This window comes from Streptomyces sp. NBC_00090, assembly GCF_045160815.1.
Classification (GTDB): domain Bacteria; phylum Actinomycetota; class Actinomycetes; order Streptomycetales; family Streptomycetaceae; genus Streptomyces.
On record NZ_CP108224.1, the window covers coordinates 2,683,956 to 3,606,701 of the forward strand.

At 71.9% G+C, this 922,746-nt stretch carries 757 protein-coding genes, 15 tRNA genes, 3 rRNA genes, 2 other RNA genes, 9 pseudogenes and 2 riboswitches (2 of these 788 running past the window's edge); of the genes and pseudogenes, 299 read left to right on the forward strand and 487 right to left on the reverse strand.

All coding sequences use genetic code 11. The features are described from left to right. The 4 genes from OG361_RS11850 to OG361_RS11865 form a co-directional block, all read right to left on the reverse strand. Positions 1-309, reverse strand: partial view of a hypothetical protein gene (locus OG361_RS11850; RefSeq protein ID WP_405853287.1) — the beginning only. Its footprint begins 738 nt before the window's first position; the window shows 309 of its 1,047 coding nt (coding positions 1-309); its start codon is at positions 307-309; the stop codon falls past the left edge of the window. A gap of 159 nt (positions 310-468) precedes the next feature. Beyond that, complete coding sequence (locus OG361_RS11855; protein WP_384562194.1) at positions 469-1,995, reverse strand: MFS transporter; 1,527 nt, start codon at positions 1,993-1,995, stop codon at positions 469-471. Between the two features lie 37 nt (positions 1,996-2,032). Beyond that, entirely contained in the window at positions 2,033-2,257 is a 225-nt protein-coding gene (locus tag OG361_RS11860; RefSeq protein WP_024761885.1) for a phosphopantetheine-binding protein, read from the reverse strand. Continuing rightward, a complete protein-coding gene (locus tag OG361_RS11865) occupies positions 2,254-4,176 on the reverse strand; it encodes an HAD-IIIC family phosphatase (protein WP_405853288.1) in 1,923 nt (640 codons plus the stop codon). The genes OG361_RS11860 and OG361_RS11865 overlap by 4 nt, the downstream gene beginning before the upstream one ends. A 345-nt stretch (positions 4,177-4,521) precedes the next feature. Between OG361_RS11865 and OG361_RS11870 the strand changes: the two genes are divergently transcribed. After that, positions 4,522-5,325, forward strand: a complete 804-nt coding sequence (locus tag OG361_RS11870) for an AfsR/SARP family transcriptional regulator (protein ID WP_024761883.1) — start codon at positions 4,522-4,524, stop codon at positions 5,323-5,325. Between the two features lie 58 nt (positions 5,326-5,383). Beyond that, positions 5,384-5,725 carry a YrdB family protein gene (locus tag OG361_RS11875; RefSeq protein ID WP_384562189.1) on the forward strand — a complete coding sequence of 114 codons (342 nt, stop codon included), beginning with the start codon at positions 5,384-5,386 and terminating at the stop codon, positions 5,723-5,725. A gap of 27 nt (positions 5,726-5,752) precedes the next feature. Here OG361_RS11875 and OG361_RS11880 read toward each other — a convergent pair whose 3' ends face one another. From OG361_RS11880 to OG361_RS11945, 14 genes are all read right to left on the reverse strand, one after another. Next, a complete protein-coding gene (locus OG361_RS11880) occupies positions 5,753-6,790 on the reverse strand; it encodes a ketoacyl-ACP synthase III family protein (RefSeq protein ID WP_405853289.1) in 1,038 nt (345 codons plus the stop codon). Between the two features lie 62 nt (positions 6,791-6,852). Beyond that, complete coding sequence (locus OG361_RS11885; RefSeq protein WP_384562183.1) at positions 6,853-7,641, reverse strand: thioesterase II family protein; 789 nt, start codon at positions 7,639-7,641, stop codon at positions 6,853-6,855. Beyond that, on the reverse strand, positions 7,638-10,037 hold the full coding sequence (locus tag OG361_RS11890) for a beta-ketoacyl synthase N-terminal-like domain-containing protein (RefSeq protein WP_405853290.1): 2,400 nt from the start codon (positions 10,035-10,037) through the stop codon (positions 7,638-7,640). The genes OG361_RS11885 and OG361_RS11890 overlap by 4 nt, the downstream gene beginning before the upstream one ends. Positions 10,038-10,142: 105 nt before the next feature. After that, positions 10,143-19,193 (reverse strand): SDR family NAD(P)-dependent oxidoreductase, encoded by a 9,051-nt coding sequence (locus tag OG361_RS11895; protein ID WP_405853291.1) that lies wholly within the window; start codon positions 19,191-19,193, stop codon positions 10,143-10,145. Between the two features lie 69 nt (positions 19,194-19,262). Then, entirely contained in the window at positions 19,263-25,592 is a 6,330-nt protein-coding gene (locus OG361_RS11900; RefSeq protein WP_405853292.1) for an SDR family NAD(P)-dependent oxidoreductase, read from the reverse strand. Next, on the reverse strand, positions 25,585-26,916 hold the full coding sequence (locus tag OG361_RS11905) for an FAD-dependent monooxygenase (RefSeq protein ID WP_405853293.1): 1,332 nt from the start codon (positions 26,914-26,916) through the stop codon (positions 25,585-25,587). The genes OG361_RS11900 and OG361_RS11905 overlap by 8 nt, the downstream gene beginning before the upstream one ends. Continuing rightward, a complete protein-coding gene (locus OG361_RS11910; protein ID WP_384562168.1) occupies positions 26,913-27,668 on the reverse strand; it encodes a 2-oxo acid dehydrogenase subunit E2 in 756 nt (251 codons plus the stop codon). The genes OG361_RS11905 and OG361_RS11910 overlap by 4 nt, the downstream gene beginning before the upstream one ends. Further along, positions 27,665-27,955, reverse strand: coding sequence for an acyl carrier protein (locus OG361_RS11915; protein WP_405853294.1), 291 nt, complete (start codon positions 27,953-27,955; stop codon positions 27,665-27,667). Before OG361_RS11915 ends, OG361_RS11910 begins: the two co-directional genes overlap by 4 nt. Continuing rightward, the gene (locus OG361_RS11920) at positions 27,945-29,846 is read right to left on the reverse strand and encodes an HAD-IIIC family phosphatase (protein ID WP_405853295.1); all 1,902 of its coding nucleotides are present in this window, start codon (positions 29,844-29,846) and stop codon (positions 27,945-27,947) included. Before OG361_RS11920 ends, OG361_RS11915 begins: the two co-directional genes overlap by 11 nt. After that, on the reverse strand, positions 29,846-30,898 hold the full coding sequence (locus OG361_RS11925) for a 3-oxoacyl-ACP synthase III family protein (RefSeq protein WP_384562160.1): 1,053 nt from the start codon (positions 30,896-30,898) through the stop codon (positions 29,846-29,848). Before OG361_RS11925 ends, OG361_RS11920 begins: the two co-directional genes overlap by 1 nt. Continuing rightward, on the reverse strand, positions 30,895-31,155 hold the full coding sequence (locus tag OG361_RS11930; protein WP_024758534.1) for an acyl carrier protein: 261 nt from the start codon (positions 31,153-31,155) through the stop codon (positions 30,895-30,897). The genes OG361_RS11925 and OG361_RS11930 overlap by 4 nt, the downstream gene beginning before the upstream one ends. A 274-nt stretch (positions 31,156-31,429) precedes the next feature. Then, entirely contained in the window at positions 31,430-32,293 is an 864-nt protein-coding gene (locus OG361_RS11935; RefSeq protein ID WP_405853296.1) for a 4'-phosphopantetheinyl transferase family protein, read from the reverse strand. After that, the gene (locus OG361_RS11940; RefSeq protein WP_405853297.1) at positions 32,290-34,071 is read right to left on the reverse strand and encodes an acyl-CoA dehydrogenase; all 1,782 of its coding nucleotides are present in this window, start codon (positions 34,069-34,071) and stop codon (positions 32,290-32,292) included. Before OG361_RS11940 ends, OG361_RS11935 begins: the two co-directional genes overlap by 4 nt. Before the next feature lie 132 nt (positions 34,072-34,203). Further along, positions 34,204-34,926: an alpha/beta fold hydrolase gene (locus tag OG361_RS11945; protein WP_405853298.1), complete on the reverse strand. Its 723-nt coding sequence runs from the start codon at positions 34,924-34,926 to the stop codon at positions 34,204-34,206. A 259-nt stretch (positions 34,927-35,185) separates the two neighbouring features. On the opposite strand from OG361_RS11945, the gene OG361_RS11950 reads away from it, so the two are divergent. After that, positions 35,186-35,548, forward strand: a complete 363-nt coding sequence (locus OG361_RS11950; protein WP_405853299.1) for a DUF6059 family protein — start codon at positions 35,186-35,188, stop codon at positions 35,546-35,548. 14 nt (positions 35,549-35,562) lie between these two features. Here the strand turns inward: OG361_RS11950 and OG361_RS11955 are convergent, their stop codons facing one another. After that, a complete protein-coding gene (locus OG361_RS11955) occupies positions 35,563-36,900 on the reverse strand; it encodes a sensor histidine kinase (RefSeq protein ID WP_405853300.1) in 1,338 nt (445 codons plus the stop codon). A gap of 350 nt (positions 36,901-37,250) precedes the next feature. Here OG361_RS11955 and OG361_RS11960 point away from each other — a divergent pair, with 350 nt between their 5' ends. The 6 genes from OG361_RS11960 (at position 37,251) to OG361_RS11985 (ending at position 43,326) form a co-directional block, all read left to right on the forward strand. Then, complete coding sequence (locus OG361_RS11960; RefSeq protein ID WP_405853301.1) at positions 37,251-37,574, forward strand: hypothetical protein; 324 nt, start codon at positions 37,251-37,253, stop codon at positions 37,572-37,574. Between the two features lie 37 nt (positions 37,575-37,611). Beyond that, complete coding sequence (locus tag OG361_RS11965) at positions 37,612-39,900, forward strand: TOMM precursor leader peptide-binding protein (RefSeq protein ID WP_405853302.1); 2,289 nt, start codon at positions 37,612-37,614, stop codon at positions 39,898-39,900. Between the two features lie 236 nt (positions 39,901-40,136). Continuing rightward, the gene (locus OG361_RS11970) at positions 40,137-40,742 is read left to right on the forward strand and encodes a DNA-binding response regulator (RefSeq protein ID WP_384562137.1); all 606 of its coding nucleotides are present in this window, start codon (positions 40,137-40,139) and stop codon (positions 40,740-40,742) included. Between the two features lie 345 nt (positions 40,743-41,087). Then, complete coding sequence (locus OG361_RS11975) at positions 41,088-41,864, forward strand: BTAD domain-containing putative transcriptional regulator (RefSeq protein ID WP_405853303.1); 777 nt, start codon at positions 41,088-41,090, stop codon at positions 41,862-41,864. Between the two features lie 105 nt (positions 41,865-41,969). Continuing rightward, positions 41,970-42,953: a nucleotide disphospho-sugar-binding domain-containing protein gene (locus OG361_RS11980; RefSeq protein WP_405853304.1), complete on the forward strand. Its 984-nt coding sequence runs from the start codon at positions 41,970-41,972 to the stop codon at positions 42,951-42,953. A 118-nt stretch (positions 42,954-43,071) separates the two neighbouring features. Next, the gene (locus tag OG361_RS11985) at positions 43,072-43,326 is read left to right on the forward strand and encodes an acyl-CoA carboxylase epsilon subunit (RefSeq protein ID WP_405853305.1); all 255 of its coding nucleotides are present in this window, start codon (positions 43,072-43,074) and stop codon (positions 43,324-43,326) included. 137 nt (positions 43,327-43,463) lie between these two features. Here OG361_RS11985 and OG361_RS11990 read toward each other — a convergent pair whose 3' ends face one another. Together OG361_RS11990 and OG361_RS11995 are read right to left on the reverse strand one after the other, a co-directional pair. Then, positions 43,464-44,528, reverse strand: a complete 1,065-nt coding sequence (locus tag OG361_RS11990; RefSeq protein WP_405853306.1) for an MBL fold metallo-hydrolase — start codon at positions 44,526-44,528, stop codon at positions 43,464-43,466. After that, positions 44,525-46,195, reverse strand: coding sequence for a class I adenylate-forming enzyme family protein (locus OG361_RS11995; RefSeq protein WP_405853307.1), 1,671 nt, complete (start codon positions 46,193-46,195; stop codon positions 44,525-44,527). Before OG361_RS11995 ends, OG361_RS11990 begins: the two co-directional genes overlap by 4 nt. A gap of 176 nt (positions 46,196-46,371) precedes the next feature. On the opposite strand from OG361_RS11995, the gene OG361_RS12000 reads away from it, so the two are divergent. Further along, positions 46,372-46,806, forward strand: coding sequence for a nuclear transport factor 2 family protein (locus OG361_RS12000; RefSeq protein WP_405853308.1), 435 nt, complete (start codon positions 46,372-46,374; stop codon positions 46,804-46,806). An 85-nt stretch (positions 46,807-46,891) separates the two neighbouring features. On the opposite strand, the gene OG361_RS12005 is transcribed toward OG361_RS12000, so the two are convergent. Beyond that, a complete protein-coding gene (locus tag OG361_RS12005) occupies positions 46,892-47,665 on the reverse strand; it encodes a cyclase family protein (RefSeq protein ID WP_405853309.1) in 774 nt (257 codons plus the stop codon). 303 nt (positions 47,666-47,968) lie between these two features. Here OG361_RS12005 and OG361_RS12010 point away from each other — a divergent pair, with 303 nt between their 5' ends. Further along, the gene (locus tag OG361_RS12010; RefSeq protein ID WP_405853310.1) at positions 47,969-48,433 is read left to right on the forward strand and encodes a nuclear transport factor 2 family protein; all 465 of its coding nucleotides are present in this window, start codon (positions 47,969-47,971) and stop codon (positions 48,431-48,433) included. Positions 48,434-48,629: 196 nt separating this feature from the next. Here the strand turns inward: OG361_RS12010 and OG361_RS12015 are convergent, their stop codons facing one another. From OG361_RS12015 to OG361_RS12060, 10 genes are all read right to left on the reverse strand, one after another. After that, on the reverse strand, positions 48,630-48,893 hold the full coding sequence (locus OG361_RS12015) for an acyl carrier protein (protein ID WP_405853311.1): 264 nt from the start codon (positions 48,891-48,893) through the stop codon (positions 48,630-48,632). After that, on the reverse strand, positions 48,881-49,753 hold the full coding sequence (locus tag OG361_RS12020; protein WP_405853312.1) for a 4'-phosphopantetheinyl transferase family protein: 873 nt from the start codon (positions 49,751-49,753) through the stop codon (positions 48,881-48,883). Before OG361_RS12020 ends, OG361_RS12015 begins: the two co-directional genes overlap by 13 nt. Positions 49,754-49,830: 77 nt before the next feature. Further along, the gene (locus OG361_RS12025) at positions 49,831-51,546 is read right to left on the reverse strand and encodes an acyl-CoA dehydrogenase family protein (RefSeq protein WP_405853313.1); all 1,716 of its coding nucleotides are present in this window, start codon (positions 51,544-51,546) and stop codon (positions 49,831-49,833) included. Between the two features lie 151 nt (positions 51,547-51,697). After that, positions 51,698-52,690: an aromatase/cyclase gene (locus OG361_RS12030; RefSeq protein ID WP_405853314.1), complete on the reverse strand. Its 993-nt coding sequence runs from the start codon at positions 52,688-52,690 to the stop codon at positions 51,698-51,700. An 89-nt stretch (positions 52,691-52,779) separates the two neighbouring features. After that, positions 52,780-53,574, reverse strand: a complete 795-nt coding sequence (gene fabG, locus OG361_RS12035; protein ID WP_405853315.1) for a 3-oxoacyl-ACP reductase FabG — start codon at positions 53,572-53,574, stop codon at positions 52,780-52,782. Further along, on the reverse strand, positions 53,547-54,875 hold the full coding sequence (locus tag OG361_RS12040; protein WP_405853316.1) for an acyltransferase domain-containing protein: 1,329 nt from the start codon (positions 54,873-54,875) through the stop codon (positions 53,547-53,549). Before OG361_RS12040 ends, fabG begins: the two co-directional genes overlap by 28 nt. Then, a complete protein-coding gene (locus tag OG361_RS12045) occupies positions 54,872-56,089 on the reverse strand; it encodes a ketosynthase chain-length factor (protein ID WP_405853317.1) in 1,218 nt (405 codons plus the stop codon). Before OG361_RS12045 ends, OG361_RS12040 begins: the two co-directional genes overlap by 4 nt. After that, positions 56,086-57,354, reverse strand: a complete 1,269-nt coding sequence (locus OG361_RS12050) for a beta-ketoacyl-[acyl-carrier-protein] synthase family protein (RefSeq protein ID WP_405853318.1) — start codon at positions 57,352-57,354, stop codon at positions 56,086-56,088. Before OG361_RS12050 ends, OG361_RS12045 begins: the two co-directional genes overlap by 4 nt. 55 nt (positions 57,355-57,409) lie before the next feature. After that, complete coding sequence (locus OG361_RS12055; RefSeq protein WP_405853319.1) at positions 57,410-58,507, reverse strand: ketoacyl-ACP synthase III family protein; 1,098 nt, start codon at positions 58,505-58,507, stop codon at positions 57,410-57,412. 46 nt (positions 58,508-58,553) lie between these two features. After that, positions 58,554-60,101 carry a DHA2 family efflux MFS transporter permease subunit gene (locus OG361_RS12060; protein ID WP_405853320.1) on the reverse strand — a complete coding sequence of 516 codons (1,548 nt, stop codon included), beginning with the start codon at positions 60,099-60,101 and terminating at the stop codon, positions 58,554-58,556. Positions 60,102-60,358: 257 nt separating this feature from the next. Between OG361_RS12060 and OG361_RS12065 the strand changes: the two genes are divergently transcribed. Beyond that, on the forward strand, positions 60,359-60,865 hold the full coding sequence (locus OG361_RS12065) for an SMI1/KNR4 family protein (protein ID WP_405853321.1): 507 nt from the start codon (positions 60,359-60,361) through the stop codon (positions 60,863-60,865). A 278-nt stretch (positions 60,866-61,143) separates the two neighbouring features. Here the strand turns inward: OG361_RS12065 and rnpB are convergent. Further along, positions 61,144-61,542, reverse strand: an RNA gene (gene rnpB / locus OG361_RS12070) — RNase P RNA component class A. Positions 61,543-61,572: 30 nt separating this feature from the next. Then, on the reverse strand, positions 61,573-62,151 hold the full coding sequence (locus OG361_RS12075; protein ID WP_405862202.1) for a Uma2 family endonuclease: 579 nt from the start codon (positions 62,149-62,151) through the stop codon (positions 61,573-61,575). 134 nt (positions 62,152-62,285) lie between these two features. Here OG361_RS12075 and OG361_RS12080 point away from each other — a divergent pair, with 134 nt between their 5' ends. After that, on the forward strand, positions 62,286-63,071 hold the full coding sequence (locus tag OG361_RS12080) for a MerR family transcriptional regulator (protein ID WP_405853322.1): 786 nt from the start codon (positions 62,286-62,288) through the stop codon (positions 63,069-63,071). Further along, complete coding sequence (locus OG361_RS12085; RefSeq protein ID WP_405853323.1) at positions 63,068-63,943, forward strand: hypothetical protein; 876 nt, start codon at positions 63,068-63,070, stop codon at positions 63,941-63,943. The genes OG361_RS12080 and OG361_RS12085 overlap by 4 nt, the downstream gene beginning before the upstream one ends. Here OG361_RS12085 and OG361_RS12090 read toward each other — a convergent pair. Further along, positions 63,888-65,330, reverse strand: coding sequence for an RNB domain-containing ribonuclease (locus OG361_RS12090; protein ID WP_405853324.1), 1,443 nt, complete (start codon positions 65,328-65,330; stop codon positions 63,888-63,890). The genes OG361_RS12085 and OG361_RS12090 overlap by 56 nt on opposite strands. A 94-nt stretch (positions 65,331-65,424) precedes the next feature. On the opposite strand from OG361_RS12090, the gene yaaA reads away from it, so the two are divergent. Both yaaA and eda read left to right on the forward strand, forming a co-directional pair. Continuing rightward, on the forward strand, positions 65,425-66,192 hold the full coding sequence (gene yaaA, locus OG361_RS12095) for a peroxide stress protein YaaA (protein WP_405853325.1): 768 nt from the start codon (positions 65,425-65,427) through the stop codon (positions 66,190-66,192). A gap of 64 nt (positions 66,193-66,256) precedes the next feature. Then, positions 66,257-66,901 (forward strand): bifunctional 4-hydroxy-2-oxoglutarate aldolase/2-dehydro-3-deoxy-phosphogluconate aldolase, encoded by a 645-nt coding sequence (gene eda / locus OG361_RS12100; RefSeq protein WP_405853326.1) that lies wholly within the window; start codon positions 66,257-66,259, stop codon positions 66,899-66,901. A 25-nt stretch (positions 66,902-66,926) separates the two neighbouring features. Here the strand turns inward: eda and OG361_RS12105 are convergent, their stop codons facing one another. The 5 genes and pseudogenes from OG361_RS12105 to OG361_RS12125 form a co-directional block, all read right to left on the reverse strand. Next, entirely contained in the window at positions 66,927-67,778 is an 852-nt protein-coding gene (locus OG361_RS12105) for a GNAT family N-acetyltransferase (protein ID WP_405853327.1), read from the reverse strand. A 44-nt stretch (positions 67,779-67,822) separates the two neighbouring features. Further along, positions 67,823-69,439: a bifunctional RNase H/acid phosphatase gene (locus tag OG361_RS12110; protein ID WP_405853328.1), complete on the reverse strand. Its 1,617-nt coding sequence runs from the start codon at positions 69,437-69,439 to the stop codon at positions 67,823-67,825. Next, complete coding sequence (locus tag OG361_RS12115) at positions 69,439-70,179, reverse strand: zinc ribbon domain-containing protein (protein ID WP_405862204.1); 741 nt, start codon at positions 70,177-70,179, stop codon at positions 69,439-69,441. The genes OG361_RS12110 and OG361_RS12115 overlap by 1 nt, the downstream gene beginning before the upstream one ends. Further along, positions 70,176-71,057, reverse strand: a complete 882-nt coding sequence (locus OG361_RS12120; protein WP_384562058.1) for a Nif3-like dinuclear metal center hexameric protein — start codon at positions 71,055-71,057, stop codon at positions 70,176-70,178. The genes OG361_RS12115 and OG361_RS12120 overlap by 4 nt, the downstream gene beginning before the upstream one ends. 232 nt (positions 71,058-71,289) lie before the next feature. Beyond that, positions 71,290-72,168 (reverse strand): annotated as a pseudogene (locus OG361_RS12125) (ABC transporter substrate-binding protein); the annotation flags it as partial. 245 nt (positions 72,169-72,413) lie between these two features. Here OG361_RS12125 and OG361_RS12130 point away from each other — a divergent pair. Then, positions 72,414-73,652: a hypothetical protein gene (locus tag OG361_RS12130; protein ID WP_405853329.1), complete on the forward strand. Its 1,239-nt coding sequence runs from the start codon at positions 72,414-72,416 to the stop codon at positions 73,650-73,652. 338 nt (positions 73,653-73,990) lie between these two features. Here the strand turns inward: OG361_RS12130 and OG361_RS12135 are convergent, their stop codons facing one another. The 3 genes from OG361_RS12135 to OG361_RS12145 form a co-directional block, all read right to left on the reverse strand. Further along, on the reverse strand, positions 73,991-74,932 hold the full coding sequence (locus tag OG361_RS12135; RefSeq protein ID WP_405853330.1) for a 3-oxoacyl-ACP reductase: 942 nt from the start codon (positions 74,930-74,932) through the stop codon (positions 73,991-73,993). A gap of 39 nt (positions 74,933-74,971) precedes the next feature. Then, entirely contained in the window at positions 74,972-76,048 is a 1,077-nt protein-coding gene (locus OG361_RS12140) for a Zn-dependent alcohol dehydrogenase (RefSeq protein ID WP_405853331.1), read from the reverse strand. A gap of 62 nt (positions 76,049-76,110) precedes the next feature. Next, the gene (locus tag OG361_RS12145; protein WP_405853332.1) at positions 76,111-76,965 is read right to left on the reverse strand and encodes a MaoC/PaaZ C-terminal domain-containing protein; all 855 of its coding nucleotides are present in this window, start codon (positions 76,963-76,965) and stop codon (positions 76,111-76,113) included. 339 nt (positions 76,966-77,304) lie between these two features. Between OG361_RS12145 and OG361_RS12150 the strand changes: the two genes are divergently transcribed. Further along, positions 77,305-77,769 (forward strand): hypothetical protein, encoded by a 465-nt coding sequence (locus OG361_RS12150; protein ID WP_405853333.1) that lies wholly within the window; start codon positions 77,305-77,307, stop codon positions 77,767-77,769. Between the two features lie 46 nt (positions 77,770-77,815). Here the strand turns inward: OG361_RS12150 and OG361_RS12155 are convergent, their stop codons facing one another. The 3 genes from OG361_RS12155 to OG361_RS12165 form a co-directional block, all read right to left on the reverse strand. Further along, entirely contained in the window at positions 77,816-78,193 is a 378-nt protein-coding gene (locus OG361_RS12155; RefSeq protein WP_405853334.1) for a hypothetical protein, read from the reverse strand. 132 nt (positions 78,194-78,325) lie between these two features. Further along, positions 78,326-78,874 (reverse strand): GNAT family N-acetyltransferase, encoded by a 549-nt coding sequence (locus OG361_RS12160; protein ID WP_405853335.1) that lies wholly within the window; start codon positions 78,872-78,874, stop codon positions 78,326-78,328. A 41-nt stretch (positions 78,875-78,915) separates the two neighbouring features. Then, positions 78,916-79,350, reverse strand: a complete 435-nt coding sequence (locus tag OG361_RS12165; RefSeq protein WP_405853336.1) for a VOC family protein — start codon at positions 79,348-79,350, stop codon at positions 78,916-78,918. 118 nt (positions 79,351-79,468) lie between these two features. Between OG361_RS12165 and OG361_RS12170 the strand changes: the two are divergent. Continuing rightward, positions 79,469-79,952 (forward strand): annotated as a pseudogene (locus tag OG361_RS12170) (response regulator transcription factor); the annotation flags it as partial. Between the two features lie 41 nt (positions 79,953-79,993). Here OG361_RS12170 and OG361_RS12175 read toward each other — a convergent pair. From OG361_RS12175 to OG361_RS12200, 6 genes are all read right to left on the reverse strand, one after another. Further along, positions 79,994-81,280, reverse strand: coding sequence for a phospholipase D-like domain-containing protein (locus OG361_RS12175; protein ID WP_405853337.1), 1,287 nt, complete (start codon positions 81,278-81,280; stop codon positions 79,994-79,996). A gap of 10 nt (positions 81,281-81,290) precedes the next feature. Continuing rightward, positions 81,291-82,772 carry an MFS transporter gene (locus OG361_RS12180; RefSeq protein WP_405853338.1) on the reverse strand — a complete coding sequence of 494 codons (1,482 nt, stop codon included), beginning with the start codon at positions 82,770-82,772 and terminating at the stop codon, positions 81,291-81,293. Positions 82,773-82,910: 138 nt separating this feature from the next. Then, positions 82,911-84,107 carry a lipid-transfer protein gene (locus OG361_RS12185; protein WP_405853339.1) on the reverse strand — a complete coding sequence of 399 codons (1,197 nt, stop codon included), beginning with the start codon at positions 84,105-84,107 and terminating at the stop codon, positions 82,911-82,913. Positions 84,108-84,133: 26 nt separating this feature from the next. Then, a complete protein-coding gene (locus OG361_RS12190; protein WP_405853340.1) occupies positions 84,134-86,317 on the reverse strand; it encodes an acyl-CoA dehydrogenase in 2,184 nt (727 codons plus the stop codon). 50 nt (positions 86,318-86,367) lie between these two features. After that, positions 86,368-87,363 carry a GlxA family transcriptional regulator gene (locus tag OG361_RS12195; RefSeq protein ID WP_405853341.1) on the reverse strand — a complete coding sequence of 332 codons (996 nt, stop codon included), beginning with the start codon at positions 87,361-87,363 and terminating at the stop codon, positions 86,368-86,370. A 320-nt stretch (positions 87,364-87,683) separates the two neighbouring features. Then, positions 87,684-88,010 (reverse strand): FKBP-type peptidyl-prolyl cis-trans isomerase, encoded by a 327-nt coding sequence (locus tag OG361_RS12200; RefSeq protein ID WP_405853342.1) that lies wholly within the window; start codon positions 88,008-88,010, stop codon positions 87,684-87,686. Between the two features lie 220 nt (positions 88,011-88,230). On the opposite strand from OG361_RS12200, the gene OG361_RS12205 reads away from it, so the two are divergent. Next, entirely contained in the window at positions 88,231-88,635 is a 405-nt protein-coding gene (locus OG361_RS12205) for a DUF4259 domain-containing protein (RefSeq protein ID WP_405853343.1), read from the forward strand. Positions 88,636-88,639: 4 nt separating this feature from the next. Here the strand turns inward: OG361_RS12205 and OG361_RS12210 are convergent, their stop codons facing one another. After that, positions 88,640-88,894 carry a hypothetical protein gene (locus OG361_RS12210; RefSeq protein WP_405853344.1) on the reverse strand — a complete coding sequence of 85 codons (255 nt, stop codon included), beginning with the start codon at positions 88,892-88,894 and terminating at the stop codon, positions 88,640-88,642. Here OG361_RS12210 and OG361_RS12215 point away from each other — a divergent pair. Continuing rightward, positions 88,893-89,525 carry a class I SAM-dependent methyltransferase gene (locus tag OG361_RS12215; RefSeq protein WP_405853345.1) on the forward strand — a complete coding sequence of 211 codons (633 nt, stop codon included), beginning with the start codon at positions 88,893-88,895 and terminating at the stop codon, positions 89,523-89,525. The genes OG361_RS12210 and OG361_RS12215 overlap by 2 nt on opposite strands. Positions 89,526-89,586: 61 nt before the next feature. Here the strand turns inward: OG361_RS12215 and OG361_RS12220 are convergent, their stop codons facing one another. The 3 genes from OG361_RS12220 to OG361_RS12230 all read right to left on the reverse strand — a co-directional run bounded on the left by OG361_RS12220 (position 89,587) and on the right by OG361_RS12230 (position 93,384). Next, complete coding sequence (locus OG361_RS12220) at positions 89,587-90,417, reverse strand: methyltransferase domain-containing protein (protein ID WP_405853346.1); 831 nt, start codon at positions 90,415-90,417, stop codon at positions 89,587-89,589. Beyond that, complete coding sequence (locus OG361_RS12225; RefSeq protein ID WP_405853347.1) at positions 90,414-91,529, reverse strand: hypothetical protein; 1,116 nt, start codon at positions 91,527-91,529, stop codon at positions 90,414-90,416. Before OG361_RS12225 ends, OG361_RS12220 begins: the two co-directional genes overlap by 4 nt. A 142-nt stretch (positions 91,530-91,671) precedes the next feature. Beyond that, positions 91,672-93,384, reverse strand: coding sequence for a hypothetical protein (locus tag OG361_RS12230; protein WP_405853348.1), 1,713 nt, complete (start codon positions 93,382-93,384; stop codon positions 91,672-91,674). A gap of 483 nt (positions 93,385-93,867) precedes the next feature. Between OG361_RS12230 and OG361_RS12235 the strand changes: the two genes are divergently transcribed. The 3 genes from OG361_RS12235 (at position 93,868) to OG361_RS12245 (ending at position 97,089) form a co-directional block, all read left to right on the forward strand. Then, on the forward strand, positions 93,868-94,806 hold the full coding sequence (locus tag OG361_RS12235; RefSeq protein WP_405853349.1) for an N-acetylmuramoyl-L-alanine amidase: 939 nt from the start codon (positions 93,868-93,870) through the stop codon (positions 94,804-94,806). Between the two features lie 112 nt (positions 94,807-94,918). Then, the gene (locus tag OG361_RS12240) at positions 94,919-95,776 is read left to right on the forward strand and encodes a DUF5336 domain-containing protein (RefSeq protein ID WP_405853350.1); all 858 of its coding nucleotides are present in this window, start codon (positions 94,919-94,921) and stop codon (positions 95,774-95,776) included. Positions 95,777-96,078: 302 nt separating this feature from the next. Next, entirely contained in the window at positions 96,079-97,089 is a 1,011-nt protein-coding gene (locus tag OG361_RS12245; protein ID WP_405853351.1) for an LLM class F420-dependent oxidoreductase, read from the forward strand. Positions 97,090-97,091: 2 nt separating this feature from the next. Here OG361_RS12245 and OG361_RS12250 read toward each other — a convergent pair whose 3' ends face one another. The 4 genes from OG361_RS12250 to OG361_RS12265 form a co-directional block, all read right to left on the reverse strand. After that, on the reverse strand, positions 97,092-97,685 hold the full coding sequence (locus OG361_RS12250) for a hypothetical protein (protein ID WP_405853352.1): 594 nt from the start codon (positions 97,683-97,685) through the stop codon (positions 97,092-97,094). Positions 97,686-97,917: 232 nt separating this feature from the next. Continuing rightward, entirely contained in the window at positions 97,918-98,997 is a 1,080-nt protein-coding gene (locus OG361_RS12255; RefSeq protein ID WP_405853353.1) for a prenyltransferase, read from the reverse strand. Then, complete coding sequence (locus OG361_RS12260; protein WP_405853354.1) at positions 98,994-99,740, reverse strand: class I SAM-dependent methyltransferase; 747 nt, start codon at positions 99,738-99,740, stop codon at positions 98,994-98,996. Before OG361_RS12260 ends, OG361_RS12255 begins: the two co-directional genes overlap by 4 nt. Before the next feature lie 88 nt (positions 99,741-99,828). After that, complete coding sequence (locus OG361_RS12265; RefSeq protein ID WP_405853355.1) at positions 99,829-101,187, reverse strand: glycosyltransferase family 4 protein; 1,359 nt, start codon at positions 101,185-101,187, stop codon at positions 99,829-99,831. Positions 101,188-101,415: 228 nt separating this feature from the next. On the opposite strand from OG361_RS12265, the pseudogene OG361_RS12270 reads away from it, so the two are divergent. Next, positions 101,416-102,033, forward strand: a pseudogene (locus OG361_RS12270) (TetR family transcriptional regulator); the annotation flags it as partial. A gap of 173 nt (positions 102,034-102,206) precedes the next feature. Here OG361_RS12270 and OG361_RS12275 read toward each other — a convergent pair. The 5 genes from OG361_RS12275 to OG361_RS12295 all read right to left on the reverse strand — a co-directional run bounded on the left by OG361_RS12275 (position 102,207) and on the right by OG361_RS12295 (position 107,320). Then, positions 102,207-102,746 carry a hypothetical protein gene (locus OG361_RS12275; RefSeq protein WP_405853356.1) on the reverse strand — a complete coding sequence of 180 codons (540 nt, stop codon included), beginning with the start codon at positions 102,744-102,746 and terminating at the stop codon, positions 102,207-102,209. Between the two features lie 99 nt (positions 102,747-102,845). Next, positions 102,846-103,427 (reverse strand): hypothetical protein, encoded by a 582-nt coding sequence (locus OG361_RS12280; protein WP_405853357.1) that lies wholly within the window; start codon positions 103,425-103,427, stop codon positions 102,846-102,848. 145 nt (positions 103,428-103,572) lie between these two features. After that, a complete protein-coding gene (locus tag OG361_RS12285) occupies positions 103,573-103,806 on the reverse strand; it encodes a ferredoxin (RefSeq protein ID WP_405853358.1) in 234 nt (77 codons plus the stop codon). Beyond that, on the reverse strand, positions 103,806-105,290 hold the full coding sequence (locus OG361_RS12290) for an aldehyde dehydrogenase (RefSeq protein WP_405853359.1): 1,485 nt from the start codon (positions 105,288-105,290) through the stop codon (positions 103,806-103,808). Before OG361_RS12290 ends, OG361_RS12285 begins: the two co-directional genes overlap by 1 nt. 560 nt (positions 105,291-105,850) lie before the next feature. After that, a complete protein-coding gene (locus OG361_RS12295; protein WP_405853360.1) occupies positions 105,851-107,320 on the reverse strand; it encodes a hypothetical protein in 1,470 nt (489 codons plus the stop codon). 337 nt (positions 107,321-107,657) lie between these two features. Here OG361_RS12295 and OG361_RS12300 point away from each other — a divergent pair, with 337 nt between their 5' ends. The 8 genes from OG361_RS12300 to OG361_RS12335 all read left to right on the forward strand — a co-directional run bounded on the left by OG361_RS12300 (position 107,658) and on the right by OG361_RS12335 (position 117,183). Beyond that, positions 107,658-108,695, forward strand: coding sequence for an MBL fold metallo-hydrolase (locus tag OG361_RS12300; RefSeq protein ID WP_405853361.1), 1,038 nt, complete (start codon positions 107,658-107,660; stop codon positions 108,693-108,695). Positions 108,696-109,077: 382 nt separating this feature from the next. Next, positions 109,078-110,328, forward strand: a complete 1,251-nt coding sequence (locus OG361_RS12305) for a prenyltransferase/squalene oxidase repeat-containing protein (protein WP_405853362.1) — start codon at positions 109,078-109,080, stop codon at positions 110,326-110,328. A gap of 182 nt (positions 110,329-110,510) precedes the next feature. Beyond that, on the forward strand, positions 110,511-111,176 hold the full coding sequence (locus OG361_RS12310) for an SCO2322 family protein (protein ID WP_405862206.1): 666 nt from the start codon (positions 110,511-110,513) through the stop codon (positions 111,174-111,176). A 178-nt stretch (positions 111,177-111,354) separates the two neighbouring features. Next, positions 111,355-112,470, forward strand: a complete 1,116-nt coding sequence (locus tag OG361_RS12315; RefSeq protein ID WP_405853363.1) for an energy-coupling factor transporter transmembrane component T — start codon at positions 111,355-111,357, stop codon at positions 112,468-112,470. Then, a complete protein-coding gene (locus OG361_RS12320; protein WP_405853364.1) occupies positions 112,467-114,218 on the forward strand; it encodes an ABC transporter ATP-binding protein in 1,752 nt (583 codons plus the stop codon). The genes OG361_RS12315 and OG361_RS12320 overlap by 4 nt, the downstream gene beginning before the upstream one ends. Beyond that, the gene (locus tag OG361_RS12325; RefSeq protein WP_405853365.1) at positions 114,215-115,093 is read left to right on the forward strand and encodes an ECF transporter S component; all 879 of its coding nucleotides are present in this window, start codon (positions 114,215-114,217) and stop codon (positions 115,091-115,093) included. Before OG361_RS12320 ends, OG361_RS12325 begins: the two co-directional genes overlap by 4 nt. Positions 115,094-115,379: 286 nt before the next feature. Further along, a complete protein-coding gene (locus OG361_RS12330) occupies positions 115,380-115,781 on the forward strand; it encodes a transglycosylase SLT domain-containing protein (protein WP_405853366.1) in 402 nt (133 codons plus the stop codon). Positions 115,782-115,986: 205 nt separating this feature from the next. Next, a complete protein-coding gene (locus tag OG361_RS12335) occupies positions 115,987-117,183 on the forward strand; it encodes an NAD(P)H-dependent flavin oxidoreductase (RefSeq protein ID WP_405853367.1) in 1,197 nt (398 codons plus the stop codon). Positions 117,184-117,240: 57 nt separating this feature from the next. Here OG361_RS12335 and OG361_RS12340 read toward each other — a convergent pair whose 3' ends face one another. Then, on the reverse strand, positions 117,241-118,419 hold the full coding sequence (locus tag OG361_RS12340; RefSeq protein WP_405853368.1) for a steroid 3-ketoacyl-CoA thiolase: 1,179 nt from the start codon (positions 118,417-118,419) through the stop codon (positions 117,241-117,243). Between the two features lie 231 nt (positions 118,420-118,650). Here OG361_RS12340 and OG361_RS12345 point away from each other — a divergent pair, with 231 nt between their 5' ends. From OG361_RS12345 to OG361_RS12355, 3 genes are all read left to right on the forward strand, one after another. Beyond that, complete coding sequence (locus tag OG361_RS12345; RefSeq protein ID WP_405853369.1) at positions 118,651-119,892, forward strand: cytochrome P450; 1,242 nt, start codon at positions 118,651-118,653, stop codon at positions 119,890-119,892. 61 nt (positions 119,893-119,953) lie between these two features. Further along, a complete protein-coding gene (locus OG361_RS12350) occupies positions 119,954-121,102 on the forward strand; it encodes a DUF2330 domain-containing protein (RefSeq protein WP_405853370.1) in 1,149 nt (382 codons plus the stop codon). Continuing rightward, positions 121,099-121,782 carry an O-methyltransferase gene (locus OG361_RS12355; protein WP_405853371.1) on the forward strand — a complete coding sequence of 228 codons (684 nt, stop codon included), beginning with the start codon at positions 121,099-121,101 and terminating at the stop codon, positions 121,780-121,782. Before OG361_RS12350 ends, OG361_RS12355 begins: the two co-directional genes overlap by 4 nt. A 37-nt stretch (positions 121,783-121,819) precedes the next feature. On the opposite strand, the gene OG361_RS12360 is transcribed toward OG361_RS12355, so the two are convergent. After that, positions 121,820-122,998, reverse strand: coding sequence for a serpin family protein (locus tag OG361_RS12360; protein ID WP_405853372.1), 1,179 nt, complete (start codon positions 122,996-122,998; stop codon positions 121,820-121,822). A 12-nt stretch (positions 122,999-123,010) separates the two neighbouring features. On the opposite strand from OG361_RS12360, the gene OG361_RS12365 reads away from it, so the two are divergent. Beyond that, positions 123,011-123,340, forward strand: coding sequence for an antibiotic biosynthesis monooxygenase family protein (locus OG361_RS12365; protein WP_405853373.1), 330 nt, complete (start codon positions 123,011-123,013; stop codon positions 123,338-123,340). A 29-nt stretch (positions 123,341-123,369) separates the two neighbouring features. Continuing rightward, on the forward strand, positions 123,370-123,855 hold the full coding sequence (locus tag OG361_RS12370; protein WP_405853374.1) for a GNAT family N-acetyltransferase: 486 nt from the start codon (positions 123,370-123,372) through the stop codon (positions 123,853-123,855). Between the two features lie 83 nt (positions 123,856-123,938). Here the strand turns inward: OG361_RS12370 and OG361_RS12375 are convergent, their stop codons facing one another. Both OG361_RS12375 and OG361_RS12380 read right to left on the reverse strand, forming a co-directional pair. Then, on the reverse strand, positions 123,939-124,808 hold the full coding sequence (locus OG361_RS12375; RefSeq protein ID WP_405853375.1) for a hypothetical protein: 870 nt from the start codon (positions 124,806-124,808) through the stop codon (positions 123,939-123,941). Between the two features lie 114 nt (positions 124,809-124,922). Continuing rightward, entirely contained in the window at positions 124,923-126,998 is a 2,076-nt protein-coding gene (locus OG361_RS12380; RefSeq protein WP_405853376.1) for a DHA2 family efflux MFS transporter permease subunit, read from the reverse strand. A 265-nt stretch (positions 126,999-127,263) separates the two neighbouring features. On the opposite strand from OG361_RS12380, the gene OG361_RS12385 reads away from it, so the two are divergent. Both OG361_RS12385 and OG361_RS12390 read left to right on the forward strand, forming a co-directional pair. After that, positions 127,264-128,442: a peptidoglycan-binding protein gene (locus OG361_RS12385; RefSeq protein ID WP_405853377.1), complete on the forward strand. Its 1,179-nt coding sequence runs from the start codon at positions 127,264-127,266 to the stop codon at positions 128,440-128,442. Between the two features lie 209 nt (positions 128,443-128,651). Beyond that, positions 128,652-129,320 carry an HAD-IA family hydrolase gene (locus OG361_RS12390; RefSeq protein WP_405853378.1) on the forward strand — a complete coding sequence of 223 codons (669 nt, stop codon included), beginning with the start codon at positions 128,652-128,654 and terminating at the stop codon, positions 129,318-129,320. A 50-nt stretch (positions 129,321-129,370) separates the two neighbouring features. On the opposite strand, the gene OG361_RS12395 is transcribed toward OG361_RS12390, so the two are convergent. Beyond that, positions 129,371-130,156: an ABC transporter permease gene (locus OG361_RS12395; RefSeq protein ID WP_405853379.1), complete on the reverse strand. Its 786-nt coding sequence runs from the start codon at positions 130,154-130,156 to the stop codon at positions 129,371-129,373. 221 nt (positions 130,157-130,377) lie between these two features. Between OG361_RS12395 and OG361_RS12400 the strand changes: the two genes are divergently transcribed. The 3 genes from OG361_RS12400 to OG361_RS12410 all read left to right on the forward strand — a co-directional run bounded on the left by OG361_RS12400 (position 130,378) and on the right by OG361_RS12410 (position 132,609). After that, complete coding sequence (locus OG361_RS12400) at positions 130,378-131,028, forward strand: HNH endonuclease family protein (RefSeq protein WP_384561933.1); 651 nt, start codon at positions 130,378-130,380, stop codon at positions 131,026-131,028. A gap of 185 nt (positions 131,029-131,213) precedes the next feature. Then, positions 131,214-131,717 (forward strand): DoxX family protein, encoded by a 504-nt coding sequence (locus OG361_RS12405; RefSeq protein ID WP_405853380.1) that lies wholly within the window; start codon positions 131,214-131,216, stop codon positions 131,715-131,717. Between the two features lie 262 nt (positions 131,718-131,979). Then, a complete protein-coding gene (locus OG361_RS12410) occupies positions 131,980-132,609 on the forward strand; it encodes a DedA family protein (RefSeq protein ID WP_384561927.1) in 630 nt (209 codons plus the stop codon). Here OG361_RS12410 and OG361_RS12415 read toward each other — a convergent pair. Further along, the gene (locus tag OG361_RS12415) at positions 132,569-132,829 is read right to left on the reverse strand and encodes a DUF2277 domain-containing protein (protein WP_405853381.1); all 261 of its coding nucleotides are present in this window, start codon (positions 132,827-132,829) and stop codon (positions 132,569-132,571) included. The two genes, OG361_RS12410 and OG361_RS12415, sit on opposite strands and share 41 nt — an antisense overlap. 80 nt (positions 132,830-132,909) lie before the next feature. After that, complete coding sequence (locus OG361_RS12420; RefSeq protein ID WP_405853382.1) at positions 132,910-133,134, reverse strand: hypothetical protein; 225 nt, start codon at positions 133,132-133,134, stop codon at positions 132,910-132,912. 188 nt (positions 133,135-133,322) lie between these two features. Between OG361_RS12420 and OG361_RS12425 the strand changes: the two genes are divergently transcribed. After that, positions 133,323-134,081 carry a GntR family transcriptional regulator gene (locus tag OG361_RS12425; protein ID WP_405853383.1) on the forward strand — a complete coding sequence of 253 codons (759 nt, stop codon included), beginning with the start codon at positions 133,323-133,325 and terminating at the stop codon, positions 134,079-134,081. On the opposite strand, the gene OG361_RS12430 is transcribed toward OG361_RS12425, so the two are convergent. Then, a complete protein-coding gene (locus tag OG361_RS12430; protein WP_405853384.1) occupies positions 134,023-134,832 on the reverse strand; it encodes an MBL fold metallo-hydrolase in 810 nt (269 codons plus the stop codon). The genes OG361_RS12425 and OG361_RS12430 overlap by 59 nt on opposite strands. Before the next feature lie 312 nt (positions 134,833-135,144). Further along, positions 135,145-135,678, reverse strand: coding sequence for a DUF4231 domain-containing protein (locus OG361_RS12435; protein ID WP_405853385.1), 534 nt, complete (start codon positions 135,676-135,678; stop codon positions 135,145-135,147). A gap of 223 nt (positions 135,679-135,901) precedes the next feature. On the opposite strand from OG361_RS12435, the gene OG361_RS12440 reads away from it, so the two are divergent. From OG361_RS12440 to OG361_RS12450, 3 genes are all read left to right on the forward strand, one after another. Further along, a complete protein-coding gene (locus tag OG361_RS12440; protein ID WP_405853386.1) occupies positions 135,902-136,246 on the forward strand; it encodes a hypothetical protein in 345 nt (114 codons plus the stop codon). A gap of 166 nt (positions 136,247-136,412) precedes the next feature. After that, positions 136,413-136,811: a hypothetical protein gene (locus OG361_RS12445; RefSeq protein ID WP_405853387.1), complete on the forward strand. Its 399-nt coding sequence runs from the start codon at positions 136,413-136,415 to the stop codon at positions 136,809-136,811. Between the two features lie 636 nt (positions 136,812-137,447). Then, entirely contained in the window at positions 137,448-137,942 is a 495-nt protein-coding gene (locus tag OG361_RS12450) for a hypothetical protein (RefSeq protein ID WP_405853388.1), read from the forward strand. 317 nt (positions 137,943-138,259) lie between these two features. On the opposite strand, the gene OG361_RS12455 is transcribed toward OG361_RS12450, so the two are convergent. Continuing rightward, a complete protein-coding gene (locus OG361_RS12455) occupies positions 138,260-138,766 on the reverse strand; it encodes a hypothetical protein (protein ID WP_405853389.1) in 507 nt (168 codons plus the stop codon). Between the two features lie 34 nt (positions 138,767-138,800). After that, positions 138,801-139,232: pseudogene (locus OG361_RS12460) on the reverse strand (UTRA domain-containing protein); the annotation flags it as partial. A 1,220-nt stretch (positions 139,233-140,452) separates the two neighbouring features. On the opposite strand from OG361_RS12460, the pseudogene OG361_RS12465 reads away from it, so the two are divergent. Further along, positions 140,453-140,572: pseudogene (locus OG361_RS12465) on the forward strand (integrase); the annotation flags it as partial. Between the two features lie 72 nt (positions 140,573-140,644). On the opposite strand, the gene OG361_RS12470 reads toward OG361_RS12465, so the two are convergent. Beyond that, positions 140,645-140,719, reverse strand: a tRNA-Val gene (locus OG361_RS12470). A gap of 214 nt (positions 140,720-140,933) precedes the next feature. On the opposite strand from OG361_RS12470, the gene OG361_RS12475 reads away from it, so the two are divergent. From OG361_RS12475 to OG361_RS12485, 3 genes are all read left to right on the forward strand, one after another. Then, on the forward strand, positions 140,934-141,701 hold the full coding sequence (locus OG361_RS12475) for a DUF4097 family beta strand repeat-containing protein (RefSeq protein WP_405853390.1): 768 nt from the start codon (positions 140,934-140,936) through the stop codon (positions 141,699-141,701). Between the two features lie 129 nt (positions 141,702-141,830). After that, positions 141,831-143,156: a hypothetical protein gene (locus OG361_RS12480; protein ID WP_405862208.1), complete on the forward strand. Its 1,326-nt coding sequence runs from the start codon at positions 141,831-141,833 to the stop codon at positions 143,154-143,156. Between the two features lie 221 nt (positions 143,157-143,377). Then, positions 143,378-143,599 carry a zinc ribbon domain-containing protein gene (locus OG361_RS12485; protein ID WP_405853391.1) on the forward strand — a complete coding sequence of 74 codons (222 nt, stop codon included), beginning with the start codon at positions 143,378-143,380 and terminating at the stop codon, positions 143,597-143,599. 72 nt (positions 143,600-143,671) lie between these two features. Here OG361_RS12485 and OG361_RS12490 read toward each other — a convergent pair whose 3' ends face one another. The 3 genes from OG361_RS12490 to OG361_RS12500 are packed head-to-tail and all read right to left on the reverse strand — an operon-like array spanning position 143,672 to position 148,236. Next, positions 143,672-144,502 (reverse strand): HAD family hydrolase, encoded by an 831-nt coding sequence (locus OG361_RS12490; protein WP_405853392.1) that lies wholly within the window; start codon positions 144,500-144,502, stop codon positions 143,672-143,674. After that, entirely contained in the window at positions 144,499-147,054 is a 2,556-nt protein-coding gene (locus OG361_RS12495) for a phosphoribosyltransferase (protein WP_405853393.1), read from the reverse strand. Before OG361_RS12495 ends, OG361_RS12490 begins: the two co-directional genes overlap by 4 nt. Before the next feature lie 18 nt (positions 147,055-147,072). Beyond that, positions 147,073-148,236, reverse strand: a complete 1,164-nt coding sequence (locus OG361_RS12500) for an HpcH/HpaI aldolase/citrate lyase family protein (protein ID WP_384561893.1) — start codon at positions 148,234-148,236, stop codon at positions 147,073-147,075. 177 nt (positions 148,237-148,413) lie between these two features. On the opposite strand from OG361_RS12500, the gene OG361_RS12505 reads away from it, so the two are divergent. Beyond that, entirely contained in the window at positions 148,414-149,316 is a 903-nt protein-coding gene (locus tag OG361_RS12505; RefSeq protein ID WP_405862210.1) for a TerD family protein, read from the forward strand. Positions 149,317-149,339: 23 nt separating this feature from the next. Here the strand turns inward: OG361_RS12505 and OG361_RS12510 are convergent, their stop codons facing one another. The 6 genes from OG361_RS12510 to OG361_RS12535 all read right to left on the reverse strand — a co-directional run bounded on the left by OG361_RS12510 (position 149,340) and on the right by OG361_RS12535 (position 153,738). After that, positions 149,340-150,080: a Tellurium resistance gene (locus tag OG361_RS12510; RefSeq protein ID WP_405853394.1), complete on the reverse strand. Its 741-nt coding sequence runs from the start codon at positions 150,078-150,080 to the stop codon at positions 149,340-149,342. Positions 150,081-150,188: 108 nt separating this feature from the next. Continuing rightward, positions 150,189-151,337 (reverse strand): DUF475 domain-containing protein, encoded by a 1,149-nt coding sequence (locus OG361_RS12515; RefSeq protein WP_405853395.1) that lies wholly within the window; start codon positions 151,335-151,337, stop codon positions 150,189-150,191. Between the two features lie 29 nt (positions 151,338-151,366). Further along, positions 151,367-151,942, reverse strand: coding sequence for a TerD family protein (locus OG361_RS12520; protein ID WP_405853396.1), 576 nt, complete (start codon positions 151,940-151,942; stop codon positions 151,367-151,369). Positions 151,943-152,025: 83 nt separating this feature from the next. Beyond that, positions 152,026-152,601: a TerD family protein gene (locus tag OG361_RS12525; protein WP_317594642.1), complete on the reverse strand. Its 576-nt coding sequence runs from the start codon at positions 152,599-152,601 to the stop codon at positions 152,026-152,028. Between the two features lie 137 nt (positions 152,602-152,738). Beyond that, on the reverse strand, positions 152,739-153,197 hold the full coding sequence (locus OG361_RS12530) for a peroxiredoxin (RefSeq protein ID WP_405853397.1): 459 nt from the start codon (positions 153,195-153,197) through the stop codon (positions 152,739-152,741). A gap of 118 nt (positions 153,198-153,315) precedes the next feature. Continuing rightward, complete coding sequence (locus OG361_RS12535; RefSeq protein ID WP_384561879.1) at positions 153,316-153,738, reverse strand: DUF3052 domain-containing protein; 423 nt, start codon at positions 153,736-153,738, stop codon at positions 153,316-153,318. A 417-nt stretch (positions 153,739-154,155) separates the two neighbouring features. On the opposite strand from OG361_RS12535, the gene aceE reads away from it, so the two are divergent. Beyond that, positions 154,156-156,888, forward strand: coding sequence for a pyruvate dehydrogenase (acetyl-transferring), homodimeric type (gene aceE, locus OG361_RS12540; RefSeq protein WP_405853398.1), 2,733 nt, complete (start codon positions 154,156-154,158; stop codon positions 156,886-156,888). Positions 156,889-157,002: 114 nt separating this feature from the next. Continuing rightward, positions 157,003-157,794 (forward strand): potassium channel family protein, encoded by a 792-nt coding sequence (locus tag OG361_RS12545; protein ID WP_405853399.1) that lies wholly within the window; start codon positions 157,003-157,005, stop codon positions 157,792-157,794. On the opposite strand, the gene OG361_RS12550 is transcribed toward OG361_RS12545, so the two are convergent. After that, a complete protein-coding gene (locus OG361_RS12550) occupies positions 157,775-158,173 on the reverse strand; it encodes a peptidase inhibitor family I36 protein (RefSeq protein ID WP_405853400.1) in 399 nt (132 codons plus the stop codon). The two genes, OG361_RS12545 and OG361_RS12550, sit on opposite strands and share 20 nt — an antisense overlap. A gap of 191 nt (positions 158,174-158,364) precedes the next feature. Next, entirely contained in the window at positions 158,365-159,987 is a 1,623-nt protein-coding gene (locus tag OG361_RS12555; RefSeq protein WP_405853401.1) for an MFS transporter, read from the reverse strand. Positions 159,988-160,108: 121 nt separating this feature from the next. On the opposite strand from OG361_RS12555, the gene OG361_RS12560 reads away from it, so the two are divergent. From OG361_RS12560 to OG361_RS12590, 7 genes are all read left to right on the forward strand, one after another. Beyond that, positions 160,109-160,858: a TetR/AcrR family transcriptional regulator gene (locus tag OG361_RS12560; RefSeq protein ID WP_405862212.1), complete on the forward strand. Its 750-nt coding sequence runs from the start codon at positions 160,109-160,111 to the stop codon at positions 160,856-160,858. Between the two features lie 75 nt (positions 160,859-160,933). Next, complete coding sequence (locus OG361_RS12565; protein ID WP_405853402.1) at positions 160,934-162,148, forward strand: alpha/beta hydrolase; 1,215 nt, start codon at positions 160,934-160,936, stop codon at positions 162,146-162,148. 74 nt (positions 162,149-162,222) lie between these two features. Continuing rightward, the gene (locus OG361_RS12570; RefSeq protein ID WP_405853403.1) at positions 162,223-163,149 is read left to right on the forward strand and encodes a DUF4429 domain-containing protein; all 927 of its coding nucleotides are present in this window, start codon (positions 162,223-162,225) and stop codon (positions 163,147-163,149) included. Positions 163,150-163,258: 109 nt separating this feature from the next. Next, complete coding sequence (locus tag OG361_RS12575; RefSeq protein ID WP_405853404.1) at positions 163,259-164,755, forward strand: sensor histidine kinase; 1,497 nt, start codon at positions 163,259-163,261, stop codon at positions 164,753-164,755. After that, the gene (locus OG361_RS12580) at positions 164,752-165,432 is read left to right on the forward strand and encodes a response regulator (protein ID WP_384561609.1); all 681 of its coding nucleotides are present in this window, start codon (positions 164,752-164,754) and stop codon (positions 165,430-165,432) included. Before OG361_RS12575 ends, OG361_RS12580 begins: the two co-directional genes overlap by 4 nt. A 176-nt stretch (positions 165,433-165,608) precedes the next feature. Continuing rightward, positions 165,609-166,598 carry an alpha/beta hydrolase gene (locus OG361_RS12585; RefSeq protein WP_405853405.1) on the forward strand — a complete coding sequence of 330 codons (990 nt, stop codon included), beginning with the start codon at positions 165,609-165,611 and terminating at the stop codon, positions 166,596-166,598. Continuing rightward, a complete protein-coding gene (locus tag OG361_RS12590) occupies positions 166,595-167,812 on the forward strand; it encodes an acyltransferase (RefSeq protein WP_405853406.1) in 1,218 nt (405 codons plus the stop codon). The genes OG361_RS12585 and OG361_RS12590 overlap by 4 nt, the downstream gene beginning before the upstream one ends. A 126-nt stretch (positions 167,813-167,938) precedes the next feature. Here OG361_RS12590 and OG361_RS12595 read toward each other — a convergent pair whose 3' ends face one another. The 3 genes from OG361_RS12595 to OG361_RS12605 are packed head-to-tail and all read right to left on the reverse strand — an operon-like array spanning position 167,939 to position 169,915. Beyond that, on the reverse strand, positions 167,939-168,400 hold the full coding sequence (locus OG361_RS12595; protein WP_405853407.1) for an SUKH-3 domain-containing protein: 462 nt from the start codon (positions 168,398-168,400) through the stop codon (positions 167,939-167,941). Positions 168,401-168,422: 22 nt separating this feature from the next. Continuing rightward, on the reverse strand, positions 168,423-169,448 hold the full coding sequence (locus OG361_RS12600) for an aldo/keto reductase (RefSeq protein ID WP_405853408.1): 1,026 nt from the start codon (positions 169,446-169,448) through the stop codon (positions 168,423-168,425). Then, on the reverse strand, positions 169,445-169,915 hold the full coding sequence (locus tag OG361_RS12605) for a MerR family transcriptional regulator (RefSeq protein ID WP_405853409.1): 471 nt from the start codon (positions 169,913-169,915) through the stop codon (positions 169,445-169,447). The genes OG361_RS12600 and OG361_RS12605 overlap by 4 nt, the downstream gene beginning before the upstream one ends. A 51-nt stretch (positions 169,916-169,966) precedes the next feature. Between OG361_RS12605 and OG361_RS12610 the strand changes: the two genes are divergently transcribed. Continuing rightward, positions 169,967-170,800 (forward strand): serine hydrolase domain-containing protein, encoded by an 834-nt coding sequence (locus OG361_RS12610; protein WP_405853410.1) that lies wholly within the window; start codon positions 169,967-169,969, stop codon positions 170,798-170,800. A gap of 62 nt (positions 170,801-170,862) precedes the next feature. Here the strand turns inward: OG361_RS12610 and OG361_RS12615 are convergent, their stop codons facing one another. The 5 genes from OG361_RS12615 to OG361_RS12635 are packed head-to-tail and all read right to left on the reverse strand — an operon-like array spanning position 170,863 to position 176,681. Beyond that, a complete protein-coding gene (locus tag OG361_RS12615; RefSeq protein WP_405853411.1) occupies positions 170,863-171,483 on the reverse strand; it encodes a hypothetical protein in 621 nt (206 codons plus the stop codon). Continuing rightward, complete coding sequence (locus tag OG361_RS12620; protein WP_405853412.1) at positions 171,480-173,072, reverse strand: ATP-binding protein; 1,593 nt, start codon at positions 173,070-173,072, stop codon at positions 171,480-171,482. Before OG361_RS12620 ends, OG361_RS12615 begins: the two co-directional genes overlap by 4 nt. Positions 173,073-173,080: 8 nt before the next feature. Further along, positions 173,081-173,764 (reverse strand): response regulator, encoded by a 684-nt coding sequence (locus tag OG361_RS12625; RefSeq protein WP_405853413.1) that lies wholly within the window; start codon positions 173,762-173,764, stop codon positions 173,081-173,083. 59 nt (positions 173,765-173,823) lie between these two features. Beyond that, the gene (gene murJ, locus OG361_RS12630) at positions 173,824-175,494 is read right to left on the reverse strand and encodes a murein biosynthesis integral membrane protein MurJ (protein ID WP_405853414.1); all 1,671 of its coding nucleotides are present in this window, start codon (positions 175,492-175,494) and stop codon (positions 173,824-173,826) included. Then, positions 175,491-176,681 carry a lipid II:glycine glycyltransferase FemX gene (locus OG361_RS12635; RefSeq protein ID WP_384561580.1) on the reverse strand — a complete coding sequence of 397 codons (1,191 nt, stop codon included), beginning with the start codon at positions 176,679-176,681 and terminating at the stop codon, positions 175,491-175,493. The genes murJ and OG361_RS12635 overlap by 4 nt, the downstream gene beginning before the upstream one ends. A 296-nt stretch (positions 176,682-176,977) precedes the next feature. On the opposite strand from OG361_RS12635, the gene OG361_RS12640 reads away from it, so the two are divergent. Continuing rightward, entirely contained in the window at positions 176,978-178,120 is a 1,143-nt protein-coding gene (locus tag OG361_RS12640) for an Ig-like domain-containing protein (protein ID WP_405853415.1), read from the forward strand. 4 nt (positions 178,121-178,124) lie between these two features. Here the strand turns inward: OG361_RS12640 and OG361_RS12645 are convergent, their stop codons facing one another. After that, complete coding sequence (locus OG361_RS12645; protein WP_405853416.1) at positions 178,125-178,859, reverse strand: pirin family protein; 735 nt, start codon at positions 178,857-178,859, stop codon at positions 178,125-178,127. 105 nt (positions 178,860-178,964) lie between these two features. On the opposite strand from OG361_RS12645, the gene fasR reads away from it, so the two are divergent. The 5 genes from fasR (at position 178,965) to fabF (ending at position 183,854) form a co-directional block, all read left to right on the forward strand. Next, positions 178,965-180,146 carry a fatty acid biosynthesis transcriptional regulator FasR gene (gene fasR / locus OG361_RS12650; RefSeq protein ID WP_384561572.1) on the forward strand — a complete coding sequence of 394 codons (1,182 nt, stop codon included), beginning with the start codon at positions 178,965-178,967 and terminating at the stop codon, positions 180,144-180,146. An 89-nt stretch (positions 180,147-180,235) separates the two neighbouring features. Beyond that, complete coding sequence (locus OG361_RS12655) at positions 180,236-181,153, forward strand: ACP S-malonyltransferase (protein ID WP_405853417.1); 918 nt, start codon at positions 180,236-180,238, stop codon at positions 181,151-181,153. A gap of 18 nt (positions 181,154-181,171) precedes the next feature. After that, the gene (locus tag OG361_RS12660) at positions 181,172-182,203 is read left to right on the forward strand and encodes a ketoacyl-ACP synthase III (RefSeq protein WP_405853418.1); all 1,032 of its coding nucleotides are present in this window, start codon (positions 181,172-181,174) and stop codon (positions 182,201-182,203) included. A 60-nt stretch (positions 182,204-182,263) separates the two neighbouring features. Beyond that, complete coding sequence (locus OG361_RS12665; protein WP_405853419.1) at positions 182,264-182,512, forward strand: acyl carrier protein; 249 nt, start codon at positions 182,264-182,266, stop codon at positions 182,510-182,512. A gap of 79 nt (positions 182,513-182,591) precedes the next feature. Further along, entirely contained in the window at positions 182,592-183,854 is a 1,263-nt protein-coding gene (fabF, locus tag OG361_RS12670; protein WP_405853420.1) for a beta-ketoacyl-ACP synthase II, read from the forward strand. Positions 183,855-183,967: 113 nt separating this feature from the next. On the opposite strand, the gene OG361_RS12675 is transcribed toward fabF, so the two are convergent. Continuing rightward, entirely contained in the window at positions 183,968-185,545 is a 1,578-nt protein-coding gene (locus OG361_RS12675) for a PQQ-binding-like beta-propeller repeat protein (RefSeq protein ID WP_405853421.1), read from the reverse strand. A 66-nt stretch (positions 185,546-185,611) separates the two neighbouring features. After that, the gene (locus OG361_RS12680) at positions 185,612-186,106 is read right to left on the reverse strand and encodes a DUF3145 domain-containing protein (protein ID WP_384561553.1); all 495 of its coding nucleotides are present in this window, start codon (positions 186,104-186,106) and stop codon (positions 185,612-185,614) included. 259 nt (positions 186,107-186,365) lie between these two features. Here OG361_RS12680 and OG361_RS12685 point away from each other — a divergent pair, with 259 nt between their 5' ends. Further along, positions 186,366-187,304, forward strand: a complete 939-nt coding sequence (locus OG361_RS12685) for an SGNH/GDSL hydrolase family protein (protein ID WP_405853422.1) — start codon at positions 186,366-186,368, stop codon at positions 187,302-187,304. Between the two features lie 117 nt (positions 187,305-187,421). Here OG361_RS12685 and OG361_RS12690 read toward each other — a convergent pair whose 3' ends face one another. Continuing rightward, a complete protein-coding gene (locus OG361_RS12690) occupies positions 187,422-189,890 on the reverse strand; it encodes a glycoside hydrolase family 3 protein (RefSeq protein WP_405853423.1) in 2,469 nt (822 codons plus the stop codon). 138 nt (positions 189,891-190,028) lie between these two features. On the opposite strand from OG361_RS12690, the gene OG361_RS12695 reads away from it, so the two are divergent. Next, entirely contained in the window at positions 190,029-190,604 is a 576-nt protein-coding gene (locus OG361_RS12695; protein ID WP_405853424.1) for a TetR/AcrR family transcriptional regulator, read from the forward strand. 216 nt (positions 190,605-190,820) lie between these two features. Here OG361_RS12695 and OG361_RS12700 read toward each other — a convergent pair whose 3' ends face one another. Continuing rightward, positions 190,821-191,618, reverse strand: a complete 798-nt coding sequence (locus OG361_RS12700) for an NAD(P)-dependent oxidoreductase (protein ID WP_405853425.1) — start codon at positions 191,616-191,618, stop codon at positions 190,821-190,823. A 73-nt stretch (positions 191,619-191,691) separates the two neighbouring features. On the opposite strand from OG361_RS12700, the gene OG361_RS12705 reads away from it, so the two are divergent. Both OG361_RS12705 and OG361_RS12710 read left to right on the forward strand, forming a co-directional pair. Beyond that, positions 191,692-192,603 (forward strand): LysR family transcriptional regulator, encoded by a 912-nt coding sequence (locus tag OG361_RS12705; RefSeq protein WP_405853426.1) that lies wholly within the window; start codon positions 191,692-191,694, stop codon positions 192,601-192,603. An 8-nt stretch (positions 192,604-192,611) separates the two neighbouring features. After that, a complete protein-coding gene (locus tag OG361_RS12710) occupies positions 192,612-193,325 on the forward strand; it encodes a carbon-nitrogen hydrolase family protein (RefSeq protein WP_405853427.1) in 714 nt (237 codons plus the stop codon). A gap of 260 nt (positions 193,326-193,585) precedes the next feature. On the opposite strand, the gene OG361_RS12715 is transcribed toward OG361_RS12710, so the two are convergent. Next, on the reverse strand, positions 193,586-194,803 hold the full coding sequence (locus OG361_RS12715) for an RNA-guided endonuclease InsQ/TnpB family protein (RefSeq protein ID WP_405862214.1): 1,218 nt from the start codon (positions 194,801-194,803) through the stop codon (positions 193,586-193,588). 147 nt (positions 194,804-194,950) lie between these two features. Here OG361_RS12715 and OG361_RS12720 point away from each other — a divergent pair, with 147 nt between their 5' ends. Then, entirely contained in the window at positions 194,951-195,238 is a 288-nt protein-coding gene (locus tag OG361_RS12720; RefSeq protein ID WP_405853428.1) for a hypothetical protein, read from the forward strand. A 48-nt stretch (positions 195,239-195,286) separates the two neighbouring features. On the opposite strand, the gene OG361_RS12725 is transcribed toward OG361_RS12720, so the two are convergent. From OG361_RS12725 to OG361_RS12745, 5 genes are all read right to left on the reverse strand, one after another. Beyond that, a complete protein-coding gene (locus OG361_RS12725; RefSeq protein WP_405853429.1) occupies positions 195,287-196,099 on the reverse strand; it encodes a pectate lyase in 813 nt (270 codons plus the stop codon). Between the two features lie 11 nt (positions 196,100-196,110). Then, positions 196,111-196,965, reverse strand: coding sequence for an EI24 domain-containing protein (locus OG361_RS12730; protein WP_405853430.1), 855 nt, complete (start codon positions 196,963-196,965; stop codon positions 196,111-196,113). 30 nt (positions 196,966-196,995) lie between these two features. Further along, positions 196,996-198,795, reverse strand: coding sequence for a protein kinase domain-containing protein (locus OG361_RS12735; protein WP_405853431.1), 1,800 nt, complete (start codon positions 198,793-198,795; stop codon positions 196,996-196,998). Positions 198,796-198,918: 123 nt separating this feature from the next. Continuing rightward, a complete protein-coding gene (locus OG361_RS12740; protein ID WP_384578091.1) occupies positions 198,919-199,341 on the reverse strand; it encodes an organic hydroperoxide resistance protein in 423 nt (140 codons plus the stop codon). Between the two features lie 63 nt (positions 199,342-199,404). Then, positions 199,405-200,424: an NADP-dependent oxidoreductase gene (locus OG361_RS12745; RefSeq protein ID WP_405853432.1), complete on the reverse strand. Its 1,020-nt coding sequence runs from the start codon at positions 200,422-200,424 to the stop codon at positions 199,405-199,407. A gap of 105 nt (positions 200,425-200,529) precedes the next feature. On the opposite strand from OG361_RS12745, the gene OG361_RS12750 reads away from it, so the two are divergent. Continuing rightward, complete coding sequence (locus OG361_RS12750) at positions 200,530-200,964, forward strand: MarR family winged helix-turn-helix transcriptional regulator (RefSeq protein WP_405853433.1); 435 nt, start codon at positions 200,530-200,532, stop codon at positions 200,962-200,964. A 64-nt stretch (positions 200,965-201,028) separates the two neighbouring features. On the opposite strand, the gene OG361_RS12755 is transcribed toward OG361_RS12750, so the two are convergent. After that, positions 201,029-201,934, reverse strand: a complete 906-nt coding sequence (locus OG361_RS12755; RefSeq protein ID WP_405853434.1) for a hypothetical protein — start codon at positions 201,932-201,934, stop codon at positions 201,029-201,031. A gap of 284 nt (positions 201,935-202,218) precedes the next feature. Here OG361_RS12755 and OG361_RS12760 point away from each other — a divergent pair, with 284 nt between their 5' ends. The 4 genes from OG361_RS12760 to OG361_RS12775 all read left to right on the forward strand — a co-directional run bounded on the left by OG361_RS12760 (position 202,219) and on the right by OG361_RS12775 (position 207,957). Then, a complete protein-coding gene (locus tag OG361_RS12760) occupies positions 202,219-203,280 on the forward strand; it encodes a rod shape-determining protein (RefSeq protein WP_405853435.1) in 1,062 nt (353 codons plus the stop codon). Positions 203,281-203,410: 130 nt separating this feature from the next. Then, complete coding sequence (locus OG361_RS12765) at positions 203,411-204,937, forward strand: GAF domain-containing protein (RefSeq protein WP_405862216.1); 1,527 nt, start codon at positions 203,411-203,413, stop codon at positions 204,935-204,937. A 189-nt stretch (positions 204,938-205,126) separates the two neighbouring features. After that, the gene (locus OG361_RS12770; RefSeq protein ID WP_405853436.1) at positions 205,127-206,362 is read left to right on the forward strand and encodes an MFS transporter; all 1,236 of its coding nucleotides are present in this window, start codon (positions 205,127-205,129) and stop codon (positions 206,360-206,362) included. A gap of 62 nt (positions 206,363-206,424) precedes the next feature. Next, positions 206,425-207,957, forward strand: coding sequence for an acyl-CoA synthetase (locus OG361_RS12775; RefSeq protein WP_405853437.1), 1,533 nt, complete (start codon positions 206,425-206,427; stop codon positions 207,955-207,957). Positions 207,958-208,093: 136 nt separating this feature from the next. Here the strand turns inward: OG361_RS12775 and OG361_RS12780 are convergent, their stop codons facing one another. From OG361_RS12780 to OG361_RS12795, 4 genes are all read right to left on the reverse strand, one after another. Continuing rightward, entirely contained in the window at positions 208,094-211,804 is a 3,711-nt protein-coding gene (locus OG361_RS12780) for a S8 family serine peptidase (RefSeq protein WP_405853438.1), read from the reverse strand. A gap of 165 nt (positions 211,805-211,969) precedes the next feature. Continuing rightward, positions 211,970-213,232 (reverse strand): MFS transporter, encoded by a 1,263-nt coding sequence (locus OG361_RS12785; RefSeq protein ID WP_405853439.1) that lies wholly within the window; start codon positions 213,230-213,232, stop codon positions 211,970-211,972. After that, complete coding sequence (locus OG361_RS12790) at positions 213,229-213,675, reverse strand: GNAT family N-acetyltransferase (RefSeq protein ID WP_405853440.1); 447 nt, start codon at positions 213,673-213,675, stop codon at positions 213,229-213,231. Before OG361_RS12790 ends, OG361_RS12785 begins: the two co-directional genes overlap by 4 nt. A 58-nt stretch (positions 213,676-213,733) precedes the next feature. Continuing rightward, positions 213,734-217,507 (reverse strand): BTAD domain-containing putative transcriptional regulator, encoded by a 3,774-nt coding sequence (locus tag OG361_RS12795; protein ID WP_405853441.1) that lies wholly within the window; start codon positions 217,505-217,507, stop codon positions 213,734-213,736. Positions 217,508-217,682: 175 nt separating this feature from the next. Between OG361_RS12795 and OG361_RS12800 the strand changes: the two genes are divergently transcribed. From OG361_RS12800 to OG361_RS12825, 6 genes and pseudogenes are all read left to right on the forward strand, one after another. Beyond that, on the forward strand, positions 217,683-218,459 hold the full coding sequence (locus OG361_RS12800; protein WP_405853442.1) for an SDR family oxidoreductase: 777 nt from the start codon (positions 217,683-217,685) through the stop codon (positions 218,457-218,459). Between the two features lie 117 nt (positions 218,460-218,576). After that, positions 218,577-219,182 carry an NAD(P)H oxidoreductase gene (locus OG361_RS12805; RefSeq protein WP_405853443.1) on the forward strand — a complete coding sequence of 202 codons (606 nt, stop codon included), beginning with the start codon at positions 218,577-218,579 and terminating at the stop codon, positions 219,180-219,182. After that, positions 219,179-220,663 (forward strand): MFS transporter, encoded by a 1,485-nt coding sequence (locus tag OG361_RS12810; protein ID WP_405853444.1) that lies wholly within the window; start codon positions 219,179-219,181, stop codon positions 220,661-220,663. The genes OG361_RS12805 and OG361_RS12810 overlap by 4 nt, the downstream gene beginning before the upstream one ends. 86 nt (positions 220,664-220,749) lie before the next feature. Beyond that, on the forward strand, positions 220,750-221,214 hold the full coding sequence (locus OG361_RS12815) for a prenyltransferase/squalene oxidase repeat-containing protein (RefSeq protein ID WP_405853445.1): 465 nt from the start codon (positions 220,750-220,752) through the stop codon (positions 221,212-221,214). Next, a complete protein-coding gene (locus OG361_RS12820; protein WP_405853446.1) occupies positions 221,211-221,441 on the forward strand; it encodes an acyl carrier protein in 231 nt (76 codons plus the stop codon). Before OG361_RS12815 ends, OG361_RS12820 begins: the two co-directional genes overlap by 4 nt. 246 nt (positions 221,442-221,687) lie before the next feature. Continuing rightward, positions 221,688-221,786: pseudogene (locus tag OG361_RS12825) on the forward strand (hypothetical protein); the annotation flags it as partial. Here the strand turns inward: OG361_RS12825 and OG361_RS12830 are convergent. Both OG361_RS12830 and OG361_RS12835 read right to left on the reverse strand, forming a co-directional pair. Next, positions 221,759-221,965: a hypothetical protein gene (locus OG361_RS12830; protein WP_405853447.1), complete on the reverse strand. Its 207-nt coding sequence runs from the start codon at positions 221,963-221,965 to the stop codon at positions 221,759-221,761. The pseudogene OG361_RS12825 and the gene OG361_RS12830 sit on opposite strands and share 28 nt — an antisense overlap. 52 nt (positions 221,966-222,017) lie before the next feature. Next, positions 222,018-222,503, reverse strand: a complete 486-nt coding sequence (locus OG361_RS12835) for a MarR family winged helix-turn-helix transcriptional regulator (protein ID WP_405853448.1) — start codon at positions 222,501-222,503, stop codon at positions 222,018-222,020. Between the two features lie 112 nt (positions 222,504-222,615). Here OG361_RS12835 and OG361_RS12840 point away from each other — a divergent pair, with 112 nt between their 5' ends. Together OG361_RS12840 and OG361_RS12845 are read left to right on the forward strand one after the other, a co-directional pair. After that, positions 222,616-223,032, forward strand: a complete 417-nt coding sequence (locus OG361_RS12840) for an organic hydroperoxide resistance protein (protein ID WP_405853449.1) — start codon at positions 222,616-222,618, stop codon at positions 223,030-223,032. A gap of 259 nt (positions 223,033-223,291) precedes the next feature. Next, positions 223,292-225,349, forward strand: coding sequence for a phosphocholine-specific phospholipase C (locus OG361_RS12845; protein ID WP_405853450.1), 2,058 nt, complete (start codon positions 223,292-223,294; stop codon positions 225,347-225,349). A gap of 78 nt (positions 225,350-225,427) precedes the next feature. On the opposite strand, the gene OG361_RS12850 is transcribed toward OG361_RS12845, so the two are convergent. Beyond that, positions 225,428-226,639 (reverse strand): hypothetical protein, encoded by a 1,212-nt coding sequence (locus tag OG361_RS12850; protein WP_405853451.1) that lies wholly within the window; start codon positions 226,637-226,639, stop codon positions 225,428-225,430. Positions 226,640-227,123: 484 nt separating this feature from the next. Between OG361_RS12850 and OG361_RS12855 the strand changes: the two genes are divergently transcribed. The 3 genes from OG361_RS12855 to OG361_RS12865 all read left to right on the forward strand — a co-directional run bounded on the left by OG361_RS12855 (position 227,124) and on the right by OG361_RS12865 (position 229,511). Further along, on the forward strand, positions 227,124-227,585 hold the full coding sequence (locus tag OG361_RS12855) for a hypothetical protein (protein WP_405853452.1): 462 nt from the start codon (positions 227,124-227,126) through the stop codon (positions 227,583-227,585). A 35-nt stretch (positions 227,586-227,620) separates the two neighbouring features. Continuing rightward, positions 227,621-227,947 carry a carboxymuconolactone decarboxylase family protein gene (locus OG361_RS12860; RefSeq protein ID WP_405853453.1) on the forward strand — a complete coding sequence of 109 codons (327 nt, stop codon included), beginning with the start codon at positions 227,621-227,623 and terminating at the stop codon, positions 227,945-227,947. A gap of 133 nt (positions 227,948-228,080) precedes the next feature. After that, the gene (locus tag OG361_RS12865) at positions 228,081-229,511 is read left to right on the forward strand and encodes a DUF2252 domain-containing protein (protein ID WP_405853454.1); all 1,431 of its coding nucleotides are present in this window, start codon (positions 228,081-228,083) and stop codon (positions 229,509-229,511) included. Positions 229,512-229,531: 20 nt separating this feature from the next. On the opposite strand, the gene OG361_RS12870 is transcribed toward OG361_RS12865, so the two are convergent. Beyond that, complete coding sequence (locus tag OG361_RS12870) at positions 229,532-230,056, reverse strand: potassium channel family protein (RefSeq protein ID WP_405853455.1); 525 nt, start codon at positions 230,054-230,056, stop codon at positions 229,532-229,534. Between the two features lie 315 nt (positions 230,057-230,371). Here OG361_RS12870 and OG361_RS12875 point away from each other — a divergent pair, with 315 nt between their 5' ends. Together OG361_RS12875 and OG361_RS12880 are read left to right on the forward strand one after the other, a co-directional pair. Beyond that, a complete protein-coding gene (locus OG361_RS12875; RefSeq protein ID WP_405853456.1) occupies positions 230,372-230,785 on the forward strand; it encodes an SHOCT domain-containing protein in 414 nt (137 codons plus the stop codon). 21 nt (positions 230,786-230,806) lie between these two features. Further along, the gene (locus OG361_RS12880; RefSeq protein ID WP_405853457.1) at positions 230,807-231,541 is read left to right on the forward strand and encodes a GAP family protein; all 735 of its coding nucleotides are present in this window, start codon (positions 230,807-230,809) and stop codon (positions 231,539-231,541) included. A gap of 7 nt (positions 231,542-231,548) precedes the next feature. On the opposite strand, the gene OG361_RS12885 is transcribed toward OG361_RS12880, so the two are convergent. Next, positions 231,549-232,514, reverse strand: a complete 966-nt coding sequence (locus tag OG361_RS12885) for a hypothetical protein (protein ID WP_405853458.1) — start codon at positions 232,512-232,514, stop codon at positions 231,549-231,551. A 232-nt stretch (positions 232,515-232,746) separates the two neighbouring features. Here OG361_RS12885 and OG361_RS12890 point away from each other — a divergent pair, with 232 nt between their 5' ends. Next, entirely contained in the window at positions 232,747-233,118 is a 372-nt protein-coding gene (locus OG361_RS12890; RefSeq protein WP_405853459.1) for an amphi-Trp domain-containing protein, read from the forward strand. A gap of 23 nt (positions 233,119-233,141) precedes the next feature. Then, the gene (locus OG361_RS12895; RefSeq protein WP_405853460.1) at positions 233,142-234,506 is read left to right on the forward strand and encodes a chloride channel protein; all 1,365 of its coding nucleotides are present in this window, start codon (positions 233,142-233,144) and stop codon (positions 234,504-234,506) included. A gap of 61 nt (positions 234,507-234,567) precedes the next feature. Here OG361_RS12895 and OG361_RS12900 read toward each other — a convergent pair whose 3' ends face one another. The 5 genes from OG361_RS12900 to OG361_RS12920 all read right to left on the reverse strand — a co-directional run bounded on the left by OG361_RS12900 (position 234,568) and on the right by OG361_RS12920 (position 244,803). Then, positions 234,568-235,314, reverse strand: a complete 747-nt coding sequence (locus tag OG361_RS12900; protein ID WP_405853461.1) for a hypothetical protein — start codon at positions 235,312-235,314, stop codon at positions 234,568-234,570. Next, positions 235,311-235,856: an RNA polymerase sigma factor gene (locus OG361_RS12905; RefSeq protein WP_405853462.1), complete on the reverse strand. Its 546-nt coding sequence runs from the start codon at positions 235,854-235,856 to the stop codon at positions 235,311-235,313. The genes OG361_RS12900 and OG361_RS12905 overlap by 4 nt, the downstream gene beginning before the upstream one ends. 47 nt (positions 235,857-235,903) lie before the next feature. Beyond that, entirely contained in the window at positions 235,904-236,368 is a 465-nt protein-coding gene (locus OG361_RS12910) for a hypothetical protein (protein ID WP_405853463.1), read from the reverse strand. A gap of 162 nt (positions 236,369-236,530) precedes the next feature. Then, positions 236,531-237,016: a hypothetical protein gene (locus OG361_RS12915; RefSeq protein ID WP_405853464.1), complete on the reverse strand. Its 486-nt coding sequence runs from the start codon at positions 237,014-237,016 to the stop codon at positions 236,531-236,533. 125 nt (positions 237,017-237,141) lie between these two features. Beyond that, entirely contained in the window at positions 237,142-244,803 is a 7,662-nt protein-coding gene (locus OG361_RS12920) for a DNRLRE domain-containing protein (RefSeq protein WP_405862218.1), read from the reverse strand. Positions 244,804-246,128: 1,325 nt separating this feature from the next. Between OG361_RS12920 and OG361_RS12925 the strand changes: the two genes are divergently transcribed. Together OG361_RS12925 and OG361_RS12930 are read left to right on the forward strand one after the other, a co-directional pair. Next, positions 246,129-246,605 (forward strand): MmpS family transport accessory protein, encoded by a 477-nt coding sequence (locus OG361_RS12925; RefSeq protein ID WP_405853465.1) that lies wholly within the window; start codon positions 246,129-246,131, stop codon positions 246,603-246,605. A 245-nt stretch (positions 246,606-246,850) separates the two neighbouring features. Continuing rightward, positions 246,851-248,422 (forward strand): N-acetylmuramoyl-L-alanine amidase, encoded by a 1,572-nt coding sequence (locus OG361_RS12930; protein WP_405853466.1) that lies wholly within the window; start codon positions 246,851-246,853, stop codon positions 248,420-248,422. Between the two features lie 80 nt (positions 248,423-248,502). On the opposite strand, the gene OG361_RS12935 is transcribed toward OG361_RS12930, so the two are convergent. The 6 genes from OG361_RS12935 to OG361_RS12960 form a co-directional block, all read right to left on the reverse strand. Next, complete coding sequence (locus tag OG361_RS12935; protein ID WP_405853467.1) at positions 248,503-249,084, reverse strand: L,D-transpeptidase family protein; 582 nt, start codon at positions 249,082-249,084, stop codon at positions 248,503-248,505. Between the two features lie 1,320 nt (positions 249,085-250,404). Next, entirely contained in the window at positions 250,405-251,919 is a 1,515-nt protein-coding gene (locus OG361_RS12940) for a class I SAM-dependent DNA methyltransferase (protein ID WP_405853468.1), read from the reverse strand. A 78-nt stretch (positions 251,920-251,997) separates the two neighbouring features. Beyond that, the gene (locus tag OG361_RS12945; RefSeq protein WP_405853469.1) at positions 251,998-253,560 is read right to left on the reverse strand and encodes an N-6 DNA methylase; all 1,563 of its coding nucleotides are present in this window, start codon (positions 253,558-253,560) and stop codon (positions 251,998-252,000) included. Between the two features lie 8 nt (positions 253,561-253,568). After that, positions 253,569-255,056, reverse strand: coding sequence for a restriction endonuclease subunit S (locus OG361_RS12950; RefSeq protein ID WP_405853470.1), 1,488 nt, complete (start codon positions 255,054-255,056; stop codon positions 253,569-253,571). After that, positions 255,053-258,709, reverse strand: coding sequence for a DEAD/DEAH box helicase family protein (locus OG361_RS12955; protein ID WP_405853471.1), 3,657 nt, complete (start codon positions 258,707-258,709; stop codon positions 255,053-255,055). The genes OG361_RS12950 and OG361_RS12955 overlap by 4 nt, the downstream gene beginning before the upstream one ends. A 1,737-nt stretch (positions 258,710-260,446) precedes the next feature. Continuing rightward, positions 260,447-263,968, reverse strand: coding sequence for a DNRLRE domain-containing protein (locus OG361_RS12960; RefSeq protein WP_405853472.1), 3,522 nt, complete (start codon positions 263,966-263,968; stop codon positions 260,447-260,449). A gap of 602 nt (positions 263,969-264,570) precedes the next feature. On the opposite strand from OG361_RS12960, the gene OG361_RS12965 reads away from it, so the two are divergent. Continuing rightward, positions 264,571-271,860: an RHS repeat-associated core domain-containing protein gene (locus OG361_RS12965; protein ID WP_405862220.1), complete on the forward strand. Its 7,290-nt coding sequence runs from the start codon at positions 264,571-264,573 to the stop codon at positions 271,858-271,860. A 9-nt stretch (positions 271,861-271,869) separates the two neighbouring features. Then, on the forward strand, positions 271,870-272,292 hold the full coding sequence (locus OG361_RS12970) for a DUF4259 domain-containing protein (protein WP_405853473.1): 423 nt from the start codon (positions 271,870-271,872) through the stop codon (positions 272,290-272,292). A 123-nt stretch (positions 272,293-272,415) separates the two neighbouring features. Here OG361_RS12970 and OG361_RS12975 read toward each other — a convergent pair whose 3' ends face one another. The 8 genes and pseudogenes from OG361_RS12975 to OG361_RS13010 all read right to left on the reverse strand — a co-directional run bounded on the left by OG361_RS12975 (position 272,416) and on the right by OG361_RS13010 (position 286,844). Beyond that, entirely contained in the window at positions 272,416-273,684 is a 1,269-nt protein-coding gene (locus tag OG361_RS12975; protein ID WP_405853474.1) for a tyrosine-type recombinase/integrase, read from the reverse strand. Beyond that, the gene (locus tag OG361_RS12980; RefSeq protein WP_043409963.1) at positions 273,684-273,866 is read right to left on the reverse strand and encodes a helix-turn-helix domain-containing protein; all 183 of its coding nucleotides are present in this window, start codon (positions 273,864-273,866) and stop codon (positions 273,684-273,686) included. Before OG361_RS12980 ends, OG361_RS12975 begins: the two co-directional genes overlap by 1 nt. Then, on the reverse strand, positions 273,859-275,121 hold the full coding sequence (locus OG361_RS12985) for a replication initiator (protein ID WP_405862222.1): 1,263 nt from the start codon (positions 275,119-275,121) through the stop codon (positions 273,859-273,861). The genes OG361_RS12980 and OG361_RS12985 overlap by 8 nt, the downstream gene beginning before the upstream one ends. 772 nt (positions 275,122-275,893) lie before the next feature. After that, positions 275,894-276,448 carry a Uma2 family endonuclease gene (locus OG361_RS12990; RefSeq protein WP_405853475.1) on the reverse strand — a complete coding sequence of 185 codons (555 nt, stop codon included), beginning with the start codon at positions 276,446-276,448 and terminating at the stop codon, positions 275,894-275,896. Between the two features lie 788 nt (positions 276,449-277,236). Further along, positions 277,237-277,602 (reverse strand): annotated as a pseudogene (locus OG361_RS12995) (RNA polymerase sigma factor); the annotation flags it as partial. A gap of 79 nt (positions 277,603-277,681) precedes the next feature. Next, positions 277,682-278,098 carry a hypothetical protein gene (locus OG361_RS13000; protein ID WP_405853476.1) on the reverse strand — a complete coding sequence of 139 codons (417 nt, stop codon included), beginning with the start codon at positions 278,096-278,098 and terminating at the stop codon, positions 277,682-277,684. Between the two features lie 542 nt (positions 278,099-278,640). Beyond that, on the reverse strand, positions 278,641-279,165 hold the full coding sequence (locus tag OG361_RS13005) for a hypothetical protein (RefSeq protein ID WP_405853477.1): 525 nt from the start codon (positions 279,163-279,165) through the stop codon (positions 278,641-278,643). Between the two features lie 14 nt (positions 279,166-279,179). Further along, positions 279,180-286,844: a DNRLRE domain-containing protein gene (locus OG361_RS13010; RefSeq protein WP_405862224.1), complete on the reverse strand. Its 7,665-nt coding sequence runs from the start codon at positions 286,842-286,844 to the stop codon at positions 279,180-279,182. A 1,460-nt stretch (positions 286,845-288,304) separates the two neighbouring features. Between OG361_RS13010 and OG361_RS13015 the strand changes: the two genes are divergently transcribed. From OG361_RS13015 to OG361_RS13025, 3 genes are all read left to right on the forward strand, one after another. After that, on the forward strand, positions 288,305-288,457 hold the full coding sequence (locus tag OG361_RS13015; RefSeq protein ID WP_405853478.1) for a hypothetical protein: 153 nt from the start codon (positions 288,305-288,307) through the stop codon (positions 288,455-288,457). A gap of 888 nt (positions 288,458-289,345) precedes the next feature. Continuing rightward, positions 289,346-289,834, forward strand: a complete 489-nt coding sequence (locus OG361_RS13020) for a hypothetical protein (protein ID WP_405862728.1) — start codon at positions 289,346-289,348, stop codon at positions 289,832-289,834. Continuing rightward, positions 289,831-290,370 (forward strand): peptidoglycan recognition protein, encoded by a 540-nt coding sequence (locus OG361_RS13025; protein ID WP_405862225.1) that lies wholly within the window; start codon positions 289,831-289,833, stop codon positions 290,368-290,370. The genes OG361_RS13020 and OG361_RS13025 overlap by 4 nt, the downstream gene beginning before the upstream one ends. Before the next feature lie 80 nt (positions 290,371-290,450). On the opposite strand, the gene OG361_RS13030 is transcribed toward OG361_RS13025, so the two are convergent. Continuing rightward, on the reverse strand, positions 290,451-291,032 hold the full coding sequence (locus tag OG361_RS13030) for a L,D-transpeptidase family protein (protein WP_405853479.1): 582 nt from the start codon (positions 291,030-291,032) through the stop codon (positions 290,451-290,453). A 166-nt stretch (positions 291,033-291,198) separates the two neighbouring features. Here OG361_RS13030 and OG361_RS13035 point away from each other — a divergent pair, with 166 nt between their 5' ends. Further along, complete coding sequence (locus OG361_RS13035; RefSeq protein WP_405853480.1) at positions 291,199-291,645, forward strand: hypothetical protein; 447 nt, start codon at positions 291,199-291,201, stop codon at positions 291,643-291,645. Between the two features lie 122 nt (positions 291,646-291,767). Here OG361_RS13035 and OG361_RS13040 read toward each other — a convergent pair whose 3' ends face one another. The 4 genes from OG361_RS13040 to OG361_RS13055 all read right to left on the reverse strand — a co-directional run bounded on the left by OG361_RS13040 (position 291,768) and on the right by OG361_RS13055 (position 292,632). Then, positions 291,768-292,046: a transposase family protein gene (locus OG361_RS13040; RefSeq protein ID WP_405853481.1), complete on the reverse strand. Its 279-nt coding sequence runs from the start codon at positions 292,044-292,046 to the stop codon at positions 291,768-291,770. Between the two features lie 192 nt (positions 292,047-292,238). Then, positions 292,239-292,315 (reverse strand) — tRNA-Ile (locus OG361_RS13045). Between the two features lie 166 nt (positions 292,316-292,481). Further along, a tRNA-Asn gene (locus OG361_RS13050) sits at positions 292,482-292,554 on the reverse strand. Positions 292,555-292,559: 5 nt separating this feature from the next. Continuing rightward, positions 292,560-292,632, reverse strand: a tRNA-Asn gene (locus OG361_RS13055). A 159-nt stretch (positions 292,633-292,791) separates the two neighbouring features. On the opposite strand from OG361_RS13055, the gene OG361_RS13060 reads away from it, so the two are divergent. The 5 genes from OG361_RS13060 (at position 292,792) to OG361_RS13080 (ending at position 299,141) form a co-directional block, all read left to right on the forward strand. Continuing rightward, positions 292,792-293,103, forward strand: coding sequence for a YtxH domain-containing protein (locus tag OG361_RS13060; RefSeq protein ID WP_405853482.1), 312 nt, complete (start codon positions 292,792-292,794; stop codon positions 293,101-293,103). Between the two features lie 30 nt (positions 293,104-293,133). Next, on the forward strand, positions 293,134-294,573 hold the full coding sequence (locus OG361_RS13065; RefSeq protein WP_405853483.1) for an FGGY family carbohydrate kinase: 1,440 nt from the start codon (positions 293,134-293,136) through the stop codon (positions 294,571-294,573). A 100-nt stretch (positions 294,574-294,673) separates the two neighbouring features. Further along, positions 294,674-296,407, forward strand: a complete 1,734-nt coding sequence (locus OG361_RS13070) for an ABC transporter ATP-binding protein (RefSeq protein WP_405853484.1) — start codon at positions 294,674-294,676, stop codon at positions 296,405-296,407. Next, a complete protein-coding gene (locus tag OG361_RS13075; RefSeq protein WP_405853485.1) occupies positions 296,407-298,332 on the forward strand; it encodes an ABC transporter ATP-binding protein in 1,926 nt (641 codons plus the stop codon). The genes OG361_RS13070 and OG361_RS13075 overlap by 1 nt, the downstream gene beginning before the upstream one ends. Before the next feature lie 50 nt (positions 298,333-298,382). After that, entirely contained in the window at positions 298,383-299,141 is a 759-nt protein-coding gene (locus tag OG361_RS13080) for a hypothetical protein (RefSeq protein WP_405853486.1), read from the forward strand. 8 nt (positions 299,142-299,149) lie between these two features. Here the strand turns inward: OG361_RS13080 and OG361_RS13085 are convergent, their stop codons facing one another. From OG361_RS13085 to OG361_RS13110, 6 genes are all read right to left on the reverse strand, one after another. Then, positions 299,150-300,190: an RNA polymerase sigma factor gene (locus tag OG361_RS13085; RefSeq protein WP_405853487.1), complete on the reverse strand. Its 1,041-nt coding sequence runs from the start codon at positions 300,188-300,190 to the stop codon at positions 299,150-299,152. 145 nt (positions 300,191-300,335) lie between these two features. After that, positions 300,336-302,228: a DNA primase gene (dnaG, locus tag OG361_RS13090; RefSeq protein ID WP_405853488.1), complete on the reverse strand. Its 1,893-nt coding sequence runs from the start codon at positions 302,226-302,228 to the stop codon at positions 300,336-300,338. A gap of 29 nt (positions 302,229-302,257) precedes the next feature. Next, on the reverse strand, positions 302,258-303,517 hold the full coding sequence (locus OG361_RS13095) for an NAD(P)/FAD-dependent oxidoreductase (RefSeq protein WP_405853489.1): 1,260 nt from the start codon (positions 303,515-303,517) through the stop codon (positions 302,258-302,260). Positions 303,518-303,661: 144 nt separating this feature from the next. Then, the gene (locus OG361_RS13100; protein ID WP_405853490.1) at positions 303,662-305,005 is read right to left on the reverse strand and encodes a deoxyguanosinetriphosphate triphosphohydrolase; all 1,344 of its coding nucleotides are present in this window, start codon (positions 305,003-305,005) and stop codon (positions 303,662-303,664) included. A 35-nt stretch (positions 305,006-305,040) separates the two neighbouring features. Beyond that, positions 305,041-305,925 (reverse strand): sirohydrochlorin chelatase, encoded by an 885-nt coding sequence (locus tag OG361_RS13105; protein WP_405853491.1) that lies wholly within the window; start codon positions 305,923-305,925, stop codon positions 305,041-305,043. A gap of 89 nt (positions 305,926-306,014) precedes the next feature. Then, on the reverse strand, positions 306,015-306,701 hold the full coding sequence (locus OG361_RS13110) for a hypothetical protein (RefSeq protein ID WP_384558929.1): 687 nt from the start codon (positions 306,699-306,701) through the stop codon (positions 306,015-306,017). 79 nt (positions 306,702-306,780) lie between these two features. Here OG361_RS13110 and OG361_RS13115 point away from each other — a divergent pair, with 79 nt between their 5' ends. From OG361_RS13115 to OG361_RS13125, 3 genes are all read left to right on the forward strand, one after another. Further along, positions 306,781-307,503, forward strand: coding sequence for an MIP/aquaporin family protein (locus OG361_RS13115; RefSeq protein WP_405853492.1), 723 nt, complete (start codon positions 306,781-306,783; stop codon positions 307,501-307,503). 46 nt (positions 307,504-307,549) lie between these two features. Further along, entirely contained in the window at positions 307,550-308,248 is a 699-nt protein-coding gene (locus OG361_RS13120) for a vancomycin high temperature exclusion protein (protein ID WP_405853493.1), read from the forward strand. Between the two features lie 115 nt (positions 308,249-308,363). Next, entirely contained in the window at positions 308,364-310,448 is a 2,085-nt protein-coding gene (locus OG361_RS13125; RefSeq protein WP_405853494.1) for a molybdopterin oxidoreductase family protein, read from the forward strand. Here the strand turns inward: OG361_RS13125 and OG361_RS13130 are convergent. The 5 genes from OG361_RS13130 to OG361_RS13150 are packed head-to-tail and all read right to left on the reverse strand — an operon-like array spanning position 310,411 to position 315,465. Then, positions 310,411-310,833: a gamma-glutamylcyclotransferase family protein gene (locus OG361_RS13130; protein ID WP_405853495.1), complete on the reverse strand. Its 423-nt coding sequence runs from the start codon at positions 310,831-310,833 to the stop codon at positions 310,411-310,413. The genes OG361_RS13125 and OG361_RS13130 overlap by 38 nt on opposite strands. Then, on the reverse strand, positions 310,830-311,156 hold the full coding sequence (gene cutA, locus OG361_RS13135) for a divalent-cation tolerance protein CutA (RefSeq protein ID WP_384558915.1): 327 nt from the start codon (positions 311,154-311,156) through the stop codon (positions 310,830-310,832). Before cutA ends, OG361_RS13130 begins: the two co-directional genes overlap by 4 nt. A 32-nt stretch (positions 311,157-311,188) precedes the next feature. Then, entirely contained in the window at positions 311,189-313,066 is a 1,878-nt protein-coding gene (locus OG361_RS13140) for an ABC transporter ATP-binding protein (protein ID WP_405853496.1), read from the reverse strand. Continuing rightward, positions 313,063-314,796, reverse strand: coding sequence for an ABC transporter ATP-binding protein (locus OG361_RS13145; protein WP_405853497.1), 1,734 nt, complete (start codon positions 314,794-314,796; stop codon positions 313,063-313,065). The genes OG361_RS13140 and OG361_RS13145 overlap by 4 nt, the downstream gene beginning before the upstream one ends. Before the next feature lie 12 nt (positions 314,797-314,808). After that, the gene (locus tag OG361_RS13150; RefSeq protein WP_405853498.1) at positions 314,809-315,465 is read right to left on the reverse strand and encodes an NADPH-dependent FMN reductase; all 657 of its coding nucleotides are present in this window, start codon (positions 315,463-315,465) and stop codon (positions 314,809-314,811) included. Between the two features lie 93 nt (positions 315,466-315,558). Between OG361_RS13150 and OG361_RS13155 the strand changes: the two genes are divergently transcribed. From OG361_RS13155 to OG361_RS13175, 5 genes are all read left to right on the forward strand, one after another. Continuing rightward, a complete protein-coding gene (locus OG361_RS13155) occupies positions 315,559-316,359 on the forward strand; it encodes an aminotransferase class IV (protein WP_405853499.1) in 801 nt (266 codons plus the stop codon). Between the two features lie 15 nt (positions 316,360-316,374). Further along, entirely contained in the window at positions 316,375-318,099 is a 1,725-nt protein-coding gene (locus OG361_RS13160; RefSeq protein WP_405853500.1) for a right-handed parallel beta-helix repeat-containing protein, read from the forward strand. Further along, positions 318,096-318,542 carry a hypothetical protein gene (locus tag OG361_RS13165; RefSeq protein WP_405853501.1) on the forward strand — a complete coding sequence of 149 codons (447 nt, stop codon included), beginning with the start codon at positions 318,096-318,098 and terminating at the stop codon, positions 318,540-318,542. The genes OG361_RS13160 and OG361_RS13165 overlap by 4 nt, the downstream gene beginning before the upstream one ends. A gap of 318 nt (positions 318,543-318,860) precedes the next feature. Further along, the gene (locus tag OG361_RS13170; RefSeq protein WP_405853502.1) at positions 318,861-319,376 is read left to right on the forward strand and encodes a hypothetical protein; all 516 of its coding nucleotides are present in this window, start codon (positions 318,861-318,863) and stop codon (positions 319,374-319,376) included. 96 nt (positions 319,377-319,472) lie between these two features. Beyond that, entirely contained in the window at positions 319,473-320,090 is a 618-nt protein-coding gene (locus OG361_RS13175) for a class F sortase (RefSeq protein WP_405853503.1), read from the forward strand. Positions 320,091-320,157: 67 nt separating this feature from the next. Here the strand turns inward: OG361_RS13175 and OG361_RS13180 are convergent, their stop codons facing one another. The 3 genes from OG361_RS13180 to OG361_RS13190 are packed head-to-tail and all read right to left on the reverse strand — an operon-like array spanning position 320,158 to position 322,460. Beyond that, a complete protein-coding gene (locus OG361_RS13180) occupies positions 320,158-320,943 on the reverse strand; it encodes a sulfite exporter TauE/SafE family protein (protein WP_405853504.1) in 786 nt (261 codons plus the stop codon). A gap of 37 nt (positions 320,944-320,980) precedes the next feature. After that, entirely contained in the window at positions 320,981-321,181 is a 201-nt protein-coding gene (locus OG361_RS13185) for a hypothetical protein (RefSeq protein ID WP_384558886.1), read from the reverse strand. Then, on the reverse strand, positions 321,174-322,460 hold the full coding sequence (locus OG361_RS13190) for a ferric reductase-like transmembrane domain-containing protein (protein ID WP_405853505.1): 1,287 nt from the start codon (positions 322,458-322,460) through the stop codon (positions 321,174-321,176). The genes OG361_RS13185 and OG361_RS13190 overlap by 8 nt, the downstream gene beginning before the upstream one ends. Positions 322,461-322,839: 379 nt before the next feature. Between OG361_RS13190 and OG361_RS13195 the strand changes: the two genes are divergently transcribed. The 6 genes from OG361_RS13195 (at position 322,840) to OG361_RS13220 (ending at position 329,959) form a co-directional block, all read left to right on the forward strand. After that, complete coding sequence (locus OG361_RS13195; protein ID WP_405853506.1) at positions 322,840-324,078, forward strand: NAD(P)/FAD-dependent oxidoreductase; 1,239 nt, start codon at positions 322,840-322,842, stop codon at positions 324,076-324,078. A 1-nt stretch (position 324,079) separates the two neighbouring features. Further along, positions 324,080-326,608 carry a nitrite reductase large subunit NirB gene (gene nirB / locus OG361_RS13200; RefSeq protein ID WP_405853507.1) on the forward strand — a complete coding sequence of 843 codons (2,529 nt, stop codon included), beginning with the start codon at positions 324,080-324,082 and terminating at the stop codon, positions 326,606-326,608. Further along, complete coding sequence (gene nirD, locus OG361_RS13205; protein ID WP_405853508.1) at positions 326,605-327,012, forward strand: nitrite reductase small subunit NirD; 408 nt, start codon at positions 326,605-326,607, stop codon at positions 327,010-327,012. The genes nirB and nirD overlap by 4 nt, the downstream gene beginning before the upstream one ends. Positions 327,013-327,058: 46 nt before the next feature. Then, positions 327,059-327,643 (forward strand): TetR/AcrR family transcriptional regulator, encoded by a 585-nt coding sequence (locus OG361_RS13210; protein WP_405853509.1) that lies wholly within the window; start codon positions 327,059-327,061, stop codon positions 327,641-327,643. A gap of 136 nt (positions 327,644-327,779) precedes the next feature. Then, a complete protein-coding gene (locus OG361_RS13215) occupies positions 327,780-329,162 on the forward strand; it encodes an MFS transporter (RefSeq protein WP_405853510.1) in 1,383 nt (460 codons plus the stop codon). 26 nt (positions 329,163-329,188) lie between these two features. Next, positions 329,189-329,959 (forward strand): SDR family NAD(P)-dependent oxidoreductase, encoded by a 771-nt coding sequence (locus OG361_RS13220; RefSeq protein WP_384558865.1) that lies wholly within the window; start codon positions 329,189-329,191, stop codon positions 329,957-329,959. A gap of 24 nt (positions 329,960-329,983) precedes the next feature. Here OG361_RS13220 and OG361_RS13225 read toward each other — a convergent pair whose 3' ends face one another. Further along, positions 329,984-330,397, reverse strand: coding sequence for a VOC family protein (locus tag OG361_RS13225; protein WP_405853511.1), 414 nt, complete (start codon positions 330,395-330,397; stop codon positions 329,984-329,986). Between the two features lie 112 nt (positions 330,398-330,509). Beyond that, positions 330,510-330,959, reverse strand: a complete 450-nt coding sequence (locus tag OG361_RS13230) for a group III truncated hemoglobin (protein WP_384558859.1) — start codon at positions 330,957-330,959, stop codon at positions 330,510-330,512. A gap of 296 nt (positions 330,960-331,255) precedes the next feature. On the opposite strand from OG361_RS13230, the gene OG361_RS13235 reads away from it, so the two are divergent. Next, positions 331,256-332,410 carry an alkaline phosphatase PhoX gene (locus OG361_RS13235; RefSeq protein ID WP_405853512.1) on the forward strand — a complete coding sequence of 385 codons (1,155 nt, stop codon included), beginning with the start codon at positions 331,256-331,258 and terminating at the stop codon, positions 332,408-332,410. Here the strand turns inward: OG361_RS13235 and OG361_RS13240 are convergent. The 4 genes from OG361_RS13240 to OG361_RS13255 form a co-directional block, all read right to left on the reverse strand. Further along, positions 332,380-333,402, reverse strand: a complete 1,023-nt coding sequence (locus tag OG361_RS13240) for a helix-turn-helix domain-containing protein (RefSeq protein WP_405853513.1) — start codon at positions 333,400-333,402, stop codon at positions 332,380-332,382. The two genes, OG361_RS13235 and OG361_RS13240, sit on opposite strands and share 31 nt — an antisense overlap. Before the next feature lie 624 nt (positions 333,403-334,026). Next, positions 334,027-336,738 carry a pyruvate, phosphate dikinase gene (gene ppdK, locus OG361_RS13245; protein ID WP_405853514.1) on the reverse strand — a complete coding sequence of 904 codons (2,712 nt, stop codon included), beginning with the start codon at positions 336,736-336,738 and terminating at the stop codon, positions 334,027-334,029. 366 nt (positions 336,739-337,104) lie between these two features. Beyond that, positions 337,105-338,265, reverse strand: a complete 1,161-nt coding sequence (gene dusB, locus OG361_RS13250) for a tRNA dihydrouridine synthase DusB (protein ID WP_405853515.1) — start codon at positions 338,263-338,265, stop codon at positions 337,105-337,107. A 26-nt stretch (positions 338,266-338,291) separates the two neighbouring features. Continuing rightward, the gene (locus OG361_RS13255; protein ID WP_405853516.1) at positions 338,292-339,299 is read right to left on the reverse strand and encodes a helix-turn-helix transcriptional regulator; all 1,008 of its coding nucleotides are present in this window, start codon (positions 339,297-339,299) and stop codon (positions 338,292-338,294) included. 284 nt (positions 339,300-339,583) lie between these two features. Between OG361_RS13255 and OG361_RS13260 the strand changes: the two genes are divergently transcribed. Beyond that, positions 339,584-340,936 carry an MFS transporter gene (locus tag OG361_RS13260; protein ID WP_405862227.1) on the forward strand — a complete coding sequence of 451 codons (1,353 nt, stop codon included), beginning with the start codon at positions 339,584-339,586 and terminating at the stop codon, positions 340,934-340,936. 65 nt (positions 340,937-341,001) lie between these two features. Here the strand turns inward: OG361_RS13260 and OG361_RS13265 are convergent, their stop codons facing one another. After that, positions 341,002-341,211: a DUF6243 family protein gene (locus OG361_RS13265; protein ID WP_405853517.1), complete on the reverse strand. Its 210-nt coding sequence runs from the start codon at positions 341,209-341,211 to the stop codon at positions 341,002-341,004. A 239-nt stretch (positions 341,212-341,450) separates the two neighbouring features. Between OG361_RS13265 and OG361_RS13270 the strand changes: the two genes are divergently transcribed. Both OG361_RS13270 and OG361_RS13275 read left to right on the forward strand, forming a co-directional pair. Beyond that, positions 341,451-342,488, forward strand: a complete 1,038-nt coding sequence (locus tag OG361_RS13270) for an aldo/keto reductase (protein WP_405853518.1) — start codon at positions 341,451-341,453, stop codon at positions 342,486-342,488. Between the two features lie 44 nt (positions 342,489-342,532). Then, entirely contained in the window at positions 342,533-343,123 is a 591-nt protein-coding gene (locus tag OG361_RS13275; protein WP_405853519.1) for a TetR/AcrR family transcriptional regulator, read from the forward strand. 148 nt (positions 343,124-343,271) lie between these two features. Here the strand turns inward: OG361_RS13275 and OG361_RS13280 are convergent, their stop codons facing one another. After that, a complete protein-coding gene (locus OG361_RS13280; RefSeq protein WP_384558832.1) occupies positions 343,272-344,654 on the reverse strand; it encodes a glycine--tRNA ligase in 1,383 nt (460 codons plus the stop codon). 176 nt (positions 344,655-344,830) lie between these two features. Here OG361_RS13280 and OG361_RS13285 point away from each other — a divergent pair, with 176 nt between their 5' ends. The 4 genes from OG361_RS13285 to OG361_RS13300 all read left to right on the forward strand — a co-directional run bounded on the left by OG361_RS13285 (position 344,831) and on the right by OG361_RS13300 (position 348,028). Continuing rightward, a complete protein-coding gene (locus tag OG361_RS13285; protein WP_405853520.1) occupies positions 344,831-345,835 on the forward strand; it encodes a metal ABC transporter solute-binding protein, Zn/Mn family in 1,005 nt (334 codons plus the stop codon). A gap of 26 nt (positions 345,836-345,861) precedes the next feature. After that, positions 345,862-346,635 (forward strand): metal ABC transporter ATP-binding protein, encoded by a 774-nt coding sequence (locus tag OG361_RS13290; RefSeq protein WP_405853521.1) that lies wholly within the window; start codon positions 345,862-345,864, stop codon positions 346,633-346,635. Between the two features lie 16 nt (positions 346,636-346,651). After that, the gene (locus tag OG361_RS13295) at positions 346,652-347,545 is read left to right on the forward strand and encodes a metal ABC transporter permease (RefSeq protein ID WP_405853522.1); all 894 of its coding nucleotides are present in this window, start codon (positions 346,652-346,654) and stop codon (positions 347,543-347,545) included. A 72-nt stretch (positions 347,546-347,617) separates the two neighbouring features. Beyond that, entirely contained in the window at positions 347,618-348,028 is a 411-nt protein-coding gene (locus OG361_RS13300; protein WP_351815067.1) for a Fur family transcriptional regulator, read from the forward strand. An 84-nt stretch (positions 348,029-348,112) separates the two neighbouring features. On the opposite strand, the gene OG361_RS13305 is transcribed toward OG361_RS13300, so the two are convergent. From OG361_RS13305 to OG361_RS13325, 5 genes are all read right to left on the reverse strand, one after another. Next, positions 348,113-348,637: a YcxB family protein gene (locus OG361_RS13305; RefSeq protein WP_405853523.1), complete on the reverse strand. Its 525-nt coding sequence runs from the start codon at positions 348,635-348,637 to the stop codon at positions 348,113-348,115. 22 nt (positions 348,638-348,659) lie between these two features. Then, positions 348,660-349,484, reverse strand: coding sequence for an isoprenyl transferase (locus tag OG361_RS13310; RefSeq protein WP_405853524.1), 825 nt, complete (start codon positions 349,482-349,484; stop codon positions 348,660-348,662). Between the two features lie 13 nt (positions 349,485-349,497). Beyond that, positions 349,498-350,247 carry a DNA repair protein RecO gene (recO, locus tag OG361_RS13315; protein WP_384558814.1) on the reverse strand — a complete coding sequence of 250 codons (750 nt, stop codon included), beginning with the start codon at positions 350,245-350,247 and terminating at the stop codon, positions 349,498-349,500. A 184-nt stretch (positions 350,248-350,431) separates the two neighbouring features. After that, positions 350,432-350,650: a hypothetical protein gene (locus OG361_RS13320; RefSeq protein WP_318211121.1), complete on the reverse strand. Its 219-nt coding sequence runs from the start codon at positions 350,648-350,650 to the stop codon at positions 350,432-350,434. Further along, positions 350,647-350,868 carry a hypothetical protein gene (locus tag OG361_RS13325; protein WP_405853525.1) on the reverse strand — a complete coding sequence of 74 codons (222 nt, stop codon included), beginning with the start codon at positions 350,866-350,868 and terminating at the stop codon, positions 350,647-350,649. The genes OG361_RS13320 and OG361_RS13325 overlap by 4 nt, the downstream gene beginning before the upstream one ends. 146 nt (positions 350,869-351,014) lie before the next feature. Here OG361_RS13325 and OG361_RS13330 point away from each other — a divergent pair. The 5 genes and pseudogenes from OG361_RS13330 to OG361_RS13350 all read left to right on the forward strand — a co-directional run. Then, a pseudogene (locus OG361_RS13330) lies at positions 351,015-351,253 on the forward strand (helix-turn-helix domain-containing protein); the annotation flags it as partial. A 141-nt stretch (positions 351,254-351,394) separates the two neighbouring features. Next, positions 351,395-352,210: a hypothetical protein gene (locus OG361_RS13335; protein ID WP_405853526.1), complete on the forward strand. Its 816-nt coding sequence runs from the start codon at positions 351,395-351,397 to the stop codon at positions 352,208-352,210. 146 nt (positions 352,211-352,356) lie between these two features. Further along, a complete protein-coding gene (locus OG361_RS13340; protein WP_405853527.1) occupies positions 352,357-353,727 on the forward strand; it encodes an FAD-dependent oxidoreductase in 1,371 nt (456 codons plus the stop codon). A gap of 60 nt (positions 353,728-353,787) precedes the next feature. Beyond that, positions 353,788-355,680, forward strand: a complete 1,893-nt coding sequence (locus OG361_RS13345) for a LuxR C-terminal-related transcriptional regulator (RefSeq protein ID WP_405853528.1) — start codon at positions 353,788-353,790, stop codon at positions 355,678-355,680. 79 nt (positions 355,681-355,759) lie between these two features. Next, positions 355,760-357,130: an FAD-binding oxidoreductase gene (locus OG361_RS13350; RefSeq protein ID WP_405853529.1), complete on the forward strand. Its 1,371-nt coding sequence runs from the start codon at positions 355,760-355,762 to the stop codon at positions 357,128-357,130. 10 nt (positions 357,131-357,140) lie between these two features. Here the strand turns inward: OG361_RS13350 and OG361_RS13355 are convergent, their stop codons facing one another. From OG361_RS13355 to leuA, 3 genes are all read right to left on the reverse strand, one after another. Then, complete coding sequence (locus OG361_RS13355) at positions 357,141-357,833, reverse strand: TerB family tellurite resistance protein (RefSeq protein ID WP_405853530.1); 693 nt, start codon at positions 357,831-357,833, stop codon at positions 357,141-357,143. 237 nt (positions 357,834-358,070) lie between these two features. Beyond that, positions 358,071-358,556 (reverse strand): collagen-binding domain-containing protein, encoded by a 486-nt coding sequence (locus OG361_RS13360; protein WP_405853531.1) that lies wholly within the window; start codon positions 358,554-358,556, stop codon positions 358,071-358,073. Between the two features lie 41 nt (positions 358,557-358,597). Then, positions 358,598-360,361 (reverse strand): 2-isopropylmalate synthase, encoded by a 1,764-nt coding sequence (leuA, locus tag OG361_RS13365; protein ID WP_405853532.1) that lies wholly within the window; start codon positions 360,359-360,361, stop codon positions 358,598-358,600. Positions 360,362-360,691: 330 nt separating this feature from the next. Between leuA and OG361_RS13370 the strand changes: the two genes are divergently transcribed. After that, a complete protein-coding gene (locus OG361_RS13370) occupies positions 360,692-361,744 on the forward strand; it encodes a M4 family metallopeptidase (protein WP_405853533.1) in 1,053 nt (350 codons plus the stop codon). A 21-nt stretch (positions 361,745-361,765) separates the two neighbouring features. Continuing rightward, positions 361,766-362,017 carry a protealysin inhibitor emfourin gene (locus OG361_RS13375; protein ID WP_384558774.1) on the forward strand — a complete coding sequence of 84 codons (252 nt, stop codon included), beginning with the start codon at positions 361,766-361,768 and terminating at the stop codon, positions 362,015-362,017. On the opposite strand, the gene OG361_RS13380 is transcribed toward OG361_RS13375, so the two are convergent. From OG361_RS13380 to OG361_RS13415, 8 genes and pseudogenes are all read right to left on the reverse strand, one after another. After that, positions 362,001-362,687, reverse strand: coding sequence for a hypothetical protein (locus OG361_RS13380; RefSeq protein ID WP_405853534.1), 687 nt, complete (start codon positions 362,685-362,687; stop codon positions 362,001-362,003). The two genes, OG361_RS13375 and OG361_RS13380, sit on opposite strands and share 17 nt — an antisense overlap. Positions 362,688-362,841: 154 nt before the next feature. After that, positions 362,842-363,441, reverse strand: a pseudogene (locus tag OG361_RS13385) (TerD family protein); the annotation flags it as partial. A 72-nt stretch (positions 363,442-363,513) separates the two neighbouring features. After that, complete coding sequence (gene era / locus OG361_RS13390) at positions 363,514-364,464, reverse strand: GTPase Era (RefSeq protein ID WP_374115426.1); 951 nt, start codon at positions 364,462-364,464, stop codon at positions 363,514-363,516. Between the two features lie 51 nt (positions 364,465-364,515). Continuing rightward, a complete protein-coding gene (locus OG361_RS13395; RefSeq protein WP_405853535.1) occupies positions 364,516-365,466 on the reverse strand; it encodes a WxL protein peptidoglycan domain-containing protein in 951 nt (316 codons plus the stop codon). A gap of 62 nt (positions 365,467-365,528) precedes the next feature. After that, complete coding sequence (locus tag OG361_RS13400) at positions 365,529-366,863, reverse strand: beta-xylosidase (RefSeq protein WP_405853536.1); 1,335 nt, start codon at positions 366,861-366,863, stop codon at positions 365,529-365,531. Positions 366,864-367,079: 216 nt separating this feature from the next. Continuing rightward, on the reverse strand, positions 367,080-367,559 hold the full coding sequence (locus OG361_RS13405; RefSeq protein WP_384558763.1) for a hypothetical protein: 480 nt from the start codon (positions 367,557-367,559) through the stop codon (positions 367,080-367,082). Between the two features lie 312 nt (positions 367,560-367,871). After that, positions 367,872-368,234 (reverse strand): cytidine deaminase, encoded by a 363-nt coding sequence (locus OG361_RS13410; protein ID WP_405853537.1) that lies wholly within the window; start codon positions 368,232-368,234, stop codon positions 367,872-367,874. Between the two features lie 131 nt (positions 368,235-368,365). Then, positions 368,366-369,226, reverse strand: coding sequence for a helix-turn-helix transcriptional regulator (locus tag OG361_RS13415; RefSeq protein ID WP_405862229.1), 861 nt, complete (start codon positions 369,224-369,226; stop codon positions 368,366-368,368). 128 nt (positions 369,227-369,354) lie between these two features. On the opposite strand from OG361_RS13415, the gene OG361_RS13420 reads away from it, so the two are divergent. Next, positions 369,355-370,761: an MFS transporter gene (locus tag OG361_RS13420; RefSeq protein ID WP_405853538.1), complete on the forward strand. Its 1,407-nt coding sequence runs from the start codon at positions 369,355-369,357 to the stop codon at positions 370,759-370,761. A 13-nt stretch (positions 370,762-370,774) separates the two neighbouring features. On the opposite strand, the gene OG361_RS13425 is transcribed toward OG361_RS13420, so the two are convergent. The 5 genes from OG361_RS13425 to OG361_RS13445 all read right to left on the reverse strand — a co-directional run bounded on the left by OG361_RS13425 (position 370,775) and on the right by OG361_RS13445 (position 375,242). After that, positions 370,775-371,128 (reverse strand): MmcQ/YjbR family DNA-binding protein, encoded by a 354-nt coding sequence (locus OG361_RS13425; RefSeq protein WP_405853539.1) that lies wholly within the window; start codon positions 371,126-371,128, stop codon positions 370,775-370,777. Continuing rightward, positions 371,125-372,420, reverse strand: coding sequence for a hemolysin family protein (locus OG361_RS13430; RefSeq protein WP_405853540.1), 1,296 nt, complete (start codon positions 372,418-372,420; stop codon positions 371,125-371,127). The genes OG361_RS13425 and OG361_RS13430 overlap by 4 nt, the downstream gene beginning before the upstream one ends. 4 nt (positions 372,421-372,424) lie before the next feature. Next, positions 372,425-372,922, reverse strand: coding sequence for an rRNA maturation RNase YbeY (ybeY, locus tag OG361_RS13435; protein WP_405853541.1), 498 nt, complete (start codon positions 372,920-372,922; stop codon positions 372,425-372,427). Between the two features lie 12 nt (positions 372,923-372,934). Next, positions 372,935-374,017 (reverse strand): PhoH family protein, encoded by a 1,083-nt coding sequence (locus OG361_RS13440; protein ID WP_405853542.1) that lies wholly within the window; start codon positions 374,015-374,017, stop codon positions 372,935-372,937. A 106-nt stretch (positions 374,018-374,123) separates the two neighbouring features. Next, positions 374,124-375,242, reverse strand: coding sequence for a carbohydrate kinase family protein (locus OG361_RS13445; protein WP_405853543.1), 1,119 nt, complete (start codon positions 375,240-375,242; stop codon positions 374,124-374,126). Positions 375,243-375,498: 256 nt separating this feature from the next. On the opposite strand from OG361_RS13445, the gene OG361_RS13450 reads away from it, so the two are divergent. Further along, the gene (locus OG361_RS13450; RefSeq protein ID WP_405853544.1) at positions 375,499-376,842 is read left to right on the forward strand and encodes an MFS transporter; all 1,344 of its coding nucleotides are present in this window, start codon (positions 375,499-375,501) and stop codon (positions 376,840-376,842) included. 123 nt (positions 376,843-376,965) lie between these two features. On the opposite strand, the gene OG361_RS13455 is transcribed toward OG361_RS13450, so the two are convergent. The 5 genes from OG361_RS13455 to OG361_RS13475 form a co-directional block, all read right to left on the reverse strand. Then, positions 376,966-377,964, reverse strand: coding sequence for an adenosine deaminase (locus OG361_RS13455; RefSeq protein ID WP_405853545.1), 999 nt, complete (start codon positions 377,962-377,964; stop codon positions 376,966-376,968). Positions 377,965-377,974: 10 nt separating this feature from the next. After that, complete coding sequence (locus OG361_RS13460) at positions 377,975-378,877, reverse strand: ribonuclease Z (protein ID WP_405853546.1); 903 nt, start codon at positions 378,875-378,877, stop codon at positions 377,975-377,977. 3 nt (positions 378,878-378,880) lie between these two features. Next, entirely contained in the window at positions 378,881-379,240 is a 360-nt protein-coding gene (locus OG361_RS13465; RefSeq protein ID WP_405853547.1) for a histidine triad nucleotide-binding protein, read from the reverse strand. A gap of 80 nt (positions 379,241-379,320) precedes the next feature. Then, on the reverse strand, positions 379,321-380,415 hold the full coding sequence (locus OG361_RS13470; RefSeq protein WP_384558730.1) for a tetratricopeptide repeat protein: 1,095 nt from the start codon (positions 380,413-380,415) through the stop codon (positions 379,321-379,323). Continuing rightward, positions 380,412-381,755, reverse strand: a complete 1,344-nt coding sequence (locus tag OG361_RS13475) for an ATP-binding protein (RefSeq protein WP_405853548.1) — start codon at positions 381,753-381,755, stop codon at positions 380,412-380,414. The genes OG361_RS13470 and OG361_RS13475 overlap by 4 nt, the downstream gene beginning before the upstream one ends. A 75-nt stretch (positions 381,756-381,830) precedes the next feature. Here OG361_RS13475 and OG361_RS13480 point away from each other — a divergent pair, with 75 nt between their 5' ends. Both OG361_RS13480 and OG361_RS13485 read left to right on the forward strand, forming a co-directional pair. Next, the gene (locus tag OG361_RS13480) at positions 381,831-382,196 is read left to right on the forward strand and encodes a hypothetical protein (RefSeq protein WP_405853549.1); all 366 of its coding nucleotides are present in this window, start codon (positions 381,831-381,833) and stop codon (positions 382,194-382,196) included. A gap of 111 nt (positions 382,197-382,307) precedes the next feature. Then, complete coding sequence (locus OG361_RS13485; protein ID WP_405853550.1) at positions 382,308-382,802, forward strand: DUF1772 domain-containing protein; 495 nt, start codon at positions 382,308-382,310, stop codon at positions 382,800-382,802. A gap of 53 nt (positions 382,803-382,855) precedes the next feature. Here the strand turns inward: OG361_RS13485 and OG361_RS13490 are convergent, their stop codons facing one another. The 4 genes from OG361_RS13490 to hrcA all read right to left on the reverse strand — a co-directional run bounded on the left by OG361_RS13490 (position 382,856) and on the right by hrcA (position 386,940). Continuing rightward, positions 382,856-383,599: a 16S rRNA (uracil(1498)-N(3))-methyltransferase gene (locus OG361_RS13490; RefSeq protein ID WP_384558718.1), complete on the reverse strand. Its 744-nt coding sequence runs from the start codon at positions 383,597-383,599 to the stop codon at positions 382,856-382,858. Continuing rightward, the gene (locus OG361_RS13495; protein WP_405853551.1) at positions 383,596-384,678 is read right to left on the reverse strand and encodes a nitronate monooxygenase; all 1,083 of its coding nucleotides are present in this window, start codon (positions 384,676-384,678) and stop codon (positions 383,596-383,598) included. Before OG361_RS13495 ends, OG361_RS13490 begins: the two co-directional genes overlap by 4 nt. Before the next feature lie 105 nt (positions 384,679-384,783). Next, on the reverse strand, positions 384,784-385,920 hold the full coding sequence (gene dnaJ, locus OG361_RS13500; protein ID WP_384558712.1) for a molecular chaperone DnaJ: 1,137 nt from the start codon (positions 385,918-385,920) through the stop codon (positions 384,784-384,786). Next, on the reverse strand, positions 385,921-386,940 hold the full coding sequence (gene hrcA / locus OG361_RS13505; protein WP_384558709.1) for a heat-inducible transcriptional repressor HrcA: 1,020 nt from the start codon (positions 386,938-386,940) through the stop codon (positions 385,921-385,923). It lies immediately after the preceding gene. Between the two features lie 148 nt (positions 386,941-387,088). On the opposite strand from hrcA, the gene OG361_RS13510 reads away from it, so the two are divergent. Together OG361_RS13510 and OG361_RS13515 are read left to right on the forward strand one after the other, a co-directional pair. Beyond that, positions 387,089-387,817: an MBL fold metallo-hydrolase gene (locus OG361_RS13510; RefSeq protein WP_405853552.1), complete on the forward strand. Its 729-nt coding sequence runs from the start codon at positions 387,089-387,091 to the stop codon at positions 387,815-387,817. Positions 387,818-387,827: 10 nt separating this feature from the next. Beyond that, positions 387,828-388,631 (forward strand): DUF3097 domain-containing protein, encoded by an 804-nt coding sequence (locus tag OG361_RS13515; protein WP_405853553.1) that lies wholly within the window; start codon positions 387,828-387,830, stop codon positions 388,629-388,631. A 147-nt stretch (positions 388,632-388,778) separates the two neighbouring features. On the opposite strand, the gene hemW is transcribed toward OG361_RS13515, so the two are convergent. The 3 genes from hemW to lepA all read right to left on the reverse strand — a co-directional run bounded on the left by hemW (position 388,779) and on the right by lepA (position 394,025). Further along, the gene (hemW, locus tag OG361_RS13520; protein WP_405853554.1) at positions 388,779-390,011 is read right to left on the reverse strand and encodes a radical SAM family heme chaperone HemW; all 1,233 of its coding nucleotides are present in this window, start codon (positions 390,009-390,011) and stop codon (positions 388,779-388,781) included. Positions 390,012-390,076: 65 nt separating this feature from the next. Further along, the gene (locus OG361_RS13525) at positions 390,077-391,954 is read right to left on the reverse strand and encodes an AMP-dependent synthetase/ligase (RefSeq protein ID WP_405853555.1); all 1,878 of its coding nucleotides are present in this window, start codon (positions 391,952-391,954) and stop codon (positions 390,077-390,079) included. Positions 391,955-392,159: 205 nt separating this feature from the next. Next, positions 392,160-394,025 (reverse strand): translation elongation factor 4, encoded by a 1,866-nt coding sequence (gene lepA, locus OG361_RS13530; RefSeq protein ID WP_384558694.1) that lies wholly within the window; start codon positions 394,023-394,025, stop codon positions 392,160-392,162. Positions 394,026-394,209: 184 nt separating this feature from the next. On the opposite strand from lepA, the gene rpsT reads away from it, so the two are divergent. Beyond that, complete coding sequence (gene rpsT / locus OG361_RS13535; RefSeq protein ID WP_056559045.1) at positions 394,210-394,476, forward strand: 30S ribosomal protein S20; 267 nt, start codon at positions 394,210-394,212, stop codon at positions 394,474-394,476. A gap of 785 nt (positions 394,477-395,261) precedes the next feature. Here rpsT and holA read toward each other — a convergent pair. Further along, positions 395,262-396,248 carry a DNA polymerase III subunit delta gene (holA, locus tag OG361_RS13540; protein WP_384558688.1) on the reverse strand — a complete coding sequence of 329 codons (987 nt, stop codon included), beginning with the start codon at positions 396,246-396,248 and terminating at the stop codon, positions 395,262-395,264. A gap of 51 nt (positions 396,249-396,299) precedes the next feature. Here holA and OG361_RS13545 point away from each other — a divergent pair, with 51 nt between their 5' ends. Further along, on the forward strand, positions 396,300-396,545 hold the full coding sequence (locus OG361_RS13545) for a hypothetical protein (protein ID WP_405853556.1): 246 nt from the start codon (positions 396,300-396,302) through the stop codon (positions 396,543-396,545). 31 nt (positions 396,546-396,576) lie between these two features. Here OG361_RS13545 and OG361_RS13550 read toward each other — a convergent pair whose 3' ends face one another. The 10 genes from OG361_RS13550 to OG361_RS13595 form a co-directional block, all read right to left on the reverse strand. Then, on the reverse strand, positions 396,577-397,467 hold the full coding sequence (locus tag OG361_RS13550) for a YceI family protein (RefSeq protein WP_405853557.1): 891 nt from the start codon (positions 397,465-397,467) through the stop codon (positions 396,577-396,579). 118 nt (positions 397,468-397,585) lie between these two features. After that, complete coding sequence (locus OG361_RS13555; protein ID WP_405853558.1) at positions 397,586-398,446, reverse strand: arylamine N-acetyltransferase; 861 nt, start codon at positions 398,444-398,446, stop codon at positions 397,586-397,588. 40 nt (positions 398,447-398,486) lie between these two features. Then, positions 398,487-399,755, reverse strand: a complete 1,269-nt coding sequence (locus tag OG361_RS13560; protein WP_405853559.1) for an MFS transporter — start codon at positions 399,753-399,755, stop codon at positions 398,487-398,489. Between the two features lie 5 nt (positions 399,756-399,760). Next, the gene (locus OG361_RS13565; protein WP_405853560.1) at positions 399,761-400,384 is read right to left on the reverse strand and encodes a winged helix-turn-helix domain-containing protein; all 624 of its coding nucleotides are present in this window, start codon (positions 400,382-400,384) and stop codon (positions 399,761-399,763) included. Positions 400,385-400,427: 43 nt separating this feature from the next. Then, positions 400,428-402,947, reverse strand: coding sequence for a ComEC/Rec2 family competence protein (locus OG361_RS13570; protein ID WP_405862231.1), 2,520 nt, complete (start codon positions 402,945-402,947; stop codon positions 400,428-400,430). Positions 402,948-403,060: 113 nt separating this feature from the next. Continuing rightward, a complete protein-coding gene (locus OG361_RS13575; RefSeq protein WP_405853561.1) occupies positions 403,061-403,714 on the reverse strand; it encodes a helix-hairpin-helix domain-containing protein in 654 nt (217 codons plus the stop codon). Positions 403,715-404,203: 489 nt separating this feature from the next. After that, on the reverse strand, positions 404,204-405,049 hold the full coding sequence (locus OG361_RS13580) for a DegV family protein (RefSeq protein ID WP_405853562.1): 846 nt from the start codon (positions 405,047-405,049) through the stop codon (positions 404,204-404,206). A gap of 96 nt (positions 405,050-405,145) precedes the next feature. Beyond that, positions 405,146-405,922: a hypothetical protein gene (locus OG361_RS13585; RefSeq protein WP_405853563.1), complete on the reverse strand. Its 777-nt coding sequence runs from the start codon at positions 405,920-405,922 to the stop codon at positions 405,146-405,148. Between the two features lie 160 nt (positions 405,923-406,082). Beyond that, the gene (leuS, locus tag OG361_RS13590; protein WP_405853564.1) at positions 406,083-408,956 is read right to left on the reverse strand and encodes a leucine--tRNA ligase; all 2,874 of its coding nucleotides are present in this window, start codon (positions 408,954-408,956) and stop codon (positions 406,083-406,085) included. 293 nt (positions 408,957-409,249) lie between these two features. Continuing rightward, a tRNA-Ala gene (locus OG361_RS13595) sits at positions 409,250-409,322 on the reverse strand. 124 nt (positions 409,323-409,446) lie between these two features. Here OG361_RS13595 and OG361_RS13600 point away from each other — a divergent pair. Continuing rightward, on the forward strand, positions 409,447-410,802 hold the full coding sequence (locus tag OG361_RS13600; protein ID WP_405853565.1) for a glycosyltransferase 87 family protein: 1,356 nt from the start codon (positions 409,447-409,449) through the stop codon (positions 410,800-410,802). Here OG361_RS13600 and OG361_RS13605 read toward each other — a convergent pair. After that, positions 410,781-411,014 carry a hypothetical protein gene (locus OG361_RS13605; protein ID WP_024756723.1) on the reverse strand — a complete coding sequence of 78 codons (234 nt, stop codon included), beginning with the start codon at positions 411,012-411,014 and terminating at the stop codon, positions 410,781-410,783. The genes OG361_RS13600 and OG361_RS13605 overlap by 22 nt on opposite strands. A gap of 137 nt (positions 411,015-411,151) precedes the next feature. Next, a complete protein-coding gene (locus tag OG361_RS13610) occupies positions 411,152-412,585 on the reverse strand; it encodes an MFS transporter (protein WP_405853566.1) in 1,434 nt (477 codons plus the stop codon). Positions 412,586-412,686: 101 nt separating this feature from the next. Between OG361_RS13610 and OG361_RS13615 the strand changes: the two genes are divergently transcribed. Continuing rightward, positions 412,687-413,607: a helix-turn-helix transcriptional regulator gene (locus OG361_RS13615; RefSeq protein WP_384558653.1), complete on the forward strand. Its 921-nt coding sequence runs from the start codon at positions 412,687-412,689 to the stop codon at positions 413,605-413,607. On the opposite strand, the gene OG361_RS13620 is transcribed toward OG361_RS13615, so the two are convergent. The 7 genes from OG361_RS13620 to OG361_RS13650 all read right to left on the reverse strand — a co-directional run bounded on the left by OG361_RS13620 (position 413,589) and on the right by OG361_RS13650 (position 417,872). Then, positions 413,589-413,661: transfer RNA gene (locus OG361_RS13620), tRNA-Ala, on the reverse strand. The genes OG361_RS13615 and OG361_RS13620 overlap by 19 nt on opposite strands. A gap of 95 nt (positions 413,662-413,756) precedes the next feature. Continuing rightward, complete coding sequence (locus OG361_RS13625; RefSeq protein WP_384559116.1) at positions 413,757-414,410, reverse strand: histidine phosphatase family protein; 654 nt, start codon at positions 414,408-414,410, stop codon at positions 413,757-413,759. Beyond that, complete coding sequence (rsfS, locus tag OG361_RS13630; RefSeq protein WP_384558650.1) at positions 414,407-414,868, reverse strand: ribosome silencing factor; 462 nt, start codon at positions 414,866-414,868, stop codon at positions 414,407-414,409. Before rsfS ends, OG361_RS13625 begins: the two co-directional genes overlap by 4 nt. Positions 414,869-414,951: 83 nt before the next feature. Continuing rightward, complete coding sequence (locus OG361_RS13635; protein WP_405853567.1) at positions 414,952-416,727, reverse strand: LCP family protein; 1,776 nt, start codon at positions 416,725-416,727, stop codon at positions 414,952-414,954. A 19-nt stretch (positions 416,728-416,746) separates the two neighbouring features. Next, positions 416,747-417,367 carry a nicotinate-nucleotide adenylyltransferase gene (gene nadD, locus OG361_RS13640; protein ID WP_384558644.1) on the reverse strand — a complete coding sequence of 207 codons (621 nt, stop codon included), beginning with the start codon at positions 417,365-417,367 and terminating at the stop codon, positions 416,747-416,749. 52 nt (positions 417,368-417,419) lie between these two features. Beyond that, entirely contained in the window at positions 417,420-417,581 is a 162-nt protein-coding gene (locus OG361_RS13645; protein WP_384558641.1) for a hypothetical protein, read from the reverse strand. Positions 417,582-417,665: 84 nt separating this feature from the next. After that, entirely contained in the window at positions 417,666-417,872 is a 207-nt protein-coding gene (locus OG361_RS13650; RefSeq protein ID WP_405862730.1) for a hypothetical protein, read from the reverse strand. 128 nt (positions 417,873-418,000) lie between these two features. Here OG361_RS13650 and OG361_RS13655 point away from each other — a divergent pair, with 128 nt between their 5' ends. Further along, positions 418,001-419,134, forward strand: a complete 1,134-nt coding sequence (locus OG361_RS13655; protein WP_405853568.1) for a M48 family metalloprotease — start codon at positions 418,001-418,003, stop codon at positions 419,132-419,134. Here OG361_RS13655 and OG361_RS13660 read toward each other — a convergent pair. From OG361_RS13660 to OG361_RS13690, 7 genes are all read right to left on the reverse strand, one after another. After that, positions 419,119-420,204: a hypothetical protein gene (locus OG361_RS13660; protein WP_405853569.1), complete on the reverse strand. Its 1,086-nt coding sequence runs from the start codon at positions 420,202-420,204 to the stop codon at positions 419,119-419,121. The two genes, OG361_RS13655 and OG361_RS13660, sit on opposite strands and share 16 nt — an antisense overlap. A gap of 71 nt (positions 420,205-420,275) precedes the next feature. Continuing rightward, entirely contained in the window at positions 420,276-420,881 is a 606-nt protein-coding gene (locus OG361_RS13665; RefSeq protein ID WP_405853570.1) for a hypothetical protein, read from the reverse strand. A gap of 77 nt (positions 420,882-420,958) precedes the next feature. Next, positions 420,959-422,242: a glutamate-5-semialdehyde dehydrogenase gene (locus OG361_RS13670; protein ID WP_405853571.1), complete on the reverse strand. Its 1,284-nt coding sequence runs from the start codon at positions 422,240-422,242 to the stop codon at positions 420,959-420,961. Positions 422,243-422,366: 124 nt separating this feature from the next. Further along, positions 422,367-422,870, reverse strand: a complete 504-nt coding sequence (locus tag OG361_RS13675; RefSeq protein ID WP_384558627.1) for a hypothetical protein — start codon at positions 422,868-422,870, stop codon at positions 422,367-422,369. A 137-nt stretch (positions 422,871-423,007) separates the two neighbouring features. Continuing rightward, complete coding sequence (gene proB / locus OG361_RS13680) at positions 423,008-424,111, reverse strand: glutamate 5-kinase (RefSeq protein WP_405862233.1); 1,104 nt, start codon at positions 424,109-424,111, stop codon at positions 423,008-423,010. A 108-nt stretch (positions 424,112-424,219) separates the two neighbouring features. Then, complete coding sequence (locus OG361_RS13685) at positions 424,220-424,660, reverse strand: GtrA family protein (RefSeq protein ID WP_405862235.1); 441 nt, start codon at positions 424,658-424,660, stop codon at positions 424,220-424,222. A gap of 212 nt (positions 424,661-424,872) precedes the next feature. Next, on the reverse strand, positions 424,873-425,868 hold the full coding sequence (locus OG361_RS13690; RefSeq protein WP_405853572.1) for a glycosyltransferase family 2 protein: 996 nt from the start codon (positions 425,866-425,868) through the stop codon (positions 424,873-424,875). Positions 425,869-426,132: 264 nt separating this feature from the next. Between OG361_RS13690 and OG361_RS13695 the strand changes: the two genes are divergently transcribed. Further along, the gene (locus OG361_RS13695; protein WP_405853573.1) at positions 426,133-427,764 is read left to right on the forward strand and encodes a hypothetical protein; all 1,632 of its coding nucleotides are present in this window, start codon (positions 426,133-426,135) and stop codon (positions 427,762-427,764) included. A 175-nt stretch (positions 427,765-427,939) separates the two neighbouring features. Here OG361_RS13695 and galE read toward each other — a convergent pair whose 3' ends face one another. The 22 genes from galE to OG361_RS13805 all read right to left on the reverse strand — a co-directional run bounded on the left by galE (position 427,940) and on the right by OG361_RS13805 (position 460,595). After that, on the reverse strand, positions 427,940-428,932 hold the full coding sequence (gene galE, locus OG361_RS13700) for a UDP-glucose 4-epimerase GalE (protein WP_405853574.1): 993 nt from the start codon (positions 428,930-428,932) through the stop codon (positions 427,940-427,942). A 248-nt stretch (positions 428,933-429,180) separates the two neighbouring features. Beyond that, positions 429,181-430,335, reverse strand: a complete 1,155-nt coding sequence (locus OG361_RS13705) for a glycosyltransferase (protein ID WP_405853575.1) — start codon at positions 430,333-430,335, stop codon at positions 429,181-429,183. Beyond that, the gene (locus OG361_RS13710) at positions 430,328-433,114 is read right to left on the reverse strand and encodes a CDP-glycerol glycerophosphotransferase family protein (protein WP_405853576.1); all 2,787 of its coding nucleotides are present in this window, start codon (positions 433,112-433,114) and stop codon (positions 430,328-430,330) included. Before OG361_RS13710 ends, OG361_RS13705 begins: the two co-directional genes overlap by 8 nt. A gap of 207 nt (positions 433,115-433,321) precedes the next feature. Further along, positions 433,322-434,959: a glycosyltransferase gene (locus tag OG361_RS13715; RefSeq protein ID WP_405853577.1), complete on the reverse strand. Its 1,638-nt coding sequence runs from the start codon at positions 434,957-434,959 to the stop codon at positions 433,322-433,324. A 292-nt stretch (positions 434,960-435,251) separates the two neighbouring features. After that, positions 435,252-436,691 carry a GTPase ObgE gene (gene obgE / locus OG361_RS13720; protein WP_405853578.1) on the reverse strand — a complete coding sequence of 480 codons (1,440 nt, stop codon included), beginning with the start codon at positions 436,689-436,691 and terminating at the stop codon, positions 435,252-435,254. A 129-nt stretch (positions 436,692-436,820) separates the two neighbouring features. Then, the gene (rpmA, locus tag OG361_RS13725) at positions 436,821-437,075 is read right to left on the reverse strand and encodes a 50S ribosomal protein L27 (protein ID WP_024756701.1); all 255 of its coding nucleotides are present in this window, start codon (positions 437,073-437,075) and stop codon (positions 436,821-436,823) included. 13 nt (positions 437,076-437,088) lie between these two features. Continuing rightward, complete coding sequence (gene rplU / locus OG361_RS13730) at positions 437,089-437,409, reverse strand: 50S ribosomal protein L21 (RefSeq protein ID WP_056558958.1); 321 nt, start codon at positions 437,407-437,409, stop codon at positions 437,089-437,091. 248 nt (positions 437,410-437,657) lie between these two features. After that, a complete protein-coding gene (locus OG361_RS13735; RefSeq protein WP_405853579.1) occupies positions 437,658-441,542 on the reverse strand; it encodes a ribonuclease E/G in 3,885 nt (1,294 codons plus the stop codon). Positions 441,543-441,776: 234 nt separating this feature from the next. Then, positions 441,777-442,568 (reverse strand): TIGR03936 family radical SAM-associated protein, encoded by a 792-nt coding sequence (locus OG361_RS13740; RefSeq protein WP_384559108.1) that lies wholly within the window; start codon positions 442,566-442,568, stop codon positions 441,777-441,779. 122 nt (positions 442,569-442,690) lie between these two features. Then, on the reverse strand, positions 442,691-444,070 hold the full coding sequence (locus OG361_RS13745; protein WP_405853580.1) for a hypothetical protein: 1,380 nt from the start codon (positions 444,068-444,070) through the stop codon (positions 442,691-442,693). A gap of 74 nt (positions 444,071-444,144) precedes the next feature. After that, complete coding sequence (locus OG361_RS13750; RefSeq protein WP_405853581.1) at positions 444,145-446,073, reverse strand: TIGR03960 family B12-binding radical SAM protein; 1,929 nt, start codon at positions 446,071-446,073, stop codon at positions 444,145-444,147. A 52-nt stretch (positions 446,074-446,125) separates the two neighbouring features. Continuing rightward, on the reverse strand, positions 446,126-447,697 hold the full coding sequence (locus OG361_RS13755; RefSeq protein WP_405853582.1) for a CHAD domain-containing protein: 1,572 nt from the start codon (positions 447,695-447,697) through the stop codon (positions 446,126-446,128). A 68-nt stretch (positions 447,698-447,765) separates the two neighbouring features. Further along, positions 447,766-448,965, reverse strand: a complete 1,200-nt coding sequence (gene rodA / locus OG361_RS13760; RefSeq protein ID WP_405853583.1) for a rod shape-determining protein RodA — start codon at positions 448,963-448,965, stop codon at positions 447,766-447,768. A 4-nt stretch (positions 448,966-448,969) separates the two neighbouring features. Further along, positions 448,970-451,159, reverse strand: coding sequence for a penicillin-binding protein 2 (mrdA, locus tag OG361_RS13765; RefSeq protein ID WP_405853584.1), 2,190 nt, complete (start codon positions 451,157-451,159; stop codon positions 448,970-448,972). 19 nt (positions 451,160-451,178) lie between these two features. Next, entirely contained in the window at positions 451,179-451,847 is a 669-nt protein-coding gene (gene mreD / locus OG361_RS13770) for a rod shape-determining protein MreD (RefSeq protein ID WP_405853585.1), read from the reverse strand. Next, a complete protein-coding gene (gene mreC, locus OG361_RS13775; RefSeq protein WP_405853586.1) occupies positions 451,844-452,845 on the reverse strand; it encodes a rod shape-determining protein MreC in 1,002 nt (333 codons plus the stop codon). Before mreC ends, mreD begins: the two co-directional genes overlap by 4 nt. A 92-nt stretch (positions 452,846-452,937) precedes the next feature. Further along, positions 452,938-453,957, reverse strand: a complete 1,020-nt coding sequence (locus OG361_RS13780; RefSeq protein WP_125753625.1) for a rod shape-determining protein — start codon at positions 453,955-453,957, stop codon at positions 452,938-452,940. Positions 453,958-454,180: 223 nt separating this feature from the next. Continuing rightward, positions 454,181-454,594: a nucleoside-diphosphate kinase gene (ndk, locus tag OG361_RS13785; RefSeq protein ID WP_141301954.1), complete on the reverse strand. Its 414-nt coding sequence runs from the start codon at positions 454,592-454,594 to the stop codon at positions 454,181-454,183. A 66-nt stretch (positions 454,595-454,660) separates the two neighbouring features. Continuing rightward, positions 454,661-455,035 carry a DUF4233 domain-containing protein gene (locus OG361_RS13790; RefSeq protein ID WP_384558579.1) on the reverse strand — a complete coding sequence of 125 codons (375 nt, stop codon included), beginning with the start codon at positions 455,033-455,035 and terminating at the stop codon, positions 454,661-454,663. Positions 455,036-455,040: 5 nt separating this feature from the next. After that, positions 455,041-456,540, reverse strand: coding sequence for a bifunctional folylpolyglutamate synthase/dihydrofolate synthase (locus OG361_RS13795; protein ID WP_405853587.1), 1,500 nt, complete (start codon positions 456,538-456,540; stop codon positions 455,041-455,043). A gap of 99 nt (positions 456,541-456,639) precedes the next feature. Beyond that, positions 456,640-457,779, reverse strand: coding sequence for a sensor histidine kinase (locus OG361_RS13800; protein ID WP_405853588.1), 1,140 nt, complete (start codon positions 457,777-457,779; stop codon positions 456,640-456,642). Between the two features lie 167 nt (positions 457,780-457,946). After that, on the reverse strand, positions 457,947-460,595 hold the full coding sequence (locus OG361_RS13805) for a valine--tRNA ligase (protein WP_405853589.1): 2,649 nt from the start codon (positions 460,593-460,595) through the stop codon (positions 457,947-457,949). 138 nt (positions 460,596-460,733) lie between these two features. Between OG361_RS13805 and OG361_RS13810 the strand changes: the two genes are divergently transcribed. Then, positions 460,734-461,690, forward strand: coding sequence for a hypothetical protein (locus OG361_RS13810; RefSeq protein ID WP_405853590.1), 957 nt, complete (start codon positions 460,734-460,736; stop codon positions 461,688-461,690). A gap of 84 nt (positions 461,691-461,774) precedes the next feature. Here OG361_RS13810 and clpX read toward each other — a convergent pair whose 3' ends face one another. From clpX to OG361_RS13835, 5 genes are all read right to left on the reverse strand, one after another. Further along, positions 461,775-463,058: an ATP-dependent Clp protease ATP-binding subunit ClpX gene (gene clpX / locus OG361_RS13815; RefSeq protein WP_015033605.1), complete on the reverse strand. Its 1,284-nt coding sequence runs from the start codon at positions 463,056-463,058 to the stop codon at positions 461,775-461,777. Positions 463,059-463,214: 156 nt separating this feature from the next. Then, on the reverse strand, positions 463,215-463,877 hold the full coding sequence (locus tag OG361_RS13820; RefSeq protein WP_317601865.1) for an ATP-dependent Clp protease proteolytic subunit: 663 nt from the start codon (positions 463,875-463,877) through the stop codon (positions 463,215-463,217). 62 nt (positions 463,878-463,939) lie between these two features. Beyond that, the gene (locus OG361_RS13825) at positions 463,940-464,557 is read right to left on the reverse strand and encodes an ATP-dependent Clp protease proteolytic subunit (RefSeq protein WP_384558565.1); all 618 of its coding nucleotides are present in this window, start codon (positions 464,555-464,557) and stop codon (positions 463,940-463,942) included. 402 nt (positions 464,558-464,959) lie between these two features. Continuing rightward, entirely contained in the window at positions 464,960-466,345 is a 1,386-nt protein-coding gene (gene tig, locus OG361_RS13830; RefSeq protein WP_384558562.1) for a trigger factor, read from the reverse strand. A gap of 173 nt (positions 466,346-466,518) precedes the next feature. Further along, positions 466,519-466,595, reverse strand: a tRNA-Pro gene (locus OG361_RS13835). A gap of 132 nt (positions 466,596-466,727) precedes the next feature. Between OG361_RS13835 and OG361_RS13840 the strand changes: the two genes are divergently transcribed. After that, positions 466,728-466,801 (forward strand) — tRNA-Gly (locus OG361_RS13840). Between the two features lie 133 nt (positions 466,802-466,934). On the opposite strand, the gene OG361_RS13845 is transcribed toward OG361_RS13840, so the two are convergent. Beyond that, positions 466,935-467,129, reverse strand: coding sequence for a hypothetical protein (locus OG361_RS13845; RefSeq protein ID WP_024755527.1), 195 nt, complete (start codon positions 467,127-467,129; stop codon positions 466,935-466,937). Between the two features lie 156 nt (positions 467,130-467,285). Then, complete coding sequence (locus OG361_RS13850) at positions 467,286-468,431, reverse strand: PP2C family protein-serine/threonine phosphatase (protein ID WP_405853591.1); 1,146 nt, start codon at positions 468,429-468,431, stop codon at positions 467,286-467,288. 106 nt (positions 468,432-468,537) lie between these two features. On the opposite strand from OG361_RS13850, the gene OG361_RS13855 reads away from it, so the two are divergent. After that, positions 468,538-469,767: a GNAT family N-acetyltransferase gene (locus OG361_RS13855; protein WP_405853592.1), complete on the forward strand. Its 1,230-nt coding sequence runs from the start codon at positions 468,538-468,540 to the stop codon at positions 469,765-469,767. Between the two features lie 15 nt (positions 469,768-469,782). Here OG361_RS13855 and OG361_RS13860 read toward each other — a convergent pair whose 3' ends face one another. Continuing rightward, positions 469,783-470,601: an Fpg/Nei family DNA glycosylase gene (locus OG361_RS13860; protein WP_405853593.1), complete on the reverse strand. Its 819-nt coding sequence runs from the start codon at positions 470,599-470,601 to the stop codon at positions 469,783-469,785. Beyond that, positions 470,601-471,095: a ribose-5-phosphate isomerase gene (locus tag OG361_RS13865; RefSeq protein WP_073807410.1), complete on the reverse strand. Its 495-nt coding sequence runs from the start codon at positions 471,093-471,095 to the stop codon at positions 470,601-470,603. The genes OG361_RS13860 and OG361_RS13865 overlap by 1 nt, the downstream gene beginning before the upstream one ends. Before the next feature lie 196 nt (positions 471,096-471,291). Here OG361_RS13865 and OG361_RS13870 point away from each other — a divergent pair, with 196 nt between their 5' ends. Then, positions 471,292-472,728, forward strand: coding sequence for an amino acid permease (locus OG361_RS13870; RefSeq protein ID WP_384558547.1), 1,437 nt, complete (start codon positions 471,292-471,294; stop codon positions 472,726-472,728). Between the two features lie 108 nt (positions 472,729-472,836). Here OG361_RS13870 and OG361_RS13875 read toward each other — a convergent pair whose 3' ends face one another. Further along, entirely contained in the window at positions 472,837-473,430 is a 594-nt protein-coding gene (locus OG361_RS13875; protein WP_405853594.1) for a biotin transporter BioY, read from the reverse strand. Between the two features lie 274 nt (positions 473,431-473,704). Here OG361_RS13875 and OG361_RS13880 point away from each other — a divergent pair, with 274 nt between their 5' ends. From OG361_RS13880 to OG361_RS13890, 3 genes are all read left to right on the forward strand, one after another. After that, entirely contained in the window at positions 473,705-475,090 is a 1,386-nt protein-coding gene (locus OG361_RS13880) for an amino acid permease (protein WP_405853595.1), read from the forward strand. Positions 475,091-475,206: 116 nt separating this feature from the next. After that, positions 475,207-476,619 carry an amino acid permease gene (locus tag OG361_RS13885; RefSeq protein WP_405853596.1) on the forward strand — a complete coding sequence of 471 codons (1,413 nt, stop codon included), beginning with the start codon at positions 475,207-475,209 and terminating at the stop codon, positions 476,617-476,619. Positions 476,620-476,790: 171 nt separating this feature from the next. After that, the gene (locus OG361_RS13890; protein WP_405853597.1) at positions 476,791-477,435 is read left to right on the forward strand and encodes a superoxide dismutase; all 645 of its coding nucleotides are present in this window, start codon (positions 476,791-476,793) and stop codon (positions 477,433-477,435) included. Between the two features lie 136 nt (positions 477,436-477,571). Here the strand turns inward: OG361_RS13890 and OG361_RS13895 are convergent, their stop codons facing one another. Beyond that, positions 477,572-478,207 (reverse strand): DsbA family protein, encoded by a 636-nt coding sequence (locus OG361_RS13895; protein WP_405853598.1) that lies wholly within the window; start codon positions 478,205-478,207, stop codon positions 477,572-477,574. 143 nt (positions 478,208-478,350) lie between these two features. On the opposite strand from OG361_RS13895, the gene pepN (OG361_RS13900) reads away from it, so the two are divergent. Both pepN (OG361_RS13900) and OG361_RS13905 read left to right on the forward strand, forming a co-directional pair. After that, entirely contained in the window at positions 478,351-480,900 is a 2,550-nt protein-coding gene (gene pepN / locus OG361_RS13900) for an aminopeptidase N (RefSeq protein ID WP_405853599.1), read from the forward strand. A 283-nt stretch (positions 480,901-481,183) separates the two neighbouring features. Next, entirely contained in the window at positions 481,184-482,191 is a 1,008-nt protein-coding gene (locus tag OG361_RS13905) for a hypothetical protein (protein ID WP_405853600.1), read from the forward strand. A 21-nt stretch (positions 482,192-482,212) separates the two neighbouring features. Here OG361_RS13905 and OG361_RS13910 read toward each other — a convergent pair whose 3' ends face one another. The 5 genes from OG361_RS13910 to OG361_RS13930 all read right to left on the reverse strand — a co-directional run bounded on the left by OG361_RS13910 (position 482,213) and on the right by OG361_RS13930 (position 485,912). Then, positions 482,213-483,349: a serine hydrolase domain-containing protein gene (locus OG361_RS13910; protein WP_405853601.1), complete on the reverse strand. Its 1,137-nt coding sequence runs from the start codon at positions 483,347-483,349 to the stop codon at positions 482,213-482,215. A gap of 105 nt (positions 483,350-483,454) precedes the next feature. Next, positions 483,455-483,922 carry an NUDIX hydrolase gene (locus tag OG361_RS13915; RefSeq protein ID WP_405853602.1) on the reverse strand — a complete coding sequence of 156 codons (468 nt, stop codon included), beginning with the start codon at positions 483,920-483,922 and terminating at the stop codon, positions 483,455-483,457. Positions 483,923-483,931: 9 nt separating this feature from the next. Continuing rightward, positions 483,932-484,492, reverse strand: a complete 561-nt coding sequence (locus OG361_RS13920) for an HPP family protein (protein WP_405853603.1) — start codon at positions 484,490-484,492, stop codon at positions 483,932-483,934. A 43-nt stretch (positions 484,493-484,535) separates the two neighbouring features. Continuing rightward, on the reverse strand, positions 484,536-485,420 hold the full coding sequence (locus tag OG361_RS13925) for a pyridoxamine 5'-phosphate oxidase family protein (RefSeq protein ID WP_405853604.1): 885 nt from the start codon (positions 485,418-485,420) through the stop codon (positions 484,536-484,538). A 36-nt stretch (positions 485,421-485,456) separates the two neighbouring features. Next, positions 485,457-485,912 carry a VOC family protein gene (locus OG361_RS13930; protein ID WP_405853605.1) on the reverse strand — a complete coding sequence of 152 codons (456 nt, stop codon included), beginning with the start codon at positions 485,910-485,912 and terminating at the stop codon, positions 485,457-485,459. 131 nt (positions 485,913-486,043) lie between these two features. Here OG361_RS13930 and OG361_RS13935 point away from each other — a divergent pair, with 131 nt between their 5' ends. The 5 genes from OG361_RS13935 (at position 486,044) to pepN (OG361_RS13955) (ending at position 495,274) form a co-directional block, all read left to right on the forward strand. Beyond that, positions 486,044-486,589 carry a CGNR zinc finger domain-containing protein gene (locus OG361_RS13935; RefSeq protein ID WP_384558511.1) on the forward strand — a complete coding sequence of 182 codons (546 nt, stop codon included), beginning with the start codon at positions 486,044-486,046 and terminating at the stop codon, positions 486,587-486,589. Between the two features lie 194 nt (positions 486,590-486,783). After that, positions 486,784-490,107: a S8 family serine peptidase gene (locus OG361_RS13940; RefSeq protein ID WP_405853606.1), complete on the forward strand. Its 3,324-nt coding sequence runs from the start codon at positions 486,784-486,786 to the stop codon at positions 490,105-490,107. 162 nt (positions 490,108-490,269) lie between these two features. Then, positions 490,270-491,286 (forward strand): aspartate-semialdehyde dehydrogenase, encoded by a 1,017-nt coding sequence (locus OG361_RS13945; RefSeq protein ID WP_384558504.1) that lies wholly within the window; start codon positions 490,270-490,272, stop codon positions 491,284-491,286. Positions 491,287-491,388: 102 nt separating this feature from the next. Next, the gene (locus OG361_RS13950) at positions 491,389-492,645 is read left to right on the forward strand and encodes a TerD family protein (protein ID WP_405853607.1); all 1,257 of its coding nucleotides are present in this window, start codon (positions 491,389-491,391) and stop codon (positions 492,643-492,645) included. Positions 492,646-492,697: 52 nt separating this feature from the next. After that, positions 492,698-495,274, forward strand: coding sequence for an aminopeptidase N (gene pepN, locus OG361_RS13955; protein ID WP_405853608.1), 2,577 nt, complete (start codon positions 492,698-492,700; stop codon positions 495,272-495,274). Between the two features lie 181 nt (positions 495,275-495,455). Here the strand turns inward: pepN (OG361_RS13955) and alc are convergent, their stop codons facing one another. The 4 genes from alc to OG361_RS13975 all read right to left on the reverse strand — a co-directional run bounded on the left by alc (position 495,456) and on the right by OG361_RS13975 (position 499,662). Then, entirely contained in the window at positions 495,456-496,580 is a 1,125-nt protein-coding gene (alc, locus tag OG361_RS13960; protein WP_405853609.1) for an allantoicase, read from the reverse strand. Positions 496,581-496,747: 167 nt separating this feature from the next. Beyond that, positions 496,748-497,674 (reverse strand): LysR family transcriptional regulator, encoded by a 927-nt coding sequence (locus tag OG361_RS13965; RefSeq protein ID WP_384558492.1) that lies wholly within the window; start codon positions 497,672-497,674, stop codon positions 496,748-496,750. A gap of 24 nt (positions 497,675-497,698) precedes the next feature. After that, complete coding sequence (locus tag OG361_RS13970) at positions 497,699-498,706, reverse strand: DMT family transporter (RefSeq protein ID WP_405853610.1); 1,008 nt, start codon at positions 498,704-498,706, stop codon at positions 497,699-497,701. Between the two features lie 5 nt (positions 498,707-498,711). Then, a complete protein-coding gene (locus OG361_RS13975; protein WP_405853611.1) occupies positions 498,712-499,662 on the reverse strand; it encodes an EamA family transporter in 951 nt (316 codons plus the stop codon). A gap of 134 nt (positions 499,663-499,796) precedes the next feature. Between OG361_RS13975 and OG361_RS13980 the strand changes: the two genes are divergently transcribed. After that, positions 499,797-500,351, forward strand: a complete 555-nt coding sequence (locus tag OG361_RS13980; protein ID WP_405853612.1) for a MarR family winged helix-turn-helix transcriptional regulator — start codon at positions 499,797-499,799, stop codon at positions 500,349-500,351. Positions 500,352-500,544: 193 nt separating this feature from the next. On the opposite strand, the gene OG361_RS13985 is transcribed toward OG361_RS13980, so the two are convergent. From OG361_RS13985 to OG361_RS13995, 3 genes are all read right to left on the reverse strand, one after another. Continuing rightward, the gene (locus OG361_RS13985; protein ID WP_405853613.1) at positions 500,545-500,772 is read right to left on the reverse strand and encodes a hypothetical protein; all 228 of its coding nucleotides are present in this window, start codon (positions 500,770-500,772) and stop codon (positions 500,545-500,547) included. Positions 500,773-500,849: 77 nt separating this feature from the next. Next, positions 500,850-502,913, reverse strand: coding sequence for a 4-alpha-glucanotransferase (malQ, locus tag OG361_RS13990; protein ID WP_405853614.1), 2,064 nt, complete (start codon positions 502,911-502,913; stop codon positions 500,850-500,852). A gap of 1 nt (position 502,914) precedes the next feature. Next, positions 502,915-503,115 (reverse strand): hypothetical protein, encoded by a 201-nt coding sequence (locus OG361_RS13995; RefSeq protein ID WP_405862732.1) that lies wholly within the window; start codon positions 503,113-503,115, stop codon positions 502,915-502,917. Positions 503,116-503,351: 236 nt separating this feature from the next. Here OG361_RS13995 and OG361_RS14000 point away from each other — a divergent pair, with 236 nt between their 5' ends. Next, entirely contained in the window at positions 503,352-506,561 is a 3,210-nt protein-coding gene (locus tag OG361_RS14000; RefSeq protein ID WP_405853615.1) for a beta-N-acetylglucosaminidase domain-containing protein, read from the forward strand. 69 nt (positions 506,562-506,630) lie between these two features. Here the strand turns inward: OG361_RS14000 and OG361_RS14005 are convergent, their stop codons facing one another. Then, the gene (locus tag OG361_RS14005) at positions 506,631-507,194 is read right to left on the reverse strand and encodes an HNH endonuclease (protein ID WP_150270194.1); all 564 of its coding nucleotides are present in this window, start codon (positions 507,192-507,194) and stop codon (positions 506,631-506,633) included. 238 nt (positions 507,195-507,432) lie between these two features. On the opposite strand from OG361_RS14005, the gene OG361_RS14010 reads away from it, so the two are divergent. The 14 genes from OG361_RS14010 to OG361_RS14075 all read left to right on the forward strand — a co-directional run bounded on the left by OG361_RS14010 (position 507,433) and on the right by OG361_RS14075 (position 526,468). After that, complete coding sequence (locus tag OG361_RS14010; RefSeq protein ID WP_405853616.1) at positions 507,433-508,512, forward strand: mechanosensitive ion channel family protein; 1,080 nt, start codon at positions 507,433-507,435, stop codon at positions 508,510-508,512. 223 nt (positions 508,513-508,735) lie between these two features. Next, positions 508,736-509,950 carry an ROK family protein gene (locus OG361_RS14015; protein ID WP_405853617.1) on the forward strand — a complete coding sequence of 405 codons (1,215 nt, stop codon included), beginning with the start codon at positions 508,736-508,738 and terminating at the stop codon, positions 509,948-509,950. 69 nt (positions 509,951-510,019) lie between these two features. Then, a complete protein-coding gene (locus tag OG361_RS14020; RefSeq protein WP_405853618.1) occupies positions 510,020-511,363 on the forward strand; it encodes an ABC transporter substrate-binding protein in 1,344 nt (447 codons plus the stop codon). Positions 511,364-511,496: 133 nt separating this feature from the next. Beyond that, positions 511,497-512,378 (forward strand): carbohydrate ABC transporter permease, encoded by an 882-nt coding sequence (locus OG361_RS14025; protein WP_405862238.1) that lies wholly within the window; start codon positions 511,497-511,499, stop codon positions 512,376-512,378. Between the two features lie 3 nt (positions 512,379-512,381). Continuing rightward, on the forward strand, positions 512,382-513,278 hold the full coding sequence (locus tag OG361_RS14030; protein WP_405853619.1) for a carbohydrate ABC transporter permease: 897 nt from the start codon (positions 512,382-512,384) through the stop codon (positions 513,276-513,278). A 7-nt stretch (positions 513,279-513,285) separates the two neighbouring features. Then, positions 513,286-514,551 (forward strand): 6-phospho-beta-glucosidase, encoded by a 1,266-nt coding sequence (locus OG361_RS14035; RefSeq protein ID WP_405853620.1) that lies wholly within the window; start codon positions 513,286-513,288, stop codon positions 514,549-514,551. Further along, a complete protein-coding gene (locus tag OG361_RS14040) occupies positions 514,542-515,525 on the forward strand; it encodes an N-acetylglucosamine kinase (RefSeq protein ID WP_405853621.1) in 984 nt (327 codons plus the stop codon). Before OG361_RS14035 ends, OG361_RS14040 begins: the two co-directional genes overlap by 10 nt. A gap of 278 nt (positions 515,526-515,803) precedes the next feature. Continuing rightward, positions 515,804-517,228 carry a hypothetical protein gene (locus tag OG361_RS14045; protein ID WP_405853622.1) on the forward strand — a complete coding sequence of 475 codons (1,425 nt, stop codon included), beginning with the start codon at positions 515,804-515,806 and terminating at the stop codon, positions 517,226-517,228. 11 nt (positions 517,229-517,239) lie between these two features. Further along, entirely contained in the window at positions 517,240-518,280 is a 1,041-nt protein-coding gene (locus tag OG361_RS14050; RefSeq protein WP_405853623.1) for a glutamate ABC transporter substrate-binding protein, read from the forward strand. A gap of 55 nt (positions 518,281-518,335) precedes the next feature. Then, positions 518,336-519,613 (forward strand): hypothetical protein, encoded by a 1,278-nt coding sequence (locus OG361_RS14055; protein ID WP_384558445.1) that lies wholly within the window; start codon positions 518,336-518,338, stop codon positions 519,611-519,613. A 59-nt stretch (positions 519,614-519,672) separates the two neighbouring features. Further along, a complete protein-coding gene (locus tag OG361_RS14060) occupies positions 519,673-522,267 on the forward strand; it encodes a tetratricopeptide repeat protein (RefSeq protein ID WP_405862240.1) in 2,595 nt (864 codons plus the stop codon). 2 nt (positions 522,268-522,269) lie between these two features. Further along, the gene (locus OG361_RS14065) at positions 522,270-523,724 is read left to right on the forward strand and encodes a PP2C family serine/threonine-protein phosphatase (RefSeq protein WP_405853624.1); all 1,455 of its coding nucleotides are present in this window, start codon (positions 522,270-522,272) and stop codon (positions 523,722-523,724) included. A 53-nt stretch (positions 523,725-523,777) separates the two neighbouring features. Next, positions 523,778-525,112: a vWA domain-containing protein gene (locus OG361_RS14070; protein WP_405853625.1), complete on the forward strand. Its 1,335-nt coding sequence runs from the start codon at positions 523,778-523,780 to the stop codon at positions 525,110-525,112. A 42-nt stretch (positions 525,113-525,154) separates the two neighbouring features. Then, on the forward strand, positions 525,155-526,468 hold the full coding sequence (locus tag OG361_RS14075; protein ID WP_405853626.1) for an FHA domain-containing protein: 1,314 nt from the start codon (positions 525,155-525,157) through the stop codon (positions 526,466-526,468). Between the two features lie 29 nt (positions 526,469-526,497). On the opposite strand, the gene OG361_RS14080 is transcribed toward OG361_RS14075, so the two are convergent. Further along, positions 526,498-527,466: a methyltransferase domain-containing protein gene (locus OG361_RS14080; protein ID WP_405853627.1), complete on the reverse strand. Its 969-nt coding sequence runs from the start codon at positions 527,464-527,466 to the stop codon at positions 526,498-526,500. Positions 527,467-527,646: 180 nt separating this feature from the next. On the opposite strand from OG361_RS14080, the gene OG361_RS14085 reads away from it, so the two are divergent. The 4 genes from OG361_RS14085 (at position 527,647) to OG361_RS14100 (ending at position 535,581) form a co-directional block, all read left to right on the forward strand. After that, positions 527,647-528,051: a globin gene (locus OG361_RS14085; protein ID WP_384558428.1), complete on the forward strand. Its 405-nt coding sequence runs from the start codon at positions 527,647-527,649 to the stop codon at positions 528,049-528,051. A 251-nt stretch (positions 528,052-528,302) separates the two neighbouring features. Beyond that, positions 528,303-531,686, forward strand: coding sequence for an ABC transporter permease (locus OG361_RS14090; RefSeq protein ID WP_405853628.1), 3,384 nt, complete (start codon positions 528,303-528,305; stop codon positions 531,684-531,686). A 44-nt stretch (positions 531,687-531,730) separates the two neighbouring features. Further along, complete coding sequence (locus OG361_RS14095; RefSeq protein WP_405862242.1) at positions 531,731-534,613, forward strand: FtsX-like permease family protein; 2,883 nt, start codon at positions 531,731-531,733, stop codon at positions 534,611-534,613. After that, positions 534,610-535,581, forward strand: a complete 972-nt coding sequence (locus OG361_RS14100) for an ABC transporter ATP-binding protein (protein ID WP_405853629.1) — start codon at positions 534,610-534,612, stop codon at positions 535,579-535,581. The genes OG361_RS14095 and OG361_RS14100 overlap by 4 nt, the downstream gene beginning before the upstream one ends. 18 nt (positions 535,582-535,599) lie before the next feature. Here OG361_RS14100 and OG361_RS14105 read toward each other — a convergent pair whose 3' ends face one another. The 9 genes from OG361_RS14105 to OG361_RS14145 form a co-directional block, all read right to left on the reverse strand. Beyond that, complete coding sequence (locus tag OG361_RS14105; protein ID WP_405853630.1) at positions 535,600-536,064, reverse strand: GNAT family N-acetyltransferase; 465 nt, start codon at positions 536,062-536,064, stop codon at positions 535,600-535,602. Then, positions 536,061-536,738, reverse strand: coding sequence for a hypothetical protein (locus OG361_RS14110; protein WP_384558416.1), 678 nt, complete (start codon positions 536,736-536,738; stop codon positions 536,061-536,063). Before OG361_RS14110 ends, OG361_RS14105 begins: the two co-directional genes overlap by 4 nt. Then, entirely contained in the window at positions 536,735-537,160 is a 426-nt protein-coding gene (locus tag OG361_RS14115) for an acyl-CoA thioesterase (RefSeq protein ID WP_384558414.1), read from the reverse strand. The genes OG361_RS14110 and OG361_RS14115 overlap by 4 nt, the downstream gene beginning before the upstream one ends. 5 nt (positions 537,161-537,165) lie before the next feature. Next, entirely contained in the window at positions 537,166-538,830 is a 1,665-nt protein-coding gene (ettA, locus tag OG361_RS14120) for an energy-dependent translational throttle protein EttA (protein ID WP_405853631.1), read from the reverse strand. Between the two features lie 438 nt (positions 538,831-539,268). Then, the gene (locus OG361_RS14125) at positions 539,269-540,714 is read right to left on the reverse strand and encodes an LAETG motif-containing sortase-dependent surface protein (RefSeq protein ID WP_405853632.1); all 1,446 of its coding nucleotides are present in this window, start codon (positions 540,712-540,714) and stop codon (positions 539,269-539,271) included. 226 nt (positions 540,715-540,940) lie between these two features. Further along, positions 540,941-541,399: a single-stranded DNA-binding protein gene (locus OG361_RS14130; RefSeq protein ID WP_405853633.1), complete on the reverse strand. Its 459-nt coding sequence runs from the start codon at positions 541,397-541,399 to the stop codon at positions 540,941-540,943. Positions 541,400-541,688: 289 nt separating this feature from the next. Then, positions 541,689-543,368, reverse strand: coding sequence for a GTPase (locus OG361_RS14135; protein ID WP_405862244.1), 1,680 nt, complete (start codon positions 543,366-543,368; stop codon positions 541,689-541,691). A 77-nt stretch (positions 543,369-543,445) separates the two neighbouring features. Further along, the gene (locus OG361_RS14140; RefSeq protein ID WP_405853634.1) at positions 543,446-543,730 is read right to left on the reverse strand and encodes a hypothetical protein; all 285 of its coding nucleotides are present in this window, start codon (positions 543,728-543,730) and stop codon (positions 543,446-543,448) included. Further along, entirely contained in the window at positions 543,727-545,343 is a 1,617-nt protein-coding gene (locus tag OG361_RS14145; protein ID WP_405862247.1) for a dynamin family protein, read from the reverse strand. Before OG361_RS14145 ends, OG361_RS14140 begins: the two co-directional genes overlap by 4 nt. A 303-nt stretch (positions 545,344-545,646) precedes the next feature. Between OG361_RS14145 and OG361_RS14150 the strand changes: the two genes are divergently transcribed. Continuing rightward, positions 545,647-545,719 (forward strand) — tRNA-Arg (locus OG361_RS14150). 198 nt (positions 545,720-545,917) lie between these two features. Here OG361_RS14150 and OG361_RS14155 read toward each other — a convergent pair. From OG361_RS14155 to OG361_RS14165, 3 genes are all read right to left on the reverse strand, one after another. Then, complete coding sequence (locus OG361_RS14155; RefSeq protein ID WP_405853635.1) at positions 545,918-546,043, reverse strand: hypothetical protein; 126 nt, start codon at positions 546,041-546,043, stop codon at positions 545,918-545,920. 200 nt (positions 546,044-546,243) lie between these two features. Beyond that, a complete protein-coding gene (locus tag OG361_RS14160) occupies positions 546,244-547,581 on the reverse strand; it encodes an esterase-like activity of phytase family protein (RefSeq protein WP_405853636.1) in 1,338 nt (445 codons plus the stop codon). A 239-nt stretch (positions 547,582-547,820) separates the two neighbouring features. Next, positions 547,821-548,687 (reverse strand): hypothetical protein, encoded by an 867-nt coding sequence (locus tag OG361_RS14165; RefSeq protein WP_405853637.1) that lies wholly within the window; start codon positions 548,685-548,687, stop codon positions 547,821-547,823. Positions 548,688-548,823: 136 nt separating this feature from the next. Between OG361_RS14165 and OG361_RS14170 the strand changes: the two genes are divergently transcribed. Continuing rightward, positions 548,824-549,975, forward strand: a complete 1,152-nt coding sequence (locus tag OG361_RS14170) for a winged helix DNA-binding domain-containing protein (protein WP_405853638.1) — start codon at positions 548,824-548,826, stop codon at positions 549,973-549,975. A 29-nt stretch (positions 549,976-550,004) separates the two neighbouring features. Here OG361_RS14170 and crcB (OG361_RS14175) read toward each other — a convergent pair whose 3' ends face one another. Both crcB (OG361_RS14175) and crcB (OG361_RS14180) read right to left on the reverse strand, forming a co-directional pair. After that, positions 550,005-550,361 (reverse strand): fluoride efflux transporter CrcB, encoded by a 357-nt coding sequence (crcB, locus tag OG361_RS14175; protein ID WP_405853639.1) that lies wholly within the window; start codon positions 550,359-550,361, stop codon positions 550,005-550,007. Next, the gene (gene crcB / locus OG361_RS14180) at positions 550,358-550,780 is read right to left on the reverse strand and encodes a fluoride efflux transporter CrcB (protein ID WP_405853640.1); all 423 of its coding nucleotides are present in this window, start codon (positions 550,778-550,780) and stop codon (positions 550,358-550,360) included. Before crcB (OG361_RS14180) ends, crcB (OG361_RS14175) begins: the two co-directional genes overlap by 4 nt. Positions 550,781-551,193: 413 nt before the next feature. Here crcB (OG361_RS14180) and OG361_RS14185 point away from each other — a divergent pair, with 413 nt between their 5' ends. Beyond that, on the forward strand, positions 551,194-552,453 hold the full coding sequence (locus OG361_RS14185; RefSeq protein ID WP_405853641.1) for an IS701 family transposase: 1,260 nt from the start codon (positions 551,194-551,196) through the stop codon (positions 552,451-552,453). A 16-nt stretch (positions 552,454-552,469) separates the two neighbouring features. On the opposite strand, the gene OG361_RS14190 is transcribed toward OG361_RS14185, so the two are convergent. From OG361_RS14190 to OG361_RS14205, 4 genes are all read right to left on the reverse strand, one after another. Next, on the reverse strand, positions 552,470-554,497 hold the full coding sequence (locus OG361_RS14190) for a helix-turn-helix domain-containing protein (protein ID WP_405853642.1): 2,028 nt from the start codon (positions 554,495-554,497) through the stop codon (positions 552,470-552,472). A 291-nt stretch (positions 554,498-554,788) separates the two neighbouring features. After that, complete coding sequence (locus OG361_RS14195; protein WP_405853643.1) at positions 554,789-555,688, reverse strand: BTAD domain-containing putative transcriptional regulator; 900 nt, start codon at positions 555,686-555,688, stop codon at positions 554,789-554,791. 344 nt (positions 555,689-556,032) lie between these two features. Then, positions 556,033-556,512, reverse strand: coding sequence for a DUF1772 domain-containing protein (locus OG361_RS14200; protein ID WP_405853644.1), 480 nt, complete (start codon positions 556,510-556,512; stop codon positions 556,033-556,035). Between the two features lie 33 nt (positions 556,513-556,545). Beyond that, the gene (locus OG361_RS14205; RefSeq protein ID WP_405853645.1) at positions 556,546-558,192 is read right to left on the reverse strand and encodes a von Willebrand factor type A domain-containing protein; all 1,647 of its coding nucleotides are present in this window, start codon (positions 558,190-558,192) and stop codon (positions 556,546-556,548) included. Between the two features lie 215 nt (positions 558,193-558,407). On the opposite strand from OG361_RS14205, the gene OG361_RS14210 reads away from it, so the two are divergent. Further along, a complete protein-coding gene (locus OG361_RS14210; protein ID WP_405853646.1) occupies positions 558,408-559,127 on the forward strand; it encodes a DNA-binding response regulator in 720 nt (239 codons plus the stop codon). Between the two features lie 37 nt (positions 559,128-559,164). On the opposite strand, the gene OG361_RS14215 is transcribed toward OG361_RS14210, so the two are convergent. From OG361_RS14215 to iolC, 6 genes are all read right to left on the reverse strand, one after another. Further along, entirely contained in the window at positions 559,165-560,085 is a 921-nt protein-coding gene (locus tag OG361_RS14215) for an ABC transporter permease (RefSeq protein ID WP_405853647.1), read from the reverse strand. Beyond that, complete coding sequence (locus OG361_RS14220; RefSeq protein ID WP_405853648.1) at positions 560,082-562,781, reverse strand: CocE/NonD family hydrolase; 2,700 nt, start codon at positions 562,779-562,781, stop codon at positions 560,082-560,084. The genes OG361_RS14215 and OG361_RS14220 overlap by 4 nt, the downstream gene beginning before the upstream one ends. Positions 562,782-563,001: 220 nt before the next feature. Next, the gene (gene mmsA / locus OG361_RS14225; protein WP_405853649.1) at positions 563,002-564,513 is read right to left on the reverse strand and encodes a CoA-acylating methylmalonate-semialdehyde dehydrogenase; all 1,512 of its coding nucleotides are present in this window, start codon (positions 564,511-564,513) and stop codon (positions 563,002-563,004) included. Positions 564,514-564,527: 14 nt separating this feature from the next. After that, positions 564,528-566,381 (reverse strand): 3D-(3,5/4)-trihydroxycyclohexane-1,2-dione acylhydrolase (decyclizing), encoded by a 1,854-nt coding sequence (gene iolD, locus OG361_RS14230; protein ID WP_405853650.1) that lies wholly within the window; start codon positions 566,379-566,381, stop codon positions 564,528-564,530. Next, the gene (iolB, locus tag OG361_RS14235; RefSeq protein ID WP_405853651.1) at positions 566,378-567,214 is read right to left on the reverse strand and encodes a 5-deoxy-glucuronate isomerase; all 837 of its coding nucleotides are present in this window, start codon (positions 567,212-567,214) and stop codon (positions 566,378-566,380) included. Before iolB ends, iolD begins: the two co-directional genes overlap by 4 nt. 9 nt (positions 567,215-567,223) lie before the next feature. Continuing rightward, on the reverse strand, positions 567,224-568,171 hold the full coding sequence (iolC, locus tag OG361_RS14240; protein ID WP_405862249.1) for a 5-dehydro-2-deoxygluconokinase: 948 nt from the start codon (positions 568,169-568,171) through the stop codon (positions 567,224-567,226). A gap of 195 nt (positions 568,172-568,366) precedes the next feature. On the opposite strand from iolC, the gene OG361_RS14245 reads away from it, so the two are divergent. Next, on the forward strand, positions 568,367-569,287 hold the full coding sequence (locus OG361_RS14245; RefSeq protein ID WP_405853652.1) for a sugar phosphate isomerase/epimerase family protein: 921 nt from the start codon (positions 568,367-568,369) through the stop codon (positions 569,285-569,287). Between the two features lie 262 nt (positions 569,288-569,549). Then, on the forward strand, positions 569,550-569,747 hold the full coding sequence (locus OG361_RS14250; protein WP_405853653.1) for a helix-turn-helix transcriptional regulator: 198 nt from the start codon (positions 569,550-569,552) through the stop codon (positions 569,745-569,747). A 7-nt stretch (positions 569,748-569,754) separates the two neighbouring features. On the opposite strand, the gene OG361_RS14255 is transcribed toward OG361_RS14250, so the two are convergent. Genes OG361_RS14255 through OG361_RS14270 form a run of 4 tightly spaced genes read right to left on the reverse strand, consistent with a single transcriptional unit; the run spans position 569,755 to position 576,149 of the window. Then, positions 569,755-571,068 (reverse strand): hypothetical protein, encoded by a 1,314-nt coding sequence (locus tag OG361_RS14255; RefSeq protein WP_405853654.1) that lies wholly within the window; start codon positions 571,066-571,068, stop codon positions 569,755-569,757. 44 nt (positions 571,069-571,112) lie between these two features. Beyond that, the gene (locus OG361_RS14260) at positions 571,113-572,414 is read right to left on the reverse strand and encodes a hypothetical protein (RefSeq protein ID WP_405853655.1); all 1,302 of its coding nucleotides are present in this window, start codon (positions 572,412-572,414) and stop codon (positions 571,113-571,115) included. Between the two features lie 33 nt (positions 572,415-572,447). Beyond that, positions 572,448-573,773, reverse strand: coding sequence for a tachylectin-related carbohydrate-binding protein (locus OG361_RS14265; protein ID WP_405853656.1), 1,326 nt, complete (start codon positions 573,771-573,773; stop codon positions 572,448-572,450). 30 nt (positions 573,774-573,803) lie between these two features. After that, complete coding sequence (locus OG361_RS14270) at positions 573,804-576,149, reverse strand: MMPL family transporter (RefSeq protein WP_405853657.1); 2,346 nt, start codon at positions 576,147-576,149, stop codon at positions 573,804-573,806. A 165-nt stretch (positions 576,150-576,314) separates the two neighbouring features. Here OG361_RS14270 and OG361_RS14275 point away from each other — a divergent pair, with 165 nt between their 5' ends. Then, positions 576,315-576,986, forward strand: coding sequence for a TetR/AcrR family transcriptional regulator (locus tag OG361_RS14275; RefSeq protein WP_405853658.1), 672 nt, complete (start codon positions 576,315-576,317; stop codon positions 576,984-576,986). On the opposite strand, the gene OG361_RS14280 is transcribed toward OG361_RS14275, so the two are convergent. Continuing rightward, on the reverse strand, positions 576,964-578,178 hold the full coding sequence (locus tag OG361_RS14280) for a cation:proton antiporter (protein WP_405853659.1): 1,215 nt from the start codon (positions 578,176-578,178) through the stop codon (positions 576,964-576,966). The genes OG361_RS14275 and OG361_RS14280 overlap by 23 nt on opposite strands. Positions 578,179-578,387: 209 nt before the next feature. On the opposite strand from OG361_RS14280, the gene OG361_RS14285 reads away from it, so the two are divergent. Then, on the forward strand, positions 578,388-578,612 hold the full coding sequence (locus tag OG361_RS14285) for a heavy-metal-associated domain-containing protein (RefSeq protein WP_384558336.1): 225 nt from the start codon (positions 578,388-578,390) through the stop codon (positions 578,610-578,612). Positions 578,613-578,686: 74 nt separating this feature from the next. Then, the gene (locus OG361_RS14290) at positions 578,687-580,975 is read left to right on the forward strand and encodes a heavy metal translocating P-type ATPase (RefSeq protein WP_405853660.1); all 2,289 of its coding nucleotides are present in this window, start codon (positions 578,687-578,689) and stop codon (positions 580,973-580,975) included. 550 nt (positions 580,976-581,525) lie between these two features. Here OG361_RS14290 and OG361_RS14295 read toward each other — a convergent pair. Both OG361_RS14295 and OG361_RS14300 read right to left on the reverse strand, forming a co-directional pair. Continuing rightward, positions 581,526-582,815, reverse strand: coding sequence for a citrate synthase (locus OG361_RS14295; protein WP_384577627.1), 1,290 nt, complete (start codon positions 582,813-582,815; stop codon positions 581,526-581,528). 179 nt (positions 582,816-582,994) lie between these two features. Beyond that, on the reverse strand, positions 582,995-585,220 hold the full coding sequence (locus OG361_RS14300) for an ATP-dependent RecD-like DNA helicase (protein ID WP_405853661.1): 2,226 nt from the start codon (positions 585,218-585,220) through the stop codon (positions 582,995-582,997). Between the two features lie 110 nt (positions 585,221-585,330). On the opposite strand from OG361_RS14300, the gene OG361_RS14305 reads away from it, so the two are divergent. Then, positions 585,331-585,807, forward strand: a complete 477-nt coding sequence (locus tag OG361_RS14305) for a DUF937 domain-containing protein (protein ID WP_405853662.1) — start codon at positions 585,331-585,333, stop codon at positions 585,805-585,807. Positions 585,808-586,011: 204 nt separating this feature from the next. Here the strand turns inward: OG361_RS14305 and OG361_RS14310 are convergent, their stop codons facing one another. The 3 genes from OG361_RS14310 to OG361_RS14320 are packed head-to-tail and all read right to left on the reverse strand — an operon-like array spanning position 586,012 to position 589,111. Continuing rightward, positions 586,012-586,785: a sugar phosphate isomerase/epimerase family protein gene (locus OG361_RS14310; RefSeq protein WP_405862251.1), complete on the reverse strand. Its 774-nt coding sequence runs from the start codon at positions 586,783-586,785 to the stop codon at positions 586,012-586,014. A gap of 26 nt (positions 586,786-586,811) precedes the next feature. Continuing rightward, positions 586,812-587,963 (reverse strand): dihydrodipicolinate synthase family protein, encoded by a 1,152-nt coding sequence (locus tag OG361_RS14315; protein WP_405853663.1) that lies wholly within the window; start codon positions 587,961-587,963, stop codon positions 586,812-586,814. Continuing rightward, complete coding sequence (locus OG361_RS14320; RefSeq protein ID WP_405853664.1) at positions 587,960-589,111, reverse strand: Gfo/Idh/MocA family protein; 1,152 nt, start codon at positions 589,109-589,111, stop codon at positions 587,960-587,962. The genes OG361_RS14315 and OG361_RS14320 overlap by 4 nt, the downstream gene beginning before the upstream one ends. Before the next feature lie 111 nt (positions 589,112-589,222). On the opposite strand from OG361_RS14320, the gene OG361_RS14325 reads away from it, so the two are divergent. Then, positions 589,223-590,269, forward strand: a complete 1,047-nt coding sequence (locus tag OG361_RS14325) for a LacI family DNA-binding transcriptional regulator (RefSeq protein ID WP_405853665.1) — start codon at positions 589,223-589,225, stop codon at positions 590,267-590,269. A 41-nt stretch (positions 590,270-590,310) separates the two neighbouring features. Beyond that, a complete protein-coding gene (locus OG361_RS14330; RefSeq protein ID WP_405853666.1) occupies positions 590,311-590,877 on the forward strand; it encodes a Uma2 family endonuclease in 567 nt (188 codons plus the stop codon). A 1-nt stretch (position 590,878) separates the two neighbouring features. Here OG361_RS14330 and OG361_RS14335 read toward each other — a convergent pair whose 3' ends face one another. Both OG361_RS14335 and OG361_RS14340 read right to left on the reverse strand, forming a co-directional pair. Then, positions 590,879-591,442 carry an AAA family ATPase gene (locus OG361_RS14335; protein ID WP_405853667.1) on the reverse strand — a complete coding sequence of 188 codons (564 nt, stop codon included), beginning with the start codon at positions 591,440-591,442 and terminating at the stop codon, positions 590,879-590,881. Continuing rightward, positions 591,439-592,605 (reverse strand): EamA family transporter, encoded by a 1,167-nt coding sequence (locus OG361_RS14340; RefSeq protein WP_405853668.1) that lies wholly within the window; start codon positions 592,603-592,605, stop codon positions 591,439-591,441. Before OG361_RS14340 ends, OG361_RS14335 begins: the two co-directional genes overlap by 4 nt. A gap of 112 nt (positions 592,606-592,717) precedes the next feature. Between OG361_RS14340 and OG361_RS14345 the strand changes: the two genes are divergently transcribed. Continuing rightward, entirely contained in the window at positions 592,718-593,635 is a 918-nt protein-coding gene (locus OG361_RS14345) for a LysR family transcriptional regulator (protein ID WP_405853669.1), read from the forward strand. Positions 593,636-593,738: 103 nt separating this feature from the next. Next, the gene (locus OG361_RS14350) at positions 593,739-595,568 is read left to right on the forward strand and encodes a glycoside hydrolase family 3 protein (RefSeq protein WP_405853670.1); all 1,830 of its coding nucleotides are present in this window, start codon (positions 593,739-593,741) and stop codon (positions 595,566-595,568) included. A 76-nt stretch (positions 595,569-595,644) separates the two neighbouring features. Here the strand turns inward: OG361_RS14350 and OG361_RS14355 are convergent, their stop codons facing one another. The 7 genes from OG361_RS14355 to speB all read right to left on the reverse strand — a co-directional run bounded on the left by OG361_RS14355 (position 595,645) and on the right by speB (position 605,518). Further along, the gene (locus OG361_RS14355; RefSeq protein ID WP_405853671.1) at positions 595,645-597,090 is read right to left on the reverse strand and encodes an aminopeptidase; all 1,446 of its coding nucleotides are present in this window, start codon (positions 597,088-597,090) and stop codon (positions 595,645-595,647) included. 119 nt (positions 597,091-597,209) lie between these two features. Further along, positions 597,210-597,626, reverse strand: coding sequence for a hypothetical protein (locus tag OG361_RS14360; RefSeq protein WP_405853672.1), 417 nt, complete (start codon positions 597,624-597,626; stop codon positions 597,210-597,212). A gap of 129 nt (positions 597,627-597,755) precedes the next feature. Further along, the gene (locus tag OG361_RS14365; protein WP_405853673.1) at positions 597,756-598,109 is read right to left on the reverse strand and encodes a hypothetical protein; all 354 of its coding nucleotides are present in this window, start codon (positions 598,107-598,109) and stop codon (positions 597,756-597,758) included. Between the two features lie 144 nt (positions 598,110-598,253). Next, positions 598,254-602,084: an ABC transporter ATP-binding protein gene (locus OG361_RS14370; protein ID WP_405853674.1), complete on the reverse strand. Its 3,831-nt coding sequence runs from the start codon at positions 602,082-602,084 to the stop codon at positions 598,254-598,256. A 144-nt stretch (positions 602,085-602,228) separates the two neighbouring features. Further along, a complete protein-coding gene (locus OG361_RS14375; protein WP_405853675.1) occupies positions 602,229-602,654 on the reverse strand; it encodes a hypothetical protein in 426 nt (141 codons plus the stop codon). 98 nt (positions 602,655-602,752) lie between these two features. Continuing rightward, positions 602,753-604,435: a thiamine pyrophosphate-binding protein gene (locus OG361_RS14380; RefSeq protein ID WP_405853676.1), complete on the reverse strand. Its 1,683-nt coding sequence runs from the start codon at positions 604,433-604,435 to the stop codon at positions 602,753-602,755. Between the two features lie 105 nt (positions 604,436-604,540). Continuing rightward, positions 604,541-605,518: an agmatinase gene (gene speB / locus OG361_RS14385; RefSeq protein ID WP_405853677.1), complete on the reverse strand. Its 978-nt coding sequence runs from the start codon at positions 605,516-605,518 to the stop codon at positions 604,541-604,543. Positions 605,519-605,656: 138 nt separating this feature from the next. Between speB and OG361_RS14390 the strand changes: the two genes are divergently transcribed. Further along, complete coding sequence (locus tag OG361_RS14390) at positions 605,657-607,117, forward strand: PucR family transcriptional regulator ligand-binding domain-containing protein (RefSeq protein WP_405853678.1); 1,461 nt, start codon at positions 605,657-605,659, stop codon at positions 607,115-607,117. A 9-nt stretch (positions 607,118-607,126) separates the two neighbouring features. Here the strand turns inward: OG361_RS14390 and OG361_RS14395 are convergent, their stop codons facing one another. Next, positions 607,127-607,732, reverse strand: a complete 606-nt coding sequence (locus tag OG361_RS14395) for a hypothetical protein (protein ID WP_405853679.1) — start codon at positions 607,730-607,732, stop codon at positions 607,127-607,129. Between the two features lie 163 nt (positions 607,733-607,895). On the opposite strand from OG361_RS14395, the gene OG361_RS14400 reads away from it, so the two are divergent. The 4 genes from OG361_RS14400 to OG361_RS14415 all read left to right on the forward strand — a co-directional run bounded on the left by OG361_RS14400 (position 607,896) and on the right by OG361_RS14415 (position 612,159). After that, positions 607,896-609,050 (forward strand): helix-turn-helix domain-containing protein, encoded by a 1,155-nt coding sequence (locus tag OG361_RS14400; RefSeq protein ID WP_405853680.1) that lies wholly within the window; start codon positions 607,896-607,898, stop codon positions 609,048-609,050. A gap of 75 nt (positions 609,051-609,125) precedes the next feature. Further along, complete coding sequence (locus OG361_RS14405) at positions 609,126-610,283, forward strand: acyl-CoA dehydrogenase family protein (protein ID WP_384575249.1); 1,158 nt, start codon at positions 609,126-609,128, stop codon at positions 610,281-610,283. Next, a complete protein-coding gene (gene tesB, locus OG361_RS14410) occupies positions 610,284-611,156 on the forward strand; it encodes an acyl-CoA thioesterase II (protein ID WP_405853681.1) in 873 nt (290 codons plus the stop codon). 19 nt (positions 611,157-611,175) lie between these two features. Further along, positions 611,176-612,159 (forward strand): cation diffusion facilitator family transporter, encoded by a 984-nt coding sequence (locus tag OG361_RS14415; protein WP_405853682.1) that lies wholly within the window; start codon positions 611,176-611,178, stop codon positions 612,157-612,159. On the opposite strand, the gene OG361_RS14420 is transcribed toward OG361_RS14415, so the two are convergent. Together OG361_RS14420 and OG361_RS14425 are read right to left on the reverse strand one after the other, a co-directional pair. After that, positions 612,156-612,929: a phosphatase gene (locus OG361_RS14420; protein ID WP_384575257.1), complete on the reverse strand. Its 774-nt coding sequence runs from the start codon at positions 612,927-612,929 to the stop codon at positions 612,156-612,158. The two genes, OG361_RS14415 and OG361_RS14420, sit on opposite strands and share 4 nt — an antisense overlap. Before the next feature lie 166 nt (positions 612,930-613,095). Next, positions 613,096-613,695: a TetR/AcrR family transcriptional regulator gene (locus tag OG361_RS14425; RefSeq protein ID WP_405853683.1), complete on the reverse strand. Its 600-nt coding sequence runs from the start codon at positions 613,693-613,695 to the stop codon at positions 613,096-613,098. A gap of 86 nt (positions 613,696-613,781) precedes the next feature. On the opposite strand from OG361_RS14425, the gene OG361_RS14430 reads away from it, so the two are divergent. From OG361_RS14430 to OG361_RS14475, 10 genes are all read left to right on the forward strand, one after another. Further along, entirely contained in the window at positions 613,782-615,389 is a 1,608-nt protein-coding gene (locus tag OG361_RS14430; RefSeq protein WP_405853684.1) for a carboxyl transferase domain-containing protein, read from the forward strand. 14 nt (positions 615,390-615,403) lie between these two features. Then, complete coding sequence (locus OG361_RS14435; protein WP_405853685.1) at positions 615,404-617,338, forward strand: biotin carboxylase N-terminal domain-containing protein; 1,935 nt, start codon at positions 615,404-615,406, stop codon at positions 617,336-617,338. Beyond that, positions 617,335-618,270 (forward strand): hydroxymethylglutaryl-CoA lyase, encoded by a 936-nt coding sequence (locus OG361_RS14440; protein WP_384575269.1) that lies wholly within the window; start codon positions 617,335-617,337, stop codon positions 618,268-618,270. Before OG361_RS14435 ends, OG361_RS14440 begins: the two co-directional genes overlap by 4 nt. Before the next feature lie 8 nt (positions 618,271-618,278). Continuing rightward, positions 618,279-619,439, forward strand: a complete 1,161-nt coding sequence (locus OG361_RS14445; RefSeq protein ID WP_405853686.1) for an acyl-CoA dehydrogenase family protein — start codon at positions 618,279-618,281, stop codon at positions 619,437-619,439. Between the two features lie 163 nt (positions 619,440-619,602). Continuing rightward, positions 619,603-620,655, forward strand: coding sequence for an ABC transporter substrate-binding protein (locus tag OG361_RS14450; RefSeq protein WP_405853687.1), 1,053 nt, complete (start codon positions 619,603-619,605; stop codon positions 620,653-620,655). 3 nt (positions 620,656-620,658) lie between these two features. Continuing rightward, complete coding sequence (locus OG361_RS14455; protein WP_405853688.1) at positions 620,659-621,507, forward strand: siderophore-interacting protein; 849 nt, start codon at positions 620,659-620,661, stop codon at positions 621,505-621,507. A 156-nt stretch (positions 621,508-621,663) separates the two neighbouring features. Continuing rightward, positions 621,664-623,103 (forward strand): pyridoxal phosphate-dependent decarboxylase family protein, encoded by a 1,440-nt coding sequence (locus OG361_RS14460; RefSeq protein WP_405853689.1) that lies wholly within the window; start codon positions 621,664-621,666, stop codon positions 623,101-623,103. Continuing rightward, positions 623,090-624,373, forward strand: coding sequence for a lysine N(6)-hydroxylase/L-ornithine N(5)-oxygenase family protein (locus OG361_RS14465; protein WP_405853690.1), 1,284 nt, complete (start codon positions 623,090-623,092; stop codon positions 624,371-624,373). Before OG361_RS14460 ends, OG361_RS14465 begins: the two co-directional genes overlap by 14 nt. Next, entirely contained in the window at positions 624,370-624,900 is a 531-nt protein-coding gene (locus tag OG361_RS14470; RefSeq protein WP_405853691.1) for a GNAT family N-acetyltransferase, read from the forward strand. The genes OG361_RS14465 and OG361_RS14470 overlap by 4 nt, the downstream gene beginning before the upstream one ends. Further along, entirely contained in the window at positions 624,897-626,684 is a 1,788-nt protein-coding gene (locus OG361_RS14475; RefSeq protein ID WP_405853692.1) for an IucA/IucC family protein, read from the forward strand. The genes OG361_RS14470 and OG361_RS14475 overlap by 4 nt, the downstream gene beginning before the upstream one ends. Positions 626,685-626,913: 229 nt before the next feature. Here the strand turns inward: OG361_RS14475 and OG361_RS14480 are convergent, their stop codons facing one another. From OG361_RS14480 to OG361_RS14490, 3 genes are all read right to left on the reverse strand, one after another. Continuing rightward, on the reverse strand, positions 626,914-629,103 hold the full coding sequence (locus OG361_RS14480) for an alpha-L-fucosidase (protein WP_405853693.1): 2,190 nt from the start codon (positions 629,101-629,103) through the stop codon (positions 626,914-626,916). Positions 629,104-630,029: 926 nt separating this feature from the next. Beyond that, entirely contained in the window at positions 630,030-632,171 is a 2,142-nt protein-coding gene (locus tag OG361_RS14485; RefSeq protein WP_405853694.1) for a family 20 glycosylhydrolase, read from the reverse strand. A 427-nt stretch (positions 632,172-632,598) separates the two neighbouring features. Further along, a complete protein-coding gene (locus OG361_RS14490; protein ID WP_405853695.1) occupies positions 632,599-632,802 on the reverse strand; it encodes a hypothetical protein in 204 nt (67 codons plus the stop codon). A gap of 201 nt (positions 632,803-633,003) precedes the next feature. On the opposite strand from OG361_RS14490, the gene OG361_RS14495 reads away from it, so the two are divergent. Then, entirely contained in the window at positions 633,004-633,540 is a 537-nt protein-coding gene (locus OG361_RS14495) for a DUF4240 domain-containing protein (protein ID WP_405853696.1), read from the forward strand. 865 nt (positions 633,541-634,405) lie between these two features. Continuing rightward, entirely contained in the window at positions 634,406-638,572 is a 4,167-nt protein-coding gene (locus OG361_RS14500; RefSeq protein WP_405853697.1) for a beta-galactosidase, read from the forward strand. A gap of 138 nt (positions 638,573-638,710) precedes the next feature. Here the strand turns inward: OG361_RS14500 and OG361_RS14505 are convergent, their stop codons facing one another. Together OG361_RS14505 and OG361_RS14510 are read right to left on the reverse strand one after the other, a co-directional pair. Further along, positions 638,711-638,941 carry a hypothetical protein gene (locus tag OG361_RS14505; protein WP_405853698.1) on the reverse strand — a complete coding sequence of 77 codons (231 nt, stop codon included), beginning with the start codon at positions 638,939-638,941 and terminating at the stop codon, positions 638,711-638,713. Then, the gene (locus OG361_RS14510; protein ID WP_405853699.1) at positions 638,938-639,354 is read right to left on the reverse strand and encodes a hypothetical protein; all 417 of its coding nucleotides are present in this window, start codon (positions 639,352-639,354) and stop codon (positions 638,938-638,940) included. The genes OG361_RS14505 and OG361_RS14510 overlap by 4 nt, the downstream gene beginning before the upstream one ends. 106 nt (positions 639,355-639,460) lie before the next feature. On the opposite strand from OG361_RS14510, the gene OG361_RS14515 reads away from it, so the two are divergent. Then, complete coding sequence (locus OG361_RS14515) at positions 639,461-640,288, forward strand: helix-turn-helix transcriptional regulator (protein WP_405853700.1); 828 nt, start codon at positions 639,461-639,463, stop codon at positions 640,286-640,288. Beyond that, positions 640,285-640,494: a DUF397 domain-containing protein gene (locus tag OG361_RS14520; protein WP_405853701.1), complete on the forward strand. Its 210-nt coding sequence runs from the start codon at positions 640,285-640,287 to the stop codon at positions 640,492-640,494. The genes OG361_RS14515 and OG361_RS14520 overlap by 4 nt, the downstream gene beginning before the upstream one ends. 70 nt (positions 640,495-640,564) lie before the next feature. On the opposite strand, the gene OG361_RS14525 is transcribed toward OG361_RS14520, so the two are convergent. Then, a complete protein-coding gene (locus OG361_RS14525) occupies positions 640,565-642,211 on the reverse strand; it encodes a beta-N-acetylhexosaminidase (RefSeq protein WP_405853702.1) in 1,647 nt (548 codons plus the stop codon). Positions 642,212-642,404: 193 nt separating this feature from the next. On the opposite strand from OG361_RS14525, the gene OG361_RS14530 reads away from it, so the two are divergent. Continuing rightward, a complete protein-coding gene (locus tag OG361_RS14530) occupies positions 642,405-642,680 on the forward strand; it encodes a hypothetical protein (RefSeq protein ID WP_024758123.1) in 276 nt (91 codons plus the stop codon). Between the two features lie 55 nt (positions 642,681-642,735). Continuing rightward, on the forward strand, positions 642,736-644,553 hold the full coding sequence (gene glmS / locus OG361_RS14535) for a glutamine--fructose-6-phosphate transaminase (isomerizing) (protein WP_384575319.1): 1,818 nt from the start codon (positions 642,736-642,738) through the stop codon (positions 644,551-644,553). Between the two features lie 177 nt (positions 644,554-644,730). Here the strand turns inward: glmS and OG361_RS14540 are convergent, their stop codons facing one another. Next, positions 644,731-645,297, reverse strand: coding sequence for a GPR1/FUN34/YaaH family transporter (locus OG361_RS14540; RefSeq protein ID WP_405853703.1), 567 nt, complete (start codon positions 645,295-645,297; stop codon positions 644,731-644,733). A 164-nt stretch (positions 645,298-645,461) separates the two neighbouring features. Continuing rightward, positions 645,462-645,983 (reverse strand): universal stress protein, encoded by a 522-nt coding sequence (locus tag OG361_RS14545; RefSeq protein ID WP_384575325.1) that lies wholly within the window; start codon positions 645,981-645,983, stop codon positions 645,462-645,464. 343 nt (positions 645,984-646,326) lie between these two features. On the opposite strand from OG361_RS14545, the gene OG361_RS14550 reads away from it, so the two are divergent. From OG361_RS14550 to OG361_RS14565, 4 genes are all read left to right on the forward strand, one after another. Beyond that, entirely contained in the window at positions 646,327-646,764 is a 438-nt protein-coding gene (locus OG361_RS14550) for a hypothetical protein (RefSeq protein ID WP_405853704.1), read from the forward strand. Between the two features lie 410 nt (positions 646,765-647,174). Further along, positions 647,175-648,344 (forward strand): helix-turn-helix domain-containing protein, encoded by a 1,170-nt coding sequence (locus OG361_RS14555; RefSeq protein WP_405853705.1) that lies wholly within the window; start codon positions 647,175-647,177, stop codon positions 648,342-648,344. A 160-nt stretch (positions 648,345-648,504) separates the two neighbouring features. Next, positions 648,505-649,107 (forward strand): oligoribonuclease, encoded by a 603-nt coding sequence (gene orn, locus OG361_RS14560; RefSeq protein WP_405853706.1) that lies wholly within the window; start codon positions 648,505-648,507, stop codon positions 649,105-649,107. 115 nt (positions 649,108-649,222) lie between these two features. Further along, a tRNA-His gene (locus OG361_RS14565) sits at positions 649,223-649,295 on the forward strand. A gap of 57 nt (positions 649,296-649,352) precedes the next feature. Here OG361_RS14565 and OG361_RS14570 read toward each other — a convergent pair. Together OG361_RS14570 and OG361_RS14575 are read right to left on the reverse strand one after the other, a co-directional pair. Then, positions 649,353-650,693, reverse strand: a complete 1,341-nt coding sequence (locus tag OG361_RS14570) for an endo-1,4-beta-xylanase (RefSeq protein ID WP_405853707.1) — start codon at positions 650,691-650,693, stop codon at positions 649,353-649,355. Then, the gene (locus OG361_RS14575) at positions 650,678-653,380 is read right to left on the reverse strand and encodes a cellulose binding domain-containing protein (RefSeq protein WP_405853708.1); all 2,703 of its coding nucleotides are present in this window, start codon (positions 653,378-653,380) and stop codon (positions 650,678-650,680) included. The genes OG361_RS14570 and OG361_RS14575 overlap by 16 nt, the downstream gene beginning before the upstream one ends. A gap of 200 nt (positions 653,381-653,580) precedes the next feature. Here OG361_RS14575 and OG361_RS14580 point away from each other — a divergent pair, with 200 nt between their 5' ends. Beyond that, complete coding sequence (locus tag OG361_RS14580; protein WP_405853709.1) at positions 653,581-654,477, forward strand: extracellular solute-binding protein; 897 nt, start codon at positions 653,581-653,583, stop codon at positions 654,475-654,477. 11 nt (positions 654,478-654,488) lie between these two features. On the opposite strand, the gene OG361_RS14585 is transcribed toward OG361_RS14580, so the two are convergent. From OG361_RS14585 to OG361_RS14595, 3 genes are all read right to left on the reverse strand, one after another. Then, positions 654,489-656,024, reverse strand: coding sequence for a cellulose binding domain-containing protein (locus tag OG361_RS14585; RefSeq protein WP_405853710.1), 1,536 nt, complete (start codon positions 656,022-656,024; stop codon positions 654,489-654,491). A 343-nt stretch (positions 656,025-656,367) separates the two neighbouring features. Further along, positions 656,368-657,777, reverse strand: a complete 1,410-nt coding sequence (locus OG361_RS14590) for a sensor histidine kinase (protein WP_405853711.1) — start codon at positions 657,775-657,777, stop codon at positions 656,368-656,370. Continuing rightward, positions 657,774-658,475, reverse strand: a complete 702-nt coding sequence (locus OG361_RS14595; RefSeq protein WP_405853712.1) for a response regulator transcription factor — start codon at positions 658,473-658,475, stop codon at positions 657,774-657,776. Before OG361_RS14595 ends, OG361_RS14590 begins: the two co-directional genes overlap by 4 nt. 87 nt (positions 658,476-658,562) lie before the next feature. On the opposite strand from OG361_RS14595, the gene OG361_RS14600 reads away from it, so the two are divergent. Then, the gene (locus OG361_RS14600; protein WP_405853713.1) at positions 658,563-659,153 is read left to right on the forward strand and encodes a hypothetical protein; all 591 of its coding nucleotides are present in this window, start codon (positions 658,563-658,565) and stop codon (positions 659,151-659,153) included. A 9-nt stretch (positions 659,154-659,162) separates the two neighbouring features. Here the strand turns inward: OG361_RS14600 and OG361_RS14605 are convergent, their stop codons facing one another. Further along, complete coding sequence (locus OG361_RS14605; RefSeq protein ID WP_405853714.1) at positions 659,163-660,029, reverse strand: spermidine synthase; 867 nt, start codon at positions 660,027-660,029, stop codon at positions 659,163-659,165. A 112-nt stretch (positions 660,030-660,141) separates the two neighbouring features. After that, the gene (locus OG361_RS14610) at positions 660,142-660,585 is read right to left on the reverse strand and encodes a hypothetical protein (protein WP_405853715.1); all 444 of its coding nucleotides are present in this window, start codon (positions 660,583-660,585) and stop codon (positions 660,142-660,144) included. Between the two features lie 224 nt (positions 660,586-660,809). Here OG361_RS14610 and OG361_RS14615 point away from each other — a divergent pair, with 224 nt between their 5' ends. Further along, complete coding sequence (locus OG361_RS14615) at positions 660,810-662,096, forward strand: tetratricopeptide repeat protein (protein ID WP_405853716.1); 1,287 nt, start codon at positions 660,810-660,812, stop codon at positions 662,094-662,096. A gap of 24 nt (positions 662,097-662,120) precedes the next feature. Here the strand turns inward: OG361_RS14615 and OG361_RS14620 are convergent, their stop codons facing one another. Continuing rightward, positions 662,121-662,714 (reverse strand): histidine phosphatase family protein, encoded by a 594-nt coding sequence (locus OG361_RS14620; protein ID WP_405853717.1) that lies wholly within the window; start codon positions 662,712-662,714, stop codon positions 662,121-662,123. Positions 662,715-662,914: 200 nt separating this feature from the next. On the opposite strand from OG361_RS14620, the gene OG361_RS14625 reads away from it, so the two are divergent. From OG361_RS14625 to OG361_RS14635, 3 genes are read left to right on the forward strand one after another with little or no spacing between them, the layout of a single operon-like run. After that, on the forward strand, positions 662,915-664,105 hold the full coding sequence (locus OG361_RS14625) for a hypothetical protein (protein WP_405853718.1): 1,191 nt from the start codon (positions 662,915-662,917) through the stop codon (positions 664,103-664,105). Positions 664,106-664,142: 37 nt separating this feature from the next. Next, a complete protein-coding gene (locus tag OG361_RS14630) occupies positions 664,143-665,732 on the forward strand; it encodes a hypothetical protein (RefSeq protein WP_405853719.1) in 1,590 nt (529 codons plus the stop codon). Beyond that, complete coding sequence (locus OG361_RS14635) at positions 665,729-667,108, forward strand: AAA domain-containing protein (protein WP_405853720.1); 1,380 nt, start codon at positions 665,729-665,731, stop codon at positions 667,106-667,108. The genes OG361_RS14630 and OG361_RS14635 overlap by 4 nt, the downstream gene beginning before the upstream one ends. Before the next feature lie 55 nt (positions 667,109-667,163). On the opposite strand, the gene OG361_RS14640 is transcribed toward OG361_RS14635, so the two are convergent. After that, positions 667,164-667,745 carry a peroxiredoxin-like family protein gene (locus OG361_RS14640; protein ID WP_405853721.1) on the reverse strand — a complete coding sequence of 194 codons (582 nt, stop codon included), beginning with the start codon at positions 667,743-667,745 and terminating at the stop codon, positions 667,164-667,166. Positions 667,746-667,831: 86 nt separating this feature from the next. Between OG361_RS14640 and OG361_RS14645 the strand changes: the two genes are divergently transcribed. From OG361_RS14645 to OG361_RS14660, 4 genes are all read left to right on the forward strand, one after another. Then, the gene (locus tag OG361_RS14645; RefSeq protein ID WP_405853722.1) at positions 667,832-668,446 is read left to right on the forward strand and encodes a TetR/AcrR family transcriptional regulator C-terminal domain-containing protein; all 615 of its coding nucleotides are present in this window, start codon (positions 667,832-667,834) and stop codon (positions 668,444-668,446) included. Between the two features lie 143 nt (positions 668,447-668,589). After that, positions 668,590-668,946, forward strand: a complete 357-nt coding sequence (locus OG361_RS14650; protein ID WP_405853723.1) for a hypothetical protein — start codon at positions 668,590-668,592, stop codon at positions 668,944-668,946. Between the two features lie 298 nt (positions 668,947-669,244). Beyond that, the gene (locus tag OG361_RS14655) at positions 669,245-669,874 is read left to right on the forward strand and encodes a hypothetical protein (RefSeq protein WP_405853724.1); all 630 of its coding nucleotides are present in this window, start codon (positions 669,245-669,247) and stop codon (positions 669,872-669,874) included. Continuing rightward, positions 669,865-669,938, forward strand: a tRNA-Lys gene (locus OG361_RS14660). Before OG361_RS14655 ends, OG361_RS14660 begins: the two co-directional genes overlap by 10 nt. A gap of 104 nt (positions 669,939-670,042) precedes the next feature. On the opposite strand, the gene OG361_RS14665 is transcribed toward OG361_RS14660, so the two are convergent. Further along, on the reverse strand, positions 670,043-671,323 hold the full coding sequence (locus tag OG361_RS14665; protein WP_405853725.1) for a M6 family metalloprotease domain-containing protein: 1,281 nt from the start codon (positions 671,321-671,323) through the stop codon (positions 670,043-670,045). A 324-nt stretch (positions 671,324-671,647) separates the two neighbouring features. Between OG361_RS14665 and OG361_RS14670 the strand changes: the two genes are divergently transcribed. Beyond that, positions 671,648-673,606 carry a putative bifunctional diguanylate cyclase/phosphodiesterase gene (locus OG361_RS14670; RefSeq protein ID WP_405853726.1) on the forward strand — a complete coding sequence of 653 codons (1,959 nt, stop codon included), beginning with the start codon at positions 671,648-671,650 and terminating at the stop codon, positions 673,604-673,606. Between the two features lie 136 nt (positions 673,607-673,742). Here OG361_RS14670 and OG361_RS14675 read toward each other — a convergent pair whose 3' ends face one another. Continuing rightward, positions 673,743-675,443, reverse strand: a complete 1,701-nt coding sequence (locus OG361_RS14675) for a glycosyl hydrolase family 18 protein (RefSeq protein WP_405853727.1) — start codon at positions 675,441-675,443, stop codon at positions 673,743-673,745. A gap of 294 nt (positions 675,444-675,737) precedes the next feature. Beyond that, entirely contained in the window at positions 675,738-676,871 is a 1,134-nt protein-coding gene (locus OG361_RS14680; RefSeq protein WP_405853728.1) for an LLM class flavin-dependent oxidoreductase, read from the reverse strand. A gap of 419 nt (positions 676,872-677,290) precedes the next feature. Between OG361_RS14680 and OG361_RS14685 the strand changes: the two genes are divergently transcribed. Both OG361_RS14685 and OG361_RS14690 read left to right on the forward strand, forming a co-directional pair. Beyond that, on the forward strand, positions 677,291-678,049 hold the full coding sequence (locus OG361_RS14685; RefSeq protein WP_405853729.1) for an IclR family transcriptional regulator: 759 nt from the start codon (positions 677,291-677,293) through the stop codon (positions 678,047-678,049). Between the two features lie 96 nt (positions 678,050-678,145). After that, positions 678,146-678,219 (forward strand) — tRNA-Lys (locus OG361_RS14690). An 82-nt stretch (positions 678,220-678,301) separates the two neighbouring features. Here OG361_RS14690 and OG361_RS14695 read toward each other — a convergent pair. The 6 genes from OG361_RS14695 to OG361_RS14720 all read right to left on the reverse strand — a co-directional run bounded on the left by OG361_RS14695 (position 678,302) and on the right by OG361_RS14720 (position 686,707). After that, positions 678,302-678,964 (reverse strand): response regulator, encoded by a 663-nt coding sequence (locus OG361_RS14695; RefSeq protein WP_384564304.1) that lies wholly within the window; start codon positions 678,962-678,964, stop codon positions 678,302-678,304. Beyond that, positions 678,895-680,199 (reverse strand): sensor domain-containing protein, encoded by a 1,305-nt coding sequence (locus OG361_RS14700; protein WP_405853730.1) that lies wholly within the window; start codon positions 680,197-680,199, stop codon positions 678,895-678,897. The genes OG361_RS14695 and OG361_RS14700 overlap by 70 nt, the downstream gene beginning before the upstream one ends. A gap of 164 nt (positions 680,200-680,363) precedes the next feature. Further along, positions 680,364-682,025 (reverse strand): AMP-binding protein, encoded by a 1,662-nt coding sequence (locus OG361_RS14705; protein WP_405853731.1) that lies wholly within the window; start codon positions 682,023-682,025, stop codon positions 680,364-680,366. A gap of 131 nt (positions 682,026-682,156) precedes the next feature. Further along, entirely contained in the window at positions 682,157-682,750 is a 594-nt protein-coding gene (locus tag OG361_RS14710; RefSeq protein ID WP_405853732.1) for a lytic polysaccharide monooxygenase, read from the reverse strand. A 140-nt stretch (positions 682,751-682,890) separates the two neighbouring features. Continuing rightward, entirely contained in the window at positions 682,891-685,254 is a 2,364-nt protein-coding gene (locus OG361_RS14715; RefSeq protein WP_405853733.1) for an SPFH domain-containing protein, read from the reverse strand. A gap of 25 nt (positions 685,255-685,279) precedes the next feature. Continuing rightward, a complete protein-coding gene (locus tag OG361_RS14720) occupies positions 685,280-686,707 on the reverse strand; it encodes a peptidoglycan-binding protein (RefSeq protein ID WP_405853734.1) in 1,428 nt (475 codons plus the stop codon). Positions 686,708-686,891: 184 nt separating this feature from the next. Between OG361_RS14720 and OG361_RS14725 the strand changes: the two genes are divergently transcribed. After that, positions 686,892-686,965 (forward strand) — tRNA-Lys (locus tag OG361_RS14725). Positions 686,966-687,033: 68 nt separating this feature from the next. Here the strand turns inward: OG361_RS14725 and OG361_RS14730 are convergent. The 14 genes from OG361_RS14730 to OG361_RS14795 form a co-directional block, all read right to left on the reverse strand. Continuing rightward, positions 687,034-688,128, reverse strand: a complete 1,095-nt coding sequence (locus OG361_RS14730) for a glycoside hydrolase family 6 protein (RefSeq protein WP_405853735.1) — start codon at positions 688,126-688,128, stop codon at positions 687,034-687,036. A 289-nt stretch (positions 688,129-688,417) separates the two neighbouring features. Further along, entirely contained in the window at positions 688,418-689,104 is a 687-nt protein-coding gene (locus OG361_RS14735; RefSeq protein WP_405862253.1) for a class F sortase, read from the reverse strand. Beyond that, entirely contained in the window at positions 689,101-689,760 is a 660-nt protein-coding gene (locus OG361_RS14740) for a PT domain-containing protein (RefSeq protein WP_405862255.1), read from the reverse strand. The genes OG361_RS14735 and OG361_RS14740 overlap by 4 nt, the downstream gene beginning before the upstream one ends. A 117-nt stretch (positions 689,761-689,877) precedes the next feature. Further along, positions 689,878-690,657: an HAD-IIA family hydrolase gene (locus OG361_RS14745; RefSeq protein WP_123452652.1), complete on the reverse strand. Its 780-nt coding sequence runs from the start codon at positions 690,655-690,657 to the stop codon at positions 689,878-689,880. Positions 690,658-690,766: 109 nt separating this feature from the next. Beyond that, positions 690,767-692,305 (reverse strand): alkaline phosphatase family protein, encoded by a 1,539-nt coding sequence (locus OG361_RS14750; RefSeq protein WP_405853736.1) that lies wholly within the window; start codon positions 692,303-692,305, stop codon positions 690,767-690,769. A 194-nt stretch (positions 692,306-692,499) separates the two neighbouring features. Continuing rightward, positions 692,500-693,558, reverse strand: coding sequence for a 2-aminoethylphosphonate ABC transporter substrate-binding protein (locus tag OG361_RS14755; RefSeq protein WP_405853737.1), 1,059 nt, complete (start codon positions 693,556-693,558; stop codon positions 692,500-692,502). A gap of 29 nt (positions 693,559-693,587) precedes the next feature. Then, positions 693,588-694,385, reverse strand: coding sequence for an ABC transporter permease (locus tag OG361_RS14760; RefSeq protein ID WP_405853738.1), 798 nt, complete (start codon positions 694,383-694,385; stop codon positions 693,588-693,590). After that, on the reverse strand, positions 694,372-695,283 hold the full coding sequence (locus OG361_RS14765) for a 2-aminoethylphosphonate ABC transporter permease subunit (protein WP_405853739.1): 912 nt from the start codon (positions 695,281-695,283) through the stop codon (positions 694,372-694,374). The genes OG361_RS14760 and OG361_RS14765 overlap by 14 nt, the downstream gene beginning before the upstream one ends. After that, complete coding sequence (locus tag OG361_RS14770; RefSeq protein WP_405853740.1) at positions 695,276-696,328, reverse strand: ABC transporter ATP-binding protein; 1,053 nt, start codon at positions 696,326-696,328, stop codon at positions 695,276-695,278. Before OG361_RS14770 ends, OG361_RS14765 begins: the two co-directional genes overlap by 8 nt. After that, positions 696,325-697,047: a phosphonatase-like hydrolase gene (locus OG361_RS14775; protein WP_405853741.1), complete on the reverse strand. Its 723-nt coding sequence runs from the start codon at positions 697,045-697,047 to the stop codon at positions 696,325-696,327. Before OG361_RS14775 ends, OG361_RS14770 begins: the two co-directional genes overlap by 4 nt. Before the next feature lie 5 nt (positions 697,048-697,052). Next, the gene (locus OG361_RS14780; protein WP_405853742.1) at positions 697,053-698,189 is read right to left on the reverse strand and encodes a TIGR03364 family FAD-dependent oxidoreductase; all 1,137 of its coding nucleotides are present in this window, start codon (positions 698,187-698,189) and stop codon (positions 697,053-697,055) included. Positions 698,190-698,324: 135 nt separating this feature from the next. Further along, on the reverse strand, positions 698,325-699,092 hold the full coding sequence (locus OG361_RS14785; protein WP_405853743.1) for a GntR family transcriptional regulator: 768 nt from the start codon (positions 699,090-699,092) through the stop codon (positions 698,325-698,327). Positions 699,093-699,142: 50 nt separating this feature from the next. Beyond that, positions 699,143-700,252, reverse strand: a complete 1,110-nt coding sequence (locus OG361_RS14790; protein WP_405853744.1) for a hypothetical protein — start codon at positions 700,250-700,252, stop codon at positions 699,143-699,145. Positions 700,253-700,376: 124 nt separating this feature from the next. Then, positions 700,377-701,636, reverse strand: coding sequence for an ROK family protein (locus OG361_RS14795; RefSeq protein WP_405862257.1), 1,260 nt, complete (start codon positions 701,634-701,636; stop codon positions 700,377-700,379). A gap of 71 nt (positions 701,637-701,707) precedes the next feature. On the opposite strand from OG361_RS14795, the gene OG361_RS14800 reads away from it, so the two are divergent. Both OG361_RS14800 and OG361_RS14805 read left to right on the forward strand, forming a co-directional pair. Then, positions 701,708-702,796: a Gfo/Idh/MocA family oxidoreductase gene (locus OG361_RS14800; RefSeq protein ID WP_405853745.1), complete on the forward strand. Its 1,089-nt coding sequence runs from the start codon at positions 701,708-701,710 to the stop codon at positions 702,794-702,796. A gap of 65 nt (positions 702,797-702,861) precedes the next feature. Beyond that, positions 702,862-703,323 carry a heme-degrading domain-containing protein gene (locus OG361_RS14805; protein ID WP_405862259.1) on the forward strand — a complete coding sequence of 154 codons (462 nt, stop codon included), beginning with the start codon at positions 702,862-702,864 and terminating at the stop codon, positions 703,321-703,323. Here OG361_RS14805 and OG361_RS14810 read toward each other — a convergent pair. The 5 genes from OG361_RS14810 to OG361_RS14830 form a co-directional block, all read right to left on the reverse strand. Further along, positions 703,295-704,761 (reverse strand): choice-of-anchor A family protein, encoded by a 1,467-nt coding sequence (locus tag OG361_RS14810; RefSeq protein WP_405853746.1) that lies wholly within the window; start codon positions 704,759-704,761, stop codon positions 703,295-703,297. The genes OG361_RS14805 and OG361_RS14810 overlap by 29 nt on opposite strands. A gap of 132 nt (positions 704,762-704,893) precedes the next feature. Then, on the reverse strand, positions 704,894-705,751 hold the full coding sequence (locus OG361_RS14815; protein WP_405853747.1) for a fumarylacetoacetate hydrolase family protein: 858 nt from the start codon (positions 705,749-705,751) through the stop codon (positions 704,894-704,896). 137 nt (positions 705,752-705,888) lie between these two features. Continuing rightward, positions 705,889-706,710, reverse strand: a complete 822-nt coding sequence (locus OG361_RS14820) for a YidC/Oxa1 family membrane protein insertase (protein ID WP_405853748.1) — start codon at positions 706,708-706,710, stop codon at positions 705,889-705,891. 104 nt (positions 706,711-706,814) lie between these two features. Then, positions 706,815-707,111: a DUF6412 domain-containing protein gene (locus tag OG361_RS14825; protein WP_384564250.1), complete on the reverse strand. Its 297-nt coding sequence runs from the start codon at positions 707,109-707,111 to the stop codon at positions 706,815-706,817. Between the two features lie 64 nt (positions 707,112-707,175). After that, the gene (locus OG361_RS14830) at positions 707,176-707,760 is read right to left on the reverse strand and encodes a winged helix-turn-helix transcriptional regulator (protein WP_405853749.1); all 585 of its coding nucleotides are present in this window, start codon (positions 707,758-707,760) and stop codon (positions 707,176-707,178) included. Positions 707,761-707,869: 109 nt separating this feature from the next. On the opposite strand from OG361_RS14830, the gene OG361_RS14835 reads away from it, so the two are divergent. After that, positions 707,870-709,312, forward strand: coding sequence for an MFS transporter (locus OG361_RS14835; protein WP_405853750.1), 1,443 nt, complete (start codon positions 707,870-707,872; stop codon positions 709,310-709,312). Here the strand turns inward: OG361_RS14835 and OG361_RS14840 are convergent. The 3 genes from OG361_RS14840 to OG361_RS14850 are packed head-to-tail and all read right to left on the reverse strand — an operon-like array spanning position 709,263 to position 711,792. After that, positions 709,263-710,744 carry a sodium:solute symporter gene (locus OG361_RS14840; protein ID WP_405862261.1) on the reverse strand — a complete coding sequence of 494 codons (1,482 nt, stop codon included), beginning with the start codon at positions 710,742-710,744 and terminating at the stop codon, positions 709,263-709,265. The two genes, OG361_RS14835 and OG361_RS14840, sit on opposite strands and share 50 nt — an antisense overlap. Before the next feature lie 38 nt (positions 710,745-710,782). Further along, positions 710,783-710,959, reverse strand: coding sequence for a hypothetical protein (locus tag OG361_RS14845; protein ID WP_405853751.1), 177 nt, complete (start codon positions 710,957-710,959; stop codon positions 710,783-710,785). Beyond that, positions 710,956-711,792, reverse strand: a complete 837-nt coding sequence (locus tag OG361_RS14850; protein ID WP_405853753.1) for a class E sortase — start codon at positions 711,790-711,792, stop codon at positions 710,956-710,958. Before OG361_RS14850 ends, OG361_RS14845 begins: the two co-directional genes overlap by 4 nt. A gap of 63 nt (positions 711,793-711,855) precedes the next feature. Between OG361_RS14850 and OG361_RS14855 the strand changes: the two genes are divergently transcribed. Continuing rightward, positions 711,856-712,863, forward strand: a complete 1,008-nt coding sequence (locus OG361_RS14855; protein ID WP_405853755.1) for a hypothetical protein — start codon at positions 711,856-711,858, stop codon at positions 712,861-712,863. Between the two features lie 7 nt (positions 712,864-712,870). On the opposite strand, the gene OG361_RS14860 is transcribed toward OG361_RS14855, so the two are convergent. After that, entirely contained in the window at positions 712,871-713,980 is a 1,110-nt protein-coding gene (locus tag OG361_RS14860; RefSeq protein WP_405853757.1) for an MrcB family domain-containing protein, read from the reverse strand. A 198-nt stretch (positions 713,981-714,178) separates the two neighbouring features. Between OG361_RS14860 and OG361_RS14865 the strand changes: the two genes are divergently transcribed. Next, a complete protein-coding gene (locus tag OG361_RS14865) occupies positions 714,179-714,481 on the forward strand; it encodes a hypothetical protein (RefSeq protein ID WP_405853759.1) in 303 nt (100 codons plus the stop codon). A gap of 136 nt (positions 714,482-714,617) precedes the next feature. Here the strand turns inward: OG361_RS14865 and OG361_RS14870 are convergent, their stop codons facing one another. The 4 genes from OG361_RS14870 to OG361_RS14885 all read right to left on the reverse strand — a co-directional run bounded on the left by OG361_RS14870 (position 714,618) and on the right by OG361_RS14885 (position 718,606). Then, on the reverse strand, positions 714,618-715,886 hold the full coding sequence (locus OG361_RS14870; RefSeq protein WP_405853761.1) for a DUF445 domain-containing protein: 1,269 nt from the start codon (positions 715,884-715,886) through the stop codon (positions 714,618-714,620). Between the two features lie 13 nt (positions 715,887-715,899). Then, on the reverse strand, positions 715,900-716,877 hold the full coding sequence (locus tag OG361_RS14875; protein ID WP_405853763.1) for an ATP-binding cassette domain-containing protein: 978 nt from the start codon (positions 716,875-716,877) through the stop codon (positions 715,900-715,902). Between the two features lie 6 nt (positions 716,878-716,883). Beyond that, positions 716,884-717,660, reverse strand: coding sequence for an ABC transporter permease (locus OG361_RS14880; protein ID WP_405853765.1), 777 nt, complete (start codon positions 717,658-717,660; stop codon positions 716,884-716,886). Positions 717,661-717,802: 142 nt separating this feature from the next. After that, positions 717,803-718,606: an ABC transporter permease gene (locus tag OG361_RS14885; protein ID WP_405862263.1), complete on the reverse strand. Its 804-nt coding sequence runs from the start codon at positions 718,604-718,606 to the stop codon at positions 717,803-717,805. 161 nt (positions 718,607-718,767) lie between these two features. Between OG361_RS14885 and OG361_RS14890 the strand changes: the two genes are divergently transcribed. Beyond that, positions 718,768-721,014 carry a transglycosylase domain-containing protein gene (locus OG361_RS14890; protein WP_405853767.1) on the forward strand — a complete coding sequence of 749 codons (2,247 nt, stop codon included), beginning with the start codon at positions 718,768-718,770 and terminating at the stop codon, positions 721,012-721,014. On the opposite strand, the gene OG361_RS14895 is transcribed toward OG361_RS14890, so the two are convergent. The 3 genes from OG361_RS14895 to OG361_RS14905 form a co-directional block, all read right to left on the reverse strand. Continuing rightward, positions 721,008-721,328, reverse strand: a complete 321-nt coding sequence (locus OG361_RS14895) for a multidrug efflux SMR transporter (protein ID WP_028811654.1) — start codon at positions 721,326-721,328, stop codon at positions 721,008-721,010. The two genes, OG361_RS14890 and OG361_RS14895, sit on opposite strands and share 7 nt — an antisense overlap. A gap of 33 nt (positions 721,329-721,361) precedes the next feature. Further along, positions 721,362-721,428, reverse strand: a riboswitch (guanidine-III (ykkC-III) riboswitch). A 48-nt stretch (positions 721,429-721,476) separates the two neighbouring features. After that, on the reverse strand, positions 721,477-721,815 hold the full coding sequence (locus OG361_RS14900; protein WP_405853770.1) for a GroES family chaperonin: 339 nt from the start codon (positions 721,813-721,815) through the stop codon (positions 721,477-721,479). A gap of 46 nt (positions 721,816-721,861) precedes the next feature. Further along, positions 721,862-722,182, reverse strand: coding sequence for a DUF3618 domain-containing protein (locus OG361_RS14905; RefSeq protein WP_405853772.1), 321 nt, complete (start codon positions 722,180-722,182; stop codon positions 721,862-721,864). Between the two features lie 137 nt (positions 722,183-722,319). Between OG361_RS14905 and bcp the strand changes: the two genes are divergently transcribed. From bcp to OG361_RS14925, 4 genes are all read left to right on the forward strand, one after another. Beyond that, complete coding sequence (gene bcp, locus OG361_RS14910; protein ID WP_384564181.1) at positions 722,320-722,787, forward strand: thioredoxin-dependent thiol peroxidase; 468 nt, start codon at positions 722,320-722,322, stop codon at positions 722,785-722,787. Positions 722,788-722,950: 163 nt separating this feature from the next. Beyond that, positions 722,951-723,601 carry an HNH endonuclease signature motif containing protein gene (locus OG361_RS14915; protein ID WP_405853774.1) on the forward strand — a complete coding sequence of 217 codons (651 nt, stop codon included), beginning with the start codon at positions 722,951-722,953 and terminating at the stop codon, positions 723,599-723,601. After that, positions 723,598-724,245, forward strand: a complete 648-nt coding sequence (locus tag OG361_RS14920; RefSeq protein WP_405853776.1) for an HNH endonuclease — start codon at positions 723,598-723,600, stop codon at positions 724,243-724,245. Before OG361_RS14915 ends, OG361_RS14920 begins: the two co-directional genes overlap by 4 nt. A gap of 12 nt (positions 724,246-724,257) precedes the next feature. Next, positions 724,258-724,333 (forward strand) — tRNA-Leu (locus OG361_RS14925). A gap of 57 nt (positions 724,334-724,390) precedes the next feature. Here the strand turns inward: OG361_RS14925 and rdgB are convergent. The 4 genes from rdgB to OG361_RS14945 form a co-directional block, all read right to left on the reverse strand. Further along, entirely contained in the window at positions 724,391-724,993 is a 603-nt protein-coding gene (gene rdgB, locus OG361_RS14930) for an RdgB/HAM1 family non-canonical purine NTP pyrophosphatase (protein WP_405853778.1), read from the reverse strand. A 31-nt stretch (positions 724,994-725,024) separates the two neighbouring features. Next, positions 725,025-725,405: a hypothetical protein gene (locus OG361_RS14935; protein WP_405853780.1), complete on the reverse strand. Its 381-nt coding sequence runs from the start codon at positions 725,403-725,405 to the stop codon at positions 725,025-725,027. Positions 725,406-725,490: 85 nt separating this feature from the next. Next, positions 725,491-726,222 (reverse strand): ribonuclease PH, encoded by a 732-nt coding sequence (rph, locus tag OG361_RS14940; protein ID WP_359673875.1) that lies wholly within the window; start codon positions 726,220-726,222, stop codon positions 725,491-725,493. Between the two features lie 86 nt (positions 726,223-726,308). Next, positions 726,309-726,581 carry a glucose PTS transporter subunit EIIB gene (locus OG361_RS14945; protein ID WP_384564322.1) on the reverse strand — a complete coding sequence of 91 codons (273 nt, stop codon included), beginning with the start codon at positions 726,579-726,581 and terminating at the stop codon, positions 726,309-726,311. Positions 726,582-726,777: 196 nt separating this feature from the next. Here OG361_RS14945 and OG361_RS14950 point away from each other — a divergent pair, with 196 nt between their 5' ends. Next, positions 726,778-728,076, forward strand: coding sequence for a PTS transporter subunit EIIC (locus tag OG361_RS14950; RefSeq protein WP_405853782.1), 1,299 nt, complete (start codon positions 726,778-726,780; stop codon positions 728,074-728,076). Between the two features lie 286 nt (positions 728,077-728,362). Continuing rightward, entirely contained in the window at positions 728,363-729,628 is a 1,266-nt protein-coding gene (locus OG361_RS14955) for a PTS transporter subunit EIIC (RefSeq protein WP_384564165.1), read from the forward strand. An 88-nt stretch (positions 729,629-729,716) separates the two neighbouring features. Here the strand turns inward: OG361_RS14955 and OG361_RS14960 are convergent, their stop codons facing one another. After that, positions 729,717-730,469, reverse strand: a complete 753-nt coding sequence (locus OG361_RS14960) for an MBL fold metallo-hydrolase (protein ID WP_405853785.1) — start codon at positions 730,467-730,469, stop codon at positions 729,717-729,719. Between the two features lie 203 nt (positions 730,470-730,672). Here OG361_RS14960 and OG361_RS14965 point away from each other — a divergent pair, with 203 nt between their 5' ends. Next, on the forward strand, positions 730,673-731,182 hold the full coding sequence (locus tag OG361_RS14965) for a type II toxin-antitoxin system PemK/MazF family toxin (RefSeq protein ID WP_405853787.1): 510 nt from the start codon (positions 730,673-730,675) through the stop codon (positions 731,180-731,182). A 39-nt stretch (positions 731,183-731,221) separates the two neighbouring features. Here the strand turns inward: OG361_RS14965 and OG361_RS14970 are convergent, their stop codons facing one another. From OG361_RS14970 to OG361_RS15000, 7 genes are all read right to left on the reverse strand, one after another. Continuing rightward, complete coding sequence (locus tag OG361_RS14970; protein ID WP_384564157.1) at positions 731,222-732,172, reverse strand: PLP-dependent cysteine synthase family protein; 951 nt, start codon at positions 732,170-732,172, stop codon at positions 731,222-731,224. 5 nt (positions 732,173-732,177) lie between these two features. Continuing rightward, a complete protein-coding gene (locus OG361_RS14975; protein ID WP_384564154.1) occupies positions 732,178-732,456 on the reverse strand; it encodes a MoaD/ThiS family protein in 279 nt (92 codons plus the stop codon). A gap of 136 nt (positions 732,457-732,592) precedes the next feature. After that, complete coding sequence (locus OG361_RS14980; protein ID WP_384564151.1) at positions 732,593-732,709, reverse strand: putative leader peptide; 117 nt, start codon at positions 732,707-732,709, stop codon at positions 732,593-732,595. 44 nt (positions 732,710-732,753) lie between these two features. Then, a complete protein-coding gene (locus OG361_RS14985) occupies positions 732,754-733,539 on the reverse strand; it encodes an ABC transporter ATP-binding protein (protein WP_405853790.1) in 786 nt (261 codons plus the stop codon). Further along, entirely contained in the window at positions 733,536-734,606 is a 1,071-nt protein-coding gene (locus tag OG361_RS14990; RefSeq protein ID WP_405853792.1) for a FecCD family ABC transporter permease, read from the reverse strand. The genes OG361_RS14985 and OG361_RS14990 overlap by 4 nt, the downstream gene beginning before the upstream one ends. After that, positions 734,603-735,574, reverse strand: coding sequence for an ABC transporter substrate-binding protein (locus tag OG361_RS14995; protein ID WP_405853794.1), 972 nt, complete (start codon positions 735,572-735,574; stop codon positions 734,603-734,605). Before OG361_RS14995 ends, OG361_RS14990 begins: the two co-directional genes overlap by 4 nt. Positions 735,575-735,612: 38 nt before the next feature. Beyond that, positions 735,613-735,747: riboswitch (cobalamin riboswitch) on the reverse strand. After that, a complete protein-coding gene (locus OG361_RS15000; protein ID WP_405862265.1) occupies positions 735,740-736,345 on the reverse strand; it encodes an HD domain-containing protein in 606 nt (201 codons plus the stop codon). It overlaps the preceding riboswitch by 8 nt. Here OG361_RS15000 and OG361_RS15005 point away from each other — a divergent pair. Beyond that, positions 736,311-736,874: a GlxA family transcriptional regulator gene (locus OG361_RS15005; RefSeq protein ID WP_405853796.1), complete on the forward strand. Its 564-nt coding sequence runs from the start codon at positions 736,311-736,313 to the stop codon at positions 736,872-736,874. The genes OG361_RS15000 and OG361_RS15005 overlap by 35 nt on opposite strands. Here the strand turns inward: OG361_RS15005 and OG361_RS15010 are convergent. The 4 genes from OG361_RS15010 to clpS form a co-directional block, all read right to left on the reverse strand. Next, on the reverse strand, positions 736,865-737,290 hold the full coding sequence (locus OG361_RS15010) for a Mov34/MPN/PAD-1 family protein (RefSeq protein WP_405853798.1): 426 nt from the start codon (positions 737,288-737,290) through the stop codon (positions 736,865-736,867). The two genes, OG361_RS15005 and OG361_RS15010, sit on opposite strands and share 10 nt — an antisense overlap. Before the next feature lie 74 nt (positions 737,291-737,364). Next, positions 737,365-738,792: an amino acid permease gene (locus OG361_RS15015; protein WP_405853800.1), complete on the reverse strand. Its 1,428-nt coding sequence runs from the start codon at positions 738,790-738,792 to the stop codon at positions 737,365-737,367. Positions 738,793-739,126: 334 nt separating this feature from the next. After that, on the reverse strand, positions 739,127-739,711 hold the full coding sequence (locus OG361_RS15020; RefSeq protein ID WP_405853802.1) for a DUF2017 domain-containing protein: 585 nt from the start codon (positions 739,709-739,711) through the stop codon (positions 739,127-739,129). After that, on the reverse strand, positions 739,711-740,016 hold the full coding sequence (gene clpS / locus OG361_RS15025) for an ATP-dependent Clp protease adapter ClpS (RefSeq protein ID WP_384564130.1): 306 nt from the start codon (positions 740,014-740,016) through the stop codon (positions 739,711-739,713). Before clpS ends, OG361_RS15020 begins: the two co-directional genes overlap by 1 nt. Before the next feature lie 112 nt (positions 740,017-740,128). Here clpS and OG361_RS15030 point away from each other — a divergent pair, with 112 nt between their 5' ends. Beyond that, positions 740,129-741,457, forward strand: coding sequence for a nicotinate phosphoribosyltransferase (locus tag OG361_RS15030; protein ID WP_405853805.1), 1,329 nt, complete (start codon positions 740,129-740,131; stop codon positions 741,455-741,457). A gap of 131 nt (positions 741,458-741,588) precedes the next feature. After that, complete coding sequence (locus OG361_RS15035) at positions 741,589-742,185, forward strand: nicotinamidase (protein ID WP_384564125.1); 597 nt, start codon at positions 741,589-741,591, stop codon at positions 742,183-742,185. Between the two features lie 15 nt (positions 742,186-742,200). Here the strand turns inward: OG361_RS15035 and OG361_RS15040 are convergent, their stop codons facing one another. From OG361_RS15040 to OG361_RS15070, 7 genes are all read right to left on the reverse strand, one after another. Then, on the reverse strand, positions 742,201-742,578 hold the full coding sequence (locus OG361_RS15040; RefSeq protein ID WP_405853807.1) for a hypothetical protein: 378 nt from the start codon (positions 742,576-742,578) through the stop codon (positions 742,201-742,203). Next, a complete protein-coding gene (locus OG361_RS15045; protein WP_384564120.1) occupies positions 742,578-743,099 on the reverse strand; it encodes a hypothetical protein in 522 nt (173 codons plus the stop codon). Before OG361_RS15045 ends, OG361_RS15040 begins: the two co-directional genes overlap by 1 nt. Before the next feature lie 45 nt (positions 743,100-743,144). Then, positions 743,145-743,864, reverse strand: coding sequence for a hypothetical protein (locus OG361_RS15050; protein WP_405853809.1), 720 nt, complete (start codon positions 743,862-743,864; stop codon positions 743,145-743,147). A gap of 148 nt (positions 743,865-744,012) precedes the next feature. Then, a complete protein-coding gene (locus OG361_RS15055) occupies positions 744,013-744,585 on the reverse strand; it encodes a hypothetical protein (protein ID WP_384564114.1) in 573 nt (190 codons plus the stop codon). Then, positions 744,582-745,106 carry an RNA polymerase sigma factor gene (locus OG361_RS15060; protein ID WP_384564112.1) on the reverse strand — a complete coding sequence of 175 codons (525 nt, stop codon included), beginning with the start codon at positions 745,104-745,106 and terminating at the stop codon, positions 744,582-744,584. Before OG361_RS15060 ends, OG361_RS15055 begins: the two co-directional genes overlap by 4 nt. 76 nt (positions 745,107-745,182) lie before the next feature. Beyond that, on the reverse strand, positions 745,183-745,500 hold the full coding sequence (locus OG361_RS15065) for a hypothetical protein (protein ID WP_384564109.1): 318 nt from the start codon (positions 745,498-745,500) through the stop codon (positions 745,183-745,185). A 120-nt stretch (positions 745,501-745,620) separates the two neighbouring features. Further along, entirely contained in the window at positions 745,621-748,029 is a 2,409-nt protein-coding gene (locus OG361_RS15070) for an immune inhibitor A domain-containing protein (protein ID WP_384564105.1), read from the reverse strand. Positions 748,030-748,367: 338 nt separating this feature from the next. On the opposite strand from OG361_RS15070, the gene OG361_RS15075 reads away from it, so the two are divergent. Beyond that, on the forward strand, positions 748,368-748,658 hold the full coding sequence (locus OG361_RS15075; protein ID WP_405853812.1) for a hypothetical protein: 291 nt from the start codon (positions 748,368-748,370) through the stop codon (positions 748,656-748,658). Between the two features lie 85 nt (positions 748,659-748,743). Here the strand turns inward: OG361_RS15075 and OG361_RS15080 are convergent, their stop codons facing one another. The 3 genes from OG361_RS15080 to OG361_RS15090 all read right to left on the reverse strand — a co-directional run bounded on the left by OG361_RS15080 (position 748,744) and on the right by OG361_RS15090 (position 752,163). Further along, positions 748,744-749,637, reverse strand: a complete 894-nt coding sequence (locus tag OG361_RS15080; RefSeq protein WP_405853814.1) for an IS982 family transposase — start codon at positions 749,635-749,637, stop codon at positions 748,744-748,746. A gap of 63 nt (positions 749,638-749,700) precedes the next feature. Next, complete coding sequence (locus OG361_RS15085) at positions 749,701-750,489, reverse strand: RDD family protein (RefSeq protein WP_405853816.1); 789 nt, start codon at positions 750,487-750,489, stop codon at positions 749,701-749,703. 102 nt (positions 750,490-750,591) lie between these two features. Then, the gene (locus OG361_RS15090; protein ID WP_405853818.1) at positions 750,592-752,163 is read right to left on the reverse strand and encodes an RDD family protein; all 1,572 of its coding nucleotides are present in this window, start codon (positions 752,161-752,163) and stop codon (positions 750,592-750,594) included. A 307-nt stretch (positions 752,164-752,470) separates the two neighbouring features. Here OG361_RS15090 and OG361_RS15095 point away from each other — a divergent pair, with 307 nt between their 5' ends. Further along, the gene (locus tag OG361_RS15095; protein WP_405853820.1) at positions 752,471-752,962 is read left to right on the forward strand and encodes an SsgA family sporulation/cell division regulator; all 492 of its coding nucleotides are present in this window, start codon (positions 752,471-752,473) and stop codon (positions 752,960-752,962) included. Between the two features lie 44 nt (positions 752,963-753,006). Here OG361_RS15095 and OG361_RS15100 read toward each other — a convergent pair whose 3' ends face one another. Beyond that, positions 753,007-754,374, reverse strand: coding sequence for an FAD-binding oxidoreductase (locus OG361_RS15100; RefSeq protein WP_405853822.1), 1,368 nt, complete (start codon positions 754,372-754,374; stop codon positions 753,007-753,009). A gap of 98 nt (positions 754,375-754,472) precedes the next feature. Here OG361_RS15100 and OG361_RS15105 point away from each other — a divergent pair, with 98 nt between their 5' ends. Beyond that, complete coding sequence (locus OG361_RS15105) at positions 754,473-755,963, forward strand: tetratricopeptide repeat protein (RefSeq protein WP_405853824.1); 1,491 nt, start codon at positions 754,473-754,475, stop codon at positions 755,961-755,963. Positions 755,964-756,023: 60 nt separating this feature from the next. Here OG361_RS15105 and hppD read toward each other — a convergent pair whose 3' ends face one another. After that, on the reverse strand, positions 756,024-757,169 hold the full coding sequence (hppD, locus tag OG361_RS15110) for a 4-hydroxyphenylpyruvate dioxygenase (protein WP_405853826.1): 1,146 nt from the start codon (positions 757,167-757,169) through the stop codon (positions 756,024-756,026). Between the two features lie 121 nt (positions 757,170-757,290). Between hppD and OG361_RS15115 the strand changes: the two genes are divergently transcribed. From OG361_RS15115 to OG361_RS15130, 4 genes are all read left to right on the forward strand, one after another. Then, positions 757,291-757,758, forward strand: a complete 468-nt coding sequence (locus OG361_RS15115; protein ID WP_306328179.1) for an Lrp/AsnC family transcriptional regulator — start codon at positions 757,291-757,293, stop codon at positions 757,756-757,758. Positions 757,759-757,908: 150 nt separating this feature from the next. Beyond that, entirely contained in the window at positions 757,909-758,547 is a 639-nt protein-coding gene (locus OG361_RS15120; protein ID WP_405853828.1) for an ArsR/SmtB family transcription factor, read from the forward strand. A gap of 19 nt (positions 758,548-758,566) precedes the next feature. Beyond that, positions 758,567-758,764: a hypothetical protein gene (locus tag OG361_RS15125; RefSeq protein WP_405853830.1), complete on the forward strand. Its 198-nt coding sequence runs from the start codon at positions 758,567-758,569 to the stop codon at positions 758,762-758,764. After that, complete coding sequence (locus OG361_RS15130; protein WP_405853832.1) at positions 758,761-760,155, forward strand: MFS transporter; 1,395 nt, start codon at positions 758,761-758,763, stop codon at positions 760,153-760,155. The genes OG361_RS15125 and OG361_RS15130 overlap by 4 nt, the downstream gene beginning before the upstream one ends. On the opposite strand, the gene OG361_RS15135 is transcribed toward OG361_RS15130, so the two are convergent. Both OG361_RS15135 and OG361_RS15140 read right to left on the reverse strand, forming a co-directional pair. Beyond that, the gene (locus OG361_RS15135) at positions 760,088-760,882 is read right to left on the reverse strand and encodes a S16 family serine protease (RefSeq protein WP_405853834.1); all 795 of its coding nucleotides are present in this window, start codon (positions 760,880-760,882) and stop codon (positions 760,088-760,090) included. The two genes, OG361_RS15130 and OG361_RS15135, sit on opposite strands and share 68 nt — an antisense overlap. Before the next feature lie 9 nt (positions 760,883-760,891). After that, the gene (locus OG361_RS15140; RefSeq protein ID WP_405853836.1) at positions 760,892-762,019 is read right to left on the reverse strand and encodes an alpha/beta hydrolase family protein; all 1,128 of its coding nucleotides are present in this window, start codon (positions 762,017-762,019) and stop codon (positions 760,892-760,894) included. Between the two features lie 85 nt (positions 762,020-762,104). On the opposite strand from OG361_RS15140, the gene OG361_RS15145 reads away from it, so the two are divergent. Continuing rightward, positions 762,105-763,184, forward strand: a complete 1,080-nt coding sequence (locus OG361_RS15145; protein ID WP_405853838.1) for an ArsR/SmtB family transcription factor — start codon at positions 762,105-762,107, stop codon at positions 763,182-763,184. Positions 763,185-763,254: 70 nt separating this feature from the next. Here OG361_RS15145 and OG361_RS15150 read toward each other — a convergent pair whose 3' ends face one another. The 5 genes from OG361_RS15150 to OG361_RS15170 all read right to left on the reverse strand — a co-directional run bounded on the left by OG361_RS15150 (position 763,255) and on the right by OG361_RS15170 (position 768,375). Then, positions 763,255-763,896, reverse strand: coding sequence for an IclR family transcriptional regulator (locus tag OG361_RS15150; protein WP_384564063.1), 642 nt, complete (start codon positions 763,894-763,896; stop codon positions 763,255-763,257). Positions 763,897-764,375: 479 nt separating this feature from the next. Then, the gene (locus OG361_RS15155) at positions 764,376-766,166 is read right to left on the reverse strand and encodes a DEAD/DEAH box helicase (RefSeq protein ID WP_405853841.1); all 1,791 of its coding nucleotides are present in this window, start codon (positions 766,164-766,166) and stop codon (positions 764,376-764,378) included. 104 nt (positions 766,167-766,270) lie between these two features. Continuing rightward, the gene (locus OG361_RS15160) at positions 766,271-766,663 is read right to left on the reverse strand and encodes a type II toxin-antitoxin system death-on-curing family toxin (RefSeq protein ID WP_405853843.1); all 393 of its coding nucleotides are present in this window, start codon (positions 766,661-766,663) and stop codon (positions 766,271-766,273) included. Next, positions 766,660-766,860 carry a ribbon-helix-helix protein, CopG family gene (locus OG361_RS15165; RefSeq protein ID WP_030221768.1) on the reverse strand — a complete coding sequence of 67 codons (201 nt, stop codon included), beginning with the start codon at positions 766,858-766,860 and terminating at the stop codon, positions 766,660-766,662. Before OG361_RS15165 ends, OG361_RS15160 begins: the two co-directional genes overlap by 4 nt. Positions 766,861-766,905: 45 nt before the next feature. Next, positions 766,906-768,375 (reverse strand): MFS transporter, encoded by a 1,470-nt coding sequence (locus OG361_RS15170; protein WP_405853845.1) that lies wholly within the window; start codon positions 768,373-768,375, stop codon positions 766,906-766,908. A 202-nt stretch (positions 768,376-768,577) separates the two neighbouring features. On the opposite strand from OG361_RS15170, the gene OG361_RS15175 reads away from it, so the two are divergent. After that, a tRNA-Cys gene (locus tag OG361_RS15175) sits at positions 768,578-768,649 on the forward strand. A 60-nt stretch (positions 768,650-768,709) separates the two neighbouring features. Next, positions 768,710-768,904: a hypothetical protein gene (locus tag OG361_RS15180; protein ID WP_405853847.1), complete on the forward strand. Its 195-nt coding sequence runs from the start codon at positions 768,710-768,712 to the stop codon at positions 768,902-768,904. A gap of 117 nt (positions 768,905-769,021) precedes the next feature. Here OG361_RS15180 and OG361_RS15185 read toward each other — a convergent pair whose 3' ends face one another. From OG361_RS15185 to OG361_RS15195, 3 genes are read right to left on the reverse strand one after another with little or no spacing between them, the layout of a single operon-like run. After that, entirely contained in the window at positions 769,022-769,723 is a 702-nt protein-coding gene (locus OG361_RS15185; RefSeq protein ID WP_405853849.1) for a hypothetical protein, read from the reverse strand. A 2-nt stretch (positions 769,724-769,725) separates the two neighbouring features. After that, positions 769,726-772,050, reverse strand: coding sequence for a hypothetical protein (locus OG361_RS15190; protein WP_405853851.1), 2,325 nt, complete (start codon positions 772,048-772,050; stop codon positions 769,726-769,728). A 15-nt stretch (positions 772,051-772,065) separates the two neighbouring features. Further along, complete coding sequence (locus OG361_RS15195) at positions 772,066-772,437, reverse strand: hypothetical protein (RefSeq protein WP_405853853.1); 372 nt, start codon at positions 772,435-772,437, stop codon at positions 772,066-772,068. Between the two features lie 417 nt (positions 772,438-772,854). Between OG361_RS15195 and OG361_RS15200 the strand changes: the two genes are divergently transcribed. From OG361_RS15200 to OG361_RS15210, 3 genes are all read left to right on the forward strand, one after another. Further along, positions 772,855-773,817, forward strand: coding sequence for a serine/threonine protein kinase (locus OG361_RS15200; protein ID WP_405853855.1), 963 nt, complete (start codon positions 772,855-772,857; stop codon positions 773,815-773,817). Between the two features lie 128 nt (positions 773,818-773,945). Next, positions 773,946-776,114 carry a protein kinase domain-containing protein gene (locus OG361_RS15205; protein ID WP_405853857.1) on the forward strand — a complete coding sequence of 723 codons (2,169 nt, stop codon included), beginning with the start codon at positions 773,946-773,948 and terminating at the stop codon, positions 776,112-776,114. Between the two features lie 52 nt (positions 776,115-776,166). Continuing rightward, positions 776,167-778,278, forward strand: a complete 2,112-nt coding sequence (locus OG361_RS15210) for a serine/threonine-protein kinase (protein ID WP_405853859.1) — start codon at positions 776,167-776,169, stop codon at positions 778,276-778,278. Positions 778,279-778,292: 14 nt separating this feature from the next. Here the strand turns inward: OG361_RS15210 and OG361_RS15215 are convergent, their stop codons facing one another. The 16 genes from OG361_RS15215 to OG361_RS15290 form a co-directional block, all read right to left on the reverse strand. After that, entirely contained in the window at positions 778,293-778,940 is a 648-nt protein-coding gene (locus tag OG361_RS15215; RefSeq protein WP_405853861.1) for a hypothetical protein, read from the reverse strand. 16 nt (positions 778,941-778,956) lie between these two features. Then, entirely contained in the window at positions 778,957-779,475 is a 519-nt protein-coding gene (locus OG361_RS15220; RefSeq protein ID WP_405853863.1) for a hypothetical protein, read from the reverse strand. Positions 779,476-779,617: 142 nt separating this feature from the next. Further along, a complete protein-coding gene (locus OG361_RS15225) occupies positions 779,618-781,939 on the reverse strand; it encodes a hypothetical protein (protein ID WP_405853865.1) in 2,322 nt (773 codons plus the stop codon). A gap of 59 nt (positions 781,940-781,998) precedes the next feature. Further along, positions 781,999-782,415: a hypothetical protein gene (locus tag OG361_RS15230; protein WP_405853867.1), complete on the reverse strand. Its 417-nt coding sequence runs from the start codon at positions 782,413-782,415 to the stop codon at positions 781,999-782,001. Positions 782,416-782,464: 49 nt separating this feature from the next. Beyond that, entirely contained in the window at positions 782,465-783,697 is a 1,233-nt protein-coding gene (mycP, locus tag OG361_RS15235) for a type VII secretion-associated serine protease mycosin (RefSeq protein ID WP_405853869.1), read from the reverse strand. A 17-nt stretch (positions 783,698-783,714) separates the two neighbouring features. Continuing rightward, entirely contained in the window at positions 783,715-785,163 is a 1,449-nt protein-coding gene (locus OG361_RS15240) for a hypothetical protein (protein WP_405853871.1), read from the reverse strand. Positions 785,164-785,279: 116 nt separating this feature from the next. Then, positions 785,280-785,717, reverse strand: a complete 438-nt coding sequence (locus OG361_RS15245) for a hypothetical protein (protein WP_405853873.1) — start codon at positions 785,715-785,717, stop codon at positions 785,280-785,282. Positions 785,718-785,843: 126 nt separating this feature from the next. Then, the gene (locus OG361_RS15250; protein WP_405853875.1) at positions 785,844-788,171 is read right to left on the reverse strand and encodes a xanthine dehydrogenase family protein molybdopterin-binding subunit; all 2,328 of its coding nucleotides are present in this window, start codon (positions 788,169-788,171) and stop codon (positions 785,844-785,846) included. Next, positions 788,168-789,586 carry a 2Fe-2S iron-sulfur cluster-binding protein gene (locus OG361_RS15255; protein ID WP_405853877.1) on the reverse strand — a complete coding sequence of 473 codons (1,419 nt, stop codon included), beginning with the start codon at positions 789,584-789,586 and terminating at the stop codon, positions 788,168-788,170. The genes OG361_RS15250 and OG361_RS15255 overlap by 4 nt, the downstream gene beginning before the upstream one ends. Beyond that, positions 789,583-790,458, reverse strand: a complete 876-nt coding sequence (locus OG361_RS15260; RefSeq protein ID WP_405853879.1) for an FAD binding domain-containing protein — start codon at positions 790,456-790,458, stop codon at positions 789,583-789,585. Before OG361_RS15260 ends, OG361_RS15255 begins: the two co-directional genes overlap by 4 nt. Before the next feature lie 225 nt (positions 790,459-790,683). Further along, positions 790,684-792,333 (reverse strand): beta-N-acetylhexosaminidase, encoded by a 1,650-nt coding sequence (locus tag OG361_RS15265; RefSeq protein ID WP_405853881.1) that lies wholly within the window; start codon positions 792,331-792,333, stop codon positions 790,684-790,686. A 4-nt stretch (positions 792,334-792,337) separates the two neighbouring features. Then, positions 792,338-793,177, reverse strand: coding sequence for a carbohydrate ABC transporter permease (locus tag OG361_RS15270; RefSeq protein ID WP_405853883.1), 840 nt, complete (start codon positions 793,175-793,177; stop codon positions 792,338-792,340). Beyond that, positions 793,174-794,136, reverse strand: a complete 963-nt coding sequence (locus OG361_RS15275) for a carbohydrate ABC transporter permease (protein WP_405853885.1) — start codon at positions 794,134-794,136, stop codon at positions 793,174-793,176. The genes OG361_RS15270 and OG361_RS15275 overlap by 4 nt, the downstream gene beginning before the upstream one ends. 5 nt (positions 794,137-794,141) lie before the next feature. Continuing rightward, positions 794,142-795,446 (reverse strand): extracellular solute-binding protein, encoded by a 1,305-nt coding sequence (locus OG361_RS15280; RefSeq protein ID WP_405853887.1) that lies wholly within the window; start codon positions 795,444-795,446, stop codon positions 794,142-794,144. A gap of 240 nt (positions 795,447-795,686) precedes the next feature. Then, positions 795,687-795,974 carry a DUF3039 domain-containing protein gene (locus OG361_RS15285; protein WP_024761666.1) on the reverse strand — a complete coding sequence of 96 codons (288 nt, stop codon included), beginning with the start codon at positions 795,972-795,974 and terminating at the stop codon, positions 795,687-795,689. A 30-nt stretch (positions 795,975-796,004) separates the two neighbouring features. Then, the gene (locus tag OG361_RS15290) at positions 796,005-796,565 is read right to left on the reverse strand and encodes a YqgE/AlgH family protein (RefSeq protein WP_056558191.1); all 561 of its coding nucleotides are present in this window, start codon (positions 796,563-796,565) and stop codon (positions 796,005-796,007) included. 320 nt (positions 796,566-796,885) lie between these two features. Here OG361_RS15290 and murA point away from each other — a divergent pair, with 320 nt between their 5' ends. Beyond that, positions 796,886-798,226, forward strand: coding sequence for a UDP-N-acetylglucosamine 1-carboxyvinyltransferase (murA, locus tag OG361_RS15295; protein ID WP_384564002.1), 1,341 nt, complete (start codon positions 796,886-796,888; stop codon positions 798,224-798,226). A 231-nt stretch (positions 798,227-798,457) separates the two neighbouring features. On the opposite strand, the gene OG361_RS15300 is transcribed toward murA, so the two are convergent. From OG361_RS15300 to OG361_RS15330, 7 genes are all read right to left on the reverse strand, one after another. Then, complete coding sequence (locus OG361_RS15300) at positions 798,458-798,739, reverse strand: HU family DNA-binding protein (protein WP_017237029.1); 282 nt, start codon at positions 798,737-798,739, stop codon at positions 798,458-798,460. Positions 798,740-799,051: 312 nt separating this feature from the next. Next, complete coding sequence (locus tag OG361_RS15305; protein WP_405853891.1) at positions 799,052-800,464, reverse strand: NAD-dependent malic enzyme; 1,413 nt, start codon at positions 800,462-800,464, stop codon at positions 799,052-799,054. A 391-nt stretch (positions 800,465-800,855) separates the two neighbouring features. After that, positions 800,856-803,213 (reverse strand): HelD family protein, encoded by a 2,358-nt coding sequence (locus OG361_RS15310; protein ID WP_405853893.1) that lies wholly within the window; start codon positions 803,211-803,213, stop codon positions 800,856-800,858. Positions 803,214-803,293: 80 nt separating this feature from the next. Then, on the reverse strand, positions 803,294-803,839 hold the full coding sequence (locus tag OG361_RS15315; protein WP_405853895.1) for a GNAT family N-acetyltransferase: 546 nt from the start codon (positions 803,837-803,839) through the stop codon (positions 803,294-803,296). 186 nt (positions 803,840-804,025) lie between these two features. Next, entirely contained in the window at positions 804,026-805,162 is a 1,137-nt protein-coding gene (locus OG361_RS15320; RefSeq protein WP_405853897.1) for a uroporphyrinogen-III synthase, read from the reverse strand. Between the two features lie 84 nt (positions 805,163-805,246). Then, complete coding sequence (locus OG361_RS15325; protein ID WP_405853899.1) at positions 805,247-806,626, reverse strand: nitrate/nitrite transporter; 1,380 nt, start codon at positions 806,624-806,626, stop codon at positions 805,247-805,249. A 423-nt stretch (positions 806,627-807,049) separates the two neighbouring features. Continuing rightward, entirely contained in the window at positions 807,050-808,057 is a 1,008-nt protein-coding gene (locus OG361_RS15330; protein ID WP_405853901.1) for a LysR family transcriptional regulator, read from the reverse strand. Between the two features lie 83 nt (positions 808,058-808,140). On the opposite strand from OG361_RS15330, the gene OG361_RS15335 reads away from it, so the two are divergent. Beyond that, the gene (locus OG361_RS15335) at positions 808,141-809,391 is read left to right on the forward strand and encodes an MFS transporter (protein ID WP_405853903.1); all 1,251 of its coding nucleotides are present in this window, start codon (positions 808,141-808,143) and stop codon (positions 809,389-809,391) included. A 49-nt stretch (positions 809,392-809,440) separates the two neighbouring features. Here the strand turns inward: OG361_RS15335 and ssrA are convergent. The 5 genes from ssrA to ftsE form a co-directional block, all read right to left on the reverse strand. Continuing rightward, positions 809,441-809,834: a transfer-messenger RNA gene (ssrA, locus tag OG361_RS15340) on the reverse strand. Positions 809,835-809,932: 98 nt separating this feature from the next. After that, entirely contained in the window at positions 809,933-810,472 is a 540-nt protein-coding gene (gene smpB, locus OG361_RS15345) for an SsrA-binding protein SmpB (RefSeq protein WP_384563982.1), read from the reverse strand. An 18-nt stretch (positions 810,473-810,490) separates the two neighbouring features. Beyond that, the gene (locus OG361_RS15350) at positions 810,491-811,648 is read right to left on the reverse strand and encodes a S41 family peptidase (RefSeq protein WP_405853906.1); all 1,158 of its coding nucleotides are present in this window, start codon (positions 811,646-811,648) and stop codon (positions 810,491-810,493) included. A gap of 78 nt (positions 811,649-811,726) precedes the next feature. Further along, positions 811,727-812,644, reverse strand: a complete 918-nt coding sequence (gene ftsX, locus OG361_RS15355; RefSeq protein ID WP_405853908.1) for a permease-like cell division protein FtsX — start codon at positions 812,642-812,644, stop codon at positions 811,727-811,729. Positions 812,645-812,673: 29 nt separating this feature from the next. Further along, the gene (ftsE, locus tag OG361_RS15360) at positions 812,674-813,363 is read right to left on the reverse strand and encodes a cell division ATP-binding protein FtsE (RefSeq protein ID WP_024761477.1); all 690 of its coding nucleotides are present in this window, start codon (positions 813,361-813,363) and stop codon (positions 812,674-812,676) included. A gap of 235 nt (positions 813,364-813,598) precedes the next feature. On the opposite strand from ftsE, the gene OG361_RS15365 reads away from it, so the two are divergent. After that, on the forward strand, positions 813,599-813,781 hold the full coding sequence (locus tag OG361_RS15365; RefSeq protein ID WP_405853910.1) for a hypothetical protein: 183 nt from the start codon (positions 813,599-813,601) through the stop codon (positions 813,779-813,781). Positions 813,782-813,927: 146 nt separating this feature from the next. On the opposite strand, the gene OG361_RS15370 is transcribed toward OG361_RS15365, so the two are convergent. The 4 genes from OG361_RS15370 to OG361_RS15385 all read right to left on the reverse strand — a co-directional run bounded on the left by OG361_RS15370 (position 813,928) and on the right by OG361_RS15385 (position 819,362). Beyond that, entirely contained in the window at positions 813,928-814,701 is a 774-nt protein-coding gene (locus OG361_RS15370) for an LPXTG cell wall anchor domain-containing protein (protein ID WP_405853912.1), read from the reverse strand. A 396-nt stretch (positions 814,702-815,097) separates the two neighbouring features. After that, positions 815,098-816,201 carry a peptide chain release factor 2 gene (gene prfB / locus OG361_RS15375; RefSeq protein ID WP_384563968.1) on the reverse strand — a complete coding sequence of 368 codons (1,104 nt, stop codon included), beginning with the start codon at positions 816,199-816,201 and terminating at the stop codon, positions 815,098-815,100. A 78-nt stretch (positions 816,202-816,279) separates the two neighbouring features. Continuing rightward, positions 816,280-817,515 carry a serine/threonine-protein kinase gene (locus tag OG361_RS15380; protein WP_405853915.1) on the reverse strand — a complete coding sequence of 412 codons (1,236 nt, stop codon included), beginning with the start codon at positions 817,513-817,515 and terminating at the stop codon, positions 816,280-816,282. A 107-nt stretch (positions 817,516-817,622) separates the two neighbouring features. Then, positions 817,623-819,362, reverse strand: coding sequence for a serine/threonine-protein kinase (locus OG361_RS15385; protein ID WP_405853917.1), 1,740 nt, complete (start codon positions 819,360-819,362; stop codon positions 817,623-817,625). 516 nt (positions 819,363-819,878) lie between these two features. On the opposite strand from OG361_RS15385, the gene OG361_RS15390 reads away from it, so the two are divergent. The 4 genes from OG361_RS15390 (at position 819,879) to OG361_RS15405 (ending at position 827,901) form a co-directional block, all read left to right on the forward strand. After that, a complete protein-coding gene (locus OG361_RS15390; RefSeq protein ID WP_405853919.1) occupies positions 819,879-824,036 on the forward strand; it encodes an FHA domain-containing protein in 4,158 nt (1,385 codons plus the stop codon). Between the two features lie 263 nt (positions 824,037-824,299). Further along, positions 824,300-825,661, forward strand: a complete 1,362-nt coding sequence (locus OG361_RS15395) for an ABC transporter substrate-binding protein (protein ID WP_405853921.1) — start codon at positions 824,300-824,302, stop codon at positions 825,659-825,661. A gap of 9 nt (positions 825,662-825,670) precedes the next feature. After that, entirely contained in the window at positions 825,671-827,053 is a 1,383-nt protein-coding gene (locus OG361_RS15400; protein ID WP_405853923.1) for a carbohydrate ABC transporter permease, read from the forward strand. Next, a complete protein-coding gene (locus OG361_RS15405) occupies positions 827,050-827,901 on the forward strand; it encodes a carbohydrate ABC transporter permease (protein WP_405853925.1) in 852 nt (283 codons plus the stop codon). The genes OG361_RS15400 and OG361_RS15405 overlap by 4 nt, the downstream gene beginning before the upstream one ends. A 6-nt stretch (positions 827,902-827,907) precedes the next feature. Here the strand turns inward: OG361_RS15405 and OG361_RS15410 are convergent, their stop codons facing one another. Continuing rightward, on the reverse strand, positions 827,908-828,507 hold the full coding sequence (locus tag OG361_RS15410; RefSeq protein WP_405853927.1) for a TetR/AcrR family transcriptional regulator: 600 nt from the start codon (positions 828,505-828,507) through the stop codon (positions 827,908-827,910). Between the two features lie 371 nt (positions 828,508-828,878). Between OG361_RS15410 and OG361_RS15415 the strand changes: the two genes are divergently transcribed. The 3 genes from OG361_RS15415 to OG361_RS15425 are packed head-to-tail and all read left to right on the forward strand — an operon-like array spanning position 828,879 to position 831,920. Further along, on the forward strand, positions 828,879-829,724 hold the full coding sequence (locus OG361_RS15415; RefSeq protein WP_405862267.1) for an ABC transporter permease: 846 nt from the start codon (positions 828,879-828,881) through the stop codon (positions 829,722-829,724). Then, complete coding sequence (locus OG361_RS15420) at positions 829,717-830,523, forward strand: ABC transporter ATP-binding protein (protein ID WP_405853929.1); 807 nt, start codon at positions 829,717-829,719, stop codon at positions 830,521-830,523. Before OG361_RS15415 ends, OG361_RS15420 begins: the two co-directional genes overlap by 8 nt. 26 nt (positions 830,524-830,549) lie before the next feature. After that, the gene (locus OG361_RS15425; RefSeq protein WP_405853931.1) at positions 830,550-831,920 is read left to right on the forward strand and encodes a glycosyltransferase 87 family protein; all 1,371 of its coding nucleotides are present in this window, start codon (positions 830,550-830,552) and stop codon (positions 831,918-831,920) included. A gap of 83 nt (positions 831,921-832,003) precedes the next feature. On the opposite strand, the gene OG361_RS15430 is transcribed toward OG361_RS15425, so the two are convergent. After that, entirely contained in the window at positions 832,004-836,971 is a 4,968-nt protein-coding gene (locus tag OG361_RS15430) for an NAD-glutamate dehydrogenase (protein WP_405853933.1), read from the reverse strand. Positions 836,972-837,420: 449 nt separating this feature from the next. Here OG361_RS15430 and OG361_RS15435 point away from each other — a divergent pair, with 449 nt between their 5' ends. Continuing rightward, positions 837,421-837,975, forward strand: coding sequence for a DJ-1/PfpI family protein (locus OG361_RS15435; RefSeq protein WP_351910243.1), 555 nt, complete (start codon positions 837,421-837,423; stop codon positions 837,973-837,975). 143 nt (positions 837,976-838,118) lie between these two features. On the opposite strand, the gene OG361_RS15440 is transcribed toward OG361_RS15435, so the two are convergent. Both OG361_RS15440 and OG361_RS15445 read right to left on the reverse strand, forming a co-directional pair. Beyond that, positions 838,119-838,787, reverse strand: a complete 669-nt coding sequence (locus tag OG361_RS15440) for an HAD family hydrolase (protein ID WP_405853935.1) — start codon at positions 838,785-838,787, stop codon at positions 838,119-838,121. 48 nt (positions 838,788-838,835) lie between these two features. Further along, entirely contained in the window at positions 838,836-839,342 is a 507-nt protein-coding gene (locus OG361_RS15445) for a DUF6912 family protein (RefSeq protein ID WP_405853937.1), read from the reverse strand. A 275-nt stretch (positions 839,343-839,617) separates the two neighbouring features. Here OG361_RS15445 and OG361_RS15450 point away from each other — a divergent pair, with 275 nt between their 5' ends. Further along, positions 839,618-840,115, forward strand: coding sequence for an Rv3235 family protein (locus tag OG361_RS15450; protein ID WP_405853939.1), 498 nt, complete (start codon positions 839,618-839,620; stop codon positions 840,113-840,115). Positions 840,116-840,232: 117 nt separating this feature from the next. On the opposite strand, the gene secA is transcribed toward OG361_RS15450, so the two are convergent. Then, positions 840,233-843,046 (reverse strand): preprotein translocase subunit SecA, encoded by a 2,814-nt coding sequence (gene secA, locus OG361_RS15455; RefSeq protein WP_405853941.1) that lies wholly within the window; start codon positions 843,044-843,046, stop codon positions 840,233-840,235. Positions 843,047-843,286: 240 nt separating this feature from the next. On the opposite strand from secA, the gene OG361_RS15460 reads away from it, so the two are divergent. Further along, positions 843,287-843,874, forward strand: coding sequence for a GNAT family N-acetyltransferase (locus tag OG361_RS15460; RefSeq protein ID WP_405853943.1), 588 nt, complete (start codon positions 843,287-843,289; stop codon positions 843,872-843,874). A gap of 67 nt (positions 843,875-843,941) precedes the next feature. Beyond that, complete coding sequence (locus OG361_RS15465; RefSeq protein ID WP_405853945.1) at positions 843,942-845,138, forward strand: winged helix-turn-helix domain-containing protein; 1,197 nt, start codon at positions 843,942-843,944, stop codon at positions 845,136-845,138. Positions 845,139-845,147: 9 nt separating this feature from the next. On the opposite strand, the gene OG361_RS15470 is transcribed toward OG361_RS15465, so the two are convergent. The 6 genes from OG361_RS15470 to mtrA form a co-directional block, all read right to left on the reverse strand. Beyond that, the gene (locus tag OG361_RS15470; RefSeq protein WP_384563917.1) at positions 845,148-845,915 is read right to left on the reverse strand and encodes a response regulator; all 768 of its coding nucleotides are present in this window, start codon (positions 845,913-845,915) and stop codon (positions 845,148-845,150) included. 213 nt (positions 845,916-846,128) lie between these two features. Further along, positions 846,129-846,809 (reverse strand): ribosome hibernation-promoting factor, HPF/YfiA family, encoded by a 681-nt coding sequence (hpf, locus tag OG361_RS15475; RefSeq protein WP_405853948.1) that lies wholly within the window; start codon positions 846,807-846,809, stop codon positions 846,129-846,131. Positions 846,810-847,105: 296 nt separating this feature from the next. After that, on the reverse strand, positions 847,106-847,921 hold the full coding sequence (locus tag OG361_RS15480; RefSeq protein ID WP_405853950.1) for a ComF family protein: 816 nt from the start codon (positions 847,919-847,921) through the stop codon (positions 847,106-847,108). Positions 847,922-848,105: 184 nt separating this feature from the next. Then, entirely contained in the window at positions 848,106-849,917 is a 1,812-nt protein-coding gene (locus tag OG361_RS15485) for an LpqB family beta-propeller domain-containing protein (protein WP_405853952.1), read from the reverse strand. A 43-nt stretch (positions 849,918-849,960) separates the two neighbouring features. After that, positions 849,961-851,976 carry an MtrAB system histidine kinase MtrB gene (gene mtrB, locus OG361_RS15490; RefSeq protein WP_405853954.1) on the reverse strand — a complete coding sequence of 672 codons (2,016 nt, stop codon included), beginning with the start codon at positions 851,974-851,976 and terminating at the stop codon, positions 849,961-849,963. 1 nt (position 851,977) lies between these two features. Continuing rightward, the gene (mtrA, locus tag OG361_RS15495) at positions 851,978-852,655 is read right to left on the reverse strand and encodes a two-component system response regulator MtrA (protein ID WP_024758631.1); all 678 of its coding nucleotides are present in this window, start codon (positions 852,653-852,655) and stop codon (positions 851,978-851,980) included. Positions 852,656-852,985: 330 nt separating this feature from the next. On the opposite strand from mtrA, the gene OG361_RS15500 reads away from it, so the two are divergent. The 5 genes from OG361_RS15500 to OG361_RS15520 are packed head-to-tail and all read left to right on the forward strand — an operon-like array spanning position 852,986 to position 858,399. Further along, on the forward strand, positions 852,986-854,200 hold the full coding sequence (locus OG361_RS15500) for a glycerophosphoryl diester phosphodiesterase membrane domain-containing protein (protein ID WP_405853957.1): 1,215 nt from the start codon (positions 852,986-852,988) through the stop codon (positions 854,198-854,200). 4 nt (positions 854,201-854,204) lie between these two features. Further along, a complete protein-coding gene (locus OG361_RS15505; protein WP_405853959.1) occupies positions 854,205-854,897 on the forward strand; it encodes a DUF4129 domain-containing protein in 693 nt (230 codons plus the stop codon). Then, on the forward strand, positions 854,894-856,096 hold the full coding sequence (locus OG361_RS15510) for a DUF4350 domain-containing protein (protein ID WP_405853960.1): 1,203 nt from the start codon (positions 854,894-854,896) through the stop codon (positions 856,094-856,096). Before OG361_RS15505 ends, OG361_RS15510 begins: the two co-directional genes overlap by 4 nt. Then, positions 856,093-857,076: an AAA family ATPase gene (locus tag OG361_RS15515; protein WP_405853962.1), complete on the forward strand. Its 984-nt coding sequence runs from the start codon at positions 856,093-856,095 to the stop codon at positions 857,074-857,076. The genes OG361_RS15510 and OG361_RS15515 overlap by 4 nt, the downstream gene beginning before the upstream one ends. 12 nt (positions 857,077-857,088) lie before the next feature. Beyond that, positions 857,089-858,399 (forward strand): DUF58 domain-containing protein, encoded by a 1,311-nt coding sequence (locus tag OG361_RS15520; protein ID WP_405853964.1) that lies wholly within the window; start codon positions 857,089-857,091, stop codon positions 858,397-858,399. Positions 858,400-858,500: 101 nt separating this feature from the next. Here the strand turns inward: OG361_RS15520 and rrf are convergent. The 4 genes from rrf to OG361_RS15540 form a co-directional block, all read right to left on the reverse strand. After that, a 5S ribosomal RNA gene (rrf, locus tag OG361_RS15525) occupies positions 858,501-858,617 on the reverse strand. Positions 858,618-858,701: 84 nt separating this feature from the next. Next, positions 858,702-861,825 (reverse strand): 23S ribosomal RNA (locus OG361_RS15530). Between the two features lie 289 nt (positions 861,826-862,114). Further along, a 16S ribosomal RNA gene (locus tag OG361_RS15535) occupies positions 862,115-863,640 on the reverse strand. The 16S, 23S and 5S rRNA genes sit together here, the layout of an rRNA operon. A gap of 578 nt (positions 863,641-864,218) precedes the next feature. Next, positions 864,219-865,226, reverse strand: coding sequence for a stage II sporulation protein M (locus OG361_RS15540; RefSeq protein ID WP_405853966.1), 1,008 nt, complete (start codon positions 865,224-865,226; stop codon positions 864,219-864,221). A gap of 119 nt (positions 865,227-865,345) precedes the next feature. On the opposite strand from OG361_RS15540, the gene OG361_RS15545 reads away from it, so the two are divergent. Beyond that, entirely contained in the window at positions 865,346-866,260 is a 915-nt protein-coding gene (locus tag OG361_RS15545; protein ID WP_405853968.1) for an RDD family protein, read from the forward strand. Positions 866,261-866,263: 3 nt separating this feature from the next. On the opposite strand, the gene OG361_RS15550 is transcribed toward OG361_RS15545, so the two are convergent. The 8 genes from OG361_RS15550 to OG361_RS15585 form a co-directional block, all read right to left on the reverse strand. Continuing rightward, entirely contained in the window at positions 866,264-866,878 is a 615-nt protein-coding gene (locus OG361_RS15550; RefSeq protein WP_384576217.1) for a hypothetical protein, read from the reverse strand. Between the two features lie 153 nt (positions 866,879-867,031). Beyond that, positions 867,032-868,486, reverse strand: a complete 1,455-nt coding sequence (gene ahcY / locus OG361_RS15555; RefSeq protein WP_384576214.1) for an adenosylhomocysteinase — start codon at positions 868,484-868,486, stop codon at positions 867,032-867,034. 295 nt (positions 868,487-868,781) lie between these two features. Further along, complete coding sequence (locus tag OG361_RS15560; protein WP_405853971.1) at positions 868,782-869,747, reverse strand: cation diffusion facilitator family transporter; 966 nt, start codon at positions 869,745-869,747, stop codon at positions 868,782-868,784. Positions 869,748-869,813: 66 nt separating this feature from the next. After that, the gene (gene manA / locus OG361_RS15565; protein ID WP_405853973.1) at positions 869,814-870,965 is read right to left on the reverse strand and encodes a mannose-6-phosphate isomerase, class I; all 1,152 of its coding nucleotides are present in this window, start codon (positions 870,963-870,965) and stop codon (positions 869,814-869,816) included. Between the two features lie 231 nt (positions 870,966-871,196). Continuing rightward, complete coding sequence (locus OG361_RS15570) at positions 871,197-872,354, reverse strand: SIS domain-containing protein (protein ID WP_405853975.1); 1,158 nt, start codon at positions 872,352-872,354, stop codon at positions 871,197-871,199. Positions 872,355-872,737: 383 nt separating this feature from the next. After that, positions 872,738-872,920: a Trm112 family protein gene (locus tag OG361_RS15575; protein ID WP_030221689.1), complete on the reverse strand. Its 183-nt coding sequence runs from the start codon at positions 872,918-872,920 to the stop codon at positions 872,738-872,740. Between the two features lie 118 nt (positions 872,921-873,038). Next, positions 873,039-874,406 carry a phosphomannomutase/phosphoglucomutase gene (locus OG361_RS15580; protein WP_405853977.1) on the reverse strand — a complete coding sequence of 456 codons (1,368 nt, stop codon included), beginning with the start codon at positions 874,404-874,406 and terminating at the stop codon, positions 873,039-873,041. A gap of 113 nt (positions 874,407-874,519) precedes the next feature. Next, complete coding sequence (locus OG361_RS15585) at positions 874,520-874,996, reverse strand: DUF3499 domain-containing protein (RefSeq protein ID WP_405853979.1); 477 nt, start codon at positions 874,994-874,996, stop codon at positions 874,520-874,522. A 246-nt stretch (positions 874,997-875,242) separates the two neighbouring features. Here OG361_RS15585 and OG361_RS15590 point away from each other — a divergent pair, with 246 nt between their 5' ends. After that, the gene (locus OG361_RS15590) at positions 875,243-875,698 is read left to right on the forward strand and encodes a metallopeptidase family protein (RefSeq protein ID WP_384576199.1); all 456 of its coding nucleotides are present in this window, start codon (positions 875,243-875,245) and stop codon (positions 875,696-875,698) included. A 145-nt stretch (positions 875,699-875,843) separates the two neighbouring features. Here OG361_RS15590 and OG361_RS15595 read toward each other — a convergent pair whose 3' ends face one another. The 3 genes from OG361_RS15595 to OG361_RS15605 all read right to left on the reverse strand — a co-directional run bounded on the left by OG361_RS15595 (position 875,844) and on the right by OG361_RS15605 (position 881,640). After that, a complete protein-coding gene (locus OG361_RS15595) occupies positions 875,844-877,385 on the reverse strand; it encodes a DUF5719 family protein (RefSeq protein ID WP_405853981.1) in 1,542 nt (513 codons plus the stop codon). Beyond that, entirely contained in the window at positions 877,382-881,134 is a 3,753-nt protein-coding gene (locus OG361_RS15600) for a glycosyltransferase family 2 protein (protein ID WP_405853983.1), read from the reverse strand. Before OG361_RS15600 ends, OG361_RS15595 begins: the two co-directional genes overlap by 4 nt. Before the next feature lie 242 nt (positions 881,135-881,376). Next, positions 881,377-881,640, reverse strand: coding sequence for a WhiB family transcriptional regulator (locus OG361_RS15605; RefSeq protein ID WP_015033978.1), 264 nt, complete (start codon positions 881,638-881,640; stop codon positions 881,377-881,379). 690 nt (positions 881,641-882,330) lie between these two features. Here OG361_RS15605 and OG361_RS15610 point away from each other — a divergent pair. The 3 genes from OG361_RS15610 to OG361_RS15620 are packed head-to-tail and all read left to right on the forward strand — an operon-like array spanning position 882,331 to position 885,168. Continuing rightward, positions 882,331-882,879: a cysteine dioxygenase gene (locus OG361_RS15610; protein WP_405853986.1), complete on the forward strand. Its 549-nt coding sequence runs from the start codon at positions 882,331-882,333 to the stop codon at positions 882,877-882,879. Between the two features lie 13 nt (positions 882,880-882,892). Continuing rightward, on the forward strand, positions 882,893-883,858 hold the full coding sequence (gene cofD, locus OG361_RS15615; protein WP_384576187.1) for a 2-phospho-L-lactate transferase: 966 nt from the start codon (positions 882,893-882,895) through the stop codon (positions 883,856-883,858). Then, on the forward strand, positions 883,855-885,168 hold the full coding sequence (locus tag OG361_RS15620; protein WP_405853988.1) for a coenzyme F420-0:L-glutamate ligase: 1,314 nt from the start codon (positions 883,855-883,857) through the stop codon (positions 885,166-885,168). The genes cofD and OG361_RS15620 overlap by 4 nt, the downstream gene beginning before the upstream one ends. Before the next feature lie 55 nt (positions 885,169-885,223). On the opposite strand, the gene OG361_RS15625 is transcribed toward OG361_RS15620, so the two are convergent. The 3 genes from OG361_RS15625 to OG361_RS15635 form a co-directional block, all read right to left on the reverse strand. Next, complete coding sequence (locus OG361_RS15625; protein WP_405853990.1) at positions 885,224-886,276, reverse strand: DNA-3-methyladenine glycosylase family protein; 1,053 nt, start codon at positions 886,274-886,276, stop codon at positions 885,224-885,226. A gap of 327 nt (positions 886,277-886,603) precedes the next feature. Beyond that, positions 886,604-887,686, reverse strand: a complete 1,083-nt coding sequence (locus tag OG361_RS15630) for a sugar phosphate nucleotidyltransferase (protein ID WP_405853992.1) — start codon at positions 887,684-887,686, stop codon at positions 886,604-886,606. A gap of 104 nt (positions 887,687-887,790) precedes the next feature. After that, positions 887,791-889,407, reverse strand: a complete 1,617-nt coding sequence (locus tag OG361_RS15635; RefSeq protein ID WP_405853994.1) for an N-acetylmuramoyl-L-alanine amidase — start codon at positions 889,405-889,407, stop codon at positions 887,791-887,793. 136 nt (positions 889,408-889,543) lie between these two features. On the opposite strand from OG361_RS15635, the gene OG361_RS15640 reads away from it, so the two are divergent. The 4 genes from OG361_RS15640 (at position 889,544) to OG361_RS15655 (ending at position 895,638) form a co-directional block, all read left to right on the forward strand. Next, the gene (locus OG361_RS15640; RefSeq protein WP_405853996.1) at positions 889,544-890,296 is read left to right on the forward strand and encodes a TIGR03089 family protein; all 753 of its coding nucleotides are present in this window, start codon (positions 889,544-889,546) and stop codon (positions 890,294-890,296) included. A 241-nt stretch (positions 890,297-890,537) separates the two neighbouring features. Continuing rightward, positions 890,538-891,773 (forward strand): LCP family protein, encoded by a 1,236-nt coding sequence (locus tag OG361_RS15645; RefSeq protein WP_405853998.1) that lies wholly within the window; start codon positions 890,538-890,540, stop codon positions 891,771-891,773. Between the two features lie 257 nt (positions 891,774-892,030). Continuing rightward, complete coding sequence (locus OG361_RS15650) at positions 892,031-893,788, forward strand: LCP family protein (protein ID WP_405854000.1); 1,758 nt, start codon at positions 892,031-892,033, stop codon at positions 893,786-893,788. Positions 893,789-893,838: 50 nt separating this feature from the next. Then, positions 893,839-895,638, forward strand: coding sequence for an LCP family protein (locus OG361_RS15655; RefSeq protein ID WP_405854002.1), 1,800 nt, complete (start codon positions 893,839-893,841; stop codon positions 895,636-895,638). Positions 895,639-895,732: 94 nt separating this feature from the next. Here OG361_RS15655 and OG361_RS15660 read toward each other — a convergent pair whose 3' ends face one another. Continuing rightward, positions 895,733-896,758 carry a glycosyltransferase family 2 protein gene (locus OG361_RS15660; RefSeq protein WP_405854003.1) on the reverse strand — a complete coding sequence of 342 codons (1,026 nt, stop codon included), beginning with the start codon at positions 896,756-896,758 and terminating at the stop codon, positions 895,733-895,735. Between the two features lie 216 nt (positions 896,759-896,974). Here OG361_RS15660 and OG361_RS15665 point away from each other — a divergent pair, with 216 nt between their 5' ends. Further along, positions 896,975-898,372 carry an LCP family protein gene (locus OG361_RS15665; protein ID WP_405862269.1) on the forward strand — a complete coding sequence of 466 codons (1,398 nt, stop codon included), beginning with the start codon at positions 896,975-896,977 and terminating at the stop codon, positions 898,370-898,372. 73 nt (positions 898,373-898,445) lie between these two features. Here the strand turns inward: OG361_RS15665 and OG361_RS15670 are convergent, their stop codons facing one another. Next, positions 898,446-898,979 carry an acyl-CoA thioesterase gene (locus OG361_RS15670; protein ID WP_384102386.1) on the reverse strand — a complete coding sequence of 178 codons (534 nt, stop codon included), beginning with the start codon at positions 898,977-898,979 and terminating at the stop codon, positions 898,446-898,448. A gap of 130 nt (positions 898,980-899,109) precedes the next feature. On the opposite strand from OG361_RS15670, the gene OG361_RS15675 reads away from it, so the two are divergent. Further along, positions 899,110-900,396: an LCP family protein gene (locus OG361_RS15675; protein ID WP_405854005.1), complete on the forward strand. Its 1,287-nt coding sequence runs from the start codon at positions 899,110-899,112 to the stop codon at positions 900,394-900,396. A 64-nt stretch (positions 900,397-900,460) separates the two neighbouring features. Here the strand turns inward: OG361_RS15675 and OG361_RS15680 are convergent, their stop codons facing one another. Then, positions 900,461-901,633, reverse strand: coding sequence for an acyl-CoA dehydrogenase family protein (locus tag OG361_RS15680; protein ID WP_405854007.1), 1,173 nt, complete (start codon positions 901,631-901,633; stop codon positions 900,461-900,463). A 125-nt stretch (positions 901,634-901,758) separates the two neighbouring features. On the opposite strand from OG361_RS15680, the gene OG361_RS15685 reads away from it, so the two are divergent. After that, complete coding sequence (locus tag OG361_RS15685; RefSeq protein WP_405854009.1) at positions 901,759-903,093, forward strand: UDP-glucose dehydrogenase family protein; 1,335 nt, start codon at positions 901,759-901,761, stop codon at positions 903,091-903,093. 97 nt (positions 903,094-903,190) lie between these two features. On the opposite strand, the gene OG361_RS15690 is transcribed toward OG361_RS15685, so the two are convergent. From OG361_RS15690 to OG361_RS15705, 4 genes are all read right to left on the reverse strand, one after another. Next, positions 903,191-904,111 carry a membrane dipeptidase gene (locus tag OG361_RS15690; RefSeq protein ID WP_405854010.1) on the reverse strand — a complete coding sequence of 307 codons (921 nt, stop codon included), beginning with the start codon at positions 904,109-904,111 and terminating at the stop codon, positions 903,191-903,193. Positions 904,112-904,234: 123 nt separating this feature from the next. After that, positions 904,235-905,455 carry a dipeptidase gene (locus tag OG361_RS15695; RefSeq protein ID WP_405854012.1) on the reverse strand — a complete coding sequence of 407 codons (1,221 nt, stop codon included), beginning with the start codon at positions 905,453-905,455 and terminating at the stop codon, positions 904,235-904,237. Further along, positions 905,452-905,979, reverse strand: coding sequence for a 5-(carboxyamino)imidazole ribonucleotide mutase (gene purE, locus OG361_RS15700; RefSeq protein WP_405862270.1), 528 nt, complete (start codon positions 905,977-905,979; stop codon positions 905,452-905,454). The genes OG361_RS15695 and purE overlap by 4 nt, the downstream gene beginning before the upstream one ends. 5 nt (positions 905,980-905,984) lie before the next feature. Continuing rightward, entirely contained in the window at positions 905,985-907,124 is a 1,140-nt protein-coding gene (locus OG361_RS15705; protein WP_405854014.1) for a 5-(carboxyamino)imidazole ribonucleotide synthase, read from the reverse strand. Positions 907,125-907,312: 188 nt separating this feature from the next. Between OG361_RS15705 and OG361_RS15710 the strand changes: the two genes are divergently transcribed. After that, positions 907,313-907,828, forward strand: a complete 516-nt coding sequence (locus OG361_RS15710) for a GtrA family protein (protein WP_405854016.1) — start codon at positions 907,313-907,315, stop codon at positions 907,826-907,828. A gap of 29 nt (positions 907,829-907,857) precedes the next feature. Here the strand turns inward: OG361_RS15710 and OG361_RS15715 are convergent, their stop codons facing one another. Continuing rightward, positions 907,858-909,129 carry an ATP-binding protein gene (locus OG361_RS15715; RefSeq protein WP_384564776.1) on the reverse strand — a complete coding sequence of 424 codons (1,272 nt, stop codon included), beginning with the start codon at positions 909,127-909,129 and terminating at the stop codon, positions 907,858-907,860. Positions 909,130-909,143: 14 nt separating this feature from the next. Then, entirely contained in the window at positions 909,144-909,821 is a 678-nt protein-coding gene (locus OG361_RS15720; protein ID WP_318210130.1) for a response regulator transcription factor, read from the reverse strand. A 427-nt stretch (positions 909,822-910,248) separates the two neighbouring features. On the opposite strand from OG361_RS15720, the gene OG361_RS15725 reads away from it, so the two are divergent. Beyond that, positions 910,249-911,766 carry a peptide MFS transporter gene (locus OG361_RS15725; RefSeq protein WP_405854019.1) on the forward strand — a complete coding sequence of 506 codons (1,518 nt, stop codon included), beginning with the start codon at positions 910,249-910,251 and terminating at the stop codon, positions 911,764-911,766. A 65-nt stretch (positions 911,767-911,831) separates the two neighbouring features. Here OG361_RS15725 and OG361_RS15730 read toward each other — a convergent pair whose 3' ends face one another. From OG361_RS15730 to OG361_RS15755, 6 genes are all read right to left on the reverse strand, one after another. Further along, positions 911,832-913,292 carry a hypothetical protein gene (locus OG361_RS15730; protein ID WP_405854021.1) on the reverse strand — a complete coding sequence of 487 codons (1,461 nt, stop codon included), beginning with the start codon at positions 913,290-913,292 and terminating at the stop codon, positions 911,832-911,834. A 14-nt stretch (positions 913,293-913,306) separates the two neighbouring features. Further along, the gene (locus tag OG361_RS15735) at positions 913,307-914,386 is read right to left on the reverse strand and encodes a hypothetical protein (protein WP_405854023.1); all 1,080 of its coding nucleotides are present in this window, start codon (positions 914,384-914,386) and stop codon (positions 913,307-913,309) included. Further along, the gene (locus tag OG361_RS15740) at positions 914,383-915,222 is read right to left on the reverse strand and encodes a hypothetical protein (RefSeq protein ID WP_405854025.1); all 840 of its coding nucleotides are present in this window, start codon (positions 915,220-915,222) and stop codon (positions 914,383-914,385) included. The genes OG361_RS15735 and OG361_RS15740 overlap by 4 nt, the downstream gene beginning before the upstream one ends. Beyond that, positions 915,222-915,932 (reverse strand): peptidase, encoded by a 711-nt coding sequence (locus OG361_RS15745; protein WP_384564790.1) that lies wholly within the window; start codon positions 915,930-915,932, stop codon positions 915,222-915,224. Before OG361_RS15745 ends, OG361_RS15740 begins: the two co-directional genes overlap by 1 nt. A 306-nt stretch (positions 915,933-916,238) precedes the next feature. Further along, the gene (locus tag OG361_RS15750; RefSeq protein WP_384564793.1) at positions 916,239-916,658 is read right to left on the reverse strand and encodes an ATP-binding protein; all 420 of its coding nucleotides are present in this window, start codon (positions 916,656-916,658) and stop codon (positions 916,239-916,241) included. 106 nt (positions 916,659-916,764) lie between these two features. Beyond that, the gene (locus OG361_RS15755; RefSeq protein ID WP_405854027.1) at positions 916,765-917,136 is read right to left on the reverse strand and encodes an STAS domain-containing protein; all 372 of its coding nucleotides are present in this window, start codon (positions 917,134-917,136) and stop codon (positions 916,765-916,767) included. Between the two features lie 220 nt (positions 917,137-917,356). On the opposite strand from OG361_RS15755, the gene OG361_RS15760 reads away from it, so the two are divergent. The 3 genes from OG361_RS15760 (at position 917,357) to OG361_RS15770 (ending at position 921,855) form a co-directional block, all read left to right on the forward strand. Then, positions 917,357-918,295, forward strand: a complete 939-nt coding sequence (locus tag OG361_RS15760) for an RNA polymerase sigma factor SigF (RefSeq protein ID WP_405854029.1) — start codon at positions 917,357-917,359, stop codon at positions 918,293-918,295. A gap of 180 nt (positions 918,296-918,475) precedes the next feature. Further along, a complete protein-coding gene (locus tag OG361_RS15765; protein WP_405854031.1) occupies positions 918,476-919,672 on the forward strand; it encodes a DegT/DnrJ/EryC1/StrS family aminotransferase in 1,197 nt (398 codons plus the stop codon). Next, positions 919,669-921,855, forward strand: coding sequence for a lipopolysaccharide biosynthesis protein (locus OG361_RS15770; protein WP_405854033.1), 2,187 nt, complete (start codon positions 919,669-919,671; stop codon positions 921,853-921,855). The genes OG361_RS15765 and OG361_RS15770 overlap by 4 nt, the downstream gene beginning before the upstream one ends. A gap of 21 nt (positions 921,856-921,876) precedes the next feature. On the opposite strand, the gene OG361_RS15775 is transcribed toward OG361_RS15770, so the two are convergent. Further along, positions 921,877-922,746: the 3' portion of a glycosyl hydrolase gene (locus OG361_RS15775; protein ID WP_405854035.1), read on the reverse strand. Its footprint extends 201 nt past the window's final position; the window shows 870 of its 1,071 coding nt (coding positions 202-1,071); its start codon lies beyond the right edge, outside the window; its stop codon occupies positions 921,877-921,879.

Below are 922,746 nucleotides of genomic sequence, written 5' to 3' on the forward strand. Positions count from 1 at the left end.
GGCGTGGACGCTGTCGAGGCCGGTCGACTCGTCGGAGAGGATCCGGGCCTCGGGGCCGCGTGCGGCGAGCAGCTCCGCGCGGTCGAGGACCCAGGTGCGTACCCCGCTCGACCAGGTTTCCAGCAGGGTGGAGTTGGCGGCCGCCTCACCCGGGTGCCGGTGGGGTGCCGCCGCTCCGAGGAGGAGGGCGACGGGGCCGTCCGGGGCGACGGTCGCGGTGCCGGGGGCGGAGGCGACGGTCGCGGTGCCGGGGGCGGAGGTGGAGGCGGCGGCGGGCGGTGTGGCGGGCCGGTGGCGTTGCTGGAGCATCTGTCTGCCTCTCTGCGCGGAGAGAGCGGGCTGGGGATCCCCTCTCCGGGGTTCTCGTGCGGGTGCGGAGAGGAGGGCGGGGCCGCCGGGCGGGTGGGGTCCGCCCGGCGGCACTGAGGGGGGGTGTCGTGCGATCGGGCCGGCGGAGGCCCGGGGCGGTCAGGCCTTCGGCTCTTCGGCGGCCGCCGGGCGGCCGGCGAACCCGAGGAGGCCGACGACCAGGTTGGCGGCGATCCAGACGAACAGGACCAGGAAGCCGCGCTGCAGTGCGTCGGTGAAGGCCTCGGCGGTGCTCACGCCCTGGCCCGTGAGCTCGGCGAGGCGGGAGCCGACGACGGTCGCCGTGACCGCGAGGGCGAGGGCGCCGCCGACCTCGGTGGAGGCGTTGAGGACGGCGGAGGTGGTGCCGGCGTCCTCCTCCGAGGCGTCCTGCGTGCCGACGACCGGGGCCGTCATCATGCAGAGCACCAGGCCGACGCCGAGCAGCGCGGTGACGGGCAGCAGCAGCGACCAGTAGCCGCTGGTGGTGCCGGCGCCGAGCATCAGGACCAGCATGACGGCGAGCAGGACCGTGCCGATGACGTACGGGACACGGGGCCCGAACTTGGCGATGAGCACCGGGACGGCACCGGACACACCGAGCATCGCGAGGCTGGTCGGGATGTAGGCGAGGCCGACCTCCAGCGGGCTGTAGTCGAGGACGAGTTGCATGTACTGCGGCAGCATGAAGAACGACGGCAGCATCAGTCCGGCGGTGATCAGCTGGGCGATGGTGCCGGTCGCGACGGAGCGGCGGCGCAGCAGGCGCAGCGGCAGCAGCGGCGCCTTGGCGGTGCTCTCCACCCGGACGAAGACGGCGAGCAGCACCACGGCGGCGGCGAGCGAGCCGAGGGCGGTCGTGTCGGTCCAGCCGTCGGAGCCGGCGGTGACGATGCCGAAGACCAGCGCGAGCAGGCCGAGGGTGCCGGTGAGGGCGCCCAGGACGTCGGCGGGCGGGCGGGCGCCGGTGCGGACGATCCGCGGGACGTAGGCGAAGGCGCCGGCGATCAGGAGGACGCCGATGGGGATGTTGATGAGGAACGCCCAGCGCCAGTTGACGTCGGTGACGGCGCCGCCGAGCAGGGTGCCGAGGCTGGCGCCGACGCCCATGACGGTGCCCCAGATGCCGAGGGCCTTGGCGCGCTCGGCGGGCTCCGGGTAGGTGGTGACGAGGATGGAGAGGGCGGCCGGGGAGAGCACGGCGGCGCCGATGCCCTGGAGGCCGCGGCCGGTCAGCAGCATGCCGCCGCTGTCGGCGGTGGCCGCGGCGAGGGAGCCCAGGGTGAAGAGGGCGATGCCGGAGACCAGGACGGTACGGCGGGCGAAGACGTCGGTGAGGCGGCCGCCCAGCAGCATGAGGCCGCCGAAGAGCAGCACGTAGATGTTCATCACCCACTGCAGGCCCTGGGTGCCGAGACCGAGGTCGCCGCGGAGCTGGGGCAGCATCACGTTGGCGATGGTCGCGTCCAGGACGCAGACCAGCTGGGCGACGGCGACCACGGCGAGGATCAGTCCGCGCCTGCCGGGGGCGGGGGCCTCCGGGCCCGCGGGGGACGGGCCGGCCGGCGCCTGGGGCGGCGCGGGCCGGGCGTCCGGGGCGGCGCCCCGAGTGGTGTCCCGAGCGGTGTCCCGGGCGTCGATGCTCATGTTGTTCTCTCCTGCCTCTGCTGGATTCCTCGGCGGTTCACGCCGCGCTGATGCGCTCGTAGATGGCGGCGAGGCTGCGGTCGGCCAGCAGCTTGCCGACGGGGACGCGGGAGCCGGTCTCGCGCTCGACGGCGGCGACCAGGCGCAGCATGTGCATCGAGTCCCAGCTCACGACGTGGTCGAAGTCCGCGGAGAGGTCGTCGACGCCCAGGGGCAGGTCGAGCTCGTCGCGTACCAGGTGGATGAAGTCCTCTTTGGTCATGACGCGGTGCCTTCCAGGGTGGAGTCGAGCAGGATGTGGGAGGGGGTGACCGGGAGGTTCTCCAGGTCGTGGCGGAAGTGGAGTTCGTCGTCCGCCGTCGACGTGGGGGCGAAGCCCATGGAGGGCCAGAACTCCCGGACGTTCTTGTTCTTGGCGGTCGGCCGGTAGCTCGCGAGGACCGCGCGGGCGCCGGTGGCGGCGGCGTGGGCGAGGAGGCTCGCGACGGCGGTCTGCTCGATGCCGCGGGCGAAGACCCGGCAGGAGAGCAGCATGTTGTCGATGTGGAGCTCGTCGCCCGAGCGGCGGGCGAAGACGGCTCCGACGACGCCGTTGTCGCCGAAGCGGTCGCCGGAGCGGATCGCGAGGACGAGGTGGTCCGGGTCCTCGATCCGGGCGGCCACCTCGGCGGCCTGGAGCCGTACCGTGGTCAGGTTGAACTGGTTGGTGCGCAGGGAGAGTTGCGCGACCCGGTCGATGTCGCCCGCGCCGGCCTCGGTGAGCTGGACGCGGACGCCGAGCCCTTCGAGGTACTCCTCCATGGAGCCGGCGTTCTCGAGGAGGTCGGCGCGCTCGGACTCGGTGCGGTAGAGCGCGGCCCGTGCCCGGTCCTCGTCGGTGAGGCGGGCGGTGTCGAACCAGCCGTCGGCGAGCAGCTTCTCGATGTGCAGGGCGGGCTCTTCGTCGAGGCGGACGACGGCGACCTGCGGGAGGCTGTCGGCGACCAGGCCGCATTCGAAGGGCGAGTCGTCGGCGAAGACGAAGCTGTCGACGCCGAGGTTGAGCTTCTCGGCGATGTCCAGCAGGTTGGCGTCCTTGGGCTGCCAGTTGGCGTTGACGCGGGCGAAGTCGGCCTCGCGCAGCACCATGTCGGGGTGGTCCTTGAGGACCTGGACGACCGGCTCGTGGTCGTTCTTGCTGCTGACCGCGAGCAGGATCCCCTGGGTGCCGATCTGCTTGACGACCCGCTGGAAGTTGCCGAAGGCCTCGCCGCGGAAGGTGGTGGCGGCGGCGATGCCGTCCGGGCCGTCGTCGCCGAGGATCCCGTCCCAGAGGGTGTTGTCGGCGTCGACGACGAGGACCTTCTTGGTGCGGCCGCTCAGCATGCGGGAGAGGTGGGCGACCTCCCGGGCGTAGCGGGCGAGCAGGTCGTCGCCGAGGTTGGCCTTGGCGTAGGCGGCCATGCGGGGCTCGTCGAGCGGGACGCCGGAGGCGACGACCGGGTCGAGGTCGATGACGTGGATCCGCGGGTTGCCGAGGGCGAGGCGCAGGAGTCCGCTGTTGAAGTCGCGCCAGGCGATGCCCGCGCGGGCCCGGGACTCGTGGTCGATGAGCTGGTGGGTGACGCTGCGGGGCAGCGGCACGGTGTTGAGGACCAGCGCGGCCGTGGCGTTCCCGGTGAAGGCGGTGGCGAGGCTCTCGATCTGGGCGAGCTTGCGCTCGGCGGTCCGTACGAGGTCGTCGGCCTGCCAGGGCGAGCCCATCTCGTCGAGGAGGGTCTGCGGGTCGAGCACCCACAGGGCCAGGTCGACGTCGGGGGCGTGCAGGGCGCTCGCCGGGTCGCGCAGGTCGCGCAGGTAGGCGTCGAAGTCGCCGAGCCGGTCCTCGACGAGGACCCCGTGGCGGGCGAACTCGGCGGTCAGCGGCGCTCGTACGCCTCCGATCGTGGAGTGCCCGGTGAGGGCGACGACCGCGGTCTCGGTCTCGGGGCGGGCCGCGAGCACGGCCTGCCGGTCGAGCTGGACGAGGAGGTTCCCGGCGCGCCGGAAGTCGGCGTCCGCGCCGCCGGACACCATGGCGGCGAGGAGCGGGGCGACGGACGGGTAGTTCTCGGCCAGTGTGCCGTCGGCGCGCAGCGCGCGCAGTGATTCCAGCGGAGACTTCCGGGTTTCACGATCCGCCGGACTGGATACCGTGGTCAATGATCTCTCCTCACGCGCGCGCCTCCGTCGGCCGGGCCGCCCTGTCCTCCGTACGGACGGATCGTCTGTACGGACAGCTGTTCTGTACGGACGGATCGTCTGTACGGACAGACGGACAGTCGGTACGGGCAGATCGTCGGCGGCGGCGCTTGAGCCGGACTCGCACTCGGGTCCAGCGCCGCGGCCCGCCGGGGCGGGCCGGCCCCGTACGGACCGTGGATTTCTCATGCATCGACACGTTCGGGGTTCATGGGAGGCCGGTGACCTGGGCACTGTCGCCCCAACAGGGGGGCGGGCCAGACTCGGTAGCACGATGAGAGCTGGCGAGTGGAGGGGTGGAGCTGCATGGACATCAAGGTCCTGGGGTCCTTCGAGGCTTCGGAGAACGGGGTCGCGCTCCTGCCGACCGCGGGGAAGCCCCGACAGATCCTCGCGCTGCTTGCCCTGCAGGCCGGCCAGATAGTGCCGGTGCCCACGCTCATGGAGGAGCTGTGGGACATGGAGCCGCCGAGGAGCGCGCAGACGACGCTGCAGACGTACATCCTCCAGCTGCGCAAGCGCATCGAGGCGGCGCTGCCGCCGGAGGGCCCGCGCCGTGCGAAGGACGTGCTGGCCACCCGGTACGGCGGCTACCTCCTCGACATCACACCGGAGGAGGTCGACGTGCACGCCTTCGAGCGGCTCGCGGCCGCCGGGCGGCGCGCGCTCGACCTGGGCGACCGGGAGACGGGCTCACGGCTGCTGCGGCAGTCGCTCGCGGTGTGGCGCGGCCGGGCGCTGGTCGACGTGCACCACGGGCTGCGGCTCGGGGTGGAGGTGACGCGCCTGGAGGAGAGTCACCTGTGCGTCGTGGAGTCCCGCGTCGAGGCCGATCTCGCGCTGGGCCGGCACCACGCGCTGCTGAGCGAGCTGGCGGTGCTGACGGCCCGCCATCCGATGCACGAGAACCTGTGCGCCCAGTACATGACGGCGCTCTACCGGTCCGGTCAGCAGTGGCGGGCGCTCGAGGCGTTCACCGCGCTCCGCGGCTTCCTCGTGGAGGAGCTGGGCGTGGAGCCCTCGCCGCGGCTCCAGGAGCTCCAGCGCGCCATCCTCAGCTCCGACCCCCGACTGACCCGTTTCACGCTCCGTACCGATCTGACGGTCTGATCTGCCCACCCGCGCGGAACCCCGCACCGTGGAATCCCGCATGTCCTAGGAGTCCCTCATGCTCTCGTCCCTCAAGGCCTTCAACCTGCTCGTGATGTTCCTGCTGGAACTCTCGGTGTACGCGGCGACCGCCCTGTGGGGGTTCACCACGACCGACAAGTGGCCGTTGAAGCTGCTTCTCGGCGTCGGTGTGCCGGTCGGTCTGATCGCCGTGTGGGCGCTCTTCGGGGCGCCGCGCGCCACGTACGCGGTGCACGGCGGCGGCCGGGTGCTCCTCGAGGTGCTCTGGTTCGGAAGCGGCGCCGCCGCCCTGCTCGCCTCGGGGAGGCAGGGCTGGGCGGCGGCGTTCGTGGGGATCTTCCTGGTCAACGCGGCGCTGCGGCTCCTCTGGAACCAGTGATCGCGCCGCGTCGGCGGTGGCGGGGCGTCACCACTGGGGCGACTCGGTGAACTCCAGTACGGCGACGGTCCACATGAAGCCGACGCCGACGCCCATGGTGACCAGCAGGTCGCCCGGCTGCGGGTCCCTGGCCTCCACCACGTGGTTCATGCCGATGAGCTGGTCGCCCGCGCCCATGTGGCCGAAGTCCTGGCCCCAGTCGTACGTGGTGGTGGCGCGGTCCACGCCGAGCAGCGAGTAGAACGAGAACTGGGCGATCGTCTCCGCGATGTTGGCGTGGACGAAGAACCGGGCGTCGGACAGCTTGGCGTCCGCGTCGTCGAGCGCCTCCTGGAGCACCTGGGAGGCGTTCTTCGTCATCTGCTGGATGACGTGGTCGTAGGCGCCCTCCTCCTTGAGGAGGTAGTCGGACTTGCGGCTGCGCAGGTCGACCGGCTTGCCGTCGAGGAACGGGCCGTCGGTCCAGCCCTGCGTGCCGCGGTAGATGGGCTCCAGGGAGGAGTCCGTGTAGGTCGCGGTGGACTTGAGGCGGGCGAAGCCGCCCTGGTTGGAGAGGACGAGGGCGCCGGCGCCGTCGCCGTACGCCTGCTGGCTGTCGGAGCCCCAGCGGTCGAAGTACGGCAGCCGGAAGGCGTCGCCGGTGGTGACGAGGGCGGCGGAGGGGACGCGGCGGCTCGCGAGGTGCGAGGCGGCGAGCTCCAGGCCGGCGAGGCCGCCGTTGGAGCCCTGCCGGATCTCGATGGAGAGGCCGGTGCCGCCGACGGTCTCGTTCTGCACGTAGTTGACCGGGGTCCAGAAGTCCTGGCCCTGGTGGCCGACGCAGCCGTGGAGGACGATGTCGTACTCCTCGTGGGGGCGGCCGGCGCGCTCGACGGCCTGGCGGCCGGCGTGGGCGGCCATGACCGGGCCGGGCTCGTCGGCGCGGGCCACGCGGACCGCGCGGATGCCGTTGGAGGTGGCCTCCTCGGCGTCGTAGCGGCCGGCGGCGACGGCCTCGGCCGCGGTCTCGACCTGCTCCGGAAGGTAGGCCCCGAGTCCGGCGACGTACAGGTTGTCCCAGCGCATCTGCGTTCTCCCTCTGTTCTCGCTCTGTGTGTGGTGTGACTGCTGTGCTGCGTGGTGCGCGGTTACGCGACCTGTACGTCGTCCGCCAGGTCGAGGCAGGTCTCGACCTGGCCGACCACCTGGTCCGCCAGGGCCGGGAAGCCGGAGTCCAGGAAGTAGAAGTGGCCGCCGGGGAAGAACCGCTGGACGAACCTCGCCCCCGTCTCCCGCCGCCACAGGTGCATGGCGGAGGCCGGGGCCCAGGCGTCCTGGGTGCCGCCGAAGACCGTCAGCGGCGAGCTCAGCGGCGAACGGTGCGGTGCCGGGCGGTAGTTGTCCACGGCCTTCAGGTCGGCGCGGACGGTCCGCAGGAACCGGTCGAGGAAGTCGCCGGCCTCGGTGACCCGTTCGGGCATGCCGCCGAGGTCCAGCATCACGTCGAGGAGTGCGGCGTCGTCGAGGCTGTGCAGGGGTACGGCTCCGACGCCCGGGTGCTGGGGCGCGACCCGCCCCGACACCCCGGTCCACACCGGGTACCGGCCGAGGCCCTCCAGGGCCCTGGCGGTCTCCACGGCCACCACGGCGCCCATGCTGTGGCCGAAGAGGGCGAACGGCGCCCCGCGGTCCGCCCACGGCAGGACGTCGGCGACGGCGGTCTCCACCACCTCGGCCATGTCGTCCAGTTGGGGCTTGCCGGCCCGCCGTCCGCGCCCCGGCAGGTCGAGCAGGAGCAGGTCCCAGTCGGCGGGCAGATGGCGGACGAAGGGGTAGTAGACGGCGGCGGATCCGCCCGCGTGGTGGAAGCCGATGAGCCGGACCGCCGGCTCGTCGACCGGTCGCGGCCGCAGGAACGGGCTGCGCTCGACGGTCACCGCTCCACCCCCATGGCGGCGCAGACCTGCTCGCTGAGGTGGACGAGGAGATCGGCGACGGGCATCTCCACCGGGCAGTCGAGGGTGGGGAGTTCGACCCCGTACTGCTGCTCGACGCTCTTGGTGAGGAGCATCGCGGTGAAGGAGTCGCCGCCGACCTCGCAGAAGGGCACGTCGGGGGCGAGCGCCCCGTCCGCCTTGAGCACGGCGGCGAGCTCGGTGGTCAGGTAGGCGCCGATCTCGGCCCGGTCGAGCGGCCCGGTACGGGTGGGGGCGACCGGGACCGGCGCGATGTGCGCCGGCTCGGCGGCCGTCTCCTCGATCCAGAACCGCTTGCGCTGGAAGGGGTAGGTCGGCGCGTCGACGAACAGCGCGCCGGGGGCGGCGAGGTGGTCGAGCCGCAGCGTCGCGCCGCCCCGGTGGAGCGCGGCCAGCGCCTCGGCGAGGAGGCGGGGCGCGGACTCGGGGTCGTCGCCGGCGAGCGGCAGGCTCTGGCCGCCGGCCGTGATCCGGGCGGCGTCGGGGCCGGACGTGTCGCTTCCGGTCGCGAGGGCCGTCTTGACGCCGAGCAGCGTCAGGACGGCCCGCAGCCGGGCGGCGGGCGTGCCCTCCCCGTCGGTCGCCGGACGCAGGCCCGGGAAGTGGCGGGCCAGTTCGGCCAGCGCGGCCTCCAGGAGGGCGGTGTCGGTGCCGGTCGCCAGGACGACCCGGTCGGCGGCGCGCACGCCGTCCGCCGGCTGTCCGGCGGCGAGCGCGTCGGCGAGGGCCGCCGCGTCGCAGCCGACGACGGCCAGCCGGTGACCGAAGTGGACCCGGCCGGCGCGCAGGGTGTGGCAGAGCGAGGCGACGCCGGCGGCGTCGAGGCCCGTCAGCACCTCCTGCACCCGCTCGGACAGCTCGGCGAGGGCCCGGGGGTCCTTCGCGGAGAGGGTGAGCAGCTCCGGGTGGTTCTCCGGTACGTCCACGGGGGCGGCGGGCGCCGGGTGGTACGCGGAGAGCACGGCGTGCGCGTTGGTCCCGGAGAGACCGAAGGCGCTGATGCCCGCGGTGCGGTCCTCGGGGGCGCCCGCCCACGGCGCGGGCGCCCGGGGCACGGTGAGGGCGATCCGGTCCCAGGGGATGAGCGGGTTGAGCCTGCCGTCGCCGGGCTGGGCGCCCGCCGGGACGGTGCCGTCGCCGAGCATGAGGACGAGCTTGAGGACGCCGGCGATGCCGGCCGCGGCCTCCAGGTGCCCGATCCGCGCCTTGACGCTGCCGAGGGCGACGGGGGCGGTCCGCTCCCCCGCGCCGGTGCCGAGGACCGCGTCCAGGGCGCCGACCTCGATGGGGTCGCCGAGGGCGGTGCCGGTGCCGTGGGCCTCCACGTAGCCGACCGAGCCGGGGGCGACCCGGGCGTCGGCCAGGGCCGCGCGGATCACCTCCTGCTGGGCGGGGCCGCTCGGGACGGTGAAGCCGGAGGAGGCCCCGTCGTGGTTGACGGCGCTGCCCCGGACGACGGCGAGCACCGGGTGGTCCCGGTCGAGGGCGTCGTCGAGCCGCATCAGGGCGACCATGCCGACTCCCTCGCCCCGGCCGTAGCCGTCGGCGTCGGCGAGGAAGGTCCGGGACCTGCCGCCGGGCGAGAGGGCCTCCCCCTGGCAGAGGGAGACCATCAGGTCGGGGCCGAGGATCAGGTTGGCGCCGCCGGCGAGCGCGTAGTCGCACTCGCCGCCGCGCAGCGCCCGCACCGCCTGGTGGATCGCCACCAGCGAGGAGGAGCAGGCGGTGTCGACGCTGGTCGCCGGGCCGGAGAGGCCGAGCGCGTAGCTGATCCGGCCGGCGACGAAGCAGTGGCCGCTGCCGGTGCTGTGGTACGGGTCGATGCGGCTGTAGTCGCCGTCGTGGACGAACCTGCGGCCGTACTCGGAGGCCATGACGCCGACGAACACGCCGATCGGCAGCCGGTCCTGGCGGCGGGCGGCGATGCCGCCGCGCTCCAGCGCCTCCCAGGCCACTTCGAGCAGCAGCCGCTGCTGCGGGTCCATGGTCTCGGCCTCGCGCTGCGAGATCCCGAAGAACGCCGCGTCGAAGGAGGCGATGTCGTCCAGGAACCCGGCCCGGTCCACGTAGGAGTGGCCCTCTTTGCCGCGCTCGGGGTGGTAGACGGCCCGCAGGCCGGTGCGGTCCTCGGGGATCGGGCCGACGGCCCGGGTGTCGGGGTCGTCGGAGTACAGGAACGTCCGGTACGCGTCGGGGGTGTCGATCCCGCCGGGCAGCCGCATCGCGGTGCCGACGACGGCCACCGGGGCGTGGGCGCGGGCCTCCAGCTCGGCCACCCGGTCCTTGAGCCGGCGGGACAGCTTCAGCTGGTCCTGGATCACCTGTCGCAGTGCTGCGGTGTCGGGGGCGGTCGCCATCACTCTGCTCCTGCGTTCGCGTGGTGTGTCGCCGTGTGCGGGGGTATCGCCGTGTGCGGGGGAATCGCCGTGTGCGGGGGTATCGGTATCGCCTTCATCGCCTGCTCACCGCTCCTGGGAGAGGTCGTCGTGGACGGCCTTGAGCAGATCGTCGAGGGAGAGCTCGTCGAGCTCCTCGGACGACGGCCCGGCCTGCGGGGTGTCGGCGGTGCTGGGCACCAGGGCGGACACCGGCGTCGTCGCCGGTGCGGGGGTGGCGAGGGCGGCCGGTGAGACCGCGTCCTCGGCCAGGAGGAACTCACTCATCGACAGGACGCTCGGGTGGTCGATGGCGACCGTGGCCGGCAGGTCCCTGCCCATCGCGTGGGCGAGGGCGGCCCGCAGGTCGATCGCCATGATCGAGTCGAGGCCGAGCTCGGAGAAGCCCTCGGCGTCGGCGGAGCCGTCGGCGGGGAGTCCGTCGTCGGAGCCGAGCATCCGGGCGACGAGCGAGCGGACCGCGGCGCGCAGGACGTGCTCGCGCTCCTCCTCGTCCGTGCCGCGCAGCCGCTCGGTGATCCAGCCGGCCGGTTCGGCGGCGTCGGCCTCGGAGCGCTCGGCGGCCGGTGCGGGGCCGGTGAGTTCGGCGACCAGGGCGGCGCGGGCGTGGCCCGCGTTCTGCTCGGCGTACCGGGCGGGGTCGAGGCCGACGACGACGAGCCGGGCCAGCGGGGCGTCCGTCGCGAAGGCGAGCGGGGTGGCCGCGTCCGCGTCGGAGAGGGCCCGGATGCCGAGCCGTCCCGCGGCGCGTTCGACGGCCGCGGCGGCCGCCATGCCGCCCTTCGCCTCCGGGACCCAGGGGCCCCAGTTGACGCTGACGGCGGGGACGCCGGTGGCGCGGAGCCGTTCGGCGAGTCCGTCGAGGTAGCCGTTGGCGGCGGCGTAGTTGGCCTGTCCGGCGGCGCCGAGCACGGCCGAGACCGAGGAGAACAGCACCAGGGCGCGCGGGTCGTGGCCGGTGATCGCCTCGGCGAGGACGTCCGCGCCGCGTGCCTTGGCGTGGAAGACCTTCTCGTACGAGGCGTCGGTGAGGGAGCCGAAGGCCGCGTCGGCGTTGACGCCGGCCAGGTGGTAGACGGTGCCGAGCGGTCCGTCGGCGGTGGCGGCCGCGACGGCGGCGGCCACGTCGGCGGGGTCGGTGACGTCGCCGCGGACGACGGTGACGCGGACGCCGGAGGCGCGCAGTCCGTCGATGACGCCCTGCTCGGTCGTGCCGGGCGCGGACCTGGCCATCAGGGTGATCCGGTCGCCGCCGCGGGCCGCGTGGGCGGTGGCCACGGCGAGGCCGAGGGCGCCGAGTCCGCCGGTGACGAGCGCCCCGCCGGCGGGGCGGTCCCCGTCGGCCTCGGCCGGGACCTTGACGAGCCTGGCGGCCCGTACGCCGTCGTCGGTCAGCGCGAGCCGGGTCTCCCCGGGCAGTGCGCCGAGCAGCTCGGCGAGGGGCCGGGCCGCGTGGGCGGCGTCGATCCGGACCCGGGTGAGCCTGCGGTCGGCCTGTTCGGCCTCCAGGGCGGTCGCCATGCCGAACAGGGCTTCGCGGAGCGGGGCCCGTCCGGCGGAACCGTCGACGGCCAGGACGTACGGGAGGGTCTGCGGCAGGGTCCGCAGGCCGGCGGCGAGCAGCTGGGCCGCGTGCAGGGCGTGGCCCGCGTCGCCGGTGCCGGGGGCTGCCCAGCGGGCGTCGACGACGAGGTCGGCGTCGGGGTGTGCGGGCAGCTCGCCGGTGTGGACGAGGGCCCGGTGTCCGGCGGCGGTCAGCGCGGCGACGAGCTCGGCGGCTCCGTCCTCGTCCGCGAGGACCAGGACGGCGAGCTTTCCGCCGGTCGCCGGGGTCTCGGTGAGCGGCGCCCAGTCGAGGGTGTGGACGAGGCCGTCGCCGCGGAGGCTGGCCTCCAGGACGGCCCGGGAGGCGTGCCGGATGCGGAACTCGTCGGCGGTGAAGACGCTGTGCTCGGCGCCGGTGGCGGCGTCCCTGGCGTACAGGTGGAGGTCGGCGGTCTCGACGCGCAGCCGGTCGTTCGGCAGGGGCTCGGCGCGCAGGACGCGCACCCGGCCCCACAGCTCGCCGCCGGTGAGCGGGCGGCCGTGGAAGGAGAGCTCCTTCGCGGCGAACGGGATGGCGAGCGAGGGGGCCTCGACGGCTCCGTCGTCGACGAGGAAGACGGCGATGCTCTGGAAGCAGGAGTCGATCAGGCCCGGGTACAGCTCGTATCCGGCCGGGTCGTCCGGCAGTTCGGGCATCGTGTAGCGGACGAGGGCCTCGTCGCCGCGGATCCACACCTCGTCGATCCACTGGAAGGACGGGCCGAGGGTGTAGCCGAGCTCCCGGAAGTAGTCGTAGAACTCGGCCCGGGTCAGGTGCCGGTCGCTGGAGTCGATGAACGCGGTACGGCTCTCGGCCGGCGGGCGGTGGGCCTCCGGGCTGCTGGAGTACCGGCCGCCGATGTGCTTCTGCCAGACACCGCGCTCGGGGTCGAGGAGGCTCTGTACGGAGAGTTCGGCGCCGCCGCCTTCGGTGGGCCGGTCGACGACGATCTGCGCCTCGTACTCCTCGCCGTCCTTGATGACCAGGGCCCGCGGGCAGATCAGGTCGCGGAGGACGACGGGGCTGCCGTCGCCGCCGAGGGCGGAGAGGACGGTGGCGAGGTGGGAGGCGGCCGGGGTGACGACCGTGCCGTAGAGGCGGTGGTCGGTGAGGTACGCGGGGAAGCCGGAGCTGCGCTCGAAGGAGAAGGCGCGGCCGGTGAGGCCGGGCGAGCGGAGTTCGGCGCCCCAGTGGCGGCCGGCGCCGGCGCGGACGGCCGGGGATCCGGAGGTGCCTGCGCCCGTGGACCGGCTGCCCGCCGTGGTCCAGTACGCGGTGTCGGCGAAGGGGTAGCGGGGGGCGTCGGCCCGGCCGGTGCGGGTCCCGGTGATCTTCGCCCAGTCGAGGCGCTGGCCGCGCTCGTAGAGCGTCTTGGCGGCGCCGAGCAGGACGGCGCGGTCCTGGCCGCCGCGGCGCAGCGAGGGCGTGGAGCCGCCGTCGGGGGTGAGTCCTGCGGCGCGGACGAGGTTGACGAGGGTGCGGTCGGGGCCGACCTCCAGGAGCACGTCGACGTCGAGGTCGCTCAGCGCTCGGGCGCCTTCGACGAACTGGACGGGGCGGCGGATGTGGTCGGCGAAGTAGGCGGGGGTGAAGGTGTCGGGGCCGGCCTCGGTGCCGGTGACGTTGGCGATGACGGGGAGCTTCGGGGCGCCGAACTCCAGGCCCTCGAGGGCCTGCTGGAACTCGTCGAGGACCGGGTCCATCAGCCGTGAGTGGAAGGCGTGCGAGACGGTCAGCGGGCGGCACCGTACACCCTGCTCGCGCAGGCGTCCGGCGAGTGTGTCGAGCCGGTCGGAGGGGCCGGCCACGACGACGGACTCCGGTCCGTTGACGGCGGCGACGTCGACTCCGGCCTCGGCGGCCCAGGCGGCCACGGTCTCCGGGGCGGCCGGGACGGACAGCATGCCGCCGGGTGCGGTGGACTGCATGAGCCGGGCGCGGTGGGCGATCAGCGTCATGCCGTCGTCGAGGCTCATCACCCCGGCGTGGACGGCCGCGGCGATCTCTCCGACGCTGTGGCCCATGACGGCCACGGCGCGAACGCCCCAGGACTCCCAGAGCGCGGCGAGCGCCAGCTCCAGGGCGACGAGGGCCGGCTGGGTGATCCGGGTCTGGTTGACGACGGTCGGGTCCTCGCCGTAGAAGACGAGGTTGAGGAGCGAGTCGCCGAGGTGCGGGGTGAGGGCCCGGTCGCAGGCGTCGAAGACCGCGCTGAACACCGGCTCCGTCTCGTACAGTTCGCGTCCCATGCCGAAGTACTGGGCGCCCTGGCCGGAGAAGAGGAACGCCACCCTGGGCGCCTTGGCGGGGCCGGACGCCGGGGTCGCCGAGGCGAGCGCGGTGAGCAGCTGCTCGCGGTCGCGGCCGAACACGGCCCGGCGCACCGGGAGATGGGCCCTGCCCGCCCCTGCGGTGGCGGTGAGCTGGGCGAGTGCCTCCTCGGGGGCCTCCTCCAGGGTCCGCCGCCACTGCTCGGTGAGCCGGTCGAGGCCGGCCGTGTCGGGGGCGGAGAGGGGCAGCAGCAGGCCGTCGGCGGAGGTGCGCGGCGGTTCCTGCGGCTCGACGGCGGGTGCCTCGCCGATGACGATGTGGGCGTTGGTGCCGGAGAAGCCGAATCCGGAGACGCCGGCCAGGCGCGGGACGTCGCCCGGGGCCCAGGTGGCGCGGGAGTCGACGACGCGGACGTTCATGTCGCGCCACGGCACGTGCGGGTTGGGGTTCTCGAAGTGCAGGTCGCCGGGGATGCGGCCGTTGCGCAGGGCGAGGACCGTCTTGAAGACGGAGGCCATGCCGGAGGCCGACTCGCAGTGGCCGATGTTGCTCTTCACGGAGCCGATGAGCAGGGGTTCGCCGGGGCGCCGGCCGGGGCCGAACACGTCCCAGGCGGCTTCGAGTTCGATCGGGTCGCCGAGCGAGGTGCCGGTGCCGTGCGCCTCCAGGTAGCCGATCTCGGCCCCTTCGACGCCTGCGTCGGCGAGCGCTGCCCGGATGACCTGGCGCTGCGCGGTGCCGTTGGGGGCGGTGAAGCCGGAGGAGGCCCCGTCCTGGTTGACGGCGCTGCCGTGGATGACGGCGAGGACCTGCTCGCCGTCGCGCAGGGCGTCGGAGAGGCGGCGGAGTACGAGGACTCCGCAGCCCTCGGCCCGTACGAAGCCGTCGGCGGAGGCGTCGAAGGTCTTGCAGCGTCCGTCGGCCGCGAGCATGTGGGCCCGGCTGACGGCGACCGAGCAGGAGGGTGCGGCGATCACGTTGACGCCGCCGGTGAGGGCCCGGTCGGTCTCGCCGGAGCGCAGGGAGCGGACGGCGAGGTGCAGGGCGACGAGCGAGGACGAGCAGGCGGTGTCGACGGCGAGGGCGGGGCCCTGGGCGCCGAGGTAGTAGGAGAGCCGTCCCGCGGCGGCGTTCAGCGCGGTGCCGGTCGCGAAGTAGGCGTCGAGGGGCTCCAGGCCGCCGCTCTCCAGGACGCGGGCGTAGTCGGAGTTGGAGATGCCGACGAAGACTCCGGTGCGGCTGCCGGCGAGGGACTTCGGGTCGGTGCCGGCGTCCTCCAGGGCGTGCCAGGCGGCTTCGAGGAGCAGCCGCTGCTGCGGGTCGAGGCTCTCGGCCTCGCGGGCCGGGATGTCGAAGAACGCGGCGTCGAAGCGGCGGATGTCGCGGAGGAAGCCGCCCTGGTCGGTGGAGATGGAGCCGGGGCGGGCGCCCGCCGGGTCGTGGAGGGTGCCGGTGTCCCAGCGGTCGGCGGGGACGGGTCCGACGCCGTCGCGGCCCTCGTCGAGCAGGGACCAGAACTCCTCGACGGAGTCGGCGCCGGGGAAGCGGCCGGCCATGCCGACGATCGCGATGGGCTCCTGGTCGGGGTGCTCGGGCTGCTCGGCCGTCGCCTCCGGTACGGGGGTGGCGGCGGGTGCGGGGCGGGCGGCCGGGGCCCTGCGCGGCGCGGGGGCGGTGGTGCGGCCGTCGAGGCGGCCGGTCAGCTCGGCGGAGAGCCGTTCGACGGTCGGGTGGCCGAAGATGTCGCCGATGCCGACGTCGACGCCGAGGGTCGCGGTGAGCGCGGCCGCCGCGTCGACGGCCATGATCGAGTCGAGGCCGAGGTCGAGGAAGCCGGTGGTCTCGGGGAGGGCGGTGGGGTCGTCGTGGCCGAGGATCTCGGCGAGGACCTCGCGGGTGCGGCGGGTGACGAGGGTGAGGCGGCGGTGCTCGGGGGCCTCGGCGAGTTCCTGTGCGAAGGCGGCGGCCGGGGACTCTGCGGGGGTTCGGGACGCGGCGCCGGTGGGCGTGTCCGCCCCCGTGAGCCCGTCGAACAGGGCCCGGGCTCGTACGGAGTTCATGACCGTGCGGAAGCGCTCGGCGTCCAGGCGGCAGGCGACGGTGTGGGCGCCCGTGCCGTTTCCGGCGAGTCCGGCGAAGCCCTCGGCGGGGGCCACGGGGCTGACGCCCATGCGGGCGAGGAGGGCGCGGGCCTCGGGGCTCGCCATGCCGTCGAGGTCCCAGGGCCCGAAGGCGACGCTGGTCGCGGGCGTGCCCTCGGCGGCGCCGAGCGCGGCCACCGCGTCGAGGCCTCCGTTGGCGGCGGCGTAGGCGCCGTAGCCGTCGGTGCCCCAGACCGCCGAGACGGAGGAGAGGTGGACGAGGAAGTCGAGCGGCCAGTCGGCGGCGAGGAGGCGCAGCCAGACCGCGCCGGTGAACTTGCCGGCGAGGGCGGTGGCGAAGGTGGACTCGTCGGCCTCGGCGAGCGGCAGCCGGTCGATGCTGCCGGCCGCGTGGACCACTCCGCGTACCGGCGGCATGCCGTCGAGTACGGCGAGGGCCTCGGTGAGGCGGGCGGCGTCGCCGGTGTCGGCGGGGGCGTACACGGCCTCGACGCCGGCCTCGGCGAGTTCGGCGAGCAGCTCCCGGGCGTCGGCGGGCAGTTCGTCCTGCGGCCGGCGGCCGAGGAGGACGAGGTGCCGGGCGCCGCGGGCGGCGAGGTCGCGGACGAGTCCGGTGCCGATCGCGCCGAGTCCGCCGGTGAGGAGGTACGTGGCGTCGGGGTGGACGGGCAGCGGGCGCAGCGGCTCGGCGGCGGGCCGCAGCCGTGCGGCGTGGGCCGCTCCGGCGCGGACGGCGATCAGGTCCTCGGCGGAGTCCTCGGCGAGCGCCGTCAGGGCGGCGGTGGCGTCGGCGGCGTCCGGGACGGCCGGCAGGTCGAGGATCCCGCCCCAGGTGTCGGGGAACTCCAGGGCGAGCACCGGCGCGAGGCCGTGCAGCACGCCGTGGTCGGCGGCGGCGATCGGGTCGGAGCCGGTGACCTGGCGGACGCCCGCCGTGACGAGGTGGACGCGGCCGGTGCCGGCCGGGAGGGCGCGGACGGCGGTGGTCGCCGCGCCGCAGAGGGCGGCGGCGTGCGCGGTGGGCGCGGTGGCGTCGAGGGTGTCGGGCAGCGGGCCTGCGGCGAGCGCGAGCAGCAGGTCGCCGGGGCGCTCGTCCCAGACCCGGGCCCACTCCTCGGTGCCGGCGGGGAGCGTGTCGAGGACGGCGACGGTACGGCCGGCGGTGCGGGCGGCCTCGGCGAGCAGGGCGACGGCGGCGCCGTCGTCACCGGCGACGACGAGGGGGCGGAGGGTGTCGGGGGCGGTCGGGGCCGGGGTGTACGGGACCCACTCGACGCCGAGCGCGGGCAGCGGTTCCGCGGTGGAGGCGGCCGAGTCGGCGGTGTCGGCGGTGGGGCCGGCGGTGGAGGCGGCGATGGGGTCGGCCGAGCGCAGTGTCGCCGGGGCGGCGGTCTCCGGCGCGTACCGGACCCGCTCCCACGGGTAGGCCGGCAGGTCCGCGACCCGGCGCGGGAGCGCGGTGGCGGGGGCCTCCGGGGTCGTGCCGTCGAGCCGTACCGCCTCGGAGTCGGCGCCGTCGGCGAGGGCGCGCAGGGCGCGGGCCGCGGCGGCCGGGTCCCCGGCGGTGATCCCGGCGCGTACGGAGTGGCGGGCGCGGCCCTCGGTGACGGTGTACGCGAAGGCCGGGTAGGCCTCATCGGGCAGCTCGGCGAGGCGGTCGGCGAGCCGGCCGGCCCAGGCGCGCAGGGAGTCCTCGCTGCGGGCGGTGATCTCGAAACCGGTGACGGGGGCGGAGCCTGTCGCGGTCGCCGCGAGTTCCTCGGCGGTGAGCGGGCCGAGGACCACGTGGGCGTTGGTGCCGCTCATGCCGAAGGAGCTGATGCCGAGGCAGTCGCCCGCGCCGTCCTCACCGGTCCACTCCGTCTCCCGGCGCGGGAACTCGATACCGGTGGACTCGATGTCGATGCGGGGGTTGAGCGTGTCCAGGTGGACGACGGGCGGGACCGCGCGCCGCTTGACGGACGCCACTCCCCTGATGAGTCCGGCGATGCCGGAGGCGGCCTCCAGGTGGCCGATGCTCGTCTTGACGGAGCCGATGCGCAGCGGCGCGCCGCCGTCGCGGCGGCCGAGGGCCTCGACGATCGCCTCGACCTCGATCGGGTCGCCGAGCGCGGTGCCGGTGCCGTGCGCCTCCAGGGCGCCGATCGCGCCGGGGGTCAGACCGGCGTCGTCGAGCGCGGCCTTGATGAGGGAGATCTGGGCGCGGACGTTGGGGGCGGTGAAGCCGGAGGAGCGGCCGTCCTGGTTGACGGCGCTGCCGCGGATCACGGCGTGCACCCGGTCGCCGTCGCGGAGCGCCTCGGAGAGCCGCTTGAGGACGACGACTCCGCAGCCCTCGCCGCGGGTGAAGCCGTTGGCGCGGGCGTCGAAGGTCTTGCAGAGACCGTCCGGGGAGAGGGAGTTGGTCTGCTGGATGAGGCGGGTGGAGCGGGGCGACAGGATCAGGTTGACGCCGGCGGCGATGGCGACGTCGCACTCGTCGCGGCGCAGCGCCTGCCCCGCCAGGTGGACGGCGGTGAGCGAGGACGAGCAGGCGGTGTCGACGGCGACGGCCGGGCCCATCAGGCCCATGGTGTAGGCGATCCGGCCGGCCGCGAAGCAGTGGCCGTTGCCGGTGAGCCAGTAGGCGTCCTCCTGGCCTGCGGGCTGCCAGTCGCGGTAGTCCTGGCCGGTGACGCCGACGTAGAGGCCGGTCCGGAGGCCGGAGAGGTACTCGGGTGCGAACGCCGCGTCCTCCAGGGCCTCCCAGGCCACTTCGAGGAGCAGCCGGTGCTGCGGGTCGAGGCTGCGGGCCTCGCGGGGGCTGATGCCGAAGAACCCGGCGTCGAACTCCAGTACTTCGTCGAGGTAGCCGCCCCGGCGCGGGAGGGTGTCCCACTCCGCGGCGAACGGGCCCTTGCGGTGCTCGGGCATCGGGGCGACCAGGTCGCGGCCCTCGGACAGTGCCGTCCAGTAGCCGTCGAGGTCGACGATGCCGCCGGGCAGGCGGAGTCCGACGCCGACGACGGCGAGCGGTCCGCTCTGCCCGGAACGGGCCTCTTCGAGCTCTCCGCGCAGCCGCTTGATGGTGTCCATCGCGCGGCTGAGCGGGGTGGTGGTGCTTCGCCCGGCACCGGTCGTCCGGTCTGCCGATTCCTCATGGGTCGGTTGCGTCGTCACAAGAAGGTCCCTCGCGGTCGGCATACGTTCTGACGTGGTTCCAAGGAGCCGGGCGGAGCTCCACTCGTCCTACGGGTGGGCGTCTTCCGTTCCGCCGAGGCGTCCGGTGAGCATTCCCGCCAGGGCCGCCGTGGTGCCGTAGGTCCACAGCAGCGTGGGCGACAGCTTCATCCCGAAGGCCATTTCGAGGCGGTTGCGCAGCTCCAGGCTCATCAGTGAGTCCAACCCAAGTGACTTGAAAGGAGCTTCACGGTCGATGGAGCCCGCCTCGAGCCGCAGTACACGGCCCGCGAGTTCACGGATCTTGCCCTCGACGAGGACGGGCCGCTCCGTGTCCCCGGCGCCGCGCAGCCGGCCGAGGAACTCCTCGGCGCCGCCCGCGCCGCCGCCGCTGCCGTCCTTGGCGAGCTCGGCGATGGCACGCCAGCTGGGCTGTGCGGCCGTCTCCGGGTACGCGTCGAACCAGTGCCGGGCGTCCAGCGGGACGTACGACACGACCTGCCCGGGGGCGTCGAGGAGGTGGAAGAGGGCCTGCCAGCCCTCGGCGGCGGTGAAGCCGGTCATGCCGTGGTCGGCGAGGCGTTCGCCGCGGATCGCCTCGTCGGCGGCGAGGCCGATGTCGGCGAAGGGGCCCCATTGGACGGCGAGCGCGGGCCTGCCGCGGTGCCGTCGGGCCTGGGCCAGCGCGTCCATGTAGACGTTGCCGGCCGCGTAGCCGGCCTGTCCGGGGTTGCCGACGAGGCCGGCGACCGAGGAGAAGAGGACGAACAGGTCGAGCGGATCGTCCTCGGTGAGGGCGTCCAGATGCCGGGCGCCGTCCACCTTGGGGGCGAGGACCCTGTCCAGCTGGGCGCCGGTGAGGTTGGCGACGACCGCGTCGTCGAGGACACCTGCGGCATGGAACACACCGCGCAGTGGCGGCAGTTCGACCCGTACGCGGTCGAGGACGGCGGCGAGGCCGTCCCGGTCGGCGACGTCCACCGGGAAGGTGGTGACGGTGGTGCCGCGCACCCGCAGCGCCTCGATGCGTCGCAGGGCCGCGTCACCGGGTGCGGAGCGGCCCAGGAGGACGAGGCTGCGGGCGCCGTGGTCCGCGAGGTGTTCGGCCAGGGAGAGGCCGAGCGCGCCGAGGCCACCGCTGAGGAGGTAGCTCGCGTCGGGGCGCAGCCGTCCCTCGGGGAGCGGCTCCGGTACGACGGCGGTGACCCGGCCGGGGTCGGTGAGGACCAGCTTGCCGGTGTGCTCGCCGCGCGCCATGGTGCGGAGCACCTCGGCGGCCCGGTCGAAGGCGTACGGGGTGACGGGCAGCGGCGGCAGGGTGCCGTCGGTGACCCGCTGCCACACGGTGTCCAGGAGCCGGGCGAAGCGCTCCGGGCGCCGGGTGATGAGCCCCGCGACGTCGACGGCGGAGAAGCTGATGCCCTTGGCGAAGTCACGCAGGCTGATGGTGCGGGAGGCGTAGATGTCGCGCTTGCCGACCTCGACGAAGCGGCCGTCCTCGGCGAGCGCGGCGAGGCCGAGGTCGATCGCGGCGCCGGACAGCGAGTTGAGGACGACGTCCACGCCCCGGCCGCCGGTGACCCAGGCGACGTCCTCGGCCCAGGACAGGTCCCGGGAGTCGAAGACGTGGTCGATGCCGAGGGCGCGCAGCCCGGCCCGCTTGGACTCGGTGCCCGCGGTGGCGATGACGGTGGCACCGAGGGCCTTCGCGACGCCGACCGCGGCGAGCCCGAGGCCGCCGGCCGCCGAGTGGATCAGTACGGTCTCGCCGGCCTCCAGACCGGCCTGCTCGGCGAGCGCGTACCAGGCGGTGGCGGTGACCAGGGGCAGCCCCGCCGCCTCCGCGTCGGTCAGCTCCGCGGGGACGGGCCTGACGTGCCCGGCGGGCACGGTGAGGTGGGAGGCGACGGCGCCGAAGCCGCAGGCGACGACCCGGTCGCCGACGGCGAGGCCGGTGACGCCGGGGCCGACGGCGGCGACCACGCCGGCGCACTCGCCGCCGATGAGGCCGGCTCCGGCGGAGGTGTCGGGGTAGGTGCCCATGGCCTTCATCACGTCGATGAAGTTGAGGGCGGCGGCGGTGACCTCGACCTCGACCTGTCCCGGGGCGGGCGCGGTCCTGGTGTACGGGCGGAAGGCGAGCCCCTCCCAGAGGCCGGTGCCGTCGGGGCTCAGCCGGAAGGGCTGGGCCGGGCCGGCCCACGGGGCGGCTACGCCGTCCCCCTGCTCCTCGCCGCGTACGACCCGCCCGACGTGACGGTCGGTGCCGCGCAGGACGACCTGGTCCTCCGCATCGGCGACGAGCAGCTGCCGGGCGCACTCCTCGGCCCAGCCGTCGGCGGTGGTGCGGACGTCGAGCAGGGTGGCGGCGAGTTCGGGGTGCTCGCGGCGCAGGACCCGGCCGAAGCCCCAGTAGAGGGCGGCTCCCGGGTCGGGCGCCGCGTCGGGGGTCGCGTCGGCGGGTACGGACTGGGCGCCGTCGGTGACGACGAACGTCCGGGGCGGCACCGGCAGCGCGGTGACGGCCCCGACGGTCCCGGCGAGGGTGAGGAGGCCGGCGCGCTGGGCGTCCAGGCCACGGTCGGCGCCGGGGGCGAGGAAGACGAGGCCGGCGGTGTCCGCGGGGTGTTCGCTGCCGCGCAGGGCGGCGGCGGGGTCGGTCCCTTCGGCGGGCAGGACGTCGACGGTGGCGCCGGCGGCGGTGAGCGCGGCGGCGAGCCGGTCGCCGTGGCCCGAGGCGTCGCAGACCACCCAGTGGCCGGCGGCGCGGTCGGGGGCTTCGGGGGTCTCCTCGGCGGGCAGGAAGGCGAAGCGGTGCAGCCGCGCCGGGTCGACGCCCTCGGCGGTGGCCGTCTCGATGGTCTGGAAGGCGAGGCCGGCCATCCGGAGCAGCGGCCGTGCGTCCTCGTCGTAGCAGACCAGGTCGAAGGTGTCGTCGTCGTTGCGGACGGCGTACGACAGGAGGGCGGAGACCTGGGCGTCGCGGGGCAGGGCGTAGTCGACGCGCCGGACGGCGGTGGGGACCACGGTGGCGTCGCCGGGCAGCAGGGCCAGGGTGACCTGGAGCGCCGCGTCCCACAGGGCGGGGTGCAGCTCGCCGGGGCGGACCCCGGCGAGGCAGCGGTCCGGCAGCCGTACCTCGGCGAGCGCCGCCCCCTCTCCGAGGTGCAGGGACCGCAGGCCCCGGAAGGCGGGCCCGTAGTTGAGGCCCCGCTCGCCGCAGGCCGCGTAGAAGGCGTCCGGCTCGACCTCGCGGGCGTCCGCCGGGCGTCCGGGGAAGTCGGGCAGGTCGGGGTCGGTGTCCCCGCCGACGCGGGCGGTGGCGTGCCGGGTCCAGCCGTCCGCGCCGGGCGCGAGCGAGCTGAGGGTGAAGCCCGCGGACGCGGCCCCGTCCTCGCGCCAGACGGCGCCGATCCGGACCGGCTCGTCGGTGAGGGTGAGGTCGCTGCGGAACCGGACCGTGTGCAGGGCGCCGGGGTTCTCCCCGGTGCGGGACCGGGCGGCGGCGACGGCGAGCGCCAGCATGGCGGCGCCCGGCAGCACCACGGCGTCGTACACCTGGTGGTCGCGCAGCCACGGCAGCTCGTGCAGGGACAGCTCGGTGCGGCCCTCGTGGACGTCCTGCTCGGTGGTGGCCGGCGAGAACTCGAAGGCGAGCCCGCCGGGTCCGGCGGTACGGCGCACCGCGTCCGGCAGCCAGAAGCGGGAGCGCTGCCAGGGGTAGGCGGGCACGGGGGCGCCCGGCCGGGCGGGCAGGGCGCCGAAGGGGGCGAGTCCCTGGACGTAGGCGCGGGCGAGCGCCTGGGTGAAGTCGCCGAGGGAGCCCTCCTGGCGGCGGAGGCTGCCGAGGACGGCGACCGGCTCCTGGCGGGTGGCGGCGAGCTGCTCCACGGCCGGGGAGAGCACCGGGTGGGGGCTGATCTCGACGACGTGGGTGACGCCGGCGTCGAGGAGCTTGCCCATGGCGTCCGCGAAGAGCACCGGCTGCCGCAGGTTGGCGGCCCAGTAGGCGGGGTCCAGGGTGTCGCCGTCGAGCTCGCGGCCGACGACGGTGGACATCAGGGGGACGGCTCCGCGCCGGGGGCGGATCGGGGCGAGGGAATCGATCAGCTCGTCGGTGAGCTCGTCCATGTGGTGGCAGTGCGAGGCGTAGTCCACGTTGACCAGGCGGCAGAAGGTGCCGTCGGCCTCCAGGAGTTCGCGGAGCATGAGGACGGAGTCGGTGTCGCCGGAGAGCACGCAGGACGAGGGTCCGTTGTTGACGGCGAGCGAGACGGTGTCCTCGAAGCCGTCGAGCGCCTTGAGGGCGCCCTCGACGTCGAGGTCGACGGCGAGCATCCGGCCGCGGCCTGCGGTGCGCTTGGCGAGCGCGCTGCGCAGGGCGATGATGCGCGCCCCGTCCGCGTAGGAGAGGTGGCCCGCGATGGTGGCGGCGGTCACCTCGCCCTGACTGTGTCCGACGACGACGTCGGGCTCGACGCCGGCGGCCCGCCACAGCTCGGCGATGCCGATGGACATGGCCCAGAGGGTGGGCTGGACCTGGTCGTTGTGCTGGAGCCATTCGTCGCCGGCGGCGCCGGAGAGGACGGCCGTCAGGTCCCAGGCGATGTACGGACGCAGGGCATCGGCGCAGCGCCGTACGGTCTCGGCGAAGACCGGCGACCGCTCGTAGAGCTCCTGGCCCATGCCGGCCCACTGGGAGCCCTGGCCGGGGAGGACGAAGGCGACCTTGCCGCGCTCCTTGGCGCGCCCGGTGAAGGTGCCGGGCAGCTCGGCCTCCGGCTCCTCGGTGAACTTCCGGAGGCGGTCGCGGAGTTCGGTGGCGTCCTCGGCGACGACGGCGGCGCGGGCGGCGAAGTGGTCGCGCTCCCGGCCGAGGGTCGCGGTGAGGCGTACGACCTCGGCCGCCGCCCCGGGCGTGGCGGTGTCCTCGGGCAGGGCGTCGAGGAGGTCGGCGGCCCGCTGCCGCAGGGCCGCGTCGCTGTGTCCGGTCAGCGGCAGCAGCAGCGGGCCCGGGTCGACGGCGGCCGGCGGCTCCGGCGCCGGGGGCGTACGGAGGACGACGTGGGCGTTGGTGCCGCCCCAGCCGAAGGAGTTGACGCCGGCGAACCAGGTGCCGTCGTCGGGGAGTTCGGCCCGCTCGGAGGCGACCTTGAGGTTCAGCTCGCCGAAGGGGATGTTCGGGTTGAGCTCCTCGGCGTGCAGGCTGCGCGGGATGGTGCGGTGCTTGAGGGCGAGGACGGTCTTGACGATGCCGGCGAGTCCGGCCGCCGCCTCCAGGTGGCCGATGTTGGTCTTGGCCGAGCCGATGAGGAGGGGGCCGGCCTCGGCGCCGCGGGCGGTGCCGAGCGCGGTGCCGAGCGCCTCGGCCTCGATCGGGTCGCCGCGCAGGGTGCCGGTGCCGTGTGCCTCGACGTAGGCGAGGCGGTCGGGGTGGACGCCCGCGTCGGCGTAGACCCGGCGGAGCAGTTCGGCCTGGGCCTCGACGTTCGGGGAGACGAGGCTGTGGCCGCCGCCGTCGTTGTTGACGGCGCTGTGGACGATGACGCCGTGGATCCGGTCGCCGTCCGCGCGGGCCTTGTCGAGCCGCTTGAGGTAGAGGCTGATGGCGCCCTCGCCGCGGACGAAGCCGTTGGCCTGGGCGGAGAACGCCCGGCAGTGGCCGTCCGGCGAGAGCCCGCCGAAGTGGGTGAGGCCGACGGAGTTGTCCGGCATCAGGATCAGGTTGACGCCGCCGACGAAGGCCCCTTCGAGGTCGCCGGAGCGCAGGGCCGCGACGGCGAGGTCCAGGGCGACCAGGGCGGAGGAGCAGCCCGTCTGGACGACGAGGCTGGGGCCGCGCAGGCCGAGGAAGTACGAGAGGCGGGAGGCGACGATGTCGAGGCCGTTGCCGACGGCGCTGTGCTGGGTGGTCTGGACCCCGCGCTCCTTGCGGGCCAGCTCGTAGTCGTGCCAGAGGGCGCCGACGTAGACGCCGGTGCGGGTGCCGCGGACCCGGGAGGCGGGGATGCCCGCGTCCTCCAGGGTCTGCCAGCCGACCTCCAGCATGAGGCGCTGCTGCGGGTCGAGCTCCTCGGCCTCGCGGGGCGATATGCCGAAGAAGCCGGGGTCGAACTGGTCGACGCCGTCGACGAGTCCGGCGATGCCGGGGATCTTCTTGACGGGGTCGAGCTGGACCGAGGTGTCCCAGCGCTCGGGCGGTACGGGGCGTACCGCCTCCTCGCCCTCCATCAGGAGCTGCCAGTAGCGGTCGACGTCGGGGGCGCCGGGGAACCGGCCGGCCATACCGACCACCGCGATGAGCTTCTCGGGATCGTCGTACGCGTCGGCGCTCGGGCCGTCGTACGCGTCGGCGCTCGGGCCGGTGTACGTGTCGTCGTTCTGCGGCAGGTCAGTCACGGCTCACCTCGTGCAGGATCGGGCTGACGGTCGCGGGGGCGGCGGCGGGGGCGGGCGCCGGGGCGGTCTGGGCGGCGGCGAGGTCGACGGGGTCGATCTCGTGCCGGGCGTTGATGACCTTGTTGAAGATCCGGTACTTGCCGGGGAGCGAGTTGAGCACCCGGAAGCGGAGGCGGCGCAGCCGGATGCCGCGCGGGTCGCCGATGGCGAGCAGCCCCTCCTGCATCCGCTGGAAGCCGGTGACGTGGATCTTGTGGGCGCGGCGCGCGGCGACGAAGTCGGCGAGCTCGGCCTTGGTGACGACCCGGTCCTGCCCGCCCCTGGCGAGCGAGGCGGCGATCACCGGGACGATCGTGATGGCGTCCTGCATCGCGAGGTTGACGCCCTGGCCGAGGATGGGGGTCGCGGTGTGCGAGGCGTCCCCGATGAGCAGCAGGCCGTCGCGGGCCCACTCCTCCAGCTCGGCGGTGAAGATCTCCAGGAAGCCGGTGTCGTCCCAGGTGTGCAGGTGCTCGTCGACGAGCGGGGCGAGCTGCGGGGAGATCGCCATGATGCCGCGCTTGAAGGCGTCGAAGCCGGCGGCCCGCAGGTCGCCGAGGCCGCGCTTGGGCAGGTTGTGCCCGATGCGCAGGGAGTCGGGGAAGGTCGGCAGGACCACCAGGTGCCGGTCGCCCTCGATGACGAGCTGGGCCTCGCTGCCCCACTCCGGCGGGCGGGGCACCAGGAAGGAGAGGAAGTCGCGGGCCATCGGCTGGACGTCGGCGACGAGACCGGAGGCCTTGCGGACCTTGGAGAAGCGGCCGTCGGCGCCGATCACGAGCCGGGCGCGTACGGAGACCTTCTCGCCGCGCCGGGAGAGGACGGCGCCGCGGACGGTGCCGGACTCCTCGACCAGGGAGGCGAAGGACCAGCCGGAGAGGTAGACGTGGCCGGGCAGCTCGGCGGTGTGCTGGTTGAAGATGCGGATCAGGGCGGGCTGCGGGATGTCGATGGGCAGCGGGAGGCCGGCGAACTTGGAGTAGTCGACGCGCAGCACCGGGCGCTGCTCGGCGATGGTGGTGACGGCGGTGGTCTCCAGGAAGCCGTGCTCGCGCAGGGCGGGGCCGAAGCCCAGCTGGTTGAGCGAGGCCACCGACGGCGCGGCGATCGTCTCGCCGCGGAAGCTGCGCTCCAGGCTGGTCTGCTTCTCCACGAGGACGGTGCGGATGCCTCGGCGGGCCAGCAGGCAGGCGAGCAGGGAGCCGGCGGGGCCGCCTCCGACGATCAGGACGTCGGTCTCGTCGGGTATTCCGGCGGAGCTGCCCCGGTGGGCGGATTCGGTCATGCCAACTCCCAGTTGTCCAGGCGGTTCTTGATGCCCGCGAGGATTTCGGCGGCCATCGCGCCGTCGAGTACGCGGTGGTCGAAGACGAGCGAGAGGGTGAAGACGGGCGCGACGGCGACGGCGCCGTCGCGCACCACGGGGGCGTCGGCGATGTGGCCGACGCCCAGGCCGAGCGTTCCGGTGATGAGCGGCAGGATGGCGCCGACCTGCTCGTGGCCGATGGAGGTCACGGCGAAGGTGCCCTGGAGGGCGGCCCGGCGCACCGGGTTGCGCATCATGGTCCGGTAGACGGCGCGGAAGGCCGGCAGCGGCAGCCGCTGGAGCCGCTTGATGTTCGCGAAGGGGCCCTGGTCGTCGACGTCCGCCGTCTTGTAGAGGTCGATGGCGGACTGGACGGAGGTCACGTCGAGGGCCTGGACGTCCCGCACGATGCCGGAGACGACGCAGCGCTGGCCCTCGACGGTCTTGTCGAAGAGCACCTTGGCGTGGACCTCGGGCGAGGTGGTCAGCTTCGGCGACCGGCCGCCGAGGATGACGGCGCGGGCGTCCGGGTAGTCGGCGAGCACGTCGGCGGTGGCCTTGACGACGTAGCTGACGTAACTGACCGGTGTGGCGGCGCGGGTCCGGGCGGCGCGGAGGGCGGTGGCGTCGACCTCGGTCATCAGATAGACGTGGGAGGTGCGCCGGGCGTCCTCGAGGAAGACGTACGTCTGCTTGCGGGCGGCGGGCAGCGGCGAGGTGACCGCGCTCATGCCCGGGCTCCGGCGGCCTGGGTGTCGGCGACGAGGGACACCAGGTCGCCGATGGTCTCGGCGACGGTGAACCGGTCGTAGTCGAGCGGGGCGCCGAGCTCGCGCTCCAGGTAGACGAGGATCCGCAGCTGGTTGACCGAGTCCCAGCCCTCGACCGCCTGGAGCGGGGTGTCGGCGGCGAGGGTGTCCTCGTCGACGTCGAGGAGCTGCGCGACGGCCTCGACGACGGTCGCCCGGGCGGCCTCGTCGTGGACCGGGGCTTCGTCGGTGTTCGCCTCAGGGGGCATGGAACTTCCCTTCGCCGGTGCCGACCGCCACCCAGTCGGGCAGTTCGGCGAGTTGAGTGAGGTCATGGCGGAAGTCGCCGTCCTGCCCGGTGAATCCGAGGGAGGGGTAGAAGTCCGCGAAGCGGCCGTTCTTGGCCGTGGGGACGTGCCGGCCCCGGACGCCGGGGGCGCCCGCGTCGCGTGCGGCGCGCAGCACCAGGCCGACGACGGTGTGCTCGATGGAGCGGGAGAACACCCGGCAGGACAGGACGAAGTTCTCGATCGTCCAGTCACCGCCGCCGTCCCCGTCACCGTCACCGTCCGGGGCGGCCGGCTCCCGTACGAGGGCCAGGGCGCCGACGAGTCCGTTGTCGCCGAAGGCGTCGGTGGCCCGTACGCCGAAGAAGGCGGCCTGTCCGGTCTCGACCCGCCGGGCGACCTCGTCGGCGCCGTAGCGGATGCCGGTCAGGTTGAACTGGTTGGTCTTGCCGAAGAGCTGCGTGATGCGGGCGCCGTTGAGCGTCCCGTACTCCTCGACGGTGATCTCGGAGGCCAGCTCCCGGAGGTAGTCCTCGACGCTGACGGCGGTCTGCCGCAGCTCGTCCCGCTGGGCGCGGGCCCGGTAGAGCGAGCCCCGGACCCGGTCCTCGTCGGTGAGCGCGAACTGGTTGAACCAGCCGGCCCGGGCGACGGCGGAGGCGTACCCCGCCGGGTCGTCCGGCAGCGCGACGACGGCGACCTCGGGGCGCTGGGCCTCCATGAGACCGCGTTCGGCCGGGTTGTCGTCGACGAAGACCATGGAGTCGGTGCCGATGTTGAGTTCGGCGGCGAGCGCGGCGACGTTGCCGGGCTTCGGGTCCCAGTTGGCGCGGAAGCCGGAGAGGTCGTCCGGGCCGAGGACCATGTCGGGGTGGGTGGCGACGGCCTCGCGCGCGACGGCGTCGTCGTTCTTGGAGCAGACCGTGAGCAGGACGCCCTGGCGGGACAGGTCCTTGGCGAGCGACTGGAGTTCGGCGTGGGCGGAGCCCGGGAAGGAGCCGCCGATCTTCAGGGCGGGGATCCCGTCGTCGCCGACGACGCCGCCCCACAGGGTGTGGTCGAGGTCGAGGACGAGGCACTTCCTGGCGCGGCCGAGGCGGGCCAGGACGACCCGGGCGACCTCGCGGGCGTACGCGTCGAGGAACTCCTGGCTCCAGGCGTGGCCCCCGATGTGCCGCATCCGGTCGGTGGCGGCCTGCGAGCCGGCGCGTTCGGCGAGGCTCTCGGTGGCGAGCACCACGACGTTCGGGCGGGCGGCGAGGTCGAGGATGCCGGCGTTCATCCGGTGCCAGGCCGCCTCGACGCGGGCCTTGGTGGCGTAGTCGACGTAACGGTCGCGGCGCAGCGCCGACAGCGGCAGGGTGTTGAGTACGGCGACGCCGCCGGGCGCGCCCTCGAAGGCCGTGAGCCAGGCGTCGAGTTCGGCGGGGAGGGCGGCGCACCGGGCTTCCACCTCGGCGGCGTCCAGCGGGTCGGCGACCTTCTCGAAGACGGCGGTGTCGTCGAGGAGGCAGGCGGTGACCGCGGGGGCGAGCTCCTTGAGGTTCGGGGCACCCGAGAGGATCTCGAACCGCCACTGGTTGAAGCCGGTGGTGCCGGTCTCGGGCTGGATGCCCTCGGCGAGGAGCGCGGCGGTCAGCAGGTGGGGCAGCGGGTCGACGGTGGAGCCGGCGAGGAGCCCCAGGGCGACCGGGGTGTACCGGCCGGAGGAGGCGAGCGCGGCCCGGACGGCCCGGCCGCCGAGGAGCATGCCCGCGGCCTCGCGGTCGAGGGCGTCGTCGAGGGAGCGGAGGAGTCCGGGGACGCGGTCGGCGGCGTCCGCGATGCCCGCGCGCTTGAGGGCGCGCAGTTCGGTGAGGGCGTCGCCGGTCATCACCGGGCTCCGCTCTGGTGGCGCAGCGCGAGGCCCGAGGTGATCCACTTCGAGGACTCGACGTTGGCGACGAGGAGCCGTCCTTCGACGCCGAGGCCGGAGCGGATGCGCCGCATCGCCCGGTTGAGCTGGATGAAGGGGACGGCGTTGCCGTTGTTGCCGGTGTCGGCGACGCAGTTGACGGCCTGCTCGGGGCGGACGCCGAGGCGCTTGCGGATGGAGTCCGTCATGACGCCGTTGAGCTGCGGCAGGAGGACGTGCTCGACCTCGTCGAGCTGCCAGCCGGTCTCCGCCGTGAGCTCCTTGAAGATGGACTCGGCGTGCTCCGGCACGTGGTGCTCGATGGCCTTGTAGTCCTCCTCGCCCCAGGACTCGCGGTGCGGTCCTTCGGGACCGTCGAGGAGGGGGGCGCCCTCGACACCGAACCAGCGGGCGGTCTGCGCGGGCTTGCGCCCCATGCCGGTGGTCCGCAGGAAGAGGTGCTCGACGAGCAGGCCGGGGCCGTCCGGGTCGGCGTCGACGACTGCCGCGCCCGCTCCGTCGCCGAAGAGCGCGAAGTTGATGAGCTCGGCGGGCGACATCGACTCGATCGCCCCGCTGGAGGGGAAGAAGTTGAGGCAGGTGTCGGCGCCGATGACCAGGCCGCGGCGCAGCCCGGAGGCGAGCAGGGCGCGGGCGGTGTAGAGGCCGGTGAGGGCGCCGGCGCAGCCCGACATGAGCTGGAAGGTGGGGACGTCGTTGAGCCCGATGCGGTCGGCGACCAGGTTGACGGTGGCCGGCATCAGGTGGTCGGGAGAGGCGGTGGTCAGGACGAGGAAGTCGAGGGAGGCGACGTCCACGTCGGCGTCCGCGAGGGCCGCGGTGGCGGCGGCGACGGCGAGGTCGCCGGTCGACTTGGGTACCGAGGGTGGGGAGTCCGCCGCGCAGAAGTAGCGGGTGCGGTTCCCGGTCATCATGTCCAGCCACTTCTCGTGCAGGCCGAACCGCTCGGCCATGTCCCGATTGGTGACGGGTTCGCCCGGCAGCACTTCGCTGAATCCGGTGAGCCTCATGCCGTCGCTCCAGTCAATGTGGTGTTGACCAGGTCGAGCAGAGCGCGCGGCGTCTCCGCCGAGGCCACCCCGTCCCGGTCCAGTTCGACGCCGTACTCGCGTTGGATACGGCCGGTGGTCTGGAGCAGGGCCAGCGAGTCGTACCCCAGGTCCTGGAAGACGACATCGAGGCTGCCGGTGTCGAGGACTCCCGGCGACTCCCGGTCCTGGAACTCGAGCAGGATCTCGCCCAGCTCCCGCAGGGTGAGTTGTGCCATCGTCAATAACCCCTTCACCACGGCAGATTCATCCGCTCCGGCGCGGTCTTGGGGCCGGGGCAGCGGGCTTGTGGCCGGCTGCCCCGACCCGGGCGCCTGCGGTGTGAAACCTCCCCGGATCCCGAGGAGGCCCCACCGGCTCTGCCACCTTGGCGGGGGTGACTCGACGGCCCCTTGAGTGGGGGTAGATCCAGGTCAGCCGGGTGCGGACCGGCCCGGCTCCGGGGGTCTCGACCGGGGCCGGGCCAGGGGTGCGGACCGGGTCGGCCCCGGGTCAGCCCCGGGTGGAGCGCTTGATGGCGGCCAGGATCTGGCGGTTGAGGGCGGTGCTGGCCCGGGTGTCGGGCCGGCCGGAGCGCCGGGTGTCCTGGAGGGCGACGGCGGCGACGTGGCCCCCGGGCACGGGGCAGGTGGCGAACCGCCAGGTGTGGTCCTCGACGAGGGTGCCGTCGGCGCGTTCGAGCCGCGCGAGGCCGACCTGGCCGTACTCGCCGTGGGCACCGTCCTCGACGCGGAAGCCGAACTCGGTGAAGGGGAAGCGCAGCCCCTGCCCGAGCGCCTTGCTGTAGGCCTCCTTCAGCGTCCAGAGGCTGAGGAGCTGCCCGTTGCGCTCCGCCTCGGGGGTGCGGGCGATCCGGCGGCGCTCCGGCCCGGTGCACATCAGGCCCTCGACGTCCTGGCCGCTGAGCCGGCGGGTGGCCGGTTCGGTGTCGATGCCGACGACGCCGAGGGAGGTGATGCCGCAGAGGAGGAGGTCGGCGGTGTGGCTGAGGCTCACGTCGATCTGGTCGTAGCCGCGGAGGTGGACGCGGCCGTTGAGGCCGTACCGCAGCTCCAGGGAGTACGGTTCGGTGCCCAGGGCCACGGCGGCGGTGTGCCGGATCAGCATGCGGGTGGCGAAGAATCGTTCCCTCAGGTGGGTGCCGGCGAGCTTGCTGTACCGCTCCCAGTCCCGCCCGAGGAGCTCCCTGCGCTCCTCCTCGGGAGGGAGCTGGGTGCGCCACTCGTCCAGCGAGGCGTGCACCATGCCGAAGCCGGAGCCCTCCAGGTCGCGCAGCAGGTTCCCCCACGGCCCGGCCGGGCCGCCGACGCGGCTCGGCGCGGGCGGGAAGACCCGGTCGGTGACGGCAGCGCTCATCCCGCGAGCCCGGTGCGCAGCAGGTCGAGGCTCTGCGGGACACGCACCCGCGCCAGGACCTCCTCGCAGAGCCGGGCCTCGATCTCGCGGGGCAGCGGCGGTACGGACCGGCCGACCCGGCGCAGCAGCCGGTGCAGCGCGAGGACCAGCCAGGTGGGTTCGTCGAGGAACTCGTCGGGGCCGACGCCCGCGTTGAGCCAGACCCCGACGCAGGCCGAGGCGGCGAGCAGCAGCGCGTACCGCTCGCTGAGCGGGAAGGTCCGCGTGTCGAACAGCATCCCGTAGTCGTCGCCGTCGCCGGTGAGCCCGGCGGCCTCGCGCCGTATCTCGGCGGCCTCGGCGCACAGGCCGTCCACGAGGCCGGTGAGCAGCTCGCCGTGCGGGTGGCCGGTGAACGCCTCGGGCAGCCTCCGGGCGGCGTGCCCGAGGTAGTCGAGGAGCCCGTCGCCGCCGCCGAAGCCGGAGAGCCGCTCGCCGTCGAGCGGCGGCAGCGGCGACTCCAGGCGGAACAGCTCGGCGGGGGTGACGGTGGCCGCCGGGTCGGAGACCGCGAGGGCCGGCAGGTAGGGGGCGATGACGGACTGGCAGATGGCGCTGCTGACGTGACCGAAGGTGATGGTGGACAGGTCGCGCAGCTGCTTGCGGAAGACGGCGTCGTGCCCGCTCTCCGCGTGGAACGCGTCGCCCATCACCGCCGACAGGTCGTAGAGCGCCTCACCGACGATCTTCGGGACGATGTACTTGGTGACCGCCGCGAGCACGTCGCACCGCTCGGGCAGCAGGTGCGTGGAGCGGCCCGCCGTCAGGGACAGGCAGTCGGCGATCAGCAGGTCGGCGAAGGTGCCCGCGAGCGCGGAGCGCGCCGAGGCGTCGCCCACCACGCCCTGGGTGCCGAGGTCGCGCTCCTGGGCGGCGCGCACGGCGGCCCGCAGCGCGGTGTCGGCGAGGCCGATAGCCATCGAGGGGAAGACCGCGTGCACCGCGGGGTAGGCGCGCAGGCTGAGCGCCACGCCGTCGCCCCAGGTGCCGACGAGGGACTCGCCGGGCAGCGGGCAGTTCACGAACTCGAGACCGGCGGCCTGGACCCCGCGGACGCCGGTCGTCCGGTGCCGGGGCAGCGCGCGCATGTGCGCGGGCGGTACGGACGCCGGGTCGAACATCAGGATCGAGTAGTCGGTGGCGCCGCCGCCGGTCGAGACGAAGCCGACGATCAGCTCGGCGTTGTGGGCGTTGTTGATGGCGCCCTTGCGGCCGTTCAGCCGCAGCATGCCGTCCTCGGCCCAGGCGGCGGTGAACTCCTGGGCGTGGAACTCGCTCTCGTGCTCGAAGCGCTGGCAGGCCACGCCCACCATGCCGCCGCGCAGCACGACGTTGGCCATCCGGGAGCGCTGGCGCGCGTCCCCGTTCAGCCACACCATCTGCGCGCCCAGGAAGGGCGTGAAGCCGTGGCTGAAGGCGAGGGCCGGGTCGCGGCGGAAGAACGGCCGCATGACCAGGCCGAGCAGGTCGACCCCGGCCATCCGGCCGCCGAGCTCCACCGGCACCATCTCCGCCGGCATGCCGAGGTTCTGGAACCGCCGGATGCCGATGACGGAGCTCTCCCCCGCATCGTCGGCGGCGAGTACGGCGGCGAGGCCGACGGGGTTGTCGGGGCTCCAGGGGTCGCCGAGACCGTCTTCGATCTCGGCCACCCGGGCGCGGGCGCGCGTCAGCCGGTCGGGCTGCCACTGCGGATCGGCGCCGAGTGCGGCGGCGATCAGTTCATCGGGTTCGTACATGGTCACCCCAGGGCGTCAGAGGGGGCATCGGCGGACAATCCCTCGCACCCTGTCGACAGACGCTGGAGACAGCCTTGACCGGGAGTCGACCCGGACAAGGCCCTTCGGGGTACAGCCTGTGGCGAACCTGTCTCAGCGGGCCGCCGCGCGCGCCCTGCGCACCCCGTCCACGAGCCGGCGGTGCACGGCCCCGCCGCTCGGTGTCGTACCCCCGGTCGCCTCGAAGGCGTGGAACTCGGACTGTTCCAGGGTCAGTTTGAGCAGGGCCAGGTCCTGCGGCGTGGTGAGCGGGTCGTCGGGGGCGTGCCCGACCCACACCGGGCACCGGATCTCGTACAGCTGCTCGGGGCGCAGGGCGAGCCCGCCCAGGAGGTACGGCAGCTGCTCGCCGCCCGCCGCCCCCGTGGCCTCCACCAGTGCGTCGACCGTCGCCGGCGGCAGGCCGAGGAGCCGGTCGGGCTCCTCGAAGAGCCGGGAGACCGGGGCGCCGACGAGGTGGACGGAGCCGATCCGGCGGTCGCCCGCGGCGGCGGCGAGCGCCGGACGTCCGCCGAGGTCGAAGCCGATGACGGCGGTCCGCCCGGTGTCCGCGGAGCCGGTGTGGGCGTCGATCAGCCGGGAGACGGACGCGGCGGTGCACTCGGCGCACGGCAGGGGCCGGGGCAGGTGCGCGGCGACGACGGCGTGGCCGTCGGCCACGAGCCGGTCGAGGAGCGGGGCGCACTCCGGGCCGCCGCCCAGGGCGCCGCCGACGAGCAGCACCAGCGGCCGGGACGGGCCGAGCCCGCCGCTCCACCGGACCGGGTCCGGACCCCTTTCGGGCACCGGCCACCGACGGGTGTCGCGCAGGGCCATCTCTCGCTCCTCTCGGTGGCCACGGCCTGTCCCGGGGGTGTCCGGCGGATCGCGGCCGGGCAATCCTCGGGGGGCATGGTGACACCGGCCGCTCGAATCTCGTCGGAGCCGTCGGCCACTTCCGCTGAGGTGTGGCCGAATCTCCGCTGTTCCAGCCGTGTTCGAGCGGGACGTGAGCCGTCGGGGCGAGGCTCCGGGGACGGCGGCGGCCCGCGGGTTCCCCCGGCCCCGGCCGCCGCCCACGAACGGAGGAGGAGCGGTGCACGGAGTGCCGAACCGCGCCCTGGGTCACGTGGTACGGGTGGCCAGGGGCTGCTACCGGGCCCTGGTGGCCTTCGGGTCCTGCTGGCTCCCGCTTCCCGAGGACCAGTTGCGCCGGATCCTGTACGGGGAGGAGGAGGGCGTGGAGCACGCCCCCGGGGCCGGGGCTGGGACTGGGACCGAGACCGGGGCTAGGACCGGGGCTGGGACCGAGACCGGGGCTGGGACCGAGACCGGGACCGGGGTCGTGGCCGCGGCCGGGACGCCGGGCCCGCCGCCCGGGCATCCGGAGCGACTGTGCATCGAGGTTCCGCTGAGCGAGCTGGAGCTGCGGCTGGCCCGGCAGTTGAGGGGCGTCTGACGCCGGGCGCCCGGTCAGGCGCTGCGCCGGGCCTCCGAGACCGCGGACCCGGCCGTACGCGCCCCGGCAGCACGGGCTTCGGCCGTGAGCGATTCCCCCGTACGCGATTCACCGGTACGCGATTCACCGGTACGCGGCTCCCCCGTGCGCGCCTCGGCGGGGCAGGACTCGGTCGTACGGGTGTCCGCCGTCAGGAGCGCTAAACCGTCCTGCACGGCGACCGAGTCGGCCGGGACGGCCGCGACGAGCCGGAAGGTGGTGCCCCCGGCCTCCACCCCGCTGCGCAGCCGGCCGCCCACGGCGGCGGCCCGTACCGCCAGGTTGGAGAGGCCGGTGCCGGTGCTGTCGGAGTCGACGAGCCCCTTCTGCCCCACCCCGTCGTTGACGATCTGGAGGCGGACGAAGCCCTTCTCCTCCGGGTCCCTGCTGGTCGTGATGGAGCAGGTGCGGGGCTGGCTGTGCCGGAGGACGTTGGTGACGCCCTCCCGCAGCACGGTCGCGAGGATGGTGTTGGCCATCGACGAGAGCCCGGTGCAGTCGACCTCGATCTCGGCCCTGATGCCGGCCGCCTTCAGCACCGATCCGGCCGATTCGGCCTCGACGAGAAGGGACATGTCCCGGTAGCCGCGGGCCACTTCACGGACGTCGGCCAGGGCCTGCCGGGAGATGACGAGCACCTCGGTGACCTCCTCGCAGGCACGCTGCGGATTGCTGGTGATCAGCCGCTGGATGAGCTCGTTCTTGAGCGTGATGGAGGAGAGGCTGTAGCCGAGCAGGTCGTGCAGGTCCCGGGCGAACCGCAGCCGTTCCCTGGCGACGGCCATGCGGGCGAGTTCGCCACGCGAGTCGTGGATGGCGGTGGCCAGCATCGCGAGCCGGGCCATCGAGTACAGGACCAGGCCGGTGAGCGCGGTCGAGACGCCCATGTAGGCGATGTCGACGGGCCTGAGCTGTTCGTTCGCCGAGATGACCATGACGCCGGTCACCGTGAGTCCGTACAGGACCCAGCCCGGCACCGGCGACAGCCTCAGCAGGAACGATCCGGCAAGGAAGCCCGCCATGCCTCCCCAGTGCCATCCGAAGAGGGCGAACGGGACGAAGGTGATCAGCGCCTGGAGGATCAGGGACCACGGGAACAGCTGTCGGCGGAGGTGCACCAGATTCGGCGCGAAGTGCACGTACTGGAGGGCGGCGAGCAGCGGCGGAATGGCGAGGCACGCGGTCAGCTCGGACCTCCCCGGTGCGGCGTCGAGGACGTTGACCGCCTGCATGAGCAGATAGCCCAGGAAGACCACCACGACCAGGACGTTGGCGATGCGCGGTGCGGGAGCGGCGGAGCTGATGGCCGACAACTCCCTCTTACCACCGGGCCGTTCCGCGGCGCCAGGCCGCGAAGAGGTGCGTCTGAGGCGAGAGGTGCTCTGTGCTGTCATCGAATCCAGCCCCCTGTCGGCCCCTCCCCGGGACCACCCATGGCCGGATCATAACCACACGGAGCCACATCACGCCGCTCCGTGGCCGGATCTTGGTCTTCCGGATGCCTGAATCGCGAATCGTTCACCCTGCTGGAGCGATTTGTCGCCGTGGTGAAAATCTCATGCCGACGAAGATGAAGCGATCACTTGTGAAGAAGTCGCGAAGTTTCGTCTACTCCTATCGAGCATTCACGGCCTCACCAACCGCTGACATCACGGGAGTTGCCATGAACAAGTCTGTCGCCACGGCCCTCGAGATCGGCTCGATCGAGCAGGAGCTGGCCTTCGCCGAGCTCATGCTCCACGCCTTCGTGGACCCGGCCTTCGCCGCCCGCTACGCCAGCGACCCGGCCGCCGTCCTGAAGGAGTCCGGCATCACCCTCGACGAGGGCGCCGCCGCCCCGGCCATCCCGGCCACCACCGGACTCGGCGCCGTGACGGAGGAGTACGCCGCCATAGCCCCCGACGGCACCGCCCTGCTGACCCTCTGCATCCGCGCCCTGCCCGTCGGCTCCCTGACCGGCGGTTCCCTGTCCCCGGCCGGCCACTGATTCCGTACGTCCGACACGTAAGGGGAGGGGCACACGCATGCGCATGGGGTTCAAGGAGCATCTGCGGGCCGAGGTCGTGCCCGGCGAAGCGACGTACGTCATCTCCGAACGAGGCATCACCGCCTTCGACGACGCGCAGGTCGCGGTCGTCGCACCGCTCCTCGACGGCACCAGGGACTTCCGGTCCCTGGTCGCCGACGCCTCTCCCCACTGCTCGCCCCGGGACGTGGCCCTGGCGATCGGCCGCCTGAACGAGGCCGAGCTGCTCACCCGCGACCCGGTGCCGGCCCGCTCCCCGGCGGCGGCGGCGGCCGCCTACTGGGAACTGGCGGGCGCGCCGGGCCCGTTATCCCTGTCCACCGTGCGGGTCCGGGCGGTCGGCGGCGCCGACGCCCGGTCCGCCGAACAGGCCTGCACCGCGTCCGGCCTGCTCCTGGCGGACGAACGGGACCTGGACCCGGGCCTGGACCCGGGCCTGAGCCTGGGCCGGGACCTGGACCGGGATCCGGGCCAGGTCCAGGTCAAGGGCCAGAGCCAGAGCCAGGGCCGGGATACCGCCGAACTCACCCTGGTCGTCTGCGACAACTACCTCGACCCGGCCCTCGCCGACATCGACGCGGAACAGCGCGCGGCGGGCACGCCCTGGCTGCTCGCCAAGCCGCACGGCACCACCCCCTGGATCGGGCCGCTGTTCCGGCCGGGCGACGGCCCCTGCTGGCACTGCCTCTCCCACCGGATCGCGGGACACCGGGGCGCCGAGACCCATCTGCGCCGGGCCCTCGGCCGCCCCGTCGCACACCCGCCGGCCGAGACCCCCGCGAGCCTGCTCCTCGGCAACCAGCTCGCCGTCGCCGAGTGCGTGAAGTGGCTGGGCGGGCACCGCCACCCCGGCCAGGACGGCGTCCTCACCTTCGACACCTTCAGCCTCACGACCCAGGTGCACCCGCTGCGGGCCCGGCCGCAGTGCACCGGCTGCGGCGACCCCGGCCTGGTCGCGCGGCGGGTCCTCGCCCCGGTCACCGTCTCCTCCCGGCCCAAGGCCGACCTGACCGGCTCGGGCCACCGCTCCGCCACCGCCGAACAGACCCTGCGGACCTACCAGCACCTGATCAGCCCGGTCACGGGCGTGGTCAAGGCGGTGCAACGCGACAGCCGCGGCCCCGCCGGGCTCAACTCCTTCCGCGCCGGGCACAACCACGCCCGGGGACCGCGCGGTCTGACCGGTCCCTCCTCGCAGCTGCGCAGCGAGAGCGGCGGCAAGGGCATGACCGAGCTCGACGCCCGGGTGGGCGCCCTGTGCGAGTCCCTGGAGCGGCACTCCGGGATGTACGAGGGCGACGAGCCGACCGTACGGGCCAGCTGGCGCGAGGTCGCGGACCGGGCCGTCCACCCCGCCGACTGCCTGCTGTACGACCCCCGTCAGGGCATGGAGCCCTTCGACGAGGACGCGCCCGTCGACTGGACGCCGGTCTGGTCGCTGACCCGCGGCGAGCACCGGCTGCTGCCCACCGCGCTGCTCTACTTCGACGCCCCCCGCACCCCGGGTCTCGGCCACGTCCAGGCCGACTCCAACGGCAACGCGGCCGGCAGCAGCCCGGAGGACGCGATCGTCCAGGGCTTCCTCGAACTGGTGGAGCGGGACGCGGTCGCCCTCTGGTGGTACAACCGCACCCGCCACCCCGCCGTCGACCTCGACGCCTTCGACGAGCCCTGGATCGACCGGATGCGCGTGCTGCACGCCTCGCTCGGCCGCGAGGTGTGGGTCCTCGACGTGACCTCCGACTTCGGCGTCCCCACCTTCGCCGCCGTCACCCGGCGCACCGACAAGCCCGCGGAGGACCTCCTCTTCGGCTTCGGCGCGCACTTCGACCCGAAGGTCGCGCTGTGCCGCGCGATCGCCGAGGCGAACCAGCTGATGCCGGCCGTCGTCGGCGTCCGGGCGGACGGGACCGGATACGGCTGCCACGACGAACGGCTGCTGCGCTGGTGGCGCACGGCCACCACCGCGGACCACCCCTACCTGCTGCCGGATCCGCGGACCCCGCTGCGCCGCCCCGCCGATTTCGCATACGAACCGCGCACCGATCTGCGCGACGACATCGCCGCGATCGGGGCGGCGGTCCGCGAGCGCGGTATGGAGCTCCTCGTCCTCGACCAGACCCGTCCCGACATCGGGCTCCCGGTGGTCAAGGTGATCGTGCCCGGCATGCGGCACTTCTGGGACCGCTTCGCCCCGGGCCGGCTCTACGACGTGCCCGTGCGGCTGGGCCGGCTGACCGGCCCGACCCCCTACGAGGATCTCAACCCGGTCCCCCTCTTCCTCTGAGGGGCGGTGAGGCGGGGGAGGGCGGCGGGAGGGACGGAATCGGCTACTCCCGAGTAGCCCTTGAAGTTCGTGTGAACTCTCCATGACGACGGAGGCGGCAGCTCGACGGCCGCCTCCGTCGTCGTACGAAACAGGCCGACTTGCCCCCGCGCGGCGATCGAAAATAGCCAGTACGCTCCATCCCCGTCGTGCGTGTGCGCACGGAGTCACCGGAGCCCACGGGGGTGGAACGAAGCTTGATCAGAATCCTGATCGCCGAAGACATGCGCATGCTGCGCCGAGCTCTGGTGGAACTGATTTCCCTGGAGCCCGACATCGAGGTCGTCGCCGAACTGGAGACCGGCAGCGAAATCGTCGCGCGCGTCGAGGAGTTGAAGCCCGATGTGGCGATCCTCGACATCGAACTGCCCGGCATCGACGGCATCGCGGCGGCCGAGGCCCTGCACCGGCGGGGGGCCGGGGCCCGGGTGCTGATCCTCACCAGTCTGGGCAGGCCCGGCAATCTGCGCCGGGCCCTGGAGGCCCAGGTGCGCGGCTTCATCCTCAAGGACGCGGAGCCCGGGCGGCTCGCCGAGGCGATCCGCGCCATCGCCAAGGGCGAGCGGGTCTTCGACCCTCAGCTCATGCTCGCCGCGCTCGGCGCCGCCGAGTCCCCGCTGACCCCGCGCGAGGAGGACGTGCTGCGGCTCGCGGCCGACGGCGACGACGTCGACGAGATAGCCGCCGCGCTCTATCTCTCGGCCGGCACCGTCCGGAACTACCTCACCGCCGTCGTCTACAAACTCGGCGCCCGCAACCGGGTGGACGCCATCAGGATCGCGCAGACCTCCGGCTGGCTGTGAGCCCTCCCTCACGGGACCCCGCCGAGTCCGTCACGGGCGCCGTGAATCCGCCATGGGCGCCATGCCTACGCGAAGGGCACCGTGAATCCGCGGCAGGCCGGGTGAATCCGCGACAGGCGCCGTGAATACGCGACGGGCCCGGTAACTCCGCGACAGACAAGGTGATTCCGCCACTCGGACCGTGAATCCGTCACGGTGTGGCCGGGCACGGTTCATCCTTGGCCTGTTTCTGACTCACTGGTCCCCCGACAGGGGCGCGTGCGACGGTGGAGCCCACGACGGATGGCCGGTTCACGACGGACCACCGGCTCGCGGTGGCCCGTACCGCGCCGAGGAGGAGGCACCATGAGGATCGACATGCTGGGCCCGTTCTCCGCTGCCATCGCCGGCGTGCCGATCGCCCCGAGCGCCCGCAAGCCCCGGCGGATCCTGGCGCTGCTCGCCCTGCACGCGGGACAGGCCGTGCCGGTCTCCGCCGTCGTCGACGAGGTCTGGGGTGCGGCCGCCGCGCCCAAGGCGCACATCACCGTCCAGACGTACGTGCTCCAGCTGCGGAACTACATCGGCCAGGCCCTCAAGGACCCGCGCGCCGCCCGGGACGTCCTCGTCACCCGGCCCGGCAGCTACGCCCTCCTCGTCGGCGAGGGCACGGTGGACGTCCACGCCTACGACCGGCTGTGCGCCCAGGGGCAGTCGGCCTTCGAGACCGGCGACGACGCTGCGGCGGCCGCCCGGTTCCGGGAGGCCCTCGCCCTGTGGAAGGGGCGCGCGCTGGACGGCGTCCAGGACGGTCCCGCGCTCGGCCTGGAGGCGATGCGCCTGGAGCAGAGCCGCACCGACGTCCTGGAGCGGTGCCTCACCGCCGAGTTGCGGCTCGGCGCCGGCGAACGGCTGCTGCCCGAGCTGTCCGCCCTGGTCGAGGAGCACCCGCACCACGAGGCCCTGCACGGGCTGCTGATGACCGCGCTGGACCGCTCCGGCCGGCTGACCGGCGCACTCACCGTGTACGAGACGGTCAGGGCCCGGCTCGACGAGCGGTTCGGGCTGCTGCCGTCGCCCGCCCTCCAGCGCCTCGGACAGGAGATGCGGGAGCGCGCCGAACGGGTCCCCCACCAGGCCTGACGGTACGGACTCCAGCATTCCCCTATTGAGGCTGGACCGCCCGGGGGTCCCCTGGTCGCAAGAGCGTGCGCGAAGGAGCGCACGGCGCGGCCGGAGGGCGAACCCATGCGTGTCCTGTTCACCGCGCGGCACTCCGTGTCGCACCTGCTCGCGATGACGGCGGCCGCACAGGCCTGCGCGTCCGCGGGCCACGAGGTCCGCACGGCCGGCCCGGCCGGAGCCGTCCTCCCCACCGCGTCGCTCGGCACGTCACCCGCCCACGACTGGCACCCGGACCTGGTGGTGTCGGCGGAGGACGGCGCGACGGGGGCCGACGCGGCAGTGACCGGCCCGGCGGTGACCGGCGTGACGGAGACCGGCCCTCACGGGTCGTTTCCCGGTGCGCGGGTCGTGCGGTGGACACCGCTCGACCACCGGAGCGCCGACGGGCCCGCGCCGGTCCGCATCGACCCCTGCCCGCCCGCACTGCGCGGGGACGCCGGGGCGGACGCGCTGTCCGTACGCCAGCCCATCTGCCACGCAGGGCAGTTGCCGTACGAGCTGCGCGAGCCGCACCACCTGCTGCGGGTCTGTCTGCGTCCCGGCGCGCCCGGTTCCCCGCACGGCTGGTCGCCGGAGCGGCTGCGCCTCGTCGCCCGGGCCGCCCTGGGCCTCGACGTCGAGGTGATCGCCCTCGTCCCCGCCGCCGAGCGGGCCCGGCTGGGCGGCTTCCTCGGCCCGCTCGGCTCCCGGCTCCGCTTCGCCGAACCGGAGTTGCTCGGACCGGTCCTGGCCACCTGTGTGGCCGTCGCCCACGAGGGCGGCCCCGACGTGACCCTGGAGGCGGCCGCCCACGGTGTCACGCAACTGGTGATCGCCGACACGCGTCCGGCGGGCGACCGGCTGGACCGGATCGGCGCCGGCCACCGGCTCGTCGCCGCGGAGGAGCCCCGGGAGACCGGGAGTTCGCTGCGGCTGCGCCGTCATCTCGCCGACCTCCTGTACGGCGGCCGGGCTCTGGCGACCGCGCAGCGGCTGCGCTCCGCGATCGCCGCCCTGCCCTCTCCCGAGGCCTTCGCCGGCCGCCTGGAGGACCTCGCCGCCCGTTAGCCGCCCGGCCCGGCCCCGTACACGTTCCGGCCCGCCCGGCCCCGTAGACCTTCCCTTGGCCCGACCCGTACACCGACCGTCCGAGGGGCCCGTCCCCTCCCCACAGGAGGCCACCGCCATGAGCGCATCGACCCCGTTCCCGCTGCCGCCGCACCCGGCGGAGTCCACCGCCTCGCCGGTCCGCCCCCTGCGGATCCTGAACGGCAACCCGACGCCGGAGGAGGTCGCCGCCGTCACCGCCGCGCTCCTCGCGACGCTGCACCGGGAGCCGCCCCGCCCGGACAACACCCGGACCGACCGCGCGGCGCGCTGGAGCCGTTCGCACACCTCGCAGGCGGCGGGTTCCTGGCGCTCGGTGCCCCGGGGCCGGTGACCTGCCGGGGCGACGCAGGACGGCGCCGTACGGGATGCCCTCACATCCCGTACGGCGCGCACGCGTTCCCTGCCCCGCCACCGCGGCTCCGTCCATAGCGGCTCAGTCCACCGCGGCTCAGTCCACCGCCGTCCCGGCTATCGCTCCGGCGGCAGCGACCGGCTCTCGCCGACCGCCAGCGGCCACAGGTCCGCCGGATCCCGGCCGGTCTCCCGCCAGGCGGCGCGGGCCCGTTCGAGCGGGTCGAGGAGCGGCTCGCCCGACAGCGCGAAGGTGCCCCAGTGCATCGTCGCCATCCGGGCGGCGCCCGCGTCGAGGCAGCCGCGCACGGCCTCCTCCGGGCTGACGTGCGCGTGGGACAGCAGCGCGCGCGGTTCGTAGGCGCCGATCGGCATCAGCGCCAGGTCGATGCCGGGGAAGGCCGCCCCGATCCGCCCGAAGTGCGGCCCGTACGCCGTGTCCCCGGCGAAGTAGACGCGGTGTGCGGGGCCGGTGAGGACCCAGCCGGACCAGAGCGTGCGGCACAGGTCGAAGGGGCCCCGGCGGCTCCAGTGGCGGGCCGGCACGCAGCCGAACACGACGCCGTCGAGCTCCGCCTCCTCCCACCAGTCCAGCTCGGTGACCGTACGGAACCCGCGCCGCCGGAACCATCGGCCGAGCCCGGCGGGCACGAACACCGGTGTCGTGCGCGGGAGCCGGCCGATCGTGGCGGCGTCGAGGTGGTCGTAGTGGCTGTGGCTGATCACCACGGCGTCGACCGGCCCGAGGTCGTCCCACTCCACTCCCGGCGGGGTGAGCCGGCCGCCCGCCCCGAGGATGGCGGACGACCACACGGGATCGGTGAGCACCGTGAGCCCGCCGATCCGGACGACGTAGGTGGCGTGCCCCACCCAGGTGGCCGAGGTCTCGGCCGGACCGGCGTCGAACTCCCGCCGCCGCTCCGGGTGTACGGGGATCAGCGCGGCCTGCGAACGGTCCGGGCGCAGCTTCCCCGCGACGACCGCGGCCAGCATGTCGCGCGGACTCGGCAACGGATCGGCGAGCCGGTGCCGGTACCCGTCGGACCGGTCGCACCGCGCACCGAGCGCCCGCCGGACGACCTCGGGGCCGGTGTCGGGGTCCGACGCGGGGACGGACTCCGGGTCCGACTCGGGGACGGACTCCTGGACAGACTCCGGGACCGTCGGCCCCTTCCCGGTCATCCGGACACCGCCGCCCCGACGGGACGGGCGCCGAGCGTGCGCAGGGCGGCCTTGTCGAGCTTGCCGTTGGGGAGCCGGGGCAGGGCGGTGAGGCGGATCACGCGGTGCACCCGCTCGGCCTCGGGGCGGTCCGCGTCCGCCGCGGCGAGGCGCTCCTCGAGATCCTCCCCCAGCTCCTCCCCGGCCCCGTCCCGCGGCACAACGAACGCGGTCGTCAGCAGCGGGTGCCCGCCGTCGACATCCTCCTCGGACCCGGGGAGGCCGGCCTCCGCGGGCCCGGGGAGTCCGAGCACCGCGCACTCCCGGACGGCGGGGTGGGCCGCGAGTCGGCGCTCCACCCGGCCGGGCGAGACCAGTTCGCCCGCGTGGTGGTAGAGGTCCGCGACCCTGTCGAGGACGAACAGGTCGCCCTCCGGCGAGAGCCGGCCCGCGTCACCGGTGCCGAACCAGCCCTCCGGCCCGGCGGCCGGTGTCACCACGAGCCGTCCTCCGGCGTCCGACGAGACGTAGCCGAGGGCGACGTGCGGGCCGGTGATCTCGATCTCGCCGACCCCGCCGGCCGGCATCTCCTCCCGGGTGGCCAGGTCGACGATCCGGGTCGCGGCCCCCTGCAGGGCGGGGCCGACCGAACCCTCGGGGGCGCCGGCGGCGCCGGCGGAGTGCGCGAGGCCCGCCGTCTCCGTCAGCCCGTACCCCTGGACGAGGGGCGCGCCGAGGGCGGCGGTCAGCCGGGCGGCCGTGGCGGGCGGCAGCGGGAGCCCGCCCGTGCCGACGAGCCGGACGTCCGGCAGGGCGAGGGCCTGCGGCTCGGGGTGTTCGGCGAGGCCGGCCAGCTGGAAGGGCAGGGCGTAGAAGTGGGTGGCCCGCCGCTCCCGGGCCAGCCGGACCGCGCCGACCGGGTCGGGGCCGGCCGCGAGGAGCTGGGTCGCACCGGCGGCGACGGCGGCGTTGAGGTGCATCGGGTGATAGAGCGGCAGCGCGTTGAGCACGACGGCGTCCGCGCCGACGCCGTGCGCCGCGCCGATCTGCCGGGCCCCGGTGAGCAGGTTGCGGTGGCTCAGGGCGACGCCCTTGGGGCGGCCGGTGCTGCCGCTGGTGAACATGATCGCGGCGATGTCGTCGGGACCGACCGGGACGCTCCCGTGCGCCTGCTCCGCGGCGGACTCCGGTGCGGCGGGAGAGGGTACGTCCGGGGCCGCCGCGCCGGGCTCCCGCGCCTCCGTCGCGCCCGGCAGCTCGTCGAAGGTCACCACGGCCTCCAGCGACGGCAGGGCGGCCAGGGCCGGGCCGACCTCGGCCCGTACGCGCGCGGAGAGCACCGCGGCCGCGGCGCCGACGGAGCCGAGCAGCCCCTGCCAGACGGGCGGCGGGAGGAAGGGGTTCACGGGCGCGACGACGTGGCCGCTGCGGGCCACCGCGTAGTAGACGGCGGGGAAGTCGGGTCCGAGGACCGAGGAGACCGCGACGACCTTGCGCCGCCCGGTACCGAGCAGCTCGACGAGGCGGGCGGCGATCGCGTCGACCCGCGCGTCCAGCTCCGCGTACGTCAGGGCGGTGCCCGCGGCTTCCACGGCGAGGTGTCCGCCGGCCCGGCGGGCGGCCTCCCGCGGCAGCGCGCCCAGCAGCACCGGCGCGCCCTCCGAGAACTCAGAACGCTGTACGACCACGATGGCTCCCCCATCCCTTCACCGGCAGGTCCCGGCAGCCTCTCCAGCCGCCCTCGAGCGGGCGTCGAGCGCCGGTGAACAAGGCCCGCCCGAGCGCCCGCCGAGCCGCCGGGGCCAGCCTGCACCCCACGCCCCCGCGCGCCCCGCGCACCCGGCGCCCCGACCGAGGAGCCTCCGTGTCCGCTCAGCAGACCGCCGCCCGCCGCCAGTCACTCCTGGACTTCTACGCCCGCCAGATGCACGCGGCCGACGGCGACGACGTCGACGCGTACGCCGGGACGTTCACCGAGGACACCGTCTTCCGGAGCAACGCGCTGCCGGGCCCGGTCCAGGGCCGGGAGAGGATCCGCGAGGCGACCCGCCGGCTGGGCGAGGCGCGCCGCGCGAGCGGGGTCGTACGGCGGCACCTGCTGACCTCGCTCGCCGTGACCGAGCTGGCGGACGGGGCGCTGGCCACCCGCGGGTACGTGCTCCTGGTGGAGACGGCCCGGGAGGGAGCCCCGCAGGCGTACCTGAGCACGGTCATGGAGGACGAGGTGGTCACGGAGGACGGCGGGTGGCGGGTGCGCCGCCGGGACGTCCTGCGCGACGACCTCCCGCCGCTGGGCTGAACCGGCGGAGCGGACCGGCCGTGGAGCAGGGCGGGGCGGAACCCTCGGAAGGGTTCCGCCCCGCTCCACGTCCCAGGCGCGCGGCCTACTCCGGGACGTGGGCCACCGCACGGGTCCAGCCCGCCCCGGAGCGGGCGATCTTGACGGGGAAGCAGCTGACGGTGAAGCCGAACGAGCTCGGCAGGCTCTCCAGTCCGGCGAGCCGCTCGATCTGGCAGTACTCGATCTCCCGGCCGGCGAAGTGCGCGGGCCACAGCACGTCGTGGTCGCCGGTCTCCTGGAAGGTCTTGATGATGTGCCCGAAGGGGGCGTCCAGGCTGAAGGCGTCCGTGCCGATCACCCGGATGCCCAGGTCGAGCAGGTAGCGCACGGCCGAGCCGTCGAGGCCGGTGAAGTCGGTGAAGTAGCTCTGGGTGCCGACGCGGGCGGCCGCGCCGGTGTCGAGCAGCACGATGTCCAGCGGCTGCGGCTCGTACCCGGTCTCGGCCACCGCCTTGCGCAGCCGGTCGGCGTCGACCGTCCCGGTGCCCGCGTCCCGCAGGTCGAGGACGAAGGCCGGGCGGTGGAACCAGTCGAGCGGCATCTGGTCGATGGTGCGGGGCACCCCGTAGGTGCCGCGCGAGCCGTAGTGGGCGGGCGCGTCCACGTGGGTGCCGGTGTGCGCGGTAAGGGTCAGGAAGTCGTTGGTCAGGAACTCGCCGTCGGGCAGTACGGAGGTGTCGAAGTCGATGCCGAGCACCCGCTTCATGCCGTCGGCCATGTGCCGGGCGCCCTCCTCGGCGGACATGGTCGTGTGGGTCACGGTGTCCGGCTCCCAGAACTCGCTGTCCACCGGCGAGGACAGATCGATCAGCGGCATGGGCACGCTCCTTGGCGCGGGGCCGGCGGCGCCGGCGAAGGGGTCGGAGATCGGAGGTCACGAGTGCGAGGCCGGAGGACCGAGACCACGGACACGGGCCACAGGCCACAGGTCACAGGTCACAGGTCACAGGTCAGGCGATGGCCATCGTCGGGTCCCGGCCTCGCACGCCCCTGGAGGAACCGTGAAACCGGCCGCCCTTCAGAACCGGCCGAGTCCTCTTCGAGCAGGCCCGGCGAGCGTGGTGCCGGCGGCACGGGCCGACCGCGTCTGCCGACCGCCTCACCACCGGAGGGAACCACCATGCCGACCGTCCAGTCAGAGGCCCCCGCCACGGGTGCCCAGCTCGAACTCCGCCACGAGGTCGAGGAGTTCTACGCCCGGCACTTCCAGGCCGGGGACGGGGGCGACGCGGCCGCCTGGGCCGACGGCTTCGCCGTGAACGGCTCCTTCAGCTCCAACGCCCGCCCCGAGCCCGTGGTCTCGCGCGCCGTGATCCTGCCCGCGGTCACCGCGATGTTCGCGGCCCGTACGGCGGAGGGCGTGCAGCACCGGCACATGCTGACCCAGCTGACCGTGGCCCCGCGCGAGGACGGCACCGTCCTGGCCCGCTCGTACGTCCTCGTGGTCTCGACGCCCCGCGAGGGCGGTCCGTCCCTGCTGGCCAGCACCCTCGTCACCGACGTCCTGAACCGCGAGGAGGGCGCCCTGCGCATCCTCAGCCGCCACGTCGACCGCGACGACCTGCCGCCGACCTCCGCGCTCTGACGACACCACGCCACACCGCACCACCCGCCCCGACTCCGTGCCCCGGTCACGCAACCCACCCCGCGACCGGGGCACGGCCATGCCCGCGTCCCGGTGTGGCCGCCGCATGGCCGACGCATGGCCGACGCAAAGGGGCGGGGCCCCGACCACCCTCCGGTGGTCGGGGCCCCGGCCCCTCTACCCTCTACAGCCCCGTTCAGGCGGCGAGAGGCGCGGCCTCGGCGCCGTTGACCAGGTCGAGCAGCAGGGCCGGCGTCTCCGCCTCCGCCACCACGTCGTCGGGCAGCGCGACACCGAGGTCCCGCTCGATCCGCCCGGTCGCCTGGAGCAACGCCAGGGAGTCGTACCCGAGTTCCACGAAGGGGGTGTTGAGGATGTCGCCCCCCAGGTCCACGCCCTCCTCCTCGCCCGCGCACTCACGGAGGATCTGCAGCAGGGTGTCAAGCGTCAGCCGGGCCATGGTGGAAGTCCCTTCCATACAGGTTCTGTTGAGCCTCTTTCAAGAAGATTCTCGGCCGTACTCCTCGACAACCGATCGAGCGGATCTGAACACTCCGCATCCCCGAGCCGTCCGGTGTCGCGCACCGCGAGACCCACGAGATGGGTGCCGTCCAGCGGCAGCGTCGTGAACCGCCAGGCCGGGTCGGCCACCGCCGTGCCGTCGGCCCGGAGCAGCTCGGCCCCGCCCCCGGCCCCGTGCGGGCGGAAGCCGAACGACGTGAACGGAAGCAGCCTCCCCTGCGCCAGGGCCTTGGTGTACGCCTCCTTGAGCACCCAGAGCCGCAGCAGCCGGGGGTTCCGGTCCGCCTCCGGCAGCCGGGCGAGCGCGTCCCGTTCCGACGGGGCGCACATGCGGGGCTCCAGACCCGAGTCGTACAGCCGCCGGCCCGCGCTCTCCACGTCGACGCCGATACCGCCGACGACGGTGACCGCGACGCACAGCAGGTCACCGGTGTGGCTGAGGCTCAGCGCGACCCCGGGCCGGCCGCGCACCAGGGGGCGGCCGGTGAGCCCGTAGGCCAGTTCGATGCCGTCCGGCGGGACCCGAAGCGCCTGCGCCGCCGCGTACTTGAGCAGCAGCCGCCCCGCCGCGAACCGCTCGGCGTCGGCCCCGCGCCGGGCCTCGTACCGCACCCGGTCGTCGCCGAGCAGCGCCCGCAGCCGCCCGGGGGGGACCGGAGCGGGGTGCCACGGCGCGACCCGGGACCAGACGACGGCGGTTCCGCACCGCGCCAGGTCTCCGGCGACGGGCGCCCACGGCCCGGCGGGCCCCGGCACGTGCCGGGGCACGGGCACGACCGCGGGCACGAATCCCGTCACGGGTACGGATACACGTACGGGTTCGGGTACGGGTACGCGTACGGGTTCAGGCACGGGTACGGATACGGGTACGCGCCTCATCCGGCGAGCACCCGGTCGTCGAGGTCGTAGCTGCGGGCCTCCGCGGCCCGGCGCAGGACCTCCTCGCAGAGCTCGGCCTCGACACCGGGCGGAAGCGGCGGGGCGGCCCTGCCGAGCCTGCGCAGGATCCGGTGGAGGGCCACGGCGAGCCAGCCGGGGTCGGCGACTCTCCCGTCCCGGGGGCTCTCCCGCCAGACGCCGAAGCCGGCGGCGGCGGCGAGCAGCAGGGCGTACCTGTCGGTGAGCGGGAACACCCGGGACGGATAGGGACCCGCCCCGAACCTCCCGAGACCGGCGCAGGCCTCCTGGAGACGGACGGTCTCGGCGGCGAGCAGCCCGAGCTGGGCCCGCAGCGTCCGGAGTACGGGATCGTCCCCCGCGAGCCGCTGCTCGCCCGGCGCTCCGGCCAGCAGGGCGCAGAGCCCGTCCCGGCCGTCGGCGGCGGCGAGCACGCCCGGGTCCAGCGGCGGCAGCCCCGGGCCCGGGCGGAAGAGCGCGGCCGGCGGCGGCGCGTCGCCGGTCCAGCGCCCGCTGCCGATCCACCCCAGGTGCTGGGCCATCACGGCCTGGCAGACCACGTTGCCCACATGGCCGAAAGTGACCGTGGGGAAGTCCCTTACGTGCTTCTGGAGGATGGCGTAGTCGCCGTCCCGCGCATGAAAGGCACCGCCCAGGATCACGGAGAGGGCGTTGAGGTTCTCCTCCACCCCGGCCGGGACCAGGTACTTGGCCGCCGCCGCCAGGACCGGGGAGCCGCCCGGCAGCAGGTGCAGGGCCCGGGCGGCGGTGCGCGCCAGGGCGTCGGCGAGCTGGAGGTCGGCGAAGGCGCCCGCGACGGCGGTCCGGGCGTACGAGACCTGCGGCAGCGGACGACTGAAGGGCCGCTGCTCCAGCGCGTACAGGGCCGCGGTGCGCAGGGCGGTGTCGGAGACCCCGATGACCATGGACGGTACGACGGCGTGGATGAGCGGGAAGACGGAGAGGCTGTGGCGGACGCCGCCGCCCCAGGTGCCGAGCAGCGCGGCGCGGGGCAGCGGCCGCTCGGTGAACTCCAGGCTGCCGACGCGCAGTCCGCGCATCCCCGTGGCCCCGCGGGTCCCGGCGCGGCGCACCCGCGCGCCGGCGAGGGTGGCCTCGTCGAGGAGGAAGAGCGAGTGCCCGGCCCCGTCGCTCCCGCCGGCGCCCTCGCTCCCGCCGGTCCGGGCGAAGGCGACGACCAGCTGGGCGTCCTGCGCGTTGTGGACCGCGCGTTTGCGGCCGTCGAGCAGATAGCCGTCCGGGGTGCGCCGGGCCCGCAGCTCGTCGCTGACGAAGTCGTTCCCGTGGGCGAAGCGTTGGTAGGCGATGGTGGCGCGGCCCCCGGCGAGCAGGACCTCGGCGGTTCTCGCCCGCTGGTCGTCGTCACCGAAGGCCCAGACCGCGGTGGCGGCCATGAAGGAGGTGAGCGCGCTGCCCACGCCCAGGGCGGCGTCGCGGCGGAACAGGGCGCGCAGGACGGGCCCGAGCTCGTCGGTGCCGCGCAGCCGGCCTCCGAGGGAGGCCGGCACGAACTCGGCGTTCAGACCGAGGCGGTCGTAGAGCGCGAGGCCCGCCGGGGGAAGGACGCGCTCCTCGTCGAAGGCGAGCACCGCGCCCCAGCCGACCGGGTTGGCGGGATCGCGGGGATCCCCGAGCGCGGCCTCGACAGCCCCGATCCGGGCCCCGACCGGCATCACCGACCCGACAGGGACCGCCGGACCGACAGGGACCGCCGGACCGGGCGGGACCGCCGGACCGACCGAGCCGACCCGTCCGCCCGGAGCCGTCGCCGTCACCGACCCGACAGGGACCGCCGGGCCGGGCCCGCCCGCCGTGCCCATCGGGTCACGCCCGGGCGGCCTCGGCGTACGCCTTGGCGTGCCGAAGCGTGGTGGAGCTGTTCGTGCCGAGGGCGTGGCGCACCAGGGCCCTGGCGTCGGCGAAGGTCGCGCTCTCGCCGAGGGCCTGCCGGACACCGGCCGGGTCCAGGGTCACGGTGTGCCAGGAGGTGGCCGTGACCTCGTCGCCGTGCTGGACGACGGTCCAGCGGCCGGTGTGGCCGGCCATGACCGGCGGCACCTTCAGCTGCTTGTAGACGAGCAGTCCGCGCTCGGGGAAGCTCACGCGTACGGAACGGGTGTTGTGCAGGGAGCCGTCGGGGCTGCGGGTGTCCATGTCGAGGACCTGGACGCCGCCGTCCTCCTCGGTGAAGCGCGTGGCGGCGACGTGCGGCAGGCGCTCGGGCCACAGGTCGGCCCGGTCGAGGAAGGCGTACACGTCACGGGCGGAGCCCTTGATCCGCTCGCTGTCGCTGAAGGTGAACGTCAGCTCGTTCCCCTCAGCACCCTCGCCGCCCTCACCGCCCCCGGCGGCCGCGGCGGCCTGCTCGGCGGTCTCGCGCAGGGCGGCCAGCTCCTTCACGCTGTTGGTCTCGACGGCCCGGGCCACCCACTCGGCCGCATCGGCCTCGTCGTCCACGACGGAGTAGTCGTGCAGCAGCACCACCCGGCAGCCGCCGGCCGGCTCGGCCTCGATCCGCCACTCGCCGCCCATCGCGGCGACCGGGGCCGAGGAGACCACCTGGCGGAAGACGATCGAGTGCGCGGTCCGGTCCAGGGTGCGCCGGGAGGCCCAGGAGCGGACCTCGCCGTTGGCGAAGGCCCAGATGCGCAGGGACTGCTCGGCGCCGTCGTCCCGGGTCACCTCGGCGTACACGGTGGGTCCGAACACCTGGGGCCACCGCGTCACGTCCGCCACCAGGGCGAAGACCTCCTCGGGCGGGGCTGCGACGACGGTCTCGTGCCGGGTGACATGGATGGTCGGGGCGGTGGTGGACAAGGCGGTCTTCCTTCCGGTGGCGGGGGCCGGCGCCGTCGCTGGGGGCGGCGCCGGGAGGAGGGGCCGGGCGGCCGTGTGCCGTGTGCGGCTCAGTAGTTGCCGAGGCCGCCGCAGACGTTGAGGGCCTGCGCGGTGATCGACGCGGCGGTGTCGGAGGCGAGGTAGCCGACGAGGCCCGCGACCTCCTCCGGGGTGGAGTAGCGGCCGAGCGGGATCTTCGCCTGGAAGCGCTCCAGGACCTGCTCCTCGGTGGTGCCCCAGTGGTCGGCGTACCCCTGGCGCACCCGGCCCGCCATGGGCGTCTCGACGTAGCCGGGGCAGACCGCGTTGACGGTGATGCCGGCCCGGGCCTGGGCGAGCTCCAGGCCGAGGGCCTTGGTGAAGCCGACGACGCCGTGCTTGGAGGCGGAGTACGGGGCGGCGAGGACGACGCCCTGCTTGCCGCCGGTGGAGGCGATGCTGATGATCCGGCCGGCTCCGCGCTCCAGCATGCCGCCGGTGGTGAGGGCCTCGCGGGTCAGCCGGAAGACGGCGTTGAGATTGGTCTCGATGACGTCCTCCCACAGCTCGTCGGAGAGTTCGGCGGTGATTCCGCCGCCGCCCCGGCCCGCGTTGTTGACGAGGACGTGCAGCGGGCCGAAGCGGTCCACGGCGGCCCGGACCACGTCCTTGGCGTCCTGCTTGGAGGTGACGTCGGCGCGGACGCCGTCGGCCTCGTGGCCGGCGCTCCGCAGCTTGTCGACGACGGCGTCGACGTCGGCCTCGTTGCGGGAGCAGACGAAGACCGCGTGCCCCTGCTCGGCGAGGAGCTCGGCGCAGGCCAGACCGATCCCGCTGGTGCCGCCGGTGATGAGGGCTACGCGGCGCCCGCTGTTGCTGTCCATCTCTGGTCCTCTCGCTCTCGCTTGGAAGGGGTGGAAGGGGTGGAGGGGGTGGAAGGGGTGGAGGCGGTCGCGGCTGCCGAGGGGGCGAGGGCCGGGTCGGCGGCGGCCGGGGCCCGATGCCCGAGCCGGTGCCCGCGATCCCGCAACTTGCCCGCCGCCACGGCCAGTTGCTCGCTGTCGAGCTGTGCACCCGCCCGCATCGGGGAGAGGGGCACGACGGCCGACCCGTTCCGTTTGACGGCGGGATGGCGGCGGGCGAGCATGGAGAGCCCCTGTCCCGGGCCCGCCTCGACGAGGAGGACGGGGCCGCCTCCGACGGGCCCGTCGGCGTCGAGGAGATGGCTGAGCGCCGGTCCGAAGAGAACGGTTCTGGCCGGCTGCATCGCCCAGAACCCCGGGTCGCTCAGCTGCGGTTCGGCCAGCGGGCGTGTGGTGTACCCGGAGACCACGACGGTCCGCGGCGCCCTGTAGGCGATCCGCTCGTACGCGCTCCGGGTGCTCGCGCACGCCGACTCGACGGAGGGGCTGTGGAAGCCGGTGGTGGCCCTCGCCCGCATCCAGGTCAGCGCACCGGCGTCCAGGGCGTCGGTGACGGCGGACAGCTGGGGCTCCGGTCCGGCGATCATCACCTGGGCGGGCGCGTTGACCGCGCCGATCACGACCTGCGAGGTGAGCCAGGGCCTGAGCAGCGCCGGACTCGCGCCCACCGCGACCATCCCGCCGCGCGGCGCCCCGGCGAGCGCCCGCACCCGGGTTTCGAGCGCGGCGACCGCGTCGGGCAGGTTCATGATCCCGGCGAGGACGGCGGCCGCGTACTCGCCCGCGCTGTGTCCGACGAGGGCGACGGGCCGGACGCCCCAGGAGGCGAGCAGGGTGCCGTAGGCCACGTCGAGGGCGAAGAGCAGGGGCTGGGCGCGGGTGACGTCGTCGATCTCCACGAGGGGGCGCTCGGCGAGCCAGTCGTCCCGGATCCGGCGGCCCTCGGCGCCGAGGAGGCCGAGGACCTCGTCGACGACCCGGGTGAAGACGGCCTCGGTGCCGTAGAGGCCGTGGGCCATGCCGGAGTACTGGGATCCCTGCCCGGGCAGCATCAGGACGACGGGGGTGGGCGCCACGACGTCCACGGGACCCACCGGATCCAGGGAACCCACCGGGTCCACGGAACCCACCGGATTCAGGGAGCCCACCGCGTCCAGGGAGCCCACCTGCTCAAGGGAACCCACCAGGTCAAGGGAACCCACCAGGTCAAGGGCCTCCGCGGCCCCCATGGCCTCCACGCGGCCGGGCGCCGCCCCGTTCACCGGGTGCTCCCGCGCAGGACGACGGCGCTGTTGAAGCCGCCGTGGCCACGCGCGACGACCAGGGCAGTACGGAGCCGGGCCTCGCGGGCGGAGCCGGTGACCAGGTCGAGTCCGTACGAGGGGTCGGGGGCCTCGACGTACGGGGTCGGCGGGATGACGCCGTCGCGGAGGGCGAGCAGCGCGGTGGCCGTGTCGAGGGAGCCGCCGCCGGCGAAGAGCCGTCCGGTGCCGGCCTTCGGGGCGGTGACGGGCACCCCGCGCTCGCCGAAGACCGCGGCGAGCGCCTCGGCCTCGGCCCGGTCCTGGGCGGGTACGCCGGAGGCGTCGGCGAAGACGACGTCCACGTCGGCGGGGGCAGCCCCGGCGTCCGCGAGGGCGGCGCGGATCGCCCGCTCCAGGCCGGGGGGCCGTCCGGAGCCGGGCTTCGGGTCGAGGGTGGCCGCGTATCCGGCGATCTCCCCGTACACCTGGTGGGCGCCTCGGGCGCGGGCCGCTTCGGCCTCCTCGACGACGAGGAGCGCCCCGCCCTCGCCGGGCACGTAGCCGGAGGCCTCGGCGGAGAACGGCAGGTAGGCGCGGTCGGGGTCGTCGACGCGGCTCAGCAGGCCGGTCGCGATCTGGGCGACCCAGCCCCACGGGCAGAGCGCCCCGTCGACGCCGCCGGAGACGACGAGTCCGGTGCCGCGGCGCAGCCGGCGCCGGGCGTGGCCGAGCGCGTCGATGCCGCTCGCCTGGTCGGACACGAGGACGCCGCTGGGGCCGCGCAGCCCGTGCCGGATGGATATCTGGCCGGTGTTGACGGCGTAGAACCAGGCGAAGGACTGGTAGGCGGAGACGTACTCCTTGCCCTTGCTCCACAGGTTCTGGAGCTCGCGGTGGCCGAACTCGACGCCGCCGCCGGAGGCGCCGGTGATGACGCCCATGCCGTACTCGTCGAGCGCGGCGGTGTCGACGGCCGCGTCGGCGAGCGCCTCGTCGGCGGCCTTCAGGGCGAGCCGGGTCATGTGGTCGGTCTGCGGGATCAGCCTGCTGGGCAGGTGCTCGGCGGCGTCGAAGCCGTCGACCTCGCCGGCGATCCGGGTGGGGTACTGCGAGGCGTCGAAGCGGGTGAGGGGGCCGAGGCCGCCCCGTCCGTCGAGCGCTGCCTTCCAGTAGGCCTCGACGCCCAGGCCGTTGGGCGCGGTGACGCCGATACCGGTCACTACCGCGGTCACGGGTTCCTCCTGTCGGGGTCGGCGAGGACCATCGCGGTCTGGAAGCCGCCGAAGCCGCTGCCGACGCTCAGGACGACGTCGGTACGGTGGTCGCGTGCGGTCAGCGGCACGTAGTCCAGGTCGCAGTCGGGGTCGGGGGTGTGGAGGTTGGCGGTGGGCGGGACCACGTCGTGCTCGATGGCGAGCGCGCAGGCCGCGATCTCCAGGGCGCCGATGGCGCCGAGCGAGTGCCCGATCATCGACTTGATGGAGCTGACGGGGACGTCGTAGGCGTGGGCGCCGAGGCTCCGCTTGAAGGCGGCGGTCTCGTGGCGGTCGTTCATCTTGGTGCTGGAGCCGTGCGCGTTGACGTAGTCGACGGCGTCCGGGGAGATGCGGGCCTCGCCGAGGGCGCGGTCGATGGCCTCGGCCATCTCCCGTCCGTCGGGCTTGAGTCCGGTCATGTGGTACGCGTTGCAGCGCGAGGCGTAGCCCGCGATCTCGGCGTAGATGTGGGCGTTCCTGCGCCGGGCGCTCTCCAGCTCCTCCAGGACGAGGACGGCCGCGCCCTCGCCGAGGACGAGGCCGTTGCGGGTGAGGTCGAAGGGGCGGGAGGCGGCGCCGGGCTCGTCGTTGCGCGGCGTGGTGGCGTGGATGGCGTCGAAGCAGGCGGAGGTGATCGGGGAGATCGGGGCCTCCGTCGCTCCGGCGATCATCACGTCGGCGCTGCCCTCGCGGATGAGTTCGGCCGCGTGGCCGAGGGCGTCGAGGCCGGAGGTGCAGCCGGTGGAGACGACGGCGGAGGGGCCCTCGGCGCCGGCCTGCCAGGCGAGTTCGGCCACCATGGAGCTGGGCACGAAGTGGCGGTAGAGGTCGGCGACCGCGTACTCGTGGTCGACCTCCCACTTCCGTCCGCCATCGCTGACGACGACGTACTCGCGCTCCAGGCTGGTGGTGCAGCCGACCGCGTTGCCCAGGGTGGAGCCGATCCGGCCGGGGTCGTGGGCGGAGAGGTCGAGGCCGCTGTCGGCGAGCGCCTCCCGCGCGCTGACGACCGCGAACTGGGCGGCCCGGTCGAGCCGCCGGATCTCCTGGGGGCTGAGCCCGGCGGCCCGCGGGTCGAAGTCGACCTCGGCGGCGAGCCGGGAGCGGAACGGCGAGGCGTCGAAGTGGGTGATGGTGCGGGTGGCGGAGCGGCCCGCGGTCAGCAGCTCCCAGTAGGCCTTGACGCCGACCCCGCCCGGAGCGACGGCCCCGATGCCGGTGATGACGACTCTGCGGGTCACCGGCGCACCGCCGCTCGGCTGCGGAGCGCCTCGGCGGCTCCTCGTACGACTCGGGTCACTTCTGTTGTCCTTCCACGTGGGTGGATACGGGCGGGGCGGCGGCGGGTTCACCGGGGGCGACGGGCGGCACCGGCGGGGTGGAGAGGATGCGGACGACGGCGCAGGACCAGGTGAATCCGGCCCCGACGCCGGCGAGCAGGCAGTGCTCGCCGGGGCGGAGTTCGCCCCGGGCCGCGAGGTGGGCGAGGGCCGCGAACTGGTCGGCGGCGCCGAGGTGGCCCACGGTGCGGCCCCAGTCGAAGACGGTGCGCTCCTCGGGGATGCCGAAGGGCTGGAAGAAGGCGGCGTCCAGGCGCCGCCACCCCAGGTTCGGCAGGATGAAGCGGTCGATCCGGTCCAGGGTCACGTCGGCCTCGGCGAGGGCCCTCTTGAGGGCGGCGCGCTGTCCGGCGGAGACCCGGGCGACGGTGAACGACATGCCCGCCGCGCCGACGTAGGCCCGCTTGTGGCGTTCCATGTCGACGACGGGGTGCCGGCCGAACGGCGCCGCGCCGAACGGGTCGTCGCCCCGGTGCATGCCCTCCAGTTCGGAGTCGGCGACGGTGGCGAGGCTCAGCAGCCTGGCGAACCCGGTGCGCCGGGAGAGCACGAGCGCGGCCCCGGCGTCGCCGTACAGGGTGCCCGGGTCCGAGCGCCACCGGTCGAAGGCCGGCTCGCAGAACCGGTCTCCGGCCGTGAGCAGCGCCGCCGACCTGGTGTCGCCGGCGAGCAGGTATCCGGCGGCGAGGTCGAGGGCGGCCATGCCGCCGTTGGACATCTGCCGCACCTCCAGGGCGGGGCCGTCGCCGCACGGCACCTCGCGCTGGATGTACGAGGCGGGCGGCCACAGGTCGTGGCCCTGGTAGTGCACGGTGGCGTGCAGCAGCAGGTCGATGTCGGTGGGGCCGAGCCCGGCGTGGGCCATGGCCCGGCGGCCGGCGGTGACGGCGAGCACCGGTCCGGGCTCGGACGTGGACACCGCGACGCTGTCCATCCGCGTCTGCCGGGCGGTGCGCTCGTCGATCCGCCCTTCGGCGACGGCGTCGCGCACCCGGCGGGTGGCCGGGACGCTGCTGCCGACCCCGGCGATGAAGACGTCGCGTTCGTACCTCAACTGGGTCCCTCCACTGGAGTGCTTGGGGCTTCCGTCGGGGAGCCGGTCAGCCCCGCGCGCCCACCGGCTCCTCGACGGGACGGTCCGCCGCGGGCCGTCCGGCGGCCCCGGCCTTCGCGACCGCGGGCTCGTCCCGCGTACCGGCGTTCCCGTCCTGCGTACCGGCGTTCCCGCCCTGCGTACCGGCGTTCCCGCCCTGCTTGTGTCCGTCGAGCCGGAGCGACCAGAGGGCCGCGCAGGCGACGGCCGCCGCGCCGATCCAGAGGGCGGTGCGCATGCCGTCGACGAAGGTGTGGGCGTCGGTGTAGCCGCCGTGGCCGGCGAAGACCGCGGCGAGCACGGCGACACCGAAGACACCGCCGAGCTCCCTGATGGTGTTGTTGACGCCGGAGGCGATGCCCTCCTCCTCACGGCGTACCGCGCCGAGCGCCAGGTTGGCGGCGGGCCCGAAGTACAGCCCCATGCCGAGCCCGTTGAGGACGAAGGCGGGAAGCAGGGTGAGGAACCCGGAGGTCTCCGTCACGGTGGCGGCGATGAGCGCGAGGCCCGCGGCCTGGAGCACCATGCCGGCGATGACGATCGGCCGGCCGCCGATCTTGTCGGAGAGGATGCCGCCGATGGGCGCGGCGATCAGCGTCATGCCGGTCCAGGCGAGCAGCCGGACGCCGGCGCCGAGCGGCGAGGCGCCCTGCACGGTCTGCACGTACTGGGTGACGAGGAAGATCGAGCCGAACATGCCGAAGTACATGAGGAGCGAGACGCCGTTGATGGCGTTGAAGCCGCGGTTGCGGAAGAGGGAGAGCGGCATCATCGGGTTCGGGGTACGGCTCTCCCAGACGAGGAAGGCGACGAGGGCGACGACGCCGACCGCGAATCCGCCGAGGACCCGGAGGCTGGTCCAGCCGGCCGCGTTGCCCTCGACGAGGGCGAAGACCAGGCCGAGCATGCCGAGGCTGGCGAGCACGGTGCCGGCCAGGTCGAGCGGCTTGCGCTCGCCGTGGCTCTCGGCGAGCCAGCCGGGCGCCATGGCGAGGAGGGCGATCCCGATCGGCACGTTGATCCAGAAGATCCACTGCCAGGACAGGTAGTTGATGACCACACCGCCGACGACGGGGCCGAGCGCCACCGCGAGCCCGCCGACCGCACCCCAGATGCCGAGCGCGGCACCGCGCTTGTCCGGCGGGTACGCGGCGGAGAGGAGCGTCAGGGTGAGCGGCAGGACGATCGCGGCGCCGATGCCCTGCACGCCGCGGCCGGCGATGAGCATCCCCATGCCGGGGGCGAGGGCGGACATCACGGAGCCGACGGTGAAGACGGCGATGCCGAGGGTGAAGAGCCGCTTGCGCCCGAACCGGTCGGCGACGACGGCGGCGGACAGCAGGAGCACGGCGAAGACCAGGGTGAAGGAGTTGACCGTCCACTCCAGGGCGCCGAGGCTCGCGTGCAGACTGTCCCGGAGCTCGGGAAGCGCGGTGGTCACGACCAGGTTGTCGAGGGACACCATGAACACGGCCACCGCGGCGACGGCGGCGGTCCGTCCCGGATGCCCGTGTGTCACCCCGGGACTTGTGGGCGGTACATCGATGGAGGCCATCGTGGGAACCCTCTCCTTCTTCACAACGTCGACTGCTGCCGTGAAGAAGGTCACCCCGGGCGATAGCGCACCACTGGAGCACTTCTGAAGCGTGCCGGGGGCTGATCCGGGGCCGGGTCCAGGTCCAGCTTCCCGCACCCCAAGGCGCTGATGGACCGGGTGGGCGGGGTGGGACATAAGGTCACTCGATGACGAGCGGGACGACAATCGGAATGACGAGCTGGGACGAAGCCGGGATACGCGCTCGGATTCGGGAAATGGCGGCAGGGGACCCGGAGCGGGCGCTCTTCGGGGCGGGCACGCACCGGTACGAACTGGCACCCGCACTGCCCGAAGCGGAGATCGGCGCGTTCGAGGAGGAGCACGGCATCCGGCTGCCCGCGGACTACCGGTCCTTCGTCGCGGAGGTGGGCAACGGCCCTGCCGGCCCCGGCTACGGGCTGATGCCGTTGACCGTCCCCCGGCCGGAGGCCGTCGAGGACTGGGCCGCGGACGGCGAGTGGCAGGAGGACCGGCTGCCGGGCCGACTCGCCACGCCGTTCCCCCTCACCGACCCCCTGCCCGGCGCGATCGGCGCACTGGCCGATGACCTGACCCCGGGCACGCTCATGCTGGCCGACGAGGGCTGCTGCATGTACATCCGGCTGATCCTGACCGGCCCGCGAGCGGGCGAGATCTGGCGCCTCGACCCGGACTGGGGCGGCTTCGTCCCGGCAAGCCCCGACTTCCGGACCTGGTACACGGAGTGGCTACGTCACCCCTGATCCGCTATGGCCTGAACAAACGCGGAGCGAGGGCGCTTACGCGGCTTCCTCCATGGCTACGAACGGAAACACCCCCGCACCGAAACGGACCGGGCGGGGGAGCTTCGCGCTCGGGAGTCAGACAGACCGCTCGATGCGCTCGAAGATGTCCGAGTCCGTCTCCTGCTGCCAGAAAAACAGTCACGAAGAGTGAGCACGATCAGGCACCCCGCTTGAAACCAGAAAGGGCCCCTGATCAGGCGAAAAACCTGACCAGGGGCCCTCCCCACGTGGGCCGACAGACGAGTCGGGCTGTACGCCGGGTTCTGTGCCCCGGGACCTCGCGGTCGTCGGGGCGACGGCCATCCATCTAGGACCGGCGTTGCCGCCGGCCTCCTGCGGTCTACCCGCGGACTCGGGCGAGCAGCCCTCGAACATCCGCGCAGGGACACCGAGGTGTCCCCTCTTGACCTTGCTCCGAGTGGGGTTTACCTAGCCGCCTGAGTCACCTCAGGCGCTGGTGGTCTCTTACACCACCGTTTCACCCTTACCGAGGACCGAGGTCCCCGGCGGTCTGTTTTCTGTGGCACTGTCCCGCGGGTCACCCCGGGTGGCCGTTAGCCACCACCCTGCTCTGTGGAGCCCGGACGTTCCTCGGGAAGATCCGAGGATCTCCACGCGGCCGCCCGCCCGGCTCGTCTGCCGTGCCGACCATGCTACCCGCCGATTCAGAGGAAGTCGGCCGTCTCCAGGTCGAAGCCGAAGGGCGCGGGGAGAGGAAGCGACTTGCCGAAGGGCACGGCGTGGAGTTCGCGATAGTCGCCGCTCTCCGGGTCGGTGAAGAGCGTGACCGTGGACGTGTCCCGGTCGACCAGGAGGTAGAGCGGGATGCCGCCACGGGCGTAGCAGCGGCGCTTGACCTCCCGATCGGCGTTCGGCCGGCTGGAGGTGACCTCCAGCACCAGCGCCACGCCGGAGCAGGGCATCCAGGAGCCGGCGCCCGCGAACAGGTCGGCGTCGACCGGAGCGAAGGTGAGGTCCGGGATGACGTGGTTCCTCGGTCGCTCCACGGCGCTCGGCGACTTCAGGCCCTTGTTGCCCGAAACGTCCATGTCGACCACGGACCGCCTGATCACCTGCCTGAGAACCCGGCTGATGTACTTCTCGTGGTCCCCGTCCGGCGGCGGCGTCACGACGATCTCCCCCTCGATCAGCTCCGCGCGGAAGCCCTCCGGCGTGTCCAGCGCCAGGAAGCCCTCCAGCAGGATGTCCGCCTGCGTGAGCGATTCGTGCGGCATGGCAGTCATGTCGTCAGGCTCGGACATCGAGGCACCTGCCGTCCGTCGGATCGGGGTCGTTCCCTCGATCGTGGCACATGATCGAGGAGCCGTACCGGAGCACGCTTGACCTTGTCGCAGCGTCAGGGTTTCTACTGGGGCCCATGCGTATCGGCGAGATCGCCGCACTCGTCGGGGTCACCCCGCGGGCCGTGCGGCACTACCACCAGTCGGGCCTGCTGCCCGAGCCCGCGCGGCGGGCCAACGGGTACCGGGAGTACGGGATCCGGGACGCCGTGCTGCTCGCCCGGATCCGGCGGCTGACCGAGCTGGGGCTCGGGCTCGACGAGGTGCGCGGGGTGCTCGCGGACGACGAGGGGCGCGGGCTCGTGGAGGTGCTCCGGGAGCTGGAGGAGGACCTCGCCCGGCAGGAGGCGGTCATCCGGGAGCGGAGGGAGCGGCTCGCCGCGCTGCTCGACCGGGCGCGGGACGGGCTGCTGCCCGCCGACGGGCCCGTGTCGGCGGAGCTCGCCGAGCTCCTGGCGGGCCTCGGCCCGGCGTCCGACTCGCCCATGGCGGCGAAGGACCGCGAGATCCTCGCCCTGCTCGACACCGTCGTCCCGGAGGAGGAGCGGGCCCGGCTGATCGGCCTGCTCCGCGGGACGGCGGAGTACGCGCACGAGGTGTACGCGCTGCTCGACGCCCTCGCCGGGGCGGAGCCGGACGACCCTCGGGTGGCCGAGGCCGCCCGGGCGCTCGCCGCCTGTCTGCCGGACGAGGTGGGTGTGGAGCTGCCGGCCGAGGGGGCGGGCGGGCTCGCGGACGTCTTCTTCGGCGACCTCGGCCCCGCCCAGTCCGCCGCCGTCCGCCTCGCGCTGCGCCTCGTCCAGGAACGGCAGCAGGAACTGCAGCAAGAACGACTGCAGGAACGACAGGAGGGTGACCGATGACCGGCGACACACGGGAGGGCACGACCGTCCGGGTCCGCCCCAGATCCGGGATCCTCCGGGTCCTGCGGCTCGTCGCGTACACCGCGCTGCCCGCCGAGGTCGTCCTCGCCGTCTGCCTCGTCGCCGGGGTGCGGATACCCGGGGTCGTCCTCGCCGTCGCCGAGGTGCTGGTCGTGCTGCTCGTGGCGGCCGAGGGGCTCGTCCATCTGCGGCTGCGACGGCGCGGGCTCTCCGCCCGGGAGGCCGTGGCCGAGCTCGTGCCCGAGCCGGTGCTCCGGCTCGTCGGGCACGAGCTGCGGCTGATGACGAGCCTGGCGCGGTGGGTCGCGCGGCGGCCGCAGGGGGTCGGCGGCGCGGACGGGGTGTTCCCGCACGCCCGCGACCAGGCCGCCCTGATGTACGGCTTCGCCTTCGTCTGCCTGGTCGAGACGGTCGGCATGTCGTATCTGCTCGCCGACTGGCCCGTCGTCCACGCGGTCGTCCTCGTCCTGGACGTCTACACCGTGCTCTTCGTCCTCGGACTGCACGCGGCCTCGGTGACCCGCCCGCACCTGCTGACCGGTGACGTCCTGCGGCTGCGGCAGGCGGCCCACGTCGACGTGCGCGTACCGCTCGGCCTGATCGCGGCCGTCCGGCACGAGTCGCTCTTCACCCACGAGAAGACCGAGGGCGAGCTGAACCTCGCGGTCGGCTCGCAGACGACCGTGACGATCGAGCTGACGGAGCCGGTCGACGCGCCCCGGCTGCTCGGCGCGCCCCGGCCGGTACGGGTGATCCGCTGCCACGCGGACGATCCCCGTGACTTCTTCCGGGCCCTCACACGGGCGCGAACAACACCTTCGCCGATCCCGGGTCCGCCTCCGCCAGCCTGACCCGCAGCCACTCCCCCAGCGGCAGCCGGGCGTCGCCGCCCGCGATCCGGGCGACGACCGCCGGGTCCTCCAGGTGGACGGTGCCGACGGCCGGTTCGCGCTCCTTCACGTCGATCACGTACGCCTCGAAGATCTCGCCGACCCGCTCCTTCAGGAGCGCCGCCTCGACGATGTCGACGCTCTCGCGCTCGACGGTGTTGGCGCGGCGCGAGCCCGCCGCCATCTCGTCGGGGAGCGTGGGCAGCGCGGCCCGTACCCATTCGGGCGGCTCGTTCCCGGCGACCGCGGCCACGCACAGCTCGCCCGCGTACCGGTCGACGAGCCGCCGCAGCGGCGCGGTGCAGTGCGTGTACTCGTCGGCGACGGCGGCGTGCACGGCCGGGGTGGGGACGTGGCCGTCGGTGAAGACGGTGTACCCGGCGCCGCGCAGGAGGGTGGTGCACTCCTGGAGGAAGGCGGCGTGGCGCGGGTTCGCGGGGTCGGCGGAGCGGACGACGTCGGCGTACGAGACGTGGTGCGGCCAGTCGACGCCGAGGGCCCGCGCGGAAAGGCGCAGCCGGGCGACCGCGCCGTCCGGGGCCGTGGGGAGGGTGCGGAGGATGCCGGTGCCGGCGGCGGTCATGAGGTCGGCGGCGGCCATGCCGGTGAGCAGGGAGATCTGGGCGTTCCAGCCGTCGGCGGGGAGCGGCGCCCGGTAGACGAGGGAGTACGTGTGGTCGGTCTCGACGATCTCCTGCTCGGGGACGTTGAGGGAGATCCCGCCGCGCTCGGCTTCGAGGGCCTCGCGGAGGCGGCCGATCTCGCGGAGGAGCGCGAGGGGTTCCTCCGCCGTACCGGAGTCGATCTGCCGCTGCACGCCCGCGTAGTCGAGCTTGGCGCGGCTGCGGACGAGGGCGCGGCGCACGTCGGTGGCGACCCTGCGCCCCTCGGCGTCGAGGTCGATCCGCCAGAGCAGCGCGGGGCGGGGCTCGCCGGGGAGGAGGCTGGCGGCGCCTTCGGAGAGGACGGCGGGGTGGAGCGGGATCCTGCCGTCGGGGAAGTAGAGGGTGAGGACCCGCCGGTGGGCCTCGGCGTCGAGCGCGGAGCCGGGCGTGACGAAGGCGGCGACGTCGGCGATGGCGTAGTGGACGCGGTAGCCGCCGTCGGACCGCCGGGCCAGGTGCATGGCCTGGTCGAGGTCGGTGGAGGTCGGCGGGTCGATCGTGAGGAACGGCAGGTCGGTGGCGTCGTACGCGGGGAGCCGGGGGGCCTTCGCGGCGGCCTCGGCCTCGGCGAGGACGGCGGGCGGGAAGGCGTCGGGGATCGCGAGCTCGGTACGGAGTGCGCGCAGGGCGGCCCGCAGCGGAGCCTCGGCTGCGCCGGTCACGTGGATGTGGCGGCGTGGCATGGACCGAGCGTATGGCTGGGGACGGGGGGCGGCACCTCGTAGGCTGGACGGCCGGGGCCGCACCCCCACCCCGTACGTACGAAGGAGAACCACCGTGCTCGTGCTGTTGCCGCCCTCCGAAGGCAAGGCCTCCTCGGGGCGCGGGGCGCCGCTGAAGCCGGAGTCGCTGTCCCTGCCGGGGCTCGCGGAGGCGCGGGCGGCGGTCCTGGACGAGCTGGTCGAGCTGTGCGCCGCCGACGAGGAGAAGGCGCGGGAGGTCCTCGGTCTGAGCGAGGGGCTGCGCGGCGAGGTCGGGAAGAACGTGGAGCTGCGGACGGCGGGCGCGCGCCCGGCCGGCGAGATCTACACGGGTGTCCTGTACGACGCGCTGGGCCTGGCGACGCTGGACGCGGGCGCCCGGAAGCGCGCGGGGCGGTCCCTGCTGGTGTTCTCGGGGCTGTGGGGCGCGGTCCGGGTGACCGACCGGATCCCGTCCTACCGCTGCTCGATGGGGGTCAAGCTGCCGGGTCTCGGCGCGCTGGGCGCGCACTGGCGGGGCGCGATGGCGTCCGTGCTGCCTGGGGAGGCCGGGGACGGGCTCGTCCTGGACCTGCGCTCGGCGGCGTACGCGTCGGCGTGGAAGCCGAAGGGCGAGCTCGCGGCGCGGACGGCGACCGTGCGGGTGCTGCACGCGCCGACCCGGAAGGTGGTCAGCCACTTCAACAAGGCGACGAAGGGCCGGATCGTCCGGAGTCTCCTGGAGTCGGGCGCGGAACCGGCTTCGCCGGCGGAGCTGGCCGAGGCGCTGCGGGATCTGAGGTACGTGGTGGAGGACGGCGGCAGGGCGGGGGCGCTGGACGTGCTGGTGGACGAGATCCACTAGGCACCCGTTGCACCCTGCGCAACGGTCGTTGCATATCACGCTCGCCGTGGGCACGATGAAGCCCATGACGAGCGTGTTCGGTCTTGCCCCGGAATCCCCCGTCGTCCCCGTGGTCGTGATCGAGGACGCCACCGACGCCGTACCCCTGGCCCGCGCCCTGGTGGCCGGCGGACTGCCGCTGATCGAGGTCACCCTCCGTACCCCCGCCGCGCTCCACGCCCTACGAGCCATCGCGGCCCAGGTGCCGGAGGCCGTCGTCGGCGCGGGCACCGTCGTCTCGCCGGCCGCGGTCGCGGACGCGGTCGGCGCCGGGGCGCGGTTCCTGGTGAGCCCGGGGTGGACCGAGCGGCTCCTCGGCGCGATGCGGGAGTCGGGCGTGCCCTTCCTGCCGGGCGTCTCGACGACCTCGGAGGTCGTGGCGCTGCTCGAACGCGGGGTGGAGGACATGAAGTTCTTCCCCGCCGAGGCGGCGGGCGGCGTCCCGTACCTGAAGTCCCTCGCGGGCCCGCTCCCGCAGGCCCGCTTCTGCCCGACGGGCGGCATCTCCCCCGCCTCCGCCCCCGCCTACCTGTCCCTGCCGAACGTCGGCTGCGTCGGCGGTACGTGGATGCTGCCGCGCGACGCCGTCGCGGCCCGCGACTGGTCCCGGGTCGAGGCGCTGGCACGCGAGGCGGCGGCACTGGACGAACCTGTGGCCGTCAGCTGCTGACGGCCCCTGCGCGGACCCGTGCCCGTCAGCCGCCGACGGGTTCGGGTGCGGGTGCGGGTGCGGGTGCGGGTGCGGGTTCGCCCCGGAACTCCACCGTCAGGTGGTCGGTCACCGGGCGGTAGCCCAGTCGCCGGTAGAGGGCGTTGCTGGTGGGGTTGGCGAGGTTCGCGAAGAGGAGGACCTGCGCGACACCGCCGTCGAGGGCGGCCCGGCTGACCGCCTCGGTGGCGCCGGCCGCGTAGCCGCGCCCTCGCTCGGCGGGCGGGGTGTAGACGAGGTGGACCCGGGCCTGGCCCTCGATCGTGGGCGATACGCACGCCATCGACACCGGGTGCCCGTCGGGTGCCTCCCAGAGGACGAGGCGGCCTTCGGTGACCCGTTCCGTGACGGGCCCGGTGAAGTCCTTGTCCGTGACGTCCTCCCCGATGGCCAGGGCGAACTCCCGCGCCCAGGCGGCGGTGAGCGGGATGTCCGCCGAGGTGGCGACACGGGCGCGGCCGACCGGGGCCGGGTCCGGCGGGACGAGCTCGCCGAGCCGGAAGAGCCGCATGCGGCCCGCCGTGGCCCAGGGGCGGCCGGTGGCCTCCGCGAAGGCCTCGACGGCCGCCGTCTCCCCTCGTACGGCCGTCGGCTCCTCGCCCTCGGGGAGGACGAGGGCGCGGGCCGCCTCCACCGTCACCGCCCCGAAGGACGGCTCGCCGGGCGAGGACACCGCGAGCACCCCGGTGACCCGGCCGTCCGGCTCGGCCCACCAGCCGAGCCGCCCGGCGGAGCCCATGAGGGTGAGCACGGCGGTGTTACGGGCCGCCTCGGCGGCCAGCAGATCGGCCGCAGCGGTGCGGAAGGCGGCGGCGTCCTCGGTGAAGTACCACGTCATGGACGGTGATGGTGGTACGCCCCGGACGGGACGTCCAGCCCTTTTCAGCGCAGGTGCGAGGTGTCGTTGAGGAGCCGTACGGACGCGTTGCCGTCCGCGTAGTACGCCACCGCCGAGATCGAGGCCGCCGACAGCTCCATCCGGAACAGCGACTCCGGCGGGGCGCCGAGCGCGAGCCGGACCAGCGTCTTGATCGGGGTGACGTGGGTGACGAGGAGGACGGTACGGCCCGCGTGGGCGGCGGTCAGCCGGTCCCGGGCGGCGGCGACGCGCCGGGCGACGGCCGCGAAGCTCTCGCCCCCGCCGGTCGGCGCGGCCTTCGGGGAGGCCAGCCAGGCGTCGAGGTCGTACGGGTACCGCTCGCGTACCTCGCCGAAGGTCAGCCCCTCCCAGGCCCCGAAGTCGGTCTCGCGCAGCCCGCGCTCGATCCGCACGTCGAGCCCGAGGCGGGCGGCGACGGCGGCGGCCGTCTGGCGGCAGCGGGTGAGGGGCGAGCTGACGATCTCCTGGATCGTGCCGCGCGCGGCGAGCGCCTCGGCGACGGCCTCGGCCTGGCGCAGTCCGGCCGCCGACAGCTCGGGGTCGGTGCCCCCGCTCCCCGAGAACCGCTTCTCGGGGGTGAGCGCGGTCTCCCCGTGCCGGAGCAGCACGAACGTCGCGGGTGCCCCCATGTCGGGCCCCGCCCAGCCCTGCCGGGGGGCGGCGGAGGCGGAGGCCCCCGTGGGCGCGGCGGAGCCGGGAACGGCCGTGGGCTCGGCGGCCGTCGGCGGCTGGGCGTCCGGCGTCCCGCCCTGCGCGGGCGCGGCGGGCTCCGTGTGGACCACGGCGGCCGCCTCGGCCTCGAAGTCGCCGGTGGCCTCCGCGTGCGCGGCGGCCGACAGGTGCGCGGCGGCCGACACGTGCGCGGCCGAGGCGAGGGAGGCGCGGGCCTGGGCCGCGAGGGCCTCGTCGCGGGCGAACAGGCCGTCGTCGGGCTGCCCGGCGGACCCGGAGGTCCCGGTCGCGGAGGTCCCGGACCCGGAGGCCCCGGTCGCGGAGGTCCCGGTCCCGGAAGCCCCGTACCCGGCAGTCCCGGCTCCGGCGGGCGTCTGCGGTCCGCCCGGTCGCGGCGCCAGAGCCGCACGCGCGCGGGCCGCGCCCGCCGTCGCGTCGCCGGGCGGGCCCGACGGCGGCAGGCTCGCGGCGTTGCGGGCGGCGACGGCGTCCAGCGCCGCCGTCGAGCCGGACGGCTCCCACTGGCGGCCCTGCTTGCCCGCGTCCATCGCCTCGTTCGCGAGCCGGTCCGCGTGCTTGTTCATCTCGCGCGGGATCCACTCGTAGCGGACGCGGCCCGCCGGGAAGACCCGGCCCGCCTCGGCCGCCAGCGGCTTCATGTCCGGGTGCTTGATCTTCCAGCGGCCGGACATCTGCTCGACGACCAGCTTGGAGTCCATGCGGACGTGGACGGTGGAGTCCGGGAAGAGCGCCCGGGCCGCCTTGAGCCCCGCCACCAGGCCCTTGTACTCGGCGACGTTGTTCGTCGCCACGCCGATGTACTCGGCCGCCTCCGCGAGCGTCTCGCCCGTCACCGGGTCCAGGACCACGGCCCCGTAACCGGCGGGCCCCGGGTTGCCCCGGGAGCCTCCGTCCGCCTCGACGATCAGCTCACGCGACGACGTCATTACAGACCGGACTCCGAGGTGCGGACCAGGATCCGGCGGCAGTTCTCGCACCGGACGACGGCGTCGCGGGCGGCGGCCCGGACATCGTTCAGCTCGGTGATGTTGAGCTCGATGTGGCAGCCCTCGCACTTGCGCTGGTACAGCCGCGCCGCGCCGACGCCGCCCTGCTGCTCACGCAGCTTCTCGTACAGCTTGAGCAGGTCGGCCGGGACGGAGCCCGCGACGAGCTCGCGCTCCTTGGTCACCGAGGCGGCCTCGGCGTCCAGCGCGCCCTGGGCGGCGTCGCGCCGGGCGGTGGCGTCGTCGGTCTTGGCCTGGACGGCGGAGACCCGCTCGGTCAGCTCGGTGACGCGCTCCTGGACGGACTCGCGGCGCTCCATGACCTCCAGGACGATCTCCTCCAGGTCGCCCTGGCGCTTGGCGAGGGAGACGAGCTCGCGCTGGAGGTTCTCCAGGTCCCGCGGGGAGGCGGCGCCGGAGTCGAGCCGCTGCTGGTCGCGCGTGGCGCGCTGGCGGACCTGGTCGACGTCCTGCTCGGCCTTGGTCTGCTCACGGCCGCAGTCGCTCTCCTCGGTCTGCGCGGCGACGAGCAGGTCGCGCAGCTGGGTGAGGTCCTTGGTCAGCGACTCGATCTCGGCGTGCTCGGGCAGCGACTTGCGCTTGTGGGCGAGCTGCTGGAGTCGTACGTCCAGGCCCTGGACGTCGAGGAGGCGGATCTGGTCGGCGGGCGCGGCGTTCAGTTGGGGGCTCCAGGGGAGGTGTTATCGGAAGGGGCGCGCGAAGCGCTCCCCGAAAGGGCGGAGGCGGGGACGAGGTGGGCGGACCAGGGGTCCGTGACCGTCTTCGAGACGTGGACGCGGAGGTCCCAGCCGTGGCGGTCGGAGATCTCGTCGAGCTGGGCGGCCGCCTGCTCGCACCAGGGCCATTCGGTGGCCCAGTGGGCGGCGTCGACCAGACCCAGCGGCCCGGACAGTGTCGCGTGCTGGGTGGCCTCGGAGACCGGGTGGTGGCGCAGGTCGGCGGTGAGGAAGGCGTCCACGCCCGCGGCCCGTACGGCGTCGAAGAGGCTGTCGCCGGAGCCGCCGCTGACGGCGACGCGGCGCACGGTCATGTCCGGGTCGCCGGCGACCCGGATGCCCTGCGCGGTGGCGGGCAGCCGCTTCGCGGCGCGGGCGGCGAACTCGGCGAGGGTCTCGGGGTGGTCGAGCTCGCAGATCCGGCCGAGGTTGTTCTCGGGCACGAGCGGGCCGGTGATCCGGAGGTCGAGCGCGCCGGCGAGGGCGTCGGAGACGCCGGGATCGGCGGTGTCGGCGTTGGTGTGCGCCACGTGGAGCGCGATGTCGTTCTTGATGAGGTTGTGCACGACGCGGCCCTTGAAGTGGCCGGCCGCGACCGTCGTCGTCCCGCGCAGATAGAGCGGGTGGTGGGTGACGAGGAGGTCGGCGCCGAGGGCGATCGCCTCGTCGGCGATCTCCTGGACGGGGTCGACGGCGAACAGGACGCGGGTGACCTCGGCGTCCGGGTCGCCGCAGACGGTGCCGACGGCGTCCCACTGCTCGGCCCGCTGGGGCGGCCAGAGGGCGTCGAGCGCGGCGATGACTTCAGACAGACGGGGCACGGAGGAAAGGCTACCTGGCTCCCGTGCCCCGCAGTCCGGGCGTACCGGCCGGTCCGGTCGGTACGTGGCCCGGCGTACGCACGGTCCGGTCGGTACGCCAACCCCCGACGTCCGCACGGTCCGGTCGGTGCGCCACCTCCGACGTACCGCACAGTCCGGTCGATACGCGCCCCCGGCGTACCGCACGGTCCGGTCGGTACGCGCCCCCGGCGTACCGACCGGTCCGCGGGTGCTACTTCTTCACGAGGTCGGCGCGCAGGTCGTCGAGGACGCTGTTCGCCGCCGTCACGCCGAGGCCGAGGTACCAGGTCTCGTCCGGGACGTCCTTCGCCTGCCCGGCCTTGACGGCCGTGAGGTTCTTCCAGAGCGGGTTGGCCTGGGCGGCGTTCTTCCTGGTGGCCTTGGCGTCGCCGTAGACGCCGGTGAAGATCCAGTCGGCGTCGGCCTCGTCGATCTTCTCCGGGCTGATCTCGGCGGCGAGCTCGTCGATCTGCTGGTTCTCGGGCCGGGGCAGACCGGTGTCCTCCAGGATCGTGCCGATGAAGCAGGCCTTCGCGTAGAGGCGGATCTTGCCGGGGAGGTAGCGGACCATGGAGACGGTCGGCTTGTTCGGGCCGATGTCGCTTCCCAGCTGCTTCGCCCTGGTCTCGTACGCGGAGAGCTTCGCCTTCGCCTCGGCCGTCCTGTCGAGCGCGGCGGCGTTGAGGAGGTAGTTCCCCTTCCAGGTGAAGCCCGGGCGGATGGAGAAGACGGTCGGCGCGAACTTCGACAGCTCGTCGTACTTGTCGGCGGCGCGCAACTGGCTGCCGAGGATGAGGTCGGGCTGGAGGTCGGCGATGGCCTCCAGGTTGAGGTTGTTGACGGTGCCGACGGACTTCGGGGCGCCGGCGTCCTTCTTCAGGTAGCCGGGGATGCCGTCGTCGCCCTCGGAGGGGGCGTAGCCGACGGGCTGGATGCCGAGGGAGACGACGTTGTCGAGCTCGCCGACGTCAAGGACGACGACCCGCTTGGGGGCGGCCTTCAGCTCGGTGGTGCCGAGGGCGTGGGTGAGGGTGCGCGGAAACTGGCCGGGCTTCGCGTCGCTCCCCATGGCCGCGGTCTTGGCGGCGGCGGACATGAGCAGGCGCCTGTACGCGTTCTGTGTGCGTTCCGTACGGGGACGGAGTCGCGACCGACCGGAGCTGCAGACTCCACTTAGGTTCGCCTTGCCTTACTCACCATTGGTCACTCCAGCACAGCCGCCCCCTCCCCCTCAGCCGAACCGCCGGACGACCACCCTTATGTGTGAAGTGACCGGGCTCGTGTTGTTCGGCTGGAAGTGCGAAAACTAGCTTCGTGGCCGGAGGTGACGAGTCGATGACAGCGTGTGCCATCGAGACCGCGGCCGAGGACGACGACCGCGACAGGGACGCCGCCTGGTCCGCAGGGCCGGGCGGGCCCCCCGGCTTCGCCGATTCCGCCGGTCCCGCCGGGCCCCCCGGCTTCGCCGGATCGGCCGGGTTCACGATCACGGCCAACGGCGCGTACGCGGCCCGGCTCGCGGGCGCCGGAGACGCCCTGTACGTGGAGCGGTGGACGCTCGACGGCCCGGAGCCGTACGCCGTCCCGCTCCCCCTCGGCCAGCCGGAGGAGCCGCACGCCCAGCTGCTGCCCCTCGCGGACGGCCGGGTCCTCGTCGCCCGCCGGGTGGACGGGCGGCGGAACACCTTCTCGCTGCTCTACCCCACCGGCCCGGCCACCGGGGAGCTCCAGCTCGGCGCGGTGGAGGCACCCGGCTCCGAGCGGCTCGTGCTGCTGCCGCCCTCGCCGGACGGCATCTGCGCGTACGCGATGTGCGTCGGCCCCGACACGACGACGCTGTGGCTGGTGGCCGGCGGCGCCTTCGGCCCCGAGCAGGTCGCCGAGATCAAGGGCGGCTGCACGGGCGGGGTGTGGCTCGACCGCACCGGCCGGATACTCGCCCTCGACCGGCGGCTCGGCGACGGGCCGGTGAAGGCCGTCACCGTCGACCTGGAACGGGGCGGCGAGGTGACGCCGCTGCTCCAGATCGCCGAGGAGAGCAACGACCGGCTGCTCCTCGCCGACCCGGACAGCGGACTGCTCCTGATCCGCTCCGACGCGCCGTCGCCCGGGCGCGACCGGCTCGGCTGGGGGGTCCTCGGGAGCCTGCTCCCGGTGCGGTTCCCGGAGTGCCTGCGGCTCGACGACGCTGCGGTGACTCCGTTCGCCGTGCAGCCGGGGCAGGTGCTGATGCCGGAGAGCTGCTCGGTGGCCCTGCGGATCGACGCGGCGGGCGGGAGCTGGGTGGGGACCTGGGAGCCCTCCTCACGCCGGATGGCCCAGTCGGCCGCCCCCGCGGGGTGGCTGGCCGGCGCCGGGCTGTGGACGGCCGGGGGCGTCCTGCGGCTGCCGTACGTGACGGCCGGGGCGCCGTGCGGGCTCGTGGAGCTCGAGACGCCGCCCGAACCGGAGCCGGAGCCCGAGCCGGTGGCGTCGACGGCCGCGGTACCGGCGGCGGTCGTCGACGAGCCCCGGGTGTGCCGTCCGGTGCCTTTGCAGCAGGCTCCCCTGACGGACCGCAAACCCGCTGGCTAGACTCACGGGCCGCACAGCAAGATCGATTTCTACGGGGTGAGTTCCAGCATGTCGGAAGCAAGCACGGAGGGTAAGGAGCCGCACGGCTCCGGAAGGCATCGCGGTGAGGCGTCGCCGGCGGAGGACTCCTCGTCCTCGCCGCACGGTCGCCACCGCCGCGAACCCGTCGCGCAGTGACCGAACGGTCCGCCGGCGCGGTCCGGTGAGCAGTCCAGCACGGTGAAGGGCCCCGGGTCTCCCCGGGGCCCTTCACCGTTCCCCACCTTCCCCGCGCCCCGCCCCCCGCGGCCCTTTCAGCCCCCGGAGCCCCCGCAGCCCCTCCAACTCCTCCAGCCCGTTCAGCCCTTCTTCAGACCCAGCACCTCCGCCGCGGCGAAGGTCTCGCCCGCCGGCCGGGACGCGTAGTGCGGGGTGAGCACGGAGTCCAGCTCCTCGTACGTGAACGCCTCCTTGGCCGTGTCGAACTTGGCCGACACCCTGGGCCGGTCCACGACCGCCACCATCCCGCCGTGGACGACGAGCAGCTGGCCGTTGACCCCGGCCGCCGCCGGGGAGGCGAGGTAGCCGACCAGCGGCGCCACGTGCTCCGGCGACAGCGGGTCGAGGTCCCCCTCCCCCGGCTCGGCGAAGCCGGCGAAGACGTCTTCCGTCATCCGGGTCCTGGCCCGCGGGCAGATCGCGTTGGCCGTCACCCCGTACCGGGCGAGCGCGAGCGCCGACGACGTGGTCAGGCCCACGATGCCGCCCTTCGCCGCCGCGTAGTTGGGCTGACCGGCCGAGCCGGCGAGGAAGGCCTCGGAGGAGGTGTTGACGATCCGGCCGTAGACGCCGGTCTCCCCCGCCTTGGACCGGCCCCGCCAGTGCACCGCGGCGAAGTGGGTGGTGTTGAAGTGGCCCTTGAGGTGGACCCGTACGACGGAGTCCCACTCGTCCTCGCTCATCGAGAAGACCATCCGGTCGCGCAGGATGCCCGCGTTGTTGACCAGGACGTCCAGCTTCCCGAACTCGGCCACCGCCAGGTCGACCAGGCCCCGCGCCGTCTCGAAGTCGGAGACGTCGCCGAGGTGCGCGACCGCCCGGCCGCCCGCCGCGCGGATCTCCGCCGCGACCTCCTCCGCGGGCGCGGCGGAGGCTTCTCCGGAGCCGTCGCGGCCGGCCTGCCCGTAGTCGTTGACGACGACGGCGGCGCCGAGCCGGGCCAGTTCGAGCGCCTCGGCGCGGCCGAGGCCCCGGCCGGCGCCGGTGACGATCGCGCTCAGGCCCTCAAGGGGAAGTGACATGGGTCGCGGTCCTCTCGGAACGGATCGGAACGGATCGGATCAGATCTCGATGCAGGTGCGGAGCGCCACACCCGTACGCATCTGCTCAAGGGCTTCGTTGATGCCCGACAGCGGCACCCGGTGGGTGATCAGCGACTCCAGGTCGATGCGGCCGGCCCGCCAGAGCGCGATGCTCCGCTCGTACGAGGTGAGCACGTCGCCGCCGCCGTACATGGAGGGCAGGATCTTCTTCTCGTCGAAGAACAGCTCGAACATGCTGAACTGGAGGTAGTCGTCGAGGGCGCCCGCGCCGACGACGCAGAGGGTGCCGCCGCGCCGGGTCGTCTCGTAGGCGGTACGGGCGGTGGCGGACTTGCCGACGACCTCGAAGACGTAGTCGAAGCCCTCCCCGCCGGTGATCCGCTGCTTGGCGTCGGCGAGCGCGTCGGGTGCGACCGCCTCGGTGGCGCCGAAGCGCAGCGCGGCCTCGCGCCGGGACTCGACGGGGTCGACGGCGACGATCTGGGCGGCGCCCTGGAGCTTGGCGCCCTGGATCGCGGAGATGCCGACGCCGCCGCAGCCGATGACGGCGACCGAGGAACCGGCCTCCACCTTCGCGGTGTTGATGGCCGCGCCGAGGCCGGTGGTGACCCCGCAGCCGATGAGGGCGGCGATGTCGAAGGGCACGTCGTCGGGGATGGGGACTGCACAGCCCGCGTCGACGACGACCTCCTCGGTGAAGGTGCCGGTGCCGGCGAAGCCGAAGACGTCACCGCCGGGGCGCTTGAAGTTGGGCGTGCCGGCGTTCATGAAGCCGGCCAGGCAGAGCTGCGTCTGGCCGCGCTTGCAGGCGGGACAGCTGCCGCAGGCGGGCAGCCAGCAGAGCAGGACGCGCTGGCCCGGGCTCAGCCCGGTGACGCCGTCGCCGACGTCGAGGATCTCGCCCGCGCCCTCGTGCCCGGGGATGAAGGGGGCGGGCTGCGGGAGGACGCCGCTCATCGCGGAGACGTCGGAGTGGCAGAGGCCGGTGGCCCGGACGCGGATCCGCACCTTGCCGGGCCCAAAGCCCACGGCCTCGACGTCGTCGAGGACTTCGAGTTTGTCCTGGCCGATCTCGTGCAGTACGGCTGCGCGCATGGTGCGGCTCCCCTCAGGGGTACGGGAATGGGCAAGAGGTGTCAGGAGTGCTCGACGACGGGTCAGGCGTGCTCGACGACGGTGTCGGCGAGCACGGGGGCGTCGTCGCGCTCCACGGCGGTGACCGCCACCTGGACGCTGCCCTCGCCGGCCCACATCCGCAGGCGCAGGGTCTCGCCGGGGAAGACGATCCCGGCGAAGCGCGTGCGGTACGAGCGGACGCGGGTGACGTCCCCGTCGAGCAGGGTGTCGACGACGGCCTTGAGGGTCATGCCGTAGGTGCACAGGCCGTGCAGGATCGGCCGGTCGAAGCCGGCGAGCTTGGCGAAGTCGGGGTCGGCGTGGAGCGGGTTCCAGTCCCCGGAGAGCCGGTAGAGCAGGGCCTGCTCCTCGCGGATCGGCCGCTCGACGGTGGCGTCGGGTTGCCGGTCCGGGAGCGCGAGGCGCTCGGAGGGCCCGCGGTCGCCGCCCCAGCCGCCTTCGCCCCGTACGAAGATCTGGGCGTCGTTGGTCCAGAGCGGGCCGTCGGCGTCGGAGGCCTCGGAGCGCAGGACGAGGACGGCGGCCTTGCCCTTGTCGTGGACGGCGGCGACGCGGGAGGTGGAGACGGCCCGGCCGCTGACGGGGACGGGACGGTGGAGCGTGACCGACTGGCCGCCGTGCAGGACGGCGGCGAGGTCGATGTCGATGCCGGGGGCGGAGAGTCCGCCGACGACGCCCATGCCGGCGCCCGCGACGGTGGCGAAGCTGGGCAGGACGTGGAGCCGGGACTCCAGGGTGTAGCGGAGCTCGTCGGGGTCGGTCGCGGGCACTCCCGCGCCGAGCCCCAGGTGGTAGAGCTGGACGTCCTTGTGGTCCCAGGAGATCTCGGCGCTGCGGGGTTCGGCGGCGACGGCCTTGGCGGGGTCGATCGGCATCGGGCTGCTGCTCCTCGTGGGCGAGGCGGCGGGGAAAGACCTCGATGCGACCGTCCGCACCGTCGGTCGCACCGAGGCCGTGCGGGACCGTCCCGGACGCGGCCGTTCTAGAACGCGTTCTAGGTCGGTGGACCCCATGTATAGCCGAGGCGGGGAGAGTTGGGAACCCTCCCGACGCCCCCTACCTGACGACACGTCAGAAGACTGCCCACGTCACCCTCCCGGGACATTTGCCACGGCCAGGCCCGTACGTTCGCGTGGGCAGCTTCAGCCAAGGACGCGAGGAGCCGTGCGACGATTCGCCGGCCGGCAGGAAGTCACGAGCGGGGGCGAAGGCCGATGGAGCATGTCAATGTCGACGCGCAGGCCGGCGACCTGTCGGGGGTCCTGGACCCGGCCGGCTGTCTGGAGTACCTGCCCTCGATCTCCGGTGATCTGCCACCCGGCGCCCGGGCCTTCGCCACTGACAGCGACCACTACGACTTCCGCAGCAGGCGATGCGTGAAGGATCTGACGCTTCAGGCCGTCCAGGGGGCCGGCCATGAGGAGATGGAGGTCGAGTTCCGGCACAACTGCTGGAAGCACGATCAAGACCTGGTCATCCGATACACGGGCGTGTCCTGCCTGGTCATCGATCCCGCCGACGCCACAGGGACGGACCTCGGACCCGTGATTCTCGACGAGATCCTGCCGCACAGAGACGGCTGCAGCCACGAGATCGCGTGCTGGAACGGCACGCTCACCATCATCTGCCGTGACCTCCAGGCGACCTGGACGGAGACCGACTGCTCAAGCAAGCCGTAGGCGCGACTGCCCGCCTGTGGTGGATCTGCCCATGAGAACGGCCCGTTCAGGTCCGCGGTGGGGAGCCGCGCTCGTACCACGGGCTGGGGTCATGGGGGAGGAAGCCTTTGGCGCCGTCGTGCATGTCCGGCACGACAGAGAGATAAATGCTGCACGTCTTGCCCGTGCCGGCGCCCCGGTAGTCAAACCTGATTCCCGGGGGCTCGTCGGGCCAGGTGTCGAACACCCAGGCCGCCGGACCGGTGTACGTGAGGTGGATCTGATCGGCTGACTGCCCGCAGCCCGTCTCGGGCTCCATCACCCGTTCCAGCTCGGCGGAACCGTCCGCCCGAACCGTCAGACGTCCGCCGCCCGAAGCCGACCAGACCCCCTCCACGTCGGCGACGGTGAGTGATGGTCGGCTCTGGTCCTCGGTCAGGTCCACGAGGAATCCGGTCACTGTCGCGACGAGAAACCCGCCGACGGCAACCGTCAACCACACAAAGCTTCGTGGCCGATCCGTCACGGAAACCTCTCTTCGGGCGGGTGACCTGGGCGTCCCAAGGAATTGCCCGGCTCAACCGGACGGCGTCACCGAGGGCCACACGCCGAACCACTGCTCGGTGCCGTACTCCTCGAACCGCTCCACCTCGGTGAACCCCAGCTTCGCCGCGAGGCGCATCGCGCGGGCGTTGGCGGTCTGGGTGGAGAGCACCACCGGCTCGCCGGGAAGCGCGTCGGCGAACCAGTCGAGTGCCGCCGCGCACGCCTCGACGGCGTAGCCGCGGCCCCAGGCCTCCGGCAGGAACAGATAGCCGAGTTCGGCCTCTCCGCCCTCCGGGCGGACGTGACCCGGGCGTTCCGCGTCGCGCCGGTCGAGCGTGATCATGCCGATCATCGATCCGTCGAGGTCGACCACGAAGAGGCCGGGGCGCCGCCCCGGCACCTCCGGCACCGCGCGTTCGAGCTCGTCGCGCGGTCGGGCGCCACCGATGTAGGTGCCCACCTCCGGCGACGCGAACAGCTCGATGAACGCGGCACGGTCCCGGGCCTCGGACTCGCGGAGCACGAGCCGTTCGGTTCCTGTCGGGGCGGGTGGCCAGGCGAAGGTTCCGGTTTCGATCATGACGGGCAACCTATCGCCCACGGACAGGCGTTCGGGGCCGCTCAGTCGAGACAGAACTCGTTGCCCTCGATGTCCTGCATGTTGATGCACGACTCGTTGACGCCGTCGGCGAGCAGTACCCGCTCACAGACCGCGCCGAGCGCGACCAGCCGTTCGCACTCCGCCTGGAGTACGGCGAGGCGCTCCGCCCCCACGAGCCCGGTGCCGGCCCGCACGTCGAGGTGCACCCGGTTCTTGGCGACCTTGCCTTCGGGAACGCGCTGGAAGTAGAGCCGCGGGCCCTCACCCGAGGGGTCCACGGCGACGAACCACGCGCCCTGACGCTCGGGCGGCAGCGTGCTGTCGTATGCGGCCCACGAGGCGAACCCCTCCGGAGGCGGCGGTACGACGTACCCCAGCACCTCGCACCAGAACCGAGCCACACGCTCGGGTTCCGCGCAGTCGAACGTGACCTGGAACTTCTTGATCGAAGACACCGGCCCACCATAGGGGGCGCTGTTCGCCGGGGCATCGGATTTATTCGCCGCGCGGATGGAGGTCTCGCCGGACGAGCCCCGACAGGCGGTCCGCCCTACGCTGTTTCTCGTGACCGAGATGCCGCAGGACCACCGCCCGGCGAAGTCCGTACGGGTTCTCCTCGCCGAGGACCAGGGCATGATGCGCGGGGCCCTCGCCCTGTTGCTCGGGATGGAGCCGGACATCGACGTCGTCGCCCGGGTCGGGCGGGGTGACGAGATCGTGGATGCCGCGCTGCTCTCCCGGCCCGACGTCGCCCTCCTCGACATCGAGCTGCCCGGGCGCAGCGGGCTCGACGCCGCCGCCGATCTGCACGACGAGGTTCCGGACTGCCGGGTCCTGATCCTGACGACCTTCGGCCGCCCCGGCCATCTCCGCCGGGCGATGGAGGCCGGCGCGGCGGGGTTCCTGGTGAAGGACGGGCCCGTGGAGGAGCTGGCCGAGGCGATCCGGAAGGCCCTCCGCGGCGAGACGGTCATCGACCCGGCCCTCGCCGCCGCGGCGGCTCGGGGCGGGGCCGAACCGGTTGACGGCACGTGAGCGGGACGCCCTGGCGGCCTCCCGGCACGTGAGCGGGACGCCCTGGCGGCCTCCGTGGACGGCCTACAGGCCTTCGGAGAGCGAGGCCGTCCGCTGGGCCTCGAAGTTCCTCACGTACGCGTCGAAGACCGACCCGTCCTCGTACTTGAGCAGCGTCTCGTCGTTGTACCTGAGCGCCGTCGTCGTGTAGGTGTGGCTGCCGGTGAAGACGATCTTCTTGTTCACGCCGCCGTAGTACGTGCCCTCGATCAGCAGGTACTTCGTGTGGGAGTCGGTGCCGCCGCGGCCGTCGTTGTCGAGCTGGTGCAGGGTGATGCGGCCCTTCCCCGTCACCGGCCTGGTCAGCCAGTTGGCCACCTGCCCCATGGGCTTGTCGTCGGCGGTCCAGTTGTCGAGCGAGCGGTAGACGATCTCGATCTGGCAGCCCGCGTTGGCGAGTTCCCACAGCTTCCTGGCCACCTCGACGCGCGTGATGTGGCCCTGGGCGATGCGGATCTTCGTCCGGCCGTCGGTCGTGCCGATTCCCGCGGAGTTGCCGCCGCAGGAGTCCGCGGTGCCGACCGGCGCCACCGTCCCGAGGATGTTGACGACCGTGTCGGTGGCGGCCCGCGGGAAGAAGTACACCTTGGCCTTGCCCGCCTGGGTGTCGTGCGCGTACTCCGCGACCTGCGGCGTCTGCCCGATGGCGGCCGCCGCCTGGTCTCCGAAGTACCGCGTGTACGCGTCGAACAGTTCCTTGTTGCCGACCACCGTCAGGGCGTCGTTCCACCAGGCGTTGAGGTCCTGCCCGGTGAGGTTGCCGGAGGACTGCACCACCACGTTGTCGACGGCGGTGTCGCCCTTGCCCTTGGTGCGGGAGAACAGGAAGAACTTGTTGTGGTTGACGTTGTCGTACGTGCCGTCGGGGTCCGTCGCCGTGGTGCCCGGGTCCAGGGCGAGGCAGGCCTCCTCGGGCTTGCAACCGCGGACCCAGGAGTCCGGGCTGCCCGGCTCCGCCAGCTGGTTCCGCAGGCTGGTGGCCGCCGTGGAGGTGCTGTCGTCGTCCAGGACCACCTGGACGGCGACGCCCCTGCGGTGGGCGGCGCCCAGCTTGTCGGCCAGGTACTGGGACTGGAACAGGTAGAGCGAGATCTTGACGGAGGACCCCGCCTCGGCGCCGTCGACGAGGTCCGCCAGGTGGAAGAGGATCCGTCCCCTGGCGGCCGCGTCCGCGCTCGACGGCTCGTTGAACACGGCGCCGGTGGTCACGGCCACGACGGGTTCCGCCGACGCGGAGGGTGCGACCGTCAGGGTGGCGCCCACGGCGAGCGCGGTCGCGAAGGTCCTGAACTTGTTCTTGATCGTTATCACTCGCGCATTGTCACGTACGGCGCGCGCCGCGCTCCGTGGGCTTCGGCAGCCAGAGCAGCATCAGCGCGGACGACACCACGAGGACCCCGGCCGAGACCCGGAAGGCCATGGCGTAGCCGGGGACCAGGTGGGCGGGGTCCGGCGCGCCGAAGGTGACGATCGCGGGGGTGGCCGCCGCGGCGACGGTGGAGAGGACGGCGAGGCCGAGGGCGCCGCCCATCGTGCGGGAGGTGTTGACGAGGCCCGAGACGAGGCCCGCGTCGCCCGGTGCGGCGCTGGAGGTGGCGAGGGTGGCGAGCGGGGTGGTGGCGAGGCCGAGGCCCGCCATCATGAGGACGCCCGGGCCGAGGATCGTCCCGAGGAAGGTCCCGTCGGCGGTGAGTGTCGACTGCCAGGCGAAGCCCGCGGCCCCGATGAGCGCACCGATCACGGCGAGGTTCCGGGCGCCGACGACCGGCATCAGGCGCGGGGCGAGCTTGGAGCCGAGGACGACGCTGAGGGAGCTGGGTACGAGGGCGAGCCCGGCCTGGAGCGGGGTGTAGCCGAGGACGTTCTGCGCGTACACGGTCATGAAGAACCACATGCCGAAGGAGCTCGAACCGCACAGCAGGATCGCCGCGTTGGCCGCCGAGACGGCCCGGTTGCGGAAGATCTTGAGGGGCATCAGCGGCGCCGCCGTGCGGGCCTCCACGGCGACGAAGACCCCGAGCAGGGCGAGTCCGCCGAGCAGGGTGAGGAGCGTGGCCGGGTCGGTCCAGCCCGCTTCCTCGGTCTGGACGATGCCGTACGCGAGGGTGGCGAGGCCGCCGGTGACGAGGACGGCGCCGGGCAGGTCGAGGCGGCGGCCCGCGCCGGTGCGGCTCTCGCTCAGCCAGAGCGTCGCGGCGGCGAGGACGAGGATGCCGATGGGGATGTTGATGAGGAGGACCCAGCGCCAGGAGAGCAGGTCGACGAGGAGGCCGCCGACGAGGCCGCCCGCCGCGCCGCCGGCCGCGCCGACCGCCGTCCAGGTGCCGATGGCCCGGGTGCGGGCCGGTCCGGCCTCGACGGCGCCGGTGATGAGGGTCAGCGTGGCGGGCGAGAGGAAGGCGGCGCCGAGGCCCTGTACGGCGCGGGCGCCGATCAGGTACTGGCCCTCCGGCGCGAGGCCGCCGACGACGGAGGCGGCGGTGAAGAGCCCGAGGCCGAGCAGGAACATCGCCTTCCGGCCGTAGAGGTCGGCGGCCCGGCCGCCGAGCAGCATGAAGCCGGCGAAGGCGATCGAGTACGCGTTGAGCACCCATTGGAGGCCGAGCGAGGAGAGCCCGAGGTCGGTCCGCATCGACGGCAGTGCGACGTTGACGACGGAGACGTCGAGGACGACGAGGAACTGACCGGCGCAGGCTGTCAGGACGACCAGCCACGGGCGGGGGGAGCGTAGGGACGCGGTGCGGGACGTACGCGAGGCACCCTTGGCGCTCGTGGCGGAGTCGGTCTGCGGCATGGATGTCATGGTCGCAGACCGCTCCAGCCCCGTACATACGCCGAGGGAAGGCCTCGACTACGCCGAGAGTCCTACGCCCTGTCCCGCCCTGATCCGCCCTGCCCGGCCCCGATCCGCCCTGCCCGGCCCCGATCCGCCGGACAGGCCCTACGCCTTCCGCAGCAGCGTCACCACAGCCGCGCCACCGAGGCCGATGTTGTGCGCGAGCCCGACCCGTGCCCCCGTCACCTGCCGCGCCCCCGCCTCGCCCCGCAGCTGCCACACCAGCTCGGCCGCCTGCGCGAGGCCGGTCGCGCCCAGCGGGTGGCCCTTGGAGATGAGCCCGCCGGAGGGGTTCACGACCCACCGCCCGCCGTACGTGGTGGCGCCTGACTCGACGAGCTTGCCGGAGGCGCCCTCCTCGCACATGCCGAGCGCCTCGTACGTGAGCAGTTCGTTGATCGAGAAGCAGTCGTGGAGCTCGACGACGTCCACGTCCTCGATGCCGAGTCCGGAGCGCTCGTACGCCTGGCGGGCGGCGGCCCGGGACATCGGGCGGCCGACGGCGTCGATGCAGGAGCCCGAGGCGAAGGACTCGTCGGTGTCGGTGGTCATCGCCTGGGCGGCGATCTCCACGGCCCGCCCGCGCAGCCCGTGTTCGTCGACGAACCGCTCGGAGACGACGAGGGCCGCCGCCGCGCCGTCGGAGGTGGGCGAGCACTGGAGCTTGGTGAGCGGCCGGTGGACGGTCTTGGCGGCGAGGATCTCGTCGACCGTGTAGACGTCCTGGAACTGGGCGTTGGGGTTGTTCGCCGAGTGCTGGTGGTTCTTGGCGCCGACGGCCGCGAGCTGCACCTCGGTCGTCCCGTACCGCTCCATGTGCTCCCGGGCCGCGTTGCCGAAGATCTGCGCGGTGGGCGGGGACATCTCGAAGCCGTGGGCGGCGGCCATGACGCCGTAGTGCCGGGCTACCGGCGAGGTCGCGAAGTCGCCGGCGCCCGCTCCGCCGCCGAGCGAGCCCCGCGCCATCTTCTCGAAGCCGAGGGCGAGGACGCAGTCGGCGACGCCGCCCTCGACGAACTGCCGGGCGGTCATGAGGGCGGTGGAGCCGGTCGCGCAGTTGTTGTTGAGGTTGTAGACGGGGATGCCGGTGAGCCCCAGTTCGTACACGGCCCGCTGTCCGGCGGTGGAGGGCTGGAAGCAGTAGCCGACGGCCGCCTGTTCCACGCTCCCGTACGGGACGCCCGCGTCGGCGAGCGCGGCCGTGCCCGCCTCCCGTGCCATGTCCCAGTACTGCCAGTCCCGGGTCTCCGGCTTCTCGAACTTCGTCATCCCGACGCCGACGACATACGCCTTGCTGGTCATCGCGGGTCCCTCCCCGTCTCTCGGTCTCAGTCTCTCGGCAGGCCGAGCAGGCGCTCGGCGACGACATTGAGCTGTACTTGGGTGGTGCCGCCCGCGATGGTGAGGCAGCGGGACATGAGCATTCCGTGCAGCGCCCGTTCGCCGGGCCCCTCGCGCACCGCGCCGTCGGGGCCGAGGAGTTCGAGGGTGAGTTCGGCGACCTTCTGCTGGTGGAGGGTCTGGACGAGCTTGCGGACGCTGGCGCCCGCGCCCGGTTCGAGGCCGGAGACCTGGAGCAGGGTGGTGCGCAGGCCGATGCAGGCGAGGGCGTGCGCCTCGGCGAGGAGGCCGCCGATCCGGACGCGTACGGAGCTGTCGTGCCGCGCGGCCCGCTCGATGAGGGCTTCGAGGCCGGTGTCGAAGGCGACCTGGTCGGCCATGTGGACGCGTTCGTTGCCGAGGGTGTTGCGGGCGACCCGCCAGCCGTCGTTCACCTCGCCGACGACGGCGTCGGCGGGGAGGATCGCGGCGTCGAACCAGACCTCGTTGAAGAGGGAGTCCCCGGTGATCTCCTTGAGCGGCCGGATGTCGATGCCGGGGGTGTTCCGCATGTCGACGAGGAAGTAGGTCAGCCCCTTGTGCTTGGGGGCGGCCGGGTCGGTGCGGGCGAGCAGGATGCCGTGGTGGGCCCACTGGGCGGCGCTCGTCCACACCTTCTGGCCGGTGATCCGCCAGCGGCCGTCCTCGGTGCGCTCGGCGCGGGTCCGGAGGGAGGCGAGGTCGGAGCCGGCGCCCGGTTCGGAGAAGAGCTGGCACCAGAGCCGCTCGCCGCGCAGGGTCGGTCCGAGGTGCGTCTCCTGCTGCTCGGGGGTGCCGTGGGCGAGGAGGGAGGGGACGACCCAGGCGCCGATCCCGAGCCCGGGGAGCGTAATCCCCGCCTCGTCCAACTCTCTCTGGACGGCGAGCTGTCGGAGGGGGTCGGCGCCGAGTCCGTACGGCTCCGGGAGGTGCGGGGCTGCGTAGCCGGTGGGGGCGAGGGCGCGCCGGGCGGCGGCCGGGTCGAGTCCGGCGGCGGGGGCGACGGCCTCGCGGGCGGCGGCGCGGTAGGCGTCGGCCTCGGGCGGCAGGTCGAGCCGGAGGCCGCGCCGGACGCCGTCGGCGGCGTGCCGCAGGGCGGCCAGTCGGTGGTCGTCGCCGGTGCCGAGGAGCTGGCGGGCGACGACGGCGCGGCGGAGCAGGAGGTGGGCGTCGTGCTCCCAGGTGAAGCCGATGCCGCCGAGGATCTGGATGCAGTCCTTGGCGCAGGTGTACGCGGCGTCGAGGGCGGTGGCGGCGGCGAGCGCGGCGGTGAGGGGGCGGGCGGTGTCGTGGGTGGCGCGGGCGGCGTCCCAGGTGAGGGCGCGGGCCTGTTCGAGCCGGACGAGCATGTCGGCGCAGAGGTGTTTGACGCCCTGGAACTGTCCGATGGGCCGCCCGAACTGTTCGCGGGTACGGGCGTGTTCGGCGGCCGTCTCGACGGCGCGGGCGGCGGTGCCGCAGGCGTCGGCGGCGAGCAGGACGGCGGCGAGGTCGCGTACGAGGCCGGAGGTGAGGGCGAGTTCTCGGGCGGCGGGGACGTGGGCGGCGCGGGCGGTGATCTCGGCGGTCGGCCGGGTCGGGTCGGCGCTCTCGTGGGGCCGGACTGCGAGCCCTTCGGTGTCCACCGCCGGCCCCCCGGTGTCCACCGCGAGCCAGACGGAGCCGTCGGCGGTGGCGGCCGGGAGGAGTACGAGGTCGGCCTGGGCCCCGCCGAGGACGGGGGGCGCGGCGCCGTCGAGGAGCCAGCCGCTAGCGGTACGGACGGCGGTGAGGCTCCCCGCCCCGCCGAGGGCGACGGCGGCGATGCGCTCCCCGCGCGCGATCGCGGCGGCCGACTCGCCCTGTCCGGCCCGGTGCAGGAGCTCGGCGGCGAGGACGGAGGGCAGGTACGGCCCCGGCAGCAGCCCCGCGGCCGCCTCCTCGACGACGACAGCGAGGTCCACGAGGTCGCCGCCCCCGCCGTCGCACTCCTCGGGGAGGTGGAGCCCGAGGAGCCCCTGCTCGGCGGCGGCGTCCCAGTACGCGGGCCGTCCGGTGGCGGCGTCGGGGACGTCCAGGTGCTTGCGGACCTCCTCGGGCGGTACGGCGCGGGCGAGCCAGCCCCGGACGGATCGGCCGAGCGCCCGCTGTTCGTGCGTGATGGCGATGCCCATGCGCCGCAGACTAGAACACGTTCCATTCTGACGGAAGGTCAGAAAGCCTTTCAGGTAAGCGAATCGGGACCGAAGCGGCGGCGGTACTCCGAGGGCGCGAGGCCCGTCTCGCGGCGCGTCAGCGCGCGCAGGTGCGCGGCGGTACCGAGGCCGCTGCTCCGCGCGACCGCGTCGAGGCGCACCTCGCCCCGCTCGATGAGCCGGCAGGCCAGGGCGATCCGCTCCCCCGTCAGCCAGGCCGGCGGCGTCGTGCCCAACTGCGCCCGGAAGCGGCGGTGCAGGGTCGCGGGACTGACGGCCGCGCGGGAGGCCAGGTCGGCGACGGCAAGGGGCTCGTCGAGGCGCTCCTGCGCCCAGGCCAGGACCGGCGCCAGGGACTCGTCGGGGATGGCCGGCACGGGCCGCTCGACGAACTGCCGCTGCCCGCCGTCCCGGTGGGCCGCGAAGACGAGCCGCCTGCTGACCGCGTTGGCGATCTCCGCGCCGTGGTCACGCCGGACGATGTGCAGCCCGAGGTCGAGCGCGGCGGCGCTGCCGGCGGCGGTGAGGATGTCGCCGTCGTCGACGAAAAGCACGTCCTCCTCCAGGCTCACGGCGGGGAAGCGCTCCCGGAAGGAGTCCGCCCACTGCCAGTGCGCGGTGGCCCGCCGCCCGTCGAGCACCCCCGCCTCGGCGAGCGTGAAGGCGCCGCTGCAGAAGCCGACCAGCCGCGCCCCGCGCGCGTGCGCCCGCCGGACGGCGTCGAGCACCGCCGGACGGCGCGGCACGTCGATGTCGGGGCGGTTGGGGACGATCACGGTGTCCGCCGCTTCGGCCGCCTCAAGACCGGCGACCCCGGAGAGGGTGAAGAAACCGTCCCGCATGAGGGTGTCCGGCTCGGGTGAGCAGAGACGGAAGTCGTACAGCTCACGGCCGAGCTCGGGCCTGCGCAGGCCGAAGACCTCGGTGGCGCAGCCGAGCTCGAAGGGGTTCGAGTCGGCGTCGACGATCACGACGACCCGATGGAGGCCGTGGGCGGAAGCTCCCCGCGAGGATTCTTGCGGCATGCGCGATTCCTAGGGGGTGTCTTGTCGATCAGGCCGGATCAGGGAGCGGCGTCTGGTGCCGTGGATCGCAAGGCGGAGGAGGGAGTCATGGCGGTGGGGGCACCTCCCGTGCCCGAAGGGCTACGGGGGACCATGCCGAGTGACGACAACGCGGCGAGGCGCGGCACCAGACGCCGCGAACCCGGCCTGAGCGGCAAGACACCCCCTAGCACCCACGCGGTACGCAGTGCACCGGCGAGGGGTCCCGGCGCTCCGGGCGGGCGCTCCCCCGGCCCGTACTCGCCGGGGGAGCGAAGCCACGCTCGGATGGCCGCCGGCCACTAGTTGATCTTGATGAGCTCCACGTCGAAGACGAGCGTGGCCTTGGGCGGGATCGCGCCCGGGACACCCCTGTTGCCGTAGCCGTAGTCGGAGGTGATGGTCAGCTTGGCGCGCTCGCCCAGCGACATCTCGGGGACGCCTTCGTCCCAGCCCTTGATGAGCTGGCCGACGCCGATCCTGCAGACGAAGGGTTCGTTCCTGTCCCGGGACGAGTCGAACTTCTGTCCGTTCTCCAACGTGCCGGTGTAGTGCATCGTCACGGTGTCTCCGGGCTTGGGGAAGTTCTGGCCGTCCCCGGCCTCGATGACTTCTCTCGTGACTCCCATGTGTTCCTCTTCTCGGTGTGAGCGGTCGTAGCGATGGCGACGATACGTACCTGCGAGGATTCTTGCGACATGTGCGATTCCTGGCACTCACGCGGCCCGCGCTCCACCGGCGACGAGGGCGCGGCCATCCTGATGTTCGAGCCGACGGGCACCTCGGAGGCGTTGTCAGTGGGGCCTGTCACGATGCCCAAGAACTACAGACAGAGGGAGTGAACACGCCATGGGTACCTGGGACATCGGCCCGTTCGACAGCGACACCGCCGCCGACTTCTCCTACCGGGTGGACGACGCCCCGGCGGAGAAGCGGGCGGAGGTGCTGCGCGCGGCCTTCCGTGAGGTGACCGCGACCGGTGACGACTACCTGGACTCGGACCTGGCGGTGGAGGCGATCGCGTCGGCGGCGCTGGTCGCGGCGCAGTGCCCGGGCGGGGAGCCGGTGACGACCGCGTACGGGCCGAAGGAGCCCCTGCCCGAACTCCCGGTGGAGCTGCGTCCGATGGCCGTCGCGGCGCTCGACCGGGTACTGGGCCAGGACTCGGAGCTCCTGGAGCTGTGGGAGGAGTCGGACGGCGAGGAGTGGAAGGCGGGGATACGGAAGCTCCGTGCGGTCCTGGCGGGGGCGTAGGCCCTCAGTTCCGGCCGAACACCCGCCGCAGCCCGCTCTTGGGCGGGGGCTCGGCGGCCGACGTCTCGCGGGCGTACTCCAGCTCGGCGACGGAGATCCGGAGGTGCGTCGTGGACGCCCACGACTCCTTTGCTGGTGGAGGCGGTGACGGACCGGTGGGGGCGACGAGGCGGCCGACGGGGAGACGGTGTGGTTCGAGTGCGACGCGTAGGGCACGATGGGCGCCCGTACCCGCGTACTCGCCAGTAGGAGACACCATGTCCGTGCCCGCGCCCGAGATCCTTGCCGCCTTCGAGGCCGCGAAGGGCTTCATGCCCGTCGGGGAGGGCCTCGCGCTGTACGAGGCGGCCACGGACGCCGCCGAGCTCGGGCTGCCGCTCCTGGAGGTCGGGACGTACTGCGGCCGGTCGACGATCCTCCTCGCGGACGTGGCCCGGCAGGCGGGGACGGTCGCGGTGACCGTGGACCACCACCGGGGCAGCGAGGAGCAGCAGCCGGGCTGGGAGTACCACGACCCGACCGTCGTCGACCCGGAGGTGGGGCTGATGGACACGCTGCCCACCTTCCGCCGGACCCTGCACAAGGCGGGCCTGGAGGAGCACGTCGTCGCGGTGGTCGGCCGTTCGCCGCTGGTCGCGAAGGCGTGGGGCGGGCAGCTCGGCCTCGTGTTCATCGACGGCGGGCACACCGACGAGCACGCCACGAACGACTACGAGGGCTGGGCCCCCAAGGTCGCCCCCGGGGGCCTGCTCGTCATCCACGACGTCTTCCCGAATCCGGAGGACGGCGGTCAGGCTCCGTACCGGATCTACCTCCGCGCCCTGGAGTCGGGCGACTTCGAGGAGATCTCGGTCACCGACTCCCTCCGGGTCCTGCGCCGCCGGGGCTGACCGGCCGGACGGGGCCGATCGGCCGGACGACGCTGACAGGCTGGACGAGGCTGCCCCCGGCTCAGACGGGCCGGCGGCCCGTGACCGTGAAGGCCACCGAGTAGGTCAGCGTCTCCTCGCTGTCCAGATGGGCGAGGAACGCCTCGACCGCCCCGTCGGCCGCCGCCGTCGACCCGCCGAGCGCGCGGGCGATCAGCGGGCGGGCGATGTCGAGCTTGAGCGCCCACTGCTCGCGCTCCACCGGATCGATCCGGCCGGCGATCAGGTGGTACGGGTCGACCCGCACCTCCAGGTCGGTGAGACCGGCCCGGCGGGCGAGGCCGAAGAGGCGGCGGCCGGTGTGCGGGTCGAAGCCGCTCGCGGCGAGGGCCTCCGTCACCGGGTCGAGGGCGGCGCGCAGCTCCGGGCCCATCGGGTCGTGCCAGACGAGCTGGCCGTCGAGGTCGAAGAGCACGACCCGGCCACCCGGGCGGGTGACCCGGGCCATCTCGGCGACGACCCGCTCGCGTTCGGCGACGTACTGGAGCATCAGCCGCGAGTACACGAGGTCGAAGGAGCCGTCCTCGAAGGGGAGCGCGCGGGCGTCCCCGGAGCGCCGGAGCAGCGCCGCGCCGTCCGGGCTTCCGGTTCCGGCGGCGAGCCGCTCGGGGTTGCCGTCGAAGGCGGTGACCTCCGCCTCCGGCCGGGCGCGGTGGACGGCCTCCGCGATGTGCCCGGGCCCGGCGCCCACGTCGAGCACCCGCCCGGCCCTGGAGGCCCCGGCACCGGCGCCCCCGGCATCCCCGGCGGGCAGGACCGGGCCCAGGTACTCCCGTACCCACTCGTCGGCGTCGACCTTGGCCACCAGCCGACCGGCCTCCCGGCGGTCCTCCATCAGATACGGAACGGTCACTGCGCCCTCCTCGGGTGCTGCCCCCGGCCGCGCAGGCGCCGCTCGTAGAGGCTGTCGATGTGCTGGTAGACGTCGGGGTACGACTCGGCGAGCCAGATGGCCCGGGTGTACGGGCGGACGGGTTCGGCGCCCGCCCGGATCAGCCGGTCCATCGGCGTCTCGCCCGCCACGGGGACGGCGCCCGGTGCGAAGTCCTCGTAGGCGGCGCTCGCGGCGGCGATCAGCGCGTCCAGCGCCCGCTGGGCCTCCGGCTCGTCGAGCTCGGGAGAGACGAGCACGTCGCAACGATTTTCCAGGAAGGAGAAGTTGAAGCCGAGCGGCCCGCGGTAGGCGAGAGCCGCGGCCCTGAGCCGTCCCGTGGCGTCGTGCTGGACCCAGATCCGCCGGTAGCGGCGCAGGTCGACCAGCCGGTAGAGCCGGTCGACGTCGTCGAGCCCCAGGTCGTCCCGGTCGAGACCCTCGGCCCGTACGTACACCTCGCCCCGGCACGCCCGGGCGAGCTCCGCGAGCTCGGGGCAGGCCCCGCCGTCGAGCTCGACCACCGGTCGGCCGCGGTCGCTGCCCTGACCCAGCAGCCCGGCGAGCGGCCGCGGCACCATCACGTACGCGCCGGGGACGACGAGGGAGCGCTCGGGGCCGATGCTGTCGGCCAGGCCGCCGAAGGCGAGAGCGGCGAAGCGATTGCTCGGGCTGAACCAGTTCTGCTGTGCCACGTCCCGCCGCTCCCCCGAGCGAACCGCCTGGGCGGCCAGCATCACGGCCCGCCCGCCGAGCAGGGTGCCGCTGCTCACCAGGTGCTGGGTCTGCCAGCCCGCGTGGGTGGAGCGCCAGGAGGTGAGGGAGGCCCAGCCGCCGTCGGGCTCGTCGTAGCTCGCCACCCAGTGCAGGAGCTCCCCGGCCCGGCGCGCCCGCTGCCAGTTCTCCAGGACCAGCGACCAGTACGGGGCCAGCCTCGCGCGCTTGGCCGGATAGAGGAAGCGGGAGCGTTCGTACCGCTCGAAGAGCTCGGCCGGGGGAAGCGCGTTCACCCGGCAGCCGAAGTCCGACCAGGCTAAAGGGGTGGGCGGGGCTGTGGGAGTGGTGTCGCGGTCCAGGACCGCCGTGCTGTTCATGAGTCTTGCGTCCTGAGTGGTCGGAGGGTCGCGAGATCTCGGAGGCTCCAAGATCATCGGACACTCCAACGGCCGCCCCCTCGAAAGGTGACGGCCGCCGGGACGAACTTCATTCGCATTGCACGAATGTCGGAGTGGTGCGTCAGAACGCCGCTGTCACGTAAAGGCAGTTGGTGTAGCTGTAGCCCGCTTCGATCTTCGTCTTGCTCGACTTGGTGTCTCCGGCCGCGGAGGTGCCGGTGGACGCCCGCTTCTGGAGGAAGTGGTAGTCGCCGGCGGGCAGGAGCAGGGTCGCCTTCGGGTACTTCGAGGACGGCCCGGTGCAGGCCTTGATCTTCTTGCCCTGGGAGAGGACCGGGCCGGGGTACTTGGTGCAGGTCGTGCAGGCCTTGAGCGTGACCTTGCCGGTCATCGGACCGGTGTAGAGCAGCTCGACCTCACCCGGGCCGTCGTTGCTCACGACCATGACCATCCGGGAGCCGCCGGGGACCGTGGACGGGGGCAGGCTCTTGCCGGCCGCCGGCTCCTCGTCGGCGATCTCGGCCGCGATGGCGATGGAGCGGGCGTGGGCGGCCTGCGGGCTTTCCGGGTAGTCCTTGGCGTACGCGGTCATGGTCTTGATCGCGTTGTCGAAGTCCTTCTCCTTGAACTGGTCGGTCCCGCAGGCGAAGTCGCCCCGCTGGACCGCCTTGCCGGCATCGCGCGTGACGCCTTCGAGAGAGGGGTCCGAGATGGCGTTGAGCGAGGTCCGGAGCGTGCGCAGCTCGGACGTGGTGTCGCAGGGCTCGGTGCCGCTGTCGAGCGCGGTCGTACGGGTCTTGAGCGCCGCCCGGACGGCCGGCTCGACGCGGGTGGTGTGGGACGACTTCGGGAAGGTGCCGAAGAGCTCGTTCAGGCTCACCTCGGCGGACGGGGTCGCGGTGTACACGCCGAGCGCCGAGGTCCCGCACTCGTAGAGCGAGTGGGCCAGCGGCTCGTCGGTCTTGGCGGGCCGGGGACCCAGCAGGTCCTTGTCGATGGTGCCGGAGAGCCCCCGCAGGTGCTTGAGCGGGGCGATCGCCTCGCAGTACGTCTCGTTCTCGTACGGGGCGGAGAGCGTCTTGTAGTACGCGTCGAGCCGCTCGGGGACCAGCTTCCCGGCCCGCGACCCGGAGTGCTTCGTCGCGAGTTCCTCGTAGCCGGCCAGCGCCTGCTTGAAGATCGGCTCGGCCTTGTCGAAGGCCAGGCCGTCGGCCGACTTGACCTGCGCGTCCGCCGCGGCGAGCCGGTCGAGCAGCGCCTGCTCCTTCGCCTCGTCGCGGGCCGCCCCGTACGCGAGCGAACCGCCCGCGGGCACGGCGAGCAGCACGACGGCGAGCGGGAGCGCGAGGCGGCGGAAGGACTCGCCGATCCTGAGGGTCGCGCGCAGCCCGCGCCGGGCTCCGTCGGCGGCGACGGCGAGCAGGAAGACGCCGTAGCCGACGAGGAGGCCGACGGGCACGCCGTCGACGTCGGCGGGGAGCGCGAGCACCAGCAGGGCGACGGTGGCGACCCAGCAGAGCGCGGCGCCGATCCAGTTGCGCAGGAAGACGTAACCGAGGCCCAGGCAGGAGAGGTTGAGCAGGCCGATCAGGGCGGCCTGGGCCGGGTTCGCCTCGCCGCGCGGCGCGGAGCCGGGCGCGGGGGGCGGGCCGTAGCCGGGCGGTGCGCCGGGCGGCGGCGGCAGGACCCCGGCACCGGCCCAGCCGGGCGCGGCCGCCGGGGCGGCGCCGGGCGCGGGTCCGGGTCCGTATCCGGGTCCGTATCCGGCCCCGGGCGGCGGGCCGAAGCCGGGGGCCGGGGCTCCCGGGCCGGAGGCGCCGTACGCACCGGGCACCGGGGCGCTCGGAGGCGGACCGCTCGGGGCCGGGGCGCTCGGAGGCGGACCGCTCGGTGCCGGACCGCTCGGAGACGGGCCCACCGGAGCCGGACCAGCCGGAGCCGGGGCCTCCCAGGGCGCCGGGGCGCCGAAGCCCCCGCCCGTACCCCCATCCGCACTGCCGGCCGTGCCCCCGCCCGCACTGCCACCCGTACTGCCGGCTGCGCTGCTGTCGCTCTGGGCGCCGGATGCGCCCTGCGGCGGTCTGTTTAACGTTCCGTCCCCCGGAATCCGGTCGGACGGCTCGGGACGTGCGTCGTTCGGTTCTTCCCCCACCACGGTTCCCCTCGTGGGTCCATGCGCGGTGACACCCCACCGTCGCCTCTTTGCACCTACCCTTCACCGTCCGGGCACACGCGTCCACGGTTCCGGAAAGCCGGTGACCAACCTGCGACCTACCCGCTACGGGATTTCACCGCGTACAGGGCCTAAAGTCGCGGGGTGCCGTACGACCACCGGAAGACCGCCCCCCGTACCCTCGCCCTCGCGCTGGCCCTCGCGGGCTGCGGTGCCGCACTCGCCGGCTGCGGAGCCTCCCAGGCGTCCCAGAGCTCCGGGAAGAGCGGGAACCAGTCCCTGCCGCCCGCCGCCACCGCGACCGCCGGCGAGAGCGCAGGCTCCGGGCAGCCGAGCCGAACCCCGCTCCCGGCCACCCCGACCTCCTCGGCCTCCTCGGCCTCGCAGGGGTCCCGCTCGCTCGCCGGGCGGATCATCGTGGTCGACCCCGGCCACAACCCGGGAAACTTCCGGCACCCCCGGGAGATCAACGCCAAGGTGAACATCGGCACGAACCGCAAGGAGTGCGACACCACCGGCACCTCCACCAACGCCACCGCCTCGAAGCCGGCCTACACGGAGGCCGCCTTCACCCTCGACGTCTCGCACCGGCTGCGCGACCTCCTCACGGCGCGCGGCGCGAAGGTGGTCCTCACCCAGGACGCCGACCGCCCCTGGGGCCCCTGCATCGACGAGCGGGCCCGGATCGGCAACGAGGCCCGCGCCGACGCCGTCGTCTCCGTCCACGCGGACGGTTCGGCCGTCGGCAACCGCGGCTTCCATGTGATCCTCCCCGCCCGGGTGAGCTCCGGCGCGGCCGACACCACCGCGATCGTCGGGCCCTCCCGTGAACTGGGCGAGCGCATCGCCGGCCGGTTCGCGCGCGCGACAGGCACGGCACCCTCCAACTACCTCGGCTCCGGTACGGGGTTGGACGTCCGCGATGATCTCGGCGGGCTCAATCTCTCAACCGTCCCCAAGGTCTTCGTCGAATGCGGCAATATGCGTGATCCGAAGGATGCCGCGCTGCTGACGTCCGCGGCGTGGCGGCAGAAGGCGGCACAGGGCATCGCGGACGGCATCGAGACCTACCTCCACGGGTAGAACCGGCGAGCGATAGATTCGCTCCGTAACATGGGGCCGCCCCCGTGCCACGAACTTGAGCGCCACCCCGACGCGACGACGACGCGACGACGACCCGACGAAGGACTCTTACGTGAATATCCGCTCCCTCACCCGAGGCGATGGCGTGCTGATCGGTGCAGCGGTGGTGCTGTTCATCGCCTCATTCCTGGGCGTCGCCGGCTGCGACGGCCCCGACTCGTTCTGCGACCAGTACGAGACCCCGAACTCGTGGGAGGCGTCCTACCTCGGGTGGGGCTCCTACTTCCTGGGGCTCGCCGGCGCCGCACTGATCATCGCCTCCCGCGCCCTGCCGCAGCAGCGCAAGGTGGCCGGCCTCGAGCTCGGCCAGGTCGGCGCCGCGTTCACCGTCGCCACCGCATGGACCCTGCTCATGTGGATCTTCGAGACGGAGAACGCCGGCGCGGGCCTCGTCCTCGGCCTGATCGCCGCCCTGGTGCTGGCCGGTGCCGCCGTCGCCGGTCCGCTGGTCCCCGCCCTCAAGGCCCCGCTCGTGGGCGCGCCGCGTCCGCAGACCCCGCAGCCGTACGGCATGCAGCCGGGCCAGCCGGGCGTCCCCGGTGGCTACGGCTACCCGGGCGGTCAGCAGCAGCCGTACGGTGCCCCGCAGGACCCCTCGCACGGTGCGGGCCAGCCGTTCGGTGCGCAGGGTGCCCCGCAGCCGCACGCCCCGCAGCAGCCGGAGCCGCAGGCCGCCGCCCCCGCCCCGCAGCCCCAGGCGCAGCCGTCCTCGGACTTCGCACCGTTCTGGTTCGCGGTCCCGGTCGCCCGCCCGCTGTACGCGGAGGACGGCTCGCAGGCGCCGATCGCCGAACTGGCGCCCGGCACCTGGTACCTGGCCGTCGAGCAGCGCGGTCCGGGCCTGGTGGCCCAGACGCAGGACGGCCGCCGCGGCGTCCTCCAGGACACGACGGGCATCCAGCGCGGCTGACGCCCCCCTTTTTTTCAGGGCTCGGTTCGCCTCCGGGGCGCTCCAGCCGGGCTCACAGGGTCGACCGTGCTCGCCTCCTTCGTTCCTCAGGAGGCTCCGCGCGCTCGACCCCGTTCCCCCGGCGCGCCCCTTCGGCTCACTCGCCGGCCCCCTTTCTTTGGGGCTCGGTTCGCGAAGGCCATGCGGGCATCGCGCTCCGGCATGACACCCACGGCCCCTCGTCCGGAATCACTTCCGGGCGGGGGGCCGTTGGCGTACAGTCCCCCGCACTACCTGACTGACCGTCAGAAAGGATGCGGGGCATGCGACTCGGACTCGCCCTCGGCTACTGGGGCCGCGGCCCCTCCCCCGCCCACCTCGACCTCGCACGCGAGGCCGAGCGGCTCGGCTACGACTCCGTGTGGACCGCCGAGGCCTGGGGCTCCGACGCCTTCACCGCGCTGACCTGGATCGCCGCGCACACCTCGCGCGTCAGGCTCGGGACCGCCGTCGCGCAGATGGCCGCCCGCACGCCGACCGCGACCGCGATGCACGCGCTCACGCTCGACCATCTCTCCGGCGGGCGGATGATGCTCGGGCTCGGCCTGTCCGGGCCGCAGGTCGTCGAGGGCTGGTACGGCCGGCCCTTCCCCCGCTCCCCGCTGACGGCGACCCGGGAGTACGTGGACGTGATCCGCCAGGTGCTGCGCCGGGAAGGGCCCGTCAGGCTCGACGGGCGCTTCCACTCGCACCCATACGCCGGCGAGGACGGCACCGGGCTCGGCAAGGCCCTCAAGCCGATCACCCACCCGCTCCGGGCCGGGCTCCCCGTCCTCCTGGGCGCCGAGGGGCCCAAGAACATCGCGCAGACCCTCGCGATCGCCGACGGCTGGCTGCCCCTGTACTGGTCCCCGGACCGCTGGGCCGAGGTCTACGCGCTGCCCGAGCGGCTCCCCGAGGGCTTCACCGTCGCCCCGATGGTCCGGGCCCAGCTCTGCGAGGACGTGACGGCCGGGCTGCTGCCGGTCAAGGCGATGCTCGGCTTCTACATCGGCGGCATGGGGCACGCGGCCCGCAACTTCCACGCCGACCTCATGGGGCGGATGGGGTACGGGAAGGAGGCCGCCCGCGTCCAGGAGCTGTTCGCGGCGGGCCGGCGCGAGGAGGCCGTGCTCGCCGTGCCGGACGCCTTCGCGGACGAGATCTCGCTCGTCGGCCCCCGGGAGCGGATCGCCGAGCGGCTGGAGTCATGGCGGCGGGGTCCGGTGACGGACCTGTTGGTCACGGCACCGGACCCCGCCACGCTCCGCGTGCTCGCGGAGCTCAACTCCTAGAGTCAACCGCCGAGTTGTGACGCGCTCGGCACCTGTTCGACGACCTCGGCACCGGCGCTCTTCCCGGCGTCCTTGACGCTGTTGATGACGGACTCGAAGACGCCGATGTCCGTGGCGCCCACCTCGCCCTTGCGGAGCTTCGTCCCGAGTTCCTTGAGCGACTCGATCCCGGCGGAGAGCGGCGCGACCGCCTTCGAGAGCAGCGGGTCGCCCTTGGCGTTGTTCACCGCCGCCTTGAGCCGGTTGTACGTGAACGCGCCCGCGAGGCCCGCCTTCACGAGGGCGAGGGTCCGCCCGTCCGCGCCCTTCGTGAACTTGCCCGCGCGGTACGGCTTCACGATCCACTGGTACGTGGCACCCGCGGCCAGGCCCGCGTTCGCCACGAACCGGGTCTTGGCCAGCTTCTGCTGCTCGAAGCCGGCCGTGCCGGTCGGGGTCGCGACGGCGCTCGCGCTCTGCGTGTCGTCGCCGCCGCACGCGGCGGTGGTCAGGAGCAGGGCGCAGGACAGCACCAGGGCCACGACGCCCCGGGTGAAGGGACGGGACGCGGATCTGGACGCGGGCGCGGATCTGGACGCGGGCGCGGTTCGGGGCACGGCGGGACCTCCCTGGGGGGTGATGGCGCCAGCCTCACCCCGGTCCGGGACGTCCGCCACCCGGGCCACTCCGTACGGGTCCGGGCCACCCACCCCCGTACGGCCTCCGGCCCGCGCCTCAGACCCGCGCCCCAGGCCCGCGCCTCAGGCCCGGCCTCAGGACCGCGTCTCAGGACCGCGCCTCAGGACCGCGCCTCAGGCCCGGCCTCAGGCGCGGCGTCCGGCCCCTGCCTCAGGCCCCGCAGCAGTCCGGTTCGAGGCCGGTGGGGAGGCGTTCGCCGCCGAAGACGGCGACCGTCGCCTCCTCGCCGCCGAGCGCCGCCACCGCGAGCAGCAGGGAGCCCGCGGTCCAGCTGGTCTGCTCCTCGGGCCACATCGCCCGGTCGCCCTCGAAGACGTACCCCGTCCAGTACATGCCGTTCCCGGCACGCAGGTGCTGGATGTCCTGGAGGATCGTGAGGGCCCGGTCCGATTCGCCCATCGCCCAGAGGGCGAGGGCGAGTTCGCAGGACTCGCCGCCCGTGACCCACGGGTTCGGCACCACGCACCGCACGCCGAGGCCGGGCACGACGAACTCGTCCCAGGCGGCCTCGATCCGGGCCTTGGCCTCGGGGCCGGTGATCGCGCCGCCGAGGACCGGGTAGTACCAGTCCATCGAATAGCGGGACTTGTCGAGGAAACGCTCGGGGTGGCGGCGGATCGCGTGACCGAGCGCCCCCGTCGCCAGCTCCCAGTCCGGCTGGGGCTCCTCGCGGGCCTCGGCGATGGCGAGGGCGCAGCGCAGCGCCTGGTGGATGGAGGAGGAGCCGGTGAGGAGGGCGTCGGTCACGGCCTCGCCGGAGGGCTCGCGCTTCCAGCCGATCTGTCCGCCGGGCTGCTGGAGTCCGAGGACGAACTCGACGGCCGCGTAGACGACGGGCCACATCCGGTCGAGGAAGGCGTCGTCGCCGGTGGAGAGGTAGTGGTGCCAGACGCCGACGGCGATGTACGCGACGAAGTTGGACTCCCGGCCGCGGTCGGTGACGTCGGCCGGGTCGCCGTCGCGGTAGGCCGCGTACCAGGAACCGTCCGTGTTCTGGTGGCGGGCGAGCCACTCGTAGGCGCGGGCCGCGGCGCTGTGCTCGCCGGCCGCGTCGAGGGCCATCGCCGCCTCGGTGTGGTCCCACGGGTCGAGGTGGTGACCCCGGAACCACGGTATGGCCCCGTCCTCGCACTGGCCGGCGAGGATCCCGGTGACGGTCTCGGCGGCCTGCTCGGCGGTGAGGACACCGGGCAGGACGAGGTGCTCGGCGATCCGCTCGGGGCTCGTCACTTGGCCGCGTCCGAGGCAGCGGCCTTCGGGAGGTGGGGCTTGGTCGCGTACGCCACGAAGCTCTTGCCGACGACCGGGTTGAGCAGCTGCTCGGCGACCCGGGTCAGGGCGGGCTTCTTCATGATGTCCCAGACCAGGAGCTTGTGGTACGCGCGGACCGGCAGGGCCTTGTCGTTGTCGACGCCGAACGCGCACTTCAGCCACCAGTACGGCGAGTGCAGGGCGTGCGCGTGGTGGGTGCCGTACGGCTTGAGGCCGGCCTGCCGGATCCTGGCGAGGAGCTCGTCGGCCTTGTAGATGCGGATGTGGCCGCCCTCGACCTCGTGGTACGCGTCGGAGAGCGCCCAGCAGAGCTTCTCGGGACCGTAGCGGGGCACGGTGATCGCGATCCGGCCGCCCGGCTTGAGGACGCGGACCATCTCGGCGAGCACGCCCTTGTCGTCGGGGATGTGCTCCATGACCTCGGAGATGATGACGACGTCGAAGGACTCGTCGGGGAAGGGCAGGTTGAGGGCGTCGCCCTCCATCGCGGTGGCGGTCGCCCCGGCGGGTGCCTCCCCGGCCTCCTTCATCGCCGCGAACCACTTGGCGACCTCGCGGATCTCCTCGCCGTTCTGGTCGAGGGCCACGACCTGGGCGCCGCGCCGGTAGCACTCGAAGGCGTGCCGGCCCGCACCGCAGCCCAGGTCGAGCACGCGGTCGCCTGGGGCGAGCGGGAAGCGGGTGAAGTCGACGGTCAGCACGAGGGCCTGCCTTCGTGGTCGGGACGGTGGTGGTGCGGGTGCGGGTACACGTGGTGGGGGTGGTGCGGGTGTCGCGCGAGTGTGCCGGTCACCTGCGGACGCCCTGGCGGGCGCCCTGCCTGGCCACGGCCTCGCGGTAGAGCTCGGCGGTGCCCTGGGCCGCGCGGGCCCAGGTGAAGCGGTCCAGGACCCGGGCGCGGCCGGCGGCGCCGAGGCGGGCCCGGAGCTCGGGGTCGCCGAGGACCCGGCCGAGGGCGGCGGCGAGCGCGCCCGCGTCGCCCGGCGGCACCGCGAGGCAGGTCTCGCCGTCGGCTCCGGCGACCTCGGGGATCGCGCCGCCGGTGGTGGCGACGAGCGGGGTCCCGGTGGCCATGGCCTCGGCGGCGGGCAGCGAGAAGCCCTCGTACAGCGAGGGCACGCAGGAGACCTGGGCGGAGCGCACGAGGTCGACGAGCTCGGCGTCGCTGATGCCCTTGACGAAGTCGACGGCGCCGTCGAGCCCGTACCGCTCGATGGCCTGGGCGACGGGGCCGTCCTCGGCGCGCTTGCCGACGACGACGAGGTGGGCGTCGGGGTTCTCGGTGCGGAGCTTGGCGAGCGCCTCGATCAGGTGGACGAGGCCCTTGAGCGGGACGTCGGCGCTGGAGGTGGTGACGATCCGGCCGGGGACCTCGGCGACGGCCGGGTCCGGGGACCAGAGCGCGGTGTCGGCGCCGATGTGGACGACCCGGATGCGGTCCTCGCGTACGCCGAGGTGCTCGACGATCTCCTGGCGGGAGGTGCCGGAGACGGTGAGGACGGACGGCATCCGGCGGGCGACCCGCTTCTGCATGCGGGTGAAGGCGTACCAGCGGCGGACGGAGGCGCGGCGCTTCCAGTCGGCGGCGGCGTCGATTTCGAGCTGCCGGTCGACGGTGATGGGGTGGTGGATCGTGGTGACGAGCGGCGCGCCCAGGGCCCGGGGGCCGCCGAGGAGGCCGTAGCCGAGGGTCTGGTTGTCGTGGACGACGTCGAAGTCTCCGCGGCGGGCGGCGAGCATGCGCCGGGCCCGCAGGGAGAAGGTGAGCGGCTCGGGGAAGCCGCCGGTCCACATGGTGGCGACCTCGAGGCCGTCGATCCAGTCCCGGTACTCCTCGCGCTTCGGCGTCCGGAAGGGGTCCGGCGAGCGGTAGAGGTCGAGGCTGGCGATCTCGGTGAGCGTGAGCCCCGCGAGGGCCGCGCCGTCGACGACCTCGTCCAGGACGGGGTACGGCTGGGAGCCGATGACCTCCACGCTGTGGCCGAGGCGGGCGAGCTCACGGGAGAGGTGGCGGACGTAGACGCCCTGGCCACCGCAGAAGGGGTTCCCCTTGTACGTGAGGAGAGCGATCCGCAACGGACCGTCACCGTCCGCGATGACGCCCTGGCGGGGGCCGGCCGGGCTTGCCTCTATGGCTTCCGCGGTCATGCGCGACCCCCTTCGAGCGTGCGTTTCGCCGGAGCGTAACCGCTCGCGCTAATCTAGAACAAGTTACAGACTTGATCGTTCTTGATCTTCTTGCGTGATCCTCTTGATCGTCCGAGGAGGACAGAATCTACCGGCAGGTAGCTCCGTGGTGAGAGCCGGAACAGGTGATTCGCGCCACGACGGCCGGACCGCCATACTGTCGCTCCCCACCGCACGGAACGGGACCTCATGACCGCAGACAGCAGGGCGGACCTCAGACCCTCGTCGCCGCCTCTCACGGAGCGCCAGGAGGCGCGGCGCCGCCGCATCCTGGACGCCAGCGCCCAGCTCGCCGCCCGGGGCGGCTTCGACGCCGTGCAGATGCGGGAGGTCGCCGAGGCGGCCGGAGTGGCCCTGGGCACGCTGTACCGCTACTTCCCGTCCAAGATCCATCTGCTGGTCGCGACGATGCAGGACCAGCTCCAGCACATGCACACCACCCTGCGGAAGCGACCGCCCGCGGGCGCGGACCCTGCGGAGCGGGTCGCGGAGACCCTGATGCGGGCCTTCCGGGCGCTCCAGCGGGAACCGCAGCTCGCCGACGCGATGGTGCGGGCACTGACCTTCGCCGACCGCGGGGTGAGCCCCGAGGTGGACACGGTCTCGCGGCTGACGACGGCGATCATCCTGGACGCGATGGGGGCGGAGCACCCGACCCCGAGCCAGCTGTCGGCGGTGCGGGTCATCGAGCACACCTGGCACTCGGCGCTGATCACCTGGCTGTCCGGACGCGCCTCGATCGCACAGGTGAAGATCGACATAGAGACGGTCTGCCGTCTGATCGACCTGACGGCGCCGGGCGCGGGTACAGGCGTGGGCGCGGGCGCGCCGGAGTCGGAAGCGAAGGCGGAGTCGAAGGCAAAGTCGGCACAGGCACAGGCGCCGGCTCCGGCGCCGGCACAGGCGCGGGCGCCCTCGAACTGAGCGATCCCGTCCGCGCCCCCACCCGCTGACACGTCGGGGGCACGGACGGCCGGGAGTCAGGACGACTGCCTGGCCTTCTCGTTGTCGGCCGCGATCTTCGCCGCGCACTCCGGACCGTTGTCGGCGGCGACGAACATCACCATCTTCAGCGGGCCCTGGGCGTGGTTGCTGGCCTGCATCGTCCAGCCGCTCTTCTCCAGGGACTTGATCACGGAGCCGTTCTGCTCGATGCTCCGCGCCTCCTTCCAGCCGCCGCCGGTCAGGGTCGTGATGGTGTCCCCGTACGACTTCACCGGGTCCGCGGCCTTCTCGGCGTCGGCCGTCCAGGTGATCATGCAGTCCTTGAGCTCGGCCGACACCTCCTCGTCGCCGGAGGCGTCCTGTGTGAAGCCGGCCCCCGTCGCCGCGTCCGCGATCTCCTTGGTGACCCCGGCCGCGTCGAGCTTCCCGCCGCCCGAACCGCCCGAGCCCGAACCGCCCGTGCCGGTCGAACCGGCCGAGGACGAACCGCCCTTGTCCGTACCGCCCTCGCTTCCGCAACCGGCAACCAGCAGGACCACACCGGCGGCCGCGGCCACCCACTTCGCCTTGCGCACAACACTCCCGAATACGCACGCACGAAGGCCCCTTGCCCCCGTGACCAAGGGCATAGTTTTGCACGAGGGAACGACAAGTCCTCGCAACGGCCGGTCCCGTCAGCCCTGTTCGCCGTCCCCGAACAGGAGCTCCATCTCCCGTTCGCCGAACTGCCGCATACACGCGTCCTCCGTCGCGTGGAAGGTGACCGCGTCCATCGTCATGGCCGCCCTCCCGGCGGTGTGACGTGCCATGAGCGTCCAGCCGTTCCTCTTGAGCGTGACGGCCGCCGTGGTGCTTCCCTTGTCGTCGAGCTTCTCCTCGTGCCGCTTCCCGGCCGCCCAACCCTCCCGGGCGAGCGTGGCGACCGTCGCGTCGAACTTCCCGCGCGCTCCGTCGACCACGGGTCCCATGTACTGCCAAGCGGCGGCGCACGCGGCGACGCGCAGCTCCAGCCGCTCGCGCTCCGTGGAGGGGGTGGGCCGGGGGGAGGCGGAGTCCGTCGGTTCCGGTGCTCCGAGCCCCGGCAGTTCGGACTCGGGCAGCCCGGCAGCGGCGACGGCCGCGACGATCTCGGCCCGCGCGGCCTCCCGGCCGAAGCCGGAGCCCGAGCCACCCGCTCCGCCCGCCCCGGCCCCGAACAGCGTCACCGCCGCCGCGCCCGCACCGGCCACGACCGCCGCCCACCGTCTCCCCTGCATGTCTTCCCCACTCCCTCGGCCGCTGTGCCGAGGGAGTGTCACACACGCGGTACGCGAAACAGCGGGCGCCCCGGATCACGCCCGGCCCGCTCCCGTGGTCACTCTCCCGCCCGCTCCCCCGACGGGGACACCGCTCGCCCCCCGGTCACTCCTCCGGCGGGAACACCGGTTCCCCGCCGTCCGCGAGGGTGATCAGGATGGCCTCCACGGGGCAGCCCTCGGCCGCCGCGAGCAGGAGTTCGCCCGCGTCGGCCTCCGGATCGCGCGGATGCGACTGCCGGGCCGTGTCGAGGCGGAAGGAGGCGGGGGCGTGGCTGACGCACATGCCGGAGCCGATGCAGACGCTCCGGTCGACCTCCACGTGCCAGCGGTCCCCCATCACTCCCCGCTCTCGGGGGCCCCGGCCGGGCCCTCGTACCCGCCGGGCAGGTGGATCATCTTGTGCTCCAGGTACTCGCCGAAGCCCTCGGGGCCGAACTCCCGCCCCAGGCCGGAGTTCTTGTAGCCGCCGAAGGGGCCGAGCATGTCCAGGCTGAAGGTGTTGACGTTGAAGGTGCCCGTCCGCACGCTCCGGGCGAAGTCGATACCGTGCTCCACGTCCCCGGTCCAGACGCTGCCGCTGAGGCCGAAGTCGGAGTCGTTCGCGATCCGGAGGGCCTCGGCCTCGTCCCCGTACGGAAGGAGGCAGATCACCGGGCCGAAGATCTCCTCGCGGGCGATCCGCATGGAGTTGTCGACGCCGCCGAAGAGCGTGGGCTCGACGTACCAGCCGCGGTCGAGGCCGGCCGGACGCCCGCCTCCCGCGAGGACCTTGGCGCCCTCCGCCTGGCCGATGCCGATGTAGTCGAGGGAGCGCTGCTGCTGGCGCCTGGCGACGAGCGGGCCGACCTGGGTGGCCGGGTCGAGCGGGTCGCCGACGACGAGCGCGCCGGCCGCCGCGGCGAGGGCCTCGGCGATCTCCTCGTAACGGGAGCGGGGGGCGAGGATGCGGGTCTGGGCCACGCACGCCTGGCCGTTGTTCATCCAGGCGGCCGGGACGATCCCGGCGACGGCGGTGTCGAGGTCCGCGTCGGGCAGGATCACGGCGGCCGACTTGCCGCCCAGTTCGAGGGTGACGCGGGTGAGGTTGCGGGAGGCGACCTCCATGACCCGCTTGCCGGCCGCGACGGAGCCGGTGAAGGAGACCTTGTCGACGCCGGGGTGGCCGACGAGGTACTCGCTGACCTCGCGGTCGGCGGGCAGGATGCTGAGCACGCCCTCGGGCAGCCCGGCCTCGGTGGCGATCTCGCCGAGGATGTACGAGTCGAGGGGCGACTCCGGCGAGGGCTTGAGGACCACCGTGCAGCCCGCAAGCAGCGCGGGCCCCAGCTTGGCGGCGGCCGTGAACTGCGGGACGTTCCACGGGACGACGGCCGCGACCACACCCACCGGCTCGCGCCGCACGAGCAGCGGCCCGAGCACGCCGCCGCGCCGCTCCTCGAAGTCGAAGTCCCGGGCGACGGTGATCGCCGCGTCCCAGACCATCATGGCGCCGAGCGCCTGGGCGAGGACGGACCAGGAGTACGGGGAGCCGTTCTGCGCGCTGATGGAGCGGGCGATCTCCTCGTACCGGGCGGCGATCGCGTCCTTGACGCGGCTGACGACCGCGATCCGCTCCTCCACCGCCATCCGGGGCCAGGGCCCCTCGTCGAAGGCCCGGCGGGCGGCGGCGACGGCCCGGTCGACATCGGCCTCGGAGGCGTGCGGGACGCGCCCGATGACCTCCTCGGTGTGCGGCGAGATCACCTCGATGACCCCACTGCCGAGCGGGTCGGTCAACTCCCCGCCGATGAACAGCTTTCCGTGCTCCACAAGCTCGGTCATGACCGCTGCCTCCCGAGGAGATGAAATTCCCTGACGATGCATCAGAACTGATACCAGTTCTAGTTACAGGGAGCAATGGCCCGGACAGAATGGGCCCCGCCAGCCGTTATGCGACTGGCGGGGCCCCTGTCATGTGGCCTGGACCGCCTCCGGGCCGTCAGCCGCTCCCCCTGCTTGGGCTCCGGAAGGACGCCGGCGGCCACCAAGGTCGGTCCTGGCGCGGTAGTGGGCCCATCCGCTGGCGAGCAGGTCGTACGAGGAGTGAAGGACCTACGCCAAAGCAAGCAGGTTCTGGCCGAATCGGGAATTCGTCAGCGCCTTCGCCGCGATTCCATTCACTGATTACATCGACCCGATCGGAGACGCCCGAATGACCCTCGGGCGGGCTCCACACCTTCAATCGCCTCCCTGGTCCGGGCCCGCGTCCAGCAAGAACAGGGGCCATTCATGCACCTCGAAGTCAGACGTAAGTCCTGCCCGAGTCGCCAAATACCACACACCCACTGACCATGCTCAAACCCAGACCGGACAGGAAATCGATCAAAAGGCACTCCACCGACCTAGTGAGCAAGCACCGGCTTGCAGCGCTTGCACAGCGAGGCGGATTCAGGGTCGATCTGGTCGACAGCCTTTCGCCTGAAATCACTGCGCACCAATGGGCATTTCCGCAGATGCAGGGTCCTCGAATTCGGATTCTCGTAGAGGATCGCGTCGGAAAGATGCCAGCCCTCGGGAACCTCCATCCGTCGAGTCAGGGAAACATAGGCATCGGTTCCGCGCAAGGGCTGCAGCAGAGGCCACTCAATAATGTCCTCGAATCCCAACTCTCCAGCAGAATACTGGGCCTCTAGCAGCGCCATGGCCGCTTCGTCTTCACCCAAGAGGCAATGCTTGGCAAGCCTATATCTCGAACTGAGCGCCCTAGCGTCCCAATTTTCAACCTCGGGACGCACAGATTCGTCCCCCATCCCCCGCCTTGCGATCCATCTGTTAACCCTGTAGGTCAGCTCATCATCCATGTCCTGCGCGACACCCTCCCCGAAAGTGGCACACTTCTCCACGATTCGATGGCGCCCCTTCACGAGGTTTCGGTAGATGAACTTATGCAGCTTGCTGTTGAAGTATTCGATCTCCCCCTTGGCCAGCTTCACCCCCATGGCTATCGCCAGCAGAAAACCGAAGGCAAGCAGCTCACTTGCGGCCCTCGTCACATAATCATGGTCAACCGGAAGGGAATCACCCTCCACCACGTCAGCCGAGTACTTGGGCGCCACGTTGCGTAGGTAGCGACGGCTCGCCATCCCACCGTTATGCACAATCACATGACGTCGCTGAAAGACCTCCTGAAGGAATTCCCAATCGATTGCATAGTCCTCGAACTTCAGGTTCATTTTATCGGCGAAGAATCTCTTCCATTCACCGAAGCTTCCGAACATGAGTTCATCCACCCGCCTCCCGATGGCTATGTCAATGGCGTCAGAAAGGCTCTCCATTTCTTTTAGCTCCCTCAGGGAGAACTCCTTGTCCTTCTCCCTCGATGCGGCCTCAAGAGCCTGCGGGGTGACCCTGTAGTACGCCGCCACCAGATCGGAGAACAGAACTTCGAAGTTACTGACGGCAGATACCGTAGTGGACTGCAAAAATATAGGGAGCCTGGGCGGCCTCTGCAGAGTCTCATGAAGGTGCATCATGAAGGCCGGACCCCAGGTCTCCGTTTTAACTTCAGCCCAAATCACCTCCATGAAATTGGGCACATCATCGCCACTGTCATTCAAGTTTGATTCAACCTTTCCGAACGCCTTGTCGACCTTCGCGACGCTCCCTTTACTCAGGTTCGACAGCATCTTCGAAAAAGAGGATGAAGCTTCATCCATTGAGTCGAGCTTCGTCACTTCCGGAATGGATACGTCTGCCACTTCCAGTAATGCGTCAATGCGCCACCAGAAAGTGTCTGCCATATGGGTAACACGGGCCGCAAACAGCTGAGTGGGCGTGAGTTCATCAGCAGCAAAAGGCTTCTCTTGTGACATGCGCCACACGTTAGCGCGATGATGTGAGCCATGCCCCCGGTTCCAGGAATCAGCCGAAGTGACCGACCGAGGTTCGCGAGCTACCCGCGGCGATCTCCCCCCAGGAGCGGACAAGCGACCGGGCGCACGACGGGAGTCGCCGAGGCCGGCGAGCGAGAGCTCCCTCAAGAGGCACCGCGCGCCGTCAGCCACACGGTCGCGCCGGAGTTCGCCCCGACCCCAGGTCGGCGGCCGAGCGAAGTCAATGCGGCACAAGCCACTCTGACGGTTCGTCAGTTCTCGTTATAGTGGGCACTGGTCGAGCAAGCTCCGTACGGCCTTGGAGAGATGAGGGCACATGACCCAGGTGACCGAGCACGGCGGAGGCGTCTGGTCCCTGCGGGTCCCCATCCCGGACAATCCGCTCGGCCACACCCTGGTCCACGTCCTCGACACCGACCGCGGCCCGGTCCTCGTCGACACCGGCTGGGACGACCCGGCGTCCTGGGCCGAGCTCACCGGCGGGCTCACCGCGCTGGGCCTCTCCGTGCAGGAGATCCACGGCGTCGTCATCACCCACCACCACCCCGACCACCACGGTCTCTCCGGCCGGGTCCGCGAGGAGTCCGGCGCCTGGATCGCCATGCACGCCGCCGACACCGCCGTCGTCCGCCGCACCCGCGACGCCGAACCCGGCACCTGGCTCGACTACATGACCCACAAGCTGACCGCCGTCGGCGCCCCCGAGGAGCACGTCGCCCCCCTGCGGGCCGCCCGCGCCTCCGGCCGGCTGCGGACCCTGCCGGGCCTGCGCTCCGCGCTCCCCGACCGCGAGATCGTCCCCGGCGAGCTCCTCGACCTCGCCGGCCGACGGCTGCGCGCGATCTGGACCCCCGGCCACACCCCGGGCCACGTCTGCCTCCACCTGGAGGAGGAGCACCCCGCCCGGCTGCCCGGCCACGGCCGGCTCTTCTCCGGCGACCACCTGCTGCCCGGGATCTCCCCGCACATCGGGCTGTACGAGCACCCGGGCGACGCCCAGGAGACCGACCCCCTCGGCGACTACCTCGACTCCCTCGAACGCATCGGCCGCCTCGGCGTCGCCGAGGTCCTCCCCGCCCACCAGCACGCCTTCGCCGACGCCGCCGGCCGGGTCCACGAGCTCCTCGTCCACCACGAGGAACGGCTCACCGGACTCCTCACCCTGCTCGCCACCCCGCTCACCCCCTGGCAGCTCGCCGAACGCATGGAGTGGAACCGGCCCTGGGACCAGATCCCCCACGACTCCCGGAACATCGCCGTCAGCGAGGCCGAGGCCCATGTCCGCCGCCTGGTGAAGCTGGGCCGCGCGGAGGCCGTGACCGGCACGGACCCGGTCACGTACATCGCGGTGTGACCTCCGGCGCGTGGCACGTCCCCGGCAAGTGTGAGCCTCGGCGCCCGGCACGTACCCGGCCGGTGTGAGCCTCCGGCGCCTGTCGCGTACCGGCGGGTGTGAGGCGCCTCGCACCCCCGGGGCGGCGGGCGTACGGGCCGGTAGAGTGAGCAGGTCGTCATCATGCCCGTACGGGGGGAAGCCGGTGCGAATCCGGCACCGACCCTTCCCCAAGCTCTCGACTTCGCTCGAGCAGGGGAGACCCCTGTCGTGAGCCGCTCCCCGGGGAGCGGCGAGTCGGAATGCCCCGTCCGGGACGTGACCGCCGGCACCGTCGAGGAATACGGAGCCGGAGCCTGGTGCCCTTGAGGCGTGCCGGTGCCCGGCCGCAGGAGAGGGCCCCATGAACACCGTCCGCCGCGGCGCCGCCGCGCTCGCAGCCGCCGCAGTCGTACTCGGCACCGCAGCTGCCGTCCCGGCCGCCGCCGCCCCCTCCCCGACCCCCTCGACCGGCACGCCGGCGCCCGGTCTGTACGGCACGAAGGACCCGACGTACGACGGGGTCTGGCGCCAGTCCCTCGCCTTCCTCGCCCAGCGCGCCACCGGCTACCAGCCCGCCGATCAGGCCGTGGACTGGCTCCTCGGCCAGCAGTGCGCCGACGGCTCCTTCGCCTCGTACCGCGCGGACGCGGCGAAGCCCTGCGACGCGAAGACGATGCGGGACACCAACGCCACCGCGCTCGCCGTCCAGGCGCTCGGCGCCGTCCGCCGCCAGACGGCGGAGCCGGAGAAGGTCAACACGGCCGTCACGGCCGGCGCCGACTGGCTGCGGTCCGTGCAGAACAAGGACGGCGGCTGGAGCTACACCCCCGGCGGCCCCAGCGACGCCAACTCCACCGCGGTCATCGTCGGCGCCCTCGCCGCGACCGGCGTCAAGCCCGGCTCCTTCACCTCCACCGAGGGCCGCACCCCCTACGACACGCTCCTCACCTTCGCGCTGCCCTGCTCGGACAAGGCCGGCGCCGGAGCCTTCGCGTACCAGCCCGACAAGACCGGCAAGCTGCTCGCCAACGCGGACGCCACCGCCGCCGCGACCCTCGCCGGGCTCGGCAAGAGCGTCGTCGCCACCAAGGCCTCCCCCGACCAGGCCCCGGCCTGCCAGGACCTGACGAAGCCGACCGTCGAGCGGGCCGCCCTCAACGGCGCCGCCTACCTCGCGAAGACCCTCGCGAAGACCGGCCACCTCACCACCCCGCCGATGCCGGGCGCCACCGACACGAGCGAGAAGCCCGACGTCGGCAACACCGCCGACGCGGTCGTGGCGCTCGCCGCGGCCGGCGCCGCCAAGGAGGCGAAGCCCGCGCTGGAGTGGCTGGAGAAGAACTCCGCCGCCTGGGCGAAGGAGAGCGGCCCCGCCGCCTACGCCCAGCTGATCCTGGCGGCCCGCGCGACGGACACGGACCCGCGCGAGTTCGGCACGGCCGACCTGGTCGAGCAGCTCAACGCCACCGGCCCCGCGCCCAAGACCCCGGACACCTCCGCCTCCTCCACGAGCGACGACGAGGAGTCCGGCTTCGACGTGTGGTGGATCATCGGCATCGGCATGGTCGTCGGCGTCGGCATCGGCTTCCTCGTGAGCGGCCGCAAGAAGTGACGACTGCCACGGAGGGGGCGGGGGCCGGCGCTGGGGCTGGGGCTTGGGCCGGGACCGGGGTTGAGACCGGGGTCGCGGGCTCGGCACGGGTCGCGGGCGCGGCCCGGTTCCGCGGTGGCGCCCGGGGCTCCCGGGCCCCCCGCACCGCCCTGACCGTCGCCGCCCTCTTCGGGGCGTTTCTGATGCTGTTCGCCGTCGCGGCGGCTCCGGCGCAGGCCGCCGGGTACCGCTACTGGTCCTTCTGGGAGAGCGACGGCGGGAAGCCCTGGGCGTACGCCACGCAGGGGCCGGCGACCGCCCGCCCCGCCGACGGCGACGCGATCGGCTTCCGCTTCGCGATCAGCAAGGGCACGAGCGACACCTCGCGCCCCTCCGTCGCCCCCGACTTCCCGGGGATCTGCGCGGGCGTGGAGAAGAAGGACGGCACCAAGCGGATCGCGGTCGTCGTCGACTTCGGCGGTCCGCAGGACGCCCCGCCCGGCGAGACGCTTCCCGAGAAGCCGGTCCGGGTCGGCTGCGCGCAGGTCCGTGAGGACGCGACCGGCGCGGAGGCGCTGGCCGAGGTGGCGAAGCCGCTGCGGTACGACGGCGCCGCCATGCTGTGCGGGATCGCCGGCTACCCGGCGCGGGGCTGCGGCGAGCAGGTCGCGGAGAACGGGGAGGCGTCGCCGGTCGCCCCGACGACCCCTGGCTCCGCTTCGGCTTCCGATTCCGCTTCCACTTCCACTTCCGGCACCGTCTCCGGGGCGGAGGACGGCAGCGGCCCGTCGTTCGGCGTGCTCGCCGGCGGCGCGGCCGTCCTGGCCCTCGGCGGCGCCGCGATCTGGAAGGCCCGCCGCCGCGGATGACCCCCGTGAGCCCTGCGGACCCTGCGGTCCGCATCAGCCCCGTGTGCTCCATGAGCCCTGCGGGCCCCGCGGACCGCATGAGTCCTGTGAGCCCCGTGAGCCCCGCGGACCCAGCGGACCGCCTGAGTCCCGTGAGCCCCGTAAGCCCCATGAGCCCTGTAAGCCCCGTGAGCCCCGTATGACACGCGCCGTCCTGCCGGCCGTGCTGCGCGCCCCCGAGGCGAACCGGTCGAACGCCCTGCACGCCGGAGCCTGGTGGCTGTGGGCGCTCGGCCTCGCCGTCGCCGCCTCGCGTACCACCAACCCGCTCCTCCTCGGCCTGCTCGTCGGGGTCGCCGGGTACGTCGTCGCGGCCCGCCGCACGGACGCGCCCTGGGCCCGGTCGTACGGCGCGTTCGTGAAGCTCGGCCTGTTCGTCGTCTTCCTGCGGGTGGTCTTCTCCCTGCTGCTCGGTTCCCCGATCCCGGGCACCCACGTCCTGTTCACCCTGCCCGAGGTGCCCCTGCCCGAGTGGGCGCAGGGGGTACGGATCGGGGGGCGGGTCACGGCCGAGCAGCTGGTCTTCGCGCTGTACGACGGCGCCAAGCTGGCGACCCTGCTGATCTGCGTCGGCGCGGCGAACGCGCTGGCCAACCCGGCGCGGCTGCTCAAGTCGCTGCCGGGGGCGCTGTACGAGGCCGGGGTCGCCGTCGTCGTGGCGATGACCTTCGCGCCGAACATGGTCGCCGACGTGGTCCGGCTGCGGACCGCCCGCCGTCTCCGGGGCCGCCCCACGGGCGGCGTACGGGCGGTGCTCCAGATCGGTCTGCCCGTCCTCGAAGGCGCCCTGGAGCGGTCGATCGCGGTCGCGGCCTCGATGGACGCGCGCGGGTACGGGCGGACGGCCCGGGTCCCCGTCTCCGTACGCCGCACGACGAACGTGCTGGTCCTGGGCGGTCTGCTCGGCGTCTGCGCCGGTTCGTACGGGCTGCTCGCCGCGGAGGGCGCCGGGTACGGGCTCCCGCTGCTGGCCGCCGGCCTCCTCGCGGCGATGGCCGGGCTCCGGCTCGGCGGGCGGCGGACCGTACGGACCCGGTACCGGCCCGACCACTGGGGCGCGCGGGCCTGGCTGGTCGCGGGCTCCGGTGTGGCGGTCGCCACGCTGATGATCTGGGCGAACGCCTACGCCCCGGAGGCGCTGCACCCCGGGGTCGTCCCCCTGGAGGCGCCGGAGCTGCCGCTCTGGCCGGCCGTCTCGATCCTGGTGGGTCTGCTCCCGGCGTTCGTGGCCCCCGTTCCCAAGGAGAGCTCGTGATCCGCTTCGAGAACGTCTCGGTGAGGTACGAGGAGGACGGCGAGCCCACCCTGCGGGGCCTGGACCTCACCGTCCCCGAGGGCGAGCTCGTCCTGCTCGTCGGCCCGTCCGGCGTCGGCAAGTCGACCCTCCTGGGCGCGGTCTCCGGACTCGTCCCGCACTTCACCGGCGGCACCCTGACCGGCCGGGTGACGGTCGACGGCCGGGACACCCGCACGCATCCGCCGCGCGAGCTCGCGGACGTGGTCGGCACGGTCGGGCAGGACCCCTCGGCGCACTTCGTCACCGACACGGTCGAGGACGAGCTGGCGTACGGGATGGAGTCCCTCGGCCTGGCGCCGGCCGTCATGCGGCGCCGGGTGGAGGAGACGCTCGACCTGCTCGGCCTGGCCGAACTCCGCGACCGCCCGATCGCCACGCTCTCCGGCGGGCAGCGCCAGCGCGTCGCGATCGGCTCGGTCCTCACCCCGCATCCCAAGGTCCTCGTCCTCGACGAGCCGACCTCGGCGCTGGACCCGTCGGCGGCGGAGGACGTCCTCGCGGTGCTGCAGCGCCTGGTCCACGACCTGGGCACGACGGTGCTCCTCGCCGAGCACCGCCTCGAACGGGTCGTCCAGTACGCGGATCAGGTCATCCTCCTGCCGGACGGTGTCATGGGCCCGACGGCCGAGATCATGGCGGTCTCGCCGGTGCATCCGCCGGTGGTGGCGCTCGGCCGCCTGGCGGGCTGGGACCCGCTGCCGCTGACGGTGCGGGACGCACGGCGGAGGTCGGGCGAGCTGAAGGCGAGGTTGGAGGGGCGGGACCCTGCGGGGCTTCTCCCCCACCCCGCGCCCATGTCAGCCCCGCCGGCGTTTGAGGCGCGGGGGTCCGGGGGCAGCGCCCCCGGTTCCGGGAAGGGGCGGGGTGGGGGATTCCTCCCGTTCCTACGGCGCCGCACCCCCACCACCGACCCGACCCCAGCCGCCACCCCCACCGATCCGGCCACCACCCCCGCCACCCCCCTCGTCCTCGCGGACGCGCTCGGCGTCCGGCGCGGTCGCGTCGAGGCCCTCCGCAAGGTGGACCTCCAGGTCCGGGCCGGCGAGACCGTCGCGCTCATGGGACGGAACGGTGCCGGGAAGTCCACCTTCCTCTCCACCCTCGTCGGCATGATCCCGCCGACCTCCGGCACGGTCCGCGTCACCGGGCGCACCCCCCACACGACCGCCCCCCGCGAGCTGATCCGCCAGGTCGGCCTGGTCCCGCAGGAGCCGAGGGACCTGCTGTACGCGGACACCGTCGCCGCCGAGTGCGCCGCCGCCGACGCGGACGCGGGCGCGGCGCCCGGGACCTGTCGGGCCCTGGTGTCCGAGCTGCTGCCGGGGGTCGCGGACGACACCCATCCCCGGGACCTGTCCGAGGGGCAGCGGCTCGCGCTCGCGCTGGCCGTCGTCCTGACCGGCCGCCCTCCTCTTCTTCTCCTCGACGAGCCGACCCGTGGTCTGGACTACGCGGCCAAGGCCCGGCTCGTCGCCCATCTGCGCGGGCTCGCGGCGGAGGGCCACGCGATCGTGCTCGCCACGCACGACGTGGAGCTGGCGGCCGAGCTGGCGCACCGGGTGGTGATCATCGCGGACGGCGAGGTGGTCGCGGACGGCCCGACGGCCGAGGTCGTCGTCTCCTCCCCCGCCTTCTCCCCGCAGGTCGCCAAGATCCTCGCCCCGCAGCCCTGGCTCACGGTCGAGCAGGTCGAGGAGGCCCTGTGAACAGCCGCCCCGTGAGCGGACGGCCCGTCCGGCTCGGCCCGCGTTCCGTCGCCGCGCTCGTCCTGGTCTCCCTCGTCGGGCTCTTCGCCTTCTGCTGGCCCCTCTTCGCGGCCCCCGAATCGGCCGTGACCTCGCATGCCGGGGACGCGCCGTGGCTCTTCGCCGCCCTGCTGCCGCTCCTGGTCGCCGTCGTGGTCGCCACGATCGCCGACTGCGGGATGGACGCGAAGGCGGTCGCGATGCTGGGCGTGCTCGCCGCCGTGGGGGCCGCCCTCCGCCCGCTCGGGGCGGGGACGGCCGGCCTGGAGCCGATGTTCTTCCTGATGGTGCTGAGCGGTCGGGTCCTCGGGCCGGGCTTCGGTTTCGTCCTGGGCTCGGTGACGATGTTCGCGTCCGCCCTGCTCACGGGCGGGGTCGGCCCCTGGATGCCGTTCCAGATGCTCTCGATGGGCTGGTTCACGATGGGCGCCGGGCTGCTCCCGGGCCCTGAGAGGTTCCGGGGCAGGGGTGAGCTGCTGATGCTCTCCGCGTACGGCTTCGTGGCGGCGTTCGCGTACGGAACGATCATGAATCTGCAGGGCTGGGTGCTGCTCCAGGGGCTGAGCAGCGGGATCTCCTTCCAGCCGGGTGCCCCGCTCGACGAGAACCTCGTCCGTTTCCTCGCCTACGTCGTGGCGACCTCCCTCGGCTGGGACCTCGGCCGCGCCGCCCTCACCGTCGTCCTCACCCTCACCATCGGCGCCACGCTCCTGAAGGCGCTGCGCCGTGCCACGCGGCGGGCGAACTTCGAGGCCCAGGTCACATTCGAGGCCCCGAAAGGGGCCGCTCCGGGTGAGGCGGCCCACAGGACCTACGTCACGTACGAGCCGAAATAGTAGTCGGGCGTACCCGTTCAAATCCCCCCATAGCCGGGCATGACCTGCGGAAACGTCCCGCACCCACCCCCCGGGGCCTTCCTGCCGGGTCCGAACCTTCCTCGTACTGGGGGTCGTTGCATCGGCGTTCCAGCCCTGCTTGTCTGGTGGACGTCGCCAGGCAGCCGGTGCTCACCACAGCGCCTCGGTCGGCCGGTTCCCCCCAGTCCCCGGGTCCCCCGGGCTCTGGTTCCGGCTTGCCGAAATCGCCCGGCGCGACCCTTGTTCCCGACGTTAGGTAAATACGTTGATCAGCTCGCTCACCACTCGTGTCGCCGCCCGCAAGAAGACCTTCGCCGTCACCGCAGCCGTGCTGCTGGGCGCGTCGGGTGCGGTGCTCGGCACGACGGGCTCGGTTTCGGCCGCCAGCCCGCAGGAGCTCGCTCGTGACATCGTCCCCGCCTCGCAGTACGCGTCCTTCAGCAAGATCGTCGAGCACGAGTCGAACTGGAACCACACCGCGACCAACTCGTCCAGCGGCGCCTACGGCCTGGTCCAGGCCCTGCCGGCCTCGAAGATGTCCTCGGCCGGTTCCGACTGGAAGACCAACCCGGCCACCCAGATCAAGTGGGGCCTGGAGTACATGAACGAGCGCTACGGCTCCCCGAACGCCGCCTGGGCGTTCTGGCAGGCCAACGGCTGGTACTAAGAAACCCGCCGCCGCACAGCGCACCCGCAAGGCCCCGCCCTCCTCTCGGAGGGGCGGGGCCTGCGGCGTTTTCCGGGCTGGGCCGGAGGGTCGCCGGGGCGCGCTGCGGGTGCACTGCGGGTGCGCTGGAAATTTAGTAGACCGGTCGTCTAGTGTCTCCGTGTCGGCGGACCCAGGATCCCGCCGCGACGCCGGAGGCCGCCCCATGTCCGCAGTACCCACCCCGCTCGGGCACGACGACGGCTCCGGGCGCGACGACGACCTCGGGCGCGACAACACCTTCGGGAGCAACGACGTCTTCGGGAGCGACGGTCCGGACGCCCTCGGTCCCGGCCGCTTCGGTGAGCTCGTCGGGACCGTGCTCCCCGTCGTCCAGGGCCCCTTCGGCGGCGGCCTGTCCTCCGTCGCCCTCGCGGCGGCCGTGTCCGAGGGCGGCGGCCTCGGCTCGTACGGGGCGCACGTCCTCGGCCCCGAGGAGATCACCGCGCTCGTGGCCCGGCTCCGCGCGGCCACCGACCGCCCCTTCGCCGTGAATCTCTGGGTCCCGCAGGAGGGCGAGGCGGAGGCGCTCGCCGCCGTCACGGATCCGGTGACGCACGCCGAACGCCTCCGGCCGTACTACGAGGAGCTGGGCGTACGGCCGCCGGACGCCGGGGACGTACGGGCGTGGCCGGACTTCGACGAACAGCTGGACGCCCTGCTCGCGGCGGCCCCGCCGGTGATCAGCCTGGTCATGGGCCTGCCGCCGCGCCGCCTCGTCGCGGAGGCCCGGCGGCGCGGCATCGTCGTGGTGGGCACGGCGACGACCGTCGAGGAGGCCGTGGCCCTGGAGCGGGCCGGCGCGGACGCGGTCGTCGCCTCCGGCAGCGACGCCGGCGGCCACCGGGGCGCCTTCCTCCGGCCGGTACGGGAGTCCCTGGTCGGCACCTTCTCCCTCGTCCCGCAGGTGGCGGACGCGGTGACCGTCCCCGTGGTCGCGGCGGGCGGGATCGCCGACGGGCGCGGGATCGCCGCCGCGCTCGCCCTGGGCGCGGACGCCGTCCAGATCGGCACCGGCTTCCTCGCCGCCCGCGAGTCGGGGGCGAGCGAGGCCCACCGGCGGATCCTCGGCACCCCGGAGGCCCGTACCACCGTGCTCACCCGGCTCTTCTCGGGACGCACGGCCCGGGGCGTCCCGAACGGTTTCGTCCGGGACATGGCGGCCCACGAGGACGCCGTACCGCCCTACCCGGTCCAGAACGCCCTGATGCAGCCGATCCGCCGGGCCGCCGCCGAGCAGAACCGCCCCGAGTACCTGAACCTGTGGGCCGGCCAGGCGGCGACGCTGGCGCGGGAGTCCCCGTCGGCGGGGACGTACCTCGCCGGGCTGGTCACGGACGCCCGGAAGCGACTCCCGGCCTGACGACTCCGGTCCGCGCGAGCAGGAGCAGGAGCAGGATCAGGATCAGGAGTGCGGGGGTCAGAGCCGTTGGATGATGGTGCCGGTGGCCAGCGCCCCACCCGCGCACATGGTGATGAGCGCGAACTCCTTGTCGGTGCGCTCCAGTTCGTGCAGGGCGGTGGTGATGAGCCGGGCCCCGGTGGCGCCGACCGGGTGGCCGAGGGCGATGGCGCCGCCGTTGACGTTGACCTTCTCCAGCCCGTCCAGGTCCCGCTCGAACTCCTGCGCCCAGCTCAGCACCACCGAGGCGAAGGCCTCGTTGATCTCGACGAGGTCGATGTCCCTGAGGGTCATCCCCGCCTTGCCGAGTACGGCACGGGTCGCGTCGATCGGCCCGTCGAGGTGGAAGTGCGGGTCGGAGCCGACGAGGGCCTGGGCGACGATCCGGGCGCGCGGGCGGAGCTTGAGGGCGCGGGCCATGCGCTTGGAGGCCCAGAGGATCGCGGAGGCGCCGTCGGAGATCTGGGAGGAGTTCCCGGCGGTGTGGACGGCGGTCGGCATGACGGGCTTGAGCCGGCCGAGGCCCTCCATGGTCGTGTCGCGCAGGCCCTCGTCCCGGTCGACGAGCCGCCACATGCCCTGTCCCGCCGCCTGTTCGGCCTCCGTGGTGGGGACCTGGACGGCGAAGGTCTCGCGCTTGTACCGCTCCTCGGACCAGGCGATGGCGGCCCGTTCCTGGGAGAGCAGGCCGAGGGAGTCGACGCGCTCGCGGGTGAGGCCGCGGCGGCGGGCGATGCGCTCGGCGGCCTCGAACTGGTTGGGCAGGTCGACGTTCCACTCGTCGGGGAAGGGCTTGCCGGGGCCGTGCTTGGAACCGGAGCCGAGCGGGACGCGGGACATGGCCTCGATGCCGCAGCTGATCCCGATGTCGATGACGCCGGCCGCGACCATGTTGGCGACCATGTGACTGGCCTGCTGCGAGGAGCCGCACTGACAGTCGACGGTGGTGGCGGCCGTCTCGTACGGCAGGCCCATGGTGAGCCAGGCGGTGCGCGCCGGGTTCATGGACTGCTCGCCGGCGTGGGTGACGGTACCGCCGACGATCTGTTCGACGCAGTCGGCGTGGATGCCGGTGCGGCCGAGGAGTTCGCGGTAGGTCTCGCCCAGGAGGTAGGCGGGGTGGAGGTTGGCGAGCGCGCCTCCGCGCTTGCCGATGGGGGTGCGTACGGCTTCGACGATGACGGGTTCCGCGGCCATGAGCTCGTCCTCTCCTCGACCGCTCGGGGTGTCCCGGCACCCCGTCCGGTCGGCGTCACGGGGGAACTAGTACGCGTTCTAGTTCTGAGTGCAGTCTTATGACTGCTACCCCGGGTACGCAAGGGTCCGGGACGCAACAGTTCCCGCCCCGCCCCTTGCTACTTGGAGAACTCGTTACTAACTTTCCCGGCAACTTCTGATGGACCATCAGATTATGGAGGCGTGTTGCCGATGCCCTGTCCTCATCTCCCCGAAGGGTTCGACGCCACCGACCCCGATCTCCTCCGTACCCGCATACCCTTCCCGGAGTTCGCCCAACTGCGGCAGACGGCACCGGTGTGGTGGTGCCCCCAGCCGGCCGGCATCACGGGCTTCCAGGACGAGGGGTACTGGGCCGTCACGCGCCACGCGGACGTCAAGTACGTCTCCACCCACCCCGAACTGTTCTCCTCGAACGCGAACACCGCCGTGATCCGCTTCAACGAGCACATCACGGCCGAGCAGATCGAGGTCCAGAAGCTGATCATGCTCAACATGGACCCGCCCGAGCACACCCGGGTCCGCCAGATCGTCCAGCGCGGCTTCACCCCCCGGGCGATCCGGACCCTGGAGACGGCCCTGCGCGACCGCGCCCGCGCCATCGCCGAGGAGGCCCGGCAGGGTGCCGGACCCGACGGCACCTTCGACTTCGTCACCCAGGTCGCCGTCGAACTGCCCCTCCAGGCGATCGCCGAGCTCATCGGCGTCCCCCAGGAGGACCGCTCCCGGATCTTCGACTGGTCGAACAAGATGATCGCGTACGACGATCCCGAGTACGCCATCACCGAAGAGGTCGGCGCCGAGGCCGCCATGGAACTCATCGGCTACGCGATGACCATGGCCGCCGCCCGCAAGGAGTGCCCGGCCGCCGACATCGTCAGCCAACTCGTCGCCGCGGAGGGCCAGGGAAACCTCTCCTCCGACGAGTTCGGCCTCTTCGTCCTCCTCCTCGCCGTCGCCGGCAACGAGACCACGCGCAACGCCATCAGCCACGGCATGCACGCCTTCCTCACCCACCCCGACGAGTGGGAGCTCTTCAAGCGGGAGCGGCCGGCGACCACCGCCGAGGAGATCGTGCGCTGGGCGACCCCGGTGGTCTCCTTCCAGCGGACCGCGACCCAGGACACCGAGATCGGCGGCCAGAAGATCCGCGAGGGCGACCGCGTCGGCATCTTCTACTCCTCCGCCAACAACGACCCCGAGGTCTTCACCGACCCCGAGCGCTTCGACATCACCCGCGACCCCAACCCGCACCTCGGCTTCGGCGGCGGACCGCACTTCTGCCTGGGCAAGTCCCTCGCCGTGAAGGAGATCGAGCTGATCTTCAACGCGATCGCGGACGTCCTGCCCGACCTCACGCTCGTCGGTGAACCCCGGCGGCTGCGGGCCGCCTGGCTGAACGGGGTGAAGGAACTCAGGGTCCGCACGGCGTGAGTGGCCGGGCGGACGGCACGCCACACGGAACCGGAACGCCGTCGACCGCGTCCGACCCCACATGCGGGGGACACAGAGAAGAAGCCTGACCACCAGAATTCTGCGCACCAGGATTCTGCGCACCAGAATCCTGACCACCATCATCGCGCTGCTCGCGCTCCAGCTCGGCTCGCTCGTCGCACCGGCGTACGCCTGCGGCTGCGGCGCCATGATCCCGGACGCGGCCGAGCGCATCGGCGTCGACCGGGAGGAGTCGGCGGTCCGCTGGGACGGGAGCACCGAGACCGTCGTCATGCGCTTCCGCGTCCACGGGAACGCCAAGCGGGCCGCCTGGATCATGCCGGTGCCCAGCCGGGCCGACGTGTCCCTCGGCGACCCGGCGCTCTTCGACGAACTCGACCGGCTCACCGAGCCCGAGGAGCGCGACCGCTTCTACTTCTGGCCGCGTTCGGACGACTGGCCGTTCGCCGACGACGACATGGACGGGGCCGGCGCCGCCCCGCCCGGCGCGGGCGCCGGCGTCGGCGTCGTCGGCCGCGAACGGCTCGGCCCCTTCGACGTGGCCCGGCTGACCGCCACCGACCCCGGGGCCCTCGGCGACTGGCTGCGCACCAACGGCTTCGAGCTGCCCGAGCGGCTGACCGGCGCGCTCCAGCCGTACGTGGAGCGGAGCTGGGAGTACGTCGCGGTCCGCCTCGCACCCCAGGAGCAGGACGCCGTCCTCTCCGGCGAGCTCACCCCGCTGCGGATCGCCTTCGCCTCCCCCGAACTCGTCTACCCCATGCGGCTCTCGCGGCTCGCGAAGACCGCCCAGAGCCTCGGCCTGTACGTCCTCGCCGACCACCGGATGGAGCCCCGCTCCCCCATCGGCGGCGACCGCCCCGAGGTCACCTTCGCCGGCCGGATCGACCGGCCCGAGGGCGCGGTGGCCGCACTCGCGGGCGGCGGCCCGGTGCACCTGACGGTCCTGGAACAGGAGTTCCCGAACCCCGGACGCATCGACGACGACCACCACCTCCGGACGGTCGCGGACACCCCGTACCGCGAAGTCGTCTACACCGACCGACTGTTGACGATAGGCGGCGGAATCCCCGCATGGCTGGCGACCGTCGGCGGCGGCGCGCTGCTCGCGACGGCCGCGACGCTCCTCGCCGTACGGGCGTCGAGACGCCGCCGGGACCCCGCCCCCGGTGTACGTTCGGCCGTATGACGACCCCTCACTCGACGAACACCCACTGGAACGACGTCGACCACTACGTCACCGAGCTGCTCGCCCCGCCGGACGAGGCGCTGACCGCCGCGCTCGCCGCGTCCACGGCGGCCGGCCTGCCCGAGATCGCGGTCGCCCCGAACCAGGGAAAGCTGCTCCACCTGCTCGCCGCGACGCAGGGCGCCCGGAACATCCTGGAGATCGGCACCCTCGGCGGCTACAGCACGATCTGGCTGGCGCGCGCCCTGCCCGCCGACGGGCGGCTGATCACCCTGGAGTACGACCCCGCCCACGCGGACGTCGCCCGCGCCAACATCGCCCACGCCGGCCTCGACAAGATCGTCGAGGTCCGGACGGGTGCGGCCCTGGACAGCCTGCCGCAGCTGGAGGCGGAGGGCGTGGGCCCCTTCGACCTGGTCTTCATCGACGCGGACAAGGTCAACAACCCGCGGTACGTGGAGTGGGCGCTGAAGCTCTCCCGCCCGGGCACCGTGATCGTCGTCGACAACGTGGTGCGCGGCGGAAGGATCACCACCGAGCACCCGGACGACCCGGCCGTCACCGGCACCCGCGAGATGTTCGAACTGGTGGCGCGCGAACCCCGACTGGACGCGACCGCGCTCCAGACGGTCGGCACGAAGGGCTACGACGGCCTGCTGCTGGCCCGCGTGGTGGCCTAGGCCCCCGGCTCAGGCCCCCGGGCTCAGGCCTACGGTCTCAGACCACCGGCTCAGGCCCCGGCGCGCTCTGCCGCCACCCCACGAACAACGGCACCTCGCCCGCCCCGTCGAGGACGACGACCCCGAAGGGCCGGTCGAAGGCGATCCGCTCCACCACCTGCGGGCGGGGCGCGGCCGCGCTGCGGGTCATCGTCACCTGGGTGACGGCCGCCGCCTCGACCCCCTCCTCGGCGACCTCGACCACCACCTCCTGCAGGACCTTGTCGATGTAGAGGTCCGCGTCCGAGATCCCCGAGAAGTCGGCCCCGGGCCGCAGGGCGAGCCCGACCCCGAGCGCGTCGAGATGCGGACGGACGTCGGTCTTCGTGCGGAGCGTGAAGCGCGGCAGGGCGAGGTCGGCCGAGTCGGCCACGAGCGGGGTCCGTTCGCCGGCAGCGGCCCAGGCGGCGGGCAGCACGTCGACGGGCCCGGCCCCCTCCGCCCCCAGCACGAACCGCACCCGAGCACCCCCGTCACCGTCACCGTCCCCGCCGCACGGCAGCTCGACAACGACGACCCCGCCCACGTACCAGACCCACCCGGCGGGAATCCGCTGCCGCATGGTCGGTACGGGCCGGGTGTCGCCGTGCCCGTCGGTGAACGGCTCGTCCCGGGTGAGGTGCCCGGGGAAGGCGGTCAGCCAGGAGGCCTTCAGGGCCAGGACGCTGAGCAGGACGAGGTCCTCGGACCCGTCCAGATCGAGGGGCAGCCGCGCGATCCGGCCGCCGGTGGCCCGCCGCACCCATGCGTCGAGCTCTTCCTGGGCGTCGGGGATCTCGCCCCACGACATGTCGTCCGTCGCTCCGAGGACCTCGTCGGGCAAGGCGAGGTAGGCGGCACCGGGCAGCACCCCGAACCGGACACCGGGCAGCCCGCGCCGGAAGCCCTCTCGCACGGGCACCGTGCTCCACACCCCGGTCGCAGCCGCGACCCCGTCCGTCCCCCCGAGCCACCGCTCTGCCCCGGTCACGGCCCCGGCCGCCGCCTCCCCCTCGACCCCGAGCAGCCCCGCCAGCTCCTCCCCGGTCCGCCCCCGCGCCCCGGAGGCCACGGCCCCGAGCGCCAGCCACAACCCGAGGGGCGACACGACGAAGTCACCGCCCCCGAGACGGGACAACCAGCGCGCGGCCAGCGTCTGTACCGTGTCCGCCCGGAGAGCGGTGGGACTCTGGGTCATATCCTGCCTTCCATGAGCATCGTGAAGATCAACGTCCTGACCGTTCCGGCCGAGCAGCGTGAGGTGCTGGAGCAGCGGTTCGCCTCTCGTGCCGGGGCCGTGGAGGGGTCCGACGGGTTCGAGTGGTTCGAGCTGCTGCGCCCGCTGGAGGGCACCGACCAGTACCTCGTCTACACCCGGTGGCGCAGCGAGGAGGACTTCCAAAACTGGATGAGCGGTTCCATGAAGGCCGCGCACCAGGGCGGCGGTGGCAGTGAGGGTGGCGAGCGGCCGAAGCCCGCCGCCTCCGGGTCCACCCTCTGGTCCTTCGAGGTCGTACAGCAGGCGTCGCCGAAGAACTGAGGTGCGCCCCAGGTCGTACGCGCCCCAGAATGACGCCCATGACCTGGACTTTCTCCCCCGAGCGCGTCGACACCCCGGACGCCACCGCCCTCCGCCGCGACTACTACGACGACGTCGCCAGCCGCTACTGGAAGCGACCGGCGACCGGGGCGGAGATCGACGAGGGGCTGACCAACGACGGGGTCGAGCTGCTCACCCCGCCGACCGGGCAGTTCCTCGTCGCGCGGTACGAGGGCAAGGCGGCTGGCTGTGGCGGGGTGCTGCTGCTCGACGGCGAGCGGGCCGAGCTGACCCGGGTCTTCCTGCGTCACGCCTTCCGCGGCCTGGGCGGGGCCGGGGCCCTGCTCGGCGATCTGGAGGACGCGGCGCGCGGCCTCGGCGCCCGCCGGATGGTCCTCAACACCCGCTTGGACCTGGTCGAGGCGCGCGCCCTGTACTCGCGGCACGGGTACGCGGAGATCCCGGCCTACTGCACGGGCCCGTACATGGACGTCTGGTACGGCAAGGAGCTCTGACCAGGGGTTCTCCGACGGGAGGTTCGCCGACCGGGGTTCCCTGACCAGGGGTTCCCTGACCGGGGGTTCTCCGGCCAGGGAATTCAGCGGCTCCAGACGACGACGTCGAAGACACCGCTCGTGTCGGAGGCCTGCCCGGTCAGTTCCTTCACCGTCAGCCGGGCGAGCCGGCCGTCGTTCGTGCGGGCGCAGACGACCAGGCCCGTCTTCATCTTCATGTCCGTCGAGGTTCCCAGGGTGTCGACGACACCGGCGCACTCCGCGTACGAGGGCGCCTTCGTCGAGTCCTTCCACACCAGCGCCTTGGTCTCACCCTCGGGCCGCAGCATGTGGGTGGTGCCGAACGGGTAGACGGAGAAGTCGTTCTCCTCGTTGATCTCGGACTCCACGGGGGGCGCGGAGTCCAGATCCTTGTCCTCCGTGTACGTGATCGCCAGGGCGCCCTGCCACTCGACCGTGCCGGCCGGCTTCGCGGGCGGGGCCGCGGTCGTGGGAGCCTGCGATTCCGGGGACCGCGAGGAGTCCTGGCTCGGCGGCTCGGACTCCGGGCTCCCCGACGAGTCCGAGGACGCGCCGTCGTCGCCCCCGGCCTCCTCCCCCTGCGTGGTGGCCGAGGTCTCCGGGCCCTGCGCGGCGGGCGGTGTGCGGCCTCCGTCGTTGTTGCTGCTCACCAGGTACGTACCGACGACGCCGATGACCGCCGCGACCAGAGTGGCTCCCGCGCCGATCCAGGCGCCTCGGTGCGAGGCCACGCGCGCCGGAGCGGTCGGCGCCACCGGCACGTACCCGCCCTGCCCGCCGTATCCGCCCTGCCCGCCGTACCCGGCCTGCCCGCCGTACGCTCCGGGCGCTCCGGGTGCTCCGGGTGCGTCGGGGCCGCCGTACCCTCCATGCGCGCCGTGGCCGCCGTACGTGTCGTGGCCGCCGTACCCGCGTGAATCCTCGCTGCTCATCCTGCCCGTCCCCCTGTGAAGCGATCTCGAAGGGGACAGCGTACTGAGGCCTTCTGAGTGATGGTCATACAGGGTTCGGCGGCGAAGAGTTGCGTCCCTGCGCCCGCTCGTTCGCTAGGCCTGGTGGTCGCGGGGCGGCTCGGGAGTGCGGGGCCGTTCCCCGTCGGAGCCGCACAGCTCGGCCGTCAGTTCCTCCACCAGTTGCACCAGGTCGGTGGGCCGGTCGGGCCCCCACCAGTCGCCGAGAAGTTCGGCGAGCGACTCCTCACGCGCCTCGGCCAGCTTCGTCGCCGCCTGTACGCCCTCCTCGGTGAGGATCAGCTGGACCCCCTCCCGGGCGGCCAGTCGCCGTTCCTCCACCTGCCGGGAGGCGTCCGTGATCGCCCGGAGCGGTACGGGAGTGGTCTCGGCGAGCCTGGCCGGTTCGACGGTGCCGTGGCGGCGGATCCTGAGCAGCAGCCAGCTCGCGGCGGGCAGCAGGTCGAGCCCCGCGCGGGCGGTGATCTTCTCGTAGATCTCCTTGCGGCCCTCGCGGGAGCCGAGGACGGAGAGCGCGCGGGCGCACTCGTCGTACGAGGAGCGTTCGACCGGGTTGGAGGCGAGGGTCTGGCTGGTGTCGGGCGCGGTGACCGAGCCGCGCAGCTTGTCCTCCTTGAGGAACCAGGCCACGACGAAGGCGACGAGGACGACCGGCGCCGCGTAGAGGAAGACGTCGGTGATGGACGTCGCGTACGCGTGCAGCACGGAGGGGCGCAGCTCGGACGGGAGTTCGGAGATGGCGCGCGGGTCGGCGGCGACCTGTTCGGGGCCGATGCCGGGAGGGATGTCCTGTCCGGCGCTCGCCGCGCTCGCGAAGACGTCGTCGAGTTTGTGGGTGAGCCGGTTGGTGAAGATGGTGCCGAAGACGGCGACGCCGAACGAGGCGCCGATGGAGCGGAAGAAGGTGGCTCCCGAGGTGGCGACGCCGAGGTCCTGGTAGGAGACGGCGTTCTGCACGACCAGGACGAGGACCTGCATGACGAGTCCGAGCCCGGCGCCGAAGACGAAGAAGTAGGCGCTCATCTCCCAGGTGGACGTGGTCTCCGTCAGCTCGTTGAGGAGGAGCAGTCCGAGCGCCGTGAGCGCCGTGCCGGCGATCGGGAAGACCTTCCAGCGGCCGGTGCGGGAGACGATCTGGCCGGAGGCGGTCGAGGTGATGAGCATGCCGAGGACCATGGGCAGCATGTGGACGCCGGACATGGTCGGGCTGACGCCCTGCACCACCTGGAGGAAGGTGGGGAGGTAGGTCATCGCGCCGAACATCGCGAAGCCGATGACGAAGCTGATGACCGAGACCAGGGTGAAGGTGCGGATCCGGAACAGCTTGAGGGGCAGGACGGGTTCGGCGGCCCGCCGCTCGACGTACACGAACCAGACGAGGAGTACGGCTCCGAGGACGGCGAGGCCGATGATCTGCGGCGAGCCCCAGGCCCAGGTGGTGCCGCCGAGGGAGGCCACCAGGACCAGGCAGGTGGCGACCGAGGCGATGAGGAAGGTGCCGAGGTAGTCGATGGCGTGCGGGGTGGAGCGCACCGGGATGTGGAGCACGGCGGCGATGACGAAGAGGGCGACGATCCCGATCGGCAGGTTGATGTAGAAGACCCAGCGCCAGGACAGGTGCTCGGTGAAGAGGCCGCCGAGCAGCGGGCCGAGGACGCTGGTGGCGCCGAAGACGGCGCCGAAGAGGCCCTGGTACTTGCCGCGCTCGCGCGGGGAGACGAGGTCGCCGACGATCGCCATCGACAGGACCATGAGACCGCCGCCGCCGAGGCCCTGCACCGCGCGGAAGGCGATGAGCTGCGGCATGTTCTGGGCGATGCCGCAGAGGGCGGAGCCGATGAGGAAGATGACGATGGCGGCCTGGAAGAGCTTCTTGCGGCCGTACTGGTCGCCGAGCTTGCCCCAGAGCGGGGTGGCCGCCGTGGACGCCAGCATGTAGGCGGTGACCACCCAGGAGAGGTGGTCCATGCCGCCGAGCTCGCTGACGATGGTCGGCAGGGCGGTGGAGACGATGGTCTGGTCGAGGGCGGCGAGCAGCATGCCGAGCAGGAGCGCGCCGATCGCGACGAGCACGGTGCGACGGCTCTGCCCCTCCCCCGGCACGGGGTCGTCGCCGCCGCCGAGCTGGGGCGGGCTCGTTTCCTGGGCCATGGGCGTCTCCTCGGGCCTCTGCTCTGACCTCTGCTCTGACCTCTACTCGGACCTCTGCTCGGACCTCTGCTCGGGCGTCTCCGTACGCGTCACCGCGGGCGTCTCCGCGCGTCACCGCGGGCGTCTGAGCGCGCCTCTCCTCGGACAGCTCCTCCATCCTGGTCCGGATGTCCGGATATGGCCTGCCGAAAGACACGGCCGTTCACCCGTCCAACAGGGGCGGGCTGCATAATCGCTCGCAGTTGTCTCGGGGAGGGGACCCATCATGACCGGACATGTCTGTCCTGAATGCGGTGTACACAGACCGGGCTGCGCCTGCGTCCGAGCGGAGATAGCGGCGGCCGAGGACTTCGATCCGCTGCGGATCAGGCCGTACGTGACGCTGGACGCGGCGGAGCACGCGGGCGAGGGGCTCGCGCCCGGCGCGGCGGGCCCGGCGGAGGACCCGCCGACGGCTCAGCTGGCGGCGATCCGGCCGGAGGGCGTGGGGGCGGGACCGGGAGCGCCTCCGCCGGGCGCGGACGCGGGCGCGGTTCCGGGGGCGTACGCGTCGCAGGAGTACGCGTCGCAGGAGTACACATCGGAGGAGTACGCCACCACCGCGTACCCCACCAGCGCGCACCCGGCGGGGTACGAGCCCGCGGGCTCGCACCCCGGCACGCACCCCGAAGGCGACCCCTCCGAGACGATGCCGCTGTTGCTGCACGGCATCGGCCGCATCGTCGAGCCCGGACACGACCGCGCGTACGACCGCGCGTACGACCGCTCGTCCGGCGCGGAGTCGGCGCGCGGACGCCGGCGCGGCCTGGTCGTCGCGGCGGTGGCAGCCGTGGCCGTGGCGGGCACCGCGGCCCTCGCGGCGGCGGTACTCGGCGGCGGGGACGACTCCGACGACCGGGCGGCCGTGCCCGAGGTGACCACGAGCGCGTCCCTGAACCTCGCCGTGTCGGAAGCTCCGTCGCCCTCGTCCGGGAGCCCGGAGCCGACCTCCTCCTCGCCGACCCCGCGCCGGACCTCCGCCTCCCCCACCTCCACCCCCTCCGCGAGCGGCACCACCGCGAGCCCCAGCCCGTCGGCGACGGGCTCGGCAGCCCCTCCCGCGGCCACCACCTCGGCCGCCCCAGCCGCCACCTCGACGACGGATCTCCCGTCCGGCCCGGCGACGGCGCCGACGACGGCCACCCCTTCCTCCCTGCCGCCCGGGGAGAGCGAGGAGGAGGCGGTCACGCTGAGCCTCGGCTCCAGCGGGTCCGAGGTGCGGGAGCTCCAGCGGCGGCTGGCCGCCCTGTGGATCTACCGCGGCAAATTCGACGGAAAGTACGACGAGGAGGTGTGGGAGGCGGTCGCCGTCTACCAGCAGTGGATCTATCCCCGGCAGGACCCGGAGGGCGTGTACGGCCCCTACACGCGCAGCCACCTGGAAGAGGCCACACCGGACACCTGAGCCCTGGGCGCCCGAGCCCGAGCCCGGAGCCGGTAGCCCGGGCGCGTGAGCCGCGACTCCCTGGGCGACCCGCGAGCCCGCCCGCCCCGGGACCGGTTGGCCAAGACGGCCCTCGGTTTTGTATCGTAGAAAAACAAAGTGGCCCCGCCCGTACTCCCTGACCGGCGGGCGGGACCGCTTCGTTCTCCGCACCCCTCTCTGGAGACCCGATGCCTGCCACCACCCCGGCACAGCTCACCGCCCGCGCCCTCCTCCTCGACATGGACGGCACGCTCGTCAACTCGGACGCCGTCGTCGAACGCTGCTGGCGACGCTGGGCGGAGCGGCAGGGGCTCGACGCGGACGCCGTCCTCAAGGTCGTCCACGGCCGCCAGGGGTACGCGACCATGGCCGTCCTCCTACCGGACCGACCGATGGAAGAGAACTACGCCGACAACCGGGTGATGCTCGCCGAGGAGACCGCCGACATCGACGGCGTCGTGCCCGTTCCCGGCGCCCCCGCCTTCATGGCCGCGATCGCCGAGCTGCCGTACGCCCTGGTCACCTCGGCCAACGAGGCCCTCGCCCGGGCCCGGATGGACACGGCCGGCCTCCCGATACCCGCGACCCGGGTCACCGCCGAGTGCGTCGGGGCCAGCAAGCCGGACCCCGAGGGCTTCCTCAAGGGCGCGGCGGAGCTGGGCTTCGACCCGGCGGACTGCGTCGTCTTCGAGGACTCCGAGGCAGGCATCCAGGCGGGCCGCGCGGCCGGCATGCGGATCGTGGGCGTGGGCCCGCGCGCGGCGGCCTTGGCCCCCGACCTCCACGTCGCCGACCTCACCCACCTGCGGGTCGAGGCCGCCGCCGACGGCACGATCACGCTCACCGCCCTGCCGTAGGGCTCATAGGCCCGCAGGACCCGCAGGACCCATAGGGCCCCCTCCCCGCATCACCGCCCGACCACAGGACCTGTGGAGCTCTCCACCGCATCCGCGCACGGCCGGGCGATCCGGCCGCGCGCGACCAGTTCCAGGGTGGTCGCGGCGGCCACCGCCTGCACCGCGAGCAGCGCGATGAGCACGAAGAGCTGGACGGCGCCCGCGTGCAGCGGTGAAGCACCGCCGAGAAGCATCCCCACGAAGGCCCCGGGCAGCGTGACGAGCCCCACCGTGCGGGTCTGGTCCATGCCGGGGAGCAGGGCGTCGGCCGCGGCCTTCCGCGCCACTTCGAGCCGGGCCTCCCGCTCGACGAGCCCGATCGCGAGACCCGCCTCCACCTCGCCCCGCCGCGTCTCCAGCTCGTCGAGCGCCCGCCGCCCGGCGAGGACGGTGGCCGTGAGGGCGCCACCGACGAGGATGCCGGTCACGGGCACGAGCGTGATCCCCTTCACCGGTACGAGCCCGGTGACGACGAGCGCGAGGACGACCGGCGCCACGGCGGCGGCGATCGGCACGCCCGCCCACCACCAGTCGCGCCCGGGCGCCGGCACCACCCGCCGGCCGGCCGTCCGTACCGCCACCGCGTACATCAGGAGCAGGAAGCAGAGCAGCAGCGGTACGGAGCGGACCACCCACCCGATCACGAGCGAGACGGCTACCAGCTGGACGGCGGCCCGCGCGCCGGCGAACAGGGTGTCGCGGGCCCGGCCGAGGTGCGCGAGGGCGACGACTCCGGCGGAGAGGGAGAGCAGGACGGCGAGTACCGCCCCAAAGGTGACGTTCACGTCCAGAAGCACACGGTCACAGTAGAGCGCTCCCGCAACGGGAGGGCACCTGGCGGAATCTGTCGCTCCATCAGTCCGCGTCACACCCCTTGATGTGACGTGCCCATGTCGCCACCCTGTTACCTGGCGCACCCCCCACGGAAACCTGGCGCCGCCACGATGACCGGGCCAGCGCCCGGCACCCCCGCGGGGACGGCACCCAGCCAAGGTCCCCCCACTTCAAGGGAGTTCACATGCCCGTCGGCATGATCTACGCGCGTCGACTCGCTGTACTGGCCACCTCCGCCGCCCTCACCGTCACCGGCCTCCTCGCCACGGCACCGGCCGCCCAGGCCGCCATGCCGACCCCGGTCAGCGCGGCCACCGCCCGCACCTACCTGGCCGCCCTCACCGTCAAGGCGGAAGGTTCCTCCTCCGGCTACAGCAGGGATCTGTTCCCGCACTGGATCACCCAGTCCGGGGCCTGCAACACCCGCGAGACCGTCCTCAAGCGCGACGGCGTGAACGTCGTCACCGACTCCAGCTGCGCCTCCGTCAGCGGCAGCTGGTACTCCCAGTACGACGGCGCCACCTGGACCGCCGCCTCCGACCTCGACATCGACCACGTCGTCGCCCTGTCCGAGGCCTGGCGCTCGGGCGCCAACGCGTGGACCACCTCGCAGCGCCAGGCCTTCGCGAACGACCTGACCCGACCCCAGCTCATAGCCGTCACCGACAACGTCAACCAGGCCAAGGGCGACCTGGACCCGGCGGAGTGGATGCCCTCCCGCACGGCGTACCGCTGCACGTACGCCCGGGCGTGGGTGCACGTGAAGTACCACTGGAACCTCAGCATCGACTCCGCGGAGAAGAGCGCCCTGCAGTCCGTCCTCAACGGCTGCTGACCACATCCCTCCTGAACCACCGTCATCACAGCGGCCCCGGGGAGTGAACCGCACCACACACTCCCCGGTGGCCGAATGTTGAACTTGCAAGTACTAGTGAGGGGTGCCTAACCTTACGGCCTCGTCGGTTTCCGTCCCCCATGCCCCGTTCCCCCACGGACGGGGTCAGGCCGAAGGAGTTCCCCATGAACAACAGCCCTGACAACAGCCCCGACAGCAGCCCGAACAGCCTCGCGGCCCGCCTGGACCAGGGCCGGCCCTACGCGCTCGGCCTCTTCCGGATCGTCGTCGGCCTCCTCTTCGCCTGCCACGGCGCCGCCTCGCTCTTCGGCGTCCTCGGCGGGGCGATGGGCGGCACCGTCCCGGCCGGCACCTGGCCGGGCTGGTACGCGGCCGTGATCCAGCTGGTCTGCGGCGTCCTGGTGCTGGCCGGAGTCGGCACCCGGAGCGCCGCGTTCCTCGCCTCGGGCTCGATGGCGTACGCGTACTTCAAGGTCCACCAGCCGGAGGCCCTCTTCCCGCTGCAGAACAGCGGTGAGAGCGCGGCCCTGTTCTGCTGGTGCTTCGCACTGCTCGTCTTCACCGGCCCCGGCGCACTGGCCCTCGACCGGCTCCTCGGGGCCAGGGGCGGCACGGCCGCGAAGGCCGGCGAGGAGCGCGAGAAGCAGGGCGCGCCGATAGCGGCCTGAACCAGACACCGGGCGCCCGGCACGAGACAGGCACCAGGAAGGCGCCAGGCGCCGCGCCGGACGCCGGACGCCGGGCGGGCGCCCTAGAGGAACGAGCCGGAAACCGCAGCACGGTTTCCGGCCTTTCCCGTACGCGGCACGGGGCACCACGCCCGCCCAACACCCTCCAGGCGCCCGCCCGGCCCCTTCCCGGCCCTCGCCCGGCCCTCGCCCGGCACCCGCCCGGCGGGGGCTCCCCCACCCCCGCGTAGGCTCTGGCCCTGTGAATCTGCTCGACAGCCTCGGCTCGCTGCGGTCGTTGACCGCCGGCCCGTGGATCTACCCGGTGGTGGCGGCGTCGATCCTGCTCGACGTCTTCCTGCCCGTACTGCCGAGCGGCTTCCTGGTGATCACCGCGGCCACGGCCGCGGCGACGGCCACCGCGGCCTCCCCCGACGTGCCGTCCGTCCTGCCCCTGCTCCTCTGCGCCGCCGGCGCCTCGGTGCTCGGCGACTTCCTGGCGTACCGCCTGGCACGACGGGGCGGCGCCAGGCTGGACCGGGCCATAGCCCGCTCCCGGCGCCTCTCCCTGGCGCAGGAACGTCTCGGCACGGCGCTGGCCAGGGGCGGCGGGCTGCTCGTGGTGCTCGCACGCTTCGCCCCGGCGGGCCGCTCCGTGGTCTCCCTCGGAGCGGGCGCGGCGAAGCGACGGATCAAGGACTTCCTGCCGTGGTCGGCGCTCGCGGGCGTGACCTGGGCGTCCTACAGCGTGGGGCTCGGCTGGCTGGGCGGCCAGTGGCTGGGCGCGACCTGGTTCAGCGCGGGGGTGTCGACCCTCGCGCTCTTCCTGGCGGGCGGCCTCGCCGCGTACCTCATACGGCGTCCGGCTGCGGCCCCCGCACCGGTCTCCTGACGTCGGGGTGCGCCCCGCGCACCTCCAGGCCGGCGAGGAGCTTCGCGGTGGCCTCCGTGATCTCGTCCACGGCCCGGTCGAAGACCTCGCGGTTGTGGGCGGCGGGAGCGCGGAAGCCGGAGACCTTGCGGACGTACTGCAGGGCGGCGGCGTGGAAGTCCTCCTCGGTCGCCTCCTCGGGCAGCGCGGGCGGTCGGAGCGTCTTGATGCTGCGGCACATACCTCCAGTGTGGCGCGCGCCACTGACAACCGCCCGAGACCCGGCAACCAGGCCCCCGTGCCTCGGCCCTGTCCGCCCCCTCAGGTCCCGAGGCCGCGTCTGCTGCGCGCGTTGATCTCGGCGGCGCGGGCCCGCAGCTCTCGCAGGGGCGTGGCGAGCTGTACGTCGGAGGGCTCGGCCTCCCACTCGGCACCACCGTGGACGGCCCGGATCAGGAAGCGCCCGGAGGCGCTCTTCACGTAGAAACCGACCCGCCCGGTGGCGGTGTCGCGGACGAGGTCACCGACCTCGGGCAGTGGCTGCACGCGTCCCCTCCGTCCCGAATCCTGAAGCCTGGGGACCACAAGAGAAGCCGGGAGACCCCGCCCTGTCAACGTATCTCTAGAGATGTCCCCCGATGGATGGATCGACCCGGCGGGACGGCGCACACGTGTGCACCCTGGCCCGGGGGTGCGCCGTAGGGTGTCCCGCAGATGAAGGGAGTGGTCCACCCGTGACTGACCAGGACAGTGCCCGCCGGCCCAAGTACCAGCGCATCGCCGATGAGTTGAGAACCGCGATCGAGACGGGCGCCTTCGCGCCGGGCGACCGGCTCCCCGGCGAGAACGACCTCATGACGACCTACGCCGTGGCCCGGATGACGGCCCGCCAGGCCCTGTCCGTCCTGCGCAACGAGGGTCTCGCCGAGGCCCGCAAGGGCGCCGGGGTCTTCGTCAGGGTCTTCCGCCCGCTGCGCCGCCGGGGCATCCCTCGCCTCTCCGGCGACCGCTGGGCCAGCGGCCGCTCGGTCTGGTCGGCCGACGTGGAGGACCGCTCCCTGGTCGTCGACCAGATCGAGGTGGCCGAGGCGGCGGCCGGCGCGCGGGTCGCGGGGGCGCTGAACCTCTCGCCGGGCGCGCCGGTCTGCGTCCGCAGCCGCCGCTTCGTCCTGGACACCAAGCCGGTGCTGCTCTCCGTCTCGTACCTCTCGGCGGAGCTGGTGCGCGGTACGCCGATCACCGAACCGGACACGGGCCCGGGCGGCACCTACGCCCGGCTGACCGAGCTGGGGCACCGGCCGGTGCGCTTCCGCGAGGAGATCCGCTGCCGGATGCCGACGGCGGACGAGTCCGACCGGCTCGCCCTGGAGTTCGGCACACCGGTGGTCCTCATCGGGCGCACGGCCTTCACCGGGCCCGGGGTCGCGGTGGAGCTCAACGAGATGACGCTCGACTCCTCGTCGTACGTCCTGGAGTACGACTTCGACGCGTGACCTCGAACCGCGCCCCGGGGTCGGCGTGGGCGACCTCGCCGGGGAATTCGGCGGCGGCCAGCGCGACGGCCTCGGCGGGCCCGACGCCGGACCCCACATGGGTCACGACGAGCCGCCCGGCTCCGGCCGCGGCGGCGCTCCGCCCGGCCTGTGCCGCGGAGTGATGCCCAGGTACCTCTCCGTCGGCCTCACAGACGAACAGGTCGCAGTCCCGGGCGAGTTCGACGAGGGAGGGGCAGGGCTCGCAGTCGCCCGAGTAGACGAGGGAGCGCCCTTCCTCGTCCTCGACGCGCAGCGCGAAGGCGTCCGGACCGGCATGGTCGACGGCCCGGGAGAGGAGGGTGAGCCCGCCGACGCGGGCGACGTGCCCGTCGTACAACTCCTGCACGGCGAAAGCCCGTTCGACGGGACTGCGGTCGGGCCCGTTGGTGAGGAACCCGGCGAGCCGGTCGGCGATCCCGGCCGGACCGAGGAGCGGCACCGGTACCTCGACCTCCAGCCCCGCGTACAGCAACCCGTAGTAGGCGGTGAGGAGATCGGCGCTGTGGTCGGCGTGGAGGTGGGAGATCCAGACGGCGTCGACGCCACCGAGGGCGACGTACCGCTGGAGCTCCGCGAGCGTCCCGGTCCCGGCGTCCACCCAGACGCGGACGCCGCCGCCTTCGACGAGATGGCCGGAGCAGGCGTTTCCGGGCCGGGGGAAGGGGGTGGCGGACCCGAGAACGGTGATCCGCAGTACGTCACTGACCATCCGGCAACCCTAATTCCCTCTCCCTCACCTGACCGAAACTTGTGCAGACGAAGTGAAGGACGTGCATATCCTGTGCGCTCGCCGGCCCCATCGGCGGGTGCCTGGCAGAGAACTGAGGGACATTCATACTTCGTGTACGCACGCTCGCGGCCGTGACCGCGGCCGCTGGACACGGCGACGCTGCGCAAGAGCAACGGCACGAGCGTCGACACCTGCTCGTACAACTCGACGCGGGTCGACTACAAGTGGTGCTGACCCCGCACCGCACCTGACGGACCGCGGGCCCCGACGACGCCGGGGCCCGCGGCCGCCTCAGGAACTCTCCGGCTCCTGCCGAGCGGCCGGGATCCCGTGCTGCTGCACATCGGCGTTGACCTGCCCGCCGAGCGTCATCACGTTCAGGGTCGCCGAGTTCTCGCCGGCGATGGCCCTCTCGACCCGGGCGACGAGCGCGGAGAAGGCCTCCCGCTTCGACAGACCGTGGTAGGGCCCCACCTTGGTCTCGAAGTAGACCCGCTCGTGCCCGAGCAACTGCTCGGTCGACCGGTAGTTCTTCCACTGCTCCCGGTACCGGTACACGCTCTCCAGCGACACGGCGGCGACGACCACGACGCTCAACACCGTGGCGGTGACCCGCGCGAACGCGAGATCCACGTTCACGAACACCGGCACGAGCGCCCCACCGACGACGGACACGGTCCGCATCCGCAGATGCATCGCCTTCATCCGGGTCGCCTTGGTGTCGTACCACTCCTGGTACTGCGCGAGCCTGGTCTCGATGTACCGCTGCGGCGTCATCTCACCGCTCTGCACCACGGATTCGGGCGCGTCCCCCACCTCAGCCATGCCCGGAGTACACCCGCCCGGTCAGGCCCACGTCAACTTTCCGCCACCGGACCCGACTACCGACCAAGCCCCTCCACCAGGTCGACGAACACCATTACGCCGAAGACGGCCACAGAGTCCTGGCAGGCTGAGTACGTGTCCGCCCGGAGATGAGCAGTCGCGCCCATGCCCGGTCGGCGCCCCGGACCCGACGATGGGGTCACCCCATGCGAAGGAGCCGGCCATGAACCCCGACACGTACGCGAAGCTCTACGGCCCCGGCCACCCGGCCCGCCCGGCGCCGCGCCGCCGTGAGACCGGCGTCGCCGTGGTGGCGGGCGTGCTGTGGGCGGTCGCCCTCTCGCTGCTCGGGTGTCTGGGGTTCCTGGCACTGTGGGCGGAGGCCGACAGCGGGCCGACCGAGGGGATCACGCTCCGCTGGGTGCCGATCTGCCTCGCCATCGCGGCCGTACCGATCGGCCTGCTCTGCACGCCGGCCGTCCGCCGCCTTTCCGTCCAGGCCCGCGCGCTCGTCACCGGTCTCGCGATCTGCGCGATCGCGGTCGGCCTTGTGGTCTGGGCGGCCTAGGACGTGTACCGCCGCTCACGAGACTGGTCCGGGCCCACATCGCCGACGTGGACATGAACAGGTCCAGGCCGCGGGACACGATGGCAAGCAGGAAAATGCCGACGGGGGCGGCGATGGAACGGCCTCAGTTGATGCGACTGCCGGCCGGTGACGACAGGGAGCACACATGGAACAAGCGTTGTACGTCCGGTTCCAGGGAACGGTTCGGCATTCACGAGGGCACTTTCCCGGCGTCTTCATTCTTGCCAATGAGCTCGCGGCACAGGGCAGGTTGACCGAGGAGCAGTATCGGTTCTGGAGGTCCAACAACGACTGGTACGACGCCAATTACACCAACCCGACCAGCATCGATCCGAAGGTGTACGACCCCAAGGTGCACCCAGGCGCTGTGGCCTGGTTCAAGGCGTCTGCCGAAGGTCTCATCAAGCGTGTGGACGGATACCTGGAGCTTCTCGCCGCGCACGGTGTCGAGTGCCGTCGCGTGGTGTCTTCGAACCCCGGCCGGGTCATCTACGAGGACGAGAACCAGATCGTGGTGGTGCCGGCAGGCAAATCGAGCGTCTGACCCACCCCACCCACCACTCCCCCCAACTCCCGTCCCGTCCGGCGCGAACGCTAGCGTGCAACCGCGAGGAAGAGCCGGCGGGACAAGCTGGGCACGCCGGCAACGCTCGCTCCGAACCGCACACCGCGCAGGTGCGTCTTGCTCGCCGAGGAATCCTCGCGACAATGGCCGGCCCGGGGCAGGGGAAGCCACAGCGCTCCCTGGAGGATGCGGGGGTGCCACCAACACCGCGGGGCGACGAACACTGATGCGGTAGGCGGTGAACTCGACCGTGGCCAGGATGCGTTGACAGCGGCCGAAGTCCAGCTTCCTCAGTTCTTGCTCAGAAGAACGCTCGTTTCTCCCTCACCCCCCCGCGAACACGGTTACGTTCTTCGCGCAGGGCTGCCTCACTGACCTAACAGGTGGCCTCACGATCAGTCTTGTTGTGGGGGAACTATGCGTTTTACATCTCGGGGGACTGTCGTCCCAGTACTCGCTCTGGCTCCGCCGAGTGGCTTGGCATCCTCGGCCCACGCTGCAAGCCAGGAAGCGGAGCCCGTGACCACTCCATCTCTGGTGCAGCTGCCGAAGGCATCGACCAACGGGGAGACCGGCTCACAGGCGTGCGACAGCCCTCGCCGCACAGACGAGCTCGTGACGACACTGCGCCGCAAGCCACTGACCGCGGCCGCAACCCTCGCTTTCGCATCTCTCCTCATGGCCGGCTGCACCGACGATGCGACACCGCCGCGCACTCCGTCGGCATCGGCAACGGGGAATCCGACGGGGGCGCAATCACCCCAAGGGGAAAGCGAGGAAGACCAGGGCAAGCGCGCCAAGGCCGCGCTGGAAACGGTCTCGCCGGATGACCCGGAGTTCGTGGAATCCGGACTGGAGCGGGCTCGGGATGGTGTGCACAGTCTCTCCCCGCTCAAGAAGGGCAAGACCTACAAGCTCTCCGTGGCTTGCGTCGGCACAGGGACCGTGAAGGTCATCATCGCGGACAAGGCTCCGCAGTCCGTGCCGTGTGACGGAGTACCTGTAGGCAGGCGCGTCGAGAATGCGCCGGCACAATTGCCGATCGATATCAGCGCAGCGGCCGGCGCCACGGGCATGGTCGCTTGGCAGATCATCTCGATTCCTTCCTGAGAACGACACTTCGATGGGTCCTGCCCGCCCTCGGCAACCATGGACAGGGCCCGCCCGCTCGATCACCCGCGTCGCCAGGAATGCCGCCCTTCGCGCAGCCGTGGATGTCAGGTGGCATCCACAAGACACGGAGAAGCCCCCAACCATGATCGGTTGAGGGCTTCTCACTGGTGGGCGCGGACGGTTTCGAACCGCCGACATCTGCTTTGTAAGTTCGCTTGGGCCCACCGTCCAGAGCCCTCGACCGCACGTCACCACGCCGTCGGCGACCGCTTGACACCGCCCACGTCCGGGCTCGTTGATGTCAGCTGGTGATGTCAGGAATCGAGACTGCCCTGGCACTGCTCGCACTCGTCGTCTCGCTGGTGAAGTCGTCGAAGGTCTTGCAGCGCAGCGACAGGGAACGGGTACCGATGCCACTTCTCTATGTAGCCGGCCTCGCCATGGAGGCTGAGTACAGCCTGGGCAGCTTCCATGACTGCGTGGCTGAACACACGGCGGGGTTGCGTGGAGCTCCAGGACAGGGTGCCCTCCCCGTCAGGTGCGTCCCAGCTCGTGCTCACGTCCGGGAAAGAGTAGATGGCGATGTACACGTCTGCCCCACGGCGCTGGAGCCGCCACCTCACCTCGACCGGTTCGAGGTCGAAGGAAACCCGCTGCACGGACGAAGTCCCGTACAGACCCGCCACCCCGAACAGCAAGTCGGCCAAAGCGTCCGTGCAGTAGCTGACGATGTACTTCTGCTCCGCAGCAGTGTCGGCGATTCGACACGCGGCCCATCCAGATCCGCCCAGTTCCCAGCTGAACTGAAGATCACTCGTCACGCCCACCCCCTCCCATGTCGACTGGCGCTGCCTGTCAACGGCTGACCGGAACCTCATAGACGATCTCGCACAAAGCGGCGGGCACGACGATGTCCGCCGTCTCCACGGGCCGCCCCTGTTCGCTGTAGTACGTTCGCCGGATGTGCGTGACGAGGGAGGCCTTCTGAATCCCTAGGAGCGACGCATCCTCGGCGGTGGCCTGCCGCGGCTCCGGCTGCTCCACTGCGTGGCTGACCATGATGCCGATCTCGGCCATGCGATTCGCGACGCCCACCCCGACGTGCGGCCCTCCCTCGGGAAGGACGACGACGGTGCCGGCCGTGAGGTCGTACGGCTCCCAGCTCGTAGACAGCTGTACGGGCCGACCGTCGGCGAGGAACTCGTACACGGTGCGGACGCACAGGTCCCCTTCGGCGATACCGAGACGTGCCGCGATTTCCGCCGGCGCCGGGACCTTGGCCTCGGTCACCACCCGCGAAGGAGACGATGGGGGCCCTCAACTGCCGGCGGCAACGTTCGTGGCTCCGCATGCCATGTCACGGTTTCGGTGCTTGAAGGCCTGCTTGGCTTCTCATCAACCCGATCCGTCGGGCCTGCGGCCGGCGGCCGGAGCGGGGCGGAGACAGGAGCGGCGGCCGGACGACGGGCCGCACGCGGCGGGCGCCTTGAGGTATTTACTGCTTCAACTTGCCGCCATCGGTTGGCCGTTACCTTGATGCGACCGTTTTGCGGGTATACGATTGCAATTGAGTCAGTTTCCTGAGGCGGTGTCCCACCGGTGATGAAAGCCCTCAGAGTCGGCGTGGCGCGCCGGCCCGGCCAGGCGAGTCGGGTAGCTCCGAGGGAAGGTGGCTCCGATGTCTAGGAAGAGTAAGGACCGCGAGAGGGCGGACGTCAAGATACGAATGCACTTCGGTATCCGAATAAATACCCAGTTGGTGCTATTTGTTATCTCCCTCCTCGTTTTTGGTGGAATTCTTACCGTCGCCTAGTGCGGGAAATCGGGGATTCGGGGTCCTGCGAGGCCTCGGTCCCCTCGTCTCTGTGTCTGCGTCGAGGTTGGTGGAGCGGCTTTGGGGCGAGTGATCACGGCTCCGTAAGCTTCCGGCGCGTCGGGCAGTCTGTGGACCTGCCCGGTGAAGCACGACGCTGGGGCCATGATCTGCGAGGCTCGCGCCAAAGTGGCTGCTTCAAAGCCGTGGAGCCGGCCGCCTCAGCCGCAGAGGGGTCTCCCACCCATCAACCCGAGCATTGCGTACGGCCGGCGGTCGGGCTGGAGCGGGGCGGAGACAGGAGCGCAGGCCCGGACGACGGGCCGCGCGCGCCGCGCCGTGCGCGGCGGGTGCCTTGATGAAGTAGAGAAAGTCTTACCGCGCTTCCGGGCTTCGCTCGGCCTTGAACTCGCTCAGCAGGTCAAAGAACAGATCGATGCTTGCGCTGCCGGTTGCCTCCGCAGCCTTTGTGATCGCGATGGCCTATCCCAAGAGGCTGGCGTACGTACCCTCCGAGTCGCGGCCACAGCCACTCGGAGGGGCCCTCATGCTCGAAGTCCATCATTGCCTGGGGCCATAGATCTCGGATGCAACTCGGTAGCCGTACGCTTGGCGGCGGTCATGCGGACCTGCCCGAAATGTTGCGGCCGTCGTGGCTGCGGACGCGGGGGGGCGTTCCCGTCGACCGCGTCCGGGCCTAGGACACAGCCAGATCGCTGTCACGATGAACGTCTATGCGCACGTCGTCCAAGACACGCAACGCGAGGCCGTGAGCCACATGGACCGGCGGCTCAGGAGGCGTCCTCGGTCGTGAGTGACCGCTCCCGTTGGTGTCAGAAGTAGATGTCAAAGGCCCCTCGCCATGATCGGCGAGGGGCCTTTGCACTGGTGGGCGCGGACGGTTTCGAACCGCCGACATCTGCTTTGTAAGAGCAGCGCTCTACCCCTGAGCTACGCACCCGTGGAAGAGGCAACAGCCTACATGGCCGACGGGGTGGGGCCGAATCCGATTCTCCGGTGTGGTGGGTCGGGGGGAGAGGCTCCACGTCTCGGGCGTGGGGTGGGCCGGGGGGATAGCCCCACCTCTCGGACGGTGGGTCGCCGGATCGTGACCAGGGGTGATGGGCTCGTACCGTCGGGGGACCGCTCGTCATTCTCCTGGGGGTTCGATCGTCATGGCCGTACGCCACCCGTTCCGCGTGTTCCTCGCCGCCGGTGGGGCGCTCGTCGCCGCGCTCTCGCTCAGCGCCTGCGGCGTGGCCGACGCCGAGGAGGCTCCCGTCGAGAGGAAGACCTTCGCGTTCGACGGGGACTCGCTCACCATCGACTCCGACAACTCCAGGCTGGTGATCACGCCCGCCGACGTCGAGGACGTGCTCGTCGAGCGGCAGGTCGACGGGTGGGTGTTCATGGGGTCGGGGCCCGAGGCGCGCTGGAAGCTGGCCGACGGGCGGCTCACGCTGCGGGTGGACTGCGACGGCATCGCCTCCAGCTGCGGCGCCGTGCACCGGATCCAGGTGCCGCGCGACGTCGCCGTCACCGTTGCCGACGACAACGGCGACGTGACGGCCGAGGGCTTCACCACGCCGTTGAAGGTGCGGTCCGACAACGGCGACATCCGGGTGACCCGGAGCACCGCGGCCCTCGATCTCGGCAGTGAGAACGGCGACCTGACCGTCGAGGGCGGCACCACCGCCCCGGAGGTCCTCGCCCGCTCCGACAACGGGGACGTACGGATCACCCTCGGCGCCGTACCCCGCCGGGTCGACGTCGTCACCGACAACGGCGACGTCACGGTCACCCTGCCCACCGCCGAGTACGAGGCCACCGGCGCCAGCGACAACGGCGACGTCCGCGTCGACGTCCCGCGCCGCGACGGCAGCGAGCACACCGTGAGCGCCCGCAGCGACAACGGTGACGTCATCGTCCGAACCGCGAACTGACCGGCCCGTGTGTTCGTCCTTACCGGGTGGGAGAATGAACCCGGACCGGGCACGGCGGACACAGCACGGGAGAGGTACGTGGCGGCGATCGACAGGACACCCCCCAGAAGGGGCAGTGCGACGCCCAGGATTCCGTCCGCCTTCCGGCTGGCCCTCGCGCTGCCGCTGCTGGTCGGGGCGTTGCTGCCGCAGGCCTTCGCCGGAGGCGGTACGCGCCGCTGGTTCGGCGGGCGCGGAGAGGGCCAGCGCGCCGAGGCGCAGGCCGCCAAGGACGCCGCCGCCGCGGCCTTCTACGAGCTCGACACCGCCCAGCGCGGGCTCCGGATCTCCATCGAGACGCTCACCGCCGTCGACAGCTCCCCCGACACGCTCCGCGCGGTGGAGGGGTTCGAGGCCCTCGGCCGCCGTATCGACGAGGTGAGCCACCTCTACATCGGCGCCGTCGACGCCCACGACCTCGACCGCGACGAGCTCGACGCCGCCACCGCCGCCCGCGCCCGTACCGAGCTCACCCGAGCCAAGGAGGAGCTCGACCGGGTCAAGGGCGAACTCGAGCGCTTCGAGCAGGGCCTCACGCCGCTCCTCGACCGCGCCGAGACCCAGCTCGCCCGGCTCGCCCCCGCCGTCGAGCGGGCCCGCCAGGCGCTGCGCGGCGCGAGCACCGCCCTCGACGCCGTACGGGAGAGCGGGCTCCGCGCCGACGACCTCGCCCTGCGACTCGCCCGGCTCGGGCCCGAACTGACCCGGCTCAACGAAGGCGCCGGCCGCCACGGCGTCCCCGACACCCTCCAGCGCGCCGACCGCGTCCTGCGCGACGCCGAAGCCGTACGGGCCGAGGCCGAGCGGCTGCCGCAGCGCGCCGCCGAGATCGACCGGCGGCTCGTCTCCCTCCGCACCCGCACCGAGGCGCTCACCACCCGCTCCGGGGGCGTCGAGCCGGTCCTCTCCGAACTGCGGCGACGGTTCTCGGCGGACTGCTGGCAGGACCTCCAGCACGTGCCGGAGCAGGCCGCCGGCACGCTCCGGCAGGCCGAGGAGCGGCTCGCCGAGGCCGCGAAGGCCCGCGAGGAGCAGCGCTGGCCCGACGCGACCTCCCGGCTCTCCACCGTCCGCGCGCTCCTCGACTCGACCGACGAGGCCGTGTCGGCGGCCGGGGACCGGCTGCGCCGCCTGAACGCCGTCGCGAAGGACCCGAAGACGGAGATCGACCGGGCCCGGTTCGCCGTACGGGACGCCCAGCGGCTGGCGATGGCGGGCCGGAACACCCCCGACCCGCGCCACGCCCGGCCCCTCGACGAGGCCGTGGCCCGGCTCGACCGGGCCGTCGGCACCCTGGAGGGCCGCCACCCGGACTACTGGCACTTCCTGACCGAACTGGAGGGCGTCCGCACCTCAGCCGCCCGCGTCGTCGAACAGATCAGGGAAGATCGCGGCGCGGCGGCCACTGGGCATTGAGTCGGGGTGCGGGGTCGAGGGTGGGGTTGGGGTCGGGGTCGGGGTTTGGGTTGGGGTCGGGGGTGCGGACGGTGCCGCACGCGCGTAGGCCGATATGCCCGCGTGCCCGCAGGGGCCCTTGGCCTGTGAGCCGTGAGCCGTGGGCCGTGGGCCGTGGGCCGTGGGTCACTGAGCCCTCGTGGACACTGCCCCCGGTCCCGTCCCGCCGTTAGCCTGTCCCCATGCCTCGTTACGAATTCCGCTGCCGCACCTGCGGCGACACCTTCGAGCTCAGCCGTCCCATGGCCGAGTCCTCCGCTCCGGCCTCCTGCCCCGCCGGGCACGACGACACCGTGAAGCTGCTCTCGGCCGTGGCCGTCGGCGGCAGCAGCACCGCCGCCCCCGCGCAGGGCGCGAGCGGCGGCGGCGGTGGCGGTTGCTGTGGTGGGGGCTGCTGCGGCTGACCCTCCGGCACGTATCGGTACGGCCAAGGCGGCCTCCCCGGGCCGGGTAGCGGCCGGGGAGGCCCGCCGGTGCTACACCGCCGCAGCGGCCCGGAAGCGGCGGAGGATCTCCTCGCCCGCCGCCACTCCGCGTTCTGCGAGGACGTCGAGGTGGGGGGCGGTCCAGTCGCTGTCGGCCAGTTCGCCGTGGCCGGGGCGCCAGGCCCGGTCGGCGGCCATCAGCAGGTCGGCGTCGAGGAGCGAGTCGCCGGCGGCCAGCGTGAGCGTCGCGCCGATGCGCCGCGCGACCTCGCGGACGGCCGCGCTCTTGGTGAGCGGCTTCGGCACCGCGTACACCTTGCGGCCCTGGAGTGAGACGGTCCAGCCGCGCTCCCCCGCCCACTCGCCGAAGCGCCCCAGCCACTCCTGGGGGAGCCGCTCCCGCTCGACGACGAGATAGGCGAAGAGGTCCTCGGCCACCCGGTGCTTGCGCACCCACGACAGGTCCGTGGTGGCGGTGAGGTAGGCGCGGATCTCGGAGAGCGGCGCGCACTCGTCGGCGAGCCGGTTCGCCACCGCGGCCTGCCAGTCGCGGTCGGAGACGCCGTCGACGAGGATGTGCCCGCCGTTGGCGCAGATCGCGTACTTCGGTGTGGTGCCCGGGAGTTGGATGCGCTGGTACTGCTTGCGCGTCCGTGTCGTCGTGGGGACGAAGACGGTCTCGTCGGCCAGTCGCGCGAGGAGGCCGGCCGCGTCCTCGGTCATGTAGGAGAGCGGCTTCGATTCGTGGACCTCGACGCACAGCAGCCGGGGCGCCTGGGCGTCGGGCATGCCGAGGGCGAGGGCCGCGCTCGAGTAGATGAGGGTCCGGTCGAGGTCGCTCGCGACCAGGGTCGTTCCGGCGGCGGCCGAGGTGGTACTCACTGGGACACCACCGCCTTGCCGTCGGCGCCTGTCGCACCCCTGGTGTACTGAGGGTGGATCAGGCCGACGCAGCTGTACGGGAGTTCGTCGACCACCTCGACGGGCACACCGCGCTGCTCGGCGAGCAGGCGGACGTGCGCGAGGTCGGCGTCGGCGCCCCGCTTCGCGAGGATCTTCCAGGGGACGCGGCGCAGCAGGACGCGGGTGGTCTCGCCGACTCCGGGCTTGACCAGGTTGACGTCGTGGATGCCGTACTCCTCGCTGATGCGCTCGACGGCCGCCCAGCCCTCCCAGGTGGGGGTGCGGTCGGCGGCCAGGAGCTCCTTGACGTCCATGTCGACGGCGTCGACCACCTCGTCGAAGCGGGCGGCGACGGCGTCGAGGAAGGCGCCGGAGACATCGGCTCCGGACAGTTCGCGGTAGAACTTGGCGCCGTGGAAGTCGTTCGGCCCGACGAGGTCGGAGCGGAGCACGGTGCGGGATATCAGCCCGGAGACCGTGGAGTTGAGGCAGGCGGAGGGTATGAGGAAGTCCTCGCGGGTGCCGTAGGTGCGGACACAGGAGCCGGGGTCGGCGAGGACCGCGATCTCCGGGTCGAAGCCCGAGGGCCCGTCGGTCGTCGCCTCGAACTCCTTGACCGCCTCGGCGAGTTCGCGGGTGATGGCGCCCTTGCCGGTCCAGCCGTCGACGAAGACGACGTCGGCGGGGTCGTGGTGGGCGGCGAGCCAGCGCAGCGCGTTGGCGTCGATGCCGCGGCCGCGCACGATGGAGACGGCGTAGTGCGGGAGGTCGAGGCCGTGGCGGGCCTTCGCCCAGCGGCGCATGAGGACGCCGACGGGGGTGCCGGCCCGGGCCAGCGAGACGAGGACGGGGCCGCGGCCCGGTCGCTCGGAGAGGACGGTCTCGGTGACCGTGCCGACGGCGCGGGCGATCCGGGCGGCCGAGCTCTCCAGGGCGGAGTGGAAGAGCTCCTGGTAGCGGGCGCTGGGCTGGTACTCGACGGGGAGCGATTCGGCGTAGTGCGCGCCGCCGCTCTGGATGGCTTCCTCGCGTTCCTCGGTGGGCGCCTCCAGTTCGACGTCCGAGAGGTCCTGGAGCAGCCAGCCGACCTCCTCGGGTGCGTACGACGAGAAGGCGGGGCCGCGGAGGGGCTCGGGCAGCATGGAGCTCCTTTCGGGAGCTTCGGAGACCGTGGGCGTGTACGAGGGGACGACGGCGAGCACGACGCGCGGGACGTGCGCGGCGAGCTGGGCGAGCAGGCCGTCCGGGGCGTGCAGTTCCGGAGTGTCGGCGGCGGAGTCGACGACGAGGACGGCGGCGTCGAAGCCCGCGCCGGCCACGTTGTAGGCGTAGCGCTCGCCGGGGCCGTCGGCCGGGTCGTCGTGGGCCGGGAAGACGAGCCGGGTGCGTATCGCGTAGCCGGGGTCGTCGACGGCGAGGACGGGCGAGCGGGTGGTGGTGGAGTAGCGGACGTCGTGGCCGGCGTCCTCCAGGGCGGTGCCGAGGCGCAGCGGCGCGTACATCAGCTCCTCGAAGCCGAGTACGAGAACGCGGCGGCCGCTGTGGGTGCTGTGGCCGCTGTGGGTGCCCGCGGGGGCTTCCGGCGTCTCCAGGGCCTGCCCGAGGCGGGCGGCGAGGGCCGGCAGGGCGGCTTCCAGGCGCTCGCGGTGCTCGGGCGTGAACCCGTGCCGCCCGCCGTCGGGCAGCCCCTCGGGCCAGCCGAGCGCCACCCGTACGGGCGCGTGCGCGCCGGCTTGCCCGCCGACGGTGGCGGCGGCGGCCGTGGCGATGCCGGTGGCCGTCCCGCGGATCTCCTCGGCCGCCCTGTGGGCCTTCCCGGCCTTCTCGTAGGCCTTCTCGTGCTCCGCCACCAGCGCCTGGCCCTTCTCCAGGACCCCTTCAGGGAGGCGTACGGTGCCGGCCGCTGCGGCGAGCAGGTCGACGCGGGCGCCGATCTCCGCCGCGAAGGCGTCCAGACGGCCGAGGTCGGCGGCGGAGCGCATGTCGACGAGGGCCACGACGACATACCGCTCGCGCGGGTAGCGGGCGTGCAGGTCCCTGATCGTGTTGAGGACGGTGTTGCCGGTGGAGAACTCGTCGTCGACGAGGACCAGCGGTCCCGCGCCGGCGAGCAGCTTCGGGTCCTCGGGCAGCAGCAGGTGCGAGGTCGCGTGGGAGTGGGCCTCCTCGAAGCCGCCCGCGCGGGCGACCCCGGCCACCGGCCGCCGGGTGGAGTGGAGGTACGGGGCGAGGCCGAGGCCGTCGGCGACGGCGTGGCCCAGGGCGGTGGCGGTCTCCGCGTAGCCGAGGACGACGGAGCGCGCCGCCTCCTCGTCGCCGAGGAGCGCGCGGACGCGCCGGCCGAGGTCGAGGCCGGAGCCGTACACGACGGAGGGCCGCTGCGGCACGTGCTTGCCGAGCACGCTGGAGACCAGCAGATGGGCCCGCTTGGGGTTACGACGCAGTGCGAGGCCCAACAGGGCCGGTAGCTCCTCGCCGCCGATCAGTTCGACGCCCAGTCGCTCCGCGACCCACGTTCCGGTCCACACCACGTCGTCGACGTCCCTTCGTCAGCCGGCAAGCCCGGCGGTGAGCAGATCCACGAAGCCGACGTCCTCCTTGGCGACGCCGAAGACCTCGGCGCGCAGGAGGATGCGTTCGGCCCACGCGCGATGCGGCTTCACTTCATTCATTTTGTTCGTATACGCCGAACGGAGCACTCCGCCGCCGCCCTGTTCGGGCCGCAGGATGTCCTGGGCGTCGCTCCACTCCTCGTGGCTGACCACGGAGAGCGCGTGCACCGGCACCACGTGGGTGGGGTGGATGCAGGTCTTGCCGAGCAGTCCGTTCGCGCGGTCGAGCTCGATCTCGCGCAGCAGGCCGTCGAGGTCGTGCTCGATGAGGGCGGTGCGCAGGTCCTCGGCCCGGCCCTCCAGGAAGGGGCTGCGGCGCAGCTGCGGCTTGAACATGCGCTCGCCCGGTCGGAAGTACTCCCAGACGGGCCCGGTGATGGTGTAGCCGGTGCCGTCGGAGCGGCCGAGGACGTTGACCACGTCGGCGATGACGTTGGCGACGATCTTGACGTCGTAGGCGGTCATGTCGGGCGAGCGGCGCAGGCCGTAGGCGGAGCAGAAGTCGGTGACCCCGAGGCGCAGGGCGAGGACGCGGTCGCGGTACTTGTGGGTGATCGAAGCGATCCCGGCGAGGGTCTCGGCCCGGGTCTCCAGGTGGAGCAGCTCGGGGGACTCGAGGACGGGCATGGCGAAGAGTCGCCTGCCACTCGTCCGCTCGGCCTGGGTGAGCGCTTCGAGGAAGGCGTGGCCGCGGGTCTCGGTGAACTTGGGCAGCACGAATCCGGACAGCAGGCGGACCGTTTCGCCGAGCCGGGCGACGAGGTCGGTGATCTGGCGCGGATCGCGGACGCGAATGAAGAGCAGGGGCACATCGGTACCGCCGGCCGCGAGGTCGGCGAACTGCCGGACGAGGTTGGCCTCGCCCGCTTCCACATCGCCGTCGCTGATGGAATCCTCCAGGCAGAGCACCATGGAGACCACTCCGCGGGCGGCCTGTTTGCGCACGTCGTCGGCGAGCCGCGGCCGGGTGGCCGGGCTGTAGAGCGTGGCCCCCAGGGCCACGGCGAGCGTGCGCGCGGGCGAGTCGGCCGTGAACTCGGCCGGCTCGCGGTGGAACAGCCCGGTCCGCATTGCGGACGGGATGTGCCCGAAATGACGCATGTAAGTCCCCCGTCTGCCTCTCTGGGCCCTGACGACACGTGGCCGGTAATAGTACGTAGGTGCGGGTGTCCGTAGTTCCCACGGTGCATGAAATTCAGGTAACTCGTCAGCATCCGTCGTCTCGGCCCGGTATCGGTGACGCCCCCGCGTTGTCCGCGGGTCTGCCGGGAGTGCAGGATTGCGGTCATGACGCACGCGATGCTGAAGGGCTCCAACGTCCCTCTCGACACCGCGGCCGTACGGGCCGTGCTCTGCTGGACCCCGGGCCCCGGGGTCCCTGACGTGGATGCCTCGGCCCTGTTGCTGGGCGCCGACGGGCGGGTGCGGTCCGACGAGGACTTCGTCTTCTACAACCAGCCGCGGCACCCCTCGGGGTTCGTGCGGCGGTTGCCGAAGAAGCGGGTGGCCGAGGGTCTGACGGACACCGTGGAGGCCGATCTGGGCAGCCTTGAGGCCTCCGTCGACCGGGTGGTCGTCGCGGCCTCCTCCGACGGCGGCACCTTCCGGTCCGTCTCCGACCTGCGGATCCTGCTGTACGACGCGACGGCGGGGCCGGACCGCGAGCCGCTGGCCCGCTTCGACGTGACGGCCGAGACCGGCGAGGAGACGGCGGTCATCTGCGGCGAGCTGTACCGGCGCGGGGACGGCTGGAAGTTCCGCGCGGTGGGGCAGGGCTATCCGACGGGGCTCGTCGGCCTCGCCACGGACTTCGGCATCTCGGTCGACGAGGACGCCCAGGAAGCCGCTCAGGAAGCCGCCCAGGAGGCCGCACAGGGAGTCCAGGACGGCCCAGGGGCCCAGGACGGCTCGACGGGCTTCCCCGCCCCCGGTGTCCCCGCTCCCGCCTTCCCCGCCGCCGGGTCCCCCGATCTCGACGCGACCATGGTCCACACCCCCGTACCGCCGCAGCCGACGGTGCCCCCCGTGCCCGACCGGGCGCCCGCCTACGGCTACCCGCAACAGCCCGTGAACGCCCAGGCCCCCGCGTACGGCTATCCGCAGCCCGTGCCGCAGCCGGAACCGCACGCGGCTCCGGAGTTCCGGATGCCTCCCATGGGCCCCCAGTTCGTCAGATCCTGAGACATGGGGCACGGCTCGGGCACCTACGCCTTGGTCTTGTAGCCGCGCCCCCACTGGAGTCCCCAGCCGTACAGCCGGTCCAGCTCGGCCTGGAAGCCGTAGACGAACCGCACCTCGCGGCGGACCGTCAGGTCGCCCTTGACGTTCTCCACGGAGAAGACCGCGCAGGAGCGGGCCTGCGGGGCGCGCTCGTCGAGTTCGATCTCGATCCGGGGGCCGTTGCTCGGGTAGAGCGTGATCTTGGCGTGCGTACGGTCGAAGGCCGGCGTCTGGTCGTAGATGTACGCGAAGAACAGCAGCCGCTTGATCTCGTCCTTGTGGTCCAGATTGACGAAGATCGTCTCTCCGGACGGGGCCCCGAAGCGGTCGTCCCCGCTGAGCTTCACGTACGGCGCCGCGTTCAGGTCCCCGAAGAAGCCGCCGAGCGGCTGCACGACGCCCTTGCTGCCGTCGGCGAGCTCGTACAGGCACCCCAGGTCCAGGTCGACGTTGACGACGCCCTGGGTGTGCGCCTGGACCACCTCGGGCTTGAAGAGCTGCGAGGGGTGGCGCAGCAGCCGGCCGCTCTGCCGGGACCGCCCTTCGAGGTCGGAGGTCCGCATCCGCCAGGAGAGGTTGACCCGGAGGTTGCCGGTGGCGGCGCCCTGCTTGGTGAGCGAGACCGTCGGCCGCCTCTTCGTCAGGTCGATCGTGTTGGACGCGGCGCCGCCCATGTCGAACTGCTGCGCCGTCCTCCCCGGAAACAGGTTGTCCCAGAAGGCCATGCCGCCTTCACCCCCCACTGGTCGCCACCACCACACCGCGCACATGCCTGCGGGGCGGCCGGGTGCACCGGCCGCCCCGCAGTGAAGCGTTCCTCGTTACCGGGGTCGTCACACCCCGGAGGACACCTCGGTCTTGTCTCCCGAGCCGCCCGATCCGCCCTCGGCCGCCGCGATGGCCTTGTTGCGCCGGACGGATGACCAGAAGGACCAGCCGATGAGGGCGACACCGATGAGACCGGTCACGACCTCGGGGATCTGGTAGCGGATGGTGACCATGAGGATCAGGGCCAGGGCGCCGATCGCGTAGTGGGCGCCGTGCTCCAGGTAGACGTAGTCGTCGAGGGTGCCCTGACGGACCAGGTAGACCGTCAGCGAACGGACGTACATGGCGCCGACGCCGAGGCCGAGCGCCATCAGGACGATGTCGTTGGTGATGGCGAAGGCGCCGATGACACCGTCGAAGGAGAAGGAGGCGTCGAGGACCTCCAGGTAGAGGAACATGAAGAAGGCGGCCTTGCCGGCCAGCTGGACCGCCGAGACCTTCTTGCCGCTGCGCTTGGCCTCTTCCTCGGCCTCGTGCTCGCGCTCCTCCTCCTCCTCCAGCTTGTTCTCGAAGTAGCCGGAGAGACCGCCGACGACGAGGTACGTGATGAGACCGAAGACGCCGGAGAGCAGGACGGTCGCCGACTTGTCGACGTGCATACCGCCGTGCTGGTGCGCCTGGGTCGCGAAGGTCATGGCGCTGACCGCCAGGACGATCAGGGCGATGCAGACCGACAGCATGTCGACCTTGCCGAGCTTGGCCAGCGGGCGCTCCAGCCAGCCGAGCCACTTGATGTCACGGTCCTCGAAGATGAAGTCGAGGAAGATCATCAGCAGGAACATCCCGCCGAAGGAGGCGATCGACGGGTGTGCGTCGGTGACGAGCTGCTCGTAGCGCTCGGGCTCGTTGAATGCGAGGTCGACGGCCTCGATGGGGCCGATCTTGGCGCTGATCGCGACGATCACGACGGGGAAGACCAGTCGCATACCGAAGACGGCGATGAGCACACCGATGGTGAGGAAGATCTTCTGCCAGAAGGCATTCATCTTCTTCAGGATTCCGGCGTTGACCACCGCATTGTCGAAGGACAGCGAGATCTCGAGGATGCACAGGATCGCGACGATCCCGAACGCTTCCCACCCCCCGTAGAGCACCGCTGCGACCAGACCGAGCGCCGTGATGGCGAACGACCAGCCGAAGGTTTTCAGTACCACTGTCTACCCCATCGTGTAATTACGCGGCTTTACGAAACGTTGACCCCGAAGTCTAGAGCGATGCCCCGCAGCCCCGACGCGTACCCCTGGCCCACCGCCCGGAACTTCCATTCGCCGTTGTAGCGGTAGAGCTCGCCGAAGATCATCGCGGTCTCGCTGGAGGCGTCCTCGGAGAGGTCGTAGCGGGCGAGCTCCTGGCCGTCCGCCTGGTTCACGACGCGGATGAAGGCATTGCTGACCTGGCCGAAGGTCTGGCCGCGGTTGTCGGCATCGTGGATCGACACCGGGAAGACGATCTTGTCGCAGTGGGCCGGGACCTGGGTGAGGTCCACGATGAGGGACTCGTCGTCCCCGTCACCCTCGCCGGTGAGGTTGTCGCCGGTGTGCTCGACGGAGCCCTCGGGGCTGCGGAGCTGGTTGTAGAAGACGAAGTACTCGTCCCCCAGCACGCGGCCGTCCTGGCATAGGAGGGCACTGGCGTCGAGGTCGAAGGGGGCTCCGGTGGTGGAGCGCGCGTCCCAGCCGAGGCCCACGAGGACCTTGACGAGGTTGGGAGCGGCCTTGGAGAGGGAGACATTGCCTCCCTTGGCGAGTGTGACGCCCATGTGATCAGTTCCTCCCCGAGGGTGATGAGGCACGTCCGGCGCCGCACGGAGTGTGCGGCGCCGGACGGTTCGAACGGTTCGACTCAGACGTTGACGCCGAAGTCCGCCGCGATACCGCGCAGACCCGAGGCATACCCCTGGCCGACGGCGCGGAACTTCCACTCCGCGCCGTGGCGGTACAGCTCGCCGAAGACCATGGCGGTCTCGGTCGAGGCGTCCTCGGAGAGGTCGTACCGGGCGATCTCGGCGCCGCCGGCCTGGTTCACGACGCGGATGAACGCGTTGCGCACCTGGCCGAAGGACTGCTGGCGGTTCTCGGCGTCGTAGATCGAGACCGGGAAGACGATCTTGGTCACGTCGGCCGGCACGGTCGCCAGGCTGACCTTGACCTGCTCGTCGTCGCCCTCGCCCTCGCCGGTGAGGTTGTCACCGGTGTGCTCGACCGAGCCGTCGGCGCTCTTCAGGTTGTTGAAGAAGACGAAGTCCTGGTCGTTGCGGACCTTGCCCTCTTCGCTCACCAGAATGGCGCTGGCGTCGAGGTCGAAGTCCGTACCGGTGGTGGTGCGGACGTCCCAGCCCAGACCGACGGTCACGGCGGTGAGGCCAGGGGCCTCCTTGGTCAGCGAGACGTTGCCGCCCTTGCTGAGGCTGACTCCCACGAGTCCCTCCATACGTTTTCAGGGGCAGCGCCCCAGTCGTGCGTTGGCATCGGATCAACGAGTGGATCCTAGTGACGGGTTCCCGGTCGAAACAGTCGATTCGCCCGGCGAATCGGAGATGTCGACCGTGAGGTGGCTCAGATGGCGTCGAGAGCCTTGACGTAGTCGCCGAGGTCGCGGGCGTCCGGCAGGGCGTTGACGACGGTCCAGCGGACGACGCCCTCCTTGTCGATGACGAAGGTGCCGCGCACCGCGCAGCCCTTCTCCTCGTCGAAGACGCCGTAGGCGCGCGAGGCCTCGCCGTGCTTCCAGAAGTCGGAGAGCAGCGGGAAGTCGAGGTCTTCCTGGTCGGCGAAGACGCGCAGGGTGTGGATCGAGTCGTTGGAGACGGCCAGGAGCTGGGTGTCGTCGTTGACGAACTTCGGGAGGTTGTCGCGCAGCTCGCGCAGCTCGCCGGTGCAGACTCCGGTGAAGGCGAAGGGGTAGAAGAGCAGCACCACGTTCTTCTCGCCGCGGAAGTCCGAGAGCCTCACGGTGCGGCCGTGGTTGTCCTTCAGCTCGAACTCCGGGGCCTTGGTGCCGGCCTCGATCGCCATCGCCACGTATCCCTTCGACGGTGCCCAGACCTTGGGCCGAATCGGTGACACCCAGCCTACGGCCTGTGTGCGAAAGCCCCCGCCGGCGTACCGGCGGGGGCGTCTCGCAGCGTGGTGATCAGCGCTTGGGGGCGGTCAGGCGGGTGCCCGTCCAGTCCTTGGCGACGCTGATGCTCTTGGTCTGGGAGAGACCAGCAGTCTGCGCGGCATCGTTGATGTCGCTCGGCTCGATGTAGCCGTCGCGGCCGGTCTTCGGCGTCAGCAGCCAGATGGTGCCGCCGTCCTCCAGAAGACCGATGGCGTCCACCAGGGCGTCGGTGAGATCGCCGTCCTCGTCGCGGAACCAGAGGACCACGGCGTCAGCGACGTCGTCGTACTCCTCGTCCACGAGATCGGCCCCGATGATGGACTCGATACCTTCACGGAGATCCTGGTCGACGTCGTCGTCGTAGCCGATCTCCTGGACCACCTGTCCGGGCTCGAACCCCAGCCTCGCTGCCGGGTTGGTCCGCTCCTCCGCGTGGTCCGCGGTCGCGCTCACGGCTTGCCTCCTGCTCATTCGGTAAATGCTGTGGGCCACGCGTATGCGCGTGGCGCTGGCCGTAGTCCACACGTGCCGGGGCTGATCGCGCAAGTACCCGGCCGCGGAGACCGCCGAAACGGTGACGTTTGGGGCCGTCTCGCCCCAACTTCCGGCAGGGTCCGACCCTCCTTCATGATCAGGCACACATGATTCATCCCGGTTTACTGACTTCTGCGGTTTCAGTCTGCCGAACGCCCGGACGAAACGCATGCGCGGGTTGGGCGTAAGGTTGCGATTTGACCCTACCCAGACACGCAAGGCACCCCCTGGGGGTTACTCCTCGGTAAATGTGACGTCCGGCGTCGGCGGGGTACACGATGGACATCCCGACCACTCCGTGGCCCCGTGGGCACCACCGAACAGCGAAGGAAGAGCGTGGCTCCCGGATCCGATCGCAACCCGATCATCATTGGCGGCCTTCCCAGCCAGGTCCCGGATTTCGACCCGGAAGAGACCCAGGAATGGCTCGACTCCCTCGACGCTGCCGTCGACGAGCGGGGTCGTGAGCGGGCCCGCTACCTCATGCTCCGACTGATCGAGCGGGCCCGCGAGAAGCGCGTGGCCGTGCCCGAGATGCGCAGCTCGGACTACGTCAACACCATCGCCACCAGGGACGAGCCGTTCTTCCCCGGCAACGAGGAGATCGAGCGCAAGGTCCTCAACGCCACCCGGTGGAACGCGGCCGTGATGGTCTCGCGCGCACAGCGTCCGGGCATCGGCGTCGGCGGTCACATCGCGACCTTCGCCTCCTCGGCCTCCCTCTACGACGTCGGCTTCAACCACTTCTTCCGCGGCAAGGACGAGGGCGACGGCGGCGACCAGATCTTCTTCCAGGGGCACGCCTCCCCCGGCATCTACGCCCGCGCCTACCTCCTGGACCGGCTGAACGACACCCAGCTCGACGGCTTCCGCCAGGAGAGGTCGAAGTACCCGAACGGCCTGTCGTCGTACCCGCACCCGCGGTTGATGCCGGACTTCTGGGAGTTCCCGACCGTGTCGATGGGTCTCGGCCCGCTCGGCGCGATCTACCAGGCCCGGATGAACCGGTACATGGAGGCGCGCGGCATCGCCGACACCTCCAAGTCGCACGTCTGGGCGTTCCTCGGTGACGGCGAGATGGACGAGGTCGAGTCGCTCGGCCAGCTCTCCATCGCCGCCCGCGAGGGCCTGGACAACCTCACCTTCGTCGTCAACTGCAACCTCCAGCGGCTCGACGGCCCGGTGCGCGGCAACGGCAAGATCATCCAGGAGCTGGAGTCGATCTTCCGCGGCAACGGCTGGAACGTCATCAAGCTGATCTGGGACCGCTCCTGGGACCCGCTGCTCGCGCAGGACCGCGACGGCATCCTGGTGAACAAGCTGAACACCACCCCGGACGGCCAGTTCCAGACGTACGCGACGGAGACCGGCGGCTACATCCGCGACCACTTCTTCGGCGACGACCACCGGCTGCGGGCGATGGTCGAGTCCATGTCGGACCAGCAGGTCCTGCACCTGGGCCGCGGCGGTCACGACCACAAGAAGATCTACGCGGCCTACGCGGCGGCGAAGGCGCACGCGGGCCAGCCGACCGTGATCCTCGCCCAGACCGTCAAGGGCTGGACGCTGGGCCCGAACTTCGAGGGCCGCAACGCGACCCACCAGATGAAGAAGCTGACGGTCGACGACCTCAAGCGCTTCCGCGACCGGCTGCACATCCCGGTGACGGACCGGCAGTTGGAGGACGGCCTGCCGCCGTACTACCACCCCGGCCGGAACTCCGAGGAGATCCAGTACATGCACGACCGCCGCAAGGCGCTCGGCGGGTACGTGCCGACCCGCGTCGTGCGGTCGAAGCCGCTGGTCCTCCCCGAGGACAAGACCTACGCGGCGGCCAAGAAGGGCTCCGGCCAGCAGTCGATCGCCACCACGATGGCCTTCGTCCGCATCCTGAAGGACCTCATGCGGGACAAGGAGATCGGCAAGCGCTTCGTGCTGATCGCCCCCGACGAGTACCGCACCTTCGGCATGGACGCCTTCTTCCCGAGCGCCAAGATCTACAACCCGCTGGGGCAGCAGTACGAGGCGGTGGACCGTGAACTCCTCCTCGCCTACAAGGAGTCGCCGACCGGCCAGATGCTGCACGACGGCATCTCCGAGGCCGGCTGCACGGCCTCGCTGATCGCCGCCGGTTCGGCGTACGCCACGCACGGCGAGCCGCTGATCCCGGTCTACGTCTTCTACTCGATGTTCGGATTCCAGCGGACCGGCGACCAGTTCTGGCAGATGGCCGACCAGCTCGCGCGCGGCTTCGTGCTCGGCGCCACCGCCGGCCGTACGACGCTGACCGGTGAGGGTCTCCAGCACGCGGACGGCCACTCGCACCTGCTGGCCTCGACCAACCCGGCCTGTATCGCCTACGACCCGGCCTTCGGTTTCGAGATCGCGCACATCGTCCAGGACGGCCTGCGCCGGATGTACGGCGCGGACGCCGAGGACGTCTTCTACTACCTGACCGTCTACAACGAGCCGATCCAGCACCCGGCCGAGCCGGCGGACGTGGACGTCGAGGGCATCCTCGCCGGCATCCACCGCTTCAAGCCGGCCGAGGCCGGTACGATCCCGGCGCAGATCATGGCCTCCGGTGTCGCCGTGCCGTGGGCGATCGAGGCGCAGCGGATCCTCGCCGAGGAGTGGAACGTGCGGGCCGACGTCTGGTCCGCGACCTCGTGGACAGAGCTGCGCCGGGAGGCCGTGGCCGCCGAGGAGCACAATCTGCTCCACCCGGACGAGGAGCAGCTCGTCCCGTACGTGACGCGGAAGCTCCAGAGCGCCGAGGGCCCGTTCGTGGCGGTCTCCGACTGGATGCGCGCGGTACCGGACCAGATCGCCCGCTGGGTGCCGGGTCCGTACACCTCGCTGGGCGCGGACGGCTTCGGTTTCGCGGACACGCGCGGTGCGGCTCGCCGCTACTTCCACATCGACGCCCAGTCGATCGTGCTCTCGGTGCTGACCGAGCTCGCCCGCCAGGGCAAGGTCGACCGGTCGGCCCTGAAGCAGGCCGTGGACCGCTACCAGCTGCTCGACGTGGCGGCCGCCGACCCGGGCGCCGCCGGCGGCGACGCCTGACCCGCGGGTACGGCGGCGACGCCTGACCCGCGGGATGTCTGGCACGTAGCGCCTGGTGAGGGGCGGTGGGACCGATGGTCTCGCCGCCCTTCGGCGTTCTCTACGATGCCCCGCATGAAGGTTCGCTGGAAGAGCTGGGAAAAGCGCACGCAGACGCCGCTGCTGGCGCTCGCGGTGGCGTTCGGCCTCGCCTACGCCGTGCCGATCGTGGCTCCCGGCGCCGCCCCCTGGGTGCACCGGCTGTGCACCCAGGTCGAGTGGGTGGTGTGGGGGGCCTTCGCCGTCGACTATCTCGTCCGGCTCGCCCTCGCCCCGGCCCGCTGGGTCTTCGTCCGCTCCCACCCCCTCGATCTGCTCGCGGTCCTGCTGCCGATGGTGCAGCCGCTGCGGCTGCTGCGGGTCGTCTCCACGCTCCTCCTGGTGGGCCGGCGGGCCCGGATGGCCCCACAGATAACGCTCACGACCTATGTGGCGGGCGCGGTGGTCGGGCTGATGATGTTCGGCTCGCTCGCCGTGCTGCACGTCGAGAGGGACGCACCGAACGGCAACATCAAGACGCTCGGGGACGCGGTCTGGTGGTCCTTCACCACGATGACCACGGTCGGCTACGGCGATCACGCCCCGACGACGGGTCTCGGCCGGGTCCTCGCGGTCGGCCTGATGCTCTCGGGCATCGCCCTGCTCGGTGTCGTCACCGCCAACATCGCGGCCTGGTTCATCTCCCGCTTCGACCGGGACGACGCGGTGGAGCGCCGGCAGACCGAGCTCCTGGAGGCGCTCACCCTGGAGGTGCGGGAGCTGCGCGCGGAGGTGGCGCGGCTCTCCCCGTCGGACGGGCCTCGGGACGTCCCCGCGCCCGCCGGGCCCCCCACGGCCGCCACCGCCCCTACCGCTCCCAGATCTTGAACGCTCTGACCTCGTAGGGCGTCTGCGGCACCCAGGTCCCCCGCCCCGGGTAGGTCTCGAACTCCCCCGCCTCCGCGCACTCCGCCGACTGGTACGTGGTGACCGGCCGCCCCGTGCGGTTCGCGAGGGACTGGGCCGAGGTGCCGGGCGGCAGGGCGACGCAGCTCTCGATGTCGGTCGTGGCCAGCTCGTGGCTCTGGGCCCGGCCCTTGAAGTCGGGCTTGGACCAGAGGCAGAGCCGGCCGGGGCCGCACGCGCCCAGCTTCGGTTCCGCCGCCACCGCCGCGCTCACGGCCGAGGCCGGCAGGGCCGCCAGGAGGCAGGCCGCCATCGCGCCGGCCGCCAGCAGCCGCTTCGTATACGTGGATGTCTCCGTCATCTCTCCGAACCCCCGCTTTCGTCACTCTCCGTAACCAATACTCTGACGGACGTCACCCCCCGTTGAGAAGAGGGCCAAAGCCTCTTCACCCGAACGGGCGACGGCCCCCACCGGACCAGGTCCGGTGGGGGCCGTCGTGAAACAGCGGGGCCGTCGTGAAACAGCGGGGCCGCCGCGATCAGCGGGGCGCGTCAGATGTGGCCGCCGCCCATGCCCGCCTCCGCGTTCTCGCCGCGCTTGGTGAGCGTGGCGACGAGGGCCGCGACGACGGCGACCACACCGGCGACGGTGAAGGCCAGGCCCATGCCGTCCAGGAAGGTGTCGTGGATGACCCCGGAGACCTTGTCGAAGAGGTCGGGGGTCATCCCCGGCGCCTGGGCCAGCTCCGGCGGGGCCATGCCGAACTCGGCGGCCTGCTCCAGGTCCGGGTTGGCCGGGCCCGGGATGCCGGCCTCCTTCCAGTTGCCCTCGAAGGCACTGGCGACCTTGGAGGACATGACGGCGCCGAGCACCGCCGTACCGAGCGCGCCGCCGACCTGCATGGCGGCCTGCTGCAGACCGCCGGCCACGCCGGAGAGCTCCAGCGGCGCGTTGCCGACGATGACCTCGGTGGCGCCGACCATGACCGGGGCGAGGCCCAGGCCGAGCAGGGCGAACCAGAGGGACATGACGAAGGTGCCCGTGCCCGAGGAGAGCGTGATCATGCCGAACATGGAGACGGCCGTGCAGACCATGCCGCCGACCAGCGGCACGCGCGGGCCGAACTTGGTGATCAGCGCGCCGGCCAGCGGCGAGGAGACGATCATCATCGCGGTCAGCGGCAGCAGGTGGAGACCGCTGTCGACCGGGCTGAGCCCCTTCACGCCCTGGAGGTAGAAGGTCACGAAGAAGAGGCCGCCCATGAAGGCGAAGGCCATCAGGACCATCAGGACGACACCGGCCGAGAGCGGCACCGAGCGGAACATGCCCAGCGGGATCAGCGGCTCCTTGACCTTGGTCTCCCAGAAGGCGAAGACCGCGAAGAGCAGCAGCGCGCCGATCAGGCAGCCCCAGGTCTTGCCGCCGGTCCAGCCCCAGGACTCACCGGCCTTGATGAGGCCCCAGACGAGGGAGGCCATGGCGCCGGAGAGCAGCAGGATGCCGAGGATGTCGAAGGAGCGCGGCGCGTTCTCGGCGCGGTGGTCCTTGAGGATGACCAGACCGAGGGCGAGCGCGACGACGCCGACCGGCACGTTGATGAAGAAGACGGACTGCCAGCTGACGTGCTCGACGAGCAGGCCGCCGACGATCGGACCGCCCGCCGTGGAGGCGCCGATGACCATGCCCCAGATGCCGATGGCCATGTTCAGCTTCTCGGCGGGGAAGGTGGCGCGCAGCAGGCCGAGCGCGGCCGGCATCAGCAGGGCGCCGAAGAGGCCCTGCAGGATGCGGAAGGCGATCACGGCGCCGATCGAGTCGGACAGGCCGATCGCCCCGGAGGCGGCGGCGAAGCCCGCGATGCCGATGAGGAAGGTCTGGCGGTGGCCGAAGCGGTCACCGAGCTTGCCGGCCGTGATCAGGGCGACGGCGAGCGCGAGGAGGTAGCCGTTGGTGATCCATTGGACCTGGGCGAGCGAGGCGCCGAGGTCGGTCTTGATGGCGGGGTTGGCGATGGCGACGATCGTGCCGTCGAGCGCGACCATCATCACGCCCACGGCGACGCCGAACAGGGTCAGCCAGGGGTGGCCGCGCAGTCCCTTCGCCGGGACCGGAACGGGTTCCCGGACGCCCCCCTGACCCTGCGGGGCCTTTTCCACTGTGGTCTGACTAGTCATGGAACGAGGCTAATGACAGTAACTGACAATTGACAAAGCGATTCACGCGTCGGTAACTGTCACGTAGCTCACAGGTACCCTGAGCCGGACGAAACGCCCGAAAAGAGGATTCGAATTGACCGTGCCCGCCCCCGGCCTGCGTGAGCGGAAGAAGCAGCGCACGCGCGACACGCTGATCCGGGTGGCCCTGGAGCTCTTCACGGCCCAGGGGTACGAGCGGACCACCGTCGACGAGATCGTCGACGCCGTCGAGGTCTCCCAGCGCACCTTCTTCCGCTACTTCTCCTCCAAGGAGGAGGTCGCCTTCGCCGTCCAGCACATGGTGGAGGAGCGGTTCATCGGCGCCCTCGGGGAGCGGCCGCCCGGCGAGGGCCCCCTCGACGCGATGCGGAACGCGGTCCTGAGCTCCTGGGACACCGTCGGCGAGGCGATCGTCGAGGTCGTACCGGTCGAGCTGTACCTGCGGACCTTCCGGCTGATCGAGTCGACGCCCGCGCTGCTCGCCGTCCATCTGCGCCGCTCCACCGAGATGGAGGAGACGATCGCCCGGATGATCGCCGCGCGCGAGGGCCTCGACGTGGACGAGGACCCCCGCCCCCGGATCGCGGTGGCGGCGTTCAGCGGCGTGATGCGGGTCACGGGCCAGATGTGGGGCCGGGGTACGGACCAGAGCCTGGAGGCCATCCGCGCCCTCACCGAGCGGTACCTCGACCACCTCGGCGCGGCACTGGCCCCGGACTGGCGGGACCGGGACACCGGCCCCTCGGCGGGCCCCCGGACATCGCCGCACGACCCCGCGGCGGGCCCCCGGACATCGCCGCACGACCCCGCGGCGGGCCCCCGGGCATCGCCGCACGACACCGCTCCGTAGCCGGTCAACGGCGCTCCGCAGTACGCGGCACCACCCGCTGGGCGCCCGCGCCTCACCCCCGTAGGGTGGCGGCCCGTGACCTCCGTCGACGCCTCGCCCACCCTCGCCGTCACGCGCGCGCTGCTCGCGCTCGCCGTCGTGTTCGTGCTCCTCGCGACCACCGGGTGGACCACGATCCGGCACCGGCCCGCGCCCGGACCGTCCCGCGAAGCCGCGCTCGCCGCCTGGGCGCGGGACCGCGTCGGGCACGGCCCGCTGCCCGACCCGGCCGCCGCCCCGGCCCGTACGGTCGCCGCGTTCTTCGCCGGACTCGGCACGGCGGGCGGCCGCCTGCTCGCCGAGCGGCACCCGCTCGTCGTCGGCAACCTCAACGGCGCCCCCGTCCCGCTGCGCTACCGCGCCAACCGGATCGCCCTCACCCGCGCCCTCACCGCCGAACGGGCCCGGATCGCCGACCCCCGGCTCTCCGCCGACGGCCTGCACGAGGCACGGCGCCGGTTCGACCGCTTCTCCTCCCTGCTCCGCCCGGGCCGCCAGATCCTCGCCTTCGACCCGACCGGCAAGGGCCGCACCGCCGAGGTCCTGGGCGATCTGGAACGGGCCCGGCGGGTCTCGGTGATCGTGCCCGGCGTCGACACGAACCTCCTCACCTTCCAGAAGACCCACGGCCGGTACGGGGCCCCGGCAGGCATGGCGGAGTCCCTGTTCGCCGCCGAGCGGCGGGTCTCGCCCGGTGCCCGGGTCGCCGTCATCGCCTGGGCCGACTACACGGCGCCCGTCGGGGTCGGCGTCGACGCGATGACCGGCCGGCTCGCCGCGAACGGAGCCGTACGCCTGGTCGAGCTGGCCTCGGCCCTGCCCGGCGACGCCCGGGTGGCGCTCTTCTGCCACAGCTACGGCTCCGTGCTGTGCGGGCTCGCCGCGCCCCGGCTGCCCTCCCGGGTGACGGATCTGGCGGTGGCCGGCAGCCCCGGCATGCGGGTGGAGCGCGCCGCCGAACTCGCCACCGGGGCACGGGTCTGGGCGATGCGGGACGCGGACGACTGGATCGCGGACGTGCCGCACCTGGAGGTGGGAGGGGTCGGGCACGGCGCGGACCCGGTGGAACCGGAATTCGGCGCGCGGCTGCTCTCGGCGGGCGGAGCGGTCGGCCACAGCGGCTATTTCGAGCCGGGGACGGAGAGCCTCGACAACTTCGCCGCGATAGGCGTAGGCGCCTACCAGGACCTGATCTGCGCACGTGCCGGCAGCGCTTGCCACTACGGAATATCCGGCGCGGAAGGGTCCTGACGCGCGTAGATCACGGAATTTCCCGACCTTTCACAGGGGCGACGCACGGGCACGCGCCGCTTACGATGGCCCCTATGGGTGATGTGCTGGCCGGAATTCATGCCACCTGGGAGTTCGAGAGCGACGCCCTCGTCATCCGCTTCGAACGGGGGATCCGCACGCCGAAGCTCTTCCAGGCGCTGCGTGAACGACGTGTACCGCACGAGGCGTTGGCGTCCGTGACGCTCACGCCCGGGAAGCGGGGCACCGTCGTGCTGCACGCCGTGCCGAGACCGGGCGCCGATCCGCTGATGGAAGCGGCCGCGGGGCAGCTCAAGGAGAGCTGCGACCCGTACCGCCTCGTGCTGCCCGCGGACCGGGAGACGCTCGCCGAGTACTACCGGGACGAACTGCGCGCGCTGCTCCCGCCGGACGCGGCGGGCCCCGCCGACCCGGACGACCCGGCCGGCCCCGGGGACGCCGTGGCCGCGACGCCCACCGACGGCTTCCTGGTGGCCGCGCCGACGGGACCGCAGTCCTTCAAGACGTACGACGGGAGGGCGAGCTTCGACGGGACGTCGGAGGTCGCGTTCCGCTGGTCCTGGACGGGTGCGTCCTCGGAGAAGTGGAAGGCGGGCGACCAGACCTTCTCGGTACGGGAGCTCTGCGGCGTCGAGTGGCGCTCGCCCGAGGTCCTCGACGGGTACCTGCGCCTGGTGCCGCGCGGCGGCGGGCCCCGGGCGGCCCAGCCCGACCAGGACCCGGCGTCGGTCGTCTTCGGCCTCGGCTACGGGCCCGTGCACGAGTCCCTCCCCTTCGCGGCGGCGGTCCTCGCGGCGATCCGGGGCAAGGACCGCGCGCCCGTGCCCGTCGCCGTCCCGGCCGGCCTCCGGGACGGGGGGCACCGCGACCCCGGGGCGGTCGCGGAGAGGATCCGGCACCTGGGCGAGCTGCACCAGGCGGGGCTGGTGACGGACGAGGAGTTCTCGGCGAAGAAGGCGGAGCTTCTGGCGGAGCTCTGAGGGAGGACTCCGCTGAGCCTCCCGGCTCCTGAGCCCCCGGACCTCCGTGCCGCGCCCCGCCCCGCCCCGATGTCATACCCCGGTAGCGGGTCGCGGCCCCCTCCCCGGTATGACGTCAGGCCCCACGGGTGCTGCCTACCCTGGGCGGGTCATGGCTACCGAACAGCGGCACGAGCCGCCCCTCCACCGGTTCGGCCGGTTCAGCCGGCTCAGCTGGTTCAGCGCCCGGTCGCGTGAGTTGTTCCAGGGCCTCGGGGCCGCGCTCACCACCCCGACCACCCCCGGCGCTCCCCTGCTCTCCGAGGCCTCGTCGCGGTGGGTGCGGCTGCTGCCGTACGTCGTCGCCGTCGCCTTCGTCTCCTCGCTCCTGCCCTCCACGGTCACCGTCCTCGTCAACGACTACGACGTCAACGGCGCCCTCGCCGGGGCCGTCGCCATCGCCCAGACCGCGCCGCTGCTGCTCGCCGTCTCCCGGCCCCTCCAGGCCTGGTGGGTGATCTTCACCGCCGACGTGCTCGGCGCGCTCGTCCTCCTCGGCTCGGACGGCCCCCACGGCGACCTGTGGCCCTGGACTCCGCCTGCCGTCGTCGGCTACTGCGCCCTGATGCTCGCGCTCGGTCTCCGCGAGTCCCGCCGGGCCCTCTTCGGCGTGTGGCTCGCGACGGGCGTGGCCGGGTACGTCCTGGAGGCCTTCCGTCCCGCCGGTGACACCAGCGTCCACACGCTGCTGCTCGTCCTGAGCGGGGTGCTGCTGCTGCTCACCTCGGCCGTACGCGCCCGGGGCGACGCGCAGCGGCGGCTCGTCGAGCAGGAGACCATCAGCGAGGCCGAGCGCTCCCGCCGCACGCTCCTGGAGGAGCGGGCGAGGATCGCGCGCGAGCTGCACGACGTCGTCGCCCACCACATGTCCGTGATCACCGTGCAGGCCGACTCCGCCCCGTACCGCATCCCGGACCTCCCGGAGGCGGCCCGCGAGGAGTTCACCTCCATCGCGGCGAGCGCGCGCGAGTCGCTGGCCGAGATGCGGCGGCTGCTCTCCGTGCTGCGCAGCGACGGCAGCGAGGGCGAGCGGGCCCCGCAGCCGGGGCTCGACCGGGTCCAGCAGCTGGTCGAGGCGACGGTACGGGCCGGGGTGCCGGCCGAGCTGTCGCTCGCCGCCGACCTCGGGGACGTACCGCAGGCGGTGGACCTGTCCGCGTACCGGATCGTGCAGGAGGCCCTCGCCAACATCGTCCGACACGCGCCGGGCGCGACGACCCGGGTCTCGGTCCGGGCCTCGGACGACGGCTGGCTGACGGTCCTCGTCGTCAACGGGCCGGGCGCGGAGGCGGGTTCCGGGGTGGAGCGCGGCGCGGACGGCACCGGTCACGGCCTCGTCGGCATGCGGGAGCGCGTACGGTTGACGGGCGGCTCGCTGGACACCGGGCCGCTGCCGGACGGCGGCTTCCGGGTGGCCGCGCGGCTCCCGCTGACGGCGGACCCGGCGCCCGACCCGAACCCCGACGCGAACCGCGACCCGAGCCCTGATCCGAACCCCGACCCGAGCCCTGATCCGAACCCCGGCCCGGCCCCGGCGCCGGCCACGACCACCAAGGACCCCGAGTGACCATCCGCGTGATCATCGTCGACGACCAGGCCATGGTGCGGGCCGGATTCGCCGCGCTGCTCGCCGCCCAGCCCGACATCGACGTGGTGGGCGAGGCGCCGGACGGACGGCAGGGCGTGGACGTGGCGCGGTCGACGCATCCGGACGTCGTGCTGATGGACGTACGGATGCCGGAGCTGGACGGGCTCGCGGCGGCGCGGGAGATCCTCCACCCGCCGACCGGTGTCACGCACCGGCCGAAGGTGCTGATGCTGACCACCTTCGACGTGGACGACTACGTGTACGAGGCGCTGCGCGCGGGCGCGTCCGGCTTCCTCCTGAAGGACGCGCCGCCCGCCGATCTCATCGCGGCGGTACGGGTGGTGGCGGCGGGCGAGGCCCTGCTCGCCCCGTCCGTGACCCGCCGGCTCATCGCCGACTTCGCCGCGTCCCGGCCCGCCCCGCGCCGGGACACCACGGCGCTGCGCCTGAACGGTCTCACCCCGCGCGAGACGGAGGTCCTGGAGCTGATCGCGCGGGGCCTGTCCAACCAGGAGATCGCGGACCACCTGGTCCTCGCGGAGCAGACGGTGAAGACCCACATCGGGCGGGTCCTCGCCAAGCTGGACCTGCGCGACCGGGCGCAGGCCGTGGTCTTCGCGTACGAGTCGGGCCTGGTGACCCCCGGCACGACCTGAGCCCGGCCGCGGTCCTGGGGAAAACCCCACCCCCGCCGGGGGGTTGCCTGCTCCTCCACCCCCTACCCGGGTATCAAGCCGCAGTTGGCCCCCCGGTGTGACGTGCCGTCACCCGTCGTCTTCCTACCTTCCTCTCGCCGACGAACGAGCGAGAAACGGAAGAGGGAGGGCGACCGATGCGCCGCTTCGCGAGGACCCTGACCACCGTGGCCCTGGTGGCCGCCGTGATCACCGGGACGGCCGGCTGGGCGTCCGGGGACGCCCAGGAGGCCGTGACCGGCGCGCCGGCCGGGACGGAGGCGTGGCGGGCGGCGGGGCTGCCGGACCCCGAGCGGACGAGCCCGGCCGAGATCGCGCGCTTCTTCGCGGGGCTCGGTCCCGTACGGCAGCGCGAGCTGGCCCGCACCCACCCCACGGTCGTCGGGAACCTCGACGGCGTCCCCCCGGCCCTGCGGTACGAGGCCAACGGCCGTGCCGCGCAGGGCCGGTTCGCCGGGGCGGAGGTCCTGGCCCTCGATCCGCGCGGCCGGGGCCAGGTCGCCCTCGTGTACGGGGATCTGGCGCGGGCCGAGCGGGTGGCCGTGATCGTGCCCGGCTCCGACACCGACACCGGCCACGTCCAGAAGCTCGCGGACATGGCGCAGTCCCTGCGCCGGGCGACCGGCGGCCGTACCGCGGTCGTCGCCTGGGCCGGGTACACGACCCCCGTCGGCGTGGGCCTGGACGCGGCCACCGGCCGGCTCGCCGAGGCCGGCGCGGACCGGCTGACCCGGTTCGTGGACGGTCTCGCGGCCGTCAGGCCCGCCGGGGCGGCCGAGCCGTCCGTGTTCTGCCACAGCTACGGCTCCGTCGTCTGCGGTCTCGCCGCCCACGGCCTGAAGGCGAAGGACCTCGTGGTCTTCGGCTCCCCCGGGATGCGCGCCGGGAACGTCGCCGAGCTCGGCACCACCGCCCGCGTCTGGGCGGCGAAGGACCCCACCGACTGGATCGACCGGATCCCGAACGTCGAGCTCGCGGGGCTCGGGCACGGCGCCGACCCCACCGACCCGGCCTTCGGGGCCCGCCGGATCCCGGCCGAGGACGCCGCCGGCCACGGCGGCTACTTCGCGGCCGGCACCAGCTCCCTGCGCACGTTCGCCGCGATCGCCGAGGGGGACGTCCGATGAGCTCGCTCGCCACGATGGCCCGCAAGACGGCCTCGAAGATCGAATCCGGGACTCCCGCCCACCGCGACCGGGCCATCGACGGGCTCCGCGCCCTCGCCCTGCTCGCCGTGCCGACCGGGCACTGGCTGCTCGGCGGCTTCACCCTCTCCTCCGACGGGGCGATCCACAACGCGAGCCCGCTGGGCACCTTCGCCGGTCTCGCCCCGGTCAGCTGGGTCCTCCAGATGCTGGGGATCTTCTTCCTCGTCGGCGGCTACGCCTCCGTCCTCTCCTACCGGCGCCGCAAGGGCTCGACCCGTGAGTGGCTGGGGGGCCGGCTGGCCCGGCTCGGCCGCCCCGTGCTCGGCGTCACGGCCGTGTGGGCGGCGCTGCTCCCGCTGCTCCACTTCGGCCTCGGAGTCCCCGTGGACAGCCTGCGGACGGCGTCCACGCTGGTCGTCCAGCCGCTCTGGTTCGTCGGGGTCTACACGGTGGTCACCGCGCTCACCCCGTACTGCGTCCGGGTCGCCCGCCGCCTCGGGGTCTGGGCCGCGGCGCCGCTGCTCGGCTCCGTCGCCGTCGTCGACTTCCTGCGGTACGGGCCGTACGCCGACGCCGTGCCGTCCTGGCTGAGCCTGCTCAACATCCTGCCCGGCTGGCTCTTCGCCTACCAGCTCGGCGTCTCGTGGGGCGAGGGCCGGGTCACCCGGCGCCACGCCCGGTGGCTGCTGGCCGGCGGGGCCGCGCTCTTCGCCGCCCTCCTGCTCTTCTTCGACTACCCGGCGTCCATGGTCGGTGTCCCCGGCGAGGCCCGCACCAACTCCCACCCGCCGTCGCTGCTCGTCCTCGCCCTGGCCGCCGCGCAGAGCGGCGCGGCGATCCTGCTGCGGGACCGGCTCGGCGGGCTCCTGAAGCGGCCCGCGCTGTGGGCGCCGGTCGTGGTGGTCAACCTGTCGGCGATGACGATCCTGTGCTGGCACCAGACGGCGATGCTCGCGGCGGCGATCCCCGGCTCGTACCTGGGGGAGGTCCCCGGTCTGGTCGGCGCGCCGGACTCGGTCGGCTGGATCCTGGCCCGGCTGGCGTGGATGCCGGTCTTCGCCGGACTGCTCGTCCTCGTCGGACGGTTCGCGCGGGGCTTCGAGTCCCCGTGGACGAGGACCGGCCCGGCCCGCCGCGTCCTGGCGGGGCTGCTCGCGGCGGGCTTCGGCGCCTTCGCCCTGGGGCTCGCGTGACACGCGCCGAGGCTCACGTGCCGGCCGCGGAGGCTCACGCGCCGCCGCCGCCCGGCCCACGTGCCGCCGCCCGCCCTGGTCACGTGCCGCCGCCGCCCTGCTCGCGCGAGCCGGGCGGCGGCGGCATCACACGAAGAGCGTCCTGGCCTCCTCCTGCCCGCCGCGCAGCAGGCCGCCGATCGCCTCGTACGGGTTCTGCCCCACGTAGTACGGGCCGGTGTGGTGCAGGAGGAAGAAACGGCCGGTCTCGTCGACGAGGACCATTCCTCCGTCGAACTCCTCGTAGCCGACCGGGAACAGGCGCCGGCCCAGGTTCGCGGCGAGTTCGGCGACGTCCTCGGCGCTCTCCTCGTAGATCCAGTGCGGGGTGAGGCCGATGGCGTCGGGCGGAGTGCCCGGAATGACCAGGCGCAGCCCGCCGAACTCGCGGACGAAGTCCCGGGCCGCGCGGAACGGCTCGACGGGATGCCCCTCCTCGGCGAAGCGTTCCGTCACGAACCTCAGGAGTCCGGGCAGCCGCTCGCCGATGTCACGGCCCGGGGACCAGCCCGCCTCGGTGAGCGCCGCCTCGACCTCGGCCCCGGTCACTCGTTTCCGACCTCGCCGCCGGTCACTCGTTTCCGACCTCGCGGGCCAGGGACGTGGAGCTCATGTCCGGGTAGCGGTCGCCCGCCACCAGGCCCGCGATCGGCTCCAGTTCGGCCAGTTCCGCCGCGGTGAGGGCGATCCGGGTGGCGGCGGCGTTCTCCTCCAGGCGGGAGCGCTTGCGGGTGCCGGGGATCGGGACGACCGTCAGTCCGTGCACGGCGGACCGCTGCTGCACCCAGGCGAGGGCGATCTGCGCCGGGGTCGCGCCGTGCGCGGCGGCGATCTTCCGGACCGGGTCGAGCAGGGCGGCGTTCCGCTGCGCGTTCTCGCCGGTGAACCGGGGCTGGTGCCTGCGGAAGTCACCGCCCGACAGCTCCTTGCCGGCGTCCGCGAAGGCCCCGGTCAGGAAGCCCCGGCCGAGCGGTGAGTACGGCACGAGGGTCACGCCGAGCTCGGCGGCGGCGCCGACGGCGCTGCGCTCCACGTCCCGGGAGAAGAGCGACCACTCCGACTGGAGGGCGGCGATCGGGTGCACCGCGTGCGCCTCGCGCAGCTCGGGCCCGGTCACCTCGCTCAGCCCCAGGAAGCGGACCTTGCCCTCCTGGACGAGCTCGGCCATGGCGCCGACGGACTCGGCGAACGGGATCTCCGGGTCGCGGCGGTGCATGTAGTAGAGGTCGATGGTCTCGACGCCGAGGCGGCGCAGGCTGTTCTCGGCGGCCCGCCTGATGTAGGCGGGGTCGTTGCGGACCGCGCGGTACGACGGGTCGTCGGCGCGCCGCTCGATGGCGAACTTGGTGGCGAGGGTGACGGACTCGCGGTGGGCGGCGAGGAAGGGCGCGAGGAACTCCTCGTTGGCGCCGCTGCCGTAGATGTCGGCCGTGTCGATCAGGGTGACGCCGGCCTCCAGGGCCGCGTCGAGGGTGTCCCGGGCGGCGGCCTCGTCGGTGTCGCCGTAGAACTCGCTGATGCCCATGGCGCCGAAACCCTGGACGCCGATCTCCGGTCCGTCCTGGCCGCCGAGCCGTACGGTGTCGATCCTGGTCATGTGGGTGTACCTCCGCAGACGGTCCCGTAATGGCTGATCTTGATGTCGAGCACGGCGAGCGTGTCCTGGAGCTCGGTGATCCGGGCGAGGACGTCGCGCCGGGTGGTCTCCAGGAGCTCCCGGCGTGCGTCACGGGTGTGATCGCCCTCGCGGACGAGTTCGGCGTACCGGACCATGTCGGCGACCGGCATCCCGGTCAGGCGCAGCTTGCCGACGAAGGCCAGCCAGCCGAGGTCGCGTTCGCCGAAGCGGCGCTGGCCCGTGTGCGAGCGGTCGACGTGCGGCATGAGGCCGATCCGCTCGTACCAGCGCAGGGTGTGCGCCGAAAGGCCGGTCAGGGCGGCGACCTCGCTGATGGTGTAGTGCGCCCGGGTGCCGCTCGTCGCCGTACCAGTGGTCGTACCCGTACCCGTGGTCGTACTCGTACTCGTCGCCGTACTCGTCGCCGTGCTCGCGATCACGCTCATGCCCCCACGCTAAAACGTTGGAGTGCACTCGAAGCAAGTAGGCTCGGCCCCATGCAGAGCAGCAGCTTGCCGAGCCTGGCGTCCATCGAGAACTGGCCCGTCCCCACCGCGGCCGCCGCCGTCGTCCGCGCGGACGGCACCCTGGCCGGGACCCACGGCCCCACCGGGCAGCGCTTCCCGCTCGCCTCGGTCACCAAGCCGCTCGCGGCGTACGCCGTCCTCGTCGCGTACGAGGAGGGGGCGATCGACCTCGACGAGCCGGCCGGGCCCGAGGGCGCGACCGTCCGCCATCTGCTGGCCCACACGTCGGGGCTGGCCTTCGACGAGAACCGGGTCATGGCGGCGCCCGGCACCCGCCGGATCTACTCCAACACCGGCTTCGAGGCGCTCGGCGACCATCTCGCCAAGGCGACCGACATCCCCTTCGCCGAGTATCTGCACCAGGCGGTCCTCGAGCCGCTCGGCATGGTCTCGACGACGCTGGAGGGCTCGCCCGCCAAGGACGGCGTGTCGACCGTGGACGACCTGGTGCGGTTCGCCGCCGAGCTGCAGGCGCCCCGGCTGCTCGACGCCCGGACCGTGCTGGAGGCGATGACCGTCACGTACCCCGGTCTGACCGGCATCCTGCCCGGCTACGGGCACCAGCGGCCGAACGACTGGGGGCTCGGCTTCGAGATCCGCGACTCCAAGTCCCCGCACTGGACCGGCGCGACGTCCTCGCCGCGTACCTTCGGCCACTTCGGGCAGTCCGGGACCTTCCTGTGGATCGACCCGGACGCGCGGGCCGCGTGCGTGGCCCTCACCGACCGGCCCTTCGGGCCGTGGGCGGTCGAGACCTGGCCGCCGTTCACGGACGCGGTCCTCGCGGAGCTGCGCGCCTCCTGACCCGGGCCCTGATCAGACGGACACCCCCGGGGTCTGTCCGGCCCTGATCCGCCGGACAGGTCCTAGTCGTCGCAGACGGTCGGGGGCAGGGCGCCGTCGGGGCCGGTGAGGGCGATCTGCGCCCGGCCGGCCCGGTCCTCCGCGTAGGCGGTCGTGCACACCAGCTGATGGACGGCCGCCTGCGGCAGGTCGGTGACGGCGAACGGGGCCCTCACCCGCAGCAGTCGACGCCCGTCCGTGCCGCCGGCCTTCTCCTCCTGGACGTGCGGGGACTCGGTGCCGCGCGGCAGGGCGGTGGTCAGGCCCGCCGCGGCCTCGGCCTCGTTCGGTCCGGCGAGGAGCGCGGCGAGCACTTTGACGGTGACGACCCGCGACTGGTGGAGGTCCTTCTCGTCGATCTCGTAGCCGGGGCCGAACCCGTCGTAGGGGACCCGGCCGGATTCCGGGTCGCCGGACTCGGAGGTGGGATCCGGACTCGAGTACCCGACCTCGCGGGCCACCGGCATGGGGCGGCCGTCCGGGCCGACGAAGTACAGCAGCATCCGGGTCTCGGGGATCGGCCCGACCACGACGGTCGCGGCGCCGCCCGCCTCGACGACGTCGGTCCCCCGGACGCCGCACCCGGCCAGCGGCAGGAGGGCGGCCAGGGCGGCGGCCGCCGCCCACCGCCCGCGGCGGGTCACAGCGGCATCCTCACGGTGAAGGCGGCGCCGCCGTCGGGACGGTTGGCGGCCGTCACGGTGCCGCCGTGCAGCCGGACGTTCTCCAGGGTGATCGCGAGGCCGAGGCCGCTGCCCGCGGAGCGGGTCCTGGCCTGGTCCGCCTTGTAGAAGCGGTCGAAGACGTGCGGCAGGACGTCCGGGTGGATGCCCGGGCCCCGGTCGGCGACCTCCGTCACGAGCTGGTCCCCCTCCGCGTACAGCCGCACCGTCACCGGCGCGGCTCCGTGCCGCAGCGCGTTGCCGACGAGGTTGGCGACGACGACGTCGAAGCGGCGCGGGTCGAGGCGGGCCCTGACACCCTCGGCGAGGTACGGGACGACCTGCGCCGGATCGGTCCAGTGGCGGTGCTGGAGGGTCTTGCGGACGCAGTCGGCGGCGTCGACCTCGTCCGTGTGGAGCTCGGCGGCGCGCGCGTCGAAGCGGGAGATCTCCATCAGGTCCTCCACGAGCACGGCGAGCTTCCCGGTCTCGGCGCTGATCAGACGGACGGCGCGGGCGGTGTCGCTGTCGAGGCTCCCGGCGTCCTCGTCGAGGACCTCGGTGACGGCGAGCATGCCGGCGAGCGGGGTGCGCAGTTCGTGCGAGACGTCGGAGGCGAAGCGGCGGGCGCGGGCCTCGGCGTCGCGGAGTTCGGCGACGGAGCGTTCGAGCTCGGCGGCGGATTCGTTGAAGGTGCGGGCGAGGTCGGCGAGTTCGTCGCTGCCCTTGGCCTGGATGCGGGTGTCGAGCCTGCCGCGGCCCATGTTGTGGGCGGCGTGCCGCAGCTCCCGCACGGGGCGGAGCACGCCGCGCGACGCGATGAGCGCGGGGATCAGGGCGACGGCGAGGGCGGGGAGGGCGCCGTCGCGGGCGGCCGCGACCATGGCCTCGATGTTGGCCTCCTCCTCGTCGAGCTCCATGACCGCGTAGAGGACGAGGCCGGTGTGCTGGGTCGCGTCCTCGGCCGAGTAGGCGTGGAAGACGGCGGGGACGGCCATGGTCAGGTACGGGGTGCCGTTCTTGACGACGCGCTGGAAGCTGCCGTGCGGGGTGGCCTCGGCTCCCTTGGCCCGGGCCCGCAGTTCGGGGGTGATGACGGAGGAGGTGGGGCGGTCGGTGGAGGAGACGCGGACGCTGCCGTACTCGGCGTAGACGCGCCAGGCGCGGGGTTTGCCCTGGCGGGCGATCTGGAGGAGGCGGTCCCGCAGGTCTTCGGCGGCGACGGGCAGGGCGATGTTGAGGCCCTCCACCTGCTCGCGGAAGGCGGAGACGGCGGTGTCCTGGGTCTGTTCGAGGATGGCGTTGCGGGCGGCCCGGTAGGTGAGGGCCGCGGTGGTGCCGCAGCCGACGGCGGCGACGAGGAGGAAGGCGAGGACGAGGCGGGTGCGGAGCCCGAAGGGACGGGGGCGGCGGGCCCTGGCCGCCTTGCGGCGCCGGCGGGGGGACGGTTCGGTCTCGCGTCCGGTGGTCGCCGCTCGCCCGGTGGTCGCCTCGTACCCGGCGGTCGCCTCGTACCCGGTGGTCGCCGCTCGCCCGATGGTCGCCTCGCGTCCGGCTTCCGGATCGGGCACACAGGTCCTCACAGCGGCCCGAAGCGGTAGCCGAAGCCGCGCAGGGTCTGGATGTAGCGGGGCTCGCCCGGGGTGTCCTCGATCTTGTTGCGGAGGCGCCGGACGCAGGCGTCGACCAGCCGGGCGTCGCCGTGGTAGCTGTGCTCCCAGACGTGTTCGAGGAGCTGCTGCCGGCTGAAGACCTGCTCGGGGGCGGCCGTGAGGTGGAGCAGCAGCTTCAGCTCCGAGGGGGCGAGGGCGATCCGCTCCCCCGCCTTGGCGACGGTGAGTCCCGCCCGGTCGACGGCGAGCTCCCCGTGGAACTCGACGGCCGGCCGGCCCGCGCCCGGCTCCTCCATCCGCCGCAGCACGGCCCGTATCCGCGCCTCGATGACCTCGGTACGGGCGGGCTTGACGATGTAGTCGTCGGCGCCGGCCTCCAGGCCTATGACGACGTCGAAGTCGTCGCCGCGGGCGGTGAGCATGATGATCGGCAGCTGGCTGCTCTCCCGGACCCGGTGGCAGACCTGGACGCCGTTCATGCCGGGGAGCATCAGGTCGAGCAGGAGCAGGTCCGGCCGGAACTCCCCGAGCGCGGCGAGCCCGGCCTCCCCGGTGGCCGCGGTCCGCACCTCGTGCCCGCGGCGGCGGAGCCCGAGCTCGACGCCCTCGCGGACGGAGGGGTCGTCTTCTATGAGCAGCACGCGGGGCATCTGTGGAGTATCCCAGGGTCGGAAGGGGCCTCCCAGGTGAGGGGGAGGGACGGGTGGGGTCAGCCCCGGCGCGCGAGGCCGCGGAGGCGGGTGGCGCCGGCCGCGAGGAGGCTCTGCACCTCGACGAGGCGGAGGGGGCCGGCGAGCAGGGCGAAGACGGCGAGGACGGTCAGGCCTCCGGCGAGCCCGGAGGCGACGGCGCCCGCGGAGACGGTCAGGTCGGCGACGAACAGCCCGTACCCGGTGGCGGGGACGGCGGCGACGAGGAGGCGCCCGAGCGCGGCGCCCGAGCCGCCCGAACCCGCGCCGCCCGAGCCCGCGTCGCTCGAACCCGCACCGCCCGTGGCGCCCCGCAGGCGGCGGCCGAGGACGTACGCCGTGAGGGCCCAGCCCGCCCAGAGGGCGAGCGAGTAGGCCGCGGCCATGCCCGCGACGGCCCAGTGGGTCGGGAGGTAGTGGTGCGCGGCGAGGGAGAGCGCCGCGTTGAGGCCGGCGATCACCAGGTTGAGCAGGAACGGGGTACGGGTGTCGCGCAGGGCGTAGAAGGCGCGGGTGCACACGTACTGGCCGGAGAGGGCGACGAGGCCGGGCGCGAAGGCCATCAGGATCCAGGACATCGCGCGGATGTCGTCGCCGTCGGTCGCCCCGTACCGGAAGACCACCGTCATCAGCGGGACGGCGAGGGCGAGGAGGGCGCAGGCCGCCGGGACGACCGCCGCCGCGCTGGTCCGCAGGGCGTACGAGACGTCCCGGCGGACGCCCGCGAGGTCGCCGTCGGCCGCGGCGCCGCTCATCCGGGGCAGCAGCGCGGTGACGAGGGAGACGGTGATGATGCCGTGCGGGACGGTCCACAGCAGATAGGCGTTGTTGTACGCGGCGAGGCCCGAGCCGCCGTCGGTGGTGGAGCCCGCGGAGGTGGCGAGCCAGGTGGTCACCCAGTACGCGCCCTGGTTGGTGAGGACGAGCAGCACCAGCCAGCCCGCCGAACGCAGCGGCGCGGCCAGGCCGCTGCCGCGCCAGTCGAGGCGGGGGCGCCAGCGGAAGCCGGCGGCGCGCAGCGAGGGCAGGAGGGCGAGGGCCTGGAGCGCGATGCCGGCGGTGGTCCCCCAGCCGAGGAGCGCGGTCTCGCCGGAGGTGAGCTCCCCGCCGTCGCCGACGACGAGGAAGAGGGCGAAGACGGAGACGACGACCACGTTGTTGAGGACCGGGGTCCACATCATGGCGCCGAACCGGCCCCGGGCGTTGAGGACCTGGCCGAGGAGGGTGAAGAGCCCGAGGAAGAGGATCTGCGGCAGGCAGGCCCGGGCGAAGGCGACCGTCATCTCCCGCTGCGCGCCGGTGTAGTCGGTGTACGTGTCGACGATCAGCGGCGCGGCGAGCACGGCGACGGCGGTGAGGGCGGTGAGGGCGAGCGCGCAGAGGGTGAGGAGCCGGTCGGTGTAGGCGACGCCGCCGTCCTCGTGCTCCTTGGCGGCCTTGACCAGTTCGGGGACGAAGACGGCGTTGAGGGCGCCGCCGAGGAGCAGCATGTAGACGATGGTGGGAACGGAGTTGCCGACCGCGTACCCGTCGGCGACGAAGCCCGCGCCGAGCGCGGCGGCGACGACGGAGGCGCGGACGAAGCCGGTGGCGCGGGAGACGAGCGAGCCGGCGGCCATGAGCGCGCCGCTGCGGAGCGCGGAGGGGGCGGCCTTCCTCGGTACGGCGCGTTCGGCGAGGCCGGCCGTCATCGGCGGGCCAGATACGCGTGGAACGCGCGGTACAGCGCCTGGTTGGTCGTGCCCTGCATCGGAATCTCCCACTCCCCCAACGTCTCGACGACCTGTCCGCCCGTACCGAGCTTCCAGCGCAGGAGCCCGTGGGCGCGGTCGCCCGGATCGAGGGTGGAGGGTACCCCGCGGAGGTCGTACACGGCCGCGCCGAGGGCGTGGGCGTCGAGCATCATGCGCCACTGGAGGGCGTTGGAGGGGCGGACCTCACGGCGGTGGTCGGCGGAGGCGCCGGTCTGGTACCAGACGCGGGCGCCGACGGTGAGCATGGTGTGGGCGGCGAGTATCTCGCCCTCGTGGCGGGCGAGGTAGAGCCGCATGCGGCCGGGCTGTTCGGCGTTGAGGACGGCGTACTGGCGCTCGTAGTAGGCGAGGGAGCGGCCGAGCCGGAAGCCGTCGCGCTCCTCGGTGATGCGGAGCAGCCGGTAGAACTCGGGCAGGTCGGCGGCGGAGCCGATGGTGATCTCGACGCCGGACTTGCCGGCCTTGCGGACGTTGCGCCGCCACTCCTGGTTGAGGCCGGACCACAGGTCGTCGGTGGAGCGGCCGGCGAGCGGGACCTGGAAGACGTGCCGGGGCTGGGCGTCGGCGCCGTCCTCGGAGTCGCCGCCGCACTTGCGCCAGCCGCGGGCCCGGAGGCGTTCGGCGACGGCGGTGCCGAGCGGGTCGACCTCGTCGGCGAGGACGTCGGCGAGGCGGCGGCCGGGTCCGGTGGCGGCCTTGGCGGTGGCGGCGTTCCAGCGGCGGTACGCGGGCCCGGGCCCGATGCGTACGGCGAAGGCGCCGGAGGCGCGCAGATGGCCGAGGAGCGGGCCGAGCCAGCCGTCCAGGTCGGGGTCGGACCAGTCGGCGAAGGGCCCTTCGGGTAGGTAGGCGAAGTACTTGCGGGTGCCCGGGAAGGGGCGGAGCAGGACGAGGGCGACGCCGGTGAGCTCGCCGTATTCGGGCCCCCAGCCGATGAGTTGGTGGTTCCAGCCGTCCTTGACCTGGGCCCAGGAGGGGAGTTGGAGGAAGCTGGCGCCGTCGGCGCCGGTGGACCGGGACGCGAGGAAGGCGCGGTACGCCTCGGGGGTCACGGGGCCGAGCCGGACCGGACCCACGGGGGCGCGGCGATCGGTGGGTGCGGCCGTCACGAGCAGCGCAGACACAACGGGAGCCTCCTGTTTCCGCCCCTCGGTCGTGGGGCGCACAGCAGGCTCACAGCCGAATTCGACCGGTGCGCGCGGCGAATGTGACCGGACGGTGACCGTTCCGCCGCAGCCCTTGTCACACGGGCTTCCGGGCGCCCGCGGGACGGCCGGGCGGCTTACAGTCCGGAACATCCCACCTTCTTCCCTCACCGCGGAGGTCTTCCGTGCTGCCGATACGCACGTCGTCGCCGATACCCACGTCGCCGATACGCCCGAGCCCGTCGTCACCGACGCGCCCGTCCCGTGCCGTTCTCGTGGCCGTCGCGCTGGGCGTCTCGCTCACCGCCTGTTCCGCCCAGGCGGCGAGCGGCCCCGGCCCGTCGAAGACACAGGACCCGGCATCGGCGGCGTCCCCGGCGAAGGTGACGGTGGTGGATCCGGCGGCCGGCCGGCCGGTGTCGGTGACCGCGTCGGGCGGCACGCTCGCGGCGGTGAGGGTCGTCGACGCGGAGGGCGGGGTCCTCACCGGCCGTACGGGCACGGGCGGGACGAGCTGGACGTCGGACCGCAAGGCGGCGCCGGGCACCTCGTACACGGTGGAGGTGACCTCCCGTACCGCCGACGGCCGGGAGTCCGCCACCCGGTCCTCCTTCACCACGCCGGAGGCGGCGAAGGTCAACAAGCTGACCCTGGCGCCCGGCAAGAACACGACGGTGGGCATCGGGCATCCCCTGTCGATCGTCTTCGACCTGCCGGTGACGCGGAAGGCGGACGTGGAGCGGCAGTTGAAGGTCACCACCTCGAACGCCACCGAGGGCTCCTGGGGCTGGGTCAAGGACTACTCGGGCCGGGACAGGGCGGACTGGCGGCCCCGCGAGTACTGGAAGCCCGGCACGAAGGTCACCCTCGAAGCCGACCTCAACGGCACCGACTCGGGCGGCGGTTGGTTCGTCCGGGACTACCGCACCGGCTTCACCGTCGGCTCCGCGCAGGTCGTCAAGGTCGACCTGGACCGGCAGAAGCTGACGCTGGAGCGGGACGGGCGCGCGGTGCGCACGATCCCGGTCTCCGGCGGCACCCCGGGCGGCGACAAGCGGTCCTGGCGGGGCACGGCCGTCCTGATGGCGAAGGAGGGCACCATCAACATGAACTCGGAGACGGTGGGCCTCGGCGGCGCCTACGACAAGATGGTCGACTACTCGATGCGGCTGACCTGGTCGGGCATGTACGCGCACGCGGCCCCGTGGAACGCGCCCTACTTCGGCAAGGCCAACAAGAGCTCCGGCTGCATCGGCATGAGCGACGAGAACGCCGCCTCCTTCTACGCCTCGGTGAACGTCGGCGACCCCTTCGAGATCACCGGCCGCGACACCAAGGGCACGGTCGCGGAGGGCAACGGCTACGGCGCGTGGAACCTGAGCTGGGACCGGTGGAAGGCGAAGAGCGCACTCGGCTGAAGGGTCAGCCCAGGCCCCTGCGCCAGTCCCGCATCCCCCAGATCAGGACCTCCGCGTCGGTCGTGGCGACGAGCGTGTGTCCCCGGGCGTCGGTGATCCGGGCGGCGTCGCCGGGGCCGAGCTCGTCGCCGGTCCCGATCTCGTCGCCCTCGCCGTCGCCGTCGCCGTCGCCCTCGCCGTCGCCGTGGCCGTCGAGACGGACCGTGCCGCGTACGACATGGACGTACGCGAAGTCGGCGGCCGGTACGGCGGTGCGCTCGCCCGCCACCGGGCGGCGGACGTGCAGCCGCGCGTCCGCCCCCGCCAGGTCGTACGACCAGGAGCCGTCGCCCCCGCGCACCACCTCGTACGAGGGCTCCCCGCCCGGCGCCGACGGCGCGAGCCACATCTGCACGAAGACCAGCGGCACGTCGGCGTCGTTGCGCTCGACGTGCCGGACGCCGCCGGCGGAGCTGAGCCGCTGGAGGTCGCCGGGGCGGACGACCGTGGTGTGGCCGGCCGTGTCGTGGTGGGTGAGCTCGCCCTCGACGACCCAGGTGACGATCTCGGTGTGGCTGTGCGGGTGCTCGTCGAAGCCCGCGCCGGGCGCGAGCCGCTCCTCGTTGCAGGCGAGGATCGCGCCGAAGCGGAGGTTGTCGGGGTCGTAGTACGGCCCGAAGGAGAGGGCGTGCCGGGTCTCGATCCCGGCCGCCGGGTCGCCCCCGGGGTACCGCTGGTCTGCCCGCTGGATGCGTGTCACGGGGCCCACGGTAGTGCGGTCCGGGGGGCGGCCCGCCGATCGGGCCGCGGGGCGAATCCGCCCCGACCCCGCACGTCGGCGCCCCGATAAGGCAGTCTTGTCCCCGTGCCAGAACCCACGAACGCAGCTCATCCGCACGCCGCGACCCTGAAGCGCCTCGAACAGTCCTCCGGGAGGCTCGCCGCCGGCGCCATCGCCCGCATGGACGAGACGCTGCCGTGGTACCGGGCGATGCCGCCGGAGAACCGTTCGTGGATCGGTCTGGTCGCCCAGGCCGGTATCGCCGCGTTCACCGAGTGGTTCCGGCACCCCGAGACGCCGCAGGCGATCTCGACGGACGTCTTCGGCACCGCGCCCCGCGAGCTGACCCGGGCGATCACCCTGCGCCAGACCGTGGAGATGGTCCGCACCACGATCGAGGTCATGGAGTCGGCGATCGAGGAGGTCGCCGCCCCCGGTGACGAGTCCGTGCTCCGCGAGGCGCTGCTCGTGTACGCCCGGGAGATCGCCTTCGCCACGGCCCAGGTGTACGCGCAGGCCGCAGAGGCCCGGGGCGCCTGGGACGCGCGGCTGGAGTCGCTCGTGGTGAACGCGGTGCTCTCCGGCGAGGCCGACGAGGGCGCCGTCTCCCGGGCCGCCGCCCTCGGCTGGAACTCGCCGGACCACGTCTGCGTGGTCCTCGGCACCGCCCCCGACGGGGACAGCGAGCTGACCGTGGAGGCGATCCGCCGGGCCGCCCGGCACGCCAAGCTCCAGGTCCTGACCGGGGTCCTCGGCAACCGTCTCGTCGTCATCGCCGGCGGCAACGACAACCCCCTCGCGGTGGCGAAGTCGCTGATCGGACCGTACGCGGCGGGCCCGGTCGTGGCCGGTCCCGTCGTCCCCGACCTGCTGGCCGCGACCCGCTCCGCGCAGGCCGCGGCGGCCGGCCTCAAGGCCTGCACCGCCTGGCAGGACGCGCCCCGCCCGGTCCTCGCGGACGATCTCCTGCCGGAGCGGGCCATCGCCTCGGACCCATCGGCCCGTGATCAGTTGGTGGAGGAGATCTACAGACCGCTGGAGGAAGCGGGCTCCGCGCTGCTCGAAACGCTCAGTGTCTACCTGGAGCAGGCCAGTAGCCTCGAAGGCGCGGCGCGGATGCTCTTCGTACACCCGAACACCGTGCGCTACCGGCTCCGACGTGTGACCGACGTCACCGGTTGGTCACCCTCCGATGTCCGCTCCGCGTTCACGCTGCGGATCGCGCTGATTCTGGGGCGCTTGGCCGACGGAGATCCGCAGTCCTAGACTTTTGTCGAAGACCAACAATTCCCCCGACGGTTCTTCGTCCTTGTCCCCACGGGCGCCGGGAGCCGTCCCCAAGAGAGAGTGTGAGGGTGCTCGTACTCGTCGCTCCCGGCCAAGGCGCCCAGACGCCCGGCTTCCTGACCCCCTGGCTCGAACTCCCCGGCGCCGCCGACCGCATCGCGGCCTGGTCGGACGCCATCGGGCTCGACCTCGCCCATTACGGCACGAAGGCGGACGCGGACGAGATCCGCGACACCGCCGTGGCACAGCCGCTGCTCGTCGCCGCCGGTCTGCTCTCCGCCGCGGCCCTCGGTGACGTCCTGCCCGGCGCCGTCGCCGGTCACAGCGTCGGCGAGTTCACCGCCGCCGCGTTCGCCGGCGTGCTCGACGACACCGCCGCGCTGCGTCTCGTACGCACCCGTGGTCTCGCGATGGCCGAGGCCGCCGGGATCACCGCGACGGGCATGTCCGCGCTCCTCGGCGGCGACCCCGAGGTGACCGTCCCGCACCTGGAGAAGCTCGGTCTGACCCCGGCCAACATGAACGGCGCGGGCCAGATCGTGGCCGCCGGCACGCTGGAGCAGCTGGCCGCCCTGGCGGAGGACAAGCCGGAGGGCGTCCGCCGGGTCGTCGCGCTCAAGGTCGCCGGTGCCTTCCACACGCACCACATGGCTCCCGCGGTCGCGAAGCTGGAGGAGGCGGCCGCCGAGCTGTCCCCGGCGGACCCGACCGTGACGTACGTCTCCAACAAGGACGGGCGGACCGTCGCCACCGGCGCCGAGGTCCTCGCGCGCCTGGTCGGCCAGGTCGCGAACCCGGTCCGCTGGGACCTGTGCATGGAGACCTTCCAGGAACTCGGCGCCACCGCGCTCGTCGAGGTGTGCCCCGGCGGCACCCTCACCGGTATCGCGAAGCGCGCCATGCCGGGCGTCGCCACGGTCGCCCTCAAGACTCCCGACGACCTCGACGCGGCCCGTACGCTCATCGCCGAGCACGCGGCCGTCTGAGAAGGAGTGTCGAGAAGCATGTCGAAGATCAAGCCCAGCAAGGGCGCCCCGTACGCACGAATCCTGGGTGTCGGCGGCTACCGCCCCACCCGGGTCGTGCCGAACGAGGTGATCCTCGAGAAGATCGACTCGTCCGACGAGTGGATCCGCTCGCGCTCCGGCATCTCCACCCGCCACTGGGCCTCCCCGGAGGAGACCGTCACCGCCATGTCGGTGGAGGCCTCCGGCAAGGCCATCGCCGACGCCGGGATCACCCCGGAGCAGATCGGCGCGGTGATCGTCTCCACGGTCTCGCACTTCAAGCAGACCCCGGCCGTCGCCACCGAGATCGCCGACAAGGTCGGCGCCGGGAACCCGGCCGCGTTCGACATCTCCGCCGGCTGCGCGGGCTTCGGCTACGGCCTGACCCTCGCCAAGGGCATGATCGTCGAGGGTTCGGCGGAGTACGTGCTCGTCATCGGCGTCGAGCGGCTCAGCGACCTGACCGACCTGGAGGACCGCGCGACGGCCTTCCTGTTCGGCGACGGCGCCGGTGCCGTGATCGTCGGCCCCTCGGACGAGCCGCACATCGGCCCCACCGTCTGGGGTTCCGAGGGCGACAAGTCCGAGACGATCAAGCAGACCGTGCCGTGGAACGAGTTCCACGGCGGCGACGTCTCGGCGCTGCCCCTCAACGAGGCCGGCGAGATCAAGTTCCCCGCCATCACGCAGGAGGGTCAGGCGGTCTTCCGCTGGGCCGTCTTCGAGATGGCGAAGGTCGCCCAGCAGGCCCTGGACGCCGCCGGCATCACGGCGGACGACCTGGACGTCTTCATCCCGCACCAGGCGAACATGCGGATCATCGACTCGATGGTGAAGACTCTGAAGCTGCCGGAGCACGTGACGGTCGCCCGTGACGTGGAGACGACCGGCAACACCTCGGCCGCCTCGATTCCGCTCGCCATGGAGCGGCTGCTGGCGACCGGGAAGGCGAAGAGCGGCGACACCGCGCTCGTCATCGGCTTCGGGGCGGGTCTCGTCTACGCCGCGACGGTCGTTACCCTCCCCTAGGCACCCGGATCCTTCCGGAAGCCCCCCTTTACCGAAGTAATCGCAAGAAGGAGCGCCACTATGGCTCACACCCAGGACCAGGTCGTCGAGGGTCTCGCCGACATCGTCAACGAGATCGCCGGCATCCCGACCGAGGACGTCCAGCTGGACAAGTCCTTCACCGACGACCTGGACGTCGACTCCCTGTCCATGGTCGAGGTCGTCGTCGCCGCCGAAGAGCGCTTCGACGTCAAGATCCCGGACGAGGACGTCAAGAACCTCAAGACCGTGGGCGACGCCGTCTCCTACATCCTGAAGCACCAGGCCTGATTCGGCCCTCGCTGACTCGGTCCGCCACCCGGCGGTGGCGCCGTATTCCGACCATCACACACATGGAGAACGAATTCCTGTGAGCTCGACCAATCGCACCGTGGTCGTCACCGGTATCGGCGCAACCACACCGCTGGGTGGCGACTCCGCGTCGACCTGGGAAGGTCTTCTCGCGGGGCGCTCCGGCGTCAAGCCCCTGGAGGGCGAGCGCTTCGCCGAACTGCCCGTCCAGATCGCCGCGACGGCCGCCGTCGACCCCGGCGACGTCCTGCCCCGCCCGCTCGCCCGCAAGCTGGACCGCTCGGCGCAGTTCGCGCTGATCGCGGCCCGCGAGGCCTGGGCCGACGCGGGCTACACCGCCCCCGCCGGCGAGGACGAGAAGATCGTGCCCGAGCGGCTCGGCTCCGTCATCGCCTCCGGCATCGGCGGTGTCACCACGCTGCTCGACCAGTACGACGTGCTGAAGGAGAAGGGCGTCCGCCGCGTCTCCCCGCACACCGTGCCCATGCTCATGCCGAACAGCCCCTCCGCCAACGTGGGTCTGGAGGTGAACGCCCGGGCGGGCGTCCACACCCCGGTCTCCGCCTGCGCGTCGGGTGCCGAGGCGATCGGCTACGCCGTCGAGATGATCCGTACCGGCCGGGCCGACGTGGTCGTGGCCGGCGGTACCGAGGCCGCGATCCACCCGCTGCCGATCGCCGCCTTCGCCAACATGATGGCGATGTCCAAGAACAACGACGAGCCGACGAAGGCCTCGCGTCCGTACGACACCGGCCGTGACGGCTTCGTGCTCGGCGAGGGCGCGGGCGTCGTGATCCTGGAGTCCGAGGAGCACGCGAAGGCGCGCGGCGCGCGCATCTACTGCGAGGTCCTCGGCCAGGGCCTGTCGGCCGACAGCCACCACATCGCGCAGCCCGAGCCGACCGGCCGGGGCATCGCCGCCGCGATGCAGAACCTGCTCGACGCGACGGACCTCAAGCCGTCCGAGGTCGTCCACCTCAACGCGCACGCCACGTCGACGCCGCAGGGTGACGTCGCCGAGATCAAGGCGCTGCGGAAGGTCCTGGGCGACGACCTCGACCACGTCGCGATCTCCGCGACCAAGTCGATGACCGGCCACCTCCTGGGCGGCGCGGGCGGCATCGAGACCGTCGCGACGGTCCTGGCGCTCCACCACCGCCTGGCCCCGCCGACGATCAACATCGACGACCTGGACCCCGAGGTCGACGCGGACATCGTCCGCGGCGAGCCCCGCGCGCTCCCCCAGGGCACGATCGCCGCGATCAACAACAGCTTCGGCTTCGGCGGTCACAACGTGGTCCTGGCGTTCCGCACGGTCTGACGTCACGCGTGACACGCGAAAGGCCCGCCCCCGAATCGGGGGCGGGCCTTTCGCGTGGGGACGCCCGGGGAAGCGGTCAGCCGCTTTCGCGTGGGAACCGCGCGGGGAAGCGGTCAGCGCAGGGCGTAGGCCGCCGGTTCCGTGCCCATGAAGATGTGGTTGACGACGACGTGGCCGCCGGTGACGGGGAGCAGTTCGGGGCGGATGGAGATTTCGCCCCCCTTGGCCTGTCCGCCCTCCAGCTTCGTCGCGACCTTGCCCGTGGCCGGGTCGAGGAGGACGATCTCGCCCGCCCCGTGGCCCTGCAGGACGGCGATGCGGCCGTCCGGCTCCACCGCCACGTCCGAGGTCTGGCTCTCGGAGCGGTACTCCCATGCCTTGCGGCCGTCCTTCAGGGAGTAGGCGACGACCTGGTCGGGCACGAGTTCGCGCTCGGCGAGCGTGACGAGGAGCCCGTTCCCGACGAGCGGCCTGGTGGCACGGCCGTCACCGGCACCCCCGGCGGCGGAGAGCACGCCCTCGGGCCCGGCGAGCGGCACGGTCACGGTCGGCGCGCCCTTGTCGTCGAAGCCGAGGAAGGCCTGGGTGCCGCGGGCGTCCGCCTCGTCGACGGCGATGACGACCGGGGAGACGGAGACCACGGACGCCGCCGCCTTCGACTCGACGGGCAGGTCACGGGCCCACCGCTGGGCGCCGGTACGGGTGTCCAGGGCGAGGAGCCGGGCGGGCTTGCCGCACTGTTCGACGAGGAGGGTGCGGTCGGCGGTGGCGTCCAGGGCCCGGATCTCGCAGCCCTTGCCGAGCGGCCGCTCCCAGCGCTGCTCGCCGGTCTCGGTGGAGCGGGCGCGTACGGTGCGGTCCTCCGCGGTCACGGCGGTGCCGCCGCCCACGGCGAGGGCTCCTTCGGTCAGGCCCTTGCCGCCGAGGCTCCGCTTCCACAGGACCTTGCCGTCGGCCGTACGGACGGCGAGGAGGGTCGCGCAGGGCTTCTCGTGCCGGCCGTGGGCGACGAGGCCCACGCCCTGTTCGACGTCGGGGGACATGGCGCAGAGGCCCTCGCGGGTCGGCGCGGGCACGCTCCAGCGGACGGCGCCGTCGGCGGAGTCGTAGGCGAAGAGCCCGTCGAGGCGCCCCTGCGCGAGGGTGGCGCCGAGCGGCCAGGCGCCGACCCCGTTGTCGTACTTCTTGCCGACGGCGGGGACGGACCAGACCACGTCGGCCTCGTCCGGGGTCCGGGAGGCGGTGGGTGTCGCGGTCGCCGGGCTCTTGGCCGTGTCGTCACGGTCGTCGTCGTCCCCGGCCGCGAGCGCCCAGATGCCGCCGGCGAGGAGGGCGAGGGCCCAGACGACCGCGGCGGCGACGAGCGAGGACCGGCCCCCGGGTCCGGATGCGGCCCCGGAGGCCGGGCCCGCGGCGGTGCCGGTGGTGCTGTCGGTCTTGGCGAGGCTCGGGCCGGTCGGCGCCGCGTCCCGCGGTTCGGCCGCCGGTGCCGTCGCCTCCGTACGGCTCGGCCGCACCGCGCGGACGGTCACCCCCACCGCCGCGAGGACCAGGGCGCACACCAGCGCCGCCCAGCCCGTCGGCCAGGCGCCGCCGACGGTCCCGGCCCCGAGGAACACCGCCGCCGCGCCGAACGCGGCCCCGGACAGGGTGGCGGCGCCCGTGGAGGGGCCGCTTCGTTCAGGTATCACTGCACTCCCACCCGGCGTGCCCCCTGCACGCCCGGGCGGAATCTACAACGCGCTGGTGAAGCCCCGTCAGACGACCTGGTGGAGCCAGCGGACCGGGGCGCCCTCGCCCGCGTACCGGAAGGGTTCCAGTTCGTCGTCCCAGGGCTTCCCGAGGAGTTTGGCGACCTCGGCCTCCAGCTGCGTCTCGCCCTGGAGGGAGCGCGCCAGAGCGGCCCGGAGCCGGTCCTCGGGGATCAGGATGTCCCCGTGCATGCCGGTGACGGCGTGGAAGATGCCCAGGTCGGGGGTGGCGCTGTAGCGCTCGCCCTCGGCGGTGGGGCAGGGTTCCGCGGTCACCTCGAAGCGGAGCATCTGCCAGCCGCGCAGCGCGGAGGCGAGTCTGGAGGCGGTGCCGGTCTGGCCCTTCCAGGAGAACTCGGCTCTCCAGGTGCCGGGGGACGCCGGCTGGCGGATCCAGTCGAGCTGGACCCTCACACCGAGGACACCCGCGACCGCCCATTCGACGTGCGGGCACAGCGCGCGCGGTGCGGAGTGTACGTACAGGACTCCACGTGTCGTCACCGGGACCTCCAGTGTGGGACGAGGTTCGCCTTTCCCAGCGGCCTCAGTAAACATCATCAGGAGCAGAACATGGCAAACCCTCAAAAAGGGGACAGCATGTGACGTGATGTAATTTACCGGAGCCGGTCGGCAAAGGTGCCTCTGGTTCGACGGGGGAAAAGCTACCGTGCCGCACCGTCATCGGTGTGACGTACGGTCGGTCCGGGGGCCGGTGGACACGAACCTTTCACCCGCCAGGACGCCGAAGGAGGGGCCGGGGATGCGCGGCCGAAGCCGATTCCTTACCGCTTTCCGTACGACCACCGCCGCCGCGACGGCGGCGCTGCTGTGCGTGGGAGCGCTCTCCGGCTGCACCGCCGGGGCGCCCGGGACGGCGGCTCCGAGCGGGAAGGCGGCGAGACCGGCACAGAAGCCCACCCCCACACCGACACCTCCCCCGAAGCCCAGCCCGACCTCGCTGTGGGACGTCTCCCCCGGCTCCGTCGCGGCGGTCGGCGATTCCGTCACCCGCGCCTTCGACGCCTGCGCGATCCTGGCGGACTGCCCCGAGGTGTCCTGGGCGACCGGGACGGACAGGGCCGTCAACAGCCTGGCGCTGCGGCTGCTCGGGCCGGAGAAGGTGGCCGCCCGGAGCTGGAACCTGGCGCGGACGGGTGCGCGGATGGCGGAGCTTCCGGAGCAGATGGCAGGGGCGGCCGCCGAGAAGCCCGAGCTGGTGACGGTGATGATGGGCGCCAACGACGCCTGCCGGGCCACTCCGGAGCTCATGACCCCGGTCGCCGACTTCCGCTTCTCGTTCGAGACGGCGCTCGCCCGGCTGCGGGCGGACGCGCCGAAGACGCAGGTGTACGTGTCGAGCCTGCCGGACCTGAAGCGGCTGTGGTCGACGGGGCGGCTCAGCCCGGCGGGCCTGGAGGTGTGGAAGCTGGGGATCTGCGGCTCGATGCTGGCGGACGCGGAGGACCTGGGTCCGGCGGCGGAGCGGCGGCGGGACCGGGTGCGGGAGCGGGTGGTGGCGTACAACGAGGTCCTGGAGGAGGTCTGCGCCGAGGACGAGCTGTGCCGGTACGACGGCGGGGCGGTCTTCGGTTTCCGTTTCGACGGCGGGCAGTTGAGCCCCTGGGACTGGTTCCACCCGAGCCGGGACGGGCAGGCGCGGCTCGCGGAGCTCGCGTACCGGCGGATCACGGAGGGGTGAGGGCCCCGGGGCGGTTGTCAGGTTCCGCCCCGGGGCCCGGTCATGGGGATCGGGAGGCCGGATCTCCGGGTTGGCGATCAGACCTCCGGGGTGGTGATCAGACCTCCAGGCCGGCGATCAGACCTCCAGGGTGGCGGTCAGGCGGGCGTCGGTGAGGGAGTGCGCGGCCACGACCTCGTAGGCGCCGGGTACAAAGGCCCAGCCGTTCGTCTCCTCGTCCCAGATCTCGAAGGCGCGGCGGGGCAGCGCGATCTCGGTCTCGACGGTCTCGCCGGGCGCGGCCTCGACGTTCGCGAAGCCGGCCAGCCAGCGCGCCGGGCGCTCGACGGCCGTGCTCTGCGCGCCCGTCGGCACGGTCGTCGTGGGCGCCAGGTAGATCTGGACGACCTCGCGGCCGGTGCGGTCGCCGGTGTTGGTGAGCCGGACGGTGACCGCGTCGGGTCCTGCGGTCACGGAGTCGTACGACCAGGTCGTGTAGCCGAGGCCGTGGCCGAAGGGGTACGCGGGGACGGCGCCGGCCTTGTCCCAGGCGCGGTAGCCGATGAAGACGCCCTCGGTGTAGACGAGTTCGCCCTCGGTGGGGGTGACCTCGGTGACGGGGACGTCGGCGAGGGCCACGGGCCAGGTGGTGGGGAGGCGGCCGCCGGGCTCCTCGGCGCCGGTGAGGACGTCGGCGAGGGCGTCGCCGCCCTCCTGGCCGGGGAACCAGCTGAGCAGGATCGCGGCCACGTCCTCGCGCCAGGGCATCTCGACCGGGGAGCCGGCGTTGACCACGACGACGGTGTTCGGGTTGACGGCGGCGACGGCCCGGACGAGCTCGTCCTGGCGGCCGGGGAGGGCGAGGTCCTTGCGGTCGAAGCCCTCGGACTCGACGCGCTCGGTGGTGGCGACGACCACGACGGCGGTGTCGGCGGCGCGGGCGGCCTCGACGGCTTCGGCGATCAGTTCGTCGGGGTCACGGCGCGGACCGAGGTGGACGAAGGAGAACATGACGGCCGGCAGCGGGCCCGAGAACTCCTTGTTCAGGGTCTGGCGCAGGGAGACCTCGACGGTCTCGCCGGCGGTGAGGGCGACCTTGGCCCGCTCGACCGGGGAGCCGAAGAAGGCCTCGAAGGGGTCGCTCTCGGAGCCCATCGCCTGAACGCCGTCGAAGACGGTGACGCCGCCGACGGAGAGGGTGAAGGCGCCGAGGCCGCGGGTGCCGAAGGCGTGCTCGCCGGACTCGCGCGGGGTGAAGGTGCCGACGACCTCGACGGAGGCGAGCTCCGCGTAGTCGACGCCCTCGGGGAGGTCGCCGATCCACTGGACCTGGCCGTTGGGCAGGGTGCCCTCGCCGAGGAGCCGGTCCTCGGCGTCGCGGCAGCGGGCGCGGAGGACGAACCCCTGATCGGCGGGGGCGAGTTCCTCGCTGGGGTCGGCGCCGATGGTGAAGGTCAGGGCGCCTTCGGGCAGGGCGGCGGTGAGGCCGGCGAGCGGGGAGACGATGTGCTCGGGGAAGACCTGGGCGGAGCCGCCGCCGAGGACGCGGGCGTCGCGGGCGGCGGCGCCGGTGAGGGCGACGGTGCCGCTCTTGAGGGGAAGGGCCGCGTTCTCGTTGCGGACGAGGACGAAGCCGCGGCGGGCGATTTCGCGGGCGAGGGCGTCGCCGTCGATCGCGGCCGGGGGCTCGGTGACGACCGCCGGGGCGCCTTCGAGGGCGCCGACGCGGGCGGCGAGCCGCAGGACGTTGCGTACGGCCGTGTCGACGGTGGACTCCTCGACCTCACCGGCGCGGACGGCGGCGGCCAGGGCGTCGCCGTAGACGGTGAAGGGGCCAGGCATGGCGACGTCGAGGCCGCCCTCGATGTCGCCGGTGGTGGAGCGGGCGGCCATCCAGTCGGAGACGTTGTAGCCGTCGAAGCCCCACTCGCCGCGCAGGACCTCGTTGACGAGGTAGCGGTGCTCGGTCATCGTCACGCCGTTGACCTGGTTGTAGGCGGTCATGATGCCCCAGGGGTGGGCGTTCTTGACGATGGCCTCGAAGGGCGCGAGGTAGAGCTCGCGGAGCGGGCGGGCGGCGACCTTGTTGTCGACGGTGAAGCGGTCGGTCTCGGCGTCGTTGGCGACGAAGTGCTTGACCGTGGTGCCGACGCCGCCGTCCTGGACGCCCTGGACGTAGCCGGTGCCGATCTCGCCGGTGAGGTACGGGTCCTCGCTGTACGCCTCGAAGTGGCGGCCGCCGAGCGGCGAGCGGTGCAGGTTGACGGTGGGGGCGAGGAGGACGTGGACGCCCTTGCGGCGGGCCTCCTGGGCGAGGAGGCGGCCGGCGCGGCGGGCGAGCGCGGGGTCCCAGGCGGCGGCGAGCGCGGTCGGGGACGGCAGGGCGACGGACGGGTCGTCGGCGGTCCAGCGGACGCCGCGGACGCCGATGGGGCCGTCGGACATGACCAGCGAGTCCAGACCGATCTCCGGCAGCGCGGGCAGGGACCACATGTCCTGGCCGGCGAGCAGCCGGGCCTTGGTGTCCAGGTCGAGCTTGCCGAGAGCCGCCTCGACGGCCGCTTCCCTGGTGGTCTCCGCGCTGGTGCCCGTGGTCGTCTCCGCCATGGCCGTACCTCCTCATTGACGTACCGATGGCCCCATCGTGCACCCACCTACCTGTAGATCGGTAGGTGAAGTTACTGTTCTGTTATTTTCACTGGAACGGTACGGTCTCGGGAGGACGTCCGAGAGGGGGCCGCGGCGATGGTGCGGGCCAGGAGCGAGGAGCGGCGCGCGGAGATCCTGCGCGCCGCCCTCGAAGTGATCGCCGAGCGCGGCTACCGGGGCGCCACCCTCGGCTCCGTCGCCGAGCGCGTCGGGCTGACCCAGCAGGGGCTGCTGCACTACTTCCCGACGAAGGAGACGCTGCTCATCGCCGTCCTGGAGGAGCGCGACCGCTGGGACACGAGCGGCGGCCGGGACCGCGAGAACTGGCGGCTCGACCTCATGGAGTCCCTCGTCGAGTACAACGCGATGCGGCCGGGGATCGTGCAGACCTTCTCCGCCCTGCTCGGGGAGAGCGTCACGGACGGGCACCCGGCGCGGGAGTTCTTCACCGAGCGGTACGGGCAGGTGCGGTCGAGCATGGCGGACGTGCTCCGCCTGGAGTTCGGCGAACGGCTGCCGAGCGGGCTCACCCCCGAAGAGGTCGCGCCGCTCCTGACGGCGGTGGTGGACGGGCTCCAGTACCAGTGGCTCCTGGACCCGTCGGCGGTGGACATGCCGGCCGCCTTCCGGGACTTCCTGCGGCTGCTGCGCGGGGACGAGAAGCGGCCGTAAGAGGCGTTCTGTCGCACTGAGTTCGGGTGCGGGGCCGACGGGATTCGAACCCGCGGGGTCCGGCCGCCAGGTCCGGCGACCGGCCGCTCTCCCCGGGCGTGGGGAACCTCCGCCGCCCGGCTCCGCAATCGACCGTGCTCTGCCACGGCCCCACACCCTGCGGGACCGCGCGATCCCGCATGCACCGGAGTGTAGGGGCTCGACACCGGTCGCCCGCTAGCGGATTACGGCCGCCAGGTCCCGGTCCCGCAGGGACGGATCCTCGGTCAGGGCCGCGTGGACGGCCTCCAGTACGGGCAGCTTCGCCACCGCCGTGGCCAGGGCGACGTCCTTCGCGGCGAGGGCGACCGGGAAGTGCACGCCGGTGGCGGTGGCCCGGCCGACCGCGCCCGCGAGCGGGCCCGTGGCGAGGGTGCGCAGCGCGAGCTCCCGGGGCAGGCCGAGGGAGCCCGCGAGCGCGAGGGCCTCGCCGATCAGGGCGACGCCGCCGATCACGGTGTTGATGAGGACCAGCTTCAGGGCGGCGCCCGTGCCGGGGCCGCCGCACGCGGTGGTCTCGCCGAGCCGGTCGAGGACGGCGGCGACGGGGGCGGTGTCGCCGCCCGCGAGGATGATCAGCTCCCCGGCGGCCGCCCGGTCCACGCTGCCCATGACGGGGGCGTCGATCAGGGTGACCCCCTCGGGGAGGCGGGCGGCCAGCGCGCGGACGGTGTCCGGGCCGACGGTCGAGGTGTCGATCCAGTGGGTGCCGGGGCGCAGCGCCGGGATCAGCTCGTCGGCGACGGCGAGGGCGGCGGCCGGGTCGGCCAGCATCGTGAGGACGACGTCGGCGTCGCGGACGGCCTCGGCGGGGCTCGCGGCGCGGACGGCTCCGGCGGCGACGAGGGTGTCGGCCTTGGCGGCCGTGCGGTTCCAGACGGTCAGCGGGTGTCCGGCGTCGAGCAGGCGGCGGGCCATGGGCAGGCCCATGGTGCCGAGGCCGAGGAAGGCGATCTTCTGGTGGCTGGTGTCCATGCGTTCGACGCTAGGGGGACGCCTGGCATGCGACAAGCGAATGTCCGGCATGGGCGCCATGCAGAATGGGCATGTGAATGGTCATGTGCTGTACGAGGTCTTCCTCGCCGTCGCCCGCGAGGGCTCCTTCACCTCCGCCGCCCGCGTCCTCGGCTACACCCAGTCGGCCGTCTCGCGCCAGGTCCAGTCCCTGGAGGACGAGACGGGTGCGGTGCTCTTCGAGCGGCTGCCGCGCGGGGTGCGCCTGACCGAGGCCGGCCGGGTGCTGCTGCCGCACGCGGAGGCGGTACGGGACCGGCTGTCGGCGGCCCGCGCCGAACTGGCGGCGCTGCGCACCCTGGAGGGCGGTCTGCTCCGGCTCGGCTCGTTCTCCAGCGCCAACGCGGCGCTCGTCCCCCGCACCCAGGCCGCGTTCCGCGACCGCCATCCGGGCGTCGCCGTCACGCGTGTCGAGGGCCCGTCGGTGAAGCACCTGGCGCAGCTCGCCGCCGGTGAGCAGGACCTCGCGGTGGTCAGCCCGGCGCTCGCCGCTCCCCCGCCGGAGGGCGTGACGCTCCATCACCTCCTCGACGAGCCGATGCTGGTGGCCCTGGAGCGCGGCCATCCCCACGCGGGGCGGCGGGCGGTGCGGCTTGCGGAGCTCGCCGACGAGGAGTGGATCGTCGGGGCCGAGCGGCTGGAGGACACCCTCTTCCGGCCGGCCGTCGCCGCCGGGTTCCGGCCGCGCACCGGGCTGATGGCGCACGACTGGATCGCCAAGCTCGGCGCGGTCGCGGCGGGTCTGGGCATCACCCTCGTACCGGCGCTCGCGGCGGCGGCCGTGCGGCGGGACGTCACGCTCGTCACGATCCACCCTGACGACGTCCCCTACCGCCGGATCTGCGCCGCGACCCCGCCGGCCCCGACCGTGGCGGCGACGGCCTTCCTCGGACAGCTGCGGGAGACGGCGGAGTCGCTGCGGGGGGCCCTGGGAGGTGCGGGATGATGGCGGTCATGATCGTCGCAGCCACGCAGTTCGCCCCGGTCGCCGGGGACATCGACGCCAACGTCCGTACGATCGCGGGTCTCGTCAGGGCCGCCGGGGCCGAGGGGGCCCGGGTGGTCGTCTTCGCCGAGCTCTGCCTGAGCGGGTACGAGCCGTCGCTGATCCGAGACACCCCCGCTCTCGTCCTCACCGAGGACGACCCCCGGCTCGAAGCCGTACGGGAGGCCTGTCGCGCGGTCTCGGCGGCGGCCGTGGTCAACGGTCCTGTACGGACGGCCGACGGGCGGACCGGGGTCACCACGCTGGTGATCGGGCCCGACGGCGGGCTCCTCGCCCGCTACGACAAGCAGCACCTGTACGGGATCGAGAAGGAGGTCTTCGCGCCGGGCGCGGCCGACGGGCGGTTCGCCCTCGACGGGGTCCGTTTCGCGACGGCCACCTGCTACGACAACCGCTTCCCGGAGCTGGCGGAGCGGGCCGCGGCCGAGGACTGCGCGGTGTACCTGGCGAGTTCGGTGCTCTCCGCCGACAACGACTCGTTCGAGACGGTCTATCCGGTACGGGCCCGGGACTTCGGTCTGTACGTGGTCCTCGGCAACGTCCTCGGGGCCAACGAGGACGGGGTGGGAACCGGCCGGGCCGGGGTCTGGGGCCCGGACGGCGAGCGGCTCGCGGACGCGGGGACGGCCGGGCCGGGGTTCGTGCTCGCCGAGGTCGGCTGAGCTCGGCGAAGGCGAACGCGCCGGAGCCGGGCGGCCGTGGGACAACGGCCGCCCGGCTCCGGGTGGACCGTCACGGGACCCCCGGCCCATGACGGTGCCCCGCCCCCGTTACGGGGCGCTCAGGCCATATCGGGCTGCTGGGCTTGCCGCCGCCCGGGTTGGAGCCCTCGGCGAGCAGGTAGAACCAGTGGTTCTGCGGGCTGGCCGCCGCGTGCACCTCGGTGTTCGAGGTCAACTGGTTTTGACTTCCGCTCCCCGCCCTAACAGGCGGGGATTCCTGCCACGGTCGGCTGACCGTCTCGGTGGGTTCCTGCTTCGCCGCGCTGCGCCGGCACAAGTACCGGTCTTATCTGCGCTCCACAGGCTGACACCGCCAGTCCGGCGGCCTTGGCGATGTTGACCGCCGCGTTGATGTCCCGGTCCAGGACCGTCCCGCAACCCCGGCACTCCCATACGCGGACGTGCAGGGGCTTGGGGCCGTCTTTGACGCCGCACACGCAGCACACCTGGCTGGTGGGTTCGAAGCGTCCGATGCGGATGAAGGTCCGGCCGTACAGCGCGGCCTTGTACTCCAACATCGCAACGAACGACGCCCAGCCGGCGTCGTGCACGGACTTGGCCAGACGCGTACGGGCGAGTCCCTTGACCGCCAGGTCCTCCACCGCCACCGCTTGGTTCTCGCGGATGACCTTCGTGGAGAGCTGGTGGTGAAACTCACGGCGCGCGTCGGCCACCCGCGCGTGCGCGCGGGCGACCTTGACCCTGGCCTTGTCCCGGTTGTTGCTGCCTTTCGTCTTCCGACTCAGGTTCTTCTGGGTCTTCTTGAGCTTCTTCTCCGCCCGGCGCAGGAAACGCGGAGCGTCGATCTTCGTACCGTCGGAGAGGACCGCGAAGTGCCCGAGGCCGAGGTCGATACCGGCGACCGGTTCCGCACCGGGAAGCGGGTCCGGATCAGTCTCCACGACGAACGACGCGAAGTACCGGCCGGCCGCGTCCTTGATCACCGTCACGGTGGACGGCACCGACGGAAGGGCTCGGGTCCACTTGACCCGAACGTCCCCGACCTTCGGGAGCGACAGGTCGCCGCCGGGCGTGACCTTCCACCGGGCGTTCGCGGTGAACCGTACGGCCTGCCGATTGTCCTTCCGGCCCTTGAACCGGGGTGCGCCCATCTGCGGACGCTTGCCCTTGAGGCCGTCGAAAAAGTTCCGGTACGCGGTATCCAGGTCCCTCAACGACTGCTGCAGGACGACGGCCGAGACCTCGCCGAGCCAGGTCCGTTCGGCGGTTCTCTTCGCTTCGGTGATCAGCAGCTTCGACAGGTCGCCGGCCTTCGGGAAGGGTGCTCCCTCGACGCGGGCGGTCTCACGAGCCCGAAGGGCGTCGTTGTAGACCACCCGCGCACACCCGAAAGCACGGGCCAGCGCAGCACGCTGAGGCCCGTTCGGGTAGAGCCGGAAGGAGTACCGAAGCTGCATGACGATCACCGTACGATCATCGACCCACAATCCGATATCGGAACATTCGTTCCAGTCGTCACCGCGCGTTCGGCTTCCGCGTGTACGGTCCAGCCTGCGAGTCAGAGCACTCCTCGGGATCGCTTCAACCCCACACTGCGGCACCGGGTGGCCGACCGGAAGATGCACTACGACCTGATCGCGGCCGGCCGGGCGATCTCGATGAGCCAGCCGACGGCCCCGCCCGCGGCGGGCACGGTGCTGCGCCCGCTGGAGGGCGACCCGGTCATGGGGCGGATCCGGCTGGCCTGGAACCGGGCGGCGGTCCCGGCCCCGCACGCGGAGCTGCTGTACCGGGCGGCGGTCCGGGCCTACCTGGCGAACGTGGACAACAACGCCTTCCACCGGGCCTGGTGGGACGCGCGCCCGGAACTGCACCCGGCCCTCGACGTCTGAGACGGCCGAGGACCGGGGGCCAGGGGGTGTCCTGTCGATCAGGGCGGATCAGTCGTAGGAGAGGTCTCCGGCCGAGTAGCGGCAGGTGGTGCCGTCCGGTCCCGTACCGATCTCCTTGGGCTCCTTGCCGGTGTCGTTGCCGGTGAAGCGGGTGCACGGCTTGATCTTCTTCTTGGCGTCGCCGTGGATCCGGACGTTCCGCAGGGTCGCGGTGTCGCCGTAGTTGGCGTTGACGCCGACGATCGACTTGCCGGGCGTGGTGATGTCGACGTCGTTGATCAGGATCGTGCGCTGGTACTGCTTCTTGCAGTTGCCGCAGGAGCGGACCAGCTTGCCGAAGTCGGCGACCTGGAACTTGTTCACGACCAGCTTGCCCGCGCCGTTGAACTGGAAGACCTTGTCGGACGCGCCCTTCGCGCCGCCGCCGTGGACCGCGTACACGGCCGTCTTCGAGGTGCCCTTGAAGGTGGCGGCGTCCTCGCCGACGTTCTCCCACCAGACGTTCTGCAGGGTGCAGCTGCCCAGGCAGTGGACCCCGTCGGCGGCGGGGGTGCCGATGACCACGTTCTTGAGGGTCGCGCCGTCCTTGAGGACGAAGAGGGGCTTCTGGCTCTCGCTCTGCCCGTCGGAGCCGAGCTCACCGGTGCCGGAGAAGCGCTTGAGCTTGCCGTCGTAGGTGCCCGAGACCTCGATGGTCGTGGCGACGGACGCACTGCCCTTGGCCTGCGGCCAGGCCGCCGTCGCGGCGCCCGCCGGGGCGAGCAGGGTACTGGTGACGATCGCCGCGCCGGTGATGCCGAGGGCGCTCAGGCCGCCGACGACCGCGCGGCGGCGGCCCGTCTTCCGCTTGTGTGACGTCATGGTGCTCTCTCTCAGTGGGGGAGGTGGTGCACCCCCTGGTCGCCACCGAAGGGAGGAAGGTTGCCGCCCACGTGATCGTTTCTCTTGGAGGCGCCGTTCCGGCCGTCGCCGTCCCGGTCGTCGCCGGCCGTCTCGCCGCGCAGGTCACGGGCCATCAGGGTGGCTCCGGCGACGGCTCCCGGCATCAGGAAGACCGCGACGAACGGCACCAGGAAGGCGAGGGTCAGCGGCACGCCGAAGCCCAGGGTGACCATGCGGCGGCCGCGCAGCAGACGGAGGCGCTCCTTGAGCTCGACACCCCGGCGCTGGAGGGCGACGGCCGCGAGCTCCTCGGCGAGGAAGAAGCCGGAGACGCAGAAGCCGAGGACGGGGACGACGGTCTGGCCGATCACCGGGATGAAGCCGCAGGCGAAGAGCAGGATGCCGTAGAACGCGACCCGCAGCAGTACGCGCAGGCTGTCGCGGGCCGAGATCCACAGCTCGCGCCAGAGCGGGAGCCCGGACTCGGGCACCTCGCCGCCCTCGCTGCGGTCGACCTCCTCCGAGAGGGACTCGTAGAAGGGCTGACCGACGAGGAGGGTGACGGCGGTGAAGGTGATGACCGCGAGGAAGAACCCGAAGACGAAGACCAGACCCGTGAGCGCGCCACGGAAGAGCCCGAGCCACGGCGAGCTCCAGTCGTCGGCGAACGGGGTCGCCCAGGCCGTCAGGTCGTCGGCGCCGTACCCGAGGCCGACGAGCGCGCCCACGTAGAGGACGAACGTCACGAGCCCGGGCAACAGCCCGAATCCGAACCACCGTCCGTGCCGGCCGACCCACTTCTGGCCCTGTACCAGGTATCTGAAACCCACCCCGAGATCACGCATGGGGGTCACCTTACTTGGCTGGTCGGACGGTCAGTCGCCCGTCGAACCGCCGGACGAACGGCCGGACGTACGGAAGGAGTCGAGCGCCGCCGCGAAGTGGCCGCGGGCCTCGCCGGCGCGGCCCTCGGGGGCCGACACCCACACGTCGTAGAGGGTCCCGGCCTGCTCCCAGCAGAGGTCGACGGTGCGCCGGGGGCCCTCGGCGCTGGTGAAGCCGTTCCAGGTGAACTCCCAGCGGGCGGCGGGCAGTCCCTTGTGCCGGGTCTCCTCGACGACGGCGTCGCGGTATCCCGGGTTGTTCCGGGGGCCGCTCGCGTCGGCGGTCCGCATGGCGCCGATCGCCCCGCCGGACGGGACCGCCCGGATCCTGATCCCGACCCAGACGGCGCCGTCCGCCGTCGTGTAGAAGACCCGCTCGCCGTCGGTCGAGCGCCGCGCGCCGGCGGGGACGGCGAGGGTGAAGCCGCGCTCGTCGTCGACCGCCGTGTAGCCGTCCGGTACGGGGCCGGGCGCGGGGGCGGGGGGTGCGGAGCCGGTCGGGGGCGCTGTCGGGGCCGCGCCCGCCGTCCGGCTTCCCGGACCGGCCGGGCCCGCGCCCGTCGACGGCTCGTCCCGGCCGGCGATCAGGACGGCGGCCGTCACCGCGCCGACGCAGGCCGCGACGGCCGCGGCGACGAAGGGCAGCACGAGGCCGCTCCGGCGCCGGGCCCCCTTGCCCGGCCGGGCGGGGAGGGCGTCCCGTACGTCGTCCGGTGCGGCGGGTCGTGGGGCGGCGGCTTCCGGGGTGGCGGCCCATGGGGTGTCGGATCGCGGTGTGTCCGCTTCCGGGGCGGCGGCCCATGGTGTGTCGGCTCGTGGTGTGTCGGCTCGCGGTGTGTCGGCTCGCGGTGTGTCGGCTCGTGGTGTGTCCGCTTCCGGCGGGGCGGCGGACGGCGAGGGCTCGCGGGAGGTCGGGGTGTACGCGCCCGGCGCCGGTGGCGGGGGCACGGGCCCGGCCGCCGGGGTCTCCCCCGTGACGCACGCGGCGAGCATCCGGCGGGCCTCGGCTGCGCCCAGGCGTCGGTCCGGGTCGCGTTCGAGGAGGCCGCGGACGACGGGGACGAGCGGTCCCAGCCGCTCGGGCGGCCGGATCTCCTCGTACACGATCGCGTGCAGGACGGCGCCGAGCGAGTCCCGGCGGAAGGGTGACGCGCCGGTCGCCGCCGCGCACAGGAGCGCGCCGAGCGACCACAGGTCGGAGGCCGGTCCGGCGTCCCCGCCCTCCATGCGCTCCGGCGCGGTGTACTCGGGGGTGCCGACGAAGACGCCGGTCCCGCTGAGCGTCGTGGCGCCGGGGAGGCTGGCGATGCCGAAGTCCGTCAGTACCGCCCGGCCGGTGCCCTTCTCCAGGAGGACGTTGGCCGGCTTCACGTCCCGGTGCAGGACGGAGCGGGCGTGGGCGGCGGAGAGCGCGTCGAGCAGGTCGAGCCCGAGCCGCGCCGTCTCCCGGGGCGACAGCACGCCGCCGGGGGTGGCGAGCCGGTCGGCGAGCGAACCGCCGTCGACGAGCTCCATCACCAGGGCGGGCCGTCCCTCGTGCTCGACGACGTCGTGGACGACGATCACGTGGGGATGGCGGATCCGGGCGACGACCCGCGCCTCGCGCAGGGCGCTCGCCGGATCGGCGCCGGTGTCGATCGCGAGCGTCTTGACCGCGACGGCGCGGCCGAGCAGTTCGTCGGTGGCCCGCCGCACCACTCCCATGCCGCCCTGGCCGAGCCGCTCCCCCAGCCGGTAACGCCCGCCGAGCAGCCCGTGGTCGGCCTGCTCGGGCCCGTTGTGCGACGACACTCGACTCCCCTCGCCCGTCCGTACGCCGGACAGGGTCATGATGCCGCAGCGGCCGTGAACGGAGCGAGGGCCGCACCCCGGTCGGTCGGGGTGCGGCCCTCACTCAGTGTGCCGGTCCGGAGCTCAGACGGCGAGCTCGACCGTGATGTTGCCGCGGGTCGCCTTGGAGTACGGGCAGACCTGGTGGGCCTTCTCGATCAGGCTCTTGGCGGTCTCCGCGTCCACGTTCGGGATGGTCGCGGAGATCTTGACGATGATGCCGAAGCCGTCGTCGTTCTTGCCGATGCCCACCTCGGCGGTGACCGTCGAGCCGGACACGTCGGCGTTCTCGTTGCGCCCGACGACGCCCAGCGCGCCCTGGAAGCAGGCGCTGTAGCCGGCCGCGAAGAGCTGCTCGGGGTTGGTGCCCGCACCGGAGCCGCCCATGGCCTTCGGCGGGTTGACGACGACGTCGAGCTGACCGTCGTCGGTGGCGACCCGGCCGTCACGGCCGTTCTCGGCGGTGGCGACGGCGGTGTAGAGAACGTCGGAGTGCTGGATGGACATGCTGGTGATTCCTTCGTCAGTTCGCCGCGACTCGCGCCCACGATCGCGACGGCTGAGGGAAGACTAGCGGGTCACCGAGACGATCATCTTTCCGGTGTTGTCCCCGCGCAGCAGTCCGAGGAAGGCGTCCACGCCGTTCTCGATGCCCTCGGCGAAGGTCTCGCGGTGCTTGAGCTCGCCGGAGCCGAGCCAGCCGCCGACCTCCTGGACGAACTGGTTCTGCAGGCCGTAGTGGTCGCCGACGAGGACGCCCTGGAGACGGAGCCGCTTGCCGATGATCATCGCCATGTTGCGCGGGCCGGGGACCGGCTCCGTGTCGTTGTACTGGGCGATCATGCCGCAGATGGTGGCGCGGCCGTGCACGTTGAGCGAGGAGATCGCGGCTTCGAGGTGGTCCCCTCCGACGTTGTCGAAGTAGACGTCGATGCCGTCCGGGGCGGCCTCGCGGAGCTGGTCCTTGACCGGGCCGTTCTTGTAGTTGAAGGCCGCGTCGAAGCCGAGCTCCTCGACGAGGAACTTCACCTTCTCGTCGGAGCCGGCGGAGCCGATGACGCGGGAGGCGCCCTTGAGCCGCGCCATCTGGCCGACCTGGCTGCCGACGGCCCCGGCCGCGCCGGAGACGAAGACGGCGTCGCCCTCCTTGAAGGAGGCGACCTCGAAGAGGCCCGCGTAGGCCGTGAGCCCGGTCATGCCGAGCACGCCGAGGTAGGCGGAGAGGGGGGCGAGCTCGGGGTCGACCTTGGTCGCGTGCTGCGCCGGGACGTCGGCGTACTCGCGCCAGCCGAGGCCGTGCAGGACGTGGTCGCCGACGGCGAAGCCCTCCGCGTTGGACGCGACGACCTCGCCGACCGCGCCGCCGTCCATGGGGTGGTCCAGCTTGAACGGAGGGATGTACGACTTCACGTCGTTCATCCGGCCGCGCATGTACGGGTCGACGGAGAAGTGCAGGTTGCGCACGAGGATGCGGCCCTCGGCGGGCTCGGTCACCGGGATCTCACGCAGGGCGAAGTCCGCGGCGGTCGGCCAGCCGTGCGGACGGGCGACGAGGTGCCACTCACGGCTGGACACGGGAAGAACGGACATGAGCACGACCTCCGAAAATACTTCAGACAACAAAAGATTCACTGACTGAAACAACCATGCGCCTCAATATTTCATGTTGTCAAGTATCTGGGTAGGATGATGCCCATGGCCACCTCACGCACGGACCCCCTGACCCTCGAAGTCGTCGAGCTGATCGGCACGGTCGTGGCGCGCTACTACGAGGAGTACGAGCAGGCGGCCGCTCAGCACTCGCTGACCGGCGCGCAGGCCCGGGTCCTCGGGCTGCTCTCGCTCGATCCGCTGCCGATGCGCAGGATCGCCCAGAAGCTGAAGTGCGAGCCCTCCAACATCACGGGGATAGTCGACCGCCTGGAGGCCCGCGGCCTGGTGGAGCGCCGCCCCGACCCGGACGACCGCCGGGTCAAGCTGGCCGTCCCCACGGACGAGGGCCGGGACACCGCCCGCCGGCTGCGCGAGTCGCTGGACTTCGCCCGTGAGCCCCTCGGCGAGCTGACCGAGGTCGAGCGGACCCTCCTGCGGGACCTGCTGAAGCGGATGCTCGGCGAGGACGCGGTCTAGGAGGACACTCCTGGCGCGGCCGGACCGGCCGCGCAGCACCGCTGGGCAGACGCACCACCGCGGGTCAGACGCACCACCACAGGAAACGGGTGCAGGTCGGCGTCGGGGTCGGGGTGGGGCTCGGGCCCGTCGTCGCCGTCGCCGTTCCGGACGGGGAGCCGCTCGGCGTGGGCCCGGTGGCCGTGGACGTCGGCGTCGCCGTGCCCGAGGCGGACGGCGTGCCGGAGGACGGGACGCCGGGCGTGGTGGGCGGCGCCTCCGTGCGGGTGGGCGACGGCGAATCCGCGGGGGCGCCCGCGGCCCCCTCCCCCGTACCCGAACCGGTCCCGCCGCCGGAACCCGAACCCGTGCCCGTACCCGAATCCGCTCCGGAGCCCGTACCGCCGCCGGAGCCCGCGCCCGTGCCGGTACCGACCTGGCGCTGGCGGGTGGGCGCGCTCGTGCTCGGCTCGTCCGTGACCGGGGACGGGCCGGAGCCGTCCGGCTGCTCGGGGCTCTCGGAGGGGGTGGGCGGCAGCGAGGTCTCGACGACCTCCTCCTCCTGGACGGCCGTGGCCGCGCCCCTCGCCTCCGGCTCGTCCAGCGCCACCTTCAGCACGCCCAGCGTGCCGGCCGCGAGCACCAGGCCCACCGTCCCCATCAGAGCCGTACGGCCCCGGCGCCCCCGCGCCCGTCTGCTCCCGCGCGAGGCGGACCGGCCCCGCGCGGCGGTGCGGGCGGCGCGGCGGCCGCCCGTGGCGGGGCGCGGCGGCTCGACGACGTCCAGCTCGTAGACGTGCTCGGGCTCGACGACGTCCGGCTCGTAGACCTGCTCGGGCTCGACGACGTCCAGTTCGTAGACGTACTCGGGCTCGGCGGGCGGAACGGGCACGTGGGGGGTCTCGTACCGCAGTTCCTCGACGGGGGTCCCGCACCCGGCACAGGCGAGGGCCCCGTTGAGATGCCGCCGGCACGCGTGGCAGTAGTCCATGGGGCCCGCAGGCTATGCGGCCCGGTGCGGCGGCAGGTAGGCGCCGAGGTGAGGATCCTGTGAGGAAACCGCAGGTCGTCGGCGGTGCGTCGTGATTCTCCCGCTTCGGGAAGGATCGTCTCGCGGCCCGCCCGGAGGCAGTCGACGCCCTCCGGCCGCCCTCTCCGGAGGCCCCGGGCGGCTCATCCCAGCGCGCGCCGGGCCCGGGGCGGTCGCACGATGCGAACAGGACCGCAACGCGAAACACCTCGCCCGTGCCAGCACCGCATCCCGGAGGATCCGCCGTGACCGTCAGCCTTGAGCAGCTGCGCCGTTGCCATGTCGCCGTCGACCTGGGGGCCGCTCGCACCCGGGTCTTCGTCAAGGGCGCCGGCCTCGTCGTCGACGAGCCGAGCGTCGCCGCCGTCAACACCCGTACCGGAGCACTGATCGCCGTCGGCGCGCTCGCGGAGAAGATGACGGGCCGCACCCCCGACTACATCCGGGTCGCCCGCCCGGTCTCCGGCGGCACGGTCGTCGACATCGAGATGGCGCAGCGGATGCTCCGTCACCTCCTCGGCGAGAAGCTCCGCCGCCAGCTGCGCCGCAAGCCGCGGCTGCGCGCGGCGGCCTGCACCCCGCACGACAGCGACCCGCTCGCGCAGCGCGCGGCCGTGGAGACCCTCGTCGGGCTCGGGGCGCGCCGGGTCGAGCTGGTCGACACCCTGATCGCCGCGGCCGTGGGCTGCGGGCTCCCGGTCGAGCAGCCGACCGCCACCATGATCATGGTGTGCGGTGCGGCGACCACGCAGGTCGCGGTGCTCTCGCTCGGCGCGATCGTCACGGCCGAGCGGATCCCGATCGGCGGCGACGCCATCGATCACGCCGTCATCCAGCACCTGCGCCACCACCACGAACTGATGCTGCCGAGCCAGTCGGTGCGCCCGCTCCAGCTCGCCCTCAGCGGCAACGGCCTGACGCCGCACGGCCCGGCCTCCACGGAGATCCACGGCCGGGACGTCGCCACCGGCCTGGCCCGCTCGGTGATCGTCGACACCGCCGCCGTACGGGAGGCGATCCACACCCCGCTGACGGCGGTCCTCGACGGGCTCGGCAAGGTGCTGCGCGACTGCCCGCCGGATCTGGTCGCCGACCTGGCGGACCGCGGGATCATGATGGTCGGCGGCAGCGCCCTGCTGCCGGGCCTCGACCAGATGCTGCGCGAGGCGACCGGGATGCCGGTCCACATCGCCGAACGGCCGGACGTGTGCGCGGTCCTGGGCCTCGGCGCGATGCTGGAGGGCAAGGTCCAGCCGATGATCCTCGACCCGCTGTCGGTGCGGAACCCGCTCGCCGACGCGGAGTGATGATTCGAAATCGACCTGTTCGTACGGTGATGAGACCATGACGATCATGGACGAGGACACGGCTGACGCGGAAGGCACAGAGGCCGCGGAGGGCGCGAAGGGCACAGCGTCCACAACGGCCACGGAGGTCATGGAACGCCCCGAGGTCGCGGACGAGGACGGCCCGCGCCTGCCCATGCTGCTCGAAGCGGTCCTCAGCGTCGGCACGGACCTCGAACTCCGCGCCACGCTCCAGCACATCGTGGACTCCGCCACCGAGCTGATCGGGGCCCGCTACGGGGCGCTCGGGGTCGTCGACCCCGAGCGCCACCGGCTCACCGAGCTCTTCACCTCCGGCATGACGGACGAGGAGCGGCGGCGCGTCGGCCGCCTCCCCGACGGCCGCACGGGGCTGCTCGGCGCCCTGGTCCAGGACCCGCAGCCGCTGCGGCTCGACGACCTGACGGCCGATCCGCGCTCGGCCGGAGTCCCCGAGGGCCACCCGGAGATGCACTCCTTCCTGGGCGTCCCGATCCGGGTGCACACCCAGGTCTTCGGCAATCTGTACCTCACCGAGAAGCGCGCGGGCCGCTTCACGGAGGAGGATCTCGCGCTGCTCCGGGTCCTCGCCTCCCAGGCCGGGATCGCCATCGGCAACGCCCGGCTGTACGAGACGACCCGGCAGCGGGAGCGCTGGATCGAGGGGGCGGCGGCGGTGACCACCGCGCTGCTCACCGGCGCGTCCGCGGAGAACGCCCTGATGACCGTCGCCGAGCGGGCCCGGATCCTCGCCGACGCCTCGGCGGGCGTGGTCCTCCAGCCCACCCCGGAGGGCGGGATGGAGATCGTCGCCGCCTCGACCGACGACGACCCCGGCGATCTGGTCGGCACGGCGATCGCGCCCGGCTCCCCCGTCCTCGTCCAGCTCCTCGGCGGGGAGCCCGTGTTCGTCGAGGACTCGGCGACGGATCCCCGGATGACCACCCATGTCCGGTCCCGTTTCGGCCCGTCGATGATGCTGCCGCTGCAGAGCGGCGGGAGGCTCATCGGCACCCTCGCTCTCCCCCGGCGGCGCGGCGGCCCGCCGTACTCGGCGGTGGACCGCCTGCTGGCCTCGCAGTTCGCCTCGCAGGCGGCGCTCGCGCTGGTCCTCGCGGACGCCCGGCACGACCGGGAGCGGCTCGCGGTGTTCGAGGACCGGGACCGGATCGCGCGGGACCTGCACGACCTGGTCGTCCAGCGGCTGTTCGCGACGGAGATGATGCTGGAGTCCACGCGGCGGCGGGCGGCCGGCTCCTCCGAGGAGGACGCGCTCCTGGGCCGCGCCGTGGACGAGCTGGACTCGACGATCCAGGAGGTCCGCACGACGATCTTCGCGCTCCAGCAGCCCCCGGCGGACGCGCCGACCTCCTTCCGGGGCAGGGTGCTGCGCGAGACCGCCGGAGCCGCTGCCCTGCTCGGTTTCCAGCCGTCCGTGCACTTCTCCGGGGCGGTCGACACGCTCGTGGAGGAGGAGACGGCCGGGAAACTCCTCGGTGCCCTGCGCGGGGCGCTCGCGGCGGCCCACCGGCGATCCGGGATCACCGCGATCACGGTCGAGGTGACGGCCGGCGGCGACGGGGTGCGGCTCCTGGTCGAGGACGACGGGACCCCGCCGACCACGGTCGCCTGGCCGTAGGTGGCCTGGACGTGGGTGGCCTGGACGTGGGTCGCCCGGCCGTAGGTGGCCTGGCCGTGGGTCGCCCGGCCGTACGTGGCCTGGCCGTAGGTGGCCCGGCCGTGAGGACCGGGCTCCCCGACGGCCCCCCTCTCCCCGTACGGAGCAGTCCGGCGCGCCTCGGCCCCTGCGCGGATCTTGACTGGAGGGGTGGACACCGAGACCAAGCCCCCGACCGCGGCTGCCTACCGCAACCTGGTGACGGCCACCATCGGATTCACGCTCACCTTCTGGGCGTGGGACCTGATCGCGCCGATCGCCGGCTGGTACGGCGACCGGCTCGATCTCAGCTCCTTCCAGCAGTCGCTGCTCGTGGCGGTGCCCGTCCTGGTCGGCTCGGTCGGCCGCATCCCGGCGGGCGCCCTGACCGACAGGTACGGCGCGAAGCTGATGTTCCCGGTCGTCTCGGCGCTGACGATCGTCCCCGTCCTCCTCCTGATCGTCGCCAAGGACAGCTACGCCCTGATGCTGGTCGTCGGCTTCCTCCTCGGCCTGGGCGGCACGACCTTCGCCATCGGCATCCCGCTGGTCAACTCCTGGTTCCCGCCGGCCAAGCGCGGTCTGGCGCTCGGCGTGTTCGGCATGGGCATGGGCGGTGTGGCGCTCTCCGGCTACTTCACCCCCCGGATCGCCGAGCACGGCGAGAACCTCCCCTTCATCGTGGTGGCGGTCGCGCTCGCCGTGTACGCGGTGCTGGCCGCCCTCCTCATCACCGACCGCCCCGACCGGCCCGTGCCCACCGCCTCCCTCGCGACCCGCCTCGGCTCGGCGGGACGGCTGCGGGTGACCTGGGAGCTGTCGGCGCTGTACGCGATCGGCTTCGGCGGCATCGTCGCCTTCGGCGTCTACCTGCCGACGTACCTGAAGACCTGGTACGAGCTCGACCCGACGGACGCGGGCACCAAGGCCGCCGGCTTCGCCCTGGTCACGGTCGTTTTCCGGCCGATCGGCGGCTGGCTCTCGGACCGGGTCCACCCGGCGCTCGTGACGGCCGTCGCCCTCGGCGTGGTCGCCCTCTTCGCGATCGTCCAGGCCTTCGACCCGAAGCTGAACCCGGGCGGCACGATCGCCCTCCTCGCCATGGCGGCCGGCCTGGGCACGGCGAGCGGCTCCGTCTTCGCCCTGGTCTCCCAGGTCACCCCGCAGGCCCAGGTCGGCAGCGTCACCGGCATCGTCGGCGCGATGGGCGGCCTCGGCGGCTTCGTGCCGCCGCTGGTGATGGGCGCGATCTACAGCGCCAAGGACTCGTACTCGATCGGTTTCATGCTCCTCTCCGACCTGGCGCTCGCGGGCTCCGTGTACGCGTACGGGCGGATGCGCGGGATCCGGCCGGGCGGGGAGGAGCCGGAGCCCGAGCCGACGAAGCTCACAGCGCGCCGGCCCTGACGGGCGGGCAGAATTCCTCCCGGCAACCCTCGACCTCGACATCGACCCGAGGAGTACGACCGGTGAGTGCGCTCTTCCCCGCCCTGGACGCCCGTTCCCTGACGGGCGGGCCGGATCCCGGCCGGCCCGCGCTGCGCTGCGGCCCGGACACGCTGACGTACGCCGGACTGGCCCGGGCCGCCGGCGCCCTCGCGGCCCGGATCGGGGGCACGGAGCGGGTCGCCGTCTGGGCCACGCCGAGCGCGCACACGGCGGTCGCGGTGGTGGCCTCGCTGCTCGCGGGCGTGCCCGCCGTACCGCTCAATCCGCGGACGGGCGAGCGGGAGCTTGCGCACATCCTCGGCGACAGCGCGCCCGGCGCGGTGCTCGCGGGGCCGGCGGACGAGCTGCCGGCCGGTCTCGCGGGGCTCCCCCGGATCGACGTGGAGCTCGCCCCTGCCGACGTGCCCGCCGTGGCGGAACCGGCCGACGGGTACACGGGGACGGAACCGGCCGGCGGGCCCGCCGTGGCGGAACCGGACGACGCCGAGTCCCCCGCCCTGATCGTCTACACCTCCGGCACCACGGGCCCGCCGAAGGGGGTCGTGCTCTCCCGGCGGGCGATCGCCGCCTCCCTCGACGCCCTGGCCGGGGCCTGGGCGTGGACGGCGGACGACGTCCTCGTGCACGCGCTGCCGCTGTTCCACGTCCACGGGCTGATCCTCGGGATACTCGGCCCGCTGCGGCGGGGCGGCGAGGTACGGCACCTGGGCGCGTTCTCCGTGGAGGGCGTGGCCCGGGAGCTGGGCGCCGGGGGCGGCACGATGCTGTTCGGCGTGCCGACGATGTACCACCGGATCGCGGACGCGCTCGGCGAGGACACCCGCCTCGCGGAGGCGCTGGCGGGGGCGCGGCTCCTCGTCTCGGGTTCGGCGGCGCTGCCGCTCCACGACCACGAGCGGATCGCGGCGGCGACGGGCCGGACGGTCGTCGAGCGGTACGGCATGACCGAGACGCTCATGAACACCAGCGTCCTGCCGGGCGGCGAGCCCCGGCCGGGCACCGTCGGGATCCCGCTCGCGGGGGTCGACCTGCGTCTGGTGGACGAGGACGGCTCCGTACTGGCCGGGCCGAAGGGGCTCGACGGGGAGACGGTCGGCGAGGTGCAGGTGCGCGGCCCGAACCTCTTCTCCGGCTATCTGAACCGGCCCGAGGCCACGGCGGCGGCCTTCGACGGCGACTGGTTCCGCACCGGTGACATGGCGGTCCGCGAGGCGGACGGCTCGGTGCGGCTGGTGGGGCGCAGGGCGACCGACCTGATCAAGAGCGGCGGCTACAAGATCGGCGCGGGCGAGATAGAGAACGCGCTCCTCGACCACCCGGGGATACGGGAGGTGGCCGTCACCGGCGAACCGGACCCGGACCTGGGCGAGCGGATCGTGGCCTGGGTGGTGCCGTCGGACGCGGCGAGGCCCCCGGCGGAGGCGGAGCTCGCCGACCACGTGGCGGGGCTGCTCTCCCCGCACAAGCGGCCCCGGGTGGTGCGCTACCTCGACGCGCTCCCCCGCAACGACATGGGCAAGGTCCTGAAGAAGGCGCTCCCGAAGGCCGGTTGAGCGGAAGGGCGCACGCGCGAGGACCGAAGCGAGCGAAGGCCGCACACACGAAGGCCGCACGTGCGAAAGACCGCACGCACGAAGGCCGGGCCCCTCTCTCCCGAGGGGCCCGGCCTCACGCGTCGTACGGGGTGCGCTACTTCACGCCGAGCGCGCGGATCAGCTCCTGCCTGACCGCACCGCCCCGGTCGTCGCTCGCGCCGGCCCGCAGCGAGACGGAGCCCGCCCCGGACGGGATCCGGAGCTCACCGCTCCAGGAGGCGCCGCGCCACGAGGGCTTGAGGGCGACCTTCGTCCAGCTCTTGCCCTCGTCGTAGGAGACCTCCAGGGTGCCGCCGGTGATCGTGCCGGTGTCGGCCGCGCCCTTCACGTACTCCGCGAAGGTCCGTACGGGCACCCGGCTGCCGGCCCGGACGTCGCCGTCGAGGTCGGTGTCCAGGTCGAAGCCGAGGTTGAGCATCGGCAGGTAGGTGATCCGGTCCTGCGGGGTCTCGGCCGAGCGGAAGGTCCACTCGGAGTGGCCCTTGGTGGCGAGCCGCCAGCGGGCCGGGTCGAGCGCGGTGTCGGTGACGACCTTGTACGTCGCCTCCTCCGCCGGGGCGTCCCAGGCGTAGGCGCCGGAGCTCATCTTCCGGTCGACGCGGACGCCGTCGACGTACACCTCGGTGAACTGGGTCATCGAGTCGTCGCCCCACACGTTGCCGAAGCCGGTGTGGTCGGTGCCCGAGTCGCCCCAGCCGGGGGTGTTGAAGCGCAGGTCGTTGCCGGACCGCTGCTGGCCCCAGCCGAGGCCGGTGCCGAGCCACGGGTGCCAGACGGGGCCGAACCAGTCGAGGTCGACGCGGCTGCCGCCCCGGTAGGACGGGGTGCCGCCGCGCTCCTCCAGGGAGTCGCCGAGGTCGACGGACTCGTGCCAGTGCTGGCCCGTACCGGTGGAGACGTACTCGGTGCGCTCGGTCGGGAAGGCGATCCACTCCTTGAAGCCGAAGCCGATCGGGAAGGTGTCGGTGATCGAGTAACGGAACTCCCCGCCCAGCTCCGCGCGCTTGGTCGGCGCGTGGAAGGTGGAGCCGATCGTGGCCAGTTCGTCCTCGTCGGGCCGGAAGACCAGGTCCTTGCCGATGGCGCCGGGGTGTCCCTCGGAGAGGTCGTACGTGTACGGGGTGAAGCGGGTGCCCGTCAGGTCGACGCGCTGACCGCGGGCCGCGCCGGCCGCGAGCCGGTTCGCGTCGGCCGTGTTGACGGTGGCGACGGCCAGCGGCCGGTCCTCGTAGTCGGCGGTGCCGAACCACTTCATCAGCCGGCCGGGCCGGTCGTCGGTGACGAACAGGGCCTTGGCGCCCGCGTCCTGGGCGGTCTGGGCGAGCTGCGCCGGGTCGGCGCCCTCGGTGAGCCGGACGAGGACGGCCTTGCCGGTGACGTTCTTGCCCGCGTACTCGGCGGGGGTGCCGGTGCCCGCGTCGGCGAGGCCGAGGCGGTGGCGGCCTTCGAGGAGGGTCGCGCCGCCCTGCGGGGTGGCGCCGGAGAGCCGGACGCCGTCGACGCTCGCCTCCACCATGGGCTTGCCGAGGCGCCAGACGGTCCGGTACTCGAAGGTGCCGTCGGCGACCGGGGCGGTGGGCGCGGCGAAGAGCGAGTCGTAGGTCGGCGGGACCTGGACGATGTCCGTGTAGGAGGTGCCGTTCGCCTTCCGGTCGTACTCCATGAGGAGCTGCCGGGACTCGGTGCGCTTCTCGACCTCGGCGCGGATCTCGCGCAGCTGCCGTCCGTCGAGGGTGATCTCGCGGTCGCGGTCGAGGACCACCTCCGGGGAGGCGAGGAAGCCGAGGCCGAGGGAGTCCTCGCCGTGCGAGCCGCGTACGTCGAGGAAGGTGTCGACGGTGTAGGTGCCGGGCTTGAGGCGCAGCTGGAGGGTGCCGGAGTCGCCGACGCCCGCCGGGAAGGCCTGCTCGCCCTCGGCCAGCTCCATGAGGCCGAGGTAGGCGGCGGTGGGGGCGCCGTCGCGGTCCTTGACGTGGACCGTGAGGGTGTAGCGCTCCTCCTCCTTGACCAGGCCGAGCGCGGTGTGCGCGACGGGCGCGCCGCCGGTGGTGGCGGTGATCCGGCCGGAGGACTGCCCGACGGGGGCCTTGGTGCCGTCTCCCGTGACGGTGGTGCTCGCGGAGCCGTGGGCGGGGACGGTGAGGGTGGTGTCGGCGAGGGCGGCGACCCCGGCCGGCATCCCCTCGACGGCGAGGTCCAACTCGACGGGCGTGTCGGAGGAGTTGCCGTACGTGACGGTCCTGGTGACCGGCTTGCTCTCCTCGTACGGCCAGGAGACGAAGCCGAGGTCGGCGGAGCCGGTGGCGGTGACGTTCGCGGAGATCGCGGCGGCCACGTCGACCCGGCCGGCGCCGAGCGCGTACGCGGAGGCGTCGAGCGTCTTCGACGAGGACATGAGGGCGCTCTTGAGCTGGGCGCCGGTCCAGTCGGGGTGCTTCTCGGCGAGCAGCGCGGCGACACCGGCGATGTGCGGGGTCGCCATCGACGTACCGCTCAGGGAGGTGTAGAGGCCGCTGCCGGTGACCAGCTGGGAGCGGGCGGCGAGGATGGAGACGCCGGGGGCCGACAGGTCGGGCTTGAGGGCCTGGTCGCCGTAGCGGGGGCCCTGGCTCGTGAAGTAGGCGGCCTCGTCGGCGGAGTCGACGGCGCCGACGGTGAGCGCGGAGTCGGCGGCGCCGGGCGAGCCGATGGAGCCGGGGGCTCCGGAGTTTCCGGCGGCGATGACGAAGAGGGCGCCGGTCTCGGCGGTGAGGGTGTTGACGGCCTGGGCCATCGGGTCGGTGCCGTCGCTGGGCTCGCGGGAGCCGAGGCTCATCGAGACGATCTTCGCGTCGATGTCCTTGGCGGCCCACTCCATGCCGGCGATGATCTGCGACTCGGTGCCGGAGCCCTCGTCGCTGAGGACCTTGCCGACGGCGAGGGTGGCGCCGGGGGCGACGCCCTTCTCCTTGCCGTCGGAGCCCGCGCCGCTGCCGCCGACGGTGGAGGCGACGTGCGTGCCGTGGCCGTTGCGGTCGGCGACCTCCTGGCCCTCGATGAAGGACTTGGACTCGGCGACCCGGCCGCCGAGGTCGGGGTGGGCCAGGTCGGCGCCGGTGTCGAGGACGGCGACCTTGACGCCCTTGCCGGTGAGCCCGGCCTCCCAGGCCTTCGGGGTGCCGATCTGGGCGTTGGACTCGGCCATGGCGGCCTCGACGCGGCCGTCGAGCCAGACCTTGCCGGGGGCGGCGGCGCGGGCGTTCGGGGCCTGCGAGGTCTTCGAGGCGGTGAAGCCGCGCCAGAAGGCGGCGGGGTCGGTGGCCGTGACGGCCGCGCCGCCGATGCTGGGGAGGGCGCGGACGGTCTCGGCGCCCCGGGGGGCCGCCGCGGTCCGGGCGGAGCCGGCTCCGTACGTGACGATCAGCGGCAGTTCGCCGGTGATGCCCTGCTCGACGAGGCCGGTGACGTCGAAGAGGCGCGGGTCGAGCGCGCCGGAGGCCAGATAGGGGCGGGCCTCCTCGGGAACGACCGTGACGCGTCCGTCGACGACCTGGCTGCGTATCGCGCCGGTGGCGCCCTCGGCCCGGTCGACGGTGACGGTCTGCTTTCCGTCGCCGAGGTCGGCGAGGGTGACGCGGTCTCCGGTGACGAGCGTGACGGTGGCGCTCGTGCCCGTGCCCTTCGCCCCGGTGAAGGTGGCGGGTACGGGGGTGGTGGCGGTGCCCGGCGCGGCGGCGGTCTGCCCGGCCGAGAGCATCACGAGGGAGATGCCCGCGGCGAACAGCCCGGCCCTCCCTCTGCCGAAGGGGGTGATCCTCGACGTCATCGACGAAACTCCTCGCGGACCCGGGGTCGGGGGTGTTTCCGGGTGCCGCGAGGAGTCTTGGCCCCCGGGGCGGGAGTTGACTCCGGTTGCTCCTGGCGGTTATGTGCCGTGGCGGCCAACCGCCAGGTCAGGAGGGTGGGTTCGGGGCGAAACCCTCACGGAGCCTCATGGAGTGGGGTCGAGTGCGTCGTACCGGCGGAAACGGCGCCCGTACAGGGCCAGCACGCCGACGGCGAGGACGCAGGCGATCCCGCCGCCGGTGATCGCGACGGCCGGCGAGGTCAGGTCGGCTACGGAGCCCGTGAGGAAGTCCCCGAGCCGGGGCCCGCCCGCGACGACCACGATGAAGACGCCCTGGAGCCGGCCGCGCATCTCGTCCGGCGCCGCGACCTGCATCATCGTGTTCCGGAAGATCATGGAGACGGTGTCGGAGTAGCCGGCGAGGGCGAGCAGACACAGCCCGAGCCAGAGGTTCCGGGTCAGCCCGAAGGCGGCGATGGCCGTGCCCCAGCAGGCGACGGCGATCAGGATCGCCTGCCCGTGGTGGCGGATGCGGCCCTGCCAGCCGGACAGGACCCCGCCGAGGAGCGCGCCGAACGCGGGCGCGGCGACGAGGAGTCCGGTGGTCTTCGCGTCGCCGCCGTACCAGAGGACGGCGACGGCGGGGAACAGGGCGCGGGGGTGGGCGAGGATCATCGCGCAGAAGTCGGAGAAGAACGTCATGCGCAGGTTGGGGCGGGTCGCGAGGAAGCGGAGCCCGTCGAGGACGGAGGCCCGCTTGCTCCCGGTCCGCTCCGGAAGCATCGACGGCAGCCGCCACATCGCGTACAGGCTCGCGGAGAAGGCGAGGGCGTCGACGAGGTACGCCGTCTGGTAGCCGGCGACTCCGACGATCAGGCCGCCGAGGCTGGGCCCGACGAGCGTGCCGAAGGTCATCACCATCGAGTTGAGGGCGTTGGCGGCGCGCAGCTGCTCGGGCGGCAGGAGCCGGGGGATCATCGAGGTGCGGGCGGGCGAGTTGAGCGCGGCGCACACGGCCTGGAGGGCGACGATCCCGTAGAGGAACCAGACGCGGTGGAAGCCGGCGAACGCGGCTCCGGCGAGGGCGATCGAGAGGACCGCGGAGCCGAGGGCGCTGGCGAGCCCGAGCTTGCGGCGGTCGACGGTGTCGGCGACGGCGCCGCCGTACAGGCCGAAGACGACGAGCGGGACGAGGGAGAAGAGACCGACGAGCCCGACGGAGAAGGGCGAGCGGGTGATCTCGTACACCTGGAGGGAGACGGCGAGGGCCGTCATGCCCTGGCCGACCCAGGAGACGGTGCTCCCGAACCAGAGGCGGCGGTAGTCCGCGGAGGTCCGCAGCGGGGTGAGGTCGGCGAAGACCTTGCGGCGGTCGCCCTGTTCCTGTGGCTTCTCGGCGGTGGTCACGCGACGTCGTACCGCAGCACGGGGCGGTCCCAGAAGATCCGTCCGGTGGCCGGGACGGTCCCGGTGGGGACGGCGCCGGTGCGCAGGTAGAACTCCTCGGCGGGCGGATGCGCGACGACCCGCACGGAGCGGAGTCCGGCCGCCCTGGCCTGCCCGGTCATGTGCTCCATCAGCAGCCGCCCGATGCCGAGCCCCTGGGCGGCGTCGGCGACGAAGGCGAGGTCGAGCTCGGCCTCGTCGAGGAGGAGGGCGTAGAACCCGAGCACGCGGTCGTCCTCGTCGACGGCGACGAAGACGGGGTGGTGCTCGATGTACGCCCCGCCGACCTGGTACCCCGCGACCATGGGGGCGTAGTCGCCCCGGTAGGCGGCGGATCTCCGGACGAGCCGGGTGAGCCGCTTGGCGTCGTCGGCGACGGCGCGGCGGACGGTGATGTCGGGCATGGAGCGAGTATAGGGACGGGTGGGGCGATGGCTCCTTACAGTTTGATGAACGGCCCGGTCAGAGCGGATCGCTCACGGCGGGGCTGGGCGCGGCGGGGCCGGGCATGACGGGGCCGGTCGTGGCGGGGCTGGTCGTGGCGGGGCTGGTCGTGGCGGGGCTGGGCATGGCGGGGCCGGTCGTGGCGGGGCTGGTCGTGGCGGGGCTGGGCATGGCGGGGCCGGTCGTGGCGGGGCTGGGCATGGCGGGGCTGGGCATGGCGGGGCCGGTCGTGGCGGGGCTGGGCATGGCGGGGCTGGGCATGGCGGGGCTGGGCATGGCGGGCGCGGTCAGTGCGGTCTCCGCCGCTTCGGTCACGGACGTTTCCGTCGCGGACGCCTCCGTCACGGACGCCGCGGTCACGGCCGCGTCGTGTGTGAGGGTCGTGCCGTGGGTGAAGGCCTCGGCGAAGTCGGCGTCGCCGAGCACGGTACGGGCCGTCTCCTCCGTCCGGTCGACGTCGGCGCGCTCCGCCGGGGGAAGCGGCGCCCCCGTCGAGGCGCGCAGGGCGGCCGCCGCGCCCAGCAGGAGCGCGGCGCCCCGGGCGCGGCCGGCCGGGGCGTGGGCGGAGGCCAGGCCCTCCAGGGCGAGCGCGACCGCCCTCGGGTCGCCGGAGCTCAGCGCCGTCTCGTACCCCTCCTCCTGGAGCTTCAGGGCGCCCGCCGCGTCGCCGCGCGCGAGCGCCGAGAAGCCCAGCTCGGCCAGGATCAGGGCGTTGGCGCAGTCGAGGCCGACCGACCGGTGCCAGTCGAGGACCTCCCGCATGTGCCCCTCGGCCTCCGCGACGAGGCCCTCGCGCCGGGCGCCGAGGCCGAGCCCGAGCACCGCGTTGATCTCGCCCGCGCGGAAGCCGACCTCGGCGGCCCGCTCCCTGGCGGCCGCGTGGTAGGTCCGCGACTCGTCGAGGTCGCCGCGGAGCAGGGCCGTACGGCCGAGCCCGGCGAGCAGGTCGGGCACCTCGGTCGTCAGGCCGAAGCCCTCCGCCGCCGCCAGGCCGGCCCGCTTGAGCCGGTCGGCGCGCTCGTACTCCCCGCGGATCTCCGCGACGGTCGCGAGCGGATACACGGTCCACAGCCGGGAGCACGCGTCGCCCAGCTCGGCGAAGAGCGCGTCCGAGCGGGCCGCGTCCGTCTCCGCGCCCGCCAGGTCGCCCCCGAGCAGGCGCTGTACGGAGCGGTCCGCGAGCGCCGCCGCCTCGCCCCAGCGGTCGCCGTGGGCCCGGAAGCCGTCCAGGGCCCGGCCGGTCAGATCGCCGCCCTCGCTCTGGCTGCCGGTGCCGCAGAGCGCGTGGGCGAGGAACCAGCGCGCCCAGGAGGGGCCGTCGTGCGCGGGTGCGGCCGGGTGGTGCGCGGCCGACTCGGCCGCCGGCGCGTCGGCCGCGACCCCGGCCGCGGCCTCGTCATGGGCCGCCAGGGCGTCCGCGATCCGGCGCTGCCGGTCCGTCCCGTCCCCGCCCATGACGGCGAGGCCGGTGCGCCAGACGCCCACGCGGGCCCGCAGCGCGGCCGTTTCGAGAGCCTCGGGTGAGGCGGGTGAGTCGGGTGCTTCGGTTCCGGCCGGGTCCGGCCGGAGCGCCGCCGTCGCCGAGCGGAGCGCCTCGCCGAGCCGTCCGCGCATGATCCAGTACCAGGCGAGCGCGTCGACGAGCCGCAGCGCCGCCCCGGCGCTCCGCCCGGCGCCCGCCGCGGCCAGCGCCCGGTCCAGGGCCGCCCGCAGGTTCGGGGTCTCCGCGTCGAGCCGGGCGAGGCGGCGGCGCTGGTCGGGGCCGCGCAGGGCGGGCCTGGCCTCCTCGGCGAGGCGGAGGTAGTACGCCAGGTGGCGTTCGCGTACGGCCTCCGTCTCGCCCTCGTCCCGCATCCGTTCGAGGCAGTACGCGGCGACGGATTCGAGCAGCCGGTAGCGCGGCCCGTCCGGCCCGTCGACGGCCACGACGAGCGAACGGTCCACGAGCCGCACCAGCAGCCCGAGTACGTCCCCGGCGACCACGTCACCGCTCCCGTCGCCCCCGGCGATCACGTCGCCGCCCCCGTCGTCCCCGGCGGCCACGTCGCCGCCCCTTTCGCCGCCGGTCGCGTCCGCGCCACCCGTCGCGCCCGCGCCGCCGGCGAGGGCTCCGGCCGGCCCGCCCGCGCAGACCTCCTCCGCCGCCGCCAGAGTGCAGCCCTCCGCGTGGACGGCGAGGCGGCGCAGGACCGTCCGCTCCGGCGCGCTCAGCAGGTCCCAGCTCCAGTCGATGACCGCCCGCAGCGTCTGCTGCCGGGCCGGCGCCCCGCGCAGTCCGGCGTCGAGCAGCCGGAAGCGGTCGTCGAGCCGCTCCAGGAGCCCGTGCACCCCGAGGGCGCGGACCCGGGTCGCGGCGAGTTCCAGGGCGAGCGGGATGCCGTCGAGACGGCGGCAGATCGCCCGTACCGCCGCACGGGCCGGCGCGTCGAGGACGAGGCCGGGCGCGGAGGCGGTCGCCCGGGCGGTGAACAGCTCCATCGCCCCGTCCGCGTCGAGCGGTTCCACCGACCACAGCGTCTCGCCCGCGAGCGCCAGCGGCTCCTGGCTGGTCGTCAGCACGACGAGGCCGGGCGCGGCGCGCAGCAGCAGTTCGGTGAGGGAGGCCGCCTCGTCGACGACGTGCTCGCAGTTGTCCAGGACGAGCAGCGTCCGCCGCCCGCGCAGGACTTCGGCGAGCCGCTCCGCCGTGGTGGGCGGCCGTTCCCCGTCGAGCCGCAGCCCCCACACCCCGTCGTCGCGCAGTTCGAGCGCGGCGGCGACGATCTCGGCGAGCTCGCCGCCCGCACCGGCGAACTCGACGAGCCACACGCCGTCCGCGAACTCCTCCTCCACCCGTCGGGCCGCCTCGACGGCGAGCCGGGTCTTCCCGACGCCGCCGGGGCCGGTCAGGGTGACGAGCCGTCGCTCGCGCAGCAGCCCCGTCACCTCCTCCACGGCCTCCGAGCGACCGACGATCCCGCTGAGCGGCACGGGCAGGTTGCCCCGGGCGGGACCGCCGCCCGCAGTCGCACCGGGAGGGGGCACGGCGACGGGCCGGGCGGCGGAGAGGTCCGCGTCCTGGCGGAGCATCGCCGTGTGGAGCGCGGCCAGTTCGGGGCTGGGGTCGACGCCGAGCTCCTCGGCGAGGCGGGCGCGCAGCTCCTCGTAACCGGCGAGTGCCTCGCTCTGCCGTCCGGCGCGGTAGAGGGCCCGCAGCTGGACGGCCCGCAGGCGCTCACGCAGCGGGTGGCGGGCCACCAACTGCGCCAACTCACCTGTCAGCGCGTCATGTTCGCCGAGTTCGAGGCGCGTCTCCGCCAACGCCTCGCGGACGGAGAGGCGTTCCTCCTCCAGCCGGTCGGCCGCCGACCGGGCGAAGGGTTCGGCGGCGAAGTCCGCGAACGCCGGGCCCCGCCACAGGTCGAGCGCCTCCCCGAGCAGCTCCGCCCGGACGCCGGGTGCGGCGGTGTCCCGGGCGCGGGCGGCGAGCTCCGCGAACCGGTGGGCGTCCAGGGACCCTTCGGGCACGGCGAGGCGGTATCCGGGGGCCTGCGTCACGACGAGCTCGCGGCCGCCGGGCTCGGCCTCGTCCAGCGCGCGGCGGAGCTGGGAGACCTTGGCCTGGAGGGCCCGCAGCGGGTTGCCGGGCGGTTCCTCGCCCCACAGGTCGTCGACGAGCCGGTACGCGGCGACCGGTCGGCCCGCTTCGACGAGCAGGGCCGCGAGCAGGGCCCGCACCTTGAGCTCAGGGACCCGCACGGGCCGCCCGTCCTCGGTCCGTACGGACGTCTCCCCCAGCACCGCGAATCGCATACGGCCACCGTAACCCGGCCCGAACAGCGCGCGGCCTGCCCCGAAACGGCCCCGAACCCGCCCCGAACCCGCCCCGAACAAGATCCGAGCCGGACCCGAACACCCGCCCGGCAGAGTCGTCCCCGTCAGCAGGAAACGCCGCAACAGACACACGGACACACGCCAGGAGCCGAACATGAGCAGCAACGCCGGCACCACCACCCTCGCGGGCAAGACCGCCCTCGTCACCGGCGCGAGCCGGGGCATCGGCCGGGCCATCGCCCTCCGTCTCGCCACCGACGGCGCCCGCGTCGCCGTCCACTACGCCGCCAACGAGACGGCCGCGAAGGAGACGGTCGCCGCGATCGAGGAGGCGGGCGGCAGCGCCTTCGCGATCCGCGCCGAACTGGGCGTCCCCGGCGACGCCGAGGCCCTCTGGAGCGCCTTCGACGCCGAGGCCGGCGACGACAACGGACTCGACATCCTCGTCAACAACGCCGGGATCGCCGGCCCCGGCCTGATCCACGAGGTCGAGGAGGCCGACTACGACCGGGTCTTCGCCGTCAACGCCAAGGCGCCGTTCTTCATCATCAAGCAGGGGCTCGGCCGGCTGCGCGACGGCGGCCGGATCGTCAACATCTCCTCCGGGGTCACCAAGGTCGCCTTCCCCGGCATGACCTCGTACGCCGCCTCCAAGGGCGCCGTCGAGGTGCTGACCCTCACTCTCGCCCAGACCCTCGGCTCCCGCGGCATCACCGTCAACGCGGTCTCCCCGGGCACGATCGAGACCGACATCCACCCGTGGATGGCCGACCCCGCGGCCAAGGCGCACGCGGCCGGCTTCTCCGTCTTCGACCGGGTGGGCCAGCCGGAGGACGTGGCCGACGTCGTCGGCTTCCTCGCCTCCGACGCCGCCCGCTGGGTGACCGGCCAGAACATCGACGCCAGCGGCGGCTCCGGCCTCGGCTTCTGACCCCGCCGCACCCCACTCCGCCCCACTCCACTCCACTCCACCCCGCCCCACTCCACTCCACTCCACTCCGCCCCACTCCACCCCGCCCCCATCCGCCCCACGCGAAGGATCACCGCCGTGACCCGCCACACCCTCCTCGTCGTCGCCCACCCCCGCCCCGACTCCCTCACCGCCCAGATCGCCGGCCGGCAGTACGCCCGCCTGACCGGCGAGGGTCACACCGTCGACGTACTCGACCTGTACGCCGAGGAGTTCGACCCGGCGCTCCGCCCGGCCGACGAGCCGGACTGGGAGGACCGCGAGAAGAGGTACTCCCCCGAGGTCCACGCCCACATGGAGCGGATCCTCGCCGCCGACGACATCCTGGTCGTCTTCCCGGTGTGGTGGTTCGGCCCCCCGGCCATGCTCAAGGGCTGGATCGACCGGGTGTGGAACTACGGCTTCGCGTACGGGCGCAGCCGCCCCCGCTTCGCGGGCAAGCGCCTGCTGTGGCTCGCCCTGATGGGCGGTACCGCCCAGGAGATCGAGGACCTCGGCATGGAGCCGGCCCTCGACCTGATGCTCCGGGTCGGCATCTCGAAGTTCTGCGGGCTCCCGGACGCCACGGTCGGGGTCGTGCACGGCACCGAACTCAACGGCGTGGCGAAGGACTTGCGCGCCGACCGGGTGGCGGAGCTGATCGCGACGGCGGACCGGGTCGTGCTGGAGGGGCTGCCGCGATGACGACGACCCTGACGGCGGACACCCCCGCCGCACCGCCGCGAGCCGGGGCCCGCCAGTGGCTCGGCCTCGCCGTCCTCCTCCTTCCCGTCACGCTGATGACGGCCGACCTCGGTGTGCTGTGGCTGGCCACCCCGTACCTCTCCGCCGATCTGCGGCCCAGCAGCGCCCAGTTGCTGTGGATCACCGACATCTACGGCTTCCTCACCGCCGCGACGCTCGTGATCATGGGCACGCTCGGGGACCGGCTCGGCCGCCGACGGCTCCTGATGGCGGGTTCGGCGGGGTTCCTGCTCGCCTCGCTGCTCGCCGCGTACGCCCCGAACGCCGGGACGCTGATCGCGGCCCGCGCCCTCCTCGGGGTGGCCGGCGCGGCGGTCCTGCCCTCCACGCTGGCCCTGATCAGCCACATGTTCGCGGACGCCCGGCAGCGGGCCACGGCCATCGCGATGTGGGTGACGGCCCTCTCGGTCGGGATCGCGATCGGGCCGGTCGTCGGCGGGGTGCTGCTCGCGTCCTGGTGGTGGGGGTCGGTCTTCCTGATGGGCCTGCCGGTCATGCTGATCGCGCTGGTCACGGCGCCGGTGCTGCTGCCCGAGTACCGCGATCCGAAGCCCGGGCGGCTCGATCCGGCGAGCGTGGTCCTCTTCCTGTTCGCGGTGCTGCCGCTGGTGTACGGCGTGAAGTCGCTGGCCGCGCACGGCCCGACGGTGGAGGCGGCCGCCGCCTTCGCCCTCGGTACGGTCTTCACCGTCCTCTTCGTCCGCCGCCAGAAACGGCTCGCGACCCCGCTCCTGGACCTCCGGCTCTTCGGGAACCGGGCCTTCACGGGCGCGCTGCTCACCATGCTCGTGGGGATGACCGCGCTCAACGGCGTCGAGTACCTGGTCCCGCAGTACCTCCAGTCGGTCGCCGGGCTCTCCCCCCTGGACGCGGGGCTCTGGCTGCTGCCGGCGGCGGCCACGCTGATCGCCGGTTCGCAGCTGACCCCGTTCGCGACCCGCCGGGTCCGGCCGGCGTACGTCCTGGCCGGCGGGCTGCTCGTCTCACTCGTCGGGTACGCGGTGATCGCCCTGGCATCCGGGGTGGCGGTGGCCGCCCTGGGGCTCGCCGTGATCACCTTCGGCGCGGCGCCGATCAGCGTCCTCGGCACGACGCTCGCGGTCGGCGCCGCCCCGCCGGAGAAGGCGGGCGCGGCGGCCGCCACCGGGCAGACGGCGTACGACCTGGGCCTGGCGCTGGGGATCGCGGTCACCGGCAGCGTGGCCGTGGCCGTCTACCGTACGGGCATCCCGGCCGACGCCCCGGCGGCCGCCCACGAGAGCCTCGGCGCGGCGCTCTCCCTGACCGACGAGGGGCTGCTCGACCGGGCCCGGGAGGCGTTCACCACCGCCCTGCACACGGCCTCGGCGCTCAGCGCGGCCTTCGCCCTGGTGACGGCGGTCGTGGTCCTCGCCCTCCTGCGGGGCGTCCCCCGCACGTGAGTCCCTTCCCCGGGAGGCCCGGGAGGCCCGGGAGGCCGGGGAGGCCGGGGCCCCGGGGTCAGCGCGCCGCGAGCAGCATCGGCAGCTTGCCCCGGGGAGAGCGCGATGCGAGGGACGGGGCGGGGCGGGCGCCGGGACACGGGGGTCAGGCGCCGGCGGGAGGTGACGGAGGCGAGCGGGCCGTCGCCCGGCTCGTCGCGACCCAGAACGCCGACGGCGGCTGGGGGCACGTGCCGTCCGACCCGAGCGACCCGATCAGCACCGCGTACGCGCTGATCGCCGTCTCCCGAGGCCGGGACGGGCCGTCCGCGCCGTGCGCGCCGACCGCCCGGGGTGCGACGGAGCGCGCGGTACGCCACCTCCTGGAGCGGCAGCGACCGGACGGCGGCTTCGTCTCCCGCCCCGACCAGGCCGGGCCGCGCCCCCTCGCGTACCACGTACCGCTCCTGACGGACGCCTGCGTCCTGCTCGGCCTCAACCACGCGCGCCGCCGGCCCCCACACCCCCGACTCCCCTACTACTCCCCCTACTCCCCCCGAGGAACGCCATGACCTTCGACGAACTGAAGAACCTGCTGGTCTCGCTCGGCCTCGACCCGGAGGAGATCACTCCGGAGTCGACCCGCGAGGAGGCCGGTCGCGACTCGCTCCTGCTCACCGAGCTCGCGCTCGTGCTGCGCAACGAGCGGGGCATCCCGGTGCCCGAGGAGGACCTGTACGCGGCCCCGACCGTGTCCGCCATCGAGCTCCTGGTCTCCCGGTACGCGGGGGTGGCCTGATGCCCGGGGCGTCCGACGCCCGGGGGCCACGGGGCGGCCGTCACCGGTGTGGGTCTCTTCACCCCGGCGGGCGCGGACCGGGTGACGACCTGGGAGTCGGTGCGCGTGGGGAAGCCCACCGCCGGCCTGGAGGAGCTGGACGGCCTCCGCTACCTCGCGTGCCGGGCGCCCGAGCTGCCGGGCGAGCCCGGCAGGGCACGGCGGCTGGTGAACGCGCACGGGACGGGCACGCCGCGCGGGGACGCCGTGGAGGCGGCGGTCCTGGCCCGGCTGCTGCCGCACCGGCCGCCGGTGACCTCGACGAAGGGGGTGACGGGTCACCTGCTGGGCGCGGCGGGCGCGGTCGAGGCGGCGCTGACGGTGCTCTCGGTCGCGGAGGGCACGGTGCCGCCGACCGCCAACTTCACCGAGCCCGGCGAGGGCATCGACCTGGACGTGCCGACGACCGCCCGGGCCTCCCGGGTGCGGCTCGCGGTCTCCACGTCGGTGGGCTTCGGCGGCCACAACGCGGCCCCGGTGGTCACGGAAGCCTGGGGCCTGTCCGACCCTGATCCGCCGGACAGGCCCCTAGGGGCCCTACGCGCAGGTGGTGCTCAGCTCGTCCGGGTCGACGGCGTCGAGCCGGACGGCGAGCGCGTCGAGCCGTTCCCGCAGGTCACGGATCTCCTCCAGTTCGAGCCCGGTCGCGGCGGCGATCCGGCGCGGTACGCCGAGCGCCTTCTCCTTGAGCGCGGCCCCTTCGCCGGTCGGCCGTACGGTGACGGACCGCTCGTCCTCGGGGCTGCGCCGCCGCTCGACGTAGCCGGCGGCTTCGAGCCGCTTGAGCAGCGGCGACAGGGTTCCGGAGTCGAGCCGCAGCCGTTCGCCGATGCCCTTCACGGGCAGCTCGCCGTGCTCCCAGAGCACGAGCATGACGAGGTACTGGGGATAGGTGAGCCCGAGTTCCTTGAGGGCCTCGCGGTAGACGCCGTTGAAGGCGCGGGTCGCCGCGTGCAGCGAGAAGCAGATCTGGTGGTCGAGCCGGAGGAAATCCGCGTCCGGGACCGTGTCGAGCGTCTCCATGGCTCCAGGATACGCGAGAGCACCTCACACGCGATTCAGTTGTGCACAACTAAATAGTGCGCTACTAATAGAGCCACACCGCACCGCACCCGAGGACAGGAACGGAAGAACCATGGACGCGATCTACACCGCCGTCGCCACCGCCAACGGCCGCGAGGGCCGCGCCGTCAGCTCCGACGGCCACATCGACCTCCCCCTCGCCCACCCCCAGGCCCTCGGCGGCAACGGTCAGGGCACCAACCCCGAGCAGCTCTTCGCCGCCGGGTACGCGGCCTGCTTCGCCAGCGCGATGGGTGTGGTCGCCCGCCAGGAGAAGATCGACATCTCGGACGCCTCGGTGACCGCGGAGGTCTCCATCGGCAAGGACCCCGCCGACGGCGGCTTCGGCCTGGCCGTCATCATGCGCGCCGAGTTCCCGGACCACCTCCAGGGCGAGCCCGGCCGCGTCCTCCTGGAGAAGACCCACGCCTTCTGCCCGTACTCGAAGGCCACCCGCGGCAACATCCGCGTAGAGCTCGTCGTCGAGTGACCCCCGGCCTCCCGGCCCCCGAGAGCCCCGGTACGCCCGCCGCGCGTACCGGGGCTTTCACGTGGAGCTCTCCCGCAGGGCACGAGGGGTTCGTCCGCCGTACGGCGGGCAGTCATGGGACGGCCGCCGGGCGGTGACCCGCGGGCGCTGTCCTTGGGGCGCCCGTCGGGTGGACACCCGGCGGGCCCCGCACGCACGCCCGCACGCGCACGCGCAGCCCCACCCGCGCCCGTACTCGTACCGGAGGAGAACTCCCCCCATGACCGACATCGATCGTCGCCGGTTCCTTCAACTGACCGGCGGCGCCGCCGCGTTCACCCTGCTCTCCGAGAGCATCGCCCGCGCCGCCGCCATTCCCGCACAGGGCTCGACCGGAACGATCCAGGACATCGAGCACATCGTCGTCCTGATGCAGGAGAATCGTTCCTTCGACCACTACTTCGGGGCGCTGAAGGGCGTACGCGGCTTCGGTGACCCCCGCCCCGTGACCCTGCCGAGCGGGAAGTCGGTCTGGAACCAGGCGGACGGCACGAAGGTCACCCTGCCCTTCCGGCCGCCGAGCGACAAGCTCGGCATGGAGTTCCTCCAGGGCCTCAACCACGACTGGGCGGGCGGCCAGAAGGCCTTCAACAAGGGCAGGTACGACCAGTGGATACCGGCCAAGACCAAGGCCACGATGGCGTACCTCACCCGTGAGGACATCCCCTTCCACTACGCGCTCGCCGACGCCTTCACGATCTGCGACGCGTACCACTGCTCGTTCATCGGCTCCACCGACCCGAACCGCTACTACCTGTGGAGCGGCCACACCGGCAACGACGGCACCGGCGGCGGCCCGGTCCTCAACAACGCCGAGGCGGGGTACGGCTGGAAGACGTACCCCGAGCGCCTGGAGGCGGCCGGGGTCTCCTGGAAGGTCTACCAGGACACCGGTGACGGGCTGAACGCCGCCGGCTCCTGGGGCTGGATCAACGACGCCTACCGGGGCAACTACGGCGACAACTCCCTCCTCTACTTCAACACCTACCGGAACGCCCAGCCCGGCAACCCGCTGTACGACAAGGCCCGCACGGGCACGGACGTCAAGAACGGCGACGACTACCTCGACGACCTGCGCGCCGACGTCCAGGCGGGCCGGCTGCCGAAGGTCTCCTGGATCGCGGCCCCCGAGGCCTTCTCGGAGCACTCCAACTGGCCCTCCAACTACGGCGCCTGGTACATCGCCCAGGTCCTGGACGCGCTGACCTCGAACCCGGACGTGTGGGCGCGTACCGCCCTGTTCATCACGTACGACGAGAACGACGGCTTCTTCGACCACGTCGTCCCGCCCTACGTCCCTGCCTCCTCCGCGGAGGGGCTGTCGACCACGCCGACCGCGCTCGACCACTTCCCCGGGAAGACGGGGTACGTGGCCGGCCCGTACGGCCTCGGCCCGCGCGTCCCGATGATCGTCGTCTCCCCCTGGTCCACCGGCGGCTACACCTGCTCCGAGACCTTCGACCACACCTCGGTCATCCGGTTCATGGAGAGCCGCTTCGGGGTGCAGGAGCCCCAGATCTCCCCGTGGCGGCGGGCCGTCTGCGGCGACCTGACCTCCGCCTTCGACTTCACGCGGTCGAACACCCAGGCCTCCCCGCTCCCGCCGGTCGACGGCTACTACCCGCCGGACCGGAACCGCCACCCCGACTTCCTCGCCACCGCCCCGGCCGTCGGCGCGATGCCCCGCCAGGAGCCGGGCGCCAAGCCCACCCGCCCGCTCCGCTACGCGCCGTACGTGGACGGCTCCGCCGACACCGTCGCCGGCACCTACCGGCTCTCCTTCGGCGGTGGCCCCTCGGCGGGCGCCCAGTTCTACGTGACCTCGGCCAACCGCACGGACGCCCCCTGGACCTACACGACCGAGGCCGGGAAGTCGATCGCCGACACCTGGAACACCAAGTACTCCAAGGGCCTCACCGACCTGACGGTCCACGGGCCCAACGGCTTCCTGCGCCGCTTCCGCTCCCCCGGCAAGACCGCTGTCCCCGAGGTCACCGCCCGCCACAACGCCACCACGGGCAACCTGGACCTCACGTTCACCAACGCGGGAACGGCCGACGCCCGCCTCACCGTCACCCACGCCTACGCGGGCGGCCCGCGGACCGTCACGGTCCCGCGCGGCGCCACCGTCACCCACACCGTCGACCTGAGCACCAGCCGCGCCTGGTACGACGTGACGATCACCTCGGACACGTCCGCCGACTACCTCCGGCGCCTCGCGGGCCATGTGGAGACGGGCGCCCCGGGCGTCACGGACCCGGGCATCCTGACGTACTGACCCGTGCGCCGCCCCGCCCGCCCGTCGAACGGGTGGGCGGGGCGGCGGTTCGGCGTGCGATCCCGGCTCGGACCCGGCTCACGCCTTGGGAGCCACCTCGTCGTGCTGCTCGCGGCCGGTCGCGGCCAGCAGCGCGAGTACGGCGAGCACGACGAGGAGGATGAGGACCAGCAGCAGGACGGTCAGCACCGTCGGGTGGTTCCAGAAGGCGAAGACCAGCGCCAGGACGAGCAGCACCCCGATGGTGAGCCACCGGCGGTGGGTGTCCACCCAGGTGCCGACCTTTCCGGTGTGCACGCCGTGGTGGGCGCCCCAGCGCGCGGCCGAGTCGGCCGCACGGTCGGCCGAGCCGCGCACGGCGCGCGCCAGGCGGCCGCTACCGGACAGGTAGGCGCCGATCGCCACCAGGATCCCGAGGACGATGGCGGTGCGGATGCTGACGCGCAGGAAGCGGACCAGCGTGTCGAAGATCTCCGCGGCCGCGGCCGGTGACTGCACCTGCTCGGGCAGATGGTCGAGGTAGTAGCGGCGGGCGATCACCAGGCCGATGGCGAGCACCAGGCCGGCCGCGGCCGCACCGAGCATCGTGGTCACCAGGGCCCGGCGACGGCGGCGGGCGAGCAGCACTCCGATCGCGCCGAGCACCACGGTGAGGACGGGCAGCCAGTTGCCGACGACGTCGAGCAGATGGACCAGGTCCCTGATCTTCTCCAGCTTGTCGGACTGGAAGAGCACCATCTGCTTGTCGACCTCGGGGATCTTCTCCGCCGGGGAGAGTCCGGCGTCCACGAGATCCTTCTTGACCTGCTCGACAGCGGCTCCGACGTCGAGGGTGACCGTGCCGCCGCTGACCTCCACGGAGCCGCGCCCCTCGCCGGTCAGCGCGTGCACCACGGCCGTATGGGCGACCCGGTTGGCCTCGGTCCAGACGGTCTCGAACCGGTCGCTCTCGACGAAGCGGGTCGCCACCTTGGTGACGGCCTGGTCGACCGCCGAATCCAGCTGCGGCCCCAGCGACTTGATCGCCTTGCCGACCCGGGGCGGCAGCCCCTGGGACTCCAGCCATGCCGCGATGTCGGACGTGACCTGCGAGCCGTCGACCCTGGCGTCGGCGGCCGCGGTGATACGAGTGACGGCAGCCGCCTCGATCGCCGGTTCCGACGCGAGCGGGGCGACCGTCGACACGTACCGGTCGGTGTCCAGGACGATGTCGTGCACCCAGACGGTGATCAGGGACACCGGGACGAGGATGCAGGTGAGCGTGATCAGAACGGCCGAGACGGTGCTCATCGCGATCCGTCCGGCGTGTGAGCCCTTCCGGCTCGGCTGCGACGGAGTGTGCGGAGCGGCGTCGGGCGGCTCGGGCGGCCTGGGCGGCTGGGGTGGCCCGGGCGGCCCGGGCGGCCTGGACGGCTCGGGTGGCTCGGGCGGCTCGGGCGGCGTACTCATGACACTCCCGGGACGGCTGCGGAGGAACTGCCTGCGCCCCATTAGGTGCTCACGGTGGCGAGCCCCGCACTCCGGGTTACTCCACCGAGGTGCGAGCCGACCGCGGATGGAGGCGGTCGCGGACAGGGGGACGGTCGTGGACAGGGGCGGTCGCGGAGAGGGGGGTGGTCGTGGAGAGGGGCGCTCGCGCCGCCGTCGAGCACGCCGCCCCGGCCGCCGTGATACTCGAAGGAAGGCACCTTGGCCCGACATCCCGAGGAGGCACGAACAGATCCACGGCCTAAGGGATGCCCGGCAACCGATCGTGAACTGCGAGGTGACTTCCATGAGCCAGCAAACACCGGCCGGAGGACAGCGGAACACCGGGACCGCACCGAGGAGCGCGCCCCGGTCCGGAGGCAGCGGCGGCATCGCCGGCGGAGGCACCGTGTTCGCCGCGGTACTGCTGTCCCTTTCGGGCCTCCTGGCCGTCTTCCAGGGCATCGCGGCCATCGCCGAGGACGACGTGTACGCCCGCGTGGGCAACTACGTCTTCGAGTTCGACCTGACGGCCTGGGGCTGGATCCACCTCATCCTCGGGATCATCGTCGTGCTGACCGCGGTGGGTCTCTTCATGGGCGCGAACTGGGCGAGGGCGGCGGGTATCTGCCTGGCCGGCCTCAGCATGATCGCCAACTTCCTCTGGCTGCCGTACCAGCCGTGGTGGGCGATCACCATCCTGGCGATCGACGTATTCATCATCTGGGCGCTGTGCAGCAGCTGGTCGCACACGCACACCGCCGACTGACAGTCCCGACAACACACTCAGGGAGGGCACACGACATGCCCACTGCATCGGAAACCCCTGTCCTGGACACCCTCGCCGCCATGACGGTCGACTCGATCGAGCGGTGCGGCCTGGCCCCGGACATGCTCATGGTCGCGCGGTTCGCGGCCCTCGCCGCCTCGGACGCCCCGCCGATCTCCTACGCGGCCCACATCGAACTCGCCGTCGAGGCCGGCATGTCCGCCGAGCAGCTGCAGGACGTCCTGGTCGCCATCGCGCCGATCGTGGGCACCGCCCGCGTCATGACGGCGGCGGGCAACATCTCCGCGGCACTCGGCGTCGCCATCGCCGTCGCGGATTCCGAGATCGAGGCCGAGGGCTGAGAGCCCACCCCCACCCGACATCGATGCCCGGCGCGGCCCGCACCGGAGAAGGCCACGGAGCCGTCTCCGGCCGCCTGGCCCTCGCGCCGGGCATCCCAACGGCCTGTACAAGGGCCAGGCAGGAGGGGTTCGGATGCCCCAGAACGTGACCACGGCGATGCGCGCGGCACGCCACGCCACGCCGGAGGAACGTGCGGCGCTCGGAAAGAAGGCCCGGCGCCGCTCGCCGCGGTCGGGCCACGCCGAGTACCGGCCGTCCAGGGACAGGCCCGATCCGCTGACGATCCTGGAGGCGCAGTCGGCGACGCGGGTCCCCGAGCTCGTCCCGATCCGCTACAGCCGTATGACGGAGTCCCCGTTCCGCTTCTACCGCGGCGCCGCCGCGATCATGGCGTCCGACCTGGCCGACACCCCGCGCTCGGGACTCACGGCCCAACTGTGCGGGGACGCGCACATGCTGAACTTCCGTCTGCTCGCCTCGCCGGAGCGGCAGTTGATGTTCGACATCAACGACTTCGACGAGACGCTTCCGGGCCCCTGGGAGTGGGACGTCAAACGGCTGTCGGCGAGTTTCGTCATCGCCGCCCGGGCGAACGACTTCGACGACGCCGAGCGCGCCCGCATCGTCAGGCACACGGTCCGTTCGTACCGCGAGGCGATGATCCGCCTCGCGGGCATGCGCACCATCGACGTCTGGTACGCGAAGATCGACGCGGAGCTGCTTGAGTCCCTGGCCACGGACCGGCTCCACAAGCGCGGGCGGAAGAACCTGGCCCGCGCCATGGAGAAGGCCCGCAGCCGCGACAGTCTGCAGGCCTTCGACAGGCTCACCGAGACGGTCGACGGCCGGCCCGTGATCGCGGCGGATCCCCCGCTGCTCGTCCCGGTGGCCGACCTGTTGCCCGACGTCGAGCGCCATGCCCTGGAGCGCCAGTTCCACGGCCTGATCGAGCGGTACGGCGCCACCCTGGTGTCCGACCGGCGCACGCTCCTCTCGGACTACCGCCTGGCGGACGTCGCCCGCAAGGTGGTAGGCGTCGGCAGCGTCGGTACCCGCTGCTGGATCTTCCTGCTCCTCGGCCGGGACGACCGGGACCCGCTCTTCCTCCAGGCCAAGGAGGCGGACACCTCCGTGCTCGCCGAGCACGTCGGCGCGAGCGCGTACCGCAACCAGGGCGAGCGGGTCGTCTCCGGCCAGCGGTTGATGCAGGCCACCAGCGACATCTTCCTCGGCTGGGAGCGAGTGGACGGGATCGACGGCAAGCGGCGCGACTTCTACATCCGCCAGTTGCGCGACTGGAAGGGCATCGCCATGCCGGAGAGGATGAACCCGAGGCGCATGCAGGCGTTCGGCGAACTGTGCGGAGTCACGCTGGCGCGTGCGCACGCGCGGTCCGGCGACCGGATCGCGATCGCCGCGTATCTGGGCAGCGGCGATTCCTTCGACCGGGCGATCGCCACGTTCGCGGAGGCCTACGCCGACCAGAACGAGCGTGACCACCAGGCCCTCGTCGACGCCGTGTCCGCGGGCCGGCTGCCCGCGCAGGAATTGCCGGCGGACTGATCCGGAGAAGCCGGACCAGGTCACCGTGGGGCGGGCGGGCCGCCGTGCTCATCACCCGTCGTCTCGAGGCTCCGCAGGCGTCGGCCCTCCTGGACCGCCCCCAGCAGGAAGCGGGCCGCCACGCCGATCAGCAGGAAATTGGCCGTCATCTGTCCCGTGGTCAGCAGCCGGGCGAGTTCGGTGCGCGGGGTGATGTCGCCGAAGCCGACCGTGCTGAACACGGTCATCGTGAAGTAGAGGGCGTCGGTCCGGGACATCGCTTCGGTGAAACTCTCGGGTGCGCTGCGCTCCAGCAGGTAGTAGGTGGCCGCGAAGAGCAGCACGAAGAACGGCAGCGCCGTCGCGACCCCCGCGATGGCCCGAAGCCCCGGGCGCGCGGAACGCATGATCGTGCGCACCTGCCAGGCGAAGATCAGCGCCACCAGCACCATGCCGCCGACGAGCACCGCCACGGTGCCCGCGGTGAAGGCCGAGTCCAACGGCAGCAGGTAGTAGGCGGCCAGCACGGCCGCCAGCGTCAGAATCGAACGGACCGCGGTGAGCACGGCCGACCGGCGGATCTTCGGATCCCCGTCCACGTTTCCCCTCTCGGTCGCACGGAACGCCGTGACCGTGCTACGGCCCCTGCCAGAGGGCGGTCACTATCCCAGGCGATCCCGGCCCGGCGCGGCAGGCACACCAGCAGGTCACCGGGCCGGCGGCACCCGTTGTCCGCCGAGCGGGCGATCCCGCCCCGGGCCGGGTCGCTGTCCGGAGTGCGGTGAGCGCGGCCACGGCGCACTCTGGATGCAGTTCGTTCCGCCGGACCGCGGCTTCCGAACGGGGAGCCGCGGCCCGTCACGACCGGCAGGAGATCGGCCATGAAGGATTCGATGGTGACCCTGGCAGTGGACTACCCGCTGCTGAACATGTTCTGGACCATGCTGATGATCTTCGTCTGGGTCCTCTGGTTCATGCTGCTCTTCCGCATCATCGGAGACATCTTCCGCGACGACGAGCTGGGCGGCTGGGGCAAGGCGGGGTGGACCGTCTTCGTCATCCTGCTCCCCTTCCTGGGCGTGTTCGTCTACCTGATCGCCCGTGGACGCGGAATGGGCGAGCGAGAGTTGAACCGGGTCCGCCGGAACGAGGAGCAGTTCCGCTCCTACGTGCGCGAGACCGCCGGGAGCGGCAGCCAGGCGGACGAACTGGCCCGGCTCGCCGAGCTCAAGAACAGCGGCGCGATCACGGAGGCCGAGTTCGCGCAGGCCAAGGCCAAGGTCCTCGCGACCTGACCCGGTCCGGGGTGCGCGCCCATGCTGCTCGACCTGCTCCTCATCGGCGTGGCCATCACGCTCTACCCCCTGCCGGTCATGGCCTTCGTGCTGGTCGTGTCCGCGCCCCGCGGGGTGTACAAGGGGCTGGCCTTCATCGTCGCCTGGCTCGCCTGCCTCGTGGCCGTGATCGCCATGGTGCTGATCTTCACGGGCGGGCAACCGCCCCCACCCCGCTCTCCACCCTCGATCGCGGCACTCGCGGCCACGCTGGTCATCGGCGTGGGCCTGATCGTCTACAGCGAGCACAGGCGCCGCCGAAGCCGCCGTACCGCCTCCGCCTCATCCCCCGCTCCCGTCTCCGCCTCATCCTCGTCCTCATCCTCATCCTCCGCGAAGGATGAGGGCGAGGAGCGACATACGGGTTCCGGGCGGTCGCTGACGTCCCGTATGGACCAGGCCACCGGATGGTCCGCGGCCGGACTGGCCGTTCTCCTGCAGCCCTGGGGAATGGTCAGCGCCGCGGCCGCCACCGTCGTGAAGGCGGACCTCTCCCACGCCCAGTCCTTTCTGGCTCTCCTCGGCTTCTGTGTCCTGGCCACCTCCACCCTGCTGGCCATGGAGCTGTACATGGCGTTCGCGCCGGAGAAGGCCCAGCTCAACCTGGTGAGCCTGCGCATGTGGCTGACACGCCACAAGGACCCGGCGATCGTCCTCATCTGCCTCTTGCTCGGGCTGTGGCTCGTCGGCAGGAGCCTGTACCAGCTCACGGGGTGAGTCCCGCTCAGGGACAGCTCGAAGCCGGGTCGTCGTGGACGAGGGCGCAGATCATCTGCTCGCCGCGCCGGTCGTCCGGATAGGTCGTGCGCAGTGCGGCCTTGAAGTCGTTCCACTGGCGGGTGGTCTCGGCGGTGGCCCCGGAGACGGCGCGGCCGAAGTTGTCGCCGGTCTTCGAGCGGTGGGATGCGGCGGTGTCCTTGTTCAGGTCGCGGTTGTGCGTGACACGGCCGGCGCAGTCGTCGGACTTGACGCCGGTGGAGTCGAAGTCGGAGTAGCAGCCGGTCGTGAGGTCCACGGGTACGAGGGCTCGTGCCTCCCGGGTCCAGTCGGCGTCCTCCATCGTGCTGTAGCGGCGGATGTCGAAGAAGGGGGCGACATCGGTACGTGCCAGTCCGGGCGGGTTGTCGAGGCCGACCGGGCCGGGGCCGGTCCGGTCGGACCAGTTCGCGTGCGAGTGGAAGTCCTGGATCTGGTGCCAGCCGCGGCCGAGCTGTTCCAGGACGTCGCACTTGGCACGGTCGGAGGTCTCCTTCCACGTGCACGGGGAGGAGAGGTCGCTCTGGTCGGCCCGGACCCTGCCGTGTGCGTCGACGAGACCGTCGGCCGCCCGGATCGCGTTCCGGAAACGGGCGACGGAGGTACGGACACACGCGAGGAGCTCGGTGGTGGCCTCGTCCCGGCTGCGGGGATAGTGCCGGACGTATCCGGGGGCGAGGTAGTCGGCGTTGTCGCAGTGCAGAGGGCCGATGAGGAAGTACCCGCCGTGGTCATTGGCGTTGATCGCCCCGTCGCGGGCGTCCGCCATCGCGGAGAGCGTGACCGGCTCCCAGGGCAGGGCCGCCCGTGTGATGCTCTCGTGGTTGCCCCCGGTGAACGCATGCGCGGGAGCGGGTGGCGCGGCGGCCAGGGCCGTCACGAAGACGGCCGCGATGGTCGTTCGCGTCAGGCCGGGCGCTGGGCGGTACGGCATGCGACGCTCCAGTCGCGGGGGGCCGAAGCCTCTCGGCGCCCCAGCAGTGGCGGTGCTTCCGACGGAGACGAACGTCTGCCAGTCAGCCTAACGAACGAACGGCACGGACGCCGGAGGGGCAGGAGAGGCAGGAGGGGCCGCGCCGGCCGGCACCGGCCATGCGGATGTCGGATCCGGCACCCGGGATCAGAATGGGCGTTATCTACTGTTCGTACCGGATCGGAGCCCTCCCATGAAGGACCTCAAGTTTGAGCAGAAGCGCTCGATGTCACGCCTTGAGGCGGCTGACCAGCTCACGGCGCTCGCGGCAGCGCTGAGGCAGGGCGGGGAGGTCGACATGGAATTCGGCCTCGGGACACTGAGCCTGCAGATTCCCGACGACCTGCGCACCGAGGTGGAGGTCGAGGTCGGTAGCGGGGAGATCGAGCTGGAGATCGAGTTCAAGTGGCCGATCACAGCGACCCGGAAGGCACCGGCGGCGGACACGGAGAAGACCGCGAAGACCGCGCCGAGGCGGAGGAGCGCGCCCGCCAAGCCCGGGCGGAGCAGCGCCGGCACGAAGACGGACACGAGCGCCAAGCCGCCCGCCGCGAAGAAGCCCTGAGCGGAGCCGGAGGAAGGCCGCCCATGACGGAGACCGACGCTCACCCCGAAGACTCCGACAGCGGACAGCAGCCCCTGGAGGCGGACCGGCTACGTGACCTCCTCCTCGCTCCCGGCTACCTCAAGGTCCTCGCCTTCTCCGCCGTCATCGGCATCCCGGTCTCGCTCGTCGCGTTCTGGTTTCTCGTCGGACTGCACGAACTCGAACACCTCCTGTGGGCGGAGCTGCCGCACGGGCTGGGCTGGGACGCCCCGCCGTGGTGGTGGCCGCTTCCCCTGCTCCTGGTCGCCGGAGTCGTGGTCGGGCTGGTCGCCACGCAGCTGCCCGGTGGCGGCGGGCACGTCCCCGCGTCCGGCCTCCACACCGGCGGGACTCCGCCGGTCACGCTGCCGGGCGTCCTGATCGCCGCGGCAGCGAGCCTGCCCTTCGGTGCAGTCCTGGGACCGGAGGCACCGCTGATCGCTCTGGGCGGCGGCCTGGCCCTGCTCTTCCGTGACCTCACCCGGGCTCCGGCGACCCCGCAGACCACCGCGCTGCTGGGCGCGGCCGGCGCCGCGGCCGCCATCGCGGCGATCTTCGGCAACCCGCTGATCGCCGCGGTGCTCCTGATCGAGGTGGCGGGGGCCGGCGGGCCGCAGTTGTTCGCGGTCATGCTGCCCGCCCTGCTCTCCAGTGGCGTCGGGGCGCTGGTCTTCACCGGCTTCGGACACTGGACCGGGCTGGAGACGGGCAGCCTCAGCCTGGAACTGCCCATGCCGTTCCCCCGTTTGGACGCAGGGGACGTGCTCTGGACGATTCCCCTCGCCCTGGCCCTCGCCGTCCTCCTGCACCCGGTACTGGCGTTCGCCCGGCGCGTCGCTTCCTTCATCAGGGCGGGAGTGGTCGGCCGCACCGTCCTGTGCGCCCTCGCGGCGGCGGCCTGCGCGGCCCTCTACGCCCTGATCACCGGCCGCACCCCCGCGGACGTCGCCCTGTCGGGCCAGGCCACCCTGGGCCGGCTGGCCGCCGACCCGCACGCCTGGGGCGTGGGGGCGCTGCTGGCCGTCCTGCTCTTCAAAGGGATCGCCTACTCCCTCTGCCTGGGCAGCCTGCGCGGCGGCCTGGTCTTCCCCGCCCTCTTCCTCGGGGCCACCGCCGGGGTCCTGCTGGCCCCCCTGCCCGGCCTGGGCCTCGTACCGGCCATGGCGGCGGGGATGGCGGCCGCCACGGCCAGCACCCTGCGGCTGCCGGTCAGCAGTGTGGTCCTGGTCTCCCTCCTGCTGGGGGGCTCGGCGATGATGCCCGTCGTGATCCTCGCGGCGGTGATCGCCTTCGTCGCGACGGAGCTGCTGCCGGAGCGACCGGCGCTTCCGCCCGCACCTCGCGCCGAGAAGACCCCGGCCCACTGAGCGGGACGCGTTCGGGCGAGCTCTGCCGACCAGCGCCTCCCACTGCGGGGTGACCTTGTGGTCAGCGACCGTGCCCGTCAGCCGTCGCATCCCTGACAGGCGCAGGGGGATGGTGGACCGAATCACCCGCTTCGGGCTTCGCGTGGGTGTCGAAGGGGCTCTTGGCGGGGGCTGAGTGCCCGTTCCCGGAGGCCGGGGGCGAGGCTGCGGCCGCGGACGCCGGGACGGAGCCACAGTAGGTCGCGACATCCTTGCCACCAGCCGCGGCGACCAGACGCTCCCAGGCTGCGGCTTCTGTGGCTTTGCCCTTGTCCAGGGATTTCTCGTACGCACGGCAGAGGGACTCACTCGACCGGGGCGGGTGGGCCGGATCGCCGGGAATGCGGGGTGTGGTGGGGATTCCCCCAAGGGCCGGCGAACGTGAGCCTGGGGACTCGAACGACGGGATCGCGGGCCCCGTGGACGGTAGCGGAGCAGAGGCGCTGCGGCGGGGTTCGGGTTCGCGGGTCTCGTTCTCGTCGAAGGGGTCGTGCGACGCGGCTGCGGCGAACGCCACGCCGCCCAGGGTCAGGCTCGCGGCCAGGGCCGCGAGTGCGGTTTTCAGCGAGCGTCCCATGCCGTGTTCCTTCACGGGACGCCAGTCCTCGCGGCGTCTGGTGCGCCGAGACCTGTGCAGGCCCGTGTCGCGGGCCGTACGGAACGCGGCGACGGCCGCTCGGGTCGAGGCATCGTCCACGTCCCTGGGGCGCAGGGCAGCGGCTAGTGCCGCCTCGACGTCGTCGTGTCCCCGCACGTTGTTTTCACTCATCCCAGCAGTTCCTTCGCAAGCCGCTTCAGTCCGCGGTGCGCGGCGGAGCGCACTGCTCCCACCCGCTTGCCCAGCACCCGGGCCGACGCAGGTCCATCAAGCCCGATGACCACCCGCAGCAGCACCGCCTCGGCCTGGTCCTGGGGGAGCGCCGCGACCAGGGCCAGTGCCTCGGCGGTGGACATCGCCTCGAGGGCCTCGCCGGCTGTCTCCCGCGGGGCGGGCAGGTCGAGCATGTCCTGTTCGAACGGGGCCGTGAGCGGTCGGGAGCGCATGCGCCGCAGGTGGTCCAGCGCGCGGTTGCGGGCAATGGTCGCGGTCCAGCCGCGAAACCCCGCACCGTCTCCGCGGAATCGCGCCAGGTCGCGGGCTATCTCCAGCCACGCGTCGGAGGCCACGTCCTCGGCGGACTCGCCGACGAGCCCTCGCAGATATCCCAGAAGCCCGGGCTGCACGATCTGGTACACGTTGGCGAACGCCTCGTCGTCACCGTTCTGCGCACGTTCCACCGCATGCTGCAGAGTGGCGTCGTCCGCCCTCAAATGATCTTCCTTTGGTCTACCCGCGTCACGCTGTCCAGCGCATCACCCTACGCGGCTGCCAGTCGCCGGCTGTCGGCCGTCCCCTGTGACAGCGGCAGGCCCTTCGGGCGACGCGGGACCAGCAGGAAGAGCTCGTAGGCGGATTCGTCGGGGCCCAGCTCGAAACGGTTGGCCACCTTCCCGAGCGGGTTCCACGCCCGTCCGTCGGGCGTCCGGACGCCCACCGGCTGCTGGAGCAGGTCGGACGTCATGCCGTCGAAGTCGACCCAGCGGGCTCGCGCTTGCCGGACGAGCACTTCGCCGACGTACGCACCGAGCTCCTGGAGGATCGGCGCGACGTCGTCCGGGTCGCCGGCCCCCTGCCGCAGACCGTCCACCACACGGTCGACGATGCGCAGGCTGGCCGCGGAGAAGTCGAGGGGGAGCCGTGTCTTCGCGGTCGTGCGGGTGGCGAACGTGAAGGCGTACCGGCTCATGTCGGCGGCCCGCAGCGTGCGGCTGGCTCGGTCCATCGGTCCCACCCCTCGTGTATGAACCGGTGCGGTTCTCCCGGTCCCCCTGGCTCCTCGGGAGGGCCGCGGATTCGCCACGTCCTCCCAAGAACCCAGCGGAACCGGGCTCCGGATCATCACGGGTCTGCGCTGTGATCAGCGCCACATCTCCGGGCGGGCCTGCTATCGGCCGAAGTCGGGGTCGGAAGAAGTGCGCTTGTACCGACATGAGTAGGAATGGCCGGGCTCCCCGGACACCGGGACACTCCTGCTCATCCGCAGCTCTCCGTTCTCCACATAGAACGGCAGAATCTTATGGTCTTTCTCATTCTCGAAGTTGAGCACCAGATAGGGCGTCAGGCCGGGGTCCTTGTTGACCGCATGCCATTTTCCGTCGGTCGTACGGCGCGTCACCTTCGAGTCCGGACCGGGACCTTCCCACTCGACCGGAAAGTCCTTGACGGAATAGGTGTAATCGTCACGCAGCCGAATGACCGGAAGCGGTGATTTGCATTCCTGCCCTCCGTCCCATCGGCCGACCAGTTCGGAATGATGTACGGCCTTCGGAAAGACGCGGGCGGGTTTGCTTGACCCGCAAGCGGTCGAGGCGAGTACCACCAAGCCGGCAGTCGCAAGGCTTGCACCGATGCGAAATACGTCGATCTTCACGCTGTCTGCTTCCAGTCGTTCCGGGCGGCGGGGCTGCCCCCAGGGATTCCTGGGGGCAGCCCCGCCGTTTTTCACGGCGCGTCCCGACCGGGCGACCCGGTGGGAGCCGGCACGTCAGCCTGCCGTCAGAAGAGGCTGCCCAGCCAACTCGTCACGGTGTCCAGGAGACCACTCGACTCCCCCGACGACGATGACGACGACGACTGCGACGGAGCCTTGGGGTCGTTGAGGTCGACCGTCTCCGTCCACGTGATGTTCTGCTCCTTGGTGCTGAAACGCCCCGTATTGTAATACGTATTGAGGGGTCCGGCGATGTTCTCATCCCACCAATCGCTGTACCCGCCGAGCTCCGGGGCGATATGCGTTCCAGAGTTCATCGTGCTCTTGTTGTCCACATGGAACTGAATGGTCGCCGTCCCCGCCTCCTTGTCGATGGACTTGACCGTGTAGTCCATGTTGTAGGAACCCAGGAACGCCGCGGACATGTTCGACGTGAAGTCCATGAAGACGGTCTTGGAGTTCAGCGAGTGATTCAGGCCGTTGTTCTCCAGGACCTTCGTGTCTTCATCCACGTACTGGGAGACATTCTTACCCAGATTGTAGTTTCCGCTGTTGATGTTGTCGGCCGCGATCTCCCGCACGCGCTGGACGTGGTAGTGGTCCATGAGCGTCTGCGTGAAGGCGTCGTTACCGCCGAAGTCCCGCTTCTTGGGGCCGGTGCCCGAGACCCATTCGAATCCCAGATCCACTCCATTGGGATTACCGGGAGTTCCGAAGCATCCAGGGCACTTCTCCCGGAGGATCGGCTCTGCGGCCATCACGGGGCTCGCAAGCGTGTCCGCGACAGTCGTGACGGTGCCGACCCATGCGGAGGCGAAGTTGTCGTCCCAGGGGCAGAAGGAGCCGTCCTCGCACCAGTCGTGACCGTCGATCTCGATGCCGCTGATCGGGTTGCCGCCGGTGAAGGCGTAACGGTTCCCTGTGAAGGGATCCGATCCCAGCCCCATGTCGGCCAGGGCGCCGTTGTACATGTCCCGGCTGGTGAAGCGGTTCAGGCCGGGGCTGTAGTCACGGAAGCCCATGTCGTAGGTGCCACTGGAGGCGTCCCAGCGCTTGGCGTTGAAGCGGTAGGGGTTGTACGCCTCCTTGTCGGGCTGGGCGGTGTCGGGCTTGTCGATGCCGGTGAACTCGGCGTCGTTGTTGGTGCCGTAGGCGGTGTAGCCGTAGGTGGACTTGGTGTCGCCGCTGGTGTCGGTGAGGGTTTCGACGTCGGTGTGGCCGTTGTAGCCGTAGACGCCGAGCTCCTCGGAGCCGTCGGTGTTGCGCTTCAGCTGCGTCAGGCGTTCACCCCACGGGCTGTACTGGTAGGACTTGGTGACCTCGCCGGCAACGGCCTCGTTGAGGACCTCGCTGGAGGTACCGAGGTAGTTGAAGTCGGTGGTCTTCCCGGCCTCCGTCTTGGACGCCGTGCGGTCCAGTGGGTCGAAGACGTAGGTGCTGGTCTTCGTCGTGACCCCGTCGGTCTGCAGCTTGGCGTTCTTGACCACGTGGTCGAAGCCGTCGTAGTCCCTGTCCTCGACCACCTTGCCGCCCGCGACGACCGTGTCCAGTCGGCCGTACGGGTCGTAGTTGTAGCTGTTGCTCGCGGCGCCGATGCTCGAGCTGAGGAGCCGGTTGCGGTCGTAGGTGTAGTTGGTCGTGACGTTCTTGATCGTCTGGGTGACGACGTTGGCGTTGGCGTCGTGGACGTAGGTCTCGGTGCCCGCGCCGGTTCCCGTCTTCACGGACTGGGCGAGCCGGTTGACCGGGTCGTAGGTGTAGTCCGTGGTGGAGTTCATGTACACGCCGTGGTTGTCGGCGTTCATCTTGGACGCGACGTCCTGCGCCTGGTTGCCGTTGGCGTCGTAGGCGTAGGTGTGCGAGGAGACCAGGGTGCCGTTGGGCTTCTTCTCGTTCTGGGTCTTCAGCGCCGCGTTCAGGTAGTAGGTGTAGTCGACCGTGTTGCCGTTGGCCTTGGTCTCCTTCAGCCGCAGGCCGCGGTCGGTGTAGGTGTAGTCGGTGGTCTTCGGCGAGGCGTCCGAGACGGACTTGCCGACCTTCACCGTCTTGACCAGGTCACGCAGGTCGTAGAGGTACTGCGCGTACTGGTCCGGGTGGGTCGTCGTCTCCTTCTGGCCGTTGGCGTCGTAGGTGAACGACGTGGCCTTCTTCTCGGTGCCGGACAGCGACTCGCTGACCTTCTGGACCTGGTTCAGCCCGGTGTAGGTCATCGAGTACGTGTCGATCTTGGCACCCGAGGAGGTGTCCCCGATCGAGGTGAGGTTGCCGTTGAGGTCGTACGAGTAGGTGAAGTTCTTCTTCTCGTTGTCCGTCTCGGTGGCAGTGCGGACGATCTTCACCGCGTCGGCGACGACCTTGCCGGAGGCGTCGGTCGCCAGGGTGATCTTGGACGTGTTCCCCTGCTTGAAGGTGAACGAGCCCAGGGAGACCCAGGTGCCGCCGCCGGTGGTCTGGTTGACCGTCTTGTCGGTGGTGCCGCCGTCGTCGGTGACGGTGTACTTCGCCGCCGTGGAGGCGCCCGAGGTCGTCGGGTACTTCGCGTAGGCGGTGTAGCTGCCGTCCTGCGGAACGTTCAGGGTCCAGGTGAACGTGTCCGTCGACGCGCCCGCCGCGTGGGTGCGGTGGTCGAAGCCCTGCTGGCCGGTGGCCGAAGCCGTGGCCCAGGTGCCGGTCGCCGAGGTGGTCTGGGTGTCGGAGTTGTCGGCCACCACCACGTGGGCGCCGACCGGCACGCCGTCATCGGAGCGGGCCTGGAGGCTGCCGTCGGGGTAGTACGCCCAGCCCTGGGTCCGCGAGCTGGAGCCGCCGGCGGAGGTGAGGGTGCGCGAGACCTGCTGGCCGGTCTGGTTGTAGCCGTAGGAGGTGACGATGTCCCACGGGTCGGTGGACGTCTTGGTCCAACCGTTGTCGAAGTAGGTGTAGTCGGTGTCGCTGCGGACCGTCTGACCCGCCGACGGCGGCGCGGAGACCCGCGAGGTGCGGCCGACCGCGTCGTAGAACGTCTGGGTGTAGACGTTGGGGTCGTTGTAGCGCGCGTCCGCCGGGTCGTAGGGCTGGAACTGCTTGACCGGGCGGTTGAGCTTGTCGTACTCGGTCCGGCTGGTGAAGTCGTCCACGGCCGCGGTGGCGGTGCCGCGCGGGCTGATCACCTTGGTGGGGTTGCCCATCTGGTCGTACTCGTACTTCGTGATGCGAAGCGTGCTGCCCGAGTAGGGGACCCGCTGCTCGATCGTCTTGCCGCGCTCGTCGTAGACGACCTCGCTGGCGTTGCCCTCCTTGTCGGTGCTCCTGACCACCAGCGAGTCCTTGTCGTACTCGCGCGTGGTGAACTTGCCCGCCGCGTCGGTGACCTTGGTCACGCGGTGGTTGAGGTCGAAGGAGCTCTTGCTGGTGTAGTCGGTGGTGTCGGCGGTGGCGTTCTTCTTCGGGTCGATGACCGTGACCGCGTTGCCGACGCTGTCGTACTCGTACGAGACCTTGTCGCCCTGGGCGTTCACGACCGCCATGAGCTGGTAGATCTCGTTGTAGGTGTTGCTGGTGACGTAGTCGTCCGGGACGGAGGTCGTCGCCACGCCCTTGGGCTCGGTCGTGGTCTTGACGTTGCCGACCTTGTCGTAGGTGTAGCGCGTCGTGCGACCGCTCAGGTTGTTGTCCGGGCCGGTCGACGAGGTCACCTGGTCCGCCGGGTCATAGACCGCGGTGGACACCACGCCGTCCGCGGCGGTGCTGCTGGTGACGTTGTCGTTGGCGTCGTACACCGGGGCCGGGGTGGTGATGAACACCCCCTGCGCCTGCTCCTTGGGCAGCTTGTTGACCAGCGGACGCTTGAAGGCGTCGTAGGTCTGGGTGGTGGTGGTGCCCAGTACGTCGGTCACCGAGGTGACCTGACCGCGCTCGTCGTAGACGAACGAGGTGGCGTGGCTCTCCGCGTCGGTGATCGTCTTGGGGTAGCCCATGACGTCGAAGTCGGAGTTGACGGTGGCGTTGCCGTTGGCGTCGGTGGCCTTGGTCAACTGCCCGTAGGCGTCGTAGTCGTACTTGGTGGTGTAGTCGTCGGCCACCGAGGTGGTGGCGACGCCCTTGGGGTCGGTCACCGTCTTGAGGTTGCCGAAGGCGTCATAGCCGAACTGCCACTTGCGGCCCTCGGGGGAGGTCTTGGTGGACAGATCGGCCGAGTAGCCGTCCGCACGGGTCTGGTACGTGTAGACCGTCGCCGCGGTGCCGTTCTTGTTGGCCTCCGCGTCCTTCATCGTCAGCGGGTTGCCGGTCTTCTGGTCGTACGTCCAGGTGGTCTGGGCGCCGTTCGCGTCCTTCATGAGCGTGACGTTGTTGTCCGCGTCCCAGGACATGTCCATGGACTCGGACTTGGCGTTGGTGGACTTCACCTGGCGGGAGAAGTCGTCCAGGACGTAGTCCGTGGAGTGCGACTCGGCGTCCGTGACCTTGGTGTCGGTGAACTTCGTGTTCGTCGCGTTCGCCTTGTAGGCGAACGTCGTGTTGTTGTTCAGCCGGTCCGTGATGGTCTTGGTCCACCAGTGGTACTTCGGGTCGTCACCGGTCTGCGGGGCGTGGTAGTCCAGCTTGGTGGCATTGCCCCGGGGGTCGGTGGCCGACACCATCTTGACGTTCTTGTTGCCCTGCGTGGCGTCGTAGACGAACTTGAACACCTTCGGCTGCGAAGAGCCGACGCCGTCGGTGAACTGGCCGAGCAGACCCTTGTCCGTGTACCAGAAGTTGATCTTACGGCCGGAGACGTCGGTGACCGACTTGATGTGGTCGTAGATCTTGGAGTTGGTCAGGTTCGAGCCCGTGGCGATGGTGCCGGTGCCCGAGACGTACTCGTAGGAGGCGTCGCCCTTCTTGAAGTAGTCCACCGTCAGCGTCTGCCGCGACGCGGGGTCGGTGATGTACGTCAGGAACTTGGTCGGCTTGTTGTTGGACTTCCGCTCCTCGTAGGTGAACAGCATGGTGTTGCCGTTCTTGTCCACCGTGGAGGTCAGGTAGCCGTCACAGCCGAACAGGAAGCGGCTGCCGTCCGGCCGGGTCATCGTCCAGGCGTCCGGAACCGGGTCCTTCGTCGGCTTGCAGTCCAGGCCCGCCTTCATCGTCAGCTTGTAGTGGACGCCCGCGGGCGCCTTCCACACGCTGTTGGTGGCGTCCCAGCGGAAGACGTGCGTGGTGCCGTCGCCGTCCGGGAGGCGGATCTCGGTCGGGTTGGGGTTGGGGTGGAAGTCCAGCGGCGCGCCGAGCCGGATCGGCCCTGCGGCCTGCATCGACCAGCCGTGGCCGGAGACCGTGTCGGAGGTGTCCAGGCTGTTGTAGGCCATCCGGAAGAACGTGTTCAGACCCCGGCCGGGGTTGTTGAACGCGTTGTACGACCACACCGCGTTGCCGGAGGCGAGGTTGCTCATCAGGCTCGCACCGGCGCCGGTGTTCTTGCCCGTGTAGCCGTAGAACTTCTCCAGGCCCAGCGTGTTGGAGGTCGGGTCCTCGACCGTGACGTTCTGCTTCAGCGACGGGATGGCGCCGGTGCCGGCGGACAGCCAGGTGCCGTCGGCGACCTTCTTGATGTCCCAGCCGAGCACGTAGTCGAGGCGCTTGTTGCCCTCATCGGAGTTGATGGGGGTCTTGACCTGTGCCTGGACGGTGGCCGACTTGCCCGGCAGGAGGGCCGGGACCGCGGTGGACAGCTGGTTGCCGCCCGTGGTGACGTCCGTGCCGTCGGGGAGCTTCCAGGTGTAGGACAGCTCGCGCTCACCGGCGGCCCACGCCGTGGACGTGGTGTTGGTGACCGTGAACTCCACCGTGTACTGCGAGTTCGGCGTCATACGGGCCGGAGTCGTCGGCGCGTAGTACGTGTCCTCAGTCGTCGCGTCGACGTAGATGACCTGCATGTACGGGCGCAGCTGCGGGTCGGAGGCCTCGGACGACAGGAACAGGGTGCGTTCCTGCGGGCCGGTGGTGGTCTCGTCCTTCAGTTTGACCAGGACGCCCTTGTTGTTGGCGGGTGTCTTGACCCAGGACTGCATGAGTCCGGTGGCGTCCCACCAGTGGCGGCCGACTTCGTCGGTGATCTGCGGGACGGTGTCGGAGACGGTGGCGGAGAAGTCACCGCCGGCGGTGGTCCACGGGGTGGTGGAGTTGGCGTTGTTCCAGGTGGCCTGGGTCTCGGTGAAGTCCCGGGTCAGGGAGTGGAGTTCGTAGATCGCGCCGTTGGTGGTGCTGGTGGTCTCCGCGCCCCACATGTACATCTTGTTCTCCAGCACCGTGGCGGTGGCGGGGATGGATGTGGTGGGGAACTTCAGCGCCGCGCGGGTCTTGCCGTATGTACCGGAGTTGTTGCCGACGCTCAGCCAGGTCTGCGCCTTGCCGGAGACCAGACCGTCGTGGTTGACGGTCGGCTGCTGCGAGGAGAGCGTGGTGTCGACCTGACCCGCCTGGATGATCTTCATCGTCCGGCCGGCCTTGGGGATGCCCACGATGCGGGTCGGCGACCCAAGGAGCTGCCCGTTCTTCGTCTTGACCGCGAGCTGGTAGTAGTACGACTTCCCGATCTCGCTGGAGGAGGAGTCCGGGGTCGGCACCGCGGTGGTGTCCGTGTACGCGGTCGTGGCCGACGCGATCGGGGCGATCAGCGTCGTCGCGGACGGCGTGAAGACCTGCTGCGTGGAGCGGTGCAGCTGGTACTCGACGATGTCCAGACCGGTGTCACCGCTGCCGTTGGCGTACGCCGGCCACGAGAGCTCCGGACCGGTGGAGTGGACCACGCTCGGCGAGTTCAGCGACGTGCCGACAGCCCCGTAGGTCACCGTCAGGCGCGGGTACGTGGAGGTCTCGTCGCCGTAGGTGTTGCCGTCGGCGGCCTCGTAGCGCGGGCCGCCGGTCGGGGCGGTGCCCGACTCGTCCTTGGCCTTGAGCACGAAGCCGTAGTTGGCCGCCGTACCGGAGACCCACTTCTGGACCGTGTCGGCGACCGGGAAGTCGTGCCACTTGTTGTAGTCCCAGGCCGCCTTGGTGATCTCGGACGGGTTCACCAGCCGCACCGAGTCGGCCAGCGTACGGGTCGTGGCCGAGCCCGTGTCACCCAGGACGATCTTCCCGGCGTTGCCCTTGGCGAAGCTCAGCTCCGCCGCGTCCAGGGTCTTCCACACCCCGCCGGTGCCGGTCTGGTTGACCGTGTAGTTCTTGGTGCCGCCGTTGTGCGTGACCGTGTACGGGGCGGCCGTGGCCGCGTCCGCGGCCGCCGGGTAGTGCGCGTCCACCCGGTAGGTGTCGGTCTCCGGGACCATCGGCTGCCAGGAGTACGACTCGCCCGTGAGCGCGTTCTTGTTGGAGGCGTAGTCGTCGTTGGTCGCCGCACCACCGGTGGTCGTACCGCGCGGCCATTCGCCGACCGCAGCCGTACCGGCATCACCGTCGTCCATCTGGACCGTGGTGCCGGACAGTTCACCCACCAGCGCGCTGGTGTTGGACCAGTTCGCAGGCGTAGCCCCCACCTCGCTCCACGCCCCGGTGGCCCGGTGCGCCTCGAGAGCGACAGTGTTGGCGTTGGTGGTGTGCGACTGGTCGTAGTACAGACTCAGCCGGGCCGCGTCGACCTTCACCCCCGCCGGGATCTCGCTCAGCGGGAACTTGATCAGCGAACGGGCGATGCCGGTGTCCGTCTTGCCGACCGACAGCTTCCAGGTGTTGTTGAAGTTCACCGCCGGCTGGTCCGACAGGACCATCGTGTCCTCGGAGACCGAGGCAATCGGCGTGATGGTGATCGTCGGGTCGATGACGACCGGGTACTGACGCTCCTTCGCCGCAAGCCACTTGGCATCCGGGGTGACGGTCAGCTTCCAGCCCTTGCCGTCCGCGTCACGGACCAGCTTCTGGGTGACCTTGGTGCTGTAGGTGCCGCCGGTGACCGACTGCGGATCCTTCCTGGCGTCCGTCATGTACGGAGCCGGGATCACCATCACCGCAGTGCCCGGGGCCTCGCCGAAGAAGGCGATCGAGCCGTCCTTGCGGGTCTTCGGCGTCAGACCGCCCTCGGTGTCCAGGGTGAAGGTGAACGACACCGGACCCGCCGGGCGTTCGGCCAGGACGATATCCTCCTTCACCTGACCGTTGCCGACCCGGTACGACAGATCCGCACCGGAGACGGCGTCCTTGTAGACGACCCGGTCACCCTTCGCCTCCGGCTTGAGCACACCGGCACCGGCACCGGACAGGCCGAACGTGACCGCCCCGCCGCTCTCCGCCTCGAACCGCATGAACTTATCCGCGTCGGAACCGAACCAGCTCTTGCCGGTGTTCGCGGTGTTGGCGAAGTCGAAGCCCTTGTCCCGGGTGGCGCGCACGGTGGTCTCGACCGGCTTCCAGGACGCCCCGGACCGGTACGACGTCGGCACCGCCGTCAGCTCGGCCTCGACCCGCCCGTCCGACAACTGCCAGAAACGCGCCTGCGACGTGCGCTCGGCCGTCAGCTCCTTGACCCGCTTCGCCTTCGGAAGCTTCTCACCCTTCGGCAGCTTCTCCCGGCTGGATATCTCCAACCTCCCGTCGGCCGGGGGTCTCTTCGCCTCCTCACCGTCGTCCGAGAACCAGCCCGCGACCGTGTCGAAGACACCGGTGTCGTCGCCCGTGGACGACGACGGTTGAGCCGCATAGGCCGCCTGCGGCAGTAGCGTGCCCGCCACCGCCGACACGACCAGACAGGAGAGGAATCTCCTGCTTGGGAATTTCACCACGAAACCCTTCGGTATCGGCGTACCCGCACCACTACACGCGAAATGGGCACGCCGAACGAGCCGGAGCGAATGTTTCCGCCCGGCTTGGAGCAATGCGAGCTGACCGCGCGGAAGATGCGAACCACGAGCTCACGGGCATTGCAGCGGGCTTTCTAACCACTCGTGCGAGGCCCGGTCAACCCCGTCGACATAAAGGACAATTGATTGACCGAAGGGGGTGTGGTTCGCCCGATTCTTCCGCTCGCTCGCACTCGGCCGGTGGCGTGGTGTATAACCACCCGGTTCATCTGCAAACCAACCGAAAGCCGGGCTCTCTCATGTCGTCCAACGAACTCGCGGAAAACGCATTGCGGGAGGAGAACGAACACGAGAGCACGGAGGTCTCCCCGGACCGGCGGGGGTTGCTGGTCGCCGGAATCGTCCTGCTCGCCTGCCTCGGGCTCATCGGCTACGGCATGCTCAACACCGATGAGCAGCCGAAGCCGCAAGCCGTGCCGACGGCCGAGGTGACGTACGAGGTCACGGGGACGGGGACCGTCGAGATCTCCTACCTCGCCCGCAGCGAGGACGGCACGGCCACGGTCGAGAAGGGCGTCACGCTGCCCTGGAAGAAGTCGGTCCAGGCGCCGCTCGGCAAGGCCCCGACCGTCGCTGTCGTCCTCGACGGAAAGGGCGGACAGGCGGCCTGCACACTGGCGATCCGTGGCAAGCACGTCCAACGTGCCACCGCCACGGGCGAGTTCGGGCGTGCCACCTGTTCCGGCGAACCGCTTTCCGGCGATGGCGAGGGGTGACGCGCCACCCCTCGGAACACGCGCTGTCCGGTTTGCCCGCTCGGGTGCGCCGGAGCGGGCACATCGTGTATAACCGCTGCACTGTGCGGCGGGAATGCGGGGTCCGAAATCCCCGCAGCCAAAAAGCGATTGAAGCTCAAGGGTTTCCGAAATCGTGCTGCCACCCCTCGTTTCCCGTCCCACGAAATGAACAGCCGTCGGCGACCGGCCGCGGATACTGATCAGCTGCGCACAAGGGATGGGACATGAGTCCGAGAGGAACCCGCGCCAGGCGGGCCAACGGTAAGAAGCACGCGATCTGGCTCGCGGCAGGGGTCGTCGTCCTGGGCGCCACGGGTGTGACCGCCGTCGCCGCCTCGGCAGGTGGCGAGGACGCCGGGCCCGGTGACGGAACACAGCCGGCGAAGGCGCATGTGCTGGCCCTGGACGGAAAGGACCCGAAGAAGCGCGCGCTCCCGCGCACCGGGACACAGTCGTTCTCGCTCATCGGCGTCTCGTGGGAGGACAGCGGCGACACCTTCGAGGGCACCGCTCAGATACGTACCCGCAAGGCGGCCACCGGCGAGTGGAGCGAATGGCGCGACCTCGACTTCGACGTACGGGCGCCGGAGTCCGCCGAGGGCGAGGAGTCGGACGTGCGGGGCGCCTCGGAGCCGCTGTGGGTCGGCCCGTCGGACGGGGTCGAGGCGCGGGTCGTCGCGGACGGCGAAGAGACCGCGGTGCCCGATGCGCTCCGCCTCGACATGATCGACCCCGGCGAGACCGTCAAGGGCAAGGGCAAGAGCAACGGCGGCGGCAAGGGCAGCGGCAAGGTCACCGCCTCCCCCGACGCCACGCAGACCACCCCCGCCGGCCCCGCGCCGGAGCCCTCCGATCCGGTGCCGACCGAGGAGCCCACGGGTTCGGCCGGTGTGCCCCAGGACCCGGCTCCGTCCACCACCCCGACCGAGTCCACCCCGGGCACGGACCCGACGGAAGGACCGACGGACGAACCCACCGGAGCTCCGACCGACGGGCCCACCGACGGACCCTCGACCGAGCCCCCCACCAGCGAAGCACCCACGGACCCGACCCCCAGCACGGTGCCCACGGAGGAGCCCACCAGCCCCGCTCCCACCACCGAGCCCAGCGGCACCCCTGAGCCCAGCAGCACCCCGGAGCCCAGCGGCACCCCTGAGCCCAGCACCACCGCTCCGACCGCTCCGACCGCCCCCGCCATCGTCAGTCGCGCCGGCTGGGGTGCGGACGAGTCCCTCGTCCAGGACCCGCCCTCGTACCTGAACAAGGTCGACGCCGTCTTCGTCCACCACACCGCCGGGACGAACGACTACGCCTGCGCCGACTCCCCGGCCATCATCCGCGCGATCCTCACGTACCACGTGCGGACGAACGGCTGGAACGACATCGGCTACAACTTCTTCGTCGACAAGTGCGGCACGGTCTTCGAGGGCCGCGCGGGCGGCGTGGACCGACCCGTCCTCGGGGCGCACACCTACGGCTTCAACAGCTACTCCTCGGGCATCTCCCTGCTCGGCAACTACGAGAGCGGCGGCACGCCGACGGCCGCGGCCAAGCAGGCCATCGCCGACCTCGCCGCCTGGAAGCTCGGTCTGCACGGCGTCGACCCGGAGGCGAAGGTGACGCTCACCGCCGCCGCCGACACCGGCGTGTGGACCAAGGGCCAGGCCGCCACTCTGAACACCATCTCCGGACACCGCGACGGCTACGCCACGCTCTGCCCCGGCGCGACCCTGTACTCCGAGCTCCCCGGGATCCGTACGGCCGCGGGCAGTTCCCCGTACGCCACCGGAAACTGACGAGCACGACGGGCATCACGCACACCAGCGGCCGGGACCCTTCCACAGGGTCCCGGCCGCCTGGCGTCGCACGGTGCGACTCAGCCGATCGCTATCCGCGGGTTCGCCGACGGCTTGACCCAGCCCATGAAGCGATCCATCGTCGCCCGCGGCACCGACACACAGCCGGCCGTCGCACCGCTGCCGTTGACGTGCAGGAAGATCCCGGCACCGCGGCCGGGCACGGCGGGCCACCGGTTGAAGTTGATGACCAGCGCCTTGGCGTACTGCGTCGGGTAGTTGACCAGATGCTCGCTACCGCGCTCGCCGGACTCGGTGAGCGGAAAGTCCGCGCCCTCCGCCGTGTGCATCTGGTTGTAGAACTTCGACTCCGGGTCCTGCACCCACCAATGGCGGTCATCGACCTTGGTGTACGGCATGGCGGTCCCACCGGACTCGACACCGAAGCCCTCGGTGATCGTGTACGTGCCCGAAGGCGTGGTGTACGTGCTCTGCTGGCGGGTCGCGCCGTCCACGACACCCTTGGAACCGACCCGTCCCGCGCTCGTGGAGAACTGCGCCTTCCAGCCGGAGGAACCCTTCTGCCACGCGGTGACGGTGGCGTACGAGCCACCGGCCTTGACCGTGATGACCTGCGTCGCGTTCCCGACTTCCACCGGCACGGGGAAATCCGGCGCCGCGACGGGCACGGACGTCTGCGCCCCGGACCCGCTGCCCGTCCCGCCGCCGACCGTGGTACCCCCGGGCTTCGTCGTCGAGGCCGCGCTTCCGGACGGCTTGGCAGAGGCGGACGGGGAAGCGGAGGGCGACACGGACGAGGACGCCGAGGCGGAGGGTGAGGTCGAGGTGGAAGCGGATGCGGATGCGGAGGGCGACGCCGAGGTGGAGGCAGAGGCGGAGGGCGAGGCGTCCGGACTCGCCGGCGAAGAACTTTCCCCCGCCGCATGGTCGCCCAGGTCGCCACCGGGCGCGGCGGAGACCGCGGAACCGGCGGGCTCGCTCTGGCCTCCACAGGCCGATACGAGGGCCGTCGCCCCCATGACGGCCAGCACGGACGCATACCTACGGGAAGAACGCAGCACGAAATCAATCCTCGGTTCGTCGAAACAGCGCGGCGCACACCGCCACGCGTCAAGGCGGCCCGGTTATACAGGTTCCGCAGCCACCGGTACCAAGCAGCAGACATTGCGGACAATCGACGGCGCCACCGCCGGCCACCCCGAGCACGTTCCCGGACCGCGAGCTCCCCCGTGCATCCACGCACCGCATCGCTGCCGCACCACAGGTGCGAAGCATCCGGGTGACGTTGGCGTGTCGCTACGAAATCCCCGGCCAACAGGGATGCGCCGTGGGAACGACGAAGCCCGCGACCGCAGGGGAATCCTTCCTGCGGTCACGGGCTGCGGTGGGGCGGGTGGGACTCGAACCCATTCAAGTGACGCCTCTCACCTGCAGCTTTACCAAAGCGACCGATTTATACCCCCGCTTCGCTCCGGTTGCGTCCTACTCGATCGGAAGTGGTGCAGCGTTCGCTGCACCACCATTCCGGCGCCCCATGGGGTTCAGGGCTCCGATCCTCCCCGTGCCCGACCCCGCCGAAGCGGCAGTCGTGCAATCAGCATGACGCCGCCGGAAAGGGGAATAGCGCGGCGGGAAGCCTCGGCAACCACAGTCACGCTCTGCCACGAGCGGAGTCGACCGAGGTGCCGCGCCCGGGAGCGGGATACCAGGCCCTCGCGTAGTTCCGCGCTCTCCTGGATGGTCGTCCCGGGCCTTGTGCCGTCGTCGCTGTCCGCCGCACCTGCTCGATCGTCACGCCCAGGCCGCGGTTCCTCGCGACCCGCACGACGTCCTGGTGGCACTCTTCCGGATCAGGCTTGGGCACGCTTTCTCCCCGACCACTCCACAGAGCGCGGCTGCAACCCTACGTAAGAGAACTACCCAGTGGCACGGCGGGTTCCCTGCCGGAACCAAGACTTTCCTTACGCGAGGCTCTCCGCCACCGTGCGGAAGCGCTTGCCCGCCTCGTCAAGGTGCTCCGCAATGGACAGGGCGATCTCCCCAGGGGAACCGAAGTCGTCGACGGTCGCGGCGAGGTTGGCCTTCAGGTCCAGACTGACACTCGGCGTCTCCAGAAGTTCATCCACCGGGTACTGGCGGAAGCGCGGGGACGGGATACGCCCTCGATGGTCGCTCTCGCCGGGCCGGTAGGCGGTGAGGAAGTCCGCGAAGTCATCCTGTGTGAGGGGCCTGCCGGTGTCCGTGTGGTGATTGTCGGTCCGGGCGTCATACACCCACAGCGCGCGCGTGGCGGGCTCGCCGGTAGGCCGGGGAACGGACTTGGTGAAGAAGAGAATGCTCGACCTGGAGTTGGTGCCGTGGAAGATGCCAGTGGGGAGCCGCAGCAGGGTATGGACGTCGCAGTTCTTGAGCAGAGCCTCGCGGACGGTGGCAGCGGCGCCGCTACCAAAGAGGACACCGTCGGGGACGAAGACCGCAGCCCGTGCGCCCTGAGGCAGCGTGATGGCTAAGTGCTGGAGGAAGTTGGTCGGCAGGTCCGCCTTCTGCGCCCAGAAGTCGTCGCGCTGGTCGGTGTCGGGAACGATGTCGCCGCTCTTGAACGGGGGGTTGCAAATGGCCACGGTCGCAGCCACGTCCCGGTGGTACCGGCGGGTGGCGACGCCCTTGGCCTTGAGGGAGTCAGCACGCAAAACCGGCGGCATGTCCGAGAGGACGCGTCCGGTGTTGAGCAGGATGTTCATGGTGGCGAACCGGCACATCTGGGCGTCGATGTCGGCGGCCGCGATGGCCGTCGAGTCGACGTACGTGCCGGAAGCGGCCATCTCTCGGTGTGCAGCGATGAGCGCGCTGCCGAGGCCGCCGGCCGGATCGATCACTCTGTCCTCGCCCGTGACGGCGAGCGCTTTCGCGACGACGGCGAGAAGCGGCGGCGGGGTGAGGATCTGCCCGGTCTGCCGCTTGGTGAGGAAGTCCTCGCGACACTCGGCGAGCATGGAGGAGAAGGCCTCTCCGAGGGCGCCCTGGGGGACAGCGGTCCACTGGTACGGGGCGAACTCCTCGACGATGAGGCGTCTAAGCTCGGACGTCCGGTCGATGTTCCAGGGCTGGGCGTCACAGAAGAGGACGCTCGCGGTGGCCCTGCGCGGGTCGACCGGGTTGGGCGCGCCGAGCTCACGGAACAGGCGGGTGAGGAAGGTGTGCAGGTCCTCGCCGTTGAGGTCGGTGAGTTTGGGCCAGGTGCCGGCTGGGGCGATAGGCAGTTTGGCGAACCGCCCGGGGCGCAGGGTGTGCTCATGGTCGATCTTGAGGAAGAGCAGGTAGGCGATGTGCTCGACGAACTCGAGGCGAGTCAGGGCCTTGGTGCTGGTCTTCTCCCGGTAGAACTTCCACAGGCGTTCGGTTATCCGCCTGCTCGTCCAGTCGCCTTCCTGCGGCTCCCCCGCCGCTCCCCGGCTGATGCCCCGCCCGTCCGTCATGCTTCGCCCTGCCTTCCGTCGTGCCCCGAGCGGGCCTGAGCCTCACGGGCCCCATCGACCCGCTCAGGTGACGGCGGCTTACCGCTCTGGTGCTTCTTCGCCTTGGGTGATGCTGTCGTCCACGGCCTGCGCACTCGGCTTGAGCGCACGGGCTACCGCGGTGAACTGGGCCAGAGCCGTCTCCAGTTCGTCCACAATCTCCTGGGCGATCACGTCGGGGGACGCGAAGACCGTGCCGGAGGAGGACGCGGACTGAAGCACCGTCAAGTCCAGATTGACCTTGTCGCGAGCGATCAACTCATCGTAATCGAACGCACGGAACCGTTCACTGGGCTTTCGCGCCGAAAAGTCGGAACCACCGGAGTGGTAGGCCGTGACGAAGTCGTCAAGGTGCTCACGGCGGAGCTGTCGCTGTTTGAGGGTGAAGCGCTGGTCGGTGCGGAAGTCGTAGACCCAGAGCTGGCGGGTTCCGGGGCGGCCTCCGGAACGCTGGCCGGTCTTGTCGAAGAACAGGACATTGGCCTTGACGCCATTGGCATAGAAGATGCCGGTCGGAAGCCTGAGCAGGGTGTGCACGTCACACAGGTCGAGGAGATTGCGACGGATCGTGGTACCCGCGCCACCTTCGAAGAGGACGTTGTCGGGCAGGACGAGGGCACCACGCCCGTTGGTCTTCAGCAGGTTGTAGATGTGCTGGACGAAGTTGAGCTGCTTGTTAGTCGTGGGCGCCCAGAAGTCGGTACGGGCGGTGTACGCCTCGCCGGTCACCGAGCCGACGCCGAAGGGCGGATTGGCCAGCACGATGTCGTAGTGCTTATGGATCGGCTTGGCCAGCGAGTCCTGAATGGTGATCAGCGGCTTGGCCTCAGACGTACCGATGCCGTGCAGCAGCATGTTCATCAGAGCGAGGCGGGCGGTCTCGCGGACCAGCTCATAACCGGTGATGGACCCGGTCTGGAGCTTGCGGCCCTCGTCGCCGTACAGCTCGTCCTCGTAGCGGGTGGCGATGTGCGCGTGCGCGGCGATGAGGAAGCCGCCGGTGCCGCAGGCGGGGTCGGTGATCGTCTCGCCGATCTTCGGCTGGACGCAGTCGACCATGGCGTCAATGAGGGAACGCGGGGTGAAGTACTGACCCGCACCCGTCTTACGGTCCTCCGCGCCACGCTGGAGGAGGCCTTCGTAGGCGTCGCCCTTGAGGTCCTGGTTCTCGCTGGTCCAGGTGTGCGGGTCAATCAGATCCTTGATCAGGCGTTCAAGGACCGCAGGCTCATGGATCTTGTTGCTCGCCTTGGTGAAGACCTCGCCGAGCATGGTACCGCCGCGCTGGCCGAGGTCCTTCAGGATGAACTCGTAGTGGTCGAGCAGTGCTTCGGCGGACCGAGTGGTCAGACTCGTCCAGTCGCGGCCCTCCGGGACGAGAGGGGCCTCGGGGACGTTGCGGCGGAACTTGGCGGGGCGCTTGGCGCGCTCGTCAGCCATCTTCAGGAAGAGAAGATACGTGAGCTGCTCGACGTAGTCAAGCGTCGAGACGCCGGAATGGCGCAGCAGCTCGCAGTACGCCCAGAGACGATTGACGAGGGTGGAGGTCGGGACTGGGGCGGAGGTAGCCGATGCCAGTGCAACCTGCTTGTCGTTACTCACGGCGGTACTCACAGGGAAAGTTCTTCCTGGCCCGAGGAGGCCGGCTTACTGGTGGTCTTGCGGAGAGCGCGCTTACGTGCGGGCTTGACGGTTGCCTGACGCTGGGCGCGGATACGGTCGAGGAGGGCGGAGGCAGGCTCGTCGGTGGGATCCTGGGGGACGAGAACTCCAGTGAAGGCAGCGTTGAGGAGCGCGCCGCGGAGGGCGGATGCCTGTTCATCGCTTTCCGCCAACACTGCCCTGAGGGCCGCTCTCTCCTGCTCAAGATCAGCCAGCTTATCCACGATTCGGCGCTGCGTCCCAAGAGGCGGTACGGGCACAAGGATCCGTTCAACCTTCGCCTTATTCAAGGCTGGCTGGTTCCCCCCGGACGCGGACGTTCGCGTCTCTTCATACCTTGAAACCAAAAACTGATAAATAAATTCTGGGAGAATTTCAGTCTCAGAAACTCGAATTGAGGCGCAGTTCTGATTGTGTGCGGCAGGGATATCGAGAATTGCAGACTGCCCTCGAGTTTTCCCTTCTCCAATCATCGCAAGCATCACCGTCCCAGGAGGGTGAATCCTATTTTCCGGTTTCGAGATCGAATCTATCGAAATAAACTCTCGCGTCTCGCCGATCCTCTTGAATGAGACCTCTCCGCTACTTACCCACGGAATATCTCCGCTCCAAAAATCTGGATTCCCGCGAGACGGAGTCGATCCCACCGAAACGCGAAACAGTGAGCCCAGCCGACTCCAAATCCAACTGTCGGGAGTGTCCCATGCCTCAGAGGAAGATCTAGCCTCGCCTGAAACTAGGTCCTCGGCTTTTCCTTCCGAAAAGTCATCGGCCACGAGACGGCCACTAAAAGCCTCTCGCAGCAAAGCCCGAGAGAATTCATCTGCGAGGCGTTCCACCTCACGAAGCGAGGCCTCCCCAGCCTCGATATGGGCAAGCTGTTCGTCCAGCTTTGCGACAATTCGGCGCTGTTCGGGGAGAGGGGGGACGGGAATCTCCATGCCAACCAGGTAAGACCGTGGAACTCGACGCTGCCCTACTGCACCAGCCATATGCTGCTCGGCGACACGTCGCACGTTTCGCTGAAGGAGATAATGCATCAGATACTCAGGAAGAACACCCCCGGCACTGCGAAGCACGTGAAGCTCGGTGCTTCCCAACGCTCGACCACCAATCAGGCCTTTCGCTTTAGCAATCTTCCCGTTCTCCATGCACGGCGTAATCTTCGCAAAGAGAACATCGTCTTCCTGGAACCTGGTCAGCGACTTCTTCTTGAAGTCGCCGAACCGGACCTGCGTCGACGCGTCCATGCGACCTGATTCCGCTTCAACAAAGGCCATCGGCACCTGGGAGATCAGGTCATCATCGCCAGGTTCCTCGTCAAACGCTCGCGGATTAACGTCGCACAGGTCCCCGATTCGCGCCCGAACCCATCCCTCCGGCAGCCCTTCCCCCGGCGCGCTCGCCACCGATTCCCCCGCGCCCGAGTCCGTCACGCGCCCAGCTCCTTGTCCAATTCGTCAATGATTTCTTCCGCCCGATTCGCGCCGAATTCGGCGAGGAATCCGTCCGTTCCGTTGCGTGTCGTGAACGGGGCGTAGTCAAGGTCGGCGGTGTCGAAGCGTACACGCTCGATGGTCGCGCCGACGATGTGGTCAAGCCACCATCGCTCGCGCGTGCTGAAGCTGACACCGGACTGTTCCTGGCGGGCGAGCCAGGCCGCGTACCGCTCCCGTACAGCCTCTTCGTGGGGGCGAGGAGCCGGAACTCCGCGTTCCGCGCCGCCGGCGAGTTCGTAGCGCAGGAGGGCGAGGAGGTCGGCGGCGGTGCGCTTGGCGTGCTTGCGTACCAGCGCCTCGCCGACGTTCTCGTACGCCTTCCAGAGAGTGTCTGGGGTCCAGAAACGCGGCGGGCGTGCAACGCTGCGGGCAACGTCTTGAAGACGGCGCAGGGCGGCGGCGGGCGGGACGTCAGAGTCGACGCCGAAGGCGATAGTCAGGGCCGCGACCTCGTCGCGGTTGTCGTCGATGTACTGCTTCCAGTCGCGGACGGTGGCCTGTGCGCTCTCCTCGTCGTCGACGGCCGCGCCCGCCCGGACCAGGGCGTCACGGCTGTTCTCGTCGTACAGGATGTCCTTGGCGCGGCGCATCTCCAGGAGCCTCGTACGCAGTGCCGGTGCGGCGGCGAGTGGCTTCAGCGCATGCTCGATGAGGTCGCGGACCGCTCGTTCGGGGTCCCGGCCGACGCGCTCAGCTGCCTCCCGGGCTTCCAGCTGCTCATCGGTCGAGACCGCCTTGACCATGCCGTGGACGATCTCCTTCAGCGGGACACCACCGCTGATCCGCTCGATCTCGGCGCGTTCCTCGCTCGTCATCTGAAGGTCGAGTTTGGCAAGGCGGGAGGCGAGCGTGGAGACCTCTTCCTCCTCGATCGTGTGGGCGGCGGTCTTGCGGAGCAGTTTCTCCAAGCTGATCTGCTTGTCGCTGTGACGCTCCAGCGGGGCCGCGTCGACCTTCGGCTTTCGTGTGACGCCGACTGCGTCGACCATGACGAAGCGGGTCTTGGGGCCCACCCCCGGTGTCACCCGTTCGAAGTCGGTGAGGGAGAGCGTCCGTGCGCCTCGGCCCTTCATCTGCTCGAAGTAGGCCCAGCTCTTGACGTCCCGTAGGAAGATCAGGCATTCGAGGGGCTTTACGTCGGTGCCGGTTGCGATCATGTCAACGGTGACCGCGATACGGAGCTGGGGGAGGTTACGGAAGTCGGCGAGCCGTTCGGCCGGCTTCCTTGCCGCGTGCGTGATCTTGGTACAGAAGTCGTTGCCCTTGCCGAAGACGTCACGGATGACCTCGACGATCTCTTCGGCGTGATTGTCGTTCTTCGCGAAGACCAAGGTCTTGGGAACGTACATGTCGTCCCACAGCAGCGCGCCGGTGTCCGGATCGCGTTTGGCCCGTTCCGGGAAGATCTCCGTGAACAGCCGGTCCCGGAAGGTCTGGATCACCGTTCGCAGCTGGTCCTTGCTGATGATGCCGACGCCGACCTCCTTCGCGCCGTACTCGATGTCCTCAGCGATGTCCTCGTACCGCTGACGACGGGTCCGGCGATCGCGGACTGGGACCGTGCCCTGCGCGATGACCCCGCCCTGGACGGTTATCCGCGTTTCGATCTCGTATACGGAAAAGTCGACGTTGACTCCGTCGGCGACGGCTTCCCGGTAGGTGTACTCGCTGACCAGGTTGCCGTTGAAGTAGCCGAAGGTCTGGGCGACCGGGGTGGCGGTGAGACCGACGATCGGGGCGTCGAAGTACTCCAGGACCGAGCGCCACTTGCCGTAGATGGAACGATGGCACTCGTCGACGATGATCAGGTCGAAGGCTTCGGGGGGGATGGTGGCGTTGTAGCCGACCTCTATGTCGCCGGGCACGTCGTACGGCAGGTCCGCTTCGTCGCCCTCACCTTCAGGGGCCGCGTCGGGAAGGTTGCGGCCGGTGAGCTCCATGTAGAGGCGCTGCACGGTGGAGATGACAACCTTCGAAGAGGCGAGCATCCCTTCCGCACCGAGCCGCTGCACGTTGAAGAGGTCGGCGAACTTGCGGTAGGTATCCGGGGTGGTGAAGTTTTCGAACTCCGCGAAGGCCTGTGCGCCCAGGTTGTTGCGGTCGACGAGGAAGAGCACCCGTTCAGCGCGGGCGTGCTTGAGCATGCGGTAGGAGAACGTGACCGCTGTGAACGTCTTGCCCGCGCCGGTGGCCATCTGAACGAGAGAACGGGACTGTCCCATGCCGTGCTGGCCCCTGCCGAGAGCAACAGAGTTCTCCACCCCCTGAACGGCGGTGATCTGAGCGGGGCGCAAGGGGCGCTCGTCGAGTTCGGGCATCCGAAGCTGCAGCCGAGCCCGGTAGCTGGGAGCCTGCGGGTCCTCGTCGGCTTGGCGCATCCAGCGCGCCAGGGTACGTGGCTGGTGAAAGGAGAAGATCCGGCGCGTACGGGAATCCGGGTCGAGAGTGGACCGGAAGCGAGTCTCGCCGCCATCACTCACGTATCGGAACGGCAGTGGGGTGCGCCAGGCGACCAAGCGCTGCTGCGCGTCGGTGAGATGGTCGGCGTATCCATTGGCCTGAGTTTCCGCTGCTGTGAGGTCAGCGCCTTCTCGCTTGGCCTCAATGACGCCGACGAGCTTTGCCTCTACATAAAGGGCATAGTCGGCTCGGCCCCGTGCCGTGGTCACCTCGCGTACGGCGACTCCGCTGCCGCGCCGGTCACCCTGAACGTGGAGATTGAGGCCGAATGCGGCGTCCTGGACGTACCAGCCGGCCTGCGTCAGCATCTCGTCGAGCTTGGAACGGACCTGTGCCTCGGTCAGGGGCTCTCGGGATGCCTGCTCCGCGTTGTCAAGCAAGCGAGCGCGCTCTGCGACCGCAGCCGAGGCGGCGGCTGTGCTGGTGGCATCGGCACGGTGCCGGTGAGCGCGCTCCTGGCCAGCCGCCGTCTCGATGGCCGCCAGCTGAGCCTGCATAGCGGCGACCTGGCGAGCCAGCTCCTCGCGCTCGGCCTGAGCCTGGGCGAGCTCGCGCTCGGCAGCGGCTCGCGCAGCCTGCTCGACCTGCGCCTGGGATGCCTGATCCCGGTAGCTCAGCCGGGCCTCTTCGAGTGCCTTGCGGGCAGCGGCGATATCGTCCGCTAGCCGGGCGTTCCTGGCGGCCGGCGTTCGGTCCGGGCTCGGCGGTACGAAGGTGAGCTGCTCCCGGGATCCGGTGAGCAGACGGTGGTACCAGACGCCGAGACGGAAGCAGGTCCGCAAGGCACGGAAAGCGTCTTCGGCGCTGTCGTGGCCCTTGTGATTGGCGTCGTTGCCGAGTGTGCGGACCTCGTGGAAGGCGTTACCGACGTCGCCGTGAAGGTAGCCCTCTCGATCCAAGGCCTTGAGACGGTCGAACTGAGTACTTCCCTCGACGCGAACCCGGCCCCGGCTCACCAGCTCCTCCGCAAGGGCTTCGCCGAACTGCCGCGACTTGATCAAGGAGGTATTGGGATCGTCGAAGACGTGGCTCTCAGCAGCGGCCCCGTAGGCCACGAGGAGCGGAAGGTCAGCCAGGAGGAAACCGAAGTTCCTGGACTGCTGAGCGAGGCGTACCAGTCTGGGGTCCACCGTAGAACCACCTGCACTCATGTGACCTATCCGCCTTCCAAGTGGACCGCACCCGGCACTCAAGCCTCGATGCCGTCCACGTCTCTCACCAGTACGTCTGCGTGATCCTCAATCGACCTTAACGGGGGTGACCTCCGTGCCGCTAAGGTTTCCTACGACACCGTGCGAAACCCGCGGCTACCTGCGTCATCGGAGTCACCGGGACTGTAGCGCGAACGGTGTAACTCCCAGGTAGAGAGCGGCAGTTGATGACTGACGTGACGAGTGGCACCGTACTCCTCGGGCTCCAGGAAGACCTCGTCGTCCTCCGTGTGGTCCCCCTTGGGCAGCTTGGTGTGCGCGCAGGGTTCGCGTCACGGAGAGACGGGTCGGCGTCCACGGCGGACTGGAGGACGCTGTAGAGCAGGCCGTGGAGGTTGGCGATCGTCTTCGCCGCGTACTTGCGGCGCTCCGTGCCCGGAGGATGAAGGGGGCCCGGCCGCCCGGCCTGGAGATCCAGGATCCACCGACTGTCGCGATCGCGGATGAGCTTCTCCCCTCGGTCGGAGACTGACAGCTCTCCGAGCCACGGGATCATGTGGTTATCGAAGGCAATCGCATTCTGTGACGGTCCATTCCAGGCAGGCTGCCCACCCCGGCGACGAGACTGACGTTCGAGACGCAGGAGCCCGAGACCGGCTCTACGGACGCGTCGGTCACTACCGCGGGCCCTCGTCCCTGGCTGCAGAAGGCGCGGGACGGGGTGTCGGCGTTCCTGCGGCGAAGGCGTAGCAAAACCCCGCGCGTTCGGGCTGCCGGTTCCCTCCTCCGGGCCGATTTCGCCGCGGGCCGACGGGCCGGACGATTTCGTGGCGAGGCGGGGCCGGCGCAGGTGGCAAGATGCGCCCCGCCTGCGACGCCGCGGGCGGTGCCCGCCAGCCCCTTGGGCCGAGTCCGCGGTCCGGGGCGCGCAACCGCTCCAGTGAGTCTGGGCATTGGCGAGGGCGTCGAGACGATGACGCAGGACTCTCGGGACCGCGCTGAAGCGCGTGCAGAGGAGGGTGGCGAACCCCCGTCATCGCAACGGCCCCCGGCACCCCTGCCGACAAGCGTCCGCCCGCCTGACCGACAGAGCGTCGACAAGGGTGCAGATATTCGGCGCAGTGTGCGGCGTGTCACACGCAGGAGCCGTGGGATCGCCGTGGGAGCATCGACTCGGCTGCACATCTACGCTCCACCCAAAACCCCAGGTCAAGAAGGCGCAGAGCCAGCGAGACAGGCCGGCAACGCCCGTTTCGCTGCACCGATGCGAGGCGATCGCTGCACGCGAAAACACCCCTCCAGGGGCGTTTTCGCAGGTCAGAACGTTTTTCGATGGTGGGGCGGGTGGGACTCGAACCCATTTCAGTGACGCGTCTCACCTGCGACGATGCAAAAGGGCCGGACATTTCTATCCGTTTCCATCCGGCTGCATCCCCCTCGATCCTGCTCGACCGAGGGACCGTGCGGCGTTCGCCGCACCGCTTCTTCTGCGTCCCTCGCACCTGCCGCACCCGCGGAACTCAGGAAGAGCTCTACCCGTCAGCGGCCCGAATCGCTGCGCAGGATCGCTGCGGCTCCCCGCGTCCTGGCCCATGTCCGTCCGCTGCCCGCAGTTACGTTGCGTAGTGACGCACCTTTGGGCGCAGGCGTCCACGGTCCGGCCGCCGGGTATGGGGCAGGGCCCGCCGTTTGTGGCGGGCCCTGCCCTGGTTGTGGTCAGCCGATGGCGCGGTTGCTGCTCCAGCCGACGCCGCTGGCGGCGAAGCGGGTTCCGTGTGCGGTGCGGCCGCCGGGGTAGAAGTAGAGGTATCCGTCGGATGCGACTGCCCAGATGTCGGGGATGCCGTCGCTGTCCTCGCTGCCGCCGTGGGCGTCGGGGGTTCCCATGATCTTGGGCATGGACGCCTTGTTCCAGCCGCCGGTTCCGTAGGTCTCGTCCTTGCCGGTCTTGGAGCCAGCGGCTGTTGCCAGCGAGTCCAGGTCGACGCCGCCGCCCGTGCCGGGCTTGCCGTGTCGCAGGAGCAGGCCGCGCCCGGTTTCCTCACTGCGGAAGAGCAGGTCGGGGACGCCGTCGCCGCCGATGTCGGCGACCGTGACGAGGTCACGGTCGGCCCAGGGGGAGCTGGTCAGCATGCGGGCTTCGGTGAAGGCGGCGCCGGTGTAGCCGACGAAGACCCAGAGCTGGTCACCGACGGTGGCGAACACTTCGGGGCGCCCGTCTCCGGTGACGTCTCCGGTGGCGAGGAGCTGGGTGTAGGTGTAGGTGGTGTTGGTGGGTGCGTTGGGGGGGAGGAGGAGTTCGCGGCGCTTGGTGATGTTGACGGCGCCGTAGCCGTCGCCGGGGTAGACCCACAGCTTTGCGTCGACACCTGCGATGAGGTCTTGGAGGCCGTCGCCGCCGTAGAAGTCGCCGTTGTGGGTGATCAGGGCGCCGGAGAAGTGGTTGGAGACGGGGGCGATGAATGCTTGTTGGGTGTCGCCGCCGTTGGGGTCCTTTGCCGGGTTCTCGCGGTATGCACCTGACATGGAGAAGTCGAGGTCTCCGTTGCCCTTGAGGAGGAGTGGGTCTGTCCTGTCGGCATGTGAGGGGTAGAGGCGGAGGTTGCCGCCCGCGGTGATCGCCAGCAGGTCGGGGTGCTGGTCGCCGGTGAAGTCGCCGGCGCTGTCTGCCTGGTCGCGGGGGGTGACGTAGAAGAAGTACTTCGTGGGTTCGGAGACGTGACCGGTTCCGTCGACGGTCCGCACGTACAGCACGTTGGGCCCGGCGGCGGGGGGCTTGGCGCCCGAGAGGGTGGTGATCGTCGTGGTGGGGGCGCCGGCGGTCCGGGATACGGGGTAGGGGTAGCTGTTGGCGTTGAACCCGTACTCGAATCGGATGACGTCGGTGTCCAGGGCCTGGAACTTGAAGGTTCCGGCGGCGCCGAACTTGATCTTCGACCAGTTGGAGTCCTCGGGCTCGTTCCCGAAGGCATCGTCGCTTCCGTCGGCGTTGGGGAAGTCGGTGGAGGTGACCCGGGGAGCCCTAGGGGCCACCTCGTCCCAGATGAACCGGCAAGGCACCGTCGGCCTGTACGCCGACGTGCTGCCGGCGGCGTCGACGGCCCGCACGGACCACGAGTAGACGGTGTTGTGCACTAGGCCGCTGGTGGAGAAGCCCGACGTGGTGCGTGTGGCGGCGTCAGTGTCGGCGCCGACGGAGACGGTGCCTGTGGACTTGAGCATGTCGCCGGTGGTGGACCATTTGTTGGTCGGCCACATGGTGAAGTCGAGGTAGTCCAGGTTTGCGTCGGGATCTGTGGATCTGGCGGTGAAGGTGATGCTGGAGGAGCCGACCCTGACGTAAGGGGGCGTGGTGGTGCACTTGAAGTCGGGGCCGAGATCGAGGCTGGTGGGAGGGGTCGGGGGCCGGTTGTAGGTCAGCTCCAGTACGGGGGCGTTGTCGCCGTCGGCCTGGAACTTCTTCCACGAGAACTGTGACTTCTCGTCGCGGGCCCGCAGCCCGAAGGTCATCGTGCTCTTGCCCTGGTCAGCGGCCTTCTGCGCGACCCCCCTCACGTCGAAGGTCTCGTACTCGTCGCGGCATCCCGACTTGTAGCCGTGCGCGAAGCTCCGTGACGGCGAGGCCAGGTTGGCGTCGGTCAGGGCGGGTGCGTTCTTCCAGTTGGTACGCCCGCTGATCGGGCTGGTGACGTGGACGGACATGGCGCGCGCGCTGCAGGACCACGAGTACGTCTCCAGCATCCGCAGGGTGGCCTTCTGGATCTTGGCGCCCTTGAGGTTCTTGTCGAACGCGATGTTGAAGTACGACCGGGAGGTGCCCCAGCTGTCGGACTCGAAGCCGACGCGGGCTTCGTGGGTTCCGCTGGGGTTGAAGTCCTTGCCGTTGAAGAAGGTGGCCTTCTGGTGCCGGCTGTAGGCCGTGGTCCAGTCCTGGGTGTGCTTCTTGACCGTGGGGTCGATGAAGACGGGGTAAACGGTGGCCGGGTCGTTGAGGAAGTCCAGGCTGGGGGTGAGCAGCCAGGTGCCGTCCCCGAGGTCGGCTTCGACCACGTCGCCGCGAGACTCGGGGGAGGGGCCGTTGAGCAGCGGCAGGCTCAGCGTGGCGGCGTCGCCGGTCTGCGAGGGCGCGGGTGTCGGCTCGGCCGGTGCGGTCGGGAGGGGCGCGTCGGTGAGGGTGGGGGCGGCTTCGTCCGTGGCGGTGGGCAGGGCCTCGGCTTCGGGGTCGACGTTGTCGTCGGCGAGTGCCTCGGAGCTCGTGCTGGGGCTCGGCTCCGGGGCGGTGCTCGTGGCGGGCGGCGTCTCGGGGGACTCCGAGGCGGTCGGCTGGGAGGACGCGCCGAGTTCACCATCGGTGACGGCCGGGGCGCCACTGCTGTCCCACATGAGCGGAGTCGGCGACAGGGCGACCTCCTGCCCGTCGAGGTCCTCGGCGGCGACGATGCCGGACTCCGGGTCAAGGCGGAAGGTAAGTGTGGGCGATGCAAGCCCGTACGTCAGTTGCGCGACCCGTGGGTCTGCGGCGGCCTGGCGGTTCTTCAGGACGAGGAGCTGGGCGAACCCGTCGTCCTCGGCCGTCAGGACCAGATCAGCACCCGGGAAGATCTCCGGATACAGAGCCCGTGAGCCGTCGATGACCGGCGCGGGCACGGGGCCCGGCCAGGTCAGCTGGATCTCGTGGAGCTCGGGGATCTCGACCGTGCCGCCGACGGTGAGCGTGACCAGCGGACTGCCCGGCTCCGTCTCAGCCTTCAGGCCCTTGACGAGCGAGATCCGGCGCACCTGCCCACGGGACGCCCGCTGCTCGCCACCGGCGCTGCCGCCGGAGAACACCACGCGGGTGTTCGTGGCCGAGGGCGCCCAGCCCTTGCCTGTCCGCTTCAGTGTGGTGTCGATCGCCTTCCACTCCTGGCCGCCCTTGGCCCAGACCGGCGAGGCGTACAGTTTCTTCGTCATCAGCCCGTCCGGACGCGCCCACGTCGTCGAGCGGGCGGTCCGAAGCTCCGTGGCCTCGACCGGCTTGCCGGTCCTGCGGGCCAACGAGGCCGCTGCGGCCTGGCTCACCGGCTGCGTCTTCGGCTTGCGGTCTTCGCTCCTGCCGTCTGCCGGCAGGGTCGTCGCCTCGCCGGCAGGGCCAGCCGCCTGGAAACCCGCGTAGGTGATGCCGCCCGCGGCGAGCGCGGCCGCGACCACCATGGCGCTCACGCGCCGGGCCGCGGGCCGCTGCCATGTCTGTCTCATCGGGTGAGGACCCCTTTTCCCAGCGTTCCGGGCTCTCACGGCACCGGCTGAAACCACGAAGCCGGCCATGACGTCATGAGCGAGGGAGTCCGATTCGGAGCACCATTCCGCGCAGGCATGGCTGGGCGAGCCGATGATGACCCATCAACCCTGGTACGTCACCCTGCACCGGAAGCCGGCCGGACCTTCCATGTGCCGCCCGCGGACGCTAACCGCGAGGGTGTGAAAGCCACGTTCGGCAGGTTCGACCCCTGCCTCTACGGGATGGATCGTAGGAAACCAGGATGAAAGATCATCACGATCAGTTACTTCGTAACTGAATGCACAGATCACGTTCTTCTGGCGTATTTCCTGTGCTGACCTGGGTGAATGTCAGATGAAGCCCAGCAGTGGACCGTCTATCCACACACAGTCGATTAAGTCCCGTGACAATAGTCACGCGGTATGCACCATCTCTGGAATTCCTTCACCAAGTGCACGCAGAATCTGCGGGATCTGAAGTGCAATCACCTGCGGTGCGTCTCCGGCTGCCGCTCCAAGTGGTCCGGAGGTACCTCACCTTGTTCGCTCGCCATCGCCACGCCCGCCGTCGGGCCCACCGCATGGTCATACCCGCCCTGGGGGCCGCACTGCTGGTGGGGCTGTTGCCCGCCCAGTCCCTGGCCCTGCCACCAGACCCGGCGAACGTCGAGACTGGACGCGAGACCATCGCCGCCGAGCCCCTCGAACTCGAAGCCATCGAGCTCGACAAGCCCATCGATGGCGAGACGTTCGAGAAGACTCTCGAGGCGCTCAAGGTCAAGGTCCCCGCTGACCTGCAGCAGGCACCCGCTGGCACCACGACGACCCCGGCCGCCGACACCGAGCCGTTCACTTTCGGTTCCGCCGTCAGCCCGGCCTCGATGACTACCACCACGTCGGCGACGGCGGCCGAGACGGGCGGTCTCACCCAGATCCCGACTCTCCCCATCCTTGCTGGGCAGGCAGCTGGTCAGCCCGCGCCCACCGGCACCTGGCAGTTCAGCGTTGTCGATCGCGCCGCCGAGATCAGCAAGGGCGTCGAAGAAGCCTTCAAGGTCGGTGCCCTCGTCACCGTCCAAGCCCCCGCCACCGGCTCCGTACCCCTTTCCGTCGGCCTGCAGTACGAGGCTTTCGTAAACCTCCACGGAGCCGACTGGGCCTCCCGGCTGCGTCTGGTCCAGTTCCCCGAGTGCTACCTCACCACGCCACTTGCGGAGGCGTGCCAGGAGTACGAGGAACTCGAGACCGTCAACGACCCCGTCAGCCAAACCGTGACGGCCACGGTCGACACCGCAGCCGACGGCACCGTCACCCCCGCCTTCGCAGCCTCCACCAGCCCGTCCGGCCCGGCGATCATGCAGGCCTCTTACACCACCGCCACCCCCACCGCCACGGGCGGAGACAAGGCCGTCATCGGCGCCGTCGACTCTGGCTCCGGACCCGGCGGATCCTTCAAGGCCACCCCGCTGGCCTCCAGCGGCAAGTGGACCGCCGGCGGCTCCTCCGGTGCGTTCACCTGGTCCTACCCGATGGCCATGCCACCCACTCCGGCCGGCCCCGCGCCGAACGTCACGCTCTCCTACAACTCCCAGGCCGTCGACGGCAAGACTGCCGTTTCCTCCCCCCAGGCATCCTGGATCGGCGAAGGCTGGGACTACAGCCCCGGCTTCATCGAACGCCGCTACCGCAGCTGCAAGGACGACACTCAGGAGCTCACCGAAACCCCCAACAACACCGCCAAGGCCGACAAGACCAGCGACCTGTGCTGGGTGTCCTACAACGCGGTCATGTCCCTGGGCGGCAGCACCACCGAGCTCGTCCGCGACGCCCCCGCCACTAGCAATCCCGAAAGCGACGTCGAGACCTACCGCCCCCAGCGCGACGACGGCACCCGCGTCCAGCGCCACACCGGCGGCACCAACGGCGACGACAACGGCGAGTACTGGACCGTCACCACCACCGACGGCACCAAGTACCACTTCGGCCTCAACAAGGTGGGCGGCGGCCACGCCGACACCAACTCCGTCTCCACAGCCCCCGTCTTCGGCAACCACCCCGGCGAGCCCTGCCACGACACCGCCTTCGCCAACTCCCGATGCGGCACGGATCCAGACACTAATAAGCCCAGGCAGCAGGCCTGGCGCTGGGGCCTGGACAAGGTCGAGGACGTCCACGGCAACGTCATGATCGTCAACTGGAAGCAGGAGACGAACTACTACGCCGTTCGCGGCAAGCGCGCCACCCCCGAGTCCTACGAACGCGCCGCCTACCCCACCACCATCGAATACGGCCTCCGCGCAGCCGACCTGACCAAGCCGTCCGCCACCGTCGCCTTCGGCATCGACCAGCGCTGCCTGAAGTCCACGACCGCCTGCGCCGCGACCAACTTCAAGCCCAACGACCCCACCGCCTACCGCCCCTGGTGGGACACCCCCGGCTCCCTCAACTGCGCGGAGAAGTCCAAACTCTGCCCCGGCTTCCCGTCCTTCTGGACCCAGATCCGTCTCAAGACCGTCACCACCAATGCTGTTCGCGTCGCAGGCCAGACCGGCCTGAGCAAGGTCGACACGTTCACCCTCAACCACTCCTTCCCCGAGGACTGGTACGACACCGCCCCCGGCCTCTGGCTCAACTCCCTCACCCGTACCGGCTACGGCCCTGGCGACACCACCGGCACCCCCCAGTCCAAGGACGGCGTCAGCTTCGCCCACTACGTCGTCAAAACCACGTCCCCCCTGCGCACCCGTCTCAAGGCCGACAAGCAGCTTCCCAACCTCGTCCCCACCGGGCCCAACGACAAGCGCCCCGGCTTCACCCGGCCCCGCATCGGCACCATCGCCACCGAAGCCGGAGCCGATATCCAGGTCGAGTACACCGGCGGCTGCGACAGTCAGCCCGCCACCGACAACGGCAAGGCCAACGGCACCTGCTACCCCGTCCGCTGGTCCCCCGACGGCGAGGAGAAGACCCCCGCCAAGGCGTGGTTCAACAAGTACGTCGTCGACTCGGTCGCCGAGACCGACAAGGTGGCCAACATCTTCGGCGCCTCCATCAAGACCAAGTACGGCTACACGGGCCCGGCCTGGGCTCAGAGCGACGACGAGTTCCTCCGCCCCGCCCTGCGCACCTACAGCGACTGGCGCGGCTACCGCCAGGTCACCGTCACCAAGGGCAACAAGTCGTCACCTCCCAAGGACCCCCCGAAGCCCGGTGACCCGCCGCACGCACCCCCGTCGCAGTCGCTCTCTGCGACCCGCTATTTCCAGGGAATCGGCGGCGAGGTCAAGGACTCCATCGACGGCACCGTCCTCGTCGCCGACGACGCCCCTCAGTACGCGGGCATGACCGCCGAAACCCTCACTTTCCTGAACTCCGACCAGGCCGGCACCTACCTCGACAACAAGCCCGAGACCATACCGGCCTTCAAGAACCGAACACGAAGCTTCCCCGACGCCGCGGTCGAGACCGCCTCACGCCCCCGGCATGCCGAGAACGGCACCGCCCTCGCTGCCCTGCGCGCCTACCGCACGAGCGTCAAGAAGACGGACACCATCCAGGCCGTCGGCAGCGGCTGGCGCGGCGTCCGCACCACCACCCTCGACCGGGACGCGACACACGGTATGCCCACCGCAGTCGAGACCGCCGTCGTCACGCACAACGGCACCAGCGAAACCCTCTCCGAACCCACCTGCGCTAAGACGGCCTACATCCACAACACCGACGCGTGGCTGATCGGACTCCCCAGCAGTATCCGCACCACCGCCACCACCTGCGCCGACCACGCCAACGCCGATCCCGCCACCGAACTCAAGGGCTCGATCAAAACCCGCTACGACCACCTCGCCCACGGCGCCACCCCCACCAAGGGCCTGGTCACGGACGTCGATGAGACCGACGGCATGGGCACCACCCACTCCATCACCACGACCACCACCTACGACCCACTCGGCCGCATCCGCACCGTCACCAAGCCCGACGGCGGCAAGATCGAAACCCAGTACACCCCCGGCGACGCCGGAGGCCCGGTCACCTCCGTCAAGACGATCAACGCCAAGGGCCACGCCACCACCACGACCTTTGACCCCGGCCGCGCGCTGCCGCTGACGGTCACCGACCCCAACGGCCGTATCACCCGCACCGAGTACGACGACCTCGGCCGCCTCACCAAGGGCTGGTCCCCCTCACGCTCCGCCGGTACCCAGACTCCCAACGTCGAGATCTCCTACCAGACCGCGACCGTCGGCTCCGACGGCAAGACCAACCCTGCGGCTGCCACCGTCAAGGCCCTCAAGGACGACGGCACCCAAGCCCGCCAGGTCACGCTCTACGACGGCCTCATGCGCCAGGTCCAGACACAGTCCGAGGCCCACGGCCCCGGACGCATCGTCACCGACACCTACTACAACGACCACGGCCTGGTCTCCGAGCAGACCAGCGGCTACCTCGCCAAGGGCGAACCCGCGACCGACCTGTTCCAGGTCAATTCCCCGACACATGTCAAGAGCCGTGTCAAGACCGTCTACGACGGCATGGAACGCCCGGTCAGACAGATCCCGTACCACGGGCAGAACCGCCAGGCCTGGACCACCACCACCTACGGTGACACCAGCATCGCTGTCGACCCCGCCGGCTCCACCGTCCCCACGACCACCACGGCCACCGACGCCCTGGGCCGCGTCACCAACATCAGGCACCACACCGGCACCGGCAAGTACCGCACCACCACGTACGGCTACGACAAGCGCGGCAACCGCGACAAGATCACCGACCCCGCCGGCAACGCCTGGACCTACATCTACGACGCCCGCGGTCGCGTCACCTCGGCCACCGACCCGGACACGGGCACCACAGAGACCGAGTACGACCAGGCCGACCGCCCCAACATCGTCTCCGATGCCCTCGGCCAGTACACCTACACCGACTACGACGTCCTCGGCCGTGCCACCGCGGTACGCGAGGGCTCGAAACTGACCACACCGGTCAAGGAGTACACCTACGACCCGGCCGGCGCACTCGGGCTTCCGTCCGAGTCCAAACGGCGCACCGCCACCGGCGACTACATCACCAAAGTCACCGGCTACGACACCGAGTACCGGCCCACCGGCCGCCAGGTGGTCATCCCCGCCAACACCATGACCACCGGCCTGTCCGGCACGTACGCCTACAGCTACACCTACACGCTCACTGGCAAGCCGCTCTCCGTCACGCTGCCCGCCAAGGGCGGCCTGGCGGCGGAGAAGGTCATCACTCGCTACAACGAAGACGGCCTGCCCGAGTCCACCTCCGGCACCGCCTGGTACACCTCGGATGCCACGTACTCGCCCTACGGCGAAGTCCTGCGCTCTGTCTCCAGCGCTCAGCCCTACCGCATCTGGACGACCAACTTCATCGACGAGCACACCGGCCGCCTCCAGCACACGGTGACCGACCGAGAGACCGCCGGCCCCCACCGCATCTCGGACACCGGCTACGCCTACGACACCTCCGGCATGATCACCGCGAGCGCCCGACAGGACGCGGTGACATCCACCCTCACGACCTGGGACAACCAGTGCTTCACCTATGACGTCATGGGTGAACTGGTCAACGTCTGGACCTCGAACATCAAGGCCGACGGCAAGGGAACCGGCTGCAAGTCGGACTCAGGAGCCACCTGGGGCCACCGCACCGACGGAACCTCCTCCAGCGGCCCGGTCGCCGACGCCCCCCACCAGGCAGGAGTGGCACCCGCCGGTCTCGCCAACACGGCACCCTTCACCGGCACTGTCGCCTCTGGCACCGCCGTCACCGGCTCGGCCGCCTACCGGCAGTCCTTCATCTACGACTGGGTCGGCAACCGTGCCAGCATGACCGAACACGACCCGGCCGGCGACACCAGCAAGAACGTCACTTACACCTACAACCACAGCACCGCCCAGCCCCACACCCTCACCTCCGTCGACTCCACGCTCGCCGGCAAGGGCAGCACTTACACCTACAACCCCACCGGCACCACCAAAACCCGCGACCTGCCCGGCGGCGCCACCCCGGACCAGTCCCTGCAGTGGACATCCGAGCAGAAGCTCGAGTCGAACACGGCCAACGGCGTCAAGACCACCTATGTCTACGACGCCGACGGCAACCGCATTCTCGAAGACTCCCCCACCGGCAGCACCCTGTACCTCGGCGAAACCGAACTCACCACCGACTCCGTCGGGCTCATCACTCGCGCTTCCCGCGCCTACGGCCAGGCCGGCGCACCCACCGTCGTCCGCACCACCACTAACCAATCCACCACCGGCCACAAACTCAACGTCCTCCTCACCGACCACCTGGGAACCGCCCACACCACCGTCGAAGCCGGTGGCACCCAGCCCGTCACCCGCCGCGCGGTCAAGCCCTACGGAGAATTCCGCGGCGCCAAGCCAGCCAACTGGCCCAACAAGCGCGGCTACCTCGGCGTCGGAATCGACGACACCACCACCGGCCTCACCCACATCGGCGCCCGCGAATACGACCAGAACACCGGCCGTTTCCTCTCCGCCGACCCCATCATCGACACCACCGACCCGCTCCAGATGAACGGGTACACCTACGCCAACGGCAACCCGGTCTCGAAGAGTGACCCCACAGGACTTCGCCCCGATGGCCTGTGTGGTGGCAACACCAGTACCTGCCGGGCTGATGGCGATGAGGTGGCGACCAATTATCACGAGACCTGGCAGCCCACAGGATCCGGGTGGAAGTTCACTGCCTATCAAGAATGGAACGGAAAGCGCCTCTTCAAACAGGAAGCTGGCGTGAACTGGGGAACCGTCGTAGACCTGACACCCCGCAAGATCGTGTACAACAGGAACACGATTGCTGGCGCCGGTCGATCATTCGCATCCACCATCGATCTCGTCCTCCCAGAACAGTGGTCGCTCGCACGCGGCTACGACGACCTCATGGGAACCATCGGGGTAGACACCAAAAACCCTGGATACGAAGACGGCGAAGGCCTCGTCGACATGCTCTCCATCGCCTTCGGCGGGGTCGGTGCAATCAAGGGGGCAGCCAAGGGAGCGGCCAAGGGGGCTACGAAGGATGCGGCCAGCTCTCTTGGGAGGTGCCACTCCTTCATACCCGGAACCCAAGTTCTCATGGGTGACGGGAGTCGCAAGAAGATCGAAGATGTCAAAATCGGCGACACGATTCTGACCACAGATACAAGGACCGGGGAAAACCGACGCAAGAAGGTCATCGAGACCATACGCACGGAGAGCGACAAAGAATTCACCGAGCTCACCGTCGCCACCAGAGATGGCGAGAGCGTAATCGTCGCCACCAACACCCACCCCTTCTGGGTTCCAGAACTTGAGAGCTGGGTTGACGCCGGAGACCTCGAGGCCGGCCAGTTCCTGCGGACCAGTTCAGGAACCCCCATCCGGATCGCCGCAGTCAACCGGTACGTCAAGCAGCAGCGCACACACGACCTCACCATCGATGACATCCACGCGTACTATGTGCTGGCGGGGCAGACTCCGGTCCTTGTCCACAATTCCGGCGGATGTCCTACGGTGGGTCTTCTCAGCCCATCGCACCAGGCCATCGGTGACCCCAACGCCAGGGGCGGCATCTACGCATTGATGTCGGAGAACGGAACGGTGATGCGAACGGGTATGGCCACGGATCTGCAGTCCCGTCTCGCCACGCACCGACGAGACTATCCCGGTCTGACGGGCGTGGTTCTCTACAGGACGGATAATCGGTCTGCGAGGCGAGGCCTGGAGGAGATGGCCGAGAATTGGTACACGCCAATCTTGGCCAATCAAAGGGCGATCCGTCTCGGCAATCCGCGACGCCAGCAATACTTGCAAGCCGCACGTGATTTTCTGGATGAATGGAGGTGAGTGGACAGCATGAGCGCTTCAGGCGTAGGGCCATTCGAGAACGACTCAGCGATGGATCTGCTCGATGAGCTGCGAGGACTTGATGAGGGCGAGGTGATCGACGCGCTGCGTGAGGCGTTGTCATCCGCGACTGAAGTCGAGCCCGGGGACTACCTTGATCGCGACTTGGGTGAGCCGGCGGTAGCTGCTTCAGCTGTTGCTTTGGCGAAGATCAAGGGAAGAGACAGTGTCCTCGAAGCGGTAGAGCTGTTGGATGCGGTCCCCGAGATTCCGTCCTCCTTCTTCTCGCTGGTTGTTTCGGCTCTTTCCAGGGTGCTGCAAGAGGATTCCGAGGCCTATGGCCTGTGGGTCGATGAAGGACGTGGAGACGAGTGGAAAGCTGAAGTGGAACGCCTCCTGGATGAAGCCAGAGAGGTTACCCAAGGGGCATAAGGCTGACGCCTTCTAGGTCTTTCCACCGCCTCATCTCGTCATGATTGGCGCAGAAAATCAGAAGCCCCACCGGAAAATCCGGTGGGGCTTCTGGCGCGTCTGACGGCAACGCTGACGGCAACGTCAGCGGACGACGGCTACGGCGGGTGGGTCGTCAGAGTCGTTGTCGGAGGGGCCGAGGGCGTGGCCGAGGGTGTCGATGGCTTGGCGTTGGAGACGGAGTCTTACGTGGGCGTAGACGCCGGCGGTGACGCCGATGTGGGCGTGGCCCAACAACTCCTTGATGACGACGAGGTCGACGCCCTGTTCCAGGAGCAGCGTCGCGGTCGAGTGGCGGAGGTCGTGGAAGCGGATGCGGCGGAGCCCGGCCCGGTGAAGGAAGCTGCGGAAGCGGCGGGTGAGGTTGGCCGGGTCGAGAGGTCGTCCGGTTGGCGTGGTGAAGACGAGGCCGCTGTCGCTCCAAGCCGACCCGGCCTGTCCCCGCTCCCTGTCCTGCCGTCCTCTGTGCTCCTTGAGGGAGTGGATGCATTCGGTCGGGAGGGCGATGCGGCGTTCGGATGCCCGGGTCTTTGTGGGCAGGTGGGTGAGGCCGCCGGTTCGGGTGCGCTGGAGCGAGCGGCGGATCGTTGCGGTGCCGGTGGTGAGGTCGAGGTCTTCCCAGTGGAGGCCGAGGAGTTCGCCCTTTCGGAGGCCGGTGCGCAGGGCGAGTTCGTACAGGGCGTGGAGCCGGTCGGCGCGGGCTGCGTCAAGGAACTGGCGGGCCTCAACCGGAGTGAGGGGCTGGAAGCGCCTGGGCCGGGGCGTGGCGGCTTTGACGTTCCGGGCGACGTTACGCGGCAGCTCGTCCTCGCGGACGGCGTGTTCGAGCGCCGACTTAAGGACCGAGTGCACGTAGGTCACGGTTGAGGCGGACAGTCGTTTTTGGCAGCACTCGCCGACCGCGCAGCACTGCTTCTGTTCGGTGTCGAGTCCCTGGGTACAGCACTGGCAGGTGGTGCGGAGGCGGTCGAGGAAGGTGCGTACGTCTTTGGCGGTGAGCCGCGCGACTTTCTTGGTACCGAGGCCGGGGATGAGGTGGAGGCGGACGCAGGCGGCGTAGCGGGTGTGGGTGTTCTCCCGAAGCCGGTGGATGGCGACGCTGCCGAGCCAGTAGGTGAGGTAGTCGCCGACGGTGCTGTCGGCGGTGGCGACGGGCAGGCCGCGGTTGCTGTCGGTGATCTTTTCGGCGAGTTTGTCGGCGGCTTCCCTCCGCGTGGTGCCATAGACGCGGATGCGTTTGCGGGTGCCGTCGGCGGCGAGGACGTAGCCGGCGGCTTCCCAGCGACTGTCCTTGCGCTGGTAGATGGTGCCTTCGCCGTTGGCGCGGGCCCTTTTGCGCTTGAGGGTGGTCATCAGGCGGCCTCTTCCAGGTGGCGTTGGACGTAGTCAGCGAGGGCGTGGGCGGGGATGCGGCGGGCGCGGCCGATGGTCAGGGAGGCCAGGCGCCGGGTGCGCAGGAGGTCGTAGAGGGCGGAGCGGCCGATCTTGAGTCGAGCCATGGCCTCGGGGACGGTGAGGAGTTCGTCGTCACGCACCGGCTGTCACCGCCTGTTCGCGTGTCGGGCCCCCGCCGATGAGGGCGGCGAGGCGTTCGAGGTCGGGTGTGAGGCCGGTGCCGTCATAGGCCCAGTGGGCGAGGACGAGGGTGGTCGGTGAGGGCGGAGGGGTGTGGCGGCGGTGCCAGGCGGCACGGGCGGCCCGGAGGGCGCTGAGGGTGGTGGAGTAGGCGCGGGTCTTGGTGGAGAAGTGGCCGCGGAAGCCGAGCATGTGGGCCCACTTGCGCAGGTTCAGGTGCTTGAGATCGTCGCGGGCACCGAGGGCCCAGGCGGTGCGAATCATGCGGGCGGCGTGCTCGGGTACCGACTCGAACCAGAGGTCGGTGATCCTCTTCAGCCGGTGGTCGAGGGTGCCGGTCGCGGTTTCGGTGCCCTTGGTGGCGTACTTGGCGACGTATCCGGCGACCTTGCCCTCGGTGATCGTGGTCCCGGCCTGGAAGGCCGTGGACCGGATGATCCTGGTGTCGATCTGCTCGCCGAAGACGAAGGCGCGGGCCCGGCCGTTGACCTCCGACCCGTCGATGCGGGCACGGGTGGCCGAGATCCGAATGGCATCGGCCAGCAGGTCGTGTGTGGCCCAGGCGGGCGGCGGGGTGTAGGGGCCTGCGGGGCCGTCGAGGCGGATGACGGCGTGGAAGTGGATCAGTCCGCGCTGCTGGTACTCGGCGACCTTGGCGTACGAGACCCGGACGACCTTGGAGAGCAGGCGTTGCGGGACACCAGCAACGGCGGCGATGGTGCGGCGCAGGTGGAGCATGAAGCGGGCCCACAGGGCCGGGGCATGGGCGTTCCACAGCACGGCGCCGGTGTAGTCGTACCGCTCGGGGTCGAGAGGGGTGCCGAGGAGCGGGTCGCCCTTGGTGTGGGTGCGTCCGCAGCGGCAGCGGGCGGAGCCGCCCACGCGAAGCCCGTGGACCGGGCCGTACGAGGGTGCGGTGAGGGTGGCGAAGACGCGGGGGTGGGTGGCGACCTGGTCGGGGATGTTCTTGCCGCCGCGCAGGCCGGTGGCGATGAGGCGGTAGGTGTCCTGGCGGTAGAGCTCGGCGCAGGAGGGGCAGCGGGTGGTGCGGCGGTTGCCGCAGCGGACCAGCAGGTGCCCGGCGGGCAGCTCCTTGGACTTCAGTTCCCGCAGGATCTCGCCGGTGAAGGCGTCGATCTCGGTGCGCTGGCCTTCGAGCCGGATCGGCTGGGCGCAGCCCCCCAGGGAGGACAGCTGCCGTACCAGGCCGAGCAGGTCGCGGTACCCGGTGAACGTGGGCAGCGCGGCCGTGTGCCAGGCAGCCGCGGGCGGCCCGTCGCGCGCCGAGGGCGGCTGCGGCGGCCGAGGTGCCCCTCGACTGCACTCCCCCTGGGTGACCTGCTGCTCGAAGCAAATACGCCAACTGTTCCGCCCCGAAGCCCCCGTCCTCCACGGCTTCACCACGCACCAGCACACAGCAACCTTGGGGTGAGGGACGTCAACAAGGGCACAAAATTCAGCGCAGTGTGCGGCGTGTCACACGCGGGGGCCGTGGGATCGCCGTGGGATCATCATCGTGGCTCCACACCCAGGTTCCACCTAAAACCCCAGGTCAAGAAGGTCACGGCCCGGTGCGGCAGGCCGGAGGGCGCCGCTTCGCCGCACCAATGCGAGGCAAGCGCCGCACGCGAAAACACCCCTCCAGGGGCGTTTTCGCAGGTCAGAACGTTTTTCTTGGTGGGGCGGGTGGGACTCGAACCCATTTCGGTGACGCGCCTCACCTGCGACGATGCAAAAGGGCCGGACATTTCTATCCGTTTCCATCCGGCTGCGTCCCGCTCGATCCCGCTCCCCCGTGGGGCGGTGCAGCGTTCGCTGCACCGCCGCTTCCGCGCTCCTTCGCACTCCCGAAGGCCAGTCGAACTCTGCCCACCTGTGGTCTCGCAGTCGCAGGACCAGCACTGCGGGCCGTGCACACACCGGCCGACCGCACCTCAGTATGTCGGTTACGGTACGTAGCCCCCGGGCAGCCGCGGGCGCAGACCTGTCAGCGCGCACCGGTCTCCGGTTCGGGCCGGGGCAACTCGTCCAGGTCGAGGGTGAAGGTGCGCCCGTCGGCCAGGTCGATGGGGAGCTTGCCGGTGCCGTACTTGTGCGTGTGTGCCGCGATGTAGCCGGTTCCGGTGGGCTGTGTGTGGACGACGACCTCGGCGGCGTACGGGTCCACCACGAGGTAGACGGGGATTCCGTAGCGGCCGTACTTGGCGGTGCAGTCGTCGTAGTCCTTGCGCGCCGAGGAGACGGACACCACCTCCGTGATCAGCAGGACGTCCTCGAAGCTGTAGCGCTTGCCCACCCTCTGGGAGTCCTCGCGCAGGATCGCGAGATCGGGTGCGGAGTTCTCGTCCGCCGGGAAGTCGAGATAGACGTCCGAGACGGTCTTCGCGTGGCGCCCGAGCGACACGATCGTGTCGTACTGCAACGACTTGATCGTGCTGGAGTGCTCCAAGCTCTGCGGAGTCATGATCACCTTCCCGTCGGCACCGAAGAAGACCGTGTATCCCTCGGGGAACTCGGTGTGCATGATCGCCTCGACGCTCATCAGCGGCTCCTTCCCGTCGCCTCCCAGAATACGGTCGCCACGCGCGTCAGCGACGAGTCCAGGCGCCCTGCGGGTATCAGCGGAGATCGACGGTGCCGTCCGGGTCCTTGACGCAGACAGGCTGTGTGGAGCCGCGCGCCCCAGCGTGGGAGTGGGCCCTCGATGACGTCGAATGGGCCGGAGCCGATGACCTCCTGCCGGTCAAACGGGTCGACGCCCCCCAGGAGGCCGCGTATCGGCGGCCCATACCGGCTCGACCGGGTCCAGGAGGGTGAGGCCGCAGAATGTCCACACCTCCCATCGGCCCAACGCACGCACCATCCCACAAGGCAGCCGTGCGCCGGCTCGTCCCTGAGTCCCACGCCTAGCGACGGTCGGCGGGGGCCTTCTTGCCCTCGGAGCGATTCCGGCCCTGGTCCTGGCCGTCGCCTCTGGCCTCAGGGAGGTCTTGTCGTGGGCCTTGGGCCCGCCTGTGAGCTTCTCGCAGTAGACCGGCAATGCCTCTTTCCCGCCTGCTGCCTCGACCAGGCGCCGCAAAGCGGTCGCATCCAAGGCCTCGCCCGCGTGCCCGGTCCTCCGCTGGTACGCGCGGCACAACGCCTCGTGACTCTTCGCGGCGCCGGGGGGCACCTGCTCCGATTCTGTCGGCCCGGGCACGGAGGTCTCCCGTACGGGTGCCGTGGACGGAGCCGACTGCGAGGGCGACCCGGACGCGATGCCTTCCTCGGGGGACGGGGACGCAGCAGCGCCCTCGGGCGACGCCGGTACGAGCGTGCTGACACCCGTCCGGTGGAGAGGGTCTCCATGGCCTCGCCCGCCGTGTCCCGCTGCGCGGGCAGTTCCAGCACGTCCTGGTCGAACAGGTCGTGGCGCGGGCGGGAACGCACGCGCCGGAGATGGTCGAGCGCCCGGTGACGGGCGATGGTCGCGGTCCAGCCGCGAAAGCCCGCACCGTCACCGCGGAACCGCCCGAGGTCCCTTGCTATTTCGAGCCAGGCGTCGGAGGCGACGTCCTCGGCGTCCTGGCCGACCATCCCCCGCAAGTATCCCAGCAGCCCGGGGTGCACGATCCGATAAGCCTCTGCGAAGGCCGCCTCGTCGCCGGCTTGGGCTCGCTCGACAGCACGCCCCAGCGCAACGTCGTGAGCCTTCATCGGTGCCAGTCGGTCTTCCTGCGTGATGTCGTCTGGGAACGCGGCAACTGATGGCGCCGTCGGCCCCCTTCCCGGCCCGCTACCTTACGCGTCCGCCGGCACACCCCATGAGCGGGGAGGTCCTGACTCGCCCCGGGAAGAGGGAGGAGAGTTCGTGCACGGACTCCGCGGCGCCCAGCTCGAAGCGGTTCACCACCTTGCCCAACGGGTTCCACGCCCGCCCGTCCGTGCTGCGCACGCCGACCGGCTGCTGGAAGAGCCGGTAGGTCTCCTCGTCGAAGTCGACCCAGCGCGCGCCGAATCTGCGCACGAACACCTCACCGGCGTACGCGCCGAGCCCCTTGAGGGCTTGACTGACGGCGGAAGGGTCGTCGGTCGTCCGTCGCAGCCCGTCCACCACCCGGTCCACGATGCGCAGGCTGGCCACCGAGTAGTCCAGCGGCAAGCGCGCCCTCGCCGTCGCGCGGGAGACGAAATCGGCAGCATGCCCACTCATCTCGGAGGCTCGCAGCGCCCGACCATCGTGGTCCATCGTTTCCCCCACCCCCGTGTACGAACCGGCCGGTGCCCGGTTCTCCGTGGTACTCGGAGAGCACCGGGTTCTTCACGGAGCCCTCGCGGAATCCAGCGGAACGAGAACCGGGATCACCACAGCTTCGCTGTGTGATCACCGCCACATCCGATGGGATCGGGCCCGCCGTGCAGCACCGGGACGCAGGCAGACCGGCGACACCGGTAAGGACGAGCATTCGACGGTAGACCTCGCCTCGGCAGCCGAGGGCCGGCTTCCCTCCGGACACAGACGGGAAGCTTCGCGCTCCATCTCCGCGAAGACCGGCGGGGTGAAGCCCATGAAAAGCACGCGCCCTCGTGGCGGAGCACCGAAGGACGGCGCTCCGCCACGAGGGCTGGGTCGTGGCGCGTCACTGCCACGTGATGGGCTCAAGCTCTACGTGCCACTGAGCTTCGGGTACTCCTCCATGCCGCGGACCTGGCGGCAGTCCCCGGACGGGGGACTGATCGCCCTCGCCCTTACAGCTATTCCTCCAACGGCTCAAACGAAGCTTCAGGCACTTGCCGGGCAATACCGAACGGAGCAAATTCCTCGTCCTTCAGGACTCGGTACAGGAACTCCGATGTCGACATCTCCAGTTCGTGCCAGGGCTCGTCGGTGGCCCGACGCGCCACGACCTTCCACGATTCCGGCCTGTCCGGCTGGATGAGCCAGTGGAACTCCGCCTCATCAGCCGTGTGCGCCCACTGGATCAACCTGCCTTCAGGATGAACTCCGTAGGGCTCGTAGAGCCGGCGGGCGGTCGGCCTCCGGTCGAAGATGCTGTGCAGCCTTCGCAGGTTGCCGACCACTCCAGAGGGCTCGTCTCCGGCGGAAGCCAGCATGTTGACATATCCGGAGAACTCTCCACGGCCGAAGGTGGCGCACAGCTCCTTGAAGTCGCCCGGGAGTTCGACGCCCAGAGCTTCCTCCGTAGCAGTCCAGGACAGTTGGATGTCGCGCGGCTGCCATCCAGTGGCACCGACGATTCTCTCAACCCAAGGGGTCATCGTCCCTCTCCCTGCTATGGCTCGTTAATCAAGGGGTAGTTCAGTGTATACCCCTTGTTACCGACAGCGGTCAAAGTGAGACTCGTCGGAATATTCCCACCGTTTCCATAGTGTGGAATCACGCTGTACAGAATTGTCTCATTTCCTTGGATCCGCCCGGCTATCTCGGTCTCAATGTCCCGCATTTCCGGCGTATTCACGAGAGCGTAAAGGGGGACCAGATTCCTCCGGTCCTCACCGTCACCGCCCAGTTGACGCCCCAGGAGATGCCCCCTGTGCATCCCCTTCTTCATGCCCTTCGGGTTGTCTCCATAGTCCTCGACAGGAAAGGGCGCCTTGGATCCCCAGATCGCGGTGGCGTCATTGTCGGGGAAGGCAGCCTCCCCGTTGTCCTTCGAGTAGTTGAAGTCACCCTTGTTGAGGCAGGCATGCATGCCCGTGGCACGCCCCTGATCGTCCAGAGGCTGGTAGAAGACCCATGTCTGCCCACCATTGAGACAGTTCGGGGGGAGGTCACCGGAACCGATGCTCGGATCCACCTCCACATCTCCGTCGGGGGTGAGGAAACGGCCCTGGTCGTAGTCCTTCGCTGGGTACCAACGGGCCTCGGAGTCCCCGAAGATCTCGTCGACCGCCGTGTCCACGAGGTCACCGACCGGGTCGAAGTCGAACAACAGACCCGATACGGAGCTGACCAGCCCCACCGGGTTCCTCTTGCCGGCGAACTTCAGGACGTCCTTTGCGATGTCCGTGATGGAGAAATGGCCGTCGAACTCGACGAAACTGGTGGGGTTGCCCCCGGTGAAGGCGTACCGGTTTCCGGTGTACGGGTCCACGCCGAGGCTCATGTCGGCCAGGGCACCGTTGTACATGTCCCGGGTGGTGAAGCGGTTGAGCCCCGGGTTGTAGTCGCGGAAGCCCATGTCGTAAGTGCCGGACTGGGCATCCCAGCGCTTCGCGTTGTAGCGGTAGGGGTTGTACGTCTCCTTCGTGGGGTCGTTGGCGTCGGGCTTGTCGATGCCCGTGAACTCGGACTCGTCCTCGGAACCGTAGGCGGTGTAGCCGTACGTGGCCTTGGTGTTGCCGCTGCTGTCCGTGAGGGTCTCGACGTCAGTGTGGCCGTTGTAGCCGTAGAAGCCGTCCTCCGTCGTGCCGTCGGCATTGTGCTTGATCTGCGACAGGCGCTCGCCCCACGGGCTGTACTGGTACGACTTGGTCAGCTCGCCAGCGACCTTCTCGTCGAGTACTTCGCTGGAGAGGCCGAGGTACTCGAAGTCGGTGGTCTTGCCGTCCGCCGTCTTCGAGGCGGTGCGGTCGAGCGGGTCGAAGGTGTACTTCGTCGACTTCATCACGCCGGCGTCGTCCGTCTTCTGGGACTCCACGACGTGGTCGAAACCGTCGTACACGCTCCGCTCGATGACCTTGCCGCCGGAGGTGACCGACTCCTGGCGCCCGAACGGGTCGTAGTTGTAGTTGGCCGTGACGCCGGACACCGTTGCGGTCAGCAGCCGGTTGCGGTCGTACCGGTAGCTGGTGCTGTTGCCCTTGACCGTCTGGCTGATGACGTTGGCGTTGTCGTCGTGGACGTACGTCTCCGTGCCTGCGCCGTTGCCCGTCTTCACCGACTTGGTCAGCCGGTTGGCCGGGTCATAGGTGTAGTCGGTCCTGGAGTCGAGGTACGCCGCGTGGTTGTCGGCGTTCATCTTCTTCGCCACGTCCTGCGCCTTGTTGCCGTTGGCGTCGTAGGCGTAGGCGTGCGAGGCGACCAGCGTGGTGCCGTCGGCCTTCTTCTCCGTCGTCGACTTCAGGCTGCCGTCGAGGTCGTAGGTGTGATCGACGGTGTTTCCGTTGGCCTTCGTCTCCCTGAACTTCTGGCCGCGGTCGGTGTACGTGTACGAGGTGACCTTGGGGTCGGTGTCCGTCGCAGACTTGCCCACCGAGACCGTCTTGACCAGTTCCCTGAGGTCGTACGTGTACTGGGAGAACTGACTCGGGTGGGTGACCGTCTCCGACTGGCCGTTGGCGTCGTACGTGTACGACGTGGCCTTCTTCTCCGTGCCCGCCAGCGCCTCTGTCACCTTCTGGACCTGGTTGAGGCTCGTGTAGGCGACCGTGTAGGCGTCGATCCGCGACCCGGACGACGTGTCGTCGATGGACGTCAGGTTGCCGTTGACGTCGTAGGCGTAGGTGAAGGTCCTCTTCTCGTGGTCGGTCTCGGTGGAGTTGTCACGGACGAGCTTCACACCGTCGGCCATGACAGCACCGGACTGGCTCTGGAACAACTGCAGTCCAGCGGCGTTGCCCTGCTGAAAGTCGTACGAGCCCAGCGAGACCCACGCGCCACCGTTGGTGTCCTGCGCGATGGTCTTGTCCGTGCTGCCCGCGGCGTGCGTGACCTTGTACTTCGCGTCCGCGGCCGCGCCGGTGTTCGCGGGGTACTTCACGTAGACGGAGTAGGTGCCACCCGTCGGGATGTTGAGGTTCCAGGTGAAGGAGTCGGTGCCCGTGCCGGCGGCGTGGACCTGGTGGTCGTAGCCGTGTTGGCCTGGCTGGTCTCCCTTCGCCCAGGTTCCCGTGGAGGAGGTGTTCTGAGTGTCGGAGTTGTCGACCAGGACCACGTCCTTGCCCACGGGAACACCGTCGTCGGAACGGGACTTGAGCTTGCCGTCGGGGTAGTACGACCACGTCATCGTGCGGTTCGACGAACCGCCGGCCGACGTCAGCGTTCTGGCCGTCTGCTGGCCCATGGCGTTGTACTCGTATGTGGTGGTGATGTCCCACGGGTCGGTGGAACTCTTCACCCAGCCGTTGTCGAAGTAGTCGTAGGACGTGGTGTTGCGGACCGTCTGCCCCTCCGAGGGCGGTGACGTGGTCTTCGCCACCCGGCCCACCGCGTCGTAGACGGACTCGGTGTAGACATTCGGGTCGTTGTGGCGGGTGTCCGCCGGGTCGTACGGCTGGTACTGCCGCTTGGGCCGGTTCAGCGCGTCGTACTCGGTGCGGGCCGTGAACGCCGTCGTCGTCCCGGCCTCGACCGCCCGGGGCGTGATCACCTTGGTGGTGTTGCCGACCTGGTCGTACTCGTACCGGGTCGTGCGGTAGGTGATGTCCGTGGTACCGCTGCGCGGGACCTTGACCTCGGTCTGCTTGCCGCGCTCGTCGTAGCTGATGAGCGTGGTGTTGTTCTCCGTGTCCGTCGTCGACGTGACCAACGAATCCTTGTCGTAGGTCCGCTTGGTGGTCTTGCCGGCGGCGTCCGTGACCGTCGTGACCCGGTGGTTCAGGTCGTAGGCGGTCTTGGTGGTGTAGTCGGTCGTGTCGGCGGTGGCGTTCTTCTTCGGGTCGATGACCTTGGTCGCGTTGCCGACGTTGTCGTACTCGTAGCTGACCTTGTGTCCCTCGGAATTGACGACGGAGGTCAGCTGGTAGATCTCATCGTACTGGTTCGTCGTGACGTAGTCCGTGGCGTCGGTGGTGGTGGCAACGCCCTTCGGCTCGGTCGTGGTCGTGAGGTTGCCGGCCTTGTCGTAGGTGTAGGTCGACTTCCTCTCACCCGAGGTGGCCGTGTCCTTGGGCCCGGTCGCCGAGACGATCTGGTCCGCCTTGTCGTAGACGGCCGAGGACACCGCTCCATTGGGCGCCGTGGACGTCGTGACGTTGTCGTTGGCGTCGTACTCGGGCGCTGTCGTGGTGATCACGTCGCCCGACGCCTGGCCCTTGGGGATCACTCGGACCAACGGGCGACCGAAGGTGTCGTACGTCTGCGTGGTCTTCTTGCCGAGGGCATCGACGACTTCGGTGACCTGGCCGCGCTCGTCGTAGACGAACGTCGTGGACTTGTTCAGCGCGTCGGTGATGATGGCCGGGTAACCGGTGGGGCCGAAATCGCTGTTGGTGGTCGGGTTGCCGTTGGCGTCGGTCGACTTGGTCAGCTGACCGAACGCGTCGTACTCGTACGACGTGGTGTAGTCACCGGTCGTCGTGGTGGCGACCCCCTTGGGGTCGGTGACCGTCTTCAGATTGCCGAAGCCGTCGTATCCGAACTGCCAGGCGTGTCCTTCGGGTGAGGTCTTGCGCCACAGGTCGGCGGAGTAGCCGTCGACACGGGTCTGGTACTCGAACTTGGCCGCGTTGGCCGGGTAGGTACCGGGCGCGCAGTCCGCGGCGTCCGGCACGCCGGCTTTGTTGTTCTCGGCGTCGCGTGACCAGAGCATGTAGCCGGTCTTCTGGTCGTAGCAGTAGGCGGTCCTGGCGCCGTTCGGCTCCTCCATGTACGTGACGTTGTTGTCGGCGTCCCACGACATTTTCGTGGTCTGCGACTTGGCGTTGGTCGTCTGGACCGGGCGGCCGAAGTCGTCCGTCACGTAGGCCGTGGCCCGGGACTCGGCGTCGGTGACCTTCGTGTCCATAAACTTCGTGTTCGCGGCGTTCACCGCGTACGTGAAGCCCGTGGCGCCACCGAGGCGGTCGGTGATCGTCTGCGTCCACCAGTGGTACTTCGGGTCGCCGCCGGCCTGCGGCGCGTAGTACGCGAACTGGGTGGCATTACCGCGCGGGTCGGTGGCCTTGACCAGCTTGACGTTCTTGTTCCCCTGCGTGGCGTCGTAGGTGAACTTGAAGTCCTTGGGCTGGCTGGAGCCGACGCCGTCGGTGATCTGGCCGAGCAGGCCCTTGTCGGTGTAGTAGAAGGCGACCTTGCGACCGGAGATGTCCGTCATGGACTTCACGTGGTCGTAGATCTTCGAGTTGGTCAGGTTCGAGCCCGTGACCTTGGCGCCGAGAGCGTTGATGTACTCGTAGGACGCATCACCCTTCTTGAAGTAGTCGACGGTCAGCGTCTGCCGACCGACTGGGTCCGTGATGTAGGTCAGGAACTTGGTCGGCTTGTTGTTGGACTTGCGCTCCTCGTAGGTGAACGTCTGCGTGTTGCCGTTCTTGTCCACCGTCGAGGTCATGTAGCCGTCGCAGCCGAACAGGAACCTGGTGCCGTCCGGACGCGTGAGCGTCCAGGCGTCGGGGACCGGGTCCTTGGTGGGCTTGCAGTCCAGGCCGGCCTTCATGGTGACCTTGTAGTGGACGCCTGCCGGGGCTTTCCAGGTGCCGTCCGCTTGCTTGCGGAAGACGTGCGTGGTGCCGTCGCCGTCCGGGAGCCGGATCTCGGTCGGGTTGGGGTTGGGGTGGAAGTCCAGCGGTGCGCCGAGCCGGATCGGCCCTGCGGCTTGCATCGACCAGCCGTGTCCGGCGACCGTGTCCGAGGTGTCCTGCGAGTTGTACGCGAACCGGACGAAGGTGCTCAACCCCCGGCCCGGGTTGCTGAAGGCGTTGTACTGCCAGACGCTGTTGCCGGAGGCCAGGTTGTTCATGACCGTGGATCCGGCGCCGGTGTTCTTGCCGGTGTAGCTGTAGAACTTCTCCATGCCGAGGCTGTTGGAGGTGGGGTCCTCGACCGCCACGTTCTGCTTCAACGACGGGATGGCGCCGGTGCCGGCGGAGAGCCAGGTGCCGTCGGTGATCTTGCGGATGTCCCAGCCGAGCACGTACTCGTTGCGCTTGTTGCCGGAGTCCGAGTTGATCGGGGTCTTGACCTGCGCCTGGATGGTGGCGGACTTGCCCGGCAGGAGGGCCGGGATCGCGGTGGACAGCTGGTTGCCGCCGGTGGTGACGTCCGTGCCGTCGGGCAGCTTCCAGGTGTAGGAGAGCTGCCGCTCACCGGCCGCCCAGGCCGCGGACGTGGTGTTGGTGACCGTGAACTCGACCGTGTACTGCGAGTTCGGGGTCATTCGGGCCGGGGTGGTCGGCGCGTAGTACGTGTCCTCGGTGGTCGCGTCGACGTAGATGACCTGCATGTACGGGCGCAGCTGCGGGTCGGACGCCTCGGACGACAGGAACAGGGTGCGTTCCTGTGGGCCGGTGGTGGTCTCGTCCTTGAGTTTGACCAGGACGCCCTTGTTGTTGGTGGGGGTCTTGACCCAGGACTGCATGAGTCCGGTGGCGTCCCACCAGTGGCGGCCGACTTCGTCGGTGATCTGCGGGACGGTGTCGGAGACGGTGGCGGAGAAGTCACCGCCGGCGGTGGTCCACGGGGTGGTGGAGTTGGCGTTGTTCCAGGTGGCCTGGGTCTCGGTGAAGTCCCGGGTCAGGGAGTGGAGTTCGTAGATCGCGCCGTTGGTGGTGCTGGTGGTCTCCGCGCCCCACATGTACATCTTGTTCTCCAGCACCGTGGCGGTGGTGGGGATGGATGTGGTGGGGAACTTCAGGGCGGCGCGGGTCTTGCCGTAGGTGCCGGAGTTGTTGCCGACGCTCAGCCAGGTCTGCGCCTTGCCGGAGACCAGACCGTCGTGGTTGACGGTCGGCTGCTGCGAGGAGAGCGTGGTGTCGACCTGACCCGCCTGGATGATCTTCATCGTCCGGCCGGCCTTGGGGATGCCCACGATGCGGGTCGGCGAGCCGAGGAGCTGCCCGTTCTTCGTCTTGACCGCGAGCTGGTAGTAGTACGACTTCCCGATCTCGCTGGAGGAGGAGTCCGGGGTCGGCACCGCGGTGGTGTCCGTGTACGCGGTCGTGGCCGACGCGATCGGGGCGATCAGCGTCGTCGCGGACGGGGTGAAGACCTGCTGCGTGGAGCGGTGCAGCTGGTACTCGACGATGTCCAGCCCGGTGTCACCGCTGCCGTTGGCGTACGCCGGCCACGAGAGCTCCGGACCGGTGGAGTGGACCACGCTCGGCGAGTTCAGCGACGTGCCGACAGCCCCGTAGGTCACCGTCAGGCGCGGGTAGGTGGAGGTCTCGTCGCCGTAGGTGTTGCCGTCGGCGGCCTCGTAGCGCGGGCCGCCGGTCGGGGCGGTGCCCGACTCGTCCTTGGCCTTGAGCACGAAGCCGTAGTTGGCCGCCGTACCGGAGACCCACTTCTGGACCGTGTCGGCGACCGGGAAGTCGTGCCACTTGTTGTAGTCCCAGGCCGCCTTGGTGATCTCGGACGGGTTCACCAGCCGCACCGAGTCGGCCAGCGTACGGGTCGTGGCCGAGCCCGTGTCACCCAGGACGATCTTCCCGGCGTTGCCCTTGGCGAAGCTCAGCTCCGCCGCGTCCAGGGTCTTCCACACCCCGCCGGTGCCGGTCTGGTTGACCGTGTAGTTCTTGGTACCGCCGTTGTGCGTGACCGTGTACGGGGCGGCCGTGGCCGCGTCCGCAGCAGCCGGGTAGTGCGCGTCCACCCGGTAGGTGTCGGTCTCCGGGACCATCGGCTGCCACGTGTACGACTCGCCCGTGAGCGCGTTCTTGTTGGAGGCGTAGTCGTCGTTGGTCGCCGCACCGCCAGTGGTCGTACCGCGCGGCCATTCGCCGACCGCAGCCGTACCGGCATCACCGTCGTCCATCTGGACGGTGGTGCCGGACAGTTCACCCACCAGCGCGCTGGTGTTGGTCCAGTTCGCAGGCGTAGCGCCGGCCTCGCTCCACGCCCCGGTGGCCCGGTGGGCTTCCAGAGCGACAGTGTTGGCGTTGGTGGTGTGCGACTGGTCGTAGTAGAGACTCAGCCGGGCAGCGTCGACCTTCACCCCCGCCGGGATCTCGCTCAGCGGGAACTTGATCAGCGAACGGGCGATGCCGGTGTCCGTCTTGCCGACCGACAGCTTCCAGGTGTTGTTGAAGTTCACCGTCGGCTGGTCCGACAGGACCATCGTGTCCTCGGAGACCGAGGCGATCGGCGTGATCGTGATCGTCGGGTCGATGACGACCGGGTACTGACGCTCCTTCGCCGCGAGCCACTTGGCATCCGGCGTGACGGTCAGCTTCCAGCCCTTGCCGTCCGCGTCCCGCACCAGCTTCTGGGAGACCCTGGTGCTGTACGTGCCGCCGGTGACCGACTGCGGATCCTTCCTGGCGTCCGTCATGTACGGAGCCGGGATCACCATCACCGCAGTGCCCGGGGCCTCGCCGAAGAAGGCGATCGAGCCGTCCTTGCGGGTCTTCGGCGTCAGACCGCCCTCGGTGTCCAGGGTGAAGGTGAACGACACCGGACCCGCCGGGCGTTCGGCCAGGACGATGTCCTCCTTCACCTGACCGTTGCCGACCCGGTACGACAGATCCGCACCGGAGACGGCGTCCTTGTAGAGGACCCGGTCGCCGTTCGCCTCCGGCTCGAGCGCACCGGCACCGGTCAGGCCGAACGTGACCGCACCGCCGCCCTCCGCCTCGAAGCGCATGAACTTCTCCGCGTCGGAGCCGAACCAGCTCTTGCCGGCGTTCGCGGTGTTGGCGAAGTCGAAGCCCTTGTCCCGGGTGGCGCGCACGGTCGTCTCGACCGGCTTCCAGGACGCGCCGGACCGGTACGACGTCGGCACCGCCGTCAGCTCAGCCTCGATCCGGCCGTCCGACAACTGCCAGAAACGCGCCTGCGACGTGCGCTTCGCCGTCAGCTCCTTGACCCGCTTCGCCTCCGGAAGCTTCTCACCCTTGGGCAACTTCTCCCGGCTGGGTATCTCCAACGCCCCGCCGACGGACGGGGGCTTCTTCGCCTCCTCGCCGTCGTCCGAGAACCAGCCCGCGATCGTGTCGAAGACACCGGAGTCGTCACCCGCGGGTGGCGAAGGCGGAGCCGCGTAGGCGGCCTGAGGCAGTAGCGTGCCCGCCACCGCCGACACGACAAGACAGGAGAGGAATCTCCTGCGTGGAAATTTCACCACGAAACCTTTCGGTATCGGCGCACCCGCATCGCTGTATGCGAAATGGGCACGCCGAACGAGCCGGAGCGAATGTTTCCGCCCGGCTTGGAGCAATGCGAACTGACCGCGAGAAGCAGGAAAACACGAACCCTCGGGGAGTCGCAGTGGGGTTTTTAGCCAGTCTTTTGACGCCAGGTCAACCCTGGTGACATTAGGGACAATCGCATGCTCGAAAGAGGTGCCGTTTGCCCGATTCTTCCGCTCGCTCGCGTCTGACCGGTGACATGGTGTAGAGCCGCCCGGTTCATCCGTCGGTTCACCGAAAGCCGGGCTCTTTCATCTCATCCAGCGAAATCACGGAAAACCCCGCACAACCGGAGAGCGAACACGAAAGCGCCGACGGGTCGCCGGACCGGCGGGGGCTGCTGGTCGCCGGATTCGTCCTGCTCGCCTGTCTCGGGATCGTCGGCTACGGCATGCTCGACACCGATGCGCAGCCGAAGCCGCAAGTTGCTCCGACGGCCGAGGTGACATACGAGGTCACGGGGACGGGGACCGCCGAAATCTCCTACCTCGCCCGCAGCGAGGACGGCACGGCCACAGTCGAGAAGGGCGTCACGCTGCCCTGAAAGAAGTCTGTCCAGGCGCCTGTCGGTAAGGCCCCGACCGTCGCTGTCGTCCTCGACGGAAAGGGCGGACAGGCGGCCTGCGCATTGGCGATCCGCGGCAAGCACGTCCAGCGTGCCACCGCCACGGGCGAGTTCGGGCGTGCCACGTGTTCCGGCGAGCTGCTCTCCGGCGACGGCGAGGGATGACGCGCCACCCCTCGGAACGTTCACTGTCCGATTTTCCCGCTCGGGTGCGCCGGAGCAGGCACATCGCGTATAACCACTGCGCCGTGCGACGGAAATACGGGGTTCGAACTCCTCGCTGTCAAAAAGCGATTGACACTCAAGGGTCGCCAAAACCGTGCCACCGGCCGCGGATACTGATCAGCTCTGCGCACAAGGGATGGGACATGAGTCCGAGAGGAGCCCGTGCCAGGCGGGCGAACCGTACGAGGCACGCAACCTGGCTCGCGGCAGGAGTCGTCGTCCTGGGGGGCACGGGTGTGACCGCCGTCGCCGCCTCGGCAGGCGGCGAGGAAGCCGGTCCTGGTGACGGGACACGACCGGCGAAGGCGCATGTGCTGGCCCTGGACGGCAAGGACCCGAAGAAGCGCGCGCTCCCGCGCACCACGACACAGACGTTCTCGCTCATCGGCGTCTCGTGGGAGGACAGCGGCGACACCTTCGAGGGCACCGCTCAGATCCGTACCCGCAAGGCGGCCACCGGCGAGTGGAGCGAATGGCGCGACCTCGACTTCGACGTACGGGCGCCGGAGTCCACCGAGGGCGAGGAGCCGGACGTGCGCGGCGCCTCGGAGCCGCTGTGGGTCGGCCCCGCCGGACGGGGTCGAGGCACGGGTCATCGCCGACGGAGCAGAGACCGCGGTCCCCGATGCGCTCCGCCTCGACATGATCGACCCCGGCGAGACCGTCAAGGGCAAGGGCAACGGCGGCGGCAAGGCGGGCGGCAAGCCCACCGTCTCCCCCGACGCCACGCAGGCCACCCCCGTCGCCCCCGCGCCGGAGTCCTCCGATCCCGCGCCGACCGACGCGCCGACGACGGCCGCGCCCGAGGACCCGACTCCGTCCGCCACGCCCACCGAGCCCGCCCCGGGCACGGACCCGACGGAAGGACCGACGGACGAACCCACCGGGGCTCCGACCGACGGGCCCACCGACGAGCCCTCGGCCACGCCGTCCACCAGCGAGGCCGGCACGGACCCGACCCCCAGCACGGTGCCCACGGAGGAGCCCACCAGCCCCGCTCCCACCACCGAGCCGAGCCAGACCCCCGAACCCAGCACCACCGCTCCGACCGCCCGACCGCCCCCGCCATCGTCAGCCGTGCCGGCTGGGGCGCGGACGAGTCCCTCGTCCAGAACCCGCCCTCGTACCTGAACAAGGTCGACGCCGTCTTCGTCCACCACACCGCCGGGACGAACGACTACACCTGCGCCGACTCCCCGGCCATCATCCGCGCGATCCTCACGTACCACGTGCGGACGAACGGCTGGAACGACATCGGCTACAACTTCTTCGTCGACAAGTGCGGCACGGTCTTCGAGGGCCGCGCGGGCGGCGTGGACAGGCCCGTCCTCGGCGCGCACACCTACGGCTTCAACAGCTACTCCTCGGGCATCTCCCTGCTCGGCAACTACGAGAGCGGCGGCACGCCGACGGCCGCGGCCAAGCAGGCCATCGCCGACGTCGCCGCCTGGAAGCTCGGTCTGCACGGCGTCGACCCGGAGGCGAAGGTGACACTCACCGCCGCCGCCGACACCGGCGTGTGGACCAAGGGCCAGGCCGCCACTCTGAACACCATCTCCGGACACCGCGACGGCTACGCCACGCTCTGCCCCGGCGCGACCCTGTACTCCGAGCTCCCCGGGATCCGTACGGCCGCGGGCAGTTCCCCGTACGCCACCGGAAACTGACGAGCACGACGACCATCACGAACAACAGCGGCCGGGACCCTTCCACAGGGTCCCGGCCGCCTGGCGTCACACGGCGCGACTCAGCCGATGGCTATCCGCGGGTTCGCCGACGGCTTGACCCAGCCCATGAACCGGTCCATCGTCGCCCGCGGCACCGACACACAACCGGCCGTCGCACCGCTGCCGTTGACGTGCAGGAAGATCCCGGCCCCGCGGCCGGGCACGGCGGGCCACCGGTTGAAGTTGATGACCAGCGCCTTGGCGTACTGCGTCGGATAGTTGATCAGATGCTCGCTACCGCGATCGCCGGACTCGGTGAGCGGGAAGTCCGCGCCCTCCGCCGTGTGCATCTGGTTGTAGAACTTCGACTCCGGGTCCTGCACCCACCAATGGCGGTCGTCGACCTTGGTGTACGGCATGGCGGTCCCACCGGACTCGACACCGAAGCCCTCGGTGATCGTGTACGTACCCGAAGGCGAGGTGTACGTGCTCTGCCGGCGGGTCGCGCCGTCCACGACACCCTTGGAACCGACCCGTCCCGCGCTCGTGGAGAACTGCGCCTTCCAGCCGGAGGAACCCTTCTGCCACGCGGTGACGGTGGCGTACGAGCCGCTCGCCTTGACCGTGATGACCTGCGTCGCGGTCCCGACTTCCACCGGCACGGGGAAATCCGGCGCCGCGACGGGCACGGACGTCTGCTCCCCCGAGCCGCTGCCCGTCCCTCCACCGACCGTGGTACCCGCGGGCTTCGTCGTCGGAGCCGCGCTTCGGGACGGGGGCGCGGAGGGCGACACGGACCGGGATGCCGAGGTGGAGGGGGGCGCCAAGGTGGAAGCCGATGCGGAGGCGGACGCCGAGGTGGAAACCGATGCGGAGGGCGAAGCCGAGGGCGACGCCGAGGTGGAAGCGGAGGGCGAGGCGTCCGGCCTCGCCGACGCCGAGCCGCCCCCCGCCGCCTGGTCGCCCAGGCCGGCACCCGGCGCGGCAGAGACCGCAGAACCGGCGGGCTCCTTCTCGTCGCCACAGGCCGATACGAGAGTCACCGCCCCCATGACGGCCAGCACGGACGCATACCTACGGGAAGAACGCAGCACGAAATCAATCCTCGGTTCGTCGAAACAGCGCGGCGCACACCACCACGCGTCAAGGCGGCCCGGTTATACAGGTTCTTCGGTCCCCGATACCAAACAGCAGACATTACGGACAGTCGTCGGCGGTCGCCGGGTACGTACCGGACGCGGCCTCCCCCGTACATCCACGGACCGCATCACCTGATGACCCCGCCGTACGCGACTCACAGGTGCCGGACGCCCCTCCCTCGCGACTCCCGTGGCCGCCCTTTCGAGCTCATGCACGGTAGGCGGGAGAGGTCGAGGGTTCCGGACGGGGCTGACGGTTCATCCCCGCTCGACAAGCAGGGGGCGCACCTTGCCGATGGCCCGGGTGATGGTGGAGCGGCCCATGCCGAACCAGCAGGCCAACACATCGCGAGTGGCCCCACGACGCCGAAGTTGAACAAGAGTGGCCAGCAGCCAGTGCTTCGTACCCGCGCCCACAACCCGCTTCCGCGGCCAAGCGGCAAGCCTGGCCTGGTGAAACCCGTGCCACAGCGAACCCACCTCGGCGATGAGTTCAAAGGAGCAAACATTCAGCGCAGTGTGCGGCGTGTCACACACAGGAGCCGTGGGATCGCCGTGGGATCATCCTCGTGGCTCCACACCCAGGCTCCGCCTAAAACCCCAGGTCAAGAAGGTCAAGGCTCGGCGAGGCAGACCAGGGGCGCCCGATTCGCCGCACCGACGAGACGCGAACGCTGCACGCGAAAGCACCCCTCCAGGGACGTTTTCGCAGGTCAGAACGTTTTTCTATGGTGGGGCGGGTGGGACTCGAACCCACGGCCGACGGATTATGAGTCCGCTGCTCTAACCGGCTGAGCTACCGCCCCGAACGGTGAGGCGCGTACATGTGTGCGCGCCGTCTGCCGCAGCATAGCCGCTCATACGATCTCCTGCTCCGGATGATCGGCTCTGCTCGACCATGAAGACCGCGCCGCGCGCCGCATGGTTCCCCGGAACGCGAAAAAGGACCCCGAAGGGTCCTCTTCCGTTCCGCTCCCCCGGCTGGACTCGAACCAGCAACCCTCCGGTTAACAGCCGAATGCTCTGCCAATTGAGCTACAGGGGATCGCGCTCCCCCGACTGGACTCGAACCAGTAACCTGCCGGTTAACAGCCGGCTGCTCTGCCAATTGAGCTACAGGGGATTGCTGCGTTGCACCGAACGTACCCACTCCGGATGCTCCGGGCGGGCGGTTGCTCGCTGCGACACATACATTAGCGCAAGTAGGGGGGTGCTCCGCCAATCGGTATCGCCGCGGGCACCTGCGATGCATCAGGGAAGCTCTCCAGGGAAGGTGGTGGCCATGCGATACAAGCTGACGTTCGTCGTGGGGCTCGCCCTCGGTTACGTGATCGGCACGCGTGCCGGACGCGAGCGCTACGAGCAGATGAAGAAGTCCGCGAGGGAGTTCTCGCAGAACCCCGCCGTGCGGAACGCCGCCGAGTCGGCGGCCCAGACCGGGCGCCAGGTCGCGGGCAAGGCCGTGCACGCCGTGGGCGACACGGTGGGCGACAGGCTGCCGGCCTCGGTGACCCACCGGTTCCACGCGCTGATCGGGCACGGGCAGCCCAACGGGAAGGTGGAGGACGACGACTGGGGCACCAGCAACACCTGAGTCCCCGCGAATGCGGCAGAATCATGTGTCATGGGGATAGTGGCCGGACTCGACAGCTCTGCAGGGTTCACTCGCATCGTCGTCTGTGACGCGGACACGGGTGCCGTACTGCGCCAGGGATACGCCCCTCACCAGGGCGAACCGAAGGCCGCCGAGGTCGATCCACAGACCTGGCTGCTCTCGCTCGGGGAGGCCGCGACCGGCGGGCTCCTCGAGGGCGTGCAGGCCATCGGCGTCTCCGCCCAGCAGCACGGGCTCGTGCCGCTCGACGCGCAGGGCGGTCTCGTGCGGCCCGCGCTCGTCGGCAACGACAAGCGGGCGCAGGTCGCCGCCGCCGACCTCGTCGAGTCGCTGGGCGGTCGCCAGGCGTGGGCCGAGGCCGTCGGCTGCGTGCCGGGCTCCGGGCAGCCGGTCGCCAAGCTGCGCTGGCTGGCCCGTACCGAGCCGGAGAACGCCCGGCGGATCTCGATGATCCTCCAGCCGCACGACTGGCTCGTCTGGCAGCTCCTCGGGCGGCCCGCGCGGCGCACCACCGACCGCGGCGCCGCCTCCGGCACCGGCTACTGGTCGGCCCGCACCGGCGCGTACCGCCCCGATCTGGTGGAGCTCGCGCTCGGGCACCAGGCCGTGCTGCCCGAGGTCCTCGGCCCTGCCGAGGCCGCCGGCACCACCCCCGAGGGCCTGCTCATCTCCGCCGGTACGGGCGAGACGATGGCCGCCGCGCTGGGCCTGGGCCTCGGCCCCGGCGACGCGGTGGTCTCGCTCGGCGCCTCCGGCTCCGTGATGGCCGTGCACCACGAGGCCCTCGCCGACCCGAGCGGCATGATCACCTCCTTCGCCGACGCCGCCGGCATGCACCTGCCCGTCGTCCACACCTCCAACGCGGTACGGACGCTGCGCGGCACCGCCGAGATGCTGGGCGCCGAGTCCCTGGAGGAGCTCTCCGCGCTCGCCCTGAAGTCGACGCCGGGCGCCTCCGGGCTCGTCCTGCTGCCCTATCTGGAGGGCGAGCGGACCCCGAACCTGCCCCACGCCGCGGGCACGCTCAGCGGGCTGCGGCGGGAGTCGATGAAGCCCGAGCACCTGGCGCGGGCCGCGTTCGAGGGGATGCTCTGCGCCCTCGCCGACGCCATGGACGTCCTGCGCGGGCGGGGCGTCGAGGTGCGGCGGATCTTCCTCCTCGGCGCCTCGGCCGGCCTGCCGGCCGTCCAGGCCCTCGCACCGGCGCTCTTCGGCGCGCAGGTCGTCGTCCCCCAGCCGGCCGACTACGCGGCGCTCGGTGCCGCCCGGCAGGCCGCCTGGGCCCTCGGGGTCGCGCGGGGCACGCTCTCCCCGACCGCTCCCCCGGCCTGGCAGGGCGCCGCCGCGCAAGTCCTGGAGCCGGCCGACGAGCTGGCGGGGGGACAGGCCGTGCGGCAGCAGTACGTGGCGACGCGGGAGCAGATCCACCCGGGTGCGTTCGGTTCGTAGACCGGTCCCTCCGCCCACGGTTCGTAAAGTCTTCACCAGGGCTCGCCCCGCGCCCCAAAACAAGTCGTCTCCCACAGGGGCGCGGGTGATAGTAGGTGCCGTGCTCATAAGACTCCTCCGCACCCATCTGCGGCCCTACCGAAAGCCCATCGCGCTGCTCGTCCTGCTGCAGTTCCTGCAGACCTGCGCAAGCCTCTACCTGCCGACCCTGAACGCGGACATCATCGACAACGGTGTCGTCGACGGGGACAGCGGCTACATCCTGCGGTTCGGGGCGCTGATGGTCGGCGTCTCCGTCGTGCAGGTCGTCTGCAACATCGGGGCCGTCTACTACGGCGCCCGGACGGCCTCCGCGCTGGGCCGGGACGTGCGCGGCGCGATCTTCGACCGGGTGCAGTCCTTCTCCGCGCGGGAGCTCGGACACTTCGGCGCGCCCTCGCTGATCACCCGTACGACCAATGACGTGCAGCAGGTCCAGATGCTGGTCCTGATGGCGTTCACCCTGATGGTCTCCGCGCCGATCATGTGTGTCGGCGGCATCGTGATGGCGCTCGGCCAGGACGTGCCGCTGTCGGCCGTGCTGCTCGCGGTGGTGCCGATCCTCGGCGTCTCCGTCACGCTCATCGTCCGGAGGATGCGGCCGCTCTTCCGGACCATGCAGGAGCGCCTCGACACGGTGAACCGGGTGCTGCGCGAGCAGATCACCGGCAACCGCGTCATCCGTGCGTTCGTGAAGGACGGGTACGAGGAGGAGCGGTTCCGCCGGGCCAACGCCGATCTGACCGACGTGTCGATGGCGACGGGCCGACTGATGGCACTGATGTTCCCGATCGTGATGACCGTCGTGAACGTCTCCGGCGTGGCCGTCGTCTGGTTCGGCGCGCACCGCATCGACAGCGGCGGGATGGAGATCGGTGCGCTGACCGCCTTCCTCGCCTATCTGATGCAGATCGTGATGTCCGTCATGATGGCCACCTTCATGTTCATGATGGTGCCGCGTGCCGAGGTGTGCGCCGAGCGCATCGAGGAGGTCCTCGCGACCGAGTCCAGCGTCGTGCCGCCGGCCGAGCCGGTGACCACGCTCGACCGGCGCGGACATCTGGAGGTCAGGAGCGCGGACTTCCGGTACCCGGGCGCGGAGGAGTCGGTCCTCAAGGACGTCGGCCTGGTGGCCCGGCCCGGTGAGACCACCGCGATCATCGGTTCCACGGGCAGCGGCAAGTCGACCCTCCTCGGGCTCGTGCCCCGGCTCTTCGACGCCACCGGCGGCGAGGTCCTCGTCGACGGTGTCGACGTGCGGAGGCTCGACCCCGCGCTGATGGCCAGGACCGTGAGCCTCGTGCCGCAGAAGCCGTACCTGTTCTCCGGGACGGTGGCGACGAACCTGCGGTACGGGAAGCCGGACGCGAGCGATGAGGAGCTCTGGCACGCGCTGGAGGTCGCCCAGGCCGCCGACTTCGTCCGCGAGCTCGAGAAGGGGCTGCACGCCCCGATCGCGCAGGGCGGCACGAACGTCTCCGGCGGTCAGCGGCAGCGGCTCGCCATCGCGCGGACGCTGGTGCAGAAGCCGGAGATCTACCTCTTCGACGACTCCTTCTCCGCCCTGGACTACGAGACCGACGCGCTGCTGCGCGAGGCGCTCCGGCGGGAGACGGCCGACTCGACCGTGGTGATCGTCGCCCAGCGGGTGTCGACCATCCGGGAGGCCGACCGGATCGTCGTCCTCGACGAGGGCCGGGTCGTCGGCACCGGCCGGCACCAGGAGCTGATGGCGGAGAACAAGACGTACCGGGAGATAGTGCTCTCCCAGCTGACCGAGGCGGAGGCAGCCTGATGGCCGGTCCTGGTGGACGCATGATGGCCGGTGGCGGCCCCGACCAGCGGTCGATGGACTTCAAGGGCTCGGGCAAGCGGCTGCTGCGGCAGCTGGCGCCCGAGCGCGGCGCGCTCTGGCTGATGCTGATCGCCGGCGTGCTGTCGGTGGCGGCCTCCGTGGTCGGGCCGATGATCCTCGGCAAGGCGACCGACCTGGTCTTCGCGGGCGTGGTCGGACGGGAGTTCGAGGGCGGCACGAAGGCGGAGGCGATCGCGGGGCTCCGCGCGACGGGCGACTCCGGCATGGCGGACATGCTCTCCGGGGTCGATTTCACCCCGGGGCAGGGCATCGACTTCGGCGCGGTCGGCGAGGTCCTGCTCTGGGTCCTCACGGTCTACGTGGCGGCGGGCCTGCTGATGCTGGTCTCCACCCGCATGTCGATCAAGGTGATCAACCGGACGGTCTTCCGGATGCGGGAGGACGTCCAGACGAAGCTGGCGCGGCTGCCGCTGTCGTACTTCGACAGGGCGAAGCGCGGCGAGGTGCTGTCCCGGGCGACCAACGACATCGACAACATCTCGCAGACCCTCCAGCAGTCGATGGGCCAGCTGGTCAACTCGCTGCTCACGATCGTCGGCGTGCTCGCGATGATGTTCTGGATCTCGCCGCTGCTCGCCCTGGTGGCGCTGGTGACGGTGCCGGTCTCGGTCTTCGTCGCGGCGAAGATCGGGAAGCGCTCGCAGCCGCACTTCGTGCAGCAGTGGAAGTCGACGGGCACGCTCAACGCGCACATCGAGGAGATGTACACCGGGCACAACCTGGTGAAGGTCTTCGGCCGGCAGGAGGAGTCCGCGAAGGACTTCCGCGAGCAGAACGACGCGCTGTACGAGGCCGGGTTCAAGGCCCAGTTCAACAGCGGTGTGATGCAGCCGGTGATGTTCTTCGTCTCTAACATCAACTACGTCCTGGTGGCCGTGGTCGGCGGTCTGCGGGTGGCGAGCGGCACGCTCTCCATCGGTGACGTGCAGGCCTTCATCCAGTACTCGCGCCAGTTCTCCATGCCGCTGACGCAGGTCGCGTCGATGGCGAACCTGGTGCAGTCCGGCGTCGCCTCGGCCGAGCGGATCTTCGAGCTCCTCGACGCCGAGGAGCAGGAGCCGGACGCCCCGAGGAGGGAGCGGCCCGCCGACCTCAAGGGCAAGGTCGCCCTGGAGGAGGTCTCCTTCCGGTACGAGCCCGACAAGCCGCTCGTCGAGAACCTCTCGCTCACCGTGGAGCCCGGCCAGACGGTCGCGATCGTCGGCCCGACGGGCGCCGGCAAGACGACCCTGGTGAACCTGCTGATGCGGTTCTACGAGGTGACGGGCGGCCGGATCACCCTGGACGGGGTCGACATCGCGCAGATGTCCCGGGAGGAGCTGCGGAGCGGGATCGGCATGGTCCTCCAGGACACCTGGCTCTTCGGCGGCACCATCGCCGACAACATCGCCTACGGCGCGACGCGCGAGGTGACCCGGGCGGAGATCGAGGAGGCGGCGCGCGCCGCGCACGCCGACCGCTTCGTCCGCACACTCCCCGAGGGGTACGACACGGTCATCGACGACGACGGGGCGGGGGTGAGCACGGGCGAGAAGCAGCTGATCACCATCGCCCGGGCGTTCCTGTCCGACCCGGTGATCCTCGTCCTCGACGAGGCCACCAGCTCCGTCGACACCCGCACCGAGGTGCTGATCCAGAAGGCGATGGCGCGCCTGGCCCACGGGCGCACCTCGTTCGTCATCGCGCACCGGCTCTCCACGATCCGGGACGCGGACGTGATCCTGGTGATGGAGAACGGATCGATCGTCGAACAGGGCACGCACGAGGAGCTGTTGGCATCGGCCGGGGCCTACGCCCGGTTGTACGCGGCGCAGTTCGCGCAGGCGGTCGCCGAAGTCGACTGACCTGACCCGCTGATCGACTTCGCGGTGGCCCGTGCCGCATCATGTGCGGCATGGGTCACCCAGCGAAAGATCCCGCGCCCGGTCCGGTGCCGCTGACCGGTGTCGTGAAGGTGCCGGGGCAGGCGCCGCCGGGCTGGTCGGTCGAGCACCTCGGCGCGACGGCCTTCCCGCCGTCGGACCGGCCGTACGCCCTCCTGGAAGGCTGGGACTTCGGCCCGCTCTTCGAGCCGTTCTCCATCGAGGGAGAGGCCGGGGAGCATGTGATCCCCTGGGACGACCGCTTCCCCGACGGCCCGTTCCTGCTGGAGGCCGCGCACCGGGGTGAGGGGATGTTCTCCCTGATACCCCAGACCGAGCTGGGCGGGGTCATCCCCGACCTCTATTTCAGCAACGGTCTCCGGGACTTCCGCGGGAGCACGGTCCCCGAGCGCCGTCACCCGCAGCTGAAGCTCTCGGCGCGCAACCCCTGGATCCTGCGGATCAAGCCCGTGGCCGCCGCCCGCCGGCTGACGGGGACGATGACGGGGTACGGTCACGAGGCCCTGCTGTACACGGGTCCGGCCGTCGAGCTGCGCGTCCTGTTCCGGGGCCGGGACACGGGGCACACCGGTCACTGCGCCCTGTGGTACCACGAGGTCGCCGGCGAGACACGGCTCACCGAGAAGCGGCGCGGCCTGCTCCTCAACGACAGCGGCAGGAAGGTGAAGTCCACCGTCCGGCTCCCCGCGGGACCGCTGCTGCTGAGGTGGAAGGCGGAGGGCGACTGGACCCTGGCCGTCGAGGAGCCGCGCTCGCCGGACAGGCCCTAGTCGCACCGTCAGTCGAGGTATCCCCTGAGCTGGTCCGCGTAGGCGTGGTCCCGGAGTTTGTTGAGGGTCTTGGACTCGATCTGGCGGATGCGTTCGCGCGTCACGCCGAAGATGCGGCCTATCTCCTCCAGGGTGCGGGGCCTGCCGTCGTCGAGGCCGTAGCGGAGCTGGACGACCTTCCGTTCACGTTCGCCGAGGGTGGAGAGCACGTCCTCCAGGTGGCGGCGGAGCAGCAGGAAGGCGGCGGACTCGACGGGTGAGGCGGCGTCGCCGTCCTCGATGAGGTCGCCGAGGGCGACGTCCTCCTCCTCGCCGACGGGGGCGTGCAGGGAGACGGGTTCCTGGGCGAGGCGGAGGACCTCGCCGACCCGCTCGGGCGCCAGGTCGAGCTGGGCGGCGACCTCCTCGGCGGTGGGTTCGTAGCCGCGCTCCTGGAGCATGCGGCGCTGGACGCGGATGACCCGGTTGATGAGTTCGACGACGTGCACGGGGACGCGGATGGTCCGGGCCTGGTCGGCGAGGGCCCGGGACATCGCCTGGCGGATCCACCAGGTCGCGTACGTGGAGAACTTGTAGCCGCGCGCGTAGTCGAACTTCTCGACGGCCCGGATGAGGCCGAGGTTTCCCTCCTGGACGAGGTCGAGCATGGTGAGGCCGCGGCCGACGTACCGCTTGGCGACGGAGACGACGAGGCGGAGGTTGGCCTCGATGAGCCTGCGTTTGGCGATCCGGCCGAGGACGACGAGCCGGTCCAGGTCGATCGCCAGCCGGGTGTCCAGGTCGGGGGTGTTGGCGAGCTTCTGCTCGGCGAAGAGCCCGGCCTCGACGCGCCGGGCCAGTTCCACCTCCTCCTCGGCGCTGAGGAGCGGGATGCGGCCGATCTCGCGCAGGTACTGGCGGAAGAGGTCGGAGGAGGGGCCGTTGCCGCCGAGATCGGTGCGGCGGCGCTGGACCGGGATCTCGGGTTCCTCGTCGGGTGCGGGTCCTGCGGGGTGCTGGGGCGGTTCCTCGGACACGGGCTGGGACGGGGTCTGGATCCGGGTCTGCACGGGGGGCGACCTCCAGGAGGGTGATCGCTGCCGGTTCGGAGGGACTTACGGCAACGGGACGGCACCGTCAACCAGTGTGGGGTACGACACATCGCCGCCACGAGGGGCGTGCGGTGACTTTTTGAATCCGCCACGTCACCGACGGTCAGAGTGCCGCGGCGCCGTTGTTCCTCAGGGACTGCCCGTACTGGGTGAGCACCCAGAGTTCGTTCTGCACGGCCGAGAGCTGCTCCGGGTCGCCGTGGGCGCCGAGCCGGGCCAGGGTGCCCTGGACGTCGCGGATGCGCCGGTCGACGGCGCGCAGCCGGACGGTGACGAGCTGGTCGCCCGCGTAGGCCTCGTCGACGGCCTTGGCGAAGATCGTCTCGACGGCGAGTTCGGTGACGAGGGCGCGGACGCTGTCGTTGGGCGCGGCCTCGCGGACGGCGGAGAGGTAGTCGGAGGGGGCGCCGGTGGCGCCGCCCGCGTCCTGGACGCACTGCCGGACGGCCGCGTAGGGCGGGGCGGTGAACTCGTCGATGCCGTAGGCGTCGAAGGCCGGGGAGACCAGTTCGGGCCGCTGGAGCGCGAGCTTGAGGAGTTCGCGCTCGGTGCGGTGGGCCGGGCTGCGCAGGTTGAGCGCGGGGCCGGAGGTCGCGGCCGACGGGCCCGGGGTGTCGTAGGTGCGCTGCCGGGCCGGCTGGGCGGGGCCTTTGCCGCCACCGCCGCCGCGCTGCCACTGGGCGATCTGCGCGACCCGGCGGACGACGAACTGGGTGTCGAGAAATCCGACCAGGCCGGCGAGCTGAACGGCGACCCTGTGCTGCACGGAGAGGTTCTTGAGCTTCGCGACGATCGGAGCGGCCTCGTCGAGGGCGGCGGCCTGGCCCGCCGGGGATTCCAGGTCGTACCGCTTCACGATCTGGCGGAGGGCGAACTCGAAGAGCGGGGTGCGGGGCTCAGCCAGCTCCGCGACGGCCGCGTCGCCCTTGGCGAGCCGCAGGTCGCAGGGGTCCATGCCGTCGGGAGCGATGGCGATGTAGGTCTCGGCGGCGAACTTCTGGTCGTCCTCGAAGGCGCGCAGGGCGGCCTTCTGGCCGGCGGCGTCGCCGTCGAAGGTGAAGATGACGCGGGCCGAGCCGTTGTCCATCAGGAGGCGGCGGAGGATCTTGATGTGGTCGCCGCCGAAGGCGGTGCCGCAGGTGGCGATGGCGGTGGTGACGCCGGCGAGGTGGCAGGCCATGACGTCGGTGTAGCCCTCGACGACGACGGCCCGGCTGACCTTGGCGATGTCCTTCTTGGCCAGGTCGATGCCGTACAGGACCTGGGACTTCTTGTAGATCGGCGTCTCGGGCGTGTTGAGGTACTTGGGGCCGTTGTCGTCGTCGCGGAGCTTGCGCGCGCCAAAGCCGACGACCTCGCCGCCGACGTCCCTGATCGGCCACATGAGGCGGCCGCGGAAGCGGTCGATGGGGCCACGGCGGCCGTCCTGGGAGAGGCCGGAGACGATCAGTTCCTTGTCGGAGAAGCCCTTGCCGCGCAGGAAGCGGGTGAGGTGGTCCCAGCCGGCCGGCGAGTAGCCGACGCCGAAGTGCGCGGCGGCGGCCTGGTCGAAGCCGCGCTCGGCGAGGAACTTGCGGCCGATCTCGGCCTCGGGCGAGTCGAGTTGGTCGATGTAGAACTGGGTGGCGGCCTTGTGCGCCTCGACGAGGCGGATGCGCTCCCCGCGCTGGTGGCCGGGGTTGTAGCCGCCCTCCTCGTACCGCAGGGTGATGCCCGCCTTGGCGGCGAGGCGCTCGACCGTCTCCGAGAAGGAGAGGTGGTCGATCTTCATCACGAAGGCGAGGGTGTCGCCGCCCTCCTGGCAGCCGAAGCAGTGGAAGAGTCCCTTGCTGGGGCTGACCTGGAAGGATGGCGACTTCTCGTCGTGGAAGGGGCAGAGCCCCTTGAGGTTTCCGCCGCCCGCGTTGCGCAGCTGGAGGTACTCGGACACGACGGCGTCGATCGGGACCGCGTCCCGGACCGCCTTCACGTCGTCATCGTTGATCCTGCCTGCCACGCATGAAGTCTACGGGTGACCGGCCCCGATCAGAGCAGGCTGTCCAGGGGTACGGAGGGGTCGGCGAGGGCCTCCGGGTCCACGGCCGCCCGGGAGCGGATGAGCCGCTGGATCGGGTCTGTGACGTCCCACACATTCACGTTCATGCCCGCGAGGACCCGGCCCTCCTTGAGCCAGAAGGCGATGAACTCGCGCTTGCCGGTGTCGCCGCGGACCACGACCTGGTCGTACGTGCCCGGGGGCGCCCAGCCGGAGTACTCCATGCCCAGGTCGTACTGGTCGGAGAAGAAGTAGGGCACCCGGTCGTAGGAGACGGTCTGCCCGAGCATGGCGCGGGCGGCGACCGGTCCGCCGTTGAGGGCGTTGGCCCAGTGCTCGACGCGGAGCCGGGTGTGGAGCAGCGGGTGGTGGGCGGCGGCCACGTCCCCGGCGGCGTAGATGTCGGGGTCGGAGGTGCGCAGGGACTCGTCGACGGCGACGCCGCCGCCGTCGGCCCGGTCGACGAGGGCGAGCCCGGAGTTCTCGGCGAGGGCGGTGCGGGGGGCGGCGCCGATCGCGGCGAGCACGGCGTGCGCCGGGTGCTCCTCGCCGTCGTCGGTGCGGACGGCGAGGACCATGCCGTCCTGGCCGACGATCTCGGTGAGCTTGACGCCGAAGTGGAAGCGGACGCCGTGGTCGCTGTGGAGGTCGGCGAAGAGCTGGCCGAGCTCGGGGCCGAGGACGCGGTGGAGCGGGGTGGGCTCGTACTCGACGACGGTGACCTCGGCGCCGTAGCCGCGGGCCGCGGCGGCGACCTCCAGGCCGATCCAGCCGGCGCCGGCGATCACCAGGTGGCCGTTGTCGCGGCCGAGGGCGGCGAGGACCTGGCGGAGCCGGTCGGCGTGGGCGAGCCGGCGCAGGTGGTGGACGCCGGCGAGCTCGGTGCCGGGGACGTCGAGGCGGCGCGGCTCGGCACCGGTGGCGAGGAGCAGCTTGTCGTAGCGGATGACGGTGCCGTCGCCGAGGCGCACGGTGCGGGCCTCCCGGTCGACGGCGGTGACGGACTGGCCGAGGTGCAGCTCGACGTCGTTCGCCGCGTACCAGGCGGCCTCGTGGACGAAGACGCTGTCGCGTTCCTTGGCGCCGGTGAGGTAGCCCTTGGAGAGGGGTGGGCGCTCGTAGGGGTGGTCGCGCTCGTCGCCGATGAGGATCACCCGGCCGTTGAACCCCTCGGAGCGCAGTGTCTCCGCCGCTTTGGCCCCTGCCAGACCTCCGCCGACGATGACAAAGGTCTGATCTGCGTCGACCACGTCGATTCCTCCTCGTTGCGACCGGTTCCAACCTACGCCCCCGGGGGTTCGTCCGGCCGTACCGCCTCGGGGCGTGCATGCGAGCGTCCCGCACGGAGGGAGGGGAGGGAAGAGGGCCGCCCCCGGCCGGTAGGGCGGACGGCCCTAGCTGTGGTGGGGGCGGAGGTGGGCGTGGAGGGCGCGGGCGGAGGCGTCGGTGAGGGAGGCGATCTGGTCGACGATGACGCGCTTGCGGGCCCGGTCGTCGCGCGCCGTGTCGAACGCGGCCCGGAACTGCGGTTCGAGGCCGTCGGGGGCGCGGACGACGAGGGCCTCGGCGAGTTCGGCGACGACGATGCGCTGGTCGGCGCGGAGGGCCTCCTGCTCGGCGCGCTGCATCACGTACCGGTCGGCGACGGCCTTGAGGACGGCGCATTCGTTGCGCGCCTCGCGGGGGACGACGAGCTCGGCGCCGTACCGGGTGAGGCGGCCCGAGCCTCCCCCGGTGCCCGGGCGGTGCCCCCATGCCTGGCGGGTGGCGCCCTCGGCGGCGAGGCAGAAGCGGCCGATGAGCTGGCTGGTGGCGTCCTTGAGACGGGCCTGGGCGACGCCCGAGCCGTCGTAGCCGTGCGGCCACCACTCCTGGTCGAGGAGCCGGTCGAGGGCTTCGGCGAGCTCCTGCGGGTCGGTGTCCTCGGGGACGTAGCGGCCGATGGCGACGGACCAGATGTCGGCGCGCTCGGGCTCGGCGAGGAGCATGTTGGGGTCGATGTGGCCGGCGTGCAGGCCGTCCTCGAAGTCGTGGACGGAGTAGGCCACGTCGTCGGACCAGTCCATGACCTGGGCCTCGAAGCACTTGCGGTGGCCGGGGGCGCCCTCCCGGATCCAGGCGAAGACGGGGAGGTCGTCCTCGTAGACGCCGAACTTGGGCGAGCCGGGGTCGTCGGGGTGGCCGCCGCGCGGCCAGGGGTACTTGGTGGCGGCGTCGAGGGCGGCCCGGGTGAGGTTCAGTCCGACGCTGACGAGCTCCCCGTCCTTGTCCTTGACGAAGCGCTTGGGCTCGATGCGGGTGAGGAGGCGGAGCGACTGAGCGTTGCCCTCGAAGCCGCCGCAGTCCTTGGCGACGTCGTTGAGCGCCTGCTCGCCGTTGTGCCCGAAGGGCGGGTGGCCCATGTCGTGGGAGAGGCAGGCGGCCTCGACGAGGTCGGGGTCGCAGCCGAGGGCGGCGCCGAGCTCGCGGCCGACCTGGGCGCACTCCAGGGAGTGGGTGAGCCGGGTGCGGGGGCTGGCGTCCCAGGCGTGGCTGCGGGTGCCGGGGGTGACGACCTGGGTCTTGCCGGCGAGCCGCCGGAGCGCCGCGGAGTGCAGGACGCGGGCCCGGTCGCGCTGGAAGGCGGTGCGGCCGGGTCGCTTGTCGGGCTCGGCGGCCCAGCGGTCGGTCGCGGCGGAGTCGTATCCGGGGGTGTCTGTGATGTCTGCGCTGTCCTTGGTGTCCTCGATGCCTTCCATGCCTCGAAGGTAACCGGAGGGACCGACAGAAGTGCTCAGATGGCGGCGAGTTCCCGCGTGCGGGTGGTGGTGCGGGTGGTCTCGCGGCCCGTCTCGCGGCCGGCGAGGGCGCGGTCGTAGCGGTGGAGGACGAGGCGGGCGAGGGCCGGGTGGGCGCCGAGGGGGGCGGCCGCGATCCAGGGGGCGTGGGCGGCGGCGCGGGTCGCGAAGAGGCCGGGGGCGGTGAAGCAGGAGGCGACGGCGATGCGGTGGCGGCCGCCGGCGGCGAGGGCGCGGACGGCCTCGGGGACCGTGGGCGCGGCGGCGGAGGCGTACGCGGGGAGGACGGGCACGCCGCCGAGGCGCTCGCCGAGGAGGGCGGCGATCCGGCGGATCTCGGCGCCGGACCGGGGGTCGCGGGAGCCGGCGGAGGCGAGGACGACCCCGGTGGCGCGGGAGGTCCCGTCCTCGGGGCTCCAGCCGGCCTGGGTGAGCCGGTCGGCGAGGGCCTCGACGAGGAGGGGGTGCGCGCCGAGCGGTGCGGCGACGCGGGCCCGGAGGCCGGGTGCGGCGGCGACGGCGGCGGGCAGGTCGTGGGTGACGTGGTGGCCGGGGGCGAAGAGGAGGGGGACGAGTACGGCGTCCCGGCCCTCGGCGGCGAGCCCGGCGAGGGTGTCGTCGAGGAGCGGCGCGTTCAGCTCGATGTGGGCGAGGCGGACGTCGAGCCCGGGGCGCAGCTCGCGGACCCGGTCGAGGAGGCGGCTCAGGGCGGCCCGGGCACGGGGGTCGCGGCTGCCGTGTCCGACGGCGACGAGGGTGGGTGCGTTCATGGGCGGGCGCGTCCTCGGGAGGGAGAGGTGGGCGAGCCGCGTCCCGAGCTGCTCGGCGATGCCGCCGAGCCACTCGGGTGCGCTGTCGAACGTGCTGTCCGGCTCCGTCATGCACCGATCCTGGCGGGGCCAGGTTGCCTGCCCGTTGCGCCGGGGTCACGACTGTTTGCCGTGACCTCACGGACGTCCCTCGGCGGGTGTCAGGCGCCCAGCCAGACCCGCAGCGGGCCGATCTCCTCGAAGCCGGCGGCGAGCGCGGGGGGCAGGTCGCCGCCGGACTCGTAGCCGACGACGGGGCGGTCGGCCGGGGCGGCGGCGAGGGCGCCCGCCCAGGTGTGGGACGGGTCGGTGTCGCCGGTGGCGAAGAGGTTGGAGACGCCGGTGACGCGGGCGCTCTCGCTGAGGACCGCGCCGCCGAGGATCCGGCCGTCGGCGGAGTATCCCGCGACGATCGTCGTCGCCGGGTCGGCGAGGAGTTCGGGGCGGAAGAGCGCCGCGTCGTCGGCGTCGTCGCCGCTCCAGGCGAGGGCCCAGGCGGCGAGCTCCTCCGGGGTGCGGACCGGGCGCCAGTCGCCGGTGGCGGCGGGGGCGGGGAGGCCCGCGGGGCGGTGGATCCAGCTGGCCTCGAAGAGGAGGCGGAAGCCTTCGGCGGTCAGGTCGAGGCGGGCGAAGCTGTCCTTGACGGAGGCTCCGGGGGTGGTCCGGTCGATGCCGGCCAGGACGTCCGCGGCGGTCGCGTCCTCGGACAGGGTGACAGCGTCCGGGTAGTAGAGCGGGGTGCGGCGGTCGTTCGTCCAGGCGCGGGGCCCGAAGGTACCGGCGTGGCCGTGGGCTTGGCACATGGCCCGGCACCACTCGGCGTTGTTGCGGACGGCATCGATGATCATGCGCGGATCGTAGGGGTGTTCCCCGATTCCTGCCCGCTATTTCTTCTCGGGTTCCGTTCTGCGGAATATATTTTCCACCATGAGAATGTCCCCGCCCTCTCTCCCCCGGCGTACCGCCGCCGAGTTCATCGGTACCGCCGCCCTCGTCGCCGTCGTCGTCGGCTCCGGGATCCGCGCCGACTCCCTGAGCCAGGACATCGGCGTCCGGCTGCTCGCCAACGCCGCCGCCTCCGCCATCGGCCTCGGCCTGCTCATCGCCCTCATCGGCCCGCTCTCCGGCGCCCACTTCAACCCCGTCGTGACCCTCTCCGAGTGGTGGTCCCGCCGCCACGAGCGCGGCGGGCGCGAGGCCTTCGCCTACATCGCCGCCCAGCTCGCCGGAGCCGTCACCGGCGCCCTGCTCGCCGAGGCGATGTTCGGGCGGGCGCCCGGCGCCTGGGCCACCGAGCCGCGTTCCGCGCTCCACCTCCTCCTCGGCGAGGCGGTCGCCACCGCCGGGCTCGTCCTCGTCGTGCAGGGCCTGCGCCGCATCGGCCGCCCCGGCCTCGCCCCCATCGCGGTCGCGGGGTACATCGGCGCGGCGATCTGGTTCACCTCCTCCGGCTCCTTCGCCAACCCGGCCGCCACCCTCGGCCGCGCGTTCTCCGACTCCTTCACCGGGATCGCCCCCGGGTCGGTGCCCGCCTTCGCCGCCGCCCAGCTCCTCGGCATGGTCATCGGTCTGGGGCTCGCCGGTGTGCTGTACGGAACACTCCGGGCGTCCGGCGAACCGAAGCCGGCGGATCCGCGTCGGACGGGGTGACAGAACGAAACGACCGGCACCACACCGATCCCACGGAGGTTCCCGCATGACGGCACGGCCGATCCGGTGGCTCCCCCGCAGTACGCGGGCCCGCCGCCGCACCGTCCAGGCCGTCGTGCTCGGCGCGGTCCTCGCACTCGCCCCGGCCACCTGGATGCACACGGTCGCCGAACCCCGGCTCCGTACCACCGCGGACGTGCCCGCCCGGGACGTCGGCGTCGTCTTCGGCGCCGGCCTGTGGAAGGGGCGCCCCACCCCGTACCTCGCGCACCGGCTCGACACGGCCGCCGAGCTGTACCGCACGGGCAAGGTCCGGGTCCTGCTCGTCACCGGCGACAACAGCAGGACCGCATACGACGAGCCGAGCGCCATGCGCGCCTACCTCACCGAGCGCGGGGTGCCGGAGGACCGGATCGTCAGCGACTACGCGGGCTTCGACACCTGGGACTCCTGCGTCCGGGCCAGGAAGGTCTTCGGCGTCGAGCGGGCCGTCCTCGTCACCCAGGACTTCCACATCAAGCGGGCCGTCGCGCTGTGCGGGGCGGCGGGCGTCGACGCGTACGGGGTCGGGGTCGCCGAACCCCACGACCGCACCTGGTACTACGGCACCACCCGGGAGCTGGCCGCGGCGGCCAAGGCCGGCCTCGACGCGGCCCTGCGGCCCGACCCGCACTTCCTCGGGCCGAAGGAGACCGGTGTGACGGAGGCCCTCGCCTCGACCGAGGACACTCCCGCCTCCCCCTAGGGGCTGTCCGGAGACCTCCGCCTCACCTCGGGACCGGCCGCGAGCTGAGCGGAGAGCACCGCGCCCGTAATACGGGGCGCCGCCCCGCGTAACACGCCTGACGCACGCTGGCAGCATGTCCGACGCCACCGCCGTCCCGACGCACTGCCCCTACTGCGCTCTGCAGTGCGGCATGTCGCTCCGCCCCACCGGCACTCCGGAGCTGCCCGCCGAGGTGGTCGACCGGACCGATTTCCCCGTCAACCGGGGCGCGCTGTGCGGCAAGGGCCGCACCGCCCCCTCCGTACTCTCCTCCCGGGTCCGGCTCACAGAGCCCCTGGTCCGATGCCCTGACACGGGGGATCTGCGGCCCGCGACCTGGGAGGAGGCACTCGCCGCCGTCGCCGACGGACTGCGCCGGACCCGCGCCGACCACGGTGCCGATGCCGTGGGGGTCTTCGGCGGCGGTGGGCTCACCAACGAGAAGGCGTACACGCTCGGGAAGTTCGCCCGGCTCGTCCTCGCCACCTCGCAGATCGACTACAACGGCCGCTTCTGCATGTCGTCCGCCGCCGCGGCGCACCAGCGGGCCTTCGGCCTCGACCGGGGACTCCCCTTCCCCCTGGAGGACATCCCGAAGACCGGCTGCGTGATCCTCGTCGGCTCCAACCTCGCCGAGACCATGCCGCCGGCCCTCCGCTACCTCACCGAGCTGAAGGAGAACGGCGGGAAGCTGATCGTCATCGATCCGCGCCGCACCCGGACCGCCGAGCAGGCCGACCTCCACCTCGCACCGCGCCCCGGCACCGACCTGGCGCTCGCCCTCGGCATGCTCCACCTCGTGGTGGCCGAAGGACGCGTGGACGAAGAGTTCGTGGCGACTCGCACCGACGGCTGGGCGGCCGCCCGCGCCGGGGCCATGTCCCACTGGCCCGAGCAGGTCGAGCGGATCACCGGCGTCTCCGTGCCGCAGCTGCGCGAGGCGGTCGCGATGTTCTGCGACGCCGGCACCGGCATGGTGCTGACCGCGCGCGGTCCCGAGCAGCAGTCCAAGGGCACCGACACCGTCGGCGCCTGGATCAACCTCTGCCTCGCCACCGGGAAGGCGGGCCGGCCGCTGAGCGGCTACGGCTGCCTCACCGGCCAGGGCAACGGCCAGGGCGGCCGCGAGCACGGCCAGAAGGCCGACCAGCTGCCCGGCTACCGCAAGCTCGACGACCCGGCGGCCCGCGCCCATGTCGCCGGCGTGTGGGGCGTGGACCCGGAGTCGCTGCCAGGGCCCGGGCGGAGCGCGTACGAGCTCCTCGACGCGCTCGGCGGCGACGTGAAGGCGCTGCTCCTCATGGGCTCCAACCCGGTGGTCTCCGCACCGCGGGCCGCGCACATCGAGGGGCGGCTGCGCTCGCTCGACTTCCTCGCCGTCGCCGACGTGGTGCTCTCCGAGACCGCCGCGCTCGCCGACGTCGTCCTGCCCGTCACCCAGTGGGCCGAGGAGACCGGCACCATGACCAACCTGGAGGGCAGGGTGCTGTTGCGGCGCCGCGCCCTCACCCCGCCCGCCGGGGTCCGCAGCGACCTGGAGGTGCTGCACGAGCTGGCCGGGCTGCTCGGCTGGGAGAAGGGCTTCCCGGCGGAGCCCGAGGAGGTCTTCGAGGAGCTGCGGCGCGCCTCGGCCGGCGGGCCCGCGGACTACTCGGGCATCAGTTACCGCCGGATCGAGGAGGAGCAGGGCGTCTTCTGGCCCTGTCCCGAGACCGAGCACCCCGGTACGCCGCGGCTCTTCCTGGAGCGGTTCGCGACCCCCGACGGGCGGGCCCGGTTCGTGCCGGTGGTGCACCGGGCGGCGGCCGAGGAGACGGACGCCGAGTACCCGGTCGTGCTGACCACGGGCCGGGTCGTGTCCCAGTACCAGTCGGGGGCGCAGACCCGGCGGGTCGCCGAGCTGAACGCGGCGGCGCCCGGTCCGTTCGTGGAGCTGCACCCGCGGCTCGCCGAGCGGCTCGGGGTGGCCGAGGGCGAGCGGCTCGTGGTGGTCTCGCGGCGCGGGCGGGCCGTCGCGCCGGCCCGGATCACGACGGCGATCCGGCCGGACACCGTCTTCATGCCGTTCCACTGGGCGGGCGAGGGCCGGGCGAACACCCTGGTGAACCCGGCGCTCGACCCGGTCTCCCGGATGCCCGAGTTCAAGGTGTGCGCGGTGCGTCTGGAGCGGGACGCCTGAACCAGTCGCCGGTGGGGACGAGGGGGCCGAGTTCCGTTTCGGGGCTCGCGAAGTAGGTCCAGGCCCGGACGGTTCCGCCGTCGCGGAGCCGGACCGCCTCGACGGCGGTCCGCTCGTACCCGGCGTCGCCCTCCATCCGGTCGAGCACGCCGAGCAGTTCGCCGTACGCGTCGGGCGCGGCCGTCACGAGGGTGCCCGCGACCGTGCCCTCGCCCCGCACCGCGTACGGGTAGCCGGGGCCGTCGTACAGGAGGGCGCCGGGAAGCCGGGCCTCCTCCTCGGCGGCCGTCCGGCCGAGCAGCAGCCGGTCGTGGTTGTACGCGCCGGGGCGCAGCGTCCCGTACACGAAGAACGGCAGGGGTACGGGGTCGGGCTCCGCGGTCACGGGTGCGCCACCTCCCTGCCGAGCCAGGCCAGGTAGGCGGCGGAGGCGCGGACCACGGGGGTGGCGAGGATCTCGGGGGTCTCGTAGTCGTGGGCGGCGAGGAGGTGGGCCTCCAGGGCCTCGTAGCGGGCCTCGGTGGTCTTGAACACGACCTGCCACTCCTCGGCGGTCTCGATCGCCCGCTGCCAGTGGTAGACGGAGGTGACGGGCCCGGAGACCTGGGCGCAGGCGGCGAGCCGGGCCTCGACGGCGCCGCGCGCGAGCGTGTCGGCCTTCTCCCGGCTGTCGGTGGTCGTGAGAACGGTGAGGGCGAGTGTGGTCACGCCCTCACCGTAAACGGCGACGTCCGGTCGGTTCAGGCTTCCGCGCCCGCGAACTGTGCCTCGTACAGCCGGGCGTACGCGCCCCCGGCGGCCAGCAGCTCCTCGTGACCGCCCTGTTCGGCGATCGAGCCGCTCTCCATCACCAGGATCGTGTCCGCGTCCCGGATCGTGGAGAGCCGGTGGGCGACGACGAAGCTGGTGCGGCCCGCCCGGAGGGAGGACATGGCCTGCTGGACGAGGAGCTCGGTGCGGGTGTCGACGGAGCTGGTGGCCTCGTCGAGGACGAGGATCACCGGCTCGGAGAGGAACGCCCGGGCGAGCGTGACCAGCTGCTTCTCGCCGGCGCTGAGGCCTCCCCCGTCCTCGTCGAGGACGGTGTCGTACCCGTCGGGCAGGGTGCGGACGAAACGGTCGGCGTGCGCGGCGCGCGCCGCCTCGACGATCCGCTCGCGGGAGACCTCGCCGGGCACCCCGTAGGCGATGTTGTCGGCGATGGTGCCGCCGAAGAGCCAGGTGTCCTGGAGGACCATGCCGATCCCGCTCCGCAGCTCCTCCCGGGACATCTGCGCGATGTCGACCCCGTCCAGGGTGATCCGGCCGCCCGTCACCTCGTAGAACCGCATCAGCAGGTTCACCAGGGTCGTCTTGCCGGCGCCCGTCGGGCCGACGATCGCGACCGTCCGGCCCGGCTCCACCGTGAGCGAGAGGTCCTCGACGAGCGGCTTGTCGGGCTCGTAGCGGAAGGAGACCTTCTCGAAGGAGACGCGGCCCCTGACCCGCGCGGGGCGCTGCGGCTCCGCCGGGTCCGGGGACTGCTCGTCGGCGTCGAGGAGGTCGAAGACCCGCTCGGCGGAGGCCACCCCGGACTGGAGGAGGTTGGCCATGGCGGCGACCTGGTTGATCGGGCCGTTGAACTCGTACGAGTACTGGATGAAGGCCTGCACGTCGCCGACGGTCAGGGTGCCGCTCGCCACCCGCAGGCCGCCGACCACCGCGAGGACGACGTAGTTGAGGTTGCCGACGAAGGTCAGCGCGGGCTGGATGAAGCCGGAGACGAACTGGGCGCGGAAGCTCGCCCGGTACAGCTCCTCGCCGAGCTCGTCGAAGCGGGCCACGGCCTCGGCGCGGCGGCCGAAGGCGACGACCTCGGTGTGGCCGGTGATCATCTCCTCGGCGTGGCTGCCGAGCCGGCCGGTGACCGCCCACTGCTTCACGAACTGCGGCTGGGCGCGCCGCCCGACGAAGGCGGCGACGGCGACCGAGACGGGCACGGTGGCGAGGGCGACGAGGGCGAGGAGCGGGGAGATCCAGAACATCATCGCGAGGACGCCGATGAGGGTCAGCAGGGCGCGGGTCATCTGGCTGAAGGTCTGCTGGAGGGTCTGGGTGATGTTGTCGATGTCGTTCGTGGTGCGGGAGAGGACCTCGCCGCGCTGCTGCCGGTCGAAGTACGTGAGGGGCAGCCGCCCCAGCTTGTGCTGGGCCTGTTCGCGGAGGCGGCGGCCGGCTCGCTGGACGACGGTGGTGGCGATCCGGAGCTGGATCCAGGTGAAGAGGGACGAGCCGGCGACGACCGCGGCGGAGAGGGCGAGGAGCCGGCCGACGGCCGCGAAGTCGACCCCGGCGGGGCCGGTGGCGCCGGTGACGACGAGGTCGGTGGCGCGGCCGAGGAGGAGGGGGCTGAGGACGCCCAGGGCGACGGCCGTGGCGCCCATGACGAGGACGGCGAGGAGTAAGGACTTGTCGGGGGCGAGTGTGCGCAGGAGTCGGAGGCCGGAGGCGCGGAAGGCCAGGGAGCGTTCGAGGGCGGGGGTGGGGAGGCCGGGGCCGCGGTCCTTGGGCGGGGGGCCGCTGCGGGCGGGGGCGGTTCGGGGTGCGTCCGGCGTGCGGGTGGCCGTCTCCGTACTCATGCGGCTTCCTCCTCGGTGAGCTGGGAGAGGACGATCTCCCGGTAGGTGGCGCTGTCCCGCATGAGGGACTCGTGGGTGCCGGTGCCGACGGTCCGGCCCCGGTCGAGGACGACGATCCGGTCGGCCTCCCGGATGGTGGAGACCCGCTGGGCGACGATCACCACGGTCGAGTCGGCCGTCTCCCGCCGGAGCGCCTCGCGCAGCAGCGCGTCGGTGCGGGCGTCGAGGGCGGAGAAGGAGTCGTCGAAGAGGTAGAGGCGGGGGCGGGCGACGAGGACCCGGGCGATGGCGAGGCGCTGCCGCTGGCCGCCCGAGAGGTTGGTGCCGCCCTGGGCCACCGGAGCGTCCAGGCCGTCGTCGAGCGCCCGGACGAAGTCGGCTGCCTGGGCGACCTCCAGGGCGTGCCAGAGCTCCTCGTCGGTCGCGTCCGGCTTCCCGTACCGCAGGTTCGTCGCCACCGTCCCGGAGAAGAGGTAGGGCTTCTGTGAGACGAGGCCGACGGTCCTGGCCATCAGGGCGGGGTCGAGTTCTCGGACGTCGACGCCGTCGACGAGGACCTCGCCGCCGGTGGCGTCGAAGAGCCGGGGCACGAGCCCGAGGAGGGTCGACTTGCCGCTGCCGGTGGAGCCGATGATCGCGGTGGTCTCGCCGGGGCGGGCGACGAGGTCGACGTCCTTGAGGACGGACTCCTCGGCGCCCGGGTACCGGAATCCGACGCCCGCGAGGTCGAGGTGGCCGGGGCCCTTGAGGACGCGGACCGGGTGGGCCGGCGGGGTGACGGAGAGCGGGGTGTCGAGGACCTCGCGGATGCGCTCGGCGCCGACCTCGGCGCGCGGCATGTTCATCAGGAGGAAGAGGACCATCATCACGGCCATGGAGGTCTGGAGCAGGTAGCCGAGGAAGGCGACGAGCCCGCCGGGCTGGAGGGTGCCGCTGTCGATGCGGTGGGCGCCGACGTAGATGAGGGCGACGGTCGTCAGCTCCCAGATGATGAGGACCATCGGGAACATGAGGGCCTGGAGCCGGCCGGCCCGGAGGCCGACGGTGAGGAGTTCGTCGTTGGCCGCGCCGAACCGCTCCCGCTCGTGCCGGTCGCGGACGAAGGCGCGGACCACGCGGACACCGGTGATCTGCTCGCGCAGCACCCGGTTGACCCGGTCGACGCGCTCCTGCATGCCGCGGAAGAGGGGCCGCATCCGCAGGACGACGGCGCCGACGGCGCCGGTCATCACGGGCAGGAAGAGGAACAGGACCAGGGCGAGCGGCACGTCCTGGCGCAGGGCCATGGCGAGACCGCCGAAGCAGAGCAGGGGCGCGGCGACCAGCATCGTCAGGACGAGGACGGTGAACGTCTGGACCTGCTGGACGTCGTTGGTGGTCCGGGTGATGAGGGAGGCGGCGCCGAAGCGGCCCCGCTCCTGGGCGGAGAAGTCCTGGACGCGGCGGAAGACCTCGGAGCGCAGGTCCCGGGCGACGCCCATGGCGATCCTGGCCCCGGTGTAGGTGGCGGCGGCGGCCGTCACGGCCTGGAGGAGGGTGACGCCGAGCATCGCGGCGCCCCCGCGGAGGACACGGTCGGTGTCCCCGCGGAGGACGCCCTCGTCGATGACTCCGGCGTTGAGGGTGGGCAGGGCGAGCGAGGCGAGGGACTGGACGAGCTGGAGGAGGACGAGGAGTGCGAGGAGGGCCCGGTACGGCCCGAGGCGGGGAGCGAGGAGTCGCAGCAGCACGGTGACGGTCCCTCACGCGGCGTACGGGCGGGTGGACTTGGCTTCCTTGAGCGCGAGCGACCACCAGGCGAGCTGGTCGAGGAGGACCTTGGCCGCGCCCTCGGCGCCGGCGGGGTCCTTGTGCCGTCCCTCCTCGTCGAAGTGCCCCCAGGCGGAGTGGAAGGAGACGGTGTCGCGGACGGTGACGGCGTGCATCTCGGCGAAGACCTGGCGGAGTTGCTCGACGGCCCGCAGGCCGCCGGAGATGCCGCCGTAGGAGACGAAGCCGACGGGCTTGGCCTGCCACTCGGTGTAGTGCCGGTCGATGAGGTTCTTGAGGGAGGCGGGGAAGGAGTGGTTGTACTCGGGGGTGAGGACGACGAAGGCGTCGGCGGCGGCCAGCGCCGGGGTGACCTTGGCGAGTTCGGCGCGGACGGCCGGGGACGGGTCGTGGGAGAGGGAGGTGGGGAGGTCGACCTCGGCGAGGTCGACGACCGTCACGGCGAAGTCCTCGCGCTCGGCGAGCCGGGAGCGGAACCAGTCGGCGATGACGGGGGCGAAGCGGCCTTCGCGGTCGCTCGCGACGATCAGGGCGAGGTTCAGCGGGGCGGCGGAGTCGGCGGCCTGGGCGGCGGAGTCCGCGGTCGAGGTGGCGGAATCGGCGGTCGAGGTGGAGCTCGTGGTGTCCATGTCGATGATCGTGGTACCTCAAGCGCGGTTGAGGTCAAGCGCCGGCCGCGAAGGCTTTTCCGAGGCGCTTTCCCGGGACGTACGGTGAGGGGCATGACGACTCCGCACGTGACCCCCGCTCCGCCCACGCACGTCGAGATCGACGGAGTCCCCGCGGCCGACCCGGAGCTTCTCGCCGCCCTCATGAGCGGCTACGGCCACTTCACCGCGATGCAGGTGCGGGACGGGCGCGTGAAGGGACTCGGCCTCCACCTCGAACGGCTCGACCGGTCCACCCGTGAGCTCTTCGACGAGGAACTGCCCGGCGACCGGGTCCGCGCCCTGCTCGCCCGGGCGGTGACGAACTCGGGGCGCCGCGACTGCTCGGCCAGGGTGTACGTGCACGAGGGCGTCCGTCTCGCGGTGGTCGTGCGCGAGCCCGCCCCGGACGGCCCCGGGGCCCCGCAGCGTCTGATGAGCGTCGACTACCTGCGCCCCGCGCCGCACATCAAGCACCTGGGCGGCTTCGGCCAGAGCTACCACGGCGAGGCGGCCCGGCGCGCCGGCTACGACGACGCCCTGCTGACCTCCCCGGACGGCGACATCTCCGAAGGGGCGGTCACCAACATCGCCTTCTGGGACGGGAGTTCGGTGGTCTGGCCGTCGGCTCCCTGTCTGACGGGGATCACGATGGCCCTGCTCGAACCGCTGCTCGGCTCGGTGCGCCGGCCGGTGTCGCTCGCGGACCTCGGGGGGTACCGTGCGGCCTTCGTGACGAACTCCCGGGGGATCGCGCCGGTTTCGGGCATCGACACGGCCGACCTGACGGTGGACGAGGAGCTCATGAAGCGGGTGTACTCGGCGTACGACTCGGTGGAATGGGACGCGCTGCAGGAGGCGCGGCAGGAACCGTAGGAGGCGAGAAGAACGATGGTCGCGAGATACCTCGTCTCGCCGCGGGGCGGCCGCCGCGCCCACCCCGACATCTCGTCCGCGCTCCGCGCGGCGGAGGCACGGGGCAGGGCGGCGCTGATCGAGATCGCGCCCGGCCGCTACGAGGAGACGCTCACCGTCAGGGGCGAGATCCGGCTGGTCGCCGCCGAGGGCCCCGGCTCCGTCACGGTGAGCCGGTCGCGCGGCGCCGTCCTGGACGCCTTCGGCCCGGTCTCCGTCCACGGTCTGACGCTGGTCGGCCGCGACGCCGGGGTGGACGCCGTCGGCTGCCACGCGGGGACGCTGACGCTCGACCGTACGGAGGTCCGGGCGCACAACGGCGTCGCCGTGCACGCCCGGCCGGGCACCACCGTCACGCTGCGGGACAGCGTGGTCCTGTACGGCCGCGCCGTCTTCACGGGGTCGGCGGGGCTGGTCGAGCGGTGCCGGTTCACCGACGCCGCCGACAACGCGATCGCCGTCCTCGAAGGTGCCCGCGTCACGGTCCGGGGCAGCCGGATCGAGGGCAGCCGGATCCACGGCCTGCGCGTCTGCGACGCACACGCGGAGGTGATCGGCTGCGAGCTGACCGGTACCGGGCAGGCGGCCCTCGCGGCGGACACCCGGGCGGAGCTCGCCGTGGCGGAGTGCGCGATCGGCGCCGTGCACGCGGAGGGGATCCTGTTCATCGAGCAGTCCCGGGGCTCCGTGGACCGCGTCCGGGTCACCGACGCGCTGCACGGGATCGTCACGAGGAGCGGCGCCGGACCGGTGGTGCGCGGCTCCGTGTTCGCCGAGTGCCGCGACACCGGCATCAACACGCAGGACGCGGGCCTCGGGACGTTCGAGCACTGCGAGGTCCTCGGTGCGCGCAACGTCTCGGTGTTCTCGACCAGGGGTGGCGCGCCCGAGGTGCGGGACTGCCGCGTCTCGGGAGGGAACGTCGGCATCGCCGTCACCGACGGCGGCAGGGGCCGCTTCACGCGGGTCGTGATCGAGGATCTGGCGGGCACCGCGCTGCGGGTCTACGACGAGGGCGGGGCCGTCTTCACGCGCCTGCGCGTGGAGCGCTGCGCGGCCGGACTGGAGGTCCGGGGGAACGGCGGCACGACGGCCGAGGTCACCGACACGCTGTTCCGCGACTACGGCCTGACGGCGGTGGCCGCCGGCGGCCAGTCGCGCGTCACGCTCAGGGATGTGACGGCGGACCGCGGCACGGTGGGCTTCGCCGTCGGCGACGAGGCCGGGCTCCGGATCACCGACTGCGAGGTCACGACGGTGAGCAGCGGCGGGGTCGGCGCCATCGCCGGCGGACGGCTCACCGCCCGGAACCTCACCGTGACCGGCTCGGAGAGCCTGGGCGTGTACGGGACGGGCTCCGCCTACCTGGACGTCGCGGACAGCACGTTCACCGACTGCGCGGTGGCGGGCGCGAGCTTCGACGAGAAGGCCTCGGGCCGGCTGGCGGACTGCGCGGTGAACGGGACGGGCGAGGCGGCCGTCCGGCACAACGGCCTCGTCGACACGGACACGCTGCGGACGTCCCTCCCGGTCGTCCGGCACCCGGAGAAGCCCGGACCGCCGCCGCGGATCGTCCAGATCCTCAACAACCCGGTCTTCAACGGTCCGTTCATCAACGGCCCCGTGCACGATGTCCAGTTGGCCTGGAACAACGACCACGTCGTCCAGCAGCAGACCGAAAGGGACGGTGACCAGCCATGACCGAACCGAGGAACACCGACGACCCGCAGAGCACCAACACCCCTCAGAACACCCACCATTACGAAGGCCCGGTCTTCACCGACGCCGTCTCCCATGTCCAGCTCGCCTGGAACAACGAGACGGTCACCCAGAACCAGCGGAACGACGGCGGCACGGTCGCCCCCGGCTACGAGGCGCTCGCCGAGTTGGTGACCGGCCTGCTCGGGCAGCTCCCGCAGGCGGGCCTCGCCGACCCCGAGCGCGAGGACACCGAGGCGGCCGCGCAGGAGGTCCTCGCGGAGATCACCCGCACGGACGCCCCCGAGGAGGGCCGGGTGCGGCGCGCCCTGAGCGGCCTGAGGGGAGCGCTGGCGCCGGTGGCGACGGGTGTCGTGGCAGGGACGACGGTGGGGGCGCAGGAGTGGGCCCTGGCGGCGATCACCAGCCTGACCGGCGCCGTGTGACCCGAAGAGGGGCGGGCGCAGGTGCGGAGGCAGGGGCGGGGGCAGGGGCGCGGGTAGGGGCAGGGGCGGGGGCGACACTCCGTGTCACCCGTTCGGCACGAGCCGTCAGCTGACGCCGAGAAACCAGCCCTGACCTGCGTAAACGTCGGAAATCCAGCCGACACACCGCACCGGACGGCGCAATCCTGATGCCCCATCAGCAGGCGGGGGGCGCGGGGCGGCTCTTATCTCGGTCACAGAAGGTCCGTTCCGGGAAGTCCCTCCCGGAAGGACCCCCGGCATGACCGGCATGACCGCTCGCGCGCCCCGGAGGATCCCATGCGCACCACTGCCCGCCTGCTCACCGGTACCGCGCTGACGGTCGCCGCGATCGGGGCGTTCGCCGCCCCCGCGGCGTACGCCAACAACAACAACGACTTCGGGTCGCTGGAGGTCTACCCGTCCTCCGCCTCCCCGGGCACGACCGTCACCGTCAACACCCTGGCCTGCGGAAAGCACGGCCACGGCGTCGGCGACGCGAACTCGCTGGGTGCCGGCGAGTTCCAGCTGGAGCCGAGCACGCACAAGGAGGTCGTGGTCGGCCAGTTCAGGGTGCCGGAGCACGTCAAGCCCGGTACGTACGGCATCAGTGTCGCCTGCGACAACGGGAAGACGGCCCGGGGAGACCTGACCGTCAAGCACCGGAGTCCGAGCGGCCATGTCCAGACCGGTGTCGGGGGCAGCATCGGCCCCGACACCGCCCAGGTCACGGCGGGCGCGGCGGTGCTGGCCGCGGCTGCCGTGGGCGGTGTCTGGCTCCTGCGGCGCCGGGCGAGCGGCGCCCGGGGGCACTGAGACCACCGCCCGTCCTGCCCCCGCCGAGCGCCCGAACACGGCCCGGCGGGGGCAGGACCACATCACCACCGGCACCGGAACCACGAGGGAACCCAGGTGAGCAACAGGAGCAAGGGCTGGGGCATAGCCGTGGCCGTCTGCGCCGGACTCTGGCTGATCCAGAACGGCTCGCAGGACGTCGGCCCGCCGGTACCGTCCGCCGCCCAGGCCTTCGCCGCGGGGCCGAGCGTGCACACCGACGCCGCCGCCGACCCCCTGCCGCCCTCGGCGCCCGTTCGGCTGCGCATCCCGGAGACCGACGTGGACACCCCGATGATGCGGCTCGGCCTGGCGGCGAACGGCTCGCTCGACGTGCCGCCGGCCGGGAACCGGAACATGGCCGGCTGGTTCAAGGACGGCACCCCGCCCGGGGCCAAGGGCACGGCGATCGTCGCGGGCCACGTCGACAACGCCGACGGTCCGGCCGTCTTCTACACGCTGGGCGCCCTGAAGAAGGGCCACCGGATCGAGGTGGACCGCCAGGACGGCCGTACCGCCGTCTTCACGGTCGACGCGGTCGAGGTGTACGGGAACGAGGAGTTCCCGGACCGGAAGGTGTACGGGGAGGCGGACCGCGCCGAGATCCGGGTGATCACCTGCGGCGGCGGCTTCTCGAAGAAGAACGGCTACCAGGGGAACGTGGTCGCCTTCGGCCACCTCATCGGGGTGCGGTAGGGAAGGCCCTTCGCAGGGCCGGGCGGTCGCCGCGCACGAGGCCGTCCCTTCGCAGGGCCGGGGCCCGTCACGCCCACTGGTCGAAGGCGAGCTTCGCGACCAGCGAGAGGACGACGAAGAGCAGGACCCCGCGGACGAACTCGGCGCCCTTGCTCAGCGCCATCCGGGCGCCGACCATGCCGCCCGTCAGGTTGAAGACCGCCATGACGACCGCCAGCTGCCAGTACACGCTGCCCTGGTAGGCGAACATGGCGAGCGCGCCCGCGTTGGTGCAGACGTTGACGATCTTGGCGTTGGCGGAGGCGGTCACCAGGTCCAGGTGGAGCACGGCGGTCAGCGCGAGGACCAGGAAGGTGCCGGTGCCCGGCCCGAACAGGCCGTCGTAGAGGCCGAGCCCGCCGCCGACGACCACGATCGCGGTCACGATCCGGGCCCGGGTCAGCGGCGCCCGCTCCTCCCCCTCGGCCTTCGCGCCGAAGGAGGGCCGCAGCATCACGAAGGCGGCCACGGCCAGCAGCACCACCATGATCACCGGGCGCAGGACCTCGCTGCTGATCCCGGCGGCGAAGAAGGCGCCGGCCATGGAGCCCGAGAGGGCCGCGAGTCCGATCCGTAACGCCGTCCAGACCTGGACGGGTGCCTTGCGGACGTAGGTGACGGCGGCGCCGGTGGTGCCCACGATCGCGACGGCCTTGTTGGTGCCGAGGACGTGCGCGGCCGGGACGTTGGGCAGCCCGAGGAGCAGGGCGGGGATCAGGAGCAGCCCCCCGCCACCGACCACGGCGTCGATCCAGCCCGCCACGAGCGCGGCGAGGCAGAGCAGGACAAGGGTGGTCAGTGTGATCTCGGGCATGTCCGTGAGCCTAGGGAGACGGTCGTTGTCCCGTCCATCAATCGCGTGATCGTTGAGCTTCGTCTGAGGTTGCGGCGGTCGCGGCGCCCGGTTCGCGGTCGGGCGCGGGTGGCGCGGCCGGGGCGACGGCGGCCGTGAGGAGGGTCGCGGCGAGCGCCCCGGCGCCGAGGAGCGCGGCGGCGAGACGGCGCCGGGCCTGCTGGACCGTGGGGACGCGGGGGGCACCGTGTCTAGGCATGGTCGAAGTCCTCGCTGTGGATGCGGGAGGCCGGCACCCCGGCCCGGATCAGGGAGGCCGTCGCGGCCCGGGCCATCGCGGGCGGACCGCACAGGTACACGTCGTGGGCGGCGAGCTCCGGCACCAGGTCGCGCAGGGCACGCGGGGCGAGGGGGTCGAAGGAGCCGTCCGAGGGTCCGAGGAGGTAGTGCAGGGCGGCCCGCCGTCCGCGGGCGATGGCCTCCAGCTCCTCGCGCAGGACGAGGCCGCCCGCGTCGGAGGCCCGGTAGAGGAGGGTGAGGTCGCCGGGCCCGCCGGGCAGCGTCTCGAAGAGGGCCCGCAGCGGGGTGATGCCGACTCCGCCCGCGAGCAGCAGGACCTTGCGGCGGGTGCGGCGGTGGGCGGTGAGCGCGCCGAACGGGCCGGAGGCCAGTACCCGGGTCCCGGGGCGGAGCCGCCGGATCCGGCGGGTGTGGTCGCCGAGCGCCTTGACGGTGATGCGCAGGGTGTCGTCGCGGACGGGCGCGGAGAGCGAGAAGGGCAGGGCGGTCGCCCAGAGCCCGCGCCGCAGGAAGCGCCAGCGGAAGAACTGGCCGGGTTCGGCGCACAGCCGGGCCACTCCCCTGCCGTGGACGAGGACCGAGACGACGCCGGGGCCCTCGTCGCGGACCTCGGCGACCCGCAGCTCGTGCCGGAGGGCGGCCCGGACGGGGACGACGATCCGGTACCAGACGAGGAGGACGGCGACGGTGGCGTGGGCCATCGACCAGAGCCAGACGGTGAGGAGGCTGCCGGCGAGGTCGGGTCCTGCGAGCTGGTGGACGAAGCCGAGCGCGGCGGCGAGGAGGCCGCCGAGATGGACGGCCCGCCAGGTCTCGTGCCGGACGCGGCGCCGGACGGCCCGGGCGGAGGTGACGCCGACGGCGACGAGGAGGGCGGTGCCCGCGGTGGCGGCGGCGATCGCCCCGTAGGAGAGGAGGTCTCCGGTGGCGGTGACGAGGTCGGTACGGGTGTGCACGGCGTACCCGCAGAGCGCGAGGAGGGCGTGGGCGCCGATCAGGCCGAGGACGTACCGGCCGCCGAGGGCGTGCCGGCGGGCGAGCCGGTCGGCGCCGACGCCGTGCTCGACGGCCGGGATCCGGGCCATGAGCAGGAGGAGGACGAGGACGCCGTAGCCGGCGAGGAGGCCGGTGAGGTGGGCGCCGGTCGCGAAGAAGGCGTCGAGCCGGGCGGAGGGCCGGGCCTGGAGGCCCCAGAGGAGGGCCGTGCCCCCGGCGCCGGCGACGATCGCGGTCCGCATCCGCTCGGGGGCGAGCCGGAGCGCGGGGACCGGGACGGGGACGGGGACGGGGACGGGGACGGGGGCGGGGGCGGGGGCCCGCCGGACGGGGGCGGTGACGGGGACGGTGGCGCGGGGGGCGGCTCGCTGGGGAGCCGTACGTAGAGAGGGTGGTGGCTGGCCTCGGTGGTCACATGCGGCACCCTAGGTCCGCCCGTATACGGGAACGGGCTGCTCGGCCTCCTCCCCCGGATCCTTAAGGCGGGCTTGAGCCGAGGCTCACGGCGGGTTAATCGTCCCGGGGCCTCACAGCGCTCCGGGCCCGGGGCGGAGATCAGCGTTCCGTACGGGAAACAGTCGGGATGCCGTCGGGTAACACCGGCCGCGCACTCTTCCGGTTATGAGTACACGGATCGTGGTGGTCGGGGGCGGAACGGCGGGCGCCCGACTCGCCCAGCGCCTGCCCGTCACCCTCCTCGGCGAGGAGCCGCACGCACCGTACAACAGGGTGCTGCTCGCCGACGTCCTCGCCGGGCGGTACGCCCCCGGGGTCATCGCCCTGCCCGAGACCCGGGAGCCGGTACGGCTCGGGGTGCGGGCGGTGCGGATCGACCGGGCGGCGCGGACGGTGGAGTGCGCGGACGGCTCCCTCGTCGGCTACGACCGGCTGGTCCTGGCCACCGGCTCCAACCCGGTGCTGCCGCCGCTGCGCGGACTGCGCGGGGCGGCGCTGCCGGAGGGCGTCCACCCCTTCCGTACCCTCGACGACTGCCTGACGCTGCGCGCCCTGGTGCGTCCCGGCGTACGGGCGGTGGTCATCGGCGGCGGGCTCCTCGGGGTCTCGGCGGCGCGGGCCCTCGCCGGACTCGGCGCGGAGGTCGTCCTGACCCAGCAGGGCGAGCGGCTGATGGAACGCCAGCTCGACGCCCAGGCCTCGGCCCTGCTGCGCGACCACGTGGAGTCCCTCGGCGTCGAGGTGCACACCGAGTGCCGGGTGAGCGGGCTGCGGCAGCGGGACGGGGCGGTCACGGCGGTCGAACTCGCCGACGGCTTCGTGCTCGACGCCCAGGTCGTGGTCCTGGCCTGCGGGGTCCGGCCCCGGGTGGCCCTGGCCCGGGAGGCGGGGCTCGACGTCGGCCGGGGCATCCTGGTCGACGACGAACTGCGGACCTCCGACCCGTACATCCACGCGGTCGGCGACTGCGCGGAGCACGGGGGCCGCGTCTACGGCCTGGCGGGCCCGGCCCTCGAACAGGCGGACGCCCTCGCGGAGCTGCTGCTGGCCGAGGCGGCCACCCCCGCCCCGTGTGGGCAATCGTCCCGCAAGGCGGGACGGGTGCCCACAACGCGCTACACCGGCACCCGCGCCCTCACCCGCCTCACCCTGGGCGGCCCGCAGCCGCTCGATCTAGCCGCTTTCGGCGACGCGACCGCCCAACCAGGCGACGACGTAGTCCAGTTGACCGACGCGACCCAAGGCGCCTACCGCAAGGTCGTCGTCCGCGGAGACCGGCTCGTCGGGGGCGTCCTCCTCGGCGATCTGGCCGCGGTCGGCACGCTCGCCCGGGCCTGGGAGGGCGACGAAGCCCTCTCCGATGCCCCCCTGCTGCACCTGCTCACCCACGACGGAGGCTCCTGACATGAGCGCTGACACGACGACCGCCCACACCCCCACGATCGTCCTGGTCGGCCACGGAATGGTCGGCCAGCGCTTCCTGGAGGCGCTCGCCGACCGTGGCGTCACCGAGCGGGCCAGGATCGTGGTCCTCTGCGAGGAGCCGCGCCCGGCCTACGACCGCGTGCAGCTGACCTCGTACTTCTCGGGGAAGACGGCCGAGGACCTGTCGATGGTCGAGGCCGGCTTCATGGAGAAGCACTCCATCGAGCTGTACCTCGGCGACCCGGCGGAGTCGGTGGACCGGGAGGCCCGTACGGTCACCGCCCGTTCCGGGCAGGTCTTCGCGTACGACTCGCTCGTCCTCGCCACCGGCTCGTACCCCTTCGTCCCGCCGGTGCCCGGCAAGGACGCCCGCGGCTGCTTCGTCTACCGCACGATCGAGGACCTGCTCGCGATCGAGGAGTACGCGAAGACGGCGACGACCGGCGCGGTCGTCGGCGGCGGGCTGCTCGGCCTGGAGGCGGCGGGCGCGCTCAAGGGGCTCGGACTCGACACGCACGTCGTGGAGTTCGCGCCGCGTCTGATGCCGGTGCAGGTCGACGAGGGCGGCGGCGCCGCGCTGCTGCGCACGATCGAGCGGATGGGCCTGAGCGTCCACACGGGGACGGGCACGCAGGAGGTCGTGACGGCGGACGGCGTCGTGACGGGGATGAAGCTCTCGGACGGCTCCGAACTGGCCACGGACATGGTCGTGTTCTCGGCGGGCGTACGGCCCCGGGACCAGCTGGCCCGCGACTGCGGCCTGGACGTCGGTGAGCGCGGCGGCATCGCGGTCGACGAGCAGTGCCGCACCTCCGACCCGGCGGTCTTCGCGATCGGCGAGTGCGCGCTCGCCACGGACGGCCGGGTGTACGGCCTGGTGGCGCCGGGCTACGAGATGGCGCAGACGGTGGCGGCGGCCCTGGCCGACGAGGCCGGGGACGGCTTCACGGGCGCCGACATGTCGACCAAGCTGAAGCTGCTCGGCGTGGACGTGGCCTCGTTCGGCGACGCGCACGGCGCGGCCGAGGGCTGCCTCGACGTCGTCTACTCCGACTCCCGCTCGGGCGTCTACAAGAAGCTGGTGATCGACGGCGAGGGCCGGCTGCTCGGGGGTGTCCTGGTCGGCGACGCCGAGCAGTACGGGCTGCTCCGGCCGCTCACCGGTTCCGTGCCGCCGGTCTCCCCCGAGCAGCTGGTGCTCCCGGCGGGCGCGGGCGCGCCGGTGGCGCTCGGCCCCTCGGCGCTGCCGGACGACGCGGTGATCTGCTCCTGCCACAACGTCACGAAGCACGCGATCGGCCAGTGCGAGTCGCTGGCCGAGGTGAAGAAGTGCACCAAGGCCGGTACGGGCTGCGGCAGCTGCGTGAAGGTGATCGAGAAGCTGCTGCCGGCCCCCACCGACAAGGGGCTCTGCCGCTGCTTCTCGTACAACCGCAGCGAGCTCTACGAGATCGCCCGCGCCCTGCGGGTGACCTCCTTCGCCGCACTGCTCGACTCGCACGGCCGGGACGAGGCGAAGGGCGGGGAGGGCTGCGAGGTCTGCAAGCCGACCGTCGGCTCGATCCTCGCCTCCCTCAACAACGGTTACATCCTCGACGGCGAGCAGGCCTCCCTCCAGGACACCAACGACCACTTCCTCGCCAACATGCAGCGCAACGGCTCGTACTCGGTCGTGCCGCGCATCCCGGGCGGCGAGATCACCCCGGACAAGCTGATCGTGATCGGCGAGGTGGCACGGGACTTCGGCCTCTACACGAAGATCACGGGCGGCCAGCGGATCGACCTCTTCGGCGCCCGGGTGGACCAGCTCCCCTCGATCTGGACGCGTCTGGTGGACGCTGGCTTCGAGTCGGGGCACGCGTACGGCAAGGCGCTGCGCACGGTGAAGTCCTGCGTCGGGCAGACCTGGTGCCGGTACGGCGTCCAGGACTCGGTGAAGATGGCGATCCAGCTGGAGCTGCGCTACCGGGGCCTGCGCGCCCCGCACAAGCTGAAGTCTGCGGTCTCGGGCTGCGCCCGCGAGTGCGCGGAGGCCCAGTCGAAGGACTTCGGGATCATCGCGACGGCGAACGGCTGGAACCTGTACGTCGGCGGGAACGGCGGCGCGACCCCGCGCCACGCGGACCTGCTCGCCCAGGACCTGTCGGACGCCGAACTCGTCCGGCTGATCGACCGGTTCCTGATGTTCTACATCCGGACGGCGGACCGTCTTGAGCGGACGTCGACCTGGCTGGACCGCCTGGAGGGCGGGCTCGACCACCTCAAGGACGTGGTGGTGCACGACTCGCTCGGCCTCTGCGACGAGCTGGAGGCGCTGATGGCGGCGCACGTCGAGGACTACCAGGACGAGTGGGCGCAGACCCTGGACGACCCGGACCGGCTGCGGCGCTTCGTCTCCTTCGTGAACGCCCCGGAGGCACCGGACCCCTCGGTCCGGTTCATCCCGGAGCGCGACCAGATCAAGCCGGATCTCACGTTCCTCACCCTGGAAGGGGTCACCTCCCGATGACGACGGTCTCCACCGCCTCCGCGGTCTCCGCGGTCTCCGCGGTCTCCACGGTCTCCACGGTCTCCACGGTCTCCACGACGGTGCTCGAACTCTCCCCCGCCCCCGACTCCTGGATCACGGTCTGCGAGGAGGCCCGGCTGACCCCGGGCCGGGGTGTGGCGGCCCTGCTGCCGGACGGCCGGCAGGCGGCGGTCTTCCGGGACCGGACGGGACGGACGTACGCGATCGACAACCGCGACCCGTTCACGGGGGCGCAGGTGCTCTCCCGGGGGCTCATCGGCTCGGCGGACGGCCGGCCGTTCGTGGCCTCGCCGCTCCTGAAGCAGCGCTTCGACCTGGAGACGGGCCGCTGTCTGGACGACGACGAGGTCACGGTGACGGTCTACCCGGTCCGCGCCGTCTAGCTCAGGCAGCTTGACCGGTCGTTCCAGAAAGACATACGGTCTCTCTGTGGCCAGGACCAAGGAATTCAATCCCGACGCCGCGCTCCAGGCCGCTCTCGACCTGTTCTGGGCGCGCGGCTACGAGGCGACGACGATGTCGGACCTCGTGGAGCACCTCGGGGTCGGCCGGGCCAGCATCTACGCGACCTTCGGCAACAAGCACGACCTGTACATGAAGGCGATGGACCGCTACCTGGAGACCAGGGACCCGGAGATCGTCGGGGAGCTGTCCGCGCCGGGCCCCGCCCTGCCGGCCGTGCGGGCGCTCGTCCGCCGCTTCGCCGCCCAGGCGGCGACGGAGGGCGAGCGCCTGAACGGCTGTTTCGTCACCAACTCGGCGGCGGAGCTGGCACCGCACGACCCGGTCGTCGCACGCAGGGTCGAGCTCAGCTGGGAGCAGATCGAGACGCTCCTGTACGGAGCGCTCACCCGGGCCCGGGCCGGCGGCGAGCTGCCGGCGGACCGGGATCCGCGCGCGCTGGCCCGGATGCTGCTCGTCCTGCTCCAGGGCATCCGGGTGGTCGGCAAGGCCTCGACGGAGCCGGGCCGGGTCCTGGACGCGGCGGAGCAGGCGCTGGGACTGCTGGACTGAGCACGACGGAGCGACTGAGCGACTGAGCGACTGAGCGACTGAGAAACCGAAGAGCGGGCGCCCGCAGGGGCGCCCTTTCTTCGGCACTCATATTGGAATGTACGGTCAAGTACAGCACTATTCGGGGGGACGAGTCATGCAAGCGACCAGGACGCGGGAACGAGACGGCGCAACGAGCCACCGGCCCCGCACCCGCGGCGGGTTCGTCCTGCTCGGCGGCGTGCAGATGACGCTCATCTTCACGCTCGCCGCCCTCGCCGTCCCGCTCCCCCGCATCGGCGCCGAGCTCCACCTCGACCGCGCCGACCTGATCCTGCTGAGCGCCGCCTACGGGCTGACCTTCGCCGGGCTGCTCCTCCTCGGAGGCCGGCTCGCCGACCGCCTCGGCGGCCGCCGGGCCCTCACCGCCGGACTCCTGGTCTTCGGCACCGCCTCCGCCCTGGCGCCGCTCGCCCCCGGGTACGAGGCGCTGCTCGCCGCCCGCTTCGGGCAGGGTGTCGGCGCGGCGCTCGTCGCCCCGGCCGCGATGGCGGTGCTCCGGGCGCTCTTCCCCGAACCGGCCGCGTACGGCAGGGCGATGGCCACCTGGGGCGGGCTCTCCGTGCTCGGGGCGACCGCCGGGAACCTGCTCTCCGGGGTGATCGCGGCCATCACCTCCTGGCGCGGCACCTTCGCGGTGCCGGTCGCCGTGGCGCTCGCCGCGCTGCTCCTCGCGCCCCGGCTGCTCCCCGCGACCCCGACGGGCACGAACCGGGCCCTGGACCTGCCCGGCGCGCTGCTCGCGACCGCCGGGATCACGCTCGCCAGCTACGGTCTCGTCCTCACCGACGCCCACCCCTGGGGCTCCGCCCCGGTGCTCGCCCCGCTGCTCGCCGGTCTTGTGCTGCTCGCCGGCTTCGCGGCCGTCGAGCGGCGGACCGCCGACCCGCTGCTGCCCCCGGACTTCCTGCGCGACGGCCGCCGCCTTCTGGGCCTCGCGGCGATCGGGCTCACGGCGGCCGGGACGGCCACGGTCTTCGTCCTGCTCTCCCTCGCGCTCCAGGAGCGGCGCGACTGGTCCGCGCTGCTCACCTCCGCCGCCTTCGTGCCCTTCGCGGTCGCCCTGCTCGGCTCCGGCCGGCTCGCGGGCCCGCTGATCGGGCGGTACGGCCCCGGCCGGGTGACCGGGGCGGGGCTCGGCACGGCCGCCGCCGGGCTCGGGCTGCTCGCCGCGACCGGCTTCGACACCTCCGTCCCGTACGCGTACGGCCTGCTGCCCGGCCTCCTGCTCCTTCCGGCCGGTGGCGCCCTGTCCTTCGCGGGCGCCGCCGTCCTCGCCACCGACGGCGTCCCGGCGCACCGCACGGGGCTCGCGGGCGGTGTCCTCAACACGGCGATGGAGCTCGGGCCGACCGTGCTCTTCGCCGGACTGCTCACCCTCGGCGGCGACGCGGTGTCGCTGGCGGCCGCGGCCGCCCTGTTCGCCGCCCTGGCCGCCCTCACAGCCACCCTCGCCACCACCACGATCCGTACCAAGTAGAAGCATTCACAGGGGAGTCGACACACATGTCCGCATCATCCGCACGCTTCACCGACCGCACCGTCCTCGTCACCGGCGCCGGTTCCGGTCTCGGCCGGGCCATCGCGCTCGCCTTCGCCGCCGAGGGCGCGAAGGTCGTCGTCGCCGGCCGTACGGCCGAGCCCCTCGACGCCACGGTCGCCCTGATCGAGGCCGCAGGTGGCACCGCCGCCGCGGTCACCGCCGACGTGTCCCGCGCCGAGTCGACCCGGGAGCTGGTCCGGCGCTCGGTCGAGCTCTTCGGCGGTCTCGACGTGGCCGTGAACAACGCCGGTGTCTTCCGGGGCGGCCACAGCGCGGCCGACTTCCCCCTGGAGGACTGGCAGACGCTGCTGGACATCAACGTGACGGGGGTGCTGCACGCCCTCCAGGCCGAGGTGGCGCACATGCGGGCGCACGGCGGCGGGGCGATCGTGAACATCTCGTCCAACCTGGGCCCGCACGTCCGGATCCCCGGGGTCTTCGGCTACCAGGTCTCCAAGGCGGCCGTCTCGGCCCTCACCCGGGCCGCGGCCCTGGACCACATCGCCGACGGCGTCCGGATCAACGCGGTCAGCCCCGGCGCCTCGGAGTCCACGATGTCGCTGCTGCCCGGCGAGACCGAGGCCGAGCGGGAGGTGCGGATGAAGGAGCAGTCGCCCCTGGGCCGGATCTCGTCCGCCGCGGAGGTGGCGGCGGCGGTCCTGTACCTCGCCTCCGACGCGGCGGGCTCCGCCGTCGGCACCGACCTGGTGATCGACGGCGGGGTCTCCGCCTGACGTACGTCGGGGGCCCGTGGGAGCTCAGCCCTGGGCGGCCGCCGGGTCCATCCAGAAGACCTCCCAGTGGTGGCCGTCCAGGTCGGCGAAGGAGCGGCCGTACATGAAGCCCATGTCCATCGGCTCCTTCGCCGGGCTGCCGCCGGCGGCGAGGGCGGCGTCGGCCAGCTCGTCGGCCTTCGCGCGGCTCTCGGCGCTGAGCGTGATGAGCACCTCGGTGGTCTTGGTGGCGTCGGAGATGTCCTTGCCCGGGGCGGTGAAGCTCTTGAACTTCTCCTCGGTGAGCAGCATCGCGAAGATCGTGTCGCTGATGACCACACACGCGGCGGTCTCGTCGGTGAACTGCGGGTTGATGGAGTAGCCGAGCTTCTCGTAGAAGGCCTTGCTGGCGTCGAGGTCCTTCACGGGAAGGTTGACGAAGATCATCTGCGGGGCCATGGCGTGCTCTCTTCCGTCGGGCGGCCGGCCTGCTCGGTGCGTTCCGGCACTGTCGAGAGGTAAGACGGGCGTCCCGCCCGGAACTCATCGCTCTCCCGAGGATTCTTTTTTCTCAGGCCGCGGAGCGCAGCTCCAGCGCCGCCAACGGTACGAATCCCCCGCCGCCGCCTCCGGTCCCGGCGTCCGGTCCGGCGAGCCTGCGCAGCATCGCGACGGCGATCCGCTCGCCCTGCGCCTTGGCCCGCTCGGCCCGCGGCCCGTGGTGGAGGCCGTCGACGGTGGCGTGCCAGAGCTGGACCCAGCGCCCGAAGTGGGCGGCGGTGAGCGGCCGGGCGGAGTGGAGGGCGGCGTGCGGGGCGTAGGCGTCCCGCCCGTACTCGGCGGTGCGGAGGAGTGCGCGCTCCCAGAAGTCCGTGATCCGCGGCAGGTGGACCTCCAGGTCCGTGCCGGCGATCTCGGTGAAGAAGGGCCCGATGAGCGGGTCGGCGAAGGCGGCCGAGTAGAAGCGGCGCAGGAGCACGTCGAGGTCGTCGCGGTCGCTGATGTCCCGGGTGGCACGCATGCCCCCAGTCTCCCCGACCGGCCCCCGTTCCCCCAGTGCCGAACGTCCCGCTCCCGGCGGGCGCCGGCGGGACAGCCGGGGGCCGACAGGGCCGGCAGGGCAAGTGCGGCAGGCAGGTGCGGCGGGCACCATCCGCTCCCTCCACCGTCGCCGCAGCCCTTCGCCCCGCTCCCGCCTCTTCCGCTTCATCGCTCGTTGATGCACCGTCAACTCCGTACTCCTAGGTTCCGGAAGCGCGCGACCCCGCCGCCGACCGGCTTGGCGGGGCGGTTCATCACCCTCTTCAGGAGTGAGACGTGGAGCGACGCAGTTTCCTGCGTGGAGCGGTCATCGGCACCTCCGCCGCCGCCTTCGGCGGCAGCCTCTGGCACGGGGCGGCCTTCGCCGCACCCGCCCAGCCCGGCGCGGGCCCCTACGGGGCGCTCGGCGCGGCGAACTCCCACGGCATCCAGCTGCCGGCCGGTTTCACCAGCCGGATCATCGCCCGGTCCGGCCAGACCGTGACCGGCACCTCGTACACCTGGCACAACGCCCCCGACGGCGGCGCCTGCTTCGTCGACGGCACGGGCTGGATCTACGTCTCGAACTCGGAGATCAACCCGAGCGGCGGCGCGAGCGCGGTGCGCTTCGACTCGGCGGGCACGATCACCGGCGCGTACCGCATCCTCTCCGGCACCCGCCAGAACTGCGCGGGCGGCGCCACCCCGTGGAACACCTGGCTCTCCTGCGAGGAGGTGTCCCTCGGCTACGTCTACGAGTCGAACCCGTGGGGCGGCACCGCCTACCGCCGGGACGCGATGGGCCGGTTCAAGCACGAGGCCGCCGCCGCCGACCCGGTCCGCAAGGCGATCTACCTGACCGAGGACGAGTCGGACGGCTGCTTCTACCGCTTCCTCCCCACCACCTGGGGCAACCTCTCCTCCGGCACCCTCCAGGTCTTCAAGGCGGGCACCGCCACCTCCGGCACCTTCACCTGGCAGAACGTCCCGGACCCCGACGGTTCGCCGACCACGACCCGCACCCAGGTGTCCGGGGCGAAGAAGTTCAACGGCGGCGAGGGCTGCTACTACGCGAACGACACCGTCTGGTTCACCACCAAGGGCGACAACCGCGTCTGGCAGGTCAACCTCGCCGCCGGCACGTACGAGCTGGCCTACGACGACTCGCTCGTCTCCGGCACCGCCCCCCTGACCGGTGTCGACAACATCACCGGCACCACCTCCGGCGACCTGTTCGTCGCCGAGGACGGCGGCAACATGGAGATCTGCGTGATCACCCCGGACGACGTCGTCGCCCCGTTCCTGCGGATCACCGGCCAGTCCGGCTCCGAGATCACCGGACCGGCCTTCTCCCCCGACGGCAAGCGGCTGTACTTCTCCAGCCAGCGCGGCACGAGTGGCAGCTCCTCGGGCGGTATCACCTACGAGGTGACCGGCCCGTTCCGCGCGTAACAGCGCAGGTCCACCGTCCGTTGGGCGCCGCCGAGCAGGGCGGCGCCCAACGGCGTCAGCGTGTGCAGGACCGCGTTGCCGTGGCGCAGGGTCGCGATGAGCCCGGCCTCCCGCAGTACGCCCGCGTGCTGGCTCGCCGAGGCCAGCGAGACCCCGGCCCGGCGGGCGAGCTCGCTCGTCGTGCCGCCGTCGCCGATGGCGTGCAGGACCGCCGAGCGGGTCTGGCCGACCAGTTTGGCGAGCGAGGAGCCGCCCGGCGCGCGGACGGTCGGCGCCTCGCCGTGCGTGACGGGGTAGACGAGGACCGGCGGCAGCGCGGGGTCGCGCAGCACGACGGGTGTCCCCCGGCAGAAGTACGAGGGCTGGAGCAGCAGCCCCCGCCCGTCGAGGTGGACGTCCCGGTCGACCGGGTAGTCGGCCTCCAGGACGGGCGCGCGCCAGCGCAGCATCGGCGGCAGCGAGGCGAGCAGTTCGTCGGCGCCGCCGTCGAGGAGCGCGCGGCCGCGGCGCGCCCGGTCGGCCTCGACCCGGGCCCGGATGTGCGGCCAGTACGGCTCGATCGCGGCCCGGTGGTAGCTGCGCAGGGCCCCGACGAGCCGGTCGAAGGGCTCGGCGCCGCCGTCGGCGAGGGCGCGCAGCGAGTGCGGCACGGTCCGCCCGCCGGAACGGTCGGCGGCGAGGAGCGAGAGCTCGTCGCGGAGCCGGCCGGAGTCGGTCGCGCGGATCGCCCGGAGGCCCTCGTCGAGGCCGTGGACGCCTTCGGCGGGCGTCAGGAAGTCCGGGAAATAGCCCCGGCTGGGCACGAGGGCGGCGAGGTGCCGGGTCTCACCGCCGAGCCGTGACCGCGCGGCCGCGCGCCATTCGCGGAAGACGACCGAGCCGCTCCGGTCCCTTAAACGGTGAAAACTGAGAATCGTTTCCCACAGAACATCCGGGCGGGCGGCCGTCCGCACCCCCGCCAAGTCGTTTCCGGTGAAATGAATCCGCAGCATGACGTCCCCACCTGTGCACTCGCAACCACCCCCGACGTCGAGTATGCACAGCATCACAGCACGTTACCAGGGTGTTTCAGCCACAGTTGAAAAGCATCGCGGCAATCGGGGGTGAAACGAAAAGCTGTGCGGGTCGGACAGGAAACCTTCAGGACCGAGGTGACGTGTCGAAGACCGTGGGGGGCTTTGCGCGTCCGGCGGCGGTCGGCGAGGTTGCGGCTCACCTGCCCGACAACGGTAAAGGGCGCGGCCTCCGGGTGGGGATCCGGGGGTCGCGCCCGCTCCGTTCTTTGCGGCGAGTAAACGGGAAAGTTCAATGGCCAATAATCCGATCGGCCGTAATTGAACACGAACTCACATCTGATCGACGATCAAGCAAAATGAGCGGCCCACGTTCGGGGTGAAATGCGACGGGGCGGACACCTCCGCACAAAGGTGTCCGCCCCGTCTCTCTTTGGTACCCGGAGCCGCCGCCCGTCGGTGAGGGTCGAAAGTGACCGACGGCGGCCCCGGTGGTTCCGCGAATCCGCTGCTGAACCGGGGTTCAGCAGGGTTCGGCGACTGCTGCTGAACCGGGGTTCAGGAGGGCCCGACCGCCGCTCCTGACCCCCGGTTCAGCAGGACTCAGCGGCTGTCGCTGCCCTTGGACTCGGCCGCCGCGCGGCCGGCCTCCAGGCGCGCCACCGGGATCCGGAAGGGCGAGCAGGAGACGTAGTCGAGACCGACCTCGTGGAAGAAGTGCACCGACTCCGGGTCGCCGCCGTGCTCGCCGCAGACACCGAGCTTGATGTCGGGGCGGGTGGCGCGGCCGGCCTGGACGGCGCTGCGCACGAGCGCGCCGACACCGTCCTTGTCGATGGTCTCGAAGGGGCTGACGCCGAAGATGCCCTTCTCCAGGTACGCGGTGAAGAACGAGGCCTCCACGTCGTCGCGGGAGAAGCCCCAGACCGTCTGCGTCAGGTCGTTCGTGCCGAAGGAGAAGAACTCCGCGGCCTCGGCGATCTGGCCGGCGGTCACGGCGGCGCGCGGCAGCTCGATCATGGTGCCGAGCGCGAGCTTCAGGTCCACCCCGGTCTGCGCCCGGACCTCCGCGATGACCTGCTCGGCCTCCTCGCGGACGATCTCCAGCTCCTGGACGGTGCCGACGAGCGGGATCATGATCTCGGCGCGCGGGTCGCCCTTGGCGTCGATCCGCTGGGCCGCGGCCTCGGCGATCGCCCGGACCTGCATGGTGAACAGGCCGGGGATGACCAGGCCGAGGCGGACACCGCGCAGACCCAGCATCGGGTTCTGCTCGTGCAGCCGGTGCACGGCCTGGAGCAGGCGCAGGTCGTTCTCGTGCGGCTCCTTGCGGGACTCGGCGAGGGCGACGCGCACCGACAGCTCGGTGATGTCGGGCAGGAACTCGTGCAGCGGCGGGTCGAGCAGCCGGACCGTGACGGGCAGCCCGTCCATGGCCTCGAAGAGCTCGATGAAGTCCTGCTTCTGCAGCGGCAGCAGGGCCTCCAGGGCCTGCTCGCGCTCGGCGTCCGTGTCGGCCAGGATCAGCCGCTCGACGTACTGGCGGCGCTCGCCGAGGAACATGTGCTCGGTGCGGCAGAGGCCGATGCCCTGGGCGCCGAAGCGGCGGGCGCGCAGCGCGTCCTCGGCGTTGTCGGCGTTGGCGCGGACGCGCAGCCGGCGGACGCGGTCCGCGTAGGCCATGATCCGGTGGACGGCGGCGACGAGCTCGTCGGCGTCGTCGGCGCCGGCGTGCATGCGGCCCTCGAAGTACTCGACGACCGGGGACGGTACGACGGGTACCTCACCGAGGTACACCTTGCCGGTGGAGCCGTCGATGGAGACGACGTCGCCCTCCTCGACGACCTGGCCGTCGGAGGTGGTCATGCGGCGGCGCTTGGTGTCGACCTCGAGCTCCTCGGCGCCGCAGACACAGGTCTTGCCCATGCCGCGGGCGACGACGGCGGCGTGCGAGGTCTTGCCGCCGCGCGAGGTGAGGATGCCCTCGGCGGCGATCATGCCGTCCAGGTCGTCCGGGTTGGTCTCGCGGCGGATCAGGATGACCTTCTCGCCGGAGCGGGACCACTTGACCGCGGTGTACGAGTCGAAGACGGCCTTGCCGACGGCGGCGCCCGGGGAGGCGGCGATGCCGCGCCCGATCTGGTCGACCTTCGCGTCCTCGTCGAACTTCGGGAACATGAGCTGCGCGAGCTGGGCGCCGGTGACGCGCTGGAGCGCCTCGGCCTCGTCGATCAGGCCCTGGTCCACGAGCTGCGTGGCGATGCGGAAGGCGGCACCGGCGGTGCGCTTGCCGACCCGGGTCTGGAGCATCCAGAGCTGGCCGCGCTCGATGGTGAACTCGATGTCGCAGAGATCCTTGTAGTGGGTCTCCAGGGTGCTCATGATGTGCATGAGCTGGTCGTACGACGTCTTGTCGATCGACTCGAGGTCGGCCAGCGGCACGGTGTTGCGGATACCGGCGACGACGTCCTCGCCCTGCGCGTTCTGCAGGTAGTCGCCGTAGACGCCGGCGTGGCCGGAGGCGGGGTCGCGGGTGAAGGCGACGCCGGTGCCGGAGTCCGGGCCGAGGTTGCCGAAGACCATCGAACAGACGTTGACGGCGGTGCCGAGGTCGCCCGGGATGCGCTCCTGGCGGCGGTACAACTTCGCGCGGTCGGTGTTCCAGGAGTTGAAGACGGCCTCGATGGCGAGGTCCATCTGCTCACGCGGGTCCTGGGGGAAGTCGCGGCCGGTCTCGGCCTTCACGATCTTCTTGAAGTGCTTGACGACCTTCTTGAGGTCGGCGGCGTCCAGGTCGGTGTCGCTGGCGACCTTCTTCGCGGCCTTGGCCTCGTCGAGGGCGTCCTCGAAGAGCTCGCCCTCGACGCCGAGGACGGTCTTGCCGAACATCTGGATGAGCCGGCGGTACGAGTCCCACGCGAAGCGCTCGTTGTCCGCCTGGCGGGCGAGGCCGACGACGGACTCGTCGGAGAGGCCGATGTTGAGGACCGTGTCCATCATGCCCGGCATGGAGAACTTGGCTCCGGAGCGGACGGAGACGAGCAGCGGGTCGTCGGCCTGGCCGAGCTTCTTGCCCATCTGCTGCTCGAGGGCGTCGAGGTGAGCACTCACCTCGTCGCGGAGCTCGACGGGCTCCGAGCCACTCTCGAGGTAGACCTTGCACGCCTCGGTGGTGATCGTGAAGCCGGGGGGAACCGGCAGGCCGAGGTTGGTCATCTCGGCGAGGTTCGCGCCCTTGCCGCCGAGCAGGTCCTTCAGGTCCCTGTTGCCCTCGGTGAAGTCGTAGACGAACTTCTGATCATTGTTTTCCGACACGGGTCCCGACTCCTCGATGACTCGGTTGGCTGCCCTGACGGCGAGGAACATACCCAGATCGAAGGCGTCTGTGGAGGTACGCCTGCCGGTCACATGGTCTTAACCACCCGTCCGCCAGCACTTCGAAAGTAACTGAGAGGTAGCTTCCGCTTTCAGGCCCCGAAGCTCAGATGGCCCAAAAAAGAGAATCAACGCTCATATGAGCGCCCATCCGAGCATTTGTGTTCACCTCTTGAACGCAAAAAGGGTGGCACCCAGTGCCACCCTTCAGGCTGTGCAGCTGCCCGTAACATGCTCATGTGAGCGCCACCCCCCTCAGGGGTGGCGAGGATCACTCCCCGGGAAACGCCGGATCCGGCCCCGATCTCACCCGCCGGACGTGTCCAGCTCGGCTTCCTCGCTCACCCCTGCGCAGTCGTAAGGGTCCTTCAACCAGCCGTCCGGCAGGACAACCCGGTTGTTTCCGGACGTACGACCCCGAGGACCGTCCGCACCCACCGGCCACGGCTGATCCAGGTCGAGCTCGCTCAACTGAGCGCGCAGCTCGTCCAGGGAGGAGGTGACGGCCAGCTTCTTGCGCATCTCGGAGCCGACCGAGAACCCCTTCAGGTACCAGGCCACATGCTTGCGGAAGTCGATGACACCGCGTGCCTCGTCGCCGAGCCACTCGCCGAGCAGCCGCGCGTGCCGCACCATCGCGTCCGCGACCTCCCGCAGACCCGGCTGGGCGCTGTATCCCTCAGCGGCTCCGCCGCGGGCACCCGTGCCCTCGAAGCCCGCCACCAGGTCGGCGAAGAGCCACGGGCGGCCCAGGCAGCCGCGCCCGACGACGACGCCGTCGCAGCCCGTCTCCCGCATCATCCGAAGGGCGTCGTCGGCCGACCAGATGTCGCCGTTGCCGAGGACCGGGATCTCGGGCACGTGCTCCTTGAGGCGCGCGATCGCGTCCCAGTCCGCCGTACCGCCGTAGTGCTGGGCCGCCGTCCGCCCGTGCAGGGCGATCGCCGTCACGCCCTCCTCGACCGCGATCCGGCCCGCGTCGAGGTACGTGATGTGGTCGTCGTCGATGCCCTTGCGCATCTTCATCGTGACCGGCAGGTCGCCCGCGTTGGTCACGGCCTCGTTCAGGATCGCCCGCAGCAGCGGCCGCTTGTAGGGCAGGGCCGAGCCGCCGCCCTTCCGCGTCACCTTGGGGACCGGGCAGCCGAAGTTCAGGTCGATGTGGTCGGCGAGGTCCTCGTCGACGATCATCCGGACGGCCTTGCCGACCGTGACGGGGTCCACCCCGTACAGCTGGATCGAGCGCGGCTTCTCGGTCTCGTCGAAGCGGATGAGCTGCATCGTCTTCTCGTTGCGCTCGACCAGGGCGCGCGTCGTGATCATCTCGCTCACGAACAGCCCCTTGCCGCCGCTGAACTCACGGCAGAGGGTACGGAAGGGGGCGTTGGTGATGCCGGCCATCGGGGCGAGCACCACCGGCGGCTGCACGATGTGCGGCCCGATGGCGAGAGGGGTGAACGCGGTCATTGAGCCATTGTCGCGCACTGCGAGAGTCATGAGGTGGTCGTACTGTCCGCGGCCGCACGACCGGCCCGCTCGCCGGCCCGCTCGTCCGCGAGGACCAGCTCCAGGAGCCGTTCCACCCCCGCCCGGGATTCCGCGTCCACCGGGACGTACGTGGCGAGGCGCGCGCCGGAGGTCGGGCCGAGCCAGAGGTTGGTGTGGTCCAGCCGGAGCAGGCCGACGTGGGCGTTGCGGATGAGCTTCACGCGGCCGCCCTGGTCGACCACCTCGTGCCGGGCCCAGATCTCCCGGAACTCGGGCGAGACCGCCTGGAGCCGCTGCACCAGCGCCTTCCACGCGGGCTCGGCCAGGTGCTCGGCCATGGAGGCGCGGAACTTCCCGGCCAGGGCCCGCATGACGTCGGGCAGGTCGGTGACGGAGGCGCGGAAGGCCTCGTCGGTGAAGATCAGCCAGAGGGTGTTGCGGTCCTCCCGGGGCAGCGCGTCCAGGTCCCGGTAGAGCCGGCCGAAGGTCCGGTTGTGGGCCAGGACGTCGTACCGGCCGTTCTGGACGCAGGCGGGCACCGGCTCCAGCTGTTCGAGGAGCTGCCGCAGCGCGGGCGTGACGGCCGGGCAGAGCGCTTCGGGGCTGGGGTCGGCCTGCTCGGCGAGGGCGAAGAGATGGGTGCGTTCGGTCGGGTCGAGGAGCAGGGCGCGGGCGAGGGCGTCCAGGACCTGCGGGGAGACATGGATGTCCCGGGCCTGTTCGAGCCAGGTGTACCAGGTGACGCCGACGGCGGAGAGCTGCGCGACCTCCTCCCGGCGCAGCCCGGGGGTGCGCCGGCGGGCGCCCCGGACGAGGCCGACCTGTTCGGGGGTGATGCGCTCGCGCCTGCTGCGCAGGAAGGCGGCGAGCTCCCGCCGCCGCGTCGCGGGTCCGGCGGTGGTGGTCGCGACGGGCTCAGCCGTCTCAGCCGTCGCGACGGGCTCAGCCGTCGCGGCCGTCGCGAAGGTCTCGGCCTTCGTCTCGCGTCCGGTCGCCGCCATCGTTGTCGTCACGCTCCCAGGGTGCCGGGCTCGTCAGCCCGTTGCCAGGTACTGCTTGTACCAGGATAAAGAGACTCTGGTACCAGGCTGAGCGGGCGCGGATCGTCGGACCCGTGACCACGACACCCTCCCCCGCCCGCACCACCGCCGCCCCCGGCCTCGCCCCGCCGGAGCGCGGCCCCATCGGCCCCATCGACCCGACCAGCCCCATCGGCCCGACCGGCCCGTCCGGCCCGACCGGCCCGTCCGGCCCGCTCGGCTCGTCTGGCCCCCTCGGCCCGCTCGGGCTCTTCACCGTGCTCCTCGGCGCCTCGCTGCCGCTGATCGACTTCTCCGTCGTCAACGTCGCCCTGCCCTCCATCGCCCACGACCTCGCGGCGGGCCCGGCGCTGCTCGAACTGGTGGTCGCCGGGTACGGCCTCTCGTACGCGGTGCTGCTCGTCCTCGGCGGGCGGCTCGGCGACCTCTTCGGCCGCCGCCTGCTCTTCCTCGCCGGCATGGCCGCCTTCGGACTGACCTCCCTCGCCTGCGGGCTCGCGCCGGACGCCTGGACGCTGGTCGGTGCCCGGGTGGCGCAGGGCGCCGCGGCCGCGCTGATGCTGCCGCAGGTCCTCGCGACCATCCACTCCTCGACGTCGGGCCCGCGGCGGGCGAGGGCGCTCGGCCTGTACGGGGCGACCGTCGGGCTCTCGATGATGGTGGGCCAGATCCTGGGCGGGGTGCTCGTCGCCGCCGATCTCGCGGGCTCCGGCTGGCGGTCGGTCTTCCTCGTGAACGTGCCGGTGGCGGTGGCGGGCCTGGTCCTCGCCCTCCGTACCGTCCCGGAGACCCGCTCGGACCGGCCGGCCCCGGTGGACGTGCCGGGCACCCTGCTGCTCGGCCTCGCGCTGCTCTCCCTGCTGGCCCCGCTGACGGAGGGCAGGGCGGCCGGCCGGCCCCTGTGGACCTGGATCGCGCTTGCCGTGTTCCCCTTCGCGGTGTGGGCGTTCTGGCGGGTGGAGGTGCGGGCGGACCGCGCGGGCCGCACCCCGCTGGTCCCGCCGAGCCTGCTGGACCTGGTCTCGCTGCGGCGCGGGCTCGTGCTGATCCTGCCGCTGGCGATGGGCTTCGGCGGCTTCGTGTTCGTGATCGCGGTGGCGCTCCAGCAGGGTCTGGGGCTGAGCGCGGTGGTCTCGGGCCTGGCGCTCGCCCCCATGGCGGTGGCTTTCTTCGGGGCCTCGCTGGCGGGTCCCCGGCTCGTCCGGCGCTGGGGCACGCGCGTGGTGACGGCGGGCGGGCTGGTCCAGGCCCTCGGGATCGGGCTGCTCGCCCTGACGTCCTGGCGCGCCTGGCCGGAGCTGTCGGTCTGGCTCCTCCTCCCGGGGATGGCCGTCGCGGGTCTGGGCCAGGGCCTTCAGCTGCCGGTGCTCTTCCGGGTGGTGCTCTCCGAGGTCCCGCCGGAGCGCGCGGGGGTGGGCAGCGGCGTCATGGTGACGGCCCAGCAGTCGGCCCTCGCGCTGGGCGTGGCCACGCTCGGCTCGCTCTTCCTGGGCCTCGCCGCCTCCCCCGCGGGCTCGGGCACGGCCCTGACGGTGACGCTCCTGGTCCAGCTGGCGATGATCCTGTTCACGACGGCGCTGTCCCTGCGCCTGCCGAGGACGGTGGGGTAGCCGGGGGCGTACGCGGAAGGGCCCGGGGCGTCGAACGCCCCGGGCCCTCCGTCGTGCGGCGGCCGCTACTCCTGGCCGGCCTCACCCGTGGTCTCGGTGTTCTCGGTGCTCTCGGCTCCCTGTGCGCGTTCGCGCATCTTCTTCAGGAGCTCCTGCTTCTGCTCGTCGGCCGTGCGGCGGGCGGCGCTGCCGCCCTGGACGGCGCCGTGCTGGTCGCCGCGGGACAGCTTCTTGCGCTGTCCGCCGACGCCGAGGAGGTTGTTGCGCTTGGCCATGGGGTTCTCCCGTCAGTGAGGTGGGCGGTGGTCGTGCTCGATCAGCCGGGGCTGGGCGCTCACTCGTAGATCTGGAAGAACGCGTACATGCAGGTGACGGTACCCCGGTCCCAGCGGCGCCGGCACCAGATTTTCCCTCTCCCCCACCCGGCCGTACGAATGACAGATATTGAAATCTGTCATCGGTCATGCCATGGTTGTTCTGTCACACCCTCCCGCCCCCTTCCGAGGAGACAGCCATGACCACCACCCAGCGCCCCGTCCCCACCCGCCCGCTCGGCACCACCGGCCCCGCGGTCTCCGCCCTCGGTCTCGGCTGCATGGGCATGTCCGCGCTGTACGGGGAGAGCGACCGCGCCGAGTCGATCGCGACCATCCACGCCGCCCTGGACGCCGGGGTGACCCTGCTCGACACGGGCGACTTCTACGGGATGGGGCACAACGAACTCCTGATCGCCGAAGCCCTGCGGAGCGCCCCGGCCGCCGCCCGCGAGCAGGCGCTGACCAGCGTGAAGTTCGGCGCGCTACGCACGGTCGAGGGCGGCTTCACCGGCTACGACGGCCGTCCGGCCGCGGTGAAGAACTTCGCGGCGTACTCGCTCCAGCGCCTGGGCACCGACCACATCGACATCTACCGGATCGCCCGCGTCGACCCGGACGTCCCGATCGAGGAGACCGTCGGCGCCATCGCCGAGCTGGTCGAGGCGGGGCACGTCCGGCACATCGGGCTCTCCGAGGTCGGCGCGGACACCCTGCGCCGGGCCGCGGCGGTGGCCCCGATCGCGGACCTCCAGATCGAGTACTCGCTGATCTCCCGCTCCATCGAGGAGAAGATCCTCCCCACCGCGCGCGAACTGGGCATCGGGATCACCGCGTACGGGGTGCTGTCCCGCGGCCTGATCAGCGGCCACTTCACCCGGGACCGGGAGCTGGCGCCGGGCGACTTCCGGGGCATGAGCCCGCGCTTCCAGGGCGAGAACCTCCAGCGGAACCTCGACCTGGTGGACCGGCTGCGGGCGCTCGCCGAGGCGAAGGGCGTGACGGTCGCGCAGACGGCGATCGCCTGGGTCCTCGCCCAGGGCGAGCGGCAGGGCGCGGACATCGTCCCGCTGATCGGCGCCCGGCGCCGGGACCGGCTCGTGGAGGCGCTCGGCGCCCTGGACGTCACGCTCGACGCCGCCGACCTGGCCGCGATCGAGGAGGCCGTCCCGGCGGGCGCCGCGGCCGGCGAGCGCTACCCGGCGGCGCAGATGGCCCACCTGGACAGCGAGCACTGACCGGCACCCACGGACGAGCCGCAGATGACAGGTACTGTCATTCCATGGCCGCCACCGAGACCCTGACCGCCGAGCGCATCCTCGAAGCGACCGAGGAGGTGCTCCGGCGCTACGGCCCCGCGAAGGCCACCGTCGTGGACGTGGCCCGGGTGCTCGGCGTCAGCCACGGCAGCGTCTACCGCCACTTCCGTACGAAGGCGGCGCTGCGCGAGGCGGTGACCGAGCGGTGGCTGGAGCGGACGGTCGTCGAGCTCCGGCCGTACGCCGAGGGTCCGGCCCCGGCGGACGAGCGGCTGACCGGCTGGCTGACCGCCCTCTTCACCCTCAAGCGCCACAAGGCGGGCGGCGACCCGGAGCTGATGGCCACCTTCCAGGTGCTGATCGGCGAGAACAGCGCGGTCGTCGACCGGCACGTCGAGCACCTCGTCGCGCAGATCGCCCGGATCATCGAGGACGGCCACCGCGAGGGCCTGTTCGCCGCGCCCGAGAAGGACTACCCGACGACGGCCCGCGCGGTCTTCGACGCCACCGACCGCTTCCACGACCCGGCGCACGGCTCCGACTGGTCGGCCCCCGACATCGAGGACGCGTTCGCGGCGGTCATCTCCCTGGTGCGGCGCGCGCTCCGGGCCTGAGCGGCAACCGAGACCGCGTCCGCGTCCGCGTCCGCGTCCGCGTCCGCATCCACCGCATCCGCCTGACCGCACGCAGGCACGCACGCACGGGAAAGCCCCCGGTTCCGACATCCGGAACCGGGGGCTTCGCCGTACGCGATCAGCGAGCTCAGCAGCCGAGCAGACGGCTGCCCAGGTAGCTCTGGATCTGGTCGAGGGAGACGCGCTCCTGCTTCATGGTGTCGCGCTCGCGCACGGTCACCGCGTTGTCGTCGAGGGTGTCGAAGTCGACGGTCACGCAGAACGGGGTGCCGATCTCGTCCTGGCGACGGTAGCGGCGGCCGATGGCGCCGGCGTCGTCGAACTCGATGTTCCAGTTCTGACGCAGGTCGGCGGCGAGACCCTTGGCCTTCGGCGAGAGCTGCGGGTTGCGCGACAGCGGCAGGACGGCGACCTTGACCGGGGCCAGGCGCGGGTCGAGGCGCAGGACGACGCGCTTCTCCATGACGCCCTTGGCGTTGGGGGCCTCGTCCTCGTTGTACGCGTCGAGCAGGAAGGCCAGCATCGCGCGGCCGACACCGGCGGCGGGCTCGATGACGTACGGCGTGTAACGCTCGCCGGTCTCCTGGTCCAGGTACGTCAGGTTGGCACCGGAGGCCTTGGAGTGCGCGTTCAGGTCGTAGTCGGTGCGGTTGGCGACACCCTCCAGCTCGCCCCACTCGCTGCCGCCGAACGAGAAGCGGTACTCGATGTCGGCGGTGCGCTTCGAGTAGTGGGAGAGCTTCTCCTTCGGGTGCTCGAACCAGCGCATGTTCTCCTCACGGAGACCCAGGCCCGTGTACCAGTTCCAGCGCTGCTCCATCCAGTATTCCTGCCACTGCTCGTCCTCGCCCGGCTTGACGAAGAACTCCATCTCCATCTGCTCGAACTCGCGCGTGCGGAAGATGAAGTTGCCCGGAGTGATCTCGTTCCGGAAGGACTTGCCCACCTGCCCGATGCCGAACGGCGGCTTCTTGCGCGAGGTCTGCTGCACCTGGCCGAAGTTGGTGAAGATGCCCTGGGCGGTCTCGGGACGCAGGTAGGCGACGGAGCCGGTGTCCTGGGTCGGGCCGAGGTGGGTGGAGAGCAGGCCGGAGAACTGCTTGGGCTCGGTGAAGGTGCCCTTGTTGCCGCAGTTGGGGCAGTTGAGGTCGGCGAAGCCGTTCTCGGGGAGGCGGCCGTGCTTCGCCTCGTACGCCTCCTCCAGGTGGTCGGCGCGGAAGCGCTTGTGGCAGGAGGTGCACTCGGTCAGCGGGTCGGTGAAGGTGGCGACGTGACCGGACGCCTCCCAGACCTCGGTGGCCAGGATGACCGACGAGTCGATGCCGACGACGTCCTCGCGCGCGGTGACCATGTAACGCCACCACTGACGCTTGATGTTCTCCTTGAGTTCGACACCCAGCGGTCCGTAGTCCCAGGCGGCACGCTGACCGCCGTAGATCTCGCTGCACGGGTAGACGAAGCCACGGCGCTTGCTCAGGCTGACGATGGTGTCGATCTTGTCGGCGGCCACGGTGCTCTCTTCATTACGACGACGAAGTGCGAATGCCACAGGTTACCGGCGCCCGTACCCCCCGCATCAAATCGGTCCGGTACCGCCTCCGCGAGCGGGTGCGTGGGCGGGTGCGTGGGCCGGACCACACATACGACAATTGACAATCGTTTCCAGTTTTGTTGAAAATGAGTGTCATGAACGTACGCCGCCTGATACCCACCACCGCCCTCGCCGGAGCCGTCGCGCTCGGTCTCGTCTCCCTGTCCGCCTGCGCCGGAACCTCGGACGCCGCCGACAAGGGGAGCAGCGGCAAGCTGGACGTGGTCGCGTCGTTCTATCCCATGCAGTACCTGGCCGAGCAGATAGGCGGCGGCCACGTCGCCGTCAACACGCTCACCAAGCCCGGCGTCGAACCCCACGACCTGGAGCTCAAGCCGCGGCAGATCGGCGAGCTCGGCGAGGCCGACGTCATCCTCTACCTCAAGGGCATCCAGCCCGCCGTCGACGACGCCATCGCCCAGGCCGGCGTCGAGAACACCGTCGACGCCGCCACCCTCACGAAGCTCGAAGCGCACGGCACCGAGGTCGGCCACGAGCACGGCACCGAAGAGCACTCCGACGAGGAGCACGCCGCCGAGGAAGCGGGCCACGAGGGCCACGACCACGGCTCCGAGGCCGGCACCGACCCGCACATCTGGCTCGACCCCGTGAAGTACGCCGAGGTCGCGAAGGGTGTCGGCACCGCCCTGGAGAAGGCCGACCCGGCCAACGCCGCCGACTACAAGAAGAACACCGACGCCCTGGTGAAGAAGCTCGGCGACCTGAACACCGAGTTCGAGACGGGCCTGAAGAACACCACCACGAAGACCTTCATCACCACCCACTCCGCCTTCGGCTACCTCGCCGAGCGGTACGGCCTGGAGCAGGAGGGCATCACCGGCATCGACCCCGAGTCCGAGCCGAGCCCCGCCCGCATCAAGGAACTCCAGGACATCGCGGAGAAGGACAAGGTCTCCACCGTCTTCTTCGAGACCCTCGCGAGCGACAAGACCGCCAAGACCCTCGCAGGCGACACCGGTCTCAAGACCGACGTGCTCGACCCGCTGGAGGGAATCACGGACAAGTCCAAGGGCGATGACTACATCGAGGTTATGCAGTCCAACCTCGCCGCGCTGAAGAAGGCCCTCGGCGCCAAGTGACCACAGCACAGCAGGAGGCACGAGCCATGGCAGCCCTGGAACAGGAACCCGTCATTTCCGTCCGCGGAGCCACGGCGGCCCTCGGCGCCCGGCCCGTCCTCCGGGGCGTCGACCTCACCGTCCACCGCGGTGAGGTCGTCGCCCTGCTCGGCGCCAACGGCTCCGGCAAGTCCACCGCCGTCCGCTCCGTCATCGGCCAGGTGCCGCTGACCGGCGGCCGGATCGAGCTGTTCGGCACGGAGCAGAAGCGGTTCCGGGACTGGGCCCGCGTCGGCTACGTACCGCAGCGCACCACCGCGGCGAGCGGAGTCCCCGCCACCATCCGCGAGGTCGTCTCCTCCGGCCGGCTCTCCCGCCGCAGGTTCGGCTGGCTGACCAGGACCGACAAGGCCGCCGTCGAGCGGGCCATCGACCTCGTCGGCCTCGCCGACCGCGCCAAGGACTCCGTCTCCGCGCTCTCCGGAGGCCAGCACCAGCGCGTCCTGATCGCCCGCGCGCTCGCCTCCGAGCCGGAGCTGCTGATCATGGACGAGCCGATGGCCGGCGTCGACCTCGCCAGCCAGGAGATCCTCGCCGACACCCTGCGCGAGCAGGTCGCGGGCGGCACCTCCGTCCTCCTCGTCCTGCACGAGCTGGGCCCGCTGGAGCCGCTGATCGACCGGGCCGTCGTCCTGCGCGACGGCTGCGTCGTCCACGACGGCCCGCCGCCCGAGGCCGTCGGCCAGCACGCGCTCCCCGGCCACGACCACGTCCATCCGCACGCGGCCGGTGAGCCGCTCCGTACGGGTCTGCTGACCTGAGGAAGCTGACCTGATCATGGAAATGCTCGATCTCGCCTTCATGCAGCGCGCGCTCCTCGCGGCCGTGCTCGTCGGCATCACCGCGCCCGCCGTCGGCATCTACCTCGTCCAGCGCCGCCAGGCGCTGATGGGCGACGGCATCGGCCACGTCGCCATGACCGGCGTCGGTCTCGGCTTCCTGCTGAACTCCAGCCCGGTCTGGATGGCGACGATCGTCGCCATCGCCGGCTCGGTCGCGATGGAGCTGATCCGGGCGTACGGGAAGACCCGCGGCGACCTCGCGCTCGCACTGCTCTTCTACGGCGGCATGGCCGGCGGCGTCCTGCTGATCAACCTCTCGCCGACCGGCTCCAACGCCAACCTCAGCTCGTACCTCTTCGGCTCGCTCTCCACGGTCTCGTCCGAGGACATCACCGCGATCGCGATCCTCGCGGCCTTCGTCGTCCTGGTCACGGTCGGCCTGCGCCGTCAGCTCTTCGCGGTCAGCCAGGACGAGGAGTTCGCCCGGGTCACCGGCCTGCCGGTGCGCGCCCTGAACCTGCTGATCGCGGTGACGGCCGCGGTGACCGTCACGGTCGCCATGCGGGTCGTGGGTCTGCTGCTCGTCAGCGCGCTCATGGTGGTGCCGGTGGCGGCGGCCCAGCAGCTGTCGAAGTCCTTCCGCACGACCTTCGTCCTCGCGGTGGCGACCGGCATCACGGTCACCCTGGCGGGCACGGCCACCTCCTACTACCAGGACGTGCCGCCGGGCGCGACGATCGTCCTGTACGCGATCGGGGTCTTCGTCGTCCTCACCCTCCTCGCCACCCCGCTCGCCAAACGGCGGGCCCGGGCGGCCGAGGCGAGCGCGGAGAACTGCGACGCCCCGCTTCCGGCCACCCGGCGGCCGACGGACGACGTGAAGATCTGATCCGGGTCTGACCGCGGGGTCACGGGGGACTGGCAGAATGGCGGGGGCAGACAAGCATTCAAGGAGGCCCTCGTGGTGACGGCAGGACCCCCCGTACGAGGCCGCTCGACCAAGCAGCGGGCCGCCGTGTCGGCGGCGCTGAACGAGGTGGACGAGTTCCGCAGCGCCCAGGAGCTGCACGACATGCTCAAGCACCGTGGCGACTCCGTAGGCCTCACCACCGTCTACCGCACGCTCCAGTCCCTCGCGGACGCGGGCGAGGTCGACGCGCTGCGCACGAGCGACGGCGAGACCGTCTACCGCCGCTGTTCGACCGGCGACCACCACCACCACCTGGTCTGCCGCGTCTGCGGCAAGGCCGTGGAGGTGGAGGGCCCGATGGTGGAGCAGTGGGCCGAGACGATCGCCTCGGAGCACGGCTTCGTGAACGTGGCGCACACGGTCGAGATCTTCGGCACGTGCGCGGAGTGCGCGGAGAAGTGAGCTGACCTGACAGACGAAGGGGCCCGCACCGGACGTTTCCGGTGCGGGCCCCTTCGTCGTCTCATGCCTTGCTGATGTCCCGGTTCACGCCTTGCTGATGTTCCGGTCCAGGACCGCCCGGAGCCGGTCGGCGTCGGCGGGGTCCGCGAGACCGTGCTTGGGCAGGTAGGCGAAGCCGGTGCCGGACTGCTTGCCGGTGAGCAGGACGAAGAGCCGGGGGGTCTCCACGTACCGGGGCAGCAGCGCCCAGCGGATCGTCGTCTCGGTGTCCCGGGAGGCCCACCGTGCCCCGTCCTCGTCGACGACGGCCGTGGCGTCCCCCTGGGCCCTGATCAGCCGGAAGAGGCTCTGGGCCGTCACCCAGGGCAGCGACTCCGCGCAGCCCACGGCCACCAGGCCGAGCGCCACCATCAGGGCCGTCGTTCCCGGCTCCGGCGAGGGAGGCACCAGGGCCAGGCCCGCGACCAGGAAGGCCAGCACGCCGCCGCCCCACGACGTCCACCGCAGCAGCCGCCACCAGAAGGTGGCCCGCAGCCGGACCCGTACGGCCTCGCGCACGTCCCCGAAGTCGGGTGGATAGGCCAGTTCGATCCGCGCGTTCGTCTCCACGATCTTTCCCCCCGGGTTGCGGTCAGGCCTTGTCGAGGACGGCCATGTCGGCCGGGTCGACGCCGCCGAAGCGGCGGTCGCGGGACGCGTACTCGACGCAGGCGCGCCACAGGTCGCGGCGGTCGAAGTCCGGCCACAGCACGTCCTGGAAGACCATCTCCGCGTAGGCGCTCTGCCAGATCAGGTAGTTGGAGGTGCGCTGCTCGCCGCTGGGCCGCAGGAAGAGGTCCACGTCCGGCATGTCCGCGTAGTACAGGTACTTCTGGATGGTCTTCTCGGTGATCTTCGCCGGGTCGAGCCTGCCCGCCTTCACGTCCTCCGCCAGCGCCTGCGCCGCGTCCGTGAGTTCCGCGCGACCGCCGTAGTTCATGCAGAAGTAGAGCGTGAGCTTGGTGTTGTCCTTGGTCTGCTCCTGCGCGACCTGGAGCTCCTTGGCCACCGACTTCCACAGCTTGGGCATCCGGCCGACCCACCGCACCCGGATGCCGAGCTCGTCGAGCTGGTCGCGGGTCTTGCGGATGAAGTCGCGGTTGAAGTTCATCAGGAAGCGCACCTCTTCGGGCGACCGCTTCCAGTTCTCGGTGGAGAAGGCGTAGAGCGAGATCGACCCGACGCCCATCTCGATCGCGCCCTGGAGCACGTCGAGGACCTGCTCGGCGCCGACCTTGTGTCCCTCGGTGCGCGGCAGGCCGCGCTCCTTGGCCCAGCGGCCGTTGCCGTCCATGACGATCGCGACGTGCTCCGGGACGAACTCGGACTGGAGCTTCGGCGGGCGGGCACCGGAGGGGTGCGGCTCGGGGGTCCTGTACTCCCGGCGCTGGCGCCCGAGCAGTCGTGCGATGGCCATGGCGTGGTCTCTCCTAGCTTTTCTCTACGTACCGCAGGGAGCGCAGGCCGCGCTCCAGGTGCCAGTGCAGATAGGCGGACACGAGCCCGCTGCCCTCCCTGACGTGACGCGGCTCGCACGCGTCCGCCGTCGCCCAGTCGCCGGTGAGCAGCGCGCTGAGCAGGCCGATGGCCTCCGCAGAGGGTACGACGCTTCCGGGCACCCGGCAGTCGCCGCAGATGACCCCGCCCGCCCCGACCGAAAAGAACCGGTTGGGCCCGTGGAGTCCGCATTTCGCACAGTCGTCGAAGCTGGGCGCGTAGCCGTTCACGGCGAGCGAGCGGAGGAGGAAGGCGTCGAGGATGAGGTGGGGTGCGTGCTCGCCCCTGGCGAGCGTCCGCAGACCCCCGACCAGCAGCAGGTACTGCTGCACGGCGGGTTCGCCCTCGTGGTCGGTGAACCGTTCCGCCGTCTCCAGCATGGCCGTGCCGGCGGTGTACCGGGCGTAGTCGGTGACGATCCCGCTGCCGTACGCGGCGATGGTCTCGCTCTGCGTGCAGAGCGGCAGCCCGCGTCCGACCAACTCACTCCCCCGGGCGAAGAACTGCACGTCCACGTGCGAGAACGGTTCGAGCCGCGCCCCGAACTTCGACTTCGTCCGCCGCACCCCGCGCGCGACAGCGCGTACGCGTCCGTGACCGCGCGTGAGGAGGGTGATGATGCGGTCCGCTTCACCCAGCTTCTGGGTGCGCAGCACGATGCCGTCGTCGCGGAACAGACTCATGGGCCCATTCTCCCGTACGACGAGGGCGGCCCGACCAGCCCCTGGCACGGTCTCCCGCCACCCGCCTCGCGCTGCGCGGAACCGGGTGCGGTACGAGCATTGGGCCCACCCGCAACGGAGGCGCCCGTGAGCGCGCAGCCCGACGGCCCACACGGACCCTTGATCCCGCTCCCCCCGGACGGTGTCAGGGCACCTCGCCCCGACTTCGGGCGTTGACGTGCGCCGTGGCGGCGCTCAGCCGCTCGGACGAGGTCGCCTCCCGGACCTCCTCGGGCTCCACGTCCCACTCCCGCCCGCCACCGAGCGGACGGATCTGGACGTACGGCCCTTCGTACCCCATCACTCTCCCGACCCGCCCGGTGCGGATCTCCACGACGTACGACCCGATGGGCAGTGCGGTCATGACCGGCTCTCCTCCCCCGGCAGAAGGGCTGCGGCGATGAGCCGCGCCGTTTCCGCCGTGCAGCATCCCAATTCGACGAGCGGCCTCGGGGGGTCTGCGGCGAGGGTGACGACGTCGAGCCCGAGCGAGGGGAGCGTGATTCCCGCCCTCGCGAGCGCCTCGCGCAATTCCGTCACTGCCTCTTGTGCGGCTTCGAGTGCCCCCATGGTCGTCTTCATGATGTCTTCCTTCACCAACGTATGCCTTTCTGAATCCATTTCCTGCTTCGCCTCTCCAGGGTGGGTCGGGATCCGTAGAATCGGCAGACGCGCAGGTCCTACAACTGCGGCGTGGCCCAGGGGAGTTAATCCATGGCCAGAGGACAGTGCCAGGACACACGTGGGAGTTCCTCGGCGAGCTGCTGAAGGAGTTGCGGGAGGCGGCGGGGCTCCCCCAGGCCCAGCCGGGGACACTCGTGTTCGTCTCGGGCGGATATATCGGCCAGTTCGAGCAGGCCATTCGAAAACCGCAACTGGACGTGGCGGAGAGAGAATCGACGAGGTCCTGCAAACCGGCGGTATTTTCGAACGGACGTGCCGACAGCTCATCGACAAGTCGCCATACACATCGGGAGCGCATGCGTATATGACCGGCACGCTCACCCCCCTCGCCCTGCGCTTCGAGGGGGGACGTCACCATCGGCCGTTGGTCGTCGCGGTCCAGAAGGGCTGACGCGGGTCGCCGCCCGGTCGTACGATCCCGGCCATGTCGATCACTTCCCCGATACCGGCCCTCCAGGGGCCCGAAGGCACCTTCCTGCGGGCGCAGGGCCAGGCCCTGATCCTGCGCCGCGCCCGCGAGGAGATGCACATCCCGCTGGAGGCCATCGAGCGCGTCCGCGCCGAGGGGCGGGCCGTCGCCGTCGAGCTGACGGCCCCGGCGGGGACGACGCCGTGCGTCCAGCGCTTCGAGGGCGTGGACGAGGCCGCCGCCGTCACGTTCGCCGAGGCCGTGAACGCGGCCCTGCCGACGGAGGGCAAGGTCGCCGACGGCTCCACGCACCTCTCGGGCGAGCGCCTGGGCGGTGACCCGCACGCCACGAAGGCCCTGCGCGCGCTCAAGCGGGGAACGCTCTACGGCGCCCTCGCGGTCGTCGCCCTGTGTGCGCTCGTCATCGTCACCGGACACGCGGGCGCCATCATCCTGATCATCCCGTTCGGATTCATGGGCCTCGGGTTCCTGGCGGGCGGCTCGGCGGTGGCGTACATCCCCTACCGGGAGTGGCACATCCGCAGGCACGGCGTCACGGTCGTCGCCGAGCGGATCCCGGGCGAGCGGGGCTTGTTCGAATACATGGACCCCACCGGACTGAGGCGCAACGTGAATTCGACCGCCGCCGCGTGGACCATCGACGTCGCCTACGATCCACAGGACCCCGGACGGGTGACCACCCTCGGGAAGCGGACCTGGCTGCGCTTCGACGGCATCCTGGCGGCGCTCTGCATCGGCCTCGGCCTGCTCTTCACCGCCGGGGTGATCACGCTCGTCGTCACCAGCCTCCTCGGCGTCGGTGACTTCTGAGATCGACGTCTTCACTTATGGAAGTCATAAGTTCGCCTTATGAGTCCATAGACCGGGCCCGGGTACCACTCCACGCGAGACGTTATTTAGGGTGACCTAAGTGTCGGCGGCCTCGTCGCCACGTCGCTTGCGAAGGGAACCCAGTCATGCCCCGCCCCCTCCGGGTCGCGATCGTCGGCGCCGGCCCCGCCGGAATCTACGCCGCCGATGCGCTGCTGAAGTCCGAGGCCGCCGCCGAGCCGGGTGTGTCCATCGACCTCTTCGAGCGGATGCCGGCCCCCTTCGGTCTCATCCGCTACGGCGTCGCCCCCGACCACCCGCGCATCAAGGGCATCGTCAACGCCCTCCACCAGGTCCTCGACAAGCCGCAGGTCCGCCTCTTCGGCAACGTCGACTACGGCACCGACATCCACCTCGACGACCTGCGCGCCTTCTACGACGCCGTCGTCTTCTCGACCGGCGCCATGGCCGACCGCGAGCTCCGCATCCCCGGCGTCGAGCTCGACGGCTCGTACGGCGCCGCCGACTTCGCCTCCTGGTACGACGGTCACCCGGACGTCCCGCGCACCTGGCCGCTGGAGGCCGAGAAGGTCGCCGTCCTGGGCGTCGGCAACGTGGCCCTCGACATCGCCCGCATCCTCGCCAAGACCGGCGACGAGCTGCTCCCGACCGAGATCCCGCCGAACGTCTACGACGGCCTCAAGGTCAACAAGGCCGTCGAGATCCACGTCTTCGGCCGTCGCGGCCCGGCCCAGGCCAAGTTCAGCCCCATGGAGCTGCGCGAGCTGGACCACTCCCCCACCATCGAGGTCATCGTCAACCCCGAGGACATCGACTACGACGACGGCTCGATCGCCGAGCGGCGCAAGAACAAGCAGACCGACATGGTCGCCAAGACCCTGGAGAACTGGGCGATCCGCGACGTCGGCGACCGCCCGCACAAGCTCTTCCTGCACTTCTTCGAGTCGCCCGTCGAGATCCTCGGCGAGGACGGCCGGGTCGTCGGCCTCCGCACCGAGCGCACCGAGCTCGACGGCACCGGCAACGTCAAGGGCACCGGCGCCACCACCGACTGGGACGTCTCCGCCGTCTACCGCGCCGTCGGCTACCTCTCCGACGAGCTGCCCAAGCTCCCCTGGGACACCACCACCGGCACCGTGCCGGACGAGGGCGGCCGGGTGATCGAGGAGACCGGCGAGCACATGGCCTCCACGTACTGCACCGGCTGGATCCGGCGCGGCCCCGTCGGCCTCATCGGCCACACCAAGGGCGACGCCAACGAGACCGTCGCCAACCTCCTCGACGACTTCGCCAACGGCCGTCTGCTGACGCCCGACACCCCGGAGGTGGACGCGGTCGTCTCCTTCCTGGAGGGCAAGGGCGTCACGTACACGACGTGGGAGGGCTGGCACGCCCTGGACGCCGCCGAGAAGGCGCTCGGCGAGCCGCAGGGCCGCGAGCGCGTGAAGATCGTCGAGCGCGAGGACATGCTGCGCGCGAGCGGCGCCATCCAGTAGTCGCACGAGCCTCCGCCTCTTCCCGGTCCTACCCTGAAAGGACCGGGAAGAGGCGAAGTCATGTCCGCACCCACGCTCCACACCGACCCCACGGCCCCCACCGCTGACGTCGCTCACACCGTTCACGCCGCTCACAAGGCCGACGCGGTCGAGCGCGCCCGGGACGCGGCCGGCCGGGAGTCCTGGGCCGAGGCGTACGCGCTGCTCCACGCCCACGACCTGCACCCCACCCGCGCGCTGACCGCCGACGACCTGTCCGTGCTCGCCGACGCCGCCTGGTGGTCGGGGCACATCGACGAGTCCGTCACCGCCCGGCTCCGCTCGCACGCCGCCTTCCTCGCGGCCGGTGACCACCGGGGCGCGGGCCTCGCCGCCTGGTGGCTGCACTTCGAGTACCGGAGCCTCGGGCGGCCCGCGGCGGCGGCCGGCTGGCTCCACCGGGCCCGCCACCACCTGGAGGACCTGCCGCCCTGCCCCGAGCAGTGCTTCCTGGCCTGGACGGACGCCGAGGAGGCCGAGCAGCACGGCGACCGGGCGGCGGCGCTCGCCGCGACCCGCCGCATGACCCGCCTCGCCTTCCGCTCCGCCAGCCCCGACCTCCTGGCCCTCAGCCGCCAGGCCGAGTCCGCCGTCCTGCTCGCGAACGGCCGCAGGACGGAGGCGCTCGCCCTCCTCGACGACGCGATGTGCGCGGTCTCGGCGGGTGAGCTGAGCAGCGTGTTCACGGGCTGGCTGTACTGCCTGGCCCTCACCCAGTGCATGGAGGCGGCGGACCTCGGCCGCGCGGTGGAGTGGACGAACGCGGCGATGGAGTGGTGCGCACCCCCGTGGACGGGCCGCCCGCCGGAGCCCGGGACAAACGCGGCGCCGGGGGCGGAAGCGAAACCGGGGACGTCCGCGGAGCCGGGGACGGCCGCGGCGGCAGGAGGTACGGAGCCGGGGCCGGAAGTGGCAGGAGGTACGGGGCCGGAAGCCGGTGCGGAGATGCTCCCGCCGGCCGCGCCCGCCGACGAGAACCCCTTCCGGGGCGTCTGCCGGGCCCATCGCGTCGAGGTCCTCGACCTCCTCGGCGCCTGGGCGCTGGCCGAGGCCGAGGCCCGGCAGGTCTGCCGGGAGGTGCCGGTGGACTGTCTGGAGTCGGCCGCCGCCGCGTACTACGCCGCCGGGGACGTCCAGCGGCGGCAGGGGCGGCTCGACGAGGCCGCCGTCTCGTACGCGCACGCCCACGAGCTGGGCCGGATCCCGCAGCCCGGCCTCGCGCTGCTGCGGCTCGCCCAGGGCAGGGCCGACGCGGCCGTCGCGGGCATCGACCTCGCCCTCGCCTGCCAGAGCGACCCGCGCCACGACCTCCTGGGCCGGGCCCGGCTGCTCGCCGCCCGTACGGAGGTGGCCCTCGCCGTCCGGGACGTCCCGGGAGCGGCCAGGGCCGCGGCGGAGCTGGACGCGCTGGCCGGGGACGTACCGCTGCTGCGAGCGACGGCCGACACGGCGCGGGGCGCGGTGGCCCTGGCCGAGGGCAGGTCCGGCCCCGCACTGCGGCTGCTGCGGCAGGCGCTCGCCGGGTGGCTGGCGCTCCGCGTCCCGTACGAGGCCGCGCAGGTGCGGATGCTGCTCGCGGCGGCCGACCGGACGGTGGGCGACGAGGAGGCGGCGCGCCTGGAGCTGGGCGCCGCGCGGGCCGCGTTCGAGCGGCTCGGGGCCGTACCGGACGCCCGGCGCGCGGCGGCGCTGCTCTCCGGCGGGAAGCGCCGGCGGCTGCCGGGCGGCCTCACCGCCCGCGAGGCGGAGGTCCTGCGACTGGTCGCCGCGGGCGGGACGAACAGGGACATCGCCCAGGCCCTCGTGATCAGCGAGCACACGGTCTCCCGGCACCTGAACAACATCTTCGCCAAGCTGGACGTGGGCTCCCGCTCCGCCGCCACGGCCTACGCGTACGCGCACGACATGGTCTGAACGGCCCATCCCCCGTCGGGTGCGCGGATGGGCGGTTCGGGCGATGCCCGGCCCGTCCCCGCCGGGCTACACCGGAACCATGACCACCACGACCAACCCCCTGGACACGCTCCGCGGTGCCGTGCGCGGCACCGTCGTCACCCGCGGCGACCCGTCGTACGACGTCTCCCGCCGGGTCTACAACGCCCTGCACGACCGCCACCCGGCCGTCGTCGTCCACGCCGTGGACGCCGGCGACGTCATCGCGGCGGTGCTGTACGCCCGGGAGCACGCCCTCCCGCTCGCCGTGCGCGGCGGTTCCCACTCCGTCGCCGGGTTCGGCACCGTGGACGACGGCCTCGTGGTCGACCTGTCCCGGATGCGGGGCGTCCGGGTCGACCCGGAGGCCCGTACGGCCCGGGCCGAGGGCGGCGCCACCTGGGGCGACTTCGACCACGCCACCCACGCCTTCGGTCTCGCCACCACCGGAGGGGTCATCTCGACGACCGGCATCGGCGGTCTGACGCTCGGCGGCGGCATGGGCCATCTGGCCCGTCGCTGCGGGCTGAGCTGCGACAACCTGATCGCGGCGGACGTGGTGACCGCCGAGGGCACGCTCGTCTCCTGTGACGCCGAGCGCCATCCGGACCTGTTCTGGGCGCTGCGCGGAGGCGGCGGCAACTTCGGCGTCGCCGTCTCGCTCGCGTACCGGCTGCACCCGGTCTCGGACGTCTTCGGCGGTCTGACCTGCTACCCGCTCGGCCCGGACGTGGCCCGTGCCTGGCAGCTGATGAACGCGGACGCGCCGGTCGAGCTCAACTCGATCCTCGTGATGGCGCTCGGCCCGGAGGAACCGTTCCTGCCGGAGCGCTGGCACGGCCGTCCGATCTGCGCCGCGTTCACCTGCTTCAGCGGTGCGGCGGAGGAGGACGACAAGGTCCTCGCCCGTCTGGACGGCCTCGGCCCGGTCGTCGGCCGGTTCATGGAGCGGATGCCGTACCCGGTGATCAACACCGTCTTCGACGAGCAGCTGCCGGCGGGGCTCTACCACTACTGGAAGGGGAACTTCAGCCGCGGGCTCACGGACGGCGCGATCGACGCCCACGTCACGTTCGGCGAGACGATGCCGTCGATGGAGTCGGACACGGCGCTCTTCCCGATCGACGGGGCCTGCCACGAGGTGGGACCGGAGGAGACCGCGTTCGCCTACCGGGACGCCGACTTCTCGCACTCCTTCGGCGCCACCTGGACCGGCGCGGCGGACTCGGAGCGGAACATCGCCTGGACCCGCGCCTACGACAGGGCGCTGCGCCCCCACACCGAGGCGGGCGGGTACGTGAACTTCATGGACACCGACGACCAGGACCGGGTGCGGGTCAACTACCGGCAGAACTTCGACCGGCTGCGTACGGTCAAGCGCCGGTACGACCCCGACAACGTGTTCCGGCTCAACCAGAACATCGCGCCGTAGACGACCCGCCCTACGCCACGGCCCTGGCCGAGGCGAGGAGGCGGATGGTGTCGTCGGGAGCGAGCGCGAGCGCGTTCCCCACGGTCCCGAGGACCTCCATCTCGGTGGGGCTGTACACGCCGTCGGCGAGGGCGATCTGGGCGGCCTGGAGCAGGATCGACTCCCGCCCGGCGGGCGCCAGGTGCGGGGTGAGCGGCTCCAGGGCCTCGTGGAGCTCGATCGCGAGGAGCGTGCCCTCGGGGTTCACCTCGGGCATGAAACGCCCGGTGTCGGCCTCCAGGGCTTCCACGAGGTCGACCAGCTGGACGGCCGTGCACTCGGCGAAGCCGGCGGACCTGACCGCGCTCACGGCCCGGTCGAGGACCGCGCGGGAGTCGGTGCCGCCGGCGGCGAGGACGGCCAGGGCGACGGTGTGCACGCCGTCCCGCAGCATCGCCGAGAAGCGGCTGGTCGTCGGGTGGTCGAGCACCTCCGTACCGAAGTGCGTGTGACAGGCCGCGCACTCGACGACGGGGCCCGTACAGCCCCGGGGCAGGACGGGGACGCCCAGGACGGCGAACCTGCGGCGGCCGGTGCGCCGCCGGTAGTTCCGGTCGCCGCCGCACTCCTCGCAGAAGAACTCGCCGTCTCCGACCGTGTTCCAGGAGGTGCGGATTCCGCAGACGCCCACTTTCCCACCACGTGAATTCCGGGCAGACCGCACACGCACCTCCTTAACGGCCCGGCTGCACTGCCGGCGTTGGCGTGATGTTAGCCACATCCTTGATGTGGCGTCAGCACCCCGTCAGCAGATCGCCTTGGAGATGGCCGAGACACGTCACCCTCCGGGAAACCTCAGGAGGTGCGGTGAAGACGCTTTGCGAAGGCCAGGAAGCCTCCGCCGACGAGGACGGCGGCCGCGATCGTGCCGGGACCGATGGCCGAACCGGTCGTCGCGAGATCACCCTCCGGGGTGGCGGACGACGCCGGGGTCGAGGCCGGGGCGGTGGTGGCCTCTCCGGGGGTCGCCGGGGTCTCGGAGGCCGTGGGGGTGCCGGCCGGCGTCGACGGGGACGCGGAGCCCTCGGGCGTCTCTGAGGCGCCGGGGGTCGTGGGCGTCCCGCCGCCCTCGGTCGGGGTCGGCTCGGGGGTGGCCGGCGGGGTGGGGACGGTGGTCTCGGTCGGCGTCGGGGGCTCCGGGGTGACGACCGGGCTTGTGGCCGATCGAGAAGCCCGAGGGCTGCTTCGGGTCGCCGAAGGTGGCGTCGCCGCCGACCGCGACCGCGCCCTCGGAGTCGGAGTGGCGGACGGAGTCCTTCTCGACGAACTCGGCGTAGAGGCCGGCCGTGCCGAGGGGCTGCGTCGCGCACGACGTGGCGGGGGTGGCGGACGCGGCGGGTGCCCGCCTGAAACGGTGACGCAGCTCACAAACAGAGCTGCCCCGCACCCTCCGGGAGGAAGGGTGCGGGGCAGCGGTCGTGAGGCGCGTCAGCGGGCCGAGCGGTTGACCGCCGAGATGACGGCCTTCAGCGAGGCGCGGGTCGTGTTGGCGTCGATGCCGATGCCCCACAGGACCTGACCGTCGATGGCGCACTCGATGTACGAGGCGGCCTGCGCGGAGGCGCCCTCGCTCATCGTGTGCTCCTGGTAGTCCAGCAGGCGGGCGTCCACGCCGATCGACTGCAGCGCGGCGAAGAAGGCCGAGATCGGACCGTTGCCGGAGCCGGACAGCACGGTCTCGGCGCCGTCCACGACCGCCTCGACGGTCAGCGTGTCCGTGCCGTCGGTGTCGGAGGTGGACTGACCGGAGCGCAGCTGGATGCGGCCCCAGGCGTTGTCCGGGTTGGGCAGGTACTCGTCCTGGAAGACGGACCAGATCGCGGCCGGCGTGACCTCGCCGCCCTCGGTGTCGGTCTTCTGCTGGATGATCTTCGAGAACTCGATCTGCATCCGGCGGGGCAGGTCCAGCTTGTGGTCGTTCTTCAGGACGTACGCGATGCCGCCCTTGCCGGACTGCGAGTTGACCCGGATGACGGCCTCGTAGGAGCGGCCGACGTCCTTCGGGTCGATCGGCAGGTACGGCACGGCCCACTCGATGTCGTCGACGGTGACGCCCTTGGCGGCCGCGTCGGCCTCCATCGCGTCGAAGCCCTTCTTGATGGCGTCCTGGTGGGAGCCGGAGAAGGCGGTGTAGACCAGGTCGCCCGCGTAGGGGTGGCGCGGGTGGACCTCCATCTGGTTGCAGTACTCGCTCGTCCGCCGGATCTCGTCGATCTGGGAGAAGTCGATCTGCGGGTCGACGCCCTGGCTGAACAGGTTCATGCCCAGGGTGACCAGGTCGACGTTGCCGGTGCGCTCGCCCTGACCGAACAGGCAGCCCTCGATGCGGTCGGCGCCGGCCATGATCGCCAGCTCGGCCGCCGCCACCGCCGTACCGCGGTCGTTGTGCGGGTGGACCGACAGGCAGACGTGCTCGCGGCGGGTCAGGTTCCGGGACATCCACTCGAAGCGGTCCGCGTGCGTGGACGGCGTCGAGCGCTCCACGGTGGCGGGCAGGTTCAGGATGATCTCGCGGCCCGGGCCGGGCTGCCAGACGTCACAGACCGCCTCGCAGACCTCCAGGGCGAAGTCCAGCTCGGTGTCGGTGAAGATCTCGGGGCTGTACTGGTAGCCGAAGACCGTGCGCTCGTCGAGCAGCTTCTCCGCGTACTCCATCACCAGCCGCGTGCCGTCCACGGCGATCTGCTTGATCTGCTCCTTCGAGCCGCGGAAGACCACGCGGCGGAAGGTGGGGGCGGTGGCGTTGTACAGGTGGACGGTGGCGCGCTTGGCGCCGACCAGGGACTCCACGGTCCGCTCGATCAGGTCCTCGCGGGCCTGGGTCAGTACGGAGATGGTGACGTCGTCCGGGATCGCGCCCTCTTCGATGATGGAGCGCACGAACGCGAAGTCGGTCTCGCCGGAGGACGGGAAGCCGACCTCGATCTCCTTGTAGCCCATGCGGACCAGCAGGTCGAACATCTCGCGCTTGCGGGCCGGGGACATCGGGTCGATCAGGGCCTGGTTGCCGTCGCGCAGGTCGGTCGACAGCCAGCGGGGCGCCTTGGTGACGCGCTGCTCGGGCCAGGTGCGGTCCGGGATCTGCACGGCCTCGTAGCGGCCGTACTTGTGGATCGGCATCCCGGACGGCTTCTGCAGCTGCGTCGCGTTGGTGACGGGCGTGGGGCGGCCGACGAAGGGGGACTGGCTCATTGCGTTGGGCTCCTCGGGACTGCGGGAGTGGGGGTCCCCCCTGCTCGAGCGAAGCCGAGAGCTTGGGGGAGGCCGACTGTCGAACGCAACACCAGGTCCCGCGGGGAGGGGGTCGGCCTACGACTACAGGCCCTCGCCGCGGCAGCTAAGGAGAAGCAGCCCGAAACGCATGATGTGCCGCAGCCTAGCCGAGGGACGTCGGAGACGGACGTCCTGTTTCAGTATGCGGGACGGGTCGCACGTCAAGGCTGATCAGTGACGCATCACTCCATTTCGCCAATCTTCGTCGCAACTCGTGACAGTGGCATCACGCAGTGCCACATTGCAGGGATGACTCCCCACACGCCCGTCTTCTGCTCGATCGTCCCGCCGCACCTCCTGGAGCACCTGGCGCGCTCCTCGAACCCGGCCGTCGCCGCCGCCGCCCGCCGCACCCTCATCGCGGACGCCTCGGCCCGCACGACCCGTGTGCTGCCGCTGCCCGGCAGCGCGCCCACGCTCGCCCCCGCCGACGCCGGCCGGCCGCACCGCACCGTGTACGACTGCGAGCGCGGGACCGAGCTGCCGGGCGTGCGGGTCCGCGCCGAGGGCGAGGAGGCCACCGGCGACGCGACCGTCAACCGCGCGTACGCGGGCCTCGGCGCCACCTTCGACCTCTTCCTGAACGCCTTCGGGCGGGACTCGATCGACGGCGCCGGGCTGCCGCTGCTCGCCTCCGTCCACTACGACGAGAACTACGGCAACGCCTTCTGGAACGGCGAGCAGATGGTGTTCGGCGACGGCGACGACGAGATCTTCCTCGACTTCACACTGCCCGTGGACGTCATCGGTCACGAGCTCGCCCACGGCTTCACCCAGCACACGGCGAACCTGGAGTACTTCAGCCAGTCCGGCGCCCTCAACGAGTCCGTCTCCGACGTCTTCGGCTCCCTCGTGAAGCAGTACGCCCTCGGGCAGAACGCGCAGGACGCCGACTGGCTGATCGGCGAGGGGCTCTTCCACCCGAACGTGGAGGGCACGGCCCTGCGCTCCATGAAGGCCCCGGGCACCGCGTACGACGACGACGTCCTCGGCAAGGACCCGCAGCCCGGCCACATGGACGACTACGTCCGCACGAGCCGGGACAACGGCGGGGTGCACATCAACTCGGGCATCCCCAACCACGCCTTCTACCTGGCGGCGACCGAGCTGGGCGGCAACGCCTGGGAGCGGCCCGGACAGATCTGGTACGACGTGATGACCGGCGGGACGCTCACCCCCGAGACCCGCTTCTCCGAGTTCGCGGCGGCCACGGTGGCGGCGGCCAAGGCCCGGTACGGCGACGGGGAGGAGATCCAGGCCGTTCTGAAGGCCTGGGCGGCGGTGGGCGTGCCGACCGACTGATCCGGCTGGTAGACAGGGCCCATGCGGATTCGAGTGCGGCGCACGGGCGGTTTCGCGGGCATCGAGCGGTCGGCGGAGGTGGAGGTCTCGGACCCCGAGTGGGAGTCCCTGGCCGCCTCGGTCCTCGCGGAGGGCGACGGTGACGTCCGGGGCGTGCCGGACGGCTTCTCGTACGAGATCACCGTCGACGGCCGCACGGTCCGCTGCCGCGACCCCCGCCTCACGGACGCGCAGAGGACCCTCATCACGAGGGTCCTCAAGGAAGGCGCGTAGGGGGCCGGACCTCCAGGGTCCAGTCCCCTTCGGAGGCCCCCACCGTCACCAGCACGGGGCCCGCCGGCAGCGCCACCCAGTACTTCGGGAGCCTGCTCGCCTCGTTGACGAGCAGGTACCCGTCCCAGTCGCCGCGGGCGCACGGTGCGAAGCTCTCCACGTCGAAGAGGGCGTGCTCGTCCTCCGAGCGCAGCTGGGCGGACAGCTCGCTGGAGGGCCCCGTGTGAAGCAGCACGTCCCGGCCCCGTCCCTTCGCGCCGAGGCCGAGTTCCTCGACCGCGCTCACCGGCCGGACCGCGACCTTCCACCTGCGGTTCACGGCGTGGACGCGCAGGCGCAGCGGGCTCCGGCCGTCGTACCGCATCAGCGTCCGGCCGTTGAAGTCCTCCAGGTTCGTGTTGGCGATCAGGCGGCCCTGGGTGCCCGCTTCGTCGATGGCGTGCACCGAGAAGTAGCCGCCGCCGCACCGCTCGGTGTCGACCAGGAGGAAGCCGGGCGGTATGGGCACGTCGACGGTGATGTCGAGTTCGCCGCTGCCCTCCCGGACGAACTCCGGAAAGTCCTCGCCGAAGAGCGCGGCAGCAGGCGATGGCGCCCCGCCCGCCGGGACGGGAGCCTGCGCCTTGACCAGGCCGGGGCTCTGCGCCTTGGACAGGCCGGGGCTCTGCACCTTGGCCAGGCCGGGCGTCTCGGGCGGCCGGGGCGGGAAGCTGCGCCGGGGCGGGTGCCTCGGCCGCCGGGATCTTGGCGACGCCCTCGATGAGAAGGGGCTCGGGCCCTGGCCGCTCTGCCGGGTCCCCGCCCGTGATGCCGAAGTCCTCGGCGAGGCCGACGAGCCCGGAATCGTACCCCTGCCCCACCGCGCGGAACTTCCACGCGCCGTCGCGCCGGTAGAACTCGCCGAGGACGAACGCCGTCTCCGTCGTCGCGTCCTCGACCTCGTACAGCGCCAGCGGCTCCCCCGTACCGGCGCTGATCGTCCGTACGAGCAGCCCGGGCACCTGCCCGAACGTCCCCTCGTCGCTGAAGGCGGTGATCGCGATGCGCTGGACGTCGGGCTCGACGCGCGCGGTGTCGATCTCCAGCCAGTCGGCGACGCGCCGCTCCTCGTCCCGCACCTGTTCGACGAGCCGCACGGCCCCGGAGGCGTGCGCGGGCCGGTTGTGGAAGACGAGGTCGCCGTCGCCCCTGACCCGGCCCGCCGCGTCCAGGAGCAGCGCGGAGGCGTCGACCTCCGGGACCCCGTCACCGGCGGCTCGCCGGACGACCGCGACCCGCCACACCTGCCCGGGAACCGGCAGGTTTCCCCCCTTGATGATCTGCGTCACCGCGTCATGCTGGCACGCGGCCGGGGGAAGTCGACGGGTTCGGAAACCGAGCTTGCGCAGCTGCTTGGGACACCTCTTCCGATGCCGCACTCGCACCGCTCGGCCCTGGGGGGCCTCACGGGCTTCGCACGGCTGCGCCGGCCTCCGGCCGGACGGTGGGGGGTTGCTCTAGAAGCCCAGCTTCCGCAGCTGCTTCGGGTCCCGCTGCCAGTCCTTCGCGACCTTCACGTGCAGGTCGAGGAAGACCGGGGTGCCGAGGAGCGCCTCGATGTGCTTGCGGGACTTCATGCCGACCTCCTTCAGGCGGCTGCCCTTGGGGCCGATGATGATGCCCTTCTGGCTGGGGCGCTCGATGTACACGTTGGCGTGGATGTCGAGCAGCGGCCGGTCCGCGGGGCGGTTCTCGCGCGGGATCATCTCCTCGACGACCACCGCGATCGAGTGCGGCAGCTCGTCCCGTACGCCTTCGAGCGCGGCCTCGCGGATCAGCTCCGCGACCATGACCTGCTCCGGCTCGTCCGTGAGGTCGCCCTCCGGGTAGAGCGGCGGGGACTCCGGGAGCAGCGGGATGAGCAGATCCGCGACGAGCTGGACCTGCTTGTTGCCGACGGCCGAGACCGGGACGATCTGCGCCCACTCGAAGCCCAGCTCCTTGCCGAGCTGGTCGACGGCGATGAGCTGCTCGGCGAGCGTCTTGGAGTCGACCAGGTCGGTCTTGGTGATGATCGCGACCTTGGGGGTCTTCTTGATCCCGGCGAGTTCCTTGGCGATGAACTTGTCACCGGGGCCGAGCTTCTGGTCGGCGGGCAGGCAGAAGCCGATCACGTCGACCTCGGCCCAGGTGGTGCGCACGACGTCGTTGAGCCGCTCGCCGAGGAGGGTGCGCGGCTTGTGGAGGCCGGGGGTGTCCACCAGGATCAGCTGCGCTTCCGGGCGGTGCACGATGCCCCGGACGGTGTGCCGGGTGGTCTGCGGCCGGTTCGAGGTGATGGCCACCTTCTGACCGACCAGAGCGTTCGTGAGGGTGGACTTGCCCGCGTTGGGGCGGCCGACGAAGCAGGCGAAGCCGGCCCGGTGGACGGCTTCGGTTTCTTGGTTGCGAGCGCTCATGGGGGCCATTGTCCCCGATGCGCGCCCGCCTCACGTACTCAGTACGGCCTCGGTGCGGCCTCAGGCCTCGCCCGGGGCCCTGCGGCGGCGCGTCCGGAGGCCGAAGAAGCCGGTCAGACCGGCGAGGAGGAGGACCCCGGCGGCGAGCCAGGGCAGGGCGAGGAAGGAGACCGCGCCGGTCTCCCGCACGTCCTTCGCGGTCGCGGTGAGGGTCACGTCACCCCAGTCGAACTGCGGGGAGCCGCTCCACCGCTCGGTGAGCCGGATCTTCTGGCGGGGCAGCAGCTCGGACGGGACTCCTCCCAGGTCGCGGTCGAGGAGGGTCCGGCCGAAGAGGCCCTCGGCCCTGAGGACGACCTTGGGGTTGAGGGTGACGTTGCCCCGGTTGTGCAGGGTGTACGAGACGACGGCGCTGCTCCCGCCGACGCCGGGGACGAGCGGCCGGTCCTGTTCGAGGGTGACGTCCTCCACGGCGAGGGCGGGGACGGTCGGCCCGTTGACCCGGAGGTAGACGCGGGCGCCGACCGCGCGCTGGACGCCCACGGCGACGGAGCCCTGCCCGCTCGGGCTGATGCGCTCGTCGAGGGCGACGAGGGCTCCGGGGTGGTCGCCGGGGTCGGCGTCGGCGGGGACGGTGAGGGTGTACGGGACGGTGACGGCGGAGCGCGGCGGGACGGTGACGCGGGTCCGCTCGGGCTTGATCCAGGCGCCGGCCCCGGTCTGCTTCTCCTGCCGCGTCCGGACGGCGAAGCCGCCGTCCCGGTCGGTGTTGTAGGCGTCGGCGCCGTAGAGCCGGAAGGTCAGCGGCGCGGCCGTCTTGTTGGTGACGGTGACGCGGTCGGTGAGCGAGGTGCCGGGGTCGACGGAGAGGTAGAAGTACGGGCGGCTGCCGGACTTGGCGGCGGCCGGGTAGACGGCCCACTCGCCGTTCTCGGCGGCGGAGGCCTGCTGCGGGGCGCCGAGGAGCACGAGAAGCAGGCTCAGGAGGAGTACGTACGGCTTGCTGCGCACGGTTCGCGGAAACCCCCGGGTGCGGAGCGGGCCGGCGGGGTGCGCGCCGGCCCGCCGGGTGGTCAGGACAGGGTCAGCGTCAGCACGCCCGCGTACGAGCCGGGCGCGGTGAACGCCGGGACGTCGAGGGAGAGCTGGGCGTCGACGGTGAACTCGCCGCCCGTGAGGGTGCCGTTCGGGGTGGAGGCGAGGGTCGCGCCGCCGCTGCCGACGGGACCGGCGGAGCCGGCCGCGCAGGTGCTGGGGCTGCCGGCCTTGGCGGTGCAGGCCGGGGTCCAGCTGAGGTTCCCGGCGCCGATCGCGCCGCCGGGGCCGGTGAAGTCGGTGACCTTGCCGGTCAGGGACCAGCCCGCGGGGCCGCCGCGGAAGTCCTTGACCGTCACCGTCTTCAGGGCGCCGGTGGCCGCGCCGCCCTGGCCGAAGTCGACGGAGGACAGTTCGACCGCGTCCCCCGCCTGGCTCATGGACAGCTCGCCCGCCGTGACGGCCGCGGTGATCGTCTGGCTGTTCGGCGGGGCCGGGACGACGACCTTGTACGCGGCGGGTCCGGCACCCTTGTCGGGGTCCCAGGCCGCGCCCTCGTACGCCACGATCCCGGTGGTCGCCACGTCGTTGACCTTGAGGCGCGCGGCGAAGCCGCCCTCGCTGTCGGTGGTGACGGTCATCCGGTCGGCGGTCTCCGCCGCTCCGGCGCGGCCGACGACGGTGACCTCGGTGAGCGGGGTGAACTTGGCGCCGGTGACGGTCACCCGGACGCCGGGGTCACCGGAGGCGCTGTCGAGCTGGAGCGCCCTGGTGTTGGGGTTGGTCTGGGGGCTCGCGACGACCGTCTCGGAGATCGGGGCGGGCGGGTTGAGCACCGTACAGGGGGTGTCCAGCTCCATGAGGTAGCTGGTGTGGATGTTGTAGTCGCCGGGCGAGAGGGTGATCGATCCGGCTTCGGTGACCGTGAAGGTGCCGGTCATGGAGAAGGCCGGGAAGGAGCCCTTGCCCGGGACGGGCGGGTTCTTCTTGGGACCGTTGACCGTGATCTGGCCGGTCTGGGCACCGCCGATGACGACCTTGCCGCTCGGGGTCATGATGTCGGCCGGGAGCGCGAGGTCGACGGGGTTGGACGCGGCGGGCTTGGTGATCGTGTAGGTGACGGTCACGGTCTCGCCCACCTTGGGGGTGGGCTTGTCGACCGTGATGTCGGCGGTGGTGGTGCCCGTGATGGGCGGGATGCCGGCGATCGGCGGTGGGACGCAGCGGGTCTGGAATTCCACCGGGGTGGAGACGGCGATCGCGTGGGCCGGAGCGGCGATGGCGCCGCCTGCGGCGACCGCGAGGGCGGTGGCGCCGAGGACGGCGGTCCAACGCCGTCTTCGGGCCGCCGCCCGGGATCGGGTGAGTGCCATGTGTGGGCCCCCTCCTGAGGGATGAGAGGGCGCCATTGACGGCTGCGGGCCGAGAGAAGTCAATGGAATCGAAAACCATCGACTGATGACCCATCAGATTCTGTCAAGATCAGCGAGTTCTCCGGGTTTCCGCAGGTCAGAACCGCGAGGACGGGCCCCGAACACGCCGGAGACCGGTGCCGCCATCGGCGACACCGGTCAGGGGTGGAGCAGGGCTCAGCTGAAGACGAACGGGCCGGGCGACTGGGACGTCAGCGCGTCGCAGTTCACCGTGATCCCGAAGATCACCATCTTGAGGGCGACACCCGCGAAGTACGAGTTGAGGCTGTCGCCCGAGGCCACGGTCCCGCTGAGGGGGCCGATCACCACGGACTGGCCGGCACCGAGCGCCGGGTTCTTCTTGCCGGCGAACACCCGGGTCCCGCCGCCCGCCTTGGCCAGCGTCAGCGTCGCGTTGATCTGGTCGGCGCCGACCGCGATCGGCGTCGTGATGGCAGAGGTGAGGGTGATCGTCGCGGCGGTGCCGCTCTGGGTCGCGGCCAGGGTGGCGGTGCCGCCGCCCCAGCTGCCGCAGTCGTACGTCGCCGTGGCGGACCCCGGCGCGACGGCGCCGGCCGTCGGGGCGAAGGCGAGTCCGGCGGCGGCGAGCGCTCCGGTGAGTACCGCGACCGTCCCTAAGGTGCTTCTGCTTCTCATGGCGAGTTCGAACCCCTTCCGATGACGAACGCAGGGGTGCGGACACTGCGTGAATGACGAATATCTGACGGTCCGTCGGGCGAACCGATGCTCATTGAGACGCAGACCGCCGGGGAAGGCAAGAGAAGTTGCGGTGATCCTTCACAAACGCGCAAGGGCCCGGCGTCCCGCCGGGCCCTCGATGTCCTGTTGTCGCCGCTCGGCTCGCCCCGCGGCGACGATCCCGCGTCGGCCCGCGGCGACCGTCCCGCGTCAGCCCGCGTCGGCCGTCCCACGTCAGCCCGCCTCGGCCCGCGCGGCGACCGTCCCGCGTCAGCCCGCGGTGACCGCCTCGCGCAGCTGCCCGTCCGGGCCGGCGAGCAGCACCGGCGTCTCCGGGCCGCCGAGGTCCCGCACGGCCGCGCGGTCCGCCGCCGACGCGGCCCCGGCGGTCGACACGACGGCCGCCGCCTCCAGGGACTGGGCGCCGCTGGCCACCGCCATCGCGACCGCGGTCTGCAGCGCGCTCAGCTTGAGCGACTCCAGCTCCACGGTCCCCGCCACGTACGTCCGCCCGGTCTCGTCCCGTACCGCCGCCCCCTCGGGCACGCCGTTGCGCGCCCGGGCGCTGCGCGCCAAGGTGATGATCTTGAGGTCCTCGGCGCCGAGGTCGCCGTGCTCGCTGCTGAGTGTCATGGCCCGAGCATAGGTCGGGGCCCGGGCGCACCCGGACCCCGTCTCATCCCACGGCCGGGCGGGTCTCATCCCACGACCGGACGGGGATCGTCCCGCGACCGGACGGGGCTCGTCCCACGGCCCGCCCGGACTCAGCCCGCGACCGGGTACATCGCCCCTCGGCGGCCCTCCGGGGAGACCAGCCACTCCAGCTTCTCGGCCGTGTCGGCCTCCGGGAGCGGGGTGTGCATCACGATGACCAGGTCCGGGCGGGCCGGGACCCTGAGCTGGGTGGCCTCCACGATCAGCGTGCCGACCAGCGGGTGCTCCAGCTCCTTGCGGTTCTGGCCGCCCGGCAGGATGTCCCGCCGCTCCCACAGCTCGGAGAACTCCGGGCTCCGCTCCTTGAGCTCCTCGATCACCGCCCGGAAGCCCTCGTCGTCGGGGCACTCCGAGCACGCCGAGCGGAACTGCGCCACGACCCTCGGCGCGAGCTCCTCCCAGTGGACCGTCCGCGAGCGGTACAGCGGGTCCGTGAAGAAGGCGACCATGCAGTTCTGGGAGATCTCCGGCCGCATCCCGAGCACGATCGCCGCCGCGTCGTTGTACATGACCGTGTTCCAGTACACGTCCATGATGTGCGCGGGGAACGGCATCCACGTGTCGATCAGCCGCCGCAGCCCCTGGCACATGTCCCGGTCCTCCGGGGCCGCTTCCAGGGCCGGCGGGTTGAGCGCCGCGAGGACGTACAGATGGCGCCGCTCCGCGGGGCTGAGCCGCAGCACCCGCGCCACCGAGTCGAGGACCTGCGGCGAGACCGTGATGTCCCGGCCCTGCTCGAGCCACTGGTACCAGGACACCCCGACTCCCGCGAGGACCGCGACCTCCTCGCGGCGCAGCCCCGGGGTCCGGCGGCGCGCCCCGCCGTCCGGGAGCCCGGCCTCCGCCGGACTCACCCGGGCCCGGCGGCTCATCAGGAACTCGCGCAGTTCGCCGAGGCGGTGCTGCTTCATGGTGGTGCTCTCGAGAGCGGTGGCCACGTCCGCGTCCTCCCCCTGGATGCATGTGGTGCCTGGTGGTACGACCAACAGGATAAGTACCCGCTCCCCAGCCTTGTTCCCGTGGCGCGAGAGTCGTCGGCATGGCAACGACGACGACCTCCCCGGCTCCTCCCTCCCCTCCCGCCGCTCCCCCGTCCGCCCTCACCGGCCGCAACCGGCTCATCCTCTTCGTGCTGTGCGCCGCCCAGTTCATGGTGGCGCTCGACTTCTCCGTCCTGAACGTGGCCCTGCCGGCCCTCGGCGCCGACCTCGGCCTCAGCCAGTCGGCCCTCCAGTGGGCCGTCACCGCCTTCGCGCTGCCCTCCGGCGGCTTCCTGCTGCTCTTCGGGCGGATCGGCGACCTCTACGGACGCAAGAGGCTCTTCCTCGCCGGGCTCGCGCTCTTCGGCGCCGCCTCGCTGCTCGCCACCTTCGCCTGGAACCCGGCCATGTTCCTCACCGGGCGCGCCCTCCAGGGCATCGGCGCCGCCGCGATCGTGCCCACCGGCATGTCGCTCCTGACGACGACCTTCCCCGAGGGCCCGCTGCGCGACCGGGCGCTCGGCATCTCCGGCACCCTGCTCTCGCTGGGCTTCACCATCGGCATGGTGCTCGGCGGAGTCATGACCGACACCCTCGGCTGGCGCTCCACGATGGGCCTGCTCGCCGTCTTCACGCTGGTCGTGCTGCCGCTGGCGCCGGGTCTGCTGCCCGAGTCCCGCACCCCCGAGCGGCCCCGGCTCGACGTGCCGGGCGCGGTGACCGTCACCGGCGGTCTGCTCTCCCTGATCTACGCCCTGTCGACGGCCGCCGAGCACGGTTTCGGCGGTACGGACGTCCGGATCACCCTGGTGGCCGGCCTGCTGCTGCTCGCGGTCTTCGTCCGGGTCGAGTCCCGGCACGCGGCCCCGCTGGTCTCACTGCCGATGCTGCGGCGCCGCACGATCGCCTTCGGCAACCTCGGCGGCCTGATCACCTTCTCGATGATGTCGACGGTCGTCTTCGTGCTGACCCTGTACCTCCAGGAGACGCTGGGGCTCTCGTCCTTCGCCACCGGTCTCGTCTTCGGCGTGCAGGGCCTGTTCGCGATCCTGGCCGGCATGCTCGCGCCGAAGCTGATCGGCCGGCTCGGCGCCCGCGGCGTCCTGGTCGGCTCCCTCGCCGGGCAGGGCCTGCTGACGGCCGCGATCCTCGGCGTGGGGCGGGACTCGGGCGTGCTCCTGGCGACGGTCGCGGCCTCGCTGGCCTGCGTGTTCCACCTCGGCGCGATCATCTCGTACGGACTGATCGTCACCTCCGGTGTCCCGGACGAGGAGCAGGGCCTGGCGACCGGTCTGGTGACGACCACCCAGCAGGTCGGCCTCACGGTCGGGATCCCGCTGCTCGGAGTGCTCGCGACCACGGGCTCGGACCTGTACGGGGGTGTCCGCACGGTCCTCGCCCTGGACGCGGCGATCGTGCTCGGTACGGCGGTGCTCGTCGCCCTCGGCCTGCGGCGACGCTCCTGATCCCGGACAGGCCCTACGGCCGGTCGAGGCGGAGCCGTACCGCCTTGGGAAGACCGGCGACGACGAGGTCGTACGAGTCCTCGACGAGCTCCCGGACCATCCGGTCCGGGAGCTCTCCGACGGTCACCGTGTTCCAGTGCCGCTTGTTCATGTGGTAGCCGGGGGCGACGGCCGGGTGCTCCTCGCGGAGCCGCACCGCCTCGTCCGGATCGCACTTGAGGTTGACCCGCAGCGGCTCGGAGTCCAGCGCCGCCAGCGCGAACAGCTTCCCGGCGACCTTGAAGACGGAGGTCTCCGGGCCGAACGGGAACTCCTCCGTCGCGTCGTTGAAGTCCAGGCAGAAGGCGCGGAGCTCGTCGGGGGTCATACGGCCTTCTCCTCCGGCTCCAGCGGTTCCACGAGGACGGTGACGATCTTGTTCCGCCGGCCGGCCGGGGACTCGGCCGTGAGCCGCAGCGAGCGGCCGTCCGGCAGCTCCACCACCGCCTTCGCGCCCGCGATCGGCACGCGGCCGAGCGCCTTGGCGAGCAGGCCGCCGACGGTCTCCACGTCCTCGTCGTCGTACTCGTCGGGGCCCAGGCCGTACAGCTCGCCCAGGTCTCCGATGTCGAGGCGGGCGGTGACGCGGTGGCGGTCCTCGCCCAGCTCCTCGACGGGCGGCAGCTCCCGGTCGTACTCGTCGGTGATCTCGCCGACGATCTCCTCCAGGATGTCCTCGATGGTGACGATGCCGGCCGTGCCGCCGTACTCGTCGATGACGACGGCGACGTGGTTGCGCTCCTGCTGCATCTCGCGCAGCAGGTCACCGGCGTTCTTGGTGTCCGGCACGAAGGCGGCGGACCGCATCGCGGTCGACACCAGGTCCGCCTCGGAGTCGCGGTTGATGTGCGTCTTGCGGACCAGGTCCTTCAGGTACACGATGCCGACGATGTCGTCCTCGTTCTCGCCGGTGACCGGGATCCGGGAGAAACCGGAGCGCAGCGCCAGCGTGAGGGCCTGACGGATCGTCTTGTACCGCTCGATGCAGACGAGGTCGGTGCGGGGCACCATGACCTCCCGTACGAGCGTGTCCCCGAGCTCGAAGACGGAGTGCACCATCCGGCGCTCCTCGTCCTCGATCAGCGACTCCTGCTCGGCGAGGTCGACCATGGCCCGCAGCTCGGCCTCGGAGGCGAAGGGGCCCTTGCGGAAGCCCTTGCCGGGGGTGAGCGCGTTGCCGATGAGGATCAGCAGCTGCGGGATCGGGCCCATGATCCGGGCCAGCGGCAGCAGGACGTACGCGGCGGCGGTCGCCGTGTTCAGCGGGTGCTGGCGGCCGATGGTGCGCGGCGAGACGCCGACGGCCACGTACGAGACGAGGACCATGACGGCGATGGCGACGAGCAGCGCCTCCCAGGTCTCCGGGAAGGCCTCCAGGCAGGCGTACGTGACGAGGACGCCGGCCGCCATCTCGCAGGCGACGCGGACGAGCAGCGCCACGTTGAGGTAGCGGGTCGGGTCGGAGGCGACCTGGGCGAGCTTCTCCGCCCCGCGCCGCCCGGACCGTACGGCCTCGGCGGCGCGGAAGCTGGAGACGCGGGCGAGACCGGCCTCGGCGCAGGCGGCGAGCCAGGCGACGACGACCAGGGCGACCGCGCCGAGGATCAGCGAGACGTCCATCGGGTCAGGAGACGGTGGGCGCCGGGGACGGGCCGGTGAGGCCCTTCTCCGCGCGCCAGCCGTCGACGATCGCCGCCTGGAGGCCGAACATCTCGGCCTTCTCCTCGGGCTCCTCGTGGTCGTAGCCGAGGAGGTGGAGCACACCGTGGACGGTGAGGAGCTGGAGCTCCTCGTCCATGGAGTGCTCCGTCGGCGCGTCCTTGCCCTGCTGGGTGGCGACCTCGGGGCAGAGCACGATGTCGCCGAGGAGCCCCTGCGGGGGCTCCTCGTCGTCCTTCGTCGGCGGACGCAGCTCGTCCATCGGGAAGGACATGACGTCCGTCGGCCCGGGCAGGTCCATCCACTGGATGTGGAGCTGCTCCATCGCCTCCGCGTCGATGACGATCACGGAGAGCTCGGAGAGCGGGTGGATGCGCATGCGCGCGAGCGCGTAGCGGGCGATGTCGAGGATCGCCTGCTCGTCGACCTCGGTACCGGACTCGTTGTTGACGTCGATCGACATGTGTTCTGCGTTCTACTTCCCGTTGCGGCCGCGCCGGTGCTCGCCGCGGCTGTCGTCGCGGCTGTCGGTGCGGAGGTCGTACTGCTCGTACGCGTCGACGATACGGCCGACGAGCTTGTGCCGGACGACATCCTGCGACGTGAGCGTCGAGAAGTGGACGTCCTGGACGCCGTCCAGGATGTCGCGGACCTGGCGCAGACCGCTCTTCGTCCCGTTCGGCAGGTCGACCTGGGTGACGTCACCGGTGATGACGATCTTCGAGTCGAAGCCGAGGCGGGTGAGGAACATCTTCATCTGCTCGGGGTTCGTGTTCTGTGCCTCGTCGAGGATGATGAACGCGTCATTCAACGTCCTGCCCCTCATGTAGGCCAGCGGCGCGACCTCGATCGTCCCGCTCGCCATGAGCTTGGGGATCGAGTCCGGGTCGAGCATGTCGTGCAGTGCGTCGTAGAGCGGACGCAGGTACGGGTCGATCTTCTCGTAGAGCGTGCCGGGCAGGAAGCCGAGCCGCTCACCCGCCTCGACGGCGGGCCTGGTCAGGATGATCCGGGTGACCTGCTTGGACTGCAGGGCCTGGACCGCCTTGGCCATGGCGAGATAGGTCTTGCCGGTACCGGCGGGACCGATGCCGAAGACGATCGTGTGCTTGTCGATCGCGTCGACGTACCGCTTCTGGTTGAGCGTCTTGGGCCGGATCGTGCGTCCCCGGCTGGAGAGGATGTTCTGCGTGAGCACCTCGGCGGGAGTCTCTTCGCCCTCCGCCGATCCGTTCTCGCTCGCCCTGAGCATGGCGATCGAGCGTTCCACTGCGTCCTCCGTCATCGGCTGACCGGTGCGGAGCACCAGCATCATCTCGTCGAACAGGCGCTGTATCAGGGCGACTTCCGCCGCGTCTCCGACCGCGCTGACCTGGTTGCCCCGGACATGGATGTCGGCCTGCGGGAACGACCTCTCGATCACGCGGAGAAGCGCGTCACCGGAGCCGAGCAGACTCACCATCGGATGCTTGGCGGGGACGGTGAAGTGGGCGCGGGCCTGGTCGGGCGCCCCGTCGTCGCGGGGCGCTCCGTTGTGGGCTGTGGGTGTCTGAGTCATGGGCCGGCACTAAGGCCTGCACATACCTCCCGTTGCAGGGTTCTCGCTGCTCGACAACCTCTCGGCTTCCAAGCCTACGACTCGGCGCCGACAAGCCCGTAGTGGTTTACGAGGCTGCCGCCCGGAAGCCGATCGTGGGCACCGCCCGGCGCAGCGGCCAGGGGCGGGCGGGGGCCGGCAGGAGCCGCTCCAGGAAGGCGTAGCGGCCGCGCAGCGCCTCGGGGTCCTGCTTGGCGTGGCCCTGGACGTGCTGCCACCAGGCGGCGATCTCGCCCCAGGTGGGGGCGGAGAGCGAGCCGCCGAACTCCTGGACGGAGAGGGCCGCGGTGAGACCGGCGAAGGCGAGCCGGTCGGCGAGGGGCCAGTCGGCGAGGGTGCCGGTGACGAAGCCCGCGACGAAGACGTCCCCGGCGCCGGTGGGGTCGAGGGCGGAGACCTGGATGGCGGGGACCTCGGCGGTCTCGCCGGTGGCGCCGTCGACGGCGTAGGCGCCCTCGGCACCGAGGGTGACCACCGCGTAGCGGACCTTGTCGGCGAGGGCGCGGGCGGCGGCCCGGGGGCAGTCGGTGCGCGTGTACCGCATGGCCTCGGCGGCGTTGGGCAGGAAGGCCTCGCAGTGCTCCAGGTCGGCGAGGCCGGCCAGGTCCCAGCGGCCGGTGTCGTCCCAGCCGACGTCGGCGAAGACCTTGGCGCCGCCGCGGGCGGCCTGGGCGACCCACTCCTCGCTGCGGCCGGGGACGAGGGAGGCGACGGCGGCGCGGGCGTGCGGCGGGTAGGCGGGCAGGGCGCCGTCGAGCGGTGGGGCCTCGTGGCCGTGGGAGACCATCGTGCGCTCGCCCTCGTAGGCCATGGAGACCGTGACCGGGGAGTGCCAGCCGGGGACGGTGCGGGAGAGCGAGAGGTCGATGCCCTCGCCCTGCTCCAGGGCGTCCCAGCAGTACTCGCCGTAGTGGTCGTCGCCGAAGGCGGCGGCGAGCGAGGTGCGCAGGCCGAGGCGGGCGAGGGCGGTGGCCATGTTGGCGACGCCGCCGGGGCTGGAGCCCATGCCGCGGGCCCAGGACTCGGTGCCGCGCACGGGGGCGCTGTCGAGGCCCGTGAAGATGATGTCGAGGAAGACCGTGCCGGTCAGGAAGACGTCGCAGGCGGGGTCGGTGGGCTCGCGCAGACACACCAACGGGTCGACCCCGGCGTGGTGTTGCGGCTGGTCTCCCCTTGCTGTGCTCACGGCAGGCTCCCGGGTCGTGGTCCGATCAGGTCAGTGTGCCCGATGGGGGGTGGGTGACGGGTGGGACGCACGAGGAAGGCCGTCCCCCTACCCGTAAACCCACCCATCAAACCAAGAGTGACCCGGATCACACATTTTACCCGGGGCTACCACCTTCTCGGGCAAGTCGCCTGCTTGATACACATGGTTCCGCGACCCCGTGCCTCCTGCACCAACGGGCGCTCCACCCCTCCCCTTTTCGTTCCCGGGAACGCCCATGTCGTCGCGGCCTCGCGGCTCGGGGGCCCTCGTCGCCCTCGTCGCCCTCTTCACCGCCGGTTACCTCGCCCCGTACCTGCTGCCGACCGTCGTCGGCCGCCTCGCCTCGGGGCTCGGCCTCAGCCCCGCCCAGGCGGGCCTGGTCGGCTCCGTGCTGCTGCTCGGCTCCTCCACCGCCGGTTTCACGCTCGCCGCGCGCGGGGAGCGGATCGGCCCCCGCGCGGCGGCCCGCGCCGGCCTCCTCGCGATGGCGATCGGATACGGCTCCGCCGCCGCGACGCACACCGTGCCCCTGGTGGTCGCGGGCGCGGTCCTCGGCGGCCTCGGTTCCGGTACGGCGACGGCGGTGGCCGCGGCCGGCATCGCCGGACAGCGCGACCCGCACCGCGCCTCGACGCTGGGCCTGCTCACCGTCTCGGCCACGGCCGGGGCCCTCTACCTGTCCCTGCCGCACCTGGGCGGCGGCCACGCGCCCGCGCTGCTCGCGATCGCCTGCGCGGCGGCCCTCGTGTGGCCCCTGACGGGCCGGCTGCCGTCCGCCACGCGCGCGCGTGGCGGACATACCGAGCCGGGGGCCTCCCGCACGGGCCCGCTGCCCTACCGGCGGGCCGGGGCGGTGCTCGCCGGGGGCATCCTGTGCTGGTCCCTCGCCCAGAACGCGCTCTGGGGCGTGAGCGGCCGCATCGGACTCACCCAGGCCGGGCTCTCCGAGGTCACCGTCGGCGCGGTCTTCGCGGCGGCGCTCGGCGCGGGGCTCGCCGGGGTCACGGCGGCGGGGGCGCTCGGCTCGCGCCTGGGCCGCGCCGTGCCGATCGGCGTGGGCACCGTCCTCATCGCGGCCTGCGTGCTGCTGAGCTCGGCAGCCGGGAGCCTGGCCTCCTTCGCGACCGGCGAGATCCTGTGGAACGCCGTCTACCCGGTCGTCCTCTCGTACCTCCTGGGCCTGGCCGCCTCCCTCGACCCGCGCGGCCGCTGGGCCGTCCTGGTCGGCTCGGCGTCCTCCCTGGGCGTGGCCTGCGGCCCGGTCACCGGCAGCCTCCTCTCGGAGCACGCCGGGTACACGGGCATGGGTGTGGTCCTCTGCGCCCTGCTCCTGCTCGTCGCCGTCCCGATGACGGCGGTGGCCCGCCACGCCGCCGGCCGCCCCCTGGTCCCCGGCTCCGTCCGCCGCCGCGGCGGCGCCCCGGCCGCGATCCTCGCGGGCACGGCCTCGGCGAGCACGGCCCTGGTCCCCCAGATGGGCGCCCCGGAACAGACGGTCGCCCCCATCCCGGTCCCGGCGGGCCGCCGCCGCCTCGTGAAGTCGGCGTTCCGGCTGGCGAGGCCGAGCGACCGGGGCTGACCGCCGGGCGGACACGTCAGCCCCGCCGGCGTTTGAGGCGCGGGGTCCAGGGCGGAGCCCCGGTGACGGAAAGGGGCGGGGTGGGGAAGAAGCCCGCCGCAGGCGGCCCCGCACCCGCCCCGACTACTCCCCGTCGAACGCGTACGCCTCCACCTCGGCGAGGTACCGCGCCCTGCGGGGCTCGTCGTCCTCCAGGAAGGAGGCGCGGAAGGAGTTCCGGGCGAGCTCCCGGAGCTGGTCCTCCGTGAGGCCCAGCGCCTCCCGTACCCCGGAGAAGTTGTCGCCCACGTAGCCCCCGAAGTACGCCGGGTCGTCGGAGTTCACCGTCACGAGCAGCCCCGCCGCCATCATCGCGGGCAGCGGATGGTCGGCGAGGGTGTCGATGACGCGGAGCCGGACGTTCGACAGGGGGCAGAGCGTGAGCGGCACCCGCTCGCGGGCCAGCCGGTCGACGAGCTCCGGGTCCTCCATGCACCGCAGACCGTGGTCGACGCGCTCCACGCCGAGGACGTCGAGGGCCTCCCGGACGTAGTCGGCCGGGCCCTCCTCGCCCGCGTGGGCGACCCGGCGCAGCCCGAGCCGGGCGGCCTCCTCGTACACCTCGCGGAACTTCGCGGGCGGGTGGCCGACCTCCGCCGAGTCCAGGCCGACGCCGGTGATCCGGTCCAGGTACGGCTTCGCGGCCTCCAGGGTGGCCAGGGCCGACTCGGCGGACTCGTCGCGCAGGAAGCACATGATGAGCCGGGTCGAGATCCCGTACCGCTCCTCGGACCGGTCCAGGGAGGCGCCGAGGCCCTCGATCACCGTGCCGATCGGGACTCCGCGCGCGGTGTGCGCCTGCGGGTCGAAGAAGATCTCGGCGTGCCGGACGCCCTGGGCCGCGGCCCGCTCCAGATAGGCGTCGGCGAGCTCCGTGAAGTCCTCGGCGGTGCGCAGGACCGCCATCAGGCCGTAGTAGAGGTCCAGGAAGGACTGGAGGTCGCTGAAGCGGTACGCCTCGCGCAGGGCGGCGGTGTCCGCGTACGGCAGGGTCACGCCGTTCCGCGCGGCGAGCGCGAAGGCCGGCTCGGGTTCGAGGGTGCCTTCGATGTGGAGGTGGAGTTCGGCCTTGGGTACGGGCATGGGTGGTGCTCTATCTCTTCGGTACGGGGACCCTCATGAGGTCCTGGGCAATGCTCAGTTCGCCGTCGAACCCGGCCGCCCGCGCCTGCCGCTCGAACTCGGCCGGGTCGCCGTAGCGCTGCGAGAAGTGGGTCAGGACGAGGTGCCGCACCCCCGCGTCCCGCGCCACCGCGGCGGCCTGGCCGGCCGTCAGATGGCCGTGGTCGGTGGCGAGGCGGACGTCCTCGTCGAGGAAGGTCGACTCGATGACGAGCATGTCGGCGCCCTCGGCGAGGGCGTGCACCCCGTCGCAGAGGCGGGTGTCCATGACGAAGGCGAAGCGCTGCCCGCGCCGGACCTCGCTGACCTCGTCGAGGGTCACGCCGTCCAGCACGCCGTCCCGCTGGATCCGGCCCACGTCGGGGCCCTTGATGCCGTGCGCGGCGAGCCGCTCGGGCAGGATCCGGCGCCCGTCGGGCTCGGTGATCCGGTAGCCGTACGACTCGACGGGGTGCGAGAGCCGGTACGCGTCGAGGGTGTACGCCTCGGTGACGGCGAGCGGCCCGTCGGCGGCGACGGGCGACTCGGTCAGCTTCACGGTCTCGCGGTAGGCCGTGGCGTACCGCAGCCGCTCGAAGAAGTGCTGCCCGCTCGCCGGGTAGTGGGCGGTGACCGGGTGCGGGACCTGGTCGAGGTTGATCCGCTGGATCACCCCGGCCAGGCCGAGCGAGTGGTCGCCGTGGAAGTGCGTCACACAGATCCGGTCGAGGTCGTGCGCCGCGACCCCGGCGCGCAGCATCTGGCGCTGGGTGCCCTCGCCGGGGTCGAAGAGGATGCCCTGGCCGTCCCAGCGCAGCAGGTAGCCGTTGTGGTTGCGGTGCCGGGTCGGGACCTGGCTGGCGGTCCCGAGGACGACCAGTTCGCGTACGGACACTGCTTAGCCGGGGGGCCAGTTGAGGCCGCGGCCGCCCAGCACGTGCGCGTGGGCGTGGAAGACGGTCTGGCCCGCGCCGGCGCCGGTGTTGAAGACGATCCGGAAGCCGTGGCCGTCGATCTTCTCCTGCGCGGCGATCTCTCCGGCCTCGCGCAGTATGTCGGCGGCGACCGTCGGCGCGGCAGCCGCCAGGGAGGCGGCGTCCGGGTAGTGGAGTCGCGGGATGACGAGGACGTGGGTGGGTGCCTGCGGGTTGATGTCGCGGAACGCGAGGGTCGTCTCGGTCTCGCGCACGATCGTCGCCGGCACCTCCCCTTCCGCGATCTTGCAGAACAGGCAGTCGCTCTGCGGCTCTCCGGCCATGGCCCGGGCCTCCTCGCCTCTGATGTGGATCGGTCCAACGGGAATGCTATCCGCCGGCACCGACATGACCGCGCCCCCGGTCAGTCCTTCGGCGCGCGGCGGTTCAGGGCCGAACGGCTCACCCAGTACGTGATGATCACCGCCCAGAACAGCGGCGTCCCGAGCCCGCCGACCGCGCCCGACTCGAACGACCACAGGGCCATCGTCACCACCGAGTACAGACCGAGCAGCCCCACCGCGGTCGCCATCGCGATCACCGGCCGGCAGGCCCGCGCCACGAGCAGCATCGGGCGGCGCAGCCGGGGCGGGACCCGGCGGCCCATCCACAGCACCCAGCCGCCCCAGGCGCCGAGGAGGACGGCCGCGCCGATCACGAAGGGAACGACCGCCTCCGCGCCGGTGGCGCCGGAGCGGACCGGGGCGGTGGCGAGGAAGGAGGCGACGAAGCCGACGAGGGCGACCCAGCGGGCCCCCGCGGCGGTGTTCCAGGCCATGGCCTCCAGGTTGTAGCGGGCCTTGCGGTCGTCGAGGTCGAGCGCGGCGGAGGCGACGAAGCCCTCGGCGGCCTGCGTCCAGGCCCCGCGCCGGAACCAGCGGCGCCGCAGCCGCAGCAGCGAGAGGTTGTTGTGGGCCTCGCTGCTCTGCGGGTTGAGCCGCAGGGCCGCCTCGTACGCCCGCTGCGCGGTGGCGTGGTCGCCCCGCCGCTGGGCGGTCAGGCCCACCAGGAAGTGGGCCGCGTCCTCCTCGGGGCCGAGGGTGACGGCGGCCCGCGCCGCCTCGTACGCCTCGACCGTCCGGCCCGGGGTGCGGGCGTGCTCGCCGAACTCGGCGAGGGCGGTGCCGAGCGCGTAGTGGCTGCCCCAGTACTGCGGGGCGAGCTCGACGGCGTGCCGGGCGCTCGCCTCGGCCTCCGGGAACCGCCGTAGTCCCAGCAGGATCTGTACGCGCATCAGCCAGCCCATGAGCAGCTCGGGTTCGGCGCGCAGCGCCTGCTCCACGGCGGCCAGGGCGGCCGGTCCCGCGCCGGCCCGGTGGTGGCAGCGGGCGAGCAGGACGAGGGCCTCGGCGTCCTCGGGATCGGTCGCCAGGTGCTGGGCGACGAGGGCGCCGGCCTGCTCGTACCGTCCGGTGTCGTACAGCGCCTCGGCGCGCAGGAGCGCGGTCGGAGTGGTCACAGCTTGCGCTTCCGCTTCAGGTAGGCGAGGAGGTCGTCGTAGAGCCCGCCCTCGTTGGCGAACATGGCGACGTTCCGGGCGGCGGCGAACCACGGCTCCGTGGACGGCCTGATCTGCTTGGCCGCGCCGAGGAGGTCCTTGGTGGTGATCAGGCGTACGGAGCCGCTGCGGGCGGAGTCGAGGAGCGCGGCCTCGGCGGCCGTCTCGCAGAGGTGGGCGAGGTCGGCGCCGGAGAAGTCCTCGGTGACCTTGACGAGCTTGCCGAGGTCGACGGCCTCGATGGGGCGCTCGCGCAGGTGGTAGCGGAGGATCGACTCCCGGGCGGCCGCGTCCGGCGGCAGCACGAGCAGGGTGCGGTCGAGTCGGCCGGGGCGGCGCAGCGCGATGTCCACGTCCCAGGGCACGTTGGTGGCGGCGAGCACGAAGACGCCTTCGTTGCCGGCGCCGCTCGCGATGCCGTCGAGCTCGGTGAGGAGCTGGTTGACGACGTTGCGCAGTCCGCTGTGGTGCGTGCGGGAACGCTTGGCGCCGAGGGCGTCGAGCTCGTCGAGGAAGACGACGCAGGGCGCCTGTCGGCGGGCGGTCTCGAAGATGTCGTGGATGTTCTTCTCGGAGGCCCCGATCCACATGTCGAGGACGTCGGAGAGGGAGACGGTGAGGAAGCTCGCGCCGAGCTCGCCCGCGACGGCCCGGGCGATGAAGGTCTTGCCGCAGCCGGGCGGCCCGTACAGGAGCAGCCCGCCGCGCAGCGACTTGCCGTACAGCTTGCGCAGTTCGGGGTTGCGCATGGGGGCGAGGAAGGCCGCCTCCAGGCGGTCCTTGACCTCGTCCATGCCGCCGACGTCGGCGAGGCGTACGGAGCCGGGCGCGTCGACGTCCCAGGCGGCGGCGTCCCCGGCGGGGCCGTCACCACCGGCGGCCTGCGGCTCCTCAAGGAAGCGGGGGCCGACGAGGTCCTGGACCTGCTGCTCGGCGGCGGCCCAGTCGAAGGCGGGGGCGTCCCCGGTCGTGGGCGCGGGCGCCGCGGGTGCCTCGGGAGCGGGGGGCGCGGGTGCCTCGGGAGCGAGGGACGCGGGCGCCGCGGGAGCAGGGGGCGCGGGTGCCTCCGGCGTGGAGCCCGGTGTGGCGGCCGGGGGCAGGCCCATCGCCCGGACCATCAGCGCGCGGGCGTCGGCGTCCCCGGGCGCGTGCTGGAGGGCGACGGCCGCCTCCGCGACGGCCTCCTCGTTGCGTCCCTCGGCAAGAAGGAGCTCGGCGAAGTGGAGGCGCAGGGGTACGTCACCGGGGGCGGCGGCAACGGCGGTGCGCAGACTGCGGATCAGAGGGGACTCGTCGGCCATGCGGCCACCCTAAGGAGCACCCGGGTGCGGCCGTCCACCGGGTTCCGGCAGACACCCGTCCGTACACTGCGGCGGATGAGACGGGAAGGCGCGCTGCGCGAGCTGACGGTGGGCGGCACGGTGTGGCTCTGGAACGTCCGGCACCGCCACCCCGACTGCCGGACCGTGCTCTCCCTGCGCCGCGCGGAGCACCGCCACGCGCTGCTCCGGCTGGTCTTCCGGAACGCTCCGGGGCGGGCCGTGGCCGGCTTCCCGATGGGCGTCGGCGAGGTGGCCGCCGGAGGCGGTTGGCTCAACCTCAACGAGCCGGGCGTGGTGCGCCGCTTCCTCCAAGAGGCCCTGGCACGCGGCCTCGTCCCCACCGCTCACGGGGAGACGGACGAGGACGGCTGGCCGCTCTTCGACACCCTGACGGCGACGGAACCCCCGGACGCCGCATAGGGGGTGTCCGGCGGACCAGGGCCGGGGCGGTGGACGGGCGGTGGACGTGCGCGTATGCCGGTGCGACGCACGACCATGGTCCTGGGACCCGCCCCTCACTTGAATGGGGACATGACACAGAACACGGGTGGGAAGAGTGCCGGGGCGGTCCTCGGAGCGGCGACGGTGACGACCGGACTGCTGGCGGGGGTGTGGTTCGCGTACGTCTGCTCGGTGATGCCGGCGCTCGCGCGCAGCGACGACCGGGTCTTCGTCGAGGTGATGCGGAACATCAACGACGTGATCCAGAACCCGGTCTTCTTCACGCCGTTCTTCGCCGCACCGGTCCTCGCGGCGGTGGCCGCCTGGCAGCACCGCGCCACCCGGGCGCGGACCTGGACGATCGCCGCGGCCGTCCTCTGCGCGGCGGTCTTCCTGGTCACCTCGGCGGTGAACGTCCCCCTCAACGACGCCCTCGCGACGACCCGCGACCCGGCCGCGGCCCGGGCCGCCTTCGAGGGCCCCTGGGTCGCGTGGAACCTGGTCCGCGCGGTCCTCTCGACGGCGGGATTCGCCTGCCTGCTGCGGGCGACGACGGTACGGAACCGGGCGGGGGCGCGGGACTGAGGCTAGGACGTGTGCCGGGCGCCGCCGGGCAGGCGGGACTTTCGACACACGCCCTAGCTCCAGCGGCCCGTGCGTCCCAGGACCAGGGCCGTCGCGGCCGTACCCGCCGTGGAGGTGCGCAGCACGCTGCGGCCCAGGCGGTACGGCTTCGCCCCGGCCGCCTCGAAGGCCGCGAGCTCGTCCGGGGAGACACCGCCCTCGGGGCCGACGACCAGCACGACCGAGCCCTTCTCAGGGAGTTCGGCGGTGGCGAGCGCGCCGCTGGGATGGTCGCGGTCCTCGTGCAGGACCGCGGCGAAGTCGGCGCCCGCGAGGAGGGCGGCGACCTGCTTGGTCGTCATCAGGTCGGCGACCTCGGGGAAGCGGGTGCGGCGCGACTGCTTGCCCGCCTCGCGCGCGGTGGACCGCCACTTGGCGAGCGCCTTGAGGCCCCGGTCGCCCTTCCACTGGGTGATGCAGCGGGCGGCGGCCCAGGGCACGATCCCGTCCACGCCGGTCTCCGTCATGGTCTCCACGGCCAGCTCGCCGCGGTCGCCCTTGGGCAGCGCCTGGACGACGGTGATCCGCGGCTCCTCCTCGGGGTCCTCGTGGACCTCGTCGACCCGCACCGTCAGCTGGTCCTTGCCCTCGGCCGCCAGCACGACGCACTCGGCCCAGCGGCCCCGGCCGTCGGCGAGGACGAGCTCCTCGCCCTCCCGCAGCCGCTTCACGGAGACGGCGTGCCGGCCCTCCGGCCCGCCCAGGAGGAAGCTCCCCGGGCCGGGAACGGCGTCGACGACGAAGACGGGTGCGGTCATGAGGCGCTCCTGTGAGCCAGCTCGGAGAGGGCGGTGTCGAGTTCGGCGGCCAGCACCTCGACCAGCTGCCCGGCGGGGAGTTCGCGGGCCAACCGGTGGCCCTGCCCGGCCCACAGGGCCATGCCCTGGGCGTCGCCGGAGGTGGCGGCCGCCTTGCGGAGCGGGGCGGTGAGGTGGTGGACCTCGGGATAGGCGGCGGGGGCGTACGGCCCGTGCTCGCGCATGAAGCGGTTGACGAGCCCGCGCGCCGGACGCCCGGAGAACGCCCGGGTGAACGCGGTCCGGGTGAAGAGCGGGTCGGTCAGGGCCCGCTTGTGCAGCGGGTGCGCGCCCGACTCGGGACAGCCGAGGAAGGCGGTGCCGAGCTGGGCGGCGTCGGCCCCGGCGGCGAGGACCGCGGCGATCTGCGCGCCGCGCATGATCCCGCCGGCGGCGACGATCGGCAGCCCGACGCTCTCGCGGACCTGGGTGACGAGGGCCAGGAGCCCGGTCCCCGGGGTGTCGTCGTCCTCCGGGTCGTCGCGGTACGTGCCCTGGTGCCCGCCCGCCTCGACGCCCTGGACGCAGACGGCGTCGGCACCGGCCCGCTCGGCGGCGAGGGCCTCCTCGGCGGAGGTGACGGTGACGAGCGTGAACGTTCCGGCACGGGCGAAGGCGGCGAGCGTCCCGGGCTCCGGACACCCGAAGGTGAAGGAGACGACGCGGACCGGGTCCTCCAGGAGGATGGCCAGCTTGGCGTCGTAGGCGTCGTCCCGGCAGTCGTAGTCCTCGCCTAGCGGGGTCTCGTACCAGGTCGCCTCGCCGGCGAGCTGGTGGCGGTAGACCTCGACGGCGGCGGGATCGGCGTGCGGGCCGCTCTGCGGCATGAAGAGGTTGACGCCGAACGGACGCGCGGTCAGCCCGCGCACCTGTTTGATCTCCTGGTAGAGGCCTCCGGCCGTCTTGTACCCACCGGCCAGGAAGCCGAGCGCACCGGCCTCGCAGACGGCTCCGACGAGCTCGGGACAGGAGCCGCCACCCGCCATGGGGGCCTGCACGATCGGATGCCGAGAGAGATCGTTCAGTGCGGTGGTGGACATACGGGCATCGTTTCATGACCGTGCTGCCGGGCCGAATCGGTACGTCAGGTACGGAAAGGGCGGCACCCCCGATGCCGGGGTGCCGCCCTTTTTCCGCTCCAGGCTCTACCGCCCGTTGAACGCATCCTTCAAGCGCGAGAACAGCCCCTGCTGCCCCGGCTGGAACTGTCCGGTGGGCCGTTCCTCGCCGCGCAGCTTGGCCAGCTCGCGCAGGAGCCGCTCCTGCTCCGGGTCGAGCTTGCCCGGGGTCTGCACCTCGACGTGCACGATCAGGTCGCCCCGGCCGTTGCCCCGCAGGTGCGTGACGCCGCGGCCGTGCAGCGGGACCGACTGGCCCGACTGCGTGCCCGGGCGGATGTCGATCTCCTCGATGCCGTCGAGGGTCTGCAGCGGCACCTTCGTGCCGAGCGCGCCCGCCGTCATCGGGATCGTCACCGTGCAGTGCAGGTCGTCGCCGCGCCGCTGGAACGTGTCGTGCGGGATCTCGTGGATCTCGACGTACAGGTCGCCGGCCGGACCGCCGCCGGGGCCGACCTCGCCCTCGCCGGCGAGCTGGATCCGGGTGCCGTTGTCGACACCGGCCGGGATCTTGACGGTGAGCGTGCGGCGGGAGCGGACCCGGCCGTCGCCCGCGCACTCGGGGCACGGGGTCGGGACGACGGTGCCGAAGCCCTGGCACTGCGGGCAGGGCCGGGAGGTCATGACCTGGCCCAGGAAGGACCGGGTGACCTGGGAGACCTCACCGCGGCCGCGGCACATGTCACAGGTCTGCGCGGAGGTGCCGGGCGCGGCACCCTCACCCGAACAGGTGGTGCAGACGACGGCCGTGTCGACCTGGATGTCCTTGGTGGTGCCGAAGGCCGCCTCGTTGAGGTCGATCTCCAGGCGGATCATGGCGTCCTGGCCGCGGCGGGTCCGCGAGCGCGGTCCGCGCTGCGAGGCCGTGCCGAAGAAGGCGTCCATGATGTCGGAGAAGTTGCCGAAGCCACCCGCGCCGAAGCCGCCCGCGCCACCGCCGCCGGAGGCCGAGAGCGGGTCGCCGCCGAGGTCGTAGACCTGCTTCTTCTGCGGGTCCGAGAGGACCTCGTAGGCGGCGTTGATCTCCTTGAAGCGTTCCTGCGTCTTGGGATCGGGATTGACGTCCGGGTGCAGCTCGCGCGCGAGCCTCCGGAAGGCCTTCTTGATCTCGTCCTGGGAAGCGTCGCGGCGCACGCCGAGTACGGCGTAGTAGTCCGTGGCCACTTACGACTCCGCCAGGATCTGTCCGACGTAACGTGCCACTGCGCGTACCGCTCCCATCGTTCCGGGGTAGTCCATGCGGGTCGGTCCGACCACGCCGAGTTTGGCGACTGCTTCGCCGCCCGAACCGTAGCCGACCGAGACGACGGACGTGGAGCTCAGCCCCTCGTGGGCGTTCTCGTGCCCGATGCGTACGGTCATGCCCGATTCCTTGGCCTCGCCGAGCAGCTTGAGGAGCACGACCTGCTCCTCGAGGGCTTCCAGGACGGGCCTGATCATCAGGGGGAAGTCGTGTCCGAAGCGGGTGAGATTGGCGGTGCCGCCGATCATCAGCCGCTCCTCGTGCTCCTCCACGAGCGTTTCGAGGAGGGTCGCGAGCACGGTCGAGACCGTGGCGCGGTCCTCGACCTCCTCGAAGGACTCGGGGAGGTCCTGCACCAGCTGCGGCACGTCGGCGAACCGGCGGCCGACGACCCGGCTGTTGAGCCGGGCCCGCAGATCGGCGAGGGAGGTCTCGCCGAAGGGCGTGGGGCAGTCGATGACCCGCTGCTCGACGCGGCCGGTGTCCGTGATGAGCACGAGCATCAGGCGGGCCGGGGCCAGCGCGAGCAGCTCCACGTGACGGACGGTCGAGCGGGTCAGCGAGGGGTACTGGACGACGGCGACCTGACGGGTCAGCTGCGCGAGCAGCCGCACCGTACGGCCGACGACGTCGTCGAGGTCGACCGCGCCGTCGAGGAAGTTGTGGATGGCCCGCCGCTCGGGCGTCGACAGCGGCTTGACGCCGGCCAGCCGGTCGACGAAGAGCCGGTAGCCCTTGTCGGTCGGGATGCGGCCGGCGCTGGTGTGGGGCTGGGCGATGTACCCCTCCTCCTCCAGCACGGCCATGTCGTTACGGACCGTGGCGGGCGAGACACCGAGTTTGTGGCGCTCCGTGAGCGCCTTGGAGCCGACGGGCTCCTCCGTCCCGACGTAGTCCTGGACGATGGCGCGCAGCACCTCGAGTCTGCGTTCGCTGAGCATTCGTGCGCACCTCCAGCTGTCGTCGTCGTTCCGGTTGCTCCGCTTTTGGCACTCACCCTGTCCGAGTGCCAGCAATCCCCCGGCCAGTGTACGGCGGCGGACAACACTCCTGGCAAGGAGGCGGCAGCCCAGCGGCTAGCGTCGCCCCATGGACATCGATTGGGAAGCGTACGGCTGGGAGCGGTTGGCGGAGGGAACCGGCAGGCGCCGGCTGCCCGGCTGGGACGCCACGGTGGGCCTGGTCACGGGCGAGCGGGCGGTATTGCTGTACGACACGGGCTCGACGCTCGCGGAGGGCGCCGAGCTGCGGGCACAGATCGCCGCGCTGACGGGCGGCCGGAGAGTGACGCACATCGCACTGAGCCATCCGCATTTCGACCATGTCCTCGGGACTGCGGCCTTCGCGGGCGCGGAGGTCTTCGGCGCGGTCGGGGTGGACGAGCTGCTCGGCCGGGAGCGGGACCGGGAGGCGCTGGGCGCGGACGCGGTACGCCAAGGAGTCGACGCTCGGGACGCGGCGGAGGCCGTCGACATGCTGGTGGCCCCGCGGCACGTGGTCTCCGGCGAGTGGACGCTCGACCTGGGCGGCCGGCAGGTGCTCCTGGCCAACGTCGGCCCCGGTCACACGGGTCACGACCTGGCGCTCTTCGTCCCCGGCTCGCGCGAGGTCGTCTTCTGCGGGGACCTGGTGGAGGAGTCGGGCGAGCCGCAGGCCGGACCGGACGCGATCCCGTCCCGCTGGCCGGACGCGCTGGACCGGCTGCTGTCGCTCGGCGGCGAGGAAGCGTTGTACGTGCCGGGCCACGGGGCGGTGGTGGACGCCACGTTCGTACGGACACAGCGCGAGGAGCTGGCACGCCGCTTCGACGTGTCATAACGTCGCCCGAATGCGCAGCTACGACCCGGACCTGACACCCGCCTGGAAGCGGTCGGCACCCGTCCCGGAGATCCCGGCGGACCCCGACCTCGTCGTCGAGGAGGTCTCCACGGGCTTCTGCGGGGCCGTGATCCGCTGCGAGGCGGGCACGGTGACCCTGGAGGACCGCTTCGGCAAGCACCGGGTCTTCCCGATGGAACCGCGCGGCTTCCTCCTGGAGGGCCGGGTGGTCACCCTGGTGCGGCCCTCCGCCGCCGCCCCGGTACGCCCCACCCGTACGGCCTCCGGCTCGGTCGCCGTACCGGGCGCGCGGGCGCGCGTGGCGCGGGCGGGCCGGATCTACGTGGAGGGCCGGCACGACGCCGAGCTCGTCGAACGGGTCTGGGGCGACGACCTGCGGATCGAGGGCGTGGTCGTGGAGTACCTGGAGGGCATCGACGACCTGCCGTCGATCGTGGCGGAGTTCGGCCCGGCCCCGGACGCCCGGCTTGGCGTCCTGGTGGACCACCTGGTCCCGGGTTCGAAGGAGTCGAGGATCGCCGCGCAGGTGACCTCCCCGGACGTGCTGGTGGTCGGCCACCCGTACATCGACGTCTGGGAGGCGGTGAAGCCCTCCTCCGTGGGCATCAGGGCCTGGCCGACGGTCCCGCGCGGCCAGGACTGGAAGACGGGCGTCTGCCAGGCCCTGGGCTGGCCGCCGAACACGGGCGCGGCCTGGCAGCACATCCTGTCGCGGGTCACCTCGTACAAGGACCTGGAGCCGGAGCTGCTGGGTTCCGTCGAGCGGCTGATCGACCACGTGACCGTGCCCTGACCTACGGTCGGCCCGTTGTGCCGACCGACGCCCGGCCCCTTCTCCGCACTCGCGGAGGTGCTCCGTCGATCAGTTCGTCCACACGGCCGAGCAGGTCCCGCTCCCCGCAACGGCGGGGGTACGGCTGCCGCCGGGCGTCACCCTCACTCAGTCCACCAGGTCCCGCACGACCGCGTCGGCGAGGAGCCGCCCCCGCAGCGTCAGAACGGCCCGCCCGGCCTCGTACGACGCGGGGTCGAGGAGGCCGTCCTCCAGGGCCTTCCGTGAGGCGGCAAGCCCCGCCGGCTTGAGGATCGACAGCTCCACGCCCTCCCGAAGCCGCAGCTCGAGGAGGATCCGCTCCACCCGCCGGTCCTCCTCCGAGAGGAGCTCCCGCCCGGCGCCGGGCGACTTCCCGGCGCCGAGAGCCGCCGCGTACGCACCGGGATGCTTCACGTTCCACCACCGCACCCCGCCCACGTGGCTGTGCGCTCCCGGCCCGGCGCCCCACCAGTCGGCCCCGCGCCAGTACAGCTCGTTGTGGAGGCAGCGCCCGGCCTCCGAGGTGGCCCAGTTGGACACCTCGTACCACTCGAACCCTGCCTCGGCGAAGACGGAGTCGGCGATCAGGTACCGGTCGGCGTGCACGTCGTCGTCGGTCATCGGCACCTCGCCGCGCCGGATCCGGCGGGCCAGCTGCGTGCCCTCCTCGACGATCAGCGCGTAGGCGCTGACGTGGTCGGGTCCGGCGCCGATCGCCGCGTCGAGCGAGGCCCGCCAGTCGTCGTCGGTCTCCCCCGGTGTGCCGTAGATCAGGTCCAGGTTGACGTGCTCGAACCCGGCCGCCCGCGCCTCGGCGACGCACGCCTCGGGGCGTCCGGGCGTGTGGGTCCGGTCGAGGATCTTCAGGACGTGCTGCTTGGCACTCTGCATGCCGAAGGAGATCCGGTTGAACCCGCCCTCCCGCAGCTCGGCCAGGTACGCGGGGGTGACCGACTCCGGATTCGCCTCGGTGGTCACCTCGGCGTCGTCCGCGAGCCCGAACTCGTCCCGGACGGCCCCCAGCATCCGTACGAGGTCCCCGGCGTCGAGCAGCGTGGGCGTACCGCCGCCGACGAACACCGTCCGCACCGGCCGGGGGTCGTCGCCGAGCACCTTGCGGGCGAGCCGGATCTCCTCGGTGACCTGCCCGGCGTAGTTGTCCCGGGAGGCGAGCACGCCACCGGCACCGCGCAGCTCGCTCGCGGTGTACGTGTTGAAGTCGCAGTAGCCGCAGCGCGTCGCGCAGTACGGAACGTGCAGGTAGAACCCGAGGGGCCGCTCGGCCGCCCCTTCCAGGGCGTGCGCGGGCAGCGCCCCGGTCTCGGGCACGGACTCACCATCGGGCAGTACGGAAGGCATGAGCCCATTGTCCCGTACCGCCCGAGGTGAACCGTCTGCCTGTGGACAACCGGGGTCCGCGCAGGTCAGGACTCGCGCGAGCCCGTGTACATCTCCTCGATGAGCTCCTTGTACTCGCGCTCCACCACCGGCCGCTTCAGCTTCAGCGACGGCGTCAGCTCGCCGTGCTCGATGTCGAGGTCGCGCGGCAGCAGGCGGAACTTCTTGACCGTCTGCCAGCGCTGGAGGCCCTCGTTGAGCCGGTCCACGTAGCCCTGGATCAGCTTCACGGTCTGCGGGGCGGCGACGATCTCGGCGTACGACTTGCCCGCGAGGTCGTGCTCGGCGGCCCAGCCGAGGAGGGAGGGCTCGTCGAGGGCGATCAGCGCGGTGCAGTAGTTCCGGTCGGCGCCGTGGACGAGGATGTTGGAGACGAACGGGCAGACGGCCTTGAACTGGCCCTCGACCTCGGCCGGCGCGATGTACTTGCCGCCGGACGTCTTGATCAGGTCCTTCTTGCGGTCGGTGATCCGGAGGTAGCCGTCCGCGGACAGCTCGCCGATGTCACCGGTGTGGAACCAGCCGTCGGACTCCAGGACCTCGGCCGTCTTCTCCGGCTGGCCGTGGTAGCCCTCCATGATGCCCGGGCCGCGGAGCAGGATCTCGCCGTCGTCGGCGATCCGGACCTCGGTGCCGGGGAGCGGCTTGCCGACGGTGCCGGTGCGGTAGGCCTCGCCCGGGTTGACGAAGGAGGCGGCGGAGGTCTCCGTGAGGCCGTAGCCCTCCAGGATGTGGATGCCCGCGCCGGAGAAGAAGTAGCCGATCTCGGGGGCGAGCGCGGCGGAGCCGGAGATGCAGGCGCGCAGGTTGCCGCCGAAGGCCTCACGGATCTTGCTGTAGACGAGGGCGTCGGCGACCTTGTGCTTGGCGGTGAGGCCGAAGGGCGCGGAGGCGGTGCCCGTGCGGCGGAAGTTGTCCTGGGTGGCCTTGGCGTACTCGCGGGCGACGCCTGCCGCCCACTGGAAGATCTTGTACTTGGCGCCGCCGGCGGCGCGGGCCTTGCCGGCGACCCCGTTGTAGACCTTCTCGAAGATGCGGGGCACGGCGGCCATGTAGGTCGGCTGGACCACCGGCAGGTTCTCGATGATCTTCTCGACCCGGCCGTCGAGGGCGGTGACGTGCCCGACCTCGATCTGGCCGGAGGTGAGGACCTTGCCGAAGACGTGCGCGAGCGGCAGCCACAGGTACTGGACGTCGTCCTTGGTGACGAGACCGGTGGCGGCGATGGCCTTGGCCATGTACGACCAGTTGTCGTGCGGGAGGCGGACGCCCTTGGGGCGGCCGGTGGTGCCCGAGGTGTAGATGAGGGTGGCCAGCTGGGTGGAGGTGATCGCGGCGACCCGCTCCTTGACGGCCTCGGGGTGCTTCTCCAGGTACGCGCGACCGCGTGCCTCCAGGTCGGCGAGGGAGAGGACCCAGTCGCCGTCGCTCTCGACGCCCGTGGCGTCGATGACGACGACGTGGTGGAGGTCGGGCAGGTCGGCGCGGCGCTCGACGGCCTTCGCGAGCTGGGCCGCGTCCTCGGCGATGAGGACCCTGGACTCGGAGTCGGAGAGGATGAACGCCGACTCCTCGGCGTTGGTCTGCGGGTAGACGGTGGTGGTCGCGGCACCGGCGCACATCACGCCGAGGTCGGCGAGGACCCACTCCACCCGGGTGGAGGAGGCGAGCGCGACCCGCTCCTCGGACTGCACGCCGAGGTCGACGAGGCCGGCGGCGATCGCGTAGACCCGCTCGGCGGCCTGCCCCCAACTGAGCGACTTCCAGTCGTCCGGACCGGTGCCCGAGGCGGCGGGCACCGGGTACCGATAGGCCTCCGCGTCGGGAGTCAGCTCGACGCGCTCAAGGAAGAGGGTCGCCACGGAGGGCGGCCGGTTCTCGATCAGGGTCTGTGTGTCGCTCACGACGTCCTCCGGGCGGCGGCGGTGCCTGCTGGCGGTGCGTAACTACGTAACTAACTGGCGAGTAACCTTCGATTCGGGATCAGAGTAAAGGCCCGAGGACCGGCGCGTAAGTGCCTGCAAGGCGCCGCTTGATAACGAACGGGTCCACGCGCCGTCGGCACGTGGACCCGTTCGATGCACAGGACAGCTATTCGCTGCCGACCGGCTACTTCTTCTTGCCGGAGGACTCGTCGCTCGAAAGGACGGCGATGAAGGCCTCCTGAGGCACCTCCACCGAGCCGACCATCTTCATGCGCTTCTTGCCTTCCTTCTGCTTCTCGAGCAGCTTCCGCTTACGGGAGATGTCACCGCCGTAGCACTTGGCGAGGACGTCCTTGCGGATCGCGCGGATGGTCTCGCGGGCGATGACCCGGGAGCCGATCGCGGCCTGGATCGGCACCTCGAAGGCCTGCCGCGGGATGAGCTCGCGCAGCTTGGCGACGAGGCGCACACCGTAGGCGTAGGCGGCGTCCTTGTGGGTGACGGCGGAGAACGCGTCCACCTTGTCGCCGTGCAGCAGGATGTCGACCTTGACCAGGCTGGAGGCCTGCTCGCCGGTGGGCTCGTAGTCGAGGGAGGCGTAACCGCGCGTCTTGGACTTCAGCTGGTCGAAGAAGTCGAAGACGATCTCGGCCAGGGGCAGGGTGTAGCGGATCTCCACCCGGTCCTCGGAGAGGTAGTCCATGCCGATCAGCGTGCCCCGACGGGTCTGGCACAGCTCCATGATCGCGCCGATGAACTCGCTCGGGGCGAGGATCGTGGCGCGTACGACGGGCTCGTACACGTCGTTGATCTTGCCCTCGGGGAACTCGCTCGGGTTCGTGACCGTGTGCTCGCTGCCGTCCTCCATGACCACGCGGTAGACCACGTTGGGGGCGGTGGCGATCAGGTCGAGACCGAACTCGCGCTCGAGCCGCTCACGGATGACGTCGAGGTGGAGAAGGCCCAGGAAACCGACGCGGAAGCCGAAGCCGAGCGCGGCGGAGGTCTCCGGCTCGTAGACCAGCGCGGCGTCGTTCAGCTGGAGCTTGTCGAGGGCCTCGCGGAGGTCCGGGTACTCCGAGCCGTCCAGCGGGTACAGGCCCGAGAACACCATCGGCTTGGGGTCCTTGTAGCCGCCGAGGGCCTCGGTCGCGCCCTTGTTCAGGGAGGTGATCGTGTCACCGACCTTGGACTGGCGGACGTCCTTCACACCCGTGATGAGGTAGCCGACCTCGCCGACGCCGAGACCGTCGGCCGCCGTCATCTCCGGGGACGAGACGCCGATCTCCAGGAGCTCGTGGGTGGCGCCGGTCGACATCATCTTGATGCGCTCGCGCTTGTTGAGCTGGCCGTCGACGACTCGTACGTACGTCACCACGCCCCGGTACGAGTCGTACACGGAGTCGAAGATCATCGCGCGGGCGGGGGCGTCGGCGACGCCGACCGGGGCCGGAACGTCCCGGACCACGCGGTCGAGCAGCGCCTCGACGCCCATGCCGGTCTTGGCGGAGACCTTGAGGACGTCCTCCGGCTGGCAGCCGATGAGGTTGGCGAGCTCCTCGGAGAACTTCTCCGGCTGGGCGGCCGGCAGGTCGATCTTGTTCAGGACCGGGACGATGGTGAGGTCGTTCTCCATCGCCAGGTAGAGGTTGGCGAGCGTCTGCGCCTCGATGCCCTGGGCCGCGTCGACCAGCAGGACCGTGCCCTCACACGCCGCCAGCGAGCGCGAGACCTCGTAGGTGAAGTCGACGTGCCCGGGCGTGTCGATCATGTTCAGGATGTGCGTCCTGCCCTCACCCTGCCCGTCGGTGGGCGCCCACGGCAGACGGACCGCCTGGGACTTGATCGTGATGCCGCGCTCCCGCTCGATGTCCATCCGGTCGAGATACTGGGCACGCATCTGCCGCTGGTCGACCACACCGGTGAGCTGGAGCATCCGGTCGGCGAGCGTGGACTTGCCGTGGTCGATGTGCGCGATGATGCAGAAGTTGCGGATCAGAGCCGGGTCGGTACGGCTCGGCTCGGGCACGTTGGTAGGAGTCGCGGGCACGCAGGGTCTCGTCTCGGGGCGATGTCGGATCGATACGTAGGCTCCATGGTCCCATGCCCGCCGCCCTGTGCCCGGTTTGGGCGGGCCCGAGGGTGACTGATACTGTGGACAGCTGTGTCTCGTGTGCCCTCTCAGCTGCGAGTCACACTCCAGAAGGAACATCGAACCTGTAAAGGCTCTTTTCGTGGCGAACATCAAGTCCCAGATCAAGCGGAACAAGACGAACGAGAAGGCGCGCCTGCGCAACAAGGCCGTCAAGTCGTCGCTCAAGACCGCGATCCGCAAGGCCCGTGAGGCTGTCGCCGCGGGTGACGTCGAGAAGGCCGTCGTGGCTTCTCGCGCCGCTTCCCGTGCGCTCGACAAGGCTGTCTCGAAGGGTGTCATCCACAAGAACGCCGCCGCCAACAAGAAGTCGGCGCTGGCCACCAAGGCTGCCGCTCTCCAGGGCTGAGCTCTGATGTAACCGGTCGTACGGGACACAGCGGGCCCTCTCTCCCGCTCCCGCCCGACCACCAGGACTCGCACGCGGACGCGTTCGCCACGCGGGTGCGAGCCCACCCTCGTTTGACGACGAAGGCCCCGGCCTCCTTCCCCAGGAGCCGGGGCCTTCGCCATACCCACGGCGAGGCCCGCCTCCGCAACACTCCCGGGCCATAACCGCACGCCGCGACGCAAAGCCGCCGCGAACCCCCAGAACCCAGGCTGCGCGGCGCGAAGCCACCGCCGACGAACCCCCCGGGTGCTGAGCTACCCGCAAAGCCACCCCGCCCGCCCAGGGCCCAGGTCACCACGACGCAAAGCCGCCCCCTCCTGGCAGCAACCAGAACGAGAACCGGGACGCGCCCCTCAGCCCACAACCGGCCCGACGTGAAGCCTCCGACGAACCCCCGGGGGCGCGGAGCGGCGCAGCGCAAAGCCACCGCGAACCCGCCGAGCCCAGACTCCGTGATACGAAGCTGCCGCCTCCCAGCAGGGAGCCAGAGCGGGAACGGGGCCCCGCCCCCTCAACCCACAGCCACCACAGCGCGAAGCCGCCGCCTTCCGGCAGCCACCAGAACGAGAACCGGCTCGATCCCAGCCCCACGACCGGATCGGCGCGAAGCCGCCGCGCCCTCCAGGGGCCCGGGGCGCAGCCCCGGCAACATCAAACCCCCACCAGCCCCCGGCAGGGTTTCGGGAAGGGGCGGGGTGGGGGAATCAACCGCCCCAGGCCCAACACCCCCGCCCCGCCAACACCTACCGCCGCAACCGCGCCGCCCGCGCCACCGCGACCACCGCCTTCTCCAGGGCGTACTCGGGATCGTCGCCCCCGCCCTTCACCCCCGCGTCCGCCTCCGCGATCGCCCGCAGCGCGAGGGACACCCCGTCCGGGGTCCAGCCCCTCATCTGCTGCCGCACGCGGTCGATCTTCCACGGCGGCATGCCCAGCTCACGCGCCAGGTCCGCGGGCCGTCCGCCCCGGGCGGACGAGAGCTTCCCGATCGCCCGCACACCCTGCGCGAGCGCGCTCGTGATGAGCACCGGCGCCACCCCTGTCGAGAGGGACCAGCGCAGGGCCTCCAGGGCCTCCGCCGCACGCCCCTCCACCGCCCGGTCGGCGACGTTGAAGGAGGAGGCCTCCGCGCGGCCGGTGTAGTACCGCCCGACGACGGCCTCGTCGATCGTCCCGTCGACGTCCGAGGTCAGCTGCGCGCACGCGGACGCCAGCTCCCGCAGGTCGCTGCCGATCGAGTCCACCAGCGCCTGGCACGCCTCCGGTGTCGCCGCGCGCCCGAGCGCCCGGAACTCCTGCCGTACGAACGTCAGCCGCTCCGCGGGCTTCGTCGTCTTCGGGCAGGCCACCTCCCGCGCTCCCGCCTTGCGCGCGGCGTCGAGGAGGCCCTTGCCCTTGGCGCCGCCCGCGTGGAGGAGGACGAGCGAGATGTCCTCGATCGGGGCGTCGAGGTAGGACTTGACGTCCTTGATCGTGTCGGCGGAGAGGTCCTGGGCGTTCCGCACGACCAGGACCTTGCGCTCGGCGAAGAGCGAGGGGCTGGTGAGCTCCGCCAACGACCCGGGCTGGAGCTGGTCGGAGGTGAGGTCGCGCACGTCCGTGTCGGCGTCGGCGGCCCGGGCGGCCGCCACCACCTCCTGGACGACGCGGTCGAGGAGCAGCTCCTCCTGCCCCACGGCGAGCGTCACGGGGCCGAGGAGGTCGTCGGGGGAAGTCTTTCTGGTGGCCATCGCGATCCAGCATCCCACGGGCCACTGACAGCCATGCCCGAGAATGGCGGGGTGAGCGAACGACGACACGTACTGGTACTCCCCGACCGCGACTCCGCCGAGGAGGTCGCCGGGGAACTCCCCGACCGCTTCGGCGTGGCCGAGGCACCGCAGCTCGTGCGGGACGCCCTGGCCGGGGAGGACGACGCCGAGGACGCCCAGTGGCTGGTGGTCGTCGAGGACCCGGCGGGCCGGCTCGACCCGGCGGAGCTCGACGAGCTCGCCGCCGAGTACGAGGGCTGGCTGGAGGCTCCGTAACCACCCCGGCCCCGCCCCGGGAACGCGGCTGTCAGCCCTGCGCGCTCTTGGGGACGATCTGGATGTCGAGGTCGATGCTGATGCTCGACCCGACGGCCGCGATGCCGCGCGCGAGCAGCGTCTGCCAGGTGAGGGTGAAGTCTTCCCGGTGCAGCTCGGTGGTGGCCCGGCAGGCCCCCCGGGTCTCGCCTTCGAGGCCGTTCCCGAGGCCCAGGTACTGGGTGTCGAGGGTGACGGTGCGGCTGACCCCGTGGAGGGTGAGCGCTCCGGTGACGGCCCAGCGGCTGCCGCCCCGGTGGACGAAGCGCTCGCTGTAGAACTCCACCGTCGGGTACGCGCCGACGTCGAGGAAGTCGCCCGAGCGCAGATGGTCGTCGCGCATCTGCACCCCGGTGTCGATGGAGGCGGCGTCGATGACGACGTGCATCGCCGACTGCTCCATGCGGTCGGCGATCCGTACCGCGCCCGCGAAGCCGTTGAACCGGCCGTGGATACGGGCCAGGCCGATGTGGCGGGCGGTGAAGCCGATCTGCGAGTGCAGCGGGTCGATCTCCCAGTCCCCCGGTTCCGGGAGCTGGGACTGCGGGGCGATCTGGAGCAGGACGTCGCCGACGCCCGTGTGCCCGCCCTCCTGGACGACGGCGCTGCCGTGGTACGGCGTGTACCCCTCGGCGGTGACCGCGAGCCGGTACTCGCCCGCCGGCACGGTCGCGAGCGCCGTGCCGTACGGGTCGGTCTCCCCGCCCAGCACCTTGCGGCCCACGGTGTCGCTGAGGACGAACTCGGCCTGCCGGACCGGTTCGTGCACGGGGTCGAGGACGCGGCAGCTCAGCAGCCCCGCCGAGGCCGGGACGGTGAGACCGGCGAGCGGACCGCCTCGTGCGGCCCCGCCCGCCCTCTTCCCGAAGAGACGATCGAACATTCTTCACGCACCCCCGCATGACTCGTTCGCTATGCAACGAAGTCGCATTCGATCATCGTTGAGGCGTTCGAGGCAAACGAGCGATGTGTTACCGAGGGTCCGAATTGAGAATTCCGCTTCAGATGTTCCGCGCAGCGACGACCGGCAGATCGTCGAGCGCGATGCCGAACAGGTCCCGGTACACGCCCCGCACCTCCTCGTCCCCGTCGAGGAGCCGCTCGACGCGCTCCCCCTGGGCACGGGTGATCAGCTTCCGGTCGCTCAGGGTGATCCGGCCCTCCTCCGTGAGCAGGGAGCAGACGAGGGAGCGCGGAAAGTGCGAGTCGGGCGAGGTCCGGTGATACCAGGCCCCGGCCCTGAAGTCCGCGAGCTCCCGCGACCGCGGCTCCAGCCGGTACTGCGGCTTCCCGTCCCGCAGCACGTCCAGATCGCCGTCCACGGCCTCCTGGACGCGGAAGCGGCCGCCGGGGTCCTCCTGGTCCCCGCGCTCGTCGAAGGCCAGCGGGTAGTGGCTGTGGTCACCGAAGCCCACGTCGGCCAGCCACCGCTCGCCGTCGAACGTCTCCACGAGGACCGCCATGTGGTCGTACGGGATCCCGAGCCTCCCCTCGGCGTCGACGACCCGCGCCTGGAGCAGCGAGACCCGGTAGCCGAGCTCCCGCAGGAGTACCGCGAACGTGGTGTTGACCTCGTAGCAGAAGCCGCCCCGGTGGTCGCCGACCACCTTGTCGACCAGCGCCTTCTCGTCCAGGACGATGTCCTCGCCGAGATGGATCGAGAGGTTCTCGAAGGGCACGCTCAGCAGGTGACGCAGATGCAGCTCGCGCAGGGCGGCCGCGTCCGCGCGAGCGGGCCGCTCCGCATTGATCCGCGCCAGGTAGGCACCGACGTCCGGAAGGGCGGAGGTCGCGGGGACGGAGTCAGACGGGCCGGGGGTCGAAGGGACGGAGGTGTCCTGTTCAGAACTTTCAGCACTCATACGGGAAGTCTCCCCCCTGCCCAGCGCTCTCGCCGAGCCGTCACGCCGCCCCGACAGGGGCCGACTCCTCTTCCCTCGCGGGCAGTTCACGCATGCGCGGCAGCGGCGAGGGCAGCAGCCAGAGCACGGCGAGGACGGCTCCGCCGGTGGCGATCCACAGCGTCGGGTGCAGCCCGATCGCGGTGCCGAGCAGACCGCCGGCGAGCGCGCCGAGGGGCCGGAAGCCGTGGTTGAGCGTGCGGTACGCGCCCATGACCCGGGCCCGTACGGCGTCGGGGATCAGCGCCATCTGGAACGATCCCGCGGCGATGTCCACGATCATCACCCCGACACAGGAGAGGAACTCCGCCACGAACAGCACGGCCACCACCAGCGGAAGCGGACCGCTGGCCAGGGGTATCAGGAGCAGGGGCAGCGTGAAGCCGAGGAAGCCGACGACGAGCGAGGCGCCTATGCCGATCCGCCGGACGACCGCTCCGCTGCACACGGCCCCGATGAGGCCGCCCACCGCCCCGGCCGCGAGGATCAGGCCGAGCAGCCCCGCACCGATGCCGAGTTCGGTGGTCACGTAGAGCACGAAGAGGGTGTGGAACATGTAGTTGAAGAACTGGACCGTGCCGGAGGAGGCGAACAGCGCGCGCATCGAGCGCTCGCGGAGCACCCAGCGCAGGCCCTCGGTGAAGTGCCCCTTGGCCACGGGGGCCGGCGGCGGCTCGACGGGCTTGATCCGGGCCAGGTAACCGGCCGACAGCACATAGCTGAGGGCGTCGGCGATCAGGGCGAGGGGCGCGGTGAGGACCTGCACGAGGATGCCGCCGATCCCCGGTCCCGCGAGCCAGGCCGTCGAACGGCTGCCGTTGACCAGCGAGTTCGCCTGCACATACCGATCGGTGGGAACGAGCGCGACGAGGAGCGTGACGTTGCAGACCTCGAAGAGCACGGTGAGCGCGCCGATCCCGAAGGCCACCACGTACAACTGGCCGAGCGTCAAGGCGTCGAGCGCGTAGGCCACGGGCAGGGTCAGCATCAGCCCCGCCCGCCCGAGGTCGGCCGCGATCATGGCGCGTCTGCGGTGGGCCTGCCGGTCGGCCCAGGCGCCGAGCGGCAGGTTGAGCAGGAGAGCGGGAAGGAGCTCGGCGGTCTTGAGCCAGCCCATCGCGGCGGCGTCGGCGCCGAGGATCAGGACGGCGGCCAGCGGGATCGCGATGAGCGAGATCTGGTCCCCGACGAGGGAGATCGTCTGCCCGGTCCAGTAGCGGCGGAAGGTCCGCTCGCGCAGCAGTGCGGGTATGCGTTCCACGAGGGCCATCTCACTCACTCCTCTTCTTGGTTCTGGGGGATTTCCTGGTCCAGGTAGGCAATCCGCAGGACACTGACGGCCCGGGATCCCTCGGGCCTGAGGGACGGGTCGGACTCGCGTCCCTCGTAGGGCCGGAGCAGTGCGTCGATCCGCTCTCCGAGGCCGGTCAGCTCCTCCGGAGTGAGGTAGAGCAGGGAATCGCCGAACTGCTCGGCCTCCCGCCACTCCTTCGGCAGCGACTGGCGGTTCTCCATCGCTCGGGTGACCCGCTCGAAGTAGCGCTCGGCGACGGCGGCGCTCAGCGCGTCGGCGGCCTCCGCGAGCGTCGCGTCCTCGCTGTACTCCGGCCACTCCGTGTACCGGGCCGTGGCCCGCCAGGGCTTCTCCCGCCCCCGGCCGCCCGGCGCCTCCTCCACGAGCCCGTACTTGGCGAGTATCCGCAGGTGGTAGGAGCAGCTGGCCACGGACTCGCCGGTCAGCTCGGCGGCCCGGGTGGCGGTGAAGGGTCCGCTGCTGCGCAGCAGCCCCACCAGGGACATCCGCAGGGGGTGGGCGTAGGCACGCAGGGCGCGCGGGTCAGTGAGTCGGATACTGCGGGGCTGCTCGCCCCCGGGGCGCGGTTCGCTGGTCTCCGGCATGATGAAAAGGTATCTTTAGAAAGACTTCTTTACAAGCATTTCCTTACATCCCGCCCTTCGGCACGGCGACGAGCCCGCGCCCTGCCCCCACCACCGCGATCGCCCCGTCCCGGTCGGTCCGCAACACCCGCGCCCCACCGGCCCGCAGGGCCTCCACCGTCCGGGGCGAGGGGTGCCCGTACGGGTTGTCCCGCCCCGCCGACACCAGCGCGAGACGCGGCCGCACCGCCCGTATCAGCCCTGGGTCCTGGTGCGCGGACCCGTGGTGCGCGACCTTGACCACGTCCACCGGCCCCAGCTCCGGACGGCTCCTCAGAAGCGCCCGCTGAGCCGGTGGTTCGAGGTCACCGAGGAGCAGCAGGCTCAGCCCTGCGGCGGTGCGTACGAGGAGGGTGACACTGGCATCGTTCGCCCCGCCGACCGACACCCCGGCACCGCCCGCCCCTCCCGAACCGGTCACCCCCATGGAGTCCGCCGGCGGCCAGAGCACCCACCACTCCAGGGCCCCGGCTCTCCGGTGCTCCCCCGGCCCCGCGCGGACCAGCGGAACCCCCGCCGCGGCCGCCGTCCGCCTCACGAACGCCGCCTGAGCGGGCGGCTCTTCGAGCCCCGTGGTCTGGATCGCCCCTACCGCCCGACCCCGCAGCACCCCCGGCAGCCCTGCCACATGATCGGCATGGAAGTGGGTGAGCACCAGCAACGGCACCCGCCGCACCCCGAGCTCCCGCAGACAACGGTCGACCGGTACGGGGTCGGGGCCGGCGTCCACCACGACGGCAGCGTCACCGCCCGCCGCGAGCACCGTCGCGTCCCCCTGCCCCACCTGGCACATCGCGAACACCCAGCCCGGCGGCGGCCACCCGGTGACCCACCGGGCCAACGGCACCGGCCGGGCGACCGCGAGGAAGAGCAGCGCGGCGACGAACGCGCCGATCCACCCCCGGTACGCCAGCCTGCGCACCCCGAGCACCACGAGCCCCGTCAGCACCGCCAGGATCAGCCCGCCCCACCACCCGCCGGGCCAGGCCAGCTGCGCCCCCGGCAGCTCCCCTCCGGCACGCGCCACCCCCGCGATCCACCCGGCAGGCCACCCCGCCACCCACGCCACACCCTCCGCCGCCGGCTCCCACACCTGCGCCAGGCCGAGCGCGGCGAAGCCGAGCACCGTCGCGGGCGCGACCGCCAGTTCGGCGAAGAGATTCGCCGGGATCGCGACCAGACTCACCCGGGCGGCGAAGACCACCACGACGGGTGCGCACACCGCCTGCGCCGCGAGGGCTGCCCCCAGCGCCTCCGCGAGCCGTCCGGGCACCCGGCGCCGCCGCAGCGCCTCGCTCCACCGCGGAGCGACCGTCAGCAGGGACCCCGTGGCCAGTACCGAGAGCAGGAATCCGTAACTCCGCGCCAGCCAGGGGTCGTAGAGCACCAGGACCAGGACGGCGGCGGCCAGCGCGGGAATCAGCGATCTCCGGCGCCCGGTGGCGATCGCGAGCAGGACGACGAGCCCGCAGGCCGCGGCGCGCAGCACGCTCGGATCGGGTCGGCAGACGATGACGAAGGCCAGTGTCAGCACTCCCCCGGCCACCGCGGTCGCCCGCAGGGACAGCCCGAGCCAGGGAGCGAGCCCGCCCCGCTCCACCTGGTGCGCCCTCCCGGGGCGCCCGATGAGCAGAAGCAGAACGACTCCGAGGTTGCTTCCCGAGACCGCCAGGAGGTGGGTGAGGTCGGTGGCCTCGAAGGCGTCCCGCAGTTCGGGCCCGATCCGCGAGGTGTCCCCCACGACCAGTCCCGGCAGCAGGGCCCTCGCGTCCGGAGCGAGACCCTCGGTCGCTCTCCGCAGCCCGGCGCGCAGTTCGCCCGCCGTGCGCTGCGCCGCGCTGGGCGGACCGACGATCCGCGGCGGACCCGCTCCGTCGACCTTCAGCACCGCGGCGAACGGCTCTCCGGGCCGCAGCGGCGGCGCCAGCCGGGCCCCGACCCGCAACCGGGTCGAGGGGAGGAGCCGCAACCACTCGGCCCGCCCCTCCCCCGGCGCCACGATCAGCAGCACGGGCGCACGTGTCCGGTGGGCCGCACCGTCCGGCCGCTCGACCCGGGTCACCTCGCCGTCCAGGACGACCGAGACCGGCGCCATCGCGTTACCGCGCACCCGGGGCCGGGTGAGCCGCGGATCGGAGGTCACCGTGACCTCCAGCTCCGCCCGGACGTACTCCCGCGCCATGGCGGGTACGGGACCGCGCCGCAGGTCCGCCGCGTGCAGCCCCGCCGAGGCGGCCCCGGCCGCGGCGCAGAGCAGGACCCCCGCGCACGCGGTCGCCCGCAACCGCCGCCCCGGCGTCACCGGAGTACCGCCTGTCGCCCCCGACCCCCCGCCCGAGCCGTCGACCGCCCTACCGACCTCGCCGACCTCGCCGATCCCACGCGGACCACGGATGCGGTCGAGCCACCGGGCCGGCGCCGGAGTGAGCAGAACCGCCGCCCCCACCAGGCAGACCGTGACACCTGCCACCGTCCACCATCCGGTGACCCCCACCGCGCACGCCGCGGCCGCCCAGGCCGCCATTGCGAGGGGCACGAGCCGCAGGTCGGCCGGCCCCTCCGCCCGCGAAGACCACGCGGCACGCTCCCGCCGCTCGCGCCGCTCTTCCGGTTCCGCGTCCACCGCCCCGGTGCCGCTCACGGCCGGACCAGTGGTTCGAGGTCGGCGAACCGGCGTTCTCCGATGCCGTTCACCTCCCGGAGCTCGGCCACCGACCGGAAGCCGCCGCGCTCCGCGCGATGGTCGACGATGTGCTGCGCGAGGACCGGACCGACGCCGGGCAGGGTGTCGAGCTGCTCCACGGTGGCCACGTTGAGGCTCAGCGGCGTCCGCGGCCCATCGGTCCCGCCGCCGGAGGCGGAGCCGCCGACCGCCATCCCCGGCAGCCCGACCAGGACCTGCTCCCCGTCCATGAGGACCCGGGCCCGGTTGATCCCGGTGAGATCGGCTCCGGGTTTCGCCCCGCCGGCGGCACGCAGGGCGTCCGCCACACGCGAGCCCGCGGGCAGGGTCAGCACCCCGGGCCTGCGCACCTTGCCGCCCACGTCGACGACCACCTTCGGCACGCCCGCCACCGCGCCCGGCCCCTGTTCCCGCCCCGGTCCCTGTTCCGGTCCCGGTCCCTGCGTGGCGGGTGCCGCGGCCACCGGCACGGCACGGACGATCTCCGGAGCACGCACCGGCTCCGGCCGCCCCGTCCAGAAGTACCCGCCCGCGAGACCGGCGGCCACGAGCAGGACCACCGTCAGCGCGGCCAGCGCCCGTGGTTCGAGCCCGCACCGCGTCTGCACCCACAACGGAGTCCGCTCACGCAGCGCCGCCGAAAGCCGCCCCCGCGCCCCGCCCGGCGACACCGACGGCACCGACGGCACCGACGGCACCGACGGAGCAGGTGGAGCAGGTGGATCTGACGGAGCAGACGACACCGGCGCCTCCGCCGGCGGCGCCACCGCCGGGAACAGCGCCTCCCCCCGTCGCCGTACGACGCCCGCGGGCACGTCGACGGCCCGGCGCACCCGGGCGCGCCGCCGGGCCCGCCCAGGGGGCGAACCGCGCCCTCCGGGGCGGCTGCGCCCCTCCGAACCCGGCGCCCTGCCGGGCCCACTCGTCGGAGTCCCCGGCCTGCCCGCGGATCCGGTGGTGATCGATGCGATACGTGTACGAAGAGCCATGTCCGTGACGGTAGAGATCACGAACGCCCCGTGCGGGTCGCACCCGATTCCCGTGGACAGGCCCTCGCCTGTGGATATCTCCGTCACCCTCTCGGGGGACGGGCGCTCTCAGCGCGGTGAGACGACGACCGCGAGAAGGCCGGGCCCCGTGTGGGCGCCGATGACTGCCCCCACCTCGCTGACCTGGAGTTCCTCGATTCCCGGGATCCGCTCCCTGAGCCGGTCCGCCAGCACCGCGGCGCGCTCCGGTGCGGAGAGGTGGTGGACGGCGATGTCGACGGAGCCGGAGCCGGCCCGCTCCACGGCGATCTCCTCCAGGCGCGCGATGGCCTTCGAGGCCGTTCGCACCTTCTCCCGCAATTCGATCCGCCCGCCGTCCAGTTCGAGGAGTGGCTTCACCGCCAGCGCGGAGCCCAGCAGCGCCTGTGCGGCGCCGATGCGGCCGCCCCGGCGCAGATAGTCGAGGGTGTCGACGTAGAAGTAGGCGGAGGTTCCCGCGACGCGCTTCTCGGCTGCCGCGACCACCTCGTCGAGTGAGCCGCCCGCCTCCGCGACCTCCGCGGCGGCCAGGGCGCAGAAGCCCAGCGCCATCCCGACCATGCGGGTGTCCACGACCCGTACCGGCACGGGGGCGTCCTTGGCCGCGAGCACGGCGGCGTCGTAGGTACCGGAGACCTCGGCGGACAGATGGAGCGAGACGACACCCCGCGCCCCCGCCTCGGCGGCTTCGCGGTAGGCCGCGGCGAAGACCTCGGGGCTCGGCCGCGAGGTGGTGACGGGACGCCGTTTCTGCAGGGCCTCGGCGAGGGAGCGGGCCGAGATCTCGGTGCCCTCCTCCAGGGCGCGGTCGCCGATGACGACGGTCAGCGGGACCGTGGTGATGGCGTGCCGCTCCATCGTCTGGGGTGGCAGGTAGGCCGTGGAATCGGTGACGATCGCGACATGCCGGGACATGAGCGGGAGGTTACCCGCCGGGACCACGGCACGGCAGCCCGGCCCCCCGCCGGGCGATCCTCCGCGCTCCGTCCGACGTCACGAGGAGCCGCTCCGTCAGGTGGTGGTCTCCGGGCGGGCCGACTTCTCCCACGGGTAGGCGGACCGCCGGGGATCGGGCGCGGTGATCGCGGACGGCTCTCCCCCGACACCGGGACCGGCCGCCCCGGAGACAGAGCCGGGCGCGGACCCGGCCGCGGACCCGTGAGCAGCCCCAGAGCCGGGAAACGCCCCAGGAACAGCCTCCGAAGCGGTCCCCGGCGCCACCGAGCCCGGCGCGGTCTCCGGGCCGTCCCAGTGGCGCAGGGCGCCCGCCTCGACGTCGATCTGGGCGCTCAGCGACGACAGGTCGTCCTCGGCGAACTTCAGGGCCCGGTCCCGGGCGGCCCGGCGCAGTGCGTCGGCCGACCCCGTGATCTGCTCCGTCCGCCGCCTGAGCTCGCCGAGCTGCCCGGACACCCACGCCCGGTCGGGCTCCCGCTCCATGCGCTTGAGGTCCCCGTCCAGTTCGATCCCGTGGGCGCTGAGCCGGTGGAACAGGTCGAGCGACTCCTTCAGTGAGGCGTCCTCACCGACACCCGCCTGCAGCGCCTCCTGTGTGGCCCGCATCGAGGTGCGCAGCGAGAGCCTCAGCCGGGCCAGCTCGCTCGCGACCCCGGCCTGGCCGAAGCTCTTGGCCTTCAGCGTGGTGTCCTCGACCGTGCGCCGGGCCTGGTCCAGGGTGCGGTCCACCCCGCGCTTGGCCGCCTTGGCCACCTTCACGGTGACGTACACCCCGAGCGCCACAAAGGCGAAGAAGAGCAGCGCCATGATCGTGATAATCGCGGCTTCCATGTCCGCCCCTCCGGCATCCGTCGAGTCCCCACGACTGTGGTTCCTCCACGGTAAACGGAAAGGGCAGGCCAGGGGTTCCATCGGAACCCCCAACCTGCCCGTAGGGGAAACCCCCCATGCCTCCGGCAGCGCTGCCGTCAGCCGGCCACGATCGCCTCCGTCAGCCGGCCACGATGTTGACCAGCTTCGGCGCGCGCACGATCACCTTGCGGATCTCCGCGCCGCCCAGCGCCCCGACCACGTGCGGGTCGGCCAGCGCCAGCGTCTCCAGCTCCGCGTCCGTGATCGACGGGGAGACCTCCAGGCGGGCCTTGACCTTGCCCTTGATCTGCACGACGCAGGTCACGGTCTCGTCGACGACGTACGTCGGGTCGGCGACCGGGAAGCCCTGGTGGACGACCGATTCGGTGTGCCCCAGCTTGCGCCACAGCTCCTCGGCGATGTGCGGGGCCAGCGGGGCGACCAGCAGCACCAGCTGCTCGGCGACCTGCCGGGGCAGCGCGCCACCCGACTTCGTCAGGTGGTTGTTCAGCTCGGTGACCTTGGCGATGGCGGTGTTGAAGCGCATGGCCGCCATGTCCTGGGCGACACCGTCGATCGCCTTGTGCAGGGCGCGCAGCGTGTCCTCGTCGGCCGCGGTGTCGACGACGGTGACCTCGCCGGTCGACTCGTCGACGACGTTGCGCCACAGCCGCTGCAGCAGTCGGTACTGGCCGACCACGGCGCGGGTGTCCCAGGGGCGCGACACGTCCAGCGGGCCCATCGCCATCTCGTACAGGCGCAGGGTGTCGGCGCCGTACTCGGAGCAGATCTCGTCCGGCGTCACCGCGTTCTTCAGCGACTTGCCCATCTTGCCCAGGACGCGGCTGACCTTCTCGCCCTCGTACCAGAAGGCGCCGTCCCGCTCCTCGACCTCGGCCGCCGGCACGGCGATGCCGCGCGCGTCCCGGTAGACGAAGGCCTGGATCATGCCCTGGTTGTACAGCTTGTGGAACGGCTCGGCCGAGGAGACGTGGCCCAGGTCGAACAGCATCTTGGACCAGAAGCGCGCGTACAGCAGGTGCAGCACGGCGTGCTCGGCGCCACCGACGTACAGGTCGACGCCACCGGTCGGCATGCCCTCGCGCGGGCCCATCCAGTACTGCTCGACGGCGGGGTCGACCAGCTGCTCGGAGTTGCGCGGGTCCAGGTAGCGCAGCTCGTACCAGCAGGAACCGGCCCAGTTGGGCATGGTGTTGGTCTCACGGCGGTAGTTCCGCGGGCCTGCGCCGTCGCCCAGGTCCAGGGTGACGTTGACCCAGTCCTCGTTGCGGGACAGCGGGGTCTCCGGCTGCGTGTCCGCGTCGTCCGGGTCGAAGGTGCGCGGCGAGTAGTCCTCGACCTCGGGCAGCTCCAGCGGCAGCATCGACTCGGGCAGCGAGTGGGCGACGCCGTCCTCGTCGTAGACGATCGGGAAGGGCTCGCCCCAGTACCGCTGGCGGCTGAACAGCCAGTCGCGCAGCCGGAAGTTGACGGTGCCCTCGCCGATGCCGCGGTCGGCCAGCCAGGAGGTGATCTTCGCCTTGGCGTCGACGACGCCCAGGCCGTCCAGCGAGATCCCGTCGTTCGCGGAGTTGATCAGCTTCGCTTCGTAGGAGGCGAAGGCGTCGTCCCAGGCGGACGGGTCGGTGCCACGGTCGTCGCTCGGCTCCACGACGCAGCGCATCGGCAGCTCGAAGGCGCGCGCGAAGGCGAAGTCACGGGTGTCGTGCGCCGGGACGGCCATGATGGCGCCGGTGCCGTAGCCCATCAGGACGTAGTCGGCGATGAAGACCGGGACCTGCTCGCCGCTGACCGGGTTGGTCGCGTAGGCGCCGGTGAAGACACCGGTCTTGTCCTTGGCCTCGGCCTGCCGCTCGACGTCGGACTTGGAGGCGGCCTGCTTGCGGTAGGCGTCGACGGCCTCGGACGGGGTGGCGTGCCCGCCGGTCCACACGTCGTGGGTGCCCTCGGGCCAGACGGCCGGGACGATCTTCTCGACCAGATCGTGCTCGGGCGCCAGGACCATGTAGGTGGCACCGAACAGCGTGTCCTGGCGGGTGGTGAAGACGGTGATCGCGCCGGTGTCGCCGACCTGGAAGTCGACGCGGGCGCCCTCGGAGCGGCCGATCCAGTTCCGCTGCTGCAGCTTGATGGCCTCGGGCCAGTCCAGCGCGTCCAGGTCGTCCAGCAGGCGGTCCGCGTAGGCGGTGATCCGCATGTTCCACTGGCGCAGCTTGGACTTGAAGACGGGGAAGTTGCCGCGCTCGGAGCGGCCGTCGGCGGTGACCTCCTCGTTGGCCAGGACCGTGCCCAGGCCGGGGCACCAGTTGACGGGCGCGTCGGAGGCGTACGCCAGGCGGTACTCGCTCAGGACGTCGGAGCGCTCGGCGGCGCTCAGCTCGCTCCACGCGCGCGTGCCGGGGACCTCACGGGTGCCGTTCTCGAACTGCTCGATCAGCGCGGCGATCGGACGGGCCTTACCGGCCTCGTCGTCGTACCAGGAGTTGAAGATCTGCAGGAAGATCCACTGGGTCCACTTGTAGTACTCCGGGTCGATCGTGGCGAACGACCGGCGCTTGTCGTGGCCCAGACCCAGCCGGCGCAGCTGGACCTTCATGTTCTCCATGTTGGCCTCTGTGGACACGCGCGGGTGCGTGCCCGTCTGCACGGCGTACTGCTCGGCCGGCAGGCCGAAGGCGTCGAAGCCCAGGGTGTGCAGCACGTTGTGGCCGGTCATACGCGCGTGGCGGGCGTAGACGTCCGTGGCGATGTAACCCAGCGGGTGGCCGACGTGCAGTCCCGCACCCGAGGGGTACGGGAACATGTCCATGATGAACTTCTTGGGCCGGGCGGCGACCTCGGGGTCGCCCGCCAGGTCACCGGAGGGGTTCGGAGCCTCGTACGTGCCCTCGGCGTCCCAGAAGTCCTGCCAGCGTGCCTCGATGTCGGCGGCCATGGCAGCCGTGTAGCGATGCGGGGCCGCCGTCTCGGCGGCCGTATTGATCTCGGTCATGGTCCTTGAAGCTCCATCGATCGTCTCTGCCCACTGCCGCGAAATGAAAAATCCCCTCGCACAGGAGGGGAAGCCGCGCCGACTCCGACGGGATGACGGTCATCGGGACGACAGTCATGCGCCGGTTTTGTTCAGCGCGGCTCGGTAAGCAGGAGGCGTACGGCACGCATGGCGCCAGGGTACCGCAGGGCCCGCACGGGCCGCACCGGCGTTCCACGCGTGGACACATGAAGAACAGACACGGGCACACGAAGAAGCGGGCCACCCGATCCGGGTGACCCGCTTCTTTTCTGTGGAGCTAAGGAGAATTGAACTCCTGACCTCCTGCATGCCATGCAGGCGCTCTACCAACTGAGCTATAGCCCCTTGTGCTTTCCCGTCTCCGTTTCGGTTTCCCTCGCGGCGACAGACAGAACATTAACCGGCTCCCCGGCAGATCTCCAAATCGATTCCCGGACCCCCTCCGACCAGCCGGGTAGGGTCGCCGACTGTGTCCGTCTCCGTGCTCTCCAAAACCCGCGCCCGGCCGTGGCCCCTGGCCACCGCCGCGGCGGTCTGCCTGCTCTCGTTCGCGGCCTTCTGGGTGGCGCAACGCCTCGCCCACGTGAACATGCTCGACGTGATGGTCTATCGGGCCGAGGGAGAGACGGTTCGGGCCGGCGGAGACCTGTACGCGATGCGCGCCACCTCGGCGAACCTCGCCATGACCTATCCGCCCTTCGCGGCTCTGCTGTTCGTCCCGCTGACCCTGGTAAGCGTCCCGCTGATGCGGACGCTCGCCACCGCGGGCAACCTGCTCCTGGTGGTCGCCCTGGTCCAGCTGTCGCTCCAGCTGGTCCGCCCGGCGCTGTCCCGGACGGACCTGTGGCGTACGACGCTGTGGGTCGCCGCGGCCGTGGTCTGGTGCGAGCCGGTGTGGACGACGCTGCGGTACGGCCAGATCAACCTGCTCATAGCGGTGGCTGTCCTCTGGGACCTCACCCGCCGCGAGGGCAGCCGCTGGGCCGGCCTGGGCATCGGTCTCGCGACCGCGGTGAAACTCACACCGGGGCTCTTCGTGGTCCTTCTGCTCGCCGCGGGTCTCCTGCTGTGGCGCCGCGACCGGGCCTGGAACCAGTGGCTGCGCACGGGGGTGACGGCGACCGGGGTGTTCCTGGCGACGACGCTGGCCGTGGCGCTGGCCCTGCCGGCGGACTCGAAGAGGTTCTGGACGGAGACGCTCTTCGCGACCGGCCGGGTCGGCTTCGCCGAGGAGACCGCCAACCAGTCCATCAGCGGTGTCCTGGCCCGCCTGATGCACACGGACTCCCCGGGCGTCTGGTGGCTGCTGACCGCCGCCGTCCTGGGCGGTGTGGCGATGGTCCTGGCGGTACGGGCCGCGCTGTGCGGCGACAAGGCGGTGGCCGTGATCGTCTGCGCGTTCACGGCGCTGATGATCAGCCCGATCTCGTGGTCCCACCACTGGGTCTGGTGCGTGCCACTGCTGATCCTGCTCGCGGACCGCGCCACGCGCGCGTGGCCGGTGACCGGTGCGGTGGCCCTGGCCTTCGCCTCGTTCGCGCTGTGGTGGGTGCCACACGACCCGGGCCGCCCCGAACTGGACCAGAACGCGGGACAGATGCTGCTGTCCGCCGTCTACCCGCTGACGGCCACGGCGCTGCTTGTGGGGTACGTGCTGACGCTGCGGCGTCAGAACCTCGGAGGGCAGACCCTCGGAGGTCGGGCGCAAGAGTCCCAGGCCCCGGAGTCCCAGGACCTGGAGTCCCCGGCCCCGGAGCCTCATGCCCCGGAGTCCCGGGCCCCAGAAGCTCAGGCTCTCGGGCGTCAGGCTCTGGCGAAGGAGTAGAACCGCTTGAGGGTGCAGTGCTCGTCGAGGAGCCGGCCGTAGATCGGCTCCCCCTCCAGCTCGCGGTACGTCTCGATCGGGTCGCCTTTTATGATCAGTGCCCGCGCGCACTCCTCGCACCAGTACTGGAACTCGGGGTTGACGGGGTCCATGTCGCGCACGATGGGCGTACCGCTGCCACACCAGTCGCACTTCCGCCTGTGTGCACCCATCAGTCAGCTCCAGCTGTGGCCGCAGGCCGTGCACCCATAGGACACCCTGCCGTTGTCGCCGAGCACTTGGGTCACCCTCCCGTCCGGATCCTGGTCCCCCTCCGGCCGTCCGATTCTGCCATGGCCCCGCAAGGGGGTCAGCGCGCTCGGCGCGCCGGACCCGCGAGGGCGCCCACGACCGCCGCGGCGGCCAGGGCGATCATGGTCGCCCACAGCGCGTCCGCGGAGGCCCGCGCTCCCTGCCCCGCCAGCCGGCCGAGGAAGAGGGTGCCGAAGGTGGCGACTCCGACGAGCTGACCGAGCTGGGTGACGGTGGACAGCAGCCCGCTGGCGTCGGCCGCGTCCTCGGGACGCACGGTGGCCAGCGCGCCGGTCAGGGCGGGGCTGAAGGCCAGCGAGATGCCCGCGCCCATCCCGCACAGGGCCGGGTAGAGGGCCCAGCCGCCCGCGCCACCGTCCCCGAGAGACAGGCCGAGGGCGACCGCGGCGGCGGCCGTGAGCAGGAATCCGCCCGGGATCAGCGCGCGTTGCAGCCGGGCCGGCCAGCGCCGCCAGGTCAGTCCGACGACGCCGAAGACGACGGCGGCGGGACCGAAGGTGAGCCCGGCGCGCAGCGCGCTCTGACCGAGCCCGCCCTGCAGGTGCAGGGTGAGGGTGAACAGAAACCCCGCGTTGACGCCCATCGCCACGGTGATCCGGAGGACGGCCCGTCCCATGCCGGGGATGCGCAGGACGCGCGGGGCGATCAGCGGTGCGCCGCCGCGCCGGGCGAGCCCCGACTCGTACGCGCCGAACACGGCGAGGAACACCAGGGATCCGCCGAGCGAGAGCCAGGACCACTGCGGCCAGTCCTGTTCCTGCCCGAGGACCAGGGGGACGGTCAGCAGGGACACGGCCGCCGCGAGGAGCGACAGCCCGGGCAGGTCGAGGACTCGGCCCCGCTCGGGTCCGGTGCGGGTGTCGCGGGGCAGGGTCCGGGCGCCGAGGACGAGCAGGGCGAGCCCGATCGGAACGTTGACCAGGAAGACCGGCCGCCAGCCCGTGCCGAACAGGTCGGCGCTGACGAGGATGCCGCCGACGACCTGGCCCGCGGCGGCGCCGGTGGCCAGGACGGCGGAGTACGCGCTGAGCGCCCGGACCCGGTTCTCGCCGGTGAAGTTCCGCTGGATGAGGCTGAGGACCTGCGGGATCATCAGGGCCGAGCCCGCCCCCTGGATCAGCCGGAAGGCGATCAACTGGCCGGTTCCGGCGGCGAGTCCGCAGGCGAGTGAGGCCGCGGTGAAGAGGGCGAGGCCGCCGAGGTACATCCGGCGGTGGCCGAGCAGGTCGCCGAGGCGGGCCCCGGTGATCAGCAGCACCGCGTAGGCGATGGTGTATCCGGCGACGACGAGCTGGAGTCCGGCTCCGGAGGCGGAGAGTTCGGTCCGGATCGTGGGGGCGGCGACGTTGACGATGAAGACGTCGAGGAGCGCCATGAACTGGGCGGAGAGCACCACGCCGAGCAGCACTCCGGGGCGATTGTCGGTGCCACGGTCTTTACTGAGTACGGGATGTGTTGTGGGCGAGGTCATGCGACGAGCGTGGCCTCGGTCGGATACGGGTAACGAGAGCCCGCTGATGCTGGTACTGACACCACCTGGCAACGGCGGTACGGGGACTCGACCATGGGGGTGTGACGACTTTGGCAGCAGTACCGACACAGCAGCGCCGACGACCGGAGCTGGCCGCGTTCCTGCGCAGCCGCCGGGCCCGGGTGACGCCGGAGGACGTGGGGATGCCGCCGGGTCTCCGCCGCCGCACACCCGGGCTGCGCCGCGAGGAGGTCGCCCAGCTCTCCGGGGTCGGTGTGACCTGGTACACATGGCTGGAGCAGGGCCGTCCGATCAACGCCTCGGCGCAGGTGCTCGACGCCGTGGCCCGCACGCTCCGGCTCGACCGGCCCGAGCGCGAGCACCTCTACCACCTGGCCGAGGTGCCGTACGCCCCGGACCGGACCGCCCCGGACGCCGAGGTGGTCAGCCCGGAGATCCAGGGGATCCTCGACGCCCTGGATCCGCACCCCGCGGTGCTCTACAACGCGCGTTACGACGTCCTGGCGACCAACACCACCTACGAGCGGCTCTTCCTGTGGGACGGGCACGACCTGGACACCGGCCCGTTCGGGGTACGGAACGTGCTGTGGGCGCTCTTCACCGCGCCGCAGCCGACGTGCCCCCTGGTCGACCGGGAGCACGAGTTACCGCTGATGGTGGCCCAGCTGCGGGGCGCGTACGGACGCCATGTGGGCGAGCCCGACTGGGAGACGTACGTACGGCGTCTCGCGGAGGCCAGTCCGGAGTTCGCCCGGCTCTGGCGGAGCGGCGACGTCGTCCCGCCGGGGACCCGGGTGAAGACCTTCCGGCACGACGCGGTGGGCGAGATCCGGATGACCTCGGTCTCCCTCTCCGTCAACGGGATGCCGGAGTGCAGGATCGTCACCTACACGCCGAACGACGAGGAGAGCCGCCACGCGATCCGGACCCTGGGCGGAAACGACGAATCCCGCCCCCTGCTGGGGACGGGATCCGGTGATTGTGGAGCTAAGGAGAATTGAACTCCTGACCTCCTGCATGCCATGCAGGCGCTCTACCAACTGAGCTATAGCCCCTCGTGTTCTTCGCGCTCCGCGCTGCGAACAAGAAGAACTTTAGCCTGTGACCTGCCGGAAAGTGAAATCCAGGTCCGGCAGGCCGCTCACGCGCCTCAGTCGTCGTCGCCGAGGACCGGCTCGGGCAGCGTGCCGGCGTTGTGCTCCATCAGGCGCCAGCCCCGGGCACCCTCGCCGAGGACCGACCAGCAGCAGTTCGAGAGCCCACCCAGGCTCTCCCAGTGCTGCGCCTCCAGGCCGAGGAGCCGGCCGATGGTGGTGCGGATCGTGCCGCCGTGGCTGACGACGACGAGCGTGCCGTTCTCGGGCAGCTTGTCGGCGTGTTCCAGGACGACCGGGGCGGCCCGGTCGGCCACCTCACTCTCCAGCTCGCCGCCACCCCGGCGCACGGGCTCGCCGCGCTTCCAGGCGGCGTACTGCTCGCCGTACCTGGCCACGATCTCGTCGTGGGTCAGTCCCTGCCACTCCCCCGCGTACGTCTCGCGCAGCGCGGAGTCGTGGGCGACGGCGTGGCCGGTGAGCGCGGCCAGCTCGGACGCCGTGGCGGCCGCCCGCTTCAGGTCGGAGGCCACGATGGCGTCCGGCTTCAGCGCGGCGAGCAGCCGGGCGGCCCGGCGCGCCTGGGCGACACCGGCCTCCGTCAGCTCGATGTCCGTCGACCCCTGGAACCGGCGCTCGAGGTTCCAGGAGGTCTGGCCGTGACGCCAGAGGACGATGCGGCGGCCAGTGCCGCCCTTGGTGGTGCTCAGCTCAGCTCACCGTCCACTTCGTCGGGGAGGCCGGACCCGGCGATCTCGACCCCGGTCAGGGCCGCGTGCTCGGCGGCCTTGCCGCGGGTCTTCAGGGCTTCCTCGGGCAGCGCGAGCTCGGGGCAGTCCTTCCACAGGCGCTCGAGCGCGTAGAAGACACGCTCCTCGCTGTGCTGGACGTGGACGACGATGTCGACGTAGTCCAGGAGGATCCAGCGGGCGTCGCGGTCGCCCTCGCGGCGCACCGGCTTGGCGCCGAGGTCCTTGTTCAGCCGCTCCTCGATCTCGTCGACGATCGACTTGACCTGGCGGTCGTTGGGCGCGGAGGCGAGCAGGAAGGCGTCGGTGATCGACAGCACATCGCTGACGTCGTACGCGATGATGTCGTGAGCGAGCCGGTCGGCAGCCGCCAGAGCGGCGGCGTTGACGAGCTCGATGGAGCGATCCGTAGCGGTCACAAGCAGGCTTTCGTCGGCGGTCCAGTACCCCTCCAGGGTCTCACGGACCGCCGACGCCGCCGTAAACGTTTACCGGGGGGCCGCTAGCGGGCCTTCGGGACCTTGAAGTCCTGGCCCAGGATCACCGTCACGGCGGCTGTTCCCGAGGGCTTGCCCTTCTGGACCGAGCCGGCGGGGAGCCCCAGGGTCCTGGCCACCTCGGTGGCCGTCACCTTCTGGGCCTCGTCACCGTAGACGACCTGCGATTTCTCCTGGGTGTCCGCCTCGGTGCCGCCGATGAAGGCGTAGCCGCCGTTGACCAGGACGACCCGGGCCGCCTCGGTCGCGTCCTTGCCGGATCCGTCCCGCACCGAGATCCGGGGCACGTCGCCGGCCTCGGGGGCGCTGACCTTGCCGCCGAGAATGTCCTTCACCACACTGTCGCTCGCGCCCTCGGTCAGCGTGCCGTCCTGCTCCACCGGGAGCAGGGCCGTCTTGTAGGCGCCGATCTTGGCGTGCTCGGCGAGCTTGGCGAGGGAGGCGCCGAGGTCCTTCTCGGGGAGCGAGGGGTCGAGGATCTGGGCCAGGTACTCGATGGTGGCCGTGGCGTCCGCGGGGTCGTCGGAGAACTTCCGCAGCACCCCGTACATGACCTGGCCGAAGCGCTGGAGCTGCTTGACCTCGGCCTCGCCGGGTGCCCGGTAGGTCGCGTACGCGACGGCCGCGCGGCCGTTCAGGTCCTGCTTCTCGCCCTTCTCGACGAGCGGCTCCGCACCCTTCTTGGCGCCGGGGACGGCCGTGTCGGTGTCGACCTCGATGCCGCTGACGCGCTCGACGAGGTTCTCCAGGTACGGGGTGTCCAGCCGCCAGGTGCCGGTGATCTTGGCGCCGAGGAGGTTGCCGATCGACTCCCGGGTCCCGCTCGCCCCGTCGTCCTCGACCGACTTGCCGAGGGTGGTCGCGGATCCCTCGCCGTCGGCGACGGCGACGGAGTTCGGGAGGAGGACGGTGGTGCCCTGCTTGGTGGTCGTGTTGTCCACCAGCAGAGCGGTGGAGGTCCCGCCGCCCTCGGTGTCGTGGAGGTGGACGACGATCGTGTCGCGCTTCTGCGGGCCGGTCGCGGTGTTCTGCTTCTGCTCCGGGGCGGAGGTGCCCGGAAGCAGCCCCGCGGACCAGAGGTAGCCGACGCCGCCCACGGCGGCGAGCACGAGGACGACGACGAGCGCGACGACCCGGTTGCGGCCGCGCCGCCTGGCCTCCTCGCGCCGCTCCGAGCGGCTCTCGGTGAACTTCAGCCAGTCGATGACGTCCTCGGAGTCCTCGTCGGGCTCCTCGATGAACGAGAACTGCTCGGTGCGGTACGCCCGGTCGTCCTCGCCCTGCCGCAGCGCGCCGGACCGCTCGGCGCCGGACCGCTCGGCGGCGGGGCGCTCGGAGGCGGGTCGCTGGCCGGGGACACCGGCCGGGGCCGCGACGGGCGCCGCGGGTGCGGCCGGAGACGCCATCGGGGTCTGCACGGCCTGCATGGCCTGCGTCGCCTGTACGGGGGCGGGCTCGGCCTGGGCGGCCCACTGCTGACCGGTACCCGTACCGGCCTCGGTGCCGGTACCCGTGTCGTACGAGGGGTAGGCGTAGCCCTGCTGCCCGTACGGGTCGTACTGCGGCTGCTGGGCGGGCTGGACCGGCTGCTGCTGGGCGTAGGGGTCGTAGCCGTACGCCTGCTGCTGCGACTGCTGCTGACCGCCGTAAGGGTCGTACTGCTGCTGAACGGGCTGCTGCTGCGTCTGCGGCTGCTGGTACACCGGCTGCCCGTACGCGTCGTAGCCGATGATCTGCGGCTGCGGATAGTACGGGTCGTACGGATTCTGCTGATCGTTCACCGGTGGCCCTCCCCGAAGCTCACTCGCCGCGGTACAACTGGCGCTTGTCGATGTAGCGCACCACACCGTCCGGCACGAGGTACCAGACGGGATCGCCCTGCACGACCCTCGCCCGGCAGTCGGTGGACGAGATGGCGAGCGCGGGAATCTCCACCAGCGAGACCCCGCCCTTGGGCAGTCCGTCGTCGGTGAGGTCGTGTCCCGGCCGGGTGACGCCGATGAAGTGCGCGAGCGAGAAGAGCTCCTCGGCGTCGCGCCAGGTGAGGATCTGCGACAGCGCGTCGGCCCCGGTGATGAAGAAGAGGTCCGAGTCGCTGTTGAGAGAGCGCAGGTCCCTCAGGGTGTCGATGGTGTAGGTCGCGCCGCCCCGGTCGATGTCGATACGGCTGACCGAGAACTGCGGGTTGGACGCGGTGGCGATGACCGTCATCAGATAGCGGTCCTCGGCCGCGGACACGGCCTTGTGACCCTTCTGCCACGGCTCCCCGGTCGGCACGAACACCACCTCGTCGAGGTGGAACAGCGCGGCCACCTCGCTTGCGGCCACCAGGTGACCGTGGTGGATCGGGTCGAACGTTCCGCCCATCACGCCGAGTCGGCGTTTGCCGCGGCCGCCGGTAGACACTTCCTGCTCTCCCATGCGTGCAGAGCCTACTGGCACCGCGGCGGACGCCGGATCAGCGGTCGGCGGATCAGCGGTCGCGGTTGAAGCGAGTGGTGATCCACAGCAGCAGAAGCAGCGCGCCGAGGGCGCCGAGGCCGGTGAGGTAGGGGTTGAGGCTGTCGTGGTTGCCGCCGTGTTCGGCGCCCTCGGCGAGCGAGACCAGGTTGGCGGCGGTGCTGTGGAGGCTCATCGTCAGCAGGACCTATCGATCGGGGATGGGAGCGGAGACTTCGCGCACATCGTATGCGGGCCGTCCGGACAGTCTCACGCCGACTCAGGCGTTGGCGTCGTCGTCGGTGTTGGCCTCGGCGTTGGCGTCGCCTGCGGTGTCGCCGGCGCCGCGGTAGCCGCGCAGCAGGAACCATGCGAACAGGGCGCCGCCCACGAGCGAGGCCAGCAGCACGATCCGGAGCGGGTTGCCCAGACCTTCCTGGGCGGCGGCCGCGAGCAGCGCCGCGGCGGCTTCGGCGGTGTCCGGCATGTCGGTCGTGCTCCTTGATCGTCCGCGGCGCCCGAGTTATCCACAGGCTCCGGCACACGGTAGCGCCAACGCCTAGGCTGGGTTCCGTCAGGGGGACGAGCACCGACTCGTACGAACAGGGGGCATCCATGACCGAGAACCACCAGGGGAACGTGCCGAGCAGGCAGCGAAAGCGCTTCCCCGGCATCTCCTCGCGGGCCTACGAGCATCCGGCCGACCGCTCGGCGCTGGTGGCGCTGCGGAAGCTCAGCGGCTTCGACACGGCCTTCAAGGCGCTCAGCGGCCTTCTTCCCGAGCGCAGCCTGAGACTGCTCTACCTCTCCGACTCCGTCCGGGTGAGCGACGCGCAGTTCAGTCAGCTCAACGACATGCTGCGGGACGCCTGTTACATCCTGGACCTGGAGAAGGTCCCGTCGATGTACGTCACGCAGGACCCGAAGCCCAACGCGATGTGCATCGGCATGGACGAGCCGATCATCGTGGTCACCACCGGCCTGGTGGAGCTGCTCGACGAAGAGGAGATGCGGGCGGTCATCGGCCACGAGGTGGGGCACGCGCTCTCCGGCCACGCCGTGTACCGCACGATCCTCCTCTTCCTCACCAGCCTGGCGCTCAAGATCGCCTGGATTCCGCTGGGGACGGTCGCGATCACGGCGATCGTGACGGCTCTGCGCGAGTGGTTCCGCAAGTCGGAGCTCTCCGCCGACCGCGCCGGTCTCCTCGTCGGGCAGGACGTGCAGGCCTCGATGCGCGGCCTGATGAAGATCGCCGGCGGCAACCACCTCCACGAGATGAACGTGGACGCGTTCCTCGCCCAGGCCGACGAGTACGAGAAGGCCGGCGACCTGCGGGACTCGGTCCTGAAGATCCTCAACGTGCTGCCCCGCACGCACCCCTTCACCACCGTCCGGGCCGCCGAGCTGAAGAAGTGGTCGGAGAGCCGCGACCACCAGCGGATCATGGACGGGCACTACCCCCGGCGCTCGGAGGACAAGGACACCTCCGTCACGGACTCCTTCCGCGAGTCGGCGGGGCACTACGCCGACACGGTGCGGACCAGCAAGGATCCACTGCTGAAGCTGGTCGGGGACATAGCCGGTGGCGCCGGTGACATCGCGGGCGACCTCGGTGGACGGCTGCGCAACCGCTTCGGCGGCGGCCAGACCACCAAGGAGACCGGTGACAAGCCGGGAAGCGGGGCCGCGGACGGCGGTCCCGGGACCGGGACCGGCGAGGCCAAGGACGGTCAGAGCGAGGGCTGAGCGCTCGGCGCCAGCGCTCCGCACAGGGACGGGGCCGCGGGCCTGCTCGTGGCGTACGGGTCGGTGACCGCCGCTCCGCCCGCCTCCGGGGCCCGCGCTCCCGCCAGGAGCGGCTTCAGCGAGCCGGTGGAGCCGGCGCCGCACGCCTGCGGCCCGGCCTCCACCGTGCTGGTCAGCAGCTCGACCCGGTTCATCCGCAGGTCCTCGCGGTCGAAGCGGAAGTGCACCATGCGGTGGACGGTGAAGAGGGACGCCTCGGCGACCGGTCCCGCGCCCTGGGCCGCCGGGCGCAGGGCGTAGGTGAACGTGTGGTCGGCGGTGACGTCGAGCGTGTCGGGGCCCGACTCCTCGAAGCGGAGCGTGCCCTGTACGCGGGCGGCGGGGTCGGCGAGCACGGCCTGCCGGGGGTCGAAGCGGACGAGCCAGCCGGCGAGGGCGTGCCGTCCGTCGTCGGCCGGCGACTCGACGCTCCGGTCGAACTGCTCCAGCTGGTCCGGGTCGAGCAGCAGCCGTACGGGCCGCACGGTCGCCCCGGAGAGGATGTCGGGCTCCAGGGAGGAGACGACGAGGTAGTCCTTGGCGATGCTGAGGGCGGCGACGACCTGGCTCTCGGCGAAGTGGGCGGTGCGTCCGGCGACGGGCAGGTTGATACCGGCGGCTCCGGTGCGGTATTCGGCGACCGGGCTGTGGGCGAAGAGCTGCTCCGGCTGCCCGCCCGGGACGGTGCCCCGCGGGGCGAGGGGGACCACGGTGGTCCGCAGCGGTGCGGCCCGCTGGTCGACGGGGGGCTGGTACGGGTTGCGGACGCCCAGGTAGATGGCGGTACCGAAGGCGAGGAGGATCAGCAGGACCAGGAGGACGGCCTGGCGGGAGCCCGTTCTGCCGCCTTCCCAGGTGGAGCGGGAGCGGACGGCCTGGGCGTGCTCGCCCATCCGCTCCTGGGCGGAGAACTCCTGGAGGCGGGCAGCACGGACGAACGCCTCGTCGAAGACGACGGATCGGTATTCGTCCTCACCACCGCCGGGGAGACCCTCGGGTGTCCCCTCAGGCGGGTCGCCACGCCCTGCCATACCTTCAGGGTAGGTCGGCGAGGGCTTCGATAAACGCCCAGGTACGCGACAAGTTCGGAAGAATTCCGCCGTCAGGGTGTACGGGGCGCGGCCGGGACGGTCGGCGGCGCGTACTCGGCGGAGGTCGAGTGGGTCGCGGGTACCGGGGAACGGTGGGTCGCGGGCGGGGCCGGGTTCGGGTTCGGTGTGTCCACGCCGGTGGTGGCCGGGGGGATCTGGTCCTGGCGGTTGGCGACGGCACCCCGGTAGACGGCGCTGAAGGCGAGGGCGACCATGCCGATGCCCATGACGAGGGCCAGGAGCCAGGCGACGGGCCGGTGCCAGCGGGCGCTGCCCCGGTAGGGGCGCAGGGCGCCGCCGTGGCGGCCGTAGGGGCTGGCGTCGTCGCCGACGTCGTCGGGCTCGTAGGTGAGACCGGTGGGGTCGTGACCGTCCCCGTACGGGTCTTCGTCGGCGGATCCACCGCCGGCGCGGGCCCGGGCGGATTCGGCCTCGGCGCGGGCCTGGGCGGCGGCGAGGAGACGCTCTACCGCGGTCGGCTCGTGAATCGTCGCGGCCCGTACGAAGGCCTCGTCGAAGACCACGGTGGCGTAGTCCTCGTCGGCGCCTCCGCGGTCGACAGAGTCCTCAGGGTCCCCGCCGTCCTGGAACGGCCTGCCCCCCACGTCGTCCGGCACGGATTCAGAGTAGACCCGGGAGGTGGTTTTGGGCAGGGAGAGTGCGAACCCTCCCTGCCCGTACCGAAAGGAGCGAGTTACCGAACGTGACCGTCGCCGGTGACGATGTACTTGGTCGAGGTCAGCTCGGGAAGCCCCATGGGGCCCCGGGCGTGGAGCTTCTGGGTGGAGATGCCGATCTCCGCGCCGAAGCCGAACTGTCCGCCGTCCGTGAAGCGGGTGGAGGCGTTCACGGCCACCGTGGTGGAGTCGACCAGCTGGGTGAAGCGGCGCGCCGCGGCCTGTGAGGTGGTGACGATCGCCTCGGTGTGACCGGAGGTCCACATGCGGATGTGCTCCACGGCCTTGTCGAGGGAGTCGACGACGGCGGCGGCGATGTCGTACGAGAGGTACTCCGTCTCCCAGTCCTCGGGCGTGGCCGGTACGACGGTGGCCTTGGAGGCGGCAGCGTGGGCGAGGACCCGCTCGTCGGCGTGGACGGTGACGCCCGCGTCGGCGAGGGCGTCGAGGGCCTTCGGCAGGAAGGCCTCGGCGATGTCCTGGTGGACGAGGAGTGTCTCGGCGGCGTTGCAGACGCTGGGCCGCGAGGCCTTGGAGTTGATGAGGATGTCCACGGCCATGTCGAGGTCGGCCTGGGCGTCGACGTAGACGTGGCAGTTGCCGGTGCCGGTCTCGATGACCGGGACGGTGGACTCCTCGACGACGGTGCGGATCAGGGAGGCGCCGCCGCGCGGGATGAGGACGTCGACGAGGCCACGGGCGCGCATCAGCTCGCGCACCGATTCGCGGGACTCGCCGGGGACGAGCTGGATGGCGTCGGCGGGCAGTCCGGCGCCGCCGACGGCGTCGCGCAGGACCCCCACCAGGGCGGTGTTGGAGTTGTACGCGGAGGAGGAGCCGCGGAGCAGGACGGCGTTGCCGGACTTGAGGCAGAGGGCGGCGGCGTCCACGGTGACGTTGGGGCGGGCCTCGTAGATGATGCCGACGACGCCGAGCGGGACGCGGACCTGGCGGAGGTCGATGCCGTTGGGGAGGGTCGAGCCGCGGACGACCTCGCCGACGGGGTCGGGCAGCGCGGCGACGTGACGGACGTCGGCGGCGATGGCCCGGACGCGCTCCGGGGTGAGGGTGAGCCGGTCGATGATGCCCTCGCCGGTTCCGGCTTCGCGGGCCTTGGCGATGTCCTCGGCGTTGGCCTCGACGATCTCGGCGGTACGGACTTCGAGGGCGTCCGCGATCGCCAGCAGGGCGTCGTCCTTGGCCGCGCGCGGGAGTGGCGCGATTTCGGCGGCGGCGCCACGGGCCCGGTAGGCGGCCCGGGTGACCGGGGAGAGGTTGTCGAGGGGCGTGAGCGAGGTCATGCCCGCAGGGTACTGGCACCCCTGCGGACATCCCTCACGTATCCCGCACTCCGAGACGTCCGGCCGACGGGCGGACGGCACCCGTCGCCCACGGACGGTGCCCGTCGGTCCTGACCGGTGCCGGTCAGTAGGGGTGGACGCCGACCGGGGCGGCCGGTGGCGGGCCGTAGCCCTCGGCGATCCGCTGGTGGTAGGTCTCGCGGTCGATGACCTCCAGGCCGACGATTTCCCAGGGCGGCAGCTTCGCCGTCTGCCGGTGCTCGCCCCACAGGCGCAGGGCGACGGCCGCCGCGTCGTGCAGGTCGCGGGCCTCCTCCCAGTACCGGATCTCGGCGTGGTCGTTGGCATAACGGCTGGTCAGCAGGAAGGGGTGGTCGTGGGCCAGCTGTTCGAGCCCGCGCCGCACCTCCTTCAGCGGTGACTCCGCGCCGGACACGCTGAGGGTGATGTGCCAGAGTTTGGACACGGGCCGCTCCTCGGCGCGCGCTTCCCGTGTCTCGGTGGTGGTCTCGGTCTTCCTGTCCGTGGACCTGTCCCGTGCCTCGTCGAAGTCGGCTCCGGCCTCGACACTGGTCAGGGCGCGTTCGGCAGTCCCGCGGGGCGGTGCCCCAGGGCGCGCTCGTCTCACCGGCGGCCTCCTGTGTGATGCGTGTGGTGCTGTACCCCGCCTTGCTCTTACCCCCGAGACAAAGTTGACCAGTCCCGGGCCGCAGATGGGGCGGTTTTGGTAAACGTCCCTTCCGGATGGCCTGACTTTCAGCCGTTTCAGCGGATGACGACCAGGTCGTCACGGTGGACGACCTCGCGCTCGTACTCAGGGCCGAGTTCCCGGGCGAGCTCGGGGGTGGAGCGGCCGAGCATCTGGGGGATCTCCTTGGCGTCGAAGTTGACGAGGCCGCGGGCGACGGCCCGTCCCGCCGCATCGCGGAGCTCGACGGGGTCGCCGGCCACGAAGTCGCCCTCGACGCCCGCGATACCGGCCGCGAGCAGGGACTTCTTGCCCTCGACGACGGCGCGGACGGCTCCGTCGTCCAGAGTCAGGGAGCCCTGCGGGGTGGAGGCGTGGGCGAGCCAGAGGAGCCGGTCGGCGGAGCGGCGGCCGGTGGGGTGGAAGTACGTGCCCGTGTCACGGCCCGCGAGGGCGTCGGCGGCGCGGCTCGCCGAGGTGAGGACCACGGGGGTGCCGGCGGCGGCGGCGATCCTGGCCGCCTCGACCTTGGTGACCATGCCGCCGGTGCCGACGCCCGCCTTGCCCGCCGCGCCGATCTCGACGTGGGCGATGTCCTGGGGGCCGGCGACCTGGGCGATCCTCGACGTACCGGGCTTGGCCGGGTCGCCGTCGTACAGCCCGTCGACGTCGGAGAGCAGGACGAGCAGATCGGCCCGGACGAGGTGGGCGACGAGGGCGGCGAGCCGGTCGTTGTCGCCGAAGCGGATCTCGTCCGTGGCGACGGTGTCGTTCTCGTTGACGACGGGCAGCGCGCCCATGGCGAGGAGCTGGTCGAGCGTCCGGTAGGCGTTGCGGTAGTGGGCGCGGCGGCTGGTGTCGTCCGTGGTGAGGAGGACCTGGCCGACGCGGACGCCGTAGCGGGCGAAGGAGGCGGTGTAGCGGGCGACGAGCAGGCCCTGGCCGACGCTGGCGGCGGCCTGCTGGCGGGCCAGGTCCTTGGGGCGGCGGGTGAGGCCGAGCGGTGCGAGACCTGCGGCGATGGCGCCGGAGGAGACGAGGACGATCTCCTTCTCGCCGCCGCTGCGGACCTTGGAGAGGACGTCCACGAGGGCGTCGACGCGGTCGGCGTCGAGGCCTCCGGACGCGGTGGTGAGCGAGGAGGAGCCGACCTTGACGACGATCCTGCGGGCCTCCGTCACGTACTGCCTTGCCACGTCCGTCTGTCCCGTCACCTGCGTCGTCACCTGCGTCGTCCTCACTCGGCTGTCCCACGCGCCGCGCGTGCCCCGCCGCGGCTGCCAGGCAATCTACGCGAGCCGGGACGGCTGCCGCTCGTCCATTCCGTTCTCTGGACCCGACCCCTCCGGAGCCTCCGGAGGGGTCGGAGGCTTTCGGGGCACCAGGATCCGCTGGGAGATCAGATAGGTGAACGGGATGGCGACGACGGCCGCGACGAGCGGCGCGATCCTGTCGTCCATGCCGGCCCAGGTGACGAGCGCGTACAGGCCGACGCTCTGCACGAGGTAGTTGGTGACGTTGGTGAGGGGGAAGAGCGCGAACTTCTTCCATGTCGGGCGGGTGCGGTAGGTGAAGTAGGTGTTGAGGAAGAAGGAGCCGACCATGCTGAGCAGGAAGGCGAGGGAGTACGCGGCGAAGTACGGCATCCAGGGGTGGAGCAGCAGGTAACACCCGAAGAACGTGCAGGTGTTGACCCCGCCGACCAGCGCGAAGCGGAAGATCTCGGCCAGTCGCGCACGCCGCGCACGCCCAGCCGTCTCGGCGCCGCCCGTGGTCCGTGCCGTGTCGGCGCCGCCTGTGGCCCCCGCCGTGTCGGCTCCGGTCGTGGTTCCGGCCGTCTCGCCGCCGCCCGTGGCCCCCGCCGTGTCGGCTCCGCCCGCGGCCCCGGCCGTCTCACCGCCGCCCGTGGTCCCGGCCGGGCCGTCCCCCGCGCCGGACGCCATCAGTGCTCCCGGTCGGTGGCGACGACGCGGATGCGCTCGGCGGAGGCACGCTCGGCGGCCCCGCGCCCGAAGGAGCGGTGCGTCTCCTTCACGAGGAAGTGCGGCCGCCGTTTGGTCTCGTAGTAGATGCGGCCGATGTACTCGCCGATCAGCCCCAGCATCACCATCTGCACTCCCCCGAGCCCCACGACGATCGCGACGAGGGTGACGTATCCGGGGGCGGTGACGCCCTGGGTGAGGGCAGCGACGGTCACCCACACCGCGTACAGGACCGCGAGGCCGCTGAGCGTCATCCCCAGCCAGAGCGCGATGCGCAGCGGGCGGTTGTTGAAGGAGATCAGCCCGTCCATGCCGTAGTTGAGCAGGGAGCTGAACTTCCACTTCGTCTCACCGCCCTCGCGCGCGGCGTTCTGGTAGTCGAAGGTGACGGTGTCGAAGCCGATCCAGGAGAAGAGTCCCTTGGAGAAGCGGTTGTACTCGGGCAGCGAGAGCAGGGCGTCGACGGCGGGGCGGGAGAGCAGCCGGAAGTCCCCGACCCCGTCGGTGAGTTCCACGTCGACCCAGCGGTTGACGGCCCGGTAGTACACGCGGCTGAGCGTCGAGCGGAGCTTCTTGTCCCCCTCGCGGGTCCGGCGCGCCATGACCTGGTCGTGGCCCTGGTGGTGCAGGTCCAGCATGCGCGCGAGGAGCTCGGGCGGGTGCTGGAGATCGGCGTCCATGATCACCACGGCGTCGCCGGTGGACTTGCGCAGGCCCGCGAGCATCGCGGCCTCCTTGCCGAAGTTGCGGCTGAAGGAGGCGTACTGGGTGCGGTGCGGGTGCCGGGCGGCGATCTCGCGCAGCTTGCCCAGCGTTCCGTCGGAGCTGCCGTCGTCCACGTAACAGATCTCGTAGCCGACCGGGAGGCCGTCGAGCACTTCGCGCATGCGCGCGTCGAACCGTTCGACGACGTCCTCCTCGTTGTAGCAGGGGACGACGACGGAAAGCCTGGTCATGAACGGTCACTCCAGAGGGATGAGCGAAAGAACGTCCTGAGGGACCGCCACCGAACTCTCCTGTTCCAGTAGCGCGGCCACGGTACGGCGGGGCGGTGACCGGCTCACGTCGCCCGAGTGACCGCCCCCGGTCGGCATGTCGTCCATGCAGCAAAGCATGCGGGGAAGATATTGATATACGTGACATTTAAACCCATTTGTCACCCATAGAGACGATGCCGCGGACGGCATGTCACGGACCTCGGGCACCTGGAGCGATGACCGGTGATCAGGACGACCATCCCGGAGGGCGACGAGCGCGGTGAGGTACGGATGCCCGACGACGGACAGGGCATCGGCTCCGACGGAGGCCTGCGGCGGGCGGTGTCCTGGATCGCGGTGACCGTCGCCGCCGGGGCCGGGGTGCTCCTCGCGGTCGGCGCCTTCCTCGGGCTCTACGTACGCCCCACGTCGGACGACTGGTGCGCGCTGTGGAAGGCCAGGGACATGGGCGTCCTGGGCATCACCGCGGACTTCTACCGCACGCAGAACGGGCGGGTCACCAACGCCTTCCTCACCGGCCTGATCTACACCGACGACATGCGGGGGCCGAAGCTGCTGCCCGCCTTCCTCGTGGTCGCGCTCGGCGCCGGGCTCTTCTTCCTCGGCCGCGCGGCCCTGCGCGCCCTGCGCCCCGCGCACGCGCCGGACCCGCACGAACCCGACCCGCACGCGTCCGGCCCCGCCCCCGGCCCGGCCGCGCGGTCGCCCGTCGTCCTGCTCGCCGCCGCGGCGGCGCTCCTCTCGGCCCTGCTGTTCTTCGCCGGCACCCGCTCGTACCAGGTGCTGCTCTGGGCGCCGGCGACGATCTCCCACACCCTGCCGAGCGTGATCGGCCTCTGGGCCGTGCTCGCCGCCGTCCGGGCCGCGCACAGCGGACGCCGGTGGGCGCGGTCCGCGGCGGTGGGCTCGGTGCTGCTGGCCGGGACGGCCCTCGGCATGCTCAGCGAACCCTTCGCCCTGGTGGCCGGGGTGTTCGCGGCCACCGCCGGTCTCCTCTGTCTGCCGCGGCTGGGCTGGACGAGGGACAGGTACGTGTCGACCTGGTGCGCGGCGGCCTGCCTGGGCCTCGCCGTGGGCCTCGTCCTGCTCACCACGTCACCCGGCGCACGGTGGCGGCGCGCCCAGCATCCGAAGGAGCCGCTGTCGTTCCCGCTCCTCGGAGAAACGTTCCGCGACTGGTGGCACGTATGGGAGACGATCGGTGGCCAGTGGGCGTACGCGGGCGCGGCCGCCATCGGTGTGCTGCTGGGCCTGGGACTCTCCCGCGCGACACCGGGACCCGCCGCCACGACCGGCCGGGGACCCCGGGGTCGCCGCGGGCTCCCCTCCGGGCTCCCCCCGCGCCGGCTGTTCCGGATCGTCGTGCTCCTGCCGCTGCCGCTGATCGCCCTCGCGAGCCTGGGCGTTACGTACGGACTGCGCAGCGGCTACGGCGACGTCGGCTGGACGTACGGCCGCACCTGGACCAGCTTCCTGCTCCCGCTGCTGCTCGCCCTCTGCGCCTACGGGACGTGGGGCGGATACCGGCTGGGGCTGCTCCTCCGGGCTGCCGGACGGCCCGCCGCCCGCGCCGCGGCACTGGTCGCGGTGGGCGCGATCGCCGTCGGGAGCACGGCCGCCCTGGTGCGGCCCGTGTACGCGCTGACCACGGACACGGTGGTGCGCGGGGTCGCCTGGGACCGGCAGAACGCGCGGATCCGGGCCGAGGTGGCGGCGGGCGCCCGGGAGGTCGCGTACGGCCCGCTCCTCATCGGCCAGCTGACCGAGCCGCTGTTCGCCCCCACGTACGAGCGGGACTGGGCGGCGCAATGCACGGCCCGGTACTACGGCGTGGAGCGGATCCACCGGCCGTGACCGGGCCGCGTACCCCGGGCGCACCCCGGGGCCGCGTACCCCGGGCGTACCCGGGGCGTGCCCCGGGCGTACCCGGGGCCGTGACCGGAGTACGCCCACCACCACGACACGACACGCCAGAGTGGGGCGCCCCGGGCCGAACCCGGGGCGCCCCACTCCGTCAGAACCTCGGACGTCAGCCGGCGGTGCGGGCCGCCCGGTTCGCGCCCCAGCCCTCCCAGGCGGAGCTGATCATGGCGCGGACGTCGTGACGGGCCTTCCAGCCCAGCTCCGACTCGATGCGCTCCGCGGAGGCGACCACGCGGGCCGGGTCGCCCGGACGGCGCGGGGTGACGAGGGGCTCGACGGTGTGGCCGGTGATCTCGTTGATCAGGTTGACCATCTCGCGCACCGACACGCCCTCGCCGCGCCCGATGTTCAGGGTCAGCGCGGCCGTCTCGCCGGCCTCGCCCGCCGCGGCGAGCGCGCGGGCCGCCGCGAGGTGGGCGTCCGCGATGTCGGCGACGTGGATGTAGTCACGGATGCAGGTGCCGTCCGGCGTCGGGTAGTCGTCGCCGAAGATGCGCGGGGACTCACCGGCGTCGAGCCGCTCGAAGACCATCGGCACCAGGTTGAAGACACCGGTGTCGGCGAGCTCGGGGGCCGCGGCGCCCGCCACGTTGAAGTACCGCAGGCAGGCGGTGGAGATCCCGTGGGCCTGGCCGACAGCGCGCGCCATCCACTCGCCGACGAGCTTGGTCTCGCCGTACGGGCTGAGGGGCAGGCACTCGGTGTCCTCGGTGACGAGGTCCACGTCGGGCATGCCGTAGACGGAGGCGGAGGAGGAGAAGAGGAAGCTCTTCACCCCGGCGCCGGCGGCCGCTTCCAGGATGGTCTGCAGACCCGTCACGTTCTCGCGGTAGTAGAACAGCGGCTGCTCGACCGACTCGCCGACCTGCTTCTTGGCGGCCAGGTGGACGATGCCCTTGACCTCGTGCTCGCGCAGCACCCCGTCGAGGAAGTCGCGGTCCAGGACCGAGCCCTTCTCGAGCGCGACGCCCTCGGGGACGCGCGCCGGGTTGCCCGTGCTGAGGTCGTCGACCACGACGACACGCTCGCCGGCCTCGGTCATTGCTTTGACGACGTGCGAACCGATGTAACCGGCGCCGCCGGTGATGAGCCAGGTCATTCCGACAGTGTAGCCACAGCCCCGAGCACCCCCGCGGACCCGAGCGCGGGCCCGAGCGCGGGCCCGAGCGCGGGCCCCCGCCGACGGCTCCGGAGACGGCGAAGCCCCGTCCGGAGACGGCGGAGCCCGGTCCGGACGCGCCGGAGCCCCTCGCCCGACAGGCCGGAGCCCCTGCCCGTACACGCGCCGGAGCCCCGCCCGGACGGTGTCCGGACGGGGCTCCGACAGGAGATCTCCCCAGGGGATTCTCAGCGCTCGATCTCCGCGAACGCCGCCTCCCACTGGTCGAGCACGTGCGGCAGCGCCAGGTGCGCGACGTGCTCGCGCCCCGCCCTGCCGTACCGCTGCCGCAGCTCGGCGTCGTCCATGAGCTCGCCGAACGCGGCGGCGAGCCCGGGCACGTCGGCCGGCGGCACCAGGGTGCCGGTGACGCCGTCCGCGACGAGCTCCCGGACACCGCCCGAGACGTCGAAGCTCACGCACGGCACTCCGCACGCGGCCGCCTCGGCCAGCGCCATCGGGCGGCCCTCGCGCTCACTGCTGATCGCGACCACGGACAGCTCGCGGTAGGCGGACGCCATGTCCTTGGCCGTACCGCGGAAGACGACCTGGTCGGCGACGCCGAGGTCCTCGGCCTTCATACGCAGCTCGGTCTCCAGGGGGCCGTCACCGAAGAGGTGCAGCTCCCAGCCCTCGCGGCCCTTGTGGGCCTGGGCGAAGGCCTCGATCATCCGGTCGTACCGCTTGATCGGGTCGAGCCGGCCGACCGCGCCGATCTTGCGGGTGTCGAGCGGAGCCAGCTCGTCCGGGTAGAACGGCAGCGGGTTCGGCATGACCCGCACGTTCGGCACGCGCTGGTTGACGAACTCGACCGCGTCGCCCTCGGAGAGGACCAGGGTCTGCTCCAGAGCCGGGTAGTGACGCCGGATCAGCCCCAGGTTGGCGCTGCGCTTGGCCTGCGCGAAGGACTCGTGGTACTGCCCGATGCCCTTGAGGTGACGCCACTTCAGGGGCATGACCCAGTCCGCCGCCCACGGCGAACCGAAGACGATGTAGCCGTCCTCGACCGCCGACAGCTTCCGCTGCATCTCGGCTCGCGCGTTGTCACGGTCGGTCCGCGCCCGCCGGGCGTCGGCGCGCCGCGCCAGGCTGAGCCGGTCGCCGACGGTGCGCACCGGCGGCTTGGGCTCCGAGGCCGGCGGGTAGAGCGTCGAGTGCTGGTACGTACGCGTGGCGTTGTACGGGAAGGGCTCGGTGCTCGGGCGGATGCCGATCAGCTCGACGCGGTGGCCCCGCTCGCCCATGCCCTGGGCGAGGGTGTGCAGCACCCGCTGGGATCCACCCATCGAGTCGACGTCGATACCGACGAAGAACACGTTGCGGACGGGGGAGGCCTCAGTCATGGGTGCCGCCTTCGAAAAAAGCGTCGACCACCAGCTTGCTCGCGTGGCCGGTCTCGTACGAGCAGAACATTTCCTGGAAACGCGCGTAGCGCTGTGCGTGCCGTTCCTGGACGCCCTCCAGGTCTCGCACGGCGGCGGCGAGGTCCTCGGTGGTCGTCAGCATCGGCCCGGGCGCGATGTCCTCGAGGTCGTAGTACGTGCCCCGGTCGCCGCCCTTGTACGCCTCGTAGTCGTCCGTGTACAGCAGTATCGGACGGCCGGTGTTGGCGTAGTCGAACATCAGCGACGAGTAGTCCGTGAGGACCGCGTCCGAGGCCAGCATCAGGTCGTTGATGTCGGCGAACGAGGAACCGTCGCGGAGGAAGTGCCCGAGCTCGGGGTCGACCTTGAACCGGTCGTACGGGTGGGCTCGCACGACGACGACCCACTCGTCGGACAGGTACGGAGCCAGCTCCTCGAAGTCCACGCGGATCGACTGACCGGTGCGGCGGGCCGCGTCACGGAAGGTCGGGGCGTAGAGCAGGACCTTGCGGTCGGCCGGGATGCCCAGCGCCTGGCGGGTGGCGGCCGCCTTGGCCTGCTGCTCCGGCTCGGCCCAGCGCACGAGCACGTCGTTGCGCGGGTAGCCGGAGCGGATCAGGTCGGCAGCCTGGACCTCGAAGGCGGGGACGAAGGTCCGCTCGAACTCGGAGCTCGGGCAGACGAGCGCGTCCCAGCGGCCCACGGCGGCGCGGAAGCGCCCCTTCTCCATCTCCGAGGCACCGCGCAGCGACGGGACGTCGAAGCCCATCGCCTTGAAGGTCTGGCCGTGCCAGGTCTGGAGGTACCGGGTGCCCTTCGGCTTCGGGTACAGGTACGGCAGGTTGTGCGAGTCGACCCAGTACGTGGCACGGGCCAGCGCGCGGCCGTAGGCGAAGCTGCCGCGCTTGACGAGCGTGACGTCGTCGGGGAAGGAGGAGCGGTTCCCGGAGTACGACCAGACCACGTCGATCGGGAGGTTCCGGCGCTTGAGCTCCTCGTAGATGTACCGGGGGCTGTCCGCGTAGCCGCGGCCCTCGATCGCCTCGAAGACGGCCAGGCTGCGCTTGCGCGGGAGCTTGGAGATCGTGTCGTAGGCGGTCGCCTTGCCCTCGTTGCCGGCGAGGATCTTGCGGACCTTGCCGACCTTGGCCTTCGTCTTGCGGGCGTAGGGGCCGAGCGGTTCGAGGGACTTCAGGACGCCGGAGCGCTGCCAGGTCACCTCAAGGCGCCCCGCACCCTTCTGCTCCGCCTGGATGCGCATGTGGTGGATGCCGAACTTGTGGTACGTGACGGTGGCGCGGTAGTCCGGCTGGTCGTGCTTGGCCAGCAGTATGTCCGTCCGCCGCGCGCCGTCGCACTCCAGGGCGACCACCGGGTGGCGACGGGTCGCCACGCCGACCTTGCCGACCGGGACCCTGCTCAGGTCCACCTCGGCCTTGGACACGTACTGGCCCTCGCCGTCCGGTACGAGCGTGAGGGGCACGCTCAGCGGCGTCTTGTGGGCGGCCAGCTTGACCGAGGCCTGGGCGCCCTCGGTGATCAGGCCGATCGGGTCGTACGTACGGATCTCCAGGCGCAGGACCGGTCCGAGCATCGACACGGAGGTCAGCTCGTGACGCAGCCGCCCGCTGCTGAGGATCTGGTCGTGCAGGTGCCACTCGCTGAGGTCCAGCTCGCTGCGGTCGGCGTCGTCCGCCGGGGCGACGGCGCCCCAGTAGGCCACCCCGTCCACCTCGGTCACGGCGCGGGGCGCGAGCTGCGGCCGGCCGAACTGGCGGGCGGCCACCGAGGCCTCTTCGAGGCGGCCGGTGCGCAGCAGGTGGATGCAGATGCGCTCCTCGCGCGAGAGCCGCGCGTAGGTCTCGTCGGAGATCTCCGCGAGGTACGGGTTGACCACCTCGGCGAACTCCGCGACCCAGTCGGCGTCACGGAACGGCAGGTCGCCCAGGTACAGGCGGAAGTCGTGGCGGAGGAACTTGTAGTCCTTCTCCGCGCGCAGCTCCGCGTGGCCCCGCTCCTCGAACCACGCGTCGATCAGCCGTGCCACGCCGATGCGGTCGCGCACGTTCTGGATCTTGTGGCGGCTGGAGGAGATGGAGACGCTCTCCGGCGCGAGACGCCAGGTGTAGATCGACCACGGGACGACGGCGAAGGTCTCCGCGAGCGTGTACGCCTGCGCGGAGAACAGCTGGTCCTCGTAGTGGATGCCCTCGGGGAAGGTGAGCCCGTTGTCCCGGATGAAGCCGATCCGGTAGAGCTTGTTCGTCGACAGGTGGTCGAAGAAGTACTCGGGCGCTTCGGCGATGCCCTCCACGACCCGGCGCTCGGTGAAGAGGTGCGGGTACCAGAGGCCGGTGGTGTTCGACTCCTCGAAGAGCCGGGTCACCTCACCGGTCACGAAGTCGACACCGGTCTCCTCGGCGACGAGCAGCATGCTCTTGCAGGCGTGCCTGGGCAGCTCGTCGTCGCTGTCGAGGAACATGATGTACGGGGCGCGGGCGACCGCGATGCCCCGGTTTCGCGGGGCGCTGCAGCCACCGCTGTTCTGCTCCAGGCGCACGTACCGTACGCGCGGGTCGGAGGCCTCAAGTGCACGCGCGACGCGCTCGGTGCCATCGGTCGAACAGTCGTCGGCGATGATCACTTCGAGGTTGTTCAGGGTCTGGTCGAGCAGTGACCGAACCGCTCGCGGGAGCCGTTCCTCATCGTTGTAGACGATGACGACGACGCTCACATCAGGGACGTCGCTAGTCGGCATCCAAGTCCTCTCACACGTGCATGCGGCGACGTCCGGTGCGTGTCCCGGTCTGCCACGGAGCTGCCTGCGCCACGATCATGGCGCGCTTCTGATTTTTGTGGTGCGGGTCGCGCTCACTCTTGTTCGATGAACGCCCCCCGGCGACCGGCAAGACTACCCGGCAGGAAGAATTGTTCCATAACTCATCTCCCGCACATCGGGTGATGTTCACCGCATCGCCAGCAGTCTCCTGAGCCGGCCCGACACGACCTGGCGGGCGCCGACCGCGCCTCCCGCGAGGCGGAGGATCAGGCCTCGGCGCGCCGAGGCCACGACCTGGACGAGCAGAACCCGGCCCAGCCTGCCGAGGACCATGCCGCGCCGTCCCGCGAAGCCCTCCGGGGCCCTGACCTCGGCGGTTCCGGTCGAGCCGTCCGCGTAACGCAGCTCGGCGAGGAGCGACCAGGCGGCCAGCCGGCCCGGGCGGAGGAGCTTCGCGGTGGGGACCCGAACGGTGGCGGTCCAGCCCTCGTCGACGGGGAGGAGCGGGGCCTCGGCGGAGACCGTCGCGGCCGAGACGCGCTCGGTGAAGTCGACACGCACGGCGACGGGGTACAGCGCGCCGACACGCCCGTACATCTCGTGCACGGTCACGGTCACGCGGGTCGCCCCGCCGACGGAGGCGACGCCGTCCACGGCGACCGGCAGGTCGGCCGGGGACAGCTCGGCGAGCCCGTCCAGCGGTACGTCGGCGGGGGCGCCGGCCAGCACCGGGGTGCCGTCCTCGGCGCGGGGGTACGGGGGGACGAGCCGCGGCCGGGGGGCGGCGAGCTCGACGAACCGGGTGAGTTCCCGCCCCTCGGGCACTGCGGCGAGTGCCGTGAGCCCGGCGTGCAGCCAGCGGGACGGGACCAGGGCGGCGGTGACCGCGGCGGCGTCGAAACCGGCCAGGTGGGCGCGGGTGACCGTCCACCAGTCGGCGCGGTAGGCGGCGGTCCGCTGCGGCAGCTCGCGCAGGTACATGGGGAGGTCGTAGTCGAGGAACTTCGTCTGCGCGGCGACGGCGAGCGCGGACCGTCCTGCCGTACGGAACACCTCGACGACGGCGCGGTGCGCGGCGATCCGGTGCTCCCAGTTCGCCAGGGAGGCGCGGCGCAGCGAGATCGACAGGGTCGAGGCCTGGCGCCGCACGTGCCAGACGTACACGGGCACGTCGGTGACGGCGAGTCGCGGGGCGGCGGCCTGGACGCGGGCGCTGAAGACGAAGTCCTCGTAGTGGAAGGCGCCGTCGGGGAAGCGGATCGCGTGCTTGTCGAGGAAGTCGCGGCGGTAGAGCTTGTTGACGGAGAGCGTGTCGAGGACGAACTCGGGGTGCCCCTCGACGCCGTCGAGGACGGTGCCCGGGAGGGTGGCGCCCTGGGAGACGTCGTACAGCGAGGGCGCCCAGACGGTCTCGCGGCCCTCGGGGAGCTCGCGCCGCACACAGACGCCGGCGACGACGTCCGCGCGCCGCTCGGTCGCCACGGCGAGGAGTCCGTCGACGGCGCCGGGCATCAGCAGGTCGTCGCTGTCGAGGAACAGGACGTAGGGGTGGACGGCGGCCGCCATGCCGTCGTTGCGGGGGGTGCCGCAGCCGCCGCTGTTGTCCTCGCGGATCAGCGGCCGCACCCGCGGCTCGTCGGCGAACCCGGCGAGCACGTCGGGGGTGGTGTCCCCGGAGGCGTCGTCGACGACGACGACCTCACCGACGGCCTCGCCCTGGGCGAGGGCCGAGCGGATCGCGTCGCCGACGTGCTCGGCGTCGTTGTACGCGATGACGACGACACTGACACGTGCCGTGTCCTGCGGCTGGGGGGTCTCACTCACCCGAGAATCCTACGGGAGCCCCTCCGCCACCCGACCGCACCGGAAACCGTCGCCGGACCGCACCGGAAACCGTCCCACGGACCGCACCGGAAACCGTCCCCCGGACCGCACGGGGATCCGTCCGCCCGACCGCACCGGAAACCGTCCCACGGACCGCACCGGGATCCGTCCGCCGGAACCACCGGGAGCCCGGTCGACGGAACCGAAAGGAGGGCCGTCGAACAAAGTCGACGGCCCTCCTTTCCACGGTCCGGCCGGAGCGGGACGAACCCGCTCCGGCCGGACACACGCCCTAGAACGGGTCGAACTCGTCGTACTCCCGCTGCGCGTCGTCCCGCTGCGCGTCCCGGTCGCGGCGGCGCTGGGCGGCCGGTCGCGGGGCCTCCAGACGGTGGTCCTCGCCGCGGCGGCCGAGCATCTCGGCGCCCGCCATCATCGAGGGCTCCCAGTCGAAGACGACCGCGTTCTCCTCGGAGCCGATCGCGACGCCGTCGCCCGCGCGGGCGCCCGCCTTCATCAGCCTGTCCTCGACACCGAGGCGGTTGAGGCGGTCGGCCAGGTAGCCCACGGCCTCGTCGTTGTTGAAGTCGGTCTGGCGGACCCAGCGCTCGGGCTTGTCGCCGCGCACCCGGTACACGTCCTCGGCCTCGTCGTACGTGACCGTGAAGCCCGCGTCGTCGACGGCCTTCGGGGTGATGACGATCCGGGTCGCCTCCTCCTTCGGCTTCGCCGCGCGCGCTTCCGCGACGATGCCGGCGAGGGCGAAGGAGAGCTCCTTCAGGCCCGTACGGGCCACGGCGGAGGCCTCGTACACCTGGTAGCCGCGCTCTTCGAGGTCCGGGCGGATCATGTCCGCGAGGTCCTGGCCGTCCGGGATGTCGATCTTGTTGAGGACGACGATGCGCGGCCGGTCCTCGAGCCCGCCGTACTGCTTGAGCTCTTCCTCGATGATGTCGAGGTCGGTGATCGGGTCGCGGTCGGACTCCAGCGTCGCCGTGTCCAGGACGTGGACGAGGACCGAGCACCGCTCCACGTGGCGCAGGAACTCCAGGCCCAGGCCGCGGCCCTGGCTCGCGCCCGGGATCAGGCCCGGCACGTCGGCGATCGTGTAGACGGTCGAGCCGGCCGTGACCACGCCCAGGTTCGGGACGAGCGTCGTGAAGGGGTAGTCGGCGATCTTCGGCTTGGCGGCCGACAGCACCGAGATGAGCGAGGACTTGCCCGCGCTCGGGTAGCCGACGAGGGCCACGTCGGCGACGGTCTTGAGCTCCAGGACGATGTCCCGCGCCTCGCCGGGCTCGCCGAGGAGGGCGAAGCCGGGGGCCTTGCGGCGGGCGGAGGACAGCGCCGCGTTGCCGAGGCCGCCGCGGCCGCCCTGGCCCGCGATGAAGGTGGTGCCCTCACCCACGAGGTCGGCGAGCACCTCGCCCTGCTTGTCGAGGACGACGGTGCCGTCGGGCACGGTCAGGACGAGGTCCTGGCCGTCCTTGCCGGAGCGGTTGTCGCCGGCGCCGGGCTGACCGTTGGTCGCCTTGCGGTGCGGCGAGTGGTGGTATTCGAGCAGCGTGGTGACGGACTGGTCGACGACCAGGATCACGTCGCCGCCACGGCCGCCGTTGCCGCCGTCGGGTCCGCCGAGCGGCTTGAACTTCTCCCGGTGAACGGAGGCGCAGCCGTGGCCTCCGTTACCCGCGGCGACGTGCAGCTCGACGCGGTCCACGAAGGTGGTCATGGTTCTGCCTCCAGATTGGGGGTCTCCGCGGCCCAAAGGCCGAGGAGGGTGGAATGTCTATCTAGTAACACGCGAAAGGCGGACCCGCTTCCCTTCCGGGAAGTGAGGTCCGCCTCCGCAAAGATCCGATCAGGCGACCGGAACGATGTTCACGACCTTGCGGCCACGGTGGGTGCCGAACTGCACCGAGCCGGGCAGGAGGGCGAACAGCGTGTCGTCGCCGCCACGGCCGACGCCCGCGCCCGGGTGGAAGTGGGTGCCGCGCTGGCGGACGAGGATCTCACCAGCGGAAACGACCTGACCGCCGAAGCGCTTCACGCCGAGCCGCTGAGCGTTGGAATCGCGCCCGTTCCGGGTGGACGATGCGCCCTTCTTGTGTGCCATGTCTCAGTCCCTCTTACTTCGCAGCCGCGGGGATACCGGTGACCTTGATCGCCGTGTACTGCTGGCGGTGACCCTGGCGACGGCGGTAGCCGGTCTTGTTCTTGTAGCGCAGGATGTCGATCTTGGCGCCCTTGTGGTGGTCCACGATCTCGGCCTGAACCTTGATCCCGGCCAGGACCCACGGGTCGCTGGTCACGGCGTCGCCGTCGACAACGAGCAGGGTCGAGAGCTCGACCGTGTCGCCAACCTTGGCAGTGGGAATCTTGTCAACCTCAACGATGTCGCCGACAGCAACCTTGTGCTGGCGACCACCGCTGCGCACGATGGCGTACACGCGGATCTCTCTCTCACTCGGGATGAAACCTCTGAAGCCAGCCACTCACACGGGCCCAAGGGCCCGCGGCGTTCCGGAATCGGACGAGCGGCCTCTCCCGGCGAGCGGGAGGGAGGTGCTCAGAGGCGCGACGCGTCCAGTAAGACACGCCGACGGTCTAGGTTACGGGCGGCTGCCACAAGGGGTCAAATTCGCCCGAGCGGGTGCGGGCCGCCCCTCCTGGGAGGGGCGGCCCGCACACCGGTGGATCAGTCCTGGGCCGGAGCCGCGGTCTTCTCCGCCGCCTTCTTGGCCGGGGCCTTCTTGGCGGTGGTCTTCTTCGCCGCGGTCTTCTTGGTCGCCGCCGTCTTCTTGGTGGCGACCTTCTTGGCCGTGGCCTTCTTCGCGGTCTTGCGCGCGGCCGTCTTCTTGGCCGGCGCGGCCTCGGTCCCGGCCTCGTCCTCGGTGACCTCGGTGGCCTCGGCGGCCTCCGGGGTCTCGGCCGGAGTCGCGTCGACCACGAGAACGGCGGCCTCCTCGGCGCCCGCGGGCGAACCGGCGGGAGCGGTGGCCTTACGGACCACCCGGCGACGGGCACGCGGCGGGGCGGCCACGGGGGCCTCCTCGACGACGGGCTCCGGCGCGGCCTCCACGACGGGCTCCGGCTCCACGACGGGCTCCGGCTCCGGGGCCGCCTCGACGACCGGCTCGGCGACTGCCGGCTCGGCGGTCTCCGTGGTCGACACGACCGGGGACGTCACGCGGCGGGTGGCGCGGCGACGGCCACGCGGGGCCGGGGCGGCGGTCTCCTCGACCACCGGCTCGACCACCGGCTCGGCGACGGTCTCGACGACCGGCTCCGGCTCGGCCACGACGGGCTCGGCCTCGACGACCGGGGCCGGCGCGGGGGCCTGGGCGACCGGCGCCGGGGCGGTCGGCGCGGACACCCGGCGGGTGGCGCGGCGACGGCCACGACCGCGCGTGGCGGCGGCCTCGGCCTCGGCGATGCTGCCGTACAGCTCCTCGTCCGGGGCGATGGGCTCCGGCAGGGCCACCGGGGCGGCCAGCTCCGCCGCGACCTCGGCCTCGGTCTCGGTCTCGACCTCGTGCTCGGCCTCGGTCTCGGCGCCGGACTCGACGGCCTCGTGCTCGTGCTCGTGGACGTGCTCGGCACCGCCGCGACCGCGCTTCTTCGAGCGCTTGCCGCCGCCACCGCCACCGGCGGTGGTCGGCTGCTCCATGTGGACGATGACACCGCGGCCGTTGCAGTGGACGCAGGTCTCGGAGAAGGACTCCAGGAGGCCCTGGCCGACCCGCTTGCGGGTCATCTGCACCAGGCCGAGCGAGGTGACCTCGGCCACCTGGTGCTTGGTCCGGTCCCGGCCCAGGCACTCCAGGAGGCGGCGCAGCACCAGGTCGCGGTTGGACTCCAGGACCATGTCGATGAAGTCGATGACGACGATGCCGCCGAGGTCGCGCAGGCGCAGCTGGCGCACGATCTCCTCGGCCGCTTCGAGGTTGTTCCTCGTCACGGTCTCTTCGAGGTTGCCGCCCTGGCCGGTGAACTTGCCGGTGTTGACGTCGACGACGATCATCGCCTCGGTCTTGTCGATCACCAGCGAGCCGCCGGACGGCAGCCAGACCTTGCGGTCCAGCGCCTTCATGAGCTGCTCGTCGATCCGGTACGTCGCGAAGACGTCGACCTCGCTCGTCCACCTGGACAGGCGGTCGGTCAGGTCCGGGGCGACGTGGTGCACGTAGCCGTGGATGGTCTCCCAGGCGTCGTCACCGCTGACGATGACCTTGGAGAAGTCCTCGTTGAAGATGTCGCGGACGACCCGGACGGTCATGTCCGGCTCGCCGTAGAGCAGCGTCGGCGCGTTGCCGCTCTTCGACTTCTTCTGGATGTCCTCCCACTGCGCCTGCAGACGCTCGACGTCACGGCGCAGCTCGTCCTCGCTCGCGCCCTCGGCGGCGGTGCGCACGATGACGCCCGCGTCCTCGGGGACGATCTTCTTGAGGATGGTCTTCAGACGGGCGCGCTCGGTATCCGGGAGCTTGCGGCTGATGCCGGTCATCGAGCCCTCGGGCACGTACACGAGGTAGCGGCCGGGCAGGGAGACCTGGCTGGTCAGACGGGCGCCCTTGTGGCCGATCGGGTCCTTCGTGACCTGCACGAGGACCGACTGGCCGGACTTGAGGGCGGTCTCGATGCGGCGCGGGCCGTGGCCCATGCCGAGCGCCTCGAAGTTGACCTCACCGGCGTACAGGACGGCGTTGCGGCCCTTGCCGATGTCGACGAAGGCGGCCTCCATCGACGGCAGGACGTTCTGGACCTTGCCCAGGTAGACGTTGCCGACGTACGAGGTGGCCTGCTCCTTGTTGACGTAGTGCTCGACGAGCACGTTGTCTTCCAGGACGCCGATCTGGGTGCGCTCGCCGCTCTGGCGGACGACCATGACGCGCTCGACGGCCTCGCGGCGGGCCAGGAACTCGGCCTCGGTGATGATCGGGACGCGGCGGCGGCCCTGCTCGCGGCCTTCGCGGCGGCGCTGCTTCTTGGCCTCCAGGCGGGTCGAGCCCTTGATGGACTGGACCTCGTCCGCGCCGGTGCCCGGCTCGACCTTCTCGCGGGCCGGGCGGGGCTCGCGGACCTTGACGACCGTGCGGACGCCTTCCTCCTCGGCGCCTTCGAGGTCGGCGGAGGCGTCCCCGCTGCGACGGCGGCGACGACGGCGGCGACGGGAGCTGCTGGAGCCGCCGGCGTACGCCTCGGCCTCGTCGTGCTCCTCCTCGCCCTCCTCGGCCTCGTCCTCGGACCGGAGCTCGTCGGACTCCTCGGACTCCTCGGACTCCTCGGACTCCTCGACCTCGGTGAGCTCACCGCGACGGCGGCGACGGCCACCGCGACGGCGACGGCGGGACGGGCGGTCCCCGTACTCGTCCGTCTCCTCGGCCTCCTCGGCCTCCTCGACCTCGTCCGATACGGCCTCGACCTCGGGCTCGTCGGCGACGGTGGTGGGGACGGGCTCGACGGCGACGGGCTCGCCACGGCGGCGGCGACGGCGACGGGAGCCGGTCTCGGCGCGCTCGGTGGCCTCCGGGATCTCGATGGGCCCGGTCGTCTCGACGGCCTCGGCCTCGATCTCGACGGTCTCCACGGTCTCGTCGAGCTCGTCCTCCTCCGGCTCCACGACCTCGGCGGCGGCGGCCGCGGCGGCCGTCTCCGGGGTCTGGAACATCGGCTCGGCGAAGACCGGGGCCTGGAAGACGGCGACGGCGGGACGTGCGGCGCGGCGGGCGCCGGACGTCTCGGGGGTCGTGGCCGGCTCGGAGGTGAACTGCGGCGAGGTGGCGCGGCGGCGGCCGCGGCCACGGGTGGCGGCGGTCTCGGCGGCGGCGACCTCGGCCTCGTCGGCGGCGATCTGCGCGACGGCGGCCTGGGGCAGCGTCTCGCCGGTGACGGCCTCGACGGGGGCGGCCTCGACGGGGGCGGCCTCGACGGTCGCCTCGGGCGAGGTGACCCGGCGGGTGGCACGGCGGCGGGTACGCGGCGCGGCGGCCTCGGGGGCCTCCTCGACCGGGGCGGCGACCTCGGCGACCGGCTCGGCCTCGGCCGCGGGCTCCTCGGCGGGGGCCGTGGAGGTCACGGGCGCGGTGGCCTTACGGGTGGCACGGCGGCGGGCCGGGCGCGCCGGAGCGGCCTCGGGGGCCTCCTCGGCGGGAGCGGCGACGGCCTCGACGGTCTCGGCCGCAGGCTCCTCGGCGGGGGCCGTGGAGGTCACGGGCGCGGTGGCCTTACGGGTGGCACGGCGGCGGGCCGGGCGCGCCGGAGCGGCCTCGGGGGCCTCCTCGGCCGGAGCGGCGAGGGCCTCGGCCGGAGCGGGGGTCTCGTCGACCGGGGCGGCGACCTCGGCGGTCTCCGCGGCCGGTGCGGTGGCCTTGCGGGTGGCGCGGCGGCGGGTGCGCGGCGCGGGGGCCTCGGCCTCGACCGGGGCGGCCTCCACGGCCGGGGTCTCGGCGGTTGCCGTGGTCTCGGTGGACTCCGTACCGGCCGTCACCGGCGGACCGGCGGGGCGGGAAGCGGCGCGGCGCCTGCGGCGCGGCGGCAGCTTGTCACCGGGGGCGTTGTTGTCTTCGGTGGGCTCGAGCATGCGGGCGGTTCTCCCGTCACGCTCCCGGGCGCCGCGTCTGGTTCCGGTCCGGCGGCACGATCGCGCCTGTGGCGCGGTGCCGCCGTCCGGGGCGCGGGCGCCGCACGGGAGCTGATGTCTGGCTCGCCGGTTCCGTACGCCCTGTGCGTACGGCCTGGCGAAAGTCTCCTGGTCAGTGCGCTGCCCGACCCAGGTGGCTCCCGAGTACCAGGGCTGCGCTACAACGACCGCTCCCTACGCGGTACCTGCACCCGGCGCCGTCGCTGAGGCGGTCGCGTCGGCCGTGGTTGAAGCGGCCGTGACTGCCTCGCGGTCGGGCGCGAGCGGGTCGGTCACCGTGCCGGACTCCTCGTCGAAGAGCCCCTGCGCCAGCCTGGTCACCGCAGCGGGGACCGGCGGCGCCAGGTCGGCCACAGCTCGGAGACCGGACAGGACGTCGTCGGGTCGCACGGCAGGTGTCACGTGCCGAACAACCAGCCGCAGTATCGCACAGGCGCTGTCCAGCGGCCTATCACCCTGGGGATCGCCCGGGGGGGTCGAGACCGTCAGCTCGGTGACCGCGGAACGGGCGTCGAAGGTGCGGATGCCGTTCTTGGTCTTGCGCTGTACTTCCACGGTCTCGGCCGCGAGAAACGTCCCGGCGGCCTTCGAAGCGTCCTCGACGGTGACGCCCTCGAGCCGCAGCTCCCACACGGAGGCGGTGAGCCGGTCGGCGAGGCCCGAGGTGCGGGCCTCGACGGCGTCGGTGATGTCGAGGCCCGTGGGGAGGGACTCGTCGAGCAGCGCCCGCAGCGTCTCCGGGTCGCGCGTCTGGGTGAGCGCGATCTCCAGGTACTCGGCTTCGGAGCCCGTACCGGTCGGGGCGGCGTTGGCGTACGACACCTTGGGGTGCGGGGTGAAGCCGGCCGAGTACGCCATGGGCACCTCGGCGCGGCGCAGCGCACGCTCGAAGGCGCGCTGGAAGTCACGGTGGCTGGTGAACCGGAGGCGGCCGCGCTTGGTGTAGCGCAGTCGGATGCGCTGCACCGCCGGTGCGGGCGGCGGGCCTTCGGGCTGTCGCTTGCCCAGTGGTTCTTCTCCTCGGTGCGGGACGGCGCGGGTGGCGCCGTCCACGAGATGTACGGGTCGCCCTGGGGGTCCCGCCCGGTTCACCCCCGCTTTCGCAGGGAGATCTCGGGGGCGGGCGCCGCGCCGGGGACGTTCGTTGTACTACCCAGAGTACGCGCCCGGGCCACCTCCGGTTCCCCGGGCTCGGTCATCCGTGCTCCGCCGACCAGGGCACGCCAGGCGTCCCTGCGGGCCTCCCGCACGGTGGCGCGGGCGGTGGCGAGGGCGTCCTTGGCCGCTCGCCCGGCCTCGACGGCGGCCCTGCGGGCCGGCGCCCAGACGCTGTCGCGGACCCAGTGCCCGACCGGCCGGACGACCTGCGTCCAGGCCCAGGTCACGGGCCGTCCGACCAGGTTCCAGGCGATCCACTTGAGGGCCCGGCCGACGGCCCGGGAGAGGAACCCGGCGACCCGCCAGCAGATGGCGAGGGCGTCGCGGATCTCCCGCGCGACGGGTACGAGGACCCGCCTCCAGAGCCATGTGGCGGGGACGGCGAAGCCGTACCGCGCGACCGGCACGATCACGTACCGCCAGAGCCCCACCCACGGCCACACGAACACCGCCCTGCCGGACCACGCCAGCACGGCCGCGAGACCGCGGCCGAGCCGGGGGAAGAACCAGCAGAGACCCCGTCCGACCTGGACGAAGACCCATCGGATCCCGTGGCCGAGCGGGGTCAGGACGTGGCGGTCCAGCCAGATGGCGGGGAGGGCGATCCCGTACCGGAACACCGGGACGAGGACGTACCGGAAGAGGGCGGCGACCGGCACGAGGAGAAGCTTCTCCAGCAGCCACAGGGAGGCGGTGCCGAGCGGGGCGAGGACGTGGCGGTACAGCCACACGGCCGGGACGGCGATCCCGTACCGGGCGAGCGGCACGATCACGTACCGCCAGAGGCCCACCCAGGGCCAGACGAACAGCGCCTTCCCCAGCCGGCGGCCGGCGGCCGACAGACCGGACCACAGCCACCCGCCCGTGACGGCGAGGCCCCGGCCCAGGCCGGTGAGGAACCAGGCCAGGCCGCGCCGGACACCGGTGAGGAACCAGGCGAGTCCCCGGCCGACGCCGGTGAACACCCACCCGAGACCGCGGCCCACCCGCGTGAACACCCACGCCAGCCCTCGGCCGACACCGGTGAACACCCACGCCAGTCCCCGGCCCACACCGGTGAACACCCACGCGATCCCCCGGCCCACCGGCGCGAGCACCCGCCGGTACAGCCATCGGGCCGGCCGGGTCACCGTGTGGTGGAAGAGCCACGCCAGGCCGCGGCCCGTCGGGCGGAGGAGGGTGCGGTCGAGGAAGCGCCCCGTGGCCGTGAGCACGTCCCAGACCATGCGGATCGGCAGGACGATCACCAGCACGACGATCCGGACCGGGATGCGGATCAGTGCCGGCGGCGGCGGGTTCTCCATGCTCATGCCGGGAATGACGCAACGGCCCGGCGCAGGGTTTCCCCTGCGCCGGGCCGTCACCCGAGCGTTACCCGATCGGCCTACTTCACGACCGAGAGCGGCAGCAGCTTCTTGCCCGTCGGACCGACCTGGATCTCGGTCTGCATCGCGGGGCAGACACCGCAGTCGAAGCACGGCGTCCAGCGGCAGTCCTCGACCTCGGTCTCGTCGAGCGCGTCCTGCCAGTCCTCCCAGAGCCAGTCCTTGTCGAGACCGGAGTCCAGGTGGTCCCAGGGCAGGACCTCCTCGTAGGTGCGCTCGCGGGTCGTGTACCAGGCGACGTCCACGCCGAAGCCGGGCAGCGTCTTCTCGGCGCACGCCATCCAGCGGTCGTACGAGAAGTGCTCGCGCCAGCCGTCGAAGCGGCCGCCGTCCTCGTACACGGCGCGGATGACCGAGCCGATGCGGCGGTCGCCGCGGGAGAGGAGGCCCTCGACGATGCCGGGCTTGCCGTCGTGGTAGCGGAAGCCGATCGAGCGGCCGTACTTCTTGTCGCCGCGGATCTTGTCGCGGAGCTTCGCCAGGCGCTCGTCCGTCTCCTCGGCCGACAGCTGCGGCGCCCACTGGAACGGGGTGTGCGGCTTGGGGACGAAGCCGCCGATGGAGACGGTGCAGCGGATGTCGTTCTGGCCGGAGACCTTGCGGCCCTCGGCGATGACCTTGACGGCCATGTCGCCGATCTGGAGGACGTCCTCGTCGGTCTCCGTCGGCAGGCCGCACATGAAGTACAGCTTCACCTGGCGCCAGCCGTTGCCGTACGCGGTGGAGACGGTCCGGATGAGGTCCTCCTCCGAGACCATCTTGTTGATGACCTTGCGCATGCGCTCGGAGCCGCCCTCGGGGGCGAAGGTGAGACCGGAGCGACGGCCGTTCCTCGTCAGCTCGTTGGCCAGGTCGACGTTGAACGCGTCGACGCGGGTCGAGGGGAGGGACAGACCGACCTTGTCCTCCTCGTACCGGTCGGCGAGGCCCTTCGCGATGTCACCGATCTCCGTGTGGTCGGCGGAGGAGAGCGACAGGAGGCCGACCTCCTCGAAGCCGGTCGCCTTGAGACCCTTCTCGACCATCTCGCCGATGCCGGTGATGCTTCGCTCCCGCACGGGGCGCGTGATCATGCCGGCCTGGCAGAAGCGGCAGCCGCGGGTGCAGCCGCGGAAGATCTCGACGGACATGCGCTCGTGGACGGTCTCCGCGAGCGGCACGAGGGGCTGCTTCGGGTACGGCCACTCGTCGAGGTCCATGACGGTGTGCTTGGAGACGCGCCACGGCACGCCCGACCTGTTGGGCACGACACGGCCGATGCGGCCGTCCGGCAGGTACTCGACGTCGTAGAACGCCGGGATGTAGACCGCGCCGGTCTTCGCGAGACGGAGGAGGACCTCCTCGCGGCCGCCCGGCCGCCCCTCGGCCTTCCAGTCGCGGATGATCTCGGTCATGTCGAGGACGGCCTGCTCGCCGTCGCCGATGATCGCCGCGTCGATGAAGTCCGCGATCGGCTCGGGGTTGAAGGCGGCGTGGCCGCCGGCCAGCACGATCGGATGGTCGACGGTCCGGTCCTTCGACTCCAGCGGGATGCCGGCGAGGTCGAGGGCGGTGAGCATGTTCGTGTAGCCGAGCTCGGTCGAGAAGCTCAGGCCGAAGACGTCGAACGCGCCGACGGGACGGTGCGAGTCGACCGTGAACTGCGGGACCCGGTGCTCGCGCATCAGCTCCTCCAGGTCCGGCCACACGCTGTAGGTGCGCTCGGCGAGGACGCCCTCGCGTTCGTTCAGCACCTCGTAAAGGATCATGACGCCCTGGTTGGGCAGACCGACCTCGTACGCGTCCGGGTACATCAGCGCCCAGCGGACGTCGGCGGACTCCCACGGCTTCACCGTGGAGTTCAGCTCTCCACCGACGTACTGAATCGGCTTCTGCACGTGCGGGAGCAGAGCTTCGAGCTGCGGGAAGACAGACTCGGCAGCAGACATCTCGAACCTTCGTGAGCTGGCAGGGGGGCGACTCTCAAGCGTACCCCGGTGCTCAGCGGGTCAGTGCCGCCCGGATTTCCGGGGCCGAGGCCTTCGCCCAGGCCTTGGGGAGGGCGCGCTCCGCGGACTCCGCCGCCGCTTCCTCGCGGCCGTGGAGAAGTCCCCAGGTGAAGGCGGACTCGCCGGCCGCGTGGGCCTGGATCCCGAGCTCGCGCAGGGCCTCGCGGGCGACGACTCCGTCCTGGTGTTCACCCAGAAGGGACTGGACGGACTTCACACGCTTGGCGAACTTCCGTGCGGGCTTCCCGAGGACGGGGGTGGCGGCGTCGGCGGCGTACCTCGCGCGCTTGGCGGCCTTGCGGGCCTCGTGGAGGGCGAGGTCGAGGTCCCGGCCGGGGCGGAGGGCGAGGGCCCGGTCGACGCGGGCGGCGAGGCGGTCGTGGTCCTTGAGGACGGCGCGGGCGAGCACCGTACGGGCGTCACGGGCGGCGGCCTTGCGCAGCGGCGGGTCGGCGAGCAGCTCGTCGACGGTGTCGAGCAGGGCGAGGTAGCGGGCCGATTCCAGGGCGGCGAGGGTACGGCGCCGACCGCCCCGGGCGCGGGCCGCGGACCAGGTCCGCAGCCGGCCGCGGACCGGGCCGAGGCGCAGGGTCCGGGGAAGGGCGTCGACCCGGTCGCGCAGCCGCTCGCTCATCACCTCCTGGTCCCGGGCGACGCCGAGCTCTCCGGCCAGCCACTTCAGCTCCGCGCCGACGGGGTCGGTGACGGCCCTGTCGAGGACCTTCCGGTACGTCTTGAAGGCACTGCGCATGCGGCGGCAGGCGACCCGCATCTGGTGGACGGCGTCGGGCAGGTCGCGCCGGACGGCCGGGTCGAGCTCGACGATCGCGTCCGCCTGCTTGCGTACGTAGGCGAGGACGGCGTGACCGGCGGTGCCGGGCGCGGGTGCGGTGTCGGGGGCGGGCTCGGATGCGGTGCCGCGCGCGGGGGCGTCGGGCTCCGTCTCCGCCAGGGCCCTCGCCAGCTTGGAGGCGGACGCCGAGGGGCGGATGCCCGCCTTCTTGAAGCGCTTCTCGATCGCGTCGAGGATCGCCGTGCCGGTGTCGTCGGCGGCGTCGGCGTCGGCGTCGGCCACGGCGTCGGCGAGTTCGACCTCGATCTCGGTCCAGGAGGCCTCCGCTCCCCCGGGCAGCCGTTCGGCACGGACGGTGTCGACGGACAGTTCGGCGAGGAGGGTGCCGTTCCCGTCCACGAGGTGGCGGACGTCCCGCGCGGAGCGGAGCCGGACGACCGGGACGACCCCACCGTCCCGGATCCGGGAACGCAGAAGCCCCGCCAGCTCACCCGGGAGGGTGTCGGCCAGCGGGGCCCTGATCTCGTCGCGGATTCCGGAGGCGACGGGGAACTTGAGGTGCCAGCCCTCGTCGTCCCCGCCCGTGCGCCGCCGCAGTGTGAGCCCGTCGGCGGCGAGCCGCAGGTCGGGCGTGTCGTAGTAGACGGCGTCGAGTTCCATGACGCCCCGGTCCCCGACGGCCGAGACCCCGGGGACCCGTGTGAGGTCCGGTACCCGGGTCTCACCCGTGGCTTCGTACTTCCGCTCGATCTCGCGTTTCGTCTCCGCCATGCATCGAATCTAATACCTCGGATGCGGACACGGAGGGCGTAACGGAAACGCGGGGCGACAGCGCGTCGCTACGCCGTCATCGGGCGCTGCACCCTGATCGACTGGAGCAGTCCGATCGCCACCCACACCGCGAACATCGACGAGCCGCCGTACGACACGAACGGCAGCGGCAGGCCCGCGACCGGCATGATGCCGAGGGTCATGCCGATGTTCTCGAAGGACTGGAAGGCGAACCAGGCGATGATGCCGGCCGCGACGACCGTGCCGTAGAGCTCGGTGGTCTCGCGGGCGATCCGGCAGGCCCGCCAGAGCACGACGCCGAGGAGGACGAGGATCAGTCCGGCGCCGACGAAACCGAGCTCCTCACCCGCGACGGTGAAGATGAAGTCGGTCTGCTGCTCGGGCACGAACTGGCCGCTGGTCTGGTGTCCCTTGAAGAGGCCTGCGCCGTACAGCCCGCCGGAGCCGATCGCGATGCGTGCCTGGTTGGTGTTGTAGCCGACGCCCGACGGGTCGAGCTCGGGGTTGGCGAAGGCGGCGAAGCGGTTGATCTGGTACTCGTCGAGCATGCCGAGCGTGGTGACGAGGACCGCGCCGCCGACGCCGGCGCCGATCAGGCCGAGGACCCAGCGGTTGGAGGCGCCGGAGGCGAGCAGCACGCCGAGCACGATGACGGCCATGACCATGACCGAGCCGAGGTCGGGCATCAGCATGACGATGCCCATCGGGAGGGCGGCCAGGGTGAGGGCCTTGGCGACGGTGCGGTGGTCGGGATGGAGCTGGTCGCCGGCGTCGACCTTGGCGGCGAGCAGCATCGCCATGACCAGGATGATCGTGATCTTCACGAACTCGCTGGGCTGGAGGGAGAAGCCGCCGCCGATGACGATCCACGCGTGGGCGCCGTTGATGGTGGCGCCGAGCGGGGTGAGGACGGCGAGGATCAGCACGATCGAGAGCGTGTAGAGGATCGGCACCGCGCCGCGCAGGGTGCGGTGGCCGAGCCAGATCGTGCCGATCATCAGGGTGAACCCGATGCCGGTGTTGAGGAGGTGGCGGAAGAGGAAGTAGTACGGGTCGCCGTTGTTGAGCTCGGTGCGGCCCCGGGTGGCGGACCAGACGAGCAGGGCGCCGAGGACGGAGAGCGCGAGCGCCGAGAGCAGGATCGGCCAGTCGAGCCGGCGCAGCACCGAGTCACGGGCGGTGAGTCGGGCGACCGGCCCGCGGTCGGGTGCGTAACGGGACACGGAGAAGCTCGTGCGGGTCGTCATCGTGTCAGTCCCTCAGGTGGGCAGGCGGGCCCGCGAGCGGCGGTGCTCCGCCGCCGTTCTCGGCGGGGTCGACCAACTGCGACTTGGGGTCGTACGGCTTGATCGCGGGGGCGTCGATGGTGCCGTCGGCATTGACCTTCGGCAGGGCCTTCTGCGGGTGCGGCAGCAGGGCCCGCTTGAGGTCCTGGTTGCCCGCGTCGTCGAGGCCGTAGAGGGCGTCGTAGATGTTGCGCACGGCGGGGCCGGAGGCTCCGGAGCCGGTGCCGCCCTGGGAGATCGTCATGACGATCGTGAAGTCGTCGGTGTAGGTCGCCAGCCACGAGGTGGTCTGCTTGCCGTAGACCTGGGCGGTTCCGGTCTTGGCCCGCAGCGGGATCTTGTCCTGGGGCCAGCCGCCGAACCGCCAGGCCGCGGTGCCTCCGGGTTCGACGACGGAGCGCAGGCCCTTGTCGAGGTCGCGGATCGTCTGAGCGCCGACCGGCAGCTTCCCGTGGGGCGTGGGCTTGATCTCCCGGATCGACTTGCCGTCCGGGCTGATCACGGCCTTGCCGACGGTGGGGTCGTAGAGGGTGCCGCCGTTGCTGATGGCGGAGTAGGCGGTGGCCATCTGGATGGGGGTGACGAGGACGTCGCCCTGGCCGATGGCGAAGTTGATGCTGTCGTAGGCCTTCAGCTGGTTGCCTTCGAGGCAGCTCTCGTAGGCGATCTGCTCGACGTAGGTGCCGCCCTTCTTGCCCTGCTTGCACCAGGCGTCCTTGTTCGCCTCCCAGAAGTTCTGCTTCCACTTGCGGTCGGGGATCCGACCGGTGACCTCGTTCGGCAGGTCGATGCCGGTCTCGGAACCGAGTCCGAAGTCACGGGCGGTCGTGTAGAACCAGTCGTGGGCGTTCTTGTTGGGCTTGATCCCGCCGTCGCGCTGCCACTCCTTGTGGCCCAGGGCGTAGAAGACGGTGTTGCAGGAGAACTTGAGGGCGTCCCCGAGGGTGATGGGGCCGTGGCCCTGGGACTCGAAGTTGGCGAAGCTGCGGCTGCCGAGGCTGTAGGAGGCGCTGCAGTTGTACTTGTCGTTGAAGTCGTAGCCGGCTCGCACGGCGGCGCTGGCCGACACCACCTTGAAGATGGAGCCCGCGGGGGCCTGGCCCTGGATGGCCCGGTTGAGCAGCGGGTAGTTGGAGCCCTTGCTGGTCATCGCGGCGTAGTCCTTGGCGGAGATGCCGCCGACCCAGGCGTTGGGGTCGTAGTCGGGCTGGGAGGCCATCGCGACGACGCGGCCGGTCTTGGTCTCCATGACGACGACGGCGCCCGAGTCGGCCTCGTACTTGCGGCCGGTGATCTTGTCGGTCTCGCCCCGGACGACCTTCATCGCCGCGTTGAGTTCGTACTCGGCGACGGCCTGGACGCGGGCGTCGATGCTGGTGACGAGGGTGGAGCCGGCCACGCCCGGGTCGGACTTCGTCTGCCCCATGACGCGGCCGAGGTTGTCCACCTCGTAGCGGGTCACGCCGGCCTTGCCGCGCAGCTCCTTGTCGTACGTGCGCTCGATACCGGAGCGGCCGACCTGGTCGGAGCGGAGGAACGGCGAGTCGGTGTCCTTGGCCTTCTCGATCTCCCCGTCGGTGACGGGCGACAGGTAGCCGAGCACCTGCGAGGTACGGGCCTTCCCGGGCGCGGGGTAGCGGCGCACGGCGGTGGGTTCGGCGGTGATGCCGGGGAAGTCCTCGGAGCTCTCGCGGATCGTCAGCGCCTGCTGGGTGGTGGCCTCGTCGGTCACCGGGATCGGCTGGTAGGGCGAACCGTTCCAGCAGGGCTTGGGGGTCTTCGAGTCGCAGAGCCGGATCTTGTTGATGACGTCTTCGGGCTTCATCTCCAGGACGCCGGCGAGCCGGGTCAGGACGGTCTTGCCCCGGTCCTTCATCTTCAGCAGCTCGGTGCGGGAGGCGGAGACCACGAGCCGGGTCTCGTTGTCCGCGAGCGGGACGCCTCGGGCGTCGAGGACGGCGCCTCGGACGGCGGGCTGGACGACCTGCTGGACGTGGTTGTTCTTCGCCTCGTCCGTGTACTCCTTGCCGTTCCGGATCTGGAGGTACCAGAGGCGGCCCCCCAGGGTCAGGAGCAGCGAGAAGACGAGGATCTGGATGACGACGAGCCGGATCTGGACCCGCGGGGTCCGCCCGGTCTCGGGGATGTTGCTCATACTGCCGGGACCCCCTCGGTCACAGTCGCTTGACTCCCTTGATGCGGCCGGCCCGTGAGGCGCGGCTCCGGGCGGCCTTCACGCGCAGGCCGCCGCGCTGGGTGCCGATCCGCAGGCCGGTCCCGGAGGAGAGCCAGCCGGAGGAGACGTCGGCGCCGTTCGACCCGGTGGCGTCGGCGAGCGGATCGTTCTCGGCTCTGCGGGCCAGGGCCATGATGAGCGGCACGGTGAACGGCGCGAGGAGCAGGTCGTAGACCGCCGCGGTGAACAGCAGGTAGCCCAGGCCGACATGGCGGGCGGCGGTGTCGCCGACGAGGGCGCCGACGCCCGCGTAGAGGAGGGTGGAGCCGACGGCCGCGACGACGACGACGGCCATGGGGCCGGTCGCGGAGGTCAGCCGGCCGTTCTCGGGGCGGGCGAGGCCGACCAGGTAGCCGACGACGCAGAGCACGAGGGCGTAGCGGCCGGCGGCGTGGTCGGCGGGCGGGGCGAGGTCGGCGAGGAGCCCGGCGGTGAAGCCGATGAGGGAGCCGCTGACGGGTCCGTAGACGAGGGCGAGGCCGACGACGGTGAGGAGGACGAGGTCGGGGACCGCGCCGGGGAGTTGGAGCCGGGCGAGGACGGAGACCTGGACGACCAGCGCGACCACGATCAGGGTCGCGGAGAGGAGGATGCGGTTGAACTTCACGGTGTCGCGTCCCCCTGGTCCTGCGGTGCCTGCTGGTTCCGGCCCTGCTGGTTCTCGTTCGGCTGCTGTCCGTCGGCGGGCTGCTGTCCGTCCGGTGGCGGTGGCGTGACCGTGACGGTGACGGTCGGGGCGGGCTTGGGCTTCTGCGGCAGCACCGTGTCGCGGGGGTTGGAGCGGGGGGCCTGGACGACGACGCCGACGATGTCGAGCTTGGTGAAGCCGACGTACGGGCGGACGTAGATGTTGCGGGTCAGGCCGCCGCCCGCGGGGTCGACGCGGACGACCTCGCCGACCGGGACGCCGGGCACGAAGGGCTTGTCGCCGCTGGAGCCGAAGGTGACGAGACGGTCGCCCGCCTTCACCTTGGCCTTGCCATTGAGGAGCTGGACGAGGAGGGGGCGGTCTCCCTGGCCGGTGGCGAAGCCGAGTTCGTCGGACTTCTCCATGCGCGTACCGACGGTGAAGTCGGGGTCGTTGGCGAGGAGGACCGTGGACGTGGACGGGCCGACGGTGGTGACACGGCCGACGAGTCCGGAGCCGTTGAGGACGGTCATGTCCCGCTTGATGCCGTCGCGGGCACCGACGTCGACGGTGACGGTCCAGGAGAAGCCCTGGGCCGCTCCTATGGCGATGACCTGCGCGCCCTTGATGCCGTACTGCCCGGCGCCGGCGGTCTTGAGCATGGCGTCGAGCTCGCGCAGCCGGTTGCGGTTGCGGTCGTCGCTGCCGAGCTCGGCCTTGAGCTCGGCGTTCTCCTTCTCCAGGGCGGCGATCCGCGTGTGCCGCTCGCCGGAGTCGCGGACCGCGCCTATGGCGTTCCCGATGGGGTCGACGGCGGCCGCCACACCGTTCTCGACGGGTCCGAAGACCGCGGCGGCGGCCTGTCGGGCACCGTCGACGGGTGACTCCTGACCGCCGCGGATGTCCACCGTGATCAGTGCGAACGCGATGGCGATCAGCAGCACCAGGAGCAGCCGGCTCTCTCGTGTGTCCCTCACGTGCGGCGGCCGTGCCTTTCCTCGTGGTTCCGTTGTTCGGCTGTGCGGTTGTTCTCTTGTGGGGTTCTACGCGGTGGTGCTCCGTGGTGGTGCTAGCGGCGCGGCTGGGCGTCCAGGACCTGCTGGAGGGCCTCGAACTCCTCGACGCACTTGCCGGCGCCGAGCGCCACCGAGTCCAGCGGGTCCTCGGCGATGTGGATCGGCATGCCGGTCTCGCGGCGGAGCCGCTCGTCGAGGCCGCGCAGCAGAGCGCCTCCACCGGTGAGAACGATGCCGCGGTCCATGACGTCACCGGAGAGCTCGGGCGGGCACTTGTCGAGGGTGGTCTTCACCGCGTCGACGATCGCGTTGACCGGCTCCTCGATGGCCTTGCGGACCTCGGCGGCGGAGATGACCACGGTCTTCGGGAGACCGGAGACGAGGTCGCGGCCGCGGATCTCGGTGTGCTCGTCCTTGTCGAGGTCGTAGGCCGAACCGATGGTGATCTTGATCTGTTCGGCGGTCCGCTCACCGAGGAGGAGCGAGTACTCCTTCTTGATGTGCTGGATGATCGCGTTGTCCAGCTCGTCGCCGGCGACCCGGATCGACTGTGCCGTGACGATTCCTCCGAGGGAGATGACGGCGACCTCGGTGGTGCCGCCACCGATGTCGACGACCATGTTGCCGGTGGCCTCGTGGACGGGGAGGCCCGAGCCGATGGCCGCCGCCATGGGCTCCTCGATGATGTGCACCTGGCGGGCACCGGCCTGCGTCGAGGCCTCGATGACGGCGCGGCGCTCCACGCCGGTGATGCCGGAGGGCACGCAGACGACGACCCGGGGGCGGGCCAGGTAGCGGCGCTTGTGGATCTTGAGGATGAAGTAGCGGAGCATCCGCTCCGTGATCTCGAAGTCGGCGATCACGCCGTCCTTGAGCGGGCGGACGGCGACGATGTTGCCGGGCGTCCGGCCGATCATCTTCTTCGCCTCGGCACCGACCGCCAGGATGCCGCCGGTGTTGGTGTTGATCGCGACGACGGACGGCTCGTTCAGAACGATGCCCCGCCCCCTGACGTACACCAGCGTGTTGGCGGTCCCGAGGTCGACAGCCATGTCACGGCCGATGAACGACATTGAGTTCCCCTTGATTTCCCATGGCTGAGAGTGGTGCGGCGTGGAGTTTTCCATCGTAGTGCCGCCCGCACGGATGCCGCGCGTTGGTCCACCTCTGTATCTGGTGACGGTAGGACGCGGCGATCCGTTCCCGGGATTGGCGTTCATATGCCTGGGGGCGACCGAATTCCTTCGGTCGCCCCACAGGGTTGTGCTGTTCGGCTGACGCCGGGTCAGCACCGGGTCAGACGAGACCCGGGAAGAAGATCTTCAGCTCGCGGAGCGCCGACTCCTCGGAGTCCGAGGCGTGGATCAGGTTCTCGCGGACGATGGTGCCGAAGTCGCCGCGGATGGAGCCGGGCGCGGCGGCGATCGGGTCCGTCGGACCGGCCAGCTGGCGGACGCCCTCGATGACCCGCTCGCCCTCGACGACGAGCGCGACGACGGGGCCGGAGGACATGAAGCCCATCAGCGGCTCGTAGAAGGGCTTGCCCTTGTGCTCGCCGTAGTGCTGCTCCAGCGTGTCCTGGTCCAGCTCGCGCAGCTCCAGGGCCGCGAGGGTCCAGCCTGCCTTGCGCTCGATACGACCGATGATCTCGCCGATCAGGCCACGGCGGACGGCGTCGGGCTTGAGCAGGACGAGCGTGCGCTGGCTCACGGGGGAACTCCTTCGGAAAAGCGGTGTGCGGGACCTCCGAGGCTACAGGGCCCGCACGGCCCTCGATTACGCAGCGTCAGGCCCTGCCGTGGCCTGTGCGGGTTGCGTGGCCTGCGATTCGGCCCAACGGGCCTTGATGTCATCGACCTTCCGGCCGTAGTGCACCGAGGCCCACCACAGGACGGCGAAGGCCGCCCCGAGGACGAACATGACCGGCACGAAGAAACCGCTGGCGATCAGCCCGATCTGGAGGGCCCAGCCGAGCTGCACGCCGCCGGGACGGGTGACCATCCCGCACAGCAGCACCGAGAGGACCATCGCGACGCCGCAGACCGTCCAGACGGTCGCCATCGACAGGCTGTCGTCCTTCATGGCGACGAGACCGGCGAAGCCGATCACGAAGAACTCGCCGATGAGCGTCGAGGAACAGAGCATGCGCATCGGGTTCAGCTCCTTCGCAGCAGCAGCCGGGCGTCGCCGACCGTGAAGATCGAACCGGTCACGAGGACTCCCGCGCCGCCGTACTCGGCCTCTTCCTCCGCGAGGGTGATGGCCGCTTCGAGCGCGTCGGGGAGCCGGGGTTCGACGACGACCCGGTCCTCGCCGAAGACCTCGACCGCGATCGCGGCGAGCGCGTCGACGTCGGTGGCCCGCGGGTTGGAGTTCGTCGTGATCACGACCTCCGCGAAGATCGGCTCGAAGGCCTCCAGAAGCCCCCGGGCGTCCTTGTCCGCGCTCGTGGAGACCACGCCGACGAGCCGCGAGAAGCCGAAGGACTCGCTGACGCCCTCCGCCGTGGCGCGCGCGCCGTGCGGGTTGTGCGCGGCGTCCAGGATCACCGTCGGGGAGGAGCGGACGATCTCCAGTCGGCCGGGCGAGGCCACCTGGGCGAAGGCCCGGCGGACCGTGTCCGTGTCCAGGGTCCGCGCGTGGTCCGCGCCGATCCCGAAGAAGGCCTCGACCGCGGCGAGCGCCACGGCCGCGTTGTGCGCCTGGTAGGCGCCGTGCAGCGGCAGGAAGACGCCGTCGTACTCGCCGCCGAGACCGCGCAGGGTGAGGAGCTGCCCGCCGACCGCGACCTCGCGGGAGACGATGCCGAACTCCATGCCCTCGCGGGCGACGGTGGCGTCCGCCTCGACGGCCTTCTTCAGCAGGACCTGGGCCGCGTCCACCGGCTGCTGGGCCAGGATGACGGTCGCGTCCTGCTTGATGATCCCGGACTTCTCGCCGGCGATCTCGGCGGTGGTCCCGCCGAGCCGGTCGGTGTGGTCGAGGTCGATCGGGGTGACGACGGCGACGGAGGCGTCGATGACGTTCGTCGCGTCCCAGGTGCCGCCCATGCCGACCTCGACGACGGCCACGTCGACCGGCGCGTCGGCGAAGGCCGCGTACGCCATTCCGGTGAGGACCTCGAAGAAGGAGAGCCGGTACTCCTCGCGGGCGTCGACCAGCTCCACGTACGGCTTGACGTCCTGGTAGGTCTCGACGAACCGCTCGGCGGAGATCGGGGCGCCGTCCAGGCTGATCCGCTCGGTGATCGTCTGCACGTGCGGCGAGGTGTACCGCCCGGTGCGCAGGTCGAAGGCGCCGAGCAGCGCCTCGATCATGCGGGCCGTGGACGTCTTGCCGTTGGTGCCGGTGATGTGGATCGAGGGGTACGCGCGCTGCGGCTCGCCCAGCACGTCCATGAGGGCCGCGATCCGGGTGACCGAGGGCTCCAGCTTGGTCTCGCCCCAGCGGGTGGACAGCTCGGTCTCGACCTCGCGCAGCGCCTTGTCGAGCTCCGGGTCCTCGGGACGGCCCGGCACGGGGTCGCCCTGGACCGGGCCCGCCTGCGCGCGCAGGGTACGGCTGCCGGCCTCGATCACCGCCAGGTCGGGGTCACGGCTTGTCTCGTTGTCGACGATGTCGTCGAACTGGTCACTCGGGTCGCTCGGCTCGCTCACGGTCCCAGTCTACGGAGGGGTACCGACAGGACCATGGACCCACCCCTTTCGGGACTTTCGGTCCCCCGTCCGCGGTAGCGGTCCGTCGGCCCGAGTGCGTCAGCGGTTGAGGCCCGTCGGGAGCAGCGCCGTCACCACGTAGGAGTCGGCCTCCCTGCGGGCCTTCATCGTGCCACCCATGCTGGTGACCCGCTCCTCCATGGAGAACAGGCCGGTGCCGGTCGAGACGGGGGCCGGGTCCGGCGGGGTCTTCGGCAGCTGGTTGCGCACCTCGATCCGCAGATCGGGCCCCTCCACGGTGATCGCGACCGTCACCGGCAGGCAGGGCGCGTGCTTGGCGGCGTTCGTCAGGCACTCCCGCACGACCCGGTGGACGGCCGCCTGCCGCAGCGGCGACAGCGCCCCCGCGTCCTCCGCGACGGTCAGGTCGACGGGGCTGCCCATCCGCTCGCTCTCCTCGGCGAGCGCGGCGAGCCCTTCGAGACCGGGGGTGGCGGCGTCCCGGTCGGCGCGGCGCACGATCGTCTCGTTGAGCATGAGGTGGGCGCGGCGGGCGGTGTCCGCGAGCTCCTCGAAGTCCTTCTGGTGCGCGTCGCCGCGGGCCCGTACCGCGAGGACCTCGGCCCGTACCGCGAGGACGGTGAGCTCCCGGCCGACCAGGTCGTGGACGTCCCGGCCGACGGAGATCCGCTCCTCCTGGACGGCCTGCCGGGCGACGGCCTCGCGGCGCTGGGCCTCCAGGGCGCGGACGAGGTCCTGCCGGTACGCGGCGATGCCGACGCCCGCCGCGAGGACCCCGATCGGGATGACGAGGCTCAGGAACTCACTCAGGGTGTCGCCGTGCGGGGCGGGCCAGCCGGGCGTCTGGAAAAGGGTGTACGCGACGCCGATGTAGAGCAGAGTGGCGGCGACGGCGGCACGCCGTCCCCGGAACCGGCCGATCGAGTACAGCGCGAACTGGATCATCGTCAGCTCGTGGAGCCAGCCCATCAGGCCGAGCGCCACGAGGTACGGGATCCACGGCAGCCGGCGCCTGAGCACCAGCGTGGCCGCCCCGGCCGCGAGGACCAGGGTCGCGGTGACCCCGGTGAGGGAGTTGTCGGCGCGGGCGAGCCCCGGCACGTCCAGGACCATCAGGCCGAAGGCGCTGAGCGCGGCGACGACGTCGAGGGCGCGGGGCGAGCCGGCCCATCGGTCCACGCGACGGCGCAGCGCGGGGACGGTGGGGAGGCGGGGCATGCCCTCCATCATCCAAGGTCTTTCGTCCCGGAGCCGTGGACCTGAAGTCCCGTCTGTTGTGAGATCGGGCACTTCGCCCATATTGCGGCAAGGGCGACCGGCTGGGCCGGCGGGTACGCGAAAGGGGCCCGGAACCGTGTACCGGTTCCGGGCCCCTCCGTGACGAGTTACGCCTGCGGCAGGTTCGCCAGCTGCGTCTGGATACGGGCGATGTCCTCGTCCGCCTTGGCGAGGCGGGTACGGATCTTGTCGACCACGTTGTCCGGGGCCTTGGCGAGGAAGGCCTCGTTGCCGAGCTTCCCGTTCGCCTGGGCCTTCTCCTTCTCCGCGGCCGCGAGGTCCTTCGCGAGGCGCTTGCGCTCCGCGGCCACGTCGATCGTGCCCGACAGGTCGAGCGCGACGGTGGCGCCGGCGACCGGCAGGGAGGCGGTGGCGGAGAAGCCCTCGCCCTCCGGCTGGAGGCGCAGCAGCTGACGGATGGCCGCCTCGTGCGGGGCCAGCGCGGTGCCGGTCACGTCCAGGCGGGCCGGGACCTTCTGGCCGGGCTGGAGGCCCTGGTCGGAACGGAACCGGCGGACCTCGGTGACGACCTGCTGGACGAGCTCGATCTCCTGCTCCGCGGCCTCGTCGCGGAAGCCGCCCGGGGCGTCAGCCCCAGGAACGAGCACAGCCTTGGGCCAGTCGGCGACGACGAGGGACTCGCCGCCGGTGAGGGTGGTCCACAGGGTGTCGGTGACGAACGGGACGATCGGGTGCAGCAGGCGCAGGGTGACGTCGAGGACCTCGCCCAGGACGCGGGCCGAGACCTTGGCCTGCTCACCACCGTCGAAGAAGGTCGTCTTCGACAGCTCGACGTACCAGTCGAAGACCTCGTCCCACGCGAAGTGGTAGAGGGCGTCGGCGAGCTTGGCGAACTGGAAGTCGTCGTAGTAGGCGTCCGCCTCGGCGACGACCTTGTTCAGTCGCGAGAGGATCCAGCGGTCGGTCGCCGAAAGCTTCTCGACGGGCGGGAGTTCGCCCTCGACCGTGGCGCCGTTCATCAGGGCGAAGCGGGTCGCGTTCCAGATCTTGTTGGCGAAGTTCCGGGACGCCTGGACCCAGTCCTCACCGATCGGGACGTCGACACCCGGGTTGGCGCCCTTGGCCAGGGTGAAGCGCAGGGCGTCGGAGCCGTACTTGTCCATCCAGTCCAGCGGGTTGACCGTGTTCCCGAACGACTTCGACATCTTCTTGCCGAACTCGTCACGGACCATGCCGTGGAACGCGATCGTGCGGAACGGCGGCTGGCCGTCCATCGCGTACAGACCGAACATCATCATCCGGGCGACCCAGAAGAACATCAGGTCGTAGCCGGTGACCAGGACGGAGTTCGGGTAGAACTTCTCCAGGTCCGGGGTCTGTTCGGGCCAGCCGAGCGTGGAGAACGGCCACAGGCCGGACGAGAACCACGTGTCGAGGACGTCGGTGTCCTGCGTCCAGCCCTCGCCCGTGGGCGGCTCATCGTCGGGGCCGACGCAGACGAGCTCGCCGTCGGGACCGTGCCAGACCGGGATCCGGTGGCCCCACCACAGCTGGCGCGAGATGCACCAGTCGTTGAGGTTGTCGACCCAGTCGAAGTACCGCTGCGACATGTCGGCCGGGTGGATGTCGACCTTGCCGTCGCGGACCGCGTCGCCGGCGGCCTTGGCCAGCGTCTCGACCTTGACCCACCACTGCAGGGACAGGCGGGGTTCCAGCGTCGTCTTGCAGCGCGAGCAGTGCCCGACCGAGTGGACGTAGGGGCGCTTCTCGGCGACGATCCGGCCGTCGGCGCGCAGGGCGGCGACGATCGCGGAGCGCGCCTCGAAGCGGTCCAGACCCTGGAAGGGGCCGTGGACGGTGATCACACCGCGCTCGTCGAGGACCTCGATGGACTCGAGGCCGTGGCGCTGGCCGATGGCGAAGTCGTTCGGGTCGTGCGCCGGGGTCACCTTGACGGCGCCGGTGCCGAACTCGGGGTCGACGTGGGTGTCGGCGACGACCGGGATGGTCCGGTCGGTGAGCGGCAGCTTGATCCGCTTGCCGATCAGGTGGGCGTAGCGCTCGTCGTCGGGGTGGACGGCGACGGCCGTGTCACCGAGCATCGTCTCCGCGCGGGTCGTGGCGACGACGATGGTGTCCTCACCCTCGCCGTACGTCATGGAGACGAGCTCGCCGTCGTCGTCCTGGTAGTCGACCTCGATGTCGGAGATGGCCGTCAGACAGCGGGGGCACCAGTTGATGATGCGCTCGGCGCGGTAGATCAGCCCGTCGTCGAACATCTTCTTGAAGACGGTCTGGACGGCGCGGGACAGCCCCTCGTCCATGGTGAAGCGGTCCCGGCTCCACGCCAGGCCCTCACCGAGGCGCCGCATCTGGCCGGCGATCTGACCGCCGGACTCGGCCTTCCACTCCCAGACGCGCTCGACGAAGGCCTCGCGCCCCAGGTCGTGGCGGGACTTGCCCTCCTTGGCGAGCTCGCGCTCGACGACGTTCTGGGTGGCGATGCCGGCGTGGTCCATGCCGGGCTGCCACAGCGTCTCGAAGCCCTGCATGCGCTTGCGGCGGGTGAGGGCGTCGATCAGCGTGTGCTCGAAGGCGTGGCCCAGGTGGAGCGAGCCGGTGACGTTCGGCGGCGGGATGACGATGGTGTACGCGGGCTTCTCGCTCTTCGCGTCGGCCTCGAAGTACCCCCGGTCTACCCAGCGCTCGTACAGCGGCCCCTCTACCTCGGCCGGCGCGTACTGGGTCGGCAGTTCGGTGGTGGGCGCTGTCTGCTGCTGAGTGTTCTCGGTCACGGGGCCAGTTTAGGGGTGTTGCCGCCCTGTCCCGAAACGCTTTGGTTCGGTAACGGTGTGGCCCCCGCCGCACTTCCGCGTCTGCGGTTCCGCCAGGATGTTCGGTAGGCATAAACATCCTGTGAGGGGAACCTGTCGATGAGCTACAACCAGCCGGGCCCGTACGGCGGCCAGCCGCCCCAGCAGCCCGGTCCCTACGGCCAGCCGGGCCCGTACGGCCAGCAGCCGCAGCAGCCGGGCCCGTACGGCCAGCCGCAGGCTCCCCAGCCGGGTTACGGATACCCCCAGCAGGCCCCGCAGGGCGTCCCGCCGCAGCAGCCGCCGTACGGCTACCCGCAGGCCCAGCAGCCCGGCCCCTACGGCCAGCAGCCCCAGTACGGCGCCCCCCAGGGCCCCGGCGGCTTCCCGCCGCCCCCGCCGGCCCCGAAGAAGTCGAAGACGGGCCTGATCATCGGCGCGGTCGCGGTCGTCGCGGCCCTCGGTGTGGGCGCGTACTTCCTGCTCGGCGGCGGTGGCTCCTCGGTCGCGGACGACGGCCCGCACAAGCTGACCACCCCGGAGACGGTGCTCACCGAGTACAAGAAGAAGCCCGGCGACGGCGGCGACAAGGACTCCCTCAAGGAGGCCGAGAAGATGGGCGTCAAGAACGCCAAGAACGTCGGCGCCACCTACGAGCTGAAGGACCCGGCCAACCCGCTCGGCGGCAAGATGATCTCCTTCAGCGGCCTGTACGGCGAGATCGACGACCCCGAGAAGACCGTCGACAACGTCTTCGCGAGCATCAAGGCGGAGGCCGACAAGGACAAGGCCGCGAACAAGGAGGGCGAGCCGGAACTGGTCGGCAGCCCGCAGGAGTTCACGCCGGCGGAGCTCGACGGCGCGGTCCTCAAGTGCCAGCAGGCCAAGTCCGAGGCCAACGCCGCCGAGGCCACCCCGGCGTTCGCCATGACGGTCTGCGTGTGGGCGGACCACAGCACGGTCGGCTTCGTGACCCCGATCGACATGGCCGCCATGATCGCGGGCAAGGCGGGCTCCATGGAGGACGCCGCCTCCATCGCCGCCAAGCTGCGCAAGGAAGTCCGCGTCAAGCTCTGAGCGTCCGAACGGACATGAGCACCGGACATGAGTGAGGGGGTCCCGCCTCGAAGGCGGGACCCCCTCACTCGTTGCCGCTCGTCGTCAGGCCGACTTCTCGTGCCTGCCGTCGTTCTTCACGATCCGGGGGACCAGCGTCGGGTTGACGTTGTTCCGGACGACGTCCGCCGTGATGACGACCCGGGCCACGTCCTTGCGGGACGGGACCTCGTACATCACCGACTGGAGGACCTCCTCCATGATGGCGCGCAGGCCTCGCGCGCCGGTGCCGCGCAGGATCGCCTGGTCGGCGATGGCCTCCAGGGCGGGGCGGTCGAAGTCCAGCTCCACGCCGTCGAGTTCGAAGAGGCGCTGGTACTGCTTCACCAGTGCGTTCCGCGGCTCGACGAGGATCTGGAGGAGCGCCTCGCGGTCCAGGTTGTGGACCGAGGTGAGGACCGGGAGACGGCCGATGAACTCCGGGATCATCCCGAACTTCACCAGGTCCTCCGGCATGACCTCCTGGAACTGGTCGCTCGCCTCGATCTCGCGCTTGGAGCGGATGGTCGCCCCGAAGCCGATGCCCTTGGCGCCCGCACGCGACTCGATGATCTTCTCCAGGCCGGCGAAGGCGCCGCCCACGATGAAGAGCACGTTCGTCGTGTCGATCTGGATGAACTCCTGGTGCGGGTGCTTCCGGCCGCCCTGCGGCGGTACGGAGGCGGTGGTGCCCTCAAGGATCTTGAGGAGGGCCTGCTGGACGCCCTCACCGCTCACGTCACGCGTGATCGACGGGTTTTCGCTCTTACGGGCGACCTTGTCGATCTCGTCGATGTAGATGATCCCGGTCTCGGCCTTCTTGACGTCGTAGTCGGCCGCCTGGATCAGCTTGAGCAGGATGTTCTCGACGTCCTCGCCGACATAGCCGGCCTCCGTCAGCGCCGTCGCGTCGGCGATGGCGAAGGGGACGTTGAGCATCCGGGCCAGGGTCTGCGCGAGCAGCGTCTTCCCTGACCCCGTGGGGCCGAGGAGCAGAATGTTGGACTTCGCCAGCTCGATGGCGTCGTCCCGGCCCTGCGCGCCGCCGTTCTCGCCGGCCTGGACGCGCTTGTAGTGGTTGTACACCGCGACCGAGAGGGCCTTCTTCGCGGGCTCCTGCCCGACGACGTACCCCTCGAGGAACTCGTAGATCTCGCGGGGCTTGGGGAGTTCCTCCCACCGCACCTCGCTCGTCTCCGCGAGTTCCTCTTCGATGATCTCGTTGCAGAGGTCGATGCACTCGTCGCAGATGTACACACCGGGTCCCGCGATGAGCTTCTTCACCTGCTTCTGGCTCTTTCCGCAGAACGAGCACTTGAGCAGGTCGCCGCCATCACCGATGCGTGCCACGAGGTGCTTCCCCTTCGCCTGGGAGTGCTTGGTTCAGCGACTCCTGGTGCCTCATATTCGACGGTACCTTGCCGGGCCCCCCGTTCGGGCCCCCCTTGGCACGGTTCACATGAACGTGAATGCGTCATGTGCCCCGTGCCGAGGGAAGGTCGGGCGTCAGCGCTCGGCGGAGGCCGTGCTCTTACGGGTCGAGACGATCTGGTCGACCAGGCCGTACGCGAGGGCGTCCTCGGCGGTCAGGATCTTGTCACGCTCGATGTCCTCGCGGATCTTCTCGATCGGCGTCGAGGAGTGCTTGGCCAGCATCTCCTCCAGCTGGCTGCGCATCCGCAGGATCTCACGGGCCGCGATCTCCAGGTCGGAGAGCTGCTCACGGCCGGTGCCGCCGGAGGGCTGGTGGATCAGCACTCGCGCGTTCGGCAGGGCCATCCGCTTGCCGGGCGTACCGGCGGCGAGCAGCACGGCCGCGGCGGAGGCCGCCTGGCCCATGCAGACCGTCTGGATGTCCGGCTTCACGAACTGCATCGTGTCGTAGATCGCCGTCAGCGCGGTGAAGGAGCCGCCGGGGCTGTTGATGTAGATCGAGATGTCGCGGTCCGGGTCCATCGACTCCAGGCACAGCAGCTGCGCCATGACGTCGTTGGCGGAGGCGTCGTCGATCTGCACACCGAGGAAGATCACGCGCTCCTCGAAGAGCTTCGCGTACGGGTCGTACTCGCGGACGCCCTGCGAGGTGCGCTCGACGAAGCGCGGAACGACGTAGCGGTTGTCCATCGGCGCGCCGGTGTAGAGGCCGCTCGCGGAGAGGTTGTTGTGCATCTGGGTGTTCACCGTCCTGGTGGCGTTCGGTGGGCTGGGGCTCTTGAGCGGACTGCCGGGGCTCAGGCGCCCGTGCCGCCGCCGCCGGGAACACCCGCGGCGTGCGTGATGATGGAGTCGATGAGGCCGTACTCCTTGGCCTCGTCCGCGGTGAACCAGCGGTCGCGGTCACCGTCGCGAATGATCGTCTCGACGGTCTGGCCGGAGTGGTGCGCGGTGATCTCGGCCATGCGCTTCTTCGTGCGAAGAAGGTACTCGGCCTGGATCTTGATGTCGGAGGCCGTGCCGCCGATGCCGGCGGAGCCCTGGTGCATCAGGATGTCGGTGTTCGGCAGCGCGAAGCGCTTGCCGGGGGCACCGGCGGTGAGCAGGAACTGGCCCATCGAGGCCGCCATGCCCATACCGATGGTGACGACGTCGTTCGGAATGAACTGCATGGTGTCGTAGACCGCCATGCCGGCCGTCACCGAGCCGCCGGGGCTGTTGATGTACAGGTAGATGTCCTTCTCCGGCTCGGCGGCCAGGAGGAGCATCTGAGCGGTGATCTTGTTGGCGATGTCGTCGTCGACCTGCTGGCCGAGGAAGACGATGCGCTCGCCGAGCAGCCGGTTGTAGACATGGTCGCCGAGGCCGCCACCGATGGACGGCTCACCCGCGGCGTAAGGCTTCAGATTCGTCACGTATCCACCTGCTCGTCTCCGACGGCCGGGGCCGTCTCAGCGTCTCGTTCTGAGGGCAGTGCCCTCGTATTCATGGACCCTAACGCGCAGGTAGGACAACGCCATCCCGGTTCCCGAACTGTTCGCTGGGAGCGCAAGGTGGGCGGGGGCGCGTAAGGGGGCGTCCTGTCGATCGGGCCGGATCAGGGAGCGGTGTCCGGCGCCGTGCATCGCAAGGCGGAGGAGGGAGTCAACACGGAGTGTTGGTGACCGACGACAACGCGGCGAGACGCGGCGCCGGACACCGCGAGCCCGGCCTGATCGGCAGGACGCCCCCTAACGGTCGGGGTACGCCCACGGGCCCGGACGCACAGCAGTGCGTACGGGCCCGTGAGCAGGGTTCCGCGCGGGGCGCGGAGCCGCTTACTTGTCCTCGGAGACCTCGGCCTCGCCGGTGACGGCCTCGACGGCCTCGGCGGCGGCCTCGACCTCGTCCTCGTCGTCGGAGAGGTCGACGACCTCGCCGTTGGTGTCGACGACCTTGGCGGCCTCGACGACGACCGCGAGGGCCTTGCCGCGGGCGACCTCGCCGACGAGCATCGGCACCTGGCCGCCCTGGGCCACGGCCTGGGCGAACTGGTCGGGGCTCATGCCGGAGGAGGCGGCACGGCGGAACAGGTGCTCGGTGAGCTCCTCGCGGGAGACGTCGAGCTTCTCCTTGTTGACGAGCTCATCGAGGATGAACTGCGTCTTGATGCCCTTCTCGGCCTGCTCCTTGGTCTCGGCCAGGAACTCTTCCTCGGTCTTGCCCTGGAGCTCCAGGTACTTGGCGAGGTCGATGCCCATCTGGCCGAGCTGGTGGTGCTCCAGGTTGTGCTTGCGGGTGTTGATCTCGTCCTCGAGAAGCTTCTCGGGCATCGGGACCTCGACCAGCTTGAGGAGCTCGTCGAGGACGCGCTCCTGGGCCTGGGTGGCCTGGTCGAACTGCTTCATGTTCTCGAGGCGCTTGCGGCTGTCGGCCTTGAGCTCGTCGAGGGTGTCGAACTCCGAGGCGAGCTGGGCGAACTCGTCGTCCAGCTCGGGGAGCTCACGGGCGGCGACGGTGGTGACCTTGACGGTGACCTCCGCGTCCTTGCCCTCGGCGGAGCCGCCCTTCAGCTGCGAGGTGAAGGTGGCCTCGCCACCGGCCTCCAGGCCCTTGACGGCCTCGTCGATGCCGTCGAGCAGCTCGCCGGAACCGATGGTGTACGAGACACCGTCGGCGACACCGTCGGGGAGGACCTCGCCGTCGACCTTGGCCTCGAGGTCGATCGTGACGACGTCGCCGTCCTGGGCGGCCCGCTCGACCGTGGAGGTCGAGGCGAAGCGCTCACGGAGCTGCTCCACCGACTTCTCGACGTCCTCGTCCGTGACCTCGATCGGGTCGACGGTGACCTCGATGCCGGAGTAGTCCGGGATCTCGATCGTCGGGCGGATGTCGACCTCGGCGGTGAAGGCCAGCAGCTCGCCGTCCTTCAGCTCGGTGATGTCGACCTCGGGCTGACCCAGCGGGTTGACCTCGGCCTCGTTGACGGCCTCGGTGTAGAACTTCGGGAGCGCGTCGTTGACGGCCTCCTCCAGCACGGCGCCGCGGCCGAACCGCTGGTCGATCACGCGAGCCGGGATCTTGCCCTTACGGAAGCCCTTGACCGTGACCTGCTGGTTGATCTTCTTGTACGCCGCGTCGAGGCTGTCCTTGAGCTCCTCGAAGGGCACCTCGACAGTGAGCCGAACCCGGGTCGGGTTCAGGGTCTCCACGGCGCTCTTCACGGTTAGGTCTCCTTGTGGCTGATTCCTGGATTCCGCCGTCGCCGCGTGAATCGCGGTTCCGGCGGCTCGGCCCGGTCAGAAAGACACACGGGCACGCAGCTTGCATAGTAACCGCAAGCGGGGAGACGGCCACAACGTGATCATGAACGCTGCAGGTGAGCGCGTGATCGTCATGGTCGGGGTGGCGGGATTTGAACCCACGGCCTTCCGCTCCCAAAGCGGACGCGCTACCAAGCTGCGCCACACCCCGTCGGTGCGACACGTAGGGTACATGGACGGGGACACTGCGGCGCCCCCTGTTTTACGGGTGTGCGGAAAGGTCCTCCGACCCGGTACCATGCTCCCTGTGCCGCGGTCCTCCTGACCTGCGGCGCGAAGCTGTGCGGGTGTAGCTCAATGGTAGAGCACTAGTCTTCCAAACTAGCTACGCGGGTTCGATTCCCGTCACCCGCTCCACGGTCTCAGGGCCGGCTCCGAGAAATTTCTTGGAGCCGGCCCTGAGGCGTTTCCGGAGGCTCGCCAAGACCGCCAGGACCGGCGACAAGTCGTCGGCCGAGGCGGGTCGAGGCGGCCAGGCCCGCCGATCGGCTCAGAACTTGATGGAGCCGACCGTCTGCGTTATCGAGTCCAGGAAGCGCTGGATGTCGTCGGCCATGCCGGTGGAGGCGAGGAAGAAGCCGAAGAGCACGGCGATCACGGCCGGTCCGCCCTTGAGGTTCCCCCCGCGGATCAGCACCACCAGGATGATTGCCAAGAGCAACACCACAGACAGTGAAATGGCCACAACTGATCACACCCTTGGTCGGTCCCACCTTGCCCACCAGGGAGCCCGTGTCCCGGAACACCCCCCGCTGCCTCCATCGTGCCACCAACCCCCCTGCCCCCGCTGCCGGGTGACGAATCGTCGTGGAGAAGATCACGTCCCGCGGAGGGCGGCCGGTCAGACGGAGCGGGAGATCAGGAGCAGCGCCCGGTCGTCGTTGACGTCCTTGGCGACGGCCTCGATCAGGTGCCAGGCGACGCCGTCGAAGCCCTCGGCCACGCAGCGGTCGGCCTCGCCGGTGAGGCGGTCGATGCCCTCGGCGATGTCCCGGTCGGCGGCCTCGACGAGGCCGTCGGTGAAGAGCATGAGGACGTCGCCGGGGTGCAGCGAGCCCTTGACCGGGTGGAACTCCGCGCCGTCGTAGACGCCGAGGAGGGGGCCCTCGGCGGCCTTCTCCTCCCAGCGGCCGCTGCCCGCGTGGAGCTGGAGCGCGGGGAGGTGGCCGGCGGAGAAGAGTTCGTAGTCGCCGGAGTCCAGGTCGAGGACGAGGTGGATGGAGGTGGCGAAGCCCTCGTCCCAGTTCTGGCGCAGCAGATAGCCGTTGGCGGCGGTGAGGAAGCCGTGCGGCGGGAGCGAGCCGAGGAGCCCGCCGAAGGCGCCGGAGAGCAGCAGGGAGCGGGAGGCCGCGTCCATGCCCTTGCCGGAGACGTCGGTGAGGACGACCTCCAGGGTGCGGCCGCCGTGGGTGCGGGCGGCGACGACGAAGTCGCCGGAGAAGGACTGTCCGCCGGCCGGCCGGAGCGCCATCTCGCGGTGCCAGCCCTGCGGGAGCCGGGGCAGGGCGCTCTGGACGCGGATCCGTTCGCGCAGGTCGAAGAGCATGGTGCCGCCGCGCCGCCAGGGCACTCCGACGCGGGCGCGGAACTGGGCGATGAGGAGTCCGAAGAGGCCGCAGGCGGCGACGACGAGGACGGTGCCGGGGGTGACCCGGGCGGGGCCCTGGGTGTACGGGCCGAGGACGATGGATTCGACGATGAGGGCGCCGGCGGCGGCCGCGTACAGGCCGAGCAGGCTGGCGGGGCGCAGCAGCAGTCCGCCGGCCACGATGGGCAGGACGAGCACGGTGGGCGCGCACCAGACCGGGTCGAGGAGGGTGCCGCAGGCGATCGCCGGAATCATCAGGAGGAGTCCGGCGAAGGCGAGCCAGTCGGAGCCGTCCCCGCGGAAGTAGTCGACGCCGGACTTGCGCAGCGCGATGCGGGCCCGGCGCGCGCGCCTGCGCGTCCGGGCCGCGTACGTGTTCACTCCGCCGGGGTGTCCCATTGGGCTGGACCCTATCCACCCCGTCCGACATCGCGCAGGGGTACCCCGGTGACAATGTGCGTGAAATCGGGTCGCCCCGGGCGCGCGCCGCTGATATCGATGGCATATGACTACTGAATTGCGCGTGCTCGACCCTTCCGACTGGGACCGCTGGTTCGGGGTTCTGGAGGTCGCGTTCGGGGGCCTTCACGAGCCGCCGGACGCGCGCGCCCTGTGGCGGGACCTGACGGAGTGCGAGCGGTCGCTCGGCGCCTGGGACGGGGACCTGTGCGTGGGGACGGCGGGCGCGTTCTCGTTCCGGCTGGCGGTGCCGGGCGGGGCACTCGTACCGGCGGCCGGCGTGACGATGGTGAGCGTGGCGGGCACGCACCGGCGGCGCGGGATCCTCACGTCGATGATGCGGCGGCAGCTCGACGACGTACGGGCGGCAGGTGAGCCGCTGGCCGTGCTCACGGCCTCCGAGCCGGTGATCTACGGGCGGTTCGGTTACGGCGCCGGGACGTGGGCCGAGCGCGCGACGATCGACACGAACCGGGTGCGGCTCTCGGTGCCGGACGGCACGGACGGGGTGACGCTGCGGCAGGCCGACCTCACGGAGTCGTCGGCGCTCTGCGAGGAGGTGTACGCCCGGCTGGTGCCGCTGCGGCCGGGAATGGTGGCCCGGGGGCCCGGCTGGGAGCGGCTGCCGCTGCTCGACCCGGAGTCGGAGCGTGAGGGCGCCTCGCCGCGGCTGTGCGTGCTGGCGGAGCGGGACGGGGAGGTCGTGGGCTTCGCGCACTACGCGATCAAGCCGAACTGGTCGTCCGCGGGGGCGGACGGTTCCGTGGGGGTGCAGCAGCTGCTCGCGCTCGACCCGACGGCGGAGGCGGCGCTGTGGCGGTTCCTGTGCTCGGTGGACCTGACGTCGACGGTACGGATCCACAGCAGCCCGGTGGACGGCGCGTGGCGACACCTCGTGTCGGACGTGCGGCGGTGTGAGCCGACGGCGCGGGAGGCGCTGTTCGTCCGGCTCGTGGACGTGGGCGCCGCGCTGGAGGCGCGGACGTACCAGGCGCCGGTGGACGTGGTGTTCGAGGTCGAGGACGCGTTCTGCCCGTGGAACGAGGGGCGTTGGCGGCTCACGGGTGACGCGAAGGGGGCCACCTGCGTGCGGACCGGGGAGGCGCCTGACCTCGCGCTGTCCGTAGGGGAGTTGGGCGCGGCGTATCTGGGCGGGACGTCGCTGGCGGCGTTGGCCTCGGCCGGGCGGGTGCGGGAGTTGCGCGAGGGGGCGCTGGTGGAGGCGTCGGTGGCCTTCGGGTCGGCCCTCGCGCCTTGGCTGCCGCACGGGTTCTAGAACCCGCACCCAGTCCTACGAGCTTTGGCAGCCCGGGCACCAGAAGAGGTTGCGGGCGGCGAGGTCGGCGGTGCGGATCTCGCCTCCGCAGATGTGGCAGGGCTGGTGGGACCGGCGGTAGACGTACACCTCGCCGCCGTGGTCGTCGACGCGCGGCGGGCGGCCCATCGCCTCGGGGGTGTGCTCGGGGCGGACGGTGTCGATGCGGTTGAGGCGGACGCCTTCGCGCATCAGGCCGATCAGGTCCGTCCACATCGCGTCCCACTCGCGCCGCGTCAGGTCCCTGCCCGCGCGGTAGGGGTCGATGCCGTGCCGGAAGAGGACCTCGGCGCGGTAGACGTTGCCGACGCCGGCGATGACCTTCTGGTCCATGAGCAGGGCGGCGACGGTGGTGCGGGACTTCGAGATCCGGCGCCAGGCCTTGTCGGGGTCGTCGCCGGTGCGGAGCGGGTCGGGGCCGAGGCGGTCGTGTATCGCCTGCTTCTCGGCGTCCGTGACGAGCGCGCAGGTCGTCGGGCCGCGGAGGTCGACGTACGCGTCGGGGGCGGCGAGCCGCAGCCGGACGGTGTCGGTGGGCGGCGGGGCCGGGGCGTCGGCGGTGTCCCCGAAGTTCACCTTGCCGAAGAGGCCGAGGTGGATGTGGATCCACTCGTCGCGGGGGAAGCCCAGGAAGAGGTGCTTGCCGTGGGCCTCGGCGGTCTCCAGGGTCGCTCCGTCGAGCAGGGCCGCCGAGTCGGCGAACTTGCCCTGGGGGCTGGAGACGCGCACGGGCCGGCCGCCGAACCGCTCGCGGTGGTCGGCGGCCAGCCGGTGGATGGTGTGCCCTTCGGGCATCAGGCGGTGGGCTCCTGCGGGTGGTGCGCCGGGATCGGGGGGAGCTCGCCGGTGGTCTCGTACGCGGTGAGCATGTCGATCCGGCGGGTGTGGCGCTCGTCACCCGAGTACGGCGTGTTCAGGAAGATCTCGACGAACTTGGTCGCCTCTTCCCGGGTGTGCATCCGACCGCCGACGGAGATCACGTTGGCGTTGTTGTGCTCGCGGCCGAGGGCGGCGGTCTGCTCGCTCCAGGCGAGGGCGGCGCGCACCCCCTTCACCTTGTTCGCGGCGATCTGCTCGCCGTTGCCGGAGCCGCCGATGACGATGCCCAGGCTGTCCGCGTCCGCGGCCGTCTTCTCGGCGGCGCGCAGGCAGAACGGCGGGTAGTCGTCGAGGGCGTCGTAGATGTGGGGACCGCAGTCGACGGGCTCGTGGCCGTGAGCGGTGAGCCACTCGACGAGGTGGTTCTTGAGTTCGTAGCCGGCGTGGTCGGAACCGATGTAGACGCGCATGAAGCCGAGTGTGGCATGTCGGGCGCCGGGTAGCAGGCAGCGGGGTCGGGACCTTCACCCGACCTGGTATGGACCTTCGCCTCTCGCGAAGTGGTCCACGCAACGATCCGGAATGAGGTCTTCCGATCACCCCCCTTCACAAGGTTCAATGCTCAGGCTCGCGATCCGAGCGCCCCCCACACGCAAGGAAGCGTTCATGAACACGCAACCGACCCTGACGAAGGACGGCGAGGAGACCGGTACCCCCGGGGCACCGCACTCCTCCGACGGCCTCAAGGCCGGTCTCAAGAACCGACACCTCTCGATGATCGCCATCGGCGGTGTCATCGGCGCCGGCCTCTTCGTCGGCTCCGGCTCCGGCATCGCCGCTGCCGGCCCCGCGATCCTGCTGTCCTACTTCCTCGTCGGCGCCATGGTCGTCTTCGTGATGCGGATGCTCGGCGAGATGGCCGCCGCCCGGCCGTCCTCCGGCTCCTTCTCCGCCTACGCGGACCGGGCCCTCGGCCGCTGGGCCGGCTTCAGCATCGGCTGGCTGTACTGGTTCTTCTGGGTCGTCGTCCTCGCCGTCGAGGCCACCGCGGGCGCCAAGATCCTGGAGAGCTGGATCCCGGCCGTACCGCAGTGGGGCTGGGCGCTCATCGTGATGGTGGTGCTCACCGCCACCAACCTCGGCTCGGTCGCCTCGTACGGCGAGTTCGAGTTCTGGTTCGCCGGCATCAAGGTCGTCGCCATCGCCGCCTTCGTCGTCATCGGCATGCTCGCGGTCTTCGGCGTGCTGCCGGGCTCGGACAACCCGGGCGCGGGATTCGCGCACCTCACCGACAGCGGGGGCTTCTTCCCGATGGGCGCGGGCGCGGTCCTCACCGGTGTGCTGATGGTCGTCTTCTCCTTCATGGGCAGCGAGATCGTCACCCTGGCCGCCGGCGAGTCCGAGGACCCGCAGAAGGCGGTCACCAAGGCCACCAACAGCGTGATCTGGCGGATCGGCGTCTTCTACCTGGGCTCGATCTTCATCGTCCTGACCCTGCTGCCGTGGAACGACAAGTCGATCGTCGAGAAGGGCTCGTACGTCGCCGCCCTCGACTCCATCGGCATCGCGCACGCCGGCCAGATCATGAACGTGATCGTCCTGACGGCCGTCCTGTCCTGCCTGAACTCGGGTCTCTACACCGCTTCCCGCATGGCCTTCTCGCTCGGCCAGCGCGGCGACGCGCCGAAGGCCTTCGCCAAGGTCAACAAGCGGGGCGTGCCGACGGCCGCGATCCTCGGCTCGGTCGTCTTCGGCTTCGTCGCGGTCTTCTTCAACTACAAGTGGCCGGACACCGTCTTCGCCTTCCTGCTGAACTCCTCCGGCGCGGTCGCGCTCTTCGTCTGGCTGGTCATCTGCGTGACCCAGCTGAAGATGCGCGGCATCATCCTGCGCGAGACGCCGGAGAAGCTGGTCGTGAAGATGTGGCTCTTCCCGTACCTGACCTGGGCGACGATCGCCATGATCGTCTTCGTCCTCGGCTACATGCTGTACGACGGCGGCAGCGCCCGGGAGCAGGTCGTGCTCTCGCTGCTCGTGGCCGCGCTCGTGATCGCGATCGCGCTGGTCCGGGAGCGGATGGCGAAGGCCTCCGCGCGCCTGTAGCCCGTATGTAGCGCGTACGCAGTCGCGGTCCGCATGTGGTCCGTACGCGTACGAGAGGGCCCGCCGTTCCCCGGGGAACGGCGGGCCCTCTCGCGTACCGCGGGGTGCTCAGCCCTTGCGGCCGACGAGCTTCCAGGCGGCCGGCAGGGCGCCCATGGCGAGCGCCGCCTTGAGCGCGTCGCCGATCAGGAACGGGGTGAGGCCCGCGGCGACGGCCTGGCCGAAGCTCATGCCGGTGGCGAGCGCCAGGTAGGGCACGCCGACCGCGTAGATGATCGCGGAGCCGAGGGCCATCGCACCGGCCGTGCGGAGCACCGAGCGGTCGGCGCCGCGGCGGGCGAGGGCGCCGACGACGGTCGCGGCGAGGAGCATGCCGAGGATGTAACCGAAGGACGGCATGCCGTAGCCGGAGGTGGCCTGCGCGAACCACGGCACGCCCGCCATCCCCGCCACCGCGTACACGGCGAGGGCCAGGAAGCCGCGGCGGGCGCCGAGGGCGGTGCCGACGAGCAGCGCGGCGAAGGTCTGGCCGGAGACCGGGACCGGGGAGCCGGGGACCGGGACGGAGATCTGCGCGGCGAGACCGGTCAGGGCGGCGCCGCCGACGACCAGGGCGATGTCCCGGACGCGGCCGGCCGGGATCAGGTCGGCGAGGACGATGCCCGCACGGAGGGAACGGACGGGGGCGGCGGCGGTGCTCATCGGTACTCCGCGAGGGTGAGGGTGGGAGGGACAGGTTGACGCTATGCCAGGAGTGAGCGCCCGATCACCGTCAGCCGCCGACAAAGCGCGAGCACGGCACTTCATGGGGTTCTGACAAAGGACGGATCCCATGCATCTTCCACACATCGCGCCACGTGACCCTTGTCACTAGCAACTCACTGAGGGACGTCCCTTTTGCGTCAAACGGAGGTCAACGGAGAGACTGTGGAGTCTCCATAAAGCGTCAACTTCCCGAGAGCACGAGTCCCCCACCATGCGCGACGCCCCGTCGTCCCCTCTGGTCACCGAACCGGAGCCCCTCTCCCATGGCCTGAAGCAGCGTCATCTGACGATGCTCGGGCTCGGCGGGGTGATCGGCGCCGGGCTCTTCGTCGGTTCGGGCGCGGGCATCGCCGTCGCCGGTCCGGGCATCGTGGTCTCGTACCTGATCGCGGGCGCGCTCGCGATGCTCGTCATGCGGATGCTGGGCGAGATGTCGGCGGCGATGCCCGCCTCCGGGGCGTTCTCGGTGCACGCCGAGCGGGCGCTCGGGCGGTGGGCCGGCTTCTCGGTGGGCTGGCTGTACTGGTTCCTGCTGGTCGTCGTCCTCGCCGTGGAGGCGACGGGCGCGGCGCGGATCGCGAACGGCTGGGCGCCGGGGGTCCCGCAGTGGGGCTGGGTGCTGATCTTCATGGTCGTGTTCACCCTCGCCAACCTCGCGGCGGTGAAGAACTTCGGCGAGTTCGAGTTCTGGTTCGCCGCGCTCAAGGTCGGCGCGATCGTCCTCTTCCTGATCCTCGGCACGCTCGCGATCCTCGGCCGGCTGCCCGACACGGACCCCGTGGGGATGGCCAATCTGACCGGGCAGGGCGGTTTCCTGCCGAACGGCTGGGAGGGCGTGATCTCCGGCGTCCTCGTCGTCGTCTTCGCCTTCGGCGGCCTGGAGGTCGTCACGATCGCGGCGGCGGAGTCGGCGGACCCGGCGCGGAACGTGGCGCGGGCGGTGCGCAGCGCGGTGTGGCGGATCCTCCTCTTCTACGTGGGGTCGATGCTGGTCATCGTGACGCTGCTGCCGTGGACGTCGATGGAGCCGGGCACGTCCCCGTACGTGGCGGTGCTGGACTCGATCGGGGTGCCGGCGGCGGGCCAGATCATGAACGTGGTGGTCTTCGTGGCGCTGCTCTCGGCGCTCAACGCGAACCTGTACGGCTCCTCGCGGATGGTGTTCTCGCTCGCGGAGCGCGGGGAGGCGCCGAAGGGGCTGCTCCGGGTCTCGGCCGGAGGGGTGCCCCGGCGGGCGGTGCTCGCCTCGGTGGCCTTCGGCTTCGTCTCCGTCCTGCTCAATCTGAAGTGGCCGGATTCGGTCTTCCTCTACATGCTGAACGCGGTCGGGGCGGTACTGCTCTTCGTCTGGGCCCTGATCGCGGTCTCGCAGCTGCGGCTGCGGCGCCGGATCGAGCGCGAGGCGCCCGAGAAGCTGACGCTGAGGATGTGGGGCTTCCCGTGGCTGACCTGGGTGGCGCTCGCCGCGATGGCGGCGGTGCTGGTCCTGATGCTGACGGACGAGGAGGCGCGTCCGCAGGTGCTGTGGTCGGGGGCGGCGACCGGGGCGGTGCTGCTGGTCGCGTGGATGCGGGAAATGCGTACGAACCGAAACTAATTCTTCACCTTGTGTGAGGGTCGTGCCCGTATAGCGGACATCGGTTCCCTGTGAGCGGTGTGCCCGCCCAGACTGTGGGCTCCCTCCCCGTCTCAGCTAGTGAACAGGGCTCGCCCATGTCTCGGACCACCGCGCCCGCGCCGGCCGACCGCAAGGACGGCGCGACCGCACCCGCCGAGGGCCTCACACACGGCCTGAAGCAGCGCCACCTCTCGATGATCGCCCTCGGTGGCGTCATCGGCGCAGGACTCTTCGTCGGCTCCGGCGCCGGCATCGCCGCCGCCGGACCCTCGATCGTGATCGCCTACGCCATCTCCGGTGTGCTCGTCATGCTCGTGATGCGCATGCTCGGCGAGATGTCGGCGGCCAACCCGGCCTCCGGCTCCTTCTCCGTCCACGCCGAGCGGGCCTTCGGCTCCTGGGCGGGCTTCACCTCGGGCTGGGCCTTCTGGTTCCTGCTCTGCGTCGCCGTCGGCCTGGAGGGCATCGGCGCCGCGAAGATCATGACCGGCTGGTTCCCCGGCAGCCCCGAGTGGGCCTGGGTCGCGCTCTTCATGGTGGTCTTCACCGTCACCAACCTGGCGGCGGTGAAGAACTTCGGCGAGTTCGAGTTCTGGTTCGCCGCGCTCAAGGTCGGCGCGATCGTCCTCTTCCTCGGCATCGGCGTGCTCGCCATCACCGGGCTCCTGCCCGGCACGGACGCCCCCGGCACCGCGAACCTCACCGGTGACGGCGGCTTCTTCCCGCACGGCTCCGAGGGGCTGATCGTCGGCCTGCTCGCCTCGGTCTTCGCGTACGGAGGCCTGGAGACGGTCACCATCGCCGCCGCCGAGTCCGAGCACCCGGTGCAGGGCGTCGCCAAGGCCGTCCGTACGGCGATGTGGCGGATCGCGCTCTTCTACATCGGCTCGATGGCGGTCATCGTCACCCTCGTCCCGTGGGACGACAAGGCAGTCGTCGAGAAGGGCCCGTACGTCGCCGCCCTCGACCACCTGGGCATCCCGGCGGCCGGCCAGATCATGAACGTCGTCGTGCTCGTCGCCCTGCTCTCCGCGATGAACGCCAACATCTACGGCGCCTCCCGCATGGCCGGTTCGCTCGTGGCGCGCGGCCAGGGCCCGAAGGCGCTCGGCCGCCTCTCCGGCGGCGTCCCGCGCCCGGCCGTCCTCGTCTCCTCCGTCTTCGGCTTCGCCTGTGTGCTGCTGAGCTACTGGCGGCCGGACGACATCTTCATCTGGCTGCTCAACACCATCGGCGCGATCATCCTCGTCGTCTGGTTCTTCATCGCCGCCTCGCAGCTGGTGCTGCGCCGCCGCACCGAGCGCGAGGCGCCCGAGAAGCTGGTCGTGCGGATGTGGGCCTTCCCGGTGCTGACCTGGGTGGCGCTGGCCGGCATGGCGGCGATCTTCGTCCTGATGGCCCGCGAGGAGGGCACGCGCGTGCAGCTGTACTGGACGGGCGGGCTGACGCTGCTGCTCGCCGCCGTCGGCTTCGTACGCCAGAGGGCGGCGGCCGACCGCGCCTCCTGATCCGCGGCGCCCGACCGAGAGACCCCCGAACCGCCTTCCGGTTCGGGGGTCTCGCCATGCCTGGCCCCCCAGACCTAGGGCGAAGGACTGATCAACAACTCCCGCACCTACTGTTAGCCTGCACTTGCATATAGGTTGCAATAAGCAGGAGCAGTCGAAGGGGCCGGGCACATGGCGATCTACACACTTCCGGAGCTGCCGTACGACTACGCGGCGCTGGAGCCGGTGATCAATCCGCAGATCATCGAGCTGCACCACGACAAGCACCACGCCGCTTACGTCAAGGGCGCGAACGACACCCTGGAGCAGCTGGAGGAGGCCCGCGACAAGGACCAGTGGGGTGCGATCAACGGTCTGGAGAAGAACCTCGCGTTCCACCTCTCCGGCCACATCCTCCACTCCATCTACTGGAACAACATGAACAGCCCGAAGGACGGGGGCGGTGGCGAGCCGCTGGCCGCCGACGGCGTCGGTGAGCTCGCGGACGCGATCACCGAGTCCTTCGGTTCCTTCGCCAAGTTCAGGGCCCAGCTGACGAAGGCCTCCGCGACCACCCAGGGCTCCGGCTGGGGCGTCCTCGCGTACGAGCCGATCAGCGGCCGGCTCATCGTCGAGCAGGTCTACGACCACCAGGGCAACGTCGGCCAGGGTTCGGTCCCCGTCCTGGTCTTCGACGCCTGGGAGCACGCCTTCTACCTGCAGTACAAGAACCAGAAGGTGGACTTCGTCGAAGCCATGTGGCAGGTCGTCAACTGGCAGGACGTGAACAAGCGCTACCAGGCGGCCAAGGCCTCCGTCCCGCTGATCTCCTTCTGATCAGAGCCTGAGAAGGCCCCTGTCGTCCTGCTCGTGATCGTCTTCTCACCCTTCACGGCGCAGGCGGACGAAAGAAGGACCCCCGCGATGACATGAATCGCGGGGGTCCTTCCGTTCAGGGGATCGAACGGGGGTCCTACTCGAAGCTGGGCGCCGCCGTCCGGGTGCGCTTGATCTCGTAGAAGCCCGGCGTGGAGGCCACGAGCAGCGTGCCGTCCCACAGTCGGGCCGCCGCCTCGCCGCGCGGGGTCGGGGTGACGACCGGACCGAAGAAGGCGACCTCGTCACCGTCCGGGCCCGGGACCGCGACGACCGGCGTGCCGACGTCCTGGCCGACCTTCTCTATGCCCTCCGTGTGGGAGGCGCGCAGTTCGGCGTCGTAGGTGTCCTTGTCGGCGTACTCGACCAGGTCCTCGGGCAGACCGACGTCCGTCAGCGCGCCGACGATCGCCTCACGGGTCGGGCCCTCGCCGTTGTTGTGGAAACGGTTGCCGAGCGCCGTGTAGAGCTTGCCGACGACCTCGTCGCCGTGCAGCTGCTGGGCGGCGATGACGACCCGAACCGGGCCCCAGGCCTTGGTCTCCAGCATCTCCCGGTACTCGGCCGGGACCTCGTCCAGCCGGTTCTCGTTGAGCACGGCCAGGCTCATCACCTTCCAGCGCACGTCGACCGGGCGCACGCGCTCCACCTCCAGCATCCAGCGGGAGGTCATCCAGGCCCACGGGCACAGCGGGTCGAAGTAGAAGTCGGCGGTGGTCCTGCTCTCGGACATGTCACTCCTCGGTACGGCCGTGATGAAGGTGGTGCGCCGAAAGGAGCCAACGCCACGGGCACTCGAAGGCATTCCCGTGTGCCGGGCGACAGTGGCACATGGGAGGATCGGTGCTGTTTTTGACGTGCCACGAAGGAGTGACCGTGCCCGGTGAGAATCTGTCCCGCGACGAGGCCCACGAGCGGGCCGCGCTGCTGTCCGTCGACGGGTACGAGGTCGTCCTCGACCTGCGCTCGGCGGTCGGCGACTCCGCCGAGGCGGTACGCACCTTCCGCTCGGTGACGACGATCCGGTTCCGCCGCACCGGCACGGGCGAGTCGACCTTCGCCGACCTGATCGCCCCCTCCGTGAACTCGGTCACCCTCAACGGCCGCTCCCTGGACCCGGCGGTCGTCTTCGACGGCACGCGGATCGCGCTCGACGGCCTCGCCGACGAGAACGTGCTGGTGGTGGACGCGCAGTGCGCCTACAGCCGGACCGGCGAGGGCATGCACCGCTTCGTCGACCCGGAGGACGGCGAGGTCTACCTCTACACGCAGTACGAGCCGGCCGACGCCCGCCGGGTGTACGCCAACTTCGAGCAGCCCGACCTCAAGGCCCCGTACCGCTTCGCGGTGACCGCGCCCGAGGGGTGGACGGCATGGTCGAACGGCGCCGGGGAGCAGGACGCCGAGGGTGTGTGGCGGTTCGCGGAGACGGCGCCGATCTCCACGTACATCACGTGTGTCGTGGCGGGCCCGTACCACTACGTGACCGACAGCTACACGCGCGGCGAGCTGGAGATCCCGCTCGGCGCGATGTGCCGCAAGAGCCTCGCGAAGCACTTCGACGCGGACGACGTCTTCCTGATCACCAAGCAGGGCTTCGACTTCTTCCACGACAACTTCGACTACCCGTACCCCTTCGGGAAGTACGACCAGGCCTTCGTCCCCGAGTACAACCTCGGCGCGATGGAGAACCCGGGCATGGTGACCTTCCGCGAGGAGTACATCTACCGGGGCAAGGTCACGCAGGCCGCGTACGAGAGCCGGGCCAACGTCATCCTCCACGAGATGGCGCACATGTGGTTCGGCGACCTCGTCACCATGGTGTGGTGGGACGACCTGTGGCTGAAGGAGTCCTTCGCGGACTTCATGGGCTCCTTCGTGAACGCCGAGGCGACCCGCTTCACCAACAGCTGGGTGACCTTCGCCAACAACCGCAAGGCCTGGGCGTACCGCGCCGACCAGCTGCCGTCCACGCACCCGATCACGGCCGACATCCGTGACCTGGAGGCCGCCAAGCTCAACTTCGACGGCATCACGTACGCCAAGGGCGCGTCGGTGCTGAAGCAGCTCGTCGCCTACGCGGGACGGGACGCGTTCCTGGAGGGCGCGCGCCGCTACTTCAAGCGCCACGCGTACGGGAACACGCGCCTGGCCGACCTCCTCGCGATCCTGGAGGAGACCTCCGGCCGTGACATGAAGGTCTGGTCGAAGTCCTGGCTCCAGACCTCCGGTGTGAACACGCTGACGCCGGCCGTCACCTACGACGCCGAGGGCCGGATCACCGAGCTCGCCGTCGTCCAGGAGGGCGGGGAGCTGCGCCCGCACCGGGCGGCGGTCGGCCTCTACCGGCTGTCGGCCGACGGCGACCTCGTGCGCTTCGCGCGCGCGGAGGCCGACATCACCGGCGCCCGGACGGTCGTCGCGGAGCTGGCGGGCGAGGAGAAGCCCGACCTGGTCCTCGTCAACGACGACGACCTGACCTACTGCAAGATCCGCTTCGACGAGGGCTCGCTCGCCACCCTGCGCGCGCACCTCGGCGACATCACCGACCCGCTGGCCCGCGCCCTGTGCTGGTCGGCGCTGTGGAACCTGACCCGTGACGGGCTGATGCCCGCCCGGGACTTCGTCTCCGTCGCCCTCGCCTTCGCGGGCCGCGAGACCGACATCGGCGTGCTCCAGATGGTGCACGCCTGGACGAAGTCGGCGGTCACCCTCTACGCCTCGCCCGAGTGGCGCGAGGAGGGCGGGCGACTGCTCGCCGAGGGCGGTCTGCGCGAGCTGCGGGTGGCCGAGCCGGGCAGCGAGCACCAGCTGACCTGGGCGCGGTTCTTCGCGGCCACGGCCACCACGGACGCCGACTTCCAGCTCCTGGAGGGGCTGCTCGACGGTACGGCGAAGATCGACGGCCTCGACGTCGACCAGGAGCTGCGCTGGGCGCTGCTCTCCCCGCTGGCCGTGCACGGCCGGGCGGACGAGGACCGGATCGGCGCGGAGCTGTCCCGGGACGACACGGCGTCGGGCAAGCGGCACCAGGTCCGCTGCCTCGCCTCGCGGCCCTCGGCGGCGGTCAAGGCACAGGCCTGGGCGCAGGTCGTCGAGTCGGACACCCTGTCGAACGCGCTGGTGGAGGCCACCATCGCCGGCTTCGTCCAGCCCTCGCAGCGCGAGCTGATCGCCCCGTACGCGGAGAAGTACTTCGCGGCGATCGAGCGACTGTGGGCCGAGCGGTCGATCCAGATCGGCATCGACGTGGTGCGGGGCCTCTTCCCGGGGCTCCAGGACAGTGACGAGACGCTGGCCTCGGCGGACGCCTGGCTGACGGCGCACGAGTCGGCGCCGCCGGCGCTGCGCCGACTGGTCCTGGAGGCACGGGACGACCTGGCGCGGGCACTGCGCGCGCAGGCCTGCGACCGCCTGGCCGGATAGTCCGACGGACGGTGGGGGTCGCGCGCTTCGGCGTGCGGCCCCCACTGTCGCGTTCCTGGGCGCGCGGCGCCCTCGTCGCGTGCTCGGCGCGCGAAGCCCACCGCCGCGTTCCCCGGCGCGCGGCGCCCTCGTCGCGCGCTTCGGCTCGCGCCCTCGTCGCGCGCTTCGGCTCGCGGCCCTCATCGGCACTCGAACGCGCGTACTTTAGGGCGAGCTTGTACCTAAATGTCGACGAGCGTGTAACAGAGGTTAGGGGAGCCTTCGGAAGCGGAAGACCCCCGGCATGAACCACAACACCCCCATCACCCCCCGCCCCCTCCCCCTCGCCTCCCGCACCGGACGCACCCAACGACTGGCTTCCGCCGCCCAGTTGAGGTCCCAGGGCGTCCCCGCCGGCGAGGTCGCCGCGCGCTGCCGGCCCGGCGGCGGCTGGCAGCAGCTCCTCCCGGGCGTCTTCTTCCTCCAGCCCGGCCTCCCGACCAGCGAGGACCGCCTCAACGCCGCGCTCCTGTACGCCCGTCGGGCCGGCGCCGTCCCCCCGCAGGGGCCCGAGGCGATGATCACCGGACTCGCCGCGCTGACCCTGCACCGCTTCTCCTCCGCTCCCCCGCTCACCGCCCTGGACCGGATCGACGTCCTGGTCCCGCGCACCCGGCGGCTGCGCTCCACCGGCTGGGTGCGGGTGGTACGCGCCCCCGAGAGCCCGGAGCCCGTGGAGCTCACCGGCCTCCCCGTCGCCCCGGTCGCCCGTGCCGTCGCCGACGCGGTCGCGGGCCTCTCGGACGCGGAGACGGTACGCCGGCTGCTCACCGAGGCGGTCCGCGGCGGTCACTGCGAACCGGCCTCTGTCGTACGGGAGTTGAGCCGGGCCCGGCTGCTCACCCGGCCGCACGTGGTGGACGCCGTGGACGCGCTCCTCGTGGAGGGCCGCTCGCTCTCCGAGGAGCGGCTGTACGAGATGGTGCGGGAGTTCGGGCTGCCGGACCCGCTGTGGAACGTGGACCTGCGGCTGCCGGGCGGCCCGCACCTGGGCGGGGTGGACGCCTACTGGCCGGACCAGGCGGTCGCCGTCGAGCTGGACACCCGGGCGCCGCGGCAGGACGACGACGCGCTCTGGTCCGAGTACACCCGCAAGCGCGAGCACCTGGAGCGGCTCGGCATCACGGTCGTCCACCTGACCCCGCGCAAGCTGCGCGAGGCACTGGACCAGCAGGCCACCGTGGTCCGTACGGCCCTGATGGCCTCGGCGGACCGGCAGCCCAGCGCGTATGTCGTCGTCCTGCCGCGCTGACCCGGCCGGCGTGATGCGGGATCAGCCGCAGAACTCGGCCTCCAGGACGGTCTGGCTGTCGCCCGTCCAGTCGGCGTTGAAGTTCAGGGCGATCGAGTGGCTGCCGTCGCGGGTGACCTGGGCGTCGGAGGAGGAGCCGTGGATGCCGCCGCCGTGGCCCCAGACCTCCTTGCCGCAGCTCAGCTTCTGCTTCATGAGCCCGAGTCCGTACCCCGCCCCGGGGAGTTCGGGGGAGATCGGGACGGTGGTGGTCATCTCCCGCAGCTCGGCCTTCGGGAGCAGCTTGCCCTTGAGCAGGGCGCGGTAGAAGGTCTGGAGGTCGTTGGAGTCGGAGATCATCTCGCCGGCCGCGTAGGCCAGGGTGGGGCTGAGCTTGCTGACGTCGTGGACCTGGGCGTTCGGGTCGGTGTAGAGCTTGGACCAGGCGGGGGAGCTCGGCTTCGGCATCCTCACGTCGGTGCCGGGGACGCTGGTGGCGCGGAGCTTGAGCGGCTTGATGATGCGGTTCTCGACCGCCTTGCCGTACGGGCGGCCCGTGACCTTCTCGATCACCATGCCGGCCAGGACGTAGTTGGTGTTGGAGTAGTTCCAGTCGGTGCCGGGGGCGAAGTCCGGGGCGTGGGTCATCGCTATGTCGACGAGCTGCTTCGGGGTCCACCGGTCGTAGCGGTGTTCCAGGAAGCCGGGGCCGAAGATCTTCTCCTGGAAACCGGCGTCGGAGGTGACGCTGTAGACGCCGCTGGTGTGGTTGAGCAGCTGACGGACGGTGATCTTCCGGCCGTCGTGGCCGTTGCCCCGGACGACTCCGGGCAGCCACTTCTCGACCGGGTCGTCGAGGTCGATGCGGTCCTCGGCCTGGAGCTGGAGGAGGACGGTGGCGACGAAGGTCTTGGTGATGGAACCGACCCGGTAACGGTCCTTGCCCCCGCGCTCGCCGGCCGTGCCGGTCCAGGTGGTCCGACCGTCGCGGGCCTGGGCGACGGCCCCGGGCACGCCGGCGTCGACCGCTGCCTGGAGCGCCTGCTGGGTGGCCGTGTGGTCCTTCTTCGCCGGCGCGGACGCGGGGGCGGCGAGGGCGGGCGTGGCGAGGGCGGTGGCGGCGAGGCCGGCCACCAGGGTGGCGGCGACGACGGTGCGGGCGGTACGTACGGCTGACATGCGGGCTCCCCTGATCCTGCGATCTGTACTGCGGTCGGCGGGGAGGACCGCGGGGTCGCCGGGACGGTTGAGGGGGGTTCCCGTGGTTGAGCCGTTTTCGGCCTTTCAGCTGATCGACGGATCGGCGAACCGGGAGCGGCCGACCGGGGGCCGCTCCCGCCACAGGTCGAGCCCGACGTCGACGAGTTCGACGCGGGGCAGGTCGGGGACGGTGTCGAGCGGATGCCAGGCGGCGAGGTCCGTGGAGCCACCGGTCTCGTTGCGCAGCGCACCCCCGGTGACCTGCGCCTCGTAGATGATCCGCAGGCCCTGGAAGTCGCCGGGACCGCCGAGGCGGCGGAGCCGGCTCCGGCGGATGGAGTCGATGCCGAGGAGGGCGGTGGGTTCGGTGAGGTACCCGGTCTCCTCCTCGACCTCGCGGACGACGGTGTCGACGGGCTCCTCGCCGTGGTCCATCCCGCCGCCCGGCAGCGTCCACCGCTTGCTGCCGTCGCTCGACACCCAGCGGGCGAGGAGGACCTCACCGTCCCGGACGCACACGGCGTACGCCGCCACCCTCAACTCCTGCTTCATGAAAAGAGGTTAGAACCAGTACGCGGGATACGCCCGCCCCGTGACACGGGCCCCCACCAGGCCGACGGCGACCAGGAGGAGCGAGGCGAGAGCGAGAAGGCCGAGAAACGACCAGAACGGCGGGGACTGGAGGGCGACGATCACGGCCGTGGCCGCGGCGGGCGAGTGCGGGGTGCGGGCGCCCATCATCACGCCGAGGGCGAGACCGCCCGCGACGGCGGCGCCCCAGAGACCGGGACCGGCCACGGCCAGCACGGCGAACCCGGTGAGCGCGGAGAGCAGTTGACCGCCGATGACCGAGCGCGGCTGGGAGAGCGGCAGATCCGGGGCGCCCGCCACCAGCGCCATGCTCGCCGCGAGCGGCGGGACGAGGAGGGGCTGACCGAGGAGCGTGCCGACGGCGACCAGGAGGAGGAGCGCGGTGACGGCGACTGCGGTGCCGCCGAACAGGACCCGCGGGCGGGGGCGGGCGGGGGGCCGGGGGCGGGTGGTGACGGCGGTGGGCGTTGCGGGCGCGGTTGCCGCGGGGGGTGTGGTGGTGGTTGTCGCGGGGGCCGGGGTGGTGGGCACGGGCGGTCCTCGGGTCAGGGTCGTCGGGTCAGGGGTCGCCGGATCAGAGGGTCGTCGGGTTGGCCGGGGAGTACTCCGGCGGGGACCAGCGCAGGGGGCTGGCGGCCGGGGTGTCGACCGTGCGGTCGACGCGGAAGCGGGTGACGCGGCCCTCGGGGCCGTACTCGGTGTGCGCGAGGCCGCTCAGCTGGAGGGTCGACCCGGTCTCCCAGTCGAGGAAGAGCAGGCCGGCACGGCCGTCCTCCTCCAGGTTGCCCAGGGTCAGGAACATCGCGTTGCCGGGGTAGTCCCGCCAGCTGAGCTCCCTGGCCGTGTCGACGCGGACGAAGCCGGGGTTGCCGCCCCGGTGGCTCGCGTCGACGCCGTCGGGCGCGGCGGTGGCGACGAAGAAGGTGTCGGCGGCGCGGACGCGGCGCATCTGGTCGGGGGTGAGCGCCTCGCCGTGCCGCGCGGCACCGGCATCGGAGGCGTGGGCAGCGTCGGAGCCGTACAGCTCACGCCTCTGGAGGTACTTCGGGCAGTTGGAGAAGACCTGCTCGGCCTGGATCGTGAAGCCGCGCGCGCTGGGCCGCGCGAGGCCGTTGAGGCGCATGCGGCGGCGGGTGCGGGGGTCCAGGGCGAGGGTGCCGACGGGGGTGCCCGCGGCGGTGACGGCGCCGGCGAGCGGGTCGTGGGCGGGGACGCCTCCGGCGACGGAGACGGTGTGCGGGCCGGTGGCGCGGGTGAAGCCGGGCGCACCGGTGAGCAGGGTCGACCAGACCCGGCCCGCGGGGTCCGCCGCGCCGATCACCAGCATCGGCTGGGCTTCCAGGAAGGCGGCGGCGACGGGGCGGATGCCGGGGGTGATGGAGCGGCCCACGTGGTCCGCGAGGTCGCGGACGCCGAAGCGGTCCTGCAGGGCGAGGGAGCCGGAGTGGTAGGCGCCCATGAGGTCCTCCAGAGGTGCGGGTGGTCGCCGAAGGGACTAGAAGAAGCCGCAGGTGGGGGCCGTGGCCGACGGGGCTTCGGCCTCCTCCGCGCCCGTCTGGACCGAGATTTCCAGGCGGGTGCCGTCGGGGTCGTGGAAGAAGATGCCGCCGGAGGCCGCGCCCTCGCGGTGGGCGACGACGCCCTCGTACGCGAAGGAGGTGCCGCGGGCGGTGAGCGCGGCCTCGGCGGCGCGGACGTGCTCGATGGACTCGGCCTCGAAGGCGAGGTGGTGCAGGCCGGGCCGGCCGGAGTCGTAGGCGCCCGCCGCCTGCTGCCAGAGGGTGAGGACCAGTCGGCCGTCCTGGCCGAGGAAGGCGTACCGGCTCTCCTTCTCCTTGCCCTCGCCGAGGACGTCGAAGCCGAGGACGGATCCGTAGAAGTCGAGCGAGCGCTCCAGGTCGGTGACGTTGAGGCCGACGTGGTGGGTGGCGAGTGTGCCGATCGCGGACATGGCTGTCCCTTCGTCGCAGTGGCCGGCCCCCCTCGGGCTAACCGCTTAATTCAACTTTAGAGGTTAGGCGCGAAGGACGTCAACCGCTCACGTAACCTTGAGGGGTTAGTTCACCGAGGAGGGTGCCCGCCATGACCACCGCCACCGACCCGCGGCCGCTCACCGGCGAGCCCGTCTCCCTCGACCTGCTCAACACCCGCTGGAACGAGGAGGGCGTCCGCCAGGACCTGCTCACCGGCGTCGAGGGCCTCGCCGTCTGGCTCGCCGCCAACGGCCTGGAGGGCCGGTTCGCCGCCGACGCCACCACCCTGCGCCACACCCTCGCCGCCCGGGACGCGCTCTGCGCCCTCGTCGACTCCCCCGGCGACCCCGCCGCCACCGCCCGCGTCGACGCCGTCCTCGACCACGGCCGCATCCGGGCCACCCTCACCGCCGAAGGCCCCGGCGAGGAGGCCGAGTTCGCGGACCCCGCCTGGGGCCCCGGCTGGACCGCCGCCCGCGACTACCTCGACCTGCTGCGCACCGCCCCCGACCGCATCCGGGCCTGCGCCCACGAGGCGTGCATCCTGCACTTCTTCGACACCTCGCGGAACGGCACGCGCCGCTGGTGCTCGATGGCGATCTGCGGCAACCGGGCCAAGGCCTCGCGCCACTACGCCCGTACGAAGGAGAGCTGACCCGCCAGGATCGCGAACTCGCCCCGGTTGGGGCGGGTTCGTCCTGCGTGGCGGGTCGGGAGCACTGGCGGGTTTACGCCTCGGCGGCAACCCGGCCCCGGATAACTCTCCACAAACCCCTGTCATTTACGAAAGGCTGAGCGGTCATCCGGCACCGAAATCCGGACCCTCTCCTTTCACAAACAGGGATGTAGATGACCACCCCCGAAACTCGGAGCTCCATACCCGGCAGCTCGACGCACGGGCACAGACGTGCGGCCCGCATCGCGGCCGCCGCCGGACTCGTCGCCGCGCTCGTCGCGACCGGCGCCGCGCCCGTGCTCGCCACCGAGGCCCCGGCGTCGACCACTCCCCCGGTCAAGGCATCGGACCCCGCCGACAAGCTCGGCGCCATCGACGCCCAGCGGCTCAGCGAGGCCCAGGCGAGCGGCGAGAAGAACGTCACCGTCCTCGTCGCCACCGTGCCCGGCGCCACCGAGCAGGTCGCGGACCAGCTCGACGCCGTCCCCGGCGCCTCGGTCGGCAAGCAGCAGGACGCGCTCGGCTACGTCCGCGTGACGCTGCCGACCGCGAAGGCCGAGGCCGCCATCAAGGCCGCCACGAAGCTCTCCTCCGTGCAGTCGGTCGACCTCCAGGCCGAGATCGTCCTGGACGACCCGACCCCGGACGCGGGCGCGGCGACGGGTGCCGTCGACGGCACCACCGTCACCACGACGTACCCCGCCCCGGGCAGGAACACCCCGGCGAAGAACCCGTACAACCCGTCGCACGAGACGGGCGCGGTCGACTTCGTCAAGGAGCACCCGAAGGCCGACGGCCGCGGCGTGACCATCGGCATCCTGGACTCCGGCGTCGACCTCGGTCACCCGGCCCTCCAGAAGACCACCACCGGCGAGCGCAAGATCGTCGACTGGGTCACCGCCACCGACCCGCTGACCGAGGGCGACGCCACCTGGCGCGCCCAGATCACCCCGGTCACCGGCCCGGTCTTCACCGCCTCCACCCAGAGCTGGACGGCCCCGGCGGGCTCGTACCAGTTCAGCCGCTTCACCGAGGCGGTCACCGCGGGCGGCGACCCGGCCGGCGACATCAACCGGGACGGCGACACCACCGACGTCTTCGGCCTGCTGTACGACCCGGCCGCCGGAACCGTCCGCGTGGACTCCGACCAGAACAACGACTTCACGGACAACGCGCCGATGAAGCCGTACAAGGACGGGTACCAGATCGGCTACTTCGGTACCGACAACCCGGCCACCGAGGTCGTCGAGAAGACGCCGTTCGTCGTCGAGGTCCGCAAGGACGTCGCGATGGACCCGCTGGGCGGGACCTGGGTCGGCCAGAAGCGCGACTTCGTCAACATCGGCCTCGTCGAGTCCTCCCACGGCACGCACGTCGCCGGCATCACCGCCGCCCACGGCCTCTTCGGCGGGAAGATGAACGGCGCCGCCCCCGGCGCGAAGATCGTCTCTTCGCGCGCCTGCACCTGGACCGGCGGCTGCACCAACACCGCCCTCACCGAGGGCATGACGGACCTCGTCGTCAACCGCGGCGTCGACATCGTCAACATGTCGATCGGCGGCCTGCCCGCGCAGAACGACGGCGACAACGTCCGCTCGCGCCTCTACACCCGCCTGATCGACCAGTACGGCGTCCAGCTGGTCATCTCGGCCGGCAACTCGGGCCCCGGCATCAACACGATCGGCGACCCCGGCCTGGCCGACAAGGTCGTCTCGGTCGGCGCGGCCGTCTCCAAGGAGACCTGGGCCGCGAACTACGGCTCGGCCGTCGAGAAGAAGTACGCCATGTTCCCCTTCTCCTCGCGCGGCCCGCGTGAGGACGGCGGCTTCACCCCGACCATCACCGCGCCCGGCTCGTCCGTGAACACCATCCCGACCTGGCAGGCCGGCGCCGGCGTCCCCGAGTCGGGCTACACGCTGCCTGCCGGTTACGGCATGCTCAACGGCACCTCGATGTCCTCGCCGCAGGCGGCGGGCGCGAGCGCGCTGCTGATCTCGGCCGCGAAGCAGAAGGGCCTCGCGCTCTCCCCGCTCACCCTGCGGACCGCGCTGACCTCCACCGCGCAGCGCATCCCCGGTGTCGCGGCGCACGAGCAGGGCTCTGGCCTCATCGACATCGAGGAGGCCTGGGAGTCGATCAAGGACGGCGCCACGGCGCACGACTACAAGGTCGAGGCCCCGGTCGACACCGCGATCTTCCCGGCCCCGCACACCGGCACCGGCGTGTACGACCGTGAGGGCGGCCTCAAGGTCGGCCAGAAGAAGGTCTACGACGTCACCGTCACGCGCACGAGCGGCCCGGACCGTGCCATCGAGCACGAGCTGGACCTCAAGTACAACGACGGCACCTTCCGCATCCTCGGCGACGACGAGATCGACCTGCCGCTGAACAAGCCGGTCACCGTCAAGCTCCAGGCCCGGCCGACCACCGCCGGCGTGCACAGCGTGATCCTGGAGGCCGACGACGAGCGCACCGAGGGCGTGGACAAGCAGATCCTCGCCACCTCGGTCGTCGCGAGCGACCTGGTCGCCCCGGGCTACGGCTTCTCGGCCACCGGCTCGGTGCAGCGCAACAGCAGCAAGTCCTACTTCGTCACCGTGCCCGAGGGCGCCAAGACGCTGGAGGTCTCGCTGGCCGGTCTGAAGGAGAAGAGCCAGACCCGGTTCATCGCGATCCACCCGTACGGCGTGGCCGTCGACCCGACCGCCACCACCATGTGCTACCCGCACTACAACCCGGCCAACACCTGCCGCCCGGACCTGCGGTCCTACGCGAACCCGACGCCCGGCGTCTGGGAGGTCGAGGTCGAGTCCCGCCGTACGTCGCCGGACCTGGACAACCCGTACACCCTGGGTGTCTCCGTGCTCGGCGCCGACTTCGACCCGGCCGTGCAGACGGTTCCCGAGGCGAAGATCGGCACCCCGGCCCCGGTCCAGTGGACGGTCACGAACCGCTTCGCGGGCATCGAGGGCAAGCTCAAGGGCGGCACCCTCGGCTCGCAGAAGAGCGAGACGCCGACCATCCAGCACCACGAGCAGCAGACCAAGACCGTCACCATCGGTGAGGGCGTGGAGCGGCTCGACATCGCCATCGGCAACACCTCCGACAAGGCCGCCGACCTCGACCTCACCGTTCTCCTGAACGGCAAGCAGGTCGGCCAGTCGGCGGACGGCGACTCGGAGGAGGCCGTCTCCCTCGTGAAGCCGGCCGCGGGCACGTACACCGTCGTCATCGACGGCTACGCGGTCCACGCCGCGGGCGGCACCACGTACGACTACAAGGACGTGTACTTCTCGTCCGCGCTCGGCACCGTGCAGGTCGACGCCTCGAAGACGGTCACCCTGGCCAACGGCGCGTCCGCCCCGGTCGCGGCCGAGGTCCTGGTCGCCGGCGCGGCTCCCGAGGGACGCCAGTTCTTCGGCGAGGTCCAGCTGGTCAACGCCCGCGGCACCATCGCGGGCACCGGCAGCGTCCTGATCGGCGCGGTCACCCCGTAACACCACGAGCACCACAAGCACCACATGAGTGAGGGGGCGGGCACCGAAACCGGTGCCCGCCCTTTCACGTCCCGACCAGTGGACAATGGATTGGACAAGGCGCCCCGGGACATACGCATCATGGACCGGCAGCACCCTGCACATACGTACGGAGGAGTCCCCGTGAAGGTCGGAATCGTCGGAGCCACCGGTCAGGTCGGCACAGTCATGCGGAGCATCCTGGCCGAGCGGAACTTCCCCCTCGACGAGCTGCGGCTCTTCGCCTCCGCGCGCTCCGCCGGCACCGTCGTCGACGGCGTCACCGTCGAGGACGCCTCCACCGCCGACTACACCGGCCTGGACATCGTCCTCTTCTCCGCCGGTGGCGCCACCTCCAAGGCCCTCGCCGAGAAGGTCGCCTCCCAGGGCGCCGTCGTGATCGACAACTCCTCCGCCTGGCGCCGTGACCCCGAGGTCCCGCTGGTCGTCTCCGAGGTCAACCCGCACGCGATCAAGGACCGCCCCAAGGGCATCATCGCCAACCCGAACTGCACCACGATGGCCGCCATGCCGGTCCTCAAGCCCCTCCACCAGGAGGCCGGCCTGACCGCGCTCGTCGCCACCACCTACCAGGCCGTCTCCGGCTCGGGCGTGGCCGGCGTCGCCGAGCTGCGCACGCAGGCGTGTGCCGTGGCCGAGACCGCCGACCAGCTGGCCTTCGACGGCGGGGCCGTCGAGTTCCCCGAGCCCGCCGTCTACAAGCGCCCGATCGCGTTCAACGTGGTCCCGCTGGCCGGTTCGATCGTCGACGACGGCTCCTTCGAGACCGACGAGGAGCAGAAGCTCCGCCACGAGTCCCGCAAGATCCTGGAGATCCCGGAGCTCAAGGTCTCCGGCACCTGCGTGCGCGTCCCGGTCTTCTCGGGCCACTCGCTCCAGGTCAACGTCCGCTTCGACCGCCCGATCGGTGTCGAGCGCGCCTACGAGCTCCTCAAGGACGCCGAGGGCGTCGAGCTCTCCGAGATCCCGACCCCGCTCCAGGCGGCCGGCAAGGACGCCTCGTACGTCGGCCGCATCCGTGTGGACGAGACGGTCGAGAACGGCCTCGCGCTCTTCCTCTCCAACGACAACCTGCGCAAGGGCGCCGCGCTGAACGCGGTGCAGATCGCGGAGCTCGTCGCGGCCGAGCTCAAGGGCTGACGGCCGAGCCCGAGGGCCGAGCCCGTACGCCACGTCCGAGGGGCGGCGACCCGTTGCGGGGAGCCGCCCCTCCGGCGTGTCCGCCCGTGCCACAGTTCGTCCATGACCCAGATACCCAGGGGTGCCGACATCGCGGTGCCCCCGCAGGCCCTCCACGTCGCGGTCAGCTGGCGGACCGGGTACGGGGTGCCGGACGTGGACGTCTCGGCGCTGCTCCTGGGCGCCGGGGAGCGCGTCCGCGGGGATGCCGATCTGGTCTTCTACAACCACTCGGGGCACCCCTCGGGGGCGGTGCGGCATCTGGGGAAGTCGGCCCCCGGGGCGCCGGGCAGCCCGGCCGCGGACTGGCTCTGGCTGGACCTCGCGCGGGTGGAGCCCGAGGTGGGGCGGATCGTGATCGCGGCCTCCGTCGACGGGGGTGCCTTCGGGCAGGTCCCCGAGCTCGACGTGCGGGTCACGGACGCGGCCGGGACCTCCGTGGCGTACTGCGCGATGGGGGGCGCGACGACGGAGACCGCCTTCGTCTGCGGGGAGCTCCGGCGACAGGGCGGCGGCTGGCGCTTCCGCGCGACCGGCCGGGGTTACGCCTCCGGGCTCGCCGGGCTCGCGACCGAGTTCGGCATCGTGGTCGAGCCCCCGCCGCCCCCGATCCCGGGCCCCGGCTACGTACCGCCGCGGCCCGCGCCGGCGCCCGCCGCCCCGCTTGTCCCGCTGCCTCGCCCGCTGCCTGTCCCGCCGCACGTGCCGATGGCCGCCCCGCTGACCGACCCGCTGCCCGTCCCGTGGGTCGATCCGTACGACGGGGAGTTCCGGCCCGCCTCGTACCAGGGGCGCGGCAAGGAGACCGTGCGCTGCGACCCGGCGCTGCCGCCGGGACGCTGGGTGCTCCTGGAGATCGAGTCGTACCACTCGCTCTCCACCACCATCGAGGCCTGCGACGCCCACGGGCGCGCCGAGGGCTATCTGCTCGCCGCGTACGAGGACGACGTCCGTGCCCGTACGGTCGCCCTCGTCCCGCGCACCCGGCCGCTGACCCTGCGGGTGGAGGCCGACGCCCCCTGGACGCTGCGGGTGCTGCCGCTCTCCCACGCGCGCCGTTTCGACAGTCACGTCGAGGGGCTGGCGCACGATCTGGTGATCTACGACGGGCCGTCCGGGGTACTCGACTTCGTGCACCGCGGGGAGTCCCGGTTCACCGTGCACCAGCACACTCCGCCGCAGGATCCGCTCTACGACGACGAGGAGCAGGAGCTGCTGGTCAACGGGATCGGCGAGGTGCGGGTGGGCGCGCCCGTGCCGGGGCCCGGGCTGTTGCGGATCAGCGGTGACGGACCGTGGAAATGTGCCGTGCGCCGCTGAGCCACCCCGTGGAAAGATGGGCCAAACGTCACGAAACCGAGGAGTTGACCGGGTGCCTGGCACAAACCTGACCCGTGAAGAGGCTCAGCAGCGGGCGGCGCTGCTGACCGTGGACGCGTACGAGGTCGAACTCGACCTCACCGGTGCGCAGGAGGGCGGCACCTACCGGTCCGTCACCACCGTCCGCTTCGATTCCGCCGAGGCCGGGGCAGAGACCTTCATCGACCTCGTCGCCCCCGCCGTCCACGAGGTCGTGCTCAACGGCCACGCGCTGGAGATCGGCGCCGTCTTCCGGGACTCCCGGATCGCGCTGCGCCATCTGCAGGCGGGCCGCAACGAGCTCAAGGTCGTCGCCGACTGCGCGTACACCAACACCGGTGAGGGTCTGCACCGGTTCGTCGACCCGGTCGACGACCAGGCCTATCTGTACACCCAGTTCGAGGTGCCGGACGCGCGGCGGGTCTTCGCCTCCTTCGAGCAGCCCGACCTCAAGGCGACCTTCCAGTTCACCGTGAAGGCGCCGAGCGGCTGGTCGGTGATCTCGAACTCGCCGACGCCGGAGCCCAAGGACGACGTGTGGGTCTTCGAGCCGACCCCGCGCATCTCGACGTACATCACCGCGCTGATCGTCGGCCCGTACCACTCGGTGCACTCCTCGTACGAGAAGGACGGGCAGACCGTCCCGCTCGGCATCTACTGCCGTCCGTCGCTCGCCGAGTTCCTGGACGCGGACCACATCTTCGACGTCACGCGTCAGGGCTTCGACTGGTTCCAGGAGAAGTTCGCGTACGACTACCCGTTCGCCAAGTACGACCAGCTCTTCGTGCCGGAGTTCAACGCGGGCGCGATGGAGAACGCGGGCGCGGTCACCATCCGCGACCAGTACGTCTTCCGCTCGAAGGTGACGGACGCGGCGTACGAGCGGCGTGCCGAGACGCTCCTGCACGAGCTCGCCCACATGTGGTTCGGCGACCTCGTCACCATGGAGTGGTGGAACGACCTCTGGCTGAACGAGTCGTTCGCCACCTACACCTCCGTCGCCTGCCAGGCCTCGGTGGCGGGCACCCGCTGGCCGGGCGCCTGGACGACCTTCGCCAACACGGAGAAGACCTGGGCCTACCGCCAGGACCAGCTGCCGTCGACGCACCCGATCATGGCGGAGATCAACGACCTGGAGGACGTGCTCGTCAACTTCGACGGGATCACGTACGCCAAGGGCGCCAGCGTTCTGAAGCAGCTGGTCGCCTACGTCGGCCAGGACGAGTTCTTCAAGGGCGTGCAGGCGTACTTCCAGGCGTACGCCTTCGGCAACACGCGCCTCTCCGACCTGCTCGGCGCGCTGGAGGAGACCTCCGGCCGTGACCTCAAGACCTGGTCGAAGGCGTGGCTGGAGACGGCCGGCATCAACATCCTGCGCCCGGAGATCGAGACCGACGAGAACGGCGCCATCACCGCCTTCGCCGTCAAGCAGGAGGCCCCGGCGCTGCCCGCCGGCGCCAAGGGCCAGGCGGTGCTCCGCCCGCACCGGATCGCCGTCGGCTTCTACGACCTGGACGAGAGCGGCAGGCTGGTCCGCACCGACCGCCTGGAACTCGACGTCCAGGCGGCCGAGCTGACCGCCGTCCCGCAGCTGGTCGGCAAGGCCCGCCCGGCGGTCGTCCTCCTCAACGACGACGACCTGTCGTACGCGAAGGTCCGCCTCGACGAGGTGTCCCTCACCAACGTCACCGCGCACCTCGGCGACTTCGCCGACTCGCTGCCGCGCGCCCTGTGCTGGGCCTCCGCCTGGGACATGACCCGGGACGGCGAGCTGGCCACCCGCGACTACCTGGAGCTCGTGCTCTCCGGTATCGCCAAGGAGTCCGACATCGGCGTGGTCCAGTCGCTCCAGGGCCAGGTCAAGGCGGCGCTCGACCTGTACGCGGCGCCGGAGTGGCGCGAGGCGGGCCTCTCCCGCTGGACCGAGGCGACGCTCGCGCACCTGCGCGCCGCCGCCCCCGCGAGCGACCACCAGCTGGCGTGGGCCCGCGCCTTCGCGGCGACCGCCCGCACCCCGCAGCAGCTGGACCTGCTGGCCGCGCTCCTGGAGGGGCGCGAGTCGATCGAGGGCCTGGCGGTCGACACCGAGCTCCGCTGGGCGTTCGTGCAGCGGCTCTCGGCGACCGGCGTCTACGACGAGACGGAGATCGCCGGCGAACTGGAGCGCGACCGCACCGCGGCGGGCGAGCGCCACGCGGCGACCGCGCGGGCCGCCCGTCCGGCGGAGGCCGCGAAGGCGGAGGCCTGGGCCTCGGTCGTCGAGGACGACAAGCTGGCGAACGCCGTGCAGGAGTCGGTCATCGCCGGCTTCGTCCAGTCCGACCAGCGCGAGCTGCTCGCCCCGTACACGGCGAAGTACTTCGCGTCGATCAAGGGCGTCTCCGAGACCCGCAGCCACGAGATCATCCAGCAGATCGTGGTCGGCCTCTACCCGACCTTCCAGGTCTCGCAGGAGACCCTGGACGCGACGGACGCCTGGATCGCCGAGCACGACCCGGCTCCGGCGCTGCGCCGTCTGGTGACGGAGTGCCGCGCGGGCGTCGAGCGCGCCCTGAAGGCGCAGGCGGCGGACGCGGCCGCCGCCGCGTGACAGCGGTGGTGAGGTGAGGAGGGGCCCCCGGACCGATGGTCCGGGGGCCCTTCCGGTGTGCGCGTACGGAGAAGGGGCGCCTCCCCCGTGGGGCGCCCCTTCTCCGGGCTTGAGGTCCGCCCGGCGGGCGGGCGTCGGCGCGCGGCCGCGCCGCCGGGCGGAAGTCCGGGGATCCCGTGCGTCAGCCGCCGAGCGCCGCGTACCGGGCGCGCAGGTCGGACGCGCCCTGCTCCGTCAGCGTGCCGTGGAGCCGCATCCGGGCGACGCCGCCGTCGGGGAAGGCGTCGAGGCGGACGTGGGTGACGACGGCCTGGGCGGGGAGCTTGAAGCGGTGCAGGGTGTCGGGCTGGAGGCGGGTCCGGGGGATGATCTCGAACCACTCGCCCGTCTCACCGTTGCGCCCCTGGAGCGCGATCCAGCCGGCCGAGTTGCCCTTGAGGTAGGCGGTGTCGATCTCGACGGCGCGGACGGCGCCCTGGGCGGCGAGCCGGAAGCGGACCCAGTCGTTGGTGCCGCGGACCCGGCGGCGGCGGTTCTCCCAGCCGTCGTCCATCTTGCGGGAGGTGCCGGGCAGGATGATCTGCGTCGGCGAGGAGTAGAACTTGTCCGAGGCGTCCTCGTACGAGCCTCCGTTGAGTACGGAGATCAGGTCGAGGGAGCCGAGGAGCTCCAGCCACTCGGGGTCGGGCACGACCTCGCCGTGGACGCGGAGGCGGGCGATGCCGCCGTCGGGGTGCTGGCAGAGGCGCAGATGGGTGAAGCGGCGCTCGACGTCGATCGCGAAGCCGTTGGCGGCGTGGCCGCGCACGGGGGTCGGCGGGACGAGCTCCTCCCACTTCGCGTCGACGAGCTCGGCGGGGCTGAGCGAACCCTCGACGGCGGTGGCCTGGATCGACACCCGCTGCGGGTAGTTGCCGCGGAAGTGGGCGGTGTCGACGACGATCCCGCGGATGACGCCGGGGGCGCCGAGGCGGACGATCGCCCAGTCGTGGTCCTCGGGGGCGGGGAAGACGTTCTCGGCGTCGGCGCCACGGCGGCGGCGGGTCTCCCAGCCGTCCATGATCTTGCCCTTGTGACCGAAGTGCTCCGGGTCGAAGACGGCGCGCTCGCGGACGAGGAGGTTCTCGCGCTCGGCGAAGAACTCGTCGTTGGCGGCCACGACTCCGGCGCCGAGGCGGCGGTCGGCGAGGTCGACGAGCTCGGTGAAGGGGAAGTCACCGGAGCGGTAGTCGGCGTACGGGTCGCCGCCGGAGTAGGGGGCGGCGTCGTTGGCGTGCGGGTCCTGGTTCTCGTCGAGGCTGCTCATGGAAGGAGCTTCCCTCCGCCCCTCGCCCCGGGTCCATCGAATGTTTTCGATGGTGTTCTTCAGTTCTGCTGAACGATCGCGGGCGTCGGTCCATCTGCTGGACGGTCGCGGGTGTCGGTTCCGGTGGACCGGCCGCGGCTGTCAGTTCTGCCGGACTGTCGTGGCTGTCAGTTCTGCTGGACGGTCTCGCGGGCCGCGGCGGCCTGTCGGAGCGCGGCGAGCACCCGGGCCACCGCCGGGCCCTCCTCCGCCCCGCGCCGTACCGCCGCGACGACATGGCGGCGCGGCTGGTCGGCGGAGAGGACGCGCATGACGACCCCGGCGCCGCCCCTGCGGTCGGCGGAGGCCATCCGCGGCACGAGCGCGATGCCCATCCCGGCCTCGACCATGGCGAGGATCGCGGTCCAGCCGGAGGCGCTGTGGGCCTGTTCGGGGACGAAGCCGGCGGCCTCGCACGCGGCGGTGGTGATCTCGGACCAGGGTCCGGAGCCGCCGAAGATCCACGGCTCGGCGGCGAGGTCGGCGAGGCGCAGCCCGGGCGCCTCGGCGAGCGGGTGCCCGGCGGGCAGGGCGACGTCGAGGGGGTCGGCGAGGAGGGGCACCCGGCTGAACTTGGGGTCGCGCACCGAGGGCGCGTGGGCGGCGAGCGAGAGCGCCAGATCGACCTCGCCGGCCGTGAGCAGCTCGTACGCCTCCGCCGCCTCGGCCTCCCGGACGCGGATGTCGAGCCCGGGGTGGGCGGACCGCAGCTGCCGTACGGCGGGGACGACGAGCGCGGGCACGGCCGTCGAGAAGGCCGCCACCCGCAGCTCCCCCGCCTCGCCCCGCAGATAGCCGTCGAGCTCGGCGTCGGCGCGCTCCAGCTGCGCGAAGACCACCTCGGCGTGCCGCAGCACGAGATGGGCGGCGTCGGTGAGCCGGACCCGGCGGCCCTGGGCCTCCAGGAGCCGCACCCCGAGCTGTTTGGCGAGGTTGGTGAGCTGCTGCGACACGGCCGAGGGGGTCATGAGCAGGGCCTCCGCGGTCGCGGTGACGGTGCCGCGGTCACGGAGGGTGCGGAGGATCTGGAGCTTCTTGATGTCCCACTCGGTCATGGGCCGCAACCTACCGGGCGGCACTCAGCGCCCCCGGGCGGAGGCCAGCGCCACCCCGCCGAGGACGAGCGCCGTGCACACGACCCCGAGGGCGCCGAGCCGCTCGCCGAGCAGCGCGTACGAGAGGAGGGCGACGCAGACCGGCTGGAGGTAGTAGACGACGCCCGCGCGCGCCGCGCCGATGAGGGCGATCGCCTTGTTCCAGGCGAAGAAGGCGACGGCGGAGGAGAGGACGCCGACGTACAGGAGCGGGCCGACGGTCGCGACGCCGACGGTGAACCCGCCCTGGACGGCGAGGGACACGGCGTACGCGGGGGCGAGCATCAGCGCGCCGAGCAGGAAGGTGGTGAAGAGGAAGGCGAGTCCGTCGATCTCGGCGGGCCTGCGCTTGAGCAGGGCGCTGTACGAGGCGAAGGACAGGGCCGCGGCGAACATCCACAGGTCGCCGGCGGCGAGGTCGACGGAGAGCGAGCCCTTCCCGACGAGCAGGAGCACTCCCAGCGCGGCGATCAGCATTCCGAGGACGCGGCGGGCGCCGAGGCGTTCGCCGCCGAGGCGGGCGTAGACCGCCATGATCACCGGGGAGGCGGCCATGATCATGCCCATGTTGGAGGCGGAGGTGGTGAGCCCGGCCTGGTGCACGAGGGTGTTGTAGAGCGCGACACCGAACAGCGAGGCGAGGGCGACGAAGCCGAGGTGGCGGCGGATCGTCCGCCACTGGCGCAGGAACGGGCGGGCGGCGAAGGGCGCGACGGCGATCAGCGCGATGATCCAGCGCCAGAAGACGGCCTGGACGGGCGGGACGGTGTCGGCCATGTCCCGGGTGGCGACGAAGCTGCCCGACCAGACGACGGTGGCGAGCAGGGCGAGGAGCACGCCGAGGCCGGCGCCCCGCGCGAGCTTCCTCGCGGGCGCCGGCCTCTCGGTGGCTGCGGTGGTGATGTCGGGGGTGGCGGTTTCGGTGGCGGTTTCGGTGGTGGTCGCGGTGGCGGTTTCGGTCGCGGCCGGGTGGCGGGCGGAGATCAGGCTCATGCCGCTTACCGTCGCACCCCCGAAACCTCCAGGTCCATCGAAACTTCCTGACCGTTCCTTTCAGTTGAACTGAATGATTCGACCTTCTCGGGGCTCTTCGGGGCGCGGGGGCCCATCTGGCCTGCCAGGGTCGCGCCGAAGGCGATCACCATGCCGAACAGCTGCACCGGGCCGAGCGCCTGACCGAGCGCCACCCAGCCGATGATCGCCGCGGTGATCGGTGAGAGAGGACCGAGGAGGGTGACCGAGGAGGCGCTCAGCCGCTCGATGCCCCGGAACCAGAGGAAGTAGGAGATCGCGGTGTTGCCGAAGGCGAGGTAGGCGTAGCCGGCCAGGTTGGTGCCGGTCAGGGCCGGCGGGGCGCCCTCCACCAGGAAGGCGACGGGCAGGATGATCAGGCCGCCCGCGGTGAGCTGCCAGCCGGTGAGCGCGAGGGCACCGACGCCCTCGGGGCGGCCCCAGCGCTTGGTGAAGACGACGCCGGCCGACATCGAGAGGGCGGAGAGCAGTCCGGCGGCCACTCCGACGAGGTCGAGCGCGGCCCCGGCCTTGAGGACCACGAGGCTGACACCGAAGGCGGCGGCGACGGCGGTGATCAGGGACTTCACCGTGGGCCTGTCGCCGAGGAAGAGGGCGGCGAGGCCGACGACGAAGAGCGGTCCGACCGAGCCGACGACGGCGGCGACGCCGCCGGGGAGCCGGTAGGCGGCGAGGAAGAGCAGCGGGAAGAAGGCGCCGATGTTGAGGGCGCCGAGGACGGCGGACTTCCACCACCAGGCGCCCCGCGGGAGCTTGCGGGTGAGCGCCAGGAGCAGGAGTCCGGCGGGCAGGGCGCGCATCAGGCCGGTGAAGAGGGGCCGGTCGGGCGGCAGGAACTCGGTGGTGACGAAGTAGGTGGAGCCCCAGGAGATCGGGGCGAGGGCGGTCAGTGCGACGACGGCGGCCTTGCGGGACATGACGGTTCCCCCTGACGCGGAATGCCGGCGCTGCGGACACCGGACTGGCTTGGTGGTAATTAACTTAGCACTAAGCTACTTACTTGCAAGTGGCTTTCTTGCCATCGAGTCGCCGCGCGGAGGAGACTGGCCCCATGGAGACGAACACCCCGGACCCGGCGCCCACCCCGACCCCGGCGCCCGCCCCCGGCCAGGCGCCCGCGCACGACGCCGTCGACGCCATCACCGACCAGTGGGCGGCCGTCCGCCCCGACCTGGACACCGTCCCGATGGCCGTCTTCGGACGGATCTACCGGCTGGCCAACGCCATGCGCGGCAGGGTGGACAAGGCGTACGCGCCCTACGGCATGGCGCTCGGGGAGTTCGACGTGCTCGCGACCCTGCGCAGGTCCGGTGAGCCGTACACGCTCTCACCGCGCGAGCTGACCGCCACGCTGATGATCACCACCGGCGGGATGACCGGCCGGCTGGACAAACTGGAGAAGGCCGGGCTGCTCACCCGCAGCCCCGACCCGAACGACCGGCGCGGGCTGCGGGTGACGCTCACCGAGCACGGCAGGGAGCTGGTGGACCAGGCCGTCGGGGCCGGTCTCGGTCAGCAGCGGGCGGCGCTGGAGTCGGCGCTCACCGAGGAGGAGTCGGAGCAGCTGGCCGGGCTCCTGCGCAAGCTGCTCGCGACGACCGTGTAGGCGGCGGGCAGCGCGGTGAGGGCGCGGGCGGCGGGCAGCGCGGTGAGGGAGAAGGCGGGGGCAGCGCGTGAGGCCGAGCGCGGCGGACAGCGCCCGAGGGCGATGGCGAGGGCGTGAACAGGCCCTGAACGCACGCGAGGGCGCCGCACGGTACGTCGTACCGTGCGGCGCCCTCGGAGAGACGAGGAGGCGGTTACGCCTTCTTGGACTTGTCGAGCACCATCACCAGGCCGCAGATGACCAGGAACAGCACCAGCGGGGTGGCCACGAACAGGCCGAGGGTCTCGACGACCGACAGCTTGGGGGCCGGGTCGTCACCGTCGTCGCGGGTGAGCGCGAGCGCGGGGGACGACATGAGCAGCATCATCAGCGTCGTACCGGCCGCGACGGCGCCGGCGCGCAGGGCGTTCTTCTTGTCCACGGTGCAAACGTAGCGAACACCTAAACGGACCGCGCGCCCGGGGGTACCGTATGGGCGCTCCCCGGGCCCGCGCGGGTCTACCGGGGGTCCGTCCGGGTGTGCAGCTCCCGGAGCAGCGCGTGGGCGCGGGGCGAGGCCGCCAGGCGTTCCAGGGTGAGCGGCTGCCCGTCCGGGCCCGCCACCGGCAGCCGCCAGTTGGGGTACTCGTCCCAGGTGCCCGGCAGGTTCTGCGGCCTGCGGTCCCCCACCGCGTCCGGCAGCCACACCCCCACCATCCGGGCCGGGGTGCTCAGCAGGAAGCGGTGGACGGCCCGGATCTCGGCCTCCTCGTCCCCCGCCCCCTCCGGCAGCAGCCCGAGCCGCTGGAACAGGCCCAGCCACTCGGTGGTCTCGGCCGCGTCCGCCGCCCGGTCGCGCTCCAGGTCGCCGTCGAGCAGCCCGAGCCGGTGCCGCAGGGCGAGATGGTCGCCGGAGAGCCGGGCGGCCGTGGAGGGCAGGTCGTGGGTGGTGGCGGTGGCCACGCACTCCGCGCGCCACTCCGCCGGGGGCACCGGGCGGCCCGTGCCCGCCCAGTCCCGCTCGAACCAGACCACGGAGGTCCCGAACACCCCGCGCCGGGACAGCTCCTCCCGCACCCCCGGCTCGACCGTGCCGAGGTCCTCGCCGATGACGAGGGCGCCCGCGCGGTGCGCCTCCAGGACGAGGACGGCGAGCATCGCCTCGGAGTCGTACCGGACGTACGTCCCCTCGGTGGGCTCGCGGCCCTCGGGCACCCACCAGAGCCGGAAGAGCCCCATCACGTGGTCGATGCGCAGGGCGCCCGCGTGGCGCAGGAGTTCGCGCAGGAGCCCTCGGTACGGGGCGTAGCCCGCGGCCGCGAGGGCGTCGGGCCGCCAGGGCGGCAGGCCCCAGTCCTGGCCGCGGGCGTTGAAGGCGTCGGGCGGGGCGCCGACCGACATGCCGGCGGCGAAGGCCTCCTGCTGGGCCCAGGCGTCCGAGCCCTCCGGGTGGACGCCGACCGCCAGGTCGTGGACGATCCCGACCTCCATCCCGGCCTCGCGGGCGGCCTCGGCGGCCTCGGCCAGCTGCCGGTCCGTCAGCCAGGCCAGCCGGCAGTGGAAGTCGACCCGGGCGGCGAGGGCGGGGTCGGCGCGCACGGCGCGCTCCGCCGAGCGCGGCTCGCGCAGCTCCTCGGGCCAGCCGCGCCAGTGCGGCCCGTGCCGCTCGGCGAGGGCCTGGTAGGTGGCGTGGTCCTCCAGGGCGGGGCCCCGCTCGGCGAGGAAGTCGTGGTAGTCGGCGCGCCGGCCGGGCCCGAGCTCCACGCTCCCGACCACGATTTCCAGGGCGCGCCGCTTGAGGTCCCACACCGCGTCACGGTCGATCAGCGCGCCCTTGCCGAGCACCCGTTCGCGCAGTTCCGCCGCCTCGGCGAGGATCCGGTCGAGCTCCTCGCGGTGGCCGGGGTCCACGTACGCGTACTCGGGGACGGTCTCGATCCGCAGGTGGACCGGGTCCGGGTAGCGGCGCGAGGAGGGGCGGTACGGGGAGGGGTCGCTCGGCGCGCCGGGCACGCCCGCGTGGAGCGGGTTGACCTGGACGAAGCCGGCGCCGTGCGTCCGGCCCGCCCAGGTGGCGAGCTCCCGCAGGTCCCCGAGGTCACCCATGCCCCAGGAGCGGTGGGAGAGCAGCGAGTAGAGCTGGACGAGCAGCCCGTACACGCGCGACCCGGGGCCGGGCACGCGCGCGGGGCTCACGATCAGGGTGCTGGTGGCGGCGCGCCCGTCGGGGGCCCGCACCTCGACCCTGTGGACCCCGAGGGGCAGCCGGTCCCAGTCCCGGCCGGTGAGGACCGCGCCCTCCTCGGTGGTGACCCGCAGCCGGGTGCCGGGCGGCAGGTCGGCCGGAGGGCGGACGGGCTCCTCGCCCCGAATCCGGACGAGGGTGGGGGGCAACAGGCGCTCCCGGTCGGCCCGTTCCGCCGCGTCGAGGGCGGCGGCGACCGCCTCCGGCGTGGTCGCGTCCACGCCCAGGGCACCGAGGACGGCCACGACGGCGGCGTCCGGCACGGGGACGGTGACGCCCGCGGAGGGGCTGTAGTCGGTGGCGACGCCGTGACGGGCGGCGAGACGGGCCAGGGTCACTTCACACTCCGGGGGACTCCGTGCCGCCCGCGCTGCCGCGGACGGTGGGTTCGCTGGTGAGGGGGGCCACCTCGGTCAGGGGCGGCTCGCTGGTGAGGGGCGCCGCGTCGGGGAGCGGCGGTTCGCTGGTCAGCGGCGTGCCGGTGCGTGCCGACTGCTGGGGAATCCGTATCCGTCCGAGGTGGTGGGCGGTCGTGGTCACGGGGGTCTCCCGGTTTCGTCTCGACAGGTGGGATCTGGAGGCAACAGCAGAGGCCTACCCACCGCACCTCGTTTTACCGGCGGAAAGTGGCGAAGTGACGTCTTCTCCGCGACGGCTCGCCGGGCAAAGCCGACACATCGGCCACGCGCATTGACACCTCAGTGCGACGGGTGGTGGGCTCGTGACCCAGTCGTGACCAACCGGCAGAGCGGCCGACCGGGCCGAAGGGAGTTCCCGTGCACCTCGGGCGCAGGAAGCGCACGGCGACGGCGGTCGCCGCCGCCGTCATCGGCGGACTCCTCGGCGGCGCCGCTCCGGGAGCCGTACAGGCGGCGCCGGTCCCGCCCGCGGCCGGCGCCCCCGCCGCGACCGCGACGGGCGCCGCCCCCACCGCGACCACCCCGCCAGCGCCCTCGACGGCCGCACGGACGCCCTCGACCGCACCGGCCGCCGGCGGTGTCACCGCGGCGGGGACGCCCGCCGTCTGGCCCCGGCCGCAGTCGCTGGCCGCCGCCGGACCCGCCGTACGCCTCGGGGACGAGGTCACGCTGCTCGCGGACGCCCACGCCGATCCGTACGCCCTCACCGCGCTGCGGGAGCTGCTGCGGGCCGCCGGGGTACGCACCGTGCACACCGGACTCCCGGGCCGGGGCCCGGTCTTCCGGGCCGCGGGACCCTCCGGCGAGGCCGCCGAGGAGGCGCTGACCGCCCTGCGCGTGCCCGAGCGGCTCGATCTGCCGCGCGGCGGCTACCGGCTCGCCACGAGCCGCTTCCAGGGGCGGGACACGGTCGTCCTGGACGGGGTCGGCGAGGACGGCCTGTTCCACGCCGTCCAGACGCTGCGTCAGCTCCTCGGCTCCGGTCGGGAGATCCCCGGGGTCGTCGTGCGCGACTGGCCCGGGACGGTCGAGCGCGGCCTCACCGAGGGCTTCTACGGCCGCCCGTGGAGCCGGGAGCAGCGGCTGGCCCAGGTCGACTTCCTGGGCCGGACCAAGCAGAACCGCTATCTGTACGCGCCCGGTGACGACCCGTACCGTCAGGCGCAGTGGCGCGAGCCCTACCCGGCCGCGCAGCAGGAGGAGTTCCGCGCGCTCGCCGAGCGGGCCCGGGCCAACCACGTGACGCTCGGCTGGGCCGTGGCACCCGCCCAGTCCATGTGCCTGGCCTCCGGCGCCGACGTGGCGGCGCTGACGAGGAAGCTCGACGCGATGTGGGCGCTCGGGGTGCGCTCCTTCCAGCTCCAGTTCCCGGACGCCGGCTACGGCGAGTGGCACTGCTCGAAGGACGCCGACGCCTTCGGACGGGGCCCCGAGGGCGCGGCGGCCGCCCACGCGCGCGTGGCGAACGCCGTCGCCCGCCACCTCTCCGAGCGGTACCCGGACGCCGAACCGCTGACGGTGCTGCCGACGGAGTACTACCAGGACGGCGCGACCGCCTACCGCACGGAGCTCGCCGGGGCCCTCGACGCGGCCGTGCGGGTGGCGTGGACGGGCGTCGGGGTCGTCCCGCGCACCATCACCGGCGGCGAACTGGCGGGGGCCCGGGAGGCGCTGCGCCACCCGCTGGTCACCATGGACAACTACCCGGTCAACGACTACGCCCAGGACCGGCTGTTCCTCGGCCCCTCCACGGGCCGGGACCCGGCCGTGGCCGCCGGTTCCGCCGCCTTCCTCGCCCACGCCATGGAGCAGCCGGCGGCCTCCCGCATCCCGCTCTTCACCGCCGCCGACTACGCCTGGAACCCGAAGGGCTACCGGCCGCAGGAGTCCTGGCGCGCCGCCGTCGACGACCTCGCGGGCCCGGACCCGGCCGCCCGTGAGGCGCTGCGGGCGCTCGCCGGGAACGACGCCTCCTCGATCCTCGACCCGAAGGGCGAATCGGCCTACCTGAAGCCGCTCCTGGCCGCCTTCTGGTCCTCGCGCACGGGCACCGCCACCGCCGCCGGTACGGCGGCGCGGGAGAGGGCGGCGCGCGAGCTGCGGTCCGCGTTCACCGTGATGCGGCACGCCCCCGAGCGGCTCGCCGGCACCGCCGACGGCACCCTGGACGACGAGACGGGCCCCTGGCTGGAGCAGCTCTCCCGGTACGGCCTTGCGGGCGAGACGGCGGTCGACATGCTACTCGCCCAGTCGCGCGGCGACGGCGCGGCGGCCTGGCAGGCGCAGCTGCGCCTCGAACCGCTGCGGGAGGCCCTGAAGGCGAGCCGGGTGACGGTCGGCTCGGGGGTCCTCGACCCCTTCCTGACGCGCGCGGTGACCGAGTCGGCGGCCTGGACCGGCGCCGACCGCACCCCCGCGCGACAGGCCGACCGCGCCCCCGACTCGTACACCGTGCGGCTGGACCGGGCGCGGCCCGTGGAGGCCCTGACGGTGATGACCGAACCGAGCGCGGACGCGGGCTCGGGTACGGGCTCGGGTACGGGTGCGCGCACGGACGCGCGCGTGGAGGCGTACGTCCCCGGGGAGGGCTGGCGGGCGCTCGGCCCGCTGTCGGCGACCGGCTGGACGCAGGCCGACCTGAAGGGGCTGCGCGCGGACGCGCTGCGGGTGGTGTGGAGCGGAGACGGACCGGCCCCCGAGGTGCGCTCGCTGGTGCCGTGGTTCGCGGACGGGCCGCGTGCCGGGCTCGAACTGGCCCGCACGGAGACGGACGCCGAGATCGGCGGCCCCGCGCAGCGGGTGGACGTGGAGCTGTCCGGCCTGCGCGCGGGCGAGGTGCGCGGGCCGATGACGGCGAAGGCCCCGAAGGGGATCGCGGTGCGGCTCCCGAAGCAGGCCGTGGTGGAGCGCGGCGCGCGGACGACCGTGCCCCTGGAGGTGTCGGTGGGCGCGGACGTGCCGGCCGGCTCGTACCGGGTGCCGGTCTCCTTCGCGGGTGAGGAGCGGGTCCTGACGGTGCGGGCCTTCCCCCGTACGGCGGGCCCGGACCTCGCGCGCGCGGCGACGGCCTCCTCCTCGGGCGACGAGACCCCGGACTTCCCCGCCTCCTCGGCGGTGGACGGGGACGCGGCGACCCGCTGGTCCTCCCCGGCGGAGGACGGCGCCTGGTGGCAGGTGGAGCTGGCCGAGCCCGCCCGGATAGGCAGGGTGGTGCTGCACTGGCAGGACGCGTACGCCTCTCGCTACCGCGTCCAGGTCTCGGCGGACGGGCGCGTCTGGCGGACGGCGGCGACCGTCGCGGACGGGCGGGGCGGCCGGGAGTCGGTCCGGATGGACGCGGCGGACACGCGCTTCCTGCGGGTGCAGGGAGAGACGCGGGCGACCCGGTTCGGCTACTCGCTCTGGTCGGTGGAGACCTATGCGGTGGCCCCTCAGGATCCCCCGCGGGATCCCCCGGAGACGTCGGCGGAGAAGCCGGCGGAGAAGCCGGTGGAGGAGACGCCCGAGCGACCGGACGAGACGCCCGAGCCGCCGGAGGGCACGCCCGGGGCGGGGACCACCCCCTGAGGGGCGCCCCCGCTCCCGTACGCCATGGGCCCCGGTACCGAAAGGGCCCGGATATGCGAAAGGCCCGGCTCAACCCGTCGTGAGCGCCCCCACAGGGGCGTCCGCGACGGAGTCGATCCGGGCCATCACGTCCTCGGCACCGTACGGCTGGAGGTACGGCAGCCATCGTGGGTCCCGGTGTCCGGTCCCGATGATCCGCCAGGCCAGGCCGGTCGGCGGGGCCGGTTGGTGCCGCAGCCGCCAACCAATCTCGCGCAGGTGACGGTCGGCCTTGACGTGGTTGCAGCGGCGGCAGGCCGCCACCACGTTCTCCCAGGCGTGCGTGCCCCCTCGGCTGCGCGGGATGACGTGGTCGACGCTGGTCGCGACGCCCCCGCAGTACATGCAGCGCCCGCCGTCGCGGGCGAAGAGGGCCCTGCGGGTCAAGGGAACGGGCCCCCGGTAGGGGACCCGCACGAAGCGCTTCAGTCGCACCACGCTGGGAGCGGGGAGGACTTGGGTCTCGCTGTGCAGGAAGGCGCCGGATTCCTCGAGGCAGAGAGCCTTGTTCTCCAGTACGAGGACGAGTGCGCGGCGGAGCGGTACGACGCCGAGAGGCTCGTACGACGCGTTGAGGACCAGGACATGCGGCACGGATGCCTCCAATGGCGCCGGCGGCGCGTGGCTCGCGCCGGGACGAACTGCTCTCAGTCTCTCCTCATGCCTGGTCGGAGCGCCAGCACGTACCGGAATCGGGGTGACGGGCCCGGGGTGTTCTCGACCACATCGGCATCTCTCCCCAGTACTTGCCCAGGTGAGGTCCGTCTCTCCCTCGAACACGGCAACGGGACCACGTCCGGTGCCCCGTTACTGTGGATGGCCTGCGTACGCGATGCCTGGAGGTTGCCCCGTGCCCTGGTCCGCCCTAGCGGCTGCCACCGAACCCGAGCCCGTGCCGGTGACTCTGGACGAGGCAGCGGAGAAGGCCACGAACGCGGCGAGCTGGGTGGAGGAGAACTGGTCCACCTGGCTCAACACGGGCCTGCGCATCCTGCTGATCCTGGTCGTCGCGCTCCTGCTGCGGATGGCCGTCCGCCGTGCCCTGACGAAGCTGATCGAGCGGATGAACCGTTCGGCGCAGGCGGTGGAGGGGACGGCACTCGGCGGTCTCCTCGTCAACACCGAGCGCCGTCGGCAGCGCTCGGAGGCGATCGGTTCGGTACTGCGTTCGGTCGCCTCGTTCCTGATCCTGGGCACGGCGGGGCTGATGATCCTCGGCGCCTTCAAGATCGACCTGGCGCCGCTGCTCGCCTCGGCCGGTGTGGCCGGTGTGGCGATCGGCTTCGGCGCCCGGAACCTGGTGACGGACTTCCTGTCCGGCGTCTTCATGATCCTGGAGGACCAGTACGGGGTCGGCGACTCGGTCGACGCGGGCGTGGCCTCCGGCGAGGTCGTCGAGGTGGGTCTGCGGGTGACCAAGCTGCGCGGGGTGGACGGCGAGATCTGGTACGTGCGCAACGGCGAGATCAAGCGGATCGGGAATCTCAGCCAGGGCTGGGCGACGGCCGGCGTGGACGTGACCGTCCGGCCGACGGAGGACCTGGAGCGGGTGCGGTCGGTGATCACCGAGGCGGCGGAGTCCATGGCCAAGGAGGAGCCGTGGAACGAGCGCCTGTGGGGGCCGGTCGAGGTGCTCGGCCTGAACGAGGTGCTGCTCGACTCGATGACGGTCCGCGTCTCGGCGAAGACGATGCCGGGCAAGGCGCTGGGCGTGGAGCGCGAGCTGCGCTGGCGCATCAAGCGGGGCCTGGACGAGGCCGGCATCCGGATCGTGGGCGGGGTTCCGGCCCAGGCCGAGGAGTCCGCAGCCGATCCGACGGCGGGCATGGCGGCCCCGTCGGCGTTCGCCTCGGCGACCTCGCCGCAGTCGGCGGCGGCGACGCCGCTGCCGAAGACGGACCTCTCGAAGTAGCGCGCCGGGTCCACGAGGACCGTCCGACGCCCCCGCACAGGTAACGCTTTGGTTGCCTTCGGGGGCGTCTCGCGTTCCCGGGTCTTGACGCCCGTGTGACGGCCGCCTTATTTTCCTCCCACCGAATAGGAAACTTTCCTAACAGTGTGGTGAGAGAACGCGGGCCCCGGCAGGCAGCAGAATGACCGGAACCGATCAGCTCCGAAGGGCAGGTGCACCCGTCATGGCCGGTACGACCCCGGGAACCCCCGGCACACCGCGCGTGCTGCGAGCCATGAACGACCGCGCCGCCCTGGACCTGCTCCTCGAACACGGCCCGCTCTCGCGGACCCGGATCGGCAAGCTCACCGGCCTGTCCAAGCCGACCGCCTCCCAGCTGCTCGCCCGGCTCGAAGCCGCCGGGCTCGTCGTCGCCACCGGCACCACCGAAGGCCGGCCCGGACCCAACGCCCAGCTGTACGCGGTCGACGCACGAGCCGCGTACGCCGCGGGACTCGACGTCAACGGGCACCGCATCCACGCCGCCGTCGCCGACATCACCGGCGAGATCGTCGGCGAGTACGAGCTCCGCACCCCCGGCCGCGCCGCCACCGGCGTCGTCCGCCAGGTCAGCGAAGCCCTCGACGGGGCCGTCAAGGCGGCCGGGCTCACCCCCGACCGGGTGCGTCGCCTGGTCATCGGCACCCCCGGCGCCTTCGACCCGGCCACCGGACGGCTGCGGTACGCCTCCCACCTGCCCGGCTGGCACTCCCCCACCCTCCTGGAGGAGCTGGCCGCCGTCCTGCCCATGCCGTTCGAGTACGAGAACGACGTCAACCTCGTCGCCATCGCCGAACAGCGCCTGGGCGCCGCCCGCGGCCACGCCGACTTCGCCCTGCTGTGGAACGAGGCCGGCATGGGAGCCGCCCTCGTCCTCGGCGGGCGGCTGCACCGCGGCTTCACCGGCGGCGCCGGCGAGGTCGGCTTCCTGCCCGTCCCCGGCACCCCGCTGGTCCGGCAGGTCACCAAGGCCAACTCCGGCGGCTACCAGGAGCTCGCGGGCGTCCAGTCCGTGCCCCGGATCGCCCGCGCCGCCGGGATCGAGACCCCCGACCAGCCGTACGTACCGGTCGCGAGCGGCCTGCTCTCCCGGGCCGCCGAGATCCACGAGGAGGACCCCCGGTACGCGGAGCTGCTCGACCGGTACGCCGAGCGCGTCGCCACCGGTCTCGCCTCGATCGTCGCCGTCCTCGACCCCGAACTGATCGTGCTCTCCGGCGACGTCCTCGTCGCCGGCGGCGAACCCCTCCGCGCCCGCGTCCAGTCCGAGCTCGCCGAGCTCGCCGCCTCGCGTCCGCGGCTCGTCCTCGCCGCCGTACCCCGGCAGCCCGTGCTGCGCGGCGCCCTCGAAAGCGCCCTCGCCACCACGCGCGACGAGGTCTTCGACACCTCGCGCTGACCCACCGACCCGCCTCGCCCCCGCTCCATCCCCCGTAACCCCACGCCCCCGCCACAGGGAGACTCCGTCATGCCCGTACGCCCGCGCAGAGCCGTCGCCGCGCTCGCCGCCACCGCCTCCGTCGCCCTCTTCGCCTCCGCCTGTACCGGCTCCGCGAACAACGCGGCCTCCGACGACCCCAAGGCCGAGACCACCATCACCTTCTGGCACGGCTGGTCGGCGCCCGCCGAGGTCAAGGCGATCCAGGACAACGTCGCCCGCTTCGAGAAGGCCCACCCGAACATCAAGGTGAAGGTCGTCGGCAACATCAACGACGACAAGCTCGGCCAGGCGCTGCGCGCGGGCGGTTCGAACGGGCCGGACGTGGTCGCCTCCTTCACCACCGCCAACGTCGGCAAGTTCTGCTCCTCGGGCGCGCTCGCGGACCTCAAGCCCTTCGTCGAGAAGTCCAGGCTGGACCTGGACAAGATCTTCCCGAAGGTCCTCCAGGAGTACACCCAGTTCGAGGGCAAGCGCTGCACGCTGCCGCTGCTCTCCGACGCGTACGGCCTCTACTACAACAAGGACGCCTTCAAGAAGGCCGGCCTCGACCCCGAGGCCCCGCCGAAGACCTGGTCCGAGTTCACCGAGGTCGCCAAGAAGCTCACGAAGACCAAGGGCGACTCCTACGAGCAGCTCGGCTTCATGCCGAACTACCTCGGCTACGAGACCGTCGTCTCCCACTACATGTCGCAGTGGAACCACAAGTACTTCGACGGGAACGGCAAGTCGAACGTCGCCAAGGACCCGGCCTTCGCCGAGATGATGACGTACCAGAAGTCCCTGGTGGACACCCTGGGCGGCTTCCGGAAGCTCGACAAGTACCGCACCACCTTCGGTGACGAGTGGGGCGCCAAGCACCCCTTCCACACCGGCCAGGTCGCGATGCAGCTGGACGGCGAGTGGCGGCTGAACTTCGTCAAGAACGCCAAGGTCGGCTTCGAGGTCGGCGTCGCGCCGCTGCCGGTCGCGGACGACGAGGTGGCCGAGTACGGCAAGGGCTACCTCTCCGGCACGATCATGGGCATCGCCCCGCAGAGCAGGAAGCAGAACGCGGCCTGGGAGCTGGTCAAGTACATGACCACGGACACCGAGGCCGTGGTGAACTTCGCCAACGACATCGGCAACGTGCCCTCCACCCTGGAGGCGCTGAAGTCCCCGAACCTGAAGTTCGACGAGCGCTTCAAGACCTTCCTGGACATCGCCCGGCACCCCCGGTCCACCACCTCGGACGGCGCGGTGAACGGCTCCGGCTACCAGGAGACCCTCTCCGACCTCGCCCAGAAGTACGAGAAGGGCCAGGTCCCGGACCTGAAGAAGGGCCTCGCGGACACCGCGACCCAGATCGACCGCGACATCGCCGCAGTGAAGTGACGGCCGGAACCCACCCATGAGCACGGACACCCTGCCCGCCAAGGAGGCGGCCGCCCCGGCCGCCGCCTCCCCCGCCGGGCGGCACACGCTGCGGTCGAAGCGCCGGCGCGACGCGCTTCGCACCGCGGCGTTCATGTCGCCCTGGCTCATCGGATTCGGCTTCTTCTTCGCCTATCCGCTGCTGTCGACCCTCTACTTCTCGTTCATGCGGTACGACGGCCTCAACCCGCCGACCTGGCGGGGCCTGGACAACTGGACGTACGTCTTCTCGGACTTCCCGAAGTTCTGGCCGGCCCTGCAGAACACCCTCTGGCTCGGCGTCGTCATGGTCGCCTGCCGGGTGCTCTTCGGTCTCGGCATCGGCATGCTGATCACCAAGATCAAGACGGGTGCCGGCGTCTTCCGCACCTTCTTCTACCTGCCGTACCTGGCCCCGCCGGTGGCCGCCACCCTCGCCTTCGTCTTCCTGCTCAACCCCGGCACCGGACCGGTCAACTCGCTCCTGGAGGCGGTCGGCATCCCCGCCCCCTCCTGGTTCAACGACGCGGACTGGGCCAAGCCGGCCCTGACGGTCCTCGCCGTGTGGGGCGTCGGCGACCTCATGGTCATCTTCATGGCCGCGCTGCTCGACGTACCGAAGGAGCAGTACGAGGCCGCCGAGCTGGACGGCGCCTCCGCCTGGCAGCGGTTCCGCTTCGTCACGCTGCCGAACATCTCGCCGATCATCCTCTTCGCCGTCGTGACCGGGATCATCGGCGCGATGCAGTACTACACCCAGCCGATCGTGGCCTCCAAGGTCGCCTCGGGCGTGATGGGCGGCTCCGGCGTCACCTTCGAGCCCGGCCATCCGGACGACTCGACCCTGACGCTCCCCCAGCTGATCTACAGCCTCGGCTTCAGCCAGTTCAACTACGGCGCGGCCTGCGTGGTGGCGCTGGTGCTCTTCGCCTTCTCCATGGCCTTCACCGCCCTGCTCATGCGCAGGCGCGGCGGCCTGATCGGCTCGGGTGACTGAACCATGACGACCGCAACCGCTCCCGTCCGTCCCGCGGCGGACCGCACGGTGAGTCCCGCCGAGAAGCGGGCCCGCCGCAGGTCGCTGCTGCACTGGATCGCCGTGCACTCGCTCGGCATCGCCGCGGCCCTGTTCTTCCTGCTCCCGTTCGTCTTCGTCTTCCTGACGTCCCTGATGAGCGACCAGCAGGCGCTGACCCGCGACCTCACCCCGAACTCCTGGCACTGGGACAACTACCTCAAGGTCTTCGAGACCGAGGGCTTCCTCACCTGGTGGAAGAACTCGCTGCTCTACGCGGGGCTCGGCACCGCCCTCGTCGTGGTGTCCTCGATCCCCGTGGCGTACGCGCTCGCCAAGTTCCGCTTCCGCGGCCGCCACCTGTCGCTGCTGCTCGTCATCTCGACGATGATGCTGCCGCCGCAGGTCGTCATCATCCCGATGTACCTGTTCTGGGCCCAGCAGATGGACCTCTCCGGCACGCTCTGGCCGCTGATCATCCCGATGGCCTTCGGCGACGCCTTCGCCATCTTCCTGCTGCGCCAGTTCCTGCTGACCATCCCGAACGAGTACATCGAGGCCGCGAGGATCGACGGGTGCGGCGAGTTCCGCACCCTGATACGCATCGTGCTGCCGATGGCCAGGCCCGGCATCGCCGCCGTCGCCCTGTTCCAGTTCTTCTACTGCTGGAACGACTACTTCGGGCCGCAGATCTACGCATCCGAGAACCCGGGCGCCTGGACGCTGAGTTACGGCCTCGAATCCTTCAAGGGCGCGCACCACACCGACTGGAATCTGACCATGGCCGCGACCGTGCTGGTCATGGCCCCTGTGATCCTCGTCTTCTTCTTCGCCCAGAAGGCGTTCGTCGAGGGAGTCACACTGACCGGAGTGAAGGGCTGAATCGACCATGAAGCTCGCTGTCGTGGGGGGCGGTTCCACCTACACCCCCGAACTGATCGACGGATTCGCGCGGCTGCGCGACACCCTGCCCATCACCGAACTCGTCCTCGTCGACCCGGCCGCCGAGCGGCTCGAACTGGTCGGCGGGCTCGCCCGGCGCATCTTCGCCAAGCAGGACCACGCCGGGAAGATCGTCACCACCAGCGACCTGGACGCCGGGGTCGAGGGCGCCGACGCCGTCCTGCTCCAGCTGCGGGTCGGCGGACAGGCCGCCCGGAACCAGGACGAGACCTGGCCGCTGGAGTGCGGCTGCGTCGGCCAGGAGACCACCGGCGCCGGCGGCCTCGCCAAGGCGCTGCGCACCGTCCCTGTGGTCCTGGACATCGCCGAGCGGGTCCGGCGCACCAACCCGAACGCCTGGATCATCGACTTCACCAACCCCGTCGGCATCGTCACGCGCGCACTGCTCCAGGCCGGCCACAAGGCCGTCGGCCTGTGCAACGTCGCCATCGGATTCCAGCGGAAGTTCGCGAGGCTCCTCGACGTGGCCCCGTCCGAGATCCACCTCGACCACGTCGGGCTCAACCACCTGACCTGGGAGACCGGGGTACGGCTCGGCGGGCCGGAGGGCGAGAACGTGCTGCCGCGGCTGCTCGCCGAGCACGGCGACACCATCGCCGACGACCTGCACCTGCCGCGCCTGGTGATGGACCGCTTCGGCGTCGTCCCCTCGTACTACCTGCGGTACTTCTACGCGCACGACGAGGTGGTGCGGGAGCTCGGCACCAAGCCCTCACGGGCCGCCGAGGTCGCCGCGATGGAGAAGGAACTCCTGGAGATGTACGGGGACCCGGCGCTCGACGAGAAGCCGGCGCTGCTCGGCAAGCGCGGCGGCGCCTTCTACTCGGAGGCGGCCGTGGACCTGGCCGCGTCCCTCCTGGGCGGCGGAGGCTCGCCGTACCAGGTGGTGAACACGTACAACAACGGCACGCTGCCGTTCCTGCCGGACGACGCCGTGATCGAGACGCAGGCGGCGGTGGGCCGGGCCGGGGCGACGCCGCTGCCGGTCGCGCCGGTGGACCCGCTGTACGCCGGGCTGATCGCCAACGTCACGGCCTACGAGGAGCTGGCCCTGGAGGCGGCGCAGCGCGGTGGCCGCGACCGGGTCTTCAAGGCGCTGCTCGCGCACCCGCTGGTCGGACAGTACGCGTACGCCGAGGGCCTCACGGACCGGCTGATCGCGCACAACCGGGAGCACCTCGCGTGGGCCTGAACGGAACCCTGCTGGCCGTCGACGCCGGCAACAGCAAGACCGACGTCGCCGTCCTCGCCGAGGACGGCACGGTCCTCGGCGCGGCGCGCGGCGGCGGCTTCCAGCCCCCCGTGGTGGGGGTGGCGGCGGCCGTCGACGCGCTCGCGGGGATCGTCGGACGGGCGTGGGAGGAGGCCGGCGGCGCCGGCCTTCCGCCGGCCTTCGCACACGTCACGGCCTGTCTCGCCAACGCCGACCTGCCCGTCGAGGAGGCCGGCCTGCAGGCCGCGCTGGTGGCGCGGGGCTGGAGCCGGTCCGTACGGGTGCACAACGACACCTTCGCCATACTGCGGGCCGGACTCGACGAGCCGCGGGGTGTCGCGGTGGTGTGCGGCGCCGGGATCAACTGCGTAGGGATGACCCCGGACGGGCGGACCGCGCGCTTCCCGGCGATCGGGAAGATCTCCGGGGACTGGGGCGGCGGCAGCGCCATGGCCGAGGAGGCGCTCTGGTACGGGGCGCGCGCCGAGGACGGGCGCGGCGAGCCGACCGAGCTGGCGCGGGCGCTGCCCGCGCACTTCGGCCTGGAGACGATGTACGGGCTGATCGAGGCGCTGCACCTGGGCCGGATCCCGTTCGGGCGGCGGCACGAGCTGACGCCGGTGCTGTTCCGGGTGAGCGCGGCGGGCGACCCGGTCGCGCTGGCGCTCGTGCACCGGCTCGCCGAGGAGGTCGTCGCCCTGTCGGCGGTGGCGCTCGGGCGGCTCGGACTGCTCGACGAGGAGGCCCCGGTGATGCTGGGCGGCAGCGTCCTCGCGGCGCGCCATCCGCAGCTGGAGACACGGATCGTGGAACTCCTCGGGACCCGGGCGCCGAAGGCGTCGATCGGCTTCGTCACCGCGCCGCCGGTCCTCGGGGCCGGGCTGCTCGCCCTGGACGAGGTGGCGGCGGCACCGGAGGCGGCGGCCAGGCTGCGGGAGCACTACGGGGCCTGAGGACGGCGGGTGCGGGGCGTTCCTTCTCCTCGAAGGGACGCCCCGCGGTCATGTTCACCTGTTCGAGCGATGGCCGGTTCGGAACCGATCGGGGCCGGGCGACGTATTCCACGTGAGGGGGTTCGCCCGCGGATGTGCCGGGGGCATGGGGCACGATAGGAACAAGATCGAGTCAATCCCGGTGTGCGGGCGAGCCACTGAGGCCATACTGCTGGCCGGGTGGTCGTCCACCGGAACGGGACGGACCGACCGACGTCAGCGACCGAGGGGGAGGTCAAGTGACACACCCGCCGAACGCGCCCGCCGCCCCGGCGCGGGCCACGGCGCCCGTGCCCGCGCGCCCGGGCACGGTGCCCGCGCAGCCGTCGGCCGCGCCCGCCGGCGGCCCGCCCGCGGGGCGCGGCGCCTGGGCGGTGGGACGGGAGCGGCTCCGCGAGGCCGCGACGACCGAGCCCGGCCGGCTCCAGATCCTCGGGGCCGTACTCGCGCTGCTCGTCGTCGCGTTCGGGGCCGTCACCGCCCTGGAGGTCGCCGACCGCGGCTCCGCCGCCGACGACGTCGTCAGTCGCAGCCAGCCGCTGAGCGCCGACGCCGCCGCCGTCTACCGCTCCCTCGCCGACGCGGACACCACCGCCGCCAGCGGCTTCCTCGCGGGCACCCTGGAGCCCGAGGAGTCCCGGAAGCGGTACAACGAGGACATCGCCACCGCGGCCCGGCTCCTGGTCAAGGCCGCGGCGAACACGGACGGTTCGAGCGAGTCGGCCCGCGAGATCGCCACGCTCAACGAACAGCTGCCCCGCTACACGGGCCTGATCGAGCGCGCCCGCGCCGCCAACCGGCAGGGACTGCCGCTCGGCGGGGCCTATCTGCGGTACGCGAACCAGCAGATGACCAGTGAGCTGCTGCCCGCGGCGGAGCGGCTGTACGCGGCGGAGACCGAGCGGCTCCACGAGGACGACGACTCCGCCCGCACCTGGCCCTTCCTCTCGCTGGCGCTCGGCCTGCTCGCCCTCGCCGTGCTCGTCTGGGCCCAGCGCCGCAACTACGCCCGCACCCACCGGGTGTTCAACCAGGGCCTGCTGGCCGCCACCGCCGCATCGCTGGTGGTGCTGGTCTGGCTCCTCGCCGCGCACACGGTCGCGCGGTCCGGGCTGAACGCGGCGCGGGCGCACGGGCAGGAGTCCCTCCAGGTCCTCAACGAGGCCCGGATCAGCTCGCTCACGGCCCGCGCCAACGAGAACCTGACCCTGGTCGCCCGGGGCGCCGTCCTCACCGAGGACGGCAAGAACGACAAGTACGAGGCGGACTACACGGCGAGTATGACCGCCCTGACGACCGCGCTCGCCTCGGCACGGGAGCTCGCCGACGACAACGCCGGGCGCGGCCCGGTGGACGAGGCGGCATCGCGTACGGGCGAGTGGCAGAAGCGCCACAAGGCCGCCCGCGCCGAGGACGAGGCCGGCAACTTCGAGGGCGCGCTGGGCCGGATCGTCGGCTCGAAGGAGACGACGGGCCAGTCCTTCGACCAGGTCGACGCGGCCCTGGAGCGGGCCCTCGCCCACGAGCAGGCCGAGTTCACCCGCTCCGCCGGGGACGCCCGCTCCGCGCTGACGGCGCTGCCGCTGGGCGCGGCGGCCCTTGGGATCCTCGGTGCGGCGGGCGCCGTGCTCGGTATCAACCGCAGACTGTCGGAGTACCGGTGAGAGGGGGCGGGATGCCGAACGGCACGGACCCGCTGGCGCGGCGGGCCGCGAAGCGGCTGCGGGGCTGGGGCGGGGTCGCCGCCATGGCCGTGGCCTGCGGGCTCACCGCCTCGCTGACCCTGCTGCCGCTGGCGCACGACGGAAGCGGCGCCGAGTCCACGGCCGGCCCCGGCCCGGGTGTGGGCACGGGCGTCCAGGTCGGGGTCCGGGCGAAGGCGGACACCTGTGAGAACCCGGAGGCCTCGCTGCGGCCCGCGTCGGAGGACGGCGCGTCGATCCGGGCGATCAAGGACCGCGGGAAGCTGATCGTCGGCGTCGACCAGTCCAGCTACCGATGGGGCTACCGGAACCCGGAGAAGGGCACGCTGGAGGGGTTCGACATCGACCTCGCCCGGGCCGTCGCGCGGGACGTCCTCGGCGACGAGAACGCCGTCATCTTCCGGACGATCCCCACGAACCAGCGGATCGCCGCCCTGGACAGCGGCAAGGTCGACCTCGTCGTGCGCACGATGACGATCAACTGCAAGCGGATCCAGCAGGTCGCCTTCTCCACCGCCTACTTCCAGGCCGGGCAGCAGGTCCTGGCGCCCAAACTGGCGAAGTCCATCACCGGCTACGACTCCTCGCTGCGCGGCAAGCGGGTCTGCACCGCCGAGGGCTCCACGGCCTACGAGGCGCTGGAGGAGAACTCCTTCGGCGCGATCTTCAAGGACGAGGCCGACGGCACCAAGGACGACAAGGACCTGCTGACCGTCCCCAACCAGCTGGACTGTCTGGCCCGGCTCCAGATGGGCGAGGTCGACGCGGTCGTCACCGACAACGCCCTCGCGGCCGGCCAGGCCGCGCAGGACCCGGCGGTCGAGCTCAAGGGCCGCCCGTTCACCACCGAGTACTACGGGGTGGCCGCCAAGCTCGGCAACGACGACCTGGTCCGCCGGGTCAACAAGGTCCTCGTGGACTACCGGAACGGCCCCTGGCAGAAGGCGTACGAGGACTGGCTCCAGGCGGACCTGCCCGGGATAACCGGGCCGCCCGCCCCCTTGTACAAGTGACCCGGCCGGCAGCACCGGCAAGCAGCCCCTGTACACGCGGCGGAAGAGGTGATCGATGGGCGTCACGGGACCTCCTGGGCCGGTGATGGACCGGGACGAGGTGGACCGTGCGCTGGCGCGGCTCGGCGCCGAGCACAAGGCGGTCGAGGACTCGCTCCTCGCCCTCCAGGACCACGCGGGCCGCAGGCTGCTCGAAGGGGCCGAGCTGACCGGCACGACCCGGGACCGCTGGGCCACCGCCGAGCGGACCATCACCCTGCTCTGGAACTGCTTCGACGTGTACACGAGCGCCCTGCGGGACGCCCGTGAGGTGCGGGCGCGGCGCCGCTGGCCCGGCCGGGACGAGCTCGTGGAGCTGACCGACCGGCTGCGCGGCGAGAGCGTGCTCGTCGCGGGCGGGGCGGGTGAGCGGGGGCTGCTCTCCGAGCGGTTCACGCTCGAAGGGCTCGTCCGGCGGATGAACGAGCTGTACGCCTCCTCGCTCGACCTGGTGGTGACCGCCGACGCCGTCTGGTCGGCGCTGCCCGCCCGGATAGACCTGCTCGCCGCCGAGCTCGGCCGGACGCGCTCGCTGGCGCACTCGGTCGGCGTGCGGCCCGGGGAGCACCCGGCCGGGGACGAGCTGGAGGACATCACGGCCGAGCTGACCGCGCTGCGCTCCCAGGTGATCACCGACCCGCTCGCCTTCTGGCGTCCCGCCGCGGGCAGTTCGGCGCCCGGCGGCGGCCGGCCCGACACCGTGCGGTACGACCGGGCGGCCCTGGCCCTGGAGGACATCCGGCGCGAGATCGAGGCGGTCCTCGCGGTCCGGCAGGACTCCGAGGACCGGCTGCTGCGGCTGCGCGACGTGCTGTCCCGGGCGGACCGGACGCTCACCGAGGCGCGGTCCGCGCGCGGCGAGGTCCTCGCGAAGATCGCCGCCTCCGAGGTGCCGGCCGTCAGCGGGCCGCCGACGGCGCTCCAGGAGCGGCTCGTGGCCGCCGCCGAGTACCGCAGGCACGCGCAGTGGCACCGGCTCTCCCCGCTCCTGGAGTCCCTGGAGCGGGAGGCGGAGGACGAGTTGACGCGGGCGCGGGAGTCGCTGACCGCGGTCACGGCGCCGCTCGCGGTCCGTGCCGAGCTGCGCGGCCGGCTCGACGCGTACAAGGCGAAGGTGGCGCGGCTGGGAGCGGCGGAGGACCCGCTGCTCATCGAGCGGTACGACACGGCACGCCGGATGCTGTGGAGCGCGCCCTGCGACCTGCGGGCCGCGGAGCAGGCCGTGCTGCGCTACCAGCGGGCCGCGGCGGACGTACTGTCCGGCCCGAGAGATGCCGGAGGACGACAGTGGTGAGCGGGGAGACGGGCGTGGGGAGCTGTCAGCGTCCCTCGTGCGAGGGTTCGTACGAGGACATGGGAGGCGGCGAGCTGTACTGCGACACCTGCGGGCTCGCGCCGGTCGTCGCGCCCGGAGGGCTGATCGGCTCGACGCCGACCGGCATGGCCGTGCCCGGCAGGGCCACGGGCACAGGGCGCGGACCCGGGGTCGGGTCCGAGGTCGGGGGGCCCGATTCGAGCTCCTCGCGGAGCAGTTCGCGGGCCTCCTCGCGCGCCTCGTCCCGCTCCTCGACCTCCCGCCGTTCGGTCTCCGGCCGCCTCTCGCGCTCGCTCTCCGGGAACTCCGGGGGCCGCTCCGTGTCGGTGCGCAGCTCGGGCACGTCGACCGGGCAGTCCGCCCGGAACCGGCTGGGCGCGGGCCTCGTGACGATCCCCGAGGTGCCGCGGCCCGACCCGCGGGGCGCGGTGATGGAGAACCCCGAGGTTCCCGAGCGGAAGCGATTCTGCTCGCGCTCCGACTGCGGGGCCCCGGTGGGCCGTTCGCGCGGTGACCGGCCGGGCCGTACGGAGGGCTTCTGCACCAAGTGCGGGCACCCGTACTCCTTCGTGCCGAAGCTGCGCGGCGGGGACATCGTCCACGGCCAGTACGAGGTCGCGGGCTGTCTCGCGCACGGCGGCCTCGGCTGGGTCTACCTCGCCGTGGACCGGGCCGTCTCCGACCGGTGGGTGGTGCTCAAGGGCCTGCTCGACACGGGCGACCAGGACGCGATGGCCGCCGCCATCTCGGAGCGCCGCTTCCTCGCCGAGATCGAGCACTCCAACATCGTCCGCATCTACAACTTCGTCGAGCACCTCGACCAGCGCACGGGCTCCATGGACGGCTACATCGTCATGGAGTACGTCGGCGGCAAGTCGCTCAAGGAGATCGCCAACGACCGGCGCTCCCCGGACGGCCGACGCGACCCGCTGCCGGTGGAGCAGGCCTGCGCGTACGGGATCGAGGCGCTGGAGGCGCTCGGTCACCTGCACAGCCGGAACCTGCTGTACTGCGACTTCAAGGTCGACAACGCCATCCAGACCGAGGACCAGCTGAAGCTCATCGACATGGGCGCGGTCCGGCGGATGGACGACGAGGAGTCGGCGATCTACGGCACGGTCGGCTACCAGGCGCCGGAGGTGGCCGAGGTCGGCCCGTCGGTCGCCAGCGACCTGTACACGGTGGCCCGGACGCTGGCCGTGATGACCTTCGACTTCCAGGGCTACACGAACGTCTTCGTGGACTCGCTGCCGGAACCGGAGCACATCGCGGTCTTCCGGACGTACGAGTCGTTCTACCGCTTCCTGGTCCGGGCCACGGACCCGGACCCGGCGCGGCGGTTCTCCTCCGCGCAGGAGATGGCGGAGCAGCTGACGGGAGTCCTGCGGGAGGTGGTGGCGCTCCAGTCGGGGCGTCCGCGTCCCGCGCTGTCGACGCTGTTCGGCACGGAGGTCCGGGTCACGGACACCGCGCTGTTCGCCGAGCTGACGGAGGACGTCTCGCTGCTGGGGGCCCGTCGTGGTGCCGGGAAGCGGAGTGCCGGGAAGCGGGGCGGCAGGCAGCAGGAGCTCCCTGCCGCTCCGGGGTCGGTCCCTGGCGCCGTGGGCATGGCCGGCACCGTCGGCCCGGCCGGCACAACCGGCACAACCGGCACGGTCGGCACAGCGGGCATCGTCGGCACGGCCGGGCCCGGGCTCGGGTGGCTGCTCGCGGTGCTCGACACGCCCGCCACCGCGCTCGCGCTGCCCGTGCCGCGCGTCCACGCGAGCGACCCGAACGCCGGCTTCCTCGCCGGTCTGGTCGCCGCCGCCCCCGCCGAGCTGCTCGGCGCGCTCCAGGCCGCGCCCGCGCCCTCCACCGAACTGCGGCTGCGCACCCTGCGGGCCCATCTGGAGCTGGGCGACCTGCCCACCGCCGTACAGACCCTCGCCGCGCTGGAGGAGCGGGACCCGGACGACTGGCGGGTGGTCTGGTACCGGGGCGTCGCCTCGCTGGTGACCGGCGACCACGAGCACGCGGCGCTGGCCTTCGACGCGATCTACGACGCCTTCCCCGGGGAGCCGGCGCCGAAGCTGGCCCTCGGGATCTGCGCCGAGGTGCTGGGCCAGCTGGACAACGCCGCCGAGTACTACCGGCTCGTGTGGGCCACCGACCCGAGCTTCGTCAGCGCGGCCTTCGGGCTCGCCCGGGTGCGGCTCGCGGCGGGCGACCGCGCCGGAGCCGTACGCACCCTGGAGTCCGTACCGGAGGCGTCGATCCACTACACGGCGGCCCGGGTCGCGGCGGTGCGGGCGCGGCTGCGGAGGCGCCCGGCGCACGAGCCGCTGGGCGCCGAGCTGACGGCCGCCGCGGCGCAGGTCTCCGCGCTCCAGGGCTTCGGTCTGGACGCGGTGCGCCGGGAGCAGTTGTCGACGGAGGTCCTCGGAACGGCCCTCGACTGGGTACTCTCCGGGAGTCCCGGTGCGGCACCGGGCGGCGGCGCGCTGCTGCTCGGGAGTGAACTGGACGAGCGCGGACTGCGCTTCGGCCTCGAACGCTCGTACCGGGTGCTCGCCCGGCTCGCCCAGCGGGGCGAGGAGAGGATCGAACTGGTGGAGCGGGCCAACCGCTTCCGCCCCCGGACGTGGGTGTGAGGATGTCCCAGAAGCCCAAGCCGTCGCACGGACTCGCCGCCTGCCCGGGCTGCGCCGAGCCGCTGGAGTCGGGTGACCGGTTCTGCGGGGCGTGCGGCTACGACCTGTCGGCGGTTCCGGCGGCCGAGGCCGAGCCGGACCGCCCGACCGTGGCGATCGTCACCCCCGTGGTCTGGCCGGACGCCCCGCCCCGGGAGGCCGGTTCGCTCTCGACGGCGACCCAACACCCCGGCGACCTGCCGGGCACCGACTCCGGCGGCCGCGACCTGCCCACGATGGCGGTCCGCACGGACGGCCCGGTGCCGCCGCCCGCGGGCACCCCCGCGCCGGGCACCTCCGCGCCGGGCACCTCCGCGTCCGCCGCGTCCGGTACGTCTGGAGGGGACTTCGAGCTGGCCGCCCCCGACCCCCGTACGGCCGTACAGGCGGACCCGCCCCAGGCCCAGACCCAGGCCCAGACCCAGACCCCGTCCCACGCCCAAGCCCCGACCCCGGCATCCGCCCCGGCCCCGGCACCGGCACCGGGACCCGCGGCGAACCTGTGCGTGGCCTGCCGGGCCGGCCGGGTGGACACCGACGGCTACTGCGAGAACTGCGGACACGCGCAGCCCCGCGAGCGCGACCACATGGAGCGGGAGCTCGACACCGTCGCCGCCGTCAGCGACCGCGGCCTGCGCCACCACCGCAACGAGGACGCGTTCGCCGTCTCGGCGACCACCCTCCCCGACGGTTCGCCCGCCACCCTCGCGATCGTCTGCGACGGCGTCTCCTCGGCGACCCGCCCCGACGAGGCCTCCGCCGCCGCCGCGCAGGCGGCCGGCGCCTCGCTGCTCGCCGCGCTGCCCCGCGGCATCCACCCCCAGCAGGCGATGCACGAGGCGATCGTCGCCGCCGCCGATGCCGTCAACTCCCTCGCGGAGGAGCCCGGTCAGGACGGCGCCGAGCACGATTCCCACGCGCACCGGAACTCCCCGGCCTGCACCATCGTCGGCTCGGTCGTCGCCGACGGCCTGCTCGTCGTCGGCTGGGTCGGCGACAGCCGCGTCTACTGGGTGCCGGACGACCGCGCCACCCCGTCCGCCCGGCTCACCGAGGACGACTCCTGGGCCGCCCAGATGGTCGCGGCGGGCCTGATGAACGAGGCCGAGGCGTACGCGGACGAGCGCGCCCACGCGATCACCGGCTGGCTGGGCGCCGACGCGTACGAACTGGAGCCGCACACGGCCGCGTTCAAGCCGGACCGCTCCGGGGTGGTCGTGGTCTGCACGGACGGGCTCTGGAACTACGCGGAAGGCGCCCAGGACATGGCCGGGATCCTCCCGCCGGACGCGGCGGCCCGCCCGCTGCACGCCGCGCAGGTCCTGGTCGGCCACGCCCTCGACGGCGGAGGCCACGACAACATCACGGTCGCGCTGCTGCCGTTCACCGTCTCGTCACAAGGGGCAGGATCCGCCTGAGCGGTCGCCGATCCCCCGTCCCTTCACCGTTGTTGCCCGAGGAGCCGAATCAGATGGCGAACTTCTCCAAGCCGACCGTGCCGCGGTTCTCCGTGGACGTGTACCAGAACGAGTTCCTGCCGGAGGGCGGCCGCGAGGTCAGCGCCATCGTCACGGTCACCTCGACCGGAGGCGGCACCGGCGGTGCGACGGGGATCCCGGGGTACGCGGGCGGTGGCGCGGCCGGCGTGGTGATCATGGTCGACTGTTCCGGCTCGATGGACTACCCGGCCACCAAGATGCGCGGCGCGCGGGAGGCCACCGCCGCCGCCGTCGACACCCTGCGCGACGGCACCTCCTTCGCCGTCGTCGCCGGCACGCACGTGGCGAAGGAGGTCTACCCGGGGAACGGCCGCCTCGCCGTCGCGGACGACCGCACCCGGGCCGAGGCCAAGCAGGCGCTGCGGAGCCTGTCCGCGGGCGGCGGCACGGCGATCGGCACCTGGCTGCGCCTCGCGGACCGGCTGCTCTCCTCCGCCGATCTCGCCATCCGGCACGGGATCCTGCTCACCGACGGCCGCAACGAGCACGAGTCGCCGGAGGAGCTGCGGGCCGCGCTGGACGCCTGCGCGGGCCGGTTCACCTGCGACGCGCGCGGGGTGGGCACCGACTGGGAGGTCAAGGAGGTCACCGGGATCGCCTCGGCGCTCCTCGGCACCGCCGACATCGTCGCCGACCCGGCCGGTCTCGCCGCCGACTTCACGACGATGATGGAGCAGGCGATGGGCAAGGGCGTGGCGGACGTCGCGCTGCGCCTGTGGACGCCGGTCGGGGTGGAGATCGGCTTCGTGAAGCAGGTGGCGCCGACGGTCGAGGACCTGACCGGCCGGCGGACCGAGGCCGGGCCGCGCGCCGGCGACTACCCGACGGGTTCGTGGGGCGACGAGTCCCGCGACTACCACGTGAGCGTGCGCGTCCCGCGGGCCGCCGTCGGCCAGGAGATGCTCGCCGCCCGGGTCTCCCTGATCGCGCCGGACCCGGCGGGCGGCGACCCGCGGCCGCTGTCTCAAGGACTGGTACGGGCGGTGTGGACGGACGACCTGGCGATGTCGACCTCGATCAATCCGCAGGTCGCGCACTACACGGGACAGGCGGAGCTCGCGGACGTCATCCAGCAGGGTCTCGATGCCCGCAAAACGGGCGATCGTGACGGCGCGACGGCGAAACTGGGCCGCGCAGTCCAGCTCGCGGCGGCCTCCGGCAACGCGGATACGGCGAAACTCCTTTCGAAGGTGGTCGACGTCGTCGACGCGGCGACCGGTACTGTGCGTTTGAAGGCGAAGGTCGCGGAAGCGGACGAGATGACACTCGAAACCCGCTCCACCAAGACCGTTCGCGTGAAGAGGTAGCCCGGCCCGCCGGGCCGGACGACGAGAGGGGGAAGCACCGACATGCCGACCTGCCCGAACGGACACCAGTCGGTCTCCGACGACTGGTGCGAGGTCTGCGGCCATCGCATGGCCGGGGCGGGCGCGCCTGCGGGTGCCGTACCGCCGCCTCCCCCGCCGCCGCCCGCGTACGGATACCCGGGCCCCGGCGGCCCCGGCCAGCCCCCGGCGGGTCCGCCGCCCGGCGCTCACGGCGGCCCCGGTGCCCACGGTGCTCCGGGGGGCTTCGGCCCCGGGGGCGACCCGAACGCGACGGCCCAGGCCGAGCTCTGCCCGCAGTGCCGTACGCCGCGTGAGCACATGGCGCCGTTCTGCGAGGAGTGCCGCTGGAACTTCCTCACGAACACGGCGACCTCGTACACGCCGCTGGCTCCCCCGCAGCAGTCCGGGCCGCCGCCCGGTCTGAACCTGCCGCCGGGCTTCCAGTCGCCGCCGCCGCCTCCGCCTCCTCAGCAGCAGCCCCCGCAGCCGCAGCAGCCGCAGGACCCGTTCGGGTACCAGGGCTCGCGGCCCTCCCAGGTGAACCGTCCGGCCGAGCCGCTGGGTGCCGAGCCCACGCACCACCAGGCCCCGCCGCAGCGCCCGCCGATGCAGCAGCCGCCCCAGCAGCAGCCGATGCAGCCGCCCGTACAGCAGCAGCAGGCGCCGCCCGCGTACTTCCAGGCTCCGCCGCAGGCCCAGGCGCCGGCCCCGCCCGCGCCGCCGCAGCCGCGCGCGGACGACGACTGGGTCCTGTCACCGCCGGCCCAGCCGCAGCCCCCGCAGCCTCCGCCGCACCAGGCCCCGCCGCCGCCCCCGCTGCACCACCAGGCCCCTCCGCCTCAGCAACAGCACCAGGCCCCGCCGCCTCCCCAGCAACAGCAGCACCATCAGCCTCCGCCGCAGCAGCAGTACCAGCCGCCGCAGCCGCCGATGGGGTGGACCGCGGTCATCGGCCCGGACCGCGAGTACTTCATGGCGATGATGCACCGCAGCGGACCGGAGGCCTCGGGCCTCAACCTGCCCGCGTACTCGCCGGACAAGCACCTGCCGCTCCAGGGCAACCAGATCTCCATCGGCCGCCGCCGGCACTCCACCGGCGAGTCCCCCGACATCGACCTGTCGGTGCCGCCGGAGGACCCGGGCGTCTCGCACCAGCACGCCGTGCTGGTGCAGCAGCCGGACGGCTCGTGGGCGGTGGTGGACCAGAACTCCACCAACGGCACCACGATCAACGGCGGCGAGGAGCCGATCCAGCCCTACGTCCCCGTGCAGCTCCAGGAGGGCGACCGGGTGCACGTCGGCGCCTGGACGACGATCACGATCCGCCGCGGCTGACCACCGGCCGCAGGCTCACGCCACCGGCCTCAGGCCACCGGCAGGGGCCAGGCGTACGGTCCTCCGGGCTCGTCCAGCCAGGCCCACTGCCGGTCGCCGCTGACCGTCACCCCGAAGCGCTCCCGCTCCGGCCGCCCCTCGCGCAGCCAGAGCGAGAGCGCTTCGCGCCTGTTCAGGGTCGTGGCGACGAGACCGCACAGGAAGCCGAAGCGTTCGTCCCCCGCCGGACCGTGGCGCGGTCTGCGACTCTCCGCGACGTGGGCGGCGGAGCCCCGCAGGGCCACGAAGTACGCCGAGGTCGCCAGGAACCGTCCCTCCGCGTGCGTGCCGTCGTGCACTCTCAGCAGGATCAGCCCGGTGGAGAGCGGTGCGAGGACCAGCGCGCCGGGACGGCACTGGGCGAGCCAGGGGTACGGGACCGCGGGCACCGCGCAGGTCGCCACGATCCGGTCGTAGGGGGCGCGCTGGGGGCAGCCCCGTGCGCCGTCGGCGGCGAGCACCGCGGGCCGGTACCCGGCGGCGCCGAGATGGGTCCGGGCGGACTCGGCGATCTCCTCCTCCAGGTCGACGGTGGTGACGTGCTCCTCGCCGAGCCGGTGGCAGAGCAGGGCCGCGTGGTACCCGGTGCCCGCGCCGATCTCCAGGACGTCGTCCCCGTCCCGTACGTCCAGGGCCCGGAGCATGAGCGCCATGAGGGAGGGCTGGCTGGCGGAGGAGACCAGTTCCCCGTCCCGTACCCGGGTGGCGACCGCCGTGTCCGCGTACGCCCCGCGCAGCCAGCGCTCCCGCCGGACGGGGTCGGGGTCGCCGGACCAGAGCCGCTGGTAGCCACCGGTCCCTGAGACGTAGAACCACGGGACGAAGAGATGGCGCGGGACCTCGGCGAAGGCGGCCCGCCAGGCGGGGTCGGACAGCTCGCCGTACGCCTCGATCTCCCGCACGAGCGCCTGCCGCGCCCGCGCGCCGGCCTCGGCGAACTCGTCCCGCGGCTCACCCATGTCTCCACTCTCCCGCCGCCCGCGCGCCCGGGCCAGCGCCCGTACGGGTGCCCGCACGCGCACCTGTACGGATGCCCGCGAGCGCTCCGCGCGGATGCCCGCAAGCGCGCCCGTACAGGTGTCCGTACGAGCGGTCCTAAGCCTCCGGTCCTCGGCCGGGTCATCTGAGACGATGGAACGGTGAACGAGATTCCCGGGGAAACGACGCAGGAGCAGACCTTCTACGAGCAGGTCGGCGGCGAGGAGACCTTCCGCCGCCTGGTCCGCCGCTTCTACGAGGGCGTCGCGGAGGACCCGGTGCTGCGCCCGATGTACCCCGAGGAGGACCTCGGTCCGGCGGAGGAGCGGCTCGTCCTCTTCCTCATGCAGTACTGGGGCGGCCCCCGCACCTACAGCGACCACCGCGGCCATCCCCGCCTGCGGATGCGGCACGCCCCGTTCACCGTGGACCAGGAGGCGCACGACGCCTGGCTCCGTCACATGCGCGCCGCCCTGGACGACCTCGCCCTCGCCCCCGAGCACGAGGCGGAGCTGTGGCGCTACCTCACCTATGCGGCGGCCTCCATGGTGAACACGGCCGGCTGACGCTCCCTCACCCCGCCCCGTCCGCCCCACATCACTCACCGCAACACCGCCACCCCTGGACGGACACATTCCGGAGACGGAACGCCGAATAACGGTCACGATCCCATCAAGGTCGGTCCGTAAGCGGTTACCAGCGGCACGTGCACTCTGAAAGCATCCGAAGGAAGTCCGGGGGGACTCGGAGGACTTTCGGCGAACTTTCGGCGGCGTTCGGCGCGCGCACGGGGTGTTTCAGGGTTCCAGGGGGATGGGTGACGGGGTTCATATTCCTGCGTGTCAGGGCTCACCGGCTGCTGTTGGCCGCGGCGCTGCTCGCCGTGCTGCTGACCACCACCGTGCTGGCCACGCTCGCCGCCTTCTCCTCCACCATCGGGGACGCGGCGCTCCAGGCCGGGCTCCAGGGACGGTCCGCGCCCGCCGCGTCGCTGCTCGTGACCGGGCAGGTGGACGCCGCGAAGCGGGCGAGTGCCGAGGAGGCCGTGCGGGAGGGGGCTCGGAAGACCTTCGACGGGCTGCCGGTGACCGTACGGCGCCTCGAACGCTCCGGGCCGTACGCACTGCCCCGCGCCCTTCAGCCGCCCGCCGCCCGCAAGGGCGATCCGGACCTCGCCCGCTTCGCCGCCCTCGACCGCTCGCGGCTGTCGCTCGTCCGGGGCGCCTGGCCCTCGGCCGCCCGCACCGGCGGCGTCGTCGAGTCGGCGATCCCCGAGGAGGCCGCCCGGCGCCTCCGGGTCGCGCCCGGGGCCGTACTCGCCCTCGACGACCGGCTCACGGAGGGCAAGGTGGTGAAGACCCGGATCACCGGCGTCTACCGGCCCGTCGACACCGCCGACCTGTACTGGCAGCTCGACCCGGCCGGCGGCCGCGGCGTGCGGACGGTCGCGTTCACGACGTACGGACCGCTCCTCGTCGACCCGGCCGTCCCCGCCTCCGGAGCGCTCAGCGCCGGGGACACGCGCTGGCTCGGCACCGCCGACTTCAGCGGCCTCACGACCGACGGGATGGACGCCCTGCGCGTCTCGGCGACCGAGGTGCCGAAGGAACTGGCCGCCGCCACCGAGCCGTTCGGGACGACGATCGCCGCGGCCACCGCGCTCCCGACCGTCCTGGAGCAGACCCAGCGGGCACTCGTCGTCTCCCGCTCGACCCTCCTGATCGTGGCCGTGCAGCTGGTGCTGCTCGCCGCGTACGCGCTGCTGCTCGTGGCCCGGCTGCTCAGCACCGAACGCTCCGGGGAGACGGCGCTGCTGCGGGCCCGCGGCGGTTCGCGGCGCCGGATCACCGGGCTCGCCGCCGTCGAGGCGCTGCTGCTCGCGCTGCCCGCGGCGATCGCCGCCCCGCTCCTGACCGGTCCGCTGACCCGGCTCTTCACCGAGCGGTCCGCGCTCTCCTCGCTCGGGGTGCGGCTCGACACGACGCCGTCCCTCCAGGTCTGGCTGGCCGCCGCCGCGGTGGCGCTGTGCTGCGCGGCGGCCGTCGTCGCTCCCGCGCTCGCCGCAGGGGACGGAGCCGCCGTCTCCCTGCGCAAGACCCGCTCGGGCACCCTGCCCGCTCCCGTACGGGCGGGGGCGGACATCGGACTGCTCGCCATCGCCGCCGTCGCCTACTGGCAGTTGCAGCGGCCCGCCGCCACCGGCGCGACCCTCGGGTCGGGCGAGGACGGCGGGGGCTCCGTGGACCCGGTGCTCGTCGCCGCGCCCGCCCTCGCCCTGCTCGCCGGAACCGTCCTGACCCTGCGTCTCCTGCCGCCCGCCGCCAAGCTCGCCGAGCGGCGCGCGGCGAGCGGGCGCGGTCTCTCCGCCGCCCTCGCCGGCTGGCAGTTCAGCCGGCGGCCGCTGCGCGGCGCGGGCCCCGTCCTCCTCCTCGTCCTCGCCGTGGCGATGGGCATGCTGGCCATCGCGCAGAGCAACTCCTGGGATCGTTCGCAGCGGGACCAGGCCGACTTCCGAGCCGGTGCGGATGTCCGCGTCCTCGCCGCCGGTCCCGGCGAGCCGACGCAGACCGAGCAGCTGGCCGCCGTACCCGGTGTCACGGCCGTGGCCCCGGTGCACCGCGCCTCGACGGACGTCGCCGGGAAGAACGCGACCGTCCTGGCCGTCGACACCCGCGCGGCCGCGGGCGGGCTGCTGCTCCGCCCCGACCTCGCCGGCACCTCCTCCGCCGCCTCCGTCCTCGCCCCGCTCGCCCCCGAGGCCGCGACCCGCCCCGGGCTCCCCCTGCCCGCCGGCTCCCGGACGCTCGGCATCGACCTGCGCACCGTCGCGGCGGCCCGCACCTCCGAGGCCCGGGTCACGGTCGTCCTGGAGGACCCGAACGGCATCCCGTACCGGCAGGTCCTGGGCCCGCTGCCCTCCGACGGCCGCACGCACCGGCTGACCCTCGACCTCGGCGCCCTGACCGGCGGGCCCGGCGCCACGGGTGACGCGGGCACCGCGGGCAGCAAGGGCTCCGGCGGGCTGCTCACCCTCACCGGCCTGGAGCTGATCGGCGAGGTCGACGACGGCGAGAAGCACCCGCTGACCCTGCACGTCGAGCGCTTCACCACCGTCGGGCCGGACGGCGCCGAGCGGACGCACGCGCCGGGACGGATCCTCGCCGCCTGGGCCTACGCCGCCGAGCAGACCCTGGACGGCGAACCTCGGCTCACCGTCCCCGCGACCGGCCGTGCCGGCTCCGCGGGACCCGGCGGCCGCCCCGCGCCGTACTCCGTCGCGTACACGATCAGCGGCAAGGCCCTGGGGGCCAGGTTCTTCGTGACCGAGGAGTACACCGTCCGGCTGACCGCCCCCGGGCCGAAGGCGCCCACCCGGCTGCCGGCCGTGGTCACCGAGACCTATCTGGCGGCGACCGGCGCCAAGCCCGGGGACCAGCTCGAGATCACCCTCGGCGGCAAGCCGGTCGGCATCACCGTCGCGCGGGTGGTCAAGGAGCTGCCGACCACCGGCCCGGGCGCCCAGGGGGCCTCCGCCACCACGCCCGTCGCCACCCCTGAGGACGGCGGCTCGATCCTCGTCGACCTGGCCTCGGTCAACCGCTATCTGGCGACCGACGAGACCGCGAGCGTGACCGCGAGCGAGTGGTGGCTGACCGTCGCGCCCGGCCGGTCCGACGAGGTCGCCGCGGCCCTGCGGGCCCGCCCGAGCGCGGACCCCGAACAGATCCTCGTACGCGACGAGACCGCCGCCGACCTGCTCGGCGACCCGCTCGGCGCCGGACCCAACGCCGCCCTGATGGCGGTGGCGGCGGCCGCCGCCGCGCTCGCCGCGGTCGGCTTCGCCGTCGGCTCGGCCGGCTCGATGCGGGAACGGTCCGCCGAGTTCGGGGTGTTGCGGGCGCTCGGCACCCCGCAGCGCCGCCTCGCCCGGCTGATCGCCGCCGAGCAGGGCGTGCTCATCGCCGTCGGCCTGCTCGTCGGCATCGGGCTCGGTGCGGTCCTGGCCCGGGCCGTCGTCCCCCTCGTCGTCCTCACCGGCCAGGCCACCCGGCCCGTGCCCCCGGTCCTGGTGGAACTGCCCCTCGGCCAGGTGGCGCTGCTCATCACCGGTGTCGCCGCGCTGCCGCTGGCGATCGTCGCGGCGATCGCGGTGCGCCGCACCGACCCGGCCGTGACCCTGCGCCACCAGGGGGACAACTGATGACCGCCGCACACAGGGAGAACGAGAACAGGGAGACCAGCGCCATGCCCCGGTCCGACAGCCCCGACCGGTCCGAGAAGCCCGCTCGGTCCGCCAAGCCCGCCCGCGCCGTGGCGCCCTGGGTGCGGACCCGGCTGCGGACCGCGCCCTGGGCCGCCGGCTCCCTGGCTCTTCTCGTCCTGGTCACCGTCTACCTCGCCGCCGCGCTCCCGCGCGCCGTCGACGCGTACGAGACGGAGGGGCTGCGGCACGGGATCGAGGCCGCCGCACCCCGCAACAGCGTCCTCGAACTGACCCAGCCGGGCGGCCTGGGAGGCTCGCTCGCCAAGCGCGAGGCGGCCCTGGCACCCGCCGTCCTCCTGAGCAAACGGGACACGCTGCGCTCCCTTTTCCCCGAGCCGCTGCGGACCGACCCGAAGCAGACCGTCCACGGCGTCCGTACGGTCAAGCGGGTCGACGGGCTCGACAGGTGGCTTCCCCGGCCCGACGGCCTGAACCCCGAGCTCGTGCTCTCCTCCCCGTCCGACCTGGCCGCCCACGCGACGGTACGGAAGGGCAGAATGCCCGCCGGATCGGCGCGCGCCCCGGAGGCCGTGGTCACCGCGGCGACCGCGAAGGCGCTCGGCCTCAAGCCCGGTTCGGTCGTGCACGTGCCCGGCGTGGTGAACGCGGAGCCCGTCGCCGTGACGGTCACCGGCATCGTGGAGCCGCGCGGCACCGAGTCCGCGTACTGGGCGGTGGAGCCGCTGCTGCACACCCCGGCGTTCACCCCGATCGTCGGCGACGAGGTGAAGTACTACTGGCAGGGGGCATTGCTCCTCTCCCCCGCCTCGGCGCCCGTGGCGCTCTCCACCACCGGTGAGCCGGAGGCCTACTGGCGGTACATGCCCACGGCGGGTCACCTCACCGCGAGGGACGTCGACCGGCTCGACGCCGCGCTCGGCTCGGCGAGCGCCGGGCCCGACCTGGTCTCGATGCGCCAGGTCATGGGGAACACCGGCGCGCTCACCACCAAGCTCGACGAGATCGTCGACTCCTTCCGCTCGATGCGCGAGGCGATCAACCCCGTCGTGGCCGTCGCCGTCTTCGGGATCGGCGCGGTCGCGGCCGTCGTCCTCGCGATGACCGGCGGCCTCTTCGCCGCCCGCCGGGACAGCGAACTGGCGCTGCTGCGCTCGCGCGGCGCCTCGCTGACCGGCATCGGGCTGCGCCTGCTCGGCGAGACCGCGGCGGTGGCCGTACCGGCCGCCGCGCTCGGCCTGGCCCTGGCGGTGTGGACCGTACGGCCCCCGGAGGTGACGGGCGGTCCCGCCGCCGACGCGGGAGCCGCGGCCGAGGCCGCCACCGGGATCCCCCTCGGCCCCTCCCTCCTCGCCGCCGCCTTCGTCGCGCTCCTCGCGATGCTCGTGCTGCCGCTGCGGGCCGTCGTCCTGCACCGCCGCCCGCGTCTGCACGGCGGCCGCGACGACCTGCTCACCGCCCGGCCCTCCCGGCGCCGCACGGTCGCCGAACTCACCCTGCTCGTCCTCGCCGTCGGCGCCGTCGCCTCGCTGCGGCTGCGCGGCACCGGCGACTCCGGGGACCACCTGGTGAGCGCCGCCCCGGTGCTCGTCGGCGTGATCGCCGCGCTCGTCCTCGTACGGATCTATCCGCTGCCGCTGCGGTGGCTGGCCCGGCCCGCCCGCCGGCTGCGCGGGGCGGTCGGCCCGCTGGCCCTGGCCCGGGCCGGACGCTCGTCCTCGACGGGCGCCCTGCCGCTCCTCGCGCTGGTCCTCGCGCTGACCACGGCCGCCTTCGGCGGCTCGGTCCTCGCCGGGGTCGCCGACGCCCGCGACCGGGCCGCGCTCCTCGCGACCGGCGCGGACGCCCGCGTCGACGGCTCGGTCGAGTGGACACCGCTGCCGCCCGGGCTCACCGAGGCGGTACGCGACACGGCGGGGGTACGGGACCTGGCCCCGGTCCAGGTCGAGTACGGAGTGGCGATGCCGTCCTTCCAGGGCACCGCCGCCCAGCCGATGAGCGCGCCGCTCGTCGGCGTCGAGCCCGGCTCGTACACCCGCCTCGCGGACCGGACCGGCTTCGGCCCGTTCCCGGCCAAGCTGCTCGCGTCGACCGGGAGGGGCGGCAAGGACGCCGTCGCGGACACCGAGCGGGTGCTGCCCGCGATCGCCTCGCCCTCCGTCGCCGAGCGGCTCGGCAGCGAGCCGCTGGAGATCGTGGCGGCGGCCGGGGTGTTCCGGGTGAAGGTCGTCGCGGTCCGGACGACCACGCCGGCCCTGACCGGCGAGGACTTCCTCGTCGTCAACGCCGCCGACCTGACCCACGCGCAGCCCACCGCGCTGCTCGTCACGGGGAGCTCGGCGGACGGGGCGCTGGACGGGGCGGCCCTGCGCGCCGCCGTGACGGCGAAGTCCGACGACTTCGTCGTGACGCTCCGCACCGAGCTGCGCTCCACCTACGTCGACTCGCCGCTCCAGACGGGCGCCGAGCGGATCTACGCGGCGGCCATCGGCGCGGGCGCCGGCTACGCGGTCCTGGCGGTGCTGCTCTCCCTGATGCAGAGCGCACCGGAGCGGACCACGCTCCTCGCGCGCCTGCGGACGATGGGCCTGACCCGGAAGCAGGGCCGCCGGCTCCTCGGCCTCGAAGCGCTGCCGCAGGCGGTCCTCGCCGCGCTCGGCGGCATGCTGGTCGGCTGGGCGACGGTGCCGCTGCTCGCCCCGGGCATCGACCTCTTCCGGCTCGCGCTCGCGACGGCACCGGGCTTCGCCCCGCTGGACAGCGCCCCGCTGCGGGCGGACCCCTGGTCCCTGGTCCTGCCCGCGCTCGGCGTCGTCGTCCTGACGGGGCTGGCGGCGGCGGGGCAGGCCTGGTGGGCGGGGCGCAGGGGCTCGATCAAGGAACTGAGGGCAGGAGACGCACGATGACGAAGACCGGTACGACCCTCCCCACCGCCCCTTCGGGCACCACCCTGGAGGAGCTGGAGCAGCGGGCGACGGCGCGGCGCGACCGTCCCTCGTACGGGCACGACGCGCTCATCGCCTGCGACCGGCTCGTCCGGATCTTCACCACGGACGGGGTGGAGGTGCAGGCGCTCCAGGGCCTCGATCTCCTGGTGAAGGAGGGCGAGTTGATGGCCCTCGTCGGCGCTTCGGGCTCCGGCAAGTCGACGCTGATGAACATCCTGGCGGGCCTCGACGTGCCGACGGCCGGCTCGGCGAGCGTCGCCGGGTGCGACCTGCTCGCGATGGACGGCAAGGCGCGGCTCCGCTACCGCCGCGAGGTGGTCGGCTTCGTCTGGCAGCAGACCGCCCGCAACCTCCTCCCGTACCTGACGGCCGCCCAGAACGTGGCGCTGCCCATGCAGTTGCGGGGCCGGACGAAGCGGAAGGCCGAGCGGGCGGAGGAGCTCCTCTCGATGCTGGGCATCGCGGACGCCCGCGACCGGCGCCCGCACCAGCTCTCCGGCGGCCAGCAGCAGCGGGTGGCGATCGCGGTCGCCCTCGCCAACAACCCGGCCGTGCTCCTCGCCGACGAGCCGACCGGCGAGCTGGACTCGGCCACCGGCGAGCAGGTCTTCGCGGCCTTCCGCCGCGCCAACGAGGAGCTGGGCACGACGATCGTGATCGTCACCCACGACCAGGCGGTCGCCTCCGAGGTGCGCCGCACGGTCGCGATCCGCGACGGCCGCACCTCCTCGGAGGTCCTGCGCCGCACCGAGGTCGACGAGCAGGGTCAGGAGTCGCTGGTGGCGCGGGAGTACGCGATGCTCGACCGCGCGGGCCGGCTCCAGCTCCCCTCGGAGTACACGCAGGCGCTCGGGATGGAGCACCGGGTGGCGCTTGAGCTGGAGCAGGACCACATCGGGGTGTGGCCGGACGACGCGGAGCGCTGACGCCGCCCAGGCGCCTCCTCAGGGGGTGTCGTCCGCCGGGTCGCCGTTCAGGGCCATGAGTCCGGCGGCCGTGGGCCGGAAGCCGCACCGCTCGTGGAAGGCGGTGAGGTGGGGCTCGTAGTCCACGTGCAGCCAGTGCGCGCCGCGCTCGCGGGCGGCGTCGGCGGCGGCCCGTACGAGGGCGGTGCCGAGGCCGGCCCGGCGCTCGTCCGGGTGGACGGTGGTGTCGAGGAGGAAGGCGTGCACGCCGCCGTCCCCGACGACGTTCACGTACCCGACGAGCCGCCCGGCGCGGCGGGCGGTGACCCGGAGCAGGCTGCGGGCGAGGACGGGGCCGAAGTCGGTGTCCCGGTGCCCGGGCCAGGCGGCGCGGAAGAGGGCGTTGAGCTCGTCCCCGCCGAGGACCCCGTCGACCTGAAGATCGAGGATGCCCTGGCCGTCCTGCCGGCCCTGGCCGTCCTGCCCGTCCTGGACCGGGGTCATCCCGGGGTGACGGAGAGGGAGATCGGCACGGTACGGAGGGCGATCGAGCCGTACGGGGTACGCAGCCGGAGCCACGGCCCGGAGGCGAAGAGCGCGACCGGCGTCTGCTCGGGCACGGAGTCCGGCACGGGCGGCAGGAAGCCCAGCGACTGCGCGGCGTGCACGGCACGCAGCGGGAGCCCGGTGGCGCCGAGGGCCCGGGACCAGATGTCGCGGCCGATGCGGTCGCGCTCGGCCCTGGTCCGCCGCTCCTCGGGCAGCTCCTCGTCCCGCGCCCGGAACTCGGCGACGGCCGCGGCGACGGCGCCCCGCATCTCGGCGGCGGACGGCAGCCCGGCGACCGGAGCCCAGCCGGTGCGGGGCGGCAGCACACCCGTCCAGGGCGGGCCGGTGACGGAGTCCGGGACGACCGCCTTGCCGGCCGACTCCTCGATGCCTTCGAGGAGTTCGCCGGCGGAGACGGTGACGTCCAGGTCCACGGCGTCGACGAGCCGGGCCGTACGGATCGCGAGCACCTCGAAGGACGGCGGCCGCCCGAAGACGGCCAGCGCCCCGCCGCCCGCCTGGAGGCGGACGGCCGCGGCCCGGTCGTAGTGGACCAGCCGGCCCAGGAAGGCGGCGAGGGCCGCCGCCTCCCGGGCGTCGTCGAAGTGCAGCGGGGCGAGCACGGTCATGCGGCGGACGTCATCCCGTCGTCGACGTACTCCTGGAGGAACTCGCGCTCCTCGGAGGTGATCCGGCGCGGTCGCTGAGCCTCCATGTCGAAGGGGACGACGACCGTGGACGCCCGTACGTACACGACGTCCGGGTCCTTGATCTCGTAGGCGATCGTCAGGGACGCCGCGCCTATCTTCGTCACCCAGGACTCGATGGTCACCGGCTCGTGCCGGTGGACCAGCGGCCGCCTGTAGTCGATCTCGTGCCGGGCCACGACGGACCCGCCCGAGAACGAGGGGGAACCGTCCCCCGGCGCCAGCCGGAACATGAAGTCGATCCGCGCCTCTTCCAGGTACCGCAGGAAGACGACGTTGTTGACGTGCCCGAAGGCGTCCATGTCCGACCAGCGAAGGGGACAGCTGTAGATGTGCCTGGTCACTGACCTCAGCCTCGGGTCAGCTTCTTGTAGGTGGCGCGGTGCGGACGGGCGGCGTCCGGGCCCAGACGCTCGATCTTGTTCTTCTCGTACGACTCGAAGTTGCCCTCGAACCAGTACCACTTCGACTCACCCTCGTACGCGAGGATGTGCGTGGCCACTCGGTCCAGGAACCAGCGGTCGTGGGAGATGACCACGGCCGCACCGGGGAACTCGAGGAGCGCGTTCTCGAGCGAGGACAGGGTCTCGACGTCGAGGTCGTTGGTGGGCTCGTCGAGGAGCAGCAGGTTGCCGCCCTCCTTGAGCGTGAGCGCCAGGTTCAGGCGGTTGCGCTCACCACCGGAGAGGACACCGGCGGGCTTCTGCTGGTCCGGGCCCTTGAAGCCGAAGGCGCTGACGTAGGCGCGCGACGGCATCTCGACGTGGCCGACGTTGATGTAGTCCAGCTCGTCCGACACGACGGCCCAGAGGGTCTTCTTGGGGTCGATGTTGGAACGGGTCTGGTCGACGTAGCTGATCTTGACGGTCTCGCCGATCTTGACCGTGCCCGAGTCCGGGGCCTCAAGACCCTGGATCATCTTGAACAGCGTGGTCTTGCCGGCGCCGTTCGGGCCGATGATGCCGACGATGCCGTTACGGGGCAGGGTGAAGGACAGGTCGTCGACGAGGACCTTGTCGCCGAACGCCTTGGAGAGGTTGTTGACCTCGACGACGATGGAGCCCAGACGCGGGCCCGGCGGGATCTGGATCTCCTCGAAGTCCAGCTTCCGCATCTTGTCGGCCTCGGCCGCCATCTCCTCGTAGCGGGCGAGGCGCGCCTTGGACTTGGTCTGCCGGCCCTTGGCGTTGGAGCGGACCCACTCCAGTTCTTCCTTGAGGCGCTTGGCGCGCTTCTCGTCCTTGCGGCCCTCCACCTTGAGACGGGTGGCCTTCTTCTCCAGGTACGTGGAGTAGTTGCCCTCGTAGGGGATCGCGCGGCCGCGGTCGAGCTCGAGGATCCACTCGGCGACGTTGTTCAGGAAGTACCGGTCGTGCGTGACGGCGACGACGGCGCCCGCGTACTTCGAGAGGTGCTGCTCCAGCCAGTTCACCGACTCGGCGTCGAGGTGGTTGGTGGGCTCGTCGAGGAGGAGCAGGTCCGGGGCCTCGATCAGCAGCTTGCAGAGCGCCACGCGGCGCTTCTCGCCACCGGAGAGGTTGGTGACCGGCCAGTCGCCGGGCGGGCAGCCCAGCGCGTCCATGGCCTGCTCCAGCTGCGCGTCGAGGTCCCAGGCGTTGGCGTGGTCCAGGTCCTCCTGGAGCTTGCCCATCTCGTCCATCAGCGCGTCCGAGTAGTCGGTCGCCATGAGCTCGGCGACCTCGTTGAAGCGCTTGAGCTTCCCCATGATCTCGGCGGCGCCGTCCTGGACGTTCTCCAGAACCGTCTTGGCCTCGTCCAGCTTCGGCTCCTGCATGAGGATGCCGACGCTGAAGCCCGGAGACAGGAACGCGTCACCGTTGGACGGCTGCTCCAGGCCCGCCATGATCTTCAGAACGGTGGACTTACCGGCACCGTTCGGGCCGACCACACCGATCTTCGCACCCGGCAGGAAGCTCAGCGTCACGTCATCGAGGATGACCTTGTCGCCGTGCGCCTTGCGCGTCTTGCGCATCGTGTAGATGTACTCAGCCAAGAGAAACCGTCCGGCAAGGAGTGAGTGGGCAGATACACCCCATCTTGCCTGACCGCCACCCCCGGGGGCGAACCAGTAGACGAGGGACCCCCTGACCTGCGGGTTCCCGGGTCCCTCTGTAGACGGCCCGTCACCGTTGGTCGCCACCGGTCACCCTGAGCCCCCTCGCACGGCCCACAGGCGGCCCGAAAGTGATGTCTACGCGGACATCGGGGAGAGGCCTCGGAGGCCCCGGAGGGCTCGGAGGCCGTCGAGAGAGGGCCCCCGGACGGCTCGGGAGCGGCCTGGGAAAGGGCCCCGGACGTGCGACGGCCCCGGGCGCGGTTGCGGGCCGGGGCCGTGCGGGGGTCACGGGGTGAGCGGTGTGTGCCGTGGATCACTCCGTGGGGTCAGGCATCGCTCCGGTGCCGGCGCGGGGCCGGCACCGGAGCGTCGCCGTCAGTGACCGGCGGTCTTCTTCTTGCGGAGGAAGAACACCGCGCCGCCACCGACCACGACGAGCGCGGCGGCGATGCCGGCGATCATCGGGGTGGCGTTGGAGCTGCCGGTCTCGGCGAGGTCGCCGCCACCGGTCGTGCCGCCCGTGGTGTCACCGGTGGTGCCGGTGGAGGTCGACGGAGAGGTCGACGGGGTGGGCTCGGTCGACGGGGTCTCCGAAGGCTCCGTGGTGGGGGTCTCCGAGGGCTGCGGGCCGGGGGTGGCCGTCTTGCAGTCCAGGACGCCCTCGAAGGTCTCCTCGAAGCCGTTCGGGCCGGTGATCGTGAACTTGTACGCCTCGTCCTCGGCGAGCGGGACCGTCACGGTCTTCGTCTCACCGGCGGCGATCGTGTACGAGGTGCCCTTCAGGTCGAAGGTCCAGGCCTCGTCGCCCTTGTTGGAGGCGATGATCTCCAGGCCGCCCTTGGCGCAGTCCTTGGCGACCGTGACGGCCGGGACGGCGCCCGTCTTCGCCCAGGTCGCGGAGGCCTTGGCGGTGACGGTGGAGTCGCTGGAGCCGGCCAGGATCAGGGTCTGCGAGGGGCCGTCGATGGAGACGAAGGCGCGGCCCAGCGGAACCTTGGTGGTGGCCTCGGCGGTCAGCTCGGCGGAACCGTCGGCGGTGCCGGCGGGGACGTCGAAGAAGACCTCGTCGCCGTTCTTCGCCTCGGTGACGGGCTTGCCGTCCTTGTCGACGACCTGGACGCCCGCCGGGGCGCCCGCGGCGGCCGCGACCTTGGCGATCTCGGAGTTCGTGGAGACGGTGATCGGACCGAGGCGCTCACCGGCCTTGCCCGCGACGGAGGAGGGCGAGAGCGTCAGGGAGGCCTTGGGCTCCTCGAGCTTCACGGCCTTCTCGAGGAGGTAGTCCGTCAGCTTCTTGGCGTCCTCGTCCTTCGGCGTCGCGGTGACGTCGTCGGAGAGGGTCCAGATCGCGGCCTGGGTGCCGGCCGCGGCCTCCTTCTTGGAGAGGTCGACGCCGACCTTGCCGCCGAGGTCCTCGGCGGAGAACTTCGGGTAGGCGTTCTCCAGGATCCAGAGGATCTTGCCCGCGTTCTCGTTGTTGTGCAGGGAGGACTCGCCCCAGCCGACTTCCTTGTAGTCGAAGTCGTGCTTCGCCGGGGTGCGCAGGTCGATGCAGTAGGTGAAGAGAGTGCCCCCGCCCCCGACCTCCATCTTGAAGAGACCACCCTGGACCGGCCACTTGTCGCCGTTCTTCTCGGTGATCTCGACGGCACCGGCGTCGGACGTCATGCCGCCGAGCTTCGCCGTGACACCGCCCGTCCCCGGGGCCGGGTCATCGGCCAGCGCCGGACCGGCGGTCGCTATCGTTCCGACCGCGACGAGGCCGGAGACCAGGGTCGCGGCGGCCAGACGGGCTACACCACGCCCACGAACTGAAAACATTGATTTCCCCTCCGGGGCGAGCCGCTCCGCGAACTTGGTCGATTCGCGTGGGGGGAGCGCCCGCCAGCAGACTCACAGACTCGATGGGCTCACGTGCCACATGAGTACCCGGGAATCCTAGGGATGCGGAACCCCCCGGTGCCCGGCCATACGTTCAGATAACCATTCCGAATCGGAATCGTTATCACCCACGGCGAGTTGGTCGACAAATCGCCATGACACAAGGTCAGGGAACGGTCACCAGACGCGCCGTCGCCTCGGTCCACGGGTCTTGTTCCGGTGCCTGGACGAGGGTCGCGTCCGGTTCCGGCCGCGGCCTCGCCTCCGCCCTCGCCGCGCGCCGGAAGGCCGCCGTACCGCGCGTCAGATCATGGCCCACGGCCACCGCGTCCACGTCCACGAAGGTCTTGCGCTGCCCGTCCCGATCGTCCTCCCGCACCCTCAGCCTGCCGTGCACCACCAGCGGTTCGCCGACGGAGACCGAGGCCGCGAGATTGGCCCCGAGCGACCGCCAGGCCGACACCGTGTAGAAGCTGGTGCTCCCGTCGGACCAGGTGCCGTGCTCCCGGTCCCAGCGGCGGGCCGTCACGGCGAAGCGGAACCTCGCCACCCCTCCCCCGGCCGTCTCGCGGTACTCCACCGCCGTCGCCACATTGCCGACGAGCGTCACGGTCGTGTCGTTCATGGTCCCGCCCCCAACCTCTGCGTCTTCCTTCGGTCGGGACCATGGTGGGGGCGACCGGACCGTCCCCGCCGGGGCCTGTGGACAGCCCCGCGAATGGGGACAACTCCCTCACCCGGAAGGGGGAAGAGCCGGGTGGAGGAGGTGCGGGGGAGAGGCAAGCGGAAGAGCCGGACGGAGGAACCTCGCGGGTACGCGAGGGCGTCGCCACCTCCCCCGCACCGCTGCCCTCGTCTCTACTCCCCCGCACCGCTGCCCTCGTCTCTACTCCCCCGCACCCCTGCCCTCGTCGCTACCTCCCCCGCACCCCCGTCCTCGTCGCCCCCAGCCGCGTCGTACCGGACCGGCTCCCGCCGACCACCCGGGCCGACGGGCGCGTGCCCACCACCGTCGCGTACTGCTCGCGCACCTCCCGGTACCGCATCAGCTCCGCCGCCACCGGGTCGAGCACCCGGGCCCGGCCGCAGGCCGCGGCCGCCTCCCGCAGACGGCGTTCGGCCTCCTGCCCGTACCGCCGGGCCGGGCCCTTCACGGCTCCCTCGCAGGCCCATTCGACGAGCGGCCCGCCGACGATGCCGCCGAGCATCACGAGGACCGGCAGGAGGAGACCGGGCTCCACGACGCCGACGATCTGACCCACCAGCCACAGCGCGCCGAAGAGTTGCAGGAGCGTCATCACGACCTGGGCCAGGACGGCCGCCGGCCACCAGGCGGGCCGGGGCGGCCGGGCCGCCGGGTCGCCCATGGTCACCGTCAGCTCGTCCAGGGCCTCCGGCAGCCCCTCGGCTCCGCGCGCCGCCGCCTCCCGTACCGCCTGCGCCCAGGAGGTCGGGAGCCCGCGCGAGGCCTCGTCGGCGACGATCCGCACCGCCTGTTCGACGCGCTGTCGCGCCGTCAGTTCGTCCTCGGCGGGGGCGGCGAGGCGGGGATCGGTGGAGGAGCCGTGCGCCCGGATCCGCTCGTACCAGCGGTAGAGCCGCAGCCAGGGCGTGCCGCAGGCGCGGATCGCGCCCCGGCTCCAGACCCGCTCGGCGGCCTCGCCCGCGGCCTGGGCGCCGACGGCGACCGCGAGCCGGTCCGCGAAGTCCTCCCGGGCGCGCTCGTCGAGGCCGGCGCGGCCGTCGGCGACGTACGCGGGGCGCAGCCGGTGGGCGGCGGCGTCGATGTCGGCGGCGAGCCGGCGCTCGGGCGCGCTCCGCTCCTGGACCAACCGGCCGATGAGTTCGCGCAGTTCGGGTACGCCCTCGCCGCTCAGCGCGGAGACGGCGAGGACGGTGGCGCCGGGCTCGCCGTGCTCGCCGAGCGCCACCCCGTCCTCGTCGAGGAGGCGGCGCAGGTCGTCGAGGACGAGGTCGGCGGCCTCGGTGCCGAGCCGGTCGATCTGGTTGAGGACGACGAAGGTGACCTCGGCGTGCCCGGCGAGCGGGCGGAGGTAGCGCTCGTGGAGGGCGGCGTCCGCGTACTTCTCGGGGTCGACGACCCAGATGACGGCGTCGACGAGGCCGAGGACCCGGTCGACCTGGTCGCGGTGGGCGGTGACCGCCGAGTCGTGGTCGGGCAGGTCGACGAGGACGAGGCCCTGGAGTTCGGCGTCGGCCGCGCCGCCCGCGAGGGGGCGGCGGCGCAGTCGGCTGGGCACGGCGAGCCGGTCGAGCAGTCCGGCGGCGCCCTCGGACCAGCTGAGCGCGATGGGCGCGGAGGTGGTGGGGCGGCGCAGGCCGGTCTCGGAGACGGGGACGCCCGCGAGGGCGTTGAAGAGCGTGGACTTGCCGCTGCCGGTGGCGCCGGCGAGGGCGATCACGGTGTGCCGGGAGGAGAGCCGCTGGCGGGCGGCGGCCTCGTCGAGGACGCGTCCGGCTTCGGCGAGTGCCTCGCTCTCGACGCGGGTGCGGGAGAGGCCGACGAGCTCGTGGAGGGCGTCGAGGCGGGTACGGAGAGGGCCGCCGTAGTTCCCGCCGAGGGGCGGCAGCATGTCCTCCTCCGGCACTTCTCCCCCGGGGTGTTCGCCCTTGAGCGCCGCGGCGGCCCGCTCACTGGCGCGCCGCGCGATCAGCCCGTCGTCCCAGCGGTCGCGCCCCTGGTCGGGGTCTTGGCCGGGGCCCTGGCCGGGGCGGTGGTCACGGTCGCGGCCCTGGTCGCGACCAGGTTCACGGCCGGGTTCGCGGCCGGGTTCGCGACCAGGTTCACGGCCGGGTTCGCGGTCTCGGCCTCCGTCCACGTCCCGACCGCGGCCTCGCTCCCGGTCCCTGCCCCACCCCCGGTCCCGGCCCCGCTCCCCGTCTCGGCCTCGGTCTCGGTCTCGGTCTCGGTCTCGTTCGTCGTCCACCACGTCACTTCTCCTTCTGCAGTACGGAGAGCGCGGCGATCAGCTCCGCCTGCGGCTCGGGGGTGACGTCGAGACCGTCGAGCGGGGCGAGGCGCCGGTCGCGCTCGGCGTGCAGGACGCGGTCGACGTACGAGAGGACCAGCTCGCCGCCCTTGTCGCGCAGGCGCAGGGCGGCCTGGGCGCCGAGGAGTTCGGCGAGGCGCTCGCCGGCCGCGCGGGTGCGCCGGCCGCCGAGGAGGGAGGCGGCGAGGAGGGCGGCGACGGTTTCGGCCTCGGGGGCGGCGGTGCGGGCCGCGCGGGAGCTGGAGGGGCGCTCGACGCTCCGTACCTCCTCCTCGGCCAGCTCTTCGAGGACGCGGTGCCAGCGGCGCGCCTCGACGCCGATCCGCTCCCCCGCCTCCCGGTCGCCGCCGGTCCGCCGCGGGCCGAGGGCCTCGGCGGCCGGGTCGCGGTGCCAGGCGTCCCGTACGCGCTCCTCGGCGGCTGCCACGGCGCAGTGGAGGAGGGCGGCGAGGGATTCGGTGAGGGCGTCGAGGAGTTCGTCGGCGGTGCTGTCGCGGGGGTAGCCGCGCCAGCGGGTGCGGGCGTCCCCGGCGAGGACGGCGCCGCGGCCCAGCTGCTGCCGTACCCGCTTGCCCTGCTCGCGGTAGGCGGCCTCGACGACGCCGCCGAGCCGGACGGCGGAGGCGTACTGGGCGGCGACCGCGCCGGCCAGCTCGGGCAGCCGGGCGTCGAGGGAGTCGATGACCCCGGAGGCGGTCCGGCCGACGGCCTGCTGCCGGGCGGCGGGGTCCAGCGCGCGGTGGGCGAGCCAGCCGCGCAGCGGGGCGACGGCGCTGTCGGGCAGGAGCCCGCTGCCGCCGTCCGCGGACTCGGGAAGTTCGGGAATGGTGAAGCGGGGCACGTTGCCGAGCCCGGCCTTGTCGAGGAGCGCCTCGTACTGGCGTGAGACCTCGCCGATGACCTGGTGCGGGACGCGGTCGAGGACGGTGACGAGGGTGGCGTCGTACTCCTTTGCGGTACGGAGCAGGTGCCAGGGCACGGCGTCGGCGTACCGCGAGGCGGTGGTGACCATCACCCAGATGTCGGCGGCGCAGATCAACTCGGCGGCGAGAAGACGGTTCTCGACGACGAGGGAGTCGATGTCGGGCGCGTCGAGCAGGGCGAGCCCCCGGGGCAGGGAGGCGGCGGTCTCGACCCGCAGGGCGTTCTCCTCGGGGGGCTCCTCGGCGGGGTGCTCCTCGTCGGCCTGGGGCAGCCAGACGCGGGTGAGCTGCGGGAGGACGCGCATCCCGGCGAACCAGTGGTGGTCCTCGGGGTGGCACACGAGCACGGGCGTCCGGGTGGTGGGCCTGAGCACCCCCGACTCGCTGACGCGCCGCCCCACAAGGGAGTTGACGAGCGTGGACTTCCCGGCCCCGGTGGAGCCGCCGACGACGGCGAGGAGGGGGGCGTCGGGATCCTTCAGGCGGGGCACCAGATAGTCGTCGAGCTGAGCGAGGAGCTCGGCCCGGGTCTGCCGGGCGCGTGCTGCGCCGGGGAGAGGGAGTGGGAGACGCACGGCGGCGACACGGTCGCGCAGGGCGGAGAGTGCGTCGATCAGCTGAGGCCGTTCGTCCAAGGTCACCACATGCGAAGAATGCCCAATTTATGAGTGTTTTTGAAGCGTATAGCCACCCTGCGCGCCGAGAGACAGAAAGGGCGACCGGGAGCGGAGGCATAACGAGTGCACAACACCCGCCCCGAGTGGCGTGAAAAGCGCTGCGCGAATCGCACCTGCCTGCGATTATCGTTCCGCTTCACCGAACCTCCACATCGTGCCACGCAGGTGAAGCAACCGGGCCAAGGCGATCGGAGCCCTATCCTTGTCCCGGCAAGGCACACCCCACCCACCAGGGGCTCCTGGCCACACGGCCACCACCCGGCCCCCGTAGCTCAGTGGATAGAGCAGGTGCCTTCTAAGCACTTGGCCGCAGGTTCGAGTCCTGCCGGGGGCGCACAACGGAAGACCCTCCTTCGGGAGGGTCTTTTCGCTGGTCATGGCTGGTTCTAGGCCGGGGCGGGAGAGTCGGGGAAAGGCCCCCAGACGCCACAACACCTCGCCGAGTGACGGCCGACACGGTTGTCATTCCGTACGTGGCATCGCCCGAGGCTTCCTCCCGGGCAGACCGGCCCACGCTGTCCCGAGTGACTCGTCAGGCCCAGGTCGTCGCGTCGTAGACGGCGTCACAGTCGGGGTCGTCGGCGTCCGGGACGCGCAGGGCCTCCAGGCTTTCGGGCGCATCGGGATTGAGGAGGGCGGTGAGTTTGGTGGAGGCCATCAGCCCACGGGACGGGTGACTCCCGACTCGGCGTCGGTGGTGCCGATAGCGATACCGATCGTGCCCCGGCCGGGTAGCGCCAGACAGAGGCGAACCACTCCGCGGTGGGGAAGTTCGATCCGGACAGAGCCGGACCACGGCCCCGTGGCTGCTGTACGGGCCGGTGGTCGTCGACACCGCGACCGGCGCCCCGAAGGGGGTCAGCGGACCGGGCGGTTCAGGCGCACCCGGACCAGGGTGGTCTCCACGTCGCTGTCGACCAGGCGGCCGGCCGTGTCGAAGGCCGCCGGGCCGTCGGTCATGCCGAAGTCGTTGTCGTTGAGCAGGACGAGGGTCGAGGAGCCCTCCAGCGCGATGCCCTCGATCTTGCCGGGGACGCCCGAGACCGTGTTCAGGTCGAGGACCAGGCGCTTGCGCAGGACCGGGACGTCCGTCGCGGCCGCGTCGTCGAGCTGCTCAAGGGTGGGTCCTGCGGCGGTGTCCCAGGTGGTGCCGAGGATGTCCGAGCCGCGGCGGAGCCGGACCTCGTGGACGCGGGAGCCCTTGTCGGTGCGCTCCTGGACGAGGAGGCGGTCGCCGCCGAGCGCGACGAGGGCGGAGATCTTGAGCTCGGAGGTCTTGGTCTGGCCGGGCTCGACGGCCTCTACCGGGTCGAAGCGGTAGGCGTACTCGGCGGTGACCCGGTCCTTGCGGGTCGAGAAGCGCAGCAGACGCGTGGTGCGGGAGTTCTCCCCCGCGACCTTGTCGGGGTTGAGCAGCGGGCTCTGCAGGGCCATGACCAGATCGCCGTCGGGGAGCAGCGCGAGGCCCTCGAAGCCGCGGTTGATCTTGCGCTGGAGGAAGATCTCCGGGAGCGACTCGATCACCGGGTAGTCGGCGCCGGTGAGGCCGAGCCCCTTCGGGACGTGGCGGGCGAGGACCCGGCCCTTCGCGGAGACGTGCACGAGCGAGGGCCCGTACTCGTCCACCAGCCAGAAGCTGCCGTCCCGGTCCCGCACGATGCCCTCGGTGTCCAGGCCGTTCGGGTTGTACGTGAGCGGGGTGGAGGCGTCGTACGTGTACGGGGCCTCGTCGCGGCCGGGCTGGTTGGGCAGGCCGGTCACAGGGGCGCCGGACGCCGTGGTCAGCGGGATGGAGCGCAGGACCTGGACGCGGCCGCCGACCGCGCGGATCTTCACGATGGCCGGGTCGAAGCCGGGCACGGGGAACGTGCGGCGCTTGTCCTTGCCGACGGCTATCTGGCCGTTGGGGCCGCGGTCGGTGACGGTCCAGTACTCGCCGGGCCGCTCGGCCGGGTACAGGTCGCTGCCGATGCCGCCCAGGTCGACGCCCCGGTCGTCGTCGACGCTGCCGGGGAGCAGGCCGTTGCTGAACGCGGCCAGCGGGATGTCGGGCAGGGTCGAGGTGGAGACGACCCGCGCGGTGGCGCCGTGGTGCGCCGGCGTCGCGTCGGCCGTCCCCACCACCACCGAGAGGGCGAGCGCGGCGCAGAGGGGAAGCACCACGGCGGCGGGCCGGCGCAGGAGACGCGGATTCATCTGAACTCCCTTGGACACATGCATGGAAGGTCGCCGGTGAGGGCGGGCTGAGCGCGGGCTCATGCTCCGGTTCCGCGCGCAACGCCGGGCCACGTGCGCGCGACGGCCGGGCAAGTCCTGGGTGAACGCGCGTCTCCGACGGCGGTTCGGGGCGGATACCCGTGGCGGATACGGCGGATACCCGTGGCGGATACCCGTGGCGAATCGCCGCGGCCCCGGCCAGGATCCGCCGGACAGGCCTAGTAGCGGTCGAGGATCAGCTGCGTCTTGAGGATGTCCCCGTGGTGGAGCCAGCCGTTGGCCTCGGCCACGGCGATGGCGTCCTCGTGCAGGTCGGCCGCGTCGGCGTACGAGTCGGTCTTGAACGACAGCTCGACGACGTACTCCGTGCCCGTCCCGTCCGCTCCGACGACCGGCAGCACCTCGATGCTCGCGTCGTCGGAGGGGCCCCACGCGCCGCCGTACACCTTCGCCGTCACCGGGCCGTGCGCGCGGGAGAGCTGGAGCGTGTTCCTGCCCCAGTCGGCGGTGCCCCAGTCCTCCAGCTTGCCGGGGATGTCGTTGACCAGCCAGCTTCGGCCGGTCGTGCTCGTCGGCATCGACGTGCCCGAGTAGCCGCTCGCGCTGTGGCTCTTCTCGTTGCTGAAGCTGAGCGTCTGCTTGGCGTAGCCCCAGTCGATCTCGGCCTCGTAGTTGGTGTCACCGCTGTCGAAGCCGGCCGCGTTGGCCGCCGTGAGGGCGGCGTCGATGTCCCCGTTCGTGACGGGGAAACGCTTCTTGTACGTCTCCTCGAACGAGGACCCGCTCTTGTGGCGGAGACGGACGCTCCACCCGGCGGCGTCGAGGTCCAGGCCGTCGGTGTCGTAGTAGCTGTACGAACGGGCCTTGGCGGAGCCGGTGATCCCGAACGCCGACTTGACCGCCGCGCTCGGGGCGTGGGCCGAGTCCAGCGCCGACGCGGTGAGGTTGATCTTCACCTCGTACGTCGGAACGGCGTTGGCCGCGGCGTACGCCGGCGTGGTCGGGGCGAGGAGCGCGACGGCGGCGGCGAGGGCGACGGCCGTACCGGCGGCGGCCGGGCGCGCGGCCCGGGAGGTGAAGGTCATGCAGCCGATGGTCACGAGGGCGGGTGAGGGCCGCGTGGCCGTCGGACGTGGGGCCGGTGAACCGGCGGCGTCGAGAGAGATCACCGACGGGACACCGGCAGGAGTGTTCCGCGCCTCCGGGAGGGAGAATCGGGTCATGGTGATCACCGCGCGCGCCCTCAACCGTTCCACCCTCGCACGCCAGTTGCTGCTGGAGCGGGCGCCGGTCGGCGTCGAGGAGGCCCTGCGGCGCGTGGTCGCCCTCCAGGCGCAGCAGCCCGGTTCGCCGTACGTGGCCCTGTGGAACAGGGTCGAGGGCTTTGAACCGGGCGGGCTCGACGAGGCCGTGGAGCGGTTCCGGGCGGTGCGGACGACCCTGATGCGGCTCACGCTGCACCTGGTGCACGTCGAGGACTACCGGGCGTTCCGGGAGGGCATGGAGCCGACGCTGCGCGGTTCGCGCCTCGGCGACCACCGGTTCAGGGCGGCCGGGTTCACGCCGGCCGACGCCGACGCGCTGCTGCCCGGACTCCTCGCGTACGCCGAACGGGCCCGGACCGGAGCCGAGATGCTGGCCCGGCTCGAAGAGGGCCGCGGCGGCCCGGTGGAGTCCGTGGCCTGGCGGATGATCCGCCAGTACGCGCCGCTGTGGCACGCCCCGACGGGGCCGCCGTGGTCGTACGGCACCGCGCAGGCCTTCGTCGCGGCGGACGTGCGGCCGGAGCTCACCGATCCGGACGCGGTCGCCGCGGGCCTGGCCGTCCTGGTCCGGCGCTACCTGGAGGGGTTCGGCCCGGCGTCCGTGGCGGACATGGCGCAGTTCTCCATGACGCAACGGGGCCGGATACGGGCGGCGTTGGGGACGCTCGAAGGGCGGCTCGACCGGTTCGAGGGGCCCGACGGGGTGGTCCTGTACGACGTGCCCGGGGCGGTGCGGCCCGACGAGGACGTCCCGGCCCCGCCCCGGCTGATGGCGATGTGGGACAGCGTCCTGCTGGCCTACGCCGACCGCGGCCGCGTCATCCCGCCCGAGTACCGCAAGGCGGTGATCCGTGTGAACGGCGACGTCCTGCCGACGCTGCTCGTGGACGGGTACGTCGCCGGGGTCTGGCGGCCGGTCGCCGGCGGGATCGAGGCCTCGGCCTTCCGTCCGCTCCCGGCGCGGGTCTGGGAGGAACTGGCCGCGGAGGCCGGGGCACTCGGGACGTTCCTGGCGGGCCGGGATCCGCTGGTCTACCGTCGCTACGACCACTGGTGGGTCAAGGGCCTGCCGGTGGTCGAGACGAAGGTGTTCCCGGCCGCCCGCTGACCGGGCCCGCCGACCGGTCCGCTGACGCGTCACCAGAGTCTGGTCGCCGTCTCGACTCCCAGCCATACGGCTCCGAGTCCGGCGGCCAGGCTCCCGGCCACGTTCAGCGCCGCATACCCCTTCGCCCCGCCCTCGTACAGCTTCAGCGTCTCGTACGAGAAGGTGGAGTACGTGGTGAGGGCGCCGCACAGACCGGTGCCGAGCAGCAGGTGCAGCCGCTCCGAGGAGACGCCGGTGAGCAGCCCGAGCACGAACGAGCCGACGACGTTCACGGCGAACGTGCCCCAGGGAAGGCCGAGGCCGAAGCGGGCCTTCGCCAGCCGGTCGGTGAGATAGCGCAAAGGCGCGCCGATGGCGGCGCCCGCCACGACCAAGAGCCAGTTCACGCGGGCGTCACCCGGACCGGTGCGATCGCCCGGGTGGCGGCGACCCCCGCCCAGACGGCGGCGAGGGCGGTGAGCACGGTCGCCCCCAGGTAGAGGAGGCCTCGGGTGACATCGCCCGCGGCAAGCAGCCGCTGGGTGTCGAGCGCGTACGTCGAGAAGGTGGTGAACCCTCCGCAGAACCCGGCGCCCAGGAAGGGGCGGAGCAGCGGATGGGGAGCCACCCGGATGCGGGTCTCGGTGAGCAGCACCATGAGGACGCCCAGCACCGCGCAGCCCACCGCGTTCACCGTGAAGGTCGTCCAGGGGAAGGCGTGGGGTGGGGTCGGCCACACCAGCGAGGCGCCGTAGCGGGCGACCGCGCCGAGGGCGCCGCCGGCGGCGACGGCCCCGACGGCCTGAAGCTCTCCGCGCAGTCCCATTCCCCGAAGGTTACGGGGCCGGGGGCCGGGTCCGCGGCCGGGTACAGGGCGCGGCGCCGGAGCGCGGAGGAAGTCGAGGCGAGGCGCACAGGCACGGTCCCCGGCCTGGGGCATTAACCGGGAACCGGCCCGTGCAGCCTCGCTCTGCGATGGTCCGGCCACTCCGCGCAACCGGTCAAAGCGGGGCCCGCGAGTCTGTCAGATCCCTCTGCGGGGTATTCCGGACGGTCGTGCCGGAGGTCTGGCGCGGTCCGGTGGAGACGGCTGTGACCTGCGGTTACGGAGGGGGAGGTGGTCCGACCACCATTCGGCGGCCGATTCGGGTGCCGGGTACACCTCGTCCCGGAGGGCGGGGAGGAGCGACGGTGGTGGAGCAGCGGGAGGGAGCTGCGCAACCTTCGGGCAGGAGTGTCGTGAGTACATCCGTCGCAACCAAGCGCAGGGCCACCACCGGGGCCGTCTCCTTGACGGTTCCCCTGAGCGTCGCCAGGCCCGTCGGTGCGGCCGGTTCGGGCGAGGAGGCCTACGCCGAGCTGTGCTCCGCGCTCTTCTCCGGCTTCCCGCGCCGCGACCAGCGCCTGAAGGCCGAGCAGTACCTGCACGGCCTGCTCACCGCGCAGGGCCGCAAGTCGATCCGTAACATCGCCGCCCAGATAGGCGGGCCGGCGGCCGAGCAGAGTCTGCACCACTTCGTCTCCAGCTCGACCTGGGACTGGCAGCCCATGCGGGCGGCGCTCGCCCGGTTCCTGGAGCGGAACAGCTGCCCGCAGGCCTGGGTGGTCCGGCCCATGCCGATCCCCAAGGCCGGGGAGCACTCGGTGGGCGTGGACCGGCGTTTCGATCCGGAGCGCGGCCAGGTCTTCCACGGCCAGCAGGCCTTCGGGGTGTGGTTCGCGAGCGACGAGCTGAGCGTCCCCGTCAACTGGCGGCTGTTCCTGCCGGACCCCTGGGTCAACGACCGCACGCGGCGCGACCGCGCTGAGGTTCCCCAGGAGGCCGGCGAGGAGACGCTGGAGGAGTGCGCGGTCGCCGCGGCGCTCGACACGGCCCGCTGGCCCGACGTCACCCGCAAGCCGGTGCTCCTCGACATCCGGGGCGGCGCGGGGCGGGCGGCGCTCACCCGGCTCGCCGGGGCCGGGGTGCCGGTCGTGGCCCGGATCGGACCGGGTTCCCGGCTGGCGATCGCGGACCGTTCGCTGCCGGGCTTCGGCGCGGGGCCGCTCTCGGCGCAGCAGATCCTGGAGTCGCTCAAGGGCCTGCGCAGGCCGGTGAGCTGGGTGGACACGGTGGCCGGTGCGCGGACCTCGCGGACCTCGCTCGCCACGGCGGTACGGGTCGCGCTGCCCACGCCGGGCGGCGAGCGGATGCGGCCCCTGGTGCTGCTCGGCGAGTGGGACGACCCGCGCCGGGCCCCGGCCCGGGTGTGGATCAGCGATCTGACCAACCTCCCGGTCGGCTCCCTGCTGCGGCTCACCAAGCTCGCGCGGCGGGTGGAGCGGGACTTCGTGGAGGTCGGCGAGGGGGCGGGGCTGCGGGACTTCGTGGGCCGCTCGTACCGCGGCTGGCACCGTCACATCACGCTGGCATCGGCGGCCCACGCGGCGACGGTCCTGGCGACGGAGTGGGACGCCTCCTACGAACCCGGCTACGGGTCGAGGCGCTCGGCGAGCTGACCCGGCAAGACACCCCCTAGGAAGCGGGCGGGCGGGTCGGGTCGGTGGCGGCGCGCCCGCGGGCCAGGACCTCGCGGGTGCGCTGGAGGCGCAGCGCGAGCTGGACCTCCAGGACCTGGCCCGGCTTCTGCCATTCGGGGCCGAGGAGTTCGCCGATCCGCTCCAGGCGGCGGGAGACCGTGTTGGGGTGGACGTGCAGCGCCTCGGCCGCGTTCGTGGGGCTGGAGCCGGAGGCGAAGTAGGCCTCCAGGGTGCGCGTGAGGTCGGTGAACCGCTCGGCGTCGTAGTCGAGTACGGGCCCGATCGCCCCCTCGACGAAGCCGTCCACGTCGTGGTCGTCGGAGAGCAGCAGTCCGAGGAAGCCCAGGTCGTTCACCGAGGCCGCCGAACCGGTGCCGCCGAGGGCGCTCATCGCGTCGAGGCAGCGCCCGGCCTCCAGGTGCATCCGCCCGACGCCGTCCGGGCTCTGGGCGGGGCCCGCGGCGGCGACGGAGACGGGATGGCCGAGGAGCGGGGAGAGTTCGGCGGCGACGGCCTTGGCGGCGGCGGAGGCGTCGATGCCCGGGAGCAGCAGCACGAGACAGCCGCCCTGCACGGTCTTGAGGCCGGAGAGCCGGTACGCGTACGAGGACGCCCAGACGACCGCCCGGCCCTGCTCGCCGCCCTCCGGCCTGGCCAGCACGAGGACGTGCGGTCTGCGCAGGTCGACGCCGAGGCGGCGGGCACGCTGCGCGATCTGCTGCGGCGCGTGCGGCGGGTCCGCGATGAGGTCGTCGAGGAGTTCGTCGCGTACGGGTCCTTCGGCGACGGCCGTGGAGCGCCGCATCAGGATGAGGAAGGCGACGGCCTGGGCGGCGAGTTCGAGGAGCCGCTCGTCCTCGCCGGTGAGCCCGCTCGCGGCGCGGATCACCAGGCCGCCGAGGTTCTCGGAGCCGGCGATGACGGGTGCGACCCAGGTGTCGTCGGCGGCGAGGACCGGGCGGCGGCGGGCGTGCGCGTCGAGCGAGGCCTTCGCGACGGCCTCCTCGTCCAGGCCGGGGATGTCTCCGCCGGCGAGGCAGCGGCCGCCCTGGTCGTGGATGAGGACGGTGGCGTCGAGGGCGTCCCCGGCGGCCTTGGCCACGTTGCCGAGGTCGCCGCCCGCGAGGACGAGGTTCATGATGCGGCTGTGGGCCTCGCTGACGTGCCGCATCCGGGTGAGGCTGGTCCGCACGCGGGAGCTGTCCCGCTCCAGTTCGGAGACCTCGGCGCGGGTCCGGTCGAGGAGTCCGGCCTTCTCGACGGCGAGGGCCGCGAGGTCGGCGAGCGCGGCGAGGAGGCCGATCTCCTCGGAGGTGTGGTCGCGGACGCACCGGTCCGCCCCGTAGAGGGCCCCGACCACGGTGTCTCCGCTGCGCAGCGGAGCGGCCATCATGGCGTGGAGCCCCTCGGCCCGGAGGGCCGCCTCGGCCGCTTCGTCGAAGGCGGGTGCGTGGACGCCCGCGTCGAGGGAGCCGGAGGGGGCGAAGCGCTCGTCGGCGAGGTAGTCCGGGGTCCAGACGGGCTCCCCGTGGAGCTGCACGGCGCCGCCGAGTCCGTACCCCTCGGCGATCCTGAGACCGGTGGCGAGGCGCGGTCCCGTCGTGCGGCCGGGGCCGGTGTCGAGTCCGGCGCGGGCGCCCTCGGTGGTGTGGACGTGGCAGCTGCCGTGCTGGTCCCGCAGCGTCACGAACGCCATGTCGAGGCCGAGGAGTCGGCGGGCGCGGCGGGTGATGACGCGGAGCAGGCTGTCGAGGTCGTAGGAGAAGGTCAGGTCGCGCGCGGTGTCGGTGAGGGTGGCGAGTCCGGCCTCGCGGCGCGCGTCGTGCTCGTGCCCGGCGCGGACCTCGCCGGCCAGCTTCACGGCCCGCTCCAGACGGTCGAGTCCGTCGTCGGGGAGACCGGTCCTGCGGGCCTCGTCGAGGAGCTCCTCGAACTGGGCGGGCGGGGCCTGTCGGGCGAGCAGTTCGAGGACCGAGAGCAGCGCGTCGGCACCACCGGCTCCGTCCGCGCCGTGCATGGTCATGGCCCCCACCCCCGTAGTAGAGCGAAATCGGGCACCTGGGAGGAAACCCGTCCTGCTCGCCGAAACTAATTCGGCTTCGGGAGTCGGTCAACGGTGACCTGCCGCACTTCATTCCCGCGACTCCCGACGGGCACTCGGACGGACCCTCAGGCGGGGTCTTGGACCTGCCTCGCACGGGTCCTCTGACGGTGCCTCGGACAGGGTCTCAGACGGGTCCTCTGACGGTGCCTCGGACAGGGTCTCAGACGGGTCCTCAGGTGGAGCCTCCGGACAGGGGTCTCGGACGGGGCCTCAGACGAGGGAGCCCACCGGGACGAGCCTGGACCGCACCGGCGCGTACTGGGCGGGGATCCGCGGGCCCGCGGGGATCCGCGGGCCGAAGACGGACCGGGCCGCGGTGTTCCGTACCGCCAGGACCGAGCGCTGGAGCCGGCGCAGGCGCGCCGAGGGCTCCATGCCGCTCTCCCCCACGAGGGCCGCGCGCAGCCGCTCGTAGACGGTGAGGGCCTCTTCGTGGTGGTCGCAGCGCAGCAGGGCGACCATGTAGTGGGCGTGCAGCGGCTCGTTGGTGGGGTAGCGGGCGACGAGTCCGGAGAGTTCGGAGAGCAGTTCGGCGTGCCGGCCGAGGCCGAGCTGTGCCTCCACCCACTGGTCGAGCACGCTCAGGCGGGAGGTCTCGAGGCGTTCGATCTCGCGGCGGAGCCGGGGACCGGCGGCGACGCCCGCGTACGGTTCGCCGCGCCAGAGGGCGAGCGCCTCGCCGAGGCGGATCGCGGCGCGCGAGAGGTCCCCCGCTTCCATGGCCCGGTACCCGGCGCCTGCCGCGCGCTCGAACTGCCAGACGTCGTTGGCGCCACCACCGGTGTCGAGGCGGTAGCCGCCGGGCTGGGAGACGAGGATCGCGTCGGCGGTGCGCCGGTCCGGCCAGCCCGGGGCGGGCTCCGCCGGGTCGACGCCGCGCAGCGCTCCCGCGATGAGGGTGCGCAACTCCGCTATGTGCGACTGGAGTTCGACGCGGGCGCCGCGCGGGGCGCCGGACGGCCAGAGCTCCTCGGCCAGGACGGTCACGGGGACGAGCTGGTCGGCGCTGGCGGTGAGCAGGGCGAGCAGCTGTCGTGGTGCGGCTGCCGTCGGGGTGATCGACACACCGTTCTCCCGTACCGACAGTCCCCCCAGGATCCGGACGTCCACCTTGCCCCCTCAGTGCCTGTGCGGTGTCTGCGCGCGGGTTGACCCTCGTTGATTAGAAAAGACCCCCGTAGGCATGTCAATAAGAAACCGGAGGGTACGGAATCCCAACCCGGGATATCGGGGTGATTCACCCCCTTTGTCCTGATATTTATCCGTCAGGATTTCGTCACTGGCGCAGACCTGTGCACGCCGAAAGTATGTTTCCGGACTCGCAGGTACGCTTTCCTGGGGTCCTTGTGGATGCCGGAGAGGCACCCACCCGCGATTTCTCGCCAGAAACCGGCGGGTGGGTACGGTTCCGCATGAGGGTCGCCGGAGGCCGGCTCGAACACGGCGGAGGCCGGCTAGAGCACGGCGGCGGCGGTGAGCAGGCCGAACGAGACGACGATCAGGGCCGTACGGACGCGGTGGAAACCGTTCCACCGCTTTTCGAAGGCGGCCCGGACGGCCGCCGGGTCCTCGCCCGCCGCGCCTCCCGGGCGCTCCGAGGCGGCGAGCGCCACGTTCAGCGGGACGTTTCCGGCGACCGTGACCAGGTGGTTGAGGGCCGCGCACACGAGCCCCGCGAGCACCAGCCACTTCTGCGTGTCCGTACGCCCGTCGACGGGGACGAGGAACGCGGCGGCGGGGAGGGCGACAACGCCGAAGAAGACGAGCATGAACACGGCCCTCGGCACGCATTCGTTGATGCGGCGCATCGCGGTGACGAACTCGGCGTCCGTCAGACGGGCGAGCGCGGGCATGATCCCGGTCAGGAAGATGAGCAGGAAACCGGCGTAGAGGCCGGTGCATCCGACGGCGAGGGCGAGCAGCAGGGTGGCCATGCGGCCATTCTGGCCCGCCACCCGCCCCACGCGTCAGCTGTACGGATCACCCGACCTCAACTCTCCCTCGTGCGAGGCTCCATCGCCCGGTTCCGCGCCCGGCCCGAGCAGCCGCTCGGCCTGCCGGACGGCCTCCGCGAGCTCCCGGACCACCGCGGAGCCGGACCGTCCCGCGATCGCCTCGGCGCGCTGCGCGAGCGCCGCGAGCCCCGGGCCGCCCGGCAGGTCGCCGCCGCGCAGGGCGTCCGCGAAGTAGGCGGTGATCGCGGTCAGTTGCAGGCTGTCGTGACCGCCGTCCCAGAGGCCGGCGGAGAGCGCCTCGACCGCGACCGTGCCGGAGCGCTCGTGCGGCGCCCTGGTGGCCGGGTCGAGCCAGCGGACCGTGGCGGTGGCGACCCGGCCCGTCGCCCCGGGCCGGGTCTTCACCGCGTACAGCGCGGTGACGGTGTGGCCCGCGCCGACCTCGCCGCCGTCCACCCGGTCGTTCCGGAAGTCCTCGTCCGCGACCTCCCGGTTCTCGTACCCGATCAGCCGGAAGCTCTCGACGGTCCGCCGGTCGAAGGCGACCTGCGCCTTGGCGTCCCGGGCGCGCAGTTCGACGTGGGCGGGCAGCTGGTCGACGAAGACCTTCCGGGCCTGCGCGGAGGTGGAGACGTACGTCGTGTGGCCGTCGCCCTTGTCGGCGAGCCGCTCCATGAAGTCGTCGCCGTACTCGCTGCCGACCCCGACGCCGAAGAGGGTGATGCCGTACGCCCTGCGCTCCTCGTCGATCCGGGCCAGGATCGTCTCCGCCTCGGTCTCGCCGGTGTTGGCGAGGGCGTCGGAGAGCAGCACGACCCGGTTGGTGGCGCCCTCGCGGCGGCCGTCGACGGCGACGTCGTAACCGGTGCGCACCCCCGCCTCCACGTTGGTGGACGAGGTCGTCGCCAGCGAGTCCACGACCTCGCGGATCCGGCCGCGGGCCTCCCCGACGCGGGTCATCGGCAGCCGGGTCTCGGCCTCGTCGCTGAAGGTGACGAGGGCGATCGAGTCGTCGTCGCGGAGCTCGCCGGCGAGCAGCCCGAGGGACTCCTTGACGAGGTCGAGCCGCCCGGGCTCGGCCATCGAGCCGGAGACGTCGACGACGAAGGTGAGGGCGGCGGGCGGGCGTTCGCCGCTCCGGTCCGCGCCGCGGGTGGCGAGCCCGACCCGGACCAGTGACCAGCCGTCCCGGCCGGTGCGGGCCCCGTCGAGGCTCACGCCGAAGCCGTTGTCCGCCGGACGCCGGTAGTCGGGGCGGAAGCTGTTGACGAACTCCTCGGGGCGCACGGTCGCCGGCTCGGGCAGCCGGCCCTCGGAGAGGGCGCGGCGGGCGTAGCCGTACGAGGCGGTGTCCACGTCGAGGGCGAAGGTGGAGAGGTAGTCGGGCGCGGGGGGCCGGGTGCGCTGCTCGCCCTCCCCGGGGGCGGCCGCGTCGGCCCCGGGGGACGCCGTACCGGGGGCGACGTACCCCGGTTGCGCGGCCCCGCCGCCGGAGGTGCCCGGTGCGGTACGGCCGCCCTCGGCGCGTGACACGTCACGGGTCGTCCCGCCCGACGCGCCGCAGCCGCCGACGGCCAGTCCGGCGACGAGCAGCCCCGCGATCGTGGCGCTGAACCTGGCCCTGCGGCGCCCGTCGGCCGCCGCGTTCTGTCGACTCATGCGATCTCCCCCTCTTCGTACGGCACTTGTGAATGTGACGAACGAAGCGGCCGGGCGGAGCCGTCGAAGGAGTTGCGGATCGATCTCGATGCGGCAACGGCGACAGGGGCGGACAAGGGTGGCATGGATTCGCCATCCTTCTCAACAGGGGTTGTCACCGTGTGCAGTCGCGTGCGTACATGGAGTGGACATCGATCGGGCGGGGGTGGTCAGCGGTGGCAGAGAGCGCGGGCTCCGTGATGCTCGCCCGTTCGGCGATGAACCGGGCCGCGACCGAGGGACAGCGGCCCGCGGGGCGCCCGGTCCGGGGTGCGCGGCGCATCAGTGCCGCGCTCGCCGGGCTGGCCGCTTCCACCCGGCACGAGCTGCTGACCTTCGACGACCCGGTCGCCTCCGCGGGCTGTGCGATCCCCGGGCCGTTCCTGGAGCTGGCGGGAGCGTGCATGCGGGCCGCGGCGGAGCGGGCCGACGAGGTCCGGCGGATCGTGCCGAGACACGCCCTGCCCCGGCTGGCGGACGGGCTCCCGTTCCCCGGCCGGGCCCGGCTGGCGGAGGCGATCCCGTTCAAGCTGATCGTCGTCGACCGGACGGTGGCGGCGGTCCCGCTCGATCTGGAGCTGCTCTACAACGGGCTGCTGCTGATCCGCGACCCGGTGGTCGTGCAGGCCCTCGTCCGGGCGCACCACGCCAGCTGGGCGGCGGCCGAGGAGCTGACGTACGCGCCGCCGACCCCGCTTCCGTCGCGCGGACTGCCGCCGCAGCTGCGGCCGGTCCTCGACGCCCTCCTCTCGGGTCTCACGGACGAGACGGCCGCGGCCCGGCTCGGCATGTCGGCGCGGACGTACAGCCGCCGGGTGGGCGAGCTGATGGCGGCCCTCGGCACGACGAGCCGCTTCCGCGCGGGTGCGGAAGCGGCTCGAAGGGGGTGGGTGTGAGCGCTCGGTGGCGCGGGTCAGGTCAGGACAGGACAGGTCAGGACACGATGTCCTTGCGGGCGAAGCCGCGGAAGGCGAGCGCGAAGAGGACCACGGCGTACGTCACCGAGATCGCCGCGCCCTTCACCATGCCGCCCCACTCCAGCTGCGGCTGGAGCGCGTCGATCCAGGCGAACTGCCAGTGCGCGGGCAGGAAGTCGCGCCAGTCGCCGAGCGCCGTGACCGCGTCCAGGACGTTGCCGACGATGGTCAGACCGACGGCGCCGCCCACCGCGCCGAGCGGGGCGTCGGTGCGGGTGGAGAGCCAGAAGGCGAGCCCGGCGGTGACCAGTTGGGAGACGAAGACGAAGGCGACGGCCACGGCGATGCGCAGCACCGCGTCCGTGGCGGGCACGGAGCCGCCGGTCGGCAGCTGGAGCGGCCCCCAGCCGTAGGCGACCGTGCCCACGGTCAGCGCCACGAGCGGGAGGAGGACCATCGCGGCCGCGCTGTAGCCGAGGGCCACCGCCAGCTTGGAGGCGAGCAGCCGGGAGCGGGGCACGGGCGCGGCCAGGAGGTAGCGCAGCGAGGACCAGCTCGCCTCGGAGGCGACCGTGTCGCCGCAGAAGAGGGCGACGGGAATGACGAGGAGGAAGCCGGCCGAGACGAAGAGGCAGGTCGCGGCGAAGTTGGCGCCGGAGGCCGTCGCCGTGTCCATGAGCGTGATGCGGCCGTTGCGGTCGCCGTCCCCCGCGCCGCCGATCGCGAAGGCCGCGATCAGGACGAAGGGGAGGGCGACGAGGATCCCGCCCATGATCAGGGTGCGGCGCCGCTTCCACTGGCGCAGGGCCTCCACGCGCAGCGGCAGGGTGCGTCCGGGCCGGTAGCCGGGGGCGGACTCCGCCGTGCCCGTGAGGGTGTAGGGCGTCCGGGTGCCGGGCGTGCTGGTGCCGGGCGTCCGGGTGTCGGGCGTGCTCATGCGGGTCCTCCTCCGATCAGGGTCAGGAACGCGTCCTCGAGGCGCCGGTGCGGTCCGACCCCGGTCAGCGGCGCGTCCAGGCGGACGAGTTCGCCGATCAGGGTGGTCGCGTCCGTGCCGTCGAGGCGGACGAGGAGCCCGCCGTCGGCGCGGGCGGCCGAACCGACGCCCGCGAGGGCGCCGATCTTCTCGACGAGCGGGTCGTCGATCTCGCCGGCCAGCGTCACGAGCAGGGTGTCGCCGGAGCCGGTGATCTCGGCGACCGGTCCGGCCTGCACGAGCTGTCCCCGGTCCATGACGACGAGATGGGTGCAGGACTGTTCGACCTCGGCGAGGAGGTGGCTGGAGACGATGACGGTCCGGCCCTCGGCCGCGTACCGGATCATCACCTCGCGCATCTCGCGGATCTGCGGCGGGTCGAGGCCGTTGGTCGGCTCGTCGAGGATCAGCAGGTCCGGCAGGCCGAGCATGGCCTGGGCGATGGCGAGGCGCTGCCGCATGCCCTGCGAGTAGGTCCGTACGGCCCGTTCGAGGGCGCCGCCCAGGTTCGCGATCCGCAGGGCCTCGTCGACGTGGGCGTCCTCGGCGGGGCGGCCGGTGGCCTTCCAGTACAGCTCCAGGTTCTCCCGGCCGGAGAGGTGCGGCAGGAAGCCGGCGCCCTCGACGAAGGCGCCGACCCGGGAGAGCACCGGGGCGCCGGGGCGGATGGCCTGGCCGAAGACCCGGATCTCCCCCTCGTCGGGCCGGATCAGGCCCATCAGCATGCGCAGGGTGGTGGTCTTGCCCGCGCCGTTCGGCCCGAGGAGACCGAGGACCTGGCCCCGCTCGACGCGGAAGGAGAGGTCCCGGACGCTGTACCGGTCGCCGCCCGCGTACTTCTTGGAGAGCCCGGTGATCTGGAGGGGTACGGAGGCGAGTTCCGGGTCGGGCGCGGGGGCGGTGGTACGGCGGCGGGCGGTCAGCAGGAGGCCCGCGGCGACGGCCAGGCCGATCAGCGGCAGGCCCCACACCCACCAGGGCTGGGCGGCGGCCTGGGTGTCGAGGCCGGGCGCGGTCGGGACGGTGAGCGGGCCCTCGACGGCGACGGTGTAGCCGGCGGGGACGGTCGGGGAGGCGTAGCCGAGGTCGGTGGCGGCGAGGACGAGCCGCAGCCGGTGCCCGGCCTCCACCTCGTGGTCGATCGGGGGCAGGGTCAGGGCGACGCTGCGGCCGGCCCTGGCGTCCTCGACGCGGACGGGGGTGACGAGCTGGGAGGGCAGCACCTGCTGCCGTCCGTCGGGCCCGACGTCGTACACCTTGGCGAAGAGGACGGCGGAGCCGTCGGCGGCGGTGGAGGTGACCTTGACGCGGACGGTCGGGGTGCCGGTGATCCGCACCGCCTCGGTCTGCGGCTTCGCGTCGAAGCGGGCGTGCTGGCCGGGGAAGTCGAGGGAGAGGCCGACGCCGAGGGAGGACAGGCCGGAGAGGCCGCCGCCGAGACCGGGGACGGCGGAGATGGCGGGCGGCGCGGCGCCGGCCGGGTTGGCGAAGGTCTGCGGCGGCCCGGCGAGGGGGACGGTGCCGGTGCCGGCGGTGAGGCCCGGGTAGCGGTCGGCGGTCGCGGCGCGCAGGGTGGCCTGCCCGTCGGTGGAGTCGACGCCTCCGGTGCGGCTGACGCGGAAGGCGGGGCCGGTGTCGACGGAGGTGTCGCGCTTCAGCCAGCGGTCGAACCAGGTGCTGATCCGCCGCTCGACGCGCTCGGACTCGCGGTCGCCGCCGTCGTGGCCGCCGGCGATCCAGTCGACGGCGACGGGGGCGCCGTTGGCGCCGAGGGTGCGGGCCATGGCGTCGGACTGGGCGAGGGTGAAGAGGGAGTCGGACTGGCCCTGGACGATGAGCGCGGGCACCTTGATGCGGGCGCCGACGGCGGAGGGGCTGCGGGCTTCGAGAAGGGTGCGGGCGGCGGCGTCGGGCTTTCCGCTGACGGCGACGCGCTGGTAGAGCGAGCAGAGCTCGGCGGTGAAACGGCCGCAGCCGTTCGCGGCCGGGGCCGAGCCCTTCGCGGCGGCGGGGTTCGCGGGGGCGGCGGGGTTCGCGCCGGGGCGGCCCGTACCGCTCTGGTCGCCGGCCGAGAAGAAGATCCCGGCCCAGAGCTTCTTGAAGACGCCGTTCGGGAAGAGGGCGTCGGCGAGGTTCCAGTAGGTGATCTGCGGGGCGACGGCGTCGACGCGTGCGTCGTGTCCGGCGGCGAGCAGGGAGACCGCGCCGCCGTAGGAGGCGCCGGTGACGCCGACGCGCGGGTCGCCGGGCTTGTCGAGGAGGACCTCGGGGCGGTCCGCGAGCCAGTCGATCAGCTTCCGGACGTCCGCGACCTCGTGGTCGGGGTCGTTGAGGCCGATCTGTCCGGTGGAGGCGCCGAAGCCCCGGGCGGACCAGGTCAGGACGGCGTAGCCGTCGCGGGCGAGCTGTTCGGCCTGGGCACGGACGTCGTCCTTGGAGCCGCCGAAGCCGTGGCCGAGGAGGACGGCCGGGCGGCGTTCGCCACCGCCGCTCGTGAAGTACGAGGTGTCGAGCCGTACACCGTCGGTGTCGAGCGCCCGGTCCGCGCGGTGCACGGGCGGCGGTTCGTCCGAGGCGACGGCGGTCCAGGTGCCGGCACCCGCGAGGACGGCGAGGACGGCGGTGACCGCGGCCCACCGGGGAAGTCGGAGTCGCATGGGTCGAGCCTATGCGGGCCCACTCGTGCGGCACTGCGGCCCCGAGGGGGAGGCCCCCGACCTCCTGGAGTCGTACGGGAAGCGGCGCCGTACACCAGACGCGGTATGCCGCTCCGGGGGCCGACCTCCACCGCACCCGGGTGCGCGGGCCACGAGGACGGCCCCCGGGCGCGGTGTCGTGCGCGCTCCGGGGGCCGTACTCGGTCGGGTGGGCCGGGTGTCAGTGGTTGCGCGGGAAGCCCAGGTCCACGCCCGCCGGGGCGTCGGACGGGTCCGGCCAGCGGGTGGTGACGACCTTGCCGCGCGTGTAGAAGTGCACGCCGTCGTTGCCGTAGATGTGGTGGTCGCCGAAGAGCGAGTCCTTCCAGCCACCGAAGGAGTGGTAGCCCACCGGCACCGGGATCGGCACGTTGACGCCGACCATGCCGGCCTCGACCTCCATCTGGAAGCGGCGGGCCGCGCCGCCGTCACGGGTGAAGATCGCGGTGCCGTTGCCGAAGCGCGAGCCGTTGATGAGGGCGAGGCCCTCCTCGTACGTCTCGGCGCGCAGCACGCAGAGCACCGGGCCGAAGATCTCGTCCTGGTAGGCCGTGGCCGTGGTCGGCACGTGGTCCAGGAGGGACAGGCCGATCCAGTGGCCGTTCTCGTGGCCCTCGACCGTGTAGCCGGTGCCGTCGAGGACGACCTCGCAGCCCTCGGCCGCCGCGCCGGTGACGTAGGAGGCGACCTTGTCGCGGTGGACGGCCGTGATGAGCGGGCCCATCTCGGAGGTCGGGTCGTTGCCGGGGCCGATCTTGATCTTCTCGGCGCGCTCGCGGATCTTGTCGACGAGCTGGTCGCCGATGGAGCCGACGGCCACGACCGCCGAGATCGCCATGCAGCGCTCGCCGGCGGAGCCGTACGCCGCCGAGACGGCCGCGTCGGCCGCCGCGTCGAGGTCGGCGTCCGGGAGGACCAGCATGTGGTTCTTGGCGCCGCCGAGCGCCTGGACGCGCTTGCCGTTGGCGGAGGCGGTGGTGTGGATGTGGCGGGCGATCGGGGTCGAGCCCACGAAGGAGATCGCGGAGACGTCCGGGTGCTCCAGGAGCCGGTCCACGGAGACCTTGTCGCCGTTCAGGACGTTGAAGACACCGTCCGGGAGGCCCGCCTCGGCGAGCAGCTCGGCGACCTTCAGGGCCGGCGACGGGTCCTTCTCGCTCGGCTTGAGGATGAAGGTGTTGCCGGTCGCGATGGCGATCGGGAACATCCACATCGGCACCATGGCCGGGAAGTTGAAGGGCGTGATGCCCGCGACGACGCCCACCGGCTGGCGGATCGAGGCCACGTCCACCCGGTTCGACACCTGGGTGGAGAGCTCGCCCTTGAGCTGGACGGTGATGCCGCAGGCCAGGTCGACGATCTCCAGGCCGCGGGCGACCTCGCCGAGCGCGTCCGAGTGGACCTTGCCGTGCTCGGCGGTGATCAGCTCGGCGATCGCGTCGCGGTTGGCGTCGAGCAGCGCGCGGAACTTGAAGAGGATGGTGGTGCGCTGGGCGAGGGACGAGGTGCCCCAGGTCGCGAAGGCGTCCTTGGCGGCGGCGACGGCGGCGTCCACCTCCTCGACGGAGGCGAGCGCGACCCGGGTGGTCACGGCGCCGGTGGCCGGGTCGGTGACCGGGCCCCAGTTGCCCGACGTGCCCTCGACGGCCTTGCCACCGATCCAGTGGTTGACAGTCTTGACGGTGTTCGTCATGACGAAATGCTCCTTCAGAGATGGCGGCGTCGGGCGGTGACGTGCCGGTCGTACTCCTCGCGGGCCTTGACCGCCGACGGGCGGGTCGAGGTCTCGGCCACGGGCACATCCCACCACGCCTGGGCCGGGGGCGGGCCCGACACTGTGTCTGCCGTTTCGGTCTCGACGTAGACACATGTGGGAACCGTCGTGGTCCGTGCGTCCGCGAGGGCTTCTCGCAGGTCACGCACGGTGCGGGGACGCAGCACCCGCATACCGAGGGAGGCGGCGTTGGCCCCGAGGTCGAGGGGGAGCGGTGGTCCCGTGAAACCGCCCTCCGCGTCCCGGTGGCGGTAGTCGGTGCCGTACCGCTCGCCGCCGACGGCCTCCGAGAGGCCGCCGATCGAGGCGTAGCCGTGGTTCTGGAGGATGATCAGCCGCAGGGGCAGCCGCTCCTGCACGGCGGTGACGATTTCGGTGGGATTCATCAGATAGGTACCGTCGCCGACGAGCGCCCAGATGGGTCGGCCGGGCGCGGCGAGCAGGACGCCGAGGGCCGCGGGGATCTCGTAACCCATGCAGGAGTAGCCGTATTCGACGTGGTACTGGTCCGTGGAGCGGGTCCGCCAGAGCTTGTGGAGGTCGCCGGGGAGCGAGCCGGCGGCGTTGATCAGGATGTCGCTGCCGTCGACCAGGGTGTCGAGTACGCCGAGGACCTGGGCCTGGGTGGGCCGGGCGTCCTCGTCGGGGACGGCGTAGGCCGCGTCGACCCGCCGCTGCCAGTCCCGCTTGGCGGAGCTCCACTCCGGCGCGGACCGCCGGTGGTCGCCGAGCGCCTCCGTCAGGGCGGTGAGGCCTTCGCGGGCGTCGGCGACGAGCGGCAGCGCGCCCATCTTGTGGGCGTCGAAGCCGGCGATGTTGAGGTTGACGAAGCGGGCGCCTGCTGGGAAGAGGGTGCCGGAGGCGGTGGTGAAGTCGGTGTAGCGGGTGCCGACGCCGATGATCAGGTCGGAGTCCGCGGCGAGGGCGTTCGCCGTGGCGCTGCCGGTGTGGCCGATGCCGCCGGTCTCGCAGGGGTGGTCGTACGGCAGGACGCCCTTGCCGGCCTGGGTGGTGGCGACGGGGATACGGGTCCGCTCGGCGAGGGTGCGCAGGGCGTCCTCGGCGCCGCTGTACCGGACCCCGCCGCCCGCGACGATCAGCGGGCGGCGGGCGGCCTTGATCGCATGTGCGGCGGCGTCGAGTTCGGCGGTGTCGGGGCGGGGTCGGCGGACCCGCCAGACCCGCTCGGCGAGGAACTCCTCCGGCCAGTCGTACGCCTCCGCCTGGACGTCCTGGGGCAGCGCGAGGGTGACGGCGCCGGTCTCGACGGGGTCGGCGAGGACCCGCATGGCGGCGAGCGCGGCCGGGATCAGCGCCTCGGGGCGGCCGATCCGGTCGAAGTACCTCGACACCGGGCGCAGGCAGTCGTTGACCGACACCTCGCCCGCGTGGGGGACTTCGAGCTGCTGGAGGACGGGGTCGGCGGGGCGGGTGGCGAAGGTGTCGCCGGGGAGGAGCAGGACCGGCAGGTGGTTGACGGTGGCGAGCGCCGCGCCGGTGACGAGGTTGGTGGCGCCGGGGCCGATGGAGGTGGTGACGGCGTGCGCGGAGAGCCGGTTCGACTGGCGGGCCCAGCCGACGGCGGCGTGCACCATGGCCTGTTCGTTGCGGCCCTGGTGGAAGGGCATGAGTGCGGGGTCCTCGACGAGGGCCTGGCCGATCCCGGCGACGTTCCCGTGGCCGAAGATGCCCCAGGTGGCGGCGATCAGCCGCTGTCTGGCCCCGTCGCGCTCCGTGTACTGGGCGGCGAGGAAGCGGACGAGGGCCTGGGCGACGGTCAGCCTCATACGTATCCCTCCGCGTGGTCCGGGTGGAAACAGATCTTCCACTCCCGCTCGGGTCCGGGGCCCGCCATGACGTTGAGGTAGTAGAGATCGTGACCCGGCTGGGCGATCGAGGGCCCGTGCCAGCCGTCCGGTACGAGGACGGCGTCGCCGTCCCGGACCTCGGCGAGGAGCTCGGCGCCGCCGGGCCGGGAGGGCGAGATCCGCTGGTAGGCGAGGCCGTGGGGGCCGGCGATCTCGTAGTAGTAGATCTCCTCCAGGACGGATTCGGCGCCCGGGCGGTGCTCGTCGTGCTTGTGCGGCGGATAGGAGGACCAGTTGCCGCCGGGGGTGACGACCTCGACGGCGATCAGCCGGTCGCAGTCGAAGGCGCCGGCCGCGGCGAAGTTCCGCACCCGGCGGGCGCGGTTGCCGCTGCCCCGGGTCTCGACGGGAACCTCCGGCGCGGGGCCGTAGCGGGCGGGGAGTCGTCGCTCGCACTTCGCTCCTGCCAAAGCGAAGCGGCCCCCCGCGCCGGAGGCGATCTGGGCGTGGGCGTCGCGCGGTACGTAGGCGAAGTCGGTCACGCCCGCGAACACGCTTTCGCGGCCGAGGAGTTCGATGATCTCGCCGTCGAGGCGCACGCTACAGGCACCGGCGAGGGGAAGCACGGCCCATTCGGAATCCCCGGTCTCGAAGGAGTGGGTCTCCCCCGGTCCGAGGGTGAGGACGCGGAGGGCGGAACGCTCCCAGCCGGCCAGGTCGGGGCCGATGCGGAGCGCGTACGGCCCGTCGGCGGCGGTCCCGGAGGGCAGGTGAAGTCGGCTTGTTCGAGAGGGGTCGGGCGCGGGGTTCATGGCGGATCCCTACCCCCGTTCCGGGATCGTTCCCGTGCCCGCCGCGAGCGCCTCGGCGATCTCCGCCTCGCGGGGCATGGCGGACGAGCAGGCGAGGCGGCCCGCGACGATCGCGCCGGCGGCGTTCGCGTGGCGCAGGGTCCGTTCGAGGTCCCAGCCGGCGAGGAGGCCGTGGACGAGGGCCCCGCCGAAGGCGTCGCCCGCGCCGAGGCCGTTGACGACCTCGACGGGCAGCGGCGGCACCTCGGCGGCCGTCCCGTCGGCGGCGAGCGCGAGGACCCCCTTGGGGCCCTGCTTGACGACGGCGAGCCGGACCGCGCCGGTGGCGAGCAGGGCGCGGGCGGCGGCGTGCGGTTCGCGCTCCCCGGTGGCCACCTCGCACTCGTCGAGGTTGCCGACGGCGACGGTCGCGTGGCGCAGGGCCTCGGCGTAGTACGGGCGGGCCTCGGCCGGGTCGGTCCAGAACACGGGCCGCCAGTCCAGGTCGAGGACGGTCACCTCCCGGCCGGCCCGGGCCCGCAGCGCCGCCAGGGTCGCCGCGCGGCTCGGTTCGGCGCACAGGCCGGTGCCGGTCGCCCAGAAGACCCGGGCGGCACGGATCGCGTCGAGGTCCAGCTCGTGCGGGTGGATCTCCAGGTCGGGGGCGCTGGGCCGGCGGTAGAAGTAGAGGGGGAAGTCGTCGGGCGGGAAGAGCTCGCAGAAGGTGACGGGGGTGGGGTGGGCCTCGACCTCGGTCACCCAGCGGTCGTCCACGCCGAAGCCCCGGAGGTCCCGGTGGAGGGCGGCGCCGAAGGGGTCGGCCCCGGTGCGGGAGACGAGCGCGGTGCGGCGGCCGAGCCGGGCGGCGGCGACGGCGACGTTGGCCGGGGAGCCGCCGAGGAACCTGCCGAAGGTCTCGACCCGGTCGAGCCCGACACCGCTCCGCAGCGGGTACAGGTCCACGCCGAGGCGCCCCATGGTGATCAGGTCGTACGGCTCCGTCTGCACACGCCACCTCTCGCGTCGGCCGCCCTCGGCCCCGCACCCAGGTCTAGCCGTCCGCCCGGAGGCGTGTCAACGATATGTCCGGACATTCTGACGCCTGGCCGATCGCCTCGCCCGCTCGCCCCGCCCGCTTGACGCTGCTCTCCGGCCCCGGAGAAGGTGGCAGGCATGACGAAGCCGCCGAAGCCGTCGTTGTCGCCGTCCCGTATCCGCATCGGCTCCGCCCCGGACTCCTGGGGGGTGTGGTTCCCCGACGATCCCCGGCAGGTGCCGTGGCAGCGCTTCCTCGACGAGGTCTCCGGCGCGGGCTACGAGTGGATCGAGCTCGGGCCGTACGGCTATCTGCCCACCGATCCGGCCGTCCTCGCGGAGGAGACCGCGCGGCGCGGGCTGCGGGTCTCGGCGGGGACGGTCTTCACGGGGCTGCACCACGGCCCGGCCGTCTGGGACCGCACCTGGGCGCACGTCGCCGAGAACGCGGCCCTCGCCCAGGCCGTGGGCGCGGGCCATCTCGTCGTCATCCCGTCCTTCTGGCGGGACGACCGGACGGGCGAGGTCCTGGAGGAGCGCACGCTCACCGCCGAGCAGTGGCGGGATCTGACCGGTCTGACGGAGCGTCTGGGGCGGGAGGTGCGGGAGCGGTACGGGCTGCGGCTCGTCGTCCATCCGCACGCCGACACCCATCTCGACGGCGAGGAGAGCGTGACGCGCTTCCTCGACGCCACCGACCCGGAGGCCGTCGCGCTCTGTCTGGACACCGGGCACTACGCGTACGCCGGCGGGGACAGCGTGAAGCTGATCGAGACCTACGGGGAGCGGATCGGCTACCTCCACCTCAAGCAGGTCGACCCGGAGGTCCTGGCCCGGGTGGTCGCCGAGGAGGTGCCGTTCGGCCCGGCGGTGGCGCGGGGCGTGATGTGCGAGCCGCCTTCCGGGGTGCCCGACCTCGAACCGGTGCTCGCCGCCGCGCGGGCCCTGGACGTGGACCTCTTCGCGATCGTCGAGCAGGACATGTACCCGTGCGATCCGGACGCTCCGTACCCGATCGCGCTGCGCACCCGGCGCTTCCTTCGCTCCTGCGGCGTGTGACCGGCGCATACCGGTCTGACCTGGGGTGACGCACGCGGACACACCGTTGTCCGTGTGCATCACTTCCGTCACACAGGTCCCTCCCCGGTCACGCGTATCTCCGTTACGCGGGTGTTCCGTCACAGGCGCTCGACAGCCGCTCTCCTCCTGGCGGCAGGGGTCGTTCAACGGGCACAGGCTCAGTGATCACCAAAGCCCGCCCGCAGCGCCCCCGAACGGCACCCCCTGCCGCCGCTGCGCGGTGCGCAGGGAGGTACCAGGCATGACGGACAGAAGTCTCTGGTCGTACAAGGACATCGCCGCGCACATCCGGGTCCAGCCGGACACGGTCCGTTCCTACCGGAAGCACGGTCTCCTCCCGCCCCCCGACCAGGTCGAGTCGGGCAAGCCCTACTGGTACGCGGACACGATCCGCGCCTGGGTCGCCGACCGCCCCGGCAACCGGGGCCGCCGCGAGTGACGACGGGTCAGACGAGCGTGTCGTAGATGTTCCAGCCCCAGCCCGCCGGGCGGGGACGGTACGGGTCGGAGTTCCCGTTCCACCGGTCGACCCCGTAGACGAACAGCTTGCCGTCCGCGGTCCGGGCGGCGAGGGAGGGGTCGTCGAGGGCGAGCCCCATTCCCGTGAGGGCCGTGTACCGGTTCCAGCCGCCGCCGACCTCGCGGCGGGGCTCGAAGGGCGCGGACGGGTGCCAGTCGTCCGACTTCTCGTACCGGAACTGCCGGCCGGTCGCCGTGTGGGCGACCAGGCCGTCGCCGAAGGAGGCGATGGCGGTGTACGCGTTCCAGCCGCCGCCGACCCGGACGCGGGGGCGGAACGCCCGCGGGCCCGGGGAGGTGTTCCGCCCCTCGTAGAACCAGAGGACCCCGTCCCGGTCGCGGGCGACGAGGTCACCGCCCGGCAGGCCGACGATGCTCGTGTAGACGTTCCAGCCGCCGCCGACCCGCACGCGCGGCTTGAAGGGCGCGTCCACCTGGCGGTTGCCGTCGTAGTACCAGAGCACGCCGTTCCGGTCGCGGGCCACCAGGTCGCCCTCGTTGCGCTCGGCGGTGGTGCGGTCGAGCTTGGTGATCGCCGTGTAGACGTTCCAGCCGCCGCCGACCCGCTTCCGCTTCGCGAGCGGCGCGTCGGCGCTTCCGGTGGCGTCGTACTGCCAGAGCACGCCGTCGCGGTCCCGGGCGTGCAGCGACGACCTGTGCCGGGCCGAGATGGCGCCGGGGACGATGTCGAGGGCCACGTCCCCCCGCGCGACCGGGCCGGTCGCGTCATGGAGTTCGAGGGTGGCGGAGAGGCGGGAGAGCCACTCCATGCCTTCGGTGACGTCGACGGTGATGTCGTAGGTGACGGTCGAGGAGCCGGCGGGCACCTCGGCGGCGGGCAGGTCGAGGATGAGCCAGGTGCCGTCGACCGCCTCCGGGTCGGGCGAGGACCAGGCGCAGGGCGCGGACGTTCCGCCGTTCACCGAGCAGGTGGAGGTGAACTGCTCGCCCGGGCGGGACCACGTGTCCCCCTCCGCCTTGAAGCTGACCCGCGCGGCGCGCAGGGGCCCCGTGACGCCGGACGGCAGCGTGACGGTGAGCCGGGTGGTGACCGGACCCCCGCCGGCGGGCACGGTCAGCGGACCGCCCTCCTGCACGATCGTCCCCGGTTCGACGGCGGCCTCGGCCTCGCTCGCGGGCGGCGCGGTGGCCGGGGCGGGCGCGGGGGTGGCGGCCACCAGGGTGGTCGCGACGGCGAGGACGGCTCCCGTCGCGACCAGGACTCTTCGCAGCTGTCTCATGGCATTCTCCAGTTCCGTCGGTGCCGTGGGTTCCGTCGGGCCGGTCAGAGGAGGGCGTCGTAGATGTTCCAGCCCCAGCCGACCCGCTTCCTGTTGGGTCCCGGGGGCGCGTAGTAGGTGCCCTCGTACGTCCAGAGGTAGCCGTCCCTGTCGCGGGCCACGAGGTCCGGCGGACCGAGGCGCCCGAGCTCTCCGGTGCCCACGAGGCCGGAGTAGACGTTCCACCCGCCGCCGACGCGCACGCGCGGCGCGAGCGGTACGGCGGGGTCGCGCGGGTTGCCCTGCCGGTAGAGCCAGAGCACTCCGCTCGTGTCCCTGGCCACGAGGCCGTCGCCGAGCGCGGTCATCGCGGTGTAGGCGTTCCAGCCGCCGCCGACCCGGACGGGCGCCTTGAAGGGGGCTGCGGGCGGGGCCTGGTGGGAGCGCGCGTAGTGCCAGAGGACACCGGAACGGTCCCGGGCGAGCAGCCCTCCGGGCGTGCCGGTGAGGGAGGTGAAGGCGTTCCAGCCGCCGCCGACGCGGACGCGCGGCCAGTACGGTGCGGCCGGGTCGCCCGAGCCGGAGTAGTACCAGAGGGTGCCGGCGCCGTCCCGGGCGACGAGGTCGCCGCCGCCGTCCGCCGTCGAGGGGCCGAGCTTGGTGAGCGCCGTATAGACGCCCCAGCCGCCGCCGACCCGCGTGCGGGGCTTGAAGGGCGCCTCGTCCTTGCCCGTCCCCTCGTACTGCCAGAGCACGCCGCTCCGGTCGCGGGCGTGCAGCACCGTGCGCCGGTAGGCCTCCGGGGTGCCGTCGACGAACTGGAACTCGACCGGTCCGTCGGCGAGTTTCTCGCCCGCCGCGGTGACCGAGACGGTGCCCCAGGCGGGGACGCCCACGGAGCCGTACGTGGCCGCGTCGACCCGGACGGCGTAGGTGAGGGTGGGTGCGGCGGTCGTCGTCGGGAGTTGGGTGTAGGGGTGCTCCCCGTCATGGGGGCCGTTGAGCGGGCACGGTGTGAACGGCCCGCCGTTCACGGAGCACGACCAGGTGAGGTAGGAGAGCCAGCCGGGCCGTTCGCTGTCCCACCATTCGAGGTTCGCCCAGTCGATCCGGGCCGACACCTGTCCGGTGGCACCGGCCGGGAGGGTGGCAAGGAGGTAGCTGGTGACGGGTCCCTCCTCGCCCGCGGGGACGACGACGGTGCCATCCCGCTGGACGACGGTGCCGGGCTCGGGCGCCGCGGCGGCCGGGTCCGGGGTGGGCGCCGTGAGGGGCGCGGCGAGAGCCTGCGCCCCTCCGGCGGCCGGGGGGATCAGAGCGGCGAGCAGAACACTCGCCGCGACCAGAAACGTACGGGTGTTTCTCATGGATCCCCCTTGAAGAGGTGCCGATCAGAGGTGTCAGATCACCGTCTTGTAGATGCTCCAGCCCCAGCCGATCCGGGTGCGGAGCGAGCTGGGCGCGTAGCCGAAGCCGGAGGGCCTGGCGTCGTAGGCCCAGAGGTCGCCGTTGGTGCCCCGGGCGATGAGCTCGGTGTGGGTCCCGGCGCCGAGTTCCTTCGTTCCCGCCAGGGTGTTGTAGATGTTCCATCCGCCGCCGACCCGCCAGCGGGCCTCGAACGGCCGCGCCGCCGACGTGGAGGTGGTCCCGTTGTACTTCCAGAGCACACCGGCCGCGTCGCGGGCGACCAGGCCGTCGTCGAAGGCGGCGATCTGCGTGTAGACGTTCCAGCCGCCGCCGACGCGCACGCGCGGCTTGAAGAGGCTGATGCCCTCTTCGTCCGACCGCTCGAAGTTCCAGAGGACGCCGTCCTTGTCGCGGGCGACGAGGCCCCCCTCTCCGTTGGAGGCGAGGGACGTGTACTCCTGCCACCTGCCGATCTGGTCGCCGGAGGTGCGCCTGGCCGGCTTGAAGGGGGCCGCGGGGTTGCCGGAGCCCTCGTAGTACCAGAGGTGGCCGTTCTTGTCCCGGGCCACCAGGTCGCCCGTGCCGGCCGCGGTCGCGCGGTTCAGCGGGACGATCCGGTCGTAGACGTTCCAGCCGCCGCCGATCCGCTTGCGGGGCGTCAGGGTCCGGTCGGCCTTGCCCGTGGCCTCGTACCGCCAGAGGACACCGTCCTTGTCGACGGCGTGCACGGCGCCCAGCAGGGACGCGGCCGAGGTGCCCGCGACGACGTCGACTCCGACCGTGCCCCGGGCCACGACGGTCCCGCTCGCGTCCTTCAGCTCGACGGGCGCTTCGAGGGAGCCGATCCAGGCGAGCTCCTCCGGCAGGTCGATCGTGACGGCGTAATCGAGGGTGGCCGAGGCTTCCACGGCGGGCAGGTCGAGCACGACCCGGGCCGGCCCGCCGTCGTCGGAGAGGGTCGTCCCCTGCCAGGCGCAGGCCGCGAACGCCCCGCCGCCGACCGAGCACGTGGACACGATCCGGGCCGCGACCCGGTAGTCGGTCCAGCCGGCGGGCGGCCAGTTGGTGATGGGCAGGGTGACGCGGGCCTTCACCGGCCCCGTCACCCCGGCCGGCAGCGTCGCCTTGAACCGCAGCGTCACCGGCCCCTCGACGCCCGCCGGCACGGTCAGCCGGCCCCCCTCCTGGACCACCGTGCCGGGCTCGGCAGTGGTTCCGGCCTGGACGGCCACCGGTGCGGCGACGGCCGCCGCTCCCCCGAGCGCCACCGGTGCGATTCCGGCGGCGAGGGCCGTCGCCAGGACCAGGCCTGCACGCATACGCGTCATGAACTCCCCCAAGAATTCAGCTCATTGACGTGAGAAAGTGGTTTCCCCCCACTTCTCTGACACCTCTTCGACATCCGAAGCGGCCGAAGGGTTGTACGTGTCCGACTCGCTGATTCCGAAGCGGTCGTGGAAGCGGCGCAGCGGCGCCGGGGCCCACCAGGTGAGGCGACCGGTCAGCTTCATCACGGAGGGGACGAGGAGGCTGCGGACGACCATCGCGTCCATGAGGACGGCGAGGGCGACACCGAGGCCGAGCATCTTGGTGTTGGTGACCCGGGAGGTGCCGATGGCGACCATGACGACGGCGAGGATCACGGCGGCGGCGGTGATCAGGCCACCGGTGCGGCGCAGCCCGAAGCGCACGGAGTGCTCGTGGTCGCCGGTGGCGTCGTACTCCTCCTTGATCCGGGAGAGCAGGAAGACCCCGTAGTCCATGGAGAGTCCGAAGGCGACGCAGAACATGAGCACGGGCAGCGTGGTCTCGATGTCGCCGGTGGAGGTGAAGCCGAGGAGTCCGGCGAGGTGGCCCTCCTGGAAGACCCAGACGACCGCGCCGAACATCGCCGTGAGGCTGAGCGCGTTGAGGACGACGGCCTGGACGGGGATGAGGACGCTGCCGGTGAGCAGGAAGACGATGAGCAGGGTGGCGAGGACGACGATCGCCGCGGCCCAGGGCAGCCTCTCCGCGAGGGCGTCCTTGGAGTCGGTGAGGACGGCGGCCTGTCCGGTGACGGAGGTCTCGAAGGGGGCGGGCGCGGCCCGCAGTTCGCCCACGACCCGCTGGGCCCCGGCGCCGACGGTCTCCCCCTCGGGCACGACGGTGAAGTAGGCGTGGCCGCCGGCGCCGCCCGCGGTCACGGGGCCGTCGGCCCGGTCGACGCCGTCGAGGGCCGCGATCCGCTCGCGGTACTCCGCGTACTGGGCGGGGGTGGCGGGACCTTCGGCGAGGACGGTGATCCCGCCGCCGGGGTTGCCGGGGAAGCCGTCGCGCAGCTGGTCCTGGACGACCCGGGAGGAGGCGGTGACGGGGAGTTGGCGGTCGTCGGCGGTGCCGAACTTCACGCCGAGGAAGGGCAGTCCGAGGAGGACGAGGCCGGCCGTGGTGAGGACGGCGAAGACCGGCGCCCTGCGCATCACGAGGTCGGCGGCCCGCCCCCAGCCGCCCCCGGCGGAGGCCTCGCGGGGCGCGCGGCCGCGCCGGAGGAGGCGCCTCAGGTCCAGGGCGTTGACCCGGTCGCCGAGCAGGACGAGGGCCGCGGGGAGCAGGGTGAGGGCGGCGGTCGCGGCGAGGAGGACCACGGCGATCCCGGCGTAGGCGAAGGAGCGCAGGAAGTACTGCGGGAAGACGAGCATCGCGGAGAGCGAGACGGCGACGGTCAGCGCGGAGAACAGCACGGTCCGCCCGGCCGTCCGCAGGGTGGTGCGGACGGCGGTGTACGTGTCGGCTCCGGCCGCGAGCTCCTCGCGGTAGCGGCGGACGACGAACAGGGCGTAGTCGATGGCGAGTCCGAGGCCGAGCGCGGTCGTCAGGTTCTGCGCGAAGACCGAGACGTCCGTGAACTCGGTGATGCCGCGCAGGACCGCGTTGGTGCCGAGGATGGCGACGATGCCGACGCCGAGCGGCAGCAGGGCGGCGACGGCGCTGCCGAAGACCATGACGAGCAGGACGAGGGTGAGGGGCAGGGCGATGAGCTCGGCCCGCAGCAGGTCCTCCTGGATGATCACCTGCATCTCGTGTCGGACGGCGAGGCCGCCGCCGAGGGAGACCTCGACGGGGCCGTGCGCGCCGCGGTACTCGGGGGCGATCCGGTCCAGGACGGCGGCGGCGTCCTTCTCCTCGCCGGAGATCCGGGCGGCGATCACGGCCTGGCTGCCGTCCTCGGAGCGGAGGGCGGGCGAGCCGGTCGACCAGTAGGAGCCGACGCCGTCGACGCCCGGCTCGGCGTCGAGCCGCTCGGCGAGCTTGCGGGCCTCGGCGGCGACGGCCGGGGCGTCGACCCCGGCCTCTCCGGTGTCGACGAGGAGGAGCAGGTTGGGCTGGGAGCCGGGGAACTCCCGGGCCAGCGCTTCGGTCGCGTACGTGGACTCGGCGGCCGGGTCCTCGAAGCCGCCGCTGCCCATCCGGTCGGCGACGCCGCCGCCCGCCAGGACGGCGAGGGCGGTGAGGACGAGCGCCACGAGGAGCGTGAGGCGCGGCCGGACGGTGACGAACCGCGTCCACCCGCCGGGGCCGCGCGAGCTTCCGGGCCCGCGCGAGCCTGCCGGGCCGCCTGAGCCTCCGGGGCCGCCTGAGCCTCCGGACGTCCCTGGCCCGGCCTCCGCCGGTGTCCGGCCCCCGCCGGTCGCTGATTTCTTGACTTCGGCCATGACGCGGTGTCCCCTTCACCTGACCCGTGTGCGCGCTTCCCGGCAGGTCACATGGGTCGCCCATTGCCATAGAATGACAAACACGAGTGATCACTCGCGTTTTCCAAGAATGCGAGCGACCTCTCGTGTTTGTCAAACGTGTGTCGAGGAGAGCTGGGGACAGCCATGTCCGAGATGTCCGAGGAAGCGAAGCCGCGCCGCCGCCAGGCGCGTGGCGAGCGCCGCATCACGCAGCTGCTCCAGGCCGCCGCGAACGTCTTCTGCGCGAACGGGTACACGGCGGCCAGCACCAACGCGATCGCCCGCGAGGCACACGTCTCGCCGGGCACGCTCTACCAGTACTTCCCGAACAAGGAGGCGATCGCCGTCGAGCTCGGCGGCCGCCTCATGCACGAGATGCGCGAGGCCCACGGCCAGGCCTTCACCCCGGAGAACCTCGCACTGCCGCTGCCCGAACTGCTCGACGCGGTCATCGACCCGCTGATCGAGTTCAACTGCGCCAACCCGGTCTTCCTCGCCCTGATGCACGGCTCCGAGATCCCCGGCCGGATCGCCGAGGAGCACGACGCCCTGCACGCCTCGCTGATCGAGCGGGTCCGCCTCCTGATCGCCCACTACCTCCCGGAGAGCCCGCCCGAGGAGTGCGTCCGCATAGCCGACATGGCCTTCGCGGTCTTCAAGGGCGGCCTCGCCCTGGTCCTCGCCGCCCCCGAGGGGCCCGAGCGGGACGCCACGGTCGCCGAGCTGAAGCTCGTCCTCCTGCGCTACCTCGACCCGGTCATCGGAGGCACCCACCACGGCGGCGGCGCCGGGCTCACCACGTCTCGGAACCCCTGACCGCCTCGGAGGGCAGCACCTTCTCCCCCGCCCGCGCCCGCAGCCTCAGCGCGAGCAGCGGGAAGACGAGGACGGAGACCATGCCGGCCCCGACGAGCGCCGCCGCGTCGCCGGCCGTCAGCTCGTTGTCGTCCACGCCGATGGTCGTGATCGCGACGACGAGCGGCAGCGCCGTGGAGCCGTAGAGCACGAGACCGCCCCGGTCCGCGCGGTCGAGGTCGCGCGGGGCGAGGAACCGGATCGGGCCGCCGCGCACGACGAGGAAGAGCAGCAGGAAGACCGGCAGCAGGAGCAGGGTCCTGCCTCCGGAGAGGAGCGAGTCCAGGTCGAACTCGATCCCGGTGACGACGAAGAAGACCGGGACGAGGAAGCCGAAGCCGACGGCCTCGACCTTCTCCAGGATCTCCGGTCCCGCCTGGGGCGCGGCCCCGGTCAGGACGAGCCGGGTGATCAGCCCGGCCGCGAAGGCACCGAGCAGCACGTCGAGCCCGAGCGCCGTCGAGGCCCCCAGCATCAGGGCGAGCAGCAGGAAGACGAACCGGACGGCGAACTGGCCGCTGCTGTGCAGGGTCTTGGCGATGATCCGGGAGAACCACGGCGGGCGGGGGCGCAGCGCCCAGAGGACGGCGCCGGCCGTGAGCGCGGCGAAGACCGCGAGGAGCACGGTCGACTCGGCCGCGGCGCGCCCGCTGAGCAGCAGCGCCATCGCGATGATCGGGCCGAACTCGCCCACCGCGCCGAAGGCCATGACGACCGAGCCGAACCGGCCGTGGAGCTCGCCCGCGTCCCGCAGGACGGGCAGGACGGTGCCGAGCGCGGTGCTGGTCAGCGCCACCCCGATGAAGACGCCCTTGGCGTACCCGCCGCCCAGCAGGATCCCGGCGCCGAGCCCGAGGGCGAGGGCGGCGACCCAGGCCCAGACCGCCCGCTTGAGGGTGTCGCCGCGGACCTTGCCGAACTCGATCTCGTACCCCGCGAGGAAGATCAGCATGGTGAGGCCGAGCTCGGAGAGGCCGTCGATCAGCGCGTCCGGATGCGCCCAGCCCAGGACGTCGGGGCCGATGAGGATGCCGAGCAGGATCTCGAAGATGACCAGGGGTACGGGGAGCCGGCGTCCCACGGCGTAGGCGAGCAGCGGCGCCAGGACGGCGATCGCCATGATCAGGATGAGCGTGCTCCCCGAATGCGACATAACGGGTATTTACCATAGGATCCAGCCAGATGGCCTGCCGCCGGAGGGACTTGAAGGTCTTCCGGCGCACGAGCACCCGCCCACCACACGGACGCCCCCGCTCCCCGCGACCTCACCGGCGCGGCGCGAGCCGGCCGGGAGTGGAATTCATACCCCCTAGGGGTATAATCTCGGTTTTGTACGGCCCTGAACCCCCGAAGGAGAACGTCATGACCGCAGAGACGAAGACCGAACTCACCACCGTCTACCAGGTCAAGGGCATGACCTGCGGCCACTGCGAGGGCGCCGTCTCCAGCGAGATCTCCGAGCTCCCCGGCGTCTCCTCCGTCACGGCCGTCGCCTCGACCGGCCAGGTCACCGTCGTCTCCGCGGCCCCGCTCGACGAGGCCGCGGTGCGCGCCGCCGTCGACGAGGCCGGCTACGAGCTGGTCTGACCTGCCCCCGCGGTCAACACCTCGCAGGGTCGTACCGTTACCTGGTACGGCCCTGCTGCCCTTTGGAACCGGACATGACCTCCACGCCCACCGACACCCCCACCGAAGCCGACGCGACCGACGGCCCGGCCGCCTTCGCGAGCACCGACACGGCGGCCGTCGCGGTCACCGAGCTGACGATCGGCGGGATGACCTGCGCCTCCTGCGCCGCCCGCGTCGAGAAGAAGCTCAACCGCATGGACGGCGTGACGGCCACCGTCAACTACGCCACGGAGAAGGCACGGATCGAGCACCCCCCGTGGGTCGGCGTCGGCGAGCTGATCGCCACCGTGGTGAAGACCGGCTACACCGCCGAGGAGCCCGCGCCGCCCGAGCCCGTACGGGAGACCCCGGAATCCCCCGAGGATCCCGAGCTCGCCTCCCTGCGGCAGCGGCTGACCGTCTCCGCCGTCCTCGCCGCGCCCGTGGTCCTGCTCGCCATGGTCCCGGCGCTCCAGTTCGACAACTGGCAGTGGCTCTCCCTCACCCTCGCCTCCCCCGTCGTCGTCTGGGGCGGGCTCCCCTTCCACCGCGCCGCCTGGACCAACCTCCGGCACGGCGCCGCCACCATGGACACGCTCGTCTCGGTCGGCACCCTCGCCGCCTTCGGCTGGTCGCTCTGGGCGCTCTTCCTCGGCGACGCGGGCATGCCCGGCATGCGCCACGGCTTCGACCTCACCGTGGACCGCGCACAGGGCGCCTCCACGATCTACCTGGAGGTCGCGGCCGGGGTCGTCACCTTCATCCTGCTCGGCCGCTACCTGGAGGCCCGCGCCAAGCGGAAGGCGGGCACCGCGCTACGGGCCCTGATGGACCTCGGCGCCAAGGAGGTGGCCGTCCTGCGCGGGGGCACGGAGGCACGGATCCCGGTCGCGGACTTGCGGGCCGGCGACCTCTTCGTCGTACGCCCCGGCGAGAAGATCGCCACCGACGGCACCGTCACCGAGGGCGCGTCGGCCGTCGACGCCTCCCTCCTCACCGGCGAGTCGCTGCCGCTCGACGTCACCGAGGGCTCCGCCGTGACCGGCGGCTGCGTCAACGTCTCGGGCCGGCTCGTCGTCCGGGCCACCCAGGTCGGCTCCGACACCCGGCTCGCCCGGATGGCGAAGCTCGTCGAGGACGCCCAGAACGGCAAGGCCGAGGTCCAGCGGCTCGCCGACCGGATCTCCGCCGTCTTCGTGCCGGCGGTGCTCCTCCTCGCGCTCGGCACCCTCGTCACCTGGCTCCTGCTCACCGACGACCCGACCGCCTCGTTCACCGCCGCCGTCGCCGTCCTGATCATCGCCTGCCCCTGCGCCCTCGGCCTCGCGACCCCCACCGCCCTCATGGTCGGCACCGGCCGCGGCGCCCAGCTCGGCATCCTGATCAAGGGCCCCGAGGTCCTGGAGTCCACCCGCCGCGTCGACACGGTCGTCCTCGACAAGACCGGCACCGTCACCACCGGCCGGATGCGGCTCGTCGGCGTGCGCGTGTACGGGGGCAGTTACGGCACCGAGGGCACCGACGAGACCCAACTGCTGCGGCTCGCGGGCGCCCTGGAGCACGCCTCCGAGCACCCGGTCGCCCGCGCCGTCGCGACCGCCGCCGCCGAACGCTGCGGGGAGCTCCCCGTACCGAAGACCTTCGAGAACGTCCCCGGGCTCGGGGTGCGCGGCTCCGTCGACGGCCGGCTGGTCCTCGTCGGGCGCGCCGCCCTGCTCGCGACGGAAGGCGTCGAGGCGCCGGAGGCCCACGAGCCCGGCGCCGTCCACGTCGCCTGGGACGGGGTCGCCCGGGGCACCCTGACCGTCGCCGACACCGTCAAGGACACCAGCGCCGAGGCGGTCGCCCGGCTGCGTGGCCTGGGGCTGCGGCCGGTGCTGCTCACCGGCGACCACCGGGCGGTCGCGGAGGCCGTGGCGGCGGAGGTGGGCATCGACGAGGTGATCGCCGAGGTACTGCCCGAGGAGAAGGCCGAGGTGATCCGGCGGCTCCAGGCGGAGGGCCGGACGGTCGCGATGGTCGGCGACGGGGTCAACGACGCCGCCGCCCTGGCCACCGCCGATCTCGGCCTGGCGATGGGAACGGGCACGGACGCGGCCATCGAGGCGAGCGATCTGACCCTCGTCCGGGGCGACTTGCGGGTCGCGGCGGACGCCATCCGGCTCTCCCGCCGAACCCTGTCCACGATCAAGGGCAACCTCGGCTGGGCCTTCGGCTACAACCTGGCGGCACTGCCGCTGGCGGCGGCCGGTCTGCTCAACCCGATGATCGCGGGCCTCGCTATGGCCCTTTCGTCCGTCTTCGTCGTATCCAACAGCCTGCGCCTGCGCCACTTTTCGTGACTTGACCTACACGTGACGCACAGGACCTTCACAAAGAGATCTAGATCACAGATATTGGGGGGTAACCATCTGGGCTGTTCGCGAGTCTAAGTGGGCGATGCCGAGAACGTCTTGGGGGACGTTCATGGGATGTCTTGGGGGACGTCCCTAGGCAAGCGTTGGCCGGGGCACGTGCACCGGGGAGCTTTGAGCGGCCCTCCCGTACGTACCCCGGCAGACCGCATCGCGCCCGACCCGCGCAGCTGCTGCTGACGCCGGCAGACGCCCGGCCCGGATCCCGTGGGGGGAATCCGCACCGGGGATATGGGAAGCGCCCCGCTCGTCGACCCGTGGGGGGATCGACGGCGGGGCGCTTCTCGCTTTTTTTGGGGCTCGGTTCGCCTCCGGGGCGCTCACGCCGGTGCCGAGAGGGCGATCGTGCTCGGCCCTCCTGCGTCGGGCCTGCGCGCGTTCACCCTCTCGGCACCGACGCGCCCCTTCGGCTCACTCGCCCTGCAGCGCACCGGCCTTCATCGTGAACCGGGCGCGCCATCAGTCAACGGCGAAGCGACTAGCGGGCCTCGACCGGGACGAAGTCGCGGAGGACCTCGCCCGTGTAGATCTGGCGCGGGCGGCCGATGCGGGAACCCGGCTCCTTGATCATCTCGTGCCACTGGGCGATCCAGCCGGGCAGCCGGCCGATCGCGAAGAGCACGGTGAACATCTCGGTCGGGAAGCCCATGGCGCGGTAGATCAGGCCCGTGTAGAAGTCCACGTTCGGGTAGAGGTTGCGCGAGACGAAGTACTCGTCGGAGAGCGCGTGCTCCTCCAGCTTGAGCGCGATGTCCAGCAGCGCGTCGTCCTTGCCGAGCGCCGAGAGGACATCGTGCGCCGCCGCCTTGATGATCTTGGCGCGGGGGTCGAAGGACTTGTACACCCGGTGGCCGAAGCCCATCAGGCGGACGCCGTCCTCCTTGTTCTTCACCTTGCGGATGAAGGCGTCGACATCGCCGCCGTTGGCCTGGATGCCCTCCAGCATCTCCAGGACCGACTGGTTGGCGCCACCGTGCAGCGGGCCCCACAGGGCCGAGATGCCGGCGGAGATCGAGGCGAACATGTTCGCCTGCGAGGAGCCGACCAGACGCACGGTGGAGGTCGAGCAGTTCTGCTCGTGGTCCGCGTGCAGGATCAGCAGCTTGTCGAGCGCGGCGACGACGACCGGGTCGAGGTCGTACTCCTGCGCCGGGACCGAGAAGGTCATGCGCAGGAAGTTCTCGACGTACCCGAGGTCGTTGCGCGGGTAGACGAAGGGGTGGCCGATCGACTTCTTGTACGCGTACGCCGCGATCGTCGGCAGCTTGGCGAGCAGCCGGATCGTGGAGAGGTGGCGCTGCTTCTCGTCGAACGGGTTGTGGCTGTCCTGGTAGAAGGTGGACAGCGCGGAGACCACCGACGACAGCATCGCCATCGGGTGGGCGTCCCGCGGGAAACCGCGGAAGAAGTTCTTGACGTCCTCGTGGACCAGCGTGTGCTGCGTGATCTCGTTCTTGAAGGTCGACAGCTCGTCGACCTTGGGAAGCTCGCCGTTGATCAGCAGGTACGCCACCTCAAGGAAGGTGGAGCGCTCGGCCAGCTGCTCGATGGGGTAGCCGCGGTACCGCAGAATCCCCTGCTCACCATCGAGGTAGGTGATCGCGGATTTATAGGCGGCGGTGTTGCCGTATCCGCTGTCCAGGGTGACCAGACCGGTCTGGGCTCGGAGTTTCCCGATGTCGAAGCCCTTGTCGCCGACGGTGCTCTCGACCACCGGGTAGGTGTATTCACCGTCCGCGTACCGCAGTACTACAGAGTTGTCGCTCACGTCATCCCTCACCGACGTAGTGCCTCTTCTTCGAGGTGCCCTGACTGTCTCTACCATCCCCCATTTGGCTCAGGAGAGTGCACTCGGGGTCGACCATTGGGCCAATCGGCGGCACTCAGTGCCGCCAACCTTCATATCCTGCCCCCTTCGCCCCGGTTCCGGTAGTCCTCCGTGATCTTTCACACGAGGGCGCCACCTGTGAGCCGATGGGCCAGTGCGGTAAAGCGCCTGCCCGCGGAGACCGTGCGGACCGCCTGGGCGATCGCCCGGCGGGAGCCGACCAGGACGACCAGCTTCTTTGCGCGGGTCACGGCCGTGTACAGCAGGTTCCTCTGAAGCATCATCCAGGCGCTCATCGTGACCGGGATCACCACCGCCGGATACTCGCTGCCCTGCGAGCGGTGGATGGTGACCGCGTACGCGTGGGCGAGTTCGTCCAGCTCGTCGAAGTCGTACGGCACCTCCTCGTCCTCGTCCGTCCGCACCGTGAGCCGCTGCTCGACGGCGTCCAGGGCGGTGACGACGCCGACCGTGCCGTTGAAGACCCCGTTGGTTCCCTTGTCGTAGTTGTTGCGGATCTGGGTGACCTTGTCGCCGACCCGGAAGACCCGGCCGCCGAACCGCTTCTCCGGCAGGTCGGGGCGGGCCGGGGTGATCGCCTGCTGGAGCAGTCCGTTGAGCGAGCCGGCGCCCGCCGGGCCCCGGTGCATGGGAGCCAGGACCTGGACGTCCCGGCGCGGGTCGAGGCCGAACTTGGCCGGAATACGCCGGGCCGCGACGTCCACGGCGACCCTGGCGGCGTCCTCCGTCTCCTCCTCGACGAAGAGGAAGAAGTCCGGCAGGCCCTGGGTGAGGGGCGGGGTCCCGGCGTTGATCCGGTGCGCGTTGGTGACCACCCCGGACTCCTGGGCCTGGCGGAAGATCCGGGTCAGCCGCACGGCCGGTACGGGGCTGCCGGGGGCCAGCAGATCGCCGAGGACCTCGCCGGCGCCGACCGAGGGGAGCTGGTCCACGTCCCCCACGAGCAGCAGATGGGCACCGGGTGCCACCGCCTTGACCAGCTTGTTCGCCAGGAGCAGGTCGAGCATGGAGGCCTCGTCGACCACGACCAGGTCGGCGTCGAGCGGCCGGTCCCGGTCGTAGGCCGCGTCCCCGCCCGGCTTGAGCTCCAGGAGCCGGTGGACGGTGGAGGCCTCGGCGCCGGTCAGCTCGGCGAGCCGCTTGGCGGCCCGCCCGGTGGGCGCGGCGAGGACCACCTTGGCCCGCTTGGCGCGGGCGAGCTCCACGATCGAGCGGACCGTGAAGGACTTGCCGCAGCCGGGGCCGCCCGTCAGGACCGCGACCTTGCGGGTCAGGGCGAGCCGCACCGCCTCCTCCTGCTCGGGCGCGAGCGTGGCCCCTGTGCGGTCGGCGAGCCAGGCCAGCGCCTTGTCCCAGGCCACGTCCCGGAAGGCGGGCATCCGGTCCTCGTCGGTCCGCAGCAGCCGGCCGAGCTGCCCGGCGAGCGACAGCTCGGCGCGGTGGAAGGGGACCAGGTACACGGCGGTGACCGGCGCGCCCTCGGGGCCGGGCACCGACTCCCGTACGACCCCCTCGGGGTCCTCCGCGAGCTCGGCCAGGCATTCGATGACGAGCCCCGTGTCGACCTGGAGGAGCTTGACCGCGTCGGCGATCAGCCGCTCCTCGGGCAGGAAGCAGTGGCCCTGGTCGGTGGACTGCGACAGCGCGTACTGGAGGCCGGCCTTCACCCGGTCCGGGCTGTCGTGCGGGATGCCGACGGCCTGGGCGATCCGGTCGGCGGTGAGGAAGCCGATGCCCCAGACGTCGGCGGCGAGCCGGTAGGGCTGGTTCCGCACGACGGAGATGGAGGCGTCCGCGTACTTCTTGTAGATCCGCACGGCGATGGAGGTGGAGACGCCGACGCCCTGGAGGAAGACCATCACCTCCTTGATCGCCTTCTGCTCCTCCCAGGCGGCGGTGATGTTCCCGGTGCGCTTGGGGCCGAGGCCCGGGACCTCGATCAGGCGCCCGGGGGCCTCTTCGAGGATGTCGAGGGTGTCCAGGCCGAAGTGCTCCGTGATGCGGTCGGCGAAGACGGGGCCGATGCCCTTGATCAGCCCGGAGCCGAGGTAACGGCGGATGCCCTGGATGGTGGCGGGCAGGATCGTCGTGTAGTTGTCCACACTGAACTGCTTGCCGTACTGCGGGTGGGAGCCCCACCGCCCCTCCATCCGCAGCGACTCCCCCGGCTGGGCGCCGAGCAGCGCGCCGACGACCGTGAGGAGGTCACCGGCACCGCGCCCGGTGTCGACGCGGGCGACCGTGTACCCGCTCTCCTCGTTGGCATAGGTGATCCGCTCCAGAACCCCTTCGAGCACTGCCGGACCGCGACCCTCGTTGGACATGACCCGACCGTAGCGAAGGCCTCGGACACCCGGAGGCCGACCGGGGACGGCCTGGGGACGGCACCCGGTTCGGCGCGCCGCGAAACGGGATGAACCGTAGCGTTTCCGCCATGACTGACTCTTCTTTCCAGGACGACGTCCTGACCGAGCTCGGCGACGACCGGCTCCAGGAGATCGCCGGGCTGCTCGGCACCGACGACACCGGGGCGCGGGAGCTCGTGGGCAGTTCGGTCGCGGAGCTCTCCGGGGAGCTGCGGCAAGCGGCGGCCGAGCCGAGCAGCGCGGACGAGGTGCGGGCCGCCGTCGACGAGGTCACCTCGGCCGAGCCGCCGCTCCAGGGGGTCGCCACGCTGGGCGGCCTCGCGGCGGGCGGGTTGATGGCCGGTGTGCTCGCCAAGCTGGCCCGGCCGGCGGCGAACGCGGTCGCCAGGCGCACGGGCCTCCCGCCGGCGACGGTCGACCGCGCCGTCGACATCCTGGTCCCGGTGATCATCGCCGCCCTCACCAAGCGCGCCGCCGCGAAGAAGGGCGGCGGCGATGCCGGGCTGGGCGACCTCCTGGGCGGCGGTACGCAGCCGAGGAAGTAGCCCCACCGGGGCCACCTGCGGCCCCGCAGGACCTACGGCTGCCCGGCCCCGCACGGCCGGGCAGCCTCGCCGCGGCCCCGCCGCACCGGGGCCGGGCAGCTCGTCGGACCGCCGGTCATTCCTGGCGGTCGGACCGCAGGTCGTTCCGACGGTCGGACCGCAGATCGTTCCGACGGTCGGACCCGCCAGGAAGTGTTCCGTCGGTCAGACCGCCAGGAAGCGTTCCAGGGTCTCCTCCAGGACCTCCACGCCGTCCCGGGCCCACAGCTCGTCGTTGAAGAGCTCCACCTCGACCGGGCCCGTCCAGCCCGCCTTCTCGGCCAGCTCCGCCCAGGCCCGCAGGTCGATCGAGCCGGTGCCCAGCTGGCCCCGGCCGTTGAGGACGCCGGCCGGGAGCGGGGTGGTCCAGTCGGCGAGCTGGAAGGAGTGGATGCGGCCGGCCGCGCCCGCGCGTTCCACCGCCGCCGGGGCCCGGTCGTCCCACCAGAGGTGGTACGTGTCGACCGTGACGCCCACCTGCTCGGCCGGGAACCGTTCCGCGATCTCCAGGGCCTGGTCGAGCGTGGAGACCGCGCAGCGGTCGGAGGCGTACATCGGGTGGAGCGGTTCGATGGCGAGGCGGACGTCCCGCTCCCCCGCGTACGGGGCGAGTTCGCCGATCGCCTCGGCGATGCGGGCCCGGGCCGCCGGGAGGTCGGGGCAGGAGGGGCTCAGTCCGCCGGAGACCAGGACGAGGGTGTCGGTGCCGAGGGTCACCGCCTCGTCGATCGCCGCGCGGTTGGAGTCGAGCCAGCCCTCCGTGGTGAAGAAGCCGCCCCGGCAGAGGGTGGTGACGGTGAGCCCGGCGTCCCTGACGAGGGCCGCGGCGGCCTCGACGCCGTACTCCTGGACGGGTTCGCGCCACAGGCCCACGCCCGGGATGCCGAGGCGGACGCAGTGGGAGACCAGTTCGGGCAGGGTGAGCTGCTTGACGGTCATCTGGTTGACGCTGAAGCGGTCGAGGTTCACCGGGGGACTCCGTGGACCGTGAGCAGGGCCCGCATACGGGCCTCGGCGAGCGAGGGGTCGGGGAACAGGCCGAGTCCGTCGGCGAGTTCGTAGGCCCGGGCGAGGTGAGGGAGCGAGCGGGCGGAGTGCAGGCCGCCGACCATCGTGAAGTGGTCCTGGTGGCCGGCGAGCCAGGCGAGGAGGACGACGCCCGTCTTGTAGAAGCGGGTCGGGGCCTCGAAGAGGTGGCGGGAGAGCTCGACGGTCGGGTCGAGGATCTTGCGGAAGCCCTCGGCGTCGCCGGTGTCGAGGGTCCGGACCGCCTCGGCCGCGAGCGGGGCGAGGGGGTCGAAGATGCCCAGCAGGGCGTGGCTGAAGCCCTGTTCGTCGCCGGCGATGAGCTCCGGGTAGTGGAAGTCGTCGCCCGTGTAGCAGCGGACGCCCTCCGGGAGGCGGCGGCGCAGCTCGACCTCGCGCCGCGCGTCGAGGAGGGAGACCTTGATGCCGTCGACCTTGTCGGGGTGGGCGGCGATGACCTCCAGGAAGGTCTCGGTCGCGGTGTCGAGGTCGGCGGAGCCCCAGTAGCCGTCGAGCGCCGGGTCGAACATCGGGCCGAGCCAGTGCAGGACGACCGGCTCGCTCGCCTGGCGGAGGAGGTGGCCGTACGTGTCGAGGTAGTCGTCCGGGGTGGAGGCCGCGGCGGCGAGGGCCCGGGAGGCCATCAGGATGGCCTGGGAGCCGGTCTCCTCGACGAGGGCGAGCTGCTCTTCGTAGGCCTGGCGGACCGTGGGCAGGTCGGCGGGGCCGGTGAGCTGGTCGGTGCCGACGCCGCAGGCGATCCGTCCGCCCACGCTGTGGGCCTCGGCCGCCGAGCGGCGGATCAGCTCGGCGGCCCCGGCCCAGTCGAGGCCCATCCCGCGCTGGGCGGTGTCCATGGCCTCGGCGACCCCGAGGCCGTGGGCCCAGAGGTGGCGGCGGAAGGCGAGGGTGGCGTCCCAGTCGACGGCGGCGGGCGAGTCGGGGGTGGTGTCGGCGTACGGGTCGGCGACGACGTGCGCGGCGGAGAAGACCGTACGGGAGACGAGGGCTCCGCCGGTGGGGACGGCCAGGGGCTCGGCGCGGGGCTCGTACTCCCGTACGCCGCCGCCCGCCACGGGGAGGCGGATCACAGCGAGACCTCCGGGACGTCGAGGCGCAGGCCTTCGGCGGCCGACCTCAGGCCCAGCTCGGCGAGCTGCACGCCGCGGGCGCCGGCGAGCAGGTCCCAGTGGTACGGCTCGTCGAGCGTGACGTGGCGCAGGAAGAGCTCCCACTGCGCCTTGAAGCCGTTGTCGAACTCGGCGTTGTCGGGGACCTCCTGCCACTGGTCGCGGAAGGACTCGGTGACCGGGATGTCGGGGTTCCACACGGGCTTCGGGGTGGCCGAGCGGTGCTGGACGCGGCAGCCGCGGAGCCCGGCGACGGCGGAGCCGTGGGTCCCGTCGACCTGGAACTCGACGAGCTCGTCGCGGTTGACGCGGACCGTCCAGGAGGAGTTGATCTGGGCGATCGCGCCGCCCTCCAGCTGGAAGATGCCGTACGCGGCGTCGTCGGCGGTCGCGGCGTACGGCTTGCCGTGCTCGTCCCAGCGCTGCGGGACATGGGTGGCGACGTGCGCGGAGACGGAGGTGACCCGGCCGAAGAGCTCGTGGAGCACGTACTCCCAGTGCGGGAACATGTCGACGACGATGCCGCCGCCGTCCTCCGCGCGGTAGTTCCAGCTGGGGCGCTGGGCGTCCTGCCAGTCGCCCTCGAAGACCCAGTAGCCGAACTCGCCGCGCACGGAGAGGATCTCGCCGAAGAAGCCGCCGTCGATGAGCCGCTTGAGCTTGAGCAGCCCGGGGAGGAAGAGCTTGTCCTGGACGACGCCGTGCTTGATGCCGGCGGTCTCGGCGCGGCGGGCGAGGTCGAGGGCGCCGGCGAGGTCGGCGGCGGTGGGCTTCTCGGTGTAGATGTGCTTCCCGGCGTCGATGGCCTTGGTGAGGGCCTCGACGCGGGCGGAGGTGACCTGGGCGTCGAAGTAGATGTCGATGCTGTCGTCGGCGAGGACGGCGTCGAGGTCGGTGGACCACTCGGTGAGGCCGTGGCGCTCGGCGAGGGCGCGCAGGGCGTGCTCGCGGCGGCCGACGAGGACGGGCTCGGGCCAGAGGACCTCGCCGTTGCCGAGGTCGAGGCCGCCCTGTTCGCGCAGGGCGAGGATCGAGCGGACGAGGTGCTGGCGGTATCCCATGCGTCCCGTGACGCCGTTCATGGCGATGCGGACTGTCCTGCGTGTCACGAAAGATTCCTCTCCCCGGCGTTCCGCGCCTCCATAGAAAGCGCTTTCTGTCTGGGATGACGCTAGCCTGCCGACATCACGCCGGACAAGGGCCTCGGAGGTACGCACACGATGACCGTCACCCTGGCGGACGTGGCCGCCCGCGCACGGGTCTCCCCCGCGACCGTCTCCCGCGTCCTGAACGGGAACTACCCGGTCGCCGCCTCGACCCGCGAACGGGTCCTGCGGGCCGTGGACGAGCTGGACTACGTCCTCAACGGCCCCGCGAGCTCCCTCGCCGCCGCCACGTCCGACCTGGTCGGCGTGCTGGTCAACGACATCGCCGACCCCTTCTTCGGGATCATGGCGAGCGCGGCGCAGAGCGCGATCGGGGAGGTCGCCTCGGGGCGGGCCGGGGGCGAGAAGCTCGCCGTCGTCTGCAACACGGGCGGCTCCCCCGCGCGCGAGCTGACGTACCTCACCCTGCTCCAGCGTCAGCGGGCCGCGGCCGTCATCCTCATGGGCGGCTCACTGGAGGACCCGGAGCACCTGGCGGCGACGGCGGACAAACTGGCCAAGCTGGCGGAGGCGGGGACCCGGGTGGTGCTCTGCGGGCGCCCGCCGGTGCCCGGCGACGCGAACGCGGCGGCCCTCGTCTTCGACAACCGCACCGGCGCGCGGCGCCTGACCGAGCATCTGCTGGAGCTCGGACACCGGCGCATCGGGTACGTGGCGGGACCGGCCGACCGGACGACGACCCGGCACCGGCTCGAAGGCCACCGGGAGGCGCTCGCCGCGGCGGGCGTCGCCGAGGGCCCGACGGTCCACGGCCCGTACGACCGCCGGTCCGGCTACGAGGCGACCGCCGAACTCCTCGACCGCGACCCGGACCTCACGGCGGTCGTCGCCGCCAACGACACGGTGGCGCTCGGCGTCTGCGCGGCCCTGCGGGAACGGGGCCTGTCCATCCCGGACGACGTCTCGGTGGCGGGCTTCGACGACCTGCCGTTCTCGATCGACGCGGTCCCGGCCCTCACGACGGTACGGCTGCCGCTGCACGACGCGGGGGTCCGGGCGGGCCGCCTGGCGATGGGCGCGGAGGAGCCTCCGGCGGGGGGTCCGGTGAACGTCCCGGGGGAGCTGGTGGTGCGGGGGTCGACGGCCCGGCCGCGGGGGTAGCGGGGCGCTATCGTGGTGACGAACGGCACACGGAGGATCGCATGGCGACCATACTGATGGACCTTCCCAGCGCCTGGGACGCCCTGGACGGCGTCAACCTGCCTCGCGGCTACCACGTCGAGATCACGGACGGGAAGATCATCATGACGCCGCAGGGCGAGAGCCGGTCGGACATCCTCCTGGAGGCCGCACCTCAGATCAAGAAGCAGCTCGCGGGGCAGGGCAAGCTGCTGACGGACGTCATGATCGACTTCCCGTCGCACCTCTACGGATACGCCCCCGACCTGACCGTCGTCGCACCTGGCTCCGAGCGGAACAGCCGCGGCCGCTTCGAGTGGCACAGCCTTGAGGCCGTCATCGAGGTCGTCTCGAAGAGCACACGGGACAACGACTTCACGAAGAAGTTCCGGATGTATGCCGAGTGCGCCATCCCGGTCTACGTGATCATCGACCCGTCGGACAACACCTGCACCATCCACAGCAACCCCACGCGCACCGGCGTCTACGTGGACCAGGAGCAGATCGCCTTCGGCGAGGACCTGGTCCTGCCGCTCGAAGGGCGGGAAATCGTCGTGAAGACGGACGGATTCCCGCGCTCCGAGAGCTGACCTACTTCTCCGGCGTCAGACCCGTCGCCGTCAGGACCGCCTCCACCGTCTCCTCGACCGCCTGGTCCGCGTTGTCGATCCAGACGCCCTCGCCGGAGAGTTCCTCGCGCATGGCCTCGTCCAGGAAGGCCCAGTTGGTCGTGAGGCGCTTGTGGCGGGCGTTGTTGCGTTCCCAGGCCTTGTCCGGGCCGGGGGCCAGGATCACCACGTGGAGCGGGACCGCCTTCGTGTGGGCGCGGTAGAAGTCCAGGTGGGAGCGGCGTACGACGACGTCGTCGAGGACCGGCAGGAAGCCGGCGGAGGCGAGGCTGTCCGCGAGGAGGCAGGCGTTCCGGGCGCGCAGCAGGATCTGGCGGTCCGCCTCCGGGTCGCCGTCCGGGCTGGGCCAGTGGCAGCCCTGGACGATCAGCTCCTGGAGGTCGTCGACCTCGATGTGCGCGGAGCGGGCGAAGCGGGCCGCGAGGGCCGCCGCGACGGTCGACTTGCCGCTGCCGGGGATACCGACGAGCAGGACGGCACCGGGTGCGGGTGCGGGGGCGTCGACGGTGATGTGCTCGAAGGTCATGCGGGCCTTTCCTCGCCGGTGGGACCGGACGACGATACGTTCGCGGGCTCGCGGGACGCCAGGGAATTCCCCGGCGGTACGGGCGCGTTGGCCGGGCTCGCTCCTGGCCCCGGCGGTACGGGCGAGGGGGCCGGGCGCGCCCCCGACACCGGCGGTACGGGCGCGGGAGCCGGACGCCCGCCTGGCCCCCGCTGCACGGGCGTTGAGGACGGGCGCGCCCCCGACACCGGCTGTACGGGCGTCGTGGCCGGGCGCGCCCCCGGTGCGAAGGACGTCAGCGCCACTCCCCCGACGAGCAGCGCCGCCGCGCACCAGCGGAGCGGGCTCACGCCCTCCCCCAGGAACAGGGCCGCCGAGGACATGCCGAAGACGGGGACGAGGAGCGAGAAGGGCGCGACGGAGGAGGCCGGATAGCGGCGGAGCAGCCACCCCCAGGCGCCGAAGCCGAAGACGGTCGTCACCCACGCGACGTAGAGGATGACGCCGACGCCCGTCCAGTCGAGTCCGCGCAGGGCCGCGAGGTCGCGTTCCGGACCCTCCAGGAGGAGGGAGAGGGCGAGCAGCGGCAGGACGGGCACGGTGCTGACCCAGATCATGAAGTTGAGGGCGTCGGGCGGGGAGGCCTTGCGGGTCAGGACGTTGGAGACGCCCCAGCAGGCCGCCGCGGCGATCACCAGGGCGAAGCCCGTGAGCGCCCCCGCCCCGTCGAACGCGCCCTCGTCGACGGCCGCGACGCCGATGCCCGCGAGGGCGACCGCCATGCCCGCCACCTTGAGGCGGCCGGGGCGCTCGCCGAGGGCGGCGAAGGCGAAGAGGGCGGTGAAGACCGCCTGGACCTGGAGGACCAGGGAGGACAGCCCGGCCGGGGCGCCGAGGTCCATGCCGGTGAAGAGCAGCCCGAACTTGGCCACGCCCAGGACGAGTCCGACGCCCACGATCCACTTCCAGGCCACGGTGGGGCGGCCCACCAGGAAGACGGCCGGCAGGGCGGCGGCGAGGAAGCGGAGGGCGGAGAAGAGCAGCGGCGGGAAGTGGTCGAGGCCGATCTCGATGACGACGAAGTTGACGCCCCAGACGGCGGCGACCAGGGCGGCGAGGGCGAGGTGGGCGGGGGCGAGGCGGGTGGCGGCGGAAGGGGCGGACGCGAGGGGGGCGGGGCGCATGCCGTCGAGCATGACCGCCACCGACCGTGTAGCACCAGAACAGGTCTCTTCATGGTGGGATGAAGCAACGCTTCATCCTCCTCACTCCGACTCACCTCGACGGGAGCCCTCCGTGCTGGATCTCGGCCGCCTGCGCGCCCTCCACGCCGTCGCCGTCCACGGCAGCGTCGGCGCCGCCGCCACCGCCCTCGGCTACACGCCGTCCGCGGTCTCCCAACAGATCGCGAAGCTGGAGCGCGAGACCCGTACGACCCTGCTCGAACGCAGTGGGCGCGGTATCCGGCTCACCGACGAGGCTCATCAACTCGCCTCCACCGCACAACAGTTGCTCGCCCTCGTGGAGGAGGCCGAGGTGCGGCTCGAAGAGCGGCGCGGCCGGCCGTCGGGGCGCCTCTCGGTCGCCTGTTTCGCGAGCGCGGCGCGCGGTCTCATGCCCCGGGCGCTCGCGGAGCTGACCCGGCTCCACCCCGACCTCGACACCCGCCTGTCCGAGGTGGACCCGCACCTCTCGATCGACCTGGTGACGCGGGGCGTGATCGACCTGGCCGTGGTGCACGACTGGGACATCGCGCCGCTGCCGGCGCCGCCGGGGGTCGAGCAGGCGGCCATCGGCGACGACCTGTGCGACATCCTCGTCCACCGGGACCATCCGCTGGCGGCGCGGGAGGCGGTGCGCCGGGAGGAGCTGGCGGCCGAGCGGTGGATCTCGCAGCCGCCGGGAACGGTCTGCCACACCTGGCTGACCCGGACGCTGAGGGCGACGGGGTACGAGCCGCTGATCGTCCACCAGGCGGAGGAGAACCACACCCAGGTCGCCCTGGTGGCGGCCGGTCTGGGAATCGCGCTCGTGCCGCGGCTCGGTCGCGGGGTGCTGCCGCCGGAGGTGACGCCGGTCCGTCTCGACCCGGTGCCGACGCGCCGGCTGCACGCCATGTGGCGGACGGGGGCGGCGCGGCGCCCGGCGATCCGGGAGACGGTCCGTACGCTCCAGGAGCTCTGGCCCTCCATCGCCTCGACCACCGGGGCGTAGGAACGTCGATTCCTGCGCGGGTCCTTGACCTGGCAGTTACTTTCGGGCTATCCGTGACTCCTTGGAAGTTTCCTTCAACCCTGCACGGCCGGAAGGAGCATCAGTGCACCACCGCGCCCCCGCCCCCTCCCGACGCACCCTTCTCACGGTGACGGCCGCAGCCGCCGCGGCCGCCGTCACCGGCGCCGCCGCCCCGGTGGCCCACGCCGAGAAGGAGCTGCACGACGACAGGAAGCTCCAGCGGATCATCGATCGGATGTCCCTGGAGGAGAAGGTCGGCCAGCTCTTCGTCATGCGGGTGTACGGCCACTCCGCGACCGCCCCCGACCAGGCCGACATCGACGCCAACCTCAAGGAGATCGGCGTCCGCACCGCCGCCGAGCTGGTCGAGCGCTACCACGTGGGCGGCGTCATCTACTTCTCCTGGGCGCACAACACCCGCGACCCGCACCAGATCGCCGAGCTCTCCAACGGCATCCAGCAGGCCGGTCTCGCGCAGCCGACCCCGGTCCCCCTGCTGATCTCCACGGACCAGGAGCACGGCATCGTCTGCCGGGTCGGCGAGCCGGCCACGCTGGTGCCCGGGGCGATGGCGCTCGGCGCGGGCGGCTCGCTCGCGGACGCCCGCAAGGCCGCGCAGATCGCGGGGGCCGAGCTCGCCGCCGTCGGCATCCGGCAGAACTACGCCCCGGTCGCCGACGTCAACGTCAACCCGGCCAACCCGGTCATCGGCGTCCGCTCCTTCGGCTCCGACCCGCGCGCGGTCGCCGGTCTGGTCGCCGCCCAGGTGAAGGGGTACCAGCGGGCCGGGGTCGCGGCCACCTCCAAGCACTTCCCGGGGCACGGCGACACCGCCGTCGACAGCCACTACGGCCTGCCGACGATCACCCACACCCGGGTCGAGTGGGCCGCGCTCGACGCCCCGCCCTTCGAGTCGGCGATCGACGCCGGGATCGACTCGATCATGACCGCGCACATCGTGGTGCCCGCGCTCGACCCCAGCGAGGACCCGGCGACCCTCTCCCGGCCCATCCTCACCGGCATCCTGCGCGAACAGCTCGGCTACGACGGCGTGGTGGTCACCGACTCGCTCGGCATGGAGGGCGTGCGCACCAAGTACGGCGACGAGCGCGTCCCGGTCCTCGCGCTCAAGGCGGGGGTGGACCAGCTCCTCAACCCGCCGAAGCTCGACGTGGCCTGGAACGCGGTCCTGAAGGCGGTCGCGGACGGCGAGCTGACGGAGGACCGGCTCGACGAATCGATCCTGCGGATCCTGCGGCTCAAGACGAAGCTGGGCCTCTTCCGGCAGCCGTACGTGACCCGCGCCGGCGTCGACCGGGTGGTCGGCACCCCGGCGCACCTGGACCGGGCGGACCGGATCGCCGAGCGGACCACGACCCTGCTCCTCAACGAGGACGGCTTCCTCCCGCTGAGCCCGGCCGGGCACGGCAGGGTCCTCGTCGTCGGCGCCGACCCGGCCTCGCCGTCCGGCACCACCGGGCCGCCCACCACCACCCTGGCGACGGCGCTCGGGGAGCTCGGGTTCACCGCGACCGCGCTCTCCACCGGGATCACCCCGACCGCCGCGAAGATCGAGGAGGCGGTGGCGGCGGCGGCCGGCCAGGACGTGGTCGTCGTGGGCACGTACAACGTCACCGCGACGAGCCCGCAGCGCACGCTCGTCGCACGGCTCGTCGCGAGCGGCGTCCCCGTGGTGACGGTCGCGATCCGCAACCCGTACGACATCGCCAGGATCGGCGGCCAGCGGGCGACCCTCGCCGCCTACTCCTGGACCGACGTCGAACTCCGGGCCGCCGCCCGGGTGCTGGCCGGCCGGGCCCGGCCGCAGGGGCGGCTGCCCGTCCCGGTGCAGAGCGCCGACGACCCGGCCCGGGTGCTGTACCCGGTGGGCCACGGCCTGTCGTACCGCTGACCCGCCGCAGTCCTGACACGGGTGTGCCCGGCGGTCCTCGGAAGGACCGCCGGGCACACTCACGCGTACAGGGGGGTTACGGGCGCAGCCCGTGCTCCCGCGTCACGTCCTCGTCGACCACCTTGTCGAGGCGGGCGTCGAAGCGCGCCAGCGGCTGCGCCGCCTGGACGGCCGGGGCGGGCACGCCGGCCCAGGCCAGGATGCGGGCGGTGGCGTTCTCGCGCTCGGCGTCGACGAGCCCGGCCACGTTCGCGCCGTGGTTCGCGCCCGGCGCCGTGTAGACGTAGCTGTCGCGCGCGCCCTTGCCGAGGTGGAACGGCTCGGCGCCCCACGGGTCGTTGCCGCCGTAGACGAAGAGCATCTGGTTCGCGTTCCTGCGGACCCAGTTGTCGACGTCCCGCATGGCCTGCGGCTGGAACTTCATCGGGATCGAGCTCGGCACGAAGTTGCGGGCCGGCTGGTAGCCGTAGCGGCTGAGACCCGCGAGGTGCGGCTGCTTGATGGTGGGCGAGCCGAGCTGGGTCGCCGCCTGGTAGTAGTACGGCGTGTAGTAGTCCAGGCCCTGGTCGGTGTAGGCGGACCAGCCGGAGTAGGCGTCGATCGTCTCGTAGACGGTGTCGTCGCTCGCGGTCGCCGCGTCCGGGATCTGGTCGCAGACGTCCTCGCCGTAGTACTGCCAGAAGCCCCAGACGAAGTCGAGGACGACGGCCTCGTAGGCCTTGTCGAGCGAGCCGATCGTGTTGAAGGTGGCGCCCTCGGTCTCGGCCCACTCCTTGTACTTCTTCTGCAGGGGCTCGCGGCGGACGAGGGCCTCGCGCTGCATGGTGTTGAGGCGGTCGCGGCACTCCTTGGTGCCGACGTTCGCGAAGAACCGGTCGTAGGCCGAGTCCTCGTTGTTCACCACGTCGTTCGGGGCGACGTACGCGACGACGCCGTCCATGTCGCGCGGGTAGAAGCGCTCGTAGTAGGTGGCGGTCATGCCGCCCTTCGAGCCGCCGGTGGAGAGCCAGTTCTTGTCGTAGATCCGCTTCAGCGCGGTGAAGATCCGGTGCTGGTCGCTGGCCGCCTGCCAGATGTCGAGCTTGGACCAGTCGGCGGGCTGCGGGCGGGACGGCGTGAAGAAGCGGTACTCCATGGAGATCTGGTTGCCGTCGATGATCCGGGTCGGCTCGGCCCGGCTCGGCGTGGTGCTCAGCCCGTAGCCGCTGGTGCGGAAGACGGTGGGACGGCTCGTGTCCTTGTGGAGGACGGAGAGCCGCTGCTTGAACGTGCCCTTCCACGGGCGTCGGTGGTCGACCGGCTGGTCGTACTCCAGGACGAAGAAGCGGTAGCCGGCGTAGGGCTTCTCCTCGATCAGGCTCATCCCGGGGATCGCCAGGATCTGGTCCTTGATGTCCGCGCTCTGCGAGTCGGCGACGGCCGTGGCGTCGGTCTCGGTGTCCGCGGCGGTGGCCACGCCCGTCGAGCCGACGGTGCCTATGAGCACCGAAAGCGACACGAGCCATCTGAGCGACTTGCGCATTCGTCCTCCCCTTGGTTCACAACGGTGTCGCGAACCTAGCGGGGGCAACGTGCGGACCGCCAGACCCAGTTGCTCCTTACCCTTGGACTTTCCTGTGCATCAGCAGAGGAAACGGGACATCAGCAGAGGATCCAGCCGGTGGACCGGCTCGTCCCGGACACCGAACCGTAGGCGCGGACGCAGCGGTTGAGGGCGTGGACGGTGACGGGGCCGGTCTGCCGGCCGAACCGTCCGCTCTTGACGGCGGGACGGCCGCCGCGCGGCTGGAGGGAGACGGTCATGGGCCGGGCGGCGCCGGGCCGCTTGGCGACGGTGACGGCGCAGGCGTAGTGACGGGTCCGGTAGAGACGCAGCTCGCCGGTGGCGAACGAGTAGGTCTTGGTGGGCCGGCCGCTGCAGACGGAGGCGGCGTCGGCGGTGCCGCCGCCGGGGCCGGGCCCGGGGAGGAGGAGCAGGGCGAGGGCGGCGAGGAGCGGGGCGAGGACGCGGGCGAGCGGCCACCGGCCGCGTCGGGTCCTCGTCGTGTCCGTGGGCATGTGGGGTCCCCTCCCGGGTGAGTCGCCGTACGGACGTACGGAGATTCAGGCGTACGGGCGTACGACGCACCCGCCTCCGGAATGGTTGCCTCCGGAAGGCTGCGGTGGCCTGCGGTGGCCAGCGGGGGCCTACGCGAACGTCGTCAGGACGAACAGCAGGAAGGCGGCCTCGGCTCCGAGCTGGATCCACAGCGCCGCCCGGCGGACGTCGGCGCGGGAGGTGCTCTGCACGGCCACGAAGGCCGCACCGGCGACCACCAGGCTCGCGACGTACAGGAATCCGGGGGCGCCCCCGCAGCCGGTCCCGTGGGTGACGCAGCTGGAGCCGTCCTCGGTGCTGAGGGCGAGGAAGCCGGCGAGCAGGGTCGCGGGCAGCAGCAGCCCGGCCCAGATCAGCGCCCGCTTCCGCAGACGCGCACCTTCCACGTCCGGCGGGGTGATCGGGACGGGCGAGGCGGCGCGGCTGCGGAGGTCGGGGCTCATGACCCCATCCAAGCCCGCGGGGCGGTGGTCCGGGAATCCGTCCGGATACTCATCCGGACGGACGGCCCGTACTCACCCGCGCACTCACACCCGCGCCCCCGCCCGTACTCACCCGCGCACTCGCACCCGCGCCCCCGCCCGTTCTCACACCCGCTCGGGCTCCGCCTCCGCCTCCCCGATGAACGTGCTCCACAGCGCCGCGTACCGCCCGCCCAGGGCGAGCAGCTCCTCGTGGGTGCCGTCCTCCGCCACCCGGCCGTGGTCCATCAGGACCACGCGGTCGGCGCGGGCCGCCGTGGTCAGCCGGTGGGCGACGACGAGGGTCGTCCGGCGGCCCGCGATCCGGTCGGTGGCCTGGTTGACCTGGGCCTCGGTGGCGAGGTCCAGGGCCGCCGTGGCCTCGTCCAGGAGCAGGACGTCCGGGTCGACGAGCTCGGCGCGGGCGAGCGCGACGAGCTGGCGCTGTCCGGCCGAGAGGTTCCGCCCGCGCTCGGCGACCTCGTGGAGGTAGCCGCCGTCGAGCGTGGCGATCATGTCGTGGGCGCCGACCGCGCGGGCCGCCGCCTCGACCTCGGCGTCGGTCGCCCCGGGGCGGCCGTACGCGATGGCGTCGCGGACCGTCCCGGCGAAGAGGTACGCCTCCTGGGGGACGACCCCGAGCCGGTGCCGGTACGCGGTGAGGTCCAGGTCCCGCAGGTCGGTGCCGTCGGCGGTGACCCGGCCGGCCGTCGGGTCGTAGAACCGCGCGACCAGCTTGACCAGGGTCGACTTGCCCGCGCCGGTCTCGCCGACGAAGGCGACGGTCTGCCCGGCCGGGATGCGCAGGTCGATGCCGGTGAGGGCCGCGTCCTCCCCGTCGCGGACGTCGGTGGTGCCGTACGCGAATGACACGTCCTCGAAGGCGATCTCGCCGCGCAGCGACCTCACGTCCCGGGGCTCGTCGGCGGCGGCCGTCGACGTCGGCTCCTGGAGGAGCTCCTGCACCCGCTTCAGCGAGACCGAGGCCTGCTGGTATCCGTCGAAGACCTGCGAGAGCTGCTGCACGGGCGCGAAGAAGAGGTCGATGTAGAGGAGGTAGGCGACGAGCGCACCGGTGGTGAGGCTGCCGGCCTCGATGCGGTTCGCGCCGACGATCATGACGGCCGCGGCGGCCGCCGAGGACAGCAGCGTCACGAAGGGGAAGTAGATCGAGATCAGCCACTGGCCGCGGACGCGCGCCTCGCGGTACTCGGCGCTGCGGGCGGCGAACCGGTCCGCGCCCGAGTGCTCGCGGCGGAAGGCCTGCACGATCCGCAGGCCGACGACCGACTCCTGGAGGTCGGCGTTGACGACGCTGATCCGATCGCGCGCCAGCTCGTACGCCTTCACGCTCGACCGGCGGAAGTAGTAGGTGGCGACGGCGAGGACCGGCAGGGTCGCGAAGACCACCAGGGCGAGCTGGAGGTCGAGGAAGAGCAGCGCGACCATGATCCCGAAGAAGGTCACGACCGAGACGAAGGCGGTGACGAGACCCGTCTGGAGGAAGGTGGACAGGGCGTCCACGTCCGTGGTCATCCGGGTCATGATCCGGCCGGTCAGCTCGCGCTCGTAGTAGTCGAGGCCGAGCCGCTGGAGCTGGGCGAAGATCTTCAGGCGCAGCGTGTAGAGGACCCGCTCGCCGGTACGTCCCGTCATCCGGGTCTCGGCGGTCTGCGCGACCCACTGCACGAGCACGGTGACCAGGGCGAGCGCGGAGGCCGCCCAGACGGCGCCGATCGCGAGCCGGTTCACGCCCTCGTCGATGCCGTGCCGGATCAGCACCGGCAGCAGCAGGCCGGCGCCCGCGTCGAGCGCGACCAGGCCGAGGCTGATGAGCAGCGGGACGCCGAAGCCGCGGAGCAGCCGGCGCAGCCCTCCGCCCGCGCCCACGGCCCGGGCGGTGTTCCCGGTGTCCTCGGGGGAGACCGCACGGGCCTCGTCGATCCCGGGGATGTCGGTGGCGGGCGGCAGGGCCTCGACGGCGGCGATCAGCTCGGGGGTGGCTCCGGGCGCCGGGCTCTCCTCGGTCTCGCGCCCGTCCCGCCCCCAGAGTGCCGGGGTGATGCCCCGTTCGGCGTCGAACTCGGCGTCGAGCTCGGCCCGCAGGGTGGCGTCCTCGGGAAGTTCGGTGGGGGTCACATGACCCGGCGAGACGGCGCCCAGCGCGTCGGGGTCGGTGAGGAGGCGCCGGTAGAGCGGGGAGCGCTCCTCCAGCTCCTCGTGGGTGCCGATGTCGGAGAGCCGCCCGTCGTCGAGGACGGCGATGCGGTCGGCGAGGCCGAGGGTGGAGCGGCGGTGGGCGATGAGCAGGGTCGTACGGCCCGCCATGACCGACTTCAGGGCCTCGTGGATCTCGTGCTCGACCTTGGCGTCGACGGCGGAGGTGGCGTCGTCGAGGAGGAGGAGCCGGGGGTCGGTGAGGATCGCGCGGGCGAGCGCGACGCGCTGGCGCTGGCCGCCGGAGAGGGTGAGGCCGTGCTCGCCGACCTTGGTGTCGTACCCGTGGGGCAGCTCGTCGATGAACCGATCGGCCCGGGCGGCGCGGGCGGCGGCCTCGATCTGCTCCTGGGTGGCGTCGGGGACGCCGTACGCGATGTTGGCGCGGACCGTGTCGGAGAAGAGGAAGGAGTCCTCGGGGACGAGCCCGACGGCGGCGCGGAGCGAGTCGAGGGTGAGTTCGCGGACGTCGTGGCCGCCGACGAGGACGGCGCCGTGGTCGACGTCGTAGAAGCGCGGCAGGAGGAGGGAGACGGTCGACTTGCCGGAGCCGGAGGAGCCGACGAGGGCGACGGTCTCGCCGGAGCGGATCTCCAGGGAGAAGCCGTCGAGAACCGGCCTGGTCTTGCCGGAGGCGCCCTGGTACGAGAAGCCGACGTCGTCGAACTCGACGGTGGCCGGGGCGTCGGCCGGGAGCTCCTTCGTCCCGTCCTGGATCACCGGCTCGGTGTCGACGAGGTCGAGGACCCGGTCGACGCCCGCGCGGGCCTGCTGGCCGACGGTGAGGACCATGGCGAGCATGCGGACCGGGCCGACGAGGGACGCCAGGTAGGCGGAGAAGGCGACGAAGGTGCCGAGGGTGATCTGCCCTCGGTAGGCGAGCCAGCCGCCCAGGGCGAGGACGGCGACCTGGCCGAGGGCGGGTACCGCCTGGAGGGCGGGGGTGTACTTCGCGTTCAGCCGGATCGTCCGCAGCCGGCCGGCGAAGAGCTTCCGCCCGGCCTCCCGGATCTTGCCGATCTCCTGGTCCTCCTGGCCGAAGCCCTTCACGACCCGGACGCCGGTCACGGCCCCGTCGACGACCCCGGCGACGGCGGCGGCCTGCTGCTGCGCGTGCCAGGTGGCCGGGTGGAGGCGGGTGCGGCTGCGCTTGGCGATGAACCAGAGGGCGGGGGCGACGGCGAGCGCGACGAGGGTGAGGGGGAGGGAGAGCCAGGCCATGACGGCCAGCGAGATGAGGAAGAGCAGGACGTTCCCGATCGTCATCGGGAGCATGAACAGAAGGCCCTGGATGAGCTGGAGGTCGCTGGTGGCCCGCCCGACGACCTGCCCGGTGGACAGCTCGTCCTGCCGCCGCCCGTCGAGCCGGGTGATGGCCCCGAACATGTCGGTGCGGAGGTCGTGCTGGACGTCGAGGGCGAGGCGGCCGCCGTAGTACCGGCGGACGTAGGTGAGGGCGTACACGAGGACGGCGGCGCCCAGGAGGAAGCCGGTCCAGACGCCGAGGTCCCGGGTCTTCGTCCCGATGACGTCGTCGATGATCACCTTGGTGACGAGCGGGACGAGGGCGAGGACGGCCATGCCGACGAGGGACGACCCGAGCGCGAGCACCACGTTCGCCTTGTACCGCCAGGCGTACCCGGCGAGCCTGCGCGCCCAGCCCTGCTGCCGGGCCTCCGCCTGTCGCGGCGCCTCCGCCTGCTGCCGCTCGTCCGCCTGTTTCTGCCCGACCGCCGCCACGAGTGGCCTCCCCTTCGTCCTGCTCTACCGGAAGGCCCAACACGTCTGGGCTGCGATTTCATCCCGCCGCAACAATTCGGGGCCTGAAGACGGACGAGGATCGGTCCCAGGTCCTAGGACCCGGGACCGGAGGATCGCAGGGGACTAGAAGGGACCGGACAGGGTCACGGAGATGCCGTTGCCGGTGTCCGTGACGACCACGTTGCTCCACACCAGGCTCATCGGAGGACTGCACTTGGGCTGGAAGGTGGCGGTGACGGTGACGGAGAAGTTGGCCTTGCCGTTCTGCACGGGGAAGACGCCGCCGCCGCCGGTGGACTGCTTGTTGCCGGCCGAGGGGTCCTGGCCGCCACGGTTGACGCACTGCGCGTCTGCGGTGACGGAAATGTTCACGCTCTGCTGGTTGCCGAGGCCTGCCTCCTTGCCCTTGACGGTCAGGGTGCTACCGGAGGCCGTCGCGGTCGGGGTACCGACGAAGTGCGCGCTCACGGCGCCGGCGGACGGGGCCAGGAAGCCCACGATGCCGAGCGCCACGGAAGCGGGCACGAGGAATACGGAATGGCGTCGCATGACGTGTCACCTCAAAGGGGAACCAACGTCTCGCGGAGCGCGCCACTGTCCGCGGGCGGATGTACCCAGACTATGCCTCCGGGGCACCCGTTGCTTCCTCAGAGATGCGTCGGCTCGAACATCCTCAGGAGGGCGGGCAGGACCACCACCGAGGGGCCGGGGGTGGCGAGGGCCTTGGCGAGGTCGGCGGCGAGGGTCTCCGGGGTCGTACCGGTCGCCGGGACGCCGAAGGACTCGGCGAGGGCGACGAAGTCCGGGCGGCTGAGCTCGGTGCCCGTGGCCTCGCCGAAGGCGTCCGTCATGTACTCGCGCAGGATGCCGTAGCCGCCGTCGTCGACGATCAGCCAGGTCACGTCGAGGCCGTACTGCTTCGCCGTGGCCAGCTCCGCGATCGAGTACATCGCGCCGCCGTCGCCGGAGACCGCGAGGACCGGCTGGGACGGGTCCGCGGCGGCCGCGCCGAGTGCGGCGGGGAAGCCGTAGCCGAGGCCGCCGGCGCCCTGGGCGGAGTGCATGGTGTTCGGGTGCCGGGCGTCGAAGGCCGACCACGCCCAGTACGCGAGGATCGTCATGTCCCAGAAGCTCGGGGCCCGGTCCGGGAGCGCCTCGCGCACCGCGGCGACGATCCGCTGCTCCGGGCCGAGGTCCTGGGCGGCGATCCGCTCCCGCACCTTGCCCAGGACGGCCGAGACCCGCCCGGGGGCGGTCGGGTCCGTGCGCTCGCCGACCGTCTCCAGGAGCGCCTGGAGGGCGATCCTGGCGTCCGCGTGGATGCCGAGCGCCGGGTGGTTGGACTCCAGCTTGCCGGCGTCCGCCTCGATCTGGATCACCCGGCCGCGCGGGGCGAAGGTGTGGTAGTTCGAGGAGAGTTCGCCGAGGCCCGAGCCGACGACGAGGAGGACGTCGGCGTCCTCCAGGAAGTCGGTGGTGTGCCGGTCCTCCAGCCAGGACTGGAGCGAGAGCGGGTGCTTCCAGGGGAAGGCGCCCTTGCCGCCGAAGGTGGTGACGACGGGCGCGTCGATCCGCTCGGCGAGCGCGAGGAGCTTGCCGGAGGCGTCGGAGCGTACGACTCCGCCGCCGGCGATGATCACGGGCCGGGCGGCCTTCGTCAGCAGGTCGGCCGCGACCGCCGTGAGCTCGGGGCGCGGGGCGACCTCCTCGGGCGTCGCGTCCATGGCGGTGACCACCGGCAGGTGGGTCTCCGCGAGGAGCACGTCCTGCGGGATCTCCACCCAGACCGGGCCGTGCGGGGCGGTGAGCGCCGACTCCCAGGCCGCCGCGATCGCGGACGGGATCTGGGACTGCGTACGGACCGTGTGGACGGACTTCACGATGTCGCGGAAGGAGGCCTGCTGGTCGCGCAGCTCGTGGAGGTAGCCGTGCCGGCCGCCGCCGAGCCCGGCCACCGGGATCTGACTGCCGATCGCGAGGACCGGCGCGGACGCGGCGGCCGCCTCCTGGAGCGCGGCGAGCGACATGAGCGCGCCGGGCCCGGTGGAGAGCAGCAGCGGGGCCGCCTCGCCGGTGATCCGGCCGTACCCGTCGGCGGCGAAGCCCGCGTTGTTCTCGACGCGGAGTCCCACGTACCGCAGGGAGGACCGGCGCAGGGCGTCGAACATGCCGAGCGCGTGCTGACCGGGCAGACCGAAGACCGTGGTCGCGCCGAGGCCGGTGAGGCTCTCGACGACGAGGTCGCCGCCGTTGCGCCCGGGCGGCGGGTTCAGGGCGGCCTCGGTCTGCGCCGGCGTGGGGCGCAGGACCAGGTCGTGGTCGTGGGTCATGAACAGGTCCCCTTGGGCGTGGCTCGGTGGGTGGGTGCGGCCCGGTGGGTGGGTTGTGCCCACCCGTTCCGCCCCAGCGGAACGAATGCCCACAACCCACCGAGGTCAGTTTGCCGTACGGCCCGCGGCGATCTGGCGGGACATGATCGTCGTGAGCTCGTACGCCGTGTGCGACGCGGCGACCGCGGTGATCTCGGCGTGGTCGTAGGCCGGGGCGACCTCGACGACGTCGGCGGAGACCAGGTTGCAGGAGGAGAGCCCGCGCAGGATCTCCAGGAGCTCGCGGGAGGTCATGCCGCCGGCCTCGGGGGTGCCGGTGCCGGGCGCGTGGGCCGGGTCGAGGCAGTCGATGTCGATGGAGATGTACAGCGGGCGGTCGCCGATGCGCTGGCGCAGCTGGTCGGCGACCTCGTCGGCGCCACGGCGGTAGATGTCGGCCGAGGTGACGATGCCGAAGCCCATCTTCTCGTCGTCGGTGAGGTCCTGCTTGCCGTAGAGCGGGCCGCGGGTGCCGACGTGGGAGAGCGCCTCGGTGTCGAGGATGCCCTCCTCGACGGCCCGGCGGAACGGGGTGCCGTGGGTGTACTCGGCGCCGAAGTAGGTGTCCCAGGTGTCGAGGTGCGCGTCGAAGTGGAGCAGGGCGACGGGGCCGTGCTTCTTGGCGACGGAGCGCAGCAGCGGCAGCGCGATGGTGTGGTCGCCGCCGAGGGTCATCATGCGGGCGCCGGAGTTCAGCAGGTCGTCCGCCGCGGCCTCGATCGTCTCGACGGCCTCGTTGATGTTGAACGGGTTGGCGGCGATGTCACCGGCGTCCGCGACCTGGGCGAGCGCGAAGGGGGAGGCGTCCTGCGCCGGGTTGTAAGGGCGCAGGAGGCGGGAGGCCTCGCGGATGGCGTTGCCGCCGAAGCGGGCGCCGGGGCGGTAGGAGACGCCGCTGTCGAAGGGGACGCCGACCACGGCGATGTCGGCGGTGCCGACCTCGTCGAGCCGCGGCAGCCGGGCGAACGTCGCGGGACCGGCGTACCGCGGGACGCGGGACGAGTCGATCGGGCCGCGCGGGGTGTTCTGGTCGCTGCTGCTCATGGTCGGGTCCTCCTGAGGTGAATCGGTCGGGGTCCGCCCGTGGCCCCGGTGCTCACGACAGTAGGTGGCCGGAGACCACCGTTGAAGTGTACGTTTCCTCCACTGTTCGCGACGGGGGTGTACGAAGGGTCCACAGCCGTGCCCGCACCGGAGCCCGCCTCCACCCCTCCCGCTCCGCCGGTCCCGCTGACCGCGCTGCTCGCCCGCACGGAGCTGGGCCTGCGCCTCCTGGCGGGCCGGGACGACGTCTCCCTCCACTGGGTGCACACCTCGGAGATGGCCGACCCGTACCCGTACCTCCTCGGCGGTGAGCTGCTGATGACGGCGGGCGTCCAGCTCACCGACCCGGCGCACTACGTCGAGCGGGTCGTGGCGGCGGGGGCGGCGGCGCTCGGCTTCGGGGTGACGCCGGTGTACGACACGGTCCCGGCGGAGCTCGTCGAGGCCTGCGCGCTCCACGGTCTCCCGCTGGTCGAGGTGCCGCCGAAGACCCCGTTCACGGCGGTGGCGCGGGCGCTGTGGCGGCTGATGGCGGAGGCCCGGCTGCACGAGCTGCGCCGGGTGACGGAGGCCCAGCAGTCCCTGGCGACGGCCGCGGCCCGGCCGTCCCCGGTCCCCGCGGTGCTCGGCGCGCTGGCCTCGCGGCTCGGCGGTCGGGCGGTGCTCTTCGGGGCGGACGGTACGGAGTGGGCGGCGGCCGGCCGGGAGGTCCCGGCGGAGGCGGCGCGGGCGCTGCGCGAGCTCGTGGGGGTCCTCGTCCCCGGGGGCCCGGCCTCGGCCAGCGGGGACGGCGGCGGGCTCCGGCTGGCCGCGTACGCGCTGGGCGGCGGGGACGGGCTGACCCTCGGGGTGGCGACGGAGCGGCGCGATCCCGGCGACCACACGATCGCGGGCGTCGCGGTGGTGCTGCTCTCGCTCCTGACGGCCCCGCACCGGGGCGCGGACGTGACGGTACGGGACGGGGCCCTGGTCCGGCTGCTCCTGGGCGCGGCCCCGGCGGAGGTCGCGGGCGTCCTGGGCGCGGGCCCGTGGACGGTGGTCCACGCGCGCGGGGGCGACGGCACCCCGTTCGCGGCGGCCTCGCTGGCGGCGGCGCTGGGCACGCCCCTGCTGGACACGGGCGGCGACCCCCACCACGGCCGCCGCCCGCGCGAGGCCACCTCCACCCCCGTGGCCGTCCGCCTGCTGCTGCCCGCCTCCGCCCCCGTCACCGGGCAGCCCGGCTGGATCCTCGGGGTCGGCGCGCCCGCCGAGGCGGAGGAGCTCGCCGCCGCCGACGCGCAGGCGGCGCGGGCCCTGCGCCGGGCGGAGGCCACCCGGACGCCCCTGGTGCGGCACCGCCCCGGAGGGATCGCCGCCCTGGTGGACCCGGACGAGGCCGCCGCCCACGCCCGCGCCCTGCTCGCCCCCCTGACGGAACCGCTCAGGGAGACCTTGCGCACCTGGCTGTCCCTGCACGGCAGCTGGGACCGGACGGCGGCGGCGATGGACATCCACCGCAACACCGTCCGGCAGCGGATCACCCGCTGCGCCGTGCTTCTGGACCGGGACCTGGACGACCCGGACGTCCGGATGGAGCTGTGGTTCGCCCTCAGGTGAGGCGGTGGGTCACCAGAGCTTGTTCACGGCGGTGCGGGTCGTCGTCCGGAAGGCCGTCAGCGGGGCGTCCGCCAGGTCGCCCATCTGGCCCCACCGGACGTAGGTGACGGTCCGGCCGTCACGGCCCACCGAGAAGAGGTGGATGTCGGTGATGCCGATCTCCGGGTCCGCGGTGTCCAGGCTGTAGACCCAGGCGCCCTCCTCGACGGCGAGCTTGCCGTGGGAGGCGCTGACGGCCTGCAGGCCCGGGTTCTGCCGCTCCAGCAGGGGGCCGCAGCCGGCGAGGGCCTTGCGGAGGGTGTCGACCAGCTTCACGGCGTCGGCCTCGGTGCGGGCGACGGTGGTGATCTGGACGCCGTTGGTGTCGAGCTCGGTGGTGAACTCGCGGTAGCGGGTGTTCTGCGCCGGGATCTTGTACGGGGCGCAGAGGGCGCCGCCGTTCTCCGGGATGCCGGTGAAGACCCGGGTGGCGGTCCACGGCGTCGACGACGGCGGCATCTGGGAGGCGGCGAGGAAGGCGGGCTGGGCAGCGGCCTGCGCCGGGGCGGTGGCGAGGGCGGCGAGGCCCAGGGCGGCAGCGGCGGCGGTGGCGAGTGCGGTACGGAGCTTGTTCATGGTGGTGGATCCCCCGTCGGGTCGTTCGGTCAGTGCTCAACCAGCGTCGGGCCGACGCCCGCCGCCTGCAACGGTGACGCGCCCACCATCCGTCCCGGAACCATTCCACCCCCGCTGACGTGCAAGGACGTGAAGGGTGGGACGCAGGGTCGAGGGGGATGGAATGCCGAAGGACGCCGCCGTCGAGGAGTTCGCGCGGCACGTACGCGCGCTGAAGGCGCGGGACGGGAGGAGTTACGAGGCGCTGGGCCGGCGCCTGAGCGTCAGCGCGTCCACCCTCCACCGCTACTGCTCGGGCGCGACCGTCCCGGAGGAGTTCGCCGTGGTCGACCGCCTCGCCCTGCTGTGCGGGGCGGACGAGGAGGAGCGGCGGGCCCTGGAGGTGGCCTGGAGCCGCGCGGACGGCGCCCGCCGCCCTCCGGTGCCGGAGCCCGACGCGGAGCCCGAGCCCGGCCCGGAGCCGAAGCCGGCTCCGGAGCCCGCGCCGGCCCCGGAGCCTGCGTCCGAGCCCGAGCTGGAGCCCGTGCACGCGCGCGTGCCGGCCCTCCCGTCCGAGCGGCGGAGGCGCCGGTGGGGGTGGGTGGGCGTGGTCTGCGGGGCGCTGGCGGTCGTGGGGACGGTGACGCTCGGAGCCGTACTCCTGCCCGGGAAGACCCGGGAGCGGGCCGCCGAACCACCGGCGCCGCTGACGTGGACGGTCGCCTCGCACCTCTGGAAGAACGGGTGCGGGCACACCTACCTCGTGGAGCGGACGCCCCCTCCCCCGCCGGAGGCGGCCGACGCGCGGAGCTGGGCGGCGGCGCAGGGGGCCGTGGACGGCGGGGAGACGCTGGTGCGGGTGTCGGTGCAGGGGAAGGGCGCGGCGGCGGTGGTGCTCCAGGCGCTGCACGTGCGGGTGGTGGAACGGGGCGCGCCGCTGCCGTGGGCGGCGTACCGGATGGACGACGGGTGCGGCGGGGCGGTGACGCCGCGCCGTTTCGAGGTGGACCTGGACCGGCCGCGGCCGGTGGCACGGGCGCTGGACGGGTACGACGCCTCCGGGGAGGAGGGCCGGACGCTCCCCGCGGTCTCCTTCCCGTACGCGGTCAGCGCCGCCGAGCCGGAGGAGCTGCTGGTCTCGGCGGGGGCGGCGGGGTGCGACTGCCTCTGGTACCTGGAGCTGGAGTGGAGCTCGGAGGGGCGCCGGGGCACGGTCCGGATCGGGAACGAGGACGGCACACCCTTTCGGACGAGCGGGGCGAAGGGGCGGCCCGTGCACGGGTACGACTCCGTCGGGCGGGCCTGGATCACAGGCGAGAAGCCTGGACAGGGTGGGTGACCGCTGGGTAACTTCGTTGACAACAGACTGAGCAAGCGCTTAGACAACTGGCCCGCACACCGGAGGAGACGCACCGTGCGCCGTACCGTATTCAACGAGGACCACGAGGCGTTCCGGGAGACCATCCGCGCCTTCATCGAGGCCGAGGTCGTCCCCGTCTACGACGACTGGTTCGCCGCGGGCCAGGCGCCGCGCGAGTTCTACGACAAGCTCGGCGAGCTGGGCGTCTTCGGCATCAACGTGCCCGAGGAGTTCGGCGGCGCGGGCCTGGACACCCACAAGTTCGAGGCCGTCCTGTACGAGGAGACCTCGCGCGCGGGCGTGCAGTTCGGCGGCTCCGGCGTGCACGTGCTGCTCGCCCTGCCGTACATCAAGATGCTCTCCACCGACGAGCAGAAGAAGCGCTACCTCCCGAAGTTCGTCACCGGCGAGGAGATGTGGGCGCTGGCGATGACCGAGCCGGGCACCGGCTCCGACGTCGCGGGCATGAAGACCACCGCCAAGCTCTCCGAGGACGGCACGCACTACGTCCTCAACGGCTCGAAGACCTTCATCACCGGTGGCGTGCACGCCGACCGCGTGATCGTCTGCGCCCGGACGTCCGCCCCCTCGGCCGACGACCGCCGCTTCGGCATCTCCCTCTTCGCCGTGGACACCAAGTCCGAGGGCTACTCCATCGGCCGCAAGCTGGACAAGCTGGGCCTGCGCACCTCCGACACGGCCGAGCTGGCCTTCGTCGACGTCAAGGTCCCGGTCGAGGACCTGATGGGCGAGGAGGGCAAGGGCTTCTACTACCTCGGCCACAACCTCGCCTCCGAGCGCTGGGGCATCGCCTTCGGCGCCTACGCCCAGGCCAAGGCCGCCGTCCGGTTCGCGCAGCAGTACGTCACGGACCGCACGGTCTTCGGCAAGCCGGTCGCCTCCTTCCAGAACACCAAGTTCGAGCTGGCCGCCTGCCAGGCCGAGGTGGACGCGGCCGAGGCCGTCGCCGACCGCGCCCTGGAGGCCCTCGACGCGGGCGAGCTCTCCCCGGCCGAGGCCGCGAGCGCCAAGCTCTTCTGCACCGAGGTCGCGCACCGCGTCATCGACCGCTGCCTCCAGCTGCACGGCGGCTACGGCTATATGAACGAGTACCCGATCGCCCGCCTGTACGCCGACAACCGCGTCAACCGCATCTACGGCGGCACCAGCGAGATCATGAAGTCGATCATCGCGAAGTCGATGGGCCTGTAAGTGCTCGACCCGCACGACGCACTGGATGCCCTGCTCGATCTGCTCGACCTGGAGCAGATCGAGCGGGACATCTTCCGGGGCCAGTCCCGCTCCGCCGTCGTCCCCCGCGTCTTCGGCGGCCAGGTGGCCGCCCAGGCGCTGGTGGCGGCGGGCCGGACCGTGCCCGACGACCGGCTCGCGCACTCCCTGCACGCGTACTTCCTGCGCCCCGGGGACCCGGGCGCGCCGATCGTCTACACGGTCGACCGCATCCGGGACGGCCGCTCCTTCACCACCCGCCGGGTCGTCGCCGTCCAGCACGGGCAGCCGATCTTCCACCTCTCCGCCTCCTTCCAGGCGTACGAGGAGGGGCTCGACCACCAGACGGACATGCCGGCCGCGCCGGACCCGGAGTCGCTGCCGACGGCCGCCGAGATGCTGCCCCGGCACCTGCCGGCGGAGGTCGCGAACCGGCTGGTCGAGGCGCGGGCCGCGGTGGACCTGCGGTACGCCGACACCCCGCCCTGGGGCTCGGTCGGCGAGCCGCGCGAGCCGCGCTCGCAGGTGTGGTTCCGTACCAACGGCAAGCTCGCCGACGACCACCTGCTGCACGTCTGCCTGGCGACGTACGTCTCCGACATGACGCTGCTCGACTCCGTCCTGCTCGCGCACGGGCGGGGCGGCTGGGCCGTCGGGGACGTGGTCGGGGCCTCCCTCGACCACGCGATGTGGTTCCACCGGCCCTTCCGGGCCGACGAATGGCTCCTCTACGACCAGGAGTCCCCCTCCGCCTCCGGCGGGCGCGGCCTCGGCCAGGCCCGGATCTGGACGCGGGACGGGAAGCTGGCGATCTCCGTCATCCAGGAGGGTGTCGTACGCGTCCCGCGCCGATGATCGGACATAACGTCCGATCATGGCGGAGAACGGCGAGAGTACCTTCACGGTGATCGTGGCGGCGGCGGCGAACCTCGGGATCGCCGTCGCCAAGGCCGTCGCGGGTGTCATCAGCGGATCGAGCGCGATGCTTTCGGAGGCCGCGCACTCGGTAGCCGACACCGTCACCGAGGTCATGCTGCTCACCGCGCTCAAGCGGAGCGAGAAGCCGGCCGACGAGGACCATCCCCTCGGGTACGCGGGCGAGCGGTACGTGTGGGCCTTGCTGGCGGCCGTCGCGACCTTCGTCGGCGGCGCGGTCTTCTCGATCTACGACGGCATCCACACCCTCGTGCACGGCGAGGAGCTCGGCGACCCGCTCGCCTCGTACATCGTCCTCGGCGTCGCGTTCATCCTGGAGGGCTTCTCCCTGCGGACCGGGATCAAGCAGGTCCAGGCCGAGGCGGAGCGGATGAAGGCCCCGCTCACCCGCTATCTGCGGCTCACCGCCGACACCACCGTCAAGGCGGTGGTCATGGAGGACTCGGCCGCCCTGGCCGGTCTGATGCTGGCGACGGGCGGCCTCCTCGGCGCCGAGATCACCGGCTCCGGCGTCTGGGACGGCGTCGCCTCGATCCTCATCGGCGTCCTGCTCGTCTACGTGGCCTGGGTCCTCGGCCGCTCCAACGCCGAGCTCCTGATCGGCCGCCCGCTGCCCCGGCACATGCGGGACGCGGTCCGCGAGGAACTGCTCACCGTCCCGCACGTCGTGGGCGTCCTCGACCTGACCACCCTCATCCAGGGGCCCACCGAGGTCATGGTCGCCGCGAAGATCGACTTCCGGGACGTGGCCTCGGCGGAACAGATCGAGTGGGCCTGCGAGGACGCCGAGGACCAGCTCCGCGAGCGCTTCCCGGCGATCCGCCGGGTGTACCTGGACCCGACACCGGGCCTGGAGCAGCGCCGGGCCAGGCCGCCGGAGGAGCCTCACGCCGGTCAGGCCAAGCCCTCGGAGGAGCCTTAGGCCAGGCCCGCCGCGTCCAGCGTGTACGCGGTCATCGGCTCGTAGTAGCGCGGGTCCACGACGTGGTCGTCGAGCGGGATCGTGACCTGCATCGTGCCCTCGGCCTCGCCGATGAAGAGCGCGGGGTCGTTGCAGTCCGCGTAACCGACGGAGTCGATGCCGCGCTGGCCCGCCCGCCCGGCCCAGCCGTGGTCGGCGATCACCAGGTCGGGGCGCCCGTCCTCGCCGAGCCCGTCGAGGATCGCGTTCATCGGCTCCGGGGAGTGGGTGTGCCAGAGGGAGGCGCCGCGCTCGAAGACGGCGACGTCCGCGAACTGCACGACGTACCCCTCGTCGGCGATCAGCCCGCCGGGGATGCGGACGATGTCGCAGCCCTGGGCGCGCAGCGCCGCGGCGACCCGGCTGTGGACGTCGATCAGCGAGCCCGGGTGGCCGGTCGCGAAGAGGACCCGCTCCTTGCCGGCGGCGGCCTTGCGGAGCCGGGCGGCCATCCGGTCGAGGCCGTCGACGGTCAGCTCGGGGTCGATGGTGTCCTGACCGACCCGGTGCGCCGGGTCGTCGACGACACCGCACCGCTCGGCCATCACGGCGAGCACGTCCTGCTCGTCGGTCCAGCGGTCGCCGAGCTCCAGACCGAGCCAGTAGTGCCGGTCGCCGTTGGCGAGCTTTCTGTAGTGGGAGAGGTTGTTGTCGCGCGGCGTGGCGACGTCTCCCGCGATCCGGGTGCGGACGAGGTGCTCGACAAGGGCGGGGCGGCTGAGTATCGGCATGGGGTTCATTCTGTCCGAGGCCCCGGCGTGATGGGCAATCGTTCCGCGGCTCGGACCCGGCGAGCCGCGAGCGGGCGGCCCGTGGGCTCGGACCCGGCGAGCCGCGGGAGGCGCGGGAGCCGCGGGAGGCGCGAGCGAGCGGCCCCTCCTGCCCGGCCGCCGGCGCCTACTCGGCCGCCAGCGCCCCGAACGCCCCGTGGGCCAGTCGCCGCAGCAGCGCCTCCATGGACTCGCGGCCGAGCGCCGCCAGGTGCGGGGTCGAGTTCAGCAGGCCGAAGACCGCGTGCACGGCGGTCCGCGCCTCGCTCTCCGAGGAGTCCGGGTACAGCTCCCGTACGACCGGCACCCACAGCTCCACGTACTGCCGCTGGAGCTGCCGCACCCGCTTGCGGTCCTCGTCCTTGAGCCGGTCGAGCTCCCGGTCGTGGAGGGTGATCAGCGGCCGGTCGTCGAGGGCGAAGTCGATGTGCCCGTCGACGAGGGAGGCGAGGACGGCCTCGGGGTCGCCGCTGGTCTCGCCGAGCCGGATCCGGCCGCCGGAGAGGAGCCGCTCGCTGATCCCGACGAGGAGCTCGGCGAGCATCGCGTCCTTGCCCGGGAAGTGGCGGTAGAGGCCGGGGCCGCTGATGCCGACGGCCGCCCCTATCTCGTCCACGCCCACCCCGTGGAAGCCGCGCTCGGCGAACAGGCGGGCGGCCTCTTTGAGGATCTGCTCGCGCCGCGTCGGGGCATCGGTCCTGCCGCGGGCGATCGGGGTCGTGGTCATGCAATCGATTCTAGACAACCCGGTTAGCGCTCGTTAACCTGAGGCCATACGTTAACGCTCATTAACCGAGCAAGGGAGCTCGAGGGATGCAGCAGGCACCTGTGCTGGCGAGCGCGGCGGATCCCGCGTCCGCGGCCTGGCAGGCCAACGAGGCGGCGCACCACGAGCTGGCCGCGACCCTGCGCGCCAAGCTCGCGGCGGCCGCGCTCGGCGGTGGTGAGAAGTCGCGTGCCCGGCACACGGCGCGTGGGAAGTTGTTGCCGCGGGACCGGGTGGACACGCTTCTCGATCCGGGTTCGCCGTTCCTGGAGCTGGCGCCGCTCGCGGCGAACGGCATGTACGGGGACCAGGCGCCGGCGGCCGGGGTCATCGCCGGCATCGGCCGGGTCTCGGGCCGCGAGTGCGTGATCGTCGCCAACGACGCGACGGTCAAGGGCGGCACGTACTACCCGATGACGGTGAAGAAGCACCTGCGGGCGCAGGAGGTGGCGTTGGAGAATCGTCTCCCCTGCCTCTACCTGGTCGATTCCGGTGGCGCGTTCCTGCCGATGCAGGACGAGGTGTTCCCGGACCGGGAGCACTTCGGCCGGATCTTCTACAACCAGGCCCGGATGTCGGGTGCGGGCATCCCGCAGATCGCGGCGGTCCTCGGTTCGTGCACGGCGGGCGGCGCGTACGTCCCGGCGATGAGCGACGAGGCCGTGATCGTCCGGAACCAGGGCACGATCTTCCTCGGCGGTCCGCCGCTGGTGAAGGCGGCGACCGGCGAGGTCGTCACGGCCGAGGAGCTCGGCGGCGGCGAGGTCCACTCGCGGATCTCCGGCGTCACCGACCACCTCGCGGAGGACGACGCGCACGCCCTGCGCATCGTCCGGAACATCGTCGCCACGCTCCCCGAGCGCGGCCCGCTCCCCTGGTCGGTCGAGCAGGCCGAGGAGCCGAAGGTCGACCCGGCCGGTCTGTACGGCGCGGTGCCGGTGGACTCCCGCACCCCGTACGACGTGCGTGAGGTGATCGCCCGGGTCGTGGACGGCTCCCGCTTCCAGGAGTTCAAGAGCGAGTACGGGCAGACGCTGATCACCGGCTTCGCCCGCATCCACGGCCACCCGGTCGGGATCGTCGCCAACAACGGCATCCTGTTCGCCGAGTCCGCCCAGAAGGGCGCGCACTTCATCGAGCTGTGCGACCAGCGCGGCATCCCGCTCGTCTTCCTGCAGAACATCACCGGCTTCATGGTCGGCAAGGCGTACGAGCACGGCGGCATCGCCAAGCACGGCGCCAAGATGGTCACCGCCGTGGCCACCACCCGGGTGCCGAAGCTGACGGTCGTCGTCGGCGGCTCCTACGGCGCGGGCAACTACTCGATGTGCGGCCGGGCGTACTCCCCCCGCTTCCTGTGGATGTGGCCCAACGCGAAGATCTCCGTCATGGGCGGCGAGCAGGCCGCCTCCGTCCTCGCGACCGTCAAGCGGGACCAGCTCGGCGACGAGTGGAGCGCGCAGGACGAGGAGGCCTTCAAGGCCCCGATCCGCGAGCAGTACGAGACCCAGGGCAGCGCCTACTACGCGAGCGCCCGGCTGTGGGACGACGGGGTCATCGACCCGATGGAGACCCGGCAGGTCCTCGGACTGGCCCTGACCGCCTGTGCCAACGCGCCGCTGGGTGAACCCCAGTTCGGCGTCTTCCGGATGTGAAGGGCCCTCAAGAGATGCACAGCATGTTCGACACCGTCCTTGTGGCCAACCGGGGCGAGATCGCCGTCCGTGTCATCCGCACCCTGCGGGCACTGGGTGTGCGTTCGGTGGCCGTGTACAGCGACGCGGACGCCGACGCCCGGCACGTACGGGAGGCGGACACGGCGGTACGGATCGGCCCGCCGCCGGCCGCCGAGTCCTACCTGTCCGTCCCGGCCCTCCTCGACGCCGCCGCCCGCACCGGCGCGCAGGCCGTGCACCCCGGTTACGGCTTCCTCGCGGAGAACGCCGCCTTCGCCCAGGCCTGCGCGGACGCCGGCCTGGTCTTCATCGGCCCCACCGCCTCCGCGATCTCCCTGATGGGCGACAAGATCCGGGCGAAGGAGACCGTGAAGGCGGCGGGCGTGCCCGTCGTCCCCGGCGCCGCCGACCCCGAACTCGTCGAGGCGGCCCGCGAGCTGGGCGCCCCGGTCCTGCTCAAGCCGTCCGCCGGCGGTGGCGGCAAGGGCATGCGGCTCGTGCGGGACCTGGCGGTCCTGGAGGAGGAGATCGCGGCGGCCCGCCGCGAGGCCCGCGCGTCGTTCGGCGACGACACGCTGCTGGTGGAGCGGTGGATCGACCGGCCCCGGCACATCGAGATCCAGGTCCTGGCCGACACCCACGGCAACGTGGTGCACCTCGGCGAGCGCGAGTGCTCGCTCCAGCGCCGCCACCAGAAGATCATCGAAGAGGCCCCTTCCGTGCTCCTGACCCCGGAGATCCGGGCGTCGATGGGCGCGGCGGCGGTCGAGGCGGCGCGCTCCTGCGGCTATGTCGGCGCGGGCACGGTCGAGTTCATCGTCCCGGGCACCGACCCGTCCGCGTACTACTTCATGGAGATGAACACCCGTCTCCAGGTCGAGCACCCGGTGACCGAGCTGATCACCGGCATCGACCTGGTGGAATGGCAGCTGCGGGTCGCCTCCGGCGAGCCCCTCCCCTTCGCGCAGGACGACATCCGGCTGGACGGCTGGGCGATCGAGGCCCGTATCTGCGCGGAGGACCCCTCCCGCGGCTTCCTGCCCTCCGGCGGCACGGTCCTCGCGCTGAACGAGCCGCAGGGGAACGGCGTCCGCACGGACTCGGGCCTGTCACAGGGCACGGAGGTCTCCTCCCTCTACGACCCGATGCTGTCGAAGGTCATCGTCCACGCCCCGGACCGCGCCACGGCCCTGCGCCGGCTGCGCGCGGCCCTCGCCGACACGGTCACCCTCGGCGTCCCGACGAACGCGGGCTTCCTGCGCCGTCTCCTGGCCCACCCGGACGTCGTCTCGGGCGACCTCGACACGGGGCTGGTGGAGCGGGACGCGGAGAGCCTGGTCCCGGAGGGCGTCCCCGACGAGGTGTACGCGGCTGCGGCGGCCGTACGGCTCGCCGGGCTGGCCCCGGAGCCCCGGGAGGGCTGGACGGACCCGTTCTCGGTGCCGAACGGCTTCCGGCTCGGCGGCACGCCCAAGCAGCTCGCCTTTCCCTTCCGCGTGCCGGGCCTCGAACCCGTCACGGTCGACGCCCCCGTCGGGGCGCGGGTCACGGACACCGCGGTGACCGTGACCCTGGACGGGATCACCCATCACTTCCGGCGCGCCGGCTCCTGGCTGGGCCGCGACGGCGACTCCTGGCACGTGCTCGACCACGACCCCGTCGAGGCCGCGCTCAGCGGGGCGAGGCACGGTGGGGCCGACACGCTCGCCGCGCCGATGCCCGGCACCGTCACCGTCGTCAAGGTGGCCGCCGGGGACGAGGTCGAGGCCGGGCAGAGCCTGCTCGTCGTCGAGGCGATGAAGATGGAGCACGTCATCTCCGCCCCGCACGCCGGCACCGTCACCGAGCTCGACGTCACGCCCGGCACCACCGTCGCCATGGACCAGATCCTGGCCGTGGTGACGCCCCGCGAGGAGGAGAACGCATGATCACCGGCCTGCCCATGACCGTCGCCGACCCCTCCCTCCCCTCCCGGGTCCGGATCCACGAGGTCGGGGCCCGCGACGGACTGCAGAACGAGAAGACGGCCGTCCCGACCGCCGTGAAGGCCGAGTTCATCCGGCGGCTCGCGGCCGCCGGCCTGGGCACGGTCGAGGCGACCAGCTTCGTGCACCCGAAGTGGGTGCCCCAGCTGGCGGACGCCGAGGACCTCTTCCCGCTCGTCCGCGACCTGCCCGTCCGGCTCCCGGTCCTCGTGCCGAACGAGCGCGGGCTCGACCGGGCGCTCGCGCTCGGGGCCCGGGAGATCGCCGTGTTCGCCTCGGCGACGGAGTCCTTCGCGAAGGCCAACCTCAACCGGACCGTCGACGAGGCGCTCGCGCTCTTCGCTCCGACGGTCACCCGCGCCATAGAGGCGGGGCTGAAGGTCCGTGGCTACCTCTCGATGTGCTTCGGCGACCCCTGGGAGGGGGCCGTCCCCGTCGAGCAGGTCGTCCGGGTCACCAAGGCCCTCGCCGAGATGGGCTGCGACGAGCTGAGCCTCGGCGACACGATCGGCGTCGCCACCCCGGGCCACGTCCAGGCGCTGCTGACCGCGCTGAACGAGGCCGGGGTCCCCACCTCCCGTATCGCCGTGCACTTCCACGACACCTACGGGCAGGCCCTGTCGAACACCCTCGCCGCGCTGCGGCACGGGGTGACGACGGTCGACGCCTCCGCCGGCGGCCTCGGCGGCTGCCCGTACGCGAAGAGCGCGACCGGCAATCTCGCCACCGAGGATCTCGTGTGGATGCTCGACGGTCTCGGCATCGAGACCGGGGTCGATCTGGCCGCCCTCACCGCCACGAGCGGGTGGATGGCCGAGCAGTTGGGCCGACCCAGCCCTTCCCGTACCGTCCGCGCCCTCTCCCACAAGGAGTGACCACAGCCATGTCCCTCGACCACCGGCTCTCCGAAGAGCACCAGGAACTCCGCCGCACCGTCGAGGCCTTCGCGCACGACGTCGTCGCCCCGAAGATCGGCGACTACTACGAGCGGCACGAGTTCCCGTACGAGATCGTCCGCGAGATGGGCCGCATGGGCCTGTTCGGGCTGCCGTTCCCCGAGGAGTACGGCGGCATGGGCGGCGACTACCTCGCGCTCGGCATCGCCCTGGAGGAGCTCGCCCGGGTGGACTCCTCCGTCGCCATCACCCTGGAGGCGGGCGTCTCGCTGGGCGCCATGCCGGTCTTCCGCTTCGGCACGGAGGAGCAGAAGCGGGAGTGGCTGCCGCGGCTCTGCTCGGGCGAGCTGCTCGGCGCCTTCGGTCTGACCGAGCCGGGCGCGGGCAGCGACGCCGGCGGCACCCGCACCACCGCCGTGCGCGACGGCGACCACTGGGTCATCAACGGCTCGAAGTGCTTCATCACCAACTCCGGTACGGACATCACGGGTCTGGTGACGGTCACGGCGGTCACCGGCCGCAAGCCGGACGGCCGCCCGCTGATCTCCTCGATCATCGTCCCCTCCGGCACGCCGGGCTTCACGGTCGCCGCCCCGTACTCCAAGGTCGGCTGGAACGCCTCGGACACCCGGGAGCTCTCCTTCGACGACGTGCGCGTCCCGGTGGAGAACCTGCTGGGCGAAGAGGGGCGCGGTTACGCGCAGTTCCTGCGGATCCTGGACGAGGGCCGGGTCGCGATCGCGGCGCTGGCGACCGGTCTCGCGCAGGGCTGTGTGGACGAGTCGGTGAAGTACGCGCACGAGCGCCACGCCTTCGGCCGGCCGATCGGTGACAACCAGGCCATCCAGTTCAAGATCGCCGACATGGAGACGAAGGCCCACATGGCCCGGATCGGCTGGCGGGACGCGGCCTCGCGGCTCGTGCTCGGCGAGCCGTTCAAGAAGGAGGCGGCGATCGCGAAGCTGTACTCCTCCACGGTGGCGGTGGACAACGCCCGTGACGCGACCCAGATCCACGGCGGCTACGGCTTCATGAACGAGTATCCGGTGGCCCGCATGTGGCGCGACTCGAAGATCCTGGAGATCGGCGAGGGCACGAGCGAGGTCCAGCGGATGCTGATCGCGCGGGAGTTGGGCCTCCCGGCCTGACCGTCCCGACCCGTCGTCAGAGCCCGTCGTCCCGTCAGGGGCGGCGGGCTCCGTCGTGTGACGCAGACCTCTTGCCCTCACCCCTACTGATCGATATTTGGTTAGGCTAACCTATCTTCGACTTGCCCCGGCCGACACGGCTCGTACCGAAAGCGACTCCGCCATGCCCAGCAACGCCCGAGCCACCCACCTCACCCGTCGCGGCCTGCTGGCAGCGGGCAGCGCTCTCGGGCTCGGCGCCGCGCTCGCCGCCTGCGGCTCCGAGACGAAGAAGGACGGCGCCAACGCGCCCTCCGCCTCGGCGAAGTCCGGCTCCTGGGAGTTCAAGGACGACCGCGGCCTGACCGTGAAGGCGAAGACCACCCCGAAGCGGATCGTCGCCTTCACCGGCACGGCCGCTGCCCTGCACGACTTCGGCGTCGAGGTCGTCGGCGTCTTCGGCCCGACCTACGTCGAGGACCCGAAGACCAAGGAGAAGAAGCCGGACGTCCAGGCGGGCGACCTCGACATCACCAAGGTCGCGGTCATCGGCAACGTCTGGGGCGAGTTCAAGATCGAGGAGTACCTCAAGCTCAACCCCGAGGTCCTCATCACGGACATGTGGGAGAAGAACGACCTCTGGTACGTCCCGGCGGAGCAGAAGGACAAGATCCTCAAGATCGCCCCGAGCGTCGCCCTGTGGGCCTCGGACCTGTCGATGCCGGCCGTCCTCCAGCGCCACGCCGACCTGGCCGCCTCGCTCGGCGCCGACGTGCAGACCGCCCAGATCAAGGCCGACAAGGCCCGCTTCGAGGCCGCCGCCGAGCGCGTCCGCAAGGCCGCCCAGGGCAAGAAGGACATCAAGGTCCTGATCGGCTCGGGCTCCCCCGACCTGTTCTACGTCTCCACCCCGGCCCGCCCGACCGACACGCTCTTCTTCAAGGAGCTGGGCATCAACCTGGTCGTCCCGACCAAGCTGGACCAGGGCGGCTGGTTCGAGGGTCTGAGCTGGGAGAACGTCGACAAGTACAAGGCCGACGTCATCATGCTCGACAACCGCACCGGCACCCTGCAGCCGGAGCAGCTGAAGGCCAAGCCGACCTGGATGGCGCTGCCCGCCGTCAAGGCCGGCCAGGTGATCCCGCGCGTGACCGAGCCCGTCTACTCCTACGCCAAGTGCGCCCCGCTCCTGGAGGACCTGGCGAAGGCCCTGGAGACCGCGAAGAAGGTGTCCTGACCCATGACGACCGCCGAGACCGCCCCGTTCCAGTTCTTCTCCCTCCAGGTCGACCGGACTCGGCGGCTCGGCCCGTCCCTGGTCCGCGTCACCTTCACCGGTGAGGACCTGAAGAGGTTCGCCGCCGGGGGCCGCGACCAGTCGCTCTCCCTCTTCCTGCCGCACCCCGGCCAGGAGGCGCCCGTCCTGCCGCCGCTCGACGACCCGGACATGTACGCGATCCTGGGCGCCTGGCGGGCGATGCCCGACGACGAGCGGGCCGTGATGCGCTCGTACACGGTCCGCGAGCAGCGCACGGATCCGAACGAGATGGACATCGACTTCGCGATCCACGAGGACGGCGGCCCCGCCTGCCGCTGGGCCGGGCGCGCCGCGCCCGGTGACCGGGTGGTCGTCCTCGGTCCGGCGGTCGCCGCGAACACGGGCGTCCGCTTCCAGCTGCCCGAGGACGCCGACTCCGTGCTGATCTGGGCGGACGAGACGGCCCTGCCGGCCGCCTCGGCGATCCTGGAGTGGCTGCCGGCCGAGACGCGCGCCCGGGTGTTCCTCGAAGTCCCGTACTCCGGCGACCGCATGGAGCTCGCGACCGAGGCGGACGCCACGGTCACCTGGCTCGTACGGGAGGAGGGGGCGCCGTCCGCCGTGGACGCGGTGAGCGGTGTCGAGCTGCCCGGCGAGGCGCCGTACGTCTGGATCGCGGGCGAGTCCGGCGCGGTGAAGGCGCTGCGCCGTCACTTCGTGCGCGAGCGCGAACTCGACCGGCGTCGGGTGACGTTCGTCGGCTACTGGCGCAAGGGGCTGTCCGAGGACGCCCTGCGCGAGGTGCCGGACGAGACGCAGGAAGACGCGTAGCCGCACCGCCATTTCGTCCGCAACGGCCTCCCGATCCTGATGGGTTGGGGGGCCATTGCGCTGTAAAATTAGGTTAGGCTAACCTTACTTTTACCGATCGACCTCTTCGGTGGTCCATCAGCGTCCCCTCAGCGTCCCTCCCGAAAGGGCCCCCACATGCGCTCCCACCTGCTCAACGACGCCACGGCGGAGAGCTACCGGCGCTCCGTCACCGAAGGAGTCGAGCGGGTGGCGAACAAACTCGCCACGACGCGCCGCCCGTTCACCGGTGTCACGCCGGCCGAACTGGCCCCCGTCATCGACGCCGTCGACCTCGACCGCCCGCTCGGTGACTCCTCCGCCGCCCTCGACGAGCTGGAGAGCGTCTACCTCCGCGACGCCGTCTACTTCCACCACCCCCGCTACCTGGGCCACCTCAACTGCCCGGTGGTCATCCCCGCCGTCCTCGGCGAGGCCGTCCTCTCGGCCGTCAACTCCTCGCTCGACACCTGGGACCAGAGCGCCGGCGGCACCCTCATCGAGCGCAAGCTGATCGACTGGACGACCGGCCGGATCGGCCTCGGCCCCGCCGCCGACGGCGTGTTCACCAGCGGCGGCACGCAGTCCAACCTCCAGGCCCTGCTCCTCGCCCGCGAGGAGGCCAAGACGAAGGACCTGGCGAAGCTCCGCATCTTCTCCTCCGAGTGCAGCCACTTCAGCGTCCAGAAGTCGGCCACCCTCCTCGGCCTCGGCGCCGACGCCGTCATCTCCGTCCCGGTCGACCGGAACAAGCGCATGCAGTCCGTCGTCCTCGCCGCCGAGCTGGAGGCCTGCCGCGCCGAGGGCCTCGTCCCGATGGCGATCGTCGCCACCGCCGGCACCACCGACTTCGGCTCCATCGACCCGCTGCCCGAGGTCGCCGCCCTCGCCGACGAGTACGGCGCCTGGATGCACGTCGACGCGGCCTACGGCTGCGGACTGCTCGCCTCCCGCACCCGCCGCCACCTCCTGGACGGCATCGAGCGGGCCGACTCGGTCACGGTCGACTACCACAAGTCCTTCTTCCAGCCGGTGAGCTCCTCCGCCCTCCTGGTCCGCGACGGCGCCACCCTGCGCCACGCGACGTACCACGCGGACTACCTCAACCCGCGCCGCACGGTCGCCGAGCAGATCCCCAACCAGGTGGACAAGTCCCTCCAGACGACCCGCCGCTTCGATGCGCTCAAGCTCTGGATGACGCTGCGCGTGATGGGCGCCGACGGCGTCGGCGAGCTCTTCGACGAGGTCTGCGACCTGGCCCGGGAGGGCTTCGCGCTGCTCGCCGCCGACCCGCGCTACGACGTCGTGGTCGAACCGCAGCTCTCCACCCTCGTCTACCGCTACATCCCCGAGGCCGTCGCCTCGCCCGCCGAGATCGACCGGGCCAACCTCTACGCCCGCAAGGCCCTCTTCGCCTCCGGCGAGGCCGTCGTCGCCGGCACCAAGGTCGACGGCCGCCAGTACCTGAAGTTCACCCTGCTCAACCCCGAGACGACCGTGGCCGACATCGCCGCCGTCCTCGACCTGATCGCCGGCCACGCCGAGCAGTACCTGGGAGAGACCCTTGTCCACGCCTGAGACGACCGAGACGTACGACTTCATCGGCATCGGGCTCGGCCCGTTCAACCTCGGACTCGCCTGCCTGGCGGAGCCCATCGGCCACCTGGACGGTCTCTTCCTGGAGTCCAAGCCGGACTTCGAGTGGCACTCGGGGATGTTCCTCGAAGGCGCCCACCTCCAGACCCCGTTCATGTCGGACCTGGTCACCATGGCCGACCCGACGTCCCCCTACTCCTTCCTCAACTACCTGAAGGAGAAGGGCCGGCTCTACTCGTTCTACATCCGCGAGAACTTCTACCCGCTGCGGACCGAGTACAACGACTACTGCCGCTGGGCCGCCGCGAAGCTGACCTCCGTCCGCTGGTCGACGACCGTCGCCTCCGTGACCTTCGACGAGACCGACCAGGTGTACGTCGTCTCCACCGCGGCCGGGGAGACCTTCCGCGCCCGCCGGATCGTCCTCGGCACCGGCACCCCGCCGTACGTCCCCGAGACCTGCCAGGACCTCGGCGGCGACCTGATCCACAACTCGCGCTACCTCCCGAACAAGGAGGAGCTCCAGAGGAAGAAGTCGATCACCCTGGTCGGCAGCGGCCAGAGCGCGGCGGAGATCTACTACGACCTCCTCTCCGAGATCGACGTCCACGGCTACAAGCTCAACTGGGTGACCCGCTCCCCCCGCTTCTTCCCGCTGGAGTACACCAAGCTCACCCTGGAGATGACCTCCCCGGAGTACGTGGACTACTTCCACGCGCTCCCCGAGCAGACCCGCTACCGCCTGGAGACCCAGCAGAAGGGCCTCTTCAAGGGCATCGACGGCGAGCTCGTCGACGCCATCTTCGACCTGCTCTACCAGAAGAACCTGAACGGCCCCGTCCCCACCCGGCTGCTCACCAACTCCGCGCTGCACGCCGCCGCGTACGACGACACCAGCGGCACGTACACGCTCGGCTTCCGCCAGGAGGAGCAGGAGAAGGACTTCACCCTGGAGACCGAGGGCCTGATCCTCGCCACCGGGTACAAGTACACCGTCCCCGCCTTCCTGGAGCCGGTCCGCGACCGCATCAACTGGGACGCCCAGGGCCGCTTCGACGTGGCCCGCAACTACGCGATCGACACGACCGGCCGCGGGATCTTCCTGCAGAACTCCGCGGTGCACACCCACTCGATCACCTCGCCCGACCTGGGCATGGGGGCGTATCGCAACGCGTACATCATCGGGGAGATGCTGGGCTCCGAGTACTACCCCGTAGAGAAGACCATCGCTTTCCAGGAGTTCGCCGCATGACCATCCGCTTCCGCCCGCTCGATCCCCTCAAGGACGCGGAGCTGATCCACGCCTGGGTCACCCACCCCAAGGCCGCCTTCTGGATGATGCAGGACGCGAAACTGCAGGACGTCGAGCGCGAGTACACGGCGTTCGCCGCCAACCCGCACCACCAGGCCTTCATCGGCCTGGTCGACGAGGTCCCCGCCATCCTCATGGAGCGCTACGACCCCTCGCAGCTGGAGCTGGTCGGCCTGTACGAGCCGCTCCCCGGCGACGTCGGCATGCACTTCCTCGTGGCCCCGACCGACACCCCCGTGCACGGCTTCACCCGCCGGGTGATCACCGCCGTGATGGCGGAGCTGTTCGCCGACCCGGCGACCGCCCGGGTGGTCGTCGAGCCCGACGTGTCCAACAAGGCCGTCCACGCGCTCAACGAGGTCGTCGGATTCGTGCCCGAGCGCGAGATCCAGAAGCCGGAGAAGCAGGCGCTGCTCAGCTTCTGCACCCGCGCGCAGTTCGAGGCGGCCGTGGCGGTGGCGATATGACCGCCGTCGACCGTGTCGACCCCGTCGCCCACCTCACCCCCGAGCGCTGGGCCGACGCCAACCGCGCGCTGATCCGCAAGGGCCTCGCCGAGTTCGCCCACGAGCGGCTGCTCAACCCGCAGGAGCTGGGCGAGAGCCGTTACAAGGTCCTCGGCGACGACGGCACGACCGAGTACCGCTTCACCGCCGACCGGTTCGCCCTCGACCACTGGCAGGTCTACCCGGACTCGATCAGCCGCCACCGAGGCGACGAGCAACTCCCCCTGGACGCGCTCCAGTTCATCACCGAACTGCGCGGCACCCTCGGCCTCAGCGACGAGATCCTCCCGGTCTACCTGGAGGAGATCTCCTCCACCCTGGCCGGCACGGCGTACAAGTCGACCAAGCCCCCGGTCACCTCCGCCGAACTGGCCCACGCCGGCTTCCAGGCGATCGAGACCGGGATGACCGAGGGCCACCCCTGCTTCGTCGCCAACAACGGCCGGCTCGGCTTCGGCGTCGACGAGTTCCGCGCGTACGCCCCCGAGGCCGCGAGCGACATCCACCTGATCTGGCTGGCCGCGCGCCGCGACCGCACCACCTTCACCGCCGGGGCGGGCATCGACTACGAGGCCTTCGTCCGCGCCGAGCTCGGCGACGCGACGGTGGACGGCTTCGCCACGGTCCTGGCCGCCCGCGGCCTGGACCTGGCGGACTACCTCCTCATGCCGGTCCACCCCTGGCAGTGGTGGAACAAGCTGTCCGTCACCTTCGCCGCCGAGATCGCGCAGCAGCGCCTGGTGTACCTGGGCGAGGGCGACGACACGTACCTGGCGCAGCAGTCGATCCGTACCTTCTTCAACACCTCGGACCCGGCCAAGCACTACGTCAAGACGGCGCTCTCGGTCCTCAACATGGGCTTCATGCGGGGTCTCTCGGCCGCGTACATGGAGGCCACCCCGGCCATCAACGACTGGCTGCACCAGCTGATCGAGTCGGACTCGACCTTCACGTCGGTCAACTTCTCGATCATCCGGGAGCGGGCGGCGGTCGGCTACCGGCACCTGGAGTACGAGGCCGCCACCGACCGCTACTCCCCCTACCGCAAGATGCTGGCCGCGCTCTGGCGCGAGTCCCCGGTCCCGACCCTCGCCGAGGGCGAGCGCCTGGCCACCATGGCCTCGCTCCTCCACGTCGACCACACGGGCGCGTCCTTCGCGGGCGCGCTGATCAAGGAGTCGGGCCAGGAGCCGACGGCGTGGCTGCGCCGCTACCTCGACGCCTACCTCCTCCCGGTCCTGCACAGCTTCTACGCCTACGACCTGGCGTTCATGCCGCACGGCGAGAACGTGATCCTGGTCCTCGACGAGCAGGGCACGGTCTCCCGCGCGATCTTCAAGGACATCGCCGAGGAGATCGTGGTCATGGACCCGACGGCGGTCCTCCCGCCGGCGGTGGAGCGCGTCCGCGCCGAGATCCCCGAGGACATGAAGCTCCTCTCGGTCTTCACGGACGTCTTCGACTGCTTCTTCCGCTTCATGGCGGCGACACTGGCGACGGAGGGCGTCCTCGACGAGGAGAGCTTCTGGCGGACGGTCGCGGAATGCACGCACGCCTACCAGGACTCGAAGCCGGAGCTGTCGGACCGGTTCGCGCAGTACGACATGTTCGAGGAGACCTTCGCCCTGTCGGCCCTCAACCGCCTCCAGCTGCGCAACAACAAGCAGATGGTGGACCTGGCGGACCCGTCGGCGGCGCTCCAGCTCGTCGGCGACCTGGTGAACCCGATCGCCCGCTTCGCCTGACGCTCCCCTGAACCGATGCGAGCCCCGCCGGAGTACGGTCCTCCGCCGGGGCTCACATCTCTTCCACTGAAGGTCGATGGTCGATGGCCGGGAGGCCGAACCGGGCCGACCTCCTCCCCGGGTTCGAAGAGGTCTTGAACCGGGGAGGAGGTCGGCCACTGTCGTGGGGCGCTGTGGCTCACGGTTCACCGCGTCGGAAGACGCGGCGGGGAGCCGTCAGCGGGTTGGGTCAGCCGAAGAGCTGGACTTCGGCGAGGGACAGGGGGCGGTCGGAACCGACGAGCTGGACGCGGAGGTAGCGGGCGGTCCGGCCGAGGGGGAGGGACAGGGTGTCCCCGACGGCGGTTGCGTGGTAGGTGCTCCACACTCCGGCCTGGGCCTTGGTGACGTTCGGGTCGGTGGAGGTGAAGGGAGTGTCGGAGGCGAAGACGTAGAAGTCGTGGAGCCGGTCGGCGCAGCAGTCGGTGCGGTTCCACAGCTTGACGGTGCTCACCTGCTGGGAGGAGCCGAGGTCGACCTGCCACCAGGGGTCGGTGTCGAGGGGGCTGTCGGAGGTGTGGGTGACCGAGCCGGCGGGGAAGTTGCCGTCGAGGTTGCCGTCGACGGCGCGGTCGGCGGAGGCGCCGTTGTCGTGAGTGCTCGACTGGGTGGCGGGCTTGTTCAGCGCCAGGTTCGGGGCTTCGATGTCCGCGCGGAGGGCGAAGGTGGCGATCGCCGGGGGGAGTGAGCGGGAGCTGGTGATCCGGAGCCGGACCTTGCTGGTGGTGACCGTGTCCGCGAGCTTGAGCAGACGGCGGTGGCCGATCGTGGTGCCAGTGCCTGCCTGCTGCCAGGAGGTGCCGTTCCAGGCGTCCACGGCGAAGGCTGCCACGCGCTGTCCGACCTGGAGGCTCTCCTGCAGGTCCACGACGTTGAAGGTCTTGGAGGAACCGAGGTCGAGCACGAGGTTACCGGTGGTGCCGGTGGGCTGCCAGGCGGTGGCGTCGTCGGTGTCCAGGACGTTGCCGGGGACGTTGCCGGCCGTGTTGGAGGTACCGGAGTCGTTGCTCGCGGTCGCTCCGGCCGCGGCGTTGACGGCGTTGACGGAGCGGATCCATTCCCCGAATTCATGCATGCGGCCCACCGCGTCCGCGGGCATGCGTCCGGTGGCGTCCGGGCCGACGTTCAGCAGGAGCTGGCAGTTCTTGCCCACCGAGCCGTAGTACATGTTCTTCAGGACTTCCATCTGGACCGGAGTGGAGCCCGGGTGCCAGAACCAGTCGGAGCCCTGCAGCCGGCCGTCGCACTCGACCGGCTGGTACCGCAGGACCTTCCAGCTGGTCGTGCCGTTGGTCTGCCGCGTCAGCTGCGCGTCGCTGCCCAGATCCGGGTGGGCGGCGCCGTCGGGCACCTGCAGGACCATGTCGGCGGCGGTCGCCGGATCGGCCGGGTTGCCGGCGTAGTCGGTGCTGTTCGGGAGCGTGGCCCACTCGCTGGTGCGGGTGGTGGTCCCGCTCTCGTTGCCGACATAGCGGATGTCCGGGCCGCCCTCCTGGAAGGCGACCGCGTTCGGCTGGAGGGTCCGGATCATCTTGACCCAGTCGGCGTAGTTGTAGTTCTGGGCGACCTGGCCGCTCCACGGGTTGGCTCCGTCGAACCACACCTCGTCGAGCGTGCCGTACTTGGTGAGCACCTCGTACAGGGTGTTCATGTAGTAGCGGTTGTAGTCGTCGGCGGTGAAGTTGAAGATCGTGCCGTTTCCGTCGCCGACGCTGGGGATCCGGGTGGCCTGGGGGGTGCTGCCGTTGCCGTAGGTGCCGGTGGTCGCCCTGGTCTCGAACTCGTGGCCGTCGGCCGGCGACAGGTAGACGCCGACCTTGAGGCCGTACTTGCGGGCCGAGTCGGTGAACGACTTGAGGACGTCGCCCTGACCGTTCTGCCAGGAGCTGGACGCCACCCCGTAGGTGGAGTAGGCCGATGGGAAGAGCAGCATGCCGTCGTGGTGCTTGGCGGTGAGGATGATCTTCTTGAAGCCGGCGTTCTTGAACATCGCGGCCCACTGGTCGGTGTCCAGGTTGGTGGGCTGGAAGACGTTCGGGTCCTCGGTACCGGAACCCCACTCCTTGCCGGTGAAGGTGTTCGGGCCGAAGTGCACGAACCCTGTCAGCTCCTCACGCTGCCACGCGAGCTGCCGGGGCGACGGCGTCACCGTCGCCGCCTTCTGGAGGATCTGCGCAGCGGTGTCATTACTGTTGATCGCGACGACGGGGTTCGGCGCTGGCAGCGTGGCGGTGCGGTTCGGCTTTGCCAGCGTGGCGGCGGGCGTGGGCGGGGCCGCCACGACACTGCCGCCGAACGCCGCGAGGACACCGAGCATGGCGACGGCGGACCGCCGCAGGGCACGGCGTGGTACTGGCCGGGCCAAGAGATTTCTGGACATGCGTCACGTTCCTCTGGGGGAGTTGTGGAGCGCGGTTTGTGGGGTGCTCGACACGCTAGAGCAGACCAATACATCCGATCAATACGTGGCTCCAAGCAAATGTCTCGTGACCCTGACCGCGTTGACCTCGAGCCGTCATCGAGGGTCGTCGAACTTAGTGGCGGTGCGGCAGTGGTAACTCGGCCTGCCCGTCACGCCGGGCGAGGGGCGCGGGGTGCGGCCGCCCCGGGAGCGAAGACCCCGCGGACCTTCGCGATCACGATCGTTCTCTACGGAACCGGTCATGAAGACCACGGGCTTGAGTGCTGACGATGCCGAGATCAACACGCGGCGACACAAATGCTGAGGCCGGAGGGGGTGAGTGTGGTGAGAGTCGCGGACGACGGGGACAGTACGGCGCCGGGCCCGCAAGGGCGCGGCGACGGCGGACCGCTGGGCACCTACGGCGAGCAGATCTGCGCGGCTTGGCAGGCCGAGGGACTCCTGTGCGACCTGCTCCACATACCGTCACCCGGGCCCATGCCGCCCCCGACCGCTCCGCGATCTCCGTCGCCCGCTACGGCTTCCACACCACGTCGCCGACAACCTCGGAGCCATGCATTCATCGGATGTCTTGTGTACCGCATCCATGCAGCTGCCCAGCGCGCGAAGGGTCCCGTCTCCGGGCAGGGCCCATAGGCCCATAGGCCCATAGCAGGCGGGCGTGTCGATGCAGCCGTAGATCTGAAGTTGTTCCCCGTCCGCCCCATCAGCACGGGGAACATCGACAAATCGGTTGCCGTTCACACCCTGCACTGCGCCTGTACGTGCGGCCGAGTGGCGATACGAGTGTCCCGCGCTCGCATCGAAGGCGAGGGCCCTGGTCCAGGGGCCCTGGCCGTCGACGTTTCGCTCTACCGTGCGATCGGGCCGTCAGGCCCGGTGGGTCATCCGATGGTCCAGCGCTGCAAGGCCGAACCGCTGGCCGGCTGCTGGGTGACGAGGGCGCCGTTGGTCGTCGAGGCGGTGGTCAGCAGGAGGCCGCTGCTGACCGATGCCACGGTGTGGCCGCCGCCGGTGACCGGGGTGACCTGCCACTTCTGGTTGGTGTCGCCGCTGCACGTCCACTGGATGATGGCGGCGCCTGCGGACAGGGAACCGCCACTGACGTCGGCACAGAGTCCGGAGGCGACGTTGACCAGGATGTAGGAGCCGTCCGGCTGCTTGACGAAGGTCCACTTCTGGTTGTTGCCGCCGTGCAGGGCCCAGGTGTCGAGCTGCGTGTCCGGTGCGCCGGAGCTGCCGGGAACGTCCAGGGCCTGGCCGCCGGTGGTGAGGGTGTGGACGCCGATCAGGCTGCTGCTGGAAGGGGGGCTGGACCAGGGTACGTCCGGGGCGGCGTAGTACTCGATCCCCGCGGCGGACCAGCGTGCTCCGTGGGTGCCCAGACGGCGGCTGAAGTCGCTGTAGTTGTGGGTGGACTGCGGCGACCAGCCGATCTCGGCGATGGCGGGCAGGCGCGGGAAGGTCATGTGCTCGGCGTACACGTACGGCTCGGGGAACTGGCTCGTGGACGTGGCCAGCCGGTGGCTGCCCGCGTACGCGTGGTCGGCCCACAGGGCCGCCTCGACGCCGGCGATCTTGTCGGCCGGGACGAGTGAGCCGGTGCCGTCGAGCTTGGCGGTCGAGGTGGTGGGGTCCCAGTCGTAGGCCCTGCTCAGCGAGATGTAGCCCTGCCAGGTCAGGCCGTACGGCGTCGACGAGTCGTACTTCATGTCGAGGTACGCGTGGTCCGAGGGGGACATGACGAACTTGGCGTTCTGCTGGACGGCGTCGCGGACGAAGTGGACGTTCTCGTTCTCGTAGCTCGTGCCGACCGTGGCCCGGTCGCCGTCGCTGCCCCACCACTGCATGATGCTGTTCGCGGGGATCGTCGACTGGCCGAGCTGGTGCCAGCCCATCACGGTCTTGCCCTGCGAGGTCACGGCCGAGCTGGCGGCGGAGACGTAGGCGGCGTACTGGGACGGGGTGGCCGCCGGGGTCTCGTCGCCGCCGAGGTGGACGTACGGTCCGGGCGTCATCGACGCCACGGTGTCGATCACGGTGGTGAGGAAGCTGCTGACGTCGGCGACGTGCTGCGCGTCGCTGAGGCAGTACAGGCTGATGCCCACATCGAAGCCCGAGTACAGGTTGCCGGGCTGGTCGTCGCAGTTGAGGTTGGCGACCGACGCCAGCGCGGCGCTGGTGTGGCCGGGCCCGTCGATCTCCGGGACGACGGTCATGAAGCGGGACTTGGCGTAGGCGACGATCTCCTGGTACTCCGCCGCGGTGTAGTACCAGTCGGTGCCGCCGGTGAAGCCGGCCTGCGTGCTCGCGCCGACCGTCGTCAGGCTCGGTATCGCGCCGATCGCGATACGCCAGCCCTGGTCGTCGGTCAGGTGCAGGTGCAGGGTGTTGATCTTGTACGTGGCGGCCTGGTCGATGTACCGCTTGAGCTGGGACATCGGGTAGTAGCGGCGGGCCACGTCGACCATGGCGCCACGGTAGGAGTACCGGGGCGAGTCCGAGATCTGCACGGGGGAGACGGTCCAGGGACCCGGCTTGACCGAAGTGGACTCGATCGCCGCCGGCAGCAGCTGCCGCAGCGTCTGCACCCCGCGGAACAGGCCCTGCGCTCCGTACGCGGTCACCGTCACACCGGTGCTGGTCGACTTCAGGGTGTAGCCCTCGGCGCCCAGGCTGGAAGCACCGTTGGGGTTCAGGACGATGGCCTGGCTCACGGGCTGCGAGGTGGTGGTGACCGGAAGCGTGTAACCGGTCGCCGGAGCCAGCAGCCCCGCCAGGTACGAGCCCACGCCCGCCGCGTCGGGATCACTGGAGGAGATGACGTTCACCGGCGTCTGCGCGGTGAGGGCGAAGCCGCTGCCGGTCAGGCTCGTCTGGGAGACGGGCTGGGGCACGACGGCCGGGACCACCTTGACGTCCGGCTTCGGGGCGGCGGTGGCCGTCGTCGGCACGAGCGCGGCGAGAGCGAACGTGAGTGCGGCGAGAGAGGCGAAGTTTCTGCCCCGTGAGCGCGTTGGGCGCATGGGTGACTCCTTAGGAACAGGGGAGCACGGCTACGGGCGCGGCTGGGTACGCCGCACCCCGCCAGGGATGCGGTGACGACAGGAAGCGTGCAGTCGTGAGCATCCACCATGCGCGGTCATGCCAAGATTCAACTGCCGCCAATCACTTTCGAACGAACCGTGACAGTGTGGGAGGGGAGTGTCAAGGCCTACCCGGACGTAGCTTCAGGCCGCGCAGAGCCCGACGGAAGCTCTCTGGACGACAGAAGGATTTCGAGCGTTCACGCTGTCGACGTGCCAGTGTTTACGTGATCATGGAACGTTGAGAGCACTGTTGTGGCTGCTGGTCTCCCAGGACCGGGCGCCGCGCCTGATGCCGGTGGTCTTCGGGAACAGGCAGCGGACTGAGCGTCGGACCAGGCACCGGCATCTGCGAGCGGACCCTCTCCTACAAGGCCGACGGCACCTCTGTACGGATCGACGAGGGCACGATCACCTCGGCCACCGTCACACGGGCATCCGCAAGACGCTGAAGTGCGCGTTCCGCCTCGCCGAGTGCGGCCTGCACCCGCTCGGCCTCCTGTCGCAACCGCGCGACCTCTTCCCGGACCTTCTTCTCCCGGGCCTTCAACAGACCGAGCACCGACGGCACCAGCCACCTCCACAAGCGAGGCGAACGGACGAACCACGCCCATCTCTCCCGCCGCGGGACGAAGTTCATGCCCACCCAGCCCGAATCAAACGATCACGTTCGGAAAGCGGATGGCGTCTGACAGCAGCGACGCGGCTGCTCTGATGGGCCAAGCTCCCGCGACCGGCCCCATGTCAGTACCAGGTGGCAGGCTCTGCCTCCATGGACAAGCAGCAGTTCTGGCAGCTCATTGAGGCAGCCCGCAATCAGGCGTCCAACCCGAACGACGGCGAAGCGGTCGCTCGCGAGGCGACCTCGCTGCTGGCCTCCCGGCCGGTCGAGGAGATCGTCGCAGCTGAGCAGGTGCTGCGGGACCTGATGGTTGACTCCTACACCAATCCTCTGTGGGCCGCTGCTCACATCGCCAACGGTGGGTGCTCTGACGACGGCTTCGACTACTTCCGCGGCTGGCTGATCGCTCAGGGCCGTGAAGTCTTCGAGCACGTAGTCGCTGACCCCGATGCCCTGGCAGAACTGCCAATCGTTCAAGCCTCCGCAGCCGACGGCCGCGACCTGGAGGGTGAGGACATGCTGGGCATCGTCTGGAACGCACACATCTCGGCGACCGGTGATCAGCTCCCCACGAGCCCACCCACCATCCGTTACCGAGAGCTGGACCCCACCTGGAACTTCGATTTCGATGACCACGGCGAAATGACTCGCCGACTGCCCCGCTTGGCGGCTCTCTGTCCGGAGTAAGCGGAAGCTCGCAGTCACAAGACGAGGTCAAACAGCGGAGGGCGAGACTCCCGAACATCACTGTCCGTCACTCCTCTCGTCTGACGAATACGCGACACCTCGACATGCGGGCCTACCAGCCCCAAGCCCCGTAGCACCGCCCTGAAGCGGCGGACTACCTCGACGTCCATGTCCAGCAGTGCGCCGTGGATGACGACCTCGTCCGCCCTGGTCCACCAGGGCCTTCTCCAGGCGCGTCCCGCACCGCTCGGCGGCCTGGTCGCGCAGGGCGGTGCCGACGGCTTTGGTCCGGCGTCGCCCTGTACCCCTGACGAACCCTGGCGAAACCTAACGAACCAGGATGGTTCGAATGAAGCCTTGACAGCACCCGGGCGCGCCCCGAAACTCTGCTTTAACCAAATGTTTACGTCAACACGGCCACCCGCCGGATTGACGTGACTGATCGTCAGATCCCGGCTCCCACCCTGGTCAGGAGGAGGCGGGGGCGGAGGGTTGACCCCAGCCGCCCCACGCGGGATTCACCCCAGCCATGTCGCCGAACGTGATCACCTCACTCCCGCCAACGACTGGGAACGTTCACACATCACCCGGTCGACCCGACCCTCCTCCATCCCCCGCACACGCCAAGGGCCACCCGGCTTCCTCATCCCTTGCGCAGGTACGGAGGAGGCCGACGGAACCCCGCTTCTCCTTGCCCTCCCCTCCTCGGCAGCGTCCGCGACCCGGGCTGGAGCAGTGGAATCGCCGCGACCAGGCCAACGGCTGCCGAGGATCGGCCGAACCACCCGAGCCTGACGGGGCCGTGTTCCTCACGGCGCCGTCAGTACCCCTCCCCCCTCCCCCCACCCAGTTCAGGAGCCGCACCATGCTCAACGCATCTCCTCCCAGGCCCCCGGGTCACCGCTCGCGCAGAGTGCTGGCAGCTGCCATCACGCTGGCCTTGTCGGCCACCGGCGCGGCCGGCGGCGCGGCCGCCGCCCAGCCCGCCTCCCGATCGGTCTCCACCGCCACCGTGACGGCCATGCCGGCCGCCGCTTCCTCGATCAGCGGCACCCACACGGTGACCTATGACGGCTACTCGATGATGATCGACGGGAAGCGCACCTACATCTGGAGCGGCGAGTTCCACTACAACCGTCTGCCCAGTCCGGACCTGTGGCGGGACACGCTGCAGAAGCTGAAGGCGGCCGGGTTCAACACTGTCTCCATCTACCTCGACTGGGCCTACCACTCGCCCAAGCCCGGCGTGTACGACTTCAGCGGCATCCGCGACGTCGACAAGTTGCTGGACATGGCCGCGCAGGAGGGCGTCTACGTGATCGCCCGGCCCGGCCCGTACATCAACGCCGAGCTCGACAGTGGCGGATTCCCGGCCTGGGTCGACACCCTGCCGGGGTCGGCGCGCAGCACCGACCCCGCGTACCTGGCCGCGGCGGACGAGTGGCTGAGCAAGATCGACCCGATCCTGGCTCGCCACCAGATCACCAACGGGACCGGATCGATCATCGCTTACCAGATCGAGAACGAGTTCTACAGGAACAACGCCGACGGCCGGGCCTACATGGCCCACCTGGAGAAGGCCGCGCGGGACCACGGAATCACCGTGCCGCTCACCGGTAACCACAACCAGGCGTTCGCCACCGGTGCGGGGGCGGTGGACATCGACGCCGTGGACTCCTACCCGCAGGGGTTCAACTGCTCCAACCCCACGCAGTGGAGCAACCTGCCGAACATCGCCGGCTACCCCCGCAACCCCAACACCCCGCTGTTCACCGCGGAGTTCCAGGGCGGGTCCTTCGACCCGTGGGGTGGCCCCGGCTACGACAAGTGCCGCCAGCTGACCGGCGCCGACTTCGCCAACGTCTTCTACAAGAACAACCTCGCCGTCGGGTCGACCATGCAGAACCTCTACATGGCCTACGGCGGTACCTCCTGGGGCTGGCAGGCCGACCCCAACATGGTCTACACCTCCTACGACTACGGTGCGGCGATCAGCGAGCCCCGCCAGCTCACCGACAAGTACCAGCAGATCAAGCTGATCGGCTCCTTCCTCCAAACCGCGCAGTCGCTGAACAAGACCGACCAGGTGGCCAACCCCGCCCCGAGCACCTGGGACATGGTGGAGACGGTCCGCCGGAACCCGGATGACGGAACGCAGTTCCACTTCCTGCGGCAGTCGAACGTCAATTCCAACAACACTCTCAACGCGCGCATCGCGGTCGACCTGACCAAGGGCTCCTACACCTTCGACGACCAGGACAGCCGCCTCGCCTACAGCGCGGGCTGGACCCATGTCGGCGCCGAGCAGGACTACGCGAAGAGCGACTTCCGCCAGACCGAGTCCTGGACCGACACCGCCGGCGCGAGCGTGTCGATACCGTTCACCGGCAAGTCGGTCCGCTGGATCGCATCGACCGCGCCCAACCACGGCAAGGCCGACGTCTACATCGACGGCACCAAGGTGGCCACCGTGGACGGCTACTCGTCCACGGTCGTGCCGCAGCAGGTGCTGTACTCGGCGAACAACCTGACCAACGCCGCACACACCCTGAAGATCGTCGCGACCGGGCAGAAGAACGCCTCGGCCAACGGCGCCTTCGTCGCGGTCGACGCCGTCGACCAGCCGACGGGCGCCACGCGCAACTACCCGTCCGTCCCGCAGCAGGCGGGAACCTCGATCACGCTGGCGGGGAGGGAGTCCAAGACCCTCGTGGCCGGCTACCAGCTCGGCGCGAGCCGGCTGCAGTACTCCACCTCGGAGCTGATGACCAGCACCACCATCGGCGCCCGTGACGTGGCGGTGCTCTACGGCGGCCAGGGGCAGTCCGGCGAGACGGTGCTCAACTTCCCGACGAAGCCGACCGTGAAGGTGCTGAGCGGGACCGTGCCGTTCACCTGGGACGCGACCTCCGGTGACCTGCGGCTGAACTACCAGCACTCCGGCCTGGCCCGGGTGCTCGTCACGGGCGGACAGCGACCGCTGCTGCTGCTGATCGGGGACACCGCCACCGCCAAGACGTTCTGGCAGGCCCAGACCGCGGCCGGCCCCGTGCTGGTACGCGGCAGTTCGCTGCTGCGCGGCGCCACCACCGCCGCCGACGGCACGCTGGCACTCACCGGCGACTCCGCCTCCGCCGGCGCTGTCGAGGTCTTCGCGGGCTCGTTCGCGAAGACCACCTGGAACGGCGGTGCCCTCGCCCTGTCGACCACGTCGAGCGGCTCGGGAACGGGCCAGCTCAAGGCCCCGGTCGCGGTCTCCCTGCCGGCTCTGACCGGCTGGAAGAAGTCCACCGAATCACCCGAGGCGCAGCTGGGCTTCGACGACAGCACGTGGACGGTGGCGGACAAGCTCACCTCCCACAGCACGACCACCCCGGACACGCTCCCGGTGCTGTTCACCGACGAGTACGGCTTCCACTACGGCGACGTCTGGTACCGGGCGCACTTCAAGGGCATGCCCGGCACCAACGCCGTGGACCTGTCCGCGATCACCGGCCCGGCCGGCATCTACTCGGTCTGGCTGAACGGCACCTTCCTGGGCAGCACCAGTGACCGCCACCACCGGTTCGACTTCCCCGCCGGCAGCCTCAAGGACGGCGCGGACAACGTGGTCTCGGTGCTGCTGGAGAACTCCGGCCACAACGAGGACTGGACTGCCAACGACTCCCACAAGGAGGCACGCGGCCTGACCGGTGCCGCCCTCGTCGGCGCACCGACCACCCCGGTCACCTGGCGCATCCAGGGCAGCCGCGGCGGGGAGAACCTGATCGACCCGGCCCGCGGCCCGATGAACACCGGAGGCCTGTACGGCGAGCGTTCCGGCTGGTCGCTGCCCGGCTTCCCCGACACCGCTTGGTCATCCGTCACCCTGCCGACCAACAACACCACCCCGGGCGTGACCTGGTACCGCACCTCGGCGAACCTCAACCTCCCGGCAGGCCAGGACACCTCGGTGGGGCTGCGCATCACCGACGACCCGTCCCGCCACTACCGGGCGCTGATCTTCGTCAACGGCTGGCAGCTCGGCCGGTACATCAACGACCTCGGCCCGCAGCACAGCTTCCCGATCCCCAACGGCATCCTCAACCCCAACGGTGCCAACTCCATCGCCCTCGCGGTCTGGAACGCCGACGGCACCACCGGCGGCCTGGGCTCCGTTGCCCTGGAGTCCTACGGCACCCAGCTCTCCCCGCACACGACGGGCCCGGTGGCCGCCCCCCAGTACCAGGCCGCCACCTACGCGTCCACCTCCCCGAACGCCACGCTGGCGCTCGCCGCACCGGAGCACATCGCGCCGGGCGAGCAGACCACCGTCACCGCCACGATGGCCGTGCCGGCCGGCGTCACTTCCGCCACCGCGACCGACATCACCCTTCAGGCACCGACCGGCTGGACCGTCACCCCGGCGACGGCGGTCACCGGCGCCACAGTGGCCCCGGGCACTTCGGTCACCGCGACCTATCAGGTCACGGCCCCCGAAGGCACCCTGCCGGAGTTCTCCGCACTCACCGCGGCGGCCGATTTCCAGCAGGGCGGCGCGAAGCACCTGGCCGACACCCGTAAGGTCCTTCCGGCCACCGCGGTAGAGGCCCCGACCGCCGACACCGCCGTCAGCGCCCTGCCGTTCTACTACTCGGCCAACGGCTGGGGTCCGGTGGAGCGGAACTCGAGCAACGGCGAGTCCGGCGGCGGAGACGGGCGATCGCTCTCGCTCAACGGCACGACCTTCGCCTCAGGCCTGGGAACCCACGCGTCAAGTGTGGTGGGGCTGAAGCTGGACGGCCGCTGCACCCGGCTGACCGCCACGGTGGGCATCGACGACGAGGTCGACTACGGCTCGGTGGCCTTCTCGGTCCGCGCCGACGGCCGCACCCTGACGACCACCTCCGTACGGACCCACGCCACCGGCCCGACGACGCTGGACGTCGACATCTCCGGCGCCAAGGTGCTGGAACTGGTGGCCGCCGACGGCGGTGACGGCACGGGCAAGGACCACGCCGACTGGGCCGACGCACAGCTGCGCTGCAGCTGATCTCGGTCCCTGAACAAGGAGTGCCCGGCGGCCGACGGCCGCCGGGCACTCCTGCGTGTCCAGGTCACCGGGTGACGACGAGAGCCATGACGAGGACGCCGACGACGCCCACGACCGTGACGGCCACGGCGTGGAGCCTCACCGGGGGCCGTCCGTCACCAGGGCGACGCACTCGACCGTCACGGCGAACGTGTCGTGCCCGGTCTCGACGGTGTGCGCCAGGCATTCGACGTTTACGCCGGGCGGTTGGGCGGAGGGCGGAGTCTCCCAACCACACCCGCCGTCCAGGCAGTGGGCCGTCGCGACGGTCTCCCCCTGGGGGTGCGGGCCGATCCGGTGCGTGACGGGTACATCCACCGGCGCCGTCACGGCTTCACGATCCGCATCTTCGGCGGGTCGTGCGGGTGGTTCCGGATCTCCACCACGCAGTCCACGGCGGCGGATTCGTCGTGCCGGGGTCCGGTGCCCATATAGAGGTCGAACCATCGCACCAGATACGCACACAGCGTGCAGTCCGGAACCGGCTCGGGCCGGGGGCGGAGCCCATGGTCTGCGGAGAGGACGAGTGCGGGAGGTACGGGGGTGGTGAGGATACGGATGCTCGACCACTCGCCCTCGGTCGGCGCACGTAGATCCTCGGGCGAGGCGGCCCACTCGGCACCGCCGCCCGGAGGACGCAGGTAGACACTCCCGGCCTGACTGCGCGACACCCTGCCGAGCCGGGTCGTTCCGTTGGCGATGTCGGCGACGTACGCGCCGGCGGCGGGTTGGTGTACGGACATGGTCGCTCCTCTCCGTAGCGGATCCACTACCAGGGGTGCCCAGCGTGACCTACAGTCAGGAGCGCATCAACGTGTCGCGGAAGGACGGAAAGTTGGTGACGAACCCTTGAATATCAAGGAGTTGGACCCCGAGAGTTCTCCACAGGCGGCGTTCGGGGCCCGTCTGCGCCGGTTACGCGAGGAACGCGGCTGGTCCCAGGAGGAGTTGGGTTCGCGGATGGGGTACTCCGGGACGCATCTCTCCTCCGTCGAAACTGGCCGCAAGATGCCGACTTTGCGTCTCGCCCGACGTGCGGACGCGGCCTTGGGAACGGGCGATTCGTTCGAGCGCGAGTGGCGCAGCATGCGGCAGGGGGCGCTCCTGGAGGGCTTCCCGGAGTACGTGGAGCACGAGGCCCGGGCAGCGGAGATCCGGCTGTACGAGGTGGGCGTCATACCCGGCCTGCTCCAGACGCCCGAGTATGCGACCGTGATCACCGAGAGCGCCGTCAAGCGGGGAGCGATCACCACGGAGCAGGCCCACGAGCGTCTGACAGTCATCGCGGAGCGCCAGGCCGCACTGGTCCGCGCCTCTCCCCCGCTGATCTTCGTCGTCCTGGATGAAGGCTGCATCCGCCGCCCCATCGGGGGGACGGCCGTCATGCAAGACCAGTTGGCGCGGTTGGTCGAGTTCGCCGAACAGCCGAACACCGTGCTTCAGATCGCCCCATTCGACATGGGGATTCGGCGGCCGCTCAGCCTGCCGGTCACCGTGCTCACGATGCCTGATCGCTCGCTGATGTCGTATGCCGAGTCCGCCCAGCGTGGCCATCTGGACCGTGAAATCGCCTCAGTCCTACCAATGCTGACGACCTACCATCAACTACAGGCCGAAGCGCCCTCCCAGGCGGAATCCGTGGCCGTGATCAACCAGGCGCGAAAGGGCACCCCGTGACGACCGAATCCCCCCGTTGGTTCAAGTCCTCCTACAGCGAGAACGGCGGCCAGTGCGTCGAGGTCGCCACCAACTTCGCCGTCTCACGCGGCACCGTCCCCGTCCGGGACTCCAAGCACCCCACCGGCCCCGCCCTCAACCTCCCCGCCACCGCCTTCACCGCCTTCGTGGCCGGCGTCAAAGGCAACGGGTTCGGCAACGCCTGACCCACCCACACACGTGGAACGCCCGGCCAGGGCTCCCCGGCCGGGCGTTCCACGTGCGTGACCAGACCGGCTACTCCCCCGGCCAGGGCACCTGCGGCGAGCGGTAGTAGTCGATGCCCATCGCCTCGAAGCGCGGGGCCTGTTCCGCCAGGCGGACCTTGTACGTCTCCCAGTCGTGGGTCGACGCCGGGGACCAGCCCAGCTCGGCGATCCCCGGCAGGCGCGGGAAGGCCATCACGTCGAGGTCGTCCATCGTGGCGAGGGTCTCCGTCCACAGCGGGGCCTCGACGCCCCGGACAGAGTCGGCCGGCGCCCCCGGCAGGTACGTCGCCGGGTCCCAGTCGTACGAGCGCCGCACCTCGACGTATCCGGCCCAGGCGAGGCCGAGCGGGGTGTCCTTCGTGTACTTCATGTCGAGGTAGGACCGGTCGGCGGGCGAGAGGACCAGCCCGGTGCCGTTGCGCGCGGCGGCGGCGACCCGTTCCTTCTCGGCGGCGGGGGTGCGGTCGAGGCCCCAGTACTGGACGAGGGCGCCCTCGGCGGGCTTCGTACCGGTCAGCTGGTGCCAGCCGACGACCTTCTTGCCGTACTTGGCGACGAGCGGCTGCACCTTGTCCATGAAGGTCACGTAGTCGGCGTGGCTGGTGGAGTGGGCCTCGTCGCCGCCGATGTGGAGGTAGCGGCCGGGAGTGAGGGCGGCGATCTCACGGATCACGTCGTCGACGAAGTCGTACGTGACGGGCTTCGGGACGCAGAGGGAGCTGAAGCCGACCTTGATGCCGGTGTAGAGGGGCGGGGCGACGCCGTCGCAGTTGAGTTCGGCGTAGGAGGCGAGGGCCGCGTTGGTGTGGCCCGGCAGGTCGATCTCGGGGATCACCTCCTGGTAGCGGGAGGCCGCGTACCGCACGATCTCCCGGTACTCCTCCTTCGTGTAGAAGCCGCCGGGACCGCCGCCGACCTCGGTGGAGCCGCCGTAGGTGGTGAGCCGGGGCCAGGAGTCGACGGCGATGCGCCAGCCCTGGTCGTCGGAGAGGTGCAGGTGGAGCGTGTTGATCTTGTAGAGGGCGAGCTGGTCGATGTACCGCTTCACCTCGTCGACGGTGAAGAAGTGACGGGCGACGTCGAGCATGGCGCCCCGGTAGGCGTAGCGCGGGGTGTCGGTGATCGTGCCGCCCGCGATCTTCCAGGGGCCGGCCTGGACGGAGTTCCGCTCGACGGCGGAGGGCAGCTGCTGGCGCAGGGTCTGGACGCCGCGGAAGAGGCCCGCGGGTTCACGGGCGGTGAGGGTGACGCCGCCGGGGCCGGAGCGGAGGCGGTAGCCCTCGTCGCCGAGCGCGGTGTCGCCGGGGCTGAGACGGAGGCGGATGCCGCCGCGGGCGCCGGCCTCGTCGACGACGGGCAGCGGGAAGCCGGTGGCGGGGCGGAGCAGTCCGGCGAGGTAGCGGCCGAGGGCCTTGGACTCGCGGGAGGCGCTGTCCACGCCGATGCGGGTCGCGCGGGTGAGGGTGTACGGCTCGCCCTCGGGGGTGACGGAGGCGGGTACGGGCACGATGCGGCCGAGCGGGCGCACCTCGGGCTCGGCGGCGGCCGCGGCCTTGCCGTCGGTTCCGGTGCCGGCGTATCTGCTGTCGGCGGTGGCCTCGCCGCAGCCGACTCCGGCGGTGGCGACCAGGAGCAGGGATCCGATCAGGCGCGGAATCGTTCGGCGCTGTCTCACAGGCATGGTCCCCTTCGGGCGAATGGACGCGTCTGTCGATGTGTATCCGAACCGTCACCATGCGTACCGCCGCACCCTGCGATCGGTCAAGGTCTAGGCCAATCCCCTCGTTCCGGGGCTCAATCGCGGCCGTCCTGCCCGATTTCGGGCAGGATTCTTGCAAAGAGCCGGGTGCGCACCTCAGTATTCACGGGTGCTCGAACGCCGCCCGTCGCACGACGACCTCGTCGACCATCTGGTCCGCAGCACCGCGCTCCAGCGCGGTGAGGCCGCCCGGGTGGTGCTCGACGTGCTGGCGTACTTCGACGAGACGACCGAGGAGTTCGTCCGCCGCCGCCACCGCGAACTGCAGTCCGGCGGGGCGGTGAACGCCGAGATCTTCGAACGGATCGCGGCGGAGCTGCCGCACCGGGCCGTGGCGCCACCGGAGCTCTCGCTCCGGCAACTGCGCCGCATCGTCTACGGCTGAGGCCCGCCTCGGCGGCCGGAAAGCACCATCACAGACCTGGAGGGGTTTCACCTTTATGTGCGGAATTGTCGGTTACATCGGAAAGCGTGACGTCGCCCCGCTGCTGCTGGAAGGCCTGCAGCGGCTCGAGTACCGGGGATACGACTCCGCCGGCATGGTCATCACCAGCCCGAAGGCCACCGGCCTGAAGATGGTCAAGGCCAAGGGCCGGGTCCGTGACCTGGAAGCCCGCGTCCCCAAGCGCTTCTCCGGCACCACCGGCATCGCCCACACCCGCTGGGCCACCCACGGCGCCCCCAGCGACGTGAACTCGCACCCGCACCTGGACCCCGAGAACAAGGTCGCGGTCGTCCACAACGGCATCGTCGACAACGCCCAGGAGCTCCGCGCGAAGCTGGAGGCCGACGGCGTCGTCTTCGCCTCCGAGACCGACACCGAGGTCATCACCCACCTCATCGCCCGGTCCCAGGCCTCCACCCTGGAGGAGAAGGTCCGCGAGGCGCTCAAGGTCATCGAGGGCACCTACGGCATCGCCGTGATGCACGCCGACTTCAACGACCGCATCGTGGTGGCCCGCAACGGCTCCCCGGTCATCCTCGGCATCGGCGAGAAGGAGATGCTCGTCGCCTCCGACGTCGCCGCCCTGATCGCCCACACCCGCCAGGTCGTCACCCTCGACGACGGCGAGATGGCCACCCTCAAGGCCGACGACTTCCGCACCTACACGACCTCCGGGACGACCACCACCGCCACCCCGGAGACCGTGGAGTGGGAGGCCGCCTCCTACGACATGGGCGGCCACGACACGTACATGCACAAGGAGATCTCCGAGCAGCCCGACGCGGTCGACCGCGTGCTGCGCGGCCGGATCGACGACCGCTTCTCCACCGTGCACCTGGGCGGCCTGAACCTCGACGCCCGCGAGGCCCGCACCATCCGCCGGATCAAGATCCTCGGCTGCGGCACCTCGTACCACGCCGGCCTCATCGGCGCCGGACTCATCGAGTCCATGGCCCGCATCCCCGCCGACGCCGAGCCGGCCTCGGAGTTCCGCTACCGCAACCCGGTCGTGGACCCCGACACCCTCTACATCGCCGTCTCCCAGTCCGGTGAGACCTACGACGTGCTGGCCGCCGTCCAGGAGCTCAAGCGCAAGGGCGCCCGCGTCCTCGGCGTCGTGAACGTCGTCGGCTCCGCCATCGCCCGCGAGGCCGACGGCGGCGTGTACGTCCACGCCGGCCCCGAGGTCTGCGTCGTCTCCACCAAGTGCTTCACCAACACGGTCACCGCCTTCGCGCTGCTCGCCCTGCACCTGGGCCGCATCCGCGACCTGTCCGTCACCGACGGCAAGCGGATCATCGAGGGCCTGCGCAAGCTGCCCGCGCAGATCAGCGAGATCCTCGAGACCGAGGACGAGATCAAGAAGATCGCCGCGGAGTACGCGGGCGCCCAGTCGATGATGTTCATCGGCCGTGTGCGCGGCTACCCCGTCGCCCTGGAGGCCTCCCTCAAGCTGAAGGAGATCTCCTACATCCACGCCGAGGCGTACCCCGCCTCCGAGCTGAAGCACGGCCCGCTCGCCCTCATCGAGCCGGCCCTGCCGACGGTCGCGATCGTCCCCGACGACGACCTGCTGGAGAAGAACCGCGCCGCCCTGGAGGAGATCAAGGCCCGCAGCGGCCGCATCCTCGCGGTCGCGCACCAGCCGCAGGCGAAGGCCGACCACACCATCGTCGTGCCGAAGAACGAGGACGAGCTGGACCCGATCCTGATGGGCATCCCGCTCCAGCTCCTCGCCTACCACACGGCGCTCGCCATGGGCCGCGACATCGACAAGCCGCGCAACCTGGCCAAGTCCGTCACGGTCGAGTAGCAGCCGGTCGGGGCCTGTCCCCCCGACCCGCACCGCCGGGCCTGTCCCCCGGCGGTTCGACCGGACACGAGAACGGTCCCCGTGCACACCCAGGTGCACAGGGACCGTTCTTTTTTGGGCTCGGTTCGCCTCCGGGGCGCTCGTGCGCCCCTTCGGCTCACTCGCCGGCGCTCGTGGTCACCCGGCAGCGGGCGCGCTCGTGCTCGCCGTGCGCCGGAGGGTGGTCGGCCAGCCCGCCACCGCGGCCGTCGCGCCGTACCAGGCGACGAGGCCGGCGACCGCGGCCGCCCAGCCGCCCGCCTTCGCGAGGCCGCCGTTGTCGGCCAGCGCGCCGATGCCGATCAGCAGCAGCGCGACGAACAGCAGCCCGTACACGCCCTGTCCGAACAGACCGCTGCCCGAGGCGGCCATCGTCAGTGTGAGCGCCAGGAGCGCCCACAGGAGCATGAAGAGCCCCACCGCGTCCGCCGAGGCCCCGCCGCCGACCGCGGTCCCCCAGGTGAACCAGAAGGCGCCGAGCGCCGCGTACGCCGTGCCCTCGCCGGTGCTGCCGCCGCGCAGGGCGACCAGGCCGACGAGGAAGAGCGCCACCCCGCCGACCCAGGTGGCGAGGCCCGCGGCATCCGCTGCCGCGACGTTGTCGATGACACCCGTCCCGCCCAGCCCGAAGGCCAGCAGGGTGAGTCCGAGTGCCAGGTGTCCGAGAGTGGAGGTGCTGTTTCCCGCGGCGACTTCATTGTCCACGGCGGGCTCCCTTCAGGAGTGCAGTCATGCTGCGTGAGCTGCTGTGATCCGGTGACCCTTATCTACCCTTCACAAGCGCACAATTCACCTGAGGAAGGCCGAATTTATGGCCGGGGAGCGCCAGTTGACGAAGAGTGGCGGTGCGATGCGGTCGCCCGCGACGCCTACGGGATGACGATGACGGGCCGCTGGGCGCGGCGCGCGAGGCGGCCGGCCACCGAGCCGAAGATCCGGCCGACGATCCCGTGCGTGGAGCCGACCACGATCGCGTCGGCCGAGTACTCGCGGCCGACCTCCTCCAGCTCGTGGCAGATGTCCCCACCGCGCTCGACGAGGATCCACGGCACCTCAGAGAGGTGCTCGGCACAGGCGAGCTCCAGACCGAGGACCTCGGTGCGGTGGTCCGGCACGTCGACGAAGACCGGCGGCTCGCAGCCGGCCCACACCGTGGTGGGCAGCCGGTTGGCCACGTGCACGATGATCAGGCCGGAGCCGGAGCGGCGGGCCATGCCGATGGCGTACGCGAGGGCTCGCTCACTGGACATGGAGCCGTCGAAACCGACGACCACCCCGTGCCGGAAGGCCGGGTCGCAGGAGTGGCGTGGCTGTTCTACCGCGAGGGGGTCGACCGTGGAGTCGGCGACGCGCTTGCGGTCCGCGGGTTCGGAGAATTCGTGACCGGCCATCGGTGTCTCGGCGAAGAGAGTCCTCGTGGGAAGGGACGGGAATGGAGGGGACGGAACAACGGGTGGCGGCGGAGCTGTGTCCGGGAATCATCTTCCCAAGCCCATACCCCCAAGGGTACGGCGACACTCCTCTCCTGCCCAGAGCCCGCCGTGCCACTCCCCGGCGTGCGCACCGCTCTCACGCGGCGTCCCAGGGAGCATGCACGAGGGGTTCGCGATCTGGCAATGCCGGTTGTGCCCTACAGGCGTCCTTACAGGGGCCAAACGGACGTCGCCCACAGTGACCGGAACATTCCGCTCCTCGTTGCCACAGGTCCAGCCCACCGTCGCAGGGAGACCGCCCGTGCCCGCACCATCGACCGCCGCCGGCCAGACCTCCGCCGCCCCCGCGCCCGCCCCCGCGCTCGGCTCGCCCCGCGGCCGCCGCCGCGCCCCCGTCCCCGCCCCCGCCCCCGCCGCGGCGACCCCGTCGACCCCGGGCCGGGAGCCGGGGACGGAGAGAGGGGCCGGAGCGTGGACAGGAGTGGGGACGGGATCGGGGACGGGACCGGGGACGGGGGTGCGGACGGGAGTGACGGACCCCGCCGGTGACGTCGTCCGGTGGTCGGCCTTCTGCTGCGTCCTGGTCCCGGTGGTACTCGTCGTCTACGGCACCTCGCTCGGCGGGGCCGCCGGCACCGCGCTCGGCCTCGTCTCGGTGACGGCTGCCTGCCAGGTGCTGCTGCGCCGCTCGGAGCGCGGACTACGGGACGAAACCGTACGAAACAGGCGCCGAAACTGAGCCGAAGCCGGTCCCGACCCCCTTCGAGTTGACAGGTTCGCACAACCGAACCCATATGATTTCAGCCAACTTCCATCCGTCGGCGAGTCCTTGGCGGAACGGTTGGCCAACCCCGGCACCGACGACCCCGAAAGCCCCGCAACAAGGCCCCGCACCCTACGCTCACGGGCAGGTTCGCGGTGCCGCCCCTTCCCTTGGCGACCGCCAGGTGGAACGCTTCGCGATCGATCGCTTCGCGCCAAGTGGCCTTGTCGACAATCCACCGGATGGAGAACTTGTCACGCCGGCGCCACGGGACACAGTAGATTCGATCATGGGTACCGAAGACTGGGGTCTCGTGCAAAACCGAGGGGAAACGTGCAGGAGCGACACGACCAGGGAGACGCGAACACCGAGGGGGGCTTAGCGTCATGAGCCAGGACTCCGCCGCACCGGAGGTCGCACGGAAGCTGTCCGGGCGCCGCCGTCGCGAAGTCGTCGCGGTGCTGCTGTTCAGCGGCGGCCCCATCTTCGAGAGCTCCATCCCGCTCTCCGTTTTCGGCATCGACCGGCAGGACGCCGGGGTGCCCCGTTACCGGCTGCTCGTCTGCGCCGGCGAGGACGGTCCGCTGCGCACCACCGGCGGCCTCGAACTCACCGCGCCGTACGGCCTGGAGGCGATCAGTCGCGCCGGGACCGTCGTCGTGCCGGCCTGGCGGTCGATCACCTCGCCGCCGCCGCCGGAGGCGCTCGAAGCGCTGCGCCGTGCCCACGAGGAGGGCGCCAGGATCGTCGGTCTGTGCACCGGCGCCTTCGTCCTCGCCGCGGCCGGCCTGCTCGACGGCCGCCCGGCGACCACGCACTGGATGTACGCGCCGACGCTCGCCAAGCGCTATCCGTCGGTCCACGTGGACCCGCGGGAGCTCTTCGTCGACGACGGGGACGTCCTCACCTCCGCCGGCACCGCGGCCGGAATCGATCTGTGTCTGCACATCGTGCGGACCGACCACGGCACCGAGGCCGCGGGCGCGCTGGCGCGCCGGCTGGTCGTCCCGCCGCGGCGCAGCGGCGGTCAGGAGCGCTACCTCGACAGGTCTTTACCAGAAGAGATCGGCGCCGACCCGCTGGCCGAGGTCGTCGCCTGGGCGCTGGAGCACCTCCACGAGCAGTTCGACGTGGAGACCCTGGCCGCTCGCGCGTACATGTCACGGCGGACCTTCGACCGCCGGTTCCGCTCGCTGACGGGCTCGGCCCCCCTCCAGTGGCTGATCACGCAGCGGGTGCTCCAGGCGCAGCGGCTGCTCGAGACCTCCGACTACTCGGTCGACGAGGTCGCGGGCAGGTGCGGCTTCCGCTCCCCGGTGGCGCTGCGCGGCCACTTCCGGCGCCAGCTCGGCTCCTCGCCGGCGGCCTACCGGGCCGCGTACCGGGCCCGGCGGCCGCAGGGTGAGACCAGCACGGCGGTGCTCGACCCGGTCGTGCCCGCCCAGGTCGCCGCCGGAATCCGGCGCCCGGGCTCCGCGCTGGAGCCGGGGAAGCAGCACGCGGACGCCTACGCCCCCGGCCGCCCCTCCCTGCCGGGCCAGCGCAGCGCGCCGTAACGCAGCGCGCCGTAACACCGACCCGCGCGGCCACAAGCGGCGCACCGCAGGACCGACGGGCGCCCGGGGACACCTCCCCCGGGCGCCCGTCGGCCGTTCCCCGGGGGCGCGGCACCGCGGCCCCGGCCCTGATCCGCCGGACAGGACCTAAGGTGGACGCATGAACGATCGCATGGTGTGGATCGACTGCGAGATGACCGGGCTCTCGCTGACGGACGACGCACTCATCGAGGTGGCCGCACTGGTCACCGACTCGGAACTGAACGTGCTCGGCGACGGGGTGGACATCGTGATCCGCCCGCCGGACGCGGCCCTGGAGACCATGCCGGAGATCGTGCGCCAGATGCACACGGCCTCGGGTCTGCTCGACGAGCTCGCCGGCGGCACCACGCTCGCCGACGCGGAGGCCCAGGTCCTCGCGTACATCCGCGAGCACGTCAAGGAAGCCGGCAAGGCGCCGCTGTGCGGGAACTCGGTCTCCACGGACCGCGGCTTCCTCGCCCGTGACATGGCCGCCCTGGAGAGCCACCTGCACTACCGGATCGTCGATGTCTCCTCGGTCAAGGAGCTGGCCCGCCGCTGGTACCCGAGGGCGTACTTCAACAGTCCGGAGAAGAACGGCAACCACCGGGCGCTCGCCGACATCCGCGAGTCCATCGCGGAGCTGCGCTACTACCGCGAGGCGGTCTTCGTCCCGCAGCCCGGACCGGACTCGGAGACCGCGAAGCGGATCGCCGCGCGCCACGTCCTGCCCGCGGAATAGACCCGTCCGAACGGGGTCGCTCGCGTCCGGAATCAATGCGGGCGCGAGCACCCCTCAGGACCCTGTAGACTTCTTCTCGGCCGGTCGGGGAAACCCAAGAAAATCGCCGGTCATGGTGGGTATAGCTCAGACGGTAGAGCACCTGGTTGTGGTCCAGGATGTCGCGGGTTCGAGTCCCGTTACTCACCCTGAAGGCCGAGGCCCCGGTTCGAAAGAACCGGGGCCTCGGTCGTTTTCGTATGACGCTAGCCGCAGGTGAAGGCCGCCGGGGGCGGGTTGGTGCCCGACCAGGCGCCGTTGAACCCGAACGAGACCGAGCCGCCCGGCGGGACCGTCGCGTTGTACGAGAGGTTCGCCGCCGTCACCTCCGCCCCGGTCTGGGTCACCGCGGCGTTCCAGGCCTGGGTGACCCGCTGGCCCGCCGGCTGGCTCCAGCGGACGGTCCAGCCGTTCAGCGCGGCCGTCCCCGTGTTGCGGAGGGTGACCTGCGCCGTGAAGCCGCCCGTCCACTGGCTCGTGACCGCGTATGTGACGGAGCACACACCCGGGGAGGGCGGGGTGACCGGGGCGAGCGTCTCGGCGATCCCGGCGCGGGCCGGCTTCGGGGCGAGGCTCTCGTCGTACGGGGTCGCCGCGCCCTGGCCCGGGAAGAAGTCCGGGATCCAGGAGTCGGAGTCGGTGAAGCCCCAGACCGTGACGCCCGCGCAGCGGGTGACGGCCAGGCAGGCGCGCAGGACGGAGGCGTAGTCGGCCTTCTGCTGCGCGAGCTTCGCGTCGGTCGCGGGCAGGGTCATCCGGATGTCGAGCTCGGTGATCGCCACGTCCACGCCGAGCTCGGCGAAGCGGCGCAGGTTGGTCTCGAGGGAGGCCGGGACCTGGCCGAGGACGAGGTGGGCCTGGAAGCCGACGCCGTCGACCGGGACGCCCTGCGCGAGGAGCCTCTTGACCAGGGCGTACATGCCGTCGCTCTTCGCGCCGACCCCGTCGGTGGAGTAGTCGTTGAGGTACAGCTTCGCCGCCGGGTCGGCGGCCCGGGCGGCGCGGAAGGCGTCGGCGATGTACGACTCGCCGAGCGTCGCCCCGAAGACGGACTGCCGGAGCGTGCCGTCCTCGTTCAGGGGCTCGTTGACGACGTCCCAGTGGTCGATCCGGCCCTTGTAGCGGCCGGCCTGGGCGGTGATGTGGTCGGTCATCAGGGTGCGCAGCCGGTCGGCGGTCCAGGTGCCGCCGCTCACCCAGGAGGGCAGCTGGCTGTGCCAGACGAGGGTGTGGCCGCGGACCCGCTGCCCGTGGGCCTCGGCGAAGGCGACGACCCGGTCGGCGCCGGTCCAGTCGTACGTGCCCCGGGTGGGTTCGACGGAGCCCCATTTCATCTCGTTGCCGGGGGTGATCGAGTTGAACTGGGCGGCGGCCAGGTCCGCGTATCCGCCCGTGAGCTTTCCGGCGGTGACGGCGGTGCCGAGGTAGCGGCCGCGGGCCTCCGCGAGCTCCCTCAGCGGGGCGTCGGCCGCCGCGGCGGGCGTGGTGGCGAGGGTGGTCAGGGCGGCGGCGAGGACCGCCGCCCCGGCGATCAGGCGACGGAGCACGTCGCACCTCCGAGGGTGAAGGCGGCGGGTACGGGGTTGGTGCCGGCCCAGGTGCCGGTGAAGCCGAAGGAGGCGGAGGCCCCGGCGGCGACGGGGCCGTTCCAGCCGACGTTCCGGGCGGTGACGGCGGAGCCCGTCTGGGCCGGGGTGGCGTTCCACATCTGGCCGATCCGCTGCCCGGCGGGGTACTCCCAGCCGAGCTTCCAGCCGGTCCAGGCGGTGGTGGAGGTGTTGGTCAGGGTGACGTCGGCCTGGAAGCCGCCCTGCCACTGGTTGGTGACCTTGTAGGCGACCTTGCAGGCGCCGGTCGGCGCGGGCGGGTCGGTGGGGTCCGGCGGGTCGGTGGGGTCGGTGCCGCCGTCGCCGCCGCCGGTCTCCGTGGTGTCGCCGTAGATGATGCCGCGCCCGTTGGTGGAGACGTACACGCGGCCGTAGACCCGGGGGTCGCCGGTGATCGCGCCGCCGGTCCAGCCCCACTGGTGGGCGTCGTCGTTGATCCGGACCCAGCTCGCGCCCGCGTCGGTGGAGCGGAAGACGCCCCGTACGCCGCCGATCTTCGCGCTCGTGTAGAGCGCGGGGTACGTGGCACCCGGCGCGGCCTTGCCGAAGCCGATGGTGTCGGCCTGCTCGACGCCGGAGGCCCGGGTGAAGCCGGCGCCGCCGTCGGTGGAGTGCCAGAGGCCGTAGGTGGCGTCGGTGGCGCCGCCGGCGAACCAGATGTCGCCCTTCTTGCCGGGGACGGCCTTGAAGCGGGCGTTGCCCTTGGCCGGGAGGCCGGTGGCGCGGGCGGTGAAGCTCGCGCCGCCGTCCGTGCTGGCGTAGAAGGTGCCGTCCTTGAAGCCGTAGAAGGTCTTCGGGTCGACGCGGTCGGACTCGACGGTCGCGCCGGCCGGGATGCCGGTGGAGGCGGTCCAGGCCGTGCCGTAGCCGGTGGCCGTGTGCACGCCCGCGGTGCCGTCGGGGCTCCAGACGAAGCGGCTGCCGTCGGCGGCCGCGGCGACCGTGCCGCCGCCGGTGACGCCCGAAGGCTCCTGTCCGGCGAACCAGTTGGCGCCGTTGTCGGTGGAGAAGGCGACGCGCGGCCCGCCGTCGAGGTTGCCGGAGCGGACGACCGTGTTCGGGTTGGTCTCGGCGTAGTCGAGGCTGGTGGTGGAGGTGAAGTTCGGGGAGGTGAACATCATCGACGGGACCGTGGTGAGGTCCGTGTGCCGGAAGCCGCCGATGTCGCCGAGGGCGCTGATCAGCGGGGCCCCGGAGGGCGGGGAGGCCAGGTCGAGGACGGCGGTCTCCTCAAGCCCCTTCACCATGGGCCTGATGGTGAAGTTCGTCCCCGTGTCCCACTTGGTGAGCTCCTGGGTGCCGTAGATCGTGGCGCCCGTGCCGTACATCATGCGGTTCGAGTCGAAGGGGTCGATCTCCAGGGCCTCGGTCATCCAGCCGAGCTTCGGGGTCTGTTCGGGCGGGGCGGGGTTGGCGCCCCAGCTCAGCCAGGGGACGGAGGAGACGTCCATGGTGTAGCGGTTGGCGCGGGTGGGGTACGAGGTGTAGTCCCAGGCCTTGGTCCAGGTGGAGCCGGAGTCGGTGGAGCGGAAGATCTGGGTGTCGGGCCACCAGGCGCTGTAGCCCGAGACCATGACCGTGCCGGGCTTCTGCCGGTCGACGGTGAGGCCGCTGAAGCCGTGGAAGGTGTCGGCCTCGGCGACGGGGCTGATGTTCTTCCACTCGCCGGTGGCGGTGGCGTACCGCCAGACCTGGCCCTTGCCGCCGTCGTAGGGGCCGGCCCGGTCGCTGTACGCGAGGTAGAGATGGCCGTTCGCCGCGTCGAGGACGCCCTTGTGGGCGAGGTAGCCGGTGGGCTGGCCGGGCAGCCGGGTCCAGGTGGCGCCGGCGTCGGTGGAGCGGTAGACCGCGTTCTCCTTGTCGCCCACGCCGACGTAGATCGTGCGGGTCGCGGTCCCGGCGGTGCCGGTGGACTCGTCGAAGGTGACCCAGACGATGCCCTGCTCGTCGGAGTTGTAGCCACTGGTGTCGGCCGGGTCCTGCTGGAAGTCGCCGGGGTTGGTGAAGGTGGTGACCTTCGACCAGGTCGCTCCCGAGTCGGTGGAGCGCCACAGGCCGTTGCCGCTGGGGGCGCCGAGGTAGAGCACGCTGTTCTTGTGCGGGTCGACGGCGAGGCGTTCGCCCATGCCGCGGCCGGGCATGTTGCCGCCGAGCTTGAAGGGGAGGTCGGTGCGCTGCCAGGTGGCGCCCCGGTCGGCGGAGCGGAGGACGGCGCCGTTGCCGGGGTCCCAGTCGTTCGTGTACGTGCCGACCGCCGCGTACACCCGGTCGGGGTCGACGGTGTCGGAGGCGAGGCCGACGACTCCGGTGTGGCCCCAGTGGTCCCAGTCGACGGAGTCGAGGAGCGGGGTCCAGGACGAGCCGGCCTGGTTCCAGCGGTAGACGCCGCCGATGTCGGTGCGGGCGTAGACGAGGTCCTTCTCGGCCCGGTTGAAGACGATGCCGGGGACGAAGCCGCCGCCGTCGATCCGGACGTTCTTCCAGGTGTACGAGGAGGCCACCGCCGTGGTGGCCATGGGGGCGTCGGGGGTCGGCGCGGCGGTGGGGGCGGCGGTGGCGGGGACCGCTCCCGCGAGGAGGCCCGCTGTCAGGGCGAGCCCCGCGAGGAGGTGGCGTGTTCTGCGCATGGATATCCCGTCGAAGATTGAATGGGAGCGCTCCCACTATTGAGTCGGTGTCAGAACACGGTCAAGGTCCGGGAACCGTCGAAGACGTTCGACGACCAGGCCCCCGCTGCCGCCGGACGAGTGGTGCGGGCGGTGAGTTCCGCTCGGCCCGGCGAGCTGTCCCCCGCCGCCCGGACGGAGCCGCACTACGGTCGGGGCCCATGTGGAGGAGGAGCGGGAGCCGGCCGCGCGGGCCCGTCGTCCCCCTCGCCCTCGCCCTCCTCCTGGGCGCGGCGCTCTCCGGCGGATGCGCCACCGACCCCGCCCCACCGCCCGCGGCCGACGCCCCGGCCCGCGAGCCGGTGGACGGGAGCGGGCGGCGGATCACGCTCACCGTCGGGGTGTTCGGCACCTTCGGCCTCCAGGAGGCCGGGCTCTACGACACGTACATGCGGCTCCACCCGGACATCGCGGTCCGCCAGACCTCCCTCGCCCGCAACGACGTCTACTACCCGCAGCTGCTCACCCACCTCACCGCCGGCTCCGGCCTCGCCGACGTCCAGGCCGTCGAGGTCGGCAACATCTCCGAGGTGCTCGCGACCCAGGGAGGCCGGCTCGACGAGCTCGGCTCGGCGCCGGGGGTCGACCGGAACGCCTTCCTGCCCTGGAAGTGGGCGCAGGGCACCGGCTCCGACGGGCGCACCCTCGCCCTCGGCACCGACATCGGGCCGCAGGCCGTCTGCTACCGCAAGGACCTCTTCGCCCGGGCCGGGCTGCCCACCGAGCGGACCGCCGTCGGGCGGCTCTGGGCGGGCGACTGGCGCAAGTACCTTGCCACCGGGGTCCGTTACCGCGAACGTGCCCCGGAGGGCACGGCGTTCACCGACTCCGCCTCCGGCGTCATGGCGGCGGTCACCGGCAGCGCGCCGCTCGCTGCCGCTGCTCGTCGTACTCGCGCTGTTCGGGCGGCACATCGTGGGCGGGGTGATGCGGGGCGCCGTGAAGGGCTGAGGCCCGCTCGAACCGCCGACGCCTGCGCGGTGCGGCCGGGTAGGGGTGCGCGCCCCGGCCGGGGGGTGGGGTGGCTCCGGCCGGGGCGCGCGGTGTGGGGGGCCTGAGGGCCGCCGGGTCACTTGTAGGCGGCGAAGGCCTTCGTGAAGGCCAGGGGCTGCTGGAGGATCGAGGAGCAGGTGGCGTCGGCGTAGTTCACCGCTCCGGCCGCGCACTGCTTGTCACGGGTCGAGGACCACATCGAGAGCCAGCCGATCCCCTTCGACTTCGCGAAGTCGACGAGCTGCGTGGCGTCGTCGACCCGGAAGATCTCGCTGACGACGTCGTTGACGCCGATCATCGGGGTGACGGCGACGGCCTTCCAGGCGGCCGCGTCGGAGAGCCCGAGGACGCCCTTGACCTGGGCCTGGGTCGCGGTCGCGGCCTGGATCGCGTACGTCCCCATGTCCGCGCTGTACGCCGGGCCGTAGTCCATCGCCATGATGTTGACGGCGTCGACGCGGACCCCGTTCTTCTTGGCGTCGGCGAGCAGGGCCACGCCCGGCTGCGTCAGGCCCTCGGGCATGACCGGCAGCGTGAAGGAGACGTTCAGGCCGGGGTGGGTCTTCTGGAGCTGGGCGATCGCCTGGGAGCGGCGGGTGTTGGCGGCGGTGTCCGGCAGGGCCGCGCCCTCGACGTCGAAGTCGACCTTGGTCAGCTTGTACTGGTCGATGACCTTGCCGTACGCGGCGGCGAGCGCCGAGGCGGACGTGCAGTTCAGGGCCAGCTCGTGGCCGGCGGCGCCGCCGAAGGAGACGCGGACGTCACCGCCCTTGGCGCGCAGGGCGCCGATCTGGGCCGCGACCCTGTCGTTCGCGAGGTCGGTGACCCCGCCCCAGAGCGGGGCGCAGGAGCCGCCGGAGGTGATGAAGGCGAGGTTGAACTCCTTCACGCCGGTGGCGTCGGCGGTCGCGAGCAGGTCGTACGTCGGGTAGAGCGAGGTGTCGACGTACGGCGCGTACTTCGCGGCCGTGGCGGGGGCGCCCGTCGCGGTCGCGGTGGGCGTGGGGGTGGGCGCCGTGGTCGCGGTGGCGGTGGCCGTCGGGGTCGGCTTCACGGTCGCCGTGGCGGTGGCAGTGGCAGTGGCGGTGGGGGTGGGCTTCGCGGTGGCCGTCGCCGAGGGGGAGGCGGTCGCGGTGGGCTGCTCGGTGGGGCGGCCGCTGGGGGTGGGGGCGGGGCCTCCGGCGGAGCAGGCGGCCTTGTTGACGAGACAGCCGGTCGGGTCGCCGGCCTCGCCCGCGGCGGAGGTCACGAAGCCGACGGTGACGGACTGGCCGGGCGCCAGCTGCCTGTTCCAGGCGGCGGGCTTCACGGTGACGTGGCGGCCGGAGACGGTGTGCTCGCCGTTCCAGAGGGAGCCGAGGGCCGTCCCGGCGGGGAGGTCGAACTCCAGCGTCCAGTCCGCCTGGGCGGTGGTGGTCTCGTTGGTGACGACGTACTGGCCGGTGTAGCCGCCGGTCCAGGAACTGGTCCGGGTGTACGCGGCGCCGACGGCGGCGGCCTGCGCGGTCCCGCCGAGCGCGAAGGCGGCGCCGCCGGCGATCGCCGCCGCGACGACGGCTCCGACGACCTTGGTCCTGGTGCTCGCCCTGCGCCGGTGCGAACTGGTGCCCATCGCGTGCCTGCCTCTGTGTGCCGGGGGTGTGGGGGTGGGGTGCGGCAGCACGCTAGCGACCGGAGCACGGACAAAAGGGCGCCGAGGGGCCCTGGCGGGGATCCTTAGGCTCCGCTTAAGGAAGGCATCGGAACCACGAAAGGTTCGGCCCCGGAACCACCCCCGCGCGCCCTCGCCCGACCCCTTCGCCCAGCCCCTCGCCCGGCCCCCGCACACCCCCGCGCGCCCTCGCCCAGCCCCTCGCACGCCTCCGCGCAGACCCCGTGCCCGGCCCAACGCGCGCCCCGTGCCCGGCCCGACTCGCGCCCGGCCCGACTCGCGCCCCGCGCCCGCCCCGTACGGCTCAGGCGTCGGCGGCGCGCCGGGTGCCCGTGCCGCCGCGGCGGCGCCGGGCCGGGCGGTGGCCGCGGCGGGCCGGCGTACCGCCCGAGCGGCGTCCGTCGAGCCCGATCCAGACCCGGACCTCGGTGCCGCCGAGCACGGAGTGCCCGATGCGGACGTCTCCGCCGGTGGCCTCCGCCATCCGCCGCACGATGTCCAGGCCGAGGCCCGTCGAGCCGGGCCGGCCGCCGCTGTTGCCGCGGGCCATGGCCGCGGCGGGGTCGGCGATGCCGGCGCCCGCGTCGGAGACCAGGACGATGACGGCGTCGTCGCCGTTGTGGACGTCGATGGAGAAGGCGGTGCCCTCGGAGGTGTGCCGGAAGACGTTGCCGAGCAGCGCGTCGAGGGCGGCGACGAGTTCGGGGCGGGCGACCGGGATGCGGACCGGCCGCTCGACGCCCGCGACCCGGACCCGGCGGCCCTCGTCCTCCGCGAGCGCCGACCAGAACTCCATCCGCTCGCGGACCACTTCCGCCGCGTCGCAGCCGGCACCGGGCCCGGTCGCCTGGGTCTGCGGCTTCGCGTCCCGGGCGGTACGGATGATGATGTCGACCTCGCGCTCCAGCTGCTCGACCGCGGCCCGGGTCTGTTCGGCGGCGGGGCCGGAGCCGAGCGAGGCCGCGTTGAGCCGCAGCACGGTCAGCGGGGTGCGGAGCCGGTGGGAGAGGTCGGCGGCGAGCTCCCGCTCGTTGGCGAGGAGCTGGACGACCTGGTCGGCCATGGAGTTGAAGGCGACGGCCGCCGACTTGAGCTCCGGGGGGCCCTCCTCGGGGACCCGCGCGCCGAGCCTGCCCTCGCCCAGGTCGTGGGCGGCGCCGGCGAGCCGCTGGGCGGGCCGGACCATCCGGACGCCGAGCCGGTCGGCGACGGCGACGGAGCCGACGATCAGCGCGATGCCGACCCCGGCGAGGACGAGCCAGGCCGTGGCGACCCCGTTGGTGACCTCACCCTCGGGGACGAAGAGTTCGACGACGGCGACCTGGCCGCTGCTGAGCGCGGTGGGCTGGAGCAGCACGAAGCCGCCGGGCACCTCGGCGATGGAGGCCCGGCCGAGCCGGCGGGTGGCCGCGAGCTCCTCCGCGCCGGCCCTGCGGGTGCCGATCTCCAGGGCCGTTCCGCCCGGCTCGGCGGCGGGCACGTGGACGGCGAGCCGCCCGGTGGCCCCGTCCTCGGTCGTGGCGACGGCCTTGTCCAGCTCCTGGCGGTCGGTGGTGATCGCGAGGACGGGGGCGAGCCCGGCGGCCCGCCGCTCGGCGTTGGAGAAGGCCCGGTCGCGGGCCATCTCCTTGACGACGAGCCCGAGGGGTACGGCGAAGGCGACGACGACCATGGCGGTCACGGCCAGCGACACCTTGACGAGCGCCCATCTCACGGCTGCGGCTCCCGGGGCGGCTCCAGCTTCACGCCCACCCCGCGCAGGGTGTGCAGATAGCGGGGCCGCGCGGCCGTTTCACCCAACTTCCGCCGCAGCCACGACAGATGTACGTCGATGGTCTGGTCGTCCCCGTAGGACTGCTGCCACACCTCGGCGAGCAGCTCCTTGCGCGGGACGACCACGCCGGGCCGCCCGGCGAGGAAGGCCAGCAGGTCGAACTCGCGCCGGGTGAGGTCCAACGGCGTCCCGTCCAGCTCCGCCTGACGGCGCAGCGGGTCGACGGTCAGCCCGCCGACGCGGATCGCCCGGGACGGTGGCAGCTCCCCGCCCGCGGACCGCGCCCGGCGCAGGACGGCGGCCATGCGGGCCGTGAGGTGGTCCACCGAGAAGGGCTTCACGAGGTAGTCGTCCGCCCCGGCGTGCAGGAGCCGTACGATCTCGGCCTCGTCGTCCCGGGCGGTCGCGATGATCACCGGGACGTCGGTGATTCCGCGCAGCATCTTGAGCGCCTCGGACCCGTCCAGGTCGGGCAGTCCGAGGTCGAGGACGACCACGTCGAAACGGAAATGGGCGACCTCGCGCAACGCCTCCAGAGCCGTGCCGACGCTCCGTACCGTGTGGGAGGCCTCGGTCAGCTGGCGGATGAGGGCGGAGCGCACGAACTGGTCGTCCTCGACCACGAGCACACTTGCCATGGGGCGCACCGTACGCCATTCGGGGGAACGGGTGAGCAATGCGCACCCTCCGGTCCGGGTCCTCGGAGGGTGGTGCACTATGGCCCGGTGCGAAGAGGACTCGTTCACGCCCTGGCCTGGTCGCTCGCCACCGGCGCGGCGGTCACCCTGTCCTGGTGGGGGGTGCACACGGTGCTGTCCGGCACGGTGTACGACCCCCCGCGCGCGCTCCCGCTGCCGGTCGGCTCCGGCGACGCGTCGGTCACGTCCGGCAGCGATCCGCTGACGTCCTCGACGCGCCGGCCCGAGACCCCCGAGGCTCCCGCGACCTCGTCGTCGCCGCCCGCGAAGGCCACGCCGAGCGAGGAGCGCACGGCCTCCGCCGCCCCTTCCTCGGCCCCCGCCACGACCCCTTCCAGCCGGCCGAAGCCCACGACGGCGGCGCCCGCGACGACCACGGCGGCCCCCGCGTCCGATGTGCGGAGCTACCCGGTCGACGGCGGCCGGGTCACCTTCGACATCGGCGAGACCTCGGCCGAACTGGTCTCGGCGACGCCGGCGTCCGGCTGGCAGATGCAGGTGTGGAAGCAGCCGACCTGGATCCGGGTCACGTTCACCAAGGACGGCCGCGAGCTCTCGGTCTTCTGTCTGTGGCACGACAGCGCGCCCCGCGTCGAGATCGAGGACCGCGCGGTCTGAGCCCCCGGCTCAGCGGAAGACGGAAGCCGGCGGTACGGGCGAGGGTTTGGCGCTCGCGTCGGTGACCGGGGTCGCCCCGCCGGCGAAGTCGGCCAGCGCCCGCCCGTGCTCGACCCGTCCGGGGTGCGGATCGGTGGCGACCCGGCGGGTCAGCTCGGCCACCGGCAGCTCGCGGTCGGAGGCGAGCAGCACGGCGTTGCCGAAGCGGCGGCCGCGCAGCACCGTGGGGTCGGCGGTCAGCGCCAGTTCGGGGAAGACGGCGGCGGCCGTGGCGATCTGGCCGCGGAGATGGGTCAGGGGCGGGCCGTCGGCGAGGTTCGCCGCGTAGAAGCCGCCGGGCCGCAGCACCCGCCGTACGTCGCCCAGGAATTCGGTGCTGGTCAGATGGGCCGGGGTGCGGGCCCCGCTGAACACGTCGGCGATGACGAGGTCCGCCCAGCCGTCCTGCACCTTGGCGAGTCCGGCGCGGGCGTCGGTGGAGCGGACGCGTATCCGGGCGTTGGGGTCGAGCGGCAGCTCGCGGCGGACGAGCTGGACCAGGGGCCCGTCGAGCTCCACGATCTGCTGGGTGGAGCGGGGCCGGGTCGCGGCGACGTACCGGGCGAGGGTGAAGGCGCCGCCGCCGAGGTGCACGACCTGGAGCGGCCGGTTGGGCGGGGCGGCGAGGTCGGCGATGTGGCCGAGGCGCCGCTGGTACTCGAAGGAGAGGTGGGCCGGGTCGTCCAGGTCCACGTGCGACTGCGGGGCGCCGTCGACGAGCAGTGTCCAGGCGCGCGGGCGTTCCCGGTCGGGTACGAGTTCGGCGAGACCGCCGTCGACGGTCTCGACGACGGCGGCGGCGGACGCCGCCCGGTCCCGCTGTTTGTTCCTGGCCACGGTCCCATTATCCGGGCGCCGGGGGGTGTCCTGTCGATCGGGCCGGATCGGCGGGACGGCCCCCGGGGCGGAACCGCCCGGCCGGGCCTGGTTCCGTGGTCGTACCGGCCGCTCAGTGGCAGCCGTCGGCGGCCTCGATCAGGCGGGCCGCCTCGCCGAGCGCCTCGCGCAGCACGACCGGGTCGGTGACGGGGTCGGTGTCGCCCGGCGGCAGCAGCCAGCCGGCCGGCCGGGGGGTGTCGCCGGTCGGCTCGGGCAGTTCCGGCAGCTCGGGGAGGCGCAGCCCGCGCCCCGAGGTCCTCGTACACGCGCTGCCCGGCATGTCCCAGGCCGCGGCCGTGCCCGGCGGCACCAGGAAGCCGAGGGTGTCGCAGGCCCCGTCGTGCACGACGGGGCCGACCGCCGGGGCGCCGCCTCGGCGCAGGATGTCGACGGCCTCCAGGCCCTGCCGGACCGGCACGGTCACCAGGTCCCAGGGCTCCGCGAGGGGCTGGGGGGTGGCGTCGTCCGGGGCGGGCGCGTGCCACGTGGCCGACTGCGAACCGATCTCCGTCATGGGACCCCTCCTCGCTCCAGAGGAGACACGTTCCGTCTCTCCCTTACGGTTCAACGCCCGTGCGCGTCAACGGCTACGGCGCCATGCCGCTGCAAAGGATGGCAGTTCATGGCAGATCGCAGGCGAGATATCCGATTTGTAGCCAAACTCAGCGTACGCATCCGGTCACAGCAGGTACGTTCTTGCCGCCGGACCACCCGGCAGCACCAGGAGAGGGCTCGGCCATGGCGATGTCACGGGCAGTTCCCAATCTCGCCTTCCGCCGGCTCCGCGGACAGCTCTCGCCGGCGGAGTTCGCCGCGGTTGTCCGCCGGGCGGCGCGGGAGATCGGCGAACAGGTCGCGTGCGACGCCCGCTACATCGGGCGCGTGGAAGCGGGCGAGATCCGCTGCCCCAACTACGCGTACGAGCGGGTCTTCCTGCACATGTTCCCCGGACTCGGCCTCTCCGACCTGGGCTTCTCCGCGCGGGAGACGGTACGCGGCCGGCGGCAGGCCGCCCCGGCCGGGGCACGGCCTCCCGCCGCCATCTCGACCCGGAACGATGAGGAGAGCGACGTGCTGCGTCGCGCATTCATGACGAGCGGCTCCGCCACCCTGGCGGCCGCCTCGCTGGGACTCGGCGGCCCCGCCGTCGCGATCCCCGCCCCCCGCGGCACCCACCGGATCGGCGAGGCCGAGGTCCGGGCCGTCGAGGAGGCCGTACGGCAGATCCGCCTGCTCGACGACCGGCACGGCGCCGACGGGCTCTACAAGGTCGCCGCCCAGCCGCTCCGTACCGCGTACGCGCTGCTCGACACGGGAACGATGACCCGCCGCTCGACCGAGGACCGGCTGCACGCGGGCGCCGGCGAGCTCTCCCTCTCCGTGGGCTGGCTGGCCCACGACTCGGGCCGCCACGAGGACGCGCGCTCGCACTACGCCGAGGCCCTCGCCACCGCGCGGGTCTCCGGGAACGCGGCCCTGGAGGCGCACGCCTTCTGCAACACGTCCTTCCTGGCCCGGGACACCGGCCGGTACCGCGAGGCGGTCCGGGCGGCGCAGGCGGGGATGCGGGCGGCGCAGCCGCTCGGCTCGGCCCGGCTGCTCTCGCTGCTCTCGCTGCGGGAGGCGGGCGCCTGGGCGGGGCTCGGCGACCGCTCCGCCTGCGAGCAGGCCCTCGGCCGCGCCCACGGCCACTTCGACCGGGGCCCCGCCGAGGGCGACCCCGAGTGGATGTCGTTCTTCGGCGAGCCGGAGCGGGAGGCGCTGGAGGCCCAGTGCTGGTCGGCCCTCGGCGACTGGGGCCGCGCCGCCCGTCACGCCCATCGGGCCACGGTTCTGCAGAATCCGTACTTCGCCCGGAACCTCGCGCTCTACCGCGCCCATCTGGCCAAGGACCTGGCGTACGCGGGGCGGCCGGACGAGGCGGCGGCGGAGGCGAAGCGCGTCGTGGACTCCCTCGACGGCATCGCCTCGGCCCGCATCCGCGGCATGCTCGCCGAGACCGGCCGGGTCCTCGCCGCGTACTGACGGCCGGTCCATCCGGCGCGGGTCCTACTCCAGGTGGCCGGTGTCGTTCCAGCGCTCGATCGCCGGGGCGCCGTACGCCCAGCCGAGGGCCGAGAGGCTCGTCGGGTCGAGGCGGATGCGGGAGGCGAAGGAGACGTCCTCGCCGAGCCAGCGCGCGCCGATCGAGCGCAGGATGTGGCCGTGGGCGAAGACCAGGACGTCACGGTCGGTGGAGCGGGCCCACTCCACGACCTCGTCGGCGCGGTCCGAGAGCTGCGCGAGGGACTCCCCCTCCGGGACCGCGTCGCGCCAGATCAGCCAGCCGGGGCGGACCGCCTGGATCTGGGCCGGGGTCATCCCCTCGTACGCCCCGTAGTCCCACTCCATCAGCGCGTCCCAGGGCTCCGCCCGCTCGCCGAAACCGGCGAGGTCGCAGGTCTCGCTCGCGCGGACCAGCGGGCTGGTCCGCACCTCCACGTCGGGCAGCCCCTGCCAGGGTCCGCGGTGCAGACGCTCGCCGAGCAGCTTCGCACCGCGCCGGCCCTCTTCGAGCAGGGGGATGTCGGTCCTGCCGGTGTGCCGGCCGAGAAGCGACCACTCGGTCTGGCCGTGCCGGGCGAGCAGGATGCGCGGTGCCATGGGAAGGATCTCCAGGGGGTTCACGGTGCGGACGTGCCTCTCCCATCATCGCCCACCCGAATTCGGGGTGACGTCCGGGCGACCGCCGGGCGCCGTGCCGGTGGTCCGTCACCGGACACGTACGCGGGAGGGGGCGCGGGGCGTGTCACGAAAGGGCGGAAAGCCCCCGGTTGTCAGTGGCGGATGCGAGACTTCCGCGGGTGAGCGCATCCCTGGACAGCGGTCTGCCACGACCGTCGCAGACGACACCTCCGATCGGGGCCTCCCCTGCTCGGGCGAAGCCGAGAGCCTGGGGGAAGCTGGCCGAGCTGCGCGGGCCGGGCACCGCTCCACGCACCCTGGACGCGCGGGCGATCGCGGCGCTCGCCGCCAATCCGGGCTGCCGACGGCGGGCGCTGCTCGACGGCGCCGGGGTCGACAAGGCCGCCCTGGCCTCGAAGCTGGGCTCCCCCGCCCCGTTCGGCCAGTCGCAGTTCGCGATCATGCGGGGCAACTCCTTCGAGGCGAAGGTCAAGGCGGACGGCGGCCGTGAGCTGCTGCGCCTGCTCGGCGTCGAGGAGCCCGGCGCGGTCTCCGTCCCCGATCTGACGGCGGCGGGCCCCGAGGGACGGACCGCCCGCACGGCGCTCGCGCTGCGGGAGGCGACCGGGGCCGGGACGTGGACGCTGCTCGACCATCCACTGCTCGCCCTGGAGGTGGCCGGCTCCCCGGTCTATCTGGAGCCGGACGCGGTGGTCGTCGACCCGGACGGGGGGTGGACGGTCGTCGAGATCAAGTCCTTCCCGATGGTCGACGGCGCCGCCGACGCGTCGAAGGTGGGCGCGGCGGCCCGGCAGGCCGCCGTGTACGTGCTCGCCCTGGAGCGGACGGCGGCGCTGACCGAGGGCGCGCGGGTCGCGCACGCGGTGCTCCTCGTCTGCCCGAAGGACTTCTCGAACGTGCCGACGGCCTCGGTCGTGGACGTGCGCAAGCAGCGGTCGGTCACCCGGCGGCAGCTCGCCCGGCTCACCCGGATCGACGAGATCGCGGACGCCCTGCCGGAGGGCACCACCTTCGACGTGGCGGGGTGCTCGGCGGCGGAGCTGACGGAGGCCGTGGGGTCGGTGCCCCACGCGTACGCGCCGGAGTGCCTGGCCGCCTGCGAGCTGGCCTTCCACTGCCGGGCGCGGGCCCGGGAGGCGGGCGCGGTGGAGACCCTGGGCCGTGCGGTACGGGGTGAGCTGGGCGGCCTCACGACGGTCGGCGCGGTCCTGGCCGCGGCGCGCGGCGAGGCCGGGGATCCGGAGGACCCGGCGGTGGCGGCCCTGCGCCGGGCGCGGGCGCTGCGCCAGGAGGCGCTGGCGGCGGCACCCGCACGGCTCCGGCCGGAGGTGGCCGAGTGCGCCTGCTGACCCGGCTTCCGCGCGTCACGGCCGAGGAGGCCCCCGTATGTCGCTGATCTCCGCACTGGCCCGGATGGAGGCCGTCGAGTCGGGCCGCGCCCAGCCGCTGGCGACCGTCCGCCACCGGCACCTGTCCGCGCGGCCGCTCGTCCTCGTCCCCCTGACGACCGCCGGTGAGGCGGGTGCGCCGCTCGGGGCGCTCGTCGGCACCGACCCCGAGGAGCCCCGGCTCCTGGTGGTGGCGCAGCCCCGGGACCGGGACCTGCGGTTCGGCTTCCTCGCCGACCTGGCGGAGGAGGTCCTGCCGTACGTCGACTCGTTCACGGACGTCGTCGAGGCGGCGGAGCGGAGCGAGGTCGATCCCGAGACCGGCAAGAAGGTGAAGGTCGAGGTCGAGCTGTGCGCGGACGCGCCGCAGCTGATCGTGCCGAGCCGGGCGGGCATCGAGTACGTACGGCTGCTCGGGCGGTCGACGCGGTTCCGGCGGACGGCCGAGCAGGACCCGGAGACGCCGTTCCCGGCGCCGCCGCGCGTACCGCTGCTCGGCCGCTGGCTGACGCACTTCGGCGAGCGGGCCCGGGTCCCCGGCTCCTCGCTGCTGCTCTCCGCGACCGACCTGCTCAACCGGCACTGGGCGACCGGCCAGTCCTCCCTGGAGGACCAGCACCTGGGCGCGCTGCTCGCCTGGATCGACCCGTACGACGGGGAGTCCGGCCCGGCGGCGGCGCTCCGGGCCGAGGCGGGCCGGGACGAGCGGGGGCAGCTGTTCTGCCCGCCCGCAGGTCCCGCCACCGACCCGGCCTTCGACAACCGGCTCCTGGCGCCCGCGATCGAGCGGTACGACCGGGCCCGGCAGGCGCTCGGCGCTGCCGAGGACGGCGAGGCGGCCGACGCGGGCCTCGCCGAGCTGCACCGGGCCGAGCGGGAGCTGCGCCGGCTGATCGTCTCGCAGCTGAAGCCGACCTGGGACGCGGTCTGGCAGGCGATCGGGCTGCTGCGGGAGCTGCCGGAGGGCGCGAGGGTCGAGGACCGGTGGACCCGCGACCGCTGGTCCTTCACCGGGCACCGGGACCGGATCGCGGCCGGCGAGCCGCCGCAGCCGCGCCGGGACGATGCGGTGACGGCGGCCTCGAAGCTCGCCGCCCGCGAGCAGGCGCAGGGTCAGCTGGAGGCGCAGGAGGCGCTCGACGATCCGCTGGTCCTGGCGGGGCGGCGGCTGGCGGGCGAGGCGTTCGCGGCCGAGGTGGTCGAGGTGACGATGGCCTGGACGGAGTCGAAGCGGCCCGCGCCGCGCCCGCTTCTCACGGTCCGCACGGAGGACCGGCCGCACCTCGCCGAGAAGGCGAAGGTGTTCCGCTCGCTCGACGGCAAGCCGCAGGCGGCGGAGTTCGTGCGGTCCGAGGAGGACGGCTCGCTGGTCCTGCGGCTCCTGGACAAGATGGGGCGGTCGAAGGAGCCGGCGGAGGGCTCGGTGCCGGAGAAGGGCGAGCGGATCGCCTGGACGCTCTTCGAGCACGAGCAGCGGGTCGGGCCGAAGCTGCCGGACCCGGAGGAGACGCCCTGGACGCACGGCGGTCCCCCGCGGACCGACGCCGTCGAACTGCCCGACGCCGTGACCCCCGAGGACGTGCTGTGACGATCTCCCCGCCCTTCCCGCCTCCCTTCGATCCGTCCTTCGATCCGTCCTCCTTCGATCCGTCGGCCGAGGCCGGCCGGGCGACGGACGGCATCCTGGCGGACACCCTGCACGGGACCTCCCGGGGCGTCGTCGTCGACTCCCCTCCGGGTGCCGGGAAGTCGACCCTGGTGGTCCGGGCCGCCCTCGAACTGGCCGCCGCCGGGCGCCCCCTGATGGTGGTCGCGCAGACGAACGCGCAGGTGGACGACCTGGTGCTGCGGCTCGCCGAGAAGGAGCCCGACCTGGAGGTGGGCCGGCTGCACTCGAACGACAGCGACCCGTACGACAAGGCGCTCGACGACCTGGCGAACGTACGGAAGTCGGCGAAGCCCGGGGAGCTGACCGGGCTGCCCGTCGTCCTCTCCACCTCCGCCAAGTGGGCGCACGTGAAGAACGTCGAGCCGTGGGCGCACGCGATCGTCGACGAGGCGTACCAGATGCGCTCGGACGCGCTCCTCGCCGTGGCGGGGCTCTTCGAGCGGGCGCTGTTCGTGGGCGACCCCGGTCAGCTGGACCCGTTCTCGGTGGTGGGCGCGGAGCAGTGGGCGGGGCTCTCGTACGATCCCTCCGCCTCCGCGGTCTCCACCCTGCTCGCGCACAATCCGGAGCTGCCGCAGCACCGGCTGCCGGTGTCGTGGCGGCTGCCCGCCTCCGCGGCGCCGCTGGTCTCGGAGGCCTTCTACCCGTACACGCCGTTCCGCAGCGGCACCGGACACGGGGACCGGAAGCTCTCGTTCGGGGTGGCGTCGGACGGTTCGGGTCCCGACCGGGTCCTCGACGAGGCGGCGGAGTCGGGCTGGGGGCTCCTCGAACTGCCGGCCCGCATCACCCCGCGCACCGACCCCGAGGCGGTCGGCGCGGTCGCCCTGGTCGTCCGGCGGCTCCTGGACCGGGGCGGCGCCACGGTCTCGGAGCGGTCCGAGCGTCCGGTGCCCCTGACACCCGACCGGGTCGCGGTCGGCACCGCCCACCGCGACCAGGCTGCGGCGATCCGGGCGGCGCTCGCGGATCTCGGCGTGACGGGCGTGACGGTGGACACCGCGAACCGGCTCCAGGGCCGCGAGTACGACGTCACGGTCGTCCTCCACCCGCTGTCGGGCCGCCCGGACGCGACCGCCTTCCATCTGGAGACGGGCCGCCTGTGCGTCCTGGCCTCCCGGCACCGGCACGCCTGTGTCGTGGTCTGCCGCGCGGGCGTGACGGAGCTCCTCGACGAGCACCCGTCGACGGAGCCGGTGCGGCTGGGTGCGGCGGTGTCGTTCCCCGACGGCTGGGAGGCGATGATGTCCACGTGGGACGTCTGGTCGGATCACCGCGTCTCATGGCGTCCGTAGAACCCGTCCCTTGCTCGGGCCGTCGATCCGTTCCTCGTCGACGGCCGGTACGGCTTCAGTGGGCCGCCTTGAGGGTGGACGCGAGGGTGAGGAGTTCGTCGACCGACCACTGGTCGTAGACGTGCTCGCCGTACTTCGCGGCGGCGAGCCGGCCGTCGGCGGCGATCAGGAAGTCGGCCGGCAGGCCCAGCCGACCGGCCGGCTGCGAGCCGGCGGGCAGGCGGCCGCGACCACGGAGCAGCTCCCAGGCACCGCGCGCGACGGCTCGGGCGATGGCCGGCCAGGCGCGGGGGTCGAGCAGGGCCCTGCGGTGGGCCTCGACGCCGAACTCGGCGTACAGGAGTCGGTCGGGGTCCGCGACGACGGCGAAGGGCAGATGGGTCACGTGCTCGCGGAGTTCGTCCGCGGGCGAGTGGAAGAGCACGACCTCCCGGATTCCGGCCCGTTCGATCTCCTCGTGCCGTAGGACCACCGACCGCAGATGGAGGTTGCAGACCGGGCAGCCGGCGAAGCGCCGGAACTGCACGTGGGTGAGGCGTTCGGAGTCCGGGAGGGTCACCGGGGGGCCGAGGACCGGGTCGAGAGTGCGGACGGGCACGGAGTGGCCGGGCTCCAGCCGCGTGCGGGACGTGGGCATGCGCATGGGACACCTTCCTCACGGAGAACCGTAGGCGTACGGCGTACTCCTACAGCGTAGGCGTAGGGCGTACGCTGTCAACCGTCATGCCTCGACCTCGCTCCCTCACCCAGGACCGGCTCGCCGCCGGCGCCCTCGCCGTGATCGACCGCGACGGGCTCGCCGCCCTCTCCATGCGCACCGTCGCCAAGGAGCTCGGCGTGAGCCCCATGGGGCTCTACCGCTATGTGACCGACCGCGACGAACTGGAAGAACTCGTGGTCGAACGCGTCCTCGGTTCCGTCGACACCACCCCGCCCAGCGCGGCCACGCCCTGGCAGGAGCGGATCGAGATCATGGTCGGGCGGCTGCGCGACGGCGTGGCCGCCCACCCCGGGACCATCCCGCTGACCGTCACCCACCGGCACCGTTCGCTCGCGGGGCTGCGGTGGTCGGAGACCGTACTCGGCATCCTGACCGAAGCGGGGATCGACGGCGGCCGGCGGGTCGTCGCCCTGCGCGCCCTCCACGGGTACGTCACCGGCGCGATCCAGCTCGAACACCTGGGACCGCTCGCCGGCGAGGGCACGGCGGCCATCGCCGCGCTGCCCGAGGACCGCTTTCCCCACCTGACGGAGACCGCGCGGAGCGCGGGCGGCGTCGGCCCGGACGAGGAGTTCTTCGGCGGCCTGCGCCTGCTCCTGCGCGGCCTCGACGACTGACCGGCGCCCGCGGGGCGGGCGGGGCGGGGAGCCCTGCCCCCACGGAGCGGGGAGCCCTGGCCAGGACGCGGTCTTGCGCGGCGCGGGAGAATGGGAGACGGCCCGGGTCTCCGGGCCGCCTGTGTGCGAAGAGGAGAAGGACGATGGCGGAACCCACGGAGCGGAGCGGACAGCGACGGCTTCGGCCGGCACCGCTGGTCTTCGAGCCTGCCGAGGCGACCGCCGACCCGGAGCACTTCTTCGACCTGGAGTCGATAGAGGACCCGCGTGAGCTGCTGGCCCGGGCGACGGAGCTGACGCTCGCGTTCCGCGCGGCGACGGACCGCGCGACGGAGTTCCAGGCGATCGCGGCGGCGCAGCTGGCGGACCCGCGCCGGTTCGACCGGCTGACGGCGGCGGACGTGGCCGAGCGGGCGGAGTGGACCGAGGACTACGCCGTGAAGATGATCGAGTTCGGCCGCGGCCTGATTCACTCGAACGGCCGCCCGCCGGAGGAATAGGCCGGGCGGGAGAGCCGGGCAGGAGAGCGGGGCAGGCGCCGGGCAGGAGAGCGGGGCGGGAGCCGGGCGGGAAAGCTGGGCAGGCGCCGGGCGGGAAAGCCGGGCAGGCGCCGGGCAGGAGAGCCGGGCAGCCGCCGGGCGGAAAGCCGGTCAGGCGCCGGGCGGAAAGCCGGTCAGGCGCCGGGCGGAGGCGCCTCCTGGCATATGCGGGGCGCACGATACTCCTCACCCACCCCTCCTGTCCGGGATTCCGGGAACCCTCGGCGACCGAGTCGTCACGGCCGGTAGATCTGGTCGCATGACGACCTGGCTGCGCGACGAGACCCCCCACGGCATCTTCCGGTTCCTGCGGGAGGGGGACGAGGGACGGCACCAGGCCGCCCGCGTGACCGCCGACGGGGCCGCCTGGCTCGCCACGGCCGCCGGGGGCCGCCCCGGAGCCGCTCTCACGCGCTGGGAGGCCAACCCCTCCTCACCGGCGGCGCTGCCCTGCGGGACGGTCTTCGACGTCGTCAACGTGGACCCGGTCTTCGGGCGCCGGATGCTGGACCAGCTGTGGGAGGAGGGCCCGGGGTCCGGGCCCGTCGCCGTCCACCGGGGCCGGATGCTGCTGTTCGCCGCGCCCGGGACGGCCCAGCGCTTACCGGCCCTGCTCGACTGGGAGGAGTGGGGGGAGGCCGTCCCCCGGCCGCTCTGCCACGGCGTCGGGGACGCGGTGACCGTGCCGCCGCTCACTCCGGCCGACCCCTCCGGGCCGCGCTGGCTGGTGGCCCCCGACACGCGGCACCCGTGGCTGCCCGGTCCCGAGGTCGTGCTCTGGGCCTGCGTGCGGGCCGTCCGGGCGCTCTCCTCGGCCGACGTGCGCGTATCGATTTTTCCTCCCGCCGATCCGGGTGCTAATGTCTACGACGTCAGCAGGCGCCGCTAGCTCAGTTGGTTAGAGCAGCTGACTCTTAATCAGCGGGTCCGGGGTTCGAGTCCCTGGCGGCGCACAGACGGAAGAAGCCTCTCGCGAAAGCGAGGGGCTTCTTCGTGTTCCGGGCCGGCCGACATCCGGGTCGGCCGACGGCATCCGGGCCGGCCGGCGGTGGGCAGGTCAGTCGACGGCGGGCGGGGTGATCTTCACCGTCCAGCTGCCCGCCTCGGTGCGGTCCGCCACCTCGACCCGGACGCCCGCCCCGGGCACGGTGAAGGTCTCGCCCTCCTCCAGCGGCGCGTCCGCGAGCGGCGGGTAGACGGAGCGGTCCCAGCACGCATCCGTACGCGGATGGGTGTCGACCACCTCGACCGGGCCGTCGCCGGAGGCCGCCCCGTTCCGTACCCGGTAGAGGAGGACACCCTCGGTGCAGGTGTCGGCGTCGTTGCCGATCGCGCTCCGGGCCTCGATCGCCAGGACGCTGTCCGGACCGGTCCTGACGACGGCGAGGCGGGTGCCGAGGGTGCCGCCGCTCGCGGGCGGGGCTCCGGTCGGCTCCAGGCTGATCACCTGGGGGCCGGGGTCCTGGACGCACGCCACCTGGTCGTGGGAGAGCCAGCCGAGCTTCCACTTGTGCCAGCCGAAGAGATCGGGCGCGAGGCCGAACTGACTGCCCATGACGTCCCAGTCGCCCACGTGGGTGTCCCAGTCGCCCTTGCCGTCCTCCGGGCGGTGGTAGAGATCGGGCAGGTCGAAGACGTGGCCGGTCTCGTGGGCGAGGACGTTGCGGTCGGGCGGGTGCCGCTCGAAGACGGTGACGACCCGCTTGATCTCGGCGCCGTCGACCTCCAGCGGCCGTTCGAGGTTGACGACCTTGGTCGCGTCGGAGTCCACGCCGGGCGCGTCCGGGTCCGCGACCAGGTAGACGATGTCGTACCGGGAGAAGTCGACGTCCCCGTCGGCGGCGGCGACCGCGTCGCGGAGGTAGGCCGCGCGCTTCTTGGAGTCCCAGTCGCGCTGTATGCCGTACGCGCCCGACTCCCGCGGCATCCGGGTCCACTCGGACCGGGGGTGGTGGCGCAGGTCGAAGCGGCCGTAGGAGGCGCGGTCGAAGAACTCGCCGGTGGCCGGGAAGTGGTCGGCGGTGAGCTCGGCGGGGGTGGTGAGCGGCTCGGAGTCCGGGAAGGACAGGAAGATCATGACCGCGTCGAGGGTGTGGGTGGGTCGCGGGTAGGAGCCGTTCCAGCTGTCGAGGCCCAGCGAGTGATGGGCCGCGGTACGGGGCAGGGCGCAGGGATTCGCCGAGGACGCGCCGACGGCGGGGCCCGCGACGAGCCCGGTGGCGGCGAGCGCGGTGAGCGCGGTGAAGGCCGCCCCACCGGCACGCAGCCTTGGGCGCTCCACTCCCCCGGGTGGCTGCTGACCCCTCACGTGGACCTCCGGATCGGTAGAGCGGGACACCACACCCACCTTGTGATGATTTGTGGCGTTTCGCATGTTTCCGCTACCCCGGTCGGGTGAGGGAGCGCCGCCGGGTCGACGCGACACGAGCGGGCATCAGCTCACGGAAAGTCACATTCGGTCACACCGTCGACGACCCGTGTCAGACCTGTGCAGAAACGATCGGGCGACGGGTCGCGGTGGGGAGCCTCACAGCGACCGGCGCTCCCCGGTGGGGCCTCGAAGCTGGAACGCTCCCCCGGCTGGCTCTATGATCGGCTCACTTTCCTTGGCCGACCATCCCGACCACATGTGAACGGCCCGACTGCACTACGGGAGCGAGCGGTGAGCGGAACCCCCGAAGGACCGGTGCATCCAGAGCCGCCGGAGACGACCCCGACAGACCTCGCAGTCACGGAGCGTCACGTCGAGCCCTACGCCACGCGCCCGGACGCCCGCGCCGAAGCTCTCCCCGACGCCCGCACCGACGCCCTCCCCGACCGCCGGGCGGCCGAACTCCGCGACTACCGCGCCGCCTTCCGCGCCGCCCAGCTCGCCATGGCCGTCGTCGACCAGGACGGCACCGTCGTCGCGGCCAACGACTCCTTCGGCACCCTCCTCGGCACCGAGGCCGGGGCGCTCCGCGAGCAGGCCGCCGCCGACCTCGTCGACCTCGCCTCCGACGGCCGCACCTGGCACGCGTACCGCGAGGTGCTCCGCGGCCGCCGCTCCCGCTTCCGCTGCACCCGCCGCCTCAAGCACCCCGACGGGCGCACGATGTGGGCCGAGGTCACCGTCTCCCCCGTACCGGACAGCCGGCGCGTCCTCCTGTCGATCGCGGACATCAGCGACCGGCGCGAGCTCCAGGCCCGGCTCCGCCACCTCCAGATGCACGACCCGGTGACCCGACTGCCCAACCGGGCGCTGTTCTTCGAGCGCCTCTCGGCGGCCCTGGAGGCGGCGACCCAGGACGTCTGCGAGGCCGACGCGGAGCCGAACGGCGAGCCGCACGAGTCACATGAGTCATACGAGTCACATGAGTCGTACGGGTATGGCAGAACAGGGCGGATCGGTCTCTGCTACCTCGATCTCGACGGTTTCAAGGCCGTCAACGACACCCTGGGCCACCGGATCGGCGACCGGCTCCTCGCCGCCGTCGCCGCCCGCCTGACGGAGTGCGCGGACAGCGACGGCTACACCCGCAGCGGCGGTCACCTCGTGGCGCGGCTCGGCGGCGACGAGTTCGCGATCCTGGTCGAGGACTCCACCGGTACGGAACAACTGGCCGACCTGGCGCGCTCGGTGCTGTGCGCGCTCCAGAACCCCTTCGACCTGGCCGGTCAGCGGCTCTCGGTCTCCGCCTCGATCGGCGTCGTCGAGCGCACCGCGCGCGGGACGACGGCGACGGCCCTGATGCAGGCCGCCGACACCACGCTGTACTGGGCGAAGGCCGACGGCAAGGCCCGCTGGACCCTCTTCGACCCGGAGCGCAACGCGCACCGCATGACCCGGCAGGCGCTCTCCTCCACGCTGCGCCCGGCCGTGGAGGGCGGGGAGTTCGGCCTGGAGTACCAGCCCCTCGTGGACCTGGCGGACGGGGCCGTGCGCGGGGTGGAGGCGCTGGTGCGCTGGAACCACCCGCAGTTCGGCTCGCTCCCGCCGAATCGGTTCATCGGGATCGCCGAGGAGGACGGCTCCATCGTCGAGCTCGGGCGGTGGGTGCTGCGGACGGCCTGCCTCCAGGCCCGGCAGTGGCAGAAGGACCATCCGCGCGAGCGCCCGATCTTCGTGAGCGTCAACGTGGCGGTCCGTCAGGTCTGGGACTCCGACCTGGTCGCGGACGTGGCCGGCATCCTCGCGGAGACCGGGCTCGCCCCGCACCTGCTCCAGCTGGAGCTGACCGAGTCCGCCGTGATGGGCTCGGCGGGCCGGCCGCTCCAGGCGCTCCAGGCGCTGAGCGACATGGGGGTCCGGATCGCGATCGACGACTTCGGCACCGGCTACTCGAACCTGGCGTATCTGAGCCGGCTGCCGGTCTCGGTGCTCAAGCTGGACGGCTCCTTCGTCCGCGGCTTCCAGGACGAGGAGCACGCCAACCCGGCGGACGAGCTGATCGTCGAGGCGCTCGTGCAGCTCGCGCACCGGCTCGGGCTCACGGTCACCGCCGAGTGCGTCGAGACCTCGGGGCAGGCCAGCCGGCTGCGCCGGATCGGCTGCGACACGGGGCAGGGCTGGCTGTACTCGCGGGCGGTGGCCCCGGACCGCATCGCCGAGCTGATCGGCGCGGAGCCCCTGCGGGTCTGACCCACCGCCCCCGTATGACGCCGGGCATGGAACTGCCCCCGGCCGGAGGGACATTCCGGGCGGGGGCAGTGGTTCATGAGGTGGTGCGAGGGGTCACGCCGGGGTTCGGTGGGTCGGGCACCGGCGGGTCAGGCACTCAGCAGGCGCCGAGGTCCTTCCAGACACCCCACTCGCCGGTCGTGCCGGGCGTCTCGTTCTGGGTCCACCACTGGGCCTTGTACTTGCGGCCGTTGTGGGAGACCTCGTTGCCCGCGTTGTAGACCGTGCCGGCCACGTACGCCGGGACCGAACCGCAGCCCGTGGTGGGCGGCGTCGTCGGAGGCGTGGTGGGCGGGGTGGTGGGCGGCGTCGTCGGCGGGGTCGTCGGCGGCGTCGTGGTCGGCGGCGTGGTGGTGGCGCCGAGCGCGGTGTTGATCTGGCCCAGCAGGGTGGCGTTCTCGTCCAGGCCGAGGAGCGAGTACATCATCGCGCCGGCCAGGCCGCGCTGCTTGCCGTAGTCCACCCGGGCCTGGATGGACTTCTGGTTGAGACCGGTGAAGAACTCGCCGTCCTTGTAGAAGTACGAGGACTTGGACTGGTCGTCCCAGAAGGTCGTCGACGCGTTGTCGACGATGCCGCCGAGCTCCTTGTAGTGGGCGATGCCGGCCTGCTGGCTGAGCGGACGGGCACCCGAGCCGCCGGTGGCGGTCTGCGCGAGGCCGTTGGTGGTCCCGGCCGGGACGCCCTTCCAGCCGCGGTAGTAGAACTCGTAGCCCAGGGTCAGCTTGTTGGCGGGGAAGCCGCCCGCGATGCCGTACGCCGGGTTGCCGTCGATCCAGGAGTCGATGGCGGAGTCGATGCTGTACTTCTCGGTGCCCGGCGCGATCACGTCGGTCGGGTCGTTCGGCGAGGGGTGGAGCGGGGACTGGTGGTACGTCGGCCCGTCGCCGTCCCAGGCGCCGTGCATGTCGTACGTCATGATGTTGGCGTAGTCCAGGTACTGACCGATCTTGTCGGTCTCGATGTACTTGATCTTGTCCTGGCCGGCCGGGAGGGCCGAGGTCAGCAGGTACTTCTTGCCGCCGTTGGCCGCGCCGTACTCGTCGAGCTGCTTGCGGAACTCGGCGAGGAGCAGCGTGAAGTTCTGCTTGTCCTCGGGGCCGTAGTGGTTGCCCAGGTGGCCGCCGGAGGAGCCCGGGTACTCCCAGTCGATGTCGATGCCGTCGAAGATGCCGGCCGCCGTGCCCGCGCCGCCGAAGCCGCCCTCGACGGGCAGGTTGCCCTTGAGGTACTGGTCGATACAGGAGGAGACGAGCTTCTTGCGGCTCGCGTCCGTCTTCGCCGCGTCGTGGAAGTACTTGGAGTAGGTCCAGCCGCCGAGCGAGATGTTGATCTTCAGGTGGGGGTACTTCGCCTTCAGTTCCTTGAACTGGTTGAAGACGCCCACGATCGGCTGGTCCCACTTGTCGGCGACGCCGTCGACGCTGTCCGCCGCGCTGAAGGACTTCTGGTAGTCGGCGTAGGAGTCGCCCGCACCGTCACCCGCGCTGGGGTTGTTGTCGTCACCCGCGGCCTTGTTGGCCATGAAACAGGTGAGGTTGGTGGGGTGGATGTTGCCGAACGAGTAGTTGATGACGTCCAGCTTGCTCGCGATGCCCCGGGTGTCGAGGTGCTTGGGGTAGAACGCGTTGCCGTAGACGCTCCACTGGTCGTAGTACGCGATGCGCACGTTGCCCGCAGAGGCAGTGGTCGACGTGTCGGCCGCCTGGGCGGAGCCGAGGCCGACGGTCGCGGCGAGCGCGCCGGCGGCGAGGGCCGAGCTGAGGAGCGCGGCGATCAATGGCTTACGGGGGTGCACGTGCGGCCTCCGAAGGGGGGTGAACTGGGTGGTGCCGTACAGGAGCTGATGAAGTGATAACCGGCACATGAACAGCGCGTCAATGGTCTGAACCAGATTGAGGACTAGACCAATTACCCGACGAAAGCCCTTGTCAGAGAGGTGCAGCACAAAACGGAACCGCCCGCCACCATGTGTGACGAGCGGTTTAAGGTTCACTTAGGGGTGGCGTGAGGGTGGTCCGGTAGTGAACCAACCGGCCGCGGAAATCCGGGTTTTACCCGGCCGCCCCCTTCTTGGAATCCGGCGGCTCCGTCAGCTCCGGCCCTCCGGGAGCTCCGCCGGCTCCGGCTTCTGCGGCTCCTCCGACAGCTCGGGCAGCTCCGGCAGCTCCGGGAGTCCGTACGCGTCGGCGATCAGCTCGTAGCTCCGGAGCCGGGCCTCCCCGCCGTGCGCGTTGGCCGTGATCATCAGCTCGTCCGCGCCCGTGCGCTTCTGGAGGTCGTCGAGGCCCGTACGGACCTCGTCCGGGGTGCCGTGGACGATGTCGGCCAGCCAGCCGTCCACGAACTCCCGCTCCGCGGGGCTGAAACCGTACGCCTCCGCCTCCTCCGGCGTCGGCACCAGACCCGGCCGGCCGGTGCGCAGCCGCAGCATCGCGAGGGCGCCGGTGAGGACCTGGCGGTGGGCCTGCGCCGCCTCGTCGGCGGCGAGCGCCGAGACGCCGATCATCGCGTACGGGGCGTCGAGGACCCCCGAGGGCCGGAAGGAGTCCCGGTAGAGGTCGAGCGCCGGGATCGTGTGCCGGGCCGAGAAGTGGTGGGCGAAGGCGAAGGGCAGTCCGAGCAGGCCGGCGAGGCGGGCGCTGAAGCCGGAGGAGCCGAGCAGCCAGATCGGCGGCCGCCCCTTCGGGCCCTGCACGGGACCGGGCACGGCGTGGATCCGGGCGTACCGGTGCCCGTCCGGGAAGTCGTCGTCCAGGAAGCGGGTCAGCTCGGCGAGCTGCTCGGGGAAGTCGTCGGCCCCCTCGTTCAGCCGGTCCGTCCGCCGCAGGGCGGCGGCCGTGGCGCCGTCGGTGCCGGGCGCGCGGCCGAGACCGAGGTCGATCCGGCCCGGGGCGAAGGCCTCCAGGGTGCCGAACTGCTCGGCGATGACGAGCGGGGCGTGGTTGGGCAGCATGACGCCGCCGGAGCCGAGCCGGATGCGGCGGGTGTGGGCGGCGAGATGGGCGAGGATCACCGCCGGGGAGGAGGAGGCGACCCCGGGCATGGAGTGGTGCTCGGCCACCCAGTGCCGGTGGAATCCGCGCCGCTCGGCGAGCCGGCTCAGCTCGACGCTGGTGGCGAGCGCCTGGGTCGCGGTCCGCCCGCTGCCGACGGTCACCAGATCCAGTACGGACAGCGGTACGGGCGCGGTCCCCCGCACCTCTCCTCGAATAGCGTCGGTCACCGTCGGGACCCTCCTCGGCACACGTGCGGATGCTGCGGACACTGCGGGCACCGCGGGACGCCCGGAGGTCCGGCCGGAGGCCCGGCCGGCAGGCCCCGCGGATACATCAGGACCACAACAGGAGGGTGTCTCCGGTTATTCCGTACGTTCTCGGCCACCCGTGGGGCCCTCGGCGGGTCCGCTTCCCCGTAAAAAATCTCCCGGCACCCACCATCCGAACGCGCGCGCGAACCCGGCCCCGCACGGTCCTGACCTGAGACTCTCTTAAGGAAGCATGACAGTGGCATATGCCAGGGTGGTGCGCCCCAGCGTACGGCGGGGATCCTCCGCATCATTCTCGCCAACAGCCGCCCATTAAAGGGCCCTTGGCGGCTATCGTGGTACGAAAGCTTGCGGTCACAACCTGGTAGGGGGAAACCGTGGCGCTGAAGCCCGAGCCCACCGCGCCGTTCCACTCGGTGCAATACGCCTTGCGCGTCCTCGAGACGGTCTCACGGCACGGTGGCGGAGTGACGGACGTCCAGATCGCCCGCGAGACCGGCCTGCCCGTCGCCCACCTCTCGTCACTGCTCCTCATGCTCCGCCGCGAGGGGTACGTCGAGCAGGTCGCCGACGGCGCTTACGTCATCGGGGACTCCCTCGTCCTCCTCGGCTCCGGCTTGACCCGCCGCGAAGCCCTGGAGGCCAAGCTCCAGGAGACCCTGACCGAACTGCGCGACTCCGTCGGCGCGGCGGTCTACATCAGCCGGTACATCGACGGCGAGGTGAAGATCACCCAGTTCGCCGACGGCCCGCGCACACCCAAGGTCAACGAGTGGGTGGACTTCCGCTCGGCGGCGCACGCCAGCGCGGTCGGCAAGTGCCTGCTCACCCAGCTCGACCAGAACGGGCGGCGGGACCACCTCGCCCGCCACAAGATCGCCCGGCTGACCTCCCGGACGATCACCAGCGAGCGGATCCTCTTCTCGAAGCTCGACAGCCAGCCGGCGACCGTCCCCGTGCTCGACCTCCAGGAGTACGCGGTGGGCACGGTCTGCGCCGCCGTCCCGCTGACGGCGGGCTCCGCCGTGGGCTGCCTGGCGCTCTCCCTGCCCATCGAGCACGCCCACCGGCTGCGCGCCGCGGCGGACACGCTCAACCGGCGGGCCGCTCCGGTGGTGCTCTCGCTGGCGATCTGAGGCCCCCGGCCGGGGCCGGCCGGGCGTGACGGGGCCGGTCCCCCGGGGTGGTCCGAAGCACCCCGGGGGACCAGGTAGTATTTTCTCTGTCAGCAGGCGCCGCTAGCTCAGTTGGTTAGAGCAGCTGACTCTTAATCAGCGGGTCCGGGGTTCGAGTCCCTGGCGGCGCACAGACAGAGAAGACCCTCTCGCGGAAGCGAGGGGGTCTTCTTGTCGTGCCCGATCGTCGTGCCCGGTCGTCATGCCCGGTCGTCATGCCCGGAGGTAGGTGAGGACGGCGAGGACCCGCCGGTGGGTGTCCTCGGCCGGCGGCAGGTCCAGCTTCGCCAGGATGTTCCCGATGTGCTTGCCGACGGCGGCCTCGGTCACGACCAGACGGCGGGCGATCGCCCCGTTGGAGTGCCCCTCCGCGACGAGGCCGAGCACCTCGCGCTCGCGCGGGGTCAGCGCCTCCAGCGGATCGCGGTGGCGGCGCAGCAGCTGGCGTACGACCTCGGAGTCGACGACGGTGCCGCCGTCCGCGACCCGGGCCAGCGCGTCGAGGAACTCCTCGACCTGCCCGACCCGGTCCTTGAGGAGGTAGCCGACGCCGGTGCCGTCGCCCGCGTCGAGGAGGTCCGCGGCGTAGCTGCGCTGCACGTACTGGCTGAGGACGAGGACCGGCAGGCCGGGCCGCTCGGCGCGGAGCGCGACCGCGGCGCGCAGCCCCTCGTCCTGGAAGCCGGGCGGCATCCGTACGTCGGTGACCACGATGTCCGGGTCGTGGGCGGCGACCGCCTCGCGCAGGGCGTCGGCGTCGCCGACGGCGGCGACGACCTCGTGGCCGAAACGGGCCAGGAGTCCGATCAGTCCCTCGCGGAGGAGGACGCTGTCCTCGGCGAGGACGACGCGGAGCTTGCGGACAGTGCGGGACACGGGATCTCCACTCTCAGGAGGGTCGGCCCGCCCGGCGGGCTCATGATCGTCAGTGTGCCATCGAGGACGGCGATCCTGTCGGCGAGTCCCGTGAGCCCGCTGCCCAGGGCCGGATCGGCGGCGCCCCGCCCGTCGTCCTCGACGTCGAGCCGGAGGGACCCGTCCGCGTACCGGGCGGTGATCCTCGCCTGGGTGGCCCCGCTGTGCTTGCCGATGTTGGCGAGTGCCTCGCAGCCCGCGAAGTAGCCGGCGCTCTCGACGGAGACGGGCAGCCGCGGCAGCTCGATGTCGGTGTCGACGGGGACGGCCGAGCGGTCGGCCGCGTCCGCGAGGGCCGCGCCGAGCCCGTAGTCGGCCAGGACCTGCGGGTGGATGCCGTGGATCAGCTCCCGCAGCTCGGTCAGGACCTGCCCGGCCTCCGCGTGGGCCTTGGCCAGCTGGTCGGCGAGCGGTCCCGGCGGGGCGTCGAGCCGGGCCAGGCCGAGGGTCATCGTGAGGGCGACCAGGCGCTGCTGGGCCCCGTCGTGGAGATCGCGCTCGATGCGTCGCCGCTCGGCCTCGAAGGCGTCGACGAGCCGGGCGCGGGAGGCGATGACCTCCCCGATCCTGCCGCTCCCCGCCTCGGTCTCGCGCGGGGTGAGCAGGGCCCGGGCGAGGGCGGCGCGGGCCCCGGCGACGGCGGCGAGGGGGTAGGCGAGGGCGATGAGGAGCAGGGCGCCGAGGAGGGCGGCGCCGAAGGCCTCCGGGTAGGAGGTGACCAGGTACGCCTTGACGACCTTGGCCTCGTGGCCGTCCACCGCCAGCTGGACCGGGGCGCTGAGGAGGGCGAGGGGCAGGCCGACGCCGACGGCGAGGGCGACGAGGTCGAGCGGCCACAGGACGGTGGCGAGCAGCAGGGCGTACCCGAGCTCCCGCCAGGTCGCCTGCTCCCCCGCCCGGAGCCGGAGCCAGGCGGTCAGACCGGGCGCGGTGGGGACGCGGTGCGGGTCGGGCGCCGGGTCCAGGTCGACGAGCCGGAGCCGCAGCCGCTCGACGGAGCCGAGGGCGAGCCCGGAGAGGAGGAGCAGCGGCAGCCCGACGAGGAACAGCGAGAACACCCCGAGCACGAGGAGGACGAGACAGGCGACGCCCCCGACGATCCCCCCGGTGGCGAGATACCCGGCGGCCCGCCAGGGCCAGGAGCCGAGCGGGAAGCGGGACCGGGTGAGCGCCTGCCAGGGATTACGGGGTTCCATGAGCGCCCACGGTAGGCGCGGGACCGGGGGCGGGGCGATGGGCCTGGGGGGCGTGGCGGAGGTGGGGCTGGGACTACCTCGGGGCGGGGGTGAGGCCGGGGCTGCCTCGGGGGCGGGGCCGGGCCAGGGGTCGGCTCGGGGTAGGAGGGCGCCCGGGCCCAGGGTCAGTTCGGGGTGCGGCCCTGGCGGGCGTACTCCTCCTGGAGTGCCGTGGTCGCCTCGGGGGTCAGGAGCTCGTACGGGGCGGCGGGGGTCGGGCGCCACCAGACCGGGTCCGGGCAGAGGAAGGACGCCCGGCGCAGGCCCACCCGGTGGATCTTGTTGGTGGCCGTGAGGGGGAGCTCCCGCATCACGCGGACGAAGCGCGGGGGCATCTTCGTGCCCAGGTCGGGCTGGGCCGCGAGGAAGGCCGCGAACTCCTCCGGGTCGAACGCGGCGCCTTCGCGCAGGGCGAGCGCGGCCATCACCCGGTCGCCGGCCACCGGGTCCGGTATCGCGTACACCGCAACCCCGGCCGCCCGGTCCCAGCGGGCCAGGATGTGCTCGATCATCGCCGCCGCCAGGTTCTCGCTGTCGACCCGCAGCCGGTCGTCCGTACGGCCCGCGAAGTAGAGGAAGCCGGCCTCGTCCCGGTAGAAGAGGTCCCCCGTCCAGTACCAGCCCCCGCGCAGCCGGGCGGCCTCCGCCTCCGGGTTGCGCCAGTAGCCCTCGAAGGGGCTGCGGCCGCGGTTGACGAGCTCGCCGACGGCCTCGCCGGCGTTGAGGAGCCGTCCCGTGGGCGAGAAGCGGGCCGGTGCGCACTCCTTGCCGGTCTCCGCGTCCACCACGACCAGGTCGTCGCCGGGCGCGGCCCGCCCGATCGCCCCCGTCGGGGTGTCCGGGGTCCGCTGGATCGCCGCGCCGCCCTCGGAGGAGCCGTACCCCTCCACGAGCGGGACCCCGAAGCGCTCCCGGAAGCGGGCCGCGTCCACGGCGCCCGCCTCCGTGCCGAAGCCGAGGCGCAGCGTGTGCGCGCGGTCGTCCGGGCCGGGCGGGGTGGCGAGCAGGTACTGCACGGCCCGGCCCACGTAGGTGAAGTAGGTGGCGCCGAAGCGGCGTACGTCGGGCAGGAAGCGGGAGGCCGAGAAGCGGGCCCGCAGCGCCACCCCGGCGCCGGCGGACAGCGCGGGCGCCCAGTCCGCGATCACCGCGTTGCCGTGGAACAGCGGCATGCAGACGTAGTGGACGTCGTCCGGCCGTACGTCGAAGTGGGCGACGAGCGAGGCGCCGGCGGCCGCGAGCCGCCCCTGGCTGCAGAGCGCGGCCTTGGGCGCGCCCGTCGAACCGGAGGTGAAGGAGAGCAGGTAGCGGCTGTCGGGGCGTACGGGGCCGAGGGTCGCGTCTCCCGGGCGGGCGTTCCCGTAGGGGGCGAGGAGCTCCCGGTAGGCGTCGGTGTCGGTGACGAGGATGCGCAGGCCGGGCAGTGGGAGGCCGTCGAGGAGCGGCAGGTGGGCGCGTTGGGTGACCAGGATCCGGCAGTCGGTGTGCCGGATGTCCCGGGCGAGTTCGGCGCCGCGCCGGGTCGGGTTGATCCCGGCGACGGCGGCCCCCGCGAGGGCCGCCGCGCTGAGCCAGAGCGGGTACTCCGGCGTGTTGTCGAGCAGGATGCCGAGGTGCGGCTCGCCCCCCGGCACGGGTGGCATCAGGTCCACGAGCAGTGCGGCCCGCGCGGCGGCGCCCGCGGCGACCTGGTGGTGGGTGAGGGCGTGGTGCTCGTCCCTCAGGCCGATCCGGTGGTCGCCCCATTGGCGCCGTACGAGCTCCGCGACGGTGTCCGCACCCCTCATGGACCGGACTGTAACTGACAGGTAGTCAGAACTGAACGGTCAGGATCGACCGCCAGGATCCGAACGGTCGAGTCGACCGCCAGAACCGAACGGTCGAGTCGACCGCCGGAACCGAGCGGTCGGGTCGACCGTCAGAACTTGACGTCCGAGCAGGCGTAGAAGGCGTTCGCGGTGTCCGCGACCGTCCACACCGCCAGGATCAGATGACGGCCGGTCTTGCCCGCCGGGATGGTCCCGGAGTGCGAGAGGGTCGCCGGCGGTTGCTGGTTGTTGTAGGGGACGGTCAGGAACGGCTGGGAGTCGAGCGCGGCCCGGGTCAGCTTCTGACTCGGGTCCCAGCCGTTCTTGGTGATGTAGTACTTGAAGTCGGTGGTGCGGTGCCGGGCCGTGAACTGCCAGCGGAAGCTGTAGCTCTGCCCCGCCGTGACGCTCGTCGCCGGCCAGGTGCCACCCCGGGGGTCGTCGAGCTGGGCGAACTGCGTGAGCCCGGCGGAGCAGATCTTGCCGTCGGCGGGACCGGCGGCGGGGAAGCCCTTGAGGCCCTCGACCGACTGCGGCTCCCACTGTATGGAGCCGCAGTTGGTCACGGTGCCGTTGGCGCAGAGCTTCTGACGGCTGATCGGCGAGTCGGTGTAGCCGTGGCTACCGGCACTGCCGGTGGCGAGGAGGGAGACGCCGGCGACGCCCAGCGCCACCACCGCCGTCCCGACTGACTTTTTGCGCATGCTGTCGCTCCAGGAGAACGTGGGGGAGTTCCGTTGGGCCGTGCTGCACGCGTGCGGTCTTACTGGCCTTGGTGCTGGTGACTCATTTTGGTCTGGACCAAGTACCAAGGTATGGACGGAAGTTGAACATGTCCATCCCCTCACGCCCCCTCGACGGGAGCCGTCCGTCCCGTGTAGAAGGCCACCGTCAGGTCCTTGACCAGCGCCTTGCGCTCGTAGTCGTCCAGCTCCACCAGACCACGACTGGTCAGCCGGTGGACCACGTCGTCCACCGCGTCCACCACCGACGTCAGGACGCTGTCCCGGTGCTTCGCGTCGATCGCCGCGATCCGGCGCCGCTGCATCGCCGCCGCGACCTCGGGGGCGTACTCGATGCGCGTCGGCTGGGCCGAGAAGACGTCGACCCCGACCGGGACGCACTCCGCCGACAGCATCCGCGTCAGGGCCTCGCCGACCGCCTCCGAGTCCCGCAGCGTCGGGGCGTCCTCGTGGAACGTGTCCGCCGGGAGCTGGGACAGCACCCGGGCCATCGCCGCCTCCACCTGCTCGCGCAGGTACTCCTCGTGCCCGTCGACCCCCAGCGCGGCACGGACCGTGTCCCGCACCCGCCAGACGACGAGGACGACGACATCGAGAGCGGTGCCCTTGGCGTCGACGGCGGGCAGCGGCTCGCTGCGCCAGTGCCGGAGCCGTACGTCGACCCGGCGGCGCAACAGGAGCGGGCTGACCCAGACCAGACCGGTGCGGCGGACGGTGCCGCGGTAGTCGCCGAAGAGGGTCAGGACCCAGGCATAGCCGACCCGGCCGCGACCGAGGCCGCCGAGCGCGAAGAGCGTCGCCACGACGCCGAGGGTGAGCAGCGCCCACTGGCCGAGGTGGATGCCGTGGTACGGGCGGGCCGGCAGCCGCAGCATCCGCGTCGCCTCGGCGGGCACGGCCCCGGCCGACCACACGACCGCCGCGCAGCCGGCGAGCGCGAGGGCGCCGGCCGCCACACCGACCCAGCCGGGCAGCACCGCCCCGGGCCGCTCGACGAGATCGGGGTCGGCGGTGGGGGCGGGTCGGGCCGCGTCGGCCCGGGGTCGGGGCGTGGACGGGGGCTGTGAATTGGACGGGGATGTGGACTGGGACGGGGATGTGGACTGGGCCTTGGAGTGGGGCTTTGAGCGGGGTTGGTCCTTGGGCCGGGGGCGGTTCTTCACCTGCGCCTGCGCTTGGGCCTGCGCCTGCGCCTGTGTCTGCGTCTTCGCCGGCGCCGGGATGGCGGCCTTGCCGTTCTTCGCCGGGGCGGCGGGCACGGCCATGGCGACGGTGTCGGGGCCTTCGTCGTCATCGGTGGCCGGGACGCGGGTGGCGCCCTCCGGCTCCTCCCGGAAGAGCAGGTGCACCGGGATGGAGCCGGTGGTCTCGGATCCGATCACGTTCTTCCGCCGCGCCATCCGCACGACACCGGCGACGGGCACGGCGAGGGCGGCGACCCGCGCACCGGTGATCCTCCCGAAGTCGGGCGCCCCGACACGCTCCTTGACGACGGAGACCTTGCCGACGGCCGGAGGCACGGGTTCGGGCCGGTCGTCCGCCGGGGGCGATGCCGGCGCGGCCGGGCGCTGCTCCGCGCCGGAGGCCTTCGCCGGAGCCGCGGGAACCGGCGCCGCCGGTGATTCACCGGCGGGAGCGGTCCGCGCCTCGGCCTTCACGCCCTCGGGGGCGGGCGGAGCCGCGCGCCGGACCTCCGTCCCGGAGGAGCCCGTCGCCGGGGAGGCCGGCGCGGAACCACCCTCGGGGGGCGCGGTGGTGGCGGTGGGGGCCGACAGCGCGGACGGTGCCGTCCGCACGGGGGCGGACTGCCCCGTCGGCGTACCGGCGACCGCGGAGGAAGGGGCGGGAGGTCCCGTCCGCGTACCGTCCACCGGCCCGGAAGGGGCGGGAGCTCCGGTCCGCACACCGGCGACCGGAGCCGCCGGAGCCGCCGGAGCGGGCCGCTCCGGCGGCGTACCGGTCGGAGCGGGGGCCGCCGGCCGGCTCTCACGGGCGGCGGCCTGGTTCACCGGGGTCGGCTGTGCGGCGACCGGGTTCTCCGGAGCGAGGAGCGCGGTCGGCTGTGTGGCGGCCCGGTTGTCCGGAGCGACGACCGCCGTCGGCTGCGCGGCGGCCCGGCCCTCCGGAGCGACGACCGCGGTCGGCTGCGCGCCGCCCCGGCTCTCCGGGGTCGCGGCCGGCGGCGGCGCCGTCGTGGCCGGGGTCGACGGCGTGGCGGCGGCCCGGTCCTCCGAGGCAACGGACGGGGGTGCCGGGGGCGTGGCGGCCGGGGGCGTGGCGGCCGGTGCCGGGTCGGCCGGTGCCGGGGTCTCGGCGGGCGGGGGCGGGTCCCCCGCCGTCGCCGGGGGGCCCGGGGGTGGTGACGTGCGGGGGAAGGTGCCGTCCGTCAGACGTCTGGCCGTGCGGGCCGCGTCACGCGAGGCCGCCGCGCCGGAGTCCGCGGGGGTCGGGGTCGATGCCGTCATTCGGGTCCACCTCATGCTCTCGGGGTCATCGGAACAAGCGCCGCCAGGTCTCCGGGCCCGGGTAGCCGTCGGCCGCTCCGCCGCGCCAGCCCTGAGCCCGCTGGAACGCCTCGACGTTGCGGCGGTCCGCCTCCGTCCAGCGCGGACCGGGTCCCGACAGGTAGTGCTTGCCGAAGCCCCGCTTCACCAGTTGTTTGCCCAGCTTCTCCACATATGCGTTGGATTGACCCGGACGGAAGTAGCCACGCCCGGGAAACCCCGTCGCATGCGCGCTCGAACCGCCCGAACCACCCGATCCGCCGATGCTCCTGCCCCCGCCGGTCACGAGGAGCTTCCACGTCTGCGGCCCGGGAAGACCGTCCGCCGCCTTGCCCTTCCAGCCCTGCGCCAGCTGGAACGCCTGGGTCGCCCGCCGGTCCGCCTCGCCCCACTTCGGACCGGGCCCCTTGCTGTAGTACTTCTTGCCGCCGCGCTCGACGAGGAGCTTCCCGAGCTGGGTGATGTACGCGTTGTCGGCGCCCGGACCGAACTTCCCCGCCCCGGGGTACGGGGTCGCCGGCGTCGCGGTCGACCCTCCGCCGGTCGCACCGCCTCCGCTGCCGCCGCTCACGACGCCCTTGTAGCGGTAGGCCACGTACCGGTCGGAGTTCTCCCAGTACGCCATCGGCGTCGCCTGCTTCCGCGTGCGCGGCTTGGTCTGCTCGTACGCGATGTACGAGGTGTGGGTGTAGTCCGTCCAGCCGCCGAAGATCGTGACGTGCGAGCCGCGCGTCGGGTTGGCCGGGTTGTGGAAGAGCAGGATGTCGCCGGGCTGGAGCTCGGTGCGGTCGATCCGCTCGGCGAAGCGGTCGAGACTGCCGGTCCACTCGTTGCTGCGCAGGTTCCAGGCCATGGAGATGAAGCCGGAGCAGTCCTGGCGGTACCCGTCCGACCAGTACTTCTCCATGGAGTACGGGACCTGCGCGGTCACCCACAGCTTGGCGCGGTTGATGATCTCGGCCCGGGTCGTCCGCCGCAGCACTCCCGTCGGGATCTGACCGGTCGTCGGGGTCGTGACCGGGGTGGTCGGCGGGGTCGGGGTCTGGGTCGGGGAGGTGCCGGGGCCGGGGCCCGGCGTTCCGTACAGCGGCCCCCGCCCGCCCTGTGGGGTGTCGGGCCCGGGCCAGGGCGGCATCGACGGGTCGCTCACCGCCTCGCCCCTCGCGTCCGCAGGGGTGAACGGGCCCGCCGGCTCGGCCGGGCGGGCAAGGGCCGTCGCCACTCCCGCCCCTCCCCCGCCCAGGACCACTCCCGCCGCCGTCACCAGGACCAGCGCGCGGCGCGCGCCGTGCGCCGCCGGGTGGCCGCCCGCCCGCACCGGCAGGCCAAGGGCGAGGTCACGGCGCTGCTGGGCACAGCCCGGGCAGCCGCAGTCGGCCGCGGGTTCGAACTCCTCGAAGACCGGCACGCTCATGCGATTCCCCTCCACACTCGTCAAGATCTTTTCGACCCTCGTTTCGGGCGCCAGTGTCTCAACTGTCTGGACAAATCGCATTTTGACGGATCGAAGGCCTGATACGACCATCCGACAGGCTCGACGCGACCGATATTGGTCAGGAGCACACCTCCAGGTCGGGTAGAGTTCTCTCTGTCAGCAGGCGCCGCTAGCTCAGTTGGTTAGAGCAGCTGACTCTTAATCAGCGGGTCCGGGGTTCGAGTCCCTGGCGGCGCACGCAGAGTCAAGACCCCCTCACCGTCGGTGAGGGGGTCTTGGTCGTTCTCCGGGCACCTCCGCCCGAACTACCGGGCGTTGCGGGCCAGTTCCAGCGCGTACGCGTCGAACCACTCCCCCGCCCGCGGGCCGCCCCGGCACTCCCCGTCCGACTCGCCCGGCCGCTTGACCCACAGGTGCGCCACGACCAGCGGGTCCCCGGTCTCGCGGGTCGGCGGCTCGCCGAGGGCTCGGCCCGGCGGGTTGCACCAGTTCTGGGCCGGATCGCCCTCGGTGTAGGGGCCGTTTCCGTTCCGGCTGGTGTCGATCACGAAGGGCTTGCCGCCGACCAGGGCCGACAACTGTCTGCCGTAGGCGGCGCTCACCGCGGTCGTCTTGAAGTTCGAGACGTTGACCGCGAAGCCGTCGGCCTCGGCGATCCCCGCCTCCTGGAGCGGGCCGCGCAGCTCCGCCGGCTTGACCCAGCCCGCGTTGCCCGCGTCCAGGTAGACCGTGGCGGCCGGCTGCCGCTTCAGCCGCCGCACGGCCTCCTTGAGCAGCCCGTACCGCTCCCCCTGGTGCCGCTCGTCGGTGCAGCCGTCGACGACGTGCGTCACGGCGTCCGGTTCCAGGACGACGGTGGCGCGCCGCTCGCCGATGCCACGGGCGACCCCGTCCACCCAGGCGCGGTAGGCGGCGGCGTCCGCCGCGCCGCCCGCCGAGTGCTGGCCGCAGTCGCGGTTCGGGATGTCGTAGAGGACGAGGAGCGCCTCGCGCCCGGCGCGGGTGGCGGCCTCGGTGAGGGTGCGGGTCTCGTCCTCGGGCCGGTCGGGCCCGATCCACTCGGCCGCGGGCCGGGAGGCGATCCGCCGCAGGAGCTCGGCCTCCGCGGTACGTCCCGCGGCGAGGTGCTCGGCCATCTGCCGGGCGGCCTTCCCGTCGGGGTTCACCCAGTACGGGACGGGGTCGGAGGAGGTGGAGGCGGACGGAGCGGGGGCGGGGGCCGCACCGGCGGCGGGCGGGTCGTCCGGGGCGGGTGCCCCGGCCGGGCTCGTACAGCCGACGGCGAGGAGGAGGAGCAGAACCGCGAGGGCCGGGCGGGCCGGAAGGGTGGGTCCCGCACGGCGTGCGCGAGGGGGTACGGGCCCGCGCGCGAAGGGGCGTACGGGCGGAAGTGCGGACATGGCGGGCCCCTCGGCGCGTACGGAGCGGCGGTCGTGGTCATCGTGACACGACCGCCCTCTGGGCCGGGCGAGGCAGGGCCTCTACAGTTTCCGGAACCCCGACCTCCCGCGGTCGGCACCGGGCTCCTCCCGCGCCCGTGAGCCCCGCGGTCGAGGACCGGACCGGCCGGTGGCGCCGCGGGACGCGACCCACCGGCCGGGCCCGGTTGCCCGTACGAGGGCCGGGTCCCACCCGCCGGGCCCGGTTGCCCGCGCGAGGGCCGGGCCCACGTACCCGGCGGTCCTGGGATCAGGTGCCCGCCGCCGCCGTCCCCGTGCCCGTCAGATACGCCGAGACCACCACGTTCGCCGAGTACGTGCCGGCCGTGCGGTCGAACGTGCCGCCGCAGGTGATCAGGCGGAGTTCGGCGCGGCGGGGCTCGCGCTGGCCGTAGACCTTGGTCGCGTCGAAGTGCTCGCGCGGGAAGACCTGGACGTCGTCGACGGTGAACTCGGCGACCGTGCCGTCCGTCCGGGTGACCCGGACCTTGGCGCCGGGGCGGGCCGCGCTCAGGCCGTAGAAGACGGCCGGGCGGGTGGCGGTGTCGACGTGTCCGACGAAGAGGGCCGCGCCGGCCGCGCCCGGCTGGGCGCCGGAGCCGAACCAGCCGACCGTGTGCGGCATCTCGAAGGGCGGCGGGTCGATCGCGCCGGTGGCGTCCAGGCCCCGCGCCACGACGGGCGCGGCGATGCCGAGCGAGGGGATCTCCACCCGTCGGGGTTCGGCGGGTGCGAGCGGTGCGTGGGCCGGGGGCAGCGCCACGCCGAGCGGGCGGCCGACGGCGGCGATGTCGCCGTGGGTCGGCGCGGAGCTGCCCCCGGGACCCTCGGTGGCCTCGCGGCCCCAGAGCCAGAGTCCGAGGAGCAGCAGCGCCCAGGCCACGCCGGTGACGAACCGCCCGGTGCCCGCCGGGCGGGTTCCGGACGCCACGCTCAGTCCGTGCCCGTGCCCGTGCCCGTACCGGTGCCGGCGGCGCGGCGGCGGGAGCTGCGGAAGGCGACCGCGACGGCGGCGACCGCGGCCATGCCGAGGCCGAGCAGGGTGTACGGGGTGCCGAGGCCGCTCTCGCTGGTGGTCTGGGCGACTCCGGGGGCGGCCGGCGCGGCGAACGCGGCGGTGCCGCCGCCACCGGCGCGGACCGGGGCGACCGGGCTCGGATGGTGGGTCGGCTGATGGGTGGGCTTGTGGGTCGGCTGATGGGTGGGCTTGTGGGTCGGCTGATGGGTGGGCTTGTGGGTCGGATTGTGAGTCGGCTTGTGGGTGGGCTTGTGGGTCGGCTGCTGGTGCCGGACCTGCACGGTGCCGACATCCGGGTGGTCGTGGCCGTCACAGGTCACGCTGACCTTGTACGTGCCGTCCTCGAGTCCGGACTTGATCGTGGTGTCGCCGAACAGCGGGGACCCCCCGCCGTCGCGGCCGGTGAGCTCCGCGTCGGCGACGAACGACTGGGATTTCGCGGCACCGGTCGTGCCCTTGCAGCCCTGGACGCGGACGTCGACGTCGGCGCCGGGCGAGGCGGTGGACGGGGTGACGGTGACCTTCACCCCGTCGTGGGCGTACGCGCTACCGGCCGTGGGTGCCAGTACGAGCACCAAGGCCGCCCCTGCGGCACGGAGAGCAATGGGACCTGAACGCATCGTGACCTCCTGGTACTGGCAGGGTCACCCGGATCGGCGCTTCTCGCATCCGCAGGGGGAGCCGGGAAGGCCTCAGACGCGGTCGACGATGTCCGCGATCGACTGCACGATCTTGGACGGGCGGAACGGGAAGCGGTCGATCTCCGCCTGTGTCGTCAGCCCGGTCAGCACCAGGAAGGTCTGCATGCCCGCCTCCAGGCCGGCCAGGATGTCGGTGTCCATCCGGTCGCCGATCATCGCGCTGGACTCGGAGTGGGCGCCGATCGCGTTGAGGCCGGTGCGCATCATGAGCGGGTTCGGCTTGCCCGCGAAGTACGGCTCCTTGCCGGTGGCCTTCGTGATGAGCGCGGCGACGGAGCCGGTGGCCGGGAGCGGGCCCTCCAGGGAGGGGCCGGTCTCGTCGGGGTTGGTGCAGATGAAGCGGGCGCCGGCGTTGATGAGCCGTACGGCCTTGGTCATCGCCTCGAACGAGTACGTCCGGGTCTCGCCGAGGACCACGTAGTCGGGGTCGTGGTCGGTGAGGACGTAGCCGATGTCGTGCAGGGCGGTGGTGAGACCGGCCTCGCCGATGACGTACGCGGTGCCGCCGGGACGCTGGTCGTCGAGGAACTTGGCGGTGGCGAGGGCCGAGGTCCAGATGTTCTCGACGGGGACTTCGAGGCCCATCCGGGCGAGGCGGGCGTGCAGGTCGCGGGCCGTGTAGATCGAGTTGTTCGTGAGGACCAGGAAGGGCTTCCCGGTCTCCCGCAGCTTCTTGATGAACGCGTCGGCGCCGGGGATCGGAACGCCCTCGTGGATGAGGACGCCGTCCATGTCGGTCAGCCAGGATTCGATCGGCTTGCGCTCTGCCATGGGTGCGGGACTCCTGCCGTACAGACGTGCGGTGTGCTGGGGGCGCCGCGACAGCGCTGTGGCGACGCCCCCAGCCTAATCAGGAAGCCGTGATCTCGACCCCGTCGGTTCAGGAAGCCGTGACCTTGACCCCGTCGATCGTCCAGTACCAGTTGTTGGAGCCCGTGTAGCGGAAGCGGAAGCTCACGCTGGACGCCCCGGCGGGGACGTTCACCGCGAGCGACTGGAGCTGGGAGATGACGTCGGAGGTGTAGCTCTTGACGAGGGTCGGCGTACCGCCGTTGAAGGAGACCAGGACCTGGGCGGACTGGCTGCCCTCCTGGCGGTAGAACGTGGTGAGGTCCAGGGTGACCTTGGTCGCGCCGGAGACGCTGTACGCGGGGGTCACCAGGGTCGAGTCGTACGTACCCGAGAAGGTCTTGTCGGCCCACTCGTCGGAGTCGGCGACGGCGAAGACGCCCCGGGCGCGGACGTTCAGCTCGCGGGACTGGTCGCGCTGGGTGCGGGACCAGAACTCGTCGGTGGCGAAGGACCAGCCGCGCCACTCGGTCATGCCGCCGGTGCCCATGGCGTTGTTGATGACGGACCAGCCGCTGGGCGCGGTGTGCGTGAAGCCGAGGACGCCGACGGGGATGCCGGTCTCGTCGACGCTGCCGGTGAGCGAGGAGTACAGGCTGTCGAAGGGGTCGGTGGAGCGCTGCTGGATCGGCTTGCCGTCGAGGCCCCAGGAGGCGTCGGGGACGATGCCGAGCTGCTGGAAGACGGTGGCGGCGACGTCGACGAGCCGGGTGTCGATCGGGCGGGCGCCGGCGGCGATGCCGGGGCCCTGGGCGAGGACGAAGGTGCGGCGCTCCTCGATGGAGGAGCCGCCGTGGCCGCCGCCGTCGGTGTGGCCGTGGTCGGTGGCGACGATGATCGTCCAGCGCTCGGTGGCGTACGCCGGGCGGGCCTTGATCGCGGTGAGGAGACGGCCGAGGTAGGCGTCCTGGACGTCGATGGCGTCGAGGTACTTGCTGGACGCGGCGCCGTAGCTGTGGCCGATCTCGTCGGTCTCGCCGAAGTAGACGAAGAGGACGTCGGGGTTCTGGTCGCGGAGGATCGACTCGGTGGCGTCGGTGATCGCCAGGTCGTTGACGACGTAGTTGTTGTTGTATACGAGCTTGGCGTCGGCGCCGGGGGTGACGGTGCCGTGGGTGTCCAGCTCGGGCCAGTCGACGGCGGCGAAGAGCGAGAGCTCGGGGCGGACCTGGTGCAACCGGGCCAGGAATCCGGGGTACTGGGCGTAGTTCTTGCCGGTGAAGGTGTTGTCCTTCACGCCGTGCTTGTCGGGCCAGACGCCGGTGGAGATGGTGGACCAGCCGGGGCCGGAGGACGTGGCGGCCATCGGGTTGGCGTAGAGCAGGGAGCTGCCGAACGTGCCGTTCGCCATCAGGGACTTGAGGTTCGGGGCCTGGGCGGCGTCGATCCTGTCGTACCGCAGGCCGTCCATGCCGACGAAGAGCACCTTGTCCAGGCTGGTGCCGTTGGGGAGCGTGGGGGCGGCGGTGGTGGCCGCGTGGGCGGCGGGGGCGATTCCGGTGGCGGCGGCGGCCGCGGTGGCACCGGCGGCGGCGAGCACGGTGCGGCGGGAGATGCCGGTGATCGGCATGTGGGAGTCCTCCGTGGAACGGGGTGGGGGGACGGGCATGCCAACGCCCCTGATCCCTCAGGGGCGTTGGTTCGTACCCGTTATCTTTCCGCGATCTACGGAGGCTTTCCAGAGTCGTGCGGTGAACTCTTTGTACCGATCAGCTACTGGTCGGCTACCGGCCGGCTGTCGGTCGGCTACCGGTCAGCTGCCCGTCAGCTGCCGGTCGCGGACTTCCATCCGTCGATGTACGTCTTGAGGTTCTTGTCGATGTCGGACCAGTTCGGCTCGAAGATCTCGACGCCCTCCAGGAGCTTGGCGAGCTCTATGGCGTTGGCGTCGGTGGGCTTGACGTCCTTGCGGGCCGGGAAGCCGCCGCCGATCGCGCTGACCTCGCGCTGGGCGCCCTCGCTCAGCATGAAGTCGAGGAGCTTCTTGCCGTTCTCGCTGTGCGGGGCCTTGTCGACCAGGCCGGCGGCGTACGGCAGGGCGAAGGTGGTCGGCTTGCCCGCGCCCTTGGCCGGGAACCAGATGCCGAGGTTCGGCATGGACTTGCCCTGGGCGAAGTTCATCTGGACGTCGCCGTTGGCGACGAGCAGCTCGCCCTTGTCCACCTTCGGGGCGAGCTTGGAGGTGGACTTGGACGGGCCGACGTTGTTGGTCTGGAGCTTCTTCAGGTACTCCAGCGCCGGCTCCTGGCCGCCGAAGTCGTTCATGGCCTTGATGAGGACGGCGGTGCCGTCGCCCGCGACGCCGGGGGTCGAGTACTGGAGCTTGTTCTTGTACTTCGCGTCGAGCAGCTCTTCCCAGGTCTTGGGGGCGGCCGACAGCTCCTTCTTGTTGTAGATGAAGCCGAAGTAGTTGTTGACGACCGAGGTCCACTTGCCGTCGCCGGCCTTGTCGGCCCCGCTGACCTGGTCGGCGCCCTTGGGCTCGTACGCCTGGAGCAGCCCCTTGGAGTCGGCCTGCTGGATGAAGGGCGGCAGGGTCACGATGACGTCGGCCTGGGTGTTGCTCTTCTCGCGGAGGGCGCGCTGCACCATCTCGCCGGAGCCGCCCTCGACGTACTCGACCTTGATGCCGGTCTGCTTCTCGAAGTCCTTGAAGACCTTGTCGTACCAGCCGTCGCCCGCCTCGCCCTTGAGGCCGTCGGCGCTGTATACGGTGACGATCTTCTCGTCGGAGGCTGCGGAGGAGCCGCCGCAGGCGGTGAGGGTGGCGGCGAGGGCGAGAGCGCCGGTGACGGCGGCGATCGGCTTGGCGTACGTGCGCATAACGTCGTTTTCTCCTAGCAGGCTGCGGACTAGCGGAAGGAAGCTCTCGTACGGATACGGGAGACGGCGAGGAGGGCCAGCAGGGTCGCGGTCATGAGGACCACGGCGAGCGCCGAACCGGTGAAGAGCGAACCCCGGTCGGTGGCCGTGAAGATGAGCACCGGAAGCGGCAGCCAGTCCGGCGGGTAGAGCATCATCGTGGCGCTCAGCTCACCCATGGACAGGGCGAAGCAGAGCCCGGCGGCCGCGTTCAGGGACGGCAGCAGGAGCGGCAGCTTCACCCGGAGCAGGACGTACGAGGGGCGGGCCCCGAGACTGGCCGCCGCCTGCTCGTACATCGGGTCGAGGCGGCGGATGGCGGCCGAGACCGACTGGTGGGCGAAGGCGGTGACCAGCACGGTGTGCGCCAGGATCACGATCCAGCGCGTGCCGTTGAGGAGCACCGGCGGCTGCGAGAAGGCGACGAGGACGGCGAGCCCGACGACCACGGACGGCACGGCGACCGGCAGCATGAACAGGGCGTCGAGCACGCGGCGGCCCCGCTTGCCCATCGCGGCGGACGCGAGCGCGGCCCAGGTGCCGACGGTCAGGGCGATCAGGCTCGCGGTGACGGCGGTGACCAGGCTGGTGGTGAGCGCCTGGAGGGATTCTCCGCGCACGGCCGCCGTGTAGTGGGCGGCGGTGGGGCCGGAGGGGAAGGCCCCGGACCAGTGCGTGGAGAACGAGGCGATGACGATGACGAGGAGGGGCAGGGCGAAGAGCGGGACGAAGAGGAGCACGAACAGCGCCCACGCCGTCCACTTGCCCGTACGGCTATGCACCAGCACGGCGGCTCACCCCCCGGTAGACGATGTAGAGGCCTACGGAGAGCGCGACGTTGACGACGGCGACGACGCAGGCGGCGGCGTAGTCGGATTCGAGGATCGCCTTGCTGTATACGAGCATCGGGAGGGTCGTGACGCCCTTGGCCCCGGTGAAGAGGACGATCCCGAACTCGTTGAGGCACATGACGAGGACGAGGCTGCCGCCGGCGGCGAGCGCGGGCAGCGCCTCGGGGAGGATCACCTGCCGGATGATCCGCAGGGGCCGGGCGCCGAGGGAGGAGGCGACCTCCAGCTGGGCGGTCTCCATCTGCGAGAACGCGGCGAGCAGCGGGCGCATCACGAAGGGCGTGAAGTACGTGATCTCGGCGAGGAGGACGCCCCAGGGGGTGGTCAGGAACTGGAAGGGGCCGTCCGCTTCGCCGGTGACGTCCGTCCAGAGCCCGTTGGCCATGCCGACCGTGCCGTAGAGGAACAGCAGGGCGAGCGTGATCAGGAAGGACGGGAAGGAGAGGAAGACGTCGATGAATTTCGCCACCGCCTTCCCGCCGGGGAAGGGCACGAACGCGATGACGAGCGCGAGCGCGAAGCCGAGGACGAGACAGCCGACCGTGGAGGCGACGGCGAGCCACACGGTGGTGACGAGGGCCTCGCGGAAGGACTCGGAGGCGAGGACGTCGGCGTAGGCGCCGGGCGCCAGGGACTCCTGGACGACCAGCGCGAGGGGGTAGAGGAAGACCAGCGCGAGGACGGCGACGGGCGGCAGCGCCCAGACCCACGCGGGGAGGGTACGGGGGCTCCGCCCCTCCCCCGCGCCCAGGACGGGCGCGGCGGGCGGGGCGGGCGTGGCAGGCCCGGTCGGCGGGGCGGGCGAGGTCTGCGAGGCGGGCGAGGCGCTAGCCATCGGTCACCCCCGCGCCGAGCAGTACCGCGTCCTCCGGGGCGAAGTGGAGGGTGACCTCGGTGCCGAGCGGCGGGGTCTCCCGGAGCTCGCGGACGTCCGCCTTCACGCGGTGGCCGCCGATCTCGACGTACAGCCGGTGGGTGGAGCCGCGCCACTGGACCTCGACGACGCGGCCCCGGAGCGCGTTCGGGCCGTCGCCGAGTCCGACCAGGTGCGGGCGTACGCAGAGGGTGGCCGAGGAGCCGGGCGCCGCTTCGGAGACCGGCACCTTCAGCTCCGTCCCCTCGAAGGCCACCCCGTCGGCGCCGACCGTCACCGGCAGCAGGTTCGCGTTCCCGACGAACGACGCCGTGAACTCCGTACGGGGGCGGCGGTACAGGTCCTGCGGGGTGCCGCAGTCCTGGAGCCTGGCCTTGTCCATGACCGCGATCCGGTCGGCGAGGGTGAGCGCCTCGACCTGGTCGTGGGTGACGTACAGGATCGACACGTCCGGCAACTCGCGGTGCAGTCTGGCCAGTTCGGCCAGCATGCCGGAGCGGAGCTGCGCGTCGAGGGCGGAGAGCGGCTCGTCGAGGAGGAGGACCGACGGCCGGATCGCGAGGGCCCGGGCGATGGCGACGCGCTGCTGCTGTCCGCCGGAGAGTTCGCGCGGGTAGCGGCGCGCGTACGCGGCCATGCCCGTCATCTCCAGGGCCTCGGCGACCCGGCCGGGGATCTCCGCCTTGGCCGCCTTCTGGGCCTTGAGGCCGAAGGCGACGTTGGCGTCGACCCGCAGGTGCGGGAAGAGGGCGTACTGCTGGACGACCATGCCGATGCCCCGCTTGTACGGCGGGAGGGCGGTGACGTCCCGGCCGCCGATGAACACCCGCCCGGAGGCCGGCCGGACGAACCCGGCGACGGCCCGCAGCGCGGTCGTCTTGCCGGAGCCGGAGGGCCCGAGGAGCGCCATGACCTCGCCGGGCTCGACGGTCAGGTCGAGGGAGTCGAGGACGGTGGTGCCGCCGTACGCGACGGAGACCCCGTCGAAGCGGATGCCGCTGTTCATGCCTCGGACTCCAGGAGGAGGGAGGGGAGGTCGGCTATCGAGGAGAGGACGTGGGTGGCGCCGTGCTCCTTGAGCGCGGGCTCGCCGTGGGCGCCCGTGAGGACGCCTGCCACGATCCCGGCGCCCGCGCGGGAGCCGCTGAGCATGTCGTACGAGGTGTCGCCCGCGACCGCGATCCGCCGGACGTCCTCGACCGCGCCCGTACGGAGGAGGGCCGCGAGGACCATGTCCGGGTAGGGGCGTCCCCGGCCGCCGGCGTCGGCCGGGCAGAGGGTCAGCTCGACGAGGTCGCGCCAGCCGAGGGCGTCGAGGATGGCGTCCTGGGTGACCCGGGCGAAGCCGGTGGTGAGGACGACGGTCCTGCCCTGCTCCTTCAGCGTGGCGACGGCCTCGGCGGCGCCGGGTATCGGCGCGATCAGGCCGCCGGCGACCAGCTCTCCGTACGCCTCCTCGAAGGCGACGTTGGCCTGCTGGGCGCGGTCCTCGTCGCCGCCGAAGAGGTGGCGGAAGACCGAGATCTTGGACTCGCCCATGGTGGCGCGGACGTAGTCGATCATCGTGGCGGGGTCCTCGCCGAGCCGCTCGGCGGCGGCGGAGAACGCCTGCTCGACGAGGCCGCCGTCGGCGACGGTCGTCCCGGCCATGTCGAGGACGACGAGGTCGTGCTTCTTGGTGTTGATCTGCGTGTCGACCTGTGTGTCGGTCTTCGTGTCGGTCACGGTGTTCACCAGCCCAGTTCGTTCGCGGTCTTCTCGGCGATGGCGGGCGAGCAGGTCATGCCGCGCCCGCCCGGCCCGGTCACCAGGTACACGCCGTCGCCGACCCGCTGGCGGTGCACGACCCTGCTGGTGTCGACGCACTGTGCGTACACCCCGGCCCAGCGGCGCTTGATCTTCGGCAGCGGGCGGCCGAGGAAGGACTCGACGACGCGGGTGAGGTGCTCGTAGGGGTCTTCGAGGGTGTCGAAGGCGAACGGGTGCTCGTACTCGTGGGTGTCGCCGATGGTCAGTCCGCCGTCGAGGCGCTGCACCATCAGGAGCTGCATCTTATGGGCGGCGGCGGTCGGGTCCTGCGGCTGTCCGGAGTTGAGGGCGTCGAGCGCCTCGGAGGCGTACGCCGGGTAGTAGCGGAAGGAGTCCGCGTCGGCGACGGAGGTGGTGAGCGGCTCGCCGAGGGGCTCGGTCTGCATCATCTGGAGCCGGACCCGGCGGACGGGTATCTCGCCGGCGATCTCGCGGACGAGGCCGGAGAGCCAGGCGCCGGTGCACAGGACGACGGCGTCGCCGGAGTGCGTCTCGCCCCGGTCGTCGCGGACGGAGCTGGTCCCGTTCCCGTTGGCGGCCACGACGTCCCGGACCTCGCGGTTCGGCAGGAAGGTGTACTTCCCGGTGGCGAGCAGGGCCTCGCGGAGGGCGAGCTGGGCGAGGCGCGGCTCGACGGCGGCGTCCCGCTCGCACCAGAGCGCGGCCTCGAACGTGCCGCGCAGGGCGGGGTTGATCGCGCGGGCCTCGTCGGCCGTCAGCAGCTTGTAGCCGCGGGCGGCGGCGTCGGGCCGGGCGATGGCGGCCTCGGCGACGGCCAGTTCCAGGTCGTTGCGGACCGGGGTGAGGGAGCCGATGGCCCGGAAGCCGAGCCCGGGGACGCGGGCCCCGATGCCCTCCCACAGTTCGCGGGCGCGCAGGGCGGTGTCGAGCTCCTCCCCGCCGGCACGTCCGCTCACCCAGATCTGGCCGAAGTTACGGAGGGAGGCTCCTCGTGCCTCGGCCTCGCGCTCGATGTGTACGACCTCATGGCCGCGTTCCACTGCGTGCCAGGCGTGCATGGTTCCCACCACGCCGGCTCCTACGACGATCACCTTCATGGCCGAAACGGTCGCGGGGGTGGGTTGCGTGGACGGATCCGGGGGGCAACGAGACGGTGAACGGACCGACAAGCTTGGACCAGACCCGTTACGTTTCCGTAATTCGCCAGGTGGGTGACTGAGGGTGGACCGGAGTCAGTCCTGGCGGCCCAGGTGTGCGGTGAAGCTGAAGCGGTCCCCCCGGTAGAGGGTGCGGACCCGCTCCAGGGGCCGCCCCGAGGTGTCCCGGGAGATGCGGTGGAGCAGCAGCATCGGCAGGGCCGGCGGAGTGCCGATGAGCAGGGCCTCGCGCGGGGTCGCGAGCACGGTCTCGATCCGCTCGTCGGCGTCTCCGAAGGTCACGCCGAGGTGGTCGTGGAGGTAGGCGTAGAAGGAGGAGTCCGGGTCGAACTCGACGTCGAGACGCGGGGCCCGGGCCTCGGGGACGTACGTGCTCTCCAGGCCGACCCGCTCGTCGTCGGCGAGCAGCACCCGCTCCATGTGCCAGACGGGCTCGCCGCGTACGGCGCCGATCTCGGGTGCGAGCGCCTCGGGGCAGGGGAAGCGGTCGAGGGAGATCAGGCTACGGCCCGGGCGGCGGCCCTGGCGGCGCACGCCCTCCGTGTAGCTGGCGAGCGAGAGGGGCTGTTCGAGCTTGGGGCCCGCGACGACCGTGCCCCGGCCCTGGCGGCGCAGCCGTCCCTCCAGGAGGAGTTCGCGCAGGGCCTGACGGACGGTCTCGCGGGACACCTCGTACCGGACGGCGAGGTCGCGCTCGGTGGGCAGCAGCCCACCCTCGCCCAACTCGTCGACGAGCAGCGCGAGTTTCGCCTTCACGGCGTAGTACTTGGGGACCCTGCCGTGCTCGGGGATGCCGGAACGGACGGGGGCGCCGGGGTCTGCTGGGGCGGTCTCGTAGTTCATCGGGGGATCGTCGCAGACGGTGATGAACGAGAAGGTGTACGCAATGTGACTCACCGGTGCCGACGGCGGGCGGTACGGACGAGGAGCGCGCCGAGCAGAACCAACGCGGCGGCGACCGGAGCGAGGAGCAGGACGTCCCGGTCCGACTCCCGGTCCGACTCCCGTCCCGTATGGGCGAGTTCATGGCCGGGCGGGTCGGTGTCCGTGCCGCTCCCCGAACCCCTCGGGGCCCGCGGGTCCTTCGGTTCCTTCGGGACCTTCGGACCCGTCGGACCCTTCGGCTCCCTGGGGGTGGGGGTCGTCGGGTCGGCGGCTTGGCCGGGCACCTCGGGCGTGGCGAATCCGTCAGGTTCGGCGGGGCCGACGGTCAGTCGGTAGTCGCCGGACGCACCGATCCAGTCGCCGTCGGCGCCCCGGCGCTGCACGACCGCCGCGTTGACGACGACCTCGTCGGGGGCGGTGTCCTCGCGGAACGCCAGCCGTACGGGGACGGTGACGGTCCGGCCCGCGGGGACCGCGAAGCCGCCGAAGTCGGCGAAGACGCCCACGCTCTCCGCCTCCTCCGTCGCCTCGAAGACCACGGGCCGCCAGCGGTCCGACCCCTCGTCGTAGAACTCCAGGCGGATCTGGCCGGGGCGGAGGGAGCGGCCCCGGTCGGCGAGGACGAGCACCGGGTGGATGCCGGTGCAGGAGGCGTCGGTGGTGTTGGTGAGGTCGAGCTTCCAGCCCTGGACGGCCCCGCCGGCGGGGTACTCGTCGGGGCCGCCGTGGATCCGGGTGCCGATCGGGAACCCGGCGTCGGAGGCCGTTCCGCAGGAGGGGACGGGCGGGTCCGGCGCGGGGACCGCGAGGGCGGACGCGGGGACCGCGGGCGCCGGTGGCGCGGGGGCCTGTGGGGCGGGGGCCGCGAACGCGAGGGCCGCCGTCGCGGTGACCGCCGAGACGGCCGTCGCTGTCGCGGCGGCTGCCCGGGTGATGGTCGCGGTGCGGGTGACGGTCGCCATGCGGGTGGCGGCCGCGGTCCGGGTGACGGTCGCGGTCCGGGTGGCGGTCGCCATGCGGGTGGCGGCCGCGGTGCGGGTGGCGGCCGCCGCCCACGTGACGGTCGCCGCCGCTGTCACGGCGAGGGCGCTGCGCTGTCGCAGGGGGGCGAATGCCATGGGTGGCTGCCTTTGCTGCTCGCGGGCGTACGGGTCGGCCGCGACGCTGCCACGCCCGGGCGGGCGGGCCGGGCAGCGACACCGCCCGTGTCCCCGGACGGCCCGAGCAATCCGCCCGATCAGCCTATTGTCCGAAGATCGGGGCGAGAACGAGCCACGCAGCCCCCACCGCCACCGCCCGCGGGGCCGCGGCCACCTCGACCGGCGTCGGGAGCCGGAGCCCGGCAAGGACCTCCCGGACCCCGTCGGCGAAGACCTCCGGCGCATCGAGCACCACCCGACCGCCCAACAGGACCTGGTCGATGTCGAGGAGCCGTACGAGGTTGGCGGCGCCCGCACCGAGGATCCGCGCGGCCTCGACGAGCTCGCCGCGCGCGACCGCCGCCAGACAGAGGACCTCCAGACAACCGCGCCCACCGCAGGCGCACGGGGGCCCGTCGAGCTGGACGGTCTGGTGCCCGAGCTCGCCCGCCCCGGTCCTGTCCCCGCGCAGCGGCGCGCCCCCGAGGACGAGGCCGGCGCCGAGTCCCGTACCGAGGTGGACGTAGGCGAAGGAGCCGGGGGCGGCCGGCCGCAGGGCGAGACCGAGGGCGGCGGCGTTCGTGTCCTTGTCGAGGACGACGGGCAGCCCGAGGCGCCGCGCCAGCTCGTCCCGTACCGGATACCCGTCCCAGGAGGGGAAGCCGGTCACCCGACCGGGCATCCCCGCGCGATGATCCAGCGGCCCGGGCATGGCGACACCGACCCCGAGGACGGAGCCGGGTACGACGTCGGGGGCATCGGGGACGTCGGGGACGTCGGGGGCATCGGGGACGTCGGGGGCGTCGGGGACGTCGGGGACGTCGGGGACGTCGGGGACGTCGGAGTACTCACCCGCCGTGCCGGGCTCCCCAGTGACGGGGTGCTCTCCCACCACGCTGGGCTCCCCCGCCGCGCCGGGGTTCGCTATCCCCGCCGGCCCGGCCGCGAGCAGTGCCCGTACCTCTCCCGTCACGGCGTCCAGGACCGGTCCCGCGCCCTCCCCCAGGCCGAGGGGGCGGCGGCGGAGTGCCACGACCGTGCCCGCGAGGTCCGTCAGGAGGGTCGTCAGCTCGTCGCGGTCGAGGTGGACGCCGACCGCGTACCCGGCGGAGGGCACCAGGCGCAGGACCGTGCGGGGCTTGCCGCCCGTCGAGGCGCGGTGGCCGGCCTCCGCCGCGAGGCCCTCCGACCGCAGCCTGGCGGTGATCTTGCTGACGGCCTGCGGGGTGAGCCCGGTCCGTTCGGCCAGCTCAAGACGGCTGATCCCGGTCTCCCCCGCCGTCCGCAGCAGATCGAGCACGAGCGCCGCGTTGTGGCTGCGCAGCGCCGGCACGTTCACGCCGCCAAGGCCCCTCGCATACATCTGCTCCCTCTTCACGCCCCCATTGTGGCTGTCGCTTGCACTTTGGCAACAGCGTTGCTTAAGTGAGGAGCATGACTGGCACCGACCCCCGTACCCCGCTCCGCGTCGGACTCGTCGGCTACGGCCTCGCGGGCTCCGTCTTCCACGCCCCGCTGATCGCCGCCTCCGAGGACCTCGTCCTCACCGCCGTCACCACCGGCAATCCGGAGCGGGCCGCCGAGGCCCGCGCCGCCTACCCCGGCGTACGGGTCGCGGCCGCGCCCGAGGAGCTGTGGGAGCGGGGGGCGGACGAGCTCGACCTCGTCGTCGTCGCCTCCCCCAACAAGACGCACGTCCCGGTCGCCACCGCCGCCCTGGAGGCCGGCATCCCGGTCGTCGTCGACAAGCCGCTCGCCGGGACCGCCGCCGAGGCGCGCGGCCTCGCCGCCCTCGCCGAGGAACGGGGCCTGCTGCTCTCGGTCTTCCAGAACCGCCGCTGGGACAACGACTTCCTGACCCTCCGCCACCTCCTCGACGAGGACGCGCTCGGCGAGGTCCAGCGCTTCGAGTCCCGCTTCGAACGGTGGCGCCCGCAGCCCAAGGGCGGCTGGCGGGAGTCCGGCGCGCCCGAGGAGATCGGCGGGCTCCTGTACGACCTGGGCAGCCACGTCGTCGACCAGGCCCTCGTCCTCTTCGGCCCGGCGGTCTCGGTGTACGCGGAGTCGGACGTGCGCCGCCCGGGCGCGGCCGCCGACGACGACACCTTCCTCGCGGTCACCCACGCCAACGGGGTCCGCTCCCATCTGTACGTGAGCGCCACCACCGCCCAGCTCGGCCCCCGCTTCCGGGTGCTCGGGCAGCGCGCGGGCTTCGTGAAGTACGGGCTCGACCCGCAGGAGGCCGCCCTGCGCGAGGGCCTGCGGCCCGTGCCCGGCACGGCCTGGGGCGCGGAGCCGGAGGAGCTGTGGGGCCGTCTCGGCGCCGGGGAGTCCCCGCTGACCGGCGGCGGCACCCCGGTCGCGTCGCTGCCCGGCGACTACCCGGCGTACTACGCGGCCGTCGCCGCCGCCCTGCGCGGCACGGGCGAGAACCCGGTCACCGCGTACGAGGCCGCCGCCGCGCTCGACGTCCTGGAGGCGGCGAAGCGGTCGGCCCGCGAGGGAATCACGGTGGCCCTGTGAGCACCGAGAAGGCCGGCGCGGAGGTCGGGGCGGAAGCCGGCACGGAAGCCGGCACGGAGGTCGGCGTGCTGGAGGCCCAGGAAGCCGGACTGCTCCTCCCCCGGTTCACGTACGAGGACGCCTGGACGCTCGGCACCCTCCTGGTCGGTCTGGCCCGGGAGCGGCGGGCCCCCGTGGCGATCGACATCCGGCGCGGGGCCCAGCAGCTGTTCCACTGCGCGCTGCCGGGGTCCAGCGCGGACAACGACGCCTGGATCGACCGCAAGCGACGGGTCGTCGAGCGGTACGGCGAGAGCTCCTTCCTGGTCGGCGCCCGGTTCCGTGCCAAGGGGACGACCTTCGAGGCCTCCTCGCGCCTCGACCCCGACCGGTACGCCGCCCACGGCGGTTCGTTCCCGGTCGCGGTCGAGGGCGCGGGGGTGATCGGCTCGGTCACGGTCTCGGGGCTGCCGCAGGCCGAGGACCACGCGCTGGTCGTCGAGGCGCTGGGGCTGCTGCTCAGCTCGTACGACGCCGGCGACGGCTGACGGTCACGAGGATCCCGCCGCCGAGGACGAGGGCGGCCGCGGTGACGCCCATGACGGTCTTCCCCGTACCGGCGCCGGTCTCGGACAGTTCGCCCTGCGGGCCGTGGTTGCCGCCGGTGTCGCCGCTGCCCGTGTGACCGCCGGTCGTGGGGTCGGTGGGGGTCGGCGTCGGGGTCGGCGTCGGGTCCGTCGGCGCGGGCGTGGGGTCGGTCGGCGTCGGGTCCGTCGGCGTGGGCGTGGGGTCGATCGGGGTCGGCGTCGCAGCGGTCGGGGTCGGGTCCGTCGGCGTGGGGGTCGGGTCCGTCGGCGTCGGTGTCGGGTCGGTCGGGGTCGGAGTGGGATCGGTCGGGGTCGGCGTCGGGGTCGGATCCGCGCAGGACGGCAGGTCGCCGTTGAACGGGTAGGCGTGGATCTCCTGGCCACCGCCGCCCCTGGCCTCCGAGGCGTGCGTCAGGTTTCCGGTGGTGAAGAAGCGGCCGTTCATGCCCGGCAGGGTGATCGTCGCCGTACTGGCCTGGTTGCCGATCAGCACGCTGCCCGCGAACTGGGCCGTGCCCTCGAACCTGACCGTCGTCGCGTCCGGGAAGTTCCACAGGACGCGGTCGCGCAGGCCGTCCGGCAGCCCGTCGATGTACGTGTCGACGGTGCGGTCGGCACCGAGGACGTTGACCAGGACGGTCGCCCCGGCGGGGATGTCCGCGAAGGCGATGTTCTGCTGCCCGCCGCGCGCCGACTCCAGGTCGAACGCGACGTTGAAGACCTGGAGCGCCGAGGTGCCGTCACCCGTGAAGAGGGTCTGGCTGTCGTTGTTGACGGCGGTCCCGGTGGGGGTGCGGGAGGCCCCGTCCACGTAGGCGTAGCACTGGCTCGCGTCGGCGAGCCGGCCCCGGAGGGCGGTGTACGGGTCGGCGGCCGCGGTGTCGTGGACCGGGGTGGGGTTCACCGTCCCGGACAGCAGACCCCCGTACCGCACGAGGCCGTTGGTCGTGCTCTCCTCGGCGAGCAGTCGCTGGCCGGCGGCCACCGTCAGGTCCTTGCCCACGGTGAGGAAGTCGGTGCCGTTGCCGGACGGAACGCGGGAGCCGACGCCCGCGACGCCGACGTTGTAGACGCTGGAGACGCCCGCCCGCTTGTTCATGTCGAAGCCGCCCAGGACGACGACCTTGCCCTCGGCTTCGGCCGCGGCCTCGCGGACGAGGAAGTCGCCGCCGACGAAGACGTTGATGTTGTTGTCGCGGTACTCGACGGTGCCGCTCCCGATGCCGGGGTACGTCGTGGGGCAGTTGCCCGGCTTGCAGGGGCCGAGGCCGCCCGGCAGCGGATCGGCGAAGCCGTTGACGGCCGACGCGCCGACCAGGGCGGCGGCCCCGACGGTCGCCGCGGCGATGACGGCGAGGCGGCGCCGACCGGGCCGCCGGTCATGAGTGTTTCGTTTCATATGGGGCAATATGCAAAAACCATATGAAAATGGCGACGCCCCACGCGGGGCGCCGCCGATTTCACGCGAGCGAGGGTGGCCGGGGCGGCCGTGCGGGGCCGGGGCCGCCGCAGTGACCGGAGGTGGCCGGGGTCAGGCGCTCTTGAGCTCCTGCCGCTGCCGGCCGAGCCCCTCGACCTCCAGCTCGACGACGTCACCCGGACGCAGGTACGGCTTCGGCTCCGGCTGCCCCATGGCGACGCCCGACGGCGTACCGGTGTTGATGATGTCGCCGGGGTACAGGGTCATGAAGCGGCTGACGTACCGGACGACCTCCGCGACCGGGAAGATCTGGTCGGAGGTGTGACCGTCCTGCTTGAGCTCGCCGTTCACCCAGAGCCGCAGGGAGAGCGCCTGCGGGTCCGGCACCTCGTCGGCCGTGACGAGCCACGGACCGAGCGGGTTGAAGGTCTCGCAGTTCTTGCCCTTGTCCCAGGTGCCGCCGCGCTCGATCTGGAACTCGCGCTCGGAGACGTCGTGGGCGACCGCGTAGCCGGCGACGTGCGCGAGCGCCTGCTCGTCGGTCTCCAGGTAGCGGGCGGTGCGGCCGATGACGATCGCGAGCTCCACCTCCCAGTCGGTCTTCACCGAGCCGCGCGGTACGAGCACGGTGTCGTCCGGGCCGACGACCGTGTCGGCGGCCTTGAGGAAGACGACGGGCTCGGCCGGGGTGGCCTGGCCCGTCTCGGCGGCGTGACCGTGGTAGTTCAGCCCGATGCACACGACCTTGCCGATCCGGGCGACCGGCGGGCCGACGCGCAGCCCGGTGGCGTCGAGCGCGGGCAGCACACCGGCCCCGGCCGCGCCCCGGATCCGGTCGAGCGCGGAGGCGTCGGCGAGCAGACCGCCGTCGATGTCGTCGACCAGCGCGGACAGATCGCGAAGGACCCCGCCCTGGTCGAGCAGGGCAGGACGCTCGGCTCCCGGCGGGCCTACACGCAGCAGCTTCATGGTCTTCTCCCTGTGGTCGAGGTGGGCCCGGGAAGGGCCCTGAGATGCCCCGGCCGATGGAGTGCGGCCATCGGAGGATTGGTCGATCCTCCAAGAGAAAAGGTCACTCTGCAAGACCCCGTTCACACCCTGGACCCTTACGCGCGAGTAGCAACGGCGCGGGAGGACTTCCGCCGCGGCTTCCCCTGCGGCTTCCCCGGCCGCTTCTCCCGCGACTCGTCCCGCGGCTTCTCCGGCCGCTTCGGCTGGTCCGACTGCTCGGGCTGGTCCGGCTGATCCCGGAAGAGGAACGCCCGCTCGACGGCGCTCCACGTGGTGCTGGTGACGACGTAGAGGGCGGCGGCGAGGGGAACGACGGCGACCGTGATCAGGGTCGCGAAGGAGAGCAGCGGCATCACCTTGGCGATCGCGCCCGCGCCCGGCGTGGGCTGCCCCAGGTCGAGGGGCTGGGCGGCGAGCTGCCGCTTCGTACGGCGGTAGCTGAAGGTCGCGACGGCGGCGACGATCGCGAAGAGGGCGAGGTAGACCTGTCCCGCCGGACCGAAGACGCCGCCGCGGGAGAGGGCGTCGGCCCAGTGGTCGCCGAGCGGGGCGGCGAAGAGGGCGTGTCCGGCCATCCGGTCGCCGGAGAACAGGTGGTACATCAGGAAGAACGCGGGCGCCTGGAGAAGGCTGGGCAGGATGCCGGCGAAGGGCGAGACCTTCTCCTTGGCGTGCAGCTCCAGGACCGCCTTCTTGAGGCGCTCGGGGTTCTTGGCGTGCTTCTTGCGGAGCTCGGCGAGCTGCGGGGCGATCCGGGTGCGGGCCTTCTGACCGCGGGCGGAGGCCCGGGAGAGCGGGTGGATCGCGAGCCGTACGACCAGGGTGAAGAGGACGATCGCGGCGGCCGTGGCGGTGGTGGCGAAGAGCGGCTGGAGCAGGTCGGCGAGCCGCTCGACCAGGGAAGCGAAAACGGACAAGGGAGCCCTCCGTGGGGTCTCGTCGTGCCGGGAGAGATTCGGGTCTCGGCATGACGGATCCGCGTGAGGACCTTCCGGTGTGCGTGGGCTCCGGCGTGGGCTCCCTACGCGGCCGTCGGGAGGGGACGGCCGGGAGCTCGGGGTCTGCGGCGGCCCGCGGCGTCGGGATCACGCTGGGGAAGGAAGGCGGTGCGCCGCTCCCGGTCGCGTATCGCGGTACGGACCCGGGTCGGCGGCACGGCCGGGGCCGTACGCGCGCCGATCAGGGCGCAGACGACCGAGGTCGCGGCGAGGGCGACGGCGGTGGAGACGCTCGCGCCGTCGGAGAGGAGCAGGTCGGCGAGGGCGATGAGGAAGAAGAGCGGCGCGAGGACGCGCAGCAGCAGGTTCCTGACCGTCATCTCCACCACCCCCTCTCACGTGCCCGCCCGTCGCGGTTCTCACGATGAGGACGCTCGGGATCGATCAGGAGTTCCCGCGCTCCGGGGAAACCACGGAGACAGAGCCGGCAGAGGCAGTAGGTGCAGTGCCGGGGACGACGGGGGCGAGGAGACGGCGGGGCCGGAGGAGGGCGCGGCCGACCGCGTCATCCGGGTCCGGGTCGAGCCCGGCGCCGGGACGCATCTCGACGTCGGCGGGCGGCACGGGGACGCGGCAGGCGGGGCACTCCCCGTACGGGCCGAGCTCGGTGCCGCAGTCGGCGTGGTGGAAGTGGCGCACCGGTACGGCTCCGGGGGTCTCGGCCAGGCCCCAGGCGCCGAGCGAGCGGAGGACGGGCCAGAGGGCGAGGCCGCGCTCGGTGAGGACGTACTCGTCGCGCGGGGGCGACTCCTGGTAGCGCCGCCGGTCGAGGACGCCGGCCTCGACGAGGGCCTGGAGGCGGGCGGCGAGGACGGCGCGGGGGGCGCCGAGGTGGGCCAGGAAGTCGCTGTAGCGGCGGACACCGTAGAAGGCGTCGCGGACGACGAGGAGGGTCCAGCGCTCGCCGACGACCTCCAGCGCGCGGGCGATGGAGCACTGCTGGTGGGCGTAGTCCTTGCCGAGAGCCATGACTCCATCGTACCCATTCATGGTTCGGTGAACGAACCTAGCTGCTAGATTGAGTTCATTCACCGAACCGACTGATGAAGGAATCACCGACGGGGTGGAGGTCCCTGCCATGCCCCAGCTCGCCACCACCCGCCGAACCCCCGCACGCGCGCGTGCCGCCCGCCCCTCCGCCACGCTCGCCGTCACCGGCGCCGCCACGGCCGTCGCGCTGATGAACTACACGGCTCCGATGCTCACCCTCCCCGACACGGCCGCCGCGTTCGGGACCCCGGACTCGGCCCGGGCCTGGCTGCTCAACGGCACCCCGCTCGGCCTCGCCGTCCTCCTCCTGGTGGCCGGCAGCCTCGCCGACGCGCACGGGCGGCGCCGGGTCTTCCTCCTCGGCACCCTCGCCCTCGGCCTCACCACCGGGCTCGGCGCCTTCGCGGGCTCCACCCTCACCTTCACCCTGGCCCGGGTCGCCCAGGGCGCGGCCAGTGCGGCGGTCCTCGCGGGCAGCCTGGGCCTGCTGGCCGACACGTACCCCTCGGGCCGGGACCGGATCAGGGCAACCGGGATCTGGGGAGCGTCGGTCAGCGGCGGCATCGCGCTCGGCCCGCTGCTCGCGGGCGCGCTGAGCCTGGTGGACTGGCGCCTGGCGTACGAGGTGCTGGGCCTCGGAGCGCTGGTGATCGCGGCGGTCGGCGCCCGCACACTCGGCGGCGGAACGCTCGCCGCCGGAACGCCCGCCGCCAGAACGCTCGCCACCGGAAAAGCGGCTCCGGAGCCCGCCGCCGCACAGCGGCCCCGCCCCGACATCCCGGGCGCGGTCGCACTCGGCCTCGCCCTGGCGGCGCTGCTCACCGCGCTCACACTCGGCCGGGACGGCTGGCTGCGGGCGCCCGTGGTCCTCCTCCTGCTCGCCTCCGCCGCACTGACGGCGGTCTTCGTGGCGGTCGAGCACCGGAGCCGTACGCCCATGGTCGACCTGGCGCTCCTGCGCCGGCCCGCGTTCCTGGCGTCGACGCTCGGGGCACTGTTCACGGGCCTGGCGGTGATCGGCCTGTTCAGCGTGGTGCCGGCGCTGCTCCAGGGCGGGGCGGGGATGTCGCCGCTGGGGGCGGCCTGGCTGTTCGTGCTCTGGTCGGGCACGGCGTTCGTGGTGGCGCTCCAGGCGCGCCGACTCGCGGGCCGGCTGTCCGCCACGTACCAACTGACCGTGGGCTTCGTCCTGTCGGCGGCGGGAGTCCTGGCCCTGCTCGGCGGGCTCGACGGCCCCTGGCCCCGGCTCCTCCCCGGCCTGCTCGTGGCGGGGGCGGGCAGCGGACTCCTGAACGCGGCGCTGCCCCGGCTCGCCGTCGACTCCGTACCGCCGGAGCGGGCGGCGATGGGTTCGGGCGCCAACAACACCGCCCGCTACATCGGCTCCTCGGCGGGCGTGGCCCTGACGCTGGCGCTGACGACGGCCGGCCCGGACACGGCGCTCCTCGTCTCGGCGGGACTGGCCCTGACCGGCGGCGCGCTCACGCTCGTACTGGGCCGCCGGCGGCCGGCGCGACGGCCGCGTCGGTGAACTCCTCCAGGGCGAGGACGTCCTCGTCGCCCCGGTCGTCGCCGGTCTCCGGCCGCCCCAGCAGACTGACCGCGACGGCCACGGCGAGATTGACGACGAGGGCGAGCAGCCCGGCGTTGACGCCCCACAGCGGATCGTTCCCGGAGAAGACGAGCGCGCAGACGATCACGACGCCGACGCCGAGCCCGTACAGCCCACCCCTCACGGTCATCCGACGCCACACGAGCCCCAGCAACACCAGGGGCAGGAGCTGCGCCATCCCTTCGTAGGAGATGAGGGAGAGCCGGACGAGGGTGTTCGGCGCGGTGTACGTCATGACGAGGGCGATCGTCCCGGCGACGACGACCACGAACTGGGCCGCGCCCTTCTCCCGGTGGCGCAGGCGGGGCGCGAGCGAGAGCACGCTCCGCCCCCACATCGTGCCGATGACCAGCATGAACACGGCCATGGGAACGATCGAGGAGAGCGCGGCCGCGACCCCGACGAGGCCGACGGCCCAGGCGGGCAGCGAGTCGGTGACCAGCTTGAAGAGCGCGAGGTTCGACTCGGCGCCGACGAGCCCGGGGACGACGAAGAGGGCGGCGACGCCGAGGAGCATGGGGACGAAGAGGAGGACGTTGTAGGCGGGCAGCCAGACGGCGTTGCGGCGGAGGGTGTCGGCGTCGCGGGCACCCAGATACCCGGCGACGGTGGTCGGAAAGATGACGACGGTGAGGGAGTTGAGGACGGTGGTGGAGGCGAACCAGCCGACGCCGTACCCGCTCTGCTCGCCGTTGTGCCCGGGCAGCGACAGCCACTCGCTCTTCTCGTCGACGAGCCGCCCGAAGAACTCCCCGAACCCCCCGAAGTAGTGCAGCGGCACGTACACGAAGAGAAACCCGAGAGTGAGAATCACGAGCGCGTCCTTGAGGACGGAGACCCAGGCACTGCCGCGGAGCCCGCTGACCACGACGAACCCGGTCGTGACGGCGAAGGCGAGGAAGTAGGCGAGGTCGAGGCCGATCGTGCCGTACGAGATCGTGGACACGACCACGCCCATGCCGGTGATCTGGAGCTGGATGTACGGCAGGAGGAAGACGGTCGCGAGGACGGCGACGGCCGCGCCGAGCCAGGGGCGGCGGTAACGGTGGGCGGCGATGTCGCTGAGGGAGACGAGCCCGTGCTTGCGGGCGTACCCCCAGAGCATGGGCCCGACGACGTAACCGACGGCGTAGCCGCAGGACATGTAGGCGACGACGTACAGGACGGGGGCGCCGTAGTTGTAGCCCCAGCCGGCGGCGCCGAGATAACTGAAGCTGGTGTACCCCTCCCCGGCCATGAGCACCCAGATGAACACGGGCCCGAGCGAACGCCCGCCGACCGACCACCCGTCGAGCCCGCCGCCCTGCTCCCTGCGCACGGCGAGAAGCCCGAGGACGACGGTCAGGACCATGAAGACGCCGAAGACGGAGACGGCGACGGCCGCGGCACTCACCGCCGGTCCCCCCGCCTCGCGAGGGCGACGGCGCACGGGGTGAGGAGAGTGGCGCCGAACAGCCAGAGGACGAGCAGCGGAACACGGTTCACCAGCGGCAGAGCGACGACGAACAGCACGTACGGAAGGAGGAGCCACAGCAGCTGGGGCCTGCGTCTGATCAGCCGGTTCACGCGGTCGAGACTAGCTTCGCCCAGACGACGAGCCGGTAGGCGCTGCTGAACTCGGGTGTGCAGGTGGTGAGGGTGAGATAGGCCCCGGCGGTGGAGTACCCGTACGACGGCTTGACGACGGACCGGGGCACGGGCCGGATCACCCCGACATCACGGGGCGCGGTCTGCGGCAGGACCTGGTCGACGCGGTAGGTGTACGTACGCTCGCGGGTCCGCACACTGATCTCGTCGCCGGCCCGCAACCGGTTGATGTACCGGAAGGGCTCACCGTGGGTGTTCCGGTGCCCGGCGAGAGCGAAGTTCCCGGGCAGACCGGGACCGGCGGTGCCGGGGTAGTGCCCGACGTACCCCTTGTCGAGGACGGAACGCTTGGAGACGCCGCGGGCGACGGGGGCGGTGAGGCCGAGCCGGGGGATACGGAGGACGGCGAAGGCCCGGGAGGCGGCAGGCTGCCGGGGCAGGTCACTGCCGGACGGCCGCGCAGGACGAGTGGACGCGACACCCCCACCGCCCTCACTCCCACTGACGAGGCCCTCCTGCCCCGACAGCTCAGTCTCCTCCGTCTCCACGGTCTCCACGGTCTCCGCCGAAGGACTCTCCTCGCCCCCGGGGGGAGAGATCGCCCACTCCCGCTCCAGGACGCTCACCTGCTCGCGGGCCTCGGCGCGGGCCTGCTGGTTGGTCCACCAGAGCTGGTGGACGACGAGGAGCAGTACGAGAATCCCGCAGGTGACGACGGTCTCGGCACCCACCCACAGCACGCGGGCGCCCGTACGACGCCGCCCTCCCGTCTGGACGACGACCGGCACCCGCTCCCGCACCCTGTCCCGCACGCGGGGCACGATAAGCGCTGAGGCGCCAACTCTCCAGGCCTGTACAGCAGTACGGTTGAGAACATGCGCCCCGACACTCCTGCCGCCCACACCACCGAAGCCGAGCGCCTGCTGCGCACGGCAGCGCAGTACCCGGGAGACCGGGAACCGCTCTACCTCCAGGCCGCGGCCCACCGGGAACTGGCGGGCGACCGCCCGGGCGCGACGGCCCTCTACGACACGCTCCTGGACGACTCCCCCACGAACCCGCTCCTGATCAGGGCGCTGAAGGCGGCGAACCTCTGGGAGTACGGCCACGAGGCCGAGGCCCGGGCGATCATCGACGGCGTCCGGCGCGCCCAGCCGGAGGACGCGGCGGCGTGGGAGATCACGGCGGAGACGCTGGAGGCGCACGACGAACTGGAGGCGGCGGAGTCCACCCTCACGGAGGGCGCGGCACTCCTGGTCACCACCGCACACGACGTCCCTCACGCGACCCAGTCCCTGATCACGACCCGCCACCGCATCCGCAGGATGCTGGCGCTCCCCCACGACGACTGGGACACCCTGGCGGACCGGCTCCACACGGCGGCCGTCCCCCTGGACGAGCTCCACGACCCGAAGCGCCTCTGGTCGCTGGGCTCCTCGGACCCGGCGGAACTCCAGGCCGAGATCGCCCGCCTCCGCTCGGAACTGGGCACCTACCGCACGGCCCTCTCCCGCCCGTTCCCGGTCGCGGTCCTGCACTGGCCGGAAGCGGAACTGGACGAACTCCTGGCGGCGTACCCGGAACTGGAGGCGGAGTACCCCACGTACAGAGCCCACCTGACGGACATCGAGGCGTCCCTCCGCGAACTGGCCCAGGCGGGCACCCCCAACCTGGGCATCGTCCGCGCGACGGTCCCCTCGTACGAAGCCTTCGCCGCCTCGGAATCCACCCGCCCCTCGAACGCGGACCTCCTCCCCCAATACGCCACCACCCTGGCAGCCCGCGGCCGCGCAGCGGCTTGGCCCCCGGCACGGGGGGCGGCTTGCTGGTGCGGGTCGGAGGCTGCTTACGGGGAGTGCCACGGGGGCGCAGACCAGGGCTGAGGCCGTCTCATCTCGACGTCATGTGCCACTCTCGCGCCTTTGGGGAGCCGTCCCACCCCGCTCCATCTCGCCAAATCGAGGCGATGCCTTGCGCTTCCAGATAGGGAACGTAGGCACCTATCCGCTCAGAGAAGAGCCCTATGAGGAACGGCTCTGACTGCCGCTGGTAGAGGAAGTGGCGGTACTCGTACAGCTGCCCGACAGCCTCACGGACCGCCTGGGTGGGATTTCCGTTGCGTACGACCTTCGCCTCAACCAGCCACTCCTCACCCGAGACCTCAGGAGCTTCGCGCTGCCGCAGCACAAGGTCTTTCGGGTGCTGCAAGCGCGTGATGGGGATGTACCCGCGGTCGAGTACGTGGAGGCCGAAATCCTTGATGAGGTCCTCGTGACTCCGCTTCTTGACCTGCTGCCGGGCGCTGATCCGCGCCACGTACTCACTGCTGTCCTTAGGATGGAAGCCGGCGAGTGGATCAGCATCTGTCCAGCCTTCGCCAGTAAGCTCGTAGGACACCTCCACATCGGGGGCGTCGCCCAACCACCACGTGCGGTCGAAATCCTCTGCTCGTCGCAGCGACTCGATCCCCAGTAGTAGATCTTCCAGCAGCGAGGAATCGCTAGGGAGAGCGGATGTGTCGTACGTCTTGGCGATGACGCTGGCGGCCTCATAGGCTTTCGGGCGTGCCGCCCCGTCCCTGAGTTCCGGCTCATCGACCCAGCCATGACGCTCCTGACGCCGTACGGCCCGACGAAGCCGCGTCGCCTGGCGACGGAGGTGGTCCTCTCGGGCGCGCCCCTTACCCAGGCGCTCTTCGAGCCAGGTAATCCCCTGCTGCAGGGTCAGTGACACATTTTTCAGGTCAGCGCTGAAGATATAGGCCAGATACAGCCCTTTCTTGGGGTCGCGCTCGCCCCGCTCATCAAAGACGCCAATCCAAGGAGTCGCAGCCGGAGTGGTCTGCCCTCCATGCCCCTCGGCCTTGAAGCCCGCTGGAAGGTCTAGGTCAGCACGGCTCGCGACACTTCGCAGTACCTTCTGCCCCTTCACCTCGCGCCCCGAACCGGCCGTACGGTCGTATGTGCTCGCGACCTCGCTGAGCAAATCCCGGATACCCATGCCGAGAAATTAGATCAGAGCATCCCGCCGCACACGGGAAGTCGTTTCACCTCGTCAAGTCATCGCTGGCGTACGCACACCCGGCTCGAACCTTCGACTCCTGCCCCTCGTTCTGACCGCGTGATGAGGGGGCCGCGCTCGTCGTGTGGCCGAGCCTCTAGGCTCAAAGCAAGACGCGTCGAATCGAAAGGCCCCGCCATGCCCCGCATCCCCTCCCCCGCCATAGCCGCCGCCGGGCTCGTCGGCGGTTACGCCGTCGCCCGTTGGACCAAGAAGCGGCCGCTCGGTGGGGTCGTGCTCGCCGTGGCCGGTGGGGTGGCCGCGCGGGAGTGGCAGCAGGTGGCGGGTGGGAAGGTGGCCGCCGGGCTCACCACCGCGTACGTCGCCGCCTTCGCCGGGTCCCACCCGCTCGCGAAGAAGATCGGGGCCTGGCCCGCGGTGTTCTCCGTGGCCGGGGGTGTGGCGGCGGCTTCCTGGGCCGTCACCCGCGAGAAGGGCTGAGCCCCGGCCCCGTCACCGTGAGAAGGGCTGAGGCCCGGGCGAGAAGGGCTGAGGCCCGGGCGAGAAGGGCTGAGCCCCGGCCCCCGTCACCCGCGACAAGGCCTGACGCCCCGGCCCCGTCGCCCGCGACCTCCCCTCAGCCGCCCAGCGCGTGGCTGAAGGTGTAGATCAGCAGGCCCGCCAGGGCGCCCACCACCGTGCCGTTGATGCGGATGAACTGGAGGTCGCGGCCGATGTTCGCCTCGATCTTCTTCGACGTCTGGGTGGCGTCCCAGCCGGCGACCGTGTCCGTGATCAGGGACGTGATCTCGTGCCGGTACGTCGTGACCACGTACGCCGCCGCGTCCTCCGCCCAGCCCTCGACCTTCGCCTGGAGGCGGGAGTCCGTCGCCAGGCGGTTGCCCAGGGACATCAGCGAGGCGCGGGCGCGCAGGCGGAGTTGGCTGCGGTCGTCCTCGGCCGCCGAGATGATGAGGGTACGGATCGAGGACCAGGCCGAGGCGATGATGTCCTGGATCTCCGGGCGGGCCAGCAGGTCCGCCTTCAGCCGCTCGACACGGGCCCGGGTGTCCGTGTCGGCCTGGAGGTCGGCCGCGAAGTCCGTGAGGAACCGGTCGATCGCGCCGCGCGCCGGGTGGCCCGGCATGTCCCGCATCTCCGTCACGAAGCGGAGGAGCTCCTTGTAGACGCGCTCCCCGATGCGGCGGTCCACGAAGCGCGGGGTCCAGCCCGGCGCCCCGCCCTGCACCGCGTCCATGACGGATTCGCCGTGCGTCACCAGCCAGTCGTGCGCCCGGGTGCAGACCAGGTCGACCGCCCGGTGGTGCGCCCCGTCCGCGACGATCCTCTCCAGGGTCTTGCCCAGGCCGGGCGCGATCTCCACCGACTCCGCCCGCCGAGTGATGGCCTCGCCCACGACCGCCTGCACGTCCGAGTCCCGGAGCACCGTCAGCGCGCCCCGCAGGGCCGTCGCCGCCTCCGCCGTGACCCGGTCGGCGTGCGCCGGGTCCGCGAGCCACGCGCCCAGCCGGCGGCCGATGCCGAACGCCTGCAGCCTGCCGCGTACGACATCGGCGGAGAGGAAGTTCTCGCCTACGAACGAGCCCAGCGAGGCGCCCAGCTGGTCCTTCTTCGTCGGGATGATCGCCGTGTGCGGGATCGGCAGCCCCAGGGGGCGCCGGAAGAGGGCCGTCACCGCGAACCAGTCCGCCAGCGCGCCCACCATGCCCGCCTCCGCCGCCGCGGCCACGTACCCCGCCCAGGCCCCCGCCCCGGAATTCCGGGCCCAGGTGGCCAGCGCGTAGATCACGGCGACCGCCACCAGCAGAGCCGTCGCCAGCGTTTTCATCCGCCGGACGCCTCTGCTCTTCTCCTCGTCAGCCGCCGTGTACGAGAAACTCACCAATGGACTCGACCTCCTACATCAGGGACTCCCGACGCTCGTCCCGAGTTCCCCCGTACATCTTCGCGATCACCGCCTCGATGTCCGGCTCCCGCACCGACAGGTCGACAAGGGGGTACGCGGCGGCGACTGCGGCGACCAGCGGAGCCGCCGAGGCCGAGGCCGGAAAGGCCAGCCACTGCCGCGGCCCCTCCGCCCGTACGAAGCGGGCCCCCGGCACCTCGATCGGGGGCAGTTCCCGCTCCAGATCCACCACCAGGAGCCGCTCGCTCTCGCCGACCTCGTGGAGCCCGCCCGGCTCCCCGTCGTACATCAGCTTCCCGTGGTCGATCACCATCACCCGCGAGCACAGCTGCTCGATGTCCGTCAGATCGTGGGTGGTCAGCAACACCGTGGTGCCCTGCGTGGTGTTCAGCTCTCTCAGGAACTCCCTCACCCGCGCCTTCGACACGACGTCCAGGCCGATCGTCGGCTCGTCGAGGTACAGCACCTCCGGGTCGTGGAGGAGCGCCGCCGCGATGTCGCCGCGCATCCGCTGCCCGAGCGAGAGCTGGCGCACCGGCACGTCGAGGAGGTCGCCGAGCTCCAGGAGCTCCACGCAGCGATCGAGGTTCTCCCGGTAGCGGGCGTCGGGGATCCGGTACATCCGGTGCATCAGCCGGTACGAGTCCTTCAGCGGCAGGTCCCACCAGAGCGTCGTCCGCTGCCCGAAGACCACCCCTATCCGCTGGGCCAGCCGGGTCCGCTCGCGCGCCGGATCGATACCCGCGACCCGCAGCCGGCCCCCGCTGGGGGTGAGGATGCCGGTCAGCATCTTGATCGTGGTCGACTTCCCGGCCCCGTTCGGACCGATGTAGCCGACCATCTCACCCCGCTCCACGCCGAAGCTGATCCCGTCGACCGCCCGGACCTCGCGTTTCGACCTCCGCACCAGGCCCGCTCTGCGGCGGACCGTGAAGACCTTCTCCAGTGAATCCAGCTCGATGAACGGCACGTGGCCTCAGCTCCCTGTCGATCGGTACGAACGGATTCCGGCCCGCCACGCGAGACCCGCCACCCCGCAGCACACCACCGCCACCAGCGGCGACGCGAACACCGCCCAGCCCGGCACCCCCGCCGGAGCCGGGCGGTCGAGCACGTACAGCGCGGGCAGCCAGTTCACGAACGCCAGCGGTACGACGTACACGACCCCCCGCACCAGCTCCTGCGCGAAGATCGTCGGCGGGTACCCGAGAAGGGTGTTCCCGCCGTACGTGAACGAGTTCGTGACCTCCGCCGCGTCCTGCACCCAGAACAGCGCGGACGCGCCCAGCACCATCACCGCCGCGAAGATCACCGCCCCGCAGACCAGCATCACCGGCAGGAGCACCACCTTCACCAACGTCCACTCCACATCCAGCAGGACCAGCGCCCACACCAGCACGAACAGACCCTGCGCGACCCTCCCGAACCGGCGCAGCGCGAACTTGTCCGCCGCGACCTGCGCCAGCAGCGGCGCCGGGCGCATCAGGAACGTGTCCAGCGAGCCGTCCCTGACCCGCTTGCCCATCCGCTGGAGCGAGCCCATCGTCAGGTCCGCAATCCCGAAGGACGTGCCGGTCGTCCCGTACAGCAGCGCGACCTCCGCGAAGGAGAAGCCACCGAGCCCCTTCACCTGACCGAACATCAGCAGAATCACGACGAAGTCGAAGAACGTCACGCAGAAACTGGTGAAGAGGGTCAGCGCGAAGGACGAGCGGTACGTCATCGTCGACCGGATCCACATCCCGGCCACCATCCGATACGTACGCCAGGAGTCGGCCAGAGGCCCGGTACGGAGCCTGGGCTCCCCATCGGACAGAGGCCCGGTGCGGAACCTGGACCCCCCATCGGCCAGAGGCCCGGCGCCGGGCCTGGACTCCCCCTCGGTTCGCAGTACCTCAGCCACCCTGCACCACCACCTTCCGCGTCGCCGCCCACTGCGCCACCCGACCCGCCCCGAACAGCACCAGCGCCCAGCACCCCTGGAAGGCGTACGCCCCCGCCAGCTCCCGGCCGCCCTCGTACCTCCCCAGGTACACATCGGCCGGCACCTGGAGCATCGACGCCCACGGCAACGCCCGCGCCAGCTCACCCAACGCGCCGGGGAAGACATTCAGCGGGAGCAGCATCCCCGAGAAGAACAGACCGCCCAACCAGGCCACCTGCACCACGCCCTGCCCGTCGAGCAGCCAGAACGCACTCATCGCCACCAGGTACCAGATCGCGAAACTGACGATCGACCCCAGCACCACCGCCACCAGGAACGCCACCCACATCCCCGGCCCCGACGGCAGCGTGAAGTCGAAGACCAGCGCGCCCACCGCCATCGGGACGACCCCGCGGCCCAGCAACTGGTAGGCCGAACGGCCCAGATTGGCCGAGAACCACCAGGTCTGGAGGTCGGCCGGACGGTAGAGGTCGACGGCGATGTCCCCGGTCCTGATCCGCTCGATCAGCTCGTCCTCGAAGCCACCGCCCATCAGACCGCAGACCGTGATCAGCCCCTGCCCGATCCACACATAGGCGAGGGCGTCCTCCATGGAGTAGCCGCCGAGCTGCGGCCGCTCCGCCCAGAGGGCGATGTACGTGTACGACAGGATGAAGCCGAAGACGGTGTTGGTGAACACCCCCGCCGCCGTCGCCACCCGATACGTCGCATGGCGCCGGAAGCCACCCGCGGCCACCGTCGCGTACAGCCGCAGCATGCCGGCCCTCCCCTCCACTCCGCCTCGGTACCCGAAGCACCGAAAAACGCCGAAGCGCACGACCCTAGCGAGGAGCGACTGCGCACCGCGAGCGGATTTCGCGTCACCTTCGGGTCGTAATCAGGAGTTTCGCCACCTTCCGGGCAGTATGAGGTGCCATGCCCCCTTCCTCCGGTACGAGCGACACTCCCCGGCCATCCGGACCGGGCTGGGAGCCGAGGGACCCCACCCTCTCCGCTCCGCCACCCCGCGCACCGAAACGCCGTCCCCGGCGCATCCTGCGGACGCTCTTCGGCCTCGTCCTGTTCGGCGTACTGCTCCTCGCCGGCGCCTTCGCCACCGGCTACCTCCTGGTGGACATCCCGCCCGCCAACGCCGCCGCCCTCGCCCAGTCCAACGTCTACCTCTACCGCGACGGCAGCCCCCTCGCCCGCGACGGCGAGTTCAACCGCGAGAACGTCCGCCTCGACCAGGTCCCCCCGGGCGTCCGCCAGGCCGTCCTCGCCGCCGAGGACCGCGACTTCCACACCTCACGAGCCGTCGACCCCAAGGCCATGGTCCGCGCCGCCTGGAACACCGTCACCGGCAAGGGCCGCCAGTCCGGCTCCACCATCACCCAGCAGTACGTCAAGAACTACTACCTGGGACAGGAGCAGACCCTCACCCGCAAAGCCAAGGAGTTCTTCATCGCGATCAAACTCGAACGCGAGAAGACCAAGGACGAGATCCTCCAGGGCTACCTGAACACCAGCTACTTCGGCCGGAACGCCTACGGGATCCAATCCGCCGCCCGCGCCTACTACGGCAAGGACGTCGAGCAGCTCGACACCGCCGAGGGCGCCTACCTCGCCTCCCTCCTCAAGGCCCCCAGCGCCTACGACGTCACCACCCACCCCGAGAACCGGGCCAAAGCCGTCGCCCGCTGGAAGTACGTCCTCGACGGCATGGTCACCGAGCGCTGGCTCGGCCACGCCGAGCGCGCCGCCGCCCGCTTCCCCCTCCCCCAGACCGCCCGCCCCGCGACCGGCCTCTCCGGCCAGCGCGGCTATCTCGTCCAGGCCGTCGAGGAGTACCTGACCGACCACGGCATCGTCGACGAGAAGACCCTCGCCGGCGGCGGCTACCGGATCACGACCACCCTGGAACGCGCCAAGCAGGAAACGCTCACGCAGACCGTCGAGGACGAGGTCATCTCCCGGCTCGACCCGGCACGCGACCCGGCCGACCGCTACGTCCGCGTCGGAGCGGCCGCCGTCGACCCGGCGACCCGCAAGGTCCTCGCGATGTACGGCGGCATCGACTACACCCAGCAGTACGTCAACAACGCCACCCGCCGCGACTACCAGGTCGGCTCCACCTTCAAACCCTTCGTCTTCACCGCGGCCGTACAGAGCGGGGCGCAGACCCAGCAGGGCCAGCCGATCACCCCGTACACCCTGTACGACGGGACCAACCGGCGCCCGGTCGAAGGCTGGGACGGCGTCCCGTACGACCCCGCCAACGAGGACGACGCGAGCTACGGGGAGATCGCCGTCGGCGAGGCCACCGACCTCTCGGTGAACGCCGTGTACGCCCAGATGGCGGTGGACGTCGGCCCCGCGCACGTGCGGCGGACCGCCGTCGCCCTCGGCGTGCCCGGCTCCACCCCCGACCTCACCGCCTCCCCCTCCATCGCCCTCGGCCCGGCCACCGCCAGCGTCCTCGACATGACCTCGGCGTACGCGACGCTCGCCGCGCACGGCCGGCACGGCACGTACACGCTGGTCGAGTCCGTCACGAAGGGCGGCACGACGGTGGACCTGCCGTCCCGCCCGGCCCGGCAGGCGGTCAGCCGGGAGGCCGCGGACACGACCACGTCGATCCTGCGGAGCGTCGTCGAGACGGGATCGGGGACGGCCGCGCAGGCCGCCGGACGGCCGGCGGCGGGCAAGACGGGCACGGCGGAGGACGACAAGGCCGCCTGGTTCGCGGGCTACACCCCGGAGCTCGCGACGGTGGTCGCGCTGATGGGCCAGGACCCCGAGTCCGGGCGGCAGGAACCGCTGTACGGAGCGCTCGGACAGCCCCGGATCAACGGGGGCGGGGTACCGGCCGAGATCTGGGCCCGGTTCACCCGGGAGGCCCTGGCGGGAACGACACCGCGCGACTTCGACCTCCAGCTGATGCCGGGAGCGGAGGAACTCCCGCCCGAACCGCCGATGCCGGACGGCCCGGAGAGCCAGGAGAGCCAGGAGGAGGACCCCTACCTCACGGGCGAGGCGGGACCGGGAGCCGCGGTGTCCCGCAGCCCCCTGCCCCCTCGCAACACCCCTCGCAACACCCGTGAGACCCCTGAGGCCCCTGAGGCCCCTGAGGCCCCTGACACCCCTGACACCCCTCACACCCCTCACACCCCTCGTCAGTGACCGGAGGTCGCCTTCAGCCCCACCACGGCGACAAGCAGCAGACAGACGAAGAAGATCCGGGCGGCGGTCGCCGGCTCACCCAGCACCACCATGCCGAGCACCGCCGCACCGGCCGCGCCGATACCCACCCACACGCCGTACGCCGTACCGATCGGCAACGTCTTGGCCGCGTGCGAGAGCAGCAGCATGGAGGCGACGATCCCGGCGCCCGTGAACACACTGGGCCAGAGCCGGGTGAAACCGTCGGTGTACTTCATACCGATCGACCAGCCGACTTCGAGCAGACCCGCGACGACAAGAAGAACCCAGGCCATGACGACGACACCTCCGCGAGACGGAACAACAGGAGTGCGTCGTCTTGTCGATCCCGGTACGGCGCGTCTCGTCGGGTGTCCCCAGGCTAGCAAAGAACACACAAAAGCCCTGGTGACGACGGTCACCAGGGCCTTGCGAAGCCTTCACCTACAGATACAGCCCGGTCGAGTCCGAAGCGCCCTGGAAACGGTCGGCGGCCACCGCGTGCAGGTCCCGCTCCCGCATCAGTACGTACGCGACACCCCGCACCTCGACCTCGGCACGGTCCTCGGGGTCGTACAGCACCCGGTCGCCGATCTCGACGGTACGGACGTTCTGGCCGACCGCGACCACCTCGGCCCAGGACAGACGACGGCCGACTGCGGCGGTCGCCGGGATCAGGATGCCGCCGCCGGAGCGCCGCTCACCCTCGGGGGAGTCCGTACGGACCAGAACCCGGTCGTGCAGCATCCGGATGGGCAGCTTGTCGTGCGTGTTCTCGCTCACGGTCCGAACCTACCTGCCCGGGCGTGTCGCCCGTGGCCCGGAGGGGTCACGCCTTGCCCTTCCGGGACGAGGCGACGATCAGCCCGACGACCGCGACGGCGACGACCGCCACCGGCACCACCCGCTCCAGGCGGGGGGCGCCGTCCTCGTGGGTGAAGCGGGCCTTCACGTCCGAGACGACCCGGTTGACCGCGACGAAGGCGCGACCGGCGGTCTGGTCGACCGTCGAGGCGACCTTGGCCTTGGCGTCCCCGATGATCGTCTTCGGGTGCACCCGAATACCGATCTCGTCGAGAGTGACGGCGAGCTGCTCGCGCCGGCGGACGATGTCCGCCTCGATCTGCGCAGGGGTCCTGGCGTCCGACACCGCGCTGCCTCCGTAGTCGTGTATCCGGTCGTTGACGGACAGTCTGTCAGCTCCACCACCGAAGGGCCGCGCCCGACCCCCGATAGCCGACCGCCATTAGGCTCTGGAGGCGTACGCGAACATTCCCGAGGAGAGCCATGAGCGAGCGACTGCAGCCCGGCGACACCGCCCCCGCCTTCACCCTTCCCGACGCGGACGGCAACGAGGTCTCCCTCGCGGACCACAAGGGCCGCAAGGTCATCGTCTACTTCTACCCGGCCGCCCTCACCCCCGGCTGCACGAAGCAGGCCTGCGACTTCACCGACAACCTGGACCTGCTGACGGGCGCGGGCTACGACGTCATCGGCGTCTCGCCCGACAAGCCGGAGAAGCTGGCGAAGTTCCGCGAGAAGGAGAACCTGAAGGTCACGCTGGTCGGCGACCCGGAGAAGACCGTCCTGGAGGCGTACGGCGCCTTCGGCGAGAAGAAGCTCTACGGCAAGACGGTGACGGGCGTGATCCGCTCGACGGTCGTCGTCGACGAGGACGGCAAGATCGAGCACGCCTTCTACAACGTGAAGGCGACGGGCCACGTAGCCAAGATCATCAGGGACCTGGGCATCTGAGCCCCCGCCTTCGGCGCCTGACGGGCCGTACCGCCTTCCGGGGCGATACGGCCCGTTCCGTTTATCGGACGCGACAGTACGCGTTATGGCGTAACCGTCCGATATTCGGCTCGTTAGTCCGTACGAGGCCGCGAACGGGTGGCCGGAGCGGAGGGGGCACGGGATGTCGGAGAGTCCGTACACGCGAGAGCGGCTGGTCGAAGCGGCGAGGTCGTCGCGGACACTGTCGGAGGCGCTGGGGAAGCTGGGAGTGGACCCGAAGAGCTCGCGGCGAAGGTACCTGCAGGACCGCATGCGGAAGCTGGGGGTGGATACCTCCCACTTCGAGCGGGAGGGAGTGCGGTGGACGCGGGAGATCCTGACGGAGGCGGTGGCCGCCTCCACGAGCATGTGCGAGGTACTGCGCAGGCTTGGAGTGGAGGTCGTGGGCGGGCAGCACACGCACATCAGCCGACGCGTCAAGGCATATGGCATCAGCACCTCGCATTTCACGACCTCGGTCCGAACAGAGAACATGCGGTTCAACCAGCGGCGCCGCACGCCTGCGGAAGTCCTGGTCGAGAATGAATCACCCCATCCCCGGCGCCTGCGGAGCGACCGCCTCAAGCGCGCGATGCTGGAGTTCGGCGTCGAGAACCGGTGTGCACTGTGCGGGAACGAGGCAGTGTGGCTGGGTTCGCCACTCCCCCTGGAGATCGACCACATCGACGGCGACTGGCGGAACAACCGGATCGAGAACCTGCGTCTACTCTGCCCCAACTGCCACTCCGCAACGGACACCTACCGTGGCCGCAACAAGGGGCGGCCCTCATGACGAACGGAATTCGCTACACCCGCGAGCGGCTGGCCGAAGCAGCCGCGCGGTGCTCCGACATCGACGAGGCCGTCGGATTTCTAGGCAGCGAGCCTTACGCCAATCTCCCTCGTTACCTGATGAGTCGCTTCGCGCACTTCGGCATCGACATCTCGCACTTCCCACCCCTCGGTAGGCCGACCCGCCCCAGCCCCTGTGAGCTGGAGTCCGCCGTCCGAGCATCCCTCTCCATCAGAGAGGTGCTGCACCGACTCGGGCGTGCGGACAACGGCACACAGCGGGCGAATCTTCGGAAGTGGATCGCCAGCGATCAGCTCTCGACCACGCACTTTCTTGGGCAAGCCCACCAACGGGGCAAGGCAAGCCCGACCGCCAAGCCTCCGGAGACCGTGCTGGTGAGGCACGCCAACGGGTACCGAACGACAACGGCAACACTGCGCCGAGCGCTGCGCCAGATCGGCGTACCCGAACAGTGCACTCGATGCGGCGTCGCCCCCGAGTGGTTCGGCAGACCGATGACACTGGAAGTTGATCACATCAACGGCGACTGGAGCGACGACCGGCGCGAGAATCTGCGGCTGCTGTGCCCCAACTGCCATGCGACCACCGACACCTGGTGCAGGGGCGGAGGGCGAGTAAAGTAGGGCAGCGTGTGCGCGCCCGTACGCCAAGGGCTGAGCGGCGATCTTTAGGTGGTCGTGTCTGTCGGTTCGAATCCGACCGGGCGTACCAGTGAGAGGGGCCCGTCACCTGAGAATCAAAGGTGACGGGCCCCTCTGTTGAAGGCCCTCAGCCCAGCAGCTCCTTCACCACCGGTACCAGCGCCCTGAACGCCTTGCCCCGGTGGCTGATCGCGTTCTTTTGCGCCGGCGACAGCTCCGCGCAGGTCACCTCGCGGCCCTCCGGCTGGAGGATCGGGTCGTAGCCGAAGCCGTTCGTGCCTACCGGGGTGTGGCGGAGGGTGCCGCTCATCCGGCCCTCGACCACTCGTTCCGTGCCGTCCGGGAGCGCCAGGGCCGCCGCGCAGGCGAAGTGGGCCCCTCGGTGTTCCTCCGCGATGTCGGACAGTTGGGCGAGCAGCAGGTCCAGGTTCGCGCGATCGTTGCCGTGGGTGCCCGCCCAGCGGGCGGAGAAGATGCCGGGGGCGCCGTTGAGGACGTCGACGCAGAGGCCGGAGTCGTCGGCGACTGCCGGGAGGCCGGTGGCCTGGGCCAGGGCGTGGGCCTTGAGGAGCGCGTTCTCGGCGAAGGTGACGCCGGTTTCCTTGACGTCGGGCACGTCGGGGTACGCGTCCGCGCCGACGAGTTCGAGGTCGAGGCCTGCGTCGGCGAGGATCGCGTGGAGTTCGGTGATCTTGCCCGCGTTGCGGGTGGCGAGGATCAGACGGGTCATGTCACCGATTATCCGGGGTCGGTGCGAAGGATCAGCCGGGGGTGCAGACCTTGGCGACCTCGCTCGCCGCGTCCGTGATCGGCTGGATGTCCGGGGTCGCGTCGCCGTTCTTCACCGCGGTGCGGACGGTTTCGACGCCCTTCGTGAGGTCGTCGACGGCCTTCGCGAGGTCCGCGTTGTCCGTGGTGTTCTTGAGGTTGCCGAGCTCGGTGGAGATCGAGTTCAGGGACTCCTCGACCTGCGTCGGGTCGTTCGAGGCGTTGGAGACGGCCTGCTGGAGCTTGTCGACGGAGGTGGCTATCGCGTCGGCGGTCTTGACGCAGTCCATGGCGGTGTCGAGGGCTCCGCAGCCACTCAGGACGGTGGTGAGCGCGGCGGCCGTGGCCACGGCGAGTGCGAGTCGGCGCTTCAAGGCATCCCCTAAATACGAACAGACAGACGGACGGGCGCACGGATCTTATCCGTGCGCCCGTTGCCCGTCAGGACGCAGCGAGGGGTCAGAGGGTTCCTTCGAGGGCCTTGCGCTGGATCTCGGCGAGGTCGGCGCAGCCGCCGGAGGCGAGGTCGAGGAGGGCGTTGAGCTCCTTGCGGTCGAAGGGCTCGGCCTCGGCGGTGCCCTGGACCTCGACGAAGCGGCCGTCGCCGGTGCAGACGACGTTCATGTCGGTGTCGGCGCGGACGTCCTCCTCGTAGCAGAGGTCGAGGAGGGGGACGCCGTCGACGATGCCGACGGAGACGGCGGCGACGGTGCCGACGAGCGGCTTGCGGCCGGCCTTGACGAGCTTCTTGCCCTGGGCCCAGGCGACGGCGTCGGCGAGGGCGACGTAGGCGCCGGTGATGGCGGCGGTGCGGGTGCCGCCGTCGGCCTGGAGGACGTCGCAGTCGAGGACGACGGTGTTCTCGCCGAGGGCCTTGTAGTCGATGACGGCGCGCAGTGAGCGGCCGATGAGGCGGGAGATCTCGTGCGTGCGGCCGCCGATCTTGCCGCGGACGGACTCGCGGTCGCCGCGGGTGTTGGTGGCTCGGGGGAGCATGGAGTACTCGCCGGTGACCCAGCCTTCGCCGCTGCCCTTGCGCCAGCGCGGGACGCCTTCGGTGACGGAGGCGGTGCAGAAGACCTTGGTGTCGCCGAAGGAGATGAGGACGGAGCCCTCGGCGTGCTTGCTCCATCCGCGTTCGATGGTGACGGGGCGGAGCTGTTCGGGGGTACGGCCGTCGATACGAGACATGGGTCGAGCCTAGCCGTGGCGGGGGGTGCATGACGAAGGGCCCGTTCCCCTGCCGGAACGGGCCCTTGTCGATGTGAGTCAGTGGCTCACATCAGGTCTTCGATCTCCGCGGCGATCGGGTCCGCGTCGGTGCCGATGACGACCTGGATGGCGCTGCCCATCTTCACGACGCCGTGGGCGCCGGCGGCCTTGAGCGCGGCCTCGTCGACGAGCGCGGGGTTGACGACCTCGGTGCGCAGGCGGGTGATGCAGCCCTCGACCTCTTCGATGTTGTCGATGCCGCCGAGCCCGGCGACGATCTTCTCAGCCTTGGTGGCCATGTGTTTCTCCCTGTCCGTTCTGTTCGCGCGAGCGCGAATCTCGGCGCACCTGCGGTCCGCTTTGTCACGGTAACCCACGGTTGGCCCAACTTCGCGAGCGAGTGCCGCTGTTCTACCGAATGATGACGATCACCGGCGGCCTGTCCTCAGTGGGCTCCCGGAGCCTATCGCAACTGGTCTACACCAGTGTGCAACGAGACGCGGACCCGGCTTGTTCCGGGCAGGGAGGACGCCGATGAGTACGGACAGCGCCGCGGCGCGGCCACAGAAGTCCCTGTGGGGCGGGCTCTTCCAAGGGCTGCAGAAGATGGGCCGCAGCCTTCAGCTGCCCATCGCCGTGCTGCCGGCTGCCGGCATCATCAACCGGCTCGGCCAGCCGGACGTCTTCGGCGCGGACGGTCTCGGCTGGGACAATGTCGCCGCGGTGATGGCGGGCGCCGGTGGCGCGCTCCTCGACGGCAACCTCGGTCTTCCGCTGCTGTTCTGCGTCGGTGTCGCCATCGGCATGGCGAAGAAGTCGGACGGTTCGACCGCGCTGGCGGCCGTCGTCGGCTTCCTCGTCTACTACACGGTCCTCCGTCAGTTCCCCAAGGACTGCCCCTCGGGTACGAAGGACATCGGGGGCGCCTGCCTGTCCCCCGATGACGTCTACGCCGCCTACACGTACCAGAACCCGGGGGTCTTCGGCGGCATCGTCATGGGTCTGCTCACCGCGTACCTGTGGCAGCGGTACCACCGGACGAAGCTGGTGGACTGGCTGGGATTCTTCAACGGCCGCCGTCTGGTCCCGATCATCATGACGTTCGTGGCGATCGCGTTCGCCTCGCTGTGCCTGTGGGTCTGGCCGCCGATCGGTCAAGGTCTGGAGAACTTCAGCGACTGGCTGGTCGGACTCGGCTCGTGGGGTTCGGGCATCTTCGGCCTGGCGAACCGGGCGCTGCTCGTCATCGGCCTGCACCAGTTCCTGAACGTGCCGATCTGGTTCCAGTTCGGCACGTACGAGAAGCCGGACGGCACCGTGGTCCACGGCGACATCCCCATGTTCCTCGCGGGCGACCCGAACGCCGGCCAGTTCCTGACGGGCTTCTTCCCGATCATGATGTTCGCGCTTCCGGCGGCCGCGCTGGCGATCACCCACTGCGCCAAGCCGCACCGGCGCAAGGAGATCGGCGGCTTGATGCTGTCGGTCGCGCTGACCTCGTTCGTCACCGGCATCACCGAGCCGATCGAGTACTCGTTCCTCTTCATCGCCCCGGTGCTCTACGCGATCCACGCCGTGCTCACGGGCGTGTCGATGGCCGTGACCTGGGCGTTCGGTGTGAAGGACGGCTTCAGCTTCTCGGCAGGTCTGATCGACTACGTGATCAACTGGGGCCTCGCGACGAAACCGTGGCTGATCATTCCGATCGGTCTCGCCTTCGCGGTCGTCTACTACGCGATCTTCAGGTTCGCGATCACCAGGTTCAACCTCCAGACACCCGGCCGCGAGCCGGACGAGGTCGGGGACGAGATGGAGCGGGAGAACGTCAAGTAGCGCTGCGGTCACCCTGCAGAGCCTGGCCGATTCGAGGCTTTCGTCCCCCGCGTAAGCCCCTCAGAAGGCCCCTGGACCTGACGGTCCGGGGGTCTTTTGTCGTGCATTTCGGGCTATGGCCGAGTGCACAGAATTCGCAGGTTCCTTATCTAAGTCTCACGTGCTAAAACTGGTCTACACCACTCATTGGTGTAGACCACGCGGTCCAGACCACCGCGTTCCACGAGACGTCGCCGTCCCCCGTTTCACTGACTCCGGCGGCGCCTTGCCTTACTGGAGGAAGTTGATGAGTACGGCCACCGCCCAGGCCGCCGCTCCCGCGAAGAAGCGCGGATCCGGCCTGTTCCAGGGCCTGCAGAAGGTCGGTCGCAGCCTGCAGCTGCCGATCGCCGTGCTGCCGGCCGCGGGTATCTTGCTCCGTCTCGGCCAGCCCGACGTGTTCGGTGCCGACGGCCTCGGCTGGGACAAGGTTGCCTCCGTCTTCGCCACCGCCGGCGGCGCGGTCTTCGACAATCTGCCCCTGCTCTTCTGCATCGGTGTCGCCATCGGCTTCGCCAAGAAGGCGGACGGCTCCACCGCCCTCGCCGCGCTCGTCGGCTTCCTGGTCTACAGCAACGTGCTGAAGGCCTTCCCCGTCGCCGAGGCCGTCGTCAACACGACCGCCAACAAGGGCGTCGACGTCGCCGCGAAGTACAACAACCCGGGTGTCCTCGGCGGCATCCTGATGGGTCTGATCGCGGCCGTCCTGTGGCAGAAGTTCCACCGGACCAAGCTCGTCGACTGGCTCGGCTTCTTCAACGGCCGCCGTCTCGTCCCGATCATCATGGCCTTCGTCGGCACCCTCGTCGGTGTCGTCTTCGGCCTGGTCTGGGAGCCCATCGGCAACGGCATCTCCAACTTCGGTGAGTGGATGACCGGCCTCGGCGCCGGTGGCGCCGGCCTCTTCGGCCTCATCAACCGCGCGCTGATCCCGGTCGGCATGCACCAGTTCGTGAACACCGTCTCCTGGTTCCAGATCGGTGACTTCACCAACGCGGCCGGCGAGGTCGTCCACGGTGACCTGAACCGCTTCTTCGCCGGTGACCCGAGCGCCGGAATCTTCATGTCGGGCTTCTTCCCGATCATGATGTTCGGCCTCCCGGCCGCCGCGATCGCCATCGCCCACGCCGCTCGCCCCGAGCGCCGCAAGGCCGTCATGGGCATGATGGTGTCCCTCGCGCTGACCTCCTTCGTCACGGGTATCACCGAGCCGATCGAGTTCACCTTCATGTTCATCGCGCCGGTCCTCTACGCGGTCCACGCGGTCCTGACCGCCGTCTCGATGGCCGTCACCTGGGCCTTCGGTGTCCACGCGGGCTTCACCTTCTCCGCCGGCGGTATCGACTACCTCCTCAACTGGAACCTCGCGACCAAGCCCTGGCTGATCATCCCGATCGGTCTCGTCTTCGCGGCGATCTACTACGTGGTCTTCCGCTTCGCGATCACCAAGTTCAACCTCCCCACCCCGGGCCGCGAGCCCGACGAGGAGATCGAGGACCTCACCAAGGCGTGAGCCTCACCCGTACAGAAGGGAAGGCCCCGGAACCGACAGGTTCCGGGGCCTTCCCCTTGTACGCCTTGTGCGCCTCGTGCGCCGGAGCTCAGATCTCGTAGACCGCGCCCGCTCTCGCCAGCTCCGACGGGCCCTTGTAGACCGCGCGCGCGTCGTCCAGGTTCCGCTCGCCGTCCGTCCACGGCGGGATGTGGGTGAGGACCAGGCGGCCCACGCCGGCGCGGGTCGCCTGCGCGCCGGCCTCCCGGCCGTTGAGGTGGAGGGCCGGGATGTCCTCCTTGCCGTGGGTGAAGGAGGCCTCGCAGAGGAAGAGGTCGGTGCCCTCGGCGAGCTCGTGCAGCGAGTCGCAGACGCCGGTGTCGCCGGAGTACGTGAGCGAGCGGCCGTCGTGCTCGACGCGGATGCCGTACGCCTCGACCGGGTGGCACACCTTCTCCGTGCGGACGGAGAAGGGACCGATCTCGAAGGCGCCCGACTTCAGCGTGCGGAAGTCGAAGACCTCGCTCATCGCGGTGGGCGAGGGAGTGTCCGCGTACGCCGTGGTCAGCCGCTGTTCGGCGCCTTCCGGGGCGTAGACGGGGATCGCGTCGCAGCGCCCGCCCTCGTGCCGGTAGTAGCGGGCGACGAAGTACCCGCACATGTCGATGCAGTGGTCCGCGTGCAGGTGGCTGAGGAAGATCGCGTCGAGGTCGTACAGACCGATGTGTCGTTGCAGCTCGCCCAGGGCGCCGTTGCCCATGTCGAGGAGCAACCGGAAGCCGTCGGCCTCGACGAGGTAGCTCGAACAGGCCGAATCCGCGGACGGAAACGACCCGGAGCAACCGACGACGGTGAGCTTCATGGAGCGTGAACCTCCGTGGACGGGTGCGGAAAGCGCGCTGAGGGAGGGGGAGGCTGTGCGGTCTGTCGAGCGTAAGGCGCACCAAGGCCTGTCGCTCCTTCGCGGCGGCCCGTTGTGGGCGAACTCACGGGCTCTGTCACCGGTTCGGATGGATGGCGGGGCGCCACGGCGGAGTGGGCGGCGCGCCGGTACCGTCTTGGGGTATGGACACGTCGTGGTGGCCCGCGCTGGTCGCGGTCGTGGTGATCGCGCTGGTCGTGGTGGTCGCCGACGGGCGGAAACGTTCTTCGGCGAAGTCCGCGGGACGGAAGCCCTCGGGGCGGAAGCCTTCGGGGAGGCGGCCCTCGGAGCGGACCCGGCCGCCGGGCCGGCCGGCGGGGCCGCGGAAGCAGGCTCCGTCGCGGCTGCCGCGGGCGGGTGAGATCTGGTGGGCGGACGTGCCCTTCGAGGACGGGCCGGGTTCGAAGGACCGGCCGTGTCTGGTGCTCTCGCTGCGCGGCGGCAACGCGCTCGTCGCCAAGATCACCAGCAAGTACAACGACGAGCGGCCGGGGGTGATCGCGCTGCCTCCGGGTGCGGTGGGCGACGCGCAGGGGCGGCCGAGCTTCCTGGAGACGGACGAGCTGCGGGACGTTCCCATGACGGACTTCCGCCGGAAAGCGGGAACGGCGGACCCGGTCGTGTGGGACCAGGTCCGCCATCTGGCGCGCTGAGGGATCGAGGGGCTTAGGCCCTGATCCGCCGGATAGGCCCTAAGCCCAGAGCTGGCCCTGGACCGTCTCGATCGCCTCTTCCGTCGTCGCGGCCGTGTAGAGGCCGGTCGACAGGTACTTCCAGCCGCCGTCGGCGACCACGAAGGCGATGTCGGCGCTCTCGCCGGCCTTGACCGCCTTGTTGCCGACGCCGATGGCCGCGTGCAGGGCGGCGCCCGTGGAGACGCCCGCGAAGATGCCCTCCTGCTGGAGGAGTTCGCGGGTGCGGGTGACCGCGTCGGCGGAGCCGACGGAGAAGCGGGTGGTGAGGACGGAGGCGTCGTACAGCTCGGGGACGAAGCCCTCGTCGAGGTTGCGCAGGCCGTAGACGAGGTCGTCGTAGCGCGGTTCGGCGGCGACGATCTTGACGTCGGGCTTGTGCTCGCGCAGGTAGCGGCCGACGCCCATGAGCGTCCCCGTCGTGCCGAGGCCGGCGACGAAGTGGGTGATGGAGGGGAGGTCGGCGAGGATCTCGGGGCCGGTGGTGGCGTAGTGGGCGCCCGCGTTGTCCGGGTTGCCGTACTGGTAGAGCATCACCCAGGACGGGTTCTCGGCGGAGAGCTCCTTGGCGACGCGTACCGCCGTGTTCGATCCGCCCGCCGCGGGGGACGAGATGATCTCCGCGCCCCACATGGCGAGCAGCTGGCGACGCTCCTCGCTGGTGTTCTCGGGCATGACGCAGACGATGCGGTAGCCCTTGAGCTTGGCGGCCATGGCGAGGGAGATGCCGGTGTTGCCGCTGGTCGGCTCCAGGATGGTGCAGCCGGGCGTGAGCCGGCCGTCCTTCTCCGCCTGCTCGATCATGTGGAGCGCGGGGCGGTCCTTGACCGAGCCGGTCGGGTTGCGGTCCTCCAGCTTCGCCCAGATGCGGACGGAGTCCGAGGGCGAGAGCCGGGGGAGGCGGACCAGCGGCGTGTTGCCGACCGCCGCCAGCGAGGAGTCGTAGCGCATGTGGATCAGACCATGCCGCCGGCGACGGCCGGCAGGATCGTGACGTTGTCGCCGTCGGTCAGCTTGGTGTCGATGCCGTCGAGGAAGCGGACGTCCTCGTCGTTCAGGTAGACGTTGACGAAGCGGCGGAGCTTGTCGCCGTCGACGATGCGGGCCTCGATCCCGGTGTGGCGGGACTCCAGGTCGGCGAAGAGCTGAGCGAGGGTCTCACCGTTGCCCTCGACGGCCTTGGCGCCGTCGGTGTAGGTGCGGAGGATGGTCGGAATGCGGACCTCGATGGCCATGGCGTGGGCTCCTGTCGGAAGTGGCGTGGTGGGCGCGCGTGGCGTGGTCGACGCGCTCGGCGTTGGTGGACGCGCTGCGTGGGGCCCCGCGCGGAGGGGTCGTGCGTGCGGTGCGCTCGGCCGTCGGTTCGGGGCGTCAGTGCGCGGCGCGCGACCTACACATCGCGCTGGCGAGGCGGCACAGGTCGACGTGCAGGCGTGCTACGAGCAGGACTGTGCCCGGCGTCTCTTCGCTCACGTCGTGGGAAACCATGGGCTCATCGTATCGATTCCCGGTCCGGGTTCCGGAATGTGATCTCACATGGTGGATGATTTCCGACCGCCTGCCGGACCGTGCAGGTAGACGACGGTCGGGCTGCCGGTTCTCGGATGCGGGATGACCTCGGCGTCCACCCCGTAGACGGCGTCGAGGAGGGCGGGGGTGAGGACCTCGGCGGGCGTGCCGCCGGTGACGATTCTCCCCCGTTCCAGGACGTAGAGACGGTCGCAGTACGCCCCCGCGAGGTTGAGGTCGTGCAGGGCGAGCAGGTTGGTGGTGCCCAGGGTACGGACGAGGCGGAGGACGTCCAGCTGGTGGCGGATGTCCAGGTGGTTGGTGGGCTCGTCGAGGACGAGGAGCGCCGGGTCCTGGACGAGGGCGCGGGCGACCAGGGCGCGTTGGCGTTCGCCGCCGGAGAGGGTGGGGTACGGGCGGTCGGCGAGCTCGGTGAGGCCGACGCGGGCGAGGGCGGCCTCGGTGCGCTCCCGGTCGGCGCCGGTGTCGCCCTCCCAGAACCGTTTGTGCGGGGAGCGGCCGAGGGCGACGAGTTCGCGGACGGTGAGTTCGAACTCGGCGGCGCTGTCCTGCGGGACGGTGGCGACGCGGCGGGAGCGGGCCTTGGGGCCGAGGGCGCGGAGGTCGTCGCCGTCGAGTGTGGCGTGTCCCGCGGTGGGGACGAGGGTGCCGTAGACGCAGCGCAGGAGGGTGGTCTTGCCGCTGCCGTTGGGGCCGATGAGGCCGACGGTCTCGCCGGGGCGGGCGGTGAGGTCGACGGCGTGGAGGCGTTCCTCGTACGAGAGTCCGTGCAGCCGCAGTTCGGTCACAGGGGTGCTCCTTCGGGGCGGCGGCGCATCAGCCAGAGGAAGAAGGGGCCGCCGGTGAGCGCGGTGAGGACGCCGACGGGGATGTCCTGGGGTGCGGCGACGGTCCGGGCGGCGAGGTCGGCGAGGACGAGGGCGAGCGCCCCGCCGAGTGCGGCGACCGGGAGGAGCCGGCGGTGGGGGGCGCCGACGGCGAGCCGGGCGGCGTGCGGGGCCATCAGTCCGATGAAGCCGACGGCTCCGCTGGCCGCGACCATGACGGCGGTGACGAGGGAGGCGAGGACGAAGACGGCGGCGCGGAAGCGGGCGGTGTCCAGGCCGAGGACGGTGGCGCTCTCCTCGCCGACGAGGAGCAGGTCGAGCGGGCGGGCGAGGGCGAGGAGGGCGCCGACGCCGAGGACGAGGACGGCGGCGGGCAGGACGAGGGTGTCCCAGCGGGCGCTGCCGAGTCCGCCGAGGGACCAGTACAGGGCCTCCTGGAACTGTTCGGGCCGGCCGGCGACGACCAGGAGCAGGGTGGCGAGGGCGGAGAGGACGTACGAGACGGCGACGCCGGCGAGGACGAGCCGGGCGCCGGTCATGGTCCCGCCGCGGCGGGCGAGCCCGTAGACGAGGACGAGGGCGAGGAGGGCGCCGGCGAAGGCTCCGCCGGGCAGGGCGAGGGTGGTGGTGACGCCTCCCCCGATGCCGAGGACCAGCACGAGGACGGCTCCGGCGGAGGCTCCGGAGGAGATCCCGAGGAGGAAGGGGTCGGCGAGGCGGTTGCGGACGAGGGCCTGGAGGACGGCGCCGACGACGGCGAGCCCGGCGCCGACGACCACGCCGAGCAGGACCCGGGGCAGCCGGACGTCGAGCACGATCGTCCGGTACGGGGAGGGGGCCGCCCGCCCGGTCAGGGCGTCGAGCACCTGGCCGGGCGGGATGCGGACGGAGCCGAGGGCGAGGGAGGCGAGGCCGGCGAGGGCGAGGGCCAGGACGAGTCCGGTGACGACGAGGGCGTACCGGACCCGTGGCGGGGCGGGGGCCGGGGCCCGGACCGGGGTCCGGGCCGGGCGGAGGAGCGTGGTCACCGGGCCGGGTGGAGCTGGGCGGCGAGCTTGTCGACGGCGTCGGGGACCCGGACGCCGAGGACGGTGTCGGAGAGGGGCAGGACGGCGAACCGGCGGTTCTTGATCGCGGGGACGTCCTTGAGGGCGGGGTCGTCGAGGAGCCGCTTCTTCTTCTGTTCGACGGTGGTGGAGCCGTAGTCGTAGATGACGACGACCTCGGGCCTGTGGTCGACGACCTGTTCCCAGGTGGCGTCGCCGAAGGCCTTGTCGAGGTCGGCGAAGACGTTCCGGCCGCCGGCCCGGGTGATGAGCTCGTTGCCGATGCCCTTGCCGCCCGCCGTGAACGCGGTCTTGTCGCCGCTGTCGTAGACGAAGACGGAGAGCGGCGGGGTGCCCTTGAGGCGCTTGTCGGTGGCGGCGACGGTCGTGCGCGCCTCCCGGGTCCAGGTCTCGGCCCGGTCGGGGACGCCGAAGGTCCGGCCGATCTCGCGGACTTCGCGGTAGAGGTCGTCGATCGAGGTCGCACCGGACGGGCAGTACTCGGTGTTGAGGCGGGTCTCGATGCCGGAGCGCTTGAGGTCGTCGCGGCCGCGGCCGTCCTTGGCGTCGAAGGCGGTGGCGTAACCGCCGTACACGAAGTCGGGGTTGGCGGCGAGGAGGGCTTCCTTGGAGGGGTATTCCTTCGCGAGGACGGGGACGGTGTCGTACGCCTTCTTGTAGGCGGGGAGGATCGCGTCGTCGAGGTAGGCGGTGCCGACGAGGGACTTCTCCAGGCCGAGGGCGAGCATGACCTCGGTGACGTGCTGGTTCATGGTGACCACGCGCTTCGGCGGGGCCTGATAGGTGGTCTTCACGCCGCAGTTGTCGACGGTGTACGGGAATCCCGGTGCGGGCTTCGCCGCGGAGGTCTGCTCCGAGGGGGCCGAGCAGCCGGCGAGCAGGGAGACGAGGGCGGCGGCGGGCAGCAGGGCACGGCGGGGCCAGGTCATGGCGGAATGCCTCCTCCGGGGATTTCCACGTCCCCGATCGGTGGTGAGAGGCGGCAGGTCAGTTCCTGGCTCCCAGCACCCGAGGGGGCTGGTCACAGTGGCGGGACCGTGCCGGATTCACACCGGCTTCCTGGGTCCTGCCGCCCGTTGGTCCCGGCCAGTCTCTCACTCGGGCCAGGCGGAGTTCCGGATGGTGTCCACGAAGTCGCCGGGTGTGAAGCCGGGCACGTAGTGGCGCAGTACGTCGGCCTTCACGTTGCCGAAGTTGGTGTCCGGCCTGGGGGCGATGCCCTCGGCGAAGGCTTCCAGGATGCGACGCTTGAAGTCGGGGCGGGGGTGGGCGGCGACGATCGCGGCCCGGTCCTCGGGGGTGACGGCGGCGGGGTCGTCGTAGCCGATGCCGAGGACGTCGTACTCGACGCCGGCGGTCACGAGCGCGACCTCGGGCTCCATGAACTCCGGGATCCCGGGGGTGGTGTGGAGGGCGATCGCGGTCCAGACGCGGCGGACGGCGTCCTCGTCGGCGCCCTGCGCGCGGAGGAAGGCGGCGGCCTCCTCGGCGCCGTCGACCTCGAAGCGGCGGCCGCTGTTCCGGTGCTTCTCCCCTAGGCCGAGGTCGTGGAACATCGCGCCGACGTACAGGAGTTCGGGGTCGTAGGCGAGGCCGAGGGCCCGGCCGCGGAGGGCTCCGAAGAGGTGGACGCGGCGGGAGTGGTGGTAGACGAGCTCGCTCGCCGTGTCGCGGACGAGTTCGGTGGCGGCGGACGCGATCCATGTGCGGGACGGGCGGGACGGCGAGGTGTGGAGCTCGGCGGGGGTGACGGCCGGGATCGACCTGTGTCTGGCCCTGGTGGAGGAGGACCGGGGCCCGGAGGCGGCCCGCGCGGTGGCGCGGGATCTGGTGGTCTTCCTCCAGCGGCCGGGTGGGCAGTCGCAGTTCTCGGCGGCCTCGCGGACTCCCCCGACCGGGCATCCGGTGGTCCGCCCGCTCCTGGACGCGGTGGTGGCGGATCCGGCCGCGGACCACAGCGCGCCGGTGCTCGCACGGCGGGCGGGGGTGAGCGTCCGGCATCTGGCCCGGCTGTTCCGGGAGCAGATCGGGGCGACCCCGGCGGCGTACGTGGAGCGCGTACGGGTGGAGGCGGCGCGGATGCTGCTGGAGGGCGGGGCGAGCGTGACGGGGGCGGCGGCGCGGAGCGGGCTCGGCAGTGACGAGAGCCTGCGGAGGGCGTTCGCCCGGCACTTCGGGGTGACGCCCTCCGCGTACCTCGCGCGCTTCCGTACGTCGTCCTACTCGTAGGCCTCGACGACCTTGACGTCCTCCTCGGTCACGACGCCTTCGACGATGGTGAAGGAGCGGAACTGGAAGGGGCCCGCGCCGTCGGTGTCGGCGGTGGAGACGAGGACGTAGTGGGCCTGCGGCTCGTTCGCGTACGAGATGTCCGTGCGCGACGGGTAGGCCTCGGTGGCGGTGTGCGAGTGGTAGACGATGACGGGCTCCTCGTCCCGGTCGTCCATGTCGCGGTAGAGCTTGAGCAGGTCCGCGGAGTCGAACTCGTAGAAGGTGGGCGAGCGGGCGGCGTTCAGCATGGGGATGAAGCGCTCGGGGCGGCCGCTGCCCTCCGGGCCCGCGACCACGCCGCAGGCCTCGTCGGGGTGGTCCGCGCGGGAGTGTTCCACGATCTGGTCGTACAGGGCCCGGGTGATGGTCAGCATGCCGACAGGATAAGCAGACGGGCCGTCCCGTACCGAGGAGTGGTACGGGACGGCCCGGATGCTGGACAGAGTCCTTACGACCGCTTGGCGAAGGCGGCGCCCTCGGGGTTGCGGGACTTGAGGACCAGGTAGGAGACGCCCAGGATCAGGCCCCAGACCGGCGCGCAGTAGAGGGAGACGCGGGCGCCCTCGTCGATGCCCATCATCACGATGACCATGCCGATGAAGAGGAGCGCGAACCAGCTGGTGTACGGGGCTCCCGGGGCCTTGAAGGTGGACTCGGGGAGCTCGCCGCGGTTGGCCTTGGCGCGGTAGCGGATCTGGCAGACCAGGATCATGATCCAGGCCCACATGCCGGAGATGGTCGCGAAGGAGACGACGTACTCGAAGGCCTTGCCGGGGGCGACGTAGTTGATCCAGACGCCGACCAGCATGAGCGAGGCGGAGAAGGTCAGGCCGAGCAGCGGGGTGCCGTTCTTGGTGAGGCGCGTGAAGACCTTCGGGCCCTGGCCGTTGAGCGCGAGGTCGCGCAGCATGCGGCCGGTGGAGTACATGCCCGAGTTGCAGGAGGACAGGGCCGCGGTCAGTACGACGAAGTTGACGATGGCGGCGCCGACGCCGAGGCCCATCTTCTGGAAGGCGGCGACGAACGGCGAGACGCCCGGCTGGAACTCGGTCCACGGGACGACCGAGAGGATCATGATCAGCGCGCCGACGTAGAAGACGGCGATGCGCCACGGCACGGTGTTGATGGCCTTGGGCAGGACCGTCTTCGGGTCCTTGGACTCGCCGGCGGTGACGCCGACCAGCTCGACCGCGAGGAAGGCGAACATGACGATCTGCAGGGTCATCAGCGTGTTGCCGATGCCGGTCGGGAAGAAGCCGCCCTGGTCCCACAGGTGGGTGACGGAGGCGGTGTCGCCTGCGTCGGAGAAGCCGATGGTGAGGATGCCGGCGCAGATGAGGATCATGCCGATGATCGCGGTGACCTTGACCATCGAGAACCAGAACTCCAGCTCACCGAAGAGCTTCACGGAGATCAGGTTGGCGCCGTAGAGGATGACGGTGAAGACCAGCGCCGAGATCCACTGCGGGATGTCCCACCAGTACGTCATATAGGTGGCGGCGGCGGTGACCTCGGTGATGCCGGTGACGACCCAGAAGAGCCAGTACGTCCAGCCGGTCACGAACCCCCAGAAGGGGCCGACGAACTCGCGGGCGTACTCCGCGAAGGAGCCCGACACCGGGCGGTACATGAGGAGCTCGCCCAGGGCGCGCATGATGAAGAAGATGACCAGGCCCGCGATGGCGTAGGCGAGGATGAGACTGGGGCCCGCCTTGGCGATGGCCTTGCCGGCGCCGAGGAAGAGGCCGGTGCCGATGGCGCCGCCGATGGCGATCATCTGGATCTGCCGGGCGCCGAGGCCACGCTGGTAGCCCTCGCCGCCGTCCACGGCCCCGTCGGTGCCGTCGTGCTGCTTGTCGACCTGCACTGAGGTCATGGTGGTGCGCCTTTCTCCATGCTGATCCGCGCGACTACGAGTGCGTCTGCTGCGGATCAGGTCCTGATCCCCCCGGATGTGGAATGGAGTGCCACCGGCGGTCAGCCGGCCGAAGCGCCCTCGGGAACATGGGTGGCGTCCCCGAGTGGTCGTGAAGATTTATCACGCGGTCGGAGGCGATCGGCGGTGGCGCGTGTGGCGTGGACCACACGAAAAGGCGTAAAAAAGGGACTCAACAGAGCAAAGCGGACGCTCTGATAACGCATTCGTTATCCGGATTTGAGCGTCCGCTGAGCGAACATCCCGTGCACGTACGGGGCCGCCGGGGGCTTCCTCAGGACATGAGGGCCTCGACGAGGGACTCCTGGAGCGCCCCCAGCCAGAGGTACGCCATCACCATCGGCTTGCGCGGATCGGAGTCCGGCAGCCGGTACAGCCGCTCGCTCTCCTCGTCGTCCGCGACCTCCAGGCGGGTCCCGATGGTCAGCCGGAGGTCGTTGAGCGCGCCGAGCCAGGCCCGGGACTCGTCCTGGGTGAGCTTGAGGACGGCCCCGCCCTCACCCACCGAGGAGCTGGAGAGGGCGTCCAGGGCGCGCACGACCACGAGGGCGTCCTCGCGCTTGCGGGCCCGCAGGTCGTTCTCGGTGTAGCGGCGGAAGTCGGCGGCGGACGCGCGGAGTTCCTCGCTCTCGTCCCCGTACGCGTCGGGGAAGAGCCGTCGGAGGGCGGGGTCGGACGGGGGCCGGCTCGGGCCCTCGGTGAAGAGCGCGGCCAGCGGGTCGGCGTCGACCGCCGGCTCGTCGCCCGGACCGATCAGTTCGAGGAGCTGGACTGCGAGGGAGCGCAGGATGGAGACCTCGACCTCGTCGAGCGCGACGGCGGCGCCGCCGTCGGGCAGGGCCTCGAAGTGGCCGGCCATCAGAAGCGGTCCTGGGAGAGGGTCGCCCAGAGGCCGTAGCCGTGCATCGCCTGCACGTCCCGCTCCATCTCCTCGCGGGTGCCGGCGGAGACGACCGCCCGCCCCTTCTCGTGCACGTCGAGCATCAGCTTGTGCGCCTTGTCCTTGGAGTATCCGAAGTACGACTGGAAGACATAGGTCACATAGCTCATCAGGTTGACCGGATCGTTGTGCACGAGGGTCACCCAGGGCACGTCCGGTTCGACGACCGCTGAGACCTCCTCGGCCGATTCCGTACGTTCGATCTCAATAGGCGCGACGCTCACTCACCCCATGCTGCCACTCCGGGGGGCCCATCGCACAAACGGGGCACGCCCGTGTGGGCGCGAGCCGCATAGAAATCGTCACTCTGACGATTTCTGCGCTAGCATCGCTGACATGAACGCTGCGGACCTTGGGCTGCCGGTGGACGTGCCGTCGACCGCGCTCTTCACCGATCAGTACGAGCTGACCATGCTCCAGGCGGCCCTGCGGGCCGGCACGGCCGACCGGCGGTCGGTCTTCGAGGTCTTCACCCGCCGGCTCCCCGAGGGGCGCCGCTACGGGGTCCTCGCGGGCGTCGGCCGGGTCCTGGACGCCGTCGAGAACTTCCGGTTCGACCCCGCCGTCCTGGGCTTCCTGCGCGAGCGCGGCATCGTCGACGAGCCGACCCTCGAATGGCTGGCCCGCTACCGCTTCTCGGGCGACATCTGGGGCTACCCCGAGGGCGAGGTGTACTTCCCCGGCTCGCCCCTCCTGCGCGTCGAGGGCTCCTTCGCCGAGTGCGTGCTCCTGGAGACCGTGATCCTCTCGATCCTCAACCACGACTCGGCGATCGCGGCCGCCGCCTCCCGCATGCAGGCCGCGGCCGGCGGGCGCCGCCTGATCGAGATGGGCGCCCGGCGGACCCACGAACTGGCGGCCGTCGCCTCGTCCCGCGCCGCGTACGTCGGCGGCTTCGACTCCACCTCGGACCTCGCGGCCGGCTTCCGCTACGGCATCCCGACCGTCGGCACCTCCGCCCACGCCTTCACCCTGCTCCACGACAACGAGCGGGACGCCTTCCGGGCCCAGGTCGAGTCCCTGGGCCGGGGCACGACCCTGCTCGTCGACACCTACGACGTGGCCGAGGCCGTCCGGACCGCGGTCGAGGTGGCCGGGCCCGAGCTCGGGGCCGTCCGGATCGACTCGGGCGACCTGCTGCTCGTCGCCCACCGGGTACGGGCACAGCTCGACGAGCTCGGCGCGACCGACACGAAGATCGTCGTCACCTCGGACCTCGACGAGTACGCCATCGCCTCGCTCGCGGCGGCGCCGGTCGACGCGTACGGGGTGGGGACGCAGCTGGTCACCGGCAGCGGCCACCCGACCTGCTCCATGGTCTACAAGCTGGTCGCCCGGGCGACCTCGGCCGACCCCAAGGCGCCCCTCGTGCCGGTCGCGAAGAAGTCCCTCGGCGGCAAGGCATCGGTCGGCGGGCGCAAGTGGGCGGCCCGGCGGCCCGACGCGTCCGGGATCGCCGAGGCGGAGGTCCTGGGCACCGGCCCGGTCCCGCCGGAGCTCGCCGAGCACCAGCTCCTGGTCGAGCTGGTCAAGGGCGGCGACGTGGTGGCCAGGGAGCCGCTGGAGGCGGCCAGGGCCCGGCACATCACGGCCCGCGCCGGGCTGCCGATGTCGGCCATCCAGCTCTCGCGGGGCGAGCCGGTACTGCCGACGGAGTACGTGTAGGAGTCCCCGGAGACGCCCCCTCCCCGGAGGAGGGGGAAGTCTCTAGGCTCGAACCCGTCGAACCGTCGAACCCCTCGACCCCGTCGAACCCCTCGCATCCGCCCCCATCCGACGCGCTAAGGACACCCGCCATGCACCGCGCATTGATCGTTGTGGACGTTCAGAACGACTTCTGCGAGGGCGGCAGCCTCGCGGTGACGGGCGGCGCGGACGTCGCCGCCGCCATCACCGACCTGGTCGGCCAGACGGCGGGCAGCTCCTACCGGTACGTCGTGGCCACCCGGGACCACCACGTCGACCCGGGCGCGCACTTCGCTCCGGAGGGCGAGGAGCCGAATTACGTCACGTCCTGGCCGGTGCACTGCGTGGCCGGTACGGAGGGCGTCGGCTTCCACCCGAACTTCGCGCCCGCCGTCGCCAGCGGGGCGATCGATTCCGTCTTCGACAAGGGCGCCTACGCGGCGGCGTACAGCGGCTTCGAGGGCCGGGACGAGAACGGGCGGACGCTCGCGGAGTGGCTGCGGGAGCGGGACGTCACCGAGGTCGACGTGGTGGGCATCGCCACCGACCACTGCGTCCGCGCCACCGCGCTCGACGCCGCCCGCGAGGGCTTCCGCACCCACGTCCTGCTCGACCTGACGGCCGGCGTCGCGCGGAAGACCACGGACAAGGCCCTGGAGGAGCTCCGCGCGGCGGGCGTGGAGCTCACGGGCAGCCCGGTGGTGTAAACGCCTTCAGGCCGTTCAGGTCCGAATGCCGCCGATGTTCACATCGTCGCAGCTGCGCTCGATGAACTGGCCCACCCGGACACTGGCGTCCTTGGTGCTGTCCCGGCGTTCCTCGGTCGGGTGTTCGTACCACTCCTTGAGAGCTTCGAAGTCCTCCACGATGCCCTCGGGCGCCATCTCACTCAGTTCCTCGACGATGTGCTCACGCTTGTGAGGAGTCAGCTCATCGGTATGAGAGAGGTCCAGTGGCGCCGCGGCCTTGCAGAAGGCAGGCTGCTCGGCGGACTTCCGGAACGCATCGACATCCACGCCGTCCGCGTTCGCCCACACCGCAGCAAATGCCGCGACAACAGCGACGGCGACACAACCGGCTATCCACCAGATTTTCGACATCACGTCCCCGCAGCGATGGCGTTGAGGTCGTGCTGGTCGAAATACTGGGGCCAGATGTCCGACCTCATGCACGAATTGTTGTCCGTGTCATTACTCCGGACCCGATGCCCGAGGTCGCCCGTGTGGCCGAATTCGTGACATCCCAGGCTCTTCCACTGGGAAGAAGTCATGTAATAGCTCTGGTTAAACCGGACTCGGATGATGTCACAGGACGTCATGAAGGCGTTCCAGTCAACGCAGTCCGTGGCCCCGTACCACCCAGTGTCCCCATAGGCCGCGTCATAGACCCGGATGTCACCGTCACCCCACGACGTGGTGATGACACTTTTTTCCAGCTGGGCCTTGCCATGGTTCATGGCAGCGGTCCCATTGGCGGTCAGATAGAACCCCTTGACCGCTTGATTCCGATTGTCCGGATCCTTTCCACTGTCGTCATGGCTGGCGTAGGCGGAGAAAGGAGCTCCAAGCATCAATGCCACGGACATCGCCACCGAGGTGACGAGTTTGCGAGAGTTGTTCACGAAGGTCTCACTTCCTGGTACGAACGAGGGCAGCGGCGGACGGTGTCACGGAGCCGACGGATACGGCGTCGGCTCGGAGCCGTCGTTGGTCGAGCCATCCGGCTCCGGCTCGACCACGCCGTCATCGGGCACCTGCTGCTGCTGTTCGCCCGTGGCGGGTACGGGCTGCGGCACGACCGTTCCCCCACGCGAAGGGTCGACCCAGTACTTCATCTCCCCGTAGAAGTCGGAGTTGGTCCGCCCGTCGATCGCCGAGAACAGCGGGCTGACCGGATCGGCCGACGAGCGGACGAGCCCGTCCTTGATCAGAACCCGGCCCTGTGTGTTCACATAGCGCCACTTGGTGATCATCTGGTCGGCCGGCTGCAGATAGAAGTAGCCCACGTCCCCCGCTTGACTCCAGGAGAGATTCTCCATCTGATAGGCTTGACCGGCCTGGTCCCAGCCCCATTCCTCCACGACGATGTCCGCGCCCGTGGAGATGTTGTAGCCGCCTCCCTTGAGGATCAGATTGACCCGGACAGTCACATCCCTCGCCTGGTCGGTGCCGCCGTCGTCGACGCTTCCCAGCGTTCGCCCGGGCGCCGCACTGAGAACCGTCCCCTTGACGATAACGGCGGACGTTCCGATCAGTTGCGACACATTGCTGAAATTGACACTCTCCCGGCCGTGCACGATCCGTTCCGGCTGCTCGTCCCTGGACACCGAGACATGCTCCGGCATATTGGACCAAGCGGAAACACCGATGGCAATGGTAGCGACCATCACCAAAGCGGCAGCCGGTTTCGCGAACCTGCTTCGCGTAATCTTCAAAGCCCCCCCCAGGGAAACAAATCGTACTGCGGTTCGAGTCGCCACGAGAGTAGCAGCCGCAAGATCACCTGGGAAGGGAATAAATTCCTGCCGCCTGCGTTCACCCACGTCCCGGACATGCGGGACGTACAGCTTTGACCGATTCCGCCCTCATCCATTCCCAGGTTGGTTCGATTTCTTCGCCAACGAAAAGGAGCGGTTCCTCGTTCTCGAACCGCGAGACGCTCACCAGTACTCTTTCGCCCATTTTGTAGGCGCGGCTGTCCTCTCGTGAAACCAAGAACTCCGACTCTTCCGGTCCCGATTCCGGCTTGAGGTACCGGTCGACCCGCAGCCGGACACGGAGCCTCCCCAGCTCGTCCGACCTCACACTGCTCACGGTCCCCTCGACGATCAGTTCCGAGCAGGCCACGATCCCCGATTCGGAGAGTCTCGCCGTCTCGGCCGGCGCAGGATCCCAAGGAGCCCACAGCAGCGTGAGAAGCAGCGCGGCCGATGCCGCCAGTCCCGTCCCCGTCAGAAGCAGCGCACGGACCCTGCGGCGCCGGGCCACCGCGTCGAACGGCCTCACGACGCCCTGCTCCTCGGCCGGCTGCTCGTCTTCCTCCAGGAACCCGCCGATCAGCTTCAACTGCTCTTCGAGCAGGGCCTCCGTCTCCTGGTCGTCCGTCATCCTCGCACCCCTGTACCCGCCGAAATGTGGACTCGCATGGCCTGGACCGCCGCGTGCAGACGGCTCTTGACAGTACCCAGCGGTACCGAGAGGACCTCCGCCATCTGCGGCACCGTCAGGTCGACGTAGAACCGCAGGATGAGCACCTGCTGCTGCAGGGGAGGCAGCGCCTCGATGCCCTCGGCCACCGCCAGCGTGAGCACTCCCTCCTCCGGCCCAGGGACGGACTGCCGCCATGCGGTCATGGTCTGCAACCGCTCGCTGACCCGCTCCTGGCGGTTCCTGCCGCGATGCCAGTCGACCGCGTAGTTGGAGGCGACCGCCGCTGCCCACGCGCCGATGTCGCGGGGCGACTCCGTTCCCTGAGCGCGACGCTCGATCAGCTTCAGCCGTACCTGTTGCACGCCGTCCGCGTGGTCGTCCCGCGGAACTCCTCCCAGCGCGAGCACCGCCCTGACACGACGGACCTGTGCCGGGCTGAGAGGATCCTCTTCTTCGGCTCGCACAGTCCCCCACCACATACCCTCGACGACGGTTCAGCACTTAGACGCTGGGCGGATTCGGATCGTTCGGTTCGCGCGCGATCTTTTTCCTGAGCTACGCCCTCAGCAGGCACCTGACCGGCCGCCACAGCTCGGGGGCGACGGTGGCACCGCTGCTTGAGGCAGTGCGCCATACGAGGCCGTCGGGGTGGTGCAGGACGGCCGTGATCTCGTCCGGGGTCGGCGGAGCGCCGTTCCCGCGCAGGTAGACCGCCCTGAGGCCGAGGTTGCGCAGCCTGGTCAGGGCGCGCGCCCGGTTCTGGGCGTGGACCAGGAAGCGCACTCCGACGGAACCGTCGGCGGCGGGACTGGGCAGGTTCAGCGCCACCACCACGCTGCCGTTCGGCAGCTTGCAGAAACCTCCTGTGGCCATGCAGTCACACCCCCGCGTCTACCGGTGTCAATAAGAAATCCACAGGACGCACCTAAACACGATCGGCCGCCGCCCGCTAGGGGCGACGGCCGATCACGCTTTGACCTGCTTTTTTACTGCTTACTTCGTGGACGGACCCACCTGAACCGTGATCGTCTGGCCATCCTTCGGCTCCTTGACGACCTGAATCTTGGTGTTGGTGTCAGTTACCTTGACACCCGCGCGCGGGGTCTCCGGGAACCAGTAGGTGCCCTTGCGGTCGTCGAAGGTCGGGTTGCCGGCCTGCGACGGGACCCACGTCGGGTTGCCGAGACGGTGCAGCTGGAAGCCGTCCGTGCGGGAGATGCTGAACGGGGCGTCGTACGACTGGATGCGGTTGCGCATCAGGGTGCCGTCCGACCACTTCAGCGGGCTCGGGTGGGCATCGATCGGGAGGACGCGGCCAACACCCTCGTGCTTGGAGGTGTTGTTGTCCTTCTGGGACAGGTCCCACTTCCAGATGAGCAGACCGTTCTGGTACGGGTAGTGCTCGACCCAGCTCGCCTTGTCACCCGTGAAACCGAAGTTGTACGGGCCGACCTTGAGGGTCTTGTCGTACGAGACGTACTGGCGGTTCTCCGCGATGTAGTACTGCTCGTAGTCCTTGGAGAAGCCCTTCGCGATCCGCGAGAAGCCCTTCGCGACCCAGCCGTTGTCACCGTTCTCGGCGCCGTCCGCGAAGACGGAGGAACCGTCGGCGGTCACCGTGATGGCGTCGGCGGTGAAGCCCTTGCCGCCCGCGCCGCCGTCCGTCTGGTAGCGGAAGCGGAGGTCGAACTTCTTGCCCGCGTACGCGTTCAGGCTGTACGAGAGCTTCTTGTGCGCGCCGGAGACGGCCGTCAGCGACGGAGCGCCGCTCGCGTCACGGGGCAGGGCCACACCGTCGGCGGTGCCGTCGAGGGCGGTCCAGTTGGCGCCGCCGTCCGTGGACACCTCGGCGTAGAGGAAGTCGTAGCCCTTCTCGATGTCCCACCAGCCCTGGAGGTCCAGCGAGGCCGAGGACTTGCCCGTCAGGTCGACGGAACGCGTCAGGGTGTTCTTGAGGTCGTCACCCATGTCGCTCCACCACTGGGTGGCGCCCTCGGCGGGGGCCACGACGTCGGTGGTGACGGCCTTCTTCGGCAGCTCGACGAGGAGCGCCTGCGGGTTCTTGGTGTTGTACTCCGCGACGCCCAGCTTGTGGGTGGTCTTGGTACCACGCTGCCAGTCGCTGACCTTGGCGTAGTTCAGCCAGCCGAGCTGGAGCTTGTCCCAGGCGGTCATGTCGCCGGGCAGGTCGCCGATCGCGTCCTTGCCCTGGCCGAGCCAGGAACCGGACGACATCAGGGTCCAGAACCCGGTCGAGTTCTCGCCGCCCGCGGTGTCGTAGTGGTCCGGCAGACCGAGGTCGTGGCCGTACTCGTGCGCGAAGACGCCGAGGCCGCCGTTCTCCGGCTGCATCGTGTAGTCGCCGACCCAGATGCCGGTGTCACCGATCTGCGTGCCACCGGACTTGTTGTTCGACGGGCCGGTCTTGCCCGCGTTGGTGCCGTAGGCGTACCAGCGGTGGGCCCACAGGGCGTCGCCGCCCTGGGCGCCGCCGCCCGCCGACTCGTCCTCGCCCGCGTGGACGATCTGGAAGTGGTCGATGTAGCCGTCGGACTCGTTGAAGTTGCCGTCGGCGTCGAAGTCGTACCGGTCCCACTGGTCGTACTGCGCCAGCTCGGCCTTGATCTGGGCGTCGGTCTTGCCCTGGGCCTTCTGGGCGGCGGCCCAGGCGGTGACGCCGTCGCGGACGGTGTCCCAGACGTTGTTGCAGTTGGAGTCGCCGCAGTAGTTCGAGCCGTAACGGGCCTCGTTGTACTCGACCTTGACCCAGTCGGAGACCGCACCGTCGACCGAGTACCGGCCGGACGAGGTCTTCTCGTAGTAGGTCTTCAGGGACTGCTTCGGCTTGCCGTCGGCACCCTTGCCGGTACCGAAGTACAGGTCCTGGAAGTGCTTCTGGTCGTAGTCCGCCTGCCAGGCCGTGGAGTTGTCGTTCGCACGGTCCGGCTCGGCTATCTGGTTGTGCAGCGGACCGGGCGTGCCGCCGTACATCGGCTTCAGCTCGTCCGTGTCGTCGTCCTCGCGGTCGACCAGGGTGGTGTTGTCCACCTTGTCGCCGAACTCGACGAGGATCGTGAAGATCTTGTCGGTCTTCTCGCGGCCGAGTTCGACGTACTTCTTGCTGTCGAGCTTGACGACCTTCGAGCCGTTGCGGCTCTCGACCTTGGCTTCGCCGTTCAGCACCTGCTCCAGGGCAGCCTTGCGCTCCTGCTCCTGCTGCTTGCTGTACGGGCCCTCAAGGTCGTGGTCGACCGTCGTCTTGTCGACGGTCTGAATGCCGGCCGGCTGCACGCTTCCGTGGTTGTCGGCCCAGGCGGTGGTGAAGGTCGAGGCGGTCGCGGCGGTGGCAGCGAGCGCTACGACCACTGCGGACGCTCTGATCGCCCGTCGTCTGTTGGTCACTTGATGTAGTCCTCCCCGGCGCCCACGCTCTCGGACCGAAGGTGGGGTGTCCGTCCGGCGGGGCGCGCGTCACAAGTGACGACATTTGACCGGAGTGACGCAAGAAAAGACAGATCTTGACTTGCACATACCAACTGCACTATGCGGGTGTGGATTTCCGATAATCGGAGACACTGTGGGCATCTGACAGGCGCATCCCGGCGGCCGTTCGGGGGCCGCGTGACTCCGTGCGCCCCCCGTGCACCGGCACCGTGGGTTAGGTCACGCTTACTACTGGTTCCCTTCGGGCATCCACCGTCATAGAGTCGAACCGATGTCCTGAGGGGGCGGCACCTGTCATGCAGCGACCGAACACCGCACAGCTCGCCTACGGTTCGGCCACCGTCGTCCTCGCGACCGTCGCCCTGCTGCTGCTCTCCCGCACGACGACGACCCTCGGGATCGCGGTGGTCTGCGCCGCGGGCCTGCTGCTCGGCATCCTCGTGGCGGTGACGATGCCGGTGCGGGCGAGGTCCGTCAAGACCGCCGGCACCCCTGAGCCCGTGGGACCCGCCGTCCCCGGGAACGAAGAGATCCGGATACCGGCCGCGCGCGTGGGCGCGGGGGCCGATACCCGGATCGGTTCGTGACGCTTCGTCCCTACCTGTACGCGTACTCGCACTTGCAGGTGGACGCGTACGAGGCGGCTGCTACTAGACGAGTCATTCCAAATGATCAGTGGTCGTAGGCGATCAGGGACCGGATGACCGGTTGTCCGGTCTTGTGGTTGTGCCAGATCGCCGCGGCCAGCGCGAGGATGCGCTGGGCGACGCGGACGGCGACGCCCTCGAAGGTCCGCCCGCCGTGTTGTTCCAGGTCGAGTTGGCCCTTGAGGGTGTCGTTGACCGACTCGATCAGCTGTCGCACCGACTTCAGCAGGGACTCGCCCTTGCGGCGTTTCTCCCGCTTGAACGACGGCCGCAGCAACTCCGCCCCGCGCAAGGCCAGGTCGGCCTCGAACTCCTTGGAGGCGAAGCCCTTGTCCGAGATCACCAGCAGGCCCGGCCGGTCCGTGACCGTCGTCGGCTCGCGGTCGAGCATCGCGGTCAGCACTTCCCGCTCGTCGATCTTCGGGCTCGCCAGGGCCCACAGGATCGGCATCCCGGTCGGGGTGCAGACCAGGAAGAGGCGAAGGCCCCAGAAGAACCGGCTGTGGCTGGCGCAGTACCCGTATCCGGCCCAGCCGGCCATGTCCGACCGCTTCACAGCCGGGCGCGAGCGGCCGCATTCCACCGGGGTGGAGTCGACGATCCAGTGCGGGTCGAACCAGAAGTCGGTGTCGACGGCCAGCAGCCGTATCGCCTTCTTGACCAGCGGCAACGCGGCCCGCAGCCGCTTGTTCCAGCCCGGCTGCTTGGGCACGTACGGGAACATCGAGCCGAGGCGGGAGTCGACGAACCGCAGCCACCTCGACTCCGATGTGAAGCCCAGGACTGCCTGCGCGACAGCGAGGGTGACCAGCTCGGAATCCGTCAGCTTCGGCGGTCTGCCCAGCCATCGGGTGCCTCCGATCTCGTCGTCGATCTTCACGTAGAGTGCGGTCAGCAGGGCGTCTAGGTTGTTCGTCACACAACGATCTTGGACGCCCTGTCTGCGTTCCCGAACGCATCGTCAGCATTCGGAATGACTCGTCTAGGCGGCGACCACCACCGTCTTCGCCGCCTTGTCGTGCAGACCCTGCTTGTAGGGCTTGTCGACCAGGATCAGGATCAGGATCAGCAGCGGCCACAGGCAGGCGCAGCAGATCAGCGCGGGCAGCCACAGCACGACGGCCCGCAGCAGCGACTGGCTCATCGGGGGCGTCGAGCCGTCGTTGAGCATCGCGACCCGGTGCTTCAGCAGCCTCTTGCCGAGCGTCTGGCCGTTCTTGGCCGTCAGCACCGTGTCGTAGGCGACGAACGCGACGATCGTGATGAGCTGGAAGACCAGCTGGCTGCCGCCGTTGAAGCTGTTGATCGTGTCGCCGAAGTCGTTGTCGTCGCGGGTCGCCCGCTCGTAGACGTCGAACGGGATGCCGATGATCGCGAGCGGCACCGCGACGATCAGCCAGTCGATGAACCGGGCGAGGATGCGCCGGCCGGACTCGGCGAGCGGCGGCATCCCGGAGAGCGGATCGGTCCCGCCGTAACCGCCGCCGTAGCCGCTCCCGTACGGAGGCGGGGGCGGGGGCATTCTGTCGTACGGCGAGCCCGACGAGGAGCCGTACGGGTCCCCGGACGGGGGCCCTCCCGGCGGCGGCCCACCGGGCGGCGGTCCGGACGGGGGTGGTCCGCCCGGCGGCGTTCCGTCGGGCGGCGTCCCGTCGGGCGGCGTCCCGTCGGGCGGAGGCTGGCCGGAAGAGGGCGGTGTCGGCTCCTGCGGCCTCTTGAGGAACGGGTCCTCCTCGGGCGGCTCGCCGGGCGGCGGCTGGTCGGTGCTCATGGGGGCAGTGCATCCCGGGGGCGACCACCCCGCAAGGAATCATCGCCCGTTTGGGGGGACCGCCCCCACCGGCCCGCTCCCGGGCCCGGCTACCGGCCCCGGCTACCGCGCCACGAAGGTGCGGGCGGCCTTGTCGTGCCAGCACTGCCGCCAGGGGCGGTCGAAGAGACACCACAGGACGTTCAGGACACCGATGACCAGGAGCCCGAGGACGCTGTAGACGAGCCAGCGCCGCAGCGCCGCCCCGAAGGTCGGCGGCTGGTGCGCCTCGATGTCCCGCACCTCAAGACCGCACAGCTTCTTGCCCAGGGTGCGGCCCCACTTGGCGGTGGGCAGCGCCTCGTACAGGACACCGATGACGAACAGCGACGCGAGCGCGATGCCGAACTGGACGGAGGTCGTCGAGTCCAGCAGCCACACCTGGACGGTCGTGCCGGACTGCTTTGCCGCCTCGATCTTGTCGTCGATGTGGCCGAGGGCCGCGGTCACGAAGGGGAAGGCGGCCGCGGCGGCGAGCGCGCCCAGGACGACGGTGTCGATCAGCCGGGCCAGCAGACGCCTGCCGAGCCCCGCGGGGCGGGCGGCGGCCTGCGCGCGGGCCGCCTGCTGGAACACGTCCTCGACCGGCGGCTTCCACGGCAGGACCGGCTGCTGCTGCTCCTGCTGTTCCTGGGGCGGCTGGGCTTGAGGCTGGGGCTGGGCCTGAGGCTGCACCTGGGGCTGCTGCTGCTGCGCCCAGGAGGGCGTGGAGGGTACGGGAGCGGGGGCCTGGGCCGCGGGGGCGGGGGACGGCTGCTGCACCGGGGCGGGCGCGGGGGTCGGCGACGGCGTGGGCGACGGTGACGGCGTGGGCATCGGGGTGACGGGCATTCCGCCGAGGCGTGCCGCTCCCCCGGTGGCCCGGGGGTCCGCCGCGGAGGCGGGGGCAGGGGCCGGGGTCGCGGCCCGGTGCGCGACCGGCTCGCTCGCGCCCGCGACGGGCCACTCCGCCGGGGTGCGCGGGTCGGGGACGGCCGGGGCCTGGGGCTGGTGGGACTGGGGCTGGTGGGCCTGGGGCTGATGGGGCTGGGGCTGGTGCGCTTGGGGCTGGTGGGGCTGGGCCGGGGTCTGCGGCGCGCCCCAGGAGACCTTCTGGTCGCGGTCGCCGCCGAAGCCGGTCTGCCGGGAGGTGTCGGCCTGCCAGGCGGAGGAGGGCTCCGCGGCCACCGGCTCCTCGTCGTAGTCGTCGAAGAAGACGGGCCCGGTCTCCTCGACCGCCGGGACGGGCGCGGGAAGCGCCGCCGGGACGGGCGCCGGAGCCAGAGCCGGACTCGAAGCCTGAATCGGAGCCGGGCTCGAAGCCTGACCGGGAGCCGGGCTCGGAGCCCGGCTCGCGGTGGGCTCCGGGGCCGGATGCGGCACGGGGGCCTGGATCTGCGCGGGCGCGAGGTTCTGCGCCGCCGCCGGGTACTGCGCCACGACCGGCGCGGGCGCCGGGCCGGAGGCCAGGATCGGACCCGCGGGGACCGCCCCGGCGGGCGGGTTCGGCGCGGCCTCGCCGTCCTTGGGGGCGGGCCTGCTCGTACCGGGCACCCACGCGCCCCCGTTCCAGTACCGGATGTATCCGGGAATGGACGGGTCCGGGTAGTACCCCGCCTGCGGTACCTCTCCGCCGCCTCCAGGAGGAGTAGCCACTGCCCCGACTCCGTTCAGTCACAACGCCTTTGATCCCACGGCCGCACCCCCGGGCATGCCGCGCCCAAGGAGGACAGTAACGAAGAACGTACCCGAGGGAAGAAAGAGCCCACGAGAAAGACCGCCTTCGGGCGACAGATACCGGAATCGATCACTCACGGTGATGCTCGGGCCGACGCCTCCGGGGTTCGGCGGGCCCTGAAGAACTTTCCGAAAAAACTTCCCGAAGTCGCGTAATGAGCGGCGTGGACCCCGCTCTCTCCTGGTGAAGGCCCGTCCGGGGCCCGTCGCGAGAGGACGTACGACCATGCAGAACACCGACAACACCACCGTCGAGCGCGAGCTGGAGCTGAAGCTGGTGCTCTCGCCCGAGCGCGCCGTTCCCGTCCCCGCCCGGCTCGCCTACCGCACCGACGACCCGTACGCCGTCCACATCACCTTCCACGTCGGCACGGATCACCCGGTCAACTGGACCTTCGCGCGCGAGCTGCTCGTCGAGGGCGTCTTCCGGGCGTGCGGCCACGGCGACGTCCGCATCTGGCCCACGAAGGTCGAGGGCCGGGGCGTCGTCCTGATGGCGCTCTCCTCCCCCGACGGCGACGCCCTGCTCGAAGCCCCCTCCGCCCAGGTGTCCGCCTGGCTGGAGCGGACCCTGCGCGCGGTGCCGCCGGGCACGGAGTCCGAGCGGCTCGGTATGGACGACGGGCTCGCCGAGCTCCTGGCGACCACCGTGATCGCCGACGAGCTGTGGCTGCGCGACCCGTGGCCGTCGGACGAGTCGCAGGACGGCGAGCTGTGAGCCGCGTGATCCGCGCCGGCCACCTGACCCTCGTACCGGAGGTCTCAGAACAGTTTTCCGGGGTTGAGCAGCCCCAGTGGGTCGAAGGTGTGCTTGATCCCGCGCTGGAGCTCCAGGCCGACCGGCCCCAACTCCCTGGCCAGCCACTCCTTCTTGAGGACGCCCACGCCGTGCTCGCCGGTGATGGTGCCGCCCAGGGCGAGCCCGAGCGCCATGATCTCGTCGAAGGACTCCCGCGCCCGCCGCGACTCGTCCTCGTCGGCGTGGTCGAAGCAGACGACGGGGTGGGTGTTGCCGTCCCCCGCGTGCGCGCAGACGCCGATGGTCAGGTCGTACTTCTCCGCGATCGCCGCCGTGCCGTCGAGCATCGCGGCCAGCTTCGTCCGCGGCACGCACACGTCGTCGATCATCGTCGCGGACTTGATCGTCTCCAGGGCCGTGAGGGAGAGCCGGCGCGCCTGGAGGAGCAGTTCGGACTCGGCGGCGTCCGCGGCCGGGACGACCTCGGTGGCTCCCGCCGCCGTGCACAGCTCACCGACGGCGGCCAGATCGGCGGCCGGGTCGGGGCTGTCGAAGGCACACAGGAGCAGCGCCTCGGTGGTGTCGGGCAGACCCATGCGCGCCAGCTTGTTGACGGCCTGGACAGTGGTGCGGTCCATGAGTTCGAGCAGCGACGGGGTGTGGCCGCGCTCCATGATCGCGCAGACGGCCTCGCAGGCGGCGGCCGCGGACGGGAACTCGGCGACGAGCGCGAGCTGCGCCGGGGGCTGCGGCCTGAGCGCGAGCACGGCCCCGACGACGATGCCGAGGCTGCCCTCCGAGCCGACGAAGAGCCTGGTCAGGTCATATCCGGCGACGCCCTTGGCGGTGCGGCGGCCGGTGGTCAGGAGCCGGCCGTCGGCGAGGACGACGTCGAGACCGAGGACGTACTCGGCGGTCACGCCGTACTTCACGCAGCACAGGCCACCGGAGGCGGTGCCGATGTTCCCGCCGATGGTGCACGTCTCCCAGCTGGAGGGATCCGGCGGGTAGTACAGACCGTGTTCGGCGACGGCCCGTGACAGCACGGCGTTGACGACACCCGGCTCGACGACGGCGATCCGGTCGACCGGGTTGATCTCCAGGATGCGGTCCATCTTGACCAGGGAGAGCACGATGCAGCCCTCGGAGGCGTTGGCGCCGCCGGAGAGGCCCGTGCGGGCGCCCTGGGGGACGACGGGGACGCGGAGTTCGGTCGCGGTGCGCATGACGTGCCGGACCTGTTCGACGGTGCGCGGGAGCACGACGACAGCCGGGGCGCCGGCCTCGCAGAAGCTCGCCATGTCGTTCGCGTAGGAGGCGGTCACGTCCGGATCGGTGAGCAGCGCCTCGGCGGGGAGCCCGGCGCGCAGCCGCGTCAGAAGATCGTCCATGCCTCCAGCGTGGCACCCGGGGCCATCGGTGTGAACCCGCCGGGGCGGGCGCTTCGTGTGCTCTTCGTACAGGCGCGTACGGGCGCACAGTGAGCGCCATGAAGACCCAGAACGTGTCGAGGACGGTCCTGGCGGCCGGAGTGGGCGCGGTGCTCGCGGCGACGGCCCTGCTGTACGTCCCCGAGCTCGTCGGCCAGGGGCCGCCGCCCCCGCCCGGTCCGGCGGAGCGGGCGACGATCGCGGCGCACGCCGGCGCGCAGGCCTCGCTTCCGGACCTGGCCGCGCTGATCACCGACAGGGAGAAGTGGCTGCGGGCGCACCCGGACGACGACGCTTCCTGGGCGGCGCTCGGCACGGCGTACACGGAGCGCGGGACGCGGATCGGTGACGTACGGGACTACCCGAGGGCCGAGCGGGCGCTGCGGCGCTCGCTGGCCGAACGGCCCGCCGCCCGGGGCAACGTGGACGCGCAGCTGGGGCTCGGGGCGCTGGCCGGGGCGCGCGGCGACTGGAAGTCCGCCAAGGAGTGGGGCGAGCGGGTGCGGAAGGCGGCGCCCGGACGCTGGCCGGCGTACCAGGTCCTGATCGACGCGTACAACGGCCTCGGGGAGTACGGGGCTGCCCGGAAGGCGGCGGAGAGGCTGGAGGAGCTGCACGCGGGCGCGGTGGTGCGCACCCGGGCGGCGCAGACCTACCGCGACCGGGGCTGGCGCGAGGACGCCGACGCGGCGGCCCTGGACGCGGTGGCGCTCGCGGAGACGGGCGCGGAGAAGGCGGCCTCGCTCGCGCGGCTCGGGGACCTGTCGTGGGAGCGGGGCGAGGCGGAGGAGGCCCTCGCCCGGTACGGCGCGGCGCTGCGGCTCGTACGGGACCACGGGCCGTCGCTGGCGGGGCGTGCGCGGGCGCTCGCGGGCCTGGGCCGTGCGGACGAGGCGCTGCGCGACTGGCGGGCGGCGCTGGCGCGGCTGCCGCTGCCGGAGTACGTCCTGGAGGCGGGCGAGCTGTACGAGTCGGTGGGCCTGGACGGCCAGGCGCGGGCGCTGTACGAGCGGCTGCGGAAGGGCCCGTGGGTGCGGGCGGAGGTGGCCCTGGGGCTGCTCGACGCGGACCACGGAAACCCGGTGGCGGCGGTCACGCGGCTGCGGGCGGAGTGGGCGCGCGGGCACCGTTCGGTGGGGGTGGCGGACGCGCTGGGCTGGGCGCTGTACCGGGCCGGGCAGCCGAAGGAGGCGCTGGAGTACGCGAAGCGGGCCACGGACGAGGGCCTGCGGAGTGCGCTCTTCGCGTACCACCGGGGGGAGATCGAAAGGACCCTTGCGCAGCACGGACCGGCCCGCCGCCATCTGGCGGAGGCGCTGCGGATCAACCCCCACTTCTCACCGCTGCTGGCGCCGAAGGCGGCGGAGGCGGTGGCGGCGCTCGGCGAACCCTCGGACGAACTCCCGCTTGAGCTCCGTCCGGAGAAGCCGGAGAAGGCGACGGATGCGGGGAAGCCCGCGGATCCGGCGAAGCCGGAGAAGCCGGAAGCCCCGGCTGCGGCCGCGACCGAGGGCCCGAGTTCCGGGACACCGGCGCCGGACACCCCCTAGTACGGCGCGAGGGGGCCCGGGGTGTTGCCCCGGACCCCCTTCACGTCACCTCGGAGAGGCTCAGAGGTTGCCGCGCTTCTCCTGCTCGCGCTCGATCGCCTCGAACAGGGCCTTGAAGTTGCCCTTGCCGAAGCCCATGGAGCCGTGGCGCTCGATCATCTCGAAGAAGACGGTCGGGCGGTCCTGGACCGGCTTGGTGAAGATCTGCAGCAGGTAGCCGTCCTCGTCGCGGTCGACGAGGATCTTCAGCTCGCGCAGGGTCTCGACGGGCACGCGGGTCTCGCCCGCCCACTCGCCGAGGGTGTCGTAGTACGAGTCGGGGGTGTCGAGGAAGGAGACACCGGCGGCCCGCATCGCGCGCACGGTGGCGACGATGTCGTTGGTGGCGAGGGCGATGTGCTGGACGCCGGCGCCGCCGTAGAACTCCAGGTACTCGTCGATCTGCGACTTCTTCTTCGCGATCGCCGGCTCGTTGATCGGGAACTTCACCTTGAGGGTGCCGTCCGCGACGACCTTCGACATGAGCGCCGAGTACTCGGTCGCGATGTCGTCGCCCACGAACTCCTTCATGTTCGTGAAGCCCATGACCTTGTTGTAGAAGCCGACCCAGTCGTTCATCTTGCCGAGCTCGACGTTGCCGACGCAGTGGTCGATGGCCTGGAAGGTGCGCTTGGCCGGCGGCTCGACGATCGGGTTCGCGGAGACGAAGCCCGGCAGGTACGGGCCGTCGTAGCCGGAGCGCTCGACGAGGGTGTGGCGGGTCGTGCCGTAGGTGGCGATGGCGGCGAGGACGACGGTGCCGTTCTCGTCCTTCAGCTCGTACGGCTCGGTGATGCCGGTGGCGCCGTGCTCGACGGCGTAGGCGTACGCGGCACGCGCGTCCGGCACCTCGATCGCCAGGTCGACGACGCCGTCGCCGTGCTCGGCGACGTGGTCGGCGAGGAACCGGCCCCAGTCGGTCGAGACCTTGATGACGGAGGTGAACACGAAACGGGCGGCGCCGTTGGTGAGGACGTAACTGGCGGTCTCGCGGCTGCCGTTCTCCGGTCCGGAGTAGGCGACGAGCTTCATGCCGAAGGCCGTGGAGTAGTAGTGCGCGGCCTGCTTGGCGTTGCCGACGGCGAAGACGACCGCGTCCATTCCCTTGACCGGGAAGGGATCGGCCTTACGCGCGGTGGAAGGGGTGTGATCGATGGTCTCAGTCATGGCAGCAATGTCCCGCTGTTCGGCAAGGTGCGCAAGAGTTCGCTGATCCGCTGGTCAATCTGTACAGCGACCGGCGAGTATGGCGGTGCGACTTGTACATCCTGACCACGAGGAGACCGCTGTGGCGATCGATCATTTGGACGGCCGGCTGATCACGCTCCTCGCGCGCGAGCCGCGCATCGGGGTCCTGGAGGCGTCCCGCCGCCTCGGCGTGGCGCGCGGGACGGTGCAGGCACGGCTCGACCGGCTCCAGGCGAGCGGGGTGATCCGCGGGTTCGGGCCGCAGGTGGACCCGGCGGCGCTGGGATACCCGGTGACGGCCTTCGCGACGCTGGAGATCAAGCAGGGCCAGGGCGCGGACGTGCGGGAGCACCTGGCGACGGTGCCGGAGGTCCTCGAACTGCACACGACGACGGGCCACGGCGACATGCTCTGCCGGCTGGTCGCCCGCTCCAACGCCGACCTCCAGCGGGTGATCGACAAGGTGGTCGCCTTCGAGGGGATCGTGCGGGCGTCGACGGCGATCGTGATGGAGAACCCGGTGCCGCTGCGGATCATCCCGCTGGTGGAGCAGGCGGCTCAGGAGTAGGGCCGGGACGAGAGCAGGGCCGGGCGGGAGCCGGAGCGGGCGGGAGCCGGAGCGGCAGCAGGACCGGGGCGGGACGCAAAGAGAAGTCTGCAAAGAAGTAGTTGCAAAGAAACCATTGCAACTACTTCTTTGCAACTCTAGGGTTGAGCCATGCCCGAGCCCGAAGAGCAGTCCCGAGAGCCCCACGCACAGCCCCACGCACAGCCCCACGCGCAGCCCGGCATGCTCCCGAGCCGGACGCTCGACCCGCGCTCCCTGCGCGCGATCGCCCACCCCCTGCGCATCCAGCTGCTGCGCGCCCTGCGCCGCCACGGACCCGCCACCGCCTCCCAGCTCGCGGACCGGCTCGGCGAGTCCAGCGGCGCCACCAGCTACCACCTCCGCCAGCTTGCCGCCCACGGCTTCATCACCGACGACCCGACGCGCGGCAAGGGCCGGGAGCGGTGGTGGAAGGCGGCCCACCGGGGCACCGCCTTCGACGAGACGCTCCACAAGAACCCCGACCCCGAGGTCCAGGGCGCCCTCGACCTCGTCATGCACGAGATCGCGACCATCCACACCCAGGAGATGTCGACCTGGGTCGCCACCCGCCACACCTGGGACGACGCCTGGTACGGCGCCTCGGACTTCAGCGACTTCCGGCTGACCCTCCCGCCCGAGCGGCTGCGCGAGCTCAACCTGAGGATCCACGCCCTGATCGACGAGTACAGCGACACCGCCGACCCGGACGCGCCGGGCGCCGCCGCCGTACGGATGCACCTGCACGCGTTCCCGCAGCACGAGAACTGACGGAAGGAACCACGGAGTCATGCACGCCGACGTTCACCTCCAGATCCACCAGCTGCACGCCACCGAACTCCACCGCGAGGCCGCCGCCACCGCCCGGTCCCGCACCACCCCGCACCCGTCCGCCCCCGCCTTCCGCGTCCGACTCGGCTGGAAGCTCGTCGAGACGGGACTGCGCCTGGTCACCGCGGCCGACCGCCCGGTCACCCTCGCCGCATGACCGCCCCGGGGGGACACGAAGCGGGCACGGCGGGTACGAGGAAGGGGGACCGCGTCCCGCTCGCCACCGTCCTGACCGCCAACGCCATCTCGGTCACCGGCAATTCACTCACACTGATCGGCGTCCCGTGGTTCGCGCTCGAGACCACGGGAAGCCCCGGCAAAGCCGGACTCGTCGCCTTCTGCGCGGCCGTTCCCGTCGTCCTCGCCGCGATCGCCGGCGGCCCGGTCATCGACCGCCTCGGGCGCCGCCGGGTCGGCATCGCCTCCGATCTGATCTGTGGGCTCGCGCTCGCCGCGATCCCGCTCCTGCACCAATCGGGGGCTCTCCGGTTCTGGATGCTGTGCGCGCTGATGGCGGTCACGGGCCTGTTCCACGCGCCCGGCGAGATGGCCCGGCACGTGCTCGTCCCCGACTTGGCCGGGCGCGCCGGGACCTCGCTCACCCGGGCGGCCAGTCTGTACGACGCGGTGGCGCGCGGGGCCCGGATGACGGGCGCCGCGATCGCCGGACTGCTCGTCGCGTTCATGGGCCCCGACACGGTGCTGTACCTCGACGCGGCCACCTTCGCCGTCTCCGCGCTGCTCGTCACGGTGGGGCTGCGCGGGGTGCCGTCGGCGGAGCCGATGCGCGACGGGCCCCGCCTCTCCCCTGCCCGCTACCGTGCCGACCTGCGCGAGGGGTACACCTTCCTGTTCCGCGCCCGGCTGCTGCTCGGCATCACCGTCATGGTGATGGTGACCAACGGCCTGAACCAGAGCTGGAGTTCGGTACTCCTGCCGGTCCACGCCAGGGAGGAGCTCGGCGGTCCCGCCTCGCAAGGCCTGCTCGTCTCGGTCTTCGCCGGCTGCGCCCTCGCCGGTGCGCTGCTCTACGGGGCGGTCGGGGAGCGTTTCCCGCGCCGGGCCGTGTTCACCGTGGGCTTCCTGCTCTGCGGCGCCCCGCCGTACCTGGTGGCCGCCCTCACCGAGACCACCGCGCCGCTGCTCGTGACGGTGGTGGCGGCCGGGTTCGGCGCCGGGGTCCTCAACCCGATCCTGACCACGGTCATGTACGAGCAGGTGCCGGACGCGCTGCGCAGCCGGGTCATGGGCGCGAGCACCGCCGGAGTGCTGCTCACGACCCCGCTCGGAGGTCTGGCGGCGGGGCTCCTCGTCGAGCGGGTCGGCCTGACGGCGACGCTCCTCGGGATCGGCGCGCTCTACTTCCTCGCGACGCTCTCGCCGATGGTCTTCCCGGCCTGGCGCGGCATGGACACGACGCGGAGGACCGGCCCCGCCGACGCCCCCGCCGACGCCTCCCTCGACGCCTCCGCCGAGGACGTCAGCAGCTCGGGACCTTCGACTCCTGCCCCTGTTCCAGGGCCCGGAGGGACGCCACCGCGTCGCTGAGGGCGGCGACGGGGATGAGCCGCAGGCCCTTCGGCTTCTCGGCCTCGGCGTCGGAGCACTCCGCCTTCGGTACGAGGAAGACGGTGGCCCCGTCGCGCGCGGCGGCCTGCGTCTTGAGGGAGACGCCGCCGACGGCGCCGACCGTGCCGTTGGCCTCGATCGTGCCCGTACCGGCGACGGTCCGGCCGCCGGTGAGATCGCCGCCGTCCCCGTCCCCGTCGAGCTTGTCGACGATGCCGAGGGAGAAGAGCAGGCCGGCGCTGGGCCCGCCGATGTCGGCGAGGTGCAGGGTCACCTTCACCTTCTCGGGGCTCAGGTCGAGGTAGTCGAGGGCGGCGAGGGCGGCCGCGTCCTGCGACTGCTTCATCTGGCCGAGGTTGTGCTTCTCGATCTCGGCGTCGGACTTCCCCGACGGGTAGACGGAGTCGTGCGGCAGGACGGCCCGGTCCGTGCGGAACCAGGCGTCGGCCACGTCCCCGAGGTCGACGTCGGTGGACGGTCCGGTGGCGACGATCGTCGTCATCCGCAGCTGCCCCTCGGTCGGCCGGACCGGGGCACCGGTGATGGTGATGACCTCGCGCCCCTTGTCCTTGCCGAGGACGTCGGCGGTCGTGCCGGGCTGCGCGATCGCGTACGGCAGCGGCGCCAGCCCGACGACGGCGAAGAGCGCGGCGACGGGCAGGGCGCAGAGCGCGAGGGCGCGGTGACGAGGAAGGCTGGAGAGCACGTCCCCAATCTACTGGGACGCGTGCCGCCCCCGGGCCGCGGGCACGGGCACCGGTAGGTGGCGGGCGAAGAATGCCCGCGTCCGGCGCCGGACCGCGGCCACCGCCGCCGACGGGTCGGCGGCCCCGATGAGCCCGGCCCTGGACTCCGCGGTGACGAGTCCGGCGGCCTGGAGCCGGGGGACGAGGAAGGCGTGGTCGGCGAAGATCCAGTGGTCGCTGCCGGTCAGCAGGACGCGCCGGGCGGGCAGCCCCGCCCAGGAGCGTTCGAGGCGTTCGGCGCCGTCGAATCCGTCGGTGCGGAACATGAGCAGCGGCCGGTCGGACCCGTCCAGCGGGTCCAGGTCCAGGTACCCCTCCAGGTTCACGCCGGCGGTGAGCCGGTCGTCGGCGGCCAGCGCGTGCACGGCGGCGGTGCCACCCGCCGAGTGTCCGTAGACACCGGTCCGGCGCAGGTCCATGGCGGGGGCGAGGGACAGGCTCCCGAGCCGATCGAGGACGAAGCGGAGGTCCGCGACCCGGGTGTCGATCATGGTGCGGAAGACCGTCGGGTCCGGGTCGGGGCGCAAGACGGTGAGGCGCACCCCGCTCGGGAGCTCCACCTGGCTCGCGTCGCCGGGGTGGTCGATCAGGACGACGATCCGGCCGTGGCTCGCCAGGTCCTCGGCGAGGGTCGTGCCGAGGGTGCGGAAGTCGCCGCCGCCGGGGCTGTACAGCAGGACGGGGCGGCGCCCCGGAAGGGCGGGCGCGTCCAGGTGTCCATGGGTGAGGGTCGCACCCCAGTCGACGCCCGCGGCCGGCAGTCCGGGACGGACCAGGGGTGCGAGCTCGGCGAAGTACTGGGCCTCGACCGGGGTGAGCTGCGGGGCGCGCGAGTAGCCGCGGACGGTGCGGGCCGGGTAGAGGACGGTGATCATCACCTCCCGTACGCCGGTCCCGGGGACCCAGGGGTCGTCGCGGGAGGTGTCCGTGAGGGCGAAGGTACGGAGGCCGACGGGGTGGGGGCCGGTCGGCGCGGGCAGCCGGGGAACGACCGGCGCCGCCGCCCGGGCGGCGGCCGGGGAGAGCAGGGTGGCGGCGGCGGCAAGGAGGGCGCCCTTGGCGACCGTGCGGCGGCCGGGTGCGGGGTGGTGGGTCATGCACGGCATCCTGGGGCGGGCGGCGGGCACGCGCGAAGGTTCAGGCCGTGCCCGAAAGGCTGGCGGAAGTCGAGGAGTTGGACAGGTGCTGCGCATCCACTTCACCGCGGACGATCTCGGCCGGGTGCGGTTCGCGCCCCGGCCGTCGCCCGTGCCGGAGCTGCATGCGGCGCTCCTGATGCTGGGCGCCCCGCACGAGGAGCTGCTCTTCGGACGGTGGCGGGGCAGGCTCTCGCGCGCCCTGCCGGGGGCGGCCGAGCCGCTCGCGGAGCTGGTGCCGGGCGGGGTGGCCCCGTACTTCCTGGACGTCCTGGGCGGGACGCGGGAGGAGGGCTTCGCACTGATCCGCGCGAGCGGCCCGGAGTCCGTCCGGTCCGAGCTGGAGCGGGTGTACGCGGGCCGGCGCCCCGTACCGCCCTGGATCCGGGCCCTGCACGACGGGGACGACGGCGCCTGGCGCAGGCTGGACCGCGCCCAGCGGGCGGCGTACGAGACGGTCCTGGCACCGGTGTGGCCGCTGGTCCAGGACCTGCACCGGGCGGAGTTCACCCGGCACGCCCTGATCGCCGCGGAACAGGGCCTCGGCGCCGCCCTGACAGCCTCGGCCCCGGGCTCGCGGCTCCGGGCCGGGGTATGGGAGTGGCAGGGCGGACCGGGAGCCTCGGGGGGACCGAGCGGCCTGGGCATCCCGGGGGAAGCGGATGAACCGGCCGGACCTGCCGGCTCGGACGGCTCAGACGGCTCCGGCAGTCCCGGCGGCCCGGGCGGCCGGGACGTGTGGCTCGACGGGCGGGGGCTCGTGCTCCTGCCGACCTTCCACTGGCGGGGCGGCCCCCTGGTCCAGGACCAGCCGGGCCGCCCGGTGGTCCTGGCCTACCCGGCGGGCCGGGGCCTGCCGCTCGCCCCGAACGGCGGTGGCACTTCCGAGGAGGCCCTCACGGGGGTCCTCGGCAGGACCAGGGCCGAACTGCTCCACGTCCTGGACGAGGCCAGGACGACGACGGGCCTGGCCCGCCGTCTCGGCGTCAGCAACGCGACGGCCTCGGCCCACGCCCAGGCCCTCCGCGCGGCGGGCCTCCTCGCCACCACCCGTACGGGCCGCTCGGTGCACCACACCCGTACGGCCCTGGCGGAGCTGCTCCTGAACGGCGGAGCAGCCCGCTGACGCGCCCCTGGGGGCGCGTCCTGGGGCGTGTGTCGGCGCCGCCGGGCAGGCGGGACTTTCGACACACGTCCTAGCGCAGCGCGTCGGCGACCTCGCGGGCCGCGTCGACGACACGGGGGCCGACCCGCTCGGGGACGGCGTCCGCGAGCATCACGACGCCGACGCTGCCCTCGACGCCGGTGACGCCGACGAGCGGCGCGGCTGCCCCGCTCGCGCCGGCCTCCAGTTCGCCGTGGGTGAGGGTGAAGCCGGGTTCGATCAGGGAGCCCTGGCGGGCGGCGAGGATCGCGCGGCCGGCCGCGCCCCGGTCGAGCGGGTGCCGGAAGCCGGCCCGGTAGGCGACGTGGTAGTCGGTCCAGGTCGGTTCGACGACCGCGACGGCGAGCGCCTCGGCCCCGTCGACGAGGGTCAGGTGGGCCGTGGCCCCTATGTCCTCGGCGAGCGAGCGCAGTGCGGGCAGGGCGGCCTCGCGCACCAGGGGGTGCACCTGGCGGCCGAGCCGCAGCACACCGAGGCCGACGCGGGCGCGCCCGCCGAGGTCGCGGCGGACGAGGGCGTGCTGTTCGAGAGTCGCCAGCAGGCGGTAGACCACCGTCCGGTTGACACCGAGTTTGTTGGACAACTCGGTGACCGTCAGGCCGTGGTCGGTGTCGGCGAGCAGTTTGAGGACTTTGAGTCCCCGGTCGAGCGTCTGGGAGGTCTCCGCGGTCACGACGCCCTCTCCTTCGGAGTGAGTGGCGGCGGGCTCTCACGGGATTGCGACGCCGGTCCCGTCGGCGACGCACGTCAGAGGCCGCCGGCAGGAAGGGGTACACCGGCTGCGCTCCGCGGCGGCGCTGCCACGGGGCGATTGCTTTTGAGCCGGGACAGTAGCGACCCGCTCCGCTCAGCGGAAGACCTCGTCCAGAATCCGGGCGCCGACGACCGGATAGAGACGGTTCAGGACTTTCGTCGGCCGGTCGAAGGACTTTGGCTGACAAGATCGGCTTTGTCGTGCGCCCAGGGCGTGCGTGCGGGCGCCGCCGGGCAGGCGGGACCTTCGACACACGCCCTGGGCCGGAAGGTGCCCGGAGACCGACCGTGGGGGCCGGCCGCCGGACCGGATCCCGTCTCCACGGGATGCGTGAGGCCCGTACGAGCGGACTCGTACGGGCCTCACTGACGTCCGGGGGGGGCAACCCCGGCGGGAACTCACCGCATGCGGGTGGCCCACTCCTGGACCTTCTTGATCCGCTCACGGATCTGGCCGGCGGTGGCCTCGGCGCTCGGCGGCCCGCCGCACACCCGCCGCAGCTCGGTGTGGATCACGCCGTGGGGCTTGCCGCTCTGGTGGACGTAGGCCCCGACCATCGTGTTGAGCTGTTTGCGCAGCTCCAGGAGCTCCTTGTGGGAAACGACAGGGCGCCGCTCGGCGGGAAGCTCCAGGAGGTCCGCCTCGTCGTCCGGCCTCTTGCGGCTGTGCGCGATCTGCCGGGCCTGGCGCTTCTGCAGCAGCAGCTGGACCTGGTCGGGTTCGAGGAGGCCGGGGATGCCGAGGTAGTCCTGCTCCTCGGCGCTGCCGGGGTGGGCCTGCATGCCGAACTCGGCGCTGTTGTAAAGGACTCGGTCGAAGACCGCGTCCGACTCCAGCGCCTCGAAGGGCAGCATGTCCTGCTCGCCGGTGTCCTCGTCCTGCTGACGCTCGGCCTCGGCGAGCTCCTTCTCGGACTCGGCGTACGGGTCCTCCTCGCCCTGCTTCTTCGGCTTGTCGAGGACGTGGTCGCGCTCGACCTCCATCTCGTTGGCGAAGCCGAGGAGGCTGGGGATCGTCGGAAGGAACACGGAGGCGGTCTCGCCGCGCCTGCGGGAACGCACGAAGCGGCCGACGGCCTGGGCGAAGAAGAGCGGGGTCGAGATGGTCGTCGCGTACACGCCGACCGAGAGACGCGGGACGTCGACGCCCTCGGACACCATGCGGACGGCGACCATCCAGCGGTCGGTGTTCTCGCTGAACTCGTCGATGCGGTTCGAGGCGCCGGTGTCGTCGGAGAGGACGACGGTGGCCTTGGTGCCGGTGATCTCGCGGATCAGCTTGGCGTACGAGCGGGCCGATTCCTGGTCGCTGGCGATCACCAGACCGCCGGCGTCGGGAATCGACTTCCTGACCTCGGTGAGGCGCTGGTCGGCGGCGCGCAGGACGTTCGGCATCCAGTCGCCCTTCGCGTCGAGCGCGGTGCGCCAGGCCTGCGAGACGGCGTCCTTGGTCATCGGCTCGCCCAGGCGGGCGGCGATCTCGTCGCCGGCCTTGGTGCGCCAGCGCATGTTGCCGCTGTAGGAGAGGAAGATGACCGGCCGGACGACGCCGTCGCCGAGGGCGTTGCCGTAGCCGTAGGTGTAGTCCGCCGAGGACCTGCGGATCCCGTCGTTGCCCTCCTCGTACGTGACGAAGGGGATGGGGTTGGTGTCGGAACGGAAGGGGGTGCCGGTGAGGGCGAGCCGCCGCGTGGCGGGCTCGAAGGCCTCCAGGCAGGCCTCGCCCCAGGACTTGGAGTCTCCGGCGTGGTGGATCTCGTCGAGGATGACGAGGGTCTTGCGCTGCTCGCAGCGGTTGCGGTGGAGCATGGGCCGGACTCCGACTCCGGCGTAGGTGATGGCGACCCCGTCGTACTCCTTGCTGAGCGGCCCGGCGCTGTAGTCCGGGTCCAGCTTGATCCCTATGCGCGCGGCGGCGGCGGCCCACTGCTTCTTGAGGTGCTCGGTGGGCGCGACGACGGTGATCTGCTGCACGACGTGGTGGTGCAGCAGCCAGGACGCGAGGGTCAGGGCGAAGGTCGTCTTGCCGGCGCCGGGGGTGGCGACGGCGAGGAAGTCACGGGGCTGCTCCTGGAGGTACCTGTCCATGGCGCCCTGCTGCCAGGCTCGCAGCTTGCCGGCGGTACCCCAGGGGGCCCGGCCGGGGAAGGCGGGAGAGAGGTGATGGGAGGAGGTGGTGGTAGTAGTCACGATCTCCGGGTTCGACGCTCGTCCAGATACGACAACCGGGCCACCTTACCGGCGGCCCGATCGGAACCTCGTACGAAACGGGGCGGGGGTGGTGCGGTTGCGATTCAGCTCACGTCGGCGGCGATCAGCTCGCGCAGCCCGTGGGAGATGACCTTCACCTCGTCGGCCTCACCGGTCGCCACGGCGATGACCAGGCGCTCCGCCGCGTCGATGTCGGGGCGGAGCTGGATGCCGTTCATGGCGAGGAAGGTGACGCAGGACAGCCAGGCCGTGCGCTTGTTCCCGTCGAGGAAGGGATGGTTGATCGCGAGCGACTGGAGCAGTGCGGCGGCCTTGTCGAGGAGGTCGGGGTACGCCTCCTCGCCGAACATGGCGGCGGCCGGCCGGTGCACCGCCGATTCGAGCAGTCCCGCGTCGCGTACGACGACGTCCTGGTCGTCCACCGCGTGCTCGGCGATGACCAGGACGTCCTCGGCGGAGAGGTAGACGCAGCTCACTTGAGCCGCTCCATCAGCTCATGCCACTTGGCGGCCTGCTCCATGGCGGTCTTCCGTACGATCGCCTGCTGGGCGGTACGGGCGAGGTAGTCGTCGACGGCCTGGAGCAGTATGGCGTGCATGCTCGTGCCCTCCTGCTCGGCGCGCAGCTTGAGTGCCTCGGTCTGGTCGTCGCGAAGACGCAGGTTCATGGCCATACCAAAACGGTACCACCGGATGGGGCCAGAGTGGTACCGACCATGTCAGGCCCGCGCCCCGGCACCGTTCAGCCGCGTGGCCACCCACGCCCCCACCGCCGCCACGCCCGCCATCGGCAGGAAGACCGCGGCGAAGGCCACCGGATGGGAGCCCGTGGCCGCGTGGGAGCCCACCGCGTGGCCCACCGCGCCGCCGCCGAGGGCCGCGAAGGCCGCGCCGCCGAGGGCGAGGAGCAGGACGTTCGAGAGGCCGTCCGAGATCTGGAGGGCGGCCGAGTTCGCGCCCGCCTCCTCCGGGGCCGAGAGCTTCAGCAGGAGCACGCTCGTCGAGGTGATCACCGCGCCCATGCCGAGGCAGCCGAAGGCCCAGGCCGCCGCGACCACCCACACCGGCACCGCGGCGATCAGCACGCTCGGCGCCGCCGCGATCGAGAGCGCGACGAGGACCATCCCGAGGACGACCAGACGTTCGCGGTACGGCTCCGTCCACGGCCGGGACTGGATCCACGAGCCGAGCGCCCAGGTCAGACCGCCGACGGCGAGGGAGAGCCCGGCCAGGGTCACGCTCATGCCGCGCTGGGTGACGAGCATCAGCGGGACGAAGGACTCGGCCGCGATGAAGGACCCGGCGGCGATGCCGCGCAGCAGGATGACCGAGGGCAGGCCGCGCGCCGCCCGGACGGTGCCGCGCGGGAGCAGCCCGCGGACGGCGGGCACGAGGAGCGCGACGCCCGCCGCGGCCGGGAGCAGGGAGAGCCAGCGCAGCTCCTGTCCGGCGTACTGGAGCAGCCCCGCGCCGACCGAGATGGCGAGCGCCAGCAGGATCCGCCGCCGGTCCCAGGGGACGACGGGCGCGTGCGGGTCGGCGGGGCCGGAGGCGGTCCGGCGTATCGCGGGGAGGGCGAGGGCGAGCGGCAGGACGACGAGGACGGGGATGCCGACGAAGACCCAGCGCCAGCCGAGGTGCTCGGTGATCGTCCCGGAGGCGAGCGGTCCGACGACGGAGGGCACGACCCAGCTCGCGGCGAACGCGGCCATGATCGCGGGCCTGAGGTGTTCCGCGTACGCCCGGCTGACCACCACGTACAGCGCGACGATGACCAGGCCGCCGCCCAGCCCCTGCACGGCCCGGCCGACGATGAACAGCCACATGGCGCCGGCCGTCCCGGAGAGGAGCAGTCCGGCGGCGAAGGCGGTGATTCCGGCGGCGAGCGGGGCGAGCGGCCCGCTCCGGTCGGACCACTGGCCGGCCAGGACCATGGCGAAGAGGCTGGTGGTGAAGTACGCGGAGAAGGCGAAGGCGTAGACGGAGACGCCGTTCAGCTCGCGGGCGGCGACGGGCATCGCGGTGCCGACGGCGGTCGCCTCGAAGGCGATGAGCAGGACGACGGAGACCATGCCGATGCTGAGCGCCCGGTGATCGGCATCGAGGACGGACCCCTTGGTGTCGTCGTGTGCGGCACGGGGTCCGGGGCTTTCGGCGACGTCGGCGTCGCGGGGTTCGAGGGCGCTCATCACCCCAGGGTAAGAGGTGTAGCACTGAATGACCCCTGTCAGGAGTCCCGGTCACGCTCGGTCTTCGGTCGTACGACCGGGAGTACCGGAGCAGTCTGTCGGGGCCCGACTGTGAACGGAGCGTTGCAGTCGCATGGCACGACCCGGGGAACCCTTGAGCCCCGCCCGCACCCCGCTCTACGGTCGTACCAGTGCACAACACGACCGTGTGCCCGAGTGGTTCAGGGGCTCGCCTGCAAAGCGAGTTACGTGGGTTCGAATCCCGCCACGGTCTCTCCTTCCGTACATCCGCGGGATCTTCCCCGGCACACCTCGCGTGTGCCACAGTCCGCCCATGAATGATCACGGCAGACGCAGACTGGGCATCCTCGTCGGCGTGGGTGCCGCCGGGCTCCTGCTGCCCGGTATCACCCTGGGCGCGGAGACCGTCGACGCCGTCCTCTCGCTCCTCCTCGCGGCGCTGATCACCCGCGCCACGGTCCTCCTGCTGTCCCAGCTGACCTCGACCGTGGAGATCGCCGAGGACTGACGGGTCCGCCGAGGACTGAACTGGTCCGCGGCGGACGGCCGCGGACCGCGGGCACGGCTGACGTGCCCGCGGCCGCTTACGGCAGCAGGGAGTCGGGAACCACGACGGCCCGCACCCTCACGGGAGCAGGTCGTCGGGGACGGAGAGCCCCTCCTCGCAGCCGAGGAGCTCGCGCGTGCTCTCGGCGAGGGACTTCAGGAGCTGCTCCGTCGACACGGTCCGGTCGTCCTTCCGGTCCTCGTCGTTCACCGAGACCTGGAGCGGCAGCTCCTTGCCCTGGCCGGCGGCGGTGCCCGGGATCGTGCAGGGCATGACGAGCGGCGTGCCCCGGTTGTCGGGCCGGGAGCCCACGTAGACCCCGTCCGCGACCGTGCGCCAGCGGTCCCTGCCCTCTCCGGAACTCACGAAGTCGATGTCGTACATCGACCACCCGACCGTGCTGCCGACCCGAAGCGTGGACCCGTCGGTCCGGCTCTCCATCTCGCACGGGTGGTGGGTGGTGCGCCGGAGATCGTCCTTGCCGGCGGCCCAGCCGCGCGCCTCCGCGACAAGACCGTCCCTCGCCTCCGTGAGCGAGTGGTCGAACGGGCGGAACCCGTCGCCGAGATCGGCACGCACCGCGTCGACGTTCGCCTTGCCGAAGACCTCCTGGCAGGTCTTGAGCGCGGTCGGCGACACGGCATCCGTCGCGTTCGGCTTCGGGGTGTCCCCGCCGCCGCAGGCCGCCGCCGAGAGCACGACGGCGAGCGCCGCGACGCTCCTGCCCACCGCGCTCCTGCCCACGACGCTCCTGCCCGCCCACCTGCTGGTGACCGACATGCTCACCTGACCTTCTGCTCGGTGCCGCTGACGAGTTGTTCGCCGTCCAGGTAGGCGCCCCGCGCGTCGTCGAGGAACGCACGCCGCTCGGCCTCCGTCATGCCGGTGGCGTCCGCGTAGTTCAGCAACGGGTTCATCGCGCTGCCACGCCCGGCCTCCCTCGTGGAGCCGATCGACGTCCGTGCCTCGTCGTCGTTCTTGAACTCGTTCTCCTTGAGGTACTCAAGGGTGCCGGACGCGTACGACGTACTGACGGTCGAACCGACGCTCTCCATGATGATCGGCACGACGGTGGCCGCCACGACACCCGCCGCGGGGCCGAGCACGACGGCCGAGCCCACGCCCACGATCGCGGTGACACCGCCGCTGACCGCGGACTTCCGCCATTCGGCCTGCTGCTCGAGCGCCAGGTTCTTCTTGTCCTCGTCGTCCTTGAAGTCCTCGGCGATCTGGGTGACACGCGACTCGTCGAGGACACCGTGGACGAGGGAGCCGTTCTTGGCGAACGCCATCGCGTCGTCCCGGTCCCCCTCCAGCGCCTTGATGCCGCTCGCCTCGAAGACCTGCTGGGCCGCGGACATGCTCTTGTAGGCCCCCTCGTCGCCCGCGACGGCCTTCATGAACTCCAGCGACGAGTTGAACCCGAAGTCCGTCCGCTTGCTTCCGTCGCTGCTGTTCCCGAAGAGCTCGTCGCGGTTGTACGCGTCTCCCGTGCCGCCGAAGTTCATCATCGAGTAGTTCAGGTCGTCGATGTAGGCCGCGCCCATGTTGCCCAGGCTGTCCATCATCGCCTTGTGCTGCTCCCGCAGTTCGGTGCTCGAACCGTAGGAGTCGATGACCTGCTTCATGATCTCGGCGGACTTCTCGTCCCGGTGCAGCTGGGGGTTGGGGTCGTCCCAGCCGTGGCCCGTGGTCGCCGCCTCCAGGGCGTGGCCGAGGGCGTCCGGCATGTAGTCGGCGGTCTTCTTCCAGTCGTCCGGGTTGTGGCCCTCGACGTCGGGGAAGAAGTCGTACTCCTTGTTCTGGAAGTAGTCCAGGTAGCCCTTCTGGTTCCCGTCCTTCTTCGGGTCCAGGTCGACCGTCCCCCCGAGGCTGCCGTCCTTGTTGTACGAGGTCGGCTCCTTGGAGAAGTACTCCTTGGCCGCGTCCGGGCTGTGGCCCAGCGCCTCCAGCATCGGGATCATGGGGTCAAAGCCCGAGCCGTTGACGCCGGACGGGTTGTACTGGTCCTTCAGCCAGCCGCCGCCCATCGGCTTGCTGTTGGCGAAGAGGTACGGGTCCTTGGCGTGGAGCTGGGTGACGTGCTCCGCGATCGGGACCAGGAAGTTCTTGTCGTAGTTGCCGTAGCGCATGATGCCGCCGAGCAACTGGTAGCCGAAGGCCGGGTTGTTGTCGTACTTGACGAGCGGGATGCGCTCCGTGCCGAGCTTGCGCATGTCCGTGGACCACTTGTCGGTCCAGGCGTCGCCGCCCTGCGTGGCCGTCGCCAGGTTGAGGCCCAGGTTCTTCTGGAGCTCCCGGACGTCCGCGAGGCGCTCCTTGTCGACCTTCGAGTAGTCGTACGTGTCCGTGGACAGCTGGCCGAAGAACTCCAGGGAGCCCTTGGGGCCGAGGCCGTCGTAGAAGTTCCGGGAGAACTCCTTGGAGCCGCTGTTGTCCTTCAGCAGCTCGTTGAGGCGCATCAGCTCCTCGTGGGAGATGTCCCGGCCCTTCTTGGCCAGGTCGACGGCGCGCTGCGCCTCCTCGGCGTCGAGGCTGGTGTACTTCGGGCCGCTGAAGTTGTTCTTGTCCCCGGTGATGTTGGCCTTGAGCGCGTTGGAGCAGGCCACGTCGGCCTCGGTGCAGACCTCCAGGATGGCCTTGATGCGGTCCTGCATCGCCTGGATGTCGGCGCGCTCCTTGCGCACCAGGTCCTGGAAGTCGGGGTCGTGCCGGGCGGCGGGGTCCTTGATCTGGGACAGCGGCTCCCTGGCCTCGACGGTGCCGTCGGAGTTCACCCGGAAGCCCTTCGCGGGGGCCTCGGTGTCGACGATCTTCTTGAGGTCGTCCTTCGACTTCTTGAAGGCGTTGTAGCCGTCCTCAAGGACCTTGTGGATGCCGTCGGCGGCCTTGGCGGCGTCGTCGAACTCCTTCGCCGTCTTGTCCACGAACGGCTTCGTGACCTCGGCGTTCACGCCGCGCCAGTAGTCGTCCTTGGCCTTCGCGGCCATCGTCGTCCGGGCGTCCTCGGCGAGCTTGTCCAGCTTGCCCTTCATCGCCGACCAGTCGTCGGCGGCCGCCTTCATCTTGTCCAGCGGCGCGTGGAAGACGTTGTCGTAGGTCAACACAGCAGGGCCCCCGGCCTACTTGAAGTATTCGTTGATCTTGGATGCCGCGAGGGACGCCCGGATGTCTTCCTCTTCCTTCGCGTGGGAGGCCGCGCTGTAGTCGAGGTGGTTGGAGATGTTGGCACAGGCGTCGAGCAGCGTGTTCAGCTGCGAGCTCCACGTCTCCTGCACCGTCGACATCGCGGATCCCGTCTGGAAGCCGTTGCTCGACATTCCCGTCGCCGCTTCCGTGGTGTTCGTCCGCGCGTGGTTCCCGTCCTTGACCAGACGGCCGTGCAGCGCGTACGCGGCGCTGCCGATGGCCCCGAGCTTGTCCTGGTCGACGCTGAGGTCGGCGTTCCCGCCGCCCCCGCCACCGGGCTCCGGGGCGACCTGGTTGAGCCTCATGCTCACGCTGGTCGTGGACGTGGACCTTACGGACGCCCACTCCTCTTCGAACGACATGCTCTCCCCCGCGACGGTGATCGTTCCGGCTTCGCCTCAGCAAGTTCCGTGCGAGTTCCCTGCCCACGGAAATCACGGCGATCGTAGTCCCAAGGCCCTGCGTGTGAGCACTCCCCGCTGGGAAATCCCGCGCAGAAGGAGATCTTCACACCTCTTCGCGGCGGGAGCACCCCTCACTTCACCTTCGCAACCAGGACAGCCCGGGCGTTCCGGGCCCCGACCCGCTCTCCGTACGCCTCCCCGGGGACCGCGCCCCTCCCCCGCCCCGCCGCCGCGACCGAACGCCTCGGTAGGCTCGACCCGCCCCGGGTCGCCCCGGGGACGTCGCAACGACGGTCGCAACGACAGGGGGAGTCACCGGTGGAACGGTCGCGCACGCAGGGGGACTCCGCGCGGCGGACGGCTCCGGACCGGCGGATCGGCCCGTACCGGCTGATCACCCGTCTCGACCCGCCCGGCTCCGCCGTCCCCTGCCACCGGTTCGTGGCCCGCACCCCCGACGGCGGGCGCACGGTCCTGCTGAGCGCCCCGCTGCCCGGCACCGATCCGGCGCGGTTCACCGCCGAGGCCGTAGCGGCCCGCCACCTCCTCGGCCCGTGGATCGCCCCGGTGACGGACGTGTCCGACTCGACCGCCCCGACCGCCCCGGCCGGCTCCGCCTGGTACGCGAGCCCGTACGTGCCCGCGCTCCCGCTCCCCGTGGCCCTCGCCGTCCACGGCGGCCCGCTGCCCGAGGCCACCGTCCGGGCCATCGGCGCCACCCTCGCCGAGGCGCTCGGCGCCGCGCACGCCCAGGGCCTCACGCACGCCGGGGTCTCCCCCGCCGCCGTCCTGCTCACCGCCGACGGGCCGAGGCTGACCTCCTTCGGCGCGGTACGGGCCGCGGCGGCCGACGGCGAGCCGCGCACCGGCCTGCCGGGCCTGGACCCGGGAGCGCTCGCCCCCGAACAGGCCTCGGGCGGCCGGCCCCGCCCGCCCGGCGACGTCTTCGCGCTCGGCGCCGTCCTCGCGTACGCCGCCACCGGCCACACCGTGCCCGAACGCGAGGAACTCCCGCCCGCCCTGCGCCCGGTGGTCTCCTCCTGCCTGGCCCGCGACCCGGCCGACCGCCCCACGGCGGCCGCCCTGATGACCGCACTGGCACCGCCGACCGCGCACCAGACGGTCCTGAACTCGGCCGGCACCCTGCTCAAGCCCGGCTGGCTGCCGGGCCGGGTGGTCGCCGCGCTCGCCCGCCAGTCGGCGGAGCTGCTGGCCGCCGAACTGCCCGAGGCACCGGAGCACGCGGCCCGCGCGGAACACGCGACACCGGCCCGCACCTGACGCCGGCCCCCCGGCGACCCGGCCACTTGGCCACCCGGCCCCCGGCCAACCGACCACCTGGCCACCCGGCCCCCGGCCACCCCGGCACCCTCCCCCACTCCCGCTCTCGATCCGACGGACCTGACCTCATGCTGTCGCCCCTGACCCACGACGACCCGGCCGCCGTCGCCACGTACCGTCTTCTCGCCCGCCTCGGCTCCGGCGGCATGGGCACGGTCTACCTGGCGCGCACGCCCGGCGGCCGTACGGTCGCGCTCAAGACCGTGCACGCCCGGCTGGCCACCGACCCCGCCTTCCGCGCCCGCTTCCGGCTTGAGACGGACGCGGCGCGGATCATCGGCGCGCGCCACGGCGCGGCCGTCGTCGACGCCGACCCGCTCGCCGAGACCCCGTGGCTGGCCACCGAGTACGTCCTCGGCCCGCCCCTCGACGACGCCGTCGCGCTCGGCGGCCCGCTCCCCGAACCGACCGTCCGCGCCCTCGGCGCCGCGCTCGCCGGGGCCCTCGCCCAGCTGCACTCCTCGGACGTGGTCCACCGCGACCTGAAGCCCTCGAACGTCCTCGTCACCGCCTACGGCCCGAAGATCATCGACTTCGGCATCGCCCGCGCGGCCGGCGACGACCACCTGACCCGTACGGGAGCGGCGGCCGGCACGCCCGCGTTCATGTCGCCGGAGCAGGCGAGCGGCCAGGAACACCCCCCGGCGGGCGACGTGTTCGCACTCGCGGGCGTGCTCGTCTTCGCCGCAACCGGCCACGGCCCCTTCGGTACAGGCTCCCCCGCCGACCTCCTGTACCGCGTGCGCTACGCCGAGCCCGACCTCACCGGCGTACCGGAAGCGCTGCTGCCACTCCTGACGGCCTGCCTCGCGAAGGACCCGGCGGCCCGCCCCACCACCACCGATCTGACCGCCCATCTCCACGACGGCCACGGCGAGTTCGCGGACCACCTCCCGCCGCTCGTCCTCGCCGACATCGCCCGCCGCGCGACGGACGTCTGGCTCCACGCGCCGCACCGCCTCCCGACCCCGGCGGGCGCCGCATTCGCGGAGACCGCCCCGGACACCCCGGTCTCCCGCCGCCGCGCCCTCACCCTGGGCGGGGGCTCCCTCCTGGGCCTCGCGGGAGCGGGCGCGGGGGTGTGGGCGTGGCTGAACTCCCGGGACACCACCACCGGGACCGGCGGCACTCCGGCCCCCACCGGCCCCACCGCGATCCCGGCCAAGACGGCCTCGGACGGGGCGCCCGCCGCGTTGTGGAAGGGGGACGCCTTCGACCGCGAGGAGCGCATCACGCCGTTGATCGCGGGCGATGTCGTGGGGTTCGCGGAGACCGTTTCCTTCCGGGCGCGCGACACGCGGAAGGGCACCGAACTGTGGACCGACTCGATGGCGCGTGCGCATCGGATCGTCACGGACGGAACGTCCTTCTACACGTCCGACGGCCCCATCTCCGGCCCCAACGCCCTGGAGATCCGCACGCTCGCGCCCCTCACCGGTAAGGAGTCGGCCCGGATCATCAAGCTCAAGGGCTTCGAGGGCTCCCAGTTCGGCACGGAGCTCCTCACCGCGTCCGGCGGACGGATCTTCGCCGCCTCACGCATCGGCGACCGGGAGGAGGACAAGGCGATCGGCCGGCATATGGTCTCCGTCGACCTGCGCACGGGCAAGGAGGTCTGGCGGCAGCCGTACGCGTGGGGCAACGCACGCCCCTGGCTCGCTCAGGTGGTCGGCAATCTGCTGGTCCTCGGCAAGAACAGCGACGACCTCAAGTCCTTCGACCTCCAGGCACGGGACGTGCGCACCGGGCGCCAGTTGTGGCGGCGGACCGTCCCGTTCGAACTCTCCCTGTACTACTCCCCCGGCCAGCTCGCGATCGACGACCGGCACGTGTACGTCGGCGGTGACCGCCTCCGGGCGCTGCGCCTCGCCGACGGCGCCGTCGCCTGGGAACACGGCAAGGGCTCCGACTTCGGGTTCCCGGCCGTCTCGGGCGGCCTCGTCCACGCCAACGTGTCCGGCAGCGGTCTCGTGGTCGTCAGCGCCGACAAGGGTGCCAAGCTCTGGGAGGAGACTCCCTCCGGCCGCAGCCTGACCCCGGAACTCCGCAGCGTCCCGGTGGTCGGAACGAAGTACGTCTACTCCCCCGTACAGGGCGGTCTGAGCGCGGTCGACCGGGCGACCCGCCGCTCGGCCTGGGTGTTCCCGACGGACGCGACCCGGTACGTCGTCGACAGGACGCGGACCCGGATCATCGGGGCGGGGGCGTCGTCCGTCGTCGCCATCCCGTTCGCCTGACCCGTCGTCCCGACGCGCCCCCCTGACCCCCATCGAATTGGAAAGCAGCCTCGTGACCACGCAGCCCCTCGCCACCGGCGACCCGCTCCGGCTCGGCCCGTACCGGCTCCTCGGCGTCCTCGGCGAGGGCGGCATGGGCAAGGTGTACGTCGGCCGTGACGGCGCCGGAACGCCCGCGGCCGTCAAGGTCCTCCGCCCCGAGCTCGCCCACGACCAGCACCTCGCCCAGCGGTTCGTCCGCGAGGCCGACATGGCGCGGGCCGTCACCAGCACGGGTGTGGCGCGGGTCCTCGGCGCACAGACCGAGGGCGGGCGACCGTGGATCGCCGCCGAGTTCCTCGCCGGCCCTACGCTCGACGAGGCCGTCCGTACGTACGGCCCGATGGACGTGCCCACGGTCCGCGCCCTCGCCGCCCAGCTCGCGCGCACCCTCCATGACATCCACGTGGCGGGGCTGATCCACCGCGACCTCAAGCCCGCGAACATCGTGCTCACCTCCACCGGCCCCCGGATCATCGACTTCGGCATCGCCCGCCCCGAGCACGGCCTGACCCTCACGACCACGGGCCAGATCCCGGTCACCCCGGGCTACGGGGCCCCGGAGCAGGCACTCGGGCAGCGCGTCGGCCCGTCGTCGGACGTCTTCTCCCTCGGCGCGGTCCTCGCCTACACGGCGAGCGGACGGCGCGCCTTCGAGGGCGCGCACGTGGCGGCGGTTCAGTACGAAGTCGTGCACGGGACCCCGGACCTGAGCCTGGTGCCACCGGAGCTCACGGAGCTGATCGGCCCGTGCCTGGCGAAGGACCCGGCGTTCCGCCCCTCGCCCTCGCAGATCGCCGAGGCCTTCACCCCGCCGAAGGGCGCCGACCGCGCCTGGCGCAAGGGCCCGCTCGCCGAGGACATCAAGCGGCGCGAGACCGCCACGAAGCGCCTCGCGGCCCCCGAGGAGACCGCCGTACCCGGCGCGAGGCCGTCCCGGCGCCGCTTCCTCACCTCGGCGGTGGTCGGCGTGGCCGTGCTCGGCGCGGGCGGCGGGGCGGGGGCCTGGTGGCTGAACCGGGATGGGGAGAAGTCCCCGACCGCCGACGTGCCACCGGTCGTCGCGACCCCCGAGGCGGCCTTCATCTCACTCATCGACAGCACGCCGGACGAAGCCCCGAACTCACTGTGGGGACCTCTCGACGTGACCGCCCCGAGCGATCAGCTCCCGCTGCCCGTACGCGATGTGCTGATCGTGCCCGCGAAGGCGGGAGGGCTGCTCGCCCTCTCCGTCGTGGACGGCAAGGAGCGGTGGCGGGCCAAGGACATCGACGCGGACGCCGGATTCGTCTCCGTCGCCGACCGGCTCGTCGTCGGCGTCGACAAGAACGGTGTCCTGAACGCGTTCGTCGCCTCCACCGGGAAGCCCGTCTGGCAGACCCAGTCCGACGTGGAAGACCTCCTCGCCGCGGACGACACCCACGTCTACCTGGCGACCAAGGACAACGAGTTGCGCGCCGTCGACGCCTGGACGCTCAGGACGGCCTGGACCCGCCCGATGATCTCACCGCGTTCCACGGGCGGCCCCGCGAAGGCGGCCACGGGCGGGAAGCGGCTCGTGGTCCACGGCCGGGACGGACAGGTCGAGGCCGTCGACACGACGACAGGCGAGACCGCATGGAAGATCAAGGGCCAGGGCACCCACGGTCAGGCCCCCTCGATCAGCGGCAACACCGTCTACCTCGGTGGCCCCAGCCTGGTGGCCAGACGCCTCGACGAGGGCAACTTCGTGTGGAAGGAGGTCACCCGCAACCTCGCCGACCGGCAGCTTGGCTTCGGCAGTCCGACCGCCGACGGCGAGACCGTCGTCGCCGTCGACGCCTACTGGGCCTTCCGCCTCAGCACGCTGGCCGACTCCGACAGGCCGAGCACGGAGTGGACGGAGATACTGGGCGAATTCGGCACCCCGGAAGGCACTCTCACCGCCCCGGCGGTGGAAGGCACGACGATCTGGCTGCCCGAACCCGATGACAGCGCCGTCCGGGTGGTGAAGAAGACCACCGGCGGGAAGCTGTTCATCGCGAGGATGCAGGGTGAGGGCCCCTACCAGCTCGTCAGCGACGCCCACCGCGTCTTCATCGCACGTGGCGGCAGGATCGCGGCCATGCCGGTCTACGGCGACTGAGACGACTCCCGGTCCTACGACTGCGCCTTCGCCGGCACGCCCGCGACCAGCCGGGTGTCGGCACACCCCAACGCGGCGGCCACGTGCCGGGCCGCCGCGTTGGCGAGGGTGATCTGCTCGTCCCTGATCCCCGGGTGATCGGCCTCGTTCTCGTCGGCCCGGTCCAACTCGGTCACGAGGACGATCTCGTGGGCGGGCGCGGGCATCCGGCAGGTGAAGTAGATGGAGGCGTGGAGGATGGCGGACGTGGCCTGTCGGCCGGTGGAGTAGAACGTCGCGAATTCCTTCACGGCATCGCCCGTCGGGACGGCGAGGGCCTCCCGGAAGGTGATGTCCAGGACGTTCTTCTCGTCCACGGCCGTCTCCAGCTTGCAGAACGGAATGCCCTGCAGCCGTTTCTTGCCGCTCTGCGGCGTCCGGGCCGCCTTCCGCAGGTCGGTGAGGACCCTGTCCGGCTCGGACCCGTCACTCGTCAGCGACGCGCCCTTGCCCGCGATGGCCTCCAGCGCGGTGGCCACTACGGGATCCACGGCGAATCCGCCGCAGACCTCCGAAGCCGGCTGGCCCTTGGGGGTCGTGCTGCCGAACCCCGGAGTGCAGCCGACCAACGCCATCACGAGAACGGCGGCCGGCAGCACGAGCTTGTGGCTGGTGGATCCCATGGAATGAGCAGCCTTCTCAGAACTTCGGATGCGCGGTGGGCGACGGCACACCCGTCGCGAGCCCGTCCTTCTCGCAGCCCAGCTTCGCGGAGACCTGCCGGGCAGCCGCGTTGGCGAGGGTGATCAGCCGGGTCCGCTGCTCCAGATCCGTGTCCGGGGCGCCCGCCGGGCCCCAGATGGTCGTCTCGACGACGATCTCGTGGGCGGGTGCCTTGAGGCGGCAGGAGAAGTAGACATGGCCAAGGGTTGAGGAGGTGAAGGCCTCAATTCCTGAGGCGTAGGAGGTCACCTGCTCAGCGAGCATCGGACCCAGGAACGGCCCCTTCCCCACTGCGCCCACCTCGATCTTGAGGTCCTTCTGGCCGCCCTCTGCGGGTCGGAGGCCGCAGTACGTCACCGGCTGCGGCCGGTAGGACTCGGCCCACGGCGAGGCCGCGTCGTCACGCAGCCTGTCGATGGCCCTGTCCGGCTTCGAGTAGTTGTCCTCGAAACGGTCGCCGCCCAGGACGGCTTTGAGCGCCGCCGTGGTCGCCACATCCTTGGCGAATCCTCCGCATGCCTCGGCCGCCGTCAGTCCCTCTGGTTCCTTCGCAGCTTCCCCGTCGCCTCCAGAACAGCTCGTAAGGAGAGCGGTCACAGCCACGGCCGCACCGATTCTTGCCAGCGCAGACCGCATGTCAGCCCTTCTTCTCGTACGGGTCAGGGAGGTTATTGTCCGCGGCGTGCAGGCGTCCGTTCTTGATGTGTTCGACCAGATTCTCGTTGAGGTAGTTACGCTCGTCGAAACTCCACCGCGTGTCCGACGCGTAGGCGACACCGGGCCTGAGCGAGTTCGACTTTCCAGTATCCAGCGCTTCCTCCTTCAGTGCGTCCGACTTCTTCTTGAGCAGCTCGTCCTTCTCGTACTTCTCCGACATGTCGGTGGCTTCCATGCCGATGAAGGTCGTCACGGCACCGCCCACCGTCTCGGCTGCCAGCGGTACGAGTACGCCACCGGCGCCACCGGTCAGGGCCACGACACCGCCTGCGGCTACCGCGCCCACACCGAACTTGACCCATTCGGTCGTTTTAGCGACGGCCTTCTTGTGCTCGTCGGAGTCCTTCTCGTAGTCCGCATCGATCTGCGCCATGCGGGAGCCGTCCATAATTCCCTGCGCCTCCGACCCGATCCGCAAGGTCGTCCGCGCGTCGGTGAGCTCCCGCTCGTTGAAGTTGAATCCAGGCTTGGGTCCCACCTCCTCCAGGACGCTCGTCGTGTATAGCGACTCGGCCGCCGACAGCGTGGAGTGCCCGCTCTCGCTCTGCGACACGATTCCCATGAAGTTGACGGCGTCGCCGCGGTTCCAGAGCAGCCCGGTGTTGAACTCCTCGCCAAACCGGGAATTGCCCTTGGCGTCGTTGAAGCCGAAGGGCGACCGCTCCTGCTCCTCCATCGTCGTGTCGCTGGTCGTCTCCAGAGAGCGGTTCAGCTCGTCGATGTACGCCGCGCCCATCTTGCCGAGGCTGTCGTCGATGCCCGGCTGCTCGTGCATGTACTTGGGGTCGTCGCCGTACCGCTCGACGACCTTCTGCATGACCTCCGCGTTCTCCTTGGTCCGCACGTCCTTGAGGCCCTCGGCCTCGGCGTCGTACGGATGGCCGGTGGTCGCGGACTCCAGGGCGTGGCCGAGCGCGTTGTAGCCGGGCTCCTTGGTCCTGTCACCCTTGTCGTTGAGCTCCTCGGGCCACCCGCGGTCCTTGGTGAAGTAATCGAACGGGTCGAGCTTCTTGTCGTCCTTGGAGTTCTCGGGCGTGAGGTCGATGCTGCCGTTGAAGAAGTCCGTCGACGCCTTGGGGTTGTGTCCGAGCCCCTCCATGAAACCGATCATGGGGTCGTTGCCCAGGTCGCCACCCTGCCAGTTCAGGTGGGACGGCATGCCGGTCATCTGCTGCCAGGCCCGGTCGGCGGGCAGTCGGCCGTCGTGCGTCATCTTCCGCTCGGTGACGACGAGGGCGTTGCCGTAGTCCTTCAGGAACTTGTCGTCGTAGTCGCCGGCCCGCATCAGGTTGCTCATGACCTGGAAGCCGTACGGGCTGGTGCCGCGCGTCTGGATGGGCTCGCTGCCGGCCTTGATGACGTCGGCCTTCCACTGCTCCATCTCGGGGCTCGTGGAGTGGGTCGCGGTGGCGAGCGTCATACTCCAGTTCGTCTGGAGATCCTTCAGCTTGTCCCGGTGGTCGACACCGAGGCGCGAGCCGTCGCTCGGGTCGCCCATGTCGGCCCAGTACTCCATGCTGCCCTTCGGCCCGACCTCCAGGGCGAACTTCTCGGCGAAGTACGGATCCTTCTGGTTGGCCTTGAAGAGGGCGTTGAGCTTGTCGATCTCCGCCGGGGTGGCCTCGTCGCCCTTCTTGTACAGCTCGTAGGCGGCGTGCGCGTCCTCGGCATCCTGCGCCTTCGAGGCGGCGGCGAGCGAGTCGTACTTCGTGCCGGAGAAGTTGTTCTTGTCCGTGCCGACGAGTCCGCGGAGGGCGCGGGATGCCACGTCGTCGGCGTTGTTCGCCCGGTCGATCGCGGCCTTGATCGCCGCGGACATGGCCTCGAAATCGGCCACCTCGGGCTTGGGTCCGTCGTAGTCCTTGGACCGGCTGTCGGGGCGGATCAGATGGCTGACGGTGCCCTGCTGGTCGATACGCATTCCCTTGCCAGGGGCCTCCGCGACCAGCCTCTCCAGCTCGCTCTTCGCGGCCTGGAACTCGCTCTCCGCGTCCCGCAGGATGTTGCGGATGCTGGTCGCCTCGGTGAGGGCGTCGCCGAACTCCTTGGCGGTCTTCCGGACGAACGCCTGGGTCACCCCGGCGTTCTCGCCCTTCCAGTCAGCCTTCTCGGCCTTGCCCTGGAGGCCGGTGTCGGCCTTCTCCTTGGACTTCTCCAGCTTGGAAACCGCCTCCGACCAGCCCGTGACAGCCTCCTTGAGGCTGCCGAGCTGGGCGTGGAGAACCTGGTCGAACTTCAGCATCTAACGTCGTCCCTCGTCAGCCGTTGCCGTGGCGTGCTGTGCCGTTCCGTGCCGCCGGCTTACTTGAAGTGTGCGTCGATCGTGGACATGGAGAAGTTCGTGATCAGCGTTTCTTCGTGGTTGGCGTGGCTGGTGACCGTGTCCTCAAGGTGGTTGTGGATGTGCGCGCAGGCGCTGAGGAGCGTCTCGCACTGGTCGCGCCACGTGTCCCACATGGTCCACATCGCCGACCCGGTCAGGAAGCCGTCGCCGTCGAGGCTCTTGGCCGCGGTGCCGGTCTGAGCTCCCGCGTGGAAGGCGTCCCGCTCGAACCAGTGGAAGAGCTCCTGGGCCTCGTTGCCGATGGCCTTGAGGTCGGCGGACGTCACCTTGTAGTCGCTGGGACCGCCACCACCGCCACCCTCGGCGGGCACGCTGTTGAGCCTCATCGCCGCTGCCTCGCTGCGGACTTGGCCCCACTCCTCGTCGAACGACATCTACTTCTCCATGTGAGTCACGGATGTTCAGCGGCGGAGACGGACGGACTCAGCTCCGCCGCGAACGGAGTACGGGTACGGCGACCCCGGCGCCGATCAGCACGGCCGCACCGATCCCGAGCCCGATCCAGAGGCCGGTGTTGCCGCCGTCGTCGTCGGAGGAGGCGACGGGAGCCGGGGCGGGGGCGGGAGCGACGGAGGACTCCGCCGGAGCCGGGTCCGCCGAGGCGGACGAGGACGCGGACGGCATCACGTTCTCGCTGAGGTCGTCGATGGGCCGGACGTCGGCCGGACCGGGGTCACCCGGCGTCTTCAGCGCCCGGAGCGGCCGGATGGCGCCGTACCCGAGGAAGTCGCTGCGCTGGCCGCCCACGGGCTTGGAGATGGTGTTGAGCATGACCTTCAGGACCTGGTTATTGGTCCAGTCGGGGTGCTCCGCCCAGATGAGCGCGGCGGCGGCGGAGGCGAGGGCGGTGGCGTTACTGGTACCGCTGGACTTGCAGACCCCGGTACCGCCGCCGCAGGCCGCCACGGTGTCCTTGCCGGGTGCCACGATGTCGACCTGGGGACCGTGCTGGGAAAAGGGGGCGCGCGTCCCCTTGTTGTCGACGGCACCCACGCCGACGACACCGGGAGTCGCCGCGGGGTACTCCCGCTTATTGCCCTTGTCACCGCTGTTGCCGACAGCCGCGAAGACCAGGGCCCCCTTGTCCAGGGCGTACTTCACGGCGTCCGTGAGCTCGGGCGAGCCCGTGTTCACACCCATCGAGATGTTGATGACCTTGGCTCCGGAGTCGACCGCGAAACGGATCGCGCCGGGCGCGACCCGGTTGAACTCCGCAGCGCCCCCCGTCTGGTTCTTGCCGGCGTCGCCCGGCAGTCGGACCGGAAGGATCTTCACGGCAGGGGCAAGTCCGAACGCCCCGTCGCCGCCGTCGCGTCGACCGGTTCCCGCGATGAGGCCCGCCATGTGGGTGCCGTGGCTGTCTTGGTCGGTGTACTGGTCACCCGGGTCGTCCGGGGCAAAGTCCTTGCCCTCGAGGACCTGGCCCCTAAGGTCCGGGTTGCTCTTGTCCACTCCGGAGTCGATGACGGCGACGGTGACCCCCTCGCCCTTGCTGAGCTGCCAGATCTCCTCGGCGCCGAAGGCATCCAGCTGCCACTGCTGCCCCCGCGTGCCCTCCGCGTGGGCGGGGACGGTGGCGATGCCCACCAGCAGCATCCCCAAGGCGGCCGAGGCGGCCGCTCGGGCACGGCTCCGACGAATACTGCTGGTAGACATCTGCTTCCTCGCGCTGATCAGTCGATGACGGGCGGCGCCACGCGGCGGCCCTGCTGCCAGGTCTCCTCGTCCTCGACCAGGTAGTCGGGACGCTCTCTGTTCTGCTCCTCGCGCTGCTCGCCGGCCTGCGTGGTGCCTCCGCGCACGAGGCCGGAGCCGCCGGGCGTGAAGGGACGCGCGCCGCCCGCGGCAGTGCCGGGGCGCTGTGCCTTGCCGCCGACGACCCCGCCGGTCTCACCGGCGAGGCGGCGACCGCCGCTGATGCCGTTCTGGCCGGCGCCCATGCCGCCGCCCATGGAACCGCCCATGCCGCCGCCCATGCCACGGCCCATGCCCGTGCCGTTACGCCCGCCCTGCTCCGTACCGATGGCGGTGCTGCGCGGAAGGCCGGTCGCGGGACGCCCCTGCGTGCTCTGGACCTGGCGTCCGCCGCTGATGCCCTCGCGGGGAACGTGGAGACCTGCGCGCTGGCCGCCGGTCACGGGACCGCGCTGGTTGCTGGTGCCTCCGGTGACGGGACCGGTGGGACCCACGGGGCCCGGGCCACCCTTCGCGGGGAAGGGGGGCATGCCCGTGGTCACGAACGGAGGCATACCGCCGTCCTTCGTGATCGGCGGCGGCGTGCCCGGCGACGTCGGCCCAGGACCGGTGGTGGTCGGGTGCGGCAGCGTGTCCACGCTGTCGATGCCCAGGTCCACGGGCGTCTCGGGCCGGACCTCGGGCTTGATCACGTGCGTCGGCTCGGTCGTGTCGCCCCTCGGCGGGACCGTGGTGTCGTCGGGCGTGGTCCGGGTGTCAGGCGTCGTCCGAGTGTCCGGCCGCAACTCCCCGGTGTGCGTGCCCGTCTCGGTCTGCGCGGAGGACCTCTGCCCCTTCGACGAGGGGTCGACGTACGTGATCTCTCCGCCGCGGTGGCTCGCGGCCGGTACGAAGTCACCCGGCGGCGGCGGGAACGTCGGCGGCACGAGGTCCGTCATGTAACGGCCCTCCCAGTAGTACGTACTGGAGAGCTTCTCCATCTCGTCCGCCGCGGCCTGCCTGTTCGCCTCCTCCTTGGCCTTGATGGCCGCCAGCTCCGTGCTGGCGGTCACCGACTTCTGGGCGTTGCGCGAGATGGTCGCCGAGTCGGGGTCGTTGCGGTACTTCTGGGCGGCTTCCAGGCTGGCCTTGGCCGCCTCGTTGGAGGTGTAGCGAGGCATGGCGCTCTTCGCGGCGGCGATGGCCTGAGCGGACTTGGCCATGTGGTCGCCGGCTTTGGTGCTGTAGTCACCGAGTGAGCGCGTCGAGCTCACCACGTCCGCGGCCCACTCCGTGAACGCCTTCTCCGCCTCGCCCTTCCAGTCCACCCGACCGGTCCGGTTCTTCAGCTGGTCGGCGATGCGATCCAACTCCGCGCCCGCCGCCTTCAAGCGATCGGCGGCGTTCCTGACCGGGTACTCCGCGGCTTCGTCCAGCCAATCCAGCATCTTTTGGTGGGTCATTGAGCTTGAGCGGAAGTCCGTTCCGCCGCCGCGTCCGCCGCCCTCTGCAGGAATCATTCTTCGCCTCTTCCCCGTGTCCCCGACATTCCGTCCGCACCCGCCTACTGGAAGTTGCCGCCACTTTCGGTGGTCTGGCCGCCTTCGCTCGCCGGCGCTCCGCGGCCCGCTTCCTTGTCTGCCTTCGCCTTGGCGTCCTCGGTCCGCTGGTGGATGCCGATCATCTTCTGCTTGACGTCATCGTCCATCTGCTCGAAGCCGTCCTTGGAGGCGACGACCGCGATGCCGAGGCCCTCCAGGCAGTCCTGCAACAGGCTGGAGAGATCCTTCAGCTGCTTGATGACGGTGTTGTACGAGTCGTAGACGCCGTGCGCCTCGCCCCAGGCCGGACCGCCGCCGCCGAACTGGCCTCGCGACACCGGCTCCGACTCCACCTTGCCCTTGCCGGCCTCCGAGGAGGTGAGCATCTCGATCAGGCCGTCGATGCTCGTCTTGAACTCCGACATGGATTCGGAGTTGTAGCGCACTGCTTCCGCGCTCATCGCCCGCATTCCGTGCCTCCCCCGTGTGAACAACCGTGCTACTCGTACCAAGTCTAGAAGTCCACTGTAGTCAGGAACGACGACAGTGCGCACCTCCCGGTTGCACAAGCAACGGACATCACATGGTTACGAATTGGGCACGACAACAGCCGCCTGCGGGCGGATCGGGAGCCTGTTGACGGGTCGTCCGGTCGCCGCGCGCACCGCTGAGGCCACTGCGGCGGGTGAGGTGACGACCGGGATCGCGCTCGCCGCCTTCGCTCCGAACGGGGCCACGACATCGCGTTCTTCGACGAGTTTCACGATGCGAATGTCCGGGGCATCCAGGGATGTCGGAAGTGCGTAGCCCGTGAAGTCGGGGTGCCGGACCAGGCCGCGGGCGGTGCGGAGGTTCTCCGTGAGGGCCGCGCCGACGCCCTGGGTGACGCCCGCCTCGATGCGGGTGGCGAGCTGGGCCGGGTTGAGGATGCGGCCGACGTCCTGGGCGACGGCCATCTCCACGACGCGCACCGCGCCGAGTTCGATGTCGACGTCCACCACCGCGCGGATCGCGCAGAAGGCGAGGCCGACGAAGGCGTCGCCCTGGCCGTCCTCGTCGAGGGGCTCGGTGGGGTGGGGGCGGCACTGGGCGGTGGCCCAGAGCTCCTTGCCGTCCATCGCCTCGGTGACCGTCGTCGACAGCACACCGTCGTAGGAGGTGATCTTGCCGTCGGTGATCTGGAGCAGCTCGGTCGACATGCCGAACTTGTGGGCCAGCGGCTGGAGCAGCTGCGTACGGACCATCTTGGCCGCGCGCTCCACCGCCCCGCCCGAGACCCAGGTGTGGCGGCCGTGGGCGGACGCGCCGGCGGGTGGCTGGTCGGTGTCGACGGGGGCGACGTGGACCTCGTCGATACCGAGGGTCTCCTGGACGATCTGGCGGGCGAGCGTCGAGAAGCCCGAGCCGGTGTCCACGGCCGAGCAGATGACCGTGGCCACCCCGTCCATGACCCGTACGGTCGCCGTCGAGACCTCGTCCGTGCCCTCCGCGCCCAGCATGTGCACCATGCCGAGGGCGTAGCCCACGCCCCTTCGCACCGCGCCGGGTTCGCCCGCGCCCTCGGGGCCGCCGGGCAGCAGCCAGTCGCCCTCCGGGGTGTCCTTGGGGAGCGGGGGGAGCGGGAAGTCGCGTACGGCGGAGAGGAGTTCGGCCACGGGGGCCGGGCAGGTCACGGTCTGGCCGGTCGGCAGGATGTCGCCGGTGGCCATCACGTTCCGCATGCGCAACTCGGCCGGGTCCACGCCCAGTTTGGCCGCCAGCTTGTCCATCTGCGCCTCGTACGCGGCGCAGACCTGCATCGCGCCCTCGCCGCGCACGTGCCCGGACGGCGGGTTGTTGGTGCGGACCGCCCAGCCCTCCACGAAGGCGTGGGGGACGACGTACGGGCCGCAGGCGAAGGCCACGGCCGCCGCGAGGGACTCGGACGAGGAGTCGGCGTACGCGCCCGCGTCGAGCAGGATCTGCGCCTCCACCTTCACCAGGCGTCCCTCCGCGTCCGCGTGGTGGCGGTAGCGCAGCAGGGTGGGGTGTCGGTGGGCGTGGCCGAGGAAGGATTCCTCGCGCGTAGCGGTGAGCTTGACGGGGCAGCCGGTTCGGAGCGCGAGCAGGCCCAGCGGGATCTGGAAGCCCGGGTCCTCCCGGTCTCCGGTGGCGCCGGGGACGCCGGTGACGACCACCTTGACCTGCTCGGGCTGGAGGCCGAAGCAGGCGGCGGCCAGGTCGCGGTCGGTGTGCGGGTCGGTCGAGGCGGTGTACAGCTCGACGCCGCCGTCGGGGCGGGGCACGGCGAGGCCGGCCTCGGCGCCGATCGGTGCCGGGTCCTGGCGGCCGATCCGGTACAGCCCCTCGACGATGACCTCGCCCGCCGCCTCGGGGTCGCCGAAGCGCAGCGGGATGTGCCGGATCAGGTTGCCGTCGGGGTGCAGCGCCTCGGCGGCGAAGGCCTTCTCGGGGTCGGTCACCGGGTCGAGGACCTCGTACTCGACGCTGATCGCGGCCGCGGCGAGCCGGGCCGTGTCGGGGTGGTCGGCGGCGACGGCCGCGAGGGCCTCGCCGTGGTGCCGGACCAGGTCGGAGGCGAAGACGGGCCGGTCGGCGACCCGGCGGCCGTACGTCGCCGCTCCCGGTACGTCGGCGGCCGTCACCACGGCACGTACCCCCGGCATCGCGGCGGCGGCCGTCGTGTCGACGGAGACGATCCGGGCGTGCGGGTGCGGGGAGCGCAGGATCGCGGCCCAGAGCAGGCCCTCGGCCCACAGGTCGGCGGCGTACGGGAAGGTGCCCTCGGTCTTCGCCCTGGCCTCGGCCTGCGGGAGCGAGGTGCCGAGGCCGTGCGCGGCCGGCTCCTGCCCGGTCCCGGGGGTTCCGGGGGTGTCCGGAGCCGTGGGCACCGCGGTGGTCGCGTCGCTGCTCACGCCATGCCTCCGTCGTGCGGGTGGGGAATCTGGTGCGGTACGCGGGCCTCGTCGGCGGCCTCGGGCGAGATCGGCGCGGTGGCGGCGGCGCTGGCCTCGCGCTCGGCGACGACGTCCCGTACGGCGTCGAGGACGCCCCGGTAGCCGGAGCAGCGGCACAGGTTGCCGGCGAGGGCCTGGCGGGCCTCCAACTCGGTGGGGGCGTGGTTGCCCTCCAGGAGGTCGTGCACAGTCATGCACATGCCCGGGATGCAGAAGCCGCACTGGACGGTGCCGCACTTGGACATCGCCCGCTGCACGTCGGACGGCTCGCCGTCGGTGGCGAGGCCCTCGACCGTCCGCACCTCGGAACCGGCGGCGGTCGCCGCCGGCACCAGGCAGGAGGCGACGAGCCGGCCGTCGACCTGCACGTTGCACGCGCCGCACTCGCCCTGGGAGCAGCCGTCCTTGGCCCCGGCCAGGCCGAGCCGCTCGCGCAGCACGTAGAGCAGGGACTCGCCGATCCAGGAGCCGGTGACGGGACGGTCGGTGCCGTTGACCCGCAGGGTGTACGAGGTGTGGGGGTGCTCGTCGCTGTCCGTGGAGGCGTAGGCGGCGGGCGCGGGGGTCGCGTCGAGCGCGGCGCCGGGCTCCTCGTCCGGGGCCCCCGCGGTGACGCCCTCGGTGACGTCCTCCGTGGCGTCCTCGGTGACGTTCGCCGGAGCCTCCTCGGGACCGGCGTCCGGGCTCGCGTCGGACGCGTCGCCGGACTCGCCGGCTTCGGCCTCCGCGGCCGGCTCCTCGGCGGCCGGCTCCTCCGGCAGCGCCCAGGGCGCGGGCGCGCCGCCCGGCAGGGTCGCCGGGGCCTCGGCGTACGAGGGCGGGAGCGGGGGCTCGACCGCCTCAGGCACGGCCGTCTCCGGCGCGACCGGGATCTCCCACTGGCCCGTGGAGCCCGCCGCGCCCGCCGAGCCCGTGAAGTTCCACTCCGCCGTCGCGTGCGGGTCCTGTCCGAACCCCTCGACGTGCTGCTCGACGTGCTGGACGTACTCGCCCTGATCGAAGTACTCGGTGCCCTGGCCCTGGGCGAAGTGCTCGACCTGGCCGAAGTGCTCGACCTGCTCGACCCGCTCGACCTGATCAACCTGATCGAAGTGCTGAACGTGCTGGGCGTGCTGGCCGTGCTCCGCCTCCGTCGGCAGGTGCACGTTCCACGCGCCCGTCGACGCCGGGTCCGTCGCCGCCGCCGGGGTGAGCGGCTGGAGCGGGGTGATCATCGGCGGTACGTAGCCGTGGCCGGGCGCCTCCAGGGGCACGCCGTCCAGCATGAAGTCCGGCGGCAGCTGGACGAAGGCGGTGGCGTCCCCGTCGTACCCCTCGCTCTGCGGGATCGGCTCCCAGCCGCCCGGGTTCCCGTGCTGTTCGTCGCTGCTCATGCCAGTGCCCTCCCCAGTGCCCGTCGGGCGAGTGCGGCGACCGTGCGCCGCAGGTGCAGTACGGCCGGCGGCAGCTGTTCGTCGCCGGGCGGGTCCGGGATGCAGGCGGCGGCGACGTACTCGCCGAACGCCGCGAGCGCCTCCGGAGCCAGTCCCCGGTCGTTGTCCCAGTCCACCAGCGAGGCGATCCAGCGCTCCGCCTCCAGCGGGCGCAGCGGCATCGGGGCGACCGCGCCGACCGCGCAGCGCACCCCGCGCCGGGCCGGGTCGAGGACGACGGCGACGGAGGCGGTGGCGCGGGCCGGGCCGGTGCGGCCGGTGGCCTTGACGAAGACCTGGGGGGCGTGGAGCAGCGGTACGCGGACGAAGGCGACGAGCTCGCCGGGGGCCAGCAGGTCGCGGCCCGCGAGCAGGTGGGAGACGGGGATCTCGCGGCTGCCGAGCGGGCCCAGGACGACGAGGTCGGCCTCCAGGGCGGCCAGCACGGGCAGCGAGTCGCCGGTGGGCGCGGCGGTGACCACGTTGCCGCCGAGGGTGCCCGCGTTGCGGATCTGGGGCGGTCCCGCGGCGCGGGCGGCTGCGGCGAGGGCCGGGATGAGGGCGGCGAAGTCGGGGCGGCCCATCCGGGCGTGGGTGAGGCCCGCGCCGAGGAGGGCGTGCCCGTCCTGGTACTGCCAGCCGCGGATCTCGTTGATGCGGCTCAGGCCGACGAGTCCGGCGGGGCGGAGCTGACCTCTGTTGACGGCGGCCATCAGGTCGGTGCCGCCCGCGACGGGCACGGCGGCCGGCATGGCGGTGAGCGCCGCCACGGCCTCGTCCAGCGAGGCGGGCAGCGTCACGGACTGCGCCGTCTGTGGTGCGTGCGTGGTCAACCCGCTGCCCCTTCCCGGTGTCCCGGTGGTCCCCGACTGTGCCCGGTGGTCACGCCTGTGTGTGGGCGTACCGTACGTGCTCACAGGCCGGACGTGGCAACTCTGGCACATCTTCCGAGCCGTCCGGCGCGAGGGTCCGCGAAGGACTGTTCCGTCCGGGACGTCCCGGGAGCGACGGTAACTTCCGGTTCGCCGCTCTTGGGTGACCCGGGGACGCGACGTCCCTCACACGATCGGGGGCGTCCCCTCCAGAGGTCGTCCGACCACTCCCGGGCGCCGCTGCCGGGGGTGGGGTCCGGTGGGCGGCCGGTAGTCGACGCCGAGGGCGTCGAGGCGCCGGTAGTGGGTGTCCATCCGACGTTCGAAGCCGGCGTAGTCGCGGGCGTCCGGGGCGGGCAGGGCGGACCACGCGACCTCGGCGAAGGCGGCGAGGCGCGGGAAGACCTGGTAGTCGACGCGGGCCCGGTTCTCCATGACCTCCGTCCAGACGTTGGCCTGGGTTCCCAGGATGTGGGCGGCGGCCTCCGGCGAGAGCCCCGGCGGGACGGGCTCGAAGCGGTAGACGTCCTCCAGGGTGCGGACGTACCCGATGGGCATCGGCTCGTCCTCGCCCGGCGCCTGACGGTGGTCCAGGTACACCTGCTGCTCGGGGCACATGACGACGTCGTGGCCGGCCTCGGCGGCGGTGATCCCGCCCGCGTACCCGCGCCAGGACGACACGGCCGCGCCCTCCGCGAGGCCGCCCTCCAGGATCTCGTCCCAGCCGATCAGTCGGCGTCCCCGCACGGCGAGCCAGCCGTCGAAGTGGCGGATGAACCAGGACTGGAGCTCGTCCTCGTCGGCGAGCCCGAGCTCCTGGATGCGGGCCTGGGCGGTCGGGGAGGCCTTCCACTGGTCCTTGGGGCACTCGTCGCCGCCGACGTGGACGAAGGTGGACGGGAAGAGGTCGAGGACCTCCTCGAAGACGCCCTCGTAGAAGCGCAGGACGGCCTCGGTGGGGGCGAGGACGTTCGGGTTGACGCCCCAGGTGTCCCAGACGGTGAGGGTGGTGGTGTCGACGACGTCGGTGTTGCCGAGTTCGGGGTACGCGGCGATCGCGGCCTGCGCGTGGCCGGGGAGGTCGATCTCGGGGACGACGGTGATGTGCCGCTCGGCGGCGTACGCGACGATCTCGCGGATGTCGTCCTGGGTGTAGAAGCCGCCGTGCGGGGCCTCGGTCCAGAGCGGCGAGGCCCGGTGTCCCCACTTGGTGCGGGCCCGCCAGGAGCCGACCTCGGTGAGCCGGGGGTGGCGCTTGATCTCGATGCGCCAGCCCTGGTCGTCGGTGAGGTGGAAGTGGAAGACGTTGAGCTTGTGGGCGGCGAGGAGGTCGAGTTGGCGCAGGACGTCGGCCTTGGGCAGGAAGTGCCGGGAGACGTCGAGGAGGAGCCCGCGCCAGCCGAAGCGGGGGCTGTCCTCGACGGTGACGAGGGGGAGGCCCCGGTCCCCGCCCGTCACGGGCGCCCTGCGGTACGCGTCGGGGCCGAGCAGCTGCCGGAGGGTCTGGGCGCCCCAGAACACCCCGGCGGGGCCGCCGCCCTCGATGACGACGGCCGCGTCGGCGGCGACCGATCCGTCGGTGGAGAGGCGGTAGCCCTCCGGGCCGTGCTCCCGTGCCACGTCCTCGCTGATCCGCAGCCGGACGGCGTGTGGTCCGGTGCCGTCGGCGAACGGCAGTCCGGTGGCGGCGCCCAGGGTGGCCCGCAGCCAGCGGGCGGTGCTCTCGGTGCCCGCGCCGGCGTCGAGCGTCGTCCGCTCGTCGAGCGAGGCGTACCCGGGGGCGCTCCCACGGCACTCGGCCGACAGGGGTGCGGGGATCAGATCCGTGTCTGTCATCGCGTCAGTCCTTCACCGCGCCGCCGAGCCCCGAGACCAGGCGGCGCTGTACGAGTACGAAGAAGACGAGCACCGGGACGGTCATCACGGTCGAGCCCGCCATGATGCCTCCCCAGTCGTTCTCGTCGGGCTTGAAGAAGACGAGCAGCGCCATCGGCAGGGTCGACTGCGAGGTGTCGCTGATGATGAACGACTTCGCGAAGAGGAAGTCGTTCCAGGTCGAGATGAAGGAGAAGACGCTGGTCGCCACGAGGCCGGGGAAGACCAGCGGGAAGAGGATCTGCCACAGGAACCGGGTGCGGCTCGCCCCGTCGATCTGGGCCTGTTCCTCCAGGGCCTCCGGGACCGCCTTGACGAAGCCCCGCAGCATCCAGATCGCGAAGGGGAGCGAGAAGGCGATGTGCGGCAGGATCAGCGAGCCGAGGGTGTTGAGCTGGCCGAAGTCCCGCATGAGGAAGAAGAGCGGGATGGTGAGCGCCTCGACCGGCACCATCTGGGCGACGAGGAACATGATGAGGAGCGTGGTCCGGAACCGGAAGCGGAACCGGGTGACCGCCGTCGCCGCGAGGAAGGCGATGAGCGCGGAGGCGAGGACGACCGTACCGGCCACGATCAGCGAGTTGAGGAAGTAGCGGCCGAAGTCCTGCTGCTCGAAGACGCGCCGGAAGGAGTCGAGGGACGGGGAGAGGGTCCACGGCCGGGGGTCGGTCGACTGGATCTCGCCCGCCGGCTTGAGCGCCGAGAGGACCATCCAGTACAGGGGGAAGGCGACGGCCGCGGCGACGAGGAGCGTGACCGCCTCCGCCGCGAGCCGCCCGGGACGCCGGATGCGGAAGGGGCTCACAGTTCTTCTCCCTGGCGTCGCAGGAGCCGCAGGTAGACCAGGGTCACGGCCAGCAGGATCAGCAGCATGACGACGCCGATCGCCGAGCCCAGGCTGTACTGGGACGAGGCGAAGGCCTTCTGGTACGCGTACACGTTGAGGACGAGGTTCTGGCCGGCGATGCCGCCGCCGTTGGTCATCACGTAGATCTGGGTGAAGAGCTTGAAGTCCCAGATGATCGACTGGATGGTGACGACGACCAGGATCGGCCGGAGCATCGGGGCCATGACCGAGCGCCAGATCCGCCACTGCGAGGCGCCGTCGAGGGCGGCGGCCTCCAGGACCTCGGACGGGATGGCCTTGATGCCCGCGTAGACGGTGACCATCACGAACGGGAACGAGCACCAGACCACTTCGAGGAGGACCAGGGCGAAGGCGCTGTACCGCCCGTACGTCCAGGAGAAGTCGCCCAGGCCGAGGAGCCGGTTCACCGGGCCGAAGTCGGGGTCGAAGAGGAAGACCCAGACGGTGGAGCCGGTGACGGCGGGCGTGGCCCAGGCGCCGAGCGCGGCCACCATCAGGAGGAACCGGGGCAGGGCCCGGACCCGGGTCAGGAGGACCGCGAGGGCGCAGCCGACGGCGAGCGTGGTGACGACGCAGGCGGCGGCGAAGAGGACGGTGGCGAGGAGGACCTGCCAGAACTGGGGGTCCCCGAAGAGGGTCGTGTAGTTGCCGAACCCCTTGAAGGACGTGGGTTCGCCGCCGCTGACCTGGGCCTGGGTGTACTCCAGGAAGGAGATGAGCCCGAGTTGGTAGACGGGGTAGACGAGGAGTCCGCCGAGGACGGCGAGGGCGGGCAGGAGGTACAGCCAGGGGGTCCAGGCGCTGGTGCGCCGGGCGGTGCGGGGGGTCCGCGCGCGGCCCCGGGGGGCCGGGCGCGCGGTCGTGCCGGTCCGCTTCTCGGTGAGCTGGGTCGTCATGCGTCTCAGCTCGCGGGCGCGAAGGCCGCGTCCATCTTCTTCGCGGCGTCGTCGGCCGCCGCCTTGACGTCCTTACGGCCGCTCACGACCTCCTGGAACATCGTCGGCAGGACGAGGGAGGAGTCGATCTGGCCCCAGCCGGGGGACGCGGGGACGAACTTGGTGCCGGCGTCGAGGGTGTCGATGAAGGGCTTCACGAAGGGCTGGCGCTGTGCGGCGGCGGCCCGCACGTCGGTGTAGGTGGGGAGGAAGCCCATCGCGTCGAAGAGCTTGCCCTGGGTCTCCTTGCCGGTGAGGGACTTCAGCAGGTCGACGGCGAGGGTGCGGTGCGAGGTGCTCTTGAGGACGCCGATGTTGTTGCCGCCGGCGAAGGCCGGGGCGATCGAGCCGGGGGCCGTGCCGGGCAGCGGGACGACCGCGTACTTGCCCTTGACGGTGCCGGCCTCGACGGCCGCGTGGCTGAAGTCGCCGCCGATGGCCATGGCGGCCTTGCCGGAGGCGAAGGCGGTGACGGTCGCGTTGCCGCCCATCTGGGCGCACTTGGCGGCCGGGCAGTTGTCGTCGCCGAAGAGCGAGGTGTACGTGGCGATGCCCTTGAGGGCGGCCTCGCTGTTGACCGCTGCTTTGTAGGAGCCGTTGTCCTCGGTGGCGAGTTCGCCACCTGCCGCCCAGACGAAGGGCATGGCGCCGTAGGTGTAGGCGCCGCCGACGGCGATGCCGTACAGGTCGGGCTTCGCCTTGCGGATCTTCTTCGCGGTGGTGACGAGTTCGGCCTGGCTCTTGGGGGCGGTGAGGCCGAGTTCCTTGAAGACGTCGGTGCGGTAGTAGAGGGCGCGGAGGCCGACGAAGAGCGGGGCGCCGTAGACCTTGCCGCCGACGGTGACGGACTGCTTCGCCGTCGGGTCGGTGTCCTTGGCCTCGTCCCAGGCCGCGAACTCGGCGCTGATGTCGGCGAGTCCGCCGTCCTTGACGTATCCGGCGGTGTCGGTGTTGCCGTACTCGATGAGGTCGGGCGCGGACTTGGGGTCGTTGAAGGCGGCCTTGACGCGCTGGGCGCGGGTCTCGACGGGGATGTACTCGATCTCGACCTTCGCGCCCTGGTTCCGCTCCTCGAAGGCGGCGACGGCCTGGTCGACGACCTGCTCCTTGGGCTTGTTGCTCACCTCCTGGAACAGCCAGACGCGCAGGGTGCCGCTCTTCTCGTCCGCCGCGGCCTTGCCGTCCGATGTCTGGGGCGCGCAGGCCGTGGCGGTGAGGCCCGCGAGCAGGAGTACGGCGGCCGGGGCGGCGAGGCGGGCAGGAAGCTTCATGGGCGGATCCCCTCCGGATGCGTGCGTTGCAACATGCGCAATGAGCGTTTCGTTCTGCACAACACGCGTGAGGTTAGGCGCGCTTCCGGTGGGCCGACAAGAGGTCTCGACCACCTCAACCACTCCGTGACCGGCGAAAGCACCCTGTGCAACGGCGAAGCGGCCGGGAAACGCGGAACGGCCCCCGTCGCACGTGCCGAAGCACGCACGACGGGGGCCGTCCCCGACGTCAGGACCCTGCTACTTGTCCTTGCCGCCCTTGTCCTTGTCGCCACCGCCGGCGCCCATGGACTCGTAGATCTCCTTGCACATCGGACAGACCGGGTACTTCTTGGGGTCGCGCCCCGGTACCCAGACCTTTCCGCACAGCGCCACGACGGGAGTCCCGTCGAGGGCGCTCGCCATGATCTTGTCCTTCTGGACGTAGTGGGCGTAGCGCTCGTGGTCGCCGTCACCGTGGGACACCTGCGGAGTCGGCTCCACGAGGGTTCCCGTACCTGCCCCGCGCTCGGGCTCGAGAGTGCTCATAACCGCCAAGGGTACTGAAAGCCGTGGGGCTCAGTTGAGGGACGGGTCGTCGGGGTACGTCGCGATCATCGCGAGCTCGCCGCGCTGGCGGCGCAGCACCTGGCGCCAGAGCGTCTCCGGGCGCGGCGAGGAGACGTCGCCGGGCTCCGACTCGACCACGTACCAGGCGCCGTCGCCGAGCTCGGTCTCCAGCTGGCCGGGGCCCCAGCCCGCGTACCCGGCGAAGATCCGCAGGGAGCCGAGGGCCGGTCCGAGCAGCTCGGGCGGGGTCTCCAGGTCGACGAGGCCGATCGCTCCGTACACCCTCCGCCAGCCGAGGGGGCCCTCGTCGCCGGGGATCACGGCGACGCCGAGCGCCGCGTCGAGCGAGACGGGCCCGCCCTGGAAGACGACGCCGGGCTCGCCGGCGAGTCCGGCCCAGGGCGCGAGGATGTCGCCGACGGTCACCGGCGTCGGCCGGTTGAGGACCACGCCGAGCGAGCCCTCGTCGTCGTGGTCGAGCAGCAGAACCACCGCGCGGTCGAAATTCGGGTCCGCCAGCGCGGGGGTGGCCACGAGAAGCCGTCCTGTGAGCGAGGACACCTCGGTCATGCGACACATGATCCCGCATCTTCGTCGTTCGCGGGGGTTGTCGGGCGGGATGCGGGGAAGTCGTCGACCGTCGCGGTACGGTCGCGGCCCGGTCGCGGTCCAGTCGCAGTTCAGAAGGGGCGGGCGCCGCGGCGGCCGATCTCCGGGCCGGGGCGGGCCGAGGGCAAGCGGACGGTAACGCTCCGCAAGATCACGGGAACAGAGGGTGTTGTGCCGAATTCATTACATCTGACAGACCCCCCGACACACCCGATCGGGGTCTCATGGCCCCTTACCCTTTTCTCTGGCCACCCGACCGACCCGACCGGAACGCGAGATTCATGACCGGCACAGACGATGTCCTGCTTGTCCACGGCGGAACCCCGCTGGAGGGCGAGATCCGCGTCCGCGGCGCGAAGAACCTCGTGCCCAAGGCGATGGTCGCCGCCCTGCTCGGCAGCGGTCCCAGCCGACTGCGCAATGTGCCCGACATCCGTGACGTCCGCGTGGTCCGCGGACTGCTCCAGCTGCACGGGGTGACGGTCCGTCCGGGCGAGGAGCCCGGCGAGCTCGTCCTCGACCCGACGCACGTGGAGTCCGCGAACGTCGCCGACATCGACGCGCACGCCGGCTCGTCCCGCATCCCGATCCTCTTCTGCGGCCCGCTGCTGCACCGCCTCGGCCACGCCTTCATCCCGGGCCTCGGCGGCTGCGACATCGGCGGCCGGCCGATCGACTTCCACTTCGACGTGCTCCGCCAGTTCGGCGCCACGATCGAGAAGCGGGACGACGGTCAGTACCTGGAGGCCCCCCAGCGTCTTCGCGGTTGCAAGATCCGCCTCCCGTACCCGTCGGTCGGCTCGACCGAGCAGGTGCTGCTCACGGCGGTGCTCGCCGAGGGCGTCACCGAGCTGTCGAACGCGGCCGTGGAGCCCGAGATCGAGGACCTCATCTGCGTACTGCAGAAGATGGGCGCGATCATCTCCATGGACACCGACCGGACCATCCGGATCACCGGTGTCGACCGCCTCGACGGCTACACCCACCGGGCGCTCCCGGACCGCCTGGAGGCGGCCTCCTGGGCGTCGGCGGCGCTGGCCACCGAGGGCAACATCTACGTGCGCGGCGCCCAGCAGCGCTCGATGATGACCTTCCTCAACACGTACCGGAAGGTGGGTGGCGCCTTCGAGATCGACGACGAGGGCATCCGCTTCTGGCACCCGGGCGGCTCGCTCAACGCGATCGCCCTGGAGACGGACGTGCACCCCGGCTTCCAGACGGACTGGCAGCAGCCGCTGGTCGTGGCCCTGACGCAGGCCTCCGGCCTCTCCATCGTCCACGAGACGGTGTACGAGTCGCGGCTCGGCTTCACCTCCGCGCTGAACCAGATGGGCGCGCACATCCAGCTGTACCCCGAGTGCCTGGGCGGCTCGGACTGCCGCTTCGGCCAGCGCAACTTCCTGCACTCGGCGGTCGTGAGCGGCCCGACGAAGCTCCAGGGCGCCGATCTGGTCATCCCCGACCTGCGCGGCGGTTTCTCGTACCTGATCGCGGCCCTGGCGGCCCAGGGCACGTCCCGGGTCCACGGCATCGAGCTGATCAACCGCGGCTACGAGAACTTCATGGAGAAGCTGGTCGAGCTCGGCGCCAAGGTCGAGCTCCCGGGCGGCGCGCTCGTCTAGGGCCTGTCCGTACGCGCGCGTGGTGCCCGTCCGGCGGGCACCACCGGCGCGTGGTGTGCACTGAGGGGCCTCGCATCCGCGGGGCCCCTCAGTGCGTACGTGACGCCTGCAGAGCGCGTACGTGACGCGCACAGCGCGCGCAGCGCGCGTACAGCGCCTTCTGGCGGGCGAACGAAAGGGCGGCCACCCCCTGAGACAGGGTGGCCGCCCTTTCTGCGCCTACAGGCTGCCTTACTTGCCCTTGGCGGCTTCCTTGAGCTTCGAGCCCGCGGAGACCTTCACGCTGTAGCCGGCCGGGATGTTGATCGGGTCGCCGGTCTGCGGGTTACGAGCGGTGCGAGCGGCACGGTGGGTGCGCTCGAAGGTCAGGAAGCCGGGGATGGTGACCTTCTCGTCGCCCTTGGCGACGACCTCACCGACGGTCTCGGCGAGAGCGGCCAGCACGGCGTCGGCGTCCTTGCGGGTCACCTCGGCGCGGTCGGCCAGGGCGGCCACCAGCTCACTGCGGTTCATGTTGTTACTCCCGTGTTCTTCTTGCCTGTGAGGCGTGCCACGCGGCGGAAGCCGCGTGATTGGGTACAGCGAAGCCGATGCTGCCAGGGCCTTCGGACAGTCCCCGGACCCGGGTCTAATGACAGACCCTCGCGCCCAAACACGCATCCTGCCCCCACCAGCGGCGGGAACGCCAATCCGGCACCCCCTGGGGTCACACGAAAAGCGCCGGAGCCCCGTAGTGGTGACGTTCCGTCGACTCCTTGATTTCCGTGCGGAGCCGGAAAGCCACCCTAAAGGCGGGTTTGCGGCATCGCGAATCGCGACGCGCCGTCAGCGCCCGCTCGCCGCCTTGGCCGCGTTGCGCACCGCGCCCGCGACGGCGCCGGCGACCTTGTCGTTGAAGACCGACGGGATGATGTAGTTCGGGTTCAGCTCGTCCTCGGTGACCACGTCGGCGAGGGCGGAGGCCGCCGCCAGCATCATCTCCGTGTTGACCGTACGGGAATGAGCGTCCAGCAGGCCGCGGAAGACACCCGGGAAGACCAGGACGTTGTTGATCTGGTTCGGGAAGTCCGAGCGGCCCGTGGCGACGACGGCGGCCGTCTGGCGCGCGGCGGCCGGGTCGACCTCCGGGTCGGGGTTCGCGAGAGCGAACACGATGGCACCCTCGGCCATGGCGGCGACGTCCTCCGCGCCCAGCAGGTTCGGGGCCGAGACGCCGATGAAGACGTCCGCGCCGACGACGGCCTGCTTGAGGGTGCCGGTGACGCCCTCGGGGTTGGTGTTGTCGGCGATCCAGCGCAGCGGCGAGTCGGCCGGGGCGTCCACGAGGTCCGCGCGGTCCGCGTGCACGACGCCCTGGATGTCGGCGACGACGGCGTGCTTGACGCCCGCCGCGATGAGCAGCTTCAGGATGGCCGTACCGGCGGCGCCGGCACCGGACATGACGACCCGTACGTCACCGATGCCCTTGCCCACCACGCGCAGGGCGTTGGTGAGGGCGGCGAGGACGACGATGGCCGTGCCGTGCTGGTCGTCGTGGAAGACGGGGATGTCGAGGGCCTCGCGCAGCCGGGCCTCGATCTCGAAGCAGCGGGGCGCGGAGATGTCCTCCAGGTTGATGCCCGCGAAGCCGGGGGCGATCGCCTTGACGATCGCGACGATCTCGTCGGTGTCCTGGGTGTCGAGGCAGATCGGCCAGGCGTCGATGCCGGCGAAGCGCTTGAAGAGGGCGGCCTTGCCCTCCATGACGGGCAGGGCGGCCATGGGCCCGATGTTGCCGAGGCCGAGGACGGCGGAGCCGTCGGTCACGACCGCGACGGAGTTGCGCTTGATCGTGAGGCGGCGGGCGTCCTCGGGGTTCTCGGCGATCGCCATGCACACGCGGGCGACGCCCGGGGTGTAGATCATGGAGAGGTCGTCACGGTTGCGGATGGGGTGCTTGGACGCCATCTCGATCTTGCCGCCGAGGTGCATCAGGAACGTACGGTCGGAGACCTTGCCGAGGACGACGCCCTCGATGGTGCGCAGCTGCTCCACGATCTCGTCGGCGTGCGCCGTGGAGGTGGCGGCGATGGTGACGTCGATCCGCAGCTTCTCGTGGCCGGAGGCGGTCACGTCGAGGCCGGTGACGGATCCGCCGTGGGACTCCACCGCCGTGGTGAGCTGGGAGACCGCGGTTCCGCTCGCGGGAACCTCCAGCCGGACCGTCATCGAGTACGAGACGCTGGGCGCCGTTGCCATGGCCGAGTTCCTCTGCTTTCCCTGAGCTTCATTGCTACGCCGCCCCGGCTGGTTGCCCTGGCGGCGCCCTCCGATGGTCGCACCTACCTGCGGGTAGCAGGTAATGCGGTCATTTTGTTTTCGGAAAGTAGTTTCCACCATACGAGAACCTCAGGGGAAACAGAAGAGGCCCCGGTCACCGGAGGTGACTGGGGCCTCAACTTTGTGTGTATGTCTAAATGGCACCGACCCGCCATGCTCGCCTCGCGGCAAGTGGTCCCTCAAAGGGACGAAGGTTGGGCCCGGGGGCTTGGATCGAGCCGGTGCCACGACAAGGCTAACAAACCACCCTGCTTGGTGATTCCAGCGCCACAGGTTGACCGGAAATCGGCCCCCGGGCCCACCTTCCGGCTCAGTCCCGCAGCAGGTCCGGCACCCCCGCCTCGTCCGGCATGTCCCCCGCCCCCGCGACCACGGTGAGCTGCTGCGTCGCACGCGTCAGCGCCACGTAGAGCACCCGCAGACCGGCCGGGGACTCGTCCGCGATCTCCGCGGGCGAGACGACCACCGTGGCGTCGTACTCCAGGCCCTTCGCCTCCAGGGAGCCGAGCGCCACCACCCGGTCGCCCAGCTCGGCGAGCCAGCGGGCGGCCTCCGCGCGCCGGTTCATGGCGACGACGACGCCGACCGTGCCCTCGACCCGCTCCAGGAGCAGCCGCGCCTCGGACCGTACGGTTTCGGCCAGATCAACCTTCCCCGAGGTCTCCTGAACCGGGACGAAACGGGGCTCGACGCCCGTCGAGCGGACCGCGCGCGGCGACTCCTTGCCCGGCATGGCGAGGGCGAGCACCTTGGCGGCGAGCTCGGCGATCTCGGCCGGGTTGCGGTAGTTCACGGTGAGCTCGAAGCGGCGCCGCGGCCGGTTGCCGAGGGCCTCGTCGCGGGCCTCCGCGGCTTCGTCCGGGTCCGACCAGGAGGACTGCGCCGGGTCGCCCACGACCGTCCAGGTGGCGTGCCGGCCGCGCCGCCCGACCATCCGCCACTGCATGGGCGTCAGGTCCTGCGCCTCGTCGACGATGACGTGCGCGTACTCGGTGCGCTCGGCGGCGAGCCGCTCGGCCCGCTCGCGCTGCGTCTCCTCCCGTACGGGCATGAGCTCCTCCAGGCCCGAGAGCTGGTCCAGCGGGTCGTACTCCCGCTTCTTGCGGGGCCGGGCCGGCGCGCCGAGCAGGGTGCCCAGCTCGTCGAGGAGGGCCACGTCGTGGACGGAGAGCTCCCGGCGGCGCAGCGATCGGGCGAGCCGCCGCACCTCGCCCGGGTTGAGGATCCGGCGGGCCCAGCGGCCGAGCCGCCGCTCGTCGGCCATCGCGTCGAGCACCCCGCGCGGGGTGAGCTCGGGCCACCAGGCGTCGAGGAAGCCGAGGAAGGAGTCCTCGGTGGAGACGTCCTCGTCGAAGGAGGAGCGCAGCTCGGCGGCGAGCTCGGGGTCGCTGTGCCGGCCGACCGCGCCGGACTTGGCGTACAGCGCGTCGAGGAGCAGCCGGCGGGCGCGCGGGCGCAGCAGGTTGACGGGGGCGGTGCCGCCGAGGACGTTGTGGCGGATGCGCCGGAGCTCGTCGGCCTCCAGCTCGATCCGGCGGCCGAAGGCGACGACCCGCAGCCGGGTGGGCGTCCCGGTGGGCTCGGCGGGCTCCTCGCCGAACTCCAGCTGGTCCCCGCCCGGCCGGCGGGGCGCCGGGGTCTCCAGGGCGCCGCGGGCCGCCTTCCGCAGCACGTGGAGCATGCGGGAGGAGCCCTTGACGCGGGCGACGGCCGGCTCGTCGTAGGCGGTGGCCTCGCAGCCGTCGACGAGGCTGCCGACGGCGCGGATCGCGACCTGGCCCTCCTCGCCGAGGGAGGGCAGGACGCCCTCGGTGTACGAGACGAGGAGCGGGGTCGGCGAGACGATGAGGATGCCGCCCGCGTACCGCCGCCGGTCCTGGTAGAGCAGGTAGGCCGCCCGGTGCAGGGCGACGGCGGTCTTGCCGGTGCCGGGGCCGCCCTCGACGTACGTGACGGAGGCGGCGGGCGCGCGGATGACGAGGTCCTGCTCCGCCTGGATGGAGGAGACGATGTCCCGCATGGTGTGGCTGCGGGCCTGGCCGAGGGCGGCCATCAGGGCGCCGTCGCCGATCACGGGCAGCTCGCACCCGCCGAGGGTGGCCCGCAGCTCGGGGCGCATCAGGTCGTCCTCGACGCCGAGGACCTTGCGGCCCTTGGAGCGGATGACGCGGCGGCGCACGACCCTGCCGGGGTCGACGGGGGTCGACCGGTAGAAGGGCGCGGCGGCGGGGGCGCGCCAGTCGATGACGAGCGGCGCGTAGTCGGAGTCGAGGACGCCGATACGGCCGATGTGGAGGGTCTCGCCGATGTCTGCGTACTGATGGGTGCCGTCGGTCCGTACGGCGTCCTCGGCGGGCTCCACGGAGGTGTACGCGCCGTCGGGTCCCTTCTTGCCGTCCTTCCCGTACAAGAGGTCGATCCGGCCGAAGAGGAAGTCCTCGAACTCGTTGTTGAGCCGGTTGAGGTGGATGCCTGCGCGGAACACCTGGGCGTCGCGCTCGGCGAGGGCGCCGGGCGTGCCGACCTGGCCCCGCTGGGCGGCGTCGTTCATCAGGAACTCCGCTTCGTGGATCTTCTCCTCCAGTCGGCGGTAGACCTGATCCAGATGTTCCTGCTCGACACCGATCTCACGGTCTCTGACCGTGTCCACGGCTTCCTGCGCGGCCACCTAAGGCCCCCTTCTGACGTGCACTGGGCAGCCGTCGAGCGTACGCCACCGGAAGGCGCCGTGTCAGGCGCGATCGATGTTCACGGGCCGGAGATCGGAAACCCGGCCGGCGGGTCGTCGTGCAGGAGCCGCTGGAAAAGGTGGTGGTCGCGCCATTCCCCGTCGATGTGGAGGTAGCGCGGCGCGGTGCCGATACGGACGAACCCGCTCTCGGCGAGGACCCGTTGGGATCCGCCGTGGTCGAGGACGGTCCCCGCCTCGATCCGGTGCAGCCCGAGCTCCTCGCGCGCGGCCCGGCAGACCTCCGCGACGAGCGCGGTGGCCAGGCCGCGCCCGGTGTGATCCTTGTCGACCCAGTAGCCGAGGGAGCCGCTGCGGAAGGGGCCGAGGACGATCCCGGAGAGGATCGCGCAGCCGACCACGGTCTCCCCGGCGACCGCGAACCACCGCACCCCGCCGTCCGTGAGCCGCTCGGCCTGCCCCTCGGCCGTGTAGTACCGCTCGGGGCGGTACGGCTCCCAGGGCTTCATGTGCGCCCGGTTCCGCAGCAGGGCCGCGGCGAGCGCGGGCGCCTCGGCGGGGTCGGCGGGGTCGGCGCGGCGGATCCGGAGTCCTTCGGAGATCATCCGCGTACGGTACAACCCGGCCCTGTCCGGCAGGACTTCTGTTCGGCAGGACCCCTGTTCGGGAGGACCCCTGTGCAGGAGACGCCCTGTGCAGGACACCCCGTACCGGACGCCCTGTGCAGGACGCCCCGTTGCAGGCCGCCGCGTGCAGGACACCCCGTGCAGGCCGCCTCTGCAGGGCACCCGCTAGCCGTCGTACTTGTCGTCCGCCGTCGGGTCCAGGGCCAGCCGGTAGCCGCGCTTGACCACGGTCTGGATCAGTTTCGGGGTGCCCAGCGCCGTCCGGAGGCGGGCCATCGCCGTCTCCACCGCGTGCTCGTCCCGGCCCGCGCCGGGCAGCGCCCGCAGCAGGTCGGCCCGGGAGACCACCCAGCCCGGGCGGCGGGCGAGCAGCCCCAGGAGGGCCATCCCGGCGGGCGGGACGGGGCGCAGGCCGCCGTCGACGAGGACCGCGTGCCCGCGGACCTCCACCCGGTGACCGGCGACCGGCAGGACCTGCGAGCGTGCCGGGAGCTCCGTACAGAGCAGCTGGACGAGCGGGCCCAGCCGGAACCGCTCGGGCTGGTACGTGTCGATGCCCTCCGCCTGGAGCGGGAGCGCCGTCACGGGTCCCACGCACACCGCGAGGACCCCGTGCCGCAGCGCGGCGACCAGCTCCGCCCGTACGCCCCTCTCCTCGGCCCGGGAGAACAGCGAGGCGGCGGCCGGGGCGCTGGTGAAGGTCACCGCGTCCAGCGTGCCCGCGAGGGTCGCGTCGAGGAGCCGGTCCAGGGGGCCGATGTCCTCGGGGGGCATCCAGCGGTAGACGGGGACGACGACGACCTCGGCGCCGCCGGCCGTGAGGGCCTCCACGAAGCCGGGCAGCGGCTCCCCGTGCAGCTGGAGCGCGATGCGCCGGCCGTCCACGCCTTCGGCGAGGAGGCGGTCGAGGACCTCGGCCATGGACTCCGAGGAGGGCGACCAGGTCTCGGTGAGTCCCGCGGCCCGTACGGCTCCCTTGACCTTCGGGCCCCGGGCGAGGAGTTCGACCTCCCGCAGGACGGCGAGGAGCTCCTCGCCGTACCCCCAGCCGTCGGCCGCCTCGACCCAGCCCCGGAAGCCGATCGCCGTGGTGGCGACGACGACGTCCGGGGCGTGGGCGATGAGTTCCTTGGTGGCGGCGAGGAGCTCGGTGTCGTCCGCGAGCGGCACGATCCGCAGAGCGGGGCCGTGGACGACAGCCGCGCCGCGTCGGCGCAGCAGCGCGATGAGTTCGTCCGCGCGCCGCGCCGCGGTGACACCGACCGTGAAGCCGGCGAGGGGGCCGTGTTCTTGCTCGTCCATGGGGCCAGAGCCTGACGGTGGTGCGTGACAGACTCGGTTCTCCCGTATTTCCTGGCCGTTACGGTCCGCGCCGGGCACGGTGGATCACACCTTCGCGTATCCGGGGCGGGACGCCTCGTCCGCGACACCGTCCGCGGCGCCTGCTTCGGCTCCCTCGGCGGTCTCGGGCACGGCCGTCGGCCGCCGAAGGTATACCGCCCAGGTGACGACCGTGCACGCCCCGTAGAAGGCGAGGAAGGCGACGAAGGCCCCGGTGCCCGTCCCGGCGGTCTGGAAGGACTGCCGGAAGGCGAGGTTGATACCGAGTCCGCCGAGCGCGCCCACGGCCCCGATGAGGCCCATGGCGGCCCCGGAGAGCCGTCGCCCGTAGGCCTCGGCCGCCTCCCCGGAGAAGCCCTTGCGGTGCCCCTGGGCGAGGAAGATCGCCGGGATCATCTTGTACGTGGAGCCGTTGCCCAGGCCGCTGAGGACGAAGAGGGCGATGAAGCCGACGAGGAAGACGGCGAGGGACTCGATCACGGAGGCGTAGATCACCACACTGGTCGCCGCGGCCATCGCGACGAACGTCCACACGGTGATGCGGGCGCCGCCGTGCCGGTCGGCGAGGGAGCCGCCGACGGGCCGGATGAGGGAGCCGAGGAGCGGGCCGATGAAGGTGAGCGAGGCGGCCTGGAGCGGGGTGCGTCCGAACTGGGTCTGGAGCACGAGCCCGAAGGCGAAGCTGTAGCCGATGAACGAGCCGAAGGTGCCGATGTACAGGAAGGCCATGATCCAGGTGTGGCGGGCCTTCACGGCCTCCTTCGCGGCGCCGGTGTCGTTCTTGACCGGGGCCAGGTTGTCCATGAAGAGCGCGGAGCACACGGCGGCGATGACGATCAGGGGGATGTAGACGCCGAGCACGATCCTGGGGTGCATGGCTCCGGCGGTGCCGATGACGAGCAGGCCGACGAGCTGGACCACGGGGACGCCGATGTTGCCGCCGCCCGCGTTGAGGCCGAGCGCCCAGCCCTTCTTCCGCAGCGGGAAGAAGGCGTTGATGTTGGTCATCGAGGAGGCGAAGTTGCCGCCGCCGACGCCCGTGAGCGCGGCCACCAGGACGAACGTCGTGTACGAGGTGCCCGGCTCCATCACCGCGAAGGCGAAGCCCGCGGGGAGCAGGAGCAGCAGGGCGCTGAAGACGGTCCAGTTGCGTCCGCCGAAGCGGGCCACGGCGAAGGTGTACGGGATCCGGATCAGCGCGCCGACGAAGGTGGCCGTCGCGATCAGGAAGAACTTGCCGGCCGGGTCCACGCCGTACTGCGGCCCCATGAAGAGCACCATGACCGACCACAGGCTCCAGATCGAGAAGCCGATGTGCTCGGAGAGCACGGAGAAGATCAGGTTCCGCCGCGCGATCCGCTCCCCCTTCTCACGCCAGAAGATCTCGTCCTCCGGTTCCCACCGTTCAATCCATCGGCCGCCCATATCGCACCTCCGCGGTGTCGGGTCCTGGGGCGTCCACAGCCCCGGTCCACCTGCCACAGACGCTAGGGAGGTCGCGTTTCAGCCCGGGGTGCCGCGACGTGACGGGAACGGAACCTTGGTCTCACCCGGCGCGCGCGACCCCTGTGAGCGCCCCCTTTTTTGGAGGCTCGGTTCGCCTCCGGGGCGCTCCAGCCGGGCTCACAGGGCCGACCGTGCTCGCCTCCCTCGTTCCTCGGGAGGCTCCGCGCGCTCGTCCCTGTTCCCCCGGCGCGCCCCTTCGGCTCACTCGCCGGTCCCGGGGGTGGCTGGTTCCCGGGGTATCCCCGGCGCGCCCCTTCGGCTCTCTCGCCGGGTTCTGGGGCGGGACGTGTACGGGTCTCGAAGCGCACCGCCCGGGACAGGCCCGGGCTCACTCGCCAGGCTCTACGGGGTGAACGTCCTCGGACTCGGGGTGGCGGGTTGTCCGGGTATCCCCGGCTCGCCCTCCGGCAGCCAGGAGCCGGTCGGGCGTTCCAGCCAGCCCTCCCGGGCTGCGATCTCCGCGGCGGCGGTCCGCAGGGCGTCCAGGCCCGGGTGGCGGAGCCCCTTGCGCCACACCAGGCTCACGGGTGACAGGGGTACGGGGTCGACGAGCGGGCGCAGCACGCTGCCCGGCATGGGCGGGAAGTCGATGGCGGCGAGGACCGGGTTGCGGTGCTTGGCCATGATCCGCCGGAACTCCTCGTGGCCGATCGCGAGCGGCGCGGGCGCGGCCACCTCGATCCCGCGCCCGGCGAAGAGCCGGACGGCGAGGTCGGTCCACTCGGGCGTCCGGTCGTTCCCCGCGCCCGCGTAGATCCGCTCCCCGGCGAGCCCGGCGAGCGGCACCTCGGGGAGGGCCGCGAGTTCGTGGTCCTCGGGAAGGATCACGGCCATCCGCTCGTACCGGACGAACTGGCTGCCGAGCCGCGCCCGGAGCCCGGGGGCGAGCCCTCCGTACCGGCCGAAGGAGGTGTCGAGCCGCCCGGCGAGGATCTCCCGCGCGGCGCCGGTGAGTCCGCTCTCGTAGCGGGCCATCAGCTCCTGCTCGGGGGCGAGCTCGCGGGCCCGCCGCAGGACGCGCTCATGGGCGAGCCCGGGGGTGTTGAGGTCGACGAGCAGGGGCCGGGACGCGGAGCGGAAGGCGTCGCCGAGCTCGTCGTGGGCGGCCAGCACCCGTCGTGCGTACGGGAGGAGCCGCTCTCCGTCGGGGGTGAGGGCGACCTGCCGGGTGGTCCGTACGAAGAGTTCGGCGCCCAGCTCCCGCTCCAGGCGCCGGATGTCACGGCTCAGGGCCTGCTGGGCGAGGTAGAGGCGGGCGGCGGCCCGGGTGAAGTGCAGCTCCTCGGCGACGGCGGTGAAGGCGCGCAGGAGGCGGGGGTCGATGTCGTGCGAGGGGCCCGAGAAGGTCACCGCCGCATTTAACAACACAGGTGCGTGAATGGCCACCGTTCAGGTGTTGGACCCACGGGGCCCGCGCCCGTGAACCTTGATCCATGCCGCAACCGGACCTCACCCTCACCCCGGCGGGCCCGGCCCTCGCCCCTCGCTATCGCGAACGGCCCGCCGCCCCGCACCGCAATCCCTACGTCCGTCTCTTCGCCATACCCGGCACCCGCGCCTTCACCGCCGGAAACCTGGTCGCCCGGCTGCCCACGGGCATGTTCGGCATCAGCGCCGTGATCATGATCGCGGCCGCCTACGACTCGTACGCCCTGGCCGGTTCCGTCACCGCCGCGGGGCTGGCCGCCGGAGCGCTGACCGTCCCCTGGATCGCCCGGCTCATCGACCGGTACGGTCAGGCGCGCATCGCGGTCCCGGCCGCGGCCTACGCGGTCCTGGGCCGTCTGGTCCTGCTCCTCTGCGTCCACGAGAAGGCCCCCGTCTGGACCCTCTTCGCCGTCACCGCCCTCACCGCCACCACCCCGAACACCGGCGGCATGTCCCGGGCCCGCTGGGCCCACCTCCTCCGGGGCGACCCGGACGCCCTGCACACCGCCAACGCCTTCGAGCAGGCCGTCGACGAACTCTGCTTCATGCTCGGCCCGGTCCTCACCGTGCTCCTCTGCTCGGCCCTCTTCCCCGAGGCGGGCACCCTCGTCGCCGCCACCCTCTACCTGGGCGGGATCCTGCTCTTCGCCGCCCAGCGGTCCACCGAGCCGCCGGTCGCCCCGCGCACCTCCACGGGCTCCCCGCTGCGCGCCCCCGGCATGGCGGCCCTCCTCTCGGTCTTCCTCGCCGGCGGGGCGATCTTCGGCGCCATGGAGGTGGTGGCCCTGGCGTTCGTGGACGGCCCCGCCGCCGGCCCCGTCCTCGCCCTCCAGGCCGCCGGCTCCTGCGCGGCGGGCCTCCTCTACGGCCGCGCCCGCCGCACCGCCGGCCTCCGCACCTGCCTGGCCGCGATGACCCTCCTGATGGCGATGCCCCTGCTCGCCGCCGCCACCGGTTCGCTGCTCGCCCTCGCCGCCGGGCTCCTCGTGGCGGGCATGGCGACGGCCCCGACGATGGTGACGGGCATGGGCCTGGTGCAGCGCCTGACCCCGGAGTCCCAGCTCAACGAGGGCATGACGCTCGCCGTGACCGCCCTGCTCGGCGGCATCGCGGCAGGCTCCGCCGTCGGCGGCTGGGCCGCCGATCACGCCCCCTTCCCCGCCTTCGGCTTCCTGATCCCGGTGGCCGCGGCGGCCCTGGCGCTCGCGCTGTGCGTGGCGACGGGGGTGGGCCGGTCGCCCCGTGTCCGGGCATGACAAAGGCCCGGCAGTCATGACGACTGCCGGGCCTTCGCCCACATGGGATGAGTGGAGATGGCGGGAATCGAACCCGCGTCCACCGGTGCAGAAACAGGGCTTCTCCGTGCGCAGTCCGCTACGAGTTTCTCAGCCCCGGAGATCACGCGGACAAGTCTCCGACGGGCTCAGTCACTGTTTGATTTCCCTCTAACCCCCGTGACCGGGGCTAGAGGTTTAGATCCCTAAATGACGCCAGGATCCGGGTCGGGACCACCCCCGGGCTGACGCTCCTCACAGAGGCTTCTGTTCGTTACCTAAAATTAGGCAGCGAGGGCGAAGCGGGAGTTATCGCTCTTGGAGTTGGCGATTATTGGTTGCGACATATGGTTTACGAGATCATTGCCGCTTCCTCGACACGCTTCCCCTGTTTCGACAATCCGCTGTCGAAACCGATCATCCCCATGTTGTTTTTTCAAAGGTCGCACCCTCTGTGGGGTGCAAGGCCCATCGTACGTGACCGACGGGGGCTGTCGCCAGCGTATTACCCGCGACCGCGCCGCTACACCGACTGGGCGGCCCGCTGCTTGCGCTTGGCCGCCGCGATGGCCCGGTTCGTCTCGCGCGTGTCCTGCTTCTCCCGCAGGGTCTGACGCTTGTCGTACTCCTTCTTGCCCTTGGCGAGCGCGATCTCGACCTTGACCCGGCCGCCCAGGAAGTACAGAGCGAGGGGCACGATCGTGTGACCCGTCTCCTGGGCCTTCGACTCCAGCTTGTCGATCTGCTCGCGGTGCAGCAGCAGCTTGCGCTTCCGCTTCGCCGAGTGGTTGGTCCAGCTCCCCTGCATGTACTCGGGGACGTGGATGTTGTGCAGCCACGCCTCATGGTCGTCGATCTGGACGAAGCCGTCGACGAGCGACGCCCGGCCCATCCGCAGCGACTTCACCTCGGTGCCCATCAGCACCACACCGCACTCGTACGTGTCGATGATGTGGTAGTCGTGGCGCGCCTTCTTGTTCTGCGCGATCAGCTTGCGCTCGGGCGCCTTGTCCTGGTTCTTCTTCGCAGGCTTGCCCTGCACGTTCACGAGTCCCTTTGCCATAGTGCGGTCATTTTCGCACTACGAGCCCCCTCCGAGGCCACTCAATACCGTGCGGGCCCGTTCCTCGGCCCGTTCCCCCGCCGCCAGGTCGGGCGTGATGCCCCGGCCGTCGACCGCGTGACCGGCGGGTGTGCGGTAGTGGCCGACGGTCAGCTCCGCGACGGAACCGTCCGGCAGGGCGCTCGGCATCTGCACCGAGCCCTTGCCGAAGGTCCGCGAGCCGACCGTGACCGCCCGGCCCCGGTCCTGGAGGGCGCCGGTGAGCAGCTCGGCCGCGCTCATCGTGCCGCCGTCGATCAGCGCCACCAGGGGCCGGCCGGTGTCGCCGCCCCCCTCCGCGTACACGGCCCGCTGCTCGCCCTCCACGTCGTACGTGGCGACGAGGCCGCCGTCGAGGAAGGCGGAGGCGGCGACGGCGGCCTCCGTGACGAGGCCGCCGGAGTTGCCCCGCAGGTCCAGGAGGACTCCCGCGCCGGCCGGGGCGTCCCGTACCGCGTCCCGTACGCGCGCGCCCGCGCCCTTGGTGAAGGCGGCCACCTTGATCAGGACGGCCCCCTCGTCGAGGCGGCGGACGGTGACCGGGTCCGTCGCGAGCCGGGCCCGGTGGAGGGTCTGCGTCCAGGCGGTGCGGCCGCGCTCGATCCGGAGGGCGACGGCCGAGCCGGGGACCCCGTCGCCGCGCAGCAGGGCGACGACCTCGGAGACGGAGAGCCCGCCGACCGGACGTCCGTCGACGGAGACGAGCCGGTCGCCGGCCCGGAGCCCGGCCCGCTCGGCGGGGCCGCCGGCCTGCACCCGGGTCACCCGGACCCGGCCCTCGGCCGCCCGGCCCGCGGAGAGGCCCACGCCCGTGTAGGTGCCGTCGAGGGCCTGCTCGAACTCGGCGTACTCCCTCTTGTCGTACACCGCGCCCCAGCGGTCGCCGCTGCGGCTGACGAACTCCTCGGCGGCCTGCTTGCCCGACTTCCCGTCGGCCATGGCCGCGGCGGCGGCCCGGTTCAGGGCGGCGCGGTCCACCGTGGCCGTACGGGCGGGGTCCGCGCCCGCACTCTCCTGCCGGGGCAGTGAGCCCGTGGCGGCGGCGGTGGCGAGGACGCCGGTGAAGACCAACGTCAGAACGGCCCCACGGAGCACTCCGCGGGGCCGGATACAGAGGTGGTCGGTGCCGGCCGGCATGGCGCCCACTCTAGGACAAGGGAATGGCGCCGCACGGGCTTTGACCGTACGACGCCATCCGGTGTCAGGGGTGTCTTCTCACACCTTCAGGTACTTGCGCAGCGCGACGAACGCGGCAACGGCCGGCATCAGCAGGCCGATGGCGAGCACCAGCGGCAGCTTGGCGAAGACGGCGTCCCAGCCGATGAAGTTGACCAGCTGCATCTTCTCGGCGAGCGCGATGCCGTGGTCGATGAGGAAGTACCGGCCGACGAGCAGCAGCACACAGGCGACGGCGCCGCCGAGGAGCCCGGCGAAGGCGGCCTCCATGATGAACGGCATCTGGATGTAGAAGCTGGACGCGCCGACGAGCCGCATGATGCCGGTCTCGCGGCGGCGGCTGAAGGCCGAGACGCGGACCGTGTTGACGATCAGCATCAGCGCGATAACCAGCATCAGCCCCATGACGCCGAGGGCGGCGATGTTCATGCCGTTCATCAGGTCGAAGAGGTTCTGCAGGATGTTCCGCTGGTCCTGGACCGACTCGACGCCGTCGCGGCCGGCGAAGGCCGTGGCCACCACCTTGTACTTCTCCGGGTCCTCGAGCTTGACCCGGAACGACTCCTGCATCTGGTCCGGCGTGATGACGGAGGCGATGGCGGTGTCGCTGTACTGCTCCTTGTAGTGCTTGAACGCCTCGTCGGCCGACTCGTGGTGCACCGACTCGACGATGTCCATCTCCTGCAGATCGGCCTCGATCTGCTCCTTCTGCTGTCCCGTCACCGCGCCCTTGGCGCACTTGGGCGCCGTGGCCGCGTCGGTCTTGTTGCAGAGGAAGATGGAGACGTTGACCTTGTCGTACCAGTAGTCCTTCATCGTGCTGACCTGCTCGCGCATGAGCAGCGCGCCGCCGAAGAGGGCGAGCGAGAGGGCCACGGAGACGATGACCGCGAAGGTCATCGTCAGGTTGCGCCGGAGACCGACGCCGATCTCGGAGAGCACGAACTGAGCGCGCATGGGTCTGCTTTCTCCTACTCGCTACGGGCTCAGTGCTGGTATCCGTAGACGCCGCGCGCCTGGTCACGGACGAGGCGGCCCTTTTCGAGCTCGATGACGCGCTTGCGCATCTGGTCGACGATGTTCTGGTCGTGGGTCGCCATGACGACGGTGGTCCCTGTCCTGTTGATCCGGTCGAGCAGCTTCATGATGCCGACGGAGGTCTGCGGGTCGAGGTTGCCGGTGGGCTCGTCGGCGATCAGCAGCATCGGGCGGTTGACGAAGGCGCGGGCGATGGCCACGCGCTGCTGCTCACCGCCGGAGAGCTCGCCGGGCCGCCGGTCCTCCTTGCCACCGAGCCCGACCAGGTCGAGCACCTGCGGCACGGCCTTGCGGATCTCGCCGCGCGGCTTGCCGATGACCTCCTGGGCGAAGGCCACGTTCTCGGCGACGGTCTTGTTGGGGAGGAGGCGGAAGTCCTGGAAGACGGTGCCGAGCTGACGCCGCATGTGCGGCACCTTCCAGTTGGAGAGCCGGGCCAGGTCCTTGCCGAGGACGTGCACCTGGCCTTGACTGGCGCGCTCCTCACGCAGGAGCAGCCGCAGGAAAGTCGACTTTCCGGAGCCGGACGAACCGACGAGGAAGACGAACTCCCCCTTCTCGATCTCCAGGGAGACATCCCGGAGCGCGGGGCGGTTCTGCTTCGGATAGGACTTGGAGACGTTGTCGAATCGGATCACGGATGCACCACGGTCGGCCGGGAGTAGGTGTGCGTGACCTTACGCGAACGGGCACGACCCGCGCAGTCGCGGTCCTGGCTTGCGTGGTTTATCCTTTTCGCCCTTTGGGGCGGAAGGCGGGCAATCCGGCGGGGCGCGCCGAAACGCCCCGGAGCTGGCACAGTGGTAGGGGGAACGTCCGGGCCCCTCCGGACGTTGTCCAGATGTGTATCCCTGTGCGGGAGGAGGAGAGCGCATGACCTACGACCGACTGGTGTGCGCCAACTGCGCGGCCCCGGTCGCCGAGGGCCGCTGCCCCGTCTGCCGCGCGAACCGGGAGCGTCTGACCCCTCAGGGCCTGAGCCCCGCGATGCTGCTGACGCTGGCGATCGCCCTGCTCGCCATGATCGCCCTGCTCGCGGCGGTCCGGACGGCCTGACCGGACGGCCTGGCCGTCCGGATCGATGCGGGCGCCGTCGTCGGCGCCGCACGAGCCGGAAGCATGGCGAAGGGCCGGGGAGATTCACTCTCCCCGGCCCTTCGTCATGCACACACGTTCACGCGCTCACGCGCTCACGCGGTCGATCAGACGGCGGCGCGGCCGCCACCGGCGACGAGGCGCGGCAGCATGCGGAAGCCGATGCCGCCGGCGATCATGGTCGCGGCGCCGATGACCAGGAACGAGGTCTCGGCCGCACCGGTCTCGGCGAGCTCCTCCTTGGCCTGGCCCTGCTGCACGGGCTGCGAGCCGGCGTTGTTGGTGTCGGTGTTGTTGTTGCCGGTGTCCACGCACTCGGCGCCGTCGAGGTCGACGGTGCAGGTGCCGGGGTCGCCGGAGTCGGTGGAGCCGTTACCGCCCTCGTCGGGGGTGACCGGACCGTCGGTGGAACCGGGGTCGGTGGTCTCGCCCGTACCGGGGTCGGTGGTCTCGCCCGTGCCCGGCTCTGTGGTCTCACCGGGGCCCGGCTCCGTGGTCTCGCCCGGACCGGGGTCCGTGGTCGGCGGGACGGTGGTCGGCGGGGCGGTCGTCGGAGGCTCCGTCGTGGGCGGCTCGGTGGTCGGGGGCTCCGTGGTCGGAGGCTCCGTCGTGGGCGGCTCCGTGGTCGGGGGCTCCGTGGTCGGAGGCTCCGTCGTGGGCGGCTCGGTGGTCGGCGGCTCCGTGGTCGGAGGCTCGGTGGTCGGCGGCGCGGTGGTCTCGCAACCGACGTCACCCGGGATGCACGTGGGCACCGGGGTCGGGTCGCCCTCACCGAAGGCGTTCACGGCCTGCGCGGCACCCGCCGCGGTCAGCGAAGCTCCGGCCGCGATCACCGCACCCGCGGCGATGCGCGCGAAACGGATTCGCATCTGCTTGGTCATCTGGCTGCTACCCCCAGTAGCTCATCTCGTCATGGGGCAGCGCTCGGGGCCCGGCGCGGCAGGGGCGACGTCACGACTGGACCGGCCCCCGTTCACACGCGCCCCAGAAATGCGCATGCCAGTACGCCACCCTTCCGAGTTTCCGATGAAGCGTCAAGGTCGTTGCGCGTGCGATGCCCGAAAGATCCACAAGTACCCGGCATGCGACGATGCAACTGTGACGTAAACCCTTAACTCCGGGCCCCGCAAGACCAGTTCCCTTGTCGACAAAGCGCCCCGACAGCCCCACTTCCGCTTGCGCCAGCGAATCGCACGACGGCACGGAACGAGTCCGGGCCCCGCACCGAGAAGGTGCGGGGCCCGGACTCGTACAGCCGAACGGGTCGGCCGAGGAGGCTACTTGTCCTGCTGCTTGCGCCAGCGGATGCCGGCTTCCAGGAAGCCGTCGATCTCGCCGTCCAGGACCGCCTGCGGGTTGCCGACCTCGAACTCCGTACGGAGGTCCTTGACCATCTGGTACGGGTGGAGGACGTACGAACGCATCTGGTTGCCCCAGGAGCTGCCGCTGTCCTTGAGGGCGTCCATCCTGGCGCGCTCCTCCTGGCGCTGACGCTCCAGGAGCTTGGCCTGGAGGACGTTCATGGCGCTCGCCTTGTTCTGGATCTGGGAGCGCTCGTTCTGGCAGGAGACCACGATGCCGGTCGGGAGGTGCGTGATGCGCACCGCCGAGTCGGTCGTGTTGACGCCCTGGCCACCGGGGCCCGAGGCGCGGTAGACGTCCACGCGCAGCTCGGACTCGTCGATCTCGACGTGGTCGGAGGACTCGACGACCGGGAGGACCTCGACGCCCGCGAAGGAGGTCTGCCGGCGGCCCTGGTTGTCGAAGGGCGAGATGCGGACCAGGCGGTGGGTGCCCTGCTCGACGGAGAGCGTGCCGTAGGCGTACGGCGTCTTCACCACGAAGGTGGTCGACTTGATGCCGGCCTCTTCCGCGTACGAGGTCTCGTAGATCTCCGTCGCGTAGCCGTGGCGCTCCGCCCAGCGCAGGTACATGCGCTGGAGGCGCTCGGCGAAGTCGGAGGCGTCGACGCCACCGGCCTCGGCACGGATGTTGACGAGGGCCTCGCGCTCGTCGTACTCGCCGGAGAGGAGCGTACGGACCTCCATCTCGTCGAGGGCCTTGCGGACGGAGATGAGCTCCGTCTCGGCCTCGGCGAGGGTGTCCGGGTCGTCCATCTCCTCGGCGAGCTCGAAGAGCACCGCGAGGTCGTCGATCCGCCCGCGCAGGGTCTCGGTCTTGCGGACCTCGGCCTGGAGGTGCGAAAGCTTGCTCGTGATCTTCTGCGCCGCCTCCGGGTCGTCCCACAGGGACGGGGCCGCGGCCTGCTCTTCGAGCACGGCGATGTCGGCCCTCAGCTTCTCGAGGTCCAGGACGGCCTCGATCGACCCCATGGTCGAGGAGAGGGACTTCAGCTCTTCGGATACATCGACGACTGCCACGCGTCCAGCGTAACGGCTCCGGGCAAGGAGCCGAACCTACGGCCGGAAGGACCGCCGCCGGGGCCGGGAGAGCCGCTCCTACGGCTGGGAGGACTGCTTCGAGTCCTGCGGCGGCGCGTCGCCGTCCCCGGAGGCCGCCAGGTAGCCGCCGGCGCCGATCGCTCCCGCGACCACGACCGCCGCGACGGCGAGGGTGATCCGGCGCTTGCGGACCACGCCAGCCTTGTGGCGGGCCGAGCCGGGACGCCGGGCGCCCGCGGGGCGGGGGGCCCGGGCGGTGCCGAGGGGGCCGCCGGAGAGCTCGTCGGGGGCCGGGACCCGCATGGACGTGTGGGTGTCCCGGTTGGAGTCGGCGGAGGCGCCGGGGACGAGCGGGACCGCGGCCCGGCGCGGCCCGGGCTCACCAGCACCCGGGCCGGTGGCGTACGTCTCCGGCTCGGGCTCCGCCGCCGGCTCCGCGTCCGGCTCGTCCACGTCCAGCGGCGGGATGCCCTTGAGCATCGGCAGGACGTCCTTGAGGCGGGCGGCGAGCTCGGAGGCGCGCAGCCGGGAGGCGGGGGCCTTCGCCAGGCACTGCACGATCAGCTGCCACAGCTCCTCGGGGATGCCGGGGAGCGGGACGACGGTCTCGGTGACGTGGCGGCGCAGGACGGCGCCGGGGTGGCCGCCGCCGAAGGGCGTGAAGCCGGCCAGCAGCTCGTACAGGACGGTGGCGAGGGCGTAGATGTCGACGGCGGCGCGCGGCGGGAGGCCCTCGACGATCTCGGGTGCGAGGTAGTCGGGGGTGCCGATGATCCGGGTGGCCTTGGTGCGGCCGGGGGTGTCGATCAGCTTCGCGACGCCGAAGTCGGTGAGGAGGGCGGGGTGGGCGCCGCCCGGGCCGAGGGGGCCCTCCATGTCGAGCAGGATGTTCTCCGGCTTGACGTCCCGGTGGACGACCCCGGCGGCGTGCGCGGCGGCCAGGGCGTCGGCGACGTCGGCGATGATCGCGACGGCGGCCTCGGGGGCGAGCCGCCGCTCCCGGTCGAGACGGGTGCGCAGGTCGGTGCCGCGCACGAGGTCCATGACCAGGGCGAGGTCGTTGCCGTCGACGACGAGGTCGCGGACCTTGACCACCCGGGGGTGGTCGAGCCCGAGCAGGGCGGTCCGCTCCTGGACGAAGCGGCCGACGAGCTCCTGGTCGGAGGCCAGGTCCTCGCGCAGCAGTTTGACGGCGACGGGCCCCTCGGGCCCCTCGCCGAGCCACACCGTTCCGGCGCTGCCCCGCCCGAGGATCTGGTGGGTGGTGTAGCGGCTGCCGATGTTCCGTGCCAAGACTGCTCCCTCAGCGGCTGCGGTTCGCGTCAAAACTACGCGTCCGCAGCCGCTGGTCGTCACTTCCGAACGGAAATCACCCCTCGGAAGTCGATAAATCGGCAGTATTACTGCCCCGTACCGCCGGTAGTACCCCCGGAGCCGGTCGTCTCGCCGATCGTGGAGATCCAGTCGGTGACCGACGAGATGCCGTCGCCGATGGCCTGCCAGTAGCTCTTGCCCTCGGCGATCCAGTCCTGGAGCGGGGTCAGCTCCCAGACGAGCCAGCCCGCGACCACGAAGAGCACGATCATGACCAGGCAGCCCTTGAGGCAGCCGAGGCCGGGGATCCGCACCGGGTTGGCGCTGCGCTGACGCGGCGGTCGCGGCTCGCGGGGCGCCGGGGCCTGGGGCGGCGGCTGCGGCGGCGTGTACTGCTGCTGGGGCGGCTGCGCGTACTGCTGCGGGGGCGGCGGCGGCGCGTACTGCTGCGGCTGGTGCTGCTGCTGGTACGGCTGCGGCGGGGCGGGGCGCTGCGGCTGGTGCTGCGGCGGCCGCTGCTGTCCGTACTGACCCTGCTGGCCGTACTGCCCCTGCTGGCCCTGCTGGCCCTGCTGGCCCTGCTGGCCGTACTGGCCCTGCTGGCCCTGCTGCTGCGGGCGCTGCGGGCGGCGGCGCAGCGGGTCCTCGCTCGGGTCGAGGTACTGCACCTGCGTCTGCTCGTTGCGGTCGCGGGCCGCGCGCAGCTGGCTCTGCCAGGGGTGCGGGTCCTCGGACTGCGGCGGCTGGGACGGTACGGGCGGCATGACGGCCGTCGGGTCGGCGGCGCCCGACGGGCCGCTGGTCGGCATCACGCTGGTCGCGGCCGCCGGGTCGTACTGCGAGGGGTTTCCGGCGCCGCTGGGCAGCACCTGGGTGGGGTCCGCGGCCCCGGGGGTCTCCGGGACCGGCGCGGGCGCCGGGTCGGGGGCGAGGAGCGCCCCGACGCCGTCCGCCGCCTCGATCTGGGCGGGCGTGGCGTGGACGCCGATGCCGGCGGCGACCGCGCGCAGGCCGCGGGCGAGGTTCTCGGCGCTCGGCCGCCGGTCGGGGTCCTTGCTGAGGCAGCGCTCTATGACCGTCCACAGCGGCCCGGGCACGGTCGAGGGCCGGCGGGGCTCCTCGCTGAGGTGCCGGTGGAGGACCTCGAGGGCGGTGCCGCCCGCGAACGGGGGCCGGCCGGTGACCAGCTCGTACAGGAGGATGCCCGCGCCGTAGATGTCGACGGCGGAGGTCTGCGGGCGTCCCTCGGCGGACTCGGGCGCCACGTACGCGGGCGTGCCGACGAACTCGTGCGTACGGGTCAGGCCCGGGGAGTCCGCGAGGCGCGCGATGCCGAAGTCGGTGAGCATCGGGTGCATCTGGCCGCCCTGCTCCGCGAGCAGGACGTTGGCCGGCTTGAGGTCGCGGTGGACGACGCCGTCGGCGTGGCTGGCGGCGAGCGCGTCGGCGATCTGGGCCGTCAGGAGGGAGGCGGCGACCGGGGTGAGCGGGCCGCTCTCCCTGATGTACCGGTGCAGGTCGGGGCCCTCGACGAGGTCCATGACGAGGGCGAGGACATCGCCCTCGACGACCAGGTCACGGGTGCGCACGATGTTCGGATGGGTGAGCCGGAGGAGCACGGACCGCTCGCGCAGGAAGCGCATCACGATGTCCGCGTCGTTGGCCAGCTCCTCCTTGAGGACCTTGATCGCGACGGTCTCGCCGGGCTGGCCGGCCACGGCCGCCTCGGCGCCCGCCGTCTCCCGCTGGCGGGCTCGCCAGACGGTGCCCGTGGCGCCGCGTCCGAGCGGCTCCTCGAGCAGGTACTTGCTGCCGATAGGCCGCACGTCACGCGCTCCCTGCTGATCGTGGTCCTGGGGTCGGTCTCGTGTTTGTCCCCTGGGTCCCTGTTCTCTGTTGTGACCCGTCCGGGTGTCCAACCCACTTTAGTGCCGCCGAACGGGTCACAGGCCGGTCGTCCACAGGCCGTTTTCCGGGGTCGTGCGCGGGCCCGGCGGAGGCGGGGCTCCGGCCCGGCACGTCGGGAACCGGCCTGGATCGTGTCCGGAACTTGTCCGGAAGAAGACGCTCCGAGGAGCGTGACGGTTGCCGGGCATGCTCCGAAGGCATGACCAACCAGGCATTTTTTGGACCACCGCCGACCATTCAAGATCACTTGTGGCCGACCCGGCGGCAGGTTGTCGGCGGCAGGTGCGAGGATGCCTCCAGCACGTCGCATCGGTGGGGTCGGGAGCCCCCGCGCCGTGCCGACCTGTACCGGGCGACGCGTCCGTGCCGGGTGGGGGGAGATACGGGGCGGTTCCCCTGCCGGGCATCTCGCGCAGAAGGGACCGCTGACGGCGATGCAGATCCGGCTGACCGTCCTCGCGCCGCACGCCGGCCATGGCAGCCACGCCGGCCACGGCGCCGGGCGCGCCTGCGACGTGCTCGTCACGGCCCCCGCCGGGACGGCCCTCGCGGCCGTCGCCTCGGGTCTGGCCGCCGCCGTCACCGGCCCCGACACCTCCGCCTCGGGCACGACCGTGCTCTACGCGGGCGCGGAGCGGCTCGACAGCCGCCGCTGCGTGCTCGGCGAACCCCCGCTCGTCGACGGCGCCGTCCTCTCGCTCCAGGTCCCCGGCCCCGACGACCGGGTCGACGAGGCCGCCTCCGCCCGGTTGCACGTGGTGGCCGGACCGGACGCGGGCGGGGTGCACCTGCTGCACGGCGGACCGATCAGGATCGGCCGTTCCGTCGACGCCGACGTGCCGCTCGACGACCCCGACGTCTCCCGCGCCCACTGCACGGTGACCGTCGGCGAGGACGGCCGCGTCACCGTCTCCGACCTGGGCTCGACGAACGGGACGACCCTCGACGGCGTACCGGTCGGCGACCGCCCGGTCCGGCTCCTCCCGGGTGCGCTGCTGCGCCTCGGCGAGTCCGCCCTCCGCCTGACGGGCCCCGGCGACGAGCCCGGCGGTACGGAGACGGTGGCGACGGCCCCGGACGGCGAGGGCCATCTGCGGGTCGCGCGCGGGACGGCGGCCGGAGCGGATGGAGCGGCCGGCGAGGCATCGTCCGGCGCACCCTCCGGAAGCCAGGGTTCCGGACATCCCGTCTCCGGACATCCCGCCTCCGACCGCTCCGTCTCCGGACATCCCGCCTCCGACCGCTCCGTCTCCGGCCGCTCCGCCTCCGGCCGCCCCGCCTCCGGACACCCGGTCGACGACAGCACCCACGGAGGCGCGCGCGGTGTCCCGTACGGGCACGCGCTCGACGAGCCGTACGACCCCTCCCACTCCTCCCACCGCTCCCCCCACGCCTCACGGGACACCCGCCCCGACGACGCGCACGGCGAGCCGTACGGGACCGGCGCCGGCGGCCACGCGCGCGCGGAGGAGCCCGAGGAGCCCTTCGACGAGGGCCACAACAGGACCCGCCGGACCCGCCCCCAGGGGACCGCACCGGCTCCCGGCCGCGCGGGCGGGAAGCGCGGGCTCGGCGCGTGGGCCCGGCGCCTGACCGGCGGGCGCGAGGAGCTCCCGGCCCCGGCCGCCGACCCCCGTACAGCCCCGGACACCCACGCGGGCGCGCCCGCCGGCGCCCGGCCGGGCACCGACGCGCGGGACGCGGCCACCGGGCCCGTCCCCGCGGCCGACACCTGGCCCGACCCCGCCACCGTCCTGCTCACCGCCCTCGGTCCCGGCCCCCGCCTCTGGGAGCGGCCCCAGGACCACCCCGAGTCGCTCGCGGTCCGGCTCGGCACGACCGACCGCGCCGAGCTCTCCGGGGTGCCGGTCACCGTCGGACTGCGCGAGGCCGGCTCGCTCGGGCTCGCGGGCCCCGCCGACCGGCTCGCCGGCCTCGCCCGCTCGGTCGTGGCCCAGCTCGCCGCCCTGCACTCCCCCTCCGACCTGGAGATCGTGCTGATCAGCGCCGACCGGAACCGCTCCCTGGAGGAGCGGCGGCGCGCCTGGGGCTGGCTCGGCTGGCTCCCGCACGTCCGGCCGGCCCACGGCCAGGACTGCCGCCTGCTCCTGGCGTACGACCGCGAGCAGGCCCAGGCGCGGACGGCCGAGCTGACCCGGCGCCTCGACGACGGCCCGCTCGGCCCCGGCTGGCCCAGCGCCGACCGCGCCTCCGTCGCCGAGGCCGCCGCGCGCCACGACGGACCGGCGACGGTCGTGATCGTGGACGGGGACCCCGGTTCGGCGGCGCTGCGCGAGACGGTCGCGCGCCTTGCGGGCGCCGGGGCCGCCGCCGGCATCCACCTCCTGTGTCTCGCCGAGGCACCCTCCGCGACCCCCGAATCGCCGGTGGCCGCCACCTACGAAACCGCCTGCGCCGCCTCCCTCGCCTTCCGCGAGTGCGGGGCCGCCGCACTCCTGAGCGGCGACGTGGCCACCGCGCTGCGGCTGCTCCGGACCTCCGGCGGGCGGGTCGCGGGCCACGGCACCGTCGGCGTGGTCGACGCGGTCTCCGTCGCCTGGGCCGAGCGGTTCGGCCGGGCCCTCGCTCCGCTGCGGACGGAGTCGGCGGCGGCGCCGCACGGCCGGGCCGCCGCGCTGCCCCCGACGTCGCGCCTGCTCGACGAGCTCGGTCTCGCCCGGGCCACCCCCGCCTCCCTGCTGGCCCGCTGGGCCTCCGCGGGGGACGGCACGGCCGTGCTCGGCACCGGCCCGCGCGGCCCGCTCTCGGTGGACCTCACCCAGGAGGGCCCGCACCTCCTGATCGAGGGGCCCGCGGGCAGCGGCCGCACGGAGCTGCTCCGCTCCATCGCCGCCTCCCTCGCGGCCGGCGGCCGCCCCGACCGGCTCGGCCTGCTCCTCGTGGACGGCGCGGGCGGCGAGCGCGGCGAAGGCCTCGCGGTCTGTACGGAGCTGCCGCACGTCACCGAGCACCTCGTCGCCTCCGACCCGGTACGGATGCGGGAGTTCGCGCAGGCGCTCGGCGCCGAGCTGAAGCGCCGGGCCGAGCTCCTGGGCGACGGCCACTTCGCCGACCGCCGCGGCACGCGCGCGGCGCCCGCGGCCGACCGGCTGATCGGCCAGCGCTCCCCGAGCGCGGCGGAATCCGTGCCCCAGGGCGCTCGCGCGACCGTCCGCGTCGCCGACCCGGGCGACCTCACGGACCGCCCGAGCGGCCGCACCCTCCGCACCGGCGACGGCACGATCGGCTCCCTCCCGAGCACCCGAGGCACGCGCGGCGGCACCTCCGACGGCGACCTCGGCGGCCGCCCGAGCGGCAGGATCACGTACTCGGGCGCGGAGGACCCGAGCGGCCGGTCCAGTGGCCGTGCCCCGTACCCCGGCGCGGACGACCTCGGCGGCCGGTCCAGCAACCGCTCCCCGTACCCCTCCGCCGACGACCTCGGCGGACGCGGCAGCGGACGCGTGGCCCGCGCCGGTGACGGCAGCCTCCACGACCGCCCCAGCGGGCGGACCGTCCGCACCGGCGAGGACGACACCACCACCGGGCAGCCCGGCGGCCGCTCCGCGTACGGCGGGGCGGAGGACCTGGGCGGACGCCCCAGCAGCCGCTCCCCGTACCCCGGCGCGGACGACCTCGGCGGCCGGTCCAGCAACCGCTCCCCGTACCCCTCCGCCGACGACCTCGGCGGACGCGGCAGCGGACGCGTGTCCCGCGCGGGCTCCGGCGACCTCGGCGACCGCGCCGGTTCCCGGGCGCGGTCGGCGGCAGGGGACGGGTTCCTGGCCGACACGCCCAGCGGGCGGCTGCCGCGGCGCGAGGGCGGCGCCCTGGACGACCGGCCGAGCAGCCGCACCCTCCGCACCGGCGACGGCGACCTCACGGACCACCCGAGCGGGCGCGTGCCCCGCGCCGGGGCCTCAGACTTCACCGACCGGCCGAGCGGACGCGTACCGCACCCCGCGAGCGAGCAGGCCGGGACGGCCGGCCAGGGGGCCGTCGGGCGGATCCCTCGGCCCTCGCCCGAGCCCGGGACCACCCGGACCGCCGGGGGCGGGCCGCTGCCGCGGCTCGTCGTCCTCGTCGACGACTTCGACGCACTGGTCGCCCCCGCGCTCGGGGCCTCCGGCCGGCCGGCCGCCGGGTCCGTCGTCCGGGCGCTCGAGGCCGTCGCCCGGCACGGCGAGCGGCTCGGGGTGCACCTCGTCGCGACCTCGGCGCGCCCGGACCGCACCGCCGACACGGAGCTGGCCCACGGGGCCCGGCTGCGGATCGTGCTCGACGCGCCCCCGGTGGCCCCGGGCCCGGACGTACCGGCGGCCGGGCGGGGCAGGCTCGGGCATCCGGACGGGCGCGTGACGCCCTTCCAGGCGGGCCGCGTCACCGGCCGGATCCCCCGGACGGCGACGCTCCGACCGGTCGTCGTCCCGCTGGAGTGGGAGCGGATGGGCGACCCGCCCACCCGTCGCCCGGTCCGCGAGCTGGGCAACGGCCCGACGGACCTGGCGCTCCTCGCGAGCGCCCTGGACCGGGCGGCCCGTTCGGTCGAGGCGACCCCCATACCGCCGCTCGCACCGGCCACCCACACCTGACCGCGCACCCGGCCCGGCGCCCACCCACGCACCCCTGAGGCCACCCACCGGAGCACCCGTCAGCCCACCCGCCGACGCACCCCTCAGGCCACCGCCGACGCACCCGTCAGCCCACCATCAGCCCGCCCGACCGGGCTGACGGCACGTCACGAGGGCATCACGATCGCCCGCTTGACGCGGAAGGCGGTATTGCGGGGCCCCACCACCCGGCGTAGACCTGTCGAGCACGGGACAGCGAAGCACACGGGAGAGACGGGGCAGCAATGCGTACAACTCTTCGTCCACGCAAGGCCGCGGTGACCATGACGGCGCTCACGGCGCTCTCCGCACTGGCCCTCGCGGCCTGCGGCGGCGGCGGGGCGGCCAAGGATCCGAAGGATCCCACGCCCGGACGGGACTTACCCCTCAAGGGCGAGAAGATCGAGGTCGCCGCCGTCTGGACGGGACCCGAGCAGGAGAACTTCACCAAGGTCCTGCGGGAGTTCGAGAAGCGGACCGGTGCGACGGTGACGTTCGTGCCCGCCCAGGACCCGATCGTGAACTTCCTCGGGACGAAGATCGCCGGCGGCTCCCCGCCCGACGTGGCGATGCTGCCGCAGGTGGGCGCGATCCAGCAGGCGGCAGCCCAGAAGTGGCTCAAGCCGGTCGGCCCCGAGGCCAAGGCCCAGCTCGCCGCGAACTACTCGCCCGGCTGGCAGAAGCTCGGCGCGGTCGACGGCACCCAGTACGGGGTCTACTTCAAGGCCGCCAACAAGTCCCTGGTCTGGTACAACACCGCGGTCTTCGAGAACGCGGGCGCGACCGAGCCGAAGACCTGGAAGGAGTTCCTCACCACCGCCGAGACGATCTCGGCCTCCGGCGTCACCCCGGTCTCGGTCGGCGGCGCGGACGGCTGGACCCTCACGGACTGGTTCGAGAACGTCTACCTCTCCCAGGCGGGGCCGGCCAAGTACGACCAGCTGGCGAAGCACGAGATCAAGTGGACCGACCCGTCCGTCGCCGCGGCGCTGACCACGCTCGCCGAGCTCTTCGGGAAGCCGGCGCTGCTGGCGGGCGGGACGAGCGGCGCGCTGCAGACGGAGTACCCGGTCTCGGTCACGCAGACCTTCACCGGCGGCGACCAGCCCAAGGGGGCGATGGTCTTCGAGGGCGACTTCGCCGCCGTCAACATCGCCCAGACGAAGGCGAAGATCGGGACGGACGCGAAGGTCTTCCCGTTCCCCACGGTCGGCAGCGGCACCGCTCCCGTCGTGACGGCCGGCGACGCGGCCGTGGCGCTCAAGGACACCAAGGGCGCGCAGGCCCTGCTCGCCTTCCTGGCCTCCCCGGACGCGGCGAAGATCTGGGCGGCCGAGGGCGGCTTCCTCTCCCCCAACAAGAACCTGGACCCGGCCGCGTATCCGAACGACGTCCAGCGCGAGATCGCCAAGGCCCTCATCGGCGCCGGTGACGACTTCCGCTTCGACATGTCGGACCAGATGCCGCAGTCCTTCGGCGGGACGCCGGGCAAGGGCGAGTGGAAGGCGCTCCAGGACTTCCTGAAGAACCCGAAGGACATCGCCGGGGCCCAGGCGCGCCTGGAGGCGGACGCGGCGAAGGCGTACCGGACCGCCGCGAAGAGCTGAGGCCCCGGCATGCCGAGGACCGACCGTGCCACCGATGCCATCCGTACCGCCCCCATCCGCAGCAACAACAGCAACAACAGCAAGAGCAATCCAAGGAGCAGGCACAGGAACAGGAGCAGGACGGTCGCGGCGGGGTTCCTGCTCCCCGCCCTGCTCCTCCTCGGGGCGCTGGTCGTCTACCCGATCGGGTACTCCGTCCAGCGCTCGCTCTTCGACCGCTCCGGCTCCTCCTTCGTGGGGCTGGACAACTACCTGGCGCTCGTCACCGACGACTCGCTCCGCACCGCCGTACGGAACAACCTGATCTGGCTGGTTCTCGCTCCCGCGGTCGCCACCGCCCTCGGTCTGGTCTTCGCCGTGCTCACCGAACGCGTCCGCTGGGGCACGGCGTTCAAGCTGGTCGTCTTCATGCCGATGGCGATCTCGATGCTGGCCGCCGGGATCATCTTCCGGCTCGTCTACGAGCAGGACCCGGACCGCGGGGTCGCCAACGCCGTCTGGGTCGGGGTCCACGACACCTTCGCCGAGTCCTCCGGCTTCCCCCGGGCCCGCCCCCTGCCCGTGCACCCGCTCAAGGCGGCCGGTGACGGCGCGTACGTCACCAAGGAGGCGGTGCGCGCCGGGGAGCCCGTACGGCTCCCGCTCGTCGGGGTGGCTCCCGGCGGGATGCCGAAGGAGGCCCGCCCGGCCCGCGAGCCCACTCCCCCGGCCGCGGGGGCGATCACCGGAACGGCCTGGCTTGACTTCACCCGGGGCGGCGGGGGGAAGCCGAACGCGGTCGACCCGGCCGAGCTGGGCCTCGCCGGGCTGCGGATCGAGGCGCTACGGGACGGGAAGGTGGTCGCCACGGCCACGGCGGCGGCCGACGGCTCCTTCACCCTGCCCGCCGACCGCGCCGACGGAGCCTTACTCCGGCTGCCCGCGAGCAATTTCCGGGAGCAGTACAACGGTGTGGAGTGGTTGGGCCCCTCGCTCGTCACCCCGGCCGTGATCGGGGCGTACGTGTGGATGTGGGCCGGCTTCGCGATGGTGCTGATCGGCGCCGGGCTCGCGGCCGTGCCGCGCGAGCTGCTGGAAGCGGCGCGGGTGGACGGCGCGAACGAGTGGCAGGTGTTCCGCCGGATCACGGTCCCGCTCCTGGCGCCGGTCCTCGCGGTCGTCCTCGTCACCCTGATGATCAATGTGCTCAAGGTCTTCGACCTGGTCTTCGTCATCGCACCGGGCTCGGCGCAGGACGACGCGAACGTGCTCGCGCTCCAGCTGTACCGCTCCTCGTTCGGTACGGACGCGGATCTCGGGGTCGGCTCGGCCATCGCCGTCGTCCTGCTCCTTCTGGTGCTGCCGGTGATGGCGGTCAACATCCGCCGCATACGAAGGGAGACCCGCCGATGACCTCACCCGCCTCCCGGATCGCGGCCCGCACGGCGGGAGGCGCGGTCCGCGTCTTCCTCGTCCTGGCCGGCCTGTTCTGGCTGCTGCCGACGGTCGGTCTGCTGTTCTCCTCGCTCCGCTCGCCCTCCGACATCGCGGCGAGCGGCTGGTGGGAGGTGTTCACGGCCCCGGCACGGCTGACCACCGAGAACTACACCCACCTCCTCGCGAACGGCACGATCACCGGCTCGCTCCTCTCCACCGTGCTGATCACCGTCCCGGCCACGCTCCTGGTCCTCGTCCTCGGCTCGTTCGCCGGGTACGCCTTCGCGTGGCTGGACTTCCCGGGCCGGGACTGGTGGTTCCTGGCGGTGGTGGCGCTGCTCGTGGTCCCGGTGCAGGTCGCCCTGGTGCCGGTGTCGAAGCTCTTCGGCGCGGTCGGGCTCTTCGAGACGACGCTCGGGGTCGTCCTCTTCCACACCGCGTTCGGTCTGCCGTTCGCGATCTTCCTGCTGCGGAACTTCTTCGCGGAGATCCCACGCGAACTCCTGGAGGCGGCGCGGCTCGACGGGGCGGGCGAGGTGCGGCTGTTCACGCGGGTGGTGCTGCCGCTCGGCGGTCCGGCGATCGCCTCGCTGGGGATCTTCCAGTTCCTGTGGGTGTGGAACGACATGCTGATCGCGCTGATCTTCGCGGACTCGCAGTCGCCGCCGATCACGGTGGCGCTCCAGCAGCAGGTACGGCAGTTCGGCAACAACGTGGACGTGCTGGCGCCGGGGGCGTTCCTGTCGATGGTGGTGCCGCTGTTGGTGTTCTTCGCGTTCCAGCGGCAGTTCGCGTCCGGGGTGATGGCGGGCGCGGTGAAGTAGTCCTCCTCAGGCGCGCAGCGCCGCCACCGCCGCGCGCGCGAGCCCGTCCACGTACCCCTCGGGCAGCGGTGTACGGACGACGACGAGGCGCCAGTAGAGCGGGCCGACGACGAGGTCGAGGGCACCGGCCGGGTCGGTGCCCTCGGGGAGCTCGCCGCGCGCGACGGCCTCGCGGACGATCTGGGCCATGACGCCCTGCTGGCCGTCGAGGAGCGCCTCCCGGATGGCGTCGGCGATCTCCGGCTGCCGCGCGGCCTCGACGAGCAGGTCGGGGATGACCTGCGAGGCGACCGGGTGGCGCAGGGCGTACGAGGCCACTTCGAGCAGCGCGCGCACGTCCCCGTGCAGGGAGCCGGTGGCGGGCACGGGCAGGCCCTGGGCGGCGAAGGCGCCGACGAGGTCGAGGACGAGGGAGAGCTTGGACTTCCACCGCCGGTAGACGGCGGTCTTGCCGACGCCCGCGCGGCGCGCGATGCCCTCGATGGACATGCGGGCGAAGCCGACGGCCGCGAGCTCCTCGAAGACGGCGGCGCGGATGGCCTCGGTCACGTCCTCGCGGAGTACGGCGGCTCCGGCGGGGGCGCGGCGGGGGGTCGGTTCGGTCATGAACGGCATCTTAACCAACGACGACGTTACGACGATACGGTTGCGTTCCGACGTGCGATCGCCCTACCCTCCCCGTAGCGACGATACGGACCCGTTCCATCGCCGACGATGCCCGCACCCCTCACCGGAAGAACGCGCCCCGCACCCCTCGTCGAAAGCGCCCGCCCGTGACCACCCAGACGCTCCCCCCGCACGCCGGACAGCCACCGGCCCGCGACCAGGCACCGCCCACCCCCACCGGACCGGCCCCCGCCGCCGCCGTCGACCCTGGCGTCGATCCCGCCGCCGTCGACCCCGCTGTCGACCCCACTGCCGACCCCGCCTCCGTCGACCCCGGCCTCGATCCCGGCCTCGACCTCCGCGCACTCGCCCTGCGCCACGGCCTGACCGTCAGCGGGGCCCGCCCCTCGCTCCCCGTCTACGTCCGGCAGCTCTGGTCCCGCCGCGACTTCATCGCCGCCTTCGCGACCGCCCGCCTCACCGCCCAGTACAGCCAGGCCCGCCTCGGCCAGATCTGGCAGGTGATGACCCCGCTCCTCAACGCGGCCGTGTACTACGCGATCTTCGGCGTCCTGATGAACGCCCGGCACGGCGTCCCCGACTACGTCCCGTTCCTGATCACCGGCGTCTTCGTGTGGACCTTCACCTCCGACACGGTCATGGCCGGCACCCGGGCGATCAGCGGCAACCTGGGCCTGGTCCGCGCCCTGCACTTCCCGCGCGCGGGCCTGCCGATCTCGCTCGCGCTCCAGCAGCTCCAGCAGCTGCTGCTCTCGCTCATCGCGCTGGTCGTGATCCTCTTCTGCTGCGGCGAGTTCCCCGCCTGGAGCTGGCTGCTCGCCGTCCCGGCCCTCCTCTGCCAGGCCCTGTTCAACACGGGCGTGGCGCTCGCCCTCGCACGGCTCGCGGCCCGCACCCCGGACATCAGCCAGCTGATGCCGTTCGTGCTGCGCACCTGGATGTACGCCTCCGGCGCGATGTGGTCGATCCAGAACCTGGCGAGTGACGGCCGCTTCCCGGACGCCGTGGTGCTGGCGCTCCAGTGCAATCCGGCGGCGGTCTACATCGACCTCATGCGCTTCGCGCTGATCGAGAGCCACACCTCGGCCCAGCTGCCGCCGCACGTCTGGGCCCTCGCCGCCGGCTGGGCCCTGCTGTCCTTCGCGGGCGGCTTCATCTGGTTCTGGAAGGCAGAGGAGACGTACGGCCGTGGCTGAGACGACCGAGGACCCCCGCACCCCGACCGTCGTCGTCGACGGCGTCCACATCACCTACACGGTCCACAGCGGGCACCCCGGCGGCCGGGGCAGCGCCACCGCCGCCCTCGGCCGGATGCTCCGCCGGGGCCGTACGGCTCCGGCAGGCCGCCGGGTCCACGCCGTGAAGGGGGTGAGCTTCGCCGCGTACCGAGGCGAGGCGATCGGCCTGATCGGTTCGAACGGATCGGGCAAGTCGACCCTCCTGAAGGCCATCGCGGGCCTCCAGCCCGTCGAACGGGGCCAGGTCTACACCCACGGACAGCCCTCGCTCCTCGGCGTCAACGCGGCCCTGATGAACGACCTGACCGGAGAGCGGAACGTGATCCTGGGCGGCCTCGCGATGGGCATGAGCCGCGCCGAGGTCCGGGCCCGCTACGACGAGATCGTCGACTTCTCCGGCATCAACGAGAAGGACGACGCGATCTCCCGGCCCATGCGGACGTACTCCTCCGGAATGGGGGCCCGGCTGCGCTTCTCCATCGCCGCCGCCAGGAGCCATGACGTCCTGCTCATCGACGAGGCCCTGTCGACCGGCGACGCGCGCTTCCGGCGGCGCAGTCAGCGACGGATCGACGAGCTGCGGGCGGAGGCGGGGACGGTCTTCCTGGTCAGCCACTCGAACTCGACCATCACGGAGACCTGCGAGCGGGCGCTCTGGCTGGAGGCGGGGACGCTCCGGATGGACGGTCCGGCGAAGGAGGTGGTGGCGGCGTACGAGGAGTTCACCGGTACGAGGGCGACAACAGCTAACAAATAAGACATAGCGGGCTAGAGTGCCGTGGGATGACGAACGATCACCCGCAGCCGCCCCGCCGGGCCCGGAACGGCCCTCCGTCACCCACCACGCCCACGCCCGCCCCCAGCTCCCCCGCGGCACCGCCCTCCCCCGCCGCGCCCCCACCCCCCTCCCTGACCCGGTCGCCCTTCGACTCGGACACCTTCACCTCCGCCACCTTCGTCACGGTCGGCCGCGGCCCGTACCTCGCCCTCGCCGTCGTCTGGCTCCTCACCCGGGCCGGCATGCTCCTGCTGCTCGTCCGCGACGACCTCGGCATCGGCGGGGTGGGCCGCGAAGTCGCCCTCTACCAGCACTGGTACGGGCAGTTCGCGACCGGCACCTTCCCGCCCGGCGACGTGACCTGGCAGTACCCGCCCGGCGCCGGCCTCGTGATCATGGCCCCGGGCATCGTCCCCTCCCTCACGTACTTCCAGGCCTTCGTCGCCCTCGCCCTCCTCGCCGACGCGGTCATCACCCTCGCCCTCGCCCGCGCCGACAGCGAACGCCTCACCCACGGCGCCTGGTTCTGGGTCTGCGGTCTGCCGCTCCTCCTGCACCTCCCCCTCGCGCGGTACGACGTCCAGACCACCGCCCTCGCCGTCCTCGCCCTGCTCGCCGTCAACGCCCGCTCGACCGCCGCCCACCGACTCGGCGGGGCGCTCGCCGGAATCGGCGCGATGGTCAAGGTCTGGCCGGCGCTCACCCTGATCGGCACCCCCCGGGGCCGCACCACCCGCGAGGCCTGGACCGCCGCCGTCGTCGCCGCGCTCGCCCTCCTCGCCACCCTCGCGCTGCTCTTCTCCGAATCCCTCGGCTTCCTGCGCCAGCAGGGCAACCGCGGCATCCAGATCGAGTCCCTGGGCGGCACGGCCCTCGCGCTCGCCCGGGCCGCCGACGTCTGGCCGGGCCGCGTCGAGTTCCGCTACGGCGCCTTCGAGTACGTCGGCCCGTACGTCTCCAGCCTCGGGCACCTCGCCCTGCTGCTCACCGTCGCCGCCTTCGGCTGGCTGCTGCTCTGGCGGGTCCGGGCCAGACGCTGGACCCCCGCGACCCCGCTCGACGCGGCCTTCGCCGCCGTCCTGCTCTTCACCGTCACCAGCCGGGTGATCAGCCCCCAGTACATGATCTGGCTGCTCGGACTCGCCGCCGTCTGCCTGACCTCCCGCCGTACCGTGATGCGCCCGGCGGCCCTGCTGCTCCTCCCGGCGGCCGCGCTGAGCTCGCTCGCGTACCCCGTGCTCTACCTGGAGCTCCTCGCCGGCACCGCCTCCGGCCTCACCGTCATGGTGCTCCGCAACGGCCTGCTGCTCGCGGCGGCCCTGCTCGCCGCCCGCGGCCTGTGGAAAGAGACCGTGACCACCCCGGCCGAGGGCTGAGACCACCCCGGCCGAGGACTGAACAGGGAAGGGCCCCGCCGGAACACCGGCGGGGCCCTTCCCTTCGTCGCTCCGTACCGCGACTAGCTGTGGCTGCGCAGCAGCGTCCGCATGGTCCGCATCGCCACCGACAGGTTCGCCAGGTCGAAGGTGTCCGAGCCCTGGATCTCCTCCAGGGTCGTCCGCGCGCGGCTCAGGATCGCCGCGTTCTTCTCCTCCCAGGCCTTGAACCGCTCCTCCGGGCTCGACGTGTCGTCGCCCACCGTCAGGACGTCCGCGGTGAGCGCCGAGTGCGCCGCGAACAGGTCCTCGCGGATCGAGGCGCGGGCCATCGACTGCCAGCGGTCGCTGCGCGGCAGCTCGATGATCCGGTCCATCAGGTCGGTGACCCGCAGCCGGTCGGCCAGGTCGTAGTAGACCTCGGCCACCGCCAGCGGCTCCTTGTCGGTCCGGTCCGCGATCGCGACGACGTCGAGGATCGGGAAGGCGGACGAGAAGCCGGCGACCCGCAGGGCGAGCTCCTCCGGCACGCCGACCTCGGTCAGCTCGTCCAGGATCGACTGGTACCACTCCAGGTCCGCGCCGCGCAGCAGCTGCGGCAGCCGGTCCCAGACCTCCTCGACGCGGTCGGCGAAGAACTCGATGGTCTCGCCGATCTGGAGCGGCTGCGGCCGGTTGTTGAGCAGCCAGCGCGTACCGCGCTCGACGAGCCGGCGGGAGTGCAGCCGCATCCGGGTCTGGACCTCGGCCGGCACCCGGTTGTCGAGGGCCTCGACGGCGTCCCAGACCTCGCCGAGGCGGAAGACCATCCGGGCCGCGGTCTGCGCCCGGACGATCTCCTCGAGCGACGCGCCGGTCTCCTCGCGGAGGCGGTGCAGGAAGGTCGCGCCACCGGTGTTGACGGTGTCGTTGACCAGGATCGTGGTGACGATCTCGCGGCGCAGGGCGTGGCTGTCGACGGCCTCGGTGAACTTCTCGCGCAGCAGCGTCGGGAAGTACGCGTGGAGCAGTCCGCGCAGGTACGGGTCGTCCGGCAGCTCCGTACCGATCAGCTCGTCGGCCACCGTGATCTTGGTGTACGCGAGGAGGACGGCGAGCTCCGGCTGGCTCAGGCCCCTGCCGTTGTTGAGCAGCTCGCGGATCTGCCGGTCGTTGGGCAGGAACTCCAGGGAGCGGTCGAGGCTGCCGTCGCGGCCCAGGCGGCGCATGAAGCGCTGGTGGGCGTGGAGCAGCGAGGGCGACTGGGCGACGGCGTTGGCCAGGGCCGTGTTCTGCGCGTAGTTGTTGCGCAGGACGAGCGTGCCGACCTCGTCGGTCATCTCCGCGAGGATCTTGTTGCGCTGCTTGACGGTCATGTCACCCTCGGTGACGAGCCCGTTGAGCAGGATCTTGATGTTGACCTCGTGGTCGGAGGTGTCGACGCCGGCGCTGTTGTCGATGGCGTCGGTGTTGACCTTGCCGCCCTGGCCCTCGGGGCCGCCGGTCCGGGCGAACTCGATGCGGCCCAGCTGGGTCGCGCCGAGGTTGCCGCCCTCGCCGATGACCTGGGCGCGCACGTCCTGGCCGTCGACGCGGATGGCGTCGTTGGCCTTGTCGCCGACGTCCGCGTTCGACTCGGCCGAGGACTTGACGTACGTACCGATGCCGCCGTTCCAGAGCAGGTCGACGGGCGCGTGGAGCACGGCCTTCATCAGCTCGGCCGGGGTCATCTTGGTGACGCCGTCCTCGATGCCGAGGGCGGCCCTGACCTGCGCGTTGACCGGGATGGACTTGGCGGTACGGGGGTGGATGCCGCCGCCCGCGGAGAGCAGCGACGTGTCGTAGTCGGCCCAGGAGGAGCGGGGCAGGTCGAAGAGACGGCGGCGCTCGGCGTACGAGACGGCCGCGTCGGGGTGCGGGTCGATGAAGATGTGCCGGTGGTCGAAGGCGGCGACGAGCCGGATGTGCTCGCTGAGCAGCATGCCGTTGCCGAAGACGTCACCGGACATGTCGCCGACGCCGACGACCGTGAAGTCCTCGGTCTGGGTGTCGTGGCCCAGCTCGCGGAAGTGGCGCTTGACGGACTCCCAGGCGCCGCGGGCGGTGATGCCCATGCCCTTGTGGTCGTAGCCGGCCGAGCCGCCGGAGGCGAAGGCGTCGCCGAGCCAGAAGCCGTACGACTCGGCGACCCCGTTGGCGATGTCGGAGAAGGTCGCGGTGCCCTTGTCGGCGGCGACGACGAGGTAGGTGTCGTCCTCGTCGTGGCGGACCACGTCGACCGGCGGCACGACCTCGCCCGCGACCAGGTTGTCGGTGATGTCGAGCAGCGCCGAGATGAAGGTCTTGTAGGAGGCGATGCCCTCGGCGAGCCAGGCGTCCCGGTCCACGGACGGGTCCGGGAGCTGCTTGGCGACGAAGCCGCCCTTGGCGCCGACGGGCACGATGACGGTGTTCTTCACCATCTGCGCCTTGACCAGGCCGAGGATCTCCGTACGGAAGTCCTCACGGCGGTCGGACCAGCGCAGGCCGCCTCGGGCGACCTTGCCGAAGCGCAGGTGGACGCCCTCGACGCGCGGCGAGTACACCCAGATCTCGAAGGCGGGGCGCGGGGCCGGCAGGTCGGGGATGGCCTGCGGGTCGAACTTCATCGACACGTAGGTGTGCGGCTTCCCGTCCACCGAGGTCTGGAAGAAGTTCGTCCGCAGCGTCGCCTTGATGACGGTGAGGAAGGACCGCAGGATCCGGTCCTCGTCCAGGCTCGCGACCTGGTCGAGGGCGGCGTCCAGCTCTTCGAGGAGCGCGTCGATCAGCTCGACCCCGGCGCGCTGGCGCTCCGGCGCCATCCGGGCCTCGAAGAGGTTGACGAGCAGCCGGGTGGTGTGGACGTTGTCGCGGAGGGTGTCCTCCATGTAGTCCTGGCTGAAGGTCGAACCGGCCTGGCGCAGGTACTTGGCGTAGGCGCGCAGCACCATCGCCTCGCGCCAGGTGAGCCCGGCGGAGAGGACGAGGGAGTTGAAGTTGTCGTTCTCGGCCTCGCCGGTCCAGGTGGCGGCGAAGGCCTCCTGGAAGCGCTCGCGGGCGTCGTCGCCGATGTAGTCGCCGCCGTTGCCGGACGGGGTCGGCATCCGCAGACCGAAGTCGTAGACCCAGGCGTGGGTGCGGTCGGAGCAGCGCAGCTCGTACGGGCGCTCGTCGGTGACCTCGACGCCGAGCCGGTTGAGGACCGGCAGCACCGCGGAGAGGGAGATCGGGTCGCCGGTCTTGTAGATCTTGAAGCGGCGCTCGCCGGGGCCGGCGACGACGGGCTCGTAGAGGGAGAGCGCGAAGTCCTTGTCCGTACGGGCGAGGGCCTCCAGGTGGACCAGGTCCGCGACGGCGGCGCGCGGCGAGTGGTCGGCCTTGTAGCCCTCGGGGAAGGCGTTGCCGTAGCGGCGGAGCAGCTCGGCGGCGCGCTCCTCGCCGCACTCGGCGTTCAGCGCCTCGCCGAAGCCGTCGGCCCAGGAGCGGGCGGCCTCGACGAGCCGGGCCTCGATGCGGTCGATGTCGGCGTCGGTCAGCTTGGCGAGCTCGGTGCCGGGCTTGACGCGGACGACGAAGTGGAGGCGGGAGAGGATCGACTCGGTGTTCCAGGCGGTGAAGTCGACGCTGATGCCGCCGAGCTCCTCCTTCAGGAGGTCGATGATCCGCAGCCGGACGCGGGTGGTGTAGCGGTCGCGCGGCAGGTAGACGAGGGCCGAGTAGTAGCGGCCGTACTCGTCCTGGCGCAGGTAGAGCCGCAGCCGGCGCCGCTCCTGCAGGTACAGGACGCTGGTGACGATGGACCGGAGCTGGTCGACCGGGGTCTGGAAGAGCTCGTCGCGCGGGTAGGTCTCCAGGATCTGGAGCAGGTCGCGGCCGTCGTGGCTGTTCGGCGAGAAGCCGGCGCCCTCCAGGACCTCCTGGACCTTGCGCTTGACGACCGGGACCCGGCGGACGGACTCGGTGTAGGCGGCGGACGAGAACAGCCCGAGGAAGCGCCGCTCACCGATGACGTTCCCGTCGGCGTCGAACTTCTTCACACCGACGTAGTCGAGGTACGAGGGGCGGTGCACGGTCGACCGGCTGTTGGCCTTCGTCAGGATCAGCAGCTTGTGCTCGCGCGCCTTGGCGCGGGCGTCGGCGGGCAGCCGGCTGAAGGAGGGCGAGACGGGGTGGGCGTGGTGGCCCTCGTCGTCGCCGGCGTGCTGCGGGTCGGAGCGCAGGATGCCGAGGCCGGTGCCGGGCACGGCGGACAGGGCGTCGCCGTTGACGAGCTCGTACTCGCGGTAGCCGAGGAAGGTGAAGTGGTCGTCGGCGAGCCAGCGCAGCAGCTCGCGGGCCTCGTCCACCTCGGTCGGCCGCAGGTCGGAGGCGGTGGGCTCGGCGGGCAGTCCCTCGGCGATGCGCAGGGCGGCATCGCGCATCTTGTCCCAGTCCTCGACCGTCTCGCGGACGTCGGACAGGACGCGGAGCAGGTCGGCGGTGATCTGCTTGAGGTCGGCGCGGTCGGTCTCGCGGTCGATCTCGACGTGGATCCAGGACTCGGTGAGCGCGTCGTGCGGCAGCTCGCCGTGGATCTGGGTCGAGAGGACCTCGATGAGCTTTCCGGTGACGTCACGGCGGACCAGGACCTGCGGGTGGATCACGACGTGGATGCCGCGGCCCTGGCGGGACAGCTCGTTGGTGACCGAGTCGACGAGGAACGGCATGTCGTCGGTGACGACCTCGACGACGGAGTGGCTGCTGGTCCAGCCGTTCTCCTCCACCGTCGGGGTGTGGACGCGCACGTTCGCGGTGCCCTGCGGGCGGTTCTCCGCGAGCCGGTAGTGAGAGAGCGCGGCACCGAAGAGGTCGACCGGGTCACGGTCGCCCAGGTCCTCCGGCGCGGTGTGCAGGTAGTAGCGCTGGAGGTATTCGAGCACGGGGTCCCGGTCCGGGCGCTCACCGGCACCCTCCGGGCCCGTCGGAAGTCGCCCCCCGACCGGGCTGTGCTCAGCTACCCGAGCGGCCCTTTCGAGCAGCTCGGCCTTGGCTTCGTCCAGCTTGGTCTGCATGTCCTCTGACTCCTGTCGCGCGCCGTTGCGTGACGTCGGTGGAAGAAAGGACACAACGCCTCGACGCGGTGATTCCGGTCGAAGTCGACGTTATGCCCGGATGAGAGATGCCCAGGTCGTTATCGGCCACGGAGCGTGGCGCGCCCGGACGGAAAGGATCGGCGAACGCACTGTCGGCCCGGCCGCTGTCGCGGACCGGGCAGCAGCCGGGGGCTTCACTGCCCCCTCGGCGTATCGCGCTGATCACGGCAAAAGCCTATCGCCCCTGACCCCCGCCCCGTCATGAACCGTATGTGTACAAAAGCGGGGGTGGAAGTTTGACGTTATGGACAGCGACACATGTCCTCTTGGCAAAGCAGCCCGCCGCGGTGGCGTGTACGCCGGCATGGCGGGGCACGACAGAGCACGACGGACCGACCATCTGTGACCACCTGTGATCTGGGAGAGCCATGGCGAAGATCTTGATCGTGACCGGGGACGCGGCGGAGTCGCTGGAGGTGATGTACCCCTACCAGCGGCTGCTGGAGGAGGGATACGAGGTCGACATCGCGGCCCCGGCGCGCAAGCAGCTCAGGTTCGTCGTCCACGACTTCGAGCCGGGCTTCGACACGTACACCGAGAAGCCCGGCTACACGTGGCCGGCGGACCTGGCCTTCTCGGAGGTCGACCCGGGCGCGTACGTGGCGGTGGTGATCCCGGGCGGCCGGGCGCCGGAGTACCTGCGCAACGACCCTGAGCTCCGCAAGATCCTGAAGTCCTTCTTCGACGCGGACAAGCCCGTCGCCCAGATCTGCCACGGCCCGCTCCTGACGGCCGCGGTCGGCGGCCTGGAGGGCCGCAGGGTCACGGCCTACCCGGCCCTGGAACTCGACATGCAGGCGGCCGGAGCGACCTTCCAGGACTCGGCTGCCGTGGTGGACGGCCTCCTGGTCTCCTCCCGCGCCTGGCCGGACCACCCCACCTGGATGCGCGAGTTCCTGAAGGTCCTCCGCGCCAAGGCCTGACCCCGGTGGGGGTGGGCCGCCCCGCCCCCACCGCCCCGCAGCCGGGCGACGGGCCGCCGCACCGGCACCCCGTCGCCGGGCCCGTCAGACCAGCTCTTCTGACACCGCCCGTCAGACCAGCTCCTCCGCCACCGCACCGCGCGTCAGACCAGCTCCTCCGCCACCGCCACCGCCTCCGTGAGCGAGTCGACCACCGGCACCCCCACCCGCTCCAGGGACGCCCTGCTGTGCGACCCCCCGGTGTACAGCACCGCCTTCGCCCCCACGTGCGCCGCCGCCACCGCGTCGTCCGCCGCGTCCCCGATGACGACCACCCGGTCCGCCGGGATGTCGCACAGCGCCGCCAGGTGCCGCACCATGTGTCCGGACTTCCCGTCCGTCGAGTCGCCGACCCGCCCGTCCATCCGGACGAAGCGCTCGGCGATGCCGTGCCGCCGCACGAGCGGTATGAGATCCGCGTGCGGCGCGAGCGACAGCAGGGACTGGGTGAACCCGGAGTCCTGCCGCGCCGCGAGCAGCTCCGCGGCGCCGAGGGTGAGCCCGCACCCCTCCGCCCGCGGCCGGTAGTGGCGGTGGAAGGCGCCGTCCATCACGATCCACTCGGCGTCGGTGGGCAGCCGCCCCATGAGCCGCTCGTAGAACTTCGGTACCGGCACCGTGTACAGCTCGCGGTACTGCTCCAGCGTGATCGGTTCGAGCCCGATCTCGGCGAAGGCCGCGTTCGTCGCGCCGATCACCGCACTCGTGTCGTCGAGCAGTGTCCCGTTCCAGTCCCAGACCAGATGCTTGCCCCGCAAGCCGTGCTTCCCCATGGAAAAACGGTACCGGGCACCTCGGACAACGAACCCCGCCCGGTCCCGCTACCCCAGCAGCCCGGGAATCTCCTGCACCCCGAACCACAGCAGCTCGTGGTCCTCGGCCCCGTCCACCACGAACCGCGCGTCGTCGTCGCCCTGGTCCGCGGCGCCGAGCGCGGCCGCGGCCGCGGTGACGTCCGCCTCGGCGTCGTCCGCGTCGGCGTGCACCGCCGCCGCCTTGGCCAGCGGGACCGCGCCGGCGATCCGGACCTCGCCGATCGAGCCGGCGTCGAGCCCCAGGTCGGGGTCCGTGGTGGCGTCCTTGTCGGCCACGTCGACGGCGACGACGACCCGGCGCCGGGGCGCCTGGGGGTCACCGGCCAGCAGGCGCAGGGAGGCGGAGGCGGCCCGGTTGAGCGCCGCGTACTCCAGTTCCTCGATGTCGTCGGAGACGTACCACTCGCGCAGCGCGGGGGTGACGGCGTAGGCGGTCAGCGGGCCGGGACCCAGCTCGCCCGCCTTGTGCGCCTGTGCGAGACCGGGGAGGGTCAGGGGGACGTACACGCGCATGGCTGGCCGCTTTCGTAGACGGAGAGGCCCTCAGGATATCCGCGGAGTCCCCCTTCAGGGCTGTCGGCCGCAGCCTCGGCCCGTCCACCACCGGGGCGCCTCCGACGAGGCCGCGGGGAGCCGGTTTTCCACCGCGTCACCCTGATAGGTGATTCCGCCCGAGGGCGCCCCCGCCGCCCCGGACGCCTTGCGGCGGCTCCGGCCCCGGCCGTACAAGATCCCCAACGAAAGTTACCGACTGGTATCACTCGGTTACGCAACGACAGGGGATCGCCATGGACATCACGCCCGCCACACAGACGCCGCCCCCCGCCACGGCCACGACCCGCCCGCGCACCCCACGCACCCCGCGTCCCCGCACCGCGCCCGGCGGTCCGGCCGGCACCCGCCCCCGCGGCGCCGCGGGCACGCACCCCCGTACCGCGCCCCGCACACTCCCCCCGCACACCGTCTTCGCCGAGCGCCTGCTCGCCGTGCTCAGCGGGGAGCGGCCGGTCCACTGGATGCTCGGCCACACCGTCGGCGAGGCGTACGAGCAGCTCGTCCGGCTCGCCCCGACGACCCCGCTGCGGTCGCTCGGCCCGCGCCCGGTCCTGCGCCGCTGCTCCGTGCAGCCACACCCCCTCCACGGCGCCGTGGAGGCCTTCGCGAGCATCGCCACCGGCCACCGCGTACGGGCCATGGCGTTCCGCCTGGAGCGCGGCGCCGACCAGCGCTGGCGCTGCGCCGCAGTCGAGCTCGACGGTCTCGGCGTGACGCCCCACCACGCCTGACTCGCGACGCCCCCCTCCAGGCACGACGAAGGGGCCGGCCACCCACCGGGCGACCGACCCCTCACACCGAACCCACCGCGTCAGCGACCCTTCGTCAGGGCCCTCGGCGGCAGCGCCTCACTTCTTACGGCGACGCCCACCGCTCGCGTTCTTCTGCGCCTTACGGCGCTCCGCCCGCGTCATCCCGTCGCCCGAGTCCTCGTCGGCGGCGAAGTCGCCCTCGACGACACCGCCGTCACCGTCGACGGTCGGAGCGGAGAAGTGCAGCCGGTCCGGCCGCTGCGGCGCGTCGAGTCCCTTGGCGCGGATCTCCGGACGCCCGGTTCCGGCACCGGCCGGCACCGCGTCGCCCTTGTCCAGCGAGGGAGCGGTCGCCTGCACGGGGACCTCCTCGACCTGCTGCTCGACCTGGACCTCCAGGTTGAACAGGTAGCCGACGGACTCCTCCTTGATGCCCTCCATCATGGCGGTGAACATGTCGAAGCCCTCGCGCTGGTACTCGACCAGCGGGTCCTTCTGCGCCATCGCGCGCAGGCCGATGCCCTCCTGGAGATAGTCCATCTCGTAGAGGTGCTCGCGCCACTTGCGGTCCAGGACCGACAGGACCACGCGCCGCTCCAGCTCACGCATGATCTCCGAGCCGAGCTGCTTCTCACGCTCGTCGTACTGCTCGTGGATGTCGCCCTTGATCGACTCGGCGATGAACTCGGCGGTGATGCCCGCCCGGTCCCCGGCCGCGTCCTCCAGCTCCTCCACGGTGACCTTCACCGGGTAGAGCTGCTTGAAGGCGTTCCACAGACGGTCGAGGTCCCACTCCTCCGCGAAGCCCTCGGCGGTCTCCTGGCGGATGTAGTCGTCGATCGTGTCGTCCATGAAGTGCTGGATCTGCTCGTGCAGGTCCTCGCCCTCCAGGACGCGACGGCGCTCGCCGTAGATGACCTGGCGCTGCCGGTTGAGGACGTCGTCGTACTTCAGGACGTTCTTACGCGTCTCGAAGTTCTGGGTCTCGACCTGCGACTGGGCGGAGGCGATGGCGCGGGTGACCATCTTGTTCTCGATCGGCACGTCGTCCGGCACGTTGGCCATGGCCATCACGCGCTCGACCATCTGCGCCTTGAACAGGCGCATCAGGTCGTCACCGAGCGAGAGGTAGAAGCGGGACTCGCCGGGGTCGCCCTGACGGCCGGAACGACCGCGCAGCTGGTTGTCGATACGGCGGGACTCGTGGCGCTCGGTGCCGAGCACGTACAGCCCGCCGAGGTCCTTGACCTCCTCGAACTCCGCCTTCACGGCCTTCGCGGCGCGCTCCAGGGCGGCGGGGAGGGCCGCGGCCCACTCCTCGACGTGGTCGACCGGGTCCAGACCGGCCTGGCGCAGCTCGGCCTCGGCGAGGTCGTCCGGGTTGCCGCCGAGCTTGATGTCCGTACCGCGACCGGCCATGTTCGTGGCGACGGTGACGGCGCCGCGACGGCCGGCCTGGGCGACGATGCTGGCCTCGCGGTCGTGGTGCTTGGCGTTGAGGACCTCGTGCTGGACGCCGCGCTTGGAGAGCTGCTGCGAGAGGTACTCGGACTTCTCGACGGAGGTCGTGCCGACGAGGATCGGCTGACCCTTCTCGTGCTTCTCCGCGATGTCGTCGACGACGGCGGCGAACTTGGCGACCTCGGTCCGGTAGATCAGGTCGGACTGGTCCTTGCGGATCATCGGCCTGTTCGTGGGGATCGGGACGACGCCGAGCTTGTAGATCTGGTGGAACTCCGCGGCCTCGGTCATGGCCGTACCGGTCATGCCGGACAGCTTCGAGTACAGCAGGAAGAAGTTCTGGAGGGTGATCGTGGCGAGGGTCTGGTTCTCGTCCTTGATCGCCACCCCTTCCTTCGCCTCGATCGCCTGGTGCATGCCCTCGTTGTAGCGGCGACCGGCGAGGATTCGGCCGGTGTGCTCGTCGACGATCATGACTTCGCCGTCCATGACGACGTAGTCCTTGTCCTTCTTGAACAGTTCCTTCGCCTTGATGGCGTTGTTCAAGTACCCGACGAGGGGGGTGTTCACCGACTCGTAGAGGTTGTCGATGCCCAGCCAGTCCTCGACCTTGGCGACGCCCGCCTCGTGGATGGCGACGGTGCGCTTCTTCTCGTCGACCTCGTAGTCGCCGGTCTCCTCGATGCCCTTGAGCTGGTTGCCGGGCTCGCCCTTGGAGAGGCGGGTGACGAGCTTGGCGAAGTCGCCGTACCACTTCGTCGCCTGGTCGGCCGGGCCGGAGATGATCAGCGGCGTACGGGCCTCGTCGACGAGGATCGAGTCGACCTCGTCGACACAGGCGAAGTTGTGGCCGCGCTGGACGAGCTCGTCCTGGGACCACGCCATGTTGTCGCGGAGGTAGTCGAAGCCGAACTCGTTGTTCGTGCCGTACGTGATGTCATAGCTGTACTGCTCACGGCGCTGGGCAGGCGTCATGTTGGCAAGGATGCAGCCGACGGTCAGACCGAGGAACTTGTGCACCCGGCCCATGAGCTCGGAGTCCCGCTCGGCCAGGTAGTCGTTGACCGTGATCAGGTGCACGCCCTTGCCGGAGAGCGCGTTGAGGTACGCCGGGAGGGTGCCGACGAGGGTCTTGCCCTCACCGGTCTTCATCTCGGCGACGTAGCCGAGGTGGAGCGCGGCGCCACCCATCAGCTGGACGTCGTAGTGACGCTGTCCGAGGACACGCTTGGCGGCCTCGCGCACCGTCGCGAAGGCCTCGGGCATCAGGTCGTCGAGGCTCTCACCGTCGGCGTACCGCTGCTTGTACTCATCGGTGAGCGCCCGCAACTCGGCGTCGGAGAGGTTGACGAAGTCCTCTTCGATGGAGTTGACCTGGTCCGCGATGCGGTGCAGTTTGCGCAGGATCTTGCCTTCGCCTGCACGCATGAGCTTGTTGAAGACGGACACTGAGGCTGGTCTCCTTGCCGGTCGGGCCTGGCACTGGGTCTTGTCATGGACGCGAGCGCGGGGCACGGCAGGTGGTCCCCACCGTAACGGCCATCGTAAGCGAGACCGCCCTCGCGAAGGGAGGCCCGCAGTGCCCGAGCCGCACGACCTCCCTCAAAGAGAACGCACGAGGTGGTCGGAAGGTGCCGCCCCACCCGAAAAGTGTTCGCTTCAGGTCCGGCGGCTCACCACAATCCAGACATGGAGCCGATCACCCTCACCACCGACCGACTGCGCCTGCGGAACTTCGTCCCCGGGGACCTCGACACGGTGTACGAAATCTGCCAGGACCCGGACATTCGGCGCTGGACCGTCGTCCCGGACCCCTACACCCGGCAGGACGCCGAGTTCTTCCTGAACCGGCTGGTGCCCGACGGCTGGCGCGAGGACTCGGACTACACCTTCGCCGTCGAGCCGTTGGCCGGCGGCCCGCTGCTCGCGGCGATCTCGCTGATCAGCCGAGGCTCCGGGGTCTGGGAGGTCGGCTACTGGCTGCGCCGGGAGCACCGGGGCCACGGCTACATGACCGAGACCGTCCGCGCCCTGGCCCACTGGGCGTTCACGGGGCTCGGCTGCACCCGCCTGATCTGGCGCGCCGAGCTCGGCAACGCCGGGTCGCGAGCGGTGGCCGAGCGCGCCGGCTTCGCCCTGGAAGGCGTCCAGCGCGCCGGCCTCGTCAACAAGGGCACGCTCCGGGACTGCTGGGCCGGCGCCCTGCTCCCCTCGGACTTCGGCCTGCAGAGCCCGCTGCCGTACCTCCCGGCCCGCGAGCAGCCGGCCACGGGCTGACCTGCGGATCCGCTCGGCTCCCGGTGCTCCGGGCGGGTTGTCAGTGCCGGGCCCTAGGGTGCGACGCATGACGACTGCGCCGCGCCCCGCCGCCGAACTGTCCGCCGACGAAGCCCGCCGGATCGCGCTGCGCGCCCAGGGATTCCTGGGCGCGCCCGACCGCAGGTCCGGGGTGCGCGGGGTGCTGCGCGGTCTCGGCCAGGTGCAGCTCGACACGATCTCCGTACTGGCCCGCTCGCACGAGCTCATTCCGTACGCGCGCCTGGGCGCCGTGGGCCGTACGACGGTCGAGGAGGCCTACTGGACCGCCGCGCCCGCCGGCGCGGCTCCGGCCCGGCCCCACGCCTTCGAGTACTGGTCGCACGCGGCCTGCGTCCTGCCGATCGAGGAGTGGCCCCACTTCGCCTTCCGCCGCCGCGCCTACCGCGACCGCCCGCAATGGCACCACGACCTGTCGGCCGGGGCGTACGACAAGGTGATCGACCAGCTGCGGGCCGAGGGCCCGCAGACCGCCACCGAGCTGGGGGGCGCGAAGAACAAGGGCGAGTGGTGGGACTGGTCCGACGCGAAGATCGCCGTCGAGCGGGCGCTGATGAACGGCGAGGTGGTGGTGGTCGAGCGGCGCGGCTGGAAGCGGGTGTACGACCTGGCCGAGCGGGCGATCCCGCAGGCGCTGCTCCACGACGAGCTGGACGACACCGAGTGCGTGCGGCGTCTGGTGCGTCAGGCGGGCGAGGCGCTGGGCGTGGGCACGCGCGCGGACATCGCCGACTACCACCGCATCAAGGGCGAGCAGTTCGACGCCGTGGTCGAGGCCTCGGGGCTCGTTCCGGTCACGGTGGCGGGCTGGGGGAAGCCCGCGTGGGCGGACCCTGCGGCGCTGGCGACCGAGCCCCGCGGCCGTCACCGGACGACGCTGCTCTCGCCGTTCGACTCGCTGATCTGGGAGCGGGCGCGCACGGAGCGGATCTTCGGCTTCACGCACCGCCTGGAGGCGTACGTGCCGAAGCAGAAGCGGGTGCACGGCTACTTCGCGATGCCGGTCCTGGCCGGGGGCCGGCTGGTCGGCCGGGTGGACCCGGCGCGCGAGGGCGGCACGCTGGTCGCCCGGCAGGTCACGCTCGACGGCCCCAAGGCCGTACCGGCGGTGGCCCGGGCGCTGCGCGAGGCGGCCGAGTGGGTCGGCTGCGACGCGGTGTCCGTGGTTCCGGACCGGGTGAACCACCCCGAGCTCGTACCGGAGCTGGTGCGGGCGCTGGGCTGACCGGGCTCCCTACCGGATCTCGAGGATCTTCTCCCGCATGGCGTAGACCACGGCCTCCATGCGGGAGTGCAGCTGAAGCTTCTCCAGGATGTTCCGGACGTGGTTCTTCACCGTGTTCTCGGAGATGAACAGCTCCTTGGCGATGTCCCGGTTGTTCATCCCGGTCGCGACGAGCTTGAGGACCTCCAGCTCACGGTCCGTCAGCCGGGGCGCGGGCACGAGCCTGCGCTCGTCGGTGCGCTGGATCATCGACTTGAACTCGGTGAGGAGTTTGGACGCCATCGACGGACTGATCTGCGACTGCCCGTCGGCGACCGCGCGGATCGCCGTCGCGACCTCGTCGGTGGAGATCTCCTTGAGGAGGTAGCCGGTCGCCCCGGCCTTGATCGCGTCGTAGAGGTCGGCCTCCTCGTCGCTGATCGTCAGCATGATGATCTTCGCACTGGGGGCCACCTCCTTGATGGAGGTGCACGCCTCGATGCCGCCGCGCCGGGGCATCCGTACGTCCATCAGAACGATGTCGGGCAGCAGATCGGCGGCCTTGTCGACGGCCTCGGCCCCGTCACCGGCCTCACCGACGACCTGGATGTCCTCCTCCTGGGCCAGGACGATCTCCAGGCCGCGGCGGAAGAGGGCGTGGTCGTCCACGACGAGAACCCGAATCGGCTCCTTGCGGCACGCGTCGCTGTCCGATTCCGATCCCTCCGGAGCACCCTCCGAAGTCGCCGCACGATAGGACTCACGCCCGCTGAGCACCGGGCCGAAGCTGTCCGCCATCGTTCCTCCCCCTGAAGGCCGTGGCCTGAATTCGTTTCCGGTCCTTCAACCACTGCCCGAAGAGCACCGGTTGGCGTGCACGTCATGATTTCATGCCCCGGCGGCGCGCGGGGTGACCCGTGGACGCACGGGGGTGCCCCTGGGGGCGCGAACCGCGCTCCAGGGGCACCCTGAGGGATACCTGAGGTGTGTGGGTGGTGCGGTGGCGGCCTGTCAGCCGCCGAGCGCACCGCCGGCGCCGCCGCCCTCGGCGAGCGGGTCGCTCTCCAGGTGGATGACGCCGTAGTCGTACGCGTGTCGCCGGTAGACGACGCTCGGCTGCTTGTTGTCGGAGTCGACGAAAAGATAGAAGTCGTGGCCGACCAGCTCCATCTCGTAGAGCGCCTGGTCGAGCGTCATGGGGGCGGCCCGGTGGGTCTTCTCGCGCACCACCAGCGGGCCTTCGCCCTGGACCTCGATCGAGCCCATCATCGTGGTGGGCACCTTGTCGGTCTCGTCGACGACCAGCTGGCCGTCACCGTTGAGCTGGGCGGCGCCGGGCACCACGTCCCCGACCTCCGCCGCCGACAGCCTGCCGTTGCCACGGCGGGTGTACCGCTTGTCGTGCTGCTTGCGCAGCCGGGCCTCCAGCTTGTCGCTGGCGAGGTCGAGGGCTGCGTACGGGTCGCCTGCCGCCGCTTCGGCCCGGATCACCGGGCCTCGGGAGTGGAGGGTGATCTCCACGCGGTCCGACCGGTCGGCCTGCCGCGGGTTGTGCTCCTTGGACACCTCGACGTCGAGGCTGATCACCTTGCCGTCGAGCTTCTGGATTCTCTCCAGCTTCAGCTTCTCGGCCACGTGCTTCCGGAACCGCTCGGGCACCTCGGTCTTGCGGCCCTTGACGACGATGTCCACGCAGAACTCCGTTCCCGGATCGCCCTGGTCGGCTCCTTGGCCGCAGGGCATCTCCCTTTGCACCAGTACTCCGGTGGTTACCGGAGCTCGGACTTGGCGACTTTCACCTCCTCCTCCCCAGTCGACAAGATCCCCACCCCATCGACAAGAGGTTAATTCGCCCTGAACTCCTGTCCTGTAGGCGCAACCATGTATTCGGCGAGGGCGATGGCATTCGCCATTCCTCACAACCGAACATAGCCCCTTCGGACGGGTGTCGGCACCCGCTACCGCGACATACCTCCGTTCGGGTGCTTTCACCTCTCACCACCTGCAACGATCCAAGTTCTTGGCGAGTTCCGGTTTATTTCGAACGAGGCGGGAGAGGATGCGATCACAGCGGCCTTCCGCTGTTCGATTCCATGCCGCGCCGAGCCTTCCGCCGACCCCTCCCTCAATCCCTGCGCTAATCCGGGAATGAACGGCAGGTGTACGTCTGCGAGTGCGCGCGCCGCCTCCGCGAGCGAAGCGCCCGTGGTCATCAGGTCGTCCACGAGAACCACCCGTCCGGACTCGATGAGCCGCGCACCGCCCGGCACGATCTCCAGCGCCCCGGAGAGGTTCGCCAGCCGCCCGCGCGCCCCGAGTCCCGCCTGGTCCGCCACGTACCGCCGCTGACGCAGGACGGGCACGACCCGGGCCGCCCTGCCCCCGCGCCGCAGCCGGGCGGCCGCGGCCAGCGCGATCCGCCGCGTCGGATCGTGGCCACGCGCCCGCACGGAGCGCCGTGAGGACGGCACCGGTACAAGGAGAAGCGGCGGTGGAGCGGGGCCCGTGGCGGGCCCGGCAGAGGCCTTCACGGCCTCGGCGAGCGCGCCGCCCAGGGGCCCGGCCAGCGCCAGCGCCCCGCGCTCCTTGTGGGCGAGGAGCAGTTCGCGTACGGCGTCGGCGTACGGCGCGACGGCGTGGACCACCGGCAGCCCGGACGGCTCGGGCGCGGGTCGCACCCTGCGCGGCCCGGCCCCGGTCAACTCACCGGCGCACTCCGGGCACAGGGCCGTGCGCGGCCTGCCGCAGCCTCCGCAGGCGACCGGCAGGACCAGCCCGGCGATCTCACGCCACCACCCCCGCATGACTCCACTGTGCGCCTTCCCGCCGCGCCGGACCACCCCTGTGGAAAACCCGGGGCGCCGACGGCGCCGAACCGCACCGGACGGCCGAAGTCCGTCAGGTCGCGGTCGGACAGGGCACGTCCGACCCGCTACGACCGCTCCGATCGGCTCTGATCGGCTCCGATCGGCTCCGATCGGCTCCGCGCTATCCGGGGTAGACGGGTGAGGTGCCGGTCTTGACCAACGGCTGCCAGTTCGTGCCCGGCACAAGCCTGACGATGCCGTCGTTTCCGGAATCCGCCACGACCGGCGACGCGTTGCTGTTCGGCGCGGCGACCGAGGTCACCCCGTTCAGGCCGGGAAGCACCGAGCTCGCCGACGTCGATCCGTCCGTCTGGAGGTAGCGGATCTGCTGGACGCCACCCGCTTCCTTGCCGACGACGACCAGCTGGCTCGGGCCGGCCCAGGAGACGGCCGTGACCGACTCCATCCGCGGCGCGGCGGGCTGCAGGTCGACGACCGACACGGCGGGCTCCGCCCCCGTGGTCTGCCGCTCGACCCGGCCGATCTGCAGCGTGGTGCGCTCCCCCTGCGTCACGAGGAGGGCGATCCGCACCCCGTCGGCCGAGACCCGCAGCGCCTCCACGCGCGTGTCCTCACCGAGCCACGGCGTACGGACCTCGACCGGTTCGCCGGAGCCGCCCGGCACCATCCACAGGCGCGACTCCGCGGGGTTGCGGTCGGCGACCCAGAGGTCGCCCCGCCCGTCCCAGCTCGGAGTCGAGAGCCGGTCCGTCGGACGGGCCGCCTTGCTGGTCAGCACCGCCGGCAGCGGATCCTGCTCCGTGGTGATCGAGGAGACGAACAGCTCGCGTCCGTTCTTCCCGACCCCGGCCGCGCGGGTCTCACCCCGGTCGACGGCGACCGACTGCAACGGGGTCGTCCCCCCGCCGAACGGCCCCGGCACCTCGACCGGCGCGTCGGCCTCCTTGCCCTCGACCTCCAGCATCATCAGCTTGCCGTGCTCGTCGAGGAAGTACGGGCTCTCCGGCCGCACGGTGCCGCGGACCGCCGCGAAGTCGGCCAGCTGCCCCTTGCCCAGGCGGCACAGCGGAGCCCCGCTCGACCCCTGGAGCTCGACCTGCTCGACGCGTACGGAGGTCAGGTCGCCCAGCGTGAACAGCAGCTGCGCCGCCATCCGCCGGCACACCTCGCCGCTGACCCGGTCGGCCTTGGCGCTGAGCGGCACCTTCAACGTGGACTGGTCGTCCGTCGTCAGCGACGTGACGCCCTTCTTCAGCTCGGTGCCGGAGGGGAACTGCGAGTCGACGGCCGGCTTCAGCCAGTTCGTCGGCCCTTCGAGCAGCGCCCTGACGGTCTGCGTCACGGGGTCCATACGGGTGACCGGGTCCTGCCGCTGCCGGATGTAGACCGGGTCGGCCACGACCCAGTCCTCCCCGGAGGCGAAGTAGTACTTGTTGACCGACCGGTAGTTGCGCAGGAAGTCCGCCTCACCGAGCACCAGGCCGGGCGGCAGGCTGTCGATGCGCCACTCCTTGCCCTTGCCGTTGGGCGTCGGCTGCTGCACGACGTGGATCGACTGCACGTACTCGGCGGGGCTGATCGGCTGGTAGGCGTGCCGGGCGTCCACGGTGGCGATCTTGCGGCCGGCGAGCGGATAGGCGCGGCCGGGAGTGTCCGGGTCGGCGTTGCGGTCGGCCGGATCGCGGTCGGGCGCGGTGGTGAGCACGGTGATGCTCTGCTCCGGCTTCCACGTCCGCGAAGCCTGCTTCGTCAGGTACTTGCGGGCGGTGGAGAAGCCGGGGTCGTCACTGGTCATGGCCTCCAGGAAGCCGTCGACGATCTCGTCCGGGACCGCGTTCTCCCGCGGGGCGACGGCATAGACCCGTACCTGCGAGTCACCGGGGTTGGCCCCCTTCACCGCCTGCACCTCTCCGCTGTCGGGCATCGTCGCGCACCCGGTCACGAGGAGCCCGCCGCAGGCGGCCAGCACCATCGCGCGCGAGCTCCGGCCCGCCCCCACGCGACCCTCTCGGGAGTCAGCGCCCACGTGTCCCGTCCCCCCGCTCCGTGTTCCCGGTTCCCCCGGCCGATGCCGTACTCGTCCCGCCCCCGTCGGTGTCCGCCGCCGCTCGCGCCACCACCCGCGCGCCGCTGCCGGGCAGGGCCGTCGGGTCGACGGTCGCCCGCGACGGCGCGGGCAGCCTCGGCGGCACGGAGAGCGCCTGCCGGTCCCCTGCGGGCTGCGCCGGAACCGCCGCGCGGCGCGCGCTCTCCTGGGCGCGCCCGACGGCCGCCTGATCCCGGTTGCGCCGCGAGTCCTCGGGCTCCAGCGGGATCGGGGAGCCCCGCAGCGGCTCGTCCGCGGTCCGCGGCAGGGTCAGCCGGAACTGCGAACCGCCACCGGGCTCACCCCAGGCCTGCAGCCAGCCGCCGTGCAGCCGGGCGTCCTCCACGGCGATCGACAGGCCGAGGCCCGTACCGCCGGTGGTGCGCGCACGGGCGGGGTCGGCGCGCCAGAAGCGGTTGAAGACCCGGGTCGCCTCGCCCGGCTTGAGTCCGACGCCGTAGTCGCGGACGGCGACGGCGACGGCTCCGCCCGCGGCGGCCAGCTTCACCACCACGTCCCGGCCCTCGCCGTGCTCGACGGCGTTGACGACGAGGTTGCGCAGCACCCGCTCGACCCGGCGGGCGTCCGCCTCGGCCACCACGGGCTGCTCGTCGCCGAGGACCACGATGCGGGTGCCCTTGCGCTCGGCGAGGGGTTCGGCGCCGCCGATGACCCGGCGCACCACCTGGCGAAGGTCTATCGGCTCGGCCTCCAGGGCCGCCGCGCCCGCGTCGAACCGGCTGATCTCCAGAAGGTCGGAGAGCAGCGACTCGAAGCGGTCGAGCTGATCGCCGAGGAGTTCGGCGGCGCGCCCCGTGACGGGGTCGAAGTCGACACGGGCCTCGTGGATGACGTCGGCGGCCATCCGGACCGTGGTCAGCGGGGTGCGGAGCTCGTGCGAGACGTCCGAGACGAACCGCCGCTGCATCCGCGACAGCTCCTCCAGCTGCTGGATCTTGAGCTGAAGGCTCTGGGCCATCTTGTTGAAGGCCTCGCCGAGCCGGGCGATGTCGTCCTCGCCGGTGACCTTCATCCGTTCCTGGAGACGGCCCGCCGAGAGCCGCTCGGCGATCCCGGCGGCCATCCGGACGGGCGTGACGACCTGGCGCACCATGAGCCAGGCGATCGCGCCGAGCAGCACGACGACGAACAGCCCGGCGGTCGCCAGCGTGCCCTTGACCAGGGTGAGGGAATCCTCCTCCTGCGTCAGCGGGAAGAGGTAGTACAGCTCGTACGGGGTGCCGTCGGCGTCGTTCAGCCGCTGGCCGATCACCAGCCCGGCCTCGGACGACTTGCCGCTCGTGTAGTAGATCCGGGTCGACTTCTGGAAGGTGTTCGCGCCCTGGGCGACGGAGTGCCTCAGGTCGGCGGGGATGCTCTTGGCGGGGTCGACCTCGCCCGAGGCCCGGGCGCCACGGCTCGCGGTGTCACCGCTGTCGAGGGAGAGCGCGACCACGTTGAAGGCGCTCTGGCCACCGCTGGCGAGTTGCTCGACGAGCGTGGAGCGCCAGTTCACGGACGCGCCGGTCCGCCCGCCGTCCTGCTGGCCGGGCGCCGACGGAGTGGTCGCCGCCCGGTCCTGCGCGGCGGAGAACCCGCCCGCGGCCTGGCTCTGGGCGGCCCTCTCCTTGGCATCGAGCAGCCCGTTGCGGACCTGGCCGATGACGACGAGGCCCAGCAGAAGCACCACCCCGAGGGACATCAGCAGGGTGCCCGCGACGACCCGCAGCTGGATGTTCCGCCGCCACAGCCGCACAGCGGGCAGCAGCGGCCGGCGTACCCAGCGCGCGAAGAGCCGGAACACCGGTCCACCCGGTGCCCCGTCCTTGAGCAGCCGTCCACCGGGCAGACGGCCGAAACGCGGGCCCCCCCGCCCCGGTCCGGCAGTCCGCCCCGTACGGCCTCCCGGGTCCCCGGGCTTCGGAGCAGTACTGCCTGTACTCATGTCAGCTCGGTCCCGCCTTGTAACCGACACCACGGACGGTCACCACGATCTCCGGGCGCTCCGGGTCCTTCTCGACCTTCGAGCGCAACCGCTGGACGTGCACGTTCACCAGCCGGGTGTCGGCCGCGTGCCGGTAACCCCAGACCTGCTCCAGCAGGACCTCACGGGTGAACACCTGCCACGGCTTGCGCGCCAGCGCGACGAGCAGGTCGAACTCGAGCGGGGTCAGGGCGATGGACTGCCCCTCCCGCTTCACGGAGTGCCCGGCGACATCGATGACCAGGTCACCGATGGTGAGCTGCTCCGGCGCCGGCTCCTCGGACCGACGCAGCCGCGCCCGGATACGGGCGACGAGCTCCTTTGGCTTGAACGGCTTCACGATGTAGTCGTCGGCCCCGGACTCCAGGCCCACCACCACGTCGACAGTGTCGCTCTTCGCGGTGAGCATGACGATCGGCACACCCGACTCGGCCCTGATGAGCCGGCACACCTCGATGCCGTCCCTTCCGGGCAGCATCAGGTCCAGCAGCACCAGGTCCGGCTTGGCCTCCCTGAATGCGGCAAGCGCCTTGTCACCGTCCGCGACGAACGACGGATCGAACCCTTCACCCCGCAGCACGATGCCGAGCATCTCGGCCAGTGCGGTGTCGTCGTCGACGACGAGAACGCGTCCCTTCATATCGACATCATCCCATTAGCCAATCGTTACCTGCCGTGACCTGTCCCACAGCGTCTCCCCCAGCCTGGGCCACAACCTCGTGGGTCGCGCTCCGCTCGGCCCGCCGTCGCACGGGTCGCGCGTCCAGATCGGGCATTCGCACAGTGTGCCGTCTCACGTCCACACAATGAAGGTCCGGACAAAGGTACGAAGGAGAAGGCCGCTCCCGCCCACGGGCGGGCCCCGCGTGGCACGATGGCACCCGGCCCGCCGCCGTGTCAGGTGTCGGCCGCCGTGACCGAGCCGGTTCGCCGATCCGGCACCGCGACCATTCCTCCGAGGTGGACGACCGTGAACGACACTCCGGGCTGGACCTCGCCCGGATCCGCCCCCTCCGACGGCCAGGACGGCTCCGGGATCCCCCGGCCCACCACGCCCGCCGACGCGAACGGCTCCGCCCCTCAGTGGTCCAAGGACCAGCCGCCCGCCGGCCAGTGGTCCCCGCCCACCGGCCAGACGCCGCCCCCGGCGCCCGGCCGGAACTGGGGAGCCCCGCCGCCGAACGCCCACTGGGGCAGGCCGCCGGCCGCGAAGCCGGGTGTGATCCCGCTGCGCCCGCTGGGCATGGGCGAGATCCTCGACGGCTCGGTGAAGACCCTGCGCACCTACTGGCGCACGGTCCTGTCCATCACGGTCACGGTCGCGGTGATCTCCCAGATCGCCGACATACTGGCCCAGCGGTTCCTCGTCCCCACGACACCGGGACTCAGCGCCGACGCCACCCCCGCCGAGGAGCTGGAGCAGTCCCTCCAGGCGGCCCAGGACTCCCTGATCGGCCTCGGCCCCGCCCTGCTCGTCACGCTGATGGCCTCCCTGGTCTGCGCGGCACTGCTGACCGTCGTCATCAGCCGCGCCGTCGTGGGCCGACCGGTCACGCTCGGCGACGCCTGGCACGAGGCCCGCCCTCGGCTCCTCCAGCTCATCGGGCTGACGCTCCTGATGGCGGCCCTGAGTGCGGCCGTCATCCTCGTCGGCCTGCTGCCCGGCCTCCTGGTCGGGGGAGCCCCGGGCGTCGCTCTGACCCTGCTCGGCGGGCTCGGCGCCGTCGTGGTGGTCGTCTGGCTGATGATCCGCTTCAGCCTCGCCTCCCCCGCCCTGATGCTGGAACGTCAGGGCATCGTGAAGTCCCTGAAGCGCTCGGCCAAGCTGGTGCAGGGCTCGTGGTGGCGGATCTTCGGCATCACCCTGCTCACGCAGCTGCTGATCTTCATCTTCGCCATGATCATCGCGATCCCGTTCGCCATCGTCGGCATCGCCGTCGACGGCGACGGCTTCTCCGGCCTGCTCTCCGGCTCCACCACCGCCTTCGGCTGGCCGTTCCTGATCATCACGGGCATCGGCGGCGTGATCACCAGTGCGATCACCTACCCGATCTCGGCCGGCGTGACCGTCCTGCTCTACGTGGACCAGCGCATCCGCCGCGAAGCCCTGGACCTCGAACTGGCCCGTGCCGCCGGCCTCCCCGGCTACGGCCCCACTCCGGGCGACGAGACCGTCGGGGGCTGATTCCTTGACGGTCCCGGGGGGAACGACCGCGAAGCTCACACACCCGCGCGCCGACGGCGACGTACCGGTGGACATCTCCCGCATCCCCGCCCGCGAGGCGGCGGAGCGGGAGCTGTCCGAGCCGATGTACCACGAGAACGACCCGAACCTCCTCCAGCGCGGGCTCGACCGCTTCTGGGAGTGGGTCGACGATCTCTTCGGCGCGGCTTCCGGAGCCACCCCGGGCGGCGTCCTGGGCCTCGTCGCGATCGTCCTGGTCGTCCTCGCCCTGGTCGCCGCCCTGTGGTGGCGACTCGGCACCCCCCGCAGGGCCCCCGGCACGGCCGGCGACTCCCTCTTCGCGGACGGCCCCCGCACCGCCGCCGAGCACCGCTCGGCCGCCGACCGCCACGCCGCCGCCGGCCGCTGGAACCAGGCCGTCCAGGAACGGATGCGGGCCATCGTCCGCTCCCTCGAAGAGCGCGTCCTGCTCGACCCCCGCCCCGGCCGCACCGCCGACGAGGCCGCCGCCGAGGCCGGCCGCTCACTCCCCTCCCACGCGGACGCCCTCCGCCTCGCGGCCCGCGTCTTCGACGACGTCACATACGGCGGCCGCACCGCCGACGAACCCGCGTACCGCCGCATCGAGGAACTGGACACCGCCCTGGAGCGGACCCGCCCCACCCTCGACACCACGTCCACGGGGGCACCCGCATGAGCCGACCGGCCGTCGACTCCACCTCGACCGCCCTGTCCGCCCGTCAGATCTGGACCCGGGCCCGTGGCGCGGCCCTCGTCGTCGCCCTGATCCTGATCGGCGGCATCGCGCTCGCGACGATCCGCTCCACCGAGTCCCACGGCACCCTCGACCCCCGCTCCGCCGACCCCACCGGCAGCCGCGCCGTCGCGGAGCTCCTCGAGAAGCTCGGCGTCACGGTCACCGTCGCCACCACGCTCGACGAGGCCACGACCGCCGCGGACGCCCGAACCACGCTCCTGGTCACCACCCCTGATTTCCTGACGCACACTCAGCAGACCGCGCTCCGCTCGGCCATGACGAGTTCCGCCGGTCGCACCGTCCTCCTCGGCGCCGGCCCGGCCTCGCTCGACACCCTGGCCCCGGAGGTCACCTCCGCCGGCAGCGCCCCCGTGACGGACCTCGCCCCCACCTGCACCCTGCCCGCCGCCACCCGCGCCGGCAGCGTCGCACTCGGCGGCGAGCGCTACACCACCGACCCCGGCACCGCGGCCGACGCCTGCTACCCCTCCGACGGCCAGCCGACCCTGGTCCGCCTTCCCGGCTCCGACACCACCGACACCGTCCTCCTCGGCTCGCCCGACATCCTCTACAACAACCGTCTCGACCAGCAGGGCAACGCCTCCCTCGCCCTGCAACTCCTCGGCTCCCGGCCCCATCTCGTCTGGTACCTCCCCTCCCTCGCCGACACCTCGGCCACCACCGACGCACCCGCCGGCGACACCACGGGCAACTTCCTCTCGCTCATCCCCTCCGGCTGGCTGTGGGGCACGCTCCAACTCGCCGTCGCCGCACTGCTCGCCGCCGTCTGGCGCGGCCGTCGCCTCGGCCCCCTCGTGACCGAACGACTCCCTGTCGCCGTCCGCGCTTCCGAGGCCACCGAGGGCCGCGCCCGCCTCTACCGCAAGGCCAACGCCCGCGACCGCGCCGCCTCCGTCCTGCGCACCGCGACCCGCGCCCGCATCGCCCCCCTCCTGGGCGTCGCCGCACAGGACGCCCACTCCTCCGAGCGCCTCCTCCCCGCGCTCTCCGCCCGTCTCCCCGAGACCACCGCGGACCCCAGGACTCTCCTCTTCGGCCCGGCTCCCGCCGACGACGCCACCCTCATCCGCCTGGCGGACCAACTCGACGCCCTCGAAAGAGAGGTACGCACCTCATGAGCGCCCCGACCCCCGAGACCGCTACGAACTCGGACAGCGCCCGCGCCTCCCTGGAGGCCCTGCGCACCGAGATCGGAAAGGCCGTGGTCGGCCAGGACCCCGCCGTCACCGGTCTCGTCGTCGCCCTGCTCTGCCGGGGGCACGTCCTTCTCGAAGGCGTCCCCGGAGTCGCCAAGACCCTGCTGGTCCGCTCGCTCGCCGCCGCCCTCGAACTCGACACCAAGCGCGTCCAGTTCACCCCCGACCTGATGCCGAGTGACGTCACCGGCTCCCTGGTCTACGACGCCCGGACCGCAGAGTTCTCCTTCCAGCCCGGCCCGGTCTTCACCAACCTGCTGCTCGCCGACGAGATCAACCGCACGCCCCCGAAGACCCAGGCCTCCCTCCTGGAGGCGATGGAGGAACGCCAGGTCACCGTCGACGGAACGCCACGCGCCCTCCCCGAGCCCTTCCTGGTCGCAGCGACCCAGAACCCCGTCGAGTACGAGGGCACCTACCCGCTCCCCGAGGCCCAACTGGACCGGTTCCTGCTGAAACTGACGGTCCCTCTGCCCTCACGCGCGGACGAGATCCATGTCCTCACCCGTCACGCCGAGGGCTTCGATCCCCGCGACCTGAAGGCCGCCGGCGTCCGCCCCGCCGCAGGTCCCGCCGAGCTCGAAGCCGCCCGGGCCGCCGTTGCCAAGGTCTCGGTCTCCGCCGAGATCACCGGCTATGTCGTCGATATCTGTCGTGCCACGCGTGAATCCCCCTCACTCACGCTCGGGGTCTCCCCCCGAGGCGCCACCGCACTGCTCTCCACCGCCCGCGCCTGGGCCTGGCTCACCGGCCGGGACTACGTCACCCCGGACGACGTGAAGGCCCTCGCTCTCCCCACCCTGCGTCATCGCATCCACCTGCGGCCCGAGGCCGAGATGGAGGGAGTCACCGGTGACTCCGTCATCAACTCGATCCTCGCCCACGTCCCCGTCCCCCGCTGAGAACGGCGCCCCATGGCCCTCACCGGACGAACCGCGCTGCTCGCCGCCCTCGGATCGCTCCCCGTCGGCATCCTCGCCCCCAGCTGGGCGGGGATGCTCGTGGTGAACGCGCCTCTCTCACTAGCAATTCTGTGCGACTACGCCATGGCCGCGCCAGTGCGAACGCTCCAGTTCACCCGAAGTGGTGATACGTCCGTTCGACTCGGTGACGCGGCAGAAGTCCAGCTCACGGTGACCAACCCGTCCCGCCGCCGCCTCCGCGCCCAGCTCCGCGACGCCTGGCCGCCCAGCAGCTGGCTGCCCTGCACCGAACAGGCCGCGTCCCGACAGGAACTGACGGTTCCCGCCGGCGAGCGCCGCCGCCTCACCACGAGCCTGCGCCCGACCCGGCGCGGCGACCGGCGAGCAGAACGGATCACCGTCCGCTCCTACGGTCCTCTCGGCCTCGCCGCCCGCCAGGGAAACCACGAGGTCCCCTGGACGGTCCGCGTCCTGCCCCCCTTCACCAGCCGCAAGCACCTCCCGTCCCGCCTGGCCCGCCTCCGTGAACTCGACGGCCGCACCAGCGTGTTGACCCGCGGCGAGGGAACCGAGTTCGACAGCCTCCGCGAGTACGTGCCCGGTGACGACACCCGCTCGATCGACTGGCGGGCGACCGCCCGCCAGACCGCCGTGGCCGTCCGCACCTGGCGCCCGGAGCGCGACCGTCACATCCTCGTCGTCCTCGACACCGGTCGTACCTCGGCCGGCCGCGTCGGCGACGTCCCGCGCCTGGACGCCGCCATGGACGCCGCTCTCCTCCTCACCGCGCTCGCCTCCCGCGCAGGCGACCGCGTGGACCTCCTGGCGTACGACCGCCGCCTCCGCGCCCAGGTCCAGGGCCGCTCCGCGGGTGACGTCCTGCCCGCCGTGGTCAACGCGCTCGCTCCGCTCGAACCGGAGCTGGTGGAGACCGACGCCCGCGGCCTCGCGGCGACGGCTCTCTCCCGCGCCCCACGCCGCTCGCTCATCGTCCTTCTGACAGCCCTCGACGCGGCCCCGATCGAGGAGGGCCTCCTCCCGGTCCTGCCGCAGCTCACCCAGCGTCACACGGTCCTGCTGGCCTCCGTCGCCGATCCCCACACCGCCGCGATGGCCGCCACGCGAGGCACGATCGAAGGCGTCTACGAAGCCGCCGCGGCCACCCAGGCCCAGGCCCAGCGCGCCCGTACGGCGGACCAGCTGCGCCGCCACGGCGTCACCGTCGTCGACGCCTCGCCCGACACCCTCGCCCCGGCCCTGGCGGACGCCTATCTCGCACTGAAAGCAGCCGGCCGCCTCTGACCCGAGCCATCCCGTCGTCGACACACCCGTATCGAAAGGTTCCGGCCCCGGAACGCAGAAAAGCCCCGCACCATAAGGTGCGGGGCTTTCCCACAATGATTGTTCGGCGGCGTCCTACTCTCCCACAGGGTCCCCCCTGCAGTACCATCGGCGCTGAAAGGCTTAGCTTCCGGGTTCGGAATGTAACCGGGCGTTTCCCTAACGCTATGACCACCGAAACACTATGAAGATATGAACCGCCGCACCACCCAAAGGGGGGCGTGTTCGTTACTTCAGAACTAACACAGTGGACGCGAGCAACTGAGGACAAGCCCTCGGCCTATTAGTACCGGTCAGCTCCACCCATTACTGGGCTTCCACATCCGGCCTATCAACCCAGTCGTCTACTGGGAGCCTTACCCTCTCAAGGAGGTGGGAATACTCATCTCGAAGCAGGCTTCCCGCTTAGATGCTTTCAGCGGTTATCCCTCCCGAACGTAGCCAACCAGCCATGCCCTTGGCAGGACAACTGGCACACCAGAGGTTCGTCCGTCCCGGTCCTCTCGTACTAGGGACAGCCCTTCTCAATATTCCTGCGCGCGCAGCGGATAGGGACCGAACTGTCTCACGACGTTCTAAACCCAGCTCGCGTACCGCTTTAATGGGCGAACAGCCCAACCCTTGGGACCGACTCCAGCCCCAGGATGCGACGAGCCGACATCGAGGTGCCAAACCATCCCGTCGATATGGACTCTTGGGGAAGATCAGCCTGTTATCCCCGGGGTACCTTTTATCCGTTGAGCGACGGCGCTTCCACAAGCCACCGCCGGATCACTAGTCCCGACTTTCGTCCCTGCTCGACCCGTCGGTCTCACAGTCAAGCTCCCTTGTGCACTTACACTCAACACCTGATTGCCAACCAGGCTGAGGGAACCTTTGGGCGCCTCCGTTACCCTTTGGGAGGCAACCGCCCCAGTTAAACTACCCATCAGACACTGTCCCTGATCCGGATCACGGACCGAGGTTAGACATCCAGCACGACCAGAGTGGTATTTCAACGGCGACTCCACCATGACTGGCGTCACGGCTTCAAAGTCTCCCACCTATCCTACACAAGCCGAACCGAACACCAATATCAAACTGTAGTAAAGGTCCCGGGGTCTTTCCGTCCTGCTGCGCGAAACGAGCATCTTTACTCGTAGTGCAATTTCACCGGGCCTATGGTTGAGACAGTCGAGAAGTCGTTACGCCATTCGTGCAGGTCGGAACTTACCCGACAAGGAATTTCGCTACCTTAGGATGGTTATAGTTACCACCGCCGTTTACTGGCGCTTAAGTTCTCAGCTTCGCCACACCGAAATGTGACTAACCGGTCCCCTTAACGTTCCAGCACCGGGCAGGCGTCAGTCCGTATACATCGCCTTACGGCTTCGCACGGACCTGTGTTTTTAGTAAACAGTCGCTTCTCGCTGGTCTCTGCGGCCACCCCCAGCTCACGGAGTAAATCCGATCACCAGTGATGGCCCCCCTTCTCCCGAAGTTACGGGGGCATTTTGCCGAGTTCCTTAACCATAGTTCACCCGAACGCCTCGGTATTCTCTACCTGACCACCTGAGTCGGTTTAGGGTACGGGCCGCCATGAAACTCGCTAGAGGCTTTTCTCGACAGCATAGGATCATCCACTTCACCACAATCGGCTCGGCATCAGGTCTCAGGCTTAATGCGTGACGGATTTGCCTATCACACGCCCTACACCCTTACCCCGGGACTACCACCGCCCGGGCTGGACTACCTTCCTGCGTCACCCCATCGCTTACCTACTACCACCTTGGGTCGACGGCTCCACCACTTTCCTTTCCCCGAAGGGTCCGGAACGGCTTCACGGCCTTAGCATTAATGGGCTCGATATTGGGCGTTTCAAAGCGGGTACCGGAATATCAACCGGTTGTCCATCGACTACGCCTGTCGGCCTCGCCTTAGGTCCCGACTTACCCTGGGCAGATCAGCTTGACCCAGGAACCCTTAGTCAATCGGCGCACACGTTTCTCACGTGTGTATCGCTACTCATGCCTGCATTCTCACTCGTGAACCGTCCACAACTCGCTTCCGCGGCTGCTTCACCCGGCACACGACGCTCCCCTACCCATCACAACACCCGTTGGGGCTATACGCTGCAATGACACGACTTCGGCGGTACGCTTGAGCCCCGCTACATTGTCGGCGCGGAATCACTTGACCAGTGAGCTATTACGCACTCTTTCAAGGGTGGCTGCTTCTAAGCCAACCTCCTGGTTGTCTCTGCGACTCCACATCCTTTCCCACTTAGCGTACGCTTAGGGGCCTTAGTCGATGCTCTGGGCTGTTTCCCTCTCGACCATGGAGCTTATCCCCCACAGTCTCACTGCCGTGCTCTCACTTACCGGCATTCGGAGTTTGGCTAAGGTCAGTAACCCGGTAGGGCCCATCGCCTATCCAGTGCTCTACCTCCGGCAAGAAACACACGACGCTGCACCTAAATGCATTTCGGGGAGAACCAGCTATCACGGAGTTTGATTGGCCTTTCACCCCTAACCACAGGTCATCCCCCAGGTTTTCAACCCTGGTGGGTTCGGTCCTCCACGAAGTCTTACCTCCGCTTCAACCTGCCCATGGCTAGATCACTCCGCTTCGGGTCTTGAGCGTGCTACTGAATCGCCCTATTCGGACTCGCTTTCGCTACGGCTTCCCCACACGGGTTAACCTCGCAACACACCGCAAACTCGCAGGCTCATTCTTCAAAAGGCACGCAGTCACGACCCATTGGGTAAACCCAATGAGCGACGCTCCCACGGCTTGTAGGCACACGGTTTCAGGTACTATTTCACTCCGCTCCCGCGGTACTTTTCACCATTCCCTCACGGTACTATCCGCTATCGGTCACCAGGGAATATTTAGGCTTAGCGGGTGGTCCCGCCAGATTCACACGGGATTTCTCGGGCCCCGTGCTACTTGGGTGTCTCTCAAACGAGCCGCATGAATTTCAGCTACGGGGGTCTTACCCTCTACGCCGGACCTTTCGCATGTCCTTCGCCTATCCATACGGTTTCTGACTCGTCTCACAGCCGGCAGACTGTGAAAGAGAGATCCCACAACCCCGCATGCGCAACCCCTGCCGGGTATCACACGCATACGGTTTGGCCTCATCCGGTTTCGCTCGCCACTACTCCCGGAATCACGGTTGTTTTCTCTTCCTGAGGGTACTGAGATGTTTCACTTCCCCTCGTTCCCTCCACATGCCCTATGTGTTCAGGCATGGGTGACAGCCCATGACGACTGCCGGGTTTCCCCATTCGGAAACCCCCGGATCAAAGCCTGGTTGACGGCTCCCCGGGGACTATCGTGGCCTCCCACGTCCTTCATCGGTTCCTGGTGCCAAGGCATCCACCGTGCGCCCTTAAAAACTTGGCCACAGATGCTCGCGTCCACTGTGTAGTTCTCAAACAACGACCAGCCACCCATCACCCCACCGGACAAGCCGATGAGTTCACTGGGGCCGGCATCACGAAGGCAACGACCATACGGCCGCACCCTCAGATACCCAACAACGTGCCAAGCGTGAGCCACCCACCGGACTCTTCTTTCCACGCCGAAGCAGTACTCGAAGAACCATCAGGTTCGCTCACGCCAACTAATCAACGTTCCACCCATGAGCTGACCGTGCAGAACATTTGCCTGCAATCGGTACTGTGCTCCTTAGAAAGGAGGTGATCCAGCCGCACCTTCCGGTACGGCTACCTTGTTACGACTTCGTCCCAATCGCCAGTCCCACCTTCGACAGCTCCCTCCCACAAGGGGTTGGGCCACCGGCTTCGGGTGTTACCGACTTTCGTGACGTGACGGGCGGTGTGTACAAGGCCCGGGAACGTATTCACCGCAGCAATGCTGATCTGCGATTACTAGCAACTCCGACTTCATGGGGTCGAGTTGCAGACCCCAATCCGAACTGAGACCGGCTTTTTGAGATTCGCTCCGCCTCACGGCATCGCAGCTCTTTGTACCGGCCATTGTAGCACGTGTGCAGCCCAAGACATAAGGGGCATGATGACTTGACGTCGTCCCCACCTTCCTCCGAGTTGACCCCGGCGGTCTCCTGTGAGTCCCCATCACCCCGAAGGGCATGCTGGCAACACAGGACAAGGGTTGCGCTCGTTGCGGGACTTAACCCAACATCTCACGACACGAGCTGACGACAGCCATGCACCACCTGTATACCGACCACAAGGGGGGCACTATCTCTAATGCTTTCCGGTATATGTCAAGCCTTGGTAAGGTTCTTCGCGTTGCGTCGAATTAAGCCACATGCTCCGCTGCTTGTGCGGGCCCCCGTCAATTCCTTTGAGTTTTAGCCTTGCGGCCGTACTCCCCAGGCGGGGAACTTAATGCGTTAGCTGCGGCACCGACGACGTGGAATGTCGCCAACACCTAGTTCCCAACGTTTACGGCGTGGACTACCAGGGTATCTAATCCTGTTCGCTCCCCACGCTTTCGCTCCTCAGCGTCAGTAATGGCCCAGAGATCCGCCTTCGCCACCGGTGTTCCTCCTGATATCTGCGCATTTCACCGCTACACCAGGAATTCCGATCTCCCCTACCACACTCTAGCCTGCCCGTATCGGATGCAGACCCGGGGTTAAGCCCCGGGCTTTCACACCCGACGTGACAAGCCGCCTACGAGCTCTTTACGCCCAATAATTCCGGACAACGCTTGCGCCCTACGTATTACCGCGGCTGCTGGCACGTAGTTAGCCGGCGCTTCTTCTGCAGGTACCGTCACTTTCGCTTCTTCCCTGCTGAAAGAGGTTTACAACCCGAAGGCCGTCATCCCTCACGCGGCGTCGCTGCATCAGGCTTTCGCCCATTGTGCAATATTCCCCACTGCTGCCTCCCGTAGGAGTCTGGGCCGTGTCTCAGTCCCAGTGTGGCCGGTCGCCCTCTCAGGCCGGCTACCCGTCGTCGCCTTGGTAGGCCATTACCCCACCAACAAGCTGATAGGCCGCGGGCTCATCCTTCACCGCCGGAGCTTTTAACCAGCCTCCATGCAGAGGCCGGTGTTATCCGGTATTAGACCCCGTTTCCAGGGCTTGTCCCAGAGTGAAGGGCAGATTGCCCACGTGTTACTCACCCGTTCGCCACTAATCCACCCCGAAGGGCTTCATCGTTCGACTTGCATGTGTTAAGCACGCCGCCAGCGTTCGTCCTGAGCCAGGATCAAACTCTCCGTGAATGTTTACCCGTAATCGGGTCGACACCACGAGAGCGGAACGATCGAGTCGGAATAAGACCGATCGTTCACAGCGTCCTCGCTGTGTGCCACCCGGCTAGGGGTGGACTTTTTCAAAGGAACCTCGACCATCCGAAGATGGACGGGGTATCAACTAATCTGGCGTTGATTTTTGGCACGCTGTTGAGTTCTCAAGGAACGGACGCTTCCTTTGTACTCACCCTCTCGGGCTTTCCTCCGGGCTTCCCTTCGTTCTTGCGTTTCCGACTCTATCAGATCTTTCCGATCCGATTTCCTCGGTGCTTTCCGGTCCCATTCGCTTTCGCTCCGGGCCCTTCCGGCTGTTCCGACTTTATCAGAATCATTTCGGCCGACCTAATCGGTGACTTTCATGATTCGGATGAGAATCGAAATGACTCCGTGGAATCGAAATTCCTGTTGGAGTGAGTGAGATTCTACTAGCTTGCTGCCGAGCTGTCCAGCTCTAGGCAACCGTTTAAATCTACCTCCCCACAGCCACCGTGTCAACGGCTTTTGTGGGCACCGGAGGAGGCTAGCAGGTCAGCGGGGTGGTCCGCACATCAGGAGGCGGTGGGGAGCTCGGCGCTGCGATCGGGTGTGTCGAGGTCGCCGGTGGCGCCGGCGCGGGAGGCTCGGCCGCCCAGGACGTAGACGTAGGCGAGAAACGCCAGCTCAGCGACGATGCCGATGGTGATGCGGGCCCAGGTCGGCAGGCCCGAGGGGGTGACGAAGCCTTCGATCAGGCCCGAGACGAAGAGGACGAGTGCCAGGCCGATCGCCATGCCCACGGCTGCGCGCCCCTGTTCCGCGAGGGCGGCTCGGCGGGTCCTGGGGCCCGGGTCGATGAGGGTCCAGCCGAGGCGGAGGCCCGTGCCGGCGGCCACGAAGACCGCGGTCAGTTCGAGGAGCCCGTGGGGCAGGACCAGGCCCAGGAAGACGTCGAGGCGGCCGGCGGAGGACATGAGGCCTATGCCTACGCCGAGGTTCAGCATGTTGAGGAAGAGGATCGCGAGGACCGGGATGCCCAGGAACGCTCCCAGGACCAGGCACATGGCGGCGGCCTGGGCGTTGTTCGTCCAGACCTGGGCGGCGAAGGAGGCCGCCGGGTGGCTGGAGTAGTACGTCTCGTACTGGCCGCCGGGGCGGGTCATCTCGCGGAGTTCGGTGGGCGCGCCGATGGACGCCTGGACTTCCGGGTGCGTACCGATCCACCAGCCGATGAGGACGGCCAGGAGGGTGGAGAGGACCGCGGTCGGGATCCACCAGTGGCGGGAGCGGTAGACGGCGGCGGGGAAGCCGGCCGTGAGGAAGCGGGCCGCGTCGCGCCAGGAGGCGCGGCGGGTGCCGGTGACCGTGGCGCGGGCGCGGGCGACGAGCTGGGTGAGGCGGGCCGTGAGCTGGGGGTCCGGGGCGGTGGACTGGACGATGGAGAGATGGGTGGCCGTGCGCTGGTAGAGGGAGACGAGTTCGTCGGCTTCGGCGCCGGTGAGCCTGCCGCCCCTGCGGAGGAGGTGGTCGAGGCGTTCCCACTCGGCGCGGTGGGCGGAGACGTAGACGTCGAGGTCCATGATCGGCTGCTGCTCCAGGCACTGGCTGCGGACGGGTCCGTACTACTGCGGCGCGCTGCGGGTCAGCTTGGCAGACTGGCGTTCGGAGGGGTCGCGAAGGTCGAAGAAGGGTGGGCGCCGTGAGTGGGCTTGTGACGGGGGACGCCGTCGTACTGGGGTTGCCGTCCGCGCGGCTGCCGAGCCGGGCGTTGGCGGTGCTCATCGACCTCGTCGTGGTGTGGGCCGTCTATCTGCTGATCACGATCGGGCTCACCTTCGCGACGGCGTCCTTGGACGAGGCGGCGGCGATGGCTGTCTCGATCGCCTGTTTCCTGCTCGTGCTGGTGGGGGCGCCGATCGCGGTGGAGACGCTGTCGCACGGACGGTCGCTGGGGAAGCTGGCCTGTGGGCTGCGGGTGGTGCGGGACGACGGGGGGCCGATCCGGTTCCGGCACGCGCTGGTCCGGGGGGCGATGGGGGTCGTGGAGATCCTGATGACCTTCGGGGTCGTCGCCTGTATCGCTTCGCTCGTGTCCGAGCGGGGGCGGCGGCTCGGCGACGTGTTCGCGGGGACCCTCGTGGTGCGGGAGCGCGTACCCGCGGCGCGGGCCCTGGCGGTGCCTCCGCCGCCGCCGTGGCTGGTGGGGCGGTTCGCCGGGCTCGATCTGTCGGCGGTGCCGGAGGGGCTGTGGCTGGAGATACGTCAGTACCTGACGCGCGCTCGTGAGCTGGACCCGTTCGTGGGGCGGCGGCTCGCGGAGCGGCTGGCCGACGAGCTGGTGGCGCGGACCGGGACGCCTCCGCCGCCGGGGGTGCCGGCCGACGCGTATCTGGCGGGGGTGGTCGCCGAGCGGCAGGCCCGGGACGCCCGGAAGGCGTTCTCCTCGTCGGGGGAGGGTGCACCGGGGGTTGTCGTTCCTGCGGTGGCCGCTCCGGCGGTGGTCGCGCCGGCGGTGGTCGCGCCGGCGGTCGTGCCGCCCGTTGTTCCGTCGGGTGTTCCCGCGGAAGAGGAGGCAGGGCGGCCGCGGGCCACCGGGTTCGCTCCGCCCGCCTGACGGTCAGGGGAAGACCGAGGGCGGGGTTTCGAGGGCTTCGAGTTCGATGCCGGGGGCGGCGAGGACGACGTCGCCGGCGATGTGGACGGTGTGCCGCTCGCCCGTGTCCAGGGTGCTGACCTGGTACTCGTCGACGGTCAGGGGGCCGTTGTCAGTGGCGTGCGCTTCACTTCTCAGCAGGGCCCAGGACTGGTCGACCGTGAGGGGGGCGAGCACCGGATCCGTGAGGGCGACGAGCCTGAGACGGGTCTCGGGGGAATCGGGGGTGAGGCGCAGGAGTCGCGTGATCGCGACGAGGAATGCCGGGGACGTGCCGGTGAAGGCGTGGGCGCGCACATTGCCTTCGGTGGCGTGGGTTCCGGTGGGGTCCGTGCGGACCCAGGTGACGCCGTCGAGGGCCGCGCCGCGGACCTGCCAGCTCGCGGCGTGGAGTTCGAGGCGGATGGGGCGGCCCAGTTCGTCGACGGCCAGGTCGACGGAGCCCTTGTGGTCGCCGGAGGGGGTGGTGATCTGCGAGACGTAGCGCCAGCCGGAGGGGCCGGGTGCGCAGTGGAAGTGCTCTTCACCGAGGGGGGTGTGGTCGTGCGGGTCATGGAGCGAATATCGGCCGCGGGGCATGGGTCGGTCCTCGGGAGGGGGCGCTTCCAGGAGCGGTAGCGGGGGCGGGACGGGGCAGGCCCCCCGGCACGGGGGTGCGGGGGGCCTGCCTGGATCCTCTACGGGTGTCCGGGACGGCGTCGCGTCAGCGCGCGGGCGCCGCCGGTCGGGGCATCAGTAGCGGTAGTGGTCCGGCTTGAAGGGGCCTTCGACCTGGACGCCGATGTAGGCGGCCTGCTCGGGGCGGAGCGTCGTCAGCTTGACGCCGAGGGCGTCGAGGTGGAGACGGGCGACCTTCTCGTCCAGGTGCTTCGGCAGCGTGTAGACGTCGGTCGGGTACTCCGCCGGCTTCGTGAACAGCTCGATCTGGGCCAGGGTCTGGTCCGCGAAGGAGTTGGACATGACGAAGGAGGGGTGGCCCGTCGCGTTGCCGAGGTTGAGGAGCCGGCCTTCCGAGAGGACGATCAGGACCTTGCCGTCGGGGTAGGTCCAGGTGTGGACCTGCGGCTTGACCTCGTCCTTGACCACGCCCGGGGTCTTGGCGAGGCCGGCCATGTCGATCTCGTTGTCGAAGTGACCGATGTTGCCGACGATCGCCTGGTGCTTCATCTTGGCCATGTCCCCGGCCATGATGATGTCCTTGTTGCCGGTCGTGGTGATGAAGATGTCGGCGGTCTCGACGACCTCGTCCAGGGTCGTGACCTGGTAGCCGTCCATCGCCGCCTGGAGCGCGCAGATCGGGTCGATCTCCGTGACGATGACGCGGGCGCCCTGGCCGCGGAGGGACTCGGCGCAGCCCTTGCCGACGTCGCCGTAGCCGCAGACCACGGCCGTCTTGCCGCCGATGAGGACGTCGGTGGCGCGGTTGATGCCGTCGATCAGGGAGTGGCGGCAGCCGTACTTGTTGTCGAACTTCGACTTCGTCACGGCGTCGTTCACGTTGATCGCCGGGAAGAGCAGCGAGCCGGCCTGGTGCATCTCGTACAGGCGGTGGACGCCGGTCGTGGTCTCCTCGGTCACGCCGCGGATCTCGGACGCCAGCTGGGTCCACTTCTGCGGGTTCTCGGTGAGGGTGCGGTTGAGGAGACGGAGGATGTAGCCGTACTCCTCGCTGTCCGCGGTGGCCGGGTCCGGGGCGGAGCCGGCCTTCTCGAACTCGACGCCCTTGTGGACCAGGAGGGTGGCGTCACCACCGTCGTCGAGGATCATGTTCGGGCCGCCGGTGGGCGTGTTCGGCCACGTCAGGGCCTGCTCCGTGCACCACCAGTACTCCTCCAGGGTCTCGCCCTTCCAGGCGAAGACCGGGACGCCCTGGGGGTTCTCCGGGGTGCCGTTCGGGCCGACGGCGATGGCCGCGGCCGCGTGGTCCTGGGTGGAGAAGATGTTGCAGGAGGCCCAGCGGACCTCGGCGCCGAGCGCGACGAGCGTCTCGATGAGGACGGCGGTCTGCACGGTCATGTGCAGGGAGCCGGTCACCCGGGCGCCGGCCAGCGGCTGCTGCTCGGCGTACTCGCGACGGATCGACATCAGGCCGGGCATCTCGTGCTCGGCGAGGGTGATCTCCTTGCGGCCGAACACGGCCAGGGAGAGGTCGGCGACCTTGAAGTCCTGATGGGCGGCAGTCGTCATGACTGTGCTGCTCCTCGGGTGTGGGAGTGCGAGGGTCGGTTGGCGCCTGGGCACCACGGGAGGGCCTGGGCACACGAATGCCCGGGCGGTTCCACGGTGCCGTCGTCGGAGGCCCTCTCTCCCTCGGCCGGTCCACTGGACCGCCCGACCGCCATCAGCAGCGACGTCTGGCTGTCACGAATCTACACCGGTTCGGCCGTGCGGGAGGGCTCATACGGATGCACGAGGCCCCCGGGACCGAGGGGGTCGCGGGGGCCCGGTGGTGGCGGGGCGTGGTGGCCTCGCCGTGGCGGGGTCAGTGGGTGGGGCCGCCGGGTGACTTGGCCGGGTTCTCGCCGGCCGAGGCGGCGGACTCGCTGTAGACGTCGGGCTCCAGGTAGATGACGCGGGCGATCGGGACCGCGGCGCGGATGCGGTCCTCGGCGTTGTTGATGGCGTGCGCCACGTCGGTCGCCGTGTCGTCGTGCCGGACGGCGATCTTGGCGGCGACGAGGAGCTCCTCGGGGCCGAGGTGGAGCGTGCGCATGTGGATGAGGCGGGTGACGGTGTCGCCGTCGACGACGGCCGCCTCGATCTTCTTGACGTCGTCGATGCCTGCGGACTCGCCGAGGAGGAGCGACTTGGTCTCGGCGGCGAGGACGATGGCGATCACGATGAGCAGGACGCCGATGCAGAGGGTGCCGATGCCGTCCCAGACGCCGTTGCCGGTGCCGAGGGCGAGGCCGACGCCGGCGAGGGCGAGCACCAGGCCGATGAGGGCGCCGAGGTCCTCCAGGAGGACGACGGGGAGCTCGGGGGCCTTCGCCCGGCGGACGAACTCCGTCCAGGAGAGACCGCCGCGGACCGCGTTCGACTCCTGGATGGCGGTACGGAAGGAGAAGGACTCGGCGATGATCGCGAAGACGAGGACGCCGACCGGCCAGTACCAGGCCTCGATCGGGTGCGGGTCCTTGATCTTCTCGTAGCCCTCGTAGATGGCGAACATGCCACCGACGGAGAAGAGCACGATGGAGACGAGGAAGGCGTAGATGTAGCGCTCCCGGCCGTAGCCGAAGGGGTGCTGCGGGGTCGCCTCGCGCTTGGCCTTCTTGCCGCCGAGGAGCAGCAGCCCCTGGTTGCCGGAGTCGGCGAGCGAGTGGACGCTCTCCGCGAGCATCGAGGACGACCCACTGAAGAGGTACGCCACGAACTTGGCTACGGCGATCGCGAGGTTGGCGGCGAGTGCCGCCACGATCGCCTTGGTTCCGCCTGACGCGCTCATGGGTGTACGTGGTCCCTTCGTCGATGCTCCGGCTCTGTCGCCGCGGTTCGGCCGGTCATTCTCGCATCAGGCCACGACGGTGGCGCGAAAGACCGTTCCCGCACCGGACAGTTCGGTGGCCTCGCCGGCCGGGACGAAGACGGACTCACCGGGGCCGAGGGTGACCTCGCCGGCCTTCGGGCGGCCCGCGACGGCGAGCAGGATCTGCGGGGTCGGGGCGGTGAGGTCGGTCGGGGCGGCGCCTTCCGCCCGTACGAAACGTGAGAGGCGGAACTCGTCGATCGGGGTGTCGTAGACCTCTTCCCCGGACGGGGAGGCCTCGGGGCGCAGGACGCCGGGGTCGTTCGGCTCGAAGCGGACGACGCGGAGGAGTTCGGGGACGTCGACGTGCTTCGGGGTGAGTCCGCAGCGCAGCACGTTGTCGGAGTTGGCCATGATCTCGACGCCCATGCCGTCGATGTAGGCGTGCGGGACGCCCGCGCCGAGGTAGAGGGCCTCCCCCGGCTGGAGCAGCACGTGGTTGAGCAGCATGGCGGCGATGACGCCGGGGTCGCTCGGGTAGTGGTGGGCGAGCGTCGCGAACGGCGCGTGGGCTCCGCCCAGTCGGCCGGCGGCGGCAGCGGCCTCGGCGACGGTGTGCGCCATCTCCTCGCGGTCGGCGGTGAGCAGGGCCGTCAGGACCTCGCGGAGCGCGGCCTCTTCGGGGTGGGCGTGGAGGAGGTCCACGTACGGCTTGAGGGAGTCGACGCCGAGCGCGGCGATGAGGTCGGCGGCCTCGGTGGGGGCGCGGAAGCCGCACAGTCCCTCGAAGGGGGTGAGCGCGCAGATCAGCTCGGGCTTGTGGTTCGCGTCCCGGTACGTGCGGTGCGGGGCGTCGAACGGGATGCCGGCGGCCTCCTCGGCGGCGTAGCCGGCGCGGGCCTGCGCGAGGTCGGGGTGGACCTGGAGGGAGAGCGGGGCGCCGGCGGCGAGCACCTTGAGCAGGAACGGGAAGCGTGCCCCGAACTTCTCGACGGCCCGCTCCCCCAGTTCGCGTACGGGGTCGGCGGCGATGAGCTCGTTGAGCGGGCCGCGCTCGGTGCGGGAGGGGGCGCCGGGGTGGGCGCCCATCCACATCTCGGCCTGGGGCTCACCGGTCGGGGCGTTGCCGAGGAGTTCGGGGATGGCTGTCGTGGATCCCCAGGCGTAGGGACGGACGGTGTTGACGAGGCGGTCCATGGTGCCTGCCAGCTCCTCGGGGTGGTGACGGACGGTGAGGGGTGTCGGGTGACAGGTGACAGGGGGCGGGTGACGGGTCGGTGACGGGGTGGTGGACGGGTGGGTGGGGCCTGGGTGACGCGTGAGTGGGGTGGGCGCGGGGTGTGCCTGGGTGTGGGGCGGGTGACCGGGTGCGGCGGGGCCGGGGGGATGGACTCGTGCGGCGGGGTGGCCCGGGGCGCGGTGGCCCGGTCAGTGGGCCTGGTGGTCGGGGTGGCCGGGGGTGGCCAGGGCCAGGTACACGGCGGCGAAGTCGGTCACCGCGAGCAGTTCGGCCAGGGTCTCGAGGTCGCCACCCTCCTCCGGTTCCAGTTCGCTGATGGCCGTCTCGTGTCCGAGGGCCAGTTCCCGTGCTGCCGGAGCGGCGGTCAGGCCGCCGCCCGGCCGGTCGCGCAGCAGGAGCACCCGGGCCCGCAGGGCCTGCGGCTCGTCGACGCGGTCGCGGAAGAAGTCGTCGGGGTCCGCACCCGCCGCGTAGTCGCCCGCGAGCAGCATGCCGTGCGCGGGCAGGGCCTCGGGGAGTTCGGCGGCGAGGGCGGGCAGGCCGGCGAGTTCGGCCAGGACGGCGGCGAAACGACGGCCGGCGGGGCCCGCCGCGTTGCCCTCGGTCCAGATCAGCGGGAGCGAGTCGGCCAGTTCGGCGGCGAGCGTCTTGGCCGGGTTGCTGTACGTGGCGATGGCCGGGCCGCAGCGTTCGGCCGTCTTGTCGAGCCGGTCGGCGACCTTCTCCAGGGCCTCGGGCGGCGCGTCGATGAGGCCCACGCGGTCGAGGAGGACGAGGAGCGGGGTGAACAGGGCCCACAGGGCGCCGGTGCTCGCCGCGAGGGTCTCGGCGTATTCGTCGGGCAATTCGTTCGGAGCGGTGGCCAGCGGTACGAACAGGCCGTGCGAGCCGCCGACGGCCTCGGCGAGGGGTGAGGTCTTGGGGGCGACGGCGACGACCGTGATGCCGCGGCGGTAGGCCTGCTCGGCGATGAGCGCCAGACCGGGTTCGGAGCCGTCGATGGTCGGCAGCAGGAGCAGGTCCACCGAGCCCGCCCAGCCGGGCAGGGCCCAGCGCAGGGCGCCCGCCGCGGGGGCGACGCCGGTGGGCTGGAGGTGTACGACCGGGGCGGAGGCTCCGGCGAGGGCGCCGATCAGGTCCGCGACGCCGGCGGCGGCGGTGCCGGGGCCCGCGACGAGGACGGCGCGGGGGCGGCCCTCGGGGTGGAGGTCGGCGATGCCGGCCTCGGTGGCGTGCCGGGCGGCGGTCCGTACCCGGGCGCCGGCTTCGGCGGCGCCGCGGAGGAGGCCGCGGCGGTCGGCCAGGGCGAGGGCGTCCGGTGCGTCGAGGAGGGTCTCGTCGAGCATGTGGCGGTGCCTCCCGGGTGGGTGCGGGGTGTGGGGTGCTGGTGGGGGTGCGGTTGTGGGTGGCGGCGGGGCCGGTGGTGCACCCTGCCTGCCGCCGGGCTGTCTCTGTTCCCACTCGTACCCGTACCCCTACCCGTACCTGTGCCCGAACCAGCATCCGCATCCGCATCACCCGTGCGGCGGGGACGCTTGCGGGTCCTTCCGTGGGTGGTGCCCGTGGTCGGCGGAAGGACCTCCGGGGCCGTCAGCGGCGTCGGCTCGTCGCCGGTGTGCCGGGGTCGACGGCGCGGCACGGGGTCGGGGGGTGCGCCGCGAGGCCGCCCGTGCCGGGAGTGCCGTCGCGGACGGTCCGGGTGGGGGCTCGGATGGGAAGCGCCGGTGGGTCAGGCCGGGCGGCGGGCCTCGTCGGTGAGGAGGACCGGGATGCCGTCGCGGACCGGGTACGCGAGGCCGCAGTCCGTGCCCGTGCAGACCAGTTCGGGGGTCTCGTCCGCCGTGCGGTCGTTCAGCGGAGCGTGGCAGGCCGGGCAGGCCAGGATCTCCAGGAGGCCGGCTTCGAGCGGCATGGGGTGTCCCTTCGCACAAACGGTGGTGGTGCTGCCCTTCGGGCCAGGTCAGCCTACCGCCGGGGGACGGGGGGCGCGGCTCGGCGACCGGCCCTTCCGTACCCCCGGCGGGGTGGTGTCAGCCGGTCGCGCGGACCAGGGCGAGGACCTCGTCGCGGATCTTGGCCATGGTGGCCTCGTCGCGGGCCTCGACGTTGAGGCGGAGCAGCGGCTCGGTGTTGGAGGCGCGGAGGTTGAACCACCAGTCGGCGGCGGTCACGGTGAGGCCGTCGAGTTCGTCGAGCGTGACGCCGTCCTCGCTCGCGTACGTCGCCTTGACCTTGGCGGTGCTGGCCGTCTGGTCGGCGACCGTGGAGTTGATCTCGCCCGAGGAGGCGTAGCGGTCGTAGGCGGAGACCAGGTCGGACAGGGTGCCCTCCTGGCCGCCGAGGGCCGCGAGGACGTGGAGCGCGGCGAGCATGCCCGTGTCCGCGTTCCAGAAGTCCTTGAAGTAGTAGTGCGCGGAGTGCTCGCCGCCGAAGATGGCGCCGGTCTTCGCCATCTCCTCCTTGATGAAGGAGTGGCCGACGCGGGTGCGGACGGGCGCGCCGCCGTTCTCGCGGACGACCTCGGGCACGGACCAGGAGGTGATCAGGTTGTGGATGATCGTCCCGCCGGGGTTCTTGGCGAGCTCGCGGGCGGCGACGAGGGCCGTGATCGCGGACGGGGAGACCGGCTCGCCGCGCTCGTCGACGACGAAGCAGCGGTCGGCGTCGCCGTCGAAGGCGAGGCCGAGGTCGGCGCCCTCGGCGAGGACGCGGGCCTGGAGGTCGACGATGTTCTTCGGGTCGAGGGGGTTGGCCTCGTGGTTCGGGAAGGTGCCGTCGAGCTCGAAGTACATGGGGACGGTGTCGAGCGGGAGGCCCTCGAAGACGGTGGGGACGGTGTGGCCGCCCATGCCGTTGCCCGCGTCGACGACGACCTTCAGCGGGCGGATCGCGGTGAGGTCGACGAGGCCCCTGAGGTGGGCCGCGTAGTCGTCGAGGGTCTCGCGCTCGGTGACGGTGCCGGCGGTGGCGGCGGCCTCGGGCGCGCCCTGCTCCGACCACTGCTCGACGAGGGCGCGGATGTCGGCGAGGCCGGTGTCCTGGCCCACCGGGGCGGCGCCCGCGCGGCACATCTTGATGCCGTTGTACTGGGCGGGGTTGTGCGACGCGGTGAACATCGCGCCCGGCAGTCCGAGGCTGCCCGAGGCGAAGTACAGCTGGTCGGTGGAGCAGAGCCCGATCAGGGTGACGTCGGCGCCGAGGCGGGCCGCGCCGCGCGCGAAGGCGTTCGAGAGGCCAGGCGAGGAGGGCCTCATGTCGTGGCCGACGACGATCGCGTCCGCGTCCGTCACCCGTACGAAGGCGGCCCCGAAGAGTTCGGCGAGCTCCTCGTCCCACTGGTCCGGTACCACTCCGCGGACGTCGTACGCCTTCACGATCTGCGACAGATCGGCAGTCACGGATCCACCCTCCTGAGTTTCGGCACGCGTGTGCGGCGCGTGTAGGAACGCCAAAACTACCCGGAGTGGGTCGGGGGTACGCGGACGGTGGCCGGTTTCGCGGTCAGTCGCGGTCAGTTGTCGGGTGAGCGGAGCACTCTGAGGTGCCCTCGGCGCCCGACCTCCATGGGGTCGCCGCCGCGGCCTCCGCCGCCCTTGCCGCCGGCCTCGGCCGTGCGCTCGCGGGGGCGGGCCGCCTCCCGTACCGCGTTGGCCAGGGCTTCGAGGTCGTCGCCGCTGGGGCGTGCGGGGGCGGAACCGTCGGTGAGGCGCATCACCTCCCAGCCGCGCGGCGCGGTGAGGCGCTCGCTGTGCTGGGCGCACAGGTCGTAGCAGTGGGGCTCGGCGTAGGTGGCGAGCGGGCCGAGGACCGCAGTCGAGTCGGCATAGACGTACGTCAGTGTCGCGACGGCAGGGCGGCCGCACGCGGTGCGCGAACAGCGACGTACAGGGCTCACGACGTTGGACGGTACCGCACTCTTGACCGGGCCGCGACGACTCCGCCTCAGGTCACTCCCCCGTGTCGCGGTGTGACCTCCGACACCTCCCATCGCGTGATGACGCCGGTGACCTGCGAGGGAAGGGGCGTACGCCGGTGAGGGCAGGAGGTGATCCAGACAGTCCTGGATACAAATCCGGTCAACCACGGCCAGATGGCCGATCGCGACATGGTGTCGAATCGGGCGCGCGGTCGGCCGGAATGTTCAGGTTTCGACAGTGGGGGTGGAGGCGCCGGGGAAGGCGGCGAGGCTCCGCCACGGTGCGGAAACACCGATGAGGGTTACGCTGCGTCAGTGATGGACAGTCCTGTGCCGCCGAGCCCCTCGCAGCCCTCCACGGAGCCCCCGGCGGAGCCTCGGGTCCGCCGCCGCGACCGTCATGGACGCGGGATGCGGGGCCCGGTCGCCCCGCCGCAGGTGCCGCTCTCCACGAGTCGTGCCGACACCTTCCGCGATCTGGTGCTGGATTCGGTGGAGCGCCTCGAACGGCGCTGGCCGCAGCTGGCGGACATCGAGTTCCTCGTGATGGAGGTGCCGCCGCCGGTGCCGGGCGAGACGGTGCCGCTGGGCGGCTCGGCGCCCGCCGAGAAGGGCGAGCCCGCCCGGGTCGTCGTCTACCGGCGGCCCGTCGAGATCCGCTCGAAGAGCCGCGACGAGCGCGCGCTCATCGTCCACGAGGTGGTCGTGGAGCAGGTCGCGGAGCTCCTCGGGCTCTCCCCCGATTCGGTCGACCCCCGGTACGGGCAGGACTGAGCCGCAGGGGCTTTCTCCACCCGTAGGGGCGGTTCGTCCACCCTTACGGGGAGTTCCTCCACCCGTACGGGTCGTCCGGGGGCTTCCCCTCGTCCCGTACGGGTCGTCCGGGGCTTCCCTCGTCCCGTACGGGTCGTCCCGGGGTTCAGTCGTCGAGCACCTTGAGGTCCTGGCGCGCCGACGGGACCTCCACCGTGCCCCGGTCGTCGACGAGGGGCTGGACCGTGAACATCGCGACGCCGTCCTCCGGCACCGACAGCGTCCGCGCCGCGTACACCTTGCCGCCCGAGACCGGTTCCACGGTCAGCGCGTAGGCGCCCTTGAGTCCCTCGGGGACCAGGTCGGCGAGGGTCGCCGTGGTGCCCGCCTTCACGGTGACCGTCCTGGACACCGGCGTCCCCCCTCCCGAGCCCGCCGAGGCCGTGACCTTGACCTGGGCGGCGGCGCCGGTGGCGACGAGGGAGAGCGTCGAGGCCTTGGCCCGGTTGTCGGCGACCGTCGCCCGGGCGGAGACGGCCGCGGCCGCCGGGATGAAGGCGATCTCGGTGTTCTCGCCCTTGCCGCGGACGACCTGGAGGGCGGCCACGACCGGGGTCGGCTTCTTCGGGTCGCTCGGGGTGAGCAGCAGGGAGCCGGCCTGCCCCCGGGTGAGGTCCGGCAGATCGATGGAGGCCGTCATTCCGGACTTCACGTGCAGGGTGCCCCCGCCGGCCGGGACGATCGCGCCGGTCGGGGTGGCCAGCTGGATCTTGAGGTCGGCGTCGTCGTCGCCGGGGACGAAGGCCACAAGCCGTACGGAGGTGGCGTCGGCCGGGATGCCGGGGAGCACGGCGCTGCCCGACGGGTCGGCCGCGGCGGCGAGCCAGTCGCTGCCGAGCTTGTCGTCGGCCACGCCGATGGCGGCGCCGACGCGCCCGCTGCGGGTGGTGACGTGGACGGTGACGTCCCGCTGGGCGGCCTCGCCGGTGAGCGTGGAGAGGAGGACCGGGACCGTGGAGCGCGGGGGTACCGGGATGCCCTCGGTGAACTGGGACTTGAGGGCGCCCTCGGGGCCGTACAGCTCGATGTCGGCGACGGCGGCCGTGTCGTCCGGGTTGGTGAGGTGGACGTAGTCCTGGCGCTCCTTGGCCGTGGAGGCGGCCGGGAACCAGAAGTCGGTGTCGGGGGCGCCGCAGGAGAGGCCGAGGAGACCGCGGGCGCCGCCCGCCGTGACGACGGTGCTCTGCTGGACGGTCCAGCCGGGGGCCAGGGTGCCGGTCGCCGAGCCGGTGAGAGCGGGCGCCGCGCCGCCCTCGACCCGGGCGGTGACGGGCTTGCCGGGGACGGTGACGGTCGCCGGGGCCTTGGGCGCCTTGGGCTTCTTGCCGCCGGAGGTGCCGCCGCGGGTCGCCCCGCTCGCGGCCGGCCTCAGCTGGGCGGTGGGCTTGTCGGCCCGGTTGGCGGAGCCCGTCGCGGCCGCGCCCGCCGTGCCCGCCGTGCCCGACGGGGTGTACGAGGTGTAGACGGTCTCGGCCACCTCCGAGGTGCTCGGTGCCGGGCAGACCAGGCCCGCGCGCTCGACCGGCAGCCGGGTGGGCGCCTTGGCCGCGGGGGCGGCGGTGCCGTCCGGGGTGGTGAGCGTGGCGAAGCCGGTGACGGCCGCGAGGGCCGTGGTGACCGCGATCAGGGAGAGGGTCGTGCGCTTCACTGGTTGCTGCTCCCGTCGGGACGCTGCTCGGTCTCGTGGCCCTGGGGGTACTCGTAGCCGTAGCCGTACGGGTCGTACTGCTGCTGCTCGTACTGCTGCTGCTCGTACTGCTGCTGCTGCGGGTCGTACTGCTGCGGCTGCTGTTGCGGGTCGTACGACTGCTCGTAGCCCTGTTCCGCGTACTGCTGCGGCTGCTGCTCGTAACCCTGCTGGGGGTACGCGTACGGCTGCTGCTGGTACGGATCCGCCGCGTACTCCTGGTAGTAGCCCTGGTCCGCGTAGGCCGGGTCCTGGGCCTGGTCGTGGTTCTCGGGCTGCTGGGCCTGGGGCTGGGACGGGGCGGCCTGGGCGTAGGCCGGGTCGTACCCGCCGTCCCACTCCTGGGGCTCGTACGCCTGCTGCTCCGGGATCGGGGCCTGGGCCGGGGCACGCTCCGGTTCCGGTGCCTCGGTCCCCTCCTGCTCCGCCTCCGCCTCGGCGGCGGCGCGGAGGCGGCGAGCGCGCCGGCCGTCGCCGTCGGTCGCCTGCGCGGGGATCACGAGCTCCTCCTCGGGCAGGTCGTCGTCGATCTCGCGACGGCGGCCCGGCAGGGCGAGGACGAGCAGGACGACGGCGAGGCCGACCTGGGTCCAGGTCCACACGGTGTGGGTGAGCGGCTGGTCGTACGTGAGGTCGAGGCGGCCGCCCTGGGCGGGGAGCTCGAAGCCCTGGGCCCAGCCGTCGACGGTGGTCCTCGTCAGCTCCTTGCCGTCGAGGGTGGCGGTCCAGCCCTCGTCGGCGCGGTCGGCGACGCGCAGGACGCGGCCCGCGGGGCCGGCCGGGATCTCGGTGTGGGCCTCGACGGGGCCGGCGGCGACGGCGACCGGCCGGGCGGCCTGCTCCGTGCCGGCCGGGGCGTCCGTCTGCGCCGCGGCCCCGGTCTTGGCGGCCGACGGGACGATCATGATCCGGGCGATCTCGCGGTCCACGCGCCAGAGCGCGCTGCCGTCGAGCTGGCTGAGGCGGCTGAGGCCGGGGGTCGCGTCGAGGACGCGGCTCAGCTGGCGCGGTGCCCCGTCCCGTACGAGGACGTAGCGGATCGCGTAGCCGCTGAGCTCCTGGGTCTGGTCGGCGCCGGAGCCGGCGACGAGGTGGGCGACGACCCCGTCGAGGCGGGGGTCGGCCTCGGCCGCCGCGGAGAGTTCGCCGTCGCCGAGGCGGGCGCCGGAGCCGCGGACCAGGGTGTAGGTGACCTCGCCGGGCGAGGTGCCGCCGAGGACGAGGGTGCGGGGCTGGTCGCGGGTGCCGCTCTCCTCGGCGACGAAGGCCGGGACCTGGACCGGGTCGCGGCGGGTCAGCGGGCCGTCGGCGCCGCCGATCATCCAGCCGGCGGCGGCGACGGCGGGGCCGACGGCGCAGGCGAGGGCGATGAGCGCGGCGACGGGCTGGCGCCAGCCGAAGCCGTGGGCGGCGACGCGGGTGCGGCCGCCCTCGGCGCCGATCATGCCGGCGGCGATGAGGGCGGCGCCGTAGACGAGGGTGGCGGGGCCGGCCCAGCCGGTGCCGTCCGCGCCGTTCGAGACGACGGCGAGGAGGAGGCCGGCGAGGGCGGCGGCCCAGGCGGTACGGACGGCGAACTGGCGCTCCTCGCGCAGCAGCCCGGCGAGGGCCGCGAGGACCAGGCCGATCAGGAGGAGTCCGCCGGTGGTGCCGGGGCCGCCGGGGCTCGTCGCGAGCAGGTCGAGCGCGGTGGCCGTGCCCGTCCGGACGTCGAGACCGGCCTCGCGCAGGAAGGCGGCGGGGTCGGTGAGCAGGGAGAGCGACCAGGGCGCGAGCGCGAGGATCGGGGTGCCGACGGCGGCGAGGAAGCGCAGCCCGTACGCGGTGATGTCGGAGCGGCGGACGACCAGCACGCCGAGGCCGAGGAGGACGGCGAGCAGCCACACGATCGGGGTGAACGCCGTCGCGAAGGTGAGCAGGAAGGCGTACGCCCAGGTGGCGCGCCAGCTGCCCCGGTCGGGCCGGTTGAAGCCGTGGGCGGCGACGGCGGCGCGGGCGATCAGCGGAAGCAGGATCGCGAGGACGGCGGTGCCGAGCCGGCCGGTGGCGAGGGCCCCGGTGGCGGCGGGCAGGAAGGCGTACGCGACGGCGCCCCACGCGAGCAGGAGCCGGGACTCGACGATCGGGCGGGCGGCGAAGTACGCGGTGAAGCCGGCCAGCGGGACCGAGCAGACGAGCAGCAGGGTCAGCGCGGTGGAGGTGGAGCCGAGGAAGAGGGTGGAGAGCGCGGCCAGGACGGCGAGGTAGGGCGGGGCGCTCTGGGTGCCGCCGGCGCCGATGGCGTGCCAGGCGTCCGCGTACCGCGACCAGAGGCCGGAGACGGTGTCGGGGGCGGGCAGCAGGGCGCCGCCGGCCAGCGAGCCGCCGGCGAAGAGGTTGCGGCAGGCGACGAGGGAGATGACGAGCAGGAGGGCGAAGAGGACCGGGCCGGGCTTGCGGGCGATCTTCTTGAGCCGGGCGAACTGCTCGATCTCCAGGTAGTCGGCGTCGTCGCCGCCGGGGCCCGACTCGACGACGCCGTGGCGGGAGCCGCCGGAGTCGGCCTCGGAGCCGCCGACGTTGGCGGTCAGCTGCTCGACGGCGGCGCGGACGGTGGCGCCGGGCGGCGGGAAGAGCGGGCGGAGTTCGTTCGCGGCGACGGCGGGGTTCTTGCGCCGTTTGCGGGCGGCGAGGATCTTCTCGGGCCGCAGGAGGGTGGCGAAGAGGCCCATGACCTCGTCGACGGCCTGGCCGGGGACCTTGCCCACGAGGAAGGCGAGGGTGCGGAGCAGGGTGCTGAGGACGAGCCGGACGAGGACGTAGGGGAGGGCACGGCCGCGGGTGTTGGCGAGGAGCGTGTAGACGGCTCCGGCCTTGTCGACGCGGTGCGGGTCGGCGGCCGTGCGGCCGGCGCAGTCGACGGTGCGGCGCTCGCGGGCGGCCGCCTCGGCGTGCCGGAGGACGGCGTCGGGGGCGACGAGGACGCGGTGGCCGGCGGAGTGGGCGCGCCAGCACAGGTCGACGTCGTCGCGCATGAGGGGCAGGCGCCGGTCGAAGCCGCCGAGCTCCTCGAAGACGTCGCGCCGGACGAGCATGCCGGCGGTGGAGACGGAGAGCACGGAGCGGACCTGGTCGTGCTGGCCCTGGTCCTGCTCGCGCCGGTCGAGGCCGGTCCAGCGGCGGCCGCTGCGGGCGATGGAGACGCCGACCTCGAGGAGCTGCTTGCGGTCGTACCAGCCGCGCAGTTTTGGCCCGATGACGGCGGCGTACGCGTCGGAGTCGGCGACGCGGAGGAGTTCGGCGAGGGCGCCGGGCTCGGGGGCGCAGTCGTCGTGGAGGAGCCAGAGCCACTGGACCGGTTCGCCGTGCGGGAGTTCGGGGAGGTCGTAGGCCTCGTCGTTCCACGTCCTGCTGACGGGGTCCCAGCCGCTGGGGCGCTTCAGGTACGGCAGGTCCTCGGCTCCCAGGACGGGGGCCGTGCGGGCGGCCTCCTCGACGGCGGCGCCGAAGCCGGTGCGGCGTGCGAGGTGCAGCACGCGGTCGGCGCCGATGGCGTCGGCGACGAGCTGCGCCGAGTCGTCGGCGCTGCCGGTGTCGGCGGCGACCACGTTCTGCACGGGGCGCTCCTGGGCGAGCAGCCCGGCGAGGGCGTCCGGCAGCCAGCGGGCACCGTCGTGGGTGACGATCACGGCGGTGACGACGTGTCGCGGAAACTCAGGAGTTGAGGACATCGAGCTACGGGCCCTCCGGCCGGGGTCGCCCGCGGGGGGCGTGGGGTGCGTCTCGGACGGAGGCCCACACTAACGGCTGCGCGCGGGGCCGCACGCAGAACGGTCCGCCGCCTGTGGACGGAGCACAGGGGGCGGACCGTTCGTCATGTCCTGGTGTGCGCACTTCGGCGCGGGGGGCCCGGAGGGTTTGGGAGAAGCCTCCGCGACCGGGGTCGGGCCGGGGGCCCGGGACCGGGTGCGGCTCAGACGGCGGCCTTCTTCAGACGGCGCCGCTCGCGCTCGGAGAGGCCGCCCCAGATGCCGAACCGCTCGTCGTTCTGCAGGGCGTATTCGAGGCACTCGGAGCGGACTTCGCAGGCGAGGCAGACCTTCTTGGCCTCGCGGGTCGAGCCGCCCTTCTCGGGGAAGAAGGACTCGGGATCGGTCTGGGCGCACAGCGCGCGCTCCTGCCAGCCGAGTTCCTCGTCCGCGTCCTCGACCAGCAGTTCCTGGAACAACTCGGTCATGTGCGCCCCTCGTCTGTTCTGTGCGTCCCCGTGATGTTGCCGTTACCGAACCCGGCCGAACGACACGAGTGAAATTACAAGTTTGTGCTCTGTGCGAGTCAAGCCGAGATCTGCTATTGGGCCCCGTATTCACTCTGCGGAACCAAGCCTATGCGGAAAGTGTTCAAATCACCAAAAAACGTGACACATGCCACCGGCCTGGCCGCACCGCACAGGCCCCTCACAGGAGAGGACGCCCGAGACTTGGATCTTGTTGCGATCCGGCCATGGAAGCGATCCGGATCACAGCCCGATCACGGAGAGTGGCGGGTGAGCCGGGGCTCATCCGTGGGCGCCGCCATGTTTACGGGCACGGTTGAAGCGCCATCTCTCCTGGTCCGCACGTGAACAAACCTTTCTCCGCGCACTGTAACCGGATGAGGTGAAACATTACCGCCAAATCGGGCATTGAGTTGACAGTCGGGTACCCCTCCCGCCACCTTTGGTGGCATGCCAGCGACCACAGCGCCCGCCGCGACCCACGCCCGTGGGGTCCGCCGCGCTGTCCAGGCGCGCTGTTGCTGTTGTTGTTCCAGCTGTTGATGCCGTAGAGCTCCAGCCTCTTTCCCCCAGCGTCACCCTGCGTCACATGCGTCACCTTTCTCCGTGACCCCCCACCGCTTCTGTTTCTGCTGAGGAACCTCCCCGCCCATGAACATGGACAGCGACCTTCAGATCGCCGGCGACATCCTCGAGGTCCCGCACCTCCTCCAGCCCGAGCGCGCCCACCCCGTCACCGTGGCCGAGTTCGCCGGCCTCGCGCGCGCCATCGCCGACGACCGCTCCCAGTGGGCCCCGTACGTCGAGTACGACGCCACCACCCGCTGGTACCACCGGCTGCGCACCGGCCCCGGCTACGAGGTGTGGCTGCTCTCCTGGGTGCCGGGCCAGGGCAGCGGCCTCCACGGCCACGGGGTCTCCTCCGGCGTCCTGACCGTCCTGGAGGGCGAGTTGACGGAGCGTACGGAGCAGGGCGCGCGGACGCTCGACGGCGGCGCGCAGCGCGTGTTCGCGCCGGGGTACGTCCACGAGGTCGTCAACGACTCCCTCGAACCGGCCGTCAGCCTGCACGTCTACTTCCCCGGTCTGACCGAGATGCCGATGCACGAGTCGCTCCAGGCCCAGTGCGCGCCGGCCTCCGCCGCGCAGGGCTCCCCCGCCCCCGGCGCCCCGGCCGCCCCGGGTGTCGTCGTCGCCTGACAGACTGCTGTGCATGCGCATTGTGGTTCTGGCCGGTGGCATCGGTGGTGCCCGCTTCCTTCGCGGCCTCAAGCAGGCCGCGCCGGACGCGGAGATCACGGTCGTCGGCAACACCGGTGACGACATCCATCTCTTCGGGCTGAAGGTCTGCCCCGACCTGGACACGGTGATGTACACCCTCGGCGGTGGCATCAACGAGGAACAGGGCTGGGGCCGCCTCGACGAGTCCTTCACCGTCAAGGAGGAGCTCGCGGCGTACGGCGTCGGACCCGAGTGGTTCGGCCTCGGCGACCGGGACTTCGCGACTCACATCGTCCGTACGCAGATGCTCGGCGCGGGCTACCCGCTGAGCGCCGTCACCGAGGCGCTGTGCGCCCGCTGGAAGCCGGGCGTGCGGCTCCTCCCCATGTCCGACGACCGCGTCGAGACGCACGTGGCCATCGAGGTCGACGGCGAGCAGCGGGCCGTGCACTTCCAGGAGTACTGGGTGAAGCTGCGCGCCTCCGTGGACGCGAAGGCCGTCGTGCCGGTCGGCGCGGAGGCGGCGAAGCCCGCGCCGGGCGTCCTGGAGGCGATCGCCGAGGCGGACGTCGTCCTCTTCCCGCCGTCCAACCCCGTGGTGAGCGTCGGCACGATCCTGGCCGTGCCCGGGATCCGCGAGGCGGTCGTCGCGGCCGCGGCCGCCGGGACACCGGTCGTGGGTCTCTCCCCCATCGTCGGCGACGCGCCCGTGCGGGGCATGGCCGACAAGGTGCTCGCGGCGGTCGGCGTGGAGTCCACGGCGACCGCGGTGGCCCTGCACTACGGCTCCGAGCTCGTCGGCGGCTGGCTGGTGGACACCGTGGACGCGGGCGCCGTGGCGGACGTCGAGGCGGCGGGCATCCGCTGCCGGGCGGTGCCGCTGATGATGACGGACGTGGAGGCGACGGCCGCGATGGCGCGCGAGGCGCTGGCGCTCGCCGAGGAGGTACGCGGGTGACCGCCGGACCCCCCTCGTACCGGGTCTGGGCGCTGCCCGGGCTGCCCGAGGTGGCGGCCGGGGACGACCTGGCCAAGCTCATCGCCTCCGTCTCGCCCTCGCCCGGGCTCGTCGACGGGGACGTCCTCCTCGTCACCTCCAAGATCGTGAGCAAGGCCGAGGGGCGGGTGATCGCCGCCGACGACCGCGAGGAGGCGATAGACGCCGAGACGGTACGGGTGGTGGCGCGGCGCGGCACGCTGCGGATCGTCGAGAACCGGCAGGGGCTCGTCATGGCCGCCGCCGGGGTCGACGCCTCCAACACCCCTTCCGGGACGGTGCTGTTGCTGCCGGAGGATCCCGACGAATCGGCGCGGCGCATCCGTTCGGGGCTGCGCGAGGCGCTCGGCGTCGATGTGGGGGTCGTCGTCACCGACACCTTCGGGCGGCCCTGGCGCAGCGGCCTCACCGACGTGGCGATCGGCGCGGCCGGCGTGCGGGTGCTCGACGACCTGCGCGGCGGGACCGACGCGTACGGCAATCCGCTGAGCGCGACCGTGGTCGCCACCGCCGACGAACTCGCCGCCGCCGGCGACCTGGTGAAGGGCAAGGCGAGCGGCCTGCCGGTCGCCGTCGTCCGCGGCCTGCCGCACGTGGTGGCCGGGGACGAGGAGCCGGGGGCGCGGGCGCTCGTGCGCGGCGCCGCCGACGACATGTTCCGGCTCGGGACCTCGGAGGCCGTACGGGAGGCGGTGACGCTGCGGCGGACCGTACGGGAGTTCACCGCGGAGCCCGTCGACCCGGGCGCGGTTCGGCGTGCGGTCGCCGCGGCCGTGACGGCGCCGGCCCCGCACCACACCACGCCCTGGCGGTTCGTCCTCCTGGAGTCGCCGGAGTCGCGGCTGCGGCTGCTCGACGCGATGCGGGACGCGTGGATCGCGGACCTGCGGCGGGACGGGAAGTCCGAGGAGTCCGTCGCCAAGCGCGTGCGGCGCGGGGACGTCCTGCGCGACGCGCCCTATCTGGTCGTGCCCTGCCTCGTCATGGACGGCTCCCACCACTACGGCGATCCGCGCCGGGATGCCGCCGAGCGCGAGATGTTCGTGGTCGCGGCGGGCGCGGGCGTACAGAACTTCCTGGTGGCGCTCGCGGGTGAGCGGCTGGGCTCGGCGTGGGTGTCCTCGACGATGTTCTGCCGGGACGTCGTGCGGGAGGTCCTCGCGCTGCCGGCGGACTGGGACCCGATGGGCGCGGTGGCCGTCGGACACGCGGCGGCGGCGCCGAAGGAACGTCCGGTGCGGCACGCGGCGGAGTTCGTCGAGGTGCGCTGAGCTTCTTTCGGGTGCGCTGAGCCTCTTTCAGAGGCGTGCGGTGGGAAGCGCGCGATCAGTAGCGTGCGATGTTGCCGGGCGTCATGCGGGGCGCCCGGCGGGGTGGTACGCGGCCGCTGAGGAGAATCAGGCGGGCGGCCCGGTGACGCTGGCCCGCGTACGGGGCCAGCAGGTCCAGCATGGCCGCGTCGTCGGCCGTACGGTCGCCCGCGAGAGCCCAGCCGACGATTCCCGGCAGGTGGAGGTCGCCCGTCGTCACCTCGTCGGGGGCGCCGTTGCTGCGCTGGATCGTCTCCGCGGAGGTCCAGGGGCCGATGCCCGGGATCAGTTCGAGACGGGCGCGGGCGTCGGCGGGAGCCATGTCCGCGGCCTCCTCCATGCGGCGGGCCGCCCTCGCCGCCCGCACGATCGTGGCGGCGCGCTTGTCCTCGACGCCCGCGCGGTGCCACTCCCAGGACGGGATCAGGGCCCAGGTGCGGGCGTCCGGCATGACGTGCATGCCGTCGGGGGCCGGGCCGGGGGCGGGCTCGCCGTACTTCCGTACGAGCAGCCGCCAGGCCCGGTAGGCCTCGTCCGTCGTGACCTTCTGCTCCAGGACCGACGGGATCAGCGACTCCAGGACCAGGCCGGTGCGGGTGAGGCGGAGGCCGAGGCGGCGGCGGTGGGTGGCGGCGAGGAGTCTGTGGCGGGGGACGAAGGCGGTGGGGTCGTCCTCGGCGCCGAGGAGGGCGGGGAGGCGGGCCAGGAGCCAGGGGGCGCCGGGGCCCCAGGCTTCGGCGGTGACGTGGGGCTTGTTGTCGGTGCGCTCGTTCTTGTCCGTGCGCTCGTTCGCGTTGGCGTTCGGGTGCGGGTCCTCGTCCGTGCCCGCGTTTTGGCGGACGGCTACTCGGAGGGTGCCCGGGCCGTCGGGGGTGCGGCTGGCCCGCCAGACCGAGCCGTCGGGGGTCACCCGGAAGGTGGGGTCGGCGGGGCCGCGGCGGAGGGGGCCGAGGGTGAGACCGAGGTCCGTCTGCGTGTCGAGTGCGACGGGGGTGGTGGGTACGGGGACGTGGCCGCCGCGCACCGTGGTGCGGGTGGTGGGGGTGCGGGGTGGGAAGCGGCCGGCCATGGCTACGAGCGTAGCCGGGGGCGCGCTTGGTCTTGGCTTGTCCCGTGCGGGGCCTTGGCGGGGCCATGCCGGGGTGTCTGTACGGGCCCGGCCAGGTGTTGTGCGGGCCCGGTCTGGTGCCGTGCGGGTCCTGGGGGTGGACGAGCAGGGGACGGGCGTCGCCCTGGGGGCGTTGTGCCCACCCGTTCCGCCCCGGCGGAACGCATGCCCGCGACGAGGGGGGCGGGGGCCCATGCCCGCGACGAGGGCGGGGGGAAAGCAGGCCACTGCGGGAGTAGGGGGTGGTTGTGGCGGCCGGGCCCGTTGGGGTCCGGCCGCCGGGGGGGGTTACTGGTCCGAGGAGAAGCGGACCGCGTTTGCCGGGAGGGTGGTGTCGCACCAGATGCGGACGCCCTCGCGGAGTTCGTTGTCCGGGCCCACCTGGGCGCCGTCGCCTATCACCGCGCCCGTGAGGACCGTACGGGCTCCGATGCGGGCGCCCGCGCCGACGAGGGAGTCGGTGATCACCGCGCCCGGTTCGACCACCGCGCCCGCCAGGATCGTGGAGCCCGTGATGCGGGCGCCCTCGCCGACCACCGCGTCCGCGCCGATGACCGTGCCGCCCGTCAGCTTGGCGTCCGGGGCGACGCGGGCCGTCGGCAGGACCAGGCGGTCGCCGCAGCGGCCCGGGACGGCCGGGGAGGGGGCGCGGCCGAGGACCAGGTCGGCGGAGCCGCGCACGAAGGCCTGCGGGGTGCCGAGGTCCAGCCAGTACGTGGAGTCGACCATGCCCTGGAGGTGGGCTCCGGAGGAGAGGAGCTCGGGGAAGGTCTCGCGCTCGACGGAGACGGGGCGGCCGACGGGGATCGTGTCGATGACCGAGCGACGGAAGACGTACGCGCCGGCGTTGATCTGGTCCGTGACGATCTCTTCGGGGGTCTGCGGCTTCTCCAGGAAGGCGGTGACGCGGCCTGTGGCGTCTGTGGGGACCAGGCCGAAGGCTCTCGGGTCCTCGACCCGGGTCAGGTGGAGCGAGACGTCCGCGCCCGAGGAGGCGTGGGTGTCGACCAGGGCCCGGATGTCGAGGCCCGTGAGGATGTCGCCGTTGAAGATGAGGACCGGGTCGTCGGGACCCGAGTGGAGGCGTGAGGCGACGTTGCGTATCGCGCCTCCCGTGCCGAGCGGCTCCTCCTCGGTGACGTACTCCAGGCTGAGGCCGAGGTCGGAGCCGTCACCGAAGTGCGGCTCGAAGACCTCGGCCAGGTAGGAGGTGGCGAGCACGATGTGCTCGACTCCGGCGGCGCGGGCGCGGGCCAGCTGGTGCGTCAGGAAGGGGACGCCCGCCGCCGGGACCATGGGTTTGGGCGTGTTGACCGTGAGCGGCCGAAGCCTTGTGCCCTTGCCACCGACCAGGAGGATCGCTTCTGTCACCTTGTCGTCTCTGCTTCCTGTTCGGGGCCGGTCCGCTCGCCCGCCTCGGTCGTCCGTGCGATATGACCGGTCAGTTTATGCAGATGGTTGCCCGCCTGACCCCATCAGAGCCTTCCCTGGTACTTCGCCGAGGTCGTCCTGGCCGTGGCGAGCTTGTTGTAGAGGCGCCCGCCGGGGCAGTCCGTGGCGAATCCGTCACGGTGTCCGGCGATGGTGCGGAGCTTGACCTTCGTGCCCTTCTTGTACAGGTTTCCGCCCCCTGAGGTCAGATACGTCGTGCTGTTCGGGTTCACCCCGTGCAGCCCGAGCTTCCAGGCCGTCAGGCGGGCGACGGCGGTGAGCACGGCGGCCGGCGGGGTGCTCTTGCTGAACGTGCCGAGGACGGCGATGCCCATGCTGTTGGTGTTGAAACCGAGCGTGTGCGCGCCGAGGACGGGCTTGGCCACGCCCCCCGCGCGGCCTTCGTAGATGTTTCCGCACTTGTCGACGGCGAAGTTGTAGCCGAAGTCCCGCCATCCGCTGCTCTTGACGTGGTAGCGGTAGATACTGCGCAGGACGGAGGGGGCTTGGCTGCAGGTGTAGTTGTTGCCGGTCGCGCTGTGGTGGACGAAGGCCGCCTTGATGCTCTTCGTGTAGACGAAGCCCTTCTCGCGGAGCTTCTCGTCAGCTCCCCAGCCCTTGCGCGTGATGATCTTCGGGCGCGGGCCGATGTACGGCTTCGCGGCGGCCGCCGGTGGAGCCGCCACCGCTGCCGGGGCGGTCTTCCCCGGTGCCGTGTTCACCGTCTTCGTCGGCCGGCGGAAGGCCATCTCCGTCGCCTGCTTCGACAGGGCCGGGATCCAGGCCGCGCCGTACGGCGCCAGCTGGGAGTTGACCCCGCTGACGGCCGCCTCCGCCGCGCTCAGACCGGCCGGTGCCGCCACGGCCGCCGCGACCGCCGCCGCTGCCGTGGCACGGGCCCGGGCGGCTGCGGTGTCCGGCTCGGGGTCGGTGTCGATGTCGGGGGCGGTGTCAGGGGCGGTGTCCGGAGCGGTGTCAGGGGCGGTGTCGGGGGCGGTGTCCGGGGCTGTGTCAGGGGCGGTGTCGGGGGCGGTGTCCGGGGCTGTGTCGGGGATGGCGCCCGGGTCCGTGCCCGGGTCGACGAGTTCGAGCCGCAGGCCGCCGGGGAGCTGTCCCTCCCCCCGTACGCGGATCTCGACACCGTCCGAATCACCCACCCACAGCGGCGCGGTGGAGCCCTTGAGCGCCCGGGTGGCGCCCTCCGTGGTCTCCGGGTCGGCGCCGTGCTCGTCGTTGTGGGTCTCCACGTCCTGCCACTCCGACCAGACCCCGCCGCCGGTGGCCCGGGTGCGGACCTGCACGGTGCCGTGCAGCGCGGCCGTCGGGTCGTCCCAGACGACGCCGACGAGGGAGAACGGCCTGACGTCGCGTCGGGCCAGGCCCTGATCGCCGGAGCCCGAGCCGGGGCCGGTCTCGGTCCCGCCGCCGAAGCCCCGTACGGAACCGCGCAGGGGCACGAGCGGCAGCGACTGGGTGGAGCCGGGCAGCCGTTCGGGCCCCGGTGGCAACGCCGACGGCCCCGGTGGCAGCGCGGAGGCCGCCGGTGGCAGCGCGGTGAGCGCCGCTGGCACCGCGGCCGCCGCGGGAGCGGCGAGGGAGACCGGCAGGGCGAGCGCCGCCGCGCAGGCGACGGCGATCGAGGAGGCGAGTGAGGCACGCATGGGCCGATCGTGCGTATCCCCCGGCCGTTCCGCGCGCCGGGAATCCGCACGGAAACTGACGTTCCGTCGAGCCGACCGGTGGACGGCGTCACCGGTACGGAGGACCCCGCGGGCCCGCCCGCGTACGCTGTCCGGCGTGAACGCCAGCGACCGCACCCCCGCCGACCTGCTGCGATCCGCGCTCGCCGCGGACCCCGCCCGCCCCTTGGTCACTTTCTACGACGACGCCACCGGTGAGCGCGTGGAATTGTCCGTCGCCACCTTCGCCAATTGGGTGGCCAAGACGGCGAACCTGCTCCAGGGCGAACTGTCCGCCGCGCCGGGCGACCGGCTCGCGCTGCTGCTGCCCGCGCACTGGCAGACCGCCGTCTGGCTGCTCGCCTGCTCATCGGTGGGGGTGACCGTCGAGGTCGGCGGCGATCCCGCGGACGCCGACCTCGTGGTCGCGGGGCCGGACGCGCTGGAGGCGGGGCTCGCCTGTTCCGGTGAGCGGATCGCGCTCTCCCTGGCGCCGCTGGGCCGCCGCTTCCCCGCCCCGCCCGCCGGGTACGCGGACTACGCGGTCGAGGTGCCGAGCCAGGGCGACCGGTTCGCGCCGTTCGCGCCGGTGGATCCGGAGGCCCCCGCCCTCGTCGTCGACGGTACGGAACGGAGCGGCGCGCAGCTCGTCGAGCAGGCCCGCGCGGACGCGGCGGCGCTCGGCCTCGCCCCCGGTGCCCGGCTGCTCTCCGGCCTCGGGTACGACGGCTGGCAGGGGCTCTCGGCCGGTCTGTACGCACCCCTCGCGGCCGGCGGCTCGGTGGTGCTGTGCCGGAACCTGGACCAGCTCGCGCCCGAGGCCCTGGAGAAGCGGGTGGAGAGCGAGCGGGTGACGAGCACGGAGCTCTAGGGCGTGTGTCCGGCGGATCAGGACCCCGGCCATGATCCGCCGGACACCCCCTGACCCTCGGGACCGCACCCGTTCGGCCCATGGACGCGTCGAGTCCCCGGGTTCCCGCGCCGACTCCGGTACATGATCGGCCGGGGGGAGTCGACTCCTTCCGCACAACCATGCGTCGGGCTCGGCCGTCTCCTTCTACGACCGGTGGCCGCCTGGCGCGCCGCCGACGCCTTGAAGGACGGACTCAGACGTGACGGACCGTGCTGGCACGCCCCCGGAACCGGACCCCCCGGCAGCGTCGGACGCGGCCCCCGGTGCTCCGGAGGGGGCGCGCAAGCGCCACTGGCTGCGGTGGACGGCGCTCGGGGTCTCGGTCGTGGTGCTGATCGCGGCCGGGGTCGGCTGGTGGTTCTACCGGAAGCTCGACGGCAACATCACCACGGACACGACGGCCGCCGACGAGCTGCGGAGGTATGAGAAGGAGCGGCCGACCGCGGGCACCACGGCCGCCCGGAACCTCCTGCTGATCGGCTCGGACACCCGGACCGGCGAGGGGAACAGCGAGTACGGCAGGGACAAGGGCACCCAGCGCTCGGACACGACGATCCTGCTGCACCTCTCGGCGGAGAAGTCGAGCGCGACGGCCGTCTCCCTCCCCCGCGACCTGATGGTGACGATCCCGAGCTGCCGCAAGCCCGACGGGACCCGTACCCGCGAGCAGTTCGCGCAGTTCAACTGGGCCTTCGAGTTCGGCGGTACGGCGTGCACGATCCGCACCGTCGAGAAGCTGACCGGGATCCGCGTCGACAACCACATGGTGATCGACTTCCGGGGCTTCAAGAAGATGGTCGACGCCCTGGACGGGGTGGAGATCTGCCTCAAGGAGCCGGTCGACGACCCCGACGCCAAGCTGAAGCTGCCCGCGGGGCGCCAGACGCTCAACGGCGAGCAGGCACTCGGCTTCGTACGGGCCCGGAAGTCGATCGGCAACGGCAGCGACACGGACCGCATGGACCGCCAGCAGCAGTTCCTCGGCGCGCTCGTCAACAAGGTGCAGAGCGACGGGGTCCTGCTGAACCCGACCAGGCTGTACCCGGTCCTCGACGCGGCCACGAAGGCGATCACCACCGACCCCGGCCTCGACTCGTTGAGGGACCTGTACGACCTGGCGCGCACGATGCGGTCCATCCCGACGGAGAAGGTGCAGTTCCTCACGGTGCCGCGTCGGCCGTACTCGTACGACGCGAATCGGGATGAACTGGTACAACCGGCGGCGAGTCAACTCTTCCGCCAGCTACGGGAGGACAAGCCCGTCGCCGTGACGCCGCACACCGAGGAGAGCGACAAGGCGGGTGGGCGCGACACCGGCACCGGCGCCGGGACCGGGACCGGCGCGGACGGAAAGCCCGACGACGCGGACACCCCGCTCCCCTCCGCGACCCCGACCTTCACGGGGCGGAACGCGGCGGACGGAGCGTGCTCCTAGAGACCCCTCGGGGACGGTGGGTAAAGGGCGAACCAAGGGGAGGGCAGGGAGGGATGAGGTTTGAGCAAATTGCCCGGTTGTAAGGGGCGTGGAATTTGTCACTGACGTCGCTCCACGCTGAACTGGGCGGATAGTGTGACGCGATCCGGTGCACCCGACCGTGTGGTCGTCGCACTCACCAAGGATCGAACGACCGAGAGAGCGGCGCCCTGTGGGGGAGGCGCCTCGCGTGGCACCGACGGAGGACTCGAGTAACCGTGGACGCGCACAGCCGTGGACGGGCGGACGAGATCGACCCCGCCGACCAGTGGGTCCTCAACCCGCAGACCGGCAACTACGAACTGCGACTGGACCACTCCGCTGGGGAGTCGCAGACACCGTCCCGGACCCGGAGATCGAGCACGGCCGCCGCGGCCGCCCCGGCAGCGAAGGCGGACACCGGTGCCGGCACCGGCAGGGGCACGGCCACCGAGGCGCCCGTTCCCGGTCAGCGCCGCCGCCGCGTCTCCGAGCAGGGCTCCGGCGGGCAGCAGCCGCCCGCGAGCCGCCGCAAGCGCAAGCAGGGCGCGTCCCGCAAGAAGAAGGTCCTCCTGTGGACCGGCGGCACGATGGCCTTCGTGCTCGTGGGCGGCGCCACCGGCGCGTACATGCTCTACCAGCAGCTCGACGGCAACATCGACGTCGTCGACCCCATCGGCGTCCAGAGCACGGGCTTCCGCAAGGGCGAGGCATTCAACGTCCTGATCATCGGCACCGACAAGCGGACCGGCGAGGGCAACGGGGGCTACGGCGACAAGAACAGCCCCGGCCACGCGGACACCACGATCCTCTTCCACGTCTCCAAGGACCGGACGAACGCCACCGCGCTCTCCATCCCGCGCGACCTGATGACGGAGATCCCCGAGTGCCAGTCGAGGCTGCCCGACGGGAAGATCCTTACGATCCCCGGCCAGGATCAGGCCCGCTTCAACGTGAGCCTCGGTCAGGACGGCCGCGACGCTGGCTGCACCATGCGTACGGTCAAGGAACTGACCGGCCTGACCGTCGACCACTTCATGATGGTCGACTTCAACGCCGTGAAGGAGCTGACCACGGCCGTCGGCGGCGTGAAGGTCTGCGTCGAGAAGGCGGTGGACGACCCCAAGTCGCACCTGAAGCTGCCCGCTGGCGAGTCCGTGATCGAAGGGGAAAAGGCGCTCGCCTTCGTTCGTACCCGCTCCAGCTTCGGCAACAAGAGCGACCTGGACCGAATCAAGGTCCAGCAGCAGTTCCTGGGCTCGATGATCCGGCAGATGAAGTCGGACGAGACGCTTACGAGCCCGACGAAGCTGTACGACCTCGCAGAGGCGGCGACGAACGCGCTCACCGTCGACAAGGGCATAGGGTCCCTCTCCAAGCTTCAAGACCTGGCCAAGGAACTGTCCGGGATCGACACGAAGAACATCTCGTTCGCGACGCTCCCGGTCATCGACAACCCGGCCGAGCCCAAGCCGATCACCGTGGTGCCGCACCCGACGCAGGCACCGCAGCTCTTCGCCGCGCTGCAGTCCGACACCTCGCTCACGCAGGTGAAGAAGAGGACCCAGGACGCCAAGAACGCGCAGGCGCAGGCCCAGGCGAAGCTCCTCCTGGGCGCGCGCGCCCAGGCCGCCGACGTGCGCGTCAACGTCTACAACGGCAGCGGCATCCAAGGCGCGGCCCAGTCGACCATCAACTGGCTGCAGAACGAGCAGGGCGTGAGCCGCTCCACCAACAAGAGCAACGCCCCGGAGAAGGCGGCGAAGACCACGCTCACCTACGCACCGAACCAGGCCGATCAGGCCCGCAAGCTCGCGGACATGATGGGGCTGGCCGCCACGGCCCTCAAGCCGGGCACTCAGGACGCCGGGGAGCGCGAGCCCATGACGCTCGTCCTCGGTTCCGACTTCAAGGGCGCGGGGGTGCCCATCAACGGTCCGACGAAGGCGCCGGACGTCGAGAAGGTAGAAGCTGACAAGCAGGTGTGCGCCAAGTAGTCCGGCGACACCGGGACTTGGCACGCTCCTGACTGACGAGGGGACCTGGGGTGGGACAGAACAGCGTGCATGGGGAGGGGACGCGGCGACGCGTTCCGCGCGCCCGTGAACTGGGCTGGGACGACGACCTGTACGACGCGGGGGAGGCGACCGGCGCCGGTGGGCAGGCCGGGAGCGACGGCGCCTCCGGGGACACCGGATCCTCCGGTACGTCCGCGTCGGCGTCGACCCGGGCCGAGCGGCGGCGCGGCGGCAGCGGTGGCGGAAGCGGCCCCGGGGCCGGCGGCGACGGACGGACGGGCCACCGCCGCGGCGGCTCGCGTCGGCGCGCCAAGAAGGCCGGCAAGCGCAAGGTGCTGCGCTGGGTGGCGATCACACTGGCGGTGCTCATACTCGGCACGGCCGGCGCCGGATATCTGTACTACGAGCACCTGAACGGCAACATCCGCAGCGGTGACCGCGCGGGCGGCAGCAGCGGCGTGAAGAAGGCCGCGCCGAACGCGCTCGGCGACACCCCGCTCAACATCCTCCTCATCGGCTCCGACGACCGGTCGGACGAGAAGAACATCGCCCTGGGCGGCGGCCGGAACGACAAGGACCGCAAGCCGCTCGCCGACGTGCAGATGCTGCTGCACGTCTCGGCGGACCGTGAGAACGCCTCGCTCATCTCCATCCCGCGCGACACGGTCGTCAAGATCCCGGAGTGCAAGGACGAGGACGGCACGCCCTACGCCGCCACCACGAACCGGCCCATCAACGAGTCGCTCCAGCGCGGCGGTCCGGGCTGCACCCTCACCACCTGGGAGAGCCTCACCGGGGTCTACATCGACCACTGGCTGATGGTCGACTTCGTCGGCGTGGTCGCCATGGCGGACGAGATCGGCGGCGTCCCCGTCTGCGTCACGTCGGGCGTGCACGACAAGTCGACCGCCCGGGTGAAGGGCGGCTCCGGCCTGAAGCTGCGGGAGGGCACCACCGAGATCAAGGGCGTGCAGGCGCTCCAGTGGCTGCGCACCCGGCACGCCTTCGGCAGCGACCAGAACCGCGCCAAGGCCCAGCACATGTACATGAACGGGATGATGAAGAAGCTCCAGGAGCAGAACGCCTGGACCGACACCGGGCGGCTGACGGGCCTGGCCGAGACCGCCACCAAGTCCCTCAAGGTCTCGCAGGACCTCGACACCGTGAAGAAGCTCTTCGATCTTTCGATGCAGCTCAAGAACGTGAAGATCGACCGTCTGACGACGGCGACGGTCCCGACCGACCCGTACCTGCCGAACCCCGACGCATGGCTCCAGCTGCGGCCTTCCGCCGCAGACAAGATGTGGGCGATGCTCCGGGACGACGTCGCCTACGACAAGAACGGCGACAAGTCCGGCGCCGAGGCGAAGCCGAAGACGACGGCCTCCGCCAAGCCGAAGACACCGGCGGAGGCCCCCGGTTCCTTCGCCGTGACCGTCGTCAACGGCACCGACGGCGGCGGTGAGCCGGCCGTCGAGGGCAGGGCCGGCAACATGGCCGAGGCCCTCCGGGGCAAGGGCTTCACCCAGGCCGACTCCTCCCAGGAGGGCGGGGGCCGCAAGGACACCGTGGTCACCTACCCCAAGGCGGACGGCGACCAGGGGAAGGCGAACGCTCTCTCCGTGACGAAGGCGCTCGGGCTGCCCGACTCGGCCGCACGGGCCGACGTCGAGGCGAAGGGCATCACGCTGGTCGTCGGCGCGGACTGGCGCGAGGGCACCACGTACAAGAAGCCGACGACGGTCGCCGGTGACCTGCCGGAGGGCGCCGACGACAAGGCGAAGTGCATGGACATCTACTCGGTCTACAAGTGGGACGGGAAGAGCTGATCCCGAGCTGATCCCGCGCGGATCTCCCGCACTCGCACATGACGGACGGCCGGGCCCCTGAGGGACCCGGCCGTCCGTCGTGTGTGCGATCCGGTCAGACCGTCTCGGACTCGCCCGCCTTCACCGCCGGGCGGCGGCTCGCGATGACCTTCCTGGCCAGCGAGCGGGGGCTCGTCAGGAAGCCGTACCCCCACGACATGTGCATCGTCGCGAGGGCCACCGGGATCTGCAGGCGGGCCTTCAGCGGGAGGCCCTTGCCGGCCGGGACCGAACCGGCCGCGATGGCGGCGAGGTAGCCCGCCGGGATCACGAAGCCGAGCGGGGTGAGCGTGGCGCCCACCACCAGACCGGCGGCGATCGCGCAGACGGCGGTCGGCGGGGCCAGGTAGCGGAGGTTGATGGAGCCCTGGTGGTAGCGGGCCACCACGTGGCGCCAGCGGCCGTAGTCCTTGTACTGCTTGGCGAGCGCGCGGACGCTGGGCCGCGGCCGGTACTGGACGCGGAGCTCCGGCGAGAACCAGATGAGGCCGCCCGCCTCGCGGATGCGGAAGTTCAGCTCCCAGTCCTGGGCGCGGATGAACTCCACGTTGTACCCGCCCTGTTGCTCCAGGGCCTCGCGCCGGAAGACGCCCAGGTAGACGGTCTCCGCCGGGCCGGCCTGGCCGCCGGTGTGGAAGGCCGCGTTGCCCACGCCGATCTTCGAGGTCATCGCGGCGGCGACCGCGTCCTCCCAGGCGTTCTCGCCCTCGGCGTGCATGATGCCGCCGACGTTCTGCGCGCCGGTCTCCTCCAGGAGCCGGACGGCGGTGGCGATGTAGTTCGGCGAGAGCATGCCGTGGCCGTCGACCCGCACCACGATCGGATGGCGGGAGGCCTGGATCGCGGCGTTGAGGGCGGCGGGGGTGCGGCCCGTGGGGTTCGGCACGGTGTGGACGCGGGGGTCTTCTCGTACGAGCTCGGCGGCGATCTCGTCCGTACGGTCCGTGGACGGGCCGAGGGCGATCACCACCTCCATCTCGCCGTCGTACTCCTGCTCCAGGATGTGGCGGACCGAGTTGCGCAGATGCCGCTCCTCATTGAGGACCGGCATGATCACGGAGACGGGGGGCTTGGCGTTCATTGCCCGCCACGTTACCGCGAACGGGGGACAGCGGTGCGCGCCGCATGGGTGGTACGCCCTGTCGCTGATCGTATGGGCCTACGGTGCTCACGGTTCCCCTTGTCACACCCGCGGAGGTGTCCGTCCGTGCCCACACCGCCCCGCACGCCGCCCCGTCGTAGGCCCGTACCCCGGCCCGTACCGGCCCGTCGGCGGCGACGGCGGCCCCGGTGGGGGATGCGGATGGCGACCGCGCTGTCCGTGGCGGTCCTCGCGGCGGGCGGCATCGGGCACGCGGTGGTCACCGGCCTGGACACCGGGATCACCCGGGTCGACCCCTTCAAGGACATGAAGAACCGGCCGCAGGCCGGGCACGGGATGAACGTCCTCGTCGTCGGCACCGACGGCCGGGACCGGATCACTCCCGAGGAGAAGGAGAAGTACCGGCTCGGCGGCGCCCCCTGCCACTGCACCGACACGGTGATGCTCGTGCACATCTCGGAGGACCGGGAGCGGGCGAGCGTGGTCAGCCTCCCCCGGGACTCGTACGCCGAGATGCCCGAGCACACCGACCTCACCAGCGGCAAGAAGCACCAGTCCCACCCGGTGAAACTGAACGCGGCCTACGCGGAGGGCGGGCCGGGGCTCACCGTGCGGACCGTCGAGTCGATGACCGGCGTCAAGATCGACCACTACCTGGAGGTCGACTTCACCAGCTTCATGCGGACCGTGGACGCGGTCGGCGGGGTGCAGATCTGCACGACCCGGGCGGTCAAGGACTCCTACACGGGCCTCGACCTGACGGCCGGCACCCATGAGCTGGACGGCGGACAGGCCCTCCAGTACGTGCGCTCCCGGCACATCGACGGGGCCGCCGACATCGGGCGGATGCAGCGGCAGCAGCGGTTCCTGGCGGCGCTCATCGAGCGGGCGACGAGCGGCGGGGTGCTGCTGAACCCGGTGCGGTTCCGTGAGATGGCCACGACCATGCTGAGCTCGGTCCGGGCCGACGAGGACTTCGGTACGGATCAGATGCTGGCCCTCGCCAAGGCGATGCGCGGCTTCACGCCGGCGTCGTCGGAGTTCGTGTCCGTGCCGATCGGCGACATGAGCTTCCCCGTGAAGGGGATCGGGTCGACGGTGAAGTGGGACGCGGCGAAGGCGCAGAAGCTGTTCCAGGCGCTGCGGGAGGATCGGCCGTTGGCGCCGGCGACTGCCGCGCAGAAGGCGGGTTCCTCCGGGAAGGGTGCCGCCCCGAGGACGGTCGTCGTGGACGTGCCGCCGCGCACCGTCCGGGTGCAGGTCTACAACGGGACCCGGACGGACGGGCTCGGCCGGAAGGTCGACGACGCGCTGCGCGCCACCGGCTTCGACACCACCCGGACGCCGATGACCGGTGCCGGGCAGGAGCGGGCGCGCACGCTCCTGGAGTACGACCCGCGCTGGGACCGCTCGGCGAAGTCCCTCGCGGCGGCGCTGCCGGGGGCGGAACTGCGGGCGGTGGCGGGACGGGGCGGGACGCTGCGGGTGACGGTGGGGGCGGACTACCGGGGCGTCACGGGGGTTCGGGCGGAGGAGGCGGGGCGGGGCGGGCCGTTCGAGGCGGTGACCGGGGACCAGGTGGTGTGCCCCTAGGGCCTGTCCGGCGGACCCTGGTCGGGGCGGAGCCGGGTGCGACGGGGGGCGCGGGAGCCGCCCCCCGGGGGCGTCAGTCCTCGTAGCCCTCGGCGGCTCGGCGTTCGCGGAGCTCCTTGATGGCCTGGCGGCGGGCCAGGCGGTGGGTACGGCGGATCTGGGCCTCCTGGTTGCGGCGCTTGTCCTGCTCCGTCTCCGGGACGACCTGGGGGACGCGCCGCGGCTTGCCGTCCGCGTCGACGGCCGCGAAGACCAGATAGGCCGATCCGACCTGGGTGGCGGGCGTGGACTCGTTCCAGCGCTCGGCCATGACCCGTACGCCGACCTCCATGGAGGACCGGCCCGTCCAGTTGACCTGGGCCTTCACATGGAGGAGGTCGCCGACCCTGACCGGCTCAAGGAAGACCATCTCGTCCATGGAGGCGGTCACGGCGGGCCCGCCCGAGTGCCGGCCCGCGACGGCGCCGGCCGCGTCGTCCACCAGCTTCATGATCACGCCACCGTGCACCGTACCGAGGAGGTTGGTGTCGTGGCTCGTCATGATGTGGCTGAGGGTGGTGCGCGAGGCGGAGGTGGGCTTGCCCGGGATATCGCCCTGATCTGTCATGCCCTCCACCTTATGCCGGGTCCCTCCACCGTCCCCGTGGGGTCCGTTTTGCATCAGCTTGGCAACAGGGCCGGTCCGATATTCCACCCGGCCTGTCCAGGGGATTCCTCCGCCCGGCACACTGGTCCGCATGAATGACTGGCCCGATGACGGCGGATACGGCCGCGGTAGTGCGAACCCCCACCCCGAGGGGCCTCGCAGGATGAGCCATGTGCAGCGTCCGCAGGTCCCGCAGCAGCCCCCCTACGGCCGGCAGCAGCAGCCCCATGACGGCCAGGACTACAACCCGAACTACACGCAGGCCCAGGGCTCGGGCTACGACTCCGGTTACAACACCGGCCAGGTCTACGGCCCGCAGGGCGGCGGAGCCCAGGGCGGCGGCCGGGGCCCCGTGCCGCCCCCGCCGCACGCGCCGCGGCCCGGCGGCGGCCCCGCTCCGGACTGGCGCAAGCGGGCCAAGGTCGGCTCGATCGTGCTCGTCGTCGGCGTCCTCGCCTGGGGCATCGGGACCTACGCCTGGGCCAGCTCGCAGATGCGCAACGAGGTCGACCTCTCCAAGGTCATCGAGCGGCCGTCGGAGGGCGACTGCACGACGTATCTGATCGTCGGCTCGGACAGCCGTGAGGGCATGTCCGCCGAGGAGAAGAAGAAGCTGCACACGGGCTCCGCCGAGGGCAAGCGGACCGACTCGATGATGATCCTCGCCGCCTGCTCCAGCGGGAACACGATGGTCTCGCTCCCCCGCGACTCGTGGGTGACGATCCCGTCCTTCGTCGGTTCCGAGTCGGGCAAGAAGTACGGGGCCCGGGGCGGCTCCAAGCTGAACGCGGCGTACGCGATGGACGGCCCCGAGCTGCTCGTACGGACCGTCGAGTTCAACACCGGCCTGCGCATCGACCACTACGCGGAGATCGGCTTCGCCGGCTTCGCGAACATCGTGGACGCGCTCGGCGGTGTCGAGCTGAACATCGACAAGGGCTTCAAGGACAAGAAGTCCGGCGCCGACTTCCAGGCCGGCAAGCAGACCCTCAACGGCGAGCAGGCCCTGGCCTTCGTCCGGACCCGGTACGCCTTCGCCGAGTCGGACCTCGCGCGGACGAAGAACCAGCAGAAGTTCCTCTCCGCCCTGGCCAACCAGGCGGCGACCCCGGGCACGATCCTCAACCCGTTCGCGCTGTACCCGACGCTGGGCGCCGGTCTGGACACGCTGATCGTGGACAAGGACATGTCGCTGTACGACCTCGGGAAGATGTTCTTCGCGATGAAGGGCATCAGCGGCGGCGACGGCAAGTCCATGAACATCCCGATCTCGGGCAGCGCGCCGCAGGGCTCCCTCAAGTGGGACATGCCGAAGGTGAAGCAGCTGGTCGAGCAGATCAGGAACGACGAGAAGGTGACCGTCGAGTCGAATCGGTGACCCTATTGCCGTACGGAAAGGGCGCCCTCCCGCAGGAGGAGGGCGCCCTTCTTCGCGTCTGCGTCTACGGGAGGTTGCGGGCCATGACGATGCGCTGGACCTGGTTGGTGCCTTCGTAGATCTGGGTGATCTTGGCGTCGCGCATCATGCGCTCGACGGGGTAGTCGCGGGTGTAGCCGTAGCCGCCGAGGAGCTGGACGGCGTCGATGGTGACCTCCATGGCGACGTCGGAGGCGAAGCACTTGGCCGCCGCGCCGAAGAAGGTCAGGTCCTCCTTCTCACCTCCGGCGGAGACGCGCTCGCTCTTCGCGGCGGCCGCGTAGGTGAGCTGGCGGGCGGCCTCGAGCTTCATGGCCATGTCGGCGAGCATGAACTGCACGCCCTGGAAGTCGGCGATGGGCTTGCCGAACTGCTTGCGCTCCTTGACGTAGCCCTTGGCGTAGTCGAGGGCGCCCTGGGCGATGCCGAGGGCCTGGGCGGCGATGGTGATACGGGTGTGGTCGAGGGTCTTCATCGCGGTGGCGAAGCCGGTGCCCTCTTCGCCGATCATGCGGTCGGCGGGGATGCGGACGTTGTCGAGGTAGACCTCGCGGGTCGGGGAGCCCTTGATGCCGAGCTTCTTCTCCGGCGCGCCGAAGGAGACACCCTCGTCGGACTTCTCCACGACGAACGCGCTGATGCCCTTGGAGCGCTTCTCCGGGTCGGTGACGGCCATCACCGTGTAGTACTCCGACACCCCGGCGTTGGTGATCCACCGCTTCACACCGTTGAGGACCCAGAAGTCCCCGTCGCGCACCGCGCGGGTCTTCATGCCGGCCGCGTCCGAGCCCGCGTCCGGCTCCGAGAGCGCGTAGGAGAACATCGCGTCGCCCTTGGCCAGCGGGCCCAGGTACTTCGCCTTCAGCTCCTCCGAACCCGACAGGATCACCGGCAGCGAGCCCAGCTTGTTCACCGCCGGGATCAGCGAGGACGAACCGCACGCCCGCGCGACCTCCTCGATCACGATCACCGTCGCCAGCGCGTCCGCGCCCGCACCGCCGTAGGACTCCGGGACGTGCACCGCGTGCAGGTCCGCCGCGACCAGCGCGTCCAGCGCCTCCTGCGGGAACCGCCCCTCCTCGTCCACCGCGGCCGCGAACGGCGCGATCTTCGCCTCCGCCAGCGCACGCACCGACTCCCGGAGCATGTCGTGCTCCTCGGAGGGCCGATACAGGTCGAAATCAGCAGAACCTGCCACGCTCATTCACTCCCACGCTTGCTAACTACCGTTAAGTAACTCAAATGGTAGGGCGCGGCCCGGCCCCGGACCAGGGCACGACTATGCTCGGGCAGGCATTCCGCCCGACGTCACTGGAGTACCGCATGGCCCTCAAGATCACTGTGATCGGCACCGGCTACCTCGGCGCCACCCATGCCGCGGCCATGGCGGAACTGGGCTTCGAGGTGCTCGGCCTGGACGTCGTACCCGAGAAGATCGAGCTGCTGGCCTCCGGGCGCGTCCCGATGTACGAGCCGGGGCTCGAAGAACTCCTCGCGAAGCACGTGGCCGGTATCGAGGGTTCGAGCGGCCGGCTGCGGTTCACCACCTCCTGGGAGGAGGTCGGCGCCTTCGGCGACGTGCACTTCGTCTGTGTGAACACCCCGCAGAAGCACGGCGAGTACGCCTGTGACATGAGCTACGTCGACGCCGCCTTCACCTCCCTCTCCTCGGTCGTCCGCGAAGGGGCCCTGGTGGTCGGCAAGTCGACCGTGCCGGTCGGCTCGGCCGAACGGCTCGCGGGCCTGCTGCCCGAGGGCGTCGAGCTCGCCTGGAACCCGGAGTTCCTGCGGGAGGGCTTCGCCGTGCAGGACACCCTGCACCCGGACCGGATCGTGGTCGGCGTACGGAACCGGTTCGGCGAGCGCGCCGAGAAGACGCTGCGCGAGGTGTACGCCGTGCCGGTCGGCGAGGGCTCGCCGTTCGTCGTGACCGACTTCCCGACGGCCGAGCTCGTGAAGACGGCCGCGAACTCCTTCCTCGCCACCAAGATCTCCTTCATCAACGCGATGGCGGAGGTGTGCGAGGCCGCGGGCGGCGACGTCGCCAAGCTGGCGGAGGCCATCGGCCACGACGACCGGATCGGGGCCAAGTTCCTGCGGGCCGGGGTCGGCTTCGGCGGCGGCTGTCTGCCCAAGGACATCCGGGCGTTCATGGCCCGGGCGGGCGAGCTGGGCGTCGACCAGGCGCTGACCTTCCTCCGCGAGATCGACTCGATCAACATGCGGCGGCGCGGCCAGATGGTGGAGATGGCGCGGGAGGCGCTCGGCGGAAGCACCTTCCTGGGCCGCCGGGTGGCCGTGCTCGGCGCGACCTTCAAGCCGGACTCGGACGACGTCCGCGACTCCCCCGCGCTGAACGTCGCCGGGCAGATACACCTCCAGGGCGGCCAGGTCACCGTCTACGACCCGAAGGGCATGGAGAACGCGCGGCGCCTCTTCCCGACCCTGGGGTACGCGGACACGGCCCTGGACGCGGTGCGCGGCGCGGACGTGGTGCTGCACCTGACGGAGTGGCGGGAGTTCCGCGAGCTCGATCCGGCGGAGCTCGCCGCGGTCGTCTCGTCGCCGGTGATCCTCGACGGCCGCAACGCGCTGGACTCGGAGCTCTGGCGGGCGGCGGGCTGGACGTACCGGGCGATGGGCCGCCCGCGCGCCTGAGGCGAGACGAAGAGGGAGAGGGGGCGCGATCCGCGCTCCCTCTCCCCTTTTTCGTATGTTCTCGTACGTTTTCGTACGGTCAGGCTTTTTCGTACGGTCAGGCCGCGGCCGGGCGGATGCGGTTCGTCCGCGACAGGAACTCCGTCTCGCGCAGCGCCCGGGTGGCGTTGGCGTGGGCGAGGCCGACCAGGTCCCGGGCCGGCCAGCCCCGGCGGAGGAGCTCCGCGAAGAGCGGTACGTAGCCGAGGGCCGGGTCGGCCGCGTGGGAGAGGCCCGTGGAGCGTGGGCCCGCCCCGTCCCGTACGCGGTCGAGGACGTCGGCGTCGGCGGCCGGGTCGTCCGTGACGGTGACCATGCAGACGGCGCCGTTCTCGCCGAGGAGGCGCAGGACGTCGTCCGGCAGGCCCTCCGGCGCCGCCCGGGTCAGCAGGGCCGGGGCCCGGGTGACCGCGAGGGCGCGGCGGACCGTGTCCTGGTCGGCCCCGGAGAGGTCCACGGCCAGGCCGAGGCGGTTCATCTCCCGTACGGCATCGCGGGCGAAGCGGTCGAAGCGGGTGAGGTTCACGGCCCGTACGCCCAGGGCGTGGTAGGCCCGCAGGGTGGCCGCCGAGCCGCCGAGCGCGGGCCAGCCGACCGGGCCGAGCAGGGCGGCTACCCGGCCGCAGTTGCCGGCGTGGGCCATCTCCGCGGTGGTGTACGCGAGGCGCAGGTCCTCGGGGCAGGCCGCGACGAGGGCGCGGACCGCGTCGATCCGCCGCAGGGTGCCGATGACGCCCTCGTCGGCCTCCACGTGCAGGGACCAGAACTGGGCCCCGGCCTCCGCCGCGCGGACGGGCGGGAGGTCCTCCGGGTCGAGGGACCGAGGCAGCTCGGTGTGGCCCTCGACGACGGGCTGGGCGGCCAGGATGGCGCGGGCGCGGGTCGTCTCGTCGAGCGGGGGTGGTGGTTCCGGGGGATCGAGCGCGCCGACGGCGGCGGGGGCGGCAGAGAAGGGGGGATGGTCGTCGAGATCTGCCATGGTGCTACTCCGTACTAGGTGGTGCAGTACCGCCCCGCCGAATGCGGCGGGGCAGTACCGTCCACCGTGCCACCGGGCCCGGGCGGGGGCGCGGCGGAGTGGACCGTCCGGGTGACGAGTCCGTTACGGAGCGTCCGGGGTGTCGAGCGCGTCGATCGTCGCGTTCGACGGGGCCGTACGGGAGCGCAGGTCGCGGGAGACCGCCTCCGCGTCGCGGAGGGCGCGGACCGCGTTGGACCAGGTCAGCTTGGCGAGGTCCGGGTGCGACCAGCCGCGGTGCAGGAGCTCCGCGATCAGGTTCGGGTAGCCGGCGACGTCGTCGAGTCCGGCCGGGGTGAAGGCCGTGCCGTCGTAGTCGCCGCCGATGCCGATGTGGTCGATGCCGGCGGCCTCGCGCATGTGGTCGAGGTGGTCGGCGACCGTGGCCACGGTGGCGATCGGGCGCGGGTTCTCCTCCTCGAAGGAGCGGTGCAGCTTCATCGCCTCGGCGGTGGTGTCGAGGTGGTCGAAGCCATGCTCCCGGAGGTTCTCGTCCGCCCGCGCGGTCCACTCGACGGCCGCGGGGAGGATGAACTTCGGCACGAAGGTGGCCATCGCGACGCCGCCGTTGGCGGACAACCGCTCCAGGACGTCGTCCGGGATGTTCCTCGGGTGGTCGCAGACCGCGCGGGCCGAGGAGTGCGAGAAGATCACCGGCGCGGCCGAGGTGTCGAGCGCGTCCCGCATGGTGGTGGCGGCGACGTGCGAGAGGTCGACGAGCATGCCGGAGCGGTTCATCTCGCGGACGACCTGCCGGCCGAAGGCGGAGAGCCCGCCGACGCCGGGCTCGTCGGTCGCCGAGTCCGCCCAGTCGTTGTTGTCGTTGTGCGTGAGCGTCATGTAGCGCACGCCCAGGGCGTGCAGCGCGCGCAGGGTGGCGAGGGAGTTGTTGATCGAGTGGCCGCCCTCGGCGCCCTTGAGCGAGGCGATACGGCCCTGCTTCCGGGCCGCCTCCATGTCGTCCGCGGTCAGGGCGGGGACGAGCTCCGCCGCGTACCGCTCCAGGAGCTGGTCGACGATGTCGATCTGCTCCAGGGTCGCGCTGACCGCGTCGTCCCCGGCCAGTCGGCAGGGCACGTACACGGACCAGAACTGGGCGCCGACCGCGCCGGCCCGGAGGCGGGCGAGGTCGGTGTGGAGCGAGGCGCTCTGGTCGGCCGCGATGTCGAGCTTGTCGAGGTCGTAGCGCACGTGCTGGCGCAGCGCCCAGGGCAGGTCGTTGTGGCCGTCGACGACGGGGTGGCCCGCGAGCAGCTCGCGGGCCTCCTCCAGGCGGTCCGCCGCGCTGCCGGCCCCCGCGCTCACTTGCCGAAGCCGAACGAGTCCGCGCCCTCGACCTTGGCCCGCAGGCGCTTGCCCTTCTCCGTCGCCTGGTCGTTGAGCTCCTGGAGGAACTCGTTCATCCGGGTGAGGAGCTCGGGGTCGTGCGCGGCGAGCATCCGGGCCGCGAGCAGGCCCGCGTTGCGGGCGCCGGCGACGGAGACCGTGGCGACGGGGATACCGGCCGGCATCTGCACGATGGAGAGCAGCGAGTCCATGCCGTCGAGGTACTTCAGCGGCACCGGCACGCCGATGACCGGCAGCGGGGTGACCGAGGCGAGCATGCCGGGCAGGTGGGCGGCGCCGCCCGCGCCCGCGATGATCGCCTTGAGCCCGCGGCCCGCGGCCTCCTCGCCGTACGCGATCATCTCGCGCGGCATCCGGTGCGCGGAGAGGACGTTCACCTCGTACGGGATCTCGAACTCGTCGAGGGCCTGGGCGGCGGCCTCCATGACGGACCAGTCGGAGTCGGATCCCATGGCGATGCCGACGACGGGGGCGGTGCTCATGCTGCTCACTCGGTGATCGTTCCTCGCAGATAGCCGGCGGCGTGACGGGCGCGCTCCAGCACCTCGTCCAGGTCGTCGCCGTAGGTGTTGACGTGCCCCACCTTGCGGCCGGGCTTCACGTCCTTGCCATACATGTGGATCTTGAGCTGCGGGTCCCTGGCCATGCAGTGCAGGTACGCGGAGTACATGTCCGGGTAGTCGCCGCCCAGGACATTGCACATCACGGTCCACCGGGCGCGCGGCCGCGGATCGCCCAGAGGGAGGTCGAGAACCGCCCGGACGTGGTTGGCGAACTGCGAGGTGATCGCGCCGTCCTGGGTCCAGTGGCCGGAGTTGTGCGGGCGCATCGCCAGCTCGTTGACGAGGATGCGGCCGTCCGTGGTCTGGAAGAGCTCGACGGCGAGGTGGCCGACGACGCCCAGCTCCTTGGCGATCCGCAGCGCCAGCTCCTGCGCCTGCCCGGCGAGGTCGCCGTCGAGGTCGGGCGCGGGCGCGATCACGGTGTCGCAGACGCCGTCGACCTGACGGGACTCGACGACCGGGTAGGCCACGGCCTGGCCGTGCGGGGAGCGGACGATGTTCGCCGCGAGCTCGCGGACGAAGTCGACCTTCTCCTCGGCGAGGACCGGGACGCCCGCGAGGAACGGGTCGCGGGCCTCCGCCTCCGTACGGACGAACCAGACGCCCTTGCCGTCGTAGCCGCCGCGCACGGTCTTGAGGATGATCGGGAAGCCCCCGACCTCGGCCGCGAAGGCCGCCGCGTCGTCGGGGTCCGCCACGATGCGGTGGCGCGGGCTCGGCGCGCCGATCTCGTCGAGCTTGGCGCGCATCACCCCCTTGTCCTGGGCGTGCACCAACGCGTCGGGCCCCGGGCGGACGGGGATGCCGTCCGCCTCAAGGGCCCGCAGGTGCTCGGTGGGGACGTGCTCGTGATCGAAGGTGATCACGTCACATCCGCGCGCGAAGTCACGCAGCGTGTCCAGGTCGCGATAGTCGCCGATGACGACGTCGCTGACCACCTGGGCCGCCGAGTCCTGCGGGGTGTCACTGAGGAGCTTGAACTTGATGCCGAGGGGGATGCCCGCCTCGTGGGTCATACGGGCGAGCTGACCGCCGCCGACCATGCCGACTACCGGGAACGTCACCCTCTTAGGGTATCCGCACCATCGAGGAACACTCGTCCGGCTGTGGTTTGTCACAACGGCAGCGGGGGCGGACGTGAGGTTTCCCCGTCGTTTACGAGGTACCCGGGCGGGTGACAGGGGGGCTGGTTAGCATGGTTGGGTTGACGTCGCCCGGACGTCACCCGGACGGACGGGACAGAGCCATCACCATGAGTGAACCCGGCACGCTGCGTATGCGACTCGACCGGCTCTTCCGCGAGGTCGCCAAGTTCGGGGTGGTCGGCGGTCTCGGCGTCCTCGTCAACCTCGCCGTCTTCAACCTGGTGCGCCACACCACGGAGCTTCCGGTGGTGCGGGCCAGCCTGATCGCCACCGTGGTGGCCATCGCCTTCAACTACGTGGGGTTCCGTTACTTCACGTACCGCGACCGGGACAAGTCGGGGCGGACGAAGGAGCTGACGCTGTTCCTGCTGTTCAGCATGGTCGGCCTGGTCATCGAGAACGGCGTGCTGTACGCGGCGACGTACGGCTTCGGCTGGGACGGCCCGCTCGCGAGCAACTTCTTCAAGTTCTTCGGCATCGGCGTCGCGACCCTGTTCCGCTTCTGGTCGTACCGCACGTGGGTGTTCCGCGCGCTGCCCGCCAAGGAAACCGTGCAGACCGCCGAATCGTTCCTGGAGCAGCCTCCCCGCCAGGCGACCCGCCGCCAGCCCGACCACGTCTGAGCGGGTCCGACCGGGCCTGACCGGGCTTTTTACCGTACGGGGCGCTCCCGCGTCTCCTCCGACACGCTCCTGACCTCCCGGCTCAGGAAGAGCGCGAAGACCGGCGGATGCTCCTTGAGCAGCTCCAGGCGCCCGCCGTCCGCCTCCGCCAGGTCGCGGGCGACGGCCAGTCCGATGCCCGTGGAGCTGCGTCCGCTGACCGCCCGCTCGAAGATCCGCGCGCCGAGGTCGGCGGGGACGCCCGGGCCCTCGTCCGTGACCTCGATCACCGACTGGTTGCCGGTGACCCGGGTCCGTACGGCGACGGTGCCGCCGCCGTGCATGAGCGAGTTCTCGATCAGGGCCGCGAGGACCTGGGCGACCGCGCCGGGAGTGCCGACGGCCCGCATCCCCTGCTTGCCGGAGTGCACGATGGCCCGTCCCGCGCTGCGGTAGGCCGAGCGCCACTCCTCCAGCTGCTGCTTGACGACCTCGTCGAGGTCGAAGGCGACGGCGGAGCCCGTACGGGGGTCGCGGGAGTTGGTCAGGAGGCGTTCGACGACGTCGGTGAGCCGCTCGACCTGGGTGAGCGCGATCGTCGCCTCCTCCTTGACCGTGTCCAGGTCGTCGGCGAGGGCGACCTCCTCCAGCCGCATGGAGAGGGCGGTGAGGGGCGTACGGAGCTGGTGCGAGGCGTCGGCGGCGAGCCGGCGCTCGGCGGTGAGCATCCGGGCGATCCGCTCGGCGGAGGCGTCGAGGACGTCCGCGACCCGGTCGAGCTCGGGCACCCCGTACCGCTTGTGCCGGGGGCGGGGGTCGCCGGAGCCGAGGCGCTCGGCGGTCTCCGCGAGGTCGGTGAGCGGCGACGCCAGCTTGTCGGCCTGGCGTACGGCGAGGAGGACGGCGGCGATGACGGCGAGCAGGGCCACGGCGCCGATGATCAGGAGGGTGCGGCCGACCTCGGCGGTGACTGTGGAGCGGGACTCCTCGACGACCACGGTCTCGCCGCGCTCGCCCTCGGCGAGGCCGCGGATGACGTCGCCGTCGGGGCGGGTGCCGATCTCGATCGTGTCGCGGCCGGGGATGCGGATCTGCGCGTACCGCTTGGCGCCGCTCTGCTCGGCGAGGATGTCCGGGTTGACCGGTTCGCCGCCGATCAGCCGGCTGTCGACGATGGAGACGATCCGCAGCGCCTCCGAGTCCACGCTCTCCTGGGCGCTGCTGGAGATCGTGCGGGTCTCGACGATGACGAGGGAGACGCCGAAGACGGCGATGACGACGAGCACCACGGCGAGCGTGGAGTTGATCAGACGGCGGCGCATGGCTTAACGGTGGCTCAGCTCTTCTCGAAGCGGAAGCCGACTCCGCGCACGGTGGCGATGTAGCGCGGGTTGGCCGCGTCGTCGCCGAGCTTCTTGCGGAGCCAGGAGATGTGCATGTCGAGGGTCTTGGTCGAGGACCACCAGGTGGTGTCCCAGACCTCGCGCATCAGCTGGTCGCGGGTGACGACCCGGCCGGCGTCCCGGACCAGGACGCGGAGGAGGTCGAACTCCTTGGCCGTGAGCTGGAGCTCCTCCTCGCCCATCCAGGCGCGGTGCGACTCGACGTCGATCCGTACGCCGTGGGTCGAGGGGGCGACGACGGGCTCGCTGGAGCCGCGCCGGAGCAGGGCCCGGACCCGGGCGAGGAGTTCGGCGAGCCGGAAGGGCTTGGTGACGTAGTCGTCGGCGCCCGCGTCGAGCCCGACGACGGTGTCGACCTCGTCCGCCCGCGCGGTGAGGACCAGGATCGGGACCGTGTGGCCCTCGGCGCGCAGCCGCCGGGCGACCTCCAGGCCGTCCATGCCGGGGAGTCCGAGGTCGAGCACGACCAGGTCCACTCCGCCCTGGAGCCCGGCGTCGAGGGCGGTCGGGCCGTCCTCGCGGACCTCGACCTCGTACCCCTCCCTCCGCAGGGCGCGGGCCAGCGGTTCCGAGATGGACGCGTCGTCCTCGGCGAGCAGTACACGGGTCATGGGGTGATGGTAGTCCGCACGGCCGCCGGGCCGGGCCGGGATGCGCTCACCCCCGATGGCCCCTGGGTATCGTGTGGGCATCCTGTTCATGACCTTCGAATGGCGTAGCGCGGTTGCGCCGCAGCCTGTGATCCATCTCTCAAGTCCTTCCATATCCGGCACTGTCATGTCGTATGGTGGCTCGACGTCTGTAGCGGTAAACGGGGACCTTTGGCCAGCTTCATGCGCCGAGGTCCTCTTTCTGCGTGAGGTCGGCTCAGCCGATCTCGAAGACGATGAACGACCTGTGGGCCGGGTTCCGGGACGCGAAGACGCGCCTCCCGGGGTGTGGATCCCGGTGGGGTTCGAACGACTCCGCCGGTGCCGGCCTCCCCCACCGGGCGCACCCCGCTCACAAGGCGAGCGTCCCGACAGAGCAAGGATCGACATGGCGTCCAGCCTGACGACGGCTTCGACCGGAACCCCTGGTTCCGGGAAGACGTTCCTCGGCCACCCCCGCGGCCTGGCCACCCTCTTCTTCACCGAGATGTGGGAGCGTTTCTCCTACTACGGCATGAGGGCCCTTCTCGTTCTGTACCTGGTCTCCGGCGGCGCGGACGCGGCCACCGGCAGCCAGGGCGGCGGCCTCGCGATGACCGCGGCCACGGCCACGGCGATCTACTCCGTGTACGTGTCGATGGTCTACCTGATGGCCATGCCCGGCGGCTGGTTCGGCGACCGCGTCTGGGGCGCCCGGAAGACCGTCACCGTCGCCGGATTCGTCATCATGGCCGGCCACGCCTCGCTGGCCCTGCCCGGCCAGGCGATGTTCTTCGTCGGCCTCGCGCTCGTCGCGGCCGGCTCCGGCCTCCTCAAGGCCAACATCTCGACGATGGTCGGCCACCTCTACGACGGCCCGGACGACCCGCGCCGTGACGGTGGCTTCACCCTCTTCTACGTCGGCATCAACCTCGGTGCCTTCGTCGCGCCCTTCGTCGTCGGCACCGTCGGCGAGAAGGTCAACTGGCACCTGGGCTTCGCCCTCGCCGCCGTCGGCATGGGCCTCGGCCTCGCCTGCTTCCTGGCCTTCACCAAGAGCCTGAGCCCGACGAGCAGCGTCGTCCCGAACCCGCTCTCCTCGGAGGAGCGGAAGCGGATCCTGGTCAAGGTCTCGCTCGTCGTCGTGCTCGCCGCCGTCTTCTACGGCGTCGTCGTCGGCCTCGACCTGTTCACCCTGAACTGGGCCCTGGTTCCGCTCACCCTCGCCGGACTGATCATCCCGGTCGCCGTCCTCGCCCGCATCAAGCGCGACAAGGACCTCGACAAGGCCGAGCAGTCGAAGATGAACGGCTACATCTGGTTCTTCGTGGCCGCCGCCATCTTCTGGATGATCTACGACCAGGGCGGCTCGACCCTGTCGCTCTTCGCCGACGACAAGACCGGCACCCTCTTCGGCTTCGACCCGTCGGCCACCTGGTACCAGGCGCTCAACCCCATGTTCGTCATGGCGCTGGCCCCGGTCTTCGCCTGGCTGTGGCTGTGGCTGGCCCGCAAGAACCAGGAGCCGAACACCATCGTGAAGTTCGCGATGGGTCTGGTCCTGGTCGGCGCGTCCTTCTTCGTCTTCATCGTCCCGATGGGCATGGCGGGCGACGGCACCATGGTCTCCCCGATGTGGCTCGTCTCGATCTACATGATCCAGACCATCGGTGAGCTCTGCCTCTCCCCCGTCGGCCTCTCCGTCACCACGAAGATGGCGCCGCGGAAGTACGCCTCCCAGATGATGGGTGTCTGGTTCCTCGCCGTCACCGCCGGTGACTGCACCACGGGTCTGCTCTCGCTGGCCGGTGTGGACCTCAACGGGACAGGGATCATCGCCCTGCAGGCGACGCTCGCCGTCGGCGCCGGCTTCGCGGTCTTCATGTACCGCAAGAAGGTCCAGTCGCTCATGGGCGGCGTCCACTGACGCCGGTTCCCCCGCGCACACGCGAAGGCCGCCGCACCGGTTCGGTGCGGCGGCCTTCGCCGTTCTCAGCGCCTGAGCCGCGCCCACGGTGTGAAGGTGAACACCGCGCCGCCGATCAGGATGACCGTGCCCGCGACCAGGGCGAGGGCGCGCAGGGCGCCGTCGCTCTCGGCGCCGGTCTCCGCGAGGTTCTCGCCGGAGGAGCCGCCGGAGCCCGAGCCGGAACCCGAGCCCGAGCTTGTCGTGGTGCTCGAACCGCCGTCGGAGCCGCCCGACGCGCCGCCCGCCTGCTTGCTGGTGTCCAGCTCCAGGGAGGCGTTCACCGCTCCCTTGACCTGGCACGGGATCTCCATCTTGGCGGCGCCGAGGCTGACCGAGATGGTGAGCGTGCCGGGGCTGAGCGTGGACTTCCCGGTGGCTCCGGGCTTGTACGTGCCCTTCATGTCCTCCAGGCTCACCGGGGCGCCCGCCGCGAGCGCGGTGGGGTTGGGGGCGCCGGTGACCTTCACCGTGCCGCTGTCGGCCCCGCCGATCTTGACCGCCATGGAGGGCGTGAGGGCCCCCTTGGGGAGGGCGGCGGGGCTGTTCATGACGCCCTTCGCCGTCTTGACGGTGAGGTCGTAGACGGCGCCGTTCTTCTTGGCGCTGATCGTCACCTTGGAGTTGATGTCCGGCGGGCCGGGGGACTGGCAGGCGAAGGCGACGGTCACCTCCTTGCCGGGGAAGTCGGTCTGGCCGCCGCCGGAACCGCCGCTGCCACCGGAGGCCGAGCCGCCACCGGAGGTGGAGCTTCCTCCAGAGGTGGAGCTGCTGCCCGAGGTGGACGTCGAGCCGCCCGTACCTCCGCTGGAACTGCTCGCGGCGCCGCCCGTCTGCCCGCCGGTGGTGGTGCTGCCACCACCGGAGGTCGTCGTGGTGCCGCCGGAGGTGGTCGTACCGCCGGAGGTCGTCGTACCGCCGGACGTCGTCGTACCGCCGGAGGTCGTCGTGCCGCCCCCGCCCGCCGTCACCTTGATCTTCGCGCCGACCGGCACCGCCTCCTTCGGCGTGCACTTCGTGTCCGTCGACAGCGGCTTGGAGACGTTGATCGTGTACTTGCCCGGCGTCAGCGTGATCTCGCCCGCCTTGTCCAGTTTCAGCTTCCCCTTCATCTCGGGCAGCACCATCGCGCTGTTCTTGGGGATCGGCGGGTTCTGCCGCGGTCCCTCCATCGCGACGGTGCCGCTCGCCGCGCCTCCCACGGTGAGTTCGCCGGTCGGCTTCACCGTGTCCTGGCCGAGGTCGAGCACGTCGGGGTTCTTCGACGCGGCCTGGACCGTCTTCCAGACGATCTCGACCTCGTCGCCGACCTTGGCCTCCGCGGGTGCGGTGATGAGCACCTTCGTCGTGCCCTGCACGGGCGGGAGCCCGGAGATGGACGGCGGGATGCACTCCGTCTTGTACTGGACCTCGGCGGCCTGGGCGGGGCCGGCGGAAATCAGGATCCCCGCGCCGCCGAGCATCAGCGCGACCCCGGCCGCGCTCATCCTCCGTTGCGTACTCACGAATGTCCCTTCGTCGTCGGACTGCTCTCTGGGGCTGACGGTGCGGAGTCAGGGCTGAACCACGGCAGGACCGTGGTCGGTTCGTCGTCCCTCGCGGCCCCGTGCGAGGGGGCGGTGGCGGTCGCGGGGACGGAAGTGCGGCGGCCGGTACGGCCGGTGGGCCGGCGGAACGCGGACGTACGGGCGCGGGCCCGGCCGGTGGAGGGGCGTCCGCCGGAGGGGCGGGCGCGGTCCACCACGGCCATCCCGATCCGGAAGAGCGCCGCCGGCACGACGACGGCGAGCAGCACCCAGAAGAGCGTCACGCCCCAGGGACGGCCCACCCCCCACGGCTGCTCGACCAGGACCTTGCCCGCGTACCGGACGGAGATCTGGTGGTCGCCGTGCGCGCCCGCGGTGAGTTCGACCGGGAGCCGTACGAGGGCCTTCTTCCCGGGTTCGATCGTGCCGCGCCACTGGCGTTCCTCGTACTGCGGCGCGAAGACGCCGTGGCTCGTGCCGACCTCGAAGACCGGGTCCTTGACGGGGGCCGGGCCGAGGTTGCCGACGGTGAGGACGACCTCCCGGCGCGGGGGCGCCCCGAACCACACGAGGAGACCGCTGGAGCCGTCGAGCCGGACGGCCGCGAGGACGCCGAGCCGGCCGTCGCCGGAGGCTCCGGGGAGCGGGGCCGTGGGGTGTCCGGCGACCGTGAACTCCTTGTCGACGGCGTCCTGCTGGCCGGTGACGCCGGCCACGTGCACCACGCAGGGGCAGGGCTTCGGCGGTTCGGCGACCGGGAGTTTCGCGCTGAAGGCGCCTCTGGCGTCGACGGTGGCGGCCCGGCCCTCGCTGTTGGCGCAGGAGTTGGTGCCGCCGATGACGCCCTTGCCGGGCGCGGACTGGCCGCAGATCAGCAGCATGAGCAGCGCGCCCGGTTTCCAGCCGCTGCCGCTGACGGTGATCTCGCCGCCCTTGCCGGCCTCGGCCCGCGAGAGCGAGACCACGGGCCCCGGGGCCGCCGTCGCGGGGACCGCGGGCAGCAGCGCGAGGGCCAGGGCCGCCAGGAGGGCGGCTGCCGTACGGATCGTCCTCATGGTGTCGCTCCCTCCGGGGCTCGCCGGGTACGGGGCCTGCCGCTCCGCCGCCTCTTCCCGTACGCGATCCCGTACGCGCCGCCGCCCGCCGCCGCGAGGAGCAGGCCGGCCGTCCCGGCGAGCGCGGGGCCCGAGGCGAAGGCGGCCTCGGCGCGGGCGGTGGCGGGGGCCGCGCCCGGGGCGGCGGCGGTCAGCCGGACGGTGACGGAGTCGAGGGCGGGCGGGTCGGGCCAGGGTTCGGTGCGGGTGGCCCGCTCGCCCGGGCGGAGGGTGAGCGGCAGGGCGCGCGCGGGCCGGTCGAGGACCGTGCCGAGGAGGCCCTCGGCGCGGACCGCGAGGATCGGGGCGAGGACCGTGGTGCCGCGGTTGACCAGGGTGTAGTGGAGGGCGCCGGTGGTGTCGTCGACGCGGACGTCCTCGACGGTGAGCGCGGCGAGGCGGGGGCCGCTCACCCGCAGGCGGAGCTGCACGCTCAGTTCGCGTCCGGCGGCCGTGGCGCGCACGGTGCCCCGGTGGTCGCCGGGCGAGGTGTCCGCGGTGACGGTCACGGCGAAGGGCACGTCCGCACGGGTCCTGGCCGGCACGGTGACGGACCGCGCGGCGAAGGCCACGGGCGCGCCCTGCCCGGTGAGCCGGACGGTGAGCGGGCGAGCGCCCGGGTTGGTGAGCGACAGGGTGTCCTGGAGGACGCTGCCCGCGGGGCCCTCCAGGTAGGCGTACGGCCGTCCGGCGGTGGGTGCCGCCGTCCAGGCCCGGTCTCCCGGGGGAGCCGCCGCGACCACGCCGAGGAGGGCGGTCGCGGCGGCCACGAGCCCGGAGCGTGCCGCCGTCCGCATCAGCGTGCCGTGCGCCGCGTGAGCCAGAGGACTCCGGCGGCGCCGGTCAGCAGGACGGTGCCGCCGAGGGTCCCGAGCGCCATGGCGGAGTCGAGCGGGCCGGTCCTGGGCAGTTCGGTCCCGGAGCCGCCGTCGCCGTTGTCGTCGTCGTCCTCGGCGGGGGGCGGGGTGTCGGTACCGCCCGAGACGCCGGTCACCTGGAGTTCGAGCGAGGGCGCGGGGCTGTTCTTCGGGGTGCAGACGGCCGCGTCCATGCCGAGGGCGTGGACGGTGAGCGTGCCGGCCGTGAAGGTGACCTTGCCGTTCTTCTTCGGGGTGAACGTGCCCGTCAGCGTGCCGATCCTGATGGGGGTGTCGGGCGGGATGGCGACCGTGTTCGGCGTTCCCTTGACCTTCACCGTGCCTTCGGCGTCGCCGCCGAGGACGAGGTCGGCGCGCGGGGTCATGACGCCCTTGGGGAGCTCGATCGGGCTGTCGGAGACGCCCTTCTCGAAGGACATCGTGATCGTGTAGCCGCTGCCGCTCCTGACGGCCTTGATGTCGACGGGCGAGACGGCGTTCTTGGGCCCGATCTTCGTCACGCAGGCGTAGTCGACGTCGACGACGGTCGCCCGGGCGGCCGGTGCGGCGGCCAGTACGGCGGCGCCGGCCACCGCGGCAGCCGCCGTGAGACCGGCGGTCGTTCTCCTTCGGTTCGGCACCTTGGACACCCCGAGCACCCCTCACCGCAACGTAACTGACGGTCTTTCAGATTGGCCGTCAAGGTACGCCCGGGGCCTTGCGGAGGGAAGGCAGGGGAACGGGTGAACTTGTGAAAGTCCCAGGGGGTGGCTTGTCGATCAGGCCGGATCAGGGAGCGGCGGCTGGTGTCGTGCATCGCAAGGCGGAGGAGGGAGTCAACGCGGTGGGGGCACCTCCCGTGCCCGAAGGGCTACGGGGGACGTTGGTGACCGACGACAACGCGGCGAGGCGCGGCACCAGGCGCCGCGAGCCCGGCCTGATCGACAAGCCACCCCCTACGCGGGCGCGGCGAGTTCGGCCCAGACCGTTTTTCCGGGGGCGCCGGGGGTGCGGTCGATGCCCCAGTCGCGGCAGAGCCGCTGCACGATGAACATGCCGTGGCCGCCGGGCCGTCCGGACCGGTGCGGGGTGCGGGGCGCGGGCTGCCCGGCGCCCCGGTCGGTGACTTCGAGGCGCAGGGCGTGGGACATCCGCAGGACGCGCAGGCGCTCGGGGCCCTCGGCGTGCAGGCAGGCGTTGGTGACGAGCTCGGAGACGACGAGCAGGACGTCCTCGGCGGCGGCCCTGCGGTCGGCGGTGGCGGCCGGGAGCCAGCCCCACTCCTGGAGCGCCGTCCGCGTGAAGTCGCGGGCGAGCGGCACGGTTCCGCTGGTCTCGCCGAGGGCGAGCGTACGGACGTCGGAAGCTTGGTCCATCAGCGCTTCACCTCACCGATTGACGAGACAGAGGGGCGGGACGTGCGGGCCGCGCGGGGCGGGACGTGCGAGTGGTGCGGGCGGAGCGCGGGGCGGGTTGCCGGCCTCAGCCGGGGAGGGCCGTGTCGAGGGTGTCGTGCAGGGTGAAGACGGCCTCCGCCCCGGTGATCTGGAAGACCCGGGCGACCGCGGGCCGCATCCCCACCAGGTGGACGCCGCCACCCGCGGCGTCCGCCCTCAGCCGGGCGCCGAGCAGCACGTTGAGCCCGGTCGAGTCGCAGAAGTCGAGCCCCGTGCAGTCGACGACGAGCCGGGACCGGCCCGCGTCGAGCGCGGCGTCGAGCGGGTCGCGCAGCAGTTCCGCGGTGTGGTGATCGAGCTCACCCACCGGTGTGAGGAGTTCGCCCGCCGCACCCACGGTCCGGGCCTCGACCCGCAGTCGCGCCGGTTGCGCGCTGCCGATGTGCTCGCGGTCCATGGCCGTGCCTCTTTCGCTCTCGCAGATGCCGACTGACGTGCTCCGAACCCTACAAGTGGGGCCCCCTCCCTTGCACACACGGCCCACACAAAACGGTACGAAGCGGAATATTGGCACTTGCAACCATCACCTCCGAGCAGGTAGGGCTAGTAGAGAACACCCGACACGACCGGCTTTGGAGGCGCCGCAAACCGCAGCGGAAGAACCACGAAGGAGACCCATGTCACCCCGGCTCGACGCCCCGCGTACCCCCGACGCGCCGTCGGCAGCAGTCCCCCTCGACCATCTGCCCACCCAGCCCGTCGGCCACCTGCCGGCCCGGTCCCCCGGCCACCTGCCCGCCCAACCGCTCGACTTCCTGCCGGCCCAGCCGCTCGACCGGATCGGACCGGTCGACGCGCGCGCCCTGTCGAAGCAGCTCTTCGCCCGGCTCGCCGTGCTGGAGGAGGGCACCCACGACCACGCGTACGTCCGCAACACCCTCGTCGAACTCAACCTGGCCCTGGTGAAGTTCGCCGCCGCCCGGTTCGGCAGCCGCAGCGAGCCGATGGAGGACATCGTCCAGGTCGGCACGATCGGGCTGATCAAGGCGATCGACCGCTTCGAGCTCACCCGTGGCGTCGAGTTCCCCACCTTCGCGATGCCGACGATCATCGGCGAGATCAAGCGGTTCTTCCGTGACACCTCGTGGTCCGTGCACGTGCCCCGCAGGCTCCAGGAGCTCCGGCTCGACCTCGCGAGGGCCGGAGACGCGCTCTCCCAGCGGCTCGACCGCGCCCCGACCGTCGCCGAACTCGCCAAGGAGCTCGGGATCTCCCCCGAGGAGGTCGTCGAGGGCATGACCGCGAGCAACGCGTACACCGCGAGCTCGCTCGACGCCAAGACCGAGGAGGAGGACACCGGCAGCGGGGAGAGCACGCTCGCGGACCGGATCGGCTACGAGGACCACGGCCTCACCGGGATCGAGTACATCGCCTCCCTCAAGCCGATGATCGCCTCGCTTCCCGCGCGCGAACGGCACATCCTCTCCCTCCGCTTCGTCTCCGGCATGACCCAGTCGGAGATCGGCACGGAGCTCGGCATCTCGCAGATGCACGTGTCCCGGCTGCTCTCCCGCACCCTCGCCCGGCTGCGCCGGGGCCTCACTCTGGAGGAATGACCTCCGCGGACTCCCCCGAGCCGCCAAGATGGCTCCGGAAAGGGCCCGTTCACGGTCTACCGACCTGGAACGGGCCCTTCCGTTCGACCGCGCGGCCGGCCGACCGCGCGACCGGAAGGCCTTGTTGACGCGCCGTCCGGATTGGGCCACATTGAGCCCGGGGATTCAGGGGGGAATCACATGGTTTCTGCGTACGCGGAACTGGAAGGGCGGATGCGCGACCGGCTCGGGGGCAGGGAGTGCCTCTACGTGCCCTCGTGCCGCTTCGGTCTCTATCTCGCGCTGCGCCGGTGGTGCAGACCCGGCGGCCGGGTGCTGATGTCGCCGGTCAACGACGACGTCATCTTCTTCGTCGTGCTCGCCGCCGGCCTCCGACCGGTGCAGGCGCCGCTCGACCCCCGGGACGGGTCGATCGACCCGGCGGCCGTCCCGGAATCCGTCTGGCAGGGCCTGTCGGCCGTCCTCACGACCAATCTGTACGGGAACCCCGACCCGGCACCGGAGCTGCGGGCCCACTGCGACCGGCTCTCCGTCCCGCTGATCGAGGACGCGGCCCACGCCATCGGCTCCACCGTCGGCGGGCGCCCGGTCGGCACGTACGGCGAGGCCTCCGTCTTCAGCCTCTCGAAGCACACCGGCGCCAAGACCGGCGGCTTCCTCACCCTCGCCGACCCGGCGCTGCGCGAGGAACTCTCCGCCGCCCGCGACGCGTTGCTGAGCCCGACGCGCACCACCGCCGAACTCGCCTACCTGGCCCGGCCGTACGCGGAGGCCGCCGTACGCGGAATGCGTCTCGTCCGGGCCGCGCACGCGACGATGCGGCTCCTCGGGATGGAGGAGCGCGAGGAGATCCGGATGCCGCTCCGCGCCGAGGAGTTGGAGCGGGCCCTCGCCTCCGCGCCCGCGCTCGCCCCCTTCCACTCCTGGGTCCGGGTCGACATGCACGACTACCGGCTCCGGCCCGGCTCCGGCCGGCTCCGCCGCACCACCCGCCGGCTGGCCCGGCTCGACGGCGTCCTCGCCGCCCACCGCGACGGCACGGCCCGGCTCCTGGCGAGCGAGTACGCCGCGCCCGGGGCGTCCGGCGAACCGCCGCAGCCGCTCTTCCGGGTCCCGCTGCTCGTCGAGGACCGGGACGCGGCGATCGCCGCCCTCGCCCGGCACCGGATCCCCACCGGCTACGTCTACGACCCGCCGCTCGACAGCTACGCGGGCGAGGCCTTCACCGACCTCTCCCCCGCACCGGAGGCCGCCGCCCGGTTCGCCCGGCACGCCCTGCCGGTGGACCCGCGCCGCGCGGACCAGGTCCTCGGCCTGCTGCGCGCGGCCGGGACCCGGCCCGCCCGCCTGTCGGAGGCCCCCGGCGGCGCCCGGTGAGCGAGACCGTACGGCTGCGGGAGACGGACCACCCGGCGGCCGGGGACCCCTCGGCCGGCGTGCCGGAACCCGCCGGCGGAAACGGCGGCAAGGACCGCGCGGACGGCACGGCGGACGGCACGGGCGACTCCGGCGACAACTCCATGTTCCGCAACGCCTACGCGCTGATGCTCTCCACCGGCGTCTCCGCCGCCCTCGGGCTCGGCTTCTGGCTGGTCGCGGCCCGCTACTACACGGAGGAGGCGGTCGGCCAGGGCTCCGCCGCCATCGCCGCCCAGCGGATGCTCGCCTCCCTCACGGCGACCACGCTGACCGGCGCGGTCGTCCGGTACGTGCCCCGGGCGGGCCGGGCCACCGGGCCGCTCGTCGTGCGCCTGTACCTGGTCAGCACCGCGGTCGTGGCCGTCGCCTGCGGCGTCTTCCTGCTCACCCTGGACTGGTGGGGACCCTCGTACGCCCCGCTCGGCACCCTGTCCGCCGGGATCTTCTTCACCGCCGCCAGCATCGGCTGGGCCCTGCTCACCCTCCAGGACGCGGTGCTCACCGGGCTCCGACGGGCCATCTGGGTGCCCGTCGGCAACGCCGTCTTCTCGCTCGGCAAGCTCGTCCTGCTCGTCGTCCTCGCCGTCGGCCTGCCGGTGCTCGGCGTCTTCGTCTCCTGGGCGGCGGCCATCGCGCTCTCCGTGGTGCCGCTCGGCTGGCTCGTCTTCCGGCGCCTGATCCCCCAGCAGGCGCACGCCGACCGGGACCGCGAGCCGCCCACCCTGCGCGAGATCGGCCGCTTCCTCGCCGGGGACTCCGTCGGCTCGATCTTCAGCCTCCTCATGATCAGCCTGCTGCCGATGATGGTCGCCGTCCGCTTCGACGCCGCCCACAACGCCTTCTTCTACACGGCCTACACCGTCGGCGGCACGATGGAGTTCATGGCCATCAACATGGCCTCCTCGCTCACCGCGCACGCCTCGCACAGCCCCGAGTCCCTCGCCGAGGGCGTCAGGGGAGCACTGCGCCGCATGGCTCTGCTGCTCGTCCCGGTCGTCCTCGTCCTCGTCGTCTTCGCGCCGCTGATCCTCGCGCCCTTCGGCGAGGAGTACGCCGAGAACGGCACGACCGTACTGAGGCTGCTCGCCGCCGCGGCACTCCCCCGGGTCGCCGTCGAGCTGTACATCGGGGTGCTGCGCGTCCAGGGCCGTACGGGCATGCTCGCCGCCCTCCAGGGCGCGATGTGCGTCCTGGTGCTGGGCAGCGCGGTCTTCCTCCTCGGGCCCTACGGCATCGCCGGCGCGGGGTACGCCGTCCTCGGCTCGATGACCCTGATGGCGGTGGTGACCGTGCCGGGCCTGCGGGCCACCCTCAAGGGCCGGGCGCCGGTCGAGGGGGCGCGGGCCGCCGCGCGGGTGAAGGAGCGCGCGGAGGACGGGTACGGCACGAACTGGGCGCGGGAGAGCGCCTATCTGCGCGGGACGCACGACTCGGTGACGCCCGCGTTCGGCATCCCCGTGTACGTACCCCGGCAGCGTGCGGACGAGCCGGCGCCCGCCCCCGCGCGGGCCGAGCCGCGCGCGCGGGAGACGGCGGACACGGACCGGCCGGACACGCACCGGCCGGACGCGCCCGGTCGGTCGGCGGCCTGGCTCTGGCCGCTCCTCGGCCTCGCGGCCGTGCTCTTCTGGCTCCCGCTCGCGCGCTCCGGCGCGCTCGACGTGGAGCGGCTCTCGGGGACGGGTCTGCTGACCGCGCTCCCGCCCGTCACGCTCCTCGCGGGGCTGCTGCTCGTCGCGCTCCAGGGGGCCGCCGTCGGTCTCCGGGGCTTCCGGCCGGCGTTCGCGGGAACGGTCCTGCTCGCCACCTTCCTCGCCCTGCACACCGCGCCGCCCCTGCTCGGCCTGCGGCCCGCCGCCGCGGGCGGGCCCGGCGCGGAGCTGCTCGGCGGGGCCGACGGCCCGGCGGCGGTCGTGACCCCGATCGTGCTCCAGGGGCTGTGCCTGCTGCTCGCGGCCCTGCTGCTGCGGGTGCTCGGCGTGGGCGCGCGGGTCACGTCGGGCGTGGTGTGGGTGCTCGTCTGGGCCGGGTGGGCGGGGCAGCAGGCCTTCGCCGCCGCCCCGCTCCCGCTCTTCCTCGGCCTGGCCGGGGGCACGATGGCGGTGTGCGCCTTCCGCGGCCTGGCGGCGGGGCGCCGCTGAGACCGGCGACGTGCGGGGAGGTCAGCGGCCCGGTACGTCCCGGACGTCCTGCCGGAAGTACGGGTCCTGGCCGGCGATCCGGTAGCCCTCCAGGCCGGGGCCCGAGTCGATCGTCAGGTCGCAGCCGGGGCCGGGCACGGCACGGTTCCAGTGCACGTACGCCTTGGCCTTGGGCAGCGTCGGCGCCACCTTCGGGATCGCGGTGTACCAGTCGCGCTGGCGTTCCGGCCGCTTCGGGTCGGGGGCGGTGGAGAACTCGGAGAGCATGACGGGCTTGTCGGCGGAGATGTTCTTCCGGAGCCAGTCGTAGCCGGGGCGCTGGCTCCTGTCGAAGTCGAGCCACTCCGGCGACTTGTGGCAGAGGTAGTAGTTGTACTGGTCCATGCCGATCCAGTCGACGTAGTCGTCTCCGGGGTAGAGCCTCTTCATCAGAGCGGCGTTGCCGGTCCAGCCGGAGACGGTCCAGACCCACACCACGTTGGTGACGCCGAGCTTCTCGAAGCGGTCACGGACGTGGCGGTAGGCGGCGACGTACTCCTCCGGGGTCCCGGCGCCCTGCTCGATGCGGAAGTCGGCCTCCTGGTCGAAGGCGAAGAAGACCCGCTTGCCGTACTCCTTGACGCGGAGGGCCTGCGGGTCGATGACGGAGGTGTCGTACGTCCCGGCGGCGATGTTCTTCCAGCCGAGCTGTCTCTCGGTCCAGTTGGCGTGGTGCTTCTCGGTCCACACGGTGGACTCCCAGGCCAGCATGAGGAGTCGCTCGCGGCCGAGTTCCCGCTCGTCGGGGGTGAGCAGCTCGCCGTCGGCCCTGCTCCCCGACATGTCGTGGTACGTGTAGACGAGGTCGAGCTTGCGGCCGATCTTCTTCTCGAAGGCGTACACCGGCCGGGT

Bases quoted from the DNA above. Each gene is read 5' to 3' on its own strand.
- OG361_RS14445 (WP_405853686.1), top strand. From the start codon at position 618,279: ATGTCCCTCGACCACCGGCTCTCCGAAGAGCACCAGGAACTCCGCCGC.
- OG361_RS15465 (WP_405853945.1), top strand. From the start codon at position 843,942: ATGACGACTGCGCCGCGCCCCGCCGCCGAACTGTCCGCCGACGAAGCC.
- OG361_RS14075 (WP_405853626.1), top strand. From the start codon at position 525,155: ATGCCGACCTGCCCGAACGGACACCAGTCGGTCTCCGACGACTGGTGC.
- OG361_RS12355 (WP_405853371.1), top strand. From the start codon at position 121,099: ATGACGACCCCTCACTCGACGAACACCCACTGGAACGACGTCGACCAC.
- OG361_RS12880 (WP_405853457.1), top strand. From the start codon at position 230,807: ATGCTGCTCGACCTGCTCCTCATCGGCGTGGCCATCACGCTCTACCCC.
- OG361_RS14340 (WP_405853668.1), bottom strand. From the start codon at position 592,605: ATGCGCCCCGCCCCCCTCGCGTCCGCCCCTTCCGCCGCCACCCGCCTC.
- purE (WP_405862270.1), bottom strand. From the start codon at position 905,979: ATGAGCACCGCCCCCGTCGTCGGCATCGCCATGGGATCCGACTCCGAC.
- OG361_RS13880 (WP_405853595.1), top strand. From the start codon at position 473,705: ATGCGCGACGCCCCGTCGTCCCCTCTGGTCACCGAACCGGAGCCCCTC.
- OG361_RS14105 (WP_405853630.1), bottom strand. From the start codon at position 536,064: ATGACCCCGGTCCAGGACGGGCAGGACGGCCAGGGCCGGCAGGACGGC.
- OG361_RS14815 (WP_405853747.1), bottom strand. From the start codon at position 705,751: ATGAAGCTGCTGCGTGTAGGCCCGCCGGGAGCCGAGCGTCCTGCCCTG.
- OG361_RS12380 (WP_405853376.1), bottom strand. From the start codon at position 126,998: ATGGCCCAGGAAACGAGCCCGCCCCAGCTCGGCGGCGGCGACGACCCC.
- OG361_RS14705 (WP_405853731.1), bottom strand. From the start codon at position 682,025: ATGAGGGGTGCGGACACCGTCGCGGAGCTCGTACGGCGCCAATGGGGC.
- OG361_RS14715 (WP_405853733.1), bottom strand. From the start codon at position 685,254: ATGACGGCATCGACCCCGACCCCCGCGGACTCCGGCGCGGCGGCCTCG.
- OG361_RS15015 (WP_405853800.1), bottom strand. From the start codon at position 738,792: ATGACCTCAGTGCAGGTCGACAAGCAGCACGACGGCACCGACGGGGCC.
- OG361_RS12385 (WP_405853377.1), top strand. From the start codon at position 127,264: ATGACCGGACATGTCTGTCCTGAATGCGGTGTACACAGACCGGGCTGC.
- OG361_RS15685 (WP_405854009.1), top strand. From the start codon at position 901,759: ATGGCCCTCAAGATCACTGTGATCGGCACCGGCTACCTCGGCGCCACC.
- OG361_RS14245 (WP_405853652.1), top strand. From the start codon at position 568,367: ATGACGAAGCCGCCGAAGCCGTCGTTGTCGCCGTCCCGTATCCGCATC.
- OG361_RS14460 (WP_405853689.1), top strand. From the start codon at position 621,664: ATGCGCTCCCACCTGCTCAACGACGCCACGGCGGAGAGCTACCGGCGC.
- OG361_RS14455 (WP_405853688.1), top strand. From the start codon at position 620,659: ATGACGACCGCCGAGACCGCCCCGTTCCAGTTCTTCTCCCTCCAGGTC.
- OG361_RS13875 (WP_405853594.1), bottom strand. From the start codon at position 473,430: ATGAGCACCGCCGCCGCCCCCGTCCGTTCCCTCCGTGCGGGCATCGTC.
- OG361_RS14545 (WP_384575325.1), bottom strand. From the start codon at position 645,983: ATGGCCGGTCACGAATTCTCCGAACCCGCGGACCGCAAGCGCGTCGCC.
- OG361_RS14425 (WP_405853683.1), bottom strand. From the start codon at position 613,695: ATGACCACGACCCCGATCGCCCGCGGCAGGACCGATGCCCCGACGCGG.
- OG361_RS12740 (WP_384578091.1), bottom strand. From the start codon at position 199,341: ATGTCCATCCAGCACTCCGACGTTCTCTACACCGCCGTCGCCACCGCC.
- OG361_RS13320 (WP_318211121.1), bottom strand. From the start codon at position 350,650: ATGACCGCACTGCCCATCGGGTCGTACGTCGTGGAGATCCGCACCGGG.
- OG361_RS11980 (WP_405853304.1), top strand. From the start codon at position 41,970: ATGCGTGTCCTGTTCACCGCGCGGCACTCCGTGTCGCACCTGCTCGCG.
- OG361_RS13860 (WP_405853593.1), bottom strand. From the start codon at position 470,601: ATGCCCGAAGGGCACACCATCCACCGGCTGGCCGCCGACCACCGCGAG.
- mrdA (WP_405853584.1), bottom strand. From the start codon at position 451,159: ATGAGCAACATCCCCGAGACCGGGCGGACCCCGCGGGTCCAGATCCGG.
- OG361_RS12910 (WP_405853463.1), bottom strand. From the start codon at position 236,368: ATGGACCGAGCCAGCCGCACGCTGCGGGCCGCCGACATGAGCCGGTAC.
- OG361_RS12940 (WP_405853468.1), bottom strand. From the start codon at position 251,919: ATGACGGACGGGCGGGGCATCAGCCGGGGAGCGGCGGGGGAGCCGCAG.
- OG361_RS14790 (WP_405853744.1), bottom strand. From the start codon at position 700,252: ATGGCATTCGCCCCCCTGCGACAGCGCAGCGCCCTCGCCGTGACAGCG.
- galE (WP_405853574.1), bottom strand. From the start codon at position 428,932: ATGACCTGGCTCATCACCGGCGGCGCCGGTTACATCGGTTCGCACGTC.
- OG361_RS13735 (WP_405853579.1), bottom strand. From the start codon at position 441,542: ATGCTCGAGCCCACCGAAGACAACAACGCCCCCGGTGACAAGCTGCCG.
- OG361_RS12795 (WP_405853441.1), bottom strand. From the start codon at position 217,507: ATGCGATTCGCGGTGCTGGGGGAGACGTCCGTACGGACCGAGGACGGG.
- OG361_RS11960 (WP_405853301.1), top strand. From the start codon at position 37,251: ATGAACAAGTCTGTCGCCACGGCCCTCGAGATCGGCTCGATCGAGCAG.
- OG361_RS13950 (WP_405853607.1), top strand. From the start codon at position 491,389: ATGACCCAGATACCCAGGGGTGCCGACATCGCGGTGCCCCCGCAGGCC.
- OG361_RS13580 (WP_405853562.1), bottom strand. From the start codon at position 405,049: ATGTCCCGGCATGTCGCGATCGTCACCGATTCCACGGCCTACCTGCCA.
- OG361_RS13065 (WP_405853483.1), top strand. From the start codon at position 293,134: ATGGGGATAGTGGCCGGACTCGACAGCTCTGCAGGGTTCACTCGCATC.
- OG361_RS14255 (WP_405853654.1), bottom strand. From the start codon at position 571,068: ATGAGACAGCTGCGAAGAGTCCTGGTCGCGACGGGAGCCGTCCTCGCC.
- OG361_RS12860 (WP_405853453.1), top strand. From the start codon at position 227,621: ATGCCCACTGCATCGGAAACCCCTGTCCTGGACACCCTCGCCGCCATG.
- OG361_RS13605 (WP_024756723.1), bottom strand. From the start codon at position 411,014: ATGGGTGCACACAGGCGGAAGTGCGACTGGTGTGGCAGCGGTACGCCC.
- OG361_RS15065 (WP_384564109.1), bottom strand. From the start codon at position 745,500: ATGGCCACAGGAGGTTTCTGCAAGCTGCCGAACGGCAGCGTGGTGGTG.
- OG361_RS15300 (WP_017237029.1), bottom strand. From the start codon at position 798,739: ATGAACCGCAGTGAGCTGGTGGCCGCCCTGGCCGACCGCGCCGAGGTG.
- rph (WP_359673875.1), bottom strand. From the start codon at position 726,222: ATGTCTCGTATCGACGGCCGTACCCCCGAACAGCTCCGCCCCGTCACC.
- OG361_RS14555 (WP_405853705.1), top strand. From the start codon at position 647,175: ATGAGCCAGGACTCCGCCGCACCGGAGGTCGCACGGAAGCTGTCCGGG.
- OG361_RS14825 (WP_384564250.1), bottom strand. From the start codon at position 707,111: ATGACGGTCAGGAACCTGCTGCTGCGCGTCCTCGCGCCGCTCTTCTTC.
- OG361_RS13325 (WP_405853525.1), bottom strand. From the start codon at position 350,868: ATGAAGACGACCATGGGGGCACTCGAAGCCGCACAAGAGGCAGTGACG.
- OG361_RS15075 (WP_405853812.1), top strand. From the start codon at position 748,368: ATGCAGCGACCGAACACCGCACAGCTCGCCTACGGTTCGGCCACCGTC.
- OG361_RS15715 (WP_384564776.1), bottom strand. From the start codon at position 909,129: ATGCGCCGCCGTCTGATCAACTCCACGCTCGCCGTGGTGCTCGTCGTC.
- OG361_RS15205 (WP_405853857.1), top strand. From the start codon at position 773,946: ATGCTGTCGCCCCTGACCCACGACGACCCGGCCGCCGTCGCCACGTAC.
- OG361_RS12820 (WP_405853446.1), top strand. From the start codon at position 221,211: ATGACCTTCGACGAACTGAAGAACCTGCTGGTCTCGCTCGGCCTCGAC.
- OG361_RS14055 (WP_384558445.1), top strand. From the start codon at position 518,336: ATGGGCGTCACGGGACCTCCTGGGCCGGTGATGGACCGGGACGAGGTG.
- OG361_RS15240 (WP_405853871.1), bottom strand. From the start codon at position 785,163: ATGCTGGATTGGCTGGACGAAGCCGCGGAGTACCCGGTCAGGAACGCC.
- mtrB (WP_405853954.1), bottom strand. From the start codon at position 851,976: ATGAGTACAGGCAGTACTGCTCCGAAGCCCGGGGACCCGGGAGGCCGT.
- mmsA (WP_405853649.1), bottom strand. From the start codon at position 564,513: ATGACGAACACCGTCAAGACTGTCAACCACTGGATCGGTGGCAAGGCC.
- OG361_RS13265 (WP_405853517.1), bottom strand. From the start codon at position 341,211: ATGGCCAAGCGCAACAACCTCCTCGGCGTCGGCGGACAGCGCAAGAAG.
- OG361_RS12790 (WP_405853440.1), bottom strand. From the start codon at position 213,675: ATGCCCGACATCACCGTCCGCCGCGCCGTCGCCGACGACGCCAAGCGG.
- OG361_RS13745 (WP_405853580.1), bottom strand. From the start codon at position 444,070: ATGAGCATGGAGAACCCGCCGCCGCCGGCACTGATCCGCATCCCGGTC.
- OG361_RS13940 (WP_405853606.1), top strand. From the start codon at position 486,784: ATGACCACCCCCGAAACTCGGAGCTCCATACCCGGCAGCTCGACGCAC.
- OG361_RS12435 (WP_405853385.1), bottom strand. From the start codon at position 135,678: ATGGCTGAGGTGGGGGACGCGCCCGAATCCGTGGTGCAGAGCGGTGAG.
- OG361_RS11920 (WP_405853295.1), bottom strand. From the start codon at position 29,846: ATGACCGGCGACGCCCTCACCGAACTGCGCGCCCTCAAGCGCGCGGGC.
- OG361_RS15460 (WP_405853943.1), top strand. From the start codon at position 843,287: ATGGAGCCGATCACCCTCACCACCGACCGACTGCGCCTGCGGAACTTC.
- OG361_RS15165 (WP_030221768.1), bottom strand. From the start codon at position 766,860: ATGGCCATGAACCTGCGTCTTCGCGACGACCAGACCGAGGCACTCAAG.
- OG361_RS14200 (WP_405853644.1), bottom strand. From the start codon at position 556,512: ATGGCCACCCTGCTGCTCGCCCTCGCCGTCGGATGCACCGGCCTCTAC.
- iolD (WP_405853650.1), bottom strand. From the start codon at position 566,381: ATGAGGCTGACCGTCGCCCAGGCCCTCGTCCGCTTCCTCGCCGCCCAG.
- OG361_RS14700 (WP_405853730.1), bottom strand. From the start codon at position 680,199: ATGGAACCCCGTAATCCCTGGCAGGCGCTCACCCGGTCCCGCTTCCCG.
- OG361_RS15035 (WP_384564125.1), top strand. From the start codon at position 741,589: ATGCACCGCGCATTGATCGTTGTGGACGTTCAGAACGACTTCTGCGAG.
- OG361_RS15305 (WP_405853891.1), bottom strand. From the start codon at position 800,464: ATGGCAACGGCGCCCAGCGTCTCGTACTCGATGACGGTCCGGCTGGAG.
- alc (WP_405853609.1), bottom strand. From the start codon at position 496,580: ATGAGCAGCCTCGACGAGAACCAGGACCCGCACGCCAACGACGCCGCC.
- OG361_RS13915 (WP_405853602.1), bottom strand. From the start codon at position 483,922: ATGAAGCAGGAGTTGAGGGTGGCGGCGTACGCCGTGTGCGTCCGGGAC.
- OG361_RS13510 (WP_405853552.1), top strand. From the start codon at position 387,089: ATGGACATCGATTGGGAAGCGTACGGCTGGGAGCGGTTGGCGGAGGGA.
- OG361_RS11915 (WP_405853294.1), bottom strand. From the start codon at position 27,955: ATGCCCCCTGAGGCGAACACCGACGAAGCCCCGGTCCACGACGAGGCC.
- OG361_RS13295 (WP_405853522.1), top strand. From the start codon at position 346,652: ATGGAAATGCTCGATCTCGCCTTCATGCAGCGCGCGCTCCTCGCGGCC.
- OG361_RS14330 (WP_405853666.1), top strand. From the start codon at position 590,311: ATGGCGACCATACTGATGGACCTTCCCAGCGCCTGGGACGCCCTGGAC.
- hppD (WP_405853826.1), bottom strand. From the start codon at position 757,169: ATGACTGAGACCATCGATCACACCCCTTCCACCGCGCGTAAGGCCGAT.
- OG361_RS14165 (WP_405853637.1), bottom strand. From the start codon at position 548,687: ATGACCTTCACCTCCCGGGCCGCGCGCCCGGCCGCCGCCGGTACGGCC.
- OG361_RS13270 (WP_405853518.1), top strand. From the start codon at position 341,451: ATGACCACCACCCAGCGCCCCGTCCCCACCCGCCCGCTCGGCACCACC.
- OG361_RS15390 (WP_405853919.1), top strand. From the start codon at position 819,879: ATGCAGATCCGGCTGACCGTCCTCGCGCCGCACGCCGGCCATGGCAGC.
- OG361_RS15710 (WP_405854016.1), top strand. From the start codon at position 907,313: ATGAGTGAACCCGGCACGCTGCGTATGCGACTCGACCGGCTCTTCCGC.
- OG361_RS12110 (WP_405853328.1), bottom strand. From the start codon at position 69,439: ATGACGTCGTCGCGTGAGCTGATCGTCGAGGCGGACGGAGGCTCCCGG.
- OG361_RS12075 (WP_405862202.1), bottom strand. From the start codon at position 62,151: ATGACTGCCATGCCGCACGAATCGCTCACGCAGGCGGACATCCTGCTG.
- OG361_RS12340 (WP_405853368.1), bottom strand. From the start codon at position 118,419: ATGGCCGCGGAACCCGTCATCGTCGAAGCCGTACGCACCCCCATCGGC.
- OG361_RS13925 (WP_405853604.1), bottom strand. From the start codon at position 485,420: ATGGGCGCCTACCACTCCGGCTCCCTCGCCCTGCAGGACCGCTTCGGC.
- OG361_RS13400 (WP_405853536.1), bottom strand. From the start codon at position 366,863: ATGGCACTCACCCGATCCCGGGCGGCGGCCCGAAGACGGCGTTGGACC.
- OG361_RS12135 (WP_405853330.1), bottom strand. From the start codon at position 74,932: ATGTCACTTCCCCTTGAGGGCCTGAGCGCGATCGTCACCGGCGCCGGC.
- OG361_RS13215 (WP_405853510.1), top strand. From the start codon at position 327,780: ATGCAAGCGACCAGGACGCGGGAACGAGACGGCGCAACGAGCCACCGG.
- OG361_RS12865 (WP_405853454.1), top strand. From the start codon at position 228,081: ATGCCCCAGAACGTGACCACGGCGATGCGCGCGGCACGCCACGCCACG.
- OG361_RS12350 (WP_405853370.1), top strand. From the start codon at position 119,954: ATGCGGGGGACACAGAGAAGAAGCCTGACCACCAGAATTCTGCGCACC.
- OG361_RS12415 (WP_405853381.1), bottom strand. From the start codon at position 132,829: ATGTGCCGCAGCATCAAGACGCTCCGACCGCCCGCGCTGCCCGAGGAG.
- OG361_RS12900 (WP_405853461.1), bottom strand. From the start codon at position 235,314: ATGAGTGAAAACAACGTGCGGGGACACGACGACGTCGAGGCGGCACTA.
- OG361_RS14580 (WP_405853709.1), top strand. From the start codon at position 653,581: ATGTGGAGGAGGAGCGGGAGCCGGCCGCGCGGGCCCGTCGTCCCCCTC.
- OG361_RS13485 (WP_405853550.1), top strand. From the start codon at position 382,308: ATGACACAGAACACGGGTGGGAAGAGTGCCGGGGCGGTCCTCGGAGCG.
- OG361_RS13450 (WP_405853544.1), top strand. From the start codon at position 375,499: ATGTCGTCGCGGCCTCGCGGCTCGGGGGCCCTCGTCGCCCTCGTCGCC.
- obgE (WP_405853578.1), bottom strand. From the start codon at position 436,691: ATGACCACCTTCGTGGACCGCGTCGAGCTGCACGTCGCCGCGGGTAAC.
- OG361_RS13585 (WP_405853563.1), bottom strand. From the start codon at position 405,922: ATGGAAGCCGCGATTATCACGATCATGGCGCTGCTCTTCTTCGCCTTT.
- OG361_RS14810 (WP_405853746.1), bottom strand. From the start codon at position 704,761: ATGAAACGAAACACTCATGACCGGCGGCCCGGTCGGCGCCGCCTCGCC.
- OG361_RS13410 (WP_405853537.1), bottom strand. From the start codon at position 368,234: ATGACACTCAGCAGCGAGCACGGCGACCTCGGCGCCGAGGACCTCAAG.
- OG361_RS13750 (WP_405853581.1), bottom strand. From the start codon at position 446,073: ATGTCTGCTGCCGAGTCTGTCTTCCCGCAGCTCGAAGCTCTGCTCCCG.
- OG361_RS14260 (WP_405853655.1), bottom strand. From the start codon at position 572,414: ATGAGAAACACCCGTACGTTTCTGGTCGCGGCGAGTGTTCTGCTCGCC.
- OG361_RS12930 (WP_405853466.1), top strand. From the start codon at position 246,851: ATGAGTCCGAGAGGAACCCGCGCCAGGCGGGCCAACGGTAAGAAGCAC.
- OG361_RS13190 (WP_405853505.1), bottom strand. From the start codon at position 322,460: ATGCGGACCGCGATCGTCGCCGGCGCCGGGGGCACGGCCCTCCTCTGG.
- OG361_RS13710 (WP_405853576.1), bottom strand. From the start codon at position 433,114: ATGCCGACTAGCGACGTCCCTGATGTGAGCGTCGTCGTCATCGTCTAC.
- OG361_RS14130 (WP_405853633.1), bottom strand. From the start codon at position 541,399: ATGAACGACACGACCGTGACGCTCGTCGGCAATGTGGCGACGGCGGTG.
- OG361_RS15120 (WP_405853828.1), top strand. From the start codon at position 757,909: ATGCCCGAGCCCGAAGAGCAGTCCCGAGAGCCCCACGCACAGCCCCAC.
- OG361_RS13645 (WP_384558641.1), bottom strand. From the start codon at position 417,581: ATGAGCCTCCACAGCACCGCCGCCAACCTGGTCTCGCTCGCCGAGGGC.
- OG361_RS14355 (WP_405853671.1), bottom strand. From the start codon at position 597,090: ATGCGCAAGTCGCTCAGATGGCTCGTGTCGCTTTCGGTGCTCATAGGC.
- OG361_RS15600 (WP_405853983.1), bottom strand. From the start codon at position 881,134: ATGTCCTCAACTCCTGAGTTTCCGCGACACGTCGTCACCGCCGTGATC.
- orn (WP_405853706.1), top strand. From the start codon at position 648,505: ATGAACGATCGCATGGTGTGGATCGACTGCGAGATGACCGGGCTCTCG.
- OG361_RS13855 (WP_405853592.1), top strand. From the start codon at position 468,538: ATGACTACTGAATTGCGCGTGCTCGACCCTTCCGACTGGGACCGCTGG.
- smpB (WP_384563982.1), bottom strand. From the start codon at position 810,472: ATGGCAAAGGGACTCGTGAACGTGCAGGGCAAGCCTGCGAAGAAGAAC.
- OG361_RS13125 (WP_405853494.1), top strand. From the start codon at position 308,364: ATGTCCGACGCCACCGCCGTCCCGACGCACTGCCCCTACTGCGCTCTG.
- OG361_RS13905 (WP_405853600.1), top strand. From the start codon at position 481,184: ATGAACCACAACACCCCCATCACCCCCCGCCCCCTCCCCCTCGCCTCC.
- OG361_RS12990 (WP_405853475.1), bottom strand. From the start codon at position 276,448: ATGAGCGTCGAGGCGATCATGCACACCGAGTTCCCCGAGGGATACACG.
- OG361_RS12195 (WP_405853341.1), bottom strand. From the start codon at position 87,363: ATGCCGCAAGAATCCTCGCGGGGAGCTTCCGCCCACGGCCTCCATCGG.
- OG361_RS13375 (WP_384558774.1), top strand. From the start codon at position 361,766: ATGCGGATTCGAGTGCGGCGCACGGGCGGTTTCGCGGGCATCGAGCGG.
- OG361_RS14035 (WP_405853620.1), top strand. From the start codon at position 513,286: ATGAAGCTCGCTGTCGTGGGGGGCGGTTCCACCTACACCCCCGAACTG.
- OG361_RS15410 (WP_405853927.1), bottom strand. From the start codon at position 828,507: ATGACCGAACCGACCCCCCGCCGCGCCCCCGCCGGAGCCGCCGTACTC.
- OG361_RS15290 (WP_056558191.1), bottom strand. From the start codon at position 796,565: ATGACCGAGGTGTCCTCGCTCACAGGACGGCTTCTCGTGGCCACCCCC.
- OG361_RS14030 (WP_405853619.1), top strand. From the start codon at position 512,382: ATGACGACCGCAACCGCTCCCGTCCGTCCCGCGGCGGACCGCACGGTG.
- OG361_RS14860 (WP_405853757.1), bottom strand. From the start codon at position 713,980: ATGGGTATCCGGGATTTGCTCAGCGAGGTCGCGAGCACATACGACCGT.
- OG361_RS13110 (WP_384558929.1), bottom strand. From the start codon at position 306,701: ATGATCATCGATGCCGTCCGCAACAACGCCGAGTGGTGCCGGGCCATG.
- OG361_RS14720 (WP_405853734.1), bottom strand. From the start codon at position 686,707: ATGAGCGTGCCGGTCTTCGAGGAGTTCGAACCCGCGGCCGACTGCGGC.
- OG361_RS14585 (WP_405853710.1), bottom strand. From the start codon at position 656,024: ATGGGCACCAGTTCGCACCGGCGCAGGGCGAGCACCAGGACCAAGGTC.
- OG361_RS15485 (WP_405853952.1), bottom strand. From the start codon at position 849,917: ATGGTGCTGGCCGCCTGCGGCGGGCTCCTCGTGACCGGGTGCGCGACG.
- OG361_RS13910 (WP_405853601.1), bottom strand. From the start codon at position 483,349: ATGTCAGCCGTACGTACCGCCCGCACCGTCGTCGCCGCCACCCTGGTG.
- OG361_RS12695 (WP_405853424.1), top strand. From the start codon at position 190,029: ATGGTGCGGGCCAGGAGCGAGGAGCGGCGCGCGGAGATCCTGCGCGCC.
- OG361_RS15140 (WP_405853836.1), bottom strand. From the start codon at position 762,019: ATGACCCACCACCCCGCACCCGGCCGCCGCACGGTCGCCAAGGGCGCC.
- OG361_RS13870 (WP_384558547.1), top strand. From the start codon at position 471,292: ATGAACACGCAACCGACCCTGACGAAGGACGGCGAGGAGACCGGTACC.
- OG361_RS14830 (WP_405853749.1), bottom strand. From the start codon at position 707,760: ATGGCTCTCGGCAAGGACTACGCCCACCAGCAGTGCTCCATCGCCCGC.
- OG361_RS13780 (WP_125753625.1), bottom strand. From the start codon at position 453,957: ATGTCGTTCATCGGCCGTGACATGGCTGTCGACCTCGGGACCGCCAAC.
- OG361_RS14335 (WP_405853667.1), bottom strand. From the start codon at position 591,442: ATGACCTTCGAGCACATCACCGTCGACGCCCCCGCACCCGCACCCGGT.
- OG361_RS12890 (WP_405853459.1), top strand. From the start codon at position 232,747: ATGAAGGACCTCAAGTTTGAGCAGAAGCGCTCGATGTCACGCCTTGAG.
- OG361_RS12335 (WP_405853367.1), top strand. From the start codon at position 115,987: ATGTCCGCAGTACCCACCCCGCTCGGGCACGACGACGGCTCCGGGCGC.
- OG361_RS14610 (WP_405853715.1), bottom strand. From the start codon at position 660,585: ATGACGGAGATCGGTTCGCAGTCGGCCACGTGGCACGCGCCCGCCCCG.
- OG361_RS12710 (WP_405853427.1), top strand. From the start codon at position 192,612: ATGATCGTCGCAGCCACGCAGTTCGCCCCGGTCGCCGGGGACATCGAC.
- OG361_RS12875 (WP_405853456.1), top strand. From the start codon at position 230,372: ATGAAGGATTCGATGGTGACCCTGGCAGTGGACTACCCGCTGCTGAAC.
- OG361_RS14755 (WP_405853737.1), bottom strand. From the start codon at position 693,558: ATGCGCACGTACGCCAAGCCGATCGCCGCCGTCACCGGCGCTCTCGCC.
- OG361_RS12850 (WP_405853451.1), bottom strand. From the start codon at position 226,639: ATGAGCACCGTCTCGGCCGTTCTGATCACGCTCACCTGCATCCTCGTC.
- OG361_RS15610 (WP_405853986.1), top strand. From the start codon at position 882,331: ATGAACATGGACAGCGACCTTCAGATCGCCGGCGACATCCTCGAGGTC.
- manA (WP_405853973.1), bottom strand. From the start codon at position 870,965: ATGGACCGCCTCGTCAACACCGTCCGTCCCTACGCCTGGGGATCCACG.
- OG361_RS14415 (WP_405853682.1), top strand. From the start codon at position 611,176: ATGGCGGAGAACGGCGAGAGTACCTTCACGGTGATCGTGGCGGCGGCG.
- OG361_RS15060 (WP_384564112.1), bottom strand. From the start codon at position 745,106: ATGTGGTGGGGGACTGTGCGAGCCGAAGAAGAGGATCCTCTCAGCCCG.
- OG361_RS12835 (WP_405853448.1), bottom strand. From the start codon at position 222,503: ATGGAGACGCTCGACACGGTCCCGGACGCGGATTTCCTCCGGCTCGAC.
- OG361_RS14745 (WP_123452652.1), bottom strand. From the start codon at position 690,657: ATGGCAGAGCGCAAGCCGATCGAATCCTGGCTGACCGACATGGACGGC.
- OG361_RS13195 (WP_405853506.1), top strand. From the start codon at position 322,840: ATGAGTACACGGATCGTGGTGGTCGGGGGCGGAACGGCGGGCGCCCGA.
- OG361_RS14450 (WP_405853687.1), top strand. From the start codon at position 619,603: ATGCCCAGCAACGCCCGAGCCACCCACCTCACCCGTCGCGGCCTGCTG.
- OG361_RS14750 (WP_405853736.1), bottom strand. From the start codon at position 692,305: ATGCCGATCACCGGCATCTCCCGCCGCACCGTGCTCGCCGCCGCCGGT.
- OG361_RS14250 (WP_405853653.1), top strand. From the start codon at position 569,550: ATGACGGACAGAAGTCTCTGGTCGTACAAGGACATCGCCGCGCACATC.
- OG361_RS14170 (WP_405853638.1), top strand. From the start codon at position 548,824: ATGGTGATCACCGCGCGCGCCCTCAACCGTTCCACCCTCGCACGCCAG.
- OG361_RS14110 (WP_384558416.1), bottom strand. From the start codon at position 536,738: ATGACCGTGCTCGCCCCGCTGCACTTCGACGACGCCCGGGAGGCGGCG.
- OG361_RS14995 (WP_405853794.1), bottom strand. From the start codon at position 735,574: ATGACCTGGCCCCGCCGTGCCCTGCTGCCCGCCGCCGCCCTCGTCTCC.
- OG361_RS15765 (WP_405854031.1), top strand. From the start codon at position 918,476: ATGGTTTCTGCGTACGCGGAACTGGAAGGGCGGATGCGCGACCGGCTC.
- OG361_RS13170 (WP_405853502.1), top strand. From the start codon at position 318,861: ATGCGCACCACTGCCCGCCTGCTCACCGGTACCGCGCTGACGGTCGCC.
- OG361_RS12750 (WP_405853433.1), top strand. From the start codon at position 200,530: ATGGCCACCTCACGCACGGACCCCCTGACCCTCGAAGTCGTCGAGCTG.
- OG361_RS14125 (WP_405853632.1), bottom strand. From the start codon at position 540,714: ATGTTTTCAGTTCGTGGGCGTGGTGTAGCCCGTCTGGCCGCCGCGACC.
- OG361_RS15185 (WP_405853849.1), bottom strand. From the start codon at position 769,723: ATGTCGGTCACCAGCAGGTGGGCGGGCAGGAGCGTCGTGGGCAGGAGC.
- OG361_RS15470 (WP_384563917.1), bottom strand. From the start codon at position 845,915: ATGGCGGACAGCTTCGGCCCGGTGCTCAGCGGGCGTGAGTCCTATCGT.
- OG361_RS14280 (WP_405853659.1), bottom strand. From the start codon at position 578,178: ATGTCGCATTCGGGGAGCACGCTCATCCTGATCATGGCGATCGCCGTC.
- OG361_RS13610 (WP_405853566.1), bottom strand. From the start codon at position 412,585: ATGACCTCGCCCACAACACATCCCGTACTCAGTAAAGACCGTGGCACC.
- OG361_RS12500 (WP_384561893.1), bottom strand. From the start codon at position 148,236: ATGCGTCATTTCGGGCACATCCCGTCCGCAATGCGGACCGGGCTGTTC.
- OG361_RS13140 (WP_405853496.1), bottom strand. From the start codon at position 313,066: ATGAGTACGGAGACGGCCACCCGCACGCCGGACGCACCCCGAACCGCC.
- OG361_RS13180 (WP_405853504.1), bottom strand. From the start codon at position 320,943: ATGCCCGAGATCACACTGACCACCCTTGTCCTGCTCTGCCTCGCCGCG.
- OG361_RS12570 (WP_405853403.1), top strand. From the start codon at position 162,223: ATGGGTGATGTGCTGGCCGGAATTCATGCCACCTGGGAGTTCGAGAGC.
- rpmA (WP_024756701.1), bottom strand. From the start codon at position 437,075: ATGGCACACAAGAAGGGCGCATCGTCCACCCGGAACGGGCGCGATTCC.
- OG361_RS14970 (WP_384564157.1), bottom strand. From the start codon at position 732,172: ATGCGCTACGACTCCTCGCTGGCGGCGGTCGGCAACACGCCGCTGGTC.
- OG361_RS12025 (WP_405853313.1), bottom strand. From the start codon at position 51,546: ATGCCGGTCGGGGCCCGGATCGGGGCTGTCGAGGCCGCGCTCGGGGAT.
- OG361_RS13155 (WP_405853499.1), top strand. From the start codon at position 315,559: ATGACGACTCCGCACGTGACCCCCGCTCCGCCCACGCACGTCGAGATC.
- OG361_RS15195 (WP_405853853.1), bottom strand. From the start codon at position 772,437: ATGAGGCTCAACCAGGTCGCCCCGGAGCCCGGTGGCGGGGGCGGCGGG.
- era (WP_374115426.1), bottom strand. From the start codon at position 364,464: ATGGCCCCCATGAGCGCTCGCAACCAAGAAACCGAAGCCGTCCACCGG.
- OG361_RS12920 (WP_405862218.1), bottom strand. From the start codon at position 244,803: ATGGTCCTGTCGGACCAGCCGGCGGTGAACTTCAACAACACCTGGAAG.
- OG361_RS11990 (WP_405853306.1), bottom strand. From the start codon at position 44,528: ATGACCGGGAAGGGGCCGACGGTCCCGGAGTCTGTCCAGGAGTCCGTC.
- OG361_RS15480 (WP_405853950.1), bottom strand. From the start codon at position 847,921: ATGCGGGGGTGGTGGCGTGAGATCGCCGGGCTGGTCCTGCCGGTCGCC.
- OG361_RS14430 (WP_405853684.1), top strand. From the start codon at position 613,782: ATGCAGCAGGCACCTGTGCTGGCGAGCGCGGCGGATCCCGCGTCCGCG.
- OG361_RS14070 (WP_405853625.1), top strand. From the start codon at position 523,778: ATGGCGAACTTCTCCAAGCCGACCGTGCCGCGGTTCTCCGTGGACGTG.
- OG361_RS14650 (WP_405853723.1), top strand. From the start codon at position 668,590: ATGGCGGAACCCACGGAGCGGAGCGGACAGCGACGGCTTCGGCCGGCA.
- OG361_RS12090 (WP_405853324.1), bottom strand. From the start codon at position 65,330: ATGCCACGCCGCCACATCCACGTGACCGGCGCAGCCGAGGCTCCGCTG.
- OG361_RS15720 (WP_318210130.1), bottom strand. From the start codon at position 909,821: ATGACCCGTGTACTGCTCGCCGAGGACGACGCGTCCATCTCGGAACCG.
- OG361_RS12845 (WP_405853450.1), top strand. From the start codon at position 223,292: ATGACCGACATCGATCGTCGCCGGTTCCTTCAACTGACCGGCGGCGCC.
- OG361_RS14080 (WP_405853627.1), bottom strand. From the start codon at position 527,466: ATGGGTGAGCCGCGGGACGAGTTCGCCGAGGCCGGCGCGCGGGCGCGG.
- OG361_RS13885 (WP_405853596.1), top strand. From the start codon at position 475,207: ATGTCTCGGACCACCGCGCCCGCGCCGGCCGACCGCAAGGACGGCGCG.
- OG361_RS13005 (WP_405853477.1), bottom strand. From the start codon at position 279,165: ATGACCCCTTGGGTTGAGAGAATCGTCGGTGCCACTGGATGGCAGCCG.
- OG361_RS14395 (WP_405853679.1), bottom strand. From the start codon at position 607,732: ATGAACAAGCTCCGTACCGCACTCGCCACCGCCGCCGCTGCCGCCCTG.
- OG361_RS12315 (WP_405853363.1), top strand. From the start codon at position 111,355: ATGACACGCGCCGTCCTGCCGGCCGTGCTGCGCGCCCCCGAGGCGAAC.
- OG361_RS13230 (WP_384558859.1), bottom strand. From the start codon at position 330,959: ATGCGTGCCACCCGGGACATCAGCGACCGCGACGACCTCGACGTGCTC.
- leuS (WP_405853564.1), bottom strand. From the start codon at position 408,956: ATGACCGAGATCAATACGGCCGCCGAGACGGCGGCCCCGCATCGCTAC.
- OG361_RS15230 (WP_405853867.1), bottom strand. From the start codon at position 782,415: ATGTCGTTCGACGAGGAGTGGGGCCAAGTCCGCAGCGAGGCAGCGGCG.
- OG361_RS12545 (WP_405853399.1), top strand. From the start codon at position 157,003: ATGAAGGTTCGCTGGAAGAGCTGGGAAAAGCGCACGCAGACGCCGCTG.
- OG361_RS14495 (WP_405853696.1), top strand. From the start codon at position 633,004: ATGGACAAGCAGCAGTTCTGGCAGCTCATTGAGGCAGCCCGCAATCAG.
- OG361_RS13105 (WP_405853491.1), bottom strand. From the start codon at position 305,925: ATGACGGAGCCGGACAGCACGTTCGACAGCGCACCCGAGTGGCTCGGC.
- OG361_RS14100 (WP_405853629.1), top strand. From the start codon at position 534,610: ATGACGAAGACCGGTACGACCCTCCCCACCGCCCCTTCGGGCACCACC.
- OG361_RS14400 (WP_405853680.1), top strand. From the start codon at position 607,896: ATGCCGAAGGACGCCGCCGTCGAGGAGTTCGCGCGGCACGTACGCGCG.
- fabG (WP_405853315.1), bottom strand. From the start codon at position 53,574: ATGGACAGCAACAGCGGGCGCCGCGTAGCCCTCATCACCGGCGGCACC.
- OG361_RS15560 (WP_405853971.1), bottom strand. From the start codon at position 869,747: ATGAGCGCGTCAGGCGGAACCAAGGCGATCGTGGCGGCACTCGCCGCC.
- OG361_RS13335 (WP_405853526.1), top strand. From the start codon at position 351,395: ATGTCGATCACTTCCCCGATACCGGCCCTCCAGGGGCCCGAAGGCACC.
- OG361_RS15590 (WP_384576199.1), top strand. From the start codon at position 875,243: ATGGACAGTCCTGTGCCGCCGAGCCCCTCGCAGCCCTCCACGGAGCCC.
- OG361_RS13515 (WP_405853553.1), top strand. From the start codon at position 387,828: ATGCGCAGCTACGACCCGGACCTGACACCCGCCTGGAAGCGGTCGGCA.
- OG361_RS12745 (WP_405853432.1), bottom strand. From the start codon at position 200,424: ATGTCCGTTCTTCCCGTGTCCAGCCGTGAGTGGCACCTCGTCGCCCGT.
- OG361_RS12780 (WP_405853438.1), bottom strand. From the start codon at position 211,804: ATGACGTCGAGGATCACCCCCTTCGGCAGAGGGAGGGCCGGGCTGTTC.
- OG361_RS12010 (WP_405853310.1), top strand. From the start codon at position 47,969: ATGCCGACCGTCCAGTCAGAGGCCCCCGCCACGGGTGCCCAGCTCGAA.
- OG361_RS14310 (WP_405862251.1), bottom strand. From the start codon at position 586,785: ATGACCGTCAAGCAGCTCACCCTGCCCGAACTGGTCTCCCACTGCGTC.
- OG361_RS12800 (WP_405853442.1), top strand. From the start codon at position 217,683: ATGAGCAGCAACGCCGGCACCACCACCCTCGCGGGCAAGACCGCCCTC.
- OG361_RS14480 (WP_405853693.1), bottom strand. From the start codon at position 629,103: ATGTCCAGAAATCTCTTGGCCCGGCCAGTACCACGCCGTGCCCTGCGG.
- OG361_RS12300 (WP_405853361.1), top strand. From the start codon at position 107,658: ATGACCCAGGTGACCGAGCACGGCGGAGGCGTCTGGTCCCTGCGGGTC.
- OG361_RS15285 (WP_024761666.1), bottom strand. From the start codon at position 795,974: ATGAGCACTCTCGAGCCCGAGCGCGGGGCAGGTACGGGAACCCTCGTG.
- cofD (WP_384576187.1), top strand. From the start codon at position 882,893: ATGCGCATTGTGGTTCTGGCCGGTGGCATCGGTGGTGCCCGCTTCCTT.
- OG361_RS14065 (WP_405853624.1), top strand. From the start codon at position 522,270: ATGTCCCAGAAGCCCAAGCCGTCGCACGGACTCGCCGCCTGCCCGGGC.
- OG361_RS12440 (WP_405853386.1), top strand. From the start codon at position 135,902: ATGAACCCCGACACGTACGCGAAGCTCTACGGCCCCGGCCACCCGGCC.
- OG361_RS15030 (WP_405853805.1), top strand. From the start codon at position 740,129: ATGAACGCTGCGGACCTTGGGCTGCCGGTGGACGTGCCGTCGACCGCG.
- OG361_RS15725 (WP_405854019.1), top strand. From the start codon at position 910,249: ATGGCGTCCAGCCTGACGACGGCTTCGACCGGAACCCCTGGTTCCGGG.
- OG361_RS14095 (WP_405862242.1), top strand. From the start codon at position 531,731: ATGCCCCGGTCCGACAGCCCCGACCGGTCCGAGAAGCCCGCTCGGTCC.
- OG361_RS14865 (WP_405853759.1), top strand. From the start codon at position 714,179: ATGCCCCGCATCCCCTCCCCCGCCATAGCCGCCGCCGGGCTCGTCGGC.
- OG361_RS13865 (WP_073807410.1), bottom strand. From the start codon at position 471,095: ATGCGCGTCTACATCGGTTCCGACCACGCCGGCTACGAACTCAAGAAC.
- mtrA (WP_024758631.1), bottom strand. From the start codon at position 852,655: ATGAAGGGACGCGTTCTCGTCGTCGACGACGACACCGCACTGGCCGAG.
- OG361_RS15055 (WP_384564114.1), bottom strand. From the start codon at position 744,585: ATGACGGACGACCAGGAGACGGAGGCCCTGCTCGAAGAGCAGTTGAAG.
- OG361_RS11880 (WP_405853289.1), bottom strand. From the start codon at position 6,790: ATGCGCTGGGACAACCTGTACGTCGCCGGACTCGGGGCCTACCTTCCG.
- nadD (WP_384558644.1), bottom strand. From the start codon at position 417,367: ATGGGAGAGCAGGAAGTGTCTACCGGCGGCCGCGGCAAACGCCGACTC.
- OG361_RS11875 (WP_384562189.1), top strand. From the start codon at position 5,384: ATGCTCTCGTCCCTCAAGGCCTTCAACCTGCTCGTGATGTTCCTGCTG.
- OG361_RS12150 (WP_405853333.1), top strand. From the start codon at position 77,305: ATGGAGCATGTCAATGTCGACGCGCAGGCCGGCGACCTGTCGGGGGTC.
- OG361_RS12210 (WP_405853344.1), bottom strand. From the start codon at position 88,894: ATGGTGTCTCCTACTGGCGAGTACGCGGGTACGGGCGCCCATCGTGCC.
- OG361_RS15445 (WP_405853937.1), bottom strand. From the start codon at position 839,342: ATGCGCGTGTACGTCCCCCTGACCCTCCCCGGTCTCGCACAGGCGCAC.
- OG361_RS13405 (WP_384558763.1), bottom strand. From the start codon at position 367,559: ATGAGAAGCAGAAGCACCTTAGGGACGGTCGCGGTACTCACCGGAGCG.
- OG361_RS14960 (WP_405853785.1), bottom strand. From the start codon at position 730,469: ATGAAGCTCACCGTCGTCGGTTGCTCCGGGTCGTTTCCGTCCGCGGAT.
- OG361_RS14215 (WP_405853647.1), bottom strand. From the start codon at position 560,085: ATGAGCACGCCCGACACCCGGACGCCCGGCACCAGCACGCCCGGCACC.
- OG361_RS14025 (WP_405862238.1), top strand. From the start codon at position 511,497: ATGTCGCCCTGGCTCATCGGATTCGGCTTCTTCTTCGCCTATCCGCTG.
- OG361_RS11925 (WP_384562160.1), bottom strand. From the start codon at position 30,898: ATGAGGCTCACCGGATTCAGCGAAGTGCTGCCGGGCGAACCCGTCACC.
- OG361_RS14955 (WP_384564165.1), top strand. From the start codon at position 728,363: ATGAGTACGGCCACCGCCCAGGCCGCCGCTCCCGCGAAGAAGCGCGGA.
- OG361_RS14975 (WP_384564154.1), bottom strand. From the start codon at position 732,456: ATGGCCATCGAGGTCCGCATTCCGACCATCCTCCGCACCTACACCGAC.
- OG361_RS12190 (WP_405853340.1), bottom strand. From the start codon at position 86,317: ATGGGCATCGCCATCACGCACGAACAGCGGGCGCTCGGCCGATCCGTC.
- OG361_RS14890 (WP_405853767.1), top strand. From the start codon at position 718,768: ATGCCCCCTTCCTCCGGTACGAGCGACACTCCCCGGCCATCCGGACCG.
- OG361_RS13655 (WP_405853568.1), top strand. From the start codon at position 418,001: ATGACCGAGAACCACCAGGGGAACGTGCCGAGCAGGCAGCGAAAGCGC.
- OG361_RS12375 (WP_405853375.1), bottom strand. From the start codon at position 124,808: ATGAGCAGCGAGGATTCACGCGGGTACGGCGGCCACGACACGTACGGC.
- OG361_RS15515 (WP_405853962.1), top strand. From the start codon at position 856,093: ATGAGCGCCCCGACCCCCGAGACCGCTACGAACTCGGACAGCGCCCGC.
- OG361_RS13340 (WP_405853527.1), top strand. From the start codon at position 352,357: ATGCCCCGCCCCCTCCGGGTCGCGATCGTCGGCGCCGGCCCCGCCGGA.
- OG361_RS12215 (WP_405853345.1), top strand. From the start codon at position 88,893: ATGTCCGTGCCCGCGCCCGAGATCCTTGCCGCCTTCGAGGCCGCGAAG.
- OG361_RS14300 (WP_405853661.1), bottom strand. From the start codon at position 585,220: ATGTCCAACGAGGGTCGCGGTCCGGCAGTGCTCGAAGGGGTTCTGGAG.
- OG361_RS13080 (WP_405853486.1), top strand. From the start codon at position 298,383: ATGGGTCACCCAGCGAAAGATCCCGCGCCCGGTCCGGTGCCGCTGACC.
- OG361_RS14190 (WP_405853642.1), bottom strand. From the start codon at position 554,497: ATGACCATGCACGGCGCGGACGGAGCCGGTGGTGCCGACGCGCTGCTC.
- OG361_RS15275 (WP_405853885.1), bottom strand. From the start codon at position 794,136: ATGACGACCCAGCTCACCGAGAAGCGGACCGGCACGACCGCGCGCCCG.
- OG361_RS13560 (WP_405853559.1), bottom strand. From the start codon at position 399,755: ATGGCCCTCGTGGAACGCATACCCGCACTGCTGCGCGAGCGGACCTTC.
- OG361_RS13350 (WP_405853529.1), top strand. From the start codon at position 355,760: ATGACCACCACGACCAACCCCCTGGACACGCTCCGCGGTGCCGTGCGC.
- OG361_RS13890 (WP_405853597.1), top strand. From the start codon at position 476,791: ATGGCGATCTACACACTTCCGGAGCTGCCGTACGACTACGCGGCGCTG.
- OG361_RS12310 (WP_405862206.1), top strand. From the start codon at position 110,511: ATGCTGTTCGCCGTCGCGGCGGCTCCGGCGCAGGCCGCCGGGTACCGC.
- OG361_RS13550 (WP_405853557.1), bottom strand. From the start codon at position 397,467: ATGTTCGATCGTCTCTTCGGGAAGAGGGCGGGCGGGGCCGCACGAGGC.
- OG361_RS14010 (WP_405853616.1), top strand. From the start codon at position 507,433: ATGCCTGGAGGTTGCCCCGTGCCCTGGTCCGCCCTAGCGGCTGCCACC.
- OG361_RS12145 (WP_405853332.1), bottom strand. From the start codon at position 76,965: ATGCCGATCGACCCCGCCAAGGCCGTCGCCGCCGAACCCCGCAGCGCC.
- rodA (WP_405853583.1), bottom strand. From the start codon at position 448,965: ATGACGACCCGCACGAGCTTCTCCGTGTCCCGTTACGCACCCGACCGC.
- OG361_RS12810 (WP_405853444.1), top strand. From the start codon at position 219,179: ATGACGACGACCCTGACGGCGGACACCCCCGCCGCACCGCCGCGAGCC.
- OG361_RS13075 (WP_405853485.1), top strand. From the start codon at position 296,407: ATGGCCGGTCCTGGTGGACGCATGATGGCCGGTGGCGGCCCCGACCAG.
- OG361_RS13220 (WP_384558865.1), top strand. From the start codon at position 329,189: ATGTCCGCATCATCCGCACGCTTCACCGACCGCACCGTCCTCGTCACC.
- OG361_RS15575 (WP_030221689.1), bottom strand. From the start codon at position 872,920: ATGCCGCTCGAAGCCGGCCTCCTGGAGATCCTGGCCTGCCCGGCCTGC.
- OG361_RS14620 (WP_405853717.1), bottom strand. From the start codon at position 662,714: ATGGCACCGCGCATCCTGCTCGCCCGGCACGGCCAGACCGAGTGGTCG.
- bcp (WP_384564181.1), top strand. From the start codon at position 722,320: ATGAGCGAGCGACTGCAGCCCGGCGACACCGCCCCCGCCTTCACCCTT.
- OG361_RS13440 (WP_405853542.1), bottom strand. From the start codon at position 374,017: ATGACTCAGACACCCACAGCCCACAACGGAGCGCCCCGCGACGACGGG.
- OG361_RS12280 (WP_405853357.1), bottom strand. From the start codon at position 103,427: ATGCAGGGGAGACGGTGGGCGGCGGTCGTGGCCGGTGCGGGCGCGGCG.
- OG361_RS14270 (WP_405853657.1), bottom strand. From the start codon at position 576,149: ATGGCCGAAGTCAAGAAATCAGCGACCGGCGGGGGCCGGACACCGGCG.
- OG361_RS12085 (WP_405853323.1), top strand. From the start codon at position 63,068: ATGACCGGCGACACACGGGAGGGCACGACCGTCCGGGTCCGCCCCAGA.
- OG361_RS12610 (WP_405853410.1), top strand. From the start codon at position 169,967: ATGCAGAGCAGCAGCTTGCCGAGCCTGGCGTCCATCGAGAACTGGCCC.
- OG361_RS15020 (WP_405853802.1), bottom strand. From the start codon at position 739,711: ATGGCCGGCCACTTCGAGGCCCTGCCCGACGGCGGCGCCGCCGTCGCG.
- dusB (WP_405853515.1), bottom strand. From the start codon at position 338,265: ATGACCGCGTTCACCCCTCTCGCCATCGGGCCGCACATCGTGCAGCCG.
- OG361_RS12510 (WP_405853394.1), bottom strand. From the start codon at position 150,080: ATGGCCTTCTGGGACAACCTGTTTCCGGGGAGGACGGCGCAGCAGTTC.
- OG361_RS12290 (WP_405853359.1), bottom strand. From the start codon at position 105,290: ATGACCGAGCTTGTGGAGCACGGAAAGCTGTTCATCGGCGGGGAGTTG.
- OG361_RS11975 (WP_405853303.1), top strand. From the start codon at position 41,088: ATGAGGATCGACATGCTGGGCCCGTTCTCCGCTGCCATCGCCGGCGTG.
- OG361_RS13060 (WP_405853482.1), top strand. From the start codon at position 292,792: ATGCGATACAAGCTGACGTTCGTCGTGGGGCTCGCCCTCGGTTACGTG.
- OG361_RS11910 (WP_384562168.1), bottom strand. From the start codon at position 27,668: ATGAGCGCGGTCACCTCGCCGCTGCCCGCCGCCCGCAAGCAGACGTAC.
- crcB (WP_405853640.1), bottom strand. From the start codon at position 550,780: ATGGGACTGCGCGGAGAGCTTCAGGCCGTCGGGGCCGTCGCCGCCGGC.
- OG361_RS12225 (WP_405853347.1), bottom strand. From the start codon at position 91,529: ATGAACAGCACGGCGGTCCTGGACCGCGACACCACTCCCACAGCCCCG.
- OG361_RS12185 (WP_405853339.1), bottom strand. From the start codon at position 84,107: ATGACCAGCAAGGCGTATGTCGTCGGCGTCGGGATGACGAAGTTCGAG.
- OG361_RS13010 (WP_405862224.1), bottom strand. From the start codon at position 286,844: ATGGTCCTGTCGGACCAGCCGACGGTGAACTTCAACAACACCTGGAAG.
- OG361_RS12130 (WP_405853329.1), top strand. From the start codon at position 72,414: ATGACAGCGTGTGCCATCGAGACCGCGGCCGAGGACGACGACCGCGAC.
- OG361_RS13820 (WP_317601865.1), bottom strand. From the start codon at position 463,877: ATGCACAACAACCTCTCCGCGAGCGGCCTCTACACCGGCGCGCCGATG.
- OG361_RS12585 (WP_405853405.1), top strand. From the start codon at position 165,609: ATGCGCCGCTTCGCGAGGACCCTGACCACCGTGGCCCTGGTGGCCGCC.
- OG361_RS12855 (WP_405853452.1), top strand. From the start codon at position 227,124: ATGAGCCAGCAAACACCGGCCGGAGGACAGCGGAACACCGGGACCGCA.
- OG361_RS13650 (WP_405862730.1), bottom strand. From the start codon at position 417,872: ATGCCGGACACCGCCGAAGCCGCCGCGGCGCTGCTCGCGGCCGCCGCC.
- OG361_RS15550 (WP_384576217.1), bottom strand. From the start codon at position 866,878: ATGCCCCGCGGCCGATATTCGCTCCATGACCCGCACGACCACACCCCC.
- OG361_RS14920 (WP_405853776.1), top strand. From the start codon at position 723,598: ATGACGAACGGAATTCGCTACACCCGCGAGCGGCTGGCCGAAGCAGCC.
- hemW (WP_405853554.1), bottom strand. From the start codon at position 390,011: ATGCCTTCCGTACTGCCCGATGGTGAGTCCGTGCCCGAGACCGGGGCG.
- OG361_RS15180 (WP_405853847.1), top strand. From the start codon at position 768,710: ATGAATGATCACGGCAGACGCAGACTGGGCATCCTCGTCGGCGTGGGT.
- OG361_RS13690 (WP_405853572.1), bottom strand. From the start codon at position 425,868: ATGACCAGGCTTTCCGTCGTCGTCCCCTGCTACAACGAGGAGGACGTC.
- OG361_RS14840 (WP_405862261.1), bottom strand. From the start codon at position 710,744: ATGGTCCTGACCGTCGTCCTCGGGCTTCTCGCCGTGCGCAGGGAGCAG.
- OG361_RS12405 (WP_405853380.1), top strand. From the start codon at position 131,214: ATGAACAACAGCCCTGACAACAGCCCCGACAGCAGCCCGAACAGCCTC.
- OG361_RS15755 (WP_405854027.1), bottom strand. From the start codon at position 917,136: ATGGACCGCGAGCACATCGGCAGCGCGCAACCGGCGCGACTGCGGGTC.
- rdgB (WP_405853778.1), bottom strand. From the start codon at position 724,993: ATGACCCGTCTGATCCTCGCCACCCGCAACGCGGGCAAGATCACCGAA.
- OG361_RS13100 (WP_405853490.1), bottom strand. From the start codon at position 305,005: ATGGAAGGCATCGAGGACACCAAGGACAGCGCAGACATCACAGACACC.
- OG361_RS12575 (WP_405853404.1), top strand. From the start codon at position 163,259: ATGACGTCAGGCCCCACGGGTGCTGCCTACCCTGGGCGGGTCATGGCT.
- OG361_RS14835 (WP_405853750.1), top strand. From the start codon at position 707,870: ATGCCCCAGCTCGCCACCACCCGCCGAACCCCCGCACGCGCGCGTGCC.
- OG361_RS13225 (WP_405853511.1), bottom strand. From the start codon at position 330,397: ATGGCCCCGCAGATGATCTTCGTCAACCTTCCCGTGAAGGACCTCGAC.
- OG361_RS13570 (WP_405862231.1), bottom strand. From the start codon at position 402,947: ATGGCGGCCTGGGCGGCCGCGGCGTGCGCGGTGGGGGTCACCGGATGG.
- OG361_RS12080 (WP_405853322.1), top strand. From the start codon at position 62,286: ATGCGTATCGGCGAGATCGCCGCACTCGTCGGGGTCACCCCGCGGGCC.
- OG361_RS14485 (WP_405853694.1), bottom strand. From the start codon at position 632,171: ATGCGCCCAACGCGCTCACGGGGCAGAAACTTCGCCTCTCTCGCCGCA.
- ftsX (WP_405853908.1), bottom strand. From the start codon at position 812,644: ATGCGCGCTCAGTTCGTGCTCTCCGAGATCGGCGTCGGTCTCCGGCGC.
- OG361_RS14050 (WP_405853623.1), top strand. From the start codon at position 517,240: ATGCCGAACGGCACGGACCCGCTGGCGCGGCGGGCCGCGAAGCGGCTG.
- OG361_RS15660 (WP_405854003.1), bottom strand. From the start codon at position 896,758: ATGAACGCCAAGCCCCCCGTCTCCGTGATCATGCCGGTCCTCAATGAG.
- OG361_RS12370 (WP_405853374.1), top strand. From the start codon at position 123,370: ATGACGCCCATGACCTGGACTTTCTCCCCCGAGCGCGTCGACACCCCG.
- OG361_RS14305 (WP_405853662.1), top strand. From the start codon at position 585,331: ATGACTGACTCTTCTTTCCAGGACGACGTCCTGACCGAGCTCGGCGAC.
- OG361_RS12885 (WP_405853458.1), bottom strand. From the start codon at position 232,514: ATGCCGTACCGCCCAGCGCCCGGCCTGACGCGAACGACCATCGCGGCC.
- OG361_RS14655 (WP_405853724.1), top strand. From the start codon at position 669,245: ATGACGACCTGGCTGCGCGACGAGACCCCCCACGGCATCTTCCGGTTC.
- OG361_RS14645 (WP_405853722.1), top strand. From the start codon at position 667,832: ATGCCTCGACCTCGCTCCCTCACCCAGGACCGGCTCGCCGCCGGCGCC.
- OG361_RS12960 (WP_405853472.1), bottom strand. From the start codon at position 263,968: ATGAGACAGACATGGCAGCGGCCCGCGGCCCGGCGCGTGAGCGCCATG.
- OG361_RS13705 (WP_405853575.1), bottom strand. From the start codon at position 430,335: ATGACTGAGGCCTCCCCCGTCCGCAACGTGTTCTTCGTCGGTATCGAC.
- OG361_RS15520 (WP_405853964.1), top strand. From the start codon at position 857,089: ATGGCCCTCACCGGACGAACCGCGCTGCTCGCCGCCCTCGGATCGCTC.
- OG361_RS13290 (WP_405853521.1), top strand. From the start codon at position 345,862: ATGGCAGCCCTGGAACAGGAACCCGTCATTTCCGTCCGCGGAGCCACG.
- OG361_RS14380 (WP_405853676.1), bottom strand. From the start codon at position 604,435: ATGACCCACGACCACGACCTGGTCCTGCGCCCCACGCCGGCGCAGACC.
- OG361_RS11870 (WP_024761883.1), top strand. From the start codon at position 4,522: ATGGACATCAAGGTCCTGGGGTCCTTCGAGGCTTCGGAGAACGGGGTC.
- OG361_RS15225 (WP_405853865.1), bottom strand. From the start codon at position 781,939: ATGCTGAAGTTCGACCAGGTTCTCCACGCCCAGCTCGGCAGCCTCAAG.
- OG361_RS13810 (WP_405853590.1), top strand. From the start codon at position 460,734: ATGAGCTACAACCAGCCGGGCCCGTACGGCGGCCAGCCGCCCCAGCAG.
- OG361_RS14855 (WP_405853755.1), top strand. From the start codon at position 711,856: ATGCGCCCCGACACTCCTGCCGCCCACACCACCGAAGCCGAGCGCCTG.
- OG361_RS13465 (WP_405853547.1), bottom strand. From the start codon at position 379,240: ATGGCCGGAGAGCCGCAGAGCGACTGCCTGTTCTGCAAGATCGCGGAA.
- OG361_RS13015 (WP_405853478.1), top strand. From the start codon at position 288,305: ATGCTCGACACCGATGCGCAGCCGAAGCCGCAAGTTGCTCCGACGGCC.
- OG361_RS15320 (WP_405853897.1), bottom strand. From the start codon at position 805,162: ATGGACGAGCAAGAACACGGCCCCCTCGCCGGCTTCACGGTCGGTGTC.
- OG361_RS14365 (WP_405853673.1), bottom strand. From the start codon at position 598,109: ATGAGCCCCGACCTCCGCAGCCGCGCCGCCTCGCCCGTCCCGATCACC.
- OG361_RS13495 (WP_405853551.1), bottom strand. From the start codon at position 384,678: ATGTCCACCACCGCACTGAACGATCTCTCTCGGCATCCGATCGTGCAG.
- OG361_RS14220 (WP_405853648.1), bottom strand. From the start codon at position 562,781: ATGCGACTCCGACTTCCCCGGTGGGCCGCGGTCACCGCCGTCCTCGCC.
- holA (WP_384558688.1), bottom strand. From the start codon at position 396,248: ATGGCCACCAGAAAGACTTCCCCCGACGACCTCCTCGGCCCCGTGACG.
- OG361_RS13240 (WP_405853513.1), bottom strand. From the start codon at position 333,402: ATGCTGCGGATTCATTTCACCGGAAACGACTTGGCGGGGGTGCGGACG.
- OG361_RS14470 (WP_405853691.1), top strand. From the start codon at position 624,370: ATGACCATCCGCTTCCGCCCGCTCGATCCCCTCAAGGACGCGGAGCTG.
- OG361_RS12105 (WP_405853327.1), bottom strand. From the start codon at position 67,778: ATGACGTGGTACTTCACCGAGGACGCCGCCGCCTTCCGCACCGCTGCG.
- OG361_RS13975 (WP_405853611.1), bottom strand. From the start codon at position 499,662: ATGTCCCGCAAGGCCGCCGTCGTCGCACTGACCGCCCTCGCCCCGATC.
- OG361_RS15675 (WP_405854005.1), top strand. From the start codon at position 899,110: ATGAATGACTGGCCCGATGACGGCGGATACGGCCGCGGTAGTGCGAAC.
- OG361_RS13660 (WP_405853569.1), bottom strand. From the start codon at position 420,204: ATGGCAGGGCGTGGCGACCCGCCTGAGGGGACACCCGAGGGTCTCCCC.
- OG361_RS14020 (WP_405853618.1), top strand. From the start codon at position 510,020: ATGCCCGTACGCCCGCGCAGAGCCGTCGCCGCGCTCGCCGCCACCGCC.
- OG361_RS14290 (WP_405853660.1), top strand. From the start codon at position 578,687: ATGACCTCCACGCCCACCGACACCCCCACCGAAGCCGACGCGACCGAC.
- OG361_RS15760 (WP_405854029.1), top strand. From the start codon at position 917,357: ATGTCACCCCGGCTCGACGCCCCGCGTACCCCCGACGCGCCGTCGGCA.
- OG361_RS14710 (WP_405853732.1), bottom strand. From the start codon at position 682,750: ATGCGCAAAAAGTCAGTCGGGACGGCGGTGGTGGCGCTGGGCGTCGCC.
- OG361_RS15050 (WP_405853809.1), bottom strand. From the start codon at position 743,864: ATGGTCGCTACCATTGCCATCGGTGTTTCCGCTTGGTCCAATATGCCG.
- OG361_RS12600 (WP_405853408.1), bottom strand. From the start codon at position 169,448: ATGACCAGGATCGACACCGTACGGCTCGGCGGCCAGGACGGACCGGAG.
- OG361_RS12715 (WP_405862214.1), bottom strand. From the start codon at position 194,803: ATGCAGCTTCGGTACTCCTTCCGGCTCTACCCGAACGGGCCTCAGCGT.
- OG361_RS14420 (WP_384575257.1), bottom strand. From the start codon at position 612,929: ATGCCGATACTCAGCCGCCCCGCCCTTGTCGAGCACCTCGTCCGCACC.
- OG361_RS15095 (WP_405853820.1), top strand. From the start codon at position 752,471: ATGCAGAACACCGACAACACCACCGTCGAGCGCGAGCTGGAGCTGAAG.
- OG361_RS15105 (WP_405853824.1), top strand. From the start codon at position 754,473: ATGAAGACCCAGAACGTGTCGAGGACGGTCCTGGCGGCCGGAGTGGGC.
- OG361_RS13980 (WP_405853612.1), top strand. From the start codon at position 499,797: ATGGAGACGAACACCCCGGACCCGGCGCCCACCCCGACCCCGGCGCCC.
- OG361_RS12685 (WP_405853422.1), top strand. From the start codon at position 186,366: ATGCGCGGCCGAAGCCGATTCCTTACCGCTTTCCGTACGACCACCGCC.
- OG361_RS13120 (WP_405853493.1), top strand. From the start codon at position 307,550: ATGACGGCACGGCCGATCCGGTGGCTCCCCCGCAGTACGCGGGCCCGC.
- OG361_RS13420 (WP_405853538.1), top strand. From the start codon at position 369,355: ATGGCAACGACGACGACCTCCCCGGCTCCTCCCTCCCCTCCCGCCGCT.
- OG361_RS11860 (WP_024761885.1), bottom strand. From the start codon at position 2,257: ATGACCAAAGAGGACTTCATCCACCTGGTACGCGACGAGCTCGACCTG.
- OG361_RS14800 (WP_405853745.1), top strand. From the start codon at position 701,708: ATGACTGGCACCGACCCCCGTACCCCGCTCCGCGTCGGACTCGTCGGC.
- OG361_RS13480 (WP_405853549.1), top strand. From the start codon at position 381,831: ATGAGACGGGAAGGCGCGCTGCGCGAGCTGACGGTGGGCGGCACGGTG.
- OG361_RS14285 (WP_384558336.1), top strand. From the start codon at position 578,388: ATGACCGCAGAGACGAAGACCGAACTCACCACCGTCTACCAGGTCAAG.
- OG361_RS14375 (WP_405853675.1), bottom strand. From the start codon at position 602,654: ATGCGACGCCATTCCGTATTCCTCGTGCCCGCTTCCGTGGCGCTCGGC.
- OG361_RS12970 (WP_405853473.1), top strand. From the start codon at position 271,870: ATGAGCGCTTCAGGCGTAGGGCCATTCGAGAACGACTCAGCGATGGAT.
- OG361_RS12975 (WP_405853474.1), bottom strand. From the start codon at position 273,684: ATGACCACCCTCAAGCGCAAAAGGGCCCGCGCCAACGGCGAAGGCACC.
- OG361_RS13430 (WP_405853540.1), bottom strand. From the start codon at position 372,420: ATGGACGTCTCGCTGATCCTCGGCGCGGTCGCCCTGGTCGTCGTCGCC.
- OG361_RS15435 (WP_351910243.1), top strand. From the start codon at position 837,421: ATGGCGAAGATCTTGATCGTGACCGGGGACGCGGCGGAGTCGCTGGAG.
- OG361_RS13275 (WP_405853519.1), top strand. From the start codon at position 342,533: ATGGCCGCCACCGAGACCCTGACCGCCGAGCGCATCCTCGAAGCGACC.
- OG361_RS15130 (WP_405853832.1), top strand. From the start codon at position 758,761: ATGACCGCCCCGGGGGGACACGAAGCGGGCACGGCGGGTACGAGGAAG.
- OG361_RS13185 (WP_384558886.1), bottom strand. From the start codon at position 321,181: ATGCCTAGACACGGTGCCCCCCGCGTCCCCACGGTCCAGCAGGCCCGG.
- OG361_RS12305 (WP_405853362.1), top strand. From the start codon at position 109,078: ATGAACACCGTCCGCCGCGGCGCCGCCGCGCTCGCAGCCGCCGCAGTC.
- OG361_RS12660 (WP_405853418.1), top strand. From the start codon at position 181,172: ATGTCGAAGATCAAGCCCAGCAAGGGCGCCCCGTACGCACGAATCCTG.
- OG361_RS12550 (WP_405853400.1), bottom strand. From the start codon at position 158,173: ATGACGGAGACATCCACGTATACGAAGCGGCTGCTGGCGGCCGGCGCG.
- OG361_RS15100 (WP_405853822.1), bottom strand. From the start codon at position 754,374: ATGGACGATCTTCTGACGCGGCTGCGCGCCGGGCTCCCCGCCGAGGCG.
- OG361_RS15740 (WP_405854025.1), bottom strand. From the start codon at position 915,222: ATGCGGACGGCGGCACGCTCCGGGCTCGTGGCCGCCGCGACCGCCCTC.
- OG361_RS13165 (WP_405853501.1), top strand. From the start codon at position 318,096: ATGACCGAACCGAGGAACACCGACGACCCGCAGAGCACCAACACCCCT.
- OG361_RS11940 (WP_405853297.1), bottom strand. From the start codon at position 34,071: ATGTACGAACCCGATGAACTGATCGCCGCCGCACTCGGCGCCGATCCG.
- OG361_RS11905 (WP_405853293.1), bottom strand. From the start codon at position 26,916: ATGACCGAATCCGCCCACCGGGGCAGCTCCGCCGGAATACCCGACGAG.
- OG361_RS14980 (WP_384564151.1), bottom strand. From the start codon at position 732,709: ATGGTTTCCCACGACGTGAGCGAAGAGACGCCGGGCACAGTCCTGCTC.
- OG361_RS11890 (WP_405853290.1), bottom strand. From the start codon at position 10,037: ATGGCGACCGCCCCCGACACCGCAGCACTGCGACAGGTGATCCAGGAC.
- OG361_RS12590 (WP_405853406.1), top strand. From the start codon at position 166,595: ATGAGCTCGCTCGCCACGATGGCCCGCAAGACGGCCTCGAAGATCGAA.
- OG361_RS13455 (WP_405853545.1), bottom strand. From the start codon at position 377,964: ATGCCCGTACCCAAGGCCGAACTCCACCTCCACATCGAAGGCACCCTC.
- OG361_RS14575 (WP_405853708.1), bottom strand. From the start codon at position 653,380: ATGCGCAGAACACGCCACCTCCTCGCGGGGCTCGCCCTGACAGCGGGC.
- OG361_RS12140 (WP_405853331.1), bottom strand. From the start codon at position 76,048: ATGCGCGCAGCCGTACTGCACGAGATCGGCCAGGACAAACTCGAAGTC.
- OG361_RS12360 (WP_405853372.1), bottom strand. From the start codon at position 122,998: ATGACCCAGAGTCCCACCGCTCTCCGGGCGGACACGGTACAGACGCTG.
- OG361_RS15605 (WP_015033978.1), bottom strand. From the start codon at position 881,640: ATGACCGAGTTGTTCCAGGAACTGCTGGTCGAGGACGCGGACGAGGAA.
- OG361_RS13965 (WP_384558492.1), bottom strand. From the start codon at position 497,674: ATGACCGAGTGGGACATCAAGAAGCTCCAGATCCTCCGCACCCTCCGT.
- OG361_RS13490 (WP_384558718.1), bottom strand. From the start codon at position 383,599: ATGACCGCACCCGTCTTCGTCGTCGACGCCGTTCCCGGCCCGGGGAGC.
- OG361_RS13000 (WP_405853476.1), bottom strand. From the start codon at position 278,098: ATGAGTGGGCATGCTGCCGATTTCGTCTCCCGCGCGACGGCGAGGGCG.
- OG361_RS13150 (WP_405853498.1), bottom strand. From the start codon at position 315,465: ATGGACACCACGAGCTCCACCTCGACCGCCGATTCCGCCACCTCGACC.
- OG361_RS14135 (WP_405862244.1), bottom strand. From the start codon at position 543,368: ATGCTGCCGCCCCTCGGCGGGAACTACGGCGGCCCTCTCCGTACCCGC.
- OG361_RS15315 (WP_405853895.1), bottom strand. From the start codon at position 803,839: ATGATCTCCGAAGGACTCCGGATCCGCCGCGCCGACCCCGCCGACCCC.
- eda (WP_405853326.1), top strand. From the start codon at position 66,257: ATGACGAGCGTGTTCGGTCTTGCCCCGGAATCCCCCGTCGTCCCCGTG.
- OG361_RS14440 (WP_384575269.1), top strand. From the start codon at position 617,335: ATGATCACCGGCCTGCCCATGACCGTCGCCGACCCCTCCCTCCCCTCC.
- nirD (WP_405853508.1), top strand. From the start codon at position 326,605: ATGACGACGGTCTCCACCGCCTCCGCGGTCTCCGCGGTCTCCGCGGTC.
- OG361_RS12520 (WP_405853396.1), bottom strand. From the start codon at position 151,942: ATGGGCGTCACACTCGCCAAGGGAGGCAATGTCTCCCTCTCCAAGGCC.
- OG361_RS12390 (WP_405853378.1), top strand. From the start codon at position 128,652: ATGCCTGCCACCACCCCGGCACAGCTCACCGCCCGCGCCCTCCTCCTC.
- OG361_RS12205 (WP_405853343.1), top strand. From the start codon at position 88,231: ATGGGTACCTGGGACATCGGCCCGTTCGACAGCGACACCGCCGCCGAC.
- OG361_RS13115 (WP_405853492.1), top strand. From the start codon at position 306,781: ATGAGAATGTCCCCGCCCTCTCTCCCCCGGCGTACCGCCGCCGAGTTC.
- OG361_RS12755 (WP_405853434.1), bottom strand. From the start codon at position 201,934: ATGGACTACTGCCACGCGTGCCGGCGGCATCTCAACGGGGCCCTCGCC.
- OG361_RS14915 (WP_405853774.1), top strand. From the start codon at position 722,951: ATGTCGGAGAGTCCGTACACGCGAGAGCGGCTGGTCGAAGCGGCGAGG.
- OG361_RS14265 (WP_405853656.1), bottom strand. From the start codon at position 573,773: ATGCGTGCAGGCCTGGTCCTGGCGACGGCCCTCGCCGCCGGAATCGCA.
- OG361_RS15440 (WP_405853935.1), bottom strand. From the start codon at position 838,787: ATGGGGAAGCACGGCTTGCGGGGCAAGCATCTGGTCTGGGACTGGAAC.
- OG361_RS15585 (WP_405853979.1), bottom strand. From the start codon at position 874,996: ATGGGAGGTGTCGGAGGTCACACCGCGACACGGGGGAGTGACCTGAGG.
- OG361_RS13425 (WP_405853539.1), bottom strand. From the start codon at position 371,128: ATGACCCCCGACGAGCTCCGCGCCTTCTGCCTGGACTTCAACGACGCG.
- OG361_RS14765 (WP_405853739.1), bottom strand. From the start codon at position 695,283: ATGGCTAGCGCCTCGCCCGCCTCGCAGACCTCGCCCGCCCCGCCGACC.
- OG361_RS15370 (WP_405853912.1), bottom strand. From the start codon at position 814,701: ATGACCAAGCAGATGCGAATCCGTTTCGCGCGCATCGCCGCGGGTGCG.
- OG361_RS14475 (WP_405853692.1), top strand. From the start codon at position 624,897: ATGACCGCCGTCGACCGTGTCGACCCCGTCGCCCACCTCACCCCCGAG.
- OG361_RS12485 (WP_405853391.1), top strand. From the start codon at position 143,378: ATGCCTCGTTACGAATTCCGCTGCCGCACCTGCGGCGACACCTTCGAG.
- mycP (WP_405853869.1), bottom strand. From the start codon at position 783,697: ATGTCTACCAGCAGTATTCGTCGGAGCCGTGCCCGAGCGGCCGCCTCG.
- OG361_RS11935 (WP_405853296.1), bottom strand. From the start codon at position 32,293: ATGAGCGCTGCCGTCACCGACCGGGTCTTCCCGCCCGCGCCGAGCCGC.
- OG361_RS13935 (WP_384558511.1), top strand. From the start codon at position 486,044: ATGACCACCGCCACCGACCCGCGGCCGCTCACCGGCGAGCCCGTCTCC.
- OG361_RS15335 (WP_405853903.1), top strand. From the start codon at position 808,141: ATGCCGCAACCGGACCTCACCCTCACCCCGGCGGGCCCGGCCCTCGCC.
- OG361_RS15400 (WP_405853923.1), top strand. From the start codon at position 825,671: ATGCCGAGGACCGACCGTGCCACCGATGCCATCCGTACCGCCCCCATC.
- OG361_RS12400 (WP_384561933.1), top strand. From the start codon at position 130,378: ATGCCCGTCGGCATGATCTACGCGCGTCGACTCGCTGTACTGGCCACC.
- OG361_RS15010 (WP_405853798.1), bottom strand. From the start codon at position 737,290: ATGCTGACCATCACCCGGGCCCTGTACGACCAGATCGTGGAACACTCC.
- OG361_RS15365 (WP_405853910.1), top strand. From the start codon at position 813,599: ATGACCTACGACCGACTGGTGTGCGCCAACTGCGCGGCCCCGGTCGCC.
- hrcA (WP_384558709.1), bottom strand. From the start codon at position 386,940: ATGCTCAGCGAACGCAGACTCGAGGTGCTGCGCGCCATCGTCCAGGAC.
- OG361_RS13790 (WP_384558579.1), bottom strand. From the start codon at position 455,035: ATGCGCATGCTCTGTTCCTCGACGCTCATCGGCGAGTTCTTCGTGATC.
- OG361_RS15510 (WP_405853960.1), top strand. From the start codon at position 854,894: ATGAGCCGACCGGCCGTCGACTCCACCTCGACCGCCCTGTCCGCCCGT.
- OG361_RS14615 (WP_405853716.1), top strand. From the start codon at position 660,810: ATGGCGATGTCACGGGCAGTTCCCAATCTCGCCTTCCGCCGGCTCCGC.
- OG361_RS13475 (WP_405853548.1), bottom strand. From the start codon at position 381,755: ATGGCCGACGAGTCCCCTCTGATCCGCAGTCTGCGCACCGCCGTTGCC.
- OG361_RS12065 (WP_405853321.1), top strand. From the start codon at position 60,359: ATGGCGGCAGGGGACCCGGAGCGGGCGCTCTTCGGGGCGGGCACGCAC.
- OG361_RS14780 (WP_405853742.1), bottom strand. From the start codon at position 698,189: ATGAAGGTGATCGTCGTAGGAGCCGGCGTGGTGGGAACCATGCACGCC.
- OG361_RS14770 (WP_405853740.1), bottom strand. From the start codon at position 696,328: ATGAACAGCGGCATCCGCTTCGACGGGGTCTCCGTCGCGTACGGCGGC.
- OG361_RS15280 (WP_405853887.1), bottom strand. From the start codon at position 795,446: ATGAAGCTTCCTGCCCGCCTCGCCGCCCCGGCCGCCGTACTCCTGCTC.
- OG361_RS12605 (WP_405853409.1), bottom strand. From the start codon at position 169,915: ATGAGCGTGATCGCGAGCACGGCGACGAGTACGGCGACGAGTACGAGT.
- OG361_RS14060 (WP_405862240.1), top strand. From the start codon at position 519,673: ATGGGAGGCGGCGAGCTGTACTGCGACACCTGCGGGCTCGCGCCGGTC.
- OG361_RS13755 (WP_405853582.1), bottom strand. From the start codon at position 447,697: ATGGCGGAGACGAAACGCGAGATCGAGCGGAAGTACGAAGCCACGGGT.
- OG361_RS12895 (WP_405853460.1), top strand. From the start codon at position 233,142: ATGACGGAGACCGACGCTCACCCCGAAGACTCCGACAGCGGACAGCAG.
- OG361_RS14325 (WP_405853665.1), top strand. From the start codon at position 589,223: ATGACCGTCACCCTGGCGGACGTGGCCGCCCGCGCACGGGTCTCCCCC.
- murA (WP_384564002.1), top strand. From the start codon at position 796,886: ATGACCGGCACAGACGATGTCCTGCTTGTCCACGGCGGAACCCCGCTG.
- OG361_RS12625 (WP_405853413.1), bottom strand. From the start codon at position 173,764: ATGCCCCGCGTGCTGCTCATAGAAGACGACCCCTCCGTCCGCGAGGGC.
- OG361_RS13370 (WP_405853533.1), top strand. From the start codon at position 360,692: ATGACTCCCCACACGCCCGTCTTCTGCTCGATCGTCCCGCCGCACCTC.
- speB (WP_405853677.1), bottom strand. From the start codon at position 605,518: ATGAGCAGCAGCGACCAGAACACCCCGCGCGGCCCGATCGACTCGTCC.
- OG361_RS11985 (WP_405853305.1), top strand. From the start codon at position 43,072: ATGAGCGCATCGACCCCGTTCCCGCTGCCGCCGCACCCGGCGGAGTCC.
- OG361_RS15085 (WP_405853816.1), bottom strand. From the start codon at position 750,489: ATGAGCACCGACCAGCCGCCGCCCGGCGAGCCGCCCGAGGAGGACCCG.
- OG361_RS15450 (WP_405853939.1), top strand. From the start codon at position 839,618: ATGGACATCACGCCCGCCACACAGACGCCGCCCCCCGCCACGGCCACG.
- OG361_RS12005 (WP_405853309.1), bottom strand. From the start codon at position 47,665: ATGCCGCTGATCGATCTGTCCTCGCCGGTGGACAGCGAGTTCTGGGAG.
- OG361_RS12345 (WP_405853369.1), top strand. From the start codon at position 118,651: ATGCCCTGTCCTCATCTCCCCGAAGGGTTCGACGCCACCGACCCCGAT.
- OG361_RS12530 (WP_405853397.1), bottom strand. From the start codon at position 153,197: ATGGCGATCGAGGCCGGCACCAAGGCCCCGGAGTTCGAGCTGAAGGAC.
- OG361_RS12690 (WP_405853423.1), bottom strand. From the start codon at position 189,890: ATGGCGGAGACGACCACGGGCACCAGCGCGGAGACCACCAGGGAAGCG.
- OG361_RS11965 (WP_405853302.1), top strand. From the start codon at position 37,612: ATGCGCATGGGGTTCAAGGAGCATCTGCGGGCCGAGGTCGTGCCCGGC.
- OG361_RS15350 (WP_405853906.1), bottom strand. From the start codon at position 811,648: ATGCCGGCCGGCACCGACCACCTCTGTATCCGGCCCCGCGGAGTGCTC.
- OG361_RS15215 (WP_405853861.1), bottom strand. From the start codon at position 778,940: ATGGGATCCACCAGCCACAAGCTCGTGCTGCCGGCCGCCGTTCTCGTG.
- OG361_RS15570 (WP_405853975.1), bottom strand. From the start codon at position 872,354: ATGCTCGACGAGACCCTCCTCGACGCACCGGACGCCCTCGCCCTGGCC.
- OG361_RS14435 (WP_405853685.1), top strand. From the start codon at position 615,404: ATGCACAGCATGTTCGACACCGTCCTTGTGGCCAACCGGGGCGAGATC.
- OG361_RS14730 (WP_405853735.1), bottom strand. From the start codon at position 688,128: ATGTCCGCACTTCCGCCCGTACGCCCCTTCGCGCGCGGGCCCGTACCC.
- OG361_RS15395 (WP_405853921.1), top strand. From the start codon at position 824,300: ATGCGTACAACTCTTCGTCCACGCAAGGCCGCGGTGACCATGACGGCG.
- OG361_RS14155 (WP_405853635.1), bottom strand. From the start codon at position 546,043: ATGGCCTCCACCAAACTCACCGCCCTCCTCAATCCCGATGCGCCCGAA.
- OG361_RS12265 (WP_405853355.1), bottom strand. From the start codon at position 101,187: ATGACCGCGGAAGCCATAGAGGCAAGCCCGGCCGGCCCCCGCCAGGGC.
- OG361_RS12555 (WP_405853401.1), bottom strand. From the start codon at position 159,987: ATGACTAGTCAGACCACAGTGGAAAAGGCCCCGCAGGGTCAGGGGGGC.
- OG361_RS13160 (WP_405853500.1), top strand. From the start codon at position 316,375: ATGGTCGCGAGATACCTCGTCTCGCCGCGGGGCGGCCGCCGCGCCCAC.
- OG361_RS15170 (WP_405853845.1), bottom strand. From the start codon at position 768,375: ATGAGCGCCCTCGAACCCCGCGACGCCGACGTCGCCGAAAGCCCCGGA.
- OG361_RS15430 (WP_405853933.1), bottom strand. From the start codon at position 836,971: ATGCAGACCAAGCTGGACGAAGCCAAGGCCGAGCTGCTCGAAAGGGCC.
- OG361_RS12725 (WP_405853429.1), bottom strand. From the start codon at position 196,099: ATGACGTCACACAAGCGGAAGACGGGCCGCCGCCGCGCGGTCGTCGGC.
- murJ (WP_405853414.1), bottom strand. From the start codon at position 175,494: ATGACGGCCGGCCTCGCCGAACGCGCCGTACCGAGGAAGGCCGCCCCC.
- OG361_RS12245 (WP_405853351.1), top strand. From the start codon at position 96,079: ATGCGACTCGGACTCGCCCTCGGCTACTGGGGCCGCGGCCCCTCCCCC.
- OG361_RS15265 (WP_405853881.1), bottom strand. From the start codon at position 792,333: ATGACAGACACGGATCTGATCCCCGCACCCCTGTCGGCCGAGTGCCGT.
- OG361_RS12840 (WP_405853449.1), top strand. From the start codon at position 222,616: ATGGACGCGATCTACACCGCCGTCGCCACCGCCAACGGCCGCGAGGGC.
- OG361_RS13850 (WP_405853591.1), bottom strand. From the start codon at position 468,431: ATGGGACACCCCGGCGGAGTGAACACGTACGCGGCCCGGACGCGCAGG.
- OG361_RS14205 (WP_405853645.1), bottom strand. From the start codon at position 558,192: ATGAGTCGACAGAACGCGGCGGCCGACGGGCGCCGCAGGGCCAGGTTC.
- OG361_RS14785 (WP_405853743.1), bottom strand. From the start codon at position 699,092: ATGAACTACGAGACCGCCCCAGCAGACCCCGGCGCCCCCGTCCGTTCC.
- OG361_RS12200 (WP_405853342.1), bottom strand. From the start codon at position 88,010: ATGGGAGTCACGAGAGAAGTCATCGAGGCCGGGGACGGCCAGAACTTC.
- OG361_RS15540 (WP_405853966.1), bottom strand. From the start codon at position 865,226: ATGGACCTCGACGTCTACGTCTCCGCCCACCGCGCCGAGTGGGAACGC.
- OG361_RS12295 (WP_405853360.1), bottom strand. From the start codon at position 107,320: ATGTCACAAGAGAAGCCTTTTGCTGCTGATGAACTCACGCCCACTCAG.
- OG361_RS13970 (WP_405853610.1), bottom strand. From the start codon at position 498,706: ATGAGCCTGATCTCCGCCCGCCACCCGGCCGCGACCGAAACCGCCACC.
- OG361_RS14880 (WP_405853765.1), bottom strand. From the start codon at position 717,660: ATGGTGGCCGGGATGTGGATCCGGTCGACGATGACGTACCGCTCGTCC.
- OG361_RS15425 (WP_405853931.1), top strand. From the start codon at position 830,550: ATGACGAACGATCACCCGCAGCCGCCCCGCCGGGCCCGGAACGGCCCT.
- OG361_RS12430 (WP_405853384.1), bottom strand. From the start codon at position 134,832: ATGGTCAGTGACGTACTGCGGATCACCGTTCTCGGGTCCGCCACCCCC.
- OG361_RS14510 (WP_405853699.1), bottom strand. From the start codon at position 639,354: ATGTCCGTACACCAACCCGCCGCCGGCGCGTACGTCGCCGACATCGCC.
- OG361_RS14015 (WP_405853617.1), top strand. From the start codon at position 508,736: ATGGCCGGTACGACCCCGGGAACCCCCGGCACACCGCGCGTGCTGCGA.
- OG361_RS12925 (WP_405853465.1), top strand. From the start codon at position 246,129: ATGTCGTCCAACGAACTCGCGGAAAACGCATTGCGGGAGGAGAACGAA.
- OG361_RS13020 (WP_405862728.1), top strand. From the start codon at position 289,346: ATGATCGACCCCGGCGAGACCGTCAAGGGCAAGGGCAACGGCGGCGGC.
- OG361_RS15750 (WP_384564793.1), bottom strand. From the start codon at position 916,658: ATGGACCAAGCTTCCGACGTCCGTACGCTCGCCCTCGGCGAGACCAGC.
- OG361_RS12285 (WP_405853358.1), bottom strand. From the start codon at position 103,806: ATGGGGGACCGCTGGCACGTGGAGGTCGACCGGAGCGTCTGCATCGGC.
- glmS (WP_384575319.1), top strand. From the start codon at position 642,736: ATGTGCGGAATTGTCGGTTACATCGGAAAGCGTGACGTCGCCCCGCTG.
- OG361_RS15625 (WP_405853990.1), bottom strand. From the start codon at position 886,276: ATGGCCGGCCGCTTCCCACCCCGCACCCCCACCACCCGCACCACGGTG.
- OG361_RS12015 (WP_405853311.1), bottom strand. From the start codon at position 48,893: ATGGCCCGGCTGACGCTTGACACCCTGCTGCAGATCCTCCGTGAGTGC.
- OG361_RS15665 (WP_405862269.1), top strand. From the start codon at position 896,975: ATGCGGATGGCGACCGCGCTGTCCGTGGCGGTCCTCGCGGCGGGCGGC.
- OG361_RS15670 (WP_384102386.1), bottom strand. From the start codon at position 898,979: ATGACAGATCAGGGCGATATCCCGGGCAAGCCCACCTCCGCCTCGCGC.
- ybeY (WP_405853541.1), bottom strand. From the start codon at position 372,922: ATGTCGATCGACGTCAACAACGAGTCCGGTACCGAGGTCGACGAGCAG.
- OG361_RS12180 (WP_405853338.1), bottom strand. From the start codon at position 82,772: ATGACATCCATGCCGCAGACCGACTCCGCCACGAGCGCCAAGGGTGCC.
- OG361_RS14895 (WP_028811654.1), bottom strand. From the start codon at position 721,328: ATGGCCTGGGTTCTTCTTGTCGTCGCGGGTCTGCTCGAAGTCGGCTGG.
- OG361_RS12160 (WP_405853335.1), bottom strand. From the start codon at position 78,874: ATGATCGAAACCGGAACCTTCGCCTGGCCACCCGCCCCGACAGGAACC.
- OG361_RS12665 (WP_405853419.1), top strand. From the start codon at position 182,264: ATGGCTCACACCCAGGACCAGGTCGTCGAGGGTCTCGCCGACATCGTC.
- OG361_RS13670 (WP_405853571.1), bottom strand. From the start codon at position 422,242: ATGACCTCGCTCACGCCCCTCGACAACCTCTCCCCGGTCACCCGGGCC.
- iolB (WP_405853651.1), bottom strand. From the start codon at position 567,214: ATGAACCCCGCGCCCGACCCCTCTCGAACAAGCCGACTTCACCTGCCC.
- OG361_RS15405 (WP_405853925.1), top strand. From the start codon at position 827,050: ATGACCTCACCCGCCTCCCGGATCGCGGCCCGCACGGCGGGAGGCGCG.
- OG361_RS15255 (WP_405853877.1), bottom strand. From the start codon at position 789,586: ATGAGCAGCGACGAACAGCACGGGAACCCGGGCGGCTGGGAGCCGATC.
- OG361_RS12765 (WP_405862216.1), top strand. From the start codon at position 203,411: ATGGAACGCCCCGAGGTCGCGGACGAGGACGGCCCGCGCCTGCCCATG.
- OG361_RS12365 (WP_405853373.1), top strand. From the start codon at position 123,011: ATGAGCATCGTGAAGATCAACGTCCTGACCGTTCCGGCCGAGCAGCGT.
- OG361_RS14640 (WP_405853721.1), bottom strand. From the start codon at position 667,745: ATGCCCACGTCCCGCACGCGGCTGGAGCCCGGCCACTCCGTGCCCGTC.
- OG361_RS14160 (WP_405853636.1), bottom strand. From the start codon at position 547,581: ATGAATCCGCGTCTCCTGCGCCGGCCCGCCGCCGTGGTGCTTCCCCTC.
- OG361_RS15690 (WP_405854010.1), bottom strand. From the start codon at position 904,111: ATGGCAGATCTCGACGACCATCCCCCCTTCTCTGCCGCCCCCGCCGCC.
- OG361_RS15735 (WP_405854023.1), bottom strand. From the start codon at position 914,386: ATGAGGACGATCCGTACGGCAGCCGCCCTCCTGGCGGCCCTGGCCCTC.
- OG361_RS14630 (WP_405853719.1), top strand. From the start codon at position 664,143: ATGTCGCTGATCTCCGCACTGGCCCGGATGGAGGCCGTCGAGTCGGGC.
- OG361_RS15040 (WP_405853807.1), bottom strand. From the start codon at position 742,578: ATGTCGAAAATCTGGTGGATAGCCGGTTGTGTCGCCGTCGCTGTTGTC.
- OG361_RS14795 (WP_405862257.1), bottom strand. From the start codon at position 701,636: ATGTATGCGAGGGGCCTTGGCGGCGTGAACGTGCCGGCGCTGCGCAGC.
- OG361_RS11855 (WP_384562194.1), bottom strand. From the start codon at position 1,995: ATGAGCATCGACGCCCGGGACACCGCTCGGGACACCACTCGGGGCGCC.
- OG361_RS12700 (WP_405853425.1), bottom strand. From the start codon at position 191,618: ATGGACACCAGCCACCAGAAGATCGCCTTCCTCGGCCTCGGCACCATG.
- OG361_RS13895 (WP_405853598.1), bottom strand. From the start codon at position 478,207: ATGTCCGAGAGCAGGACCACCGCCGACTTCTACTTCGACCCGCTGTGC.
- OG361_RS14595 (WP_405853712.1), bottom strand. From the start codon at position 658,475: ATGGCAAGTGTGCTCGTGGTCGAGGACGACCAGTTCGTGCGCTCCGCC.
- OG361_RS13285 (WP_405853520.1), top strand. From the start codon at position 344,831: ATGAACGTACGCCGCCTGATACCCACCACCGCCCTCGCCGGAGCCGTC.
- OG361_RS13800 (WP_405853588.1), bottom strand. From the start codon at position 457,779: ATGCCCCGCCTCCCCACCGTCCCCGCGCTGCGCCGTCGCGTGGACCGA.
- OG361_RS12730 (WP_405853430.1), bottom strand. From the start codon at position 196,965: ATGCGTGATCTCGGGGTGGGTTTCAGATACCTGGTACAGGGCCAGAAG.
- OG361_RS13555 (WP_405853558.1), bottom strand. From the start codon at position 398,446: ATGAGTGCTGAAAGTTCTGAACAGGACACCTCCGTCCCTTCGACCCCC.
- OG361_RS13565 (WP_405853560.1), bottom strand. From the start codon at position 400,384: ATGCCGGAGACCAGCGAACCGCGCCCCGGGGGCGAGCAGCCCCGCAGT.
- OG361_RS15730 (WP_405854021.1), bottom strand. From the start codon at position 913,292: ATGAGCGCGGCCGGGGTCGCGCTGATGCTCGGCGGCGCGGGGATCCTG.
- OG361_RS15125 (WP_405853830.1), top strand. From the start codon at position 758,567: ATGCACGCCGACGTTCACCTCCAGATCCACCAGCTGCACGCCACCGAA.
- OG361_RS13345 (WP_405853528.1), top strand. From the start codon at position 353,788: ATGTCCGCACCCACGCTCCACACCGACCCCACGGCCCCCACCGCTGAC.
- iolC (WP_405862249.1), bottom strand. From the start codon at position 568,171: ATGGGGCGCCTCGGCGTGGACCTGTACCCGCTGCGGAGCGGTGTCGGG.
- OG361_RS14360 (WP_405853672.1), bottom strand. From the start codon at position 597,626: ATGCCCACGGACACGACGAGGACCCGACGCGGCCGGTGGCCGCTCGCC.
- OG361_RS14950 (WP_405853782.1), top strand. From the start codon at position 726,778: ATGAGTACGGACAGCGCCGCGGCGCGGCCACAGAAGTCCCTGTGGGGC.
- OG361_RS13415 (WP_405862229.1), bottom strand. From the start codon at position 369,226: ATGAAGCAGCACCGCCTCGGCGAACTGCGCGAGTTCCTGATGAGCCGC.
- OG361_RS12060 (WP_405853320.1), bottom strand. From the start codon at position 60,101: ATGGCCTCCATCGATGTACCGCCCACAAGTCCCGGGGTGACACACGGG.
- OG361_RS12965 (WP_405862220.1), top strand. From the start codon at position 264,571: ATGGTCATACCCGCCCTGGGGGCCGCACTGCTGGTGGGGCTGTTGCCC.
- OG361_RS14965 (WP_405853787.1), top strand. From the start codon at position 730,673: ATGGACACGTCGTGGTGGCCCGCGCTGGTCGCGGTCGTGGTGATCGCG.
- ahcY (WP_384576214.1), bottom strand. From the start codon at position 868,486: ATGACGACTGCCGCCCATCAGGACTTCAAGGTCGCCGACCTCTCCCTG.
- OG361_RS12475 (WP_405853390.1), top strand. From the start codon at position 140,934: ATGGCCGTACGCCACCCGTTCCGCGTGTTCCTCGCCGCCGGTGGGGCG.
- OG361_RS11945 (WP_405853298.1), bottom strand. From the start codon at position 34,926: ATGGCCCTGCGCGACACCCGTCGGTGGCCGGTGCCCGAAAGGGGTCCG.
- OG361_RS14275 (WP_405853658.1), top strand. From the start codon at position 576,315: ATGTCCGAGATGTCCGAGGAAGCGAAGCCGCGCCGCCGCCAGGCGCGT.
- OG361_RS12445 (WP_405853387.1), top strand. From the start codon at position 136,413: ATGGAACAAGCGTTGTACGTCCGGTTCCAGGGAACGGTTCGGCATTCA.
- OG361_RS13930 (WP_405853605.1), bottom strand. From the start codon at position 485,912: ATGTCCGCGATCGGCACACTCGCCACCCACCACGTCGGCCTCAACGTC.
- leuA (WP_405853532.1), bottom strand. From the start codon at position 360,361: ATGAGCCAGTCCCCCTTCGTCGGCCGCCCCACGCCCGTCACCAACGCG.
- OG361_RS15635 (WP_405853994.1), bottom strand. From the start codon at position 889,407: ATGCGTGCCTCACTCGCCTCCTCGATCGCCGTCGCCTGCGCGGCGGCG.
- OG361_RS15245 (WP_405853873.1), bottom strand. From the start codon at position 785,717: ATGAGCGCGGAAGCAGTGCGCTACAACTCCGAATCCATGTCGGAGTTC.
- OG361_RS14500 (WP_405853697.1), top strand. From the start codon at position 634,406: ATGCTCAACGCATCTCCTCCCAGGCCCCCGGGTCACCGCTCGCGCAGA.
- OG361_RS15325 (WP_405853899.1), bottom strand. From the start codon at position 806,626: ATGGGCGGCCGATGGATTGAACGGTGGGAACCGGAGGACGAGATCTTC.
- recO (WP_384558814.1), bottom strand. From the start codon at position 350,247: ATGAGTCTGTTCCGCGACGACGGCATCGTGCTGCGCACCCAGAAGCTG.
- OG361_RS13310 (WP_405853524.1), bottom strand. From the start codon at position 349,484: ATGGCCATCGCACGACTGCTCGGGCGCCAGCGCCGGGAGTACAGGACC.
- nirB (WP_405853507.1), top strand. From the start codon at position 324,080: ATGAGCGCTGACACGACGACCGCCCACACCCCCACGATCGTCCTGGTC.
- OG361_RS11930 (WP_024758534.1), bottom strand. From the start codon at position 31,155: ATGGCACAACTCACCCTGCGGGAGCTGGGCGAGATCCTGCTCGAGTTC.